Annotated in this window: 604 protein-coding genes, 2 tRNA genes, 2 other RNA genes, 3 pseudogenes, 3 riboswitches and 1 other annotated feature (1 of these 615 cut by a window edge); of the genes and pseudogenes, 278 read left to right on the forward strand and 333 right to left on the reverse strand. The window is 59.3% G+C overall.

Annotated features, from left to right (window positions below):
* Both QMZ29_RS06545 and QMZ29_RS06550 read right to left on the reverse strand, forming a co-directional pair.
* A protein-coding gene (locus QMZ29_RS06545; RefSeq protein ID WP_089180885.1) for an SRPBCC family protein crosses the window boundary here: on the reverse strand, window positions 1-47 show its start. It extends 349 nt beyond the left edge of the window; only the first 47 of its 396 coding nucleotides appear in the window; the start codon lies at window positions 45-47; its stop codon lies beyond the left edge, outside the window.
* A gap of 49 nt (window positions 48-96) precedes the next feature.
* Window positions 97-1,335, reverse strand: coding sequence for a hypothetical protein (locus QMZ29_RS06550; protein ID WP_043142747.1), 1,239 nt, complete (start codon window positions 1,333-1,335; stop codon window positions 97-99).
* A gap of 415 nt (window positions 1,336-1,750) precedes the next feature.
* Here QMZ29_RS06550 and QMZ29_RS06555 point away from each other — a divergent pair, with 415 nt between their 5' ends.
* Window positions 1,751-3,298 (forward strand): methyl-accepting chemotaxis protein, encoded by a 1,548-nt coding sequence (locus tag QMZ29_RS06555; protein WP_261426031.1) that lies wholly within the window; start codon window positions 1,751-1,753, stop codon window positions 3,296-3,298.
* A gap of 154 nt (window positions 3,299-3,452) precedes the next feature.
* On the opposite strand, the gene osmB (QMZ29_RS06560) is transcribed toward QMZ29_RS06555, so the two are convergent.
* Complete coding sequence (gene osmB, locus QMZ29_RS06560) at window positions 3,453-3,665, reverse strand: osmotically-inducible lipoprotein OsmB (protein WP_004940700.1); 213 nt, start codon at window positions 3,663-3,665, stop codon at window positions 3,453-3,455.
* 231 nt (window positions 3,666-3,896) lie between these two features.
* On the opposite strand from osmB (QMZ29_RS06560), the gene QMZ29_RS06565 reads away from it, so the two are divergent.
* From QMZ29_RS06565 to QMZ29_RS06575, 3 genes are all read left to right on the forward strand, one after another.
* Window positions 3,897-4,292, forward strand: coding sequence for a DUF427 domain-containing protein (locus tag QMZ29_RS06565; RefSeq protein WP_025302787.1), 396 nt, complete (start codon window positions 3,897-3,899; stop codon window positions 4,290-4,292).
* Window positions 4,293-4,422: 130 nt separating this feature from the next.
* Window positions 4,423-4,893 (forward strand): Rrf2 family transcriptional regulator, encoded by a 471-nt coding sequence (locus QMZ29_RS06570; protein ID WP_025302788.1) that lies wholly within the window; start codon window positions 4,423-4,425, stop codon window positions 4,891-4,893.
* A gap of 193 nt (window positions 4,894-5,086) precedes the next feature.
* Window positions 5,087-5,224 carry an AcrZ family multidrug efflux pump-associated protein gene (locus QMZ29_RS06575; protein ID WP_016927779.1) on the forward strand — a complete coding sequence of 46 codons (138 nt, stop codon included), beginning with the start codon at window positions 5,087-5,089 and terminating at the stop codon, window positions 5,222-5,224.
* A 39-nt stretch (window positions 5,225-5,263) separates the two neighbouring features.
* On the opposite strand, the gene QMZ29_RS06580 is transcribed toward QMZ29_RS06575, so the two are convergent.
* The 6 genes from QMZ29_RS06580 to QMZ29_RS06605 all read right to left on the reverse strand — a co-directional run bounded on the left by QMZ29_RS06580 (window position 5,264) and on the right by QMZ29_RS06605 (window position 11,630).
* Window positions 5,264-6,025: an amino acid ABC transporter ATP-binding protein gene (locus QMZ29_RS06580; protein ID WP_025302789.1), complete on the reverse strand. Its 762-nt coding sequence runs from the start codon at window positions 6,023-6,025 to the stop codon at window positions 5,264-5,266.
* A complete protein-coding gene (locus QMZ29_RS06585; protein ID WP_060433029.1) occupies window positions 6,022-6,927 on the reverse strand; it encodes an amino acid ABC transporter permease in 906 nt (301 codons plus the stop codon). Before QMZ29_RS06585 ends, QMZ29_RS06580 begins: the two co-directional genes overlap by 4 nt.
* Window positions 6,924-7,838: an ABC transporter substrate-binding protein gene (locus QMZ29_RS06590; RefSeq protein ID WP_049204005.1), complete on the reverse strand. Its 915-nt coding sequence runs from the start codon at window positions 7,836-7,838 to the stop codon at window positions 6,924-6,926. Before QMZ29_RS06590 ends, QMZ29_RS06585 begins: the two co-directional genes overlap by 4 nt.
* Before the next feature lie 17 nt (window positions 7,839-7,855).
* Window positions 7,856-9,193: an LLM class flavin-dependent oxidoreductase gene (locus QMZ29_RS06595; RefSeq protein ID WP_282980750.1), complete on the reverse strand. Its 1,338-nt coding sequence runs from the start codon at window positions 9,191-9,193 to the stop codon at window positions 7,856-7,858.
* A 19-nt stretch (window positions 9,194-9,212) separates the two neighbouring features.
* Window positions 9,213-10,517 carry an MmgE/PrpD family protein gene (locus tag QMZ29_RS06600; protein ID WP_197781504.1) on the reverse strand — a complete coding sequence of 435 codons (1,305 nt, stop codon included), beginning with the start codon at window positions 10,515-10,517 and terminating at the stop codon, window positions 9,213-9,215.
* 225 nt (window positions 10,518-10,742) lie between these two features.
* On the reverse strand, window positions 10,743-11,630 hold the full coding sequence (locus QMZ29_RS06605; RefSeq protein ID WP_261424374.1) for a LysR family transcriptional regulator: 888 nt from the start codon (window positions 11,628-11,630) through the stop codon (window positions 10,743-10,745).
* 121 nt (window positions 11,631-11,751) lie between these two features.
* Between QMZ29_RS06605 and QMZ29_RS06610 the strand changes: the two genes are divergently transcribed.
* On the forward strand, window positions 11,752-12,909 hold the full coding sequence (locus QMZ29_RS06610; RefSeq protein ID WP_060433032.1) for a serine hydrolase domain-containing protein: 1,158 nt from the start codon (window positions 11,752-11,754) through the stop codon (window positions 12,907-12,909).
* Complete coding sequence (locus QMZ29_RS06615; protein WP_025302796.1) at window positions 12,909-14,126, forward strand: MFS transporter; 1,218 nt, start codon at window positions 12,909-12,911, stop codon at window positions 14,124-14,126. The genes QMZ29_RS06610 and QMZ29_RS06615 overlap by 1 nt, the downstream gene beginning before the upstream one ends.
* Here the strand turns inward: QMZ29_RS06615 and QMZ29_RS06620 are convergent.
* On the reverse strand, window positions 14,053-14,928 hold the full coding sequence (locus QMZ29_RS06620) for an alpha/beta hydrolase (RefSeq protein WP_197835879.1): 876 nt from the start codon (window positions 14,926-14,928) through the stop codon (window positions 14,053-14,055). The genes QMZ29_RS06615 and QMZ29_RS06620 overlap by 74 nt on opposite strands.
* Before the next feature lie 152 nt (window positions 14,929-15,080).
* Between QMZ29_RS06620 and QMZ29_RS06625 the strand changes: the two genes are divergently transcribed.
* From QMZ29_RS06625 to QMZ29_RS06635, 3 genes are all read left to right on the forward strand, one after another.
* A complete protein-coding gene (locus QMZ29_RS06625) occupies window positions 15,081-15,830 on the forward strand; it encodes a DeoR/GlpR family DNA-binding transcription regulator (protein WP_141998037.1) in 750 nt (249 codons plus the stop codon).
* A 12-nt stretch (window positions 15,831-15,842) separates the two neighbouring features.
* Window positions 15,843-16,910, forward strand: coding sequence for an oxidoreductase (locus QMZ29_RS06630; RefSeq protein WP_025302799.1), 1,068 nt, complete (start codon window positions 15,843-15,845; stop codon window positions 16,908-16,910).
* A 113-nt stretch (window positions 16,911-17,023) separates the two neighbouring features.
* The gene (locus tag QMZ29_RS06635) at window positions 17,024-18,421 is read left to right on the forward strand and encodes an MFS transporter (RefSeq protein ID WP_049204010.1); all 1,398 of its coding nucleotides are present in this window, start codon (window positions 17,024-17,026) and stop codon (window positions 18,419-18,421) included.
* Here QMZ29_RS06635 and QMZ29_RS06640 read toward each other — a convergent pair.
* The 7 genes from QMZ29_RS06640 to QMZ29_RS06670 form a co-directional block, all read right to left on the reverse strand.
* Window positions 18,406-18,945, reverse strand: a complete 540-nt coding sequence (locus QMZ29_RS06640; protein ID WP_188016062.1) for a dihydrofolate reductase family protein — start codon at window positions 18,943-18,945, stop codon at window positions 18,406-18,408. The genes QMZ29_RS06635 and QMZ29_RS06640 overlap by 16 nt on opposite strands.
* A complete protein-coding gene (locus tag QMZ29_RS06645) occupies window positions 18,945-19,346 on the reverse strand; it encodes a VOC family protein (RefSeq protein ID WP_025302802.1) in 402 nt (133 codons plus the stop codon). The genes QMZ29_RS06640 and QMZ29_RS06645 overlap by 1 nt, the downstream gene beginning before the upstream one ends.
* A gap of 141 nt (window positions 19,347-19,487) precedes the next feature.
* Window positions 19,488-19,682, reverse strand: a complete 195-nt coding sequence (locus tag QMZ29_RS06650) for a ribbon-helix-helix protein (protein ID WP_004928567.1) — start codon at window positions 19,680-19,682, stop codon at window positions 19,488-19,490.
* An 80-nt stretch (window positions 19,683-19,762) separates the two neighbouring features.
* Window positions 19,763-20,551 (reverse strand): spermidine synthase, encoded by a 789-nt coding sequence (locus QMZ29_RS06655; RefSeq protein WP_049204011.1) that lies wholly within the window; start codon window positions 20,549-20,551, stop codon window positions 19,763-19,765.
* Between the two features lie 30 nt (window positions 20,552-20,581).
* Window positions 20,582-21,037 (reverse strand): 3-hydroxyacyl-ACP dehydratase FabZ, encoded by a 456-nt coding sequence (fabZ, locus tag QMZ29_RS06660; protein ID WP_025302804.1) that lies wholly within the window; start codon window positions 21,035-21,037, stop codon window positions 20,582-20,584.
* A gap of 189 nt (window positions 21,038-21,226) precedes the next feature.
* Window positions 21,227-21,721 (reverse strand): TIGR00645 family protein, encoded by a 495-nt coding sequence (locus QMZ29_RS06665; protein ID WP_025302805.1) that lies wholly within the window; start codon window positions 21,719-21,721, stop codon window positions 21,227-21,229.
* A 105-nt stretch (window positions 21,722-21,826) separates the two neighbouring features.
* A complete protein-coding gene (locus tag QMZ29_RS06670) occupies window positions 21,827-23,026 on the reverse strand; it encodes an MFS transporter (protein WP_261424399.1) in 1,200 nt (399 codons plus the stop codon).
* Window positions 23,027-23,123: 97 nt separating this feature from the next.
* On the opposite strand from QMZ29_RS06670, the gene QMZ29_RS06675 reads away from it, so the two are divergent.
* On the forward strand, window positions 23,124-24,065 hold the full coding sequence (locus tag QMZ29_RS06675) for a LysR family transcriptional regulator (RefSeq protein WP_025302807.1): 942 nt from the start codon (window positions 23,124-23,126) through the stop codon (window positions 24,063-24,065).
* Between the two features lie 6 nt (window positions 24,066-24,071).
* Here the strand turns inward: QMZ29_RS06675 and QMZ29_RS06680 are convergent, their stop codons facing one another.
* The 4 genes from QMZ29_RS06680 to QMZ29_RS06695 form a co-directional block, all read right to left on the reverse strand.
* Window positions 24,072-24,365, reverse strand: a complete 294-nt coding sequence (locus QMZ29_RS06680; protein ID WP_004928553.1) for an Rdx family protein — start codon at window positions 24,363-24,365, stop codon at window positions 24,072-24,074.
* Between the two features lie 66 nt (window positions 24,366-24,431).
* Window positions 24,432-25,916 (reverse strand): Ca2+-dependent phosphoinositide-specific phospholipase C, encoded by a 1,485-nt coding sequence (locus tag QMZ29_RS06685; RefSeq protein WP_282980749.1) that lies wholly within the window; start codon window positions 25,914-25,916, stop codon window positions 24,432-24,434.
* Between the two features lie 58 nt (window positions 25,917-25,974).
* Window positions 25,975-33,921, reverse strand: a complete 7,947-nt coding sequence (locus QMZ29_RS06690; protein WP_282994141.1) for an RHS repeat domain-containing protein — start codon at window positions 33,919-33,921, stop codon at window positions 25,975-25,977.
* A 355-nt stretch (window positions 33,922-34,276) separates the two neighbouring features.
* Window positions 34,277-34,486 (reverse strand): hypothetical protein, encoded by a 210-nt coding sequence (locus QMZ29_RS06695; protein ID WP_049207659.1) that lies wholly within the window; start codon window positions 34,484-34,486, stop codon window positions 34,277-34,279.
* 556 nt (window positions 34,487-35,042) lie between these two features.
* Between QMZ29_RS06695 and adhP the strand changes: the two genes are divergently transcribed.
* Window positions 35,043-36,059, forward strand: coding sequence for an alcohol dehydrogenase AdhP (gene adhP / locus QMZ29_RS06700; protein ID WP_004928541.1), 1,017 nt, complete (start codon window positions 35,043-35,045; stop codon window positions 36,057-36,059).
* 52 nt (window positions 36,060-36,111) lie between these two features.
* Here the strand turns inward: adhP and exaC are convergent, their stop codons facing one another.
* Window positions 36,112-37,632, reverse strand: coding sequence for an acetaldehyde dehydrogenase ExaC (gene exaC, locus QMZ29_RS06705; protein ID WP_060447184.1), 1,521 nt, complete (start codon window positions 37,630-37,632; stop codon window positions 36,112-36,114).
* A gap of 276 nt (window positions 37,633-37,908) precedes the next feature.
* On the opposite strand from exaC, the gene QMZ29_RS06710 reads away from it, so the two are divergent.
* Window positions 37,909-39,687: a sigma-54-dependent Fis family transcriptional regulator gene (locus QMZ29_RS06710; protein ID WP_261424416.1), complete on the forward strand. Its 1,779-nt coding sequence runs from the start codon at window positions 37,909-37,911 to the stop codon at window positions 39,685-39,687.
* 37 nt (window positions 39,688-39,724) lie between these two features.
* Here the strand turns inward: QMZ29_RS06710 and QMZ29_RS06715 are convergent, their stop codons facing one another.
* Together QMZ29_RS06715 and QMZ29_RS06720 are read right to left on the reverse strand one after the other, a co-directional pair.
* Window positions 39,725-40,723 carry a colicin-like pore-forming protein gene (locus tag QMZ29_RS06715; protein ID WP_197769631.1) on the reverse strand — a complete coding sequence of 333 codons (999 nt, stop codon included), beginning with the start codon at window positions 40,721-40,723 and terminating at the stop codon, window positions 39,725-39,727.
* 297 nt (window positions 40,724-41,020) lie between these two features.
* Entirely contained in the window at window positions 41,021-41,938 is a 918-nt protein-coding gene (locus tag QMZ29_RS06720; protein ID WP_261424421.1) for an ABC transporter substrate-binding protein, read from the reverse strand.
* Between the two features lie 149 nt (window positions 41,939-42,087).
* Between QMZ29_RS06720 and QMZ29_RS06725 the strand changes: the two genes are divergently transcribed.
* Window positions 42,088-43,284 carry an MFS transporter gene (locus QMZ29_RS06725; protein ID WP_261424423.1) on the forward strand — a complete coding sequence of 399 codons (1,197 nt, stop codon included), beginning with the start codon at window positions 42,088-42,090 and terminating at the stop codon, window positions 43,282-43,284.
* Here the strand turns inward: QMZ29_RS06725 and QMZ29_RS06730 are convergent.
* On the reverse strand, window positions 43,281-45,374 hold the full coding sequence (locus tag QMZ29_RS06730) for a putative bifunctional diguanylate cyclase/phosphodiesterase (protein ID WP_025302815.1): 2,094 nt from the start codon (window positions 45,372-45,374) through the stop codon (window positions 43,281-43,283). The genes QMZ29_RS06725 and QMZ29_RS06730 overlap by 4 nt on opposite strands.
* 907 nt (window positions 45,375-46,281) lie before the next feature.
* Here QMZ29_RS06730 and QMZ29_RS06735 point away from each other — a divergent pair.
* Entirely contained in the window at window positions 46,282-49,317 is a 3,036-nt protein-coding gene (locus tag QMZ29_RS06735) for an autotransporter domain-containing protein (RefSeq protein ID WP_060433044.1), read from the forward strand.
* Window positions 49,318-49,371: 54 nt separating this feature from the next.
* Here QMZ29_RS06735 and QMZ29_RS06740 read toward each other — a convergent pair whose 3' ends face one another.
* Window positions 49,372-49,668 carry a DUF1330 domain-containing protein gene (locus QMZ29_RS06740; RefSeq protein ID WP_049204019.1) on the reverse strand — a complete coding sequence of 99 codons (297 nt, stop codon included), beginning with the start codon at window positions 49,666-49,668 and terminating at the stop codon, window positions 49,372-49,374.
* A gap of 1 nt (window position 49,669) precedes the next feature.
* A complete protein-coding gene (locus QMZ29_RS06745) occupies window positions 49,670-50,464 on the reverse strand; it encodes a GntR family transcriptional regulator (RefSeq protein ID WP_225735574.1) in 795 nt (264 codons plus the stop codon).
* A 338-nt stretch (window positions 50,465-50,802) separates the two neighbouring features.
* Between QMZ29_RS06745 and QMZ29_RS06750 the strand changes: the two genes are divergently transcribed.
* The 6 genes from QMZ29_RS06750 to QMZ29_RS06775 all read left to right on the forward strand — a co-directional run bounded on the left by QMZ29_RS06750 (window position 50,803) and on the right by QMZ29_RS06775 (window position 57,202).
* On the forward strand, window positions 50,803-51,405 hold the full coding sequence (locus tag QMZ29_RS06750) for an amino acid synthesis family protein (protein ID WP_043137410.1): 603 nt from the start codon (window positions 50,803-50,805) through the stop codon (window positions 51,403-51,405).
* Window positions 51,377-52,204 (forward strand): alpha/beta fold hydrolase, encoded by an 828-nt coding sequence (locus QMZ29_RS06755; RefSeq protein WP_043137407.1) that lies wholly within the window; start codon window positions 51,377-51,379, stop codon window positions 52,202-52,204. Before QMZ29_RS06750 ends, QMZ29_RS06755 begins: the two co-directional genes overlap by 29 nt.
* On the forward strand, window positions 52,191-53,120 hold the full coding sequence (locus tag QMZ29_RS06760; RefSeq protein ID WP_282981013.1) for a flavin reductase family protein: 930 nt from the start codon (window positions 52,191-52,193) through the stop codon (window positions 53,118-53,120). The genes QMZ29_RS06755 and QMZ29_RS06760 overlap by 14 nt, the downstream gene beginning before the upstream one ends.
* A 19-nt stretch (window positions 53,121-53,139) precedes the next feature.
* Entirely contained in the window at window positions 53,140-54,177 is a 1,038-nt protein-coding gene (locus QMZ29_RS06765) for an LLM class flavin-dependent oxidoreductase (protein ID WP_060433046.1), read from the forward strand.
* An 11-nt stretch (window positions 54,178-54,188) separates the two neighbouring features.
* A complete protein-coding gene (locus tag QMZ29_RS06770; protein WP_043137398.1) occupies window positions 54,189-55,655 on the forward strand; it encodes an aldehyde dehydrogenase in 1,467 nt (488 codons plus the stop codon).
* Between the two features lie 161 nt (window positions 55,656-55,816).
* Complete coding sequence (locus tag QMZ29_RS06775; protein ID WP_049204022.1) at window positions 55,817-57,202, forward strand: purine-cytosine permease family protein; 1,386 nt, start codon at window positions 55,817-55,819, stop codon at window positions 57,200-57,202.
* Here the strand turns inward: QMZ29_RS06775 and pqqF are convergent.
* The 7 genes from pqqF to QMZ29_RS06810 form a co-directional block, all read right to left on the reverse strand.
* Window positions 57,199-59,520, reverse strand: a complete 2,322-nt coding sequence (gene pqqF, locus QMZ29_RS06780; RefSeq protein ID WP_282981012.1) for a pyrroloquinoline quinone biosynthesis protein PqqF — start codon at window positions 59,518-59,520, stop codon at window positions 57,199-57,201. The genes QMZ29_RS06775 and pqqF overlap by 4 nt on opposite strands.
* A gap of 2 nt (window positions 59,521-59,522) precedes the next feature.
* On the reverse strand, window positions 59,523-60,659 hold the full coding sequence (gene pqqE / locus QMZ29_RS06785; RefSeq protein WP_261424445.1) for a pyrroloquinoline quinone biosynthesis protein PqqE: 1,137 nt from the start codon (window positions 60,657-60,659) through the stop codon (window positions 59,523-59,525).
* The gene (gene pqqD / locus QMZ29_RS06790) at window positions 60,652-60,930 is read right to left on the reverse strand and encodes a pyrroloquinoline quinone biosynthesis peptide chaperone PqqD (protein WP_016927749.1); all 279 of its coding nucleotides are present in this window, start codon (window positions 60,928-60,930) and stop codon (window positions 60,652-60,654) included. The genes pqqE and pqqD overlap by 8 nt, the downstream gene beginning before the upstream one ends.
* Window positions 60,930-61,685, reverse strand: a complete 756-nt coding sequence (pqqC, locus tag QMZ29_RS06795) for a pyrroloquinoline-quinone synthase PqqC (RefSeq protein WP_197834923.1) — start codon at window positions 61,683-61,685, stop codon at window positions 60,930-60,932. Before pqqC ends, pqqD begins: the two co-directional genes overlap by 1 nt.
* A gap of 9 nt (window positions 61,686-61,694) precedes the next feature.
* Window positions 61,695-62,606 carry a pyrroloquinoline quinone biosynthesis protein PqqB gene (gene pqqB / locus QMZ29_RS06800; RefSeq protein ID WP_197834924.1) on the reverse strand — a complete coding sequence of 304 codons (912 nt, stop codon included), beginning with the start codon at window positions 62,604-62,606 and terminating at the stop codon, window positions 61,695-61,697.
* Between the two features lie 58 nt (window positions 62,607-62,664).
* A complete protein-coding gene (pqqA, locus tag QMZ29_RS06805; RefSeq protein ID WP_004937827.1) occupies window positions 62,665-62,742 on the reverse strand; it encodes a pyrroloquinoline quinone precursor peptide PqqA in 78 nt (25 codons plus the stop codon).
* Window positions 62,743-62,859: 117 nt separating this feature from the next.
* On the reverse strand, window positions 62,860-63,909 hold the full coding sequence (locus QMZ29_RS06810) for a dipeptidase (protein WP_049207640.1): 1,050 nt from the start codon (window positions 63,907-63,909) through the stop codon (window positions 62,860-62,862).
* Between the two features lie 412 nt (window positions 63,910-64,321).
* Here QMZ29_RS06810 and QMZ29_RS06815 point away from each other — a divergent pair, with 412 nt between their 5' ends.
* Window positions 64,322-64,792 (forward strand): DUF2846 domain-containing protein, encoded by a 471-nt coding sequence (locus QMZ29_RS06815; protein WP_261424447.1) that lies wholly within the window; start codon window positions 64,322-64,324, stop codon window positions 64,790-64,792.
* A gap of 116 nt (window positions 64,793-64,908) precedes the next feature.
* Here QMZ29_RS06815 and QMZ29_RS06820 read toward each other — a convergent pair whose 3' ends face one another.
* Both QMZ29_RS06820 and QMZ29_RS06825 read right to left on the reverse strand, forming a co-directional pair.
* A complete protein-coding gene (locus QMZ29_RS06820; RefSeq protein ID WP_127145899.1) occupies window positions 64,909-65,805 on the reverse strand; it encodes a LysR family transcriptional regulator in 897 nt (298 codons plus the stop codon).
* A gap of 69 nt (window positions 65,806-65,874) precedes the next feature.
* Window positions 65,875-66,681, reverse strand: a complete 807-nt coding sequence (locus QMZ29_RS06825; RefSeq protein WP_261424450.1) for a helix-turn-helix domain-containing protein — start codon at window positions 66,679-66,681, stop codon at window positions 65,875-65,877.
* Between the two features lie 127 nt (window positions 66,682-66,808).
* On the opposite strand from QMZ29_RS06825, the gene QMZ29_RS06830 reads away from it, so the two are divergent.
* Together QMZ29_RS06830 and QMZ29_RS06835 are read left to right on the forward strand one after the other, a co-directional pair.
* Window positions 66,809-67,597, forward strand: a complete 789-nt coding sequence (locus tag QMZ29_RS06830) for a cyclase family protein (protein ID WP_261424451.1) — start codon at window positions 66,809-66,811, stop codon at window positions 67,595-67,597.
* 3 nt (window positions 67,598-67,600) lie between these two features.
* Window positions 67,601-68,128 carry a carboxymuconolactone decarboxylase family protein gene (locus QMZ29_RS06835; protein WP_147823791.1) on the forward strand — a complete coding sequence of 176 codons (528 nt, stop codon included), beginning with the start codon at window positions 67,601-67,603 and terminating at the stop codon, window positions 68,126-68,128.
* Between the two features lie 76 nt (window positions 68,129-68,204).
* Here QMZ29_RS06835 and QMZ29_RS06840 read toward each other — a convergent pair whose 3' ends face one another.
* The 3 genes from QMZ29_RS06840 to QMZ29_RS06850 form a co-directional block, all read right to left on the reverse strand.
* Complete coding sequence (locus QMZ29_RS06840) at window positions 68,205-69,674, reverse strand: pyridoxal phosphate-dependent decarboxylase family protein (protein WP_043137457.1); 1,470 nt, start codon at window positions 69,672-69,674, stop codon at window positions 68,205-68,207.
* An 18-nt stretch (window positions 69,675-69,692) separates the two neighbouring features.
* Window positions 69,693-71,075, reverse strand: coding sequence for a diaminobutyrate--2-oxoglutarate transaminase (locus QMZ29_RS06845; protein WP_072269829.1), 1,383 nt, complete (start codon window positions 71,073-71,075; stop codon window positions 69,693-69,695).
* Window positions 71,076-71,580: 505 nt separating this feature from the next.
* Window positions 71,581-72,801, reverse strand: coding sequence for an NADH:flavin oxidoreductase/NADH oxidase family protein (locus QMZ29_RS06850; protein WP_261424463.1), 1,221 nt, complete (start codon window positions 72,799-72,801; stop codon window positions 71,581-71,583).
* Window positions 72,802-72,871: 70 nt separating this feature from the next.
* Between QMZ29_RS06850 and QMZ29_RS06855 the strand changes: the two genes are divergently transcribed.
* Window positions 72,872-73,279, forward strand: coding sequence for a MerR family transcriptional regulator (locus QMZ29_RS06855; protein ID WP_025302831.1), 408 nt, complete (start codon window positions 72,872-72,874; stop codon window positions 73,277-73,279).
* Here the strand turns inward: QMZ29_RS06855 and eno are convergent.
* Genes eno through QMZ29_RS06870 form a run of 3 tightly spaced genes read right to left on the reverse strand, consistent with a single transcriptional unit; the run spans window position 73,276 to window position 75,973 of the window.
* Window positions 73,276-74,559 carry a phosphopyruvate hydratase gene (gene eno / locus QMZ29_RS06860; protein ID WP_049204031.1) on the reverse strand — a complete coding sequence of 428 codons (1,284 nt, stop codon included), beginning with the start codon at window positions 74,557-74,559 and terminating at the stop codon, window positions 73,276-73,278. The two genes, QMZ29_RS06855 and eno, sit on opposite strands and share 4 nt — an antisense overlap.
* Window positions 74,560-74,575: 16 nt before the next feature.
* Window positions 74,576-75,004, reverse strand: coding sequence for an adenine nucleotide alpha hydrolase family protein (locus QMZ29_RS06865; RefSeq protein ID WP_025302833.1), 429 nt, complete (start codon window positions 75,002-75,004; stop codon window positions 74,576-74,578).
* Window positions 75,005-75,007: 3 nt separating this feature from the next.
* Window positions 75,008-75,973 (reverse strand): DHH family phosphoesterase, encoded by a 966-nt coding sequence (locus tag QMZ29_RS06870; protein WP_060433058.1) that lies wholly within the window; start codon window positions 75,971-75,973, stop codon window positions 75,008-75,010.
* A 40-nt stretch (window positions 75,974-76,013) separates the two neighbouring features.
* A riboswitch (Fluoride riboswitch) is annotated at window positions 76,014-76,089 on the reverse strand.
* Between the two features lie 180 nt (window positions 76,090-76,269).
* Between QMZ29_RS06870 and QMZ29_RS06875 the strand changes: the two genes are divergently transcribed.
* From QMZ29_RS06875 to QMZ29_RS06885, 3 genes are all read left to right on the forward strand, one after another.
* A complete protein-coding gene (locus tag QMZ29_RS06875) occupies window positions 76,270-78,150 on the forward strand; it encodes a diguanylate cyclase domain-containing protein (protein ID WP_261127161.1) in 1,881 nt (626 codons plus the stop codon).
* 71 nt (window positions 78,151-78,221) lie between these two features.
* Window positions 78,222-79,070: an AraC family transcriptional regulator gene (locus tag QMZ29_RS06880; RefSeq protein WP_043137364.1), complete on the forward strand. Its 849-nt coding sequence runs from the start codon at window positions 78,222-78,224 to the stop codon at window positions 79,068-79,070.
* Between the two features lie 58 nt (window positions 79,071-79,128).
* Complete coding sequence (locus QMZ29_RS06885) at window positions 79,129-79,536, forward strand: DUF2000 family protein (RefSeq protein WP_025302837.1); 408 nt, start codon at window positions 79,129-79,131, stop codon at window positions 79,534-79,536.
* An 82-nt stretch (window positions 79,537-79,618) separates the two neighbouring features.
* Here QMZ29_RS06885 and QMZ29_RS06890 read toward each other — a convergent pair whose 3' ends face one another.
* Window positions 79,619-80,488, reverse strand: coding sequence for a LysR substrate-binding domain-containing protein (locus QMZ29_RS06890; RefSeq protein WP_261424477.1), 870 nt, complete (start codon window positions 80,486-80,488; stop codon window positions 79,619-79,621).
* Between the two features lie 181 nt (window positions 80,489-80,669).
* Here QMZ29_RS06890 and QMZ29_RS06895 point away from each other — a divergent pair, with 181 nt between their 5' ends.
* The 5 genes from QMZ29_RS06895 (at window position 80,670) to QMZ29_RS06915 (ending at window position 86,309) form a co-directional block, all read left to right on the forward strand.
* On the forward strand, window positions 80,670-81,842 hold the full coding sequence (locus tag QMZ29_RS06895; RefSeq protein ID WP_225735576.1) for an MFS transporter: 1,173 nt from the start codon (window positions 80,670-80,672) through the stop codon (window positions 81,840-81,842).
* A 17-nt stretch (window positions 81,843-81,859) separates the two neighbouring features.
* Complete coding sequence (locus tag QMZ29_RS06900; protein ID WP_261424480.1) at window positions 81,860-82,906, forward strand: NAD(P)/FAD-dependent oxidoreductase; 1,047 nt, start codon at window positions 81,860-81,862, stop codon at window positions 82,904-82,906.
* 314 nt (window positions 82,907-83,220) lie between these two features.
* On the forward strand, window positions 83,221-83,538 hold the full coding sequence (locus tag QMZ29_RS06905; RefSeq protein WP_025302841.1) for a cupin domain-containing protein: 318 nt from the start codon (window positions 83,221-83,223) through the stop codon (window positions 83,536-83,538).
* Between the two features lie 357 nt (window positions 83,539-83,895).
* Entirely contained in the window at window positions 83,896-84,687 is a 792-nt protein-coding gene (locus tag QMZ29_RS06910; RefSeq protein WP_049207608.1) for an AraC family transcriptional regulator, read from the forward strand.
* 86 nt (window positions 84,688-84,773) lie between these two features.
* The gene (locus QMZ29_RS06915) at window positions 84,774-86,309 is read left to right on the forward strand and encodes a phospholipase D family protein (protein WP_261424482.1); all 1,536 of its coding nucleotides are present in this window, start codon (window positions 84,774-84,776) and stop codon (window positions 86,307-86,309) included.
* Between the two features lie 136 nt (window positions 86,310-86,445).
* Here the strand turns inward: QMZ29_RS06915 and QMZ29_RS06920 are convergent, their stop codons facing one another.
* Together QMZ29_RS06920 and QMZ29_RS06925 are read right to left on the reverse strand one after the other, a co-directional pair.
* Window positions 86,446-87,831 (reverse strand): MmgE/PrpD family protein, encoded by a 1,386-nt coding sequence (locus tag QMZ29_RS06920; protein ID WP_060433064.1) that lies wholly within the window; start codon window positions 87,829-87,831, stop codon window positions 86,446-86,448.
* A gap of 2 nt (window positions 87,832-87,833) precedes the next feature.
* Complete coding sequence (locus QMZ29_RS06925) at window positions 87,834-89,384, reverse strand: MFS transporter (RefSeq protein WP_060433065.1); 1,551 nt, start codon at window positions 89,382-89,384, stop codon at window positions 87,834-87,836.
* Window positions 89,385-89,501: 117 nt separating this feature from the next.
* On the opposite strand from QMZ29_RS06925, the gene QMZ29_RS06930 reads away from it, so the two are divergent.
* A complete protein-coding gene (locus QMZ29_RS06930) occupies window positions 89,502-90,161 on the forward strand; it encodes a TetR/AcrR family transcriptional regulator (RefSeq protein ID WP_230201386.1) in 660 nt (219 codons plus the stop codon).
* Between the two features lie 4 nt (window positions 90,162-90,165).
* Here the strand turns inward: QMZ29_RS06930 and QMZ29_RS06935 are convergent, their stop codons facing one another.
* Both QMZ29_RS06935 and QMZ29_RS06940 read right to left on the reverse strand, forming a co-directional pair.
* Window positions 90,166-91,272: an ABC transporter substrate-binding protein gene (locus QMZ29_RS06935; protein ID WP_282981282.1), complete on the reverse strand. Its 1,107-nt coding sequence runs from the start codon at window positions 91,270-91,272 to the stop codon at window positions 90,166-90,168.
* A gap of 32 nt (window positions 91,273-91,304) precedes the next feature.
* A complete protein-coding gene (locus QMZ29_RS06940) occupies window positions 91,305-93,446 on the reverse strand; it encodes a TonB-dependent siderophore receptor (protein ID WP_173888810.1) in 2,142 nt (713 codons plus the stop codon).
* Between the two features lie 136 nt (window positions 93,447-93,582).
* Between QMZ29_RS06940 and QMZ29_RS06945 the strand changes: the two genes are divergently transcribed.
* The 9 genes from QMZ29_RS06945 (at window position 93,583) to QMZ29_RS06985 (ending at window position 104,406) form a co-directional block, all read left to right on the forward strand.
* Window positions 93,583-93,807, forward strand: coding sequence for a hypothetical protein (locus tag QMZ29_RS06945; protein WP_060433068.1), 225 nt, complete (start codon window positions 93,583-93,585; stop codon window positions 93,805-93,807).
* Between the two features lie 300 nt (window positions 93,808-94,107).
* Window positions 94,108-95,712: an AMP-binding protein gene (locus QMZ29_RS06950; protein ID WP_060433069.1), complete on the forward strand. Its 1,605-nt coding sequence runs from the start codon at window positions 94,108-94,110 to the stop codon at window positions 95,710-95,712.
* Window positions 95,709-96,437 (forward strand): thioesterase II family protein, encoded by a 729-nt coding sequence (locus QMZ29_RS06955; RefSeq protein ID WP_060433070.1) that lies wholly within the window; start codon window positions 95,709-95,711, stop codon window positions 96,435-96,437. Before QMZ29_RS06950 ends, QMZ29_RS06955 begins: the two co-directional genes overlap by 4 nt.
* Before the next feature lie 42 nt (window positions 96,438-96,479).
* Window positions 96,480-97,508 (forward strand): PLP-dependent cysteine synthase family protein, encoded by a 1,029-nt coding sequence (locus QMZ29_RS06960; protein WP_060433071.1) that lies wholly within the window; start codon window positions 96,480-96,482, stop codon window positions 97,506-97,508.
* A gap of 22 nt (window positions 97,509-97,530) precedes the next feature.
* A complete protein-coding gene (locus tag QMZ29_RS06965) occupies window positions 97,531-98,088 on the forward strand; it encodes an allene oxide cyclase barrel-like domain-containing protein (protein WP_060433072.1) in 558 nt (185 codons plus the stop codon).
* Between the two features lie 40 nt (window positions 98,089-98,128).
* Complete coding sequence (locus QMZ29_RS06970) at window positions 98,129-99,304, forward strand: NAD(P)/FAD-dependent oxidoreductase (RefSeq protein ID WP_197769609.1); 1,176 nt, start codon at window positions 98,129-98,131, stop codon at window positions 99,302-99,304.
* Between the two features lie 13 nt (window positions 99,305-99,317).
* Window positions 99,318-102,197 (forward strand): type I polyketide synthase, encoded by a 2,880-nt coding sequence (locus QMZ29_RS06975; RefSeq protein ID WP_060433074.1) that lies wholly within the window; start codon window positions 99,318-99,320, stop codon window positions 102,195-102,197.
* A gap of 16 nt (window positions 102,198-102,213) precedes the next feature.
* Window positions 102,214-103,251 (forward strand): Glu/Leu/Phe/Val dehydrogenase dimerization domain-containing protein, encoded by a 1,038-nt coding sequence (locus QMZ29_RS06980; RefSeq protein WP_060433075.1) that lies wholly within the window; start codon window positions 102,214-102,216, stop codon window positions 103,249-103,251.
* Between the two features lie 57 nt (window positions 103,252-103,308).
* Window positions 103,309-104,406, forward strand: a complete 1,098-nt coding sequence (locus QMZ29_RS06985) for a hypothetical protein (RefSeq protein WP_060433076.1) — start codon at window positions 103,309-103,311, stop codon at window positions 104,404-104,406.
* Between the two features lie 52 nt (window positions 104,407-104,458).
* Here QMZ29_RS06985 and QMZ29_RS06990 read toward each other — a convergent pair whose 3' ends face one another.
* The 3 genes from QMZ29_RS06990 to QMZ29_RS07000 form a co-directional block, all read right to left on the reverse strand.
* The gene (locus QMZ29_RS06990; RefSeq protein ID WP_197769605.1) at window positions 104,459-105,400 is read right to left on the reverse strand and encodes a sugar phosphate isomerase/epimerase family protein; all 942 of its coding nucleotides are present in this window, start codon (window positions 105,398-105,400) and stop codon (window positions 104,459-104,461) included.
* A 10-nt stretch (window positions 105,401-105,410) separates the two neighbouring features.
* Window positions 105,411-106,586, reverse strand: a complete 1,176-nt coding sequence (locus tag QMZ29_RS06995) for a Gfo/Idh/MocA family protein (protein WP_060433078.1) — start codon at window positions 106,584-106,586, stop codon at window positions 105,411-105,413.
* A gap of 67 nt (window positions 106,587-106,653) precedes the next feature.
* Window positions 106,654-107,577 carry a substrate-binding domain-containing protein gene (locus QMZ29_RS07000; RefSeq protein ID WP_197781518.1) on the reverse strand — a complete coding sequence of 308 codons (924 nt, stop codon included), beginning with the start codon at window positions 107,575-107,577 and terminating at the stop codon, window positions 106,654-106,656.
* A 317-nt stretch (window positions 107,578-107,894) separates the two neighbouring features.
* Here QMZ29_RS07000 and QMZ29_RS07005 point away from each other — a divergent pair, with 317 nt between their 5' ends.
* The 3 genes from QMZ29_RS07005 to QMZ29_RS07015 all read left to right on the forward strand — a co-directional run bounded on the left by QMZ29_RS07005 (window position 107,895) and on the right by QMZ29_RS07015 (window position 109,924).
* Window positions 107,895-108,905, forward strand: coding sequence for a LacI family DNA-binding transcriptional regulator (locus tag QMZ29_RS07005; protein ID WP_261424502.1), 1,011 nt, complete (start codon window positions 107,895-107,897; stop codon window positions 108,903-108,905).
* A 39-nt stretch (window positions 108,906-108,944) separates the two neighbouring features.
* Window positions 108,945-109,457, forward strand: coding sequence for a hypothetical protein (locus QMZ29_RS07010; protein WP_043137327.1), 513 nt, complete (start codon window positions 108,945-108,947; stop codon window positions 109,455-109,457).
* 86 nt (window positions 109,458-109,543) lie between these two features.
* A complete protein-coding gene (locus tag QMZ29_RS07015; RefSeq protein WP_141968818.1) occupies window positions 109,544-109,924 on the forward strand; it encodes a nuclear transport factor 2 family protein in 381 nt (126 codons plus the stop codon).
* 182 nt (window positions 109,925-110,106) lie between these two features.
* Here QMZ29_RS07015 and QMZ29_RS07020 read toward each other — a convergent pair whose 3' ends face one another.
* Complete coding sequence (locus QMZ29_RS07020) at window positions 110,107-110,637, reverse strand: GrpB family protein (RefSeq protein WP_060433080.1); 531 nt, start codon at window positions 110,635-110,637, stop codon at window positions 110,107-110,109.
* Window positions 110,638-110,906: 269 nt separating this feature from the next.
* Between QMZ29_RS07020 and QMZ29_RS07025 the strand changes: the two genes are divergently transcribed.
* The gene (locus tag QMZ29_RS07025; RefSeq protein ID WP_261424986.1) at window positions 110,907-111,287 is read left to right on the forward strand and encodes a VOC family protein; all 381 of its coding nucleotides are present in this window, start codon (window positions 110,907-110,909) and stop codon (window positions 111,285-111,287) included.
* A gap of 82 nt (window positions 111,288-111,369) precedes the next feature.
* Here the strand turns inward: QMZ29_RS07025 and QMZ29_RS07030 are convergent, their stop codons facing one another.
* A complete protein-coding gene (locus QMZ29_RS07030) occupies window positions 111,370-111,828 on the reverse strand; it encodes a YbaK/EbsC family protein (RefSeq protein ID WP_261424505.1) in 459 nt (152 codons plus the stop codon).
* Window positions 111,829-111,996: 168 nt separating this feature from the next.
* Here QMZ29_RS07030 and QMZ29_RS07035 point away from each other — a divergent pair, with 168 nt between their 5' ends.
* A complete protein-coding gene (locus QMZ29_RS07035; protein ID WP_060433083.1) occupies window positions 111,997-112,422 on the forward strand; it encodes a DUF2231 domain-containing protein in 426 nt (141 codons plus the stop codon).
* A 10-nt stretch (window positions 112,423-112,432) separates the two neighbouring features.
* A complete protein-coding gene (locus QMZ29_RS07040; protein WP_197781521.1) occupies window positions 112,433-113,734 on the forward strand; it encodes a PQQ-dependent sugar dehydrogenase in 1,302 nt (433 codons plus the stop codon).
* Between the two features lie 40 nt (window positions 113,735-113,774).
* Here the strand turns inward: QMZ29_RS07040 and QMZ29_RS07045 are convergent, their stop codons facing one another.
* Window positions 113,775-114,383 carry a class I SAM-dependent DNA methyltransferase gene (locus tag QMZ29_RS07045; RefSeq protein WP_261424511.1) on the reverse strand — a complete coding sequence of 203 codons (609 nt, stop codon included), beginning with the start codon at window positions 114,381-114,383 and terminating at the stop codon, window positions 113,775-113,777.
* Between the two features lie 245 nt (window positions 114,384-114,628).
* On the opposite strand from QMZ29_RS07045, the gene QMZ29_RS07050 reads away from it, so the two are divergent.
* From QMZ29_RS07050 to QMZ29_RS07060, 3 genes are all read left to right on the forward strand, one after another.
* Window positions 114,629-115,015, forward strand: coding sequence for a DUF2946 domain-containing protein (locus QMZ29_RS07050; protein WP_254599058.1), 387 nt, complete (start codon window positions 114,629-114,631; stop codon window positions 115,013-115,015).
* 225 nt (window positions 115,016-115,240) lie between these two features.
* Window positions 115,241-117,307, forward strand: coding sequence for a TonB-dependent copper receptor (locus QMZ29_RS07055; protein ID WP_173888792.1), 2,067 nt, complete (start codon window positions 115,241-115,243; stop codon window positions 117,305-117,307).
* Between the two features lie 141 nt (window positions 117,308-117,448).
* A complete protein-coding gene (locus QMZ29_RS07060) occupies window positions 117,449-117,610 on the forward strand; it encodes a hypothetical protein (protein ID WP_162837924.1) in 162 nt (53 codons plus the stop codon).
* A gap of 22 nt (window positions 117,611-117,632) precedes the next feature.
* Here the strand turns inward: QMZ29_RS07060 and QMZ29_RS07065 are convergent, their stop codons facing one another.
* The gene (locus QMZ29_RS07065) at window positions 117,633-118,526 is read right to left on the reverse strand and encodes a LysR family transcriptional regulator (protein WP_197810907.1); all 894 of its coding nucleotides are present in this window, start codon (window positions 118,524-118,526) and stop codon (window positions 117,633-117,635) included.
* Window positions 118,527-118,610: 84 nt separating this feature from the next.
* On the opposite strand from QMZ29_RS07065, the gene QMZ29_RS07070 reads away from it, so the two are divergent.
* Window positions 118,611-119,387, forward strand: a complete 777-nt coding sequence (locus tag QMZ29_RS07070; RefSeq protein ID WP_060433089.1) for an NAD(P)H-dependent oxidoreductase — start codon at window positions 118,611-118,613, stop codon at window positions 119,385-119,387.
* Window positions 119,388-119,424: 37 nt separating this feature from the next.
* On the opposite strand, the gene QMZ29_RS07075 is transcribed toward QMZ29_RS07070, so the two are convergent.
* A complete protein-coding gene (locus QMZ29_RS07075; protein ID WP_261424517.1) occupies window positions 119,425-119,979 on the reverse strand; it encodes an NAD(P)H-dependent oxidoreductase in 555 nt (184 codons plus the stop codon).
* 102 nt (window positions 119,980-120,081) lie between these two features.
* On the opposite strand from QMZ29_RS07075, the gene QMZ29_RS07080 reads away from it, so the two are divergent.
* Window positions 120,082-120,441, forward strand: coding sequence for a winged helix-turn-helix transcriptional regulator (locus tag QMZ29_RS07080; protein ID WP_025302868.1), 360 nt, complete (start codon window positions 120,082-120,084; stop codon window positions 120,439-120,441).
* Between the two features lie 4 nt (window positions 120,442-120,445).
* Here the strand turns inward: QMZ29_RS07080 and entS are convergent, their stop codons facing one another.
* The 4 genes from entS to fes are packed head-to-tail and all read right to left on the reverse strand — an operon-like array spanning window position 120,446 to window position 131,914.
* Entirely contained in the window at window positions 120,446-121,729 is a 1,284-nt protein-coding gene (gene entS, locus QMZ29_RS07085) for an enterobactin transporter EntS (protein WP_043137289.1), read from the reverse strand.
* Window positions 121,730-121,789: 60 nt separating this feature from the next.
* Window positions 121,790-130,300 (reverse strand): non-ribosomal peptide synthetase, encoded by an 8,511-nt coding sequence (locus QMZ29_RS07090; RefSeq protein ID WP_261424520.1) that lies wholly within the window; start codon window positions 130,298-130,300, stop codon window positions 121,790-121,792.
* 51 nt (window positions 130,301-130,351) lie between these two features.
* Entirely contained in the window at window positions 130,352-130,576 is a 225-nt protein-coding gene (locus QMZ29_RS07095) for an MbtH family protein (protein WP_197834938.1), read from the reverse strand.
* 30 nt (window positions 130,577-130,606) lie between these two features.
* Window positions 130,607-131,914, reverse strand: coding sequence for an enterochelin esterase (gene fes, locus QMZ29_RS07100; RefSeq protein ID WP_261424521.1), 1,308 nt, complete (start codon window positions 131,912-131,914; stop codon window positions 130,607-130,609).
* A 201-nt stretch (window positions 131,915-132,115) separates the two neighbouring features.
* On the opposite strand from fes, the gene QMZ29_RS07105 reads away from it, so the two are divergent.
* Window positions 132,116-134,305, forward strand: a complete 2,190-nt coding sequence (locus QMZ29_RS07105; RefSeq protein WP_261424545.1) for a TonB-dependent siderophore receptor — start codon at window positions 132,116-132,118, stop codon at window positions 134,303-134,305.
* Window positions 134,306-134,481: 176 nt separating this feature from the next.
* On the opposite strand, the gene QMZ29_RS07110 is transcribed toward QMZ29_RS07105, so the two are convergent.
* Complete coding sequence (locus QMZ29_RS07110) at window positions 134,482-135,258, reverse strand: SDR family NAD(P)-dependent oxidoreductase (protein ID WP_060433096.1); 777 nt, start codon at window positions 135,256-135,258, stop codon at window positions 134,482-134,484.
* A 176-nt stretch (window positions 135,259-135,434) separates the two neighbouring features.
* On the opposite strand from QMZ29_RS07110, the gene QMZ29_RS07115 reads away from it, so the two are divergent.
* Complete coding sequence (locus QMZ29_RS07115; RefSeq protein ID WP_060433893.1) at window positions 135,435-136,349, forward strand: LysR substrate-binding domain-containing protein; 915 nt, start codon at window positions 135,435-135,437, stop codon at window positions 136,347-136,349.
* A gap of 67 nt (window positions 136,350-136,416) precedes the next feature.
* On the opposite strand, the gene QMZ29_RS07120 is transcribed toward QMZ29_RS07115, so the two are convergent.
* Both QMZ29_RS07120 and QMZ29_RS07125 read right to left on the reverse strand, forming a co-directional pair.
* Complete coding sequence (locus QMZ29_RS07120) at window positions 136,417-137,037, reverse strand: helix-turn-helix transcriptional regulator (protein ID WP_016927684.1); 621 nt, start codon at window positions 137,035-137,037, stop codon at window positions 136,417-136,419.
* A 110-nt stretch (window positions 137,038-137,147) separates the two neighbouring features.
* On the reverse strand, window positions 137,148-138,605 hold the full coding sequence (locus tag QMZ29_RS07125) for an amino acid permease (RefSeq protein ID WP_261424548.1): 1,458 nt from the start codon (window positions 138,603-138,605) through the stop codon (window positions 137,148-137,150).
* Between the two features lie 620 nt (window positions 138,606-139,225).
* Between QMZ29_RS07125 and QMZ29_RS07130 the strand changes: the two genes are divergently transcribed.
* Window positions 139,226-140,500 (forward strand): Glu/Leu/Phe/Val family dehydrogenase, encoded by a 1,275-nt coding sequence (locus QMZ29_RS07130; RefSeq protein WP_025302877.1) that lies wholly within the window; start codon window positions 139,226-139,228, stop codon window positions 140,498-140,500.
* Between the two features lie 39 nt (window positions 140,501-140,539).
* On the opposite strand, the gene QMZ29_RS07135 is transcribed toward QMZ29_RS07130, so the two are convergent.
* Window positions 140,540-142,078 carry a long-chain-fatty-acid--CoA ligase gene (locus QMZ29_RS07135; RefSeq protein WP_060433099.1) on the reverse strand — a complete coding sequence of 513 codons (1,539 nt, stop codon included), beginning with the start codon at window positions 142,076-142,078 and terminating at the stop codon, window positions 140,540-140,542.
* A gap of 135 nt (window positions 142,079-142,213) precedes the next feature.
* On the opposite strand from QMZ29_RS07135, the gene QMZ29_RS07140 reads away from it, so the two are divergent.
* A complete protein-coding gene (locus QMZ29_RS07140) occupies window positions 142,214-142,783 on the forward strand; it encodes a DJ-1/PfpI family protein (protein ID WP_261424557.1) in 570 nt (189 codons plus the stop codon).
* 7 nt (window positions 142,784-142,790) lie between these two features.
* On the opposite strand, the gene QMZ29_RS07145 is transcribed toward QMZ29_RS07140, so the two are convergent.
* From QMZ29_RS07145 to QMZ29_RS07175, 7 genes are all read right to left on the reverse strand, one after another.
* Window positions 142,791-143,144, reverse strand: a complete 354-nt coding sequence (locus tag QMZ29_RS07145) for a DUF1493 family protein (RefSeq protein WP_060433101.1) — start codon at window positions 143,142-143,144, stop codon at window positions 142,791-142,793.
* A 157-nt stretch (window positions 143,145-143,301) separates the two neighbouring features.
* Complete coding sequence (locus QMZ29_RS07150; RefSeq protein ID WP_282980701.1) at window positions 143,302-144,744, reverse strand: efflux transporter outer membrane subunit; 1,443 nt, start codon at window positions 144,742-144,744, stop codon at window positions 143,302-143,304.
* Window position 144,745: 1 nt separating this feature from the next.
* Window positions 144,746-147,883 carry an efflux RND transporter permease subunit gene (locus QMZ29_RS07155; protein WP_261424558.1) on the reverse strand — a complete coding sequence of 1,046 codons (3,138 nt, stop codon included), beginning with the start codon at window positions 147,881-147,883 and terminating at the stop codon, window positions 144,746-144,748.
* Window position 147,884: 1 nt separating this feature from the next.
* Window positions 147,885-149,027 (reverse strand): efflux RND transporter periplasmic adaptor subunit, encoded by a 1,143-nt coding sequence (locus QMZ29_RS07160; RefSeq protein WP_141998111.1) that lies wholly within the window; start codon window positions 149,025-149,027, stop codon window positions 147,885-147,887.
* A gap of 124 nt (window positions 149,028-149,151) precedes the next feature.
* Complete coding sequence (locus QMZ29_RS07165; RefSeq protein ID WP_049207561.1) at window positions 149,152-149,802, reverse strand: hypothetical protein; 651 nt, start codon at window positions 149,800-149,802, stop codon at window positions 149,152-149,154.
* 56 nt (window positions 149,803-149,858) lie between these two features.
* Window positions 149,859-150,539 carry a class I SAM-dependent methyltransferase gene (locus tag QMZ29_RS07170; RefSeq protein ID WP_141998113.1) on the reverse strand — a complete coding sequence of 227 codons (681 nt, stop codon included), beginning with the start codon at window positions 150,537-150,539 and terminating at the stop codon, window positions 149,859-149,861.
* Between the two features lie 76 nt (window positions 150,540-150,615).
* Window positions 150,616-151,755, reverse strand: coding sequence for an agmatine deiminase family protein (locus QMZ29_RS07175; RefSeq protein WP_141998115.1), 1,140 nt, complete (start codon window positions 151,753-151,755; stop codon window positions 150,616-150,618).
* A 143-nt stretch (window positions 151,756-151,898) separates the two neighbouring features.
* Here QMZ29_RS07175 and QMZ29_RS07180 point away from each other — a divergent pair, with 143 nt between their 5' ends.
* From QMZ29_RS07180 to QMZ29_RS07190, 3 genes are all read left to right on the forward strand, one after another.
* Window positions 151,899-152,762 carry a LysR substrate-binding domain-containing protein gene (locus tag QMZ29_RS07180; RefSeq protein WP_173888773.1) on the forward strand — a complete coding sequence of 288 codons (864 nt, stop codon included), beginning with the start codon at window positions 151,899-151,901 and terminating at the stop codon, window positions 152,760-152,762.
* A 161-nt stretch (window positions 152,763-152,923) separates the two neighbouring features.
* The gene (gene ggt / locus QMZ29_RS07185; RefSeq protein WP_261424562.1) at window positions 152,924-154,597 is read left to right on the forward strand and encodes a gamma-glutamyltransferase; all 1,674 of its coding nucleotides are present in this window, start codon (window positions 152,924-152,926) and stop codon (window positions 154,595-154,597) included.
* 206 nt (window positions 154,598-154,803) lie between these two features.
* The gene (locus tag QMZ29_RS07190) at window positions 154,804-157,098 is read left to right on the forward strand and encodes an FdhF/YdeP family oxidoreductase (protein WP_261424565.1); all 2,295 of its coding nucleotides are present in this window, start codon (window positions 154,804-154,806) and stop codon (window positions 157,096-157,098) included.
* 48 nt (window positions 157,099-157,146) lie between these two features.
* Here QMZ29_RS07190 and QMZ29_RS07195 read toward each other — a convergent pair whose 3' ends face one another.
* From QMZ29_RS07195 to QMZ29_RS07205, 3 genes are all read right to left on the reverse strand, one after another.
* Complete coding sequence (locus tag QMZ29_RS07195; protein WP_060447144.1) at window positions 157,147-157,917, reverse strand: DeoR/GlpR family DNA-binding transcription regulator; 771 nt, start codon at window positions 157,915-157,917, stop codon at window positions 157,147-157,149.
* Between the two features lie 113 nt (window positions 157,918-158,030).
* Window positions 158,031-159,254 (reverse strand): NAD(P)/FAD-dependent oxidoreductase, encoded by a 1,224-nt coding sequence (locus tag QMZ29_RS07200; RefSeq protein WP_261424566.1) that lies wholly within the window; start codon window positions 159,252-159,254, stop codon window positions 158,031-158,033.
* Window positions 159,244-160,647 carry an NAD(P)/FAD-dependent oxidoreductase gene (locus tag QMZ29_RS07205; protein ID WP_060447142.1) on the reverse strand — a complete coding sequence of 468 codons (1,404 nt, stop codon included), beginning with the start codon at window positions 160,645-160,647 and terminating at the stop codon, window positions 159,244-159,246. Before QMZ29_RS07205 ends, QMZ29_RS07200 begins: the two co-directional genes overlap by 11 nt.
* A gap of 257 nt (window positions 160,648-160,904) precedes the next feature.
* On the opposite strand from QMZ29_RS07205, the gene QMZ29_RS07210 reads away from it, so the two are divergent.
* The 3 genes from QMZ29_RS07210 (at window position 160,905) to QMZ29_RS07220 (ending at window position 164,046) form a co-directional block, all read left to right on the forward strand.
* The gene (locus QMZ29_RS07210) at window positions 160,905-162,365 is read left to right on the forward strand and encodes an FGGY-family carbohydrate kinase (protein ID WP_261424568.1); all 1,461 of its coding nucleotides are present in this window, start codon (window positions 160,905-160,907) and stop codon (window positions 162,363-162,365) included.
* On the forward strand, window positions 162,358-163,590 hold the full coding sequence (gene eutH, locus QMZ29_RS07215) for an ethanolamine utilization protein EutH (RefSeq protein ID WP_033643135.1): 1,233 nt from the start codon (window positions 162,358-162,360) through the stop codon (window positions 163,588-163,590). The genes QMZ29_RS07210 and eutH overlap by 8 nt, the downstream gene beginning before the upstream one ends.
* 99 nt (window positions 163,591-163,689) lie before the next feature.
* Entirely contained in the window at window positions 163,690-164,046 is a 357-nt protein-coding gene (locus QMZ29_RS07220; protein WP_049205691.1) for a DUF1937 family protein, read from the forward strand.
* Window positions 164,047-164,084: 38 nt separating this feature from the next.
* Here the strand turns inward: QMZ29_RS07220 and QMZ29_RS07225 are convergent, their stop codons facing one another.
* On the reverse strand, window positions 164,085-166,010 hold the full coding sequence (locus QMZ29_RS07225; RefSeq protein WP_147823824.1) for a DUF3857 domain-containing protein: 1,926 nt from the start codon (window positions 166,008-166,010) through the stop codon (window positions 164,085-164,087).
* A gap of 123 nt (window positions 166,011-166,133) precedes the next feature.
* The gene (locus tag QMZ29_RS07230) at window positions 166,134-166,703 is read right to left on the reverse strand and encodes a helix-turn-helix domain-containing protein (RefSeq protein ID WP_043143518.1); all 570 of its coding nucleotides are present in this window, start codon (window positions 166,701-166,703) and stop codon (window positions 166,134-166,136) included.
* Window positions 166,704-166,832: 129 nt separating this feature from the next.
* Here QMZ29_RS07230 and QMZ29_RS07235 point away from each other — a divergent pair, with 129 nt between their 5' ends.
* Entirely contained in the window at window positions 166,833-167,729 is an 897-nt protein-coding gene (locus tag QMZ29_RS07235) for a DMT family transporter (protein WP_261424576.1), read from the forward strand.
* A 209-nt stretch (window positions 167,730-167,938) separates the two neighbouring features.
* Here the strand turns inward: QMZ29_RS07235 and QMZ29_RS07240 are convergent, their stop codons facing one another.
* The 5 genes from QMZ29_RS07240 to tetR form a co-directional block, all read right to left on the reverse strand.
* Window positions 167,939-168,544 (reverse strand): nitroreductase family protein, encoded by a 606-nt coding sequence (locus QMZ29_RS07240; protein WP_025302894.1) that lies wholly within the window; start codon window positions 168,542-168,544, stop codon window positions 167,939-167,941.
* 69 nt (window positions 168,545-168,613) lie between these two features.
* The gene (locus QMZ29_RS07245) at window positions 168,614-169,912 is read right to left on the reverse strand and encodes a c-type cytochrome (RefSeq protein ID WP_197834951.1); all 1,299 of its coding nucleotides are present in this window, start codon (window positions 169,910-169,912) and stop codon (window positions 168,614-168,616) included.
* 28 nt (window positions 169,913-169,940) lie between these two features.
* On the reverse strand, window positions 169,941-172,199 hold the full coding sequence (locus QMZ29_RS07250; RefSeq protein WP_197822030.1) for a xanthine dehydrogenase family protein molybdopterin-binding subunit: 2,259 nt from the start codon (window positions 172,197-172,199) through the stop codon (window positions 169,941-169,943).
* Complete coding sequence (locus QMZ29_RS07255; RefSeq protein ID WP_025302897.1) at window positions 172,196-172,669, reverse strand: (2Fe-2S)-binding protein; 474 nt, start codon at window positions 172,667-172,669, stop codon at window positions 172,196-172,198. Before QMZ29_RS07255 ends, QMZ29_RS07250 begins: the two co-directional genes overlap by 4 nt.
* Window positions 172,670-172,844: 175 nt before the next feature.
* Window positions 172,845-173,486 carry a tetracycline resistance transcriptional repressor TetR gene (tetR, locus tag QMZ29_RS07260; protein WP_025305231.1) on the reverse strand — a complete coding sequence of 214 codons (642 nt, stop codon included), beginning with the start codon at window positions 173,484-173,486 and terminating at the stop codon, window positions 172,845-172,847.
* Between tetR and tet the strand changes: the two genes are divergently transcribed.
* From tet to QMZ29_RS07280, 4 genes are all read left to right on the forward strand, one after another.
* Window positions 173,410-174,729 carry a Tet(A)/Tet(B)/Tet(C) family tetracycline efflux MFS transporter gene (gene tet, locus QMZ29_RS07265; protein WP_145956981.1) on the forward strand — a complete coding sequence of 440 codons (1,320 nt, stop codon included), beginning with the start codon at window positions 173,410-173,412 and terminating at the stop codon, window positions 174,727-174,729. The two genes, tetR and tet, sit on opposite strands and share 77 nt — an antisense overlap.
* A 198-nt stretch (window positions 174,730-174,927) precedes the next feature.
* The gene (locus tag QMZ29_RS07270) at window positions 174,928-175,884 is read left to right on the forward strand and encodes a sulfonate ABC transporter substrate-binding protein (protein ID WP_238969614.1); all 957 of its coding nucleotides are present in this window, start codon (window positions 174,928-174,930) and stop codon (window positions 175,882-175,884) included.
* A 258-nt stretch (window positions 175,885-176,142) separates the two neighbouring features.
* On the forward strand, window positions 176,143-176,877 hold the full coding sequence (locus QMZ29_RS07275; RefSeq protein WP_025302900.1) for a MurR/RpiR family transcriptional regulator: 735 nt from the start codon (window positions 176,143-176,145) through the stop codon (window positions 176,875-176,877).
* A 130-nt stretch (window positions 176,878-177,007) separates the two neighbouring features.
* A complete protein-coding gene (locus QMZ29_RS07280; RefSeq protein WP_282980699.1) occupies window positions 177,008-178,444 on the forward strand; it encodes a 6-phospho-beta-glucosidase in 1,437 nt (478 codons plus the stop codon).
* Window positions 178,445-178,492: 48 nt separating this feature from the next.
* Here QMZ29_RS07280 and dsdA read toward each other — a convergent pair whose 3' ends face one another.
* The 6 genes from dsdA to QMZ29_RS07310 all read right to left on the reverse strand — a co-directional run bounded on the left by dsdA (window position 178,493) and on the right by QMZ29_RS07310 (window position 183,786).
* Window positions 178,493-179,830, reverse strand: a complete 1,338-nt coding sequence (gene dsdA / locus QMZ29_RS07285; RefSeq protein ID WP_261424582.1) for a D-serine ammonia-lyase — start codon at window positions 179,828-179,830, stop codon at window positions 178,493-178,495.
* A 109-nt stretch (window positions 179,831-179,939) separates the two neighbouring features.
* Window positions 179,940-180,629, reverse strand: a complete 690-nt coding sequence (locus QMZ29_RS07290) for a VIT1/CCC1 transporter family protein (RefSeq protein WP_261424588.1) — start codon at window positions 180,627-180,629, stop codon at window positions 179,940-179,942.
* Window positions 180,630-180,656: 27 nt separating this feature from the next.
* Complete coding sequence (locus QMZ29_RS07295; RefSeq protein WP_261424590.1) at window positions 180,657-181,130, reverse strand: VOC family protein; 474 nt, start codon at window positions 181,128-181,130, stop codon at window positions 180,657-180,659.
* A gap of 11 nt (window positions 181,131-181,141) precedes the next feature.
* Window positions 181,142-181,492 (reverse strand): DUF1428 domain-containing protein, encoded by a 351-nt coding sequence (locus tag QMZ29_RS07300; protein ID WP_060433116.1) that lies wholly within the window; start codon window positions 181,490-181,492, stop codon window positions 181,142-181,144.
* Window positions 181,493-181,563: 71 nt separating this feature from the next.
* A complete protein-coding gene (locus tag QMZ29_RS07305) occupies window positions 181,564-183,018 on the reverse strand; it encodes a GGDEF domain-containing protein (RefSeq protein WP_261424592.1) in 1,455 nt (484 codons plus the stop codon).
* A gap of 306 nt (window positions 183,019-183,324) precedes the next feature.
* Window positions 183,325-183,786 carry a GNAT family N-acetyltransferase gene (locus QMZ29_RS07310; RefSeq protein ID WP_147823830.1) on the reverse strand — a complete coding sequence of 154 codons (462 nt, stop codon included), beginning with the start codon at window positions 183,784-183,786 and terminating at the stop codon, window positions 183,325-183,327.
* 375 nt (window positions 183,787-184,161) lie between these two features.
* Here QMZ29_RS07310 and QMZ29_RS07315 point away from each other — a divergent pair, with 375 nt between their 5' ends.
* Window positions 184,162-184,329, forward strand: a complete 168-nt coding sequence (locus QMZ29_RS07315) for a hypothetical protein (protein ID WP_164550866.1) — start codon at window positions 184,162-184,164, stop codon at window positions 184,327-184,329.
* A 48-nt stretch (window positions 184,330-184,377) separates the two neighbouring features.
* Here the strand turns inward: QMZ29_RS07315 and QMZ29_RS07320 are convergent, their stop codons facing one another.
* Window positions 184,378-186,807, reverse strand: coding sequence for a DUF3772 domain-containing protein (locus QMZ29_RS07320; protein ID WP_065424061.1), 2,430 nt, complete (start codon window positions 186,805-186,807; stop codon window positions 184,378-184,380).
* Window positions 186,808-187,257: 450 nt separating this feature from the next.
* On the opposite strand from QMZ29_RS07320, the gene QMZ29_RS07325 reads away from it, so the two are divergent.
* The 3 genes from QMZ29_RS07325 (at window position 187,258) to QMZ29_RS07335 (ending at window position 190,388) form a co-directional block, all read left to right on the forward strand.
* Window positions 187,258-188,988 (forward strand): ABC-F family ATP-binding cassette domain-containing protein, encoded by a 1,731-nt coding sequence (locus QMZ29_RS07325; RefSeq protein ID WP_261424597.1) that lies wholly within the window; start codon window positions 187,258-187,260, stop codon window positions 188,986-188,988.
* 47 nt (window positions 188,989-189,035) lie between these two features.
* Window positions 189,036-189,476, forward strand: a complete 441-nt coding sequence (locus QMZ29_RS07330; RefSeq protein WP_261424605.1) for a GNAT family N-acetyltransferase — start codon at window positions 189,036-189,038, stop codon at window positions 189,474-189,476.
* A 66-nt stretch (window positions 189,477-189,542) separates the two neighbouring features.
* Window positions 189,543-190,388: an inositol monophosphatase family protein gene (locus tag QMZ29_RS07335; protein ID WP_261424612.1), complete on the forward strand. Its 846-nt coding sequence runs from the start codon at window positions 189,543-189,545 to the stop codon at window positions 190,386-190,388.
* On the opposite strand, the gene QMZ29_RS07340 is transcribed toward QMZ29_RS07335, so the two are convergent.
* The 6 genes from QMZ29_RS07340 to QMZ29_RS07365 all read right to left on the reverse strand — a co-directional run bounded on the left by QMZ29_RS07340 (window position 190,331) and on the right by QMZ29_RS07365 (window position 196,957).
* The gene (locus QMZ29_RS07340) at window positions 190,331-191,707 is read right to left on the reverse strand and encodes a cation diffusion facilitator family transporter (RefSeq protein WP_060433122.1); all 1,377 of its coding nucleotides are present in this window, start codon (window positions 191,705-191,707) and stop codon (window positions 190,331-190,333) included. The genes QMZ29_RS07335 and QMZ29_RS07340 overlap by 58 nt on opposite strands.
* A gap of 26 nt (window positions 191,708-191,733) precedes the next feature.
* Window positions 191,734-191,913, reverse strand: a complete 180-nt coding sequence (locus tag QMZ29_RS07345; protein ID WP_025302915.1) for a hypothetical protein — start codon at window positions 191,911-191,913, stop codon at window positions 191,734-191,736.
* A 107-nt stretch (window positions 191,914-192,020) separates the two neighbouring features.
* Window positions 192,021-192,113, reverse strand: coding sequence for a protein MgtS (gene mgtS, locus QMZ29_RS07350; RefSeq protein WP_004938109.1), 93 nt, complete (start codon window positions 192,111-192,113; stop codon window positions 192,021-192,023).
* 132 nt (window positions 192,114-192,245) lie between these two features.
* Window positions 192,246-193,268 carry a magnesium transporter gene (locus QMZ29_RS07355; RefSeq protein WP_060433123.1) on the reverse strand — a complete coding sequence of 341 codons (1,023 nt, stop codon included), beginning with the start codon at window positions 193,266-193,268 and terminating at the stop codon, window positions 192,246-192,248.
* A gap of 75 nt (window positions 193,269-193,343) precedes the next feature.
* A riboswitch (M-box (ykoK) riboswitch) is annotated at window positions 193,344-193,517 on the reverse strand.
* Window positions 193,518-193,659: 142 nt separating this feature from the next.
* Window positions 193,660-195,279 (reverse strand): ABC transporter substrate-binding protein, encoded by a 1,620-nt coding sequence (locus QMZ29_RS07360; RefSeq protein ID WP_147823834.1) that lies wholly within the window; start codon window positions 195,277-195,279, stop codon window positions 193,660-193,662.
* 181 nt (window positions 195,280-195,460) lie between these two features.
* Window positions 195,461-196,957, reverse strand: coding sequence for an alpha/beta hydrolase (locus QMZ29_RS07365; protein ID WP_025302921.1), 1,497 nt, complete (start codon window positions 196,955-196,957; stop codon window positions 195,461-195,463).
* 229 nt (window positions 196,958-197,186) lie between these two features.
* On the opposite strand from QMZ29_RS07365, the gene QMZ29_RS07370 reads away from it, so the two are divergent.
* A complete protein-coding gene (locus QMZ29_RS07370; protein WP_016927634.1) occupies window positions 197,187-197,435 on the forward strand; it encodes a CsbD family protein in 249 nt (82 codons plus the stop codon).
* 249 nt (window positions 197,436-197,684) lie between these two features.
* Window positions 197,685-199,790, forward strand: a complete 2,106-nt coding sequence (fusA, locus tag QMZ29_RS07375) for an elongation factor G (protein WP_025302922.1) — start codon at window positions 197,685-197,687, stop codon at window positions 199,788-199,790.
* A 27-nt stretch (window positions 199,791-199,817) separates the two neighbouring features.
* Here the strand turns inward: fusA and QMZ29_RS07380 are convergent, their stop codons facing one another.
* Together QMZ29_RS07380 and QMZ29_RS07385 are read right to left on the reverse strand one after the other, a co-directional pair.
* On the reverse strand, window positions 199,818-200,786 hold the full coding sequence (locus QMZ29_RS07380; RefSeq protein ID WP_147823836.1) for a DMT family transporter: 969 nt from the start codon (window positions 200,784-200,786) through the stop codon (window positions 199,818-199,820).
* Window positions 200,787-200,884: 98 nt separating this feature from the next.
* Window positions 200,885-201,712, reverse strand: a complete 828-nt coding sequence (locus tag QMZ29_RS07385) for an AraC family transcriptional regulator (protein ID WP_197769560.1) — start codon at window positions 201,710-201,712, stop codon at window positions 200,885-200,887.
* A 196-nt stretch (window positions 201,713-201,908) separates the two neighbouring features.
* On the opposite strand from QMZ29_RS07385, the gene QMZ29_RS07390 reads away from it, so the two are divergent.
* Window positions 201,909-203,342, forward strand: a complete 1,434-nt coding sequence (locus QMZ29_RS07390) for an NAD-dependent succinate-semialdehyde dehydrogenase (protein WP_261424623.1) — start codon at window positions 201,909-201,911, stop codon at window positions 203,340-203,342.
* Between the two features lie 48 nt (window positions 203,343-203,390).
* Here the strand turns inward: QMZ29_RS07390 and QMZ29_RS07395 are convergent, their stop codons facing one another.
* The 3 genes from QMZ29_RS07395 to QMZ29_RS07405 are packed head-to-tail and all read right to left on the reverse strand — an operon-like array spanning window position 203,391 to window position 206,257.
* Complete coding sequence (locus QMZ29_RS07395; RefSeq protein WP_147823839.1) at window positions 203,391-204,293, reverse strand: alpha/beta hydrolase; 903 nt, start codon at window positions 204,291-204,293, stop codon at window positions 203,391-203,393.
* Window positions 204,283-205,176, reverse strand: coding sequence for an alpha/beta fold hydrolase (locus tag QMZ29_RS07400; RefSeq protein ID WP_261424624.1), 894 nt, complete (start codon window positions 205,174-205,176; stop codon window positions 204,283-204,285). The genes QMZ29_RS07395 and QMZ29_RS07400 overlap by 11 nt, the downstream gene beginning before the upstream one ends.
* A gap of 25 nt (window positions 205,177-205,201) precedes the next feature.
* Complete coding sequence (locus tag QMZ29_RS07405; protein WP_173890185.1) at window positions 205,202-206,257, reverse strand: sugar phosphate isomerase/epimerase family protein; 1,056 nt, start codon at window positions 206,255-206,257, stop codon at window positions 205,202-205,204.
* Window positions 206,258-206,397: 140 nt separating this feature from the next.
* On the opposite strand from QMZ29_RS07405, the gene QMZ29_RS07410 reads away from it, so the two are divergent.
* The gene (locus QMZ29_RS07410) at window positions 206,398-206,988 is read left to right on the forward strand and encodes a TetR/AcrR family transcriptional regulator (protein ID WP_025302929.1); all 591 of its coding nucleotides are present in this window, start codon (window positions 206,398-206,400) and stop codon (window positions 206,986-206,988) included.
* On the opposite strand, the gene QMZ29_RS07415 is transcribed toward QMZ29_RS07410, so the two are convergent.
* A complete protein-coding gene (locus QMZ29_RS07415; RefSeq protein WP_043143548.1) occupies window positions 206,985-207,287 on the reverse strand; it encodes a cupin domain-containing protein in 303 nt (100 codons plus the stop codon). The genes QMZ29_RS07410 and QMZ29_RS07415 overlap by 4 nt on opposite strands.
* Window positions 207,288-207,364: 77 nt before the next feature.
* Window positions 207,365-208,297 carry a LysR substrate-binding domain-containing protein gene (locus QMZ29_RS07420; RefSeq protein WP_049207516.1) on the reverse strand — a complete coding sequence of 311 codons (933 nt, stop codon included), beginning with the start codon at window positions 208,295-208,297 and terminating at the stop codon, window positions 207,365-207,367.
* Between the two features lie 170 nt (window positions 208,298-208,467).
* On the opposite strand from QMZ29_RS07420, the gene QMZ29_RS07425 reads away from it, so the two are divergent.
* From QMZ29_RS07425 to QMZ29_RS07465, 9 genes are all read left to right on the forward strand, one after another.
* Window positions 208,468-209,418: a branched-chain amino acid ABC transporter permease gene (locus tag QMZ29_RS07425; RefSeq protein ID WP_043143464.1), complete on the forward strand. Its 951-nt coding sequence runs from the start codon at window positions 208,468-208,470 to the stop codon at window positions 209,416-209,418.
* Window positions 209,419-209,428: 10 nt separating this feature from the next.
* Window positions 209,429-210,541, forward strand: coding sequence for an ABC transporter permease subunit (locus QMZ29_RS07430; RefSeq protein WP_025302933.1), 1,113 nt, complete (start codon window positions 209,429-209,431; stop codon window positions 210,539-210,541).
* Window positions 210,538-211,308 carry an ABC transporter ATP-binding protein gene (locus QMZ29_RS07435; protein WP_025302934.1) on the forward strand — a complete coding sequence of 257 codons (771 nt, stop codon included), beginning with the start codon at window positions 210,538-210,540 and terminating at the stop codon, window positions 211,306-211,308. The genes QMZ29_RS07430 and QMZ29_RS07435 overlap by 4 nt, the downstream gene beginning before the upstream one ends.
* On the forward strand, window positions 211,301-212,014 hold the full coding sequence (locus QMZ29_RS07440) for an ABC transporter ATP-binding protein (RefSeq protein ID WP_043143459.1): 714 nt from the start codon (window positions 211,301-211,303) through the stop codon (window positions 212,012-212,014). The genes QMZ29_RS07435 and QMZ29_RS07440 overlap by 8 nt, the downstream gene beginning before the upstream one ends.
* Before the next feature lie 76 nt (window positions 212,015-212,090).
* Entirely contained in the window at window positions 212,091-213,200 is a 1,110-nt protein-coding gene (locus QMZ29_RS07445; protein ID WP_373276033.1) for a branched-chain amino acid ABC transporter substrate-binding protein, read from the forward strand.
* A gap of 18 nt (window positions 213,201-213,218) precedes the next feature.
* Window positions 213,219-213,710: an L-2-amino-thiazoline-4-carboxylic acid hydrolase gene (locus QMZ29_RS07450; RefSeq protein ID WP_025302937.1), complete on the forward strand. Its 492-nt coding sequence runs from the start codon at window positions 213,219-213,221 to the stop codon at window positions 213,708-213,710.
* Window positions 213,707-214,933, forward strand: a complete 1,227-nt coding sequence (locus tag QMZ29_RS07455) for a Zn-dependent hydrolase (RefSeq protein ID WP_060433130.1) — start codon at window positions 213,707-213,709, stop codon at window positions 214,931-214,933. Before QMZ29_RS07450 ends, QMZ29_RS07455 begins: the two co-directional genes overlap by 4 nt.
* Window positions 214,934-215,016: 83 nt before the next feature.
* Window positions 215,017-215,364 carry an ArsR/SmtB family transcription factor gene (locus tag QMZ29_RS07460; RefSeq protein WP_004938187.1) on the forward strand — a complete coding sequence of 116 codons (348 nt, stop codon included), beginning with the start codon at window positions 215,017-215,019 and terminating at the stop codon, window positions 215,362-215,364.
* A gap of 3 nt (window positions 215,365-215,367) precedes the next feature.
* Window positions 215,368-215,901 carry an SRPBCC family protein gene (locus tag QMZ29_RS07465; RefSeq protein WP_025302939.1) on the forward strand — a complete coding sequence of 178 codons (534 nt, stop codon included), beginning with the start codon at window positions 215,368-215,370 and terminating at the stop codon, window positions 215,899-215,901.
* Here the strand turns inward: QMZ29_RS07465 and QMZ29_RS07470 are convergent, their stop codons facing one another.
* Window positions 215,902-216,930: a transporter gene (locus QMZ29_RS07470; protein ID WP_060433131.1), complete on the reverse strand. Its 1,029-nt coding sequence runs from the start codon at window positions 216,928-216,930 to the stop codon at window positions 215,902-215,904.
* A 186-nt stretch (window positions 216,931-217,116) separates the two neighbouring features.
* On the opposite strand from QMZ29_RS07470, the gene QMZ29_RS07475 reads away from it, so the two are divergent.
* The 5 genes from QMZ29_RS07475 (at window position 217,117) to QMZ29_RS07495 (ending at window position 222,269) form a co-directional block, all read left to right on the forward strand.
* Window positions 217,117-218,727, forward strand: a complete 1,611-nt coding sequence (locus tag QMZ29_RS07475) for an inorganic phosphate transporter (RefSeq protein ID WP_060433132.1) — start codon at window positions 217,117-217,119, stop codon at window positions 218,725-218,727.
* Between the two features lie 26 nt (window positions 218,728-218,753).
* Window positions 218,754-219,668 carry a polyphosphate kinase 2 gene (gene ppk2, locus QMZ29_RS07480; protein ID WP_261424626.1) on the forward strand — a complete coding sequence of 305 codons (915 nt, stop codon included), beginning with the start codon at window positions 218,754-218,756 and terminating at the stop codon, window positions 219,666-219,668.
* Window positions 219,669-219,788: 120 nt separating this feature from the next.
* Complete coding sequence (gene nudI / locus QMZ29_RS07485) at window positions 219,789-220,214, forward strand: nucleoside triphosphatase NudI (RefSeq protein WP_060433134.1); 426 nt, start codon at window positions 219,789-219,791, stop codon at window positions 220,212-220,214.
* A gap of 93 nt (window positions 220,215-220,307) precedes the next feature.
* On the forward strand, window positions 220,308-221,144 hold the full coding sequence (gene pbpG, locus QMZ29_RS07490; protein WP_049295686.1) for a D-alanyl-D-alanine endopeptidase: 837 nt from the start codon (window positions 220,308-220,310) through the stop codon (window positions 221,142-221,144).
* A gap of 138 nt (window positions 221,145-221,282) precedes the next feature.
* Window positions 221,283-222,269 carry an MsnO8 family LLM class oxidoreductase gene (locus tag QMZ29_RS07495; RefSeq protein ID WP_197769553.1) on the forward strand — a complete coding sequence of 329 codons (987 nt, stop codon included), beginning with the start codon at window positions 221,283-221,285 and terminating at the stop codon, window positions 222,267-222,269.
* Here the strand turns inward: QMZ29_RS07495 and QMZ29_RS07500 are convergent.
* Entirely contained in the window at window positions 222,266-223,570 is a 1,305-nt protein-coding gene (locus QMZ29_RS07500; RefSeq protein WP_049205632.1) for an aminotransferase class I/II-fold pyridoxal phosphate-dependent enzyme, read from the reverse strand. The genes QMZ29_RS07495 and QMZ29_RS07500 overlap by 4 nt on opposite strands.
* Before the next feature lie 66 nt (window positions 223,571-223,636).
* Between QMZ29_RS07500 and QMZ29_RS07505 the strand changes: the two genes are divergently transcribed.
* From QMZ29_RS07505 to pdxY, 3 genes are read left to right on the forward strand one after another with little or no spacing between them, the layout of a single operon-like run.
* A complete protein-coding gene (locus tag QMZ29_RS07505; protein ID WP_025302947.1) occupies window positions 223,637-223,891 on the forward strand; it encodes a hypothetical protein in 255 nt (84 codons plus the stop codon).
* Window positions 223,888-224,604, forward strand: a complete 717-nt coding sequence (locus tag QMZ29_RS07510) for a glutamine amidotransferase (protein ID WP_043143441.1) — start codon at window positions 223,888-223,890, stop codon at window positions 224,602-224,604. The genes QMZ29_RS07505 and QMZ29_RS07510 overlap by 4 nt, the downstream gene beginning before the upstream one ends.
* 3 nt (window positions 224,605-224,607) lie before the next feature.
* Window positions 224,608-225,450 carry a pyridoxal kinase gene (gene pdxY / locus QMZ29_RS07515; RefSeq protein ID WP_261424636.1) on the forward strand — a complete coding sequence of 281 codons (843 nt, stop codon included), beginning with the start codon at window positions 224,608-224,610 and terminating at the stop codon, window positions 225,448-225,450.
* 43 nt (window positions 225,451-225,493) lie between these two features.
* Here the strand turns inward: pdxY and QMZ29_RS07520 are convergent, their stop codons facing one another.
* From QMZ29_RS07520 to QMZ29_RS07535, 4 genes are all read right to left on the reverse strand, one after another.
* Window positions 225,494-226,207 carry a flagellar brake protein gene (locus tag QMZ29_RS07520; RefSeq protein ID WP_025302950.1) on the reverse strand — a complete coding sequence of 238 codons (714 nt, stop codon included), beginning with the start codon at window positions 226,205-226,207 and terminating at the stop codon, window positions 225,494-225,496.
* 76 nt (window positions 226,208-226,283) lie between these two features.
* Window positions 226,284-227,066, reverse strand: a complete 783-nt coding sequence (locus tag QMZ29_RS07525) for an N-formylglutamate amidohydrolase (protein ID WP_025302951.1) — start codon at window positions 227,064-227,066, stop codon at window positions 226,284-226,286.
* A gap of 101 nt (window positions 227,067-227,167) precedes the next feature.
* A complete protein-coding gene (gene olsF, locus QMZ29_RS07530; protein WP_025302952.1) occupies window positions 227,168-228,889 on the reverse strand; it encodes an ornithine lipid synthase OlsF in 1,722 nt (573 codons plus the stop codon).
* A 155-nt stretch (window positions 228,890-229,044) separates the two neighbouring features.
* Entirely contained in the window at window positions 229,045-230,715 is a 1,671-nt protein-coding gene (locus QMZ29_RS07535; RefSeq protein ID WP_261424642.1) for a DUF4091 domain-containing protein, read from the reverse strand.
* Between the two features lie 465 nt (window positions 230,716-231,180).
* On the opposite strand from QMZ29_RS07535, the gene QMZ29_RS07540 reads away from it, so the two are divergent.
* From QMZ29_RS07540 to uspE, 13 genes are all read left to right on the forward strand, one after another.
* Window positions 231,181-232,434 (forward strand): ABC transporter substrate-binding protein, encoded by a 1,254-nt coding sequence (locus QMZ29_RS07540; RefSeq protein WP_025302954.1) that lies wholly within the window; start codon window positions 231,181-231,183, stop codon window positions 232,432-232,434.
* 78 nt (window positions 232,435-232,512) lie between these two features.
* Complete coding sequence (locus QMZ29_RS07545) at window positions 232,513-233,454, forward strand: carbohydrate ABC transporter permease (protein WP_025302955.1); 942 nt, start codon at window positions 232,513-232,515, stop codon at window positions 233,452-233,454.
* A gap of 10 nt (window positions 233,455-233,464) precedes the next feature.
* Entirely contained in the window at window positions 233,465-234,283 is an 819-nt protein-coding gene (locus QMZ29_RS07550) for a carbohydrate ABC transporter permease (protein WP_261424649.1), read from the forward strand.
* A gap of 21 nt (window positions 234,284-234,304) precedes the next feature.
* Entirely contained in the window at window positions 234,305-235,417 is a 1,113-nt protein-coding gene (locus QMZ29_RS07555; RefSeq protein WP_025302956.1) for an ABC transporter ATP-binding protein, read from the forward strand.
* 19 nt (window positions 235,418-235,436) lie between these two features.
* Entirely contained in the window at window positions 235,437-236,720 is a 1,284-nt protein-coding gene (locus QMZ29_RS07560) for a Gfo/Idh/MocA family protein (RefSeq protein WP_261424651.1), read from the forward strand.
* An 18-nt stretch (window positions 236,721-236,738) separates the two neighbouring features.
* A complete protein-coding gene (locus QMZ29_RS07565) occupies window positions 236,739-237,644 on the forward strand; it encodes an ROK family protein (protein WP_049275861.1) in 906 nt (301 codons plus the stop codon).
* Between the two features lie 332 nt (window positions 237,645-237,976).
* Entirely contained in the window at window positions 237,977-238,747 is a 771-nt protein-coding gene (gene agaR / locus QMZ29_RS07570; protein ID WP_025302959.1) for a transcriptional repressor AgaR, read from the forward strand.
* Window positions 238,748-238,773: 26 nt separating this feature from the next.
* Window positions 238,774-239,940 (forward strand): SIS domain-containing protein, encoded by a 1,167-nt coding sequence (locus QMZ29_RS07575; protein ID WP_043144075.1) that lies wholly within the window; start codon window positions 238,774-238,776, stop codon window positions 239,938-239,940.
* 9 nt (window positions 239,941-239,949) lie between these two features.
* Window positions 239,950-240,804, forward strand: a complete 855-nt coding sequence (locus QMZ29_RS07580) for a tagatose bisphosphate family class II aldolase (protein WP_025302961.1) — start codon at window positions 239,950-239,952, stop codon at window positions 240,802-240,804.
* Window positions 240,805-241,110: 306 nt separating this feature from the next.
* Entirely contained in the window at window positions 241,111-241,422 is a 312-nt protein-coding gene (locus QMZ29_RS07585; protein ID WP_173890650.1) for a YmdA family protein, read from the forward strand.
* A 219-nt stretch (window positions 241,423-241,641) separates the two neighbouring features.
* Window positions 241,642-242,166, forward strand: a complete 525-nt coding sequence (gene ogt / locus QMZ29_RS07590) for a methylated-DNA--[protein]-cysteine S-methyltransferase (protein ID WP_025302963.1) — start codon at window positions 241,642-241,644, stop codon at window positions 242,164-242,166.
* A gap of 271 nt (window positions 242,167-242,437) precedes the next feature.
* Window positions 242,438-243,202, forward strand: coding sequence for a fumarate/nitrate reduction transcriptional regulator Fnr (gene fnr, locus QMZ29_RS07595; RefSeq protein WP_004938278.1), 765 nt, complete (start codon window positions 242,438-242,440; stop codon window positions 243,200-243,202).
* 126 nt (window positions 243,203-243,328) lie between these two features.
* On the forward strand, window positions 243,329-244,291 hold the full coding sequence (gene uspE / locus QMZ29_RS07600; RefSeq protein ID WP_004938281.1) for a universal stress protein UspE: 963 nt from the start codon (window positions 243,329-243,331) through the stop codon (window positions 244,289-244,291).
* Between the two features lie 57 nt (window positions 244,292-244,348).
* Here uspE and pntB read toward each other — a convergent pair whose 3' ends face one another.
* On the reverse strand, window positions 244,349-245,743 hold the full coding sequence (gene pntB / locus QMZ29_RS07605) for a Re/Si-specific NAD(P)(+) transhydrogenase subunit beta (RefSeq protein WP_025302964.1): 1,395 nt from the start codon (window positions 245,741-245,743) through the stop codon (window positions 244,349-244,351).
* Window positions 245,744-245,753: 10 nt separating this feature from the next.
* On the reverse strand, window positions 245,754-247,283 hold the full coding sequence (gene pntA, locus QMZ29_RS07610) for a Re/Si-specific NAD(P)(+) transhydrogenase subunit alpha (RefSeq protein ID WP_049207477.1): 1,530 nt from the start codon (window positions 247,281-247,283) through the stop codon (window positions 245,754-245,756).
* 537 nt (window positions 247,284-247,820) lie between these two features.
* On the opposite strand from pntA, the gene ydgH reads away from it, so the two are divergent.
* From ydgH to QMZ29_RS07630, 4 genes are all read left to right on the forward strand, one after another.
* Entirely contained in the window at window positions 247,821-248,771 is a 951-nt protein-coding gene (gene ydgH, locus QMZ29_RS07615) for a DUF1471 family protein YdgH (RefSeq protein ID WP_025302966.1), read from the forward strand.
* Window positions 248,772-249,015: 244 nt separating this feature from the next.
* Window positions 249,016-250,407: an amino acid permease gene (locus QMZ29_RS07620; RefSeq protein ID WP_025302967.1), complete on the forward strand. Its 1,392-nt coding sequence runs from the start codon at window positions 249,016-249,018 to the stop codon at window positions 250,405-250,407.
* Window positions 250,408-250,624: 217 nt separating this feature from the next.
* Window positions 250,625-251,110 (forward strand): DUF2753 family protein, encoded by a 486-nt coding sequence (locus QMZ29_RS07625; protein ID WP_060433148.1) that lies wholly within the window; start codon window positions 250,625-250,627, stop codon window positions 251,108-251,110.
* A gap of 33 nt (window positions 251,111-251,143) precedes the next feature.
* Window positions 251,144-251,539 carry a pyridoxamine 5'-phosphate oxidase family protein gene (locus QMZ29_RS07630; protein ID WP_025302969.1) on the forward strand — a complete coding sequence of 132 codons (396 nt, stop codon included), beginning with the start codon at window positions 251,144-251,146 and terminating at the stop codon, window positions 251,537-251,539.
* Window positions 251,540-251,638: 99 nt separating this feature from the next.
* Here QMZ29_RS07630 and QMZ29_RS07635 read toward each other — a convergent pair whose 3' ends face one another.
* A complete protein-coding gene (locus QMZ29_RS07635; RefSeq protein ID WP_025302970.1) occupies window positions 251,639-252,049 on the reverse strand; it encodes a hypothetical protein in 411 nt (136 codons plus the stop codon).
* A 184-nt stretch (window positions 252,050-252,233) separates the two neighbouring features.
* On the opposite strand from QMZ29_RS07635, the gene folM reads away from it, so the two are divergent.
* The 4 genes from folM (at window position 252,234) to QMZ29_RS07655 (ending at window position 256,593) form a co-directional block, all read left to right on the forward strand.
* The gene (gene folM / locus QMZ29_RS07640; protein WP_025302971.1) at window positions 252,234-252,956 is read left to right on the forward strand and encodes a dihydromonapterin reductase; all 723 of its coding nucleotides are present in this window, start codon (window positions 252,234-252,236) and stop codon (window positions 252,954-252,956) included.
* Window positions 252,957-253,031: 75 nt separating this feature from the next.
* Window positions 253,032-253,757: a two-component system response regulator RstA gene (gene rstA / locus QMZ29_RS07645; RefSeq protein WP_004938307.1), complete on the forward strand. Its 726-nt coding sequence runs from the start codon at window positions 253,032-253,034 to the stop codon at window positions 253,755-253,757.
* Window positions 253,754-255,058, forward strand: a complete 1,305-nt coding sequence (rstB, locus tag QMZ29_RS07650) for a two-component system sensor histidine kinase RstB (RefSeq protein WP_043143616.1) — start codon at window positions 253,754-253,756, stop codon at window positions 255,056-255,058. Before rstA ends, rstB begins: the two co-directional genes overlap by 4 nt.
* A gap of 35 nt (window positions 255,059-255,093) precedes the next feature.
* Window positions 255,094-256,593: a carboxypeptidase M32 gene (locus QMZ29_RS07655; RefSeq protein WP_025302973.1), complete on the forward strand. Its 1,500-nt coding sequence runs from the start codon at window positions 255,094-255,096 to the stop codon at window positions 256,591-256,593.
* 166 nt (window positions 256,594-256,759) lie between these two features.
* Here QMZ29_RS07655 and QMZ29_RS07660 read toward each other — a convergent pair whose 3' ends face one another.
* Complete coding sequence (locus QMZ29_RS07660) at window positions 256,760-257,665, reverse strand: alpha/beta fold hydrolase (protein WP_043143620.1); 906 nt, start codon at window positions 257,663-257,665, stop codon at window positions 256,760-256,762.
* A 185-nt stretch (window positions 257,666-257,850) separates the two neighbouring features.
* Between QMZ29_RS07660 and asr the strand changes: the two genes are divergently transcribed.
* From asr to QMZ29_RS07670, 3 genes are all read left to right on the forward strand, one after another.
* Complete coding sequence (gene asr / locus QMZ29_RS07665) at window positions 257,851-258,126, forward strand: acid resistance repetitive basic protein Asr (RefSeq protein WP_025302975.1); 276 nt, start codon at window positions 257,851-257,853, stop codon at window positions 258,124-258,126.
* A gap of 86 nt (window positions 258,127-258,212) precedes the next feature.
* Entirely contained in the window at window positions 258,213-258,293 is an 81-nt protein-coding gene (gene ydgU / locus QMZ29_RS25815; protein ID WP_455677416.1) for a small membrane protein YdgU, read from the forward strand.
* Between the two features lie 127 nt (window positions 258,294-258,420).
* A complete protein-coding gene (locus QMZ29_RS07670; protein WP_025302976.1) occupies window positions 258,421-259,233 on the forward strand; it encodes a trypsin-like serine peptidase in 813 nt (270 codons plus the stop codon).
* A 98-nt stretch (window positions 259,234-259,331) separates the two neighbouring features.
* Here QMZ29_RS07670 and hrpA read toward each other — a convergent pair whose 3' ends face one another.
* A complete protein-coding gene (hrpA, locus tag QMZ29_RS07675; RefSeq protein WP_261424688.1) occupies window positions 259,332-263,219 on the reverse strand; it encodes an ATP-dependent RNA helicase HrpA in 3,888 nt (1,295 codons plus the stop codon).
* Window positions 263,220-263,488: 269 nt separating this feature from the next.
* On the opposite strand from hrpA, the gene azoR reads away from it, so the two are divergent.
* Complete coding sequence (gene azoR, locus QMZ29_RS07680; RefSeq protein WP_015377994.1) at window positions 263,489-264,094, forward strand: FMN-dependent NADH-azoreductase; 606 nt, start codon at window positions 263,489-263,491, stop codon at window positions 264,092-264,094.
* On the opposite strand, the gene QMZ29_RS25820 is transcribed toward azoR, so the two are convergent.
* The 5 genes from QMZ29_RS25820 to QMZ29_RS07700 form a co-directional block, all read right to left on the reverse strand.
* Window positions 264,091-264,228 carry a hypothetical protein gene (locus tag QMZ29_RS25820; RefSeq protein WP_127145959.1) on the reverse strand — a complete coding sequence of 46 codons (138 nt, stop codon included), beginning with the start codon at window positions 264,226-264,228 and terminating at the stop codon, window positions 264,091-264,093. The two genes, azoR and QMZ29_RS25820, sit on opposite strands and share 4 nt — an antisense overlap.
* The gene (locus QMZ29_RS07685; protein ID WP_025302978.1) at window positions 264,213-264,536 is read right to left on the reverse strand and encodes a YdbL family probable chaperone protein; all 324 of its coding nucleotides are present in this window, start codon (window positions 264,534-264,536) and stop codon (window positions 264,213-264,215) included. Before QMZ29_RS07685 ends, QMZ29_RS25820 begins: the two co-directional genes overlap by 16 nt.
* Before the next feature lie 8 nt (window positions 264,537-264,544).
* The gene (locus tag QMZ29_RS07690) at window positions 264,545-264,742 is read right to left on the reverse strand and encodes a YnbE family lipoprotein (RefSeq protein ID WP_025302979.1); all 198 of its coding nucleotides are present in this window, start codon (window positions 264,740-264,742) and stop codon (window positions 264,545-264,547) included.
* Window positions 264,739-267,351 carry a YdbH family protein gene (locus QMZ29_RS07695; protein WP_147823854.1) on the reverse strand — a complete coding sequence of 871 codons (2,613 nt, stop codon included), beginning with the start codon at window positions 267,349-267,351 and terminating at the stop codon, window positions 264,739-264,741. The genes QMZ29_RS07690 and QMZ29_RS07695 overlap by 4 nt, the downstream gene beginning before the upstream one ends.
* Before the next feature lie 324 nt (window positions 267,352-267,675).
* The gene (locus QMZ29_RS07700; RefSeq protein WP_080287156.1) at window positions 267,676-268,500 is read right to left on the reverse strand and encodes a LysR family transcriptional regulator; all 825 of its coding nucleotides are present in this window, start codon (window positions 268,498-268,500) and stop codon (window positions 267,676-267,678) included.
* A gap of 139 nt (window positions 268,501-268,639) precedes the next feature.
* On the opposite strand from QMZ29_RS07700, the gene QMZ29_RS07705 reads away from it, so the two are divergent.
* The 3 genes from QMZ29_RS07705 to hslJ all read left to right on the forward strand — a co-directional run bounded on the left by QMZ29_RS07705 (window position 268,640) and on the right by hslJ (window position 270,544).
* On the forward strand, window positions 268,640-268,930 hold the full coding sequence (locus QMZ29_RS07705; protein WP_261424691.1) for a putative quinol monooxygenase: 291 nt from the start codon (window positions 268,640-268,642) through the stop codon (window positions 268,928-268,930).
* 142 nt (window positions 268,931-269,072) lie between these two features.
* Complete coding sequence (locus QMZ29_RS07710; protein WP_025302983.1) at window positions 269,073-270,065, forward strand: 2-hydroxyacid dehydrogenase; 993 nt, start codon at window positions 269,073-269,075, stop codon at window positions 270,063-270,065.
* Between the two features lie 50 nt (window positions 270,066-270,115).
* Window positions 270,116-270,544 carry a heat shock protein HslJ gene (gene hslJ / locus QMZ29_RS07715; protein ID WP_043143628.1) on the forward strand — a complete coding sequence of 143 codons (429 nt, stop codon included), beginning with the start codon at window positions 270,116-270,118 and terminating at the stop codon, window positions 270,542-270,544.
* Between the two features lie 21 nt (window positions 270,545-270,565).
* Here the strand turns inward: hslJ and QMZ29_RS07720 are convergent, their stop codons facing one another.
* Complete coding sequence (locus QMZ29_RS07720) at window positions 270,566-270,820, reverse strand: DUF333 domain-containing protein (RefSeq protein ID WP_015377999.1); 255 nt, start codon at window positions 270,818-270,820, stop codon at window positions 270,566-270,568.
* 499 nt (window positions 270,821-271,319) lie between these two features.
* Window positions 271,320-271,652, reverse strand: a complete 333-nt coding sequence (gene ssmE / locus QMZ29_RS07725; protein WP_025302985.1) for a multidrug efflux SMR transporter SsmE — start codon at window positions 271,650-271,652, stop codon at window positions 271,320-271,322.
* Window positions 271,653-271,890: 238 nt separating this feature from the next.
* Here ssmE and nifJ point away from each other — a divergent pair, with 238 nt between their 5' ends.
* The 4 genes from nifJ (at window position 271,891) to QMZ29_RS07745 (ending at window position 277,702) form a co-directional block, all read left to right on the forward strand.
* The gene (nifJ, locus tag QMZ29_RS07730) at window positions 271,891-275,424 is read left to right on the forward strand and encodes a pyruvate:ferredoxin (flavodoxin) oxidoreductase (RefSeq protein ID WP_261424703.1); all 3,534 of its coding nucleotides are present in this window, start codon (window positions 271,891-271,893) and stop codon (window positions 275,422-275,424) included.
* Between the two features lie 91 nt (window positions 275,425-275,515).
* Window positions 275,516-276,004, forward strand: a complete 489-nt coding sequence (locus QMZ29_RS07735) for a GNAT family N-acetyltransferase (protein WP_197780405.1) — start codon at window positions 275,516-275,518, stop codon at window positions 276,002-276,004.
* A 214-nt stretch (window positions 276,005-276,218) separates the two neighbouring features.
* A complete protein-coding gene (ttcA, locus tag QMZ29_RS07740; RefSeq protein WP_025302988.1) occupies window positions 276,219-277,157 on the forward strand; it encodes a tRNA 2-thiocytidine(32) synthetase TtcA in 939 nt (312 codons plus the stop codon).
* Window positions 277,158-277,303: 146 nt separating this feature from the next.
* The gene (locus QMZ29_RS07745) at window positions 277,304-277,702 is read left to right on the forward strand and encodes a VOC family protein (protein ID WP_261424708.1); all 399 of its coding nucleotides are present in this window, start codon (window positions 277,304-277,306) and stop codon (window positions 277,700-277,702) included.
* A 218-nt stretch (window positions 277,703-277,920) separates the two neighbouring features.
* Here QMZ29_RS07745 and zntB read toward each other — a convergent pair whose 3' ends face one another.
* A complete protein-coding gene (zntB, locus tag QMZ29_RS07750; RefSeq protein WP_025302990.1) occupies window positions 277,921-278,904 on the reverse strand; it encodes a zinc transporter ZntB in 984 nt (327 codons plus the stop codon).
* 154 nt (window positions 278,905-279,058) lie between these two features.
* Here zntB and QMZ29_RS07755 point away from each other — a divergent pair, with 154 nt between their 5' ends.
* The 3 genes from QMZ29_RS07755 to QMZ29_RS07765 all read left to right on the forward strand — a co-directional run bounded on the left by QMZ29_RS07755 (window position 279,059) and on the right by QMZ29_RS07765 (window position 281,246).
* Window positions 279,059-279,760: a hypothetical protein gene (locus QMZ29_RS07755; RefSeq protein ID WP_089180967.1), complete on the forward strand. Its 702-nt coding sequence runs from the start codon at window positions 279,059-279,061 to the stop codon at window positions 279,758-279,760.
* Entirely contained in the window at window positions 279,712-280,803 is a 1,092-nt protein-coding gene (locus QMZ29_RS07760) for a hypothetical protein (RefSeq protein WP_261424711.1), read from the forward strand. The genes QMZ29_RS07755 and QMZ29_RS07760 overlap by 49 nt, the downstream gene beginning before the upstream one ends.
* A 194-nt stretch (window positions 280,804-280,997) precedes the next feature.
* A complete protein-coding gene (locus tag QMZ29_RS07765; RefSeq protein WP_004930507.1) occupies window positions 280,998-281,246 on the forward strand; it encodes a hypothetical protein in 249 nt (82 codons plus the stop codon).
* A gap of 159 nt (window positions 281,247-281,405) precedes the next feature.
* On the opposite strand, the gene QMZ29_RS07770 is transcribed toward QMZ29_RS07765, so the two are convergent.
* Both QMZ29_RS07770 and QMZ29_RS07775 read right to left on the reverse strand, forming a co-directional pair.
* Window positions 281,406-283,040: a peptide ABC transporter substrate-binding protein gene (locus tag QMZ29_RS07770; protein ID WP_049205471.1), complete on the reverse strand. Its 1,635-nt coding sequence runs from the start codon at window positions 283,038-283,040 to the stop codon at window positions 281,406-281,408.
* 158 nt (window positions 283,041-283,198) lie between these two features.
* Window positions 283,199-283,549 (reverse strand): hypothetical protein, encoded by a 351-nt coding sequence (locus tag QMZ29_RS07775; RefSeq protein WP_025302994.1) that lies wholly within the window; start codon window positions 283,547-283,549, stop codon window positions 283,199-283,201.
* Between the two features lie 206 nt (window positions 283,550-283,755).
* Between QMZ29_RS07775 and mpaA the strand changes: the two genes are divergently transcribed.
* Window positions 283,756-284,463 carry a murein tripeptide amidase MpaA gene (mpaA, locus tag QMZ29_RS07780; protein WP_060433156.1) on the forward strand — a complete coding sequence of 236 codons (708 nt, stop codon included), beginning with the start codon at window positions 283,756-283,758 and terminating at the stop codon, window positions 284,461-284,463.
* A 3-nt stretch (window positions 284,464-284,466) separates the two neighbouring features.
* Here the strand turns inward: mpaA and ycjG are convergent, their stop codons facing one another.
* Window positions 284,467-285,441 carry an L-Ala-D/L-Glu epimerase gene (gene ycjG / locus QMZ29_RS07785; protein ID WP_060433157.1) on the reverse strand — a complete coding sequence of 325 codons (975 nt, stop codon included), beginning with the start codon at window positions 285,439-285,441 and terminating at the stop codon, window positions 284,467-284,469.
* A gap of 225 nt (window positions 285,442-285,666) precedes the next feature.
* On the opposite strand from ycjG, the gene tpx reads away from it, so the two are divergent.
* The gene (gene tpx, locus QMZ29_RS07790) at window positions 285,667-286,170 is read left to right on the forward strand and encodes a thiol peroxidase (RefSeq protein WP_004930536.1); all 504 of its coding nucleotides are present in this window, start codon (window positions 285,667-285,669) and stop codon (window positions 286,168-286,170) included.
* A gap of 57 nt (window positions 286,171-286,227) precedes the next feature.
* Here the strand turns inward: tpx and tyrR are convergent, their stop codons facing one another.
* The 7 genes from tyrR to pspA form a co-directional block, all read right to left on the reverse strand.
* Window positions 286,228-287,799, reverse strand: coding sequence for a transcriptional regulator TyrR (gene tyrR / locus QMZ29_RS07795; protein WP_060433158.1), 1,572 nt, complete (start codon window positions 287,797-287,799; stop codon window positions 286,228-286,230).
* Window positions 287,800-288,112: 313 nt separating this feature from the next.
* Entirely contained in the window at window positions 288,113-289,174 is a 1,062-nt protein-coding gene (locus tag QMZ29_RS07800) for a YcjF family protein (RefSeq protein ID WP_197834977.1), read from the reverse strand.
* The gene (locus QMZ29_RS07805; RefSeq protein WP_025302998.1) at window positions 289,171-290,568 is read right to left on the reverse strand and encodes a YcjX family GTP-binding protein; all 1,398 of its coding nucleotides are present in this window, start codon (window positions 290,566-290,568) and stop codon (window positions 289,171-289,173) included. The genes QMZ29_RS07800 and QMZ29_RS07805 overlap by 4 nt, the downstream gene beginning before the upstream one ends.
* Window positions 290,549-290,815 carry a phage shock protein PspD gene (gene pspD, locus QMZ29_RS07810; RefSeq protein WP_025302999.1) on the reverse strand — a complete coding sequence of 89 codons (267 nt, stop codon included), beginning with the start codon at window positions 290,813-290,815 and terminating at the stop codon, window positions 290,549-290,551. The genes QMZ29_RS07805 and pspD overlap by 20 nt, the downstream gene beginning before the upstream one ends.
* Window positions 290,816-290,910: 95 nt before the next feature.
* Window positions 290,911-291,270, reverse strand: a complete 360-nt coding sequence (gene pspC, locus QMZ29_RS07815; protein ID WP_004930552.1) for an envelope stress response membrane protein PspC — start codon at window positions 291,268-291,270, stop codon at window positions 290,911-290,913.
* Window positions 291,270-291,497 carry an envelope stress response membrane protein PspB gene (gene pspB / locus QMZ29_RS07820; protein ID WP_004930553.1) on the reverse strand — a complete coding sequence of 76 codons (228 nt, stop codon included), beginning with the start codon at window positions 291,495-291,497 and terminating at the stop codon, window positions 291,270-291,272. Before pspB ends, pspC begins: the two co-directional genes overlap by 1 nt.
* A gap of 63 nt (window positions 291,498-291,560) precedes the next feature.
* Window positions 291,561-292,226, reverse strand: coding sequence for a phage shock protein PspA (gene pspA, locus QMZ29_RS07825; RefSeq protein WP_193402309.1), 666 nt, complete (start codon window positions 292,224-292,226; stop codon window positions 291,561-291,563).
* Between the two features lie 184 nt (window positions 292,227-292,410).
* On the opposite strand from pspA, the gene pspF reads away from it, so the two are divergent.
* Entirely contained in the window at window positions 292,411-293,418 is a 1,008-nt protein-coding gene (gene pspF, locus QMZ29_RS07830) for a phage shock protein operon transcriptional activator (RefSeq protein ID WP_043143644.1), read from the forward strand.
* A 193-nt stretch (window positions 293,419-293,611) separates the two neighbouring features.
* Here pspF and zigA read toward each other — a convergent pair whose 3' ends face one another.
* Genes zigA through folE2 form a run of 3 tightly spaced genes read right to left on the reverse strand, consistent with a single transcriptional unit; the run spans window position 293,612 to window position 296,286 of the window.
* Window positions 293,612-294,799: a zinc metallochaperone GTPase ZigA gene (gene zigA, locus QMZ29_RS07835; RefSeq protein WP_025303002.1), complete on the reverse strand. Its 1,188-nt coding sequence runs from the start codon at window positions 294,797-294,799 to the stop codon at window positions 293,612-293,614.
* A gap of 10 nt (window positions 294,800-294,809) precedes the next feature.
* Window positions 294,810-295,370 (reverse strand): LbetaH domain-containing protein, encoded by a 561-nt coding sequence (locus tag QMZ29_RS07840; RefSeq protein WP_025303003.1) that lies wholly within the window; start codon window positions 295,368-295,370, stop codon window positions 294,810-294,812.
* The gene (folE2, locus tag QMZ29_RS07845; RefSeq protein WP_060433159.1) at window positions 295,360-296,286 is read right to left on the reverse strand and encodes a GTP cyclohydrolase FolE2; all 927 of its coding nucleotides are present in this window, start codon (window positions 296,284-296,286) and stop codon (window positions 295,360-295,362) included. The genes QMZ29_RS07840 and folE2 overlap by 11 nt, the downstream gene beginning before the upstream one ends.
* A gap of 204 nt (window positions 296,287-296,490) precedes the next feature.
* On the opposite strand from folE2, the gene sapA reads away from it, so the two are divergent.
* From sapA to sapF, 5 genes are read left to right on the forward strand one after another with little or no spacing between them, the layout of a single operon-like run.
* Window positions 296,491-298,140 (forward strand): ABC transporter substrate-binding protein SapA, encoded by a 1,650-nt coding sequence (sapA, locus tag QMZ29_RS07850; protein WP_049207454.1) that lies wholly within the window; start codon window positions 296,491-296,493, stop codon window positions 298,138-298,140.
* Entirely contained in the window at window positions 298,137-299,102 is a 966-nt protein-coding gene (gene sapB / locus QMZ29_RS07855) for a putrescine export ABC transporter permease SapB (protein WP_004930575.1), read from the forward strand. The genes sapA and sapB overlap by 4 nt, the downstream gene beginning before the upstream one ends.
* Window positions 299,089-299,979, forward strand: a complete 891-nt coding sequence (gene sapC, locus QMZ29_RS07860; RefSeq protein ID WP_004930580.1) for a putrescine export ABC transporter permease SapC — start codon at window positions 299,089-299,091, stop codon at window positions 299,977-299,979. The genes sapB and sapC overlap by 14 nt, the downstream gene beginning before the upstream one ends.
* Window positions 299,979-300,971, forward strand: coding sequence for a putrescine export ABC transporter ATP-binding protein SapD (gene sapD, locus QMZ29_RS07865; RefSeq protein WP_019452674.1), 993 nt, complete (start codon window positions 299,979-299,981; stop codon window positions 300,969-300,971). The genes sapC and sapD overlap by 1 nt, the downstream gene beginning before the upstream one ends.
* 1 nt (window position 300,972) lies before the next feature.
* Complete coding sequence (gene sapF, locus QMZ29_RS07870) at window positions 300,973-301,785, forward strand: putrescine export ABC transporter ATP-binding protein SapF (RefSeq protein ID WP_016927550.1); 813 nt, start codon at window positions 300,973-300,975, stop codon at window positions 301,783-301,785.
* A 149-nt stretch (window positions 301,786-301,934) separates the two neighbouring features.
* Here the strand turns inward: sapF and QMZ29_RS07875 are convergent, their stop codons facing one another.
* Complete coding sequence (locus tag QMZ29_RS07875; protein WP_141998194.1) at window positions 301,935-302,192, reverse strand: hypothetical protein; 258 nt, start codon at window positions 302,190-302,192, stop codon at window positions 301,935-301,937.
* A gap of 17 nt (window positions 302,193-302,209) precedes the next feature.
* On the opposite strand from QMZ29_RS07875, the gene QMZ29_RS07880 reads away from it, so the two are divergent.
* A complete protein-coding gene (locus QMZ29_RS07880; RefSeq protein ID WP_025303007.1) occupies window positions 302,210-303,394 on the forward strand; it encodes a CMD domain-containing protein in 1,185 nt (394 codons plus the stop codon).
* Window positions 303,395-303,437: 43 nt separating this feature from the next.
* On the opposite strand, the gene QMZ29_RS07885 is transcribed toward QMZ29_RS07880, so the two are convergent.
* Together QMZ29_RS07885 and dacD are read right to left on the reverse strand one after the other, a co-directional pair.
* Window positions 303,438-304,343 carry a LysR family transcriptional regulator gene (locus QMZ29_RS07885; RefSeq protein WP_025303008.1) on the reverse strand — a complete coding sequence of 302 codons (906 nt, stop codon included), beginning with the start codon at window positions 304,341-304,343 and terminating at the stop codon, window positions 303,438-303,440.
* Between the two features lie 64 nt (window positions 304,344-304,407).
* Entirely contained in the window at window positions 304,408-305,577 is a 1,170-nt protein-coding gene (gene dacD, locus QMZ29_RS07890) for a serine-type D-Ala-D-Ala carboxypeptidase DacD (protein ID WP_197832014.1), read from the reverse strand.
* A 282-nt stretch (window positions 305,578-305,859) separates the two neighbouring features.
* On the opposite strand from dacD, the gene QMZ29_RS07895 reads away from it, so the two are divergent.
* A complete protein-coding gene (locus tag QMZ29_RS07895; protein WP_025303010.1) occupies window positions 305,860-308,166 on the forward strand; it encodes an FdhF/YdeP family oxidoreductase in 2,307 nt (768 codons plus the stop codon).
* A gap of 15 nt (window positions 308,167-308,181) precedes the next feature.
* On the opposite strand, the gene QMZ29_RS07900 is transcribed toward QMZ29_RS07895, so the two are convergent.
* Window positions 308,182-309,036: a LysR family transcriptional regulator gene (locus tag QMZ29_RS07900; RefSeq protein ID WP_049205484.1), complete on the reverse strand. Its 855-nt coding sequence runs from the start codon at window positions 309,034-309,036 to the stop codon at window positions 308,182-308,184.
* Between the two features lie 99 nt (window positions 309,037-309,135).
* Between QMZ29_RS07900 and gloA the strand changes: the two genes are divergently transcribed.
* Together gloA and QMZ29_RS07910 are read left to right on the forward strand one after the other, a co-directional pair.
* Window positions 309,136-309,663, forward strand: a complete 528-nt coding sequence (gene gloA, locus QMZ29_RS07905; RefSeq protein WP_025303012.1) for a lactoylglutathione lyase — start codon at window positions 309,136-309,138, stop codon at window positions 309,661-309,663.
* A gap of 187 nt (window positions 309,664-309,850) precedes the next feature.
* Complete coding sequence (locus tag QMZ29_RS07910) at window positions 309,851-311,785, forward strand: exoribonuclease II (protein ID WP_025303013.1); 1,935 nt, start codon at window positions 309,851-309,853, stop codon at window positions 311,783-311,785.
* Between the two features lie 65 nt (window positions 311,786-311,850).
* On the opposite strand, the gene QMZ29_RS07915 is transcribed toward QMZ29_RS07910, so the two are convergent.
* Window positions 311,851-313,161, reverse strand: coding sequence for an MFS transporter (locus tag QMZ29_RS07915; RefSeq protein WP_261424769.1), 1,311 nt, complete (start codon window positions 313,159-313,161; stop codon window positions 311,851-311,853).
* A gap of 30 nt (window positions 313,162-313,191) precedes the next feature.
* On the reverse strand, window positions 313,192-314,355 hold the full coding sequence (locus QMZ29_RS07920; protein ID WP_261424771.1) for a M20 aminoacylase family protein: 1,164 nt from the start codon (window positions 314,353-314,355) through the stop codon (window positions 313,192-313,194).
* 385 nt (window positions 314,356-314,740) lie between these two features.
* Between QMZ29_RS07920 and QMZ29_RS07925 the strand changes: the two genes are divergently transcribed.
* Window positions 314,741-316,807 carry a carbon starvation CstA family protein gene (locus tag QMZ29_RS07925; protein WP_261424773.1) on the forward strand — a complete coding sequence of 689 codons (2,067 nt, stop codon included), beginning with the start codon at window positions 314,741-314,743 and terminating at the stop codon, window positions 316,805-316,807.
* Between the two features lie 48 nt (window positions 316,808-316,855).
* Here the strand turns inward: QMZ29_RS07925 and fsa are convergent, their stop codons facing one another.
* Window positions 316,856-317,521, reverse strand: a complete 666-nt coding sequence (gene fsa, locus QMZ29_RS07930; RefSeq protein WP_049205488.1) for a fructose-6-phosphate aldolase — start codon at window positions 317,519-317,521, stop codon at window positions 316,856-316,858.
* A 149-nt stretch (window positions 317,522-317,670) separates the two neighbouring features.
* Here fsa and QMZ29_RS07935 point away from each other — a divergent pair, with 149 nt between their 5' ends.
* The 4 genes from QMZ29_RS07935 to osmB (QMZ29_RS07950) all read left to right on the forward strand — a co-directional run bounded on the left by QMZ29_RS07935 (window position 317,671) and on the right by osmB (QMZ29_RS07950) (window position 322,303).
* Window positions 317,671-318,570, forward strand: coding sequence for a glycyl-radical enzyme activating protein (locus QMZ29_RS07935; protein WP_049205489.1), 900 nt, complete (start codon window positions 317,671-317,673; stop codon window positions 318,568-318,570).
* Window positions 318,571-318,574: 4 nt separating this feature from the next.
* Complete coding sequence (locus QMZ29_RS07940; protein ID WP_197810792.1) at window positions 318,575-321,007, forward strand: formate C-acetyltransferase/glycerol dehydratase family glycyl radical enzyme; 2,433 nt, start codon at window positions 318,575-318,577, stop codon at window positions 321,005-321,007.
* Between the two features lie 50 nt (window positions 321,008-321,057).
* Window positions 321,058-321,804, forward strand: coding sequence for a DeoR/GlpR family DNA-binding transcription regulator (locus QMZ29_RS07945; RefSeq protein ID WP_004930631.1), 747 nt, complete (start codon window positions 321,058-321,060; stop codon window positions 321,802-321,804).
* 280 nt (window positions 321,805-322,084) lie between these two features.
* On the forward strand, window positions 322,085-322,303 hold the full coding sequence (osmB, locus tag QMZ29_RS07950) for an osmotically-inducible lipoprotein OsmB (RefSeq protein ID WP_004945176.1): 219 nt from the start codon (window positions 322,085-322,087) through the stop codon (window positions 322,301-322,303).
* 188 nt (window positions 322,304-322,491) lie between these two features.
* Here osmB (QMZ29_RS07950) and yciH read toward each other — a convergent pair whose 3' ends face one another.
* Window positions 322,492-322,818: a stress response translation initiation inhibitor YciH gene (yciH, locus tag QMZ29_RS07955; RefSeq protein ID WP_025303019.1), complete on the reverse strand. Its 327-nt coding sequence runs from the start codon at window positions 322,816-322,818 to the stop codon at window positions 322,492-322,494.
* A gap of 10 nt (window positions 322,819-322,828) precedes the next feature.
* On the reverse strand, window positions 322,829-323,557 hold the full coding sequence (gene pyrF, locus QMZ29_RS07960; RefSeq protein ID WP_025303020.1) for an orotidine-5'-phosphate decarboxylase: 729 nt from the start codon (window positions 323,555-323,557) through the stop codon (window positions 322,829-322,831).
* Window positions 323,558-323,886: 329 nt separating this feature from the next.
* Between pyrF and bhsA the strand changes: the two genes are divergently transcribed.
* Entirely contained in the window at window positions 323,887-324,147 is a 261-nt protein-coding gene (gene bhsA / locus QMZ29_RS07965) for a multiple stress resistance protein BhsA (protein WP_025303021.1), read from the forward strand.
* A gap of 172 nt (window positions 324,148-324,319) precedes the next feature.
* Complete coding sequence (locus QMZ29_RS07970; protein WP_025303022.1) at window positions 324,320-324,619, forward strand: Arc family DNA-binding protein; 300 nt, start codon at window positions 324,320-324,322, stop codon at window positions 324,617-324,619.
* Between the two features lie 61 nt (window positions 324,620-324,680).
* Here QMZ29_RS07970 and lapB read toward each other — a convergent pair whose 3' ends face one another.
* The 11 genes from lapB to QMZ29_RS08025 form a co-directional block, all read right to left on the reverse strand.
* A complete protein-coding gene (gene lapB / locus QMZ29_RS07975) occupies window positions 324,681-325,853 on the reverse strand; it encodes a lipopolysaccharide assembly protein LapB (RefSeq protein WP_025303023.1) in 1,173 nt (390 codons plus the stop codon).
* A 6-nt stretch (window positions 325,854-325,859) separates the two neighbouring features.
* On the reverse strand, window positions 325,860-326,162 hold the full coding sequence (locus QMZ29_RS07980) for a LapA family protein (protein ID WP_025303024.1): 303 nt from the start codon (window positions 326,160-326,162) through the stop codon (window positions 325,860-325,862).
* A 292-nt stretch (window positions 326,163-326,454) separates the two neighbouring features.
* The gene (locus QMZ29_RS07985) at window positions 326,455-327,252 is read right to left on the reverse strand and encodes an SDR family oxidoreductase (RefSeq protein WP_060433167.1); all 798 of its coding nucleotides are present in this window, start codon (window positions 327,250-327,252) and stop codon (window positions 326,455-326,457) included.
* The gene (locus QMZ29_RS07990) at window positions 327,249-328,772 is read right to left on the reverse strand and encodes an FGGY family carbohydrate kinase (protein WP_261424781.1); all 1,524 of its coding nucleotides are present in this window, start codon (window positions 328,770-328,772) and stop codon (window positions 327,249-327,251) included. Before QMZ29_RS07990 ends, QMZ29_RS07985 begins: the two co-directional genes overlap by 4 nt.
* A complete protein-coding gene (locus QMZ29_RS07995) occupies window positions 328,765-329,829 on the reverse strand; it encodes an ABC transporter permease (RefSeq protein WP_060447744.1) in 1,065 nt (354 codons plus the stop codon). The genes QMZ29_RS07990 and QMZ29_RS07995 overlap by 8 nt, the downstream gene beginning before the upstream one ends.
* Before the next feature lie 10 nt (window positions 329,830-329,839).
* Window positions 329,840-331,339, reverse strand: a complete 1,500-nt coding sequence (locus tag QMZ29_RS08000; protein WP_060433170.1) for a sugar ABC transporter ATP-binding protein — start codon at window positions 331,337-331,339, stop codon at window positions 329,840-329,842.
* A gap of 9 nt (window positions 331,340-331,348) precedes the next feature.
* Window positions 331,349-331,966: a DUF2291 family protein gene (locus QMZ29_RS08005; protein ID WP_261424784.1), complete on the reverse strand. Its 618-nt coding sequence runs from the start codon at window positions 331,964-331,966 to the stop codon at window positions 331,349-331,351.
* 64 nt (window positions 331,967-332,030) lie between these two features.
* Entirely contained in the window at window positions 332,031-332,963 is a 933-nt protein-coding gene (locus QMZ29_RS08010; protein WP_025303030.1) for a D-ribose ABC transporter substrate-binding protein, read from the reverse strand.
* A gap of 63 nt (window positions 332,964-333,026) precedes the next feature.
* Complete coding sequence (locus QMZ29_RS08015; RefSeq protein ID WP_025303031.1) at window positions 333,027-333,827, reverse strand: GolD/DthD family dehydrogenase; 801 nt, start codon at window positions 333,825-333,827, stop codon at window positions 333,027-333,029.
* Window positions 333,828-333,836: 9 nt separating this feature from the next.
* The gene (locus tag QMZ29_RS08020; protein ID WP_147823869.1) at window positions 333,837-334,742 is read right to left on the reverse strand and encodes a transketolase family protein; all 906 of its coding nucleotides are present in this window, start codon (window positions 334,740-334,742) and stop codon (window positions 333,837-333,839) included.
* A gap of 2 nt (window positions 334,743-334,744) precedes the next feature.
* Complete coding sequence (locus tag QMZ29_RS08025) at window positions 334,745-335,548, reverse strand: transketolase (RefSeq protein WP_043142526.1); 804 nt, start codon at window positions 335,546-335,548, stop codon at window positions 334,745-334,747.
* 388 nt (window positions 335,549-335,936) lie between these two features.
* Between QMZ29_RS08025 and QMZ29_RS08030 the strand changes: the two genes are divergently transcribed.
* Window positions 335,937-336,731, forward strand: a complete 795-nt coding sequence (locus tag QMZ29_RS08030; protein WP_164063296.1) for a DeoR/GlpR family DNA-binding transcription regulator — start codon at window positions 335,937-335,939, stop codon at window positions 336,729-336,731.
* A 22-nt stretch (window positions 336,732-336,753) separates the two neighbouring features.
* On the opposite strand, the gene pgpB is transcribed toward QMZ29_RS08030, so the two are convergent.
* Window positions 336,754-337,515, reverse strand: a complete 762-nt coding sequence (gene pgpB / locus QMZ29_RS08035; protein WP_173890031.1) for a phosphatidylglycerophosphatase B — start codon at window positions 337,513-337,515, stop codon at window positions 336,754-336,756.
* 279 nt (window positions 337,516-337,794) lie between these two features.
* Between pgpB and ribA the strand changes: the two genes are divergently transcribed.
* A complete protein-coding gene (ribA, locus tag QMZ29_RS08040) occupies window positions 337,795-338,388 on the forward strand; it encodes a GTP cyclohydrolase II (protein ID WP_025303036.1) in 594 nt (197 codons plus the stop codon).
* Between the two features lie 56 nt (window positions 338,389-338,444).
* On the opposite strand, the gene acnA is transcribed toward ribA, so the two are convergent.
* Window positions 338,445-341,117 carry an aconitate hydratase AcnA gene (acnA, locus tag QMZ29_RS08045; RefSeq protein WP_261424789.1) on the reverse strand — a complete coding sequence of 891 codons (2,673 nt, stop codon included), beginning with the start codon at window positions 341,115-341,117 and terminating at the stop codon, window positions 338,445-338,447.
* Between the two features lie 295 nt (window positions 341,118-341,412).
* Between acnA and QMZ29_RS08050 the strand changes: the two genes are divergently transcribed.
* The gene (locus QMZ29_RS08050) at window positions 341,413-343,128 is read left to right on the forward strand and encodes a putative phage tail protein (RefSeq protein WP_025303038.1); all 1,716 of its coding nucleotides are present in this window, start codon (window positions 341,413-341,415) and stop codon (window positions 343,126-343,128) included.
* A gap of 90 nt (window positions 343,129-343,218) precedes the next feature.
* Here QMZ29_RS08050 and cysB read toward each other — a convergent pair whose 3' ends face one another.
* The gene (cysB, locus tag QMZ29_RS08055) at window positions 343,219-344,193 is read right to left on the reverse strand and encodes an HTH-type transcriptional regulator CysB (protein ID WP_004930690.1); all 975 of its coding nucleotides are present in this window, start codon (window positions 344,191-344,193) and stop codon (window positions 343,219-343,221) included.
* Between the two features lie 360 nt (window positions 344,194-344,553).
* Window positions 344,554-347,151, reverse strand: a complete 2,598-nt coding sequence (gene topA, locus QMZ29_RS08060; protein WP_261424791.1) for a type I DNA topoisomerase — start codon at window positions 347,149-347,151, stop codon at window positions 344,554-344,556.
* 426 nt (window positions 347,152-347,577) lie between these two features.
* Here topA and QMZ29_RS08065 point away from each other — a divergent pair, with 426 nt between their 5' ends.
* Window positions 347,578-347,829: a YciN family protein gene (locus tag QMZ29_RS08065; protein ID WP_033650243.1), complete on the forward strand. Its 252-nt coding sequence runs from the start codon at window positions 347,578-347,580 to the stop codon at window positions 347,827-347,829.
* A gap of 51 nt (window positions 347,830-347,880) precedes the next feature.
* On the opposite strand, the gene sohB is transcribed toward QMZ29_RS08065, so the two are convergent.
* Window positions 347,881-348,927, reverse strand: coding sequence for a protease SohB (sohB, locus tag QMZ29_RS08070; protein WP_193402303.1), 1,047 nt, complete (start codon window positions 348,925-348,927; stop codon window positions 347,881-347,883).
* Between the two features lie 359 nt (window positions 348,928-349,286).
* On the opposite strand from sohB, the gene QMZ29_RS08075 reads away from it, so the two are divergent.
* The gene (locus QMZ29_RS08075; RefSeq protein ID WP_025303040.1) at window positions 349,287-350,048 is read left to right on the forward strand and encodes a YciK family oxidoreductase; all 762 of its coding nucleotides are present in this window, start codon (window positions 349,287-349,289) and stop codon (window positions 350,046-350,048) included.
* A gap of 13 nt (window positions 350,049-350,061) precedes the next feature.
* Complete coding sequence (gene cobO / locus QMZ29_RS08080; RefSeq protein WP_025303041.1) at window positions 350,062-350,652, forward strand: cob(I)yrinic acid a,c-diamide adenosyltransferase; 591 nt, start codon at window positions 350,062-350,064, stop codon at window positions 350,650-350,652.
* Between the two features lie 38 nt (window positions 350,653-350,690).
* On the opposite strand, the gene rluB is transcribed toward cobO, so the two are convergent.
* The 5 genes from rluB to rnm all read right to left on the reverse strand — a co-directional run bounded on the left by rluB (window position 350,691) and on the right by rnm (window position 354,730).
* Window positions 350,691-351,596 carry a 23S rRNA pseudouridine(2605) synthase RluB gene (gene rluB, locus QMZ29_RS08085; protein WP_025303042.1) on the reverse strand — a complete coding sequence of 302 codons (906 nt, stop codon included), beginning with the start codon at window positions 351,594-351,596 and terminating at the stop codon, window positions 350,691-350,693.
* A 162-nt stretch (window positions 351,597-351,758) separates the two neighbouring features.
* Complete coding sequence (locus tag QMZ29_RS08090) at window positions 351,759-352,556, reverse strand: alpha/beta fold hydrolase (RefSeq protein ID WP_049205501.1); 798 nt, start codon at window positions 352,554-352,556, stop codon at window positions 351,759-351,761.
* 149 nt (window positions 352,557-352,705) lie between these two features.
* Window positions 352,706-353,065, reverse strand: a complete 360-nt coding sequence (locus QMZ29_RS08095) for a Rap1a/Tai family immunity protein (RefSeq protein ID WP_025303044.1) — start codon at window positions 353,063-353,065, stop codon at window positions 352,706-352,708.
* Window positions 353,066-353,180: 115 nt separating this feature from the next.
* On the reverse strand, window positions 353,181-353,801 hold the full coding sequence (locus QMZ29_RS08100) for an L-threonylcarbamoyladenylate synthase (RefSeq protein WP_261424798.1): 621 nt from the start codon (window positions 353,799-353,801) through the stop codon (window positions 353,181-353,183).
* Between the two features lie 47 nt (window positions 353,802-353,848).
* On the reverse strand, window positions 353,849-354,730 hold the full coding sequence (gene rnm / locus QMZ29_RS08105; protein ID WP_025303046.1) for an RNase RNM: 882 nt from the start codon (window positions 354,728-354,730) through the stop codon (window positions 353,849-353,851).
* 252 nt (window positions 354,731-354,982) lie between these two features.
* Window positions 354,983-355,086, forward strand: a sequence feature (Trp leader region).
* Window positions 355,087-355,110: 24 nt separating this feature from the next.
* Between rnm and QMZ29_RS08110 the strand changes: the two genes are divergently transcribed.
* The 6 genes and pseudogenes from QMZ29_RS08110 (at window position 355,111) to QMZ29_RS08135 (ending at window position 362,204) form a co-directional block, all read left to right on the forward strand.
* Complete coding sequence (locus QMZ29_RS08110; RefSeq protein ID WP_261125761.1) at window positions 355,111-356,673, forward strand: anthranilate synthase component 1; 1,563 nt, start codon at window positions 355,111-355,113, stop codon at window positions 356,671-356,673.
* A pseudogene (trpD, locus tag QMZ29_RS08115) lies at window positions 356,673-358,269 on the forward strand (bifunctional anthranilate synthase glutamate amidotransferase component TrpG/anthranilate phosphoribosyltransferase TrpD). The gene QMZ29_RS08110 and the pseudogene trpD overlap by 1 nt, the downstream one beginning before the upstream one ends.
* A gap of 3 nt (window positions 358,270-358,272) precedes the next feature.
* The gene (gene trpCF, locus QMZ29_RS08120; protein ID WP_099817284.1) at window positions 358,273-359,634 is read left to right on the forward strand and encodes a bifunctional indole-3-glycerol-phosphate synthase TrpC/phosphoribosylanthranilate isomerase TrpF; all 1,362 of its coding nucleotides are present in this window, start codon (window positions 358,273-358,275) and stop codon (window positions 359,632-359,634) included.
* A 41-nt stretch (window positions 359,635-359,675) separates the two neighbouring features.
* Complete coding sequence (trpB, locus tag QMZ29_RS08125; RefSeq protein WP_025303051.1) at window positions 359,676-360,866, forward strand: tryptophan synthase subunit beta; 1,191 nt, start codon at window positions 359,676-359,678, stop codon at window positions 360,864-360,866.
* Window positions 360,866-361,672, forward strand: coding sequence for a tryptophan synthase subunit alpha (gene trpA / locus QMZ29_RS08130; RefSeq protein WP_261424809.1), 807 nt, complete (start codon window positions 360,866-360,868; stop codon window positions 361,670-361,672). The genes trpB and trpA overlap by 1 nt, the downstream gene beginning before the upstream one ends.
* A gap of 217 nt (window positions 361,673-361,889) precedes the next feature.
* A complete protein-coding gene (locus QMZ29_RS08135) occupies window positions 361,890-362,204 on the forward strand; it encodes a BON domain-containing protein (protein ID WP_025303053.1) in 315 nt (104 codons plus the stop codon).
* Window positions 362,205-362,248: 44 nt separating this feature from the next.
* Here QMZ29_RS08135 and ompW read toward each other — a convergent pair whose 3' ends face one another.
* Window positions 362,249-362,881, reverse strand: coding sequence for an outer membrane protein OmpW (gene ompW, locus QMZ29_RS08140; protein ID WP_016927514.1), 633 nt, complete (start codon window positions 362,879-362,881; stop codon window positions 362,249-362,251).
* A 286-nt stretch (window positions 362,882-363,167) separates the two neighbouring features.
* On the opposite strand from ompW, the gene QMZ29_RS08145 reads away from it, so the two are divergent.
* Window positions 363,168-363,608, forward strand: coding sequence for a YkgJ family cysteine cluster protein (locus QMZ29_RS08145; RefSeq protein WP_025303054.1), 441 nt, complete (start codon window positions 363,168-363,170; stop codon window positions 363,606-363,608).
* Window positions 363,609-363,642: 34 nt separating this feature from the next.
* A complete protein-coding gene (locus QMZ29_RS08150; RefSeq protein ID WP_016927513.1) occupies window positions 363,643-364,395 on the forward strand; it encodes a YciC family protein in 753 nt (250 codons plus the stop codon).
* A 53-nt stretch (window positions 364,396-364,448) separates the two neighbouring features.
* Here the strand turns inward: QMZ29_RS08150 and QMZ29_RS08155 are convergent, their stop codons facing one another.
* The gene (locus QMZ29_RS08155) at window positions 364,449-366,152 is read right to left on the reverse strand and encodes a SulP family inorganic anion transporter (RefSeq protein WP_060433184.1); all 1,704 of its coding nucleotides are present in this window, start codon (window positions 366,150-366,152) and stop codon (window positions 364,449-364,451) included.
* A gap of 222 nt (window positions 366,153-366,374) precedes the next feature.
* Here QMZ29_RS08155 and QMZ29_RS08160 point away from each other — a divergent pair, with 222 nt between their 5' ends.
* Window positions 366,375-366,914, forward strand: coding sequence for a septation protein A (locus QMZ29_RS08160; protein WP_016927511.1), 540 nt, complete (start codon window positions 366,375-366,377; stop codon window positions 366,912-366,914).
* Between the two features lie 116 nt (window positions 366,915-367,030).
* A complete protein-coding gene (gene yciA / locus QMZ29_RS08165; protein WP_004932085.1) occupies window positions 367,031-367,459 on the forward strand; it encodes an acyl-CoA thioester hydrolase YciA in 429 nt (142 codons plus the stop codon).
* A 70-nt stretch (window positions 367,460-367,529) separates the two neighbouring features.
* On the opposite strand, the gene tonB is transcribed toward yciA, so the two are convergent.
* Together tonB and QMZ29_RS08175 are read right to left on the reverse strand one after the other, a co-directional pair.
* A complete protein-coding gene (gene tonB, locus QMZ29_RS08170) occupies window positions 367,530-368,273 on the reverse strand; it encodes a TonB system transport protein TonB (protein ID WP_049205514.1) in 744 nt (247 codons plus the stop codon).
* A gap of 235 nt (window positions 368,274-368,508) precedes the next feature.
* Window positions 368,509-369,162, reverse strand: a complete 654-nt coding sequence (locus tag QMZ29_RS08175) for an epoxyqueuosine reductase QueH (RefSeq protein ID WP_025303057.1) — start codon at window positions 369,160-369,162, stop codon at window positions 368,509-368,511.
* 175 nt (window positions 369,163-369,337) lie between these two features.
* On the opposite strand from QMZ29_RS08175, the gene QMZ29_RS08180 reads away from it, so the two are divergent.
* On the forward strand, window positions 369,338-369,634 hold the full coding sequence (locus QMZ29_RS08180; RefSeq protein ID WP_261424819.1) for a YciI family protein: 297 nt from the start codon (window positions 369,338-369,340) through the stop codon (window positions 369,632-369,634).
* 166 nt (window positions 369,635-369,800) lie between these two features.
* Window positions 369,801-370,751 (forward strand): amidohydrolase family protein, encoded by a 951-nt coding sequence (locus QMZ29_RS08185; RefSeq protein WP_261424821.1) that lies wholly within the window; start codon window positions 369,801-369,803, stop codon window positions 370,749-370,751.
* 48 nt (window positions 370,752-370,799) lie between these two features.
* Here the strand turns inward: QMZ29_RS08185 and QMZ29_RS08190 are convergent, their stop codons facing one another.
* Together QMZ29_RS08190 and QMZ29_RS08195 are read right to left on the reverse strand one after the other, a co-directional pair.
* Window positions 370,800-371,801: a LacI family DNA-binding transcriptional regulator gene (locus tag QMZ29_RS08190; protein WP_141968469.1), complete on the reverse strand. Its 1,002-nt coding sequence runs from the start codon at window positions 371,799-371,801 to the stop codon at window positions 370,800-370,802.
* 70 nt (window positions 371,802-371,871) lie between these two features.
* Entirely contained in the window at window positions 371,872-372,426 is a 555-nt protein-coding gene (locus QMZ29_RS08195; protein ID WP_025303061.1) for a D-lyxose/D-mannose family sugar isomerase, read from the reverse strand.
* A 228-nt stretch (window positions 372,427-372,654) separates the two neighbouring features.
* Here QMZ29_RS08195 and QMZ29_RS08200 point away from each other — a divergent pair, with 228 nt between their 5' ends.
* The 5 genes from QMZ29_RS08200 to QMZ29_RS08220 all read left to right on the forward strand — a co-directional run bounded on the left by QMZ29_RS08200 (window position 372,655) and on the right by QMZ29_RS08220 (window position 378,808).
* Window positions 372,655-373,689 carry an NAD(P)-dependent alcohol dehydrogenase gene (locus QMZ29_RS08200; RefSeq protein ID WP_004932112.1) on the forward strand — a complete coding sequence of 345 codons (1,035 nt, stop codon included), beginning with the start codon at window positions 372,655-372,657 and terminating at the stop codon, window positions 373,687-373,689.
* Between the two features lie 4 nt (window positions 373,690-373,693).
* On the forward strand, window positions 373,694-375,211 hold the full coding sequence (xylB, locus tag QMZ29_RS08205) for a xylulokinase (protein ID WP_261424826.1): 1,518 nt from the start codon (window positions 373,694-373,696) through the stop codon (window positions 375,209-375,211).
* The gene (locus QMZ29_RS08210) at window positions 375,208-376,713 is read left to right on the forward strand and encodes a sugar ABC transporter ATP-binding protein (RefSeq protein ID WP_060433196.1); all 1,506 of its coding nucleotides are present in this window, start codon (window positions 375,208-375,210) and stop codon (window positions 376,711-376,713) included. The genes xylB and QMZ29_RS08210 overlap by 4 nt, the downstream gene beginning before the upstream one ends.
* Before the next feature lie 76 nt (window positions 376,714-376,789).
* Window positions 376,790-377,767 carry an ABC transporter permease gene (locus tag QMZ29_RS08215; RefSeq protein WP_016927501.1) on the forward strand — a complete coding sequence of 326 codons (978 nt, stop codon included), beginning with the start codon at window positions 376,790-376,792 and terminating at the stop codon, window positions 377,765-377,767.
* Window positions 377,768-377,800: 33 nt separating this feature from the next.
* Window positions 377,801-378,808: a substrate-binding domain-containing protein gene (locus QMZ29_RS08220; RefSeq protein ID WP_025303066.1), complete on the forward strand. Its 1,008-nt coding sequence runs from the start codon at window positions 377,801-377,803 to the stop codon at window positions 378,806-378,808.
* Window positions 378,809-378,950: 142 nt separating this feature from the next.
* Here the strand turns inward: QMZ29_RS08220 and QMZ29_RS08225 are convergent, their stop codons facing one another.
* Complete coding sequence (locus QMZ29_RS08225; RefSeq protein ID WP_025303067.1) at window positions 378,951-379,514, reverse strand: TetR/AcrR family transcriptional regulator; 564 nt, start codon at window positions 379,512-379,514, stop codon at window positions 378,951-378,953.
* A 127-nt stretch (window positions 379,515-379,641) separates the two neighbouring features.
* Between QMZ29_RS08225 and smfY the strand changes: the two genes are divergently transcribed.
* Both smfY and QMZ29_RS08235 read left to right on the forward strand, forming a co-directional pair.
* Window positions 379,642-381,114: a multidrug efflux MFS transporter SmfY gene (gene smfY / locus QMZ29_RS08230; protein ID WP_025303068.1), complete on the forward strand. Its 1,473-nt coding sequence runs from the start codon at window positions 379,642-379,644 to the stop codon at window positions 381,112-381,114.
* Between the two features lie 200 nt (window positions 381,115-381,314).
* A complete protein-coding gene (locus tag QMZ29_RS08235; RefSeq protein WP_004932132.1) occupies window positions 381,315-381,806 on the forward strand; it encodes a Dps family protein in 492 nt (163 codons plus the stop codon).
* A 45-nt stretch (window positions 381,807-381,851) separates the two neighbouring features.
* On the opposite strand, the gene QMZ29_RS08240 is transcribed toward QMZ29_RS08235, so the two are convergent.
* On the reverse strand, window positions 381,852-382,028 hold the full coding sequence (locus QMZ29_RS08240; protein WP_025159792.1) for a YciY family protein: 177 nt from the start codon (window positions 382,026-382,028) through the stop codon (window positions 381,852-381,854).
* A 242-nt stretch (window positions 382,029-382,270) separates the two neighbouring features.
* Here QMZ29_RS08240 and cls point away from each other — a divergent pair, with 242 nt between their 5' ends.
* Both cls and QMZ29_RS08250 read left to right on the forward strand, forming a co-directional pair.
* Window positions 382,271-383,731, forward strand: coding sequence for a cardiolipin synthase (cls, locus tag QMZ29_RS08245; RefSeq protein WP_025303070.1), 1,461 nt, complete (start codon window positions 382,271-382,273; stop codon window positions 383,729-383,731).
* Between the two features lie 56 nt (window positions 383,732-383,787).
* The gene (locus QMZ29_RS08250) at window positions 383,788-384,111 is read left to right on the forward strand and encodes an HI1450 family dsDNA-mimic protein (RefSeq protein ID WP_004932139.1); all 324 of its coding nucleotides are present in this window, start codon (window positions 383,788-383,790) and stop codon (window positions 384,109-384,111) included.
* A 72-nt stretch (window positions 384,112-384,183) separates the two neighbouring features.
* Here the strand turns inward: QMZ29_RS08250 and oppF are convergent, their stop codons facing one another.
* From oppF to QMZ29_RS08285, 7 genes are all read right to left on the reverse strand, one after another.
* Window positions 384,184-385,185: a murein tripeptide/oligopeptide ABC transporter ATP binding protein OppF gene (gene oppF, locus QMZ29_RS08255; protein ID WP_025303071.1), complete on the reverse strand. Its 1,002-nt coding sequence runs from the start codon at window positions 385,183-385,185 to the stop codon at window positions 384,184-384,186.
* The gene (locus tag QMZ29_RS08260; protein ID WP_043142468.1) at window positions 385,182-386,198 is read right to left on the reverse strand and encodes an ABC transporter ATP-binding protein; all 1,017 of its coding nucleotides are present in this window, start codon (window positions 386,196-386,198) and stop codon (window positions 385,182-385,184) included. The genes oppF and QMZ29_RS08260 overlap by 4 nt, the downstream gene beginning before the upstream one ends.
* Window positions 386,199-386,209: 11 nt before the next feature.
* Window positions 386,210-387,118 carry an oligopeptide ABC transporter permease OppC gene (oppC, locus tag QMZ29_RS08265; protein ID WP_025303073.1) on the reverse strand — a complete coding sequence of 303 codons (909 nt, stop codon included), beginning with the start codon at window positions 387,116-387,118 and terminating at the stop codon, window positions 386,210-386,212.
* Between the two features lie 14 nt (window positions 387,119-387,132).
* Window positions 387,133-388,053 (reverse strand): oligopeptide ABC transporter permease OppB, encoded by a 921-nt coding sequence (gene oppB, locus QMZ29_RS08270; protein ID WP_004932150.1) that lies wholly within the window; start codon window positions 388,051-388,053, stop codon window positions 387,133-387,135.
* Window positions 388,054-388,136: 83 nt separating this feature from the next.
* A complete protein-coding gene (gene oppA, locus QMZ29_RS08275; protein ID WP_025303074.1) occupies window positions 388,137-389,774 on the reverse strand; it encodes an oligopeptide ABC transporter substrate-binding protein OppA in 1,638 nt (545 codons plus the stop codon).
* Window positions 389,775-389,923: 149 nt separating this feature from the next.
* Window positions 389,924-391,561: an ABC transporter substrate-binding protein gene (locus tag QMZ29_RS08280; RefSeq protein ID WP_049205525.1), complete on the reverse strand. Its 1,638-nt coding sequence runs from the start codon at window positions 391,559-391,561 to the stop codon at window positions 389,924-389,926.
* A gap of 696 nt (window positions 391,562-392,257) precedes the next feature.
* Entirely contained in the window at window positions 392,258-392,902 is a 645-nt protein-coding gene (locus QMZ29_RS08285) for a YchE family NAAT transporter (protein ID WP_015378089.1), read from the reverse strand.
* 531 nt (window positions 392,903-393,433) lie between these two features.
* Between QMZ29_RS08285 and adhE the strand changes: the two genes are divergently transcribed.
* The gene (adhE, locus tag QMZ29_RS08290) at window positions 393,434-396,106 is read left to right on the forward strand and encodes a bifunctional acetaldehyde-CoA/alcohol dehydrogenase (protein WP_025303076.1); all 2,673 of its coding nucleotides are present in this window, start codon (window positions 393,434-393,436) and stop codon (window positions 396,104-396,106) included.
* A gap of 119 nt (window positions 396,107-396,225) precedes the next feature.
* On the opposite strand, the gene QMZ29_RS08295 is transcribed toward adhE, so the two are convergent.
* Window positions 396,226-396,810 (reverse strand): thymidine kinase, encoded by a 585-nt coding sequence (locus QMZ29_RS08295; protein ID WP_015378091.1) that lies wholly within the window; start codon window positions 396,808-396,810, stop codon window positions 396,226-396,228.
* A 700-nt stretch (window positions 396,811-397,510) separates the two neighbouring features.
* Between QMZ29_RS08295 and hns the strand changes: the two genes are divergently transcribed.
* On the forward strand, window positions 397,511-397,918 hold the full coding sequence (hns, locus tag QMZ29_RS08300; RefSeq protein WP_004932170.1) for a histone-like nucleoid-structuring protein H-NS: 408 nt from the start codon (window positions 397,511-397,513) through the stop codon (window positions 397,916-397,918).
* Between the two features lie 186 nt (window positions 397,919-398,104).
* Here hns and QMZ29_RS08305 read toward each other — a convergent pair whose 3' ends face one another.
* From QMZ29_RS08305 to rssA, 5 genes are all read right to left on the reverse strand, one after another.
* Entirely contained in the window at window positions 398,105-399,115 is a 1,011-nt protein-coding gene (locus tag QMZ29_RS08305) for an NAD-dependent epimerase (RefSeq protein ID WP_147823878.1), read from the reverse strand.
* Between the two features lie 9 nt (window positions 399,116-399,124).
* Window positions 399,125-400,468, reverse strand: coding sequence for a UDP-glucose dehydrogenase family protein (locus QMZ29_RS08310; protein WP_147823879.1), 1,344 nt, complete (start codon window positions 400,466-400,468; stop codon window positions 399,125-399,127).
* A gap of 40 nt (window positions 400,469-400,508) precedes the next feature.
* Window positions 400,509-401,426 (reverse strand): UTP--glucose-1-phosphate uridylyltransferase GalU, encoded by a 918-nt coding sequence (galU, locus tag QMZ29_RS08315; protein WP_025303079.1) that lies wholly within the window; start codon window positions 401,424-401,426, stop codon window positions 400,509-400,511.
* A gap of 212 nt (window positions 401,427-401,638) precedes the next feature.
* Window positions 401,639-402,652, reverse strand: coding sequence for a two-component system response regulator RssB (rssB, locus tag QMZ29_RS08320; RefSeq protein ID WP_147823880.1), 1,014 nt, complete (start codon window positions 402,650-402,652; stop codon window positions 401,639-401,641).
* Window positions 402,653-402,755: 103 nt separating this feature from the next.
* Window positions 402,756-403,658 carry a patatin-like phospholipase RssA gene (gene rssA / locus QMZ29_RS08325; RefSeq protein WP_043142971.1) on the reverse strand — a complete coding sequence of 301 codons (903 nt, stop codon included), beginning with the start codon at window positions 403,656-403,658 and terminating at the stop codon, window positions 402,756-402,758.
* A 118-nt stretch (window positions 403,659-403,776) separates the two neighbouring features.
* Between rssA and QMZ29_RS08330 the strand changes: the two genes are divergently transcribed.
* The 9 genes from QMZ29_RS08330 (at window position 403,777) to QMZ29_RS08370 (ending at window position 408,186) form a co-directional block, all read left to right on the forward strand.
* Window positions 403,777-404,241, forward strand: coding sequence for a YchJ family protein (locus tag QMZ29_RS08330; RefSeq protein WP_025303082.1), 465 nt, complete (start codon window positions 403,777-403,779; stop codon window positions 404,239-404,241).
* A 68-nt stretch (window positions 404,242-404,309) separates the two neighbouring features.
* On the forward strand, window positions 404,310-405,158 hold the full coding sequence (gene purU / locus QMZ29_RS08335) for a formyltetrahydrofolate deformylase (RefSeq protein ID WP_004932187.1): 849 nt from the start codon (window positions 404,310-404,312) through the stop codon (window positions 405,156-405,158).
* A 176-nt stretch (window positions 405,159-405,334) separates the two neighbouring features.
* Window positions 405,335-405,419 (forward strand) — tRNA-Tyr (locus QMZ29_RS08340).
* Window positions 405,420-405,632: 213 nt separating this feature from the next.
* Window positions 405,633-405,717: transfer RNA gene (locus tag QMZ29_RS08345), tRNA-Tyr, on the forward strand.
* Window positions 405,718-405,764: 47 nt separating this feature from the next.
* Window positions 405,765-405,892: non-coding RNA, RtT sRNA (locus QMZ29_RS08350), on the forward strand.
* A 47-nt stretch (window positions 405,893-405,939) separates the two neighbouring features.
* A non-coding RNA gene (locus QMZ29_RS08355) (RtT sRNA) lies at window positions 405,940-406,067 on the forward strand.
* 192 nt (window positions 406,068-406,259) lie between these two features.
* Window positions 406,260-406,832: an LOG family protein gene (locus tag QMZ29_RS08360; RefSeq protein ID WP_004932190.1), complete on the forward strand. Its 573-nt coding sequence runs from the start codon at window positions 406,260-406,262 to the stop codon at window positions 406,830-406,832.
* Window positions 406,833-406,933: 101 nt separating this feature from the next.
* Window positions 406,934-407,740, forward strand: a complete 807-nt coding sequence (xthA, locus tag QMZ29_RS08365) for an exodeoxyribonuclease III (RefSeq protein ID WP_197764904.1) — start codon at window positions 406,934-406,936, stop codon at window positions 407,738-407,740.
* Window positions 407,741-407,784: 44 nt separating this feature from the next.
* Window positions 407,785-408,186 carry a pyrimidine (deoxy)nucleoside triphosphate diphosphatase gene (locus tag QMZ29_RS08370; RefSeq protein WP_261424995.1) on the forward strand — a complete coding sequence of 134 codons (402 nt, stop codon included), beginning with the start codon at window positions 407,785-407,787 and terminating at the stop codon, window positions 408,184-408,186.
* 21 nt (window positions 408,187-408,207) lie between these two features.
* On the opposite strand, the gene QMZ29_RS08375 is transcribed toward QMZ29_RS08370, so the two are convergent.
* The 5 genes from QMZ29_RS08375 to QMZ29_RS08395 all read right to left on the reverse strand — a co-directional run bounded on the left by QMZ29_RS08375 (window position 408,208) and on the right by QMZ29_RS08395 (window position 413,296).
* A complete protein-coding gene (locus QMZ29_RS08375) occupies window positions 408,208-408,504 on the reverse strand; it encodes a YnjH family protein (RefSeq protein WP_060433204.1) in 297 nt (98 codons plus the stop codon).
* Window positions 408,501-410,426, reverse strand: a complete 1,926-nt coding sequence (locus QMZ29_RS08380) for a DNA topoisomerase III (protein ID WP_043142985.1) — start codon at window positions 410,424-410,426, stop codon at window positions 408,501-408,503. Before QMZ29_RS08380 ends, QMZ29_RS08375 begins: the two co-directional genes overlap by 4 nt.
* Window positions 410,426-411,535 (reverse strand): tRNA 2-selenouridine(34) synthase MnmH, encoded by a 1,110-nt coding sequence (gene mnmH, locus QMZ29_RS08385; protein WP_261424844.1) that lies wholly within the window; start codon window positions 411,533-411,535, stop codon window positions 410,426-410,428. The genes QMZ29_RS08380 and mnmH overlap by 1 nt, the downstream gene beginning before the upstream one ends.
* Window positions 411,536-411,543: 8 nt before the next feature.
* Window positions 411,544-412,587 (reverse strand): selenide, water dikinase SelD, encoded by a 1,044-nt coding sequence (gene selD / locus QMZ29_RS08390; protein WP_060433208.1) that lies wholly within the window; start codon window positions 412,585-412,587, stop codon window positions 411,544-411,546.
* A 157-nt stretch (window positions 412,588-412,744) separates the two neighbouring features.
* Window positions 412,745-413,296, reverse strand: coding sequence for an NAD(P)H nitroreductase (locus QMZ29_RS08395; protein ID WP_004932204.1), 552 nt, complete (start codon window positions 413,294-413,296; stop codon window positions 412,745-412,747).
* 160 nt (window positions 413,297-413,456) lie between these two features.
* On the opposite strand from QMZ29_RS08395, the gene sppA reads away from it, so the two are divergent.
* The 4 genes from sppA to chiD all read left to right on the forward strand — a co-directional run bounded on the left by sppA (window position 413,457) and on the right by chiD (window position 418,589).
* Complete coding sequence (gene sppA / locus QMZ29_RS08400) at window positions 413,457-415,313, forward strand: signal peptide peptidase SppA (protein ID WP_025303089.1); 1,857 nt, start codon at window positions 413,457-413,459, stop codon at window positions 415,311-415,313.
* 93 nt (window positions 415,314-415,406) lie between these two features.
* Window positions 415,407-416,423 carry an asparaginase gene (gene ansA, locus QMZ29_RS08405; protein ID WP_047730911.1) on the forward strand — a complete coding sequence of 339 codons (1,017 nt, stop codon included), beginning with the start codon at window positions 415,407-415,409 and terminating at the stop codon, window positions 416,421-416,423.
* A gap of 22 nt (window positions 416,424-416,445) precedes the next feature.
* Window positions 416,446-417,078 carry a bifunctional nicotinamidase/pyrazinamidase gene (gene pncA / locus QMZ29_RS08410; RefSeq protein WP_049203352.1) on the forward strand — a complete coding sequence of 211 codons (633 nt, stop codon included), beginning with the start codon at window positions 416,446-416,448 and terminating at the stop codon, window positions 417,076-417,078.
* Between the two features lie 233 nt (window positions 417,079-417,311).
* Window positions 417,312-418,589: a chitinase ChiD gene (gene chiD, locus QMZ29_RS08415; protein ID WP_261424849.1), complete on the forward strand. Its 1,278-nt coding sequence runs from the start codon at window positions 417,312-417,314 to the stop codon at window positions 418,587-418,589.
* A 42-nt stretch (window positions 418,590-418,631) separates the two neighbouring features.
* Here the strand turns inward: chiD and QMZ29_RS08420 are convergent, their stop codons facing one another.
* Both QMZ29_RS08420 and msrB read right to left on the reverse strand, forming a co-directional pair.
* On the reverse strand, window positions 418,632-418,904 hold the full coding sequence (locus QMZ29_RS08420; protein ID WP_025303093.1) for a YeaC family protein: 273 nt from the start codon (window positions 418,902-418,904) through the stop codon (window positions 418,632-418,634).
* A gap of 63 nt (window positions 418,905-418,967) precedes the next feature.
* On the reverse strand, window positions 418,968-419,381 hold the full coding sequence (gene msrB, locus QMZ29_RS08425; RefSeq protein ID WP_004932219.1) for a peptide-methionine (R)-S-oxide reductase MsrB: 414 nt from the start codon (window positions 419,379-419,381) through the stop codon (window positions 418,968-418,970).
* Between the two features lie 348 nt (window positions 419,382-419,729).
* Between msrB and gapA the strand changes: the two genes are divergently transcribed.
* Both gapA and QMZ29_RS08435 read left to right on the forward strand, forming a co-directional pair.
* Window positions 419,730-420,725, forward strand: coding sequence for a glyceraldehyde-3-phosphate dehydrogenase (gene gapA / locus QMZ29_RS08430; protein ID WP_004932222.1), 996 nt, complete (start codon window positions 419,730-419,732; stop codon window positions 420,723-420,725).
* Window positions 420,726-420,808: 83 nt separating this feature from the next.
* Window positions 420,809-421,684: a D-hexose-6-phosphate mutarotase gene (locus QMZ29_RS08435; RefSeq protein ID WP_261424854.1), complete on the forward strand. Its 876-nt coding sequence runs from the start codon at window positions 420,809-420,811 to the stop codon at window positions 421,682-421,684.
* Between the two features lie 94 nt (window positions 421,685-421,778).
* On the opposite strand, the gene QMZ29_RS08440 is transcribed toward QMZ29_RS08435, so the two are convergent.
* Entirely contained in the window at window positions 421,779-422,543 is a 765-nt protein-coding gene (locus QMZ29_RS08440) for a MipA/OmpV family protein (RefSeq protein ID WP_025303095.1), read from the reverse strand.
* Window positions 422,544-422,651: 108 nt separating this feature from the next.
* Window positions 422,652-422,927 (reverse strand): hypothetical protein, encoded by a 276-nt coding sequence (locus QMZ29_RS08445; protein WP_173889450.1) that lies wholly within the window; start codon window positions 422,925-422,927, stop codon window positions 422,652-422,654.
* Window positions 422,928-422,969: 42 nt separating this feature from the next.
* Here QMZ29_RS08445 and yeaG point away from each other — a divergent pair, with 42 nt between their 5' ends.
* The 3 genes from yeaG (at window position 422,970) to QMZ29_RS08460 (ending at window position 426,871) form a co-directional block, all read left to right on the forward strand.
* Window positions 422,970-424,904, forward strand: coding sequence for a protein kinase YeaG (gene yeaG, locus QMZ29_RS08450; protein ID WP_025303096.1), 1,935 nt, complete (start codon window positions 422,970-422,972; stop codon window positions 424,902-424,904).
* Between the two features lie 132 nt (window positions 424,905-425,036).
* Complete coding sequence (locus QMZ29_RS08455) at window positions 425,037-426,305, forward strand: YeaH/YhbH family protein (protein WP_004932234.1); 1,269 nt, start codon at window positions 425,037-425,039, stop codon at window positions 426,303-426,305.
* Between the two features lie 335 nt (window positions 426,306-426,640).
* The gene (locus QMZ29_RS08460) at window positions 426,641-426,871 is read left to right on the forward strand and encodes a biofilm development regulator YmgB/AriR family protein (RefSeq protein WP_004932237.1); all 231 of its coding nucleotides are present in this window, start codon (window positions 426,641-426,643) and stop codon (window positions 426,869-426,871) included.
* Between the two features lie 200 nt (window positions 426,872-427,071).
* Here the strand turns inward: QMZ29_RS08460 and QMZ29_RS08465 are convergent, their stop codons facing one another.
* Entirely contained in the window at window positions 427,072-427,761 is a 690-nt protein-coding gene (locus QMZ29_RS08465) for an alpha/beta hydrolase (RefSeq protein ID WP_173889453.1), read from the reverse strand.
* Window positions 427,762-428,582: 821 nt separating this feature from the next.
* On the opposite strand from QMZ29_RS08465, the gene QMZ29_RS08470 reads away from it, so the two are divergent.
* From QMZ29_RS08470 to QMZ29_RS08490, 4 genes are all read left to right on the forward strand, one after another.
* Window positions 428,583-428,759, forward strand: a complete 177-nt coding sequence (locus QMZ29_RS08470) for a GhoT/OrtT family toxin (protein ID WP_025303098.1) — start codon at window positions 428,583-428,585, stop codon at window positions 428,757-428,759.
* A gap of 785 nt (window positions 428,760-429,544) precedes the next feature.
* Window positions 429,545-430,027 carry a hypothetical protein gene (locus QMZ29_RS08480; protein WP_025303100.1) on the forward strand — a complete coding sequence of 161 codons (483 nt, stop codon included), beginning with the start codon at window positions 429,545-429,547 and terminating at the stop codon, window positions 430,025-430,027.
* A gap of 307 nt (window positions 430,028-430,334) precedes the next feature.
* The gene (locus tag QMZ29_RS08485; RefSeq protein ID WP_038629407.1) at window positions 430,335-430,889 is read left to right on the forward strand and encodes a 3'-5' exonuclease; all 555 of its coding nucleotides are present in this window, start codon (window positions 430,335-430,337) and stop codon (window positions 430,887-430,889) included.
* 83 nt (window positions 430,890-430,972) lie between these two features.
* A complete protein-coding gene (locus QMZ29_RS08490) occupies window positions 430,973-432,166 on the forward strand; it encodes a multidrug effflux MFS transporter (protein WP_025303101.1) in 1,194 nt (397 codons plus the stop codon).
* 8 nt (window positions 432,167-432,174) lie between these two features.
* Here QMZ29_RS08490 and dadX read toward each other — a convergent pair whose 3' ends face one another.
* Both dadX and QMZ29_RS08500 read right to left on the reverse strand, forming a co-directional pair.
* Window positions 432,175-433,248 carry a catabolic alanine racemase DadX gene (dadX, locus tag QMZ29_RS08495; RefSeq protein WP_197769170.1) on the reverse strand — a complete coding sequence of 358 codons (1,074 nt, stop codon included), beginning with the start codon at window positions 433,246-433,248 and terminating at the stop codon, window positions 432,175-432,177.
* A gap of 76 nt (window positions 433,249-433,324) precedes the next feature.
* A complete protein-coding gene (locus QMZ29_RS08500; RefSeq protein ID WP_049295776.1) occupies window positions 433,325-434,629 on the reverse strand; it encodes a D-amino acid dehydrogenase in 1,305 nt (434 codons plus the stop codon).
* Between the two features lie 538 nt (window positions 434,630-435,167).
* On the opposite strand from QMZ29_RS08500, the gene QMZ29_RS08505 reads away from it, so the two are divergent.
* Window positions 435,168-435,485 (forward strand): antibiotic biosynthesis monooxygenase family protein, encoded by a 318-nt coding sequence (locus QMZ29_RS08505; protein WP_025303104.1) that lies wholly within the window; start codon window positions 435,168-435,170, stop codon window positions 435,483-435,485.
* 45 nt (window positions 435,486-435,530) lie between these two features.
* Here QMZ29_RS08505 and zinT read toward each other — a convergent pair whose 3' ends face one another.
* Complete coding sequence (gene zinT, locus QMZ29_RS08510) at window positions 435,531-436,181, reverse strand: metal-binding protein ZinT (protein WP_025303105.1); 651 nt, start codon at window positions 436,179-436,181, stop codon at window positions 435,531-435,533.
* Window positions 436,182-436,477: 296 nt separating this feature from the next.
* On the opposite strand from zinT, the gene QMZ29_RS08515 reads away from it, so the two are divergent.
* Complete coding sequence (locus tag QMZ29_RS08515) at window positions 436,478-438,013, forward strand: SpoVR family protein (RefSeq protein ID WP_025303106.1); 1,536 nt, start codon at window positions 436,478-436,480, stop codon at window positions 438,011-438,013.
* 60 nt (window positions 438,014-438,073) lie between these two features.
* Here the strand turns inward: QMZ29_RS08515 and fadR are convergent, their stop codons facing one another.
* A complete protein-coding gene (gene fadR / locus QMZ29_RS08520) occupies window positions 438,074-438,793 on the reverse strand; it encodes a fatty acid metabolism transcriptional regulator FadR (RefSeq protein ID WP_025303107.1) in 720 nt (239 codons plus the stop codon).
* 242 nt (window positions 438,794-439,035) lie between these two features.
* Between fadR and nhaB the strand changes: the two genes are divergently transcribed.
* The 3 genes from nhaB to QMZ29_RS08535 all read left to right on the forward strand — a co-directional run bounded on the left by nhaB (window position 439,036) and on the right by QMZ29_RS08535 (window position 442,653).
* Window positions 439,036-440,601, forward strand: coding sequence for a sodium/proton antiporter NhaB (gene nhaB, locus QMZ29_RS08525; RefSeq protein WP_025303108.1), 1,566 nt, complete (start codon window positions 439,036-439,038; stop codon window positions 440,599-440,601).
* 119 nt (window positions 440,602-440,720) lie between these two features.
* Window positions 440,721-441,251: a disulfide bond formation protein DsbB gene (gene dsbB / locus QMZ29_RS08530; RefSeq protein WP_004932277.1), complete on the forward strand. Its 531-nt coding sequence runs from the start codon at window positions 440,721-440,723 to the stop codon at window positions 441,249-441,251.
* 640 nt (window positions 441,252-441,891) lie between these two features.
* Window positions 441,892-442,653, forward strand: coding sequence for an aspartyl/asparaginyl beta-hydroxylase domain-containing protein (locus QMZ29_RS08535; protein WP_049209184.1), 762 nt, complete (start codon window positions 441,892-441,894; stop codon window positions 442,651-442,653).
* A gap of 120 nt (window positions 442,654-442,773) precedes the next feature.
* On the opposite strand, the gene ycgN is transcribed toward QMZ29_RS08535, so the two are convergent.
* The 4 genes from ycgN to QMZ29_RS08555 form a co-directional block, all read right to left on the reverse strand.
* Complete coding sequence (gene ycgN, locus QMZ29_RS08540; RefSeq protein ID WP_025303110.1) at window positions 442,774-443,220, reverse strand: cysteine cluster protein YcgN; 447 nt, start codon at window positions 443,218-443,220, stop codon at window positions 442,774-442,776.
* Window positions 443,221-443,342: 122 nt separating this feature from the next.
* Window positions 443,343-443,999, reverse strand: coding sequence for a fumarylacetoacetate hydrolase family protein (locus QMZ29_RS08545; protein WP_261424870.1), 657 nt, complete (start codon window positions 443,997-443,999; stop codon window positions 443,343-443,345).
* Window positions 444,000-444,057: 58 nt separating this feature from the next.
* Entirely contained in the window at window positions 444,058-445,020 is a 963-nt protein-coding gene (locus tag QMZ29_RS08550; RefSeq protein WP_230201412.1) for a lytic murein transglycosylase, read from the reverse strand.
* Between the two features lie 88 nt (window positions 445,021-445,108).
* Window positions 445,109-445,381: a YcgL domain-containing protein gene (locus QMZ29_RS08555; RefSeq protein WP_033643340.1), complete on the reverse strand. Its 273-nt coding sequence runs from the start codon at window positions 445,379-445,381 to the stop codon at window positions 445,109-445,111.
* Between the two features lie 136 nt (window positions 445,382-445,517).
* Between QMZ29_RS08555 and minC the strand changes: the two genes are divergently transcribed.
* The 3 genes from minC to minE are packed head-to-tail and all read left to right on the forward strand — an operon-like array spanning window position 445,518 to window position 447,324.
* Complete coding sequence (gene minC / locus QMZ29_RS08560; RefSeq protein WP_025303113.1) at window positions 445,518-446,213, forward strand: septum site-determining protein MinC; 696 nt, start codon at window positions 445,518-445,520, stop codon at window positions 446,211-446,213.
* Window positions 446,214-446,238: 25 nt separating this feature from the next.
* Window positions 446,239-447,051 carry a septum site-determining protein MinD gene (minD, locus tag QMZ29_RS08565; RefSeq protein WP_016927452.1) on the forward strand — a complete coding sequence of 271 codons (813 nt, stop codon included), beginning with the start codon at window positions 446,239-446,241 and terminating at the stop codon, window positions 447,049-447,051.
* 3 nt (window positions 447,052-447,054) lie between these two features.
* Window positions 447,055-447,324 (forward strand): cell division topological specificity factor MinE, encoded by a 270-nt coding sequence (gene minE / locus QMZ29_RS08570; protein WP_004932303.1) that lies wholly within the window; start codon window positions 447,055-447,057, stop codon window positions 447,322-447,324.
* Between the two features lie 237 nt (window positions 447,325-447,561).
* On the opposite strand, the gene rnd is transcribed toward minE, so the two are convergent.
* The 5 genes from rnd to yoaA all read right to left on the reverse strand — a co-directional run bounded on the left by rnd (window position 447,562) and on the right by yoaA (window position 454,051).
* Window positions 447,562-448,683 (reverse strand): ribonuclease D, encoded by a 1,122-nt coding sequence (rnd, locus tag QMZ29_RS08575; protein ID WP_025303114.1) that lies wholly within the window; start codon window positions 448,681-448,683, stop codon window positions 447,562-447,564.
* Window positions 448,684-448,764: 81 nt separating this feature from the next.
* Complete coding sequence (fadD, locus tag QMZ29_RS08580) at window positions 448,765-450,453, reverse strand: long-chain-fatty-acid--CoA ligase FadD (RefSeq protein WP_025303115.1); 1,689 nt, start codon at window positions 450,451-450,453, stop codon at window positions 448,765-448,767.
* A gap of 209 nt (window positions 450,454-450,662) precedes the next feature.
* Complete coding sequence (locus QMZ29_RS08585; protein ID WP_021503867.1) at window positions 450,663-451,253, reverse strand: Slp family lipoprotein; 591 nt, start codon at window positions 451,251-451,253, stop codon at window positions 450,663-450,665.
* A 100-nt stretch (window positions 451,254-451,353) separates the two neighbouring features.
* Complete coding sequence (gene tsaB / locus QMZ29_RS08590; protein WP_025303116.1) at window positions 451,354-452,055, reverse strand: tRNA (adenosine(37)-N6)-threonylcarbamoyltransferase complex dimerization subunit type 1 TsaB; 702 nt, start codon at window positions 452,053-452,055, stop codon at window positions 451,354-451,356.
* A gap of 79 nt (window positions 452,056-452,134) precedes the next feature.
* Window positions 452,135-454,051: a DNA repair helicase YoaA gene (gene yoaA / locus QMZ29_RS08595; RefSeq protein WP_004932318.1), complete on the reverse strand. Its 1,917-nt coding sequence runs from the start codon at window positions 454,049-454,051 to the stop codon at window positions 452,135-452,137.
* Window positions 454,052-454,184: 133 nt separating this feature from the next.
* Here yoaA and QMZ29_RS08600 point away from each other — a divergent pair, with 133 nt between their 5' ends.
* Window positions 454,185-454,529 carry a RidA family protein gene (locus QMZ29_RS08600; protein WP_025303117.1) on the forward strand — a complete coding sequence of 115 codons (345 nt, stop codon included), beginning with the start codon at window positions 454,185-454,187 and terminating at the stop codon, window positions 454,527-454,529.
* A gap of 62 nt (window positions 454,530-454,591) precedes the next feature.
* On the opposite strand, the gene mdtI is transcribed toward QMZ29_RS08600, so the two are convergent.
* The 4 genes from mdtI to zwf all read right to left on the reverse strand — a co-directional run bounded on the left by mdtI (window position 454,592) and on the right by zwf (window position 458,100).
* Window positions 454,592-454,921, reverse strand: coding sequence for a multidrug/spermidine efflux SMR transporter subunit MdtI (gene mdtI / locus QMZ29_RS08605; RefSeq protein ID WP_016927446.1), 330 nt, complete (start codon window positions 454,919-454,921; stop codon window positions 454,592-454,594).
* Window positions 454,908-455,276 carry a multidrug/spermidine efflux SMR transporter subunit MdtJ gene (gene mdtJ / locus QMZ29_RS08610; RefSeq protein WP_025303118.1) on the reverse strand — a complete coding sequence of 123 codons (369 nt, stop codon included), beginning with the start codon at window positions 455,274-455,276 and terminating at the stop codon, window positions 454,908-454,910. Before mdtJ ends, mdtI begins: the two co-directional genes overlap by 14 nt.
* A 552-nt stretch (window positions 455,277-455,828) precedes the next feature.
* A complete protein-coding gene (locus QMZ29_RS08615) occupies window positions 455,829-456,470 on the reverse strand; it encodes a bifunctional 4-hydroxy-2-oxoglutarate aldolase/2-dehydro-3-deoxy-phosphogluconate aldolase (RefSeq protein WP_025303119.1) in 642 nt (213 codons plus the stop codon).
* A gap of 154 nt (window positions 456,471-456,624) precedes the next feature.
* Window positions 456,625-458,100 carry a glucose-6-phosphate dehydrogenase gene (gene zwf / locus QMZ29_RS08620; RefSeq protein WP_033643346.1) on the reverse strand — a complete coding sequence of 492 codons (1,476 nt, stop codon included), beginning with the start codon at window positions 458,098-458,100 and terminating at the stop codon, window positions 456,625-456,627.
* 448 nt (window positions 458,101-458,548) lie between these two features.
* On the opposite strand from zwf, the gene QMZ29_RS08625 reads away from it, so the two are divergent.
* The 3 genes from QMZ29_RS08625 to QMZ29_RS08635 all read left to right on the forward strand — a co-directional run bounded on the left by QMZ29_RS08625 (window position 458,549) and on the right by QMZ29_RS08635 (window position 462,021).
* Entirely contained in the window at window positions 458,549-459,421 is an 873-nt protein-coding gene (locus tag QMZ29_RS08625) for a MurR/RpiR family transcriptional regulator (protein WP_025303120.1), read from the forward strand.
* Between the two features lie 190 nt (window positions 459,422-459,611).
* Window positions 459,612-461,054, forward strand: a complete 1,443-nt coding sequence (pyk, locus tag QMZ29_RS08630) for a pyruvate kinase (RefSeq protein ID WP_004932339.1) — start codon at window positions 459,612-459,614, stop codon at window positions 461,052-461,054.
* Window positions 461,055-461,139: 85 nt separating this feature from the next.
* Window positions 461,140-462,021, forward strand: coding sequence for a leucine-rich repeat domain-containing protein (locus QMZ29_RS08635; protein ID WP_049209180.1), 882 nt, complete (start codon window positions 461,140-461,142; stop codon window positions 462,019-462,021).
* A gap of 49 nt (window positions 462,022-462,070) precedes the next feature.
* Here the strand turns inward: QMZ29_RS08635 and lpxM are convergent, their stop codons facing one another.
* From lpxM to znuA, 3 genes are all read right to left on the reverse strand, one after another.
* On the reverse strand, window positions 462,071-463,039 hold the full coding sequence (gene lpxM, locus QMZ29_RS08640; RefSeq protein WP_261424881.1) for a lauroyl-Kdo(2)-lipid IV(A) myristoyltransferase: 969 nt from the start codon (window positions 463,037-463,039) through the stop codon (window positions 462,071-462,073).
* Window positions 463,040-463,190: 151 nt separating this feature from the next.
* Window positions 463,191-464,513 carry a murein DD-endopeptidase MepM gene (gene mepM / locus QMZ29_RS08645; RefSeq protein ID WP_261424888.1) on the reverse strand — a complete coding sequence of 441 codons (1,323 nt, stop codon included), beginning with the start codon at window positions 464,511-464,513 and terminating at the stop codon, window positions 463,191-463,193.
* Window positions 464,514-464,534: 21 nt separating this feature from the next.
* Entirely contained in the window at window positions 464,535-465,479 is a 945-nt protein-coding gene (znuA, locus tag QMZ29_RS08650) for a zinc ABC transporter substrate-binding protein ZnuA (protein WP_025303123.1), read from the reverse strand.
* A gap of 78 nt (window positions 465,480-465,557) precedes the next feature.
* On the opposite strand from znuA, the gene znuC reads away from it, so the two are divergent.
* Both znuC and znuB read left to right on the forward strand, forming a co-directional pair.
* Window positions 465,558-466,316 (forward strand): zinc ABC transporter ATP-binding protein ZnuC, encoded by a 759-nt coding sequence (gene znuC / locus QMZ29_RS08655; RefSeq protein ID WP_004932357.1) that lies wholly within the window; start codon window positions 465,558-465,560, stop codon window positions 466,314-466,316.
* Window positions 466,313-467,098 carry a zinc ABC transporter permease subunit ZnuB gene (znuB, locus tag QMZ29_RS08660; RefSeq protein WP_164064174.1) on the forward strand — a complete coding sequence of 262 codons (786 nt, stop codon included), beginning with the start codon at window positions 466,313-466,315 and terminating at the stop codon, window positions 467,096-467,098. The genes znuC and znuB overlap by 4 nt, the downstream gene beginning before the upstream one ends.
* Window positions 467,099-467,164: 66 nt before the next feature.
* Here the strand turns inward: znuB and ruvB are convergent, their stop codons facing one another.
* From ruvB to QMZ29_RS08695, 7 genes are all read right to left on the reverse strand, one after another.
* A complete protein-coding gene (gene ruvB / locus QMZ29_RS08665; RefSeq protein ID WP_025303125.1) occupies window positions 467,165-468,169 on the reverse strand; it encodes a Holliday junction branch migration DNA helicase RuvB in 1,005 nt (334 codons plus the stop codon).
* A 19-nt stretch (window positions 468,170-468,188) separates the two neighbouring features.
* A complete protein-coding gene (gene ruvA / locus QMZ29_RS08670; RefSeq protein ID WP_025303126.1) occupies window positions 468,189-468,803 on the reverse strand; it encodes a Holliday junction branch migration protein RuvA in 615 nt (204 codons plus the stop codon).
* A gap of 112 nt (window positions 468,804-468,915) precedes the next feature.
* Entirely contained in the window at window positions 468,916-469,437 is a 522-nt protein-coding gene (gene ruvC / locus QMZ29_RS08675) for a crossover junction endodeoxyribonuclease RuvC (protein WP_004932367.1), read from the reverse strand.
* A gap of 57 nt (window positions 469,438-469,494) precedes the next feature.
* Window positions 469,495-470,238 carry a YebC/PmpR family DNA-binding transcriptional regulator gene (locus QMZ29_RS08680; RefSeq protein ID WP_004932370.1) on the reverse strand — a complete coding sequence of 248 codons (744 nt, stop codon included), beginning with the start codon at window positions 470,236-470,238 and terminating at the stop codon, window positions 469,495-469,497.
* Between the two features lie 19 nt (window positions 470,239-470,257).
* A complete protein-coding gene (nudB, locus tag QMZ29_RS08685) occupies window positions 470,258-470,704 on the reverse strand; it encodes a dihydroneopterin triphosphate diphosphatase (protein ID WP_004932373.1) in 447 nt (148 codons plus the stop codon).
* The gene (gene aspS, locus QMZ29_RS08690) at window positions 470,704-472,488 is read right to left on the reverse strand and encodes an aspartate--tRNA ligase (protein ID WP_025303127.1); all 1,785 of its coding nucleotides are present in this window, start codon (window positions 472,486-472,488) and stop codon (window positions 470,704-470,706) included. Before aspS ends, nudB begins: the two co-directional genes overlap by 1 nt.
* Before the next feature lie 74 nt (window positions 472,489-472,562).
* Entirely contained in the window at window positions 472,563-472,793 is a 231-nt protein-coding gene (locus QMZ29_RS08695) for an FmdB family zinc ribbon protein (protein WP_320204121.1), read from the reverse strand.
* Between the two features lie 215 nt (window positions 472,794-473,008).
* On the opposite strand from QMZ29_RS08695, the gene QMZ29_RS08700 reads away from it, so the two are divergent.
* The 5 genes from QMZ29_RS08700 to cmoB all read left to right on the forward strand — a co-directional run bounded on the left by QMZ29_RS08700 (window position 473,009) and on the right by cmoB (window position 476,768).
* On the forward strand, window positions 473,009-473,587 hold the full coding sequence (locus QMZ29_RS08700; protein ID WP_043143030.1) for a hydrolase: 579 nt from the start codon (window positions 473,009-473,011) through the stop codon (window positions 473,585-473,587).
* A gap of 53 nt (window positions 473,588-473,640) precedes the next feature.
* Entirely contained in the window at window positions 473,641-474,456 is an 816-nt protein-coding gene (locus QMZ29_RS08705; RefSeq protein ID WP_089180536.1) for a DUF72 domain-containing protein, read from the forward strand.
* Window positions 474,457-474,558: 102 nt separating this feature from the next.
* The gene (locus QMZ29_RS08710; protein ID WP_004932387.1) at window positions 474,559-474,954 is read left to right on the forward strand and encodes an MAPEG family protein; all 396 of its coding nucleotides are present in this window, start codon (window positions 474,559-474,561) and stop codon (window positions 474,952-474,954) included.
* 102 nt (window positions 474,955-475,056) lie between these two features.
* Complete coding sequence (gene cmoA / locus QMZ29_RS08715) at window positions 475,057-475,800, forward strand: carboxy-S-adenosyl-L-methionine synthase CmoA (protein ID WP_049209177.1); 744 nt, start codon at window positions 475,057-475,059, stop codon at window positions 475,798-475,800.
* Window positions 475,797-476,768, forward strand: a complete 972-nt coding sequence (cmoB, locus tag QMZ29_RS08720; protein WP_025303131.1) for a tRNA 5-methoxyuridine(34)/uridine 5-oxyacetic acid(34) synthase CmoB — start codon at window positions 475,797-475,799, stop codon at window positions 476,766-476,768. Before cmoA ends, cmoB begins: the two co-directional genes overlap by 4 nt.
* 36 nt (window positions 476,769-476,804) lie before the next feature.
* Here cmoB and QMZ29_RS08725 read toward each other — a convergent pair whose 3' ends face one another.
* Entirely contained in the window at window positions 476,805-478,895 is a 2,091-nt protein-coding gene (locus QMZ29_RS08725; protein ID WP_261424895.1) for an FKBP-type peptidyl-prolyl cis-trans isomerase N-terminal domain-containing protein, read from the reverse strand.
* On the reverse strand, window positions 478,892-479,296 hold the full coding sequence (locus tag QMZ29_RS08730) for a YuaE family lipoprotein (protein ID WP_025303133.1): 405 nt from the start codon (window positions 479,294-479,296) through the stop codon (window positions 478,892-478,894). Before QMZ29_RS08730 ends, QMZ29_RS08725 begins: the two co-directional genes overlap by 4 nt.
* 437 nt (window positions 479,297-479,733) lie before the next feature.
* Here QMZ29_RS08730 and QMZ29_RS08735 point away from each other — a divergent pair, with 437 nt between their 5' ends.
* The gene (locus tag QMZ29_RS08735) at window positions 479,734-481,554 is read left to right on the forward strand and encodes a putative phage tail protein (RefSeq protein WP_049203940.1); all 1,821 of its coding nucleotides are present in this window, start codon (window positions 479,734-479,736) and stop codon (window positions 481,552-481,554) included.
* A 131-nt stretch (window positions 481,555-481,685) separates the two neighbouring features.
* Here QMZ29_RS08735 and cutC read toward each other — a convergent pair whose 3' ends face one another.
* Window positions 481,686-482,444: a copper homeostasis protein CutC gene (gene cutC / locus QMZ29_RS08740; RefSeq protein WP_043143046.1), complete on the reverse strand. Its 759-nt coding sequence runs from the start codon at window positions 482,442-482,444 to the stop codon at window positions 481,686-481,688.
* Between the two features lie 101 nt (window positions 482,445-482,545).
* Here cutC and QMZ29_RS08745 point away from each other — a divergent pair, with 101 nt between their 5' ends.
* Entirely contained in the window at window positions 482,546-483,694 is a 1,149-nt protein-coding gene (locus tag QMZ29_RS08745; protein ID WP_060433244.1) for a MalY/PatB family protein, read from the forward strand.
* Here the strand turns inward: QMZ29_RS08745 and QMZ29_RS08750 are convergent.
* On the reverse strand, window positions 483,691-484,257 hold the full coding sequence (locus QMZ29_RS08750; RefSeq protein WP_025303137.1) for a VOC family protein: 567 nt from the start codon (window positions 484,255-484,257) through the stop codon (window positions 483,691-483,693). The two genes, QMZ29_RS08745 and QMZ29_RS08750, sit on opposite strands and share 4 nt — an antisense overlap.
* A gap of 829 nt (window positions 484,258-485,086) precedes the next feature.
* Between QMZ29_RS08750 and argS the strand changes: the two genes are divergently transcribed.
* Window positions 485,087-486,817, forward strand: a complete 1,731-nt coding sequence (argS, locus tag QMZ29_RS08755; protein WP_025303138.1) for an arginine--tRNA ligase — start codon at window positions 485,087-485,089, stop codon at window positions 486,815-486,817.
* A gap of 61 nt (window positions 486,818-486,878) precedes the next feature.
* Here the strand turns inward: argS and murJ are convergent, their stop codons facing one another.
* The 4 genes from murJ to rimJ all read right to left on the reverse strand — a co-directional run bounded on the left by murJ (window position 486,879) and on the right by rimJ (window position 490,675).
* Window positions 486,879-488,414: a murein biosynthesis integral membrane protein MurJ gene (gene murJ, locus QMZ29_RS08760; protein ID WP_043143599.1), complete on the reverse strand. Its 1,536-nt coding sequence runs from the start codon at window positions 488,412-488,414 to the stop codon at window positions 486,879-486,881.
* A 106-nt stretch (window positions 488,415-488,520) separates the two neighbouring features.
* Window positions 488,521-489,441 carry a Gfo/Idh/MocA family protein gene (locus tag QMZ29_RS08765; RefSeq protein WP_261424904.1) on the reverse strand — a complete coding sequence of 307 codons (921 nt, stop codon included), beginning with the start codon at window positions 489,439-489,441 and terminating at the stop codon, window positions 488,521-488,523.
* Entirely contained in the window at window positions 489,434-490,081 is a 648-nt protein-coding gene (locus QMZ29_RS08770) for a YceH family protein (protein ID WP_025303141.1), read from the reverse strand. Before QMZ29_RS08770 ends, QMZ29_RS08765 begins: the two co-directional genes overlap by 8 nt.
* Window positions 490,082-490,090: 9 nt before the next feature.
* The gene (gene rimJ / locus QMZ29_RS08775; protein WP_025303142.1) at window positions 490,091-490,675 is read right to left on the reverse strand and encodes a ribosomal protein S5-alanine N-acetyltransferase; all 585 of its coding nucleotides are present in this window, start codon (window positions 490,673-490,675) and stop codon (window positions 490,091-490,093) included.
* Window positions 490,676-491,020: 345 nt separating this feature from the next.
* Here rimJ and mdtH point away from each other — a divergent pair, with 345 nt between their 5' ends.
* From mdtH to QMZ29_RS08800, 5 genes are all read left to right on the forward strand, one after another.
* Window positions 491,021-492,226, forward strand: coding sequence for a multidrug efflux MFS transporter MdtH (mdtH, locus tag QMZ29_RS08780; protein ID WP_043143594.1), 1,206 nt, complete (start codon window positions 491,021-491,023; stop codon window positions 492,224-492,226).
* A gap of 73 nt (window positions 492,227-492,299) precedes the next feature.
* Complete coding sequence (locus tag QMZ29_RS08785; protein WP_043143592.1) at window positions 492,300-492,548, forward strand: hypothetical protein; 249 nt, start codon at window positions 492,300-492,302, stop codon at window positions 492,546-492,548.
* Window positions 492,549-492,675: 127 nt separating this feature from the next.
* Window positions 492,676-493,323 carry a glutaredoxin 2 gene (gene grxB / locus QMZ29_RS08790; RefSeq protein WP_049295784.1) on the forward strand — a complete coding sequence of 216 codons (648 nt, stop codon included), beginning with the start codon at window positions 492,676-492,678 and terminating at the stop codon, window positions 493,321-493,323.
* 34 nt (window positions 493,324-493,357) lie between these two features.
* Complete coding sequence (locus QMZ29_RS08795; RefSeq protein WP_141998269.1) at window positions 493,358-494,998, forward strand: ABC1 kinase family protein; 1,641 nt, start codon at window positions 493,358-493,360, stop codon at window positions 494,996-494,998.
* A gap of 152 nt (window positions 494,999-495,150) precedes the next feature.
* Entirely contained in the window at window positions 495,151-495,714 is a 564-nt protein-coding gene (locus QMZ29_RS08800) for a lipoprotein (protein ID WP_025303147.1), read from the forward strand.
* Between the two features lie 56 nt (window positions 495,715-495,770).
* Here QMZ29_RS08800 and yebF read toward each other — a convergent pair whose 3' ends face one another.
* From yebF to cspE (QMZ29_RS08825), 5 genes are all read right to left on the reverse strand, one after another.
* The gene (gene yebF, locus QMZ29_RS08805) at window positions 495,771-496,130 is read right to left on the reverse strand and encodes a protein YebF (RefSeq protein WP_060433258.1); all 360 of its coding nucleotides are present in this window, start codon (window positions 496,128-496,130) and stop codon (window positions 495,771-495,773) included.
* A gap of 70 nt (window positions 496,131-496,200) precedes the next feature.
* Window positions 496,201-496,509, reverse strand: coding sequence for a N(4)-acetylcytidine aminohydrolase (yqfB, locus tag QMZ29_RS08810; RefSeq protein ID WP_004927562.1), 309 nt, complete (start codon window positions 496,507-496,509; stop codon window positions 496,201-496,203).
* Between the two features lie 39 nt (window positions 496,510-496,548).
* Window positions 496,549-496,872, reverse strand: a complete 324-nt coding sequence (locus QMZ29_RS08815; RefSeq protein WP_025303149.1) for a YebG family protein — start codon at window positions 496,870-496,872, stop codon at window positions 496,549-496,551.
* A gap of 88 nt (window positions 496,873-496,960) precedes the next feature.
* Entirely contained in the window at window positions 496,961-498,343 is a 1,383-nt protein-coding gene (dbpA, locus tag QMZ29_RS08820; RefSeq protein ID WP_043143580.1) for an ATP-dependent RNA helicase DbpA, read from the reverse strand.
* Between the two features lie 147 nt (window positions 498,344-498,490).
* Window positions 498,491-498,700, reverse strand: a complete 210-nt coding sequence (gene cspE, locus QMZ29_RS08825; RefSeq protein ID WP_004927572.1) for a transcription antiterminator/RNA stability regulator CspE — start codon at window positions 498,698-498,700, stop codon at window positions 498,491-498,493.
* Window positions 498,701-498,946: 246 nt separating this feature from the next.
* Between cspE (QMZ29_RS08825) and purT the strand changes: the two genes are divergently transcribed.
* Window positions 498,947-500,125: a formate-dependent phosphoribosylglycinamide formyltransferase gene (purT, locus tag QMZ29_RS08830; RefSeq protein WP_261424916.1), complete on the forward strand. Its 1,179-nt coding sequence runs from the start codon at window positions 498,947-498,949 to the stop codon at window positions 500,123-500,125.
* Between the two features lie 34 nt (window positions 500,126-500,159).
* On the opposite strand, the gene QMZ29_RS08835 is transcribed toward purT, so the two are convergent.
* Both QMZ29_RS08835 and QMZ29_RS08840 read right to left on the reverse strand, forming a co-directional pair.
* Complete coding sequence (locus QMZ29_RS08835; RefSeq protein WP_025303152.1) at window positions 500,160-500,399, reverse strand: YoaH family protein; 240 nt, start codon at window positions 500,397-500,399, stop codon at window positions 500,160-500,162.
* 70 nt (window positions 500,400-500,469) lie between these two features.
* Window positions 500,470-501,471, reverse strand: coding sequence for a glycosyltransferase (locus tag QMZ29_RS08840; protein ID WP_049209167.1), 1,002 nt, complete (start codon window positions 501,469-501,471; stop codon window positions 500,470-500,472).
* A gap of 525 nt (window positions 501,472-501,996) precedes the next feature.
* Between QMZ29_RS08840 and pabB the strand changes: the two genes are divergently transcribed.
* The 4 genes from pabB (at window position 501,997) to QMZ29_RS08860 (ending at window position 507,611) form a co-directional block, all read left to right on the forward strand.
* Window positions 501,997-503,370: an aminodeoxychorismate synthase component 1 gene (gene pabB / locus QMZ29_RS08845; protein WP_043143602.1), complete on the forward strand. Its 1,374-nt coding sequence runs from the start codon at window positions 501,997-501,999 to the stop codon at window positions 503,368-503,370.
* Entirely contained in the window at window positions 503,367-503,945 is a 579-nt protein-coding gene (locus QMZ29_RS08850; protein ID WP_060433263.1) for a CoA pyrophosphatase, read from the forward strand. The genes pabB and QMZ29_RS08850 overlap by 4 nt, the downstream gene beginning before the upstream one ends.
* A gap of 446 nt (window positions 503,946-504,391) precedes the next feature.
* On the forward strand, window positions 504,392-505,756 hold the full coding sequence (gene sdaA / locus QMZ29_RS08855; protein ID WP_025159820.1) for an L-serine ammonia-lyase: 1,365 nt from the start codon (window positions 504,392-504,394) through the stop codon (window positions 505,754-505,756).
* A gap of 268 nt (window positions 505,757-506,024) precedes the next feature.
* A complete protein-coding gene (locus QMZ29_RS08860) occupies window positions 506,025-507,611 on the forward strand; it encodes an EAL domain-containing protein (RefSeq protein ID WP_173889471.1) in 1,587 nt (528 codons plus the stop codon).
* 16 nt (window positions 507,612-507,627) lie between these two features.
* On the opposite strand, the gene QMZ29_RS08865 is transcribed toward QMZ29_RS08860, so the two are convergent.
* Window positions 507,628-509,172, reverse strand: a complete 1,545-nt coding sequence (locus tag QMZ29_RS08865) for a TerC family protein (protein ID WP_025303158.1) — start codon at window positions 509,170-509,172, stop codon at window positions 507,628-507,630.
* A gap of 562 nt (window positions 509,173-509,734) precedes the next feature.
* On the opposite strand from QMZ29_RS08865, the gene manX reads away from it, so the two are divergent.
* From manX to mntP, 5 genes are all read left to right on the forward strand, one after another.
* The gene (gene manX / locus QMZ29_RS08870; RefSeq protein WP_025303159.1) at window positions 509,735-510,694 is read left to right on the forward strand and encodes a PTS mannose transporter subunit IIAB; all 960 of its coding nucleotides are present in this window, start codon (window positions 509,735-509,737) and stop codon (window positions 510,692-510,694) included.
* Between the two features lie 56 nt (window positions 510,695-510,750).
* Window positions 510,751-511,551 carry a PTS mannose/fructose/sorbose transporter subunit IIC gene (locus QMZ29_RS08875; protein ID WP_015378156.1) on the forward strand — a complete coding sequence of 267 codons (801 nt, stop codon included), beginning with the start codon at window positions 510,751-510,753 and terminating at the stop codon, window positions 511,549-511,551.
* A gap of 15 nt (window positions 511,552-511,566) precedes the next feature.
* Window positions 511,567-512,409, forward strand: a complete 843-nt coding sequence (locus QMZ29_RS08880; protein ID WP_015378157.1) for a PTS mannose transporter subunit IID — start codon at window positions 511,567-511,569, stop codon at window positions 512,407-512,409.
* Window positions 512,410-512,459: 50 nt separating this feature from the next.
* Window positions 512,460-512,918, forward strand: a complete 459-nt coding sequence (locus QMZ29_RS08885) for a DUF986 family protein (RefSeq protein ID WP_025303160.1) — start codon at window positions 512,460-512,462, stop codon at window positions 512,916-512,918.
* 218 nt (window positions 512,919-513,136) lie between these two features.
* A riboswitch (yybP-ykoY riboswitch) is annotated at window positions 513,137-513,320 on the forward strand.
* 11 nt (window positions 513,321-513,331) lie between these two features.
* A complete protein-coding gene (mntP, locus tag QMZ29_RS08890; protein WP_025303161.1) occupies window positions 513,332-513,901 on the forward strand; it encodes a manganese efflux pump MntP in 570 nt (189 codons plus the stop codon).
* 61 nt (window positions 513,902-513,962) lie between these two features.
* Here mntP and rlmA read toward each other — a convergent pair whose 3' ends face one another.
* Complete coding sequence (rlmA, locus tag QMZ29_RS08895) at window positions 513,963-514,781, reverse strand: 23S rRNA (guanine(745)-N(1))-methyltransferase (RefSeq protein ID WP_025303162.1); 819 nt, start codon at window positions 514,779-514,781, stop codon at window positions 513,963-513,965.
* A 161-nt stretch (window positions 514,782-514,942) separates the two neighbouring features.
* Here rlmA and pgeF point away from each other — a divergent pair, with 161 nt between their 5' ends.
* Window positions 514,943-515,659 carry a peptidoglycan editing factor PgeF gene (gene pgeF, locus QMZ29_RS08900; RefSeq protein ID WP_043143569.1) on the forward strand — a complete coding sequence of 239 codons (717 nt, stop codon included), beginning with the start codon at window positions 514,943-514,945 and terminating at the stop codon, window positions 515,657-515,659.
* Window positions 515,660-515,711: 52 nt separating this feature from the next.
* On the opposite strand, the gene cspE (QMZ29_RS08905) is transcribed toward pgeF, so the two are convergent.
* The 3 genes from cspE (QMZ29_RS08905) to QMZ29_RS08915 form a co-directional block, all read right to left on the reverse strand.
* Window positions 515,712-515,921: a transcription antiterminator/RNA stability regulator CspE gene (cspE, locus tag QMZ29_RS08905; RefSeq protein WP_002221949.1), complete on the reverse strand. Its 210-nt coding sequence runs from the start codon at window positions 515,919-515,921 to the stop codon at window positions 515,712-515,714.
* A 41-nt stretch (window positions 515,922-515,962) separates the two neighbouring features.
* Window positions 515,963-516,079 (reverse strand): DUF2627 domain-containing protein, encoded by a 117-nt coding sequence (locus QMZ29_RS08910; protein WP_002211058.1) that lies wholly within the window; start codon window positions 516,077-516,079, stop codon window positions 515,963-515,965.
* Window positions 516,080-516,759: 680 nt separating this feature from the next.
* Window positions 516,760-517,794, reverse strand: coding sequence for an MBL fold metallo-hydrolase (locus tag QMZ29_RS08915; RefSeq protein ID WP_043143568.1), 1,035 nt, complete (start codon window positions 517,792-517,794; stop codon window positions 516,760-516,762).
* A 220-nt stretch (window positions 517,795-518,014) separates the two neighbouring features.
* Here QMZ29_RS08915 and QMZ29_RS08920 point away from each other — a divergent pair, with 220 nt between their 5' ends.
* Window positions 518,015-518,305: a hypothetical protein gene (locus QMZ29_RS08920; protein WP_033640076.1), complete on the forward strand. Its 291-nt coding sequence runs from the start codon at window positions 518,015-518,017 to the stop codon at window positions 518,303-518,305.
* Between the two features lie 46 nt (window positions 518,306-518,351).
* On the opposite strand, the gene QMZ29_RS08925 is transcribed toward QMZ29_RS08920, so the two are convergent.
* The 3 genes from QMZ29_RS08925 to QMZ29_RS08935 all read right to left on the reverse strand — a co-directional run bounded on the left by QMZ29_RS08925 (window position 518,352) and on the right by QMZ29_RS08935 (window position 520,502).
* The gene (locus QMZ29_RS08925) at window positions 518,352-519,713 is read right to left on the reverse strand and encodes an amino acid permease (RefSeq protein WP_049203952.1); all 1,362 of its coding nucleotides are present in this window, start codon (window positions 519,711-519,713) and stop codon (window positions 518,352-518,354) included.
* Between the two features lie 175 nt (window positions 519,714-519,888).
* Window positions 519,889-520,125 (reverse strand): DUF4060 family protein, encoded by a 237-nt coding sequence (locus QMZ29_RS08930; RefSeq protein WP_025303167.1) that lies wholly within the window; start codon window positions 520,123-520,125, stop codon window positions 519,889-519,891.
* 74 nt (window positions 520,126-520,199) lie between these two features.
* Window positions 520,200-520,502: a phage protein NinX family protein gene (locus QMZ29_RS08935; RefSeq protein WP_004927682.1), complete on the reverse strand. Its 303-nt coding sequence runs from the start codon at window positions 520,500-520,502 to the stop codon at window positions 520,200-520,202.
* A gap of 169 nt (window positions 520,503-520,671) precedes the next feature.
* Here QMZ29_RS08935 and fos point away from each other — a divergent pair, with 169 nt between their 5' ends.
* On the forward strand, window positions 520,672-521,079 hold the full coding sequence (fos, locus tag QMZ29_RS08940) for a fosfomycin resistance glutathione transferase (protein ID WP_025303168.1): 408 nt from the start codon (window positions 520,672-520,674) through the stop codon (window positions 521,077-521,079).
* A gap of 39 nt (window positions 521,080-521,118) precedes the next feature.
* On the opposite strand, the gene QMZ29_RS08945 is transcribed toward fos, so the two are convergent.
* Window positions 521,119-521,397, reverse strand: coding sequence for a YebO family protein (locus QMZ29_RS08945; protein ID WP_025303169.1), 279 nt, complete (start codon window positions 521,395-521,397; stop codon window positions 521,119-521,121).
* 81 nt (window positions 521,398-521,478) lie between these two features.
* Window positions 521,479-521,622 (reverse strand): PhoP/PhoQ regulatory lipoprotein MgrB, encoded by a 144-nt coding sequence (gene mgrB / locus QMZ29_RS08950; RefSeq protein ID WP_016927395.1) that lies wholly within the window; start codon window positions 521,620-521,622, stop codon window positions 521,479-521,481.
* Between the two features lie 176 nt (window positions 521,623-521,798).
* Between mgrB and QMZ29_RS08955 the strand changes: the two genes are divergently transcribed.
* Window positions 521,799-522,032 (forward strand): YobH family protein, encoded by a 234-nt coding sequence (locus QMZ29_RS08955; protein ID WP_004927690.1) that lies wholly within the window; start codon window positions 521,799-521,801, stop codon window positions 522,030-522,032.
* Window positions 522,033-522,072: 40 nt separating this feature from the next.
* On the opposite strand, the gene QMZ29_RS08960 is transcribed toward QMZ29_RS08955, so the two are convergent.
* Window positions 522,073-522,312, reverse strand: coding sequence for a DUF2766 family protein (locus QMZ29_RS08960; RefSeq protein WP_025303170.1), 240 nt, complete (start codon window positions 522,310-522,312; stop codon window positions 522,073-522,075).
* A gap of 184 nt (window positions 522,313-522,496) precedes the next feature.
* On the opposite strand from QMZ29_RS08960, the gene QMZ29_RS08965 reads away from it, so the two are divergent.
* Both QMZ29_RS08965 and QMZ29_RS08970 read left to right on the forward strand, forming a co-directional pair.
* Complete coding sequence (locus tag QMZ29_RS08965; RefSeq protein ID WP_004927694.1) at window positions 522,497-522,709, forward strand: YccJ family protein; 213 nt, start codon at window positions 522,497-522,499, stop codon at window positions 522,707-522,709.
* A 447-nt stretch (window positions 522,710-523,156) separates the two neighbouring features.
* Window positions 523,157-523,543: a helix-turn-helix domain-containing protein gene (locus QMZ29_RS08970; RefSeq protein WP_004927697.1), complete on the forward strand. Its 387-nt coding sequence runs from the start codon at window positions 523,157-523,159 to the stop codon at window positions 523,541-523,543.
* Window positions 523,544-523,564: 21 nt separating this feature from the next.
* Here QMZ29_RS08970 and QMZ29_RS08975 read toward each other — a convergent pair whose 3' ends face one another.
* From QMZ29_RS08975 to lysM, 5 genes are all read right to left on the reverse strand, one after another.
* Window positions 523,565-523,918, reverse strand: coding sequence for a DUF1304 domain-containing protein (locus tag QMZ29_RS08975; RefSeq protein ID WP_025303172.1), 354 nt, complete (start codon window positions 523,916-523,918; stop codon window positions 523,565-523,567).
* Window positions 523,919-524,345: 427 nt separating this feature from the next.
* Window positions 524,346-525,287, reverse strand: coding sequence for a pirin family protein (locus tag QMZ29_RS08980; RefSeq protein ID WP_049203954.1), 942 nt, complete (start codon window positions 525,285-525,287; stop codon window positions 524,346-524,348).
* Window positions 525,288-525,388: 101 nt separating this feature from the next.
* Window positions 525,389-525,553 (reverse strand): hypothetical protein, encoded by a 165-nt coding sequence (locus QMZ29_RS08985; protein ID WP_162837923.1) that lies wholly within the window; start codon window positions 525,551-525,553, stop codon window positions 525,389-525,391.
* A gap of 23 nt (window positions 525,554-525,576) precedes the next feature.
* Entirely contained in the window at window positions 525,577-525,732 is a 156-nt protein-coding gene (locus QMZ29_RS08990; protein ID WP_016927390.1) for a hypothetical protein, read from the reverse strand.
* A 265-nt stretch (window positions 525,733-525,997) separates the two neighbouring features.
* Window positions 525,998-526,444 (reverse strand): peptidoglycan-binding protein LysM, encoded by a 447-nt coding sequence (gene lysM / locus QMZ29_RS08995; RefSeq protein ID WP_025303174.1) that lies wholly within the window; start codon window positions 526,442-526,444, stop codon window positions 525,998-526,000.
* Between the two features lie 228 nt (window positions 526,445-526,672).
* Between lysM and QMZ29_RS09000 the strand changes: the two genes are divergently transcribed.
* Window positions 526,673-526,864: a YdfD/YebW family protein gene (locus QMZ29_RS09000; protein WP_004934567.1), complete on the forward strand. Its 192-nt coding sequence runs from the start codon at window positions 526,673-526,675 to the stop codon at window positions 526,862-526,864.
* Window positions 526,865-526,987: 123 nt separating this feature from the next.
* The gene (locus QMZ29_RS09005; RefSeq protein ID WP_016927388.1) at window positions 526,988-527,212 is read left to right on the forward strand and encodes a biofilm development regulator YmgB/AriR family protein; all 225 of its coding nucleotides are present in this window, start codon (window positions 526,988-526,990) and stop codon (window positions 527,210-527,212) included.
* A 242-nt stretch (window positions 527,213-527,454) separates the two neighbouring features.
* On the opposite strand, the gene QMZ29_RS09010 is transcribed toward QMZ29_RS09005, so the two are convergent.
* The 6 genes from QMZ29_RS09010 to QMZ29_RS09035 all read right to left on the reverse strand — a co-directional run bounded on the left by QMZ29_RS09010 (window position 527,455) and on the right by QMZ29_RS09035 (window position 535,265).
* On the reverse strand, window positions 527,455-528,537 hold the full coding sequence (locus QMZ29_RS09010; RefSeq protein WP_025303175.1) for a porin: 1,083 nt from the start codon (window positions 528,535-528,537) through the stop codon (window positions 527,455-527,457).
* 567 nt (window positions 528,538-529,104) lie between these two features.
* Window positions 529,105-530,088 carry a succinylglutamate desuccinylase gene (gene astE, locus QMZ29_RS09015; RefSeq protein WP_043143868.1) on the reverse strand — a complete coding sequence of 328 codons (984 nt, stop codon included), beginning with the start codon at window positions 530,086-530,088 and terminating at the stop codon, window positions 529,105-529,107.
* A 10-nt stretch (window positions 530,089-530,098) separates the two neighbouring features.
* Window positions 530,099-531,439, reverse strand: coding sequence for an N-succinylarginine dihydrolase (gene astB, locus QMZ29_RS09020; protein WP_173889482.1), 1,341 nt, complete (start codon window positions 531,437-531,439; stop codon window positions 530,099-530,101).
* Between the two features lie 52 nt (window positions 531,440-531,491).
* A complete protein-coding gene (gene astD / locus QMZ29_RS09025; RefSeq protein ID WP_060433904.1) occupies window positions 531,492-532,964 on the reverse strand; it encodes a succinylglutamate-semialdehyde dehydrogenase in 1,473 nt (490 codons plus the stop codon).
* Window positions 532,964-533,998 (reverse strand): arginine N-succinyltransferase, encoded by a 1,035-nt coding sequence (astA, locus tag QMZ29_RS09030; RefSeq protein ID WP_049204091.1) that lies wholly within the window; start codon window positions 533,996-533,998, stop codon window positions 532,964-532,966. Before astA ends, astD begins: the two co-directional genes overlap by 1 nt.
* A 52-nt stretch (window positions 533,999-534,050) precedes the next feature.
* Window positions 534,051-535,265, reverse strand: a complete 1,215-nt coding sequence (locus QMZ29_RS09035; RefSeq protein WP_025303180.1) for an aspartate aminotransferase family protein — start codon at window positions 535,263-535,265, stop codon at window positions 534,051-534,053.
* A 676-nt stretch (window positions 535,266-535,941) separates the two neighbouring features.
* Between QMZ29_RS09035 and QMZ29_RS09040 the strand changes: the two genes are divergently transcribed.
* Entirely contained in the window at window positions 535,942-536,916 is a 975-nt protein-coding gene (locus QMZ29_RS09040) for an alpha/beta hydrolase (RefSeq protein WP_043143872.1), read from the forward strand.
* A gap of 2 nt (window positions 536,917-536,918) precedes the next feature.
* On the opposite strand, the gene QMZ29_RS09045 is transcribed toward QMZ29_RS09040, so the two are convergent.
* From QMZ29_RS09045 to QMZ29_RS09070, 6 genes are all read right to left on the reverse strand, one after another.
* A complete protein-coding gene (locus QMZ29_RS09045; protein ID WP_060433282.1) occupies window positions 536,919-537,887 on the reverse strand; it encodes an ABC transporter ATP-binding protein in 969 nt (322 codons plus the stop codon).
* Window positions 537,877-538,863 (reverse strand): ABC transporter ATP-binding protein, encoded by a 987-nt coding sequence (locus QMZ29_RS09050; protein ID WP_141998280.1) that lies wholly within the window; start codon window positions 538,861-538,863, stop codon window positions 537,877-537,879. Before QMZ29_RS09050 ends, QMZ29_RS09045 begins: the two co-directional genes overlap by 11 nt.
* Window positions 538,860-539,810: an oligopeptide ABC transporter permease gene (opp4C, locus tag QMZ29_RS09055; RefSeq protein ID WP_025303184.1), complete on the reverse strand. Its 951-nt coding sequence runs from the start codon at window positions 539,808-539,810 to the stop codon at window positions 538,860-538,862. The genes QMZ29_RS09050 and opp4C overlap by 4 nt, the downstream gene beginning before the upstream one ends.
* A 4-nt stretch (window positions 539,811-539,814) precedes the next feature.
* Complete coding sequence (locus QMZ29_RS09060) at window positions 539,815-540,771, reverse strand: ABC transporter permease (protein WP_004934604.1); 957 nt, start codon at window positions 540,769-540,771, stop codon at window positions 539,815-539,817.
* Between the two features lie 48 nt (window positions 540,772-540,819).
* Complete coding sequence (locus QMZ29_RS09065) at window positions 540,820-542,475, reverse strand: ABC transporter substrate-binding protein (RefSeq protein WP_306419916.1); 1,656 nt, start codon at window positions 542,473-542,475, stop codon at window positions 540,820-540,822.
* 187 nt (window positions 542,476-542,662) lie between these two features.
* The gene (locus QMZ29_RS09070) at window positions 542,663-544,081 is read right to left on the reverse strand and encodes an aminotransferase-like domain-containing protein (protein ID WP_025303187.1); all 1,419 of its coding nucleotides are present in this window, start codon (window positions 544,079-544,081) and stop codon (window positions 542,663-542,665) included.
* Between the two features lie 144 nt (window positions 544,082-544,225).
* Between QMZ29_RS09070 and QMZ29_RS09075 the strand changes: the two genes are divergently transcribed.
* Genes QMZ29_RS09075 through QMZ29_RS09085 form a run of 3 tightly spaced genes read left to right on the forward strand, consistent with a single transcriptional unit; the run spans window position 544,226 to window position 546,803 of the window.
* Window positions 544,226-545,626: a cytochrome ubiquinol oxidase subunit I gene (locus QMZ29_RS09075; protein WP_016927376.1), complete on the forward strand. Its 1,401-nt coding sequence runs from the start codon at window positions 544,226-544,228 to the stop codon at window positions 545,624-545,626.
* 2 nt (window positions 545,627-545,628) lie between these two features.
* A complete protein-coding gene (gene cydB, locus QMZ29_RS09080) occupies window positions 545,629-546,636 on the forward strand; it encodes a cytochrome d ubiquinol oxidase subunit II (RefSeq protein WP_025303188.1) in 1,008 nt (335 codons plus the stop codon).
* A gap of 14 nt (window positions 546,637-546,650) precedes the next feature.
* Window positions 546,651-546,803 (forward strand): DUF2474 domain-containing protein, encoded by a 153-nt coding sequence (locus QMZ29_RS09085; protein ID WP_071605360.1) that lies wholly within the window; start codon window positions 546,651-546,653, stop codon window positions 546,801-546,803.
* A gap of 9 nt (window positions 546,804-546,812) precedes the next feature.
* Here QMZ29_RS09085 and QMZ29_RS09090 read toward each other — a convergent pair whose 3' ends face one another.
* From QMZ29_RS09090 to QMZ29_RS09220, 27 genes are all read right to left on the reverse strand, one after another.
* Window positions 546,813-547,079, reverse strand: coding sequence for a hypothetical protein (locus tag QMZ29_RS09090; protein ID WP_033643416.1), 267 nt, complete (start codon window positions 547,077-547,079; stop codon window positions 546,813-546,815).
* Window positions 547,060-547,299: a hypothetical protein gene (locus tag QMZ29_RS09095; protein ID WP_282980756.1), complete on the reverse strand. Its 240-nt coding sequence runs from the start codon at window positions 547,297-547,299 to the stop codon at window positions 547,060-547,062. The genes QMZ29_RS09090 and QMZ29_RS09095 overlap by 20 nt, the downstream gene beginning before the upstream one ends.
* 106 nt (window positions 547,300-547,405) lie before the next feature.
* A complete protein-coding gene (locus QMZ29_RS09100; protein ID WP_043138502.1) occupies window positions 547,406-548,491 on the reverse strand; it encodes an acyl-CoA desaturase in 1,086 nt (361 codons plus the stop codon).
* Complete coding sequence (locus QMZ29_RS09105) at window positions 548,488-549,570, reverse strand: fatty acid desaturase family protein (protein WP_147823902.1); 1,083 nt, start codon at window positions 549,568-549,570, stop codon at window positions 548,488-548,490. Before QMZ29_RS09105 ends, QMZ29_RS09100 begins: the two co-directional genes overlap by 4 nt.
* Window positions 549,563-550,696 (reverse strand): sterol desaturase family protein, encoded by a 1,134-nt coding sequence (locus QMZ29_RS09110; protein ID WP_025303193.1) that lies wholly within the window; start codon window positions 550,694-550,696, stop codon window positions 549,563-549,565. The genes QMZ29_RS09105 and QMZ29_RS09110 overlap by 8 nt, the downstream gene beginning before the upstream one ends.
* Window positions 550,693-551,310, reverse strand: coding sequence for a phosphatase PAP2 family protein (locus QMZ29_RS09115; RefSeq protein ID WP_197810665.1), 618 nt, complete (start codon window positions 551,308-551,310; stop codon window positions 550,693-550,695). The genes QMZ29_RS09110 and QMZ29_RS09115 overlap by 4 nt, the downstream gene beginning before the upstream one ends.
* On the reverse strand, window positions 551,307-552,593 hold the full coding sequence (locus QMZ29_RS09120; protein WP_164067328.1) for a F390 synthetase-related protein: 1,287 nt from the start codon (window positions 552,591-552,593) through the stop codon (window positions 551,307-551,309). Before QMZ29_RS09120 ends, QMZ29_RS09115 begins: the two co-directional genes overlap by 4 nt.
* Entirely contained in the window at window positions 552,590-553,396 is an 807-nt protein-coding gene (locus QMZ29_RS09125) for an MBL fold metallo-hydrolase (protein WP_261424972.1), read from the reverse strand. The genes QMZ29_RS09120 and QMZ29_RS09125 overlap by 4 nt, the downstream gene beginning before the upstream one ends.
* Window positions 553,389-554,405: an NAD-dependent epimerase/dehydratase family protein gene (locus tag QMZ29_RS09130; RefSeq protein ID WP_261424973.1), complete on the reverse strand. Its 1,017-nt coding sequence runs from the start codon at window positions 554,403-554,405 to the stop codon at window positions 553,389-553,391. The genes QMZ29_RS09125 and QMZ29_RS09130 overlap by 8 nt, the downstream gene beginning before the upstream one ends.
* Complete coding sequence (locus tag QMZ29_RS09135) at window positions 554,402-555,409, reverse strand: 3-oxoacyl-[acyl-carrier-protein] synthase III C-terminal domain-containing protein (RefSeq protein ID WP_197815065.1); 1,008 nt, start codon at window positions 555,407-555,409, stop codon at window positions 554,402-554,404. Before QMZ29_RS09135 ends, QMZ29_RS09130 begins: the two co-directional genes overlap by 4 nt.
* A 273-nt stretch (window positions 555,410-555,682) precedes the next feature.
* A complete protein-coding gene (gene narI / locus QMZ29_RS09140; protein ID WP_197815066.1) occupies window positions 555,683-556,360 on the reverse strand; it encodes a respiratory nitrate reductase subunit gamma in 678 nt (225 codons plus the stop codon).
* Between the two features lie 2 nt (window positions 556,361-556,362).
* A complete protein-coding gene (gene narJ, locus QMZ29_RS09145) occupies window positions 556,363-557,085 on the reverse strand; it encodes a nitrate reductase molybdenum cofactor assembly chaperone (protein ID WP_025303200.1) in 723 nt (240 codons plus the stop codon).
* Window positions 557,082-558,626, reverse strand: coding sequence for a nitrate reductase subunit beta (gene narH, locus QMZ29_RS09150; RefSeq protein WP_197827585.1), 1,545 nt, complete (start codon window positions 558,624-558,626; stop codon window positions 557,082-557,084). Before narH ends, narJ begins: the two co-directional genes overlap by 4 nt.
* Window positions 558,623-562,384 carry a nitrate reductase subunit alpha gene (locus QMZ29_RS09155; RefSeq protein WP_141998292.1) on the reverse strand — a complete coding sequence of 1,254 codons (3,762 nt, stop codon included), beginning with the start codon at window positions 562,382-562,384 and terminating at the stop codon, window positions 558,623-558,625. The genes narH and QMZ29_RS09155 overlap by 4 nt, the downstream gene beginning before the upstream one ends.
* A 293-nt stretch (window positions 562,385-562,677) precedes the next feature.
* Entirely contained in the window at window positions 562,678-564,537 is a 1,860-nt protein-coding gene (locus QMZ29_RS09160) for a carbohydrate-binding protein CenC (protein ID WP_392396805.1), read from the reverse strand.
* Between the two features lie 11 nt (window positions 564,538-564,548).
* Window positions 564,549-565,292 (reverse strand): glycosyltransferase family 2 protein, encoded by a 744-nt coding sequence (locus tag QMZ29_RS09165; RefSeq protein WP_038876984.1) that lies wholly within the window; start codon window positions 565,290-565,292, stop codon window positions 564,549-564,551.
* A gap of 7 nt (window positions 565,293-565,299) precedes the next feature.
* The gene (locus tag QMZ29_RS09170) at window positions 565,300-566,355 is read right to left on the reverse strand and encodes a glycosyltransferase family 4 protein (protein ID WP_025303205.1); all 1,056 of its coding nucleotides are present in this window, start codon (window positions 566,353-566,355) and stop codon (window positions 565,300-565,302) included.
* Between the two features lies 1 nt (window position 566,356).
* The gene (locus QMZ29_RS09175; RefSeq protein ID WP_025303206.1) at window positions 566,357-567,262 is read right to left on the reverse strand and encodes a glycosyltransferase family 2 protein; all 906 of its coding nucleotides are present in this window, start codon (window positions 567,260-567,262) and stop codon (window positions 566,357-566,359) included.
* A 3-nt stretch (window positions 567,263-567,265) separates the two neighbouring features.
* Window positions 567,266-568,420 carry a hypothetical protein gene (locus QMZ29_RS09180; protein WP_060433311.1) on the reverse strand — a complete coding sequence of 385 codons (1,155 nt, stop codon included), beginning with the start codon at window positions 568,418-568,420 and terminating at the stop codon, window positions 567,266-567,268.
* A 6-nt stretch (window positions 568,421-568,426) separates the two neighbouring features.
* Window positions 568,427-569,275, reverse strand: a complete 849-nt coding sequence (locus QMZ29_RS09185; RefSeq protein WP_025303208.1) for an ATP-grasp fold amidoligase family protein — start codon at window positions 569,273-569,275, stop codon at window positions 568,427-568,429.
* Window positions 569,256-570,554: a flippase gene (locus tag QMZ29_RS09190; RefSeq protein ID WP_049204106.1), complete on the reverse strand. Its 1,299-nt coding sequence runs from the start codon at window positions 570,552-570,554 to the stop codon at window positions 569,256-569,258. The genes QMZ29_RS09185 and QMZ29_RS09190 overlap by 20 nt, the downstream gene beginning before the upstream one ends.
* Window positions 570,555-570,558: 4 nt before the next feature.
* Window positions 570,559-572,742, reverse strand: a complete 2,184-nt coding sequence (locus QMZ29_RS09195) for a polysaccharide biosynthesis tyrosine autokinase (RefSeq protein WP_261427338.1) — start codon at window positions 572,740-572,742, stop codon at window positions 570,559-570,561.
* A gap of 27 nt (window positions 572,743-572,769) precedes the next feature.
* Complete coding sequence (locus QMZ29_RS09200) at window positions 572,770-573,903, reverse strand: polysaccharide export protein (protein ID WP_025303211.1); 1,134 nt, start codon at window positions 573,901-573,903, stop codon at window positions 572,770-572,772.
* Window positions 573,904-573,948: 45 nt separating this feature from the next.
* The gene (gene wecA / locus QMZ29_RS09205) at window positions 573,949-574,998 is read right to left on the reverse strand and encodes a UDP-N-acetylglucosamine--undecaprenyl-phosphate N-acetylglucosaminephosphotransferase (protein WP_025303212.1); all 1,050 of its coding nucleotides are present in this window, start codon (window positions 574,996-574,998) and stop codon (window positions 573,949-573,951) included.
* A 174-nt stretch (window positions 574,999-575,172) separates the two neighbouring features.
* The gene (locus QMZ29_RS09210) at window positions 575,173-576,135 is read right to left on the reverse strand and encodes an NAD-dependent epimerase/dehydratase family protein (protein ID WP_025303213.1); all 963 of its coding nucleotides are present in this window, start codon (window positions 576,133-576,135) and stop codon (window positions 575,173-575,175) included.
* Window positions 576,136-576,315: 180 nt separating this feature from the next.
* Entirely contained in the window at window positions 576,316-577,215 is a 900-nt protein-coding gene (locus QMZ29_RS09215) for a winged helix-turn-helix domain-containing protein (protein WP_060433321.1), read from the reverse strand.
* Between the two features lie 772 nt (window positions 577,216-577,987).
* Window positions 577,988-579,382 carry a NarK family nitrate/nitrite MFS transporter gene (locus QMZ29_RS09220; protein WP_282994175.1) on the reverse strand — a complete coding sequence of 465 codons (1,395 nt, stop codon included), beginning with the start codon at window positions 579,380-579,382 and terminating at the stop codon, window positions 577,988-577,990.
* A 350-nt stretch (window positions 579,383-579,732) separates the two neighbouring features.
* Here QMZ29_RS09220 and narX point away from each other — a divergent pair, with 350 nt between their 5' ends.
* Window positions 579,733-581,517, forward strand: a complete 1,785-nt coding sequence (narX, locus tag QMZ29_RS09225; protein WP_261427345.1) for a nitrate/nitrite two-component system sensor histidine kinase NarX — start codon at window positions 579,733-579,735, stop codon at window positions 581,515-581,517.
* 10 nt (window positions 581,518-581,527) lie between these two features.
* The gene (narL, locus tag QMZ29_RS09230) at window positions 581,528-582,178 is read left to right on the forward strand and encodes a two-component system response regulator NarL (RefSeq protein WP_025303216.1); all 651 of its coding nucleotides are present in this window, start codon (window positions 581,528-581,530) and stop codon (window positions 582,176-582,178) included.
* Here the strand turns inward: narL and QMZ29_RS09235 are convergent.
* On the reverse strand, window positions 582,175-583,686 hold the full coding sequence (locus QMZ29_RS09235) for a YchO/YchP family invasin (protein ID WP_089180477.1): 1,512 nt from the start codon (window positions 583,684-583,686) through the stop codon (window positions 582,175-582,177). The two genes, narL and QMZ29_RS09235, sit on opposite strands and share 4 nt — an antisense overlap.
* A 430-nt stretch (window positions 583,687-584,116) precedes the next feature.
* Here QMZ29_RS09235 and QMZ29_RS09240 point away from each other — a divergent pair, with 430 nt between their 5' ends.
* The gene (locus tag QMZ29_RS09240; protein ID WP_147823912.1) at window positions 584,117-584,785 is read left to right on the forward strand and encodes a prepilin peptidase; all 669 of its coding nucleotides are present in this window, start codon (window positions 584,117-584,119) and stop codon (window positions 584,783-584,785) included.
* Here the strand turns inward: QMZ29_RS09240 and QMZ29_RS09245 are convergent.
* From QMZ29_RS09245 to chaB, 10 genes are all read right to left on the reverse strand, one after another.
* The gene (locus tag QMZ29_RS09245) at window positions 584,782-586,392 is read right to left on the reverse strand and encodes a hypothetical protein (protein ID WP_261427348.1); all 1,611 of its coding nucleotides are present in this window, start codon (window positions 586,390-586,392) and stop codon (window positions 584,782-584,784) included. The genes QMZ29_RS09240 and QMZ29_RS09245 overlap by 4 nt on opposite strands.
* A gap of 231 nt (window positions 586,393-586,623) precedes the next feature.
* The gene (locus QMZ29_RS09250; RefSeq protein WP_060433333.1) at window positions 586,624-588,198 is read right to left on the reverse strand and encodes an ABC transporter substrate-binding protein; all 1,575 of its coding nucleotides are present in this window, start codon (window positions 588,196-588,198) and stop codon (window positions 586,624-586,626) included.
* Window positions 588,199-588,330: 132 nt separating this feature from the next.
* Window positions 588,331-589,002: an ABC transporter ATP-binding protein gene (locus QMZ29_RS09255; RefSeq protein WP_043138574.1), complete on the reverse strand. Its 672-nt coding sequence runs from the start codon at window positions 589,000-589,002 to the stop codon at window positions 588,331-588,333.
* Window positions 588,999-589,841, reverse strand: a complete 843-nt coding sequence (locus QMZ29_RS09260; RefSeq protein ID WP_261427352.1) for an ABC transporter ATP-binding protein — start codon at window positions 589,839-589,841, stop codon at window positions 588,999-589,001. The genes QMZ29_RS09255 and QMZ29_RS09260 overlap by 4 nt, the downstream gene beginning before the upstream one ends.
* A complete protein-coding gene (locus tag QMZ29_RS09265; protein WP_016927339.1) occupies window positions 589,831-590,700 on the reverse strand; it encodes an ABC transporter permease in 870 nt (289 codons plus the stop codon). Before QMZ29_RS09265 ends, QMZ29_RS09260 begins: the two co-directional genes overlap by 11 nt.
* The gene (locus QMZ29_RS09270) at window positions 590,697-591,752 is read right to left on the reverse strand and encodes an ABC transporter permease (RefSeq protein WP_049204111.1); all 1,056 of its coding nucleotides are present in this window, start codon (window positions 591,750-591,752) and stop codon (window positions 590,697-590,699) included. Before QMZ29_RS09270 ends, QMZ29_RS09265 begins: the two co-directional genes overlap by 4 nt.
* The gene (locus QMZ29_RS09275; protein WP_261427354.1) at window positions 591,752-593,320 is read right to left on the reverse strand and encodes an ABC transporter substrate-binding protein; all 1,569 of its coding nucleotides are present in this window, start codon (window positions 593,318-593,320) and stop codon (window positions 591,752-591,754) included. Before QMZ29_RS09275 ends, QMZ29_RS09270 begins: the two co-directional genes overlap by 1 nt.
* A 175-nt stretch (window positions 593,321-593,495) precedes the next feature.
* Window positions 593,496-594,449, reverse strand: coding sequence for an HTH-type transcriptional regulator Cbl (cbl, locus tag QMZ29_RS09280; protein ID WP_025303225.1), 954 nt, complete (start codon window positions 594,447-594,449; stop codon window positions 593,496-593,498).
* Window positions 594,450-594,750: 301 nt separating this feature from the next.
* Window positions 594,751-595,446: a gamma-glutamylcyclotransferase gene (locus QMZ29_RS09285; RefSeq protein ID WP_043138579.1), complete on the reverse strand. Its 696-nt coding sequence runs from the start codon at window positions 595,444-595,446 to the stop codon at window positions 594,751-594,753.
* A gap of 251 nt (window positions 595,447-595,697) precedes the next feature.
* The gene (gene chaB / locus QMZ29_RS09290; protein ID WP_025303227.1) at window positions 595,698-595,925 is read right to left on the reverse strand and encodes a putative cation transport regulator ChaB; all 228 of its coding nucleotides are present in this window, start codon (window positions 595,923-595,925) and stop codon (window positions 595,698-595,700) included.
* Window positions 595,926-596,055: 130 nt separating this feature from the next.
* Here chaB and QMZ29_RS09295 point away from each other — a divergent pair, with 130 nt between their 5' ends.
* Window positions 596,056-596,874: a siderophore-interacting protein gene (locus QMZ29_RS09295; RefSeq protein ID WP_025303228.1), complete on the forward strand. Its 819-nt coding sequence runs from the start codon at window positions 596,056-596,058 to the stop codon at window positions 596,872-596,874.
* 294 nt (window positions 596,875-597,168) lie between these two features.
* A complete protein-coding gene (gene chaA, locus QMZ29_RS09300) occupies window positions 597,169-598,272 on the forward strand; it encodes a sodium-potassium/proton antiporter ChaA (RefSeq protein WP_025303229.1) in 1,104 nt (367 codons plus the stop codon).
* Between the two features lie 36 nt (window positions 598,273-598,308).
* Here the strand turns inward: chaA and lpxO are convergent, their stop codons facing one another.
* The 6 genes from lpxO to putP all read right to left on the reverse strand — a co-directional run bounded on the left by lpxO (window position 598,309) and on the right by putP (window position 605,991).
* Window positions 598,309-599,211 carry a lipid A hydroxylase LpxO gene (gene lpxO / locus QMZ29_RS09305; protein WP_025303230.1) on the reverse strand — a complete coding sequence of 301 codons (903 nt, stop codon included), beginning with the start codon at window positions 599,209-599,211 and terminating at the stop codon, window positions 598,309-598,311.
* A gap of 234 nt (window positions 599,212-599,445) precedes the next feature.
* Window positions 599,446-600,234, reverse strand: coding sequence for a phosphate starvation-inducible protein PhoH (gene phoH / locus QMZ29_RS09310; protein ID WP_015378226.1), 789 nt, complete (start codon window positions 600,232-600,234; stop codon window positions 599,446-599,448).
* A gap of 716 nt (window positions 600,235-600,950) precedes the next feature.
* Entirely contained in the window at window positions 600,951-602,249 is a 1,299-nt protein-coding gene (efeB, locus tag QMZ29_RS09315; RefSeq protein ID WP_089181026.1) for an iron uptake transporter deferrochelatase/peroxidase subunit, read from the reverse strand.
* Between the two features lie 11 nt (window positions 602,250-602,260).
* Window positions 602,261-603,397 (reverse strand): iron uptake system protein EfeO, encoded by a 1,137-nt coding sequence (gene efeO, locus QMZ29_RS09320; protein ID WP_173890160.1) that lies wholly within the window; start codon window positions 603,395-603,397, stop codon window positions 602,261-602,263.
* Window positions 603,398-603,417: 20 nt separating this feature from the next.
* A complete protein-coding gene (gene efeU / locus QMZ29_RS09325) occupies window positions 603,418-604,263 on the reverse strand; it encodes an iron uptake transporter permease EfeU (RefSeq protein ID WP_261427362.1) in 846 nt (281 codons plus the stop codon).
* Between the two features lie 243 nt (window positions 604,264-604,506).
* Window positions 604,507-605,991, reverse strand: coding sequence for a sodium/proline symporter PutP (gene putP, locus QMZ29_RS09330; protein ID WP_015378228.1), 1,485 nt, complete (start codon window positions 605,989-605,991; stop codon window positions 604,507-604,509).
* A gap of 570 nt (window positions 605,992-606,561) precedes the next feature.
* Here putP and putA point away from each other — a divergent pair.
* Together putA and QMZ29_RS25825 are read left to right on the forward strand one after the other, a co-directional pair.
* On the forward strand, window positions 606,562-610,533 hold the full coding sequence (gene putA / locus QMZ29_RS09335; protein WP_261427364.1) for a trifunctional transcriptional regulator/proline dehydrogenase/L-glutamate gamma-semialdehyde dehydrogenase: 3,972 nt from the start codon (window positions 606,562-606,564) through the stop codon (window positions 610,531-610,533).
* 203 nt (window positions 610,534-610,736) lie between these two features.
* Window positions 610,737-610,829 (forward strand): annotated as a pseudogene (locus QMZ29_RS25825) (type II toxin-antitoxin system HicB family antitoxin); the annotation flags it as partial.
* A gap of 29 nt (window positions 610,830-610,858) precedes the next feature.
* Here the strand turns inward: QMZ29_RS25825 and tcyN are convergent.
* The 7 genes from tcyN to QMZ29_RS09370 form a co-directional block, all read right to left on the reverse strand.
* Window positions 610,859-611,611, reverse strand: a complete 753-nt coding sequence (tcyN, locus tag QMZ29_RS09340; protein WP_015378232.1) for an L-cystine ABC transporter ATP-binding protein TcyN — start codon at window positions 611,609-611,611, stop codon at window positions 610,859-610,861.
* Between the two features lie 3 nt (window positions 611,612-611,614).
* Complete coding sequence (tcyL, locus tag QMZ29_RS09345; RefSeq protein WP_016927326.1) at window positions 611,615-612,277, reverse strand: cystine ABC transporter permease; 663 nt, start codon at window positions 612,275-612,277, stop codon at window positions 611,615-611,617.
* Window positions 612,277-613,077: a cystine ABC transporter substrate-binding protein gene (gene tcyJ, locus QMZ29_RS09350; protein ID WP_049197982.1), complete on the reverse strand. Its 801-nt coding sequence runs from the start codon at window positions 613,075-613,077 to the stop codon at window positions 612,277-612,279. The genes tcyL and tcyJ overlap by 1 nt, the downstream gene beginning before the upstream one ends.
* Before the next feature lie 115 nt (window positions 613,078-613,192).
* Window positions 613,193-614,185 carry a D-cysteine desulfhydrase gene (locus QMZ29_RS09355; protein WP_041035594.1) on the reverse strand — a complete coding sequence of 331 codons (993 nt, stop codon included), beginning with the start codon at window positions 614,183-614,185 and terminating at the stop codon, window positions 613,193-613,195.
* A gap of 125 nt (window positions 614,186-614,310) precedes the next feature.
* Entirely contained in the window at window positions 614,311-614,820 is a 510-nt protein-coding gene (gene fliZ / locus QMZ29_RS09360; protein WP_025303240.1) for a flagella biosynthesis regulatory protein FliZ, read from the reverse strand.
* A gap of 55 nt (window positions 614,821-614,875) precedes the next feature.
* A complete protein-coding gene (locus QMZ29_RS09365; protein WP_004934752.1) occupies window positions 614,876-615,598 on the reverse strand; it encodes an RNA polymerase sigma factor FliA in 723 nt (240 codons plus the stop codon).
* A 182-nt stretch (window positions 615,599-615,780) separates the two neighbouring features.
* A complete protein-coding gene (locus QMZ29_RS09370; protein ID WP_141968195.1) occupies window positions 615,781-616,839 on the reverse strand; it encodes a FliC/FljB family flagellin in 1,059 nt (352 codons plus the stop codon).
* Between the two features lie 281 nt (window positions 616,840-617,120).
* Here QMZ29_RS09370 and fliD point away from each other — a divergent pair, with 281 nt between their 5' ends.
* The 4 genes from fliD (at window position 617,121) to QMZ29_RS09390 (ending at window position 620,495) form a co-directional block, all read left to right on the forward strand.
* Entirely contained in the window at window positions 617,121-618,521 is a 1,401-nt protein-coding gene (gene fliD / locus QMZ29_RS09375; protein ID WP_261427371.1) for a flagellar filament capping protein FliD, read from the forward strand.
* Between the two features lie 26 nt (window positions 618,522-618,547).
* Window positions 618,548-618,958 (forward strand): flagellar export chaperone FliS, encoded by a 411-nt coding sequence (gene fliS / locus QMZ29_RS09380; RefSeq protein ID WP_025303243.1) that lies wholly within the window; start codon window positions 618,548-618,550, stop codon window positions 618,956-618,958.
* The gene (gene fliT / locus QMZ29_RS09385) at window positions 618,958-619,326 is read left to right on the forward strand and encodes a flagella biosynthesis regulatory protein FliT (RefSeq protein WP_004934765.1); all 369 of its coding nucleotides are present in this window, start codon (window positions 618,958-618,960) and stop codon (window positions 619,324-619,326) included. Before fliS ends, fliT begins: the two co-directional genes overlap by 1 nt.
* Window positions 619,327-619,634: 308 nt before the next feature.
* Window positions 619,635-620,495 (forward strand): helix-turn-helix transcriptional regulator, encoded by an 861-nt coding sequence (locus QMZ29_RS09390; protein ID WP_025303244.1) that lies wholly within the window; start codon window positions 619,635-619,637, stop codon window positions 620,493-620,495.
* A 479-nt stretch (window positions 620,496-620,974) separates the two neighbouring features.
* Here the strand turns inward: QMZ29_RS09390 and QMZ29_RS09395 are convergent, their stop codons facing one another.
* Entirely contained in the window at window positions 620,975-621,904 is a 930-nt protein-coding gene (locus tag QMZ29_RS09395; RefSeq protein WP_025303245.1) for a LysR family transcriptional regulator, read from the reverse strand.
* Window positions 621,905-622,032: 128 nt separating this feature from the next.
* Between QMZ29_RS09395 and QMZ29_RS09400 the strand changes: the two genes are divergently transcribed.
* Entirely contained in the window at window positions 622,033-622,632 is a 600-nt protein-coding gene (locus tag QMZ29_RS09400) for an FMN-dependent NADH-azoreductase (protein WP_197835013.1), read from the forward strand.
* Window positions 622,633-622,805: 173 nt separating this feature from the next.
* On the opposite strand, the gene QMZ29_RS09405 is transcribed toward QMZ29_RS09400, so the two are convergent.
* The gene (locus QMZ29_RS09405) at window positions 622,806-623,009 is read right to left on the reverse strand and encodes a hypothetical protein (RefSeq protein WP_141998313.1); all 204 of its coding nucleotides are present in this window, start codon (window positions 623,007-623,009) and stop codon (window positions 622,806-622,808) included.
* 77 nt (window positions 623,010-623,086) lie between these two features.
* The gene (fliE, locus tag QMZ29_RS09410) at window positions 623,087-623,401 is read right to left on the reverse strand and encodes a flagellar hook-basal body complex protein FliE (RefSeq protein ID WP_025159836.1); all 315 of its coding nucleotides are present in this window, start codon (window positions 623,399-623,401) and stop codon (window positions 623,087-623,089) included.
* A 315-nt stretch (window positions 623,402-623,716) separates the two neighbouring features.
* Here fliE and fliF point away from each other — a divergent pair, with 315 nt between their 5' ends.
* The 14 genes from fliF to sra all read left to right on the forward strand — a co-directional run bounded on the left by fliF (window position 623,717) and on the right by sra (window position 634,951).
* A complete protein-coding gene (gene fliF / locus QMZ29_RS09415) occupies window positions 623,717-625,411 on the forward strand; it encodes a flagellar basal-body MS-ring/collar protein FliF (RefSeq protein ID WP_261427376.1) in 1,695 nt (564 codons plus the stop codon).
* Window positions 625,408-626,400 (forward strand): flagellar motor switch protein FliG, encoded by a 993-nt coding sequence (gene fliG, locus QMZ29_RS09420; protein ID WP_025303249.1) that lies wholly within the window; start codon window positions 625,408-625,410, stop codon window positions 626,398-626,400. Before fliF ends, fliG begins: the two co-directional genes overlap by 4 nt.
* The gene (gene fliH / locus QMZ29_RS09425) at window positions 626,393-627,097 is read left to right on the forward strand and encodes a flagellar assembly protein FliH (RefSeq protein WP_025303250.1); all 705 of its coding nucleotides are present in this window, start codon (window positions 626,393-626,395) and stop codon (window positions 627,095-627,097) included. The genes fliG and fliH overlap by 8 nt, the downstream gene beginning before the upstream one ends.
* Entirely contained in the window at window positions 627,097-628,458 is a 1,362-nt protein-coding gene (gene fliI, locus QMZ29_RS09430) for a flagellar protein export ATPase FliI (protein WP_261427378.1), read from the forward strand. The genes fliH and fliI overlap by 1 nt, the downstream gene beginning before the upstream one ends.
* Before the next feature lie 21 nt (window positions 628,459-628,479).
* Window positions 628,480-628,926, forward strand: coding sequence for a flagellar export protein FliJ (fliJ, locus tag QMZ29_RS09435; protein WP_043138615.1), 447 nt, complete (start codon window positions 628,480-628,482; stop codon window positions 628,924-628,926).
* Complete coding sequence (locus QMZ29_RS09440; protein WP_197810636.1) at window positions 628,923-630,152, forward strand: flagellar hook-length control protein FliK; 1,230 nt, start codon at window positions 628,923-628,925, stop codon at window positions 630,150-630,152. The genes fliJ and QMZ29_RS09440 overlap by 4 nt, the downstream gene beginning before the upstream one ends.
* Window positions 630,153-630,317: 165 nt before the next feature.
* Entirely contained in the window at window positions 630,318-630,803 is a 486-nt protein-coding gene (fliL, locus tag QMZ29_RS09445; RefSeq protein WP_025303253.1) for a flagellar basal body-associated protein FliL, read from the forward strand.
* A gap of 5 nt (window positions 630,804-630,808) precedes the next feature.
* Entirely contained in the window at window positions 630,809-631,813 is a 1,005-nt protein-coding gene (gene fliM, locus QMZ29_RS09450) for a flagellar motor switch protein FliM (protein ID WP_025303254.1), read from the forward strand.
* On the forward strand, window positions 631,806-632,222 hold the full coding sequence (fliN, locus tag QMZ29_RS09455; RefSeq protein WP_004934799.1) for a flagellar motor switch protein FliN: 417 nt from the start codon (window positions 631,806-631,808) through the stop codon (window positions 632,220-632,222). The genes fliM and fliN overlap by 8 nt, the downstream gene beginning before the upstream one ends.
* The gene (gene fliO / locus QMZ29_RS09460; protein WP_025303256.1) at window positions 632,222-632,626 is read left to right on the forward strand and encodes a flagellar biosynthetic protein FliO; all 405 of its coding nucleotides are present in this window, start codon (window positions 632,222-632,224) and stop codon (window positions 632,624-632,626) included. The genes fliN and fliO overlap by 1 nt, the downstream gene beginning before the upstream one ends.
* Window positions 632,623-633,384, forward strand: coding sequence for a flagellar type III secretion system pore protein FliP (gene fliP / locus QMZ29_RS09465; RefSeq protein ID WP_025303257.1), 762 nt, complete (start codon window positions 632,623-632,625; stop codon window positions 633,382-633,384). Before fliO ends, fliP begins: the two co-directional genes overlap by 4 nt.
* Before the next feature lie 21 nt (window positions 633,385-633,405).
* Entirely contained in the window at window positions 633,406-633,675 is a 270-nt protein-coding gene (gene fliQ, locus QMZ29_RS09470) for a flagellar biosynthesis protein FliQ (RefSeq protein WP_004934803.1), read from the forward strand.
* 2 nt (window positions 633,676-633,677) lie between these two features.
* Window positions 633,678-634,460: a flagellar biosynthetic protein FliR gene (gene fliR, locus QMZ29_RS09475; RefSeq protein ID WP_043138626.1), complete on the forward strand. Its 783-nt coding sequence runs from the start codon at window positions 633,678-633,680 to the stop codon at window positions 634,458-634,460.
* A gap of 356 nt (window positions 634,461-634,816) precedes the next feature.
* Complete coding sequence (gene sra, locus QMZ29_RS09480; RefSeq protein WP_087763075.1) at window positions 634,817-634,951, forward strand: stationary-phase-induced ribosome-associated protein; 135 nt, start codon at window positions 634,817-634,819, stop codon at window positions 634,949-634,951.
* Between the two features lie 272 nt (window positions 634,952-635,223).
* On the opposite strand, the gene flgL is transcribed toward sra, so the two are convergent.
* The 11 genes from flgL to flgB all read right to left on the reverse strand — a co-directional run bounded on the left by flgL (window position 635,224) and on the right by flgB (window position 645,378).
* A complete protein-coding gene (flgL, locus tag QMZ29_RS09485; RefSeq protein WP_016927302.1) occupies window positions 635,224-636,183 on the reverse strand; it encodes a flagellar hook-associated protein FlgL in 960 nt (319 codons plus the stop codon).
* 59 nt (window positions 636,184-636,242) lie between these two features.
* On the reverse strand, window positions 636,243-637,892 hold the full coding sequence (flgK, locus tag QMZ29_RS09490; RefSeq protein WP_033643519.1) for a flagellar hook-associated protein FlgK: 1,650 nt from the start codon (window positions 637,890-637,892) through the stop codon (window positions 636,243-636,245).
* Between the two features lie 285 nt (window positions 637,893-638,177).
* Window positions 638,178-639,122, reverse strand: coding sequence for a flagellar assembly peptidoglycan hydrolase FlgJ (gene flgJ, locus QMZ29_RS09495; RefSeq protein WP_261427383.1), 945 nt, complete (start codon window positions 639,120-639,122; stop codon window positions 638,178-638,180).
* Window positions 639,122-640,222, reverse strand: a complete 1,101-nt coding sequence (locus QMZ29_RS09500) for a flagellar basal body P-ring protein FlgI (RefSeq protein ID WP_004934816.1) — start codon at window positions 640,220-640,222, stop codon at window positions 639,122-639,124. Before QMZ29_RS09500 ends, flgJ begins: the two co-directional genes overlap by 1 nt.
* Before the next feature lie 10 nt (window positions 640,223-640,232).
* Entirely contained in the window at window positions 640,233-640,934 is a 702-nt protein-coding gene (gene flgH, locus QMZ29_RS09505) for a flagellar basal body L-ring protein FlgH (protein ID WP_261427428.1), read from the reverse strand.
* An 83-nt stretch (window positions 640,935-641,017) separates the two neighbouring features.
* The gene (flgG, locus tag QMZ29_RS09510; protein ID WP_004934819.1) at window positions 641,018-641,800 is read right to left on the reverse strand and encodes a flagellar basal-body rod protein FlgG; all 783 of its coding nucleotides are present in this window, start codon (window positions 641,798-641,800) and stop codon (window positions 641,018-641,020) included.
* An 18-nt stretch (window positions 641,801-641,818) separates the two neighbouring features.
* Complete coding sequence (locus tag QMZ29_RS09515) at window positions 641,819-642,574, reverse strand: flagellar basal body rod protein FlgF (protein ID WP_025303261.1); 756 nt, start codon at window positions 642,572-642,574, stop codon at window positions 641,819-641,821.
* A gap of 12 nt (window positions 642,575-642,586) precedes the next feature.
* Entirely contained in the window at window positions 642,587-643,810 is a 1,224-nt protein-coding gene (gene flgE / locus QMZ29_RS09520; RefSeq protein ID WP_099817138.1) for a flagellar hook protein FlgE, read from the reverse strand.
* A 54-nt stretch (window positions 643,811-643,864) separates the two neighbouring features.
* Window positions 643,865-644,542, reverse strand: coding sequence for a flagellar hook assembly protein FlgD (flgD, locus tag QMZ29_RS09525; protein ID WP_016927297.1), 678 nt, complete (start codon window positions 644,540-644,542; stop codon window positions 643,865-643,867).
* Window positions 644,543-644,554: 12 nt separating this feature from the next.
* Entirely contained in the window at window positions 644,555-644,959 is a 405-nt protein-coding gene (flgC, locus tag QMZ29_RS09530) for a flagellar basal body rod protein FlgC (RefSeq protein WP_004934826.1), read from the reverse strand.
* A 5-nt stretch (window positions 644,960-644,964) separates the two neighbouring features.
* The gene (gene flgB / locus QMZ29_RS09535) at window positions 644,965-645,378 is read right to left on the reverse strand and encodes a flagellar basal body rod protein FlgB (RefSeq protein WP_025303263.1); all 414 of its coding nucleotides are present in this window, start codon (window positions 645,376-645,378) and stop codon (window positions 644,965-644,967) included.
* Between the two features lie 160 nt (window positions 645,379-645,538).
* Between flgB and flgA the strand changes: the two genes are divergently transcribed.
* From flgA to QMZ29_RS09560, 5 genes are all read left to right on the forward strand, one after another.
* Window positions 645,539-646,192 (forward strand): flagellar basal body P-ring formation chaperone FlgA, encoded by a 654-nt coding sequence (gene flgA, locus QMZ29_RS09540; RefSeq protein WP_261427387.1) that lies wholly within the window; start codon window positions 645,539-645,541, stop codon window positions 646,190-646,192.
* 129 nt (window positions 646,193-646,321) lie between these two features.
* A complete protein-coding gene (flgM, locus tag QMZ29_RS09545) occupies window positions 646,322-646,633 on the forward strand; it encodes a flagellar biosynthesis anti-sigma factor FlgM (protein WP_004934832.1) in 312 nt (103 codons plus the stop codon).
* A gap of 40 nt (window positions 646,634-646,673) precedes the next feature.
* Window positions 646,674-647,108, forward strand: a complete 435-nt coding sequence (locus QMZ29_RS09550; protein ID WP_025303265.1) for a flagella synthesis protein FlgN — start codon at window positions 646,674-646,676, stop codon at window positions 647,106-647,108.
* 230 nt (window positions 647,109-647,338) lie between these two features.
* On the forward strand, window positions 647,339-647,710 hold the full coding sequence (locus tag QMZ29_RS09555; protein ID WP_033647787.1) for a type II toxin-antitoxin system RelE/ParE family toxin: 372 nt from the start codon (window positions 647,339-647,341) through the stop codon (window positions 647,708-647,710).
* Window positions 647,707-648,009 (forward strand): helix-turn-helix domain-containing protein, encoded by a 303-nt coding sequence (locus QMZ29_RS09560; RefSeq protein WP_033632742.1) that lies wholly within the window; start codon window positions 647,707-647,709, stop codon window positions 648,007-648,009. The genes QMZ29_RS09555 and QMZ29_RS09560 overlap by 4 nt, the downstream gene beginning before the upstream one ends.
* 2 nt (window positions 648,010-648,011) lie before the next feature.
* On the opposite strand, the gene QMZ29_RS09565 is transcribed toward QMZ29_RS09560, so the two are convergent.
* The 5 genes and pseudogenes from QMZ29_RS09565 to vapB form a co-directional block, all read right to left on the reverse strand.
* On the reverse strand, window positions 648,012-648,416 hold the full coding sequence (locus QMZ29_RS09565) for a flagellar protein FlhE (protein ID WP_141998323.1): 405 nt from the start codon (window positions 648,414-648,416) through the stop codon (window positions 648,012-648,014).
* Window positions 648,416-650,494, reverse strand: coding sequence for a flagellar biosynthesis protein FlhA (gene flhA / locus QMZ29_RS09570; RefSeq protein WP_025303268.1), 2,079 nt, complete (start codon window positions 650,492-650,494; stop codon window positions 648,416-648,418). Before flhA ends, QMZ29_RS09565 begins: the two co-directional genes overlap by 1 nt.
* Window positions 650,487-651,638, reverse strand: coding sequence for a flagellar biosynthesis protein FlhB (flhB, locus tag QMZ29_RS09575; protein ID WP_043138644.1), 1,152 nt, complete (start codon window positions 651,636-651,638; stop codon window positions 650,487-650,489). The genes flhA and flhB overlap by 8 nt, the downstream gene beginning before the upstream one ends.
* A 126-nt stretch (window positions 651,639-651,764) precedes the next feature.
* Window positions 651,765-652,162 (reverse strand): annotated as a pseudogene (gene vapC, locus QMZ29_RS09580) (type II toxin-antitoxin system tRNA(fMet)-specific endonuclease VapC).
* Entirely contained in the window at window positions 652,162-652,395 is a 234-nt protein-coding gene (vapB, locus tag QMZ29_RS09585) for a type II toxin-antitoxin system VapB family antitoxin (protein WP_261427392.1), read from the reverse strand. The pseudogene vapC and the gene vapB overlap by 1 nt, the downstream one beginning before the upstream one ends.
* Window positions 652,396-652,530: the final 135 nt, after the last annotated feature.

Genomic DNA, 652,530 nt, shown 5'->3' on the forward strand with positions numbered 1-652,530 from the left:
TCACAGGGGCGGTTGATGGCAATATGCAGCGTTTGCGCGCTCAGCATCGTGGCTTCTCCGGTTGGCGGTGATACTTCAGTGTAGATCTCGCCGTGCTCAGAAGTAGTAACCGATGTTCACGTTAGTGCGAAAATACCATTTATTGCTGCCAGAGGATTGCGTGCCGGTCCAACCGGTGGCGTTTTCCACGCCGCCCCACGGGTTGGCATTCTGCGCCCAGGTCAGGTCCACCCACAGCATCACCGGCATGGCGAACACCTGCACCCCCAGCGTATTCATTTTGGAGTCGGAACCGCCGTGCTTATCCTTCCAGAGCACGCTGTAGTCGTTGTAGAACCGCAGCTTTTTCACCGGCCCCCAGGGTACGTCGACGTCGCGCGCCAGGTTGATGGCGGCGGTGGTGGCCTGCGACGGGATCAGATAGGCCGGCGTCAGGCCGTTGCCGCCCATCAGGATCACCGAATTGTTGGCCCCGGCCGGGCCTTTGGCATCGTAACCGTAGCGGATCACCTGGCCGGACAGATGCCAAGGATCGTTATTCACCAGCGTATGCAGGCCCGCCGCCCAGAAGCTGCCGTTATCGCCGGTCGCCTGGTTGTAGAGCCGCGAGGCCGCCAGCGAACCGCCGAGCTCATTGTCCCAGCCGCCCTGGTGGAAAGCGCGCGTCAGCCGCAGGTTTATCTGATCGCGTTTTTCGTTGCGCTGCAGGTGCTGTGACGCATAGTTGGTGTTTTTCAAATCGTCGTAGCTGGCGACGTCGGGGGCGTAACGCACGCCGGTCGGCATCATGCGCGGGTAATAGGCGGCGTCGAAGGCCCAATCGTCATGCTGATATTGGTATTTGGCGCCCAGCCCGGTGTTGACTCCAAAGCCGAGGTAAAACGGAATGCCGTACGACCAGCCGAACTGCGGGTAGGGCATCAGGCCGAACGGTTTGAACGGCGCGCCCAGTTGCACGGCGGAACGTTCAGACAGGTGATAGCCGACATAGGCGCGGTCGATGGCGTATTTGCGCCGATCCTGAAACCAGAATCCGCCATCGAAAAATGCATCGTTTACCTGGCCGGCGGCATCGATGCGAAAGGCGTCAAAGCGTAAATGCGGAGGATTCCGATAATTGCTGCTGTGCCAGTCTTCATAGCGATAATTGGCGCGCAGTGCGCCGCCGATATCAATATTCTTTTTATTATCCTCGCTTTGCCAATGAATATGCGGAAATGCCGGGCGGCTTTTTTTTACCGGCGCTGCGGTGGTGGCAGCATCGTTGGGTAATGCGGCGACGGTTGCATAACTCACTGGTGAAACAAGGAAAAAACAAAGCGTGATCTTGCGCATAGCCGGCCCCTGAAGAAAATAGACTGTTTATTAAGGCGAGCGAGTTTCACCTGTAAACAGGGCATTTACGCTCATCGGTTTTATATTTGAGACGATTTTATTGAGCGTTTCATATATTAAATGCCGCGCCGGTTAATATATGAAACTTTGTTTCTTTTTTTAATGTAAAAACTATAAATCCGGTATTAAACAAGTCAAGAAATAAAAATGAGAGTTGACGGGCAATACCGATTATTAGGGGATCTTGGCCGGCGGGGGCGACGCAGAGCAGGCTGAAATAGTCGTGTCATCAATGCCCGTTAGACTCGCGGCATCCTGGTATGACTGACTAAAAATCATGAACATAAAACTGACACTGGGCCGCAGGGTAAAACCTGCGGCAGCGCTACCGCGTGCGTTTGGCTTCGGCAAGAGCATGGGCTTATTAAGCGGGGTGATTTGCGTTATCGCGCTATTTTCTCTGCTGCAATTGTTTTCCACCCTATTTATTTCCAATATTTTGCGCGACGCCAAGGTTAATCTGGTGACGGGCGATGCGTTGCATCGCCAGCAGGCGACAATGGATCGCGCCAGACTGTCGCTGCTGACGGCCAGCGATACCCTGAACCGTGCGGGCATCTATTATCTGCAGGATAAAGCCACCGGCTCCGAGGGCAGTTGGCATAGCCTGCTGGATGAATCGTTGGCGGCGTTGGCGGCTTCAAAGCAGGCCTTTGCCCGGTTCGAGCGCTTGAGCGCGGCTGCGCCCGAAGCGACGGGCGCCCTGAAAGACAGCTATCGTCTGTTCTATGACGGCCTGAAGGAACAGGCGCAAGGGTTGCAAAGCAGCGCCAGCGTCGATGCGTTTTTCGCCGTGCCGATCCAGGCGTTTCAGGCGGATTTCAACGAGAAGTATCTTGCCTACCAGACGCTGAACGAGCGGCGTGGCGATGACGTCAACGTGCGGCAATTGGCGGTGCTGGAGCAGGCCAAGATCTTTGCGTTTGGCGCGCTGGCGGCGCTGGTGCTGATTGCCGTGGGGGTCTGGGTCGGCGTCTCTCGCTGGGTTATCGCACCGTTGCAGCGGGCAATCGCGCACCTCAACGTGCTGGCCGCCGGCGATCTTTCGCGGCCGCTGCCGCCTGAGCGGGCGTTGAACCGAGAGATGCGTCAGCTGCAGACCAGCATTGGCCATATGCAAAACGGCCTGCAGCGGCTGGTGAGCGAGGTGCGCGATGCGGCGAGCGGGATCCTGAGCGGCGTTGGGCGGCTGGCGGACGGCAATCGCCAGTTGACGGCGCAGTCGGCGAAGCAGGACGGCGAACTGCAGTTGGCGACCGAGCACGTGCAGCAGCTGGCGGCGCGGGTGGAAGAAAACGGCCAATACGCCCAGCAGGCCAGCCAACGAACCGAACAAGCCCGGCAGTACGCCGGCGCCGGTGAGCAGATGATGGAAACCGTCAATGTTTCAATCCAAGGGATCGTCAACCAATCGGCCGAGATGCGTGGCATCGTCGCGCTGATCGACAGCGTGGCGTTCCAGACCCATATTCTGGCGCTGAATGCGGCGATCGAGGCCGCGCATGCCGGCGTTCACGGCCGCGGCTTTGCCATCGTAGCCAAAGAGGTGGGTCTGTTGGCGCAAAAGAGCAGCCATTCGACGCGCGATATTCAGCAGTTGATCAACCGTTCACTGCAGCAAATCGATCAAGGTTCGCAGGCGGTGGATCTGCTGACCGGCAACCTGCGCCAGATTATCGATCTGGTGAACAAATGCAGTGCCCTGATGGGGGAAATCTCGCAGGCGTCTTTCAATCAGGGGGAGAGCATTCAGGACGTAACGGCGCGCATTGCGGCGCTGAATCAGGTGGTGCAACAAACCGGCGCCGTGGTGAACGCGGTGACCGACGCTTCTCAGTCGCTGCAGGGTGAATCGGAACGGTTGGAAAAAGCGATGGCGCGTTTCAGGCTGCCTGTGCAATAAATAACCCTGACGCAGGTTAATGAATAATAAAGCTGCGCTAAACGTTATTTATTATTTTCCACCGCTGAGGGACGTTATTTCGATAAATAAAAAACAGACCGGCGCTTATGGATTAAAAAAGTGCCGGCCTGCAGAGATTATTTTAACGCGATGATTAACGGCTGGTCTGGTGGCCGATAATGCCACCCAGCGCCGCGCCGCCGAGGGTACCCAGCGTGCTGCCGTCGGTCAGCACCGCACCGCCGACTGCGCCGACGCCCGCGCCGATCGCCGTGTTGCGATCGCGATTGGACATATGCCCACATGCGGTAACGGAAAGCGTTGCCATCACCACCACCAACACACCTGCGGCACGTTTAATATTCATAATGAGTTCCTGGTAAATTGACTGATTAATGGATTAAAAATAATCCGATTAACCTGCCGGTAGAAGTTGGGATGAATGTATTCCTCCGTAAGAAAATCGAACAGGTAAAAATTCTTAATTTTGCGGCGGTGAAAAGCGATTGCTCGCCGAATGTGCGGCCGCCGGTAAAATCGTGGGTCTATACTGGAAAGACGCCTCGCGGGGTGCGGGGCGCACACGCTGGAGGCCGCCATGTCCGATCTCGTTTCCGCATCCGGCAAACCGGTGAAAATCCCCGGCCCGGACCACCCAATCACCTTGACCCGCCATCCGGCGCGGGTTGTCGTGCGTGCAGCCGGTCAGACCCTGGCCGACAGCCGCAACGTGCTCATCCTGCAGGAAGCCACCTATCCGCCGGTGTTTTACTTTCCGCGTGAGGATGTGAATCGGGCGCTGTTGCAGAAAAACGAGCACGTCAGCTACTGCCCTTATAAGGGCGACTGCAGTTATTTCTCCCTTGTGCTTAACGGCGAGCAGGAGGCCAATGTGGCCTGGAGTTATGAAATGCCCTACAACGCCGTGGTAGCGATCAAGGATCATCTGGCATTTTATCCCGATAAAGTGACGGAGATCCGCACAGAAGCGTGAGCCGCCGCCGCCATCGGGCGGGGCAGGTTGACATTCTCATTATCCCTACTCATTATGTGTATTACCGTAAATTGATACGCTTTCCTTATGTTTTAATCCGACATAAACGAAACTCTGAGCAGGTGCCAAGGTGTCTACCTCTACGCGATTTGCCGTTGCCATCCATATTCTGACCAATATCACGCTGTGTCGTGGCCAGACGGTGCGTTCCGAAGACATCGCGCGCAGCGTCAACACGAATCCGACGGTAGTACGGCGCATCCTCGGCGCGCTGGCAGAGGCCGGGCTGACCTATTCACAGATGGGACAAGGCGGTGGGGCGCTGCTGGCGCGGCCGGCGGAAACGATCTCGCTGCTGGACGTGTATCGCGCGGTAGAGGATCAACCGTATTTCATGCTGCACCGTACCCGGCCTAACGATGCGTGCTATATCGGCCACGCCATTACCCCGGTGCTGGAGCAAGAATTTGCACGCGTCGGTCACGCGCTGGAAGCCAGCCTGGCGCAAACCAGCATCGCCGAAATGGCCGGGCAGGTCGAACGGTGCGCAGGCTATCCTTTTGTCCCTTGTTCACCGCAATATCAAGCGGATACGCAATAAAAAACCACGCAAATTCCCGCTACGCGCAGAGCATTTTTTGCATTGCGTTAATGTAATTGTGTAAGTTACATTAGCTCGCATCAAGTGTGATGTAGCTCACGTTTTAGACTGCCTCCCCACGATAATCGATCGATTGGCCGGAAACCTTTTCTTCCGGCGTAGGTTCGCTGTGCTTATAAACCAGGAGAGAACGATGTTAGAAATGATTGAAAGCTTGGCCACCGTGGTGGTCCTGGTGCCGGTAATGGTGGCCGTCTTGCTCGGCGCGATTTACGGCCTGGGTGAAGTGTTCAACGTCTTTTCCGCTATCGGCAGAAAAAATAACGGCTGAATTTGAACGTCAGGGGACGCAACGCCCCCTGACGGAGGGTTACAATACCGTCGCCAGGAAGTTGCGCGTCCTCTCATGTCCCGGCGCATCCAGAACCTGCTGCACGCTGCCCGTTTCAACCACCTTTCCCTGATCCATAAAGACAATCTGGTCGGCCACTTCGCGTGCGAAGCCGATTTCGTGCGTGACCACCACCATGGTCATGCCCGAATGCGCCAAGTCTTTCATCACCTGCAGCACTTCGCCAACCAATTCAGGATCGAGGGCGGAGGTCGGTTCATCAAACAGCAACACCTGTGGGTTCATTGCCAGCGCGCGGGCGATGGCGACGCGCTGCTGCTGGCCGCCGGACAGTTCACGCGGCCAGGCGTTGATGCGATGTTCCAGCCCGACGCGGGTCAGCAGCTGTTTCGCCCGTTCCTGCACCTCGGCTTTTTTTTCCTTTTTCACCCGCAGCGGCGCGTCGCTGACGTTTTGCAACACGGTGCGGTGTGCAAACAAGTTGAACTGCTGAAATACCATGCCAATGCTTTTACGCTGTTCGGCCACCTCGGCTTCTTTCAGCTCGTACAGATGCCGGCCTTTTTGGCGATAGCCGATCAGCTGTTCGCCAACACGAATGGTGCCGCCGTCCAGCTTTTCCAGGTGGTTGATGCAGCGCAACAGGGTGGATTTGCCGGAGCCGGAAGGGCCGAGGATCACCGTTACCGAACCTGCCGGAATGGTCAGGCTGATATTTTTCAACACGTCGGTGCCGGAAAAGGATTTCCGCACCCGGTTGATGTGGATAGATGCGCTCATTGTTCACCTCCCTGAGGGGCTTTGCGGTTGAGGAAGAACCGGCCGCTGCGCGTTGCCTGCGTGCCGCGGCCAAAATAGCGCTCCACGTAGTATTGACCAATCGACAGAATCGAAGTCATGGCCAGATACCACAGGGTGGCGACCAGCAGCAGCGGGATGACCTCGTAGGTGCGTTGGTAAATGATCTGCGCCGAATACAGCACGTCCTGCAGGGCAATCACCGACACCACCGCGGTGGTTTTCAACTGCCCGATCACCTCATTGCCCGCCGGCGGCAGGATGGTGCGCATCGCCTGCGGCAATACCACGCGCCACAGGATTTGCCCACGACGGTAGCCCAGTGCTTTGGCGGCTTCCAACTGGCCGCTGCCGACGCTTTGGATGCCTGCGCGCACGATCTCCGCCGCATAGGCCGACTGATGCATCACCAGCGCAATCACCGCGGCGCTGAAGGTGCTGATAAGGGTATTGGTCTGTGCGCTGGCGACTTCGCCCAGAAACGGGATCCACAAGCTGATGCGGGGATAAAGCGCGGCGATGTTGTACCACAGGAACAGCTGTACCAGCATCGGCACTGCACGGAAGAACCAGGTGTAGAACCAGCTTACCGCCACCAATACCGGATTGGCCGACAGGCGCATCAGCGCCAGCAGCACGCCGCCGGCGAAGCCGAACACCACCGAAATTACCGTCAGCTTCAGCGTCATGAGCACGCCGTTGAGGATGGACGCCTCGGTAAGATTTTCCGCCACCACCGACCATTCAAAGCGCGGGTTGTGCAGCATGGAATTGACGATAACGCCGACGATCAGCAGTACAACCAGGGCGCTGAGCCAGCGCCCGTAATGCCGGTGGCCAACGATGCTCAGTTCCGCGTCGTCGACAGGGTATTGCCCACTCATTTTGCGATCTCTTCATTGATGCCGGCGGTTTTCACGGCACCAAAACCGATATCCCAGCCGTCGAGGATTTTCTGGTAGCTACCGTCGGCGATCAGCGAATTTAGTGCCGCCTGCACCGGTTTCACCAGTTCGGAGCCTTTCGGCAGGGCGATGGCCACCGTGGTACCGTCGATGTTGATATCACCGGCCAGCGTCAGCGGTTTGACGTGGGTGGCCTGGTAGCGCAGCCCTTCATACGGGCCGAAAAACATCGGCACGCGGCCGCTGATCACCGCCTGCACCCCGGCCGGGCGATCCGGGAAGATCGGCATGGTGATGGCTGGCTTGCCGGCGGCGACGCATTGATCGCTGGCCTGCTGCAGGCGGGTTATCTGTGAGGTGCCTGCACCGGCGCCGACGGTCTGGCCGCACAATTGGGCCAGCTCGGTGTAAGGGCCAAGCGCAGCGTCTTTGCGGGCGATCAAAGCCAGCTTGGAAGCGTTGTAATAGCCGACGAAGTCCACCTGCTGGAAGCGCTTTTTGTTGGCGTCAATGTTGGCCAGCGCGACGTCATAACGGCCGGACTTCAGGCCGGGGATGATGTTGTCGAAACCGCCGGTGTCCTTCCAGTGGATCGCCACGCCCAGGCGATCGGCAATTGCGCTCATCACGTCGATTTCACGCCCGGCCAGCGTTTTGTTGTCCGCCTGGTAAAAGGTGGTCGGCGGGGTGTTCGGGTTGGTGCCGGCAACGATATAGCCGGCCTTTTTGATAGCGTCAGGCAGGCTGTCGTGCAGCGCCGGATCGGCGGCAGCTTTCACCGCCGCCTTGAAGGGAACATCGCCTTCAGCGGCATGACCGGCGGCCAACGGCGCCAGCGTGGAGGAAGCCAACAGCAGGGACAGTACGGTGCGTTTGAATGTGTTTTTCATCATGATTTCCCTGCGGATTAAGCCGATTTTACGTTAGCGAAGTTGATTGCCGGTTCCGGCAGGCCCAGGTTTTCACGCAGGGTTGCATGCTGATACTCTTCACGGAACAGGCCACGGCGGCGCAGCTCCGGGATCACCAGCTCGACGAACAGTTCCAGTTGGTTGGGCAACACCGCCGGCATGATGTTGAAGCCGTCTGCGCCTTGCTGTTCCAGCCACAGCTGGAAGTCGTCGGCGATCTCTGCGGCGGTGCCTACCACCACGCGGTGGCCACGCGAACCGGCCGCGACGGCCGCCAGCTCGCGCAGCGTCAGGTTTTCCCGCGCGGCCAGATCGGTCAGCAGTTTCACGCGGCTTTGGCCGCCTTCGGTGGCGCCCACGTTCGGCACCGGGCCGTCCAGCGGGTAATCGCTCAAATCGAAGCCAAAGCGCGCCGACAGCTGCTCAATGCCGTTATCGATATCCACCAGTTGATTCAGCTGATACCAGGTTTCCTGCGCTTCTTCTTTGGTACGGCCGACAATCGGCATCACACCTGGCAGGATCAGCAGGTGGTCCGGGTTGCGGCCGGCGTCGGCCACGTATTTTTTCTGGCTGCGGTAGAAAGCTTGTCCTTCTTCCAGGCTGGCGGCGGCGGTGAACACCACTTCGGCGGTTTCCGCCGCCAACTGTTGGCCGGCCGGGGAAGAGCCGGCCTCAATGATCACTGGCCGCCCCTGCGGCGAGCGGGAAATATTCAGCGGGCCCTGCACCGAGAAATGCTTGCCCTTATGGTTGGCGGCGTGGATTTTCTCGTCGATAGCGTATACGCCATTTTGCTTATCGCGCACGATGGCGTCTTTTTCCCAGCCGTCCCACAGTTTGTAGCTGGCCTCGAGGAATTCCCGCGCCACTTCATAGCGTTCGGCGTGCGACGGCAGGTCTTCACGACTGAAATTGCGCGCCGCATCGCTGGAGAAAGAGGTCACCACGTTCCAGGCGGCGCGGCCGTGGCTGATATGGTCGATGGAGGCCATGGCGCGTGCCAGGTGGAAAGGTTGATCGAAAGTGGTGGAGGCGGTCGCCGCCAGCCCGATATGGCGGGTGTTAACCGCCAGCGCCGCCAGCAGCGTCAGCGGCTCCAGGCGTGACATCGTCGAGGGCAGGTGGTGCACGCTGGTTGCCAACGCGTCGCCGACGAAGAACATATCGAAGGTGCCTTCTTCGGCTTTTTTTGCGATCCAGGTGAACCAGTCGATATCGGTCGGTGAACCGCTGGCGCCTTGTGCGCGCCATCCTCCGATGTGGTGTCCCAGCGCCTGAACGAACAGGCCGAGACGGAGTTGGCGCGATGGTGTTGAAGGTGAAGTACTCATAATTATTCCTGTTTTATTATTAATTTAACAATGCAATCAGTCGCGGCAGCGCGCCAGGGGACATGAGGGCGCAGTCGCGGATAACGCTTTCGCCTTCGAGGCCCGGAAGCAGCTGCAGAATGGCGTGCAGCTTGGCGTCGAGGTCTGTCGGCCGGGCGGCGGTTTGCTTTCTTGTGACCATGTCACTTATTTGCCTTCCGTCCTGCAGCGTCAGGGTCAGGCGATGGAAGCGCATCTCCGGATCGAGCGCGTCCGGCGGGGCTGCGGGATCGACATGGCGCTCAACTTTTGCCGCCAGGGCGGCGATAGCCGCATCGACCGGCTGTTCGCCGTAATGCGTCAGCGGGACCTCGCCGTGGTATAGCGCATCGGCTATGACGTATTCGAGGCTAAAGCGCGCTTCCACACCGGTGGCCGGCTGGCGAATATAGGGTGCGGTATCTGCGCCGGGCGGAAAACTGACCTCAACCAGTGCGATCTCCGCAAGGGCGTCGCCTTGTTCCAGCAGCCGCGCGCGCAGGGCGAGCGCCGCCTCGGCTGCGCTGTGAGTGCCACCGCAGGTCGGGTACCGCTTGAACTCCAGCCCTGGTTGCAGGATGCGCCAGGGCGTGCCCCAGTCGGCGGTCAGGCATTCCGTTTTTTGCCGGCCGTCGCCGTGGGAAGTCAGCAGGCTGTCCAGCACGCCCTCCGGTTGGCCGATGAAACCGGCCTGAGCCAGCAGGGCGGCATTGACCGCGTTGCGTGCCGCCAGCCCTGCGTGCAGCGGTTTGGCCGCCGAACCGAACTGGCTGCGCAGGCCCGCCGCCTGGGTGGCCGCCAGGCCGAGAGCAATCTGCGTTTGCCGCTGGTCAAGCTGCAGATAACGCGCCACGGCGGCGCAGGCGGCGACCGCGCCCAGGGTGGCGGTGCTGTGAAAACCCTGCACGTAATGTTGCGTGCCAGCGGCCAATCCCAGCCGGCCAGCGGCCTCTACACCGATGACATAGGCGGTTAACAGCTCAGTGACATTGTCACTCTCGCCGTTCAGCGCCAGCAGGGCGGAGAGCACTACGGTGCTAGGATGGCCACGCAGCGCAGGATGGTAATCATCGAAGTCCAACGAGTGGCTGACATAGCCATAGCGCAGTGCACGGTTCTCACTGCTGGTCGGCGGAAACGTCGTGCCGATCGCTGCCAGACCGGCATCGCTCAACGCCCCGCGGGCAATCGGCAATGCGCAGGCGAAGTAATCTTTCACGCCGCGGCGAGCGGCTGACAGGGCGGTTTGATCCGGCTGGCTGTTCAATATCAGATGAGCGAATTGGGCGGTTATCGATAATGACAAGGCGTTAACACCTGAATTTATAGATGGTTATGCACGAGTGCGGGGTGAAAGGTATTGTGTGGCGGTTTTCTTTGTCCCGAAAGAACGAACGGCGCTTCTATATCGCTGAATGGAATATCACGACGGCACTGCGCCGCCGTCAGGGCTGCTGGCAGGCGCGGCAGGCTGCGCTTTAGCTATTTTTGTGCAAAACAAAGCTGAATTTGTTCTAACACGGTAGAGGACTTAGGCTGAGAAAAGGCGAACGCTCATGATGTCGATAAATGCCCTGAGACGCGGTGTAAGATGTTTGCTTGAAGGCCAGAGGATTTTGAGACTGCCACTGTGTCGGCATTGGTCGCCAAGCACGGGTTGGAGCCGCTGCTGCTCCAGCGCCTCCCGCACCGCGAAATCGGGCAGGCAGGCGATGCCCAGGCCCTTTTCCGCCAGGTAAATCAGCGTATCGACGGTGTTGCATACCGTGCGCTTGCCCAGGCCTTCGTCGAGCAGTTTATCTCCGCCCGCCACCGGCCAGGTCTCGACTTTGCCGGTGGTGGGGAATCTGTATAACAGGCAGGCGTGATCGCGCAGTTCTGCCGGCTGGCGGGGTATTCCCGCCCGGCGCAGATAGTCCGGCGCCGCCACCAGCTGTAGGTGAAACGTGCCCAGTTGGCGGCTCATTAAGCGAGAGTCCTCGGTATCGCCCACGCGGATCACCGCATCGAACCCTTCTTCAATCACCGCGACTCGACGGTCGGAAAAATCGGTTTCCAGCTCAATCTCCGGGTAACGCCGAACAAATTCCGCCAGCACCGGATTCAGCAGGCCGCCCACCAGCGGCAAACTGACACGCAGCTTGCCGCGCGGCGCGCTGTGCGTATCGCTGATTTCCCGTTCCGCCGCCGCCAATTCCTCCAGAATGCGCTGGCAACGGTGCAGAAACAGCCGGCCTTCGGCGGTCAGGGTCATGCTGCGCGTGCTGCGGTGAAACAGGCGCGTGCCCAGCCGGTTTTCCAGGCGGGCGATGCTTTTCCCCACCGCGGAAGCGGAAATGCCGAGCACGCGCCCGGCCTCAACGAAACTCAGCGTCTCCGCGGTCTGCACAAAGACGCTCACCCCAGACAGATTATCCATTGCTTGCCCCATTACGGACGTGAGTGTCCGCTATGAAAGGAAATCTAGCCTGTTTTTTCGTTAATCGCCACGCCCTATGCTCGGTGGCGACAGCATGGGCTGACTACCTGGGGTAATAAAGATGAATGAATACGGATCCACCGCCAACGCGATTGACGGCGCGATAGAGAAAGCCTTACGCGAAAAACGATTGGTTGGTGTGGTCGTTTTGGTGGCGCAGGGCGGTGAAATCGTTTATCGACGCGCGGCGGGCATGGCAGATCGCGAAGCCGGCCGGCCGATGGCGCTCAATACGCTGTTTCGTCTGGCCTCGGTGTCCAAACCGATCGTGTCCACGGCGGCGCTGGCGTTGATGGCGCAAGGCGCCGTGCGGTTAGACGATCCGATCACGCGTTGGCTACCGAATTTTCGTCCGCGACTGGCGGATGGCACCCAACCGTTGATGACGTTATGGCATTTGATGACCCACACCGCCGGATTAAGCTACCGATTTTTCCAGCCGGAAGGGGGATTCTACGCTCAGTCGGCGGTCTCCGACGGTATGGATGACGCGTCCGTCAGCCTGCAGGAAAACGTGCGGCGTATTGCCTGCGCCCCTTTGCTGGCTCCGCCCGGCGCGGCGTGGCGCTATTCTATCGCCACCGATGTGTTGGGCGCGGTTATTGAACAGGCGAGCGGCCTGCCGCTGGCGCAGGCAGTAAAAAAATGGGTGACCGGGCCGCTGGCGATGACGGATACCGACTTCCTGGCGGTGGACGCCGCGCGCCTGGCGGCCGCTTACGCCGACCATCCCGGTGGGCCACGCCGCCTGCGCCAACCGGATCGTTTACCGTTCATCGATGGCAGCGCCGGTTTTCTTCTGTCGCCGGCGCGAGCCTTGGATCCGCAGGCTTACGCTTCAGGCGGCGCCGGTATGGTCGGATCGGCCGAGGATTTCCTGCGCTTGCTGGAAGCGTTGCGCCAGGGAGGAAAGCCGGTACTGCCAACCGAGTGGGTGACGGCGCTGACCACCAACCAAATCGGCGATTTAACGATGCCGTTTTGGCCAGGGCGCGGGTTTGGCCTGGGCATCACCGTGCTGAAAGATCCCGTCGCCGCACAAACGCCGGAGTCCGTAGGCAGCTGGCGGATGGGGGGCACCTATGGCCACTCGTGGTTCGTCGATCCTGCCCGACAGCTCAGCGTGGTGGCGTTTACCAACACGGCGCTGGAGGGGATGTCCGGCGCCTTTGTCGGCGAGATTTGTCAGGCGGTTTATGCCGCGACGGGAGCGAGGTGATGGGTCTGATGCCACCGATTTTCTTCCTCGCGCTGGGGCTGTTCGGCGTTTACTGCATCGAGTTCGGCGTGGTGGGCATTTTGCCGCTGATCATTGCACGGTATGGCATCTCCACGGCGCAGGCAGGCTGGCTGGTCGGGATCTTCGCCCTGACCATTGCGCTGCTCGGGCCGCTGTTGGTGCTGTTGGCGTCGCAATTCAATCGCAAACGCATGTTGTTGATCGCATTGACCGTGTTTGCGGCGGCCAGCGCGCTGTCCGCCCAGGTGGACAGCTTCTCCATGCTCATGCTGCTGCGCATTGTGCCGGCGTTGTTTCATCCGATCTATTTTTCACTGGCCATGGTGGCGGCCGCGGCGCTTTATCCGCCGCATCAAGCTACCAAAGCAACCGCTTATGCATTCATCGGCACCAGCATGGGCATGGTGCTGGGGATACCGCTGACGCAATGGATCGCCGGACAGTTCAGCTATGAAGCGTCGTTCAGGTTCTGTGCCTGGGTGAACCTTCTGGCGGCGCTGGGATTGCTGTGGCGTTTGCCTGATGCGGCCGTACAGCGCCTCAGCTATGGCAAACAGTTGGCGATACTGCGCAGCGGTACGCTGTGGCTGAATATCACTACCTGCGTGCTGATCTTTGCCGCCATGTTTGCCGTCTATGCTTACGCGGCCGAGTACCTCAGCCGCGAAATCGGTCTCAGCGGCGGCGTCATCGGCTTTCTTCTGGTGGCGTTCGGTGTGGGCGGTGTCGTGGGCAACCTGTTGGCCGGCAGATGGCTGAGCCGCCATCGTGCGGTGACGGTGCTGCTGCATCCGATAGCCTTGATTGCGGCTTATGCGCTGCTGTATCGCTATGGCAGCGTGAATATTGGCTCGATGACGGCGCTTTGCCTGTATTGGGGAGCGGCGCACACCAGCGGTTTGATTGTCACGCAGATTTGGCTGACCTCCGAAGCCCCGCAAGCGCCGGCGTTCGCCACCGGGCTGTATATCGCCTTTATCAATCTGGGCGTGGCGCTGGGCTCGCTGGCGGGCGGCGGGTTTATTACCGCGTGGGGGCTACAGGGCAGCCTGCTGTGCGGAGCCTTGTTCGCCGCGCTGGCGGTGATTACGATCGCCGCCAGGCTGCGGTTGCAGCGGCAGGCTACCGTTGCGTTGCGTCGATCATCGCCATCACCTGCCGGAACATCGCGCTTTCCGCATCCGCCAGCTCGTTGACCAGCGTAAAGTGATTGCAGTGACGGTCGGCCAGCAGCTGGACGTCGAGGCCATGCGCCCGGCAAGCGTCATAATAGGCCTGCGTCTGGTTTTTGAAACCTTGCGTTTCCCGCTGGCCGACGTCGAGCAGGATCTGCGGCGCATGGTCTTTCGCCGGCAGTAAAAACAGCGGGCTGAGGGTTTGCGCCTGCTCGGGCGTCAGGTGCAACCAGTCGTTGATGTAGATATCGCACAGCGGGCGCAGATCGTAGAGGCCGCTCAGCGCCAGCGCGCCTTTGATCGCGTCGGGCGGCAGGCGATAGCGTTGCTGCCAACCGTCGGCGATCAGCATGCCGCACAGGTGACCGCCGGCCGAACTGCCGCTGACGAAAATGCGTGCCGGATCGATGCCGAAGGGTGCCCCGTGATGATAGAGCCAGGCGACGGCGCTGCGCACCTCATGTACGATCTCCGCGAGCGTCGCTTCCGGCGCCAGCGTGTATTCCAGCGTGGCGACCGCCACGCCGCGGCGAGCAAACGCGGCGGCCATCGAACAGGCTTCCTCTTTGCGCTGTGAATGCCAATAGCCGCCATGAATAAAGATCAGCAGCGGGGCGGGTTGTGCGCTGGCCGGGAACAGGTCGAGGCGCTCGGCGGCGCTCATGCCGTAGTGCAGATCGTAAATGCCCGGCGTCTGCGCCTTGGCGCGCTGGGCCAGCGCGGCGTATTCCACCATGCAGGCGTCAAAATCCTCCACCGAAGCGCGGGCATTGTATTGCACGGCGCGTGCGCTCAGGTGTTCAAACGTCAGATCGATGTTCATGCGTTTCTCCGGATTGTTATGCGTTATGTCTTCATCATCATCGTCCCACAGGCGAAAAGATGTTTGATCGCCGGTGCGCACAATTGCGGCTTCTCCATTGCTGTTATCTGCTGTATATTGCTGTTTTATGCTTTTTACGGCGGAATAAGCCCATGCACAAAGCGGCACGACAGCGCCATTTACTGGATTTGCTCAGCGAACGCGGGCAGGCGGCGGTGGCGGAGTTGGCCGGCGCCATCGGCGTTTCGGTCGATACCGTGCGCCGCGATCTGGCCGATCTCGAGCGGCAAGGGTTGGCGCAGAAAAATCACGGCGGGGCGATCGCGCTCGAACCGTCCGGCATGCCACGTCAGGCGCGCGCGGCGCTGTTGCCGCAGATCAAGCAGCGGCTCGGCCGCGCGGTGGCTGCGCAGATCCCGTCCGGCAGCACCCTGATGCTGGATGCGGGCAGTACGCTGTTGGCGGTGGCGCAGGCGTTGCGCGGCCCGGCGACGGTGATCACCGCTTCGCTGGATATCGCGCAGTGCCTGAGCGACAGGCCGGAGATTAACCTGATCCTGCTTGGCGGCCAGTGGGATGTGCGTCAGCGGCTATTCGCCGGCAGTGCCACGCTGGCGTTGCTGGCGCGCTACCGCGCGGACATCGCCTTACTGGGCGCCTGTGCGGTGCATCCCCAGCTGGGACTGAGCGCCGGCGAAGAGGCCGATGCAGAGGTCAAACGCGCCATGTTGGCCAACAGCGGCGAGCGCTGGCTGGTGGCCGATCATATGAAACTGGACCGCTGCGAGCCGCATCACGTTGCGGATCTGGCGCAGATCCAACGTCTGTTTACCGATCGCCCGTGGGACAACCTGGACGAACAATCATTGATTGAACTTTGTGTCGTCGCCGACGACCGCTAGAGGAGAACACTGATGAACGATACTGCTCGACCGTTGCAGGTGGCGCTGATTGGCTACGGCTTTGTCGGCAAGGCGTTTCACGCGCCGCTGATTAACGCGGTGCCGGGGCTGGAACTGAGCGTGGTGGCTTCGCGCGATGCCGCCAAGGTGCATGCCGATCTGCCGCACGTGCAGGTGATCGCCGATCCGCTGGAGGCCATCCGCCGGCCGGAGGTGGATTTGGTGGTGATCGCATCGCCGAACGACACCCATGCGCCGCTGGCGCTGGCCGCACTGGAGGCGGGCAAGCACGTGGTGGTGGATAAGCCGTTTACGCTGGATTTGGCGCAGGCGCGTACGCTGATTGCGGCGGCGGAAAAACACGATCGCCTGTTGTCGGTATTCCAGAACCGCCGCTGGGACAGCGATTTCCTGGGCGTGAAGCAGGTGATCGAACAGGGGCTGATCGGCAAGGTGACGCACTTTGAGTCGCACATCGATCGTTACCGCCCAGAAGTGCGGGTGCGCTGGCGCGAGCAGAACCTGCCGGGCAGCGGGCTGTGGTTTGATCTGGGGCCGCACATGGTCGATCAGGCGCTGCAGCTGTTCGGTTTACCGCACAGCGTGCAGGCCAACATCGCTACGCTGCGCCCCAACGCGCAGATTAACGACTGGGCCCACGTGGTGCTCAACTACCCGACGCACCGTGTGATCCTGCACGGCAGCATGCTGGTGGCGGGCGGCGTCTCACGCTTTACCGTGCACGGCGAGAAAGGCAGCGTGGTCAAAGCGCGCGCCGACGGGCAGGAGAGCCAACTGCTGGCTGGCGTGACGCCGGGCTCGGCGGAGTGGGGCAAAGACGACGATGCGATGAGCCTGTTTATCGGCACGGAGCCGGTGCGTACGCTGCCGACGCCGGATGGCGACCAGCGTCAATATTACGTCCAGGTGCGCGACGCGCTGCGCGGCGCCGGCAGCAATCCGGTTACCGCACCGCAGGCGCTGGCGGTAATGGCGGTGCTGGAGGCGGCCACCCTGGCGGCGGAAACCGGTGTGACTCAGCCGTTGCCGCTCACCGAGGCGGAAATCGCCGCCTGGTAACGGCTCGCATCAGATAAGGCGTCAGGCGCATGGATACAGTGCACGCCGTGCGTCTTCCGCCATCCTACCCCCTGACATAGGCTAATCCTCAGTCTATGTCAGGAGTGCTTATCATGTTATCCCATCCTTCGCCGCAGGGCGTCCGCGGCATACTGGCCGCACTGTCTTTGAGCATGCTGCTGTCATCGCTCGGCATCAGCATCGCCAATGTCGGGCTGCCGGCGCTCGCCACCGCGTTCCATGCCTCGTTCCAAGCGGTGCAGTGGGTATTGCTCTGTTATTTGCTGGCCGTCACCACCTGCATCATCGGCATCGGCCGCTTGGGCGACAGCCTCAATCGCCGCCGCCTGCTGCTGGCGGGCATCGCGCTGTTTACCGCCGCTTCGTTGGCTTGTGCGTTGGCTCCGCAGCTTTGGCTGCTGCTGGCGGCGCGCCTGGCGCAGGGGCTGGGGGGCGCAGTCATGATGTCAATCGCCATGGCGCTGGCGGGCGAGGCGCTGGGCACGGAAAAAATCGGCCGCGCGATGGGGCTGCTCGGCACTATGTCGGCCGTGGGCACCGCGCTGGGGCCGTCGTTGGGCGGCGCGCTGATCGTCGGTTTCGGCTGGCGGGCGATGTTCCTGATCAACCTGCCGCTGGGGCTGCTGGCGCTGTGGCTCGCCTGGCGATACTTGCCGAATGGGCCGCGCGCGGCAGCGCCCCCGGAACCGTTCGATCGCGCCGGTACGCTGCTGCTGGGCGGCGCATTGCTCTGCTATTCACTGGCGATGACCCTTGGGCGCGGCAATTTTGGCGCGCTCAACCTGGCGTTGATGCTGGGGGCGCTGTTGGCGGGGGCGCTGTTCATCGGTGTGGAACGCCGCGCCGTATCGCCGCTGTTGGCGCCGACGCTGTTCCGCCATCCGGCCCTGACGGCGGGGCTGGCGGCCAGCGCGCTGGTGATGACGGTGATGACCGCCACGCTGGTGGTCGGGCCGTTCTATCTGTCACGCGCGCTGGGGTTAAGCGCTGCGCAGGTCGGGCTGGTGATGTCGGCGGGGCCGGCGGTGGCGATCCTGACCGGCATACCGGCCGGTTATCTGGTGGATCGTTTTGGCTCGCAGCGCATCGCCCAGTTTGGGCTGGCGGCGGTGGCCGCCGGGGCGGCATTGCTGTCGTTGCTTAACCGCTGGGGCGTGCTCGGCTATATCGCCCCCATCGCGCTGCTGACCGCCGGCTATGCGCTGTTTCAGGTGGCCAACAACACCATGCTGATGAAGGATCTGTTTCCTGAACGGCGCGGGCTGATCGCCGGCATGGTGAACCTGGCGCGCAATCTCGGGGCGATCACCGGCGCTTCGGCGATGGGGGCGCTGTTTTATCTGGCTTCGCAGCAGGTGGCGGGTACTGCGGCGGCGGCCGCGGTTGACGGCATGCGGGTGACTTACGGCGTGGCGGCGCTGTTGGCGCTGGCTGCGTTGCTCATCGCCTTCGGCGGCCGCCGACGGATGCTGCGTTACGATGCGCGCTGAACCGCGTAGCGTTCTTGCACGAAACCATTGTCCGACTGGGTGACGGCGAGCAGGCGCAGGCGCTGCTCCGGGCCATCGGCGCCGAACAAGGGAATGCCGCCACCCAGCAGCAGCGGCACGCGGGTCATCGTCAGTTCGTCGATCAATCCGGCCTGCAAGAAACGCTGTACGGTCTGGCCGCCGTCGATATACAGGTGACCGCAGCCTTGCTCGGCCAACTGCGCCACGATGGCCGCCGGTTCGCCATTCATCCAGCGAACGTGGCCTGTCTCGTGCGGCGAGGGCGGCTGCGTCGACAGCACCACCACCGGCAGGTCACCATAGGGCCATTCGGGAAAGGCGCGGACTTTTTCATAGGTATGGCGCCCCATTACCAGTGCGTCGATGTCGGCGATAAATGCCTCATAACTCAGGCCGTTTAGCAACGAAACCGCGTACTCGGGGCGCAGCAGCCAGTCGATGTCGCCGTCCGCGCCGGCGATGAATCCGTCTACGCTGGTGGCGATATAAACCGAACATTTCATCAGGCGAGATCTCCCCGGTACACCACATGGACCTTGTTGCCGTCGGGGTCGCGCAGGTAAGCGCCGTAATAGCCCTTGCCGTAATGCGCGCGTTCGCCGGGCTCGCCTTCACTGCTGCCGCCCGCCAGCAGGCCAGCAGCGTAGGCGCGTTTAACCTCCAGCTCATCGGCGGCGAGAAAGGCCAGCATGCTGCCGTTGCCAGCGCTGGCTGGCTGCCTGTCGAAGGGTTGGTAAGCATAGAAACGCGGCAGCGTTTGGCCCGGCTTCACCCAGCAGCGGGCAGCGGGACCGCCGTCCGGCGTCACTTCCCGCCGCTGTAATCCCAGCGGCAACAGAATGGCGTCGTAGAAGGCGGCGGCGGCGTCCAGATCGCTGACGCCGACGGTAATATGGCTGAACATGGCGCTTCCTTTCCGAAGAGAGAGTATGAACGCAAACAGTAGCAGCGATATTGCAGAATGGACAGACCGTAACGGAGGATTCGGATTAGGGACGCGCGCAGGAGCAACGCGCGCTTCACAGTAGGCGGAACAGGCAGCCGCTCAATTGCTTTCGACGCGTGGATTGGCGTGAGTCGGCTGGCTGGGATAGTCAACCTGATGCTTGTGCAGATAATCGCGGATCAGCTGGCGTACCACCTGGGAAGGAGTGACGTCCTGCTGTAGGCACAGTTCTTCCAGAGCTTTCTTCTTGTCCGGGTCAATCAGCACCGTTAGCCGCGCCGTTTTCTTTTCCATCAGGATCCTCCAGAGAATGATAACTGAATGATAATACCACGTGGACGAAGCGGCCAGCCAGACCGCGTCGCCGCTCGTCTTTAGCGGAAATGCAGCCGCTCTATTTTGCGTGACAGGTAGCCGAGTTCGCAGTTGAACAGCTCGCCGCTGCCGGCGGCCAGGTTGCGCAGCGCGCTCAGCGGCAACGTCACCTGGGCCGGCGTGGCGTAAATGATCACGTTGCCGCTGGGGGCGACGCAAAACAATACGGTGCCGAATATCCGGTGCAGGCTGTGGTACAGCAGGCTGTTTTCGTCGGGCAGATCGTGGTAATTCAGCACCAGCCAGCCCCCGTCGTTCAGCCGCGCGGCGCAGTTTTCCAGGAATGTCTGGGTGCCTTGCTGCGGATCCATGGCGAACGCCGAATAGAGATCGGAGAAGATCAGATCGTAACGCGTCTCGGCGGGCGGGCGCACAAAGTCCATGGCGTCGGCGGTGCGCAGGCTGATGGTGTCGGTGGCCGGCAGCGTGAAATAGCGGCGTGCGACGGCGATCACCGCAGCGCGCAGCTCGACGACGTCGAGGCGCATCGCCGGATCGAGCGCGTGCAGCGCACGCAGCAAGCTGCCGCCGCCCAACCCCAAAATCAACGCCGAGGCCGGCGGCTGCCAGGCCACCGCCATCAGCATCGCTTTGATGTAGTTGTGGATCGGCTGCGCGGGGTTGCTGAGGCTCATCTTGCTCTGTTCGCAGATGCCGTCAAACCGCAGCGTGCGGTAGTCCTTGTGGTCGGAAACGATGATTTCGCCCCAGGCGTCGGTTTCGCGAGCGATCACCTGGCCGCGCGGAGAGAAATCAAGGGTTTTGAGTAAGCTGTCAACCAGAGACATGGTATTCGCAGGGCTCCTTCGGCAAGCGGCCTATTTACGGGCGCACATGAAATCGGCGGTGCAAATGCGCTGGCCATCGATGCTGGCGCGGCCGGTAAAGCGGGCGATCGCCCCGCGGCGGCGCACAAAGGCCACCTCCATCAGCACCTGGTCGCCGGGGCGGGCGGCGCGATAAAACCGCGCACGCTGAATGGCCGCAAAATAGTAATGCTCCCCCTCGTTTAGCGCCCCGAGATAGTAATGCGCCAGCAGACCGGTGCTTTGCGCCAGCGCTTCCACCAACAGCACGCCGGGAAAACCGGCGAAGTGCGCGTGGCCGTTCCAGAACGTCGGCTCATTGGCGGTGATGTTCTTGATGGCGCTCAGCCTCCCTTCGGCAATGCAGGTGCCGGCGGGCAGCACGCGATCGACCAACAGGCAGGGATAACGATGAGGCAAAATCGCCTGAATATCGTTGAATTGCAGGGGGTGACCAGTCAATGGCATGAGAGAGCGTGATCCTGTCTGCGGCGAAACCGGTGCAAGGGCCGGCGTTCAGTCCATGATGAGTGTAATAACATTATAATAAAATTATCATCAGATGTGCCAGATGAAAAAAACGACGGCGGGGAAACAGGCGAAGAAGGGCGCGTGAGGGAGGCACCCGATCATGACGACCGGGTGTGGCAGTACGTTTTAGTGCTTGGAGCGGGTCACTTTATCCAGGTAGCCCATCACGAAGGCGGACAGCACAAAGGTAAGGTGGATGATCACATACCACATCAGCTTGTTGTCCGGCACGTTCTTGGCGTCCATAAACACCCGCAGCAGGTGAATGGAGGAAATGGCGACGATAGACGCGGCGACTTTGTTTTTCAGCGAGGTGGCGTCCATTTTGCCCAGCCAGCTCAGTTTTTCTTTCCCTTCGGTGATATCCAGCTGCGAGACGAAGTTTTCATACCCGGAGAACATCACCATCACCAACAACCCGCCCACCAGCGCCATGTCGACCAGCGACAGCAGGGTCAGGATCAGATCGGCTTCCGCGACAGAAAAAATGTTGGGCAGGACGTGCAGGATCTCCTGAAAAAATTTGATCGACAGGGCGACCAGGGCCAGTGAAAGGCCGAAATAAACCGGTGCGAGCAACCAGCGGGAGGCGTACATCGCGTTTTCTAGCAAGCGTTCCATCATAAAATTGTTTTAAATGCGTGGCAAAAAGGGCGCTCAGTATAGCGCAGGTGACCCGGGCGAAATCAACCGGTTGCGTTATCCGAGCGCCTATCACGGCGCGGATCAGGCTGTTGCACGCAAAGAGTGGCGCGTCATGCGGATCAGCAAAGCAACACCCGCCGCGGCCGTCGTCAGCGCCACTACGCCCGGCCATCCCAGGTGTTCCAGTACGCGGCTGCCCAGTGCGGCGCCGGTGGCCATGCCGATGAATACCAGCGTGAACAGAATGGCGTTAAGGCGGCTGCGGGCAGCCGGATCGAGGCCGTAAATAATGGTCTGGTGCGCGATCAGCGTGGCCTGAATGCCGAGATCAAACCCGATGGCGCTCAGCGCAATCAGCCCCCATTGCGCCGATTGCGGTAGCAACGGCAGTAAAAACATCAGGGCGAAAGAAACCGTTACCAGCGCAGCGCCGATTTTAGTGACGGCGTCAGGGCCGTGTCGATCAGCCAGACTGCCCGCTAACGGTGCCGCCAGTGCACCCGCTGCGCCGGCCAGGCCAAACGCGCCGGCGACTGCGCTGCCCAACTGATAGCGATCGGCCAGCATCACCGCGAGCGTGGACCAGAAGGCGCTGAAGGCGACGGACAAAAAGGCCTGAGACAACGCCGCGCGCCGCAATTCAGGGTAGGTGGCCCAAAGCCGACTCATCGAACGCAGCAAGGCGGGGTAGCTCAGCGTGCTGTGTGGCTGAAAGCGCGGCAAAGCTCGCCCTATCACCAGCGTGATCGGTAAAACGGCCAGCGCGGCTAACGCATAAACGCTGCGCCAGCCGAAATAATCGGCGACCAGCCCGCTGAATACGCGCGACAGCAAAATACCGGCCAGCAACCCGGTCATCACGGTGCCGACGATTTTACCGCGTCGGGCGTCCGGAGCCAGAGCGGCGGCGGCGGGGATGATGTCCTGCGCGACGGTGGCGGCCAGGCCGAGCGTCAGGCTGCTGAGCAACAGCAGCGAAAAAGAGGAAACCAGGCTGCACAACAGCAGCATCAGAGCCAGCAGCACGCCCTTCACCAGAATGATCCCGCGGCGATCGTGGCGATCGCCGAGCGGCGCCAGCAACAAAATACCCAACGCATATCCCAATTGGGTCAGGGTCGGCACGAATCCGGTATCGCCAACGCCGACATGGAAGTCGGCGCCCATGACGCTCAACATCGGCTGACTGTAGTAAATAGAGGCGACGCTAAGGCCGGCGCCAGTGGCCAACAGGAAAACGGTTTTGGCGGAAAGCGCACCGCCGGTGGGTGAGAGGCTCATTCGATAATTCCTGACAAGGTGGATGTGCGGCTATTTTTGTCTTGAATGTTATCGGCGGGTAGACCCGATATGGGTAGAACTGTTATACGTAATGCGTATGAATAAAATTAATTTACCCAACGGCGACCGTATAATACTGCTGCAAACCCTGGTGCGTATTGTCGAGAGCGGGAGCCTGTCGGCGGCGGCGCAGCAGCTGGGCACCTCGCAGCCGACCATCAGCCGACGTCTGCGGGCGTTGGAACAGCTGTTGGGCACCAGGTTGATCCAACGGACGACGCATGCGCTCCATCTTACCGATGACGGCGAACGCTGCTATCAGCAAGCGCGCGGCTTGCTCGCGCAATGGCAAAGCCTGGAAGATGCGCTGCGCGGCGCGCGCGACGAACCGGTTGGCGCACTGCGCGTGCGCGCTCCGCACGCCTTTGGGCAGGATCAGCTGATCGGGCCGCTCGGGGAGTATTTGCGGCGCTATCCCCAAACCAGCGTGGAGTGGACGCTGAACGACCACTCTCCCGATTTCATTTCCGAAGGCGTAGACTGCGCCATTCACGTTGGCGCGGTGACCGATCCTTCGGTGGTGGCGGTGCTGTTGGCGGAAGTGCCGCGCAGCACGGTGGCGTCACCCGCACTGTTGACTGAACGACCGGCGATCGTCGATCTCGACGATTTGGCATCATTGCCGTGGCTGGCGGTAAACAGTTTTTATCGCAATGAGGTCGTCCTGACCCACGCGACCAGCGGCGAGCAGCGGCGTTTCGGCATCGCACCCAGGTTGAGCACCGACAGCCTTTATGCGGCGCGTAAAGCGGCGCTGGAAGGGCTGGGCGTAGCGATCGTGTCGTCTTGGGTGGTGAAAGAAGAGTTGGCGCAAGGATCTCTGCAGACGCTGTTGCCCCTGTGGCGAGCCGAGCCACTGCCTATCTACCTGCTGTATCCCTACGCCAGCTATTATCCCGCGCGTTTACGCAAATTCATGGAAATGATGAAAGAAACGATGCCGCGCATTATCGGCGCGCAGCCGCCGACGGGGCGCTGACGGCCTTCAGTGCCTGGCTTTTTTACCGTCGCTGTGGCCGAGAGAGCGATCGGGGAAGCTGTGATCGCGCAGCCGCTGCTTTAACTGCGCCGCATCGGGGAAGCCACCGTCAATCTTGCGATCCCAAATCATCACGCCATCGACGCTGATTTGATAGACCCCGCCGGTGCCCGGCATCAGGGTGACGGAGGCGAGATCGTCACCAAAGGTGTTCAGCAGCTCTTGCGCCATCCAGCCGGCGCGCAGCAGCCAGTTGCATTGCGAACAGTAGTGGATCGTCACTGCGGGGGCATTTTTCATCGTTGGCGGATCGAGTAGGAAGCGGTGCTTGCATCATCAGCTGCCGCACCGCCGTTGTCAATTTTCCTAACGGTAGGGGCCGAGGCTCGCGGCAGGGGCGCTGTCGGCGATGAACTCGCCGGTGGCCGAGTTGCCGAAGACGGTGCTCTCTGTCGGCGCCTTTGCGCCGCCGAACAGCCATTTTACGTAGCCGGCGCCGTGTGAGGAGGCCGCCCAGCCTTGCAGCGGCAGCGTTTGACTGACGCCGATCTCCCCAACGGCGTGCCAGATCAGGCCGTCGATTGAATAACTGCCTTGCGCCTGGCGGCCATCGGCCCGAACCGTCAGCCTCAGCCAAATCGGCGTATTGCTGCTGACGACGGGCTTGCCGTTGACGCCATTTGGCAGACGGGCATCGATTTTTTCCGTACCGGCGCCGTTATCCCGCCGGTACTGCATGCGGATTTCGCGAGCAGCGGTTTGAAATATCGCGATATAGGCGGCGTCATCGGCGGTCGAGGCCCGCGCCATCACTCCGCCTTTGATAAAGCCGTCGGTATGTGACTGCGGGTTGGCGACGAAGGCGCTGAGCGTGCGTTCGGCGCCGATAGCGGACCGATCGAAACGAAAATAGCCGCTGTCGCGTTTATTCCAGATATCGCCGGAGTCGACCTTGATGGCGCAGAGTGCACCGGACTCGGTCAGATCCGGCGGCAGCGTGACGTCGATGCCGGTAAACGGATAGCCAGTCATCGGCAGATCGGTGCGCGCCCACCCGTCCCAATCGGCGTTGACCTTGTTGGTGGCCAGATGGTGCGCGCGACTGTTCCAGCCGGTTGCCCAACTGTTTGCGTCGTTCAGGCCGTAGGCGCGGCCGACAAAGCCGGCGGTAAACACCGCGTTCGCCAGGGCGGTGTGGGCGGCCGAGAGGTTGAACATTACGGCGCAGGCGTGTTGGTCGATTTGTTGCGCCTGGGTGATTTCCGGCGTGACGAACGCCAGCCGTTGATTGGCGGTGGCGCCGTTTTGCACATACTGATTGAGCACCGAATTCGGCGAGGCGAGATCGCCGGTGGTGCAGCCAACAATGAACTTGCCGCGCAGGGTGTCGAGCGACGGCCACCCATAGGCGGCGATCGCTGCTTGCAGATCGGTGCAGTCGCCGATCAGATCGGGTGGTCCCCAAATGTGTTCGCGCCCCAGGCGCTCGGCCAACAAACGATCGAGCGATTCGGGTGTTTGATCTCGGGCGGCGTTGAAGTCGTCTTTCAAATCCAGCCACAGGGTGACGACTTCGTGCTGCGGCACCGCGCGATGAAACGCCAACAGCGCGTCCAGTGCATCCGCCAAGGTGTTGACTGAGCTGACCTGATCGATGACCGCCAGATGATAAACGTACCAGTTGCCGTTTAACTGCGGCCAACCGGCGGCGTTATTACTGTTGTGGATATCGATCTCAAGGGAACGGATGCGCCAGTACAGCGCCTGAGCCGGGTAGCTTTCCGTGCGTTGATACGAGTTGTGGGTGCTCTTTTGCCGCACCTGATGGTAGCGAATCGTTGCATCATTCATGACGTTGCCTCTCATCAAGACGCAGGGACGGGACGCGCAGTCCCGCACCCTGCGTGGGTTATGCTTTGCCGTTGCTCCAGCCGGCGGGATCCAATACCAGCGCCGTTTGCAGCCCGATGCTGCCGGTCATCGCCGGGCTGTAGGCCTGTTGTCCATAGAAGGCCGTCGGCGGGGTTCCTGTCGCCGTGCCACCGCCGCTCGGCAGCAGCGGCGAGACGGCCTGCTTGGCCACCGCACCGCCGAGACTGCTGAAAGTTGGCAGGCTGAATTTCCCCAGGACGAAACTTTGCATTCCCCCGACCAGTGGCAGGTTGTAGTTGGGGATGCGGCTGACGAAGGCTGGCAACGGCACGATGCCCAGGCTACCGAAAGCGTTGTAGGCGTTGCTGACCTGGGTGAGCGAGGTCGGGCTGAAGGCCCAGCCGTTGCCGCCGGTCAGCTCGGCGAAACGCGCAGCCTGCTGGAAGGCGGCCGCACCGCCAACCCCTGCGGCGCCGCCACTGATCGCGCCGCCGACGGCACCGGTAACGGCGCCTTTCAGCAGCGACTGTTGCCAACTGCCGCTGTTGGCGACGCCAAAGGCGTCGTTGATGAAGAATTGGCTCACTCCCTGCGCCGCACCTACTGCCGCGCCTACGGTGGCTCCGACCCCTGCGCCGGCCGCCAGGCCCGCCGCAATGCCGCCGGCGGTGGTGGAAGCTGCCGCCGCCGCTGCCGACCCTGCGGCAAAGGCGCCGACTCCGCCGGCGGCGGACAGAGCCCCGGCGAGGGCTCCTATCCCTGCGCCGGCGAATACATAACCGGCTAGCGCGCCGCCGCGCAATCCGGACTGATAGCCGCTGTACAGGGCGACCCCGCCGCCCAGCACGGCGCCGACGGCGGCCCCGATCAGCAAGATGATAATGATTGGGGCGATCTCACCGGAAGGGTCGGTCTGATTAACCGGGTTGTTGCCGCAGTAGACGTAAGGGCCGCCATACTGGAATCTAGGATCGCAGGAGTAAAAGCGCCCCAATTGCGGATCGTAGAAGCGCGCCCGATAGTTATAGAGTCCCAAATCTTCGTCCAACTCCTGGCCGGTGTAGCGATAGCGCAGTAACGAGGACGTGCCGACGCCAGTCGGCAACGATTGGCCGAAGGGCATGTAGTCGAGCAATGCGTTGACCTGACCGTTTTCCGCCACTACGGCACGGATCGAACCTTGCTGATCCTTCAGCACGTACTGGGCCTCACCACCGTCGATGAGCAGCAGCAATCCGCCGACGCCATAGAGATATTGCGTCGTACGAGCGCCGAACTCCATCAGCGGCGCGTCGCTCAGGCCGTGTACGTAAGCGAGTTTGCTGCCGTCGGCGAACCGCTTTTGCACCCGCTGATTGATGCCGTTGTAGCACAGCGCAAGCTGGCGGCCGTCATCCAGTGCGATCGTTAACGGAAGATTATTCAGCGGGTTGTAATCGATACGCTGAATACCGCGACTGGCGGAGAGCGTGACGTTACCGACGACGTCATACTCGTAACGCTGCGCGACCGCATCATTGGCGAGCACGGCGGCGACTTTGCCGCTGTTCGGCTGATACTCGTAGCTGAAGAGGGTGTCTCCCTGTTGCAGCCGGAGGATGTTGCCGCCGGCGTCGAAGGTCAGCGGCGCGCCGACGCCGAGGCTGTAGGCGGAAGTGACGCTGTGCTCGGCGACCGTCAATTGGCCGCGCGGATCGTAACGATAGCGATAAGCGAAGCTGTTTTCGGGCCTGACCGCATTGTCGTGCACTACGCCGGCGATATTGCCGTTGAAGTAACCGGCGCCCTCGTAGCCGCCGTCGGTGTAGCTGAAGCGATGTTTCAACAGCGGTGCGCCGTCGGCATAGTGGTTGTTGATTTCATTCAACCAGCCGGGAGAGTTATAACTCATGGTGCGCCGCAGCGCCCGCTCCCCCTGTGAATTCAGCTGCTCTTCAGCCAGGCTGCCGTCGGCATGGTAACGGTAGCGAACGAACTTCTCCGGATCGTCCGGCGTGCCGATGGCGGCGGTTTGTCCCATGTCGTTATAGCGATAGGCCACGCTGGCGAGCGGCGCGCCGGCGGGATAATCGATGCGGATGACGTTGCCGAGATTGTCGTAGGCATAGCCCGTGATGTAATCGCCAGCGTCCGGCAGACGCAGTTGCGACAGGGTCGCATTGCCTCCCGTATCGTAGCCATAACAGTTTTCGACGCAGAGTCCGTCAGCGGCGCGACGGTACATTTTCCACAGGCGGCCGCGCAGAGTCGGCTCGTCGCCTTCGCCGTCATAGACGTTTTGCGTTTGCCAGTCATCATGGTGCGGGTAGTGCGGATCGTTATCGGCGATCGCCTGCAGCGCCGAACCGTCACCCCAGGCTTGCGCCACTTCGCCATCCTCGCTCAGGCGCCCCAGAACGTCATATTTTTTATACAACACGCGGTCTTTCGCGCGGCTCAGCGGCGTTGAGCTGAAACGCAGACGTCCGGCAGGATCGTAGATATACGTCGTTTCTCCGGCATCCGGCGTGACGCGTGCAGCGAGCTGACACAGGAAGTTGTAGCGATTGTGGCTGATGAAGGCGTCATCCGCCGGGGAAGACGACGGGTGGCGAACCTGCACGATATTGCCCGCCGCGTCGAAGATCTGTTGGACAGCGTCGCGAACAACGCCGCCGGCCTCGGTCTGCTTGCTCAGCGTCTGGCCACGGCGATCGTTGAGTGACAGCACGCCGGTGCCATCGGCATCGTACAGGGCGCTCACCCGCAATTCTCCAGGGCGACAGGCGATACCTGCCACCTGCGTGTGATCGGTGACGGCGTAAATGAACCTCGTAATATGCGGGTTGTCGCCGGTAATGGCGAAGATTTTGCCTGGCATGCCTTTGGCCACCGGGCGTTTCAGCGAGGAAGCCTCATAACGGGTGCCGCTATAGGGGTAACCTTCGTCCTGCGGGTAATAATCACTCACTTCACCGGTCATCACGCCGTTTGCGGCGTCCAGTGTGCGGACAAAGGCCGCCCGGTAGCCGAACAACGTGCGTTCAAAGGCGGCGATCTTGGTTTCGGCAACCGTATTGCCCAGCGCGTCGTACAGCGTTTCACGCACCAGGCATCGTCCTTCGTTCAGCACCTGGTGCTGCGTTTCCTGCCGGTTGGCGTTTTTATACGTGATGGCCAGCTGCGGCGAACGGAAGGTAACCGCATTGGCAAAATAGATTTCCCCCTGTGCCTGCAGGCTGAATTCGCCGTCGATCCTTGCATCGGTCTGAAGGGCGAAAACCTGACGACCGTCGGCATATAACAGAACGGCATCGTCGCCCGGTACCAGCAGCACCGAGGTGGGCAGGCAGCCGTTGGTCGCGTCGTCAGTATAGGTGTTGCCCGCCAGCGTCAGCCGCCATCCCGCGATGGCGTCCCACTGGGCGCTCAGACTGTCGCCGATCGTCAGGCCGAAGGCGAGGTTCTGCGTCGCCGGCGACGAAAGGGTGAAGCCCACCGCGTAGCGGCCGGCGGTGGCCAACCAACGCAGGCGGTTGAGCGTCGTACCGCAATGCAGTAGCCGGCCCTGGCTGAGACGCCAGGCGCTGTCGTCGTCGCGCCGCCAGCGCGTCCAGGTTTGTTCGCCCTGCGTGAAGGTTTCGTATTGCCCGCCGTCGGCGGCCAGAATTTCGCAGCTGCTGGCGGGATCGTGCTGCGGGTAGCTGAATGGCAGCGTGTCGTGCCAACTGCGTGGCGCATAGTTCACCACGCCTTTCTTGCTTTCACCTTGTGGCCCGGTCTCAACGAACTTTTGCCGCAGCGGATCGTAGCCGCAGCGCAGTACATCGGCGTTGTTACCCATAACGGCGATCTCATCCAGATACAGCGGATCGTAGCAGCGGGCCTCCATCTTGCTGGCCAACGGCGTGACGCTGACGGTGTTGAACAGCACATAGCCGACCGTTTTTTGGTTGTCGAAGGCGAGCGCGAGCGGACGCTCCGGATCGCCGCTATAGGGGATGATGCTTTGCCAGTAAACCCAAGCGCCTTCTGCCGTGGGGACGATCGGCGTGGTGTGCGGCGCGGCGTTGCCACTACGGCTGATCAAGTTTGCCGCACCGGGCGCCGCGTTGAAACCGGGCGAGGTTTTGAGCCAGGCGGAGACAACGACCGGCTGCGTTTGCCGCAGCGGCGCCGTTCGGGTCAGGGTCGCACCGACGCCGAGTTTGAGGCTGCGGCTGCCGACATAGGCGTCGTCGTCGACGATCGCCGTATCGCCGTCGAGCCGCCAGGGATCGGTGCTGTGTTGATAGGGTTCGAAACCGATGAAATCGCACTCATCCGCCGCGCCGCTGACGAACGCCGCCACCGGCAGGATCTGGTTGTTGTCCCACAGCGTGCTTTCGACCTGGCTTTCGCTGTTTTTCTGGGAGAGGATCGCACCATAGAATGTTCTGGCCAGTATTGTGCCTACCGGCAACCACGCGTCACCCGGATCGCTTGCCAGCGCCGGCGGGCTGGGGGGCTGGGCGCCAATCGCGGCTTGCAGCACATAGGCTTGCGTGGCGGCCCACACTGTCGGCGCAGCTTCATCGGCAAGCGGCTGTTGCCGTTGCAGAGCGCCGTAGCGTTGCAGACTGCCGGCGTAGATTGGCAGCGCCTCTCCCAGCGCCGCGCTCCCCGCTGCGTCGAATTGGCTGAAGGGCGCGTCGATCGCATTTTTCAGTAAGAACCAGGGATAGGCTTCGAACGCATAGCCGTAGAGTTTGGCAACGCCCTGCGTTTCTCCGGTGGCGGTCACATTGTCAAAGCGCTCGCGGATCAATTTGCCGAAGCGTGAGTCATAGCGATAATCGGTACGTATCGCCAGGCCATCATTAAGGCTGTTGTCGGCGATGCAGCGTGTATAACCGCCGAACAGCGGTCGCTCGACGCCGTCGATCGCTACGGAGGTGAAGGCCATCAGGTTTTTTTGTTCGTGAACCAACAGATTGCCGTCGGCGTCAAACACCTTTTGCTCGATCAATTGGCCGTCCAACAGCCCGGATGACGCTTGATCTGCAGCGCGAACTCGCTCGCCGACCTGCGGATCCTGGCGCGTCAGGCCATTGAAGTAATAGTTCTCGCGATAGCCGAAGCGCGGCGCGGACATGCTCTCGCTGCCGGGATAGCTGGCACTCTTGTAGTACTTGAAGACCGCGCCGGTAGGGTCGCAGGTCGCTGTCGCAATGTCGAACACGTAGCAGGTGGTGCTGACGGCGTAGCCGTCATCGATGCTGACCGTGTCGACGCAGTAATCCACCAGTGCGCCTTGCAGCGTGTTGTCGAGGTAGCGATTCAGCGTCAGGCTTTCCGCATTATCGAAGTCTTTGTTCAGCGGTAGATAGGTAACGAACGCGGACAGGCCGGCGGGATATTGGCCGTTGATATTGGGTTTGACCATGCCGGAGACGCCAATCTGCGTGAAATAACGTTGCGTGAGCGTGTCATCGCCGGCGAAGGCCTGATTGCGGAAGGTTTTCACGGTGGTGTTTTTGGCTGCCGTGCCGTCCAGGTTCAGATAAGAGATAAAGCGCGGTCCCTGATTGATCATGGTGGTGCTGTCTATCGCGTAGGGCACTTCGGCATATCCGGCTGCCGCGTCCAACCAATTACACCAGGAACCGCGGTGATAGACGCGGTTGCCCATGGTGGCGATATCCGCGCCTGCCGTCGGGAAGTAGTGTCTTTTTCTTTCCGAAGTCGGATCGTCACGGGTATAGAGATCGCGCGCCGCATCGTTCCAGGCGGTGATTTGTCGGTTGGGATCGTAGGCTACCATGCGCGCCTGAGCCGCGAATTCGCGGTTGCTGACGGCGATTGCGTAATCGGCGCCGTAGGCGAACCAGTTGATGTCCTGATCGCTGCAGGTACTGCGTAACAGCAGGCTGTCGTTACGCAGCCAGTCTGCGCCGTTATAGCGCAGCAGATAGGGGCCGGACGCAATCATGGCGTTGTTGACGAATTTTGCCAGGAACGGAATGGTGAGGGTTTGCGACGGCGCGCTTTTCGGCAGGCGGCAGGGAAAGTCAGTGCTGGTCATGGCGCCGAATGCCGCGTCCCATCCGATGACCTTGACGGTGTAATCAACGCTGAGCGAAACCTCCTGCGTGATGTAGGTCAGCGCGATAAACGAGGCGCCGGCGGCAAAACCGAAACGGGTGGCCGACGCATCGCCGCCGAGGGTGAACACCAGCGGGAGTGAGGCGCCGTTTTGCCATTGTTCTTGGCTATCCTGATAATAAAGCGCCAGCCGATTACGGTGTTCGCCGCCGGTGAGGGGGGCATAATCCAGGACGGCGTAATAGCCGTTGGCCGCCGCGATGTAGGGGCGGGCGGTGGCGTTGAGATCGCCAGACCTATCGGCGATCGCCCACCGTTTGGTGAAGTTATCCCAGGTGTAGCGCAGCAGCGTCCGTTGATCCTTGTCGCAGACCACAAAAAAGTTGTCGCCGGCGGCCAGCTGCAGTTGGGTGGTGTTGGCGGCGATTGGCGCGCTGTCGAACCACTCGCCCCATTTGCGGTTATCCTTGTGATAGACATGCGCATAGGATTTGCCGCTCTGCGGGGTGGCATAGGTCAGGCAGGCGAAATCACCGGCAGTGATGACGTTGACACTGTTGATGTCGAAAGCGGCCTTGATCGTTTGCTGCTCGGGAGCCCAGCATTGCCAGCGCCCAAGCCAGGTGTAAAACATGACGTGGATTTGGTCGCTCGACTCGTTAAGCCACAGGCAGACCGCGTAATCGCCGCCGAACCATACGCGCGGTTTGGCGCTGCGCGGCCAGGGACTGACGATCTGCCGCTGGCGATCGCACAGCGGCAGCGTTTGTTGCTTATACCGGTAGGCGATTTTCGCACCGTCCGGCGTGACGGCGCCACTGAGCGCGCCGGCATTGACCGTACCCGCCGGCCAGTAGCTGAACTGCATCTGCGGCAGCGCACAATTTTCCGCATAGCGCCGCTGGACGCCGGTGAGCGTGCGTTTGACGGTATCACCGTAAAGCGGATCGCTTTGCGGGTAACCGCTGAAATTACTCTGCGTGTCATAGCTCAGCTGCACCGCATAGAGCAATGTGCCCTGCGAGTTTTTGACGACGATGTTGTCCAGATAGCGCGTTTCGTAGCGATCCTGATAGGCTGAAGCGGCGTTGCCGGGGGCCTTGCTGTAGGGGGTATCCCAATGCGGAGACAGGTATTCCCGTGGGCCTGCGGGCGACTGCGTGTCGTACCGCTTCTCCTGATAGCCAAAATCGACGGTGCGATCGAACATGTCGGTGATGCGCGTCAGGTAGCAGGCTTTGGTAAAACTTAAGCCTCGTTCGCCAACCGGCTGTTCAACGGCCTCGTAATGGAAGGCGATCCGATCGCCCCACAGGCTTTCCACCTGCGCCAGATTCCAGATTGCCGCAAAGCGAGACTGCAAGGCATCGCCCTGGGGCGAGTGGGTCAAAGCGGATTGTCCCGACCAGTTGCCCCAGCGCACTTTCCATTGAATGCTCTGATCATCCTGCGCGTTGCCGCCGTAGAAGTAGCTGACCCCGTTGTCCTTGACCAGCTCCCAGCGTTCGAACTGCGGATAATACAGGACCTTGCTGAAATCATAGTGGAAGCACTCAAACGCTTCACCGCCGGAGAAGACGGCGAGTTCGGCGTCCTGGCGCAGCACGTTGAAGGTGCGCTGATAGACTGGGTCGATAATTTCCCATTGTCGATCGTCGAACCGCGTGACGACCTGAGCATGGCAACCCAACTGCAGGCCGGCGGCGATGAAAGCGGATTGGATTTCGGTGTCCACTTTGCCGCTATTGAGCGCGGTGGTGGCGGCGATTGGTAATTTCGCTCTCAGCCAATCGTTGGGCGCGCGAATTAATTCTGATGAGGCGTTGTTGGTATAAATTCGATAAAGGTTGTCACCGGGTGTTGCATTATCCCGGTGATCGACTTCAATGCGTTCGAAAGGCAATTGCCAGCCTAACCCCATAATTCCGGTTGGTGCGCTAACATTTGCTTGATAAATTTCATTTTTGATGTTGCTGCCATAAAATGCAGTGACTTTGACGTCGAGTTGATTCCTTCCGGTTAACGCAACCAAATCAAGCGATAAATTCACATCGCCGCGAAACAGATTGACGCTGTCTTCGAATATGTTTTTTTCATTGCTTTCGAATTGGCTTGGCCGTACTGGCGGGATCTGACCGTTGGTTTTGTCACTCATTTTTAAATACCCTCATCGATAAAGCGCAGGGAAACAAAATGGCTTTCAATCGCCAGGGGCGATTGAAAGCCAGGCGATGCGCCTCTGCGCCCAAACGGCGGGCCAGCGGCCGCTCAACGTCTCAGGATTCGCATTCGGCGATCACCAGCACTCTTACCGTACCTGAGGTTTTATTGTTGGATTTGTCCTCCATAAAGCAGGTGGCGGACACCGTGACACTGCTGCCGCTGAGGCCGGCGATCGCGCTGGAGACGTCGATTGTTTTCAGGTGGTGGTCGGTGTTGCCGTAAGAAACGTTAAACCCCTGAACGGCGACGGAAGCATTAATCACCCGTGAACCAAAATCCAAACTTTGAGTGGAGCCGGAACTGACGCTAATAACTTTAAATTGTGTCGTCGACATATATAACCTCGAATTTTTAGACAGCTGTGGGTAGCGCCGCTAAAAATAGCGGCGATGAAAAATAGAAGGTGAAGAAAAGTCTTATCAGAGATAAACAGCATAGTTAAAACTAGGGGAGGTAATTGATTCTGTCAATGCAAGTATAAATAAAATTAAACCATTTCAAAATCATGATGATAAATAAAATAACTTTTTTATCAATGATATTAAGCGTGTTAATTATAATCTTATTCAGTCGTTATTGAACTAAGGGTATTTCTGTGACAGGTGATGTTACATTAATTAGAGAGCGTTGTTTTTATTGTGTTAAGTGAATGGCACTCATGCTTCTGCAATGCCGTGCAATTAATTCAATAAAAAAAATTTCTCTGCTATATTTTAAAGCTAACCGTTTAGCGGAAAAAGAGAATGTGAATTGTCGCCCTGGGTGACAGTAACGACCGTGATCAAGACCGTTTTTATAATCCGGCTGGAGGAATACAGCATGAAAGCTGCCGTAGTGACGAAAAACCATACCGTAGACATTCAGGATAAAGTGCTGCGCCCGCTGAAGCACGGCGAGGCGGCGTTAAAAATGGAGTGTTGCGGGGTGTGCCACACCGACTTGCACGTGAAAAACGGCGATTTCGGCGAGGTGCCGGGCATTACGTTGGGACATGAGGGTATCGGTGTGGTCTCCGCCGTCGGTGAGGGCGTTACCTCGTTAAAAGTGGGTGACCGCGCTAGCGTCGCCTGGTTTTACCAGGGTTGCGGCCATTGCGAATATTGCGTCAGCGGCAACGAAACCCTGTGCCGCTCGGTGAAAAATGCCGGCTACAGCGTTGACGGCGGCATGGCGGAAGAGTGCATCGTGGTGGCGGACTACGCGGTGAAAGTGCCGGACGGGCTCGATTCTTTCGCCGCCAGCAGTATCACCTGCGCCGGGGTCACCACCTACAAGGCGGTGAAAATTTCCGATATCAAGCCGGGGCAGTGGATCGCCATCTATGGCCTGGGCGGGCTGGGCAACCTGGCGTTGCAGTACGCCAAAAACGTGTTTAACGCCAAAGTGATTGCCATCGACGTCAACGACGGCCAGTTGGAGTTCGCCAAACAGATTGGCGCCGATCTGACCATCAACTCCAAAACGCAAAATGCGGAGGAGATCATTCAGCAGCAAACCGGCGGCGCTCACGCGGCGGTGGTGACGGCGGTAGCGAAAGCCGCCTTCAATTCGGCGGTCAATGCGGTGCGCGCCGGCGGTAAAGTGGTGGCCGTGGGGCTGCCGCCGGAGAGCATGGATCTGAGCATTCCGCGCCTGGTGCTGGACGGCATTCAGGTGGTGGGGTCGCTGGTCGGCACACGCGAAGATCTGAAAGAGGCGTTCCAGTTCGCTGCCGAAGGCAAAGTGACGCCGAAAGTGACCAAACGGCCATTGGGCGATATCAACGCCATCTTCGACGAGATGAAGGCGGGCACCATTCGCGGTCGCATGGTGATCGATCTCGGCATGGCGAAATAAGCATCGCTAAAAAAGGCCACCCGCGGGTGGCCTTCTTGTCGCTATGCCCGGCTCAGAACAGGCCCAGCGGTTTGGCGTCGTAGCTGACCAGCAGGTTTTTCACCTGTTGATAGTGCGACAGCGCCGCCTTGTGGGTTTCGCGCCCGATACCGGAGTTCTTGTAGCCGCCGAACGCGGCGTGCGCCGGGTACAGGTGGTAGCAGTTGGTCCACACGCGGCCGGCCTTGATCGCGCGTCCCATGCGGTAGGCGCGGTTGATGTCGCGGGTCCAGAGCCCGGCGCCCAGTCCGAACTCGGTGTCGTTGGCCAACGCTAGAGCTTCGGCCTCATCCTTGAAGGTGGTGACGCCAATCACCGGCCCGAAGATTTCCTCACGGAAGAAACGCATACTGTTGTTGCCGGTAATCAGCGTCGGCTGCAGGTAGAAACCGTTTTGCACTTCGTCGCCGCGCTGAGCGGGTTCGCCGCCCGCAACGATTTTGCCTCCCTCGTTTTTAGCGATGTCGATGTACGACAGGATCTTGTCATACTGCTGTTTTGACGCCTGGGCACCGATCATGGTCTCGGTGTCGAAGGGATCGCCCTGGCGGATGGTGGCGATGCGTGCCAGCACTTTCTCCATAAACTGCGGGTAGATGGATTCCTGGATCAACGCGCGTGAAGGGCAGGTGCACACCTCCCCCTGATTGAAGAAGCCCAGCACCAGCCCCTCAACCGCCTTGTCGATAAACTCCGGCTCCGCCTGCATGATGTCTTCAAAATAAATGTTCGGCGATTTGCCGCCCAGCTCGACGGTGCTGGGGATGATGTTCTCCGCCGCACAGGCGAGGATGTGGCGGCCGACCGGCGTGGAGCCGGTGAAGGCGATTTTTTCGATGCGTTTGCTGCGCGCCAGCGCTTCGCCGGCCTCGGCGCCGAAGCCTTGCACCACGTTGAGCACCCCCGGCGGCAGCAGATCGCCGATCTCTTCCATCAGCACGCTGATGCCGAGCGGCGTCTGTTCCGCCGGTTTCAGCACCACGCAGTTACCGCCCGCCAGCGCCGGCGCCAGTTTCCAGGCGGCCATCAGCAGCGGGAAGTTCCACGGTATGATCTGACCGACTACGCCCAGCGGTTCATAGATATGGTAGGCCACGGTATTTTGGTCGATCTCCGCCGCAGTGCCTTCCTGCGCGCGCAGGCAGCCGGCGAAGTAGCGGAAATGGTCGACCGCCAGCGGCAAATCGGCATTCAGGGTTTCGCGGATCGGTTTGCCGTTGTCCCAGGTTTCGGTCAGCGCCAGCATCTCCAGCCGCGACTCGATGCGATCGGCGATCGCCAGCAGCACGTTGGCGCGTTCTTGCACGCTGGTTTTGCCCCAGGCGTCCGCCGCCGCATGCGCCGCGTCGAGCGCCAGTTCGATGTCTTTGGCGTCGGAACGTGGGAATTCGGCGATCGGCTGGCCGGTCACCGGCGAGGTGTTGGTGAAGTAGTTGCCGGATACCGGTTCGACGAATTTACCGCCAATGTAGTTGCCATAGCGTTTGCGGAACGAAACCAGCGAGCCAGGCAAACCGGGGTGGACATATTTCATGTGAAGCACCTCTCTGCAGATGATAACCGGCGCTATTGGGCTGCGCCTGTGAGTGCGGCATGTCGCCGCAGCACGGAGAAGCACGGCCCGTGCCAGATTGATGAATGGCGAAGATGATCGTTAAAAGATCTTATTTATTAACGCGTTAAAAATTGATATGACGTGACGAATCATGCGGTACCGCCGCTGGCGATGGGTTTTTGTGTTCCGTGTCGCAACGCCTGATACACATCTGTGATACATATTTGCAACACTCGTAAACGGGGGGAGAAACGCATGTTGCCTGATGACCGCTTGCCCACCGAGGGCGCCAGTTTGTTGACCCGCCCGCTGGCGGAATCCTGGCAGCGCAGCCGGGGCTACGGCCTGACGCGCGCCGATCAACATATCCCTTTTATCAAAGCCGGATTACTCGAAGAGCTACGCAGCCGCAATGACTGGGTGCCGCAACGGGTACAGCCGCTGATCGAGCAGCTGGGCGCGCAAATTACGCGCCAGCCCGCCATCGTGGTGATCGCCGACGCCGACGGACTGGTGCTGGAAACCCGCGGCAATACCGACTTTCTGCACAAGGCGTCGCGCTTTGCGCTGGCGCCGGGCAACCCGTGGGGCGAAGCGGATCGGGGTACCAATGCCATCGGCACCGCGCTGGCACTCGGCGCGTTCTGCGAAGTGCGCGGCGACCAGCATTTCCTCAACCAAAATGCCGGTTTGAACTGCACTGCCGCACCGATCTATCGGCCGGATGGCCGCATTGCCGGCATACTGGATCTCTCCGCCCCCGCGCAGCGCCCGTACCGTGATGCACAGCGCCTGATCATGCAGGCGGTGCGGCATATCGAACACCGCTGGGTCAGAAGCGCGATCGCCGACCGTCACTGGACGCTGCGCCTGCACGCCAACGCCGGGAGCCTGGGCAGCGCGCAGGAGCTGCTGCTGGTGTTTCACGACGAAGTGCTGGTCGCCGCCAATCGGCTGGCGATGCTGGAGTTCCGGCTTTCACCGGCCGCATTAGGCTCGGTTGAGTTTGCCCAGCTGTTTCCCGACCTGCTGCGACAGCCCTCCGGCGCACCGCACCAGACGCTGGCCGGCAATCAACGGCATTATTATTCGCTGCTCGAGGCGCCGCAGCGCCGCGTTAGCGCCCTGCGTTCGGTTCCGCCGCCGGCGGAACGGCATGACGAACAGCATCAGAAGGCGCTACGCATTCTCAATGCCGGCCTTTCGCTGTGCGTGACCGGCGAAACCGGCTGCGGTAAAGAGCATTTCAGCCGACGCTTGTTTCAACAGAGCCGCTGGCGCAACGGCAACTTCGTGGCGATCAACTGCGCGGCGCTGCCTGAGCCGCTTATCGAATCCGAACTGTTCGGTTATGCGCCGGGGGCGTTTACCGGCGCCAACCCGAAAGGGTATATCGGCAAGATCCGCGAGGCGGACGGCGGCGTGCTGTTCCTCGATGAAATCGGCGACATGCCGGCGGGCCTGCAAACGCGCCTGCTGCGGGTGTTACAGGAAAAAACGGTCACGCCGCTCGGTAGCCGCAGCGCTTATCCGGTCGATTTCGCGCTGGTGTGCGCCACGCACCACGATCTGCATCGGCAGGTAGAGGCGGGGGCGTTTCGTGAGGATTTGCTGTACCGCATACAGGAATACAGCCTGTGCATCCCGCCGCTCAGAGAGCGGGCGCAGCTGGAGACCTTCATTTTGCAGTTGTGGCGTGAGCTGGGCGGCGAGCGGCGCGACATTCGCCTGTTGCCGGAGGCGCTGGCGATGCTGGCGCGCTATCCATGGCCCGGCAACGTGCGGCAGCTGTTGAGTACGCTCAAGGTGCTGCTGGCATTGGCGGACGATCATGCGGTGCTCACCCTGGACGATCTGCCTCAGTCCATCGCGGTGCTGGCGCCGCGTCAGGAGAACGCCGATACCGGCCAGGCGGATCTGCAGACGGCGATCGACAGGGCGGGCGGCAATCTCAGCCGGGCGGCGAAGGCGCTGGGCGTTTCGCGCAGCACGCTGTACCGCAAGTTGTGGAGGCAGAAAGCGGTGGCGGAATGAAACCAAAGAAAAAGGCGGCAATTGCCGCCTGATGTGCTTAATAAGCCGAAGGAATGAGCTCGCGATTAAGTTTATCCACCAACTTGTCGTCGATGAGCGAACTTAACAGGCTAATCGCGATGATGCCGGCAAAGGTGAGCGCTGTCAGCACTAATCCTGACAAAGAAAATAAAGAGAGAGTCGTGGCCAATATCCCTAACGCGACACCAGAAGCCAGTCCACTAATGGCCATGGATTCAACTTCAAGCAACAGGGGCTTCCAGTCGCCCGTGGCATAACCTGCCAGGCTTTTCTCCCGAATTTTCTCTACTTTCATTGCTGCATCTGCCACTTTGAAAAACTTGCCAACGTTACTCAGCTTGCTTGCCATGTCATTGGCATTAATATTTCGCCAGGCATTGAGCAACGCTTCTTTATCTGCAGGTTTAACCTTCATGTTGGGATTAGCCAGCACTTTTTCTAGTGATTTCATTGCGTCATCAAGGGTGCGTATTCTCTTGCCCTGGAAGTTTTTAATATCGCTCGCGATCTCATTGGCGAAGTCTTGATAGCGATTGCCGAGATGCTGAGCGATTTCTTTGGCTGAGTCGGCAACGATAGCCGATGCAGATAACAAAAACTCTTTGTCTCTTTTCTCTTGGGCTTCTCGCTTTTTTTTCAACGCATCGGCGAAATTTGCTCGATTCATACCGCTAAATTGCGCGAATTTGGTCATGTGGATTTTTTTTGCAGTCTTCATATCACCGGCTCTTATCGCATCGCGCAACAATTGGTATGACTTTTCCGTTTTGATATAGGGACAGTTTTTCTTACCACAAACCAAGCAAATGTCGTTATCCAACAGATCTTTGGTTTCTTCGGAAAGTGATGTGTCACCTGTTGGCCAGACAACCAGAGTTTCTTCCGCACCACCAATGCTGATGCCGGTAGTCGGCCATCCCCAACTTTCACCGCTCCAGACCAGACCCGCTTCAGGCGCTATGCCACCGTTGTAACGGTAGGGATCATAATTGATAGTTGAACTGTGTTTCTTCATGTTGATTCCTTAGATGTTAGCAATAAAATACTGTATTAATAAACAGTAAATGGGAATCTACATGCGGCTAGGTCAGAACTCAATAATTGATAATAATTATCATTTGTGTTGTTTTTGGCACAAAACTGTCTGAAAATTAACGGTAATGGAAGGTGGAGGATCGGTAGCGATTAACAGGAAAAAGTTTTAGGTAGCAGGCAAGACAAACAAAACAAATAGAGGGCTATCTGGGAATATTCGACAGGCATAGTATCGAGCGGTTCATCAAAGCCCCGCAGTACGGGGCCTGTTGCTCTCTCAATCCCCCAGTCCCGGCGGGTTAATCTCGGAATGGGCGATCTTCTCGTCGCTCTCCGCCCAGCGATCCAGCACCTGCAGATAGCTGCCGTTGGCGATGGCGCTGTTGAGCGATGCCTGCACCGCGTCCACCAGGCCGTTGCCTTTCTTCAGCGTGACGGCGATGTTGGCGGTTTTCGGCCAACCGCCGGGCACGATGCCTACCAGCCGGGTTTTGCCGGTCAGCCGCGCCTGGTAAGCGCCGGAGACGTTGGGCCCGAAGGTGGCGTCGGCGCGGCCGGACTGAATGGCCAGCGTGGAGGCGGCCTTGTCGGTGACGTACACAGGCTGCAGCGGCGCCAGCCCCTTGGCGCGGTTCTCCTTGTCCCAGGCCAGCAGCACCGCTTCCTGGTTGGTGCCGGAATCGACGATGATCTTTTTACCGGCGATATCCGGCGCGGTGTTGATCTGGGTGATCTTGCTGTCGGATTTGACGTAGAAGCCCAGCGTATCCTGGCGATAGGTGGCGAAATCGAATTTGGTCTTGCGTTCGTTGGTCACGGTGATGTTGTAAACCGCGGCGTCATATTTGCCGGAGGCCACCCCCAGCGGCCAGTCTTCCCACGACGTGGGCACCAGTTTGAGTTTCAACCCCAAACCGTCGGCCACCAGGCGCGCGATGTCCGCCTCGCTGCCGATCACCGTTTTATTGTCGCGGGCGTACAGGCCGAACGGCGGGCCGCTGCCCAGCAGGGAAATGGCCACCGTCAGCGTGCCGGGTTCCACGAACCGGAAGCCGGCGGGGATTTTGGCCACGGCTTCGGCGCTCTTCACCGTGTGGATCGGCGTTTCGTTAGCGACGAGATCCACGCCCGGTGCGGCGGCGGCGGAAAAACTCAGCAACGCCGCAATCACTATCATCTTTTTGCTATATATCATTATGTTAATTACCTTCATTATTATGGGTGTCACAGGGTCGTTGCACTATCTCTAAAGGCTGCAGATCTGTGAACGAACAAAATCAACTAACCAATCTTGGAAAAATCATGAGGCGCCTCTGGCGGCGCTGAATCGATCGAGGATGAAGCATGTCGTCGCGTTTCGCTACGTTGGGCCGCATACCGCGCGGCGTGTGGGTATTGGGTGGCGTGAGCCTGCTGATGGACGTTTCCTCGGAAATGATCCATAGCCTGCTGCCGCTGTTTATGGCGACGACGCTCGGTGCCAGCGTGATCGTCATCGGGCTGATCGAAGGGCTGGCGGAGGCGACGGCATTGATCGTCAAGGTGTTCTCCGGCGTGCTCAGCGATTACCTCGGTAAACGCAAAGGGCTGGCGCTGCTGGGCTACGGGCTGGGCGCCATCAGCAAGCCATTTTTCGCTATCGCATCGTCGTCCGGCATGGTAATGAGCGCGCGCCTGCTGGATCGCGTGGGCAAAGGCATCCGCGGGGCGCCGCGCGATGCCCTGGTGGCCGACGTGACGCCGCCGGAAATTCGCGGCGCGGCCTTCGGGCTGCGGCAGTCGCTGGATACCGTCGGCGCCTTTTTAGGGCCGCTGCTGGCCGTCGGCCTGATGCTGCTGTGGCACAACGATTTTCGCGCCATCTTTTGGGTGGCGACGGTCCCGGCGGCGCTGGCGATTGCGCTGCTGTTTTTCGGCCTGAAAGAGCCGACCGCCGCGATAACCCACAAGCGCACCAACCCGATCACCCGCGCCAACCTGCGGCTGCTGGGGCGCAGCTATTGGTGGGTGGTGAGCATCGGCGCGATCTTTACGCTGGCGCGCTTCAGCGAAGCGTTCCTGGTGTTGAAGGCGCAGCAGGGCGGCACGCCGCTGGCGCTGATCCCACTGGTGATGGTCGCCATGAATCTGGTCTACGCCTGCTCGGCCTATCCGTTCGGAAAACTGTCTGACCGCATGAGCCATGAAGGATTGCTGAAAGCCGGGTTGCTGGTGCTGATCGCCGCCGACCTGGTATTGGCGCTGAGCGATCATTGGAGCGGGGTGCTGTTTGGCGTAGCGCTGTGGGGGGTGCACATGGGCATGACCCAGGGGCTATTGACGGCGATGGTGGCGCATACAGCGCCGGCTCATCTGCGCGGCACCGCGTTTGGCATGTTCAATCTGATCAGCGGCGTGGCGCTGCTGCTGGCGAGTCTTGGGGCTGGAACCTTGTGGGAGCTGTTCGGTTCCGCCTCCACCTTCTACGCCGGGTCACTCATCTGCGTAGTGACGCTTATCGGTATGCAGCTGGCGCCGTTTGGCGCACGGCAGGGGGCTTAACGGCCCTCGACAGATTGCGGCACCGCTTGCAGCAGCTCTGGCACCCGCTGGGATTCCACCGCCCGGCTGAACAGAAAACCCTGGCCAATATGGAAACCGGCTTCGCACAGCGTTTGCCGCTGCTGCTCGGTTTCCACGCCCTCGGCGATGATATCGATCGACAGCTTCTGACCGAGGATACCGATGCTTTCCACGATCGCCAGGATCGCCGGTTCGGTGTTCATGCGTTGAACGAAATCGCAGTCCAGCTTAATGCAGTCCAGCGGGTAATCCATGATATGGCTGAATGAGGAATGGCCGGTGCCGAAGTCGTCCAGTGCGATGCGGATGCCCATCTCTTTGAGCATTTGCAGCGCGCGCAGCACGTACTTGGAGCCATGTTTGTTGAACGCGTGCTCGGTCACTTCCAGTTCGATCAGGTGGTGGGGAATATGGAATTTCAGCAGGCGCTGCAGGAAGGTTTCGGCGTAGTTGTCGCGTAAAAATTCGATCGGCGACACGTTCAGCGAGATAGGGCGTACCGCCACGCCGGCCGTGCGCCAGCGGGCGATATCGGCGAAGACCTTCAGCTGCATGGCTTCGCTGATCTTGGTCGCCAGCTCGTAGTCGTTGAAGGCTTCGCTGACCGTCGCCGGCAGCTGTATGCCGTTTTGCGGGCAATGCCAGCGCAGCAACGCTTCGAAGCCGACGATGCTGCCGTCGGAGAGGCTGACCTTCGGCTGGTAGCTGGGACGGATGCAGTTGTCGCGCACGATCTGGCGCGCGTAGTTGAGCTGGCTGGCGCGCGCGCGGGCCTTGTCCATCATCTTGCGATCGAACATATAGACGCCGCCGCGGCCGCCGTCTTTCAGCTCATACAGCGCGGTATCGGCGCATTTCATCAGTTCCGAAGCGTCGCGGGCATCTTTGGGGTAGATGGCGCCGCCGATGCTCATGCCGCAATGCAGCGTCTTGCCACCGTGGGTGATCGGCGTCTCCAGCTGCAGCAGAAACTTGTTGGCGATGCGGAAAATATCCTGCTCGTTTTCAACGTCGCTGATTACCACGGCGAATTCGTCCCCCCCGAGGCGGGAGACGAACGAATGCGTATTCATGCAGGCGCTGAGCCTTTTACCCAGAACCCGCAGCAGATGGTCGCCCGCCGCGTGGCCCAGCGTGTCGTTCACCAGCTTGAAGTGGTCAAGATCCAGCAGCATCAGCCCGAGGGACTTGTTGCCATGCAGGGCGCGCTTCATCTCTTGCTTCAGCTTTTTCTTGAATAAGCGCCGGTTGGGCAGGCCGGTCAATTCGTCATATTCGCTGGCGAGCAACAGACGCTGTTCCATCACGCGTTGCGACGTCACGTCGCGCGAGACGCACAAGATCTCGGCCACTGCGCCGTGTTCATCGCTGACGGGAGAGAGAATGTTGTCCCAATGCTGTTTTTTTCCTTGCGGCGTCACGCTTAATCCCGCGAAGCGCGCATTTTTACCGGCTCTGACGCTGTGCAGCGCCTTGCTGCCACGGCGGCGGACTTCGGGCGACAACAGCCCCAGCCAGGGCATGCCAAACTCTTTTTGCGCCGGATCCAGGCCGAGCGCCAGGCTGCCGGAGCGGTTCATGTGCCGCAGCGTGCCGTCGCGATTGATCACTTTGATGCAGTCGACGCTGGCGTCCAGCATGTCTTGCTGGATAGAGAGCGCCTGAACGTTTTGCTGACGTTGCAGCATTTGCGGGTGGATGTCGGTAGCGGTGAGGTACCAGCTGGGCTCCAGTGCCATGCCGTCCTGACGGGCGTTAAACGCCAGCATAAACCAACGGTAGGCGCCGCTGCGATCGCGCAGGCGTGCCTCGCCGGCGAATGAGGAGAGGGCAACGATCGCCTGGCGCCATTGTGTGGCCAGCCGATCGCGATCGTCGGGGTGCAGGGTATCGAGCCAATCAGCGGCGCCGTGTTCACCGGCGATTGCGCCGGTATAGTCGCGCCACTGTTTATTGAAGTAGCCGCCAAGGCGGTTGCCGAAGCAAATCAGACCGGGCAAGTCGTCTACGATTTCGCTATAGAGATCAATCGGATTTTTGTTATTGGTCTGCTTGGGCAACAGGGTCATGCGGCATTTCCTCGGAAAATTACCCATATTCTCGCTCTCTAGCAGAGCCTCTTTCAATATAGTCTTGCCAATGAAATTGGGAATAGCCAGCGGGCGCGGCTACAAATCAGCCCGCTAGCATGGAATACATCCAGCGTGAACGCATTAGGAATACTCCTGTTATTTATAAGCCCCCCTTATATTGCAACGAAAAATAAGTGATCGGACCACGATGGGTTTTTGCCATAAAAATTAATCAATCTGATGTTTCTATTTGATGAAATGTTCAGGTGTTTTTATGCTCTTCCACCGGCTGCTCTGCCGGCGCTATGCGTCTTCACTGACGAAAATCTCACTTATGGCGGCAATAACCGCCATTTTATGCACTCTTCAGCGGTTGTCGCAGCACCGTCGCCCGGCGTTTAGAGAAAAGTTATGATGCAAATCAAGAAATGTTTTGTTTCATCTGTTGACACTTTACTTACGTATAAGATAGCCTCGCGAATGCTAATCATTAGCAAAACTGGATGGTGAGGCGAAATACACCCACAGCCTGATCCTTACGCCCGCACCCGATGGTCGGGGCATTTCGGCGCAACGGCGCCGGCAAGCGTACATTCGCCTCCTCTCCAAACGTCTGCGCCATAGGCGCCCGGCGAGATGGCATCCCTTTGTCTGTCTGCGCCCATTTGCATCTCTCAGCCTGTCTGTTCGCGCGGCCCGCGTCGGGCCCGCATGTGTTATCCGTCGTTTCACGATCATAGGAGGTTTCAGCGCGGTTAAAACGTAAGTTTTCTTCTGGGTATAAATAAACATGGAGCGTAAAATGATACTTAATAAAAGATTGAAGTTAGCGTATTGCGTTTTTCTGGGTTGTTATGGCTTATCCATTCATTCTTCTCTTGCCGCTTATCAGGATCCCGGTCGATTGGGCGTACCTGACAGTTGGAAAACCGCGGAGTTTAATCGCCAATGGGGGCTTAAGGCTATTTCCGCCGAATTCGCCTATGCCAGAGGCTATACCGGAAAAGGTATAACCATCGGCGTTATCGATAACGCCATTCTTTCCCATTCTGAATTCGCCGGTAAACTGACGCGCCTGGATAACGGCAGTTATAACTTCTCGTATGATAAACAAGATAATATGTCTTTCGGCGATCACGGCACGCACGTAGCCGGTATCGCGGCGGCTAAAAGAGATGGCGCAGGTATGCACGGCGTTGCTTTCGACGCGGATATTATCGGCACCAAATTGAATGATTACGGTAATCGCAACGGCCGTGAAGAGCTGATTCAGAGCGCAGCCCGCGTCATCAATAACAGCTGGGGGATCGCGCCAGATATACGGCGAGACGCCAAAGGCGATATCATCTGGTTGCCGAACGGCAGGCCGGACTACGTGGCATTTGTAAAAAGCGAAGTGATCGCCGAGATGATGCGCAGCAAATCCAGCGTGGAATGGGGCAGCGAACAACCGGTGCCCACCGGCGGGCACAGCGCCATGTCGACGCTGCTGCGGGCGGCCAGGCATGGCAAGCTGATCGTCTTCTCGGCAGGAAATTACAACAACTACAATATCCCGGAAGCGCAAAAGTCACTGCCTTACGCTTTCCCGGACGTACTGAATAATTACCTGATTGTGACCAACCTGAGTGACGAAAATCAGTTAAGCGTTTCCTCGACCAGCTGCGGACAAACGGCCAGCTACTGCGTTTCCGCGCCGGGTTCTGATATTTACAGCACCGTTGGCCGGCTGGAATCCAATACCGGTGGCGCCGTGAATCGCGAAGCTTATAATAAGGGCGAGCTGTCGGTTAATCCCGGCTACGGCAATAAATCCGGCACCTCAATGGCGGCGCCGCACGTTACCGGCGTTGCCGCCGTATTGATGCAACGTTTCCCTTATATGAGCGCCGATCAAATATCCGCGGTAATTAAAACCACCGCCACCGATTTGGGTGTTGCCGGTATTGATAATCTGTTCGGCTGGGGACGTGTCAATTTACGCGATGCGATCAACGGCCCGAAAATGTTTATTACCCAAGAGGATATCCCGCAGGAATATTATGTACCGGGCTCCTACAGTGAAAAACAGTTCGTGGTGAATATCCCCGGCCTGGGAAATATCGTCGAACCCGGTACCTCTGTTGAGCGGCGCTGCACGTCGAGCGAATGCGACTTCGATTCGTGGAGTAACGACATCAGCGGGCACGGCGGCTTGACCAAAACGGGCGCCGGTACGCTGGCGTTGTTGGGTAATAACACCTATCGCGGTGATACCTGGGTGAAACAGGGCGTGTTGGCGATCAACGGTTCGGTGGCCTCCAACGTCTATATCGAAAATAGCGGCACCTTGTCCGGTGAGGGTACCGTAGGCGCCTTCAGAGCGGTTCGGGGCGGCAGCGTCGCGCCGGGTAACGGCATCGGCACGCTGCATGTGTTGCACGACGCCATTTTTGATCGCGGTTCGCAGTATAACGTGGAAGTGGCGGACAATGGCCGCAGCGATAAGATCGCCGCGCGGCGCGCTTTCCTCAACGGCGGCAGTGTGAATGTCAGCCTGGAGCGCAGCCAAAACCTTCTGTCGCAGAATGAGGCGCAGAGTCTGCTGGGCAACAAGTACACCATCCTGACCACGACGGACGGCGTCAACGGCCGGTTCGAAAACGCCAACCCATCGTATCCGTTTGTTAAAGTCGCGCTGGATTATCAGAGCAATGACGTCGGCCTTGGCATCACGCGCACCGACGCCAGCTTTGACAGCCTGGCCAGCACTGAGAACGAGAAAGCGGTAGCTCGTGCGGTGGAGACGCTCAACGCGACGGAACCAGTCACGGAAACGGTGAAGCGCAGCGTGGCGGCCCCTACCGCTGAGGCGCTAAGCGCACTGCAAGGTGATGAAGGCAAAGCGCAAGCCGCTACCGAAGATGCGGGCGTCGTAACCGGCCATCCGGTGTATGAAAGCTTCCTCGGCTTCACGTCGGCCAGAGAGCTGCAACAGGCGACCCGTCAACTGTCCGGCCAGATCCACGCGGATATGGCTTCCGCCCAGATTAACGAAAGCCGTTACCTGCGCGATGCCGCCACCGAGCGCTTGCGCCAGGCGGAAGGCCGCCGTATCGCTTCCGATATCAAGGCGGATGATAATGGGGCCTGGGCGAAACTGCTGGGCAACTGGGGGCATGCTTCTGGCAACGACAACGCCACCGGCTACCAGACCTCTACCTATGGCGTACTGTTAGGTCTGGACAGCGAACTGTTTGACGACGGCCGGCTTGGGGTGATGACCGGGTATACCCGCACTTCGCTGGATGGCGGTTATCAGTCAGATGCCCACAGCGACAACTACCATCTGGGGCTGTACGGCGACAAACGCTTCGGCGCGTTGGCCCTGCGAGCAGGCGGCACCTATACCTGGCATCGCATCGACACCTCGCGCTCGGTGAACTACGGCGCGCAGTCGGATCGCGAGAAGGCCAAGTATAACGCGCGTACCGGTCAGCTGTTCATCGAAAGCGGCTACGATTGGTCGAGCGATGCGGTCAACCTTGAGCCGTTCGCCAACCTGGCGTATACCCATTACCGTAACGAGGAGATCAACGAGCAAGGCGGGGCAGCGGCACTGCGCGGCGACAAACAAAGTCAGTCCGCCACCGCCTCGACGCTGGGTCTCCGCGCCGACACCGAGTGGCAAACCGACAGTGTGGCGATCGCGCTACGCGGCGAGCTGGGTTGGCAGCATCAATACGGCAAGCTGGAGCGCAAAACGCAGCTGATGTTCAAACGCACTGATGCGGCGTTCGACGTAAACAGCGTGCCGGTTTCCCGCGATGGCGCGATTCTGAAAGCGGGCGTCGATGTGTCGATTAACAAAAACGCCGTCCTGTCCCTTGGCTACGGCGGGCAGCTGTCGTCCAACCACCAGGATAACAGCGTCAACGCCGGTCTGACCTGGCGCTTCTGATCGCGGTTAGCGTGCTTCGCTTTATTCAGCCCTCATCGTGACGATGGGGGTTTTTTATTGTGCGGGCGGCAAGCCGTCGACGATGGTAATCATGGCTTCCGCCACGTGGCGCCGCTGTTGTTTTGCCAATTGATAGGCCGGTGAATGGTAGCAGGCCAACGCGGTAGCGTAGTCGTCGAATTCGATCAGCACATGCTTTATGAACGCCGGGCCTTCCAGCGTTTGCGCCTGTTCGCCGCGGGCGAGAAAACGGGCGTTGAACTGGCGAAACGCCTGGGGCGCCAAATCCATATAATGCTGATATTGCTGCGGATCTCTTACGGTGACATGGGCAATCCAATACGCGGGCATTTCAGGACTCCTGCTGCAGAATGCGCTTGGCCAGTGCGGCAGCCTCGGTCAGATGTTCGATGACCTCTTGCCTGGCCTGCGTCGGGTTGTTTTGCTCGATGGCGTGATAGATCCGCGTCATGCGCTCGAAACCGGCCAGCTGACGCTCCGGGGTTTTCAGGGTCAGGGCACGCAGGCGACTGATGCGGCTATTCAGGCGTTGAACGATTTCCCAGGCGATGGCGTGATGGGCCACCTGGAAAATGGTTTCATAAAAAGCCTGCGACGCTTCAACGCGCTGAATATCGTCCTGCCCGGCCGAAGCCTGATTAATTGCAATTAATTTTTCATGCAGTTTCTTTTTATCTTCCGGCCCAGCGTTCAAGGCGCAGTCGTGAGCGGCATCCTGTTCAAGCAGCAGACGAATAGTATAAATCTGCTCGGCAATGTCCCAGGTTAAAATAGCGACAATCGGCCCTTTCTTACCGAGCGTCTCAATGAGTCCCTCCGCTTCGAGATAACGGATCACCTCACGCACTACGCTGCGGCTGACGCCCAGCTCCTCGCACAGGCTGCGTTCCACCAAACGATCGCCGGCCTGAAAATACCCTGAGATAATCGCCTGCCTAATTTTCGCCAATGCCAATTCGCGCAAGGTGACCGGTGCATTCTCAATCTTCAATGATGCCTGAACCATAATTGTCTCTATTTTTTGTGGATCATCATTAATCCGGATAACGACGCGAATTCCCGTTTGCCCGGTACTATTAACATCTTTCCAACCCGCAAAGCAACGGCGGCCGATTTCGCGCCGCATCGCCAAAACGGTGAATGTTGCAGCAGCTCACAAAATCGAAAGATAGCCTAAAAAAAACGCTTTTCGTTGCCGATACCCGCTGGCTCAACGGGTTCGGCATCGGCACAGGTTGCCGAGTGGGGGCGGTCATGGCCGGCGTTTTGCCCCCAGTCAAAGCCCAATCGAGTTTATTAATGCATTGATTAATAAGTGTTATTTTCAATTTATTTTTGCCGTCTCATCGTAAAATAAGAATACCGTATTATGGTATACCAAATTTTGACATGCCAATCTGCCCGATGCTATACCCTCGAATCGTGACACATGGTTAACATTCGATTTACTTTTCGAGGTCCCTTATGCATCAAGACATTCGCAAGACCCTGGTCTCTACCGAAACGATCTACACCGACGGCGGCAAATCGGCGGGCAAACCGCTGGTGATGATCGCCGCTGCGGCGGTCATCAAAAACCCCTGGGCCAGACAAGGCTTTGTCGAGGATCTGGCGCCAAAGATTCGAGAAATGGCGCCGGTGCTGGGTGAGCTGCTGACCGGTTTGATCCTCAAGGAGGCCGGTTCCGGCGAGCGGGTGGAAGCCTTCGGCAAAAGCGCGGTGGTGGGGCTGGGCGGCGAGTTGGAACACGCCTCGGCGCTGATCCACACGCTGCATTTTGGCAACCACTACCGCTCGGCGGTCAACGGCAAAAGCTATCTGGCGTTCAACAATACCCGTGGGCCGGCCAACGCGCCGATTCTGATCCCGATGATGGGGAAAAACGACGAAGGCAGCCGTGAGCACTACCTGACATTCCAGTTCAACATCAACGACGCGCCTTTCGACGACGAAATCGTCATTGCACTGGGCGCGGCGCTGGGGGGGCGGCCGCATCACCGTATCGGCAACCGTTATTTGGATCTGAAAGAGTTGGGCCATGATCAGAACAATCCGGCAGCTGTCTGAGCCCGCTCTGCGGGTGGGGTATCTGGAGGCCGGGCGTGGTGAGCCGCTGGTGTTGATCCACGGCGTAGGCATGAATGCGGAGGTCTGGTATCCCCAGCTCGATGCGCTCAGCGCGCGCTTTCGGGTTATCGCCGTCGATATGCCGGGCCACGGCGAAAGCGAAGGCTTCTCCCACGCCGCGACGCTGGAGGATTACGTGCGCTGGATGGCGGCTTTCTTAAACACCCTGGATGCGCCGAGCGTTGCGGTGGCGGGGCACTCGATGGGAGCCTTGATCACGGCCGGTTTGGCGATCGATTATCCGGAGCGGGTTAATCGTGCCGTGGTGATGAGCGGCGTGTTCCAGCGTACGGCCCAAGCCAGCGCCGCGGTCGCGCAACGCGCCAGCGCGTTGGCCAACGGCCAGACACAGCTCGACTCGCCGCTGAGCCGGTGGTTCGGCGCCGATCCTGTCGAACAGCATCTGCGCCGGCAGGTGGGCGGCTGGTTGCAACAGGTGGACGTTGCGGGCTATGCCCGCGCGTATCAGGCATTTGCAACCGGCGATCGGGTGTATGCCCAGCGTTGGCACCTTATCCGCTGCCCGGTATTGGTGCTGACCGGCGAGCACGACGCCAACTCCAGCCCTGAGATGGCGCGGCAAATGGCGCAGGCCGCCCCAAACGGGCGCGCAGTGATCATTGAGAACGCCAAACACATGGTCAGCCTGACCGATGCGCAACGCGTCAACGCGCTGATGCTCGATTTTCTGACCGCAGAGCAACCTTTGACTTTAGGAGCGGCTAATGGACGCGGATAAACGCAGGCAGTTGCGCGACGCTTTCGGCGCCTTTATGACCGGCGTCACCATTGTGACTTCGGTGGACAAGCACGGGCGGCCGATTGGCTTCACCGCCAATTCGTTTTCGTCGGTCTCGCTGGATCCGGCGCTGCTGTTGGTAAGCATCGATAAGCGTTCGGCGAACTTGGAGCACTTTACCCAGTGCAGCCATTTCGCCATCAATATTCTGGCGGAACGGCAAAAAGAGGCTTCAACCATTTTTGCGCAAAAGAACGAAGACCGCTTTGCGCTGATCGATTGGCGCTGGAGCGCGTCACGGGTGCCGCTTATCGATAACAGTTCGGCGTGGTTCGACTGCGCGCTGCATCAGGTGGTGGACGCCGGCGACCATGCCATTCTGATCGGCAAAGTAGAGGGGGTCGAGTCCAACGCGACCGCCGGTCTGGGGTATTACCGCGGTGCATACTTCACGCCTTATCAAAACGCGCAGTCGCTGATTGGCGGGCCGCAGGTGGTGGTGAGCGCGCTGATCGAGTTTGAGGGGCACGCCGTGATGGTGCGGCAAAACGACGGCGGCTATCAGCTGCCGTCCAGCCCGGTGGAGAAACGCAGCGTCAGCGAAACGTTGGGGGATTTACTGCAGCAGTTGGGCATCAAGGCCCATCCGGGTTTCGTCTATTCCGTCTACGACGACCGGCAGAAGAACCAGCAACACATCGTTTTTCTGTGCGCGCTGCCGACCGACGCCGGCAGCCTGACGCCGCAGCTGAGCACGGCGGAATGGTTCGACATGCCGACGCTGGCACGGTTGCCGATCAAGGATCCGGCGCTGCGGTCGATGATGGGCCGGTTCGTCAAAGAAAACGCCGTGGGGAATTACGGTATCTATTATGGCGATGAGCACAGCGGTGCCATCAAGCAATTCGCCGGTTGAAGCTAAGCGGGAGAGTGTGATGAAACTGTCTTTATTCGTGCATATGGAACGAACGTTACCCGAAGAATCCCAGGAAAAGCTATACCAGGAGATGATCGAACTGTGTGAAATCGCCGATCGTGGTGGCATGCACGCCATCTGGACCGGTGAGCACCACGGCATGAATTTCACCATCGCGCCGAATCCGTTCATCAATCTGGCGGATATCGCCCGGCGCACGTCCAGGGTGCGGCTCGGCACCGGCACCATCATTGCGCCATTCAATCACCCGATCCGTCTGGCGGGCGAGGCGGCGATGACCGATATCATCACCGGCGGCAGGCTGGAGCTGGGTATCGCGCGCGGCGCCTATTCCTATGAATACGAACGGCTGATGCCCGGTTTAACCGCCTGGGATGCCGGGCAGCGCATGCGCGAGCTGATCCCGGCGGTGAAAAAACTGTGGCAGGGCGACTATGCCCATCAGGGGGAATACTGGTCGTTCCCGGCGACCACCTCTTCGCCGCTGCCGAAACAGCAGCCGCATCCGCCGATTTGGGTAGCGGCGCGCGATCCCAACAGTCACGAATTTGCGGTGCAAAACGGCTGCAACGTTCAGGTTACGCCGCTGCATCAGGGGGAAGAGGAGATCGTAAGGCTGGTAACCTGTTTCAACGAGGCTCGCGCGCGTTTCGCCGCCGAGCAGCCGCTGAAGATCATGCTGTTGCAGCATGGCTACGTGGCGGAAGACGAGACGGACGCCCGTCTGGCGGCGGAAGAACTCAACCGTTTCTACCACTACTTCGGCGCCTGGTTCAAGAATCAACGTCCGGTTCAAAAAGGGTTGATTCAGCCGCTCAGCGACGAGGAGATTGCCGCCAATACCTATTACTCCGCCGACATGATGCGTAGCAACCTGGCTATCGGCACCGCCAATGAGGTCATTACGCGACTGAAAAAATATGAGGCGCTGGGTTATGACGAGTTTGCGTTGTGGATTGACAGCGGCATGAGCTTTGCGCGTAAAAAGGCCTCTCTGGAGCGGTTCATTCGCTGCGTGATGCCGGAATTTCACTGACGGAGGCGCTAATGGAGTCGTTCGAACTTTACATTGATGGCCGATTTGATGGCGGATCGGCGACCTTCGCCTCGCTCAATCCGGCGACCGGTGAACCCTGGGCGCAGGTGGCGGAAGCGCGCACCCAGGATGTGGATCGTGCCGTTGCGGCGGCGCACCGGGCATTTCAGGGGGCCGAATGGCGCGACATGACCGCCGGCGCGCGCGGCAAGCTGTTATTGCGGCTGGCCGACTTGCTTGAGCAGCACGCCCCCGAGCTGGCGCGGCTGGAGACGCTGGATACCGGCAAGATCATCCGGGAAACCCGGGCGCAGATCGCCTATGTGGCGGAGTACTACCGGTACTACGCCGGCCTGGCCGACAAGATGGAAGGCAGCGTGCTGGCGATCGACAAACCCGACATGGAAACCTGGGTTCGACGCGAACCTATTGGGGTGGTGGCGGCGATCGTGCCCTGGAACAGCCAGCTGTTTCTCGCGGCGGTGAAAATCGGCCCGGCGATCGCCGCCGGCTGCACGCTGGTGGTCAAGGCGGCGGAAACTGCGCCTGTGCCACTGCTGGCGTTCGCCAAACTGATAGACGAGGCCGGCTTTCCACGCGGCGTGTGCAATGTGATCACCGGATTTGCCGCCGACTGCGGCGCGGTGCTGACGGCGCATCCGCAGGTAGACCACATCGCTTTTACCGGCGGCGCGGAAACCGCGAAGCACATCGTTCGCGGCAGTGCGGAAAATCTCGCCAGCACCTCGCTGGAGCTGGGCGGGAAATCGCCGTTTATCGTCTTCGACGACGCGGATCTGACCAGCGCGGCGAATGCGCAGGTGGCGGCCATTTTCGCTGCGTCGGGCCAGAGCTGCGTGGCCGGTTCGCGGCTGCTGGTGGCGGAAAGCATCAAAGACGCGTTTTTGGCCCGGCTGACGGAGAAGATACGCAGCATTCGCATCGGGCCGCCGGATCGCCCAGACACTCAGTTCGGGCCGCTTTGCACCCGGCAGCAGCAAGAGCGGATCGCCGCCATCGTCAGCCGCTCGCTGGAGCAGGGGGCGAAACTGGTGATTGGCCATGCGGCGATCGCTTCACCAGGCTTTTACTACCCGCCAACGATCGTCGATTGCAGTGCGCAACCCGACGCCGAGTGCGTGAAGCAAGAGCTGTTCGGCCCGGTGCTGTCGGTGTTGACCTTCAGGGACGAAGCGGAAGCCATTCAGCTCGCCAATGATTCTGCCTATGGCCTGGCGGCCGGTATTTTCACGCAGAATCTGACGCGCGCGCACCGGGTGACCCGTCGCCTGCGGGTGGGCGTGGTGTGGCTCAATACCTATCGAGCGGTATCGCCGCTGGCGCCGTTCGGCGGTTACGGCAAGTCGGGGTTTGGCCGCGAGGGCGGGATTGACGCCGCGCTGGAATACACCACCAGCAAGACGGTATGGCTGCGCACCAGTGACGATCCGATAGACGATCCCTTCGTCATGCGCTGAGCCAGCGCAATCAGGCGCGATCTCGGATCGCGCCGGCAACCCAGTTTTCATCGCGTTGAAACCGGCGACCGCAATGTCGCCGGGGCAAACGCACGCTTTTTTCGACGTATTGGCACCCTACACGCTGTAAAAAATAATAATCCAGGTTAACCGGGGGATATATGAATTCTCAGCCAGAGCAGACCGCGTTTATTGAAGACAAGTCGATCGATTTTGTTCCCGCCGGGGAGCGTCATGGCCATGCCCGCAGCCTGTTCACCCTGTGGTTTTGCACCAACATTGCGCCGCTGGCGGTCGTGACCGGGGCCATCTCCACGCAGACGTTTCATCTCGATATTCTCTCGGCGCTGAGCGCGATTATCGCCGGCCACCTGTTCGGCGGCATTTTTCTGGCGCTGACCTCGGCCCAGGGGCCGCAGGTCGGGATACCGCAAATGGTGCAGAGTCGGGCGCAGTTCGGCCGCTATGGGTCGCTGTTGGTGATCGTGTTCGCCACGGTGATCTATCTGGGATTCTTCATTTCTAATATCACGCTCTCGGGCAAGGTCATCCATAACGTCATCCCGTCATTGAACATGGGCGCGGCGACGGTGATTGGCGCGGTGCTGGCGACGCTGATCGGGGTGGTGGGCTACCGTTTCATCCATAAGATCAACAAAATCGGCGCCTGGGTGATGGGCAGCGCGTTGATCCTCGGGCTGGTATTGATGTTTTCTCAACCGCTGCCGGCGGATTTTTGGCTGCGGGGATCGTTCAGCATTGCCGGTTGGTTCGCCACGTTCTGCATCGGCGCCGTCTGGCAAATCAGCTTCTCGCCCTACACGTCAGACTATTCGCGCTACCTGCCGGCGGAAGTCGGCATTGCCAAACCGTTCCTGTATACCTATTTCGGCGCCTGCAGCGGCACCATTTTGGCCTTTGTGTTCGGCATGGTGGCGGTCAATCTGGTCGCCGGCAGCGATGATGTCATGGAGGCGGTGCGTCAGGCGACGGGAGGGTTGGGGCCGGTGCTGATGGTGCTGTTTCTGATCAACATCATCTGCCATAACTCGATGAATTTGTACGGTGCGGTGCTCTCGTTGATTACCGCCGTACAAACCTTCTTGCCGCAGTGGATGCCGAATGCGCGTATACGTACGCTGTTCTCGACATTGATTCTGCTGGGATCGGTATGGGTGGCGTTGGTCGCCTCGGCCAACTTTGTACATCTGTTCCTGAACCTGATCTTTGCCTTGATCTCGGTGCTGATCCCGTGGTGCATGATCAACCTGATCGATTTTTACCTGCTTAACCGCCAACGCTATGACATTTCGGCCATTTTCAGCGCCGACGGCGGGCGCTATGGCCTGCTTAACACCCGCGCGCTCGGCGTTTATTTCGGCGGTATTGCGGTGCAGGTGCCTTTTGTTGAGAACGCGTTCTTCTCCGGCCCTTACGCCAATCTGATCCCGGGCGCAGACATTTCCTGGGTGATCAGCATGGTGCTGACCGGTATCGCATACCCATTGTGTTGTTCACGACGGGCTAACTGGGCAGTGCAGCTTTAAATGTCATCGCCCTGGAAAAGCCGCTGCTGCCAGTGCAACAGTTGGGTCAGCGTGACTGGCGCCGCGTCAGCCATGGCCACGCGATCTTCCAAGGCAATTTCTCGGGCGCGCTGCAACGATTCGATGCTGAGGCGCTGCAAGTTTTGTTGCGTCGCCTGTTGTATTTGCGCCAGTTCACCCGCGCTAACATGCGGCAACTCATGACGCATCTGCAATAAGAATTCGTCGGTTAACTGCCTCAGCTGTTCAACGGTGAACGTCGGGGATTGCAGCGCGAACAGCATGCCTTCGGCATCGGCGCAGCGGTGGAAGGCGCATTGCACCACGTAACCCACGTTGCGTTCCACGCGCAGCCGCTGAAAATAGCGCGGCGCGTAAAGCTGGGCCAGCACGCGCAGCGCCCAACGGCCTTCGGCTTCATCGTTTTGCAGCGGGTAAAACTGCAGTAAGGCACTTTCGGCGCCGCTTTCCGTCAGCGTGATGGGGCAATGATGTTGATGTGTCGGCAGCGGCGGCTCCGCGGCCACGAAATAGGGGAAGTCGTACAGCAGGTGCGACAGCTGCCGTTTTAACTCGCCATCGCCGCCGATCAAGGTGGCATGCCATTGTGCTGCTTCGGTTGGCGCACTGAGCGCCGCCGGCAATTGCGCTAACAGGCGGCGAATGGCGATATCGCTTTGTTCTTTCAGCTGCGTATGGCGCAGGTTTCTCGCCGCTTCGCTGAGAACGGTCGGCGGCAACACCGCCAGCGCTCGGTTCACCTCACTCAGCCCGTGGCAGATCAGCGCGTGGCTGCCCGCCAGTTGCAGCAGCCACACGCCCTGATGGCGCTCGAAGCTCAAATGTCCCTCCCGATGCGCCAGTTCTGCCGCCCCGGTGCGCAGCGCCGCCTGTAAGCCGTAGGCCTGTCCATCGCTGAAGCGGCTCGACGGCGCCGGCCGCAGCAGCAGCACAGGCTGCGCTTCGCCGGGGAGCAGATGCCGCAGCGGCGCCAGGCCGGAAGGCAAGGTCGGACTAAGCAGCGCCGCCGAGGTGGCGAAAAAGCGGAAAGGTTCCGCGGCAGACGTCAGCGCGGCGCCGGCGAAGGGGCCAAGCGCCAGCGGCAGCCCTTGAATTTCACGGGTTTCGCCGTGGCCATCAGGCCGCACGGCCAGGCGACGGCGCGGCGCGCTAATCAGCGCCGCAATATGCCGCGGCCAATCGTCGTTCGGCTCCACCGGCGGTAGCCCAAGCGCTCTGGCCCGCAGCTGATCGAGCGGCGCCAAACGGTGGAAATCGCGATTTGCCAGCCGCTCGTAATGCGCAAGCTGAGCCGGTGTCAGCACCTGCAGCGCCTGTAGCCACGCCAGCAGGGCGCTTTCGATGTGGGCAGCTTCAGCGGCTGAACCGTGATTAACGGTAAAGATAAAACTCAGCAGGGCGTTGTTCTCACTGCAGCGCGAATAATCCAGCCGAACGGCGTCACACCACGCCTGAGCGCGCAGCCGCGCCAGCAGCCCGCCGGGGGCTTCGTCCAACAGCAGGCGCTCCAGCCGCCGCAGCCAACCGCGTGAATGGGAACGCGACAGGGCAAACACCAGCCTCAGCTGCGGCGTGCCGGGAAGAGACAGGGTGTAATCTTTCGCAGCGGTCAGCGACGGTGAGGCTTCGTGCGGTATGGCGCTGCACGATGGCAAGCGGCTGCCGTAGCGCTGTGCCAGCGCATGCAGCTGCGCCAGCGATTGCGGGCCTTGCAGCCACAGCGTCATGTTTGGCGCGCGAAAATAGCACTGGTGAAACTGCCGCAGCGCCTGCTGCAACGCGGAAATGTCGTTGCCGAAAGCGGCGCGGCTGCCGATATGAAAGCGATGCATTGCACCAAGGCCGCCGAACATCTGCCGCTGCGCCGCTTCGCAGCGGGTTTCTACCTCGGCGCGCAGCAGGCGGTATTCGGCGTCGATGACCTCGATCTCCTGCTCAATCGCCTCGGTCGCCAGCTGTGGGGCGGCGAGCATATCGCTTAGCCGCGCCAACCCCTGCGCCAAATGTTCGGTGCCCACCTCGAAGAAAAACGCGGTTTGCGTAGCCTGGGTGGTGGCGTTCAGTCGGCCAGTGACCGACGGTACCCAGCTCATCAGGCCCTCTTGCGCGCTGAAGTTCGCGCTGCCGCGAAACAACATATGCTCCAGCAGGTGCGCCAGGCCCGGCCAGGCGACGGGCGCCTGAAAACTGCCCGCCTCAATGCGCACCAGCGCGGCGGCGCAGCCGACAGCAGGGTCGCTTATCGCCTTGACGGCCAAACCGTTCTCGAACTGCCACGAAGCGGCGGCGAGTGTCATCGTCAACCCTTGAAGATCAGACGGGAGTTGGTCTGATTGCGAAAACGCAGCTGATCGATACCGATCTGCGAAAGGTTCGCCGCTTCCCGCGCCGCCAGAATGGTGCCGTGGTGCGGCGATTTGCCGCATACCGGATCGGCGTTGTCGGCGTTGCCGGTCAGCATGAACGCCTGACAGCGGCAGCCGCCGTAGTCTTGCTCTTTCTCCGAGCAGGAACGGCAGGGCTCCGGCATCCAGTCATAGCCGCGATAGCGGTTAAAACCGAACGAGTGGTACCAGATATGCTGCAAATCGTGCTCCAGTACCGACGGGAAGGCGATCGGTAACTGACGAGCGCTGTGACAGGGTAACGCCATGCCTTCTGGCGTCACGCTCATGAAGATGGCGCCCCAGCCGCCCATGCAGCCTTTGGGGCGCTCCTCGTAGTAGTCCGGCGTGACGAACAGCAGGTTGGCCAGCTTGCCCTCGGCGGCCATGCGTTCGCGGTAGCGTTTCACCACCGCTTCCGCGTCGGCGATCTGCTCGCGGGTCGGCAGCAGGCCCTCGCGGTTGAGGTGCGCCCAGCCGTAGAACTGGCAGGTCGCCAGCTCGACGTCGTCGGCGTCCAGCTGGATCGCCAGTTCGATAATGCGGTCGATCTGGCCGATATTATGGCGATGCAGCACGAAGTTGAGCACCATCGGATAGCCGAGCGCCTTGACCGCCTTGGCCATGGCCAGCTTCTGCTGAAACGCCTTGGCAGAGCCCGCCAGCGCGGCGTTCAGCGTTTCGTCGCTGGCCTGAAAGCTGATCTGGATATGATCCAGCCCGGCGTCGGCGAAGGTCTGCAGCTTCTTCTCGGTCAAGCCGATGCCGGAAGTGATCAGGTTGGTGTAAAAGCCGAGATCGCGCGCGGCGGCGATCAGCTCGGGCAGGTCTTTACGCACCAGCGGCTCGCCGCCGGAAAAACCGAGCTGCACGCTGCCCATCGCCCGCGCCTGGCGAAACACCTCGATCCACTGCGCGGTAGTCAGTTCTTTTTCCTGCGCGGCAAAATCGAGCGGGTTGGAGCAATAGGGGCACTGCAGCGGGCAGCGGTAGGTCAGCTCCGCCAGCAGCCAGAGCGGCGGGTTCACCGCCGGCGCGCGTGCTTCAGTCACGGAAGGTCACCCATTTTTGTTCGTAGGCGCGCTGGAAAAATTCCAGCACGTCATCTGCCAACCCCTCGGCGCCGGGGAAGCGGGCGTTCAGCTGCGCGATGATGCCGTTCAGCGTGGTGTGGCCGTCGACCAACTGCAAGATGGCGGCGGCGCTGTCGTTCAGCTTGGCCATGCCTTCCGGGTAGAGGATCACATGGCTGTTTTGCACCTGTTCCCATTGCAGGCGGTAGCCGCGGCGGAAGACGGGGGTGTGCTCAGGGTTCAGCGTCATTACACCAGCCTCTGGTTGTGCCAGACCCGCGCGGCGGTCACGCTGTGGTAAGGCGGGCGGTTCAGGGTATAGGCCATGCTCATGGCGTCCAGCATGCTCCACAGAATATCCAGCTTGAACTGCAGGATCTCCAGCATGCGCTGCTGCTTTTCCACGGTGTCGCAATAGTCCAGCGCCAACGCCAGGCCGTGTTCCACATCGCGGTTGGCCTGGCCGAGACGGCTGCGAAAATAATCGTAACCGGCGGCGTCGATCCACGGGTAGTGCTGCGGCCAGCTGTCGAGGCGCGATTGGTGGATCTGCGGCGCGAACAGTTCGGTCAGCGAGCTGCAGGCCGCTTCCTGCCAGCAAGCGCGGCGAGCGAAATTGACATAGGCGTCCACCGCAAAACGCACGCCCGGCAGCACCAACTCTTCAGAGAGCAGGGTGTCGCGCTGCAGCCCGACGGCTTCGCCCAGGCGCAGCCAGGCCTCGATGCCGCCTTCGCTGCCGCCGTAGCCGTCGTGATCCAGGATGCGCTGTACCCATTTGCGGCGGGTTTCCGGCTGTGGGCAGTTGGCCATGATCGCCGCATCCTTAATCGGAATGCTGGTCTGGTAGTAGAACCGGTTGGCCACCCAGCCCTGGATTTGCTCGCGGGTCGCTTCGCCGTTGTGCATCGCGATGTGGTACGGGTGGTGGATATGGTAATAAGCGCCTTTGGCGCGCAGCGCCGCTTCAAACGCCTGTGGGTCAAGGGGGAGTGATTGCGTCATGGCGGTTCCCTACAGTTCGATATTCATGCCGTCCCAGCTCACTTCAATGCCGGCGGCGGTCAGGCTTTGCCGCTCTGCCGAGTCTTCATTGAGGATAGGGTTGGTATTGTTAATGTGGATCAGGATTTTGCGCCTGGCGGGCAAGGTGGCGAGCAGGGCCGCCAGCCCGTGTTCTTCCGCCAGCGCCAGATGCCCCATGTCCTTGCCGGTATTGCGGCCCACGCCGGCGTTGGCCAGCTCGTTGTCGCGCCACAGCGTGCCGTCGATCAGCAGACAGTCCGCACGGCGCAGCCACGGCATCAGCGCCTCGTCCGGCTCGCCCAGGCCCGGTGCGTACAGCAACCCGACCCCGCGCGCGGTATCTTCGATAAACAGCGCCACGTTGTGGCCCGGCAGCGGGCGATCGCGATACGGCGAATAAGGCGGCGCGTTGCTGAGCAGCGGAATGGCGGTAAAGCGCACGTTCGGGCAGACCGCCGTGTGGAACGGCTCGCCGGGCGTCACCGGATGGTGAATCAGCCCGCCGTTCCAGTGGGAGAGCATGGGAAACACCGGGAAGCCGGTGCTGAGATCGTCATGTACTTCAGGCGTGCACCAGACGTGATGCGGACAGCCCTCACGCAAATTGAGTAAGCCCGCGCTGTGATCGATCTGGCTGTCGGTCAGCACGATCGCGCCAATGCCGGTGCCGCGCAGCACGTCGGGATTATTCAATTCGGGCGAGGCCAACAGCTGATGGCAAATGTCCGGAGAAACGTTGCACAGTACCCAGTTTTTTCCGTCGTCGCTGACGGCGATGGAGGACTGCGTGCGGCGCGTGGCGCTGATGCTGTGGTCGCGAACGCCCCGACAGTTGTCGCAGTTGCAATTCCACTGGGGAAAGCCGCCGCCCGCCGCCGAGCCGAGAACTTTTATCTGCATGTCTAAACCAGAAAGAGAGGGAAAGAAATGCCCGCGCGAAGGGCGGGCAGACGGGCGATTAACGGTTGGAAATGTACAGCGTTACTTCCAGCCCCAGACGCAGGTCAACAAACTCAGGTTTAGTCCAGGTAGTCATAGCGGTGCTCCTTAGCATGCATCGTAATATGTCGAACCCAATGAGAAACGTTCGCATTCGGCCGGCACAATGTTGGCGAAATGTGACGGAGATCGCAACCTTTAAAGCGTAACCGGGTTATTCACCCCAGGTGGCGGCGAGCACGTTCAGCCAGTTGCGCCAGGTCAGCTTCTCCAGCAGCCGGTTATCGAACCCGGCCTGCGCCAGCGCTTGCGTCAGGCGCGGCAGGCCTGCGGCGTCCTCCAACGGTTGCGGTACGTTGACCCCGTCAAAATCAGAGCCAAACCCCACGCGATCTTCACCAAGTTTAGCGATCAAATACTCAACGTGTTTAACAATTTCTGTTAAGCCGGTCGTTGCACTGTCACGTTTACCGTCCGCCCGCAGGAAGGCGGTGCCGAAATTGACGCCGACCATCCCGCCGCTCTGGGCGATGGCGTCCAGCTGCGCGTCGGTCAGGTTGCGTGGCTGCGGGCAGAGGGCATGGGCATTGGAGTGGGTAGCGACCAGCGGTGCGGTGCTCAACGCGGCGGTTTGCCAGAAGGCTTTCTCGTTCATGTGCGAGACGTCTATCATGATGCGGCGCTGATTGCAGGCACGGATCAGCGCCTCGCCGGCCGGCGTCAGGCCGGGGCCGGTATCGGGTGAGCCGGGGAACGACCCGCTGACGCCGGTACCAAAGGCGTTTGGCAGATTCCAGAATGGCCCGATGCTGCGCACGCCCAGCCGGTAGAAGGCCTCCAACTGCGTCAGTTCTGCATCGATCATGCCGGCGCCTTCGATATGCAGCACCGCGGCGATTTGCCGGTTGAGGCGGCACTGTTCTATTTCGGTGGCGGTGCGACAGATGCGCAGCTGCCCCTGAGAAGCCTGCTCCAGCTGCTGCAGGATGGCGATCTGCCGTTCGGCGATCGCCAGCGGATCGAAGGCGGCCTGCGCCTCGTCCTGCGTTTGATTACGCATCTGGGCGATATAGCTGACCGGAGGAATAAATACCGCGAACAGCCCGCCGAAAAATCCGCCGCGCCGCATGCGGGAGAAATCGAGGTGGCCCGGCGTGACGCGGGAATAAAAGGCGGCGACCGGATCGTCGTCATGCTGCAGCCACAGATTGAGCAGCAGGTCGTTATGGCCGTCGAAGACCGGCCAGAGAGGGGGAAGCGTCATGGGCGTTTCACTGAGTCAGGCATCGTGAACGCTATGTTCTCCCATCGAGCGAGGGGGAACAACCCTCGCTCGATGGGGAGATTCGAATGCAGTGAACATACGGAGATTAACCTGACCGAAATTATTTTCAGCCAGCGGTCAAGGTAATTTAAACGTGTGGATCAGCGTTGATTATGCCAATAAAATTGATGGTTCTGTAATATTTTAGACATTGATTTCTTGAATCAAATTTTATTTGTGGCAATATCGTTATCGCTTGTGTGTTGGGCACGCTCCCCCCTAACTCACTGTTTGAAAATGAATTTCGCCACTATCAATATAATAACTGTTGGTTATATTTAATGTGATAATTAAATGTTCACAGTGAATTAAGCGTTGTTCCTTGCTACATTTTTATACCGAAGGATTGATCATGACCAAAAGACTACTCCTCTCCGCCTCACTGGCGAGCGCATTATTATTAAGCGGGTGTGCAAGCATCCCTCTCGCAACAGATCAAGAATCAGCGCATGCCAAAAGCTTCCCTGCGTTGGATGAAAACAAAGCGGGCCTCTATATTTATCGTGACAGTTTTGTCGGCAAGGCGTTGAAGAAAGATGTTTATCTTGACGGCAAATGCGTGGGTGAGACCGCGGATAAAACGTTTTTCTATACCCAGGTTGACGGCGGACAACAGCATAAAATCTCTACCGAATCTGAATTCTCTCCTAACGATCTTTCCATTTATACCGAAGCGGGGAAAAATTACTTCGTAAGACAATATATTAAGATGGGTGTATTCGTCGGCGGTGCCGGTCTGAGTCAATCGACAGAGGATGAAGGCAAACGTGTTATTTCTAAAGTTGCGGTAAAGCTTGCCAAGGGCGGCCGTTGCGATAGCTAATGCTCCTTGCCCGTGGGATTTCAGGGATATTCCTCCTGAAATTCCCATTATCTGTTTAAACCTTCGCTGTTTACCCTACGGCTATGAATGGAGTGACGATGTCACTCCGTTTTTCTTTAATGACAAACCGACAACACCAACTGCCGCAGCCAGCGGTGATCCGCCTCGGCGTCCAGGCGCGGGTGCCACATTTGCGAGACGGTAATGGGCGGCGTTTTCACCGGCAGCTCGAAGACGCGCAGCGGGCCATCGGCAGGTTGAGCCTGCAGGAAAGAGGTGGGCAGCAACGCCAACAGGTTCGAGGCTTGCGCCACCGCCAGCGCGGCGGGAAAGCTTGGCACCACGGCGGCGATATGGCGTGCCAGCCCCAGCTCCGCCAGCGCGGCATCTACCGGCCCGAGAATGCGCCCGCTGCGCGAGGCCACCACGTGGCCGCAGGCGGCGTAGTCGGCGACGCCAATCTCTGGCTGTTGCGCCAGCGGATGTGCGGTTCTCATCACGCCAACGAAGCGATCGCGGAACAGCGCCTGCAGGCGGATTTCCGGGCCCATGTCACCCAATACGCCGATCTCCAGATCGACCAGACCTTCACGCAGGGGGCGGTCGCTTTTCTCCGGCTTGGGCGCAAAGCGCAACCGCACCCGCGGCGCCTGTTCGGCGGCGGCGGCGATCAGCGCCGGGCCGAAGGCCTCGACGAAGCCGTCATTGGCGCGCAGCGTGAAGGTACGATCCAGCGCGGCGGGATCCAATGCTCCCTGCGCCGGACGCAACACAGCGCGGGCTTCGAACGTCGCGTGCCGCGCCCGCTCGCGCAGCGTTTCGGCATAGGGCGTCAGCACCATATGACGGCCGGCGCGCACCAACAGAGGATCACCGGTGGCCGTGCGCAGCCGGCTGAGGGTGCGGCTCATCGCCGAGGCGCTTAAACCGAGACGCCGCGCCGCGCCGGCAACGCTGCCCGCCGTCAGCAGCGCGTCGAGTGCGATCAGCAGGTTGAAATCAGGGTCGGTCATGCGTGCGCATCCTGTCGTGCTGAATAGGGGGGAAGGCGTTCGATGCAGTTTGTGCGTGCGAATGCTGCATCAGTCGCCATGCATTATGCCTGAGCCTGTTTTCGCTGTGCCATGACTTACCGCTAAAAAACCGGAGGGGGACTGGCCCGTTTGCCGTCTGAACATGGCGATAAACGCGGACGGATCGTTATATCCCAGGGTAGAGGCGACATATTTGACGGCTTTCCCTTCCTGTAACAGCGTCATCGCCATGAGGGTTTTGCTTCTCAGCTTCCATTCATTGAAAGAGATGCCGGTAGCGGCGAGAAATCGCCGCGACAGCGTACGCTCACTCAAGCCCAGCATGCCCGACCATTGTGTCAGGGTGTTGAGATCGTGCGGCGCGGCGCTCATTTTTTCGGTCATGATCTTGACAACGTCATCGCTGCCGAGCGGCAGGTAGCTGTCAAAACGCTCCGACAGCGCCAGCTGCTCAAGCAACGCGGTAACCAGCGTCTGGTCCTGAGGCGTGTGCGGATAGCCAATAAGCCTTTCTGAAAAATCGGCCAGCACCGCTTTGACGATCTTATTCAGCCGCAGGGTTTGCGGTTTGCTCGGTAAGGGTTGGCATAGCGGGGGACTGACATGAAGAATGACATAGTCAATTGCACTCTTTGCAACGGATTCATGTTCAGTATTAACGGGGAGCCAAATAGCATATTCTGGTGTGGATAAATAAATATTGTTCTCAATATTTATTTCCGCCAACCCTTTCATGGAATACATCAGTTTTCCCCAAGGCAACGCTTGCAAAGGGAATTGCGTTCCTGCCGGCCAGGATTTATTTCTGAACCAAATCGATATTGGGGCTTCCCCGGTCAATTCTGACGGCTTCATGACGCCTTCCTGTCCGCTTATGGCTGCGCCTTCCTATTATAACAATAAGTTGTCTGATAATCGGCATTTCTATTCTATGGGGAAAGCTTACTCTGGGCAGGTCATTCCCCTGGGTAAAGGTAACCCTATGTACGGCAAAATCATTGATCTTTCGGTGCCGCTGATGAGCGGGATCGCCTCCGATCCGGAAAGTTTTCTGCCGGAAATCGAGTATGTTGATAACCAGCGCGGAGCGTTGCAGCTGGCGGAATCATTCCCCGGTCTGGATCCCCGGGAGTTGCCGCGTCAGGAGGGCTGGGCGGTGGAGTTTGTCCGCATGAGCACCCATGCGGGGACGCATATGGACGCCCCTTATCACTACCATTCGCATATGGATGACGGCTCGGCGTCAAAGACCATTGATGAAATACCGCTGGAATGGTGTATCGGCCCTGGCGTCAAATTGGATTTTCGGCATTTTCCCGACGGTTATGTGGCCACTGCGCATGATATTGAGCGTGAATTAGCGAGGATCGGCCATCCTATCGCCGCCGGCGATATTGTCTTGGTCAACACGGCGGCCGGCGGGCGTTACGGCAGCGAAGATTTTATTCATCGCGGTTGCGGCATGGGCCGTGAAGCGACGCTGTATCTTACTGAACGCGGCGTCAGGGTGGTGGGCACCGATGCCTGGAGCTGGGACGCGCCATTCAGCCATACGCGCACCAAATTTGAACAAAGCGGCGATATTTCGTTTATTTGGGAAGGGCACTATGCCGGCAGTCAATATCCTTATTGCCAGATTGAAAAACTGTGCAATCTTGAATTGCTGCCGCCCTGTGGATTTAACGTGATCAGTCTGCCGGTGAAGGTTTATAAGGCATCCGCCGGCTGGGCTCGGCCGGTTGCAATTATCGAAGCTCAAGCGGGAGAATAAGCGATGGCCAGAATAAAACTGCCGGCAGTGAGTGAATTAACGGCTGAGCAGCAGCAGCAATATGCCCGTTTTCCCGCCAATCTTACGCTGGGTCTGTTGAAAACCAGCCGTTCGGCGCAGGGATATCTGTCCCTGGGCGCTTCTTTTCCGGCCGGGCGACTGTGTGATAAAGATCGGGAAATGATCATATTAAGGGTTGGCGCGTTAAGCCACAGCGCTTATGAGCGTATGCAACACTATCCGCTGGCGATCCTTGCGGGGTGGTGCGATGACGACATCGAGAAAATAGAGCAGGGTGTGGGCATCGACGCCAGAGGGACGGCCATCTTGCATTTTGTCGATGAATGCGTGAAGCAGGTGAAGGTCTCTGCCGACACATTTAACGCGGTCAGGCGCTATTATGACGAGGTTCAACTGGCTGAACTGGCATTAATGATTGGGCACTACATGATGACGGCGCGCTTTTTGGAAACGCTGGAAATCGATCTGGACCTACAAGCGACATCCTGGGAAAACATGTCAACGGATTGAATACGCGCACGGCGTGAGCGCGATAAAAAAGCCGATAACCTGGGGTTATCGGCTTTTAATGCGCAGTGGCAGAGGGTTACGCGGGCAGCTGCTGGGCGGTTTTCTCGACCAGCGCCAGCAACAGCTTGATGTCTTCCAGCGTCACGATCGGGTTCAGCAGCGTCATCTTCAGGCAGGTCACGCCATCGAACTCGGTCACGCCGACGTTGGCGCGGCCCGATTCCAACAGGGCGTCACCGATACGCTGGTTGAACAGCGCGACGGCCGCATCGCCGTTCGCCGCCAGCTGCGCCGGACGGTAGCGGAACAACACGCTGGCCAGCTGCGGCTGCATCACCAGTTCCAGTGCTTCTTGATCGGCGATGTAGCGCGCCACCTGTTGCGCCAGCGTCACGCCATGATCGATGATCTCGGCGTATTGCTTCTGCCCGAGCGCTTCCAGCCCCATCCACAGCTTCAACGCATCGAAGCGGCGGGTGGTCTGCAGCGACTTGGACACCAGGTTCGGCACGCCTTGCGCTTCGTCGAACTCGGAGTTCAGGTAGGCCGCCTGATAGCGCATCAGCTCGTAGTGGCGCTCGTCTTTCAGCAAGAAGGCGCCGCAGCTGATGGTCTGGAAGAACTGTTTATGGAAGTCCAGGGTGATGGAGTCCACCAGCTCCAGGCCGTCCAGGTAGTCGCGGTACTGCTCGGAAAGCAGCAGCGCGCCGCCCCAGGCCGCATCCACGTGCACCCAAATCTGCTGCTCCGCCGCCAGCCGCGCGATGTCGCGCAGCGGGTCAATGGCACCGGCGTCGGTGGTGCCGGCGGTGGCGACAATCGCCATCACCTGCTCGCCGTTGGCCTTGGCCTGCGCCAGTTTTTCCGCCAGATCGTTCACGTCCATGCGGGCGAAGCGATCGGTTTTCACCAGGGTGACGGACTGATAGCCGAGGCCCATCAGCGCCATGTTCTTCTGCACCGAGAAGTGGGCGTTTTCAGAACAGAACACCTTCAGCTTGCGCAGATCGCCCACCAGACCGTCCTGCTGCACGGAGTGGCCCTGACGCGCGAAGAACGCGTCGCGCGCCAGCATCAGCCCCATCAGGTTGCTCTGGGTGCCGCCGCTGGTGAACACCCCGGCGTCGCCGGACGGGTAACCGACCTGGGCGCGCAGCCACTCGATCAATTTCATTTCGATCAGCGTGGCCGACGGGCTCTGATCCCAGGAGTCCATGCTCTGGTTGGTGGCGTTGATCAGCACTTCGGCAGCCTGGCTAATCACCAGGCTCGGGCAGTGCAGGTGCGCCACGCACTGCGGGTGGTGCACCGACAGGCTGTCTTTCAAAAAGTACTCGATGGCGCGCTCGATCGCCGCCTGGTTGCCCAGGCCTTGCGGGGTAAAGTCTAGCTGGATGCGCTCGCGCAGTTCGGCAACGCTTTTGCCCTGATACATCTCGGGCTGTTGCAGCCACTGCACGACGGCTTCACTGCTCTGTGCGATCGCCTGGCGGTAAGCCTCGGCGCTGTGCGCCGAGGAAGCCAGAATCGGGTTTAACTTGGACATCGCGGTCATTCGCTCCAATCAGACAGGCTTGACGCCGGCGGCCAACAGCGCCTGCTCAAATTTATCCAGGAAAATACCCAGCTCATCATTGGTGATCAGCAGGGAAGGCAACAGGCGCAGCACACAGCCGTTGCGCCCGCCGCGCTCCAGGATCAAGCCGGATTCGAAGCATTTTTTCTGCAGCAGCGCGGACAGCTCGCCATCGGCCGGGTAACAGCCCATGTGATCCTGCGCTTCGTTCGGCTTGACGATCTCGATGCCGATCATCAGGCCCAGACCGCGGACGTGACCGATCACCGGATAACGTTTCTGCAGCTCGGTCAGCTTGCCTTTGAGCCATTCGCCCTGAGCGGCCACTTTATCGGCGACCTTATGCTCTTTCAGGTACTGCAGGGTGGTCAGGCCGGTGGCCATCGCCAGCTGGTTGCCGCGGAAGGTGCCGGTGTGGTGGCCCGGTTCCCAGGCATCGAACTCTTTTTTGATGCCCAGCACCGCGAGCGGCAAGCCGCCGCCGACCGCTTTCGACATCACGATGATGTCCGGCTCGATGCCGGCGTGTTCGAAGGCGAACAGCTTGCCCGTACGGGCGAAACCAGCCTGAACTTCGTCGATGATCAGCAGAATGCCATGCTCCTGCGTCACTTTGCGGATGCGCTGCAGCCACTCGGCCGGCGCCGGGTTAACCCCGCCTTCGCCCTGAACGGCTTCCAGGATCACCGCCGCCGGTTTACGCACGCCGCTTTCCACGTCGTTAACCAGGTTGTCGAAGTAGTAGGTCAGCGCCTTGACGCCAGCTTCGCCGCCGATGCCCAGCGGGCAGCGGTATTCATGCGGATAAGGCATGAACTGCACTTCCGGCATCATGCCGTTGATCGCCGCCTTCGGCGACAGGTTGCCGGTGACCGACAGCGCGCCGTGGGTCATGCCGTGATAGCCGCCGGAGAAGCTGATCACGCCGGAACGGCCGGTGTGCTTTTTCGCCAGCTTCAGCGCGGCTTCCACCGCATCGGCGCCGGACGGGCCGCAGAACTGCAGGCAATACCCTTTGCCTTCGCCAGGCAACAGAGAGAGCAGGTAATCGGAGAAACGATCTTTCAACGGGGTCGTGAGATCGAGAGTATGTAACGGCAAGCCGCTGGTAATGACATTTTGGATGCTTTGCAGGACGTCGGGGTGATTATGTCCAAGAGCCAACGTTCCCGCCCCGGCCAGGCAATCAAGATATTGATTATTCTCAACATCAGTGATCCAAACGCCCTGGGCTTTCGCAATTGCCAACGGCAATTTGCGCGGATAACTCCTAACATTCGACTCAAATTCGGCTTGACGCGCCAAATAGGTTTCATTGTTTCCGTTTAATGAGTTTGCAACTAAAGTATCAATACGGACTTTATCCGTCATCATATCTCTCCTACAACCGAAGGTCTCAAGACGCAACGATTGAATTAATGAATTAGAAAAGTAACTGCCTTGTGAAAAGCGCGACCAATATATGGCTTTTTTGCCTGGGACTCAATAGCCGATTTTGTTTTGAATTGTTTAGTTTTTTCTTAGGCTCATCAATATGTTGTTGATTTGTTGACCGTTGGTTTTGCCAGCAAAAAATAACATTTCTTTAACATTGCGTAAAAATCCTTTTCTGCTTTCCTTTGGCTACTTCTTTAATGCATTTATTATTAAGGTGAATTTCCGATTAATAACATAAATAGAAAATAGCGGCTTATTTTCATCTATTCACCACCTTAAGTCCTATAGCGGTTATATACACAAAATTTGTGATGAATATAAGCGGTCGAGCGTTAAAAGCGCAGTACCCAGAGTGGTGATTTCTTGCAGATTTTACGTAGCGCGATCAAAAAAGCGGGATTTTTGTGCGGTGCCGGCGAGTCTGCCGGCACCGCGGTTATTAACGTTGTCGTAACCAGGCGTGATAGCGCCGCAGAGTGCGGCGGGTGCGCCACCGGTCGATGAGCAGCGACCACAGCGGGGAGTAACGCACGTTGCGCGTCCGATCGCGGCTCAGGGCGTGCATGCGGCGCTTGATCAGCGCCATACGAGCGAGCAGCGTCAGCGTTTTATCGCGCCATTTTACCGGTGCGGGCAGCGCATGAGGGGCTTCGCCGGTTTGCCAGCGGTGCGGCAGATCGGGAATTTCCGCCATGGCGGTGGCGATGCCGACCACCGCGATGCCGCTGTTCAGCACCCGTTGCGCCACCGACGGGCGGGCGATGCCGCCAGTAGTCATCACCGGCATGCGGGCCACTGCGGCGAGATCGCGGGCGAAGGTCAGAAAATAGGCTTCGCGCGCCAGGGTGCTGTCGTCCGCCGCTTCGCCCTGCATCGCCGGGCTCTCATAACTCCCGCCTGACAACTCCACCAGATCGACCGGCAGTTCGTTGAGCATCAACAATACCTGTCGGGCCTCGTCCGGCGAAAAGCCGCCACGCTGAAAATCGGCGGAGTTCAGTTTGACCGCCACGCAAAAGCCTGGCGAGACACGCTGGCGCACCGCGCGCACCACCTCCAGCAGCAGGCGGGCGCGATTCGCCAGCTCGCCCCCCCAACGATCGCTGCGCTGGTTGGACAACGGCGACAAGAACTGGGAGATGAGGTAGCCGTGCGCCGCATGGAGCTGCACGCCGGTAAACCCGGCCTGTTCGGCGGCGTGCGCGCTGGCGGCGAAGCGGGCGATCACCTCGGCAATCTGCGCTTCGCTCATGGCCTGCGGCGGGGCAAACTGCTTGCTGTACTTGCCCATCGCCATTGGGATGGCGGAGGGCGCCCAGGCGTTACCGCCCATGTTGGCCATCACCTGCCGGCCCGGGTGGCTGAGCTGCATCCATACCTGTGCGCCTTCTTGGCGCGAGGCCGCCGCCCAGGTTTTGAACGCCTCGAGCGGCGTATCCTGTTCCAGCACTACGCCGCCGGGGCCGGTCATGGCGCGTCCGTCGATCATCACGTTGCCGGTGATGATGAGGCCGGCACCGCCGATACCCCAGTGGCGATACAGGCGCCATAGCGCGGGGCCGGGCAGTTGGCCTTCATCGGCCAGATTTTCTTCCAACGCGGCCTTGGCCAGACGGTTGGGTAAGCGGCTGCCGTTGGGCAGAATCAGTGGGGTAAACATCGGGTACGTTCCTGTCGCAGGGGGAATGGCGCTATACTAGGGTTAAAGTTAACTTTAAGGTCAATAGGGCATGAAAATCGGAGAGTTGGCGGAGCGCGCCGGCATGGCCGCCTCGGCGATACGTTACTACGAACAGCAGGGTCTGCTGCCCAAAGCGGTGCGCGGCGTTAACGGATATCGGGTGTATAGCGAAAGCGCGCTGGAGCGGCTGCACCTGATCCAAATCGGCCAGAATCTGGGGTTTTCGCTGCAGGCGATCCGCGGGGTATTGGCGCTGCAGGGCAGCGCCTATCAGGATGGGTTGATACAGGGCGTCGACAGCCGGCTGGCGGAAATCGAGCGGATGATGGCGACGCTGAACGAGCAGCGTGAGACGTTGATGGCGACGCGGCGTATTCTGTTGGAATCCGGCGTGGCGGGATTATGCCGCGCAAAAAATGAAAAACAGGCCGGTGCGTGGCCGGCCTGCAAAGATTAACGGTGTTTAAAGGCGGCGCGCCCGGCATATACCGCCGCGATGCCCAATTGGTCTTCGATGCGCATCAGCTGATTGTATTTTTCGATCCGCTCGCCGCGGCACGGCGCGCCGGTTTTCACATGGCCAGCTCGCATCGCAACCGTCATATCGGCGATAAAGCTGTCGACGGTTTCGCCGCTGCGGTGTGAGATAAAGGCGCCCCAGCCATTTGCCTGGCAAAGCTGCACGGCGGCGAAAGTTTCGCTCAGCGTGCCAATCTGGTTCAGCTTGATCAGCGCCGCATTGGCCAATCTTTCATCAATCCCGCGCTGGATGTATTTCACGTTGGTGACGAACAGATCGTCACCGACCAGTTCCACCTGATCGCCCAGGGCGTCGCTGAGAATGCGCCAGCCCGCCCAGTCGTCCTCGGCCAAACCGTCTTCAATCAGCACGATGGGAAAATCTTGCACCAGCCGCTGGTAATAGGCCGTCATCTGTTCGGCATCCAGTTCAGCGTTTTCGCTGCGCAGGCGGTATTTGCCGTTGGCATAGAATTCACTCGAGGCCGGGTCCATGCAAATGGCGATATCGTCTCCCGGTTGATAACCGGCTTTCTCTATCGCCTGTACGATCAGCTCCAGCGGTTGCCGGTTCGAGGCAACCGCCGGCGCAAAACCGCCTTCGTCGCCAACGCCGACCGACAGGCCTTTCTCCAACAGAATTTGGCGCAGCGCCTGATAAACTTCACTGCCCCAGCGCACGGCCTCGCGCAGCGACGGCGCGCCCAGCGGCGCTATCATAAATTCCTGAAAGTCCGCACCTTGCCAGCGGGCATGCACGCCGCCGTTGATGATATTCATGCAGGGCACCGGCAGCAGGTTGGCGCCGAGACCGCCCAGATAACGATACAGCGGCAGCTGCGACAATTGCGCCGCGAGGCGGGCTGCGGCCAGAGAAACGCCGAGCAGGGCGTTGGCCCCCAATCGGCTCTTGTTCTCGCTGCCGTCCAGTGCGATCAACCGGCGGTCAATCTCCCCTTGTTGGCGTACATCCACCCCGCGCAGCGCTTCATTGATCGCCGTTTTGACGCTTTGCACCGCTTCCTGAACGCCTTTACCGCCGTAACGGTGCGGATCGCCGTCGCGGTGTTCCACCGCCTCGCGTGAACCGGTGCTGGCGCCGGAGGGAACCGAAGCCCGTGCCACGACGCCTGCCGCAGTCATTTCAACTTCGACGGTGGGGTTGCCGCGCGAATCCAGGATCTCTCTGGCGGTTACGTTTTCAATTTCATAGCTCATGGATGATCACCTCATTCTAGGGAGTGGGCACGTGCTTTATCAGCACGTCGATCGACAAATGGTTAATGAACTCGAAGCCGAAGGAGGCAAAGACGCCGAACGGACGGTTCTGATGGCCGAGCAGCAACAGATCGACGCCTTCACGGGCAATCAGGGCCTCGATGTCTTTGAAGCGGTGAATACTGACAATTGCGCGCACCTCCAGGGGGATTGTGCAGTCTTCCACCAACCGGCTGAGCATGGCTTTGGCAGCGATCACCTCGCTGGACTGGCGATCTTTGGTTTGTGCATCGCTGAGGTAGTCCAGCTCGGCATAGTCGGCGCTGATGTGCGCCACGGTAATGCGCGTATTCATCTGCTGATTGAGGCGTTCGGCATGGCGTAACAGCAGCCGGCCGTCGCGTTCATCCTGCACCAGCAGTAAAGCATGTTGATAGAGCGACATGACTTATCTCCCTGCGTTAGCAATCTGTAGGGTTAACCACGGTAAAACCTCTTTTTTCCGGCTCGTCATGCCGGGCAGCGACACCTGCCGAATGGCGAGCACCCGGTTCGACGAGAAATACAGGGTAGAGCGGTGGCGGGTGATATCGGTAACCAGCAGCGCGGCCATCTCCAGCCCGGCCTCCTGCTTAGCCTGCTCGAGCGCCTGTTGCAGCGCGGGCAACAGCGGATCGATATCGCTCATAGCCCGCACTTCTATCTGCGACAGCAGCAGCGAGACGCTATGGATGCGGTAATTCTTGGCGTCACGGTGCAGCAACTGCGGGGCGGATTGCCCCGAAAGATCGGTTTTGGCGGCAAGCAATCCGGCAGTGAAGGCGTCATAGTCAACGTGAGAGATTGCGCATAACCGCGCGACCGCCACCCGATCCTGTTCGGTGGTGGTCGGTGCGCTCAGCGCAACGGTATCGCTCAAAATCGCGCCCAGCAGCAGCGTGGCCTGGGCGGAAGAAAGCGGCATCGGCGTATCTGACGCCAGTATGGACAGGATCACGGTGGCGCAACAGCCAACGGCGCGGATCCAGACATCGGGCGGGTTGCGGGTGATCAAGGTGCCCAGCCGGTGATGATCGATAACGCCGACCACATCGCTGTCGGGCAATGAGGCCGGCCCTTGTTCGACGTCGGTAAAATCCACCAGCCAGACTTTGCGGTCACGGAGATCGCCTTTCAGCAGCGCAGGCGCTTGTACGCCGGCGGCGGCCAGTATGTAGCGGGTTTCCGGCGTCAATTCGCCAAGGCGGAAAGCGACGGCCGGTTTGCCGAGGTGATTGAGCCAGTCCGCGACCACCAGCGCGCTGCAGATGCTGTCGCTGTCGGGATTTTTATGGCCGAAAACGTACAGCGGCATTTCCCGCACGGCGAGATCAGGCTGGGACGGAAAAGGGGTAAGACGTGAGATTTCATTCATAGCGACTCCTGACATACCTGCCTAAAAAATAAAGCGAAGTTGTATATCAGGCGTCATCATCCGGTTCGAGCGAACGCGGCGGTTGGGAAAGGTGGAACACCATCACCTTGTGAACGACTGTAGCGCAGCGCGGTGGCAAACGCAACGCCCGGCAAAGCTGGCGAGAATGCGCAATCGGATTGATACTGAGTGAGTCTATGATGGGCAAGGATATTTGCCGCTAACCGACGGATAGGCTGAACGGAATCACGCAGGCTGGCTGCGCCGGATCCGTGGGTGACACAATGGGAGACAACATGCTTGAACCCTGCTTCCCCGAAAACGAAGCCGAACGTCTGTCGGTACTGAACTCGCTGAACGTGTTGGATTCGAACTCGGTGGAAAAACTGGATCGTATTACACGGCTGGCGGCGAAATACTTCGGCGTCACCATTGCGCTGGTGTCATTGATCGACCGGGATCGCCAATGGTTTCTATCGCGCTACGGTCTGGATGTCCGGGAAACGCCGCGTAACATCTCATTTTGTGGCCATGCGATCTTGCAACGTGAAGCGCTGGTGGTGCCCGATACCGCCAACGACCCGCGTTTTTTCGACAATCCGCTGGTGATCGGCGGGCCGCGAATCGGTTTCTACGTTGGGCAACCGCTGCTGTCGCTCGACGGTTTGCCGCTCGGCACCCTGTGCATTATCGACAGCCAGCCGCAGCCGTTTTCTCCGGAACAGGTGGCCGACCTGCACGACTTCGCCGCCGTGGTGGAAGAGTACCTGCAGAGCATTGAACGCCATGTCTATACCGAAAACCTGAAGTCCAACCTGCAACGCTCGGAAGCCTTGTTCGAACAGACCTTCGCCCAGGCGGCGGTAGGGATGGCGCTGGTGTCGCTGCAGGGGTATTGGCTGCGGGTCAATCCGCGCATCTGCGAAATGTTGCACTATTCCGAGCGCGAGCTGATGGATCGCACCTTTCAGGACATTACCTATCCGCTCGATCTCAACACCGATCTAGAAAAACTGCAGCAACTGCTGAGAAACGAGATCAGTACTTACTCGCTGGAGAAACGCTATTTCCGTGCCGATGGCTCGATCGTCTGGGTGCAGCTGACGGTGGCGTTAAACCGGCTGCCTAACGGCAAACCGGATCATTTCATCTCGGTTATCGTCGATATCAGCGAGCGCAAGGCGGCGGAGGCCGATCTGTTCGCTCTGCAACACGAGCTGGAACAACGCGTCGAAATCCGCACGCGGGAGCTGAACGTGGTCGTCAAGAAACTCAACGAAGAGATTGAAACCCGGGTACTCGCCGAATATCAGCTCAGCACGGAGAAGGAACGCCTGCGGGCCATTACTGACAACATGCCGGCGTTGATCAGCCAAATCGACGGTAATGAACGCTACCTGTTCGCTAACAGCGCCTATAAAACCTGGTTTGGCCTGGAAGAAAGCCGCCTTAGAGGAATGACGGTGCTCGATTTTATGGGGGAGAACGTTTATCAGATAGCGAAACCGATGATAGACAGGGCCCTGGCGGGGGAAATGGTGAGCTTCGAAAATGAGCTCCAGACCCAGAAGGGGTTGCTGATGATCCACACTACGCTGGTGCCGTGCGAGGCTCAGGGGTTTTACATTCTGTCCATGGACATTACCGAGTTGAAGCGCCTGCAGCAACGGCTGGAGTACGATGCTACGCACGACATGCTGACCGGATTGACCAACCGCCGCGCTTTTCTGCGTCGGTTGTCCAGCACGGTGCAGGCCTGTTGCGAACAGCGGCAAATGGCGCTGGTGTTCATCGATCTCGATGGTTTCAAAGCCCTCAATGACAGCTATGGCCATGACTTCGGCGATCTGATCCTCAAGACGTTCGCCAGGTTGCTCAGCGCCTGCGCCGGCGAGCGCCATAGCGTTTCGCGCCTGGCCGGTGACGAATTCACGGTCATCCTGTGGCCGTTGGCGGAACCGCAGCGCGAGGTCAGCGAATTTTGCGAAAACGTGTTGGCGCGGCTGGCTGATATTTCGCAGATCGGGCAGCAGACGGTGAGCCTGTCCGCCAGCCTGGGGGCGGCGATTTCCTCACACACTGACGTGACGGAGGAGATGCTGTTGACCCGCGCCGACGGCGCGATGTATCAGGCGAAATCGGCCGGTAAGGGCACTTATGCCATCTGCGAGTTATGAGCGTGAAACGGTGACCGTCTCAGGGTAAGCTGTTTTCTTCTTTCCTATGGGCAGAACTCCGGACTGACTGCATGGCATCTAATCATCAACACAAAGACTGGCTGGAACTGCGGCGCGATGACGAAACCGGCATCGAAAGCGTCAATGCCCACTTTCAGGGGCATGCCTACGATCCCCACGATCATGACGAAATGCTGGTGGGCGTGACGCAGCAAGGTTTACAACGTTTCAACTGTCATCGTTCCTTGCATACCAGCCGGCCGGGACGTGCCATGCTGATCGAGCCGGGCGCGGTGCACGATGGTCATGCGCCGCAGGCCGAAGGGTTTACCTATGCCATGCTTTATCTGCCGCAGCATTGGGTTTCCGATGCGATGAACCGCCGCGGATTAGGGGACGTTTCTGTGCTGGAAGGCGCCTTCCACAGCACGTTGACCGACGATCCGATGCTGGCGACCGCGATACAACAGGCTTTTTTTGCGTTGCATCAGGGGGAAGGCCGGCTGGCGCGCGATCAAAGCCTGGATCAACTGCTGACGCTTTTGGCGCGGCATATTCGCGTCAGGCCGACTTCCCAAAGCGATGATGCTTTGATTGTGATGAATCGCTTACGAGACTACCTGCACGAGCACATGGCGGGTAACCCCAGCCTGGATGAACTTGCGCTTCAGTGCGGCCTGGACCGCTTCCGCCTGACTCGCCAGTTCACCCGGGCCTTCGGCCAGTCGCCGCATGCTTACCTGGTCCGGCTGAGGCTGCGGGCTGCACGCTTGTTGTTGGCGCAGGGGGAAGAACCGGCGCAGGTCGCGATGCAGGTGGGCTTTGCCGATCAGAGCCACTTGGGCCGCTGGTTCCAGCGCGCCTACCGTTTATCGCCGGCGGCCTATCAACGTCAGTGCACAAACGTTCTATACCGCTGATTCGCCCATCGCCGATGATGCGCTTTTATTTTAAGAGCACAACGGAGTAGAGCGAAACATGTTTGATACCAAGATAGCGTTTATCGTACGCGACGATCTGCAGACCTGGCAGCGGCTGAATGTGGTGGCCTTTCTGGCGACGGGCATCGCCGCCGCCGCCCCGGAAATCATCGGCGAGTGTTATGTGGATGCGCAAGGCAGACGCTACGGCGGCATTTCCGGGCAGCCGATGCTGATTTTTGCCGCGGATCTGCCGGGCCTGCAAAATGTGCATCGCAAAGGGCTGGAGCGGGAATTGACGTTGGTTCCCTATGTGCACGCCATGTTTGCGACCGGGCACGATGCAGCCAACCGGCAGGTTTTTCTCGCTGAAGACGCGGACAATCTGGATTTGGTCGGCCTGGCGCTGCGCGGGCCGAAGAAAGCGGTGGATAAGGCGATAAAAGGCCTGACGCTCCACGCCTGAGAATGTCTTTGCCTGGTTTACCGAGTGGACGCGCGAAACGCTCGCGCATGTCCAGGAGGGTGACGCGTTTCCGATACGGCGCTTACGCCTGGAACGTTTGCAGCCAGGCGGCGAATTGGCTCACGACCTCATCGTCCCGATCGCGCAGCAGCAGGGAATAAACGCCGGTTCGGATAGTCAACGCTGGGAAAGGCGACACCAGCCGGCCAGACGACAGATGTTTGGCGCAGAACAGGTAAGGCACGACGGCCAGTCCCAGGCCGTCTTCGGCCGCCTGAATGGCGGCGAAGGTATGGTCGAGCGTCAGCGGCGGCGGCGAGGCGTCCAGCGCCGTCGGATAGGTATTCAACCAACTGTGCCATAAATCCTCACGGGCGCGGATGCGAATGGCGGTATGCTCGGCCAGATTGTCTGGCGCGCTGATCGGCATGGTGCGCAAATAGCTCTGGCTGCAGACCAGCAGGCTGTCTTCCTGCAAAAAAGGGATCGCTTTCAGTCCGGAGAAGTGCGCGGGATCGCGCCGGATCGCCAGGTCAAACGGCATATTGCGATCGACGGCCCCAGTGGCGGTGGTGATATCAATCGCGACCTCCGGATGAATCTCGTTGAACACTGCCAATTTCGGCATCAGCCAGTGCATGGTGAACGTCGGCAGGCTGTGTACCACCAGCCGCTGCCGGCCGGCGCTCGCTTTCAGTGCGCTTTCCGCCGAAAACAATTCGCTTATCACTCGGGACGCAGTGCGGGAAAAATTCTCGCCGGCCTGCGTCAGCCGCACGGACTTGTGTCCGCGATAAAACAGTTTGAGCTCCAGCTGTTCTTCCAGGCTGCGGATGTGGCGACTGACCGCGCCGGTGGTGATAAACAGCTCATCCGCAGCGGCGCTGAAGCTGCCGAGACGGGCGGCGGCTTCGAAAGCGGACAGGTGCGGCAGGGAGTGAATTTTTTTCATAGGTTGAGTCTAGCTCAACCAAGTGAGGGAGGAAAGATCGTTTGTCAGCCGTTGATTTTGCTCACTATGATGAGGCATCTCCTTCTGATTGCTGAGTTTATGATGCGGATCTTTTGGCTATCGGTCATGCGTGTTAATGGCGTTATCCTCACCCTGAGGTTGACAGGGAGGCGCCCCTGAGATGCGAGCTTTCTTTTTGCTTTGCGTGAGCCGGGCCGGCCTCTGCCTGGGCACCATGATGTTCGCCGGCGCGCTGCCGACCATCAGAAGCGAGTGGCAGCTCGACGCCGCCTCCGCCGGTACAGTGCAAACGGTGTTCAGCCTGACCAACGCCCTGGCGTTGCTGGTGGCTTCCTGGTGGTGTGATTCGCTGGGCGCGCGTCGGGTGTATCTGCTGTTTTCCTGGCTGGGTGCCGGTGCGCTGATGCTGTTCGCCGTGTTTGCCCATTCGTATATCGGCGCACTGGTGTTGATGGCCTTCGTCGGCCTGACGCAGGGCGGCGCCTATACGCCGGCGCTGCTGTTAGCGATGGGGATGAACGGCCCGGCCCGACGCGGTTACGCCATCGGCATGATCCTGGCGGCCAGTTCGTTGGGGTATTTTCTGTCGGTTTTCATCGCCGGTTGGAGCGCCATGCGCTGGGGCGCCGGCGTGGCGTTTGCCCTGTGCGCCGCCGGTGCGCTACTGGGGGCGCTGGCGGGTTCGTTGGCCCTGGTCGGTTATCAGGAACCGCAACCGCGCACGCTGGGGAGGAAGACGAAACGAGAAAGCTATGCTATCACCTATGCGACCCTGCTGTTGCTGATCGGGTATATCGCTCACAGCTGGGAACTGCTCGGTAACTGGGCCTGGGCACCCAGCCTGGTCAGCGAGGCGTTGAGCGGTTTCTCTCTGGATCCGCTCAGCGCCGGATTGATCGCCGCGGCGGTGATCCACCTGGCCGGCATGATCGCCACGCTGATTGTCGGCACCGTTTCCGACTATTTCAATCGTGCCTCGGTGCTGACGTTTGTGGGCGCCGCCGGTGCGTTGGGATCGCTGCTGATGGGGTGGTCGGCGAACTGGGGGCCGGGCTGGACGCTGCTGTTCGTCAGCATCGGCAGTTTCTTTATTCTTGGCGACTCCGGCGTGCTGTCAGCGGCGATGGCGGACAACGTGCCGCCGCAACAGCTCGGCAGCGTGATGGGCTGGCGATCGTTGCTGGGGTTCGGCATCGGGTCGTTCGCCCCGTTATCCTTTGGCATCGTGATGGATACCACCCAGAGCTGGGGCACGTCTTATGCCGTGTTGGCCTGCGGCGGCGGGGTAGCCTGCCTGGCGGCAGGATTGCTTTGGCGACAACACTTGAAATGAGGTTCGGACATCATTAAATGAATGGAACATCATCACGCATGGTTATCGTGGGCGCCGGGATTGTCGGCGCATCGATCGCCTATCATCTCGCGCGCCAAGGGCAGCACGTTATCGTGGTTGAGCAGGCGCATCCCGCGGCGGGAGCCACAGGCCGCTCGTTCGGCTGGATCAGCGAAGGCGTACCTGAGGGCGCGCCCGACGCGTTTCTGCGGCGCGAGATCGTCGCTGACTGGATACGCCTGGCGCAGGAGATCCCGGATCTCTGGGTGAATTGGTCCGGCGCGCTCAGCTATGGCCAGGCGCCGGCGACGCAAAACCCCGATAATCGGCTTTTGCCCTCCGCCGAGGTGACCGCGCTGGAACCGGGGCTCAGGCAGCCCGATAGCCAAGCCTATTTTGCGGCGCGTGACGGCGCCGTCGATCCGCAAGAAGTGACGCAGAGGTTGCTCGAATGCGTTCGCGCGTGGGGAGGGGAGTTGCTTCTGGGGCGAACCGTCACCGGATTTTTGCGTGAAGACGGGCAGATAGTCGGCATCGTTACCGAGGCAGGCGCGATTGTCGCCGATCGGGTGGTGCTCGCCTGCGGTACGGGGATCTCGGCGCTTTTGGACGACAGCGGATTCTCGCTGCCGATCGAGGCGTCGCCGGCCATTTTGTTGCGCTATCACGCGGCGGCGCAGGTGGTGAACACGCTGATTGCGGGCGACGACATCGAAGTGCGTCATGCGCAAAATGGCGATCTGCTGGCGGCGGAGGATGACCCTGCGCACGGCGATGAAAACCGCGTGGAAGGCGAAGCGCAATCGGCGATTGAAGGGCGCCTGTCAGGCACGGCGCCCTTGCAACTGCAGGCGTGTTCGGTGGGGATGCGCCCCCGGCCGCGCGACGGTTATCCCATCATCGGGCCGCTGGGCGCCACCTGCCTCTATGTGGCAGTGATGCACCCGGCCGTGATGTGCGCGCCGACGCTTGGCCGGTTGGTCGGCGACGAGCTGCTGCATGGCGTCAATCCCGCTATTCCGCACGCTTATCGCCCGGCGCGATTTATTAATGATGGGGTGTGAAGGGGGAGACCATCGCGATCTCCGGCAGACGGCGCCTTGGTCTCGCCGTTCAGGTTTTCCGACTACGGATCAGCACCGTAATACGCTCAACCCTGCAGCGGTTTTTTGCGCCGTCGGCGAGGCTCTTATATATTTAGTAGCATGCCTGAGGCAGGTTAGGCATGAAACGGCGGTCGATCTGGCCGCTGCAAGTACGACAGTTAATCCGTTCGCCAAGAGGCTGCGAGCCGGTGCTTTCGGTAGGGACAGCCGCCAATCGTTTTTACGGCGACCGAAGGCGGAGCAGCTACTCACAGGTCACGAGGACACTTACCATGCATAAGAGAACACTGGCGTCACTGCATTACGAAAACATGCCTTACGATGGGGTACACTTTCACATTTTGAAACGGGAGACGCCTGGCCATACGGCGTTGCTGAAGCTGGATGCGGGCAGCCAACAACCGGCGCGTTTTCATCCGGGCTGGGTGAAACTGATGGTGCTGAGCGGTGAACTGAAGGTTGACGATCAGACGTTGCAACCCCATGAGATGTTAATCATTCCTGCCAAGACCGCCTATACGGTACAGGCCATCACGGAAGTGATTTGTCTGGCGATTTCCGAGCTGGACGGCGCCGAGTTGGCCCGTTGACGAGATAACCATTCTGGATGGAGGAGAGCCTAGGCGCTCTCCCTATCCCTTTAGCATTAAGCCGCCCCCCAGGCTGAGCTACCTGCTGATTGATGCGCATACCTCCTGATTTAAGCCACCGCGCTTTCCCTTTCCATCACTTTCGGCCGCGTCGCCCCCGCAACGAGCCGCCATTGCGCAGCGCATGCGCAACGTCATCGCCTTCGTTTTAAGCAGAACGATGAAATTTTGGTGTAAATAGTGAGTTTCTTCGCATAAGGCCCCTGGTGTGGCTTGCGAGAACGTCACTATATGGAGGATCATGCGGCCTCTCTATCAAATAAAAGACATTCGCGTTATCAAAAGGGACAAACGACCATGGGATTCGACGTCGACAACGCCGAAACGAAACGCATCGACCTCAGCAGCCACGAAAACTCTGCGTTCGAGGTGACGGGGCTGGTGAAACACTACCCGGCGGGCTTTGTCATTCCTTACCACTCGCATAAACGCTGCCATTTGCTCTATTCGCAACAGGGTGTTATGGCGGTCGAGGCGAGCTGCGGACGCTGGATCGTACCGCCTACCACCGCAGTCTGGCTGCGGCCGGGGGTAGAACATCAGCTGGTCATGCAGAGCAACATTTGCGTTTACGGGATTTTTGTTGATGAATTCACCGCCGCGCGGTTGCCGTTGCGCGACGGCGTCTTGCAGGTGTCGCCGCTGCTGCGCGAGCTGATCGCCCAATTGGCGACGCTGGCGCCCGAGGGCGAGGAGACCAAACGCCACGCGTTGCTCAGATCATTGTTCCTCGAGGAACTGAGCCTGCAGCCGCAGCTGGCGCTGCATCTCCCTTGGCCGATGGAAGCGAGAATGGCTGACATTTGCCGGCAGTTGGTCATCACGCCGGCCGACGATCGCGGCATTGAGATCTGGGCGGATTCATTGTCGATCAGCGCGAAAACCTTCCAGCGTCACTTCACCCAACAAACCGGCATCACCTTTGGTCAGTGGAAACAGCGTCTACGGCTGTTGTCGTCCATCCCGCTGCTGCTGGCGGGCAACTCGATCATCCACGCCGCCTTCGAAAGCGGTTATGAGAGCCACAGCGCCTATTCGGTGGCATTCAAAAAACTGTTTGGCGTTTCGCCTTCGCGCTTTACGCTATAGCCTTATGGCATAGCGCGCTTCTCCTATAGATTGAAGCAACCTAATGACGTATAAAGCAAAGCAGTCAACCTCCGAGGCCGCCTCCCGTGATAAAAATTGTCGTGTATCTGATTATCGCCGTGACGATCGCCATTATTGCGGCAAGAGTCATCTTTCGTTTGCCGGATATTTCGCAGCGTCTGCCGCAGGCGGCATTGCCGGCGGATCCTACCGCGCTATTGCCGGCGCGGGCCGCCGAACAGATGGCGGCACATTCCGGCCTGAGCGGCGTGGTGCCGCTGGTCAGCGGCCACGATGCGTTCGCCAGCCGCCTGGCGCTGGCGCGGATGGCGGAAAGGTCTATCGACGCTCAGTACTACATCTGGCATAACGACACCTCCGGGCAGATCCTGCTGAAAACCCTGTATGACGCGGCCCAACGTGGGGTGCGCGTGCGGCTGCTGCTGGACGATAACGGCGTCGCCATGGATGAGACGCTGGCGGCGCTGAACGCCCAGGAAAACGTCGAGATCCGTCTGTTCAATCCGTCCACCGTACGTACGCCGAAGCTGGCCGGTTACGCCTTCGACTTTATGCGCATGAACCGGCGCATGCATAACAAGTCCTACATCGTCGACGGCGCCGTGGCGATCATCGGCGGCCGCAACATCGGCGACGAGTATTTTCAGGTCGGTGACGAAAACTATTTCCTCGATCTCGACGTGTTGAGCGTCGGCAACGTGGTGGCGGAGACCGCCGAGGTCTTCGATCGCTACTGGAACAGCGCCTCGGTGTTCGGCGTTGAGCAGATTATTCGGGGAAAAGGCGATCTTTCCGCCTTCCTGACGCAGGCCGCCGCCATCGAAACCAGCGAGCGCGCCCGTAAACTGGCGGTGCAGCTGGAAACCAGCGCGGTGCGCTTTCGCGATGGCGCCGTACAGCCGGAATTCACCCAGGTAGAGCTGGTGGCCGACGATCCGGCGAAAGGGTTGGGCAAGGCTTCGCGCGATCGTTTGATGGTGACGCAACTGGGTAAGATCATCGGCGGCGTCAGCCAGCAATTGGATCTGGTCTCCGCCTATTTCGTGCCGGGGCGAGAAGGGGCGACTTTCTTTGAATCGCTTGCCAAACAGGGGAAATCCATTCGCGTGCTGACCAACGCGATGAACACCACCGACGTGCTGGTGGTGCATGCGGGCTACGCCAAATACCGACGTGAGCTGCTGCAGGCGGGCGTCGAACTGTTCGAGCTGAAGCTGCGCGCCGGTCAACCGTCCGGGCGCAAGGAGCTCAAGCCGCTGGGGCTGTCCGGCGCGGCGCTGCATGCCAAAACCTTCGCCATCGACGATAAGCGGGTGTTTATCGGATCGTTCAATTTCGATCCGCGCTCGGCGCACCTGAACTGCGAAATGGGATTCTTGATCGACAGCCCGGCGCTGGCGGCCGACACCCGCCAACTGTTTGATGGCCCGCTCGAATACGCCGCCTATCGGCCGGTACTGACACCCGAAGGCAACATGGTATGGAACGAAGCCTTCGAAGACGGTCACACCGAGGTGCACCAGCAGGAACCCGGCGCCGGCTGGGTAAAACGCATCGTTCTCACCGTGGCCGGCTGGCTGCCTATCGAGTGGATGCTGTAACGCCGGCGAATGCCGCCGCCACTCGATAACCCAAACGTGGCGAAAGTGATCGCCACACTCCGAGAGATTTACACGCCGAAGTGACAGGACGGACCCCGCCACGTTAACTCCGGCGATATGCGGTGGCTAAGCCTGACTAGCGCCCCTCCCGAGTTGCGGCTAACAAGGCTTGTAACGAGGGCGCTTCGATCAGATTCTCGATACAGGCCATCAGCCGTCGCGCGTTATTCCTCAATCCATGATTCGGCGACTGCTCACAACAGCGAAGAAATTTATCCCGAATATCCTGCATATCCGCCGGGTTCTCCGGCCAGCCGCGGCCGAATTCGGCTTCGAGCCGCAGCGTATCACCTTGTTCCGGCGTGATATGAAGTTCGAAGCGGTCAAACCGTTCAAAGGCGTGTTGTTCATGAACCTCGATACGCTGCGCTAGCGCAACGACCGTAGGTTCTGTCGCGAAGGCCGCACTGAATTCGAGAGCGCTGGCTTGGCCGCGCAGCAGCGCGTTAGCGATGATGTAACGCGCGCTGAATTGCGCATCGATTTCGGCCGTTTTCTGCGGCTCGTATGGCGCACCGCACACCATGCGCATGGTCGGTGATGCATGCAGCGTGATCTTCGCTCGTTCGGGATCGGGCAATTGCCGGTGTGGCCCGTCGTTCAAGAGCGTTTCTGTCAACGCCAGCAGAATGCTGCAATGTGGGTATAGCTTGAAGCAGGTCGCTTCTTCCCCCAGAAAGGCAATGCCCAATTGGTGGGTCAGCATCCCCAGATCGGGTTCGCCCGGCGCATAGAGATTGAAAAAACCGTTCTCGCCGCTCAGGACGCGTTTGGGGCCGCTTATCCCCGCCTGAGCCATCAAAACGGCTTCCAGCGCATGGCGCGCCACCAATCCCTGGCTGATGCGCACCGCCAGCGTCTTGTCCTGATAGTGTTGGAAGGTGCCGATGCCGAAATCGAACGCCAGACCTATGGCGTCGGCGAAAGCTTGTTGATCCAGGCGCAGCAAGCGGGCGGCGATCGCTGCGCCTGAAAACAGGCCAAGGATATTTGAGTCGAATCCGCGGTAGAAAAAGCCGTTCGCCTGCGCAGCAAGGTTGATGCGTTGTGCGAAGTCCTGGCCGACGGCCAATGCCGCCAACATATCCAATCCGGAAGCGCCCGACAGTTCCGCCGCAGCCAGCGCGACTGGAATATCCGAAGAGCTGGGATGCCAGCCGGGGGAGAGAACGTCGCAATAGTCGAGCGCGCGGGCTCGCACGGCGTTGACGAACGCCGCCTGCGGCGCGGCGAGGCGTTCTTCACTGCCGATAATGCTGGCCTCGGCGTTGCCGCTCCAGCGTCTGGCCAGCGAGAGCGCCGCGTCGACGCCGCTTTGGTCATAACCTGCGGCGAGACAGCCAAGATTATCCATCAGTCGTTTGCATTGGAATGCCAGGACAGCGGGGGGAACCATGCACGCATCTATCTGTGAGGCGAAAGCGATCAATTCCTCGATCGGGTCGACCGATAATTTTGTCATGTTTATTCCTCGTTCAGTCGTTCAGCGGACTTGCTCAGCAGGGCGTTTTCAGCCTGTGAATGCAGACGGAAACGCGGATGCAGCATGATCAGCAGCCATACGGTCATCGCGATGCTGAGCAATCCGGCCCAAAACATAGCGATCCCGAAACCGTCGGCGAAGGCGCTGTGCGTCAGATCTTGCAGGCGATTCGCGCCCACCGCGTCCACGGCCGTCTGCTGTTGCTCTATCACCGCTACCCGGGCGATTTCGGCAGCCTGTTCCACCCCCTGCGTGTGCAACGCCGCTGTTAAAGTCGTGACCGCTTGCATGCTCATCAATGTGCCCAGCAGCGCGATGCCCAGCGTCATGCCGGTTTGTCGCAGCGCGTTCATCGTTGCCGATGCCATCCCAGATCGTTGCGGCGCGACGGTGCGCATCACCAGCGCGCTGGTCGCCGGCATCGACAACCCCATGCCGAAGCCGAGTAGCGCCAAATACAGCGCCACCAGGGGGTAAGACGAGTCGGCGTGCAGCTGCGTCAGCAACAGCAGGGCAATGCCCATCAGACCATAGCCGGCGATCATCAGCGAGTTCACACTCAGTTTGGCGGACAGGCGGCCAAAACCCGAAGCGGCCAGCGCCATGGCGAGAAACTCCGGTGCCATGCGCCAACCGGTGTCCGCGGGGCTCCAACCCTGAGCCTGTTGCAGAAATAACGAGACGAAGAAGACGCTGCTGTAAGCGGAGAATCCAAGCACGAAAGAGGCGAAGTTGTAGCCGGTAAAGTCGGCGTGACGAAATAGACTCAGTTGCAGCAAGGGGCGTTTGACCCGGGTTTCCACCCAGAGAAACAGCGCAAACAGCACCAGGGCGGCGTACAGCGGAAGGCGCGACTGCAAGCTGTGCCAGCCGAACTCACCGGCGGCAATCAGCCCATAGGTCAGCGCGCCGAGCCACAAGATGCTCAGCCCTTGCCCTAGCGGATCGAGCGCAGCGTGTTCCGGATGCGAGCTCTCTCTCAATCCCCAACCGCCCAATACCAGCGCGACGATCCCGACCGGAATGTTGATCCAGAAAATGCCCGGCCAACCAGTGGTGTGTACCAGCAGGCCGCCCAAAACCGGGCCGATCACCAACGAAAGCGCATTAACCGAGGACCAAATGCCGATCGCGCGGGTCCGCAGCTGTTCTTCCGGAAACGCGTGTGTCAGCAGGGACAGCGCACCCGGGATGACGGCTGCACCGGCGATACCCTGGATCACTCGACCGGTCAGCAGCATGCCGAGGCTGGTCGCGAATGCGCAAACGATCGAACCAACGGTAAACAGGGCGACGCCGAAGAGCCAAATGCGTTTACGGCCAAACCTGTCGCCCAGCGGGCCGGACGAAAGGATTAACGCGGAGAGACATAGGGCATAAGCGTCAACGACCCACTGCAAGCCCGACATGTCGGTTTGCAGTGATTCCAGCATCGTGGGCAGTGCCACATTGACGATGCTGATATCGAGCGACGCCATAAATGTACCCAGACAGATGGCGGCAACGAGCGAAATCCTGCGCATACCGGACATAGAGGGGCTCCTTATTGAGAGAGGGTGATAGTGAAAACTATTCTCACATTATATTATGACTGACCGTCGGTCAATTGAGTGTGAATATTGATTTCACTGCGCTAGGTCGGCTGGTCAATGGCAACAACATTGGTTACGATGGCCGCTGGATCCACACTGGACGTTGATATGAAGACAAAAGAAAAGATGAAAGAAACACAGCCTCGAACCAAACCGGCAGAAGTGCGCCTGGATGAATTGATGGATGCGGCACAGAAGCTGTTTATCGAAAAAGGATTTGAAGCGACCACCATCAGCGATATTGTCCGTGACGCCAACGTCGCCAAAGGGACGTTCTACCACTATTTTCCGTCCAAAAACGAAATGTTGTCCGCTTTACGTATACGGTTCACTAATCACTTTATCGAGAAAATTCAGCTGGCTATCGATGAATGTGCACAAGATGACTGGTTGGCGCGCCTAAGAGCCTGGTGTGATGCCGGCGTGGCGACCTATTTTGAAGGTATGGAATTGCACGATGCGCTGTATCACGATCATCATTATCATACCCGGGGCAATCAGGATCGTGATGCCGTGCTGGAACAGATCCTGACGATTTTAAACGATGGCGCCGCGGCGGGCGCCTGGAGTCTGGATAATCCGCACTTGACCGCCATCCTGATGTATCACGGCATGCACGGCGCCGTGGATGACGTCATGGTCAATCCCAACGCCGATCGTCAAGGACTGGGGGCGGCGCTGGCGCAGGAGTTCATGCGTTTGCTGGGGTGTCGCTGATCGTTCACGGCTCCGCATCGAGCGATACCCAGTAACCGGGCTGATACGGAATGGGAAGAAAACGCGCGAAAAGCTCCGCAAATGTCGCTTCGGGATCGACGCCGGCGAACAGCGACGGATGAAACCAGGTGGCCAGCCGCTCGATAGCGACGAAATTAAAGGGATGATCGTAAAACGGGTGCCAGATGGCATACGCTTTTCCGCTCTTTGCCGCGGCCAGGGTGCGATAAGCCGGGCGTCGCATCAATTTTTCCAGGCGCGTTTTTGCCAGCGCCAAATCTGCGCCGGGGCCAAGGTTGACCCAGTCACCGCTAGGTGAATAATGACTCCAGTTGCTGCCGGTCACAACGATTTTATCGGGCCGGGAAGCGATCACCGTTTCCTGGCTCAGTGAACCGTAAACGCCGTGGATATGCCTCTGGGCCAAGTTGAATCCGCCTGCGATATTCACCATTTCACCGTAGTTGCCATTTCCCCAAGACAGACAACAATCGTCGTACAACCCGGCGGCGCGCTCCATCATTACGCGTGGGCGCGGCGGAGACCGTTTTGCCAGCGTATCGAGGATCGTATCGAGATGTCGCTGACGGAAGCGAACCAAGCTGTCTGCGCTTTGCGGATTATCAAACAGCTGTCCCATGATGGCGATGCTTCTGGCGCTGTTGTTCATCAGGCCGATGCTCATATCGACAAATACCACGGGGATATTGGCCGCCGTGAGCTTAGCCATCAAACCGCTCGCTTCCAGCGCCGAGCGAGTATTCGCATTGAGCAACATGACTTCGGGCCGCAAGGCGATCAACCTTTCCAGATCGAATTGCATCTGCTGCACCCCGGCGAATGTCGGCAACTGCGCCAACTCTGGAAAATGACGCAGATACAGCCGATAGCTATCCAGGTCGGCGGTGCGAAAATTGTCTCGCCAGCCCACCAGTCTTTCCATCGGCGCGCGGGGATTAAGCGCCGCAACGGTATAAAACAGATTGCCTTCCGCCAGGAAAATACGCCGCAGGGGATAACGTAAGGTCACCGTTCGCCCGACGATATCGGTCACGGTCTGCGTATCGGCCTGCGCGCGCAGAGATCGCAACGGCGAGGAAAGCGTCAGCAAAGTGGCGACCTGCAGAAAACGCCGTCTGCGCATCAGAAATACCAACTTATCGAACCGGTGACGCTGCGTTCGATGCCGATGCTGCAGTAAGGCGCACTGGTGCAACTGGCGACATAAGATTTGTTGGTCAGGTTGTTGATGGTCAACCCCAATTCGAGGTTATACAGGCGCGGGTCCCAGGCACCCGGCGTATAGCGAACGGTCATATCGCCGAGCCAAACGGCAGGCACTTTAAAGGTGTTGGCGCCATCTCCCCAGCTGGCCCCCAGGTAGCGAGCGCCGCCGCCGATCAGCAGCCCCTGCAGCGGCCCTTTAGTAAAGCGATAGTCCAGCCACATTGAGCCGGTTTGCGCCGGAACACCGACCGGATGTCGCCCCAGGGTGTTATCGTTGGCTTGAGTCACGACGTTGTTGACCCAGGCATAGGACAGCATCAGGTTAAGGCTATCGGTCAGCGCCGCACGCGATTCCAGCTCCACGCCGCGAGAACGTACTTCACCAGTCTGGGTGTAATAGCTGGGATTGAGGGGATCGATGGTGTTCACATCGCGCTGCGTTAGTTGGTAGACCGCCAGGCTGGTCATCATTGCGCTGCCGGGCGGCTGCAGTTTCAATCCCATCTCATACTGAGTGGAATGGGTGGGTTTGAACGGTGAGCCCTGAGCGTCGGTGCCGGTCAGCGGATCGAAGGCGGTAGAGACGCTGGCCCACGGCGCCAGGCCGCTGTCGAACGGGTGGCTCAATCCGGCACGATAGCTCCAGGCGGCGTCATTGGTTTGCGTTTGGGTATGGACCAGATTGTCACTGGTACGCATACGCGACCAGTCATGACGGCCGCCCAACAGCAAATGCCATCCGCGCCAGCTGGCTTCGTCCTGCCCGTATAAACCGGTGCGGTGAAAACGTTGCGTTGTCGACGTGCGTGAAACCGGAACAGGATCGAATGAAGGGCGGTATTGACCGGACCAAGGATCGAACGTCACGGTTTGCGATCCCCACCAGTCTTTATCCAGTTTACCGGTCTGGTAGTCGATGCCGACCAACCCTTGGTGGGCGATGGCGCCGGTAGCGAATTTCACCTCGGCCTGGTTATCCATCACGATGCTGTCCGCCTGACTCGGGGAATCTTGGTAGACCGCCGTCAAAAGGCGGTTGTCCGGCGTGATGGCGCGGGTAAAATCGCGTTGCACCGCAGAGTCTACATGGGAATAGCGTAGGTTTTGCTTTAATCGCCAGCGATCGTTCAACTGCACTTCAAACAGTGAGGTCACATCATATTGCGTGCGGCTTGAGTTCTCGTGCGCCGGATCGCTGTAATTTTTATCGGTATCTATCTTGCCGCGCGCGTTGGGCAACAGCCCCAGAACCTGGGCGGGCAAGGTGTTGTAATAGCCCGACTCGGGTTCACGCAAATAGTGAGTCAGCACGGTCCAGCGCGTGCGTTCGTTGGGCTGCCAGGTGATGGCGGGGGCCAGATAGAGACGCTTCTGCCGGGTATCTTCTATCTGCGAGCCGCGCGTGGCTGCCAGGCCATCGAAACGATACAACCACTGTTCGTCATCGGTCAGTGCGCCGGTGGCATCGAGACTGAGGGAACGCGTACGGTCGTTGCCGACATCCAATTTAAGCTGATTCGACTCGGTAGCGGAAGGCCGCCGGGAAATCATATTGATTACGCCTCCGGCACCGCCCTGGCCGTATAACGAGGAGGAGGGGCCATGCAAGACTTCGACGCTTTGCAACCCCCAGGTTTCAATCTGTGGCCCCCAAATGCCGGTATTGCCGATGACGCGTAAACCATCCAGATAGTAGTCCGCCTCAAAGCCGCGCATTCTGGCGAAGTCCACGCCGCTGGAAAATGCACCGAAGCGTTCTACGGCAACGCCGGCGCTGTAGCGCAGCGCCTGACTGACCGTATCGGCTGATTGCACGTCCATTTGCTGTCGATTAACCACCGAGACGAATTGCGGCACGTCGACAAGCGGCGAACGGGTTTTGGTTGCCACCTCCGCTTGTTGGGCCGCGTAGCCCTGTGGAACGTTGCCCGAGGACGAACCGTCAGCTACCACCCATATCGACTCTTCGCCTGCCGCCAGAGTCAGGCAAGGCACCATGCCCAAAAAAAACGGGCAAAGATAAGCGTGCCGCAAATGAAATTCGTTGAATTTATTCAAAAATAATCCCTCTTCAAGTAAGAGTCTCGCTGTGGGGCGGGAGCCTGGCCATCTCAGGCAAGCGTTAAAATACCCATTGACCGACTGACGGTCAATATGAATAATTATCAATACCATTTAACGATTGGATAACATTATGAAGACTCTGGATGATTTATTGGCGCTGTTAGCGGAGGTGGGCGTACCTGAAGACGTACTGCAAGCGGCGGATGGCAGCTGGCAACTGCGCCAGGATTTAGCGCTCAGTTCGGCGGAAACCGTGGCGTTGCAGGCTCTGTTGAAGGCCCGCCGCGTCGATGCGCCCTCGCTGTGGGGAGGACAAGACTATTCATTAGATCAGCTTATTTCTGAAATGTTATAAGCAACTATGAAAAAAACATTGTTTATAACCTTATGTTTAAAAACAAATTTACGGCAAAATGGCCCGCATGAAACATAAGATATACAAATAATTAACCCCAAAGTAATTGACTGACGGTCGGTCGTGGTGTTTGATGGCGACCAGAAAATGAAGTGTTTTTGAGTCCATTTTGCTTTTCATTGTGAGCCAATACAGAAGTAACGGCGCCGCCTGACCGAGGTGCCGAAAGCTGTTTGTTTAACGAATTGTGATTGAGAAAGATAACAGTCAAACAGTGAGTTAACTCATTATGGAGTCGCTATGGTTAGTGTTGGGGATTCAATCAATCAACGTTTATTAAAGGCCCTTCAACAACATGGACAGCGCCCGGCGCTTTTTGAACGCGGGGAGATTTACAGTTACGACTGGCTGAACGGTGCGGTCGCTTCAGCCGCCTTGAAGTTGCGCCAATTAGGCGTGCAAAAAGGCGATCGGATCGCGTATCAATTGCGCAATACCCGTGAAGCGGTTGTCGTCATGCTCTCTTCGTTGATGCTCGGTGCGATCCCGGTGCCGATATTACCTTCTTATCGTGAAAAAGAGCTAAGGCACATTCTGCATCTGACCGCGCCGAAAGTATTTGCCTTGCAGCGCGGTTCCCGTCGCTATAACCCACTTGCCGCTCTGCAGACGCTGTTGACGGAAGGTCTCAATATCGATGTGATACTGGTCGAAGATTACGACGACGCCGGGCACGATACTCGCTACCTGAACTTACAACAGTTCTGTTCACCCCTGGTGCCTTCGCCGCCACTTCACGCCGTCACCATGACGCCGTCGGATACCGCCGTCATGTTGCTTTCGAGCGGCACCACCGGTTTGCCCAAGGCGATCGCCCGCAAGAATGGCGGTTACAGTTATATGATCGAATGCGGCTGTGACGTGTTTGCTCTGGACAGCCAGTCGGTCTATTTCGCTGCGATGCCGGTTTCACATGGATTCGTCATCAATTGCCCCGGCATACTGGGTACGCTTTCTCGCGGCGGCGCTGTGGCGCTCGCCGATGCGCCCTCGGCGGAAACGGCGTTGGACGCGATCGAGCGATGCGGCGTGACGCATACCACGCTGGTGCCTGCGCTGCTGTCGCAATGGAGCGAACTGCAGCAAAAAACGCCGCGCAACCTGGCAACGTTGTGGCATGTCCAGGTGGGAGGGGCCAGAGTGACGCCAGAGCTGGCGGCCTCCTCGTCCCGCAGTCTCGGCATTACCCTGCAGCAATGTTATGGCATGAGCGAAGGGCTACTGTGTTTTAACGCGGTTGACGATGACGATGCGGTGCGGTTCAGCTCTCAGGGTCGGCCTTTGAGTCCCTATGATGAAGTGCTGATCGTCGATGAAAATGGCTGTTCTTTGCCCGTGGGTAAATCAGGTGAACTGATCACCCGCGGCCCTTATACGCTCACCGAATACTACCAAAATCCCCAGGCGAATCTTGCCGCATTTACCGCTGACGGTTTTTACCGCACCGGCGATCTGGCGCATGTCGATGCCGCAGGCAATATTTTCATCGATGGGCGCGTCAACGATTCGATTAACCGCGGGGGAGAAAAATTCAGTCCGAACGAGATAGAAGAACTGGCAGAACAACATCCTGCCGTGGTGCGAGCCGCTTGCGTGGGCATGGCGGACGATCTGTACGGTGAGGTGCCGTGTCTGTTTGTCACCAGTACGGATGACACGCTAACCCTCAGCGCATTGCGCCGTTTCTTTGAGAAAGAAGGGCTGGCGGCGTTCAAGGCACCGGAAAAATTGATCGTCATCGACGCCATCCCCATGAAAGGCATCGGCAAGATAGATCGCCTGACGCTGCGCGATATGCTGCGCCAGGAGCAGTCCGTCAGAAACACGGCGGGGTTGAACTCATGACGCAATTGCGCACTTCTCTCGGCTGCGCGGTGAGACTCAGCCGCCCGCGCAGTTCGCCGGTCACCAAACAATTGGTGGTCTTTCCGCATGCCGGCGGCGGCGTTGCGTTCTACCAGCACTGGCGAGAGCTGCTGCCGGACGAGGTGGATCTGTTCATCATGCAATATCCCGGCCGGGAAGAAGCGCAAAGCGCGCCGGCCTGGGAAACGGCTCAGTACGCCATTGCGCGCTGCGTCGATGCGCTGCATGCCTCGCTGGGCATCGCACCGGCGGTGATTTTCGGTCACAGCATGGGCACGCTGCTTGCCCTGCAGGTTGCCGCGGCGCTGCAAACGTCGCGCTTTCGCATCGACACCGTTTTGTCGGCCCAGCGCGCGCCGTCAGAACTGAAATTACTCCAGCAGGAAAGCCAGCGACAAAAAGTGTTGGACCACATCCTGGCATTCAGTGAAAGCAGCGGCGCGTTGACGCTGGATGCGCTCACTCGCCCGCTTGTCACCCGATTGATACAGCAAGACCTACGGCTGCTGGGCGAACTCAGCGCAGAACCGTTGCCCGGCCTGCAGCCGCGCATTTGGGGCGGCGACGACGACCCGTTGGTTAGCCGCTCCGCGCTGTCGCAGTGGAAAAAAGAACTCCCTGGCAGCCAGGTTCAACTCCTTACGGGCGATCACTTTTATTTCATGCAGGATACCGCTGCATTTCTCCGCCGGCTGCTTCAGTAACGCTGGCTTATTTGTCAACCTATGGCTTTAAAGGAACCTCTGATGAATTTTGAGCTGTTTAACCCACAGGATTGCGCACCGGATACGGAGAAAGCCTTTACTCTGTTCCCCCAGTTGAAAAAATTCTATGCGGCGTTAGGTAACACCCCGCTGGTTGAAGTGCCCTCGCCAAAGGGGAAGGCGTCGATTTACGCCAAGTTTGAGTTTGAAAATCCGTTTGGCTCGGTGAAGGATCGCACCGCATTCGGCCTGTTTTGCGATGCCATCAATCAACACGATTTCGCCGCCGGCGAATTGAAATTGCTCGATTCCTCGGGGGGCAATATGGCGAAAGCGCTGGCTAAGCTCGGCAACATGTGCGGGATAGCGGTGCAGGTGGTGATCCCGGATTCATCCCCGCAACCGTTGATCGACACGCTGAAGGGGGACAACGCCGTCGTTACCCTGGTCGATCGCAATCAGTTCCTGCTCGGCGTCATTGCACGCAGCCAGCAGATTGCGCATGAAGATGGGAGTTGGACGCTGTTATCCCAGCATCTCAACCTGGTTAATACCGCCGTACATCAGCATGCGACGGGCGCGGAGATCCGTCGGCAGTTGAACGGCGAGCGTGTCGATGGTTGGGTGTCCGCGGTAGGGACTGGAGGCACACTGTCTGGCGTTGCGGCGGCGCTACGTCAGGATAACCCACAGCTGATCGTGTGGGGCAGCACGCCGCGCGAACTGCCTTACGGTACGTTGTCCGCCCCGAACGGAGAACCGAAGTTCGCCGGTGCCGGCGGGTTGGGATTTGGTTTTCGCCAGCCTTTCATCAGTAAGCTGATGCAGCAAGAACCGCCTTTCAATCCGGTTTCTTATCGGGAAGCACTCAGTGCGATGCATGAGTTCCATCAACTGACCGGCGTCAAAATCGGTGCCTCCTCCGCCGCCAACTGGAAAACGGCCTGTAAGCTGGCTGAAACGTTGAGTGCAGATCAACGCATTGTCACGCTTTTTGCCGACGCGGGTTCCGATATCGACCGAGAAAAAGGGCGTGAGTGGTTCAAACAATCTGAAGCCTTATCGGTTTAACAACACCTCAAAGGAATATTTTATGGAAATTATACAGGGCAATAATAATGTATTGTCTGAGTTAATTACGCTTGGCGATTATGTTCGGGAATTAATCGGTTCCGGCAAAAGCACTGCGGAAATTGAACGTGTTCTGGCATCGAAAGACGGCTATAAAAATGTCACGATCCTTTCCGTTATAGAAATGGCCAATATTACCTTCAAAGCGAAAACGAACAATGCGCCTAACGTGGGTGATGCCAATTCACACACTGACCTGCTGGTGGATCAGCAAGGGCGTGATATCGGCACGATGAAGGGCCAGGGGTGGAAAATCGCGTCACTGCCTGACGACAGCGTGATTTCCTGGTATCACGAAACCGCTGAAACGCCGCTGGGACGGATCGAAACCGCCGGCATTTGGAACTCCAGCGCCATTTGGGCAGGACAATGGCAATCGCTGTTCGCTGCCGGCGTTAGCGGGGATGTCATGGGGAAAATCGGCGTTCGTCAGCTTTATCAGGATATTCCGCGAGAAAAATATCTGACGCTGATCGTTCTGTTGCCGTTGGATCAGATTAAAAGCTTAATTAAAAAATAATTCTACCAAACACACACAATATCCATTGCGAGGGATAGGTATGCACACGTCAGTACACTGGGATGTCATTATTATCGGTGCTGGCCCCATAGGGCTGGCCGCCGCGTGGAATTATGCGCGTGAACATCAGGATCATAAAATTTTGGTGCTGGAGCAATATGCGCTATTTACGCAATTAGCGGGTACCAGCGGGGAGGAACGCCATTGGCGTTTGCAATATTCGGAATTGGAAATATTCCGCCTTACCCTGGAAGCCGACAAATTATGGCGGCAGTTGGAACAACAGGCGGACAGAAAACTGATCCACCGCATTGGCAGCCTGTGGTTCGGCGATGCGGATGTCTGGACCAATGAGGGGCAGATCCGTCAAACCATGCTGTCGATGGATGAGATGAGATTGCCCTATGAACGTCTGACGATGCGCGAAATCGAACGGCGCTACGGTTTTACCGGTCTGGACAGCAACTATGAAGGGTTCTTGCAGCAAGACGGCGGGGTAATCGATGTTAAAGGTACCCTGACGTCGCTTTACACTCTGGCTAGCGAGGCCGGCGTGGAATTCCAGTTCCAACAATGCGTGAAGGCCGTGGAGCCGGATGCGCGGGGGGCAACGGTGCTGACGGCGCAGCATCGCTATCGCGCCCGTAAGGTGCTGGTCGCTGGCGGGCCGGGCAGCAAGAAGCTGCTGCGCCAGCTGGATATCGATCTTGCGCTTTCCACCTATGAGATGGCTTGCATCAGCATGCTGCGCAGTCAGCGTCTGGGGGCCAACGATCCCTTCTGGTTTGCTTTCCAACCGCCGGTGGAGAGCGACAGTAACCTGTTTTACGGTTTCCCGCCCAATCCGTGGTCAGTCAATGGATTTGACCGACTGGGGACCGATTTTGAAGTGGATCCGATCACCGAAGCCAATGCGCCGAGCTATCGGGCCAACCCGCAACACGTTGAGCGAGCGCTGGAGTTTGCCCGGCGGCATATGCCGTTCCTCGAGCCGGACAAACAACATTCCGCCGCGAGCTGCCTGGCGGTGTTGCCTACCGATCCGGCGCGTCAATTCTATCTCGACAGCGCCAAGGGCCGCTGCCACGGCGGCGAGCATCTGGTGGTGTCGGCAGGTGGATGGGCATTCAAGTTTACCCCTCTGATGGGGCAAATTTGCGCCGATCTGCTGGCGGAACGAGAACCTCGGTGGGACATCAGCGCATTGCGCTTCTAATCGGAGAACCTCTATGCAGCAGGTGAACAGCAATGACCGGGATATCGCCTTGGTGGGCATGGCCTGCCGCTTCCCGGGCGCCGAGGACGTGGAAAGCTGGTGGCATAACTTGATCAACGGCGTCGAATCGCTGGTTCGGGTCGACAACGAGCAACTTGACTCGGCCGACGCGGGCTATATTCCCGTCGCCGCACCGGTAGCCGGCGACATATCCCGCTTCGACGCGGGATTCTTCGGCCTGAGTGCGCGCGAAGCGCTGCTGATGGATCCCCAGCATCGGCTCTTTTTAGAGTGCGCCTGGCACGCTCTGGAAAACGCCGGAGTAACGCCGGGTGAGCTTGACGATACGGGCTTGTTTGCCGGCTGTAGCAGTTCCGATTATTTACGTCAGGCACAGGGCTCTGCGTTGCTCGACAAACTCAACCCTTCGCCGTTCGAGCGGCAAATCGCGAGCGATAAAGATTACCTCACCAGCCGAGTGGCCTGGCACCTAGGCATCGGGGGGCCGGTGTGTAATGTACAGGCTGCTTGTGCCACTTCGCTGGTGGCGGTTTACGAAGCGGTTCACGCGTTGCGCAGTGGCCGTTGCAATATGGCTATGGCCGGCGCTTGTACCCTCAGGCTCCCGCAACATGAAGGATATTTCGCGCAGCAAGGCATGGTGTTTTCCACCGATGGGCACTGTCGGCCGTTTTCTGCAGATGCCAGCGGCACGGTGTTCGGCAGCGGCGTCGGCATTGTCGTGCTGAAACGGCTGTCTGACGCACAGGCGGCCGGTGACGACATCATTGCGGTGATCAAAGGCGTAGCGATGAACAATGACGGCGCGCGCAAAGTCAGTTTTACCACCACCAGTTTGCACGGCCAGCAACGCCTGCTGCGCCAAGCTATGGACGATGCCCGCCTGGCACCGGAAGATTTTCGCGCCGTCGAAGCGCACGGCACGGGAACGTTGGCCGGGGATCCCATCGAATTTGAGGCGCTGAACGGCGTTTTCCGCGAGCGGACGACGCACCGGGCTTTCTGCGCCATCGGTGCAGTCAAGGCTAACGTCGGGCACCTGGAAACCTGCGCCGGCATGGCGGGACTGATCAAGGCCGCGCTGCAAATCAAACACGGTTGGCTCACGCCGCAGATCAACTTTGACTCGCCGAACCCGGAAATGGCGTTGGCGGATAGCCCGTTTGAGTTTCTCTGTTCCGCTCAACGTTGGGATCGCGACGATCCACGCAACGCCATCGGCGTTAGCGCCTTCGGCATCGGCGGTACCAATGCGCATGTCGTGCTGGCAAGGCCGCCGAAAACGCCTCAAATGCGGGCGGCGATAGCGCCGTTGGCGACTGTCGTGCCGATCAGTGCGCAATCGGAGCAGGCCTGGCATCGCTTGGTCAAACGTTATCAACAGCGGCCATGCGGCGAGAACGACGAACGCCTGGCCTGGAGCGCACAAAGTGGAAGAAAGTCGCTGCGTTATCGCGGCACTCTGCATATCGGCGAGCAGGGCGTGTTGAGCATGAAAGAAAGCATGGTGGATACGGGAAAAGGGCGTTTGTCGGTGGTTTTCCAATTTCCCGGGCAGGGAAGCCAGTTTATCGGTATGGCCAGCGAACTGATGGCGCAGGATGCGACATTCAAAACGCTGATGAATGACAAGCTGCAGATATTGCAAACACAGGCTGCACTGGATCTCTCCCCGTTGTTTACCGGCCAGGCGGCCCCCGAAACAATTAACAACACGGCCTTGACGCAGCCGGCCCTGATCGCCGTCGAGATCGCCGTGGCCGAACTGTTGAAACATTACGGCGTCGAGCCGGATTGGGTCGTGGGGCACAGTTTGGGTGAGATTGCCGCCGCCTGGGCCGCCGGTGTGTTCTCGGCGCAAGACGCGTTGGTGTTCGCCGCCCGGCGCGGGCATCTGATGGCCGGGCTGCAGCCTGGTGCGATGCTGGCGGTAGAACTGAGCGCTCAGCAAGCCCAACCCTGGCTTGGCGATCGGCTGTCTCTGGCGGCGGAAAACAGTGAGAACGGCTGCGTGCTTTCTGGCCCGGTGGCGGCGATTCGCGCCTGCGAAGGACAGATGCGGGACAGAGGAGTACGTTGCAAGGTGCTGAGCGTTTCGCACGCGTTCCACTCGGCGTTGATGGATCCCATTCTTGATGAACTGGCCAGCATTGCGCCGCCGCCGCGTGAGTCGACGTCAAAGGTCCGCTACGTCTCCGCATTGCTGGCGACCGAAGTCGCTCCCGCGGCGCTCGATGCCCGCTATTGGTCACGCCATGCCCGTGAACCGGTGGATTATCACCGCGCCTTGCAACACCTACCGCGGCGCGGAAAAACGCTTTTCATCGAAGTAGGGCCGGGATCGACACTCACGGCGCTGGTCGCGCAGCTAAAATCCGCCGGCACCGTAACGGCGGTGCGCACCTTGCCGCGCCGCGACGAAGCCCAGAGCGAAACCGCCGTGTGGATCCAGGCGCTGCAAAAAATCTGGCGTGCCAGCGTCAACGTTAACTGGCGCCGCCTGTGGCAACAGCCTCCTTCCCGCATTGCATTGCCAATGTATCCCTTCGATCCGGCGCAATGGTGGTTGGGCGAGCGAGATATGCAGGGGCCGGAAGCAGGGCGAACATCGACGACGGCGGATAAACCCGATCCGCAGATGGCGCGCATCTGGCGCATTTGGGGCGACGTGACCGGCGTGAACCCTGACTCCAACCACTGCGACTTTTTTGACGCCGGCGGGCAATCGCTGATGGCATTGCGGCTGATGGCCTTGTTGGAACAAGAGTTTGGCCGGTCGGTAGGCATGGCCGATTTCCTTAAGCGGCCAACGCCGTGGGGCATAAAACAACAGTTAGACCAGGCTGGAGCATTCGAGCAAGAATCCCATTAAAACAGGATGGCAAATTATGTCAGTTAACAATGAATTGCTGAATACGCACAACCAATATCAGGTAGAAACGATCGTAATCGATGACGACACGTCATTCACTCTGGCTTACTCGTCGCAGATCAAGCTGCTGCCGGCCAATGGCGGGATCCGCTGGCGCAACTATGCGTCCCGCCAGCAGCAGGAAGAAGAGGCGATCATGCTGGCGCAGCGCATGTCGCTGAAGCATGGATTGTACAATACCGGTTTCAGCGGTGGCAAAATCGTGGTGAACAGCAAGCGTTCTCCCCAAGAACAACCGGCGGTGCTTGAAGCGATCGGCGACCTGCTCAATCGCTATGGCGGCACCATGTTTACGGGATGCGATATCAATACTGGCAATCGAGAGATGGACTATTTGCGGCAGTTTACGCCATGGATCCTGAATGCCATGGACAGCCCGCAAGTCGACACGTCGGTGGCGACGGGCTACGGCGTCTGGAGCTCGATGAAAAAGGTGTTGACGCTGCGGCTCAATCATTTGCCGCGGGCCCGCATTGCTATTCACGGCATGGGTAAAGTCGGGGCGGAAGTGGCGAAACAAAGCCTGCTGTTCGGTTGCGAAGTGACGGCGTATGACATCAATCCTGCGGCGCAGTTCCCGCCTGGGGTCCGCCGCGTCAGTGAAGACGAACTCTGGGCGCAATCCAGCGAGGTGCTTTGCATCGCGTCCTTGTCCAACATATTAAATGCGCAGAACGTTGAACAACTGAATACGCGTTGGGTGATTAGCAGCGCCAATTCGCCGTTCAGTACGCCGCAGGCAGAACAGCGGCTGCTGGCGCGCGGCATCCACTATCTGCCGGACTATGTCAGTAATGCCGGCGCGGTGATCTGCGACAGCATCGAAATGGCGTTCACCGACCGGTATAACCAAATGAATCAGGAACAGGTCAATGCCTATGTGCATTCCGTGATTGGCGCCAAGACCGAGGAGTTGCTGCAGCGTGCTCAACTGCTCAATTGCGATGTCGGGCAATTGTTGCAACCGATCAAATCCGCCGCCATGGTGGCGTAACAATGGGCCGGGAAGCCTGCGCTTTCCCGGCCTTAGCTGTTTAACGGGCATAAATTCATGATCATCGTAAAAGACGCTTTGCGGAGCAAAGTGGAAACCGAGTCACAGGGGCACCGCACCGTGCTGTATACAGCAAGTGGTCAACCCAGTTATATGCATGTGATCTCTCGCTTTACGCTGCAAGAGGTCACATCAGGGTTAGGAGAGGCGGTTCATCCTGCCTTTATCGTCAACGGCCAACTTAAAGACGCCTTTTTTTATGGCTGTTATCCGGGAACTCTGGTCGATGGAGAACTGGTCAGCCAACCCGATACGGCTCCGGCGAGCTGGCACGATCTGGCCACATTTCGTCGGGCGGTGGCGCGCAACGGCGCCGGATGGCATATTGGCACCAATGCGGAATGGGCCGCGCTGATGTTCTGGTGCCGCCATCAAGGATGGCCGGAGTTGGGCAATACCGAGAGTGGCCGGTCGCATCACGATCGCCGTCAGTATGGTAAACGATGCGACGGCGGTGCCGTGGGCGATGGACAGGGCGATCCGACAACCTTTACCGCATCCGGCCCGGGAGCCTGGTATCACGACGGTACGCCGTACGGCATCGGCGATCTGTGCGGTAATTTGTGGGAATGGCAGCACGGGCTGAAATTGGTCGCGGGGGAAATTCTGCTCTTGCCGGATAATGACGCCGCGATGCCAATGACCGAAGATGAAGACGAACGCTGGCGCGCGGTCGACCTGGCGACAGGGGCATGGGTGCTGCCCGGCAGTGGAGGGACGGCTAAATTCGATGCAGTCGCACCCATTCGTACAGGCAATGCCGGCGCGCCGCTTATTACCGACTCTATTCAGCATTTTAACGGCGATCCGCAGGATAACGGATATCCGCCTGGATTGATGGACGATGCGTTCGATCGTATTCGCATGGCAAGCGGGGCACCGTTACCGGATGTGTTGAAAATTCTTGGCATTGTCCCTCATCACCGGTGTGCGGACGGCGATCAGGTTTATCTGCGTAATTACGGTGAACGCATTCTGATGCGCGGCGGTGCCTGGTATTCCGGCGCCGCCGCCGGACTGAGGACGCTGTGCCTGAGCCATGGTGCGGGGCACGCTAGTGCTACGGTCGGCGCCCGGCCGGTATGGTGTTTGTAAGCTGTTGGCGATGCACTGGCCTGCGCAGCGGCCGTAGCCGCCGCGCAGGGGGTTATTGGCTGATCGTCTGCTGCAGCGCCTGAACGGAAGAGGCGATGCCGGCATCGACCGACATGGTCAGGTCTTCCATTTCCAGCGACACCCAGTCGTTGTAGCCCATCATGCGCACCACCGAGAAGAACTCCTTCCACCACTGCAGATCCCGGCCGCAGCCGACGGCGACATAGTTCCAGGCGCGGCCGGCCACCTTGTCGATCGGTTTGGTTTCCAGCAGTCCGTTAACTTCGACGACACCGCGTTCCAGGCGAACGTCTTTGCCGTGTACATGGTGAATGGCGGGGCCAAGGGCGCGAGCGACCGCGATGGGATCCGCGCCCATCCAGATCAAATGGCTGGGATCGAGGTTCAGGCCCACCATCGGGCCAACGGCCTCGCGCAGCCGGAACAGCGTTTCCGGGTTCCACACAAGCATGGCGCTGAAGTTTTCCAGCGCAAAGCGCTCAACGCCGCACGCTTTGGCTCGGGCGACCAGTGCCTGCCAATAGGGGATCGCCACCTCATTCCATTGATAATCCAGACAGTTTTTCACCGTCGGCGGCCAACTGACGGTATAGGTGATCCAGTTGGGGATGGTGTCATGCGGGCTGGCCGGCGGCAGGCCGCTCATCATGACGATCTTCTTCACCCCCAACAGGCCGGCCAGCTCCAGCGTATTGTCGGTTTGGCGCAGATGGCGCTGCCCCAGCTCGCCCGGATCGAGCGGATTGCCGGAGACATTGAGCGCGGCGATCTCCATGCCGCGGCTGGCCAGCGCCTGCTGCAGCTGCCGGCGTTTGGCGGGGTTGGCCAGCAGATCGTCGGCATCCAGATGGGGCGCCGGGGACCAACCGCCGGTGGTCATTTCCACGCCGCGCACCCCCAGCTCCAGCAGCCGATCCAGCATCGGCTCGAAGGGTAAATGGCCAAGGCTGTCGGTACAGAACGAAAGTTTCATGGTGCTTTCCTTATTGGTAATTGACCCAGGTGGCGCCGTTGTCGGCGGAGCGAACGCAGTTTTCAATCCAGCGCACGCCTTCCAATCCGGCATCGATATCCGGATAGATCAGCGCGGCCAGCGTCTGCCGATCGCCGCGCTGACTGGCGCTGATCGCGATGGCGAACTTGAGGTAGATATTGGCCCAGGATTCGGCCAGCCCTTCGGTATGCAGCGCGCCGAGCCGCTCTTCGGCCAGCGCGCTGTCGTCCAGATAGGGCATGCCGTGGTGCAGCGTTTGGCTGGGCCGCCCCTGGATCTCATAGCGCAATTCGCCGGGCGTGGAATCGCTCCATTGCAGGCTGGCGCGTGAGCCCACCACGCGGATGCTTTGGCTGTCCATCGCGCCGGCGTTGATGGCAGAAGCCCACATGCGGCCGACGGCGCCGTTTTCGTAGTGCATGAGCACCATGGCGTTGTCTTCCAGCGGGGCGCGGGAAGGAATAAAGCTCTGGCGATCGCACAGCAGGGAGGCAATCTTCATATCGGGCATCACCAGCTGCGAGATGTAGAAGGTGTGAGTGGAGATGTCGCCCAGCACAAAAGAGGGGCCGGCGATTTTCGGATCGACGCGCCACTTTTGTGCCTCGAACGTGTCCGCGCTTTCGTTGGCATTGAAGCCGTGGGTGTACTGCAATTCGACCATGCGTATTTCGCCGATGTCGCCGTTCGCGATCATGGCGCGCATCTGCATCAGCAACGGATGGCCGGAGAAGCCGTAGGTTACGCCGACGATCAGGCCTTTCTCCGCCGCCAGCGCCTTGATTTCTCTCGCCTCCGCCGTGGTGAAGAACAGCGGCTTTTCGCAGATGATATGCAGGCCGGCATTCAGCGCGGCGCGCGTGATTTCATAGTGGGTGCCGTTGGGAGTGGCGATGGTTACCACCTCAACGCCATCTTCGCGGTTAGCTTCTTGCTCCAGCAGCTGTTGATAGTTGTCATAGCAGCGTTCGGCGGGTACGCCGAGATTGACGCCAAACTCACGTCCGCGCGCCGCGTCGATATCAAAGGCACCGGCAACCAGCCGATAGGCGGTGTTGTCGCGCAGTGCGCCGGAACGGTGTTTGTAGCCCACCTGGCTGAGGCGGCCGCCGCCGATCATCGCCCAACGCAGCGGGCGAGGGATGCTTCTTTCACCATTTAACATGCTGACTCCTGATACTGTGGTTTTGCACTCGGGTGCAAAGTGGGTTGAAAAAGAGAGTGGCAACGGCTTATTTCTGATTCATCTGCGCGAATTGCGGGTAGGTTTCTCGCGTCACGGTGGCGTAGGGTACCCAGTTATAGGGCTCGGTTTTGGCGTGATCCAACATCGCTCGGGTCACCTGCACCGCGCCGATCGCCTGGGCTTTGGCATCCTGGAAAATGGTCACCGCCAGGTCGCCGTTTTTGATAAATTGCAGGCCGTCGGGCGTGCCATCGATACCGGCAACCAGCACGCCATTCTTTTTGGCCTGCTTCAGTGCCATGATCGCGCCGATGGCCATCTCATCGTTGTTGGCGGCGATCGCATCGATCGGCGTGCCGTTCAGCAACCAGCCGGAAACCACGTCGACCGCTTCGTTGCGCTGCCATTTGGCGGTCTGTTTCTCTACCACTTTCAGGTCTTTGTGTTTGGCGATCACCGCTTCTACCGCACGGGTACGTTCGCGGGTTTCTTCGTTGGATAGGGCACCCATCAGGATCGCCACGTTGCCGCGGTAATTCATTTTTTTCGCCAGGGCCTCCATCTGCAGGCGGCCGCTGAGCGCCGAATCGGAGCCGACGTAGGCCGTCGCGCCGCTAAGCGGCACTTCGGGCTTGCGGTTGACGAAGATAAGGGGGATCGCGGCGCGTTGGGCAGCCGTTATCATCGGCTGGACGCCTTGCGTATCGACCGGGTTGAGGATAATGGCATCCACGCCCTGATTAATCAGATCGTCTACCTGCTGCACCTGCAGGGCAACATCGCCCTTGGCATCGACGAACTGGCCTTGCAGCTGCTGCGCAGCCAGTTCTCGTGCCATTTGGCTGCGCAGGATGGAGACGAAGTTGAGATCGAAGTTGGCCAGCGCCACGCCGACCTGGTAGGTCTTGGCCTGGGCGGTCACGACAAACAGCGAGCAGGCTAACATCAACAGCAGTCTGGTTTTTTTCATTACGGTATCCTGTTGAGAAAAGAGGCGTTGTAGGCAAACAGCGAATTTGCAACCGGGTGCAAAGCAGAAGGCAAAACGGCCGTGAGTCTCTGAATGCCACCGTGAATGTCGGCCATGGATAAAATTTGGTCAACTGGGGAAAGGTGAAAACAGCGCGGACGATCACAAACTCTTTACTTTTTGCACCCGGTTGCATAACAAATTGCAATCGGGTGCAAAAACGGGACATAATTGCAGTAGGCATGCCGGCAGGCGCTTAGGGGATCTGAGCGAGCAGGGTATAGTGTGACTTCACCGAAGCAGAGATCGACGCAACCATGACGAAACACCACAAAGCCACCGCCAGCGATGTCGCCGAAAAGGCCGGCGTCTCTAAATGGACGGTATCGCGCGCCTTTACGCCCGGCGCGTCGATCTCAGACAACGCGCGTGAAAGCGTACTGACGGCGGCGGCCGAGCTGGGCTATCGACCCAATCTGCTGGCGCGCAGCCTGTCGCAAAAACGCACGCACATCATCGGCGTGGCCATCGACGAAATGAAGAACCCGCATTCGATGATGATGCTCGATATGGTCACCAAACAGCTGCAAACCCGCGGCTATATGGCGCTGCTGCTGAACATCACCGCGGGGGAAAACTACCGGGCGGTGATGGCGATGGCCGATCAGCTGCAGGTCGATGGCATTTTGTTCCTGGCGACGGTGTTAACCCAAGAGTGGGCGGCGATCGCGCAAGATCTGCATCAGATCCCGCTGGTGCAGGTGTGCCGCAATACGGAAAGTGAACACATTGATGTGGTGAACATCGACGGCTACCGCGCCGGCGAAGAGATCGCTGGGTTGCTGATAGAACAAGGGCATCGGCGCTTTGGCTACATGAAGGGGCCAGACACGCAAAGCAGCCATTTGCTGCGTATGGAAGGCTACCGCGACAAACTGATGGCCGCCGGTTTTCAGCTGGATCGGGTGCTCACCGCCGGCCACTACGATCGCCAGCGCGGTTTCCAACTGATGAGTGAATACCTGCAGGCAACGCCGGAAAGTGAGCGGGTTGAAGCGCTGTTCTGCGAGAACGACGTGCTGGCACTGGGGGCGCTCGAAGCGCTCAGGCAAGTAGCACCGTCGTCAGCCATGGCCGTGGTAGGTTTCGACGATATCGACGAAGCCGGCTCAGCCAATTGGGCGCTGACCAGCTACAGCCAACGCATTGACCGGTTAGTCGAGGAGGCCTTGAATCGCCTGATCGACAATCGCACCACGGCAGACGGCGCCTGGCGGCATGGAGAGTTGCGAGTTCGGCGGTCGCATTTGGCTGGGAAACCGGCGTAAGGATTTCTTTTTGTGTGACAATGTCACTATTGAGGCTTGATGAGAGCACATCGAGATGTAAAGAAGAAACTCTATAGAAGAGAAAGCGTTACATCCAGAGGGCCCATCGCCAGCGGTGGTAAGTACCGCTGGGAACGCCATGGCAAACAGGCAGACGATGAGCAGTTGCCACTGCGTGAAAGTATGCATGGGCAGATACAACATGGCATGGATTACACGCCGCTATTTCAATTTCTGCTCAGTAAAGTGGGCCAACCCTGGAATGAAGTACATAGCGAAGCGGTAAGTCGGTTGGATAAAGAAGCGCCTATTTTTTACCTGGTGGCGCTGCACCGTAAAAACTGGCAGAGCTATGTCCGCTGTGGTGAGTCGAGCTATTACAGCGGACTATGCATAGATGATCACGGGATACTGCAGAAAGTGAACCCGGCATTCACCGCAGAAGATGTGCCGGTGAGATGCCGCTGTTGTACCTATACGTTCAACGGGGAACTCGTACCCGTCACGGAAAAGAACTGGCAAAAACCCTATGAGAAGGAATCCTGGGAATAGTCAGGTTTCACGAGTGTCATTCTGGTGTAGATTGACTGCCGAAGTTTGCCAGATTTCACGTAGCGCGATCAAAAAAGGAGGGCATTTTGACCCATTTTGCACAGTGGCTTAGCCAAATTCAGGCGCTTGAGGTTGAACTGCACCAGCCAACAACGCGCTGCGATCCGAAACATGTCGCGGCATTGTTGCATGAAGACTTTGAAGAGATTGGTCGTTCAGGCCTACGTTATGACAAATGCCAAACCGTTGCGGCGCTGGAGATGGAAACGGATTATCCGCCGATTTTCGCCGAAGGGTTTAAGCTGGCGAAAATCAGTGAAGGCGCCGTGTTGCTGACGTATAAAAGTTTTCAGCGTGACGCGCAGGGCCGCGCCGTTCGTTGCACCGAACGCTCATCGATTTGGCTCCTGACGGAAAAGGCGGGTTGGCAGATGCGCTTTCATCAAGGTACGCCGACTAAGGGCTAAACTGAGATGGGTTGACAGATGGGCTTAAAACATAAAAAAGGATGTCAGCCTGATAAGCCTTGAAGGTGAGGTGAGAAAGGACGGGCAGGATAACCCCGGTGCGTACCCAGTGATTCTATTTAACATAATATACATTATGTGCACCTGTGTGGTGATATGTGGATTCTTCCGTCCAGGCCTGATCATGGGCTTTCTCCTGCGGCCAGCCATGCCAGCGCCAGCTGCTCATGCCGCTGAACAAATTCGTTTTTCAACCGGCCATAAGCCGCCGGGTTTTGCCGGCTGTCTTCTGCTGCCTGGCGTTTGATTGCCGCATATTGCTGAGCAACACCCTGATGCTTGCGCAGATAATCTCTGAACGCCAAATGTCTGATCGCCTGTTCACTTCCTGTAGTAAATGCATGTACGTGATGCGTGCGATCGCCGTTTCCCTTGATGTAGTAACGTCTGCCAGCAATGCCGTTCTCGCCACGCGGCGTATATCCCATGTTACGCATCCCGTCATTCAAGCCATCCAACGCCGCCAGACTTTCAACCTCCAGCAAGATATCAATCGTTGGTTTGGCTGCCAGTTCCGGTACTGCTGTGCTGCCGATATGATGAATGGCCGTTAAAACGCCAGCCAATATCTCGCGTAGTTTCAGCGCTTCATCTTTATAACGTTCCACCCACTGCGGATCATAAGCTTCGATCGTGATAATGCGTGCTGACATTTTCCACTCCAATAATGATGACCAGGCATGGTTTCCAATGGCGACCTGCCGATATTGGCCAGAAATCCCCTGCTTTTTTGATCGCGCTACGTGAAATCTGATAAAACCTGGCGGCTACGATACTGCAGATTTCTCCCAAACGCGTCACTTAAACGGGCACTATTTGTATGCCAAATGCGCATCGGCGTGCGTTTGCATCGCTTTCGGCGCCCACCACGGCGTTGGCTATACTGAATGGGAATATTCTTCCACGCTCCTGGAGCCTCCCCATGTTTGACCATGTGAAATTTGGCGTCAGCGACTTTGCCCTCAGCAAAGCGTTTTTCCTCAATGCGCTGGCGCCGCTGGGCGTAAAGATCGTTGCCGAAGGTGAACCCGACTATGGCGTTGAGCTGTGCCCCGATCGGGGTAATGTGTCATTATGCCTGTTTCAGACCGATGAAAAACCGGCGCATCTGCACCTGGCATTTGCCGCAAGCAGCCGTGAACAGGTCGATGCGTTCTATCACGCCGCGCTAAATGCCGGCGGCATAGACAATGGCGCGCCCGGTTTACGGCCCAATTACCATGCCCACTACTATGCGGCGTTTGTGATCGCCCCGGATGGCCACAATATCGAGGCGGTTTGCCATAAACCGATGAGCTTGTGATTTTACCAGTTAAAACAGCGTATTAATCACGAATTGATGTACTCTATTTAACATAACGCAATTGTTACGCGGTCACTTATCGTTACCCCGTCACGTCAATCCACTCTGCTCCGGTGATGCTGGCCAGTCGCTGTGGCGCAATTCTCACGCCTGAGTTATCGCTGCCGCCTGCCGGAAGCACTTCACCGTAGCTGCACAGGCTGCGGTCGCAGTAAATTCTCACCGTTTCCGGTGCGGCAAAGGGGCAAACGCCACCGGGCGGATAGCCGGTCAGCGCCTCCACCTCCTCTGCCGGCAGCATACGCGCCTTTACGCCGAAGAATTGTTTGTACTTTTTGTTGTCGATTCTGGCGGTTCCCGCCATCACCAACAGCACCACGCCGTCGTTCACGCGAAACGACAGCGTCTTGGCGATCTGCCCGCTCTCCACCCCAAAGGCTTCCGCCGCCAGCGCCACCGTAGCGGTATTCTTTGCCAGCACCGTCACCGCCGTTTCCGGTGCGTGCTCGGCCAGAAATCGCTGAACGCGCTCTATACTCATGCCCTTCCTCCTGATGTTGCTAAGCCATTGATAATGCCGCAGTGATGGCTTCGGTTTTAACACCGCATGCTAAAAATGAGAATCAAAATTGTTCAAATCGGTAAATCTGAACAAAGCTTTAAGGGGCCAATGCCCTTTTTACCTATCATTTTTCATGGAGATACCTGCATGACCACGCAAACGACAGCAAGGCCCTCGGCGGCCGCAGTGGCCGTCTATGAATGGCTCAACCCGATACCCTATGGATTTTTCACCGCGGCGCTGATCTTCGACATCATCTATGCCTGCACGGCGAACATTCAGTGGGTCAATGGTGCAGGCTGGCTGATCGCCATTGGCCTGGTTTTTGCCATTATTCCCCGGCTGATTAACCTGGTGCAGGTGTGGTTCGGCAGCGGCCGGCGGCAGGGTTCATCGGTCAAACTCCATTTCTGGTTGAATCTGATCGCCATCGTTTTCGCCATCATCAACGCTTTCGTGCATAGCCGGGATGCGTACGCCGTGGTGCCGGAAGGCCTGGTGCTATCTGCCATCGTGGTCGCGCTGCTGAGCGTGGCTAATGTTCTGCTGGCCCTTGCCACCCGTGCAAAATAAGGAGGTTTTCATGAAGCTATCATCCCTGGCGCTCACTCTTGCTGCCGTTTTGGCGGTGGCCGGCTGCGATAACAGCGCCGTCATTTCGCCGGAACAACAAATGGGCCCGGATCCGACATTACCGCCGGCGCAAAACTTTCTGATCCCGCCGATGCAGGTGCCTAAGGGCGTGGGTTGGCAACAGAACCAGATGCCGAAAGTGGCCGAAGGATTGAAAATCGACAAGGTGGCGGACGGTTTGCTGCATCCGCGCCAGCTGCTTACCCTGCCCAACGGCGATGTGTTGGTGGTGGAAGCCAACGGCCCGGGCACCGAAGCGGTCAGCACGACCAAGCAGCTGATCGCCGGGCTGGTGAAAGGCCAATCCGGTAAAGGCGGCAAAGGCGGCAACCGCATCACCCTGCTGCGCCCAACTGCCGACGGCGGCTGGGAAAAGCATATCTTCCTCGAGGGGCTCGATTCTCCGTTCGGCGTCCAGCTGATTGGCAACACCCTGTACGTGGCCAACACCGGCAATATCATGCAGTACGCCTATCAGCCGGGCGAAACGCGCATCAGCGATCCGGGTAAAGAGCTGGCTGATTTGCCGAACACCATCAACCACCACTGGACCAAGGCCCTGCTGGCCAGCCCGGACGGTAAAAAGCTGTATGTCGGCGTCGGCTCCAACAGCAACATCACCGAAAATGGCCTGGCCGTAGAGTACCGGCGCGCCGCGGTACTGGAAGTGGACACCGCCTCTGGCGCCAGCCGCATCTTCGCCAGCGGCCTGCGCAACCCAACCGGGCTGCAGTGGGAACCGCACAGCGGCAAGCTGTGGGCCATCGTCAACGAGCGTGACGAGATCGGCGCCGATCTGGTGCCGGACTATCTGACCTCCGTGCAGGACGGCGGCTTCTACGGCTGGCCTTACAGCTATTTCGGCCAGCACGTCGATCGTCGGGTGCAGCCGGCGCGGCCGGATCTGGTGGCGAAAGCCATCAAACCGGACTACGCCCTCAGCTCGCACGTCGCACCGCTGGGGCTGCTGTTCTACACCGCGAGCGCTCTGCCGGCCGAGTATCGCGGCGGCGCCTTTGTCAGCGAGCACGGCAGCTGGGATCGCTCGCCGCTGAACGGCTACCGGGTCAGCTACGTGGCGTTTGAACAAGGCAAGCCGGTCGGCAAACTCAAAGCGGTCGTCACCGGCTTTGTCTCCGATGATGAGAAGGAACTCTATGGCGCACCGGTAGGGTTAGCAATTGACAAGTCCGGCGCCCTGCTGATTGCGGATGACGTGGGCAATACCGTTTGGCGCGTCAGCGCTAAATAAGGTTAACGGGCAGGTTCCGACGAACCTGCCCGTGACATTGTCACTCAATAACCTGCGCCAGCCAGACCGTCCTTCCCCCACAGGTGGGATCTTCCACTACATGGTCCACCACGCGGAAGCCGTTCTCCTGCAATAAATGCCGATACTCCTCCGGTGCCAGGCTGGCGTGAAACAGCGCCTGGCCTTCGAAGCTGCCGATCGCCACGCCGTCTGCAGGGCCGCTGGTGAACATCAGTGCGGCATGCGGTTTGGCATGTTTTCTGAACAACGGAAACATGCGGCGCTGATCGTCACGCGCCAGATGAAAGAAGCTGTCCCAGGCCAGCAGGCCATCGAACTTCGCCGACAAATCCAGCTGGCGCATATCCATTTGTCGCCATTCCTGCTGCGGAAAACGCTGCCGGCAGCGCGCGATCATCGCCTGCGCACCGTCGATGCCGGTCACGCGATACCCCTGCTCGATAAAATAGGCGGCGATCGGCGCGCCATTGCCGCAGCCGAGATCCAGCAGCCGCGCATTGGCCGCAGTGAGCTGCAAAAAGCGGTCGAGCCACGGCCGTTCAAACAGCGTGGTAGGTCTGAGGCGTTCCCAGGCGGCGGCATGTTCGTCATAAAGCAGAATAATCGTGCTCGCCAGTTTTTCCGTCATTAATATTGTCCCCGTCACGTTATTGGCGCAAAAAAAATAGCCTTTGGTCAGGATTAAAGCGCTTATCCGATAATATATTCATCAACAGACCGTTGACCAGAAATAAAAGGTTTTAACATTTCTACATAAACCAGTACAATTCCCTACCCTGTGTTAACCCTTTTTTTAGGTTGATTGTGTCGTTAATTCAGCGCTCTGCATCGCGAAATCGGGCCGCCGCCTGGTTAGGGATGTTTGCCATTCTGATGTTGTTCATTGCGCCGGTGGTCTCGCGATCCCTGGAGCATGTACGCGCCGGAAGTGCTGGAACGACCGCCATGGCGGATTGCGGCATGGCGATGCCGATGCATCACGGGATGCATTCGCCGCCGCCTGAGCCTGAAAAAGCCTCACAGCCGCTGATGCAGCACGGCGGCGGCCACCACAACATGGCGATGATGATGGACGACAGCGCCTGCGGCTACTGCGTGCTGTTGCTGCACGCGCCGCTGCTGGACGTGAGCCACGCCCCACTGTTCTGGTCCCAGTCGCTGGCTTCACGCCCGCCGCCGATCCACTACCTCGTTCCCCTGTTTGCCCACGTTGTTCACACCGAATTACAGCCGCGCGCGCCCCCCATTTCTTTCCTCTGATTTAACAATAAGCCCATTGCCGTTCTCTGTATTGCCGTTGATCGCTTCAACCCGGCGGAATTAATTCGCCCAACGGTTAATCATCGAGACGACATTATTAGTCCGGTTATTTCCACGTTGATGGAATTAACCCCCGTATTTTCCGATGGTGATTTTCGCCAGGCCGCCCCACGCCTGAATAATCCCTCGGCCAAGAACGGAAAAGAGTTAGCTTAAGGAAAGATGATGTTTAAACCGACTTATAAAAAGAACGCCGTTACCCGCGCCATCACCGCCGCCATGCCGCTGTTCCTGCTGGCCGGCTACGCGGCGCAGGCGCATCAGCCCCCTACCGGCGCACAAGTTAATGATGGCGACGTGATCACCGTTACCGCACCGCTCTACTCTCCGCTGACCATCGTCACCTCACCAAAAACCCCACGCCAGCCGGTGCCGGCCAGCGATGGCTCGGACTACCTGAAAACCATTCCCGGCTTTTCTCAGATCCGCAACGGCGGCACCAACGGCGATCCGGTATTTCGCGGCATGTTCGGTTCGCGGTTGAAGATCCTCACCGACGGTTCAGAGATGCTCGGCGCCTGCCCATCGAGAATGGATGCGCCCACCTCTTACATCTCGCCGGAAAGCTTCGATCTGCTGACCATCACCAAAGGGCCGCAGACGGTGCTGTGGGGGCCGGGTTCGTCGGCGGGCACCGTGCGTTTCGAACGTGAACGTCCGCGCTTCGACGAGCCGGGTATCAAGGGCAACGCCAGCGTGCTGACCGGCTCCAATGGCCGCTGGGACGAGAATATCGACGCCAGCCTCGGCGCCGAGCAAGGTTACTTGCGGGTGATGGCCAACAAATCCCGCTCCAACGATTATCAGGACGGCACCAATACGCGCGTGCCGTCGCGCTGGGACAAGTGGAACGGCGATCTGGCGCTCGGCTGGACGCCGGACAACGATACGCTGCTGGAAGTGACCATGGGCCGCGGCAACGGCGAAGCGCGCTATGCCGGCCGCAGCATGGACGGTTCGCAGTTCAAGCGCGAAAGCCTGGGCATGCGGGTGGAAAAATCCAACATCGGCGAGGTGCTGGATAAGCTGGAAGCGCAGGTCTACTACAACTACGCCAACCACGTGATGGACAACGTCACCCTGCGCTCGCCGGGCAGCGGTGGCATGGGGGGGCACGGCGGCCATGGCGGTATGAGCATGGGGGGCCACGGCGGGCACATGATGTCTTCCGGCATGACGATGCAGCTCGATCGCCGCACCGTCGGCGGCCGCGTGATGGGCACCTGGCAGTGGCAGGACGTGAAGCTTGAAAGCGGCCTGGACACGCAGACCAATACCCACCGCAGCATGAGCCGCGGCAGCTGGGAAAAAGACGCCCAGTTCAACAGCTACGGCGCCTTCAGTGAGCTGACCTGGTCCACCAGCGAGCAGGATAAACTGATCGGCGGCGCGCGTCTTGACCGCACCCTGGTGGAGAATTTCCGCAGCGGCAGCGATGGGGAGCGTTCGGACACCCTGCCGAGCGGTTTTATGCGTCTTGAGCATACGTTGGCCGACCTGCCGCTGATGCTGTATGCCGGCGTCGGCTATACCGAGCGCTTCCCGGATTACTGGGAGTTATTCTCGCCGAAGCTGGGCCCGAACGGCAGCAAGGATCCGTTCTCCAGCGTCAAGAGCGAGAAAACCACGCAGCTCGATATCGGCGCGCAGTACAACGGCAAGCGCTTCAACGGCTGGGTCTCCGCTTATGTGGGCCGCGTCGATGATTTCATCCTGTTCAAATACGATCCGTACAATGCGCGTCTCAGCCAGGCCGATAACGTCAACGCCAACATCATGGGCGGCGAAATGGGCATGGGTTACCAACTGAGCGAGCACTGGAAAACCGACGCCAGCCTGGCCTACTCCTGGGGGAAAAACACCAGCGACGGTCGCCCGCTGCCGCAGATCCCGCCGCTGGAGGCACGCTTGGGGCTGACCTATGAGTACGGCGACTGGAGCGGCACCGGGCTGTGGCGTTTGGTCAGCAGCCAAAACCGCGTGGCGATCAACGAAGGCAACGTGGTGGGCAAAGACTTTGCCGAAAGCGCCGGCTTCGGCGTGCTCTCCGCCAACGCCGCCTACAAGGTGAATAAAAACGTCAAGCTGAGCGCCGGTCTGGATAATATCCTGAACAAGACCTACAGCGAGCACCTTAACCTGGCGGGCAACAGCGCCTTCGGCTATTCGGCCAACAGCGCGGTGAATGAACCGGGCCGCACCCTGTGGGCCAAGGTTAACGTCACCTTCTAAGCCATCCACCGGGCGATGGGCAACCGTCGCCCGGTCATGCGATATGCGATCCGGTTCTTAGGATATGAGTTTTAAGTTTTTCCCATTCGGTTTAGCGGCGATTACTATCACCCTCAACGTAATCAACGATCCGGAGGGAATATGCAAAAGCTCACTCGTTTTCTGGCCCTGCTCGGCGAGCTGATGATCGAAAAAGCCGACGATGTCGCGCCACAGGCTACTCAGCCAGACGATCGCGACGACGCGTTGCCACCGCGCCTCGAACGCGGCGTTCCGCTGGCCGACCGCTTCCTGTTCATGTAATTTCCCGCGCAGTTTAACCCGCTTACACTGACCGCACGATATGTTCGCGCAGCCACCGGTGCGCGGGATCCCGATGCGATCTTTCGTGCCACAGCATGGTCATTTCAAACCCCGGCACCGCCAGCGGCGGCTCGAGTTGTTGCAATAAAGGCTGGTTGCGCACCAGCCGCTCCGGCAGCATCGCCACCAAATCGGACTGCGTCAGCACCGAGATCACGAAGAGAAAATGCGGCACGGAAAGCACCACGCGCCGCGTCAGCCCCACGTCCGCCAGCGCTTGGTCGGTGATGCCGTAGAAACCGGCGCCGTCCGGTGAGACCATCACCTGCTCCAATTGGCAAAATTGCGCCAGCGTCAGGTTTTCATGCAGTTTAGGATGGCCGACTCTGCCCACCAGCACATAGCGTTCACTGAACAGCGTGCGCTGACGCAAACCGGGCGGCGCCCCTTCACGGGTGTGAAACGCCAGATCGATCTCTCCCTGTTCCGCCAGTTTGGCGATGCGTGACGGCGCGGTTTCCAGCACCGCCAGCCGGGTGCCGGGCGCCGCCGTGCGCAAACCGTTCAGCGCCGGCAGGACGATGGTGGATTCGCCGTAGTCGAAGGCGGCCACACGCCAGGTATCGGTCGCCACGGCGGGATCGAACGGCGTCGCCGGCGTTACCGCCAACTCAAGCGCCGCCAGCGCCTGGCGCAGCGGTTCCCGCAGCTGCTCCGCTCTGGCGGTAGGACGCATGCCGCGCGGGCCGGGCAACAGCAGCGGATCGTCAAAGATCGCCCGCAGTTTGGCGAGATGCACGCTGACCGCCGGCTGAGAGAAATTGAGCCGCTGCGCCGCGCGCGTAACGTTGTGCTCCGCCAGCAGCGCGTCGAGCGTCACCAGCAGATTGAGATCCAGCCGTCTTAAATTATTCATGGTTATACCTGGGATAACGGTAATTCATTTCTAATATACCTTGTGACGCCCTAACCTGCAGCTCTCACACCAAGGAGAGTTGCTATGAATGTGCTGATTGTTTACGCCCACCCGGAGCCGCAGTCGCTGACCGGCTCACTGAAAAACTTCGCCGTTGAGCGCCTGACGCAGGCCGGTCATCAGGTACAGGTGTCCGATCTGTACGCCATGAAGTGGAAAGCGGCACTTGACGCCAACGACAGCCTGGAAGGTGCATCAGGGCCCCGTTTCGATCCTTCGTTGGATTCCCAGCGCGCGTTTGCCAACGGCGTGCAGAGCGCCGATATCGAACGGGAGCAGCAAAAATTGCGCTGGGCGGACGCGGTGCTGCTACAGTTTCCGCTGTGGTGGTTCTCGATGCCGGCGATTCTGAAAGGCTGGTTCGAGCGTGTCTATGCCTATGGTTTTGCCTATGGCGTCGGTGAGCATTCCGACACCCATTGGGGCGACCGTTACGGCGAGGGGACGCTGGCGGGCAAACGGGCGATGCTGATCGTCACCGCCGGCGGCTGGGAGTCCCATTACGCCCCGCGCGGCATCAACGGGCCGATCGACGATATCCTGTTTCCGATCCAGCACGGCATGCTGCATTACCCAGGCTTCGAGGTGCTGCCGCCGTTTGTCACCTACCGCGCCGGAAAGACCGACGAGACGCGCTTCGCCGCCCTGTGCGAGCAGCTCGGGCAACGGCTCGATACCCTGTGGCACACCGAGCCCATTCCGTTTCGGCGACAGAACGCCGGTGACTACCTGATCCCGCAGTTGACGCTGAAAGCGCATCTCGCGCCGGGTCAGGACGGTTTTGGCGTTCACATCGAGTAGCCGGAGGCGCACGCCCTGGCGCATCCGGAGCATGGCGTTAATTCAGGGCGGCGAGAAATGTCTGGTAGCCCTGTGCGCTGCTGTCCAGCTCATGCTGCTGAACCTGCTCTGCCACCCCGTCCGAAGCGGCTTCCTTGCCGTAAAAGGCAAAGAACGAGGCATAATCAGCCCGCACGTAATCGGCGGTCACTTCAAACGGCCGGAAGATCTCCTCCAGCGAGTAGCGATAACGCCCTTCACGCGCGTAATCTTCTGCGCGCACGCCCGCCGTGACCGCCAGCGCCAGTTTCTTGTTCTGCATCTTATAGCCGCTGCGGGAACCGTAGGCCCAGCCGTAAGTGAGCACGTCGTCCAGCCATTTTTTCAGCAGCGGCGGGCTGCTGAACCAGTAAATCGGGAACTGCAGCACGATGTTGTCATGCGCTTCAATCAACTGCTGTTCTTTGGCGACGTCGATCTGCCAGTCCGGATAGGCCTGATGCAATTCGTGCACCGTATACCGCTCCGGATAGCGACGCAGTTCCTCCAGCCAACGTTTGTTAACCACCGAGTTCGCCATATCGGGATGGGCCACGATCACCAAGGTTTTCATACTGATTTCTCCAGTCAGGTGTTTCGACGCATCTTAGGGTATGCTGACAGAATGTAAAATACGCACACTCACGACACATACTTACCTTGGAGAAAGTATAAAATGACCGCCGAATCTCACTGCAGCCCAACGGGCATCAGTCTCGAAGACACCGGCTATGGCTACACCCTGTCGGTGATAAACGGCAAATATAAAATGATTATTCTCTACTGGCTGGCGCTGTATAAGCCAGTATTGCGGTTCAACGAGCTGCAGCGCTGCATCGGCACCATTTCGTACAAAACGCTGAGTTCGACGCTGAAAGAGCTGGAAAAAGACCGGCTAGTGGTGAGAAAGGAGTATCCGCAGATCCCGCCCAAGGTGGAGTACAGCCTGTCCGAACGCGGGCGTTCGCTGATCCCGGTGATCGACATGATGTGTAACTGGGGGGAACAGCACCGGCCGGAACAGCCGGTGCCCTGAGAGGTTAGTTGTCCGCCGCCGCTGAGGTTGCCGGAGCGGGATCGTCGTGCTCAACCAACGCGTCCGCCGGCCGGCACTGGCGCAGCGTGCGTACGCTGAAAGCCACCAGCACGCCGAGCACGGCGGCGAATGCACCAAACGACAGCACGCTCATCAACGGGGTGAACACCCTGCCCAGTACGCCGAGCCCCAGCGCGCCGATCGAGTCGCCGGTCACGTCCTGCGCGGTGCCGAGGCTGTTCACCCGCCCAAGCAAATGATCCGGCGTGTTGCTCTGGATCAGCATGAACTGCAGAAGTGAGGCGATAGCGTTGGCGTAGCCGTAGCACACCAGCGCCAGCAGCGCCGGCGCCAGGTGGCTGAACAGCCCCAGTGACGCGATGGCGGTGAACGCGACGATAGCGGCGACCAGGATCAGCACGCCAGGGCGAGCGTATCGCCCCACCCAGCCGCTGGTCAGCGCGCCCAGCATCGCACCGAGCGGCACCGCGGAGTACATCAGGCCGATAGAGGACGCGCCAACGTGGTAAGCGTCCTGCGCCAGCGCCGGGAACAGCACCCTGACGGCGCCGACGATGCTCATTAGCATCCCCAGCAGCACCACCGAGCCGACCACCTTATTGCGCCAGACAAACTGGAAGCCGCTGGCGAGCGCACGCAGCGGGTGTTCCGGCTCCTGCTGCTGCGGCAGCAGCGTCGGCAAGCGCACCAGCGGGACCAGGGTGCCCAGCGTCCCTGCCGCCGCGACGGCGAACGCGAGACCGACACCCCCGAACACGATGATAATCCCGCCCAGCGCCGGTGCGAGGATCGCGCCGATGCGCACCGTCACCATGCTCAAGGCCCCTGCCGCCGCCAGGTTTTCACGCCCGACCAGCAGCGGGATCACCGCCATCAGCGCCGTCATACCCAGCGCGCCGAAGAAGCCGTCCCAGGCCGCCAGCAGGTAGAGCGCCCACAGCGACGGTGCCGGGGCGAAGGCGTTCAGGCTCAGGGCGACAAAGCCCAGCCCGCAGGTGCCGCGCGCAAACAGGATAAGCTTGCGGCGATCGTAGCGATCGGCAAGCACCCCGCCCAGCATCAGGCCGATAAACATACCTACGCCGTCCAGCGCCACCGCCACGCCCACCTGCAACGTGGATCCGGTCATCGCCTGGATCTGAATCGGCACCCCTACCGCCAACATGCCGAGGGAAAACACCGACAGCATGCGGGCGCAGAAAATCGCGCGGAAATGCGCATTGCTTCTCAGCAAACTGAAATCAAGAAAAAAAGAAGGTCTGGCCATAGTGTCCTGCATGTCATGTTTTAGTGCGGGCCGGGACGCACGCCCCCCGGCCCGGTTGCGTTATACCAAGCCGTATTGCCGCGTCAGCAGCGAATGCAACAGCGGCCCAAGCGTCTCCAGCGAGGCCGGAGACAGAATGTCCGCGTGTTCGCAGCGCTGATGATGGCAGATCAACCCATCCAGATACGGCGCCCACACGGCATTGATGTCCATCTCCGGCGGCAGCGTCTGGTCGGCGACAAACAGCGTCGCCGTGCCGTGGAAACGCCGGCTGCGCGCCTGGGACAGAATGCGCACCGCATCGCGGTAGTTGGCGACGATGCTGTCGAACATCGCCGCCTTCTCCGCCATCAGCGCCGGATCGCCATGATCTTCCGCCATAAACTCGGCCTGTTCCTGCGCCACCTCTTTCTGCGCGTCTTCCTCGCTGGGGCCGGTCCAATCCTGGCCTTCCGGCGGATAGGTATCCAGCATGCCGAGGAACGCCACCTCTTCGCCCTGCTGCTGCAGGCGCGCGGCCATCGAGTGCGCCAGCGTGCCGCCGAGCGAATAGCCCAGCAGGTAGTAAGGCCCCTGCGGCTGCAGGCGGCGCAGATGGGCGAGATGACGATCGACCATCTGCTCAATATCCTCGCAGGTGGCGATAGCACCATCCGGTCTTGGCGACTGCAGGCCGATGATGGGGTAGTTCCCCGGCAGATAACGGCTCAGCCCCGAGTACTGCCAGGCGAAACCGGAAGCCGGATGCAGGCAGAACAGCGCCGGGCCTTGACCGGCCCGCAGCTGCAGGCATTCGCCGACGCCACGGCTCTCGGCCGAGTTGGCGGCCTGCGCGTCATCGAGCAGGTGCGCCATCTTCTCCAGGCTGCGGGCGAACATGATCTGTCCGACGCTCAACGGCCGCGGGACGCGCCGGCGCAGCTCTGCCGCCAGACGCATCGCCAGCAGCGAATGGCCGCCCAGCGCGAAGAAGTCGTCGTCGGCATACACCGTCTCGCGCCCCAGCAGTTCCCCGAACAGCGCCGCCAGCAGGCGCTCGCTGTCGCTCTGCGGCGCACGCCCGGCTTGCAGGGCCAGCTGCGGCCGTGGCAATGCCTTGCGATCCAGTTTGCCGCTGGCGCTGAGCGGGAAGCTGTCGGTCATGACATAGCTGACCGGCATCATGTGCGCCGGCAAACGTGCCTCCAGCGCCTGATGCAGCACGGCAGTATCCAGCGTCACGCCCGGTTGGGCGATCAGCCAGGCGACCAGCTGCCGCATATCGGCGCCGCCCAGCCCCGTCGCGCCCTCGCCCAGTTCGATGGCGTGCACCGCCGCTTGCGCTACTCCCGGCTGTGCCAGCAGCGCCTGTTCGATTTCGCCCAGCTCGATACGCTGGCCACGGATCTTCAGCTGATCGTCGCTGCGTCCCAAATACTCGACGCTGCCGTCTTCCAGCCAGCGGGCGATATCGCCGGTGCGATACATGCGCGCCCCGTTGCCGGCGGGATCGGCGACAAACCGCTGTGCCGTCAACCCCGGCCGATGCAGATAGCCATCGGCCAGCTGAATGCCGCGCAGGTAGAGATCGCCGGCGCAGCCGACGGGTACCGGCCGCAGCATGGCGTCGAGAATGCTCAGTTGGGTGTTCCAGACCGGTTTGCCGATCGGCACGCCGGCGCCGTTCACCGCCGCCAATGCCGCGCCGGACGCCGGTTGGTAGGTGACATCGACCGCCGCCTCCGTCGGGCCATACAGGTTGTGCAGCGGCGCCGTGACCAACGCCTGATAGCGGGAAGCCAGTTCGCACGACAGCGCTTCGCCGCTGCAGAACACGCGTTTCAGGCTGGCGGCGGCGCGCTGTGGCGCCCGCTCGTTCAAGGCCTCCACCCAGATAGCCAACATGGATGGAACGAAATGCAGCGTGGTCACGCCATAGTCGTCGATCAACGTCGTCAGCGCCTGCGGATCGCGGTGCGCCTCCGACGGCGCCATCACCAGGCGCGCGCCGACCATCAGCGGCCAGAAGAACTCCCAGACGGAAACGTCGAAGCTGCACGGCGTTTTCTGCAAGACCACGTCCTGCGCATCGAGCGCATACTCGTGCTGCATCCAGAACAGGCGGTTGACGATCGCCCGGTGGTTCACCACCACGCCTTTCGGCCGCCCGGTAGAGCCGGAGGTATACAGCACGTAGGCGGGATAATCGCCGTTCCCCGTCGGTGGGCGCGGCGCCGGTTCGCGCCCGCTGTCGTCCAGCACATCGAACCGCAGCGTCGGCGCCAGTGCGGCAAAGCGGGCGTCCAACGCGCTTTCGGTGATAATCAGCCGCGGTTTGGCGTCCTCCACCATGTAGCCCAGCCGCTCGTCCGGGTAGCCGGTGTCCAGCGGCAACCAGGCGGCGCCGGTCTGCACAATCGCCGTCAGCGCCAGGCTGAGGCGCACGGAGCGTGGCAACGCCACCGCAACGATATCGCCCGGCTGAATGCCGGCCGCCGTCAGCCGCTCGGCCAACAGTGCGGCCTGGCGCTGCATGTCACGGTAGCTGAGGCTGTGCCCGGCATCCTGCAGCGCGATGCGTTCCGGCGTGCGGCGCGCTTGATCGGCGATCGCCTGATGCAAGGTGGTGTCCGCCACCGCCTGTCCGGTACGGTTGACCGCCGCGATCAGCGCCTGCTCCTGCGGGATTTGCAACTGCCAGCGCGGCAGCGGCAGATCCGGCTGGGCGATCCACTGTTGCAGCAGCGCCATCAGCCGCGCGGCGAAGCGCTCAGGCTGCGGCACCGAGGCGCGGTACTCCATCAGCAGACGCAGACGTTCGCCCGGCAGCACCAGCAGCGTCAGCGGATAGTGGGTATAGCCTTTGTTGCGGATGGCGTCGCAGCGCAGCGCCCCTGCTCCGCCCAGCAGAGCGTCGTTGTCCGGGTAGTTTTCTACCACCAACAACGTATCGAACAGCGTGCCCGCCCCGGCCAGGTGCTGGATCTCCCCCAACCCCAAATCGTCGTGCTCCAGCAGTTCAATCTGCCGGTGCTGCAGTTCGGTCAACTGATCCGTCAACGAACGGTCATGCTGCAGACGAACCCGCACCGGCAGCGTGTTGCTGAACAGGCCAACATGCTCCTCAACCCCTTCTATCTGGCCAAAGCGGCCGGAAACCGGCGAGCCGAACACCACGTCCTGATGGCCGCAACAGCTGGCCAGCTGCAGCGCCCAAATGCCCTGCATCACGGTATTGAGCGTCAACCCGCGTTCGCGGCACAGAGTCAGCAAACGCCTTTCCTCGGCCGGCGGCAGCGTCATTTCCAGCTCATGCACGCGATCGTCCTGCGTTTCACCGAACAGCAACGTCGGGCGCACATCCTGCAGCGTCTCGCGCCAGAGGCGGCGTGAGGCTTCGGCATCGCGCGCGGCCAGGCGGCACACGATATCGGCGTAGTTCGAACGCAGCGGCGGCAGCGCCTGCTCGCCTTCACGCAAGGCCAGCATCAGATCGTTGAGCACCACCGGCGTCGACCAGCCGTCGACGATCAGGTGGTGCGCGTTAAGGAACAACGTGTGGCGTTCGCTATCGCCGTGTTTGACCCGCAGCGCATGCAGCATTGCGCCCGGCTGGTTGAACAGATCGCGCTGCAGTTCCTGCTGCTCCAATTGATTCAGCGCCTGCGCTTCTTGTTCGGCGGACAGCGGCGGCAGCCTGTGGCTGTCCAGCGGCCAATGGCTTTCCTGCGGTATCAGCTGCAGCGGTTCGCCTTCGCGGTTGAATCGGGCGGCCAGCTGCGGATGGCGGCGGATCACCGCATCCAGCGCCTGCTGAAGGTGATGCGCGTCCAATTCTCCGCAGAGACTCAGGCGCGTCAGCGAGTTATAGCTGCCGCCCTGCTGCGCCGTCTGTGCATGGAACAGCAGGCCGTGTTGCAACGGCAACAGCGGCAGCGCTGCGGTTAACGGCCCATACGCCCGTTCCCAGGCGCGCACCGTCTCATCGTCAACGTTCGGCTGGGCGATCTCGGCCGCTACCAACGTCGCCGCCGCGCGATCGGGATGCCGTTCGGCAAATTCGCACAGTGCACGTACTGCTTGCTCGATGCCGCTGTGCAGCTGCGTAATGTCGCTCTCGCTGAAAATCCCCTCCAGCCAGCTCCAGTTGATCGCCAGGCACGCGCCGTCGCGCCGCTCTTCGACAAAGATATTCACCTCCAGGCCATACGACAGCGCCTGCTGTGCATCCTGCGCCACGGCGAAGGCGTCGCGGAAGCGGGTTTGGCTGCGTTGCGGCGCCCAGTTCCCCTCGTCCTGGCTGAAGCGCCCGAGGTAGTTGAACAAGATCTCCGGCGCATTGCGCTGCGCCAGCGCCGCCAGTTCGTCACGCTGCGGGTGCAGATAACGCAGCTGGCCGTAACCGACGCCGCGATCGGCCACCGCACGCGTCGCCCGTTTCACCGCACGCACGGCCTCATTGTGTTCGGCGTCATGCAGTTCGATGCGCAGCGGATACTCCGCCGTCAGCCAGCCGACGGTGCGGGCCAGATCGAGGCCGTCGTCCAGTTCGGCGCGGCCGTGCGACTCCAGAGAGAAACGCAGCGAAGCGGCCTGGAAACGGCGGCGACAGGCCTGAGCCAGCGCGCACAGCATGATCTCTTCAACCTGCGCGCGGTATCCCTGCGGCAAGGTGCCGAGCAGCGCGGCGGTCAGCCGGCTGTCGATCAGCGTGCGCCGTTCGCTCACCGAGGCGAGGCGATCGGTCTGCGGATCCAGCGCGCGCCGCCCCAAACGCGGCACCTCGTCCGCCAGCATCTGCCGCCAGAACGGCAGCTCGGCTTCGCGGCGTTCGACGTCGGCTCGTAGGCGTGCAGACCACTCATAGAGCGAGGTTTCTTCCGGCGGCAGCATGATCGGCTGCCCCTGCATGGCGCTGTCGGCCACTTGCCGCAGTTCGTCGAGCAAGATGCGCCAGGAAACGCCGTCGACCACCAGATGGTGGATCGCCAGCACCAGCCCCAGGCTCTGCTCGTCGCGCTGCAACAGGATGGCTTGCATCATGGCGCCGGCCGCCGGATCGAGATGGTCAAGCGCGGCATCAAACGCCTGTTCTGCCGCTGATTCCAGCTCACCGGACACGGTATTAACCTGCATCAGCTCACCGGCGGCGGCGGTTTCAACCACCAACTGACCGTCGCGGATCCGCGCGCCCAGCGCCGGGTGTGCCGTGTGCAGCTGTTCCAACGCATAACGCAGCTGTTGCGGCTGCAGCTCGGCAGGTACACGCAGGAAAACGCCGTGCGCGAAGCGGCGATGCATATCGCCCGTCTCGGCAAACCAGTGCAGGATCGGCAGCCCGTCGATCGGGCCTTGCTGTACGCTGCGTGTAGCCTGAGAGTCTATGGCCAGCGGCTGCATCGCCTGCGCCATGCGCGCGGGGGTGTGCAGCGCGAAGATCTCGCGCGGCCGCAGCAGATACCCTTTGCGCCGCAGGGCGGTACCCAGCCCCATCGCCGAGATGCTGTCGCCGCCGAGCGCGAAGAAATCGTCGTCGGCACCGACGCGATCCATCCCCAGCAGCTGCGCCATGGCGCCGCAAATCAGCCTTTCCTGCTCGGTGGCCGGCTCGCGAATGCTTTGCGCCAGCGTCTCCTGCGGTTTTGGCAGCGCCTGGCGGTCAATCTTGCCATTCACGTTAAGCGGCAGCTCCGGCATCACCACCAGGATCGCCGGCACCATATAATCCGGCAGACGCTGCGCCAGTTGCCCCAGCAGTTCGCTTTGCAGCGTGGGTGAGGCGCGCCGCGCGTCATCCTGCACCGAGCAGTAACCGATCAAACGATAGGTGGCGCCGATCGGCTCGGCGATCACCACCGCCCGCCCCACGTCCGGCAAGGCGGCCAAGGCGCTTTCCACCTCACCCAGCTCGACGCGGAAGCCGCGCACCTTGATTTGGTGATCGGTACGGCCAATGAATACCAGCTGACCCTCCGCGCTCCAGCGCATCAGATCGCCGCTGCGGTACATCACCTCGCCTTCGGCGAACGGGTTGGCGACAAAGCGCGCCGCCGTCAGATCCGGGCGCCGCAGGTAACCGCGCGCGATGCCTTTGCCGGAAATGTACAGCTCGCCCGCCGCGCCGATCGGCACCGGCTGCAGCCGGCTGTCGAGCAGCCAGACGGCGGTATTGGCGAGGGGACGCCCGATCACCGGCTGATCGGCGGCCGTGACCGGCGCGCCGAGGGTATCGACGGTATATTCTGACGGGCCGTAATAGTTGTGGATCTCCACCTCCGGATGCTGCTGCATCAGGTTCCACAGCGTCGGCGTTGCCGCCTCACCGCCGATCATCACGAACGCCGGCAGCGGGAACTGCCCCTTCAGCAGGCCGCAGTCCACCAGTTGCGAGAAGAACGACGGCGTGATGTCCAGCAGATCGATCGGCGTCTGTTGGGTTTGTTCCAGCAGCGCCCAGGGGTCGCGGCGCAGCTCCTCGTCGAAGATAACCAGTTCGCTGCCCATCATCATGCAGAACAGCGGTTCCCAGGAGGAGTCGAAAGAAAACGAGGCGGTATGGCCGGCGCGCAAGCGGCGCGCGTGGCGAGCCTGGAATTTTTCGATCGCCGGGCCGAACAGAGAGGCCTGGTGCGACAGGAACAGGTTCAGCAGCCCGCGATGCGTGGACATCACGCCCTTGGGTTTGCCGGTCGAGCCGGAGGTGTAAATCATGTAGGCGAGATGCGCCTCGCTCAGCGGCATGCGCCGCTCGTCGTCCGTTATCGGCGTGGCCTCGGCAGCCGCGCAGCGCGCCAGGCACGCTGCGTCGTCCAGGCACAATACTTGTGGCAGGTCCGGCATGTTGGTCAGCGTGGCGCGGTGGGTCAGCAACATTACCGGCCGCGCGTCGTCGCACATCAGCGCCAAACGTTCACGCGGATAGTCCAGATCGAGCGGCATATAGGCCGCGCCGCTGGCCAACACGCCGAACAGCGCGACCAGCGTGTCCACCGAGCGCGGAATGCCGATGGCCACCACGTCTTCGGCGCCGATGCCGCTGTCGATCAGCACGCGCCCCAGCTGCATCACCCGTTCGGAGAGTTGCCGGTAGCTGAGGCGCTCGCCGCCGCAGGCCACCGCCAATGCCTCAGGCTGGCGTTCAACCTGGCGCTGGAATGCATCCATGATTGACACCATACCCGTTGGCGGCGTCAGATCGGCGCCGCGCCCCCAGGCCGCGAGTTGCCTTAGCTCCCCTTCGCCGATCAACGCCAGTTGACCGTTCGGCTGGTGCGGCTGCCGCGCCAGCTGCTGCAGCCAATGGCCGATGCGCTCCGCGTGATGATGCAAGCTGCGCGGCGAGTATTTGGCCGGGTTGGCCACCAAAGACAGCGTCAGCACGCCGTTGCGAAAGCCGATCTCAAACTCCAGGTCATCGACCGGCCCCATCGCCAGCGTATGGGTAACGGCCGCCTGGCCGTCAAACGACAAGGCGCTGTGGTAGACCTTGACGTTGACCACTGGGCCATAGAGTTCCTGATGACCGCCGACCAGGCCGAGATCGCGTTTGATCTGCTCCGCCTCATAGCGTTGATGGCGGCGCGCCTGTTTGATCTGCGCTACGGTCGCCTGGCAGACGTCCGCCAGCGACAGCTCCGGCGTCACGTTCAGCAGCAGCGGCAGCACGTTGACCACCGGGCCGACCGCCGCCAGCGCCTGCGACCCCATCCGCCGCATGAAAGGAAAACCGACTGAGAAGCGGGTTTCGCCGCTCATGCGCGCCAGATACATCGCCAGCGCCGCCGTGACGATGTCGGCCGGTTGCAGCGCCTGCAACGCGTCGTCGCGCAGCGCTTCGTCAAACAGTGACTCCGGCAGCACCAGCACCTGTTTGAGCGGCCGGGCGCCCGGTTCAACCTCCCGGCTTTCCGTCGATAATGACAGCGGCGACGGCAGTTCGCGCAGATGCTGGCGCCAGAACTCGGCCGCCCGTTGGCGCGCCGGCGACGTTTGCCATTGCTGAAACTCTTCCACTACCTTGCCGAACGGGGTAAACGGCGAAGCCGCGGGCGACAGCCCGTGGCGCAGCGCGCGATAGATATCGGCGATCCGGCGGGTGATGGCTTCGAAACTGAAGCCGTCCAGGGTCAGATGATGAAAGCGCTGGTACCAAAACCAACGATCGGCGCTGACGCGGATTATCGCATGGCGATAAAGCGACCGTTCGCCGTCCGCAGGCAAATCCTGCGCCAGATCGTCGTTCATCAGCGCCAGCGCCGCCTGTTCGGCGTCCGGCTGCGCGCTGAAATCGAACCACTCCGGCGCCTGTACGCGCGCAGGGTCGGCTATCAACGGGAGACGCTGCACCGGCTGGCCGTCCTGCGCCTCAAAGAACCGCGCCTGAACCGTATCCGCTTCGGCCAGCCCCTGACGGATCGCGCGCTCCAGCGCCGAACGATCGATTGCGCCGTGCAATTCGGTGTAGTGCGCCACGGCGAAGCTGTTGCGCCGCAGCGCGATTTGGTCGGCGATCCAGATCCCCGGTTGCGCCGCAACCAGCGGATAATCCCGATACTCGACCTGAGTATCCGGTAAAGAAAGCGTTTCTGACATGGTGTCTGTCCTTTCCCTCAAACGGAATGTATCGATGTGGCTGCCTGGCGCTTAACGCGCCGCATCCGCCGCTTTCAGCGCCGCCGGCCGCATGTCCTGCCAGTGCGCTTCGATATAGTCGATACATTCGCCGCGCGACGCCGGCCCCATCAGCACGCGCCACCCCTGCGGCGTATCGGCAAACTGCGGCCACAGCGAATACTGCTGCTGCGCGTTGACCAGCACGGAGAAACGGAGGCTTTCGTCATCGAACGGGTTTTGTTGTTCCTGAGTCATTTGCATTACCTGTCTGTCAAAATGTGTGGGTTATTCCATCGCGGAAAGCAGTTGGCGCACGCCGTCCACCAGGCCGCCACGCCAGCAGAGCGCATCATGTCCGCCGGAAAACACGCGGTATTCGGCGCGGTGCCCTGCCGCCGCCAGCGCCTGATGCATCTGGCGATTAACGAATTCGATGTCCGCCTCTCGATCGCCGGCTTGCTGAATCACGGTGAGCTTGGGCGCCGCCGGGCTGCGTTGCCGAACCTGGCGTATCAGCCAGCCTTCTTCCAGCTCGTGGCGTTTTTCGAATTGGGTAACGAATTGCACCGTAGGCCACCAGAAGGAGCCGGACTGGCTCAGCACGTGGCCGAAGCGCTCTGGCCAGTGCAAACCGGCATATAACGCCGCCAGCCCGCCGTAGCTCTGGCCGGCGACGACGGTGCGCGCCCCTGCCTCGCTGAACGGTTCGCGCTTCTGCGCCTGCGGCAACAGTTCGTCGATCACCGCCTGCCAAAACGCGGCGTTGCAAGGCAGCTCGTTTTCCCGGTGTTCGCCGTCGATCGCATCGATCAGCAGCCAACATGCAGGCGGCAGGTGCCCTTTTGCGGTTTCGTGCTCGATCACCGGCAACAGCGCGTGCCTTTCGACCCAGTTTTGGCCATCGAGCAGCAGCACCAGCGGGCGATTCGCTTTCACCCCCGCGTCGCCGCTGGCATACAGCCAGACGCGCCGCTGCGTGCCGAGCCGTTCGCTCTGCCACTGGAAAAGCTGCAGCCGCGCCTCCTCCAGCGGCCGATCGGCGGCCTGCCAGGCGCTTTGATCGTCGGCATCCGGCCCTTGCGCCAGAGAGACGGGCCGCGGGCGATGAGACGGCCCCAGCGATACGCGATTCAGCGGATCGGCGATGGCCAACGGGAACAGCGATACCCACCAGGCGCGCTGTTGGCGATCGCGCAACGTTTCGTCGTCGCTAAAGACGGGGGGAAGATCCCGGTCGGTAATGGGGATCAGGCTGTAGCTGCCGCGCCAGCGGCGATCGATAACGGCCGCGCCGTACCAAACGTCGGTGCCGGGGAGCCGGGTCAGGCTGCTGGGGGACGTGCTGTGGTGATCGGTAATGCCGTTGATATCGGCGTAAACGCGGCATATCGGCGAGTGCCGTTCATCGCCGTCGGGATCGCGCCACAGCCAGGTCATTTTGACGTGGCTGTCATCGTGCGGTTCGACCACGGGTGTGCCGTGAGCGGCAACCTTCTGCCACCACGCGGATTGCCCTGCCGCCTCTTCACGCAGCCACTGCGCCGCCAATCCCTCACGACCGTTTTCTGGCCTCTTTTCCGGCAAAAACTCCATAGCGCCCCTTACATAACATGAGTGTCTTTTACAAAACCTGACAATCGTATTGATACTCATTATCATTTTCAATACTATTTGTCGGATTTTTACCGTCGTGCAAACACGACGTCTCCGCGCCGACGGGTGAAGACCGCTTGCCGGCATTTCGGGGTTTATCAGGGTGGCATGACACACAAAAGCAGGTATTCAGGAGAGATAATGAAGATTAAAAACAAAGGGATAGCAAACGGAAGTGCGGAGGCGATGTCCGCCAAGCGTCTGTTGCTGGGATCGGCGCTGGCCTTACTGCCCTTCGCGCCACACGCGTCCGCCGCAGCGGACGAGACGATTCTGGTGACCGCCGACGCACAAAACAGCGTGACCGCACCGGCCAAAGGGATCGTCGCTAAAGAGAGCGCCGCTGGCACCAAGACCGCCACCGCTCTGCGTAAGACGCCGCAGGCCATCTCGGTGGTCACGCGCGAGCAGATGAACGACCAGGAGCCGGCGTCGGTCGCCGACGCATTGAACTACACCAGCGGGGTGATCACCACCTACCGCGGCAACTCCAACCGCAATGACGAAGTGATCAGCCGCGGCTTCCGTTATGCGCCCAAGCTGCTCGACGGCCTGCACTTTGGCCTCTCGAGCCAAAATGGCGGCGCCGGGCAGATCGATCCCTGGCTGTTGGAGCGCGTGGAGATGGTGCACGGCCCGGCCGGCGTGCTGTACGGCCAGGTCAGCCCCGGCGGCGTGGTGGTGATGACCAGCAAGCGCCCTACCGCCCAGAGCATTCACGAAGTCAAATTCAGCACCGGCAACCGCCATCTGGCGGAAACGGCGTTTGATTTTGGCGGCAAGCTTAACGACGACAACACCCTGTTCTACCGCCTGAACGGTATCGCCAGAACCGAACATGAGTTTGTCAAAGACAGCAAGCAGCAACGGGTGGCCATCGCCCCGGCCTTCACCTGGCTACCGAACGAAGACACCAGCTTTACGCTGTTGACCAGCTACCAGAACGATCCGAAAGCCGGATCGCGCAACTTCCTGCCGCGCGCCGGCACGCTGTTCCCGACCAGCGCGGGCTATGTACCCTATGACTTCAACATCAGCGAGCCCAGCTTCAACAAGTCGCGGCGCGAACAGGCGTCGATCGGCTACAGCCTCGAGCATAACTTCAGCGATGCGCTGTCGTTTACCCAGAACCTGCGCTTCACCCACCGTGATGAAGACTATAAATATCTGGTTTATAACGTAAACTCGACGGTCAACGACCACACCGTCACCCGCATGGCACAGCATGAAACGCAGATGACCAACGAGTTTGGCGTGGATAACCAGCTGAAGGGTTTGTTCGACACCGGCGAGGTGAAGCACACGGTGCTGGGCGGGTTGGATTACCGCTACAGCCATATCGATTCGAAGATGTATCGCGATCGCGGTAACGATTACCCGATCGACTGGGCCAATCCGGTTCGCCCCAGCATCGATGGCAGCACGTTGGCGCTGGCTTCCAGCGATTTGAAGACGCTGAATCAGATCGGGGTGTATCTGCAGGACCAGCTGGAGTGGAATAACTGGAACCTGCTGCTGTCCGGCCGTCAGGACTGGTCGCAGGTCAACACCCGCGATCGCACCAGCGGCGGCAAAGAGCAGACCTATAACGATGCCCAGTTCACCGGCCGCGCGGGCCTGCTCTACGCCTTCGACAACGGCATTTCACCGTATGTCAGCTACAGTACCTCGTTCGATCCTAACCTGTACCCAAGTGCCGCGGGCGCCGATCCGCTCAAGCCGACCACCGGCAAACAAACCGAGGTGGGCGTGAAGTACCAGATCCCGGGCGGCAACACCCTGCTGACCCTCTCCTGGTTCGACATTACCCAGCGCAATGTGGCGTCTTACAACCGTCTCACCTCCGCCTACGAGCAGATCGGTGAGGTGAAATCCAAAGGGATTGAGGCGGAAGTGCACGCTCAGCCTACGCCGGAGATCACGCTGACCGCCGCTTATACCTACACCGACGTAGTGACCAAAGACTCCAACTCGGCGGATGAAATTGGCCACAGCCCGGCGGGCATCCCGCGCCACGCGGCCTCCGCCTGGGGCAGCTACAGCGTCCTGAGCGGTGCGCTGAACGGCCTGACCGTCGGCAGCGGCGTGCGTTACATCGGCGATGCGCCAGCCGACGCCACCGGCCAGTACGACGTGCCGCACTACACGCTGTACGATGCCATGGTGAAATATGACCTCGGCCAGGCTTCGTCGGCGCTGCGCGGTGCGGCGCTCCAGCTCAACGTGCAGAACCTGACGGACAAGAAATACGTCTCATCCTGCAGCGGCGAGTACGCCTGCTTCTACGGCAGCGGCCGCAGCATCATCGCTTCGGTCAACTACCGCTGGTAACAAAAAGGGGTGGCCAACATCGTAATGTTTGTCAGTTAGCGTTTTTCTGAAGGTATTGATGACGTTTTCGGGCGATAAATGAAAATGAGCAAGGGGCCGTAAGATGCTGCCCCTTGCAACCCACGCCTTTGTCCAATCCCCATGCCGCCCGCGGGTTAACTCGTGCGGCATGGTCATCAGGCGTTACGCCCCGCCATCACGCCGCCATCGATATCCCAGATAGCGCCGGTCACCCAGCCAGTCTTGTCAGAAAGCAGGAAAGTGATGGTTTCCGCGATGTCGACCGGTGAACCCACGCGTCCGATCGGATGAAAGCTGTCGAAGCTGTTCATCACATCCTTGACGTCGTCTTTCGGAATGAAGCCCTCATAAATCGGCGTGTGAACGACAGCTGGAGAAACCGCATTCACACGGATCCCTTTTTCACCCAGTTCAATAGCCAGGTTTTTGGTCAGCGCGTGCAGACCGGCTTTGGCCATTGAGTAGGCTGAAGACGGTGTGGCACCGATGGCCTGTCGTGCCCACATAGAGCCAATATTGACGATAGCGCCTTTGATATCGGCCTCGACCATATTGCGCACTACGTCGCGGGTGATAAAAAACGTGGCGCGGTTAATGCTCATGTACATGTCATAGTCTGACGCTTCGTGTTCTATAAACGGTTTCGGGAAGAACACGCCAGCCGCATTGACCAGCAGGCTGATATCTTTGTGTTCGCTGTTAATGATGTTCACTACATGCTGCAGACCTTCTTCTTTCATCAGGTCTGCAACGATGACGGAAACCTGGCCGTCTGCAGCCAGCGCCTGACGGGCCTGCTCGGCTTTGTCCTGACGATGGCCAACAAGCACCACGCTGCCGCCGCTTTTCAGGACCCGCTTCGCCGTTTCGAAGCCCATACCGCTTGTACCGCCGACCACTAACAGTTTTTTGCCAGCAAAAGATGTATTCATCGCTAACCTCTTTACATTCATCTGGTTGTCATTAATAAGAAGCCTGGCTTCTCATCGTGTGAAACCAGATTGCCACCCTGAAAACCGATTGACGACTGAGAAGAAATTGCGACACAGGAAAGAAAATCTTTCTCGCCGGCGTATACTGAGGAAAAGAATGAATCAGGATGATCACAATGCGATCGTTAAACCGACTTAAATGGCTGCACGCTTTTGAAGCCACCGCCAGGCATGGCAGTTTTACCGGCGCGGCACAGGAGCTGGGTGTCACACCCGCCGCCGTAGGTCAGTTGGTCCGTTCGCTGGAAGACTGGGTCGGACACCCGCTTCTTCACCGCACCCGCTCCGGCAAGGAGCGACTGACGCTGGTAGACGAAGCGCAGGAGGCCCTACAAGATATCACTCAAGGTCTCGATAAACTGGAAACCGGTTTAAGTAAGCTTCGTGGTCGCCGGTCACGCTCGGTGGTCGTGGTGACGGCGTCCCAGGTACTGATGATGAACTGGCTGATGGACCGCCTGAACCGGTTTGCGGAAACGCATGAGAATATCGATCTGCGGCTTAACGTCACGGAAAAGCTGATGGACGTGTCGTATGGCGAGGCAGATATCGGCATTCGCTGTGGACAAGGAGAGTGGCCCGGCGTGAGTAAAACCTGGCTAATGGATGAGGAAGCCGTGCTGGTCTGCAGTCCACGCCTGGCTCCCCCCGAGAAAATGGCCTGCAGTGAATGGCTCGCCACGCAAAAACTCATTCACGATGACACGCCGCATCCTGGTGCCGATTTTCCATCATGGGGTGATGCACTGAGAGCGGTCGGTGCGCCCGAAACGCGGGAAAGCGGGCTGCATATCAATTCTACTTCAGCAGTGATCCTGTCGGCGCTGAGCGGCAGGGGCGTGGCCATCGTTCGAAACGCTCTGGTAAAGCAGCTTATCGAGACCGGGCAGTTGGTTCATCTCCATCCCGACCATCGCTGGCCACTTAGATGGTCCTACTATCTGGTCACCCCGCAGCAACATGTCATGCGTGATGAAGTGAAAATTTTCCACGACTGGCTTCTTCAGGACGTCGTCTCAGACCGTTCATAAACGATCATCGCAGCTATTGCGCTACCTCGGCATTTGCCCTGGGGCGTCGTGCCCTTTCCCGCCGCCTTTACTCCTGCTTCAATTCCCGCAAGTGCTTGTACACCGTGGCGCGCCCCATCGACAGCACGTTGGCGATGTAGTCCGCGGCGCTTTTGGCCTTGAACGCGCCCTGATGGTAGAGATCGCTGACCAGTCGCCGTTTTTGTTCGCGGCTCAGCGCGCCGAGCGCGGCGTTTTCGCGCCGCAGCCAATCGTGCAGGAAAGTGTTGATCTTCTCCTGCCAGTCGTCTTTGAACAGCTCTTGTGGCTGAGGTTGCAATCGCGTGACCGACAGGAACATGTCCAGCGCGTTGCGGGCGTCCTCGAACATCGCGGTGCTCAGGTTGATGCACAGCAGATAGCTGGGCTTGCCCTGTTCGTCGCGTGCGGCAATGCTCACCGAACGCATCTTTTTGCCGTCCCAGTTCAGCTTCTCATAGGGGCCGGTCACGCCGGCGCCGCCATCGAGCTCGAAGTCTTCCAGCCCGGCGTCGTCGCCCGGTTTGCGCTTCGACAGGTTGTTCGCCAGATAGGCAATCTTGTTGGTGGCCAGATCGTGGATCACCACTTCCGCATTCGGGAAAAACAGCGCCGCGATGCCGTCAGCGACCGAGCGCAAAAGTTCGAGTTGAGAAGAAGAGTTCGGCACGCTGGGGGTCTCCGTATGGCCCGGTTTGGTTTGCTGTTCAGCCGCTTAGCATACCGCAGTTGCCGCCGCTTGCCGAGTGGAGCGGCGGCAAGCGGCGTATCCTTCGCCGGTTATTCCGCCTCGGCGCCACGCCGATAAAACACGTAGCTCTCGTGCGCCACGCTGTCGCGGACCCGATAGCGCCAGATCAGCCCGAGCGTGGTAAACCACAGCGGCATGCTGCACAGCGCGATCAGCGTATCGCTATCGAACACCATCAGTACCAGCGTAAAGGCGAAAAATGCCAGCGTCAGCCAGGCCATCGCGACCCCGCCCGGCATTTTGAAATTGGAATCGGCGTGCAGATCCGGTCGCTTCTGGCGATACACCAGGTAGGCGACCAAAATCATGCCCCAGCTGTAAACCACCAGGATCGCCGCCACGGTAGAGACGATGGTGAACAGCGTCATGACGTTCGGCACCAGTATCAGCAGCAAGGTGCCGGCCACCATGCAGAAGCAGGAAAACAGCAGGCTGCGGATCGGAATGGCCGTGGTGCGAGACAGAATGCGGAACTGACCGTGGGCGTGCTTTTCCATCGACAGGCTGTACAGCATGCGGGTGCTGGAATACACCCCGCTGTTGGCCGAGGACATCGCCGAAGTCAGCACCACGAAGTTGATCACCGCGGCGGCAGCCGGCAGCCCCGCCCGATCGAACAGCATCACGAACGGGCTGCTGTCCGGCGAGATGTGGCTCCACGAGGTGACGGCGATAATGGTCAGCATCGAGCACACGTAAAAGACGATGATGCGCGCCGGGATCGCGTTGATCGCCTTCGGCAACACCTTCTGCGGGTTTTTGGTCTCCGCCGACATCGTGCCCAGCAGCTCGATGCCGGTACAGGAGAAAATGGCGATCTGGAACCCGGCGAAAAAGCCGAAGATGCCGTGCGGCATGAAAATGGCGGGATCGGTGACGTTATGCAGCGAAGCGGTCACGCCGTCCGGCGAGGTCCATCCGCTGAACACCATCCAGGCGCCGGTGGCGATCAACGCGACGATCGCCACCACCTTGATCATCGCAAACCAGAATTCGGCTTCGCCGAACATCTTGACCGACAGCATGTTGAACAGACACAGAAACCCCAGCGTCAGCAGCGCCGGCAGCCAGGGCGAGACGTTAGGCAGCCAATACTGCACATAACCGCCGCACACCACCACGTCGGCGATGCAGGTCACGACCCAGCTCAGCCAGTAGGACCAGCCGAGAAAAAAGCTGGCGCGCGGCCCCAGGTATTCGGAGACGAAATCGGCGAACGAACGGTAATCGAGCCGCGTGAGCAGCAGCTCCCCCATCGCCCTCATGACCATGAACATGAAAAAGCCGACGATGGCGTAAGTCAGTACGATGGAGGTGCCCGACAGCGCGAGGGTTTTCCCGGCGCCCATAAACAGCCCGGTGCCGATGGCGCCGCCGATCGAAATCAGTTGAATGTGGCGCGCGCTCAGCCCGCGCTGCAAGGTTTGGGCACAGTTTAGCCCCTCGGCTGAACCTGGGTTCAGCCGATCGCAGTGATTTTTTGTCATGGTGTTACCTGTCCGTCATTAAGGCGATTAAGCAACCGATATGCGGCTGCAGCAGGAGTGAAACGCCCGTGAGCGTTCTAACCGGCAAAAAAGTGAGACCGAACGCTGCCCGCCCCGTTGTGACAGGGAGGTAATAATAATGGGTACCGAGAAAATGCTCTCGTGAGCCGTCGTATCGCCCACGTTTGGCGAACATAGCCTGAGCGTGGTGGGTAAACACTACAATATCAAATGGTTATACTTTCCCTTGTGCAACAAAAAAATACGACGCCGGAGTCGTTTTAACATTAATTTAACTCTGGCGAGGGGAAATGCCATTGTCAACATGGCAGTTAAATAAAATGAAACTTTTTGATCACATTCAAGCTTCTGAAAAATAGATAAAAAGGGTTTTTATGCGCTTTATATGCATAAAATATGCATGAGCTCGCTCACCGTCGACAAAAAGTAATTAACTATTCATTTGCCGCCCTGCAGGCGGCGAAAAACCGTCCGCTGGCCCGATGAGAGGGGGGCTAACAACCGGCATAATTAGTGGTAAATTTAGTGTCGCAAAGTGTTATGCGCTTGCTAATCCACGGTTAAACGAAATAAATACCTCTAAAATATAAAGGTTGGTTATGGAAAAGCTATCCTACGCTTCAGACAGCAGCACCACCGCTTGGGCTACATATCTGCAACAAATCGATCGCGTCGCCCCTTACCTCGGCGACCTCTCACGCTGGGTTGATACGCTGCGTCACCCTAAACGCGCTTTGATTGTTGATATCCCGCTGCAGATGGACGATGGCACCATCCGTCACTTCGAAGGTTTCCGCGTACAGCACAACCTGTCGCGCGGGCCGGGCAAAGGCGGTATCCGCTTCCACCCTGACGTCGATCTGAACGAAGTGATGGCCCTGTCCGCCTGGATGACCATCAAGTGTGCCGCGGTCAACCTGCCGTACGGCGGCGCCAAGGGCGGCATCCGCGTCGATCCGTTCAAACTGTCTGAAGGTGAACTGGAGCGACTGACCCGCCGCTACACCAGCGAAATCGGCTTCATCATCGGGCCACAGAAAGACATTCCTGCGCCGGACGTCGGCACCAACGCCAAAGTGATGGCCTGGATGATGGACACCTACTCCATGAACCACGGCACCACCATCACCGGCGTGGTCACCGGCAAACCCATCCACCTCGGCGGCTCCCTGGGCCGTGAGAAAGCGACCGGCCGCGGCGTGTTCGTCACCGGCAGCGAAGTGGCCAAGCGTCTGGGCGTGCAGATCGAAGGCGCCAAAGTGGCGGTACAAGGCTTCGGTAACGTGGGCAGCGAAGCGGCCCGTCTGTTCGTCGGCGTCGGCGCGCGCGTCGTCACCATCCAGGACCACTCCGCTACCCTGTTCAACGCCGACGGCATTGACCTGGTGGCGCTGACCGAATACCAGGCCAAGCACAAGCAGATCGCCGGCTTCCCGGGTGCCAGCGAGATCGAGAGCGAAGCGTTCTGGTCGGTTGACATGGACATTCTGATCCCAGCGGCGCTGGAAGGCCAGATCACCCGTCAACGCGCCGAAATCCTCAGCGCCAAGCTGGTGCTGGAAGGGGCTAACGGCCCAACCTTCCCAGAAGCGGACGACATTCTGCGCTCCCGTAACATCACCGTGGTTCCGGACGTTATCTGTAACGCCGGCGGCGTAACGGTCAGTTACTTCGAGTGGGTGCAGGATATGGCGAGCTACTTCTGGAGCGAGTCCGAGATCAACGAGCGTATGGACAAGATCATGACCGACGCCATGGTCCACGTCTGGAACAAGGCGGCCGAGAAAGAGTGCAGCCTGCGCACCGCCGCTTACATCGTGGCCTGTGAGCGCATCCTGACCGCACGTAAAGAGCGCGGCATCTACCCAGGTTGATGCCCGTATCCCGGCCTGCCCCGGCAGGCCGGATTTTCCTCAGCGCAAACAGCGTTTCAACACCTTACCGGTGCTGGTCATCGGCAAGCGTTCGACAAACTCGACGATACGCGGATATTTGAACGCCGCCAGCCGCTCCCGGCTCCAGGCGATCAGCGTTTCCTCCTCGATGGGCTCCTCCGTTTCTTTCAATACCACCACCGCTTTGATCTCTTCGCCCAGCGACGGATGCTCGACGCCGATCACCGCCACCAACGAGACCGCCGGATGACGAATCAGCGCCTCTTCAATCTCGCGCGGATAGACGTTGAACCCGCCGCGGATGATCATATCCTTGGCCCGATCGACGATGAAATAGAAGCCGTCGGCGTCGCGGCGCGCCAGGTCCCCGGTGCGAAACCAGCCGTTTTCCAGCACGTCCGCCGTCGCCTCGGGGCGGTTCAGATAGCCTTTCATGATGTTGTAACCGCGTACCGCGATCTCCCCCACCTGATCGACTCCGTCGATCGGCTGCCCGGTAACGTCGAGCAAGCGAACCTCCACGCCCCAGATCGGTTGGCCGATGGAACCAGGTTTGGTCACGCGGTGCGGATGGTTAAAGGTGGCGACCGGGCTGGTCTCCGACAGCCCATATCCTTCGAGAATGTTGACGCCGAAGCGACGTGAAAAATCCTCCAGGATCTGCACCGGCAAACTGGCGCCGCCGGAGACCGCCATACGCAGCGTGCTGCGCAAGCGCTCGATATCCGTGTGCTCATCCAGCGCATTCAACAGCGCCCAATACATGGTCGGCACCCCGGCGAAGAAGGTGATGCCGTGCCGCTGCATCAGCGCGATGGCCTGTGCGGCGTCGAAGCGCTCGACCAGCACCAGGGTAGCGGCGGCGGAAAACCCGGCATTCATCTGCACCGTCGAGCCGAACGTATGGAACAGCGGCAGGGTCACCAAATGGCGATCGGGCTCCGTCTCTGAGCCGTCGAACAGCCGTACCGATCCCAGCGCGTTGAGCACCAGGTTGGCGTGGGTCAATTCCGCGCCTTTGGCCCGGCCGGTGGTGCCGCTGGTGTAGAGCACCACCGCCGTGTCGTTTTCGAGCGTCGCGGCCGAAGCGAATTCGGTAGCCTGCTCGGCTATCGCCGCGCTGAAACGTTCCCCCTCAAGCGGTAGCCGATCGCCGATGATAAACACCTCGCGGCATTGCTCCGCCTTCGCCGCCGCCCGCAGCGCCTCTTCCCCCAATGGCAAGCCGCTGCTGCCCTCGAAACAGAACAGCGCCACCGCCGCTGAATCCGCCAGGTAGTAGTCGAACTCTGCGCTTTTAAGCAGAATATTGAGCGGCACCACCACCGCGCCGCTTTTGAGAATGCCGTAATAGATAGCCGGAAACTCCGGTCGATTTGGGCAGGCCAGCGCCACCCGTTCGCCGGGCTGCACGCCGCGCGCGACCAGCAAATTCGCCACCCGGTTGGCCATTTCGTTCAGCGCCCGATAGCTGAGTGGGATATCGTCCTGTATCACCGCCGGCCGTTCCGGCCAGGTGCGCGCACTCTCTTCAAGCAAGGTAGCCAGATTCAGCATCGGGGATCCTCCCTGGGAATGAGCGGCGAGAAAAGCGCCGCGGTATCACGAGTATAGATAGGCGCTTTGCGGTTCGCATTCCCTGGAGCGCTGGGCTATACCTTAGGCAGTCCCTATCCCGCAGGAGTTGTGATCATGAGCAAGAAAAAGATCCTGATGCTGGTCGGCGACTACGCCGAAGATTACGAAACCATGGTGCCGTTTCAGGCATTGCAGATGATCGGCCATTGGGTGGATGCCGTGTGTCCCGGTAAAACCGTTGGTGACTACATTCAGACCGCGATCCACGACTTTGACGGCGCGCAAACCTACAGCGAGAAGCCCGGGCACCGTTTCACCCTGAACGCCGACTTTACCGCCGCCAAAGAAGAACACTACGACGCGCTCTTGATCCCCGGCGGCCGTGCGCCGGAATACCTGCGCCTGAACCCCCAGGTGATCGCGCTGGTACAGGCGTTTGACGCCGCGAAAAAACCGATCGCCGCCGTTTGCCACGGCCCGCAGCTGCTGGCGGCGGCCGGAGTATTGAAAGGCCGCACCTGCAGCGCCTACCCGGCCTGCGCGCCGGAGGTGCGGCTCGGCGGCGGCCATTATGCGGAGATCGGCATCGATCAGGCGCACGTCGACGGCAATCTGGTCACCGCCCCGGCCTGGCCGGCGCACCCGCAGTGGCTGGCGAAGTTCGCCGAGGTATTGGAGCAGTAATGCGGTGCTAGCGGAGCTGCTCGATCAGGAAGTGAATGTCGTACAGCCAGCGTTTGGCGCGCGCGGAGCGCACCAGCATCGACACGCACAGCGGCCGGGGGTGTTCTTTGCAGGCGGAGGGAGAAAACCAGCGCCCGGTGTTGGCCGGCGGCTGGAAATACAGCTCGTGGTTATAGTTGCCGCTGTCGACGCCGAAGGTATCGAAGTAGCGGCGCATCAGCGTATTGGAATCGCTGAACGACAGGTGAAGCGCGGTGTTGATCTCGGTTTCCGGGGTGATGGCCACGCCCTTCTTCAACCGCCCTGGCGTGTTGAATGCGGCGATAAGCGCGATGACCTGTTGCTGAATATCTTCTGCCATGACGACCTCGAGCCGATATGAATAAAAGATGAATGCGGTTCTCTGTCTGACTCTGCTCACCGCAGCGAGTTCTGCCCGCCGGCCGGGTTTTCTGTTTCTTTACACTTTCCATAAAAAAACCGCGCGCAGCCAAACACCTGGCGCGCGCGGTCCAGGGTTAGCGGCTGAGCGTCGCCTTATCGGCGATGACGCCGTCCCCCTGCCGCTCGGCGGTAACGCCGCCGCCCAACACTTTATACAGGGTGGCCTGATTGTCGTACGCGGTCTGCTGCGCGGCGATCAGCGACTGCTGCGCCGTGTACAGCGTGCGCTGCGCGTCCAGCAAGGTCAGATAACTGTCCACGCCCTGGCGGTAACGCAGCTCGGCCAGGCGATAATATTGCTGTGCCGCCGCCACATAGCCGGTTTGCGCCGCCAGCTGTTCCTGCAGCGTGGCTTTGCGCGCCAGCGCGTCGGCGGTTTCCTGAAATGCCGTCTGCACCGCTTTCTCATAGGTGGCGACATACAGGTCTTTCTGCGCCTGGGTGTAGTTGAGCTGAGCCGTGTTATAGCCGCCGCTGAAGATTGGCAGGCTGATGCTCGGTGCGAACGACCAGACGCCGGCGCCGTGGCTGAACAACGAGGAGAGTTCACCGCTGCCCACGCCGCCGCTGGCGGTCAGGCTGATCGACGGGAAAAACGCCGCCCGCGCCGAGCCGATGTTGGCGTTGGCGGATTTCAGGTTATGCTCAGCCTGCAGCACGTCCGGCCGCGTCAGCAGCACCTGCGAAGACACCCCAGCCGGCAGATTGCGCATGATTTCGCCGAGCCCATCGATACCGCTCGGCAGCAGATTTTCCGGCACGCTTTGCCCCACCGCCAAATCCAGCGCGTTTTTCGCCTGCGCGGCGCTGGTCGCATAGCTGGCGGCGTCCGATCGCGCCTGTTGATAAACGGTCTCCGCCGACGCCACGTCAACCAGCGACGCAATGCCGTGCTGCTGGTTCTTACGCGTCACGTCCAGCGAACGTTTGGCGCTTTCCATCGTCTGCTGCGCCACCGCCAGATTGCTGCGCTCGGCCGCCACCGCCACCCAGTCGGTGACGATATCGGCGATCAGCGTCAGGCGAGTACTTTTCGCCGCCTCCGAATTGGCCAGGTAAGTTTCGAACGCCGCGCGCGACAGGCTGGCGTTTTTGCCGAACAGATCCAGCTCGAACGCGCTGACGCCGGCCTGCGCTTCATAACTCTGACTGATGGCGGTGGCATTGCCGCTACCGGTCAGCGAACGCCCGCGGCTGCCGTCGGCGGTGGCATTGATTGTCGGGAACAGCGCCGAGCGCTGCTCACCGTACAGGGCGCGCGCCGAGGCGATATTGGCGATCGCCTCGCGCAGATCGCGGCTGCTGTCCAGCCCCAGCGCCACCACCTGCCGCAGCCTGGCGTCCTGCACATAGTCGCGCCAGGCGACGTCCGGGTAGCTCAACGCCTGCTTGCCGGCGGCCTCGCCCTGCGGCAGGTTGGCGGGCACCGGCGCCGCCGGGCGCTGGTAGTGCGGATCCAGCGACAGACAGCCGGTCAGCAGCAGCGGTAAAGTTAACATCATGACTCGTTGCAACACGTTATTCTCCTGCCTGTGACGGCGGGTTGGCGGGCCGGCGGGTAAACATGCGGCGCACCAACACATAAAACAGCGGTACGAAAAAGATGGCCAATGCGGTGGCGGTGATCGTACCGCCGATAATGCCGGTACCGATGGCGATTCGGCTGTTGGCGCCGGCGCCGCTGGATACCGCCAGCGGCAGCACCCCGGCGGTGAACGCCAGCGAGGTCATCAGGATCGGCCGCAGGCGCATGCGTGCCGCGTGGACCGCCGCGCCAATCAGCGTTTCCCCCCGCTGGTGCATCTCCTCGGCGAACTCGACGATCAAAATGGCGTTCTTCGCCGACAGGCCGATGATGGTGAGCAGCGCCACTTGGAAGTAGATGTCGTTTTCCAGCCCACGCAGCGTGATCGCCAGCAGCGAGCCCACCACACCCATCGGCACCACCAACATCACCGCGAATGGAATCGACCAGCTCTCATACAGCGCCGCCAGGCACAGGAACACCACGATGAGCGAAATGGCGTACAGCGACGACGCCTGGCCGCTGGTCAGCCGTTCCTGATAGGAGAGCCCGCTCCAGGAATAGCTGCTGCCGGCGGAGTATTTCGCCGCCAGTTTCTCCATCTCGCTCATTGCCGTACCGGAGCTGACGCCGGCGGCGCCCTGCCCGGTGATCTCGAACGACGACAGCCCGTTATAGCGCGACAGGTTCTCCGGCCCGTAGATCCAGTGCGAAGACGCAAAGGCGGAGAACGGCGTCATGCTGCTGGCGCCCGACGCATTGGTGCCGCGCACAAACCAGCGGTCGAGGTCTTCCGGCTTGGCGCGGTACTGCACGTCGCCCTGCATATAGACTTTTTTCACCCGGTTGCGGTCGATAAAGTCGTTGATGTAGGTGCTGCCGAACGCGCTGCTGAGGGTGCTGTTGACGTCACCGGCGCTCAGGCCGAGCGCCTGCAGCTTGCCGTTGTCGATCTCCACCTGCAGCTGCGGGGTGTCCGGCAAGGTGTTGGCGCGCACTGCCAGCAATGCCGGATTGTTGCCGGCGGCGGCGACGATCTGGTCGCGCATCGCCTGCAGCTCGGCGCGGGTGGTCGCCCCTTTGGCCTGCAGCTCGAAAGTGAAGCCGTCGGACTGACCGAAACCGTCGATCGCCGGTGGGCTCATGGAGAACACCTGGGCGTCGCGCAGCGAAGCGAAGTGCGCCATGGCGCGTTTGGCGATGGCGTCGGCGGTGTTCTCGCTGCCGCTGCGCTGGCTCCAGTCTTTGAGGCTGACAAACGCCATGCCGGCGTTTTGCCCGCTGCCGCTGAAACCGAAACCGTTGATGGTGAAAATGGTGCTGACGTTGGCCTTTTCCTGATCGAGGAAATAGGCGGTCACCGCCTCGCTCACCGCCGAGGTGCGCGCGTTGGTGGCGCCGGCCGGCAAGGTGTACTGCACCATCACCGAACCCTGATCCTCATTGGGCAGGAAACCGGTCGGCAAACGCAGATACATCACGGCCGCGGCGATCAGCAGCAGACCGTACAGCAGCAGATAGCGCGTTGGCCGGTGGATCACTGCGCCGACCTTGTCGGCGTACTTCTCCTGCAGCCGGTTATAACCGCGGTTGAATCTACCCAGCAGCCCTTTGTCGGTCTGTTCTTCATGCGTCGATTTCAGCAATGTGGCGCACAGCGCCGGCGCCAGCGTCAACGCCAGCACCACCGACAGCACCATTGAGGAGACGACGGTGATTGAAAACTGACGGTAGATCACCCCGGTGGAACCACCGAAGAACGCCATCGGCAGAAACACCGCCGACAGCACCAGCGCGATGCCGACCAGCGCGCCGGTGATCTCGCGCATCGATTTCTCCGTCGCCTCGCGCGGCGGCAGTTTATCTTCACGCATCACGCGTTCGACGTTTTCCACCACCACGATGGCGTCGTCCACCAACAGCCCGATCGCAAGCACCATGCCGAACAGCGTCAGGGTATTGATCGAATAGCCGAACGCCGCCAGCACGCCGAAGGTGCCCAGCAACACCACCGGCACGGTGATGGTCGGGATCAGCGTGGTGCGCAGGTTTTGCAGGAACACGAACATCACCACCACCACTAACACCACCGCTTCAAACAGCGTTTTCACCACCTCCTCGATCGAGATGTTGATGAAGTCGGTGCTGTCTTTCGGGTAGGCCACCTTGTAGCCCTGCGGCATCGCGCTTTGGTATTCCGCCACCTTGGCCTTAACCAGTTTGGCGGTGTTGAGGGCGTTGGCGCCCGCCGCCAGCTTGACCGCTATCCCCGCCGCCGGGTGGCCATTGAGGTGCGCGCTGGCGGAGTAGTCTTCGTTGCCCAGCTCAACCCGTGCCACGTCACCCAGCCGCACCAGCGCGCCGCTGCTGTCGCTTTTCAGGATGATATTGCGAAACTGTTCCGGCGTTTGCAGCCGCGACTGCGCCTTTACCGTGGCGGTCAGCTGCTGATCGGCGGCGGCCGGTAGATCGCCTACCTTGCCGGCAGACACCTGGGTGTTTTGCGCTTCGATCGCCGTCTGCACGTCGGAAGGCATCAGCGCATAGCTCGCCAGCTTGGTCGGATCCAGCCAGATACGCATCGCATATTCCGAGCCGAACACCTGCACGTCCCCCACGCCCTCAATGCGCGACAGCGGATCCTGCAGGTTGCTGACCAGATAGTCGGAGATATCGGCCATTGTCGCCTTGTCGCTTTCGTCATACAGCCCGACGATCAGCAGGAAGCTGCTCTGGGATTTCTTGACCGTCACGCCCTGCGCAGTGACCGCGCTCGGCAAACGGCTTTCCGCCTGCTGCACCTTGTTTTGCACCTGCACCTGAGCGATATCCGGATCGGTGCCCTGATCAAAGGTGACGTTGATGCTGACCGAGCCGCTGGAGCTGCTGGTCGAAGAGAAATACAGCAGGCCGTCCAGGCCGGTGAGCTGCTGCTCAATCACCTGCGTGACGCTGTTTTCCAGCGTTTCCGCGTCCGCGCCCGGGTAAGTGGCGGAGATGGAAATCTGCGGCGGTGAGACATCCGGGTACTGCGAGACGGGCAATGAATTGATCGACATCAGGCCGCACAGCATGATGATGATGGCAATCACCCAGGCGAATACCGGCCGCCGGATAAAGAACTGCGCCATATCACTGCTCCCCGCGTTGGGTTTTGTCGACTGAAACCTCAACCGGCTTCACCGCGGCGCCGATCGTGACCTTGCCGGTGCCTTCGACGATCAGACGATCGCCTTCGTTCAGCCCGCTGCCGATCAGCCAGTTGCTGCCCACCACCCGTTCGGCGCTGACGGTGCGCTGCGCCACGTTGTTTTGCTCGTCCACCACCAACGCGGTGGCTTCCCCTTTGGCGTTGCGGGTGATGCCCTGCTGCGGCGCCAGAATGGCTTTGGGATCGACGCCGTTATCCACCGTGGCGTGGACGTACATGCCGGGCAGCAGCTCATGCTCGGGGTTGGGGAACACCGCACGCAGCGTGACCGAACCGGTGGCCTCATCCACCGCCACCTCGGTCAACTCCAGCTTGCCGGCGTGGGCATAAGGCGTGCCGTCCTCCAGCTTGATGGCGACCGGCGTGACCGCACCGCGCTGCAAAGCGGCCTGCTGACGGCGCAGTTTAAGCAACTGGGCGCTGGACTGGGTCAGATCGACATAGATCGGATCCAACGCGCGGATGGTGGCCAACGCATCGGTCTGGCTGGCGGTGACCAGCGCGCCCGGCGTCACCGATGAGATGCCGATGCGGCCGGCGATCGGTGCCCGCACCTGGGTATAGGCGAGGTTGATGCGCGCCGCCTCCAGCGCTGCCTGATACTGGGCCACCGACGCCACGGCCGCCAAATAGGCGGCTTTGGCATCGTCCGCATCCTGCTGAGAAACGCCGTTCTCTTTCACCAGCGCCGCATAGCGCTGTGATTTGAGCCGGGTGGATTGCACCGTGGCCTGGGCGTTTTTCAACTGGGCGGCGGCCTGATCGTAGCTGGCCTGATAGCTGGCGGGGTCAATTTGGTACAATACCTGCCCGGCTTTCACCTCGGCCCCTTCGGTAAACAGCCGCTGCTTGATGATGCCGTCGACCTGCGGCCGCACGTCGGAAGTCATGGTGGCGTTGACCCGGCCGGTCAACTCGCTGCTCAGGGTCACTGACTGGCCGCGCAGCGTGACGACGCCGACCTCCTGCTCACCGCCTGCGCCCGTCGGCGCACCGGCGTTTTGCCCATCGCAGGCGGACAGCAACAGCGACAGCCCAAGCACCAAAAGCGTTTTTCTCTGCATTGCAATACGATCCCATTGAGAATGACTATTCTCAATATATCGAATGCAGACATTCGCTTCTGAAAGGGTTGCGTAAGGATAGCGTAAAATCTTGTCGAAGCGGGAAACGGTGGAGCAATATCGTTCAGCGTGGTTTCAGCACATTGGCGCAGCGATTTTTTGCCAATGCAATAAAGCGTTCCACTTCAGCCGGCGGCTGCGTCGTTTCAGTCGCATCAGGCTCTTGCTCCCGATGAGCATCGCTCGCCGGCTGTTTGCAACGATAAACCAGACCATACAGGGGATGACGTCCGTCTTCGGTCTGATAATAGTGGGCCACGCGGGCGAATGAATAGTAATAATAAGGCGTTGAATGTTCTTCGCCCCGATAAACGTTTTGCGTACCGCCGTAGTCGAATGTCAAGTTGGCGGTCTTTTCCATCAACCGATCCAGGTCGTCGATGACCTGTTCGGTACAACGGTTCAATTGTCGCCGCGCTTGTTCATTCAATTTATCGGCATCGTCGTCGGCGCATCGGGTGATATAGCCTTCATACTGGAGATTGTCGGCGAGCTGAAGTACGAAATAACGGTATGACTGCCCGGCGATTTTCACCCCCTCGCGTTCTTGAATCAGCTTCGCGTCCGGAATGAGATACACCGCCGCCGGATCCTGATTATCGAGCGTAAGCGTAGCGGCACTGGCCCCAACAACGGGCGCCAAGAGCGAGACCATAAGCAGGGATAACCGGGTGTTCAAACGAAAGTCCATTGTTTTCGCATCCTCATCCATCATAAATCTCGCCATCTTATCTCGTCAGCGGCGGCGTACCGAGCGCCGCGTGGGGATTTTTAGGGTTTAACCAGTCTAAACACCGTTTTGGTGTGCCAATAGTAGTCGATCGCCGCCGCGATATTCGGCATCCAACCGTCCGGCTCATAGGGCACGAAACCGGAAAAACCCAGCCGGCGGGCAGAGACCTGGAATCCCGCGGCGGAGAAAATGCGCGCATAGTCGTCCAGCGAGCGATCCTGCACCACGGTATGCGTCTGTTCAGCCACCCTTTCGCGCCATTGCGGCCACAGCGGGTTGTCGGTGTGGCAACCGGTCACCGCATAATAAACGCCGCCCGGCTTCAGCACCCGCAGCATATCGGCGGCATGCTGCGCGATATCTTCAATCAGGTAGATGACTTCATGACTGAAGGCGATATCGAAGTGGTTCTCATAACCCGTCAACCGCGTGTCGGTCTGATAACCGATCGGCAGGTTTCCTTTCAGGCGGTTGGCGTGTTCGACGGATTGGCGGGCGATATCAACGCCGAGCCCTTCACGAAATGGCCGGATTTGGTGCAACAGACGCAGAAAACCGCCCTGATTGCAGCCGAAGTCCAGCACCCTGACGCCGGACAATTCGTGTTCCGGCACCAGGCTCAGCAGATGCCGCCAGATGGGCGCATGACCTTCGGCCATGGCCTGTTCTGCGTGCGGATCGCGATACCAGGTGGGAATGCTCAAGGGTGAGTCGTTCATTATGGCCTCCTTATGTTTCCACTCAGCCAATCACACCCTATGGCGACAAACAACCGCGTGCGCATTTTTTGAACATTCACTGGTCTGGCTTGCCATGCACCGGCAATTGGCTGGTCACGCAGTGAATGCCGCCGCCGCCGGCGGCGATGGCGTCGATCTCCAGCTGCACCACCTTGCGCTGCGGATAGAGCGCCGACAGCAGCGCAAACGCCGCCTTATCCGCCTGCGGATCGCCAAATTCAGGGGCGATCACCGCGCCGTTGATGACGAAATAGTTGATGTAGCCCGCCGCGAAATCGGGGTTGCGGCGACTGAATCGGCTTTCGCGCGGTGCCCGCGGCGGCGAAAGCGTATGTACCTGCAGCGTGCGGCCGTCGGCGTCGGTCGCTGCTCTGAGGATCGCCAGATGCGCTTGGGTAACCGCATGATCATAAGAGGCCGGATCGGTATCCAGGTTGGCCACCACCACGCCAGGCCGCACGAAACGGGCATAAAAATCGACGTGGGCATCGGTGATGTCTCGGCCTTTAATGCCCGGCAGCCAGATAATTTTGCGCAGGCCGAGCATCGCCTTCAGCTCTTGCTCAACCCGGTCTCGGCTCCAGCCCGGGTTGCGGTTCGCATTCACCCAACTGCTCTCGGTCATGATGCCGGTGCCGTGCCCATCCACCTCGATGCCGCCGCCTTCGCCTACCAGCGCGCTGCAGCGCGGTTGAGCGACGCCGTATCGCCTGGCGACAAACCCTGCCAGACGCGCATCCCTGGCATGTTGCTGCTTATCGCCCCAGCCGTTGAAGTTGAAATCCACCGCGCCCAGTTCGCCGGCGTCATTGACGACGAAATTGGCGCCGATGTCGCGCATCCAGATATCATCCAGCTCAGTGACAACATAGCTGACGTTGTGACTGCCGCAGGTGGCCTCAGCCAATTGCCGTTCATTGCCGCGGCAAAAAACCGTCAACGGCTGAAAGTCGGCGATGGCGCGGGCGATGCGCCCCTGCGCTGCCTGCACGTCCGCGGTGAACCCGCCCCAAATCGCACGCTGCGCGCCGAAAGCGAGAAACGCCCGCTGTTGCGGTTCCCCTTCGTCGGGCATCCGCCAGGTCGGATTAAGCGCAGCTTTCGCGTGACCGCGTAACGGGATGCCCAATGATGCCGTCAAGCTCACACCGGCCACCGCCGAAAGCTGCTTGATAAAGGTGCGACGCGTTGACATAAATAGCCTCTTTAAATTGATTTAAATTCAAACTGTTATCCGGTTTTTTTACGCTCCGGCGCTTGAATCCCATGCTAGTCTTCCCCTGCCGCTGCGACAAACGATATATTTAGCGGATATCTGATTAGACAGGCTTATCGATAATGTTAAAACACTGGCCCCCCTTGAGCGCCCTGCGCGGATTTGAAGCGGCGGCGCGCCTGGGCAGTTTTCATCAGGCTGCCGAAGAGCTGCACCTCACCCAGTCGGCCATCAGCCAGCAGATCCGCAGCCTCGAGGCGTTTCTGGAACAGCCGCTGTTCTTCCGCACCGGCCGCAGCGTGGTGCTGACCGACGCCGGCCACGATCTGTTCAGCACCGCACAGGTGATGCTGCAACAGCTGGCCGTCGGCATTCGCCGTTTGGATCAGTACCGCAAACCCAACCAACTGATCGTTAACACCACCCCGGCCTTTGCCCGCCACTGGCTAACGCCGCGGCTGGGCGACTTCAATCGGCAGCATCCGCAGATCGATCTGTGGCTGTTCACCAGCTTTGAACCGCCGGATATGGCGACGGACAGCATCGATCTGGCGATCCGTGACGATCTCAGCGCGCAGGCGGACTGCACCTTTAACGTTCTCTGTACCGACCGACTCTACCCCGCCTGCCACCCCAGCCTGCTGGCGTTGACGCCGGAGCAGCGCGTGACCTTGCACGGCGAACGCGAGATGGATTGGAGCCACTGGGCGGTGGCGGGCGGCGCGCACGTCGGCCAGCGAGACAGCGGGCTGAACTTCTCCGATCCTGGTCTGCTGCTGGACGCCGCCTGCAACGGCCTCGGCATCGCGTTGGTCAGCCAACTGCTGGCGCAACACGCGCGCGACGCCGGGCTGCTGCAACCGTTAACCGAGCAACGCGTGCGCGGCGCCAACTGGGCGTGGCTGCTGCACCGCGACAGCGAACACAATCCGCTCGCCCGGCACTTCTGCCAATGGCTGCAGTCGGCGCTGCCCGCCGGCGCATAACGCGCCACGTCACGATTTGCTACTCTGGTCAGGCGGCCCCGCCTGACCGCTGCTACTTTCAATAAAGCGTCGCAACAGCCCGAAGAAAACGCGCTAACCTGCTGTTTCAAAATAATTAGTTGAATTCACCTGATAACTGAACATCGCTAAAAGGATCTTCTATGTCTGCCGGTTTATTGAAAACGATAGCTCTGAGCGTGGCCCTTGCCTGCACCGTTCCCGCTGCCTTTGCCGCCGAACTGACCGCCGGCGCGGTCGCCGCCCCGGATCAGTATGGCGCCAAGGTCGCCGCGCACATTCTGCAGGCCGGCGGCAATGCGGTCGATGCGGCGGTCGCCACCGCCTTTACCCTGGCCGTTACCTACCCTGAAGCCGGCAATATCGGCGGCGGCGGCTTTATGACGCTGTACGTCGACGGCAAACCCTATTTCCTCGACTACCGCGAAGTGGCGCCCAAGGCCGCCGGCAAAACTATGTACCTGAACGAGAAAGGCGAAGTGATCGAGAATCTCAGCCTGGTGGGCAGCCGCGCCGCCGGCGTGCCGGGCACCGTGCTGGGATTGTGGGAAGCGCATAAACGCTTCGGCAAGTTGCCCTGGGCCGAGCTGCTGACGCCGGCGATCGGTTACGCCCGGCAAGGTTTCACCGTGGCGGATCAGCAGTATCAGTACCGCGAAGACGCCAACAAGCTGTTCGCCGGTAAAACCAACTTCGGCGACTATTTCGGCGCCATGAAGCCCGGCACGGTGTTCAAGCAGCCGGAGCTGGCCGCCACCCTTGAGCGCATCGCCAAATCGGGCGCCGACGATTTTTATCACGGCGAAACCGCTCGCCTGCTGGTGGCGCAAATGCAGCGCGACAACGGGCTGATCGGCGCGGCGGATTTGGCCGACTATCGGGTGAAATGGCGTGAACCGATGCGCATCAGCTGGCGCGGCAACACCGTGTATACCGCCCCGCTGCCCAGCTCCGGCGGCATCGCGCTGGCGCAGCTGCTGGGGATCAAAGAAGATCGCGCCGCCGACTTCAAGGGCGTGCCGCTGAATTCGGCGCGCTACATCCACCTGCTGGCGGAAATCGAAAAACGCGTGTTCGCCGATCGCGCCGACTACCTCGGCGATCCGGACTTCACCCAGGTGCCAGAAGCGCAGCTGATCGCCCCCGACTACCTGAAAAAACGCGCCGCCGAGATCAACCCGACGGCGATCTCGCCGACCGAAAAGGTGCGGCCGGGGCTGGAAACCCACCAAACCACCCACTTCTCGATCGTCGATGCCGCCGGCAACGCGGTCAGCAACACCTATACGCTCAACTGGGACTTCGGCAGCGGCGTGGTGGTCAAAGGCGCCGGCTTCCTGCTTAACGACGAGATGGACGACTTCAGCGCCAAACCCGGCGTCGCCAACGCCTTCGGCGTGGTGGGCAGCGACGCCAACGCCATCGAGCCGGGCAAGCGCATGCTCTCCTCGATGAGCCCGACCATCATCACCCGCGACGGCGACGTCACCCTGGTGATAGGCTCGCCGGGCGGATCGCGCATCTTTACCTCGATCTTTCAGGTGATCAACAATCTCTACGATTACCATCTGCCGCTGGCGCAGGCGGTGGCCGCCCAGCGCGTGCACCATCAGCTGTTGCCGAAGGACACCGTCTACTATGACAGCTTTGCACCGCTGACCGGCAAACCGGCGGACGAGCTGAAGGCCATGGGTTACACCCTCGAAGACCAGGGCTGGAACATGGGGGATATTCAGGCTATCCGCATCGATGGCCGCACGCCGGAAACCGCGTCCGATCCGCGCGGCCGCGGCGTCGGACTGGTGGTGAAAAAGTAACGCGCCGGCGGCCCGCTTCAGCCACGCCGGGCCGCCGTTCTCCCCGCACAGACTGACGTTGCTCCCTTTTTCACTCATCTATACTGAATCGACAGGCTCGCGTTTAACGGCGACGGCGCTTGCGTTCCATCTTGGACGATAAAAATAATATTTTCAGTAAATCAATCACCTGCATTTATCGTAAGCGATGTCGGAGGCAATCAACAATGGCGAAAAGACGAGCAGTACCCGGGGTGCATCCCTACGATGGGCCCGCCGGCGGTTGGGGCGCACTAAAAGCGACGGCCATCGCCGTGCGCACGCAGATGGACACCTTAGAAGCGCCGGTGACGCTGATGCGCACCAATCAACCCGACGGTTTTGATTGTCCGGGGTGCGCATGGCCGGATAAAGAACATCGATCTACCTTCCAGTTCTGTGAAAACGGCGCCAAAGCCGTGACCTGGGAAGCGACCAGCAAGCGCGTGACGCCCGAATTTCTGGCGCAGAACACCGTAACGTCGCTGCTGCAGAAAACCGATTACCAGTTGGAAGACTATGGCCGCCTGACAACCCCTCTGTGCTATGACGCCGGGACGGACACCTTGCGCCCGCTGGCCTGGGATGAGGCGTTTCAACGCATCGCCGCCGTTTTGCAAACGCTGCCGCCGGAGCAGGTGGAGTTTTATACCTCCGGCCGGGCGTCCAATGAGGCGGCCTACCTGTTCCAGCTGTTTGCGCGGGAGTTCGGCAGCAATAACTTCCCCGACTGTTCCAATATGTGCCATGAGCCGACCAGCGTTGGCCTGCCCCAGTCGATCGGCATCGGTAAAGGCACCGTGTCGCTGGACGACTTTGACAGCGCGGAGCTGATTATCTCCATCGGGCACAATCCGGGCACCAATCACCCACGCATGATGGGCACGCTGCATGAACTGGCGCGTAAAAAGGTACCGATTATCGTGTTTAACCCGCTGAGCGAGCGGGCGCTCGAGCGTTTCACCGATCCGCAAAACGTCATCGAAATGGCGACCTACAGTTCGACCCCTATCGCGTCCACCTACTATCAGGTCAAGGCCGGCGGCGACGCCGCGGCGCTCAAAGGCATCGCCAAAGCGCTGCTGCAGTTGGATGACGAACATGGCAATGCGCTGGACCACGCCTTTATTGCCGAGCACACGGAAGGTTTTGCGGATTTCGCCGCCGATCTGAAGGCCACCGATTGGGATGCGATTGAGGCGGAGAGCGGCCTGGCGCGCAGTGATCTGCAACAGGTCGCCGCCGCTTACGCGAAATCCAACGCCACCATCGTGACCTACGGCATGGGCATTACGCAGCACAATAAAGGGACGGCCAATGTGCGCCTGATCGCCGATCTGCTGCTGCTACGCGGCAACATCGGCAAACCGGGCGCCGGCATCTGCCCGCTGCGCGGCCACTCCAATGTGCAGGGCAACCGCACCGTCGGCATCACCGAAAAACCGTCGGCCGATTTTTTGGCAAAGCTGGAAACGGTGTTTGGCTTCACGCCGCCCAAAGCCCATGGTCACGATGCCGTGAAATGCATGCAGGCGATGATCGATGGTGCCTCGAAGGCGTTGATCTGCCTGGGCGGCAACTTCGCCGTAGCATTGCCGGACCCCGAGCAGAGCTTCCCGGCGATGAAAGCCCTGGAGTTAAGCGTGCATATCGGCACCAAACTCAACCGCAGCCATCTGTTGGTGGCAAAAGAAACCCTCATTCTGCCCTGCCTGGGCCGCACTGAACTGGACATGCAGGCCGGCGGGCGGCAATCGGTGACGGTGGAGGATTCAATGTCGATGGTGCATGCGTCATCCGGCAAATTAAAACCGGCGTCGGAACTGCTGCGTTCGGAACCCGCCATTGTGGCCGGCATGGCCAAAGCGGTGATGCCCGCCAGCAAGGTGCCCTGGGATGAGCTGATCGAAGATTACGACGTGATCCGCGATTTGATCGAAAAAACCATTCCCGGCTTCGACGATTACAACGCGCGTATTCGCCAACCCGGCGGCTTCCGCATGCCGCTGCCGCCGACCGAACGCCAGTGGCCGACGGCGACGGGCAAGGCGATGTTTTCCGTGTTCAGCGGGCTGCATGAGGACGAGATAACGACAGACAAAGACACGTTGCGGCTCATAACGCTGCGCAGCCACGATCAGTACAACACCACCATCTATGCTCTGGACGATCGCTACCGCGGGGTCTTCGGCCGGCGCGACGTGCTGTTCATGAATGACAGCGATCTGCAACGTTTGGGGCTGGAACATGGCGACGTGGTCGATCTGGAAACGGCGCTGCCCGGCAGCACCCAGCGCCTGGAAGGCATCACGGTGATCGCCTACAACATCTCAGCCGGTTCGGTCGGCGCCTACTACCCGGAGGCCAACGTGCTGGTGCCGCTGCATTACATCGATGAGGAGAGCGGCACGCCGTCGTACAAATCGGTGCCGATCCGCGTGAAGTTGAGATCCAAAGAGGTGCGCGCGGTCGATATCGCCTGACGGAAGCGGTTTGAGCCTTTCTCCGCATGGAGAAAGGCTTCTCCCCCTTTAGACCTGCGCCACCAACACATTAACGTTGGCGGGGAAAACCAAGCCTTCTAATGCGTTACCGCTGTCGGAGGTCACCAGATAATCGACCTCGGGCCATTTGGCCACCAGCGTCATCGCATGCCCGCGCAGCTTGTTTTCGTCGGCCAGCACGATGCACTTGCGGCTCTGCGCCATCATTTTGCGCGCGATGGCCGCTTCATTGACGTTCTGATCCATTACGCCGGTCTGCACATTGACCGCGCCGGCACCGATAATGGCGTAATCGGCGAAAAACGCCTCAATGTTATTCAACGCGATTGCACCCAGGCACGCCATTTTGGAGTCGATGAACTGCCCGCCGATCAGCACCACGTCAATGGAGTCATTCTCCAGACAGACGTTGGCAATCAACGGCGAGTTGGTGATGACCGTTAACTGATCGACCGTCGCCAACTGCCGGGCAAACTCCAGCGTGGTGGAGCCGAAATCCACGAACACCGTATCGCCCGGTTGGATCAGCGTCACCGCTTTCTCTGCGATGGCGCGCTTCTCGGCCTCGGCGATTTTGGCCCGCTCGTTGAATTCATGCTCGAATTTAAACTGGCTGCTCACCGCGCCGCCGTGGATCTTCTTGATCAGCCGATAGTCTTCCAGCTTGTTCAGGTCGCGCCGAATGGTTTCCTGCGAAACCTGGAATTTATCCGCCAGCTCATTCACGTAAACCCGGCCGTTGGCCTGGATCAGCGCCAGTATTTCATTGCGCCTTTCCACGGAATTAGAGATATCCATTCACATTACACTCGCTGCCTTTAGTAAGAGTGACTGCCTCCGCCGAGACTTGCGGCGTTAACTGACGGAATACTACGGGTTTCAGGGCGTTAGACGCAAGCCGTTGCCGTCGTTCATCCTGCGGATTCGATGCTGATGTGCAGTGCATCACGCTCAGCCTCGGCCGGCAAGACGATATTGCGCAGCAGGATCCGCCGTTCCGGCAGGCAGCGGTGCGTTTTGCGGTACAGCACTTTCTCCCCCAGCCGCACCACCACCGAACCGGACACCGCCTGTTCCACGCGCATATTGATCGTGACCGTGGCGGGCTTGCCGATCAGCGCCACACGGGCGGGCGCAGTCAGGCGTATCCGTTCGTCGTGCCGCACCGGCAGGATTTGCTGCGCCGGCGGCAGCGTGCACTGCAGCGAATGGGCAACGGCCTCGCCGACGCGCAGCCCTTCCTGATAACACTGGTCGCCCATGTCCGCCGGATGCAGCATGTTGCCGACGGCGAAATAGGCGGCGTCGGAACAGCGGCCGAACTGGTCTGTCAACGGGCAGCCGCTCTCCGGCCGCTGCGCCAGGTGGCTCTGGCGGATCAGCGTATACTCCCCGGTGAAGCGGCCGGTGAAGATCAGGCTGTCGCAGGCGATGCGCTGCTTCTCCCCCTGACGGTTTTCCACCTCGATGGACTCAACCCGATCGCGGCCGGCAATATCGGTCACGCGCGAATAGTAGTGGATCGGCACCCCCATCAGACGCGCATAGAGCGCGCTCAGACGCCAGGCGACGGGTCTGCCGCCGCTTTCAATCATGGCGACGGCGCGCACGCCAGCGTTACGCAGCGTCCATAGCGCGGAGAAACTGACCAGCTCGGTGCCGATCACCACCGGCGCCTTGCCCGGCTGCAGCCCGCGCAGATAGACGAACTGCTGCAGCGCACCGGCGGTGAGTACGCCCTGCGGCCGCAGGCCGCTCACCAGTCGCGGATGGCGCGGCGTCTCGCGCACGCCGGTCGCCAGGATCACCCGCTGCGCTTTCAAGGTGCTGACGCCGCGGCGATCCGTGATGGTCAGCTCGCCGTCCGGCTTGATGGCGAGCACCGTCACGCCGGTATGGATTTCCACCTGCCCGGTGCGCGCCAGTATCTTATCGACATAGGTGGAGCCCAACATCGGCCGGTAAAACGTTTGCAGCCCGAAGGTGGGGTGCCGACAGTGCCTGGGCACGCCGCCCGCTTGCTGCTCCCGTTCCAGGATCACCACATCCTCGATCCCCGCCTGCCGCAACGCGGTCGCCACCGCGATCCCGGCCGGCCCGGCGCCGACAATCGCCACCTGATACTCAGTTTTCATCAATGCTCCCTACGGCCAGCGTCTGGCCAAAACGATCGCCTACCATTTCCGCCACCCGGCTGCTGCAATAAAACCCGTTGCAGCGCCCCATCATCACGCGCGTGCGGCGCCGCAGCCCGCCGATGCACTCCGGTGGCACGGCGGAATCGAACGTCGCCTCAATCTCCCGCTGAGTCACCAGCTCACAATGGCAAACGATGCCGCCGTTATCCGGGCGCGCGTAATCGCGCAGCGCGTAGTCGGCGAGCATCGGCATCTGCGGCCAATGCACGGTTTGCGGCGCCGTCGGCGTGAAGCACGGCGTAAAATGGTCGCGGTAAAGCTGCTCCACGTATTGCGCGATGCCGAGCGCCGCCGTCAGGCCGGTGGAGCGAATGCCCGCCACGCAGATCCACTGCCGCTCGGGATAGTGCTGAATGCGGTAGTGTTTCTGTTCGGTCGCCGGGCGTAATCCGGCATAGCTAGCGGTCACGCTGTAATTCGCCAGCGAGGGCAGCAGCCGGGTGCCCTGTTCGATCAGTTCGCGCATTTTGGTTTCGTCTACCGTTGCCGTTTCTCGATCCTGCTGTTCTTCGGCGGTCGGCCCCAGCAGCAGATTGCCGAAGATGGTTTTCGACAGCAGCACCCCTTTGGTGATGGCCGTCGGCACCGGCAAGATAATGGCGTTGACCTGCCCGGCGGCGGCCTTGTCGAACACCAGAAACTGCCCTTTGCGCGGGCGAATTTCAAACTCGGGCTGATGGCAGAAACTTTCTACCCGGTCGCCCTGATTGCCGGCGCAGTTGATGACGATTTTGCCGTGAAACTCGCCCCGGTTGCTGGTTAGCCGCCAGCCGGTCGGCAAGCGTTCGGCGCCGGTCACCTCGGTATTGAAGCGATAGTTGCCGCCGTGTTTGACGCCCTGCGTCAGGTACGCCAGCGGTGTGCTCCAGGGATCGATCACGCTCTCTCCCGGCACCTCGACCGCCGCCAACGCGCCGGGCGCCAGCTGTGGCTCACGGCGATACAGCTCGGCGGCGTCGATCTGTGCCACGTCCAGCACGCCATTGTCGTGCGCCTGCTGCACGATCGCGGGCAGCGCCGCCAACTGCTGCTCATCCCAGGCCACAACCAAGGCGCCGGTGGGTAACAGCGGCAAATTCATCCGTTCGCGGATGGCGATAAATTCCCGGTACCCGGCCTGCATGCAATGCAGTTCCAGGCTGCCGCTGGGCGCATCGAAGCCGGTGTGCAGCAGCGCGCTGTTGGCTTTGCTGGCGCCAGACAGGATATCGCCTCCCTTTTCCAACAGCAGCGTTCGGGCGCCCATCAGGCAGAATTGGCGGAATACCGCACACCCGACCACACCGCCGCCAATCACGACAATGTCCCAATCCGTTTGTTCTTCCATCATGCTGATGTCCCGTTTTGATGTGATAACCACAATAAAACCACACAATAACCGCATTTGAAATGGTAAAAACAACACAACTCCCAAAAAAAAGCCGCAGAACGCGGTGATAAGCAAAAAGTATGAGGTCGATCACGCGGGGTTATTTTATCTTGTGATTTATGTTGCTTTAATGTGTGAAATTGAAGATAGATTATTAAAACAGTCACACAAACAACACCAGGCACAATAAAAAACAAAACCTATAAGAGAGCGAAGCAATGATGAATCAACGTTATGCCGCGATTGATCAGGGGACCACCGGCACCCGGGTCGTGGTGTTCGGCGAAGACGGCAGGCACCATTCGCCGGCCAGCATGCCGCACAAGCAGATCACCCCCAATCCGGGCTGGGTGGAACACGACGCCCTGGAGATTCTGGCGAATATCCGCCGCTGTCTCAGCCAGTGCGACATGGTGGACGCCATCGGTTTAGGGCATCAGGGCGAAAGTCTGCTGGCCTGGGACGCCGACAGCGGCCTGCCGCTGTACAACGCCATCGTTTGGCAAGATCAGCGCACCGAGCCGGAGATCCAGCGCCTGAAACGCGAAGGCGTCGAACCGCTGGTGATGGCGAAAACCGGCCTGCCGCTCGATACCTACTTCTCCGCCAGCAAGATGGGCTGGCTGATGAACAACGCGCCGGGGGCCAGGCAGCTGGCGCAACGCGGCCGCCTGCGGCTCGGCACCATGGACGCCTTCTTCCTGTTCCACCTGTGCGGCAGGCATCTCACCGACTATAACTCGGCCTCGCGCACCTCGTTGTTCAACATTCATACCCTGCAGTGGGACGAGGAGCTGTGCCGTTTGTTCGGCGTGCCGATCGACAGCCTGCCCGAGGTCAGAGACAACATCGGCCACTTCGGCGACGTCGTGCTCAACGGCAAACCGGTGCCGCTGACGGCCTGCATCGTCGACCAGTTTGCCGGTACATACGGCCACGGCTGCCATCAACCTGGGCAGATGAAGATCACCTTCGGTACCGGCGCTTTTTTACAGGCGATCACCGGGCCGCGTCCGATCGATGCCGGCGAGTCCGGCCTGTTGCCCACGCTGTGCTGGAAGCTGCCCGGCAGCGAGCCGGTGTATGGCCTGGACGGCGGCGTTTATAACGCGGCCTCCGCCATTAACTGGGCGAGAAAGATAGGCCTGTTCAACGATTTCGATGAATTCGGCGATTTCCCGGCCCATCCGGCCATCGCGCGCGGCCTGGCCTTTGTACCGGCGCTCTCCGGGCTGGCCTGCCCGTACTGGGATCGCTCCGCCGCCGGGATGTGGGCCGGGCTGTCGCTGGAAACCGAACGCAAGGATCTGCTGCAGTCAATACTCGAAGGCATCGCCATGCGTTCCGCCGAGGTGATCAACGCCATGGATAAGTTGAAACCGATCGGCGACAGCATTTCGGTGGACGGTGGTCTGTCCGCCAACCGCTATTTCACGCAGTTCCTCGCCAACCTGATCCAAAAGCGCATCGTTACGCCCGCCAATAAAGAGATCACCGCTCAGGGCGTGGCTCTGTTGGCGCGTAAAGGGCTGGGCGTGGAACAGCCGCTCAAGGTGCTCAACCGCTATGAAGTGACGGAGCCCACCGAGGTCGATATGGCGGTCTGGTTTGCCCGCTATCAGGAAATCATCGCGCGTTCGCGCGGCTTACGTTCATCGCAGGAGGAACACCATGGCTGAGTTCGGTAATTTCATCATCTATATCATCATGGCCGGCACTCTGATCGGGGCGTTGGCGTCGATCGTCAAACCGGAAGGCGAACTGGGACGTGAGTTCGTCAACGGCATTCACGCCATCGGCCCGGTGTTTCTCGCCCAGGCGGGCATCATGGCGGCGATCCCAATCATCTCTTACCTGATCATGTACAGCATCGGCCCCTTCTTCTCGGCGCTCGGCTCCGACGCCTCGATCGCGGCGCTGGCGGTGATCGCCGTGGACATGGGCGGCTATCAGTTGGCTGACGCCATCGCCGCCAACCGCGACATGTGGATCGTCGCCATGTTGGTGGGCTACACCTCCGGCGCCAGCATCGTGTACCTGATCCCGGTCGGGCTTATCATGCTGAACCGCGACGACCATAAATATCTGGCGCTGGGCGCCATGGCGGGCCTGATCAGCATTCCGTTCGCCGTGCTGATCGCCCTGGTGACCATCACCTTCAACAACCTGCCGGTCAGGGAGATTATCTCCACCACGTCACCTGCCGCGCACTATCTGCAGTTGGACTTGCTGCAGGCGCTGCGGCTGCTGTCCCCGCTGTTCGCCCTGTGCTTCCTGTTGGCGTTGGGGCTGAAGCTGCGGCCGGCGGCGATGGTGAAAGGGTTCCTGATCTTCGGCAAGGCGGCGGATGCCTTTATCAAGCTGGTGTTGGCGCTGTGCATCATCGAGCATTTCACCGGTGTGTTTAAAAAGGTGTTCGGCGGCTGGGTATTCGATCCGTTATTTGCCGACAAAGACGAATTATTCCGCGCTATCGAGATCGCCGGTTATATCGGCATTATGTTGGCGGGCACATTCCCCATTTGTTATTTATTCCAGCGCTATTGCCGCAAGCCGATGCATTTCATCGGTAAAAAGCTCGGTTTATCGGATACAGGCGCGCTGGGCTTTATTATGGTATTGGCCAATATCATCGCCGTTTATCACCTGTTCAAAGGCATGCGCGCCCGCGATAAGGTGCTGTGCGTGGCCTTCGGCATCTGCGCGCAAGCCACGCTGGGCGATCACCTGGCATTTACCGCCAACTTCCAACCTTCGCTGGTGCTGCCGATCATGATGGGTAAATTCCTCGGCGGCATGATTGCTGTCCTGATCGCCATCAAGATCTCGGTGCCGGAAGCCGAATTGCTGGAAAAAGAACAGACGCAAAGGCAGTCGACGGCCATCGCCGCCGCCGCTCGCTAAATTTATCCCTAAGCCATAAAAATAAACGGGGCGCCGCCTCACGGGGAAGCTGCGCCCTTTTTTCGCCCCGGACATCAATGATTGAGAGAACAAATGCTAATGAGAAAAATATTTTTAGCCTGCCCCTACAGCCACGCCGACGCCAACGTCGTGCAGCAACGCTTTATCGCGTGCAACGACGTCGCCGCCGCTATCGTACGCGCCGGCAGCGCCGTTTTTAGCCAGGTCAGCATGTCACATCCGATCAACCTGTGTTTGCAAGAGCTCGACAAAACCGCCATCGGCAAGCTGTGGGCGCCGATCGACGCCCTGTTCATGGCGGCGATGGATGAGTTGATCGTGCTCGATTTGCCGGGTTGGCAAGAGAGCGGCGGCATCAAGCGCGAGATGGACGCTTTCGCCGCACGCGGCTGCCGCGTCAGCCTGTGGTCTGAGGTCGCGGGCGAGTTCAACTGAGGCGTGCGCCCCGCCGCTAAGCGCGACGGGGCAGCGGCTTATTTGCCGTTGGCCAATTCGCCGTACACCACCTGGCCGCGGAAACCGCGCCGCACCTGCTGGAACAGCTCGCGGAACGCCGGGTAATCCTGCGCCTGGCACAGCGCTTCCTTGCCGCGAATGGCGTTCACCTGCAGGCGGTGATTGACGGTCACCTGCTGCCCGTCGCGCCGCCACGCCACGCGATAGTCGCCCGCCGCATTGCGGAACTGTCTGTCTTGCGGAATGGCGATGATCGGCACGTTGGCCGGCAGCTGCAGACGGTAGGTTTCGTCGTAGCGCTGTGCGCTGCAGTAGAACGGCGTTTCGTTGTCCGGTGCCGTCGTGGTGGTATACAGCGTGCGGAACGATTTGCCACCGGGCGGATTAGGCAGCGTCATGCCGCCCACCACGCCGAAATCGACGTAGTCGTCCGCCTTGAAGCGGAAGCGGTAACCGAACTGTTTTTTGAGATCCAGCGGATCGCTGTTCATCGCCACTTCGCCGCTGCCGTCGATACCGGAGGCGGACATGATCGACGCTTCGGCCTGCGCCCGGTTCTGCCGGTTGATCTGCGAGAAATAGCCCCGCAGGTCAATTTCTTCCACTTCGCTCAGCCGACGCTCGGTTTGTCCGTGCAGATTGCCCGCTTTGTCAAACACGAAATCGACGCTCAGCGCGCTCTTGACCGGCTGCTCATCGCTGCCCGGCGTGCGCGCCAGCTTGGCGTCGCGCGTCAGCAGCACCGGCGCCCCCAGATCGCCTTGCGGCAGTTGCCCGAACCGCGCCCAGGGGTTGGTGGAGTCCAGGTACAGTTTGAACTCCGGCACATAGGTGATGGCGTGATTAAAGCGGCTGAGCAGCGGCACTTTAGGCAGTAACGGGCCTTCATCCATACCGATCAGCACCGGTGAGCTTTCAATACCCTTGGCAGCGAGCAGCGCCTCCAGGATCACCACGTGGTCCTTACAGTCGCCGTAGTGGTTGTCGAGAATGCTCTGCGCCGAATTCGGCTCCAGCCCACCGTTGCCAAGATACACCGCCACGTAGCGAATGTTTTGCGCCACCCAGCGATAGAGGGCCTCCGCCTGCTCGCGCCGATCGCTGATGCCGGCGGTGATGTTGTCTGCCAGTGCCTGGATGCCCGGCGTCACCTTCGCCGCCGCACCGGCCTTCAGCTGATAGGCCTTGGCCAACTGCGGCCACTCGCGGTAGGTGCTCGCCATGATGGTCGGGCTGAAGGTCCAGCTGTCCGCTGCCCAGTTTTGTGATTTCATCGGCGCGCTGCGCGAATAATGCCAGCGCCAGTGCGCTTGGCCGTTGCGGATCTGCGGCTTGTCCCCGCCTTCCACGCCACGCGTGAAGATATGCATCGGCAGCTTGGCCGGTGCCTGCAGGGTCACTTCGGCGTCGTCGAACTGATCGAAAACGCTGAACGTCTCCCACAGGCCGAAGTAGTCGGGGAAATACGGGGTGTTTTGCGTGCGGCGCAGCTCATACACCACCCGCGAGCCCGGCGCCAGGTTGGAGAACACGATGACGCGCACTTTGCGGTCGGCATACAGCGGGGCCGTGGCGCTGGAGTAACTCTCCTGGGTATAGATGCGATCGGGCGCCACGTCGTGCCGCTGGCCGTCGGCAGTCAGCGTGTAGGCGGCGACCACCTCCAGCGTTTCCATTTTTTCGCTGTAGCTCAGGCGGATCTGGCTGAATTTTTCGACCGCCGCCTTGGTCTTCAGCAGCACTTCGTAGCTTTCCGTCTTCACGTTGGTGGCGTTGGCGTTGACGCGGTAATCCGCGCGATAGCGCACGAAGCTGAAATCGTTGTTGGCCGTGTCGTTCTGGCCCTGATCCGCCGCGACGGGCGGTGTAGCGGCCAACACGGTGGCCGGGTGCGTTGCCGTCAAACCGGCGAATAACAGCAGGGAAGGAATAGCGATTTTCATCTTCGGTCCTTGAAGGGCAATAAACGGCGACGCCGGGCTACGCGCCCGTCCCGGCGTCAAAACAGGCGGGCACACTAATATAATTGAGAATCATTTTCAATAAACGGACCTTCAACGCCCGGGCTAACCCTGTTCTATCAACATCACGGCGGTGGTCTCCGGCTCCAGCGCTTCGAAAACGTGCTCGCGATCGGCGGAGTAGCTGATGTAATCGCCGGCGCTCAGCTCCAGCGGCTGCTCCGCCGGCCCGAGGCGCGCTCGCCCGCTGCTGATGATCACATGCTCGACGGTGCCGGGGGGATGTGGCCGGGAAAGTTTCGCCTCTCCGGGTTGCACCCGCAGCCGGTAAATGTCGCGCTGCGCGCCCGGCGGGCAGGTGGCCAACAGCGTGGCGGCGTAGTTGCCCTGCTCCGACAGCGCCGGCGTTCCCTCATGGGCGCGGATCACTTGCACCGGCCTGCTGGGTTGCGAAATCAGTCGGCTGACCGGCACGTCCAGCGCCATCGCCAACGCCCACAGCGTTTCCAGGCTGGGATTACCGCTGCCGGCTTCGAGCTGCGACAGCGTGGACTTGGCGATGCCCGCGCGCTTCGCCAGCTCGGTCACCGACAGGTTCAATCGCTCACGCTCGCGGCGGATCGCCGCCGACAAGAGGCCGATCGGCGTGATGTTCTGCATCAGGTTATTGCTCATCGTTCGTTATATCATCCGTTTGTTCGACTTGACGAACAGCCGCATGTGTGTTCATCATAATGTCCAATTGTTCATTTTAATGATTAAGCGGCTTCACCACAAGCATGGTCAGGCAGCGAGGGCAACAACATGAAAACAAAGACGCGCGGCGCAGTGCAAATGATCCTCGCCATGACCATCTCAGGCACCGTCGGTTGGCCGGTACTCGTTTTAGGGCAGCCGCCCACAACGGTGGTGTTTTGGCGCTGCGCGTTCGGCGCGCTGGCGATGCTGGCGACCTGCGCCGCACTCGGTCAGTTGAAGCTCGGCGCGATCAACCGGCGGCAGCTGGCTGTCGCCATCCTCGGGGGTATCGCGCTGGTGCTCAACTGGACGCTATTGTTTGCTGCCTACCAGCATGCTTCGATCGCTGTCGCCACCGTGACCTACCATGTTCAGCCGTTTATGTTGGTGGCGCTGGGGGCGCTGCTGTTCGGCGAAAAACTGACGGCTAACCGGCTGGGCTGGCTTCTGCTGGCGTTCGCGGGGATGGTGTTGATCGTCGCCGGCCGGCAAAGCGGCGGCAGCGGCGATGACTACCTGCTCGGCGTGGTACTGGCGCTCGGTGCGGCCCTGATGTACGCCATTGCGGCGGCGATCGTCAAACGGCTGGCCGCGTTGCCGCCGCAGCTCATCGTGTTGATTCAACTGACCGTTGGCTCGTTGGCACTGACACCGTTCGCCGGCCTGGCCACGCCGCCAGCGGCCCCCATCGACTGGCTGCTGCTGGCAACCCTCGGCCTGGTGCATACCGGTTTGATGTCCACGTTGCTCTATGGCGCCATTCAGAAGATCCCCACGGCCCTGGTCGGCGCCCTGTCGTTCATCTACCCGGCGGTGGCGATCGTGGTGGACTGGGCAGTGTTCGGGCACCGTCTCAGCCTGCTGCAGCTGCTGGGCACGCTGGCCATTCTCGGCGCGGCAGCGGGCATGAACTTCGGCTGGCGATGGACGCTCGCCGTGCATCGGGCCGGTAAAATCGGTTAATCCCGCCCGACGGGCAAGCTATGCACAATAAGGCATTCGCCTTGTGTCCGGCGCGGTGCTATTTATTTAAACCGTGTAGGGTAGAAGGAGTTTTCTATGTGGCATCACCGCCTGCAACGGCGCATCCGTTTCAGCTACTGGAACGAACTGTGCGTCACCAAAAAATAAGGGAAGGCGCAAGCCTTCCCTTTTGTCATTCACCGCTCAGATCAGAAACGGTCGGTTTTCACCACGTCGTCGAACGGCAGTTTGCCGATGCGCGGATAAGGCTGCCCCGCCGCCTTGCCGATGGCGACCATCAGCGCGATCTGATAGTGCGCCGGCTTATTGATAATCTCACCCACCGCGTCGAAATCAAATCCGTCCATCGGGCAAGAGTCGTAGCCCTGCGCCTTGGCCGCCAGCATCAGCGTCTGGGCGAAGATGCCGCTGCTGCGCATCACTTCGTCGCGCTGCACCTGCGGCTTACCGCGATAATACTGATCGACGGCCGGGATCATGAACTGCTGTACCGGCTCCGCCGCCTCGGCCCAGACGTTTTTAACCTGTGACTCCCAGCTCGACAGATCGCCGCACAGCACGACCAGCATCGATGCGTCGGTCACCTGCGCCTGCCCCCACGCCGCTTCGCGAATTTTCTCGCGCTGCGCGCGATCTTCGATCAGCAGCGGGCGCCAGTGCTGCAGGTTAAACGCGCTGGGTGCGCCCTGCAGCGCAATGTTTAACAGCGCTTTTTTCTCTTCGAGCGTCATCACGTACTGCGTATCGAACTGCTTGGTGGCGCGGCGTTGGCGGATCGCGTCTAACGTATTCATTTTACTGCCTCTGTCCATGTGAAAAGGTCTATTGTCGTCACCGCGGCGCGGCTGTCCAGCCCCAGGCGGCTATTTCTGCGCGGTTTCGGCGCGCAAACGGCTGACCTGCGCCGCCAAGTCAGGCCACGGCGCCTGACCGGCGTAATGCTGCCGCAGGTAGTTGAGCAGAATGGCGATCTGCGCGTCATTCAGGTTATGGCGAAAACCCGGCATATAGCCCAGCTCGGCGTTCGCCGGCCGCTGTATGCCGTCCAGCACCACACGAATGGCGTTGTCCGGCGCATCGGCGAACAGGTTAGTGTTCAGCGCCAGAGACGGCCGCACCCCCGCCATCTGCGCGCCTTTTTCCTGCGCATGGCAAGCCATGCAGGCGCCGGAAAACAGCCGTGCCCCTTCCGAACTCAGAGGCTCCACCTGCCGTTCCGCCTGAGCGTTTAACGTTGCCGCCGTAGCGCCCGCCGCCGTTTCAGGATGATAGCTGCGCAGATAGACGGCGATCGCCTGCAGATCGGCCTGCGGCAAGCGCGACAGCCCTTCTTCGATCACCGGCGCCATCGGGCCGGCGGCGACGCCGTGGTTGGCCGAGTAGCCGGTGCGCATGAAATCGACCAGATCCTGCTGCGTCCAGGCGAGCGGCGCGGGTGAGCGGCCGGTCAACGCTGGCGCCGTCCAGCCTTCCGCCACGCCGCCGGCCAGGTGCTCGTCACCGGTTTTCTCGCCGAACAGTACGTTGCGCGGCGAATGGCAGGCGCTGCAGTGCCCCAGCCCTTCGACCAGGTACGCGCCGCGGTTCCAGTCGGCGCTTTGGGCCGCCTGTTCCGGCATCGCGCCCGGCGTCAGGAACAGCAGGTTCCAGGCAAAGATGCCCTGGCGAATATTGAACGGAAAGTGCAAATCGGTGGCCGGCGGCCGGTACTTGACCGGCGGCTGCGACATCAGATAGGCATACAGCGCCTGCAGATCCTCGTCGCGAGTGCGGGTAAAGGCGGTATAGGGAAACGCCGGATAGAGATAGCGGCCCTGGCGATCGACGCCGTGGCGCATGGCGCGTTCGAACGCCGCGTAACTCCAGCTGCCGATGCCGGTTTCCACGTCCGGCGTGATGTTGGTGGTGTAAATGGTGCCGAAGGGGATCTCCATCGCCAGCCCGCCGGTGTTGCGCTCACCACCCGCACGGGTGTGGCACACGGCGCAGTCGCCGAGGTCGGCCAGCGTTTTGCCGCGCGCGATCTGCGCCTCGCTGAAACGGTGGGTCGCATCGGCGGCGAGCGGCGCGATTTCCGGCTGCCTACTGGCGACCACGCCGGCCACCACAACGGCGATCACCGTGACGCCGCCCCACCCGACGATTTTTTTCATCTTACTCATCTTTGCTGTCCTTGTTCGTTACGGGGGATTAATGGCCGGCCTGGGCGCGCAGCGCGGCGAGCACCCGCGCCGGCGTAAACGGCACCTCGCGCAGACGCACGCCGAGCGCGTCAAACAGCGCGTTGCCGATCGCCGCCGCACTCGGTACCGAGGCGGACTCGCCGGCACCCATCGGCGCTTCGTCCGGGCGGTCAATCAGCTGGATATCGATCTGCGGCAATTCGTCGAAGCGCAGGATCGGATAGCCGCCCCAGTCCAATGACGTCACCCCCGTCTCGTTAAAGGTCACAAACTCTTTCAGTACCCGGCTGGCGGATTGGATAATGTTGCCGTGCACCTGATGGCGCACCCCGGCCGGGTTGATCATGCGCCCGCAGTCATGCGCCACGAAGATTTTATCGAGCGTGATCTGCCCGGAAAGGCGGTTGACGCTGAGATCGCACACCCAGGCCGCCCAGGCGGCGCCAAAGCCGGGGAATTTGCTGTGGAAGTAGCGGGCATAGGCGAAGCCGCGGCCGCTCACCACTTCGGCGCCGGCGGCGTGCGACCGGTACGCCGGGCCGTCTTGCCAGTTGGCTTGCCGCTTCAGGGCCTCAATCAAGGCCACCGCGCGCGGATCGCTCAGGTAACGCAGGCGAAACGCGATCGGGTCCTCGCCGGCGTGCCAGGCCAGTTCGTCGATCCAGGATTCATGGGCGAACACGTTGGGCAGCGCCGAAACGCCGCGCATCCACGACGCCCGCACGATCGGCGCGGCGTCCTGACAGATCACCCGCATGTGCGGATACGCGTATTGCGGAATGGCGGTGCGATCGCCCATCTGTTGCACGTCGGCCCGGTTGGCCACCTTGCCGGTCAACACCAGCGGCAAGGTCACCGCATTGTTGGAGGGATAGCTGGTTTTCAATTCGTAGGCCGCCACCCGGTTTTGCGCGTCGAGGCCGCCGCGTACCCGGATCAGCTGGCCGGTGCCCTTCGGCTCCCAGCCAGATTCCTGTTCGCGCATCAGCTGCACCCGCACCGGGCGGCCGGTGGCCCGAGCCAACAGCGCCGCGTCCGCCGAGACGTCGTCGGCGCAGTTGCGGCCATAGCAGCCGGAGGCCTCCATGCGGGTGATGTGCACCTGCTCAGGCGGCAATTCCAGCAGCGTGGCGATGTCTTTGCGCAGATCGTGCGGGTTTTGCGTGCCGGACCACACCTGCGCCCGCCCGTCTTTAACCTCCGCCACCGCGCAGGAAGGGCCGATCGAGGCGTGCTGATGGTAGGGCCAGACATAGTCGGCCTGCACTTCGGTATGCAGCGCCGCCAGCGCGGCGTCCGTTCCCGCATCGTCGCGCAGGACGCGGTCGGTTTTCGGGTTGGCTTCCAGCGCGGCGGGCAGCGCTTCCGGCGACAGATCCGGCAACCCGGCCCAGGGTTGCCATTTGGTTTTCAGCTGGCGCATGGCGGCGATCGCCTGCTCCTCGCGCTCGGCCACGATGCCGATGAAATCGTTGATCACCACCAGTTTCACGATGCCCGGCAGGTGCGCGATCGAATTTTCATCCACCGACAGCAGTCCGCCGCCCAGCGGGGCGCTGCTGTCGGCGCCTACGTAAGGCGGGCGCACCACCCGGCCATGCAGCATGCCGGGCAAGCGCAGGTCGTGCACGTAGGTCAGCCCACCGCTCACTTTGGCCGGAATGTCGACCCGGGCAACGGCGCGGCCGACGTAGCGATTCTGGTGTTCGCTGTTCAACTGAACGTTTTTATCCAGCATCACGTGCAGATTCTGCCCACTCGCCAGCTGTGCATAGCTCAGTGAGCGCCCCGGTTTTTTGGTCACAAATACCTGCCCCGCCGCCGCCGTCAGCTGGTCGGCCGGCAGTTCGAAGGCTTTGGCCGCCAACGCCGTCAGCATGTGCCGCACCTGCGCCGCCGCCTGTCGCAGCGGCACCGACGTGACCTGAATGGTGGCGCTGGCGATGGTCGGCCCCTGATCCGGCGTGCGCTGCGTATCGCCAAGGATCATCGTGACGTGCTCGAACGGCACGCAAATTTCTTCGGCGACGATCTGCGCCAGCGCGGTGCGAATGCCGGTACCCAGATCGACGTGACCATTGAAGGCCGTTACCCGGCCGTCGGCGGTGAGGCTGATAAAGCTGTCCACCCGATCCAGCGGCAGATCGGCAGGCGCTACAACCGCCTCGGCGGCGAAGGCGTTAAACGGCGCGGGCAGCAGGCTGCTGACCATCACCACCCCGCCGGCCTGCAACAACTGGCGGCGAGTCAGTTCGAGGCGGCTCATGCTTGCCTCCGTGCTGCCAACAGATCGCGGGCGCGCTCGGCGGCGTGCAAGATCTCAAGGTGAGTGCCGCAGCGGCACAGGTTGTAGGCCAGCGCTTTCTTGATCGTTTGCTCGTCCGCCTCCGGCTCGCGTTCGAACAACGCGACCAGCGTCATGATCATGCCGTTGGTGCAGTAACCGCACTGCGCCGCCTGCTCATCGACAAACCCCTGCTGCACTGGATGCAGCGCGTCCGGTGTGCCCAAGCCTTCCAGGGTAGTGACGGATTTGCTTCCTACGGCGGACAGCGGCATTGAACAAGAGCGCGCGGCGACGCCGTCGATCAGCACCGTGCAGGCGCCGCATTCCCCCAGGCCGCAGCCGTATTTGGGGCCATTCAATTGCAGATCGTTGCGTAAAACGTACAGCAGCGGCGTGTCGGGCGCGAGATTGCCGAGTGGAACCACCCGGCCATTAACATTGATTTCCATGGTGAAACTATCCCTTAAACAAACGGATTTAATCCGTAACATCACTGCGAAGAACAATTGAGCAGCGTGCTAATAATTATCATCAAAAGACATGATGATGTTAAGGGAATGTAGCCGCCATGGCTTTAACGAAAAGTGGGTATTTCCTATAAATTTCCTATAGATAAGCCCGGTGTTATGATTGCTGGCCGTGATTATTGTCGATCGTCAATTCGGCCTCGGCGCCGTCAACCAACAGCCGCACGCTGGCTTCGAACAGCGCGTCTGCGCCCTTATCCTGCAATGTTTCCCAGCCTTCGCACAGCAGCGGGTAACGCTGGCGATCGGCGTCATTCAGCGCATCGTCCGACTGCATTTGTTGCTCTTCCAGCACCCAGCCCACCACGAAACGTCCGACGGCGAACAGCAGATTAACGGCGCGTTCCGGCGTCAACCCCGCCCGACACAACAGCGCCACCTTGGCCTCAATGATGGCGAATTGCGGTTCCTGCGGCCGGGTGCCGGCATGCAGACGCGCGCCGTCGCGGTAAGCCAGCAGCGCCCGACGGAAATGGCTCGCATTGGTAACGACCCAATCCTGCCAGGGCATGTCGGCGGGCACCTCTTCACGGTGATCCAACATGATGGTTTCCGCCATCGCCTTCAGCAGTTCGGCCTTGTTCTTGAAATGCCAATAGAGCGTGGGAGATTGCACCCCCAAATGTTGTGCCAGGCGACGGGTGCTCAGGGCATCGATGCCGATGTCATTCAACAACGCCAGCGCCCCGCGCAGGACGGTCTCTCGCGTTAAACGCGTCGCGGTATTTTTTTCGCTCATCTCTCTATCACTGATAGGGTTACTATGGAATACTCAATACTCTATCACTGTTAGAGTCGCAATTTTGAAAAAACCTATGCTGGTTATTTTGTTGACGGTATTGCTGGATGCGGTAGGCATCGGCCTGATCATGCCTATCCTGCCGGCGCTGTTGCGCTCACTGGGCGGCCTCGACGCCGGCAGCGTGCATTACGGCGCGCTGCTGGCGGCGTATGCGTTGATGCAATTCCTGTTTTCACCGATCCTCGGCGCACTGAGCGATCGTTTCGGCCGGCGTCCGGTGCTGTTGATTTCGCTCGCCGGCGCGGCGGCCGACTATCTGCTGATGGCGTTCGCGCCGACGCTGGCCTGGCTCTATCTGGGCCGGTTGCTGGCGGGCATCACCGGCGCCAACATGGCGGTCGCCACCGCTTACGTCACCGATATTACCCCCGCCGGCCAGCGCGCGCGGCGTTTTGGCCTGGTGGGCGCGGTGTTCGGCGTCGGTTTTATCGTCGGTCCGCTGCTCGGTGGATCGTTGGGCGAATGGCATCTGCATGCCCCCTTCCTGGCGGCGGCGGCGATGAATGCCCTCAACCTGATCATGGCGTTTTTCCTGCTGCCGGAATCGCGTAAACCCCGCGCCCGCGCCGCCGAGAAAATCCGCCTTAATCCGTTTTCGTCATTGCGTCGGCTGCACGGCAAACCGGGCCTGCTGCCGCTGGCCGGTATTTACCTGATCATGGCGCTGGTTTCACAGGCGCCGGCCACGCTGTGGATTTTATACGGTCAGGATCGTTTCGGCTGGAGCATGATGGTGGCGGGCCTGTCGCTGGCCGGTTACGGCGCCTGCCACGCGCTGTCGCAGGCCTTCGCCATCGGCCCGCTGGTCGCACGGCTCGGCGAGCGCAAGGCGCTTCTGATCGGCCTGGCGGCCGACGCGCTGGGTCTGGTGCTGTTATCGATCGCCACGCGCGGCTGGGCGCCCTTTGCGCTGCTGCCGTTCTTCGCCGCGGGCGGCATGGCGCTGCCGGCGCTGCAGGCGTTGATGGCGCACAAGGTGGACGACGATCATCAGGGTGAGCTGCAGGGGACGCTGGCCAGCATGGGCAGCCTGATCGGCGTCGCGGGTCCGCTGGTCGCGACGGCGCTGTATGCCGCCACGCGCGATGTCTGGCCCGGCCTGGTCTGGGCGTTGGCCGCCGCCCTGTATCTGTTGGTGCCGCTGTTGCTGGGGCGTTCGCGCGAGCGTGACGCGGCATAACGTCGAGTTTTCCCTCTCCCGCTTAAGCTGATTTATGGCTAAGCAAGGCATTATTCAGCATAAGCGGGCGCTTTACACGCCACTGCGCCGCTCATTATCATCGCCCTTATCCCGCCGCAGGAAAATTTAAATGCCGTTTCATGGCGTTACGCCCAGCGCGTCATCGCTACCGTTCACTTCGCCTATCGGAAGATCATGATGAGAAAACTCACAACGCCGCTGATCGCCGCCCTGCTGCTCGGCCTGTTTAGCCTGCCGGCCGGCGCGCAGGAGAAACCGCAGCAAATCACCATCGGTTACCAGAAAGCCAACATTTTTGCGCTGCTGAAATACCGCGGTACGCTGGAAAAAAACCTGGAGCCGCAGGGTATCAAGGTTCGCTGGATAGAATTCCCCGCCGGCCCACAGATGTTGGAAGGGTTGAACGTCGGCAGCATCGATCTGGCGGCGACCGGCGACGCTCCGCCGGCCTTCGCGCAAGCCGCCAAGGCCGATCTGGTTTATTTGGCGCATTCGCCGCCCAGCCCGAAAACCGAAGCCATCGTGGTGCCGCAGGATTCGGCGATCCGCTCCGTGGCCGATCTGAAAGGGAAACGCGTGGCGTTGAACAAAGGGTCTGACGTCAATTACCTGCTGGTGAGCGCGCTGGAACAGGCCGGCTTGAGCTACAAGGACATCACGCCGGTCTATCTGCCGCCGAGCGATGCCCGCGCCGCCTTCCAGCGCGGCAGCGTCGACGCCTGGGTGATTTGGGATCCCTACTACGCCGAGGTGGAAACCCATGCCAACGCCCGTCGGCTGAAAGACGCGGAAGGCCTCGTGCCGCACTACACCTTCTATCTCGCCAGCCGCCGCTTTGCCGAAACCTACCCGGACAGCGCCAAGCAGGTGATTCAACAGCTCGGCGTGCTGAGCGACTGGGCCAACGGCCATCCGCAGGAAGCGGCGGCGATCCTCGCGCAGAGCACCGGCCTGGATCAGGCCATTTGGGCCAGAGCCATCGCCCGCATGCCGTTCGGCAGCCAGCGCATGTCGCCGGAGGTGTTCAGGCAGCAACAGCAGTTGGCGGATAAATTCACCGCCATCGGGCTGCTGCCGGTTAAGGTGGACGTCAACGCCGCCCGCTGGTCCGAAGATAAACCCGAGACGCCATAGCCTTTGCCGCGCTTTGGCTTTAGAAAGCAGAAACCGGCATTTTGCCACCGGAATAAGCTGACCTATGCTACCCCTGTGTGATGAAACGCGTTTTCATGGCATGTCTTCCGGAACGTTTTGCTTTAATTTGTTCGTCGTGAACCCTGGGCCGCGCCTGACTGGTGCGGCTTTTCTTTTTGCCCGGCAGTGCCAGCGGCGGTGAATTTTGCTATGTTAACCCGCAGATAAGCTTCCCGTTTTCAGCCGCCGGACCGACTCATGTTTACCCATAAAGCAATCGCCGAGCTCAACGCCCTGGAGCTGATGGTTTATACCTACGTCAGCAAACACAAGAATCAAGTGATGTACATGACCATCCGCGAGCTGGCCGAGGCCGCCGGCGTCTCCACCACCACCGTGCTGCGGTTTTGCAAGAAAATGGGCTGTGACGGCTATTCGGAATTTCGCATCCGTTTCAAGCTGTATCTGGAACAAACCGATGCGCCACCGGTCGATTCTGGCATCGGCGAAATCCTCAGCTTTTTTAAAAGCGTCAGCAACGAAGAATTTAATCAGCTGATCGATCAGGCGGTGCAACATATCGCCGCCGCCGAGCGAATTATTTTCGTCGGCATCAGTACGTCGGGCGCATTGGGGAAATATGGCGCGCGTTTCTTTTCCAACGTCGGGAAATTCAGCACCCATATCGACGATCCTTATTATCCCGTCAACAGCGATATGTATAAAAACGCGGTGGCGATCATGCTGTCGGTTTCTGGTGAGACCGAAGAGATCCTGCGTTTGGCCAGCCAGTTCAGCCTGCACCACTGCAAGATCATCAGCATCACCAACAACGAAACCTCTTCGCTGGCGCGGCTGGCGGACTTCAACCTCTCCTACCACGTTCCGCAGCATTTGATCGGCGGGCATCACAATATTACCACGCAGATCCCCGTACTTTACATTATTGAAACCATCGGCAAACGGCTCGGGCATATTAATTCGGAAAAATAAAACAGGCTGTTTTTTTATTGTGACAAATCACTTTTCACGGTGATTTGTTATATCGTGACATTTCTTTCGGTCTTGCTACTCTGTTCTCAACGCAGCGTTATTACCCTTCATTAAATAAACCGATGAGACATTGACGATGAAACAGTTGCCGAAGGATTTTCTGTGGGGGGGCGCGGTCGCCGCGCACCAGGTTGAAGGCGGTTGGGATCGGGGCGGCAAAGGGCCAAGCATCGCCGACGTGCTGTCCGGCGGCTCGCACGGCGTGGATCGCGTGATGACCGACGGCGTGCTCGACGGCTATCGTTACCCCAACCACGAAGCGGTGGACTTCTACGGCCGCTACAAGCAGGACGTGGCACTGTTCGCCGAGATGGGCTTCAAGTGTTTTCGCACCTCGATCGCCTGGACGCGCATTTTCCCGAACGGCGACGAAGCGACGCCGAACGAGGCCGGCCTGCAGTTTTACGACGGCCTGTTCGACGAACTGCTGAAATACGGTATTCAGCCGGTGATCACCCTGTCCCACTTCGAAATGCCTTACCATTTGGTGAAAGCTTACGGCGGCTGGAAAAATCGCCGGGTGGTGGAGTTCTTCGTGCGCTTTAGCGAGGTGGTGATGCGTCGCTACCGCGAAAAAGTGAAGTACTGGATGACCTTCAACGAGATCAACAACCAGAGCAACTACCGCTACCCGCTGTTCGGCTACTGCTGTTCCGGCGTGGATTACACCCAGGAAGACAACCCGGAACAGGCGCTGTACCAGGTGTTGCACCACCAGTTCGTCGCCAGCGCGCAGGTGGTCAAACTCGGCCATCAGATCAACCCGGAATTCAAAATCGGCTGCATGCTGGCCTGCGTGCCGTTCTATCCTTATTCCTGTAAACCGGACGACGTGATGTACGCCGTGGAAGCGATGCACCAGCGCTATCTGTATACCGACGTGCAGATGCGCGGCTACTACCCAAGCTACCTGCTGCGCGATTGGGAACGCAAAGGGCTGAAGATCGAGATGCAGCCGCAGGACGCGCAGATCCTGCGCGAGGGCTGCACCGACTACATCGGTTTCAGCTACTACATGAGCAATGCGCTGCAGGCCAACGCGGTGGACGGCAGCGACGGCATGTTCGGCTTCCCGGGCAACGTGCCGAACCCGCACGTCAAGGCCTCCGACTGGGGCTGGCAGATCGATCCGGTCGGGCTGCGCTATTCGCTGAACGTGCTGTATGAACGTTACCAGAAGCCGCTGTTTATCGTGGAAAACGGCTTCGGCGCCTTCGACAAGGTGGAGGCGGACGGCCAGATCAACGATGACTATCGCATCGACTATCTGCGCGCCCATATCGAAGAGATGAAAAAAGCGGTGATTGAAGACGGTGTAGATCTGATCGGCTACACGCCGTGGGGCTGCATCGACTGCGTGTCGTTCACCACCGGTGAGTACAGCAAACGCTACGGGTTCATCTACGTCGACAAACACGACGACGGCACCGGCACGCTCGAACGTTCGCGCAAGAAAAGCTTCGACTGGTATCGCCAGGTGATCGCCAGCAACGGCGAACAGCTGTAACCGCACGACAGACAATCAGGGGCGATTTTCGCCCCTTTTTACTGTGCCTTACTCCGCCGCCTGCCCGGCGGCGAGGTACGTCGCCATTTCCGCCGACGGCACCATGCCGCCGCCGGTCGCCCACACCAGATGCGTCGCCTGCGCCAGGTGCTCGGCGCTGATGCCTTGCTCGCTGAGCGCCTTCGCATGGGCGGCAACGCGCCACGGTCCGGCCATGCCCGCCAACGCGGACGGCTCCAGTTGGATATGCTCGTACCGGTCCAACAACCCGAGCAGCGCAAACATCTCTTCATCGCTGAGAGTGTAAAACGCGTTCAGCAGACGTTCCATCGCCCGGCCGACAAAGCCGGAGGCGCGCCCCACCGCCAGCCCGTCCGCCGCCGTGTGGTTGTCGATGCCGAGATCTTGCACCGCAATGCCGTCATGCAACCCGCTGTAGACGCCGAGCAGCATGCAGGGCGAATGGGTCGGTTCGGCAAAAATGCAGTGAACGTGATCGCCGAACGCCAGCTTGAGGCCAAAGGCCACACCGCCCGGCCCGCCGCCAACGCCGCACGGCAGATACACGAACAGCGGATGCTGCGCGTCCACCACAATGCCCTGTTCGGCAAACTGCCGCTTCAGGCGACCGCCGGCCACCGCGTAGCCGAGGAACAGGGTTTGCGAGTTTTCATCATCGATAAAGAAGCAACTCGGATCGTCCGCCGCCTGTTTGCGCCCTTGTTCGACCGCCACGCCGTAATCGTCGGCGTACTCCACCACCGTCACGCCATTTTCGCGCAGCTTCTGTTTTTTCCACTCTCGCGCATCCGCCGACATGTGCACGCTGACGTCAAACCCCAACCGGGCGCTGATGATGCCGATGGATAATCCCAGATTGCCGGTCGATCCGACGGCGATGCGGTACTGGCTGAAGAATTGACGAAACTCATCGGAAAACAGCCGGGCGTAGTCGTCGCCGATCTGCAACAGCCCCGCCTCCAGCGCCAGCTTTTCCGCGTGCGTCAGCACCTCATAGATGCCGCCGCGCGCCTTGATCGAGCCGGAAATCGGCAGATGGCTGTCCTTTTTCAACAGCAGGCGTCCGCCCAACGTCTGCCCATAGCGCCGATCCAACGCGAGCTGCATGGCAGGGATCGCCACCAGCTCGGACTCGATGATCCCCTTTGTGGGTTGGATTTCCGGGAAGGCCGCGGCGAGATAAGGCGCGAAGCGCGCCAGGCGCTGCTCCGCGTCGGCGACGTCGGCGGCGGTCAACCCGACGTGGGGCAGCCCTGCGGCCAACGTTGTCGCGCGTGGATTGAACCAGGTGATCGGCTCTAGCGCGACCATGCGTTGCAACAGCGGATGCTGGGCGACCCACGATAGGATCTGTGATTTCTGCATAAGTGTCCCTGACTGAGGTTGGCGTTGCCGTCACCTTGCCGCGAACGCCGGCGGCTGACAAATGATAAATACTGAACTTGAGGTGCAACAGATTGATGCAAGCGCGGCGTTACCCGGCCGTCACGCCAAACAGCATGCCGACGCCGGAAGAGACTGCCATCGCCAGGGCGCTCCAGATCAGGATACGCGCCACCCCCGGCAAGATCGGCGCCCCTCCGGTTTTCGCGGCGATGCCGCCGAGAATGCCGAGGGAAATCAGCGCCGACGCCACCAGCGCCGGCCGCGTCCAGGCAACCGGCACCCACAGCGCTACCAGCAGTGGCAACAGCGCGCCGAGGGAGAAACTGAGGGCCGACGCCAACGCGGCCTGCAGCGGCCGGGCGCGCGTGGCGGCGGAAATGCCCAGTTCGTCGCGCGCGTGGGCCTCCAGCGCATCATGCGCCATCAGCTTTTCCGCCACCTGCCGGGCCAGCGCCGGGTCCAACCCGCGATGCACGTAGATAGACGTCAGTTCGCGGAACTCCCCCGGATAGTCTTCGAGCAGCTCCGCCTGTTCCTCGGCCAGCGCGGCCTTTTCGGTATCCGCCTGCGACGAGACCGACACATACTCGCCGGTAGCCATCGACATTGCGCCCGCCACCCACCCGGCGACACCGGCGATCATCAGCGCGGAATGCGAGGCGCTGGCCGCCGCGACGCCCAGCAGCAGGCTGGCCGTTGAAACGATGCCGTCGTTGGCGCCGAGCACCGCCGCCCGCAGCCAGCCGATGCGTTCAATACTGTGCCGTTCTCGGTGCATCCGTTCTCTCCCTCAGTGAGCGTTGCACTACTCGCGCGCCGCCGCTTCCAACCCGGCGATGTCGATTTTGCCCATCAACAGCATCGCTTCCGTGACACGCCGCACGCGGGCGGCGTCGGGATCGTTCATCAACTCCGTCAGGCGCCGCGGCACAATTTGCCAGCACAGCCCCCAGCGATCGCGCAGCCAGCCGCACTGCTCCACCTCGCCGCCCTCGCTCAACGCGCCCCACAGCCTGTCGACCTCCGCCTGATCGTCACATTCCACCATCACGGAGAAGCTGTGATTGAACGGATCCAACGGCCCGGCTTCGATCGCCGCATAGCGCTGGTCGCCCAACGTGAAGGAAGCCAGCTTCACGCTGCCGGCCGGGCCGCTCGGCGTATCCGCCGGCAGCTCGGAAAACCAGTTCACGGACGAACCGGGGATCAACGCGACATAGCAATTCAGCGCCGCTTCCATGTCTTTTTCAAACCACAGATGTTGCGTAATTCTGGCCATCTGTGCCTCCTTTACGCATCGAGGATCGGCGCGAAACCGCCGAAGATCATGCGTTTGCCGTCGAACGGCATCTCGCCCAGCGCTTTCATGCGCGGGTCGTTCATCATTTTTTCGTTGGCGGCGTCGCGTACCGTCTTGGAGGGGTACTCTATCCAACTGAACACCACCACTTCGTCTTCCTGGGCTTTCACCGCGCCGCGAAAGTCGGTAAGTTTGCCGTCGGGCACGTCATCGCCCCAACATTCCACGATGCGCGTGGCGCCAAACTCTTTGAACAGCGGCGCCGCTGCGGCCGCCAACCGGTGATAGGCCTCCTTATTGGCGGCCGGTACCGCCACCACAAACCCGTCTACGTATTTCATTCTGGCATCCTCTTGTCTGATTAAGGACCGTCGGTTCAGCACGGGCGACGTTGCCCGTGCCTCCTACCAGTTTAGACGGCGGGCGTGTGGCTCGGATCGTTGGGCGGGTAAGATTCCGGCGTGGCAACCCGGTTACGGCCGGCATTTTTCGCTTTGTATACCGCCAGGTCCGCCAGTTTGAGCAGGTCGGCCAGGCTATGGCCGGAACCGCCTGGGCAGGTCACCATGCCAATGCTGACGGTGATCTGCAGCGGATGGCCGGCCGGCATGGTGATCGATTCCGCCTCAATGCGTTGCCGCAGCCGTTCGGCCAACTGCAACCCCTGCTGCGGCTGGCCGAGCGTCGAGACGATGGCGAACTCTTCGCCGCCCATGCGGCCGAACAGATCGTTGACGTTCAGATCGGTGGCGATGGCGCGGGTAAACGCCATCAACGCCTGATCGCCACCGTCGTGGCCGAAACGATCATTAATCGATTTGAAATAGTCGATATCGAGCATCATGACGCACACCAGCTCGCCTTTCTGGTCGATCACCCGCTCGCCGCGCTGCATAAACGCATTGCGCGTCAACACGTGCGTCAACGCATCGTGATTCGCTACGTGCTCCAGCGTGCGCAGCAGCGCGTTGCGCGCATAGTTCATGCTGGCGACGGCGATCGGCCCCAGCGCCAGCAGCGCAATACCCAAGCGCATCGATACGGCGTTCTGCAGCACCTTCATGTCGAGCGTGGTGCTAAGCAACCCGAAATCGATCGCCAGATGGCACCACAGCACATAAACCAGCACCGCGATCATGGTGCTGAACAGCGAAAAGGACATCGCCAGCCACAGCAGCACCGGCATCGGGAAGATCACCGCGCCGGGGCCGCCGATCAGCACGCTGCAGACCGCCGCCAGCGCCAGCAGCGCTAACACCACCAGTTTTTGCCCCGCAATCGGCCACTGGCTGCGCTGCGTCACCATGTTGCAGGACGCGCGCAGCCTATGCCGCCAATCGGCGGGAAACGCCAGAATGAACGGCATCAGCGTGACGTAGTTGGTAAATTCAGAAGAGAACCACAGCACCAGCGAGGTCAAATAGGGCCGGCCGAACAGCCACTGCGAGGCCCCCGCGCCCACAACGCCGGTAGCGGCAGCAGCGGCCAGGCAGATACCGAACAAATACATGCTGGACGCGCCGCGTTGCAGCGTGCGCGCCGGCGGCGGCAGGCGCATGAACAACAGATACCCTACCACTACGCCGATCAGATTGGCGGCGTTCAGCAACAGCGCCTTTTCCAGCAAGCTGCCGGTCAGCAGATCCGCCGCCAGATACCCCAACACCGCCATGCTCCAACCGGCGCGCGTGGCCCACTGCGGGCGGCGCACCAGAACGGCCAGCAGTACGGCGTTTGCCGGCCAGAATACCGCCAAAAATCCGACGGGACGGCTCACGATGCCCAACAAGCAAACCGCGAACACCAACAAAAAAACGGTGAGTGCGGGCCAGATTTTCCGGGTATCGGACAACGAAGTGGTTTGCATCTTGGATCCAGAGACTTGCGCCAGCATAAAGTGACCGTCTTTTCGTGTCACAACCATCGACGGTGAGGAGAGTATAAACGGCCGATCCGCCTATTATTGCCAGTTTTGCCGGCCCAGACACCTGTTTATTCATCTAGGAAAAATATATTTGTGTATCAATATATTGACGACACCACCCTTCTAACGCAGAAACTGCTGAATTGGGCGCCTCACTTTTAACATCCCGAGCTCCGGGTGGCCCGTTACCCGCAATAAACGCCGCCTTTTCCCTAAAAAGCAAAATAAGATTGGGCAATTCACCCCACGTCAAAGCGCCTTGCGGTACATCACAAAACCGGGGCGCTCTGCCACCCGATCATACAGCCGCATGGCGGTCTGGTTGGTTTCGTGGGTATTCCAGTAAACTCGCGGCAACCCCAACTGCTGCGCACGCTCATAGACCGCCGCGATCAGCGCCCTCGCCACCCCTTTGCCGCGCATCGCCTCCGCGGTAAACAGATCCTGCAGATAGCAATTTGGCTGAAGTTGAGAGGTGCTGCGGTGGAGGATATAGTGCGTCAACCCCACCACCTGGCCCTGATGTTCCGCGACCAGCGCAAACATCGGTTCGTAGGCGTCGAGAAAGCGTCGCCAGGTGGCCTGCGTCACGTCGTCCGGCAGCGCCGTTCCCCCCTCACGGCCGTAAAATGCGTTATACCCTTGCCACAGCGCCAGCCAGGCGGTGTAATCCCGCGCTTCCAGCGACCTGACCACGATGCTTTCGCTCATGATGTCCTCTTCGATGATGTCAAAATGCCCCGCCTCCAGCATAGAACAGCGAACGTCAGCGTGCAGGCGGCGGCATCACACCGGCGAGAAAATCCAGCCGCGCGCGGTTGAACAACACCGGCCACTGCAGCGGCACGAAGTGGCTGACGCCCGGCAGCGTAACCAGACGGGCGCCGGGGATGCTGTCGCTCAGGTAGGCGGCGCACCCTGCGCGGCAAAGTGGGTCAAATCGTCGTCGGTTTGCATCTTTCCCTCCTCGTTCGCCGCCGTTGTGCGCCGAAACGTTATCAAAGGAGTATAGATTGCACCGGTGAGCGGTGCCGTTCGCTTTCCCGACATATACTTAAGGGAGGAATCGCAATGGAGGACGGTGAGATGAAGAAGATAATTCTCGTGTTTTTGATGCTGATGCTGAGCGGTTGTATCGGCGGAGGCGGCGGCCCATCGAATGCGCCTTCGGCATCGCCGAATGAACCTTACACCTGCACCAAATCCAGCGCCAACAGCGACTGCTCGCAATCGGTGGAACCGTCGATGTACTAGCCACGTTCGGCGGGCCGTCACTTAACGGCCCGCCGCCTCAGGGCTGGATTAGGAGGAATGTTCCTCTTCGTTGGCCTGATACCGCGTCGCCTGCTGTTTCATAAACACCACTTCTTGCGGGCTGGACAGGCTCACTTCCTGCGCGCGCAGCAGCTTGAGGATATTGAACAGCAGTTCGCTCTTGGTGGCGCCGACCATGCGCGGGCTCGGCACGTAGCCAGTCACGCTCAGGATAATACCGTCCGGCCCCAGCTGGCTAAAGCGCACATAAGGTGCCGGTGTCTCCAGAATGGTTTCGTACTCGTTATAGGCGCTGAGCAAGATATTGCGCACCTGCTCCGGATCGATCGAGGTCGGGAACGTCAGCGCGATGGTCACTACCCCTTGCGCGTTGCCCATGGTGGCGTTGCGCACGTTCTGCGAGATCAGCTGCGAGTTCGGTACGATCATGGTGGAACGGTCGCTGAGCTGGATTTCGGTGGCGCGCACGTTGATGCGCCGCACGTCGCCTTCCACGCCGCCGATGCCGATCATATCCCCGACCTTCACCGGGCGCTCGGTTAGCAGGATCAGGCCGGAAATAAAGTTCTTCACGATCTCCTGTAAACCGAAACCGATACCGACCGACAAGGCGCTGACGATCCACGCCAGGTTGCTCCACTGGATGCCGAGCGCCGCCAGGGTGATCAGAATCACCAGCACATAACCGATATTGCTGAACAGCGTCACCAGCGAGGCCCGTATGCCGACGTCCGAAATGGTTTTCGGCAGCAGCTCAGAGCCCAGCCAGCGCCGCACCGCGCGCAGAATGTAGATACCGATCGCCAGACAGATCACGGCGTTGAGCAGGTTGCCGGGCACGATGTTGAAACGCTGCAAGCCTTCGCCGGTCAGGATCGAGACGATTTTCTCCATCAACGACCCCGGCGTGGTGCTGCCGAACGAGCCGTTGAACAACGCGACGATCATCAACAGCAACAGCGAACATTTGGCCAGCGCGGTGGTGATGATCGCCACCTGCTCCAGATGGCGATCCTTGAAGCTGAGCGTTTTCTTCAGCATCTTGCCGCTGACGGTCTGCGGCGAAAACAGCGCGGCGCACAGGTCAGTGGCGAACAACACCATGAAGTAGAACGCCATCAGCACCAGCACCACCCAGATCAGCTGGTAGGTCAGGAAGCGGGCGAAGGCGATGTAACCCACAAGCAAGGAAAGCAGGATCACCACCGAACACACCAGGGTGACGATATGCACCAGCCCGCCGACCAGCGTGCGTTTTTCCAGGTGCGCGCCCTGCTGCTCCAGACGGCGACGAATGCGCTGGCCGCGCAGCGGCGCCGCCAGCAGCACCATGCCGATCAATCCCGCTACCAGGCCGTTGCCGAAGATGGTGGTGGCCAATGAGGCGCTGACGACGTTGTTGATCAGCTCAACGGTGCCGAACGCCAGCGCCAGACCGGCCAGCAGCGGCGAGAAGTAACGCAGCCCGGCGGCCACTTCATTGTCCAGCGAAGCCAAACGCCACGACGGACGATTCAGCGACAGCGCCGCACGCCCCAGCCCGGCGATCAGCGCGCAGAAAATCCCCAGACGGTTAAAGCCTTCGGCGAAGTCTTCCAGCATCACCGGCAGCGGCTGCACGCGGATAAAAACGTAATACAGCAAATTCAGCGCGATCGAGGTAGTGAACACCGTCACGGCCACGGTGATGATCGCCATAAAGCTGCGGCGCAGGCGCCCGTCCGGCAGGAAGCGAATGCTGACCCAGGCGAGGAAACGCTCGGACAAATAGCGCCCCCAGGACCAGACGATCACCGCCAGCGCCAGCAACGCCAGCGTGCCGTAACGCCATTCGTCCTGCCAACTGGCGTCCCAGGCCGCTTTCATCTCGGCGTTGAACTGGTCCAGCCGCTGCACGTCATCCGCTGACGGCTGCACCACCGGCGTCCAGAATTTGACGCCCAAAATGCTGCCGGTGTTCAGCGCCAGCTGGGTTTTAAACGCTACCCGGCGCAGATCGCTGATCTGCTGCCCCAGGTCGAAAGCGCTGGTCTTGATGGCCTGCGCGCGTTTTACCGCATCGTCCAGCTGCTTCTTGCTGCTGTTCAGCGCATTACGCTGCTGGGCGACAGCCGGGGTTTCCGGCAGCGCGCCGGCCGCCGGGGCCGGCCCCAGCACGTCCAGCTGTGCCTGCAGTTTTTCCTGCAGCGGCTGCAGATCGGCAGACAATTTATCCATGCTGGCGACCAGATCGTCGGTCGCCAGCCGCAGCTTGCTGAGCTGGGTGTCGGTGGTAGCCTTTGAAACCAGCTGCTTCATGCTGTCCAACTGCTTTTGCGCGGCTTTCAGCTGCGTAGCGGGATCGGGCGCGCTTTCGGCGGTGGGATCATCCTGGGGGGCGGCGACGGCGCCGAGCGGCGTCAGCTGCAAACCCAACAGCAATAACAACAACAGCAGGAACGAACGGGGCTTTAACATAAATTCAGTGCTCAGCATCATTATCTGATAGACAGACGAAAAGGCGGCGGATGAACCGTCGCTTAACCATAAACGCTAATTATAATAGCTGCTTAATGTCGGCCGAAATACAGTAATTATTCCCATTGTGTGCCACGCGCCCGTGCTCGCCTTAGCCTGCTGATTATTCAGGCGCTTTTACACTGGCGATACGGCATAAAGCGCTCTATACTCCAGCCACCGATTAACCTGCAACCAATAAAAGGAGACTTACTATGCTGACGTGTGAATTGGTTTTTCACTCACACTTCTTTGGTAATCGTCGCCGCTCAAGCATTACCGGTATCGTGCTGCGATAACCCAGCTTGAGCGAAGCTTACTAAAATCCAGGATCTTCCCTCCGGCTTACCGGGTTGTCGTCAGCGATGTTTGACGATAGGCATTGTCATGCCTGTAACTCTTGAGTAAGCAATGAGCACATTACTGTCTGCACAATCTGTCGGTTACGACAACGCGTTCGGCGTCCTGCTGAGCGAGATTTCCTTCAGCCTGAAAAAAGGCGACCGCATCGGTTTGATCGGCGATAACGGCTGCGGCAAAAGCACCCTGCTGCAAATTCTCAGCGGCGACCTGCCTGCGCACACCGGAACGGTGACATTGTCACACCAATGTCTGATGGCGCGCATCGAGCAGCACCTGCCGCCGGAGCTGCACGCCAGCACCCTGCTGGATGCGGTGCTGGCGCGGCTGCCTGCGGGCCAACACCTCAGTGAACGCTGGCGCTGTGAAGCGTTACTGGCCGAGCTGGGGTTTGAACCGGCGAGCTGGACGTTGACCGCCGGCACCCTCAGCGGCGGCCAGCATACGCGGCTGCTGTTGGCGCGCGCGTTGATCCGCCAACCCGATCTGCTGTTGCTCGACGAACCCAGCAACCACCTGGACCTGCCCACGCTGCTGTGGCTGGAACAGTTCTTGCGCAGCTGGGCCGGCAGCTTCGTGCTGGTGTCGCACGATCGCTACCTGCTCGATCAGGTGACTAACTGCACCTGGATCCTGCGCGACAAAACGCTGCAGTTCTTCCGTTTGCCCTGCTCTGCGGCGCGCACCGCGCTGGCGGAACAGGACGCCGCGGACGAACAGCGGCGCTACGCCGAGCAGAAAGAGATAGACCGGGTGGAAAAAAGCGCCAAACGCCTGGCGACCTGGGGCAAGGTCTACGACAACGAAGATCTGGCGCGCAAGGCCAAGCAAATGGAGAAGCGCGTCGATCGGTTGAAGGAAGAACAGACCACCCTGACCGCCGGCAGCCCGTGGCGGTTGCGGCTGCAGGGAGAAGCGCTGGATGCCGATCGCCTGCTGGCGCTGCCGCACTGGGCGGTGCGCCCGGCGCCGGATGCGCCGGTGCTGTTCAGCCTCGAACATCTGCGCGTGAAAAGCGGCGATCGCATCGCCATCGTCGGGCGCAACGGCTGCGGTAAATCGTCGCTGCTGCGCCTGTTGTGGCGTGAGTATCAGCAACAAACGCAGCGCCCGGCGCTGTTCCATCCGCGCGTGCGCATCGGCTATTACGATCAGAGCCTGCAACAGCTGCGCGATGAAGACACGTTGAGCGACGCGTTGGCGCAGTTTGCACCGCTGACCGAGGAACAGCGGAAACTGGCGCTGATCGGCGCCGGTTTTCCTTACCTGCGCCACCATCAGCAGATCCGTTCGCTGAGCGGTGGCGAGCGTTCGCGGCTGCTGTTCGTCGGTCTGACGCTGGCCAACCATTCGCTGCTGCTGCTGGACGAGCCCACCAACCACCTGGACATGGCGGGCAAAGAGGAGCTGGCGGAAACGCTGCGCCAGTTCCCCGGCGCCGTCATGCTGGTTACCCACGACAGGATGCTGATCGAACAGAGCTGCAACCGCTTTTGGCTGATCGACCAGCAAAAACTGGAGGAGTGGCACGATCTGGCGCCGGTGTATCAGCGCCTGGCGGGCGAAGCGCCGGCACTGCCGACGGCGGACAGGGCTAATGCTGATGGCCCGACGCCGGACGATCGATTGGAAGGCGAAGAAGCGCTGTTGACCGCCCTGTTTGCCCTCGAAAGCAAATTGGAGGCCGACCAGGCGCGCAAGCCGAAGCACCAGAAACCGGAGCTTCAGGCGCGCTGGCGCCGCGAGATTGCCGACATCACCGCCCGGTTGCATCTGGGCTAACCTTGACAGGCCGCCATCCGGCGGCCTGTTTTTTGATGGAGTGCGACATGGCATTTTCCCTTGAGCAAGCCTCACTCTCGCAGCGGCCACTGCTGGCGGCCATGCTGTCCGATTGCCTTCGCGAGTTGGGCGCCGATGGAGATTACCCCTATCTGCCGCTCTACTGGCGCGAGGTCGGCCGCTACCCTTATTTGATGTTGAGCGATCGGCAAACCGCCGGTTTCGCGTTGGTCAGGCGCCTGGATAGCGCCACCGTCGAAATGGCGGAGTTCTACATCAAACCCGAATGGCGACGCAACGGGCTGGGGCAACGGGCTGCCCGCGCCTTGTTCGTGCAGCATCCCGGCGGTTGGTCGCTGTCGGTCAGCCAGGATAATCCGCGCGGCCTGGCGTTTTGGCGCTCGGTAATACCGGCCGAGGCCAAGACCGAACCGCTTTCAGCCCACGACGCCCTGATACTGCTACGTTTTTATTATCCGCCGCGTTGAACGACACATTACGTTCATTCTTTTATGGCAGAGTAAGTCGATTCATTCTTTGTTATCGAGCCTGCCATGCCGTTACTTTCCCCACAGGATATCGAAACGCGCTACCGCTTCGCGCGTGAGATCGCCCGCGCCGCCGCCGATCTCGCTTTCAGTTTTTACCAACGCCGGCAAAGCCTGGCGGTCGAGTTTAAACAGGGGCTGCAGGACGTGGTCAGCGAAGCCGACCGCCGCGTCGAAGCGCTGATCCGCCGCATGATCAATCGCCGGTTTCCCCAGGATGGCTTTCTCGGCGAAGAGAGCGGCAGCAGCGGCGAGCACGCCGCCTGCGTTTGGGTCGTCGATCCTATCGATGGCACCGCCTGCTTCCTGAACGGATTGCATACCTGGTGTATCGCGATAGGCGTGGTGATCGACGGCGAGCCGACGATCGGTGTGGTCTACGATCCCAACCACCGCGAGATGTTCCGCGCCTGCCGCGGCGGCGGCGCCTTCCTCAACGGGGAACCGATAGGCGTGCATGCCGGGCGCAGCGTTGCGGATGGCGTGATGGGCGTCGGGATATCATCGCGCGCCTCGGCGGCGGAATTCAGCGGCTTTCTCTGTCGCCTGCTGCAGGCGGGAGGAATGTTTGTGCGCAGCGGCTCCGGCGCGTTGATGACCGCCCAGGTGGCCGCCGGACGGCTGCTGGGCTATTACGAACCGCACATGAATGCCTGGGACAGTCTGCCTGGACTGGTGCTGACGCGCGAAGCCGGCGGCGTGGCGAATGACTTTATGCACAACAACGGGCTGCGGCGCGGCAACCCGCTGCTGCTGGCCAACGCGGTGCTCTATCCGCAGTTGGCCGCGCTGATTCAAATGCCGGGCTTGATCGGCTCGACGTGCCCTATCGCGCGCGTGATGGCCGGATAAAGCGCGCGCAGCCGCCGCTCGACCCGATCGACCGCATCGTGCGCGGCGGCGATGGTGACCACCGGCGACACGCGGCAGTGGAAGTTGACGATGATGCCGCCGTCGGTCTTGCGCGCACGGATGTTGTGTACGTCTTGCACATTCTCCCCCTGCTCCAGCGCCGATTGCAGGATACGGCGAATAGCGGCCAGCTCCACCGCATCGACATCCTCGCTGGTCAGCCAGTGCGGCGTCTGCGGCTCCAGGTGCGTCTCTATTTCAGTGTCTTCGCCGATCGCCTGGCGCAGGATCCCTTCTATCTCCGTGGCGATGTCATGCGCCTGCGCCACGCTGACGTGGGCCGGCACCGCCAAATCCATGCCGATCGCCATACGCGTCGGCAACTGCTGCAAGGTCACATTCTGCACCTGCGCGCCGTGGTTGGCGGCAATCGCCCGAATGCGCGTCGCCATGTCTTCGTCGCTGCGGGTCTGCGGCACCGCGATGACAGTGAATTCCGCCCTGGCGTACTGCTCCCGCAGCCGTTCGATGATTTCTCGCTTCAACGTATCGATGCGCTCCAGCGGCAAGGTGCGGCACACCGCCACCGTGATCTCGACAAACATTACGGCGCCGGCGTTGCGAATGCGCACGCTGTCGCAGGCCAGCACCGCCGGAAAGCTGTCCAGCGTGGCGCGAATCGCTTCGGTGGCTCCGGCGGGCGCAGTATCCATCAACGAGTCGAAGGAGCGTTTACCGAGCTTGATTGCGGCGACAAAGATAAAACCGGCGACGATCAGCGCGGCGATGGCGTCCGCACGGCCAAAGCCTAGCAGCACAAACACCATGCCCAGCAGCACCACGCCGGATGAAAGCATGTCGGAGAAGAAATGCAGCGCATCCGCCTCCAGCGCCGCGCTGTCGGTGGCTTTGGCGACGCGGTTGAGCGCCCGCACGCGGAAGAAATCGACGCAGATGGAGATCAGCAACACCGCGATCACCACCGGCGCCGCGACGATCTCATGCGGTTGCCCGAGCAGGCTGCTGCCCGCCTCATAGACAATCCAACCGGCGGCGCCCAGCAACAACAGCACTTCGAACAGCGCCGCCAGGTTTTCCACTTTGCCGTGGCCGAAGTGGTGATCGTCATCGGCGGGTTTATCGCTGATGCGCACCGCCAGCCAAGTGATGCTGGTGGCGATAAAATCGGTGAAAGAGTGGATCCCTTCGGATATCAGGCCAATACTGCCGGTAAAAATGCCGGCGACGAATTTGCCCGTGGCCAGCACCCCGCTGGCAATCATCGAGTTTCTGGCCACGGCCTGTTTTTCATTCTGCATGATGCTGCTCACATTCAGACGGTGATTTATTTTTTTACTTTAGCGGATAATTGCCAGACAAAGGCGATCAGCAGCATACTGCCAGAGAATGTCAGCATGAGGCTAGTAAGAAAATTGGATTTTCCGGTGGAATAAAAATAAATCTCATTAACGCCCACCGAGATCATTAAAATGGCGTAGAGCAATCCCAAAATAAGAATCGTCATTATTATCAACTCCCGTATCAGGCCGCGCGTTCAGCGCGCCACTAAATCCTCCCCATAATAAATAGCGGTTACGGGGAGGATGCATCTAGGCGGATCTTTAGCGTTCATCAATCATCCCATTTGGTGCTCATATAGGCCGCCAACAGGCCCAGCGAGCTGATCATTGCCAGGAATCCCATAAAAATAGTCATGTTTCCCATTATTTTGTCCTCAGGTTAAATGTTATCGATAAAAGCCCCTTGCGTTAAATATCGGGGTTGGTCGGTATCCATGGTTTTTTAACGTCCTCCTCTTTTTGGCAACATTCCCGCGCTTTCAAGCGCGGGACCCGTTTAAATTCCCAGGACGTGCTGGGCGATTTTGAAATAAATAATCAGGCCGGTGCCGTCGATAAAGGTGGCGATAAACGGCGCCGACACCACCGCCGGATCGATACCGAGCCGTTTCAGCAGCATCGGAATGATCGACGAAACAATGGCGCTCCACACGGTGATCGCCACCAGCGACAGGCTGACCACCAGCGTCACCTCCATGCCGACGCCCATGATCCAGGCGCGCACCCAGGCCGCCAGACCGATGGTGACGGCGATCAGCAGCGAGGTCGTGACCTCTTTGCGGATCACCGCGCCCAGATTGCGCAGGCTGACCTCGCCCAGCGCCATAGCACGCACCAGCGTCGAGGTGATCTGGGTGCCGCTGTTGCCGCCGGTGCCGATCAGCAACGGGATGAAGAACGCCAGCGCAATCGCCGCTTCGAGCTGATCTTCAAACGCTTTCAGCACGTTGCCGGTGTAAGCTTCGGCCACGAACAACATCAGCAGCCACACCGAGCGTTTGCGCCACAGCGCCCACGGGCTGGTCTCCAGATAAGGCTTGTCCAGCGGCAGGCTCGCGCCCTGACGCTGCGCGTCTTCGGTGTTTTCATCTTCGACCAGCCGAGCGATCTCGCGCTCGCCCAGCACGCCGACCAGCGTGTTGTTCGCCACGACCGGCACCACGTCCAAACCGCCTTTGCCCAGCAGATGCGCCACGTCATTGCGATCGTCGTCGGGTGAAACCTGGAAATAGCTGTAATCCATCATTACGCCGACCGCTTTATCCCCATCGTCGCACTGCAGCAGTTTTTTCACCGACAGCGTGCCGCGCAAATGATAGTCGTCCGCGGTAATAAAGACCCGGGTGGGAATTTCGTCCGTTTTTAGCTGCGAAAGTAAATATTCCCGGGCATGCGTGACCGTCATCGTCGCGGGAACGGTAATAAAATCGGCGTTCATATAACCGGCAACTGAAGTTTCATCGAGAGTTTCAGTCGCGCGCAGCGCCGGAGAAGAAGAGTATTGATGTGACTTGATCATTTTGTCAGTCCCTATTTCTGTTGTGAACTTCAACAGCGAATCGCATAGGGGCGTAACCACAGAGGGAGTGCAGACTGCCTATCTCCGCGTCCAGGTTTTAGCACTATACAACGTATCCGAATTGTTGCTCGGAAGTTACTTTGGGCTGAACCTTAATCCGATAAAGCCTGTCTTAACCTTGGGCATCTCTCGATGTCGTCAGATCAGTAACCTGTGTTTGTATAGGAGCCTCGCCAAACGAGATACTGCATATAAACTACCGGCGCAGTATAGGCGTTGTTTTATCCGGCGGGAAGAAAAGATTGCCCGTCGTTTATGGAGTATTTAGGATAATTTTATTAAATGTGAATCTATAAAAACGGCTGATATAAATCAGCCGTTTTTTTATTTCTCAGTGCGCGAGAATGTAGACGTTTTTATCGTATAGCGCGCCCTGACGGGTAAAGTCGATCCCCTTCACGTAAGGTTTGACCAGCGTGGCGTTGGCTTCGTAGTAGACCGGCGCGACCGGCGTATCGACGGCCAGCACCGCCTCGGCCTGCTGGAAATACTGCTGCACCTGCTGCGGTGTCGGCGCCGCCGTCGCCTGATGCAGAATGCGGTCGTACTCCGGATTGCGGTATTTGGGGCTGTTTTCGCTGCTGTCGGAACGGAACACGTTCAGGAAAGTAGACGGATCGTTGTAATCCGCCAGCCATCGAGTAAAGGCCACGCCGTACTGCCCGCGGTTGATATTATCCAGCGTCACTTTACGCTCCTGGCTTTGCAAGGTGGCCTCTACCCCGAGGTTCTTTTTCCACATGGCGGCGGCGGCGATGACGATCTTCTTGATGGTGGCGTCGTTACTGTACAGCACGGTAAAGCGCAGCGGATGCTCGGCGTTGAAACCGGCCTGCGCCAGCAGTTGCTTCGCCTGGGCGTGCCGTTGTTCCGGCGTCCAGCCGGCCGCGGCGCCGGGCTGCAGGCGATAGCCGCCCGCCCCCGTTGGGGTAAAGGTCCAGGCCGGCTGCTGGCCATATCCCAGCACCTTGCCGGCGATGATCTCTTTATCCAGCGCCAGATTCAGCGCCTGACGCACCCGCACGTCGTTGAACGGCGCCTGGCGGTTGTTGAAGGCGAAATAGCTGGTGGAGAGCAGCGGATAGGTCACCAGCTGTTGCTCACCGAGCGTTTTTTTCAGCTGCTGATACAGCTCCGGCGGCGTGGTATACCCCAATTCCACCTCGCCGGCGCGAAAACGCGCCACTTCCGGGAATCCCTGTATCGGCAAGAACGTCACCTTGTTGAGCACGGTGTTGGCGTTGTCCCAATACTGCGGATTGCGTTCCACCACCACCTTTTCGTTCACCACCCACTGGCTGAGGCGGAACGCGCCGTTGCCGACAAAATGCGCCGGTTGAGTCCAGTTTTTGCCGTACTGCTCCACCACCTTGCGGTTAACCGGCAAGACCGGAAAATGCACCAGTTGTTTGAGCAGATAGGAGTTGGGCTCCGACAGCGTCACCTGCAGGGTGTGCGCATCCAGCGCCTTGACGCCCAGCTCGCTCGGCGGCTTGCTGCCGGCGTTGATCGCCGCCGCGTTTAGCACGTAGGCCGAAGCCAGATAGCTGCCGTACGGCGACGCGGTTTTCGGATCGGTGAGGCGCTGCCAACTGTAGACGAAATCGTCGGCGGTGACCGGATCGCCGTTCGACCACTTGGCCTGCGGCCGCAGATGGAAAGTCCAGACGTTGCCCTGGTGCTCCCACTTCTGTGCCAGCGCCGGGATCACTTCGCCGTCTTTTCCGACGCGCAGCAAGCCTTCGAACAGATCGTTGAAGATGTAGAACTCCACATTGCTCTCGGCCAGGTTTGGATCCAGCGTCGCCGGTTCATACCCGTTGGCGCGCACCAGTTCTTGCGCCGCCGCCAGTTTAGCGCCCGCCGGCACCTCGGCCGCCTGTGCGACCGTCGCGTTAAAAGCCAGGATGATTAAACCAGCCAATTTCTTGCTATTGAATGAATATTTCACGTCGATATCCCTGATGAGTGTTTTATCGCGTTCAATATGCAATGAGGCAGTGGAATAAATTAAATCATTAATCGCTATGAGTCATAACCAAAAGCGGTGTTGAATTTCTTTCATTATCAACGAAATAGTGGCGAAAGAACGGAGGTAAACAAGAAAAGAGGCCGGGCTGCCCCCGGCCTCCTCAGCGGCAAACCTTGTCGCGGCGCGGCTTTTTCGGCGCCAGCAGATACTCCACCACGCTTTCGTCAACGCAGCTGTCGATGCCGTTCAGCGCCAGCGTATGTCCGTCGCGTTCGCGGGTGATCAGCGGGCTTTTAAAGGCGGCGGCCATCACCTGGGCGTTGCGGTACGGCGTGGTCGGATCGTAGCGCTGGGCGACGAACAGCAGCGGCGGCAGCGCGGCGGACGCCACCGGGGTGTGCGGCCGATCTTTGCCGCGGTACGGCCATAGATCGCACATTTCCAGCGGATACTCGTGTAGCGGCAGGTAGTGAGCGTACAAAGCGGCGGTATTGATCTCCTGCCGCTGCCTGCGCAACTGCTGCGGATCGGCCGTCGGGTTGGCGACGTCGGCGCAAGTGATGACGTTCAGGGCATCATCGGCATCCGGCGAATAGCTTTCGTCAATCAGATCGGAAACCTGCTGCCCGGCGATGCCGGCATCGAGTTGACGCAGCACGGTCGCCAGCTCATGCCAGCGCTCCGGCCACAGCAGCAGCGAACGCGTGACCGTCAGCACATCGTCGGCGGAGATTTCATAGCCCGCGGCGGTAACGAACGGTTGATCGTGCAGCTTGCGCAGTAAGGCATGATAGCGCTGCAGCGCCTGATTAGCGCCGCCGCCCAGCTGGCAGCTGTCGGTTTTGCCGCAGTAGGCGGCGAAGCGCAGGAAGCTTTGCTGGAAGCCCCGCTCCTGGTTCATGCGCTGGGTGAAATCGTCCTCCGCCAGATCCACCACCCCGTCCAGCACCAGCGCGCGCGTCTTCTTCGGAAAACGTTCGGCATACAGCGCCGCCACCTTGGTGCCGTAAGAGTATGCCACCGCCGTCAGCCCCGGTTCGCCCAGCGCGTGGCGGATTGCGTTCAGATCGTTGACCGCCTCGTCGGTGCCGATGTGTTGCAACACGTCCGCGCCGGTCTGTTTGATGCAGGCGGCAATCAGGGTGCGCGTCTGATTCTCCGCGCCGGCCACGTCGTTATCGTCCGGCGTCGGGGTTTCGTCGCCTTCGGCCAGCTGGCAGGAGATTTTCGGCGTCGACTGACCGACGCCGCGCGGATCGTAACCGATGATGTCGTAGGATTTTCGCAGCTTGGCGACGTGGGCGTCGTTGCCCAGATAGGGGTTGATGCCCGGCAGGCCTGGGCCCCCGCTGATCATTACTACGCTGCCCTTTTTCGGCCCGGTGGCGGGCTGCAGGGTCAGTGCCAGACGCACGGTCTGTTCGCCCGCCTGCGCCGCATGGGCGGGCGGCGTGGCGTAGGCTAACGGCACCTCGAGGTAACCGCAGCGCAGCCCCGGCGGTGGCGCCTCATCGAACCAGCGCTGAAAACCGCTGTTGAGACAAGATTGCCAACGAATGCCGTTCTCGACCGCCATGCCGTGAGCCGCCGGCTTGGCCAGGGCGGGCAACGCGGCGGCGGTCGCGGCGAACAGCGCCAGAATACGCAGTACTGACATGGGGAGTCCTTTCAACTCAACGAATCGGTCAAAGGGTAAAAGGGTAAAGATACTCGGTTAAACCGCTAGCCAATAAAACATAAAAAAACGCGCGGGTGAAGCCGACGCCGTGCGTATGGAAAGACTTTTCTTTGCTCAGATTGATCTTATAACGCACAGAATGCTGCAAAAAATGCCATTCACCTGCTAGGCTTAGTGTTCGTTAACCCACAAGGAACAGGAGAGCAGCATGTTTGGTAAAGCGGAAGACAAAGCCAATGAAGCCGCAGGCGCGGTACAAGAAGCGTTCGGCAAAGCCGTTGATTCGCCGGAGCATCAGGTGCGCGGCGCGGCGCGCAAATACGCCTCCCAGGCCAGCTATGCCGCCCGTGACGCAGCGGACAGCGTAAGAACGCAGGTGGAAGCCAACCCGCTGGCCGGCGTAGCCGTTGCGGCAGCGGTCGGCATCGTTTTCGGCTTCCTGCTGGGCCGCAAATAAGCGGCGAATGCGCCCTACGACAACAGGCCCGTTACGGGCCTTTTTTTTCGCCCTTTTCTGCACCGGCGCCGTTATGCGCGCAAACTTTCATCTATCACAGCCATCGCTTAAAAAAACTAACGCCTTCAACTACGATTAGTTTGTGACCAGAGCGAGGCTCTGCAATCCGGCGGATAACCCTATGAGGATTATCATCATTATCCATGCTGTTTAAGCCGCTCTCCTTCATGCGGCTAAGAAAGGTTAATTATGGCTCGCACCACCCCTATCGAACGTTACCGCAATATCGGCATCTCCGCGCATATCGATGCCGGCAAGACCACCACCACCGAGCGGATTCTGTTTTACACCGGGGTCAGCCACAAGCTGGGTGAAGTGCATGACGGCGCGGCGACCATGGACTGGATGGCGCAGGAACAAGAGCGTGGCATCACCATCACCTCGGCGGCCACCACCTGCTTCTGGAACGGCATGCAGCATAATTATCCGCAGCATCGCATCAATATCATCGACACCCCCGGGCACGTCGATTTCACCATTGAAGTGGAGCGTTCGATGCGCGTGCTGGACGGCGCCGTGATGGTCTATGACTCGGTGGGCGGCGTGCAGCCGCAGTCGGAAACCGTCTGGCGCCAGGCCAACAAGTACAAAGTGCCGCGGCTGGCGTTCGTCAACAAGATGGACCGCATCGGCGCGGATTTTTTCCGCGTGCGCAAAATGATGATCGAGCGCCTGAAAGCCAACCCGGTGCCTATCGTTATCCCTATCGGCGCCGAAGATCACTTCAGCGGCGTGGTGGATCTGGTGCGGATGAAAGCCATTCTGTGGGACGAGGCCTCGCAGGGCATGAACTTCAGCTTCGAAGAGATCCCGGCAGAGCTGCGCGACTCGGCACAGGAGTGGCGTGAAAACATGATTGAGGCCGCCGCCGAAGCGTCGGAAGAACTGATGGAGAAATACCTCAACCAGGTGCCGCTGAGCGAAGAGGAGATCGTTCACGGGCTGCGGGTGCGCACCGTCGCCGGCGAAATCCAGCCGATGCTGTGCGGGTCGGCGTTCCGCAACAAAGGGGTGCAGCGCATGCTGGACGCGGTAATTGAACTGATGCCCTCGCCGCTCGACGTGCCGCCGATGGAGGGCCACGGTGAACATGATGAAATCATCACTCGCAAAGCCGACGACAACGAAAAATTCTCGGCGCTGGCGTTCAAACTGATGACCGATCCGTTCGTCGGCCAACTCACCTTCGTGCGCGTCTACTCCGGGGTGCTGGCCAAAGGCAGCAGCGTTTACAACCCAATCAAGGGCAAAAAGGAGCGCATCGGCCGCATCGTGCAGATGCACGCCAACGATCGTAAGGACATCGACGAACTGCACGCCGGCGACATCGCCGCCTGCGTCGGCCTGAAGGACGTCACCACCGGCGATACGCTGTGCGACCCTGGCGCCATCATCACGCTGGAGCGCATGACCTTCCCCGAGCCGGTGATAGCCCAAGCGATCGAGCCGAAGACCAAGGGCGACCAGGAGAAAATGGGCATTGCGCTGCAGCGGCTCTCTTCGGAAGATCCGTCGTTCCGCGTGCGCACCGATGAAGAATCCGGCCAGACCATTATCTACGGCATGGGCGAGCTGCACCTGGAGATCATCGTCGATCGCATGCGCCGCGAGTTCGGGGTGGAGACTACCACCGGCAAGCCGCAGGTGTCGTACCGCGAAACCATCCGCAAACGGGTAACCGACGTGGAAGGCAAGTTCGTGCGCCAGTCCGGCGGTAAAGGGCAATACGGCCACGTGGTGCTGACCGTCGAACCCAACGACCCCGGCAAAGGCTTCGAATTCTTCGATGAGATCAAGGGCGGCGTCATTCCGGGCGAATTTATCCCGGCGGTGAAAAAAGGCGTGCTCGAGGCGCTCAATAACGGCGTGCTGGCCGGTTATCAGGTGGTGGACGTCAAGGTACACCTGACCTTCGGTTCTTACCATGACGTCGACTCGTCGGAACAGGCGTTCCGCATGGCGGCGATCTTCGGCTTCAAGGAGGCCTGCCGCCTGGCGGATCCGGTGATCCTTGAGCCGATCATGTCGGTAGAAGTGGAAACGCCGGAAGATTACGCCGGCAACGTGATGGGCGACCTCTCCTCACGCCGCGGTCTGGTGCAAGGCATGGAAGAGATCCCGGGCGGCGGCGGCAAGGAAATTCGCGCCAAGGTGCCGCTGTCCGAGATGTTCGGCTACTCGACGACCCTGCGATCGATGTCGCAGGGCCGCGCCACCTACACCATGGAGTTCAGCCACTACGCCGAAGCGCCGCGCAACGTGGCCGAAGAGATCATTCACCACAGCAAGCGTTAACCCCCATGCCCGCCTTCGCGGCGGGCGTCACCCCAGCTTGTCCTCCAACGCCACCACCACCGGCTGCGGCTTGATACGCATGGCATACACCACGCCGGCGATCAGGCAGACGATGCCGGCCAATGTCAGCAGCGGCGGCCAGGCCTGGCGCAGCAGAAAGGTATAGGCCAACCCCGCCAGAATTTCGAACACGATAAGCGGCCCCACCAACACCGTCGGCAGCCGCTGGCTGGCTTCGTTCCAGCACAGCGCCCCCAGCCAGGAGCAGAACACGCCGATAACCAGCATCAGGGGGATAAATACCTCGGGGCGCGGGCCGAACGGCAAGGCAAACGCCGGTTCGCTCAGCGCCAATTGGCCGCAGACCGCCAGATAGCCCAGCAGCGCCAGCGGCAGCGTCACCAGCCCCTGCGCCGTGGCCCAGGTGGCCGGCCGCTGCGTCGGGTTCTCCCGCAGCCAACGCGAATTGCGCAGCGGGAACCAGGTCCAGCACGCCACCGCCAACGCGGCCAGCCCAAGGCCGCTGAGATAGCGCCAGCCGTCGATCGGCAGCGCGTTGCCGCGCAGTTCGGCGATGTTTACGCACGCTAACCCGCAGACGATCAGCAGCAGCGCCGGCGCCAGCTTGCTCCAGGCCAGGCGCCCGTCGTGCCGGCCGTAAAACAGATTGGCGCAGATGGCGATCACCACCGGCAAGGTGCCGATGATCATGGTCGATACCGGTGCGCCGGTACGCTGAATGGCGCTGGCAAGGCACAGGTAGTACAGCAGATTGCCGATGGCCGTCAGCTTGAGCGCTTCCAGCCAATCCTGGCGCCGCAGCTTGCGCAGGCGGCGGCGATCGAACCACGCCAGCGGCAAGGTGATCAGCCCGAAGGCCAGATAGCGCCCGGTGGACTGCAGCGCGGCGGGATAATCCGGCACCAGCAGCGGGCCGACGAAAATCAGTCCCCACATCAGCCCGGCGGCCAGGGCAAACACAACGCCAATGAACATAACGACTCCGACAAACGGCCGGCGCGGCCAACCCGCCCGACAAGACAGCGGCAGAATAACGAAAACGCGGGGAGGAATTATTGTAGCAGGTTGCTGTTTTAGCCCAATTTCACCTGTTTCTGGAAACGCACTGGCGTGACGCCGTAACGATTGGCGAAGGCGCGCGTCAGGTGCGCCTGATCGGTCAGCCCCGCCGCCGCCGCCACCTGTGCGGCGGGCATGCCGCGCTCCAGCATGCGTTTGGCCTGCGACAGCCGGATCGCCATCAGCATCTGCTGCGGCGAAACGTGATATTCGGCCTTGAACTTGCGCAGGAAATGGTACGGGCTGAGCGATACCAGCTCGGCCAGTTGGCTGAGGGTCACCGCCTCAGCGAAGTTATCGTGCAGGTAGCTTTTCACCACCTCGAAACGATGCGCCGCTTCGGCTTTTTCCCGCTGCCCGGTGCGGATGTGCGGGTGCAACAGCTCGACCGCCTCAAGCAGCAGGCCGTCGAGCGTGAGCGGATCGTCGGTTTGCCACAGCGTGGCGAGAATGGCGGACAGGCGCTGCGCCGCCCGCGGATCGTGGCGCACTGCATCGGTAAACCACTGGCTCCGATCGCCGGACAGCTGCTCCAGCGCCTCGGGCGCCAGATAGAGCATGCGGTAACACCAGCCGCCCGGCGTTTCGGCTTCGCCGGTATGCAGTTCGTCCGGGTTCATCAGCACCAGCGCGCCCGGCGCCGCCAGATGCTGCGCGCCGCGATAGCGGAAACGCTCCGCCCCGGTGTCTACGGTGCCGATGGCGAAGGCGTCGTGGGTATGCGGCTCGAAGGCATAGCGCTCGATGTGCGCCTGATAGAGTTCGACGCCCGGCAGATGTGACAAATGCCGGAACTGTGCGCAATCCTTCTCGAACGGAAACTGTTGTGGTACCCCTTGCACCCGACCTCCTCGTCCGTGCTGACAATCTGCTCAGCATAGCCAAAACATCGCCGGTTGAGTAGCCGCCCTGGCGCTTTCGTGCCCCTCGCCTGGACGATCGCCGCCATTCGGCGTAGGGTTAAGGTCCCTGTCCCTTTCAGGCGCGCCGCATCGCGAAGCTCATCGGCCCCTGACACTCCGCAAACAAGAGGCAACAATGTATCCGGATACTCAACTGTATATCGATGGACACTGGCGCAACGCACTGGCCGGGAAAACCCTGCCGGTCACCAACCCCGCCACCGACGAGATAATCGGTCAAGTGGCGCACGCCGCCACAGAGGATCTCGATCTGGCGCTGGCCGCCACCGAGCGCGGATTTAACGTCTGGCGCGACACCGCCGCGCACCAGCGCGCCAATCTGATGCGCAAAGCCGCGGCGTTGCTGCGCGAACGCGCCAACGCCATCGCCGCCGTCATGACGCAGGAACAGGGCAAACCGGTGGCGCAGGCCAAAGTCGAAATTCTCAACGCCGCCGACGTTATCGACTGGTTCGCCGGCGAAGCCACCCGCACCTACGGGCAGATCATTCCGTCCCGCGCCCGCGATGTACAGCAGCAAACCCTCAAGCTGCCGGTTGGCCCGGTGGCCGCCTTCACGCCGTGGAACTTCCCGATCAACCAGATCGTGCGCAAGCTGTCCGCCGCGCTGGCGGCGGGCTGTTCCATCATCGTCAAAGGTCCGGAAGAAACGCCGGCCTCACCGGCTGAACTGATCAAAGCCTTCGCCGACGCCGGTATTCCGGCCGGGGTGATCGCGCTGGTGTATGGCACCCCGGCGGACATTTCGGAATACCTGATCCCCCATCCGACCATTCGCAAGATCTCCTTCACCGGCTCCACTCGCGTGGGCAAGCATTTGGCGGCGCTGGCCGGCCAGCATATGAAAAAGGCCACCATGGAGCTGGGCGGCCACGCGCCGGTGCTGATCTTCGACGATGCCGATCTCGACGCGGCGGCCAAAGAGCTGGCGCAGTCCAAGTTCCGCAACGCCGGCCAGGTCTGTATCGCCCCGACCCGCTTCCTGATCCAACAAGGCGTTTATGAGGCCTTCGTGGAGAAATTCACCGCCGCGGTGCGTGAGCTCAAGCTCGGCAACGGGCTGGAAGACGGCGTGACGATGGGGCCGATGGTGTTGGGCCGCAGCGTCGACAATATCGAGGCGCTGGTGCAGGATGCCGTCGCCCACGGGGCGAAGGCCAGCACCGGCGGCAAACGCGTGGCGGGCAAAGGCAACTTCTTCGAGCCGACGGTGCTGCGCGACGTGCCGCTGACCGCGCGCGCCATGTCGGAAGAGCCGTTTGGCCCGGTCGCCCTGCTGCGCCCATTCGCCACCTATGACGAGGCGATCGCCGAAGCCAACCGCCTGCCGTACGGCCTGGCCGCCTACGCTTACAGCCGCAACATCGCCACGGTCAATGCGCTAGGGCGCGACGTGGAGAGCGGCATGCTGAGCATCAACCACATCGGTTTCGGCCTGCCGGAAACACCGTTTGGCGGCGTGAAAGACTCCGGTCACGGCACCGAAGGCGGCAGCGAAGCGATCGAATCCTATCTGGAAACGCGCTTTGTCACCGTCGCCGGCCGATAATCGCCCGGCAGATGAATAGCCAGAAGCCCCGCAATGCGGGGCTTTTTTTTACTCACCGGCCAGTTCGAACAGCTGCCGCGCCGCCGGGGTCAGCCCCAGCATGTGAATACAGGCATGCACCATGCCCGGCAACCGTTCGCAGCGCACCGACACGCCCGCCTCACGCAGCCGCTGCGCATACTGTTCGGCCTCATCGCGCAGCGGATCGTATTCGCAGCTCAGGATGGTGGCCGGCGGTAACCCGCGCAGCGTGGCGGCATACAACGGTTCCGCGCCGGGATCGCGCCGCTGGCCCAGATACTGCTGCCAACAAAACCCCATCGCGTCGCGCGTCAGAAAGTGCCCCTCGGCAAACTCGTGATAGCTCGTCGTCGTCATCTCGCGGCTGAGCGCCGGGTACAGCAGCAGCTGACGTTCGATGTACGGGCCGCTGCGATCCCGCGCCAACAGTGCGACCGCCGCCGCCAGATTGCCCCCTGCGCTATCACCGCCCACTGCCAGGCGCTGCGCGTCAATCCCCAACTGCGGCGCCCGTTGCGCCACCCAGCAGAGCGCCTGATAGACATCTTCCAGCGGCTGTGGAAACGGGTATTCCGGCGCCAGACGATAGTCAACCGACAGGATCACCCGGCCGGTGGCGTTAGCCAACGCCTGACAGGGCCGATCGTACAACGCCAGTGAGCCGAGGCACCAGCCGCCGCCGTGGGCGAACAGCATCGCCGGCTGCGCGGTCGTGCCGTTTTCCCCCGCCGGTAGATAGGCGCGCAGTGCAATCCGGTGTCCATCGGCGGCGACCACCGTATGGTCCCTGACGCCGCCGCTCGGTTCCGCCTCGCCCTGCAGCTGGCGTAAACCGGTTTCCGTGGCCGCGCGCATTGCCGCCAGCGAAGCGGGCGGTGGCACGTCGGCCGATGCCGTCAAAAAGGCGGCGATGCGTTCATCAAGCGGCATACGGCTCTCCCGCCAGGAATGACGTAATCAGTGCAATAAATTCCTCATGACACTCCTCGGTGATGAAATGGCCGCAGCCGGCGACGGTTTCGCCCCGCAGATCGTGCGCATTGCCCTGTAGCGTCGTCAGCGGCGCGTCGCCGGTGGCGTGCTCCGCTCCCACCGTCAACACCGGCATCGTCAAGGGCGTAGCGGTGCGCAGCCGGTTCTGCCGCACGGTCTCCGGGATCGCCCGGTAATAGTCGAATCCGGCGCGCAGGCCGCCCGGTGCCGAATAGGCGGCGATATACACCTCCGCCGCCACCCGATCGCGCCGATAGGACCAGCGGTTGAAGATATAGCCAAGATACTCCCGTTCGCGCCCCTGGGTCAGGGTCTCCGGCAAATCCGCCAGCTGGTTGAACATGAAATGCCACAGGAAGATGTTCTCCTCCGGCGCAACGAAAATCGGCGGCGGCGGCGCCAGCCCGGGGATCACGGCCTCCGTCAGCACCAGACGCTCCACCGCCTGCGGGAAATCGCTCGCCATGGCGTAACCGATCCACATGCCGATGTCGTGGCCAACCAGTTGGTAACGTTCATGGCCCAGTTGCGCCATCATTGTGTGCAGCGCCGCACCGACGCTGCCGGTGTCGTAGCCGCCAGCGGGCTTGTCAGAATCGCCGATGCCCGGCGGATCGACGGCGATCGCCTGAAAACCGGCCGCCGCCAGCGCTTGCATCACATGGCGCCAGGTGTACCAGGTTTGCGGCCAGCCGGGGATCAGCAGCACCGGCCGCCCTTCACCGGCCACCACGCAGTGAAGGCGCCGGCCGTTGACCTGGAGATAGACGTGTTCCGCCGCGAGATCCGCCAACGGGACCTCGTTCTGTCGATATTGCATGGGGTGACTCCCTTAAGGATTGGGCTCAGCGAATGCCGAGCAAGGCGTTGATCTGCTGCGGGCTGACCGGCGCACCGGCGAAGTCATCGAACACTTTGTCGGTGACGCGGATAATGCGATCGCGAATGAAGGCTGCGCCTTCGCGCGCGCCGTCCTGCGGGTTTTTCAGGCAACATTCCCACTCCAATGCCGCCCAGCCCGAATAGCCGTACTGCGTCAGGCGCGAAAAGATGCCGTTGAAATCAACCTGGCCGTCGCCCAGCGAGCGGAAGCGGCCGGCGCGATCGATCCAGGATTGATAGCCGCCGTAAATGCCCTGGCGACCGGTCGGATTGAACTCGGCGTCCTTGACGTGGAACATGCCGATAACGTCCTTATAGATATCGATAAACTCCAGATAGTTAAGCTGCTGCAGCACCATATGGCTCGGATCGAACAGCACCCGACAACGCGGGTGGTTACCGACGCGCTCAAGAAACCTCTCGAACGTCACGCCGTCGTGCAGATCCTCACTCGGGTGAATTTCATAACACAGGTTGATGCCCTGTTCTTCGCAGGCGTCGAGCACCGGCAGCCAGCGTTTGGCGAGTTCGTCGAACGCGGTGTCGATCAATCCTTCCGGGCGCTGTGGGAACGGGAACAGATAGGGCCAGGCCAGCGAACCGGAAAAGGTGCCCAGCTCGCTGAGCCCGAGCCGCGCCGACGCCTTCACCGCCAGCAGCATTTGCTGCCGCGCCCACTCGCCGCGCGCCTGCGGATTGCCCTGCAGCGCCGGCGGCGCGAAGCTGTCAAACAGCGCATCGTAAGCCGGGTGTACCGCCATCAGCTGGCCGAAGATATGGCTGGTCAATTCACTGACCACCAACCCCTGCTCCGCCAACATCCCGGTCAGATCGTCGCAGTATGTTTGGCTTTCCGCGGCGGTGGCCACGTCGAATAAACGCCGATCCCAGGCCGGGATCTGCAAGGCGGTAAAACCGGTTTGCGCCGCCCACTCGGCGATGGCCGGCAGGCTGTTGAACGGCGCTGTCTCATCGCTGAACTGCGCGAGATGCAGGCTTGGACCTTTGAGGGTTTTCATCGTAAACTCCTATTAGTTGTCGATTGACAAACAATAGAGGCAAGGAGCGATGACCGCAAGCGAAATTTATAAAGACATTGGTATTCCCGCCGATTTAAGCGATCCTATGTCGCTGAATGGCAGGTAAATTGGAGCAGAGAATGGCTGGCAGACCGCGTGAGTTCGACCGCGAACAGGCGCTCTTGAAGGCGCGAAACTTATTTTGGCGGCAAGGTTACGAAGGCACCTCGATGTCGGATCTGGTGGCGGAATTGGGCATTGCTTCCGCGCGCATCTACAAGGCGTTCGGCTCCAAAGAGCAGCTGTTCCGCGAGGCAATCGCCAGTTACGAAACCGAGGAAGGCGGCTTCGCCGATCGCGCCTTCGCGCAGGAAAGCGGCATTCGCCCGGCGATCCAACGTATGCTGGAAGATGCCGTGCGTCTCTACAGCCGGCCAGATCTGCCGCAGGGCTGCATGGTGGTCTCCGCCGCCGCCAGCGTCAGTGCGGAAAACGATGGGCTCAAAACCTGGCTGGCAGAGCATCGGTTGCAGCGTACGCAGCAGATCATCGAACGGCTGCGGCAGGCGGTGCAAACCGGCGAATTGCCGGCCGATACCGACGCCGACAGCCTGGGTGACTATTTCGCCGTCTTCCTGCACGGCCTGTCGATTCAGGCACGTGACGGCGTCACTGAAGAGCGGCTATTGGCAGCGGTAAAGGTGGCGCTGGCGGTCCTGGGCGCCGCTTAATCCTCCGGCAGATCGACAATCACCAGCGTGCCTTCGCTGCCCGGCAACACGCGATGCGGCACGCCGGCCGCGGCCTGATACAGCTGGCCGGCGCGCACCACCACCACTTCCCCCGCCACCTGCAGCCGCAGGTGGCCGCTGATCACCAGCAATCCTTCGCTGTAATCATGCACTTCATCCGCAATGCTGCGCGCGTCCATGCGCAGCACTTTGATATTGGCCGCACCGACGCGGCCCAGCACGGCAGAACGCCAGGCCTCGGGCAGTTCGGCCGCCTGCTGGTTTAAATCGAACAGCATCGTCATACCTTATCGCGACACAGGAACCCGCACTCTACTGCAAGCCGCCAGGTGCTGAAAGACGCGTTGGTTGTAGATTATGCCCCGACGTTCTGAGCCGCCGCCTCACGCCGCAGCCATTGCCGCAGATTTTCGCCTTCCTGCGACAGCTCGCTATCCAGTCGAGCGCACAGGTAATAATCGCGGCCGTCGTCGATCGGCAGATCGAACATTTTGATCAACTCACCGCTCTCAAGGTACTGGGCGATTAACGGTTCACGCATCAACGCGCACCCTAGCCCCGCCTGCACCGCCGCCAGTGTCAACAATCCGTCTTCAAACATCGGCCCGATGCTGCGCAGCGGGCGTTTAACGCCGGCCTGCTGAAACCATTGCATCCAGGTATTGCGCTCCTCGTCGTGCAGCAGCGGCAGCGTCGCCAGCTGATCCGGCGTATCCAGCAAACCGTGCAGTTTACTGAATGCCCGGCTGCACACCGGCACCATTTGGCCAGACATCAGCTTTTCGCTGCGATAGCCGGTCCACTGCCCAACCCCGAAGCGAATCGACAGATCGGCGGCGTCGCTCAGGTAATTGCGGTGGTTGGCGTAAACCACATTGATGTCGATATCCGGATTTTCGCGCAAAAAGCCACGCAGCCGCGGAATGAACCAGCCCATGCCGAACAGCGGGATCAGGCTGATGGTGACCTGCCGCGATGCGGACTGCTCGCGCACGTGTTCGGTCGCCTGGCGCAGCACGTTGAACGCCGAGCGAATCGAACGGTAATACTCCCGCCCCTCGCTGCGCAGCACCAGGTTACGCCCCTGCCGTTCGGTCAACGGCATCTGCAAAAATGCCTCCAGCGTTTTGAGTTGATGACTGACCGCCGAAGGCGAAATCATCAGCTCGTTAGCCGCCGCGCTGATGCCCCCCAGGCGCGCGATGGCTTCGAACGCCCGCACGGCGCGCAGCGGCGGATCGTTCGGCAGCATCGGCAATGGCTCATCGTACTGTTCTGTTTTTTTCATATATTGACTATTTTTGGGAAATCGACACTGAAGGGATGGGTTTAATATACATAAAAATCAACGTATTAAAATCACTCGTTTTTTGTATAAGAAAGTATTTTTCCGTATTTTACAATTTTTTTAAATTCTCTACTGTGAGCCTCCTGACTCATTATCTCCGGACTCTCCTTATGGATACGCTGGTACAGCAAACCGTCAACGGTTTGATGCTCGGCAGCATCTATGCGCTGATCGCGCTCGGTTACACCATGGTGTACGGCATCCTGCGCATCATCAATTTCGCGCACGGCGACGTGCTGATGGTCGGTGCGCTGAGCGCGTTGTCGGCGATCGGCGTGTTGCAACACCACTTTCCCGCGTTATCACCGTACGCCACGCTGCTGCTGGCGGCCCTGTTCGCCATGGCGGTCTGCGCCATTACCTCGATGGCGATCGAGCGTCTCGCCTACCGCCGGTTGCGCACTGCGCCGCGCCTGGCTCCGCTGATCAGCGGCATCGGCGTCTCGCTGCTGCTGCAAACCCTGGCGATGCTGATCTGGTCACGTAATCCCCTGATGTTTCCGCAGCTGCTGCCAATGACCCCCATCGCCCTGACCGCAGGCAGCGGCGGGCATGCGCCGGCGGTGATCACCGGCACGGCGATCGTCACGCTGGCGGTGGCCGTGGCGGTCATGGCCGGCCTCTGGCTGCTGGTCGAACACAGCCGTTTCGGCCGCGCCATGCGCGCCACGGCGGAAAACCCGCAGGTCGCCGGCCTGATGGGCATCAGTCCTGACCGCATCATCGTTCTGACCTTTGCGCTCGGCGGCGCGCTGGCGGCGGTGGCCGGCATCATGATGGCCAGCAACTACGGCAACGCCGGTTTCTCGATGGGCTTTCTGCCGGGCATCAAGGCGTTTACCGCCGCCGTGCTCGGCGGCATCGGCAACCTGCGCGGCGCGATGCTCGGCGGATTGCTGCTGGGCCTGTTCGAATCGCTGGGCACCGGCTATCTCGGCGAGCTGACCGGCGGCGTGTTCGGCAGCAACTACCAGGACGTGTTCGCGTTTCTGGTGCTGATCGCCGTGCTGGTCTTCCGCCCCTCCGGGCTCTTGGGCGAACGCATCGCCACGCGCGCATAAGGACATCACCATGACCGTTTTGACTCCCCCCGTTCCTCTGGCCACGCCGCGTCGCGCCAGGCTGGGGCTGACGCTGTTCATTCTCGCGCTGCTGCTGGCGCCCTGGGTGGCGGGCGCCGCCGGCGGCAACTACTGGGTGCGGGTCGTCGACTTCGCCCTGCTGTACCTGATGCTGGCGCTCGGGCTGAACATCGTAGTGGGCATGACCGGGTTGCTGGACATGGGCTTTATCGCCTTTTACGCCGTCGGCGCCTATTTGGCCGCGCTGCTGTCATCACCGCATCTGACGCAGCAATTCCCGCTGCTGCTGCAGTGGTTCCCCGACGGGCTGCACCTGTCGATGCTGTGGCTGATCCCGCTGGCGGCGCTGCTGGCGGCGGCGTGCGGCATCCTGCTTGGCGCGCCGACGCTGCGGCTGCGCGGCGACTATCTGGCGATCGTCACGCTCGGTTTCGGCGAGATCGTGCGCATTCTGATGCGTAACCTCGATCGCCCGGTCAACCTCACCAACGGCCCTAAAGGCATTTCCGGCATCGACCCGGTCAGCCTGTTCGGCCTGAAGTTCTCCGGCATGCATGAGTGGTTCGGCGTGCGTTTCTCCGGGCTGTATCTCTATTACTACCTGTTCGCCGCGCTGCTGCTGGCGATCCTGTTTATCAGCCTGCGGCTGCAAAACTCGCGCATTGGCCGCGCATGGACAGCGATCCGCGAAGACGAAGACGCCGCGCGGGCGATGGGCATCAATACCCGCAACTTCAAGCTGCTGGCCTTCGCCATCGGCGCCACCTTTGGCGGTGTGGCCGGCGCGTTGTTTGCCGCGTTTCAGGGCTTCGTGTCGCCGGAATCGTTCACTCTGCAGGAATCGATCGCCGTACTGGCGATGGTGGTGCTCGGCGGCATGGGGCATATCCCCGGCGTGATCCTGGGCGCGCTGCTGCTGGCCGCCCTGCCGGAGCTGCTGCGCAGCAGCATGGGGCCGCTGCAGCAGGCGCTGTTCGGCCAGGTGCTGATCGACCCGGAAATCATTCGCCAACTGTTTTACGGCCTGGCGTTGATCCTGGTGATGCTGTATCGCCCGGCGGGCCTGTGGCCGGCTCGCCATGCTGGGAGGACCGCCGCATGACGCCACTGCTCGCTTTAAATCACGTCAGCAAACGTTTCGGCGGCCTGACGGCGGTGGATGACGTCAGCATGAGCATCCGCCAGGGGGAAATCTACGGCCTGATCGGGCCGAACGGCGCCGGTAAGACCACCTGCTTCAACCTGATCACCGGCCTGTATCGCGCCGACGCGGGCGAGTTCCGCCTGGCGGGCCAGCGCTATAAACCCCAGGCGATCGACAAAGTGGCGCAGGCCGGCATTGCCCGCACCTTCCAAAACCTGCGGTTGTTCAATGAAATGAGCGTGCTGGAAAACGTGATGGTCGGCTGCCACGTGCGCACCCGCAACGGCCTGTGGGCGGCGATCGCCCGGCACCGTCGCGCCAGGGAGGAGGAACAGGCGGTGCGCGATAAATCTCATGCGCTGCTGGAGTACGTCGGCATCAGCCAATTCGCTCATTACCGCGCCGGCGATCTCGCCTACGGCCATCAGCGGCGGCTGGAGATCGCCCGCGCGCTGGCGACCGAGCCCCGGTTGCTGGCGCTGGACGAACCGGCGGCCGGCATGAACGCCGGAGAAAAAGTGGCGCTGCGCGAACTGCTGCTGCGCATCCGCGACAGCGGCAAAACGCTGCTGTTGATCGAACACGACGTCAAGCTGGTGATGGGCCTGTGCGATCGGCTGACGGTGCTGGATTACGGCAAAGCGATCGCCGAAGGCGAACCGGCGCAGGTGCGACGCGAACCGGCGGTCATTCAAGCCTATCTGGGAGGCGGCGCGCATGTCTGAAGCCCTGCTGAGCGTTAAACGACTCAAAGTGTCTTATGGCGGTATTCATGCGGTCAAAGGCATCGATTTCACGGTGAACGCCGGCGAACAGGTGACGCTGATCGGCGCCAATGGCGCGGGAAAAACCTCGAGCCTGCGGGCGCTGACCGGCCTGCAGCCGTTTGAGGGTGACATCCTGTTCGACGGCCGTTCGATTCGCGGCATGCCGCCGCACCGCTTGCTGCAACAGGGGCTGGTGATGGTGCCGGAGGGACGCGGCATTTTCACCCGCCTGACGGTGCGAGAAAACCTGCAGCTGGGTGCCTATGCGCGGCGTGACGCATCGGCGGTGCGGCAAGATTTCGAACGCGTGTGCGCCACCTTCCCACGGCTGAGCGAGCGCCTGCATCAACCGGCCGGGCTGCTTTCCGGCGGTGAACAACAGATGGTGGCGATGGGCCGCGCGCTGCTCAGCCGCCCGCGGCTGCTGATATTGGACGAACCGTCGATGGGGCTGGCGCCGATTGTGGTGGAGGCCATTTTCTCGGTCATCAAGCAGTTAGCCCGTGACGGCGTCACGCTGCTGTTGGTCGAGCAGAACGCCCGCCTGGCGCTGGCGTCCACCGATCGCGCCTACGTATTGGACAGCGGCAGCCTGAGCCACAGCGGCCGCTCCGCCGACATGCTGGACGATGAAAAAATCAAACAGATCTATTTGGGTGAATAACCGTTGTTACCTTTAACCGCACCAGGAGTATGACATGCAGCAGAACATTCGCATCAAGCCGTTGGCGCTGGCCGCCATGACAATGATCCTGAGCCTCCCGGCGCTGGCGGACGACACCGTGCTGATCGGCCTGGCCGGGCCGCTGACCGGCCCTTCCGCGCGCATCGGCAAAGATCTCGAAAACGGCGCACGGCTGGCGATCGCCGACGCTAACGCACAGAAACCGACGCTGAACGGCAAACCGGTCACCTTCAAATTACTGTCCGAGGACGATCAGTCCGACCCGCGCACCGCCGTGGCCGTGGCGCAGCGCTTGGTCGACGAAGGCGTCGCCGGCGTGGTCGGCCACTGGAACACCGGCACCAGCATCCCGGCGGCGCGCATCTACCACGACGCCGGCATCGCTCAGGTGGCGCCGGTGGCGACCGGTCACGGCTACACGCAGCAAGGCTTTGACACCAGCTTCCGCGTGATGGGCCACGACGACGACGGCGGCAACTACGCCGGGCAATATGCGGTGAAAACGCTGAAAGCCAAGCGTATCGCGGTAATCGACGATCGCACCGCTTTCGGCCAGGGGCTGGCGGACGAGTTTATCAAATCGCTGCAGGCCCAGGGCGTGCAGCCGGTCACCCGCGAGTATGTGGATGACAAGACCGTCGATTTCAGCGCCGTGCTGACCACCGTGCGCAGTAAAAACGCCGATCTGATTTTCTTCGGCGGCGTGGATTCTCAAGCGGCGCCGTTGGCACGCAAGCTGAAACAGCTGGGCATGAACGCGCAGCTGATGGGCGCCGGCGGCTTCGTCAGCCAAACCTTCCTGACGCTGGCGCAGCGGGAAGGCGAAGGCGTCGTCGCGCTGGAGCCGGGGCTGCCGCTGGAGCAGATGCCGGGCGGCAAGGCGTTTGAACAAGCCTACCGCGATCGTTATCACACCCACATCGAACTGCATGCGCCCTTCGCCTACGACGCCACCCGGGTGCTGATCGCCGCCATTGAGCAAGCCGATTCGGCCAATCCGGCCGATTATCTGCCGAAACTGCGCGCCATACATTACCAGGGCGTGACCGGCGCCATTGCCTTCGATGCGCAAGGCAACCTGCAACAGCCGAGCTTCACCCTGTACCGGGTGGTTGACGGCAAATGGCAGCCGCAAACCGTGTTGGGCGGCGCCAAGTCACAATAAATCAAGAGGAGCAAGGCGATGAGCTGTGCAAAAAACGAATTGGGCATTTTGGCCCGCAGAAAGATTGAGGCGGAAATCATCAAACCGATCTACCAGATCCTGGTGCGTGAAATCGGCAAGGCGCGCGCCCAGGCGGTGATCGGCGAAGCCATCGAGAATGCCGCCATCGAGGCGGGCAAACAGTTCGCCGCCCAGGAACCGAACGGCGCGGATCTGCGCAGCTTCGCCGCCTTGCAGTACCTGTGGGAAAAAGACGATGCGCTGCGCGTCGAGGTGATCAATCAGGACGCGCAGCACTTCGACTATAACGTCACCCGCTGCCGCTACGCCGAGATGTATCACGAGATGGGGCTGGGGGAGATCGGCCACCTGCTCTCCTGCGCCCGCGACAGCCAGTTCATCGTCGGCTATGCCCCAGAGGTTGACCTGCAGCGCAGCCAAACCATCATGTCCGGCGCTCCCTGCTGCGATTTTCGCTACACCGCCAAAACGTCGGGAGAAGAACAATGACGTATCGGGTCAACGGCGAGCGCCTGTGGCAAAGCCTGCACGCGATGGCGCAGTTCGGCGCCATCGCCGATAACGGCGTCACCCGGCTGGCGCTGAGTGAAGAAGATCGCCAAGCGCGCGAGCAGCTGCGCGCCTGGGCGCTGGAGGCAGGTTGTAACGTGCGCGTCGATCGGATGGGCAACATGTTCCTGCGCCGTGAAGGCGCTCGCCCCGAGCTGGCGCCGGTCGTCACCGGCTCGCACGGCGACTCGCAGCCCCGCGGCGGCCGTTTCGACGGCATCTACGGCGTGCTGGCCGGATTAGAGGTTATTCGTACCCTTAACGATCGGCAGATCGTCACCGAACGCCCGATTGAAGTGATCAACTGGACTAACGAAGAAGGCGCACGCTTTGCGCCGGCGATGATCGCCTCCGGGGTGTTCGCCGGGGTATTCGACCTGGAATACGGCCTGACGCGCCGCGACGAGCACGGCGTCAGCCTTGGCGACGCACTGGAACGCATTGGTTACGCCGGCGAGCACCCGGTGGGCGGCACGCCGATCCACGCCGCCTTCGAACTGCACATCGAACAGGGGCCGATTCTGGAAGCGGAACATCTCGACATCGGCGTGGTGACCGCCGCACAAGGGCAGCGCTGGTATGAGCTGGAGGTCGTCGGCTTCAGCGCCCATGCCGGCACCACGCCAATGGATCGGCGCCGCGATGCCTTGCTGGGCTTTACGGCGCTGGTCACGGCGGTCAACCGCATCGGTTGGGATTTTGCGCCCGATGCGCGCGCCACGGTGGGCATGGCGCAAATTACCCCCAATTCACGCAACGTGGTGCCGGGACGCGTCTTTTTCAGCGTCGAATTCCGCCATCCGCAAGAGTCTACCCTGGAGCAGATGGAGCAGCGTCTGCTGACGGCGGTAAACCACGTCAACGGCGACGGTCTGACCGCCCGCGCCGACCGCATCTTCCAGTATCCCCCTATCGCTTTTGATCGGGGCTGCATCGACAGCGTACGCCACGCCGCGCAAGCATTGGGCTATCGCCATCGCGACATGATTTCCGGCGCCGGCCACGATGCCTGTTACCTTAACCGCGTCGCCCCGACCGCCATGATTTTCATTCCCTGCGTGGACGGCATCAGCCACAACGAGCGGGAAGATATCACCCCCGCCTGGGCCGCCGCAGGCGCCGACGTGTTGCTCAACGCCCTGCTGGCGCACACCTGCGCCTGATCCTCGCCCCGGTTTCTCGCCGGGGCAAAAAAATATTCAACAAAACGGTTGAATATTAGCCCACCTGTTCTATATTCAACCATATGGTTGAATTATCTTCCTCACAGCTGGACGCCATTTTTCATGCGCTGGCCGACCCGACCCGCCGTTCGATGTTACGCGCGCTGGCCGGCGGTGAGCGCAGCATCGGCGAACTGGCCGCGCCGTTGCAGATGTCGTTCGCCGGCGCCTCCAAGCACGTGAAAGCACTGGAACATGCGGGCCTGGTGCAACGCACCGTGCAAGGAAGAAACCATATCTGCCGGCTCGAACCCGAGCCTATGGCGCAGGCCATGCACTGGCTGCAAACCTATGAACATTTTTGGACTGAACGGCTGGATGCGCTCGAACAGGCGCTGCTGCAGCCCGAACAGCTTCCTCCCAAGGAGTGAACCATGAATGATTACGGCATGATTATCGAACCCGGCACGCTGCGCATCCAGCGCTTGCTGCCTGGGCCCATCGAGCGGGTATGGGCTTACCTGACCGAATCCGACAAGCGCGCCACCTGGCTGGCGTCCGGCGCCATGAAGTTGGAAAACGGCGCGCCGCTGGAGCTGGAGTTTCGCAACTCTGATCTGGCCGGCGAGCACGAGCAACCGCCGGCCAAGTACAAACAGCACGGCGGCTGTGTCAGCAACCGCGGCCACATCACCTGCCTGTTCCCGCCGCGCCTGCTGAGCTTTACCTGGGCCGAACAGGATCAGGGGCGCCCTTCCGAAGTGACCTTCGAACTGACGGAGCAGGGAAACGCGGTGCTGCTGACGGTCACCCACCGGCGCTTGGCCAACCGCGACGAGATGCTCAGCGTCGCCGGCGGCTGGCACACTCATCTGGATATCCTGCTGGATCGCCTGCACGACCGGGCGCCGCAGCCGTTCTGGAGCACCCATGCCCGGCTGGAAGAAGAGTACCGCGCCCGCCTGTAATTACGTCTCGTCCCTGCGCCTGAACGCCAAATAACCGGCGATCAGCGTAAAACTGCCGACCAGCAACACCAGCAGGATAAAACCGTGGTGATTGCTGGCCAGCGGGATCCCCCCCACGTTCATGCCAAAGAAACCGGCGACGATATTGATCGGCAATGCCAGCACGGTGATCACCGTCAGGGTGTAAAGCGTGCGGTTATTCTGCTCCATCAGTTTGGCGCCCAGCTCTTCCTGCAGCAGCCGAATGCGTTCGGTCAGGCTGGCGAGATCGTTCAACACCACAGTGAACTCTTCGGTAAACTGCCGCAGATCCTGCACCACCTCACGGCTCAGCCAGCTCGGCGGCCGGTTCAACAGGCGAAACAGCGCGGCCGGCTCCGGCGCCAACAGGCGCTGAAAGCGCAATAGCATGCGGCGCATGCGCCCCAGCTCGGCGCGGTTGCGTTTAACGCGGCTCGTCAGCAGACGATCCTCGATGGTATCGACATACTGGTTGGCCTGCCGCACCACCTGTTCCAGTACGTCTTCCTGCTCTTCCAGCAGGTGCGCCAGCAGCTCGGTAGACGACGCCAGCTGCAGCGCCGTCAGGCGGCCGAGCAGCCGTTCAATCAGTCGCACCGGTTTGTGACGCACGGTGACCACCAGCCCACGGCAGCAATAGAGCCACAGCGTCGCCGTTTCCGGGTTACTGTCCTCGGGGTGGAAAATCACGTCGTTGAGTACGGCGAACAGATCGTCGCCCTGGCGCTCGATGCGCGTGGTGTGGGAGCCGTGGCGGATCTCGTGAAAGAAAAAATCGGAAATGGCGAAATGGTTTTTCAACCACTTCTCCGCCGCCGCGTGGTTGAGATTGAGGTGCAGCCAGACAAAACCGTCGCCGGGCGGCAACGCTTGGTAGGCCTGACAAACCTGCTGCGAGTTCAGGCGCGCCGGCACCTCACCGGAGCGGAACACATGGCCGTAGATCAGCCCGGTCACCTCATCATCAAAATCCAGCTTGTGCATCTTTTCCGCTAACCGTTGCACCATAACGCCATATCCTGCCTGTTGCCGTTAACCCAAGACCTTCCCCGCTGTTATAACAATCTTTATTTATCGGCGTTAATGATTTTCGCCGTTCCCGATGATTAATATTTTCGTCATAAAAAGGCCACATTCATTCAGAATACTTTTCAGGCGACAGCTACCGCATTCAATCCTTTCAGGAAGGTCATTATGAGCGATAACAGCGCCGTTCAAACGGGTGTGCCGGCCGCATCCAGCCTGCCCAAACTGCATCAAAAGAACAGTCGACTCACTGTTCTTTTTTTTGTTTTCTTATTAATTCTGGGGATCGCGTTTGCCGGGGTGAACTTATTTAACGACGTCAGCGATGCCGGCGCCGTCTATACCAGTTACATTCCGTTTTTATTATTGGGGCTGGCGCTGCTGATCGCGCTGGGCTTTGAATTCGTCAACGGCTTCCACGATACCGCCAATGCGGTCGCGACGGTGATTTACACCCACTCGCTGTCGCCGATGGTCGCCGTGGTGTGGTCCGGTTTCTTCAACTTTCTCGGCGTGTTGCTCTCCAGCGGCGTGGTGGCCTTCGGCATCATTTCACTGCTGCCGGTCGAGCTGATCCTGCAAGCCGGCACCGGCAACGGTTTCGCCATGGTGTACGCCCTGCTGTTCTCCGCCATCATCTGGAACCTCGGCACCTGGTGGCTCGGGCTGCCCGCCTCGTCGTCGCATACGCTCATCGGCTCGATTATCGGCGTCGGCGTGGCCAATGCCCTGATCCACGGGCGCACCGGCACCAGCGGCGTGGACTGGGGCCAGGCGATCAAGGTGGGCTATGCGCTGCTGCTGTCGCCGGTGATCGGCTTCGTGTTCGCCGGCCTGCTGCTGCTGGTGCTAAAGCTGTTCGTCAAGAACCGCCAGTTGTACAGCGCGCCTAAAGGCAATACCCCGCCGCCGCTGTGGATCCGCGGGCTGCTGATCCTCACCTGCACCGGCGTTTCCTTTGCCCACGGCTCCAACGACGGGCAGAAAGGCATGGGCCTTATCATGCTGATCCTGGTGGGCACCATGCCGATCGCCTACGCCCTGAACCGTTCGATGCCGCCGGAGCAGATCCCCCGGGTGGCGGCGCTGGCGGAGGTGACCAAAAACGAGCTGCTGCGCCAGTTCCCGGCCGGCGGCCAAACCCCGCCGCGTGAGGTGTTGACCGGCTATGTGCGCACCAGCGAACTGACGCCGGAAGTCGTACCGGCGCTGGCGCAGCTGGCCGGCGCGATCGGCGATCAAATCCGTCAGTACGGCTCGGTCGACAAGATCCCGGCGCAGGCGGTGTCGAACACCCGCAACGACATGTACCTGGCGTCCGAGACCATCAAGCACCTCAAAGCAGAGCGTCAGCTGCAGATCAATCCCGATGCGCAGCGCAACCTCGACGCGCTGAAGGGTGAACTCGATAACGCCACCCGCTTCATTCCCTTCTGGGTGAAAGTGGTGGTGGCGATTGCACTGGGGCTCGGCACCATGGTCGGCTGGCGCCGTATCGTGGTGACGGTGGGCGAAAAGATCGGTAAATCGCACCTGACCTACGCCCAGGGCGCCAGCGCCGAACTGGTGGCGATGACCACCATCGGCGCGGCCGACGCCTTCGGTTTGCCGGTTTCGACCACTCACGTACTCTCGTCCGGCATCGCCGGCACCATGGCCGCCAACCGCTCCGGCCTGCAGATGGCCACCCTGCGTAATCTACTGATGGCCTGGGTGCTGACGCTGCCGGCCTCGGTGCTGCTGTCGGCGGTGCTGTACTGGATCTTCAACCATTTCTAACACCGGGCTGATACGGAGAAAATCTGATGACCATGCATGAATTCAACCGCGATGACGGTTTCAACCAGCGCCTGCTGCAAGAATTTTACGACAGCTACGATGAAGAGCTGGAAATGGAGCTGGACGACCTGTGCTTCGACACGGCAGAAGTCGACAGCGACGCGAAAAAAGCCTGGCGCAAACAATACTTCCGCGAACTGCTGCGCCTGCAGGGCGAACTGGTGAAGCTGCAGGATTGGGTGATGCGCACCGGCCACCGGCTGGTGATCATCTTCGAAGGCCGCGACGCCGCCGGCAAGGGTGGCGTGATCAAACGCATCACCCAGCGCCTCAACCCGCGCACTTGCCGCGTGGCGGCGCTGCCGGCGCCAAACGATCGCGAACGCACCCAGTGGTATTTTCAGCGTTACATCGCGCATCTGCCCGCCGCCGGCGAAATGGTGCTGTTCGACCGCAGCTGGTATAACCGCGCCGGCGTGGAACGCGTGATGGGCTTTTGCAACGACGAAGAGTATGAGGAGTTTTTCCGCAGCGTGCCGGAATTCGAAAAAATGCTGACGCGCAGCGGCATCCAAATCGTCAAATATTGGTTTTCGATCACCGATGACGAGCAGGAGCTGCGGTTCCTCAGCCGCATTCACGATCCGCTCAAACAGTGGAAGCTCAGCCCAATGGATCTGGAAAGCCGCCGCCGCTGGGAAGACTACACCGAAGCCAAAGAGGTCATGTTAGCGCGCACTAACATTGCCGAGGCACCCTGGTGGGTAGTTCAGGGCGTCGACAAGAAAAAGGCCCGCTTGAACTGCATCACTCACCTGCTGCAGCAGGTGCCTTATGAGGAGGCCGAAGGCAACGTCATCACGCTGCCGCAGCGCAAACGCAGCCCGGAATACCACCGTAGCCCGGTGCCGGACAACATGGTGGTGCCGGAAATCTACTGACCTTAGCGCAGAGAAGCGGTTGCCGCTTCTCTGTACGAGGACAACGCTTTGATTTCTCTCACGCTACTGTGCCAAACCCCATGTTAAAGTGGTTGTTTTCCATTTTGACAGGAGTCTTCCATGCGCCAACGCATCATTGTTTGCCCGCTGATTGAAAACGATAACGCCTTCCTGCTGTGCAAAATGGCGGCGCACAAAGGCGTGTTTCCCGGCCAGTGGGCGCTGTCCGGCGGCGGCGTCGAGCCGGGTGAACAGATAGAGCAAGCGCTGCGGCGCGAAGTACGCGAAGAGCTGGGCGCCGCGCTGATCCTCGACAACATCACGCCCTGGACCTTCCGCGACGACGTGCGCATGAAAACCTACGCCGACGGCCGCCAGGAGCAAATCTACATGATTTACCTGATTTTCGACTGCCATGCCGCCAACCGCGACGTAACGATCAACGACGAGTTCGACGACTACGCCTGGGTGCCGCGCGAGCGCCTGGGGGACTACGATTTGAACGAGGCTACCCGCTTCACGCTGCAGCAAAAGGGATTGTTGTAACAGTTTGAGCGATTATCGCCCTATTTCCTTCACATTTGCCGGGCAGACTCTTTTGATATTTTTTAATCACTTAGGGTCACTATTTCCGCCGTTATGCTTTTATCTCACGCTTTTCTCCGTCTGCCTGTCCGGCGCTTCGGCGCCGCCCTTCTGTTCAGCCTGCTGTTCGTTTTGGCGCCCGTGTATGCCGCTGCGCCACCGCTGGTGCTGAATGCCAAATCGGTGCTGGTCGTCAATCAACGCACCGGAAAGACCCTCTATCAGAAGCAGCCGAACCGCGTACTGCCGATCGCCTCGCTCACCAAGCTGATGACCGCCATGGTCGCCCTGGACAGCAAACGTCCGATGGGCAGCAAGCTCAAAGTCACCGCCGCCGATCGCGATCTGCTGAAGAAAACCCATTCGCGGCTGACCATCGGCTCGGTGCTCAGCCGCCGCGACATGCTGCACATCGCCCTGATGTCTTCGGAGAACCGCGCCGCCGCGGCGCTGAGCCGCAGCTATCCCGGCGGGCGCAAGGCCTTCGTGGCGAAAATGAATCAGAAAGCGCGCGCCATCGGCATGAAACGCGCCCGCTTCTACGATCCGACCGGGCTGACGCCGCGCAACGTGGCGAGCGCCAACGATCTGCTGAAGATGGTCAATCACGCCTATCGCTATCAGTCGATCCGCCGCTTCAGCACCGACAAGCAGCAGATCGTACGCCCCGGCCGCGGCCAACTGGTCTACCGCAGCTCCAATGGCTTAATCAATAACCCGGCCTGGAAGATCCAGCTGCAGAAAACCGGCTTTACCGACGAGGCCGGTCACTGCCTGGTGATGCGCACCACCATCAAAGGCCAACCGGTGGTGATGATCCTGCTCGGCGCGCAGCCGCGCTACGGCCACTACCGTGACGCCATTCGCCTGAAGGCCTGGCTCGAGGGGTAACACCGTGGCGCTTTACCGTCCCACGCATATCCAAATCCGTTTTGGATCAATGGAATATCCTATCGCCAATCAGTATTAAGCCTCACGCCGCCCGCATGGTATTTGTCAGGCATATCTGATGATCAAAGGAGCGGGAAAATGGCTTATGCCTTGAGCATATTGGAAAAAAGTCCGATCGCCGACGGGGAAAGCGCCGCGCAGGCGTTGGCGCGCACGCTGCATCTGGCGCAACAGGCGGAACGCTGGGGCTATCGGCGTTTCTGGCTGGCGGAACACCACAACACGCCGCAGCTCGCCTGCCCGTCGCCGGAAATACTGATCGGCTACCTGCTCGGCCAGACGTCGCGCATTCGCATCGGCTCTGGCGGCGTGATGCTGCAACACTACAGCGCCTACAAGGTAGCCGAAAACTTTAACCTGCTGGCGGCGCTGGCGCCGGGGCGCGTCGATCTCGGGGTAGGCAAAGCGCCCGGCGGGCTGCCGCTCGCCACCCAGGCGCTGCAGGCCGTCCATGACCGACAAAACAAACCGGCATTCCCGCAGCAGCTGTCGCAGCTGACCGCCTACCTGAACGACGACGCCGAACCGGGCCTGAGCGCCACACCGCTGCCGCCGCACGCCGCCCAGCGCTTTCTGCTCGGCGCCAGTAAAGAGAGCGCGACGCTGGCGGCCGAATCCGGCTGGGCTTTCGTGTTTGCCGCGCATCTGAACGGCAATCCGCAAGATATCCGCGAGGCGCTGGCGCACTACACCGCACTGAGCGGCGGCCGCAAGGCGCTGCTGGCGGTGGCGGCGATCGTGGCGCAGAGCCCGGAGCAGGCCGCGACGCTGGCGGCGGATATTCAGCAATACCGCGTGCACGTCGCCGGTGAGCAGAGCGTGACCGTCGGTAGCCTGGCGCAGGCAGAGAGTTTCGTGCAGCAGGCCGGCGCGACCGACTACCGCATCGAGCCGCGGGAAAGCCATATCCTGCTTGGTACCGCGCCGCAGGTACATCAGCAACTGGCGCAGCTGCAGCAGCGGTACGACGTGGACGAGTTCATCATCGACACGCCGATCGGCGAACCGAGCGCCCGGCTCACTTCGCTACAGCTGCTGGCGGAAGAGAGCCTGACGCCGGCCTAGTTGATCGCCGCGCTGGCCCGCATGGCGTCGGTCAGATCCTGCGCCAGCGGCGCCAACTGCGCCGGCGTGACGTTAGCCAGGCTGACGCGGAGCGCCGGGCCGCCCTTCAGGCGGAAAGGTTCACCGCCCTGCACCAACCACCCCCGCTGCGCCATCAGCTGCGCGGCGGCAGTTTCTGATCTCACCGGCAACCACAGATGCAGCCCTTCACCCGCCGCCAGCGCCGTGTGATTCAACGTATTGAGCCGCTGTACCAGTTCATCCCTTCTGGCCTGATACGCCTGTTGAGCCCGCTGCAGTTGCCCTTCCTGCAACGCCTGTCCCCACAGTCTGGCGGCGATCTGCTGCAAGATATGGCTGACCCAGCGTTCGCTGATGTACTGATCGGCGCGCATCGCCTGCAGCAACGTCGGGTCGCCGCAGGCCAGCGCGATACGCAGATCCGGGCTGAGAAACTTGCTCAGCGACAGCACGTACAGGCCGCGATCGCCGTCGAACGGCAGATGCAGCGGCTGCTGCGACAGCGGCCCCCAGAAATCGTCGACGATCGCCAGACACTGCGGGTTGTCGTGCAGAAAACGCCGCCACTGCTGCGCGCGTTGCGCAGAGAGCGAGGCGCCGGTCGGATTGTGGGCGCGCGGCGTCAGGATCACCGCAGCGGCCGCCCCGCTTTCCGGCAACCGACAGCCCTGTTCATCTACCGCCAGCGGCAGCGGCCGCAGGCGCAGGTGGCGCAACAGCGTCAATAGCGGCGGCCAGCAGGGATCTTCCACCCACACCGCCGCGCCCGGCTGCACATGGCAGCGCAGCGCCTTTTCCATCGCATCCAGCGCGCCGGAGAACACCGCCGGCTCCCCCAGCGCGACGCCCTGGCGGCCGAGCCACTCGCGACCCAGACCGGTCAATATCGGCAGATCACCGCTGATGTCATAGCCGTTTTGCTGCGGGAACACCTCCGCCGTGCCAAGCGCCAGCACCGGCAACAATGCGGCATCCAGGTTACCGCTGGCCAGATCGCACATCCCTGCAGGCACCTGACGCGGCACATAGGCCGCACTCACCGCCGCCAGCGGCGGCTCCAGCACCACCGTTCCGGCCCGCCCGCGCGTCGCCACCAGACCGGCGTCACGCAATCGGGCGTAAGCGCTGGCGACGGTATTCGGATTGACCTCCAGCTCCGCCGCCAGTTGGCGTACCGGCGGCAACAGCTCACCTGGCCGCAGCGCGCCGTCTTTGATGCGTGCGGCAATCTGCTCGGCAATCTGGACAGCGCCGCCGCCTTTTGCATACAATGAATTCATACATAAATCCTTTTGTACTAGTTCAAAATAGATTACCCGTTTCCGCGGCCAAAAGTAAGGGGTTCCATGGATAAACATTACGTGCTCGACATTCAGTATGCAGGAAAAGCCTTTGCCCGCCTGCAGATGTTCACTCCCTGGGCAGCCGATCAGCTGGAACAGGCGTGCGCGCTGTTCCCGGCCGCTCAGGGTTATCAGGTGCAGCTCAGCCAGGTCAGCGAACGTCGCATCGTCTACCAGAGCGGTGCGCAAGGCATCACTGTGCTGGGCGAGTCGCTGGCGCTGACCCCTTTCACTCACGCTAGCGAGGTTGAACAATGAAAAAAGCCGTCGCCATTCGACACGTCAATTTTGAAAACCTGGGTATCCTCGGTTCTCTGCTCTCGCTGCGCGGCTATCAGATCGACTATTACGATGCCGGCCGCGATGATATTCGTGCTATCAATAATGAAGAGACCGATCTGTTGGTAGTGCTCGGCGGGCCGATCAGCGCCGCCCAACACTTTTCCGGTGAGCAGCGCTATGATTTTCTCGACCATGAATTAGCGCTGGTCAAACAGCGCCTGGCGCAGCGGCGACCGACCCTCGGGGTTTGTCTCGGCGCGCAGGTGATCGCCCAGGCACTGGGCGCCGACGTGATCTCGCTCGGCGTCAAAGAGATCGGCTTCGCCCCGCTGAGCACGCTCGCGGCGGAAGACGACTCGGTGCTGGCCCCGCTGGCCGATACGCCGGTGCTGCATTGGCACGGCGATATGTTCATGATCCCGGACGGTGCCCGCTGCCTGGCCGGCACGGCGATTTGCCCACATCAGGCTTTCGACTATCAGGGGTTCGCGCTCGGCCTGCAGTTCCATCTGGAGGCGGATCATCGCGATATCGAACGCTGGCTGATTGGCCATGCCTGCGAGCTGGAACTGGCCGGCGTTGCGCCACAGAGCCTGCGCGAACAGGCGGCGTGCCACGGCGCACAGCTGGAACAACGCGCGCGGCAGGTGTTCGCACGCTGGCTGGATAATAACGAACCAAGGATGTAACTCATGCAACAGTCTTCACCCTTGCGGTCACCGTCCATCGACGTGATCAGCATTCAATCTCAGGTGGTCTACGGCAGCGTCGGCAACGGCATCGCCTACCGCGCACTGCTGAAAAAGGGGCTGGAAGCGCTGCAGGTGCCGAGCGTGCTGTTCGGCTGCCCGCCCTATTACGGCAAGCCGCACGGCGGCGTCATTTCCGGCGAGTGGTTCGGCGGCTTTCTCGACGATCTGATTGCCCGCGGCGTGATGAAGCGCACCCGGGCGGTGATTGTCGGCTACCTGGGCGATGTGATGCAGTGCCATATTCTGGCCAACTGGCTGCAGCGGGTGCGCTCGCTCAATCCTCAGATAAAAATCTATATCGATCCGGTGATGGGCGATTACGGTGAAGGGATCTACGTGGATGAGCGCATCGTCAACTGCTATCGATCGCCGTTCCTGCGGCTGGCCAACGGCCTGACGCCGAACGGCTTTGAACTGGAACAGCTGTGCGGCCGACAACTGAGCAGCCGGGAGCAGACGCAGCACGCCGCGCAGGCGCTGTTGAACAACACCACCGAATGGGTGCTGGTCACCAGCGCGCCGGGCGTCGCACAGCACGAAGACGAAGTCGGCTTAATGCTGGTCACCCGGCAGGAAACACAGTGCTTTACCCATCCGAAGGTTAAATCGGCGGTCAAAGGCACCGGCGATCTGTTCGCCGCATTGCTGGTCAGCCATCTGCTGCACGGCGCTGCGCTCGACGCGGCCGTGGTCGCCGCCGGGGGTGAAGTGTGCGACGTGCTGGCCGAAGCGGCACATTTCGGTTGGGAGGAAATCGGCAGCCTGCGGGCGTTAAAGCCGTAAGGCCGGTGGAGAGTCAGGGGCAGCGTGCCGCCCCTGATCACTATCAGCGTTTTTTCTTTTTGTTGAAATCCAGCTCGAAGGCGAACACGGCGCTCTGAATTTTGCGCTCCATCGCCAACCCCAGCTTGAGGAAACGGCATGACAGGCGCGAGAAGTGCACCACCTGATCGTTATCGTCGGTTTCCTGATCGTCGTTGACCACCACCAGCTCCATGTTGACCTTGAAGCTGCCGTAGCTGCCCAGATCCAACTCCGCTTTCTTGAACTGCAGGCCCGGCTGGAAGAAATCCGGTAGCGGCCCGTCGAAGCGCAAACCGACGCCGCCGGCAGACAGATCGTGGATCCGCAGCTCATAAGGCGTGCCGTCCGGGTATTCGCCGGTACAGAAGAATTGGCGCCAGTGTGGCGTGGTGATGCGGAACTGACGGCGGCGCTGGATGTAGACCAACTCCTGCGGCAGCCGGGTCGAGCAGGCCTGGACGCCTTGATGTTCGGTCAGTTCCGCCTGGCCGACGGAAAACTCGATTTTAGCGTCGTTGCTTTCAATCACGATGGTGCAGGCGCCGTCGATGGCATTTTCCGCTTCCTCACCGCTAAACACGATATTGTCCGGCCCGACGCTCAATAACAGACTTTGAAACCGGTGCTGCTGATTTTCTACGCGCAGCGGCGTGCGTTGTTTGCAAATTTCACGCAGAATCGCCAGAACTTCAAAACGCTCCCGTTTGATAAACAGTCCGTTATCGCTGTGCTCCACACGTCTCTCCTGACTTTTTTTCTAATGACGTATTACGTATTCCTTACGGTTATCATCTCTGGGAATATTCCTAAAGTCAAATTTGCCAACGCTGCCAGGCCTGCGGCAGCAGGCGTGCGAAACGTTTCGCCCACGCCTGCTGCCCGCGTTCATCGGCAATCAGATCCTGGCGGATTTCGATGCCGACATAAGGCAAACCGCGACGTTCCGCATGCACCGGCAACGTGTAGTCGGTGGCGTCGGTCATCGCATAGGGTTCGTTGATCCCCACCTGCAAATCCCCCTCTTCGCGCAGCAGTTCGGCCAGCAGCAGCGCAAATTCCGGGTAGCGGTTAAACAGCAGGCCCACCTGCCAGGGGCGCGATTCGCCCTTGAACACCGGCGTGAAGCTGTGCATGGCGATCACCGCCGTCGGCAGTTCGCGCAGTTGGCGTTGCCCCAGATGATCGTCGATGGCGTGGTGATACGGCAAAAACACCTCACGCTCGCGCGCCAGCGCGTGTTCGCCGTCGATGCCGATATTGCCGGGGATGGGCGTCAGTTCGGACAAAGGCGGGATCGAGCTGGCGATGCCGGGCGCCCGATTGCAGTCGATCACCAGCCGTGAGTAACGCTGATGGATCAGCGTGGCGTCCAGTTGGCGGCTCAGATGGCGCGACACGCTCAGCGCGCCGATATCCCAGCCGATGTGGCGTTCAATCTCCCCCGGCGGCAAACCGAGGTCGCCAAGGGACTGCGGTATCGCCTTGCCGGCGTGATCGCACAGCAGCAAAAAAGGCGCTTTGCCGCGCGGGATTTCAACGGCAGCTGCGGGCGGTTCATCGGCGGACAATAACGGCGGGATAAACGAATGGGGCATGACGGGCTCCGGCGGTGGAAAGCAAAACGTTTATCGTAGCGCTATCCCGTCGCCGGCCCCAAGGTCGTGCTTAGATCAAAAAGGCATGAGTCAGACTGTAGTCATGCCGTCTCGGCTGGCTGTGGCTGGTGCACCGCGATATAACGCTGATAGCGCGACGGCTTGAGCCGCGTGGTATCCACCAGCACCAGTCCGTCGATACAGTTGTTGAACGCCGGATCGGTGCCGAAGTCGATGAACTGCACCCCACCCGGTTCGCACAGCTCGGTGTATTGCTTGTACAGCGTCGGGATCGAGCAGCCGATGTTGCTGAGCAGGCTCTTCAGCCGTACCAGATCTTCCTGGTAGTTGTCTCCGGCAAACTGCGCCAACACCTGCGGCAGCGACGCCGGATAAGGCCGGCGCGACTGCGCGAAGGCGTGATCCGGCGAGAAATAGAGCCGGTAGAAGGCGATCAGCAAATCGCGCGCCGCCAGCGGCATGCCGCCGGAGATCGACACCGGGCCGAACAGATAGCGATATTGCGGGTATTTCGACAGATAGGCGCCGATGCCCAGCCACAAATAGTCCAGCCCGCGCTTGCCCCAATAGGCCGGCTGAATGAAGCTGCGCCCCAGTTCGATGCCCTGCGCCAGGATCGGTTCCATATCGCGGTCGTAATGGAACAGGCTGTTGCTATAGATGCTTTCCAGCCCTTTGCGTTCGATTTGTTCGGCGGTGGGAATAAAACGATAGGCGCCGACGATCTCCAGCTCTTCCTCATCCCACAGCACCAGGTGGTAGTAATCGTCGTCGTAGCTATCCAGATCGCGGCGGCGGCCGGATCCTTCCCCCACCGCGCGGAAGGCGATCTCGCGCAGGCGCCCCAGCTCGCGCAGGATTGGCGTACGCGCTTCGTCACGGCGGCGATAGAGGTAGATGGTTTTACCGTCCGGCGTTACCCCCAACCGTTCGCAGTTCGCCAACGCCTTTTTCAGCTCCAGACGCTCTTCCGGCAGCGCGATCGGCGACTCGCTGGCGAACAGCCCCGGTTTGCCCTGGCCCAGGCGATAGACGTGGCGGCGAAAGCGCTCCGCCAGATCCTTGGCGCTGGTGTGGCCGTCGTGCCAGCTGGCGAACGGCACACGGCCGCCGACGCGGATCTTGATGCGCCCGCCCCGCTGCTGGAACATTTCACGCACCAGCAGCAGCGTCGACAGCGGCCGATAAACCAGCGAGGTAAAGTAGAACAGGTTGCTGTTGCGCGCGCTGATGTGGATTGGCACGATCGGCGCGCGCGCCTTGGCGGCCAGGCGCAGAAAGCCGGTATGCCAGTGGCCATCGCGGATGCCTTTCGGGCTCATGCGCGACACTTCGCCAGCCGGGAACAGGATCAGCGCGCCCTGATTGTCCAGTTGCTGCTGCATCCCTTCAATCTGTTTGCGGCTGGTTTTATAAGCGACGTTATCCACCGGCACGAACAGGTTGCGCAGCGGTTCGATATAGGTCAGCAGCTGGCTGGCCACCACTTTCACATCCGGGCGCACCGCCGCGACGGCGCGCAGCAGCACCAGGCCGTCGAGTGAGCCGATCGGGTGATTGGCGACGAGCACCACCGGCCCCTGGCTCGGGATGTTTTCCAGATCGCCGTCCACCAGCTCGCAGCTGAGGTTGAAGTAGTCCACCACCTGCTCGATCAGATCGAGCCCTTTCAGGTGGGGATAGTCGGCAGCGAACTGTTTGAATTCTTTTTCGAAGAGAAGGGTTCTTAGCAGGCTGCGCTGCCAGGCAGGGGTATTGCGGTGTGGAAATGCATCTTGCAACAGAGAATCCAGGCTGAACATCGCGTTATCTCCTGACGTAGTCGCTGCAAACTTAAGCCAGAGCCGTGACTCTGACGTGTCAGTTACATGACAATAAAATGAATCCATCGACTATCAGGTATAGCAAAGTAATGACGAATTGGGAGCGAAAGACGCATTTTCGCCCCCACTTGCCCTCACATCGGCGCCAGCAGCGCTTCGATGCGGCGGTTCACCGCTTCGCGCAAGCGCAGCAGCGGCCCGGCCTGGTGCGGATAACGTTTGAAGGTAATGCGCATGCCCAGTTCGCGTTCGATCAGCCCCTCCACCGTCGCCCGGTCGGTCAGACTCTCCAGCAGCTGCAGCGCGCGCATGTCCTGCAGCCCCTGATGCAGCACCCGCAGGCGCAGCGACTCCACCGGCTGCAGATCCTCACCCGGATAGACCACGAACGGATCGCCGGAGGGAAACGCATGGCCGCTGTCGGTCACGGCGTAAGGGTTGATGCGCTCGCGCGAATGGGCGCTGTTATAGAAGTTGAATCCCCAATGCAGGAAGCCGGCGATGCGGTACAGATAGAGCTGCACGCCCAATATGCGGTTGCGCGCCGAAGGCTGGGCGAAGAACCGGTTGGCGACCTCGGTCTTCTGTACGCAGCAATAATAGGCCCACAGGCCAGGCACCCGGTGTTCGATAAAGGGTTCGATATGATCGGTGGCAGCGACCGGGATTTCCACCAGGCCTCGCTGATAGAAAGCGAAATCCGACAGCGCATCGAAGGTGCGAAAGCCATCCAGCAATGGGCGTAGCGCGGCGCTGGCGCGCTGGTAGGCCGCCAGGTTGTCCAGCGTCGGCTCATCGGAAACATGGAACCACACCTGCCGTTCCAGCCCCCGTTCGCGGAACCAGGCGGTCAACGCCGGCAGCAGCGCCTGCAGAAAACGCTGGTACGCTTCGCCCTGCGCATCGGTGTGCCAGCCGAAAAGCGGTCGCGCCTCGCCCTGCTCCTCCACCACGATCTTCGGCGCATGCGCCGCGCCCCATTGGGTAAACAGCGGCGCGATTTCGAAGTGCTCGATGCCCTCTTCCTGCGCCAACGCCACCCACTGCGCCAGGCGGCTGAAATCGAAGCCATACCCCTGCGCCGAACGCATCACCCTCACCAGCTGCACCGTGGTGCGTTCGCCGCCGACGGCGGTATCCAGCGGTGGCGTAAACAGCGGCGTTAGCAGCATATTGACGCCGGCCTGCACCGCACAGCGCACAAAGTTGCGCACCGCGCGCCAGTAATCCGGGCTGAACACCGCCAGGCGATAGTAATCCGCCAGGCAGTCGGTATGCAGCCACTCGGTATGCAACAGCGTTTGCGGCGGCAACGCCGCCGGCACCAGATGCAGCGTCAGCGTGGCCTCGGCCAGCGCTTCTCCGGTTTGCGCATCCAGCAGCCGCAGGGTCAACGGAAAGTCGCCCGCCAGTTTCGCTGCGGCCGGCGGCGTCAGGGTCAGCCACAGGCTGCCATAATAGCGGCAGGCGGCAAAAAAACGCCGTTGCGGCAGCGGCATCAGCGGATCGGGAAATAAGCCCGGCTCGGTCGTCAGGTAATTCTCATCGATCTCGCGATAACAGGGAAAACCGCTCGGTACCGATTGCACCTGGCGCACGCTGATATACGCCGCCAGCGGTCCGTCAAGTTGATAACTGAGCTCATGGCGAGTCTCGTTGCCCGGGGTTTGCAAACAGTACACCGCCTGCCAGGAAAGCACCTCGTTATTTAACCCGCTCAGCCGATTTTCTACGGCAACGGGCGGCATATTTTGGCGATGAAATACTTTCTCCAGGCAATGCGTAAATACCAGAGACAGGCGCATGATAATCGGCCCTCTTTATTTTGGATAAATCAATATTGTGAAATCCAGGCTAACGTCTTTTATCGCCACAGACAATAGCCGGCAATAAAAAACGTTCCTGCACCCTCCTCTGACAGCCACAGCAAGATTTTTTTGTTTATTTGCATCACAAAAATGAAAGAAGCAGAAGCTTGCACAATAAAAATGTTTTTAATCCCCATTATGGTGCAAGGGTTATCAGTTATTCCTATGCCTGCGAAGGCCGCTAAATGCCGCGCCACCGGGGAAAAAACCCGTCAAAAGGTTAACAAATTGTGAATAAACACACCTTTCACTTGGCCGTCAAAGCCTTTCGATTTTAACAACAATGAAACATTAACGCCCCATTTTTGGGCGTTTGGGGGTGTATTGACACATTGAAAGTTAAGGGATAGAAAGAATTTACGTTGCGAAAAACGCTATTCGTCGCTCACCGAGGGGAAAGCAATGTCACCGATAAAAAATACCGGCCGCCTGCTGGCGCATTCTATTCTTGCCAGCGCATTATTATTACCCACGCTGCTCCACGCCGCAGATAAAATAACATTGCGCTATGCCGTTTGGGACAGAAATCAATTATCATCCGAACAGGAGATTGCTAAGCGATTTGAGCAGGCCAACCCGGATATAAAAATAGAAATAGAATTAACCCCCTCGGCACAATATTTCGTTAAATTAGATTCCGCAGCCGCCGGCGGCGTGGCGCCGGATATATTCTGGATCAATATGCCTTATTTTGTGCAGTACGCCAAAAACGGCATTATGGAGCCGCTGGCACCCTATATTAAAGACAGCGGCCTTAAGCTGGACGACGTGGTCGCCAGCTCGGTGAAAGCCTACCAGTACGACGGCCAGCAGATGGCCATCCCGCGCGACGTCGATTCCATCGCCGTGTGGTACAACAAAAAACTGTTCGATCAGGCCGGCGTCAGCTACCCCACCAGCGACTGGAGCTGGGACGATCTGAAAAGCAAGGCTACCGCGCTGAAAAACGGGCTGAAAGGCACGGCCTTCCCGCTGGTGATGGATCTCAGCATCGACGGCCAGGACAGTTACATGAACCTGCTGTTCCAAAACGGCAATCACATCGTGCCGAAAGACGGCCAGCCCACCGACATCGCCAACGACAAATCCCTCTGGGTCTACCAGCAGCTGCAGGGCATGATGAAAGACGGCCTGATGCCAAGCGCCCAGCAGATGAGCGAAGTCAAAACCGAGAACATCTTCCAGTCCAACCGCGCGGCGATGGTCTATGCCGGTTCCTGGCTGGCGGCACCGTTCGCCAATAACCCGCTGATCAACGACCACATCGGCGTGGTGATGATGCCCAAAATTGAACGCCAGTCCGGCGTGGCGCACAGCCTGGCCTTCGCCATGTCGGCCAAAAGCGCCCATAAGCAGGCCGCCTGGAAATATATTGCCTTCATGAGCAGCGAAGCCTCACAGGCTGAGCTGGCCAAGGTGGTGATCCCGGCCAACAAGACGGCGGCCAAGGTCTGGGCGCAGCAGATTCAGAAAGTCGACGTTTCACCTTATATCCAGACCCTTGAAGTGACCCAGGCTTACCCCACCGCCGGCACCAATACGCCGAAGTGGCAGAACATGTGGATAGCCAGCCTGAAGAAGATCTTTATGGGCGCGGACGCTAAGCAGGAAATGGACAAATCGGTCAAGAAGATCGCGCGCGTCATGGAGCAGTAATCGCCCCGCCGCGGCGCGCTGCCCCGAGCGCGCGCCGCGGTGGACCCACGCTGAACGTCATAGGTGAGGAATGGCAACATGTCGCTGGCAGAAACGGCTACGGTCACCCTGAAACCATCCCGGCGCACCGCCCGCCCCGCGCTCAATCGGCTCGAACGCGCCGAACGCTTCTGGGGCTGGGTGATGATCCTGCCGCTGTTGTTGGGGGTGACGGTGTTTTACCTGATCCCCTTTTTGCAAAACATTTTTTACAGCTTTACCGATCTGAACCAGTTCATGCGCTGGAGCAGCATCAGCGTCGATAACTATCTCAACCTGTTCGAAGACGACGACTTCTACACCGCCGCCGCCAACACCTTGTTCTACGTGGTGGTGTGCGTACCGATCAGCCTGAGCCTGTCGCTGCTGCTGGCGATCGGCCTCAATCAGAACATCCGTGGCAAAGGCCTGCTGCGCACCCTGCTGTTCCTGCCGGCGGTCACCATGCCTGCGGCGGTGGCCATGGTGTGGCAATGGCTGTTCAACAAGGATTTCGGCCTGATCAACCAGGCGCTGGGCCTGCTGCACATTGCGCCGGTCGCCTGGCTGTCCGATCCGGACGTGGTGCGCATCAGCGTGTCCATCATCATCATCTGGTCGTCGCTGGCGCTGAAGATCATCATTTTGCTGGCCGGGCTGCAGAGCATTCCGCGCCAGCTGTACGAGGCGGCGGATATCGACGGCATCGGCACCCTGCGCCGCTTCTTCTGCATCACGTTGCCGATGATGGTACCGACGCTGTTTTTCGTGTCGGTGATGAGCTTTATCGAGATCCTGCAAATCTTCGACGTGGTGTTCCTGATGTTCGACCGCGCGCTGGTGGAAAACGACGTGATGACCGTCACCAACCTGTTCTACAAGTACGCGTTTTACCTGCAGGAAAAAGGCTACGCTTCCGCCATCACCGTGGTGCTGTTCGCCGTCACGCTGGTGATCACCCTGATTCAAATGGCGATCGGCAAGCGCCTGAAAGTCAGCTGAGGAGCTGCACATGAACGCAAGCAAGAAAACGCTGGTGTACCTGTTTATGGGGCTGGCGGCACTGGCCTCGGTGGTGCCCTTTATCTGGATGCTGGTGACCTCGTTGAAAACTCAGGCCGAGAGCATTCAGATCCCGCTGACGCTGTTGCCGGCGCACCCTAGCCTGCAGGCCTACGGCCGGGTAATGCACGAAATCCCGTTCGCCGGCTTTTATCTCAACTCGCTGCTGGCGACTTTCTTCACCGTCACCCTGCAGATGGCGATCGCTACCCTGGCCGCCTATGGCTTCTCGCGCCTGCATTTTCGCGGCCGCGACGCGGTGTTTCTGGTATGCGTGTCGATCCTGATGGTGCCCGGCCAGGCGTTTCTGATCCCGCAATTCCTGGTGGTCCAGAAGCTGGGGCTGGTCAACAGCATCACCGGGTTGGTGCTGCCGGGCATTTTCAGCGTTTACGCCACCTTCCTGCTGCGCCAGTTCTTCCTGGCGGTACCGAAGGAAATGGAAGAAGCGGCTTTGATCGACGGCTACAACTACTTCGCCATCTTCTGGCGCATCATGCTGCCGCTGATCCGGCCAGGCATTATCGCCTGCGTCATCATCAATGGCCTGTGGAGCTGGAACAACCTGATGTGGCCGCTGATCGTCAATACCACCACCGAGAAGCTGACGCTGCCGGTTGGCCTCGCCTCGCTCTCCAGCCGCGCCGGGGTGGAATACCCGTTGCTGATGGCCGGGGCGCTGATGGCGGTGATCCCGATGTTGATGCTGTTCATTATTTTCCAACGCTATTTCATCCAGGGCATCGCCAGCGCCGGGGTGAAAGGCTAACGCGCAGACAAGGTAAACGACATGGCCGGAATTCAGTTAAACAGCGTTAAAAAAGTCTACCCCAACGGTTTCCACGCGCTGCACGGCGTCGATCTGGAAATTGAAGACGGGGAATTTATGGTGTTCGTCGGCCCGTCCGGCTGCGCTAAGTCTACCCTGCTGCGGATGATCGCCGGGCTGGAGAGCGTCAGCGAGGGGCAGATCCTGATCCACGATCGCTGCGTCAACGACAGCATGCCGAAGGATCGCGGCATCGCCATGGTGTTCCAGAACTATGCGCTGTACCCGCACATGACGGTGTACAAGAACATGGCGTTCGGCCTGATCGGCAAAGAGAGCAAGGCCGAGATCGACCGCCGGGTGCGCGACGCGGCGGAAAAACTGGAGATCACCAACCTGCTGCAGCGCAAGCCGGGTCAGCTCTCCGGCGGCCAGTGCCAGCGGGTGGCGGTCGGCCGCGCCATCGTGCGCAAACCCAAGGTGTTCCTGTTCGATGAGCCGCTGTCCAACCTCGACGCCAAGCTGCGGGTGTCGATGCGCGTACAGCTGATCGAACTGCACAACCAGCTGAAGCAGGAAGGCGCCGCCGCCACCATGGTGTACGTCACCCACGATCAGGTCGAAGCGATGACCATGGGCGATCGCATTTGCGTGATGAATCGCGGCGCCATCATGCAGGTGGATAAACCGATCAATCTGTACCACCACCCCGCCAACCGTTTCGTCGCCGAGTTTATCGGCAGCCCGTCGATGAATTTGCACGATCTGGCGATCGTGCGCGACGGCCAAACGGTGCGGCTGCGTATCGGCCTGCAGCACCAGCTCGATCTGCCGCCGGCGCTGCAACGGCAGTTGGCCGACTACCCGCATGCGCGGGTGTGTCTCGGCATCCGGCCGGAGTCCCTGCGGCTGTGTGCGCCCGGCAGCGCCAACTGTTTCCCGGCGCAGATCGTCACCATCGAGCGCATGGGCAACGAAGAGTTGCTGCACTGCGAACTGGCTGACCTGCGCTTCGTGCTGCGCATGGCGTCGCTGCCGGACTGGGAGCCGCGCCTCGGCGAAAGCATTCATCTGGCATTCGATCTGACGCGCGCGCATTTGTTCGACGAGCTCAGCGGCCAAAACCTCAAATAACAACAGCGGAGTATCAGCAATGTCGTCAACACAACCCAACAACGTTGCCCTGCGCCCGGTGCGGGTGCTGGTCGTCGGCGCCGGTGCGCGCGGTGAAATCTACTCGCGCTATGCGCTGGCGCACCCCGATTTGATGCAGGTGGTGGCGGTGGCGGAACCGCGCGATGCCTACCGCGAGCCGTTCGTGGTGCAGCACGCCATCGCGCCGGAAAACGTCTTCACCGACTGGCGCCAGGCCGCCGACGCCGGCAAGCTGGCCGACGCGGTGCTGATCTGCACTCAGGATCAGATGCACCTAGAGCCGGCGCTGGCCTTCGCCCGTCAGGGCTACGCCATGCTGCTGGAAAAACCGCTGTCGCCGGACGCCGACGAGTGCCGGGCCATCGTCGCCGAGGTCGTGCGCCAAAAGCTGATCTTCTCAGTCGGCCACGTACTGCGCTATACCCGCTATACCCAAAAGCTCAAACAGCTGCTGCGCGATGGCGCGATCGGCGACATCGTCAGCCTGCAACACTTAGAACCGGTTGGCTACTGGCATCAGGCGCACTCCTTCGTGCGCGGCAACTGGCGCAACGATCAACAGGCCGCGTTTATGCTGTTGCAGAAATCCTGCCACGACATCGACTGGATCCGCTACGTGATGGAACAGCCCTGCGAACAGGTCAGCTCCTTCGGCAACCTGCACCACTTCCACCAGGAAAACCAACCGGCCGGCGCGGCGGACAACTGCCTGGATTGTGCGGTGGAGGCAGCCTGTCCCTATTCCGCCAAACGCATCTATCTGGGCGACGACCACAAGGCCACGCCCGGTTTTCTGCGGGTGCTGACGCCGGAACCCGACCAGACGACGCTGCGGGCGGCGCTGCGCGACGGGCCCTACGGCCGCTGCGTCTACCGCTGCGACAATAACGTGGTCGACCATCAGGTGGTCAACATGCAGTTCGCCGGCGGCCGCACTGCGTCGTTCACCATGACGGCCTTCACTCGCCACGAAGATCGCCACACCCGCATCTTCGGCAGCCGCGGCTGCCTGGAAGGCGACGGCCGCCATATCCGCATCACCTCGTTCCTCGACGACGGCGAAACGCATTACGACACCGACGCCGGCCAGGATCTGCACGCGATGGGTGGCCACGGCGGCGGCGACTACTACCTGATGCAGCACTTTATCGCGGCCATTCGCGCCAACGATCCGAGCCAGGTGCTGGCCGGCCCGGCCGAAGCGCTGGAGAGCCACCTGATGGTGTTCGCCGCCGAACGCGCACGCCGTGAAGCGGCGGTGATCGCCCTGAACGGAGCCTGAAGCATGGCCACGACAGAGATGCGTTACGGCTTCGACATCGGCGGCACCAAGATTGAAATGGCCGCTTACGATCGCCGGCTCAATCAGGTGCTGATCCAGCGGGTGCGCACCCCTACCAGAGATTACGGCGAATTCGTGGCCTGCATCGCCGGGCTGGTCGAGCAGGCGGATCGCGAACTGCATACGCGCGGCAGCATCGGCATCGGTTTACCGGGGATCACCGATCCCGTCAGCCGCCGCCAGCTGGCGGTCAACGTGCCCTGCCTGACCGGGCATTGCCTGGCGGATGATTTAACGCGGGCGCTGGCGCGGCCGATCGCCATCGAGAACGATTGCCGCTGTTTCGCGCTGTCGGAAGCCAGTACGCCGCAAACCGCACACCTGCCGCTGGTGTTCGGCGCCATCATCGGCACCGGCGCCGGCGGTGGCCTGGTGGTGAACCGGCAACTGCATAAGGGACGCAGCGGCGTGGCGGGTGAATGGGGCCATATGCCGATCTCGGCCCAGTTGGCGCAGCGTTACGATCTGCCGCTGTTCGGCTGCAACTGTGGGCTGACCGGCTGCTTTGAGCGCTACGTCTCCGGCAGCGGACTGCTGGCGCTGAGCCGCCATTTCGCCCATCCGGCCGCCGACGTGCCAGCGCTGGTCGCCAGCTATCGTGCCGGTGATGCGCTCGCGCATCGGCTGATGACGATTTACGTCGACATTCTGGCCAGCGCGCTGGCCGGCTTACAGCTGCTGCTGGATGTTGATGCCTTCGTGCTGGGCGGTGGATTGTCCAACGTCGGCGAGCTTTACCGGCTGTTGCCGCCGGTGATGCGGCGCTGGCTGCTGCCGGGCGTGGAACCGGCGGCGGTGTTCCCGCCGGTGCACGGTGACAGCAGCGGCGTACGCGGCGCGGCGCTTTTACGCGCGCCGGCATAAAAAAACAGTGAAAGCCTGGCGGTTGTCGAGCGATCGTTGCGGCTTTCGGCCTCGACGGGCTGAATAATTAAATGCCGGGAATTGGCGACTGAAAAATAACGAATTTGCCGTTTTCACTTTGCGTTAACACCGCTTTCGGTTGGCATTAAACTGAAAGCAAAATTAAATATAACCATCTGATAGATATAGATATTTTAAAATTAATCGATTGCATTTCAGTGTTTCGTTTGCTGTAATTCGCCACGAACAACTGAAAGCGCTCCGGTCGGTATCGCTGCGGCTTATTAAGCCGCGGTCGGGCACGGCTACAGGTAAATCAGGAGTCTGCGTTAATGATCAATACCGCAAAACGCCGGGAATTAATTATCGACCAGCTGTGCCGCGAGGGCACGGTGCGCGTGGAGCAGCTCAGCCAGCAGTTTTCGGTGTCCAGCGTCACCATCCGCAGCGATCTGCGCCAGCTGGAAAAACACGGCTGCGCGGTGCGCGCCTACGGCGGCGCTATGTTGAACAAACAGTTCGCCTTCGACCGCCCATTGCAGGACAAGGGCCGCCTCAATCGCGACGTAAAACACGTCATCGCCTGTGCGGCCGCGGCGCTGATTGAAGACGGCGATGCCGTCATCCTCGACTCCGGCTCCACCACCAGCCAGATGGCGCCGCAGTTGGCGGGGAAAAAGGATCTGGTGGTGATGACCAACGCGCTCAACATCGCCTTCGAATTAGCCAGCAACGAGCAGATCGATCTGATGGTGGTCGGGGGCAGCGTGCGCCGCAAAGCCTGGTCGCTTTACGGCCCTGCCGCCGAACAGCAGCTGCGCCAATACCGGTTCGACAAGCTGTTTCTCGGCGTCGACGGTTTCGATCTCACGAGCGGCATCACCACGCCGGATCCGGGCGAAGCGCAGCTGAACCGCGTGATGTGCGAGGTGGCGCGTGAAGTGATCGCCATCGCCGACGCCAGCAAATTCGGCCGCACCAGTTTTTGCATGATCCGCGAAATCGGTCAGATCCACCGTCTGGTCACCGACAGCCGCATTCCGGCGCACTACCTGCAGGCGCTGCACCATTTAGGGATCGACGTGATTATCGCCGACCGTTAACCGAGGCTTTTTAAGGAGCTGTCATCATGAACGCGTATTTCTCTTACGAGGCGGATTGGCTGAAGCAGCGCAACGCCTGGCACACCGCCGCAGAAATTTGGCAACAGCCGGATCTGTGGGCAGCGCTGCACCGGCAGCTGCAGGATCAACAGGCGCAGTGGCAGCCGTTCCTGGCGCCGCTGCTGGCCAATCCGCGCCTGCAGATCGTCCTGTGCGGCGCCGGCAGTTCGGCATTTGCCGGCCGTGCCCTGGCGCCCTGGCTGCGCGAACGCACCGGCCGCGACGTGGTAGCCTACGGCACCACCGATATCGTCGCCAACCCGCTGCAGTATCTCGACCCTGATCGGCCGACGCTGCTGGTCTCTTTCGCCCGCTCGGGCAACAGCCCCGAAAGCGTGGCGACGGTGGAGCTGGCCGACCAGCTGCTGCCGGAAAGCTATCACCTGATGCTGGTGTGCAACCCGGACAGCCGGCTGGCGCAGTACGCGCATCGGCGTGACAACGTCTGTTCGCTGGTGATGCCGCAAGGCTCCAACGATCAGAGCTTCGCCATGACCTCCAGCTTCAGCTGCATGATGCTGAGCGCCGCGCTGCTGCTCGGCCCAACGTCGCTCGAGGCCGCCCAGGCACCGCTGAGTGCCATGGTGCAGCGCTGCCGAGAACTGCGTGAAACGCTGCAGGCGCAGGTGAAAGCGCTGGCCGCCAGCGGCTTCCGCCGCTACATCACCCTCGGCGGCAGCTGCTTTACCGGCCTCGCCGAAGAGGCCTCACTTAAGATGCTGGAGCTGACCGCCGGCCGCATCGTTACACGCTACGACTCGCCGCTCGGCCTGCGCCACGGCCCGAAATTCATGGTCGACGGCCAGACGTTGGTGGTGCTGATGTTCTCCCACGACGACTACGCCCGCCAGTATGACCGCGATCTGTGGAACGAGCTGCAGCGCGACGGGCTGGCGATGCAGTTGGTCGGATTGACCGGCGAACGCCAACCCCTGTCCGACGCTCTGCTGAATATGCACGACGCGGCTGACGATATCTGGCTGCTGTTCCCGTATCTGCTGTTCACCCAGATGCTGGCCTTCGAGAGTTCGCTGGCGCTGGGGCTGACCCCGGACAACCCTTGCCCGACCGGCGAGGTCAACCGGGTGGTGAAAGGCGTGACGATTTACCGTTTTCCCTCCCCTGAGTTGTAAGGAGATCCCATGTATCTGATAGCCAATCGAGAAATGCTGCTCAAGGCACAGCGCCAGGGTTACGCCGTTCCGGCGTTTAACGTCCACAATCTGGAAACCGTGCAGGTGGTGGCGGAGACCGCCGCCGAGCTGCGCTCACCGGTGATCATGGCCGGCACGCCCGGCACCTTCAGCTACGCCGGCACCGACTACCTGATCGGCATTTGCCAATCGGCCGCGCACCGCTACGATTTGCCGCTGGCGCTGCATCTGGATCATCACGAAGAGCTGGACGACATCGAGCACAAGGTGAAAAGTGGTATCCGCTCGGTGATGATCGACGGTTCCCATCTGCCGTTCGAGCAGAACATCGCCAAGGTGGCCGCCGCAGTGGCCCTGTGCCACCGCTATGGCGCCAGCGTGGAGGCGGAGCTGGGCCGCCTGGGCGGGCAGGAAGACGATCTGATCGTCGATACCGCGGACAGCTTCTATACCGACCCGATGGCGGCACGCGAGTTTGTCGCCGCCACCGGCATCGATTCGCTGGCGGTGGCGATCGGTTCCGCCCACGGCCTGTATCACGGTGAGCCGAAGCTGGACTTCGAGCGCCTGGCGCTGATCCGCGAACAGGTGGACGTGCCCCTGGTGCTGCACGGCGCCTCCGGCATTCCGGAAGCGATGGTCAAGCGCGCGATTTCGCTCGGCGTCTGCAAAGTCAACGTCGCTACCGAACTGAAAATCGCCTTCGCCGATGCGGTAAAAAGCTACTTTTCGCAGCACCCGGATGCTAACGATCCGCGCAAATACATCGTCCCCGGCAAGCTGGCGATGAAAGAAGTGGTGGCGGAAAAGATCCGCATCTGCGGCAGCAGTGGCATGCTGTAAGCCCGCGCTCGCCCCCGGTTCCTGCCGTTACACCACGGGGGCGAAAACATCCCGCCATTCCCCGCTTTCCTGAGAGAACGATCACAGCCTTTTACCCTGCCCGCACCGGAAACCATTAACCGGTCTTCACTATGATCCAAATCATGGTTTTGCTCACCCTACCTCCCTATTATCAAATCCATTGGATGAAGGCAGTAGGAATTTTGCCCATTCGTTTTTATTTCGCCACACGAAATAGCTTATTTAATGAAAACAAGCATGCTTGTTTTTAATTGGCAGCATTCTTTACTCTAAGAGGAACAGCGTATGAACCATTACTTAGCCGTATTAAGCGCATTGGTCATTCTGCCCTTCGCTCTGCAAGCAAAACCGCTTTCCGGAAGCCAGGTCGCCTCCGGCGTCGTGCGCTTCACCGGCGCCATTACTACGCCAACCTGCGCCATCACACATCAGGATGAACAGCTTATCTCCAACTGTTTCGGCAAAGTGACGGAATATCAGAACGGGTATATTTCTTCTTCGTTAAAAGAGATGCCAAAAGAATTAGTCTCTGCCGTCACCAGTGAAATGGTGAATAACAATCCCTATTTAAAGCGTGTGACCATCAGCTATAAGTAACCCCAATGTGTCAATGCTTGATGAAATAATAAACAAGAAACAACTTGTCTTGATAACTTATAAATTTATTTTATAAATTCGTCGAACAATGCCTCCCTGGCTTCCCCTGAGCCGCCTATTTGGGTAACCCTGCGGTTGCCCATCAACATGTCCGAAATCCGCCATCGTCTCCCTCCGTTTCATGCGATAATCCCCACACTAAACCGAGGAGTGATCCAGATGCAGACTTTTTTGATTGATCGTACCGCTACGCCGGTGGGTGAACTGGTGCTGATTGCCGATGAACAGGGGCGCCTGCGGGCGATTGACTGGACCGATCACGAAGCGCGCCTCATGAAGCTGCTGAATACCCACTACCGCGCCGATCGCTTCACCCTGCGCGAACAGCGCGATCCCAGCGGGCTGACCGACGCCATGCAGCGCTATTTCGCCGGTGAACTGAGCATTATCGATCGGTTGCCGGTGATGACTGCCGGCACCGAGTTCCAACGCACCGTGTGGCAACAGCTGCGCCAAATCCCCTGCGGCGAGATCCTGACCTACGGCCAACTGGCGCAACGCATCGGCCGTCCGACCGCCTCGCGCGCGGTCGGCATGGCCAACGGTTCAAATCCGATCAGCATCGTGGTGCCCTGCCACCGAGTGATCGGTTCGCAGGGCGCGCTGACCGGCTATGCCGGCGGCGTACAACGCAAGCAGTGGCTGCTGCAGCACGAAGGCTACCTGCCGAAAAATTTGCTGTAGCCACCTATCCAGCGCCATTGTTTGGCGTTGCTTAATAAAACACATTGCTCTACGCCGCGCGCGTGACCACTTGGGTACTATTAATAGCTTGTGTGAATAAAACGCATAAGTCACAAATAATACTCATAACTTCAGTCCCATACAGAATAATCGGCGGCATGTGTGCGCAAAATTCGCACACAATACCCCTATTCATGCTAATGCCACCCTTATCAGCTGCAGCAAAAGATGTTAAAATTGACTCATATCAATTATTGAATGAGCGTAATCTATGATCCCGGAAAAACGCGTGATTCGTCGTATCCAGTCTGGTGGTTGTGCGATCCATTGCCAGGACTGCAGCATCAGCCAGCTGTGCATTCCTTTCACCCTTAATGCTCACGAGCTGGACCAGCTCGACAACATTATCGAGAGGAAAAAGCCCATCCAGAAAGGCCAGACCCTGTTCAAGGCCGGCGACGAGCTGAAATCGCTGTACGCGATCCGTTCCGGGACCATCAAAAGCTACACCATCACCGAGCAAGGCGACGAGCAAATCACCGGTTTCCACCTGGCGGGTGACCTGGTGGGCTTCGATGCCATCGGCGGCCTGAAGCACCCGAGCTTCGCCCAGGCGCTGGAAACCTCGATGGTGTGCGAGATCCCGTTCGAGACCCTCGACGATCTGTCCGGCAAAATGCCCAACCTGCGTCAGCAGATCATGCGGCTGATGAGCGGCGAGATCAAAGGCGATCAGGACATGATCCTGCTACTGTCGAAGAAAAACGCCGAAGAGCGCCTGGCGGCGTTCGTTTACAACCTGTCGCGCCGCTTCGCGGAGCGCGGTTTCTCACCACGCGAGTTCCGGTTGACCATGACCCGCGGCGACATCGGCAACTACCTCGGCCTGACGGTGGAAACCATCAGCCGCCTGCTGGGCCGCTTCCAGAAAAGCGAAATCCTCAGCGTGAAAGGCAAATACATCACCATCGAAAATGCCGACGCCCTGTCGGTGCTGGCCGGAACGCCACGTATCAACGTGACCGTCAACGCCTAATTCCCCTGCCGGATCAACATTTCACCGAAATTGTTGATCCGGCACGCTTCTGTTGTTGTTCTGTTTTTCAATGTTGGGTTACTCTGTAAATTAACAGACTGTTGATTTCAGCTGTAAGGAGGCCCTATGGCGAAGTATCAGAATCTTCTGGTGGCTATTGACCCCAATCAGGACGATCAGCCGGCATTGCGCCGCGCCGTGTACCTGGTAAAACGGAACGGCGGGCGCATCAAAGCCTTCCTACCCATTTACGACTTCTCTTACGAAATGACGACCCTGCTCTCCCCGGACGAAAGAACGGCGATGCGGCAAGGTGTGATCAGCCAACGCGCCGCCTGGATCAACGAGCAGTGTCGTTTCTATCTCAACGACGGCGTGCCGATCGAAATCAAAGTGGTCTGGCATAACCGCCCCTTCGAAGCCATCATTCAGGAAGTGCTTTCTGGCCAACATGACCTGCTGCTGAAAATGGCGCACCAGCACGACCGGTTGGAGTCGGTGATCTTTACCCCCACCGACTGGCACCTGCTGCGCAAATGCCCTTGCCCGGTGTGGATGGTGAAAGACCAGCCCTGGCCGGAAGGCGGCAAAGCGCTGGTGGCGGTCAACCTGGCCAGCGAAGAACCCTATCACGACCCGCTCAATATCAAACTGGTGCAAGAAACCGTCGAACTGGCGCAAAACGTCAACCAGACCGAGGTTCACCTGGTCGGCGCCTATCCCGTCACGCCGATCAACATCGCCATCGAACTGCCCGACTTCGACCCGAGCGTCTACAACGACGCCATTCGCGGCCAGCACCTGATCGCCATGAAGGCGCTGCGGCAGAAATTCTGCATTAAGGAAGAGTTCACCCACGTAGAAAAAGGCCTGCCGGAAGAGGTGATCCCCGATCTGGCCGAACACCTGCAGGCCGGCGTGGTGGTGCTGGGCACCCTGGGCCGCACAGGCATTTCAGCCGCCTTTATCGGCAACACCGCGGAACATGTGATCGATCATCTGAAATGCGACCTGCTGGTGATTAAACCGGAAAACTTCAACTGCCCGATCGAAGCGGATGAAGACGACGAACACGACGACGAAGATTAAGCTTCGCGCATAAAAAACGGGCCGCTAAGCGGCCCGTTTTTCTTTGGTTGCCCAATTTTACTTCTGCAACGCCCGCAGAATCGCTTCCACGCTGTCTTTGGCGTCGCCAAACAGCATCTGAGTGTTCTCCTTGAAGAACAGCGGGTTCTGCACGCCGGCGTAGCCGGTGTTCATCGACCGTTTGAACGCGATCACGTTCTGCGCTTTCCACACTTCCAGTACCGGCATGCCAGCGATCGGGCTGCGCGGATCTTCCAGCGCCGCCGGGTTCACCGTGTCGTTGGCGCCGATCACCAGCACGGTGTCGGTATCCGGGAAATCTTCGTTGATTTCATCCATCTCCAGCACCACATCGTACGGCACCTTCGCCTCCGCCAGCAGCACGTTCATGTGGCCCGGCAAGCGCCCGGCGACCGGGTGAATACCGAAACGGACCTTCACGCCGCGCGCCCGCAGTTTCTCGGTGATTTCCGCCACCGGATATTGCGCCTGTGCCACCGCCATGCCGTAACCCGGGGTGATGATCACCGAGGTGGAGTTCTTCAACTGCTCGGCCACCTCTTCCGCCGTGGTTTCACGGTATTCGCCCATCTCTTCGGCATCGCCGGTGGATGAACCGTCACTGCCGAAACCGCCGGCGATCACGCTGATAAACGAACGGTTCATCGCCTTACACATGATGTAAGACAGGATCGCCCCCGAAGAGCCCACCAGCGCGCCGGTGACGATCAGCAGATCGTTGCTCAGCATGAAGCCCGCCGCGGCCGCGGCCCACCCTGAGTAAGAGTTGAGCATCGACACCACCACCGGCATGTCGGCGCCGCCGATCGAGGCAACCAGATGCCAGCCGAACGCCAGCGCGATCGCCGTCATCAGCAGCAGCGTCACCACCTGCCAGCCCACGCTGTCGGCGCGCACGAACGCCACCAGCAGCAGGAACGAGATCACCAGCGCCGCCAGGTTCAGCTTGTGGCGATTCGGCAGCATCAGCGGCTTGGAAGAGATGATGCCGCGCAGCTTACCGAAGGCGACGATCGACCCGGTGAAGGTCACCGCACCGATAAAGATGCCGAGGAACACTTCGGTCAGATGGATATTCGCCATCACCGGTTCCATCGGCGCGCCGTGATCCAGGTAGCTATTGAAACCGACCAGCACCGCGGCCAGGCCAACGAAGCTGTGCAGCACCGCCACCAGTTCCGGCATTTCGGTCATCTCGACCTTCTTCGCCAGATAGACGCCGATCGAACCGCCGATGATCATGGCGATGATGATCCAGCCGACGTTGCCGGAATCCGGCCCCAGAATGGTGGCGATCAGCGCGATCGCCATACCGGCGACGCCGAACAGGTTGCCCTGCTTCGACGTTTCATGACGCGACAGGCCCGCCAGGCTGAAAATAAACAAAATAGCGGCAACAATGTATGCAGCTGTAACCAATCCTCCAGACATTTGTTACCCCTTAGTTCTTGCGGAACATCTTCAGCATGCGCTGAGTGACGGTGAATCCACCAAAAATGTTGATGCTGGCGATCAGCACGGCGATAAAGGAGAGGAAACTCACCCAGCCGCCGTGGCCAATTTGCAGCAGCGCACCGACCACGATAATCCCTGATATCGCGTTGGTGACCGACATCAACGGAGTATGCAGCGCATGGCTGACGTTCCAGACCACGTAGTAACCGACCACGCAGGCCAGCGCGAACACGGTAAAGTGCGACAAGAACTCTTTCGGCGCCGCGTCCGCCAGCCAGCCGAACAGCAGGATCGCCAGGGCCATCAGGCCGTACTTCAGCCACGGCGAGGTCGGTTTGGCTTCGGGTTTGGCGACCGGTGCAGCGGCAGGTGCCGCTTTCGGCTGGGCGGAGACCTGGATTGGCGGCGCTGGCCAGGTGACTTCACCGCTGCGCACCACGGTAACGCCGCGGATCACCGTATCGTCGAAATCGATGTCGATCTCGCCGTTTTTCTCTTTCGATAGCAGCTTCAACAGGTTGACCAGGTTGGTGCCGTACAGCTGCGAAGATTGGGTCGGCAAGCGGCTCGGCAGGTCGGTATAGCCGATGATTTTCACGCCGTTGTCGGTCACGGTAATGGTGTCGGCCACGGTCAGTTCGCAGTTGCCGCCGGTTTGCGCCGCCAGATCGACGATCACGCTGCCCGGCTTCATCGACGCCACCATCTCTTTGGTGATGAGCTTCGGCGCCGGTTTGCCTGGGATCAGCGCGGTGGTGACGATGATATCAACCTCCGCCGCCTGTGCGGCAAACAGCGCCATCTCGGCCTTGATAAAGGCTTCGGACATCACTTTGGCGTAACCGTCGCCGCTGCCCGCTTCCTCTTCAAAATCCAGCTCGAGGAATTCCGCGCCCATGCTCTGCACCTGCTCTTTCACTTCCGGGCGGGTGTCGAAGGCGCGCACGATGGCGCCGAGGCTGCCCGCAGCGCCGATCGCCGCCAGGCCGGCCACGCCGGCGCCGATGATCATCACCTTAGCCGGCGGCACTTTGCCGGCGGCGGTGATCTGGCCGGTGAAGAAGCGGCCGAACTCATGCGCCGCTTCGACGATCGCGCGGTAGCCGGCGATGTTGGCCATCGAGCTCAGCGCATCCATCGACTGGGCGCGCGAGATGCGTGGCACCGAATCCATCGCCAGCGCGGTGACGTTGCGCGCCGCCAGCTTGGCCATCAGCTCGGGGTTTTGCGCCGGCCAGATAAAGCTGACCAGCGTGCTGCCTTCGCGCATCAAGGCGATCTCGTCGTCTTGCGGCGCGTTGACTTTCAGGATCAGATCCGACTGCCACACTTCGTTTTCGTCGACCAGCGCCGCACCGGCGGCTTCGTAGGCGACGTCGTCAAAACTGGCCAGTTTGCCCGCCCCGCGTTCAATCGCGACGGTAAAACCCAGCTTCAGCAGTTGTTCCACCGTTTTCGGCGTGGCTGCGACCCGGGCTTCATTGGCCAACCGCTCTCTTGGTACACCAATACGCATAATGTTCCCTTCTCACCTGTCTTGGATGATGTTTATTATTTTCCTGCCCATAGCACGACGCCACCGGCGAGCAAGGCGTTAACTTGCCCGCACTGATTTCAGACGCCAACTATAACCTACTGAAAATAAGGTCGATGATCCATAATTGCTTACGCATTCAGCTCTGTTTTTACATAAAAATGCCGCGCGTGATATGACAAATCGCAATTTACTGTGAAAAAATCCATACAGAACAGCACATTCTGCGTGACAAGAGGTTTACGCCCGGCGTAACGATTGATGGCCACGTGCGGTGAAAAAGCATAAAAGTTATCATTTTGTGAATAATTAACATTAATGACACCAAAGCCTTTATTATGGAAACTTATGATGATGGCGCCATCCGTGCGGCCCGCGTCACCGTAAGCGATTTGTCGCACGGGATAACATAAAATGCTGAGACAGTTTTCAGAATTACATGTAATAATCGACGGCTGAATTACACTTAAACAGTTCAGTACGTTATAAACGTTAATGCGCTAGGCGAAAGGATTTTTTATGAAGCTGAAGACCACGATCATCGCGTCAGCCTTGTTATCACTCACCGCGCTGTCTGCTCATGCGGCGCAAGAGTTAACTCCTGAGAAAGCAGCGGCGCTGAAGCCGTTTGATCGCATCACGATTACCGGCCGCTTCAATGCCATCAATGAAGCCGTCGACGCCGTATCCCGCCGTGCAGACAAACTGGGTGCCGATTCCTTCTATATCCAGGACAGCAACAACAGCAACAACGGCGGCAACTGGCGCGTCACCGCAGACCTTTATCATAAAGATGCGCCAGAAGTGAGCAAAACACCAAAATACCGCGTATTTAACGGCGTGAATGAACTGCCTAAAGAGGAAGCCTACCTGCTGGAGCCTTACGATACCGTGAGCGTCAGCGGTTTCTACCGCAGCCAGCCGGACATCAACGACGCCATCTCCAAAGAAGCGCAGAAAAAAGGCGCCGCCTCGTTCTTCATCGTGCGCCAGGTTGACGCCAACTCCGGCGGCAACCAGTTCGTCACCGCGTACATCTATAAGGCCGATGCGCCGAAACGCCGCGTGCAGAGCCCGGACGCTATCCCGGCTGATTCTGACGCCGGCCGCGCCGCACTGGCCGCCGGTGGTGCCGCAGCCGCGAAAGTCGAAATCCCTGGCGTCGCGTCTTCCGGTTCGCCAAGCCGCGAAGTGGGCCGTTTCTTCGAAACGCAGTCCTCTACCGGCCAGCGCTATACCGTCACGCTGCCTAACGGCACCAAGATCCAGGAAGTGAACAACGTGACCGCCGCGCAGATGGTGCCGTTCGATTCCGTCACCTTCACCGGCCACTTCAACAGCATGACCGACGTGTCCACCGAAGTGGCGAAACGCGCGGCCGAGAAAGGCGCCAAGTACTATCACGTCACTCGCCAATGGCAGAACAAGAGCGGCGGCAACCTGACCGTCAGCGCCGATCTGTTCAAATAAAACCCGCTTTTCGGTTTACCATCGGGCAGCCCTTGAGCTGCCCGTTTTTATTGCCGCTTTTTTCATCGCACGTTGAATAGTTTTTTGTAAATTCCGCATATTCAATCATTGCATCTCTAATCATCCCTCCGTAGAATTTGCGCCAATTTTTAGGGCTATTGTCTATTCGCGCAGTGGTTGTTAACACATTGTTGCCGCCAAGCAGTTCCCTTCCAGTTGTTTATTCTGTGTTCAGGATCCGTCATTGGAAAAAAAACTCGGTCTTACCGCGCTAACCGCTTTGGTGCTCAGCTCGATGCTGGGCGCCGGCGTGTTCAGTCTGCCGCAAAACATGGCGCAGGTCGCCAGCCCCGCCGCGTTGCTGCTGGGTTGGGGGATCACCGGCGTCGGCATTCTGTTTTTGGCGTTCGCCATGCTGTTGCTTACGCGTCTGCGCCCGGATCTGGACGGCGGCATCTTCACCTACGCCAAAGAAGGATTCGGCGAGCTGATGGGCTTCTGCTCCGCCTGGGGTTACTGGCTGTGCGCCGTGATCGCCAACGTCTCGTATCTGGTGATCGTGTTTGCGGCGCTGAGTATTTTCACCGATCGCGGCGGCAACGTGATTCTCGGTGACGGCAATACCTGGCAGGCGCTGATCGCCGAGTCCGCCCTGCTGTGGATCGTGCACGCGTTGGTACTGCGCGGCGTGCAAACTGCCGCCAGCATTAACCTGGCGGCTACCCTCGCCAAGCTGCTGCCATTGGGAATGTTCGCCGTTTTGGCGGCGATCGCCTTCAAAATGGACGTGTTCACGCTGGATTTCAAAGGTATCGCCCTCGGCAAGCCGGTGTGGGAACAGGTCAAGGACACCATGCTGATCACCCTGTGGGTGTTTATCGGCGTGGAAGGCGCCGTGGTGGTTTCTGCTCGCGCCCGCAATAAGAAAGACGTGGGCCGCGCCACCATGCTGGCAGTGCTGTCGGCGCTGGCGGTGTACCTGATGGTCACCTTGCTGTCGCTGGGCGTGGTGCCACGCAGCGAACTGGCCGACATGCGCAATCCGTCGATGGCGGTGCTGATGGTGGAACTGATTGGCCCGTGGGGAGACGTGATCATCGCCGCCGGTCTTATCATCTCCGTGTGCGGCGCCTACCTCAGCTGGACCATCATGGCGGCGGAAGTGCCGCTGCTGGCCGCACAGCACGGCGCGTTTCCGCGCGTGTTCGGCAAGCAGAACCGCCATCACGCCCCAGCGTCTTCGCTGTGGCTGACCAACATCGCGGTGCAGCTGGCGCTGGTGCTGATCTGGCTGACCGGTAGCAACTACAACTCGCTGTTGACCATCGCGTCGGAAATGATCCTGGTGCCTTACTTCCTGGTCGGCGCATTTCTGTTCAAGGTGGCTTACCGCCGCCGCGACAAACGCCTGATCTTCGCCGCCACCGGCGCCTGCGTCTATGGTTTATGGCTGCTGTACGCTTCCGGCCTGATGCACCTGCTGATGTCGGTGCTGCTGTATGCGCCGGGCCTGTTGGTGTTCATGTACGCCCGCCGCGGCCATCAGGATATCAATCTGCTGAATCGCCTGGAAAAAGGCAGTATCTTACTGCTGTTGGTGGCCACGCTGCCCGCCGGCTGGTTTATGCTGCACTAAAGTGCCCCGTCAATGCGGCTGCCCGTCAGCCGCATTTTGCTTCCTCTTTTCCCTGCTACCACGCTCCCCCCCTTTGCACAGTCAGCCATGCGCCACGCTTGCGATCTCAAATGCAATTAATTATCATTATCATTTATTGATTAATGGTAAGACGCGAGTGCCCCTGGCGAGAGGCGTCAGGCGGCGGATGAAGACAGGCTAAAATGGAAGGCATTTCATGGCTGAGAAACTGCTGCACGCATTACCTTTGTTTGCCGCCTGGGAGGCGCTGATCGCCGAGGGCAACACGGCGTTTAATCAGCGGCACGATCGCCAGGCGATGACCAGCTATCAACAGGCGCTGGAGGGGGCTCAGGCGATCATCGCCGAGAAGCCTTGGCTGAATGCGGACTATACCGCCAGATTTGAAGCGCTGAATATTTTCGAGTCTGCCCTTGCCGCGCTGATCGTCACGTTCAACAACATCACCCATCTGCGCCTGCGGCAGAAGCCTCTGCGCGGCGTCGAGCTGCATGTTCATCGGGCCCGAGTCGCTATCGAGCAACTCTTGGCCGATTCGTCGCTGTGCGAACAGATGCAGCAGATCGCTGAGCGGCACCTGCTGCGCTTCAGGATTGAAACCCTGCACTTACTGCGCGAGCACCGTCTGCCGGAAACCAGCATCTGCGCGCCCGCTACCCACCATTCCGCCACCGTGCATTAACAGTGACACATCAACCTGAGGGGTAATCTGCCCATGAATGAATTGAATGACGAGATGAAGAAGATGCTGGCTAAACAGCTGCCAGTGCAGGCAACCAGCAGCCCGAGCGGCGTGCCCGATATCGGCCCCAAGCGTTCTCTGCGCCTCTATGATGACCGTACACTGATTTACAACGAAAATACCGGTGGCCAAACGCTGCAAAACATCAAGGAAGGCTCGAAAATGGCCGTTGTGGTCATCGACCGCGAGGCACTGGACGGCTACCGCTTCGTTGGTACACCCGAACTGTTTCTGACGGGCAAACCGTTTGACGAGGCGCTGGCATTTGCAGAAAAAAACGGGATGAATCCGCCGAAATACGCGGTGTTAATACATATAGACAGTATTTACACCCTGCGTTCCGGTCCCAATGCCGGGACCCGACTTTAGACAGCACGCGTCACGCGGCGTGAGATTTCACGTTCATGGTTAGGCGATCGCAGCAGGTCAATTGCCTAACCATGAACGGGCGGCCGGGTTGATTCCCGGTCAGCTTTTAGGGGGAATGGTGACGGTCATTCGCTCACCCACCAGGGCGATCGCAATGCCTTCCGCGCACTCTTTTTGAATGGCCGCCAGCTGTTGCGCCTCCAGCGCATAGGGCAGCTGAATATCAAATACCGTCAGGCCCTGCTGCTGCGCCAGGTCAATCAGGCGCACGATATTGGTTTCATCGCTAACCTGCGTTGACACCACCTGCAGCGCCAGCTCTTTCAACTGCTCTTTGCGCGTTTGTGACGTGGTCACGCGCGATTTCAACACCATGCCGAAGATCGGCATCACACCATAAATAGCATCAACAAAGCGCCAGTGCTTCCTGCACGATGCGGACAGAAAATCCATGTAGTCAAAACAGATTTTCTCACTGCGCGCGATGGATGCAAGGTGATTGCTGTTCATCCCCTCATTCCTCTCATGGCCAGTGTTAACCCGTGGTCTTTCAAGCCGCCGCCGAACGGCAACCTGAAATGCATTGGGGATCTTACATCCAGAAATGGATAATCATGCGAAGCTTTAACGACTTTCCGCCGTATGATGGCATAATTCCCCTATTGTTTGCCAGTCTGTCCAGGAGCTTTAATCAATGGAACACCCCAACTCTGCCCCGGTGCTGATTACCGGCGGCGCGCGGCGCATAGGGCTGGCGCTCGCCAGAGCGTTTCTCCAGCGCGGCGTTCCGGTCATTATCGCCTATCGCAGCGAATATCCGGCGATGGCCGAGTTGCAGGCCTTGGGCGCCCGCTGCATTCAGGGCGACTTTGCCACACATGAAGGTATCTACCGTTTCGCCGACCAGGTGCGGCAAGTGGCGCCCAAGCTGCGCGCGATGATCCACAACGCCAGCGCCTGGCAGGCCGAGTCACCGGAGGTGCCGCCGGAACAGGTAATGGCAGCAATGCTGCAAATTCACGTTTACACGCCCTATTTGCTCAACCAGCTGCTCGAATCCTGTCTGACCGGCCAGGGCCAGGCTGGCGCCGACATTATCCATCTCACCGACTACGTGGTGGAAAAAGGCAGCGACAAGCATATCGCCTACGCCGCCAGCAAGGCTGCGCTGGACAATATGACTCGTTCGTTTGCCCGCAAGCTGGCGCCGGAGGTCAAGGTCAACGCCATCGCGCCGGCGCTGATCATCTTCAATCCGGGCGACGACGAAGCCTATCGCCAGCAGGCGCTGGCGAAATCGCTGATGAAGGTCGCGCCCGGCGAAAGTGAAGTGGTCAATCTGGTGAACTACCTGCTGGAAAGCCGCTACGTCACCGGCCGCACCCACGGCGTCGACGGCGGCCGGCCGCTGCGCTGACGCCAAGATCCGCATGGCGCAACGTCGCGGGCCGCGCTATGCTCAAATCCGCTTTTTATATTAAAACACGGGCATATGCATAAAATTGTTTTTGTGGAAGACGATCCTGAAGTCGGCAAACTGATCGCCGCCTATCTGGGCAAACATGACATCGAGGTGCTGATCGAACCGCGTGGCGACAGCGCGCAGGCGCGCATCGAGCGCGAGCAACCCGATTTGGTGCTGCTGGACATCATGCTGCCCGGCAAAGACGGCATGACGCTGTGCCGCGATCTGCGCCCTACCTTCCCCGGCCCGATCGTGCTGCTCACTTCGCTCGACAGCGACATGAACCATATCCTGTCGCTGGAGATGGGCGCCAACGACTATATCCTGAAAACCACGCCACCGGCGGTGTTGCTGGCGCGCCTGCGTTTGCACCTGCGCCAACACAGCCAACAGCCGAAAGAAGAGTCGGTTCAGCCGCTCACCCAGCATAACGCGCTGCATTTCGGGCTGCTGTGCATCGATCCGGTCAACCGTCAGGTTACGCTGGGCGAAGAAACCATCACCCTGTCCACCTCGGATTTCGATCTGCTGTGGGAACTGGCGACCCACGCCGGGCAGATCATGGATCGCGAGGCGTTGTTGCAAAACCTGCGCGGCGTGAGCTACGACGGTATGGATCGCAGCATCGACGTGGCGATCTCCCGCCTGCGTCGCAAGCTGTACGACAATGCGCTGGAGCCTTTCCGTATCAAGACGGTGCGCAACAAGGGCTATCTGTTCGCCCCTAACGCCTGGGCTTCGGTGCAACAATGAGAAAACTTTTCGTCCAGTTCTTCCTGCTGCTGTTCGTCTGTTTTCTGGTGATGGCGATGCTGGTCGGCCTGGTGTACAAGGTGACCGCCGAGCGCGCAGGCCGCCAGTCGATGGACGATTTGATGAAAAGCTCGCTGTACCTGATGCGCAGCGAGCTGCGCGAAATCCCGCTGAAGGACTGGAACAAGACTATCGCCACGCTGGATCTCAATCTGTCGTTCAAGCTTCATATCGAACCGCTCGGCAAACAGGAACTGAGCGAGGATCTGAAAAAGCGGCTGCGGCTGGGTGAAATCATCGCCCTCGACGATCAGTACACCTTTATGCAGCGCATTCCGCGCAGCCACTATGTGTTGGTGGTCGGCCCCATTCCTTATCTGTTCTATCTGCACCAGATGCGCCTGCTGGATCTGGTGTTGCTGGTGTTTATCGGCATGTCGCTGGCGCTGCCGGTGTTTCTGTGGATGCGGCCGCACTGGCAAGACCTGCTCAAACTGGAAAACGCCGCCCAGCGGCTCGGTGCCGGGCATCTGGATGAACGCACCCACTTCGATCCCACTTCCAGCCTGAGCCGGCTCGGCGTGGCGTTCAACCAGATGGCCGACAACGTCAACACCCTGATCGCCAGCAAGAAACAGCTGATCGACGGCATCGCGCACGAGCTGCGCACGCCGCTGGTGCGCCTGCGCTATCGGCTCGAGATGAGCGATAACCTGTCCGAAGGCGAACAGCAGGCGCTGAACCGCGATATCGGCCAGTTGGAGTCGCTGATCGACGAGCTGCTGACCTATGCCCGCCTGGACCGGCCGCAGGTTGCGCTAAACATTGAACCCATCGATCTGCCAAAGTGGCTGGAGGACAAGGTCGACGATATCCGTCTTATTCATCAGGAACGCGACATCCAGCTCGATATCCCGCACGTCGGCGACTTCGGCGGCGTCGATCTGCGCCTAATGGAACGCGTGCTCGATAACCTGGTCAATAACGCGCTGCGCTATTCCGAGCAGCGTCTGCGCGTGGGTCTGTGGTTCGACGGCGACCTCGCCTGTTTGCAGGTCGAAGATGACGGGCCGGGTATCCCGCCGGAAGAGCGCGAGCGGGTATTCGAGCCTTTCGTTCGCCTCGATCCCAGCCGCGATCGCGCCACCGGCGGCTGCGGACTGGGGCTGGCCATCGTCCATTCCATCGCCGTCGCCTACCAGGGACAGGTGTTCGTCGAGAGCAGTTCGCTCGGCGGCGCCAGTTTCCGTTTCTGTTGGCCGGTGAAGCCGACATTCAGTTTAAAAGCCGATCTGGCGTAATACCGCCGGACCCTTCTCATTGGAGTCGAATAATAATGACATCTGCACATTCCAACACGTCTGCTTACGATCACCTGCGCGCGCTTTTTAGCCGTCTGTCGCGTTTCGGCCACCTGTCCGCCATCGCCGGTTGGGACATGCAAACCATGATGCCGCCGGGCGGCAGCAAGGCGCGCTCCGAAGCACTGGCCGAGCTGAGCGTGCTGCAGCACCAGCTTTTAACAGCGGAAAGCACCGGCGCGCTGTTGGATCGCGCGCAGCAAGAGACGCTGGACGAGATCGACCGCGCCAACCTGCGCGAAATGCGCCGCCAGTATGAAGACGCGGTGCTGCTACCGGCGTCGCTGGTCGAAGCCAAATCGCTCGCCGGCGCGCGCTGCGAACACGCCTGGCGCGCCCAGCGCCCGGCCAACGACTGGGACGGCTTCGCCGAGAACCTGCGCGAAGTGGTCAAACTCAGCCGGGAAGAGGCGCAGATCCGTGCGCAGGCGGCCGGCACCAGCCGTTACGACGCCCTGCTCAATCTGTATGAACCGGGCATGCGCAGCAGCGATCTCGACCGCATCTTCGGCGATCTGAAAACCTGGCTGCCGGATCTGCTGCAGCGCGTGGTGGCCAAACAGGCTAATGAGCCCTGCCAGGCGCCACAAGGCCCGTTCAATGTGGACACCCAGCGTCAGCTGAGCCTGAGCGTCATGAAACTGCTCGGTTTCAACTTCGACAACGGCCGTGTCGACGTCAGCGCCCACCCGTTCTGCGGCGGCGTGCCGGAAGATGTACGCATCACCACGCGCTACAACGAGAAAGAGTTTTTGACCGCGCTGCTCGGTATCGTGCACGAAACCGGCCACGCCCGTTACGAACAGAACCTGCCGCGCGATCTGCTCGGCCAGCCGGTCGCCCTGGCCCGCTCTACCGCCATCCACGAATCGCAGAGCCTGCTGTTCGAAATGCAGCTGGCGCGCGGCAATGAATTCCTGAAAATCTTGCGTCCGCTGGTCACCGCGCAATTTGGCGAACAGCCGGCGCTGGAAGAAGCCAACTTCATTCGCCTCAACCAGCGCGTTAAACCGGGCCTGATCCGCGTCGACGCCGACGAGGTGAGCTATCCTGCCCACGTCATCCTGCGCTACGAAATTGAAAAAGCGTTGATCGAAGGCGAGGTCGAAGTGGAAGACATTCCGGCATTGTGGAATGAAAAGATGCACGCTTACCTCGGCCTCGACACCATCGGCAACTATCGCAACGGCTGCATGCAGGATATCCACTGGACAGACGGCGCGTTCGGCTACTTCCCGACTTACACCCTCGGCGCGATGTACGCCGCGCAGCTGTTCCACAGCGTGCGCCAGGCCCTGCCTTCGCTGAGCGAGGATATCGCCGCCGGCAATCTGCAGCCGCTGTTCCACTGGCTGCAGCACAACATCTGGCGCCACGGCAGCCGTTTCCCAACCGAGACGCTGATCGCCAACGCGACCGGTGAAGCGCTCAACCCACGCTACTTCCGTCAGCATTTGGAAAACCGCTACCTGTAATCTCTCCTGGCGCGGCCCTGCCGCGCCCTTTTTTCCCCTGGTTGACCTGACACTGTTCCATAGTCCACTTTCCTGCGGGTAACGCCTTGGCTACAGAGTGGCGGGTGGCCACCCACCATTAGTATGTTGTAACTAAAAAAGCAAAAATACCGAACCAACCGGCCTCTCATCCCAATGCATGGCGGGCGATCATCGCCGCCAGCTGCGGCCTCAACGGTGCGGGCAGGTCATGCCCCATGCCCGGCATAATATGCAGCTTGGCGTTGGCGACCGCACGGGCGATCGCCACCCCGCCGGCCTTGCGCACCAGCCGATCGCGATCGCCGTGAATCACCAGCGTCGGCGCGGCGATGCGCCGGCTGTAACGCCGCAGATCGCCGCTGCCGAGCAACGCGGAAAGTTGCCGCTGCATGCCTGCCGGATCCACACCCCGCTTCAGCAACCGCGTCACCAGGGCATCCAGCTCCGCCTCCTCCGGTGGATAAGTCGCGGTGCCAAGCGCGCGCAGAAAGGCCTTCATCCCTTCCTGGCGCTGCTGCAGCGTCATATCGGCGGCAGGCCGGCGCACCAGCAACCACAGCAGCGAAGGCGCCGGCGGCGGCAACAGCGGCTGATTGGTGCTGGAAAACAAGATGCATAACGAGGCGACGCGCTGCGGGTATTCGGCGGCCAGCACCTGGGCGATCATCCCCCCCATCGAAGCGCCCAGTACGTGAGCCTGCGGAATGCGTAAATGATCGAGCAGATGCGCCGCGTCCGTTGCCATGTCCGCCAGGGTATAAGGCACCGGCGTTTGCCAGCCAAGCTGGGCGCGCAACATCAGCAGCCACAATGGCTGTGAGCGTTGTGCCTGCGTTTTTCCTGAAAGGCCGACGTCGCGGTTGTCATAACGGATCACCCGAAATCCCATGGACACCAGGGCGCGGCAGAAGTCGTCAGGCCACAACAGGAGCTGCGCGCCGATGCCCATGATGAGCAACAACGGCGGGTGCGTCTCATCGCCCCAGTCCTCATAGGCCAGCGGCACCTCGCCCTGTTCAGTCACGCCACAACGAATCGTTATCTCGTTCATTTTAAATCCCTTTTTCCTTGTCTGGCGGTCATTATAGCAGCAATCCCCCTCGCCACCGCCGCCCTGTACATTAGGTTACATGCCGAAACCAATCACTCACGGAAAGCCGGACGCCGTTTGCCTACTATCATCTCAACGGCCCCGCAGTGGGGTTGGTACCCAAAAGTCATGTTGAGGATTCTGCGATGAAAAAAGTATTAGCTCTGGTTGTTGCCGCTGCAATGGGTCTGTCTTCCGTGGCTTTCGCTGCCGAGGCTGCCACCACCGCACCTGCGGCTACCGCAACCACCGCCACCGCTGCGCCGGCTAAAGCTCAGGTGAAACACCACGGCAAGAAAGCCCCGGTTCAGAAAGCTCAGGCGGCCAAAAAGCATCACAAAAAAGCCGGCAAGAAAGCCCCGGCGCAAAAAGCCCAGGCGGCTAAAAAGCACCACAAGAAAGCCAGCCACAAAAAAGCGTAATGTCGTGAGGGTCCCCTCACCGTTTCAGGCTTGACGTGTACGACACCCGGTTCACCGGGTGTTTTTTCATCGGGGGGTTCTCATTGATGCTGCGCCGCTACCTGTTCGAGATCGTTCTGACCGCCCTGATCCTTTGCGGACTGATCGCCGTCTTTTTTTACCTGTAGCCTGCCGCATCGCCGGCGGGAAATTATTGAAAAATCAATTATTGCCCATCCACATGGCTGCTAAATCAGTCTATAGTTAGCATTCAGTGTGTTTATGGATGATCCGTATTTGTCAGGCAAGAGATCTATGCGCATATCCGTTTTACTGTTGCTGTGTTCACTCCCGCTCATCGCTTCTCAGGCGGCACGCGCAGACGGCCCGTCCAAGGCCGAGCAAACGCGTCTGTTTTTCGGCAAAGATGAACGAATCAAGGTTACGGATACCGCCGCCAAGCCGTGGCAGGCCATCGGCCAGGTCGAAACAGCCAGCGGCAATCTGTGTACCGCCACGCTGATCTCCCCACACCTGGCGTTGACCGCCGGCCACTGCGTGCTGGCACCGCCGGGGCAATTGGATAAAGCCATCGCTCTGCGCTTCGTGGCGGGTGATAAGTCGTGGCAGTATCAAACCGACAATATCGAGACCCTGGTCGACAGCAAACTGGGCAAAAAGCTGAAGCCGGACGGTGATGGCTGGATCGTCCCGCCCGCCGCGGCCGCTTATGACTTTGCGCTGATCCGTCTGAAAGACAAAAAACCGCTGCCGATCGCACCCTTGCCGCTGTGGCAAGGCGACAGCAAGGCGCTGACTCAGGCCCTGAAACAGGCCAAACGGCTGATAACTCAAGCGGGCTACCCGGAGGATCATCTGGATGACCTCTACAGCCACCAAAACTGCAAGGTCACCGGCTGGGCCCAGCAAAGCGTACTGTCGCACCAGTGCGATACTCTGCCCGGCGACAGCGGTTCGCCGCTGCTGTTGAAAACCGCCGACGGCTGGCAACTGATCGCCATCCAAAGCTCGGCACCGGCGGCGAAAGATCGCTATCGCGCCGATAACCGTGCCCTGGCGGTGCCCGGTATCCGCGAAGCGCTGGACGCGCTGGCGGCAGGCAACTAACCCTCTCTCAACGGCGCATTATGCGCCGTTGCTGTTTCTCTGCTCTGCGAATTTCAACTTGCGCCGCGCCGGCCGCTTGCCGGCCGGTGCGGCTGAGCTTAGCTCGAAAGCTGCTCGATAGTTTGCAGAATGCGCTTATCGGAGATCGGGTAAGGCGTGCCCAACTGTTGCGCGAACAGGCTGACGCGCAGCTCTTCTATCATCCAGCGCACCGCTTTTACTTCTTCCTCCTGCTGTCGCTTCGGCGGCAGCTTGTTCAGCCACTGCTGCCAGGCCTGCTGCACCTGCTCCACCCGCAACATCTGCGCGCGATCGCGGTGCGGATCAATAGCCAGTTTTTCCAACCGCCGCTCGATCGCCTGCAGGTAGCGCAGCGTATCCGGCAGGCGCTTCCATCCGTTGCCAGTCACGAAGCCGCGGTAAACCAGCCCGCCGAGCTGGGTCTTGATGTCCGACAGCGCCAGCGCCAACGACATGTCCACCCGGCCTTTCAGCCGTTTGTTGATGTTGAAGACCGCCGTCAGGATCTGTTCAACCTGCTTGGCCACCTCGACGACCGTGTCGTTCAGCTCGGCGCGGATCTGCTCCTGCAGCCGTGCAAAGTCTGCTTCTTGCCAGACCGGGCCGCCGTGTTCGGCGATCAGCTTGTCGATGCCGCACGATATGCAGTCGTCGATCAGCTCCAGCACCTTGCCGTACGGGTTGAAATAGAGCCCCAGCTTGGCTTTGTTCGGCAGTTTCTCATGCAGGTATTTGATCGGTGAAGGAATATTCAACAACAGCAGGCGACGCGTGCCCTGCCACATCGCCTGTTGCTGCTCGCTTTCGCTGTCGAACAGGCGGATCGCCACGCTGTCCTTTTCATCCACCAGCGCCGGGTATGCCTTCATCGAATAGCCGCCGCGCTTCTGCTCGTAAAACGCCGGCAATTGGCCAAAGCTCCAGACATGCAGGTTACTCTGCTCCAGTCCGTCATCAGCCACCGCCGACAGCGTCTCCTGCACCTTCTCTTTCAACTGCAGGCGCAAGGCGGCCAGATCTTTGCCTTCGCGCAGCGTCTGGTTTTTCTCGCCCACCACGCGGAAGGTCATCTTCAGATGATCGGGCACCTGATCCCACTGCCAGTCATCACGTGACACGGTCACGCCAGTCATGCGCCGCAGCTCGCGCTCCAGCGCGTCCAGCAGCGGCAATTCCAGCGCCGTTACGCGGCCAAGGAACGCCTCGGCGTAGTTCGGTGCCGGCACGAAGTTGCGACGCACCGGTTTCGGCAGCGACTTGATCAGCGCAATCACCAGTTCACGGCGGATGCCGGGGATCTGCCATTCGAAGCCCTGCTCTTCCACCTGGTTGAGGATCGGCAGCGGGATGTGCACCGTCACGCCGTCAGCGTCGGTGCCCGGTTCAAACTGGTAGCTCAGCCGCAGCTTGAGGTTGCCCTGATGCCAGAAGTTCGGGTAATCCAGCGCGCTGATCTTGTTGGCGCCGTCTTTGATCAGCATCTCTTTTTCGAAGTTCAGCAGATCCGGCTGCTGCTTGGCCGCGCTCTTCCACCAGCTGTCGAAATGACGGCCGGACACCACGTCGTTGGGGATGCGGCGATCGTAGAAGCCGAACAGCATTTCGTCATCCACCAGAATGTCGCGGCGGCGCGATTTATGCTCCAGTTCTTCCACCTCGGCGCGCAGCTTTTGGTTTTCGCGGAAGAAGGCGTGGCGCGTCTGCCAGTCTCCCTCTACCAGCGCATGGCGGATAAACAGCTCACGGCACAGCAGCGGATCGATGGCGCCGTAGTTGACCTGGCGCGCCGCAACGATCGGCAGACCAAACAGCGTGACCTTTTCGCTGGCCATCACCGCCCCCTGCGACTTCGACCAGTGCGGTTCGCTGTAGCTGTGTTTCACCAAGTGCTGAGCCAGCGGCTCGATCCATTCCGGTTCGATGCGCGCGGCGATGCGCCCCCACAGGCGGCTGGTTTCCACCAGTTCGGCCACCATGGTCCACTTCGGTGGCTTTTTGAACAGGCCGGAGCCGGGGAAGATCGAGAAGCGGGCGTTGCGCGCGCCGGTAAATTCCTGTTTGTCCGCATCTTTCTGGCCAATGTGCGACAGCAGGCCGGTCAGCAGCGCGGTGTGGACGCTGCGGTAGTCGGAAGGCGTGCTGTTGATCGGCAGCCCCAGTTCTTTCACCACCTGGCGCAGTTGGGTATAGATATCCTGCCACTCGCGCACCCGCAGGTAGTTGAGAAAATCGTTGCGGCACAGCCGGCGGAACTGACTGGAAGAGTTCGCCTTTTGCTGCTCCTGCAGATAATCCCACAGGTTGACGAACGCCAGGAAGTCCGAGTCTTTGTCGGCAAAACGGCGGTGTTTTTCATCCGAGGCCTGCTGCTTATCCATTGGGCGCTCGCGCGGATCCTGAATCGACAGCGCGGCGGTAATGATCATCACCTCGCGCACGCTGCCGCTCTTCTGCGCTTCCAACACCATGCGCGCCAGACGCGGGTCGATCGGCAACTGCGCCAGCTGCCGGCCCTGCGGCGTCAGCTGATAGTGGCCGTTATCGGCGGTGGTGATCGCCCCCAGCTCTTCCAGCAGGCGCACGCCATCCTGAATGTTGCGCTTGTCCGGCGCCTCGACAAACGGAAACGCGGCGATGTCGCCCAGCCCCAGCGAGGTCATCTGCAGAATGACCGACGCCAGGTTGGTGCGCAGAATTTCCGGATCGGTAAACGCCGGCCGCGAGAGGAAATCCTGTTCAGAGTACAGACGGATGCACACGCCCTCCGACACGCGGCCACAGCGCCCTTTACGCTGGTTGGCGGAGGCCTGCGACACCGGCTCGATCGGCAGGCGCTGCACCTTGGTGCGGAAGCTGTAGCGGCTGATGCGCGCGGTGCCCGGATCGATGACGTATTTGATGCCCGGCACCGTCAGCGAGGTTTCCGCCACGTTGGTGGCCAGCACGATGCGGCGGCCGTGGTGCGACTGGAAAACCCGGTTCTGCTCGCTGTTCGACAGGCGCGCATACAGCGGCAGCACCTCGGTGTGCGGCAAATTGAGACGGTTCAAAGCGTCGGCGGTATCGCGGATCTCGCGCTCGCCGCTCATGAAGATCAGAATGTCGCCCGGCCCTTCGCGCCCAAGCTCGTCCACCGCATCGAAAATCGCCTGCAGCTGGTCGCGGTCGGTATCATCGCCGTCGTCCACCACCGGGCGGTAACGCACCTCCACCGGGTAGGTGCGGCCGGAAACCTCGATGATCGGCGCATTGTTGAAGTGGCGCGAGAAACGCTGCGGATCGATGGTCGCCGAGGTGATGATCACCTTGAGATCCGGGCGCTTCGGCAGCAGTTCGCGCAGGTAGCCGAGAATAAAGTCGATATTCAGGCTGCGCTCGTGCGCTTCATCGATGATCAACGTGTCGTACTGCATCAGCAGGCGATCCTGCTGTATCTCCGCCAGCAAGATACCGTCAGTCATCAGCTTGACCAGGGTGTTTTCCCCCACCTGATCGTTGAAGCGCACCTTGTAGCCGACGCTGCCGCCGAGCGGGGTTTCCAGCTCGTCGGCGATGCGGTTGGCGACGGTGCGCGCCGCCAGGCGGCGCGGCTGGGTATGGCCGATCAGCCCTTTCACCCCACGCCCCAGCTCCAGACAGATCTTCGGCAACTGGGTGGTTTTTCCCGAGCCGGTCTCCCCGGCGACGATCACCACCTGGTTGTCGCGGACAGCATTTAAGATGTCCTGCTTTTTCTGGCTGACCGGCAGGCTTTCCGGATAGGTAATGCGCGGGCAAGACGCGGCGCGCGCCTGCACTTTATGCCGCGCCGTCGCGATGTCGCTTTCCACGTCGGCGGCGACCGCCAGCTGGGCATCGGGATTTTTGATTTTTCGTGCGCCCTGCAGGCGACGACGCAGGCGTTGTTGATCGCGGAGCATCAGCTCGCCCAGTTGGGCCGGCAGTGCCTCGAGCGGAGATTTCACGTTCGGTGTTCCTTGTTTCTTCGCCGCCAAGGCCAGGCTTGGCAACGGTTTAATGTTTTTTTAGCGATTTTTTTGCTTTAGCCGCACAGCCTATCACAAACGGCTTTCTCCCCCTACTTCCGCGAGTAAAGCGTCGCCATGTCATTCAATAAAATTGAACGGAGATCTCGAAATATTGCGCTATCACTGTTGGGGGAATGTGAATAGCATGTACTTCATGCAAGGGACGCTGAGTCCTGATGTCACTGTCACAACGTAAGGAATTATCGATGAGCAACGTATTGGTTCTGAAATCAAGCATCCTAGCGACCTACTCTCAGTCTAACCAACTGGCCGATTTCTTCGTAGAGCAATGGAGCAACGCCCACAGCGGCGACACCATCACCGTGCGCGATCTGGCCGCACAGCCAATCCCGGTGCTGGACGGTGAACTGGTCGGCGCGCTGCGTCCTTCCGATGCTCCGTTGACTCCACGTCAACAAGAAGCGCTGGCCCTGTCGGACGAGCTGATCGCCGAGCTGCAGGCCAATGACGTCATCGTGATTGCCGCACCGATGTACAACTTCAACATTCCGACCCAGCTGAAAAACTATTTCGACCTGGTTGCCCGCGCCGGCGTGACCTTCCGTTACACCGAAAACGGTCCGGAAGGCCTGGTAAAAAACAAACGCGCCGTGATCCTGACCAGCCGCGGCGGCATCCATAAAGGCACCCCGACCGACCTGGTAGAACCTTACCTGCGTCTGTTCCTGGGCTTCATCGGCATCACCGACGTGGAGTTCGTCTTCGCGGAAGGCATCGCCTATGGCCCGGAAGTGGCGACCAAAGCACAGGAAGACGCCAAGGCGGCCCTGTCTCAGGTGGTTGCTGCCTAAGACCCTGCGCAGGGGCGCCGAGCCCCTGCCGGACAAGAGGCAAGTCCTGTCAAACCTGCACTACCCTCATAATAATCATCTATCCGTATCTTTTGGCGCGCCAGACGGCGCGCTTTTTTTATTTCTTCAGCCACTGCCCGTTGATGCCGCGCACATACTCGCCGCTCTGCGCCCGCGTCACCAGCTTTTGCCCGGCCATGCGCGCCACTTCGTCGACGGCGATATGGTTGCCGTTCGCCACTTCCTGATACTTCTCGGCGCGGCCGGCGTTGATGCGTTTCACCAGCGCCAGGGTTTCCGCGTCCTGCTTCACCGGCGCGATGTAGCCGCTCAGGGTTTCACCTACCCGCCCTTGCTGCTTCGCCTCATCCAGCGTCAACGCCATCGCCATGCCACTGAACAACCAGGCGGCGCCGGCCAGCCACAAATAACGTTTTTTCATGTCGGCTCCTAGAACAGACCGCTTTGGGTTTTCAGCAGGTTTTCGACGTCCTTATCCACCTTGATATGAATTTCATGCTCGATCTTGACGTTCATATTGATGGTGATCGGATCCTTCGGCGTCGCCACCTCGATGCGCGGCACGCAGCCGCTCAGCAGCGAAACGCACAGCACCGCTGCCAGCGTCGACACACTCATGATTTTCATTGTTGCTCCCCAGGTTGTGAGAGGGCCTGCTCCAGCCACTCCTGTAAATTGTCGCCGAAGCGCAAACTGCGCCACAGCTGAAACACGTTTTCCTGATGGCGATAGTTCAGGATCACCTCGCGCTTGGCGCTTTTCTGCGGGTTGATGCCGTCGATGCGCGCGCTCAGCGTCAACTCGCCCAGGTTGTCGAGATCGACCCGGGCATGCGAACGGTTGATTTCCATGTAGCGCAGCCAGTCGATCGCCGCGCCGGTCGCCAGGTTATTGCTGCCGATGGCGTCGGCCATGTCTTTGTCCAGGCGCAGCGTCAACGTGCCGGCGTTGGCGATCCAGCCGTTTTGCACCAACCACTTCGGATGGTTCAGGAACAGCGGCAGCTCGCCGTCGACCCGGCCGGACATGGCGAACTGCTTCGGTTTCAGGGCGGTAAACAGCGCGCTGAGATCGACCTTATCCAGCTTCAGTACCGCGGCGTCATGCTGCGGCAACCGCAGCGCCGACAGGCTGATATGCCCGTTGAGCATGTCCACGCCGACGTTGCTCAACGTCAGCGGCTGCCCTTCGCTATAAGGATAGGTGCCCTGCAGATCGGCGGAAATGTTCTGCATCTCGAACAGGTTGGTGAAAGACTTGATGCGCAGCGATACCGGCTGTTTAGCTCCCAATTGCCAGTGATGCTGCTTGAAACGGTACGACAGGATGAAATCCAGGCCGCTCATTTCGCCGTCTTTCAGCCACATGCCGCCGTTTTTCACCACCCAGTGGCCACCGGCCTCGAACCCTTGTTCACGGGCGGCGGAAAACGCCGACTGCGCGTAAAACTCGCCGTCGCGCAGCGTGAGATTGAGATCCGGTGCCAACAGCGGTTGGAAGACCTTCAGCGACTGTTTCGGCCACCAGCCTTCGCCGCGCAGACGTTCGCCATCCCAACGGCCGCGCAGCGCGATCGGCCCGATCTGTTGCGCCTGCAGCTTGCCCTGCATCTGGAAACTGTCCGGCGAACGGCCGTTCACCTGCAGCGCCAGCACCGGCGCCGGCAGATAGCCACCGTCGCTGAAGCTGACCTTATCCGCCGCCAGCTGGAATTCGCCGTTGAACTGCGGGCTTTGTTCATCACGCTGCCAGCGCAGCGGCTGGTTGAGGCTCAAGCGCGGCGCGGCGACCGTCACCAGACCGTACTTCAATTTGTCGAAACCGGTGGAGAGCTTGTCGAGCACCAGCTCGCTGTCCTGCCAACGACCGCTGCCGGCGACGTCCCAGGCGGCCTGCAGCGGCGGCAACCGGCCGTTGCCCCAGTAACGCCACTGCCAGTCGCCCTTGTCCGGCCAGAAATCCTGCGCCTGGCCGTCCAGGTGGAGCTTGAAACGCCCCCAATAACTGTCGCTGGCGCTCAAAATCGCCTGCAGGCGGCCGGTGATGCCGGCGGCGGTCACCTTCACGCCGGCCAGCGGTAGACGCGCCTCTTCCAGCGTCATTTCCGGCGTCACTTTGCCCCACAGACGCAGCAGCGAACCTGGCTGCAGAACCAGCGTCGGGTTAAGAATGCTGCCGCCGATCACGCCCGGGATCGACGCGGTGGTGGAGAAATCGGCCAGATTGGCCTGCCCGGTCAGTTGGAAGCGCAGATCGCTGTCGGTCAACCCCACCTTGCCCGGCCCGAGGGTGAGCACCGCATTACCCTTGCCGTTGTGGCCGGCGGTGATCACGTTCAGCCGCGCGCTGATCTCCGTTTCATCCAATCCCTTGCTCCAGTCGTGCAGCGCGATGCTGAGGCCGCCGTTCAACGGCTGTCCGCTGTAGGGCCAACGCCACTCGCCCTGCTTGATGCTGACCCGCTGCGGGGTCACTTCCCACGGCAGCACCGCCAGCGGCCGATCGTCGCCTTTCTCGCTCACCGTCAACACGCCCTGCTGCTGTTGCCAGCGCATATCCAGCAAAACCGGTTTTTCCAGATAGGCCGTCTGCATTTCACCCTGCAACGCGCCCTGCTTCGGCAGGCTGGCCAGATCCAGCGGGAGAGTTATCTTACCGGCGAGGTGCAGCGGTTGCGCGCTGTTGGGCGGGACGACGGTCAGACTCTGCAACGTCAGCTGCTGTTTTTCATCCAGCCGCGCCTCGGCGCTGAGATTCGGTCCCCGATAATGCAGACGTTGCCCGTCGGGGCCGGAGGAAATCTGCAGCTTGCCGGCATAGCGCTGCCAGGGAATAAGCGTCAGATCATTAATGGTGAGATCCAGCGCCGGCAGTTGCCGCTGCAATTGATCGAGCGCGAGCGGCGCGCTGTTGGCGTCGCCGCCCGGCAGTTTTGATAAACAGGCGCTATCGACGCTGACCTTATCGCTCGACAGCTGCCAGCGGCCTTGGCGGTAAGCCAGCCGCGTCGGACCGACGTTGGCCAGCAGGCAATCTTGCGCGGTGAAACGTGCCCCCGGCAGCGCCAGGCCGCCTTGGCGCCAATGCAACTTGCCCTGTAACTCAAGTCGGCTTCCCGCCGGCAACCAATGCGATAACACCCCCGGCAGCCAGCGCGGCAAAGTTTGCCATAACGCCAGCACCAGAATTGCACAGCCCGCCACGGTCCCTATGAATACTTTCAATCGCCTGGTCATTAAATGATTGCTTCGTTCCTGAGTTAGGCATTGGTTAAGTCTATGCCTGAATTGACAATAATGATGGCACGAATTTGACATAGGGTGAAGCTGAGCGGGGTCGCAAAGGTGATTTGCACCTTTTTAGCGCAAACGTGTGCGAAGTTGTAGATTTTCGTTACATATACATCACATAAATAGGACGGTTTTCAGACTTTTGTTATTGTCGTTACCGTTGATGATTAATAGTCTTGCAACCATTCTAATAAAAGTTTAGCTGCTAGCTAACTGTGTACTAGAGAAGCCATTCCCCACACCCCCGTGGGGATTTTTTTGCCGCTAATTTCAAATCACGGCCTCAATAAAAGCCTGTACTATGCGGCTGTCGCTCGCTTTACGCCAGATAGCATAAATATCGCTGCGCATTTCATTCCCGCACTCGGTATACGCAACCTCCCGCTGTCGCGCCAGGCTCTCAGGGACAAACGCATACCCCAACCCCGCGCTTACGCAGGCGAATATCACGTCATAGCATTCCACCTCCAGCAGCGCGGCGGGGATCACTTGCTGCTTTTGCAGCCAGGCGTCCACCAGATGGCGATAGTGGCATTGACGCGAATAAACATAGAGATCGCTTTTTGCCAACAACGCTGGCTGATACGCCCCGCCAATGAAGACCAAACGCTCCTGAAAAGCACGCCGGCTCTGCAGCTGCGGATGTTCTATCGGCCCATCTGAAAACACCACGTCCAGAGTTCCTTTTTGCAATTGAAACTCCAGATCCAGCGAATAACCCTGCACCACACTCAACTGAACGCGGCGGTTCTGCGCACGGTAATGCGCCAACTTTTGCGGCAGATGATGACTCAAGGCGATATCCAGCGCGCCAAGCTTCAGTTCACCCTGCACCGGATCCTGTTCAAGCTGCGCTCGCGCCCGCTCTTCGATAGCCAAAAAGCGCTTGGCTTTATGGTAAAGCGCCCGGCCTTCCGGTGTGAGCGACAGTCGATTGCGCTCACGATCAAATAGCGTAACGCCACACGCCATTTCCAACTCTTTTAATTTCTTGGTCACGTTAGAGGGCACGCAAAACAGCCTCTCAGCCGCTGCCGTGAGACTCTCTGACTCAACCACCATGCAAAAGGTCACCAACTGAGCACGTTTCAACATCACAAGCCTTCACCAAAAATGAATAGCAACGGAACTTTATTTCACTTTTAGTCAACCATCAAGTCCGTAGAATCCTCGCAGTCAGCACATTGCTGCCGCCTGGAAATTCCAGTTTCATTATCGACTGAGGAAATAAACCATGATCACGCTCAATGTCTTTTTTCAGGTCAATCCGGCCAAGCGCCCCGCGTTTCTCAGCCTGCTCAACACCATGGTGCAGGAATCCAATAAAGAAACCGGCTGCTCTTTTTACCAGCTTTGGCAATGCCAGAACGATGAAAACAGCTACGCGCTGATCGAAAACTGGGACGATAATGCGGCGCTTTCGGCACACCAGAAAACCCCGCATTGGGTCGCCTTTAACGATGCCGTCAACGGGTACTTGACCCATGACTACGATGAGCATCATTACACGGAAATCGCTCGCTAACATCGCGTGAACCGGCCCAATGCGGGCCGGTTTCATCCTCCTGGTTGACCGAACAAACCCCACGCTGGCCAAACCGCTAACCAATTGTCGAATTTACTAAAATCTGTTAAATTGATCACAAAATCACGGTGGAGAAACCACGATGAAATTGGCGATATACAGTACCAAACAGTATGACCGTAAATATCTCGAACTGGTGAATCAGCAGTTTGGCTATGAGCTGGAATTCTTCGACTTTTTACTCAGCAAAAAAACCGCCAAAACGGCCGCCGGTTGCAAGGCGGTGTGTATCTTCGTCAACGACGACGGCAGCCGTGAAGTGCTCGAAGAACTGGCGGCACTGGGCGTCGAGATCCTCGCCCTGCGCTGCGCCGGTTTTAATAACGTCGATCTGGACGCCGCCAAAGAACTGGGCATCAAGGTGGTGCGCGTGCCGGCCTACTCGCCGGAGGCCGTGGCAGAACACGCGGTAGGCATGATGATGTGCCTGAACCGCCGTATTCACCGCGCTTATCAACGCACTCGCGACGCCAACTTCTCGCTAGAAGGGCTGATCGGTTTTAACATGCACAACCGCACCGCCGGCGTGATCGGCACCGGTAAAATCGGCGTGGCGACGATGCGCATTTTGAAAGGCTTCGGCATGAAGCTGCTGGCCTACGATCCGTTCCCGAGCGAACAGGCGCTGGCGCTGGGCGCGGAGTATGTCGACCTGAAAACGCTGTACGCGCAATCCGACGTGATTACCCTGCACTGCCCGTTGACGCCGGAAAACCACCATCTGCTGAATGCCGACGCCTTCGCGATGATGAAAAACGGCGTAATGGTGATCAACACCAGCCGCGGCGCGCTGATCGACTCTACCGCCGCCATCGACGCGTTGAAGCAGCAAAAAATCGGCGCGCTCGGGATGGACGTCTACGAGAACGAACGCGATCTGTTCTTTGAAGACAAGTCTAACGACGTGATTCAGGATGACGTGTTCCGCCGCCTGTCGGCCTGCCACAACGTGCTGTTCACCGGCCATCAGGCTTTCCTGACCGAAGAGGCGCTGACCAGCATTTCGCAAACCACGCTGCAGAACATCAGCCTGTTGGATCGCGGCGAAGCCTGCCCGAACCAGCTGAACGCCTGAGCGTAACTTCGGGGCGCCCTTGCGGCGCCCTGTTTATTTGAGAGAACGCAATGAGAAAAACCACGGTGGCCGCCCTTACGACGCTGGTCCTAGGGGGATGCAGCATGAAACCACAGTCTACCGTCACACCCGGCGATCTGTTGCATCACAACTTCGTGTTGCAGAGCGTAGATGGTGAAGCGGCACAATCACGAACGGATGGCGGCCTGCTCAATTTGGAATTTGGCGAGAACCTGCATGTCTCCGGCGCGATGTGCAACCGCTTCTTCGGCCAGGGGCAGTTACGCGACGGCGTGCTGACGGTAAAACCGTTGGCCTCGACGCGCAAGCTGTGCCCTGATGAGCAGCGCAACCGCTGGGATCAGGTGATCGGCACCGTGCTCGAAAACGGCGCCGACGTGATGCTGAACGCGCAGCAACTGACGCTCAACGGCAGCGGCCACACGCTGGTTTATACCCTGCGCGACTGGGTGTATTGATCCGGGCCTGTCGCTGCGGGCTTACCCGGCGCAGCTGCCCAGGCCCAGCGTGCGTTCTTCGCACTGCTTGCCATTCGGCATTTGGCACATGCGCAGCGCTTCACCGTTCAGGTTATGCGCGATGGTAGTAACGCCACCGACCGCCGCGCAACCGGCGCTGGTCTGCAACGTATTGATTCTGGCACTGTTGCCCTGCTGTACTGGCTCTTCGTTATTGCTGCTGCAGGCGGCTAAAAGCAGCACGGCGCTGGCAAGCAACCATTTTGATGTCGTCATTATCCCACTCCTGAACCCGGAACTGCGCTGTGTAAAATCGCCATTGCTGATAACGCGCGTCACTTAGCGGACACGTTTCGCTATCTTTGATGCAAACTTGTTTAATCTAGCTCGATATATAAATAATGAAAATATATTCCAGCCATTATTTGTCATTTTTTTGCACCGGCCGGACATTTATTTTGTTTGCAGAATATTTCCGCCCCGGCGCGATACGCCAAACGTGACAGCGCCACCCTGTGCCTGGCCCCGGCCGCACGCAGAAAGTGATAACGTCACCGCTGCTGACGAAGAGATTTCTCCCGCGACATCGGTATTCATTATCTTCACGTGCTTTCAGTGAGACGACGCATTTTTTGCTACCGGAGAGGACGATATTTACGTCTATGCTGGCGGCGCTAAGTAATTAGCATTCCACTATTTTCAGTGAATGATGGCTGAATTCTTCAACCGGCGCGACTTGCTGTCACGCCGGCCTTTTTTCACATTAAAATAACACTCAGTGCACCGAGGCTTTAGACAGTAAATTAATCACCAGCACGCCGGCAATAATTAATCCCATGCCGACAATCGCTGGCCAATCCAATTTTTGCTGGTAAACGAATACCGCGGCGATCGACACCAGCACGATGCCCATACCCGACCAAATCGCATACACGATGCCCAGCGGCATGCTCTTGACCACCATCGACAGCCCCCAAAAGGCCACGCCGTAACCCAGCACCACCAGCAGCGACGGCCACAGGCGGGTAAAGCCCTCGGAGGCTTTCAACATGGTGGTGGCGATCACTTCCGCGACTATCGCCATCGTCAAATACATAAATGCGCTCATGATTTTCTTCTGTCAGTTTGCCGATGCGCAATTATGACGCGCCGGAAATAAATTGTCTTTAAACGGTCAAAACAATTTATTGCCACTGCATCTCATTCGGCGAGGAAATACGCCATTGACGATTTATCACCCGCCACACAAACGCGATAAAGCCACGTTCAAACCCTCTGTTAGACTTTTTCCCATTACTGCGAAAGTGTGCTTTCGCGGCTTTGTGAGCAATGAAAAGGTAATATCGATGATAACTACAGATGGTAATAACGCAGTCGCTTCCGTGGCCTATCGCACCAACGAAGTGATTGCCATCTACCCTATCACGCCAAGTTCCACCATGGCGGAGCAAGCAGACGCTTGGTCAGGCGATGGCCGGCAAAACATCTGGGGCGATACTCCGCGGGTGGTGGAAATGCAGTCTGAGGGCGGCGCGATCGCCACCGTGCACGGCGCCTTGCAAACCGGCGCACTGTCGACTTCGTTCACTTCATCGCAGGGTCTGCTGCTGATGATCCCGACGCTGTACAAACTGGCCGGAGAGCTGACGCCGTTCGTGCTGCACGTCGCCGCCCGCACCGTAGCCACACACGCGCTGTCGATCTTCGGCGACCATTCGGACGTGATGGCGGTGCGCCAAACCGGCTGCGCCATGCTGTGCGCCAGCAACGTGCAGGAGGCGCAGGACTTCGCGCTGATCTCACAGACGGCCACTCTCAACGCGCGCGTGCCGTTTATCCACTTCTTCGACGGGTTCCGCACCTCGCACGAAATCAACAAGATCGTGCCGCTCAGCGACGATACGCTGCGGCAAATGCTGCCGCAGGCGGCGATCGACGCTCACCGCCGCCGGGCGCTGTCGCCCGATCATCCGGTGGTGCGCGGCACTTCCGCCAACCCGGACACCTATTTCCAGTCGCGCGAAGCCACCAACCCGTGGTATGACGCCACCGGCCAACACGTGATCGACGCCATGGCGGCCTTCGCCGCCCTCACCGGCCGCCACTATCGGCCGTTCGACTATTACGGCCACCCGCAGGCCGAGCGCGTGGTGGTGGTGATGGGATCCGCCGCCGGCACCTGCGAAGAGGTGATTGACACCCTGCTGGCCCGCGGCGAGAAAGTCGGCGTGCTGAAAGTCCGGTTGTTCCGGCCGTTCTCCGCCAAATACCTGCTCGGCGCGCTGCCGGACAGCGTGCGCAACGTCGCGGTGCTCGATCGCACCAAAGAACCGGGCGCGCTGGCCGAACCGCTGTATCTGGACGTGATGACCGCGCTGGCGGAGGCCTACAGCCGGGGTGAGCGCGCCACGCTGCCGCGGGTGATCGGCGGCCGTTACGGCCTGTCGTCGAAAGAGTTCGGCCCGGACTGTGCGCTGGCGGTGTTTCGCGAGCTGGCCCAGCCGCAGCCGCGCCCGCGCTTTACCGTCGGCATCTTCGATGATGTCACCGGGCTTTCACTGCCGCTGAGCGACGAAATCCTGCCGCAGCGCGCCTCGCTGGAAGCGCTGTTCTACGGTTTGGGCAGCGACGGTTCGGTCTCGGCCACCAAGAACAACATCAAAATCATCGGCAACGCCACGCCGCTGTATGCGCAGGGCTATTTCGTCTACGACTCCAAAAAGGCCGGCGGCCTGACGGTGTCGCATCTGCGCGTCAGCGAGCAGCCGATCAATTCGGCCTATCTGGTCAGCCAGGCGGATTTCGTCGGCTGCCACCAGCTGCAGTTTATCGATAAGTATCAGATGGTTGAACGTCTCAAACCCGGCGGTACCTTCCTGCTCAATACCCCTTACGGCGCCGACGAGGTCTGGTCACGCTTGCCGCAGGAGGTACAGGCGCTGCTGCATCAACGCCAGGCGCGTTTCTATATCATCAACGCCGCCAAGCTGGCGCGCGAATGCCGGCTCGGCGCGCGCATCAACACCGTAATGCAGATGGCGTTCTTCCACCTGACGCAGATCCTGCCGAGCGACGTGGCGCTGCAACAGCTGCAGGATGCCATCGCGCGCAGCTACAGCAACAAGGGCCAGGAGATCGTCGAGCGCAACTGGCAGGCGCTGGGCGCCACCCGTGGCGCACTGATTGAAATTCCACTGCAGCCGGTCGACGACAGCAGCCCGATGCGCCCACCGGTGGTCTCGGACGCCGCGCCGGACTTCGTCAAAACCGTTACCGCCGCGATGCTGGCCGGGCTGGGCGATGCGCTGCCGGTTTCCGCCTTCCCGCCGGACGGCACCTGGCCGGTGGGCACCACCCAGTGGGAAAAGCGCAACATCGCCGAAGAGATCCCGGTCTGGCAGCCCGATCTGTGCACCCAGTGCAACCACTGCGTCGCCGCCTGCCCGCACTCCGCCATTCGCGCCAAAGTGGTTCAGCCGTCGGAGATGGAACACGCCCCCGCTTCCCTGCAGTCTCTGGATGTCAAATCACGCGATATGCGCGGCCAGAAATACGTACTGCAAGTGGCGCCGGAAGATTGCACCGGCTGTAACCTGTGCGTCGAGGTCTGCCCGGCGAAAGATCGCCAGAACCCAGAGATCAAGGCCATCAACATGGCTTCGCGCCTCGATAATCTGACGGCGGAAAAAGACAACTACGACTTCTTCCTGCAGCTGCCGGAAATCGATCCAGCGCAGCTGGAGCGCATCGACATTCGCACCTCGCAGCTGATCACGCCGCTGTTCGAATACTCCGGTGCCTGCTCCGGCTGCGGCGAAACGCCGTACATCAAGCTGCTGACCCAGCTCTATGGCGACCGTTTGCTGATCGCCAACGCCACCGGCTGTTCCTCGATCTACGGCGGCAATCTGCCGACCACGCCTTACACCACCAACGCCGAAGGGCGCGGGCCGGCGTGGGCCAACTCGCTGTTCGAAGACAACGCCGAATTCGGCCTGGGCTTCCGCCTGACGGTCGATCAACATCGCGCACGGGTGCTGCGCCTGCTGAATTCGCTGGCGCCGCAGCTGCCGGAGCAGTTGGTCAATGCCCTGCAGATGGAAGATGTGGCACCGGAGCCGCGCCGGAAGCAAATCGCCGAACTGCGCACGCTGCTGGCGAGTATTGGAGGTGAAGACGCACGCCAGCTGGCGGCCGACGCCGACTACCTGGTGGATAAATCCATCTGGCTGATCGGCGGGGACGGCTGGGCCTACGACATCGGCTTCGGCGGTTTGGATCACGTCCTCAGCCTGACGGAGAACGTCAACGTGCTGGTGCTCGACACCCAGTGCTACTCCAACACCGGCGGCCAGCAGTCGAAAGCCACACCGCTTGGCGCGGTGACCAAGTTCGGCGAACACGGCAAGCGCAAGGCGCGCAAAGATTTGGGCGTCAGCATGATGATGTACGGCCATGTCTACGTCGCGCAGATCTCGCTGGGGGCGCAGCTTAACCAAACGGTGAAAGCGATTCAGGAGGCCGAGGCCTATCCGGGGCCGTCGCTGATCATCGCCTACAGCCCGTGCGAAGAGCACGGCTACGATCTGGCGCTCAGTCACGATCAGATGAAACAGCTGACCGCCACCGGCTTCTGGCCGCTGTACCGCTTCGATCCGCGCCGCAGCGCCGAGGGCAAGGCCGCGTTAGCGTTGGATTCGCGGCCGCCAAACAGCAACCTGTCGGAAACGCTGCTGAAAGAACAGCGTTTCCGCCGCCTGAACGCTCAGCAGCCGGAGGTGGCCAGCGCGCTGTATCAGGCCGCCGAGAAAGAGCTGAAGGAGAAATACGATTTCCTCAGCCTGCTGGCCGGTAAGGCGGAAAAGTCCGCTGCTGAGTAACCTCCCTCAGGGCGCGAGCGATTCGCGCCCTGTTGCTTTTCCTTCTATTCTCATTGCCATTGCGCAGAAACCAAAGGAAGCCAAAGAACGCATGGAAATCATCATCTCAGATCGCAGCCATTCGGAAGCATTGGTCGATATCATCATCGAAATGGAAGAATATTATTTCGGCCCCGACGTGATAAAACGCCAAGAGGTGCTCCCTTACCTCAATAACGCCCTGTTTGGCCCCTACTCAGGTATTACTGTCGCCAGTGCTTGGTCACAAGGTAAGGTCTGCGGATTTTGTACCTTTTGCATCATGCACCCTGCCCCTAAGCTCAGCGGTCAAATGTTTATGAAAGAGCTGTTCGTCAGCCGCACTGCCAGAGGGTTGGGCGTAGGCAAGGCAATGATGCGTTTTATCGCAACCATTGCGCTCGAACATGGCTGTAGCCGTCTGGACTGGACAGCTGAAAAGTCCAACCCCAACGCCGGGCTTTTCTATCGCCGGCTGGGCGCCGACGAAGTCACGGCCAAACAGTACTTCCGTCTGGAAAACGACGCGTTGCGTGCTTTCGCTCGCCCCAATACTGAGTAATTCACATCGCCCCTTCTGCCGCGAAGAAGATCGTTGGGATGACTCAATAAAACCCGCTGGCATTCCTGCGCGTAATCCGTACCATACAGGCCTCGCGTCGGGCGCGTTGAAGCTGGATGATGAATAATGATCAAAATCGGCCGGTTGAATGGTAAACTCGCGGTCTACAACGCCATGCCCCTAGTGCCCCCTATTGAGAATGAGCACGATTTAAATGTCAGAAAAGCAATCCGTTAGCCAAAAAGAGCAGTACAACCTGAATAAATTGCAAAAGCGCCTGCGCCGCAACGTGGGCGAAGCGATCGCCGATTTCAATATGATTGAAGAAGGCGACCGTATCATGGTCTGCCTGTCCGGCGGTAAAGACAGCTACACCATGCTGGAGATCCTGCGCAACCTGCAGCAGAGCGCGCCGATCAACTTCTCGCTGATCGCGGTGAATCTCGATCAGAAACAGCCCGGCTTCCCTGAGCATATTTTGCCTGCCTACCTGGAAAGCCTGGGGGTGGAATACAAGATCGTCGAAGAGAACACCTACAGCATCGTCAAAGACAAGATCCCGGAAGGCAAAACCACCTGTTCACTGTGCTCGCGCCTGCGCCGCGGCATTCTGTACCGCACCGCCACCGAACTGGGTGCCACCAAGATCGCGCTGGGCCATCACCGTGACGACATTCTGCAGACGTTGTTCCTCAACATGTTCTACGGCGGCAAGATGAAAGGCATGCCGCCCAAACTGATGAGCGACGACGGCAAGCACGTGGTCATTCGCCCGCTGGCCTATTGCCGCGAGAAAGACATCGAGCGTTTCTCGATCGCCAAAGCGTTCCCGATCATTCCATGCAACCTGTGCGGCTCGCAGCCTAACCTGCAGCGCCAGGTGATCGGCGATATGCTGCGTGACTGGGACAAACGCTATCCTGGCCGGCTGGAAACCATGTTCAGCGCCATGCAAAACGTGGTGCCTTCGCACCTGAGCGATATCAATCTGTTCGATTTCAAGGGCATTCACCACGGGAGCGCCGTGGTAGACGGCGGCGATTTGGCCTTCGATCGCGAAGACATCCCGATGCAGCCGGTCGGCTGGCAGCCGGAAGACTCGGACGACGCGATACCTGCGCCAGAACGTTTGAACGTGCTGGAAATCAAATAAGCCCCCTCGCCGCTTGCCATCCTGCGAGCGGCGACATTTCCCTTTCTCGACGATCTCGATCCTGTTCACAGTTTGCGCAAAATTTACTCGGCAGTGCCGTTTTTACCCTATACTGTTTATTTATACAGTTATATGGAGATCGCGCAATGAATATTACCCCCTGCCTGTCCCACATCTCGCTGGGCTCCAACGATTTCGAGGCCGCCGCCGCCTTTTACGATCGTGCGCTGGCCGCCTTGGGATGCCGACGGGTGCTGGAGCATCCCGGCGCCATCGGTTACGGCCGCGACTACCCGGAGTTTTGGCTGCAGGTGCCGATCGACGGCCGCCCGGCCTCACCCGGCAACGGTACGCACGTCGGTTTTTTCGCCACCAATAAGCAACAGGTGGATGAATTCCATCGCCAGGCGCTGCTGGCCGGTGCCGTCGATGAAGGCGCGCCCGGTTCGCGGCCGCATTACGGTGAGGCTTACTACGGCTGCTTTGTCCGGGATTTGGATGGGCACAAGATTGAAGCCAGCTTCTGGGATGAAAGCGCGGCCTGAAGAAGAAGGGAAGCCGAATAAAAAAATGCCGGTGATTAAACCGGCATTGTACGAATCAAATGTGCTATGCAGTAATTCAAAAATAAGAAAGTAAGACAATTATGGAGCGCAACGCCCATCGCTTGACGTTGCATTCACCTGCGAGAGAGATCATGCCCCATTTCCCCCGGCTAAATGTTGATTTTGCTCAATGTTAACCGGGTTTTCGTCATTTTCACCTACAGCCAGCGGCTGCGCTTCAGCCACCAGGCGACGCCAAGCACCAACCCGACCAACATCAGGCAAAATGCCGCGAAACCGAAGGGGTTGCCGCCGCCCGGTATGCCGCCAAGGTTGACGCCAAACAGCCCGGTCAGGAAGGTGGTAGGTAAAAAGACCATCGCTAACAATGACATGGTGTAAGTGCGGCGGTTCATCGCGTCGGCCATCACCGTGGTGATTTCGTCGGACAAGATAGCGGTGCGCGCGATGCTGCCGTCCAGATCGTCCAACCCGCGCCCCAGGCGATCGGCGATGTCCTGCATGCGGCGGCGATCGTCGTCGCTCATCCACGGCAGGCGGTCGCTGGCCAGCCGTGCGAAAACGTCACGCTGCGGCGCCATGTAACGGCGCAGCACGATAAGCTGTTTACGGATCAACGCCAGCTGACCACGCTCCGGCACCTGCTGTTCCAGCAAGGCGTCCTCCAGATCGATAATCTTGTCGTGCAGATCCTCAATGAATTCGCTGGTGTGATCGGTCAACGCATCGGAAATCTCCACCAGCCAGTTGCCGCTGTTGGTCGGCCCGGCGCCGCTTTGCAAATCGTTCACCACCTGATCGATGGAATACACCTTGCGGTGCCGCGTGGAGATAATCAGTTTATCGGTGATGTACACACGGATGGTGACCAACTGGTCCGGCCGTGAGTTGGCGTTGAAGTTGATGCTGCGCAGGGTGATCATGGTGCCTTCGCCCTGGCGGCTGACGCGTGGCCGAGAGCTTTCGCCGGAGAGCGCTTCGCGCACCGAGTCCGGCAGCAGCGGCGTGGTGCTCAGCCATTCGGCGCTGGCCGGGTGCGCGTAATCAAGATGCAGCCAGCACGGCGCGTCGCAGGTGATCTTGTCATCTTGCTCGATCGGCGTGACGCCGCCCTTGCCGTCCAACTGGTAGGCGTAAACCGCATCGGCGATCTGCAGCTCGCTCCCCTCAATCACATCCATTCATTTATCCCCTCAGTCTTACTTATGTTGCTGAGTCTAGCCTTAACGCCTTGGAGATCAAAGGCCAAGCTGTAACGCCAGTTTTCACGCCAGGTGAAAAACGTGCTCTATACTTCTGGCCTTAGGGAACACATCGCAACGACAGGAAGCCCCCATGTTTGAGATCAGCGCCGCAGATATTCTCAAAGTCAGTTTGACCGTTATCACCCTGTTTATCGCCGTTGTTAAAACGCCATTTCGTATTCGGCGGGAAAACCATGACAAGCTGCTCAAGCTACTCGAATCCGTCGAGAAGCCCCACAGTGAGCGCATGCAGCTCTTACTGTTTAGGGATTACATCGGTAGCAAAACCGTCGGGCTGGCGGAGTTGCAGCAATTGCTGGCACTGCCGGACGGCGTAACGGCGCTGGAGCGCTACAGACCTACTGGCGGCCGACAGCAGATCCTGCGCACCACGTCCGAGGGTTTCGTTTTGCAACGACGCGCCGACAGTGCGTTAAAACGCTCGCTGCTTTCCTGTCGCTATCTGTTGAAATACCTGCTATTCGTCACTCTGTTGGTGCTAATGCCTGTGCTGGCGCAATGGGGCTTGCGGCAGCTTGGCGTGCTGGTTATCGCGCCGTCGCTGGTGTTTATGTCCGGTGCGCGCATCACCGACGGCTGGCAGCTGCTGTTCCCCGGCTTTATATTTATTATCATCATGCTCAGTCTGACATACTTAATCTTCAGGCAACTGGCGCTGGCGGGTAACCTCAGTTCGGAACGCGCCTTTTATCGCTACTATCAACGAGCGCGTGAGGAACAACGATGCCGGGAAGTCCTGAGACAACTGCGCACTGCGCTGCGCCGAACCTGACGAGGATGCGCCGCCTGCGCTACATCGCAATGGCCGCCCTGCTGCTGTTCGGCCAATCGGTTCGTGCAGAGCCGGTATTAGAACGCCTCGCCACGCCCTATCACGCGCCGACGGCGGCGGGTTCACTGCCTTATTTTGTCGCTCACGCTCGCTCCCGCCAGCCGCGCACCGCACTGGTGGTGATGCACGGCCGCCCGCGCGATGTCGCCAAGACGTTGCAAGCGGCGATCGATGCCGCGCATGAAGCGGGAGACAATGGCTTATTGGTCGCCCCGCTGTTCCAGGTGCCGGAGAAACTTGCCGTTCATTGCCATTCCGCCGGGCTCCCGTCACCGCAAGACGGCGATGCCCTGTGGCGCTGCGGCTCCTGGATCGCAGGCGATTTGGATAATAGCGGGAAAACCGGTTCGTTCAACGCCCTGGATAACCTGCTGGCCGATCTGAAACGGCGCTGGCCATCGCTGCAGTCGATAACCGTGGCCGGTTTTTCCGCCGGCGCCCAGTTCGTGCAGCACTATGTCGGCTTTGCCCATCCGCCAAACGGGGTGCGTCTGCGCTATGTGGTGGCCGATCCCGGCAGCTGGCTCTACTTTGAGAATCTGCGTCCTCAGCCCACAAGCTGGGGAAGCTGCGGCAGTGAAACAACCTGCCGCTTCCGTTGGCAAACGCTGAACGCCGGCCAGTGTCCACGGGCCAACCAGTGGAAATACGGCCTGGAAGCGCTTCCCGTTCATCTACAGCGCCCCGCAGACACGGCGCGCCGGCGTTACGCCGCCGCCGATATCACCTATCTGGCTGCCGCCGAGGATACCGGCACCGCGCCGGGCGCCTACTATCGGATACTCGACAAATCCTGCGCCGCCCAGCTGCAGGGCCCCTATCGATTGCAGCGCGCCCTGGCCTATGCCGACTATGACCGGCGTTACCTGGCGCCGGATAAGCCGCATCGGTTAACGATCGTTCCCGGCTGCGGGCACAACGTCGCCTGCGTCTTTCCCGCCCCGGCGGCCAGGCAGGCGCTTTTCCCGATTAATGCAGACTAATAATAACGGTAATGAAATAAACCATTGCCGATAAATCGGACAATATCGCCGATAAAGCACTGGTAATGCCGTTATTATTATGACTTAACATATTGCTATCACTTTTAATTCAAAATGATAATAATAAATCAACATAAAGCTGTTTCAGCGCAAATTTTAGGGGCATATACTTTTCTCACTACGAGGAGGTAGTTATGTTACGCGACCATTTAAAAATAAACGCCAGCGATACGCTGGAAAAAATCAGCAATATCCATTTGCAAAACCAGGGGCAGGAAGAGATCAGTGAATTCGTGGTAAAAAACGCCGCCGGCCTGCAGATTGGCAAGGTCTCCGTCCACGATCGTTTCAGCACTCGCCGCTCTTATCCCACCAGCTATCGCATCACCCAAACCGACATGAGCGGCCGTGTGGTGGTGGATGCCATGCGAGACTGTCTATAAGCGTAACCGCTCTCTGAAATAGCAAAAAATAATGTGATGATGGCAACCCTGTTTATTATTAAACGGGGTTTATCGCGTGGATAAATTAATTACCTTCTTCATTTAACCGTCAATAAAAATAAATCCCCCGCGTTACGCGGGGGTGAAAAATAAGCCCAATCAATGTTTGATAATATACATCGTTTGGCTATAGGCCACGTCTTCCGGATTGGTGATCGGGTAGCCTTTTACCCACGGTTTGATCAGGCGGCCGTTGGTGTACTGGTAGATCGGCGCGATCGGTGCCTGATCGGCAATGATTTGCTCCATCTTGTTGTAATCGGCGGTCACCGCCGCCGGGTTGGTTTCCCGTCCCGCCTGCGCCAGCAGCTTGTCGTAGTCCGCGTTCTTGAACTTGGCAATGTTGCCGCTGTGGGTAGAGGTCAACAGCGACAGGAAGGTCGACGCCTCGTTATAGTCACCTACCCAGGAGGCGCGGATCACGTCGAAATTACCGGTATTACGGCTGTCGATATAGGTTTTCCACTCCTGGTTTTGCAGCTTGACGTCAATGCCGAGCTTTTTCTTCCACATTGAGGCCACGGCGATGGCGATCTTCTGGTGGCTTTCCGAGGTGTTATACAACAGCGTCAGCTTCAGCGGGTTGTTCGGGCCGTAACCGGCCGCCTGCAACAACGCCTTGGCCTGCGCATCCAGCTCCGCCTGCGATTGCTGTTGCAGCAAACTCGCCTCCGGTTTGAACCCGGCAGTCACGTCCGGCGTGAAGTGATAGGCAGGCTTTTCGCCGGTGCCCAGCACTTTTTCCGCGATAATCTTGCGATCGATGGCGTAGGACAAGGCCTGGCGCACCCGCACGTCGTTGGTCGGCGCGCGCTGGGTGTTGAACGCGTAGTAATAGGTGCCGAGCTGATCCGGCGTGTACACCTGCCCCGGAATATCTTTCAGCAGCTTCTGATACATGTTTTTCGGGAAGGATTCGGTGATGTCGATATCGCCCGCCAGGTAACGCTTGGTGGCGTTGGATTCCTGATTGATCGGCACGAAGGTCACTTTGGTCAGCACGGTTTGCGCATGATCCCAGTAATGATCGTTAGGCGTCAGCACCAGCTTCTCGTTCACCACCCGCTCTTGCAGTTTGAACGCGCCGTTGCCCACCAGATTGCCGACCTTGGTCCAGTCGTTGCCGTATTTTTCCACCACCGCCTTATTCACCGGGAACAGGCTGAAGTTAGCCGTCAGGCTGACGAAGTACGGCACCGGCTTGTCCAGCTGTACTTTAAGCGTATAGTCGTCCGGCGCCGACACGCCCAAGCGATCGGCCGGCAGTTTGCCGCTGATGATCTGCTCGGCGTTCTGGATCCCCGCTAACTGCGCGAACCAGGCGAACGGCGACAGGTTTTTCGGTTCGACCAGCCGCTGCCAGCTGTAGACGAAATCCTTCGCCGTGACAGGGTCACCGTTTGACCACCGCGCATCTTTGCGCAGATGGAAAATATAAGTCTGGTTATCGCTGGTCTGCCAGCGCGTGGCGACGCCGGGGATCACTTTCCCATTGGCGTCCTGATTGACCAGCCCTTCGAACAGGTCGCGCGCCAGCTGGGCCTCCGGCAGGCCTACCGCTTTAATCGGATCGAGCGAGGCCGGTTCGTCTTTAATGTGGCGCACGATTTCCTGTTTGGCCGCCAACGCGGTGCCCGGGGGAACCTGCGCCGCCATAGCGCTGCTCATACAGGCGCCGATCGCCGCCGCGCAAAGCGCCAAACGAAAACCCCGTTGCATTTTTCTTCCCGTCATTATGATTTACCCCCGTTAACCATCTGAATTTTTTATCATATAGCACAAGATCCGTCCGGCCTAGCGCTCACGGCCGAGAAGTTGCAAAAAGTGCGATTCAGGCAATAAAAAACCCGTGCGGCGCAGGGCGGCACGGGCGGTGTTTGCAGCGGCGACCGTCAGTCGTACAGGTGGATGCTGTTGATGCGGTAGCTGAACTCTTCACCCTCTTCTTCATCGAACACGGTGAAAAAGCCTTTCTCGGCCAGCGGACGGGCCGAGATATCGGTTTTTTGCAGCTGGCGCGCGTCGGCGTCGTCGTAGCCGTAGTCGAGGTAGAAGACATCTTTTTGGTAATCGATATGCAGGGTGAACGGATAGTTCGATTCGTCCCCGCGCCCGTCGTCATTTTTCACCACGCCGAACCATTCCCCCTGACGGATCTGGTTTTCAGCATCCACGCCGCACAGCAGCGTGATGGTGTCATTTTCATTTTCGCTATAGCTGGCGATGATTCTGGCTACTGGCATGTTAAATCCTCTTGCGGGTGATTGGCTTAGCTCTGCCGTTAGTATAACAACAGCGTCAGGCCAGGTGCGGTTTAATTGGCGTTTTCACCGCCGCGGCGTCACAGATTGCGCAAACGTCGCACAATTGCGATGGGAAAGATGCCTCAAAGCGTAATACACTGAATAAAATGACAATGACTCTCGACCTTTAATCCAGGGACAACACCATGACCGAACATCGACCACGCAGTGAACGTGGCCAGTTGGCCATCGCAGGAGAGAACTACGGCAGCTCGCTGCTGGGCGCGCCGCTGCTCTATTTCCCGGCGGCGATCAGCGGCCCGGAGACCGGGCTTATCATCGCCGGCACCCACGGCGATGAGAGCGCCGCCATCGTGACCCTATCTTGCGCGCTGCGCAGCATCGCCCCCGAACAGTTGCGCCACCACGTGGTGCTGGCGGTCAACCCCGACGGCTGTCAGCTGGGGCTGCGCGCCAATGCCAACGGCGTCGATCTGAACCGCAACTTCCCGGCCGCCAACTGGCGCTCCGGCGACACCGTCTACCGCTGGAACAGCGCGGCGCCGGTGCGCGACGTCAAGCTCTCCACCGGTGGGCGCCCCGGTTCCGAACCGGAAACCCAGGCGCTGTGTCATCTGATCCATCGTCTGAAGCCGCACTGGGTGGTGTCGTTCCACGAACCGCTGGCCTGCATCGAAGATCCCGCCAGCTCGCGGCTCGGCGTTTGGCTGTCGCACAAGTTCGAACTGCCGCTGGTGACCAGCGTCGGCTATGAAACGCCCGGTTCGTTCGGCAGCTGGTGCGCAGATCTGTCGCTGCCGTGCATCACCGCCGAATTCCCGCCGATCTCCGCCGATGCCGCCAGCGAGCGCTACATCGACGCGATGATCGAGCTGCTGACCTATCCGAATTAATCCCTACGGGGCGATATCGACGATCGCCCCGCATTCGAACGCCAGACCCGGTTCGACGTCCCGCGCCAGCCAGGTCGGGCCGTCCAGATCGACGAAGCGCGCCGCCGGCGCCAGCGGCAAGGCGGCGGATATCGCCCGTGACGTGCACAACATGCAGCCGAGCATGATGGCGAACCCTTGTTCGCGCGCGGCCTGCGCCAGCGCCAGCGCCTCGGTCAAGCCGCCGGTTTTGTCCAGTTTGATATTGACCATCTGATAGCGTTGCGCCAGCCGCGGCAGATCGGCACGGGTGTGGCAGCTCTCATCGGCGCAGATCGGCAGCGGATGGATAAAGTGCTCCAACGCAGCGTCGTCACCGGCCGGCAGCGGCTGCTCCAGCATCGCCACGCCGAGATCGGCCAGCAGCTGGCAGCGCGCCGCCAGCCCTTCCGCCTGCCAGGACTCATTGGCGTCGACGATCAGCGTCGCCTGCGGTACCGCGGCGCGGATCGCTACCAATCGTTCGCTGATATAGTGATCGTCGAGTTTGATCTTCAGCAGCGTGGCGCCCTGCTGCTCCAGTTCACGCGCGGCGAAGGCCATCGCTTCCGGCGTGCCGATGCTGACGGTCTGCGCCATGCGGATCTGCGCCGGCGCCGTCACGCCGCTGCGCTGCCACAGGCTCTGCCCGTGCAAACGACACTCCAAATCCCACAGCGCCGAGTCCAGCGCGTTGCGGGCCGCGCCCGCCGGCATCTGCGTCAGTAGCTGCTCGCGGGTGATTCCCTGCGCGATCGCCGGCGCCATCTCAGCCAGCTGCGTCATCACCGATTCTTCGCTCTCGCCATAGCGCGGATACGGCGTACATTCACCGGTGCCGCGCACGCCCTGCTGTTCGATTTCGACCACCACCACCCGGGCTTCGGTGCGGCTACCGCGCGCAATCACGAAGGCGGTATGCAGCGGCCAGGCTTCCGGGTAAAAACGCATGTCTCTCATAACGGCTCCTGAGCGAAAACTGCGCATTCAGCCAGGCTGATGCGCCGGTGATGTTTTATAGAACAGCCTAATATATACAACTATTTAGCAAACTTTGATATCCAATCCGCCCCGGTTGTCATAAACTGGCGCCAGGGTGTGAACCTGATGTTAAATGCCGTTGCCGGCGCGCCGTTTCATCAGGTTCATACCCTTTGTATAAACACCTGTAAAAGGAATCTAGCAATGACTCAGACAGTACATTTTCAAGGCAATCCGGTCAGCGTAGCAGGCAAACTGCCACAGCAGGGCGAACAGGCCAAGGCCTTCTCACTGGTTGCCAAAGACCTGTCAGACGTGGCGCTGAGCAGCTTCGCGGGTAAACGCAAAGTCCTGAACATCTTCCCAAGCATCGATACCGGCGTCTGCGCGACGTCGGTGCGTAAATTCAACCAGCTGGCCAGCGGCCTGGATAACACCGTGGTGCTGTGCATCTCCGCCGATCTGCCGTTCGCGCAGTCTCGCTTCTGCGGCGCGGAAGGCCTGAGCAACGTGGTTACCCTGTCTACCCTGCGCGGCGCCGAGTTCAAGCAGGCGTACGGCGTCGAAATCGCCGAAGGCCCGTTGGCAGGCCTGACCGCGCGTGCGGTCGTGGTGCTGGATGGCCAGGACAACGTGCTGTACAGCGAGCTGGTGAACGAAATCACCACCGAGCCTGACTACGACGCGGCGCTGGCTGCGCTGAAATAACAAAGCCGGCGAACGCCGGCTTTGGATACCCATTAAAGGCGCCGCAAGGCGCCTTTCTTATTCTTCGCCCTCAGCGCCGCCTTTGCGGCTGCTCAGGCCATACTCGCGCAGCTTGTTGGCGATGGCGGTATGGGAAACGCCCAGCCGCTTCGCCAGCTTGCGGGTGCTGGGATAGGTGCGATACAGGCGCGTCAGCACCGAGCGCTCGAAACGCTTGCTGATGTCGTCCAGCGAACCGTCCAGCACCTCGTCGCCCAGCGACATCTCCACCTCAAACTCCGGCAACACGATATCCTGTGGCCGCAGTTCGTAGCCTTCGGTTTGCGTCAGCGCGCGGTAGATAGCGTTTTTCAGCTGACGCACGTTGCCCGGCCAGCCGTACTTGCTGAGGAAGCCGCCCAGATCGTTCGCCAGCTTGGGCCGCGACACCCCCTGCTCATCGGCGAAGCGCGCCACGAACAGCTCGGTCAACGGCATGATGTCCTGCGGACGTTCGCGCAGCGGCGGGATGGTGATGGTCAGTACGTTGAGGCGATAATAGAGATCTTCGCGGAATTCGCCGCGCTGCACCAGCTCGGTAAGGTTTTTCTGGGTGGCGCAGATCACGCGCACGTCGACGTGCACCTCATGCTCTTCGCCAACGCGGCGGAACGTGCCGTCGTTGAGGAAACGCAGCAGCTTGGTCTGCATACGCGGCGACATTTCGCCGATCTCATCCAGCAGCACCGAACCGCCGTTGGCCTGCTCGAAGAAGCCCTTCTTGCCTTCCAGCGCGTTGGGATAAGCGCCCGGCGCATGGCCGAACAGTTCGCTCTCCACCACGTCATCCGGCAGCGCGGCGCAGTTCAGCGCCAGGAACGGCTGTTTGCCACGCGGGCTGCGCAAATGGCAGGCGCGGGCCAGAATATCCTTGCCGGTACCGGTATCGCCGACGATCAGCAGCGGCGCATCGAGCATCGCCAGCTTGCGCGCCTGCTCCAGCACGTGACGCATCTTGGCGCTCACCGCCACGATGTGGTCGAATTCGGTATCGTCGTTCACCGATAGATTTTGCAGCTGGCGGCCCATGCGCGCGGTGGACTTCAGCATCACCACCGCGCCGACCGCGGCCGCCTGCTGCTGTTCGTCTTCCAGATAGATAGGCGTGATGTCCATCAGGAAGTCCTGGCTGCGGATCACCACCCGCTCGGCGTGCGGCGCCGTATGCTCGCTCTCCAGCCAGCGGCTGAAGTTATAGCCGCCGATCAGCGCTCCGGCAGTCTGGTTGCGGATCTTGTCTTCGTTCAGGCTGAACAGCGCCTGCGCCGCCGGGTTGGCCAGCTCGACCTTGCCCTTCATGTCGATAGAGAACACCGGTTCCGGCATCGATTCCAGCAGCGCACGCAGCGCGCGATGCTCGCGTTCGGAAGGCATAAAGCTGACGGTGCGCACGTCGGTCACGCCGGCGATGCGGCGGATCTCCGCCATCAGCGCGCGGAAAGTATCGAAATCCAGCTGGGAGAAATTGAGGTAAATGCGGCCGATGGGATCGATTTCGATGCCACGTAAGTCAATGCTGCGCGATACCAAAAGATCGAGTAATTCTCGAGTGAGACCGAGGCGGTCTTCGCAAAATACTTCCAAACGCATCAGTGTTGGCCTTATCTCTGCAGGTGCGGGGATCGTTGACGATGATGATACTCCCTCGCACCGGGCGGTAGAAGCGATCTGTCAGCAAAAGTTGACAGAACTCTGATTTATTGCCGTGGTTGCTGATTTTAAACGCAAGCGGATAACAGCATCGGCGTCATTTTAGCCTACAAACAGAGAGTTATCACAATCAGAATTAATTTTGCAGAGATTTATCACGCAATCACAGGGGGATCGACTGTCGTCAAGTCTCGATTACGTCCGGCGTCGGTGCCGTTGAGAAAACGGCGCTCCTGGGAGCGCCATCGCGGGGTTATTTGGCCTTGCCGTCGCTCTTTTTCAGCGTGTCTTTCAACTGGCCGATCAGCTGGCTGCGGAAATCGCCAAGCTTCGGCTTTTCCCCCTCCAGCCACGGCAGCGGGCGGCACAGCTCCATCGCCTTGATGCCCAGCCGCGCGGTCAATAACCCGGCGCCGATACCCTGCGCCGCACGCGCCGACAGCCGCGCCGCCAAATCCTGCGACATCCAGTCCATGCCCACTTCACGCACCAGTTCAGAGGCGCCGGCGAAGGCGATGTTGAGCAGCACCAGGCGGAACAGACGAATGCGGCTGAAGTAACCCAGTTCGATGCCGTACAGCGCCGCGATGCGGTTAATCAAACGGATGTTGCGCCAGGCGATAAACGCCATATCCACCAGCGCCAACGGGCTGACGGCAATCATCAGCGTCGATTCGGCGGCGGAGCGGCTGATTTCGCGCCGCGCCTGGTTGTCGAGCACTGGCTGTACCAGCTTGGCGTACAGCTCCACCACTTCACGGTCATTTTGGGTTTCATGCAACGAGGCCTGCCAGCGCTGCAACGCCGGATGCCCCTGATCCAGCCCGGCCTGACGCGCCAGCTTCTCGCAGAATTCGCGCCCTTGCCCCAGCCCGTGGCTGTGCAACAGCTCGCGCGCCACGTCGCGCTCTTCCGCGCGCTGGCGCAGCCGATACAAACGCCGCCATTCGGTGACCACCGAACCGACGCCGGCGAACACGATCAGGCCGCCGGCCACGCCGCCGCCCATGGCGATCCAGTCCTGTTGCACCCAGGCGGTATGCACCCACTGCACGCCCTGCGCCACCACGCTGGCGCCGAACAGCGCCAGCCCGGCAGTGACCATTTTGCGCCACAGGCTGCGTTTAGGTTTCAGCGCGGCGTTGATGATGCCTTCGGCGCGCCCTTCTTCCTCTTCCTGCTGCAGCTCCGGCGCCGCCGGGAAAAAGCTTTCTGCCTGTTCGGCATCGAAAGCGACGCCGGCGCGCAACGCCGGCTCCTGCGGCGGCTGCAGCGGCTCGTCAAAATCGATACGCGGTTTGATCGGCTCGCTCATCGCAATTTGTCTCCCAATAAAAACTCCATCACCGCATCCAGGCGGATGTGCGGCAACGGGCTGTCCACGCTCATGGCGCGCGGACGAAACTCATCGAAGTGGAACCCCTGGTTCTGCCAGAACGCCGGCCCCGGCAGGCGGGCGGGCACTTCGCCGGGGAACACCGTCAGCGGTGCGCCGTCGCTCAGGCGGTTGCCCTTCAATGCCGGAATGCGTTGCCCCTGGTGATCGACGATGCCGCTCTCGGTCGCCTGCACCGAGGCCAGGCCGACGCAATCCATGCTAATGCCCTCGAACGCCGCGTTCTGCCACGCCTCTTGCACCAGCTGCTGCAGCAATGACACCAGATTGGCGTGCTGATCGGCGGTGATATGGTCCGCCTTGGTGGCGGCGAACATCAGTTTGTCGATGGTCGGCGAGAACAAGCGGCGAAACAGCGTGCGCTTGCCGTAATGGAAGCTCTGCATCAGTTGGGTCAACGCCAGGCGCATGTCGTTGAACGCCTGCGGGCCGCTGTTGAGCGGCTGCAGGCAGTCAACCAGCACGATTTGACGATCGAAACGAACGAAGTGTTCTTTGTAGAAGTTTTTGACGATCGACTGGCAGTAGTAGTTGAAGCGAGCGCGCAACATGCCGATGTTGGTGTGTTTGTCGGCCTGCGCCAGCTTCGATTCGCCGATCGCGGCCACGTCGGGCCACGGGAAAAACTGCAGCGCCGGCGCGCCGGCCATGTCGCCCGGCAGCACGAAACGCCCCGGCTGAATGAAGTGCAGCCCTTCGCTTTTGCAGCGCAACAGATAATCGGTGTAGGCCTGGGCGATCGCCGCCAGCCGGTTTTCGTCGGCCGGGGCCAGCGGATCGCAGGCCTTGCACAGTTCAAGCCAGGGCTTGGCCCATTCGGCGCGTTCGCCCTGCAGCAGCCCGGTCATCTGGCGCGACCAGGCCAGGTAATCCTGTTCGAGCATCGGCAGATCCAGCAGCCATTCGCCCGGATAATCGACGATCTCCAGGTACAGCGTGGAGGTGTCTTTGAAGTGCCGCAGCAGCGAGTCGTTGGAGCGGTAACGCAGCGCCAGCCGGATTTCGCTGACCCCGCGCGTCGGCGTCGGCCAGGCCGGCGGCGTGCCGTACAGCTGCGCCAGCCCTTCGTCATAGGTGAAACGCTGGATGCCGAGATCGCGTTGCGGGATGCGTTTGACGCCCAGCAGGCGCTCTTCGCGCACCGGTGAAAACAGCGGCATGCGCGCGCCGCTGTGCACATGCAGCAGTTGGTTGACGAAGGCGGTGATAAAGGCGGTTTTGCCGCTGCGGCTCAGGCCGGTCACCGCCAGGCGCAGATGGCGATCCATTCCGCGGTTGACCAGCGAGGTTAACTCATTTTGCAGTCGTTTCATTGCTCTCCTTGACGTAACGCCCGAATGCCTTGTTCAGGCCTTTACGGAACAGCGGTTCCAGCACCAGCGCCAGCACGACGCGCACCGGTTTACGGCCGACGGTTTTCAGCAGCCAGCCGGCGGCGCCCGCCGGGCCATAGTTCAATAACGCTATGATGATGACTTTAGCCAATGTCTTCAACATTGCCGCCGCTCCTCGTTTAAATCCACCCGTTCTGGCGGTGTTTGCAACATCGATTTTATTCATGACAATGCCCTCCGGCACAAGAGATTAAGGTACATTCAACGGGATAACGGCGGCGAAGATGCCCGGCCTGCGCAGGCCGGGTATCGCAAGAAGGGTTACAGCTTGCGGAAACGGCTCTGTACGCCGAAGGTATCGGACGTCACGTAGCGCTCGACCTGACGCAGCTGCTGCTCGCCGCTGCCCAACTCATACTCCAGCTGATCGAGCAGCTGGCGCGGCGTCTTCTGATGCTCGCCTTCGAAACGGCTGGCCGGCGCTTCATCCAACACGAACACCAGCGCGATATAGGCCACCAGCGTGAAGAAGAACAGCCCGAAGAACAGCGACAGCACCACCATCACGCGGATCAGTCGCACCGGTACGTCGAAATAGTGCGCCAAACCGGCGCAGACGCCTTTCACCATGCCTTCTTCGGGAACGCGATAAAGCTTTTTACTGCCCAGCGTCGTGCTCATCAGGACTGTCTCCAGTTCGGGTGTTCCGCATCGAGGATCTCTTCCAGCGCCTGAATGCGTTCACGCATGCGTTTGGCATCTTCCGCCAGCTGCGCCAGGCGCTGCATTTCTTGCTGACTCAGCTGGATGCCGGTCTGTTGCCGATTGCTGTAATGCAGCCAAAGCCAAATCGGCGCGACAAACAGCACGAAAATTGTCAGCGGAATGGCAAGTAATAAAGCACTCATTGTTGTTCCTTCTTATCGGATCCTGGATAGGCGGCCACCTCCGGCGTGTGGCCGCGGCTCGCCTTACTCGGAGCGGTTCATTTTAGCTTTCAGTGCCGCCAGCTGCTCACTGATGGCGTCGTCGGCTTTCAGCTCGGCAAACTCCTGGTCCAGCGACTTCTTTTTACCAATGCTGATGCTTTCCGCTTCGGCTTCCATATGGTCGATGCGACGTTCGAACTGTTCGAAACGCGCCATCGCCTCATCCAGCTTGCCGCTGTCGAGCTGGCGGCGCACGTCACGAGAAGAAGATGCGGCCTGATGACGCAGCGCCAACGCCTGCTGCCGCGCACGGGTTTCTGTCAGCTTGTTTTCCAGCTCGCCGATTTCGCTCTTCATGCGCGCCAGCGTTTCTTCTACGGTCGACACTTCCTGCGTCAGCGTAGCGATCAGATCGGCCACCTTTTGTTTTTCGATCAGCGCCGCACGGGCCAAGTCTTCTTTATCTTTGCGCAGCGCCAGTTCGGCTTTTTCCTGCCAGTCACTGACCTGGTTTTCACCCTGCTCGATGCGACGCAGCAGCTGCTTTTTCTCCGCCAGCGCACGCGCCGACGTAGAGCGAACTTCAACCAGCGTGTCTTCCATCTCTTGGATCATCAACCGCACCAGCTTCTGCGGATCTTCCGCCTTGTCCAGCAGGGTGTTGATGTTGGCGTTCACGATGTCGGCAAAACGAGAAAAAATACCCATAATTCACTTCCTCTTGGTTCTGATGGCGTCTGAAGCGCCGCGTTAAGTCGTACAGCTTGCCCAGAGAGATAATCAAAACCCGTGCCAACTTTTAAATCATTGAAAAACAACAACTCTTTATTTTTGACTCTCTGCGCGCTTGCTGTAGAGTGATTATTTTCACCAAACATTGGCGAATTTCATCATGAACGAACAGCCAGAGAATTTGTTGGGCGAAGCAAACGCCTTTGTCGAAGTCTTGGAGCAAGTCTCCCAGGTGGCAAAGCTGAACAAGCCGGTGCTGGTGATCGGCGAACGCGGCACCGGCAAGGAGTTGATCGCCCACCGTCTGCACTACCTCTCCAACCGTTGGCAAGGGCCGTTCATCTCGCTTAACTGCGCGGCGCTGAATGAAAACCTGCTGGATTCCGAACTGTTCGGCCACGAGGCCGGCGCGTTTACCGGCGCCCAAAAGCGCCATCTGGGCCGCTTCGAACGCGCCGACGGCGGTACGCTGTTCCTCGATGAGCTGGCGACCGCACCGATGCTGGTGCAGGAGAAATTGCTGCGGGTGATCGAATACGGCCAGCTGGAACGCGTGGGCGGCAGCCAGCCGCTGCGGGTGGATGTGCGCCTGGTGTGCGCCACCAACGACGATCTGCCGGCGCTGGCGGCGGCGGGCAAATTCCGCGCCGATCTGCTAGATCGGCTGGCGTTCGACGTGGTGCAACTGCCGCCACTGCGCCAACGGCGGCCCGATATCATGCTGTTGGCCGAGCATTTCGCCATTCAAATGTGCCGCGAGCTGGCGCTGCCGCTGTTTCCCGGCTTTACCGAACGTGCCAGGCAAACGTTGCTCGAGTATGGCTGGCCGGGCAACGTGCGCGAACTGAAAAACGTGGTGGAGCGTTCAGTCTATCGTCACGGCGACAGCGACAGCCCGCTGGATGAGATCGTCATCAACCCGTTTGCGCCACGCGAGGCCACGCCGGTCGCGCCCATTCCTGAAGACGCCGGCGCGTTACCGCCGCTGCCGTTGGATTTGAAACTCTGGCAGCTGGAGCAGGAGAAGGCATTGATCGAAGCGGCGCTGCAGCACGGGCGGTTCAATCAGCGCAAGGCGGCGCAGCTGCTGGGGCTCACCTATCATCAGCTGCGCGGTATGCTGAAAAAGCATGCGCTGCTGCAAAACGGCGAAGCGGACGAGGAATAACAGGCAAAAAAAAAGCCAGCACCCGAGCTGGCTTAAAAAACACTGGAAGCAATGTGAGCAATGTCGTGCCTTCCACATCAGAGCCGCAAACTGTGGCCTTCCGTGAACTGCCAGGCGATGATAATAGTTATCAGTATCGTCTGTAAAGCACTTTGTTGAGAATTTTTCTCATTTCCACACGAAAATTGCGCAATTACCACTCAGGGAACGGGTCTGCCATGTCCAGCCAATAGTCCACGCCGGCGGCCATTTCATCGTCGCTCAACAGGCAGTCGTCCAGCAGACGCACGATCGTCGCCTGCTGCAAATGCTGGCCAATAAACACCAGCTCCTGGCGCATGTCGCCGAACGGTTCCACCCATTTCTCCTGAATATGCGCCCGCGTTTCGGGATCCTGCGGCCAGTTATCTTGCGGGATGGCGCGCCAAAAGGTGCCCGCGAGGCCATAATGGGCGATGCCGCCCGCCTGGCTCCACTGCCCGGCCTGCCGCGGCCGCGTCGCCAGCCAGAAGAAGCCCTTCGACCGCAGCAGCTTGCCGCCTCCCCAGTCGCCGTTGATCACGCGGTAGAACTTGTCCGGCGCAAACGGCCGCCGCGCCTGATAGACAAAGCTACTGATGCCGTAGCTTTCCGTTTCCGGCACGTGTTCGCCGCGCAGCTCTTTCAGCCAGCCGGGTGCCTGCTGAGCCTTTTCAAAGCTGAAGCTGCCGGTATTCAGCACTACCTCCAGCGGCAGTTTGCCCGGCGCGATCGGCACAATGCGGGCGTCGGGGTTCAGGCTGGCCAGAAGCGCCATCACTTCGCCCTGCTGGGTTGGCGTCAATAGATCGGTTTTGCTGACCAGGATCACGTCGCAGAATTCGATCTGCTCAATCAACAGGTCCGCCACGCTGCGCAGATCGTCCTCGCCCAGGCTTTGACCGGCCTCCTGCAGGCTTTGCGCCTGCTGATATTGCTGGATGAAATTTACCCCGTCGACCACCGTCACCAGGGTATCCAGCCGGGCGAACTGCGACAGGCTTTCCCCTTCTTCATCCTCGAAAGTAAAGGTTTCCGCCACCGGCAGCGGTTCGGAGATGCCGCTCGATTCGATCAGCAGATAATCGAAGCGCCCGTCCTGCGCCAGCTCGCGCACCGACACCAGCAGGTCTTCGCGCAGCGTACAGCAGATGCAGCCGTTGCTCATCTCCACCAGCTTTTCCTGCTGGCGATCGAGGTGCACTTCATTCTCCACCAGCGCGGCGTCGATATTCACCTCGCTCATGTCGTTGACGATCACCGCCACGCGCATGCCCTGCCGGTTGTTCAGGATGTGGTTCAGCACCGTGGTCTTGCCGGCGCCGAGAAAGCCGGAAAGCACGGTCACGGGAAGTTGTTTCATGAGAGCCTCACTAAAATTCATTGCGTAATGCCTGGTAACCGCGCACCAGCTCGACGTTGGTGGCGGCCACTTCTTCCGAAAACTGCAGCGCGCCGCGGTCGACCTGGCGATAGCGCGACAGGTCGCTGTCCGGCCCCACGCGCTCGGTCGAGGGGATATAGCGGTTTTCCGGCAGCGTCACGCCATCCACCACCGCGTTATAACGCACCACGCAGCCGGACTGGATGTGGCAGTTGAACAGCACGCTGTTGAAACCGATAAACACCCGATCGTCGATGCGACACGGGCCGTGAACGATGGCGCGGTGGGCGATAGAGCTGTAACGGCCAATGGTGACCGCCGCCCCGCTCTTGGAATGGATCACCACACCGTCCTGAATATTGGAGTGCGAGCCGATGACGATCGGCTCCATGTCGCCGGCGGCGTTCAACTCGTCGGCACGGATCACCGCATACGGCCCGACGTAGACGAAATCTTCGACGATCACCCGGCCGCAAATAATGGCGGTGGGATCGATGTAGGCCAGCGGCGAGACCTGCGGCAGATGGCCGCTGGGATTTTTACGCAGCATGGTGTTCTCCCCGCCAGCTCAGCTCCGCCACCGCATTGTGGGCATGCAGGCTCTCCTGATGCTCGACGCGCAGCGAAAAAGCGCGGTAGTCGCACTGGCTGCGCAGCATGCCATACAGACGGCGCGCCGCGTCCTCGCAAAACATCAGGTTCTGACCGTTGGCCAATGCGAAGGCCTGTTCGTCGCGGCGTTTCACCAGCGTTTGTACCGGCGTGCCCAGCGCGTGTTCGATGCGGTCAATCAGTTTCACCGGTTCGAACGCCCGTTCATTCTCGGGCGTCACGGTGATCCAGGCCCAGCTGCGTTGGCTGTGGGGCGTGGCCGGCATACCTTGCTCCAGCAGCCACTCGCTCACCTGGCGTTGGCTGACCCGCTCCGCCGCCTGTTCAAAATCAAACTGAAACTGTTGCTGCGCCAACTGACGGCTGAGCGCCGCCGAACTCGGGCAGGTAGAGGAGTAAGGCACGCCGACGGTCAGCGCCAGCGTCAGCGTGCCTGCCAGGGTGGCCTCGATGCGCAGCGGGTAAGCCTTCCAGCCACGCTGTGGCGACAGCAGCGCCGGACGTGACAGCAACAGCTCGCCGCTGATCGACAAGCTGGCGCGATCGCTGTGTTCTGGCTGCGAATCCAGAAAGGCCTGCAGCGTCCGGCCGATGCGCTGCGGCGTCAGCTCGCCCTGCGTCAATTCGTCCAGCGCCAGATACAGCCGCGACATGTGAATACCGCGTTCGCCCGCCGCTTCGGCGCGCAGGTTGATGCCGGCGTCGACCTTCGCCATCAATGGCTTGCCAGCCAGTTCCAGCGGCAGCGCGATCCCTTGCATCCCGACCCAATCGAGCCCGACATCACTCATTTCGCCGCGCCATGCCTGAGCGTCCGGCAGCGAACGGCGTGGTGGAAGTGCAACTTCGTTCATACATCCCCTTGCGTTATTGTGACTTTGCCGGGGAACGGTAACACGGTTTTGTTATATTATAACATAACATGAAAAACTTTTTTCTTGCCGCTGAACGGCCTGATTAATCAAGTCGCAGAAAACTCAGCGATTTTGTTCAATGGATTGGGCTGCTGGTCAGAGTACGATACACTAACGCTATTGCTGATTAACCCATGAGCCTCTATGCGTGGTTTACCCTTTTGGATACTGTCGTTGTGCCTGACGGGCTCTGCCCTGGCCGCGACAACACCGCCCGCGCCCAGCGCGGCGCCGCTGCCGGACATTCGCCAGAGCGGCTTTGTTTATTGCGTCAGCGGCATACTGAATACCTTCAACCCGCAAATGGCCAGCAGCGGCCTGACGGTGGATACCCTGGCCGCCCAGCTGTACGATCGCCTGCTGGACGTCGACCCGTACACCTACCGGCTGATCCCCGAACTGGCGCAAAGCTGGGAGGTGCTGGACAACGGCGCCACCTACCGCTTCCATCTGCGCAAGGACGTGCCGTTCCAGACCACCGCCTGGTTTACGCCCACCCGCAAGATGAACGCCGACGACGTGGTGTTCAGCTTCGCGCGCGTATTTGACCAAAAACACCCGTATCACGACGTCAACGGTGGCGAATACCCCTATTTCGACAGCCTGCAGTTCGGCGATTCGGTGCAGAGCGTGAGAAAGCTCGACGACTACACAGTGGAGATTCGCCTGCAGTCACCGGACGCCTCGTTCCTGTGGCACCTGGCGACCCACTACGCGCCGGTGCTGTCCGCCGAATACGCCGACACGCTGACGCGCCAAGGCCATCAGGAGCTGATCGACCGCGAGCCGGTCGGCAGCGGCCCGTTCCTGCTCAACGAATACCGCTCGGGGCAATATATTCGCCTGGCGCGCAACGCCGCCTACTGGAAAGGCCTGCCGCGCATGCCGCAGGTGGTGATCGATCTGGGCGCCGGCGGCACCGGCCGCCTCTCCAAGCTGCTGACCGGCGAGTGCGACGTACTGGCTTATCCGGCGGCCAGCCAGCTGTCTATCCTGCGCGACGATCCGCGCCTGCGCCTGACGCTGCGCCCGGGGATGAACATCGCCTATCTGGCGTTCAACACCCGCAAACCGCCGCTCGACAACCTCAATGTGCGCCAGGCGATCTCGCTGGCGATCAACAACCAACGATTGATGCAGTCGATCTATTACGGCACGGCGGAAACCGCCGCCTCAATCTTGCCGCGCGCCTCCTGGGCCTATGACAACGACGCGCACGTCACCGAGTACGATCCGGCCAAATCGCGCGAGATGCTGCGGCAGGCCGGCGTCGGCCAGCTGAACCTGAAGCTGTGGGTGCCGACCGCCTCGCAGTCTTACAACCCGAGCCCGCTGAAAACCGCCGAGCTGATCCAGGCCGATCTCGGCCAGGTGGGCATCAACGTCACCATCGTGCCGGTAGAAGGCCGTTTCCAAGAGGCGCGCCTGATGGAAATGAACCACGATCTGACCCTGACCGGCTGGGCCACCGACAGCAACGACCCGGACAGCTTCTTCCGGCCGCTGCTGAGCTGCGCGGCAATCCGTTCGCAAACCAACTATGCTCACTGGTGTGACCCAGGCTTCGACGAGGTGCTGCAGAACGCGCTGTTGTCGCAGCAGCTGTCTCAGCGCATCGACAACTACCGCAAGGCGCAGAAAATCCTCGAGCAGCAACTGCCGGTGCTGCCGCTGGCCTCTTCTTTGCGTCTGCAGGCCTACCGCTACGACATCAAGGGATTGGTGCTGAGCCCGTTCGGCAACGCCTCGTTCGCCGGGGTGTACCGTGAATCCGCGCCGGAGGTGAACAAGTGATTATCTTTACCCTGCGCCGCATTCTGCTGCTGCTGATCACGCTGTTCTTCCTGACGCTGGTCAGCTTCAGCCTGAGCTATTTCACGCCGCGCGCACCGCTGAACGGCGCCGCCCTGCTGGACGCCTATCAGTTCTACTTCGTCAGCCTGCTCCATTGGGACTTCGGCGTCTCCAGCATCAACGGCCAGGCGATCAGCGAACAGCTGCGCGAAGTATTCCCGGCCACCATGGAACTGTGCCTGCTGGCGTTCGCCCTGGCGCTGTTTATCGGCATTCCGCTGGGCATCATCGCCGGCGTGCTGCGCGGCAAGTGGCAGGACACCGCCATCAGCACCTTCGCGCTGCTGGGCTTTTCAATGCCGGTGTTCTGGCTGGCGCTGCTGCTGATGCTGTTCTTCTCGCTGCATCTCGGCTGGCTGCCGGTTTCCGGCCGTTTCGATCTGCTGTATCAGGTGAAGCCTATCACCGGTTTCGCGCTGATCGACGCCTGGCTGTCGGACTCGCCGTACCGCGCCGAGATGATCGGCAGCGCCCTGCGTCACATGATCCTGCCGATCGCCGCGCTGGCGGTGGCGCCCACCACCGAAGTGGTGCGCCTGATGCGCATCAGCACCGACGATGTGCTGAGCCAAAACTACATCAAGGCCGCCGCTACCCGCGGCCTGTCGCGCTTCACCATCATTCGCCGCCACGTGTTGCACAATGCGCTGCCGCCAATTGTGCCCAAGCTGGGGCTGCAGTTCTCCACCATGCTCACGCTGGCAATGATCACCGAAGTGGTGTTCAGTTGGCCGGGCCTCGGCCGGTGGCTGATCAACGCCATTCGCCAGCAGGACTATGCGGCAATTTCCGCCGGCGTCATGGTGGTCGGCACGCTGGTGATCACCATTAACGTTCTGGCCGACATTCTGGGTGCGGCAACCAACCCGCTGAAACATAAGGAATGGTATGCCCTTCGATAACGTATACCGCGAGAAAAAGATGCCGAGCCCGCTGCGCTACACCTGGCGGATTTTCTATGGCGACGCGCTGGCGATGATCGGTTTTTACGGGGTGATCGCCCTGCTGCTACTGTCGCTGTTCGGCAGCCTGCTGGCGCCCTACGCGCTGGATCAGCAGTTCCTTGGTTATCAGCTGCTACCGCCGTCGTGGTCGCGCTATGGCAACGTGTCGTTTTTCCTCGGCACCGACGATCTCGGGCGCGACATCCTCAGCCGCCTGTTGACCGGCACCGCCGCCACCTTCGGCTCCGCGCTGGCGGTGACGCTGGCCGCGGCGTTCTGCGGGGTGATCCTCGGCGTGTTCGCCGGCGTCACCCACGGGCTGCGCTCGGCGGTGCTCAACCACATCCTCGATACCCTGCTGTCGATTCCCTCGCTGCTGCTGGCGATCGTGGTGGTGGCGTTTATCGGCCCCAAACTTGAACACGCCATGCTGGCGGTGTGGCTCGCCTTGTTGCCGCGCATGGTGCGCACTATCTACAGCGCGGTGCACGACGAACTGGAGAAAGAGTACGTGGTGGCGGCCCGGCTTGACGGCGCTTCCACGCTGCAGATCTTGTGGTACGCGGTCATGCCGAACATCGCGGCGGTGTTGGTGACCGAATTCACCCGCGCGCTGTCGATGGCCATTTTGGATATCGCCGCACTCGGCTTCCTCGATCTCGGCGCGCAGCTGCCTTCGCCGGAATGGGGAGCGATGCTCGGCGATTCGCTCGAGCTGGTGTACGTTGCGCCCTGGACGGTGATGCTGCCCGGCGCGGCCATCCTCGTCAGCGTGCTGCTGGTTAACCTGTTAGGCGACGGTATGCGCCGCGCAATCAATGCCGGGGTGGAATAATGCCGTTACTCGATATCCGCAATCTGACGATTGAATTTATGACCGCCGAAGGGCCGGTCAAGGCGGTCGATCGCGTCAGCATGACGCTGACCGAGGGCGAGGTGCGCGGCCTGGTGGGTGAATCGGGCTCCGGCAAGAGCCTGATCGCCAAGGCCATCTGCGGCGTGACCAAAGACAACTGGCGCGTCACCGCCGATCGCTTTCGCTTCGACGACATCGACCTGCTGCAGCTAAGCCCGCGCGAGCGGCGCAGGCTGGTGGGCCACAACGTCTCGATGATCTTCCAGGAGCCGCAGTCCTGTCTCGATCCCTCCGAAAGCATCGGCCGCCAGCTGGCGCAGGCCATACCGGGCTGGACCTACAAGGGCCGCTGGTGGCAACGCTTCAACTGGCGCAAACGCCGCGCCATCGAACTGCTGCACCGCGTCGGCATCAAGGATCACGACGACATCATGGGCAGCTTCCCGTACGAGCTGACCGAGGGCGAGTGCCAAAAAGTGATGATCGCCATCGCGCTGGCCAACCAGCCGCGCCTGCTGATCGCCGATGAGCCGACCAACGCCATGGAGCCGACCACCCAGGCGCAGATTTTCCGCCTGTTGGCGCGTCTCAATCAGAACAACAACACCACCATTCTGCTGATCAGTCACGACCTGCAGATGATGAGCAAGTGGGCCGACCGGGTGAACGTCTTGTACTGCGGGCAAACGGTGGAAAGCGCCCAGTGCGAAGAGCTGCTGGCGGCGCCGCACCACCCTTATACCCAGGCGCTGATCCGCGCCATGCCGGACTTCGGCCGCTCGCTGCCGCACAAAAGCCGGTTGAACACGCTACCGGGCGCCATTCCTTCACTGGAACACCTGCCGATCGGCTGCCGCCTGGGGCCACGCTGCCCTTACGCGCAGAAGAAGTGCATCGAAACGCCGCGCCTGCGCCCGGTCAAAAACCACTTCTTCGCCTGCCACTTCCCGTTGAACATGGAGGAGCAATAACATGGAAACGCTGTTGGAAGTGCGCAACCTGAGCAAAACCTACCGCTACCGCACCGGGCTGTTCCGCCGTCAGCACGTCGAGGCGGTGAAATCCGTCAGCTTTACCCTGCGTGAAGGTCAGACGCTGGCGGTGATCGGTGAGAACGGCTCTGGCAAATCCACGCTGGCGAAAATGCTCTCCGGCATGGTGGAACCGACCGCCGGCGAACTGCTGATCGACGATCATCCGCTGGCGTTCGGTGATTATCGCTACCGCAGCCAGCGCATTCGTATGATTTTTCAGGATCCGAGCACCTCGCTCAACCCGCGTCAGCGCATCGGCCAGCTGCTGGATGCGCCGCTGCGGTTGAACACCGATCTGGAGCCCGCCGAGCGCGAGCAGCGTATCAACCAGACGCTGCGCCAGGTCGGCATGCTGCCGGATCACGCTTACTACTATCCGCACATGCTGGCTTCCGGGCAAAAACAGCGCGTCGCGCTGGCCCGTGCGCTGATCCTGCAGCCGAAGGTGATCGTCGCCGATGAGGCGCTGGCCTCGCTGGACATGTCGATGCGCTCGCAAATCATCAACCTGATGCTGGAACTGCAGGAAAAACACGGCATTTCCTATATCTACGTCACCCAGCACCTCGGCATGATGAAGCATATCAGCGACCAGGTGCTGGTGATGCACGAAGGGGAAATCGTCGAACGTGGCAGCACCGCCGAGGTGTTGGCGGCGCCGCTGCACGAATTGACCAAGCGTCTTATCGCCAGCCACTTCGGCGAGGCGCTGACCGCCGACGCCTGGCGACGCGACGGCGGCCGTTTCTGAGCCCCGTCCTGGCCTGCAACAAACCCGCTGCGGCGGGTTTTTTATTGCTGCGCGCCTCGGTCGCTTAGCGAGAAAATGCACATACAAATTACATTCTTGTTATATATCCTTATATTTTATTCCTTTCAGTTATTGATTAGTCCGTAACATTATTTTATCTCGCCAGGGCGATCGGTGAGGATATCCCCTACGTTGAGCCTCTCATACGACAGGATATCGCACTGATGAACAGCCTTCGCCATCGCCGCCTCGCGCAGTTTCTTCTCACGCTGGCCACCGGTTTCTCTGTTTACGGCCACGCGCTGTACTGCGATGAGCTGCGCTAAATCCGCCTTTCGCCCCGCCTGCGGGCATGTTGCCTCTTTGTCCAGCCACCGCTGCCGTACGCAGCGGTGGTTGTTGATCATGATTAAGGATTGACCCTATGGAACGACTCCGTCGACAACATAATGCCCAGTGGTATCACGAAACCCAAAGCAGCGTGCGGGGCGATACGCCGTTGGAGCCGCAGGCGGCTACCCTGCGCGATCGTTTTCTGCTGGGGCTGGGTGCCTTCGCCGATGAAGCGTTAAACAGCGCGCTCGGCGCCCGCGCCGGGGTATTCAACGCCTCACTGGCCGGTTACCACGCCCTGTTTCCCGACCAGGTGTCGCTATCACGATACGTGACATTGTCACCCTACGATCGCCTCAGCACCGCACTGACCGTCGCGCAAGTGACCGGCGTGCAGTCCCTCTGTAGCCACTATGCCGCCCGCCTCGCCCCGCTGCACAGCCCGGACGCCTCCCGGGAAAGCAATATCCGGCTCGCCCAGATCACCCAATATGCCCGCCAGCTTGCCAGCCAACCCACGCTGATTTGCCGCAAGGCGCTGCAACAGCTTGTCGACGTCGGGCTGAGCCCTGCGGATATCGTCACCTTTTCGCAAATCATCGGTTTTGTCAGCTATCAGGCGCGTGTGGTAGCTGGCATCGCGGCGTTAGCCGGCCGACCGGCGGTAGTGGTGCCCGGCTTCCCGAATGTCGAAGACGCCGATGGCGTCGCTTTCAGTACCGAAGAATTGAGCTGGACTGCGCGGCTGTCGCCGATCGACACGGAAACCGCCGCCGCCGAACAGCTTGACGTGTTGGATCAGAGCCACCCGCAGGCGCGCGCCGAATCTTATTATCTGCTGTTAGCGCACGATGCCGCCGCACTGCGCGAACGCAACGGCGTGTTCAATGGCATCAATGCCGAAGGGTATGGGTTATCGAGCCGCCTGAAGGCGCTGGCGACGCTGGTGGTCTCGCGCATCAACGGCAGCCGTTACTGCGCGGCCACGGTGGCGCATGAAATGCAGGATGACGGATTGGTACAGGCGCTGTTCACCGGGCTGCCTCAGGGATTGGCCTCTACCGAGGATACGGTCAAACGCGCGGTGATCCACACCGCCGCCGAGCTGACGCGCGCACCGGAGAAATTTACCCCGCAGAGCGTGCAGCCGTTGTTCAACAGCGGTCTGAATCAGGCGCAGGCGCTGGAAGTGATCCTCACCGCCGCACTCTACGCCTGGGAAAATCGCCTGCGCCAAACGTTGGGCGATGCAACATCTTCCATCACCGCCGACTGAATACCGCTATGCGGCCTTATTACCGGCCGCAATACGGCGCGTTTTAGACATTCTGCTGACGCAGCCACTCGCTGGCGGCATCGAAGAACTTTTGCGCCAACGGCGTAGCGCGCTCCGCCATATCGACGACCACCGCCGCATGACGCGGCATGGCGCCGATGGCCACCGGACGCCGCTGCAACGCCGGCATCAACGGCGATTGCAGCTGGCCGCGCGGGAACAGTCCGCAGCCCAAACCGACGAAAATACCTTCGAGCAGTTGGAAGATCGACGCGGTCTCAAGCCGCGTGTGCAGCGTCAACCCGGCGTCGCGAAAGTGTTGATCGAGATAGCGGCGGAAATAACGCGTCGGCTCGGCGAGACACAACGGCAAGGCGGCCACCGCCTCCAGCGGCAACGGCGTATCGCCCACCAGCTTCGGGAAATGTTGCGGATGAAATACCAGCTCGACGCCGGTTTCCACCAGCGGTTGCGATTGGAAATGCAGCTCCTTCAAGGTCGACAGTTCGAAAAAGCCGATGCCGATGTCGACGGTGTGCGCCGTCAGCGCCTCCAACAGCTGATCGGCGCTCAGCACCGCCAGCCGGTAATCGAGATGCGGGTAACGTTCGCTGACCGCCTTGAGCATTTCCGATACCGAGATACTGCACTGCGGCACCACGCCGAGGCGCAGCGTGCCGTGCAAACCGTGCTTGAGCGACTCCACTTCCAGCTTCAGCCCCTGATAAACCGAGACGATCTCACGCGCCCACGCCAACACCCGCTCGCCTTCGGCGGTAAAACCGCCGAAATGGTTGCCGCGGTTAATCAGCGAAACGCCCAGCTCTTTTTCCAAATTTTTCAATCGCATGGATAGCGTCGGCTGGCTGACGAAGCTGGCCTCCGCCGCCCGGCCGAAGTGGCGCTCTCGTTCCAGATTGCACAAATAAATCAGTTGTTTAATATCCATAGCGCAGCTCAATGATCGGCATTCGCACCAGTATACCACCGGGGGCCGCCGCCCGCCCGACGAGTCAGAGCCTCAGCTTCACGTAATCCACCAGGCGCGAGAACACGCCGCCCTGCGGTACCGCCTGCAGCGCCACCAGCGGTAGGGTTTTCACTACCTGGCCATTGTTGCTGATGCGGATCTCGCCGACGGTTTGCCCTTTACCAATCGGCGCTTCCAGCCGCGCGGTATTGATCACGTACTGCGCCTTCAGCTTGTCCGCTTCGTTTTTTGGCAGGCTGAGCGACTGCTCTTGCACGCTGCCGACCGGTAACCGGTGATTCTCGCCGTACCAGACTGGCTCTTCCCCCAGGCTCTGGCCGGCGCTGAACAGGTGTACCGTGGTAAAGTCGCGCAGCCCCCAGCTCAGCAGCTTGCGCGCCTGTTCCTCGCGGCCTTTGGAACTTTTGCCGCCCATCACCACGGCAATCAGGCGGCGATCCCCTTCGGTGGCGGAGGCGATGATGTTGAAGCCGGCAGAGGCGGTGTGCCCAGTTTTCAACCCATCGACGTGCAGCGTCTTATCCCACAGCAGGCCGTTGCGGTTCTGCTGCGTGATACCGTTCCAGGTCAGCGATTTCTCGCTGTACATGTGGTATTCCGCCGGCTCACTCATGATGATGGCGCGCGCAATCACCGCCAGATCGCCGGCGGTGGTGAATTGCCCCGGCGCATCCAGCCCGTGTACCGTTTCGAAATGGGTGTTCTGCAGGCCCAGCTGCGCGCTCTTCTCGTTCATCAGCTTGACGAAGTTGGCCTGGCTGCCCGCCACATAGTCCGCCATCGCCACGCAGGCGTCGTTGCCGGAATCGATGATGATGCCGCGGCTGAGATCGCGAACCGTGACCCTGTCACCAGGCTTCAGGAACATCAACGAAGAGCCTTTGAACACCGGGTTGCCCTGCGCCCAGGCGTCTTTCCCCACGGTGACGACATCGTCGAGGCCAATCTTGTGCTGATCGAGCGCGTGGTCGATCACCAACCCGGTCATGAGTTTGGTCAAGCTGGCCGGGTTGCGCCGTTCGTCGGCATTGCCGGCCGCCAGTACCTGGCCGGTGGTATAATCCATCAAAACGTAAGAGGCGGCGTCTATCGCCGGTGGGGTCATGGTGGGAAAATGGGGCGTCGTTTCCGCCGCCTGCGCCGCTAAAGGCAGTAATATACCGCCGATCACCACTGATACTGAACGCTTCACGCTGTGTTCCTCAGGCCCGCAGGCTGAATAAAATGCCAATATAATCCGCGAGATAGACTGCATGAATTCACTTTCAGACGAAACCATTACTCTTTTGCAGCGGGTGTCTTTATGCAACCATTTGTTTAGGTCAGCGTCCGCCTGCGATAGATACGCTCTATGCCGCCATTGCCCCATTCGATTAGACGCCTGCCTGCCACGCCCCTAAACTTGTGACATAAATACGCAAGACGCATAAAAAAGCGTTTACTTTTTAGCTACAACCACCTGCGAAGTGTCACCATGAAATTCAAACCGTCAATCAAGCCTTATACCGGCCCAGCGGGCGGCTGGGGTTCGCTTGAAGCCACCACCCGCTTTGTCCTCGACAGTAAACAAACGCTAAAAAACATGCGCAACCTGATGCGCGTCAACAAGGCACGCGGCTTCGACTGCCCCGGTTGCGCCTGGGGCGACGACAACCACAGCACCTTCAGCTTCTGCGAAAACGGCGCCAAAGCGGTCAGTTGGGAAGCGACGCGCAGCGCCGTGGAGCCTGAGTTCTTCGCCGCCCACAGCGTCAGCACCCTGCAGCAGCAGAGCGACTATTTCCTCGAATACCAGGGTCGCCTCACCCATCCGATGCGCTACAACGCCGAAACCGACCACTATGAGCCTATCCATTGGCCGGACGCGCTGGCGCTGATCGCCAAGCACATCAACGGTATGGACAACCCGAACCAGATCGAGCTGTATACCTCGGGCCGCGCCAGCAACGAAGCGTCGTACCTTTATCAGCTGTTCGGCCGCATGCTCGGCACCAGCAATTTCCCCGACTGCTCCAACATGTGTCACGAAGCGAGCGGCGTCGGGCTGAAGCAGAGCATCGGCGTTGGCAAAGGCACCATCCGCATCGATGACTTCGAAAAGGCCGACGCCATCTTCGTGTTCGGTCAAAACCCCGGCACCAACCACCCGCGCATGTTGCACAGCCTGAAAAACGCCGCCCGACGCGGCGCGCGTATCGTCAGTTTCAACACCCTGCGCGAACGTGGGCTGGAAAGGTTCGCCGATCCGCAGGATCCGGTACAGATGCTGACGCCAAAATCCTCGCCGATCAGCTCTTCCTATTACCAGCCAAATCTGGGCGGCGATATGGCAGCGGTGCGCGGCATGGTGAAAGCGCTGCTGGAAACTCACCGCCAGCGTATGGCCGCTGGTGAACCCGCCCTGTTCGACCTGGCATTTATCGAACAGCACAGCGTCGGCGTGGAGGCTTACCTGGCGCAGGTGGACGCGACCGAGTGGCAGACCATTACCGCGCAATCGGGCCTGAGCGAAGCGCAATTGCGCCAGGCGGCGGCCACCTACCAGGGTGCCGAACGGGTGATCTGCACCTGGGCGATGGGCGTGACTCAGCATAAACACTCTATTGCGACGGTGCGTGAAATCACCAACCTGCAGCTGCTGTTCGGGCAACTGGGCAAACCAGGCGCCGGTCTGTGCCCGGTGCGCGGCCACAGCAACGTCCAGGGTAACCGCACCATGGGGATTGATGAGAAGTCGCCGAAGGCGCTGCTCGACAGCCTGGAACGCCACTTTAACTTCACCGCCAATCGCGCGGTGGGGCACAACACGGTGGAAGCGATCGAAGCGATGCTGCGCGGCGAAGTGAAAGTGCTGATCGCGCTGGGCGGCAACCTGGCCGCCGCAGCGCCGGACACCGAACGCACCGCCCGCGCCCTGCGCAACTGCGATTTGACGGTGCATATCAGCACCAAGCTTAACCGCAGCCACCTGGTGACCGGCAAAGACGCGCTGATCCTGCCGACGCTCGGCCGCACCGAACTGGACATGCAGGCCAGCGGCTCGCAGTACATCACGGTCGAGGATTCATTCAGCATGGTTCACGCTTCGGAAGGCATCGGCAAACCGCTGGCGGATACTCAACGTTCAGAGACGGCGATCGTCTGCGGCATCGCCGACGCCGTGCTAGGTACGCAACAGCTGGACTGGCTGGAACTGGCCGACGACTATTCGCTGATCCGCGATCATATCGCCGCCACCATTCCCGGCTTCGAAGATTTCAACCGGCGCTGCGACCAGCCCGGCGGTTTCTACCTGGGCAATGCTGCCGCCGAACTGCGCTTCGCCACGCCGAGCGGCAAGGCGGAATTCAGCGCCGCCGCGCTGCCGACCACCCTGTTCCCGCAGCTGGGCGACGAGCAAGCGCCGTTTACCCTGCAGACGCTGCGCTCGCACGATCAGTACAACACCACCATCTATGGTCTGGATGACCGCTATCGCGGCGTTTACGGCCAGCGCGAAGTGTTGTTCATCCATCCGGAGGATCTGGCGGCACTGGGCCTACAGGATGGCGAACGGGTAGAGATAGAAACCCTGTGGAACGATGGCGTGGTGCGTAAAGTGGACGGGTTCAAGCTGGTGAGTTACGACATTCCGCGTGGCAACCTGGCGGCCTACTACCCGGAAACCAACCCGCTGGTGCCGCTGGCCAGCTTCGGCGACGGTACCGGCACCCCGACCTCGAAGTCGATCCCGGTGGTGATTCGCCGCAGCGAGCAGCAACCCTCGCTGCGTATTGCCTGAACATGCGCGCCCGGTTCACGCCGGGCGCGCCAATATTTCCAGGATAGTCTGCAACTCGTCGGACAGCTGATGCCGTCGCCAGACGAAGTACAGATCGCTCACGCCCTCCTCACCCATTTCCACCACCTTCAACCCTGGTGCCGGCAAGATCAGCGGCAGCAACGAACCGGGCACGCAGGCCACGCCGCAACCGGCCTGCACGCAGGCCGCCATCGCGGCATAAGACTCCATTTCCAGCGTCATGCGCGGTTTCAGCCCGCGCGAGGCCAGCCAGTGATCCACCTTCAGGCGAAACGAACATTCGCGGCTGAACGTGTAAAACTCCAGCGGCACCAGCGTGGCGGCGTCGGGTTCCCCGACATCGGCCGGCATCAGCAATACCAGCCGTTCATCGAATGCCTTTTGGCTGGCCAGTAACGGATGCTCAATCGGGCCGTCGGTGATCGCCAGGTCGAGATCGCTGTCGATCAGCATGCGTTCCAGCACCAGCGAGTCGCGGCTCAGTACGTTGATGTGCAGATGAGGCTGTAAACGGCGCAGCCTGGCAATACGCGCCGGTAAATGGCTGACCAGCGAGAAATCCAGCGCCCCGAGGTTCAGCAGCCCATGCTGATGCTCGCCGGCGAACAGCTGCTTGCTGCGCTCCGCCTGCGCCACGATGTCGCGCGCCTGCTGATAGAACAGCCGCCCTTTGGGATTGACGTACAGCCGGTTCTTGTCGCGGAAAAACAGCTCGCCGCCCAGCGACTCCTCTAGTTCACGCAGCCGCAGCGTGACGTTGGAAGGCACGCAGTGCAGCTCGCGGGCGGCGGCGGCGATGGTTTTGTGTTCCACCACGGTGCAGAAAAACTTCAGCTGGCTCAGCTTCATCTATCATTCACTTTTAGTTAGTGTTTTAGTTAAAAACAATTACTTTAGATTAGCATCGATTTCACCTACAGTCTGCCGACACCCTGAGGAGGATCACTGATGCCACTGAATGATTTACTGACGCTGCCCGGCGTGGCGGCCCAACCGGACGCGGTTACCGACGGTTACGTGTTCAACCACACCATGATCCGCGTGAAGGATCTGGCCAAAGCGCTGGATTTCTATACGCGCGTGCTGGGCTTTACCCCGGTCTATCTGGAAGAGTTCAAAGAAGCCGCTTTCACCATCTGCTACCTGACGCGCAGCCCGCGCGAGCAGATCCCGCAGGATGACGACGAACGCAAACGCTGGGCGCTGAGCCAGCCGGGTATTCTCGAGCTGACCCATAACCACGGCACCGAAAATCAGGCGGATTTCCACTACCACAACGGCAACAGCGAACCGCGCGGCTTTGGCCACCTGTGCGTCACGGTGCCGGACGTGCGCGCCGCCTGCGAGCGGTTTGAGCGCCTGGGCGTCACCTTCCAGAAACGCCTGCATGAAGGCCGCATGAACTACGTGGCGTTCATTCGCGATCCAGACGATTACTGGATTGAAATCCTGCAGCCGACGCCGCTGCGGGACTGATTGTCCCACGCCCTTCACCCCGGCCTGCGCGCCGGGGTTTTTCATCGTTCGCCCTTCGATTGACCATTCTTGCGCAAAATCGCGCGGCAACGCGGGGTTCCGTGACGTTAGGCTTGCTCGCAGCGGGTGATTCGCGTAAAACTGTCAGCCGCAAATCTTGCCACTCACAACCCATTCACTGGACGATATGTTTCAAGATAACCCGCTGCTGGCGCAGCTTAAACAGCAACTTCACTCTCAGACCCCGCGCGTTGAAGGCGTCGTGAAAGGGACCGAGAAAGGCTTTGGCTTTCTTGAAGTAGACGGTCAAAAAAGCTACTTCATTCCACCGCCGTACATGAAGAAAGTCATGCACGGGGATCGCATTATCGCCACCCTGCACACCGAGAAAGAGCGCGAAATCGCCGAGCCGGAAACTCTGGTCGAGCCGTTCCTGTCGCGCTTTGTCGGCCGCGTGCAAAAGCGCGACGATCGCCTGTCCATCGTGCCCGATCATCCGTTGCTGAAAGATGCGATTCCGTGCCGCCCGGTGCGTGAACTGACCCACAATTTCCAGGCCGGCGACTGGGCGGTGGCGGAAATGCGCCGCCATCCGCTGAAAGGCGATCGCGGCTTCAACGCCGACCTGACCCACTTTATCACCGAAGGCGAAGACCATTTCGCCCCGTGGTGGGTGACGCTGGCGCGTCACAACCTGGAAAAAGAGGCGCCGGAGATGCAGGCCCTCAGCGAGCCGGACGCTGCGCTGGTGCGTGAAGATCTGACCGCGCTCGAATTCGTCACCATCGACAGTGCCAGCACCGAGGACATGGACGATGCGCTGTACGTGACCGACAACGGTGACGGTTCGCTGCAGTTGACCATCGCCATCGCCGATCCGACTGCCTACGTCGAACAAGGCAGCAAGCTGGACGATATCGCCCGCGTGCGCGCCTTCACCAATTACCTGCCGGGCTTCAACATCCCGATGCTGCCGCGCGATCTGTCGGACAACCTGTGCTCGCTGCGCCCTAACGAGCGCCGCCAGGTGCTGGCTTGCCGCGTGACCATCGCCGCCGACGGCGCGCTAGGCGACGATATTCAGTTCTTCGCCGCCGAGATCGAATCCAAAGCCAAACTGGTGTACGACGAAGTCTCCGACTGGCTGGACGGCATTGCCGGCTGGCAACCGCCGAGCGACGCCATCGCGCAACAAATCACCCTGCTGAAGCGCGTTTGCGATGCGCGCAATGCCTGGCGCCACCAGCATGCGCTGGTGTTCAAAGATCGTCCGGACTACCGCTTCGTGCTGGGTGAAAAAGGCGACGTGCTGGAGATCGTTACCGAGCAGCGCCGCAGCGCCAACCGCATCGTTGAAGAGTGCATGATCGCCGCCAACGTCTGCGCCGCCATCGTGCTGCGCGATCGCCTGGGCTTCGGCGTGTACAACGTGCACACCGGTTTCGATCCTGCGCTGGTTGAACAAGCGGTCACCGTGCTGCAGGCCAACGGCGTGGAAGCCGAAGCCGAGAAGCTGCTGACCCTCGACGGTTTCTGCGAACTGCGCCGCCACCTGGATGCGCAGCCGACCCAGTTCCTCGACAGCCGCATCCGTCGCTTCCAGACCTTCGCCGAGATCAGCACTACGCCGGGGCCACACTTCGGTCTGGGTCTGGAGGCTTACGCCACCTGGACATCGCCGATCCGTAAATACGGCGATATGGTCAACCATCGTCTGCTGAAGGCGATCATCAACCAGCAACCGGCGGAAAAGCCACAGGATGACGTCACGGTGCAGCTGGCGGAGCGCCGCCGCCTGAACCGCATGGCGGAGCGCGACGTCGGCGACTGGCTGTACGCCCGCTTCCTGCAGGACAAGGCCGGTACCGATACCCGCTTCAACGCCGAGATCATCGACGTGACCCGTGGCGGCTTGCGTGTACGCCTGCTGGACAACGGCGCGGTTGCCTTCATCCCGGCACCGTTCATTCACGCGGTGCGTGACGAGATGCAGTGCAGCCAGGAAACCGGCACCGTGCAGATTAAAGGCGAAGTGGTTTACCGCCAGAGCGATACCTTGCAGGTCACCATCGCCGAAGTGCGCATGGAAACCCGCAGCGTGATCGCCCGCCCGGCGGCCTGAACGCCAGCCTGAAACGGTCGCAACGCAAAGCGCCGACGGTGAAAACCGCCGGCGTTTTTTTTCGGCTAGCGCAGCGGCTCTCCGCCGGTTTCACGCAGCAATGGCAGCACCGCCAGCGAAGCCAGCGTAGCCACCATCAGATAGACGGCGGGCGCCAGCAGCGAACCGCTCAGCGCGATCGACTGCGAAGCGATGTACTGAGCGAAGCCGCCGAAGATCGCCACCCCGAGGCTGTAGACCAACGCAAACCCCAGCGCACGAATGCGCTGCGGGAACAGCTCCGAAATCATCAACATGGTCGGCACCGAACCGAGCGTGGTCAACCCGACCAGCACCGCGACGATCAGCAGCAGCACCGCAGGATGCGGCACCGCGCTCAGCCACCAAAACGCCGGCAGGGCCACGATCAGAATCGCGATCCGCGACCCGCGGATCAGCGGCAGACGGCCGTAACGATCGCACCAGTGCCCGACCAGCAGACTGCCGCCGAAGGTGATGAGCCCCGCCAGCAGCATCGCGGCATAGCCGTAGGCCTGCGCCATCCCCAGGTATTTCACCGCGTAGGTGCCGAGATAATACATCGAGATGTAAGTGGCGACGGTGGCGCCAATGGTCAGCATCACGCCGAGCACCACCGCCCGCGAGTGTTTGCGCAACTGCACAGGCGGCTCGTGAGCCCGCGCCACCGACGGCCGATCGCTTTCCAGCCCGAGACGCAGCCAGCAACCGAGCGGTGCCAGCGCTACGCCGATAAAGAAAGGAATGCGCCATCCCCACTCGGCCATGGCGTTCGGCTCGCCGGAAAGCACCGGCAAGGCCGCGCTGAGCGCCAGCGCGGTGACGCCGCCAACCACGGTGGCGATGCCCTGCGTCGCCAGCGACCAGCTGGAATAGTAGCCGCGCCGGTTGGGCGGCGCCGACTCCACCAGCAACGACATCGACGCCCCCACCTCGCCGCCCGCCGCTACGCCCTGGATCAGGCGCGCCGCCACCAGCGTGACGGTTCCCCAATAGCCGGCGCTGGCGTAGGTCGGCGCAAAGCCGATCATCGCCGTGCCCAGGCTCATCAAGGAAATCGTCAGGATCATCGCCGGCTTGCGGCCATGGCGATCGGCATAGGCGCCAATCAGAATGCCGCCCAGCGGCCGCATGAAGAAGCTGACGCCGAACGTGGCAAACGCCAACAGCAACGCCAGATGCGGATCGCTGGATGGCGGAAAGAACAATACGCTGATATAAATAACGAAGAAGTTATAAATACCGAAATCGAAAAACTCCAGCGCATTGCCGAAGGAGGCGGCGAATATGACCTTTTTGCCACCGACCTTCGGGGCCGATATTATTTCCGCTTGGGTTTCAGCCGTATTTTCACTCATCATGACCTTCCCTGTTATTATTTTTCGCGTTTATTTTAAATACGCTTCCGCCAACGCTCCCCAATACTGGCTGCCGGCCGCCAGGCAGCCGTCGTTAAAGTCATATCCCGGGTTATGCACCATGCAGCTGCCTTCGCCATCGCCGTTGCCTACGATCAGGTAGCAGCCCCGCGGATGCGCATCGAGCATGAAGGCGAAATCTTCGCTGCCCATCAGCGGCCGGGCACCGTAGTGCGCGCGGGCGGCGCCGAACTGCTGCTCCGCCACACGGTGGGCGAAACGGGTCATCGCTTCGTCGTTGACCAGTACCGGCGTGCCGTTAACGTGTTCCACCACCGCATGCGCGCCGAAGCTTGCCGCCTGCGCCTCGATCAGCGCCGGAATACGTGCCAGCAAGGTGGCGCGCGCCTGGCGATCCAGCGAGCGCACGCTGAGCTTCATCTCCGCGCTGTCCGGGATCACGTTGGCCGCTTCACCGGCCTTGATGCTGCCGACGGTGATCACCGCCGCCTCCAGCGGATCGATATTGCGCGAAACGATGCTCTGCAGCGCGACGGTGATATGCGAGGCCACCAGCACCGGATCGACCGCCAGCTGCGGGATGGCGCCGTGGCCGCCACGCCCCTGCACCCGCACGTTGAACTGATCCATCGAGGCCATAAACGGACCATGTTGGAAGAAGAACTCGCCGAGCGGCATCCCCGGCATGTTGTGCATGGCGAAGATGGCGTCGCAGGGGAAGCGCTCGAACAGCCCCTGTTCCACCATGCGCGCGCCGCCGTTCAGCATCTCTTCCGCCGGTTGGAAAATCAGGTGCAGCGTGCCGTTGAAGTTGCGCGTTTGCGCCAGATAGCGGGCGGCACCGAGCAACATAGTGGTGTGACCATCATGGCCGCAGGCGTGCATGCGGTTGGCCACGCTGCTGCGCCAGGGCTTGCCGTTGTTCTCTTCGATCGGCAGAGCGTCCATATCGGCACGCAATCCGAGGCGTTTAACGCCGTCGCCCACCCGCAGCGTACCCACCACGCCGGTGCCCGCCAATCCGCGGTGCACCTCATAGCCCCACGAATTCAGATAATCCGCCACCAGATCGCTGGTGCGAAACTCTTCGAAACCCAGTTCAGGGTGCTGATGAATATCGTGCCGAATGGCCGTGAGCTGCGGTAAATACCCTTCGATGATTTTATTTATCATAATTAAATTCCTTTCGTGACTTTATTATTTATTTTATGAATGATTAAACCTGCGGGTTGAAATAAAGGTATAACACGGTATGAATGATTTTATTTCGGCACGCCTCGACAGATAAAATAATAAGTTGCCAGACGCCGTGCCCAGATAAAAAACGACGATGATTCGCTGTGCGCGCCGTGAAAATGCAGAATGAATAACTGCTGAGGATTGCGTGAGCGACAGCCTGCGCCAATGCAGTTTCATCACGTTGTTTTTACACTAAAACCCCACCTGCTTCACATTTCTCATCCGACCTGCCGCGGTTAGGCGGCAAAACTTCTACTGTTAAAACGTCATTCCTAATAACAACGTCGATTTTTACCTCTGTACGCCAAGGAGTTGTTTCATGAAAAACATCAGGTCAGGACTTATCTGGCTGCTGGTGGCGTTGGTCGGCGCCTTCGCCTTCGCCATGCTGGCGCTCAGCCGCGGCGAACACGTCAACGCCGTCTGGCTGGTGGTCGCCGCCGTCGCCTGCTACAGCATCGCCTACCGCTTCTACAGCCGGTTCATTGCCGACAAGGTCTTTGAACTGGACGACCGCCGTCTGACCCCGGCAGAACGCCACAACGACGGCCTGGACTACGTGCCCACCAACAAATGGGTGCTGTTCGGCCACCACTTCGCCGCCATCGCCGGCGCCGGGCCGCTGGTGGGGCCGATCCTGGCCGCGCAGATGGGCTTCCTGCCGGGAACCATCTGGATCCTGGTTGGCGTTATGCTGGCCGGTGCGGTGCAGGACTTCCTGGTACTGTTCATCTCCACGCGCCGCGACGGACGTTCGCTGGGGGAAATGGCCAAGCAAGAGCTGGGGGCATTCGCCGGGGTGATCACCATGCTCGGCGCGCTGGGGGTGATGATCATCATCCTGTCGGCGTTGGCGCTGGTGGTGGTAAAAGCGCTGGCCGACAGCCCATGGGGGCTGTTCACCATCGCCGCCACCATCCCGATCGCCCTGTTCATGGGCATCTATATGCGCTTTATTCGGCCGGGCAAGATCGCTGAAATCTCGGTGATCGGCTTCGTGCTGATGCTGCTGGCGATCATTTACGGCGGCAACGTGGCGCAAGACCCCTACTGGGGGCCATTCTTCACGCTGCACGGCACCACCCTGACCTGGGTGCTGGTGATCTACGGCTTCGTTGCCTCGGTGCTGCCGGTGTGGCTGCTGCTGGCGCCGCGCGACTATCTTTCCACCTTTATGAAAATCGGCGTCATCATCGGCCTGGCCATCGGCATCGTCTTCGCCATGCCGGAGATGAAAATGCCGGCGGTCTCGCGCTTCATCGACGGCAGCGGCCCGGTGTTCGCCGGCGCCCTGTTCCCGTTCCTGTTCATCACCATCGCCTGCGGCGCCATTTCCGGCTTCCACGCGCTGGTCTCCAGCGGCACCACGCCCAAGCTGGTAGAACGCGAAAGCCACATTCGCTTTATTGGCTACGGTGCCATGCTGATGGAGTCTTTCGTCGCCATCATGGCGCTGATCTGCGCCTCGGTGCTGGATCCGGGCGTTTACTTCGCCATGAACTCGCCGGCGGCACTGATCGGCACCACGGTAGAAAATGCTTCGCAGGTGATCAACAGCTGGGGCTTTATCGTCACGCCGGAAACGCTGGCGCTGATCGCCAAAGAGGTGGGCGAGAACTCCATCCTGTCGCGCGCCGGCGGCGCCCCGACCTTCGCCGTGGGCATGGCGCACATCATCAGCGAGGTGTTCAACAGCCGGGCGATGATGGCCTTCTGGTACCACTTCGCCATTCTGTTCGAAGCGCTGTTCATCCTGACCGCCGTCGACGCCGGTACCCGCGCCTGTCGCTTTATGGTGCAGGATTTGGTGGGCGTGGCGGTACCGCAGTTGGCCAACAACCGTTCCTGGTTCGGCAACCTGGCGGGCACCACGGTGGCGGTGGCCGGTTGGGGTTTCTTCGTGTATCAGGGCGTGGTCGATCCGCTCGGCGGCATCAATACCCTGTGGCCGCTGTTCGGTATCGGCAACCAGATGCTGGCGTCGATGGCGCTAATCCTCGGCACCGTGGTGCTGTTCAAGATGAAAAAACAGCGCTACGCTTGGGTCACCATTTTACCGACCGCCTGGCTGTTCGTGACCTCCATGACCGCCGGCTGGCAGAAGATCTTCCACGAAAAACCGAGCATCGGCTTCCTGGCGCAGGCGAAGAAGTTCTCCACCGGCATCGAGCAAGGCACGATCATTGCGCCGGCCAAGTCTTTGAAAGACATGGAAACCATCGTGTTCAGCAACCAGATCAACGCCGCGCTGTGCGGGTTCTTTATGCTGGTGGCGGTAACCATGCTGATTGCCGCCTTCTTCGCGATCCGCCGGGCGCTGCGTTCCGAACAGCCGACGACGCACGAGGTCGGCGCCGCGCTGCGAGAGGAGACCGGCCGCGGCTAAACGAACCGAGCATCAAGCAAGGGCGCCGCGGCGCCCTTTTTACTGGCTTTAGCCTAACAGCGTTGAGCCGAACGCCCCCTGCCAATCCTGCTCGAATTTCTCGACCGCGGCCTGCACCGCCGGCGCACTGAGGAACTGCTCCGCCACATCCACCGGCAGCGTGATGGCCTGGCAGCCCGCCAGCAGGCATTCCAGCGCCTGGCGCGGCGTTTTGAAGCTGGCGGCCAGCACCTGCGCCGACGGCGCGTGCAGGCTCAGCAGCTGCTGTAGCTCGTGCACCATTTCAATACCGTCGCCGCCCTGCGCGTCAACCCGATTGACGTAAGGCGCCACATATTCCGCCCCGGCCAAGGCGGCCAACAGCCCCTGCCCGGCACCGTACACCGCGGTGCCCAGCGTCGGGATGGACATCGTTTTAAGCTTCTTGATCGCCGCCAATCCCTCCGCGGTTGCCGGGATCTTCACCACCAGCCCCGGTACCCGCTGGCTGAGCAGCGACGCCTCCGCCACCATGCGCTCCGCATCGGCCGCCATCACCTGCGCGAATAGCTTGCCGGTGCCGCCAAGGGCGTCGCGCAGCGCAGGCAGCACTTCCCAGATCGGCTTGCCTTCCTTCGCCACGATGCTCGGGTTGGTGGTGACGCCGTGCAGCGGCAGAATGCGCGCCAGGCGTTTTACCGCGGTCACATCGGCGGTATCGAGATAAAGCTCCATCACGGACTCCTGTGTCATGTTCTGTGGGCGGATTCAAACTCTGATCATCATAGGGCAAAAACCCCGTCAACTTTTGATCAAAATCAATTCAACTTTCATTCGAAAGATCTTTAATGGCGAAAGATTCAGCAACGCCAAACGGGTGATTCATGTTCTTCAATCTGCAGCGCTACTCGACCCATGATGGCCCCGGCATCCGCAGCGTGGTCTTTTTAAAAGGGTGCCCGCTGAGCTGCCGCTGGTGTCAGAACCCGGAAAGCCGCTCGCGCCACGCGGATCTGCTGTTTGACGAGCGCCTGTGTCTGAGCGGCTGTACGCTGTGCACCGAGCGCTGCCCACAAGGCCTGCTACGTGACGAGGGCGCACTGACGCTGCGGCGCGACGTCATCAGCGCAGACGACTACGCGGCGCTGGCCGCCGCCTGCCCAACCGGCGCGCTCAGCCTGTGCGGCAGCGTGGTCAACCCCGACGATATCATGGCCGAGGTGATGCGGGATAAGCCTTTCTACCTGCGCAGCGGCGGCGGTTTAACGCTGTCCGGCGGCGAACCCTTTATGCAGCCGGAGGTCGCGGCGGAGCTGCTGCGGCGCGGTCGCGAAGCCGGCATCCACACCGCCGTCGAATCCTGTCTGCACGTGCCGTGGCATTACATCGCCCCTTCGTTGCCCTGGCTGGATCTGCTGTTGGCCGATCTCAAACACACCGATGAAGCGCGTTTCAAAACCTGGACCGGCGGCTCGGCCCGCCGGGTGATGAACAATTTTCGCCGGCTGGCGGCGCACGGCGTGCCAATGACCGTGCGCGTACCGCTGATCCCCGATTTCAATGCCGATCGCCACTCTGTCCGCGCGATTGTCGACTTCGCCGCCGACGAGATCGGCGTATCGGAGATCCACTTTCTGCCGTACCACACGCTGGGCATCAACAAGTATCACCTGCTCGGCGAACCCTACCGCGCCGCCCGCACACCGCTGGACGCGCCCGATCTGCTGGCCTTCGCCGAAACGTACGCCGGCGCCAAAGGCCTGACCGCCATTTTGCGAGGATAACGCCATGACCACATTGGATTTGACCACCCTCAGCGCCCGTATTCAGGCGCATAAGAACGCGCTGATCCACATCGTCAAACCGCCGGTGTGCACCGAACGCGCGCAGCACTATACCGAGGCCTATCAGCAGCATCAGGATCGGCCGCTGCCGGTGCGCCGTGCGCTGGCGCTGGCCAACCACCTGGCGAAGCGCAGCATCTGGATCGCCAACGACGAGCTGATCGTCGGCAACCAGGCCAGCGAGCTGCGCGCCGCGCCGATCTTCCCCGAATACACCGTCGGCTGGATAGAAAACGAGATAGACCAGTTGGCAGACCGGCCGGGTGCCGGCTTCTCGGTCAGCGAAGAGAATAAGGCGATTTTGCACCGTCTGTGCCCATGGTGGCGCGGCCAAACGGTGCAGGATCGCTGCTACGGCATGTTCACCGACGAACAAAAGGCGCTGCTGGCCACCGGCATCATCAAGGCCGAGGGCAACATGACCTCTGGCGACGCCCATCTGGCGGTCAACTTCCCGCTGCTACTGGAACATGGCCTCGACGGCCTGCGCGAAAAAGTGAACGCGCGCCGCAGCCGCCTGCGCCTGACCGAGTGGGAAGATCTGCACAAAGCGCAGTTTCTCAACGCTATCGATATCGTGCTGACGGCGCTGAGTGAGCACATCCTACACTTCGCACGCCTGGCGCGCGATATGGCGCAACGCGAAACCCGCGACTGGCGTCGCACCGAGCTGCTGGCTATCGCAGACAACTGCGACCTGATCGCCCATCGCCCGCCGCAAACCTTCTGGCAGGCGCTGCAACTGTGCTACTTCATCCAGCTGACGTTGCAGATCGAATCCAACGGCCATTCGGTTTCCTTCGGTCGCCTCGACCAATATCTTTATCCCTGGTATCGGCGCGACGTGGAGCTGGAGCAAAACCTGGCGCGGGAAGACGCCATCGAGCTGCTGCACAGCTGCTGGCTGAAGCTGCTGGAGATCAACAAGATCCGCTCCGGCTCGCACTCCAAGGCCTCCGCCGGCAGCCCGCTGTACCAAAACGTCACCATCGGCGGGCAAAAACGGGTCGATGGGCGGCCGTGTGACGCGGTCAATCCGCTGTCCTACGCCATTCTCGAATCCTGCGGCCGCCTGCGTTCCACCCAGCCCAACCTCAGCGTGCGTTACCACGCCGGGATGAGCGCCGATTTCCTCGACGCCTGCGTACAGGTGATCCGCTGCGGCTTCGGCATGCCGGCATTCAATAACGACGAAATCGTCATTCCCGAGTTCATCAAGCTGGGGGTCGAGCCGCAGGACGCTTACGACTACGCCGCCATCGGCTGTATCGAGACCGCCGTCGGCGGCAAATGGGGTTATCGCTGCACCGGCATGAGCTTCATCAACTTCGCCCGCGTGCTGCTGGCGGCGCTGGAACAAGGCCGCGACGCCACCTCCGGGCAGATCTTCCTGCCGCAGGAACAGGCGCTGTCCAAAGGAAACTTCGCCGATTTCGAACAGGTCTTAACCGCCTGGGATCGGCAAATTCGCTACTACACGCGCAAGTCGATCGAGATCGAGTGCGTGGTGGACAGCGTGCTGGAGGAGAACGCCCACGATATCCTCTGCTCCGCGCTGGTGGATGACTGCATTGAACGCGGCAAAAGCATCAAGCAAGGCGGCGCCAAATACGACTGGGTTTCCGGCCTGCAGGTCGGCATCGCCAACCTGGGCAACAGCCTGGCGGCGGTGCGCAAACTGGTGTTCGACCAAGGGGCAATCGGCCAGCAGCAACTGGCGGCCGCGCTGGCCGAAGACTTCGCCGGACTGGATGGCGAACAGCTGCGCCAGCGGCTGCTCAACGCCGCGCCCAAATACGGCAACGATGTGGACGACGTCGATCGGCTGCTGGTGCGCGCCTACCAAACCTACATCGAGGAACTGAAGCAGTACCGCAACACCCGCTTCGGCCGCGGGCCGATCGGCGGCGGCTACTACGCCGGCACCTCGTCGATTTCGGCCAACGTGCCCTTCGGCGCCGCCACCCTGGCCACGCCGGATGGGCGCAAGGCGCACCAGCCTCTGGCGGAAGGCGCCAGCCCGGCGTCCGGCACCGACCACCTGGGGCCAACGGCGGTGTTCAATTCGCTCGCCAAGTTGCCAACCGAGGCGATCCTTGGCGGCGTGCTGCTCAATCAAAAGCTGAATCCGGCGACGCTGGACAACCCGCGCGATCGGGAAAAGCTGATGCTGATGTTGCGCACCTTCTTCGAGAGCTATCGCGGTTGGCATGTGCAGTACAACATCGTGTCGCGCGAAACGCTGCTGGCGGCGAAGCAACACCCTGACCAATATCGTGATTTAGTGGTTCGCGTAGCTGGCTATTCCGCTTTCTTTACCGCATTATCCCCTGAGGCGCAGGATGATATTATTGCGCGCACAGAACATACTCTTTAAACCTTTGACTCTTAGCGGCCGCGCCTTGGCGGCCGCATCATCAGGCCGATATGAATTTACGACAACAGACCATATTGCAGTTGGTTAACGATCGCCGGCGGATCAGCGTCAATGAGCTGGCGCGGGCCTCGGGCGTATCGGAAGTCACCATCCGGCAGGATCTCAACCTGCTGGAAAAACGCAGTTATTTGAAGCGCGTACACGGTTCCGCCGTGGCGTTGGAAAGCGACGACGTCGACGCTCGCATGATGTCCAATTTCACCCTCAAACAACGATTGGCACAGTACGCCGCGGCGCAGGTCAACGACGGTGAGACGATCTTCATCGAGAGCGGCAGCGCCAACGCCCTGCTGGCGCGCTACATCGCCGAACGCAAGCGTATTACGCTGATCACCGTCAGCCACTATATCGCCAACCTGCTGAAAGAAACCGACTGCGACGTGATTGTCCTCGGCGGCATGTATCAGAAGAAAAGCGAGACCGTGGTCGGCCCGCTCACACGGCTGTGCATTCAGCAGGTGCATTTCAACAAGGCGTTTATCGGCATTGACGGCTTTCAGGCCGAAACCGGCTTTACCGGCCGCGACATGATGCGCGCCGACGTGGTCAGCGCGGTGCTGGCCAAGGGCGTGGAGAATATCGTGCTGACGGACTCCAGCAAATTCGGCCAGATCCAACCCAACCCGCTGGCGCAGCCGGGGCAAATCAGCCGAGTGATCACCGATTCACGCCTGGCGCTGGAGTATCAGCATCAGCTGAAACGCCAGGGCGTACAGGTGGAGCTGGTCAACGAATAACGCGGGCCGCCACCGCACCTCTCGCGTCGCGCGGGCCACGCCGCGCGCCGTTTCCCTTGTGCAACGGGATTTTAAGACTATTTACCTGTTTATCCTTTCAGAGAAACCTATACTCAGTTTCGGTCACTTTTGGGCCGTAACCTGCTAATTATTCGGCCGTTAACAAAAAGTGCCATTTTTTATATCGATACTGTACGGGAATCAACAGCAGGCCTGATTTATGGTTAGCGCCTATACTTAGAGGGCACTTCCATATAGCCAATGCTAAGGAGAAGTCATTATGATGATTATCAATAAACGTTTCGCCACCGCCGCTCTGGCTCTGACTCTGGCATTTTCACTGAGCGCCTGTTCCAACATGTCCAAACGCGATCGCAACACCGCTATCGGCGCCGGCGCCGGTGCAGTCGGCGGCGCAGTGCTGACAGACGGCAGCGCGTTGGGCACGCTGGGTGGGGCTGCGGTAGGGGGCATCATCGGTCACCAGGTTGGTAAATAACTTGACCGAGCGCCCTCGGCCGACAGGCTGGCAAAAGCGCTTCGGCGCTTTGACGTATTAACCAATAACGATGATTTCAGGTCTGCTTTACTTTAAGTCTATGGTTCTTTCGCCGTTAACGGGCTAACTCCCGGCAGCAACAGCCTCAAGCCATGCCGCAGCATTGCACTGCGGCATGGCGATTCGCCTCAACCGCCCGCCAGTTTGACCTTCATGCCTTTGGCTTCCAGTAGCTGTTTGAGCAGATCGCGTTTATCGCCCTGGATCTCGATGATCCCGTCTTTCACCGAACCGCCGCAGCCGCATTTCTTTTTCAGTTCGGCCGCCAGTTTGTCGAGCGCAGCGTCATCCAGATCGACGCCGGTAATCAGGCACACGCCCTTCCCCTTGCGGCCGCTAGTCTGACGCTGGATGCGCACGATGCCGTCGCCCTTGGCGCGTTGCGGTTTAACGTCTTCCTGCTTGATGCGGCCGGTGTCCGTGGAATACACCAGGCGGCTGTTATCGTCATTCATCGGCGGTTCCTCAGGCCAAAGAGGCGCGGATCGCGCGCAGCGTCGCGGCCGGATCCGCAGATTGGGTGATCGGACGCCCAATCACCATGTAGTCCACGCCAGCGGCCTGCGCCTGCACTGGCGTCATAATGCGGCGCTGATCGCCCGCCGCGCTGCCTTCAGGGCGGATCCCCGGCGTCACCAGCTGGAAAGCCTGCCCGCAGGCGGCCTTCAGGCGCTGCGCTTCATGAGCCGAACACACCACGCCGTCCAGCCCGCAGTCGCGGGTCAGGCGCGCCAGGCGCTCGGCGTGTTCCGCCGGGCTGGCTTCGATACCAATGCCGCGCAGGTCTTCCGCTTCCATACTGGTGAGCACCGTCACGGCGATCAGCAGCGGCGCATCCGCCCCGAATGACGTCAGCGCTTCTTTAGCGGCGGTCATCATGCGCGCGCCGCCGCTGGCGTGGACGTTGACCATCCAAACGCCCAGCTCGGCCGCCGCCGCGACCGCATGCGCGGTGGTATTGGGAATATCGTGGAATTTCAGGTCAAGAAATACGTCGAAGCCACGCCCGTGCAGATCGCGCACCAGCTGCGGCCCGAACAGCGTGAACATTTCTTTGCCCACTTTCAGCCGGCAGTCTTGCGGATCGATACGGTCGGCGAACGCCAGCGCGGCATTCTTATCGGCGTAATCTAACGCCACAACGATTGGAGATGATTTTAAGTCATTGTTATTAGCGTTATTTTCAGACTTCATTTCTTCTACCTTCTGTAAAATAGACATAATCAGGGACTCACCCGCGAAACTGACCGCCGCATTCTACATGCCGGGGGCCAGAAATCCCAGCCGCAGCGCGCACCGGCGCTCTGTCATGTTACCTCTCACCTTTGTCATGGCGCGTCAACGAAACCGCGCCAGCGATAAACCACGCAGCGTAAAACGCCGTAAAGATGCGTAAATTATCAATCAAATATTTTGAATAAATTACTCAGCATTATCAGATTTTCAATCGGCCAAGATGCTTTATTATTCACCACATCGGAAGCGAATGGCTTCCTTCCTAAATAAACAGACTGGAGTCACCTATGAAAACCATCAAATATTTTGCAGCCGCTGCCGCTATCGCACTGACCTCTTTCGCCACTTTCGCCGCTGAGCCGATCAGCAGCCAGCAGGCCGATAGCTTGACCGCCACCGGCGTCGTTTCCGCAGGTCATGCGACCACCCTCAGCAGCCTGGAGAAAAAACTGGCCGCTAAAGCGGATGCCCAGGGCGCCAGCAGCTACCGCATCATCTCCGCCGGTGGTAACAACATGCTGAGCGGCACCGCGGTCATCTACAAATAATGTTTCCGGTACAGGGCCCGCTCGCTCGGGCCCTGCCTCTGTTTCCCGCCTGAAAAAACCGCATCTTGCTCGCCTTACACTGTTACAAAAATATTAAATTTTTATTACACACTAGACACCCGATCGCCAGTGGCTTAGCTTGAAGGCATCTTCCTGCAGAAAGGCTTTCAAAATGAGCGAGATATCGACACTTACCATTAAAATTCCTCTGGCACTGAAGGAAAAAATCCGCGCCGCCGCCGCTGAAAACGAGTTTTCATTGAGCGTGGAAGTGTGCCAGCGCCTGGAAAGCAGCTTCAGCGCCCCCGCCGCCAAGGCAGAAAAACCGACCAAAAAGGCGGATGAGCTGCACCACGGCGAGATCGACAATCAAAGCACTGAAGAAGAGATTGAACAGCCGCTGAGCCAGAAAGAGCTGAAGAAACTGCGTCAGCTGTTGAAAACCGGCGCCAAAGGCGGCAAGAAAAAGTAAGCGATGAACGTAGAAAAACGGGGCGATGAATCGCCCCGTTTTATTTTGTCGCGCCGCCGCGTTATTGTCCGTCCAGACCGCGGATCGGTTTGACCGATGACCAGGCGCGGCACGACGGACAATGCCAATAGAGCGAGTGTGCGGTAAATCCGCACTTGTGGCAGCGGTAACGCGGCTTGGTGCGAATTTGCTCGCCGACCATATCGCGCAACAACAGCAGACTCTCTTTCGCACGGCCGTCTTCGGCGTCCGCCAGGTGATAATCCATCAACCGATAAAACACCCGCATAGTAGGATGACGCTGTAGCTGACGGTTGATATAGACCTGCACCACGTCGCGCCCTTCGTGCTGCTCGATGATCTCGGCCAACATCAGATCGGCGGTAGCGCCGGTGTTTTCTTCTACGCAGCGCTTAAGGAATTCAGCCCAGTTGTGCTGTTGTTCCGGCAGATGCGTGTAGCATTCCTGCAGCATCGGCAGCGTTTCGCTGACCAATTCTTTGTCCTGGCTCAGTACGCGCTGCAGCGACTCTGCCGCTTTGGCGTAGTCGTTTTGCGCCATGTAGATGCGCCCGAACATGATGGATACTCGTGCACACTGTTTATCGGCCGCGTCCGCACGCTTAAGTAAGCTCATCGCCCGATCGAGATCGTCACTGCCCATCGCCTGCAATGCCAGCTCACAGTAGAAATGCGCAATCTCGACGCGCTGTTTCTCTTTGCCCAGCTTGACCAGCTTTTCCGCCACGTCGATGGCTTTCTGCCAATCGCTGGTGGCCTGATGGATCACCAGCAACTGCTGCAGCGCCGATACGCGGAAATCCGCTTCGTCAGTCAACTGGCTGAACATGTCTTCCGCGCGATCGTACAGCCCGGCCGCCATATAGTCGCGGCCCAGCTGCTGTACCGCCAGCAGGCGCTGTTCGAAGGTCAGGGAAGCGCTTTCCATCAAAGCCTGATGGATGCGGATGGCGCGGTCGACTTCACCGCGCGAACGGAACAGGTTACCCAGCGTCAGGTGGGCTTCAACGGTGTTGCTGTCCTCTTTCAACATGTCGAGGAACAGATCGACCGCCTTGTCCTGCTGGTTGGAAAGCAGAAAGTTCACCCCTGCCACGTATTCGCGCGACAGGCGGTTGGCTTCTTGCTGTTTATCCTGCTGAGCGCTTCTGCGCCCCATGTACCAACCGTACGCGGCAGCCACGGGCAGCAACAGAAACAGCAGTTCTAACATAGAGGGTTATTCCTTGCTGACAACGGCCTGAGCCGCCGGTTCAGCGGGCTGCTCAAGCTGCAGCTCCAGCCTTTTGATCTTGCGCTCGGCGCGGCCCAGCGCAATGCGCGTGCGCAGGTAGAACAGGCCGCAAATGATCCAACCGAGAACGAAGCCGGCGCCAAACAGCGTGGCCAACAGGGTCGATACGCGATAATCGCCCTGCGCAACCAGATAGTTAAAATTGACCACCTGATCGTTATGCGCACCCAAAGTGACGGAAATCACGAAGATCACCAGAACCAACAAAAAAATCAGCAAATATTTCACATTCTTTCCCGCGATGCCGAGTGAATCGGATGAACGATGCCAAAACGTGGCGTCCCTAACCCTTAAGTTAGCATTTCCCGCTGCGGCAGGGAAACCCTGCGGCACGATAAAACCACATATCTGCTGGCATATTCGGCAGTAAACGGCTTTAGCGAACAAATTGATGAGAAAGCTTCTCAAAACGTCGAATTTATAAGGATATGGGGGCAACCGTGTGGATTGCAATGGCGGGAAAATGTAAGCGATTGATGCGGCGCCGATCCGACGCCGCGCTTTTTGTGACATCGTCACGTTAAGACATGATTAACCCGCCATCCACATTGATGGTTTGGCCGGTGATATAATCGGCATCATCTGAGGCAAGGAAGGCCACGAGACCCGCCACATCTTCGGGTTGCCCGGCACGCTTGAGCGGAATACCCGCCACCCACTCGGCCATCAACTCCCCTTTGCCGTAAGTTTTTTCCGGGCCGCTGAGAATTTCTCCCCAAACGCGGTCGTTATATTCCCACATCTCGCTTTCAATGATGCCGGGGCAGAATGCATTGACGGTGATGCCATGTGGCGCCAGCTCAAGCGCTAAACTCTGCGTAATGCCGATCACCCCCATTTTGCTGGCGGCGTAATGCGGTGTGTAAATAAACCCGTTACGCCCCTGGCCGGAAGAGGTGTTGATCAGGCGCCCCTTGCGCTGGCCGACCATATATTTAGCCGCCTCCCGGCAGCAGAGCCAGACCGCCGTAGTATTTACCGCCAACACTTTCTCAAAATCGCTTTTGGGCATCTGGTCAAAACGATCGATAGTGATCACCCCGGCGTTCTGAATAGAAACGTCGATCGCGCCAAATCGCTCCCAGACCTGACGATAAAAATCAACTACCTGTGCTTCATCGGTAACGTCGAGGATGACCGGCAGCACCGCCACCCGATAACGCTGGCGCAGCGTTTCCGCCGCGGTCAGAATGCGCTCCGCATTCGATGCGATCGCCAGATTGGCACCCAAACTGGCGAAATGCTCGGCGATACCGGCGCCAATGCCGCGGCATGCGCCGGTAATCACCACGGTTTTCCCCGTGAAGTCACGATTCATGATTGTTCTCCTGTTATCAATGAGGCCGTCTGCGGCCGCCACAAGGTGCGCTGTACCGCCTGCCGCCACGCGCTGTAGTTTTCCTGCAGCTGGTGGTGGCGCTGCATATCGGGTTTAAACTCATCATGTTGAGGCAACAGTGCCGCCAGTTGCCGATCGGTAGCTCCCCACAGGCTGCGCATTGCCATCAACGCCGCCCCCAGGGCCGACAGTTCCGCCGTGTTGCTGCGCCACACCGGGCAACCCAGCAGATCGGCCTGAAACTGCATCAGCCAGTCATTGCGGCTGGGGCCGCCATCGGCCATCAGCCCCTGCAGCGCAAAACCCGGTTGTTGCCGCAGTACGCCGATCACATCGGCGATTTGATAAGCCACCGATTCAAAAGCGGCCCGCACCAAATGTTCTCGCCGCGTGCCGCGGCTGAGCCCGCAAACCACGCCGCGCGCCTGCTCATCCCACCAGGGTGCGCCGGCACCGGTCAGCGCAGGTACAAAATAGACGCCACCGCTGTCGGGCACGCGAACAGGCAGTTCACTCAACGGCGCTTCGTCCTCCGCCGGCATGGCGGCGATATCCAGCATCCAGGCGATAGCGTCGCCGGTGTGGGGAATATTGCCCTCCAGTGCGTACTGCATGCGTCCACCGTCATGCCAAGCGATGGTCGTTGCCAGAGCGCTCGTATCGCATTGCGCGTCGGCGATTGGCGCCATCACCGATGATCCGGTGCCATAGGTGGCTTTGACCTGCCCAGCCTGACCCAGCGCATGGCCATAAAGCGCCGCATGCGAATCCCCTACCATCGCAGCAATTGGAATGCCGTCGGCAATGCCGTCCAATCCCAACGTCGTACCGAACAGATGGCTGGAGGGATGGATCGTCGGCAGCGCCTGACGGGGAATATTGAACAGCGCCAGCATCTGCTCGTCCCAATCGCCGGAAACAAGGTTCAGCAGCTGAGTGCGAGCGGCGTTGGAGATATCGCAACCGAATGCCTGTCCTCCGCTCAACTGCCACAGCAGCCAGGCATCGATGGTGCCCAGGCACAGCTCGCCGTTCTCCGCCAACCGCTGTCCCTCTTCGCAGTGATCGAGCAACCAACGCATTTTCGACGCCGAGAACAAGGGTGAAAGCGGCAAACCGGTGGCGCGACGCACTGCTTCCTCCTGCCGATCGCGCCGCAGCCGTTCGCAGAAATCGGCGGAACGCGCGCACTGCCAAGTTAAGGCTGGCCCAATAGGCTGGCCGTTGGAACGCCGCCAGCCGATGGCGGTTTCACGCTGGTTGCTGATGGCGATACCGGCAATGCGGGATGATCCGGCCAACGCAATAGCCTCCCGCAACACCGCCAAAGAGGCCGCCAGCAAGGTCTCACCCCGTTGCTCCACCCAACCGGGCTGCGGCGTCTGCAACGTCAGTGGCCTGCTGGCTCTGGCGACGATCGTACCCTGCGCATCCACCACCACGGCCTTGGCGTTGCTGGTGCCCTCGTCCAACGCGACAATGCAATCCGCTTTAGCCATGGCTCACCTCAGCCAGCGGCTGCACCGCTTTTTTTTCCTGGCGCTGCATCAAAATGACCTTGCTCTGCAAACGCTGCTGGAACTGGTCAATCACCACGGCGGTGACGATCACCAGCCCTTTAATCACCATTTGCCAGAATTCGCTGACGCCCATCATCACCAAGCCGTCCGCCAGAAAAACGATCACAAAGGCGCCGATGATCGAACCGAATACCCTGCCGCGACCACCGCTGAGCGCCGTACCGCCCAGCACCGTCGCGCCGATGGCGTCCATCTCGAACATATTGCCGGTCATCGGGTGCGCGGTTTGCAATTGTGAAGCGATGACCAGCCCCACCAGCGCCGCGCACAGCCCGGAAAACGCATAGACGAACATTTTCACTTTGACGATCGGCACCCCCGACAGCCGCGCCGCCGGCTCATTGCCGCCAATGGCATAGATATAACGGCCCAGCGGCGTTTTCTTAGTGAGATAGATCCCCAACAACACGATGGCCAACATCAGCCAAATCGGGTTGTAAATCCCCAAAAAGGTGCCGGACCCCAGGGCAGCGAAACCGGTGTTGCCCAGCGCTTCCATGCCCACCAGATTGGGATAGGTTTTGCCGTCCGCCGTCAGCAACGCCGCCCCACGCGCCACGTACATCGCACCCAGGGTGCAGATGAATGGCGCAACGCCGAGCCGCGTGATCAGCGTGCCGTTGATCAAACCCAACAACACGCCCAACAGCGCCACCGCGCCGATCACTTCAAAAACGTTGAGAAACAGCCGATTGCCCTCCCACAGCGGGATACCGACGGTCAATAGCGCACCGGCAATCATCCCACACAAACCGGCCACCGCGCCGACCGACAAGTCGATGCCGCCGGTGAGGATCACCAGCGTCATGCCAACCGCCAGCAACCCGGTAATCGCCACGTGCTGCGTCATGATCAGCAGATTAGAGACGGTCAGAAAATTCGGCACCATGCTGCTGAAGAACAGCACCACCAGCAACAGGGCGATGAAGGTGCGCGCCTGCAGCAAATACATATACAACCGATACTTGGTTTGCATTGCCTTATCCTTATGCATGAGGGGTTGAGGCGCGGATCAGCGTTTCGCGATCGGCCCGTTCGCGCGGCAGATCGGCTGTCAGCTGCCCGTCCGCCATCACCATCACCCGGTCGGCCAGTGAGACCACCTCATCCAGCTCCGACGAAGAGAACATCACCGCCAGCCCCTGGCGCGCCATCGCACCAATCAGGTGGTAAACGTCCGTTTTGGCACCGACGTCAATTCCGCGCGTCGGCTCATCAAGAAACACCACCTGCGGCCCGGTCAGCAGCGCCTTGCCCAACACCACTTTCTGCTGATTGCCGCCGCTCAGGCTAGTAATTGGCAGCTCCCGGTCACTGACCTTGATCGCCAGTTTTTCGATCATGCCATCGACCAACGCACACTCCCCGGCCGACGCCAACGGCCGTAGCGCATTACGTCCCAGGCTGGCCAGGGTCATGTTGGCCTTGATCGACATCATCTGCACCAACCCCTCCGCCTGCCTGTCTTCCGGCACCAGCGCCATGCCCAACGCCATGCGTTGACGGAATCCCAGCCGCTCCACGCTTTTGCCATTAAGCAAAATGCGACCTGCCGTCTGACGCATCACGCCGTTGAGCACTTTGAACAGTTCGGTACGGCCGGCCCCCAACAGGCCATAAATGCCGATCACTTCCCCTTTGCGCAGTGAAAAACTGACGTCGTTAAGGCAATAGCCGCCGTTTTCACGCGGCAGCGTCAGCTGTTCGACCTTCAACACTTCATCCCCTTGTTCTGCCGCGCAATAATCAAAGTGCTTGCTCTTTTCCCCCACCATCTTTTCGATGATCCACGGAATGCTGACGTTACTGACCGGTTCGGCGGCAACAAAACGCCCGTCGCGAAACACCGTGATGCGATCGCCAATCTCCATCAGCTCTTCCAGTCGGTGAGAAATGTAGATGATGGTGACGCCGCGTTTTTTCAGATCGGCGATCACCCGAAACAGCGTGCGCACTTCGGCCTGACTCAGCGCCGACGTCGGCTCATCCATGATCAGCACCCGGGTGTCCTTCGCCAGGGCACGGGCAATTTCAACCAGCTGCTGATGACCGATACCGAGGCTGCCCAACGGCGTATGCGGATCGATATCCAACTCCAGCCGCTGCAGCAAGGATTTGGCCAGCTGATACTGATAGTCCACATTGATACGGCCGCGCTGGAAGAACTCGTTGGCCATAAAAATGTTGTCCATGACCGACATGTTGGGGAACAGGTTCAGCTCCTGAAAAATAATGCTGATCCCGAGCCGCTCCGCCTGCTGCGTGGAGGTTAACGTCACCGCTTTCCCCTCCAGCTCGATAGTGCCGGAGGACGGGGTTTCCACCCCCGCCAGCAGCTTCATCATGGTCGACTTGCCGGCGCCATTCTCGCCGATCAGCACGTTGACCTGGTTGCGAAACACTTGATAACTCACGCTATCCAACGCGGTGACGCCCGGATAGAGACGCGAAACGTTGCGCGTTTGAATAATGATCGGATCGCTCATCACGCCCCCTTAAGGTTGAATGCGCACCGGCGTGATCAACAGCGGCTCGGCAGGTGCCTGCCAGCTGCTGAATACGCCATACACGGTAATGTGGTCACCCACCTTGGGCTGGGATCCGGTCAGTTCGTCGATCGAAGCCTGGTTAATCGCCCTGGCAAAATCGCCGAACAGCGCTTGGTCATTGAAATCGCTGTAGCTCAGGCCGCGATAGCTGTCGCGTAACGCCGTACCGCGGTAGACCGGCCCGATCTGCACCTCCACGCTGCTGAGCGGCGCATCGGTCAGTGCGAGCGTTAATTTTCCGCTGCGCGAGCGGGTGTTGACCGCCGCAACTTCACCGCTGACCTTAACGTTGAAGTAACAAGGAAACTCCGGTTGAGCACGGTACCCCAGCAGGCCGCAAGCGCTGTCAAAATCCTTGGCCTGGGCGATCCGGGCGATCAGCTCGCCCAGCGGCTGCGCCGTTTTGACCGTTTGCGGGGCGATTTTGCTGCGGTAAATCTCCGCTGCCTGCGCCACATGTGGATTCACCGGGGAGCGAAGCTCCGCCAGCTTTTTCTCCGAGACGATACGGCAACCGCTCAACGCCAGGACGACGATGAGGGTCAACGCAATGCGCATCGACATAACAACACCTCCGATCGCACCCCGCCGCCAGGACGGGGTGGTGAAAGACGCCGCTCAGCGCGGGTTACGGTTTGAAGTTGAAGTCACTGACCCGTTGCGCATTGTCTTTGCCGATCAGGATGCCGCGGAACATCACGCGTTCCTTGCCGGTATAGCTGCCGGATTGGAAATAGCCGTCGAGGATTTCAACGCCCTGCGCAGCGATAGCCTGCGCCTGCAACATCACGCTGGCGTAAAGGTTGCCGTTGAGAATGGCGTCACGTTCATCGTTGCTGCCGTCGATGCCCACCACGGTGACATCCTGCCGGCCAGCGGCTTTCAGCGCCGCCACTGCGCCCAGCGCCACCGGTCCGTTGCCGCAGATCACACCTTTGATGTCCGGATGCGCCTGCAAAATGCTGTCCATGATGCGTTTCCCCTCCAGCAGATTACCCTTGGCATCCTGACGCGCCACGCTGACCATCTCAGGATATTGGTCGATCACGTTGTGGAACGACTGCGAACGCGTAACGCAGTTATTGTCCGCCAGGTTGCAGGTCAGCTCGGCGTATTTGCCGGTTTCCCCCATTTTTTCCACAAACTGGTTGGCGACGTCCGAGCCGGCCTGGAAGTTGTTATGGGTGATCTGCGCCAACGCCACGCCATCGACCGGGATCTCGCGGTTGATCAGCACCACCGGAATGCCGGCGTTTTTCGCCTGCTGTACGGCGGCGACGCTGGCCTGGGAATCGGCGTTATCCAAAATGATGCCCTGAACCTTACGGCCGATAACCAGGCTGATGAGCTCTCCCTGGCGCTTAACGTCTTCGCCGTGCGACAGCACCAGCGTCTGATAGCCGAGAGACTTGGCTTTGGCCTCGGCCCCCTTGGCTTCCGCGGAGTAATAAGGGTTGTCCAATGAGTTGACGAGGATGGCGATCGTGCCCTTTTCCGCCGCCATGGCAGAGGTGAAGGCAAAACCGGTGAGCAGGGTGAGGTAAGTGGCTATTTTTCTCATGATGGTGTTCTCTTATCGTTGTGTTGAACATCGTCTGGTGTTGGCGATCGCTGCGGTTGCCGCTTACCAAATGGTAAAACCGCCGTCGATCATCAGGTCCGCGCCGGTAATCATGTCGCTGCCGTTGCTGGCAAAAAACAGGATCGCCGCCGCGATTTCATCGGTATAAGCAAAACGCCCCAGTGGGATCAGCTTTTTCATCGCCTCGCCCTTTTCGCCTCGCCAGGCTTTCTCTCCCATAGGCGTCAGCACCACGGTGGGCGATAACGTATTGACGGTGATGCCGTGCGGCGCCCACTCTTTGGCCATCACCTTGGTCATGCCCAGCAGCCCCGCCTTGGCGGAGGTGTAAGCACAGTGATCGTCAATGGCGATGGAGGCCGCCTGCGACGCGATATTGATGATTTTTCCGCCGTGACCGGCGGTTATCGCGCGGCGCGCCAGTTCTTGCGAACATAGAAAAGGTCCGGTGAGGTTGACCGCCAAATGGCGCTGCCACTCCTCAAGCGTGACCTCCGTCGCCGGCTGCAAATTAACGTAGCCGGCGCAGTTGACCAGGATATCGAGCCGGCCAAAGCGCCGCTCAGCCGCGTTGAAGGCGGCAGCCACCGAGTCGGGTTCGGTCACGTCGCACACCTGACAGAACACCTGTTCATCGCCCAACTCTCGCAGCGCTGCCGCGGCCTTGTCTTGTTCAAAGGCCGGATACATCAACACCAGGCGCGCGCCCTTTTCCAACAGCAGGCGATTGGCTGCCATCGCGATGCCGCCCAAACCGCCGGTGATTACCGCAACCTTCCCTGCCAGCGACATCCGGCTATCGACACCGTAGCGTAAATTAACGTCATATTCGTTCCGCTCCATCGCATCCCCCTATTGAGTTAACTGTGCATGCAATCCTGCCGCATCGATGGCGTATTGCCGCCGCAGCGCCGCCCGGCTGCTGCTGTGGGTAAATTCGTAAGCCGGCATGCCCAGCGCGGTAAACGGCCGCGGCAGCTGATGCCGCAGCAACAATTCACCGATGATGGTGCCTAAACCACCGCTGAGCGCATGTTCCTCCATGGTCAGCACCCGGCGGTGCGAGCGCATTAGCGCCACTACCGCCGCCTCATTGAGTGGCCAGAGCGAAGGGAGAGAGACGATGGTCGGGTTGTCGCCCAATTCCAGTACCTTCATCGCCTCATGCGCTACCGTCCCGAGACAAAACACCAGGCTATCGGTCCCCTGGTGCAACACCTCCGGCTCTCCGGGACGGAAATGATAGTCCGCGTTCAATACCGGCAACTTGTCGCTGTCCATACGGATATAGGCTGGGCCGGGTTGTGCGATAACATAACGGACAATCTCTGCCGCTTGCCGCGCATCCGCAGGCGCATAGACGCAGAGATTGCCCAGCGTGCGGGCAATGGCGATATCGTTCATGCAGTGGTGCGTCGCCCCCAGCGGCCCATAGCCGAATCCGGCATTCAGGCCGAGCATTTTCACGTTGGTCTCCGTGTAGCAAACATCGTTTTTCATCTGTTCGTTAGAACGAGCGAAAAGGAAAGGTGCCGCGTTGGCGGTAAAGACCGTGCGGCCGCTGAGCGCCATGCCGGCGGCCATGCCTACCATGTTCTGCTCGGCGATACCGACGTTCACCACCCGCTCCGGATAAGCCTGCTCAAAGGGCGCGATTTTCGACGTGGACGTGGAATCCGCCACCATCACGCTCAGATCCGCACCCGCCCGTTGCTGTTCGATCAACGCCGTTACCACCGCATCGCGTAAATCCTGCATGTTTACCCCTCCAGTTCCGCCAGCGCCTGCGCCAGCTGTTGTTCGTCCGGTACCGCGTGATGCCAGGCGGCAACGTTAGCCATAAACGACACGCCGTGCCCCTTTTCGGTATTGGCCAAAATCACTCGCGGCTTGTCCTGGCTCGGGCGTTGGATCGCCGCCACCAGCGCCGCCGGATCGTGGCCGTCACATTCCAGAGTTTCAAAGCCGAAAGCGCGCCATTTTTCCGCCAACGGTTCCAGCGGCATGATGGCCTCTGTCTTTCCCGCCAGCTGCAGCCGGTTGCGATCGACGATGGCAATCAGGTTATCCAGCTTAAATTTGCTGGCCGCCATCGCCGCCTCCCAATTGGAACCCTCTGCCAGTTCGCCGTCGCCCAGCAACACGAAAGCGCGGCGATGCGCACGCCCCGCCAGCTTGTTGCCCAGCGCCAGCCCCACGCCGATCGGCAGCCCATGCCCCAAACCGCCAGAGTTGATCTCCACCAGCTCCGGCAGCTTCTGCCGCACCGGATGCCCGGCCAACAAGGTGTCGTCGCCCATGAACTGATCGAGCACCGCAGGATCCAGCAAGCCCATCGCCGCGCAACTGCAGTAGAAACCGCCGGCGCCATGCCCTTTAGACAAAATGAACCGATCCTGATCGGGCCGGGCATTGCTGCGATCCATCACCGCCATATACAAGGTGCAGATGATGTCGATCTCCGACAGATCGGCGCCGGTATGGCCCTTGCCTGCCTTATGGTTCATGGTCACCACATATCGGCGCGCCTGGCGTGCCGTGTTTTTAATCGCCTGAAAGTCCATCGTCACCTCTGCATAAGCGCCCTGATTATCGTTATCGCATCGAAATTGATCCGTTAACTCGCCATTGATTTTCGAATGGAAATCATATGCAGCAAAAACGATAATTAATGTGGGCAAGATCAAATTTCAAGCAAAAGCGCTTATCAGACAACACCCATGCCGATAAAAACCAATAAATAACAACACGATAAAAATCACCCGGCTGCTTTGGTTTAGTTTTTACCGTTGATTTAATCGGATGCCAATGATTTTCGAATAAAAATCAATACTGCTTAGCCGGGTTTATCCGTGGCTTTATCAATAATCGCGAGCTAAAATTCAGCGCATCAATAAGGAGTGGCCGTGGCAAACCGCGCGGCGGGAACTGACAGGTGCAGGAGTCTTTCGATTGAAAAGCAAAAGCGAACAGCTGGCGGAAATGCAGCAACGGCGCGAAAAGATCCTCGACATGATCCGCGAAGACGGCTCGGCGACGGTCAAAATGCTTACCGATACCTTCAAGCTGACCGAGGCGACCATTCGTACCGATCTGCGCGTCCTGCAGCAGCAAGGCTATGTGCAGCGCTTCCACGGTGGTGCAACCCTGGTTGATGGCAAGCAAAATACTCATGCCATGCTGCTGGAACGCCAGGTTAACCTGACCGCCAAAGATCGCATCGGCAAGCTCGCCGCCGGTTTTATCGAGCCCGGCGACACCATCATTCTTGATTCAGGCACCACCACCACGGCTATCGCCAATCACCTGAATCACATAAAGAAACTGTCCGTTATCACCACCGGCGTCAATATTGCACTGCAGCTGGGCGGCGAACCGGGCGTGAATATTTTGCTGACCGGGGGCTCATTCAAATTCCCTACGCTCTCCACCTCCGGGGACAAAGCCGCCAGCTTCTTCGAAAACGTGCTGGCGCAAAAACTGTTCCTCGCGACGGCCTGCATCTCGCCCCGCCACGGGCTCAGTTTCCCAAGCGAAACCGACATCAAACTGAAAATGGCGATGATCAATGCAGCCAACACGGTGTATGTGGTGGCCGACTCAAGCAAGATCGATAAGGTTTCAATGTTTGCGCTGCCTTGTGACTGGCAGCATATCGACTATTTGATTACCGACAACGGAATTAGCGATTCCGCACTGCAGGCATTTGAAAAGGTAGGCGTTAAGGTCTTGGTGGCAGGCGCCTGAACGGCGCCTGTGAAAGAAGTGATTATTCCGGCTTGCGCGCCGCGATTTCCTGCTGCTCTTGCGGCGGCGGCGTCAGCGGCCCGAACCAACGCTGCGCCAGCCAGCAGGTGATCACCACCAGCAACCAACTGATCAACGTGGCCATTGCCAGATCGCGCGGCCAGTGCATACCCAGCAGCAGACGGCTGCCCATCACACCCGTTGCCCACACCATCAGCAGCGCGACAGTTTTATAATGGCGGCGCGGCCACAGCAGCCCTACGCCCAACAGTGCCCAGGTGGCGGCGAACATCGTATGCCCCGACGGGAAAGCGAAGCCGGTTTCAAACTGCCAGTGCTTGCGCAGCCAGTTCGGCACCAGCGTCTGGTCTTGCAACTGCTCGCGCACCAGCGCGCTGCGCTCTTTGCGGTGCAGCGAATAGAAATATTTCCCGTCCACACCGTGGGTTTGCTCGAGCCATACCACAAACGGTCGCGGTTCTTGCACCCGATCCTTGATCAACGATTTGACCCCCTGCCCAATCACCAACGCGGCGGAAAGCAGGATTGCCAGACCGATGGCCGCCTTCAACCGAAAGCGCAGGCACCACAAAAACCAGCCGCAAAGGATAGCGCTGGTCAGAATACCCCACGGCGAGGTCACGGTTTCGGTCACCCAGTACAGCGCTTTGAGCAGCCGATCATTGCCGCCGGGCTGCCAGTGCCAGCCGGATGCCCATACTACCAGTGGCATCAACAGCAGCAGCAGCGCGCCGCCCGCCGTACGCTTCGCTATCTCATACATTCCCGTTTTCCTCTGCGTGAATCAGTCTGCAGTGTAACAAGAGTGCAATATTGATAACACGCGAAAAATTAAACAGATAGGCAACCTATCGCAATAATAGGTGGTCAGAAAACGTCATCTGCTGGTTTGCTGAGCACCGCCCGGCAAGAAGTTGTGGCAAAATAGCCGATAATTAACGAAATAGAGATCGGCGTAGCACGTTTTAGTCTTGGTCAATTCACTGAACCGGACTTAGGATGCGCGACAATGATTGAATCGTAGGTTTTTGTGGAGAATGACATGCAGCTTAAACGGGTGGCAGAGGCTAAACTGCCGACACCTTGGGGCGATTTCCTGATGGTAGGATTCGAAGAACTGGCGACCGGGCATGACCATCTGGCACTGGTATTCGGTGATATTTCCGGCGAAGTGCCGGTACTCGCACGCGTGCATTCCGAATGTCTGACCGGTGACGCCTTATTCAGCCTGCGCTGCGACTGCGGTTTTCAACTCGAAGCCGCACTGGAACAGATCGCCGAAGAAGGCCGCGGCATCCTGCTTTATCATCGCCAGGAGGGCCGCAATATCGGCCTGTTGAACAAGATCCGCGCCTATGCCCTGCAGGATAAGGGCGCAGACACCGTGGAAGCTAACCATCAGCTCGGCTTCGCCGCCGACGAGCGCGACTTCACCCTGTGCGCCGATATGTTCAAACTGCTGGGCGTCGACGCGGTGCGTTTGCTGACCAACAACCCGAAAAAGGTCGAGATCCTGACCGAGGCCGGTATCAACATCAGCGAGCGCGTGCCGCTGATCGTCGGCCGCAATCCGAAGAACGAACGCTATCTGGCCACCAAGGCCGCCAAAATGGGCCATTTGCTCGACCAGAAGTGATCGCTACCGCGGTGGAAACAATCAGGGCGCCTCGCGGCGCCCTTTTTATTGCTTAATTACAGCATTTTCCTGATCACATAGTGCAGAATGCCGTCGTTTTCGTAGTAGGTCAGCTCATTGCCGGTATCGATGCGGCAACGGGTGTCGATCACTTCCTTGCGCCCGTCGGCATAGGTGATATGCACCGGCACCGTCTGGCCCGGCTGCAGCTGCTGCAGGCCGCCGACGCTGATCTGCTCATCCCCGGTCAGCCCCAGGGTTTTGCGCGTCACCCCCTGTGGAAACTCCAGCGGCAAAATCCCCATGCCGATCAGGTTGGAGCGGTGGATACGCTCGAAGGACTCGGCAATCACCACCCGCACGCCCAGCAGGCGTGGGCCCTTCGCCGCCCAGTCGCGGCTGGAGCCGGAACCGTACTCTTTCCCGGCGATCACCGCCAGCGGCACCTTCTCCTGCTGATACTGCATGGCGGCGTCGTAGATAGACAGCTGCTGCTGCGACGGAATATGGCGGGTATAGCCGCCTTCCACGCCCGGCACCATTTCGTTGCGAATGCGGATGTTGGCGAAGGTGCCGCGCATCATCACTTCGTGGTTGCCGCGGCGTGAACCGTAGGAGTTAAAATCCTGCGGCGCCACGCCGTGCTCGCTCAAGTAGCGCCCCGCCGGGCTGTCGCGCTTGATGTTACCCGCCGGCGAGATGTGGTCGGTGGTCACCGAGTCGGCCAGAATCGCCAGAATGCGCGCGTCCGTGATGTCTTGCACCGGATCCGGCTTCACCTTCATGGTGCTGAAGAACGGCGGATGGCGGATATAGGTAGAATCCTCCTGCCATTGATAGGTCGCCGAACCGGTCACCTGGATCGCCTGCCAGTTGGCGTCGCCGTCGAACACTTCGCCGTATTCCTTGTGGAACATCTCGGTGCGCACTTCTTCCACCGCCTGAGCGATGTCCTGGCTGCTCGGCCAGATGTCCTTCAAATAGACCGGCTGACCGTCATTACCCTCGCCCAGCGGCTCTTTGGTCAGATCGATCTTCATGCTACCCGCCAGCGCATAAGCCACTACCAGCGGCGGCGAGGCCAGCCAGTTGGTTTTCACCAGCGGGTGGATGCGCCCTTCGAAGTTACGGTTGCCCGACAGCACCGCGCCCACGGTCAGATCGCCCTCTTTGATCGCCTGCTCGATGGGATCCGGCAGCGGCCCGGAGTTGCCGATACAGGTGGTACAGCCATATCCCACCAGGTTGAACCCCAGTTCTTCCAGATAGGCGGTGAGTTTGGCACTGTCAAAGTAGTCGGTCACCACTTTGGAACCCGGCGCCAGCGAGGTTTTTACCCAGGGTTTGCTGCGTAGCCCTTTCTTGACGGCGTTTTTCGCCAGCAGGCCGGCCGCCATCATGACGCTCGGGTTGGAGGTGTTGGTGCAAGAGGTGATCGCCGCGATCACTACCGCGCCGTCGCGCAGTTCGTGCTGCTGCCCGTCCAGCGTAAAGGTTTTGCTGTCTGTCTTGGCCTTGTGGCCGCCGATATCCAGCTCGGTCGCGGCCGTGAACGCCTGCGGCACATTCGGCAGCGCGACGCGATCCTGCGGGCGTTTCGGCCCGGCGAGGCTGGCTTCCACCGTCGACATATCCAGCGCCAGCGAGCTGGTGAAGACCGGCTCATCCCCCGGATTGCGCCACATGCCCTGCGCTTTGACGTAGGCTTCCACCAGCGCGATTTGTTCGGCGCTGCGGCCGCTGAGCTTCATATAGCCGAGCGTAACGTCATCCACCGGGAAGAAACCGCAGGTGGCGCCGAACTCCGGCGACATGTTGGCGATGGTTGCCCGGTCCGCCAGCGGCAGATCGTCCAGCCCATCGCCGTAAAACTCGACGAACTTGCCGACCACGCCGTGCTTGCGCAGCATTTGAGTCACCGTCAGCACCAGGTCAGTGGCGGTAATGCCCTCGCGGAGCTTGCCGGTCAGCTTGAAGCCGACCACGTCCGGGATCAGCATCGACACCGGCTGGCCCAGCATCGCCGCTTCCGCTTCGATGCCGCCGACGCCCCAGCCGAGGATACCCAGGCCGTTGATCATGGTGGTGTGGGAATCGGTGCCCACCAGCGTATCCGGATAAGCCACGCGGCGGCCGCTTTCGTCGCTGTGCCAGACCGTTTGGCCGAGGTATTCGAGGTTGACCTGGTGGCAGATGCCGGTGCCCGGTGGCACCACGCGGAAGCGGTTGAAGGCTTTCTGCCCCCAGCGCAGGAAGGTGTAGCGCTCGTGGTTGCGCTGCATTTCGATACGCACGTTGTCTTCGAAGGCGTTATCGTCGCCAAATTCATCGACGGTGACCGAGTGGTCAATCACCAGGTCCACCGGCGACAGCGGATTCACCTGGTCGACGTTGCCGCCCAGTCGCCGCACCGCTTCGCGCATCGCGGCCAGATCCACCACCGCCGGAACGCCGGTAAAATCCTGCATCAGCACGCGCGCCGGACGATAGGCGATCTCACGGTCAGCATGGCCGGTTTGCAGCCAGGCGACAATGGCCTTGAGGTCGTCAACCTGCACGGTGTCACCATCCACATGGCGCAGCAGGTTTTCCAACAGCACTTTCATTGATTTCGGCAACCGGTCAATAGCACCCAGCTGCTTTGCCGCCAGCGGCAGACTGTAATAGTAATATTCGCTATTCAGCGCAACCAGCTTATCCATACTTGTTTCACGAAGATCGGACGACATAGCTCCTCCATTTCTTATTGTGACTAAAACAGGGTAATCAGTGAGGTCTTGTTTAAAGATACCACAAAGATAAGTTAACGTTTTGATAACAACACGATTTGATCACAACGATAGGTGGGAACAATCAGCGGGCAACATGTGGCGGTGACTCAATTACTTAATAGAATGTGCCCTATGGTCTCTGACAGGCCTTCAACAACATGCTTGCCACTTATCTCGCCATTAAGCTGGTCCTGTGAGCCCAGCAGATTGCACGGCCGCTTTACTCGCAACCAAGACTATCCAGGAGAAAAACGTGGCAGAAACTAAAATCAATACACTTTCCACTGTTGAGGAATTAAGAACGACAGAACCCGACATGGATGGGCAAGTCGTGTTATTACGCAGCATCACCGATCGAATACTGCATTATGTCCATAAGGCCGGCGACAAAGCGCCAGATGATGGAACATTGGTGGTCGTTACTGCAAGCGGCAAACGCTGGCGGTTGGTCAGGGATGGCGACACGCTCCAACTCGCCTGGTTTAAAACCGCTGTCAACAGTTGGGACAATGCAATGGATGCGCTGCTCGGGTTCGCCGCAACCACCGGACGAAACGTTGCTAAAATCGTCTTTCCTCGTGGAACAGTGCAATTCAAGAAACCGATCATTCTGGATTATCGCAAAAACTGGTTCTTGGAGGGGCAAGGTGGGCACGGCGCTTCCGGCAGCGTACTCGATTTCAATATTCCTCGCAGTGCCGGCTATGGTGAATACGGCGCGATTCACTGTTGGGGAGAGCCTTTCGGATTTCAGCAGCTCACGCTGCGTGGCCTGATGGTGCAAGGCATCGGCACCCGCATCGTTGATCCTACTCAGGATGAAGCCAGCCGGGCCTACTGTCACGGCGTTTATTGCCGCACCACAGGCACTTTGTGGGAGGACGTCGCCATTCAAAACTTCCGCGGTGCAGCACTGTACCTAGACAACGCGTTCGACAATAACTTCAACCGGGTCTCCGTATTTGCTTCCGGTCGCATGAAGGACGGGTACAGTTATACCAACCTGGATGATGTAGCCAACCCTGATGCCACCGCCTACCCTCCTCTACTAATCATGAGCACTCGTCCTGGTGATCAGAGTAACTTCAATCGTTTTTTTGATGGTTCGATCGAACTCAATAATGTAACTCCATTTGTCGAAGTACGAGGAGGGATTCAGATCCACTTTACACGCATGCACTCGGAACGTCCTGGCGGTGGGCTTGCCGAAGGGCAATGGCCGTTAGGTACTTTTATGAAAGTTGGAGGCGAAGTTTGGCTTACCGACTGCGGGATTAGCAATTTCACCCGAGCGATCGCCTACGGCCCCTATGCACAGATGATTATTAACGGCTGCAATAGACTTTCAGGTGATATTTATCCATACGATACCTCCACCATTGGCAGTGCTCGCCTCAAGCTTGATAACACCATCTGCAAGGGTCTACATATTTCAAGCAATATTCAGGGCGATTATCAAATCAGTAACTGCGTACTACAGTACTTAAATACGGCCGTTATCTCTGGTTCCACTCTGGTCACAAATTGTCGGATCAATGGTGATATAACCGTTACAGGGAGGGCTGGTATACCACTTGGTTCAGCCGGTGGGTTAAAAATTAGTAATAGTCAAGTTGCAGGTAATCTGATAGCCACAGCAACGGCCCAGCGGATCAGCGTTGCCGGCTGCCATATTTTCGGGGATTTATCCTTACCCGGCACCAACTGCAGCGCAGTGCATAACGTAGTGCTCGGCACAGAGTACATTGCCTCAACGGGCAATAACGTAAGTATCGGCAAGACTTCTCCACCCATTATCTACGTTGATAGCAGCTATAGCGAAATATCAGGCAGTGTTCAGAGAGGCACATTAATTCTCAAACGATCGGCAACAGCGGCTCAATCCCCAGGTTGGATTTGCACTTCTAGCGGTGCAGTGGGAGCCACTTTGAAAGTAGCAGCGTTAGCCGCATTGGGGAATGAAATATGAAATTGCGCAGTTAACACACAGCAACGGAAACGGGAAGGCATTAGCCTTCCCATTCATCATTAATGCAATGCTTAGCAGTCCAAGTGCAAGTTACTTAATCGGCAGCTTGATGTCCTTGAACATCGCTTCAATCTCTTCGTTGGAACGCAACGCCACCGCGCTGTCGACCACGTCGCGCGTCAGGTGCGGCGCGAAGCGCTGAATAAAGTCGTACATGTAGCTGCGCAGGAAGGTGCTGCGGCGGAAGCCGATCTTGGTGGTGCTGTAGGTGAAGATATCGCGCGCATCCACCGTCACCAGATCCGGATCCTGCACTGGATCCACCGCCATGCTGGCGATCACCCCCACCCCCAGTCCCAGACGCACATAGGTTTTGATCACGTCGGCGTCGGTGGCGGTAAAGACGATGCGCGGCGTCAGGCCGGCGCGGTTGAAGGCGGTGTCCAGCTCCGAGCGGCCGGTAAAGCCGAAGGTGTAAGTGACGATCGGGTAAGCCGCCAGTTCTTCAATGCTGATGCTGCTTTTGCCCGCCAAAGGATGATCGGGCTTCACCACCACCGCACGGTTCCAGTGGTAGCACGGCAGCATGATGAGATCGTCGTACAGGTGCAGCGCTTCGGTGGCGATGGCGAAATCGGCGGTGCCCTTGGAGACCGCTTCGGCGATCTGCGTCGGCGACCCCTGGTGCATGTGCAGCGAGACGCGCGGGTAACGCTCGATAAAGCCCTTGATCACGTTGGGCAAGGCATAGCGAGCCTGCGTATGCGTGGTGGCGACGTACAGCGAGCCTTTGTCCGGGTAAGTGTGTTCACCGGCAACGGCTTTGATGGCGTCCACTTTGGATAATACTTCACGCGCGATGCGAATGATTTCCTGGCCGGCGGGGGTGACCTGGGTCAGGTGCTTGCCGCTACGGGCGAAAATCTGGATGCCCAGCTCATCTTCGAGCATGCGCACCTGTTTACTGATGCCGGGTTGCGAGGTATAGAGCCCTTCTGCCGTCGAGGAGACATTCAGGTTGTGGTTAACCACTTCCACAATGTAACGAAGCTGCTGCAATTTCATATCTTATACCATCCTAGGTTAAACACTGCGGCTTACCCGCAGCCAGGTATATCGGTGTCGCCCCGGTATGCTGAAACTCACAAGCCATAAACACCGTGTTCTACCCTGATGGTGAAGAAAGCGCCGTTGTTAATAAGCTTTAATAATAAAAAAACTTTTTATATAACCACTATACCACGTTGCAGCTTCAAGTATAGATCCGCGTCACACTATGATAACGATTATTTTGCATTGGTATCAACGTGAAACGACGGTGACGGAGGGATAAAAACAGCAAAGGATAGATCCGTTTGCCCCTTTTCACCAATAAAAAACCAGCCGCCAGGGCTGGTTTTTCATCTTACAGGCAGGACATCAGCCTTACTTCTTGCCTTCAACCCACTTGCCGTCCACGTAGAACGCAGACCAACCGGTCGCCTTGCCGTCTTTTTCAGAAGAGACGTACTGCTGCTTGGTTTTACGGCTGAAACGCACCAGCGTTTTATTGCCTTCGGCATCCGCGACCGGCGCATCGGCCAGATAACGCAGTTTCTCCGGCAGACGATCCTTGAAGCGAGCCAGCTCTTCCACCAGCGGCGCGCGGGTTTCGCGCGATTTAGGGAAGGTATTGGCCGCCAGGAACACGCCGGCAGCGCCGTCACGCAGCACGAAATAGGCGTCGGACTTCTCGCACGGCAGCTCTGGCAACGGTACCGGATCTTCCTTCGGCGGCGCGACATCGCCGTTACGCAGGATCTTACGGGTGTTTTTGCAGTTCTCGTTGGTGCAGCCCATGTACTTGCCGAAGCGCCCCATTTTCAGGTGCATTTCCGAGCCGCATTTGTCGCACTCCACCACCGGGCCGTCATAGCCTTTCAGGCGGAACTCGCCCTCTTCGATCTCATAACCGTCACACGCCGGGTTGTTACCGCAGACGTGCAGCTTACGCTGGTTGTCGATCAGATAGCTGTCCATCGCCGTACCGCATTTCTGGCAGCGGCGGCGTGCGCGCAGCGCGTTGGTTTCCGCGTCGTCGCCTTCGAGGATGTTGAGCACTTCCGCTTCAGGCACCAGGTTGATGGTGGTTTTGCAACGCTCCTTCGGCGGCAGCGCGTAGCCGGAACAGCCGAGGAACACACCGGTGCTGGCGGTACGGATGCCCATCTTGCGGCCGCAGGTCGGGCAGTCGATGCTGGTCATCACCATCTGGTTAGGCCGCATACCGCCTTCTTCCGGATCCTTCTCCGCCGTTTCCAGCTGCTCGCTGAAGTCGACGAAGAATTCGTCCAGCACCGCTTTCCACTCGGCCTGGTTGTTGGCAACCTCATCGAGACCGTCTTCCATGCGCGCGGTGAAGTCATAGTTCATCAGCTCGCGGAAGTTTTCTTCCAGGCGATCGGTGACGATCTCACCCATTTTCTCGGCATAGAAGCGGCGGCTTTCCACCCGCACATAACCGCGATCCTGAATGGTCGAGATGATGGAGGCGTAGGTGGACGGGCGGCCGATGCCGCGTTTTTCCAACTCTTTCACCAGCGAGGCTTCGCTGTAGCGCGCCGGCGGCTTGGTGAAGTGCTGGCTTGGGATCAGTTTTTGCAGATCCAGATCGCTGCCGATTTCGACGTATGGCAGGGTGCGATCTTCATCGCCCTTGCGCAGCGCCGGCATCACCTTGGTCCAGCCGTCAAAGCGCAGCGTACGGCCCTTGGCGCGCAGCTGATAATCGCCGGCTTTCACCGTCAGCGTGGTGGAATCGTATTGCGCCGGCGTCATCTGGCAGGCAACGAACTGGCGCCAGATCAGCTGATACAGCTTCTGCGCGTCCGCTTCCATGTCTTTCAACTGCTCGGCGAGCACGTTCACGTCCGAAGGACGGATCGCTTCGTGCGCTTCCTGCGAATTCTCTTTGCTGCTGTACTGATTCGGCGCCTTCGGCAGGTATTTGTCGCCGAAGTTGTCACCGATGTAGCCACGCACCATGTTGAGCGCATCCTGGCTCAGGTTGGTGGAGTCGGTACGCATATAGGTGATGTGGCCGGCTTCATACAGCCGTTGCGCCATCATCATGGTTTTCTTCACGCCGAAGCTCAGGCGGGTGCTGGCGGCCTGTTGCAGCGTGGAGGTAATGAAAGGCGCGCCCGGCTTGCTGCTGGTCGGTTTATCTTCGCGATCCAGCACCGTATAACGGGCTTTTTCCAGCAGCTTGACCGCGGCGTGAGTCTGCTCGCGGTTGACCGGCTTGAACGGTTTGTCGTGCGCATGGGTCACTTCCATCTGCAGCGCGGTTTCCCCCTTCGCCAGCAGATCGGCATGCAGCTCCCAATACTCTTCCGGCACGAACGCCTTGATGTCTCGTTCGCGCTCAACCACCAGACGCACCGCCACCGACTGCACGCGGCCGGCGGACAGGCCGCGGGCGATTTTCTTCCACAGCAGCGGCGAGACCATATAGCCCACCACGCGGTCCATAAACCGGCGTGCCTGCTGCGCGTTGACGCGGTCAATGTTCAGCTCGCCCGGCTGTTTGAACGCCTGTTGGATTGCGTTTTTGGTGATTTCGTTAAACACCACGCGGCTAAAGCGTTTGTCATCCCCACCGATCACTTCCCGCAGGTGCCAGGCGATGGCTTCCCCTTCGCGGTCAAGGTCGGTTGCGAGATAAATGTGGTCGGCGTTTTCCGCCAACGATTTTAACTCGGCGACCACTTTTTCTTTACCCGGCAGGATTTCATAATGCGCTTTCCAGCCGTGGTAAGGGTCGACGCCCATGCGATTTACCAGCGCCGCCTTCTCATCTTTTTTAACTTTTTTCTTGGCTTTGTCTTCGGTTGAGTCAGCGCTCTTTTTGCTGGCTGAGCCACTGGTCGGCAAATCACGGATATGACCGACGCTGGACTTCACCACGTAGTCACTTCCTAAATATTTATTAATAGTTTTGGCTTTTGCCGGGGACTCAACTATTACGAGAGCTTTACCCATATTTACCTTTACCTAATTTATTTCTTCTAAAAAGAAGTCTTTTATCTCGCCGTGCCGCGGCAATTCGTGTCTCTTTTTTATATTGCGGCAGTCTGGCAAGAGATCAACAGATTTTTTTCTTTTGGTTGCCCAACTGCTCAACCTGAACGCAAGTTGTTGATCCTGCCCGCTATTCACCCATGCCCCAGAAGTATGGCTGTGTGAGTTTTATTCATGGCGTAAACAAAACCTTCCACCCGACGCCGCAAAATCCCACACTGTACCTGATAAAAAGCGTCACGCAACCTAATTAGCACGGAAAGGCAGATTTCGCCAACCGGCGGCCGCCCATGGCCATCCAGACGGCAAATAAACCTTAGTCGGTTTGCGGATAAAAGCGAACCGGCGTTAGAATATGCGCAGCGTTTTTTGTTTGGAGTCTAATAAATGCACAAGAATACTGCACCTATCGGCCGCGAGGCCCTACTGGCGGAAGCAAATAACATCATCCGCCAACACGAAGATTATCTGCACGGCATGATCGCCACCGACGTTGAACAAAAAAGCGGCGTTTTAGTTTTTCGCGGCGAATACTTTTTGGATGCCGACGGATTGCCCACCGCCAAAACCACCGCGGTATTTAATATGTTTAAACATTTGGCCCATCTGCTTTCGGAAAAATACCACCTGGTCGATTGAGTAAAGAAAACGGGGGCACCTGGCCCCCGTTGATTCCTGCTCTCATCGCCGTTACAACAACGGCTTTTCCCCACGCTGCCACCAGCGCAACAGTAAACGATCGACGCTTTCCGCCGCGCTGCCGGTGAAGCGATCCATCAGGCGTTTGCGGCGCGCGTAGCGCACGGCGATCACTTCGTGGTTATCCAACTCGGCGATCAGCAAATCGTCGCTGGTGCCGATGGCGTCGATCAGCCCCTTTTCTTTGGCCTGAGAACCGAACCAGTGCTCACCGGTGGCGACGCTATCGATATCCAGCGACGGGCGCTGCTCATGCACGAAGCGCTTGAACAGCTCGTGGGTTTCGTTCAGATCTTCACGAAACTTCTCGCGCCCTTGCTCGGTGTTTTCACCGAACAGCGTCAGCGTGCGTTTGAACTGCCCGGCGGTGTGCAGCTCCACGTCGATGTCATTCTTTTTCAGCAGGCGGTGGAAGTTCGGGATCTGCGCCACCACGCCGATGGAACCGATGATGGCGAACGGTGCCGCCACGATGCGATCCGCGACGCAGGCCATCATGTAGCCGCCGCTGGCCGCCACTTTATCCACCGCTACCGTCAGGCGAATGCCGCCCTTGCGCAGGCGCTCCAACTGCGAGGCCGCCAGGCCATAGCCATGCACCACCCCGCCAGGGCTTTCCAGGCGCAGCAGGACTTCATCCTGCGCCGACGCCACCGCCAGCACCGCCGAGATCTCTTCACGCAACGACGTCACCTCGTGCGCGTCCATGCTGCCTTTGAAATCCAGCACATACAGGCACGGCTTGGCCACTTCCACCGCGCCGGACTTGGCGCGCTGCTTCTTCAATTTGTTATCAGATTTGGTCTGCTTCTTGAACTGTTTCAGCCAGACCTTCTGCTCGGCGGCATCCATGCGCGCCAGGCGCATATCGCGCTGCATCTCGCGATACTGTTCGCCGAGGTCGGTCAGCTGCAACTCCCCTTTTTGGCGGCTCTTGCGTTGCCCCAGGCTGACCGCCAATATGGCCAACGCGGCGATGGCGAGCACCACCGTGGCGACCTTGGCCAGAAACAGGCCATAAACAGATATAAACTCCACAGATTCCGCCTTTATTTACAGGTTGTTAGTATACTTCTTTCCATTCTAGCCAACCGCAGCGGCTGCTGTCGCGGCTAAATGAAAATTCATTGCGCACGGAGCATCACTATGGGGACGATTTACGGTCGAACCAAGCCGCCGCTGCCGCGCTTTTGTTACAAAAGAATGCCATTTCAGCCTGCTACGCATTGAAAATGCCCGCGGATTAAGGCATATAACACCCATTATTCATCAATACGATGAGACGGATTCGCTGCGCGGCCCGCAGACGGTCGAGCCTTTGCTCCCGCCCCGGCCGCGCGTTTCACCCTTGCTCCCCGATATTCGCGGGAGAACAGCCACCCAGGCGAGGATGTATCGTGCATTACCAACCCAAACAAGACCTGCTCGAACAACGTATCATTTTAGTTACCGGCGCCGGTGACGGCATCGGCCGTGAAGCGGCGCTGACCTACGCGCGCTTCGGTGCCCAACTGGTGCTGCTGGGCCGTACCGAGAGCAAACTGCTGGCGGTACAACAAGAAATTGCGGCCCAGGGCGGCGCCCCGGCCTTGGTGGTGACGCTGGACTTGCTGCACGCCACTCAGGAGCAATGCCGGCAGATAGCCGACGATCTGGCTAGCCAGATCCCCCGCCTTGACGGCGTGCTGCACAACGCCGGCCTGCTCGGCGACATCGCGCCGATGGCCGAGCTGTCGATGACCATGTGGCAAGAGGTGATGCAGGTTAACGTCAACGCCACCTTTATGCTGACCCAGGCACTATTGCCACTGCTGCTGAAATCCCACGCCGGTTCGCTGGTGTTCACCAGCTCCAGCGTCGGGCGTACCGGCCGCGCAGACTGGGGTGCCTATGCGGTGTCGAAGTTCGCCACCGAGGGCATGATGCAGGTATTGGCCGACGAGTACAAAACTCGCAATTTGCGGGTGAACTGCATCAATCCGGGTGGCACCCGCACCAAAATGCGCGCATCCGCCTTCCCACACGAAGACAAGAACAAACTGAAGACCCCCGCCGATATCATGCCGTTGTACCTGTATCTGATGGGCGAGGACAGCCGCCGCAAAACTGGCATGAGCTTCGACGCGCAGCCGAACCGTAAACCCGGCGCGGCCGAATAATAAGGAGCGTTTCATGGCGGAAGATCGTCATCAACAGCGCCAGCAGCGCCTGAAAGAACAGGTCGATGCGCGCATCGCCGCGGCGCAGGATACCCGCGGCCTGCTGCTGGTGTTTACCGGTAACGGCAAGGGTAAAACCACCGCCGCCTTCGGCACCGTCACCCGGGCGGTTGGCCACGGCATGCGCGCCGGGGTGATCCAGTTCATCAAGGGCGAATGGCCCAATGGCGAAAAGAATCTGCTACAGCAACACGGCGTTGAATTTCAGGTAATGGCCACCGGTTTCACCTGGGAGACGCAGAACAAGGCCGGCGACACCGCCGCCTGCCAGGCGGTGTGGCAGCACGGTAAACGCATGCTGGCCGACAGCAGCCTGGACCTGGTGCTGCTGGACGAAGTGACCTACATGCTGACCTACGGCTATCTGGAACTGGACGAGTTGAAGGAAGCGCTCCTACGGCGCCCTGTGCACCAAACGGTGATCCTGACCGGGCGCGGTTGCCATCGCGATCTATTGGAACTGGCTGATACGGTCACGGAGATGCGACCGGTGAAACACGCGTTCGACGCAGGCGTGAAGGCGCAACAAGGGATCGATTGGTAACAAAAAGTTCTGGCCCCGAACGGGGCCAGAATGAGGGATTAGCTGCGTTTGCTTGGCTTGCCCGGTTTACCCGGTTTGCTGCCAGGCGCGCTGCGGCGGCCGCTGCCGGCTACCTGCGAGTGGCGCTTGACCGCACGGCGGATCTGGTTAGCCTTCACGCGGCGGCGCTCACGCTCCACCGGCATTTTGCTGACCGTTTCCGGCTTCAGTTCCACCAGCTCGCGCAGGTAGTTGATCGCCGGCAGGTCCAGTTCGGCCCAGCCGCCGCGCGGCAGGCCTTTCGGCAGATCGATGTCGCCGTAACGCACGCGGATCAGGCGGCTCACCTGCACGCCCACCGCTTCCCACAGGCGACGCACTTCACGGTTGCGGCCTTCGGTCAGGGTCACGTTGTACCACTGGTTGAGGCCTTCACCGCCCTGGAAGCTGATAGTGCGGAAGGCGGCCGGGCCGTCTTCCAATTGCACACCCTTGCTCAGCTGCTTCACTTTCGCATCGTCAACCTGGCCGAACACGCGTACCGCGTACTCACGTTCCACTTCACGGCTTGGGTGCATCAGACGGTTGGCCAGTTCACCGTCGGTGGTGAACAGCAGCAGACCGGAGGTGTTGACGTCCAGTCGCCCTACCGCCACCCAGCGTGAACCGCGCAGCTTCGGCAAGCGATCGAACACCGTCGGGCGGCCTTCAGGATCGCTGCGGGTACACAGCTCGCCTTCCGGTTTGTAGTAAGCCAGCACCCGGCAAACCACCTCTTCGGATTCTTTGATCGACAGGACATGACCATCCAGACGAATTTTCATCGCCGGGGTCACTTCAACGCGGTCGCCCAGCTTGGCGACCTTGCCGTCGACGCTGACGCGCCCGGCTTCAATCATGGTTTCGATTTCACGACGCGAGCCATGCCCGGCGCGCGCTAATACTTTCTGTAACTTTTCGCTCATTGAGCAACCTCTAATGTCGCCTTCACAGGCGTCGGGGGGATACCGTCGTGGCCAACAGCCACAACGGTCATAATACGTTTATCAGGATCGAACCGCGTATTATACAGGCTTTCTAGGGTGTTGAAACCCACTTTATCGGCGGTGCTCCCCTTCAGACGGCGTTCACGGCGCCAAAAAATCCTCCACAGCCCACAGCACCGAGTCAGGCCGTTCCAGAATGCCGAGGTGAGTGCGGGCCTCCCCGAGACGCACCACGGAGAAAAACGGCTGCTCGGCGGCAAAGGCCTGCTGTTGCCGCAGATAGTCGTCACGGCGATCCAACGAGTAGATGTGCCGGCACGGCGGCGGTGCGCTCATTCCCGCCAGGCGTTGCAGCGGTGAGCCGAATTGCCGATAGGCCTGTTCGATGGCCACGCCGGCGGCACGCCAGAGCCGGTAATCTTCCTGCGCCATCTCAACCTCCAGATGGCGTTTGACCCGATCGTGGCGGATGCCGCCCTGCCAGAAGTCGAACAAGGCGTCGCGCGCCGCCAGCCACTGCTGCGGCTCCTGCATGCGGCTCACCGCCGTAAAGAACGCCGGTTCCGGCTGCGTCATGATCCAGTCGAGAAACACCATGCCCTGCACCCTCTGCGGCAACGCTTCAGCCAACGCTACCGCCAGCCAGCTGGCGTGCGCCACCGACAGGGTGACCACGTTATCCAAACGCAGCGCCGTCAGCAGTTGGCGCACATCCTCCAGCAAATCGTCCGCCGTCAGCGACATCTCCGCGGCTTTCGACGACAGGCCATGGCCCCGCCAGTCGATGTTGATCACCCGATAACGTTCGGCCGCCAAAGCAATGAACGGCTCGAACACGGTTTTCGGTTCGCACCAGCCGGGCAACAGCACCAGCGTGAGCGGCCCTGAGCCGATATCCTGATAGTCGAGCATCATGTTGGCACTGTGAAATGCGGTCATATTACCTCCTGCGCGTCTCTCCCCGACCCGTTCGGGAAATACCGACGGGAATAAGGTGACAGCGCAGCAGGCATTGATCTATTGAAGTTCGTGCGGAATGCGCCCCGAGCGCATCTTATGAAAAAATGCGCACTAATTGGAACGGGAACTTAATGGCGCACGCAGGGATAGGCAGCGCTTAATGCCAGCATGATCACCGACGGAGCGGAATAATGCAGTTGCTCTGGGTGCTCGTTCAAATACTTCATCACCGCGTCGGCGGCGACACCGATGCTCATCCCGGCAGCCGGACAGATATTGCGATTGCCCTGCATAGAATAGGTATCGAATACGCCGGCGACGTATCCCATAAACATGCCACCATTCAGCGCTTCGGCCACGGTGGCTTCACCGCTTTTATTTTTTACGTAACCGCCGGATTCCGCCAGCAAACCGCTGCCTGAATAAAAACCCGCATTTGCCATTGAGGAAAATAATAAGGCCGCTAAAAAAGAAACCTGTTTAATCATTGCTGCGCATCCTGCCCATTATCAATTCTGAAGTAATCAAGAATAGCGGCTTTCACGCGAAATAGCCTCGCTTCAGCCGATTTTCAGACAATGGGCAAGGTGGCAACCTTTTACATCAGCGGAAAGGCGCCGCGTCGCCCGCCCCTTCGCGCACCACTTCTGGCGTGGATTCGGTCAGATCGATAACCGTTGTCGGCTGTTGGCCGAGGAAGCCGCCGTGGATCACCAGATCGACCACCTTGCCCAAATGATCGCTGATCTCTTCCGGATCGGACTCGGCAAAATCATTGCCCGGCAGCATCAGGGTGGTGGACATCATCGGTTCGTTCAACGCCTCCAATAGCGCCAGCGCGATCGGGTTTGAGGGCACGCGCAGGCCGATAGTTTTACGCTTTTCATTCATCAGGCGGCGCGGCACTTCTTTGGTCGCCTTCAGAATGAACGTGTAGTGGCCCGGCGTATTGTTTTTGATCAGGCGGAAGGCCGTGTTATCGACGTGCGCATAGGTCGATAATTCGGACAGATCGCGGCACATCAGGGTAAAGTTGTGGTTGCCGTCCAGTTGACGGATGCGGCAAATGCGCTCCATCGCCGCCTTCTCTTCCAGCATGCAACCCAACGCATAGCCGGAATCGGTGGGATAAACGATCACTCTGCCCTTGCGTAGCACGTCGACCGCCTGGTTAATCAAACGCGGCTGCGGGTTGTCCGGATGAATATAAAAAAGCTGACTCATGACTTGCTCCTAAAATGATGCCCGCGCGCGTTGCCACGCGCGTAAAATCAGACCGCCTGGCCCGGTTGCAGCCAATCGCGCCACACTGGCTCGACACCGCCCGGCAGCCACAGCTTGCGCCCCAGTTCGATCCACGAACAAGGTTGATGGAAATCAGAGCCTTGCGAGGCCAACAGGTGGTAGTCCTGCGCGTATTTCGCCAGCTGCGCGCGCTCATGCGGCGCCTGCTGACACTGCGCCACTTCCATGGCGTCGCCGCCGTGTTCGGCGAAATGCGCCAGTAAACGTTTCAACCACTTCGCGGTCAGATCGTAACGGCCGGGATGCGCCATCACCGCCTGACCGCCCGATTGATGAATCGCATCAATGGCTTGTTCTATTGTACACCACTGCGGCGGCACGTAGCCGGTTTTGCCCTTGGCCAAGTATTTCTTGAACACCTGCGCCATGTTGTTCGCCACGCCAAGCTCCACCAGGTAACGGGCGAAATGGCCGCGGGTGACCGCGCCGGCGCCCGCCAGCCGTTGCGCGCCGGCATAGGCGTCAGGGATCCGCGCTTTACCCAGGCGCACGCCAATCTCCTGCGCCCGCCAGTTGCGGCGTTCGGTTTGTTCCGCCAACAGTGCCACCAGCGCCGGATGCGTGACGTCCATGCCCAACCCAACGATATGAATTTCATGATTTTCCCACAGCGTCGAGATTTCAACCCCGTTGACCAACCGCAACGGCAACGCCTGCTCCGCAATGGCCGCGGCGGCCTCGGCCAATCCGGCGGTGGTATCGTGATCGGTGATCGCCAGCACGCCTACACGCATCTCGACCGCCCGCAGTACCAGTTGCGTCGGCGTCAGGTAACCGTCGGAGGCGGTCGTGTGGCTGTGGAGATCGTACAGAGTAAAAGCGGTGGATGGGGGGTTACTGTCTGTCAAAACGGCTATCCGGCAATGGCTTGGTTTTCTATCATACCCGCGATCGACGGCCGGACGGAAATCTATTCTGCCCTGGCCGCAGGCGCCAGGCGGATGATGAATAGAATTCACCCTGGCCGCTAAAACATTGTGCAAAAAGAGGGTTGACTTTGCCGCCACGAACCAGTTAACTAGTACACAAGTTCACGGCAACGGCCGTGTCAGATGAGCGTTAACAGAGAGAGTCGGCAAATGAACAACTATATTTCTCTTCACGGTTGGTGGCGTACCTCCCTCTTGCGGGCGGTGTAATCGCGCATAGCTGTCATCTGACAATGCAGATTTCCTGAGCCCGCACTTGATGCGGGCTTTTTTATGGACAGAATTCACTGGAACCACCGATGATGAACACCAAACCACAACTGACATTGCTGAAGGCGCAAGCCAGCTACCGGGGCGACCCCACCACCCTTTTCCACCAGCTGTGCGGCGCCCGTCCGGCCACCCTGCTGCTGGAATCGGCGGAAATCAACAGCAAACAGAATCTGCAGAGCCTGCTGGTGATCGACAGCGCGCTGCGCATTACCGCACTGGGCCACACCGTCAGCGTGCAGGCACTGACCGCCAACGGCGCGGCGCTGCTGCCGCTGCTGGACGAAGCGCTGTCGCCTGAGGTACGCAACCAGGCACGCCCCAACGGCCGCGAGCTGACCTTCCCGGCGATCGACGCGGTGCAGGACGAAGATGCCCGCCTGCGCTCACTGTCGGTGTTCGACGCGCTGCGTACGCTGCTGACCCTGGTGGACTCTCCGGCGGACGAGCGCGAAGCCGTGATGCTGGGCGGCCTGTTCGCCTACGATTTGGTCGCCGGTTTCGAAGACCTGCCGGCACTGCGCCAGGATCAGCGCTGCCCGGACTTCTGTTTCTATCTGGCAGAAACCCTGCTGGTGCTGGATCACCAACGCGGCTCGGCCCGCCTGCAGGCCAGCGTCTTCAGCGAGCAGGCGAGTGAAGTACAGCGCTTGCAGCAACGTCTGGAACAGCTGCAGGCCGAGTTGCAACAAACCCCGCAGCCGATCCCGCATCAAACGCTGGAGAACATGCAGCTGAGCTGCAACCAGAGCGACGAAGAGTACGGCGCGGTGGTCAGCGAACTGCAGGAAGCGATCCGTCAGGGCGAGATTTTCCAGGTGGTGCCGTCGCGCCGCTTCTCCCTGCCTTGCCCGGCGCCGCTGGCGGCCTACCAGACCTTGAAAGACAACAACCCCAGCCCGTACATGTTCTTCATGCAGGATGATGACTTCACCCTGTTCGGCGCTTCGCCGGAGAGCGCGCTGAAATACGACGCGGGCAATCGCCAAATCGAAATCTACCCGATCGCCGGCACTCGCCCACGCGGCCGCCGTGCCGACGGTTCGCTGGATCTGGATCTCGACAGCCGCATCGAGCTGGAAATGCGCACCGACCACAAAGAGCTGGCCGAGCACCTGATGCTGGTCGATCTGGCGCGCAACGATCTGGCGCGCATCTGCCAGGCCGGCAGCCGCTACGTGGCCGACCTGACCAAGGTGGACCGCTATTCGTTCGTCATGCACCTGGTTTCCCGCGTGGTGGGCACCCTGCGCGCCGATCTCGACGTGCTGCACGCCTACCAGGCCTGCATGAACATGGGCACCCTCAGCGGCGCGCCGAAAGTGCGGGCGATGCAGCTGATCGCCGCCTCAGAAGGCACGCGCCGCGGCAGCTACGGCGGCGCGGTGGGCTACTTCACCGCCACCGGCGATCTGGATACCTGCATCGTCATTCGCTCTGCCTACGTTGAAGACGGCATCGCCACCGTGCAGGCCGGCGCCGGCGTGGTACTGGATTCCATCCCGCAGGCGGAAGCCGACGAAACCCGTAATAAAGCCCGTGCCGTGCTGCGCGCCATCGCCACTGCGCACCATGCCAAGGAGGTGTTCTGATGGCCGATATCCTGTTGCTCGACAACGTCGACTCCTTTACTTACAACCTGGTCGATCAGCTGCGCGCCAGCGGCCACCAGGTGGTGATTTACCGTAACCAGATCGCCGCCGAGGTGATCATCGAACGCCTGGAGCACATGACCCAGCCGGTGCTGATGCTGTCGCCCGGCCCCGGCACGCCGTCCGAAGCGGGCTGCATGCCGGAACTGCTGCAGCGCCTGCGCGGCCGGCTGCCGATCATCGGCATCTGCCTCGGCCACCAGGCGATCGTCGAAGCCTACGGCGGCCAGGTCGGCCAGGCGGGTGAGATCCTGCACGGTAAAGCCTCGGCGATCGTTCACGATGGCGAAGGCATGTTCGCCGGCATGGCCAACCCGCTGCCGGTGGCGCGCTACCATTCGTTGGTCGGCAGCAACATCCCGGCCGATCTCACCGTCAACGCCCGTTTCGGCGAGATGGTGATGGCGGTGCGCGACGACCGTCGCCGCGTGTGCGGCTTCCAGTTCCACCCGGAATCGATTCTGACCACCCACGGCGCGCGCCTGCTTGAGCAGACCCTCGCCTGGGCGCTGGCGAAGTAATATAAGGAACACGACGATGCAACCTATTCTTGAGAAACTGTACCGCGCCGAGTCGATGAGCCAGCAGGAAAGCCAACAGCTGTTCAGCGCCATCGTGCGCGGCGAACTGGAGCCGAGCCAACTGGCGGCCGCGCTGATCAGCATGAAAGTCCGCGGCGAGCGCCCGGAAGAGATCGCCGGCGCCGCCAAAGCGCTGCTGGACGACGCTCAGCCGTTCCCGCGCCCTGACTACCCGTTCGCCGATATCGTCGGCACCGGCGGCGACGGCACCAACAGCATCAATATTTCCACCGCCAGCGCCTTCGTGGCGGCGGCGTGCGGCGCGAAAATCGCCAAACACGGCAACCGCAGCGTCTCCAGCCGTTCCGGCTCTTCGGATCTGCTGGCTGCGTTCGGCATCCGTCTGGATCTGCCGGCGGAAGAAGCGCGCAAAGCGCTGGACGACCTCGGCGTGTGTTTCCTGTTCGCGCCGCAGTACCACACCGGTTTTCGCCACGCCATGCCGGTGCGCCAGCAGCTGAAGACCCGCACGCTGTTCAACGTGCTGGGCCCGCTGATTAACCCGGCGCGTCCGCCGCTGGCGCTGATCGGCGTATACAGCCCGGAACTGGTGCTGCCGATTGCCGAAACACTGCGCGTGTTGGGCTATCAGCGTGCGGCGGTGGTTCACGGCGGCGGCATGGACGAGGTGGCGATCCACGCCCCGACGCACGTAGCGGAATTGAACAACGGCGAAATCAGCAGCTACCAGCTCACGCCGCAGTCCTTCGGATTGGAAACCTATCCGCTGGAAGCCTTGCTGGGCGGCACGCCGGAAGAAAACCGTGACATTTTGGCGCGGCTGTTACAAGGTAAAGGCGAGCCGGCGCACGCCGCGGCGGTCGCGGCCAACGTCGCGTTGCTTCTGAAGTTATTCGGACATGAAGACCTGCGCCAAAATGCGCGGCAGGCACTGGATATGATCAACAGCGGGCAGGCCTATGAGCGTGTCATCGCACTGGCGGCAAGAGGATAAATGATGCAGGAAACCGTGCTACACAAGATTGTCCGCGACAAAGCGCAATGGATCGCGGCGCGACAACAGCAACAGCCCCTGGCCGGCTTTCAGAATGACATCGTACCGAGCGAACGCAGCTTCTACCACGCGCTGCAGGGCACCCGGACGGCTTTCATTCTCGAATGCAAGAAGGCCTCGCCTTCCAAGGGGCTGATTCGCGAGAGCTTTGATCCGGTGGAGATCGCCACGGTCTATAAAGATTTCGCCTCGGCGATCTCGGTGCTGACCGACGAGAAATACTTCCAGGGCAGCTTCGATTTCCTGCCGCTGGTCAGTAAGACCGTCAGCCAGCCGGTATTGTGCAAAGACTTTATCGTCGACCCGTATCAGATTTACCTGGCGCGCTACTATCAGGCCGACGCCATTCTGCTGATGCTGTCGGTGTTAACCGACGAGCAGTACCGCCAGCTGGCCGCGGTAGCCCACAGCCTCAATATGGGCGTGCTGACCGAAGTGATCAGTGAAGAAGAGCTGCAGCGGGCGATCGCGCTGGAAGCGCGCGTGGTCGGCATCAATAACCGCGATCTGCGCGATCTGAGCATCGACCTGAACCGCACCCGTGAGCTGGCGCCGCGCGTGCCGCATGGCGTAACGGTGATCAGCGAGTCGGGCATCAACAACTACGGGCAGATCCGCGAGCTGAGCCATTACGCCAACGGCTTTCTGATCGGCAGCGCGCTGATGTCTGAACCCGATCTGCGCGCCGCCGTGCGCCGCGTGATCCTGGGCGACAACAAAGTGTGCGGCCTGACCCGCCCACAGGACGCCGCCGCCGCGTATCAGGCGGGCGCCATCTACGGCGGGCTGATTTTCGTCGGCCGCTCCCCGCGCTACGTGGATATCACCCGCGCCCGCGAAGTGATTTCCGGCGCGCCGCTGAAGTACGTCGGCGTATTCTGCGACGCCCAGGTCGAGACCGTGGCGTTGACCGTTGAGCGCCTCGGTCTGCACGCGGTGCAATTACACGGCGCGGAAGACCAGGCTTATATCAGCGCCCTGCGCGCCCGCTTGCCGGCCGATTGCCGCATCTGGAAAGCGCTGAGCGTGAAAGATCGGGTGCCGGCGCGCGATTTGCAGTATGTCGATCGCTACCTGCTCGACAACGGTGCCGGTGGCACCGGCCAACGCTTCGACTGGTCGGTATTGCAAGACGAAGATCTGACTAACGTGATGCTGGCGGGCGGCCTGCGCGCCGACAACTGCGTCGAAGCGGCCAAGCTCGGCTGCGCCGGGCTGGACTTCAACTCCGGCGTGGAAAGCGAACCGGGCATCAAAGATCCCGCGCGCCTGGCCTCGGTCTTCCAGACCCTGCGCGCCTACTGAATACGGCTCAACATTAATAACGGATAATAACGGGAACTCTCATGACGCTGCTTAACCCCTACTTCGGCGAATTTGGTGGCCAGTATGTGCCGCAAATTCTGATGCCGGCCCTGAAACAACTGGAAGAAGCCTTTGTCAGCGCTCAGCGCGATCCGGCGTTTCAGGCGGAATTCATCGATCTGTTGAAGAACTACGCAGGCCGCCCGACGGCGCTGACGCTGTGCAAAAACCTCACCGCCGGCAGCAACACCAAGCTTTATCTGAAGCGTGAAGACCTGCTGCACGGCGGCGCACACAAGACCAACCAGGTGCTGGGCCAGGCGTTGCTGGCCAAGCGCATGGGCAAAACCGAGATCATCGCGGAAACCGGCGCAGGCCAACACGGCGTCGCGTCGGCGCTGGCCTGCGCGCTGCTCGGCCTGAAATGCCGCATCTATATGGGCGCCAAAGACGTCGAGCGCCAGTCGCCGAACGTGTTCCGCATGCGGCTGATGGGCGCGGAAGTGATCCCGGTGCACAGCGGCTCCGCCACCCTGAAAGACGCCTGCAACGAAGCGTTGCGCGACTGGTCCGGCAGCTATGAAACCGCGCACTACATGCTCGGCACCGCCGCCGGCCCGCACCCGTACCCCACCATCGTGCGTGAATTCCAGCGCATGATCGGCGAAGAAACCAAAGCGCAGGTGCTGGAGCGCGAAGGCCGTCTGCCGGATGCGGTCATCGCCTGCGTCGGCGGCGGCTCCAACGCCATCGGCATGTTCGCCGATTTTATCGATGACGCCGACGTTGGGCTGATCGGCGTGGAACCCGCCGGTCTGGGTATCGAAACCGGTCAGCACGGCGCGCCGCTCAAGCACGGCCACGTCGGCATCTACTTCGGCATGAAGGCGCCGATGATGCAGACCGACGAAGGCCAGATTGAAGAGTCCTATTCGATTTCCGCCGGGCTGGACTTCCCGTCCGTCGGGCCGCAGCACGCCTACCTGAACAGCACCGGCCGCGCCGAATACGTGTCGATCACCGACGACGAAGCGCTGGAAGCGTTCAAGGCGCTGTCGCGCCATGAAGGCATTATCCCGGCGCTGGAATCCTCACACGCCCTGGCGCACGCGCTGAGAATGATCCGTGAAACGCCGCAGAAAGAGCAAATCTTGGTGGTCAACCTGTCCGGCCGCGGCGACAAAGACATATTTACCGTTCACGACATTTTGAAAGCTCGGGGAGAAATCTGATGGAACGTTATCAGCAACTGTTCACGCGTCTGGAAAGCAGCAAGGAAGGCGCCTTCGTCCCGTTCGTGACGTTAGGCGATCCCAATCCGACGCTATCGCTGCAGATTATCGACACCCTGATCGAAGCCGGTGCGGACGCGCTGGAGTTGGGCATCCCCTTCTCCGATCCGCTGGCGGATGGCCCCACTATCCAGAGCGCGACGCTGCGCGCTTTCGCCGCCGGCGTCACGCCGACCCAGTGCTTCGAGATGCTGGCGGCCATCCGCCAGAAGCACCCGACCATTCCCATTGGGCTGCTGATGTACGCCAATCTGGTGTTCCATAAAGGCATCGATGCGTTTTACCAACGCTGCGCCGAAGTGGGCGTGGATTCGGTGCTGGTCGCCGACGTGCCGTTTGAAGAGTCTGCGCCGTTCCGCGCCGCGGCCATTCGCCACGGTATCGCACCGATCTTCATCTGCCCGCCGAACGCCGATGACGATCTGCTGCGTGAAATCGCGTCGCACGGCCGCGGCTACACCTACCTGCTGTCGCGCGCCGGCGTCACCGGCACCGAAAGCCGAGCGCAGCTGCCGTTGCATCACCTGGTGAACAAGCTGCGCGAGTATAACGCCGCGCCGCCGCTGCAGGGCTTCGGCATCTCCGAACCCGAGCAGGTGAAGGCGGCGCTGCAGGCCGGGGCCGCCGGCGCGATCTCCGGCTCGGCAATCGTCAAAATCATCGAACAGCACCATGCCAACCCGGCGGAGATGCTGACTAAGCTGGCGGCCTTTGTCAGCAATATGAAGCGCGCCACCCGGGCGTGATCCTCTTTAGCGAGCGCCCTGCCGGCGCTCGCTTTAACAGCTTGTTTCCCTTCAAAGTTTGTTCCATTTATTTACAGCAAAAATTTGAACAAAACCCAGTCTTGTCTCACAATGAACTTTGTTCGCTATGCATTTCTTCGTTTGATTTGGGGAATGCGCTCGCTGCGGCGAAAAACCGTAGCGAATTTCAACCATAACATTGCATGGAGAGTAATTTATGAAGCTGTTTAAAACCCTTTCGGCCTTGTGCATGGCAGCCGTTGTGGCGGTCGCGGTGAGCGCTTGCGCGCCGACGGCAAAATCAGAGGGAACAGGCGGTTATATCGATGACACTGTGGTCACCACCAAAGTGAAATCGGCGTTGCTGGCGGATAAAAACATCAAGTCACGCGAGATTAGCGTGGAAACCTTTAAAGGGCGCGTACAGCTGAGCGGCTTCGTGACGTCCAGCGATGACGCCAACCGTGCGGTGCAGGTCACACGCGGTGTAGCCGGCGTGAAATCTGTTGAAAACGTGATGCAGATTAAATAATACCGACACAGGGAGGCGCAACGCCTCCCTGCTTGAAGCCTTCATCAGAAGCGGTAACCCGCCCCGAACATGAACACCCACGGATCCAGACGCGTATCGAAGCTATGGTGCCCACCATTCGCATCGTTGAAGCGAGTTTTGGTTTCGATGTTCATCCACCACACCGACATGTTCAGCATCCAGTGCTCATCCAGGTTGTAATCCAGGCCGGCCTGCGCCGCCACGCCCCAGGAATCTTTCAGATCGAGGTCGCTCAACCCGGCGCTTTTGCCGTAGTCGTTGAACTTCTCGTCGAAGAAGGTGGTGTAGTTAACGCCAACGCCCAGGTAAGGACGCAGTTTGTCCTGCTTGTCGCCGAAGTAGTATTGCGCCATCAGCGTAGGCGGCAGTTGGTGAACGGTCGCCAGATCGGTACCGCCCAGCGTCACCTTGTGGCGGAATGGCGTTGCGGCCAACAACTCAACGCCGATGTTGTCCGTCACCATGTAACCGAAGGTCAGACCGAGCTGGGTGTTGTTTTTCGCATCCAGCGAGCCCAACCCCAGTACGTTGTCTGAACCCGCATTTGGACGCACGGTCGCGGTTCCCGCGCGGAACAGGAAATCACCGGCCTGATGCGCACTTGCCAACATAGGCGCCATCATCGTCGCCAATACCATCAGAGTTGTCTTTTTCATTATCCATTCCATTTGTGTGGTTAATAGCTCGAGGGGGAATATACCTACTTTCGGGTATTTGTGATCCCATCGAGATCACATCTTATGTGTAAAAATTTAAAATCCCACTAAAAACAAGGTTACCTAACCGTCTAATAAATCAAGGATTGATCTGCATCAAAAAAACGATTTTGTTGCAAATTATCTACATGTTCAAATTTCAGTTGCGGAGAAAAATGCGGCTGAGGTAATTTCATTTTCCGTGTTGGTTTTGGTTGGTGCCGTGAGGAGTCGGCGGGCAATCAAGATGAGCGAAATCCTTAATCCCTGTGTCAGCTGCGGCGCATGCTGCGGTTATTTTCGAGTGTCATTCTATTGGGCCGAAGCCGAAGACGGCGGCGGCACCGTCCCCCTTTCCCTGACGGAGCCTTTGAGCCCGTTCCTGCGCTGCATGCAGGGGACCAACAGCAAGTCCCCCCGCTGCACCGCGCTGGACGGCGAGATCGGCAAAGCCGTGTCCTGCTCGATCTACCTCAATCGACCCAGCCCGTGCAGAGAGTTCGATCAGTCCGGTGAAAACGGCCTGCGTAACGAAGCCTGCGATCGCGCCCGGGAACGCTACGGCCTGCCCCCCTTGCCGGTGCCCTTGCCGCTATCGCTGCCTGAGACGACGATCGTTGAAGAAATAGGCGTAGTGCAATTCGCGGGGTGCCACAGCGGCGTGGAACAGGGTACAATCACCCACTGATTTATCTCTGTTTTCCCGACGCCAAGGAGTCTGCATGCCTATCACGGCCAACGCTTTGTACCGTGACAGTTTTAACTTTTTACGCAATCAACTGGCCAGCATCCTGATGCTGGCGCTGTTGACGGCGTTTATCTCCGTGCTGCTGAATCAGGCCTTCAGCCCCGATGCCGAACAGTTGGCGACGCTCGCTGCCACCACCAGCGATTTCGCTTCCTCTACCGGCATGGGCATTCAGGAAGTGATCCAGCAGATGACGCCGGAACAGCAGATGGTGTTGCTGAAAGTGTCGGCGGCCGCCACCTTCTCCGCGCTGGTCGGCAACGTGCTGCTGGTCGGCGGGATGCTGACGCTGATCCGTCTGGTGTCGCAAGGGCAACGCACCAGCGCCCTGCGCGCGCTCGGCGCTTCGGCGCCCGATCTGCCGCGCCTGTTGTTGCTGCTGTTTATCTGCACCCTGCTGATCCAACTTGGCCTGACGCTGTTTGTGGTGCCGGGCGTGCTGATGGCTATCGCCTTCGCACTGGCGCCGGTGATCGCCTCCGTCGACAAAAAAGGCGTCTTCGCTTCGCTCAAGCTGAGCAGCAAATTAGCCTTCGCCAATGCGCGCGTGCTGGTGCCGGCGATGATGCTGTGGCTGGCGGCCAAGCTGCTGGTGCTGTTTTTGGTGAGCCATCTGTCGGTACTGACGCCGAACGTCGCCAGCGTGGTACTGACCGCGTTGAGCAACCTGGTGTCTGCTCTGCTGCTGATCTACCTGTTCCGTCTGTACATGCTGCTGCGCGGCTAACGCCGGCGCAAGCAAAAACCAAGGGGCACGCTTCGGCGCGCCCCTTTTTTTGTTTACCCCATCACGGCGGCTTCCGCCTGCTCCTTACTCTGAATCAGTTTCAGGGCCAGATACAGGTCCGGCACCAAAATCAGCTCTTTGTCGCGCCCTAAGCGGTTGATGCGGAACCAACGCGTCAGCTCGGTGCGGCGCCCCGCCAGCACCAGCCTTACGTTACGCTGTAACAGGTCGCGTTTCAGTTCGTCGATGGCCGCCAGCACGCTGATATCGGCGTGGGTGAAACTGGCCACCGCATCCACCACCACCCAACGTGGCTGGAACGGCGTGCCGTCGACCAAATTGAGAATACGGCGTTTGAAATACGCCACGTTGAAATAGGTCAGCGGCGAATTGAAGCGATACATCATGACGCCAGGCACCGCCTTCACCCCATTGTTATTGCCCATGGAATGGATCATGCCTTCGTCGTTGACGCCCAGCAGCTGTTCCGTCGGCCGGAAGACGGTGCGCAGAAACTGCATCAGCCCCAGCAACACCGCCAGCCCAATGCCGCTGATCACTCCCACCAGCAGCACGCTGAGGAAGGTAAACAGCGCCAGGCGGAACGCCTGCGCGTTGCGACGGCGCAAGATCCAGATGCCGCGGATGTCCAGCAGCGACCAGGCCGCATACATCAGCACCACGCCCAACCCGGCCACCGGAATAAACTGCAGCGGCGCCATCAGGAACAGCAAGACAAAGGCAATGACCGCGGCGGCGATGATCGACACCAGTTGGCTCTTGCCGCCGTTGGCATCATTCACCGCGGTGCGCGAATCCGCGCCGCTGATGGCGAAACCTTGCGACAGCGCAGAGACGATATTCACCAGCCCCAGCGCGCGAAACTCGGCGTCGGCGTTCACCTCATAACCGTTTTTGGCGGCGAAGCTGCGGGCGGTGAGCATCATGCTGACAAAACTCACCACCGCCAGGTTAAGCGCCGGGATCACCATGTCGCGCAGCAAACCGGGCTGGAAGTCCGGCCACTGGACGATCGGCAGCACGCCGCTGAAACCGCCCACCGTCACCACGCCATGCTGCTGCAGGCCGCCCGCCCAGGTCACGAACGCCGCCAGCACGATAGCGAACAGCGGCGCCGGCCAGTTAGGCCGCCATTTTTTAAATCCGAGCAGCGTCACCAGCGTCAGCAACGACACCGCCATCGTCAGCCAGTCGCTGTGCAGCAGGTTACCGGGCAGCGCGTAGATGCGCTCGATCAGCTGTGCCGGGCGCATCGTAAACCCCAACACCTTGCCGATCTGATCGACAATAATGGTGATCGCCACCCCGTTCAGCAGCCCACTGAGGATCGGCCGCGACAGCAAATCCGCCAGCGCCCCCAGCTTGAACCGGCTGGCCAGCAGGCACCAGCCGCCCATCATGGCGGTCATCATAATGGTCAGTTGCCAATGGCGTTCCATATTGCCCGCTGCCAGCGGCGTCACCACTGCGGCGATCACCGCGCAGGTGGCAGCGTCGGGCCCGACGATCAGCTGGCGCGACGAGCCGAACAGCGCGTAGGCCATCATCGGCAAGATACAGGAGTAGAGCCCCACCACCGGGCTGACCCCGGCCAGTTCGGCGTAGGCGATGGCCACCGGGAGGGCGACGGCGGCGACGGAAAGGCCGGCGCGAATATCCGGCTTGAGCCAACTGCGTTGATAGCCCAATAAATGCGTCAAACCAGGCGTCAGGGCCTGGAGAGATTTCCACTGCATGCTTGTTTTCCGCGGTAAATTATCTGGTTATTATGACACTTACTATGCGGCCTGCGGCCCGCGCTGGCAATGTACCGGCACTTTCTTGCGTAAGTTTATGCAAATTCCTGCTTTCGCGGCAGAAATCCGCCGGCCAAACGCCGATAATCGGCAACGCCCGGCGGTACACAGAGCTCGCCGAATCCGGTATAGTCGGCCGATGAACAGATGATGGATTGATTTATGAAGCAGTTTCTTGATTTCCTCCCGTTAATTGTCTTTTTCGCGTTTTACAAGCTGTACGACATTTACGTTGCTTCCGGCGCGTTAATTGTCGCCACCGCGCTGGCGCTGGTGTTCACCTGGGTGAAATACCGCAAGGTCGAGAAGATGACGTTGATCACCTTCCTGATGGTGCTGGTATTCGGCACCCTGACGCTGGTGTTCCATAACGATTTGTTCATCAAATGGAAGGTCACGGTGATTTACGCGCTGTTCGCGCTGGCGCTGCTGATCAGCCAATGGGTGCTCAAAAAACCGCTGGTTCAGCGCATGCTGGGCAAAGAGCTGACGCTGCCGGACAAAGTGTGGAGCAACCTCAATCTGGCCTGGGCGATCTTCTTCCTGGCCTGCGGCCTGGCGAACATCTATGTCGCCTTCTGGCTGCCGCAAAGCGTCTGGGTCAATTTCAAAGTCTTTGGCCTGACGGTACTGACGCTGGTCTTCACCCTCCTCAGCGGTATCTATATTTACCGGCACATGCCGGAAGAACAGAAAAAATAGTTACAAATACCGGCACGTACCGGCAGAAGAAACAAAATAGTTACAAAATTGTTAATGCCTGCGGCATTTGCCGCGGGCAGTATGATGTTATCCCTTCCTTTTAAAAGCAGACTGCTATGACACAACAACGACCTTTACCCAGCGGCGAGCTGGTGCTGCGCACGCTGGCGATGCCGGCCGATACCAATGCCAACGGCGATATTTTCGGCGGCTGGCTGATGTCGCAAATGGACATCGGCGGCGCCATCCAGGCAAAAGAGATCGCCGAGGGGCGCGTGGTGACGGTGCGCGTAGACGGCATGACCTTCCTGAAACCGGTGGCGGTAGGCGACGTGGTTTGCTGCTATGCGCACTGTATCCGCACCGGACGCAGCTCGATCACCATCAATATCGAAGTGTGGGTAAAGAAAGTTTCTTCCGCCCCGATCGGCCAGCGTTACCGGGCGACCGAAGCGGTGTTCACCTATGTGGCGGTCGATGCGGAAGGCAACTCGCGCGCGCTACCTGAGGGCAAAATGAATTTCCGCGTCGGTTTCGAAGAGTAAGCCTGCGGCTGCGCCGTAAATGCAGAAAGGGTCGCCGAGGCGACCCTTTTTTTCTTGGCGCAAACCGAAATCAGTTCAATTCGGTCGAGCCATCCAGCTTGAAGCGAATGTTGACGATGAGGTCTTTCGCTTCTTTGGCTTCATAGCGCCATTTGCGTAGCGCCTGCTTCACTTCGCGCTCGAACATATTGCGCGGTTCGGCCGACAAGATACGCACGTTACTCAAGCGACCATCGCTGTCGACATCAAACTGGACCCTAACACTGCCTTCAATCTGTAAGGCCAGCGCGCGCGGCGGATACATCGGTTTGGACTGCACCAACGCCTTCGGCACGACCTCGCGCGAATTGCCCTGCACCGGCGCGGCAGGCGCCTGTTTCACCGGCGCTTTGTCGATCGGCTTGGCCGGCGAATCGTTGTTGAACGGTGACGGTTCGCGCGGCTCGACTTTTTTCGGCTCCGGTTTGACCTGTTTTTCGACCTTTGGCTTCGGCTTAGGTTTTGGTTTCGGCTTGACCGGCTCCGGCTTCACGATCGCCTTCGGCGGCGGCTCCACAATAGGTTCCGGTTCTGGCTCCGGCTCAGGTTCGACCTGCGGCGGCTCCGGCTCAGCCGGCGCCGGCGGAGGCGGTTCGGCCATCGCGGCGGTATTGACCATCATGACGCTGATCGGCGCGTCCTCTGGCTTCGGCAGCTCCACTACTTCGTTTACCGAAGCGTAAAGCAATCCCGCCACCAGGGCGCTGTGCAGGCCTACGGACAAGACGAAAGGCACGGATATACGGCGATTAAGGAACATCTTTTTTAGCGGCATAATGATTCTGTTTCCTCTGGTTCGCCAAGTTTAAATGCAAATAGCAATCATATTCAATAACGAAAGGCAAACTATCGCTTTAATCGTCAGTATGCGCGGCTAAAACCAGCAAACTCATAAGGATATTAACCTGGCCGCTGCTTTTTTATCGCCGGAACAACACGCTTCATTAACGTTTGGCCGGACGTCAAAAATAAAAAACCCGCCGTAGCGGGTCGATTGCGGTGATTAAGCGTTATTCTTCATCGCCATAGTAAAGCACGCCCAGCTTAATCAGCGGCCGACCTTGCGCCTTGCGGTGCAGGTTGGTGTCGCGCAGCGAATAGACGCAGCCGCAGTATTCCTGCTGATAGAAGCGTTCGCGCTTGCTGATCTCTATCATGCGCGACGAACCGCCCTTCTTGCGCCAGTTGTAATCCCAGTACACCAGATCGGGATATTTTTCCGCCGCCCGAATGCCGCAGTCGGTGATCTGCTGCATATTCTTCCAGCGCGAGATGCCCAGCGAGCTGGAGATAGTGTCGTAACCGTGCTCATGCGCATACAGCGCCGTGCGCTCGAAACGCATGTCAAAACACATGGTGCAACGAATGCCGCGCTCCGGTTCATTCTCCATCCCCTTGGCGCGGGCGAACCAGTTGTCGGTGTCGTAATCGGCATCGATGATAGGCACCCCGTGCTGCTCGGCGAAACGGATGTTCTCTTCCTTGCGCAGCAGGTACTCTTTTTGCGGGTGAATGTTGGGGTTATAGAAGAAAATGGCGTACTCGATCCCGGACGCCTGGATCGCTTCCATCACCTCGCCGGAACAGGGCGCGCAGCAAGAGTGCAGCAGCAGTTTACTTTTGCCCGCCGGCAAATCGAGTTTTTCCCTTACCAGTTCCGTCATATCCTCACCTCAATGGCATATCAGTTTAAGCGCGCCGCACTATACGAATAAAAAGTAGCGGCTTCAAGGCATAAGCGCCAATCCGCGGGGAAATTCGCCGCGCACCGTTCCCCTGCCGCGCCTTTTGCGCTACCTTGGTAGCACCGTTTTATAGCCATGATTTTAAAGGTGAAACATGCTTTATCTGATCTACGCGCAAGACGTCCCCAACTCGCTGGAAAACCGTCTGGCGGTTCGCCCGGCACACCTGGCGCGCCTGCAGGCGCTGCGCGACGCCGGCCGCCTGGTGATCGCCGGCCCTAATCCGGCCATCGACAGCAACGATCCCGGCGCGGCCGGCTTTACCGGTTCGACGGTGATCGCCGAATTCGAGTCGCTGGCGCAAGCTCAGGCCTGGGCGCAACAGGATCCTTATATCGCCGCAGGCGTCTATGCCGACGTGACGGTGAAGCCGTTCAAACAGGTGTTCTGACCTGCTGCACGTTGCCTGATCGGGAGCGGCGCGCCGCTCCCGGATCAATGCGTGCTCTCACCCTAACTCGTCGGTAGAAAAAATGCTTTCGCGCCAGGGGCTGTCGCGTCGCCCGCCTATACTCTCCTGAACCCGCGGCGTCGCCGTGAACTCCGGAGATCGACCGATGCGACTCGATGTACACGCTCACCTGTGGAGCACAGAGTATCTGGATCTTTTGCAAGCGCATGGCGTGAACGACGTTGACGCCTATCGGCACCTGGGCGCCGGCCGCACCGAGCACGAACTCGACGTGCGTTTCGCCCTGCTGGATAAGGCCGGCATCGACATGCAAATCCTGTCGGCGACGCCGCTGTCGCCGCATCTGGAAGACGAGCAGGCGGCTGTTGATGCCGCACGCCGGATCAATGATGAATATGCGGAGCTGGTAGCGCGTTATCCCACCCGCTTTCGGGCTATCGCTTCCTTGCCGCTGCCGCATATCGACGCTGCGTTACGCGAGCTTGAAAGGGCCTTTACCCAGCTCAATATGCTGGGCGCCTGCATCACCACCTCGGTGCTCGGGCTGTCTATCGCCGATCCGCTGTTCGAGCCGCTCTATCAGGAACTCAACCGCCGCCGCAGCGTGCTGGCCATTCATCCCGCCGGCCGCGGCGCGCACTCGCCGCTCATCGCCGATTACGCCTTGACCTGGTCGATCGGCGCGCCGATCGAAGACACGGTCGCCGCCATGCACTTTATCCTCAACGGCATCCCTCAACGCTTTCCGGAGATGAAAATCATTGTGCCTCACCTGGGCGGCCTGCTGCCGATGACGCTGGAACGCCTCGACCAAACCGTCGCGTGGGAAGCGCCGAATACGCCGGAACCGCCGAGCCGCGCCGCCCTGCGCATGTGGTACGACACGGTAGGCCACGATCAGGTGCCCGCGTTGCAAGCGGCGGCCGCGACGTTCGGCGCAGAGCGGCTGTTGTTCGGCACCGATTTCCCGTTCCAGCCGGGCGAACTGTTTCAAACCACGGTGGACTACATACGGCGGGCGGGTTTGCCGGAGGAAGAGGTGAACGCCATTTTGGATCGCAATGCGGCAGCGCTGTTTGGGCTGGGTGCAAACTAACGCGCGGAGCGAGTGAGCCAAAGCCTTCCCATAAGGTTGCACGTGCCGTTATATAACGAGTTTTCCCCGCACCACCACTTTGCCCGGCTTGATCTCGGGGTCGGCAATGCGACGGATCGCCAGATTCAAGGCTTGCCAGGCGATTTCTTGCAAATCATGCGACACGCAGGGGAAATGAAAACCGTAGATCTCGGCATGCGAAACCTCATCGATGCTGAACAGCGACACGTCCTGCATCAACGGCAGCCGATGTTCGATACAAGCCTTGATGATGCCCAGCGAGATCTGGTTATTGCAGCCGACGAAAAAATCCGGCGCACGGTGATTGGCCAGCCAGCGGCTCGTCTCTTGCCAGGCGACGTCCATAAAGAAATCGGCATACAGCACTTCAAACGACGCCACTTTCCCTTGCAACGCCGCCTGCAGCCCTGTGACTCTGTCCCGTGCCACGTTGGAGTTCTCCGGCCCGGACACCACCACCACCCGCTGCGCTTTCTGTTCCAAAAGCCAGCGCCCCGCCTGGAGGCCGCAGTCCAGGTTATCGATATACACTCCGCTGCAGTGGCGATTGTCCAGTTCCCGGTCGATCAGCACCACCGGAATATTCAATGTTTCCAACCGTTTTAGGTAGGAAGGCTGGTACAGATGATCGTTGGAAATGACCGAGAGAATGATCGCATCGACGTTGTAGCCAATCAGTTTGTCGATGATTCTGTCTTCGCTTTCCTGAGACTCATAGGAGTCGAACACCAGGGTGTCGTATCCCATTTTTTGCGCTTCAAGCGTCATCAGGCGTGTCAGGCCGCCAAAGAACGGGTTGGCCATATCCGGGTTGACGATGCCGATGGTTCTGCTGCTTTTCGCCCGCAGGTTGCGCGCCGCGGCATTGACCACATAACCGAGTTCGGCAGCCGTCTCCCGAATGCGGCGCAGCGTTTCCGGATGAACCTTGTCCGGCTGTGAAAATGCCCGCGACGCGGTGATTTTACTGACGTTTGCCTGTGCGGCCACGCTAGCCAGCGTCGCTTTCCGTCCTCGACCCACTGCCAAATGCAACTCCTTAGCTTAAAGTATCATTTTGTACCATTGGCAACATCATGACAGAACTTTCATTGTGGCGCTAATGGTTTACGCCTGCCAGGCGGTTAATCCGGGGATCGGTAAAGATATCCAGCTCGTCACGGCTCTCGGAAGAAAACTCGGACACCACCGCACCCCGCTTCCCCGCCTGAAACCAGTGCCGAGTATTGGGTGCGATGGTGTATTGTTCGCCAGGCCGCAAGAGAATATAGCGATTGCAGGTATACCAAGGCTCTGCGCCCTCTGGCACCCGACATACCGGTTCGCCGCCGGCATCATTAAGCGTCAGGTTTTCGTCATCGACAAACAGAAACACCTCGCCCCAACGGCAGCGGAACGTCTCTTGTTTGCCGGGCGTGCCGGCAAAGGGAGGATGCAAATGTTCCGGGCAAGTCTGACCAGGAAACAGCACCAACTCTTTCGCACAATACCGAGGTGAGTTGACATAGGTCAGCAGTTGCAGCCCTGAGACGGGATAATCAGCCAAGCCAAACGTCGCAATTTCAATACGTTGCTGTTCTTCCTCAGTCAAAACAATGTCCGCCTCACGCAAGTATTCCAGCGTAGCGGCTATGGCACGTTGTTGTTTGTTCATCATTTCCCCTGCAAAGTAACGGTATCGATATCAGCATGCTGATATTAAAACCGTCATTGCATCGCCTATTTTGTGATCTTCATCCCTATATTGAATAACAACCCACCAGCAAAATTAACTCCCGTCGAGTAATTCCAACATCGATCACAGTTTAACCCCCCGCTTTAGCCCACTATCGCCGCATTGAAATGATATCGTTACCATAAAAATGATTCACCAGGAGGCAATATGAAAGCATTAGTGTTGGCCAAAGCGGGGGAAATCGCTATCGAGGACGTCCAGCTTGCCGAAACGCTGGGGCCCGATGATGTGCAGATAAAAATTCATTCCGTGGGCATCTGCGGCAGCGATGTGCACTATTACCAACATGGCCGCATTGGCCCGTTCGTGGTTAACGCCCCGATGGTGCTCGGCCATGAAGCCTCCGGCGTGGTGCTCGCGACCGGTAAAAACGTCACTCACCTCAGCATCGGCGATCGCGTTTGCATGGAGCCCGGCATTCCCGATCTCAACTCGGCGCAGACGCGCGCCGGGATTTACAACCTGGACCCGGCCGTTCGCTTCTGGGCGACGCCACCGGTGCACGGCTGCCTGCGCGAAACCGTCATCCACCCCGCCGCCTTCACGTTCAAATTGCCGGACAACGTCAGTTTCGCTGAGGGCGCCATGGTGGAACCCTTAGCCATCGGCATGCAAGCGGCCACCAAAGCCGGGATCAAACCCGGCGATATCGCACTGGTGATCGGCGCCGGGCCGATCGGCGTGGTCACCGCCCTCGCGGCGCTGGCGGGCGGCTGTTCGGACGTCATTATCTGCGACCTGTTTGACGAAAAACTCGCCGTGGCGGCCAGTTATGAGGGGCTGCACGCCGTCAATATCAAAACCGGCGACCTGGCGGGGAAAGTGGCCGCGCTCACCAGCGGCAATGGCGCCGATGTCGTGTTTGAATGCAGCGGCGCCAAACCGGCTATCGCTACGCTGGCCGAGCATGCGGCGCCCGGGGCGACCGCCGTGCTGGTCGGCATGCCGATCGATGCCGCGCCGATGGATATCGTCGCCGCGCAGGCCAAGGAAATCACCTTCAAGACCATTTTCCGCTACGCCAACATGTACCCGCGCACGCTGCGGCTGTTGAGCAGCGGCAAATTGCGCGTCCAGCCGTTGATAAGCCAAACCTACAAGTTTTCCGACAGCGTAGCCGCTTTCGAGCGCGCGGCGGCAGGACATGCCTCGGACATCAAAATCATGCTGGAAATGGAGTGATCCTATGGCGCTCTATGCTGGCATAGACTGCGGTACGCAAGGCACGAAAGTCGTGATTGTCGACAGCACACAGGGCGTGATCCTCGGTGAGGGCAACGCCCCTCACCGTCTCATCAGCCAAGCCAATGGCCGGCGCGAACAAGAGGCCGACTGGTGGATTGAGGCGTTAGTCATCGCTTTTCGCCAAGCCGTGACTAACGCCGGCGTTGATGCACGGGAGATTCATGCTCTGGGGGTCTCGGGCCAACAACATGGGTTTGTGCCACTGGACGCAGACGGCAACGTGCTGCACAGCGTCAAGCTGTGGTGCGATACCGAAACCGCAGAGGAAAACGAACGGCTCCTGCAACAGCTCGGCGGAGCCAACGGCTCGCTGGAAACACTCGGCCTGCGGATCGCCACCGGTTATACCGCGTCAAAAATCCTTTGGTTCAAAACACACCATCCGGCGCTCTGGGCAAAACTGCACACCGTGTTGTTGCCTCATGATTATTTGAACTTCTGGCTGACCGGGGAGCGCGTAGCGGAATATGGCGACGCTTCCGGCACCGGGTTGTTCGATGTACGCACCCGTCGCTGGAGCAAAACCGCGGTCGATCTCATCGACGACAGCGGCCGCCTGTGGCAGGCTCTGCCGCCGCTCAAAAGCGCGGAGTGCTGCATCGGCACGGTGCGCCCCGCCGCCGCGGAAAAACTCGGCCTCGGCCCGGCAGTTCGGGTATCGACCGGCGGCGGCGACAACATGATGGCGGCCATCGGTTCCGGCAACATCGAGGCCGGCACCCTTACCCTGAGTCTGGGCACCTCCGGTACGCTATTCGCCTGGTCTGCCGCCCCCGTCACGGCGGAATCGGACATGATTGCCGGCTTCTGCTCCAGCACCAATGGGTGGCTGCCATTGATTTGCACCATGAATGTCACCTCGGCCACCACTGCGGTACAAACGCTGCTGGACGAAGACCTTGCCGGCTTTAACAGTTTATTGGCGCAGGCCTCGCCCGGCGCAGGCGGTGTCGAGATGCTGCCGTTCTTCAATGGCGAACGTGTTCCGCCGCTGCCTCACGCACGCGCCAGTCTGCATAACCTCGATAGCGACAATTTTACCCGTGCCAATCTCTGCCTGGCGGTAGTCGAAAGCGCTACGTATGGGTTGCGCTATGGCATCGAGCTGTTTCGCCGTCAGGGCATTGAAGCGCGCGAGATCCGCCTCACCGGCGGCGGCGCCCGCAGCGCCGCCTGGCGACAAATCGTCGCGGACGTGATGGGGTGCCCGGTAGTCTGTCTGAAAGCCAAAGAGACCGCCGCGCTGGGCGGCGCCATTCAGGCGATGTGGGCGACGACGTTGGCCGACGATCCGCAGCGGAACGCCGGCGCGTTGCTGGCCGAACTGTGCCGACGTTTCGTTGCGCTGGATGAGACCACGCGCACACGGCCACATGCCGGCAGACAGGCGCAATACGAGACGCTTTATCAACGGTACCTGCAACGCTTGCAGCAGACCTATCCGGAGGTGCAACTGTGACGCGAGATCCCCAGACGCAAGCGCCCGCCTACCTGCTGGAGGTCAGCGGCGTCAGGAAAGCTTTTGGCCCGGTCGTGGCCCTCAAGAATGCGGAGTTTTGCCTGCGGCGTGGATCCATCCATGCCCTGTGCGGTGGCAACGGCGCGGGTAAATCCACCTTTCTCAGCATTCTGATGGGCTTTATTCAACCCGATGGCGGCGACATTTTTATCAATGGCCAACGCTGTGAATTTCATCATCCCCGGGAAGCCCTCAACGCCGGCATCGCCATCGTGCAGCAGGAGCTGAGCGCGATCCCGGATCTGACGGTGGCCGAAAACATTTGGCTGGGCCGCGAGCCGAGGCGCCTGGGGTTCGTCGATTTCGCTACGCTCAATCAACGCACCACCAGCTTGCTCAAGGAACTCGATTTCAAGATCGACGCCCGAGAGAAAATGCGCAACCTGAGCGTCGCCGAGCAGCAGTTGGTCGAGATCGCCAAAGCGCTGTCGCATGCCAATGCCGACATCATCATCATGGATGAACCCACCTCGGCGATTGGCGAGGAGGATGCGCAAAAAATCTTTCAGACGCTTCAGCAACTGGCGGCGAAAGGTAAAGGCATTATCTACGTCTCCCACCGTTTGTCAGAGATATTCCAAATCGCGGACAGCTACACCATTTTCCGCGACGGCGCCTATATCCATGAAGGCTATATCGCTGACATTACCCGTGAGCAGCTGATCGAACACATTATTGGCGGCGAGTACGACAGCGAGTTCGCCAAATTCAATCAGCCCGGTGAAGAGGTCTTGCTGGAGGTCAACAACCTGTGTTGGCGCAGCAAGATAAAAGATATCAGCCTGCAACTGAAGCACGGTGAGATCCTGGGCATCTACGGCCTGGTGGGCTCGGGCCGCAGCGAGTTTCTCGATCTTATCTTCGGCATTCAGCATGCCGACAGCGGCACGATCCGCTTGGGTGACAAGACGCTGAACCGCCATTCTCCGCGCAAGGCCATCGACAGCGGTATTGCCTACGTGACGGAAGATCGCAAGGAAACCGGCCTAGTGCTGTGCCGTTCCGTCAGTGAAAACATCAATATCGCCTCTTTTGCCGGCATCAGCCGGATGGGGTTTGTCAGCGAGAAACGGGAGCAGGCGCGAACCCGCGACATGATCCAGCGCTTCAACGTTAAAACCCACGATGGCGAACAACCCGTGGGTAACCTGAGCGGCGGCAACCAGCAAAAAGTGGTGCTGGGCCGTTGGGCGCTGCTGGATCCGGAGGTTTTGCTGCTCGACGAGCCGACGCGCGGCATCGACGTCGGCGCCAAGAAAGAGATCTACCGATTTATGTCGGAGTTCGCCTTGCAAAACAAAGGGATCATCATGGTTTCCTCCGAGCTTTCGGAAATTATCGGCATGAGCGATCGCATATTGGTGTTTCGCGACGGGCAGTTGGCCGGCGAGCTTTCGGCGGCCGATGCGACCCAGGCAGCACTGATGAAACTTGCGGTTTAACAGAGAGAGAAAAAAAATGAGCAGCGCCCACTCCTTATCACCAGGAATTTCATTTTTCACCCGCAATAAGCGCCGTATGCACAAATACGGCATTATCATCGCCTTTTTCGCCCTGTGCCTGATCGTGGCGCTGATTGGCGAATATCAGGTCGCTCAGGGGGCCTGGAGCAGCAATTATTTTCTCAGCAATGAAAACACCCTGATCGTCCTGCGCCAGGTCTCGATCAACGGCATTCTGGCGATCGGCATGACCTTCGTCATCATTACGGCCGGCGTCGATCTCTCCGTGGGCTCGGTGCTGGCGTTAAGCGGGATCGTCGCCGCCCGTTTCGCCACCAACAACAGCGGATTGGCTATCGGCGACACCGCGACCGCCGTCATGGCGCCGCTGATCGTGGCGCTGGGCATCGGCATCGTCTGCGGCCTGGTGAACGGCACCGTGTTGGCTCGCTACCGGTTGCAGCCGTTTATCGTCACCATGGGCATGCTCTCCGCGGCGCGCGGGTTAACCATGTTGACCACCAACGGCAATCCAGTATCGCAATTGAACAGCGATTTCCGCTGGTTAGGCAATGGCTATGTCGGCGGCGTTCCGGTGCCGGTCATCATCTTCATCGTGCTGTTCGCCCTCGCCTGGCTGGTGCTGAATAAAACCCTCTTCGGGCGTTACATCTACGCCGTCGGCGGCAACCCGAAAAGCGCGCGCACCTCGGGGATTAACGTCACCCGCATCAAAATACTGGTGTATACGCTGTGCGGCGCACTGGCCGGCATCGCCGGCCTGATCCTCACCGCACGCACCGGTTCGGCGCAGACCAACGCCGGCGCAGGGTATGAGCTGGACGCCATCGCGGCGGTGGTGATCGGTGGCACCAGCATGGCCGGCGGTGTCGGTACGCTGGTCGGCACCTTCTTCGGCGTGCTGATTATCGGGGTGATGAATAACGGCCTCGATCTGCTCGGCGTGCAATCGTATTACCAACAAATTATCAAAGGCGCATTGATCGTTCTTGCCGTATTGCTCGACCCATCGCGTAAGCAACAGCGCGATTAATAACATCAGACCCAACTCTACCAGGAGAAAACCATGAATAAGACCAAGATAGCGTTGTTTGCCTCTGCCATGATGCTCGGTAGCCTGTCGGCAGCTCAGGCCGCCCCGGTAAAAATCGCGGTATTGATGTACGGCAACAAAGCCGAGTTCGTGCAATTGATGGAAAGGTTCGGGAAGGAACACCCGGCGGTGAAAAGCGGCGAAGCCGTGCTGACCTTCTACGATGGGCGTTATGATGCATCGGTGCAAAACGATCAGGCCGCCACCGCTATCCAAACGCGCGCCGATGCCATTATCGTCAACCCGATGGATTTTGAGGCCAATATCGATATCGTCACCAATGCCAACGAAGCCAAAATCCCGGTGGTGGTCACCAACGCGCGCCTGAACACGGACGCGATGACGTCTGAAGTGGTGTCTAATGACGAGTTGGGGGGGTATCTGGAAGCCAAAGCCGTCCTGGACAAACTCGACTGCAAGAACCAGAAGGTGAATGTGGTGATTATCGAAGGCCCGAAAGGCGGCAGCGGCGAGATCCAGCGCGGCAAGGGTAACGATAAAGCGATTGCCGAGTGCGGCGCCGGCCAGGTCACGGTACTTGAGCGCAAAACGGCCAACTGGTCACGCGCGGAAGCGCAGCCGCTGATGGAAAACTGGCTGCAGAAGCACCGGGGTAAAATCAACGGCGTGATTGGTCAAAACGACGAGATGGCGCTGGGCGCTATCGAAGCGATCAAAGGCGCTGGCCTGAATGTGAAGGACTTCGCGATTGCCGGCGTTGACGGCGTCTCCGACGCGATTCATGCGGTGCAGGCCGGTGAAATGGTCTCTATTCTGCAAGATGCCAAAGGCCAGATGCAGGGTTCCATCGACGTCGCGCTGCGCGCCGTGAAAGGTGAAAGCTATCAACCACAGTCGGATATCTGGAAACAGTACGCCAAGGATCTGAAATGGGAGGGTGGCACGCAGAAGCATTACTACATTCCGTGGACCGTCGTTACCACAGAGAATGCCCAGCAACTGTTGGACGCGCGCAAGTAATGTCCGGAGCCCCCTGCACGCAGGGGGCCTTTGCTCCGAAGCTTGCCGCAGGCAAAAAAAAGCCAGCACGGAGTGGCTGGCTAAAAAGTTCTTCGAGGGAATATCTTGTGCGATAAACATACGCCTTTCACTGCGGGCTTTACTAGCTATCAGTGCGATAGGCACCCTCAGTTAAAATCAACGCCTGCATATCGGTGAACATCGTTTCCCATTCCGCCTGGTCGATATCCATCAAACCAAAGTAACGCAGCATAAAGGCGCCTTCGGTGGCGAGAAACGCCAGGCGCGCGCGCTTGCCTTCTTCCGTCGTCAAATCCAAACCGGCGATGCGGCTGCGATACCATTCACGCGTGCTCGCCAGATGCTCCGGCGTTTGAATCAGCGTCGCCATTAGCCCGGCGGCCTTGGCGCTGGCGGTCTGATCCGAGCTTTGCGTCGCCAACATATGCGCCCGCACGCCGGTCTGCGGCGAAGGATCGTCACCGGCGATAGCGGCGAACAGCGTCTCGTAGGCACTGCCCCAGCGATCGAACATGGCATCAATCAGGGCGTCTTTGCTGCCGAAACAGTACTGCACCCCGCCCTTGGAGATCCCCATCGCTTTGGCGACGGCGTCAATGGTCAAGCCGGCGGCGCCCTGGGTGGCGACGATCTCTTCGGCGGTGTCCAAAACTTTGTCGCGATCGATGCTGCGTTGACGTCCCATTAAGAAACCCTTCTTTTCAATACGAACGTATGGATATATATTATCGCCAGTATACCACCCGGCATCGCCGGAGGGTTACCACAATGGCGGCGCCTTCGCGCCGCCCACGTTAACTGGATTATGACTTATGTACGCCAAGAACCGCTGGTTAATCCTGACAATGGTCGCCAGCGCCCTGTTCCTGATTGTTATCGACATGACGGTGCTCTATACCGCTCTGCCACGCTTAACCCAGGCGCTGGACGCCAGCGCCTCGCAAAAACTCTGGATCGTCAACGCCTACCCGCTGGTGGTCGCCGGGCTACTGCCCGGCGCCGGCATGCTGAGCGATCGCATCGGCCATAAGCGGCTGTTTCTCGCCGGGCTGCCGGTGTTTGCCGTCGCGTCGCTGTGCGCCGCTTTCTCGCCCACCGCCGAGTGGCTGATCGCCGCGCGGGTATTCCTCGCCGTTGGCGCGGCAATGATGATGCCCGCCACGCTGTCCATCGTGCGTCACGTCTTTACCGACGAACGCGAACGCGCGCTGGCGATCGGCATCTGGGCCTCGGTGGCCTCCGGCGGCGCGGCCATCGGCCCGGTGGTCGGCGGCCTGCTGCTGGAGTATTTCTGGTGGGGATCGGTGTTCCTGATCAACGTACCGGTGGTGTTGCTGGTCTGGCCGCTGGCGTGGAAACTGATCCCCCGCTGCGGCGGCGATAACCCGCGCCCCGCCGATATCGTCGGCTCGGTGCAGATCATGATCGGTCTGGTCGGCGCTATCTATGCGCTGAAGGAACTGAGCAAGCCGGCGCCTGACCTCAGCGCGTTGCTCGCAGCGGCCCTGATCGGCATCCTGTTCCTGGTGCTGTTTGTGCGTCGTCAGCAGCGCAGCGCTCACCCGATGATCGATTTCTCCCTGTTCCGCAACCGGCTGTTCGCCGGCGGCATCGGCGTGGCGTTGCTGTCGATGGTGGCCCTGATCGGCGTCGAGCTGGTGCTCAGCCAACGCTTGCAGCTGGTGCTCGGCCTCAGCCCGCTGCAGGCAGCGCTGTTCATCTTGCCGATCCCGCTGGCCTCGGCGCTGGCGGGGCCAATGGCCGGTTTACTGTTGCCGCGCTACGGTGAGCGCAGCATCATCCTCGGCGGTTTCGTCCTGACCGCCTTCGGCATCGCCGGCCTCGCCCTGTGGTATCAAAGCAGCATGGCACCGCAGCTGGTGAGCCTGGCGTTGGTGGGCTTTGGCCTCGGCGGCGTGATCACCGCCGCGTCCACCGCCATCATGCTGAACGCGCCGGAGGAGAAATCCGGCATGGCGGCCTCTATCGAAGACGTCTCCTACGAGCTGGGTGGCGTGCTGGGCGTGACGCTGCTCGGTGGGTTGATGACGGCGGTCTACAGTCACAGCCTGGCGCTGCCGGCGGCGCTGCCGGTCAGCGATTTGGCCTACGACAGTATCGACGAAGCCCTGCGGCTGGCCGCCGGAATGGCGGCCGATCGCGCGCAGCAGCTGACGCAGCTGGCGCGTTTGGCCTTCGATCGCGCCTTTATTACGGTGCTGATCGCCGCCGCGCTGTTAATGGCGCTGGGCGCCGGCGTGGTAAAACTGGCGCTGCGCAAGTAACCGATAAAAGCGGCTTTTTTCGCCGGCGGATCCTGCGTAAACTGATTCGGCAATTTGCTCGACGGATTTATCGTCATCGGTTTAAGCGATGGTAATGATGCCTGTTATCGTGTTTAACCCTGCGATAAATCCGGTTACTGTAACAGCTATGGAAATTGATTCTGTCTACCCTTGGAACGAATAATCAGGAGAAGATTATTATGGCAACGGCGAAGAAAGCAGCGAAAACCCATATCGGCCTCGACAGTAAACAATCGGCAAAACTCGCCGAAGCGCTGAATGCGCTGTTGGCGAATTATCAGGTGCTGTATATGAACGTGCGCGGCTATCACTGGAATATTACCGGCCCGCAGTTCTTTGAGCTGCACGCGAAATTCGAAGAAACTTACAACGATCTGCTGACCAAGGTGGATGAGCTGGCGGAACGTATCCTGACGCTGGGCTCGCAGCCGCGTCACGCTTTCAGCGACTATCTGAAAACCGCCGACATCAAGGAACACACCAACGTGACCGATGATAAGGGCACGCTGCGCGGCCTGTTGGAAGGGTATTCAATCTTGCTGCAGCAGCAGCGTGAACTGCTGACGGTAGCGGCAGACGCCGGCGACGAAGGCACCGCGTCATTGATGAGCGATTATATCAAAGAGCAGGAAAAACAGGTCTGGATGCTCAACGCCTACCTCGGAAAATAACCCTGACGCCATAACAAAACAGTCCCTCTCGGGACTGTTTTCGTTTTACCACTCGCAGGATACCGCAAACAGCAGCGCACGCCGATGCTGATCGTCCAGGCGGCGCCGCACCCGGATAATATGGCGATTGCTGCACGACTGGCGTTCCAGCCAGCGATGCCGGCGACGTTGGCTCTGTCGCAACATGCGCCAACGGCCCACTTCATTTCTACTGCGTCTCATAATTCCGTCACTCGTTCGTCTAATGCCAACCGCGGGCATTATAGCCCTTTCCGCCCGTGATCCAAGCCGCCGTTATCGGCAACATACCGGACGTCGCACCGGCAAAAGCCCCCCTTTCAATTTCGGCAAGTGCCTTAACTTCATCATATTTATGTAACATAAGCGCCGATAAAAGGTTTCGCCTTGCCCGATCTGTGCGTACACTCATCATTGGTGGTTTGCGAACGGGATTTTTCGCCTTTATGACAACATTTTATACCGTAATCAGTTGGCTCATGGTGTTCGGCTACTGGCTGCTGATCGCCGGCGTGACGATGCGCATTTTGATGAAACGCCGTGCGGTTCCCTCTGCCATGGCCTGGCTGCTGGTTATCTATATTCTGCCGCTGTTCGGCATCGTGGCCTATTTATCGTTCGGCGAGCTGCATCTGGGCAAGCGCCGGGCCGAGCGCGCCAAGGCCATGTGGCCGTCGACCGCGCGCTGGCTGAAGGAACTGAAAGAGAGCCGTCGCATCTTCGCCACCGAATACAGTAAAGTCGCCGAACCGCTGTTCCAGCTGTGCAACCGCCGCCAGGGCATCGACGGCGTAAAGGGCAACCAGCTGCAGCTGCTCACCACCACCGACGACACGCTGAAAGCGCTGATCCGCGACATCGAGCTGGCGCGCCACAACATCGAAATGGTGTTCTATATCTGGCAGCCCGGCGGCCTGGTCGATCAGGTGGCCGAATCGCTGATGGCCGCCGCCCGGCGCGGCGTACACTGCCGCCTGATGCTGGACTCCGCCGGCAGCCTGCAATTTTTCCGCAGCCCCTACCCGGCGATGATGCGCAACGCCGGCATCGAAGTGGTCGAAGCGTTGAAGGTCAACCTCTTGCGCGTGTTCCTGCGCCGCATGGATCTGCGTCAGCACCGCAAAGTAGTGCTGATCGACAACTATATCGCCTATACCGGCAGCATGAACATGGTCGATCCGCGCTACTTCAAACAGGATGCGGGCGTCGGCCAATGGATCGATCTGATGGCGCGCATGGAAGGCCCGGTGGCCACCACCATGGGCATCGTCTATGCCTGCGACTGGGAAATTGAAACCGGCAAGCGCATTCTGCCGCCGCCGCCGGACGTCAACATCATGCCGTTCGAGCAGGAAAGCGGCCACACCATTCAGGTGATCGCCTCCGGCCCCGGCTTCCCCGAGGAAATGATCCACCAGGCGCTGCTAACCGCGGTTTATTCCGCGCGCGAGCAGCTGATCATGACCACGCCGTACTTCGTGCCGAGCGACGATCTGCTGCACGCCATCTGCACCGCCGCTCTGCGCGGCGTCGAGGTCAGCATCATCGTGCCGCGCGACAACGATTCGATGATGGTGCGCTGGGCCAGCCGCGCGTTCTTCTCCGAGCTGCTGGAAGCCGGAGTGAAAATTTATCAGTTCGAAGGCGGTCTGCTGCACACCAAGAGTGTGCTGGTTGACGGCCAGCTTAGCCTGGTCGGCACCGTCAATCTGGATATGCGCAGCCTGTGGCTGAATTTCGAAATCACCCTGGTGATCGACGACGACGGCTTCGGCAGCGATCTGGCCTGCGTGCAGGAAGATTACATCGCCCGTTCCCAGTTGCTGAACGCCAAAGAGTGGCTGAAGCGGCCGTTCTGGCATCGCCTGGTTGAGCGCCTGTTCTACTTTTTCAGCCCGCTGCTGTAAAAGCCGCAACGAGCGTGCTTTAATAGCGCCAAATCATTTGTTATCAGGATTTTTTTATGGATTTGAATAACCGCCTTACCGAAGACGAAACGCTGGAACAGGCCTACGACATCTTTCTCGAATTGGCCGGCGACAATCTGGATCCGGCGGATATTCTGCTGTTCAATCTGCAGTTTGAAGAGCGCGGCGGCGCAGAACTGTACGATCCCTCCGAAGACTGGAGCGAGCACGTGGACTACGATCTGAACCCAGACTTCTTCGCCGAAGTGGTGATCGGTCTGGCGGACAGCGACGGCGAGCCAATCAACGACGTGTTCGCCCGCGTGCTGATCTGCCGCGAGAAAGACCACAAGCTGTGCCACATTCTGTGGAAAGAGTGATTCGCCGCCAGCGCATCGGATAAAAAAGCCCCGCTTATTCAGCGGGGCTTTTTGTTGCCGGCTAGCGTCGCATTACAGAGGATCGACCTTCAGGCAGGATACCGCGTGGCGGAAGCTGCCCTCCAGCAGCGGACGCGTCTTGGCGCACTCCGGCCCGGCGATCGGGCAGCGGGTGCGGAACACGCAGCCGGTCGGCGGGTTGATCGGCGAAGGCAGCTCCCCTTCCAACAGCTGGATCTGTTTTTCCTTCTCCTTGTCCGGATCCGGGATCGGCACCGCCGACATCAGCGCTTTGGTGTAAGGATGCTGTGGGTTGTGATACACCTCGTCATAGGTGCCCAGCTCCACCGCATGGCCCAGGTACATCACCAGCACGCGATCGGAAATGTGCTTCACCACCGCCAAATCGTGGGCGATAAAGATCAATGACAGCCCCATCTCGCGCTGCAGCTGCTGCAACAGGTTCACCACCTGCGCCTGAATCGACACGTCCAACGCGGAGACCGGCTCGTCGCAGATCACCAGCTTCGGTTCGAGGATCAGCGCGCGCGCGATGCCGATACGCTGGCACTGACCGCCGGAGAACTCGTGCGGGTAGCGGTTGATCAGGTTAGGCAACAGGCCGACCTTCAGCATCATCGCCTTGACCTTGTCCTTCACTTCCTGACGCGGCATTTTCGGGTAGTAGGTGCGCAGCGGCTCGGCGATGATCTCGCCGATGGTCATGCGCGGGTTGAGCGAAGCCAGCGGATCCTGGAAGATCATCTGGATATCGCTGCGGGTTTTACGCCAGTCGGCGTCGCTCATGCCCAGCAGATCTTTGCCCAGCCAGGCGACGCGCCCGCTGGTGGCCTTCACCAGGCCGATGATGGCGCGCGCGAAGGTGGATTTGCCGCAGCCGGATTCGCCAACCACGCCCAGGGTTTCCCCCTCGAACAGCCGCAGCGTAACGCCATCGACCGCCTTCAGGGTTTTCGGCGGCTGCCAGAACCACTGTTTGTCGTCATGAATGTCGAAGTGCACTTTCAGATCGGCGACTTCGAGCAGCACTTTCTTGTCGGTTACCGCTGTCATACTAACGCCTCCACCGGTTTAAAGCAGGCGCGCAGGCGCCCTTCCCCAAATTGCTCCAACGGCGGAGCGCTCGCGCACTGTTCCATGGCGTACGGGCAGCGCGGCTGGAACGGGCAGCCTTTCGGCAACCGCAGTAGGTTCGGCGGGTTGCCGGGAATGGTCAACAACGCTTCGCCTTCGGCGTCGAGACGCGGCACCGCATTCAACAGACCAATGGAGTACGGATGGCTCGGCTGGTAGAACACCTCGCGCGCGCTGCCGTATTCCATGGTGCGGCCGGCGTACATCACCAGCACCTTGTTGCAGATGCCGGCCACCACGCCCAGGTCGTGGGTGATCATGATGATGGCGGTGTTGAACTCGCGCTTCAGCTCGTTGAGCAGCGTCATGATCTGCGCCTGGACGGTCACGTCCAGCGCGGTGGTCGGCTCGTCGGCGATCAGCAGCTTCGGCCGGCACAGCAACGCCATGGCGATCATCACGCGCTGGCGCATACCGCCGGAAAACTCGTGCGGGTACATGCGCATGCGCTTGCGCGCCTCCGGCATTTTCACCGCGTCGAGCATGCGGACCGACTCTTCGAAGGCTTCGCTTTTGCTCAGTTTCTTATGCAGCATCAGCACTTCCATCAGCTGTTCGCCAACGCGCATATAAGGGTTGAGCGAGGTCATCGGGTCCTGGAAGATCATCGAGATCTCCTCGGCCCGCAGCTTGTTAAGCTGATTTTCCGGCAGGTTGAGGATCTCGCGGCCGTTGAATTTGGCCGAGCCGCCGATGCGGCCATTGCTCGCCAGTAGCCCCATCAGGGCGAACGCGGTCTGCGATTTGCCTGAGCCAGATTCACCGACGATGCCCAGCGTTTCGCCGGCGCGCAGATCGAAGTTCAGATCGTTTACCGCCGTCACGTCGCCGTCCGGCGTGGAAAACGTGACGCGCAGGTCTTTTACGTCCAGCAGCGGCGACGTTTTGACGCCGGCGCCGGTTTGCAGTTGAGGATGTTCAATGGTGCTCATGGTTGCACTCCTTAACGATCTTTCGGGTCGAGGGCGTCACGCAGGCCATCGCCGATAAAGTTGAAACAGAACAGAGTGACTACCAGGAAACCCGCCGGGAACAGCAGCAACCACGGTGAAACTTCCATTGAGTTGGCGCCGTCGCTGAGCAATGCGCCCCAGCTGCTCAGCGGCTCCTGCGTGCCCAGCCCCAGGAAGCTGAGGAAGGATTCGAACAGGATCATGCTCGGCACCAGCAGCGACGCGTACACCACTACCACGCCGAGCACGTTAGGCACGATATGCCGCAGCACGATGTTGCGCGTGGAGACACCGCACACCAGCGCCGCTTCGATGAACTCCTTACGCTTGAGACCGAGCGTTTGGCCGCGCACGATACGCGCCATATCCAGCCACGACACCATACCGATCGCCACGAAGATCAACAGGATATTCTGGCCGAAGAAGGTCACCAGCAGGATCACGAAGAACATGAACGGGAAGGAGTTGAGGATCTCCAGCAGACGCATCATCACCGAGTCGATCTTGCCGCCCAGATAACCGGACATCGCGCCGTACAGGGTGCCGACGATCACCGCCACCAGCGCCGCCGCCACGCCGACCATCAGCGAGATACGCCCGCCAATCGCCACGCGCACCAGTAGGTCGCGCCCGGAGGAATCGGTGCCGAAATAGTGCCCCGATTCCAGGCTTGGCGCGGCGGACATCATCGCCCAATCGGTATCGTCGTAGGCAAATTGCGACAGCATCGGCGCCAGCACCACAAACAGCGTGATCAACACCAGGATGAACAGGCTGCTGACCGCCGCACGGTTATGCATAAAGCGCCGGCGCGCGTCTTGCCACAGGCTGCGTCCTTCCACTTCCAGCTTCTCGCTGAAGTGTTCCAGAGCTTCGCTGTTCTTTTTAGTCAACATCATTCGCGTGCTCCAGATTAATAACGGATTTTCGGATCGATGACCGCATACAGCACATCGACGATCGCGTTGAACAGAATGGTCAGAGCGCCTACCAGAATGGTCAGGCTCAACACCAGGGAGTAGTCGCGGTTCAGCGCGCCGTTAACGAACAGCTGGCCGATCCCCGGCAGGCCGTAGATGGTTTCGATCACCATCGAACCGGTGATGATCCCGACGAACGCCGGGCCCATATAGGACAGCACCGGCAACAGCGCCGGCTTCAGCGCGTGGCGGAAAATGATGCGGCGCATCGGCAAGCCTTTAGCGCGCGCGGTGCGAATGAAGTTGGAGTGCAGCACTTCAATCATCGAGCCGCGCGTGATACGGGCGATGCTGGCGATATAGGCCAGAGACAGCGCTACCATCGGCAAGATGATGAACTTAGGCGCGCCGCCGTTCCAGCCGCCGCCCGGCAGCCATTTCAACGTGATGGCGAAGATCAGCACCAACAGCGGCGCCACCACGAAACTGGGTATCACCACCCCGGTCATGGCGAACCCCATCACCGTGTAGTCCCATTTGGTGTTCTGATTCAACGCGGCGATCACGCCGGCGCTCACGCCCAGCACCACCGCCAGCAGAAACGCGGCCAGGCCGAGTTTGGCGGAAACCGGGAAAGAGCTGGCGACCAGATCGTTGACCGAATAGTCCTTGTATTTAAAGGACGGGCCGAAGTCTCCCTGCGCAAGCTGCGCCAGATAATGACCGTACTGTTTCCAGATCGGGTCGTTCAAATGGTATTTGGCTTCGATATTCGCCATAACTTCCGGCGGCAATGCGCGTTCCCCGGTAAATGGACTGCCGGGCGCCAGGCGCATCATGAAGAATGAGATGGTGATAAGGATAAATAGTGTCGGGATCGCTTCCAATAAGCGACGAAGTATAAATTTAAGCATTGCCCTAACCCTGTGCGACAGCCTGATGACGGCTTATTATTCTCAACATGGGCCGGCGGCCTGCGCCGCCGGCTCTTACCGTATCAATGCTTGATGATGTACAGGTTTTTGTCGTACACGTTATCAAGCGGGTCTTTGCCGGTGTAGCCACCGACGTAAGGTTTCACCAAACGGGCGTTCACATAGTAATACAGCGGAACGATGGCGGAATCTTTATCCAGCTGAACTTCCGCTTTCTGATACAGATCGGCGCGCTCGTCTTTGCTCTTCGCGGTCAACACGTTGGCCATCAGCTTGTCGAACTCGGCGCTCTTATAGTGCGGGGTGTTACTGCTGCTGTCGGACAGCATCATGTTCAGGAACGAACTCGGCTCGTTATAGTCGGCGCACCAGCCGGCGCGCGCCACGTCATAGGTCCCCTGATGACGGGTATCCAGGAAGGTTTTCCACTCCTGGTTCACCAGCTTCACGTCCACGCCCAGGTTTTTCTTCCAGATGGACGCGGCGGCGATCGCCAGCTTCTTGTGCAGATCGGAGGTGTTGTACAGCAGGGAGAAGGTCAGCGGTTTACCCGGGCCGTAGCCGGCTTCCGCCAGCAGTTTCTTCGCCACTTCGTTGCGTTTTTCCTGCGTCCAGCCAAACCACTCCGGCGGAGTCAGCTTGGCGCCGTCGGTGTATGGCGGCGTAAAGCTGTAGGCCGGCAGATCGCCCTGGTTTTTCACCTTGTTGACGATGATGTCGCGGTCCATGCCCAGCTTCAGCGCTTCACGCACGCGCGCATCGGTGAACGGCGCCTTCTGGTTGTTGATTTCGTAGTAGTAGGTGCACAGGTAAGGATCGACATGCACCTCTTTCGGGATCTCTTTCTTCAGCTTCTGGAACAGTTCGATCGGCATGTTGTTGTAGGTCATGTCGATTTCGCCGGTGCGGTAGCGGTTAACGTCGGTCACTTCCGACGAAATAGGCAGGAACGTCACTTTATTGATGATGGTTTTGGCGTTATCCCAATATTCCGGGTTGCGTTCCAGTACGATGCGTTCGTTGACAATCCAGTCTTTCAGTTTGTAAGCGCCGTTGCTGACGTAGTTGGCTGGCAGCGTCCACTTCTCGCCAAACTTCTCCACCGCGTCTTTGTAAACCGGCTTCATGGCGTAGTGTGGGGTCATTTCAACCAGATAAGGCACCGGCTCGCTCAGGGTCACCTGGAAGGTGTGGTCGTCGATGGCCTTCACGCCCAGCGTCGACTTGTCTTTTTTACCGGCGATGATGTCATCGACGTTTTCCACATGGGCATACTGCAGGTAGCTGGCGTAAGGCGATGCAGTTTTCGGATCCACTACGCGCTGCCAGCTGTAGACGAAATCTTGCGCCGTCACCGGCTTGCCGTTGGACCATTTGGCGTCTTTACGCAGGTGGAAGGTCCAGACTTTGAAATCTTTGTTATCCCAGCTTTCCGCGACGCCCGGCACGATGGAACCGTCCGGGCTGTTGTTCGCCAAGCCTTCCATCAGATCGCGGGTGACGTTGTTTTCCGGCACGCCCTCGATTTTATGCGGGTCAAGCGACTGCACTTCGGAACCGTTATTTTTGACAATTTCTTGCTTGTCGGCCAGTTGCACGCCGGCAGGAACGTCGGCGGCAAAGGCGGAGGTGGTTGCTGTGATGCCCAGCGCGGCGATGACGCCGGCGGCAATGAGCGTTTTCTTCGTGATGTTGGTCATACTTATCGACTCCAGTTTTTTATTATCACAGGCTCTTCGTGGAACCTGCGTTGCCCGTAAGCGGACTCTGTTTTCCCGCCGCCGCGGAACGAATGCGGCGGCCGGCCTTCCCTATATTCCTCCGCGAGTTAGCGCAAGGAATACCCCTTTTACTGCTTGATAATGTACAGATTTTTAACGTCGGTATAGTCCAGCGGGTCTTTGCCGGTGAACCCGCCTACCGTCGGCTTGATCAACCGTGCGCTGACGCGGTAATACACCGGGATCAACGCGGAGTCTTTGTCCAGCTGAGCTTCCGCCTGCTGATAGAGCGCGGCGCGCGCGGCCTCATCCGGCGCCTTCAGCGTAGCGGCCATGATGGCGTCGAACGCCGGGCTCTTATAGAACACGGTATTGATACTGCTGTTGGACAGCACCAGGTTCAGGAACGCACTGGGTTCGTTGTAATCGCCGCACCAGGTGGCGCGCGCCACGTCGTATTGCCCCTGATGGCGGCTCTCCAGTGAAGTCTTCCACTCCTGATTGCGCAGCGTGACCTCGGCACCGAGGTTCTTCTTCCACATCGATGCGGCGGCGATCGCCTGCTGTTTGTTTTGATCGGAGGTGTTGTAGAGCAACGAGAACTTCAGCGGTTTGGCATCGCTGTAGCCCGCCTCCGCCAGCAGTTTCCTGGCTTCGGCGTTGCGCTGTTCCTGGCTCCAACCGGCCCATGCGGGCTGCGTAAAGTTCGCGCCCTCCGTAAAGGTCGGCGTGAAACTGTAGGCCGGGATCTGTCCCTGGCCCATGATCTTGTTGGCGATGATGTCGCGATCCAGCGTCATCTTCACCGCCGTACGCACGCGTGGATCGGTAAACGGCGCCCGCTTGTTATTGAGCTCGTAATAGAAGGTGCACAGATAAGGGTTAACGTGCAGCTGTTCGGGCATTTCGCGCTTCATCTTGACGTACAGGTACGGCGGGATCGCGCTGTTGGTGATGTCGATCTCGCCGCTGCGGAAGCGGTTGACGTCGCTGACTTCCGAGGTAATTGGCAGGAAGGTTGCCTGATTGATCACCGTCTGCTTGTTGTTCCAGTAGCTCGGGCTGCGCTCCAGCACGATGCGCTCGTTCACCACCCACTCTTTCAGGCGGTAAGCGCCGTTGCCGACGTAGTTGGCGGGTAGCGTCCATTTATCGCCGAATTTCTCCACCACCGCCCGTTTGACCGGTTTGAGCGACGTGTGGCTCAGCATGCTGATGAAATACGGCACCGGTTCGCTGAGCGTCACCTGCAGCGTCTGGTCATCCAACGCCTTGACGCCGAGGGTCTGCGGAGGCTTCTTGCCGGTCAGGATGTCGTCGATATTGTCGACTTTGGTGTATTGCAGATAGCTGGCGTAAGGCGAGGCGATTTTCGGATCGGCCAGGCGCTGCCAGCTGTAGACGAAGTCCTGCGCGGTCACCGGAGTGCCGTCGCTCCACACCGCGCCGGGGCGCAGGTGGAAGGTCCATTGCTGATAATTCTGGTTTTCCCAGCTCGCCGCCGCCGCCGGCACCACATGCCCGTTGGCGTCGGTGCTCACCAGCCCTTCAAGTAGGTTAAGAATGATATTGCTTTCCGGTACCCCCTCGACCTTATGCGGATCCAATGAAGCCACTTCGCTGCCGTTGTTGATCACAATATTCTGTTGCTGCGCCAACTGAACGCCGGCCGGCACTTCCGCCGCCAAACTGTTATTTATGGCGCCGACGCTCAGCGCGCCGCTAATCAACAAGGTCAAAGAAGTACGCTTCAGGGTTTGCTGCATAATCGAGGCTCCTTTTCACCGACAAGCATCGCTTATCGAAGTTTGTGAAGTGTTTATAAGAATTCTAAATAAACGGATACCAGCAAAAATCATTCCCGTTTTTATGGCGCATTTCAGTTAATTGACCACGGGAAAGTTGCTCGGAAATTAGCAGAAGCCAAATTCCATAGCCAATAAATTTTACGAAAATGTTAAGCAATTCTCTTTTATCGCACGAAGCCCGATCCGCTCCCCGATAGCGGGGCAACGAAAAAACAAAATCATCACTTTGATTTTAAAGATAAAAAAACCAAAATCATTTCATTTGAAACCGTCGACGTCATCTCACCGCCGCACAAAGAAACATTCATTTAACAATCCAGCCATTCAAAGAACAAACACCTGCCTATGGTCGGTTAATCACTAATAACACCTGGATGAAAGTGAGACAAGCCCCACAGAATGATGTGATTAATTTAACAACAGCTTTACCGTTGAACGGGGACAAAACGCGCGGAAATGGGGGAAGAAAAGTGTCTGAAATAACGCTTAGCGTTTTTTTTGCACAGCAAGATGAGATTTATGCAACATAAGGGTGCAACCGAATAAATTTTATTCATCCTCTGCACTATAATAATGCGAACCAATAAATAATTTAAATTTTAAAATTAATTTTAGCCGCGCCAACGCGAAAGGTGCGCGGCTAAACAAAGGGTATTACAACAGGCCGGGGAATATCGCCTTAATGCCGGTAACGATAAACTCGATCCCGAGCGCCATCAGCAACAGGCCCATGATTCGGGTGATCACGTTGATGCCGGTCTGCCCAAGCAAACGCACCAACAGCGGCGCGGCGCGGAACAACAGCCAGCAGCAAAAGGCGAACAAGGCGATCGCCACCGTAAAACCGAGCAGGCTTTGCCAGTTGTGATAACGTGAACTCCAGACGATGGTAGAACTGATCGCCCCTGGCCCCGCCATCAGCGGCAGCGCTAACGGCACCACGCCGATACTTTCGCGGATCGCGCTCTCCGACTTCTCTTGTTTGTTCTGTTTGTCTTCCCCCAGCTTGCCGCTGATCATCGACATGGCGATGGTCACCACCAGAATACCGCCGGCGATGCGGAACGAATCGATAGAGATGCCGAACATCCGCAGGATCCCTTCGCCCAGGAACAGCGAGGTCCACAGAATGATGGCGACCGACAGGTTGGCGGTCAGGTTGGTTTTGTTGCGCCCCGCTTCCGCCTGATAACTGGTCATACTGATAAACACCGGCAAGATGCCCACCGGGTTGACCAGCGCAAACAGACCGACAAAGAACTTGATAAAGCCGGAAAGATCCAACAGAGATTGGCCCACAGATGGCTCCGCATTAAGTACTATAAAAAGGTGTGCTGCCTATGCGCGCTAATGTAATGGAATTGCCGCGGGTAATCCATCCGGCCAGAGCAGCATTTTTGACTACCAGCAGGTTATGCAACAAAACAAATGCCCTTTGTTAAAGTGATGTATGGCCTTTTGATTTTTTATGTTGAAAAAAGAGTCACCGCTCGCAGTTATCGAGAATAATTCCCAACACCAGCAAGCTGAAAGGTGTCAGCTTGCAGTTTTCATGATTTAGATCACAAATCAACTACCCAACAGTGGGTAAGCTCTTAGTCGTAGTCAGGGAGTAGAACAAAGTCGGCAGCAGCATCGCCGGTTCCGTTCTCCTCACTGCCTGCCCCTCCGGTTGGCGTAGGGTGAAGCTCTTTAAGCAAATCAGCAGCATGCGAAGAAATAACGCGGGAAGACCCCGGTATTCTCATCACCGCTTATCCCCGTTACGACTATACTAGTGGCTCGCACGGCTTATTTACTGAAAGAGTTTAACATTATCAGGAGAGCATTATGGCTGTAACGAATGTCGCTGAACTGAACGAGCTTGTCGCACGTGTCAAAAAAGCCCAGCGCGAATATGCCAACTTCACTCAAGAGCAAGTGGATAAAATCTTCCGCGCTGCCGCCCTCGCCGCTGCTGATGCCCGTATCCCATTGGCCAAAATGGCCGTGGAAGAATCCGGAATGGGTATCGTCGAAGACAAAGTGATCAAAAACCACTTCGCTTCCGAGTACATCTACAACGCCTATAAAGATGAAAAAACCTGTGGCATCCTGTCTGAAGATGACACTTTCGGTACCATCACCATCGCCGAACCTATCGGCCTGATTTGCGGTATCGTGCCTACCACCAACCCAACTTCTACCGCGATCTTCAAAGCGCTGATCAGCCTGAAAACCCGCAATGGCATCATCTTCTCGCCGCACCCGCGTGCGAAGAATGCCACCAACAAAGCCGCCGATATCGTGCTGCAAGCCGCTATCGCCGCCGGTGCGCCGAAAGACATTATCGGTTGGATCGACCAACCTACCGTCGAGCTGTCCAACCAACTGATGCACCACCCTGACATCAACCTGATCCTCGCCACCGGTGGCCCGGGCATGGTGAAAGCCGCCTACAGTTCCGGCAAACCGGCAATCGGCGTCGGCGCCGGCAATACGCCGGTCGTGGTAGACGAAACCGCAGATATCAAACGCGTGGTCGCCTCTATCCTGATGTCCAAAACCTTCGACAGCGGCGTTATCTGCGCTTCCGAACAGTCGGTCATCGTCGTTGACGCTATCTATGATGCGGTACGCGAGCGCTTCGCTTCCCACGGCGGCTATCTGCTGCAGGGTAAAGAACTGAAAGCGGTGCAGGACATCATCCTGAAAAACGGCGGCCTGAACGCGGCCATCGTCGGGCAATCCGCACCGAAAATCGCCGAAATGGCAGGCATCAAAGTGCCGGCCAACACCAAAGTGCTGATCGGTGAAGTGAAGCTGGTCGACGAGTCTGAACCTTTCGCACATGAAAAACTGTCGCCTACCCTGGCGATGTACCGTGCCAAAGACTTCGAAGACGCCGTCGCCAAAGCCGAAAAACTGGTCGCAATGGGCGGTATCGGCCACACGTCCTGCCTGTACACCGACCAGGATAACCAAACGGCTCGCATCGCCTACTTCGGCGATAAAATGAAAACGGCTCGCATTCTGATCAACACCCCGGCTTCTCAGGGCGGTATCGGCGACCTGTACAACTTCAAACTTGCGCCTTCGCTGACGCTGGGTTGCGGTTCCTGGGGTGGTAACTCCATCTCTGAAAACGTCGGACCTAAACACCTGATCAACAAGAAAACTGTAGCGAAGCGAGCAGAAAACATGTTGTGGCATAAACTTCCGAAATCGATCTACTTCCGCCGTGGCTCACTGCCTATCGCGCTGGAAGAAGTGGCGACCGACGGGGCGAAACGCGCCTTCATCGTGACCGACCGTTTCCTGTTCAACAACGGCTATGCCGACCAGATCACCAAGGTTCTGAAGTCTCACGGTATCGAAACTGAAGTGTTCTTTGAAGTGGAAGCCGATCCGACGCTGAGCATCGTGCGCAAAGGCGCCGAGCAGATGAACTCCTTCAAACCGGACGTCATCATCGCGCTGGGCGGCGGTTCGCCGATGGACGCCGCGAAAATCATGTGGGTGCTGTACGAACATCCTGAAACCCACTTCGAGGATCTGGCGCTGCGCTTCATGGACATCCGCAAGCGTATCTACAAGTTCCCGAAAATGGGCGTGAAAGCGAAGATGATCGCCATCACCACCACCTCAGGCACCGGTTCGGAAGTCACGCCATTCGCCGTCGTGACCGACGACACCACCGGACAGAAATACCCGCTGGCCGACTATGCGCTGACCCCGGACATGGCGATTGTCGACGCCAACCTGGTGATGAACATGCCAAAATCCCTGTGCGCCTTCGGCGGTCTGGATGCGGTAACCCACGCGCTGGAAGCCTACGTGTCGGTGCTGGCGAACGAATACTCCGACGGCCAGGCGCTGCAGGCGCTGAAACTGTTGAAAGAGTATCTGCCGGCCAGCTATAAAGAAGGCGCGAAAAACCCGGTTGCCCGTGAACGCGTGCACAACGCCGCCACCATCGCCGGTATCGCTTTCGCCAACGCCTTCCTCGGGGTTTGTCACTCCATGGCGCACAAGCTGGGTTCGGAGTTTCACATTCCGCACGGCCTGGCCAACGCGATGCTGATTTCCAACGTCATTCGCTACAACGCGAACGACAACCCGACCAAGCAAACGGCCTTCAGCCAGTACGACCGCCCTCAGGCGCGCCGCCGCTACGCTGAAATCGCCGACCACCTCGGCCTGAGCGCACCGGGCGACCGCACCGCGCAGAAGATTGAGAAACTGCTGGCCTGGCTGGACGAGCTGAAAACCGAGTTGGGCATCCCAACCTCCATCCGTGAGGCGGGTGTGCAGGAGGCGGACTTCCTGGCGAAAGTCGACAAGCTGTCGGAAGACGCATTCGACGACCAATGCACCGGCGCCAACCCGCGCTACCCGCTGATTGCCGAACTGAAGCAAATCATGCTGGATACCTTCTACGGCCGCGAATTCAGCGAAGCGGTCGACGAGGAAGCGGCGGCTCCGGCTGCAGCCAAAACCGCGGTAAAGAAGCCCAAGAAATAACGGTTCCGTGAACCGATAAAAAAACCCGCCAAACGGCGGGTTTTTTATTGCGCCTGGCGCGCGGTTTTTCTTATCCCGCCGCCAAAACGCCTCAGCGGGCGCTGGCGGCATTTTCGCCCCTACTCCAAGGAGTGAATCGCCTCTTTATAATGCTTGCGACAGACGGAGACATAGCTCTCGTTACCGCCAATCACCACCTGTTCACCAGCGTGCATCGCCTGGCCGTTTTCATCCAACCGCAACACCATGTTGGCTTTGCGCCCACAGTGACAGATGGTTTTCAATTCCACCAGCTTATCGGCCCAGGCCAGCAAATATTGGCTGCCGGTAAACAGTTCACCGAGAAAATCGGTACGCAGGCCGTAGCACAATACGGGAATGTCCAGTTGGTCCACCACATCGCACAATTGCTCAACCTGCGCCTTGGTCAGGAACTGGCTTTCATCCAGCAGCACACAATGCACCGGCTGCTGTTGATGCTCTTGCTGAATCATGGCGTACAGCATCGAGTCGTTGTTATAGAGCTGGGCCTGCGAGGATAAACCGATGCGCGAGCTGACTTTACCGACGCCAAAGCGGTGATCGATCTCCGCGGTGAACACCAGCGTGCGCATACCACGTTCTTGATAGTTATATGAAGACTGTAGCAGCGCGGTGGACTTGCCGGCATTCATCGCAGAGTAATAAAAATAAAGTTGAGCCATGGCCCCGCAACTCCGATGGTATAAGAAATATTCAAATGTTGATTAGGACGGTAAGTGTACCATAAGCCGCCCCCCGGCTCAGCCCAAAGCGAACGAATATTGCGTTCGCCGTAATAATGCGCTTTCAAGCGAAACATATCGTTCTGTCGGCCCGTTCTTTTTACAGCTATTTACAGGATAATGTATGCCTGTCATCACTATTAATTCTTGCTAATGGTTAACCCCGAACATTTGCCCATTAATGCATAATCCTCTTTCACTGCGGCAGGCACCGCAGCCGCGGGAGAGTGCTTGTCTATTATACGTGAGGCCAATACAGGGCATTTAATCACCTTCGCTATCCCCCCGACGTTTCCTGACGCAACCTTTACCTATATACCCCTATTGTTTACAATGTCTGCCTTACCATGGCGTGATTAAGCCCACAGAACTCATTGTAATATTGATATAAATTACGACGATAACTTATCGATGAAAGCCTTGCGACACGCGCCTTTTAAAGCATGCCTGCTGAAATTTTGACTTAAGTGCGGTGAGGATAATAGTTAACAGCCCTTCCTATATTAGTCGGACAGATCCGATTAACGGTTTTTTAAAAGGTAAATTTGAGTATTCAAGTCAATTTGGCTATTGCAGAAAAGAAAATAGCACTCTATTATTATCGAGACGCCCCCCACCAATATAATTTGAGACTAGGACAATGAGCGAAGCATTAAAGATTTTGAACAACATCCGCACTCTGCGCGCCCAGGCAAGAGAATGCACACTGGAAACGCTGGAAGAAATGCTCGAGAAACTGGAAGTTGTTGTGAACGAACGTCGCGAAGAAGACAGCCAGGCTCAAGCAGAAATCGAAGAACGCACTCGTAAACTGCAGCAATACCGCGAAATGCTGATTGCTGATGGTATCGATCCAAATGAGCTGCTGCAAACCATGGCTGCCAACAAGGCTGCCGGCAAAGCAAAGCGTGCAGCACGTCCTGCTAAATACCAATATAAAGATGAAAACGGCGAACTGAAAACCTGGACCGGCCAAGGCCGTACGCCTGCGGTGATTAAGAAAGCTATCGAAGAGCAAGGTAAATCTCTGGACGATTTCCTGCTGTAATAGCGATTCAGTCCGTATCTGAAAGGCTCCCTCCGGGGGGCCTTTTCATTTTAAAGCTTATCGACGTGATCCCACCTCACCCCTCTCCTTTTAGTAAATATCCTAATTCGCATTTTCTTCCCTGCATGGAGCCCCAATGAAAAAAAGGGGCCCTAAGGCCCCTTTATCGCATTTACCCTCGTTCAATTATTGAACCTGGTAGAATGCCTTATACCAATCAACAAAGCGCTTAACACCCTCTTCAACGCTGGTTTCCGGTTTAAAACCAATGTCACGATAAAGCTCTGCGGTATCCGCGCTGGTATCCATCACGTCGCCAGGTTGCATCGGCAGCATATTCTTGCGGGCAGTTACCCCCAAAGCCTGCTCCAACGCCGTGATATATTCCATCAGTTTAACGGGAGCGCTATTGCCGATATTATAGACATGATACGGTGCAGAACTGGTCGCTGACGAACCCTGTTCAACGCTCCATGACGGATCTGCCTGCGGAATAACCGCCTGCAGCCGCACAATCGCCTCGGCGATATCATCGACGTAAGTAAAATCACGGTGCATTTCACCGTGATTATATACATCGATGCTCTCCCCCGCCAATATGGCCTTGGTAAACTTGAACAGCGCCATATCCGGACGCCCCCAGGGGCCATATACGGTAAAGAAGCGTAACCCCGTCGTCGGGAGACCGTATAAATGAGAGTAGCTGTGTGACATCAGCTCATTGGCTTTTTTGGTGGCCGCATACAGTGACACAGGATGATCGACAGAATCTTCGGTAGCAAACGGCAGCTTGCGATTGAGACCATAAACAGAACTGGAGGAAGCGTAAAGTAAATGCTCGACCTTATTATGGCGGCAGCCTTCCAGAACGTTTAGATGGCCGATCAGGTTGGCGTCCGCATAAGCCAACGGGTTGACCAGCGAATAACGCACGCCGGCTTGTGCACCCAAATGAATGACTCGTTGGAACTGATGCTCGGCGAACAATGCCGCCATCCCTTCACGATCGGCCAAATCCAGCTTGATAAAGCGGAATCCCGGCTTATCCGCCAGTCTGTCCAGACGGGCCATTTTCAGGCCCACGTCATAATAGTCATTCAGGTTATCGATGCCGACAACCTGATGCCCTGCGGCCAATAAACGCTCTGCAACGTGATAACCAATAAACCCTGCGGCGCCTGTAACCAGGAATTTCATGCCCACTCCTTAAATAACCGGTTTAATCGAGGCGCCGCGGCCAATCGCGTAATAGGTAAAGCCGCGATTCTCCAAACGCTCCGGATCGTACAGGTTACGTCCATCGAAGATCACCGGCTGCTTCAACGCACTCTTGATCACATCGAAGTCCGGTGCGCGGAAATTCTGCCATTCGGTGCAGATCACCAGAGCATCGGCGCCGTGCAATGCAGCCTCTTTGGTCCCCATCAGCTTCAAGTCGTCGCGCTGGCCATAGATGCGCTGAACTTCGTTCATCGCTTCAGGATCGTAGGCTTGAACGGTGGCGCCGGCAGCCCACAATTGCTCCATCAGCACGCGGCTGGACGCTTCACGCATGTCATCGGTATTCGGCTTGAACGCCAGGCCCCACAGCGCAAAGGTTTTCCCCTTCAGATCGCTGCCGAAGTAATCTTTGATAAAGCCGTTCAACTTATCTTTCTGTTGGTAGTTGACCTGCTCTACCGCCTGCAGCAGCTTCGGTTGGTAACCGATCTGCTCCGCCGTGCGGATCAACGCCTGGACATCTTTCGGGAAGCAAGAACCACCGTAGCCGCAGCCAGGGTAGATGAAGTGATAACCGATGCGTGAGTCGGAACCGATGCCCTGACGCACTTTCTCGATGTCCGCACCCAGCATTTCCGCCAGATTGGACATCTCGTTCATAAAGCTGATTTTGGTCGCCAGCATGCAGTTGGCGGCGTATTTGGTCAGCTCTGCGCTGCGGATATCCATCATGATCATACGATCGTGATTGCGGTTAAATGGCTCGTACAGTTCGCGAATCGGTTCGATTACCTCTTTATTATCGGTACCGATCACGATGCGTTCAGGGCGCATGCAGTCAGCTACCGCAGCGCCTTCCTTCAGGAATTCAGGGTTGGATACCACGTCGAACGCCACGTTGCTGCCGCGTTTAGCCAGCGTTTCCGCCATAACCTGACGCACCTTGTCCGCCGTACCGACCGGCACGGTGGATTTATCGATCACCACTTTGCGATCGGTCATGTGTTCGGCGATGGTACGTGCAACCGCGGTGACATATTTCAGATCGGCGGAGCCGTCCTCATCCGGCGGCGTGCCGACGGCAATAAACTGGATATTCCCGTGTGCCACGCCCGCTTTGGCATCGGTGGTGAAATGCAGGCGCCCAGCCTCATAGTTTTGCTGTACCAGCGGCGTCAGGCCCGGTTCAAAAATCGGGATATTCCCTTTTTTCAGGTTTTCGACTTTTCGCTCATCAACATCAATGCACATAACGTCATGGCCAACTTCAGCCAGTACGGCGGCCTGTACCAGCCCCACATAACCAATACCAAAAACTGTTACTTTCATGTGAAAATCCTAGTTTTTCAAATTAATACGAAAGATCAAATTACTTCTTGTCAGCGGCAACAACCTGTTGCAGCCACTGAGAAAATTCTTTGCCCAGGCTGGCATGACGCATGCCGTACTCAACAAAAGCCTGCATGTACCCCAACTTGTTACCGCAGTCATGGCTTACGCCCTTCAGGTGATACGCTTCCACCGTTTCCTGCTGCATCAACATTTCGATACTGTCAGTCAGCTGAATTTCGTCGCCGGCGCCAGGGGGCGTTTTAGCCAACAGCGGCCAAATATCGGCGGATAACACGTAACGACCGACAATCGCCAGGTTGGAAGGGGCTTTATCCGGCGAAGGTTTCTCAACCACACTCACCATCGGCGCACTTTCGCCCGGTTGCAAAGCAACGCCCTTACAGTCGGCTACGCCGTAGTTTCCGACATCTTTATGCGGCACGGGTTCAACCATGATCTGGCTGACGCCGGTAGTTTCGAAGCGCTGCAGCATTTCGCGGAGGTTGTCTTTTTTCGGATCGGCGCTGTATTCGTCGAGGATCACGTCCGGCAACACCACCGCCACCGGTTCATCGCCCACCATCGGGTAGGCACACATAATCGCGTGCCCCAGGCCTTTGGCATTGCCCTGACGAACCTGCATCACGGTAACGCCTTTCGGGCAGATCGACTGCACTTCATCCAGCAATTGGCGCTTGACGCGTTTTTCCAGCATCGCTTCAAGTTCGAAACTGGTATCAAAATGGTTTTCGATCGAGTTCTTGGAGGAGTGGGTGACCAGCACAATCTCGTTAATCCCCGCCGCAATGCACTCATTAACGACGTATTGGATCAGCGGTTTATCAACCAGCGGCAGCATTTCTTTCGGAATGGCTTTGGTGGCCGGTAACATCCGCGTACCCAAGCCTGCAACCGGGATCACGGCTTTTCTGACTTTGCGATTTACAGCAGGCATTATTTCCTCTCTTGAAGCTAAAGCGCTCATTTTATGAGCTTGGGCTCAATATAAAAAACCTTCGGAGTATACCAGCTTATGCGCGCCTGGCATTAACCAGAACACAAATAGAAAAAATTTAGGACTATTACCCGTTCGGATAATCGGGAGAATAAATAAACGGTTTAATTACCGATAAGTGAATAGCTTAAGATCTCGCCGTTCGTTGCCTGTTATTCAGCGCTGAGCATCAGCCGTAACCGACCACCGCTTCCCCATACCTGACACTGCCAGGCAGTGCAGCGCTGGCTGATCTGATTCATGTAGGCGGCCCCCAGCGTCCCCAGTGGCACGCCATTGCTCAGCTGGATTTGATTGTCACCGGTATTGACGTTGGCATGCAGCCCGGCAGAAACCAGAATCAGGTTTTTATTTTCGGCGTGATAATATCCCAGCAACAGCGGGAATTGACCGTCTAATTTCCCCTGCCGCAATAATTGATTAACCTGCTTTAACAATGCCGACATTTGCGGCAGACGATGCTGTTGATTAGCCAGATGGTCTTGCAGCAGCCCATTAAATAATGCACGCAACAGCAATGCCGCCAATACGCCATTATCGCCGGCGCGCGTGACGTCCAGGCAATAGAATGCCAGATCCTTTTCTGACAAAGCGGCGATATCCAGCACCAGGCCAGGATTTTCGCCGGTGGTTAACTGCCGATAGTTGATCCGGCAATGCGCAATAGTCTGCTGTACCGGCGGTTGCAATTGTTTAAGCAGTTTGACGGCTTCGGAGGGATTTTTGCTCAACGCATCCCAGTCCTGAAACAGTTCAACCTCCTCAATCGCCTGGGAAGTGAACATATTGGGGTATAAGCATGCCAACACCGCTTCACGCAGGCGATTGAGATCGGTCAGCGGCTTGAGCAGCACATCCTGCACGCCCAACCTCAGCACCTTGGCGATGTCAGCCATCTTGTCGGTGGCCGAGATCACCAGCACCGGGATTTGCAGCCCCTGCAAACGCAGGTGCTCAACGAATTCGATCCCCCCCATTTCCGGCATCGCGAGATCGCACAGGATCAGATCCGGCTTGAAGTCATCGACGGCACCCAGCGCCTGTATACCGTTGGTCGCCTCGCCGGTTTCAGCACCCAGTGAGGCCAAATAACCGACCAGCACTGAACGAAAAACCTGTTCGTCCTCAACGATCAAGATGCGCTTGTGAGTAAGTGGTAATGCCATCAGCCGAGCCTCGTCCCTTTCCATAGTGTAATAGTGGCTCAAAAAGGTCACTTATGCTCGTCTGAAACAGACTGACCGCGCATTGCCAACCGAGAACCGAGAATTATCTATTTTTTATCAACGGCAACAACCGATCCAGTTGTTTTTCCACCGCCAGCAACCCCGCTGCGATCGCTTCATCGGCGCGGTGGAAATCCAGCGTCGAGATTTGCGGACAAAAAGGTTGAATCAACACATCCGGCGGATCGCTCGCCATCCGATTACGCTTCAAACGATTTTCCAGCATTTGAATCGAGGTGCTCATGATCTCCATCGCCGTCGGCGCCGTCGCCGGTTTGCGCTGTCGCATTTTGCCGATGCGTTCCCGCAGACGCCCGCGCCAGGTCGCCGCAGGCGCATCGCCCGGGCTTTCTTCCTCGATACGTATCGAGAACAGATCCTGCTGCATCAGATGCGCATCATGCTGCAGATCGACCGCGATGACGATATCGGCGCCCATGGCGCGGCAAAGCGACACCGGCACAGGATTGACCACCGCGCCATCCACCAGCCAATAGCCGTCGGCCCATACTGGCGCCAACAGGCCAGGCATGCTGCAGGAGGCGCGTATCGCCTGATGAATATCGCCTTCGGTCAGCCACAGCTCGCGCCCGGTGCTGAGATTGGTGGTCACGGCACCGAACTTCAACGCGCAATCGGCGATATCATTGACCTTCAGCAGCTGTCCGACGGCGTTAAACACCCGCTCGCCGCGCAACAGGCCGCCGCGCTGCCAGGAAAAATCCATCAGGCGAATGACGTCCCAATAGCTGAACGATCGCACCCACTGCTCCATCGCCGGCAGACGATGGCTGGCGAACGCCGCGCCCACCAACGCGCCGACAGAACAGCCAGCAACGACGTCAACCTCAATCCCCAGTTTCTTTATCGCATTGATCACGCCGATGTGCGCCCAGCCTTTGGCCGAGCCCGCTCCCAGCGCCAGTCCGATCTTGATTTGCCGCATCGCGCCATCCTCAGGGTGAAAGGTGTTCTCTGCTTTCAGGGTAGATTGTCACTGACGAATATTGTTAGGTAACATATGCGCTAAATTCATTTTCTGCCTCGTGTTCTCAGGAGTTATTTTGCCCGAATTATGCCCATGCGGCAGCGGACTGGCGTATAACGCGTGCTGCGCCCCTTTTATCAGCGGCAATCAGCCAGCGCCGACGCCCGGCCAGCTGATGCGTTCACGCTTCACCGCCTACGTGAGTCATAACGTCGACTATCTGATCGCCACCTGGCACCCCGACTGCGGTGCCGAAGCGTGGCGCAATGCAATCGTCGACAGTTTTAAGAATACCGAATGGCTGGGCCTGACTGTCGTGGAAGAGAAAGCCGGTCATGAGCCGGATGAAGGCTTCGTCGAATTCATCGCCCGTTTTACCGATGGCGAAAGCGGCGAACCGCAAGCGATGCATGAGCGCTCACGCTTCCTTCGTCGCGATCAACGTTGGTATTATATCGACGGCACCAAACCCCAGCCCGGCAGAAATGCGATGTGTCCCTGTGGCTCAGGGAAAAAATATAAGAAGTGCTGCGGGCGCTAGCCGGCCGGCGCTTCACGTTTACGCCTGCGCAGACAGGCCGTTCAGTATCAGACAGGATCCTCAAACCCATGCCACACCAAAATGTACAACGAAAAGTGTTACGCACCATCTGCCCGGACGCCAAAGGGCTGATCGCCAAGATCACCAACATCTGTTACAAGCACGAACTCAATATCGTCCAGAATAATGAGTTCGTCGATCACCGCACCGGGCGTTTCTTTATGCGCACCGAGCTGGAAGGCATTTTCAACGACAACACGCTGCTGGCCGATCTGGACAGCGCGCTGCCGGAAGGTTCGCTGCGCGAGCTGCACAGCACCGGGCGCCGTCGCATCGTGGTACTGGTCACCAAAGAGGCTCACTGCCTGGGCGACTTGTTGATGAAAAGCGCCTATGGCGGCCTCGACGTTGAAATCGCCGCCGTGATCGGCAACCACGACACGCTGCAAACGCTGGTGGAGCGTTTCGATATTCCTTTCCATTTGGTGAGCCACGAAGGCTTGACGCGTGAGCAACACGACCGCGAAATGACTGCCAAGATCGATCAATACCAGCCGGATTACGTGGTGCTGGCCAAATATATGCGCGTGCTGACCCCGGCCTTCGTGCAGCATTATCCGAATCAGGTGATCAACATTCACCATTCGTTCCTGCCGGCATTTATCGGCGCGCGCCCTTATCACCAGGCCTATGAGCGCGGGGTAAAAATCATCGGCGCCACCGCCCACTACGTTAACGACAATCTCGACGAAGGCCCGATCATCATGCAGGACGTGATCCACGTCGATCACACCTATTCCGCCGAGGATATGATGCGCGCCGGGCGCGACGTAGAGAAAAATGTGCTTAGCCGCGCGCTGTATCAGGTGCTGGCGCAGCGTGTCTTCGTTTACGGCAACCGCACCGTTATTCTGTAATCGCTCAATAAATCGGTGCATTTCGTTCAGGGATGCACCGCCAAGAATAAAAAAACGGCAAACGATTCATTTTCTGCATTTCAATGCTTTACACATCCGCTTCATTTGATATGATGCGCCCCGCTTACCGAGACAGCGCTCTCGCAAGCAAGGCCAGTTAAATAGCCATGTAATATGGTGGGGTTCCCGAGCGGCCAAAGGGAGCAGACTGTAAATCTGCCGTCACTGACTTCGAAGGTTCGAATCCTTCCCCCACCACCATCTTTTCGTTGCTGATACGCACTGAGTTTAAGCGAGTCAGAAAGGGAAGGATAACGCGCTTTAGCGCGGCCCAAAGGGTGAGGAACGAAGTGACGAATAATCCTTCCCCCACCACCATCTTTTCTCCGCCAGGAGCGAAGACGCAGTAAAGAAACCGGCCAGGTTTCTTCCGGATAAAACCGGAACGACAATTTGTAAATCCATGAATACCATGGTGGGGTTCCCGAGCGGCCAAAGGGAGCAGACTGTAAATCTGCCGTCACAGACTTCGAAGGTTCGAATCCTTCCCCCACCACCATCTCTTGCAAAAATCCCCAAACCAAATTAAAAACACATCGCCTCCATAATGTTCCGTATTGGGGAAGGATGAGAAGCTTCGACCAAGGTTCGAGTCTCACGCAGTGAGACAACGCGCTTCAGCGCGGCCCGCAGGGTGAGTCGCACAGCGACGAATCATCCTTCCCCCACCACCATCCCTTGCAAAAATCCCCAAACCGAATTAAAAGCACATCGCCTCCATAATGTTCCGTATTGGGGAAGGATGAGAAGCTTCGACCAAGGTTCGAGTCTCACGCAGTGAGACAACGCGCTTCAGCGCGGCCCGCAGGGTGAGTCGCGCAGCGACGAATCATCCTTCCCCCACCACCATCTCTTGCAGAAAAATCCAAACCCTACTTAAAACTCGTTGCATCCAATGTTCTCGTATCAATAAATCAAGTTATCTCCCCTTATTAACCGCTTCCATCCAGACGTTTTATTTCTCTCCTCCGCCCGTAACTTGAACTCCGGCCGACAATTCGCTATACCACTGGCTTCTTTAGTGCAGTAAGGAACAGGTGGATGCGAAACAATATTTGCGTTTTTTGTGGCGCCAGCGAAGGCGTCAATCCCGCTTATGCCGAGCAGGCTCGTCAACTGGGGCAGCTGCTGGCCGCACAGGGGCGCCGTTTAATCTACGGCGGCGGCAAAAAAGGATTGATGGGGATCGTGGCGGACGCCGTGTTGGCAGCGGGCGGTGAAGCTGTCGGCATTATCCCCGAGCGCCTGGTTGAAGCGGAAACGGCGCATCGCGGCCTGACCGAACTGGAAGTGGTGCCCGATATGCATACGCGCAAAGCCCGTATGGCGGCGCTGGCGGACAGTTTTATCGCCCTGCCCGGCGGCATCGGCACGCTGGAAGAGCTGTTTGAAATCTGGACTTGGGGGCAAATCGGCTATCACAACAAACCGGTCGGCCTGCTGAACGTCAACGGATTCTACCGCCCGCTGAGCCAGTTCCTCGAGCACGTCGCCGATCAGGGCTTTATGCGCCACGACTATCTCGGCACCCTGCACATCAGTGAATCGGCACAAACGCTGCTGCAACAGTTTGACGACTATCAGCCTAAAAATTACGACCGCTGGGCGAAATAAACCCGCTGCGCAGTCAGCGGCCCCGCCGCTGTCTGCGTTACATTTCCCGCCAAACTCTGCTACTATCACAGCACATTTTTCTCGTGAAAACGGCACCGCTCATGAAGTTTGTCTCTTTTAATATCAATGGACTGCGCGCGCGTCCGCATCAGCTGGCGGCAATTATCGAACAGCACCAGCCCGACGTGATCGGTCTGCAGGAAACTAAAGTTCACGATGACATGTTCCCATTGGAAGACGTCAGCCAGCACGGCTATCACGTGTTCTATCACGGGCAAAAAGGCCATTACGGCGTTGCGCTGCTGACCAAAGCGGAGCCTCTGGCCGTGCGCCGCGGTTTCCCGACCGATGAAGAAGACGCGCAACGTCGCATCATCATGGCCGATCTGGCTACGCCACAGGGCACGCTGACGGTGATCAACGGCTACTTCCCGCAAGGTGAAAGCCGCGACCATCCGATCAAATTCCCGGCTAAAACACGCTTTTATCAGGATCTGCAAAACTACCTGGAGCAGCAGCTGTCGGCGGAATCCCCGGTGTTGATCATGGGGGACATGAACATCAGCCCCAGCGATTATGACATCGGCATCGGCGAAGACAGCCGTAAACGCTGGCTGCGCACCGGCAAGTGTTCCTTCCTGCCGGAAGAGCGCGAATGGATGGACCGCCTGCTGAACTGGGGCCTGGTGGATACCTACCGCCACGCCAACCCGGGGCGCAGCGACGAATTCTCGTGGTTCGACTACCGCTCCAAAGGGTTCGACGACAACCGCGGCCTGCGTATCGATCTGCTGCTCGCCAGCACCCCGCTGGCTTCGCGCTGCATCGCCACCGGCATCGATTACCAAACCCGTGGTATGGAGAAACCTTCCGACCATGCACCGGTCTGGGCGGAATTTACGCTGTAACCCCATCACCCCGGCGCTCGCCGGGGTTTTACTCTGTGAAGCCAATGAAAATTATCGACGTGGTAGCCGCCATTCTGGAAAAAAATGGCCGCATTTTGCTGGCCCAGCGCGGCGCAGGCAGCGACCAGGCCGGTCTGTGGGAATTCCCCGGCGGCAAGGTTGAAGCCGGCGAAAGCCAGCCAGAGGCGCTGGCGCGCGAGCTGGATGAAGAATTGGGAATTTGCGCCCGTATCGGCAACTATGTGGGCAGCAATCAGTGGCAGCAAGGCGAACGCCTCATCCGGCTGCACGCCTGGCAAGTCGCGGAGTTCTCCGGTGAACTGCAACAGCGCTGCCACTCGGCGCTGGTCTGGGTCACGCCGCAACAGGCGCAGGAATACGCTCTGGCACCCGCTGACGTTCCACTGCTGGCGGGCTATATCGCCGCGCAAGCCGATTCACGCTGAACGCGGCGACAGGTTACATCGTCACTTCTTCAATCGCACCCAAATTAAGGGGTTGGTGCCGATGGTGTTAGGCTCACGCACGCACTGCAGCACTTCCCCTTCCACTTTAAGCACCGCGCCCTCGGAATAGTTTTGATTCTGGTAGACGCAACAGCGGTTGCAGGGCTGTGCCGGCGGCGGGTTGACGCCGCTTTTGGCCGTGCCCCAAATCTCCGGCGAAACCGGTAACACCACGTCCACATCGCCGCGATTGGCGACCGCCAGGCCGGAAAACATCAGGGCAGCGGCAGCCAATACCCCTGTGAGTCCACGCTTCATTCACTCTTCTCCTGCGCCTTGCCGGCGCTTTTCCTGCGTTTTTTGCCTCCGCTGGAGGGCGGCGGCGGCAATCCACGAAACGCCATGCTCGCCCGGCTCTGCTTGGCCTGATAAATCAGCTCTTGCAGCGTGCCGACCAACGGCTGCATAAAGTCCTGATAGCGGCAGGATTTCTCGCTGATTTGCGTCAGCGTGGCTTCCCAGTTGGCCGTCATATCAGGGCGCGCAGCAAGATCCGGCAGCGAATGAATCAACGCGCGCCCGGTTTCGCTGGAGTGAATATAGCGTCCCTTCTTGTACAGAAACGCCCGCTTGAACAGCAATTCGATGATCCCCGCTCGCGTCGCTTCCGTTCCTAAACCATCGGTCGCCCGCAGGATTTTCTTTAACGCTTTATCTTGTACGAATCGCGCGATGCCGGTCATAGCCGACAGCAGGCTGGCGTCGGTAAACGGCCGCGGCGGCTGCGTCTGGCGCTCCACCACTTCACCGCGCTCACACAGCAGCTCATCGTCCTTGGCCACCACCGGCAGCGGTGCACCTTCGTTTTCCTCGTCGCGCTCCTTGCTGCCCAGCAGCGTGCGCCAGCCGGCTTCCGCCAGGAAACGCGCCTTGGCGATGAATTTGCCGCCGGCGATATCGAGCTCGATCACGCATTTGCGGAACACCGCATCCGGACAAAACTGCATCAGGTACTGGCGCGCCACCAGTCCATACACGTTCCGTTCATCCTGCGTCAGATTAATCTTGCCGGCGCGGGCGGTGGGAATGATGGCATGGTGCGCATCGACCTTTTTATCGTCCCAGCAGCGGTTGCGGCGATCGCTGTCGATCACCGGCTGCGGGTACAGTTCAGGCTGGTGCACGCTGATGGCGTTCAGCACCGCGTGGCGGCCGGCGAAATGCTCTTCCGGCAGATAGCGACAGTCGGAACGCGGATAGGTGATCAATTTGTGGGTTTCGTACAGCCGCTGGCAAACGTCCAGCACCTGTTGCGCGCTGAGGTTATAACGCCGGGCCGCTTCGATTTGCAGCGTGGAGAGCGAAAACGGCAGCGGCGCGGTATCTGATTCCCGTTTATCGTTATAAGACGTGACCAGGGCCGGCTGGCCTTCGATGCGCTTGACCACGTGCTCCGCCAACGGCCGGTGCAGCAAACGCCCCTCTTCATCCTGATAAGGCTCGCAGGAGTCGCTGGGTTGCCACAGCGCCACAAAGCGTTCTTCTTTCGGCGTAACGATGTGCGCTTTGACCTCAAAGAAGTCTTTCGGCACGAAGTTTTCGATCTCTTCATCGCGCCGCACCACCAATCCCAGCACCGGCGTCTGCACCCTGCCCACCGACAGCACACCGTCGTAACCGGCGTTGCGGCCCAGCAGCGTATAAGCGCGGGTCATATTGATGCCGTACAGCCAGTCTGCGCGCGAACGTGCCAGCGCAGACACGCACAGCGGGATAAAGTCTCGGTTGTCGCGCAGCCGCTCGACCGCGCGCTCCACCGCCTGCGGGTTGAGATCGTTGATCAGACAGCGGCGCACGTTCTGGCGCTTCTCCGCCGTCAAATCCAGGTAGTCCAGCACCTCATCCACCAGCAGTTGCCCTTCGCGATCCGGGTCGCCGGCGTGAACCACTTCATCGGCTTCAAGCAGCAACTTTTTAATGGCGTTGAGCTGTTTACTGACCGAAGGCCGCGGCTGCAACCGCCATTTTTCGGGAATGATCGGCAGATCCGCCAACGACCAGCGCGCATAGCGGCTGTCATAAGCGTCAGGCTGAGCCTGCTCCAACAGGTGGCCGACGCACCAGGTCACCACGTCGTTGTTGCCACAGGCGATATACCCGTCGCCGCGGCGATGCGGCTTGGGCAAGACGTCGGCAATGGCGCGCGCCAAACTCGGTTTCTCGGCTATGAACAGTCGCATTATTCACCGTTTTTCTGGCTGAACGTCATCAAGAATTCTCTTACTTCTGCATAGTTCCCACGGAAGACAATCCGCTGGGCTTTCTTTTCCAACTGATAGCAATACATCGGATCGTAGTACTGCTGCAACAGGGGCGCCAGCCACTCGCGGTGCGCCTCGCCCTGGCCGCTGAGCCGCTGTGTCCGCAGCGCCGCTTCCAGTCGTTGCGTCAGCTGCTGGAAGCGTTCCAGCCCCAGGCGGCGGCGTATGGCGAACAGACCGTGGTGCAGATAGTCGTCGTACTGTCGCCAGCCGTCTTCCACACCATAGGCCTGTTCGAACTGTTCGCGCATGCCGTCGATATATTCCGCCTGCAGACGCGCCAGACGAATGTCGAACGGATCGTCGATCACCGCCACCGGCGCCTGCTGCATCCCATTGAACAGCGGCAGCGGCAGATTGTTGCTGCCGATGATCCGCCCTTCGTCTTCCAGCACCCAACGGCGGCTGCCACCATGCTGTTTTTTCAGCAATAACACAGCCAGACGATTCTCAAAATCGATCTGCGAGCTCTGGCCCGCCAGCGTTCGACCAAAAGATGAACCGCGATGGCGCGCCACGCCTTCCAGATCGACGCCGTCGGCCAGTTCGTTGACCAGCAACGTCTTGCCGCTGCCGGTATTGCCGCCCACCAGGGCCATCGGCAATGCCGCGCTTTGCGCCAGCACGCCGAGCAAATAATTGCGCAGCGCCTTATAACCGCCAATGATACGCGGGTACTCGACGCCGGCCTCATGCAGCCATTGCTGCACCAGCTGCGAGCGCAGCCCGCCGCGGAAGCAGTAAATATAGCCTTCGGGCCACTCTGCGCAGGCCGCCAGCCAGGCGGCGGTGCGCTGTTCGCGCAGTTTGCCGTTCACCAGGCTGTGGCCGAGCGCGATCGCCGCTTGTTGCCCATGCTGCTTATAGCAGGTGCCGACCGCCTGGCGTTCGCTGTCGATCATCAGCGGCAGATTCAGTGCCTGAGCGAAGGCGCCCTGCTGAAACTCGATCGGTGCGCGCACGTCAATCAGCGGCACGTCCTGCAGGAAAATGCGTTGGTAATCGTCGCTGTCCGCCCTTCCTTGCATGTTGGACACTACGCGACCTCGATCAGCGGCTTATCGGCCGATGCCACATGCAATTCACCGATAGCGTTGAGCGTGATACCGTGCTGTTCGGCAATCGCCAGCACCTGCGCTTCCGCCTCCGGCAATACCGCCAACAGCAAGCCGCCGGAGGTTTGCGGATCGCACAGCAGCTGGCGCTGCAAATCGCTCATCTCGCCCACCAGATGGCCATAGCTGTCGAAGTTGCGCCCGGTGCCGCCCGGCACACAGCCCTCGGCGATATACTCCTCGACGTCCGGCAGTTTCGGCACCCGATCAAACCAGACCGTCGCCTGCAGACCGGAGCCCTGGCATACCTCGCTCAGGTGACCCAGCAGGCCAAAGCCGGTGATGTCGGTCATCGCTGTGACGCCCGCCACCTCGGCAAAATCAGCACCCGGTTTATTCAGGCGACACATCACTTCAGTCGCCAGGCCCTGATGCTCAGGGCGCAGCTTGCTTTGCTTCTCGGCGGTCGTCAGCACACCGATGCCCAACGGCTTGGTCAGATAAAGTTTTGATCCGGCCTGTGCCGCGCTGTTTTTCTTCACCCGCTCGGTATTGACCACGCCGGTCACCGCCAGGCCGAAAATAGGTTCCGGTGCATCGATGGAATGGCCACCGGCCAGCGCGATCCCCGCCTGCTGGCAGGCGAAGCGGCCGCCGTCGATCACCTGCTGCGCCACCTCCGGCGGCAGCTTGGCGATCGGCCAGCCGAGAATGGCGATCGCCATGATCGGTTTGCCGCCCATGGCGTACACGTCGCTGATGGCGTTGGCAGCCGCAATGCGGCCGAAATCGAATGGATCGTCGACGATCGGCATGAAGAAGTCGGTGGTGCTGATGATACCGACGCCGTTGCCAATATCGTACACCGCCGCATCGTCGCGGGTTTCATTGCCGACCAGCAGGCGCGGATCGACAAACTTTTCCCGCTCGCTATGCAGGATGGTTTCGAGAACTTTCGGTGAGATTTTGCAGCCGCAGCCAGCGCCATGGCTGTACTGGGTTAAACGGATCGCTGGCGATGTCATAGTCCACTCCCTTCGGTAACGGCACTCAAGATAACATAGGGTAGCGCTTGCCGAGGGGATTGATAAGAGCGGGCCGCCGATAAGCGAACGGCCTGCTCAGAAACCATGCAATTTTGCGGGGTTTGGCGCATTTTCACCGCGCCCCGTTGGAAAAAACTCAGAAATAGCTGACGAAAGGCGTGCTGTCCGGCGGCGTCACCTTGGTGGCAGCCTTCAGCTGCGGCGTCCCCAGATAGAGGAAGCCGACGATCTCGTCCTGCTCGCGGCAACCGAAGGCTTCACGCACCAGCGCATGCTCGGTCCAGGCGCCGGTGCGCCAGATGCCGTTAAAGCCCTGCGCCAGCGCCGCCATCTGCATCGCCTGCACGGCGCAACCGGCGGAAACCACCTGCTCCCAGCGCGGCACTTTGGTCTCTTCCGTGCAGTGCGCGATGACGGTGATGATCAGCGGTGCGCGGAACGGCGCCTTGGTGGCTTTTTCGATCGCCGCCTCGTCCAGTTGATCCTGCTTCGCCGCCGCCTGCAGCAGCTGACTGAAGCGTTCCAGGCCCTGATTCTCGATCATCACGAAACGCCACGGCTGCAGCGCGCCGTGATCGGGTGCACGCAGGCCCGCGTTGATGATATTTTGGCGCACTTCCCCCGCCGGCGCCGGTTCCGCCAGGCGCGAAGCCGAGCGACGATTCAATAAAAGATCCAGAGCATCCATCGTAAACTCCTGATAACAATTTTCATTCCGGCCACGTTAACATAGCTAAACGACGAGTTACAGCCTCGGCGATAGCGTCTGTGTGCCACGATTTAAAGCTGACATTTACCCGGCCGCTCATTAGGATAGCGGAACATTCTCGACTCTTGTTGGAGAGCACATGCGCACATTGTGGCAAATTATTGCCGGCATTTTCCGGTGGACATGGCGTCTGCTGAATTTTATCAGGGAACTGATCCTTAACCTGTTCCTGGTCTTGCTGATCCTGGTTGGGGTCGGCATCTATCTGTCCTTCCAAAGTTCCTCCACCTCGACGGCCCCGGCGCGCGGCGCGCTGCTGGTCGATTTAAGCGGCGTGGTGGTCGATCAGCCTTCGGTAAACAACCGAGTGCGGCAATGGGGCCGCGAACTGTTGGGCGCCTCCAGCAGCCGCCTGCAGGAAAACTCGCTGTTCGACGTAGTCGACAGCATCCGCAAGGCCAAAGACGACAAAAACATTACCGGCATGGTGTTGCAGCTGAATGATTTCGTCGGCGCCGATCAGCCGTCGCTGCGCTATATCGGCAAAGCGCTGCGCGAGTTCCGCGACAGCGGCAAACCGATCTTCGCCATCGGCGACAGCTACAACCAGACGCAATACTATCTGGCCAGCTACGCCAACAAGGTCTACCTGTCGCCGCAGGGCGCGGTCGATCTGCACGGTTTCGCCACCAACAACCTGTATTACAAGTCGTTGCTGGACATGCTCAAGGTCACCACCAATATCTTCCGCGTCGGCACCTATAAATCGGCGGTCGAACCGCTGATCCGCGACGATATGTCTCCGGCGGCGCGCGAAGCAGACAGCCGCTGGATTGGCGGCCTGTGGCAGAACTATCTGGAGACCGTCGCGGCCAACCGCCAGCTGACGCCGCAGCAGCTGTTCCCAGGCGCCGCCGGCGTGCTGAGCGGCCTGCAGGCGGCCGGTGGCGACACCGCTCGCTATGCGCTGGACAACAAGCTGGTGGACGAGTTGGCGTCGCGCACCGCGATCGAAAATCAGCTGGTCAAGACCTTCGGCTGGGACAAACAGGTAAATGATTTCAACGCCATCAGCATCTACGACTATCAGCCGAAACCGGACGCGAACCAGGGCGGCAAGATCGCCGTCGTCTTCGCCAACGGCGCCATCATGGACGGCCCGCAGACGCCGGGTAACGTCGGGGGCGACACCACCGCCGCCGAGCTGCGTCAGGCACGTCTGGATCCGGCCATCAAAGCCGTGGTGTTCCGTGTCAACAGCCCTGGCGGCAGCGTCAGCGCGTCCGAAGTGATCCGCTCCGAGCTGGCCGCCGTGCGCGCCGCCGGCAAACCGGTGGTGGTGTCGATGGGCGGCATGGCCGCGTCGGGCGGTTACTGGGTCTCGACGCCGGCCGACTACATCATCGCCAGCCCGAGTACGCTGACTGGCTCCATCGGTATTTTCGGCATCATCAATACCTACGAGAAAACCCTGGATACGCTGGGCGTGCACACCGACGGCGTGGCGACCTCGCCGCTGGCCGATATCGCGGTCACCAAGGCGTTGCCGCAGGAGTTCTCACAGATGATGCAGCTGAATATCGAAAACGGGTATAAGAACTTCCTCGATCTGGTCGCCAAATCACGCAAGATGACCCCGCAGCAGGTTGACCAAATCGCGCAGGGCCATGTGTGGCTCGGCAGCGACGCCAAGGCCAACGGCCTGGTCGATCAGTTGGGCGATTTCGACGACGCGGTGAAGAAAGCCGCTGAGCTGGCGAAGCTGCAGCAGTGGCAGCTTGACTGGTTCGTCGATACCCCGAGCCTGAGCGATATGGTGCTCAGCCAGTTCGGCGTTTCCATTCACGCCATGCTGCCGGCGGCGATTCAGGCCATGCTGCCTGCCCCGCTGGCCTCGGTCGCCAATGCGGTGAAAGAGCAGCCGGGTTTGTTCAATAACTTGAACGATCCGCAGAACCGTTACGCGATCTGTCTGACCTGCGGAGAAGTCCGCTAACAAATAATTCTACAGCCCGGCCATCGCCGGGCTTTTTTTCTGCCGCCATGCCCCTATAATTCAGCCCATCTTATCTTTGTTAAAATCATGACCATGCAAAAGAAATCCATTTACGTCGCCTACACCGGCGGCACCATCGGCATGCAGCGCTCCGATCACGGCTATATCCCGGTTTCCGGCCACCTGCAGCGCCAACTGGCGCTGATGCCGGAATTCCATCGGCCGGAAATGCCGGATTTCACCATTCATGAATACGCGCCATTGATTGACTCTTCGGACATGACGCCGGAAGACTGGCAGCACATCGCCGACGACATCAAGCAGAACTACGATCGCTACGACGGCTTCGTGATCCTGCACGGCACCGACACCATGGCGTTCACCGCCTCGGCGCTTTCCTTCATGCTGGAGAACCTGGCTAAGCCGGTGATCGTCACCGGCTCGCAGATTCCGCTGGCGGAGCTGCGCTCCGATGGCCAAACCAATCTGCTGAATGCATTGTACCTGGCAGCCAACCATCCGGTGAACGAAGTCAGCCTGTTCTTCAACAACAAGCTGTTCCGCGGCAACCGCACCACCAAAGCGCACGCCGACGGCTTCGACGCTTTCGCTTCACCCAACCTGCCGCCGCTGCTGGAAGCCGGTATCCACATTCGTCGCCAGCACGGCATCGACAGCCCGGCTTGCAACGGCGCTCTGCGGGTGCACGACATCACGCCGCAGCCGATCGGCGTGGTCACTATCTATCCGGGCATTTCCGGCGCGGTGGTGCGTAACTTCCTGCTGCAGCCGGTCAAGGCGCTGATCCTGCGTTCCTACGGCGTCGGCAACGCGCCGCAGAAGGCCGAGCTGATCGACGAGTTGCGTGCGGCCTCCGAACGCGGCATCGTGGTGGTCAACCTGACGCAGTGCATCTCCGGGCGCGTCAATATGGAAGGCTACGCCACCGGCAACGCGCTGGCGCACGCCGGGGTGATCAGCGGTTTCGACATGACGGTGGAAGCCGCCCTGACCAAGCTGCACTATCTGTTGAGCCAGCCGCTGACGCCGGAACAAATCCGCGCCCTGATGCAGCAAGATCTGCGCGGCGAGCTGAGCATCAACGGTTAATCGACTGAACTCTGGAGCGGCGATGAAAACGGCCCTGTTGTTGATCGATCTGCAAAACGACTTCTGCCCCGGCGGCGCGCTGGCGGTCACGGCGGGCGACGCCGTCATCCCGGTCGCCAATCAGGCGATCGCCGCCTGCCTGGCGCGGGGCGAGCCGGTGGTGGCCAGCCAGGACTGGCACCCCGCCAATCACCGCAGCTTTGCGGTGAACTCCGATGCGCAGGTCGGCACCCTCGGTGAGCTGGAAGGCCTGCCGCAGGTATGGTGGCCGGTGCACTGCGTGCAAGGGAGCCACGGCGCCGATTTTCATCCCCAGTTACAGCGGCAACACATCAATGCCGTCTTTCGCAAAGGGCAAGATACGAACATCGACAGCTACAGCGCGTTCTTCGATAACGGCCACCGTGCGCAAACCGAACTCCACGGCTGGCTGCAATCGCAGGGCGTCCGGCGGTTGGCTGTCATGGGCCTGGCGACCGACTACTGCGTGAAGTTCAGCGTGCTGGATGCGCTGGCTGCCGGCTATCCGACGCAAGTGATCGTCGACGGCTGCCGCGGCGTGAATCTGCAGCCGGACGACAGTGAGCGAGCGCTGCAGGACATGGCGCGCGCCGGCGCGCAGCTAGTTACCCTGTCACAGTTTCTCGCCAACTAAATCCGCTCGGGCGCCACCGGCGCCCTCTCTGCGCGGCGGCGAAATTATCGACGCTGCTCACAATACCGCCTTTCTTCTTCCCCAACGGCTTGTGACCGGCAGGCGCTTTTGCTGTTATGACTGCGACGCTTTTGGCGTCAATCGGTTATACGCATCCGGGGCCCACTGAGCCCGGCTTTATTGTGCCCGCCCCTGGCGGTACGGTCGGCCTTGCCGACCACAAGGAGACTGACATGAAAATAACCCGAAAACTGCTGCCTTTGCTGGCGGCGGTGCAATTGGCTATGGCTGGCGCAAGCACGGCCCAGGCGGCCTATCTCTCCGTCGGCTACTTCAACGGCGGCGGCGACGTCACCGCCGGCCCCGGTGGCGATATCGATAAGCTGGACGTCACGCAAATCACCCACCTCAACTATTCGTTCGGCCTGATCTACAACGGCGAGAAAGACGAAACCAATGCGGCGCTGAAAGACCCCGCTCGCCGCCACCAGATCTACCTGTCGCCGAAAGTCACGGCCGATCTGCAACGGCTGCCGGTGCTGCGCAAACAGAACCCCGAGCTGAAAGTGCTGCTGTCAGTCGGTGGCTGGGGCGCACGCGGTTTCTCCGCCGCCGCCGCTACCGCGGAAAACCGGGCGATATTCATTCGCTCCGCGCTGCAGGTGATCGCACAGTACCGGCTGGATGGGATCGATCTGGACTGGGAATACCCGGTGAACGGCGCCTGGGGGCTGGTGGAAAGCCAACCGGCGGATCGCGATAACTTCACCCTGCTGCTGAAAGAGCTTCACCAAGCGCTGGGGCAAGGCAAGCTGTTAACCATCGCCGTCGGGGCCAACGTCAAAAGCCCACAGGAATGGGTCGATGTGAAAAGCATTGCCCCTTACCTCGACTACATCAATCTGATGACTTACGACATGGCTTACGGCACACAGTACTTCAATGCCAACCTGTACGATTCAACGCGTTGGCCAACCGTGGCGGCCGCCGACCGCTACAGCGCCGATTTCGTGGTAAAGCATTATCTGGCTGCCGGACTGAAACCGGCACAGATGAACCTGGGCATCGGTTTCTACGGCCGGGTGCCGAAACGGGCGACCGAGGCGGGCATCGACTGGGACAAACCGGACGCCGCCAAGCATCCGGTGACGCAGCCTGACTTCAGCACGCGCGAAACCGCCCTGTTCAACGCGCTGGGGCTGGATCTCAGCAAAGACACTTACTTTAAATACCACGATATCGTCAGCAAATTGCTCAACGATCCGCAGCATCGTTTTCGCGAACACTGGGATGACGACGCCAAAGTGCCATACTTGACGCTGCAATCCGCCGAAGGCAAGCCGCTGTTTGCCATCTCCTACGAGAACCCGCGTTCGGTGGCCATCAAGGCCGAATACATCAAAAGCCAGGGATTAGGCGGTGCGATGTTCTGGGAATACGGCGCGGACGACAACAACCGGCTGGCACAGCAGCTGGCGGAATCGTTGGGGATTAAGGGCGAAAAACGGTGAGTCGACGGGGCGATGGCGACATCGCCCCGCTTTAGGGTCGCGTTATTGCGGTTTGAGTTTAGCCAGCGGCTCGGCAACGAACTGCTGTTTCAGCTCTTGCTTGCTCTTCATCACAATCTGCCCGTCGGTGCCGATGCTCATGTGCTGCGGATCGACGTTGTGCATCGACTGCCACAGCATCACCGCCTGCAGGCTATTTTCTTTCTGCTCCGGCGTCAGCGCCACGCCGTCCGGCCATTTACCCAGCTCAACCGCCAGTACCAGGCGCTGGTATATCTCGGGCGTCATCGCCGCAATCAGATCTTTCACGTCCATCAGAGCCCTTCTCGCTTACGGATGAATAATTAGCTGAATCGATTTTGTTAGTTAAATTACCACTTAACCGGCCGTTTGGTCGCCATTTTCGCCATCGGTGAAACTCAGCGAGGCGGAGTTGACGCAGTAGCGGTCGCCTGTCGGCTGCGGGCCATCGGGGAAAACGTGCCCCAGGTGCGCGTCGCAGTGGCCGCAGCGGATTTCAACACGATGCATATTATGCGAATTATCATCAAGATAGCGGATTGCATCGGCGGAAACCGGCTCATAAAAACTCGGCCAACCGCAGCCGGAATCGTATTTGGTTTCGGAATAGAACAGCGGCTGGTTGCAGCACAGGCAATGGTACACGCCCTCGCGCTTGTTGTGCAGCAATTTGCCGCTGAACGGCGCTTCAGTACCACGCTGTTGCGTCACATAACGTTGGATTTCATTCAGTTCCGTGACCGGATGACCGGGGGTTGTCTCTTTAGCCATTTGTGCTTATCTCTGAATGTGGATAATGTCAACGAAAACAATGATTAATAATAACAAAAAATTAACACCGCTGCAGGGGTTTTTGGCCTAAACTGTAGCCCATAAAGGCTACGTCACGATGATATGTGATAGCGATCACACATCTTGCGTATGCTGACTTTATACTTGGCGGCTTGTCCCCATATAACGGATGAGGCCAAGCGCAAATGGACTGTGCAATAAGCGTGCAAAACCACCCTTCTGGTTTGACTTGCCGCAAGAATTGACACGATTCCGCTTGACGCTGGGTAAGGTTTTTGTAATTTTACAACCAACCTTTTATTCACTAACAAATAGCTGGTGGAATATATGACTATCAAAGTAGGTATCAACGGTTTTGGCCGTATCGGTCGCATTGTTTTCCGTGCTGCTCAAGAGCGTTCTGACATCGAGATCGTTGCAATCAACGACCTGTTGGACGCAGAGTACATGGCTTACATGCTGAAGTATGACTCTACTCACGGCCGTTTCAACGGTACGGTAGAAGTTAAAGACGGCCACCTGGTTGTTAACGGCAAAACCATCCGTGTTACCGCAGAGAAAGACCCGGCTAACCTGAAGTGGAACGAAGTAGGCGTTGACGTGGTTGCTGAAGCGACCGGTATCTTCCTGACCGACGAAACCGCGCGTAAACACATCACCGCCGGCGCTAAAAAAGTGGTTCTGACTGGCCCATCCAAAGATGCGACCCCAATGTTCGTGCGTGGCGCTAACTTTGACAAATATGCCGGCCAGGACATCGTGTCCAACGCCTCTTGCACCACCAACTGCCTGGCGCCACTGGCTAAAGTCATCAACGACAACTTCGGTATCGTTGAAGGTCTGATGACCACCGTTCACGCGACCACCGCTACTCAGAAAACCGTTGATGGCCCGTCCCACAAAGACTGGCGCGGCGGCCGCGGCGCATCCCAGAACATCATCCCTTCTTCTACCGGCGCAGCGAAAGCGGTTGGCGTGGTTCTGCCAGAGCTGAAAGGCAAACTGACCGGTATGGCGTTCCGCGTACCGACGCCTAACGTATCCGTTGTTGACCTGACCGTACGTCTGGAAAAAGCGGCTACCTACGAAGAAATCAAGAAAGCCATCAAAGACGCCGCTGAAGGTTCTATGAAAGGCGTTCTGGGCTACGTTGAAGACGACGTAGTTTCCACCGATTTCAACGGCGAAGTGCTGACTTCCGTGTTCGATGCCAAAGCCGGTATCGCACTGAACGACAACTTCGTGAAGCTGGTTTCCTGGTACGACAACGAAACCGGTTATTCCAACAAGGTTTTGGATCTGATCGCTCACATCTCCAAGTAATGGCATGATGTTAAGCTGATAATGAGGGCGACATTTTTGTCGCCCTTTTTTATTTGTCTCTCCGGCAAACAATAGGTCATGAAATGAACGAGAAAATTTTCACCCTGCCCGTTTCCGAACAGCTTTCACCTTACATCAGCCAACGTCAGCTCGATGAGCTGGGCGTGGTGGTGGTCTCGCACCCGAAAGTGCGCGCGGCCGTCGCGCTGCAGGGCGCCCATTTGCTGGCCTGGCAGCCCAGCGGTGAGCAGCCGGTAATTTGGCTCAGCAACAATACCCCGTTTGCCAAAGGCAAGGCCATCCGCGGTGGGGTACCGATCTGCTGGCCGTGGTTCGGTCCAGTGGCGCAACCCTCCCACGGCTTTGCCCGTAACCAGCCCTGGAGCCTGACGGCGCACGATGAAGATGACAACGGCGTCATTCTGACCTTCACGCTGAAAGACAATGAGCAGACCCGAAAACTGTGGCCGCACGCCTTCACGCTGATTGCCCGCTTCAAACTGGGTGCAGAGTGCGAGATCGAACTGGAATCGCACGGCGATTATCAGGCCACGGCGGCGCTACATAGCTACTTCCAGGTCGGCGACATCGAACGGGTCAGCGTGGCGGGTCTGGGCGAGCCTTATATCGACAAGGTGGCGGGCGGTGCAGAGGCACGTCAGGCAGGTGAAGTGACCTTCGTCGGCCAAACCGACCGTGTCTATACTCGCCCGGAGGCCTTCAGCCAGATCCGCGATCCGGCGCTCGCACGCACCATCGAGGTTCACCACCATCATATGAGCGACGTCATCGCCTGGAACCCCGGAGCAGAACTCTCCTGCAGCATGGGGGATATGGCGAACGACGGTTACAAGACCATGGTTTGTATCGAGACCGGGCGCGTCAGCAAACCGCTGATCGCCGCCGGCGAGCAACCCGCCCGTTTGGGAGTCACCTTCCGCAGCCGTAAAAAAGCCTGAGGGATCGTGCGCGGCAGCGCACTGCAGATGTGCAAAAGGGGCGCTTGCGCCCCTTTTTAATGCACGCCATGCACGATAATCGTGCAATGCGTGATTAGAAGGTGTAGCTCACACCCGTCATCAACAAACCGGTGTAGGATTTATCCACCATCGGACTGTCTTTTACTTCATCCGACAGCTTCACATAGCGGCCGACGAAGAAAGCGTTCCAGCTCTTGTTGATCTGGTAATTGGCGCTCAGCTCGAGATACGGTGCCCAGCTATCGCCTGGGGTGTAGCTATCCAGGCCGCTGCGGCGGGATTCATTGGCGCTGACGCCGTAGTAATATTTGTTCTGGTTCTTGCTGTTCCACATTACGCCCACGCCCGGGACCAGCGTCAATGCGTCCAGATCAAACTTGTACAGGTAAGCCACATCGCCCACCAGCCCGTTGCTGTTGTTCAGCGTGTCGCCGGTGAAAGTAGTACGGATAGTGCCCCACTCCGCGTTGTGCGAATAGGCCAGGCCGGCCATCAGCGTGCCGCGACGCTTGTCGAGGCGCTTCATGCGATCGTCGTCGCTGTCGCCCGGACGGTAGCCCCATGGCGTGTAGTAACCCATGATGCTCAGCTGGTTTTCTTGATCTTTCCACAGGTAGTAACCGGCGGTCAGAGTACGGAAGTAGAAGTCATCACCTTCATAGTCGATGACGGGCACCGGATAAACGCGGTCCTGATAACCGCGATACGCGTCCGGGCTAACCAGCGCGGCAGCGCCAAGTGACCAGGTCCCCGCCTGAGCACTTTGCGCACAAACCATTGCGGAAGCGATAATTGCTAGCGTTTTGAGTTTTGAAATCTTCACTGGTTCTTTTTCCATAAATTACAGGGTTAATAGCCGCAATAGTTTATGTGAAAATTTAGTTGCGCGCCTAATCTTTACAATAGAAAACGACCAAGATCGAATAACTTATAGCGGAATTATGAATTAATCATGGCGGATCGATGACGTTTTATCCCGCAGGCCGCGCCAGACAAGGCATTTGGCTAACACGGTAATAACTGAGTCATTGATATGACTTAAAAAAAGCTTTTTCTGCGGCAGGAAATTTTCCGGCAAGCAAACTAAGCTTAAATCAGAAGGCGAATTTATCCTGGGCCCAGTGGCATACAGCGCAACTCGCGATAATAAGCGCACCAAGTTGGCATACGGGTTGCTGTACTCAGGCGTATTCTCATCTTCCGGGGGCCAGAACACTATCACACGCTCTCTTTAACCTGTGCTAATAACGAAAGGACGGGCATCATGAACATATTTGACCACTATCGCCAGCGCTACGAAGCTGCCAAGGACGAAGAGTTCACACTGCAGGAATTTCTTACCATTTGCCGGCAAGATCGCAGTGCCTATGCCAACGCGGCCGAACGTCTGCTGATGGCTATCGGTGAACCTGTGATGGTCGACACTGCGCTAGAATCACGCCTGTCGCGCCTGTTCTCCAATCGCGTGATCGCACGCTATCCGGCCTTCGAGGAATTCTATGGCATGGAAGAGGCCATCGAACAGATCGTCTCTTACCTGAAACACGCCGCGCAGGGCCTGGAAGAGAAGAAACAGATCCTTTACCTGCTGGGCCCGGTGGGCGGCGGTAAGTCCTCGCTGGCAGAACGTCTTAAGGCGTTGATGCAGCGCGTGCCCATCTACACCCTCAGCGCCAATGGCGAGCGCAGCCCGGTCAACGATCATCCGCTGTGCCTGTTCAACCCGCAGGAAGATGCCTCGATCCTGGAGAAAGAGTTCAACATCCCGAGTCGCTACCTCGGCACTATCATGTCGCCGTGGGCGGCGAAACGCCTGCATGAGTTCGGCGGCGACATCACCAAATTTAAAGTCGTGAAGGTGCGCCCTTCCATTCTGGAACAGATCGCCATCGCCAAAACCGAACCGGGCGATGAAAACAACCAGGACATCTCGGCGCTGGTCGGTAAAGTGGATATCCGTAAACTGGAGAACCACGCGCAGAACGATCCGGACGCTTACGGTTACTCCGGCGCCCTGTGCCGCGCCAACCAGGGGATTATGGAGTTCGTTGAGATGTTCAAAGCGCCGATCAAGGTGCTGCATCCGCTGCTGACCGCGACCCAGGAAGGCAACTACAACGGCACTGAAGGCATCTCCGCCCTGCCGTTCAGCGGCATTATTCTGGCGCACTCCAACGAATCCGAGTGGGTGACCTTCCGCAACAACAAGAACAACGAAGCGTTCCTCGACCGCGTGTACATCGTCAAAGTACCTTACTGCCTGCGCGTGTCTGAAGAGATCAAAATTTACGACAAGCTGCTGGATCACAGTGAGCTGACCCACGCGCCCTGCGCACCGGGCACCCTCGAAACATTGGCGCGGTTCAGCGTGCTGTCGCGGTTGAAAGAGCCGGAAAACTCGAGCATTTACTCGAAAATGCGCGTGTATGACGGCGAAAGTCTCAAGGATACCGATCCGAAAGCCAAGTCCTATCAGGAGTACCGCGACTACGCTGGGGTTGACGAAGGCATGAACGGCCTCTCCACCCGTTTCGCCTTTAAAATCCTCTCGCGGGTATTCAACTTCGATCACGCCGAGGTGGCGGCCAACCCGGTACACCTGTTCTATGTGCTGGAGCAGCAGATCGAACGCGAACAGTTCCCGCAGGATTTGGCCGAGAAATACCTGGAACACCTGAAAGGCTATCTGATCCCGAAATACGCCGAGTTTATCGGCAAAGAGATCCAGACCGCCTATCTGGAATCCTACTCGGAATATGGACAGAACATTTTTGACCGTTATGTGACCTACGCGGACTTCTGGATCCAGGATCAGGAGTATCGCGATCCTGATACCGGTCAGCTGTTCGATCGTGAGTCTTTGAACGCCGAACTGGAAAAAATTGAAAAACCGGCCGGTATCAGCAACCCGAAAGATTTCCGTAACGAAATCGTGAACTTCGTGCTGCGCGCTCGCGCCAACAACAACGGCCGCAATCCGAACTGGACCAGCTACGAGAAGCTGCGCACCGTGATCGAGAAAAAAATGTTCTCCAATACCGAAGAGCTGTTGCCGGTGATTTCGTTCAACGCCAAAACGTCGACGGACGAGCAGAAAAAACACGACGACTTCGTCGACCGCATGATGGAGAAAGGCTATACCCGCAAGCAGGTGCGCCTGCTGTGTGAATGGTATCTGCGGGTCAGAAAATCCTCATAACGCCTCAGGTAAGCGGCATTATCAGGGCCATGTCCACAGTCATGGACGTTGCAGCGCAGCCCACGGAGGGGCTGGCACATTGCGCTGCCGCGACCGGGACATGAAGAGTTGGCAACGTCGTTTGGGGGAAGTATGGCCTATTTCATTGACCGACGGCTGAACGGCAAAAACAAGAGCATGGTGAACCGCCAGCGCTTCTTGCGCCGTTACAAGTCGCAAATCAAACAGTCGATTGCCGAAGCCATCAACAAGCGTTCGGTCACCGACGTAGACAGCGGGGAGTCGGTCTCCATCCCCACTGACGATATCAACGAACCGATGTTTCATCAGGGGCGCGGCGGCACTCGCCATCGCGTTCACCCGGGCAATGACCACTTCGTGCAGAACGATCGCGTTGAGCGGCCTCAGGGCGGCGCAGGCGGTGGCGGCGGCCAAGGGAACGCCAGTCAGGACGGTGAGGGCCAGGATGAATTCGTCTTCCAGATATCCAAAGATGAGTATCTCGATCTTTTGTTCGAGGATCTCGCCCTGCCCAACTTGAAGAAGAATCAGTACAAGCAATTGACCGAGTTCAAAACCCATCGCGCCGGCTATACCGCCAACGGCGTGCCGGCCAACATCAGCGTCGTGCGTTCGCTGCAGAACTCGCTGGCGCGGCGTACCGCCATGACCGCCGGTAAAAGACGCGCGTTGCACGAGTTGGAAGACGCGCTGACCCAGTTGGAAAACACCGAACCCGTGCAATTGCTGGAAGAGGAGCGGCTGCGCAAAGAAATTGCCGAACTGCGCAAGAAAATCGAAAGCGTGCCGTTTATCGATACCTTCGACCTGCGCTACAAAAACTATGAGCGCCGGCCGGAGCCCTCGAGCCAGGCGGTGATGTTCTGCCTGATGGACGTGTCCGGTTCGATGGATCAGGCGACCAAAGACATGGCCAAGCGTTTTTACATTCTGCTTTATCTGTTCCTGAGCCGAACCTACAAAAACGTTGAGGTGGTCTATATTCGCCATCACACCCAGGCAAAAGAGGTGGATGAACAGGAGTTCTTCTATTCACAGGAAACCGGCGGCACCATCGTCTCCAGTGCGCTGAAATTGATGAACGACGTCGTCGAAGAACGTTATGACCCGGCGCAATGGAATATCTACGCCGCGCAAGCCTCGGACGGCGACAACTGGGCCGACGATTCACCGCTGTGCCATGAACTGTTGGCGAAGAAGATCCTGCCGATGGTGCGTTATTATAGCTACATAGAGATCACTCGCCGCGCTCACCAAACGCTGTGGCGTGAATATGAGGATCTGCAGGCGAAGTTCGACAACTTCGCCATGCAGCATATCCGCGAACCGGACGATATCTATCCGGTATTCCGCGAACTGTTTCGCAAGCAGACCGTGTGAATAACATCGCGTGAATGTCACCACAGCCGGAAAACGCCGTTTTCCGGCTGTTTCTTTTCCGCATTATATTTACATCATCCGTGTTTGTTTTTTACACAATAACAATGTCAATAATAAGTCGCGTTCCCCAGAACGACCCTCTCTATTATTTGTTCTTCTGAGGTTATTCCTAAACATTCGCCTCCACGTCCACACGGCTTGATAGGAATATTCCCATTCAGTTATCGTTATCCCATCGCTTAAGACCTTTCCTAAGCGAAATTTGCCTCATTTTATTTTTCTATGGCTTCTCAGCCCGCTGCGGCGGGCATCTACCTGTCAGCAGGTTAAACATCATGATCGACTACACCCTCTATGGCCTCAACAAACACGACGTTGATGAATACCATAAGCAAATATGCTGCCTGCTCGGCAAAAACGTGCTTCTGGTGCTGACCGCCAACAAGCCGATAACCAAACAGAACCTGCTCGCCAGCCTTATCCAGGAGATAGAAAAACAGCCCGATGATTATTTTCAGAGGCTGCATCGTGCGGCAATAGAAATGATCGGGGTTAACGGGCGTTAAGGCGATATGCGTAAGGCAGACATCTACGCCATTATTGCCACCGCCGTCGTGCTGATGATGCTGTTAATCATTAATATCGATAGCGATATCAGCGTTTATCCTTAATGGGCCCCTATTACGCCGGCTCTTTAGCCCGGCGTAATAGGCAGCGGAGGAATAGTCTGTCACCTTTTATTCCGAAGAACCTTTCGGCTCTTGCTTTATTGCGAACCGGCCGCTTCGTCAATCAAACTCGCCACCTCCTCGGCGTGAGAGACCAGCGAGGCGTGGCTGGCATTGAGTACCATCACTTTCTTAGGCTGCAGCCGCTGCGCCATACGTCGCTGATTCTCCGGGGCTATCATGCGATCGTCGCTGGAGAGTTGATACCATGACGGTTTATGTTTCCAGGCAGGTTCACCGAGGGTGTTACCAAAGGTATCAGCCAGCGGAGCCTTCTGCGTCACCGCCATCACCAGCGCCTCGTCGGCGGTCAGATCCTGGCAAAAGCTTTCGTGAAACTTGTCGGTTTTGATCCACAGATAACCGTCGCTGTCCGGGGTCAAATTCTCGACTGCCGCAGGAGGATGCGCTTGCGTAATACCGCCGGCACTTTCACCGGCATCCGGCGCAAACGCGGCGATGTAGACCAGGCCAACCACGTTAGGCTGGTTGCCCATTTCCGTGATCACGGCACCACCGTAAGAGTGCCCTACCAACACTACCGGTCCCGCTTGCTGCGCGACCATCTTACGCGTACGTTCCGCATCCTCAGCCAACGAGGTCAACGGCATTTCTACCGCATGAATCGCCGAATAGCCCCTGCGTGACAACTCGATGATAACCTTACTCCAGTGCGCGGCGCCGCCCCAGAATCCATGTACCAGCACGATAGTGGGGTTTGTGCTCATTGCCGACTCCTCATCTCATAGGAAAGCGCCGTAGACAGATGAACGGCCCCCCTTAAGAGACACGCCTGGCTGCCTTCGACGTCACACAGTCCCTATTTTATATAGTCAGCCCCACAGCGTTCAGCAATAGCTACGACGAGTTAACGTCCCCTGCTTTTCCGGCGTCGCCACGGCCTATCGACGCGGCTTACGCCGCAATGCCAGAGAAAAAAACGGGATTAAAACTAGGATTTTTACCCATGACGATCTAAAATTTCGCGCAAAAACAAAGAGAAGTAAATTTGACTCACGGGAAAAGGAATGAAGTTGTGAAGGAAATGATCTCCATCGTTTTTATGGCATGCCTGCTGGCGCTGCTGTTTTCGTGGCTGTTCGTCTACGGTCTTAACATTCATTAAACCTACAACGACAACAATCCCTCTTCCCGACTCGTCAGCGGCGCATCGTTACGATGCGCTAAAACCGACGCTTAAAGGGCTCGCGAACGGACAACGGCACTTCACCTCAGCCTTTTTGCCGCAAATACATCATTAATTTTTATGAATTATAGACTCATCGCGTTTCCCCCCCTCACAGGCCCTTTTACTGCTCAGCGGAGTTCCTCCAAAACGATGGCTTGCCTGACGCAGAATGTTACCGGTAACTATACTGTTGATTTCTTTTGGTAATAAACGTAAAGCCGTTAATAACCCCACGTTCTTTATAGAAATGAATTATGCGTCCTTATGAATAAAGGTTTGAATAAACGGCCTTTGGTCATTGATTATCCCCCGCCAAGCTCCTAGAATTCGCGCGTAAAAATACAATTGGGATCGGGTTTCATGTCGCCGCTGTGGGTTGCAACGCAATACTGTTATTTTATTGGTCTTTTAGTTTCTATGGTTTTCACCTACCTGGTTAGCCGGGACACCGTCAAAATTCGCTGTATCAGCGCAGTGACCATCGGGTTAACCTGGCCGTTGAGCCTGCCGGTCGTGTTGCTGTTTTCGCTGTTCTAACGCCCCCCATGCCGCGCGGTGGCTTTTAAGCAATCGTGTTAATGAAATGAGGCTAACCACCGACGTCGTGGTTTTGGGCGAGGGATAAAAAAACGCCAGCGCAAGGCTGGCATGAAAACTGGAAGCAATGTGAGCAATGTCGTGCCGGATCGGGGGGCACAGAAGGAGACAACCCTTTTCCCCTCACCGGCGAAACAAATGATAATACGTCTCATTATTGAATGTAAAGTCATTTCCCCACGCAACTTTTTCCCTTTGGAAAACTATCAGCCGCGCGGCGCTCGCCAGCGCTGATACAGTCGCCCTCCCCCCCACACCAGCAGCCAGAGCAAAACATTGAACCCCAACCATAGCATCAGCAAATAGAAGAAAGTCTGATAGCTGGGTATGCCCCGATCGGCCAAAAACGGGTTAAAGTGAAAAAATTTGACGATCGCGAACGGATTAAGATTGAAACGGTTGAACACGGCCGTCGTCAACAACGGTGGCAACAGTGTGTAAAATGTCAGGCTGAACAGCAGCAGGATTTTTGTGCCAGAAGTGTTTTTATAATCTCTCATATCAATGTATTACGTCTTCCATTGTGGCGGGAAAACCGCCAGACATTCGCACGCTAATCGACCCCGCAAGCGCCAAAGAGTTCCAGGTCAACGCGGAAATAAAGCCGTTCATGCGTTTAATTGTCATTTAGCGCACGGGTGATATATACCCAGTGGATTTAAAATTACGATGTCGCCGCGTCGTCTTCAACCGCAGCGTTTGCATGGCATCATCAGGAGGCATTAATGAAACCGGACGCACTCTCCCTGCCGCCGAACCCGAAAAAGCTCAAAGTCATCTACGGCTGGTATATTTACGTGATCTATATCCTGCTGGTTTTCAACATTTACATGGCGGTCTACAACGTCTGCGTTCGGCATCCGATCGAGGCCCCGCTACTGTCGCTTTTTCACAGCCTGTTCATCGCGTTGATGCTGCAGCAGGTACTCAGGAAGAACGTCGTTTTCGCCTGGATCTTGCTGAGCTATTTTATTCTGATGCGCCTCTATTACGCCAATGTGCTGCATGTCGAGTTCACGCTGGTGAGCCGCGGCCTGGTGCTGCTGATTCTGACGCTGCTGCTGACCGGCGGCGTGGCCGTCGGGCAGTTGGCCACGCCGCCGCAGCGACATGACTGGCTGGCGCGGCTGGGCTGGCGGCAATGGGGAGCGCTCATGGCGCTGGCGGCCATCCTGACCCCGTTGATTACCACCGACTATCTGGGGTAAACAGACTGCTACTTGGGGATATGAGGTTCGGAAATGTCTACGACGCGGCATATTTTAGTGAAGTTGCCCGCCTTCTCACAGATCTTGTCCGTGACGAACATGCTAAGGTAGCCCAGCAACAGCAAGTAGCCGACCATGCACAGAATAAAGATAAGCGTTCTCACCGATAACGACCAACCTGATAAGAGTATCCCGAGCATCATAACCTGAACGCGGCGCTTTAAAAGGATTTCATGTGCGCATCGGCCCGCATCGGCGCACGTTCTGTAGTAATATTAAGCCACCACGCCTACCACCGGAAACGCCGATGCACCATCTGATGTTAGACATTGAAACCCTGGACACAAAACCTAGCGCCGTCATTCTGGTGGTTGCGGCGGTGTTTTTCGATCCCCGAACCGGGGAACTGGGCGCCGAATTCGAAGCCGCCGTCAGTTGCCAGAAAGAGCAACCGGGCCGCACCATCAGCCTGGATACGGTTGCCTGGTGGGCGAAACAGTCCGACGAAGCGCGCAAACAGGCCTTCGGCGGCACCGAGAGCCTGAAACGCGTGTTGAGCAGCCTCAGCCGCTTTATCCATATGAACAGCACCGATACGGTGAAAGTCTGGGGCAACGGCAAAGAGTTCGACTGTGCGATCCTCGAACACGCCTTCCAGCAGCTGGAAATGCCCTGCCCGTGGAAATTCTGGGATACTCAGGACGTGCGCACGGTGATCACGTTGGCAGAACTTCACGGCTTTAACCCCAAAAAGACACGCCCGTTCGAAGGCATGCCGCACCGTGCGTTGGATGATGCTCGCCACCAGGCCCGTTACGTGGCCGATGCCGTCTCGGCGCTCTATTACCGCCAGGGGGCGTAGCGCTGACCCGCTTTGCCCCTTTTCATTTGTCGCCGGAGTCTCTACTCTAGCCCTCTTTGTCACTCGGACGTGCCTTTCCTGTTATGCAAAAGTTTCTGTTTATGCTTCTCAGCCTGGTGCTGCTCGGCCCATTAGGCATCGATCTTTACCTGCCGACCATTCCCGCCATTGCCGTCGGCCTGGGCAGCAGCGAAGCGCTGATCCAATCCACCATTTCACTGTTTATTCTGGTGCTCGGCCTCGGCCAGGTCATCGCCGGCCCGCTGGTGGATAACTATGGCCGCAAGCCGGTGGCGCTGGCCGGCATTATCCTCTACATGATCGGCGCCGCGATGGCGGCGCTGGCTACCAGCCCGACGCTTTTCATCGCTTCGCGTCTGCTGCAAGGGGTGGCGGTTTGCTGCACCGCCGTCGTCGCCTTCAGCGGCGTGCGCGACCGCCTGAATGGTGACGACGCTGCCCGCGCCTTCGGCTTTCTCAATGGCACGCTGAACATCATCCCCGCGCTGGCACCGCTGCTCGGCGGCCTGCTCGCCGAAGCCTTCGGCTGGCGAGCCCCTTTCTGGTTCCTGGTCGGTTATGCGCTGCTGGTGTTGGTGCTCATCGCGCTGCGCCTGCCGGAAACCCGCCCTGCCGACACCGTCCCGGTCAAGGGGCTGCCGGTACGCCAATATGCGCGCATCCTCAGCGAACGGCGTTTCCTTTCCTTTGCGGTAGTGAACTCCGGGGCGATGGGCATGGCGCTGACCTACGTTTCCCTGGCACCGAACGTGCTGATGGGCACCGCCGGCCTGACCCCGCTGCAATTTTCGCTGGTGTTCGGCGCCAACGGTTTCTGGATCATGCTGGTCAGCTTCTTCGCCAACCGCATCATCCACAAGGTAGGCCGTCCGGTTTGCCTGGCGACCGGCGGCATTTTGATGGGGCTGGGCTGTCTGGGGTTGCTGCTGGGCGTCATGCTGCTGCCCGCGGCGGCGCAAGCGCACTGGCTGGCGTATATGCTGCCGGTCGCCAGCGCCTGCGCCGGGTTGGCGTTCGTGATGGGTCCGGCCACCAGCTACGCGTTGGAGCCGTACTCCAATGAGGCAGGCGTCGCGTCCGCGCTGGTCGGTTTCGTACAGATGGCCGGCGGTGCCGCACTGGGGCTGGTGGCGATGGCGTTGCCGTTGCAGCCGAAGTTGTCGCTGGCATTGGTCATGCTGGCGGGCTGCCTGCTGGCGCTGCACGCACGGCGGCTCAGCAAGCAGATTAAAGGGCAGATAAAAAAAGTCGCCTGAGCCGCGGCTCAGGCTTCGGTGACGACCGGCACCCGCGCCGCTAACGCCGACAGCAGCTCATAACCCAACGTTCCTGCCGCCGTGGCCACCTCGTCCACCGGCAGGTGTTTCCCCCACAGCTCCACGTCGGCGCCCAATTCGACTTGTGGACAGGGCGTCAGATCCACCGCCAGCATATCCATCGACACCGTTCCCAGGGTGCGCGTCAGCACGCCGTCAACCCACACCGGCGTACCGGTCGGCGCATGACGCGGATAGCCGTCGGCGTAACCGCAGGCCACCACGCCGATACGCTGCGTGCCGGCGGCGCTGTAACGGCCGCCGTACCCCACGCGATCGCCAGACTTCAGTTGCTGAATGCCGATGATCTCGCTGCTCAGCGTCATCGCCGGCTGCAGCCCCGTCCCCGCAACATCATTCCAGCAACCGCTCGGCGAAGCGCCATAGAGAACAATCCCAGGGCGGACCCAACTGCCGTGGGTCGAAGGGTGCCACAGCGTGGCGGCCGAGTTGGCCAGGCAGCGCGGCAACGGTATATCGACTGCCGCTGCCTCGATAGTGGCCATCTGCTGGGCCACGCCTTCCGGGCCGTCGGCGGTGGCGAAATGGCTCATCAGCGTAAGCTCGCCGATATTGGCAACCGCCTGCGCCCTGCGCCACACCTCATGCAGCCGATCGGGTGCGAACCCCAACCGATTCATGCCGCTGTTCACTTTCAGATAGACATTGAGCGGCGCGTTCAGCGTGGCGTCGGCGATCGCCGACAGCTGCCAGTCGCTGTGCACCGCCGTCGTCAGGCGATAACGGTCGAGCAACGCCAGATCCTGCGGCTGGAAGAATCCCTCCAGCAGAAGAATCGGCCCTTGCCAACCCGACTCGCGCAGCAGCACCGCTTCGGCCAGATCCAGCATGGCGAAGCCGTCGGTTTGCGCCATGCTGCGCCAAACGTGTTTGATGCCGTGGCCATAGGCGTTGGCCTTGACCACCGCCCAAACTTTGGCGCCGGGAGCGAAACGGCGCACCACCTGCAGGTTATTTTCAATCGCGCCGAGATGCATCGTGGCGGTTATCGGACGGGGCATCGGTTCTCCTTGGGGCAGCGTACAGCGGCCACGCGCGCCTGCGCGTGGCCGGAAAAGTCTATGACAACATCGACGATTAACGTGCGGGATGCACGTCGTTCAGCGGAACCGCGTGTTGCTGGCGAAACCCGGCGCTGTAACGCGCCACCGCCAGGTCATCGGAAGGGATCGCCGGCGTAATGCCGGACATCAGATCGGACAACAACTGCCCGGAGCCGCAGGCCATCGTCCAGCCCAACGTGCCATGCCCGGTATTGAGATACAGGTTCTTCAGCGAAGTGCGGCCGACAATTGGCGTGCCGTCCGGCGTCATCGGCCGCAGGCCGGTCCAGAACGTCGCCTCTTCCACTCTGCCGCCGTTCGGGTAGAGATCGCGCACCACCATCTCCAGCGTTTCGCGCCGTTTTTGCTCCAGCTGGGTATTGAAACCGACGATCTCCGCCATGCCGCCGACGCGAATGCGCTGGTCAAAACGCGTGATGGCGATTTTATACGTCTCATCCAATACCGTAGAGAACGGCGCCGCCGCTTCGTCGGTGATAGGAATGGTCAACGAATAGCCCTTCAGCGGGTAAACCGGAATGGACACCAGGCCGCGCAGCAGCGCCGTGGAGTACGAGCCGAACGCCACCACATAGCTGTCGGCCTTAAACACTTCCTCGCCGCACTGGACACCGGCGATCTTGTCGCCTTCAACCAGCAGACGATCGACGCCGCGGTTGAACAGGAAGGTTACGCCCGCCTGCTCTGCCATCTTCGCCAACTGTTGCGTAAACAGCTGGCAATCGCCGGTCTCGTCGTTCGGCAACTGCAGGCCGCCGGTCAGCTTGTGCGCCACCTGCGCCAACGCCGGCTCGACGCTACCGAGTTGGCCGGCTTCCAGCAATCGGTAAGGCACGCCGGCATCTTCCAATACCGCAATGTCTTTCGCGGCGTTTTCGAACTGTTGTTGAGTGCGGAACAGCTGCAGCGTGCCGCCCTGGCGACCTTCGTACTGGATACCGGTTTCCTGACGCAGCGCCTTGATACAATCGCGGCTGTATTCCGCCAGACGTACCATGCGGCCTTTGTTGGTCATGTAGTGTTCGGTGTTGCAGTTTTTCAGCATCTGCCACATCCAGTTCAGCTGGAAGCTGCTGCCATCGAGACGGATGGCCAGCGGCGCATGGCGCTGGAACATCCACTTGATGGCCTTAAGCGGCACGCCCGGCGCCGCCCAGGGTGCGGCATAGCCCGGTGAGATCTGCCCAGCGTTCGCAGCGCTGGTTTCCAGTGCGGGGCCTGGCTGACGATCGATCACCGTCACCTCATGCCCCGCCTTCGCCAAATACCAGGCACTGGCTACGCCCACCACTCCACTACCTAAAATTACCACTCGCATCGCTGACTCCAGCCTAAGGCTTCACAAAGCATAATCTTCTGCTCACAGGAAATTAACTCAGTGAAAAAATCCGTCCAACAACTTCGTCATCAAACGTGACAATATTCACAATTAATTTATCGTCGATAGGTCATGCATTTGCAATAGCCACCTGAAAATAGCGATAAGATGCGGTTTAGAGGGGCCTATGGCGTCAAACCGCCGCTGAATAGATAGCAATGCTATCAATGATAGCAATCAAAAAAGGCGTAATAAGCAACATTGATTTAACAGAATATAAAAATACCAGCCAATACATAAGCAGAACAAAAAACCAATAAAATAAAAAATTCCAACATAACAAACAAAGAGAGCCCCCTCCCTCCGCAGCAGAAAAATCGCGTAAAATTACAGCTACCGTTAACCTTGCTTTCAGTGCTGGAATAAAACACCCGAGCCCTTAGCCCGCCCGTTTACATTAACGCTGCAGCACGATATGAACGTTAACGCCAGAAGCAACGCCTAAAGTTCACACTGTCGCTATCGTGGAGAACGCCTTATGTTCATCGCCATCTACCAATTTTCAGTCAAAACCGGGCACGAACACGCCTTTCGCCAGGCCTGGCTTGAATTGACCCAAGGTATCTATCTGCAGCGCGGCAGCCTGGGCTCGCGCCTGCATCAGGATGTGAGCGGGCAGTTTATCGGCTATGCGCAATGGCCAAGCCGAGTCGCATGGGAAAGCGCCGGTGATATTCAGTTGGATGAACGCTACCGGCAAGCCCGGGAACGAATGCGTGCGACCTTGCTGGCGGATAAAACGCTGTTTGAAATGGAAGTGACGGACGATTATCTGCAAGTCAGACCGTTTGACTGAGGACAAGCCCACCTAAGCGGGCTTGGGATCGCGGGAGCGGGGGAATCAATGATGCAGCATCTCGTCCACGACTTCTTTGGTCTGCAGTTGGAATGGGTAGTAAGTCGGCCAATTATCCATTTCTTTCAGCAACGCTTCCTGCGAGGTGTTGCCCATAAAGATATGGAAATGCGCCGATTTGCGCGGGCCGATAATGTGATCGCTGAACTGCACGAATTTCGGCGCCAGGCTGCCGGCTTCCTGGCATTCGAACAGATAACGCACGCCCTTTTTACCAGAGACATAGGTCAGGATCTTATGCCCGGCGTACTTATACTGACAAGCGCTGGCTTGGTCGCCGCGGTGAAACTCCATGACGCCGTTTTCAATACCGATGGTATCCACATCGGTGGCGTACCCTTTACGGTAATACGCCTTCACTTCTGCGAAGGTCTTGCTCTTATCCTGCGCCGCTTTCTTCTTGAACACCGGATCGAGATCCCCATTGAGCAGGTAAGGGTACACGGATTGCCACACACCTTCCCAATCCGCCAGGTCGCGATCTTTGACGTCCTTATCGTCGAACACGCCCGCCTCGGCCTTTTTTTCCACTTCCGTCAGCGGCTTGCCATGTGAATGATGCCCGTGGGCAAACGCCTGCCCGCTGATAAACAGCGCTGCCAGCGCCACCGCCACTTTGCCAAAATGCCTCGCCAAAATGCGCTCCTTGTCCGTTATTGAGAAAATGAAAAGTTACAATATAACATAACAATTTTCAATCCCTGTCGTACAACAGGCATGTGTTGCACGCCCTTGCCGCAGGGCTATACTCGGAGAAGACGCGCGGTGCTGTGCCGCCTTCTGCCAGGACGGGCGTCGAATTGAGCGCCGTTCGCGCCTTTGCGTACCGGCATTTTTATTTCACTGATTTGCAATGATTAATTATGACTTGAACTATGCTTGTTACAGGGTCTGCCGTTTGAGCAAGACCCGTGAATAATGAGGGTGCGCTGATGACTACTTCAACACATGAAAAGGTTAAGGATGATAAACGTCTGAGCGATGGACCGGACTGGACGTTCGAACTGCTGCAGGTGTATTTGGAGCAGATCGACCGCGTCGCCAAGCATTACCGGCTCGACACCTACCCCCATCAGATCGAGGTGATCACCTCCGAGCAGATGATGGACGCCTATTCGAGCGTCGGCATGCCGATCAACTATACCCATTGGTCCTTCGGCAAGAAGTTCATCGAAACCGAACAGCGCTACAAACAGGGCCAGCAAGGGCTGGCGTATGAAATCGTCATCAACTCCAATCCCTGCATCGCCTACCTGATGGAGGAGAACACCATCACCATGCAGGCGCTGGTGATGGCACACGCCTGCTATGGCCACAACTCGTTCTTCAAGAATAACTATCTGTTCCGCAGCTGGACCGACGCCAGTTCCATCGTCGATTATCTGTTGTTCGCCCGTCACTACATCAGCCAGTGCGAAGAACGCTACGGCGTAGAAGAAGTGGAACGGTTGCTGGACTCCTGCCACGCACTGATGAGCTACGGCGTCGACAGGTACAAACGCCCGCAGAAAATCTCCTTGGTGGAAGAGAAAGCGCGCCAGAAAAGCCGCGAAGAATATCTGCAAAGCCAGGTGAACACGCTGTGGAAGACCCTGCCACGCGTCGAGCGCGAAGAGTCGCCGGAGCAGGCTCGTCGCTATCCAAGCGAACCGCAGGAAAATATCCTCTATTTTATCGAGAAGAACGCACCGCTACTGGAACCTTGGCAGCGTGAGGTGTTACGCATCGTGCGCAAAGTCAGCCAGTATTTCTACCCGCAAAAACAGACTCAGGTGATGAACGAGGGCTGGGCCACCTTCTGGCACTACACCATCCTCAACCATTTGTACGACGAGGGCCGTGTGACCGAGCGGTTTATGCTGGAGTTTTTACACAGCCACACCAACGTGGTGTATCAGCCGCCTTACAACAGCCCGTACTATAACGGCATCAACCCTTATGCACTGGGCTTCGCCATGTTCCAGGACATCAAGCGCATCTGTCAATCACCGACCGAGGAAGACCGCTACTGGTTCCCGGACATCGCCGGAAAAGACTGGTTGGAGACACTGCACTTCGCCATGCGCGACTTCAAGGACGAGAGCTTTATCAGCCAGTTCCTGTCGCCCAAAGTGATGCGCGACTTCCGCTTGTTCACCGTGCTGGACGACGATCGCAACAACTATCTGGAAATTGCCGCGATCCACAACGAGGCCGGCTACCGGGCGATCCGTCAGGAGCTGTCTGCACAATACAACCTGAGCAATCACGAGCCGAACATTCAGATCTGGAACGTGGACCTGCGCGGCGACCGCTCGCTAACATTGCGTTATATCCCACAGGAGCGTGCGCCGTTGGATAAAAGCCGTCGCGACGTGTTGAAGCACCTGCACCGCCTGTGGGGCTTCGACGTGATCCTAGAACAGCAAAACGAAGACGGCAGCGTGGAGCTGCTCGATCGGTGCCCGCCGCGACCAACGCCGCTGTAATCCGCCATAACGACAAAGGGCGCCAAAATGGCGCCCTTTCTTAATTTCATTAATACGCAATCAGCGACGCGCTTCGGTCAGATCGCTCGGCATGGTGCCCTGCATGCTCTGCCAAATCGCCCCGCTGTCTTTACCGTAGTTGCGCACGGTGTCCATCACCTGGTCGTACAGCTTCTCATGGCACAGCGTGGACAGCTTGCTGTAGAAGGTCAGCGCCAGCTTACGCGCTTCCGGGTTGGAGAAGTAGTAACGGCCCACGCGGGTGTACAGCCCTTTCAGGCCGTTGAAAATCAAGCCGTAGATCGGGTTGCCAGAAGCGAACGCCAAACCACGGAAGATCTCGTAATCGAGCAGATTGAACGCGTCTGCCTGATCTTCTACCTCGGCGGCTTTCGCCAGCACTTCCTGGGCCTGTTCCGGATGATTGCGCACCGCGGCGCGAATAAAGATCGACGCGATATTGGTGCGCACGGACAGCAGGTTATCGATCAGCTGCGGGACGCTTTTGTGATCGAGACGGGCTACGGTCTCAAGGATATTGAGGCCGGACGTTTCCCAGAAATTGTTCACTTTGGTCGGTTTGCCATGCTGAATGGTCAACCAACCATCGCGGGCCAGACGTTGCAACACTTCACGTAACGTAGTGCGCGTGACGCCAATCAACTCCGAAAGCTCACGCTCCGCGGGCAAAATAGAGCCAGGGGGGAAGCGATTATTCCAAATACTCTCAATAATGTACTCTTCCGCGAAACCGGCAGGACTCTGCGCCTTTATGACCATGTGTTTGACGTTCCGTTGCGACGATAAAATCAGTAAAAGTAATCAGCTCATCATACCAGATCGTGCTGACATGACATAGCGTGAGCGAAAAACAATAAACGAAAGTGTGCATAAAGTGGCAAAAAACGCGCAAAAACACCGGCCGAAGGAAATTTGCCGCCGTAAAACAAGCTCCGGTTGCACACGCCCCCACCGCATTGTTAGGGTACGTGCTACGACTGATTAAGGATGCATAGAGGACAATGGAAACAACCCTGCGCAGCGCCCTGCTCAAAAATTTTCTGGGGCAATCTCCCGACTGGTACAAACTGACCATTCTCATTTTTCTGGCGATCAACCCCCTGGTGTTCTTTTTCGCCAGCCCGTTTATTGCGGGTTGGCTGCTGGTGGTCGAGTTCATCTTTACCCTGGCGATGGCGCTGAAATGCTACCCGTTGCTGCCGGGCGGCCTGCTGGCGCTAGAGGCCGTGGCCATCGGCATGACCAGCCCGGCGCAGGTTTCGCAGGAAATCGAACATAATCTGGAAGTGTTGCTGCTGCTGATCTTTATGGTGGCAGGCATCTACTTTATGAAGCAGCTGCTGCTGTTCGTGTTCACCAAGCTGCTGCTCAACATCCGTTCGAAAACGCTGCTGTCGCTGGCGTTTTGCCTGGCCGCCGCCTTCCTTTCTGCCTTCCTCGACGCGCTGACGGTCGTGGCGGTAGTGATCAGCGTGGCCACCGGTTTCTATTCCATCTATCACAACGTGACGTCAAACCGCCCTGACGGCGACATTGGCGATGACAGTGATTTTACCGGCGAAGAGCGCAAACAGACGCTGGAGCAATTCCGCGCCTTTCTGCGCAGCCTGCTGATGCACGCCGGCGTCGGCACCGCGCTCGGCGGGGTCATGACCATGGTGGGCGAGCCGCAAAACCTGATTATCGCCAAAAACGCGGGCTGGGGTTTTATCGATTTCTTCCTGCGTATGGCGCCGGTCACGCTGCCGGTGTTGGTGTGCGGCCTGCTGGTGTGTTGGCTGGTAGAACGTTTTCGCCTGTTTGGCTACGGCGCGCAATTGCCGGGAGCGGTGCGCGACGTGCTGAAAGAGTATGACCGCAAGGCCAGCGCAGGCCGTAGCAAACAAGAACGGCTTAAATTGGTGATGCAGGCGCTGATCGGCGTTTGGCTGGTGCTGGCGTTGGCCTTCCATCTGGCAGAAGTTGGGCTGATCGGCCTGTCGGTCATCGTTCTCGCCACCTCCCTGTGCGGCGTGAACGACGAGCACGCCATCGGCAAAGCGTTCCAGGAAGCGCTGCCATTCACCGCTCTGCTGACGGTGTTCTTCACCGTGGTCGCAGTGATCATCGAACAGCACCTGTTCAGCCCGGTGATCCAGTTTGTGCTGCGCGCCGAGCCCTCCTCTCAGCTTTCGCTGTTCTACCTGTTCAACGGCCTGCTGTCGTCGGTTTCCGACAACGTGTTCGTCGGCACCGTTTACATCAACGAGGCGCGCACCGCGCTGGAAACCGGCGCGATCGGGCTGAAGCAGTTCGAGCTGCTGGCGGTCGCCATCAATACCGGCACCAACCTGCCCTCGGTCGCCACCCCTAATGGGCAGGCGGCGTTTCTGTTCCTGCTGACGTCGGCATTGGCGCCGCTGGTGCGTCTGTCGTATGGCCGCATGGTCTGGATGGCCCTGCCTTATACGGTGGTGTTGACGGTAGTTGGCCTGCTGTGCGTCCAGTTCACTTTGGAGCCGGCGACCGAGCTGTTGACGCAATGGCATTGGCTGACGCTGCCGCCCATCGACACCGTCAGCCACTGAGACGGCGCCGGCAGGGTGAACCGATATTTTTACGCTGAAACCGGCCCAAGTGGCTGGCAGCGAGGGGGAATTGGTTTACACTGCCGGTTCAATTGCTTACTGCATGGAAGAATCTAGATATGTTGCAATTCTTTAACCGCTGTTCACAAGGACGCGGCGCCTGGCTGCTGATGGCCCTGACAGCGTTGGTGTTGGAACTGGTCGCGCTCTATTTCCAGCACGTTATGCTGCTGCAGCCGTGCGTGATGTGCATTTACGAGCGTTGCGCGCTATTCGGCATCCTCGGCGCCTCGTTGGTAGGCGCTATCGCGCCGAAAACCCCGCTGCGCTACGCGGCGATCTTGCTGTGGATCTACAGCGCCTGGGAAGGCGTACAGCTGGCGTGGAAGCACACCATGATCCAATTGCATCCTTCGCCATTCAATACCTGCGATTTCTTCGTCAGCTTCCCGTCCTGGCTGCCGCTGGACAAATGGTTGCCGGCGGTGTTCCACGCTTCCGGTGACTGTTCCGTGCGTCAATGGCAGTTCCTGACGCTGGAAATGCCACAATGGCTGGTTGGTATCTTCGGCGCCTATCTGCTGGTGGCGCTGATTGTACTGATCGCACAGTTTGTCCGCCCACGCCGCCGCGATCTGTTCGGCCGCTGAACGGCAGACAAACAAAAAACGGCGCCACCAGGCGCCGTTTTTTTAGGGTATTACTGTCAAATTCAGAGATAACCCCATTTCAGGTATGTGTAAGGAAGTAAACGAGCACGATTAGCGCTCCAGCTACGGCAAACAGACGGACCATTTTCATTGTTATGCTCTCGAACTTGCGGGAGAGCGGCCAAATTACCCAACTTATCGTTTAAAAAGAAGCATCCCGGCTCAGTTCAGCACGTAATTTACATAACATTAAACTTCTGCAATACCTGCGGCTAAAACCGGCCCTTCCTTTCAACCTTCGAGCATCAATAAATTACCGTTACTTATGAACGACTGCGCCTTTGTCACATTCAGAGCACAATATTTTGGTGAAGTTTACCCATAAAATCCTTATAGTATCGGCAACGTGAGTACTACCGATTTCCCTGGTGTTGTTGTGTGTCTTGCCCCTCATCTTTGCAGGGGCTTTTTTCCTTCTGCCCCCAACCGTCAGTCCCCGCTACCTTTAAATAAATCATTCAAATTTAACTCTGCGCGGTATCACTCATCGGCCACCGTTCGCGCACTAATGATTAAAATCGTTCGTGATTCTTTCCTTATGCTGAATGCAGTAGGCCAATGACATCAAGGACACGATACTATGCCGGATACCACATTGCCCCCTTCGTCTCAGCGCCCGTTCCTGCGGCGCATGCTGCTCAAAGCCGGGAAAAAATTCCTGCGCTGGAACGGCGAATTTCAGACTCGCCATTCGCTGATCTCCACCACGCCGCGGATCGGTAATCATGAATTTAATTGGGTGACGGCGCTGGAAGCCCGTTGGCCTGCCATTCGCGAGGAGTTGGATCGGTTGCTGGAGCACCCGGAGGATATCCCCGCGTTCCACCAAATATCACCGGATCAGCAACGCATCTCCAAAGGGGATAATTGGAAAACCTTCGGGCTGTTTGTCTACGGGCAGCGGGTTGATGAGAACTGCGCCATTTGCCCGCAGACCGCACAGGCGGTCAGCGAGATCCCCGGCATGCGCACCGCCATGTTTTCGATCCTTAAGCCGCACTATCACATCGTCCCCCACAAAGGCCCGACTCGTGCCGTGGTGCGCGCGCATTTGGGATTAATCGTGCCAAAGGATCGGGAAAAGCTCTGGATCCGCGTTGACGACCAAATTCTGCACTGGGATGAAGGCAAGGTGATTTTGTTTGATGATTCCTACGAACACGAGGTTCGCAATGATACCGACGAACTGCGCGCTGTGCTGTTTCTCGATATCGACCGGCCAATGGACAAAGTAGGTACGGCGGTGAATAAACTGCTGTTCAGCCTGATCAAGGCCAGCCCGTATGTGAAGCAGCCGCTGAAAAATCTGGCTAACTGGCATCGCCGCGACAAAAAAGCGTGAAATGGCGGCTTATGCCATGAGCCCCACACCCGTTGGTTAGCTCAATAACGCAGAGGGCGGCATGTCTGAACACGCCGCCCTCTTGCATGAAAACGCGTATTGCTCTGCAGGCGCCCGCCTTTACCTAGCCCAGTCCGGCTTGTTGAGGATATGGTCCTGCCAGTCCACCACCTCGCTTTCACGCACCGCGATATGCCGCACCGTAATGCGCTCGCCGTGCATTGCCGCCTTGGAACCGCTCAGCAGCGGATGCCAGGGGAACAGCGGCTTGCCTTCACCGATCAGGCGATAGGCGCAGGTCGGTGGCAACCACTCAAAGGTGGTGAGGTTCTCGCGCGTCAGTTTGATGCAGTCTTCTTCCAGCTCGAAGCGCCGCTCATAGTTACGGCATTGGCAGGATTTGATGTTGAGCTGGTTGCAGGCTACGTTGGTAAAATAAATCTCGTCGGTATCTTCGTCGATCAGCTTATTCAAACAGCATTGCCCGCACCCGTCGCACAGCGATTCCCACTCTTGTTCTGACATTTCCGCCAGCGTTTTCTGTTGCCAAAAAGCGAGTTGTGACATGTTAGCGTCCGGTTTCGGTAAATGGATAAGTCACCTGCGCACAGGTTCGAGGGGGGACTATATAGACATTTTAGCCACAAGATGCAAGCTTTGCCGCCGACACCGCCGGCGGCAAGGAGAAATCAGATCACCCGGGTGCTGAGCGTTTTGCTGTTCAGGCTGATTTTCAGCATGTCGCCGGAAGCCATCGGGCCCACGCCCTGCGGCGTGCCGGTCAGGATAATGTCGCCGGCGCGCAGCGTGAAGAAACGGCTCATATAGCTGATTAGCGGCAGGATCGGCGTGATCATGTCGCGCGTATTGCCCTGCTGGCGCAGTTGATCGTTGACGGTTAACGACAGCTCGGCGTTTTGCGGATCGCCGAATTCCGCCACCGGAATAAACCCCGACATCGGGCAGGAACCGTCGAAGGCCTTGGCCTTTTCCCACGGCTGGCCGGCTTTTTTAAAGCCCGCCTGCAAATCGCGCAACGTCAGATCGAGCGCCACACCGTAGCCGGCGATCGCCCGCGCAACGCGATCTTCGTTGGCCTGTTTCAACGGCGTGCCGATCAGTACCGCCAGCTCCACCTCATGATGCACCGCACCGAACTCTTTGGGGATGGCCACCGGCTGACGAATATCGCACAGCGCCGTTTCCGGTTTGATGAATACCACCGGCTCGACGGAAACCGCGCTGCCCATTTCCTTGATGTGATCGGCATAGTTACTGCCGACGCAAACCACCTTGTTCACCGGGAAATCGAGCAGCGAACCCTGCCAGTCTCTATGTTGATACATACCGCTTCTCCCAAACTGTAGAGGCTTGGCGCGCCAAGCCGATTATTGGTGTGCCGGATCAATGTCCGATCGCGTCCGCCATCATACCCACGGCGATAGCGAAATAGTAAGAGCGATTCCAGTGCATGAGGGTGCGGAAATTATCATAGACCAGGAACGTCCGGCCCTGCATATCATCCGGCGCAATGATCCAACCGCGCTGAACGGCATGCGGCAACGCACTGCCATCCGCACGACGCACCCCGCGTTGTTGCCAGGCGTTGACGCTGCGCGCCTGCGCGTCTTTCAACCCCAGCTCGGCCCGATTGAAACCGGCGGGCAGTTTGACCTCACGCCCCCAGCCGATGCCGGGCTGCCAGCCCTCTTTGGACAAATAACTGGCCGTAGACGCGAAGACATCATCAATGTTGTTCCAGATATCGATGCGCCCGTCACCGTCACCGTCCGCCGCATAGCGCAGGAAAGAGCTCGGCATAAACTGGCATTGCCCCATCGCGCCGGCCCAGGAACCTTTCAGCGGTGTATCGCCGACGTGCCCCTGCTCGACTATCTGCAGTGCCGCCATCAGCTCCTGGCTGAAAAAGGCTTCGCGGCGCCCTTCAAACGCCAGCGTCGCCAGCGCGGACACCACATCTTCCCGCCCCTGAATCTTGCCGTAGGCGCTCTCCATGCCCCACAGCGCGATGATATAGCGCCCCGGCACCCGATAGCGCTCGCCGGCGCGCGTCCATTGCGCGTGGCGCTGCCGGTACAGTTCGCGCCCTTGGCGCACTTTAACGGGCGTCATCACCCGCCGCAGATAGTCATCCAGGGTTACCTTCTGCTCCGGCTGATTGCGATCGGCCTTGATCACCCGATCGACGAAATGGATTTGCGCAAAGGCGCGGTCGAGGGTGGCCTGACTGATGCCCTGCTCCCGCGCCCGGCGCTTGAGCTGTTCGACATACGCCGGGAACTGCGCCGGATCCCGGCCGCTCGTCGCCAGCGTCGTCTCCTGCGCCGCCTGCGCTGCGCCCGGCATCAGCACCCCGCCCAACGTCAGCCAGGCGGCCAATACAATTCTTCTTGCCGAAGGTGTCATCGCGCCTCCCCTGGCCGTGGCAACTGTCTCAGGCCTTGTCGCCCGCCAGATGCTGGTTGAGCAGGTTTTCTACCGGCGGCGGGAACTGCAGGTAATAGCCTTCGTCTTTCAACGCCTGCTTCACCTTTTCGATATCCGCCGAGGCCAATTTCTTGCGCTCATCGAGCGACAGCATCATGGCGAATTGCGGTACGCCGAAACTTTTCATCAGTGCTTCCGGCACACGAGAGAAATCGTCTTTTTTTTCGACATAAAGATAAGTTTGATCGCGTTTCGGGCTTCTATAGATCACACAAAGCATTTTTTTAACTCTATTTAATTGAGGGAGCGTCTTGCCTGGATATAACTCTGACTATAACATGCTTATAGTACATCGGAATATCGCACCCCGAGTGGTATTCCGGGGATTTAAAGTTGCTGAGACTGAGTCAGGATAGATGTCACAATCGCCAATTGAGCTAAAAGGCAGCAGTTTTACCCTATCGGTTGTTCATTTGCATAATTCACAGCCCGAGGTAATACGTCAGGCGTTACAGGAAAAAGTTGAGCAAGCGCCCGCTTTTCTGAAAAACGCCCCTGTTGTTATCAACGTTGCAACGCTGGAAGGCGATGCGAACTGGAAAGAACTTCAACAGGCTGTCGCGGCAGCAGGCCTGCGCGTTGTGGGTATCAGCGGTTGCAGAGATGAGCGTCAAAAGCGCGCGATAGCCCGTGCCGGGCTGCCGCTGCTGAGCGAAGGCAAAGGCCAGAAGATGGCTGCGCCGGAGCCTGCACCTGCGCCCGTGGTGGCGGATAACGCCCCCGCCAAAACGCGCATCATCAGTACGCCTGTCCGTTCCGGCCAACAGATTTACGCCCGCAACTGCGATCTTATCGTGACCAGCAGCGTCAGCGCCGGCGCCGAATTGATTGCCGATGGCAATATTCATGTCTACGGCATGATGCGCGGTCGCGCACTGGCAGGCGCGTCAGGCGACACGCAATGTCAGATTTTTTGCACCCACCTGGCGGCTGAGCTAGTCTCTATCGCAGGGCAGTACTGGTTGAGCGACCAAATCCCGTCCGATTACGTCGGGCAGGCCGTACGACTCAGCCTGTTGGATAACGCTTTAACCATACAACCTTTAAATTAAGCCCTTTTGACAAGGAATCCATTTCATGGCACGCATTATTGTTGTTACATCGGGTAAAGGGGGCGTTGGCAAGACCACTTCGAGCGCGGCCATCGCTACCGGCCTGGCCCAGAAAGGCAAGAAAACCGTCGTGATCGATTTCGATATCGGCCTGCGTAATCTTGACCTGATTATGGGCTGCGAACGTCGGGTAGTGTATGATTTCGTGAACGTGATTCAGGGCGATGCCACGCTGAATCAGGCGTTGATCAAAGACAAACGCACTGAAAACCTCTATATCCTGCCGGCTTCGCAGACGCGCGACAAAGACGCGTTGACCCGCGAAGGCGTTGAAAAAATCCTCAACGATCTCGGCGAGATGGATTTTGACTTCGTGGTGTGCGATTCACCGGCCGGTATCGAAACCGGTGCGCTGATGGCGCTGTATTTCGCCGACGAAGCTATCATCACCACCAACCCGGAAGTGTCTTCGGTACGCGACTCTGACCGTATCCTGGGTATCCTCTCTTCCAAGTCACGCCGCGCCGAGAAAGGCGAATCGCCAATCAAGGAACACCTGCTGCTGACCCGTTACAACCCGGGCCGCGTCAGCCGTGGCGACATGCTGAGCATGGAAGACGTGCTTGAAATTCTGCGCATTCCGCTGGTGGGTGTGATCCCGGAAGACCAGTCCGTGCTGCGCGCTTCCAACCAGGGTGAGCCTGTCATTCTGGATGCCGAGTCAGACGCCGGTAAGGCGTACGACGATACCGTTTGCCGCTTGTTGGGGGAAGAACGCCCATTCCGCTTCATTGAAGAAGAGAAGAAGGGTTTCCTGAAACGCCTTTTTGGGGGATAAACCATGGCCTTATTAGACTTCTTTCTGTCCCGCAAAAAACAGACAGCCAATATAGCCAAGGAACGGCTGCAGATTATCGTCGCAGAGCGTCGTCGCGGGGACAGTGAGCCCCCGTATCTGCCTGATCTGAAACGCGATATTCTGGCGGTTATTTGCAAATACATTCAGATCGATCCTGAAATGCTGCATGTGCAGTTCGAGCAGAAAGGGGACGATATTTCGGTACTTGAACTTAACGTGACATTACCGGAATCGGAAGAAGCAGCTAAATGATTGCGACGCATTAATTACCCCCTGTATATTTTATGCAGGGGGTAACTGTATGTGTATCCAGTTATTAAGCATTATCGGCAGCAAAAAATTGATTTTTCCCTTTGGGACAATTCCCAATTAACTTTGCCGCCACCTCGTTTAAAGTAAATTCTGGCCAGATTTACCTTCAACGCATTATTTCCTGCCTATATTCACCCGAGCAGAGTTTCCCTACCCTGCCCTGGTGATAACCAGCGATTAATAATCTTTCAGGATGTCCTGCAACGGCGCCATTAATAAATCGCCGCGCCAGCCGCTGATTAATTCAGGGCGACTCTCGCCGTCCTTCAGTTTCCAATGCCAGTTCAACAATTGGTTAATTTGGCGACGGGATGCCAGCAGCTCGCTGCTCAACCCGCTTTGCTCGCTGACGGTAGCGATAGCGGCCTTGATGTCCTTAAACACCTTCTTGTAGCCCGGCTGATCGATAAGGTTAGCCAACGGCGCGGGCAACTCGGACTCCTCCAGCGCTTCGGCTTCGGCCACCAGCGCCAGCAGCGTTTTGCCGTGATAACGGATCTCCGGCCCGCTCAGCCCCAGAGAATCCAGTTCTCCCAGCGAAGACGGCATATAGCGCGCCACCTGCCATAGGTTCTCCTCACGCACCACGAAGTTCACCGCCAGATCGCGCTCGCGCGCCTGGCGCAACCGCCATTCTGCCAACTTCTGCAAACAGCCGAGCTGACGCGGGCGCAGCTGCCAGGCATTGCTGATTTCGCGATAGGCCACTTCCGGCGCCAGCGTCTCGCTACGGCGTTGGCACAGCAGCAGGCACTCGTTATGGGCCGCAGCGGTCCAGCCGGCCTCTTCGGTCTCCTGCACCAGCTGCTTGGCCATCGGCAGCAGGTAGAACACGTCGGCGGCCGCATACACGCACTGTCTTTCGGTCAGCGGGCGCGCCAGCCAGTCGGTGCGCGACTCGCTCTTGTCCAGTTCAACCTTCATGTACTCCGCCACCAGCGTCGCAAAACCGCAGGAGAGCGGCCGACCGGTAAAGGCCGCCAGGATCTGGGTGTCGATCATCGGCGTCGGCAGCGTTTTAAAGGCGTTGAGAAACACTTCAAGATCTTCACTGCCGGCATGCAGGAACTTCACCACGGCGGTGTCGGCCAGCAGGTCGACAAACGGCTGCCATTGCTTGATCGGCAGAGGATCGATGAGGGAGAGTTGTTCACCGTCGTAGAGCTGGATCAGGCCCAGCTGAGGATAGTAGGTGCGCGTTCTGACAAACTCGGTGTCCAGCGCAATCTGGGCATGCTTTCTCGCCTGCTCGCAGACCTGCTGCAATCCGGCATCGGTAGTGATCAACTGATAATTCAAAACATCATTCTCTTGTAGGATTCAAACACAACAACGCCGGCATTCACCGGCGTTGTTGATAGTCAGACGCGAAAGCGACACCTAGGCGGCATCGGCCGGCTTCGGCGTTTTTAGCTCATCGCGCAGTTCTCGCCGCAAAATCTTGCCGACGTTCGACTTCGGCAGTTCATCGCGGAACTCAACAATTTTAGGCACTTTATACCCGGTCAGGTGGCGACGGCAATGGGTCAACAGCTCTTCCTTGGTCAGCGAGGCGTCTTTCTTCACCACGCAGATCTTCACCGTTTCACCGGAGGCCTCGCTGGGCACGCCGATTGCCGCACATTCCAGCACTTTCGGGTGCTGGCTGACCACATCTTCAATCTCGTTCGGATACACGTTGAAACCCGAGACCAGGATCATGTCTTTCTTGCGGTCGACGATGCGCACAAATCCCTGATCGTCCACGGTCACCACATCGCCGGTCGCCAGCCAGCCATCTTTAAGCACTTCGTCGGTGGCTTCCGGGCGCTGCCAATAGCCTAACATAACTTGCGGCCCTTTGACCCACAGTTCGCCCGGTTCGCCCGGCGGCACGTCATGGCCGTTGTCGTCCACCAACCGAATGTCCGTCGACGGCACCGGCAGGCCGATGCTGCCGCTGTAGTGTTTCAGATCGTAAGGGTTACCGGCCACCAGCGGCGCGCACTCGGTCAGACCATAGCCTTCCAGCAGGTGTTTACCGGTGGTTTTCTCCCACTTCTCGGCCACCGCTTTTTGCACCGACATACCGCCGCCGACCGAGAAACGCAGCGTAGAGAAATCGAGTTTGTGGAACTCTTCGTTGTTCAGCAACGCGTTGAACAGCGTATTCACCCCGCTCATGGCGGTGAACGGATATTTACCCAGCTCCTTCACCAGCCCCGGAATATCGCGCGGGTTGGTGATCAGCAAATTGCGCCCGCCCAGATCGATAAACAGCAGGCAGTTCACCGTCAGCGCGAAAATGTGGTATAGCGGCAACGCCGTCACCACCAGTTCCTGCCCTTCACGGAACAGCGGCGAATAAGCGGCCTTGGCCTGCTCAAGGTTGGCCTGCATGTTACGGTGCGTCAGCATCGCGCCCTTCGCCACGCCGGTGGTACCGCCGGTGTATTGCAGGAAAGCCAAATCGCTATTAATGATGTCCGGTTTTACATATTGCAGACGGCGGCCGCGTTGCAGCGCGCTGCGGAATGAAATGGCGTCCGGCAGGTTGTATTTGGGCACCAGGCGCTTGACGTATTTGACCACGAAGTTGACCAGCGTGCCTTTGGCGGCCGAAAGCTGGTCGCCCATGCGCGTCAGGATCACGTGTTTGACCTGGGTGTTGAACACCACTTTTTCCAGCGTATGGGCAAAGTTGGAAACGATAACGATGGCGCTGGCCCCGCTATCGTTCAACTGGTGCTCCAGCTCGCGCGGGGTATACAACGGGTTGACGTTGACCACCACCATGCCGGCACGCAGAATGCCGAACAGAGCGATGGGGTATTGCAACAGGTTAGGCATCATCAGCGCGACACGGTCGCCCTTCTTCAGGCCCAGTTCATTTTGCAGGTAAGCCGCGAAAGCCCGGCTGCGTTCTTCCAGTTTGCGGAAGGTCATCACCTCGCCCATGTTGATAAAGGCGGGCTGATCGGCATAACGCTGCACGGCATGCTCAAACATTTCGATCAACGACGAATAGCGATCGGCATCAATCTCTGCGGGCACATCTGCCGGATACCGTTTTAACCAGACCTTATCCAAGGTATTACTCCTGAAATCATTACTAATTATCATCGCAGCCCTCAAACTCGCAGCCTAACCATAACAATATTTTAACTCAGCAGACCAGTTCGGGTTTTAAACATTATTCAGGTTGCGATGTACGTCACTAATTGTCGGATATTCCCTATCCCAAAAAGCAAAAGGGCGGCCTGAGCCGCCCTGTCAAATATGTTCACATCAAGCGTATGCTACTCGGTTACGATGGTTTGCACCTGTGCCGGACCGGGGTTGTACCAGCCATAGCCTGCGCCCCAGCCGGGCCCCCACGGACCACCGCGCCAGCCCCAAGGGCCCATCGGCGCAGGCGGCATCACCACCTGCTGCACCAGATGCCAGCGCTTGAAACCGGTCACGTTCATCGTTACGAAACGATATGGCGTCATGCCGATCCGCCCCTCTTTCAGGCCGGTGATAGGGCCGACGACGGTCACCAGTTGGCCTTTGAAATCGACCGGTTCGAGGAAGCCGTTCACCGTGGCCAGCAAGCGGCCGTTCGACGGTTCACCCAGTATCGGCCGCGCACCGCTGTCAAGCGGCACCGCCGCGATCTCCAGCAGCGTGCGCCCTTGTTCGTTGGCGACGTTCACCACGGTGCCGCCGAAGCGGGCTTCCGCGCCAGTAAACAGGTTCGGTGCATTTTGTACCGAGGAAAGCTGAGTCACCGGCGAAGGGCTGGAGCCTTTGATCGCATCCGGTACGGTGACGCACCCGGTCAGAACCAGCGCGCCGCAGGCGACGGCCAGCAGCGACAGCTTTTTACTTGCAGTGCGGATTAACATGGTCGCAATCTCCTGAAATGCCTGTAACTTTGACCGCGTTTCGTCGTTCAAGTTGCAGGCCTTCATCGCCCGGCATCAACAACAGCACAATACGCCGCGATTACTCGCGGCCCGGCAGTTTTTTCCAGGTGACTTCATTGCGAAGATAGGTCGGCTCGGCGTTTTCCACCGCCACCGCCAACCCCTGTTGCCAGGCGTGCAGCGCCAGCGGCAGCATGTCTTGCGCCTGCGGCAGCAGCATTTGGCCGTCACGCACGCTCAGCGTAGAACCGTTGACCAGGTCGGGATAGGTTTGCCAGCCGGTGCCGACGTGGGCCCATTCGCCCTGCAGACGCTGTGCACGCTCGAGCGCCTGCGCCGGCGACAGCACCGCCTCGCCTTCGCTTTCCAACCAGCTGCCGTCCACTTGGCGTTCGAACTGCCCCCAGTAGACTTCCCCCATGCGCGCATCGATCGCTGCCAGCACGCGCGCCGCGCCGCTGACGCGCCAGGCGCCCTGCGCCATGGTTTGCAGCGTGGAAATGCCAATCATCGGCAAATCGGCGCCCAGCGCCAGGCCCTGAGCGATGCCGATGCCGATGCGCACCCCGGTAAAACTGCCGGGGCCGCGGCCGAAGGCCAGCGCATCGAGCTGGTTGAGCGCCAGACCGGATTCCGCCAGCACCTGCTGCACCATAGGTAAAATTCGTTGCGTATGCTCGCGTGGGCACAGCTCAAACAGGGCGTGGATTTCGCCTTGATTCCAGACGGCGACGGAACAGGCTTCCGTCGCGGTATCGATCGCTAAAATTCGCGTGGACATGCCAACCTCTGGCGGGAATAAAACTGGGTTTTTCATACAGGGCGCGCATTGTAGCACAGCCCCGTAAGCCCTTCATCTTTCACGTGGCCGACGTATCGGCGGCCTGCAGGAAGGCGATGGCCTGTTTCAGATCGCGGGTACGCGGCGTAGGCGGCAGGCTATTGAGGAACACCTCGCCATAAGGGCGCATCACCAGACGGTTATCGCAAATCACCAGCACGCCACGGTCGTCGGTATCGCGGATCAAACGGCCCACCCCCTGTTTCAGGGTGATGACCGCATCCGGTAACTGTACGTCATTGAACGGATCGCCGCCGCGCAGGCGGCAATCTTCAATGCGCGCCTTCAGCAGCGGATCGTCCGGTGAAGTAAACGGCAGCTTATCGATGATGACACACGACAGCGCATCGCCACGCACGTCCACCCCTTCCCAGAAGCTGCTGGTCGCCACCAACAGCGCGTTACCGGCGGCGACGAACTGCGCCAACAGCTGCCCTTTGCTGGTTTCCCCTTGCAATAAGACCGGCAGCGTCATCGTGGCGCGGAACTCTTCCGCCAGCTCGCGCATCATCTGGTGCGATGTGCACAAGAAGAAGCAGCGGCCGTTGTTGGCTTCGATTAATGGGCGCAGCATGCGCGCCAGCTGGCGCGCCCCACCGGGCTGATTCGGGGAAGGCAAAAAGCGCGGCACGCACAGCAACGCCTGTTTGGCATAGTCGAACGGGCTCGGCAACAGCAGCGTTTTGGCCTTGGTCAGCCCCAGCCGTTCGGTGAAGTGGCCCAACTGATCGTTGACCGACAGCGTGGCCGAGGTAAAGATCCAGCTGCCCGGCTTCTCGTCCAGCATTTCGCGGAAACGATCGGCTACCGTCAGCGGCGTCAGCGCCAGCACGAAGTGGCGCGAATTGCACTCATACCAATAGCTGTAGCCCGGTTCCGTTACCGCCTTGAGGCGTTTGAGACGCGCGCGGTACAGCGTGGCGCGCTCAAAGGCGGCGTCCAGCAGCGCCGAACGCCCCAGCGACAGCTTCATCACGTCATAACACAGCTCCAGCGCGTCATCGAGCAGCAACAGAGCACGCTGCACGTTGGGTTCGCCGAGCACGTCACGCAGATTACCGCGGAACCCCGGTTCTCCCAGATTCAGACGGAAATCTTGCGTGCTCAGGCTGAGACGATCGGCGCTCTTTTGCAGCTGAGCCGCATCGCGCACCTCGGTGCGGTAGGCGATGGTGATGTCCTTCGCCAGATCCAGCAGCTGGCGGCTGGTGAGCTGCTGGCCGAAATACTGGCTGGCGATGTCGGGGATTTGGTGCGCCTCGTCGAAAATCATCACCTCGGCTTCCGGGATCAGCTCGGCGAAACCGCCCTCTTTTACCACCATATCCGCCAGGAACAGGTGATGGTTTACCACCACCACATCTGCATCCATCGCGCGGCGACGCGCCTTGACCACGAAGCAATCCTGATACAGCGGGCAGTCGCTGCCCAGACAGTTGTCATTGGTGCTGGTCACCAATGGCCAGACGAAGCTGTCTTCCGCCACTTCGCTACAGGTGCTGATATCACCCTCTTTGGTCTGCGACGACCACTTGCGCAGCTGCACCAGATCGATCAGCGTCTGCCCCGCCAGCTCGCCGCCGGCCATCGACTGCTGCTCCAGCCGCTCCAGACACAGGTAATTGGAGCGCCCTTTGAGCAGCGCCAGCTTGCCTTTGTACTTCAACGCCTTGGCGACGGTGGGCAGATCGCGCGCATACAGCTGATCCTGCAGCGCTTTCGAACCGGTGGAGATGATCACTTTGCGATCGGCACGCAGCGCCGGCGCCAGATAAGCGAAGGTTTTGCCGGTGCCGGTGCCGGCTTCCACCACCAGTTCCTGCTTGAAATTGATCGCTTCGGTAACGGCTTGCGCCATCTGCCGCTGCGGCTCACGCGGTTTAAATCCCTTGATAGCCTGCGCCAATGCGCCGTCTGTTGCAAAATCGTCTGTCACGCTGTCTCTCTGCCGGTGTCATTCAACGGTGATTATGCCAAGCCTGCCGCCCGGCTACCACCCACTTTATCGCCGCGCTTTTTTATCACCGGCTGTGCTACCCTTAGCGCGACTATGATATGGAGATAAGCAAATGAATATCGAAAGAATTGATCCCGATCAGCGCTGGTCCGAAGCCGTAGTGCACAACGAGACCGTTTACTACACCAGCGTGCCGGAGAACCTGGACGACGACGCGACCGCGCAGACCGCCAACGCCCTCGCCGCCATCGACGTGCTGCTGGAACGCGTAGGGTCGGACAAAAGCCGTATTCTGGATGCCACCATTTTCCTGGCCAACAGCGCCGACTTCGCCGCGATGAACGCCGCCTGGGACGCCTGGGTGGTCGCCGGCAGCGCGCCGGTGCGCTGCACGGTGCAGGCGCAGCTGATGAATCCGAAGTACAAGGTGGAAATCAAAATCATCGCCGCGCTGTAAGCCTGAGCGCAGACGAAAAAAAACCGCAGACGGCGACGCCTGCGGTTTTTTATTGCCCGCTATCAAGACAGTTTAAGGATCACCATCCCCGTCAGCAACAGCGCCAGGCCAATCCAGCCTTTGGCGTTCAACCGCTGGCCGAACATGATCCAGCCTGCGGCGATGGTGGCGGCGATACCGAAACCGCCCCACAGCGCATAGGCGATCGACAGATCGATACCCTTAACCGCCTGCGCCAGGGCGCTGAACGCACCGAGCACCGACAGCAGCGACAGCAATCCCAGCCAAATTTTACGGAAGCCGTCCGACATCTTCAGGAAGATGTTGGCGATAATTTCCAGTACGATGGCCAGCCCCAGGAACCCAATGTGGTACAACTCAAACTGTTGCATGGTTGTCACCTCGCGGGCTGACCTGTTTTCGCTCTTTGCGGGTACCGGATTTCACCAGCATGATGCCGGCGATCAGCGTAGCCAAGCCCAACACCTTCAGCGCCGAGATCGGTTCGTCGAACCACAGCACGCTGAACAGGGTGATGAACAGAATGCCGATGCCTTCCCATAGCGCATAGGCCACACCCAGCGCCACGCGTTTTATCGCTACCGACAACAATACATAAGACGCGGTAATCATCACGTACATCACGATGTGCCCGATCATGCCGCCATTGACGCTAGCGTATTTCATCGACAAGGTGCCGATGATTTCGGTCATGATGGCCAAACCTAAAAAGATCCAATAAATCATAATTTTTCTCCCAAACGGCGAATAACGCGCGCCAAGGCATATTTATCCCGATTTATCTCGTCGGACGGCCGCAATGCGGCGCGCAAGACGCAGAGATCCCTGGGGATAAACTGACCCAAACGCAAAAAGAATGTTTGCCCGGCTGAACGGTAATGCGAAGGCCTAAGCCCGCTACCAGCACCGGTTAAGGGAGAAAGACGCTATAGCTCGCTGCACCAGTGATGCTCACTGGCAAGGATCGCAGACAGGAAGAGTTGGCACGTAGAGGTTCTGAGGGTAGTTCCGTTAATAGTCATCATAATAGTTCTCTATTATCAGCCGCACACCGTGCGATTTGCCCAATATCCTCATAAAAGTAAAATTTTCAACTGAGATATTTTTACCACAGCCAAAATTAGAAAGCAAACTGCCGTTTTCATAAAAAAGCAGAAAAAAACGGGTTAAAAATAAGAAAGTTAATTGCGATAAAAATTAAAAAAGGCCCAACGGAGCGTTGAGCCTTGCGATATCCGCGGGTGAGCAAATAAGCGCCAACCCCAGGCCTGGCGCGGGTTACAACGCGGCGCCGCTGACCGCGCTGCGCGCCAGTTCAGTGATGCGCGCATAGTCGCCGCTTTCGAGCGCATCGGCCGGCACCAACCAGGAGCCGCCGATGCACAATACGCTTTTTAGCGCCAGATAATCGCGGTAATTGTTCGGCGTAATGCCGCCGGTCGGGCAAAAACGCACCTGCGGGAACGGGCCGCCGATCGCCTGCAGCGCCTTCACGCCGCCGTTGGCTTCCGCCGGGAAGAATTTGAATTCGCGCAGGCCGTAATCCATGCCCAGCATCAGTTCAGATACGGTGCTGATGCCCGGGATCAGCGGGATTGACCCCGCCGTCGCCGCCTGCAGCAAAGCGTCGGTCAGCCCCGGGCTGATGGCGAACTGCGCCCCCGCCTCGGTCACCTCCCGCAGCTGCTGCGGATTGATCACAGTACCGGCGCCGATGATCGCCTCCGGCACCTCTTTGGCGATAGCGCGGATAGCCTCCAGCCCGCAGGCGGTGCGCAGCGTCACCTCCAATACCCGCACGCCGCCGGCAACCAACGCTTTCGCCAGCGGCACCGCCTGCTCCAGCTTGTTGATCACGATAACAGGCACCACCGGCCCTGCCGTCAGGATCTGCTCGGCGCTGGTTTTCCAGTTTTTCATCGTTATTTCTCCATGACTCGCGGTTAACAATGGCACGCCCCTGCCACAGGGCTCCGCGCAAGCGCGCGAACGTCCGGCCGTACCGTAAGTGATGTGGCCCACGCGCAGATCGCAGGCAAAAAAAAGCCGGCAGACAGGCTGCCGGCATTGCGCATTATTCGAACTCGTTCCAGGAACGGCCGTCGCGGGTGATCATTGCCACCGAGGCCACCGGCCCCCAGGTGCCCGCCTGATAAGGTTTAGGCGCCTCGTTGTCGGCTTTCCATGCATCCATGATGGAGTCGACCCACTTCCAGGCCTCTTCCACTTCATCGCGGCGCACGAACAGCGCCTGAATGCCTCGCATGGTCTCCAGCAGCAGGCGCTCGTAGGCGTCCGCCACGTGCTCCTGGTTGAAGGTTTCCGAGAAGCTCAGGTCCAGCTTGGTGGTCTGCAGACGGTGCTTGTGATCCAGCCCCGGCACCTTGTTCAGTACCTGAATTTCGATGCCTTCGTCCGGTTGCAGACGGATGGTCAGCTTGTTCTGCGGCAGCTGCTGGTACGAATCGCTGAACAGGTTAAGCGGCGGGTTTTTGAAGTACACCACCACTTCCGAACATTTGGTCGGCAGGCGTTTACCGGTACGCAGGTAGAACGGCACCCCGGCCCACTGCCAGTTGTCGATATCCACGCGGATGGAGACGAAGGTTTCGGTGCTGCTGCTTTTGTTCGCGCCTTCCTCTTCCAGATAACCCGGCACTTTCTTGCCCTGGACGAAACCGGCGGTGTACTGCCCGCGCACGGTGGTTTCCCGTACATTGGTCTGATCGATGCGGCGCAGCGAGCGCAGTACCTTCACCTTCTCGTCGCGGATACGGTCGGTCGTCAGGTCCGCCGGCGGCGACATGGCGATCATGGTCAGGATCTGCAGCAGGTGGTTCTGGATCATGTCGCGCATCTGGCCGGCCTGGTCGAAGTAACCCCAGCGCCCTTCGATGCCGACCTCTTCCGCCACGGTGATCTGCACCGAATCGATGGTGCGGTTATCCCAGTTGGATGCGAACAGCGAGTTGGCGAAACGCAGCGCCAACAGGTTCAGCACCGTCTCTTTGCCGAGATAGTGGTCGATGCGGTAGACCTGGGACTCGTTGAAGAACTCCGCCACCTGATCGTTGATCACGCGGGAGGACGCCAGATCGGTGCCCAACGGTTTCTCCATCACCACGCGCGCCGGCTCATGGTTCAGCTTGGCTTCGCCCAACCCTTTGCAGATGGCGCCAAAGGTGCTTGGCGGCATGGCGAAGTAGTTGATGGTGGTGCGGTGTTTCTGATCCAGCATTTTACCCAGTTTGGTAAAGTTCTTGCTGTCGTTGACGTCCAGGTTGCAAAAGTCCAGGCGTGCGCTCAGCGTGGCCCAGAGTTCGTCATCCAATTTTTCTTTCATGAAGGTGCCAAGCGCTTCCTTGACCACTTCGGTATACGCTTTTTTATCCCACTCCGCGCGGCCGACGCCGATAATCCGCGTATCCGGGTGGATGTGTCCGGCTTTCTCTAACTGGTACAGGGAAGGCAGCAGCTTACGGCGCGCCAAATCACCTTTCGCGCCGAAAATAACCAGGTCACACGCCTGGGCTGTAGAGGTTACCGCCATGTTCATCTCCTCGTTGCAGGATATTTGTAATTTTCTTACATTACTAATGTACTCTGTTTGACTACGGCCAGCAAACCCGGTGCAGAAGCAGGAAAAAAGACCTCAAGATTCCAGCGGTAGCGCCAATGCGCGCCAGAGCCCGCACAGGCGGGCAAAACTGTAATTTTTCGTCTTTTTTGACGCTCTGTTACCATTATGAAAGTTAGACACAGGTCATATTCTGGTGAAAAAAGCCTGCATACGCCCTGTCGAGACTGCCAACGTTTACCAGCACGTAGTATATTTTCACTAAACCGGCATTGATTTCTCCTTTGTTTGAAATCGACATACCCTATCGATTCCAGGTTACAGCCGCTCGTTTGGCGTCTGCGTGCACGGCGAACACGGGCGAAATTCGGCGCTGTTGCTTGAAAGCCACAGGGATAAAACCATGAGTGACTCTCGTTATATGAATACGCTGGACAAAATCCAGAACCATCTGGAACGCCTGAGCAAATCTGAAAGGAAAGTCGCCGAGGTGATCCTGGCCTCCCCACAGACCGCCATTCACTCCAGCATTGCCACGCTGGCGCGCATGGCCGACGTCAGCGAACCTACCGTCAACCGTTTTTGCCGCCGCCTTGATACCAAAGGCTTTCCCGATTTCAAACTGCACCTCGCCCAAAGCCTGGCTAACGGCACGCCCTACGTAAACCGTAACGTTGAGGAAGACGACAGCGTCGATTCCTATACCAGCAAGATCTTCGAATCGGTCATGGCCAGCCTGGATACAGTAAAGGCAAATTTGGATATTGCCGCAATCAATCGTGCGGTTGACCTGCTTACCCAGGCAAAAAAGATCTCTTTCTTCGGACTGGGTGCCTCCGCGGCGGTGGCGCACGACGCGATGAACAAATTTTTCCGCTTCAACATTCCGGTGGTCTACTTCGATGACATCGTCATGCAACGCATGAGCTGCATGAACTCCGGCGAGGGCGACGTGGTGGTGCTGATCTCACACACCGGCCGCACCAAAAATCTGGTGGAGATGGCTCACCTGGCGCGGGAGAACGACGCCACGGTACTGGCTATCACCTCGCGCGACACCCCGCTCGCCCAAGCGGCGACCCTCGCGTTGCTGCTCGATGTGCCCGAAGACACCGACGTTTACATGCCGATGGTGTCGCGGATCGCGCAATTAACGCTCATTGACGTGCTTGCCACCGGATTTACCTTGCGCCGAGGGGCTAAATTCAGAGATAACTTGAAGCGGGTCAAAGAAGCGCTCAAAGAATCGCGCTTTGATAAAGGCGTGGTCATTCCCAACAGTTTTGATTCGTGACCCGACGAAGAAAAAAATCGCCGTTCAACAGACATTTGAATGACGGCATCAGAGGCGGTACCCTGTTAACATGCTCATGCGGGTAACCCGGGTGAAATATCAGTGTTGTAAAATTACATTTCACGCCTGGTTTCGTTATCCGACGTTATCGCAACACCAATATTTGCTTCACCAGTCAACGGAGTAATACATGTCCAGACGGCTCAGAAGAACCAAAATCGTTACCACCCTGGGTCCGGCTACAGACCGCGACAATAATCTGGAAAAGATCATTGCCGCCGGTGCCAACGTAGTTCGGCTTAACTTCTCCCACGGCAGCCCGGAAGATCACCAGGCTCGCGCAGACAAAGTGCGCGAAATCGCGGCCAAACTGGGACGTCACGTCGCTATCCTCGGCGATCTGCAAGGGCCGAAAATCCGCGTATCCACCTTCAAGGAAGGCAAAATCTTCCTCAACGTGGGTGATAAATTCCTGCTGGACGCCAACCTGTCAAAAGGCGAAGGCGATAAAGAAAAAGTCGGTATCGACTATAAAGGCCTGCCTGCCGACGTCGTGCCGGGCGATGTCCTGCTGCTTGACGACGGCCGCGTTCAGTTAAAAGTGCTCGAAGTTCAGGGCATGAAAGTGTTTACCGAAGTGACCGTCGGCGGCCCGTTGTCCAACAACAAGGGCATCAACAAGCTAGGCGGTGGCCTGTCAGCCGAAGCGCTGACCGAAAAAGACAAGGCGGACATCGTGACCGCCGCCAAGATTGGCGTCGACTATCTGGCGGTCTCCTTCCCGCGTACCGGTGAAGACCTGAACTATGCCCGCCGCCTGGCGCGCGATGCGGGCTGCAACGCCAAGATCGTGTCCAAGGTTGAGCGCGCCGAAGCGGTTTGCACCGACGAAGCGATGGACGACATTATTCTGGCCTCCGACGTGGTGATGGTTGCCCGTGGCGACCTCGGCGTCGAAATCGGCGATCCGGAACTGGTCGGCATTCAGAAGAAACTGATCCGCCGCGCCCGCACCCTGAACCGCGCGGTGATCACCGCGACTCAGATGATGGAGTCGATGATCACCAACCCGATGCCGACCCGCGCCGAAGTCATGGACGTGGCCAACGCCGTGCTGGACGGCACCGACGCCGTCATGCTGTCGGCGGAAACCGCTGCTGGCCAATACCCGGCGGAAACCGTAGCGGCGATGGCGCGCGTTTGTCTGGGCGCCGAGAAGATCCCGAGCATCAACGTTTCCAAACACCGTCTGGACGTGCAGTTCGACAATATCGAAGAGGCAATCGCCATGTCTTCGATGTATGCGGCCAACCACCTGAAAGGCGTCACCGCGCTGATCGCCATGACTGAGTCCGGCCGCACCGCGCTGATGATGTCACGCATCAGCTCCGGCCTGCCGATCTTCGCCATGTCGCGTCATGAGCACACGCTGAACCTGACTGCGCTGTATCGCGGCGTGACGCCGGTATATTTCGACAGCCACAAAGACGGCGTGATCGCCGCCAATGAAGCCGTCAATCGCCTGCGTGACAAAGGCTTCCTGGTCTCCGGCGATCTGGTGATCGTCACCCAGGGCGACGTGATGGAAACCGTCGGTACCACCAATACCAGCCGTATCTTGCGCGTCGAGTAATTCACGCCGCAGACGAAATGCCGGCCGGCTCACGTTGGCCGGCATTTTTTTTGCGCTGACATCGCCATAAACGACGGAGAACGCCATGCTCCACCAACACAACCCCGCAGCGAGCGCTGATGAGCTCGATCTCGACGGCCGTAGCCTGACGCAGCTCGACGAATCGCAGCTTGCCGGCCGCGCGCTGCGCAAGGTCAGCCTGTACGACAATCAGCTGACGGCCTTCCCCACCCCAATCTTCCGGCACCAGAATCTGCAGGTGCTGAATATCTCCTGCAATCAGCTCGACCGTCTGCCGCCGGAGATTGGTCAGTTGCAACAGCTCGAGATGTTCGACTTTGGCCACAATCGCGCGAGCGAACTGCCTGAAGCGTTGGGGCAACTGCACCGGCTGAAATACCTCTATCTGAGCGATAACGGTTTTAGCGACCTGCCCCATTCGCTGGCACAGCTGCAGCAGCTCATCTATCTCAACGCGACCGATAACCAACTGACCGCCTTGCCGCAGGCAATACCGAGGCTGGCGGCGTTGCAGGAGCTGCGTTTATACAACAATCGCATCCGCAGCCTGCCCGCCGAAATCGGGCAGCTGCGCGCGCTGCGCGAACTGCATATCATGAAAAATGCCCTGACCACGCTGCCGGCGGAAATGGCTCTGCTCGGTGAGTTGGAGATACTCGATGCGGCCAACAATGCTATCACCGAACTGCCGGCAGCCTTCTGCCACCTGCCGCGATTGAGCGAGCTGAACCTGCGTTTCAATCAACTGACGCGCCTGCCGGAAAATATCGGTGAGCTGACGGCGCTGAGAAGTCTGGATCTGCGCGCCAACCGCCTGAGCGAGCTGCCGGAAAGCCTCGGCGAACTGAGCCGGCTGCGCAAGCTGGATCTGCGCTGGAATGATTTCACCCGCACGCCTAAAGTCATCGACATCCTGCGGGCGCGCGGCTGTATGGTGCACATCTGAAGTGATACCGGCCGGGTTATAGCCCGACCGGCGTTAACGTTAGGAAGGATTAGCGATACAGATCGTCGCGCGAGTAAGGCTCAATCTCCCCTTCCTTGCGCGTCTTCAACAGTTTTAGGATCCAGGTGTACTGCTCAGGGTTCTGGCCCACCAGGTTTTCCACTTCTTCATTCATGCGGCGCGCAATCCGTGGGTCATCGGCTTCGGCCAGATCGTCCATGGGCTCGCGAATATAAATATCCAGCATGCTGGTTTTGCCATCGTACACCGGGAACAAAGGCACGATCGCCGCACGGCAAACCTTCATCAACCGGCCTACCGCCGGCAGCGTCGCCTTATAGGTCGCGAAGAAATCGACGAACTCACTGTGCTCGGCGCCGTGATCCTGATCGGGCAGGTAGTAGCCCCAGTACCCCTGCCGTACCGAACTGATAAACGGTTTGATGCCGTCGTTGCGCGCGTGCATGCGGCCGCCGAATTTACGACGCACGGCATTCCACAGGTAGTCGATCAGCTGATTGCGCTGGTTGTGGAACATCGCCGCCATCGGTTGGCCGCGCGCAGCCATCAGCATCGCTGGCACATCCACCGCCCAGCCGTGAGGCACCAGGAAAATCACGTTACGCCCTTCCGCCCGGATCTTGTCCAGCACCTCTTCACCGTGCCAACGCACGCGCTTTAGCACTTTTTCGGGCTTGGTGCAGGCCAGTTCCGCCATCAGCACCATCGACTGCGGCGCGCAGGCGAACATCTGGTCGATAATGTGCTCGCGTTCGCTTTCAGGCAGCTCAGGCAAGCAATACAGCAGGTTGATGCGGGCACGACGGCGCGCGCCCTTCGCCAGCTTGCCGGCCAGTTTGCCGACCGCACCCAGCACCGGATCGCGCAGGCGCGCAGGCACCAGCGAAATGCCGGCCATCAGACCGGTTCCCAACCACACGCCCCAGTAGCGCGGATATAAAAAGGCTTTTTGAAACTGCGGGATGAACTCTACGTTCGATTTCTTCTCGTTTTGCATGCACGTGCTCTTCGCTTAGCGATTCGGCTAATCATAATTGCCATCACCGATTTTGCAATTAACAACCGCGAACCACCCAGATAAAACAGCATCGGCCCGCAATCAGGCCGATGAAATTAACGGCGCCGGAGCGCCGGAAAAAAGGGGGACGTTAATCCAACTGCAGCTGAGGAACCACTTCCTTCACCTGTGCCAGATAATCGCTGCGGTCTTTGCCGCCCAGCCCTTCGGAACGCGGCAGTTTGGCCGTCAGCGGGTTCACCGCCTGTTGGCCGGTCCACAGTTCAAAGTGCAGGTGTGGCCCGGTGGAACGGCCGGTGTTGCCGGAGAGCGCAATGCGATCGCCGCGTTTCACCTTCTGGCCTGGTTTCACCAGCAGTTTTTTCAGGTGCATATAGCGCGTGGTGTACTGACGACCGTGGCGGATCGCCACATAGTTGCCCGCTGCGCCGCTGCGTTTGGCGATCACCACCTCACCGTCGCCGACCGCCAGCACCGGCGTGCCGACCGGCATGGCGAAATCGACGCCCTTGTGCGGCGCCACGCGGCCAGTCACCGGGTTCACGCGGCGCGGGTTGAAGTTGGAGGAGATGCGGAACTGTTTCATGGTCGGGAAACGCATGAAGCCGCGCGCCAGGCCAGAGCCTTGGCGATCGTAGAATTTGCCGTCTTCGGCGCGGATCGCATAGTAATCTTTGCCGCCGGTGTGCAGACGCACGCCCAACAGCTGGCTTTGCGATTTCTTACCGTCGAAATGCTCGCGCGACATCAGCACGGAGAACTGGTCGCCTTTGCGCAGCTTGCGGAAATCGAGCTGCCACTGCAGGGCTTTGATCACCGAGTTGATTTCGTTACGGCTCAGCCCGGCGTCGCCGGCGCTGCTGACGAAGCTGCCGTTAACCCGGCCGCTGATCACGTTGTTGCGCCATTCGCCCTGCTGCGCCTCTTTCGACTCTTTGAAGCTGTTGCCGACGCGATCGTAGGTGCGGGTTTCGCGGCGAGAAACTTCCCAGGTCAACTGCTGCAAATCGCCCGCATCGTTCACGGTCCACGACAGCTGTTGGCCGATCTTAAGGTTGCGCAGATCGCGGTTTTGCGAAGCCAGCAGCGTGACATCCGACATATCGATGCCGTACTGCGTCAGAATGCTGCCGAGGGTATCGCCGGTGGAAACCACATATTCATGCACGCCATCATCGCCGGCATCCTTCTGGTCCAGCTCATCCTGCGGGATTTCGTCATCGGGGGTGGGTTGGTCGACATCTATCGGTTCACTGGCTTCGGGGAGCAATGACCGCATCTGGCTGGATTCTAACTCGACGCTCTTGGCGATGGGGTTGTGTTCTGGGTGGTAAACAAAAGGCCGCCAAACAGCGACGGCCAATGTGACGACTGTCAGCGACCCCAGCATGACGCGATGGGGCCGTGGCAGGTTGTTATACGCCAGAGCGATAGTTCGGACTATCTGCTGCACTCGATATTATCCTCATAAGCTTTACTTCAGGCAGCTCACGTACTGGTTTGACAGCTGAGTCAGGAATTTCCCGTAGCTGTCCTTCCCCAGCGCGATGCCGATGCCCAGCGGGTCCAGCGTTCCGGAACGCACTTTGGTACCCTTGGCGACGGCATTGATTACGGCCGGCCTGAATTGTGGCTCAGCAAAAACGCATACCGCTTTCTGCTCAACCAACTGTGTTCGAATTTGGTGTAGGCGCTGTGCTCCAGGCTGAATTTCGGGATTGACGGTGAAATGGCCCAGCGGACTCAAACCGTAGTGTTTCTCAAAGTAGCCGTAAGCATCATGAAAAACAAAATAACCCTTACCTTGCACAGGCGTAAGCATGTTACCAACATTTTTGTCAGTTTGCGTCAGCAGATTCTCGAACTGGCGCAGGTTTGCGTCTAATTTGTCCTTATTTTGCGGCATAAGTTCCAACAATCTGTCGTGAATCGCGATCGCGGTCACTTTTGCTATCTCCGGCGACAGCCAAACGTGCATATTGTACTCGCCGTGATGATGCCCATGATCGTCATCGGCATGGTTATGCGCTTCGCCTGCATGATCATGATCGTCGTCATCTTCGCCTTTCATCAGCAACGGCTTCACCGCCGGCAGTTCGCTGACAGCCAGCTTTCGGGTTGCCGAGATAGGCACCAGCGCCTTGTTCAGGAACGCTTCCATGTCCGGCCCAACCCATAGCACCAGGTCCGCAGAGCGCAAACGCTGGATATCGGAAGGACGCAGCGCAAAATCGTGCGGTGAAGCGCCGTCCGGCAGCAACACCTCGGTCGGCGTCACGCCGTCGGCGATCGCCGAAGCGATAAAGCCCAGCGGACGAATCGTGGTCACCACCGCCGCGGAAGCGCTGCTCAGCGGGCCGGCCATCAACAATGCGCTGGCCAACAGCGTACGCTGCAGCCATTTATTTTTCTTTGCCATCATCAGTAATCCCATCGTTTTCATCAACAAGGCGTGATATTATAACATTCGCTTCGTTCTGCAACCTGTAATCTCGAGATGTCTACACTGATAACGCTAAAAAATATCTCCGTCGCCTTCGGCAGCCGCAAGGTGCTGTCGAACATTTCCCTCAGCCTGCAACCCGGCCGTATTCTCACGCTGCTTGGCCCGAACGGCGCGGGCAAATCCACGCTGGTGCGCGTGGTGCTGGGATTGGTCAAACCGACCGCCGGCACGCTGGAGCGTGAGCCCGATCTGCGCATCGGCTATGTGCCGCAAAAGCTGCACCTCGACGCCACCCTGCCGCTGACCGTCAGCCGCTTTATGCGTCTTAAACCTGGCGTAAAGAAAGCCGACATTCTGCCGGCGCTCAAACGCGTGCACGCCGCCCACCTGCTCGACCAGCCGATGCAAAAGCTCTCCGGCGGTGAAAACCAACGCGTGCTGCTGGCGCGAGCGCTGCTGAATAAACCGCAGCTGCTGGTGCTGGACGAACCCACGCAAGGGGTGGACGTCAACGGCCAGCTGGCGCTGTACGATCTGATCGATCAGCTGCGCAAGGAGCTGGGGTGCGCCGTGCTGATGGTCTCGCACGATCTGCATCTGGTGATGGCGAAAACCGACGAGGTGTTGTGCCTCAATCAGCACATCTGCTGCTCCGGCGCGCCGGAGGTGGTCTCAATGCATCCCGAATTCATCGCCATGTTCGGCAACCGCGGCGCAGAGCAGCTGGCGGTGTATCGCCACCATCACAACCACCGCCACGATCTGCAGGGAAGAATTGTCTTGAAGAAAACCGGGAGCCGCGAAGCATGATTGAACTGTTACTTCCCGGCTGGCTGGCCGGCGTGTTGCTGGCTAGCGCCGCCGGGCCGCTGGGTTCCTTCGTGGTCTGGCGCCGCATGTCCTACTTTGGTGATACCCTGGCGCACGCCTCGCTGCTCGGCGTCGCCTTTGGTCTGCTGCTCGACATCAACCCCTTCTATGCGGTGATCGCCATTACGCTGCTGCTGGCTCTGGCCCTGGTTTGGCTGGAACGTCGCCCGCAGCTTTCGGTGGATACCCTGCTCGGCATTCTGGCGCATAGCGCCTTGTCGCTGGGACTGGTGGTGGTGGCGCTGATGTCTAACGTGCGGGTCGATCTGATGGCCTACCTGTTCGGCGATCTGCTGTCGGTTACGCTGAGCGATATCATGATGATTGCCGGCGGCGTCGCCGTGGTGCTGTTGGTGCTGTGGTGGCAGTGGCGCGATCTGCTGTCGATGACCATCAGCCCGGAGCTGGCGCACGTCGACGGCGTTAATCTGGTGCGCGCACGCACCGTGTTGATGCTGGTCACCGCCTTGACCATCGGTCTGGCGATGAAATTCGTCGGCGCGCTGATCATCACCTCACTGCTGATCATTCCGGCAGCCACCGCTCGGCGCTTCGCACGCACGCCGGAGCAGATGGCGGGCGTCGCAGTGCTGCTCGGCATGGTGGCCGTCACCGGCGGCCTGACCTTCTCGGCGTTTTACGATACGCCGGCCGGCCCTTCGGTGGTGCTGAGCGCCGCCGTGCTGTTCACGCTGAGCCTGTTCAAAAAACAGCAGGCTTGATTAAAGCCAGCAGCAGAATATGACAAGGGCCGCGAATGCGGCCCTTTTTTATGATGGGTGGAAAACTTATGCTTCGCGTTCGAGACCGAAATGCCGGTAGGCATGCTGCGTCGCCAGGCGGCCGCGCGGCGTGCGCTGGATAAAGCCCTGCTGGATCAGGAACGGTTCAATCACGTCTTCGATGGTTTCACGCTCTTCGCCGATCGCCGCCGCCAGGTTGTCCAACCCGACCGGGCCGCCGGTAAACTTGTCGATGATCGCCAGCAGCAGCTTGCGATCCATATAGTCGAAGCCTTCGGCATCGACGTTGAGCATATCGAGTGCCTGCGCCGCCACTGCGCCGCTGATCACGCCGTTGGCGCGCACTTCGGCGAAGTCACGCACCCGGCGCAGCAGGCGGTTGGCGATACGCGGCGTACCGCGCGCGCGGCGGGCCACCTCATGGGCGCCCTCGTCGGACAGCTCCAACCCAAGGCACCCGGCGCTGCGTGAGACGATATGCTGCAGATCCGCCACCTGATAAAACTCCAGCCGCTGGACTATGCCGAAACGATCGCGCAGCGGCGAGGTCAGCGAACCGGCGCGGGTGGTCGCGCCCACCAACGTGAACGGCGGCAGATCAAGCTTAATCGAACGCGCCGCCGGCCCTTCGCCGATCATGATATCCAGCTGGTAGTCTTCCATCGCCGGATACAGCACTTCTTCCACCACCGGTGATAGACGGTGAATCTCATCGATGAACAACACGTCATGCGGTTCAAGGTTGGTCAGCATCGCCGCCAGATCGCCCGCCTTCTCCAGCACCGGGCCGGAAGTGGTGCGCAGATTCACGCCCATTTCGTTGGCCACGATGTTGGCCAGGGTGGTTTTCCCCAGGCCCGGCGGGCCGAAGATCAGCAGGTGGTCGAGCGCGTCGCCGCGCTGCTTGGCCGCCTGGATGAAGATCTCCATCTGCTCGCGTACGTGCGGCTGACCCACGTATTCAGTCAACAGCTTGGGACGAATGGCGCGATCGAGGACTTCTTCCTCGTTGATCGGTTCGGCGGAGATCAGGCGATCGGCTTCAATCATTATCTACCTCTTAGCGGCCTTACAAAGCAGCGCGCAACGCGTCGCGGATCAGGGTCTCGCAGTCGGCGCCCGGTTTGGCAATTTTGCTGACCATGCGACTCGCTTCCTGTGGCTTGTAGCCCAGCGCCACCAGCGCCGAAACGGCTTCGGCTTCCGCGTCCGCTTCCGGCGCGTTGTCGGCGGCGGACGGCAGGCTGATCTCGCTGCTGCTGTTGAACAGGTCGCCGTTAAGCCCTTTGAAGCGGTCTTTCATCTCTACCACCAGGCGCTCGGCGGTTTTTTTGCCCACGCCCGGCAGCTTGACCAGTGCGGTGATCTCTTCACGCTCCACCGCGCTGACGAACTGCTGCGCGGACATGCCTGACAGGATCGCCAGCGCCAGCTTCGGCCCGACGCCGTTGACCTTGATCAGCTCGCGGAACAGCGCACGCTCCTGCTTGTCGTTGAAACCGTACAGCAGCTGCGCGTCTTCACGCACCACGAAGTGGGTAAACACGATGGCCTCTTGCCCCAGTTCCGGTAGCTCGTAAAAGCAGGTCATCGGCATGTGTACCTCATAGCCCACGCCGTTCGCCTCCAGTAACACCAGCGGCGGCTGCTTTTCCAGAATATTTCCTCTGAGACGACCTATCATTTACCCTCCTGCAGAATAACCGGGCATGGCGCCCTGCCATGCCGTTGCTGGTAAAGCTTATAACATAAAAAAGGCTGGATGAATATCCAGCCTGAGCAATCATCGCTTTGCGTCAGCGCAAACGCCCGCGCGCCAGGTTCAACCGCCCTTCGCTCATCCGCAGCACGTTCTGGCTGAGGTGGCAGTGGGTGATGGCGATAGCCAGAGCATCGGCGGCGTCCGCCTGCGGGTTGGCCGAGAGTTTGAGCAGCGAGCGCACCATGTGCTGTACCTGCGCCTTTTCGGCCGCACCGGTGCCGACCACGGTCTGTTTGACCTGCCGCGCCGCATACTCGAACACTTCCAGATTCTGATTCACCGCCGCCACGATCGCGACGCCGCGTGCCTGGCCGAGCTTGAGCGCCGAATCCGGATTCTTAGCCATAAACACCTGTTCGATGGCGAAGAAGTCGGGCTGAAACTGGGTGATGATCTCGCTGACGCCGGCGTAAATCAGCTTCAGCCGCGTCGGCATGTCGTCCACCACCGTGCGGATGCAGCCGCTGGCGATATAGCTCAACTGACGCCCCTGCTGGCGGATAAGGCCATAGCCGGTGACGCGTGAACCGGGATCGATACCGAGTATGATCGCCATATCTACATCCACCTTGCATGCACGGCGCCGCCGAACGGCGGCGCCCGTTTTACCGGATTACAGCGTCGCCGCCACTTCGTCGGAAATTTCACCGTTATGGTAAACTTCCTGCACGTCGTCGCAGTCTTCCAGCATATCGATCAGACGCAACAGCTTAGGCGCGGTTTCCGCGTCCATGTCGGCCTTGGTCGATGGGATCATCGACACTTCCGCCGCTTCGGCCTCGAAGCCCGCCGCGGTCAGCGCGTCTTTCACCGCGCCCAGGCTTTCCCAGGCGGTGAACACGTCGATGGCGCCATCGTCATAGGTCACGATGTCTTCCGCACCGGCTTCCAGCGCCGCTTCCATCACGCTGTCTTCATCCAGGCCCGGTGCGTAAGTGATCACGCCCTTCTTGGTGAACAGATAAGCTACGGAACCGTCGGTACCGAGGTTGCCGCCACACTTGGTGAAAGCGTGACGCACTTCCGCCACGGTGCGGTTGCGGTTGTCACTCAGGCATTCGATCATGACGGCGGTGCCGCCAGGGCCGTAACCTTCATAGATGATGGTTTCCATATTGGTATCATCATCGCCGCCCACGCCGCGCGCGATCGCACGGTTCATGGTGTCGCGCGTCATGTTGTTCGACAGCGCCTTGTCCATCGCCGCGCGCAGACGCGGGTTGGAATCCGGATCGCCGCCGCCCAGCTTCGCGGCAGTGACCAGCTCACGAATAATCTTGGTGAAAATTTTACCGCGCTTGGCGTCCTGCGCCGCTTTACGGTGCTTTGTGTTGGCCCACTTACTATGACCTGCCATAAAAAATCTCCGAAAAAAACTACTGGACTGAATTGATCACGAACTCTTCAATCGCCTGCTGATTGCTCCATGACTTGGTCAACTTCACGGCTTCGGCCGCCTCAAGCCATTGGTAAGCGTGGTGCTCGGTAATCACCGGATCGCGCTCCTCGGGCAACGCCAGACAGAACCAGTGCTCTTTATTGCGCGTGGTTCCCGGCGCATAGCGATGTCGCAAATGGACAAAGAGTTCAAACTCCACGCAGCGTTGGCAATCGAACAACGGCAGGTGCTCTGCTTCGATATCGATGCCGACTTCTTCCATGACTTCACGCCGCGCGGCATGCGGCGGTGACTCATCCTGTTCCAGGCTGCCGGTGACCGACTGCCAGAACTCGGTATCGTCGCGCCGCTGTAACATCAGCACCCGACCACTGGATTTCGCGTAAATCACTACCAGGATAGATTCAGGGCGCTTATAACTCATCACTCGCTCTCTTGTTCCGCACCGGCTTTCTTTACCACGCTGATCGCCAGCTCCTGCAGCGACGCCGGGTTGGCGAAGCTCGGTGCATCGGTCATCAGACAGGCCGCCGCGGTGGTTTTCGGGAAGGCGATCACGTCGCGGATGTTGTCGGTGCCGGTCAGCAGCATCACCAGACGATCCAGGCCGAAGGCCAGGCCGGCGTGCGGCGGCGTACCGTACTTCAGCGCGTCCAGCAGGAAGCCGAACTTCTCGCGCTGTTCATGTTCGTTAATGCCCAGAATGCTGAATACCGTCTGCTGCATTTCGCTGCGGTGAATACGTACCGAACCGCCGCCCACTTCGTAACCGTTGATCACCATGTCATAGGCGTTGGCGATAGCGTTGACCGGCGCTGCCGCCAGCTCTTCCGGGCTCATGTCGCGCGGCGAGGTGAACGGGTGGTGCATCGCCGCCAGGCCGCCCTCTTCGTCTTCTTCGAACATCGGGAAGTCGACCACCCACAGCGGCGCCCAGCTGTCGAGTTGGGTCAGCCCCAGATCGCGCCCCAGCTTCAGGCGCAGCGCGCCCATCGCGTCGGTGACAATCTTGAAACTGTCTGCGCCGAAGAACAGGATGTCGCCGGTCTGCGCGTTGGTGCGCGCCAGGACAGCTTCCAGCACTTCCGCGCTGAGGAATTTGGCGATCGGGCTCTGCACGCCTTCCATGCCGGCGGCGCGGTCGTTGACCTTCAGCCAGGCCAGGCCTTTAGCGCCGTAGATGTTGACGAAAGCGCCGTACTCGTCGATCTGCTTGCGTGTCAGCTGTGCGCCGCCCGGTACGCGGATTGCCGCCACGCGGCCTTTGGCGTCGTTAGCCGGGCCGGAGAACACTTTAAACTCGACGTCTTTGACCAGGTCGGCCACGTCCACCAGCTCCAGCGGGTTACGCAGGTCCGGCTTGTCGGAGCCAAAGCGACGCATCGCTTCGGCGAAGGTCATGACCGGGAAATCGCCCAGATCCACGCCCTTCACATCCAGCCACAGCTCGCGCGCCAGTTTCTCCATCACTTCACGCACCTGATCGGCGGTCATGAAGGAGGTTTCGACGTCGATCTGGGTGAATTCAGGCTGACGGTCCGCACGCAGGTCTTCGTCACGGAAGCATTTGACGATCTGATAGTAACGATCGAAGCCGGACATCATCAGCAGCTGTTTGAACAGCTGTGGGGACTGCGGCAGCGCGTAGAATTTGCCCTTGTGCACGCGGCTCGGCACCAGGTAATCGCGGGCGCCTTCCGGCGTCGCCTTGGTCAGCATCGGCGTTTCGATATCGAGGAAGCCATGGCTGTCCATGAAGCGGCGTACGAAGCTGGTGATTTTGGCGCGGGTCTTCAGACGCTCAGCCATTTCCGGGCGGCGCAGATCCAGGTAGCGGTATTTCAGGCGCGCTTCTTCACTGTTGACCTGGTTGGAGTCCAGCGGCAGCGGCTCGGAGCGGTTGATGATCTCCAGCGCGTGGGCAAACACTTCCACTTCGCCGGTGGCCATATCTTTATTGATCTGGCTGTCCGGACGCGCACGCACGGTGCCGACGATCTGGATGCAGAACTCATTGCGCAGGTCGTAGGCCTTGTCGAACGCCACTTTCTCGTCCGGATCGAAGAACACCTGCACGATGCCTTCGCGGTCGCGCATATCAATAAAGATCAGGCCGCCGAGATCGCGACGACGATTGACCCAACCACACAGAGTGACTTCCTGGCCCACGTGGGACAGATTCAACTGTCCGCAATATTCAGTACGCATACGCTATCCTTTTACACAGCCGATGCCGCGCCGGGCTACTGCGCCCCTGTCGCGCGGCTGTTATCTGATAAATTCTACTTGTTACCCGGTTTAAAATCCGTCGCATACCACCCGGTGCCCTTAAGCTGGAAGCCGGAGGATGAAATCAACTTGGTCAACGCGGGCTGCCCACACGCCGGGCAGTCTGCCAGCGGCGCATCGGAAAATTTTTGCAATTTCTCTAACCGATGGTTGCAAGCACCACATGCATATTCATAAATCGGCATAGGTCGTTGGATTAAAGAGTGTTGAAAAAAGGGAGTCATTATAAAGGAAATTCATCCGCCCGATAAGTGCGAACACAGCATTGTTACTGCACTAAATGGCGCGTTTTTGCTCGAATCAACACATCGGTTAACAAATTTCCCATTAACCTGCGACAGTTTTTTCACGTAGCCTGATTCTCCCCCGGTTTTGCGCCGAACGCAGCTCGCCCGACGCGCCGAACAGTTTTTATCCACTTCGCAACGAGATGAAATCCATGCTGAAACTTGACGCCCAAACCACCGCTCTGGTGCTGATCGATTTGCAAAATGGCATTCTGCCCTACGCCGGCGGCCCGCACGGCGCCGAGCAGGTGGTGGCGAACGCCGCCCTGCTGGCCGCGCGTTTTCGTCTGCTAGGCGCGCCGGTGCTGTTGGTGCGCGTCGGTTGGTCAGACTCCTTCGCCGAAGCGCTGAAACAACCGGTGGATAAACCGGCTCCCGCGCCCGCCGGCGGTTTGCCGGCCAGCTGGTGGGAGTTCCCCGCGCCGCTGGCGGTCTGCGACAGCGATATTCTGATCACCAAGCGCCAATGGGGCGCCTTCTACGGCACCGATCTGGACTTGCAGCTGCGCCGCCGCGGCATCAAGTCTGTGGTGCTGGGCGGTATTTCCACCAATATCGGCGTGGAATCCACCGCCCGCGCCGCCTGGGAACACGGCTATGAGCTGGTGATCGCCGAAGACGTCTGCAGCGCGCAGAACGCGGAAATGCACCGTTTCGCGTTCGAACACATCTTCCCGCGTTTGGCGCGAGTGCGCGACACCGGCGAAATTCTTGCCGCGCTCGACCGGTAACGTTAAGTTGTAGCCTGATAAGCCAAGGATAAGTAAAGGAAGACGACGCCGTGATCTACATCGGACTGCCCCAGTGGCAACATTCAGCCTGGAATCGTATCGGGCTGCGTGACTTGGCGGATTACAGCCGCTACTTCAACTGCGTGGAAGGCAACACCACCTTCTACGCGCTGCCGAAGCTGGACATCGTGCAGCGCTGGCGCGACATGACCGGCGACGATTTTCGCTTCTGCTTCAAATTCCCGTCGGACATCAGCCACAAGGCCGCCCTGCGCAACTGCGCCGCCGAGCTGCAGGCGTTTTACCACTGCCTGAGCCCGGTGCATCAACGCATCGGGCAATTGTGGCTGCAGTTGCCCGCCGCCTTCGGCCCCGACGAGCTGCCGCGCATGTGGCAGTTCTTCGAAAGCCTGCCGCAGGAATTCACCTACGGCGTCGAAGTGCGTCATCCGGCATTTTTCGCCAAAGGCGAGGAAGAGCGCGCGTTGAATCAGGGGCTGCATCAGCGCGGCATCAATCGGGTGATCCTCGACAGCCGCCCGGTGCATCACGCCGCCCCCCATACCGCCGCCGTGCGCGATGCCCAGCAGAAAAAACCGAAGCTGCCGGTGCACGCTCTGGTCACCGCCGACCAACCGCTGGTGCGCTTTATCGGCGGCGACCAATTGGCCGACAACCTGCGCTGGTTCGAAGCCTGGCAGCAAAAACTGCCGCTGTGGCAGCAACAACATCAACCGTATCTGTTTATTCATACGCCGGACAACGGCGATTCACCCCAGCAAGCGCAAAAAATTTGGCAGCAGCTGCGCCGGGCGATCCCCGATTTGCCTGCGCCGCCGGACTGGCCAGAGCAAGATGCACTGTTTTGACCTATTAATCTGACCAATAACATCAAATATTTCCCCGCGACAGTGAATACAATGACGGCTATGATGCTGGCTGCCAGTTTTGGTTAGGGAACGGAGTTAAAAATGGTAAGCGCGCTTTATGTAGTGCTCGGCGCATTGTTGTTGATCAAACTCTCTTATGACGTAGTCAGATTAAGGATGCAGTACCGCGTAGCCTACGGCGACGGCGGTTTTTACGAATTGCAGACCGCCATCCGCGTGCATGGCAACGCCGTTGAATACATTCCTATCGCTGCCGTATTGCTGGTGATCATGGAGATGAACGGCGCGGAAATCTGGATGATTCACCTTTGCGGCCTGATGCTGATGGCCGGGCGACTGGTGCATTACTACGGTTTGCGCAACCGCGAGGTTCGCTGGCGTCGTTCAGGCATGGCCGCGACCTATATCTCTTTGTTGTTGATGGTTCTGGCAAATATCTTCTATCTGCCCTGGGATCTAATTTTCAGCCTGCATTGATCCCGTTTTATCATCAGGCGGCCGCGCCGCCTGCTTCCGCTCCGCTTTTTTACGCTTTTCTGTTAGACTACGCAGCTTCGAATTCTGAACTGATTTGCCGCTATGCCAAACCGCGATACCCTTTTCTCCGCCCCCATCGCCAAACTGGGCGACTGGACCTTCGACGAACGCGTCGCCGAAGTGTTTCCCGACATGATCCAACGCTCCGTTCCCGGCTATTCCAACATCATCTCGATGATCGGTATGCTAGCCGAACGCTTTGTGCAACCCGACAGCCGGGTGTATGACTTGGGCTGCTCGCTGGGCGCGGCGACGCTGTCGATGCGGCGGAATATCAAGGTGCCTGGCTGCACTATCATCGCCGTCGACAATTCGCCGGCGATGGTGGAACGTTGCCGCCGCCATATCGACGCCTTCCGCGCCGACACGCCGGTCGACATCATCGAAGCCGACATTCGCGACATCGACATCGAAAACGCCTCGATGGTGGTGCTGAACTTTACGCTGCAGTTCCTCGAGCCGGCCGATCGCCTGCGTCTGCTGGAGAAAATCTATCGCGGCCTGCGCCCAGGCGGCGCACTGGTGCTGTCGGAGAAATTCAGCTTTGAAGACGCCGAAGTCGGCGAACTGCTGTTCAACATGCATCACGATTTCAAACGCGCTAACGGGTACAGCGAGCTGGAGATCAGCCAAAAACGCAGCATGCTGGAAAATGTGATGCTCACCGACTCGGTAGAAGCGCACAAAGCGCGACTGCAACAGGCCGGGTTCGAGCATGCCGAAGTGTGGTTCCAGTGCTTCAACTTCGGTTCGCTGATCGCCCTGAAAGCGGGAGAGGCGCAATGATCGAGTTCGGTGATTTCTATCAGCATATTGCCAAGAGTCCCCTCAGCCATTGGTTGGATACCCTGCCCGCGCAGCTCAGCGCCTGGCAACGCGAATCGCTGCACGGCAAATTCAAACAGTGGTTCAACTCGGTAGAACATTTGCCGACGCTGACCCCAACCCGCCTCGATCTGCTGCACGGCGTGCGCGCCGAAATGGAGCCCGGCCTGTCGCCGGGCCAGCTCGAAGGCATCGAGAAAATGCTGCGCACCCTGATGCCGTGGCGTAAAGGGCCGTTCTCGCTGTATGGCATCGATATCGATACCGAATGGCATTCCGACTGGAAGTGGGATCGCGTGCTGCCGCACATTTCTCCGCTGGCCGGCCGCACCATTCTCGACGTTGGCTGCGGCAGTGGTTATCACCTGTGGCGCATGATCGGCGCCGGTGCCCACTTCGCCGTAGGCATCGATCCCATGCAGCTGTTCCTATGCCAGTTCGAAGCGGTGCGCAAGCTGTTGGGCGGCGATCAGCGCGCCCACCTGCTGCCGCTCGGCATCGAGCAGTTGCCAGATTTGGCGGCGTTCGACACCGTGTTCTCGATGGGGGTGCTGTATCATCGCCGCTCGCCGCTTGATCATCTGTATCAGCTGAAAAATCAGCTGGTGGCTGAAGGTGAACTGGTGCTGGAAACGCTGGTGGTGGAAGGCGATCGCCACCAGGTGCTGGTGCCGGGCGATCGTTATGCGCAGATGCGCAACGTGTATTTCATCCCTTCCGCCGAAGCGCTGAAATGCTGGCTGGAGAAGTGTGGCTTCGTCGACGTGAAGATCGCCGATATGTGCGTCACTAGCCTCGAGGAGCAGCGCCGCACCGACTGGATGACCAGCGAGTCGCTGGCAGAATTCCTCGATCCGAACGATCGCAGCAAAACGGTCGAAGGCTATCCGGCGCCCCTGCGCGCCGTACTGACCGCCAAAAAACCCTAGTACTCGCTACTCGGGCCGGCCTGCGCCGGCCCGAATTCACCCGTTACTGACATCGACAATTCGCAGCTCATAGACCATCGTCGCGTTCGGCGGGATCTGCGGCGCATAGCCGGTTTCACCGTACGCCAACGCCGGCGGCACCACCATCGTCAGCGAGCCGTGATTTTTCAGGTGGCCGATCGCCTCGCGGAACAACGGCGGATAGGCGGAGAGCGGCTGGGACATCACCTTCCCACTGCGATCCATATCCTGAATCACGCGACCGTCGGTTAAACTTTCTTTCACCACGATGTCCACCCGCGCGTTTTCCTTAATGGCCTCATCACCCGCATAATCGATGCGATACCAGAAACCGGCAGGCGACTTCTGCGTACCCTTCTTCTTTTTAAACTCGGCGACGAACGCCTCACCCTTGCTGGTCTGCGTCTTCGCCGCCTGGTTTCTGGCGTCATTTACCGCTTTTTCCGACTCCGCCAGTGCGCTGGTCAACTGCGCATCGCTCAACTGGTAATGGCCGCTGAAGGTATCGATCACGCCCGCCAGCAGCACGGTTTTGTCGGGCGTGATACCCCAATTTTTACGTTCCGCCAGCATCGTTTGAATATCGCGCCCCAAAGCGACACCGGCGGCGTAGCTCTGTTGCTCCGGCTTTTTCTTGAGCGTCTGACTCTCCGGCAGCCATTTAGCCCGCGATCTCAGCCCATCCAGTTCCTCGCGCAAGGCTTGCTGTGCCTGTTGCGCGGCCGCCAGTTCCGTCGCCGTTTTATCCGCCTGTTGTGCCGCTTTATTCCGTAGCTGCACTGTCTGCGCGTTTTCCGTCGTCAGCGCCGCCAGACGCTGTTCCAGCGCCTTAGCCTGCTCGGTTTGCGTTTTGTTTTTTCCCTGCAGCGTTGCCAACTGCTGCTGAAGTTCACCCGTCGCTTTGGCGGCCTCGGCCTTTTGCTGTGCCAGCGCCATCTTCAGGTTTTGCTCTTGTTGCTCAGCCTGTTGGCGTTGACCATCACGCTCTTTCTGCAGCTGAGTCAGCTGCTGCTGAAGTTCAGCCGCAGCCTTGGCGGCTTCGACCTTTTGCTGCGCCAGCGCCGTCTTCAGGCTTTTTTCTTGCTGCTCGGCCTGTTGGCGTACGATATCCCTCTCTTTTTGCACCTGCGCCAGCTGCTGTTGAAGTTCACCCGCAGCCTTAGCGGCTTCCGCCTTTTGTTGCGCCAGCGCCGTCTTCAGGCTTTTTTCTTGCCGCTCGGCCTGTTGGCGTACGATATCCCTCTCTTTTTGCACCTGCGCCAGCTGCTGCTGAAGTTCACCCGCAGCCTTGGCGGTTTCGGCCTTTTGCTGCGCCAGCGCCGTCTTCAGGCTTTGCTCTTGCTGCCCCCCCTGCTGCCGTTGATCCACCTGCTCTTTTTGCAGTTTCGCCAGCTGCTGCTGCAGTTCGCCCGTCAGCCTGGCAGCCTCGGCCTTCTGCTGTTCCAGCTCAGCGACGGCCGCTTTTTTATCCTGCTCATAACGTTGGCGCGCTTTATCGTGGGCGGTCTGCACCGCGGCCAATTTCTCCTGCCAGGCGTTATCCGCCTGGCCAGGCAGCACCGCCAGCCGTTGTTCCAGCAAGGCAATACGCCGATCGCGCTCCGCGGTTTGTTGCTTTTGCCGCGCTAACGCCGCTTGCGTTTCGGCGATCTGCGCCTGAGCCTTACGCTCCTGCGGCGTCAGGTTCAGCGCCTGCCGCACGCCGCTGGCGAAGTTGCTCAACGCGCTCAGATCGGGTGCCGGTGACGGTTTGTCGGCAGCCGTCAGGGTGGACGCGACGCGCAACGCGGTCAGCTCCTGCTGCAGTGATTGAATTACCGCCTGCTGTTGCTCCAATCGGGCCTCTTTCTCGCGCAGCGCCTTTTGCCACTGCGCCAGCTGCTTCTTATGCGCCGCCGTCTCACGCGTTTGAACCGGCCGGGATGCTGACTTTTGTGGGGCCTGGGATTGAGTGACTGCGGTATCCGCTGCCGGTGCATCTTGCCGCTGATAGCGCTCGGCAAACTGCAATAACGCCGGCACGTCGTCATCCGCAGCGACCACCGCCGGCGCAAACGCCAACGCTATCATCAGGCTCAGTAGCGCCTTTCTCGCACGGAGAGTCATTGGGCGCGTTCTCCGCGCTCAGCCAGGCCGGTCATCATGGCAGAACTGATGTCTGCGCACAGACGGCTGGTGCGATAACGATACAGGGCGTCAACGGTTTCCTGCGTGCCCGTGTTGACCCGCTGGCGTACCCCGGCATACTGCGCCGCGCCGCCCATCAAAGTATCGAACTCGCGTTTGAATTTTTGGTATTTTTCGTTATCCATACCGCGCATGGCATCCAGCTCGCGCTGGCACTGCTGCATGCGCTCAGCTTCACGCTGCCGTTTGTCTTGCTCGGCAACTTCTTCCGCGCTGGGCGGCTTACTTAATGTAGAAACAGGCCGCTTGGCGGTCTGGCAGCCGGTCAGGGCCAACGTCAGCAAAAGCGCAGCGGTCAAACAGTGTGCCGTTCGGGTCATTATCGTTATCTCCTTGTAAAGTCCGCCGTCGGCGTGCTCTGTGGCTGCGCCGACGGCTCTCCTCAATTGATGCTGTGATGTTCCGGCCATAAAACCGGCGGTGAGCAGGTATAAAATGCAGACGCGATAATGAGCGGCAGAGCGCAAATCATTCACCACGCAAATAAATACCAAAAAATCATTTAATATCATGATATTTAAAGGATTTTAACTCACAAATTTATCAGCAGGGCATAGCGAGCGCAAGAAGAGATGGGGCCGCCGACCGAATAACAGCGTTGAAACGGTGCTGCGTCTTTACAAGGTACCAGGCCAATCCATGCTCCACTTTCCGCGGCCTGAATTTCACGCTGTATCAGCACCCAGCAAACCTCATCGACTTTTTGAAACGTCCAGCCTGATTGAGAATAGTGTTGCCAACCAACAGGAGAAATTTCATGAACAATATGATTAGTGTTAATAACATCAGTGAATTGCGTAATCTGACGCCAGTTACAGATGACCAGATTGTCTTTTTAGTTTCTCACACCGCTGGACACTTCACCGGAGGCGGCGAATTCTATTATGCGAAAACGGATACAACCAGTGCGGACAATAACGGTACCGTGGTGGTTACAACGGGAGGAGCGCGCTGGAAACGACTGGATCAGAAACTGACTTTCGATCACTTCGGTGCCGATCCTAGTGGCACTTCCGCCTCTGACGCAGCAATCAGCGCGACATTAAACTATGCCGCGAGTTTAAAAAACAAAGTGGTCTATGCTTCGGAAAATGCTCAATATCTGCTGACCAGCACTCAACCTATCAACGTCGCAAATGGCGTCACAGTCAGAGGATCCCGCCGCGGTATTGCTCAAGGCCCTGCAAGTCTTACAAACAATGGCCCTAATCGGGCAGGCCTTGCTGACGATAGTGCTTTCATCATCAAAAAGCCGGCAGGTACGGTTTGTTTCGCCTGCGATAAGAACGTTGTCTTTGATGGTTGGTCGTTCCTCTATCCAGATCAGAAATATACTGCCACCCAGCCGGAGGCGTTTGTTCCATACGGAGCCACCATTACCGCAACCGGCGCTCTGTCAGTCGCCAACTGCCGTTATGTAGGCGCCTATGATTTTGTTGAAGCTCGTGGAGAAGCCAACAGCTTTGAGAATATCTACGGTTGGGCAGTACGCTGCGACTACAGGGTTTATGAAAGCAGGGACATCAACAGATTTACCAATGTTCACGTCAATGCCAACGTCGTGCGCCCGACAGAAAACGCGGTGACTGCCTCTATCGCCGTAGCCGGTTCTTGTGCTTTCAATCTCGATCGCCACGACAATACGTTTATGGTGAATGTATTCTCTTATGGCAAAAAGATCTTTATCAAAACTACAACACAAGGAACCTCCTATTTAGGCGGCCTTAGCCTGAGCAATTTCATGGCAGACAGAAATGGTACCGGAATTGATATCGACTCGGATTCCTCCGCCAATATTCAAATCGCCAACGGTTCTTATATTAATGACTATGGTGATACCATTGGAGGGTTCCTGGTATTAAGAAAGTCTACTGGCCAATCAAATATCACCCCAGTGCAAATCAGCAATGTTAACTTCGCTACCGCTAATGGACCGAAGGGTTCACTCTCCCCTCAGGCCATTCGCTTCGAAGCGAACGGCGGGTATCAACTTTCATTCAGCAACACCGTCATGCCAATGTGGACGAACGGCAGTCTGAACAATGAAGCGGGTTACAACATTCTTAGAGGCACACTGAGCATTGCGCAACGCAGCTATCAGCTACATGCGGCTCCGCTAAATTGTTTGACGAACAGCAATATGATCGCCATCGGTGCTGACAAACAGCCTGTTGGCTGGTTTATTGACGGGAATCTGACGGCGGATAGCAATATCCTGACCGCCAATGGAGACAACCCGGCTTATAAAGGTTTGGGTCAACGTATTCATCGGAGTATGGGATTGAGAACATTCTGGGCCATCGCATCCTCTATCGGCGATCAATCTACCGCGCAAGCTTCGACTGGCATTTGGGCCCGCTCGTACAACGATAATTATACCGACACTGTCGAGAGCAATGAAGCTATTCCCTGGATACGCATCGGCAACCTCTACTACGCGCGTTTTGTCATGAACAACAATCGCACTATCCACGATATCCTGGTCAATCCCGGAAGTGGCAATAATGCGGTGCGCGTTTTAAACTGCGGCATTACTCCGGGCGAAGTCTTCAACTTCTCGCCCGATGCACAGCACTAATCATCCTCAAAATAAAAAAAGCCCCGGCAAAACGCCGGGGCCTGGTACTTGCGTGATCGCCGAGGGCTCGGTGACACGCAAAGGGGTCTTACGGCCCGGAAACCGGTTATCAAACACGGTTAGCTGCGTGTTTATGCGCTTTGCGCCAGGGGATCAACCAAGGCCAGCGCGTTTTTCATCGCCTCCACCATTTCGCCATCCACGCAATAATGGCTAAATTCGTCAAACTCGTTATCGGAGCACATGGTGACACCCGCCTTGCGATAACGCATGGTCGACGGCGCTAGATGGCCGGAAGAGCTGTGCAGTTCATGCAGGCCGATATCGACGAACTTGTGCAGATTGCTGAGGCGCACACCGGCACCCGCCATGATCACCGGGCCCTGGCTGGCCTGACGCAAATCACGCAGCAACGGCAGGCCAAGTTCGGCGCTCTGCTGTTGGCCGGAGGTCAGAATGCGCGCCACGCCCAGCTCAGTCAGTTGCTCCAGCGCCACCATCGGATTCTGGCACATGTCGAACGCGCGGTGGAACGTCACCGCCATCCCCTCGCACAGCCTCATCACTTCGCGCATGCGCGGCAGATCGATGTGCCCTTCTTCGTCCAACATGCCTACCACTACGCCGGGGAATCCCATCTCGCGGATGTGGCGGATATCTTGCTTGATCACCTCGAAATCCACCGCGCCGTAGCAAAAATCGCCACCGCGAGGGCGAACGATCGGATGCACCGGGATCGCAACCCGCTCGCGCGCCAGACGCAGCGTGCCATAGCTCGGCGTCAATCCCCCTTCGCTCTGGCTGGCGCACAACTCGATGCGATCGGCGCCCGCCCGTTCGGCCGTCAGCGCACAGTCGACGCTAAAGCAACAAACTTCCAGTTTTATCATTGTCACCCCCAGATAACGGCCAACATACGGCGGCAATTGTTCATTTCTTCATTTCTCACGTAGGCTCATGCATAGGCATAAACCGGTTCAGGGTTGTAACTATGGCATTCAATTTTGATCAATGGGTAGACCGCAGTCACAGTGACAGCGTTAAGTGGGATAAATATCGCGGCCGCGACATCCTCCCGCTTTGGGTCGCCGACAGCGATTTCGCCTCGCCGCCAGCGGTGATCGAAGCCTTGCAGCGGCGCGTAGCGCACGGCGTATTCGGCTACACCCACCCATCCCCTGATCTTCTTGAGGTTTTTATCCGCCGCATGGTAGAGCGCTACGGTTGGCACATCAAGCCTGAATGGATCATTTTCCTGCCTGGGTTGGTGTGCGGCCTGAACCTGTGCGTGCGCGCCTGCACCGAAGAACATCAGAGCACGCTGGCTCCCTCTCCCATTTATCCGCCGTTTCGCAAAGCGGCCAAATTCGCCGGGCGTAAACACCTCACGGTGCCGCTAACGGCGGCAAACCAACGTTGGGTGCTGGATTTTTCCGCGCTGCATGGGCAGCTCAGCGGCAACGAGAAGCTCCTGCTGCTGTGCAACCCGCAAAATCCCGGAGGCACCGTTTATCGCCGGGACGAACTGTTGCAGCACCATCAGTTCGCTCGCGAGCACGATTTAATCGTCTGCTCCGATGAAATCCACTGCGAGCTGCTACTTGAACCCGGCGTGCGACATATCCCTTTCGCCACCCTGAATGAAGATGCGGCCCAACGCAGCGTGACGCTGATGTCACCGTCAAAGACATTCAATCTCGCCGGGCTCGGCGCCTCGATGGCGATCGTCCCCAACGAAGCGTTGAGACAAAAGCTGAAACGCGCACGCAGCGGCATTGTCCCGGAGGTTAATCTGCTGGCGCTGGTCGCCGCTCAGGCGGCCTATCAATACGGGCAACCCTGGCTGGATGAGCAGTTAATTTATCTGCGCGCCAATCGCGATCGGTTGACAGAGCGCATCAACGCTATGCCGGGATTGACGTTGTTACCGATCGAAGCCACCTATTTGGCCTGGATCGACTGCAGCGCTTTGCCGGTGGATAACCCGCATCAGTTCTTCGAGCGCGCAGGCGTTGGGTTAAGCGCCGGTTTGGATTTCGGCGATCGGCGCTTTGTACGGCTGAACTTCGGTTGCCGGCGGGCCCTGCTCAATGAAGCGCTCGATCGCATGGCGCAAGCCTGTGCGGCACTGGCTGGCTAGCCTTGTTCGCTGGCGACGATGTCTCTAATGGAATAAGGATGAAACTTGATCGTAACCGTTCCATCGGTGATGGCCAGCGTCGGGTTCGGCAGCCGTTCGCCTTCGCCTTTTGGCGAACTTTGCTTCAGCTTGATCCCCGGCGCCAACAACGCTTCATCAGCAAGGTGACTCAACGCCCGTGCATGCAGCGTCTGCGGATCGCCGCTGAGCACCAATTCGACATGTTCCCACCCTTCATGCGGATAGCGTTTCTCCCCGGGGTACGGCAGCTCGACGCAATCTATGCGCCACGGCCCCACGGCCAGCGGCTGCTGTAAATCAAACAAACAGATAGGCCGCCCGTTGATCATCGATTCGGACAGCAGTGTCCCACACTGCATCAATCCCTGGCGCCAGCGTTCGGCGGTAGCGTTCTGGTGACAACGCAGGGAGATGTGATCGGCGATAAAGGCAGACAGATCAAGCCGCAATCTGGCGGCAAATTGTTGCAACGCCTGCTCGAAACGCGGCAGGTCGAGCTTCAGATCGTCAAGCTCGGCAATGGCCTGCAAGGGAGTGGTCATAGGAACCTCAAAACAACGGAGCACAAAGTTAAACGCCGTAATTTACACGGTGGCGACAGCGCTCGCCAGCGTTGAGAGGGTTTTCAGCAGTCATTCAGAATGATTTTCGGTTGCGTGCGGAGAGAGCAAAAAACCAACTTTTTATTAAGAAGGCAGCTTATTAAGTCAACAGAAAAATAAAAATTAAGAATTTTCGCAAGCCATTATAACCCTTCATCATGACGTTATGATTTAAGTTATTTTTCACAAAACCATTCGTGATTCGCGGGTTAAACCGATTGAATCGCTTCATTTAATCACACTTTATCCACTTATCAAATTCACAAAAAAACAACAATCAACCCATTGTAAACAAAGACAATAAAATTCAATAATTAATAAAAAACTAAGGATTATCTTAATTTAACCTCGGACAATTGATTCACCAGTACAACTCAGCTACTTTGGAGAAAATTTAAATTCGAGATGATCATTATGTTATTGCTGACGATTTCCTTGGTGTTGATAATTATCGCCGTATACGCCATCTACCGTCATTTTAAATCACGCCGCACCAACACGCTGGATGCCAGGCGTCACAATAAAAAGCGTTAGCCTCATAACTCTCCCCTCCGTACATTCTGGTCAGGTCATTCTGCTTTTCACCTTCAGGCATTCTACGCGCCGCACCCGACAACTGTTTCATCGCAGCGGCCGCGCCAACTGCTGACGGGCTCCGTCAGATCGGTTACAATTGCAGGCTGTTTTGTGGAGGTCGCCCGTCGCGCCCGCCACCGTTGAATCCCGCAGGGGCTGGCTTCAGCTCCTCGTTCGTCATTAAGGTAACCCGGTGAATATTCAGGTTCTTCTTTCAGATAAAGTCAGCCAGGCGCTGATCGCCGCTGGTGCGCCAGCCGATTGCGAAGCGCAGGTCCGCCCTTCCGCCAAGGCGCAGTTTGGTGATTACCAGGCCAACGGCGTGATGTCAGTCGCCAAAAAGCTGGGCATGCCGCCCCGTCAGCTGGCGGAAAAAGTGGTGCAACTGCTGGATCTCGGCGATGTCGCCAGTAAAGTGGAAATCGCCGGTCCCGGCTTTATCAACATTTTCCTGAACAGCGACTGGGTCGCCCGCCAGGCCGACCAGGTGCTGAATGCACCGAAGCTGGGCATTGCCCCGGTTGAACCGCAAACCATCGTTATCGACTACTCTGCGCCGAACGTGGCGAAAGAGATGCACGTCGGCCATCTGCGCTCCACCATCATCGGCGACGCCGCGGCACGTACCCAGGAGTTTCTGGGCCACAAAGTGATCCGCGCCAACCACGTCGGCGACTGGGGCACCCAGTTCGGCATGCTGATTGCCTACCTGGAAAAAATGCAGAATGAAAACGCCAGCGATATGGGCCTGTCCGATCTCGAACAGTTTTATCGCGAAGCCAAGAAACATTACGACGAAGACGCCGAGTTCGCCGAGCGCGCGCGCGCTTACGTCGTGAAGCTACAGGGCGGCGATCAGTACTGCCTGAAAATGTGGCGCAAGCTGGTCGACATCACCATGGCGCAAAACCAGCTGACCTATAACCGCCTGAACGTCACGCTGACCGAAGACGACGTGATGGGCGAAAGCCTGTATAACGCGATGCTGCCGGGCATCGTCGCCGATCTGAAAGCCAAAGGGCTGGCGGTGGAAAGCGAAGGCGCCACCGTGGTGTTCCTCGACGAATACAAGAACAAGGACGGCGACCCGATGGGCGTCATCATCCAGAAAAAGGATGGCGGCTACCTCTACACCACCACCGATATCGCCTGCGCCAAATATCGCTACGAGACCCTGGGCGCCAACCGCGTGCTGTATTACATCGACTCCCGCCAGCATCAGCACCTGATGCAGGCCTGGACCATCGTGCGCAAAGCCGGTTACGTGCCTGAGTCCGTCTCGCTGGAACACCACATGTTCGGCATGATGCTGGGCAAAGACGGCAAGCCGTTCAAAACCCGCTCAGGCGGCACCGTGAAGCTCTCCGATCTGCTGGATGAGGCCATCGAACGCGCCGAACAGCTGATCGCCGGCAAAAACCCGGACATGCCGGAAGAGGAAATGAAAACCGTGGCCCGCGTGGTCGGCATCGGCGCGGTGAAATACGCCGATCTGTCGAAAAGCCGCACCACCGATTATGTTTTCGACTGGGATAACATGCTGGCCTTCGAAGGCAATACCGCGCCTTATATGCAATACGCCTATACCCGCGTGGCATCGGTATTCAAACGCGCCGGGATCGACGAAAGCAGCCTGACGCTGCCGCTGACACTGACCGAAGAGCGTGAAATTGCACTGGCCACTCGCCTGCTGCAGTTCGAAGAGGTGCTCACTACCGTTGCACGTGAAGGCACGCCGCACGTCATGTGCAGCTACCTGTACGATCTGGCGGGCTTGTTCTCCGGTTTCTACGAGCACTGCCAGATCCTCAACGCCGACAGCGAAGAAGCGCGTCAGAGCCGCCTGAAGCTGGCGCTGCTGACCTCTAAAACGCTGAAAACGGGTCTGGATACGCTCGGCATCGAAACCGTCGAACGTATGTAAACCGCACTGCGCGGAAAGCAAAAAGGTCGCCAAGGCGACCTTTTTTATTCTTGCATTCGGCTCAGGCGACGCGGCGCGCAAAATCACGCGGGCGGAAACCCAACCCGGCCAGCACGCCGAAGTAGGCCACCACGCCGGCCACGACCACCGCCGCCAAGCGCAGCAAACGCTCCAGCATATTGCCCTGATCCCAGGCCGGCATCAGCCACATCACACCAATCAGCACCGCCGACATCACCAGCACGGCGATCACCAGCTTGGTGAGGAACAGTGCCCAACCCGGCTGTGGCTGGAAGATCTTCTGCTTGCGCAGCTGCCAATACAACAACGTGGCGTTCAGGCAGGCCGCCAAACCGATCGACAGCGCCAGACCGGCATGCTTAAGCGGACCAATAAACGCCAGGTTCATCACCTGTGTCATGATGAGCGTGATGATGGCGATCTTGACCGGCGTTTTAATGTCCTGCCGCGAATAGAAGCCTGGCGCCAACACTTTAACCACGATCAGCCCCATCAGCCCTACCGAGTACGCCACCAACGCGCGTTGCGTCATCGCTGCGTCAAAGGCGCTGAACTTGCCGTACTGGAATAACGAGACGGTCAACGGCTTGGCCAAAATACCCAGCGCGATGGCGCTCGGCAACGCCAGCAGGAAGCACAGGCGCAGCCCCCAATCCATCAGGCGCGAATACTCGTCGTGGTTGCCGCTTGAGAAGCTTTTGGCCAACGACGGCAGCAGGATGGTGCCCAACGCCACGCCCAACACGCCGGACGGAAACTCCATCAGGCGGTCAGCGTAGTACATCCAGGACACCGAGCCGGACACCAGGAACGAAGCGAAAATGGTGTTGATGATCAGCGAGATTTGGCTGACCGACACCCCGAGGATCGCTGGCCCCATCTGGCGCATCACGCGCCAGACCCCGGCATCACCCAGTTTGAGGCGCGGCAATACCAGCATGCCGATCTTGCGCAGGTGCGGCAGCTGATAACCCAGCTGCAGCACGCCGCCGACCACCACCGCCCAGGCCAGCGCCAGCACCGGCGGGTGGAAATACGGGGCGGCGAACAGCGCGAAGCCGATCATGCTGACGTTAAGCAACGTGGGGGCAAAGGCCGGGATCGAGAAGCGGTTCCAGGTATTGAGAATAGCCCCCACCAGCGACGCCAGTGAGATCAACAAAATGTAGGGGAACGTGATGCGCAGCAGCGCCGAGGTCAACGCAAATTTGTCGGGCGTGTCGGTAAAGCCCGGCGCAGTAATGTAGATCACCCAGGGCGCGGCCAGCATCCCCAACACCGTCACCACCGCCAGCACCAGCGTCAACAGCCCGGAGACATAGGCGATAAAGGTGCGCGTCGCTTCTTCACCCTGCTGGCTCTTGTATTCGGCCAGGATCGGCACGAAGGCCTGCGAAAACGCGCCTTCGGCAAAGATACGGCGCAGCAGATTAGGGAGTTTGAACGCCACGAAGAAGGCGTCCGTTGCCATGCCGGCCCCGAACACGCGCGCGACGATCGCATCGCGGGCAAAGCCCAACACCCGCGAAAACATCGTCATCGAGCTGACGGCAGCCAAGGATTTGAGTAGGTTCATGTGGTTGTCTGATAGGTACCGTAAATATCAACGCCTGCAACAGCAGGCGTCAGTGAAACAATCGGCTCAGTTTACGCATCCGGAAAAGAATAGCTACCGCCATATGTTACATAGAGTTATCCCGCAGCAAACGCTCGACCACCCGCTGGGCGACCAGCGCCTGTTCGCCGCCGGTTTCCGGCGCGCTCTGGTTGGCGACGGCATCAAGGAAATGCCGTACCGCCCCGTCGAAGCCGCGTTGCACCAGCGTGCTTTGCCAACCCGGCACCGGCTGTTCCAACTCACCCTGTACATCTTCACGCAGCCAGTGGCGCATATCGGTCAACTGATACAGCGCGCCGTCGGTCACCGCCTGCACGCTTTCGCGCTGGCTGCCACCGCGGCGATGCATACTGGTCGTCACCTGCGTGTCGCCGCAGGCGAAGTGGTGCTCGGCGTACAGCATTTCGCCTGCGGCGCTGGCCCGTAAGCTGCCGCTCAACAGTTGCTCGCGTCCGCCCGCCAGCCACAGCGCAGTGTCTACCACGTGCAGGTAATCATCCAATAGGGTAAAACGCAGATCGTGCGGACCGACGCTGTCCGCCCGATGTTTATCCATACGGATAGAGACCGGCTGGTTCATTTCCAGCTTGAGCTGCCGGTAAAGCGGCGCGAAACGGCGGTTGAACCCCACCATCAGCGTTTTGCCTCGCCGCTCGGCCAACTCGAGCAGCTGCTCGCCCTGCTCCAGCGTTTCCGCCAGCGGCTTATCGACGTAAACGTGCACGCCGCGGTTTAGCAGCTCGCCAATGACCGAAAAATGGCTGGCGGTGCTGCTGTGGACAAATACGGCGTCGCACTGTTCGGCCAGGCTGTCCAGCCGGGAGAAACAGGCCATGCGGTAGCTGTCACACAGCGGCTGCGCTTTTTGCTGATTGGGCGAAAAACCGCCCACCAGCGTCCAATCCGCCGCTTGGCCGAGGATTGGCAGGTAAGCCTTCTGCGCGATACTGCCCAATCCCACCACGCCTACTCGTAATTTAGTCATTCGCATCCCTCGCCAACAGGTGTTGCAGCTGCCGTTTCAGCTCCGCCACTTCGTTTTCCAATGCGCTGACCCTGGCGCTCAGTTCGCTGTCTTCCTCGGATTCGAACGCCGCCGGCGGCGCTTCATCAATCTGGCCGCTGAACAGATGCATGAACCGGCTTTCGCGCTTGCCCGGCTCACGAGCCAGGCGCACCACGAACGGGCCATCTTCCCGCGTGGCCAGCTGTTGCAGCACCTGCTCGACCTCGCTGACATCGCTGAACTCGTGCATCCGATTGGTGCGGGTGCGTAGCTCGCCCGGTGTTTGCGCACCGCGCAGCAACAAAGTGGCGATCACCGCCAGTTCGGCGGGTGAAAGTTTCAGCTGGCCAAACTCGGAATTGCAAAACCGCTGCTCGTATTTCACTACCCGATTGCCGAATCCGCTGAGGGTGCGCAGGAAATGTTTGCGCAGCAACAGATCGAGGAGTTGCTGCACCTCACTCTCGCTCAGATCCATCACCGGCTCGCGGTTGGTCTTTTGGTTACAGGCCAGGGTAATGGCGTTAAGCGAAAGCGGGTATTGGTCCGGCGTCGTCACCTGTTTTTCCAACAGGCAGCCGATGACCCGGGCCTCTTTGGCGTTCAATTCATATTTCATCGTTTGGCCTCAACGTGGGGGGAGCCACTCTTTATTGGTGTATGCCGTCAAAACGTGGTCTTGCCACTGGCCATCGATCAGCAGGTAATCCTTGGCGTAACCTTCGCGTTCAAATCCCAGACGCGTCAGCAATGCGCCGCTGCGCTGGTTGTGCGGCATATAGTTGGCCATGATGCGGTGCATGCGCTGTTGGCGCAGCATATAGCGGATGGCGGACTGCAAGGCTTCGAACATCAGCCCTTGCCCCTGCCATTTCTCCCCCAGCGAATAGCCGAGGAAACAGGCGTGAAACGAACCGCGCAACACGTTACTGAAGTTCGCCACACCGCGGACTTCCTGCTCTTCCGGATCGAGCAGGATAAAATAGTAGGCGCTGCCCTGCTTTTGCATTTCAGCGATCATCCCCAGGCGCGCCTGCCAGCCGGACGGATAACAGTGGCTTTCATCGCGCACCGGCTCCCAGGGTTTGAGAAAGGTCCGGTTCTCGGCATAATAGTCCGCCAGACGATAGGCGTCCCGTTCATGCACTAAACGGACCACCATCCGGTCGGTAGTAAGACGTACTTTTGGCGATGCAGAGCGGTAGCCGAACATCATTTCCCCCGCAGTCAAAACGGTTCGATAAGAAGTATTTATTGGGAAGTCGCATGGTTAATTATCCGGCGCCGATCTAATGCCATGACTTTATTTAGCCAATAGCGCCTCAGAACCGCACTTCCCTGCATTCAATATAACCGTAGCCCGCCCCCGAGGTAAAATCCCGGTCGCTCAGTAAATCGCCGAATACGCGTTTTACGGCGTTTTTCCGCCCATTTTGCAGCGCAGGTAACACCTTGACGATAAAAAAATATTATCTACTCCGCCCCTGTCGCCGTCTGGCAATTGGGTAGAGAATGGTGGGGTTGCCTTCCCCTCTCTCTTAATTGCTCATGGTGATGCATGTCTCTGGTGTCGCAAGCGCGCAGCTTGGGTAAATATTTTCTGTTGCTCGACAACCTGCTGGTGGTTTTAGGCTTCTTTGTCGTGTTCCCGCTTATTTCGATCCGCTTTGTCGATCAATTAGGGTGGGCGGCGCTGATCGTCGGCATCGCGCTGGGTTTGCGTCAGCTGCTGCAACAAGGGCTCGGCATCTTTGGCGGCGCCATCGCCGATCGCTTCGGCGCCAAGCCGATGATCGTCACCGGCATGCTGCTGCGCGCCGCCGGTTTCGCTACCATGGCGATGGCGGATGAGCCTTGGATCCTGTGGTTCTCCTGCGCGCTGTCCGCCCTCGGCGGCACGTTATTCGATCCGCCGCGCACCGCTTTGGTAATCAAGTTGACCCGCCCGCATGAACGCGGCCGTTTTTTCTCGCTGCTGATGATGCAGGACAGCGCGGGGGCGGTGGTCGGCGCGCTGATCGGCAGTTGGCTGCTGCAGTACGATTTCCACTTTGTCTGCTGGGTTGGGGCGGCGATCTTCGTGCTCGCCGCTGGCTGGAACGCTTGGCTACTGCCGGCTTACCGCATCTCTACCGTGCGTATACCGATGAAGGAAGGCATGTTGCGGGTACTGCGCGATCGCCGCTTCCTCACCTATGTCCTGACGCTGACCGGTTACTATATGCTGGCGGTACAGGTGATGCTGATGCTGCCGATCGTGGTCAACGAAATCGCCGGTTCACCGGCGGCAGTAAAATGGATGTATGCGATTGAAGCGGCGCTGTCATTGTCGCTGCTCTATCCGTTGGCGCGTTGGGGAGAAAAACACTTCCGGCTTGAGCAGCGCCTGATGGCGGGCCTGTTGCTAATGACGCTCAGCCTGCTGCCGATTGGCCTCGCCACCACCCTGCAGGGGGTGTTCACACTGATCTGCTGCTTCTATCTGGGATCGATTATCGCCGAGCCGGCGCGCGAAACGCTAAGCGCTTCGCTGGCGGATCCGCGTGCACGCGGCAGCTATATGGGCTTCAGTCGCCTTGGCCTGGCGCTGGGTGGCGCGTTGGGTTACACCGGCGGCGGCTGGATGTACGATACCGGACGCACGATGAACATGCCGGAGCTGCCCTGGTTGCTGCTTGGGGCAGTAGGCTTCGCTACGCTGCTGGCGCTGTACTGGCAGTTCAGCCCACGACGCAGCGCCCCGATGATGCTGCGCGGCGGTTAACGCCATAGAAATCCGGCCGAATCGGCAACAGCTGCTATCCTGTTAGTAAAAACACCCACAGGAGCCCGTCGGCATGAGCGAAGAAGCAAAATTACCGCAACTACTCGAACATATGATACTGAACTTGCGCATGATTTATGCGCGTTCCACCCTGGTGGAAAAAGCACTGGCCCACATCCTCGCCAGCGACGCCGGCCTGAAGGACGATATTATCAAGCAGCTGCAGGTCGTCACCGCCGCCAACGAACGTGACAGAATCGACCTCGAAGAAGCTCGCATTCACCTGATCGATGTGCTCAACTCGGTACCGGCCAAGAAATAACGCCCTCTAGCCCGTGCCGGTGCGCGGGCAATATCGCAATAACGCACCATCCAACACACGCACGTCAAGACAGCCTCGATAAGCTGTGGTAACTATTGCTGTTAAAACCTGACAACCCGGAGCAAGCATGAAACTGTTCATTTACGATCATTGCCCATTCTGCGTTAAAGCCCGCATGATTTTCGGCCTGAAACGTTTGCCGATTCGCCTGGTCACGTTGCTCAACGACGATGAGACGACCCCGTTCAACCTGATCGGCAAAAAAATGGTGCCGATTCTGATTAAAGACAACGGTGAAGCGATGCCGGAAAGCCTGGATATCGTACGCTATGTCGATGGGTTGGACGGCAAGCCGGTCCTGACCGGCCGCACCAACCCGGCTATCGCCGAATGGCTGCAGCGGGTCGGCGGTTACAGCGCAAAATTGCTGCTGCCGCGTATTGCGCACGCCGATTTCGAAGAGTTTGCCACCGCCAGTGCGCGCCAGTACTTTATCGATAAAAAACAGGCGTCAATCGGAGATTTCGCCGAACATCTCGCCAACAGCGCCGATCTGATCGCTCAGTTGGAGGCCGATCTGCAAACCCTGTCACCCCTGATCGTCTCCGCTGACGCGGTGAACGGCGAGCTGTCCGAGGACGACATTCATCTGTTCCCGCTGCTACGTTCGTTGTCGATCGTCGCCGGGGTTGCGCTGCCGGATAACGTGGAAGCCTACCGCAACCGCATGGCGCAGCGCAGCGAGGTGCCGTTGCTACTGGATATGGAACAATAACGTTCGAGAGTCACAAAAAGGACATGGCGTACTGATGTTGAAAATGGTGCTCGCCACCGCTCGCGATCGGGCGCGGCTGAAGGAAATTACCTCCGTTCTGATTCGTTATGGTCTGCAAGACGTTCTGCGCTTGCTGGGCCTGGGGGCATTGCTGCGCGGTGTCCGCGGCGAGCCCGCCCTGCAGGACGCACAGACCCTGCCTGAACGGCTGCGGGAGGCGCTCGAGGCGCTGGGCCCCACCTTCGTCAAATTCGGTCAGATCCTGGCCACGCGTTCTGACCTCCTGGATCCGGCCTGGACCGACGAACTGGATCGCCTGCACAGCCAAGCGGCGGTATTGCCATGGGAGACACTGGCGCCGCAGCTCGTTGCCGATCTGGGGGGCGAGCCCGAGCACCTGTTTGCCGAGTTCGATCGCACGCCGCTGGCGGCAGCGTCGATGGCGCAAATTTACCGCGCCCGCTTGCACAGTGGCGAACAGGTGGTGGTGAAAGTGCTGCGGCCCGGCCTGGCGAAAACCATCCACGCCGATCTGCGGCTGCTGGCCTCGCTGGCGGAAACCGTGGAGCAGCAGAGCCCCACGCTGGCACGCTATCGGCCGCGGCAGATGGTCCGAGCGCTGGCGACGGCGCTCAATCACGAGCTGGATTTGACTCACGAAGGGCATAACTGCGATCGCGTCGCCAAGATGTTTGCACGAGAACCCGACGTGGTCGTGCCGAAAATCTATTGGCAATGGTCGTCTCCGCGTCTGTTAGTGCAGGAATACTTGCCCGGTACCGCGCCGGAGAACCCTCAGCAATTGGCGGCGGCAGGCTTTGACGGCCCGCTGCTGGCACAACGCGGCGCCCGCGCCTTTATGAGCATGGTGCTGGAGCATCGGCTGTATCACGCCGATCCCCACCCCGGCAACGTCATGGCGCTGAGCGGCGACCGCGTCGGCTTTATCGACTTCGGCATGGTGGGCCAGCTGTCCGAGCGGCGGCGCAACCAGTTACTTTTGCTGCTGCAAGCCATCGCCGATCGTCAATCAGAAGGCATCGTCAACACGCTGATCGCTTGGTCGGACAGCGAGCCATTGGACCTGATGGATCTGGAGTTGGCAGCGCAAAACTTTCTCGACAAACAGGCCGCCGCCACCCTGACGCTGGGTAAAGCCTTGACCGACCTGCTGGTGATGGCGCGTGAACACCAGCTGGCGCTGCCGCCCGATCTGGTGCTGCTGTTCAAGGCGTTAATCACCGCCGACGGCGTACTGCACCGATTGGATCCGGCCTTCGACATCGTCGCCACGCTCAAGCCGATGTTGCAACAAACGGTGCTGCAGCGCTATGCCCCCGACGCCGTGCGCCAGCGGTTGTTGGCCCTGGGCGGGGAAGCGCTCGACGCCGGAGAGGAGCTGCCGCAAACCCTGCGGTTGTTGGTACGTCGCCTGAAGCGGGGGCAGCTCAATGCCGAGATCAACGTCAAGAACCTCGGCCAATTGAGCAAAGCGCTGGAACGCGCCGCCGTCACGCTGGCTATCGCCATCGTCACCGCCGCTTTTGCTCTGGGCCTGGCGCCTTATCTGATGCATTCTTCGCTGCGGCTGTGGGGCATCCCGCTGTTCCCGCTGTTGGGGAGCGCGGCCTGCGTGGCCGGCGTAATTCTCTTGGCGCTACGATTGCGGCGCTGATGCTTTCGGCGTTATCCGATAGGTCTCACCCGCTTTTGCGCGCACTATCCTTTGCACATCGCCGCCTGTCGTTTTCACGCGCAGGCGGAACGTTTATAATGATTAATCAATTATCTGCAGCACTTTTCGCCAGCAGTCGCAATGAGGCATTAATGAAGAAGATCCTGATGGGCGCAGCCGCCCTGCTGTTCGCCGGCGTATTGGCCGGTTGCAATCAACTGACCCAGTACACCCTGAGCGAGCAGGAAGTGAATGATTACCTGCAGAAACACAACGACTATCAGAAGCAGATCGGCGTGCCCGGCTTGGTGGACGCCAATATCGTGCTGACTCAGCTGCAAAGCCAAATCGGCCGCAGCGAACCGGGTAAAGTTACCCTTTCCGGCGACGCCAAGGTCAATATCACGTCGATTCTCGGCCCGCAGACCGCGGATCTGAAGCTGACGCTGAAGGCGCAGCCGGTTTACGACCGGGCGCAGGGCGCCATTTTCCTGAAGGACATGGAGCTGACTGATTACAGCGTGCAGCCGGAAAAAATGCAGACGGTAATGAAAGCGCTGACGCCGTATCTGAACCAGTCACTGAAGTCTTACTTCGACCAAAAGCCGGCTTATGTGCTAAATCCTGACAACAGCAAAACCGAAGCGCTGGCGAAAAAACTGGCGAAGGGGTTGGAAGTGAAGCCGGGTGAGTTGGTGATCCCGTTCAGCGACTGACCTCGTCTTGATGCATCAAGCCCGCCACCAGGCGGGCTTTTTATTGCAAAACAGTATTACTGCGGCGCGCTGTAGGCGATTTCGCCGGTGTTGCAGTTGAGCGTCACGTTGTAGGTTTTATCTGCCTTGGTGCCACGCACCGTCAACGGTACCTGCCACACCTGATCCTTGCCGGTGATGGCATCCGGGCTCACCCAGGCGATCGGGGTTGCGGTGCCCAGCAGTTTTTTGTCCGCCTCCCAACGCGTGATGCGGTTCTGCAAGAAGTCGCGCTTGACCTGGGCGGCGATATCCGCCGGCTGCAGGCCTGCACACTGCCCCACCTTGGCGGTGCGTTGCTCGTGATCCTGCGCCCACACCGCGGTTGATGCTCCCATCATGGCCAACAAGGCGATAGCCAAACCCATTTTTTTCATATGTCCTCCCGTTGTGATTAGCGCTATCCGGGCGCCCATCCCTGGCTCACAACAGGGTTTCGGCAAAGAGTTACCGTTTGACGAACTCGATGACAAACAGCGCATCCAGGCCCGGATAGATTTCCTTGATCACCTGCTTCAGTTCGCCGAGCGACATGTTTTCCTGCTGTGCGTGGCGTTCGGTCAGCGCATCCAGGCGCACCGGCGTTACCGACAGCACTTCGATAAAACAGAAAAAGACGCCGTCTTCATTGCGGCTTACGCGCAATACCTCGCCCGGTTCGAAGTGCGACTCACTGGCATCCCGAATGGTGATGGTTTTACGCCCGGCCAGAATGTCTTGCTCAAAGCGGCTGAAGAAAGTTATTTCACGGCTCATTTTAGATCCTTTTTCATCACAACACCGCAACATAAGTCATTATGCTGCTTGCTTTTCTGACGCAGATCCCTCTTTTGGGTTAGATGTCGCTTTTTTCGCTTTGCTTTCCGCCGGTTTTTTGAGGGTTTCCGCCGGCGAAGCGCCACGCAAAATCAGACCCAGCGCGTCCTTATTCTCCGCCAGGAAGAAGCTCAAGCCTTCGCGCTGTTCGTCATCCAGAGTCAGCGGTGCCTGCTGCAGCCACTCCCCGAGATTGTCCGCCAGATCCAGCATTTTGTCGTAGGCGTCGGCTTCTTTCTTGCTCGCGAAAGTCATTTTTTCCTCACCGTTTCTCACCACCACATATTTAACTTCAACCGCCATGCGTGCGTCCTCAAAAACTCAAATTACTGTAATTATGTACAGTATAAATAGATCGTGGCGGGAAGGCAAACCGCCGCCCGCCTTCGGCTTATTTCAGCAGCCGCACCTTGCAGCTTTTGCCTTTGATTTTGCCCTGCTGCAACTGTTGCAGCGCCTTGCGCGCGCTGGCTTTGCGGATTGCGACATAGGCATGCACTGGGAACATGTCAATCTTGCCCACTTCCGCCGCCGTCAGCCCGGCATCACCGGTCAGCGCCCCGAGAATATCGCCGGGACGGATCTTCGCCTTGCGGCCGCCGTCGATGCACAGCGTCACCATCTCCGCCTCCAGCGAGCCGTTGGCCGCCCCGCTCAGCTCGGACACCGGCGACCAGTCGACGCTCATCTGCAGATAGTCTTCAATCGCGTGCGCACGTGCCATTTCCTGCGGCGTGCACAGGCTGATCGCCAACCCGCTCATGCCGGCGCGGCCGGTACGGCCAATACGGTGCACATGCACTTCGGGATCGAACGCCAGTTCGTAGTTGACCACCAGCTCCAGCTCTTTAATATCCAGCCCGCGTGCGGCAACGTCGGTCGCCACCAATACCCGGCAACTGCGGTTGGCGAAACGCACCAACACCTGGTCGCGGTCGCGCTGTTCCAGATCGCCATGCAGCGCCAGCGCGCTGATGCCGCGGGCCTCCAGGGCCTCAAGCACCGTCTGACAATCGCGTTTGGTATTGCAGAACACCACGCAGGACGCGGGTTGATGATAGCGAATAGCCGACACCAGGAGCGCCGGGCGCTGATCGCGCGTAGTCTCATAAAAGCGTTGTTCGATGGAGGCCTGCGCTTCTCCATCGTCCACCTCGACGCTCAGCGGCTGGCGTTGAACGCGCGCGCTGATGCGCTCGATGCCTGCCGGGTACGTGGCGGAAAACAGCAGCGTCTGACGTTGCGGCGGCGTATAGCTGATCACATCGTCTATGTCGTCGGCGAACCCCATGTCCAGCATGCGATCGGCCTCATCCAGCACCAGCACCTTCAGCTCGTCCAGCTGCAGCGTTTTCTTGCGCAGGTGTTCCTGGATACGGCCCGGCGTCCCCACCACGATGTGCGGCGCATGCACCAGCGAATCGAGCTGCGGCCCCATCGGCTGACCGCCGCACAGCGTCAGGATCTTGATGTTTTGCGTGAAACGCGCCAGGCGGCGCAGCTCTTTGCTCACCTGATCGGCCAGCTCGCGGGTGGGACAGAGCACCAGCGCCTGCGTGGCGACCTGACCGACGACGATACTGTTCAGCAGACCAATGCCGAAGGCCGCCGTTTTACCGCTGCCGGTTTTCGCCTTGGCGCGCACGTCCCGCCCTTGCAGGATGGCGGGCAACGCGGCGGCCTGTACCGGCGTCATTTCGGCGTACCCCAGTTCGTTGAGGTTGGCCAACTGTTCGGCTGGCAGCGGCAGGGAAGAAAAAGAAACTGTGCTCACGGCGATAACTCTTATATGACGAATGGAATGGCGGCGCGCCCGCAGGTTGGCGCCGAATCAGGGGTAAATGATAACAGAGATGGGCGGCGTTACGGGGTGCGGGCATAAAAAAACCCGCCGGCGGCGGGTTTCTCGGCAACGCAGTCGTTAAATCGCAACGACGTTGGCTGCAGCAGGGCCACGTTGGCTGTCCTGGATGGAGAATTCAACCTGCTGGCCTTCAGCCAGGGTTTTGAACCCATCGCTAACGATAGCGGAAAAATGAACGAAAACGTCTTTAGAACCGTCGGCAGGCGTGATGAAGCCGAAACCTTTGCTTTCGTTGAACCATTTAACGTGACCAGTGATCTTGCTCATTTGTGTTTCCTTTACTTGATAAACCTGCCTTAACGGCACGAGACGCGAAAACCCTGTGATATGTAGGCCTTCTTTCGCCGTCGGTTATTAACGCATAATCGCTCATGCAGGGCAAATATTTCTGTTTGTTATAAAAACAGTCAGTTAGCAACAAACCTGGCGCAGCGGCTGTGAACGCAATCGTTTTCGTATATACTGCCCGCCGATCATCAATCCGCTTACTTTCACCGATCCAGGTACGACACTATGTTAACGATTGGAACCGCCCTGCGCCCTTCCGCCACCCGCGTTATGTTGCTCGGCTCCGGGGAGCTGGGTAAAGAAGTCGCCATTGAATGCCAGCGCCTCGGTCTGGAAGTGATCGCCGTCGATCGCTATCCCGACGCCCCCGCCATGCATGTGGCGCACCGCAGCCACGTCATCAATATGCTGGATGGTGACGCGCTGAAAGCCGTTATCGAACAAGAGCGGCCTGACTATATCGTTCCCGAAATCGAAGCGATCGCCACTGCCATGCTGGTCGAGCTTGAACGCCAGGGCCACCGCGTGGTGCCCTGTGCCGAAGCCACCCGCCTGACGATGAACCGTGAAGGCATCCGCCGTCTGGCGGCGGAAGAGCTCGCTCTGCCCACCTCAAGCTACCGCTTTGCCGACAGTGAAATCGCCTTCCGGCAGGCGGTCGAACACATCGGCTACCCGTGCATCGTCAAACCGGTGATGAGCTCCTCCGGCAAAGGCCAAAGCCTGATCCGCACGCCCGAACAGCTGCAAAGCGCCTGGGATTACGCCCAACAGGGTGGTCGTGCCGGTGGTGGCCGGGTGATCGTCGAAGGGCTGGTAAGATTTGATTTTGAAATTACGCTGCTGACCATCAGCGCCGTGGACGGCGTGCATTTCTGCGAGCCGATCGGGCACCGTCAGGAAGACGGAGATTATCGCGAATCCTGGCAGCCTCAGCGTATGTCGGCTACGGCGCTGAGCCGTGCTCACGCTATCGCGGAGAAGGTGGTGAAAGCCCTGGGTGGCTTCGGCCTGTTCGGCGTGGAGCTGTTCGTCTGCGGCGACGACGTGATCTTCAGCGAAGTGTCGCCACGCCCGCACGATACCGGCATGGTCACAATGATTTCACAGGATCTGTCTGAGTTCGCCCTGCACGTGCGCGCGTTTCTCGGTTTGCCGATCGGCGCTATCCGCCAGTTCGGCCCTTCCGCTTCGGCGGTGATCCTGCCACAGCTCACCAGCACCGATGTGCGCTTCAGCGGATTGGAAAACGCGCTGCGCGGGCACAACCAGCTGCGTCTGTTCGGCAAGCCGGAAATCGCCGGCCAACGCCGCCTGGGTGTAGCGCTGGCGACGGCGGACACCACGGAACAGGCGGTGGAACAAGCGAAACAGGCCGCTGCCGCCGTGGCGGCCAACGGTTGACACTCACGGGGCCGCTTGCGCGGCCCCGATAACATCAATAGTCTTCGTCTTCTTCAGCATCGTCATCCCGCGACGCCTCCGGTGCGGCATCCTGCTGCTCGTCTTCGTCATCGAACAGCACCGCAACCTGAGCGCCCTGATGCTGCTCACGAATTTCCTGCGCAACGCGAGCAATGGCCTCACCGCTGCTCATGCCCTGTTCCATCAGCTGATGGATGCGATCCGCCGCTTCCTGCTGCTCCGCGTGGCTCAGTAATGGCATACCTGCATGCATGTGTCGTTCTCTCCGGCAAAAGGGAGAGCGAGTATACGCGCTAACGCGGCGGATCCCAACGTCTTGTGGCTCAGGCCGGTTGCGAACAGCCGTTATCGCTGCGCCACTGCTTCAGGCGATGCCGCCACAGCATGACATGCCACCCCTGCTTCAGGCCGCGCGTATTGGCGAACATCGCTCTGTCGATGCCGCGCTGATAGAACTCTTCGGTAATCTGACTCTGGGCGGCCGGATCCGGCTCACGACGGATACTGTGACAAATGCCCAACGCCTCACGGGTGATTTGCCAATGGAAAGCGGGACGAATGGCGACAGTGCCCGCATAGCGCCGGTTGAGCCGCTCCAGCATTTCGACGATTTTCATATAGTGACGCTGATACTCTACGTTCGCTTTGCCGGTGCGACGACGGTTACTGATCGACTTGTCGTGCACCCGTTGCCGGTACAGCGGCGTGCTTAAATATTTGACCCGTTTGGCATTAAACATGACCTCCGTCGTCCAGGGAATATCCTGGTGATGCAACCCCGGCTCAAAATAAAGCCGATGCTGGCGAATAAAATCGAGGCGATATATTGCCAGCCATACAACATGAATAAACTTTCGCGACTTCAATGCACGTTCGAACCACTGAACGCCAGTGATAACGTCGGTAGTGCGTAAACGCGCCTCGGGAAAAATCGGCTGTAATTCGTCTTGGCTGGTAAAATAGCGTTCACCATTACATTGCATCACGTCTAATTGGTGTCGTTCTGCCTGTTCCAACAGCGTGGAATACATCTCCGGCGCCAATAAATCGTCGGCGTCCGGAAACGCCACATATTTACCTCGGGCAACGGCGAGCCCGGCATTACGTGCATTAGAAACGCCGGCATTGGCTTGATCGATCACGCGAATATGCGGATGCACCGCCGCGTAACGGTGCGCGATCTCTCCCGAACCGTCGGTGGAACCATCGTTGACGATGATCACCTCCAACCGTTGCTCGCGCTGGGCCAGCAGCGAGACCAGGAACGGCTCCAATAACTCCCCCGCATTGTGCATCGGGACGATGACGCTCAGCATTAACGACATAGGTAGCTCTTCACTAATAATGTAACAAAATGATAATTTTATTTTTTTAAAAAATAGAAACCGCTTCAGCGCACGAGCGAAATAAAACGCGAACCTTCACATTTCCGCCGCAGGCTAAATAAGATTAATCTTGTTTGTCTTTTCATGCTTTCGACAAGAAAAGCGTTCCACAACAAGGGATAACTTTCACAAGACGGCCACCATGAAAAAACACAGGCAAAACCGTTTCGCATCGCCAGCTTAATAACAGCAAGCAACAATAAAAGTATGAAATTAACGAACCTTTTTTATATTTCTCGGGTCTTGCGCCCTCGATGAATAAACGTCCAGTGCATTTGACGTTAAATTTTTAACATATCGAAGTATAATCAATGGCGCAAAAAATGCCTTATCTCAGGTTTATTGAACTGCCGTTTATGTGAACTGTGCTCCATGTCGCGCGTGGCAAAACATGCATGACGTGACCGTCTATGGCACACTAGCCGCCAGATATCGCCGTCCTCACAGCCAGGTTTATTGACGTTCATGAGCGTAACCGCCCCAAACATAAAATCTTTGCCCTACAGCCGCAGTGCCCTGATGACGCTTTTCGCCCCGATTTCAACCCACCCGTGGGCGATGCTGCTGCATTCGGGCTTCGCCGACCATTCGCATAACCGCTTCGACATCCTGGTCGCGCAGCCGTGCGTTACGCTCACCACCCAGGGCGCCAGCACGAAAATAGAAAGTGACGGCGTCACTATCCAGTCAAAGGAAGATCCATTCTCCCTGCTGCAGCAACACCTGGTGGCGCAAGGTTGGCAACCGGCGTTTAACCCGGATCTGCCATTTCAGGGCGGCGCACTGGGGCTGTTCGGCTACGATCTCGGGCGGCGGGTGGAAAGCTTGCCGCAGTTGGCCGCAGCCGACCTCGCCTTGCCGGACATGGCGGTGGGCATTTATGACTGGGCGCTGATCGCCGATCACCGTCTGCAAACCCTGACGCTGCTCAGCTATGGCGACGTGGAACAGCGCTGGTGCTGGCTCAATAGCCAAACCGCGCCGACAGAACGCCCTTTCACGCTGCTGAGCGACTGGCGCGCCAATATGAGCCGGCGGCAATACGGCGAGAAATTCCAACGTATTCAGCGCTACCTGCGCAGCGGTGACTGTTACCAAATTAATCTGGCGCAACGGTTCTCCGCCGACTATCAGGGAGATGAGTGGCAGGCTTTCTGTCGATTGAGCGCCTGCAACCGCGCGCCGTTCTCGGCCTTCCTGCGCCTGCCGCACAACAGCGTACTGAGCGTCTCTCCCGAGCGCTTCCTGTGGCTGGAGCAGCAGCGCATCCAAACCCGCCCGATCAAGGGCACGCTGCCGCGGCTGGCGGACGCGGAACAGGACGCCGCTCAGGCTCGCCGTTTGGCCGATTCCCCCAAGGATCGCGCTGAAAATCTGATGATCGTCGATCTGCTGCGCAACGATATCGGCCGCGTCGCCCAGCCTGGCAGCGTACGGGTGCCGGAACTGTTTGCCGTGGAGCCGTTTCCCGCCGTGCATCACCTGGTGAGCACTATCACCGCAACCCTGCCGGAACAGACCTCGGCGGCCGAACTGCTGCGCGCCTGCTTCCCCGGCGGCTCGATCACCGGCGCGCCCAAGGTGCGGGCGATGGAAATCATCGAAGAGCTGGAGCCGCAGCGCCGCAATGCCTATTGCGGCAGTATCGGTTACCTAAGCGCCTGCGGCACCATGGACACCAATATCACCATCCGCACGCTCGTCACCGAAAACGGCCGCATCCACTGCTCCGCCGGTGGCGGCATCGTGGCGGACAGCCAGGAGCAGGCGGAATACCAGGAGACCTTCGACAAGGTTGGCCGTATTCTGCCGCAGCTTGGGGAGTGTGCCCTGTCGTGATCCCATCGAACACACCGGCCTCACTGCACGCCTTTATCAGCCGTTTTCAACTGCAGCTGCCCCAGGCGGCGCAGATCTCGCACAATGTGCGCCCGGCGGCGGTGCTGATCCCGATCGTCTGCCGTGCTGAGCCCACCCTGCTATTGACCCGCCGTGCCGATTCGCTGCGCAAACATGCCGGCCAGGTGGCCTTCCCCGGCGGCAAAACCGATGCCGAAGACGGGTCGGCGATCGTCACGGCGCTGCGAGAAGCGCAGGAAGAAGTGGCGATACCACCGCAGGCGGTGACCGTCCTCGGCCAAATGGCGCCGCTCGACAGCAGCACCGGATTTCAGGTCACGCCCATCGTCGGCCTGGTCTCGCCGGATGTGCAGTTCCACGCCAATGAGGGTGAAGTGGCGGACGTGTTCGAGGTGCCCTTGAGGGAAGCGCTGACCCTGTCACGTTACTATCCGCTGGATATTCATCGCGCCGGCCATACGCACCGCATTTACCTCTCCTGGTATCACAGCCAGTTTATCTGGGGGCTGACCGCAGCCATCATTCGGCGTCTGGCGCAGCAGGTCAGTATTTAGCCCATATTACGTGATCTGACTCGCAATCTGGCATGGCCGACGGCCTCCGCTGCCGGTAAAGCGATCGAAATCACTTCATTTGAACGCTTTTTCAACTACCGTTCCGGTTGAATGGTTTTAAAAAAACTGTAAACCCTCTCTTAAACCTTACGAAATACCTGTAAAATACCACCGTCCGAGATAAACCACTGTAGAAACAGGGATTAAGCCGGCGGCGTTCAGCACGGAAAGCTGGCGCGATTACCGCTAATGGAGCTTGGGCGAAAGCGGATACCTCGCATAAGGGTTCGCCCCGGGTAATCAGTAAAAAAAGCGACACCACGGATTATTTAATTTCATGCGAAAAAGGCAGCCGAACCCGCACGGCCCTTTTACAATATCGCTGTTCCCTGCGCGGTTTTTAACCGCCGCAGCCATAACAATACGTCTCTTTAAGGAGTTTTAGCGTGATTAGCGTTTTCGACATGTTTAAGATCGGCATCGGCCCGTCCAGCTCTCATACGGTTGGACCGATGAAAGCCGGCAAACAGTTTGTCGACGATCTGGTAAATAAAGGCCTGATGCCTTCTATCACGCGTGTTGCCGTAGACGTTTACGGCTCACTCTCATTGACCGGTAAAGGTCACCATACCGATATCGCCATCATTCTCGGCCTGGCCGGCAACATGCCGGACACCGTCGATATCGATAGCATTCCTGGCTTTATTCGCGATGTAGAACAACGTCAACGCCTGATGCTGGCCAACGGCCTGCATGAAGTCGATTTCCCACGCGACGGCGGCATGGTCTTCCGCAGCGACAACCTGCCGCTGCACGAAAACGGCATGCAGGTCCACGCCTTCGCCGGCGATAAAGAAGTGTACAGCAAGACCTATTACTCTATCGGCGGCGGCTTCATCGTCGATGAAGAGAACTTCGGCAAGGCCGCCGAGCAAGAACTGCAAATGCCTTATCCGTTCAATTCCGCGCGCGAAATGCTCGACCACTGTCGCGAGACCGGGCTGTCGCTGTCCGGCATGGTGATGCAGAACGAACTGGCGCTGCACAGCAAGCAAGAGATCGACACCTACTTCGGTAACGTCTGGCAAACCATGCGCGCCTGCATCGATCGCGGTCTGAACACCGAAGGCGTGCTGCCGGGCCCGCTGCGCGTGCCGCGCCGTGCTTCCGCGTTGCGCCGCATGCTGGTGGCGTCGGACAAACTGTCCAACGATCCGATGAACGTGATCGACTGGGTCAACATGTTCGCACTGGCGGTTAACGAAGAAAACGCCGCCGGCGGCCGCGTCGTCACCGCGCCGACCAACGGTGCCTGCGGCATCGTGCCTGCGGTGCTGGCTTACTACGATCACTTTATCGAGTCCGTCAGCCCGGATATCTACATCCGTTACTTTATGGCAGCGGGCGCCATCGGCGCGTTGTACAAGATGAACGCGTCCATTTCCGGCGCCGAAGTCGGCTGTCAGGGCGAAGTCGGCGTGGCCTGCTCCATGGCGGCCGCCGGCCTGGCTGAACTGCTGGGCGGCAGCCCTGAGCAGGTCTGTGTGGCGGCGGAAATCGGCATGGAACACAACCTGGGGCTGACCTGTGACCCGGTCGCCGGCCAGGTACAGGTGCCGTGCATCGAGCGCAACGCCATCGCCTCGGTCAAGGCGATCAACGCCGCCCGCATGGCTCTGCGCCGCACCAGCGAACCGCGCGTTTCGCTGGATAAGGTGATCGAGACCATGTACGAAACCGGCAAAGACATGAACGCCAAGTACCGAGAAACGTCACGCGGTGGCCTGGCAATCAAGGTGCAATGCGACTGACAGACAACCCCGCCGCCCGGCGGGGTTTTTTATGGTCAATCAATTCATTGACCGCTTTTAGTGACAATGTCACCAGAAAATATCCTGCATTTTTCTCATCGATCCAGCGGTTAGCCTGCAAATTGACCTTCTGTTTTGCCAAATCGAAATAATTTACTGAGTTACCATCAATCTTGTATAACCTCAGGCTAGAATTAGCCGAGCGCAACTTAAGGAGCTGTGGCCTGACTGTGACTCGGAGCTGGATTACCGAACAAGGATTTACCGGATGTTGATGACCCACCTCGCCGCGTCCCAATATCGTTACTACCGTTGGCTGCTGGCCGGAGCGGTGGGCGTGGCTATTCTGTTGGTATCGCTGTATACCCGTTACTATCAAGAGGTCAAAAGCATCGAGCAGAGCCAGCAAACGTTGGCCACCCGCACCGTCGGCAAAATTGACCAGCTGTTGTCCCCCGCGCAGCTGCAGGCAGAACGCAGTATGGACATGCTGGAACAACCCTGCGAGAACGTCTCATCGACCCTGCGCTTTCGCGCCGCGCAAAATCAGGCGCTGCGCGCCATGCTGCTGGTAAAAAATGGCATCATCTACTGCTCCAGTCTGTTTGGCGCCCGACATTATCAGTTGGCCGCCGTGCTGCCGATTTTCGTCAACAGCAACGTCAGGCTGGCGCTGCGCCCTTCGTTGGCGGTGAGCAAAGGACTGCCCACGTTGGTGATGTGGACACCCTCCCCCGGCGATAGAAGCAGCGGCGTGCTGCACGTCTTCAATATCGAGCTGTTATCGAACTTTTTACTCGAACCGCAGGAGCCTTATGTTCAGCGCATGGTGCTGAACGTAGCCGACAGCAGCCTGGAATACGGGCGCCGCGAAATCCTGCGCCGCGACACCCTGACCAACGATCTGCGTTACACCGCCGGTTCCGAGCGTTACCCGTTCTCGATTTCGCTGTTCGGCCCGCAGGTCGGCATGTTGGCGTTTTCCGCACTGCCGCGCCATATCCCGCTGGCGCTGCTGATCAGCCTGCTGGCGGCCTATGTGGTCTACCTGCTCACCGCTAACCGCATGAGCCTGTCTTACCACATTGGCCATGCCATTACCCATCGGGAGTTCCGCGTTTACTGTCAACCGATCATTCACAGCGATACCGGGCGCTGTGCCGGCGTCGAGATGCTGCTGCGTTGGAAAAAGAAGCGGCAGGGGTGGATCTCGCCAGACGTGTTTATTCCGTTGGCCGAGCAGCATGACCTCATCATTCCGCTCACTCGCTATCTAATGAACACCGTGACGGAAAATCTGCGGCTGTTCCCGCCACGACCGTCCTTCTACATCAGCATTAACGTTGCTGCCGAGCATTTTAAAACGCTCAACATCATCGACGATATCCGCCAGATTTGGCTGCCGGCACATCCGATGCCCTCATTGATGCTGGAGCTGACCGAACGCACCGCGCTGTCGGCGATCCAGTATGACCAGATTCGCACGCTGAAAGACATGGGGATCATGCTGGCCATCGACGATTTCGGCACCGGCCACAGCTCGCTGAGCTACCTGAAAAACCTCAGCCCGGACGTGTTGAAGATCGACCGCGGGTTTACCGCGGCCATCGGCACCGACGCGGTCAACGCCACAGTGACCGACACCATCATTACGCTGGCGCAGAGGCTGAAGCTGAAACTGGTGGCAGAGGGGGTCGAAACGGAGGAACAGGCCGACTATCTGCGCTCACGCGAGGTCAATGCCCTGCAGGGGTATTATTTCGCCAAGCCGATGCCGATCCACGTTTTCCCGCTGTGGTTGCAACAGTACGAATCGCGCGTCAGGAAAGCGGAAGAGGATCCGCCGGAGGCCTGAGCCCCCGGCGGGAGGGTTACGACTGCGTCGGCTCGTCAAAGACGACGCGGGTAACACGCACCAATTCGATGCGATAGTCGGAGACCTCGACGATATCGAAACGCAGGTGGTTCAGTTCAATGGTGTCCCCCACCACCGGCATCTGGCCGTAGTGAGCCAACAGCAGCCCCGCCAGGGTGGCGTAGTCTGCGGTTGGGCTGACCAGGTCATCGCAGGCCAGTGCCTGTTCCAGCGAGTGCAAATCGGTTCCCCCCTTCACCAGCCAGCCGTCGCCTTCCGCCACGATATCCGGCGTTTCATCCTCGTCCGGGAACTCACCGGCAATCGCTTCCAGGACGTCCAGCGGCGTCACCAGCCCCTGCACGACGCCAAATTCATTGGTGACCACCACCAGACGCCCTTTGGCGCGGCGCAGCACCGCCAGCAGTTTGATGACGTCCATGGTTTCCGGCACCACGATCGGCGGCGTGCGGGCGGCAAACTCGGCAATATCTTCACCCTGCTCCAGCGCCACCAGCAGATCCTTGGCGCGTACCACGCCGACGATCTCATCCACCGAATCACGACACACCGGGAACAGACTGTGTGGCGTATCCAGCAACTGTGCGCGCACCTCCTCGCGGGAGCGCTCGCAGTCGACCCAGGAGATGTCCGTGCGAGGCGTCATCACACTGCGTAATGAACGCGAGGCGAGCGTCAACACGCCGCTGATCATATAACGCTCTTCCGCCGCAAAGGTTTCATCCCTCGGCAAAGCGACCTCATCGTCCGACTGCTGCGCGCGCTGCTGCCCCATCAGGCGCATGATCGCTTCCGCGGTGCGCTCGCGCATCGGCCGACGCGCTTGATGCTTGATGAAGTTGCGACGCGCGATCTGGTTGAACAATTCAATCAGGATCGAGAAGCCGATCGCGGCGTACAGATAGCCTTTCGGAATATGCAAACCGAAGCCTTCGGCGATCAGGCTCAGGCCGATCATCAACAGGAAGCTCAGGCACAGCACCACGATGGTCGGGTGCGCATTGACGAAGTTGGTCAATGGCTTGGATGCCAACAGCATCACCGCCATCGCGATCACCACCGCCGCCATCATTACCGGCAGATCGTTCACCATACCTACGGCGGTAATCACCGCATCAAGCGAAAACACCGCGTCCAGGATCACGATTTGCACCACCACCGCCCAGAACTTGGCGTAACCGCGGTTGGCGCCATCCTGGTGCGTCTGCCCTTCCAGCCGCTCATGCAGCTCCATGGTGGCCTTGAACAGCAGGAATACCCCGCCGAACAGCAGGATAAGATCGCGGCCAGAGAAGCTGAAATCGCCAACGCTGAACAGCGGTGTGGTCAGGGTTACCATCCAGGAGATCACCGACAGCAGGCCCAAACGCATCAGCAACGCCAGCGACAGGCCGATAACGCGCGCCTTATCGCGCTGCTTCGGCGGCAATTTGTCGGCCAAAATGGCGATGAACACCAGGTTGTCGATGCCCAGCACGATTTCCAGCACCACCAGCGTAAGCAACCCCGCCCAAATAGAGGGGTCCATTAAAAATTCCATATCAGACTCCAGAAAAAAGTGGGAATGAGCACTCGCCGCTCAGACGTGACGATGCCGCCGCTGCATGGGCGCAGTCGACAATAGCAAGGTGACGGGATGGGGTTACCGGGAGATGGCCGAAGGGCCGAACAGCATATACAACGCCAGCAGGTGGCGGGTGAAACCTGGAAAAACAGTAACTTCGGTGACAGTCCATAGGGAGGGCTGAGGCCCTTCACTCCTTAGTGATGAAAGAAGAAATTACTGTATCAGGATTTTTCTGGGGGACAAAGCGGCTTTTTCAACGGTGGTTTAGGGTGGCGCCACACCATATCGTCTGCGACAGCTAAGATTTCTCCGAGCATTCAATAGCGGAGCAGCGTCACAAAAAATATTTTTTCACTCACTAAAATAAATCTCGCGTTCGTGAAGTATCACGCACAGGCATTTGAAACTGCGTGAGAAATGTTAGGCGTGCGTTTCTTTTTTTCTACCATAATGTATCTGAACCGCGGAAGTGACTGCCAAGACGGCGCGGAGAAACGACACACACCGCGTCTGGAGTTCAACGAGGAGGTAGCGAGTGGCAATAGCTATTATCATCGGCACACACGGGGCTGCAGCGGAACAACTGCTGAAAACGGCGGAGATGCTATTGGGCGAGCAGGACAACGTCGCCTTTATAGACTTCGTTCCCGGTGAGAATGCCGAAACGTTAATCGTCAAGTACAACGAAAAAATCAGTGGGTTGGATACCAGCGGCGGCGTGCTGTTCCTGGTGGATACCTGGGGCGGCAGCCCGTTCAACGCCGCCAGCCGCATTGCGGTCGACAAAGAAAACTATGAGGTCGTCACCGGGGTCAACATCCCGATGCTGGTGGAAACCTTCATGGCGCGGGACGACAACCCCGCTTTCGATGAACTGGTGGCGCTGGCGTTGGAAACCGGCCGTGAAGGCGTGAAAGCGCTGAAAAAACCGCAGGAAGAACCCGCAAAACCCGCAGCACCCGTCGCCAAAGCCGCTGCCCCTCAGGCGCCGCTGGGGCCGAACGACCACATGAAAATCGGCCTGGCGCGCATCGATGATCGCTTAATCCACGGCCAGGTTGCTACCCGCTGGACCAAAGAGACCAACGTCAGCCGCATTATCGTCGTCAGCGATGAAGTCGCCGCCGACCATGTGCGCAAGACCCTGCTGACCCAGGTTGCCCCGCCGGGCGTCACCGCCCACGTGGTGGACGTGGCGAAGGCCATCCGCGTCTGGAACAACCCGAAATACGCCAACGATCGCGTGATGCTGTTATTCACCAACCCGACTGACGTCTGGCGTTTGGTGGAAGGCGGCGTGGAGATTACATCCGTCAATATCGGCGGCATGGCGTTCCGCCAGGGGAAAACCCAGGTGAACAACGCCGTTTCCGTCGATGAAAAAGATATCGAAGCGTTTAAGAAACTGAACGATCGCGGTATCGAGCTGGAGGTGCGTAAGGTCTCGTCCGACAGCCGGCTAAAAATGATGGACCTGATTAACAAACTCAATTAGTGGCGCCAGCCGCTAATTATTTTACTCAGAGCTTTTTTGGTCATAGGAGAAGTGCAATGGAGATCACCACTCTTCAGATTGTGCTGATATTTATCGTTGCCTGTATCGCCGGGATGGGTTCCGTCCTCGACGAGTTCCAGTTCCACCGTCCGCTGGTCGCCTGTACCCTGATCGGCTTCATTCTCGGCGATATGAAAACCGGCATCATCATCGGCGGTACGCTGGAAATGATCGCCCTGGGCTGGATGAACATCGGTGCGGCCGTCGCGCCGGATGCTGCCCTGGCGTCCATCATCTCGACCATTCTGGTCATCGCCGGCGGGCAAAGCGTCGGCGCCGGTATCGCCCTGGCCATTCCGCTGGCGGCGGCCGGCCAGGTATTAACCATCATCGTGCGTACCCTCACCGTGGCGTTCCAGCACGCGGCGGATAGCGCAGCGGAGCGCGGCAGCCTGCGCGCCATTAGCTGGATCCATGTCGGCGCCCTGCTGCTGCAGGCGATGCGTATCGCCATCCCGGCGGTCATTGTCGCCATCTCGGTCGGCACCGCCGGGGTACACGCCTTGCTCAACTCGATCCCGGAAGTGGTCACCAGCGGCCTGAACATCGCCGGCGGCATGATCGTCGTGGTCGGTTACGCAATGGTGATTAACATGATGCGCGCCGGCTACCTGATGCCGTTCTTCTATCTCGGTTTCGTTACCGCCGCCTTCACCAACTTCAACCTGGTGGCGCTCGGCGTCATTGGCGTGGTGATGGCCGTGCTGTATATCCAGCTCAGCCCGAAATACAACAAGTCTCAAGTTGTACAGGCCGGCCCGGCTAACGCGAACGATCTCGATAACGAACTCGACTAGGAATAGGTGAGAGAAATGGTTGATACAACTGCTCAAAAGAAACTCACGCCGGCCGATATTCGCGGCGTATTCCTGCGTTCGAACCTGTTCCAGGGTTCATGGAACTTCGAACGCATGCAGGCGCTGGGTTTTTGCTTCTCGATGGTGCCGGTGATCCGCCGCCTGTATCCGGAAAACAATGACGATCGCAAACAGGCGATCAAGCGTCACCTGGAGTTCTTCAACACCCACCCTTACGTGGCGGCGCCGGTGCTCGGTGTGACCATGGCGATGGAAGAGCAACGCGCCAACGGCGCGCCGATCGATGACGCCGCAATCAACGGCATCAAGGTCGGTTTGATGGGGCCTTTAGCGGGCGTCGGTGACCCGATCTTCTGGGGCACCGTGCGACCGGTGTTCGCCGCGCTTGGGGCGGGCATCGCCATGAGCGGCAGCCTGCTTGGACCGATCCTGTTCTTCGTGCTGTTCAACCTGGTGCGCCTGCTGACCCGCTACTACGGCGTGGCCTACGGTTACCGTAAAGGGGTCGATATCGTCAACGACATGGGCGGCGGCTTCCTGCAGAAACTGACGGAAGGAGCGTCCATTCTCGGCCTGTTTGTCATGGGGGCGCTGGTCAACAAGTGGACGCACGTGAATATCCCGCTGGTGGTGTCCAAGATAACCGACCAGACCGGGCATACCAACGTCACCACGGTGCAGACCATCCTCGACCAGCTGATGCCGGGCCTGGTGCCGTTGCTGCTGACCTTCGCCTGTATGTGGCTGCTGCGCAAGAAAGTCAACGCGCTGTGGATCATCATCGGCTTCTTCGTCATCGGTATCTTTGGCTATTGGATTGGCCTGCTGGGCCTGTAATCGTTCGAAACGGCCGGGGGGCAACCCCCGGCTTTTTTATGGAGCAAGAGATGTCACTGACCGACGCCGTACTGATGCTGTTTATCGCCCTGCTGTTGCTGTATTCGCTGTACGACGAATTCGGCATGGATCTGCTGAAAGGTAAAACGCGGCTCAAAGTACCGCTTAAACGCCGCCACCGCCTCGACAGCCTGATTTTCGTCGGCCTGATCGCCATTCTGATTTACCGCAATGTCACCGACAACGGTGCGGTATTAACCACCTATCTGCTTATTTCTTTGGCGTTGCTCGCCATCTATATTTCTTATATTCGCGCTCCCAAGATGGTGTTTAAAGCGCACGGTTTTTTCTTCGCCAATGTGTTTGTCGAATATAACCGCATTAAAGCCATGAATTTATCGGAGGACGGCATTCTGGCCGTCGACCTGGAACAGCGCCGGCTGTTGGTTCAGGTGACCCACCTGGACGACCTGGAGAAGATTTACCACTTTTTTGTTGATAATCAATAAATAAAGAAAAATTAACGTTATTTTAGCTCAAACCTTGCGCTGCTTATGGGTAATTAATCGGCAGCGCAATCTCCTTTCTGACTATTATTTCTGCAACATTGTTACCCCTGGCTACATTATATTCCCGCATGAAATTAGATTAATGAAAACGAGTCTCAATTAAGAACAAACATTGCCATAGAATAAGGTTGTCCGTGGCGGAAATAATATGATATGGTTGCGCCGTCATTGGGGAGTAGCCGGTTTCTGGAGAATAAAAAGCCAGAAACGCCCGTATCAACATACTCGTTTCGCCGTAAGAAACGTGGTGCGGGCAGCCAGGTAAGGTTGGCGAGACCATAGACACGTAACTCCGTCGTTTGGTTGGGGGTGGGTTACGTGTATATGGAGCCACCCGGCCGAGGCTATTTCACATGAACCTTTCAGCAACGCTTATTCTCGCTTTTGGCATGTCCATGGATGCTTTCGCCGCGTCGATCGGCAAAGGTGCCAGCTTGCATCAACCCCGTTTCCGCGAAGCGATCCGCACCGGCCTGATCTTCGGCGTGGTCGAAGCGATCACCCCGCTCATCGGTTGGGCCATCGGCCTGTTCGCCAGTCAATACATCATGGAATGGGACCACTGGGTCGCCTTCTCGCTGCTGTTCATTCTCGGCATGCGCATGATCGTCGAAGGGGTACGTAACAAGCCCGATGAAGAAGAGAAGGTCAAACGTCATGGTTTCTGGTTGCTGGTCGCCACCGCCATCGCCACCAGCCTCGACGCGATGGCCATCGGCGTCGGTCTGGCTTTCCTGCAGGTGAACATCGTGCATACCGCGATGGCCATCGGCTGCGCCACCATGATCATGGCGACGCTAGGCATGATGATCGGCCGCTTTATCGGCCCGCTGCTGGGCAAGCGCGCCGAAATCCTCGGCGGCGTGGTGCTGATCGGTATCGGCGTCAACATTCTGCTGGAGCACCTCGGCTACCTGGCCTGAAGCGCTCGCTTTGAAAAAAACCTGCCGCGGCAGGTTTTTTTGTTTTTGAGTTCAAGGCCCCTTAAGCGCGACGTCGGTACAACGCCAGCACGAAGTCCGTCTCGCACACAAACTCGCCGCTCTCGGCCAACCGCTGTTGCACCTCCGGCGTGGCGCGCCAGGCGAACGGCGTCATCTGCAGCAGATTGGCGGCCTGCGTGCCCGGTAGGGTCATCGTATAGGCCAGCGCCTCTTTGCGCTCGCAGTCGAATCCGGCGAACTGTTCATCCTGTTCGGCATGCAGCTGCACCTGCTGGTACACCTGCTCTTTCAGCTGGTACAGATGACGCGGGCCCGGCGACACCGTCAGCACCACGCCGCCCGGCTTCACTACCCGTGCCAGCTCCTCCGCCTTGCAAGGTGCATAAATGCGCAAGACCGCATCCAACGCCCCATCGGCGAACGGCAAACGGTGACTGGAAGCGACGCAGAACGAGACCGCCGGATAACGTTTAGCGGCGTAGCGGATCGCCACCTTGGCGACATCCAGCCCATTGACCGCCATATTGCGCTCCTGGGCCAGCCTGGCGGCCACCGCGGCAGTGTAATACCCTTCCCCACAGCCTATGTCCAACAACGCGCCAGCATCGGCCGCCAGCGCCAAATCCAGCCACTCGGCCACCTGCTCTTGCAACGGCTGATAATATCCACCGTCGAGAAACGCTCGCCGCGCCTGCATCATTTCCGCGCTGTCTCCCGGCTGCTTCGATCGCTTGTGCTGTACCGGCAGCAGATTGACGTAGCCCTCTTTAGCTTGATCGAACTGATGATTGCCGTCACAACGCCAGTGTTGTGATGAAAAATGCAGCGATTGATGACACAGGGGACATTGATAAGACATGAATGGGCTTCCAGAGATACAGGGCGCGGCTAGTCTAAAGAAGGCACCGGTTTGATGCAAGGCGCATCCCCACTCGCTTTCGCCGCCAACAACACCTGGCCAAGCGGGGAAAAAGCTGGCTACACTGAGAGTCTGTTTTCTCACGCAGGTGAACATAACTTATGAGCGATCGTTCCGCGCTGCTCGATGCGGTGCCCCACATTCAGCACGGCTTCGGCAGCAAACTCGCGCTGCTGCCAGGGCATCTGCTGCCCTACAGCGCCACGCTGCCGGAAAAAAAGCAGGTACACGGCACCCGCATCGTCGACGTGCTGCAACCGGCGCAGGCGTGCGGCGAGGCCGATGGTTTTTATACTCGCCAGCCCGGCATTCTGATCAGCGTACTGACGGCGGACTGTCTGCCGGTGCTGTTCAGCCGCCGCGACGGTGGCGCTATCGCGGCGGTACACGCCGGCTGGCGCGGGTTACTGGACGGCATTCTGGAGCAGATGGCGTCCCGCATTCGCCAAGATGGCGACACCGCCGATTGGGTGGTGTCTATCGGCCCCGCCGCCGGCCCATGCTGCTACGAAGTCGATGAAGCGCTGGTGGAGAATTTTAAACAGCGCCTGCCGCTGCCCGCCACGCTGATCAGCCCGCATTACCGGCATCTGGATCTGGCCGCAATTGCCGAATACAAGCTGACGGAGCTCGGTTTCGCCGCCGTTGACCGCGCCGGCAGTTGCACCATCTGCACGCCGGACGTCGACCCGCAGCGGCCGCAGCGCTTCAAATACACCAGCTATCGCCGCAACAGCCATCGGCGCGCGCAGGATCCGACGCATCCGGGGATCAAAGGCCGCAACCAGTACGCAGGCATCGTCATCGCCGCCGGATGACGGAAACGAAAAAGCCCGCGCGAAGGCGGGCTTTTTGTACAGCTGACGCTGATTAGATAGCAGTAACGTTTACTGCAGATGGGCCTTTCTGGCCATCTTGGATTTCGAACTCAACGTTCTGGCCTTCAGCCAGGGTTTTGAAGCCGTTACCCTGGATTGCAGAGAAGTGTACGAACACGTCTTTGCTGCCGTCAGCCGGGGTGATGAAACCGAAACCTTTAGACTCGTTGAACCACTTAACTTGACCTTTGATCTTTGCCATCTTGAGTATTTCCTTTGGATTGTTTAAACCGCCCGTGGGCGTTACATAGACAAACTAGAGTCGTTACTGCTTGAGGCACTAAGATAAGGATCGGCAGAGAAGCGGTATTCAACGCTAACGTCTTTACTCAGAACTTCTTTACTGAAAATGCCACACATATACAGAACTGTACCTCGTTTTACCCAGATGCGTTATCACATACTCTGTATGCGATGGCAAGCCATTTTTAATCACTGAACGACATGTCGCACATATTTGAAACGGTCGAGAGCCACATTTGCTTAAATAGGCCAAAAGATGTTGAAGCATCGGCTATTTTCTGCTTGCTAAAACCACCGCACCAGACCCCGCATTCTGGTGGAGTTTTAACAAAACTTTCATCGTTTTGTCGCATGTCCGTCTCGTCATTTTCGCTTTTTTGCCGCTTATAGCGTTAAAAAATTTGAATCTTTATGGAATTTGATATGCAACATTTGAATATCGATGAACGGGGGCCAATTTATTCATCGCTGCTCCGCCCCTTTACCGTCGAAAACGCATCATCATCAGCCTTCAGCCCTGCCGCCACACCGCGCGAGCAGGAGCAGCACACAGGCGGGCGATGATGTTACCGTCCTGCACAACGGTTGCATAAGCATGCAACGTCCAGACGCCTCTCCCGCTGGCCAGTGGCTTCATCCTAAATAATCCGAAAACCATCAGTCCGAATAACCGGAATAATCTTATGAATAGCAAAAGTGTGGCGTTGAATTAAATCCTGAAGATCGGGTGGTTATTTGAATCACCACCCGCACTTATCAATTTTGCTAATTACTGCCGCGCTTTCAAACCGTTGCTCTTATTCTTTCCTCTGTACCGCAGGGCGAAGAGACCACGCTTGCTGAGAATCCTGCAACGCGATGCGCTCGCCAATCTTCAGCGGGTGGAATTGATGCTGTTCAAGCCCCGCCTCACTCAGCGCCAGATTCAACTGCTGCGGCGGTTCGTCCAGCGACTCATCCGCCAATTCGAATACCCCCCAATGGATGGGAATGGCGCGCGGCTGATTGAGTTGACGGTACAGCGTCACCGACTGCTGCGGATCCATATGCTGCTCCTGCATAAACCAGCGCGGTGCGTAGGCGCCGATGGGCAGCGCCGCCACGTCGAACGGCCCCAGCCGTTGACCAATCTCCGCCAGCCGTTCCGAATAACCGCTGTCGCCGGAAAAATAAAACCGCAGCCCCGGATGGTGGATCACCCATCCACACCACAGTGAGCGATTGCGATCCCACAGCGTGCGCATGCTCCAGTGCCGCGCCGGCGTGGCGTAGACCGTCAGCTCGCCCAACGGCAGACTTTGCCACCAGTCCAGCTCATGCACCTTCAGTCGATAACGGCGGAACCAGCGCTTCAAGCCGAGCGGCACGATGAACTCGGCCTGAGGGAAACGCCGCGCCAATTGCCGCACCGTGCGCCTGTCAAGGTGGTCATAATGGTTATGGGAGATCAGTACCGCATCCACCGCCGGCAGTTGCTCCACCGTCAGGGGCGGCGGCGTTCTGCGCTTCGGGCCGTAAAAGCTCAGTGGCGATGCACGTTCGGACAACACCGGATCGATCAGGATATAGCGCCCGCTCAACCGCAGCAGCATCGAGGCATGCCCCAACCACCAGACGCTGTCGTCGTTGCCGCTGAGATCGGCAGGCTGCCACCAGCGTTCGGTAAATTGTGCGTAACCCTGCTGCGGCGGCTTGGGCAATCCCTGGCGCTTGCGTTCATCTTGCCAACGTTGAAGGTCCCCCTCCTGACGCCGCGAAGGTTCCAGGTTGCGAAATCCCTCCGGCGTATGATGCGCCTTGGCCGCGTCGTAATAACGGTTGATTCTTTTCATCCAGCCTTTTCTCCCGACCACTGCGCCCTGCACGGGCATGACTTTCAGTGTAACAAACCCGATGAAGCTCGCACTTTGTCAGCCGTGCGCTGCATCTCGGGACCTTTTGCCGTATGCTGTTGTCTCACTCCGGTGAGACAGCCAGGGCCGCCAAGAGCCCGTTAAGACTCTCTTAAGATCTTTGTGATTGACTTGTAGGGCATACAGAAAAGGAGAAGTTATGAGTCGTTCTACATCCCGCAAATCAGGCTCAAGCCTGGGGCGCCGTATTCGCAGCGCGCTGCTGGCGCAGAAGCAATACTGGAAAATGTATTTCGCCATGAAGTTGCGCCGTCTGCGCGTACCTGCACCGCTGGTGCTGCTGGGCGGTTCGCTGCTCGGATTCTTCATGTTGACCCTGCTGATGCTCAGCGTGGTGGCCATCGACGTGATCAGTACTCTGCTGTTGCTGTGCCGGAAACTGCTGGGGCGGGGGCACGGAGAGGGGCGCGCCTTTATGCCGCGCGGCTAACGAGAAGAGAAACGGAGGCGCGTCATACGCCTCCGCAGCACACAGATTAACGCTTGGCGTCTTTGCGGCGCGTCAGCATAAACCCGCACCACAGCACCGCAACCCACAGAGGCATCAAAAGCACCGAAATACGGATCCCTTCGCTGAAATACATAATCACCAGAATCAGGCCGAGGAACGCCAGACACAGGTAGTTGCCGAACGGATACCACAGCGCCTTAAAGCTGGGAATGACGCCCTGGCGGGTCTTGGCAGCGCGGAATTTCAGGTGTGCCAGGCAGATCATCACCCAGTTGATGACCAACGTTGAAACCACCAGCGCCATCAGTAACTCGAACGCCTTACCGGGCATCAGGTAGTTAATCAGCACGCCGATCGAAGTAATCAACGCCGACAGCGCGATGGACAGCACCGGCACGCCGCGCTTGTTAACGCGCGTCAGCGCCTTCGGCGCATTGCCTTGGCTGGCCAGCCCGAACAGCATGCGGCTGTTGGCGTAGACACCGCTGTTGTAAACCGACAGCGCGGCGGTCAATACCACCACGTTGAGCACGGTTGCCACCAGATTGCTGTTCAGCGCATGGAAGATCAACACGAACGGGCTACCGCCCTCCACCACTTGCCCCCACGGATAGAGCGACAGCAGCACAGTCAGCGAGCCGATATAGAAGATCAGAATGCGGTACACCACCTGATTGGTGGCTTTAGGAATGCTGCGACGCGGATCGGCGGCCTCCGCCGCGGTGATGCCGACCATTTCCAGGCCGCCGAACGAGAACATGATCACCGCCATCGCCATCACCAGCCCCGAGAAGCCGTGCGGCATAAAGCCACCCTGCTGCCACAGGTTGGTGATGCTGGCCTGTGGCCCGCCGTTGCCGCTCGCCAACAGCCAGGCGCCGAACACGATCATGCCGACAATCGCCACCACCTTGATGATGGCGAACCAGAACTCGGTTTCGCCATACAGGCGCACATTTACCAGGTTAATCAGGTTGATCAGCACGAAAAACAGCGCGGCGGAGGCCCAGGTGGGGATCTCCGGCCACCAGTACTGAATGTAGATGCCGACGGCGGTCAATTCCGCCATGCCGACCAGAATGAACATCGCCCAATAATTCCAGCCGGAAAGAAAGCCGGCGAAGTCGCCCCAATACTTATAGGCAAAGTGGCTGAAAGATCCGGCGACCGGCTCCTCCACCACCATTTCTCCCAGCTGGCGCATGATCAAAAACGCGATAAAACCGCCGATGGCGTAGCCCAACAGCACGGCGGGGCCGGCCATCTTGATGGTTTGCGCAATGCCGAGAAATAAACCGGTGCCAATGGCGCCCCCGAGGGCAATAAGCTGTATATGTCTGTTTTTTAAGCCGCGTTTTAGCGGAGTATCCTGATGCTGACCGCCCATCTTATCCTCATATGGCGTACACCCTTGCCGTTATCGGCCAAGATTTCACCAATCAATAAATGTATCTGCGGGCGGCTTTTTAACACTTAACCCCGTGAGCATCAAGGAGAAGCGCCCCGAGACGGCGTAGCGGAGCGCGATTTTTTAACCGTGAGAAAGCGTGAAATGGCGGCGTTCAGCCAGGCATGCCGCACAGTTTGGTCAGGTTGCGCGCGCCTATCATCAGCGTGGCGACATAAGATTGGCGACGCGTGACCACTTCCACCGCCACGCGATCGTTTTGATATTTTATCAGGTAGGTCGAGGGCCAACCCTGACGACGCTGGCCAAAGCTTTCGGCATGACGATCGATCGCCGCATGGGCAATCACCAGATGAGACAAGTTTTTATCACCTTTGATAATGCGCTTCATAAACAGCCTCCGCCAACGACAGCTCTGTTATTAGAAAAAGGAGAAACTCTTACCAATCACCGGTATTGTTCGACTCAGTTAGCCTGCCGGCTCATCAGGAAGCAGATCATCGCCGCGCGCAGCGGGCTGGCGCTGTCCGCCTGCCATTCACCGCCCTGGGTGCTCATGCGCGCCTGCCACTGCGGGCTGTCGCTTTGGTTGTCGGGGTTCAGACTGATTTTGTTGGCGCAAATGATCGGCCAGGCATCGGAGGGATTCTTGCAGTAATCTTTACCTTTCACGCCACCGTAGGGATACCACTTGTCCGGGTTCTCTCCGGTCAGCAGCGCGATGCTGCGGTTCACTTCGGCATCGCTTTCTTCGTACCATTTAATCATCGGCTTCATCCATCTTTCGTAAGGTTCGCGCTACATTACGATGTCTGTAAGACAGTTTTATGACAGTGCCGCCGGTTTTCACATTATCTGAACTAATGTTTTGCTCCCTTTAACTTTTCTCCCCTTCTGCGTACACTTTTCCTCTGTTTAGCGCCCAGGAAACGCACGCATGTTGACCGGCCTCAACCACCTGACGCTCGCCGTCAGCGATCTCGATCGCAGCTTCGATTTTTATCGTCATCTGTTGGGGTTTACCCCTCACGCCCGCTGGCAAGGCGGCGCCTATCTGTCGTTGGGGGCGTTGTGGCTGTGTCTGTCATTGGATGAGGCCCGCATGCAACCACGGGAGCGTGATTACACCCATTACGCCTTCAGCGTCGCGCCGGAACACATTGAACGGGTCAGCGAGCGGCTGCGCCAGGCCGGCGTCGAAGAGTGGAAAAGCAATCGCAGCGAAGGCGAATCGCTCTACTTTCTCGATCCCGATGGGCATCAGTTGGAGATCCATGCCGGCGATCTGGCCAGCCGCCTGGCGGCATGCCGGGAAAAACCGTATCAGGGCATGGTGTTTTACTGAAACGCCCCGGCGACGCTGCCGCCGGCCGGAGCATCATGTTCAACGTTCGGGGATAAAACCTTTGAAATCCAGCGCGGGGCTGAGATCGTCGTCGTCAGCCGCAGCGGCGCCGTCAGCGCCTGCGCTGTGCGCCAAACGCTTCAACAGCGCCGTTTGCTGGCGTTGTTGCTCGGCAATTTCCTGCAGCAGGCGAATCTGCTCGTTGGCGCGCACACTGGCGCGGTTCACCAGGAACCAAACCCACAGCCCGGCCAACAATGCCACAACGGCGAGCGCCAGCGACAACAGGCCGTTCTGGCCAAAACCTAAATCGTACATGGACAACCCTATCTACTGCGAAATTCAGGCCGCCATCTTAGCACTCGCGGCGGCCGTGCGAACATCCCTACCGAAAATTGCTTACCAGGGCACGAAGCGGGTCACCGAACAGATGCCCAACGCAAAATTTCCACCGTCGTCGCAATAGCTATCCAGCGCCAGCAGGTAGAAAAACAGGCAGGCAGCGACGGCCGTCATTATCACGAGGATTTTTTTTCGCAACAAATTTAGCAGCCTCATTGTTATCTGGGTAATCTATCGCGCATGTTATCACAGCGAAGTTAAACGAAGTTTAACTTTCCGTTTAGATTTCTGGCTATTGCCCGGTTTTCAGACTGTTACCCTTGTCGTCGCGCGGCAGTCATGGCTAGATGAACCCTCAGGGATAATGAGGAAGCGCAATGAGCAAATTGATTAAGTGGGTACTGGTGCTAGCGGTCATTTACGGCGGTTTTTTGATCTCGGGTTACGGCGTGCTGATCGGCAGCAACAAAAACGTTGGCGGGTTGGGATTGCAGTGCAAATACCTGACGGCGCGCAACGTGGCGATCGCCCAGTACGTGAATGGCGACAACGGTTTCATCGGCGTAGCCGACTGCCCGTTGTTCAAGAAAATCGAAACGGTGGTGGATTAACCGCCACCGCCCGACGCCGTCGCTTTGCGGCGGCCCCGCCTCAGCTGCGGGTGAATTTCATCTCGATCAGCGCAATCGCCTTGTCAATCGCTCGGCGTGTCACCGGATCGGCACCTGCCGGGTGCGTGGAGAAATCGATGCTTTTTAGCTGACCCGCCATCTTGTCGCGCACTTCGGTCGGCGCAATCACGTCGATAACGTCCAAAATCTGTTTGATGACCAGTTGGCAAGCGACCAGATCGGAGGCCAGTTCCTGCTCGTTGCTCAGCATGTCAGACATAATAATTTTCCCTCTTGATTCAAACGCCGCACAGAATAGCACGGCGTCCGCGCCATTGCCCGCTCTCCCCGTTTTTTTCCCCTTCTGCGCACCGCCGGGCAAAAGCCCGCGTCGGATTAGCCTATACTTGCAGCATGACGGTGGCAAAAAACCACCCATAAGCCACAACCAACAGGAGAAAGTTATGGCGAATCACAATGTGAAATCCTGGGCGACAGTGCGTGAAACTTCGGTGGAAATCGCCGAAGCCATTTTTGAGCTGGCAGGGAACGACGAAGTGTTGGCGCAGAAAATCTGGGAAGAAGGCAGCGATGAAGCACTGGAGAAGGCCTTTGCCAAAACCACCGCCGACCAGCTTTATTGGGGAGAGGAAACCGTCGAGCGGAAAAACGTTTGAGCGCCCGCGCAACAAAAAGCCCGGGTTTCTGACCCAGGCTTTCCCGATTAGCGAACGCCCCGCTCAGCGGCGTGCAATGTCTCTTGCTCTCACGGCTCTTCACCTCCCACACTTTCCGCATTTTTCATGCTCATCACCGGCATCGCCATAAAAGCGCCGACGCCCACGATTACAACCAGAGTAATAATCACTGTCATTAACATGCGATCACCCCATCAACGTTGAGTTGTTACGGCTGACTCTGTTTTGGCGGTTACTTGCTGTGGCCTTCTTTCCGTCCCCCACCGCGGCGGCGACAGTCTCAGATTAGCCGTTTTTCCTTTCTGCTGACAAGCGGCGGTTCAACGGTTTTTCCGAATAATCCCCCCCGGTCATCGGTGGCGTTTTTGTCCACGGCGGCAAGTTGTGTATACTTCACCGCTATGTAGGTCTCACACTGACGCACTGATGATACAAGAACACCACCTCTCATTGGTCTGCGCCCTCAGCAAATGGGTCGAAACTCACCTCGGACGAGTGATCCATCTCGAAGAGTTGGCCGAGTACTCCGGCTACTCGCTGTGGCACATGCAGAAGCTGTTCAAAGAAGCGACAGGGATTTCGCTCGGCAAATACATTCGCGAACGCCGTCTGGCCGGCGCGGTCTATCAACTGCGCAGCAGTGAAGCGTCGATCTTCGATATCGCCCTGGACTTTGGCTTCGGTTCACAGTCCCACTTCACCTACATGTTCAGAAAGCGTTTTAATATCACGCCCTATGATTTTCGCCAGGATTTGAGCGTCGATCTGCACATCGATCCGCCGCTGCACGTCATTCATCAAAAATCCGCCTGAAGCCCGCCGTAAACCGGCGGGTTAACGCGTCCCCCAGACCGCCAGTATCGCGATCGCGGCCGGCAGAGCCTGCACCCAGAGAATTTTACGGCTGGCGCTCAGGCCGCCGAATACGCCGGCCGCCAGCACACACCCGAGAAAAAACAGCTGCAGCGCCATATCCTCACGCCAGTAGCTCCATGCCAACCCCAACGCCAGAAAGCCGTTGTACAACCCCTGATTGGCGGCCAACACCCGCGTGGCTGCAGCGAACTCCGCCGTCGTGCCAAATGCGCGTCTGCCGAGTGGCGTACGCCACAGGAACATTTCCAACACCAGGATATAAAGATGGAGCGCTGCGATGAGCAGCAACAAAATATCGGCAAAGAGCTTCATGATGATCCCTGTCGTTTATTGAAGATGCCGTCAATTATAAACGCCGCCTCTCACCTCCCCATCGATAGAGATAAAAAAACCCGCCGAAGCGGGTTTATGCAGGAGTCATTTTTTGAGGTTAGTTTAATACGGCGACCAACAATGCCGCGACAAAGACCCAAAACAACGCCGTGGCAACCACGACATGGGACAGTCTTGCACGATAGAGTACCTGGCTCATAATGACCTCACTGACATCTGACTAACGGGAGACAACCTGACTTCCTGAGGATTATCCTAAACTTCTTCTCGTTGTCATTATATGCGCCAGATCACTTTTCCGCCGAGAAACCTTATATTGTCCTAAAGCTGGAGCCGCGATCACATTAATTACGTCTTATTAGAGCGAAATAAGCCGAATAACCGCGGCGATTATATCCTAACGCTATCAAACATCGCTCCAGGGCAGGCGTGGCGCGGTCATGCGCTCACCAGAATAACCGTCAACCGCCGGGAAACGCGGCGCCTCTTGCTCCCAATCATGCTGAGCCTGAGTAATTTCAGCTTTGGTATGGCCAACGAAATTCCACCAGATAAGGATCTCTTCGTTTAGTGGCACTCCACCGATTAATAATCCCCGGCTGCCCTTCCGTGCATTTAACCCAATAGAGTTATTCTTCATGCCCAAATAGGCAAACTCATCAGGTGAAAAAGTTTCACCATTAAGTTCAAATGCACCAATAAGGGGCAAAAAGCCGATTTCATAATCATCGCGCAGCGGCAATTCTATCCTCGCCGCTTCCTGCCACTCCATATCAATGGCAATTAGTGGCGAGAAAGCAAACACCGGTGAACGATAAGCGCCAAACTCCCCGACCAACAAACGGTGATTTACGCCGTTATTCTGCCATTGTGGCAAGTCAGGATAGTGATCGAAACGTGGCGCCATGTCGGCATGTTCGGCCGGCAGCGCGATCCATAATTGTGCGGCATGCAATCGCCGCTGCTCGCCCACCGACTGTTCCGTATGCGCAATGCCACGCCCTGCGGTCATCAGATTAACCTGCCCTGGGCGAATCACTTGCTCACTGCCGAGGCTGTCACGGTGCAGCACTTCACCCTCTATCATCCAGGTGAACGTTTGCAGCCCGATGTGCGGATGCGGCCCCACATCCATGCCGGGCGAGGTGCCGTTGAATACCGTCGGTCCAGCGTGATCGAGAAAACACCAGGCGCCGACGGTGCGCCGCTCCCGAGTTGGCAACGCACGATTGATCGGGATACCTCCCACTTCGGCATTACGCACGGCAATACGTTGTATCTGGCGCACGCCGTCAACGACAGGGCATTCGCGTGAAGATGAAGAGAGCGTAGGACGTGACTGACTCATCGCAAAGACCTCCTGAATGGCGCCGATTCGCCAAGGGTACCCCCCAATCTTAACACAGGGTAGCCTCCACAGAGCGGTGACGCTCAGCGCGTTCGCGCGATTCAGGACGCTTTGATATAGCAGCTCTTGATGTCTATATCGTCATGCGCGTGCCTGAGATCGGAGAAATAGGTCACACCAAAGAGAATTGATACCACCAGCAGCACGGACACCAACAGGCCGATGATCGCCAGCAGTTTGGTTTCATCATGGAGATTAGGCTCCATTTTATCTCCCCTAGTTAATCGCGTCAGGTCACCCACAGCGTGACCGCCAGCGTAAAGATAATCAGTGAGCAGGACGCCACCGCCAACACGACGATCGCAAATTGCGCATCACCCAAGGTTTCTCGATAATTTTTATCCGTTGAGGCGTTACGCTGTTGTTTCACTAAATCGGTTTTCACTCGTTCAACTGCTGCATTGCTGTTTGACGGGGCAAAATATCCCCTCAGAATAAGGCACGCACGTTGGCGCCTTGGTCGTTCCGGCCTCAACCGGGAGATGACGCTATCAATTTTCCCCATCAGGGTCAACACCGCCCCTGCCGGCGAGCGAGCAGGGACACAGGGGAGATGTAACTGGCATGGAGATCGCAGGGAAATAAGAGACGCCTATTGCAGAGGACAAAAAAAAGCCCGGTACGCAACCGGGCTATGGCAGACCTACGCGTTATTGCGGGATACGCAATACCTGCCCCGGATAAATCTTGTCCGGGCTCGACAGCATCGGCTTGTTGGCTTCAAAAATCTTGTTGTACAGATTGGCGTTGCCGTACATCTCTTTAGAGATCGCGCTCAGCGTATCGCCCTTCTTCACGGTATAGAAGCGGCTCTCGGCGTCGGGTTGCGTCACCGCCACCTTGTCTTCCACCCCGCTGATACCCGCCACGTTGCCGATAGCCACCAGGATCTTCTCTTTTAACTCCTGGCTGACGGCATCGCCGGTCACTACGGCTTTACCATCGACCACCTGCACATCGACTTTGTCGGTGCCCGGCAAGCCGCTCTTATCGAGATGCTCCTTGAGTTTGGCGCCTTGATCTTCGGCGGAGGCATTGCCGGTGACTGTGTCCCACAGTTTTTCTCCCGCTTCTTTGACGAAGTTAAACAAGCCCATATTCACTCCTTTTGATGGTTGCATTAATGCGTTTAAGTAAGGCTTGTTAAGCTTAGCATCGTCAAAAGGATATGCCATCCGCTCACGGCGCCAGAAACGGGTAGAGTATTCCGAAAGTGTCGTCAGCGGCGTTTCAACGGTGATTAATTGCGCAATGATGCTGAAAAATCGTGCTTTTTTACCTACACTGTTGCAGACAAGGCAACTCGACGAAGGAGGCGTGCAACGATGTACGCATTGGTGATGTTTGTCTGTTATCTGGATGGTGGCTGCAGTGAAATGGTGGTCGACATATTGCGCGACGAGCCACAATGCCTGGTCGCGATGAAGGAACAGAACTTGCGACACGCCGGTTGTTATCCCATGGAAGAGTTCATTGACGGCTTCTGGTTGCCAGCCAGCGAATATTCGGATTTTTAATTCCCTCCCCGCGCGATGCTGAGGAATTTCTGATTTCATCAGAAACTTCGCCTTCCTCCGAGGCATAAGGCCGCTGTTTTGCTAAATTGCGGCTCCCGAAGAAGAGAGAGACAGAGAAAGGTCATGCCAGCATCAGCTCATTCCAACGAGCAATATGAAACTCTGCTGCGCGACGTCAGCCTGGCGTTAGGCGACGCAGTGTTGCAGTTAATCAAAAACCATAAAAAAGTATCCGGCGGCAATATTCTTTCACAGCTGGTGACCGAAATAGAGCGGGAGCAGGATCAGCAACGTTTCGCCGCGCTGCGTTCCGCCATTGAGCTGGTCGGGTTGGCACCCAAAGGCTGAGTTCCCGATAAAACAAAGGCAGGGCTTGCGCCCTGCCTGAGGTTAATGACAAACCTGATGACATTACCAGGTTTACCGAAGACAACCTTTAAAATAAGGAAAATCAATTCATTGATTTTCGACTGCTCACCACAAAGGAGGAAAAACCACGCTTTTTCCTCCTTTGTCAGCAAGCTAAGGCAGGGCTTACGCCCTGCCTGATTACCACTCCCGACACAGGATGAAGGTAATGAAATTGCCGCTTAGAAGCGATACGTCAAGCTGACGGCAACGATATCATCGTTGGCCAGTTTCAGTTTGTTATTGTCGCTCAGCTGGTTGATTTGATAATCAACGTAGGTGTACATATTTTTGTTGAAGTAGTAAGTCGCCCCCACTTCCACATATTTCACCAGGTCGGCATCACCGATCCCTTCGATATCCTTGCCTTTGGACTGCACGTAGCCCAAGGAAGGACGCAGGCCGTTTTCGAACTGATACTGGGCCACCACTTCGAAGTTTTGCGTTTTATTGGCGAAGCCGGAGGTGCCATTGACGCTGATCGGCGTCATGTTACGGGTTTCGGCATACATCGCGGCCAGGTAAACCTGGTTGGCGTCGTATTTCACTGCGGTGGTCCATGCAGTGGCGCTGTCGCCCTTACCATACTGCAGCTCTTTTTGCTTGCTGGTGCGGTTAGAATCAGAGAACGCCGCCGCTACGCCGATGCCGGAACCGCCGATGTCCTGGTAGTCCAGGGACAGGCCGTAACCGTCGCCGTTTTGCTTGGTCACGCTGCGACCGTCGCCGTCGTTTTTACCCTGATACTGCACCGCCAGATTCAGGCCTTCCACCAAACCGAAGAAATCACGGTTACGGTAGGTAGCCAAACCGTTGGAACGGGCGGTCATAAAGTTATCGGTATAGCTGTAGGAGTCGCCGCCGAATTCTGGCAGCATGTCGGTGTAAGCCTCGGCGTCATACACCACTCCGTAGTTACGGCCGTAGTCGAAAGAACCGTAGTTGCCGAATTTCAGCCCCGCGAAGCCCAGACGCGTTTTGGTGCCGGCGGTGCCCTGCGCTTCGTCGTGATTGGCCTGGACGTTGTATTCCCACTGACCGTAACCGGTCAACTGGTCATTGATTTGCGTTTCGCCTTTGAAGCCCAGGCGAACATAGGTCATATCGCCGTCATTGGACTTACTGTCGCTGAAATAATGCTTGGCGTTAACGCGGCCGTACAGGTCGAGTTTATTACCATCCTTATTGTAGATTTCAGCCGCGTTGGCGAAGGAGGTGATCGCCCCGAGGGCGACAGCTAAGGCTAATACACTGCGTTTCATCATTTATTTTCCTAGATATTATAATTAGAACCCTGCCCGTCACGCCCAATTTATAGTTTGGGCTGTGATTTTATCTTTTGGTATTTTATGAGCCCCCCTAATGTGGGGTGATGTGACATTAGCATCATGAATCAAAACTTAAAATCAAAAAGTTCATGAAACAACGAGGAGAAAGCATGTTTATTTGTAACTAAACATTTCCAACAAGAAAGCATATAACCTATTGAATATAAGAATTTTTTATCACATAACTTATAACCAAAATGGTGCATCGCACTCTTTTGGTGCATTTTGGTTTCGTTTTGCGTGCTTTCTGCGCGATTCAAAAGTAACAACAAAATTAGCATGGTTATTAAAAACGTTACTTATTTCACATTTTTATCTTAACAATCTCACCAGGCAATTAAGGCTTTCAGATAACGACCTAATACCTCCTTTTATTCACGCGTATAAAAGGAGGTATTAGGAACGAATAAAATTCGCCTTAGGGCAATTAAAATAGCGGGAAATAGCAGAGCAAAATAATGAACGGAATAACGGCGGCGCGCTGACGGCGCCGCCGAGGATAAATCAATAGAGCGTAGAACGGGAAACTTCGCTCAACAGCATGCCAGCGCGCAGGCCCAGCGCCACAGTGGGGTTAGGGAACAGTATCCACGCGCCCTCTTGGCCAACGCGATAGTCTTCCTGCGGCTGCTCGCACAGCAACATCCCCGGTTTCAACTCGGTGAAGTTGGCCGTGTCATCATCCAGGTGCAGCTTGAAATCCTCGCTGTGTTTGATCAACGAATGCATCACACGGAATACCCGGATCGCCTCGCCCTCGCGCTCCGGCAACGGCCCCTCGCTGACCGCCGCCCGCAAAGCGCGATCGATGGCAGCAAACTGCTGTAGATCGTTGCTGCCAAACGGTCGCGCCTTGCCCAGCTCGAGCGTACAGCTCGCCGCATTGAGATGCTCGCTGGAATAGTGGCTAAACGTCCCGCCTGGTGCGCTGTGCACCACCAGCGCATCCAAATCGGCGGCATCCAGCAGCTTCAACATCGGCTCACTGTACGGGCGTTTCTGGAAAGGCAGAATGCCGAAACGTGGCAACCGCGATTCACGGATGGCGGTGTGCAGATCGTAATGGAAACGCGCCGCCAGTTCCCCATCGAAAAAGGCGGCGAGCGCACGCTCCAACTGCTGCGCACGCACGGTCTCGCCGCTGGCGGCGAAGTTGCGGTAGCGGCCGCCGAACATGCGGTTCATGTCGCTGTGCAGATAACGCTTGCCGGCCCGCATCGCTGCCGGGTTGCCCAGCACCACCAACAGCCGCACCGTCAGCGGCAACCGGCCGATCAGCAGATCGCCAACCAGCTGATTGAGCAGTTCAATCGGCGCGGTTTCGTTGCCGTGCACGCCCGCCGACATGACCATCGCCTGGCGGTAAGGCTGCCGCGGCATAAGCTCCAGCACGCCTTCCCCCTGCCAACGCCAGCGCAGCTGCGGCGTTTCACCTTGCCATTCGACGGGTTCGTTCCCTTCCAGCGTCAGGGGCAGTAGATCGATCATGCCGCCTCCCTTAGCGTTGGAACGGATAAATGGCGCCGAGACCGAGGATCGACGTCAGCGAATCCAGCGCCTCACGCCCTTCGCGCAGCAGCAGCGGATCGGCCAGGTCATCCTGCGTCAGGCGATCGCGGTAATGGCGATCCACCCACTCGTTCAGCGTCGCGAACAGCCGCTCGTTCATCATCACGCGTGGATTCACCGCCCGCAGCTCCTGCTCGTTGAGCGCCACCCGCAACCGCAGGCAGGCCGGGCCGCCGCCGTTGCGCATGCTTTCGCGCAGGTCAAACACGCGAATTTCATCGATCGGGCCGCCGCTGCCGACCATGTCGTTCAGATAACGCCACACGCCGGCATGTTGGCGCGACTCTTCTGGCACCACGATCATCATCTTGCCGTTCGGCTTGGTGAGAATTTGGCTGTTGAACAGATAGGTCGCTACCGCGTCCGCCACCGAGACGCGCTCTGTCGGCACCTCGATTGCCACCAGCTCGCTGTCCAGCGTCGCCATCTTGCGGCGCAAGTCATCCAACGCCTGTTGCTGGCGGTAAAACGCCTGCTGGTGGTGGAACAGCACGTTCTGGTTACTGACCGCTATCACGTCGTTATGGAATACGCCCTGATCGATCACCGCCGGGTTTTGCTGTACGAAGACCGTATGCTGCTCGTCCAGTTGGTGCAGGCGAGCGATTGCCTCGCCGGCTTCGCGCGTTTGGCGCGCCGGATAACGCGTCGGCGCCGTTTCGCCACCGAATTCCTGACGACCGTAGACGAACATCTGCACGCTGCGCTTGGCGTAGTCGCCGCCCAGACGGTTATGGTTGGCCGCCCCTTCGTCGCCGAATAACGCCACCTGCGGCAGCGCCTCGTGGTGGGCAAAATGCCGATCGTCGCTGAACATCGCCCGCAATACGGCGGTGGTGGTTTCCGCCTCGATGGCGCGGTGGAATTTATTGTTCAGGTTGGCGGCAGTGAAGTGCACCTTGCCGTCGGCGCTGTCCGCCGAGGGCGACACGGTGGCCGCATTGGCGGTCCACATGCAAGACGCCGAGCTGAGCGCCGACAGCAAACGCGGTGATTGACGCATCACCTGCGCCAGCACCGTCTCATCGCTGCCGCTGAAGCCCAGGCGACGCAGCATCGGCAAATGCGGCCGCTCCTGCGGCGGCAATACCCCTTGCTGGAAACCGAGATCGGCCAGCGCCTTCATTTTCAGCAGACCTTGCTTCGCCGCCAGCTTCGGGTTCGATACGCTATTTTGATGCTGCGTAGAGGCCTCGTTACCGAACGACAGCCCGGCATAGTGGTGCGTCGGCCCCACCAAACCGTCGAAATTGACTTCATATCCTGACATGGCTATCCCCTGGGGATGGCCTGCGGCAGCGCCATCGCGCCGCCGCAGACGATTAACGGAACGACAAGCCCGGCGAGAGCGTCGCCGGCAGCGACAGGCTTTCGCTTTCCAGCGACGCCATCGGCCAGGCGCAATAGTCCGCCGCATAGAAGGCGCTTGGGCGATGGTTGCCGGAGGCTCCCACGCCACCGAACGGCGCCGCGCTGGACGCTCCGGTCAGCGGCTTGTTCCAGTTGACGATGCCGGCACGCGCTTCCAGTAGCAACCGCTCGAACAGCTCACGCTGCGGCGATACCAGCCCCACCGACAGGCCGTAGCGCGTCCGGTTGGCCAGCTGCAGCGCCTCGTCGAAATCGCGGTAACGCACAATCGTGGTCAACGGCCCGAAGTACTCTTCGTCCGGTACGCCGGCCACGCCGGTCAGCTCGATGATGCCCGGGCTGAGCAGCGAACTGCCCGGCTCCAGCAGGCGCATGGTCAGCAGCGATTTGCCGCCCAGCGCCAGCAAGTTTTGCTGCGCTTTCAGCATGTTCTCCGCCGCGGCTGCCGACACCACCCCGCCCATGAACGGCTGCGGTTCGGCATCCCAACGGCCAACGCGCAGTTCGCCCGCGACCTGAACCAAACGCGCGATAAAGGCGTCGCCTTCCGCCCCCTGCTTCACCAAAATGCGGCGTGAACAGGTGCAGCGTTGGCCGGCGGAGATAAACGCCGATTGGATAGCCAGGTTGACCGCCGCGTCGCGATCCTCGAAGCCATCGACGATCAGCGCGTTGTTACCGCCCATCTCCAGCGCCAGGATCTTCTCCGGCTGCCCCGCCAATTGGCGATGCAGGTGATAGCCGGTGCCGGCGCTGCCGGTGAACAGCAGGCCGTCGATATCCGCACTGGCCGCCAGCGCTTCGCCGGTTTCCCGGCCGCCTTGCACCAGATTGATCACCCCGTCCGGCAGGCCGGCCTGCAGCCACAGCTTCAGGGTTTCCTCGGCGGTCAGCGGCGTCAGCTCGCTCGGTTTGAACACCACGCAGTTTCCGGCCAGCAGCGCCGGCACGATATGGCCGTTCGGCAGATGGCCGGGGAAGTTGTAAGGCCCGAACACCGCCAGCACGCCGTGCGGGCGATGACGCAGCACCGAAGCGCCGTCGGCCATCGCCGTCTGGCTAAAACCGGTGCGCGATTGGTAGGCCTGCAGCGAAATGCCTACTTTACCGATCATCGCCTGAATTTCGGTCAACGTTTCCCAACGCGGTTTACCGGTCTCACGGCTGATGGTTTCCGCCAGCGACTGTTTGTGCTCTTCCAGCAAGGCGGCGAAGCGTTTCACCAGCTGTTCGCGCTGTTCAAACGGCGTACGCGCCCAGGCGGGAAACGCGGCACGCGCGGCCTCGCAGGCGGCGGCGACGTCGTCAGTATCGGCGGCGTTAGCGCGCCACAGCGGCTGGTTGCCGACCGGATCGGCTTTGCCGAACTCGGCGCCGCGGCCCTGCCGCCAGACGCCGTTAATCAACAGAGCAGGATGGGACATCATGCTTTCTCCTGTGCAATAAGGGGGAGCACCCGCACCGGGCTGCCCTGCTCGACGCCCAGCGCCGCAGCGGTGGCGGCGTTGATATGCAGGCGGTCGTCATACAGTTCGGCATTGACCAACAGTGCGCGGTAGTTCTGATAGTTGTCGTTGGCCACCAGATGCACCGGCGCATCGGCGCGCATCGGCGTGTCATCCAGCACCACTTTCACCAGGCGGCTCTGCTTCACCGCGCGGATATGGTCGATCTCGGCTTCCAGCGTCGGGCCGCCGTCGAAGATATCGACGTAGCCCTGATAGCTCAGGCCTTCCGCCTCCAGCAACCGGCGTGCCGGCAGGGTTTGCGGATGCACTTCGCCGATCACTTTCTGCGCGTCTTCGGCCAGGAAATCGACATACAGCGGATGTTTCGGCATCAGTTCAGCGATAAACGCCTTTTGTCCGGTGCCGCTCAGGTAGTCCGCCTTGGCGAACTCGATGGAGAAGAAACGGTGGCCGACGCTCTCCCAGAACGGCGAACGGCCGTTTTCATCTGAGAAGCCGCGCATCTCGGCGATCAGACGGCGGGAGAAACGCTCGCGGAATGCGGCAATAAACAGGAAACGCACCTTCGACAGCAGTTTGCCGTTCTCACCGTGGCGATAGTCCGGATCGAGGAACAGCGTGCACAGCTCCGAATGGCCGGTATGATCGTTGCTGAGGAACAGGGTCGGTACCGATTTATAGACGTTCAGCTGTTTGGAGGCATGTACCTGCGTGCCGACGCGGAAGCTGTACCAGGGTTCTGCCAGGCCGACAGCCACTTCGATCGCGCAGACCCCCACCGCCTGCCGGCGCTCGCTATCCTCCAACACGAACAGATAACACTGGTCACTTTGCGGAAGTTCGCCTTGCCAGGTTTTTAACGCCCGCTCAATGCGTGCCGACAGGGTATCTTCATTTTGCGGCAGTGAAGTGAGACCGATGCCAGATTTACCGGCAAGCGTCAACAAATCCGCCAGATCGCGACGCTCTATAGGGCGAATAATCATCATAATGCGAACCTCTTCTGAATCAGGCTGCGCCGGTGAAGGCGCAGCCCGCTGATTAGCTGCAAATGCGCGCCACGGCGCGCGCGAATCGCGCCAGCCCCTCTTTTACATCCTGCTCAGGGATGATCAGCGACGGCGTGAAACGCACCACGTCCGGACCGGCGATCAGCGCGATGACGCCTTCTTCGTTGGCCAGTTGGGTGATCTGCTTCGCTTTGCCGGCATAGTCCTTCGTCAATTGGCAGCCGATCAGCAAACCGCCGCCGCGAATGTCGGCGAAGATCGGGTACTGGCGATTGATGTCGTTCAACCCGTCGATGAACCACTGGTGACGCTGTTTGACGCCTTCCAGCACTTCCGGCGTGTTGATGATGGAGAACACTTCCCCCGCCACCGCCGTCGCCAGCGGGTTGCCGCCGTAGGTGGTGCCGTGGGTGCCGACGCCCAGCGTTTTCGCCAGCGCATCGGTGGTCAGCATGGCGCCGATCGGGAAGCCGCCGCCCAGCGCTTTCGCGGTGGTCAACACGTCCGGCACCACGCCGTACTGCATATAGGCATACAGGTGGCCGGTGCGGCCGACGCCGGTCTGTACTTCGTCGAAGATCAGCAGCGCGTTATGACGATCGCACAGTTCACGCAGCCCCTGCAGGAAACTGGCTTCCGCCGGCAGCACGCCGCCTTCGCCCTGGATCGGCTCGACGATCACCGCGCAGGTGCGATCGTTGATAAGCTCGGCCGCTGCGGCCAGATCGTTATACGGCGTATGAGTGATACCGCCCGGCAGCGGCGCAAAGTCCTGCGAATATTTTGGCTGGCCGCCGGCGGACACGGTAAACAGCGTGCGGCCGTGGAACGCGTTGTTGAACGCCACAATCTGATCTTTACCGGCGCCGTGCTGATCGTGCGCATGTTTGCGTGCCAGTTTCAGCGCCGCTTCGTTAGCTTCGGCGCCCGAGTTACAGAAGAACACCTTGTCGGCGAAGGTGGCGTCGATCAGTTTTTTGGCCAGGCGCAGCACCGGTTCGTTGGTATAGCCATTGCCCAGATGCCACAGCTTGCCTGCCTGCTCCACCAGCGCCGCCTTGACCGCCGGGTGCGCATGCCCCAACGCGTTAACCGCGATGCCACCGGCGAAATCGATATAAGACTTACCCTGCTGATCCCACACCTGCGATCCTTCGCCCCGCACCAGAATAAAATCGGCAGGGGCATAAACCGGGACCATCCAGTCATCGAAAGACTGGCGGGTAACTGCGATTGGCTGTTCCATAGTGACCTCATAATCTCAGCAAAGGCTGAATTTTGACTGTAAGGGTCGCTCAAGCCCGGTTAGGCCGCCACAATGCAAAAAAACCGTTGTTCAAAACCGACTTTCGCGGCGGAGAAAATACTGTCCCTTACCGCCGATTTAGAAACAAATCTGTTACATAAAATCGATTTTTCACTATTTATGGCGTATATCCGGTCCCTGAGCGGGGAGTAAATGTTAACGAGCAGTTAAAATACATGTCGTTTGATAAAGAGTGTAGAGCAGCTATCGTGCCAAAACGGGATTTTTGCCGGATTTTGCTATTTTTTACGTTAAAACAACGGCTTATATTGAATATTTATTCATTTTCTATGCATTGGTAATGCATAAATTAAAAAATAAGGCCTAAAATCATCATTGCGCGCGAAATCCTATTCAATTACGAAAAACTTTAGAATTTCTGATCGGGCTCGCAAAAATAATTTCACCCAATTTGCTCGCCCTCACACTTTTTGCCCCAATTGGGTGCAGCGGTGCGTCAGGATTGTGCAAGACGGCAGTGACGCGGAGATCCCACCTGCAACATCCCCAAAACACGGGCCGCGCTGACCGCCGTCAGCCTCCACTCCCGCTTTGTTTGCCAGCGGCTACACTGTGATCCTGACCGCCCCTTCTCTTCTGCGCCCAAGGAGTCACCATGCCCAAGAAAACCGTCGATCTCAGCCAGCCACACGCCCAGCACGACATCCGCGCATTTCTCGACGCGCTGAATGCCGCCGGCGGTAAACCCATGGAACAGATGAAGCCTAAAGAGGCACGCAGGGTCTTGGAGGACGCGCAACGCAGCGTCGAGGTGCCGCTGCGCGAGGTCGAGATCAGCGAAAAAACGATTCACGTAGAAGGTCAGGATATTCTGCTGCAGCTGGTGCGTCCGGCCAGGGTCAACGAGGCGCCGCCGGTATTCATGTTCTTTCACGGCGGCGGCTGGGTGCTGGGCGATTTCCCCACCCACGAGCGCCTGGTGCGCGATCTGGTTTACAGCTCCGGCGCGGCGGCGGTGTTCGTCAACTATCCCCGCTCACCGGAGGTGCGCTACCCCGAGGCGATCAACCTGGCTTACGCCGCCACCGAATGGGTGGCCGAGTACGGTGAGAAGATCAACGTCGACGGTTCACGGCTGGCGGTGGTCGGCAACAGCGCCGGCGGCAATATGGCGGCGGTGGTCAGCCTGATGGCCAAAGAGAAAGGCATACCGGCACTGCGTTGCCAGATCCTGCTGTGGCCCGTCACCCGTGCCCAGTTTGATACCGACTCCTATCATCAGTTCGCCGAAGGCCATTTCCTGACCCGCAACATGATGAAGTGGTTTTGGGACAGCTACGCGCCCGATAAGGCGCAGCGCAAAGATATCTACGCTTCGCCGCTCAACGCCACGCCGGAACAGCTGCGGGGCTTGCCGCCGGCGCTGGTGCAGACCGCCGAGCTGGATGTGCTGCGCGATGAAGGCGAAGCTTACGCGCGTCTGCTCGATGCCGCCGGCGTCGAGGTCACCGCCACCCGCTACAACGGGCTGATCCACGACTACGGCCTGTTGAATCCGCTCGCCCACGTCCCGGCGGTGCATTCGGCGATCCACCAGGCCGGGCGCGCGTTGAAGCACTACCTGTCCTGACGCTAGCCTACCAGGTGGCAAGCCACCTGATGACCGGGCGCCACGCTGCGCAGCTGCGGCGCCTGTTCGCGGCACTGCGCCGTGGCCAGCGGGCAGCGGGGATGGAAACGGCAGCCGCGCGGCGGGTTGGCGGGGTTCGGTGGCTCGCCGCCGGCCACCCACGCCGGCGCGCGTTGCACATCCAGCGTCGGCACCGCTGCCAACAAGGCCTGCGTGTAGGGATGCAGCGGTTGGCGAAACAGCGCGTCGCGATCGGCGCTCTCAACGATCTGCCCCAGATACATCACTGCCACATCCTGGCACAGATGCTCCACCACGCCGAGATCGTGCGAGATAAACAGCAGCGTCACCCCCTGCCGTTCCTGCAAATCGGAGAACAGATTGATGATCTGCGCCTGAATCGACACGTCGAGCGCCGATATCGGTTCGTCTGCGACGATAAACTCCGGCTGCAGGATCAGCGCGCGCGCGATGCCGATGCGCTGCCGCTGGCCGCCGGAAAACTCATGCGGAAACCGCCCATAATGCTGCGGCGACAGCCCGCAGATCGCCAGGGTATCGAGCACGCGTTCGCGCAGTTCTGCCTTGCTTGCCAGGCCGTGCTGCAACAGCGCTTCGCCGATGGCGTCGCCCACGCGCAGGCGCGGGTTCAGCGAACTGTACGGATCTTGAAACACTAACTGCATTTTCGGCCGCAGGGCGCGCAGCGCATCTTTGCTCAGGCTATCCAGTGCCAGCCCTTTGAACATTACCTCACCGGCGGTCTTGTCGTGCAGGCCGAGCAGCGTGCGGCCGACGGTGGTTTTTCCGCTGCCTGACTCGCCCACCAGCCCGAAAATGCGCCCCTTGCGAATGCTGAAGCTGACGTCGTCCACCGCCTTCAGTTGACCGGTGGTGCGCCCGAACAGTCCGTCGCGCAGCGGAAAATATTTCTTTAATCCTTTCACTTCCACCAAAGGTTCAGTCGACATGCGGGCGCCCTCCGGCGTTGAGGAAACAGGCGGACTGGCGCTGCGGCGTGCCGTACAGCGGCGGAATGCCATCGCGGCAGCGAGCGGAAGCCTGCGCACAGCGCTCGGCAAACGCACAGTGATCAGGCAAGCGCGCCAGATCCGGCACCTGGCCGGGAATGGAATACAGACGGCGACGCCGCTGCCCCGGCACCGGCCGCGAGGCGATCAGCCCCTGAGTATAAGGGTGCCGCGGTTCGGCGAGCACTTCCCGCGTCGTGCCCTGCTCGACGACGCGCCCGGCGTACATCACCGCCAGCCGATCCGCCATCTGGGCGATCACCCCAAGATCGTGGGTGATCAAGATCATCGCCATGTTGTGTCGCCGGTTCTGCTCACGCAGCAACGCCAGGATCTGCGCTTGCACCGTAACGTCGAGCGCCGTGGTCGGTTCGTCGGCAATCAGCAGCGCCGGACGGCACCCGATCGCCATAGCGATCATCACGCGCTGCAGCATGCCGCCGGAAAGCTGATGCGGATAGCAGCGCATCAGTGCCTCGGCGCGCGCCAACCCCACTTCAGTCAAGAGTTGAATCGCCTGACGCCAGGCCGCTTTCGGCGACAGGGTCAGGTGGCGAATCAGCGGCTCCACCAGCTGTTCGCCGAGGGTCAACACCGGATTGAGCGCGCTCATCGGTTCCTGAAAGATCATCGCCAGTCGGTTGCCGCGCAGATCGGCCATCTTGGAGGCCCGCAGCGACAGCAGGTTTTGCCCTTCAAAGCGAATTTCACCACCGTCTACCTGCGCCAGCGGCTGCGGCAACAGCCCCATCAGCGCCATGGCGGTCACGCTTTTGCCGCAGCCCGACTCACCGACGATCCCCAGCGTTTGCCCGGCCTGCAGCTCAAGGCTGACCTGCTGCACCGCCCGCACCGGCCCTTGTTCCCCCTGAAACGACACCGACAGTCGCTCGAACGCCACCAGCGGTTGGCTCATCGTGTTACCCCGTTCATTTTCGGATCGAGCGCGTCCCGCAGGCCGTCGCCCAAAATATTGATCGCCACCACGGTGACGAAGATCGCCAGCCCGGGCGGCATCCACAGCCAGGGGCGGCGCTGAAAGTCGATCAGGCTATTGGCGGCGTCCATCATGTTGCCCCACGACGGCGTCGGCGGCACCACGCCCAGCCCAAGGTAGCTCAACGCCGACTCGCTGAGGATGGCGTTGGCCACCGCCATGGTGGCGACCACCACCAAAATCGGCACGGTATTAGGCAACAGATGGCCGAAGAGGCGCCGCCGGGTGGAGAGCCCCAGCACTTCGGTGGCCAACATGAAATCCCGCTCGCGCAGCGACAGGATCTGGCCGCGCACCAGCCGCGCCAGCGACGGCCAGCCCAGCAGGCTCAGCATGATCATCACCATGTAGATGCGGTAGTCCGGCGACACGTCGAGTTCGGTCAGCATCGCCCCCATGATGATCAGCAGCGGCAGGCCGGGAATGGTCATCAGCAGATCGGCGAAGCGCATGATCAGCCTGTCCGCCACGCCCCCCAGATAACCGGCGAGCGCCCCCAGCACATAGCCCAGCGTTACCGACAGCAGCATCGACACCAGGCCGATGGTCAGCGATATCCGCCCCGCCAGCAGCAGCCGGGTGCAGATATCGCGGCCGAGAAAGTCGGTGCCCAGCCAGTGCGCGCCGCTCGGCGCCTGGTTGATATTCAGCACGTCGCCGGCATCGTCGCGCCACGGCGACAGCGACGGCCCAATCAGGCACAGCAGCGCCAACAGCACCAGCAACGCCAGCGAAATCATCGCCGGTCGGTGGCGGCGCAAACGTCGCCAGGCCTGAGCGGCGGGCGGTGGCGACAGTTGCGCCAGCGCAGGCAGCTGTGCCTGTCGCCAGCGGCGACGGCGGCCGAAAAACAGCGTAACCAACATCGTGTTACCTCAAGCGAATGCGCGGGTCGGCGTAGGCGTACAAAATATCCGCCAGCAGATTGCCGAGAATGGTCAAGGCGGCCAGAAACAGCGTGAACCCCATCAATACCGGGTAATCACGCGCCGCCAGCGAATCGATATGGATATGTCCGGCGCCCGGCCAGTTGAAGATTTTTTCGGTGATCAGCGCGCCGGAGAACAATCCCGGCAGCTCGAACCCCAGCAGGGTGATGATCGGCAACAGCGCATTGCGCAGCGCGTGTTTGAGGATCACCGTTTTCTCCCTGAGCCCCTTGGCGCGCGCGGTGCGGATATAGTCCATGCGGATCACCTCCAGCATGCTGGCGCGAAAATAGCGCGTCAGGCTGCCGGCCTGCAGCATCACCAGCGCCAGCACCGGCAACAGCAGGTGCGCCGCCACCTCCAGCGCCCAGGCCAGTCCGCTCGCTTCGCTGCCGGTGCGCAACATGCCGCCCGCCGGTAGCCAGTGCAGATCGACAGCGAACCATTTGATCAGCAGCAGACACAGGAAGAACGTCGGAAACGACATGGCGGCGAACACCGCCACGGTGATCAGATGATCGAACAGCGAATAGGGTTTCATCGCCGAGATCACCCCCACCGCCAACGCTATGCCCCAATACAGCACCATCGCCACCGCCGCCAGCAGGAACGAGTTCCAGATGTATTGATTCAGCAACGTGCTGACCGGGATCTGATACTGCAGCGAAAAACCGAGATCGCCCTGCAGCAAGCGGCCGAGCCAGTGCAGGTAGCGGCTGAACAACGGCTGATCCAACCCATACAGCGCCCGCAGCTCGGCGGCGCGTTGCGCGGTCAAATTGATGTTGCCGTCGATAAAATCGCCGGGCGCCAGGGCGAAAATGCAAAAAATCAGCAAGGAAGCCAACAACAGCATCGGGATAGTCTGCAACAGACGGCGCAGGATAAAGTTTCTCATCGCGGGTTCCATCGCCGCCGCCCGGAATGGCGCGGCGGCGTCAGGGCGTTACGGCGCCGGTTTGACGTTCGGCAGGCTGCCGACCAATCCGTTGTAGATATCCGGTTTAAAGCCGGTGACGCGCGCGCTGCTGGCGCTCAAAATCTCGCGGTTGCCGAGCAGGATCACCGGCGGATCGTCCGCCAACGCTTGATACAGCTGGTGATACAGCGGCTTGCGCTGGGCGATATCCAGCGTGGCATTGGCCCTGGCGATCAGCGCGTCTACCTGCGGGTTGTGATAACCGGTCTCGCTCTCGCTGCTGATGAAATCGCGTACGCCGTCGTGCGGATCGTTCAGCGTACTGGTGCTGAGGGACGCCAGGTCGTAATTGCCCGCCTTGCGCTGCGCCAACAGCGCGTTGAAGTCCAATACCTGCGGTTTCAGCACCACGCCGAGCCGGCGGTAGTTATCCTTGGCGATCGGCACCAGCGCGTCGTTGATCAGCTTTTTGGTTACCAGCAGCGTCAGCTCCAGCTTTTTACCGTCTTTTTGCCGAATGCCGTCCGCGCCCACTCGCCAACCGGCCTCGTCCAACAGCTTCCCAGCCTTATCGAGATCGTAAGCGTAGGGATTGATGCCGTTCGCGTCATAGGCCCAGGAGATCGGCGAAATCGGCTGGTTGGCGACCTTGCCGTACCCCTGGTACACCACGGCGATCAGCTTTTGCCGATCGAGGCCGTAGATCAGCGCCTGGCGCACCCGTTTATCCTGCAGCGCCGGGCGTCTGAGGTTGAAATCCACGCGGCTGTAATCGCTTGAGCTGTAAAGGTTGATATTGGCGAAGCCGAGCAGCTTGAGCTGTTCGATATCGTCCGGTTTGGCGGTAAAGGCGTCGTAGTCGGTCTCACCGGTCTGGAACAGCTGGAAGTTGGTGGCCGGGTTGGTGACGCGGTAGATAAAGCGCGCCATCGGCGGCGGGCCGAGGTAAAAGTTCGGGTTGGCGTGGAAGCGGATCTCCTGCCCCGGCACGTACTTGTCGTAAATATAGGGGCCGTTGCCGAGCGGCTTGCCGTTCAAGGCGCGCACGCTGTCGAGCTTGCCGCGCTGATAGTCTTTGCCGTAGTAAGCCCGCGACAATACCGGCCCGCCAATCAGTTGCAACGTGGTCGCGCCCGGCTGGGTGGTGACGATCTGAATGGTGCGATCGTCGATCACCTTCAGCCCGCTGATGCCGGCGGCGGTACCGTTTTTATACTCGGCGCCGCCCTGGATGTGCGCCGGCGTGATATCGGTGTCGCCGTCATAGGCCGGATCGTGCAGCAGCGTCAGGGTAAAGGCGATATCGTCGGCTTTCAGCGGCGAGCCGTCGCTGTAGACCAGATTCGGCCGCAGCTTGATGGTATAGGTCAGATTATCGGGGCTGACCTGCCAGGACTCCGCCAATCGCCCTTCTGGCTTGCCCTGGCTGTCCAGGCCGATCAGGCGGCTGAAGATCACGTCGGTTACGTTCTCGTCCCAGCCGTTGGTGAACAGATACGGGTTGAAAATCCCCTGCGGTTCCGAGATGCCCGCCACCACGGTGTCTTTGCGCAGCTTGGCGGCGGCCGGCACCCGGCTGACGTCGCTGGCCGGCGTGATGCCTTCGGCCAGCGTTTCCGCCTGAACGACGCCGCTCAATCCCAGCGCGCAGATCAACGCCAGCGGCGTCAACCTATAACGCAACAGTTTGTTTAGCTTGTTTTTTATTCTACTCACCCACTGCCCCTCGTCTACCCGTTGATAAAAATGTGACAAAATTTATCGCAGAGTAATGGGCGGCTGGAGGGCTGTCTAACAACGAAACCGGCATTCCATTGCCGAAAAAAGCATTATGAATTTTTCTGGGGCAAAGCCCGCTGCAAATCGCGGTTCAACCGGTCGCAGCCAGCCCCCGGATAAGTTTGGCTAAGGTTTTGATCGCCTCTTCAAACCGATCGTTCCATTCAAAAGAGGCGTTGAGGCGGAAGCAGTGGTTGAAATGGTCGCCGGTGGTGAACATGCGCCCCGGCGCGATGCTGATGCCCCGGGAAAGGGCCCGCCGGTACAGTTCCATCGACGACAGCGCCGGATCCAGCTCCAGCCACAGGAAATACCCGCCGTCGGGCTGGCTGACCTTCACCGTCGGCGGGAAATGGTGGGCGATCGCCTGACGCATCGCGCTTTGGCGTTGAGCCAGCAGGCGCCGCAGCCGCCGCAGATGGGTATCGTAGCCGCCGTGCAGCAGATAATCCGCCAGCGCCATCTGGGTCGGCACGCTGGTGGAAACGGTGCTCATCAGCTGTAAACGCTGGATCTGCTGCGCATAACGCCCCGCCGCCACCCAGCCGACGCGAAAGCCCGGCGCCAGGCATTTGGAAAACGACGAGCAGTGCAAGATCTGGCCGCCGCTGTCGAGCGCCTTGGCCGGCAGCGGCCGTTCGGCGCTGAAGTACAGCTCACCGTAGACATCGTCTTCGATCAGCGAAATCTGCCGTTCGCGCAGCAGCTCCACCAGGCGCTGCTTGTTGGCCTCCGGCAGGGTGGCGCCCTGCGGATTTTGGAAGTGGGTCATTAGCCAGCAGGCCTTGATCGGATACTGTTCCACCGCCTGCTGCAACGCGTCCAGATCGATACCGTCCTGCGGATGCGTGGCGATCGCCACCGCCTTTAACCGCAGCCGTTCCAGCGCCTGCAGCGCGCCGTAAAACGCCGGCGATTCGATCGCCACATAGTCGCCCGGCTGGGTCACCGCCTGCAGGCTGAGGCTGAGCGACTCCATCGCCCCGGCGGTGATGACGATTTCGTCCGGGGCAACCTGCATGCCGCTCAGCGCATAGCGTTGGGCAATGTGCCGCCGCAGCGCGTCGTTGCCCGGCGGCAGGTTGGCCAGCGAACTGTGCGGCGTGAACTTGCGCGCTACGCTGCTCAGCGCCCGCGCCAGCTTCGGCTGGGCGAACAGCGTGGCGTCGGGAAAGGCCGAACCGAAAGGCACGATGTCCGGATCCTTGCAGGCCTGCAGCACGTCAAAAATAAAGGCGTTGATGTCCACCTGCTCGCTCAGCAACAGTTTCTCGCCGCGCGAAGGCTGAGGCAGCGGCTGCGGACGCGCCGCCACATAGTAGCCCGACTGCGGGCGGGCGACGATCCACCCCTGGCTCTCCAGCAGTTGGTAAGACTGCACCACCGTCATCAGGCTTAATCCGGCGCGTTTGCCGCTCTCGCGCAGCGAAGGCAGCTTGTCGCCCGCCCGCCACACCCGGTTCTGGATCTGTTCTCTAATCTGCTGCGCAAGCTGCTCGTATCGGGTCATAACCATTAACTGTTATATGAAAAAGTAAAATAACTGTCACTATTATAGTCACTGTACTTCGTGATTAACTTAACGCCAAGCTTTTCACATAAAAATGACAGCTATACTCAAGAGGTTAATTTATGTTCAACCCTAGGAGGCGCCATGCTGGGTCTTGATGCACTGGAACTCGCCAGAATACAGTTCGCCTTCACCGTGTCTTTCCATATCATCTTCCCCGCCATCACCATCGGTTTAGCCAGTTATCTGGCGGTGCTGGAAGGGTTATGGTTGAAAACGCACAATGAAGCCTACCGTGAGCTTTACCATTTCTGGTCAAAGATTTTCGCCGTTAACTTCGGCATGGGCGTCGTGTCCGGGCTGGTGATGGCCTATCAGTTCGGCACCAACTGGAGCTTCTTCTCCGAGTTCGCCGGCAGCATTACCGGGCCGCTGCTGACTTATGAAGTGCTGACCGCCTTCTTCCTCGAAGCCGGTTTCCTCGGCGTGATGTTGTTCGGCTGGAACCGCGTCGGCCCCGGCCTGCACTTCTTCGCCACCTGCATGGTGGCGCTCGGCACGCTGATCTCCACCTTCTGGATCCTGGCTTCCAACAGCTGGATGCAGACCCCGCAGGGGCATGAAATCATCAACGGCCAGGTGGTCCCGGTCGACTGGCTGAAGGTGATCTTCAACCCGTCCTTCCCGTACCGCCTGCTGCACATGTCCACCGCCGCCTTCCTCTCCTCGGCGTTCTTCGTCGGCGCCTCCGCCGCCTGGCATCTGCTGCGCGGCCGTGATACCCCGGCGATGCGCAAAATGCTGTCGATGGCGATGTGGATGGCGCTGATCGTCGCGCCGGTGCAGGCGATGATCGGCGATGCGCACGGCCTGAATACGCTGAAACACCAGCCGGCGAAGATCGCCGCCATCGAAGGCCACTGGGAAAATCCGCCGGGCGAAGCCACGCCGCTGATCCTGGTCGGTTGGCCGGACATGCAGCGCGAAGAAACCCGCTTCAAGCTGGAGGTGCCTTACCTCGGCAGCCTGATCCTGACGCACAGCCTGACCGAACAGGTACCGGCGCTCAAATCCTTCCCGCCGGAAGATCGCCCCAACTCCACCGTGGTGTTCTGGTCGTTCCGCATCATGGTCGGGCTGGGCATGCTGATGATTCTGGCCGGGGTGTGGAGCCTGTGGCTGCGCTGGCGCGGCGGGCTGTATCAGTCGCGTCCGTTCCTGTACTTCATTTTGTGGATGGGCCCTTCCGGGCTGCTGGCGCTGCTGGCGGGCTGGTTCACCACCGAGATCGGCCGCCAACCGTGGGTGGTGTACGGCCTGCTGCGCACCAAGGATGCAGTCTCCGCGCACGGCGACCTGCACATGAGCATCAGCCTGCTGGCGTTCATCATCGTCTACTGTTCGGTGTTCGGCGTGGGGTATTCCTACATGATGCGCCTGATCCGCAAAGGGCCGCAGCCGCATGAACACCAAGAAGACAATACCGAGGGCCGGCCGGCGCGTCCGCTGTCCGCGGTCAACGACACTCTGGACGACAGGAGCTGAACATGGGTATCGATCTTCCGCTGATTTGGTTTGTCATCATCGTGTTCAGCACCATGATGTACGTGGTGATGGACGGTTTCGACCTGGGCATCGGCATCCTGTTTCCGTGGGTGAAAGAGAGCGGCGACCGCGATCTGATGATGAACACCGTCGCCCCGGTGTGGGACGGCAATGAGACCTGGCTGGTGCTGGGCGGCGCCGCACTGTTCGGCGCCTTCCCGCTAGCCTATTCGGTCATCCTCGACGCGCTGGCGATCCCGCTGACGCTGATGCTGATCGGGCTGATTTTCCGCGGCGTGGCCTTCGAGTTTCGCTTCAAGGCGACGCCGGAGAAGCGCCATATCTGGGACAAGGCGTTTATTTGGGGCTCACTGTTCGCCACCTTCAGCCAGGGTGTGGTGGTGGGCGCCGTGATCAACGGCTTCCCGGTAGAAGGCCGCACCTACGCCGGCGGCGCGCTGGACTGGCTAACGCCGTTCGCGCTGTTCTGCGGGCTGGGGCTGGTGGTGACCTATGCCCTGCTCGGCTGTACCTGGCTGGTGATGAAAACCGCCGGTGAACTGCAGGCACGCATGTATCACCTGGCGACGCCGCTGCTGGCCATCCTGTTGCTGGTGCTGGCTGCGGTCAGTGTCTGGACGCCGATCGCCCATCCGGAAATCGCCGCCCGCTGGTTTACGCTGCCTAACCTGTTCTGGCTGCTGCCGGTACCGCTGCTGGTGCTGCTCAGCGCCTGGGGAATTCAACGCGGAGTGAAACGCGGCGCGCACTACTCGCCGTTTATGCTGACGCTGCTGCTGGTGTTCCTCGGCCTGAGCGGACTTGGCATCAGCATCTGGCCGCACCTGATCCCGCCGGCCATCAGCCTGTGGGACGCCGCAGCACCACCGCAGAGCCTCGGCTTTATGCTGGTGGGCGCGCTGTTCATCATCCCAATCATTCTGGTCTACACCTTCTGGAGCTACTACGTGTTCCGCGGCAAGATCAGCCATGAACACGGCTATCATTGAGAAGGGAGGACGCTATGCAAGATAAAACGGCAACCGCCGCTCCGGCGCCCTGGTGGAAACGCATCGGTTGGCTGGTGATCATCTGGAGCGCCAGCGTGCTGGGGTTATTCGTGGTTGCCTCACTGTTCCGCCTGCTGATGACCGCGGCGGGCATGAAGTCGCATTGACGCGGCGCCTTATCTGGACGCGCTGTTGGGAAAGTAAAAAGAGACCACCAGCGTGACCAGCGGCAAGGCGCCGATCTTCACCAGCTCAAACACCTGATTCAGCGCTTCGTTTTTCTCCCAATACGCGTGGGCGGCGAATACGCCCACGCTGACGGCGAATATCCCGCACAGCACCTGGCGTGCCAGGCGCAGCCGCTCCATTTCGTCGAAGACCAAGACCTGCTCCAGATAAACCTGGCTGGCCTCATCGCGCAGATTACGGCTTTCGATGTTCATGGGAAGATCTCCACGACCCGCCCCACCGCTTCAAGCTGTTCACCTTCTCCCGAACAATGCCAAGAGAAGTACCATCCTGTTTCATCCAGTACTTATCGGCAAGGGTAATCAGTGCAAACGCCATTTTGATTACCTCGGTTTTTTCCATCCCGTGACGCCGGGCGATATCGTTCAGATCATCATCAATTTTGTTCGATAACCGAATCGGCAAGCTGCGCATAGTCCACCTCCTGTGGCCGTTGATTCACAGAGGGAAAGTCTACTGGAAGGGCAAATATCGTTCAATTAGTGAACTGCGTAACGCCTCGCACAATCCGCATGCAACGCTAGTGCGGCTTGCGGCCCATCGCGCTGAGGAAGCGTTGCTGCAGACGCAACAGCTCCTCCAGTTCCAGCAGGCGGTAGTCGATGCCGAAACGCGGCGCCACCTCGCCGATGATGCGGCTCAGCGCCGGGTAATGGCGGTGGCTCCAGTGCGGGAACAGATGATGCGTCAAATGCAGGTTCGCCCCGCCGAGCCAGTACCCCAGCCAACGCGGCCGGGTCAGCCAGTCGAAGGTGGTGGCGAACACGTGGTGATACCAGCCGTGCGGCATCGTGCCCTGCGCCGGCGCCTGATAAAAGTTGGCCTTGGCCCAGTGGGTGCCGATGATCAACATCACGAACAGCAAGGAAGAAAGCATCTGGCTCAGCAAATAGACCAGCAGAATTTGCCCGATGCCGATAGCCGGCGGCAACAGCCAGCATGGGATCGCCAGCGCCAGCAGCAGGTGTGCAGCCTTACCCGCCAGAAACCCGCACCAGCCACGCACGCCCTGCTGCGCCATGCGCGCCGCCACGCGGGTGCGGCCCGCCCTGTCCAGCCAATCGAACAACCAGATGTAGTACGGGAACGTCAGCGCCGCCACCAGCGGCCAATAGTAACGCTGCGCGCGCATAAAGGGGCGCCAGCGCTGGAACGGCGTTTGCCGCAGCACGCCGTTGGCGTCGATGTCGGGATCGTAATGTTCGATATTGTTATGGGCATGGTGGAACAGCACGTGCCGCACGCGCCAGCAGTCGGGGTCCAGTCCCAGCGGCACACTCACCAGGGCGTTCAGCCAACGGTTGGCCCAGGGCCGACGGAAAAACGCGTTGTGCGAAGCATCGTGCACCACGTTCACCGTCAGGAACATGCCGATAAAGATAAAACCGAAATAGCAGGCGAAAAACGCCCAGCCGTTTTGCTGCTGCAGGCTCAACCCGTAACACAGGCCGCACAGCGCCAGCAGCAGCGCGACCTTCGCCAGCATGCCGCCGTCGGCGAAACGGTGATCGCCGTTGGCCGCCAGATAATGCTGGGCGGCCTGCATCAGCGCGCGGTGCAACCCGTTGTCGTCGCGCCGATAGGCTAACGGACGCAGCGGTTTCATGGCTGCCCCATCCGCCGCAAGAAGCGCTGTTGCTGCGCCAGCAGTTCGCGATAGCCGATGCAGCGGTACGCCATGCCGTGCCGCTGTGCCACTTCCGCCACCGCGGCGGCCAGCGCCGGATAGTGGCGGTGATTCCAACCGGGAAACAGGTGATGGGTCAGGTGATAGTTCAGTCCGCCAGTCAGGTGCTCCAGCCAGCGCGGTTCGGGCTGCCAGTCGCAGGCGGTGGCGAAATTGTGTCGGTACCAGCCTTGCGGCATGCTGTCGCCCGTCGGCGCAGGGTAAAACTCGGCCTGCGCCCAGTGGGTGCCCAACAGCAGGAACACCACCAGCAGCGAGGCACACATCTGGCTGAGCGCGTAAGCCAACAGCACCCAGCCCCAGCCGATGCCGTGCAGGTGGCCCACGATCAGCGGCACCACCAGCACCAGCGCCAGATGCGCGAGCTTGCACAGCACGAACAGCGTCCAACCGCCGCGCCCCGCCAGCACGCGTTTTTCCCGCAGCGGCGTTTTATCGAGCCGATCGGACCAATCGAAAATCCAGGCGATATAGGGCAAGGAGAGCGCGGCGATCAGCGGCCAGTACAGATGCTGATAGCGCATATGGGGCCGCCAGCGCTGGAAAGGCGTCTGGCGGAAAAAGCCGTTCTCTTCGGTGTCCAGATCGTAATGCTCCACGTTGGCGTAAACGTGGTGGTAATCCACGTGCCGCGTACGCCAATAGTCCGGATCGACGCCCAGCGGCAGCGTCACCACCCGCCCCACCAGGCGATTGGCCCAGGGCGCACGCAGGAAGGCGTTATGCGAAGCATCGTGGTTGACGTTGACGTTGAGCAGCATACCCATGGTCACGAACAGGAAATAGCAGAGGAAAAACGCCCATGGCTGATGCTGCATCAGGCTGAGCGCGTAAAACCCGGCGCACAACACCAACAACAGCGCGGCCTTGACCAGCCGCGCGGCATCGGCATAGCGATGATCGCCCACCAGGCAGGCGTGCGCCGCGCGCTTGAGATCGCGATGAAACGCCTGCTCGCCATCGGCGGGAAAACGCAGCGGCGGCAATGACTCAGCCATGCGGTTCCTCCACGGCGGCCGATGCGGCCACTCGCCCCCAGCCCAGCGCGATGCACAGGGCATGCAGCGCCACGGCGGCCATGGCGATATGCCAATAGCGCTGTGGCCAGCCAAGATAGCCGATAAACAGCAGCGGCATGCCCAGCGCGATCAGCAGCCAGACGGCGCTCGCCCACGGTCGCCCTTCCGTCATGCCGCCCAGCGCTACCGATCCCAACGCCAGCAGCACCAGCAGCGCCATTTGCGGCCAGCTGATGTCGCCGTAACCATAGCCGTATTGGTAGACGTAGCCGACCACCAGCGTGAACAACAGCATGGCGCCGCTGAATACGCTGAGTGCCGAACGGCGGTCGCGTGGTCGGCCCGGCGCCGGGCGCCATGTCAGACGCAAATAGCGCAGGAACGGCAGATTACTCGCCCAGAACGGGTTGGCTGACGGCCTGTCACCGCTGACGCCATAGCTGAACGGCGTGGTCGGCAACGCCGGGCAGAAGGTGCCGAACAGCTTGTCCCAAAAGATAAAGCTGCCGCCGAAGTTCTTATTGGAATACGCCATGTCCTTGACGTGGTGCACCCGGTGGTGCGCCGGCGTGACCAGGATTTTTTCCAGCACGCCCAGCTTCGGCGTCAGCGCATTGTGGTTAAACAGCTGAATGCTGTAGTGAAAAATCGACACCGCGACGAACACCGACAGCGGCACGCCCGCCAGCGCCAGCAGCAAAAAGAACGGGATCGACGTCAGCGACGAATACCAGGAGTTGCGCACCCCCAGCGACAGGTTGAAGTGCTCCCCCTGGTGGTGCACCACGTGTACCGCCCACAGCACGCGGAAGCGGTGGTGCAGGCGATGCAGCCAGTAGAAACCGAAGTCCCACGCCAGCAGGGCGAACAGCCACATCAGCAGCGGCGGCCAGGCGTCCAGCAGCCCCAGGCTGAAATGCGCGGCCACGTAGCCGTAGCAGGTGATCTCCAGCCCGCGGAACAGCCACAGCATGATATGGCCGGAGTTCAGATTGAACACCAGATCGTGCCAGTTGACCGGCTCACGGCGCCCCCATTGCAGCGCCACCGCCTCGGCCACCACGATGAACAGCATGAACACTATCGGCAACGCCAGATCGCTCATCCCATTTCTCCTTTAACCACGCGCCTGCGCAGGGCCTTTATACGCAGCGCCAGCCCGCCGGCGCACAGCGCCAGCAAGGCGCCACCTGCCAAATCGACAAACAAGTGACGGCGCAGCTGCAGAATGGAGAACGCGATCGCCACGCCCCACAGCATCCACAGCGCCGTCCGCATTTTGCGCTCGCCGTCGCTCAGCGCCCACACCGCCAGCACCGTCAGCGCCATGTGCAACGAAGGCAGGCAGTTCTGCGCCGAATCCACCTGCGTTAACACCGCCAGCAGCTGCGCGCTGAGCCCAACGCCCTCGTTCTGCGGATAGGCCATGGTGGTCGGCCACAGCAGGTAAACCGCTCCGGCGCCCAGCGCCGTCAGCTGCATCGCCAGCGTCAGCCATTTGATTCGCCGCAGCGGCGCCAGCAAATAGCCAGCCGGGACGATGAGGAAGAACGACAGGTAGAGCCAGATGGCCGCCGGGTTGAACGGGATCGCCCGATCAAGCGCCGACGGCGGCAACAGGGTTCCCGCCCCCTGCAGGCGATCGGTCAGGCTATACACGACCCCGACCGTCCCCCAGCCGAGCAACATGTGCCCTAGCCTGAACAGCGTATTTTTCATGCTTCCTCCGCCTGGCGCACGATGCGCCGCCGCTTGCGATCGAACTGCGGCAGCACCGCCTGCGTCGTCAGCCGCCATTCGAGCCGCTCGGTGGCGATGCCCTGACGGGCGAACAGTGCGATCAGCTGCGCCTGGCAGTGCGCCAATTCCGCTTGGCTGCAATCGGCAATCAGCTCCAGCCGCTGCTCGCCGCGCTGGATCAGGCGGTAATCGCTGGTCAGCGGCAACGCATTGGCGATCGTCCGGCTGCAGGCATCGGCGAACACCGCCTGCGGTTGCCGCTGCGCATCGGGTAACATCAGCTGATCGTCGCGCCGCCCTTCGATACGCGCAATCGCCCGCGTCGGTTGCCCGCATGGGCAGGGTTCCTGGCGCAGCACCAATACATCATCCAGCCGATAGCGCACGATCGGCTGCGTACTGCGGGTAAAGTCGGTGATCAGCGGCGTGAAGCGCAGTTCGTCGATCCACTGCGGTTCGATATGCAAAAACTCTTCGTTCAGATGCAGCGTGCCGTGCGCGCAGGTAGCGGCCAGGAACCCCTCGGTGGCCTGATATACTTCGCCAACCGCCGGAAACACCTGCAGCAGCAGGCGGCGATCCTGTTCTTCCAACACCTCGGCGACCGAGATCGCTTTTTTGACCGGCAGCGTCACCTGCCCGGCCAGCACCGCCAGCGCCAGGGCGCGCAGCACCTGCGCCGGCGCCACGATGATGCTGGGCGCCTGCCGTTCCAAGGCGGGCAGATGCGCATTGAACGGCGCGAGCAGATCGTAAAACGCCAGGCTCAGCCAACGGTTGTTCACGCTGTGATAGAGGTTATTGTCCGCCCGCAGAAACAGCGCAACGCGCTCGCCGGCCAACAGCCCGTCCGGCAGCATTTTCGCCAGCATGCCGCCGGCCCACACCTGCTGTTCGCGCGGGCTGACGACAAACACGCCGCGCTGTCCGGAGGTGCCGGACGACAATCCGACGCTGTAGCGCCCGATCTTCGGCGTGAAATCGCGATCCGCCTCGCTGCGCTGCGCGCAGGCCAGCACCGCATCGCGCTGCAGCCCGGCGGTATTCATCCGGTCGAACTGCGCCATCATCAGCGCCTTGTCCATCTGCGGCCATTCGGCGAACGGCCGGCGGCTGAACCGCTGAAAATAGGGGCTCTTGCTCAGCACCCGGCGGGCAAAGCCCGTGAGCTGCCGGGCCTGATACGCCTCCAGCGCCGCACGATCGCCAAAGCGCAGGCGTCGGGCGCGAAAATAGTGCCAAAGGGTCATGAAGGGGATCACAGGTCCCCCTCATGACACAGCAAAATGTTGACCTGGCCGCCCGCCCACAGCTGGTTGAGCCGCTCCAGCGTGCGGGTGTACGCCGCCGCGTCGTCCATCACCAGATTGGCCAGGCGCGAAGGCCCGCGCAGCGTCTGGTAGCTCTGCGGCGACCAGGCGGCGTCGCTGGCCAGCAGTGTCCAACCGGCATCGGTGAGGATAAAGGCGCCGATATGGCCGGCCGCATGCCCCGGCAGCGGCACCAGCACGATCTGCCCTTCGCTGCCCGGCAGCACGTAACCGCGATCGAACGGCGCCAGCAGCGCGGGCAACGCCACCGAGGGAAAAGCCTCCATAAACTGCAGGCGGCTCTCGAAGTCCGCCGGGATCAGGCCGGGAATAAAGGCGCGCTTCAGCGCCGCAAAACCGCGCAGCCCACGGGTTTGCTGCCAGCCTTCGCCAGAGCAAATAAAGTCGAGTTGGCTGAAATCCTGCAGCCCGGCGATGTGATCCGCGTGAAAATGCGAGACGATCAGCGCCTGGATGTCACCTTCGGTGTAACCGGCTTCGCGCAGCTGGTGCGCCAACGACTCGGCGGGATCGAAATAGACCGGCGTCATGCGGCGGTAAAGGTTGAACAGCCCCGACTGCGTGTGCTGCTGAAAATAATGCGCGTAGCCGGTATCCCACAGCCAGCGGCGCTCCCCTACCTCCAGCAGATAGGCGCGCGCCGGGAATTTGCACACCCGGAACCCGGCACCGCGCAGCGCCATGCAGCCGATATGCGTGCAATAGCCCACTTCAAAAACGGTGACTTTAGTCATGTTGTCCGCCTCCTTGCTGCCGCAGCCACTCGCCGGTCAGGCGGATCCCCTCTTCCATCGAGTAACGCGGCCGATAGCCCAGTTCTTCGATCGCGCGGGTCTGGCTCAGGGTCATGTCGAAGTGTACCGCCGCCACGCTGTAGCGCGTCAGCATCGGTTCCTTGCCGCTCAGGCTTGCCCACAGCTCCATGCCGCCGGCCAGCGAATGCAGCAGCGGATAGGGCACGGCCTGCAGCCGGTAACTCAGCCCCAGCGCCTGACGCAGCAGCGCATCCAGCATCTCCGCCAGCCGCTGCGGTTGGTGATTGGTGATGTTGTACACGGCGCCGGACGGCAATCCGCGCTGCCGGCTGGCCAGCTCCATGGCGTGCACCACGTTGGGAGCGAAGGTCAGATCCAGCAACGCCTGCCCGCCGCCGGGCAATCGCAATACGCCGCGATCGCGTTCGAGCTGCTGCAACAGCCGCGGCACGATCACCCGATCGTGCGGGCCAAACAGGCCGCGCGGCCGCAGCATAATGTAGGTGGTTTGCGGATAGATCTTCGCCTGCGCCAACAGGCGCTGTTCGGCCGCATACTTGCTGGCGGCATAGTGATTGGCGAAGCGCCGGGCACGGTAACCCTCGTCAAGATCGTAATGCGGCTGAAAATCGAAGTAGATTGCCGGCGTGGAGATATGCACGAAGCGCCGCACGCCACAGCGCCCCGCCGCCTCCGCCAGCTTCTCCGTCGCCGCGGCGTTGATGCGGTGAAATTCCGCCTTGCTGCCCCAGGGCGAAGACTTGGCCGCACAGTGCCACACCCACTCGCAGTCGGTCACCAGCTCCCGACATTGCTGCGGCGTGGCCTGCGCCAGATCGAGCGCACAAAACTCGGCGCCCAGCTGACGCAGCGTTGCGCCGGCCCGTTCATCGCGGCCGGTGGCGCGCACCTGATGTCCGGCCTCCAGCAACCACTGCGCCGCGTTGCGTCCCAGCCCGCTGGTCGCCCCGGTGACCAGCACCCTCATGGCAGCAACACCATGCCGGCCAGCGCCAGCCCGGCGGCGGTGCCGATCAGCATCACCGGCTGACCGGGATTGAAGCGCCCGGTGGTCGCAGCGGCATGCAGCGCCGTCGGGATGGACGCCGCCACCTGATTGCCATGATGGCGGTAGATGTCGACCAGCGCCTCGCTGGAGACGTGCAGCCGCTTGCGCATATGTTCGAGCGACAGATGGCTGGCCTGATGCGGCACCACGGTGGCGATCTGGGCCAGGGTCAGGCCGCTGGCGTTCAGCAGCCGGTCGAGGTAGCCCTCAATCAGCGCCGACGCCTGACGGAACAGCGGCTTGCCCTGCATATGAAACAGGAAGTCTTGCTCACACATGCCGGCGCGCGGGTTACGACGCGTACCGCCGGCGCGGATCTCGCACAGTTCGCTCCCAGCGGGATAGGTTTCCACCAGGCTGGCGAGGATGCCGCTAGCGCCGTCGCCGCGCTCCACAATGGCACAGGCGGCGCCATCGCCGAAAATCAGCGACGACTCTTCGTGCTGCCAGTCGATGCCGCGTGAAGCGAGATCCGCCGAAACGATGGCGATACGCCGATACGTCCCGGCGTTCAACAGCCCCGCCGCCACCTGCAGCGCAGAGATAAAGCTGACGCAGCTGCTGTTGATGTCGAAGCCCGGCGTGCCCGCCGCCAGCCCCGCCACCTTGAGAATGTGCGCGGCGGTGCATGGCAGCGCCTGCACCGATATCGCCGAGGCGGAGATCAGCAGGTCAATGGAAGCTGCCGGGATGGCGTGGCGAGCCAGCGCATCTTGCAGCGCAGCGGCAGCGAGTTCGGCCTGGCTGGCATCGTCGGCGGCGTGATAGCGGCAAACGATACCCGAGCGTTTTTCAACGTAGCCGGCCGGTTTCCCCAGGCGAGCGTCGAGCGTAGAAGACGCCACGCAGTTGGGCGGCAACGCGGCCCCGGTGGCAATGATTTTCAGAGGCAACAGCTCGGGTGAGCGACATTGTGTGGTCATTATTGTTATTGATTAACCTGACTATCCATAAAGCGATTCTCCCGCACGGCACGAAGGCCACGCGGATCATCCCCGGTTTTTATGTCCCAAAATGCCTTTCATCAAGGCGGTATCTCTTGTTATCGGCTACCACGGGCCGACGTCCGTCGGCGGAAGCATAAGCGTAACATGACTGAGATAATTAGTTTACGACAAGGCGGCGAGAATGGGCAGACGGCGGGGGAATTATCGGAATAGCGCCGCCGCTGGCGATCGGCGGCGGCGGGGTCAGGCTCAGCGGCGGTTGCGCACCAGCTGATAACGGCGGGTCAGGTACTCTACCGGCGCACTCCAGATGTGCACCAGGCGGCAGAACGGGAACAGCACGAACAGCGTCATGCCCAGCACCATGTGCAGTTTGAAGATAATCGTCACCCCTTCCAGGTGCGCAGAGGCGCCGGCGTGGAAGGTCACTACCGCCTGCGCCCAGGCCACCAGCTTCATCATTTCGCTGCCGTCCATATGCTGGGCGGAGAACGGAATGGTCAGCAGCCCCAGACACACCTGCACCACCAGCAGCGTCAGGATCATGATGTCGGCGAAGCTGCTGGTGGCGCGCACCCGTGGGTTGGTCAACCGGCGCTTCAGCAACAGCGCGCCGCCGATCAGCGTCATCAGGCCGCAGGCGCCGCCGGCGATCATCGCCAGCTTCTGCTTCACGTCGATCGGCAGGAAGGCCTCATACATCCAGTGCGGCGTCAGCATGCCGAGGAAGTGGCCCGCGAAGATGCCGATAATCCCGATGTGGAACAGGTTGGACGCCAGCCGCATGCCCTTTTTATCCAGCATCTGGCTGGAGCCGGCGCGCCAGCTGTACTGCCCGTAGTCGTAACGCAACCAGCTGCCGATCAGGAATACCGCGCCGGCCAGATAAGGGTAGATATCGAAGAAGAACTGATTCAAAAATTGCATGATTAGCGTCCTTTGGTTCCGGTTAACGCATCCGTCAGATCCAGATACTGTGGCGCCACCGCGCCGGCGAAGCGCCGCTGGTGCGCCGTCTGCTGGGCGGAGGCGCAGCCCTGTTCGCCGAGAAACTTGACCTGCTCCTCTTCCCACACCGCATCCAGCGCCTGCGGCGTATCGTCGCGCGCCTCTTGCGCCACCTGGGTCTCCAGCGCCTGGGCCTGCACCTCGCTGCCGGACAGCGCCAGCAGCAGATCGAACAGCACCGCGTAGGGGCTTTCGCGCTGTTGCAAGCGCGCGCCCAGCAGCGCCAGGATCGGCGCGATGTCCTGCAGCCCTTCCCGCGCCTGCGCCGCGCTGCGGCTGGCCAAATACTCCAGGTACAGCGGCAGGAAGTCCGGCAGCTCGCGGCTGTCGATCTCCAGCCCGGCGGTGCGGTACTGCGCCATCAGGTCAACCATCGCCTGGCCGCGATCGCGCGACTCACCGTGCACGTGCTCAAACAGCAGCAGCGAGGTGGCGCGGCCGCGATCGAACAGCTCGCAATAGTCAGCCTGAGCATCCAGCAACGGGCGCGCGCACAGGCGGCGGATAAACAGAATCAGCTGCGCGCTGTGGTGCAGATCCAGCTCGCTGGCCGGCTCCAGCGCTTCGATCAGCGCCTGCTGATGGTCAAACAGCACCTGCTCCGGATAATCCAGCAGGCGGGCGATCACTTTCAGGCTGATCATGAGGCATCCTCCGGCCGCGCGGTTTTCGCGGTCACGTCGATGGCGTCGATACGGCGGCTGTTGAACAGATTGAACTTGCCATCGCTGCCGTGGCAGCCGTCGCCGAAGCTGAAGCCGCACCCCTTGCTTTCCGGGAAGGCTTCGCGCGCCAGTTCGCGGTGGCTCGACGGCACCACAAAGCGATCTTCATAGTTGGCGATCGCCAGGTAGCGATACATCTCCTGCGCCTGCGCTTCGCTCAGGCCAACCTGCTCCAGCGCGCTGGTGTCCACCACGCCGTCGACGGTTTCCGCCCGTTTGTAGTGGCGCATCGCCAGCATGCGCTTCAGCGCCAGCAGTACCGGTTCGGTATCGCCGGCGGTCAGCAGATTCGCCAGATACTGCACCGGAATGCGCAGGCTCTCGACGTCCGGCAATACGCCGTTGTGCGCCAGCTCGCCGGCGTCGGCGGCGGACTGAATCGGCGACAACGGCGGCACGTACCACACCATCGGTAGCGTGCGGTATTCCGGGTGCAGCGGCAGCGCCAGCTTCCAGTCCATCGCCATTTTGTACACCGGCGACTGCTGGGCGGCTTCAATGACGCTCTGCGGCACGCCGTCCGCCAGCGCCTGAGCAATCACCTTAGGATCATGCGGATCGAGGAAGATATCGAGCTGGCTCTGATACAGATCTTTGTCGTTCTCCACCGCCGCCGCCTGCTCGATGCGATCGGCGTCGTACAGCAGCACGCCGAGATAGCGGATGCGGCCCACGCAGGTCTCCGAACAGACCGTCGGCTGCCCGGCTTCGATACGCGGGTAACAGAAGATGCACTTCTCGGACTTGCCGCTTTTCCAGTTGAAATAGATTTTCTTGTACGGGCAGCCGGTCAGGCACATGCGCCAGCCGCGGCACTTGTCCTGGTCGATCAGCACGATGCCGTCTTCGCCGCGTTTGTAGATCGCCCCGCTCGGGCAGGTGGCGACGCAGGCCGGGTTGAGGCAGTGCTCGCACAGGCGCGGCAGGTACATCATGAAGGTGTTTTCGAACTGGCCGTACATCGCCTTCTGCAGGTTATCGAAGTTCTTGTCCTGCGAGCGTTTTTCGAATTCCCCGCCGAGGATCTCCTCCCAGTTCGGGCCGCTTTCGATCTTGTTCATGCGCTGGCCGGTAATCAGCGAGCGCGGGCGGGCCACCGGCTGGTGCTTGCCCTGTTTGGCGGTGTGCAGATGCTGGTAGTCGTAATCGAACGGCTCGTAGTAGTCGTCCAGCGCCGGCACGTCCGGGTTGGCGAAGATTTTCGCCAACACGCCGACGCGGCTGCCCATTCGCGGCTCCAGCTTGCCGTTGATTTTGCGGATCCAGCCGCCCTTCCATTTTTCCTGATCTTCCCAGGCGTGCGGATACCCGACGCCAGGCTTGCTTTCCACGTTGTTGAACCAGGCGTATTCCATACCTTCACGGCTGGTCCAGACGTTTTTGCAGGTGACCGAACAGGTGTGGCAACCGATGCACTTGTCCAGATTCAGCACCATGCCGACTTGCGAACGAATTTTCATTTGCTGTTCTCCTGCTGACTGCCCTGCGCGTAGTCGTTGCCTTCGTCGTCCAACCAATCAATGCGGTTCATCTTGCGCACCACCACGAACTCGTCGCGGTTGGAGCCGACGGTGCCGTAGTAGTTGAAGCCGTAGGCCAACTGCGCATAGCCGCCGATCATGTGGGTCGGCTTCGGACAGGCGCGGGTCACCGAGTTGTGGATGCCGCCGCGTTGGCTGGTGATCTCCGAGCCCGGCAGGTTCACGATGCGCTCCTGCGCGTGGTACATCATGGTCATGCCGGCCGGGATACGCTGGCTGACCACCGCGCGCGCCGTCAGCGCGCCGTTGGCGTTGAAGGCCTCGATCCAGTCGTTGTCCGCGATGCCCAGATCTTTGGCGTCGTCTTCGCTCAGCCAGACGATCGGGCCGCCGCGCGACAGCGTCAGCATCAACAGGTTGTCGCTGTAGGTGGAGTGAATGCCCCACTTCTGGTGCGGCGTCAGGAAGTTCAGCGCCTTCTCCTTGTTGCCGTTCGGCTTGCTGTTCAGCAGCGGCTGCGCGGCACGGGTGTCGATCGGTGGCCGGTATACCAGCAGGCTTTCACCGAAGGCGCGCATCCACTCATGGTCCTGATACAGCTGTTGACGGCCGCTGAGGGTGCGCCACGGGATCAACTCGTGCACGTTGGTGTAGCAGGCGTTGTAGGAAACGTGTTCGTCTTCCAGACCGGACCAGGTCGGGCTGGAGATGATTTTGCGCGGCTGCGCCTGAATGTCGCGGAAGCGAATTTTCTCGTCTTCCTTGTTCAGCGCCAGATGCCGGTGATCGCGGCCGGTGACGTTGCTCAGGGCCTCCCAGGCTTTTACCGCCACCTGGCCGTTGGTTTCCGGCGCCAGCGACAGGATCACTTCCGCCGCGTCAATCGCGCTCTCGATCTTCGGCCGCCCCGCCGCCGGGCCGTCGGCCTTGACGTAGTTAAGCTGCTTGAGGAAGTCGACCTCGGTTTGGGTGTTCCAACTGATGCCCTTGCCGCCGTTGCCCAGTTTGTCCAGCAGCGGCCCCAGCGAGGTGAAGCGCTCGTAGGTGGCCGGGTAATCGCGTTCCACCGCGATGATGTGCGGCGCGGTTTTGCCGGGGATCAGATCGCATTCGCCTTTCTTCCAGTCCTGCACGCCGTAAGGCTGTGCCAGTTCGGCGGCGGAGTCGTGCTGGATAGGCAAGGTCACCACGTCGGTTTCCTGGCCCAGATGGCCGACGCACACTTCGGAGAAGGCCTTGGCGATGCCCTTGTAAATCTCCCAGTCGCTCTTCGAATCCCAGGCCGGATCGACCGCCGCCGACAGCGGATGGATGAACGGGTGCATGTCGGAGGTGTTCATATCGTCTTTTTCGTACCAGGTGGCGGTCGGCAGCACCACATCGGAGTACAGGCAGGTGCTCGACATGCGGAAATCGAGCGTCACCACCAGATCCAGCTTGCCTTCGCCGCCCTGCTCGCGCCATTCCACTTCCTGTGGCTTCACGCCGCCCTGCTGGCCGAGATCTTTCCCCTGGATGCCGTTTTCGGTGCCCAACAGGTATTTGAGCATGTACTCATGGCCCTTGCCGGAAGACCCCAGCAGGTTGGAGCGCCAGACGAACAGGTTGCGCGGGAAGTTCTGCGGATTGTCCGGCTGCTCGGCGGCGAAGCCTAGCGTGCCGTTTTTCAGGCCGTCGACGGTGAACTCGACCGGTGACTGGCCGGCGGCGCGGGCCTGCTCCGCCAGGCGCAGCGGGTTGGTGCCCAACTGCGGCGCCGACGGCAGCCAGCCCATGCGCTCGGCGCGCACGTTGAAGTCGATCAGGCTGCCGCCGAAGCGCGACTTGTCCGCCAGCGGCGACAGCAACTCGTCGGTGCCGACAGTTTCATAGCGCCATTGGCTGGAATGGTTGTAGAAGAACGAGGTGCTGTTCATGTGGCGCGGCGGGCGCTGCCAGTCGAGGCCAAACGCCAGCGGCAGCCAGCCGGTTTGCGGCCGCAGTTTTTCCTGGCCGACGTAGTGCGCCCAGCCGCCGCCGCTCTGGCCGACGCAACCGCAGAAGATCAGCATATTGATCAGGCCGCGGTAGGTCATGTCCATGTGATACCAGTGGTTGACGCCGGCGCCGACGATGATCATCGAACGGCCGTGGGTCTTCTCGGCGTTTTCCGCGAACTCGCGGGCAATGCGGATGATGTTGTGACGCGACACGCCGGTGATCTGTTCGGCCCAGGCCGGGCTGTAGGCCTTGACCTCGTCATAGTCGGCGGCGCAGTTGGCGTCGTCCAGCCCGCGTTCCAGGCCGTAATTGGCCAGCGTCAGGTCATACACGCTGGTCACCAGCGCTTCGCTGCCGTCCGCCAGCCGCAGGCGTTTCACCGGCAGCTTGTGCAGCAGGATCTCGTCCAGTGCCACGCTGTTGAAATGCTCGCTGTCGGCTCCGCCGAAGTACGGGAAGCCCACCTCGGCGACGTCGTCATGCATGCCCAACAGGCTGAGCTGCAGCTCGACTTCCTGTTGCGATTTGCCCTCGCGCTGTTCCAGGTTCCACTTGCCCTTCTCGCCCCAGCGGAAACCGATGGAACCCTGCGGCGCCACCAGATCGCCGCTGTGGCTGTCGATGGCGACGGTTTTCCACTCGGGGTTGTTTTCCTGGCCCAATCCGTCCACCAGATCGGCGGCGCGCAGCAGGCGGCCGGCGGCGTAGTGGCCGCCTTCACGCGGCTCCAGCAGCACCAGCATCGGCATGTCGGTATAGCGGCGCACATAGTCGCGGAAGTAGCCAACTTCGCGGTCGAGATGGAACTCTTTCAGCATTACGTGGCCCATCGCCAGCGCCATCGCGCTGTCGGTCCCCTGCTTCGGATTCAGCCAGTGGTCGCACAGCTTGGCGACTTCGGCATAGTCCGGCGTCACCGCCACGGTTTTGGTGCCCTTGTAACGCACTTCGGTAAAGAAGTGGGCGTCCGGGGTACGCGTCTGCGGCACGTTGGAGCCCCAGGCGATAATGTAGGAGGAGTTGTACCAGTCGGCGGATTCCGGCACGTCGGTCTGCTCGCCCCAGGTCATCGGCGAGGCCGGCGGCAGATCGCAGTACCAATCGTAGAAGCTCAGGCAGGCGCCGCCGATCAGCGACAGGTAGCGGGCGCCGGCGGCGTAGGACACCATCGACATCGCCGGGATCGGCGAGAAGCCGATAATGCGGTCCGGGCCGAAGGTTTTGGCGGTATAGACGTTGGCGGCGGCGATCAGTTCATTGACCTCTTGCCAGCTGGAGCGGACGAAACCGCCGCGGCCGCGCGCCACCTTGTAGCTTTTGGCTTTTTCCGCATCGCCGACGATAGAGCCCCAGGCCGCGACCGGATCGCTGTGCTGCGCTTTCGCTTCGCGCCACAGTTTGAGCAGACGCTTGCGCATCAGCGGGTATTTCAGCCGGTTGGCGCTGTACAGGTACCAGGAGTAGCTGGCGCCGCGCGGGCAGCCGCGCGGTTCATGGTTAGGCAGATCGGGACGGGTGCGTGGATAATCGGTTTGCTGGGTTTCCCAGGTCACCAGACCATTCTTCACATAGATCTTCCAACTGCAGGAACCGGTGCAGTTCACGCCGTGGGTGGAACGCACCACTTTGTCGTGTTGCCAACGGCTGCGGTAGCCGTCTTCCCAGTCGCGGTTGGTGTTCAAGGTCTGGCCGTGATCGCCAGAAAAAGGCTCCGCCAACTGCTTGAAATAGCGGAAACGGTCTAAAAATTTGCTCATCCGGAATGCTCCTGAAGGCTCTTGTCGTTATAAGAAGACATGCTCAATCTGCCGCCAGCCTACTGACGGCCAACCGGCGGCAAATTGATTGCGATCAAGAGAAAGCGGGAGGCGACGCGCGCGTCGGGGATGAAATACCACCAAAGTATAGGTGCGAGAATTAACTTTAATTAATTGAATTTGAATGAATAAATCAGGAATTCATGACAGAGACTGACGGGCGGGGGGGCAAGGTGGGGTATTTGGGGGTAGGACGCGGGAGAAACCTCCCGCGTGATGCTAACTCGTCGCTTTCAGCGTTGAAGCCACAGCGTCGCGGTGCCCACTGCGGGCAACGCCAGCTTGACCTCCGTGCCCTCTCCCTGCTGCCGCCAGCCCGCCGGAAGGCGCAAGCGGGTGCTTCCCTCTCGATAGTAGGGGTTGGCTACCAGCAGCAAGGCGCGATCGCCCAGAATAAACATCCGCGCCGGCATTTGCGGGTCGCTTCCCGCCAGCGGCGTCGATTTTCCCGTCAGCAGATAAGGGGTGAAAGCGGCAATTTGCTGCGACACGGCAGCCACGCCACGCCAGGTGGCGTCAAACTCCCGTTGGTCGAAGCGGCCGGTTTTACGCTTGTAAAACAGATCGGTATAAGAATAAAACAACAGCCCCTTAGCGCCGCCGATCAGCGCCTGCCAGGCCTGGTTGCGGATTTCCGCCTCTGACGGCGGATGTGGCTTGCGGCGGGCGTCATAAGCGGCGTGATCCATGATTTGCATCACCACCCAGGCCCCGCGTGCCTGGCGGGCGGCCTGCACCGTCAGTTCGGTATAACGCGTAGTGCGCGTCAGATCGCGATCGTTCCCCACCGGGTAAGGGTCGGTCGCCAAAATGTCGCTGCTGTTAAAGTAGGCGTCCAACTCCCCGGTTTTGTTCAACACCTGGAAGGTGGGGTGATCGCCGTCAAGCCGCTTTATTTGCAGGTTTTTTTCCTCGATCTTATCGAGATATTCCGGCCCCAGTTCATCGTTGATGTACCAGGCGAGCAGGTTGGGCTGAGAGCGCAAGCGCTGCACGTACCAGGCCGTCATCGCCGCGTAGCCGCCACCACGCACGGCCGGCGCGAAACGGCTGCCGCGGTACTGATCTTTGACGGAGTAAATGACCAGCAGCCCGCGCTTGCGTGCGTTGCGGAAAAAGGCGTAAGGATCTTTCTTTTCCCCATAATCATAGTTCAGCACCGTGTTGAATCCCGCCGAGGCGATGCGCGCCAAATGTTCATCGGTAGCCACGTTGGCGTAAATGCCCAACGGGAAAAGCCGTTGACCATCGCGCAGGGTAAAGCCTTTGCTGTCGATCGCCACTTTGGCCGCAGGCTGGCCAACGCGAAAAGACAGCTCGCTGCCCTGTGCCGGCTGGGATTGCTGACCGGTGACCTGCTGACGCAGGCGGTACTCTCCCTGGGCCAGGCCGGTCGGCAGTGGGTATTCGATACGGCGCTGCCCTTCAACCTGATAACGGTCGCGACTACGGTGAACAACCTGCCCCTCGGCATTAAGCAATTCGCTATCGACCTGCAAATGCTGCGGCTGCGCAGTGACTATCAGCGTGTCGACCTTTCCCTGCGCCGACGCGCCGAGCTGATACAATGCCGGCTTAGGCGCTCGAGTACACGCATAGGCGTCGTCAAACCAGACGGTACCGGTGCTCCCCTTACGCAGGTAAACGCCAAAAGTGATTCGCGCCGCCTGCGGCGGCACGGTATAGCTGGCGTTCACCTGCCGCCAACCGCTGTCGCCGGTCACGCCAGCCGGATAGCTGCCTTCCAGAAAGCGCCCCTGCGCATCAAAGCTTTGCAGATAAACCCCGGCGCCGCCGTCGCGGCTTTGCCCGCGTACGCTGCGGGTCTTGAGCCAGACGCCGAAATCGATCGTCTGCCCGGGTACAACCTGCAGCGCCTGGTTGAAGGTACGGTACTGCGCTGCATCTGCATTGTCATAACGCAAACTGCCACGGCCGCTGTGCGTATCGCCGTCGCCCTGTGCGCCCTGCGCGCGCCAGCCGCTGAGCCCCTGCTCAAAGCCGGGATTGGCCAACAGATTGGGTTGGCAGCTCTGCGCCAGAGCCGAAGCGCTCCACAAGGCGCAACAGCCCAGAGCCACCCTCTGATACATTCCCCTCATGGTCACTTCCTTTTCACCACGGCATTGAACAGATAGGTGGCGAACAGATAGCAGGATTTCTGGTAAGACAGCCCCAAATGCTGACGGTAAATCCGCCATTGCCAGTCCGCGGCGCGGATTTTGTTGCCCGACAGCGAATGGGTAGACAATCGGTAACAGGCCAGCGGTTCGGGAATGCAGTAGGCCAGGCCGTTACGCGCCTTCTGCAGCACCGCCAGCCACATCAAATAGTCCTCATGGCCCACTTTTTGCTGATACACCTTACCGATGCGCTTCTGGTTGTAGATGCCGGTGAGATTGCCAATCCAGTTGCTTTTCAACATATCCTGATAGCCAATAAGCTCATCCGCACCACGGGTGTTTTTGATTAATTTCAGGTCGTCTTCGAAGGTGTAATAATGGGAGCACACCACGTCGTAGCGGCGGGTTTGCAAAATGCTCGCCTGGCGCGACAGCTTGTTGGGCAGCCATACGTCATCACTGTCGCAGAAGGCGATATAGTCGCCTTTCGCCGCCTCAATGCCGATGTTGCGCGTTTCCGCCACGCCCTGGTTATGCTCATTACGGATATAGGTGAGGCGATCGTGGATGAACGGCCGTACCACCTCGGCAGTATCGTCGGTAGACGCATCATCGATCACATACAGGTGATAATCGGTAAATCGCTGATTCAGCACGCCTAGAATCGACTCTTTAATAGAGTTCGCAGCATTGTAGGCCGGCATTATCACGGATATCTTTTCCATTCTGTCCTCACTCGGTGAGCTGTTGCCACTGGGGATAAATACGTTCGGGAGAAAAACGACGAGACTTCTCTAACGCGGCGATAGAGAAGTGCTCGCGCAAACCCGGATCGAGCATCAGTTTGATCACCCCTTCGCTGAAGGCGGCGGCGTCGTCATCGGGCACCAGATAGCCGTTGACGCCATCGTCTATCAACTCGGCCGGGCCGGTCTTGCAGTCGTAGGCCACCAGCGGCAGGCCGAAACTCATGGCTTCGATCAGCACCATCGGCAATCCCTCATAGCGAGAGGTCATCAAATACAGGCTGGCCTGGCGATAATAGTCCGCCACGTTAGCGGTGGCCGGCAGCAGACTCACCTGCTGCTCCAGCCCGGCGTCTTCAATCTGTCGCCTCAAAGCGTCGCGCTCCGGACCGTCGCCAATAATCAGCAGACGCCAATCCGGCGCCTGTGCCACCACCCCTCGCCACAGTGCGATCAGTCGATCGAAGCCTTTCTGATTGCTCAATCGCCCCACCGCCAGCGCCACCTTTTTTTGCAGCGCCGGCGTCGGCGCCTGTGCGCCGAATGGCGAAACGTTCTCGATCACCCGACATTTTCCGGCCCCCACCCAGCGAGCGATGGCGTCGCTATCTTGCCGCGTCAGGAAAATCACGCGATCGCTCAGCCGGTAAACCAGCAACTTCAGCCACTTAAATACGCGCGGATACTGGTGAAAGCTGACGTGCTCACTTAATAGCAACCGGCTGCGGGCACAGAACAAACGCAGAAAAGGCGTCATCACCACCGACAGTTTTCCCATAGAAACGGTAATGATCACGTCCGCGCGTTCACGCCGCAGCGCCAATGCCAGCCGCCATGGCCAGAACAGCGAATCGCCACCGCCGCAGCGCAACCGGACGTCACTCGCCAGCGGAAAGAAGCTCCGCTCGCCAAACAGCGAAAACACCGCCACCTCATAACCCGGCAGACGCGCCAGCGCGTTGGCCAAACCGCTAGCGACCCGTTCAGTACCGCCCTTGCCCGCGATATTTTCGATAACGATGATTACCTTGCGTGCTTGCATATCATCTCCTGAATCCCTGGCGCACATTGCGCAGCAGCCGGCCGCCAACCGAGAACAATCCCAACCGCGCCAGACAATCGCCATACCATTTGATCACCTTGAACTTGCCGCTCAGGCTGTGCCGCACGATGCGCGACGAGTAATAATTGAACGCCTGGGCGTTTTCCGAATACAGCGAGGCCAGCAGATGCTTGCAGGCGAATCCGCTGATATGGCGATCGCTGGGGCTGAGGAAGGTATTGATAAAGCGGTCGCTGGCCTCCAGATTGAGCTTCGCCGTCATGCGCCCATAGCGCCCTACGTCGAGAAACACCCCTCCGCCGGCGTCGTGCGCCACATGCGCGCCCAAATTGGTGGCATTGACCAAAAAACCCCAGTCCTGATGCTTATTGAGGAACTCGGGAAATAAAAAGCGGCGATCGCTTTTTTTACGGATGCTGATGGTGGATGAACGAATATCGCCCATTTCCAGAAAAAGAAAATCCTCGCCGGAGGAACCGGATTTATAATGGAAGTTGAAATCACGCACCGAATCGCCGCTCACCTCCGCATAGTTGCCGAAGATAATATCAATATGGCGATCCTCATGTTTATTCATACGACGAATAATATAGTTGGTCGTGAAGTAATCATCAGAGTCGAGGAAAAACACGATCTCCGATTGCGCTAACTTGGTACCTAAGTTGCGCGACACCGCCGCATTGCTCTTCTGTTTTTTCTCATGCAGCATCACATTGCTATTCGTCGCCGCTATCTGACGAATATACTTGATATCATCCTCGTCAGAGCAATCATCAACCAAAATCACCTGATAGTCGAATCCTTGGCAAGCGTTGAAAATCCGCTTCAGCGTTTTCGGCAGGTAGCGTGCACTATTATAAATAGGGATAACGATCGAGAAATCCATTTCTTAACCCTCCAACTTAGAATTTATCATTTCTTTTCCACGGCAAAGCAACAATAACGACACGTTAAATACCGGGACCAAAAAATAGGTTTCCGTAAAGGTTGTCAGCAGGAAAACAACCACCACCCAGCGCATGAACCGACTCAGCCTGCGCATATTGCCCAACAGGTGAAAATAACAAAAAAGCATGACGACAGAAGCGATGCCACCGGCCGAATAAAACATGGCGATGAAGAAGAAATCGACGGGCTTATAAGGCTCTATATTCATGCCGAACAGCGGATTGGGTAGCCCCACCGCCTGAAACATCTGCCAGGAGAACCAGATTCGCCCGGTCAACGCCTGGTTCAAGAGGACGTCCAAGGCCGGATTACTCCCCCAGCGTATAACGCTGGCGAATTGAAAGCCTACAATGGCCAACGTCAGCGCGATGCAAACTTTTCTGTTCGGCGCGACACGCAGCAGCGGCGCCAGCCAAAACAGCAACAACATCAACAGCGCCAACATAAAACAGGTGCGAGAATAGGAATACATCAGCACCGGGAGAATTAACGCCGATACCGCCAGCGAAGCGATATTTTTCATTCCTCGTGTTAATTTCGCATGGTCGATCAGGCACAGCAGTGTGGCGAACAAGGCAAAAGAATAATACGCCAGGGTATTCGGATTATCGAACCCCAGCGTTAATCGATTGCCGTAACGCTCATCAAGGTAAACAAACCCATCGGTGTAAAAGATATAGGGAATAACCACCAGTAACCCTGCCACCACAAAGGTGATGGCAAACATTTCAGCGCCACGCCCCATGTCTATGCGGCGAAATAAAATGATCACCGCCGTGCTGAATACCGCACCGAACAGATAATCACCATGACCGGTGGCAATATTAACAAGAAACAGCAGAACCAAAAAACCCGCAACCGCCTTTTCCGCCAGCGTAGCGATAAAAAATGCATAGCCAACATAGAGCAACATCAAGCCATTAAGCCCCATGACCGCTTTATTAATCAGCTCGCTATTGAACGATCCCGAGGTCAGGAACGTTTTCACGAAAAACATCAGCAGGAAGGTCAATACAATTGATTGATTGACTAAATCTCGCGACTGATTATAACCCGCATTGGCATGCATTTGAAAATTGGAGGCGACTCTTTGCATAAGCGTTTACTCAGTAAAATAACTGCCCCATTCCTGCTCAATGTTTTTCGGCATCAGCTTGCTTAACCCCGCGCCAGGCGTAAACGTCAACTCACCGAAATACACCTTCTCACCGACCTGGTAGAAATCCACACGGACATAAGAGAACTGCTGCGCGGTCTGGCGAGCCAAACGTATCATTTCCTCCAGCCGTGTAGGACGCGGCATCGGTTCGTCTGCATTCGGCAAGTTGATACGAATTTCGGTGCGGTTCCAGTCGATATCAAAAATATCGCGCCGATGGGTGCCGAAACGCTGGTAATCCACCTGGATGAACATACGAATTTCATGATTGTCGTTGAAACAATGAAACTTGATATCGTTCGGCACCTGTTCGCCATCCAGCAACAGGCGCTCCACCATGATGCAGGGTTCGATATCCAGATAATGCTTTTCGCGGCTCTGCTCATAAAAGTTGCTGCGCATCCACGCGTTGCTGAGATCGTACAACTCCGCGTAGCTAATCTGCTGCTTGTCGAACACCAAGCGGTTATAGCCGCTGCCGTGGTTGGCCTTCAGCACAAAGGCGTTAGGCAATTGCCTGAACATGTCGTAGCTAAGTTCAGTGCCATGCGCATACAGCTCCACCAGATACTCCTCGCCCCACAGGCCGGCGATAAATTCACGCACCTTGAACTTGTCCGACAAAGTGGTGTAGATGCTGCGCGGATAAATTTTGCGGCGCATGATCTTTTCGCTGAAGCCGGTCGGTTTTGACAGGTGCGGCAGCTTCTTGAAATAGAGCGCGTATTTAACCTGATGGTGCCAGGCATCGGGCAGGCGCTTGGAAATATTTTTAACCAGGATGTTTAACATGCTCTCTCCTTAATTTGCTGACAAGACGCGGCAGGCAGTAAAAACAGGTCAGCTGCAGTCGGGTAATTTTTCCGCCACGGAATAAACTGTTCAGCACGAAGAACGAAATGAACTCCGCCAACAGCGTAGATACCGCCGCACCGATCAGGCCGTAGCGCGGGATCAGCAGCAGATTCATCACCACGTTCGCCACCGCCACCAACGGCATCTTGATGGCGATAAAACGATAGCCGGCGAACAGCACGATGCTGCGGTACGAAACCGTCCCCATTACTGAGAACAGCGAGGTCAGCGTGCAAATAGCCAGGATATTGGCGGCCGGTTGGAAAGCGGCGCCGTACAGCAGCGCAATCGCTGGGTGGGCGAACCACCATAGGCCCAGCAACACCGGCAACGACAGGCCCAAGACCACCAGATAAAGCACCCGAATACGGTACTCCTGCTCCAACGGATCGCGACAGCTGGCAATGCCCGGCATCAACGAAGTGATCAGCGCCATCGGCACGAAAACCCAGCCTTGGCTGAGGGTGGTGGCGGCACTGAACCAGCCTACCGCCTGCTCGCCGACCAGATTGCCCAGCATGATTTGATCGATGCGGGTATAGATCACTATCGACAGGCTGGAGATGGCCAACGGCAGGCCCACCTTTAGCAAATAACGGCCATAGCGCCTGGCCTGGCGCGGCGTAACCCGCGGCGAGGCCGCCGCTTCCGCACGGAATAACCAGAGGCGCGCCAGGTAAGGTACGGCGCTGCTGAGGATGTAGGGTACCGCGAACCACACCAGCGGCAGCGCCGCGCTCACCAGCGCCAGCCGCAGCCCGATCGACAGCAGCAGCGCCAGGTTGTTGATCAGCGTATTGCGTTTCGACTGCAGGCGGGCATCGTAATAAATTTTGTACACGTCCTGAATCGAGAAATAGGCGCTGATAAGCAGCAACAGCGTCATCAGTTGGCTGGCGGGCGATTGGCTGAAATAGCTCCATATCAGCATCGGCAGCGCCACCACCAGGAACAGCCAACGACGCAGGCGTATTGACGCCAGCATCAGGCGAATGCCGCTCGGCTGTCGGCGGGCGACGCGGTTGAAAATGATGCTGTCGGCGCCCAACTGCACCAGTGGCACTACGATGGCGATCGTCGCCAACAGATAGTTGAGGGTGCCAAACTGCGCGGGCCCCAGATAGCGCGCAACGTAAATGGAGACGAAGATGCCGGACAGGCTGAGCGAAACGCGTTCAAGCATCAGCCACAGGGCATTGGTGATAATGGCCTTCACCCGCTTATTCCCCTGCCTGCGGGTGATCTTCCCGATGGCTTGGGTAGGCGAAGTTGTAATAGCTCATGTCGGTTGCCGCCTTCTTCACCATCCCGTTGAGGATCACGCCCTTGATCGCCACGCCATTCTGTTCGAAACGACGCATGCTGGTTTCGATCTGCTTGACGGTATTCACCTCAAAGCGCACCACCAGCAGTGAGGTACCCGCGTGATTGCCGACGATCGCCGCGTCCGTCACCGCCAGAATCGGCGGCGTGTCGATCAGCACCAGATCGTAGTTCTGCCCGGCCCAGCGCAGGAAATCGGCGAAGCGGCGGTGCATCAGCAGTTCGGACGGGTTCGGCGGCACCTGACCGCGCGGCACGAAGTCCAGATTGGCGATGGCGGTTTTCCGCACCGCCTGTTCCGCCATCACGTTGCCCACCAGCATGTCGGACAGCCCCTGATGCCCATCATCCGCCAGCCAGCGGTGCAGGAAGCCTTTGCGCATATCGGCGTCGATCAACAGCACCCGCTGCCCGGCCTGCGCCACCACCACCGCCAGGTTGGTGCTGGTAAAGCTCTTGCCGCTTTCCGGGCTGGCGCCGGAGACCATCAGAATGTTGTTCTTGGCCTCCATCATGGCGAAATGCAGGCTGGTGCGCAGGCTGCGGATCGCTTCCACCGACAGGTCCGTCGGTTCGGCCACCGCCAGGATCGGCAAGCGCCGCCCCCCGGACCTTGGCAGCAGCTGACGTTGCTCGCGGTTGCGCTTCACCTGCCACGGCGACAGCGGCACGGTGGCGTAGACGTTGATGCCCCGCTTCTCCAGGGTATCGATGTCATTGATGCCGCGATGGAAGGCCGCACGCAGCAGCACTACGATGGCGCCGCCCCCGGCGCCAAGCAGCAGCGCCAACAATACGATCAGCATCTTTTGCGGCTTAATCGGCCGCAGCGCGGTTTCCGCTTCGTCGATGATGCGCACATTGCCCACCGTGCCGGCCTTGCTGATGCTCAGTTCCTGCTGCTTGTTCATCAGCTGCATGTAAACCTGCTGATCCACCTGCACGTCGCGGGTAAGACGCAGGATCTCCTGCTGCATTTTCGGCAACGTCTGCACCTGTTTACCCAGCCGAGCCTTTTCCGCCTCCAGCGTGGCGCGCTTCTCCAGCAGCGCCCGGTAAGCCGGGTGCGCGCGGGTGTAGAGTTTGGAGATTTCCGCTTCCTTGAAGGTCAGCTCGTTGAGCTGGGCCTCGAGCTGCACTTGAGTATCCAGCACCGATTTGGCTTCAAGCGACAGATCCACCGAGTCATTTTGCTGGCGGAACTGATTAAGTTGGGTTTCGGCGTTGTTCAACGAGGTTTGCGTTTGCGGCAGCTGCTCTTGCAGGAACGCCAGCATTCGCTGAGCTTCTTCCGTTTTGCGGTCCACGTTCTGCTGCAGGTAGTTGTCGGTGATGTTCTTCAACATTGCCTCGGCGCTCTGCGGATCTTCGCTCGGCAGCGTAAAGGTCATGATGCCGCTGTCCTTGCCACTCGGCACCACGTCCAGGTATTTACGCAGATCGTCCACCGCTTCTTGACGCGCGACTTTGACCACGGTAAAGCTGGCGCCCGGCGAAGCGTCCAGCGCCGAGACGGTCATGTTCCAACCGCCTTGCGCCACCGGCTGCCCGACCACGCCGCTGAACAGTTTGCTGCCGTCATAACTCAGCTCGTAATGCTGCCCATCGCGCACCGTCAGCGTCAGCGCTTCGCCCTCCATGTCCGCCGGCGTCGTCAGCGTGGCAATGCTCAGCACCGGCGGCTTTTCACCGCTCAAGCGGGCAAAGCCTTTGCCGAACACCGGGAAATAGTCCGGGCTGACGCGCACCGTCAGACCGAGGGTGTCCACCGTTTTTCCCAGCACGTAGCGCGACTTAGCCAGCGTCACCTCATCCTGTGTCGCCGAATTTTGCCCCATCATTGAACTGTCCAACGTTTCACGCAGCAGCGAATCGCCGGACAGCTGCTTCTCCACCTGCACCACCGCCGTAGCCTGGTACACCGGGGTGGCCAACAGGGCGTAGGCGACGCCCAACATGCCTGCCACGCCGGTCACGACGGCGACCCGCCAGCGGTTATCCCACAGCGGCCCAATCAGGCGTTCCCACTCCAGCTTTTCGTCTTGTTCGGCCACCATCACGGACAGCGCATTATTTTTCATCTTCTGTTCCTTATTCACCCTGCGGAGTTACCAGTTGCGCACGCGCAAGGTCGCCTCGCTGAGATCGTTAAAGCTGCTGATGGTCGGCACCAGCTGGCTGATCAAACGGTTCCAGCGCGCGACCGGCGCCGCAGTGACGTACACGACGTCGTAAGGTTGCAGCTGAAATTCAGCGCCCATCGCCAGCGCGCTGGCGTCGGAGAGATCGAACTGATACAGCGTCGCCAGTCGCTGCGGTGTTTTACCGCCGCTCGGCCGGATCACGAACACCCCGGTCGCATCCGCCACCGTCTGGCTGATCCCTTCGGAAGATCCGAGGGCCTCGGTCAGGGTCATGCCGCTGCGATCCATCTTCAGCGTCGCTTGCTTGCCCACCTCGCCCATCACGAACACTTTCAATTCGTCATTGCGCGGGATGTAGAGGATGTCGCCCGGCTGCAGCAGCGCGTTCTGGCTGATGTCGCCGCGCTGCATCAGCGCCTGCAGCGAGATAGCCCGCTCTTTGCCCTGATGGGTCAGCACCACGTTGCGCCAATCGGCGTTGTCCGTCAGGCCGCCGGCGGCGTTAATCGCATCCAGAATGGTCAACGGCACGTTGGTGATCGCCTGTTGGCCGGAGGTTTTCACTTCGCCGGTCACGTAAGCCTTCTGCGAACGGAAAGCGGCAATACTGACGTCTACCTGAGGGCTTTCCACATACTGCGCCAGACGGCCGGCGATCAGGCTGCGCACTTCGGTGACGGTCTTGCCCACCACCGCCACTCGCCCGATATAGGGATAAAAAATCGTGCCATCCGCATGCACCCAGTTGCCGGTGTCGCTGGCGCTGCGGTATTGCCCGGCCGGCGTGGTCAACTCGGGGTGATCCCAGACGGTGACGTTCAACACGTCACCGACGCCGATGCGGTATTGATAGCTCTGCAATCGCTGATCCAGCGCCGGGTTCGGCCGGGCGACCGGTTCTACGCGCCGCATTTTCTGCAGCAGCATCGGCGACATGCGATAAACCTGTACCTGGTCATTCAAATCGAAATCGTCGTCCTGTTGCACGACGATGGCTTTTCCGCTGGTCGGTAAATGTGAACCGGGAACCACCGTACATCCACTCAACAGCGCGGAGGTGAAGGCCAATGGCATCAAAAGAGGCAAATGAAAATTCATGGAAGTACCGTGATAAACGGGCTGCTGCCGCAGCCCGTGAGGGGATTAACGGCCGACGGTCGGATTATCGCTGAACACCGTCGCCTGACGCGGTTCGCGCAACATGACGAAATAACCGCAAAAACAGAACAGAAACGCCACCAACATTTGGCTTTCCTGCAGCTGCAACACTTCACTGCAAATGCCAATGCAGGCCAACGTCACCGCCAGCATGGTGCTCATCGCCAGCGCCTGACGCGCATTGAGCCCACGACGCATCAGAATATGGTGCAAATGATCGCGGCCCGCTTTGAAGGGGCTTTGGCGACGCAACAGGCGACGCACCATCACAGTCACCATGTCCATCAGAGGAATGGCGATCAGCCACAGCGCGGTGACCGGACGCATTACCGCCTGTGGCCCCTGCGTCGCCAGCAACACCAGCCACAGCACGCTGAAGCCGATCACCATGCTGCCGGCGTCCCCCATAAAGATCTTGTTGCGCGCGCCGAACAGGCTCAGGTTGAACAACAGATAGGCCGCCAGCGCGACGATCAGGCCCAGGCACCACAGCGCCAGATCTTCCCTGCCGCCCAATCCGAACACGATAGCCAACGCGACGAAGGTCACGCAGGACAAGGCGCCCAGTTGCCCATCGATGCCATCCACCATGTTGTAGGCGTTGATCGCTCCCCATACCGCCAGCGGCGTAAGCAGCAACGCGCCATAACCGAGCATCACTTCCTGATGCCCCCAAACATAGCCCAATGAGGAAAGCTGCATCCCTGCCGCCAGCATCATCGCCAGCGCGATCCCTCCCTGCACCATGACGCGTGGCGCCACGGGCAGATCAAAGCGGTCATCCAGCACGCCCAACACCACCAGCGCCGTAATGCACAGCAGATAGACGGTGCTGTCAGGCAGCCAGGCGGGTTGCCACAGCGTCATCAGCATCAGCGTCAGGTACACGGCGATACCGCCGACCAGCGGAATGTGTCCCAGATGTTGCTTACGCGCATTGGGCTTATCCACTAATCCCACCGTTAAGGCGGCCCGGCGGGCAATAAGGACCCACGCTACCGCCAGCACAAATATCACGCTCAGTTGATATAACATCGTTCCTCCAGCGAATAAGCACGCTACCGCCCTTGAGTTACAGCTCCCAATGCGCTATTAACAAAAACAAAATTGATCCTGCCAGGATATAAGTCAGCATGAATTAATCCTGAAAAATACAGATTTATCCGCTTGTCGGCGGAAATAAGTAAATAACGTCAGCGTGCGGTTAAGTTATCTATCAGAAAACTCATGTTTAATGGTTCTTTCGATTGCCGAATCAAGTTCAACCGGCGCCACGAAATTATTTTGCACATTACTTTTAAATTGCGTTCTGGCGCAGAATTTCTGCACTCTGACGCGACTGATTGGGAATTTTTTACGACTTATTTTACTCACGACATCCAATGCGGTCGCCCCGCATATTCCCACCACATAAGGAATGCGAATCGTCTTATTTTCTCTGCCCAGCGAGGAGGAAATAACGTCGACCAATTGATTCATCGTAAAGTCCGGTTTATCGACGTAGTTGCTGACCTGATAACTTGACTGCTGGTCCAACGCATGCTCCAGCCGCGCGGCAATATTTTCAACGTAAGCCATCGACTTCATATTATTGCCACTGCCAATCATCACGAATCGGCCGCTGGCGATCTGGCGGAACAGGTTATACACATTGCCGCGGTTGCCTTCACCGAATACCACCGTCGGGCGAATGATGGTCAATTTGTTGGCGCTATCCGCCTTGCGCCACGCTTCATAAACGTATTCCGCTTCGAGCTTGGATTTGCCGTAATGATTGAAAGGATCGAAACGCCCTCCTTCATCGGTTTCCTGCTCGACGAACCCATAAACGGCAACCGAGGAAGTGAAAATGACTTGGTGGATATTCAACGCGGAGGCGGTCATGCAGACATGCCGTGCACCTTCTACATTGACCTGATAATAGAGCGAAATGGGATCGACGTTGTCCTGATGTTCCGCCGCCAGATTAATGATGGCGTCGCAGCCCGCCAGCGGCTCTTGCAGGGTCTCGGGTTGCGTCACGTCGCCATACTGATAGAGCGCCGGAAAATGTGCGCTAGGTTGTTTATCAACGATGACCAACGTCAGATCATCGCGCACACTGAGACGTTTCGCCAGGCGTGTTCCGATAAAACCGGAACCCCCGATAATAGCTACTTTACGCTTATCCATAATTTGTCACTCAGCAGGTTCTCATTATTCCTGTCACCTCGATGGAAACAGGACGCTAATATGCGTTAGGTAATGAGTTCCAGACTGGACAAATCGAACCCGGCTTTCAAATAACAAATAATGAAATAAAATATTTCATCAAATGTAAAATTATCGCTAAAGATAAAACCTCATTTAGCACTAATTTTTAACATCGTAAGCAACTTGATATTGCAAGGTTTTATTCGGCAATATGAGATTAATCCGACCTTTACCCGGCGTAGAAGAGGTCTCATATTTTACCGGTAATTTAAGCTGCCCCTGTTTAGGGTCGACACATTCGATGGTCGCCTGCTCCATGCTCTCCCCCTGGTACAGGCAGAACAGGGTTTGTGGGCTGTTGGTATGGGGGTTATTCAACGTCAGCGTCAACACGACGCGCGTATTGTTCTGAATATCATTGATCACCGGCGGGCGAGTTTGGTTGCCGAGCACATATGAAAAATGTGAAATAACCAGCAAAGAAGCAAATGCCGTCAGGTATTTCACTACGCGACTGGCGGGCATGCTGAAAAATCGGCGCACCGTCGCCGACTTTTTATCACGAGTGGGTTCCTGGGAGGGTTCTACCGTTGCAACAGGCGCTGCAACAAGCGTCGTTTTACGCGGCTTATCTATTTTTTCATCGTGTGCCTCAGGGGACTCACTTTCACTTTCAGAAAGTTCCGCTTGAATATTAACACCAATATCCTCACCACTATTTAATATATCATCATCAGCGTAGTCTTCATCCTCGGATATAAAGTGAAAAGCCGCTTGATTTTCCACCTTGTAACCCAGCCGAGGAATGGTTCTGATAAGCGTATGTTCCGAGTCGCTGATTTTTTGGCGAATAGATTTAATTGTTTGATTTATCGTTGAATCTGAGCAGTAAGTTCCTTTCCAGATATTTTCTATAATTTCCGTTCGGGTTACCAGTTCTGGTGATCTGGCGACAAGCAGCGAAAGAATTTGATACTCCTTCCAACGCAGACGAAATTTCTCCCCGGCAGGAGTCAGAACATCGAGATTCCTAATCTTTATTCTTCTATCAAGATTCACTTTTAATTTCCTTAGCGTGCCTGTCCTGCACACTTTGTATAGAAATATCAAAAAATGTTCAAGAAATTAAATGTAAACTCAACAGGTTGCATTCATCGGATATTGGCCTTTATAAAAATTTTCTGATTTCATTTTTTACATTAGGCCTTATTAAGGATGTTCCGTTTATCCAAATGACTCTTTTTCCCTGTTGGCAACATGGATTTCCTTCATGACTACCGTAAAGTTCAAATGATCACCTCATTGATTTAAAAAGAAAAAAATAACAACCCTGTTCAGTTGTTAACCGAATGAAATTGTGAAATTTCATTCTTCTCCGTGAGTTCATTGTGTTTTTCCACCTAATCGGATTGTCAGATAGACTACAAAAAGCCGGAAAAAACAGAATGAGAGTTATCTGATTTAACCCTGTCACACATTCCACACGGCGCGTGCAGCATCTAAGACAAAACCCTATTGCTGATTTTATAACAATCGCACTAATTATGCCTTACCCTCCCAGAAATTTCATTTAACCTGCGGGAAAGACATTAATCTTTTAATGTAAGAATACTCTCAACAAAACGAAAAAACCGTGCAAATAATATAATACGCTTGGGAGAAGACATTCCCATATTGAGAGATATAACTATAAAAAAAGAAAAAAACGGCAAACGGAGATGAGAATTTTACCTAAAGGCAGAAAATTTCACTGAGAGAGCGAGGAGAGATGACTCGGAATGAGCGAAATATCCCTCCCCTGTCGGGAGGGATTGAGAAAATCGTTTGATACTCAGGCCTTTTTCTTGCGGCCATACACCGCCCAAGTGATGACCACACACAAGATATAGAACACCAGGAATACTTTCATTGCCCCCGCCGGGGAACCGGTCAGCGCCAGCGAAGTGCCGAATGCCTGGGGAATGAAGAAGCCGCCTGCGGCACCGATCGCCGAGATAAAACCCAATGCGGCGGCGGAGTCCGTCACCGCTTCACGCTGCGCGCTCTCGTCGCTGCCGCCGGCCGCTTTCACGCGATCGACAGTGATTTTACGGAAAATGACGGCGATCATTTGGAAAGTCGACCCGCTGCCCAGCCCCGCCGTGAGAAACAGCACCATAAAGATACCGTAGAAGGCGATGAACGAACCGCCCTCACCCGCCATCGGCAAGGTCAGGAACAACAGCGCGGCGAACACGACCATCACTACAAAGTTGATCAACGTCACCCGCACGCCGCCGAAACGGTCCGACAGCGCGCCGCCGACTGGCCGTGCCAGCGCACCGAGGAATGGCCCAAAGAAGGCGTAATGCAGGATCACTACGTCCGGAAATTGCGTCTTCGACAGCATGGCGAAACCGGCGGAGAAACCGATGAAAGAACCAAAGGTCGCGAGGTACAGCAAACTCAGCATCCATAAATGCCCACGCTTGAGCACCGGCAGTTGCTGGCGCAGCGATGCCTTGGCCGCGGCCAGATCGTTCATGCCGAACCAGGCCGCCAGGGTGGCAACCAGCAGGAACGGTACCCAGATCCAGGCGGCGTTTTCCAGCCACAGCTGCCCCCCCTCTGCCTGATTTTGCGCCGTGCCGCCAAACAGGCCAAACAGGCTGAAAGAAATCGCCAGCGGCGCGACCAGTTGCATGACGCTGACGCCCAGATTTCCCAGACCGCCGTTGAGCCCCAACGCACCGCCCTGACGCGCTTTCGGGAAGAAGAAGCTGATATTGGCCATGCTGGAGGCAAAGTTCGCCCCGGCGAAACCGCACAGCAGGGAAATAATGACGAACACGCTGTACGGCGTGCTGCTGTCCTGCACCGCGAACCCCAGCCACAGGCACGGCACCAGCAGGAAGCAGGTGCTGATGGCGGTCCAGCGACGGCCACCAAACAGCGGGATCACGAAGGAATACGGCACGCGTAAAATAGCGCCCGAGACCGACGGCAGCGCGGTCAACAGGAACAGTTGGTCGGTGGTGAAGTTGAAACCGACCTTGTTCAGGTTGACCGCAACGGCGCTGAACAGCATCCAGACGCAGAAGGCCAGCAGCAGGCAGGGAATGGAAATCCACAGGTTGCGGGTGGCGATGCGATGGCCACGCTGCTGCCAAAAGGCGCTGTCTTCAGGACGCCAGTCCTGAATCAGCGCACCGGTTTTCTTTGATGAAGACGTTGCAAGTTGCGACATAAAAACCTCAGACACGGGGGATCATTCCGCACACCCTAGGGGGCGGCCCCGGCGGCAAAGTTGATGTATATCAACCCGAATGCAAGTAGTTGGCGGCACAAATAGCGCCTTCATCCCCTTAGGGGTACACCCCGAATAAAAATTAAATCACTTTTAATCAATGTATTAGAAAGCATCACTCCGTCATTTTTACCGCTTCACCGTCCTGCTGGAAACTAATGGGTACTTCATTCGAGGTATGGGGTTATGCTCAGGGATAATCAAAAATACGGCTGAATCGTTACTTATTTACCTCGTCGCCGCCTTCGCCCCTGAGCTTCAGCGGCGCCAAATGCCAGGAACCCGCGCTTATGAAACGCCTGTTGGCCCCGCTTTCGATCGTGAATCAGGTCGCCCTGCTGATGTTGCTGTCGGGCATTCTGGGCGTGGCCGGCATGGGGATTTCCGCCTGGATGTCGCAAAGCATTCAGGGCAACGCGCATGCCATCAACAAAGCCGGCTCGCTGCGTATGCAAAGCTACCGACTGCTGGCGCAGGTACCGCTGGATGAACGGCATGAAACGTTGATCCGCGAACTGGAGCGCGACGAAAACAGCCCCGATCTGCAGCGTTCGGTGGAGCAGGAAGGGTTGACCCAACCGTTCGACGCCTTGCGTGATTACTGGCAACAGACTCTGCAACCTCGCCTGCGCAACGCGCAGCGCCCGGCCGATGCCGCCCCGCAGGTGGCGCACTTCGTGCAGCTGCTGGACAAGCTGGTCTCGGATATCGACAGGCAAACCGAGCGCCGCCTGCTGATGGTGACGCTGGTGCAGGCCGGCTTCATCGCGCTGACCCTACTGCTGTTGATCGGCACCACCTGCTACCTGCGGCGCCGGTTGCTGCATCCGTGGCGGCAACTGGTGGAGATGGCCTTGGCGGTAGGCCGCGGCGATTTTAGCCGCCGCTATGCACAACGCGGCCACCAGGATGAAATGGCGTCGCTTGGCGGCGCATTGAACACCATGTCCGACGAGCTGTCGGCGACCTACAGTGGGCTGGAGCAGCGCGTGGCCGAGAAGACCGCCGACCTGCAGCAGAAAAATCAGGTGCTGAGCTTCCTCTACCGCGCCAGCCGCCAGCTGCACGCCAGCGAGCCGTTGTGCAGCCGCCTGACGCCGCTGCTCAACCAACTGCAAACCCTGACGCCGTTGCGCGCCATTCAGGTGCGGCTGTATGAAAACGACAGCCGGGAACCGCTGCTGCAGCTGAGCGGCAACCAACCGCTAAGGCCGGAGCATTGCCATAACCCGGTGTGCAGCGCCTGCCTGAACGACAGCCACCGCCAGCATCCCGACAATCCGTCGCTGAGCTGGAGCCTGAGCGACAAGCTCGGCGACTACGGCGTGATCGTGGCACAGCATGCGCCGCAGCAACCGCTGAACGATGAACATCGCCAACTGATCAATACCCTGGTGGAACAGCTGACCAGCGTGCTGGCCATCGAGCGTCAGGTCGACCACCAACAGCAGCTGATGCTGATGGAGGAGCGGGCGGCGATCGCCCGCGAGCTGCACGACTCCATCGCCCAATCGCTCTCCTGCCTGAAAATGCAGATCGCCTGTCTGCAGATGCAGGGAGAAACGCTCACTTCGGCCAGCCAGGCGCTGGTGCAACAGATGCGTGAAGAGCTGAACGGCGCCTATCGCCAGCTGCGCGAGTTGTTGACCACCTTCCGCCTGCAGCTGACCGAACCGGGCCTGCTGGCGGCGCTGCAATCGACGGTGGCGGAGTTCAATCCCAAGCTGGGCCTGACCATCAGCCTCGATTACCAGCTGGGGCCACGCACGGTTCCGGCCTATCAGGCCATTCACCTGCTGCAGATCGCCCGCGAGGCGCTCAGCAACATCCTTAAGCATGCCGCCGCCAGTGAGGTGAGCATTCAGGTCATCAATAAACGGGGCGAAGTGACCCTAAGCGTCTGCGACAACGGACGCGGCCTGCCGGCCGAGACGTCTCGCCCCGACCATTACGGCTTGATCATCATGCGCGATCGCGCCAAGAGCCTGCACGGCCGCTGCGACATTTTACCGCGCAGCGGCGGCGGCACTGAGGTGCGGGTCAGCTTCACGCCAGATAACCACGCCATCGACTAACGGAGACACCATGACGACAGAAACCGCCGCCACCATCTTACTGATCGACGACCACCCGATGCTGCGCAACGGCGTAAAACAGCTGATTGGCATGGACGCTCGTCTGCAGGTCATTGCCGAAGCCAGCAACGGTGAACAAGGGGTCACGCTGGCGGAGCAGCACGATCCGGATCTGATCCTGCTCGACCTGAACATGCCCGGCATCAACGGGCTGGAAACGCTGGATCGTCTGCGCCAAACCGACCTGTCAGGGCGCATCGTGGTGTTCAGCGTGTCCAACCATGAAGATGACGTCGTCAGCGCGCTCAAACGCGGCGCCGACGGCTATCTGTTGAAAGACATGGAGCCGGAGGATCTGCTGAAGGCGCTGCATCAGGCGGCAGCCGGGCAGATGGTACTGAGCGAAGCGCTGACGCCGATCCTCGCCGCCAGCCTGCGGGAAAACCGCCCCAGCGCCGATCGTGATATTCAGCAACTAACGCCGCGGGAACGAGATATCCTGAAGCTGATCGCCCAAGGGCTGCCAAACAAGCTGATCGCCCGTCGCCTGACCATCACTGAAAGCACCGTCAAGGTACACGTCAAACACCTGCTGAAAAAGATGAAGCTAAAATCCCGCGTCGAGGCCGCCGTATGGGTGCTGCAGGGCAAAAACGGTTAATCGCCGCCGTACAGCGGCCCGGTTTGCGCCGGGATCGGCGGTGGCGTCAGGGTTTTGATCGGCGGCAGGCCCGCGTCATCGCCGGCGGTTGCCGTCAGCGGCGGCGCCACTTTCAGCTCTATCCAGTTGGACGTCACGCGCTGCTGTTTATCATCCTCCAGCGTGACCGATAGCCGGTAGCTGTTGGCGGCGTCCGGCGCGTCGTCCCACGGCGGCACGATCGCTGTCCAGCCCTGCGGATCGTTGGCGTTGTGCGGCGGCGTCAGGCTCAGCGCCTGCGTATCCCCCTGCCAACTGACGTGAGTGATGCCGTTCAGCGCCTTGATTTCCAGCACCAGCGGCACGGTTTCCCCCGCCTGCAGGCTCCACGGCGGCGTAGCCAGGAACACCTGCAGCGACTTGCGCTGACGGAACTCCAGCACCGGCACGTTCTTGCGTTCGATAGGATCGTAGCGGCTGCCGCGCAGCGACTTGGCCTGCGCCACATACTCCGGCGAAATCTGCTTCACCAGCGGTACCCCGAGCCGATAGCTCAGCGCCAGTTCGACCTGATCCTGGCTCTGCCCGCCCGCGCCAATCTTATGCAGTGCCTTCATCGTCACCAGCGGCACCGGAGTGTAATTGAGCCCCAGCTGCATCGCGCGCGGATCGTTTTGTTTTTTGCCGCTGCCGAACAGATCGACATTATCGCCCAGATACTGCTCATAACTGAGCGAACCGCCGATCTGGCGATAAAACGGCAGATAACCTTGCGTCGTGATGTCGTAACCGCGCGCCGGACGGCTGAAAAATACCCCATCGCCGGGCTGTTGCGACAACGCCGACAACGGGTAGTAATAGTTGGTGGAGAAACGCAGATAATCCCCCCAGGCTTCCGCACCGACGCTGCCTCTATTGCGCTGCCGAGCAAAATCGCTGTCGAGCGCCGTGTTGTACCCCAGCAGCCAGTCGCCGGCGATCCAGCGTTGCCCCAGCGCGAAATTGCCAAGCGCCCCGGCGCTTTGCTGCAGCCAGCCGATCTGGCTGTAGGTCAACAATCCGTCGACGTCGTACAGCGGGCTGAATAACTGCCCGTTGCTGCCGGTAAAGTCCCCCTCGCCGCTCATCTTCAGCGATAGCCTGGCGGTACCCAACGGCGACAACAGCTCCTGCGCCTGTTGCTGCAGCGCACCGGTCGCCTGGCCCAGCAAATAATCTTCGGCGCGGCTGCGCATCTGTTGACGTGAAACGTTGTTCAACTCTTTTTCGCCGAGTTGCTTGGCCATCTCGGCCCACTGCTTCTCGCGCGCGGCATCGTCGGGCGCACCGCCCAACTCCGGCAAATTCGCGGCCGGGTCCGCGGCGGCCTGTTCAGAAGAGATGACGCTGTCCGGCGCCGGCGGGGATTCGGCGCACGCGGCCGCTGCGCCGGCCAGCCACACCAGTGGCCCGGCCAGCCACGCCGTCTGGCGTCGGCGCCAGAATCGTTTTTTGGTCTTGATAAGTATTGCCTGAATCACGTCTTTCATGACACCGTTGGCCTCCCTCCCTCCTGGAGCATGCCAACCCACTGCTTTGCTGCCGCCTTTCCCACGGCAGATCTGAAAAACCTTACGTCCCGGCCTGGCGGGGACGCCTCTCTCTTAAAGCCTAACGGCTTGACGAGCAGAAACAATAGGATAAACCCCAATCGCTCTTCAGTGACAGCGTCACTTGCACCATTTACCGATCCATTCCCGCCGCCAAATGAATTCACCGCATTTTAGCGTCGATTTTGCCGATAAAAAGCACAGCACACCACTGCTGAGCGCCACCGCGCAAGGCATTGTATCACTCTGCAATACGTAAAGTGGCGATGCGTACGACTGCGCATTCCTCACAATCCACCGCATTTCACCCCGATGAAATATGCATTTTGCCGTTATTTTAAACATCTGTTTCACGACTGGCGGAGCCTTGATGTTTATTTCCTCACTGTGGCACGCGCTGTTTTTCACCGCGCTGCTGTCGGCGGGTCTGGTCGCCTTCGCGCTCATCACCCGCTTGGAGCGAACGGCGGCCGTGCGCGCCAGCCCGCCGAGATTGCGCCGCCGCAGCCTGCTGCTAACGGCCCTGGGTTTGGCGTTGACGGCGTTGCCCTTCGACCTGCCGGCAGCACACCGGCTGTGGTTACCGCCGGCCGCGGCACTGCTGATCGCCCTGGCCTGGCTAGACGGACGTCACCGGTGGCTGCCGGACCGGCTAACCCAGCCGCTGCTGTGGGGCGGGCTGCTGTGCAATCTTGACGCTCGCTGGGCAACGCTTGACGACGCGGTTCTCGGCGCCGTGGCCGGTTACGGGGCATTGTGGCTGCTCAACGCGCTTTATCGACAGGTGCGGCGGCGCAACGGCATTGGCCAGGGCGATTTCAAACTGCTGGCGGCACTGGGCGCCTGGCTCGGTTGGACGATGTTGCCGCTGCTGGTCTGCCTGGCGGCAATGTTCGGATTAGGCATGGCATTGGCGCGCGGCCGACGCAACCGTCGCGCCTGGCGAACGCCGCAACCTTTCGGCATCGCCTTGGTGGCCGCCGGCTGGCTGCTGCTCTTGATGGGCGCCGGTCAGAACGCGCCGGCGTTGTTCGGTTAGTTCTTCAGGGTCTCGATCAGCCTATTGAGCAATCCGGCCACTTCTGCCGTGCTGGCCGTTGTCGGATTGGCCAGTGGTTGGATCACCGCGAATCTGGTCGTGGATAACACCTCATCGCTGCGAATTTCCAATGCGTCGGAGGGAGGCGCGCTCAACGAAACGCCGTCCGGCCGCCAGTAGCTGCCGCGCGTAGTCTGCACCTGATAACTGCCAAAGCCGAAATCTTTCTCGACGCGGTAATATATTTCGCAGCTCAACGGCCCGGAGCGCCGCAACATAAAGGCGCCTTTCGCACTATAGCTGCCTTTATTGACGACAAAAGCGGTCGCCTGCGAAGACAGATCGAACGTGATGTATAAATCGCACGCCAGCACCTTGGTGCTTACGCCCTGTTGAAGCGTAATGCGCGTTGTAGGCTGCCGATCCGGCGCGGTCAGGGTGCCTAAAAAAGTCCACGATGGCTGTTTCGAGATATTGCGCGGCAAATGATTGCTGGTGGCGGAAGGGGCAATTCCCCGCTCGCCCAGGCTGTACATCGCTTCAACCCCGCTTAAAAACGACGTCACATCGACGGTGCTTTTGCCGGCCACCGGGACGCCGCCGTTGTATACGTTACTGAAGGTTACCTCGGTATTGTTGCTGCAGGCAGCGATCGCCACCGGGAAAGGCGTCTTAGAACCGCTGTAAAGAGTCAACTGACCGATATCCCAACGAGATTCGTTGATGAATCGGCACAACACGCCCCCGCTCTCCACATTCTGCGCGTCCTGGATATTGATATTGCCTATCGTGCCTTGAGCAAAGTTGGTGGACAGCACGCTGACATTGGCGGCGCGCCGCGTGTTGCGGTTCTCGCAACCCAACGAATTGATCGTGCCGTTAAAATCTTTGAAAGAGTAGATATCGCCGATGCAGTCATCCGCAGCCAACGAGCCGATAGTAGAGTAAAACCCTGAAATTCTGAACGCCGTACCCTTGGCGCGAGCGGCGTAGAGGCCGTCTATAAAATTGGTGGTGCCAGACTTGTCCATCCACAGCACCCCATCGCCCGGGCGATTGGCGTTTGCCTCCATCTGCACGTTCACCAGCCAGTTGATGAACATGTCGCCCGAGACAAACAGCGAATAACCGCCGACCTTGGTGTAAATGTCGCGAATATCAAACTTCGTCATATTGCGGTCGCTGAACCACACGCCGTGGGTGTCGTCTACGCCGGTATCATCCCGCAACGTCAAGCCGTGCAGCGTCAGATTGGCGAAGCCTTTCACCACGATCACCGCTTTCTTCGTTTCGCCCTGTTCGTTGGTGTAACTGCTGTCTGCCGTCTTGACAATTTTGGTCGCCCGCCCCAATCCGACCACCCGTAAACCGATGCCGCCGTAGATGTCCGTTGTCGTCTGAATGAGTACGTGTCCGGCGACCGTATACACCCGCTTCCCCAGGGACAACGTACCGCCGGCTTGCAGCGCCGCCGCCGCCGCTTTGTTGATCGCCGGCCCCCAGTTGCTTCCGTCGCTGTCCTGATAAAACTGTTCCGGCGTAACCACCTCACCGGTGGCAAGCAAGGTTGCTGCGCGCGCTGCTGAAGCCTTTTCGTTATTGTCCATAATCTCTCCTGACGTGATGTGTCCGCATCATTGCGGACGACCGCGGTGAAAGGCGTAAACAACGCCGCCTTTCGAAGCCAATCTATCACCGTCATATGAGCACGCTATGAAATTTCATTTTATTTCACCCTGACACAACATTTCACGATTCGTGGTGGCAACAGCAAGCGATTTCACGCGCTGTCGGCCTATGGCGCGACAGAAAGCTCGGCCAGGCGCACGGCGTTGCCGTCACTTACTGACCCGATCCAGATACAACATGCTGTTGGCGATATCCAGCCGGGCACCTTCGACATTGTCCCGCAATGCCACCAGCGTTTGCCCCTGCAGCGCCACCACATAGGGCGAACTGGCCTGTAATTCCCGTTGCAACGTGACGTAGCGTGCGCTGCGCGCGGCGCTATTCCCTTCCGCAGCCGCGGCACGCGTTTCCGCGCTGATGGCGGGAATGCCCCACTGGGTGCGCCAGGCCAAGGTTTTCGGCCCGCCTGACACGTTGTAAGCAAAGGCACTGGCGTTGGTGTTCGGATCCAGGTAGTCGGCGCCCCAGTAGGTGAAGATCGCCTGAAAATCGCGGCCGCGCATCTTGCCCCACAGATCGCTTTCCACCACCGGATGGATATCCAACCGCAGTCCGGCCTGCGCAAAACTGGCCTGCAGCGCCTGCGCGATGTCGGTATACGGCGGTTGGTTGATGACGATAAGATCGATGCGCGTACCTTCAGCGATGCCGGCATCGCGCAGGATCTGTTTGGCTTTGTCTACGTCGAGCTTAAATGGCCGATCGTCGAGCGCGCCGTCCAATCCCTGCGGCAAGAAGGCCTGATGCACGCGATATTGCCCTTTCAGCAGCTGCTCGGCGATGCTCTGATAATCCACCAGCCAGCGCGCGGCCTGCCACAACGCCGGATTGCCCAGCGCCGGATTGTCTTTGCTGCCGGTGTTGAAACCGAGGTAATAGATCCGGGGCGCATCGGCCTGTTCGATGCGCACGCCCGGCGCGTTGCGCAGCGAGTCGAACTGGTCGGCGCCCAGATCGTAGGCCACGTCGGCATCCCCCTTCAGCAACAGCAAACGGCGGGTGCCGGCGTCGCTGACGTTCTTGAATAGCACCGTTTTCAACCTTGCCGGCGACGGCGCGTAATCGTTGCGGCCAAACAGCAGCGCCTCATGCGGCACATAGTTATTTACCCGATACGGGCCGCCGCCGGCGGAATGGCTGCGCAGCCAGGCGTTACCGTAGTCCCCCTGCTGCGCGTGCTCGTTCAGCAGCTTCTCATCCACGATCGAAGCCACGTTCGCCGTCAGCAGCCGCAGCGCCAGCTCGCTGCCGATGTTGGCGGGCCAAGTGAGTTGCACCTGGTTATCCCCCACCTTCTTCAGCTGCTGCTCAACGTTATCCGGCGTCCAGCCAAACTCACCGAGAATAAACGACGGCGCCTTGTTCAGCTTTACCGCACGCACCAGCGAGAAAATCACGTCTTCAGGCCGCAGCGGATTGCCGGAAGCAAAACGTTGCTGCGGTTTCAGGGTAAAGGTCAGGCTGTGGCCATCGGCGCCCGCCTGCCAACTGCCTGCGGCGTCCGGCGCCAGCTTTTGCGGCGCGGTGCGATCCGGCGCCACCAGGCGCTGATAGAGGTTGACCAGATTGGCCGAGCTGACGGTTTCAAAGCTCTCCGCCGGATCGAGGCTGATAATGCCCTCCAGCGAACTGACCACCACCAAGGTATCCTGCGGGGTGGCAGCCTGCGCACCGAAAGCGGCCGCCAGCGCGCCATACAACAAGGTTGGGATTAACCGTTTCATCGATACACTCTCCACAATCACGCGGTTGCGCTGTTTGACGAGTGTAGAGGGTAAGAATTAACAGAAGAACGACGATAAATTGCTTTATTTATTACCAAGATGGATATGCCCGCCACGTTGGCGGGCATAGGGTCAAACGATGATGCGGCCGTGCGCCATTGCCACCGAACGATCGCACATGTGGTCAATCACGTCCGCATCGTGGCTGACCAGCACCATAGTCAGATCGCCCGCCTGTTTCAGCTCGTTAAGCAGGTTAAGGATTTCCGCCTGCACCGACATGTCCAGCGCCGAGGTCGGCTCATCCAGCAGCAACAGCTTCGGCCGCAGCAGCAATGCGCGCACGATCGCCACGCGCTGCCGCTGCCCGCCCGACAGCTGATGCGGATAGCGATCCAGCAGGCGCGGATCCAACCCCACCTGGCGAAAGCCCGCGCCGATTTTGCGTTCGATGTCGCTTTCCTGCAGCAGTTTTAGCGGTTCCGACAGCGTACGCAACAGCCGGTGTTTAGGGTGTAGCGAAGCATAGGGATCTTGAAACACCATCTGCACCTCGCGCCGCAGTTCGCCGGTAAATGCCTGCCCCGGTTGTAGCTGCCGCCCGAGCAGTTCAAAACCGCCGCGCCAGCTGTCGTTCAGCCCGGCCAGCACCCACAGCAACGAGGACTTGCCGCAGCCGGAAGGCCCCACCAGGCCGAAACACTCGCCCGGTTCGATGCGCAGGTTAACGTCGTGCACCACGGTGCGCTGTTCATAGCCCTGACGGTGACTGACGCTGAGGTTCTCCAGTGCAATTACGCTCATTTCAACGTCTCCAACAGCGCGCGGTCCAGTACCGGCAGCGGTTTGCCGCGCGTCTCGCGGCTCGGCCGACACGCCCACAGCGTGCGAGTATAAGGGTGCGTGGCCTGCGCCAGCTCTGCTGCCGGCAGTTGATCCAACAGCTCGCCTTTGTACATCACCAGCACCCGCTCGCAGTGGTGCGCCACCTGCTGCAAATCGTGGCTGATCAGGATCAGCCCCATGTTGCGTTGCGCCACCAGATTGTCTATCAGTTGCAGCACCTGATCGCGCATCTGGTGATCCAGCGCCGACGTGGGTTCATCGGCAATCAACAGCTGCGGATCGTTGATCAACGCAATGGCCAGCATCACCCGCTGCCCCATCCCGCCGGAGAGCTGATGCGGATAACGGCCGCACAGCGCCGCCGGATCGGGCAAACCCACCGCCGCCAACATATCCAGCACTTTTTCACGCCGCTCGGCGCGGCTTAGCTTGGCATGCAGCACCAGCGGTTCCTCCACCTGACGGCCGATCGGCTGATTGGGATTCAGCGCATGTTTGGGATCTTGCATCACCATCGCCACCCGGTCGCCGCGCAGGCGGCTCCACTGGCGTTCGCTCAGGCGCGTCAAGTCTTCATCGCCCAACGTCAGGCGCTGCGCCTGCAGCTGCAACGGCGGCGGCAATAGCCCCATCAGCGCACGCGCGGTCAACGATTTGCCGGAGCCGGACTCACCGACCAGCGCCAGTCGCTCCCGCCCCAGGCTGAACGAAATATTCTTCACCAGCGCCACCGGCTGCGGCCCCGGCACGCCGATCGCCAAACGTTCAACGGTCAATAAGGTGTTATCAGTGCCCATGACGAGGATCCATTTTGTCGCGCAGGCCATCGCCCAGCAGGTTAAACGCCAGGCTGGCGAACAGGATCGCCCCGCCCGGTGCGGCGGCGACCCACCATTGGTCGAAAATCACTTTACTGCCTTCGGCCACCATCGATCCCCATTCGGCGGTCGGCGGCGCGACGCCCATGCCGAGGAACCCCAGACCGGCGGCGGACAAGATGATGCCGCCCAGACTCAACGCCGCGCGCACCACCGCGCTCGGCAGGCATAAAGGCAAAATGTGGCCGACCATCAGCCGCAGCCCGTTGATGCCCTGCATACGCGCTGCCGCCAGGTAGTCGCTGCGGCGCAGCGCCAGGGTTTCGGCCCGCGCTTGGCGGGCAAAGGCCGGCCAGCTGGTCAATGCCAACGCCAGCGCGCCGTTCATCAGCCCCGGCCCCATGACCGCCACGAACGCCAGCGCGATCACCAGGCTCGGCAACGACAGGAAAATGTCGGTCAGACGCATCAAAATACGCTCTACCCAGCCGCCGAGATAACCGGCGCAAATGCCGACCAGCAGACCAATGGGAATGGTCAACACCAGAATCAACGACACCAGGATCAACGTCGGCCGTGCGCCGTAAATCACGCGGGAGAGCAAGTCACGGCCGAAGCCGTCGGTGCCCAGCCAATGTGCGGCGGAAGGCGGCAGTAACCGCAGCTCGATATGCTGCAGATTGGGATCGAAAGGCGCCAGCCACGGAGCCAGCAGCGCGGTGACGATCAGGATCGCCACCAGCGCCGCGCCCAGCGTCAGCGTGGTCAGGCGCCGACCGCGGCGGTAACCGACGGCCGGCTCGCTTTGCGGTTCGTGTTCAGAGAGATATTGGCTCATCGGGTTCGCGGATCCACTAAATAGGTCAAGGCGTCAGCCAGCGCATTCAACAGCACGAAACAGGTGCCAATCAGCAGCGTGGCGCCGAGGATCGCCGGCGTGTCGGCGGCAAACAGCGCCGAGGTCAGGTAACGCCCGACGCCGGGCCAGGCGAACACCGTTTCGGTCAATACCGCGCCCTCGAGCAGGCTGGCGTAGGAGAGAGACAGTACGGTGATCAGCGTGCCCAGCACGTTGGGGAACACATGGCGCAGCAGAATGCGCAGGCGGCCGGCGCCCTTGGAGCGCGCCAGCGTCACGTATTCCTTGTTGCATTCTTCCAGCATCGCCGCGCGCAGCAGCCGGGTGATACCCGCCATCGACAGCAGCGCCAGCGCCACCACCGGCAGCCACAGGTGGCTGATGGCGTTGTAGAACATTTCGCGATCGCCGGACAGCCAGCTGTCAATCAACACGAAACCCGTACGCGGCTCCATGCTGTACAAGTAAATGTCATCCAGCCGCCCCGGCCCCGCCGACCAGTGCAGCGTGGCGTAGAACAGCAGTAGCCCGAGCAGGCTCAACCAGAAAATCGGCACCGAATAACCGATCAGCGACAGCAAGCGCGCCGCGTTATCCAGCCAACTGCCCGGTTTGAGCACCGCCAGAAACGCCAGCGTAATGCCGCCGAGAGCGCCGAGGATAATGGCGCAGGTGGCCAGTTCCACCGTCGCCGGGAAGGTACGCAGCAGATCGCTCAACACCGGCTGGGCGGTGATGCGCGAAATGCCCAGATCGCCATGCGCCAGGTGCACCAGATAGCGCCAAAATTGCACCGGCAGAGGCTGATCCAGCCCCAGCTCGTGCCGCACCTGCGCATAGGTGGCTTCGCTGGCGTGATCGCCCGCCACCTGCAGCGCCGGATCGATCGGCGCCAGGTGCGACAGCATGAAGGTGAACAGCAGCAGACCGAGCAGCGTTAACGCCAGCGACAGCGCGCCGCCGAGCAGCCGCCCGCCCCTGCGCCAATACCGCCGGGCCGCCCCGGCGCTGGCGGACAGGTCAGCAGCCATTACTTGCTGACCTTGCTGTAGAACACCATGTCAGGGTTGATGCCCTGCACATAGCCCTTAAGGTTGTCACGCACTGCGATCAGGCTGCGCGCCTGCAGGCCGATGACAAACGGCGAGCTTTGCTGCACCTCTTTCTGCAGTTGCTGGTAGTCGGCCACCCGTTTGGCGGTGTCGTTTTCTGCAGTGGCGGCCAGCGTCAACTTGCTCAGCGCCGGGATCTGCCAGTTGGCTCGCCAGGCCAGCGTCTTGCTGCCGTCCTCCGGGTTGTAGGCAAAGGCGGCCGCGTTGGTGTTAGGATCGAAGTAATCCGGTCCCCAGGAGGTCAGCGTCGCATCGTAGTTAAGCGTTTTCACCTTAGTGGAGACCTGCGAGCTGATGCCCGGCACCAGTTCGACCTTCACGCCGCCCTGAGCAAAACTGGCCTGCAGCGCCTGAGCGATATCCAGGTACGGCGGCTGGTTGTTGACGTCCAGACGGAAACTGACGTTGCTCAGCCCCGCTTTGGCCAGTATTTCTTTGGCTTTCTGTGGATTGAAGCTGTACGGCTGATCCTTGAGCGCGCCCAGATAACCGTCCGGCAGGAATGCCTGATGGCTCTGGAACTGCCCTTTCAGCAGATCGTCGGCGATGCCTTGGTAATCGAACAGCCAGCGCGCCGCCTCCCAAAACGCCGGGTTGCCGAGCGCCGGCGACGCCTTGGCGTTGAACTGCAGGTAATAAAGCGAGGCGTAAGGAATGGCCAACGGTTTGACGCCCGGCTTGCCCTTCAGGGCCGCCATTTGGTCCGCCCCCAGGTTGCGGGCGATATCGGCATCGCCCTGCTCAATCAGCAAACGGCGCGCGGCCGGATCGGGCACGTTTTTGATCAGGATGGTTTTCAACGTCGGCGCCCCTTCCGGCGAGCCGGGGTTCGCGTCCAGCACCACCACTTCGTGCGGCACATAGGTGCGAATTTTGTAAGGGCCGCTGCCGGCGGAGTGGCTGTTCAACCATTGGTGCCCCAGATCGTCGCCCTGCTGGTGCGCCAGCGCCTCTTTGGCGTCGACAATCGAGGATACCGGCGCCGACAGCAGGCTGAGCACGAAGGCCGGGCTGACGTTTTCATCCCAGCTGATTTTTACCGTATGGTCATCCACCTTGGTCAGGTGTTGATCCACGTTCTTCGCGTTCCAGCCCAGCTGCGTTAGGATAAACGACGGCTCCAGATTCAATTTCACCACCCGTGAAAGCGAAAAGATCACGTCCTCCGGCCGCAGCGGGTTACCGCTGGCGAATTTAGCGTCCGTGCGCAGGCTGAAAGTCAGGCTGCGGTTATCGGCGCCGGCCTGCCAACTGCTGGCCAGAGTCGGCTTGAGATCGATGGGGTTGTGCGGATCGGACTGGATCAAACGTTGATACAGGCTGTTGAACGACTGCACCGTGGTTAACTCAAATCCCTGGGCCGGGTCAAAGCTGACCACGTCATCGATAGACTGTGCGATCACCAACGTGTTGGCCGGCGTCGCCGCCTGTGCGTTAACGCTGGCCGCCACGGCCAAAAACAGCAAAGAAGGAACGAGCGCTTTCATCTGAAACTCTCCAAGCGGATGGAATTTATAATAATTTTTCGAGTGTATGCGAGCGCGATCGGCAGCTGAAGGTACTTAAATCACTATAGATATTCTTTTTATGTATATAGATGGGGTTTTGATTATTAGGCGGGCAATGCAGAATGCGCGGCAGGAATAGCCTGCCGCTTATCGGTTAAATCTGGTAATCAATCACCGCGTCCAGCTGCGACGAGAAGACCTTGTCTTTGATTTCGGTCAGCGACAGCGTCGGGTTGCACAGTTGGATAAAGCGCCAGGCATAGTTGCGCTGCAGCTGGCTGCGTTTCAGGCCCAGCCATACCGTATTGGGTTCAAACAAATGCTCGGCGTTGAGGCTGACCAACCCGCGATCGCGCTCTTTTTCATACGACATGTCCGCCAGCACGCCCACGCCCAATCCCAGTTCGACATAGGTTTTAATCACGTCGGAGTCTTGTGCGCTGAGCGCGATGTCCGGGGTCAGGCCCGCCGCTTTGAACGCCGCATCCAGCTTCGCGCGCCCGGTAATGCCCTGCCGGTAAGTGATCAGCGGCAAAGTGCTGAGCATCTCCAGCGTCACCTGCGGCTGACGCGTCAACTCGTGCCCTTCCGGCACCAGAATGGTGTGATGCCAGCGGTAATATGGGAACGACGCCAGCGATTCGTCGCTCATCAGCCGTTCGCTGGCAATGCCGATATCGGCTTCGCCGGCGGCCAACATCGAGACGATCTCTTCAGGGCTGCCCTGATTGAGCACCACCCGCACCCGCGGATAAAGCGCGCGAAACTCTTTGATCACCCCCGGCAGGCTATAGCGCGCCTGGGTGTGCGTCGTCGCGATATGCAGCTGGCCCGAGTCGTTACTGCTGAAGACATCCGCCAGGCGACGGATGTTATTGGCGTCGTTGAGAATGCGCTCCGCCACCACCAGCAGCTCTTTGCCGGGCTCGGTCATGCCCAGCAGCCGTTTGCCCCGGCGAATGAATATTTCGATGCCCAGCTCTTCTTCCAGCTCGCGAATATGCCGACTGACGCCGGACTGCGAGGTAAATAACGTATTGGCGACCTCGGTCAGGTTGTAGTTGCAGCGCGCCGATTCACGAATAATTTTTAATTGTTGAAAGTTCATCCCCGTCTCCCTGTTTCTTCCAGTAGCGTTAGCCATATTGATACGGAGTCCCGCGGGGCTGAACAAATAAGAAATAACCTTTACTTATGCAATTTAATACTAAGTCGATCATTCTGCTTCGCATAGGGGATGGGAAACTGACAAAAAACAGCGAATGACTTTAAAAATAACGAGATAGATAACCACAACAAAAACATGCCTTCAATCACTGTGCAAATTAAAGTTATTAAATATAGGCATTAGATATAAAAAAAGGGCTCAGCATGCTGAGCCCCTCACCGTTCGCATTCCCGCAGCAGCCTCAGGCGGTGGCCTCACTGCCGATGCCGCCGGTGCGGTTCTGCTGCAGCCATTGCTGCACGCAGCGCACCAGATCGCCGATGCAATCATCCTGCATGCCGTGGTGCTTCAACTCGTTATCCAGCGCAAACAGATATTGCGCGTTGGTGCCCAGCGGGCCGCTGGCGCTGGCGATCAATGGCGCGATCACCTGGTAGCTGGTGTCTTCTTCAAACAGCGGATGCTGCGGGTTCATCACGAATACCAACGCAGTAACCTTCTCGCCGCCATCCAACTGCAGCTCGCACCAGGTCGGCACGTAGCAATCGGTCACCATTTCGCGCTTCCAAAGCAGCTCCAACTCTTCACGCAGTTTGCTTTCCGGCAAGCGAAAGGCCAGGCCCGTAGTGTGGCCGCCGGCCTTCAACGCCAGCATGCGCCCCGGCTGATGCAGCGTGCCGCGCCCGGCGGTCAAGCGCATACAGAACGCCCGGTGCCAACCCTGCAGCTTGGCCGGCCGCACTTCTTCCGATTCGAAAACCGGGTTCCACATCAGCGAACCGTAACCGAATATCCATACGGGGCTGTGACCCGGCCGGCGCGATAAGGTGCAATCCAACGAGGCTGCACGCTGTTCAGGCGTCAGCAACAACGACTCCTCAATAGCGCCGAATGCAGTTTTGCAATCCGCTTTTTGCAGAAAATCTCGCGTTAACACTGATATTACCTCCCGGGAATACGATTTCTCGCCTTCCCTCGCCACTGCTGAACCTTTGATGTTTTATTTTCGGCTGCGGATTTTTATTAATTCAATCACCGCGCCTTATAAGAATGACCTTATTCTTTTCCTGACGTGCAATCAAGTTACAAAGCGGCGTTAAAGTGAAAAAGTATTTGTACTGAGCAGCAATAATATTAATTGTCTGGCTCCACATAATGTCTGCGCGATTTTTACTGCGTGATAATTCGTTACTTTTTATGCCAACGTTCGTCATCGCCCTTACGATAGCTTTGCTTGACCGCCGCCCAAGCTACCTTATGCGCCGTCTCTTCACGGCTGTCGTCACCGCGCCGGTCATCGGGATCGCGGTATTGTTGCCAGGCGCTGTTGAACGCTTCTTTATAGATCGCCTGCGCATGTTCCGGCAGCACATGCTTCACATTGTCCGGCAAGTCGTTCGTGCTGTGGTAGGGCATATGGCCTCCCCTTTCAGGATGAGTGAACCTTAAGCCTAGCCCACATGCGGTTTCGTCTCAATTAGCAAACAATTCTCATTATCAAACGACATGTTATACTCACCGCCAAACGAACTATAAGGAGATCCCCGTGACTACCGAAGCCCCTCGCTCACGCGCCCCCTACCTGATCGCCGTCAGTCGCGTACAGGACATTACGCCGCACCTGCGCCGCATTACCTTTACCGCCCCCGATCTGCGTTACTACCCGGCCAACGCCGCCGCTGCACACATCAAAGTCTTTTTGCCGCTCGCCGGCCAGACGCAGCCGGACCTGCCGACGCTGACCGAAAACGGCCCGCGTTGGGCCGCAGATGCCGTACGCCCGATCGTGCGCACCTATTCCATCCGCGCCGTGCGCCCGGAACTGGCGGAAGTGGACATCGAGTTCGCCATTCATGACCATCAGGGCCCGGCGGTCGACTTTGCGCGCCAGGCGAAAGCCGGCGATAAAATCGGCATCAGCAACCCGGGCGGCCCCAAACCGATGCTGCCGGCCGCCGATTTCTACTCCCTGGCGGGCGATCCCTCCTCACTGCCTGCGCTGGCCGCGCTGTTGGAAAACCTGCCGCCGCACAGCGCCGGACGCGCTTTCGTCCGCGTCGACAGCAACGCTGACGTCATTGACCTGAAAAAGCCTGCCGGCGTTGAGGTGAATTGGGTTGTCGGCGGCACAGAGAAAACCGACGAATTGGTCGCTCGGTTCCGCGCGCAATCCGTGCCGCAGAGCGATACCCACTTCTGGCTCGCCGGTGAAGATCGCCTGGTGGTAGAGCTGCGCCGCTACCTGCGCCGTGAACGTCAATGCGATCGTAATCGTCTTTATGCTGTGCCTTACTGGCGTGAGGGGCTAAATGAAGAGGGTTACCACAATAAACGGCATGAAATCATGGATAATATTGACGACTGATCGTCTCATCATCCTTGATTAACCGAGTACTAAACAAGTAAACATCACTTTTCTCAAATCTAACGTTAAAACTTGGCGTTATTGCGTAAAAGTAAGTAAATAAAACCGCACCCCGTGCGGTTTTTTTGCTACCCTGATCACATAAAGCAAGCAATTGCTTTCTCAGATAAAAACAACATCACACCGGCGCCGTGGGTGTATCCTAATATAAAATACCTACTGGAAACGCAGAGTTGCCGTATCACGGCAACCGGCGCTGACGGGCTACGCTGTTTGAGAAGGAGTGCCACCCTCATGAAGTCGCAACACGATCCTGGCCGATCCACCAAATCTCGCCACACCGAATACTCTCTGATCTTCCCTATCGCCGCGTTGGTAGTGCTAAATCTATGGGGTAGCACCGATAACTTTCCGCTAATCGTCGGCATCAATATTCTCGCGCTGGTGGGGATCCTCAGCAGCGCCTTCAGCGTGGTGCGCCACGCCGACGTGCTGGCCCACCGATTGGGCGAACCCTACGGCTCGCTGATCCTCAGTTTGTCGGTGGTGATCCTCGAGGTCAGCCTGATTTCCGCGCTGATGGCCACCGGCGACGCCGCACCGGCGCTGATGCGCGACACGCTGTATTCCATCATTATGATCGTTTCCGCCGGCCTGGTCGGTTTCGCGCTGCTGCTCGGCGGGCGCAAGTTCGCCACCCAGTACGTCAACCTCGGCGGCATCAAACAGTATCTGATGGCGATTTTCCCGTTGGCGGTGATCGTGCTGGTGTTCCCGAGCGCGCTGCCTGGCGGCAACTTCAGCACCGGGCAAGCGCTGCTGGTGGCGTTGATCTCCGCCGCCATGTATGGCGTGTTCCTGGTGATCCAGACCAAAACCCATCAGAGCCTGTTCGTGTACGAGCATGAAGACGACGATGGCGATCCGCATCACGGCAAGCCCTCTTCGCACAGCAGCGCCTGGCACGCCGCCTGGCTCATCGTGCACCTAATCGCAGTGATCGCCGTCACCAAGTTCAACGCCAATCCGCTGGAAGGCCTGCTGACCAAGATGAATGCACCGGCGCAGTTCACCGGTTTCCTGGTGGCGCTGTTGATCCTGTCGCCGGAAGGTCTGGGCGCGCTGCGCGCCGTGTTGAACAATCAGGTGCAACGCGCCATGAACCTGTTCTTCGGTTCGGTGCTGGCGACCATCTCCCTGACCGTGCCGGCGGTGACCATCATCGCCACCCTGACCGGGCAGACGCTGATCTTCGGCCTGCAAACGCCGCATATCGTGGTGATGCTGACGGTGCTGCTGCTGTGCCAGCTGTCGTTCTCGACCGGACGCACCAACGTGCTGAACGGCACCGCCCACCTGGCGCTGTTCGCCGCCTACATGATGACTATCTTCGCCTGATCAAAAAGGGGCGCACTCTGTGCGCCCCTGCCTTCGTTATACCGAGAAGAATATCGCCGCGGCGATCCCCCCGAACAAAATCCACTTGATGATGTAATAACCGGTGCGGTTCCAGGCCTTCAAGCGTTTCCCCACCCGGCGTATCGCATAGATGTATTTGAACATCTTGTTGACGCCGCCGGTGCGATCGCCCTCTTCGTTCGGCGCGGTGGCGGCGCTCATCAGATTGCGCCCCAGCCAGTGGTTAACCGCCTGTGCCCAGCGGTAGCGCATCGGCCGTTCGATGTCGCAGAACAGGATCAGACGATTCTGCCCGCTCTGATTTTCCGCGTAGTGCAGATAGGTTTCATCGAACATCACGCCTTCACCGTCGCGCCAGCTGTAGCGTTCGCCGTCCACCTCAATGAAGCAGCGGTCATCGTTGGGGGTAATCAGCCCCAGGTGATAACGCAGCGAACCGGCGTAAGGATCGCGGTGGCGCGGCAACCGGCTGCCGTCCGGCAGTTCGGCGAACATCGCCGCCTTGACCGAAGGCAGGCTGCGCAGCAGTTCCGTGGTCTGCGGGCACAGGGTCATGGCGGAAGGATGGCTGTCTTCATACCATTTAAGATAAAAGCGTTTCCAACCAGTCTTGAAGAATGAGTTGAAACCGGCGTCGTTGAATTGATCGGACGCCTTGATCTGCTGGATCTCCATCAGCTTCTGTCCTTCGTCGCGGATGGTTTCCCAGTTCTCCCGCAGTACCGCCAACTCAGGGAACTGCTCCGGCTTCAGGTACGGCGTAGTCGGCACACGGGAAAACAGATACATGAAAACGTTCAACGGTGCAGTAAAGGTGGAATGATCAGACAGCTGTCGCCACACGTTGTAGCGCACCCGTCCGCGGTAATGCACATAGACGACGCATAAAATAAGCAAAATCAGAATGATGTATTTCATGTTTGAATCGCATCAAGGAACCCACACGCTATGCGCCGCGCGGCGCACACCCCAGATAATGTCCTTTTGGCGGCACAGGCAAATTGCGCGCCAATCTGGAACCCATTAATCATTAACGCTAACTCAACGAAAATCTATACAAAAAACCACAATAATTTACACAAAGGTTAAACGAAATGATAAATGAGGGGCGATAAAAAGGCCGCCGAAGCGGCCTTTCCATTAGCGGATAGGTTAACTGTAAGCGTTGAGCGTGCGCTGGCACAAAGCGGAGCGTACGCAGTCCTGTTTTTCAAAGCGGATAACGCCGATCATCTCGTCCTCTTCGAAGCGTTCCAGGGCATCGCTGAGGCCGGATTTCACGCCGCGCGGCAGGTCGCACTGGGTCACGTCGCCGTTAACGATAACCGTCACGTTTTCCCCCAGGCGGGTCAGGAACATTTTCATCTGGCTGGCGGTCACGTTCTGGGCTTCATCCAGGATAACGACCGCATTTTCGAAGGTGCGTCCGCGCATATAAGCGAACGGCGCAATCTCTACCTTACCGATTTCCGGGCGCAGGCAGTACTGCATAAAGGAAGATCCTAAACGACGTACCAGAATGTCATACACCGGGCGGAAATAAGGGGCGAACTTCTCGGAGATATCCCCCGGCAAGAAACCGAGGTCTTCATCCGCCTGCAAAACAGGACGGGTAACGATAATCCGATCCACCTCTTTATGGATCAGCGCCTCCGCCGCCTTGGCGGCGCTGATAAATGTTTTGCCACAGCCCGCTTCGCCGGTGGCGAAGATCAGCTGCTTATTCTCTATGGCTGATAAGTAATGACCCTGAGCTTCGGTTCTAGCCTCGATGGGTGAGCTATCGCGCTTGTCTCGCGCCATGCCGATAGACTCGACTCCCCCCATTTGCACCAGCGAGGTCACAGACTCTTCTTCCAGCTGGCGATGACTACGAGCGTCACGACGAATAACGCGTTTCGCTTCACGACGTGCTTTGATCACTGCTTTCTGTCTACCCATAGTGGCACCTTACAGTTTGTTTCACCTACCGCAACGGCCAGGCCGTGCGATTATGTTTCACACACGTATTAGGTTTTGGCCTCCTCCGAGCCAATGAGAGCCAAGGGACAATGTGAATTGACGGCAACGCTTAAGCGCCGTTTTTTCACGGGACAACGCGGACTGCATCAATAAACGTGGAGTAAAAAGTGGTGAGATTCGGTAGCGATAAGAGTGCGGAGTTGCCGGTAAAAGAGAGTCGGAGAGAGAACCCTCGTTACAACGAGAAATCAGGGGAGATGTGTTATTTTTTCTTTCCAGCCCAACCAAGGACTTTACCATTAGCGATCCCCGCAGTGATATTTACAGCTTCAAGCTGTGCACCGTGTGAAAACTACCGCCAGATGATTACAGTATAATGACATTCAATCCTGTCGCGTTACTAAAATGTAAAAAAATTTTATATGTTTTGTTTTTAGTTGTCGTTAAAACACTATATCACGCGCGACACGTCATTCCATAAAAATTTTTAACATATAAATTTCAACAAATTACAATTAAAAACCGCGAATGACACTTTGGTTTCCTGATTAAATTTTGCACAACCAAAAAACGCGGCGGTGCGTGTTTTTTAATCCATAGGCCAGGTGTCGAATTGACTTTCGACGCTCAATCTTCCTTACGGCAGGCAAAACAAAGTAAAACGAGGCAGGCGATCCCGCCTCGTCATTCCGGGTTCAGGCCTTAAGCAGGCCGCTGGCCAGATAGTCACCGTTCTCTTTCACGCCCGGCAGCACGAAGAAATATCCGCCGCCAATCGGCTTGATGTATTCCTCCAACGCTTCGCCGTTCAGCCTTTTTTGCACCGTCAGGAAGCCTTTCTCCAGATCGGCCTGATAACAGACGAACAGCAGCCCCATTTCCAACTGCCCGGCATTGGAGACGCCAAGGGAATAGCTGTAGCCGCGCCGCAGCATCAGGTTGCTTTGGCTTTCCGGCGTGCGTGGGTTAGCCAAGCGAATGTGCGCGTCCATCGGGATCACCTTACCGTCGGGATCGTTCGCGTAATTCGGCTCGTCATGTTCATGCTTCATGCCGAGCGGCGCACCGCTGTGCTTCTCGCGGCCGAAAATGGTTTCCTGCTCCTGCAGCGGCGTGCGATCCCAAAACTCGACGCGGAAACGAATAATACGCGCCGCCTGATAGCTGCCGCCCGCCGTCCACGCCGGTTCGCCGACGCTGTCGCCGACCCACACCACCTTATCCATCAGCGGTTTGTCGTCGGTTTTCGGGTTGGCGGTGCCGTCTTTGAACCCCAACAGGTTAATCGGCGTCTCTTTGCCTTTGCTGCGCGCCGCGTGCGCGGAGATGAACCCTTCCCGCTTCCAGCGCACGCTGAGCAGATCCGGCGAGTGCTTGATGATATCACGCAGCGCGTGGAGAGCGGTTTCGTTGGTGTTGGCGCAGATCTGCAGCAGCAGGTCGCCGTGGCAAAGCCCGGCGTCCAACGCATCGTTGGGGAAGCGGGTCATTTTCTGCAATTTCAGCGGTTTGTGCGCCTGCAGACCAAAGCGTTCGTCGAACAGCGATGCGCCGACCGAGACGGTGATGGTCAGGTTGTCCGGGTAAATCTCCGGCCCCATGATGCCGGAATCGAGCGGCGGCAGCTTGGCGTCCACCTCCGGCGCCTTGCCGCCGTGAGTCAGGAAGGCGATGCGATCGGTCAGTAGCCGGAACAGGCGCTCCAGCCCCGCTTTGTCGGTCGCCAGCACATCGAACGCCACCAGCATCATCGCCGCCTGTTGCGGCGTCAGCACCCCGGCCTGATGGCGGCCATAAAACGGCTGCTTCTGCCAGCGCTCATCCTGCGGCGTCGCCAACGGCTCCGCCGCTTTGTCCGCCGCCTGCACCAGACGGGTGCCGCCCAGTGCCAGTGCGCCCAGCCCCAGCCCTTGCAGCAAACGGCGCCGCGAAGGCGATGCCGCCCCCTGAGAGTGCGGATGAGGCCCGTTATTCGGGCCTGCCTTGTTGCTCATAACCTTATGCCTCAGTCCAGACCCAACACGCCGCGCAGTTGGGAAAGATCTTCCGCCAGCGTGGTGATCGGCCCTTTCAACGCATTGCGATCGGCATCGGTCAGCTTCTCATAGGACTCATAGCCGTCTTTGGTTTGGTACTTCGCCAAGATGGTGTCCACGGTTTTGAAGTTGGCGTCGATCTTGTCCAGCAGCGGCTTATTGGCCTTGACCAGCAAAGGACGCAGCAGGTTGACTATCTTCTGTGCGCCGTCGACGTTGGCCTGGAAGTCCCACAGGTCGGTGCGGCTGTAGCGGTCTTCTTCACCGCTGATCTTGCTGGCCGCCACCTCTTCGATCAGCCCGGCTGCGCCGCCCACCACCTTGCTCGGCGGGAAGGTCAGTTCACTCACGCGCTTTTGCAGCTCGACGGTGTCGTGGTACAGGCGATCGGCGTAGGCGCCCATGTCTTTGGTTGAGTTGTCGGCAAACAGCGCCTTCTCCAGACGGTGGAAACCGGTGAAGTTAGGGTCCGCCGATTTCTTCTCGTAGTCGTCTTCGCGGGCGTCGATGCTGCCGTCCAGATCGGAGAACAGCTCGGCGATCGGCTCGATGCGCTCATAGTGCTGGCGGGTCGGCGCGTACAGCTTGCGCGCTTGCTCCACGTTACCGGCCTTCACCGCGTCGGTGAACAGCTTGGTCTGTTTCACCAGCCCATCGACTTCTTTGGTGACGTAAACTTTGTATTCGGCGATCGGGCCAACCAAGTCCAGCGCGTTCGGTTTACCGTCGGTGGCGCCATTGCTTGCCGCGGTGACGGTCAGTTTGCCTTTCGGGTTGCTGAGCAGCCCACAGGTCATGTCGTATTCGCCCGCTTCCAGCGTGGCGGTCATTTTCTGGGTGAAGCCCGGCGCGATGTTCTCGCGCTCTTCCACCACCATCACCCCTTTCAGGATTTCCCATTCGACGTTTTTCTGGCTGGTGTTATGCACCACAAACTGCGTTTTGCCTGCCGGCACCGTCAGCTGCATCGGTTCGCACTGCTTGTCGTTAACCGTAACCTTGACCTGCGGCACGTCCGCCGCCAACGCGTCGATGCTCAGCGCAAACGCCGGGATAGCCAGTAATGCTGCGTGCAACGCCTTGCGGCGAAATAACGGAGTAGACATACGAGATTCCCTATTAAACATTAATGATTGATTTTACGTTGCGCCGGGGCCGCTACCGGCTCCGCGCGCTGCGGCAGGAAAAAGAAAATCAGCGCCGGGATCAGATACAAGAAGTAGACCGCCACTTCGCTGACCGTCGGCGCTTCCTGGTACCCGAGGATGCCTTCCAGCAGGGTGCCGAACAGCGAATGGGTCGACAGGGTGCTGCTGAAATCGAAGGCGATAGCCTGGAAGTGGTTCCACAGGCCGGCTTCGTGGAAGGCGCGGATCGCTCCGGCGGCCAGGCCGGCGGCGACGAACAGAATGAACAGGCTGGTCCATTTGAAAAACTTGGCCAGGTGCAGCTTCACCCCCCCCCAATAAATCATCATGCCCAGCACGATGGCGGCCACCAGGCCGAGCACCGCGCCGATCGGCGCCGCGGCGCCCACGTCTTGCTGAAACGCCGCCAGCAGGAAGAACACCGACTCCAGCCCTTCGCGCGCCACGGCGAAGAACACCATCGCCACCAGCGCCCATCCCTGCCCTTTACCGGCGCTGAGCGCCTGATCGATAGCCCCTTCCAGATGCACCTTGACCGATTTGGACACCTTACGCATCCAGAACACCATATAGGTGAGGATAAGCACCGCCACCACCGCCACGATGCCTTCGAACAGCTCCTGCTGCTTCTGCGGGAACTCGCCGGTGGTTTCATTGATGAAGATGCCGAGCGCCAGACACAGCGCCGCGGCGACAATCACGCCGATCCACACCGCGCCCAGCCATTGGCTGCGCTGCGTGCGCTTCAGGTAGCTGGCGATCAGGCTGACGATCAGCGCGGCCTCCAGCCCCTCACGGAACATGATAAGAAAGGGAACGAACATAACTAATCACCCCTGAAAAGACCGCGGCGGCAGAGAAAACCGGCTCGAAATGAGCCGCGGCGAGTATGTAAAGAAACGTAAAATACAACGAGAGTGATTATCATTCTGGCAAAAAGAAATACAAGAGGCACAAGCGTGATTTTTTCTAATCAAATGTCGCCAGGTGTTACAGCCGAATGACGGGCAAACAGGCAAAAAGAAGGGGCGCTCTGCGCGCCCCTTGCCGACTGACATCGAACGGCGTTATACCGTTTTGTATTCGGCTTCCGCCTGATCGAAACGTTCGGTCATGGTTGAGGATGGCTGGCGGCCCATCAGGCTCACCACCACGATGGCCAGGCAACCCAGGATGAAGCCAGGGATGATTTCGTACAGGCCCAGCCATTCGTACTGTTTCCAGACGATCACCGTCACCGCACCGACCAGCATACCGGCCAACGCGCCGTTGCGGGTCATGCGCGACCACATTACCGAGATCAGCACAACCGGGCCGAAGGCGGCGCCGAAACCGGCCCAGGCATAGCTCACCAGGCCCAGTACGCGGTTCTCCGGGTTGGCCGCCAACGCGATGGCGATCAGCGCCACCACCAGCACCATCACGCGGCCGACCCACACCAGCTCACGCTGGCTGGCGCCCTTCCGCAGAAATGCCTTGTACAGGTCTTCGGTGATCGCGCTGGAGCACACCAGCAGTTGGCAGCTCAGGGTGCTCATGACCGCCGCCAGAATCGCCGACAGCAGCACGCCCGCCACCCATGGGTTGAACAGCAACATCGCCAGTTCGATGAACACGCGTTCGCCGTTCTGCGACACGTTACCGGCCTGATCCGGGTTATTGGCGAAGTAAGCGATGCCGAAGAAACCGACGGCGATGGTCCCGGCCAGACACAGGATCATCCAGGTCATGCTGATGCGGCGCGCGCTGCGGATGGTGCGGTGAGAATCCGCCGCCATGAAGCGCGCCAGGATGTGCGGCTGGCCGAAGTAGCCCAGGCCCCAACCCAGCAGCGACAGGATGGCGACGAAGTTCAGCCCCTTCAGCATGTCGAGGTTGGCCGGGTTCTTCGCCTGGATCACCAGCATCGACGTATCGATGCCGCCGACGGCGAAGATCACGATCACCGGCGTCAGGATCAGCGCGAAAATCATCAGGCTGGCCTGTACGGTGTCGGTCCAGCTCACCGCCAGGAAACCGCCGATAAAGGTATACAGGATGGTCGCCGCGGCGCCGGCCCACAGGGCGGTTTCGTAGCTCATGCCGAAGGTGCTTTCGAACAGGCGCGCGCCGGCCACGATGCCGGAGGCGCAGTAAATGGTGAAGAACACCAGAATGACGATGGCCGAGATCACCCGCAGCAGCTTGCTGTTGTCTTCAAAACGGCTGGTGAAATAGTCCGGCAGCGTCAGGGCGTTATTGTTGGCTTCGGTATGCACGCGCAGCCTTCCTGCCACCAGCTTCCAGTTCAGGTAAGCGCCGATGGTCAGGCCGATGGCGATCCAGCTTTCAGAGATGCCGGAGAGGAAGATGGCGCCCGGAAGGCCCATCAGCAACCAGCCGCTCATGTCGGAAGCGCCGGCGGACAGCGCGGTCACCACGCTGCCCAAACTGCGGCCGCCGAGAATATAGTCATCAAAGTTATTGGTTGCCCGGTAGGCAAGCAGGCCGATCAGCACCATCCCGAAAATGTACACCAGGAAGGTCACCAGCATAGGTGTGCTCATTGTCATTTAATTCTCCACTTTCATTATTATTCGCGTTTCGCTCCGGCCATGCCGGCGCCGGTAAACCCACGCGCAATGCATTTCACTGGCCGCCGCGCCGGAACGTGGCGCAGCCTGCGAGCGAGTGCAGGTAAAATAGTTTCTGCCCGTAATTGTTGACCGTCGGTTATCCTAGATGAGCCTTTCATCAACCAACAAGATATTTAACAACAAAGTTACACAAAGTTTACCCTGCGTCACATTTACCGGGCTCAAAGGTTGCACTCACGACAAGCAAAATGAGTTGCACCTTGCTATTACCCTTATATACCGCAAGGTAAAGCGCCTGCGGCGTAATAAACCCTGCCGCATTCGCTCAATAACGCAACATTCATGCCAACTGCCCGTGTTAAAAAATCGATGAAACTCACACTTCGCTCATCAGCCTGATTTAACAAGGTTGCACAAAGTTGCAACATGCAGGATATTGTCTGCATTCTTAACCCACACATCTCACGAACCTATCCCAACAGGCTTTCCGGCCTGCTGTTTGTCTAGCCTGATGGGATAGGTTCTAAACACAGGAGTTGGACAGGCATGGGCACTACCACAATGGGCGTGAAACTCGACGAGGCAACACGCGACCGGATCAAGAGCGCCGCGCAGCGCATCGATCGCACGCCGCACTGGCTCATCAAGCAGGCCATCTTTAATTACCTCGAGCGTCTCGAGAGCGGTACCGATATTCCTGAAATTCCAGCGCTGGCCGCAGCGGGCCAGCCTGAAGCGGACGACATTATGCCGCAAGAGCAGGAAGAGTCACACCAGCCATTCCTCGATTTCGCCGAACAAATTCTGCCTCAGTCGGTGACCCGCGCCGCCATCACCGCCGCCTATCGCCGCCCAGAGACCGAAGCGGTGCCGATGTTGCTCGAACAGGCGCGATTACCCGCCGATCTTGCACAGGCCACTCACAAAATGGCCTATGGCATCGCCGAGAAGTTGCGTAACCAAAAAAGTGCAAACGGCCGCGCCGGCATGGTGCAAGGCCTGCTGCAAGAGTTCTCCCTCTCCTCGCAGGAAGGCGTGGCGCTGATGTGCCTGGCGGAAGCGCTGCTGCGCATTCCGGACAAACCGACCCGCGATGCCCTGATCCGCGACAAGATCAGCAACGGCAACTGGCACTCGCACCTGGGGCGCAGCCCGTCGCTGTTCGTCAACGCCGCGACCTGGGGCCTGCTGTTCACCGGCAAGCTGGTGTCCACGCATAACGAAGCCAATCTGTCCCGCTCGCTGAACCGCATTATCAGCAAGAGCGGCGAACCGCTGATCCGCAAAGGCGTGGACATGGCGATGCGCCTGATGGGCGAGCAGTTCGTGACCGGCGAAACCATCGCCGAAGCGCTGGCCAACGCGCGCAAGCTGGAAGAAAAAGGTTTCCGCTATTCCTACGACATGCTGGGCGAAGCCGCCCTGACCGAAGCCGACGCGCAGGCCTACCTGGTTTCCTACCAGCAGGCGATCCACGCCATCGGCAAAGCCTCCAACGGCCGCGGCATCTATGAAGGCCCCGGCATTTCCATCAAGCTGTCCGCCCTGCACCCGCGCTACAGCCGCGCACAGTACGAACGCGTGATGGAAGAGCTTTATCCGCGCCTGCTGTCGCTGACCCTGCAAGCGCGCCAGTATGATATCGGCATCAACATCGACGCCGAAGAGGCCGACCGCCTGGAAATCTCGCTCGACCTGCTGGAGAAGCTGTGCTTCGAGCCGCAGTTGGCCGGCTGGAACGGCATCGGCTTCGTGATCCAGGCCTATCAGAAACGTTGCCCGTTCGCCATCGACGCGGTGATCGACATGGCGCAACGCAGCCGCCGTCGCCTGATGATCCGTCTGGTGAAAGGCGCCTACTGGGACAGCGAAATCAAACGCGCCCAGATGGACGGCCTGGAAGGCTACCCGGTATACACCCGCAAGGTGTACACCGACGTTTCCTATCTGGCCTGCGCCCGCAAGCTGCTGTCGGTGCCGAACCTGATCTATCCGCAGTTCGCGACCCACAACGCCCATACCCTGAGCGCCATCTATCACCTGGCCGGCAACAACTACTACCCTGGCCAGTATGAATTCCAGTGCCTGCACGGCATGGGTGAGCCGCTGTACGAACAGGTGGTGGGTAAAGTGGCCGACGGCAAACTGAACCGCCCTTGCCGCATCTACGCACCGGTCGGCACCCATGAAACGCTGCTGGCTTACCTGGTGCGCCGCCTGCTGGAAAACGGCGCCAACACCTCGTTCGTCAACCGCATCGCCGACGCCACCCTGCCGCTCGACGAACTGGTGGCCGATCCGGTCAGCGCCGTGGAAGCGCTGGCGGCCAACGAAGGTCAGATTGGCCTGCCGCATCCGCGCATCCCGCTGCCGCGCGAGCTGTACGGCGAGAAACGCGTTAACTCCAGCGGTCTGGATCTGTCCAACGAACAGCGTCTGGCCTCGCTCTCCAGCGCCCTGCTCACCAGCGCCAGCCATCCGTGGCGCGCGGAACCGATTATCGACGCCGAATTGGATCAGGGCGTGGAGCAGCCGGTGATCAACCCGGCCGAGCCGGGCGATGTGGTCGGCTACGTGCGTGAAGCCACCGAAGGCGAAGTCAGCCGCGCGCTCGACGCCGCTGCAGCCGCCGGCCCAATCTGGTTCGCTACGCCGCCGACGGAACGCGCCGCGATCCTCGAACGCGCCGCCGAACTGATGGAAAGCCAGCTGCAAAGCCTGCTGGGCATTCTGGTGCGTGAAGCGGGTAAAACCTTCAACAACGCCATCGCCGAAGTGCGTGAAGCGGTCGACTTCCTGCACTACTACGCCGGCCAGGTGCGCGACGACTTCGCCAACGACAGCCACCGCCCGCTGGGCCCGGTGGTCTGCATCAGCCCGTGGAACTTCCCGCTGGCGATCTTCACCGGCCAAATCGCCGCCGCGCTGGCGGCGGGCAACAGCGTGCTGGCCAAACCGGCCGAGCAAACGCCGCTGGTGGCCGCGCAGGCGGTGCGCATCCTGCTGGAGGCCGGCATTCCGCAAGGCGTGCTGCAGCTGCTGCCGGGCCAGGGTGAAACCGTCGGCTCGACGCTGGTCAACGACGCCCGCGTCCGCGGCGTGATGTTCACCGGCTCCACCGACGTCGCCGGCATTCTGCAGCGCAGCATCGCCGGTCGTCTCGATCCGCAAGGCCGGCCGACGCCGCTGATCGCCGAAACCGGCGGCCTGAACGCCATGATCGTCGACTCTTCCGCCCTGACCGAGCAGGTGGTGACCGACGTGGTGGCCTCCGCCTTCGACAGCGCCGGCCAGCGCTGCTCCGCGCTGCGTATCCTGTGCATTCAGGAAGACGTGGCCGAGCACACGCTGCAAATGCTGCGCGGCGCGATGGCCGAATGCCGCATGGGCAACCCGGAGCGCCTGTCCACCGACGTGGGCCCGGTGATCGACGCCGAAGCCAAAACCGGCATCGAACGCCACATCCAGGCGATGCGCGCCAAAGGCCGCAAGGTGTACCAGGCCGCCAAAGGCAGCGCGCAGGATGAGAAAGAGTGGGCGCGCGGCACCTTCATCAAGCCGACGCTGATCGAACTCGACAGCTTCGACGAGCTGCAGAAAGAGATCTTCGGCCCGGTGCTGCACGTGGTGCGCTTCCAGCGCAACAATCTGGACGCGCTGGTCGATCAGATCAACGCCGCCGGTTATGGCCTGACGCTGGGCATTCACACCCGTATCGATGAAACCATCGCCCGGGTGACCGAACGCGCCAAGGTCGGCAACCTGTACGTCAACCGCAACATGGTCGGCGCAGTGGTCGGCGTGCAGCCGTTCGGCGGCGAAGGCCTGTCGGGCACCGGCCCGAAAGCCGGCGGCCCGCTGTACCTGTACCGTCTGCTGGCCAACCGTCCGGACGACGCGCTGCAACGTACGCTGCACCGTCAGGACGAAGAGCGCCCGATGGAAGCCACCGCGCGGCCGCAGCTGCTGGGCGCGCTGCAATCGCTGGAGAAATGGGCGGTCACCAGCCAGCACGGCGAACTGGCGGCATTGGCGCAGCGCTATGCGGAACTGGGCCAGGGCGGCACCGTACGCCCGCTGCCGGGCCCGACCGGCGAGCGCAACACTTATGCCCTGCTGCCGCGTGAACGCGTGCTGTGCCTGGCGGATAACGAAACCGACGCGCTGATCCAGCTGGCCGCCGTGCTGGCGGTTGGCAGCTGCGCGCTGTGGCCGGAAGCGGAACTGCAACGCAATCTGTTCCGCCGCTTGCCGAACGATGTGCAGGCGCGCATCGCCTTCAGCAAAGACTGGCAGCAGGACAAGGTCGAGTTCGATGCCGCCATCTACCACGGCGATGCCGACCAGTTGCGCACCCTGTGCGAGCAGATCGCGCAGCGCGGCGGCGCCATCGTCTCGGTGCAGGGCTTCGCCCACGGTGAAACCAACATTCTGTTGGAACGCCTGCTGATCGAACGTTCGCTGAGCGTCAACACCGCCGCCGCCGGCGGTAACGCCAGCCTGATGACCATCGGTTAACGCATCCTCAAGGCGGCAATCCATTGCCGCCTGATTGGCTCGCCGCTACGCAAACCCTGCGCTCGTGCAGGGTTTTTTATTGTCCGCAGCCCGATCGGCCGTTAGCGCCTTGTTATCCTTACAGGGTGGGGCGTCGCTCATGGACGATCACAACATAGACGGATTACTCTGCTTGAAAGCCGCATCAGAGCGCTACGAGATGCATTGACTCTCTGGTTCGGCAACATCCGGGATACGGCAGCCGCAGCGGATTTCACGCCGCCGCCGCGCGCAATGAATGGTTGAAAGCGGAGTGAATGCGGTCGGGGGAAACGCCCCCGACGCCTTATTGATTCCGGAACTTATCGAGGAATTGCTGGGTACGCTGATGCTGCGGATTGGCGAACAGCGCTTTGGCCGGGCCCTGTTCGACGATGCGGCCGTGATCCATAAAGATAACCCGATCGGCCACGTCGCGGGCGAAGCTCATTTCATGGGTGACGATCACCATGGTGCGTTTCTCTTCCGCCAGTGAACGCATGGTATTGAGCACTTCCCCCACCAGCTCGGGATCAAGCGCCGACGTCGGCTCATCGAACAAAATCACCTCCGGCTGCATCGCCAGCGCGCGCGCGATTGCCACCCGCTGCTGCTGCCCGCCGGACAGCCGACGCGGATAAGCCGCCTCTTTGCCGCTCAGCCCCACCTTGGCCAGCAACGCACGAGCGCGCTGTTCGGCGCTGGCTTTCGCCTCGCCTTTAACGATAACCGGCCCTTCGATGATGTTTTCCAGCACCGAACGGTGCGGAAACAGGTTGAAGTTCTGGAACACGAAACCGACCTGCTGGCGCAGCGCGCGCACCTGATTTTTCTGTTTGCTCAGCGGCTTGCTGCCGTCGATCAGGATATCGCCGACGCGAATGGTGCCGGAATCCGGCTCCTCCAGCAGGTTAATGCAGCGCAACAAGGTGGTTTTCCCTGAGCCGCTCGGGCCGATGATCGCCACCACTTCACCGGCGTCCACCGCCAGATCGATCCCATGCAGCACCGTCTGACCTTTGAACTGCTTGGTCAATTGCTTAACTTCAATGGCACTCATGCGTTACTCCTGATCCTGGCGATTAACGTGGGCTTCCAGACGGTTTTGCAGTGCGGAAAGCAGGGTCGCCATCACCCAGTAAATCAGCGATGCCGCCAGGTACATGGTGAACACTTCCAGCGTGCGCGAGGTGATGAGCTGCGCCTGGCGGAACAGTTCCGGCACCTGAATGGTGGCGGCCAGCGAAGTGTCCTTCACCAGGCCGATAAAACTGTTGCCCAGCGGCGGCAAGGCGGTGCGCGCCGCCTGCGGCAGGATCACCCGGCGCAGGGTTTGCCAACGGGTCATGCCGATGCTGGCGGCGGCTTCCCACTGCCCTTTGTCGATCGACGAAATCGCCGCGCGCAGCGTTTCTGAGGTGTAGGCGGCGGTATTGAGCGACAGGCCAATCAGCGCCGCCGGGAAGGGATCGAATTCAACGCCGAACTGCGGCAGACCGTAATAGATCATAAACAGTTGGGCGATCAACGGCGTACCGCGGAACAGCGACACGTAGATACGCGACAGCCACGACAGCGGCCAAAGCGGTGAAAGACGCATCAGCGCCAGCAGAAAACCGAGCAGCAACCCCAACGCCATACCGCCCAGGCTGAGCTGAAGCGTCAGTATTGCGCCCTTCAATAAAAATGGCGCTGAATCCAGCGCCAGTTGAATACTTTCGTGCATTATTTAGTTACGTCCGCGCCAAACCATTTCTCGGAGATCTTCGCCATCGTGCCGTCTTTTTGCATCTCGGCGATCGCCTGGTCAATCGCGGCCAGCAGCTCTGGGTTGTTCTTGCGCAGCGCCACGCCGGACTCCTGACGAGAGAACGCCGGGCCGGCTACCGCCAAGGTATCGCCGGTTTTCTTCACCAGATCCAGCGCCGCCAGGCGATCCACCAGAATGGCGTTGATGCGGCCAACGCGCAGATCCTGATACTTGGTCGGGTCGTCGTCGTAGGTACGCACGTCCACGCCCTGCACGTTCGCGCGCAGCCATTGCTCATAGTTGGTGCCCAGGCCAACGCCGACCTTCTTGCCCTTCAGGTCTTCCGGCTTGGTGATGGTGCCTTCGTTGCCTTTTTTCACCAGCGCCTGAATACCGGAAACGGTGTAAGGGGTGGAGAAGTCATATTTCTTCTTGCGCTCATCAGAGAGCGTCACCTGGTTGATGACCACGTCGATGCGCTTCGAATCCAGCGAAGCCAGCATGCCGTCCCACTTGGTCGGGTTCAGCTTGGCCTTCACGCCCAGGTGTTCCGCCAGCGCGTTGGCGAAATCCACTTCGAAACCGGTCAGCTTGCCGTCTTCCCCCTGGAAGCTGAACGGCGGATAGGTGCCTTCCAGGCCGACGATCAGCGTGCCGCGCTGCTTCACCTGCTGCAGCAGATTGTCGGCAGCGTAGGTTTGGGTCGCCAAACCGGCGGCCAACGCGACGCCCACCACGCCCAACAGCCATTGACGACGAACTTTTGCAAACATCATAAACACCCCTGTGTGTTATTTATCTTTTTTGATATCAGCACTTTAACAGTGCGACCGCCCGCATAAAGGAATATAACTTTATAAATATAGTTCAAAATGGAATAACAAGCGGTGTTTACACCTGTGGATGGTAGGCGAACAGCGCCGGCGCGCCGCCGGTGTGAACGAACAGAATAGGGCCTTCATCGCGGAAGCGCCGCTGGGCGATGCCGTCGATCAAACCGGCCATCGCTTTGCCGGTGTACACCGGATCCAGCAATACGCCTTCTTGCTGCGCCAGCAGCTGCACCGCCGCTATGCCCTCTTCGTTCGGCATGCCGTATTGTGGCGCGAAGTAATCGTCCCACAGCGCGATCGGCGCCAGTTCGTCGATATTCAGCGAACAAGCCAGGGCTTTCTGGATCTGCTCCACCTTCGGCAGTTGATCGATCACGGTGCGCGAGACCGTCACGCCGATCAACTCGGTTTCCGGCAGCAGCTGCTGCAATCCTACCGCCAGCCCGGCGTGAGTGCCGGCGCTGCCGGACGCCACCACCACAGAACTGAACGCCACGTTGCTGCGTTGGCTCTGTTCGGCAATTTCCAATGCGCACTGCACGTATCCCAGCGCGCCCAGGGCATTGGAACCACCCACCGGCACCACGTAAGGCCGGAACCCCTGCGCCTCAAGGCGCGTCGCCAGTTCCGCCAGCTGTTGCTGCGGATCGTGCAGCGCTTCGCACATCACCACCTCGGCGTTGAACAGGCCGAGCAACAGGCGGTTGCCGTTGGTCAGGTAGTTTTCCGCGCGGGTGTCGATAGGGTTTTCCAGCAGCGCGACGCAGTGCAGGCCCAGCTTCGCCGCCACCGCCGCCGTCTGGCGCACGTGGTTGGATTGAATGGCGCCGGCGGTGACCAGCGTATCGGCGCCTTGTCGCAGCGCGTCGGCGGCCAGAAACTCGAGCTTTCTCAGCTTGTTGCCACCCATGGCCATTGGAGTGACATCGTCACGTTTGAGGTAGATTTCGCGGCCGAGGTAATCGGAGAGACGGGACAGCTTTTCGAGCGGTGTGGCGGTGCCAACCAGATCCAGACGCGGAAATTGCGCCAGTTGTTGTTGCAGGTTCACTACTTCCCCCCAGGGAATCGAATATCAACATCTGATAACCGATAGATTTAGCAGATGTGAACTGAATAATCATCCTTTATCACGGGGGAAACAGCAGGCCCCGGCCCAACGGCCGGGGAAAAGTCTCAGTAGCTGCGCTGCCAGGCGAGATACTGATCGTATTTGCGCAGCGCAATGCGGTAGTTATTGTGCGCCGCGGTAGGCAGATCGTCGATGATGCGCTGATGGCTGGCGCTGCTGGCGAATTTATCCGCCGGATAGTTGCGCGCCACCAGCATTTCGTCCAGCCGGCGCAGCCGCACTACATACTCACGGATGGTGCTGTGGCTCATCTCGGTCTGTTCGAACAGATACTGCTTGAACGCCATGATGTCGAAATAGCTCGGGTGGCTGTTGCAGGAGATCTCGCTGCAAAAGCGGCACAGCGCGGTCAGCTCGTGCTGCACGTTTTGCCAGACCGCATCGTCGATCGGCTGATCCATGCGCGCGATGGCTTCTTTATTGATAATCTTGCCGCGAAACACCAGCGCCATGCGGTCCAACAGTTTGCCGCACTGGGAGCAATGGGTCTGGCTGTGCTTGTAGTCTTTCAGGTAACGGCTAAGCGGCCGTTTCTTCAACAGTATTCCTGGCATAAAGGGCAGTCCGATTGTCGCATGAGTCATCGAGTTGAGGGGCGGCGGGTCGCCGTCAGGTATCGTTCGCCAGCCGCGCACGCAGCCGTTTGATCGCCTGACTGTGCAGTTGGCTGACGCGGGACTCCCCGACGTCCAGCACGGCGCCGATCTCTTTGAGATTCAACTCTTCCTGGTAATACAGCGTCAGCACCATTTTTTCGCGCTCCGGCAACGCCTCGATGGCGTCAATCACTCGTTGGCGCAGGCTGCCTTCCAACAGGTGATGCAGCGGGTTGGCCTCTTCATGCCCTTCCAGCATCGGTTCCGCGTTCTCGCCATGCTCCTCGCGCCATTCGTCGTAGGAGAAAAGCTGGCTGTTATTGGTGTCCAACAGAATTTGACGGTACTCATCCAGCGAGATATTCAGCGTCTGCGCCACTTCCGTCTCGCTCGCCGGGCGGCCGTAACGCTGTTCCAGTTGCCGCATCACCTGCGCGACCTCGCGCGCATGGCGCCGCACGCTGCGCGGCACCCAGTCGCGGCTGCGCAGCTCATCGAGCATCGCGCCGCGAATGCGCTGCACCGCATAGGTGGTAAAGGCGGTTCCCTGTAGGGCGTCATAACGCTCAACGGCGTTCAATAGCCCGATTCCCCCGGCCTGCAGCAGGTCGTCAAGCTCCACGCTGGCGGGCAGCCTGACCTGCAGGCGCAACGCCTCGTGGCGCACTAACGGGACATAGCGCAGCCAGAGAGAATTTTTGTCCATCACGCCTTCGGCGGTATACAGATCGCTCACTATGTCTTAAACCTGCGGATAAGAGAGTCAGCGCTATTATGCGTAGGGGGCGAAATGCCAATCGGCTGAACAGTCGCACAAAACGGGCTTTATTTGCGCCATGTAATAACCGGGCGGTGCGCGAACATAAAAAAACCCCGCCGAAGCGGGGTTTCTTTGCGACAGTTAATCGGGAGAGACGATTAACGCAGCAGGGACAGCACGTTCTGAGTAGACTGGTTAGCCTGTGCCAGAACAGAGGTGCCAGCCTGTTGCAGGATGTTGGCACGGCTCATGTTGGACACTTCGGTCGCGTAGTCAGCATCCTGAATACGGGACTGAGAGGCGGACAGGTTGTTCACGGTGCTGTTCAGGTTGTTGATAACAGAATCGAAACGGTTCTGTACCGCACCCAGGGAAGAACGCAGGCCGTCAACCTGTGCCAGCGCTTTGTCCAGGGTATCCAGTGGGTTTTTCATGGTGACGGCAGTGCCTTCGGTTACTTTACCGTCTTTGTCTACAGAGGCTGCAGCGTAAGTTTTAGCACCGGTAGTTTTGTCGGTAGTTTCGACAAACATCGCATCTTTACCATCTGCACCTTTACCAGAGATCAGCGCCTTACCGTCAGCCAAACCGCTTTTCGCAGTGGCAGCATCGTAAACAACGTCTTCACCGGTAGCAGCTTTGATGTGAGCGCCGGTAGCAATCGCGGAACCCGCAGTAGGGCCTTTAGTAGTAACGTCGAAGCCATCCAGACCCAGTTTAGTGGAGTCGATTTTCTGCAGGTTGATGTCGATAGTTTCACCGTCGTTAGCGCCAACCTGGATGGTCAGTTTCTGATCGCTGCTCAGCACTTTCACGCCGTTGAAGTCAGTCTGCGCGGAGATACGGTTGATTTCCGACATGCGCTCGGTGATTTCGTCCTGGATGGATTTCAGGTCGCTGCTGGAGTTAGAACCGTTCTGCGCCTGTACGGTCAGACGACGGATGTTCTGCAGGTTGTCGTTAACTTCGTTCAGTGCGCCTTCAGTGGTCTGCGCCAGAGAGATACCGTCGTTGGCGTTACGGGAAGCCTGAGTCAGGCCTTTGATGTTCGCGGTGAAACGGTTGGAGATCGCCTGACCCGCAGCATCGTCTTTCGCGCTGTTGATACGCAGACCGGAAGACAGACGCTCAATCGCAGTGCCCAGAGAAGACTGAGATTTGTTCAGGTTGTTCTGCGCCATCAGCGACAGGCTGTTAGTGTTGATTACTTGTGCCATTGTTTGCTTTCCTTACGAGTCAGTTGCGTTCTTCGCAACACAGTTAAAAGGTTCGGGCTTATTTGCCCACGGCGTCAACCACCGTCCCCTCAGGTATCGGCCCTCCCCTAACAACCTTTAGCAATTTTTTAAAATTTTTTGCGTCTGCGGCAATGGCAGAAATAACGTGGTTTTTCCCTCCTCTATTGCGCCATCGGTTTTTTGCTTTTTTCGGTAAACTTTTTCATCACTGGGCCGATAACGCGTAAAGCGAATAAAGTCATAATCAAGGAGAATTACTCATGGCAACGATCAGTTCATTAGGTCTCGGCTCAGGACTCGACCTCAACGGCCTGCTGGATAAGCTGACCAAGGCGGAACAACAGCGCCTGACCCCCTACACCACCAAGCAATCCAGCTATAACGCCCAGCTGACCGGTTACGGCACGCTCAAAGGCGCATTGGAAAAGTTCGACAACCTCAGCAAGGAGATGGCGAAAGAGGACTTCTTCAAGGCGACTACCGCCACCGAACATGACGCCTTTAAAATCACCACCAACGCCAAGGCGGTACCGGGCAACTACGTGGTGGAAGTGAACAAACTGGCGCAGGCGCAAACCCTGACCACGCAGGCGAAAGTCAGCGATCAAGGCGAAAAATTAGGTAAAGAAGGCATCACCAACCGCTCTCTGACCATCACCGCCGGCAACCCGCCGAAAGAAACCAAGATCCCGCTCAGCGACGATCAAACCTCTCTGCTTGAGATGCGCGACGCCATCAACGGCGCCAAAGCCGGCGTCACCGCCAGCATCATGCGCGTCGGCGACAACGACTATCAGCTGGCGATCAGCTCCTCCACCACCGGCGAAAACAACAAGATTTCCCTCCAGGTCGATAACGACGATAAGCTGGGCGATATCCTGAACTACAACGCCACCCGCGGCACCACCACTGCCATGAAGCAGACGGTCGCGCCGCAGGATGCGGAGCTGATGGTGAACGGCACAGCCATCAAGCGCAGCACCAACTCGATCAGCGATGCCCTGCAGGGCGTTACCATCGATTTGAAAACCAAAACCAAAACCGATGAACCGCAGCACCTGGTGATCAGCGCCAACACCGCCGGCACCACCGACAAAATCAAAGAGTGGGTCGATAGCTATAACTCACTGCTGGACACCTTCAACGCACTGTCCAAGTTCACCCCGGTGAAAACCGGCGAAGCGCCAAACCCCAGCAACGGTCCGCTGCTGGGCGACAACACCCTGCGCGGCGTTCAGTCGTCGATCAAAAGCGCCCTGAGCGCAGCCCAGGATAACCCGGATTTGAAAGGCCTGGGCAACCTCGGTATTTCCACCAACACCAAAACCGGCAAGCTGGAAATCGACAGCGCCAAGCTGAAGAAAGCGATGGATGAGAAGCCGGATCAGGTCAGCAACTTCTTCGTCGGCAACGGCAAAGACACCGGCATGGCCACCGAGATCCACAACCAGATCCAAAGCTACATCAAATCCGGCGGCATCATCGAGAACTCGACCAAGAGCATCAACACCAACCTCGATCGCCTGAACAGCCAGATCACCACGGTCACCGCCAGCATTCAAAGCACCATCGACCGCTATAAACAGCAGTTCGTTCAGCTGGATACCATGATGTCGAAAATGAACGGCACCAGTAACTATTTGGCTCAACAGTTCAAGTAACCCTTTAACAAGGTAAAGAAAACAGCATGTATAACCGTAGCGGCACTCAGGCCTATGCACAGGTCAGTCTGGAAAGCGGCGCCATGAGCGCCAGCCCGCACCAGTTAATCGTGATGTTGTTCGACGGGGCGCTCAGCGCCCTGCTTCGCGCACGCATCCTGATGAACCAGGGCGATATCGCCGGCAAAGGTATGGCGCTGTCCAAAGCCATCAACATCATCGACAACGGTCTGAAAAGCGGCCTCGATCCTCAGCAGGGCGGCGAGATCGCCGAAAACCTGGCGGCGTTGTACGACTATATGAAGCGTCGGCTGATGCAGGCCAACCTGCACAACGACGAAGCGGCGATCGCCGAAGTGGTCAAACTGCTGGAAAACATCGCCGACGCCTGGCGCCAGATTGGCCCTAACTACCAACCTTCGCAGGACGCCATGTAATGGAACGTCAACAGCAGCTGTTAGCCGCTTATCAACAAATTTATAGCCTGAGCAGCCAGATGATCGCGCTGGCGCAAACCGGGCGCTGGGAGGAGCTCGTCGAGCTCGAATTCGCTTACGTGACGGCGGTGGAAAAAACCGCCGCCTTCACCGGGCAAGCCGGCCCGTCAATGGCGCTGCAGGAAATGCTGCGCAATAAGCTGCAACAGATCCTCGACAACGAAACCGAGCTCAAACGTCTGTTACAGCAGCGGATGGATGAGCTGAAGATGCTGATCGAACAGTCCACGCGCCAGAACGTGGTCAACAATACCTACGGCCAGTTTCATGATCGTGCGCTGTTGCTGGGGGAACCACAGGTCCGATAAGATCGACAATACTGACGAAAATGGATTAAATAGCACTATGCGCTATTACTCTCGGGTTACGTTAGGATATTAATCTATGGCATTTGAATTATTCAGTTTATGGGTAATTGGTAAAATGCGCGCTTCGAGCCTGGCTCTCACTTTAATGGATAAACATTATCCCGACACGGACGTTTTCTGTTCAGCAGGAAATTGATTTTTGATAGATAAAACACGCCGCTGTGTTTCACGGCCCATGGAAAAATGTTGCTCCAACGCGGATCAAAGCGTAAAGATATTCTCAGATAATGGCTGCGAAATGAATATCGATGGAACGTACAATTAATCTCTGTCCAGGAATTGGCGCCTCAGCGCACATCATTCAGCATACTGAATTATTATTCCCTTCAGTCTATTTTGAGCAACCACATCTGTATCTGATACAACAAGGCCATAAGCGCGTACGCTGGCAACAACACGAGGTGGTGGCTCATGCCGGCGAGCTGTTGATTATCGACGGGGGGCAAACGGTGGATATTATTAATGGCCCATCCGCAGAAGGTGTTTTCAGCTGCCAGTTGCTGACCTGCGATCCACGGCTGCTCACGATTCAGCCTCCGGCTGAGGAAGCGCCGACGCCAATGCCGTTCGATGCCGTCCTGGCGCTGCGCAACCTGCCTTGCGCCCTGAAGCACAGTTTTGAGACGACCAGCCTGGCGCTGGCGCTCCGGCAGCGGTTTCCCACCATCATCGTGCGGCACAAAATGCTGGAAATTCTGCTGTGGCTGGCCCAGTTCGGCATTCGCTTCATCCACAACGAAGCCAAAGACCTCACCCAACGCGTGCGTCGCTGCCTGGCAACCGATCCGCACAGCATTTGGACGGCGGCCAAAGTGGCGGAGAGCCTGTCGATGAGTGAAGTGATGCTGCGCCGCAAACTGTCGATGGAAAATACCGCATTGCGTAATCTGATGATCGACGTGCGCATGAGTAGCGCGCTGGCCCTGCTGCAGTCGACCGACTGGCCGATCTCCGCCATTGCGCAACATGTCGGCTATGAAAGCGCATCACGTTTCGCCGAACGTTTTCGCAAACGTTTCGGTTTCGCCCCTACCGCTATTCGCGGTCATCAAAGGATTATGGAACCCGGCTCTCAAGGCATTGAGTCGCTGGTCGCCGGAGAAACCTAAATAGACGCGTAACAAAATGGCTTTATTTGACACAGATCCCTAACGATTGTCACACCGCCGAGATACGCTACGCAACGTTCATCCGCCGAAGAGCGAAATAAATGATGCGTAATGAAAAGCGATTATTTTCTCTAGCAATCACGTTGTTGGGGCTGTGGCTGTTGGTATTGTTGTATGAAGAAGACATGATGCGTTTACTTGCCGCACAATAAAACGGCCAGGCTTTTTATCGCCTGGTCAGACTTCAGTCCAGTTTAACCAGAACGCCAATTAATACGGCAAGTACCGTCAGCATTAAAATACTGATCAGACGCCATCTGGATTCGCTTTTCGTGCTCATTGACCTGCCTCGAATAATAACCCTACTAATCAGGCTATAATAAACGGTCACCTGCGTATTCAATAAGCCTGACAGCACCGTTTTCGCCCCTCTATTCGGTAGATTAGCGCCCATTCCTTGTCGGTTGCGACACCGGCCATTAGCACGGCAATACCGGTGGTGCCACAAGCGCCAATTTCCCCGGTAGCTCCGCCACCAGTTTTTCCACCGCCAGCCGCACCTTGAGCGGCTGGTAAGGCATATAGGGCCACACGGCATTCACCGGAAAACTGAGGCTGGATCCACCGCGCATGATTTCCACCAGCGTCCCTGCCATCAGCCGCTCGCGTACCAGCCACTCCGGCAGCCAGGCAATACCGGCTCCGGCGGAAACGGCATCGACGATCCCCTGCATGTCATCCATCATCATCTTGGCCGGTGGCCTGAACGACTGCAGCTCACCGTTTTCGCCGCGAAGTTGCCAGGGCAACACGGCGCCGGCGTGCAGATACCCCACCGCCTGGTGTTGGCTTAACGCGTCCAGCGTGCTCGGTTCACCACTGCGCCGCAGGTAGTCGGGCGAGGCGCACAGCAGCATGCCGTGTTCGCCCAAGCGCCGGGCAACCAAACTGCCGCTGTCCGCCAGTTCGCCGATGCGAACCGCCAGATCGAACCCCTCATCGATCAGATCGATCCTGCGGTCGTTGAACGAAATTTCCAGCGTCAGTAAGGGATGCTCATTCGCCAGTGCCGTCATCAAGGGTGCAATGCACAGATGGCCGAACAACACCGGCATCGAGATCCTGAGCCGGCCTCGGACCTGCATCTTGCCACTGTCCAACTGGTTTTCCGCCGCCTGAACGTTCGCCAACGCCTGCCGGCAGTGCTCATAGTACAACGCCCCTTCATCCGTCAGGCTCAGGCTGCGCGTCGTGCGCATAAACAACATCACGCCCAGCCGCGCCTCCAGACGCGACACGATTTTGCTGACCGCAGAACGTGTCAGATGCAGTTTTTCTGCGGCGGCGGCAAAACTGCCGCCTTCCGCTACGGCAACAAACGCCGGCAGTGCGCTGAGATCGCTTTTCATCTTAATGCTTCCAAATTGGAATCAATTAAGTGAAAACCTATCACCACTGGTGAGCATCAGGCAATGGTAACCTGCAGTCATTCCGGAGTCCCGGTGAAAACCACAGATTACCGTCAGAGGACAACAGCATGAAAAAAATACTGGTACTCAAATCCAGCATTATGGGAAACGACTCGCAGACCAATAACCTGATTGACCACTATCTGGCGGCGCGTCGGGCCAAAGGATATGAAGATCAGATCGTCGAACACGATTTGACGGCCTTGGATCTGCCGGTATTGGACGGCGAGCTGTTCGATGCGCTGCGAGGCGCAGAAAACACCAGTCAACGCGCCAAAGCGGCGGTGGCGCTTTCCGATCGGCTGATTGCCGAACTGAAAGGGAGCGATATGCTGCTGATCGGGGCACCAATGTACAACCTCAATGTACCAACCCAGCTGAAAAACTGGTTCGATCTGGTGGCCCGCGCCCGGGTAACGTTCAACTATACCGCCACCTACCCGGTCGGGTTGGTCGAGGGCGTCAATGCGCTGGTATTCAGTTCACGCGGCGGCGTACACGCCGGCCAGCCGACCGATGCCGTGACACCCTACCTGCGATCGGTGCTGGGGTTGATGGGGATCGGCGACGTGCAATTTATCTATGCCGAAGGGCTGGATATGAAACCGCACGGCCTCGCTCAGGGGTTGGCGAACGCCCGCGAGCGGATCGCAGAATTGGCAGGCTGAAACAAACGCACAGCAGCATTGATTTGTTATAACATAACAAATATGATAACCGCGTCGGCACCACTTCGAGCGGGTGTCGACGCTCCTACATCACATACATAAATGTTTTATCGCACCTTCAGCCAGCTATTTCGATAGCTGGTTTTTTTTGCCTATTGGCTGAAGTCGTGACTTCAGTATTGCCGGGCAGCGCGTTTCATTTCTCGCTCGCCGGGCGACTGCGTTTTCACCGACAGTGGCGCGACAAACGCTTTCCATTCTTTGCCGGCGTCCTGATGAGCCGCGTTTTTTTGTGCCGATGAATAGTCATCGTTTTGCCCGGCGCATCCAGACAACGCCATGATACCCAGAGCAAGATACAGCGATTTGTACATCATCCTATCCCGATAAATGACCGTCGCTATAGGGTAACAGCGCCGACCCAAATTTCACTGAAAAATGATCGGCACGTTCATCACACCGGCATATTCATAATATCCTGGTAGGCCGCCACCAGCTTGTTGCGCACCTGTACGCCCAGCTGTAAAGACACCGACGATTTCTGCAGATCGACCATCACATCGTTCAGGCTGATGCCCGGCACGCCCAGTTCGAAATCCTGCGCCTGTTTGCGCGCCGTTTGCTGGGTCTCGCTGATCTTGCCGAGCGCCGCGGTCAGTTCGCTGGCGAAGCTGACGCCCTGCGGCGCCGCATTCTGCCCCATCTTGCCGGCCTGAACCGCCATGGTCTGCATCTGCTGCAGTACCCCTTCAATGCCCTGAATCGCCATCTGATCCTCAATCATCTCGTCTCGCCGGGTAACGTTTTCACCCTGCACTTCTCCAATGATGCACACCCTAGCACAGCGTTTTCAGACCTAAAGCGGTTAATTAACTGCAAAAAACCCGGCTTATCGGGCAATCGGAATCGTCTGATAAGGCGAATAATGGCCTGCCCAGAAATGGGAGCGCCGCTATTTAGAAGATATGTGTATCAGGGAGTCTGTTTTGTCACACAACGCTAACCATACCGTTCATCAGCCTGGCAGGGAGCTGCTCAGCCGCCCATACGGGATCGTGAGCGCCATTGAAGGACGAGACCTAAAATGAGTGCTTCGATAACCGCCGGCGAAAGCCGCGACAACGGCCTGCAAGCCATCTGGAATCGTCTGCGCGCCAACCCGAAAATTCCGTTGCTGGTCGCCGCTTCCGCCGCGATCGCGATCGTCGTCGCGCTGCTGTTGTGGGTGAAAAGCCCCGACTACCGCGTGCTGTACAGCAATCTGAACGACCGCGACGGCGGCGCCATCGTCACCCAGCTGACGCAGATGAATATCCCTTATCGCTTTGCCGAAAATGGCGCAGCGCTGCTTATCCCGGCGGAAAAAGTGCATGAAACCCGTCTGCGCCTCGCGCAGCAAGGGCTGCCGAAAGGCGGCGCCGTCGGTTTCGAACTGCTGGATCAGGAAAAATTCGGCATCAGCCAGTTCAGCGAGCAGATCAACTATCAGCGCGCCCTTGAAGGCGAGCTGTCGCGCACCATCGAGTCGCTGGGGCCGGTGCAAAACGCCCGCGTTCACCTGGCGTTGCCGAAACCTTCGCTGTTCGTACGCGAACAGAAATCCCCTTCCGCGTCGGTGACGCTGACCCTGCAACCCGGCCGTGCGCTGGACGACGGCCAGATCAACGCCATCGTTTATATGGTGTCGAGCAGCGTCGCCGGCCTGCCGCCGGGCAACGTGACCGTGGTCGACCAGGCTGGCCGCCTGCTGACGCAGTCCGACGGCACCGGGCGCGATCTCAACGCCTCGCAGCTGAAATACGCCAACGAAGTGGAAAACGGCTTCCAGCGCCGCATCGAGGCGATCCTCGCCCCGGTGGTCGGCAGCGCCAACGTGCGTGCGCAGGTCACAGCGCAGATCGATTTCGCCACGCGCGAACAAACCGATGAACAGTACCAACCTAACCAACAGCCTGACAAAGCCGCTATTCGCTCTCAGCAAACCAGCCTGAGCGAGCAGATCGGCGGGCCACAGGTGGGCGGCGTGCCAGGCGCGCTGTCCAATCAGCCAAGCGCACCGTCCACCGCGCCGATTGAGACCGCCAAGCCGGCCAACGCCGCAGGCAACAATGCCACCGCGCAAAACGCCGCAACCACCCGCAACGCGGCGGCCAACGGCGTACCGCAAAATACCCGTCGCGACGCGACCACCAACTACGAACTCGACCGCACCATTCGCCACACCCAGCAAAAAGCCGGCACCGTGCAGCGTCTGTCGGTCGCCGTGGTAGTCAACTACCTCGGCGTAGATAAAGACGGCAAACCGCAGCCGATGAGCAAAGAGCAGTTGGCGCAGATCGAAGCGCTGGTGCGTGAAGCGATGGGCTACTCCAGCAGCCGTGGCGATACCCTGAACGTGGTCAACACGCCGTTTACCGACAGTCAGGTGACCGGTGGCGAACTGCCGTTCTGGCAAAGCCAGTCGTTTATCGATCGCCTGATCGACGCGGGCCGCTATCTGCTGGTGCTGCTGGTGGCCTGGCTGCTGTGGCGCAAACTGGTGCGGCCACAGCTGCAACAGCGCCAGGCGGCGCAACAGGCCGCCATCGCCGCCGCCAATGCCCCTGCCGCCAAACCGGCCGACAGCGGCAAACCGAGCAACGAGGAGCTGGCGCAGCGTCGTAAATCGCAGCAGCGCGTCAGCGCAGAAGTCCAGAGCCAGCGGATCCGCGATCTGGCTGATAAAGACCCACGCGTGGTCGCTCTGGTAATCCGCCAATGGATGAGTAACGAGATATGAGCCTGACCGGAACCGACAAAAGCGCCATCTTGCTGATGACGCTGGGTGAAGATCGCGCGGCGGAGGTGTTCAAGCACCTCTCCTCGCGCGAAGTACAGCTGCTGAGCGGCACCATGGCCGGCATGAGCCAGGTTTCGCACAAACAGCTCGGCGAAGTACTGACCGAGTTTGAAGACGACGCCGAGCAATACGCGGCGCTGAGCGTCAACGCCAGCGACTATCTGCGCTCGGTGCTGGTCAAGGCCCTGGGCGAAGAGCGCGCCGCCAGCCTGCTGGAAGACATTCTCGAATCGCGCGAGACCACCACCGGCATGGAAACGCTCAACTTTATGGAGCCGCAGAGCGCTGCCGATCTGATCCGCGACGAACACCCGCAGATCATCGCCACTATTCTGGTGCACCTCAAACGCGGCCAGGCGGCGGATATCCTGGCCCTGTTCGACGAACGTCTGCGCAACGACGTGATGCTGCGTATCGCCACCTTCGGCGGCGTGCAGCCGGCGGCGTTGGCGGAGCTGACCGAAGTGCTGAACAACCTGCTCGACGGCCAGAACCTCAAGCGCAGCAAAATGGGCGGGGTGCGCACCGCCGCCGAGATCATCAACCTGATGAAAACCCAGCAGGAAGAAGCGGTCATCGACGCGATGCGCGAATACGACGGCGAGCTGGCGCAGAAGATCATCGACGAGATGTTCCTGTTCGAAAACCTGGTGGAAGTCGACGATCGCAGCATCCAGCGTCTGCTGCAGGAAGTGGAAGGCGAGTCGCTGCTGATCGCATTGAAAGGCGCCGAACAGCCGCTGCGCGAGAAGTTCCTCAAGAACATGTCGCAACGCGCCGCCGACATCCTGCGCGACGATCTGGCCAACCGTGGGCCGGTGCGCATGTCGCAGGTGGAGAACGAGCAGAAAGCCATCCTGTTGGTGGTAAGACGCCTGGCGGAAACCGGCGAAATGATCATTGGCGGCGGCGAGGACACCTATGTCTGATCGCATTAACACCCTGCCCTGGCAGCCCTGGTCGCTCAACGATTTGGGCGAACAGAAACCGGCGTTCGACCTGCCGCCGCTGCCGGATCTCGAACAAAGCGATCCGTCGCCGGACGCGCAGGCCGAATTGCAACAGCAGCTGGCGACGCTGCGGCTGCAGGCTGAGCAACAGGGCCAGCAGTTGGGCTATGCCGACGGCCAGCAAAAAGGCTATGAAGCCGGTTTTCAGTCCGGTCTGGAAGAAGGCCGTCAGCAAGGGCTGCTGGAAGCGCAGCAGCAGCAACAGCCGCTGACCGCCCACTGGCAGCAGTTGGTTACCGAATTCCAGCACACGCTGGACGCGCTCGACAGCGTGATCGCTTCACGGTTGATGCAGCTGGCGTTGACCGCCGCCAAACAGGTGCTGGGCCAGCCGCCGGTGTGCGACGGCACCGCCCTGCTCGCGCAGATCCAACAGCTGATCCAGCAGGAGCCGATGTTCAACGGCAAGCCGCAGCTGCGGGTCCACCCGGACGACTACCCCCGCGTCGAGCAACAGTTGGGGGTTACCCTCAGCCTGCACGGCTGGCGCCTGTTGGCGGACGGCGAACTGCATCCGGGCGGCTGCAAGGTCAGCGCCGAGGAAGGCGATCTCGACGCCAGCCTGGCGACGCGCTGGCATGAACTGTGCCGCCTGGCGGCACCGGGAGAAGTCTGATGACCGCGCGTCTCGGCCGCTGGCTGAGTTCTCTGGATACGCTGGAAAAACGCATCGCCCGCGCGCCGACGGTGCGCCGCTACGGCCGCCTGACCCGCGCGACCGGGCTGGTGCTGGAGGCTACCGGCCTGCAGCTGCCGCTCGGCGCGACCTGCCTCATCGAACGGCACGACGCCGGTGAAGTGCAGGAAGTGGAAAGCGAAGTGGTCGGCTTCAACGGCCAGCGGCTGTTCCTGATGCCGCTGGAAGAAGTGGAAGGTATCGTGCCGGGCGCGCGGGTTTACGCCCGCATCACGCCGGAGGGCCAAAGCGCCGGCAAACAGCTGCCGCTCGGCCCGGCCCTGTTGGGACGGGTGCTGGACGGCAGCGCCAAACCGCTCGACGGCCTGCCTTCACCGGAAACCGGTTACCGCGCGCCACTGATCACCGCGCCGTTCAACCCCTTGCAGCGCACGCCGATCGAGCAGGTGCTGGACGTGGGGGTGCGCACCATCAACGGTCTGCTGACCGTCGGTCGCGGCCAGCGCATGGGCCTGTTCGCCGGCTCCGGCGTCGGCAAGAGCGTGTTGCTCGGCATGATGGCCCGTTATACCCAGGCGGATGTGATCGTCGTTGGCCTGATCGGCGAGCGCGGCCGCGAGGTCAAAGACTTTATCGAGAACATTCTCGGTGCCGAAGGCCGGGCGCGCTCGGTGGTGATCGCTGCGCCGGCGGACGTATCGCCGTTGCTGCGCATGCAGGGGGCGGCCTACGCCACCCGCATCGCCGAAGATTTCCGCGATCGCGGGCAGCACGTGTTGCTGATCATGGACTCCCTTACCCGCTACGCCATGGCGCAGCGTGAGATCGCCCTGGCCATCGGCGAACCGCCGGCGACCAAAGGCTATCCGCCTTCGGTCTTCGCCAAACTGCCTGCGCTGGTGGAACGCGCGGGTAACGGCATCAGCGGCGGCGGTTCCATTACCGCCTTCTACACCGTATTGACCGAAGGGGACGATCAGCAAGACCCGATCGCCGACTCGGCGCGCGCCATCCTCGACGGCCACGTGGTGCTGTCCCGGCGCCTGGCGGAAGCCGGCCATTACCCGGCTATCGACATCGAAGCGTCAATCAGCCGCGCCATGACGTCGCTGATCGACGAAGAGCATTATCGCCGGGTACGCACCTTCAAGCAGATGCTGGCCAGCTATCAGCGCAACCGCGATCTGATCAGCGTCGGCGCCTACGCGGCCGGCAGCGATCCGTTGCTGGACAAAGCGATGACGCTGTACCCGCAGATGGAAGCGTACCTGCAACAGGGCATCTTTGAACGCAGCGGCTACGATGAAGCCTGTCAACAGCTGCAGCAGTTGATTGTTTAACGTCACCAGAGGCGCACAGCGATGAAATCACAATCTCCCCTGATTACCCTGCGAGATCTGGCGCAGGATGCGGTGGAACAGGCCGCGCAACAGCTGGGCCAGGTACGGCAGGCGCAGCAGGCGGCAGAGCAACAGCTGTCGATGCTGCTCAACTATCAGGACGAATACCGCCAGAAGCTGAATCATACACTTTGCGACGGCATGGACAGCTCTAGCTGGCAAAACTACCAGCAGTTTATCGGCACGCTGGAACAGGCCATCGACCAGCACCGCCAGCAGCTGCTGCAGTGGGGGCAGAAAGTGGATCATGCGGTGAAGCAATGGCAAGACAAACAACAGCGGCTGAACGCTTTCGAGACCCTGCATACCCGCGCCTTAAATGCGGAGCAGCAGCAGGAGAACAAACGGGATCAAAAACTGATGGATGAGTTCGCTCAACGCAGTGCACAAAGGAATATCAACCCATGAATCTGAACGCCCTGCCCGGCCTGGCCTTACCCGGCGACGCCGGCGGCCTGGCCGAACTGACGTCGGCGCTGGATGAGAGCCAGTTGTCGTCGGCCTTCGCCCAGCTGCTCGGCGCACGTTTCGCGCCCGCCGCCGATGGCAAACAGCCGCCGGTCGCGCTGAGCGCGGACGAGGAACGCGCCCCGGCCCTGAGCCGCAACCAGCTCAATCAACTGCTAGCCACCTTCGGCGAGCGCGGCGGCCTGCTGCAGAACCCGGCCACCCCAGCCGATGCGCTTTCACCTGAAGGCGCCGAAGCCGAGGCACCCACCGCCGGCGACAAACCGGCGCAACCACCGATCGCCGCCGCCAAAGAGCTGGATGCCGCAACGCTGCAGGCGCTGTACGCCATGCTGCCGGCCGCGCTCGTCGCCCAGGCGCAACCGACCGAAGGCCAACGTTCGCTGCCGGTGGAAAACGCTGACGAGGCGACTGCACTGCTGCCCGGCAATGGCCTGCTGAACATTGCGGCGGCCGGTGATAAAACCGCCGCGCGTTCATCGGCATCCCCTGCTTCGTCGCTGACAGGGGCGAAAACGCCGGCCACCGGCGACGATAATGCCAAGGCGGCGCTCCCGCAACCGACCAGCGGTGAGCGCGCAAGTACTGCACAGCCGCTGCCGGCGAGCGATGCGCAGCAGCAACCGACGCTCAACCATGCCGTCGCCCTGGCCGCCGCCAGCCCAACGCAAACGGCCGCACCGGCCAGCGCACTGGTGACCGCACCGCCTACGCCGCAGCTCAACGCGCAGCTGGGCAGCCCGGAATGGCAGCAGGCGTTGAACCAACAGGTGCTGATGTTCCACCGCAACGGCCAGCAAAGTGCCGAGCTGCGCCTGCACCCGCAGGAGCTGGGCGCCTTGCAGATCACGCTGAAACTGGACGATCAGCAGGCGCAATTGCACATTGCCTCCGCCCACGGTCAGGTGCGCGCGGCGGTGGAAGCAGCGATGCCGCAGCTGCGTCACGCGCTGGCGGAGAGCGGCATCAACCTGGGGCAAAGCAGCGTGGGCGGCGAGTCCACCCCGCAATGGCAACAGGGGCAGCAGCAGGCGTCCAACGGCCAGGGGCGTTCCAGCTATGCTGAACATGCTGGCGGTGAGGCTGCGGCCGCCGACGGCGTCAGCGCGCCGGTGGCGCTGCAGCGCATGGCCAGTGCGGTCAACGGCGTCGATATTTTCGCCTGAGCCGCCGCAAACGCCCAAGCTGGCACCCATTTGCGCGTCTATTCAGGCTATTGCACGCCGTGATAGACGCGATAATACCTTTACATGTCATGCGTGCGGCTTTGCCGCGCGCCATGCCCGCCGCCTCGCAGGCTGCGGGTGGAACAACAGGAATTAGATTTGGCTATGTCTCAGAACACCCTTCCGGCAGCACCGAAACGCTCCCTTCTGGTCATCCTGCTGGTATTGATCAGCGTCGTCGCCTGTGGCGCCGCGGGCTACAGCTGGTGGCTGCTGCAACAGCATAAAAACGGCGCCGAACCGGCCGCCGTCAAACAGCAACCGCCGGCCGCGCCGGTGTTCATGCCGCTCGACACCTTTACCGTCAACCTGGTGACGCCGGACAACAACCCGGATCGCGTGCTGTATATCGGCCTCACGCTGCGTCTGCCGGACGAAAGTACCCGCCGTCAGCTGAACGATTTTCTGCCGGAAGTGCGCAGCCGCTTGCTGATGCTGCTCTCCCGTCAGGAAGCGGGCCAGCTGGCCAATGAACAAGGGAAGCAACAGCTGGTGGCGCAGATTAAGGACGTGCTCAGCCCGCCGCTGGTTAAGGGACAACCGAAGCAGGTGGTCAGCGACGTGCTGTTCACCGCCTTCATACTGCGGTAATCACTATGGGCGATAGCATTCTTTCACAGGCAGAGATCGACGCCTTGCTCAACGGCGACAGCGCGGGTGATGAACCCGAAGCGATAGTCGGCAAAGAGAGCGAGGTTAAGCCTTACGATCCGAACACCCAGCGCCGCGTGGTGCGCGAGCGTCTGCACGCGCTGGAAATCATCAACGAACGTTTTGCCCGGCAGTTCCGCATGGGGTTGTTCAACCTGCTGCGCCGCAGCCCGGACATTACCGTCGGCCCGATCAAAATCCAGCCGTATCACGAGTTCGCCCGCAACCTGCCGGTGCCGACCAACCTGAACCTGGTGCATCTGAATCCGCTGCGCGGCACTGCCCTGTTCGTGTTCGCGCCGAGTCTGGTGTTCATCGCCGTCGACAACCTGTTCGGCGGCGACGGCCGCTTCCCGACCAAAGTCGAAGGCCGCGAATTCACCCCGACCGAACAGCGGGTGATCAAACGCATGCTGCGCCTGGCGCTGGACGCCTATGGCGACGCCTGGAGCGCCATTTACAAGATCGACGTGGAATACGTGCGTGCCGAAATGCAGGTGAAGTTCACCAACATCACCACCTCGCCGAACGACATCGTGGTCACCACGCCGTTCCAGGTAGAGATCGGCGCGCTGACCGGCGAGTTCAACATCTGCATTCCGTTCGCGATGATCGAACCGCTGCGCGAGCTGTTGACCAACCCGCCGCTGGAAAATTCGCGGCAGGAAGACAGCCACTGGCGCGAAACGCTGGTGAAGCAGGTGCAGCACTCCGAACTGGAGCTGATCGCCAACTTCGTCGATATCCCGATGCGGCTGTCGAAAGTCCTGAAGCTGCAACCGGGAGATGTATTACCGATAGACAAGCCGGAACGCCTGATCGCCCATGTGGACGGCGTACCGGTTCTGACCAGCCAATACGGCACGTTGAACGGGCAATATGCCCTGCGTGTTGAACATTTGATTAACCCTATTTTGAATGCTCTGAGTGAGGAACAGCCCAATGAGTGATCCTAAGCAACCGTCTGGCGAAGGAAAGGAATCCGTAGACGATCTGTGGGCTGATGCGTTTAACGAGCAGCAGTCTTCAGAGAAATCCGGCGCGAGCACCGAAGGGGTGTTCAAGTCGCTGGAAGCTCAGGATGCGCTCGGCAGCCTGCAGGATATCGACCTGATCCTGGATATTCCGGTCAAGCTGACCGTGGAACTGGGGCGCACAAAAATGACCATCAAAGAGCTGCTGCGCCTGTCGCAAGGCTCGGTGGTGGCGCTGGACGGCCTGGCCGGCGAGCCGCTGGACATCCTGATCAACGGTTACCTGATCGCACAAGGTGAAGTGGTGGTGGTGGCCGACAAGTTCGGCGTGCGCATCACCGACATTATCACCCCGTCCGAACGCATGCGTCGACTGAGCCGCTGATGACCGTTGCGGCGCCCGTAACCGTTCAAAGCAGCCAATCCCCCGCCGCGCCGGCCTTGCCGGCCGGTTCGGTGTTGATGCAGGTCAGCAGCGCGCTCGGCGGCATTCTGCTGCTGATCCTGCTGGCCGGTTGGCTGTTCCGTCGGCTGGGTTTCGCCCCGCAGGCGCGCAACAACAAACTGCTCAACCTGCGCGCCAGTTGCCAGGTCGGGCAGCGCGAGCGCGTGGTGGTGGTGGAAGTCGATGACACCTTGCTGGTACTGGGCGTCACCGCCCAGCAGATCACCCCGCTGCACACCCTGCCCGCCCCGCCGAAAGACGAGGGCGCGGCCGACGTGGCGACGCCGGCGGACTTCCGCCAACTGATGCAAAAAGTTCTGAAACGCCCGGAAAAATCGGCATGACCTCGACTCTTCATACCCTCGTCCGCCGTCCGGCGGTTTGGCTCCCTGCCGCCCTGCTGTTCATCAGCCCGGCGGCTTTGGCACAACTGCCGGGGCTGATCAGTCAGCCGCTGGCCAACGGCGGCCAAAGCTGGTCGCTGCCGGTGCAGACGCTGGTGCTGTTGACCTCGCTGACCTTCCTGCCGGCCATGCTGCTGATGATGACCAGCTTCACCCGCATCATCATCGTGCTCGGCCTGCTGCGCAACGCGCTGGGCACGCCTTCGGCGCCGCCGAACCAGGTGATGCTGGGGCTGGCGTTGTTCCTGACCTTCTTCATCATGTCGCCGGTGTTCGACAAGGTTTATCAGGACGCCTACCTGCCGTTCAGCCAGGACAAAATCGGGCTGGAAGTCGCGCTGGATAAAGGCGCGCAGCCGCTGCGCGAATTCATGCTGCGCCAAACGCGCGAAACCGATCTCGCGCTGTACGCCAGACTGGCCAATCAGCCGCCGCTGGCCGGCCCTGAGGCGGTGCCGATGCGCATCCTGCTGCCCGCCTACGTCACCAGCGAACTGAAAACCGCCTTCCAGATCGGCTTTACGGTGTTCATTCCGTTCCTGATTATCGACCTGGTGGTCGCCAGCGTGCTGATGGCGCTGGGGATGATGATGGTGCCGCCCGCCACCATCTCGCTGCCGTTCAAGCTGATGCTGTTCGTGCTGGTCGATGGCTGGCAGCTGCTGCTCGGCTCGCTGGCGCAGAGCTTCTATTCGTAACCCCTGACCGGAGAACGCGAGATGACACCTGAATCGGTTATGGCGCTCGGCACCGAAGCGATGAAAGTCGCGCTGGCGCTGGCCGCCCCGCTGCTGCTGGCGGCGCTGATCAGCGGCCTGGTCGTCAGCCTGCTGCAGGCCGCCACCCAGATCAACGAAATGACGCTGTCGTTCATCCCTAAAATTCTGGCGGTGGTGGCCACCATCATCATCGCCGGTCCCTGGATGTTGAATCTGTTGCTGGACTACATGCGCACTCTGTTCAGCAACCTGCCCACCCTGATCGGCTGACCGTGCTCACCTTCGACAGCGCCCAGCTCACCGTCTGGCTCAGCCACTATTTTTGGCCGCTGCTGCGCATTCTGGCGCTGATCAGCACCGCGCCGATATTCAGCGAAAAGCAAATCAGCAAAAAGGTCAAAATCGGCCTTGGCGGGCTGATCGTCATCCTGATCGCGCCGACGCTGCCCGCCAGCAATATCCCGATCTTCTCCGCCGCCGGCCTGTGGCTGGCGGTTCAACAGATTCTGATCGGTGTGGCGCTGGGATTGACCATGCAGTTCGCCTTCGCGGCGGTGCGCCTGGCGGGCGAAGTGATCGGCATGCAGATGGGCCTGTCGTTCGCCACCTTCTTCGATCCCAGCGGCGGCCCGAACATGCCGGTGCTGGCGCGCCTGCTCAACCTGCTGGCGATGCTGCTGTTCCTCAGCTTCGACGGCCATCTGTGGCTGATTTCACTGCTGGCGGACAGCTTCCATACCCTGCCTATCCAAACGCAGCCGCTGAACGGCAACGGCTTCCTGGTGTTGACCCAGGTTGGCTCGCTGATTTTCATCAACGGCATGATGCTGGCGCTGCCGCTGATCTGCCTGCTGTTGACGCTGAACATGGCGCTCGGCCTGCTCAATCGCATGACCCCGCAGCTGTCGGTCTTCGTGATCGGTTTCCCGGTCACCATGACCTTCGGCATCATGACGCTGGGTATGATGATGCCGATGCTGGCGCCGTTCTGTGAACATCTGTTCGGTGAAATCTTCGATCGACTGGCGGCGGTAATCGGCGGCATGACCTTCTAAGCCCCTGCAACGCCCCTCCCTTTCCCCCTTATCTGCCTGAGACAAAATGGCAATAAAAACGCTTTCTTGGGACAAAAGCCTGAGAAACGCCTTTTATCCGGATTAAGGTTCAAATGTCTCCGGCGGCTTGAATAAATAAAACCCCGACCTAGAATAGACCCGGCAACAGAAATATCGCTTGTACCACGCTAGCCATCAGCGGCGATAAAAACGCTGACTCCCAATTGGAAATAAAAAATAACGCAGTCACGCAGGGTAAAATGCGCGACAGATAACTTACACCCTGAATAAATGCGTCCGGCGCCTACCGGCTGCAGGGCGCAGCATCGACCTTTGCTAACCACAGGAGCGAGAAAATGATTAAAGCGAAAAGCAACCGCAAAGCACGCCGGTTATTCGGTCTGACCCACTGGAAAAGCAACAAGTTTAGAGTTTCGTTTACCGAGACGGCCGACGGCGGAAAATGGAAAGTGGAGAAGAAAAAGAAATAGCAGCGCTATTTATCGTCAGGAAAATAATATCCATCGCGATTATTCCGCCACTGATTTCAATAATGCCATTGCGCATTAAACAGGGGTGACAATCGTATTATTTCTTTCCTGATGAAAAAAAGGCGCGTCACTCAGTCAGTAGTGGGAGAACGAGCGACGCGCCAAACGAGTGCACCCGGTTTCAAGAAGCCTCCCTCCCCGCGAGGCGGAGAAGGCATTTTCTAAGCGCACTAAAGGGAAACCCGTCGCGGTCAGGCAACGGGGTATTGCTCTTAACGATTCATCTGGAACAGCGACATGCCCTGCATATCGCTGAAGGTTTTATACGACGCCTGCAGCGCTGCCTGCTGCATGAAATAAGACGAGATAGACTCGGCCAGATCGGCATCCGTCAACGCGCTCATCTGGATCTGGTTGGTCATGTCGCGCTCTTTACCGATGCTGTCCAGCTGATCCATTTCCTGCAGCTGACTGCCCAGCTCGGCGCGCACGCTCAACACGTTGTTGTAGGAGTTGTCCAGACCGCGGTTGGCTTTCGCCAAGGCATCGTTCACCTGCTGCTTGGTGGCCTCGTCGGCGCCCTGCAGCGGGGTTTTCAACGCGTTCAGCGCAATATCGATGCTCTCGAATACGTTGCTGACCGGCGCGCTGCCGTCCGGCTCGGGCTTCGGATTGCTGGTCAACGACATGAACACCGCGTTGCCGGTATGGCCGATGGTCATGGTGCGGTTGGCGTCCACTTTCTGCTGAACCGTCTTGTCCCCGCCCTGATAACTGACGGTGCCGCCGTTATCGACGAACGGCGCCTTGTCGTTCACATATCCGCCGAACATATAGCGGCCGTTGCCGTCGGTGCTGTTGGCCTGGTTCAGCAGCTGATCTTTCAGCCCCTGCAGTTGGGTGGCCAGCGACTGGCGATCGTTATCGCTTTCGGTGCCGCCGGCGTTGACGATCAGCGCCTTCATATCCGCGATGGTGGACGTCGCGCCGGCCAATACCGTTTCTTCCATCGACACGTTCTGACGAGCGAAGGTGCGCGCCAGGGTGTACTGGCTGTTTTCCGCCTGCGACTGCGACAACATCACCGCGCGCGACGCCGCCAGCGGATCGTCGGACGGGTTGATCACCCGCTTGCCCGAGGAAAGCTGCTCGGCCGCCTTCATGAACAGCGACTGGTTGCCCGTGATGCCGTTCATGTTCTGTTGGTACATCATGCTGGTGCTCATGCGCATGCTGTGGGTTCCTTACTCTGAGCGACCGGCGCCGTTATCGGCGCCGATTAACAATGAAATCAACGAATATTCAGCAGCGCGTCGAACAGCGAGCTGGCGGTCTGAATCACCTGCGCGTTGGCCATGTAGTACTGCTGAAAACGCAGCAGTTCACCGTACTCTTCGTCAAGGTTGACGCCGGACATCGACTGCTGTTGCGCGCCCAGCTGCGTGACGATTTTGGCCTGCGAGGTAGCGATGGCCTTGGCGGCGGCGGTCTGGTTGCCGACGCCGCTGACGATGCCGGCGTAAGCGCCGCTCAGGGTCGCTTTGCCGTCCACCAGGTTTTTGGTTTGCAGATCCAGCAGCTTCTTGGCGTTCTCGTTATCGCCGCGGCCGCTGTCGTCTTTACCGGCGGCGGCGATCTTGGACGAATCGGTGATGGCCACTTTCAGGTTGCCCGCCACGTCGCTGACCGGCTTCACGGTGAAGCTGTCTTTGGCCTGCGCATTGCCGTCGATGCTCACTTCCAACCCGTCGAAGTTCAGCGTCGGTTTGCCGTCGGCGCTGGTGCCCGGCGTGGCGTTGACTTTCACATTGTCCGGCAGGCGGCTGACCTGCCAGTTGCTGCCGTCGAACTCGACGCGATAATCGTTGGCTTTCACCTTGCCGGTATCGGTGTAAGAGACCGACAGCGACGCGTCGCCGGTGTTGCGGGTGTTATCCACCACCCGGCCACCGCTGAAGCTGAAGAAGTCGCCGCCTGCGTCACCGTTCAGATCGAAGCCGGCGCGATGCTGTTGGTTAAAGCTGTCCGCCATCGCCAGCGCCAACTGGCCCAGCTGATTGCGCACGCCGTCCAGCGTTTCGCTGCGGAATTTCAGCACGCCGCTCAGCGTGCCGCTGGTGATCTGGCCTTCCGGCACTTCGCTGGCGCCGTTGCCGCGGTTATAGCCGATAGTCAGACGGGAAGGATCGCTGCTGGAAGGCACGGCTTCCACCTGATACGTATTGCTGCCCTGCACCAGCGTCAAGCCGTTGGCGAAGGAGACGGTATAGGCGTCGCCGTCCTGTTGCGTGACCTGTACGCCCACCAGCTGGTTCAATTCGGTGACCAGCTGATCGCGCTGATCCAGCAACGCATTTGGCTCGCCGCCGGCGCTGCCGCGCAAACGGGTGATCTCATCGTTCAGCTTGGCGATCTGCTGGCCGTAGCTGTTGATCTGCTGCGCCGTATCGCTGATCTGCTGATTAACGCCGTTGTCCATGTCGCGCAGGAATTTATCGGTGTTGTTGAACTGGTTCACCAGACCGTTGGCCTTGCCCAGCACCGTCTGGCGCGCGGCGTCGTCACCGGCGTTGCTCACCAGGTTCTGCAGGTTGGTAAAGAAATCCTGCATGTTGGTCGACAGCGGGTTGGTCTTGCTCGCCAACAGATTGTCGATCTGCGAAATCTTCTCGTAATAGGCGTTCTGCGCCCCGAACGCGCTTTGTGCGCCGCGCAGCTGGTTGGTGATGAACTGGTTGTACTCGCGGTTAACGCTGGTGACGGTCACGCCGTTGCCGATAAAGCCGCTCATGGTGGCCATGCCGCCGTTCTGCGCCAGGATCGCGGTCTGGCGGTTGTAGCCCGCCACGTTGTAGTTGGAGATGTTGTTGCTGACGGTACTGAGCGCCACCTGAGCCGCATTCAGCCCGCTCATCGCGGTATTGATTAAGCTATTGGACATCGGAATTCCTTATGCTGCGGCGCCGGTGGCCCACAGGGTTCTTAATTGAGCTGCTGAGCCTGTTCGCTCAGCCTGTTTCGGTTATCGGCCAAAATGAGAAGAACTTGAGGAAAAAAAGCGGCAACGCGGTCAGCATCCAGCTAGCCTTCGTTACCGCCTATCCCCTAAATAATTGGCGTCGCAGCAAGGCGACAAGCAAGGGCGTCCCTGGGCGCTTGGTTAAGCCAAGTGACCGGGGCGAGCTTGTGCAGTCAACGCCGCTGCGGCGTCAAGAATGACGGGGATTTAGAACAAATCTTTCAGATCGTGGGTATAGGCTTTCACCGCCTGTTCCCCCGCGTTCTTCATCTGCTGAATCACGCTGACCAGTTTGCTGGCGTACTGGGGATCGGTGGCGTACCCGGCGCGCTGCAGCGCATGCGCCGCCTGCTCCGGGCTGCGCGCGGCGGCCACGTCGGCATAGCGCGGGTTGTTGGTCAGCAGTTTGACGTAGTCGGCAATCGCTTCGACATACGAACCGTAGACGCGGAACTTCGCCTTCACCTTCTTCGCCGCGCCCTGTTCGAACTCGGTGGTGGTGATCTCCGTCACCGGTCCGTTCCAGCTGCCGCCGGCCTTGATGCCGAACAGGTTGTAGCTCGGCGCGCCGTCTGAGGTCGGGATCTCGCGCTGCCCCCAGCCGGACTCCAGCGCCGCCTGCGCGACGATCAGCTGATGCGGAATGCCGCTCTGCTGGCTGGCGACCTTCGCCGGTATCGACAGGCGGGCGACGAAGTTGCCGTTGTTGAGCGACAGCGGCGCGGCGGCCGGCGGGGCTTTCGGCATCGCGCGGCGCACCACCTGCTCCAGCGCCTGGTTCGGCAGCGTTTGCAGCACCTCGTTGTCCAGCGCCATCGGCGACAGGCCCGCCGTTTCACTCGGCACCGTGTTGGCGTTGCTCATCTGCTTGACCATCATGTCGGCCAGCCCCAGCCCTTTTTGCGACATCTGCTGGGCGATTTGCTGGTCGTACATCGAGGTATAGAGCCGCGTTTGATCGCTGCTCAACACCCCGTCCTGCGGCAAGGCGGAACGCATGCTTTTCAGCATCATCTGCACGAACATGCCTTCCACCTGCTGCGCCACCTGCTTGAGGTTGCCCTGCGGGTCGGCCGCCGCGTCGCGCTTCAGGCCGTTCAGCGCCTGGGCGTCATAGGCCGCGCCCGACATTGCCATCAGATCGCCGGCCATCAGATGATTTCCAGCTTGGCGCGCAGGCAGCCGGCGCTCTGCATCGCCTGCAGGATCGACATCAGATCGATCGGCGTAGCGCCCAGTGCATTCAGCGCGCGAATGACGTTGTTCAGGTTGGCGCTGGCGTTCACCTTCTGCAGCGACCCGCCCTGCTGTTGCACCGAGATCTGGGTGTTTGGCGTCACCACCGTCTGGCCGCCGCCAAACGGCGTCGTCGGTTGGCTGACGGTGTTCTGCCGATCGACCACCACCGACAGGTTGCCCTGAGCGACGGCGCAAGAATCGAGGATCACATCGCGGTTCATCACCACCGACCCGGTGCGCGAGTTGATGATCACTTTGGCGTCCATCGCCCCGACGTTAACGGTGATGTTTTGAATCTCCGCCAGGAAGCGCACCTGAGAGCTGTTGCCCTGCGGCACCAGCACCTGGATCGTGCGGGCGTCGAGCGGCGTCGCGGTGCCGCCGCCGCGTTGGCGGTTGATGGCGTCGCTGATCTGCTGCGCCAGCGTGAAGTCTTCGTCGTTCAGCTGCAGGTTGAGTACGCCGCCGCTGCCGAAGGTGGTCGGCAGCTCGCGCTCAATGGTGGCGCCGTTGCTGATGCGCCCGCCCGCCAGCTGGTTGACCTGCACGCTGCTGCCGCCGGCCGCCGCGCCCGCGCCGCCGACCAGCACGTTGCCCTGCGCCAGCGCATAGACCTGGTTATCCACGCCTTTGAGCGGCGTCATCAGCAAGGTGCCGCCGCGCAGGCTCTTGGCGTTGCCCATCGATGAAACCACCACGTCGATGTTCTGCCCGGCGCGCGAGAACGGCGGCAGTTTGGCGGTCACCATCACCGCCGCCACGTTTTTCAGCTGCATGTTAGTGCCCGGCGGCACGGTGATGCCCAGCTGCGACAGCATGTTGCTCAGGCTTTGGGTGGTGAACGGCGTCTGCATGGTCTGGTCGCCGGAACCGTCCAGCCCCACCACCAGGCCGTAGCCGATCAGGGCGTTGTCTCGCACGCCCTGCACCGTCACCAGATCGCGGATGCGCTCCGCCGCCGCCGGCAAGCACACCAGCCCGACGCACAGCGCGATAAACCATTTTTTCAGCATCAGTCAATCCTTAGAACGGTGAAACATTTAAGAAGAAGCGCTGCAGCCAGCCCATGGTCTGCGCTTCGTTGATATAGCCATTGCCGACGTATTCGATACGCGCGTCCGCCACCTGCGTCGAGGTGACCGAGTTGTTGCCGCTGATGGTGCGCGGGTTAACGACGCCGGAGAAGCGAATGAATTCGGTGCCCTGGTTGATGGCGATCTGCTTTTCCCCCACCACATGCAGGTTGCCGTTGGCCAGCACCTGGTTGACCGTCACCGTAATGGTGCCGTTGAAGGTGTTGTTGGCGTTGGCGCCGCCCTTGCCACCGAAGGTGCTGTCGCCGGAAATGTCCATATCGGCGCGCGCATTGCCCAACAGACCGTCGAGGTAACGCGGCGAGGTGGCGACGCCGAACTTGCTGGCGCCGTTGCGGCTGGCGTTGGCGGAAGAGCTCTTGCTGGCGCTGACGTTTTCCTGCAGCACGATGGTCAGGGTGTCACCGACGTTGCGCGGACGGCGGTCTTCGAACAGCGGCTGATAGCCGTAGTTCATCGGCTGCACCGTCTGGAAGATCGAGCCGTTCAGCATCGGCGCGCTGGCCGGCGCGGGCTGCGCCGTGGTCGCACCGTCCACCAGCGGTTTATGCGGAATATAAGCGCAGCCGCTCAGCGTCAGCATCACCATTCCCGCCAGCCAGCGTTGTCCCTGCCGCGGCAGGATTGCCATCGAATATGTGGTTACCACGGGTATCGCCTTTGTTTCACGAAAGAGAATGACGGGCGCGGCAAGCCGGGCCCGTCAATGACAGATTACAGTTGCGTCAGCTTTTGCAGCATCTGATCGGAAGTCGAAACCGCTTTGCTGTTGATCTCGTAAGCGCGCTGAGTCTGGATCATGTTGACCAGCTCTTCCGCCACGTTAACGTTGGAGGTCTCCACGTAGCCCTGATACAGCAGACCGGCGCCGTTCAGCCCCGGCGTGCTCTCGTTCGGCGCGCCCGAGCTTTCGGTTTCCTGATACAGGTTCTCGCCCACGCTCTCCAGACCGCTGTCGTTGACAAAGGTCGTCAGCGTCAGTTGACCCACCTGCTGGGCGGCGGTTTGCCCCTGCTGGGTGACGCTGACGATGCCGTCGCGGCCGACGGTGATGGACAGCGCGTTCGCCGGAATGGTGATCGCCGGCTGCACCTGGAAACCGCTGGATGTGACCAGCTGGCCGTTCTGATCGATCTGGAACGAGCCGTCACGCGTGTAGGCCTGGGTGCCGTCCGGCAGCATCACCTGGAAGAAACCCTGCCCCTTGATGGCGACGTCTTTACTGTTGTTGGTCTGCGACAGGTTGCCCTGGCTGTGCAGACGCTCGGTCGCCACCGGACGCACGCCGGTGCCGATCTGCAGACCGGAAGGCAGCGTGGTCTGCTCGGAGGACTGTGCCCCCGGCTGACGCATGGTCTGGTACAGCAGATCTTCAAATACCGCACGCTGGCGTTTGAAGCCGTTGGTGCTGACGTTCGCCAGGTTGTTGGCGATCACGTCCATGTTGGTCTGCTGCGCGTCCAGACCGGTTTTGGCAATCCATAAGGATGGAATCATCGGTTATTTCCTTGCTGCTTAACTCATTGAGAGCAGTGAGTTGGCACGCTGTTCGTTTTCATCCACGCTGTGGATGACTTTCATTTGCATTTCAAAACGGCGGGCGTTGGCGATCATGTCGACCATGGTCTCCATCGGCTTGACGTTGCTGCCCTCCAGCACGCCCGGCATCACCCGCACCTGCGGATCGTTTTGCAACTGATTGCCGCGCTGCTGTTGAGTTTCCGGCGTCAGGCGGAACAGCCCGTCGTCACCGCGCATCACTTCGCGCGCATCGGCTTTCACCAGCTTCAGACGGCCGATCTGCGCGATGGTGTTCGGCGGATCGCCGGCGTTCAGCGCCGAAATGGTACCGTCGGCCGCGATGGTGATCTCCGCCGACGGCGGCACCTCGATCGGGCCGCCGTCACCCATCACCGGCAATCCCTGCACCGTCAACTGCCCGGTGGAGGAGATCTGAATGTTGCCGTTGCGGGTATAGGCTTCCCCCCCACCCGGCAGGCTCACCGCCAGGAAACCGTCCTGCTGCAGCGCCACGTCCAGCGGACGCGCCGTGTAGTTCAGCGCCCCCTGGCTCATATCGGCGCCCGGCGTCGACGCGGTCACCAAGGTGCGCGTCGCCAGGCTCGGCCCGTCGACCGGCACCGCGCGCAATGCGGCGAGCTGGGCGCGAAAGCCCGGCGTCGACGCATTGGCCAGGTTGTTGGCGGTAATGGACTGCTGTTCCAGCGTTTGGCGCGCCGCGCCCATCGCGGTATAAATCGCGTGATCCATAACTCGGCCTTATTAGCGCAGGCTAACCAACGTCTGCAGGATGGAGTCCTGCGTCTTGATGGTCTGGGCGTTGGACTGGTAGTTACGCTGTGCGACGATCATGTTCACCAGCTCCTGGCTCAGATCGACGTTGGAAGACTCCAGCGCGCCGCTGGTCAGCTTACCGAAGCCGCCGCCGCCCGACAGACCAACGCGCGGCTGACCGGACGCACCGGTTTCCTGCCACACGTTATCGCCCTGCGACGCCAGCCCTTCCGGGTTGGAGAAGTTGGCCATGACGATCTGGCCCAGCACCTGAGTCTGCTGGTTGGAGTAGATGCCCACCACTGTGCCGTCGTTGTTGATCTGGAAGTTGGTGTATTCACCGGCGGCATAGCCGTCTTGCGATACCTTGCTCACCGAGTCGCTGCCCACGTTCTGCTGCATGCTGCCGGCGAAGCTCAGGGTAAAGTTTTGCGCCGGTGCGCCGTCTTTGGCGGTCATCGGGATCACCATGCTGAACTCGCCCGGCGCGCCGTTGGTGCTGGTGGTTTTCACCAGGTTGCCGCTGGTGCTGAACTCCATGGTGCCGGCGTTCACTGGCGCGGCGCTGCCGTCCTGGGTGTAGACCTGCCATTTATTGTCTTCCGTCTTCACGAAGTAGGCGTTGATGTTGTGCGCGTTACCCAGCGAGTCGTAAGCGGTGATGGTGTTGACGTAGTTGTAGCTGTCCTGTTTGGTCGGATCGAAGGTCTTGTTCTCCGGCACTTTATGGGTGGACTTCAGGTTGGCCACCATCTCGCCGGAGGTGGATGCCTTGGCGTTCATCATACCTTCAGGAATGCTCAACGGCACCGGGTTGGCACCCTGTTGGATGGTCGGCGGAGAGCCGGCCGCCGGGTAGCCGGTCAGCTGCAGCCCCTGCATGTTGGTCAGGTTGCGGTTCTCATCCAGCTTGAACTGACCGTTGCGGGTATAGAAGATGCCGCCGTCTTTATCCTGCATGCGGAAAAAACCGTTGCCGTTGATGGCCACATCCAGCGCACGGCTGGTACCGGTGGTGGTGCCACCCTTGAAGTTCTGGGTGATGCCGGACACTTTGACGCCCAGACCGACTTGCGAGCCAGCGAACATGTCGGCAAAGGAGACGCTGCCGGATTTGAAGCCCGCAGTCGCGGAGTTGGCGATGTTGTTACCGATCACGTCCAGGTTGGTTGCTGCCGCGTTTAAGCCGCTGACTGCCTGAGAAAAGGCCATGTTATTCTCCGAATAGTGGTCAGGCTATCGTCCGATTGAGCCTGATGCTTAGGGTTATAAGATCTGTCGCACGTCTTCCAGGGTGGCGTTGCCCGCCAGACCGAGATCCAGCTTGGCGCCGTTGCCGTCGCGGATCACGCCGTTCACCAGGCCGAAGTGCAGGCTGCGCGCCACCAGTTGCTCGCCATTGCCTTTGGCGTTAATCGCCACTTTGTAGGCGCCGTCGGGTGCGGTAGAGCCGTCATCCAGCGAACCGTCCCAGGTGAAGGCATGCACACCGGCGGTCAGGCCGCCGATTTCGATGGTGCGCACCACCTGCCCACTGGCGTTGGTGATGGTAGCGGTCACCTGATCGGCAGCGCGCTCCAGTTCCACGCCGAACGGCGTCGTGCTGACCTTGCCGTCCTTGCTGCCGACCAGAATGTTATTGCCCGGCACCATCACGCCGTGGCCGATCAGCGCAGTGGCTTGCAGCGACTGGTTGCTGTTGATCTGGCCGGAGATCGACCCCAGCGTGGTGTTGAGTTTTTCGATGCCCTGCACGGTGTTGATCTGCGCTAGCTGCGAGGTCAGTTCGTTGTTCTGCATCGGATTGGTCGGATCCTGGTTTTTCAACTGCGCCACCAGCAGCGTCAGGAAACTGTTGTGCAGATCCTGGCTGTTGGTATTTTTGCTGTTGTTACCGATGACGGTGTTGTCCAACGACTCGTTCGTGGTTGCGGCGATAGCCATGGGAACCTCCGGTTACTGACCCAACGTCAGGGTTTTCATCATCATCGACTTGGTGGTGTTGAGCACCTCGACATTGGCCTGGTAGCTGCGGGAAGCGGAGATGGTGTTGACCATTTCACCCACCACGTCGACGTTCGGCATGCGCACGTAGCCCTTGGCGTCCGCCAGCGGGTTGCCCGGTTGATAGACCAGACGCTCGGGCGCCGGATCGTCCACCACCTGAGCGACGCGTACGCCGCCGGTCGGCTGCCCGGGGGCCGCCGCGACCTGGAACACCACCTGCTTGGCGCGGTAAGGCTCGCCGTCCGGACCGGTCACGCTGTCGGCGTTGGCCATGTTGCTGGCGCTGACGTTCATGCGCTGGGATTGCGCCGATAACGCCGAGCCGGAGATATCAAAAATATTCAGTAAAGACATGCGCCTTATCCTTGTTGCAGCACGGACATCATCCCTTTGATCTGACCGTTGAGCAGCGTCAGGTCGGTCTGATATTTCAGGCTGTTATCGGCAAAGTTGGTGCGTTCGCGATCCATGTCCACCGTGTTGCCGTCCATCGAGGGCTGATCCGGCACCCGGAACAGCAAATCGAGCTGCGGCGGCTGCAGGGTCTGCGCCGGGATGTGGCGCGCCGCCGTCAGGTTCAGCGACATGCCGTTGCCGCTGACGCGCCCCTGCTCCATCACTTTGTTCAATTGGCTGGCGAAATCGATATCCCGCGCCTGATAACCCGGTGTGTCTGCGTTGGCGATGTTGGCGGCCAGAATTTCCTGCCGCTGGGCGCGCAAGTTCAGCGCCTCTTGGCCAAAGCGCAGAGCCGCGTCCAGTTTGTCGAGCATGCTCCCTCCGCGAGGTTAGAATTTGGAGTCGACAGCATAAACGCCCCCCGCGCTACCCTATCGCGGGAATAAACGCAAAATGGGGCGCTATTTATCTGCTTAGCCTGCGCGCGCTGCGGGTACACTTACGCGTATCCCGATGAAGCTTGAGAAGATGACGATGAAAGGTAAAATGCTGCTGCTTATCGGCCTGCTGTGCAGTCTGAACGCGCGCGCCGACGATCTGGCGACGCAAATCGAAAGCTTCATCCAAGGCAAGTTCAGCGGCGAACCGGTACAGGTAAAAGTGCGGGTGCGCACGCCGCCGAACCAATGGCCCGCTTGCGAACTGCCGCAGCTGTCGCTGCCGCCCAACGCGCGGATCGGCGGCAACGTCAGCATTTCGGCGCGCTGTGGCCAGGAGCGGCGTTTTATCCAGACGCAGGTGCAGGTGTTTGGCCGCTATCTCGTTTCGGCGCGCGGCATCAGCGCCGGCAGCCGGTTGACCGCGGCGGACCTGACGTTGAAAGCAGGCCGGCTCGATACCCTGCCGCCGCGTGCGCTGACCGAAGCGAGCAAAGCGTTAGGTGCCGTCAGCCTGCGCAACATTAGCCCCGGTCAGCCGCTGACCCTCGCCATGCTGCGCCGCGCCTGGATTATCAAGGCCGGGCAATCGGTACAGGTCAATGCACAGGGCGAAGGATTCAGCATCAGCGGTGCGGGTAAGGCGATGAACAACGCCGCCACCGAAGACAGCGTGCGGGTGCGCATGGCGTCCGGGCAGATCGTCAGCGGCGTGGTCGGGGACGACGGCGCGATCCGCATTACGTTATAAAAAAGTAAAGGTTCCGCAAACCTTGCCGATAAGACAAATCAAGCAGCATTTTATTGGCCACCAGGGCCGCAAAACTTTCATTGCAGCGTCGTCGCCCCCGAGCGGCCACGGCGTAAACGGAGATGGACCATGAGTATCGATCGCACCCAGCGGTTACAGCCGGTTTCCACTGTGCAACCGCGTGAAACCCCGGCCGACAACCCGCTCCAACCGCGCAAGGCCGCCGTGGCCGAAACCGCCGTCAGCGGCACGCAGGTCAAACTGAGCGAGGCGCAGGCGCGCCTGATGCAACCGGGCACCCAGGATATCGATATGGGCCGGGTCGAGGCCATCAAACAGGCGATCCGCAACGGTGAACTGAAGATGGACGCCGGCAAAATCGCCGACGCACTGCTGCAAGACGCGCAGAGCGATGTTCAATGGATCGCCGGACGCGACTGACAACGCGGCGGCGGGTAGCGATAAAGGATAAGTCATCACTATGGAAAAGCTGGTACAACTGCTGGACAAACTGTTGGAAACACTGCAGGCGCTCAATGGCGTGCTGGAGGAAGAGCACGACTTGCTGTGTTCCGGCCAGTTGCCCGGCGTGGCCTTGCAGCGCGTCACCGATGCCAAAAGCCAACTGCTGGCGACGGTCGCTTACCTCGAGCAACAGCGCCTGGGGCAGGAAAAAACCTGCGGGCAACGCGCGCCCTATGCCAGCCATGCGCCTCTGGCCGATCGCTGGCAACGCGTTCAGTTGCTGAGCCAAACGCTGCGTGAGAAGAACCAGCACAACGGCCTGCTGCTCAATCAGCAGATCGACCACAACGCTCAGGCGCTGGCTATCCTCAGTAAGAACAACAAATCGCTGTATGGCCCGGACGGCCAGTCGCACGCCGGCAGCCTGCTCGGCAGAAAAATCGGCGTCTGACCTGACTCATTTCGCCCGGTGAGCCTATCACCGGGCACGCGTTAGCCGACTTTTGCGCATCCCCTCGCATTTTCACCTCATCACCTCCTGAGTTCCCTTAACGTTATGCGTCAGGCTGCGCAGAACGGATATTTGCCTGTTCCCCATCACTCTCTATCTCGTCATCTTAGCTCGGTCGTTAAACATCTTGATCTGTACCCTTTAAGGGTATATTTTCACACGGAGAGTGAATGACCGACATTTATCTCACAAAAGCCTTCCAGACATTTGCCGGCGACGAACGCATCAGTGACGCCACGATAGTGAAAGCGGCGCGAGAGATGCAAAATCAGTTGTACGACGCCAATCTCGGTGGTTGCGTTTACAAAAAACGCATCGCCCGGATGGGGAGTGGAAAACGGCGCGGGTATCGGGTATTAATCGCAACGGCAGATGAAGGCAGGATCTTTTTCATGTATGGCTTTGCCAAAAACGAAAGAGACAACATCAATCAGGATGAGTTAATTTCCTGGCGGCATTTGGCGGCGCTGTATCTGGATTATTCACCATTCAGACTGTATCAGTTGGTCAACTGCGGGGAATTAATAAGGTTACAACTATGAGCAAGATGCTGAAATCGATCCACCAGGAAGTTCAGGGCCTGCACCGCGCCGGTTTCGTCGACGACGTGACCATGCGCACTTTCGACATGCTGTGCCTGCGGCCGGTGAAGCAGTTCGGGCCGGCCGAGATCCGCGCGCTGCGCGAACGGGAAAACGTCAGTCAGCCGGTGTTTGCGCTGTATCTCAACGTCAGCAAAAAGGCGGTACAGAAATGGGAGCGCGGCGAAGCGCAACCGAACTCCGCCGCGATGAAGCTGCTGACGCTGGTGGAACGCAACGGCCTGCAAATTCTGGCCTGATCTTACTGATAATTGACGATCACCTGATTGCCAATCACCCGCAGCGGCGGGTTCAACCCGCCTTGCGACTGCACGTAATAGACGAAACGCAATTCCGCATTGGCCGGCTCGCCCTGCAGACCGTTGCTGCTGCCGCTGCCGCCGCCCAGCGGAATGCAGCGGTTCACCGTGCAAAGCTGCGCCTGCAGCCCCACCGGTTCAGGCCCCAGCAAACGGTAGCGCCAGCTGACGCGGGTGATGCGCGCATTGGCATCCGGCAGCGCGTTCGGCGGCCGCAAAGCGGCGGACTCATCGCGCATGCCGCCCTGTTCCAACGTCACGCCCGCCCCTTCGGCCACCCAGGAGCCGGACACCGCACCGGCGGTTAACGGCGCCAGCAAACACAACACGAACAGACAGCGTTTCATCAGGCGGCTCCAATGGTCGACGTCATGCGAATCTGGCGATCGTCGTTAATCTCCAGGTTGGACAGCACCACGAGCTGCGGCAGGCTGCGGCGCAGGAAGCGCGCCAGTAAAGGACGCAGCGCATGGTTAACCAACAGCACCGGCGGCGCGCTGAGCATCTCTTGCCGTTGCAGCGCCTGACGCGCCTGTTCCAGCAGGCGGTCGGCCAGCCCCGGCTCCAGACCGCCGCCGCCCTGCAACGCCTGCAGCAACAGGCGCTCCAGCTGGGTATCCAAGCCGATAACCTGAATCTCGCCGTTGCCCGGGAACCACTGCTGCGTGATAGCCCGGCCCAGCGCCACCCGCACCACGGTCGTCAGCTCATAAGGATCGCTTTGCGCCGGGGCATGTTCCGCCAGCGTTTCGACGATGGTGCGCATATCGCGGATAGAAACGCGTTCAGCCAACAGGTTTTGCAGCACTTTGTGCAGCGTCGTCAGCGACACCACGCCCGGCACGAAGTCTTCGGTCAGCTTCGGCATCTCTTGTGAAACACGGTCCAGCAGCTGCTGAGTTTCCTGGCGGCCAAACAGCTCGCTGGCAAACTGGCCGATCAGGTGATTAAGGTGCGTCGCCACTACGGTACTGGCTTCCACCACGGTAAAGCCCTGGATCTGCGCCTGCTCGCGCAAGGCGCTGTCGATCCATACCGCCTCGAGCCCAAAGGCGGGATCGACGGTTTTGTCTCCCGCCAGCTCGCCCACGGCATTGCCGGGGTTGATCGCCAGCCAACGGCCCGGCTGCGCTTCACCGCTGCCGATCTCAACGCCTTTCATCAGGATGCGGTAGCTGGCTGGCGGCAGTTCCAGATTGTCGCGGATGTGCACCACCGGCGGCAGATAGCCCATGTCCTGCGCGAATTTCTTGCGGATCCCGCGGATACGCCCCAGCAGCTCGCCGTTCTGTTGAAAATCGACCATCGGAATCAGCCGGTAGCCCACTTCCATCCCCAGCGGATCTTCCAACTGAACGTCGGCCCAGCTGGCCTCGGCGGCCTGCGGATTCTCCGGCATCGCCGGTTCTTCCACCGTTTTCGGTGCCTGTTGTTCACGGCCACGCAGCCACCAGGCCAGGCCCAGCAAAGCGGCGGTAAACAGCAGGAACACCAGGTTCGGCATGCCCGGCACCAGGCCCAACAGCCCCAGTACCCCGGCGCTCAGCAACATCACGCGCGGATTGTTGAACAGCTGGCCCACCATCTGCTCGCCGACGTCCTGATCGGTCGCGACGCGGGTGACGATGACGCCGGCGGCGGTGGAGATCACCAGCGCTGGGATCTGCGCCACCAGGCCGTCACCGATGGTCAGCAGCGTATAGCTTTCCGCCGCCGCCCCCAGCTCCATGCCATGCTGCACGACACCGACCAACAGGCCGCCGACGACGTTCAGCACCATGATCATCAGGCCGGCAATGGCATCGCCACGTACGAATTTACTGGCACCGTCCATCGAGCCGTAGAAATCGGCCTCCTGGGTCACTTCAGCGCGGCGTTTCTTCGCTTCGTCTTCACCGATCAGCCCGGCGTTCAGGTCGGCGTCGATCGCCATCTGTTTACCCGGCATGCCGTCCAGCACGAAGCGCGCGCCCACTTCGGCGATACGCCCTGCACCTTTGGTAATTACCATAAAGTTGATCAGCACCAGGATGATGAACACCACGATGCCGATGGCGAAGTTGCCCCCCACCAGGAAGTGGCCAAAGGCTTCCACCACGCGCCCGGCGGCGGCGGAACCGGTGTGGCCCTCCAGCAAGATGATGCGCGTCGACGCGACGTTGAGCGACAAACGCAGCAATGTGGAGAACAGCAGAATGGTCGGGAAGGCGGCGAATTCGAGCGTGCGCTGGGTGAACATCGCCACCAGCAGCACCATGATTGACAGCGCGATGTTGAAGGTAAACAGCAGATCGAGGATAAACGCCGGCAGCGGCAGCACCATCATCGACAGGATCAACAGGATCAGCACCGGGCCGGCCAACACCTGCCACTGCGTATCTTTAAAATTGCCCGGCAAACGAAGCAGGGAGGCCAAATTAGCCATCAGAGTCACTCTCTCTTGCAAAATCCAGTGCTTCCGGCACCGGTAAACGTTCAGGTTTTTTCGGGATCAGGCCGCCCTCGCGCCGCCAGCGGCGCAGCTGGTACACCCAGGCCAGCACTTCGGCGACGGCGGCATACAGGGTGGCCGGAATATGTTGTCCAATCTCGCTGTGCCGATACAGCGCACGCGCCAGCGGCGGCGCCTCCAGCATCGGAATGCGGTGCTCCGCACCGAGCTCACGAATGCGCAAGGCGATTTCGCCGGCCCCTTTGGCCAGCACTTTCGGCGCACTCATTTTTTTGTCGTTGTACTGCAACGCGACGGCGTAGTGCGTCGGGTTGGTGACGATCACGTCCGCCTTAGGCACGTCGGCCATCATGCGGCGCCGGGCGATCGCCCGCTGCTGCTGGCGAATGCGTCCCTTGACGTGCGGATCCCCCTCCTGGTCTTTGAATTCGTCGCGAATATCCTGCTTGGTCATCTTCAGCTTTTTGAAGTGGCTCCACAGCTGGTAGAACACGTCAAACGCCACCATCGGCGTCAATCCCAGCACCACCAGAAAACCGCAGAACAGGATCATCTGCAGCGCATTGCCCAACGCGTCGAGCGGCTGCTGAGTCATCAGATGCAGCATCGCCGCCCAGTTGTGCCACAGATAAAGACCGGTCACCCAACCGACCAGCGTCGCTTTCAGGATCCCTTTCAGCAGCTCGGCCAGCACCTGGGTGGAAAAGATGCGCTTCAACCCGGACAGCGGGTTCAACCGCTTCAAGTCGAATTTAATCGACTTGCCGCTGAACAGAATGCCCCCCAGCAGCATCGGCGCGGCGAGCGCCACCAGTACCAGCCCCGCCATGATCGGCAACAGCGCCAGCACCGCCTGACGCAGCAACATGCCGAGTTGGCGTACCATCTGTTTATCGTTGCTGACCATGCCATGGTCGAAGTTCAACCCCTGCGTGAGCATCGCCGCCAGCTGTTGCGCCATGTTGCTGCCGGACATCAGGATGATCGCGAGGCCCGAGAGCAGCATCAGTACCGAGGTCAGCTCGCGGGAGCGCGGGATCTGGCCGTCTTCACGCGCCTTCTCCAGCCGGTGGGGCGTGGGGGCCTCGCTTTTTTCCAGATCGCTGTCTTCAGCCACGAAACGCCGTTCCTGTGTCGGGAGGGTAAAGAATGGCGGTCAGCATGCCAAAAAATTGGCGATGTCATTGGCGGAACAACGGGGAAAAAGGCGGGTTATTTAGGGGATGAGACCATCAGGGAGACGTTACAACCAATTTTCCAGCCGCAAACCCTCAACGCGCTCAAGTTCGCGTCGATTATTGGTCACCAGGATCAATCCTTCGCTGCGCGCATGCCCGGCGATATGTAGATCGTTTACGCCAATAGGCGTTCCCTGGCGTTCCAGCGCAGCCCGGATATTGCCATAGTGCGATGCCGCTTTGGCGCTGTAATCGAGAATGTCCAATCGGGAGACAAAATCTTCAACGACTCTGGCGTTCACCGCTGGACGAGCGCTTTTCTCCACCCGTGAACCAATTCGCCATAGGTGATCGACGAAATGACCATTTTACCTGCATAGCGATTGAATGCCTCCAGCACTTCCAGCGGCCGGCGCTTGATGACATAGATAACAATGTTGGTGTCCAGCATATGACTGAACATCAAAAATCTTCCCGCTCACCCTGGTGCTGTCCTGCACGTTCATTGAGGAAATCATCGCTCACCTCATTTGCCGCACAGAAGAAACTGTCCCAAATATTCTCCAGGGGGGCAAGAATGCGCTCTTTGCCCACTACGCGAACGGTCACTTTAGAAACGGTATCAGGGAAACGCACCTCTGCGGGCAAGCGTACAGCCTGTGTCCGATTATTGGTAAAGACAGAACCTAACGTCATGGCGACCTCCTTAAATTGGAGTACAAATTATAACCGCCATGATGTATATAGTAATGCTATATACATTAATCTTTGCGGGACACCGCGCAACTTTCGGGGCGCGCCGTCGCGCGCCCCGAAAAGCCTCAGAAACCG

Source organism: Serratia sp. PF-27 (assembly GCF_030053255.1).
Taxonomy (GTDB): domain Bacteria; phylum Pseudomonadota; class Gammaproteobacteria; order Enterobacterales; family Enterobacteriaceae; genus Serratia; species Serratia bockelmannii.

Coding starts and splice junctions, on each gene's coding strand:
- QMZ29_RS08215 (WP_016927501.1), top strand. CDS start 376,790: ATGCACAAATACGGCATTATCATCGCCTTTTTCGCCCTGTGCCTGATC.
- QMZ29_RS07390 (WP_261424623.1), top strand. CDS start 201,909: ATGTATCCGGATACTCAACTGTATATCGATGGACACTGGCGCAACGCA.
- QMZ29_RS06605 (WP_261424374.1), bottom strand. CDS start 11,630: ATGGATAATCTGTCTGGGGTGAGCGTCTTTGTGCAGACCGCGGAGACG.
- QMZ29_RS08910 (WP_002211058.1), bottom strand. CDS start 516,079: ATGTGTGGCATTTTCAGTAAAGAAGTTCTGAGTAAAGACGTTAGCGTT.
- smfY (WP_025303068.1), top strand. CDS start 379,642: ATGTACGCCAAGAACCGCTGGTTAATCCTGACAATGGTCGCCAGCGCC.
- QMZ29_RS08225 (WP_025303067.1), bottom strand. CDS start 379,514: ATGGGACGTCAACGCAGCATCGATCGCGACAAAGTTTTGGACACCGCC.
- QMZ29_RS06865 (WP_025302833.1), bottom strand. CDS start 75,004: ATGTCGCTCTATCAACATGCTTTACTGCTGGTGCAGGATGAACGCGAC.
- QMZ29_RS07365 (WP_025302921.1), bottom strand. CDS start 196,957: ATGTCAGTACTGCGTATTCTGGCGCTGTTCGCCGCGACCGCCGCCGCG.
- QMZ29_RS09170 (WP_025303205.1), bottom strand. CDS start 566,355: ATGCAAGCACGCAAGGTAATCATCGTTATCGAAAATATCGCGGGCAAG.
- QMZ29_RS07990 (WP_261424781.1), bottom strand. CDS start 328,772: ATGGCTAAAGCGGATTGCATTGTCGCGTTGGACGAGGGCACCAGCAAC.
- QMZ29_RS08980 (WP_049203954.1), bottom strand. CDS start 525,287: ATGAGTCAGTCACGTCCTACGCTCTCTTCATCTTCACGCGAATGCCCT.
- QMZ29_RS07290 (WP_261424588.1), bottom strand. CDS start 180,629: ATGCACCGAGAACGGCACAGTATTGAACGCATCGGCTGGCTGCGGGCG.
- QMZ29_RS07335 (WP_261424612.1), top strand. CDS start 189,543: ATGCCGTTACTTTCCCCACAGGATATCGAAACGCGCTACCGCTTCGCG.
- QMZ29_RS06815 (WP_261424447.1), top strand. CDS start 64,322: ATGACCAAAAGACTACTCCTCTCCGCCTCACTGGCGAGCGCATTATTA.
- QMZ29_RS07125 (WP_261424548.1), bottom strand. CDS start 138,605: ATGACAAAAAATCACTGCGATCGGCTGAACCCAGGTTCAGCCGAGGGG.
- QMZ29_RS07495 (WP_197769553.1), top strand. CDS start 221,283: ATGGCTTATGCCTTGAGCATATTGGAAAAAAGTCCGATCGCCGACGGG.
- QMZ29_RS06755 (WP_043137407.1), top strand. CDS start 51,377: ATGATCAGAACAATCCGGCAGCTGTCTGAGCCCGCTCTGCGGGTGGGG.
- QMZ29_RS09560 (WP_033632742.1), top strand. CDS start 647,707: ATGAGCAAGATGCTGAAATCGATCCACCAGGAAGTTCAGGGCCTGCAC.
- QMZ29_RS07540 (WP_025302954.1), top strand. CDS start 231,181: ATGTCACCGATAAAAAATACCGGCCGCCTGCTGGCGCATTCTATTCTT.
- QMZ29_RS08555 (WP_033643340.1), bottom strand. CDS start 445,381: ATGCTTTGTGTGATCTATAGAAGCCCGAAACGCGATCAAACTTATCTT.
- QMZ29_RS08110 (WP_261125761.1), top strand. CDS start 355,111: ATGATGAACACCAAACCACAACTGACATTGCTGAAGGCGCAAGCCAGC.
- QMZ29_RS08635 (WP_049209180.1), top strand. CDS start 461,140: ATGCTCCACCAACACAACCCCGCAGCGAGCGCTGATGAGCTCGATCTC.
- QMZ29_RS06595 (WP_282980750.1), bottom strand. CDS start 9,193: ATGAGTACTTCACCTTCAACACCATCGCGCCAACTCCGTCTCGGCCTG.
- fliS (WP_025303243.1), top strand. CDS start 618,548: ATGTATAACCGTAGCGGCACTCAGGCCTATGCACAGGTCAGTCTGGAA.
- QMZ29_RS07325 (WP_261424597.1), top strand. CDS start 187,258: ATGAGCACATTACTGTCTGCACAATCTGTCGGTTACGACAACGCGTTC.
- QMZ29_RS08945 (WP_025303169.1), bottom strand. CDS start 521,397: ATGTACGATTTAGGTTTTGGCCAGAACGGCCTGTTGTCGCTGGCGCTC.
- QMZ29_RS07710 (WP_025302983.1), top strand. CDS start 269,073: ATGAAATTGGCGATATACAGTACCAAACAGTATGACCGTAAATATCTC.
- QMZ29_RS09060 (WP_004934604.1), bottom strand. CDS start 540,771: ATGAGAAACTTTATCCTGCGCCGTCTGTTGCAGACTATCCCGATGCTG.
- QMZ29_RS07295 (WP_261424590.1), bottom strand. CDS start 181,130: ATGGCCAGAATTACGCAACATCTGTGGTTTGAAAAAGACATGGAAGCG.
- QMZ29_RS07275 (WP_025302900.1), top strand. CDS start 176,143: ATGTTTACCCATAAAGCAATCGCCGAGCTCAACGCCCTGGAGCTGATG.
- QMZ29_RS06555 (WP_261426031.1), top strand. CDS start 1,751: ATGGGCTTATTAAGCGGGGTGATTTGCGTTATCGCGCTATTTTCTCTG.
- QMZ29_RS07555 (WP_025302956.1), top strand. CDS start 234,305: ATGGCCGGAATTCAGTTAAACAGCGTTAAAAAAGTCTACCCCAACGGT.
- QMZ29_RS08600 (WP_025303117.1), top strand. CDS start 454,185: ATGAATATCGAAAGAATTGATCCCGATCAGCGCTGGTCCGAAGCCGTA.
- tcyL (WP_016927326.1), bottom strand. CDS start 612,277: ATGCACGAAAGTATTCAACTGGCGCTGGATTCAGCGCCATTTTTATTG.
- QMZ29_RS08840 (WP_049209167.1), bottom strand. CDS start 501,471: ATGTCGTTAATGCTGAGCGTCATCGTCCCGATGCACAATGCGGGGGAG.
- entS (WP_043137289.1), bottom strand. CDS start 121,729: ATGGCCAGACCTTCTTTTTTTCTTGATTTCAGTTTGCTGAGAAGCAAT.
- fsa (WP_049205488.1), bottom strand. CDS start 317,521: ATGGAGCTTTATCTCGATACCGCCGATGTGACCGCGGTAAAACGCCTG.
- QMZ29_RS08220 (WP_025303066.1), top strand. CDS start 377,801: ATGAATAAGACCAAGATAGCGTTGTTTGCCTCTGCCATGATGCTCGGT.
- QMZ29_RS08360 (WP_004932190.1), top strand. CDS start 406,260: ATGCGAAACAATATTTGCGTTTTTTGTGGCGCCAGCGAAGGCGTCAAT.
- QMZ29_RS07415 (WP_043143548.1), bottom strand. CDS start 207,287: ATGCTGTTCGATTTAAACCAGCAGGCGGCCGAACTGCCCGAGGCCTGG.
- QMZ29_RS07985 (WP_060433167.1), bottom strand. CDS start 327,252: ATGAATCGTGACTTCACGGGGAAAACCGTGGTGATTACCGGCGCATGC.
- QMZ29_RS07575 (WP_043144075.1), top strand. CDS start 238,774: ATGAACGCGTATTTCTCTTACGAGGCGGATTGGCTGAAGCAGCGCAAC.
- tonB (WP_049205514.1), bottom strand. CDS start 368,273: ATGCCGCTAAAAAAGATGTTCCTTAATCGCCGTATATCCGTGCCTTTC.
- gapA (WP_004932222.1), top strand. CDS start 419,730: ATGACTATCAAAGTAGGTATCAACGGTTTTGGCCGTATCGGTCGCATT.
- QMZ29_RS09180 (WP_060433311.1), bottom strand. CDS start 568,420: ATGCAAAGAGTCGCCTCCAATTTTCAAATGCATGCCAATGCGGGTTAT.
- QMZ29_RS06875 (WP_261127161.1), top strand. CDS start 76,270: ATGCTTGAACCCTGCTTCCCCGAAAACGAAGCCGAACGTCTGTCGGTA.
- QMZ29_RS07345 (WP_025302915.1), bottom strand. CDS start 191,913: ATGACGATTCTTATTTTGGGATTGCTCTACGCCATTTTAATGATCTCG.
- narL (WP_025303216.1), top strand. CDS start 581,528: ATGACGACAGAAACCGCCGCCACCATCTTACTGATCGACGACCACCCG.
- QMZ29_RS08505 (WP_025303104.1), top strand. CDS start 435,168: ATGTTCATCGCCATCTACCAATTTTCAGTCAAAACCGGGCACGAACAC.
- mdtH (WP_043143594.1), top strand. CDS start 491,021: ATGTCTCTGGTGTCGCAAGCGCGCAGCTTGGGTAAATATTTTCTGTTG.
- QMZ29_RS07775 (WP_025302994.1), bottom strand. CDS start 283,549: ATGCCAGTAGCCAGAATCATCGCCAGCTATAGCGAAAATGAAAATGAC.
- QMZ29_RS08730 (WP_025303133.1), bottom strand. CDS start 479,296: ATGACCCGAACGGCACACTGTTTGACCGCTGCGCTTTTGCTGACGTTG.
- QMZ29_RS06625 (WP_141998037.1), top strand. CDS start 15,081: ATGCACAAAGCGGCACGACAGCGCCATTTACTGGATTTGCTCAGCGAA.
- QMZ29_RS07565 (WP_049275861.1), top strand. CDS start 236,739: ATGCGTTACGGCTTCGACATCGGCGGCACCAAGATTGAAATGGCCGCT.
- QMZ29_RS06665 (WP_025302805.1), bottom strand. CDS start 21,721: ATGGAACGCTTGCTAGAAAACGCGATGTACGCCTCCCGCTGGTTGCTC.
- QMZ29_RS09070 (WP_025303187.1), bottom strand. CDS start 544,081: ATGACCCGATACGAGCAGCTTGCGCAGCAGATTAGAGAACAGATCCAG.
- QMZ29_RS08725 (WP_261424895.1), bottom strand. CDS start 478,895: ATGACTCTCCGTGCGAGAAAGGCGCTACTGAGCCTGATGATAGCGTTG.
- QMZ29_RS07370 (WP_016927634.1), top strand. CDS start 197,187: ATGTTTGGTAAAGCGGAAGACAAAGCCAATGAAGCCGCAGGCGCGGTA.
- QMZ29_RS08015 (WP_025303031.1), bottom strand. CDS start 333,827: ATGGAGCGGAACGAATATGACGTTAATTTACGCTACGGTGTCGATAGC.
- QMZ29_RS08155 (WP_060433184.1), bottom strand. CDS start 366,152: ATGCAGTGGAAATCTCTCCAGGCCCTGACGCCTGGTTTGACGCATTTA.
- QMZ29_RS07190 (WP_261424565.1), top strand. CDS start 154,804: ATGGCGAAAAGACGAGCAGTACCCGGGGTGCATCCCTACGATGGGCCC.
- QMZ29_RS07055 (WP_173888792.1), top strand. CDS start 115,241: ATGTTTAAACCGACTTATAAAAAGAACGCCGTTACCCGCGCCATCACC.
- QMZ29_RS08020 (WP_147823869.1), bottom strand. CDS start 334,742: ATGCAGGATTTACGCGATGCGGTGGTAACGGCGTTGATCGAACAGCAA.
- QMZ29_RS09500 (WP_004934816.1), bottom strand. CDS start 640,222: ATGCTGAAAAAATGGTTTATCGCGCTGTGCGTCGGGCTGGTGTGCTTG.
- fusA (WP_025302922.1), top strand. CDS start 197,685: ATGGCTCGCACCACCCCTATCGAACGTTACCGCAATATCGGCATCTCC.
- QMZ29_RS07470 (WP_060433131.1), bottom strand. CDS start 216,930: ATGGTGCAACGGTTAGCGGAAAAGATGCACAAGCTGGATTTTGATGAT.
- QMZ29_RS09400 (WP_197835013.1), top strand. CDS start 622,033: ATGAAAAAAATACTGGTACTCAAATCCAGCATTATGGGAAACGACTCG.
- QMZ29_RS07315 (WP_164550866.1), top strand. CDS start 184,162: ATGAAGAAGATAATTCTCGTGTTTTTGATGCTGATGCTGAGCGGTTGT.
- QMZ29_RS07140 (WP_261424557.1), top strand. CDS start 142,214: ATGAGCAAGAAAAAGATCCTGATGCTGGTCGGCGACTACGCCGAAGAT.
- QMZ29_RS07670 (WP_025302976.1), top strand. CDS start 258,421: ATGCGCATATCCGTTTTACTGTTGCTGTGTTCACTCCCGCTCATCGCT.
- QMZ29_RS08160 (WP_016927511.1), top strand. CDS start 366,375: ATGAAGCAGTTTCTTGATTTCCTCCCGTTAATTGTCTTTTTCGCGTTT.
- bhsA (WP_025303021.1), top strand. CDS start 323,887: ATGAAAACCATCAAATATTTTGCAGCCGCTGCCGCTATCGCACTGACC.
- QMZ29_RS06740 (WP_049204019.1), bottom strand. CDS start 49,668: ATGCCCGCGTATTGGATTGCCCATGTCACCGTAAGAGATCCGCAGCAA.
- QMZ29_RS08875 (WP_015378156.1), top strand. CDS start 510,751: ATGGAGATCACCACTCTTCAGATTGTGCTGATATTTATCGTTGCCTGT.
- narH (WP_197827585.1), bottom strand. CDS start 558,626: ATGAAAATTCGTTCGCAAGTCGGCATGGTGCTGAATCTGGACAAGTGC.
- QMZ29_RS07050 (WP_254599058.1), top strand. CDS start 114,629: ATGTTGTTCATTGCGCCGGTGGTCTCGCGATCCCTGGAGCATGTACGC.
- pbpG (WP_049295686.1), top strand. CDS start 220,308: ATGCTTTTATCTCACGCTTTTCTCCGTCTGCCTGTCCGGCGCTTCGGC.
- QMZ29_RS08000 (WP_060433170.1), bottom strand. CDS start 331,339: ATGAGCGATCCGATCATTATTCAAACGCGCAACGTTTCGCGTCTCTAT.
- rstA (WP_004938307.1), top strand. CDS start 253,032: ATGCATAAAATTGTTTTTGTGGAAGACGATCCTGAAGTCGGCAAACTG.
- QMZ29_RS06950 (WP_060433069.1), top strand. CDS start 94,108: ATGGTTAGTGTTGGGGATTCAATCAATCAACGTTTATTAAAGGCCCTT.
- QMZ29_RS07660 (WP_043143620.1), bottom strand. CDS start 257,665: ATGAACGAGATAACGATTCGTTGTGGCGTGACTGAACAGGGCGAGGTG.
- QMZ29_RS06995 (WP_060433078.1), bottom strand. CDS start 106,586: ATGTTAAATGGTGAAAGAAGCATCCCTCGCCCGCTGCGTTGGGCGATG.
- QMZ29_RS09565 (WP_141998323.1), bottom strand. CDS start 648,416: ATGAAACGCTGTCTGTTCGTGTTGTGTTTGCTGGCGCCGTTAACCGCC.
- QMZ29_RS08100 (WP_261424798.1), bottom strand. CDS start 353,801: ATGAGTCAGCTTTTTTATATTCATCCGGACAACCCGCAGCCGCGTTTG.
- QMZ29_RS08710 (WP_004932387.1), top strand. CDS start 474,559: ATGGTAAGCGCGCTTTATGTAGTGCTCGGCGCATTGTTGTTGATCAAA.
- fliD (WP_261427371.1), top strand. CDS start 617,121: ATGGCAACGATCAGTTCATTAGGTCTCGGCTCAGGACTCGACCTCAAC.
- QMZ29_RS07840 (WP_025303003.1), bottom strand. CDS start 295,370: ATGCTGCGTAAAAATCCCAGCGGCCATCTGCCGCAGGTCTCGCCGCTG.
- QMZ29_RS07695 (WP_147823854.1), bottom strand. CDS start 267,351: ATGACCAGGCGATTGAAAGTATTCATAGGGACCGTGGCGGGCTGTGCA.
- QMZ29_RS06650 (WP_004928567.1), bottom strand. CDS start 19,682: ATGGAAAAGAAAACGGCGCGGCTAACGGTGCTGATTGACCCGGACAAG.
- fliH (WP_025303250.1), top strand. CDS start 626,393: ATGTCTGATCGCATTAACACCCTGCCCTGGCAGCCCTGGTCGCTCAAC.
- ydgH (WP_025302966.1), top strand. CDS start 247,821: ATGAAGCTGAAGACCACGATCATCGCGTCAGCCTTGTTATCACTCACC.
- QMZ29_RS08970 (WP_004927697.1), top strand. CDS start 523,157: ATGATACAAGAACACCACCTCTCATTGGTCTGCGCCCTCAGCAAATGG.
- QMZ29_RS09160 (WP_392396805.1), bottom strand. CDS start 564,537: ATGTATCAGAGGGTGGCTCTGGGCTGTTGCGCCTTGTGGAGCGCTTCG.
- cutC (WP_043143046.1), bottom strand. CDS start 482,444: ATGATAAAACTGGAAGTTTGTTGCTTTAGCGTCGACTGTGCGCTGACG.
- QMZ29_RS06575 (WP_016927779.1), top strand. CDS start 5,087: ATGTTAGAAATGATTGAAAGCTTGGCCACCGTGGTGGTCCTGGTGCCG.
- olsF (WP_025302952.1), bottom strand. CDS start 228,889: ATGTTCAGCCTGGATTCTCTGTTGCAAGATGCATTTCCACACCGCAAT.
- QMZ29_RS08465 (WP_173889453.1), bottom strand. CDS start 427,761: ATGAGCACAAACCCCACTATCGTGCTGGTACATGGATTCTGGGGCGGC.
- mdtJ (WP_025303118.1), bottom strand. CDS start 455,276: ATGATTTATTGGATCTTTTTAGGTTTGGCCATCATGACCGAAATCATC.
- QMZ29_RS08785 (WP_043143592.1), top strand. CDS start 492,300: ATGAGCGAAGAAGCAAAATTACCGCAACTACTCGAACATATGATACTG.
- QMZ29_RS07475 (WP_060433132.1), top strand. CDS start 217,117: ATGAGCGATAACAGCGCCGTTCAAACGGGTGTGCCGGCCGCATCCAGC.
- mpaA (WP_060433156.1), top strand. CDS start 283,756: ATGACCGAACATCGACCACGCAGTGAACGTGGCCAGTTGGCCATCGCA.
- QMZ29_RS07690 (WP_025302979.1), bottom strand. CDS start 264,742: ATGAAAATCATGAGTGTGTCGACGCTGGCAGCGGTGCTGTGCGTTTCG.
- QMZ29_RS07760 (WP_261424711.1), top strand. CDS start 279,712: ATGCCGGGAAGTCCTGAGACAACTGCGCACTGCGCTGCGCCGAACCTG.
- lapB (WP_025303023.1), bottom strand. CDS start 325,853: ATGTTAGAACTGCTGTTTCTGTTGCTGCCCGTGGCTGCCGCGTACGGT.
- QMZ29_RS06840 (WP_043137457.1), bottom strand. CDS start 69,674: ATGTCCAAGTTAAACCCGATTCTGGCTTCCTCGGCGCACAGCGCCGAG.
- pqqF (WP_282981012.1), bottom strand. CDS start 59,520: ATGACACTCGCCGCCGCTTCGTGGCAGTTCGAGAACGGTTTGGCCGTC.
- QMZ29_RS07655 (WP_025302973.1), top strand. CDS start 255,094: ATGACATCTGCACATTCCAACACGTCTGCTTACGATCACCTGCGCGCG.
- rluB (WP_025303042.1), bottom strand. CDS start 351,596: ATGAGCGAAAAGTTACAGAAAGTATTAGCGCGCGCCGGGCATGGCTCG.
- QMZ29_RS07755 (WP_089180967.1), top strand. CDS start 279,059: ATGTTTGAGATCAGCGCCGCAGATATTCTCAAAGTCAGTTTGACCGTT.
- QMZ29_RS07035 (WP_060433083.1), top strand. CDS start 111,997: ATGACCACGCAAACGACAGCAAGGCCCTCGGCGGCCGCAGTGGCCGTC.
- ompW (WP_016927514.1), bottom strand. CDS start 362,881: ATGAAAAAGACAACTCTGATGGTATTGGCGACGATGATGGCGCCTATG.
- QMZ29_RS07250 (WP_197822030.1), bottom strand. CDS start 172,199: ATGAGCCGCCTCGAACTGACTCGCCGCCAGTTGTTGCAGGCCGGCGGG.
- QMZ29_RS07735 (WP_197780405.1), top strand. CDS start 275,516: ATGGAAATCATCATCTCAGATCGCAGCCATTCGGAAGCATTGGTCGAT.
- QMZ29_RS07765 (WP_004930507.1), top strand. CDS start 280,998: ATGTTACGCGACCATTTAAAAATAAACGCCAGCGATACGCTGGAAAAA.
- QMZ29_RS06870 (WP_060433058.1), bottom strand. CDS start 75,973: ATGAATGAAATCTCACGTCTTACCCCTTTTCCGTCCCAGCCTGATCTC.
- pncA (WP_049203352.1), top strand. CDS start 416,446: ATGAAAACGGCCCTGTTGTTGATCGATCTGCAAAACGACTTCTGCCCC.
- flgE (WP_099817138.1), bottom strand. CDS start 643,810: ATGGCCTTTTCTCAGGCAGTCAGCGGCTTAAACGCGGCAGCAACCAAC.
- sra (WP_087763075.1), top strand. CDS start 634,817: ATGATTAAAGCGAAAAGCAACCGCAAAGCACGCCGGTTATTCGGTCTG.
- flgL (WP_016927302.1), bottom strand. CDS start 636,183: ATGCGCATGAGCACCAGCATGATGTACCAACAGAACATGAACGGCATC.
- QMZ29_RS06630 (WP_025302799.1), top strand. CDS start 15,843: ATGAACGATACTGCTCGACCGTTGCAGGTGGCGCTGATTGGCTACGGC.
- QMZ29_RS09110 (WP_025303193.1), bottom strand. CDS start 550,696: ATGAGCGATCTGGCGTTGCCGATAGTGTTCATGCTGTTCATCGTGGTG.
- QMZ29_RS09270 (WP_049204111.1), bottom strand. CDS start 591,752: ATGGCTGCTGACCTGTCCGCCAGCGCCGGGGCGGCCCGGCGGTATTGG.
- QMZ29_RS07405 (WP_173890185.1), bottom strand. CDS start 206,257: ATGAAAACCCTCAAAGGTCCAAGCCTGCATCTCGCGCAGTTCAGCGAT.
- QMZ29_RS08535 (WP_049209184.1), top strand. CDS start 441,892: ATGCCGGATACCACATTGCCCCCTTCGTCTCAGCGCCCGTTCCTGCGG.
- QMZ29_RS07300 (WP_060433116.1), bottom strand. CDS start 181,492: ATGAAATACGTAGACGGGTTTGTGGTGGCGGTACCGGCCGCCAATAAG.
- QMZ29_RS07410 (WP_025302929.1), top strand. CDS start 206,398: ATGGCTGGCAGACCGCGTGAGTTCGACCGCGAACAGGCGCTCTTGAAG.
- QMZ29_RS07130 (WP_025302877.1), top strand. CDS start 139,226: ATGGAAAAGCTATCCTACGCTTCAGACAGCAGCACCACCGCTTGGGCT.
- QMZ29_RS07505 (WP_025302947.1), top strand. CDS start 223,637: ATGGATAAACATTACGTGCTCGACATTCAGTATGCAGGAAAAGCCTTT.
- QMZ29_RS08260 (WP_043142468.1), bottom strand. CDS start 386,198: ATGAGCACCATTGAACATCCTCAACTGCAAACCGGCGCCGGCGTCAAA.
- QMZ29_RS07160 (WP_141998111.1), bottom strand. CDS start 149,027: ATGCAGAGAAAAACGCTTTTGGTGCTTGGGCTGTCGCTGTTGCTGTCC.
- QMZ29_RS07625 (WP_060433148.1), top strand. CDS start 250,625: ATGGCTGAGAAACTGCTGCACGCATTACCTTTGTTTGCCGCCTGGGAG.
- QMZ29_RS06645 (WP_025302802.1), bottom strand. CDS start 19,346: ATGTTCAGCCATATTACCGTCGGCGTCAGCGATCTGGACGCCGCCGCC.
- QMZ29_RS06760 (WP_282981013.1), top strand. CDS start 52,191: ATGGACGCGGATAAACGCAGGCAGTTGCGCGACGCTTTCGGCGCCTTT.
- astE (WP_043143868.1), bottom strand. CDS start 530,088: ATGATCGATCTACTGCCCCTGACGCTGGAAGGGAACGAACCCGTCGAA.
- cobO (WP_025303041.1), top strand. CDS start 350,062: ATGGCGGAAGATCGTCATCAACAGCGCCAGCAGCGCCTGAAAGAACAG.
- flgM (WP_004934832.1), top strand. CDS start 646,322: ATGAGTATCGATCGCACCCAGCGGTTACAGCCGGTTTCCACTGTGCAA.
- QMZ29_RS08310 (WP_147823879.1), bottom strand. CDS start 400,468: ATGAAAGTAACAGTTTTTGGTATTGGTTATGTGGGGCTGGTACAGGCC.
- QMZ29_RS06615 (WP_025302796.1), top strand. CDS start 12,909: ATGGGTCTGATGCCACCGATTTTCTTCCTCGCGCTGGGGCTGTTCGGC.
- QMZ29_RS08680 (WP_004932370.1), bottom strand. CDS start 470,238: ATGGCAGGTCATAGTAAGTGGGCCAACACAAAGCACCGTAAAGCGGCG.
- efeB (WP_089181026.1), bottom strand. CDS start 602,249: ATGAGCAACAAGGCAGGCCCGAATAACGGGCCTCATCCGCACTCTCAG.
- QMZ29_RS07030 (WP_261424505.1), bottom strand. CDS start 111,828: ATGAGTATAGAGCGCGTTCAGCGATTTCTGGCCGAGCACGCACCGGAA.
- fliL (WP_025303253.1), top strand. CDS start 630,318: ATGTCTCAGAACACCCTTCCGGCAGCACCGAAACGCTCCCTTCTGGTC.
- QMZ29_RS07395 (WP_147823839.1), bottom strand. CDS start 204,293: ATGCCGCTTGATGAACGCATCGCCGCCTTTTTGACGGCATCGGCCGAC.
- QMZ29_RS08280 (WP_049205525.1), bottom strand. CDS start 391,561: ATGCAGCAAACCCTGAAGCGTACTTCTTTGACCTTGTTGATTAGCGGC.
- QMZ29_RS09220 (WP_282994175.1), bottom strand. CDS start 579,382: ATGTCGCAACTTGCAACGTCTTCATCAAAGAAAACCGGTGCGCTGATT.
- ttcA (WP_025302988.1), top strand. CDS start 276,219: ATGTCAGAAAAGCAATCCGTTAGCCAAAAAGAGCAGTACAACCTGAAT.
- QMZ29_RS06745 (WP_225735574.1), bottom strand. CDS start 50,464: ATGCGGCGCGAAATCGGCCGCCGTTGCTTTGCGGGTTGGAAAGATGTT.
- QMZ29_RS08930 (WP_025303167.1), bottom strand. CDS start 520,125: ATGAAGCGCATTATCAAAGGTGATAAAAACTTGTCTCATCTGGTGATT.
- QMZ29_RS09155 (WP_141998292.1), bottom strand. CDS start 562,384: ATGAGCAAATTTTTAGACCGTTTCCGCTATTTCAAGCAGTTGGCGGAG.
- vapB (WP_261427392.1), bottom strand. CDS start 652,395: ATGACGTTAGGTTCTGTCTTTACCAATAATCGGACACAGGCTGTACGC.
- pntA (WP_049207477.1), bottom strand. CDS start 247,283: ATGCGTATTGGTGTACCAAGAGAGCGGTTGGCCAATGAAGCCCGGGTC.
- flgG (WP_004934819.1), bottom strand. CDS start 641,800: ATGATTCCATCCTTATGGATTGCCAAAACCGGTCTGGACGCGCAGCAG.
- QMZ29_RS08135 (WP_025303053.1), top strand. CDS start 361,890: ATGAAGCTGTTTAAAACCCTTTCGGCCTTGTGCATGGCAGCCGTTGTG.
- fos (WP_025303168.1), top strand. CDS start 520,672: ATGTTGACCGGCCTCAACCACCTGACGCTCGCCGTCAGCGATCTCGAT.
- cydB (WP_025303188.1), top strand. CDS start 545,629: ATGGGTATCGATCTTCCGCTGATTTGGTTTGTCATCATCGTGTTCAGC.
- QMZ29_RS07700 (WP_080287156.1), bottom strand. CDS start 268,500: ATGTTGAAACGTGCTCAGTTGGTGACCTTTTGCATGGTGGTTGAGTCA.
- cmoA (WP_049209177.1), top strand. CDS start 475,057: ATGCCAAACCGCGATACCCTTTTCTCCGCCCCCATCGCCAAACTGGGC.
- QMZ29_RS06565 (WP_025302787.1), top strand. CDS start 3,897: ATGTCCGATCTCGTTTCCGCATCCGGCAAACCGGTGAAAATCCCCGGC.
- pyrF (WP_025303020.1), bottom strand. CDS start 323,557: ATGAAGTCTGAAAATAACGCTAATAACAATGACTTAAAATCATCTCCA.
- QMZ29_RS08180 (WP_261424819.1), top strand. CDS start 369,338: ATGCTTTATCTGATCTACGCGCAAGACGTCCCCAACTCGCTGGAAAAC.
- dsdA (WP_261424582.1), bottom strand. CDS start 179,830: ATGCAGAAATCACAGATCCTATCGTGGGTCGCCCAGCATCCGCTGTTG.
- azoR (WP_015377994.1), top strand. CDS start 263,489: ATGAGCAACGTATTGGTTCTGAAATCAAGCATCCTAGCGACCTACTCT.
- QMZ29_RS09010 (WP_025303175.1), bottom strand. CDS start 528,537: ATGATGAAACGCAGTGTATTAGCCTTAGCTGTCGCCCTCGGGGCGATC.
- QMZ29_RS09405 (WP_141998313.1), bottom strand. CDS start 623,009: ATGATGTACAAATCGCTGTATCTTGCTCTGGGTATCATGGCGTTGTCT.
- QMZ29_RS08550 (WP_230201412.1), bottom strand. CDS start 445,020: ATGCCGGGCGCAGCGCAGGCGGCGCAGGAGACGACGCTGGCGACGAGC.
- rssB (WP_147823880.1), bottom strand. CDS start 402,652: ATGGCATTACCACTTACTCACAAGCGCATCTTGATCGTTGAGGACGAA.
- pyk (WP_004932339.1), top strand. CDS start 459,612: ATGTCCAGACGGCTCAGAAGAACCAAAATCGTTACCACCCTGGGTCCG.
- QMZ29_RS08965 (WP_004927694.1), top strand. CDS start 522,497: ATGGCGAATCACAATGTGAAATCCTGGGCGACAGTGCGTGAAACTTCG.
- QMZ29_RS07230 (WP_043143518.1), bottom strand. CDS start 166,703: ATGAGCAATAACCTGATGCAGAACATCACGCCGATCGGCCTCTTGTCG.
- xylB (WP_261424826.1), top strand. CDS start 373,694: ATGGCGCTCTATGCTGGCATAGACTGCGGTACGCAAGGCACGAAAGTC.
- eno (WP_049204031.1), bottom strand. CDS start 74,559: ATGAGCTATGAAATTGAAAACGTAACCGCCAGAGAGATCCTGGATTCG.
- fliM (WP_025303254.1), top strand. CDS start 630,809: ATGGGCGATAGCATTCTTTCACAGGCAGAGATCGACGCCTTGCTCAAC.
- QMZ29_RS08095 (WP_025303044.1), bottom strand. CDS start 353,065: ATGATTAAACAGGTTTCTTTTTTAGCGGCCTTATTATTTTCCTCAATG.
- QMZ29_RS08440 (WP_025303095.1), bottom strand. CDS start 422,543: ATGGAAAAAGAACCAGTGAAGATTTCAAAACTCAAAACGCTAGCAATT.
- sapA (WP_049207454.1), top strand. CDS start 296,491: ATGCGTGGTTTACCCTTTTGGATACTGTCGTTGTGCCTGACGGGCTCT.
- QMZ29_RS07635 (WP_025302970.1), bottom strand. CDS start 252,049: ATGAACAGCAATCACCTTGCATCCATCGCGCGCAGTGAGAAAATCTGT.
- QMZ29_RS09175 (WP_025303206.1), bottom strand. CDS start 567,262: ATGGATTTCTCGATCGTTATCCCTATTTATAATAGTGCACGCTACCTG.
- QMZ29_RS08485 (WP_038629407.1), top strand. CDS start 430,335: ATGCACCATCTGATGTTAGACATTGAAACCCTGGACACAAAACCTAGC.
- fliP (WP_025303257.1), top strand. CDS start 632,623: ATGACCTCGACTCTTCATACCCTCGTCCGCCGTCCGGCGGTTTGGCTC.
- zigA (WP_025303002.1), bottom strand. CDS start 294,799: ATGAAACAACTTCCCGTGACCGTGCTTTCCGGCTTTCTCGGCGCCGGC.
- pntB (WP_025302964.1), bottom strand. CDS start 245,743: ATGTCTGGAGGATTGGTTACAGCTGCATACATTGTTGCCGCTATTTTG.
- pgpB (WP_173890031.1), bottom strand. CDS start 337,515: ATGTATGAGATAGCGAAGCGTACGGCGGGCGGCGCGCTGCTGCTGCTG.
- QMZ29_RS07245 (WP_197834951.1), bottom strand. CDS start 169,912: ATGAGTAAGATGAAAAAAATCGTCGGGTGGGGCGGCGTCACGGTGATC.
- QMZ29_RS07025 (WP_261424986.1), top strand. CDS start 110,907: ATGTTTGACCATGTGAAATTTGGCGTCAGCGACTTTGCCCTCAGCAAA.
- QMZ29_RS08615 (WP_025303119.1), bottom strand. CDS start 456,470: ATGAAAAACTGGAAAACCAGCGCCGAGCAGATCCTGACGGCAGGGCCG.
- QMZ29_RS07095 (WP_197834938.1), bottom strand. CDS start 130,576: ATGACTCAGGAACAACAAAACCCGTTCGATGACGAAAGCCTCCGTTTC.
- QMZ29_RS07255 (WP_025302897.1), bottom strand. CDS start 172,669: ATGGAAATCAATGTTAATGGCCGGGTGGTTCCACTCGGCAATCTCGCG.
- QMZ29_RS06945 (WP_060433068.1), top strand. CDS start 93,583: ATGAAGACTCTGGATGATTTATTGGCGCTGTTAGCGGAGGTGGGCGTA.
- rstB (WP_043143616.1), top strand. CDS start 253,754: ATGAGAAAACTTTTCGTCCAGTTCTTCCTGCTGCTGTTCGTCTGTTTT.
- pgeF (WP_043143569.1), top strand. CDS start 514,943: ATGAGCGATCGTTCCGCGCTGCTCGATGCGGTGCCCCACATTCAGCAC.
- QMZ29_RS07165 (WP_049207561.1), bottom strand. CDS start 149,802: ATGATGGATGAGGATGCGAAAACAATGGACTTTCGTTTGAACACCCGG.
- QMZ29_RS09185 (WP_025303208.1), bottom strand. CDS start 569,275: ATGTTAAACATCCTGGTTAAAAATATTTCCAAGCGCCTGCCCGATGCC.
- QMZ29_RS08005 (WP_261424784.1), bottom strand. CDS start 331,966: ATGTCGATGCGCATTGCGTTGACCCTCATCGTCGTCCTGGCGTTGAGC.
- zntB (WP_025302990.1), bottom strand. CDS start 278,904: ATGGATGTGATTGAGGGGAGCGAGCTGCAGATCGCCGATGCGGTTTAC.
- pqqA (WP_004937827.1), bottom strand. CDS start 62,742: ATGACTACCTGGACTAAACCTGAGTTTGTTGACCTGCGTCTGGGGCTG.
- oppF (WP_025303071.1), bottom strand. CDS start 385,185: ATGACAGCGGTAACCGACAAGAAAGTGCTGCTCGAAGTCGCCGATCTG.
- grxB (WP_049295784.1), top strand. CDS start 492,676: ATGAAACTGTTCATTTACGATCATTGCCCATTCTGCGTTAAAGCCCGC.
- narX (WP_261427345.1), top strand. CDS start 579,733: ATGAAACGCCTGTTGGCCCCGCTTTCGATCGTGAATCAGGTCGCCCTG.
- QMZ29_RS06750 (WP_043137410.1), top strand. CDS start 50,803: ATGCATCAAGACATTCGCAAGACCCTGGTCTCTACCGAAACGATCTAC.
- QMZ29_RS09200 (WP_025303211.1), bottom strand. CDS start 573,903: ATGAATTTTCATTTGCCTCTTTTGATGCCATTGGCCTTCACCTCCGCG.
- pspC (WP_004930552.1), bottom strand. CDS start 291,270: ATGAGCACGACGCTGGGCAGTAAAAAGCTTTATCGCGTTCCCGAAGAA.
- QMZ29_RS09255 (WP_043138574.1), bottom strand. CDS start 589,002: ATGAGCGTAATTGCACTGGAGAACCTCAGCGTCAGTCACCGTCAGGGC.
- QMZ29_RS06770 (WP_043137398.1), top strand. CDS start 54,189: ATGGAGTCGTTCGAACTTTACATTGATGGCCGATTTGATGGCGGATCG.
- QMZ29_RS09075 (WP_016927376.1), top strand. CDS start 544,226: ATGCTGGGTCTTGATGCACTGGAACTCGCCAGAATACAGTTCGCCTTC.
- osmB (WP_004945176.1), top strand. CDS start 322,085: ATGATGATTATCAATAAACGTTTCGCCACCGCCGCTCTGGCTCTGACT.
- ycgN (WP_025303110.1), bottom strand. CDS start 443,220: ATGTCACAACTCGCTTTTTGGCAACAGAAAACGCTGGCGGAAATGTCA.
- QMZ29_RS07500 (WP_049205632.1), bottom strand. CDS start 223,570: ATGAATTCATTGTATGCAAAAGGCGGCGGCGCTGTCCAGATTGCCGAG.
- pdxY (WP_261424636.1), top strand. CDS start 224,608: ATGCAACAGTCTTCACCCTTGCGGTCACCGTCCATCGACGTGATCAGC.
- flgJ (WP_261427383.1), bottom strand. CDS start 639,122: ATGGCCGGCGATCTGATGGCAATGTCGGGCGCGGCCTATGACGCCCAG.
- QMZ29_RS07105 (WP_261424545.1), top strand. CDS start 132,116: ATGAAGATTAAAAACAAAGGGATAGCAAACGGAAGTGCGGAGGCGATG.
- QMZ29_RS07705 (WP_261424691.1), top strand. CDS start 268,640: ATGATCACGCTCAATGTCTTTTTTCAGGTCAATCCGGCCAAGCGCCCC.
- fliQ (WP_004934803.1), top strand. CDS start 633,406: ATGACACCTGAATCGGTTATGGCGCTCGGCACCGAAGCGATGAAAGTC.
- flgK (WP_033643519.1), bottom strand. CDS start 637,892: ATGTCCAATAGCTTAATCAATACCGCGATGAGCGGGCTGAATGCGGCT.
- QMZ29_RS07195 (WP_060447144.1), bottom strand. CDS start 157,917: ATGGATATCTCTAATTCCGTGGAAAGGCGCAATGAAATACTGGCGCTG.
- QMZ29_RS07435 (WP_025302934.1), top strand. CDS start 210,538: ATGACGCCACTGCTCGCTTTAAATCACGTCAGCAAACGTTTCGGCGGC.
- QMZ29_RS09115 (WP_197810665.1), bottom strand. CDS start 551,310: ATGAAAAATACGCTGTTCAGGCTAGGGCACATGTTGCTCGGCTGGGGG.
- QMZ29_RS09040 (WP_043143872.1), top strand. CDS start 535,942: ATGCCCAAGAAAACCGTCGATCTCAGCCAGCCACACGCCCAGCACGAC.
- QMZ29_RS06825 (WP_261424450.1), bottom strand. CDS start 66,681: ATGAAGCCGTCAGAATTGACCGGGGAAGCCCCAATATCGATTTGGTTC.
- QMZ29_RS08985 (WP_162837923.1), bottom strand. CDS start 525,553: ATGGAGCCTAATCTCCATGATGAAACCAAACTGCTGGCGATCATCGGC.
- mgtS (WP_004938109.1), bottom strand. CDS start 192,113: ATGGGAAACATGACTATTTTTATGGGATTCCTGGCAATGATCAGCTCG.
- QMZ29_RS07340 (WP_060433122.1), bottom strand. CDS start 191,707: ATGCAGAATGAAAAACAGGCCGTGGCCAGAAACTCGATGATTGCCAGC.
- oppB (WP_004932150.1), bottom strand. CDS start 388,053: ATGCTTAAATTTATACTTCGTCGCTTATTGGAAGCGATCCCGACACTA.
- acnA (WP_261424789.1), bottom strand. CDS start 341,117: ATGTCGTCCGATCTTCGTGAAACAAGTATGGATAAGCTGGTTGCGCTG.
- astB (WP_173889482.1), bottom strand. CDS start 531,439: ATGTCAGGATATGAAGTCAATTTCGACGGTTTGGTGGGGCCGACGCAC.
- QMZ29_RS08240 (WP_025159792.1), bottom strand. CDS start 382,028: ATGAGACGCAGTAGAAATGAAGTGGGCCGTTGGCGCATGTTGCGACAG.
- hns (WP_004932170.1), top strand. CDS start 397,511: ATGAGCGAAGCATTAAAGATTTTGAACAACATCCGCACTCTGCGCGCC.
- fliN (WP_004934799.1), top strand. CDS start 631,806: ATGAGTGATCCTAAGCAACCGTCTGGCGAAGGAAAGGAATCCGTAGAC.
- QMZ29_RS06550 (WP_043142747.1), bottom strand. CDS start 1,335: ATGCGCAAGATCACGCTTTGTTTTTTCCTTGTTTCACCAGTGAGTTAT.
- astD (WP_060433904.1), bottom strand. CDS start 532,964: ATGTCCCATCCTGCTCTGTTGATTAACGGCGTCTGGCGGCAGGGCCGC.
- QMZ29_RS06720 (WP_261424421.1), bottom strand. CDS start 41,938: ATGATATATAGCAAAAAGATGATAGTGATTGCGGCGTTGCTGAGTTTT.
- QMZ29_RS07550 (WP_261424649.1), top strand. CDS start 233,465: ATGAACGCAAGCAAGAAAACGCTGGTGTACCTGTTTATGGGGCTGGCG.
- QMZ29_RS09085 (WP_071605360.1), top strand. CDS start 546,651: ATGCAAGATAAAACGGCAACCGCCGCTCCGGCGCCCTGGTGGAAACGC.
- QMZ29_RS06890 (WP_261424477.1), bottom strand. CDS start 80,488: ATGAAAAAAATTCACTCCCTGCCGCACCTGTCCGCTTTCGAAGCCGCC.
- yebF (WP_060433258.1), bottom strand. CDS start 496,130: ATGAAAAAAATGGGTTTGGCTATCGCCTTGTTGGCCATGATGGGAGCA.
- QMZ29_RS08370 (WP_261424995.1), top strand. CDS start 407,785: ATGAAAATTATCGACGTGGTAGCCGCCATTCTGGAAAAAAATGGCCGC.
- rssA (WP_043142971.1), bottom strand. CDS start 403,658: ATGCGGCAAATCAAGATCGGACTGGCGCTGGGAGCGGGCTCGGCCAAA.
- QMZ29_RS07430 (WP_025302933.1), top strand. CDS start 209,429: ATGACCGTTTTGACTCCCCCCGTTCCTCTGGCCACGCCGCGTCGCGCC.
- QMZ29_RS09005 (WP_016927388.1), top strand. CDS start 526,988: ATGCCAGCATCAGCTCATTCCAACGAGCAATATGAAACTCTGCTGCGC.
- ruvB (WP_025303125.1), bottom strand. CDS start 468,169: ATGATTGAAGCCGATCGCCTGATCTCCGCCGAACCGATCAACGAGGAA.
- QMZ29_RS07450 (WP_025302937.1), top strand. CDS start 213,219: ATGAGCTGTGCAAAAAACGAATTGGGCATTTTGGCCCGCAGAAAGATT.
- znuC (WP_004932357.1), top strand. CDS start 465,558: ATGTCTACACTGATAACGCTAAAAAATATCTCCGTCGCCTTCGGCAGC.
- QMZ29_RS06715 (WP_197769631.1), bottom strand. CDS start 40,723: ATGAAGAAACACAGTTCAACTATCAATTATGATCCCTACCGTTACAAC.
- QMZ29_RS09550 (WP_025303265.1), top strand. CDS start 646,674: ATGGAAAAGCTGGTACAACTGCTGGACAAACTGTTGGAAACACTGCAG.
- phoH (WP_015378226.1), bottom strand. CDS start 600,234: ATGGGTAGACAGAAAGCAGTGATCAAAGCACGTCGTGAAGCGAAACGC.
- QMZ29_RS08795 (WP_141998269.1), top strand. CDS start 493,358: ATGTTGAAAATGGTGCTCGCCACCGCTCGCGATCGGGCGCGGCTGAAG.
- QMZ29_RS06965 (WP_060433072.1), top strand. CDS start 97,531: ATGGAAATTATACAGGGCAATAATAATGTATTGTCTGAGTTAATTACG.
- folE2 (WP_060433159.1), bottom strand. CDS start 296,286: ATGAACGAAGTTGCACTTCCACCACGCCGTTCGCTGCCGGACGCTCAG.
- QMZ29_RS08860 (WP_173889471.1), top strand. CDS start 506,025: ATGTTGATGACCCACCTCGCCGCGTCCCAATATCGTTACTACCGTTGG.
- sapD (WP_019452674.1), top strand. CDS start 299,979: ATGCCGTTACTCGATATCCGCAATCTGACGATTGAATTTATGACCGCC.
- QMZ29_RS09125 (WP_261424972.1), bottom strand. CDS start 553,396: ATGACTAAAGTCACCGTTTTTGAAGTGGGCTATTGCACGCATATCGGC.
- QMZ29_RS09515 (WP_025303261.1), bottom strand. CDS start 642,574: ATGGATCACGCGATTTATACCGCGATGGGCGCGGCGCGCCAAACGCTG.
- opp4C (WP_025303184.1), bottom strand. CDS start 539,810: ATGTTGGTTACGCTGTTTTTCGGCCGCCGTCGCCGCTGGCGACAGGCA.
- dadX (WP_197769170.1), bottom strand. CDS start 433,248: ATGCCCCGTCCGATAACCGCCACGATGCATCTCGGCGCGATTGAAAAT.
- QMZ29_RS08695 (WP_320204121.1), bottom strand. CDS start 472,793: ATGACTCCCTTTTTTCAACACTCTTTAATCCAACGACCTATGCCGATT.
- aspS (WP_025303127.1), bottom strand. CDS start 472,488: ATGCGTACTGAATATTGCGGACAGTTGAATCTGTCCCACGTGGGCCAG.
- QMZ29_RS07005 (WP_261424502.1), top strand. CDS start 107,895: ATGACGAAACACCACAAAGCCACCGCCAGCGATGTCGCCGAAAAGGCC.
- purT (WP_261424916.1), top strand. CDS start 498,947: ATGTTAACGATTGGAACCGCCCTGCGCCCTTCCGCCACCCGCGTTATG.
- sapC (WP_004930580.1), top strand. CDS start 299,089: ATGCCCTTCGATAACGTATACCGCGAGAAAAAGATGCCGAGCCCGCTG.
- QMZ29_RS08500 (WP_049295776.1), bottom strand. CDS start 434,629: ATGCGAGTGGTAATTTTAGGTAGTGGAGTGGTGGGCGTAGCCAGTGCC.
- folM (WP_025302971.1), top strand. CDS start 252,234: ATGGAACACCCCAACTCTGCCCCGGTGCTGATTACCGGCGGCGCGCGG.
- ribA (WP_025303036.1), top strand. CDS start 337,795: ATGCAGCTTAAACGGGTGGCAGAGGCTAAACTGCCGACACCTTGGGGC.
- yeaG (WP_025303096.1), top strand. CDS start 422,970: ATGAACATATTTGACCACTATCGCCAGCGCTACGAAGCTGCCAAGGAC.
- QMZ29_RS06830 (WP_261424451.1), top strand. CDS start 66,809: ATGTACGGCAAAATCATTGATCTTTCGGTGCCGCTGATGAGCGGGATC.
- tyrR (WP_060433158.1), bottom strand. CDS start 287,799: ATGCGTTTGGAAGTATTTTGCGAAGACCGCCTCGGTCTCACTCGAGAA.
- QMZ29_RS08090 (WP_049205501.1), bottom strand. CDS start 352,556: ATGACCGCATTTCACAGTGCCAACATGATGCTCGACTATCAGGATATC.
- QMZ29_RS08835 (WP_025303152.1), bottom strand. CDS start 500,399: ATGCATGCAGGTATGCCATTACTGAGCCACGCGGAGCAGCAGGAAGCG.
- cls (WP_025303070.1), top strand. CDS start 382,271: ATGACAACATTTTATACCGTAATCAGTTGGCTCATGGTGTTCGGCTAC.
- msrB (WP_004932219.1), bottom strand. CDS start 419,381: ATGGCTAAAGAGACAACCCCCGGTCATCCGGTCACGGAACTGAATGAA.
- QMZ29_RS08585 (WP_021503867.1), bottom strand. CDS start 451,253: ATGTTAATCCGCACTGCAAGTAAAAAGCTGTCGCTGCTGGCCGTCGCC.
- QMZ29_RS09265 (WP_016927339.1), bottom strand. CDS start 590,700: ATGAGCCAATATCTCTCTGAACACGAACCGCAAAGCGAGCCGGCCGTC.
- QMZ29_RS07585 (WP_173890650.1), top strand. CDS start 241,111: ATGAACCATTACTTAGCCGTATTAAGCGCATTGGTCATTCTGCCCTTC.
- QMZ29_RS06655 (WP_049204011.1), bottom strand. CDS start 20,551: ATGTCTCTGGTTGACAGCTTACTCAAAACCCTTGATTTCTCTCCGCGC.
- QMZ29_RS08700 (WP_043143030.1), top strand. CDS start 473,009: ATGCTGAAACTTGACGCCCAAACCACCGCTCTGGTGCTGATCGATTTG.
- QMZ29_RS08935 (WP_004927682.1), bottom strand. CDS start 520,502: ATGATTAAATGGTACGAAGAAAGCGATGCCGAAGTGAACCGCAGCATC.
- QMZ29_RS07745 (WP_261424708.1), top strand. CDS start 277,304: ATGAATATTACCCCCTGCCTGTCCCACATCTCGCTGGGCTCCAACGAT.
- putP (WP_015378228.1), bottom strand. CDS start 605,991: ATGACAATGAGCACACCTATGCTGGTGACCTTCCTGGTGTACATTTTC.
- pspB (WP_004930553.1), bottom strand. CDS start 291,497: ATGAGTGCTTTATTACTTGCCATTCCGCTGACAATTTTCGTGCTGTTT.
- QMZ29_RS07460 (WP_004938187.1), top strand. CDS start 215,017: ATGGTTGAATTATCTTCCTCACAGCTGGACGCCATTTTTCATGCGCTG.
- QMZ29_RS07445 (WP_373276033.1), top strand. CDS start 212,091: ATGACAATGATCCTGAGCCTCCCGGCGCTGGCGGACGACACCGTGCTG.
- QMZ29_RS08455 (WP_004932234.1), top strand. CDS start 425,037: ATGGCCTATTTCATTGACCGACGGCTGAACGGCAAAAACAAGAGCATG.
- chiD (WP_261424849.1), top strand. CDS start 417,312: ATGAAAATAACCCGAAAACTGCTGCCTTTGCTGGCGGCGGTGCAATTG.
- QMZ29_RS07875 (WP_141998194.1), bottom strand. CDS start 302,192: ATGATCAACAACCACCGCTGCGTACGGCAGCGGTGGCTGGACAAAGAG.
- QMZ29_RS09260 (WP_261427352.1), bottom strand. CDS start 589,841: ATGGGCACTGATAACACCTTATTGACCGTTGAACGTTTGGCGATCGGC.
- minC (WP_025303113.1), top strand. CDS start 445,518: ATGTCACAATCGCCAATTGAGCTAAAAGGCAGCAGTTTTACCCTATCG.
- QMZ29_RS08200 (WP_004932112.1), top strand. CDS start 372,655: ATGAAAGCATTAGTGTTGGCCAAAGCGGGGGAAATCGCTATCGAGGAC.
- QMZ29_RS09045 (WP_060433282.1), bottom strand. CDS start 537,887: ATGTCGACTGAACCTTTGGTGGAAGTGAAAGGATTAAAGAAATATTTT.
- QMZ29_RS08750 (WP_025303137.1), bottom strand. CDS start 484,257: ATGACCACTCCCTTGCAGGCCATTGCCGAGCTTGACGATCTGAAGCTC.
- mntP (WP_025303161.1), top strand. CDS start 513,332: ATGAACCTTTCAGCAACGCTTATTCTCGCTTTTGGCATGTCCATGGAT.
- QMZ29_RS06680 (WP_004928553.1), bottom strand. CDS start 24,365: ATGAAAAATGCCCCCGCAGTGACGATCCACTACTGTTCGCAATGCAAC.
- QMZ29_RS07210 (WP_261424568.1), top strand. CDS start 160,905: ATGATGAATCAACGTTATGCCGCGATTGATCAGGGGACCACCGGCACC.
- QMZ29_RS06725 (WP_261424423.1), top strand. CDS start 42,088: ATGTCGTCGCGTTTCGCTACGTTGGGCCGCATACCGCGCGGCGTGTGG.
- QMZ29_RS07800 (WP_197834977.1), bottom strand. CDS start 289,174: ATGAGCGAGCCGATCAAACCGCGTATCGATTTTGACGAGCCGCTGCAG.
- fliJ (WP_043138615.1), top strand. CDS start 628,480: ATGAAATCACAATCTCCCCTGATTACCCTGCGAGATCTGGCGCAGGAT.
- fabZ (WP_025302804.1), bottom strand. CDS start 21,037: ATGCCATTGACTGGTCACCCCCTGCAATTCAACGATATTCAGGCGATT.
- QMZ29_RS08435 (WP_261424854.1), top strand. CDS start 420,809: ATGAACGAGAAAATTTTCACCCTGCCCGTTTCCGAACAGCTTTCACCT.
- QMZ29_RS06580 (WP_025302789.1), bottom strand. CDS start 6,025: ATGAGCGCATCTATCCACATCAACCGGGTGCGGAAATCCTTTTCCGGC.
- ruvA (WP_025303126.1), bottom strand. CDS start 468,803: ATGATAGGTCGTCTCAGAGGAAATATTCTGGAAAAGCAGCCGCCGCTG.
- QMZ29_RS06585 (WP_060433029.1), bottom strand. CDS start 6,927: ATGAGTGGGCAATACCCTGTCGACGACGCGGAACTGAGCATCGTTGGC.
- QMZ29_RS06885 (WP_025302837.1), top strand. CDS start 79,129: ATGTTTGATACCAAGATAGCGTTTATCGTACGCGACGATCTGCAGACC.
- QMZ29_RS09210 (WP_025303213.1), bottom strand. CDS start 576,135: ATGGATAAGCGTAAAGTAGCTATTATCGGGGGTTCCGGTTTTATCGGA.
- QMZ29_RS07510 (WP_043143441.1), top strand. CDS start 223,888: ATGAAAAAAGCCGTCGCCATTCGACACGTCAATTTTGAAAACCTGGGT.
- QMZ29_RS06955 (WP_060433070.1), top strand. CDS start 95,709: ATGACGCAATTGCGCACTTCTCTCGGCTGCGCGGTGAGACTCAGCCGC.
- QMZ29_RS07045 (WP_261424511.1), bottom strand. CDS start 114,383: ATGACGGAAAAACTGGCGAGCACGATTATTCTGCTTTATGACGAACAT.
- selD (WP_060433208.1), bottom strand. CDS start 412,587: ATGACATCGCCAGCGATCCGTTTAACCCAGTACAGCCATGGCGCTGGC.
- fliI (WP_261427378.1), top strand. CDS start 627,097: ATGACCGCGCGTCTCGGCCGCTGGCTGAGTTCTCTGGATACGCTGGAA.
- pspD (WP_025302999.1), bottom strand. CDS start 290,815: ATGAATAAAATCGATGTTGCAAACACCGCCAGAACGGGTGGATTTAAA.
- ruvC (WP_004932367.1), bottom strand. CDS start 469,437: ATGGCGATCATACTCGGTATCGATCCCGGTTCACGCGTCACCGGCTAT.
- QMZ29_RS09245 (WP_261427348.1), bottom strand. CDS start 586,392: ATGGACAATAACGAAAAGGCTTCAGCAGCGCGCGCAGCAACCTTGCTT.
- nudB (WP_004932373.1), bottom strand. CDS start 470,704: ATGAGTTATAAGCGCCCTGAATCTATCCTGGTAGTGATTTACGCGAAA.
- QMZ29_RS06975 (WP_060433074.1), top strand. CDS start 99,318: ATGCAGCAGGTGAACAGCAATGACCGGGATATCGCCTTGGTGGGCATG.
- QMZ29_RS07010 (WP_043137327.1), top strand. CDS start 108,945: ATGAGAGCACATCGAGATGTAAAGAAGAAACTCTATAGAAGAGAAAGC.
- QMZ29_RS09555 (WP_033647787.1), top strand. CDS start 647,339: ATGACCGACATTTATCTCACAAAAGCCTTCCAGACATTTGCCGGCGAC.
- uspE (WP_004938281.1), top strand. CDS start 243,329: ATGGCGAAGTATCAGAATCTTCTGGTGGCTATTGACCCCAATCAGGAC.
- narI (WP_197815066.1), bottom strand. CDS start 556,360: ATGCAATTTTTGAATCAGTTCTTCTTCGATATCTACCCTTATCTGGCC.
- efeO (WP_173890160.1), bottom strand. CDS start 603,397: ATGTCTACTCCGTTATTTCGCCGCAAGGCGTTGCACGCAGCATTACTG.
- QMZ29_RS08925 (WP_049203952.1), bottom strand. CDS start 519,713: ATGGGCGGTCAGCATCAGGATACTCCGCTAAAACGCGGCTTAAAAAAC.
- QMZ29_RS08770 (WP_025303141.1), bottom strand. CDS start 490,081: ATGAAATATGAATTGAACGCCAAAGAGGCCCGGGTCATCGGCTGCCTG.
- QMZ29_RS07895 (WP_025303010.1), top strand. CDS start 305,860: ATGAAATTCAAACCGTCAATCAAGCCTTATACCGGCCCAGCGGGCGGC.
- QMZ29_RS06845 (WP_072269829.1), bottom strand. CDS start 71,075: ATGACGGATAAAGTCCGTATTGATACTTTAGTTGCAAACTCATTAAAC.
- narJ (WP_025303200.1), bottom strand. CDS start 557,085: ATGATCAGCCTGAAAGTGATCGCCCGCCTGCTGGATTATCCGGAGCAG.
- QMZ29_RS07805 (WP_025302998.1), bottom strand. CDS start 290,568: ATGAAACGACTGCAAAATGAGTTAACCTCGCTGGTCAACCGCGGAATG.
- QMZ29_RS08145 (WP_025303054.1), top strand. CDS start 363,168: ATGAGCGAAATCCTTAATCCCTGTGTCAGCTGCGGCGCATGCTGCGGT.
- QMZ29_RS07910 (WP_025303013.1), top strand. CDS start 309,851: ATGTTTCAAGATAACCCGCTGCTGGCGCAGCTTAAACAGCAACTTCAC.
- QMZ29_RS07145 (WP_060433101.1), bottom strand. CDS start 143,144: ATGGCAGAAGATATTCAGCAACAGGTCATCGCGCTTATCGCCGCATTC.
- QMZ29_RS08150 (WP_016927513.1), top strand. CDS start 363,643: ATGCCTATCACGGCCAACGCTTTGTACCGTGACAGTTTTAACTTTTTA.
- QMZ29_RS09035 (WP_025303180.1), bottom strand. CDS start 535,265: ATGGAACAGCCAATCGCAGTTACCCGCCAGTCTTTCGATGACTGGATG.
- QMZ29_RS06775 (WP_049204022.1), top strand. CDS start 55,817: ATGAATTCTCAGCCAGAGCAGACCGCGTTTATTGAAGACAAGTCGATC.
- adhP (WP_004928541.1), top strand. CDS start 35,043: ATGAAAGCTGCCGTAGTGACGAAAAACCATACCGTAGACATTCAGGAT.
- zwf (WP_033643346.1), bottom strand. CDS start 458,100: ATGGCGGTAACCTCTACAGCCCAGGCGTGTGACCTGGTTATTTTCGGC.
- mnmH (WP_261424844.1), bottom strand. CDS start 411,535: ATGCAAGGAAGGGCGGACAGCGACGATTACCAACGCATTTTCCTGCAG.
- topA (WP_261424791.1), bottom strand. CDS start 347,151: ATGGGTAAAGCTCTCGTAATAGTTGAGTCCCCGGCAAAAGCCAAAACT.
- gloA (WP_025303012.1), top strand. CDS start 309,136: ATGCCACTGAATGATTTACTGACGCTGCCCGGCGTGGCGGCCCAACCG.
- QMZ29_RS07220 (WP_049205691.1), top strand. CDS start 163,690: ATGAGAAAAATATTTTTAGCCTGCCCCTACAGCCACGCCGACGCCAAC.
- ansA (WP_047730911.1), top strand. CDS start 415,407: ATGCAAAAGAAATCCATTTACGTCGCCTACACCGGCGGCACCATCGGC.
- trpA (WP_261424809.1), top strand. CDS start 360,866: ATGGAACGTTATCAGCAACTGTTCACGCGTCTGGAAAGCAGCAAGGAA.
- QMZ29_RS07330 (WP_261424605.1), top strand. CDS start 189,036: ATGGCATTTTCCCTTGAGCAAGCCTCACTCTCGCAGCGGCCACTGCTG.
- QMZ29_RS06620 (WP_197835879.1), bottom strand. CDS start 14,928: ATGAACATCGATCTGACGTTTGAACACCTGAGCGCACGCGCCGTGCAA.
- QMZ29_RS09000 (WP_004934567.1), top strand. CDS start 526,673: ATGTACGCATTGGTGATGTTTGTCTGTTATCTGGATGGTGGCTGCAGT.
- QMZ29_RS08305 (WP_147823878.1), bottom strand. CDS start 399,115: ATGAAATTCCTGGTTACAGGCGCCGCAGGGTTTATTGGTTATCACGTT.
- QMZ29_RS07235 (WP_261424576.1), top strand. CDS start 166,833: ATGAAAACAAAGACGCGCGGCGCAGTGCAAATGATCCTCGCCATGACC.
- adhE (WP_025303076.1), top strand. CDS start 393,434: ATGGCTGTAACGAATGTCGCTGAACTGAACGAGCTTGTCGCACGTGTC.
- QMZ29_RS07580 (WP_025302961.1), top strand. CDS start 239,950: ATGTATCTGATAGCCAATCGAGAAATGCTGCTCAAGGCACAGCGCCAG.
- tet (WP_145956981.1), top strand. CDS start 173,410: ATGTCATTCAACAACGCCAGCGCCCCGCGCAGGACGGTCTCTCGCGTT.
- sapF (WP_016927550.1), top strand. CDS start 300,973: ATGGAAACGCTGTTGGAAGTGCGCAACCTGAGCAAAACCTACCGCTAC.
- QMZ29_RS07060 (WP_162837924.1), top strand. CDS start 117,449: ATGCAAAAGCTCACTCGTTTTCTGGCCCTGCTCGGCGAGCTGATGATC.
- trpB (WP_025303051.1), top strand. CDS start 359,676: ATGACGCTGCTTAACCCCTACTTCGGCGAATTTGGTGGCCAGTATGTG.
- QMZ29_RS07880 (WP_025303007.1), top strand. CDS start 302,210: ATGGAACGACTCCGTCGACAACATAATGCCCAGTGGTATCACGAAACC.
- QMZ29_RS07000 (WP_197781518.1), bottom strand. CDS start 107,577: ATGAAAAAAACCAGACTGCTGTTGATGTTAGCCTGCTCGCTGTTTGTC.
- QMZ29_RS06670 (WP_261424399.1), bottom strand. CDS start 23,026: ATGAGCCTCTCACCCACCGGCGGTGCGCTTTCCGCCAAAACCGTTTTC.
- QMZ29_RS07900 (WP_049205484.1), bottom strand. CDS start 309,036: ATGAAGCTGAGCCAGCTGAAGTTTTTCTGCACCGTGGTGGAACACAAA.
- QMZ29_RS07075 (WP_261424517.1), bottom strand. CDS start 119,979: ATGAAAACCTTGGTGATCGTGGCCCATCCCGATATGGCGAACTCGGTG.
- putA (WP_261427364.1), top strand. CDS start 606,562: ATGGGCACTACCACAATGGGCGTGAAACTCGACGAGGCAACACGCGAC.
- nudI (WP_060433134.1), top strand. CDS start 219,789: ATGCGCCAACGCATCATTGTTTGCCCGCTGATTGAAAACGATAACGCC.
- exaC (WP_060447184.1), bottom strand. CDS start 37,632: ATGAAATATGTCCACCCCGGTTTGCCTGGCTCGCTGGTTTCGTTCCGC.
- oppC (WP_025303073.1), bottom strand. CDS start 387,118: ATGATGTTGACTAAAAAGAACAGCGAAGCTCTGGAACACTTCAGCGAG.
- QMZ29_RS07310 (WP_147823830.1), bottom strand. CDS start 183,786: ATGAGCGAAAGCATCGTGGTCAGGTCGCTGGAAGCGCGGGATTACACC.
- QMZ29_RS07180 (WP_173888773.1), top strand. CDS start 151,899: ATGTTAAAACACTGGCCCCCCTTGAGCGCCCTGCGCGGATTTGAAGCG.
- QMZ29_RS07770 (WP_049205471.1), bottom strand. CDS start 283,040: ATGACGGGAAGAAAAATGCAACGGGGTTTTCGTTTGGCGCTTTGCGCG.
- QMZ29_RS08880 (WP_015378157.1), top strand. CDS start 511,567: ATGGTTGATACAACTGCTCAAAAGAAACTCACGCCGGCCGATATTCGC.
- QMZ29_RS07925 (WP_261424773.1), top strand. CDS start 314,741: ATGAAAAACATCAGGTCAGGACTTATCTGGCTGCTGGTGGCGTTGGTC.
- QMZ29_RS07115 (WP_060433893.1), top strand. CDS start 135,435: ATGCGATCGTTAAACCGACTTAAATGGCTGCACGCTTTTGAAGCCACC.
- QMZ29_RS08625 (WP_025303120.1), top strand. CDS start 458,549: ATGAATACGCTGGACAAAATCCAGAACCATCTGGAACGCCTGAGCAAA.
- QMZ29_RS09370 (WP_141968195.1), bottom strand. CDS start 616,839: ATGGCACAAGTAATCAACACTAACAGCCTGTCGCTGATGGCGCAGAAC.
- murJ (WP_043143599.1), bottom strand. CDS start 488,414: ATGAACCTACTCAAATCCTTGGCTGCCGTCAGCTCGATGACGATGTTT.
- QMZ29_RS09100 (WP_043138502.1), bottom strand. CDS start 548,491: ATGAAACCGCTGCGTCCGTTAGCCTATCGGCGCGACGACAACGGGTTG.
- QMZ29_RS07465 (WP_025302939.1), top strand. CDS start 215,368: ATGAATGATTACGGCATGATTATCGAACCCGGCACGCTGCGCATCCAG.
- QMZ29_RS08185 (WP_261424821.1), top strand. CDS start 369,801: ATGCGACTCGATGTACACGCTCACCTGTGGAGCACAGAGTATCTGGAT.
- QMZ29_RS07535 (WP_261424642.1), bottom strand. CDS start 230,715: ATGCGCCTGTCTCTGGTATTTACGCATTGCCTGGAGAAAGTATTTCAT.
- astA (WP_049204091.1), bottom strand. CDS start 533,998: ATGATGATTATTCGCCCTATAGAGCGTCGCGATCTGGCGGATTTGTTG.
- QMZ29_RS08065 (WP_033650243.1), top strand. CDS start 347,578: ATGCACAAGAATACTGCACCTATCGGCCGCGAGGCCCTACTGGCGGAA.
- mdtI (WP_016927446.1), bottom strand. CDS start 454,921: ATGCAACAGTTTGAGTTGTACCACATTGGGTTCCTGGGGCTGGCCATC.
- QMZ29_RS09440 (WP_197810636.1), top strand. CDS start 628,923: ATGAATCTGAACGCCCTGCCCGGCCTGGCCTTACCCGGCGACGCCGGC.
- QMZ29_RS09395 (WP_025303245.1), bottom strand. CDS start 621,904: ATGAAAAGCGATCTCAGCGCACTGCCGGCGTTTGTTGCCGTAGCGGAA.
- QMZ29_RS08025 (WP_043142526.1), bottom strand. CDS start 335,548: ATGGACTTTCAGGCGATTAAAAACACGGCACGCCAGGCGCGCCGATAT.
- nifJ (WP_261424703.1), top strand. CDS start 271,891: ATGATAACTACAGATGGTAATAACGCAGTCGCTTCCGTGGCCTATCGC.
- QMZ29_RS07240 (WP_025302894.1), bottom strand. CDS start 168,544: ATGAATACGTTAGACGCGATCCGCCAACGCCGCGCCACCAAGCAGTTC.
- nhaB (WP_025303108.1), top strand. CDS start 439,036: ATGGAAACAACCCTGCGCAGCGCCCTGCTCAAAAATTTTCTGGGGCAA.
- QMZ29_RS08375 (WP_060433204.1), bottom strand. CDS start 408,504: ATGAAGCGTGGACTCACAGGGGTATTGGCTGCCGCTGCCCTGATGTTT.
- QMZ29_RS06990 (WP_197769605.1), bottom strand. CDS start 105,400: ATGAAACTTTCGTTCTGTACCGACAGCCTTGGCCATTTACCCTTCGAG.
- galU (WP_025303079.1), bottom strand. CDS start 401,426: ATGCCTGCTGTAAATCGCAAAGTCAGAAAAGCCGTGATCCCGGTTGCA.
- tcyJ (WP_049197982.1), bottom strand. CDS start 613,077: ATGATGTTTGCAAAAGTTCGTCGTCAATGGCTGTTGGGCGTGGTGGGC.
- flgA (WP_261427387.1), top strand. CDS start 645,539: ATGAAAGGTAAAATGCTGCTGCTTATCGGCCTGCTGTGCAGTCTGAAC.
- QMZ29_RS06690 (WP_282994141.1), bottom strand. CDS start 33,921: ATGGGGTTAGGCTGGCAATTGCCTTTCGAACGCATTGAAGTCGATCAC.
- QMZ29_RS07940 (WP_197810792.1), top strand. CDS start 318,575: ATGACCACATTGGATTTGACCACCCTCAGCGCCCGTATTCAGGCGCAT.
- QMZ29_RS08250 (WP_004932139.1), top strand. CDS start 383,788: ATGGATTTGAATAACCGCCTTACCGAAGACGAAACGCTGGAACAGGCC.
- chaB (WP_025303227.1), bottom strand. CDS start 595,925: ATGCCCTACCACAGCACGAACGACTTGCCGGACAATGTGAAGCATGTG.
- chaA (WP_025303229.1), top strand. CDS start 597,169: ATGAAGTCGCAACACGATCCTGGCCGATCCACCAAATCTCGCCACACC.
- flhA (WP_025303268.1), bottom strand. CDS start 650,494: ATGGCTAATTTGGCCTCCCTGCTTCGTTTGCCGGGCAATTTTAAAGAT.
- QMZ29_RS06590 (WP_049204005.1), bottom strand. CDS start 7,838: ATGAAAAACACATTCAAACGCACCGTACTGTCCCTGCTGTTGGCTTCC.
- QMZ29_RS08765 (WP_261424904.1), bottom strand. CDS start 489,441: ATGACTAAATTACGAGTAGGCGTGGTGGGATTGGGCAGTATCGCGCAG.
- yciH (WP_025303019.1), bottom strand. CDS start 322,818: ATGAATGACGATAACAGCCGCCTGGTGTATTCCACGGACACCGGCCGC.
- QMZ29_RS07560 (WP_261424651.1), top strand. CDS start 235,437: ATGTCGTCAACACAACCCAACAACGTTGCCCTGCGCCCGGTGCGGGTG.
- trpCF (WP_099817284.1), top strand. CDS start 358,273: ATGCAGGAAACCGTGCTACACAAGATTGTCCGCGACAAAGCGCAATGG.
- ydgU (WP_455677416.1), top strand. CDS start 258,213: ATGCTGCGCCGCTACCTGTTCGAGATCGTTCTGACCGCCCTGATCCTT.
- lpxO (WP_025303230.1), bottom strand. CDS start 599,211: ATGAAATACATCATTCTGATTTTGCTTATTTTATGCGTCGTCTATGTG.
- QMZ29_RS07135 (WP_060433099.1), bottom strand. CDS start 142,078: ATGCTGAATCTGGCTACCTTGCTTGAAGAGAGTGCGCGCACCTGGCCG.
- hslJ (WP_043143628.1), top strand. CDS start 270,116: ATGAGAAAAACCACGGTGGCCGCCCTTACGACGCTGGTCCTAGGGGGA.
- QMZ29_RS07305 (WP_261424592.1), bottom strand. CDS start 183,018: ATGCAAACCACTTCGTTGTCCGATACCCGGAAAATCTGGCCCGCACTC.
- znuB (WP_164064174.1), top strand. CDS start 466,313: ATGATTGAACTGTTACTTCCCGGCTGGCTGGCCGGCGTGTTGCTGGCT.
- QMZ29_RS07320 (WP_065424061.1), bottom strand. CDS start 186,807: ATGTTAAAGCCCCGTTCGTTCCTGCTGTTGTTGTTATTGCTGTTGGGT.
- fliE (WP_025159836.1), bottom strand. CDS start 623,401: ATGGCGATTCAGGGCATTGAAGGGGTACTGCAGCAGATGCAGACCATG.
- cbl (WP_025303225.1), bottom strand. CDS start 594,449: ATGAACTTTCAACAATTAAAAATTATTCGTGAATCGGCGCGCTGCAAC.
- fes (WP_261424521.1), bottom strand. CDS start 131,914: ATGGAGTTTTTGCCGGAAAAGAGGCCAGAAAACGGTCGTGAGGGATTG.
- QMZ29_RS08975 (WP_025303172.1), bottom strand. CDS start 523,918: ATGAAGCTCTTTGCCGATATTTTGTTGCTGCTCATCGCAGCGCTCCAT.
- QMZ29_RS08235 (WP_004932132.1), top strand. CDS start 381,315: ATGGCAACGGCGAAGAAAGCAGCGAAAACCCATATCGGCCTCGACAGT.
- ogt (WP_025302963.1), top strand. CDS start 241,642: ATGCAGACTTTTTTGATTGATCGTACCGCTACGCCGGTGGGTGAACTG.
- QMZ29_RS08545 (WP_261424870.1), bottom strand. CDS start 443,999: ATGTATCAACATAGAGACTGGCAGGGTTCGCTGCTCGATTTCCCGGTG.
- QMZ29_RS07920 (WP_261424771.1), bottom strand. CDS start 314,355: ATGATAAATAAAATCATCGAAGGGTATTTACCGCAGCTCACGGCCATT.
- QMZ29_RS09195 (WP_261427338.1), bottom strand. CDS start 572,742: ATGAAAAATAATGCGCTGTCCGTGATGGTGGCCGAACAAGACGAAAAG.
- fnr (WP_004938278.1), top strand. CDS start 242,438: ATGATCCCGGAAAAACGCGTGATTCGTCGTATCCAGTCTGGTGGTTGT.
- agaR (WP_025302959.1), top strand. CDS start 237,977: ATGATCAATACCGCAAAACGCCGGGAATTAATTATCGACCAGCTGTGC.
- QMZ29_RS08470 (WP_025303098.1), top strand. CDS start 428,583: ATGTCGCCGCTGTGGGTTGCAACGCAATACTGTTATTTTATTGGTCTT.
- QMZ29_RS06610 (WP_060433032.1), top strand. CDS start 11,752: ATGAATGAATACGGATCCACCGCCAACGCGATTGACGGCGCGATAGAG.
- QMZ29_RS08295 (WP_015378091.1), bottom strand. CDS start 396,810: ATGGCTCAACTTTATTTTTATTACTCTGCGATGAATGCCGGCAAGTCC.
- yciA (WP_004932085.1), top strand. CDS start 367,031: ATGACACAACAACGACCTTTACCCAGCGGCGAGCTGGTGCTGCGCACG.
- flgC (WP_004934826.1), bottom strand. CDS start 644,959: ATGTCTTTACTGAATATTTTTGATATCTCCGGCTCGGCGTTATCGGCG.
- QMZ29_RS06895 (WP_225735576.1), top strand. CDS start 80,670: ATGCGAGCTTTCTTTTTGCTTTGCGTGAGCCGGGCCGGCCTCTGCCTG.
- QMZ29_RS06960 (WP_060433071.1), top strand. CDS start 96,480: ATGAATTTTGAGCTGTTTAACCCACAGGATTGCGCACCGGATACGGAG.
- pqqD (WP_016927749.1), bottom strand. CDS start 60,930: ATGACGCTGAACCCTGAGCACACCCCCGTCTTCCGCCGCGGCTACCGC.
- QMZ29_RS06925 (WP_060433065.1), bottom strand. CDS start 89,384: ATGTCCGGTATGCGCAGGATTTCGCTCGTTGCCGCCATCTGTCTGGGT.
- QMZ29_RS07065 (WP_197810907.1), bottom strand. CDS start 118,526: ATGAATAATTTAAGACGGCTGGATCTCAATCTGCTGGTGACGCTCGAC.
- minE (WP_004932303.1), top strand. CDS start 447,055: ATGGCCTTATTAGACTTCTTTCTGTCCCGCAAAAAACAGACAGCCAAT.
- QMZ29_RS07080 (WP_025302868.1), top strand. CDS start 120,082: ATGACCGCCGAATCTCACTGCAGCCCAACGGGCATCAGTCTCGAAGAC.
- QMZ29_RS07070 (WP_060433089.1), top strand. CDS start 118,611: ATGAATGTGCTGATTGTTTACGCCCACCCGGAGCCGCAGTCGCTGACC.
- QMZ29_RS09250 (WP_060433333.1), bottom strand. CDS start 588,198: ATGAAACGGTTAATCCCAACCTTGTTGTATGGCGCGCTGGCGGCCGCT.
- fliO (WP_025303256.1), top strand. CDS start 632,222: ATGACCGTTGCGGCGCCCGTAACCGTTCAAAGCAGCCAATCCCCCGCC.
- QMZ29_RS06970 (WP_197769609.1), top strand. CDS start 98,129: ATGCACACGTCAGTACACTGGGATGTCATTATTATCGGTGCTGGCCCC.
- QMZ29_RS06685 (WP_282980749.1), bottom strand. CDS start 25,916: ATGAATGATGCAACGATTCGCTACCATCAGGTGCGGCAAAAGAGCACC.
- ycjG (WP_060433157.1), bottom strand. CDS start 285,441: ATGAGAGACATGCGTTTTTACCCGGAAGCCTGGCCGCTGCATACCGCC.
- QMZ29_RS07225 (WP_147823824.1), bottom strand. CDS start 166,010: ATGAAAATCGCTATTCCTTCCCTGCTGTTATTCGCCGGTTTGACGGCA.
- QMZ29_RS09050 (WP_141998280.1), bottom strand. CDS start 538,863: ATGAGCCAACCGCTGGTGGCGTTCGAGCGACTGTCGGTGTCGTTTCAG.
- fliT (WP_004934765.1), top strand. CDS start 618,958: ATGGAACGTCAACAGCAGCTGTTAGCCGCTTATCAACAAATTTATAGC.
- QMZ29_RS08955 (WP_004927690.1), top strand. CDS start 521,799: ATGAGCAAATTGATTAAGTGGGTACTGGTGCTAGCGGTCATTTACGGC.
- dsbB (WP_004932277.1), top strand. CDS start 440,721: ATGTTGCAATTCTTTAACCGCTGTTCACAAGGACGCGGCGCCTGGCTG.
- eutH (WP_033643135.1), top strand. CDS start 162,358: ATGGCTGAGTTCGGTAATTTCATCATCTATATCATCATGGCCGGCACT.
- rimJ (WP_025303142.1), bottom strand. CDS start 490,675: ATGTTCGGCTACCGCTCTGCATCGCCAAAAGTACGTCTTACTACCGAC.
- QMZ29_RS08745 (WP_060433244.1), top strand. CDS start 482,546: ATGGCATTCAATTTTGATCAATGGGTAGACCGCAGTCACAGTGACAGC.
- sppA (WP_025303089.1), top strand. CDS start 413,457: ATGCGCACATTGTGGCAAATTATTGCCGGCATTTTCCGGTGGACATGG.
- QMZ29_RS07155 (WP_261424558.1), bottom strand. CDS start 147,883: ATGGCGCAGTTCTTTATCCGGCGGCCGGTATTCGCCTGGGTGATTGCC.
- QMZ29_RS07090 (WP_261424520.1), bottom strand. CDS start 130,300: ATGTCAGAAACGCTTTCTTTACCGGATACTCAGGTCGAGTATCGGGAT.
- QMZ29_RS07970 (WP_025303022.1), top strand. CDS start 324,320: ATGAGCGAGATATCGACACTTACCATTAAAATTCCTCTGGCACTGAAG.
- QMZ29_RS08885 (WP_025303160.1), top strand. CDS start 512,460: ATGTCACTGACCGACGCCGTACTGATGCTGTTTATCGCCCTGCTGTTG.
- znuA (WP_025303123.1), bottom strand. CDS start 465,479: ATGGCAAAGAAAAATAAATGGCTGCAGCGTACGCTGTTGGCCAGCGCA.
- osmB (WP_004940700.1), bottom strand. CDS start 3,665: ATGAATATTAAACGTGCCGCAGGTGTGTTGGTGGTGGTGATGGCAACG.
- QMZ29_RS07630 (WP_025302969.1), top strand. CDS start 251,144: ATGAATGAATTGAATGACGAGATGAAGAAGATGCTGGCTAAACAGCTG.
- pspA (WP_193402309.1), bottom strand. CDS start 292,226: ATGGGTATTTTTTCTCGTTTTGCCGACATCGTGAACGCCAACATCAAC.
- QMZ29_RS09240 (WP_147823912.1), top strand. CDS start 584,117: ATGTTTATTTCCTCACTGTGGCACGCGCTGTTTTTCACCGCGCTGCTG.
- ppk2 (WP_261424626.1), top strand. CDS start 218,754: ATGACCATGCATGAATTCAACCGCGATGACGGTTTCAACCAGCGCCTG.
- QMZ29_RS09135 (WP_197815065.1), bottom strand. CDS start 555,409: ATGACCACACAATGTCGCTCACCCGAGCTGTTGCCTCTGAAAATCATT.
- QMZ29_RS06980 (WP_060433075.1), top strand. CDS start 102,214: ATGTCAGTTAACAATGAATTGCTGAATACGCACAACCAATATCAGGTA.
- QMZ29_RS07175 (WP_141998115.1), bottom strand. CDS start 151,755: ATGTCAACGCGTCGCACCTTTATCAAGCAGCTTTCGGCGGTGGCCGGT.
- pspF (WP_043143644.1), top strand. CDS start 292,411: ATGAACGAACAGCCAGAGAATTTGTTGGGCGAAGCAAACGCCTTTGTC.
- QMZ29_RS07425 (WP_043143464.1), top strand. CDS start 208,468: ATGGATACGCTGGTACAGCAAACCGTCAACGGTTTGATGCTCGGCAGC.
- cysB (WP_004930690.1), bottom strand. CDS start 344,193: ATGAAATTGCAGCAGCTTCGTTACATTGTGGAAGTGGTTAACCACAAC.
- QMZ29_RS08195 (WP_025303061.1), bottom strand. CDS start 372,426: ATGAACAAACAACAACGTGCCATAGCCGCTACGCTGGAATACTTGCGT.
- QMZ29_RS08420 (WP_025303093.1), bottom strand. CDS start 418,904: ATGGACGTGAAAGATCTGATTGCGGCGATGACGCCCGAGATATACCAG.
- xthA (WP_197764904.1), top strand. CDS start 406,934: ATGAAGTTTGTCTCTTTTAATATCAATGGACTGCGCGCGCGTCCGCAT.
- QMZ29_RS07270 (WP_238969614.1), top strand. CDS start 174,928: ATGAGAAAACTCACAACGCCGCTGATCGCCGCCCTGCTGCTCGGCCTG.
- QMZ29_RS08800 (WP_025303147.1), top strand. CDS start 495,151: ATGAAGAAGATCCTGATGGGCGCAGCCGCCCTGCTGTTCGCCGGCGTA.
- QMZ29_RS09090 (WP_033643416.1), bottom strand. CDS start 547,079: ATGAACATCGAAAGCCGTAATCTGCGCGATGAGGCCAGCCAGGTTTAT.
- tetR (WP_025305231.1), bottom strand. CDS start 173,486: ATGAGCGAAAAAAATACCGCGACGCGTTTAACGCGAGAGACCGTCCTG.
- QMZ29_RS07915 (WP_261424769.1), bottom strand. CDS start 313,161: ATGAGTGAAAATACGGCTGAAACCCAAGCGGAAATAATATCGGCCCCG.
- QMZ29_RS07355 (WP_060433123.1), bottom strand. CDS start 193,268: ATGATCAAGTCACATCAATACTCTTCTTCTCCGGCGCTGCGCGCGACT.
- QMZ29_RS06730 (WP_025302815.1), bottom strand. CDS start 45,374: ATGACCCTGTTGCCCAAGCAGACCAATAACAAAAATCCGATTGATCTC.
- QMZ29_RS07380 (WP_147823836.1), bottom strand. CDS start 200,786: ATGTTCATTGGCGTTGTGTTTGCCCTGGCCGCCGGGCTGATGTGGGGA.
- QMZ29_RS07170 (WP_141998113.1), bottom strand. CDS start 150,539: ATGAACGACTCACCCTTGAGCATTCCCACCTGGTATCGCGATCCGCAC.
- QMZ29_RS06850 (WP_261424463.1), bottom strand. CDS start 72,801: ATGTTTACCCCACTGATTCTGCCCAACGGCAGCCGCTTACCCAACCGT.
- QMZ29_RS06810 (WP_049207640.1), bottom strand. CDS start 63,909: ATGACGCTTCCCCCTCTCTGGCCGGTCTTCGACGGCCATAACGACCTG.
- QMZ29_RS09235 (WP_089180477.1), bottom strand. CDS start 583,686: ATGAAAGACGTGATTCAGGCAATACTTATCAAGACCAAAAAACGATTC.
- QMZ29_RS07200 (WP_261424566.1), bottom strand. CDS start 159,254: ATGAAAACTGAGTATCAGGTGGCGATTGTCGGCGCCGGGCCGGCCGGG.
- QMZ29_RS08480 (WP_025303100.1), top strand. CDS start 429,545: ATGAAACCGGACGCACTCTCCCTGCCGCCGAACCCGAAAAAGCTCAAA.
- QMZ29_RS07440 (WP_043143459.1), top strand. CDS start 211,301: ATGTCTGAAGCCCTGCTGAGCGTTAAACGACTCAAAGTGTCTTATGGC.
- QMZ29_RS07040 (WP_197781521.1), top strand. CDS start 112,433: ATGAAGCTATCATCCCTGGCGCTCACTCTTGCTGCCGTTTTGGCGGTG.
- fliF (WP_261427376.1), top strand. CDS start 623,717: ATGAGTGCTTCGATAACCGCCGGCGAAAGCCGCGACAACGGCCTGCAA.
- purU (WP_004932187.1), top strand. CDS start 404,310: ATGCCACACCAAAATGTACAACGAAAAGTGTTACGCACCATCTGCCCG.
- QMZ29_RS06905 (WP_025302841.1), top strand. CDS start 83,221: ATGCATAAGAGAACACTGGCGTCACTGCATTACGAAAACATGCCTTAC.
- pqqB (WP_197834924.1), bottom strand. CDS start 62,606: ATGCAGATAAAAGTTCTCGGCTCGGCGGCGGGCGGCGGCTTTCCCCAG.
- QMZ29_RS06675 (WP_025302807.1), top strand. CDS start 23,124: ATGAATAAAATTAATTTACCCAACGGCGACCGTATAATACTGCTGCAA.
- lysM (WP_025303174.1), bottom strand. CDS start 526,444: ATGGGCTTGTTTAACTTCGTCAAAGAAGCGGGAGAAAAACTGTGGGAC.
- rlmA (WP_025303162.1), bottom strand. CDS start 514,781: ATGTCTTATCAATGTCCCCTGTGTCATCAATCGCTGCATTTTTCATCA.
- QMZ29_RS06910 (WP_049207608.1), top strand. CDS start 83,896: ATGGGATTCGACGTCGACAACGCCGAAACGAAACGCATCGACCTCAGC.
- fadR (WP_025303107.1), bottom strand. CDS start 438,793: ATGGTCATAAAGGCGCAGAGTCCTGCCGGTTTCGCGGAAGAGTACATT.
- QMZ29_RS07455 (WP_060433130.1), top strand. CDS start 213,707: ATGACGTATCGGGTCAACGGCGAGCGCCTGTGGCAAAGCCTGCACGCG.
- QMZ29_RS07935 (WP_049205489.1), top strand. CDS start 317,671: ATGTTCTTCAATCTGCAGCGCTACTCGACCCATGATGGCCCCGGCATC.
- pabB (WP_043143602.1), top strand. CDS start 501,997: ATGAGCGTAACCGCCCCAAACATAAAATCTTTGCCCTACAGCCGCAGT.
- QMZ29_RS06820 (WP_127145899.1), bottom strand. CDS start 65,805: ATGACCGACCCTGATTTCAACCTGCTGATCGCACTCGACGCGCTGCTG.
- QMZ29_RS08915 (WP_043143568.1), bottom strand. CDS start 517,794: ATGAAAAGAATCAACCGTTATTACGACGCGGCCAAGGCGCATCATACG.
- flgD (WP_016927297.1), bottom strand. CDS start 644,542: ATGGCTATCGCCGCAACCACGAACGAGTCGTTGGACAACACCGTCATC.
- efeU (WP_261427362.1), bottom strand. CDS start 604,263: ATGTTCGTTCCCTTTCTTATCATGTTCCGTGAGGGGCTGGAGGCCGCG.
- QMZ29_RS08960 (WP_025303170.1), bottom strand. CDS start 522,312: ATGTCTGACATGCTGAGCAACGAGCAGGAACTGGCCTCCGATCTGGTC.
- wecA (WP_025303212.1), bottom strand. CDS start 574,998: ATGTTATATCAACTGAGCGTGATATTTGTGCTGGCGGTAGCGTGGGTC.
- QMZ29_RS06855 (WP_025302831.1), top strand. CDS start 72,872: ATGAAAATCGGAGAGTTGGCGGAGCGCGCCGGCATGGCCGCCTCGGCG.
- QMZ29_RS09390 (WP_025303244.1), top strand. CDS start 619,635: ATGGAACGTACAATTAATCTCTGTCCAGGAATTGGCGCCTCAGCGCAC.
- QMZ29_RS08395 (WP_004932204.1), bottom strand. CDS start 413,296: ATGGATGCTCTGGATCTTTTATTGAATCGTCGCTCGGCTTCGCGCCTG.
- QMZ29_RS07020 (WP_060433080.1), bottom strand. CDS start 110,637: ATGTCAGCACGCATTATCACGATCGAAGCTTATGATCCGCAGTGGGTG.
- QMZ29_RS08815 (WP_025303149.1), bottom strand. CDS start 496,872: ATGGCGGTTGAAGTTAAATATGTGGTGGTGAGAAACGGTGAGGAAAAA.
- QMZ29_RS06640 (WP_188016062.1), bottom strand. CDS start 18,945: ATGAAATGTTCGGTTTATATCGCCACCAGCGTAGACGGATTCATCGCC.
- tcyN (WP_015378232.1), bottom strand. CDS start 611,611: ATGAGTGCCATTGAAGTTAAGCAATTGACCAAGCAGTTCAAAGGTCAG.
- QMZ29_RS08735 (WP_049203940.1), top strand. CDS start 479,734: ATGAACAATATGATTAGTGTTAATAACATCAGTGAATTGCGTAATCTG.
- tsaB (WP_025303116.1), bottom strand. CDS start 452,055: ATGTCCACGCGAATTTTAGCGATCGATACCGCGACGGAAGCCTGTTCC.
- QMZ29_RS06920 (WP_060433064.1), bottom strand. CDS start 87,831: ATGACAAAATTATCGGTCGACCCGATCGAGGAATTGATCGCTTTCGCC.
- QMZ29_RS06900 (WP_261424480.1), top strand. CDS start 81,860: ATGAATGGAACATCATCACGCATGGTTATCGTGGGCGCCGGGATTGTC.
- fliG (WP_025303249.1), top strand. CDS start 625,408: ATGAGCCTGACCGGAACCGACAAAAGCGCCATCTTGCTGATGACGCTG.
- QMZ29_RS06835 (WP_147823791.1), top strand. CDS start 67,601: ATGGCCAGAATAAAACTGCCGGCAGTGAGTGAATTAACGGCTGAGCAG.
- QMZ29_RS07720 (WP_015377999.1), bottom strand. CDS start 270,820: ATGACGACATCAAAATGGTTGCTTGCCAGCGCCGTGCTGCTTTTAGCC.
- QMZ29_RS08010 (WP_025303030.1), bottom strand. CDS start 332,963: ATGAGAAAAATAGCCACTTACCTCACCCTGCTCACCGGTTTTGCCTTC.
- QMZ29_RS06985 (WP_060433076.1), top strand. CDS start 103,309: ATGATCATCGTAAAAGACGCTTTGCGGAGCAAAGTGGAAACCGAGTCA.
- QMZ29_RS06765 (WP_060433046.1), top strand. CDS start 53,140: ATGAAACTGTCTTTATTCGTGCATATGGAACGAACGTTACCCGAAGAA.
- QMZ29_RS07995 (WP_060447744.1), bottom strand. CDS start 329,829: ATGCAAACCAAGTATCGGTTGTATATGTATTTGCTGCAGGCGCGCACC.
- QMZ29_RS07945 (WP_004930631.1), top strand. CDS start 321,058: ATGAATTTACGACAACAGACCATATTGCAGTTGGTTAACGATCGCCGG.
- asr (WP_025302975.1), top strand. CDS start 257,851: ATGAAAAAAGTATTAGCTCTGGTTGTTGCCGCTGCAATGGGTCTGTCT.
- QMZ29_RS08515 (WP_025303106.1), top strand. CDS start 436,478: ATGACTACTTCAACACATGAAAAGGTTAAGGATGATAAACGTCTGAGC.
- QMZ29_RS09095 (WP_282980756.1), bottom strand. CDS start 547,299: ATGCGCAGCTTGCCGATTCGGTTATCGAACAAAATTGATGATGATCTG.
- QMZ29_RS07685 (WP_025302978.1), bottom strand. CDS start 264,536: ATGAAAAAACGTTATTTGTGGCTGGCCGGCGCCGCCTGGTTGTTCAGT.
- cspE (WP_004927572.1), bottom strand. CDS start 498,700: ATGAGCAAGATCACTGGTCACGTTAAATGGTTCAACGAAAGCAAAGGT.
- QMZ29_RS09165 (WP_038876984.1), bottom strand. CDS start 565,292: ATGGAAAAGATATCCGTGATAATGCCGGCCTACAATGCTGCGAACTCT.
- QMZ29_RS07400 (WP_261424624.1), bottom strand. CDS start 205,176: ATGCAATATCGACAGAACGAGGTCCCGTTGGCGGATCTCGCGGCGGAA.
- QMZ29_RS08460 (WP_004932237.1), top strand. CDS start 426,641: ATGATCGACTACACCCTCTATGGCCTCAACAAACACGACGTTGATGAA.
- QMZ29_RS08865 (WP_025303158.1), bottom strand. CDS start 509,172: ATGGAATTTTTAATGGACCCCTCTATTTGGGCGGGGTTGCTTACGCTG.
- QMZ29_RS08490 (WP_025303101.1), top strand. CDS start 430,973: ATGCAAAAGTTTCTGTTTATGCTTCTCAGCCTGGTGCTGCTCGGCCCA.
- QMZ29_RS07420 (WP_049207516.1), bottom strand. CDS start 208,297: ATGAAAAAAACAGAACAGTACGATGAGCCATTGCCGATGCTGCCGAAC.
- QMZ29_RS09130 (WP_261424973.1), bottom strand. CDS start 554,405: ATGAGGGTGCTGGTCACCGGGGCGACCAGCGGGCTGGGACGCAACGCG.
- yqfB (WP_004927562.1), bottom strand. CDS start 496,509: ATGAGCCGTGAAATAACTTTCTTCAGCCGCTTTGAGCAAGACATTCTG.
- QMZ29_RS06635 (WP_049204010.1), top strand. CDS start 17,024: ATGTTATCCCATCCTTCGCCGCAGGGCGTCCGCGGCATACTGGCCGCA.
- QMZ29_RS07545 (WP_025302955.1), top strand. CDS start 232,513: ATGTCGCTGGCAGAAACGGCTACGGTCACCCTGAAACCATCCCGGCGC.
- pqqC (WP_197834923.1), bottom strand. CDS start 61,685: ATGACGCAATCACTCCCCCTTGACCCACAGGCGTTTGAAGCGGCGCTG.
- cmoB (WP_025303131.1), top strand. CDS start 475,797: ATGATCGAGTTCGGTGATTTCTATCAGCATATTGCCAAGAGTCCCCTC.
- lpxM (WP_261424881.1), bottom strand. CDS start 463,039: ATGCAAAACGAGAAGAAATCGAACGTAGAGTTCATCCCGCAGTTTCAA.
- oppA (WP_025303074.1), bottom strand. CDS start 389,774: ATGACCAACATCACGAAGAAAACGCTCATTGCCGCCGGCGTCATCGCC.
- minD (WP_016927452.1), top strand. CDS start 446,239: ATGGCACGCATTATTGTTGTTACATCGGGTAAAGGGGGCGTTGGCAAG.
- fliZ (WP_025303240.1), bottom strand. CDS start 614,820: ATGCCAGGAATACTGTTGAAGAAACGGCCGCTTAGCCGTTACCTGAAA.
- QMZ29_RS06930 (WP_230201386.1), top strand. CDS start 89,502: ATGGCAACAACATTGGTTACGATGGCCGCTGGATCCACACTGGACGTT.
- QMZ29_RS07885 (WP_025303008.1), bottom strand. CDS start 304,343: ATGGATATTAAACAACTGATTTATTTGTGCAATCTGGAACGAGAGCGC.
- QMZ29_RS07525 (WP_025302951.1), bottom strand. CDS start 227,066: ATGCCCCATTCGTTTATCCCGCCGTTATTGTCCGCCGATGAACCGCCC.
- flgH (WP_261427428.1), bottom strand. CDS start 640,934: ATGGCAATCCTGCCGCGGCAGGGACAACGCTGGCTGGCGGGAATGGTG.
- ggt (WP_261424562.1), top strand. CDS start 152,924: ATGTCTGCCGGTTTATTGAAAACGATAGCTCTGAGCGTGGCCCTTGCC.
- QMZ29_RS06880 (WP_043137364.1), top strand. CDS start 78,222: ATGGCATCTAATCATCAACACAAAGACTGGCTGGAACTGCGGCGCGAT.
- flgB (WP_025303263.1), bottom strand. CDS start 645,378: ATGCTCGACAAACTGGACGCGGCTCTGCGCTTTGGCCAAGAGGCGCTG.
- QMZ29_RS08380 (WP_043142985.1), bottom strand. CDS start 410,426: ATGCGACTGTTCATAGCCGAGAAACCGAGTTTGGCGCGCGCCATTGCC.
- QMZ29_RS07205 (WP_060447142.1), bottom strand. CDS start 160,647: ATGATGGAAGAACAAACGGATTGGGACATTGTCGTGATTGGCGGCGGT.
- QMZ29_RS06710 (WP_261424416.1), top strand. CDS start 37,909: ATGTTGCCTGATGACCGCTTGCCCACCGAGGGCGCCAGTTTGTTGACC.
- cspE (WP_002221949.1), bottom strand. CDS start 515,921: ATGGCAAAGATCAAAGGTCAAGTTAAGTGGTTCAACGAGTCTAAAGGT.
- QMZ29_RS07110 (WP_060433096.1), bottom strand. CDS start 135,258: ATGAATACATCTTTTGCTGGCAAAAAACTGTTAGTGGTCGGCGGTACA.
- tpx (WP_004930536.1), top strand. CDS start 285,667: ATGACTCAGACAGTACATTTTCAAGGCAATCCGGTCAGCGTAGCAGGC.
- QMZ29_RS08920 (WP_033640076.1), top strand. CDS start 518,015: ATGAGTCGTTCTACATCCCGCAAATCAGGCTCAAGCCTGGGGCGCCGT.
- ssmE (WP_025302985.1), bottom strand. CDS start 271,652: ATGAGCGCATTTATGTATTTGACGATGGCGATAGTCGCGGAAGTGATC.
- QMZ29_RS09275 (WP_261427354.1), bottom strand. CDS start 593,320: ATGAAAGCGCTCGTTCCTTCTTTGCTGTTTTTGGCCGTGGCGGCCAGC.
- QMZ29_RS09105 (WP_147823902.1), bottom strand. CDS start 549,570: ATGGCTGAGTCATTGCCGCCGCTGCGTTTTCCCGCCGATGGCGAGCAG.
- QMZ29_RS08175 (WP_025303057.1), bottom strand. CDS start 369,162: ATGACGGAACTGGTAAGGGAAAAACTCGATTTGCCGGCGGGCAAAAGT.